General features: G+C 66.7%; 742 protein-coding genes, 2 tRNA genes, 6 rRNA genes, 2 pseudogenes and 3 riboswitches (1 of these 755 only partly in view). Of the genes and pseudogenes, 382 read left to right on the top strand and 370 right to left on the bottom strand.

The genetic code is table 11. The annotated features are described in order from the left end of the window. Positions 1–56: 56 nt before the first annotated feature. The 8 genes from rpmH to ACRB8A_RS19140 all read left to right on the top strand — a co-directional run bounded on the left by rpmH (position 57) and on the right by ACRB8A_RS19140 (position 5,700). Positions 57–194, top strand: coding sequence for a 50S ribosomal protein L34 (gene rpmH, locus ACRB8A_RS19175; protein ID WP_003800212.1), 138 nt, complete (start codon positions 57–59; stop codon positions 192–194). A gap of 40 nt (positions 195–234) precedes the next feature. After that, positions 235–645: a ribonuclease P protein component gene (rnpA, locus tag ACRB8A_RS19170; RefSeq protein ID WP_056599394.1), complete on the top strand. Its 411-nt coding sequence runs from the start codon at positions 235–237 to the stop codon at positions 643–645. Next, on the top strand, positions 638–1,024 hold the full coding sequence (yidD, locus tag ACRB8A_RS19165) for a membrane protein insertion efficiency factor YidD (protein WP_050684549.1): 387 nt from the start codon (positions 638–640) through the stop codon (positions 1,022–1,024). Before rnpA ends, yidD begins: the two co-directional genes overlap by 8 nt. Positions 1,025–1,039: 15 nt before the next feature. Further along, on the top strand, positions 1,040–2,011 hold the full coding sequence (gene yidC / locus ACRB8A_RS19160; RefSeq protein ID WP_432245339.1) for a membrane protein insertase YidC: 972 nt from the start codon (positions 1,040–1,042) through the stop codon (positions 2,009–2,011). Continuing rightward, the gene (locus ACRB8A_RS19155) at positions 2,011–2,577 is read left to right on the top strand and encodes a protein jag (RefSeq protein WP_050684547.1); all 567 of its coding nucleotides are present in this window, start codon (positions 2,011–2,013) and stop codon (positions 2,575–2,577) included. The genes yidC and ACRB8A_RS19155 overlap by 1 nt, the downstream gene beginning before the upstream one ends. A 21-nt stretch (positions 2,578–2,598) precedes the next feature. Continuing rightward, entirely contained in the window at positions 2,599–3,249 is a 651-nt protein-coding gene (gene rsmG / locus ACRB8A_RS19150; RefSeq protein ID WP_432245338.1) for a 16S rRNA (guanine(527)-N(7))-methyltransferase RsmG, read from the top strand. 87 nt (positions 3,250–3,336) lie between these two features. Then, the gene (locus ACRB8A_RS19145; RefSeq protein WP_432245337.1) at positions 3,337–4,404 is read left to right on the top strand and encodes a ParA family protein; all 1,068 of its coding nucleotides are present in this window, start codon (positions 3,337–3,339) and stop codon (positions 4,402–4,404) included. Positions 4,405–4,467: 63 nt separating this feature from the next. Continuing rightward, positions 4,468–5,700, top strand: coding sequence for a ParB/RepB/Spo0J family partition protein (locus tag ACRB8A_RS19140; protein ID WP_432245336.1), 1,233 nt, complete (start codon positions 4,468–4,470; stop codon positions 5,698–5,700). A gap of 4,651 nt (positions 5,701–10,351) precedes the next feature. Here ACRB8A_RS19140 and trxA read toward each other — a convergent pair. From trxA to ACRB8A_RS19115, 5 genes are all read right to left on the bottom strand, one after another. Further along, entirely contained in the window at positions 10,352–10,678 is a 327-nt protein-coding gene (gene trxA, locus ACRB8A_RS19135) for a thioredoxin (RefSeq protein WP_050684544.1), read from the bottom strand. Between the two features lie 36 nt (positions 10,679–10,714). Further along, positions 10,715–11,671, bottom strand: a complete 957-nt coding sequence (gene trxB, locus ACRB8A_RS19130; RefSeq protein WP_050684543.1) for a thioredoxin-disulfide reductase — start codon at positions 11,669–11,671, stop codon at positions 10,715–10,717. 231 nt (positions 11,672–11,902) lie between these two features. Next, positions 11,903–13,408: an ABC transporter substrate-binding protein gene (locus ACRB8A_RS19125; protein WP_432245335.1), complete on the bottom strand. Its 1,506-nt coding sequence runs from the start codon at positions 13,406–13,408 to the stop codon at positions 11,903–11,905. Between the two features lie 166 nt (positions 13,409–13,574). Further along, entirely contained in the window at positions 13,575–15,737 is a 2,163-nt protein-coding gene (gene murJ, locus ACRB8A_RS19120; protein ID WP_432245334.1) for a murein biosynthesis integral membrane protein MurJ, read from the bottom strand. A gap of 65 nt (positions 15,738–15,802) precedes the next feature. Next, positions 15,803–16,351: an NUDIX hydrolase gene (locus tag ACRB8A_RS19115; RefSeq protein WP_231686008.1), complete on the bottom strand. Its 549-nt coding sequence runs from the start codon at positions 16,349–16,351 to the stop codon at positions 15,803–15,805. Positions 16,352–16,511: 160 nt separating this feature from the next. On the opposite strand from ACRB8A_RS19115, the gene ACRB8A_RS19110 reads away from it, so the two are divergent. From ACRB8A_RS19110 to ACRB8A_RS19100, 3 genes are all read left to right on the top strand, one after another. Continuing rightward, on the top strand, positions 16,512–18,020 hold the full coding sequence (locus ACRB8A_RS19110) for a CCA tRNA nucleotidyltransferase (RefSeq protein WP_050684539.1): 1,509 nt from the start codon (positions 16,512–16,514) through the stop codon (positions 18,018–18,020). After that, on the top strand, positions 18,017–18,601 hold the full coding sequence (locus tag ACRB8A_RS19105; RefSeq protein ID WP_050684538.1) for a histidine phosphatase family protein: 585 nt from the start codon (positions 18,017–18,019) through the stop codon (positions 18,599–18,601). Before ACRB8A_RS19110 ends, ACRB8A_RS19105 begins: the two co-directional genes overlap by 4 nt. Before the next feature lie 501 nt (positions 18,602–19,102). After that, positions 19,103–19,330 carry a hypothetical protein gene (locus tag ACRB8A_RS19100; protein ID WP_157370977.1) on the top strand — a complete coding sequence of 76 codons (228 nt, stop codon included), beginning with the start codon at positions 19,103–19,105 and terminating at the stop codon, positions 19,328–19,330. 148 nt (positions 19,331–19,478) lie between these two features. Here the strand turns inward: ACRB8A_RS19100 and ACRB8A_RS19095 are convergent, their stop codons facing one another. Further along, a complete protein-coding gene (locus ACRB8A_RS19095; protein ID WP_056599378.1) occupies positions 19,479–20,978 on the bottom strand; it encodes a glycosyltransferase family 39 protein in 1,500 nt (499 codons plus the stop codon). 65 nt (positions 20,979–21,043) lie between these two features. Here ACRB8A_RS19095 and ACRB8A_RS19090 point away from each other — a divergent pair, with 65 nt between their 5' ends. From ACRB8A_RS19090 to ACRB8A_RS18990, 21 genes are all read left to right on the top strand, one after another. After that, on the top strand, positions 21,044–22,507 hold the full coding sequence (locus ACRB8A_RS19090; protein WP_432245333.1) for a glycosyltransferase family 87 protein: 1,464 nt from the start codon (positions 21,044–21,046) through the stop codon (positions 22,505–22,507). Next, positions 22,500–23,957 (top strand): phytoene desaturase family protein, encoded by a 1,458-nt coding sequence (locus ACRB8A_RS19085; RefSeq protein ID WP_285241286.1) that lies wholly within the window; start codon positions 22,500–22,502, stop codon positions 23,955–23,957. The genes ACRB8A_RS19090 and ACRB8A_RS19085 overlap by 8 nt, the downstream gene beginning before the upstream one ends. A 50-nt stretch (positions 23,958–24,007) precedes the next feature. Further along, a complete protein-coding gene (locus tag ACRB8A_RS19080) occupies positions 24,008–25,996 on the top strand; it encodes a penicillin-binding transpeptidase domain-containing protein (protein ID WP_056599369.1) in 1,989 nt (662 codons plus the stop codon). A 28-nt stretch (positions 25,997–26,024) separates the two neighbouring features. Then, on the top strand, positions 26,025–27,707 hold the full coding sequence (locus tag ACRB8A_RS19075; RefSeq protein ID WP_050683831.1) for an ABC-F family ATP-binding cassette domain-containing protein: 1,683 nt from the start codon (positions 26,025–26,027) through the stop codon (positions 27,705–27,707). A 53-nt stretch (positions 27,708–27,760) separates the two neighbouring features. Beyond that, positions 27,761–28,534 carry a DeoR/GlpR family DNA-binding transcription regulator gene (locus tag ACRB8A_RS19070; protein ID WP_050683832.1) on the top strand — a complete coding sequence of 258 codons (774 nt, stop codon included), beginning with the start codon at positions 27,761–27,763 and terminating at the stop codon, positions 28,532–28,534. Continuing rightward, the gene (locus tag ACRB8A_RS19065; RefSeq protein ID WP_050683771.1) at positions 28,531–29,742 is read left to right on the top strand and encodes an MFS transporter; all 1,212 of its coding nucleotides are present in this window, start codon (positions 28,531–28,533) and stop codon (positions 29,740–29,742) included. Before ACRB8A_RS19070 ends, ACRB8A_RS19065 begins: the two co-directional genes overlap by 4 nt. A gap of 65 nt (positions 29,743–29,807) precedes the next feature. Then, positions 29,808–31,304: a bifunctional phosphatase PAP2/diacylglycerol kinase family protein gene (locus ACRB8A_RS19060; RefSeq protein WP_056599366.1), complete on the top strand. Its 1,497-nt coding sequence runs from the start codon at positions 29,808–29,810 to the stop codon at positions 31,302–31,304. Positions 31,305–31,471: 167 nt separating this feature from the next. Further along, on the top strand, positions 31,472–32,419 hold the full coding sequence (locus tag ACRB8A_RS19055) for an ABC transporter ATP-binding protein (RefSeq protein WP_050683773.1): 948 nt from the start codon (positions 31,472–31,474) through the stop codon (positions 32,417–32,419). Between the two features lie 5 nt (positions 32,420–32,424). Then, complete coding sequence (locus ACRB8A_RS19050; protein WP_050683774.1) at positions 32,425–33,324, top strand: ABC transporter permease; 900 nt, start codon at positions 32,425–32,427, stop codon at positions 33,322–33,324. Between the two features lie 13 nt (positions 33,325–33,337). Continuing rightward, positions 33,338–34,672, top strand: a complete 1,335-nt coding sequence (locus tag ACRB8A_RS19045; protein ID WP_050683775.1) for a sensor histidine kinase — start codon at positions 33,338–33,340, stop codon at positions 34,670–34,672. Further along, positions 34,669–35,361, top strand: coding sequence for a response regulator (locus ACRB8A_RS19040; RefSeq protein ID WP_050683776.1), 693 nt, complete (start codon positions 34,669–34,671; stop codon positions 35,359–35,361). Before ACRB8A_RS19045 ends, ACRB8A_RS19040 begins: the two co-directional genes overlap by 4 nt. A 28-nt stretch (positions 35,362–35,389) precedes the next feature. After that, positions 35,390–36,694 (top strand): M18 family aminopeptidase, encoded by a 1,305-nt coding sequence (locus ACRB8A_RS19035; RefSeq protein ID WP_050683777.1) that lies wholly within the window; start codon positions 35,390–35,392, stop codon positions 36,692–36,694. Between the two features lie 243 nt (positions 36,695–36,937). Next, positions 36,938–38,272, top strand: coding sequence for a glycosyltransferase (locus ACRB8A_RS19030; RefSeq protein WP_432245332.1), 1,335 nt, complete (start codon positions 36,938–36,940; stop codon positions 38,270–38,272). Between the two features lie 288 nt (positions 38,273–38,560). Beyond that, the gene (locus ACRB8A_RS19025; protein WP_432245331.1) at positions 38,561–40,333 is read left to right on the top strand and encodes a glycosyltransferase; all 1,773 of its coding nucleotides are present in this window, start codon (positions 38,561–38,563) and stop codon (positions 40,331–40,333) included. 65 nt (positions 40,334–40,398) lie between these two features. Then, on the top strand, positions 40,399–41,478 hold the full coding sequence (locus tag ACRB8A_RS19020) for a glycosyltransferase family 4 protein (RefSeq protein WP_162242807.1): 1,080 nt from the start codon (positions 40,399–40,401) through the stop codon (positions 41,476–41,478). Between the two features lie 45 nt (positions 41,479–41,523). Then, positions 41,524–42,450: a glycosyltransferase family 2 protein gene (locus ACRB8A_RS19015; RefSeq protein WP_432245330.1), complete on the top strand. Its 927-nt coding sequence runs from the start codon at positions 41,524–41,526 to the stop codon at positions 42,448–42,450. 160 nt (positions 42,451–42,610) lie between these two features. Then, positions 42,611–43,522, top strand: coding sequence for a glycosyltransferase (locus ACRB8A_RS19010; RefSeq protein WP_082178119.1), 912 nt, complete (start codon positions 42,611–42,613; stop codon positions 43,520–43,522). Positions 43,523–43,595: 73 nt separating this feature from the next. Continuing rightward, the gene (locus ACRB8A_RS19005; protein ID WP_157370976.1) at positions 43,596–44,354 is read left to right on the top strand and encodes a hypothetical protein; all 759 of its coding nucleotides are present in this window, start codon (positions 43,596–43,598) and stop codon (positions 44,352–44,354) included. Between the two features lie 9 nt (positions 44,355–44,363). Continuing rightward, positions 44,364–45,059 carry a hypothetical protein gene (locus ACRB8A_RS19000; RefSeq protein ID WP_157370975.1) on the top strand — a complete coding sequence of 232 codons (696 nt, stop codon included), beginning with the start codon at positions 44,364–44,366 and terminating at the stop codon, positions 45,057–45,059. After that, complete coding sequence (locus ACRB8A_RS18995) at positions 45,056–46,501, top strand: O-antigen ligase family protein (RefSeq protein WP_432245329.1); 1,446 nt, start codon at positions 45,056–45,058, stop codon at positions 46,499–46,501. The genes ACRB8A_RS19000 and ACRB8A_RS18995 overlap by 4 nt, the downstream gene beginning before the upstream one ends. After that, positions 46,467–47,690 (top strand): glycosyltransferase, encoded by a 1,224-nt coding sequence (locus ACRB8A_RS18990; RefSeq protein WP_082178120.1) that lies wholly within the window; start codon positions 46,467–46,469, stop codon positions 47,688–47,690. The genes ACRB8A_RS18995 and ACRB8A_RS18990 overlap by 35 nt, the downstream gene beginning before the upstream one ends. On the opposite strand, the gene ACRB8A_RS18985 is transcribed toward ACRB8A_RS18990, so the two are convergent. From ACRB8A_RS18985 to ACRB8A_RS18945, 9 genes are all read right to left on the bottom strand, one after another. Then, the gene (locus ACRB8A_RS18985; protein ID WP_050683785.1) at positions 47,611–49,260 is read right to left on the bottom strand and encodes a glycosyltransferase; all 1,650 of its coding nucleotides are present in this window, start codon (positions 49,258–49,260) and stop codon (positions 47,611–47,613) included. The genes ACRB8A_RS18990 and ACRB8A_RS18985 overlap by 80 nt on opposite strands. Then, positions 49,247–50,728: an oligosaccharide flippase family protein gene (locus ACRB8A_RS18980; protein WP_432245328.1), complete on the bottom strand. Its 1,482-nt coding sequence runs from the start codon at positions 50,726–50,728 to the stop codon at positions 49,247–49,249. Before ACRB8A_RS18980 ends, ACRB8A_RS18985 begins: the two co-directional genes overlap by 14 nt. Continuing rightward, a complete protein-coding gene (locus tag ACRB8A_RS18975) occupies positions 50,725–51,864 on the bottom strand; it encodes a DegT/DnrJ/EryC1/StrS family aminotransferase (RefSeq protein ID WP_056599341.1) in 1,140 nt (379 codons plus the stop codon). The genes ACRB8A_RS18980 and ACRB8A_RS18975 overlap by 4 nt, the downstream gene beginning before the upstream one ends. Then, positions 51,861–52,520 (bottom strand): acetyltransferase, encoded by a 660-nt coding sequence (locus ACRB8A_RS18970; RefSeq protein WP_050683788.1) that lies wholly within the window; start codon positions 52,518–52,520, stop codon positions 51,861–51,863. The genes ACRB8A_RS18975 and ACRB8A_RS18970 overlap by 4 nt, the downstream gene beginning before the upstream one ends. Continuing rightward, positions 52,517–53,671, bottom strand: coding sequence for a DegT/DnrJ/EryC1/StrS family aminotransferase (locus tag ACRB8A_RS18965; RefSeq protein ID WP_050683789.1), 1,155 nt, complete (start codon positions 53,669–53,671; stop codon positions 52,517–52,519). The genes ACRB8A_RS18970 and ACRB8A_RS18965 overlap by 4 nt, the downstream gene beginning before the upstream one ends. Then, positions 53,668–54,663, bottom strand: a complete 996-nt coding sequence (locus tag ACRB8A_RS18960) for an NAD-dependent epimerase/dehydratase family protein (RefSeq protein ID WP_050683790.1) — start codon at positions 54,661–54,663, stop codon at positions 53,668–53,670. The genes ACRB8A_RS18965 and ACRB8A_RS18960 overlap by 4 nt, the downstream gene beginning before the upstream one ends. Beyond that, positions 54,660–55,778, bottom strand: coding sequence for a Gfo/Idh/MocA family protein (locus tag ACRB8A_RS18955; protein ID WP_432245327.1), 1,119 nt, complete (start codon positions 55,776–55,778; stop codon positions 54,660–54,662). The genes ACRB8A_RS18960 and ACRB8A_RS18955 overlap by 4 nt, the downstream gene beginning before the upstream one ends. 27 nt (positions 55,779–55,805) lie before the next feature. After that, complete coding sequence (locus ACRB8A_RS18950) at positions 55,806–57,398, bottom strand: sugar transferase (RefSeq protein ID WP_082484244.1); 1,593 nt, start codon at positions 57,396–57,398, stop codon at positions 55,806–55,808. A gap of 156 nt (positions 57,399–57,554) precedes the next feature. Continuing rightward, complete coding sequence (locus ACRB8A_RS18945; RefSeq protein WP_432245326.1) at positions 57,555–60,248, bottom strand: AAA family ATPase; 2,694 nt, start codon at positions 60,246–60,248, stop codon at positions 57,555–57,557. 466 nt (positions 60,249–60,714) lie between these two features. On the opposite strand from ACRB8A_RS18945, the gene ACRB8A_RS18940 reads away from it, so the two are divergent. From ACRB8A_RS18940 to rplI, 5 genes are all read left to right on the top strand, one after another. Then, positions 60,715–62,133 (top strand): amino acid permease, encoded by a 1,419-nt coding sequence (locus tag ACRB8A_RS18940; RefSeq protein ID WP_056599329.1) that lies wholly within the window; start codon positions 60,715–60,717, stop codon positions 62,131–62,133. A gap of 293 nt (positions 62,134–62,426) precedes the next feature. After that, on the top strand, positions 62,427–62,732 hold the full coding sequence (rpsF, locus tag ACRB8A_RS18935) for a 30S ribosomal protein S6 (RefSeq protein ID WP_050683795.1): 306 nt from the start codon (positions 62,427–62,429) through the stop codon (positions 62,730–62,732). A 74-nt stretch (positions 62,733–62,806) separates the two neighbouring features. Further along, complete coding sequence (locus tag ACRB8A_RS18930; RefSeq protein ID WP_432245325.1) at positions 62,807–63,391, top strand: single-stranded DNA-binding protein; 585 nt, start codon at positions 62,807–62,809, stop codon at positions 63,389–63,391. Between the two features lie 126 nt (positions 63,392–63,517). Continuing rightward, positions 63,518–63,757 (top strand): 30S ribosomal protein S18, encoded by a 240-nt coding sequence (gene rpsR, locus ACRB8A_RS18925; protein WP_003800144.1) that lies wholly within the window; start codon positions 63,518–63,520, stop codon positions 63,755–63,757. 18 nt (positions 63,758–63,775) lie between these two features. After that, on the top strand, positions 63,776–64,228 hold the full coding sequence (rplI, locus tag ACRB8A_RS18920; RefSeq protein WP_050683797.1) for a 50S ribosomal protein L9: 453 nt from the start codon (positions 63,776–63,778) through the stop codon (positions 64,226–64,228). 67 nt (positions 64,229–64,295) lie between these two features. On the opposite strand, the gene ACRB8A_RS18915 is transcribed toward rplI, so the two are convergent. Then, complete coding sequence (locus tag ACRB8A_RS18915) at positions 64,296–64,718, bottom strand: DUF1801 domain-containing protein (RefSeq protein WP_432245324.1); 423 nt, start codon at positions 64,716–64,718, stop codon at positions 64,296–64,298. A 57-nt stretch (positions 64,719–64,775) separates the two neighbouring features. Here ACRB8A_RS18915 and ACRB8A_RS18910 point away from each other — a divergent pair, with 57 nt between their 5' ends. Beyond that, entirely contained in the window at positions 64,776–65,624 is an 849-nt protein-coding gene (locus ACRB8A_RS18910; protein ID WP_432245323.1) for a PhzF family phenazine biosynthesis protein, read from the top strand. Between the two features lie 104 nt (positions 65,625–65,728). Further along, entirely contained in the window at positions 65,729–66,355 is a 627-nt protein-coding gene (locus tag ACRB8A_RS18905; protein WP_285241295.1) for an FMN reductase, read from the top strand. Between the two features lie 15 nt (positions 66,356–66,370). Here the strand turns inward: ACRB8A_RS18905 and ACRB8A_RS18900 are convergent, their stop codons facing one another. Both ACRB8A_RS18900 and ACRB8A_RS18895 read right to left on the bottom strand, forming a co-directional pair. After that, on the bottom strand, positions 66,371–66,931 hold the full coding sequence (locus ACRB8A_RS18900) for a hypothetical protein (RefSeq protein WP_050683801.1): 561 nt from the start codon (positions 66,929–66,931) through the stop codon (positions 66,371–66,373). A 25-nt stretch (positions 66,932–66,956) separates the two neighbouring features. Further along, complete coding sequence (locus tag ACRB8A_RS18895) at positions 66,957–67,241, bottom strand: hypothetical protein (RefSeq protein ID WP_050683802.1); 285 nt, start codon at positions 67,239–67,241, stop codon at positions 66,957–66,959. A 661-nt stretch (positions 67,242–67,902) separates the two neighbouring features. Here ACRB8A_RS18895 and dnaB point away from each other — a divergent pair. Beyond that, positions 67,903–69,285, top strand: coding sequence for a replicative DNA helicase (dnaB, locus tag ACRB8A_RS18890; protein WP_050683803.1), 1,383 nt, complete (start codon positions 67,903–67,905; stop codon positions 69,283–69,285). Here dnaB and ACRB8A_RS18885 read toward each other — a convergent pair. Both ACRB8A_RS18885 and ACRB8A_RS18880 read right to left on the bottom strand, forming a co-directional pair. Beyond that, positions 69,282–70,298, bottom strand: coding sequence for an acyl-CoA thioesterase (locus tag ACRB8A_RS18885; protein ID WP_432245322.1), 1,017 nt, complete (start codon positions 70,296–70,298; stop codon positions 69,282–69,284). The genes dnaB and ACRB8A_RS18885 overlap by 4 nt on opposite strands. A gap of 144 nt (positions 70,299–70,442) precedes the next feature. Then, the gene (locus ACRB8A_RS18880) at positions 70,443–70,877 is read right to left on the bottom strand and encodes a DoxX family protein (RefSeq protein ID WP_050683805.1); all 435 of its coding nucleotides are present in this window, start codon (positions 70,875–70,877) and stop codon (positions 70,443–70,445) included. A gap of 105 nt (positions 70,878–70,982) precedes the next feature. On the opposite strand from ACRB8A_RS18880, the gene ACRB8A_RS18875 reads away from it, so the two are divergent. The 3 genes from ACRB8A_RS18875 to ACRB8A_RS18865 all read left to right on the top strand — a co-directional run bounded on the left by ACRB8A_RS18875 (position 70,983) and on the right by ACRB8A_RS18865 (position 73,416). Further along, on the top strand, positions 70,983–72,335 hold the full coding sequence (locus tag ACRB8A_RS18875) for an MATE family efflux transporter (RefSeq protein WP_432245321.1): 1,353 nt from the start codon (positions 70,983–70,985) through the stop codon (positions 72,333–72,335). 25 nt (positions 72,336–72,360) lie between these two features. Then, on the top strand, positions 72,361–72,951 hold the full coding sequence (locus ACRB8A_RS18870) for a hypothetical protein (RefSeq protein ID WP_197273491.1): 591 nt from the start codon (positions 72,361–72,363) through the stop codon (positions 72,949–72,951). 102 nt (positions 72,952–73,053) lie between these two features. Next, a complete protein-coding gene (locus ACRB8A_RS18865) occupies positions 73,054–73,416 on the top strand; it encodes a hypothetical protein (RefSeq protein ID WP_285241301.1) in 363 nt (120 codons plus the stop codon). A gap of 96 nt (positions 73,417–73,512) precedes the next feature. Here ACRB8A_RS18865 and ACRB8A_RS18860 read toward each other — a convergent pair whose 3' ends face one another. Beyond that, positions 73,513–74,058 (bottom strand): CGNR zinc finger domain-containing protein, encoded by a 546-nt coding sequence (locus ACRB8A_RS18860; protein ID WP_432245320.1) that lies wholly within the window; start codon positions 74,056–74,058, stop codon positions 73,513–73,515. Between the two features lie 80 nt (positions 74,059–74,138). Here ACRB8A_RS18860 and ACRB8A_RS18855 point away from each other — a divergent pair, with 80 nt between their 5' ends. After that, positions 74,139–75,161 carry an EamA family transporter gene (locus tag ACRB8A_RS18855; protein WP_432245319.1) on the top strand — a complete coding sequence of 341 codons (1,023 nt, stop codon included), beginning with the start codon at positions 74,139–74,141 and terminating at the stop codon, positions 75,159–75,161. Positions 75,162–75,268: 107 nt separating this feature from the next. Here ACRB8A_RS18855 and ACRB8A_RS18850 read toward each other — a convergent pair whose 3' ends face one another. Next, positions 75,269–75,532 (bottom strand): WXG100 family type VII secretion target, encoded by a 264-nt coding sequence (locus ACRB8A_RS18850; protein ID WP_050683809.1) that lies wholly within the window; start codon positions 75,530–75,532, stop codon positions 75,269–75,271. A 221-nt stretch (positions 75,533–75,753) separates the two neighbouring features. Here ACRB8A_RS18850 and ACRB8A_RS18845 point away from each other — a divergent pair, with 221 nt between their 5' ends. After that, positions 75,754–76,026 carry a DUF2277 domain-containing protein gene (locus tag ACRB8A_RS18845; protein ID WP_056599293.1) on the top strand — a complete coding sequence of 91 codons (273 nt, stop codon included), beginning with the start codon at positions 75,754–75,756 and terminating at the stop codon, positions 76,024–76,026. A gap of 18 nt (positions 76,027–76,044) precedes the next feature. Here ACRB8A_RS18845 and ACRB8A_RS18840 read toward each other — a convergent pair whose 3' ends face one another. The 3 genes from ACRB8A_RS18840 to ACRB8A_RS18830 are packed head-to-tail and all read right to left on the bottom strand — an operon-like array spanning position 76,045 to position 78,986. Next, positions 76,045–78,333, bottom strand: a complete 2,289-nt coding sequence (locus ACRB8A_RS18840) for a heavy metal translocating P-type ATPase (RefSeq protein ID WP_432245318.1) — start codon at positions 78,331–78,333, stop codon at positions 76,045–76,047. A 31-nt stretch (positions 78,334–78,364) separates the two neighbouring features. After that, positions 78,365–78,604 (bottom strand): heavy-metal-associated domain-containing protein, encoded by a 240-nt coding sequence (locus ACRB8A_RS18835; protein WP_432245317.1) that lies wholly within the window; start codon positions 78,602–78,604, stop codon positions 78,365–78,367. 46 nt (positions 78,605–78,650) lie between these two features. Next, a complete protein-coding gene (locus tag ACRB8A_RS18830; RefSeq protein ID WP_050683813.1) occupies positions 78,651–78,986 on the bottom strand; it encodes a metal-sensitive transcriptional regulator in 336 nt (111 codons plus the stop codon). A gap of 307 nt (positions 78,987–79,293) precedes the next feature. Here ACRB8A_RS18830 and ACRB8A_RS18825 point away from each other — a divergent pair, with 307 nt between their 5' ends. Beyond that, positions 79,294–80,400 carry a WD40/YVTN/BNR-like repeat-containing protein gene (locus ACRB8A_RS18825; protein WP_050683814.1) on the top strand — a complete coding sequence of 369 codons (1,107 nt, stop codon included), beginning with the start codon at positions 79,294–79,296 and terminating at the stop codon, positions 80,398–80,400. Further along, a complete protein-coding gene (locus tag ACRB8A_RS18820) occupies positions 80,393–80,680 on the top strand; it encodes a MoaD/ThiS family protein (protein ID WP_050683815.1) in 288 nt (95 codons plus the stop codon). The genes ACRB8A_RS18825 and ACRB8A_RS18820 overlap by 8 nt, the downstream gene beginning before the upstream one ends. A gap of 69 nt (positions 80,681–80,749) precedes the next feature. Here ACRB8A_RS18820 and ACRB8A_RS18815 read toward each other — a convergent pair whose 3' ends face one another. Together ACRB8A_RS18815 and ACRB8A_RS18810 are read right to left on the bottom strand one after the other, a co-directional pair. After that, entirely contained in the window at positions 80,750–80,986 is a 237-nt protein-coding gene (locus ACRB8A_RS18815) for a hypothetical protein (protein ID WP_050683816.1), read from the bottom strand. Between the two features lie 127 nt (positions 80,987–81,113). After that, on the bottom strand, positions 81,114–82,340 hold the full coding sequence (locus ACRB8A_RS18810; RefSeq protein ID WP_432245316.1) for a pyridoxal phosphate-dependent aminotransferase: 1,227 nt from the start codon (positions 82,338–82,340) through the stop codon (positions 81,114–81,116). A 213-nt stretch (positions 82,341–82,553) separates the two neighbouring features. Here ACRB8A_RS18810 and ACRB8A_RS18805 point away from each other — a divergent pair, with 213 nt between their 5' ends. Genes ACRB8A_RS18805 through ACRB8A_RS18775 form a run of 7 tightly spaced genes read left to right on the top strand, consistent with a single transcriptional unit; the run spans position 82,554 to position 92,580 of the window. Next, a complete protein-coding gene (locus tag ACRB8A_RS18805) occupies positions 82,554–83,849 on the top strand; it encodes an ABC transporter substrate-binding protein (protein WP_285241307.1) in 1,296 nt (431 codons plus the stop codon). Positions 83,850–83,864: 15 nt separating this feature from the next. Next, positions 83,865–84,836 (top strand): carbohydrate ABC transporter permease, encoded by a 972-nt coding sequence (locus ACRB8A_RS18800; RefSeq protein WP_200933649.1) that lies wholly within the window; start codon positions 83,865–83,867, stop codon positions 84,834–84,836. Then, positions 84,836–85,690 (top strand): carbohydrate ABC transporter permease, encoded by an 855-nt coding sequence (locus ACRB8A_RS18795; protein WP_050683819.1) that lies wholly within the window; start codon positions 84,836–84,838, stop codon positions 85,688–85,690. Before ACRB8A_RS18800 ends, ACRB8A_RS18795 begins: the two co-directional genes overlap by 1 nt. Then, positions 85,687–88,362, top strand: coding sequence for a beta-galactosidase (locus tag ACRB8A_RS18790; protein ID WP_432245315.1), 2,676 nt, complete (start codon positions 85,687–85,689; stop codon positions 88,360–88,362). The genes ACRB8A_RS18795 and ACRB8A_RS18790 overlap by 4 nt, the downstream gene beginning before the upstream one ends. A 26-nt stretch (positions 88,363–88,388) precedes the next feature. Next, positions 88,389–89,678 carry an ROK family transcriptional regulator gene (locus ACRB8A_RS18785; RefSeq protein WP_285241309.1) on the top strand — a complete coding sequence of 430 codons (1,290 nt, stop codon included), beginning with the start codon at positions 88,389–88,391 and terminating at the stop codon, positions 89,676–89,678. Between the two features lie 15 nt (positions 89,679–89,693). Continuing rightward, positions 89,694–91,445 carry a glycoside hydrolase family 35 protein gene (locus tag ACRB8A_RS18780; protein WP_432245314.1) on the top strand — a complete coding sequence of 584 codons (1,752 nt, stop codon included), beginning with the start codon at positions 89,694–89,696 and terminating at the stop codon, positions 91,443–91,445. Positions 91,446–91,503: 58 nt separating this feature from the next. After that, entirely contained in the window at positions 91,504–92,580 is a 1,077-nt protein-coding gene (locus ACRB8A_RS18775; protein WP_285241311.1) for an ATP-dependent DNA ligase, read from the top strand. Between the two features lie 4 nt (positions 92,581–92,584). Here the strand turns inward: ACRB8A_RS18775 and nikE are convergent, their stop codons facing one another. From nikE to ACRB8A_RS18750, 5 genes are all read right to left on the bottom strand, one after another. Further along, on the bottom strand, positions 92,585–94,225 hold the full coding sequence (gene nikE / locus ACRB8A_RS18770) for a nickel ABC transporter ATP-binding protein NikE (RefSeq protein WP_432245313.1): 1,641 nt from the start codon (positions 94,223–94,225) through the stop codon (positions 92,585–92,587). Next, complete coding sequence (locus ACRB8A_RS18765) at positions 94,222–95,040, bottom strand: ABC transporter permease (RefSeq protein ID WP_050683824.1); 819 nt, start codon at positions 95,038–95,040, stop codon at positions 94,222–94,224. The genes nikE and ACRB8A_RS18765 overlap by 4 nt, the downstream gene beginning before the upstream one ends. 4 nt (positions 95,041–95,044) lie before the next feature. Then, positions 95,045–95,986 carry an ABC transporter permease gene (locus tag ACRB8A_RS18760; protein ID WP_285241314.1) on the bottom strand — a complete coding sequence of 314 codons (942 nt, stop codon included), beginning with the start codon at positions 95,984–95,986 and terminating at the stop codon, positions 95,045–95,047. Between the two features lie 18 nt (positions 95,987–96,004). Beyond that, complete coding sequence (locus ACRB8A_RS18755) at positions 96,005–97,561, bottom strand: ABC transporter substrate-binding protein (RefSeq protein ID WP_432245312.1); 1,557 nt, start codon at positions 97,559–97,561, stop codon at positions 96,005–96,007. A gap of 177 nt (positions 97,562–97,738) precedes the next feature. Beyond that, positions 97,739–99,058: an MFS transporter gene (locus tag ACRB8A_RS18750; RefSeq protein WP_050683827.1), complete on the bottom strand. Its 1,320-nt coding sequence runs from the start codon at positions 99,056–99,058 to the stop codon at positions 97,739–97,741. 330 nt (positions 99,059–99,388) lie between these two features. Here ACRB8A_RS18750 and ACRB8A_RS18745 point away from each other — a divergent pair, with 330 nt between their 5' ends. The 17 genes from ACRB8A_RS18745 to ACRB8A_RS18665 all read left to right on the top strand — a co-directional run bounded on the left by ACRB8A_RS18745 (position 99,389) and on the right by ACRB8A_RS18665 (position 115,109). Further along, positions 99,389–100,129: an IclR family transcriptional regulator gene (locus ACRB8A_RS18745; RefSeq protein WP_285241367.1), complete on the top strand. Its 741-nt coding sequence runs from the start codon at positions 99,389–99,391 to the stop codon at positions 100,127–100,129. A 134-nt stretch (positions 100,130–100,263) separates the two neighbouring features. Further along, positions 100,264–101,145 carry a shikimate dehydrogenase gene (locus tag ACRB8A_RS18740; protein WP_432245311.1) on the top strand — a complete coding sequence of 294 codons (882 nt, stop codon included), beginning with the start codon at positions 100,264–100,266 and terminating at the stop codon, positions 101,143–101,145. Continuing rightward, positions 101,145–103,016, top strand: coding sequence for a bifunctional sugar phosphate isomerase/epimerase/4-hydroxyphenylpyruvate dioxygenase family protein (locus ACRB8A_RS18735; protein WP_432245310.1), 1,872 nt, complete (start codon positions 101,145–101,147; stop codon positions 103,014–103,016). Before ACRB8A_RS18740 ends, ACRB8A_RS18735 begins: the two co-directional genes overlap by 1 nt. Positions 103,017–103,069: 53 nt before the next feature. Further along, positions 103,070–103,933 (top strand): protocatechuate 3,4-dioxygenase subunit beta, encoded by an 864-nt coding sequence (gene pcaH, locus ACRB8A_RS18730; protein ID WP_056599254.1) that lies wholly within the window; start codon positions 103,070–103,072, stop codon positions 103,931–103,933. Positions 103,934–103,938: 5 nt separating this feature from the next. Beyond that, complete coding sequence (gene pcaG / locus ACRB8A_RS18725) at positions 103,939–104,505, top strand: protocatechuate 3,4-dioxygenase subunit alpha (protein WP_432245309.1); 567 nt, start codon at positions 103,939–103,941, stop codon at positions 104,503–104,505. Then, the gene (locus ACRB8A_RS18720) at positions 104,502–105,953 is read left to right on the top strand and encodes a lyase family protein (RefSeq protein ID WP_432245308.1); all 1,452 of its coding nucleotides are present in this window, start codon (positions 104,502–104,504) and stop codon (positions 105,951–105,953) included. The genes pcaG and ACRB8A_RS18720 overlap by 4 nt, the downstream gene beginning before the upstream one ends. After that, complete coding sequence (locus ACRB8A_RS18715; protein ID WP_050687552.1) at positions 105,946–106,764, top strand: alpha/beta fold hydrolase; 819 nt, start codon at positions 105,946–105,948, stop codon at positions 106,762–106,764. Before ACRB8A_RS18720 ends, ACRB8A_RS18715 begins: the two co-directional genes overlap by 8 nt. Then, entirely contained in the window at positions 106,761–107,225 is a 465-nt protein-coding gene (pcaC, locus tag ACRB8A_RS18710; RefSeq protein WP_056599248.1) for a 4-carboxymuconolactone decarboxylase, read from the top strand. Before ACRB8A_RS18715 ends, pcaC begins: the two co-directional genes overlap by 4 nt. Positions 107,226–107,329: 104 nt before the next feature. Beyond that, entirely contained in the window at positions 107,330–108,526 is a 1,197-nt protein-coding gene (locus ACRB8A_RS18705; protein WP_285241321.1) for a thiolase family protein, read from the top strand. A gap of 3 nt (positions 108,527–108,529) precedes the next feature. Further along, complete coding sequence (locus ACRB8A_RS18700; RefSeq protein ID WP_432245307.1) at positions 108,530–109,189, top strand: 3-oxoacid CoA-transferase subunit A; 660 nt, start codon at positions 108,530–108,532, stop codon at positions 109,187–109,189. 2 nt (positions 109,190–109,191) lie between these two features. Further along, on the top strand, positions 109,192–109,875 hold the full coding sequence (locus ACRB8A_RS18695) for a 3-oxoacid CoA-transferase subunit B (protein WP_432245306.1): 684 nt from the start codon (positions 109,192–109,194) through the stop codon (positions 109,873–109,875). 41 nt (positions 109,876–109,916) lie between these two features. Beyond that, positions 109,917–110,717, top strand: coding sequence for an IclR family transcriptional regulator domain-containing protein (locus tag ACRB8A_RS18690; RefSeq protein ID WP_285241323.1), 801 nt, complete (start codon positions 109,917–109,919; stop codon positions 110,715–110,717). A gap of 48 nt (positions 110,718–110,765) precedes the next feature. Beyond that, positions 110,766–111,107, top strand: coding sequence for an MmcQ/YjbR family DNA-binding protein (locus ACRB8A_RS18685; RefSeq protein ID WP_050687545.1), 342 nt, complete (start codon positions 110,766–110,768; stop codon positions 111,105–111,107). A 167-nt stretch (positions 111,108–111,274) separates the two neighbouring features. Next, positions 111,275–112,453 carry a Re/Si-specific NAD(P)(+) transhydrogenase subunit alpha gene (locus tag ACRB8A_RS18680; RefSeq protein WP_432245305.1) on the top strand — a complete coding sequence of 393 codons (1,179 nt, stop codon included), beginning with the start codon at positions 111,275–111,277 and terminating at the stop codon, positions 112,451–112,453. Beyond that, the gene (locus ACRB8A_RS18675) at positions 112,453–112,764 is read left to right on the top strand and encodes an NAD(P) transhydrogenase subunit alpha (protein WP_050683628.1); all 312 of its coding nucleotides are present in this window, start codon (positions 112,453–112,455) and stop codon (positions 112,762–112,764) included. The genes ACRB8A_RS18680 and ACRB8A_RS18675 overlap by 1 nt, the downstream gene beginning before the upstream one ends. Next, positions 112,761–114,134, top strand: coding sequence for an NAD(P)(+) transhydrogenase (Re/Si-specific) subunit beta (locus ACRB8A_RS18670; RefSeq protein ID WP_285241325.1), 1,374 nt, complete (start codon positions 112,761–112,763; stop codon positions 114,132–114,134). Before ACRB8A_RS18675 ends, ACRB8A_RS18670 begins: the two co-directional genes overlap by 4 nt. A 60-nt stretch (positions 114,135–114,194) precedes the next feature. Then, entirely contained in the window at positions 114,195–115,109 is a 915-nt protein-coding gene (locus ACRB8A_RS18665) for a diacylglycerol/lipid kinase family protein (protein ID WP_432245304.1), read from the top strand. 67 nt (positions 115,110–115,176) lie between these two features. Here the strand turns inward: ACRB8A_RS18665 and ACRB8A_RS18660 are convergent, their stop codons facing one another. After that, positions 115,177–116,025 carry an ACT domain-containing protein gene (locus ACRB8A_RS18660; RefSeq protein ID WP_432245303.1) on the bottom strand — a complete coding sequence of 283 codons (849 nt, stop codon included), beginning with the start codon at positions 116,023–116,025 and terminating at the stop codon, positions 115,177–115,179. A gap of 199 nt (positions 116,026–116,224) precedes the next feature. Between ACRB8A_RS18660 and ACRB8A_RS18655 the strand changes: the two genes are divergently transcribed. Then, a complete protein-coding gene (locus ACRB8A_RS18655; protein WP_285241328.1) occupies positions 116,225–117,277 on the top strand; it encodes an FUSC family protein in 1,053 nt (350 codons plus the stop codon). A gap of 36 nt (positions 117,278–117,313) precedes the next feature. Here the strand turns inward: ACRB8A_RS18655 and ACRB8A_RS18650 are convergent, their stop codons facing one another. Further along, positions 117,314–118,609 carry an MFS transporter gene (locus ACRB8A_RS18650; RefSeq protein WP_432245302.1) on the bottom strand — a complete coding sequence of 432 codons (1,296 nt, stop codon included), beginning with the start codon at positions 118,607–118,609 and terminating at the stop codon, positions 117,314–117,316. A gap of 142 nt (positions 118,610–118,751) precedes the next feature. On the opposite strand from ACRB8A_RS18650, the gene ACRB8A_RS18645 reads away from it, so the two are divergent. Both ACRB8A_RS18645 and ACRB8A_RS18640 read left to right on the top strand, forming a co-directional pair. Further along, positions 118,752–119,501 (top strand): IclR family transcriptional regulator, encoded by a 750-nt coding sequence (locus tag ACRB8A_RS18645; RefSeq protein ID WP_432245301.1) that lies wholly within the window; start codon positions 118,752–118,754, stop codon positions 119,499–119,501. 111 nt (positions 119,502–119,612) lie between these two features. Next, entirely contained in the window at positions 119,613–120,803 is a 1,191-nt protein-coding gene (locus tag ACRB8A_RS18640) for a 4-hydroxybenzoate 3-monooxygenase (RefSeq protein WP_432245300.1), read from the top strand. 22 nt (positions 120,804–120,825) lie between these two features. Here the strand turns inward: ACRB8A_RS18640 and ACRB8A_RS18635 are convergent, their stop codons facing one another. The 3 genes from ACRB8A_RS18635 to ACRB8A_RS18625 all read right to left on the bottom strand — a co-directional run bounded on the left by ACRB8A_RS18635 (position 120,826) and on the right by ACRB8A_RS18625 (position 122,550). After that, on the bottom strand, positions 120,826–121,452 hold the full coding sequence (locus ACRB8A_RS18635; protein WP_050683643.1) for a thymidine kinase: 627 nt from the start codon (positions 121,450–121,452) through the stop codon (positions 120,826–120,828). Between the two features lie 103 nt (positions 121,453–121,555). After that, positions 121,556–121,990, bottom strand: coding sequence for an acyl-CoA thioesterase (locus tag ACRB8A_RS18630; protein WP_082178100.1), 435 nt, complete (start codon positions 121,988–121,990; stop codon positions 121,556–121,558). A 56-nt stretch (positions 121,991–122,046) separates the two neighbouring features. Continuing rightward, entirely contained in the window at positions 122,047–122,550 is a 504-nt protein-coding gene (locus ACRB8A_RS18625) for a GNAT family N-acetyltransferase (protein WP_050683621.1), read from the bottom strand. Positions 122,551–122,693: 143 nt separating this feature from the next. Here ACRB8A_RS18625 and ACRB8A_RS18620 point away from each other — a divergent pair, with 143 nt between their 5' ends. From ACRB8A_RS18620 to ACRB8A_RS18610, 3 genes are read left to right on the top strand one after another with little or no spacing between them, the layout of a single operon-like run. Then, positions 122,694–123,197, top strand: coding sequence for a MarR family winged helix-turn-helix transcriptional regulator (locus ACRB8A_RS18620; protein WP_050683620.1), 504 nt, complete (start codon positions 122,694–122,696; stop codon positions 123,195–123,197). Positions 123,198–123,254: 57 nt separating this feature from the next. Next, a complete protein-coding gene (locus ACRB8A_RS18615) occupies positions 123,255–123,581 on the top strand; it encodes a hypothetical protein (RefSeq protein WP_050683619.1) in 327 nt (108 codons plus the stop codon). Further along, on the top strand, positions 123,578–124,513 hold the full coding sequence (locus ACRB8A_RS18610; protein WP_432245299.1) for a serine/threonine-protein kinase: 936 nt from the start codon (positions 123,578–123,580) through the stop codon (positions 124,511–124,513). The genes ACRB8A_RS18615 and ACRB8A_RS18610 overlap by 4 nt, the downstream gene beginning before the upstream one ends. Here the strand turns inward: ACRB8A_RS18610 and ACRB8A_RS18605 are convergent. Together ACRB8A_RS18605 and purB are read right to left on the bottom strand one after the other, a co-directional pair. Continuing rightward, entirely contained in the window at positions 124,510–125,187 is a 678-nt protein-coding gene (locus tag ACRB8A_RS18605) for a histidine phosphatase family protein (protein WP_050683618.1), read from the bottom strand. The genes ACRB8A_RS18610 and ACRB8A_RS18605 overlap by 4 nt on opposite strands. Before the next feature lie 88 nt (positions 125,188–125,275). Next, on the bottom strand, positions 125,276–126,718 hold the full coding sequence (gene purB / locus ACRB8A_RS18600) for an adenylosuccinate lyase (protein ID WP_432245298.1): 1,443 nt from the start codon (positions 126,716–126,718) through the stop codon (positions 125,276–125,278). Positions 126,719–126,999: 281 nt separating this feature from the next. Between purB and ACRB8A_RS18595 the strand changes: the two genes are divergently transcribed. Both ACRB8A_RS18595 and ACRB8A_RS18590 read left to right on the top strand, forming a co-directional pair. Further along, the gene (locus tag ACRB8A_RS18595; RefSeq protein ID WP_432245297.1) at positions 127,000–127,314 is read left to right on the top strand and encodes a hypothetical protein; all 315 of its coding nucleotides are present in this window, start codon (positions 127,000–127,002) and stop codon (positions 127,312–127,314) included. After that, entirely contained in the window at positions 127,314–128,708 is a 1,395-nt protein-coding gene (locus tag ACRB8A_RS18590; protein ID WP_432245296.1) for a hypothetical protein, read from the top strand. Before ACRB8A_RS18595 ends, ACRB8A_RS18590 begins: the two co-directional genes overlap by 1 nt. A gap of 20 nt (positions 128,709–128,728) precedes the next feature. On the opposite strand, the gene ACRB8A_RS18585 is transcribed toward ACRB8A_RS18590, so the two are convergent. Further along, entirely contained in the window at positions 128,729–129,157 is a 429-nt protein-coding gene (locus ACRB8A_RS18585) for a phage holin family protein (RefSeq protein ID WP_056599675.1), read from the bottom strand. Between the two features lie 90 nt (positions 129,158–129,247). Between ACRB8A_RS18585 and ACRB8A_RS18580 the strand changes: the two genes are divergently transcribed. From ACRB8A_RS18580 to ACRB8A_RS18560, 5 genes are all read left to right on the top strand, one after another. Next, positions 129,248–130,366: a histidinol-phosphate transaminase gene (locus ACRB8A_RS18580; protein ID WP_082484234.1), complete on the top strand. Its 1,119-nt coding sequence runs from the start codon at positions 129,248–129,250 to the stop codon at positions 130,364–130,366. A gap of 149 nt (positions 130,367–130,515) precedes the next feature. Then, the gene (locus ACRB8A_RS18575; protein ID WP_432245295.1) at positions 130,516–131,751 is read left to right on the top strand and encodes a thiamine pyrophosphate-dependent dehydrogenase E1 component subunit alpha; all 1,236 of its coding nucleotides are present in this window, start codon (positions 130,516–130,518) and stop codon (positions 131,749–131,751) included. Continuing rightward, entirely contained in the window at positions 131,751–132,731 is a 981-nt protein-coding gene (locus ACRB8A_RS18570; RefSeq protein WP_050683614.1) for an alpha-ketoacid dehydrogenase subunit beta, read from the top strand. The genes ACRB8A_RS18575 and ACRB8A_RS18570 overlap by 1 nt, the downstream gene beginning before the upstream one ends. 7 nt (positions 132,732–132,738) lie before the next feature. Continuing rightward, positions 132,739–134,241 (top strand): dihydrolipoamide acetyltransferase family protein, encoded by a 1,503-nt coding sequence (locus ACRB8A_RS18565; RefSeq protein ID WP_432245294.1) that lies wholly within the window; start codon positions 132,739–132,741, stop codon positions 134,239–134,241. Then, a complete protein-coding gene (locus tag ACRB8A_RS18560; protein ID WP_432245293.1) occupies positions 134,234–134,863 on the top strand; it encodes a phosphatase PAP2 family protein in 630 nt (209 codons plus the stop codon). The genes ACRB8A_RS18565 and ACRB8A_RS18560 overlap by 8 nt, the downstream gene beginning before the upstream one ends. Before the next feature lie 16 nt (positions 134,864–134,879). Here ACRB8A_RS18560 and ACRB8A_RS18555 read toward each other — a convergent pair whose 3' ends face one another. From ACRB8A_RS18555 to ACRB8A_RS18535, 5 genes are all read right to left on the bottom strand, one after another. Beyond that, the gene (locus tag ACRB8A_RS18555) at positions 134,880–135,215 is read right to left on the bottom strand and encodes a hypothetical protein (RefSeq protein WP_082484232.1); all 336 of its coding nucleotides are present in this window, start codon (positions 135,213–135,215) and stop codon (positions 134,880–134,882) included. A gap of 152 nt (positions 135,216–135,367) precedes the next feature. Further along, complete coding sequence (locus ACRB8A_RS18550; RefSeq protein ID WP_050683612.1) at positions 135,368–135,796, bottom strand: universal stress protein; 429 nt, start codon at positions 135,794–135,796, stop codon at positions 135,368–135,370. A gap of 46 nt (positions 135,797–135,842) precedes the next feature. Next, positions 135,843–137,135 (bottom strand): PLP-dependent aminotransferase family protein, encoded by a 1,293-nt coding sequence (locus ACRB8A_RS18545; protein WP_432245292.1) that lies wholly within the window; start codon positions 137,133–137,135, stop codon positions 135,843–135,845. Between the two features lie 48 nt (positions 137,136–137,183). After that, on the bottom strand, positions 137,184–138,068 hold the full coding sequence (locus ACRB8A_RS18540) for a GerMN domain-containing protein (RefSeq protein ID WP_432245291.1): 885 nt from the start codon (positions 138,066–138,068) through the stop codon (positions 137,184–137,186). A 141-nt stretch (positions 138,069–138,209) separates the two neighbouring features. Beyond that, positions 138,210–138,773, bottom strand: a complete 564-nt coding sequence (locus tag ACRB8A_RS18535; protein ID WP_050683610.1) for an NAD(P)H-dependent oxidoreductase — start codon at positions 138,771–138,773, stop codon at positions 138,210–138,212. A 122-nt stretch (positions 138,774–138,895) separates the two neighbouring features. Here ACRB8A_RS18535 and ACRB8A_RS18530 point away from each other — a divergent pair, with 122 nt between their 5' ends. From ACRB8A_RS18530 to ACRB8A_RS18505, 6 genes are all read left to right on the top strand, one after another. Next, positions 138,896–139,504: a TetR/AcrR family transcriptional regulator gene (locus ACRB8A_RS18530; RefSeq protein WP_432245290.1), complete on the top strand. Its 609-nt coding sequence runs from the start codon at positions 138,896–138,898 to the stop codon at positions 139,502–139,504. A gap of 359 nt (positions 139,505–139,863) precedes the next feature. Beyond that, a complete protein-coding gene (locus ACRB8A_RS18525; protein WP_056599197.1) occupies positions 139,864–140,847 on the top strand; it encodes an ABC transporter permease in 984 nt (327 codons plus the stop codon). 2 nt (positions 140,848–140,849) lie between these two features. Next, positions 140,850–141,839 carry an ABC transporter permease gene (locus ACRB8A_RS18520; protein WP_056599194.1) on the top strand — a complete coding sequence of 330 codons (990 nt, stop codon included), beginning with the start codon at positions 140,850–140,852 and terminating at the stop codon, positions 141,837–141,839. Beyond that, positions 141,836–144,073, top strand: a complete 2,238-nt coding sequence (locus ACRB8A_RS18515) for a dipeptide ABC transporter ATP-binding protein (protein ID WP_432245289.1) — start codon at positions 141,836–141,838, stop codon at positions 144,071–144,073. Before ACRB8A_RS18520 ends, ACRB8A_RS18515 begins: the two co-directional genes overlap by 4 nt. Before the next feature lie 52 nt (positions 144,074–144,125). Next, entirely contained in the window at positions 144,126–145,844 is a 1,719-nt protein-coding gene (locus ACRB8A_RS18510) for an ABC transporter family substrate-binding protein (protein WP_050683635.1), read from the top strand. 115 nt (positions 145,845–145,959) lie between these two features. Further along, positions 145,960–147,027, top strand: coding sequence for a Gfo/Idh/MocA family protein (locus ACRB8A_RS18505; RefSeq protein ID WP_432245288.1), 1,068 nt, complete (start codon positions 145,960–145,962; stop codon positions 147,025–147,027). On the opposite strand, the gene ald is transcribed toward ACRB8A_RS18505, so the two are convergent. Then, positions 147,024–148,142 carry an alanine dehydrogenase gene (ald, locus tag ACRB8A_RS18500; RefSeq protein ID WP_432246069.1) on the bottom strand — a complete coding sequence of 373 codons (1,119 nt, stop codon included), beginning with the start codon at positions 148,140–148,142 and terminating at the stop codon, positions 147,024–147,026. The genes ACRB8A_RS18505 and ald overlap by 4 nt on opposite strands. Positions 148,143–148,375: 233 nt before the next feature. Between ald and ACRB8A_RS18495 the strand changes: the two genes are divergently transcribed. Then, on the top strand, positions 148,376–149,596 hold the full coding sequence (locus ACRB8A_RS18495) for a PucR family transcriptional regulator (protein WP_432245287.1): 1,221 nt from the start codon (positions 148,376–148,378) through the stop codon (positions 149,594–149,596). On the opposite strand, the gene ACRB8A_RS18490 is transcribed toward ACRB8A_RS18495, so the two are convergent. Continuing rightward, on the bottom strand, positions 149,593–149,982 hold the full coding sequence (locus tag ACRB8A_RS18490; RefSeq protein ID WP_050683602.1) for a helix-turn-helix domain-containing protein: 390 nt from the start codon (positions 149,980–149,982) through the stop codon (positions 149,593–149,595). The two genes, ACRB8A_RS18495 and ACRB8A_RS18490, sit on opposite strands and share 4 nt — an antisense overlap. A gap of 48 nt (positions 149,983–150,030) precedes the next feature. Here ACRB8A_RS18490 and ACRB8A_RS18485 point away from each other — a divergent pair, with 48 nt between their 5' ends. Next, a complete protein-coding gene (locus tag ACRB8A_RS18485; protein WP_432245286.1) occupies positions 150,031–150,816 on the top strand; it encodes an alpha/beta fold hydrolase in 786 nt (261 codons plus the stop codon). An 18-nt stretch (positions 150,817–150,834) separates the two neighbouring features. Here the strand turns inward: ACRB8A_RS18485 and ptsP are convergent, their stop codons facing one another. Beyond that, positions 150,835–152,520, bottom strand: a complete 1,686-nt coding sequence (ptsP, locus tag ACRB8A_RS18480; RefSeq protein ID WP_432245285.1) for a phosphoenolpyruvate--protein phosphotransferase — start codon at positions 152,518–152,520, stop codon at positions 150,835–150,837. Positions 152,521–152,680: 160 nt separating this feature from the next. On the opposite strand from ptsP, the gene ACRB8A_RS18475 reads away from it, so the two are divergent. The 10 genes from ACRB8A_RS18475 (at position 152,681) to ACRB8A_RS18430 (ending at position 163,085) form a co-directional block, all read left to right on the top strand. Next, positions 152,681–153,406 carry a TetR/AcrR family transcriptional regulator gene (locus tag ACRB8A_RS18475; RefSeq protein ID WP_050683599.1) on the top strand — a complete coding sequence of 242 codons (726 nt, stop codon included), beginning with the start codon at positions 152,681–152,683 and terminating at the stop codon, positions 153,404–153,406. A gap of 97 nt (positions 153,407–153,503) precedes the next feature. Then, positions 153,504–155,498, top strand: a complete 1,995-nt coding sequence (locus ACRB8A_RS18470) for a PTS mannitol transporter subunit IICBA (protein WP_050683598.1) — start codon at positions 153,504–153,506, stop codon at positions 155,496–155,498. Then, entirely contained in the window at positions 155,498–156,661 is a 1,164-nt protein-coding gene (locus ACRB8A_RS18465) for a mannitol-1-phosphate 5-dehydrogenase (RefSeq protein WP_050683597.1), read from the top strand. The genes ACRB8A_RS18470 and ACRB8A_RS18465 overlap by 1 nt, the downstream gene beginning before the upstream one ends. A gap of 200 nt (positions 156,662–156,861) precedes the next feature. Further along, complete coding sequence (locus tag ACRB8A_RS18460; RefSeq protein ID WP_432245284.1) at positions 156,862–157,812, top strand: siderophore ABC transporter substrate-binding protein; 951 nt, start codon at positions 156,862–156,864, stop codon at positions 157,810–157,812. A gap of 23 nt (positions 157,813–157,835) precedes the next feature. Next, positions 157,836–158,843, top strand: a complete 1,008-nt coding sequence (locus ACRB8A_RS18455) for an ABC transporter permease (protein WP_432245283.1) — start codon at positions 157,836–157,838, stop codon at positions 158,841–158,843. After that, positions 158,836–159,897: an iron chelate uptake ABC transporter family permease subunit gene (locus tag ACRB8A_RS18450; RefSeq protein ID WP_432245282.1), complete on the top strand. Its 1,062-nt coding sequence runs from the start codon at positions 158,836–158,838 to the stop codon at positions 159,895–159,897. Before ACRB8A_RS18455 ends, ACRB8A_RS18450 begins: the two co-directional genes overlap by 8 nt. A 37-nt stretch (positions 159,898–159,934) precedes the next feature. Continuing rightward, positions 159,935–160,693, top strand: a complete 759-nt coding sequence (locus ACRB8A_RS18445) for an iron ABC transporter ATP-binding protein (protein WP_050683595.1) — start codon at positions 159,935–159,937, stop codon at positions 160,691–160,693. Between the two features lie 39 nt (positions 160,694–160,732). Continuing rightward, positions 160,733–161,242 carry a GNAT family N-acetyltransferase gene (locus tag ACRB8A_RS18440; protein WP_056599173.1) on the top strand — a complete coding sequence of 170 codons (510 nt, stop codon included), beginning with the start codon at positions 160,733–160,735 and terminating at the stop codon, positions 161,240–161,242. 49 nt (positions 161,243–161,291) lie between these two features. Further along, positions 161,292–161,735: a MarR family winged helix-turn-helix transcriptional regulator gene (locus ACRB8A_RS18435; protein ID WP_200933647.1), complete on the top strand. Its 444-nt coding sequence runs from the start codon at positions 161,292–161,294 to the stop codon at positions 161,733–161,735. A 108-nt stretch (positions 161,736–161,843) separates the two neighbouring features. Further along, positions 161,844–163,085: an MFS transporter gene (locus ACRB8A_RS18430; protein WP_050683592.1), complete on the top strand. Its 1,242-nt coding sequence runs from the start codon at positions 161,844–161,846 to the stop codon at positions 163,083–163,085. A gap of 1 nt (position 163,086) precedes the next feature. On the opposite strand, the gene ACRB8A_RS18425 is transcribed toward ACRB8A_RS18430, so the two are convergent. The 5 genes from ACRB8A_RS18425 to rraA form a co-directional block, all read right to left on the bottom strand. Further along, positions 163,087–164,691: a DUF6297 family protein gene (locus tag ACRB8A_RS18425; protein WP_432245281.1), complete on the bottom strand. Its 1,605-nt coding sequence runs from the start codon at positions 164,689–164,691 to the stop codon at positions 163,087–163,089. Beyond that, positions 164,678–165,364 (bottom strand): ABC transporter ATP-binding protein, encoded by a 687-nt coding sequence (locus ACRB8A_RS18420; RefSeq protein ID WP_056599166.1) that lies wholly within the window; start codon positions 165,362–165,364, stop codon positions 164,678–164,680. Before ACRB8A_RS18420 ends, ACRB8A_RS18425 begins: the two co-directional genes overlap by 14 nt. 75 nt (positions 165,365–165,439) lie before the next feature. Beyond that, positions 165,440–166,879 carry a sugar porter family MFS transporter gene (locus ACRB8A_RS18415; protein ID WP_050683631.1) on the bottom strand — a complete coding sequence of 480 codons (1,440 nt, stop codon included), beginning with the start codon at positions 166,877–166,879 and terminating at the stop codon, positions 165,440–165,442. Positions 166,880–167,057: 178 nt separating this feature from the next. Further along, positions 167,058–168,707: an MDR family MFS transporter gene (locus ACRB8A_RS18410; protein ID WP_050683590.1), complete on the bottom strand. Its 1,650-nt coding sequence runs from the start codon at positions 168,705–168,707 to the stop codon at positions 167,058–167,060. Between the two features lie 109 nt (positions 168,708–168,816). Next, positions 168,817–169,314, bottom strand: a complete 498-nt coding sequence (rraA, locus tag ACRB8A_RS18405) for a ribonuclease E activity regulator RraA (protein ID WP_050683589.1) — start codon at positions 169,312–169,314, stop codon at positions 168,817–168,819. A 118-nt stretch (positions 169,315–169,432) separates the two neighbouring features. Between rraA and ACRB8A_RS18400 the strand changes: the two genes are divergently transcribed. From ACRB8A_RS18400 to ACRB8A_RS18375, 6 genes are all read left to right on the top strand, one after another. After that, positions 169,433–170,731 (top strand): MFS transporter, encoded by a 1,299-nt coding sequence (locus ACRB8A_RS18400; RefSeq protein WP_056599160.1) that lies wholly within the window; start codon positions 169,433–169,435, stop codon positions 170,729–170,731. Positions 170,732–170,856: 125 nt separating this feature from the next. Beyond that, positions 170,857–171,465 carry a TetR/AcrR family transcriptional regulator gene (locus tag ACRB8A_RS18395; RefSeq protein ID WP_050683587.1) on the top strand — a complete coding sequence of 203 codons (609 nt, stop codon included), beginning with the start codon at positions 170,857–170,859 and terminating at the stop codon, positions 171,463–171,465. Positions 171,466–171,755: 290 nt separating this feature from the next. Beyond that, entirely contained in the window at positions 171,756–172,952 is a 1,197-nt protein-coding gene (locus tag ACRB8A_RS18390; protein ID WP_050683586.1) for an NAD(P)-dependent malic enzyme, read from the top strand. A gap of 23 nt (positions 172,953–172,975) precedes the next feature. Then, positions 172,976–173,479 (top strand): DUF456 domain-containing protein, encoded by a 504-nt coding sequence (locus tag ACRB8A_RS18385; protein WP_285241351.1) that lies wholly within the window; start codon positions 172,976–172,978, stop codon positions 173,477–173,479. Positions 173,480–173,518: 39 nt separating this feature from the next. Then, positions 173,519–173,923: a nuclear transport factor 2 family protein gene (locus tag ACRB8A_RS18380; RefSeq protein ID WP_285241352.1), complete on the top strand. Its 405-nt coding sequence runs from the start codon at positions 173,519–173,521 to the stop codon at positions 173,921–173,923. Between the two features lie 9 nt (positions 173,924–173,932). After that, a complete protein-coding gene (locus ACRB8A_RS18375; protein ID WP_285241353.1) occupies positions 173,933–174,919 on the top strand; it encodes a hypothetical protein in 987 nt (328 codons plus the stop codon). Here ACRB8A_RS18375 and ACRB8A_RS18370 read toward each other — a convergent pair. Continuing rightward, complete coding sequence (locus ACRB8A_RS18370; protein ID WP_050683582.1) at positions 174,916–175,551, bottom strand: LysE family translocator; 636 nt, start codon at positions 175,549–175,551, stop codon at positions 174,916–174,918. The genes ACRB8A_RS18375 and ACRB8A_RS18370 overlap by 4 nt on opposite strands. Before the next feature lie 81 nt (positions 175,552–175,632). On the opposite strand from ACRB8A_RS18370, the gene ACRB8A_RS18365 reads away from it, so the two are divergent. Then, positions 175,633–176,088, top strand: a complete 456-nt coding sequence (locus tag ACRB8A_RS18365) for an Lrp/AsnC family transcriptional regulator (RefSeq protein ID WP_082178095.1) — start codon at positions 175,633–175,635, stop codon at positions 176,086–176,088. 18 nt (positions 176,089–176,106) lie between these two features. Here the strand turns inward: ACRB8A_RS18365 and ACRB8A_RS18360 are convergent, their stop codons facing one another. From ACRB8A_RS18360 to ACRB8A_RS18350, 3 genes are all read right to left on the bottom strand, one after another. Beyond that, positions 176,107–176,772 (bottom strand): hypothetical protein, encoded by a 666-nt coding sequence (locus tag ACRB8A_RS18360; protein WP_056599145.1) that lies wholly within the window; start codon positions 176,770–176,772, stop codon positions 176,107–176,109. Continuing rightward, on the bottom strand, positions 176,769–178,250 hold the full coding sequence (locus ACRB8A_RS18355) for a WXG100 family type VII secretion target (RefSeq protein ID WP_285241354.1): 1,482 nt from the start codon (positions 178,248–178,250) through the stop codon (positions 176,769–176,771). Before ACRB8A_RS18355 ends, ACRB8A_RS18360 begins: the two co-directional genes overlap by 4 nt. Before the next feature lie 82 nt (positions 178,251–178,332). Continuing rightward, positions 178,333–178,791 carry an Lrp/AsnC family transcriptional regulator gene (locus ACRB8A_RS18350; protein WP_050683579.1) on the bottom strand — a complete coding sequence of 153 codons (459 nt, stop codon included), beginning with the start codon at positions 178,789–178,791 and terminating at the stop codon, positions 178,333–178,335. A gap of 412 nt (positions 178,792–179,203) precedes the next feature. Between ACRB8A_RS18350 and gluQRS the strand changes: the two genes are divergently transcribed. The 3 genes from gluQRS to ACRB8A_RS18335 are packed head-to-tail and all read left to right on the top strand — an operon-like array spanning position 179,204 to position 181,027. Beyond that, on the top strand, positions 179,204–180,109 hold the full coding sequence (gene gluQRS / locus ACRB8A_RS18345) for a tRNA glutamyl-Q(34) synthetase GluQRS (protein WP_056599138.1): 906 nt from the start codon (positions 179,204–179,206) through the stop codon (positions 180,107–180,109). 47 nt (positions 180,110–180,156) lie between these two features. Beyond that, positions 180,157–180,357, top strand: coding sequence for an AsnC family protein (locus ACRB8A_RS18340; protein WP_235504714.1), 201 nt, complete (start codon positions 180,157–180,159; stop codon positions 180,355–180,357). A gap of 22 nt (positions 180,358–180,379) precedes the next feature. Beyond that, complete coding sequence (locus ACRB8A_RS18335) at positions 180,380–181,027, top strand: HD domain-containing protein (RefSeq protein ID WP_056599133.1); 648 nt, start codon at positions 180,380–180,382, stop codon at positions 181,025–181,027. Here ACRB8A_RS18335 and ACRB8A_RS18330 read toward each other — a convergent pair. Continuing rightward, positions 181,005–182,267, bottom strand: coding sequence for a low temperature requirement protein A (locus ACRB8A_RS18330; protein WP_056599130.1), 1,263 nt, complete (start codon positions 182,265–182,267; stop codon positions 181,005–181,007). The genes ACRB8A_RS18335 and ACRB8A_RS18330 overlap by 23 nt on opposite strands. Before the next feature lie 18 nt (positions 182,268–182,285). Continuing rightward, positions 182,286–183,602: an ATP-binding protein gene (locus tag ACRB8A_RS18325; RefSeq protein WP_050683575.1), complete on the bottom strand. Its 1,317-nt coding sequence runs from the start codon at positions 183,600–183,602 to the stop codon at positions 182,286–182,288. An 87-nt stretch (positions 183,603–183,689) separates the two neighbouring features. Here ACRB8A_RS18325 and ggt point away from each other — a divergent pair, with 87 nt between their 5' ends. Next, complete coding sequence (ggt, locus tag ACRB8A_RS18320; RefSeq protein ID WP_056599127.1) at positions 183,690–185,522, top strand: gamma-glutamyltransferase; 1,833 nt, start codon at positions 183,690–183,692, stop codon at positions 185,520–185,522. An 85-nt stretch (positions 185,523–185,607) separates the two neighbouring features. Here ggt and ACRB8A_RS18315 read toward each other — a convergent pair whose 3' ends face one another. From ACRB8A_RS18315 to ACRB8A_RS18290, 6 genes are all read right to left on the bottom strand, one after another. After that, entirely contained in the window at positions 185,608–187,122 is a 1,515-nt protein-coding gene (locus ACRB8A_RS18315) for an amino acid permease (RefSeq protein WP_432245280.1), read from the bottom strand. 32 nt (positions 187,123–187,154) lie between these two features. After that, a complete protein-coding gene (locus ACRB8A_RS18310) occupies positions 187,155–188,594 on the bottom strand; it encodes an aspartate ammonia-lyase (protein ID WP_050687509.1) in 1,440 nt (479 codons plus the stop codon). 8 nt (positions 188,595–188,602) lie between these two features. Next, positions 188,603–189,685: an asparaginase gene (locus ACRB8A_RS18305; RefSeq protein WP_432245279.1), complete on the bottom strand. Its 1,083-nt coding sequence runs from the start codon at positions 189,683–189,685 to the stop codon at positions 188,603–188,605. Between the two features lie 48 nt (positions 189,686–189,733). Next, positions 189,734–190,456 carry a FadR/GntR family transcriptional regulator gene (locus ACRB8A_RS18300; protein WP_050687505.1) on the bottom strand — a complete coding sequence of 241 codons (723 nt, stop codon included), beginning with the start codon at positions 190,454–190,456 and terminating at the stop codon, positions 189,734–189,736. Positions 190,457–190,624: 168 nt separating this feature from the next. Then, complete coding sequence (locus ACRB8A_RS18295; RefSeq protein WP_050687503.1) at positions 190,625–191,242, bottom strand: uracil-DNA glycosylase; 618 nt, start codon at positions 191,240–191,242, stop codon at positions 190,625–190,627. 97 nt (positions 191,243–191,339) lie between these two features. Next, positions 191,340–192,875 carry an HNH endonuclease gene (locus ACRB8A_RS18290; RefSeq protein WP_056599121.1) on the bottom strand — a complete coding sequence of 512 codons (1,536 nt, stop codon included), beginning with the start codon at positions 192,873–192,875 and terminating at the stop codon, positions 191,340–191,342. A 128-nt stretch (positions 192,876–193,003) separates the two neighbouring features. On the opposite strand from ACRB8A_RS18290, the gene ACRB8A_RS18285 reads away from it, so the two are divergent. The 3 genes from ACRB8A_RS18285 to ACRB8A_RS18275 all read left to right on the top strand — a co-directional run bounded on the left by ACRB8A_RS18285 (position 193,004) and on the right by ACRB8A_RS18275 (position 195,363). After that, a complete protein-coding gene (locus ACRB8A_RS18285) occupies positions 193,004–193,384 on the top strand; it encodes a PadR family transcriptional regulator (protein ID WP_056599118.1) in 381 nt (126 codons plus the stop codon). 188 nt (positions 193,385–193,572) lie between these two features. Beyond that, a complete protein-coding gene (locus tag ACRB8A_RS18280) occupies positions 193,573–194,793 on the top strand; it encodes a hypothetical protein (RefSeq protein WP_432245278.1) in 1,221 nt (406 codons plus the stop codon). A gap of 27 nt (positions 194,794–194,820) precedes the next feature. Beyond that, entirely contained in the window at positions 194,821–195,363 is a 543-nt protein-coding gene (locus ACRB8A_RS18275) for a hypothetical protein (protein ID WP_285241957.1), read from the top strand. Here ACRB8A_RS18275 and ACRB8A_RS18270 read toward each other — a convergent pair. The 6 genes from ACRB8A_RS18270 to ACRB8A_RS18245 form a co-directional block, all read right to left on the bottom strand. Then, positions 195,360–196,841, bottom strand: a complete 1,482-nt coding sequence (locus ACRB8A_RS18270) for an amidohydrolase (RefSeq protein ID WP_432245277.1) — start codon at positions 196,839–196,841, stop codon at positions 195,360–195,362. The genes ACRB8A_RS18275 and ACRB8A_RS18270 overlap by 4 nt on opposite strands. Beyond that, positions 196,834–197,220, bottom strand: a complete 387-nt coding sequence (locus ACRB8A_RS18265; RefSeq protein ID WP_050687492.1) for an RNA-binding S4 domain-containing protein — start codon at positions 197,218–197,220, stop codon at positions 196,834–196,836. Before ACRB8A_RS18265 ends, ACRB8A_RS18270 begins: the two co-directional genes overlap by 8 nt. Positions 197,221–197,282: 62 nt before the next feature. Then, positions 197,283–198,401, bottom strand: a complete 1,119-nt coding sequence (locus ACRB8A_RS18260) for a sulfite oxidase (protein ID WP_432245276.1) — start codon at positions 198,399–198,401, stop codon at positions 197,283–197,285. A gap of 54 nt (positions 198,402–198,455) precedes the next feature. Further along, the gene (locus tag ACRB8A_RS18255; protein WP_432245275.1) at positions 198,456–199,325 is read right to left on the bottom strand and encodes an SDR family oxidoreductase; all 870 of its coding nucleotides are present in this window, start codon (positions 199,323–199,325) and stop codon (positions 198,456–198,458) included. A gap of 7 nt (positions 199,326–199,332) precedes the next feature. After that, positions 199,333–200,337 carry an aldo/keto reductase family protein gene (locus tag ACRB8A_RS18250; RefSeq protein WP_432245274.1) on the bottom strand — a complete coding sequence of 335 codons (1,005 nt, stop codon included), beginning with the start codon at positions 200,335–200,337 and terminating at the stop codon, positions 199,333–199,335. 27 nt (positions 200,338–200,364) lie between these two features. Next, the gene (locus tag ACRB8A_RS18245) at positions 200,365–201,093 is read right to left on the bottom strand and encodes a hypothetical protein (protein WP_050687486.1); all 729 of its coding nucleotides are present in this window, start codon (positions 201,091–201,093) and stop codon (positions 200,365–200,367) included. Positions 201,094–201,335: 242 nt separating this feature from the next. Between ACRB8A_RS18245 and ACRB8A_RS18240 the strand changes: the two genes are divergently transcribed. Then, positions 201,336–201,734, top strand: a complete 399-nt coding sequence (locus ACRB8A_RS18240) for a YchJ family protein (RefSeq protein WP_432245273.1) — start codon at positions 201,336–201,338, stop codon at positions 201,732–201,734. 54 nt (positions 201,735–201,788) lie between these two features. Here the strand turns inward: ACRB8A_RS18240 and ACRB8A_RS18235 are convergent, their stop codons facing one another. From ACRB8A_RS18235 to ACRB8A_RS18225, 3 genes are all read right to left on the bottom strand, one after another. After that, a complete protein-coding gene (locus ACRB8A_RS18235; RefSeq protein WP_432245272.1) occupies positions 201,789–202,451 on the bottom strand; it encodes a hypothetical protein in 663 nt (220 codons plus the stop codon). A 64-nt stretch (positions 202,452–202,515) separates the two neighbouring features. After that, positions 202,516–204,513, bottom strand: a complete 1,998-nt coding sequence (locus ACRB8A_RS18230) for an acyl-CoA dehydrogenase family protein (protein ID WP_432245271.1) — start codon at positions 204,511–204,513, stop codon at positions 202,516–202,518. Between the two features lie 62 nt (positions 204,514–204,575). Then, a complete protein-coding gene (locus tag ACRB8A_RS18225) occupies positions 204,576–204,878 on the bottom strand; it encodes a hypothetical protein (RefSeq protein ID WP_432245270.1) in 303 nt (100 codons plus the stop codon). Between the two features lie 229 nt (positions 204,879–205,107). Here ACRB8A_RS18225 and ACRB8A_RS18220 point away from each other — a divergent pair, with 229 nt between their 5' ends. The 9 genes from ACRB8A_RS18220 (at position 205,108) to ACRB8A_RS18180 (ending at position 217,038) form a co-directional block, all read left to right on the top strand. Next, complete coding sequence (locus ACRB8A_RS18220; protein WP_050687476.1) at positions 205,108–206,556, top strand: DUF3375 family protein; 1,449 nt, start codon at positions 205,108–205,110, stop codon at positions 206,554–206,556. A gap of 2 nt (positions 206,557–206,558) precedes the next feature. Next, the gene (locus ACRB8A_RS18215; protein ID WP_432245269.1) at positions 206,559–207,416 is read left to right on the top strand and encodes a DUF4194 domain-containing protein; all 858 of its coding nucleotides are present in this window, start codon (positions 206,559–206,561) and stop codon (positions 207,414–207,416) included. Continuing rightward, the gene (locus ACRB8A_RS18210; protein WP_432245268.1) at positions 207,413–210,859 is read left to right on the top strand and encodes an ATP-binding protein; all 3,447 of its coding nucleotides are present in this window, start codon (positions 207,413–207,415) and stop codon (positions 210,857–210,859) included. The genes ACRB8A_RS18215 and ACRB8A_RS18210 overlap by 4 nt, the downstream gene beginning before the upstream one ends. A 116-nt stretch (positions 210,860–210,975) precedes the next feature. Continuing rightward, positions 210,976–212,067, top strand: coding sequence for an iron-siderophore ABC transporter substrate-binding protein (locus ACRB8A_RS18205; protein ID WP_432245267.1), 1,092 nt, complete (start codon positions 210,976–210,978; stop codon positions 212,065–212,067). A 10-nt stretch (positions 212,068–212,077) separates the two neighbouring features. Further along, positions 212,078–213,169: a FecCD family ABC transporter permease gene (locus ACRB8A_RS18200; RefSeq protein WP_432245266.1), complete on the top strand. Its 1,092-nt coding sequence runs from the start codon at positions 212,078–212,080 to the stop codon at positions 213,167–213,169. 80 nt (positions 213,170–213,249) lie between these two features. Continuing rightward, entirely contained in the window at positions 213,250–214,293 is a 1,044-nt protein-coding gene (locus tag ACRB8A_RS18195; protein WP_432246068.1) for a FecCD family ABC transporter permease, read from the top strand. 1 nt (position 214,294) lies between these two features. Beyond that, on the top strand, positions 214,295–215,110 hold the full coding sequence (locus tag ACRB8A_RS18190) for an ABC transporter ATP-binding protein (protein WP_050687465.1): 816 nt from the start codon (positions 214,295–214,297) through the stop codon (positions 215,108–215,110). Next, a complete protein-coding gene (locus ACRB8A_RS18185; RefSeq protein ID WP_050687463.1) occupies positions 215,107–216,147 on the top strand; it encodes a siderophore-interacting protein in 1,041 nt (346 codons plus the stop codon). Before ACRB8A_RS18190 ends, ACRB8A_RS18185 begins: the two co-directional genes overlap by 4 nt. A 57-nt stretch (positions 216,148–216,204) precedes the next feature. Then, complete coding sequence (locus ACRB8A_RS18180; protein WP_432246067.1) at positions 216,205–217,038, top strand: SGNH/GDSL hydrolase family protein; 834 nt, start codon at positions 216,205–216,207, stop codon at positions 217,036–217,038. 6 nt (positions 217,039–217,044) lie between these two features. On the opposite strand, the gene ACRB8A_RS18175 is transcribed toward ACRB8A_RS18180, so the two are convergent. Next, positions 217,045–217,332: a YciI family protein gene (locus ACRB8A_RS18175; protein WP_050687457.1), complete on the bottom strand. Its 288-nt coding sequence runs from the start codon at positions 217,330–217,332 to the stop codon at positions 217,045–217,047. 69 nt (positions 217,333–217,401) lie between these two features. Between ACRB8A_RS18175 and ACRB8A_RS18170 the strand changes: the two genes are divergently transcribed. Further along, positions 217,402–217,881: a MarR family winged helix-turn-helix transcriptional regulator gene (locus ACRB8A_RS18170; protein WP_050687455.1), complete on the top strand. Its 480-nt coding sequence runs from the start codon at positions 217,402–217,404 to the stop codon at positions 217,879–217,881. A gap of 51 nt (positions 217,882–217,932) precedes the next feature. Beyond that, on the top strand, positions 217,933–218,694 hold the full coding sequence (locus tag ACRB8A_RS18165; RefSeq protein WP_050687453.1) for an SGNH/GDSL hydrolase family protein: 762 nt from the start codon (positions 217,933–217,935) through the stop codon (positions 218,692–218,694). Here the strand turns inward: ACRB8A_RS18165 and ACRB8A_RS18160 are convergent. The 3 genes from ACRB8A_RS18160 to ACRB8A_RS18150 are packed head-to-tail and all read right to left on the bottom strand — an operon-like array spanning position 218,691 to position 221,435. Continuing rightward, positions 218,691–219,440: an FAD:protein FMN transferase gene (locus ACRB8A_RS18160; RefSeq protein WP_432246066.1), complete on the bottom strand. Its 750-nt coding sequence runs from the start codon at positions 219,438–219,440 to the stop codon at positions 218,691–218,693. The genes ACRB8A_RS18165 and ACRB8A_RS18160 overlap by 4 nt on opposite strands. A gap of 49 nt (positions 219,441–219,489) precedes the next feature. After that, complete coding sequence (locus ACRB8A_RS18155; RefSeq protein ID WP_432245265.1) at positions 219,490–219,981, bottom strand: FMN-binding protein; 492 nt, start codon at positions 219,979–219,981, stop codon at positions 219,490–219,492. Continuing rightward, complete coding sequence (locus ACRB8A_RS18150; protein WP_050687449.1) at positions 219,978–221,435, bottom strand: ferredoxin reductase family protein; 1,458 nt, start codon at positions 221,433–221,435, stop codon at positions 219,978–219,980. Before ACRB8A_RS18150 ends, ACRB8A_RS18155 begins: the two co-directional genes overlap by 4 nt. 325 nt (positions 221,436–221,760) lie before the next feature. Here ACRB8A_RS18150 and rpmB point away from each other — a divergent pair, with 325 nt between their 5' ends. From rpmB to ACRB8A_RS18080, 14 genes are all read left to right on the top strand, one after another. Further along, on the top strand, positions 221,761–221,997 hold the full coding sequence (rpmB, locus tag ACRB8A_RS18145; protein WP_050687447.1) for a 50S ribosomal protein L28: 237 nt from the start codon (positions 221,761–221,763) through the stop codon (positions 221,995–221,997). After that, positions 221,997–222,164, top strand: coding sequence for a 50S ribosomal protein L33 (rpmG, locus tag ACRB8A_RS18140; protein ID WP_013602737.1), 168 nt, complete (start codon positions 221,997–221,999; stop codon positions 222,162–222,164). The genes rpmB and rpmG overlap by 1 nt, the downstream gene beginning before the upstream one ends. 2 nt (positions 222,165–222,166) lie before the next feature. After that, complete coding sequence (gene rpsN / locus ACRB8A_RS18135; protein WP_050687445.1) at positions 222,167–222,472, top strand: 30S ribosomal protein S14; 306 nt, start codon at positions 222,167–222,169, stop codon at positions 222,470–222,472. A 653-nt stretch (positions 222,473–223,125) separates the two neighbouring features. Further along, a 16S ribosomal RNA gene (locus ACRB8A_RS18130) occupies positions 223,126–224,651 on the top strand. 552 nt (positions 224,652–225,203) lie between these two features. Next, positions 225,204–228,346, top strand: a 23S ribosomal RNA gene (locus ACRB8A_RS18125). A gap of 215 nt (positions 228,347–228,561) precedes the next feature. After that, positions 228,562–228,678 (top strand): 5S ribosomal RNA (gene rrf, locus ACRB8A_RS18120). Together the 16S, 23S and 5S rRNA genes form the textbook arrangement of a ribosomal RNA operon. A 203-nt stretch (positions 228,679–228,881) precedes the next feature. Beyond that, a complete protein-coding gene (locus tag ACRB8A_RS18115; RefSeq protein ID WP_432245264.1) occupies positions 228,882–229,910 on the top strand; it encodes a LacI family DNA-binding transcriptional regulator in 1,029 nt (342 codons plus the stop codon). Positions 229,911–230,000: 90 nt separating this feature from the next. Then, positions 230,001–233,033: a glycoside hydrolase family 2 TIM barrel-domain containing protein gene (locus tag ACRB8A_RS18110; RefSeq protein WP_285240030.1), complete on the top strand. Its 3,033-nt coding sequence runs from the start codon at positions 230,001–230,003 to the stop codon at positions 233,031–233,033. A 598-nt stretch (positions 233,034–233,631) separates the two neighbouring features. After that, a 16S ribosomal RNA gene (locus ACRB8A_RS18105) occupies positions 233,632–235,157 on the top strand. Positions 235,158–235,709: 552 nt separating this feature from the next. After that, positions 235,710–238,852: ribosomal RNA gene (locus ACRB8A_RS18100) — 23S ribosomal RNA — on the top strand. A gap of 215 nt (positions 238,853–239,067) precedes the next feature. Then, positions 239,068–239,184: ribosomal RNA gene (gene rrf / locus ACRB8A_RS18095) — 5S ribosomal RNA — on the top strand. A gap of 371 nt (positions 239,185–239,555) precedes the next feature. Beyond that, a complete protein-coding gene (locus tag ACRB8A_RS18090; RefSeq protein WP_009358243.1) occupies positions 239,556–239,843 on the top strand; it encodes an HU family DNA-binding protein in 288 nt (95 codons plus the stop codon). A 111-nt stretch (positions 239,844–239,954) separates the two neighbouring features. Next, positions 239,955–242,120, top strand: coding sequence for a cytochrome c oxidase assembly protein (locus tag ACRB8A_RS18085; protein WP_056595806.1), 2,166 nt, complete (start codon positions 239,955–239,957; stop codon positions 242,118–242,120). Continuing rightward, entirely contained in the window at positions 242,120–244,120 is a 2,001-nt protein-coding gene (locus ACRB8A_RS18080; RefSeq protein WP_056595803.1) for an NHL domain-containing thioredoxin family protein, read from the top strand. Before ACRB8A_RS18085 ends, ACRB8A_RS18080 begins: the two co-directional genes overlap by 1 nt. A 63-nt stretch (positions 244,121–244,183) precedes the next feature. Here the strand turns inward: ACRB8A_RS18080 and ACRB8A_RS18075 are convergent, their stop codons facing one another. The 4 genes from ACRB8A_RS18075 to ACRB8A_RS18060 form a co-directional block, all read right to left on the bottom strand. Continuing rightward, positions 244,184–245,176 (bottom strand): hypothetical protein, encoded by a 993-nt coding sequence (locus ACRB8A_RS18075; RefSeq protein WP_285240600.1) that lies wholly within the window; start codon positions 245,174–245,176, stop codon positions 244,184–244,186. A 179-nt stretch (positions 245,177–245,355) separates the two neighbouring features. Beyond that, positions 245,356–247,086, bottom strand: a complete 1,731-nt coding sequence (locus tag ACRB8A_RS18070) for a helicase HerA-like domain-containing protein (protein ID WP_432245263.1) — start codon at positions 247,084–247,086, stop codon at positions 245,356–245,358. A 45-nt stretch (positions 247,087–247,131) separates the two neighbouring features. Next, positions 247,132–247,671 (bottom strand): GNAT family N-acetyltransferase, encoded by a 540-nt coding sequence (locus tag ACRB8A_RS18065; protein WP_050685299.1) that lies wholly within the window; start codon positions 247,669–247,671, stop codon positions 247,132–247,134. Between the two features lie 4 nt (positions 247,672–247,675). Beyond that, entirely contained in the window at positions 247,676–249,652 is a 1,977-nt protein-coding gene (locus tag ACRB8A_RS18060) for an FAD/NAD(P)-binding protein (protein WP_432245262.1), read from the bottom strand. Between the two features lie 314 nt (positions 249,653–249,966). Here ACRB8A_RS18060 and ACRB8A_RS18055 point away from each other — a divergent pair, with 314 nt between their 5' ends. Genes ACRB8A_RS18055 through ACRB8A_RS18025 form a run of 7 tightly spaced genes read left to right on the top strand, consistent with a single transcriptional unit; the run spans position 249,967 to position 257,267 of the window. Next, on the top strand, positions 249,967–251,007 hold the full coding sequence (locus ACRB8A_RS18055; RefSeq protein ID WP_050685297.1) for an amino acid ABC transporter permease: 1,041 nt from the start codon (positions 249,967–249,969) through the stop codon (positions 251,005–251,007). Then, complete coding sequence (locus ACRB8A_RS18050; RefSeq protein WP_050685296.1) at positions 251,007–251,816, top strand: amino acid ABC transporter ATP-binding protein; 810 nt, start codon at positions 251,007–251,009, stop codon at positions 251,814–251,816. The genes ACRB8A_RS18055 and ACRB8A_RS18050 overlap by 1 nt, the downstream gene beginning before the upstream one ends. A gap of 10 nt (positions 251,817–251,826) precedes the next feature. Then, a complete protein-coding gene (locus tag ACRB8A_RS18045) occupies positions 251,827–252,858 on the top strand; it encodes an ABC transporter substrate-binding protein (protein ID WP_432245261.1) in 1,032 nt (343 codons plus the stop codon). Then, positions 252,855–253,985: an LLM class flavin-dependent oxidoreductase gene (locus ACRB8A_RS18040; protein WP_432245260.1), complete on the top strand. Its 1,131-nt coding sequence runs from the start codon at positions 252,855–252,857 to the stop codon at positions 253,983–253,985. Before ACRB8A_RS18045 ends, ACRB8A_RS18040 begins: the two co-directional genes overlap by 4 nt. Further along, on the top strand, positions 253,969–254,796 hold the full coding sequence (locus tag ACRB8A_RS18035) for a DUF1684 domain-containing protein (RefSeq protein ID WP_432245259.1): 828 nt from the start codon (positions 253,969–253,971) through the stop codon (positions 254,794–254,796). Before ACRB8A_RS18040 ends, ACRB8A_RS18035 begins: the two co-directional genes overlap by 17 nt. Next, positions 254,793–255,869, top strand: coding sequence for an LLM class flavin-dependent oxidoreductase (locus ACRB8A_RS18030; protein ID WP_432245258.1), 1,077 nt, complete (start codon positions 254,793–254,795; stop codon positions 255,867–255,869). Before ACRB8A_RS18035 ends, ACRB8A_RS18030 begins: the two co-directional genes overlap by 4 nt. Before the next feature lie 9 nt (positions 255,870–255,878). Continuing rightward, positions 255,879–257,267, top strand: a complete 1,389-nt coding sequence (locus tag ACRB8A_RS18025) for an NtaA/DmoA family FMN-dependent monooxygenase (protein WP_432245257.1) — start codon at positions 255,879–255,881, stop codon at positions 257,265–257,267. A 72-nt stretch (positions 257,268–257,339) separates the two neighbouring features. Here the strand turns inward: ACRB8A_RS18025 and ACRB8A_RS18020 are convergent. The 6 genes and pseudogenes from ACRB8A_RS18020 to ACRB8A_RS17995 all read right to left on the bottom strand — a co-directional run bounded on the left by ACRB8A_RS18020 (position 257,340) and on the right by ACRB8A_RS17995 (position 265,032). After that, positions 257,340–258,934: pseudogene (locus tag ACRB8A_RS18020) on the bottom strand (APC family permease). A gap of 46 nt (positions 258,935–258,980) precedes the next feature. Beyond that, on the bottom strand, positions 258,981–260,621 hold the full coding sequence (locus ACRB8A_RS18015) for a GMC family oxidoreductase (RefSeq protein WP_432245256.1): 1,641 nt from the start codon (positions 260,619–260,621) through the stop codon (positions 258,981–258,983). After that, positions 260,622–262,139 (bottom strand): aldehyde dehydrogenase family protein, encoded by a 1,518-nt coding sequence (locus ACRB8A_RS18010; protein WP_432245255.1) that lies wholly within the window; start codon positions 262,137–262,139, stop codon positions 260,622–260,624. A 123-nt stretch (positions 262,140–262,262) separates the two neighbouring features. Beyond that, positions 262,263–262,865 (bottom strand): TetR/AcrR family transcriptional regulator, encoded by a 603-nt coding sequence (locus ACRB8A_RS18005; protein WP_050685287.1) that lies wholly within the window; start codon positions 262,863–262,865, stop codon positions 262,263–262,265. A 94-nt stretch (positions 262,866–262,959) separates the two neighbouring features. Beyond that, positions 262,960–263,943 (bottom strand): ABC transporter substrate-binding protein, encoded by a 984-nt coding sequence (locus ACRB8A_RS18000; protein ID WP_050685286.1) that lies wholly within the window; start codon positions 263,941–263,943, stop codon positions 262,960–262,962. A 219-nt stretch (positions 263,944–264,162) separates the two neighbouring features. Beyond that, positions 264,163–265,032, bottom strand: a complete 870-nt coding sequence (locus ACRB8A_RS17995) for an aldo/keto reductase (RefSeq protein WP_432245254.1) — start codon at positions 265,030–265,032, stop codon at positions 264,163–264,165. Positions 265,033–265,172: 140 nt separating this feature from the next. Between ACRB8A_RS17995 and ACRB8A_RS17990 the strand changes: the two genes are divergently transcribed. Next, positions 265,173–266,162 carry an LLM class flavin-dependent oxidoreductase gene (locus ACRB8A_RS17990; RefSeq protein ID WP_432245253.1) on the top strand — a complete coding sequence of 330 codons (990 nt, stop codon included), beginning with the start codon at positions 265,173–265,175 and terminating at the stop codon, positions 266,160–266,162. A 181-nt stretch (positions 266,163–266,343) separates the two neighbouring features. After that, positions 266,344–269,010, top strand: a complete 2,667-nt coding sequence (locus ACRB8A_RS17985) for a trehalase-like domain-containing protein (RefSeq protein ID WP_432245252.1) — start codon at positions 266,344–266,346, stop codon at positions 269,008–269,010. 3 nt (positions 269,011–269,013) lie between these two features. Here the strand turns inward: ACRB8A_RS17985 and ACRB8A_RS17980 are convergent, their stop codons facing one another. From ACRB8A_RS17980 to panD, 3 genes are all read right to left on the bottom strand, one after another. Continuing rightward, positions 269,014–270,144 (bottom strand): FAD-dependent oxidoreductase, encoded by a 1,131-nt coding sequence (locus ACRB8A_RS17980; RefSeq protein WP_432245251.1) that lies wholly within the window; start codon positions 270,142–270,144, stop codon positions 269,014–269,016. Between the two features lie 49 nt (positions 270,145–270,193). Next, complete coding sequence (locus tag ACRB8A_RS17975) at positions 270,194–271,120, bottom strand: AEC family transporter (protein ID WP_056595764.1); 927 nt, start codon at positions 271,118–271,120, stop codon at positions 270,194–270,196. Between the two features lie 116 nt (positions 271,121–271,236). After that, a complete protein-coding gene (gene panD, locus ACRB8A_RS17970) occupies positions 271,237–271,668 on the bottom strand; it encodes an aspartate 1-decarboxylase (protein ID WP_197273551.1) in 432 nt (143 codons plus the stop codon). Positions 271,669–271,801: 133 nt separating this feature from the next. Between panD and ACRB8A_RS17965 the strand changes: the two genes are divergently transcribed. Continuing rightward, positions 271,802–272,230 carry a hypothetical protein gene (locus ACRB8A_RS17965; protein WP_432245250.1) on the top strand — a complete coding sequence of 143 codons (429 nt, stop codon included), beginning with the start codon at positions 271,802–271,804 and terminating at the stop codon, positions 272,228–272,230. Here ACRB8A_RS17965 and ACRB8A_RS17960 read toward each other — a convergent pair. Next, positions 272,183–273,145, bottom strand: coding sequence for a LysR substrate-binding domain-containing protein (locus ACRB8A_RS17960; RefSeq protein WP_050685278.1), 963 nt, complete (start codon positions 273,143–273,145; stop codon positions 272,183–272,185). The genes ACRB8A_RS17965 and ACRB8A_RS17960 overlap by 48 nt on opposite strands. Before the next feature lie 149 nt (positions 273,146–273,294). On the opposite strand from ACRB8A_RS17960, the gene ACRB8A_RS17955 reads away from it, so the two are divergent. After that, positions 273,295–274,755, top strand: a complete 1,461-nt coding sequence (locus ACRB8A_RS17955) for an amino acid permease (protein WP_432245249.1) — start codon at positions 273,295–273,297, stop codon at positions 274,753–274,755. Positions 274,756–274,987: 232 nt separating this feature from the next. After that, complete coding sequence (locus ACRB8A_RS17950; protein WP_056595758.1) at positions 274,988–278,482, top strand: bifunctional proline dehydrogenase/L-glutamate gamma-semialdehyde dehydrogenase; 3,495 nt, start codon at positions 274,988–274,990, stop codon at positions 278,480–278,482. 85 nt (positions 278,483–278,567) lie between these two features. Here ACRB8A_RS17950 and ACRB8A_RS17945 read toward each other — a convergent pair whose 3' ends face one another. Continuing rightward, positions 278,568–278,882, bottom strand: a complete 315-nt coding sequence (locus ACRB8A_RS17945) for a hypothetical protein (RefSeq protein WP_056595755.1) — start codon at positions 278,880–278,882, stop codon at positions 278,568–278,570. A gap of 132 nt (positions 278,883–279,014) precedes the next feature. Next, entirely contained in the window at positions 279,015–279,869 is an 855-nt protein-coding gene (locus ACRB8A_RS17940; RefSeq protein ID WP_050685274.1) for a LysR family transcriptional regulator, read from the bottom strand. Between the two features lie 140 nt (positions 279,870–280,009). On the opposite strand from ACRB8A_RS17940, the gene ACRB8A_RS17935 reads away from it, so the two are divergent. After that, entirely contained in the window at positions 280,010–281,392 is a 1,383-nt protein-coding gene (locus ACRB8A_RS17935) for an MFS transporter (protein ID WP_050685273.1), read from the top strand. Positions 281,393–281,394: 2 nt separating this feature from the next. Here the strand turns inward: ACRB8A_RS17935 and ACRB8A_RS17930 are convergent, their stop codons facing one another. The 4 genes from ACRB8A_RS17930 to ACRB8A_RS17915 all read right to left on the bottom strand — a co-directional run bounded on the left by ACRB8A_RS17930 (position 281,395) and on the right by ACRB8A_RS17915 (position 284,368). Continuing rightward, positions 281,395–282,645, bottom strand: coding sequence for an amidohydrolase (locus ACRB8A_RS17930; RefSeq protein ID WP_056595752.1), 1,251 nt, complete (start codon positions 282,643–282,645; stop codon positions 281,395–281,397). Between the two features lie 178 nt (positions 282,646–282,823). Continuing rightward, positions 282,824–284,005: a N(5)-(carboxyethyl)ornithine synthase gene (locus ACRB8A_RS17925; RefSeq protein ID WP_050685271.1), complete on the bottom strand. Its 1,182-nt coding sequence runs from the start codon at positions 284,003–284,005 to the stop codon at positions 282,824–282,826. Then, the gene (locus ACRB8A_RS17920) at positions 284,002–284,142 is read right to left on the bottom strand and encodes a hypothetical protein (protein ID WP_432245248.1); all 141 of its coding nucleotides are present in this window, start codon (positions 284,140–284,142) and stop codon (positions 284,002–284,004) included. Before ACRB8A_RS17920 ends, ACRB8A_RS17925 begins: the two co-directional genes overlap by 4 nt. A gap of 152 nt (positions 284,143–284,294) precedes the next feature. Further along, a tRNA-Gly gene (locus ACRB8A_RS17915) sits at positions 284,295–284,368 on the bottom strand. Positions 284,369–284,600: 232 nt separating this feature from the next. Between ACRB8A_RS17915 and ACRB8A_RS17910 the strand changes: the two genes are divergently transcribed. Next, complete coding sequence (locus ACRB8A_RS17910; RefSeq protein ID WP_056595750.1) at positions 284,601–285,062, top strand: SRPBCC family protein; 462 nt, start codon at positions 284,601–284,603, stop codon at positions 285,060–285,062. A gap of 8 nt (positions 285,063–285,070) precedes the next feature. Here the strand turns inward: ACRB8A_RS17910 and ACRB8A_RS17905 are convergent, their stop codons facing one another. Beyond that, entirely contained in the window at positions 285,071–286,900 is a 1,830-nt protein-coding gene (locus ACRB8A_RS17905; protein ID WP_082483891.1) for a CAP domain-containing protein, read from the bottom strand. A 111-nt stretch (positions 286,901–287,011) separates the two neighbouring features. Between ACRB8A_RS17905 and dcd the strand changes: the two genes are divergently transcribed. Beyond that, the gene (gene dcd, locus ACRB8A_RS17900; RefSeq protein ID WP_056595747.1) at positions 287,012–287,587 is read left to right on the top strand and encodes a dCTP deaminase; all 576 of its coding nucleotides are present in this window, start codon (positions 287,012–287,014) and stop codon (positions 287,585–287,587) included. A 29-nt stretch (positions 287,588–287,616) separates the two neighbouring features. Here the strand turns inward: dcd and ACRB8A_RS17895 are convergent, their stop codons facing one another. The 6 genes from ACRB8A_RS17895 to ACRB8A_RS17870 all read right to left on the bottom strand — a co-directional run bounded on the left by ACRB8A_RS17895 (position 287,617) and on the right by ACRB8A_RS17870 (position 293,598). Further along, entirely contained in the window at positions 287,617–288,798 is a 1,182-nt protein-coding gene (locus tag ACRB8A_RS17895) for a cation:proton antiporter (protein ID WP_050685268.1), read from the bottom strand. A gap of 5 nt (positions 288,799–288,803) precedes the next feature. Further along, positions 288,804–289,286, bottom strand: coding sequence for a cation:proton antiporter regulatory subunit (locus ACRB8A_RS17890; protein WP_056595745.1), 483 nt, complete (start codon positions 289,284–289,286; stop codon positions 288,804–288,806). 40 nt (positions 289,287–289,326) lie between these two features. Continuing rightward, positions 289,327–290,019: a cupin domain-containing protein gene (locus ACRB8A_RS17885; protein WP_235504630.1), complete on the bottom strand. Its 693-nt coding sequence runs from the start codon at positions 290,017–290,019 to the stop codon at positions 289,327–289,329. A gap of 38 nt (positions 290,020–290,057) precedes the next feature. Then, complete coding sequence (locus ACRB8A_RS17880) at positions 290,058–291,002, bottom strand: PmoA family protein (RefSeq protein ID WP_056595740.1); 945 nt, start codon at positions 291,000–291,002, stop codon at positions 290,058–290,060. After that, a complete protein-coding gene (locus ACRB8A_RS17875) occupies positions 290,999–292,099 on the bottom strand; it encodes a Gfo/Idh/MocA family protein (RefSeq protein WP_056595737.1) in 1,101 nt (366 codons plus the stop codon). The genes ACRB8A_RS17880 and ACRB8A_RS17875 overlap by 4 nt, the downstream gene beginning before the upstream one ends. Positions 292,100–292,194: 95 nt before the next feature. Beyond that, complete coding sequence (locus ACRB8A_RS17870; RefSeq protein WP_056595734.1) at positions 292,195–293,598, bottom strand: MFS transporter; 1,404 nt, start codon at positions 293,596–293,598, stop codon at positions 292,195–292,197. Positions 293,599–293,789: 191 nt separating this feature from the next. Between ACRB8A_RS17870 and ACRB8A_RS17865 the strand changes: the two genes are divergently transcribed. The 6 genes from ACRB8A_RS17865 to mnhG are packed head-to-tail and all read left to right on the top strand — an operon-like array spanning position 293,790 to position 300,245. Beyond that, complete coding sequence (locus tag ACRB8A_RS17865) at positions 293,790–296,807, top strand: Na+/H+ antiporter subunit A (protein WP_056595731.1); 3,018 nt, start codon at positions 293,790–293,792, stop codon at positions 296,805–296,807. Beyond that, the gene (locus tag ACRB8A_RS17860; protein WP_050685261.1) at positions 296,804–297,391 is read left to right on the top strand and encodes a Na(+)/H(+) antiporter subunit C; all 588 of its coding nucleotides are present in this window, start codon (positions 296,804–296,806) and stop codon (positions 297,389–297,391) included. Before ACRB8A_RS17865 ends, ACRB8A_RS17860 begins: the two co-directional genes overlap by 4 nt. Next, on the top strand, positions 297,388–299,034 hold the full coding sequence (locus ACRB8A_RS17855; protein ID WP_050685260.1) for a Na+/H+ antiporter subunit D: 1,647 nt from the start codon (positions 297,388–297,390) through the stop codon (positions 299,032–299,034). The genes ACRB8A_RS17860 and ACRB8A_RS17855 overlap by 4 nt, the downstream gene beginning before the upstream one ends. After that, a complete protein-coding gene (locus ACRB8A_RS17850; RefSeq protein WP_050685259.1) occupies positions 299,031–299,576 on the top strand; it encodes a Na+/H+ antiporter subunit E in 546 nt (181 codons plus the stop codon). The genes ACRB8A_RS17855 and ACRB8A_RS17850 overlap by 4 nt, the downstream gene beginning before the upstream one ends. Beyond that, on the top strand, positions 299,573–299,854 hold the full coding sequence (locus tag ACRB8A_RS17845) for a monovalent cation/H+ antiporter complex subunit F (RefSeq protein WP_050685258.1): 282 nt from the start codon (positions 299,573–299,575) through the stop codon (positions 299,852–299,854). Before ACRB8A_RS17850 ends, ACRB8A_RS17845 begins: the two co-directional genes overlap by 4 nt. Further along, positions 299,844–300,245 carry a monovalent cation/H(+) antiporter subunit G gene (gene mnhG / locus ACRB8A_RS17840; protein WP_050685257.1) on the top strand — a complete coding sequence of 134 codons (402 nt, stop codon included), beginning with the start codon at positions 299,844–299,846 and terminating at the stop codon, positions 300,243–300,245. The genes ACRB8A_RS17845 and mnhG overlap by 11 nt, the downstream gene beginning before the upstream one ends. Before the next feature lie 75 nt (positions 300,246–300,320). Here the strand turns inward: mnhG and ACRB8A_RS17835 are convergent, their stop codons facing one another. The 6 genes from ACRB8A_RS17835 to ACRB8A_RS17810 form a co-directional block, all read right to left on the bottom strand. Further along, on the bottom strand, positions 300,321–300,581 hold the full coding sequence (locus ACRB8A_RS17835) for a DUF4235 domain-containing protein (RefSeq protein WP_056595725.1): 261 nt from the start codon (positions 300,579–300,581) through the stop codon (positions 300,321–300,323). A gap of 70 nt (positions 300,582–300,651) precedes the next feature. Continuing rightward, positions 300,652–302,841, bottom strand: a complete 2,190-nt coding sequence (locus ACRB8A_RS17830) for a hypothetical protein (protein ID WP_432245247.1) — start codon at positions 302,839–302,841, stop codon at positions 300,652–300,654. Between the two features lie 95 nt (positions 302,842–302,936). Further along, the gene (locus tag ACRB8A_RS17825; RefSeq protein WP_432246065.1) at positions 302,937–303,122 is read right to left on the bottom strand and encodes a CDGSH iron-sulfur domain-containing protein; all 186 of its coding nucleotides are present in this window, start codon (positions 303,120–303,122) and stop codon (positions 302,937–302,939) included. A gap of 32 nt (positions 303,123–303,154) precedes the next feature. Next, the gene (locus tag ACRB8A_RS17820; RefSeq protein WP_432245246.1) at positions 303,155–304,213 is read right to left on the bottom strand and encodes an iron-containing redox enzyme family protein; all 1,059 of its coding nucleotides are present in this window, start codon (positions 304,211–304,213) and stop codon (positions 303,155–303,157) included. 172 nt (positions 304,214–304,385) lie between these two features. After that, positions 304,386–305,276 carry a UTP--glucose-1-phosphate uridylyltransferase GalU gene (gene galU / locus ACRB8A_RS17815; RefSeq protein WP_432245245.1) on the bottom strand — a complete coding sequence of 297 codons (891 nt, stop codon included), beginning with the start codon at positions 305,274–305,276 and terminating at the stop codon, positions 304,386–304,388. A 28-nt stretch (positions 305,277–305,304) separates the two neighbouring features. After that, a complete protein-coding gene (locus ACRB8A_RS17810; RefSeq protein WP_432245244.1) occupies positions 305,305–305,751 on the bottom strand; it encodes an Hpt domain-containing protein in 447 nt (148 codons plus the stop codon). A 202-nt stretch (positions 305,752–305,953) separates the two neighbouring features. On the opposite strand from ACRB8A_RS17810, the gene ACRB8A_RS17805 reads away from it, so the two are divergent. Further along, entirely contained in the window at positions 305,954–307,402 is a 1,449-nt protein-coding gene (locus ACRB8A_RS17805) for a DUF4832 domain-containing protein (RefSeq protein ID WP_432245243.1), read from the top strand. A gap of 21 nt (positions 307,403–307,423) precedes the next feature. Here the strand turns inward: ACRB8A_RS17805 and galE are convergent, their stop codons facing one another. From galE to ACRB8A_RS17785, 4 genes are all read right to left on the bottom strand, one after another. Next, positions 307,424–308,452 (bottom strand): UDP-glucose 4-epimerase GalE, encoded by a 1,029-nt coding sequence (galE, locus tag ACRB8A_RS17800; protein WP_432246064.1) that lies wholly within the window; start codon positions 308,450–308,452, stop codon positions 307,424–307,426. Next, complete coding sequence (locus ACRB8A_RS17795) at positions 308,448–309,530, bottom strand: putative glycoside hydrolase (protein WP_432245242.1); 1,083 nt, start codon at positions 309,528–309,530, stop codon at positions 308,448–308,450. The genes galE and ACRB8A_RS17795 overlap by 5 nt, the downstream gene beginning before the upstream one ends. Beyond that, positions 309,527–311,218 (bottom strand): GT4 family glycosyltransferase PelF, encoded by a 1,692-nt coding sequence (pelF, locus tag ACRB8A_RS17790; RefSeq protein WP_285240565.1) that lies wholly within the window; start codon positions 311,216–311,218, stop codon positions 309,527–309,529. The genes ACRB8A_RS17795 and pelF overlap by 4 nt, the downstream gene beginning before the upstream one ends. Positions 311,219–311,294: 76 nt before the next feature. Continuing rightward, positions 311,295–312,743, bottom strand: coding sequence for a hypothetical protein (locus tag ACRB8A_RS17785; RefSeq protein WP_231686081.1), 1,449 nt, complete (start codon positions 312,741–312,743; stop codon positions 311,295–311,297). A gap of 880 nt (positions 312,744–313,623) precedes the next feature. Here ACRB8A_RS17785 and ACRB8A_RS17780 point away from each other — a divergent pair. Further along, entirely contained in the window at positions 313,624–314,433 is an 810-nt protein-coding gene (locus ACRB8A_RS17780) for a response regulator transcription factor (RefSeq protein WP_432245241.1), read from the top strand. Positions 314,434–314,452: 19 nt separating this feature from the next. Here ACRB8A_RS17780 and ACRB8A_RS17775 read toward each other — a convergent pair whose 3' ends face one another. Further along, positions 314,453–314,995, bottom strand: a complete 543-nt coding sequence (locus tag ACRB8A_RS17775; protein WP_056595708.1) for a heme-degrading domain-containing protein — start codon at positions 314,993–314,995, stop codon at positions 314,453–314,455. A gap of 72 nt (positions 314,996–315,067) precedes the next feature. After that, positions 315,068–315,209: riboswitch (TPP riboswitch) on the top strand. Between the two features lie 68 nt (positions 315,210–315,277). Between ACRB8A_RS17775 and ACRB8A_RS17770 the strand changes: the two genes are divergently transcribed. The 5 genes from ACRB8A_RS17770 (at position 315,278) to ACRB8A_RS17750 (ending at position 321,265) form a co-directional block, all read left to right on the top strand. Next, positions 315,278–315,901: an ECF transporter S component gene (locus ACRB8A_RS17770; RefSeq protein WP_050686280.1), complete on the top strand. Its 624-nt coding sequence runs from the start codon at positions 315,278–315,280 to the stop codon at positions 315,899–315,901. Continuing rightward, on the top strand, positions 315,901–317,448 hold the full coding sequence (locus ACRB8A_RS17765) for an ABC transporter ATP-binding protein (protein ID WP_432245240.1): 1,548 nt from the start codon (positions 315,901–315,903) through the stop codon (positions 317,446–317,448). Before ACRB8A_RS17770 ends, ACRB8A_RS17765 begins: the two co-directional genes overlap by 1 nt. Further along, positions 317,445–318,245 carry an energy-coupling factor transporter transmembrane component T family protein gene (locus ACRB8A_RS17760; RefSeq protein ID WP_056595702.1) on the top strand — a complete coding sequence of 267 codons (801 nt, stop codon included), beginning with the start codon at positions 317,445–317,447 and terminating at the stop codon, positions 318,243–318,245. The genes ACRB8A_RS17765 and ACRB8A_RS17760 overlap by 4 nt, the downstream gene beginning before the upstream one ends. A gap of 88 nt (positions 318,246–318,333) precedes the next feature. Next, a complete protein-coding gene (locus ACRB8A_RS17755; protein ID WP_056595699.1) occupies positions 318,334–319,635 on the top strand; it encodes an ABC transporter substrate-binding protein in 1,302 nt (433 codons plus the stop codon). A gap of 106 nt (positions 319,636–319,741) precedes the next feature. Continuing rightward, positions 319,742–321,265 carry a UDP-N-acetylglucosamine 1-carboxyvinyltransferase gene (locus ACRB8A_RS17750; RefSeq protein WP_050686286.1) on the top strand — a complete coding sequence of 508 codons (1,524 nt, stop codon included), beginning with the start codon at positions 319,742–319,744 and terminating at the stop codon, positions 321,263–321,265. 96 nt (positions 321,266–321,361) lie between these two features. Here ACRB8A_RS17750 and ACRB8A_RS17745 read toward each other — a convergent pair whose 3' ends face one another. Beyond that, on the bottom strand, positions 321,362–322,183 hold the full coding sequence (locus tag ACRB8A_RS17745; protein WP_056595696.1) for an endonuclease domain-containing protein: 822 nt from the start codon (positions 322,181–322,183) through the stop codon (positions 321,362–321,364). Positions 322,184–322,393: 210 nt separating this feature from the next. Between ACRB8A_RS17745 and ACRB8A_RS17740 the strand changes: the two genes are divergently transcribed. Further along, on the top strand, positions 322,394–323,566 hold the full coding sequence (locus tag ACRB8A_RS17740; protein ID WP_056595693.1) for a glutamate--cysteine ligase 2: 1,173 nt from the start codon (positions 322,394–322,396) through the stop codon (positions 323,564–323,566). 8 nt (positions 323,567–323,574) lie between these two features. Here ACRB8A_RS17740 and ACRB8A_RS17735 read toward each other — a convergent pair whose 3' ends face one another. Further along, on the bottom strand, positions 323,575–324,198 hold the full coding sequence (locus ACRB8A_RS17735; RefSeq protein ID WP_200933600.1) for a LysE/ArgO family amino acid transporter: 624 nt from the start codon (positions 324,196–324,198) through the stop codon (positions 323,575–323,577). A gap of 69 nt (positions 324,199–324,267) precedes the next feature. On the opposite strand from ACRB8A_RS17735, the gene ACRB8A_RS17730 reads away from it, so the two are divergent. Then, positions 324,268–325,194, top strand: a complete 927-nt coding sequence (locus tag ACRB8A_RS17730; protein ID WP_056595687.1) for a LysR family transcriptional regulator ArgP — start codon at positions 324,268–324,270, stop codon at positions 325,192–325,194. On the opposite strand, the gene ACRB8A_RS17725 is transcribed toward ACRB8A_RS17730, so the two are convergent. From ACRB8A_RS17725 to ACRB8A_RS17715, 3 genes are read right to left on the bottom strand one after another with little or no spacing between them, the layout of a single operon-like run. Continuing rightward, complete coding sequence (locus tag ACRB8A_RS17725) at positions 325,181–326,389, bottom strand: O-succinylhomoserine sulfhydrylase (protein ID WP_056595684.1); 1,209 nt, start codon at positions 326,387–326,389, stop codon at positions 325,181–325,183. The two genes, ACRB8A_RS17730 and ACRB8A_RS17725, sit on opposite strands and share 14 nt — an antisense overlap. Beyond that, positions 326,390–326,800: a rhodanese-like domain-containing protein gene (locus tag ACRB8A_RS17720; RefSeq protein WP_050686294.1), complete on the bottom strand. Its 411-nt coding sequence runs from the start codon at positions 326,798–326,800 to the stop codon at positions 326,390–326,392. It abuts the gene before it with no gap. Continuing rightward, positions 326,797–327,054: a DUF1737 domain-containing protein gene (locus ACRB8A_RS17715; RefSeq protein ID WP_050686296.1), complete on the bottom strand. Its 258-nt coding sequence runs from the start codon at positions 327,052–327,054 to the stop codon at positions 326,797–326,799. Before ACRB8A_RS17715 ends, ACRB8A_RS17720 begins: the two co-directional genes overlap by 4 nt. 13 nt (positions 327,055–327,067) lie before the next feature. After that, positions 327,068–327,182, bottom strand: a riboswitch (SAM riboswitch). 247 nt (positions 327,183–327,429) lie between these two features. Here ACRB8A_RS17715 and opgC point away from each other — a divergent pair. Next, positions 327,430–329,817 (top strand): OpgC domain-containing protein, encoded by a 2,388-nt coding sequence (gene opgC / locus ACRB8A_RS17710; protein ID WP_432246063.1) that lies wholly within the window; start codon positions 327,430–327,432, stop codon positions 329,815–329,817. Here opgC and ACRB8A_RS17705 read toward each other — a convergent pair. Further along, complete coding sequence (locus ACRB8A_RS17705) at positions 329,804–330,400, bottom strand: GNAT family N-acetyltransferase (RefSeq protein ID WP_056595683.1); 597 nt, start codon at positions 330,398–330,400, stop codon at positions 329,804–329,806. The two genes, opgC and ACRB8A_RS17705, sit on opposite strands and share 14 nt — an antisense overlap. A gap of 21 nt (positions 330,401–330,421) precedes the next feature. Beyond that, a complete protein-coding gene (locus ACRB8A_RS17700; RefSeq protein ID WP_432245239.1) occupies positions 330,422–330,676 on the bottom strand; it encodes a hypothetical protein in 255 nt (84 codons plus the stop codon). Positions 330,677–330,903: 227 nt separating this feature from the next. Between ACRB8A_RS17700 and ACRB8A_RS17695 the strand changes: the two genes are divergently transcribed. Then, a complete protein-coding gene (locus ACRB8A_RS17695; RefSeq protein ID WP_050686299.1) occupies positions 330,904–331,617 on the top strand; it encodes a TetR/AcrR family transcriptional regulator C-terminal domain-containing protein in 714 nt (237 codons plus the stop codon). 12 nt (positions 331,618–331,629) lie between these two features. Here the strand turns inward: ACRB8A_RS17695 and ACRB8A_RS17690 are convergent, their stop codons facing one another. Then, on the bottom strand, positions 331,630–332,559 hold the full coding sequence (locus tag ACRB8A_RS17690; RefSeq protein ID WP_050686300.1) for an aminodeoxychorismate lyase: 930 nt from the start codon (positions 332,557–332,559) through the stop codon (positions 331,630–331,632). Between the two features lie 96 nt (positions 332,560–332,655). Between ACRB8A_RS17690 and cls the strand changes: the two genes are divergently transcribed. Beyond that, on the top strand, positions 332,656–334,128 hold the full coding sequence (cls, locus tag ACRB8A_RS17685; RefSeq protein WP_050686417.1) for a cardiolipin synthase: 1,473 nt from the start codon (positions 332,656–332,658) through the stop codon (positions 334,126–334,128). 15 nt (positions 334,129–334,143) lie between these two features. Here the strand turns inward: cls and ACRB8A_RS17680 are convergent, their stop codons facing one another. From ACRB8A_RS17680 to ACRB8A_RS17650, 7 genes are all read right to left on the bottom strand, one after another. Then, positions 334,144–336,186, bottom strand: a complete 2,043-nt coding sequence (locus tag ACRB8A_RS17680; RefSeq protein WP_432245238.1) for a chorismate-binding protein — start codon at positions 336,184–336,186, stop codon at positions 334,144–334,146. Between the two features lie 16 nt (positions 336,187–336,202). Next, the gene (gene ykgO / locus ACRB8A_RS17675) at positions 336,203–336,325 is read right to left on the bottom strand and encodes a type B 50S ribosomal protein L36 (protein WP_011693081.1); all 123 of its coding nucleotides are present in this window, start codon (positions 336,323–336,325) and stop codon (positions 336,203–336,205) included. Positions 336,326–336,380: 55 nt separating this feature from the next. Further along, on the bottom strand, positions 336,381–337,463 hold the full coding sequence (locus tag ACRB8A_RS17670) for a GTP-binding protein (protein ID WP_432245237.1): 1,083 nt from the start codon (positions 337,461–337,463) through the stop codon (positions 336,381–336,383). Positions 337,464–337,522: 59 nt separating this feature from the next. Further along, positions 337,523–338,056 (bottom strand): low molecular weight protein-tyrosine-phosphatase, encoded by a 534-nt coding sequence (locus ACRB8A_RS17665; protein ID WP_050686304.1) that lies wholly within the window; start codon positions 338,054–338,056, stop codon positions 337,523–337,525. 140 nt (positions 338,057–338,196) lie between these two features. Continuing rightward, complete coding sequence (locus tag ACRB8A_RS17660; protein ID WP_050686305.1) at positions 338,197–338,820, bottom strand: LysE family transporter; 624 nt, start codon at positions 338,818–338,820, stop codon at positions 338,197–338,199. Positions 338,821–338,880: 60 nt separating this feature from the next. Then, on the bottom strand, positions 338,881–339,699 hold the full coding sequence (locus tag ACRB8A_RS17655; protein WP_056595666.1) for a methyltransferase domain-containing protein: 819 nt from the start codon (positions 339,697–339,699) through the stop codon (positions 338,881–338,883). Positions 339,700–339,764: 65 nt separating this feature from the next. Further along, positions 339,765–340,310 (bottom strand): MarR family winged helix-turn-helix transcriptional regulator, encoded by a 546-nt coding sequence (locus ACRB8A_RS17650; protein WP_056595843.1) that lies wholly within the window; start codon positions 340,308–340,310, stop codon positions 339,765–339,767. Between the two features lie 167 nt (positions 340,311–340,477). Here ACRB8A_RS17650 and ACRB8A_RS17645 point away from each other — a divergent pair, with 167 nt between their 5' ends. After that, the gene (locus ACRB8A_RS17645) at positions 340,478–342,694 is read left to right on the top strand and encodes an MMPL family transporter (RefSeq protein ID WP_056595663.1); all 2,217 of its coding nucleotides are present in this window, start codon (positions 340,478–340,480) and stop codon (positions 342,692–342,694) included. Positions 342,695–342,794: 100 nt separating this feature from the next. Here the strand turns inward: ACRB8A_RS17645 and ACRB8A_RS17640 are convergent, their stop codons facing one another. Further along, positions 342,795–344,069, bottom strand: coding sequence for an MFS transporter (locus ACRB8A_RS17640; RefSeq protein WP_056595660.1), 1,275 nt, complete (start codon positions 344,067–344,069; stop codon positions 342,795–342,797). 102 nt (positions 344,070–344,171) lie between these two features. On the opposite strand from ACRB8A_RS17640, the gene ACRB8A_RS17635 reads away from it, so the two are divergent. The 5 genes from ACRB8A_RS17635 (at position 344,172) to ACRB8A_RS17615 (ending at position 348,892) form a co-directional block, all read left to right on the top strand. Further along, positions 344,172–344,495: an ArsR/SmtB family transcription factor gene (locus ACRB8A_RS17635; protein ID WP_050686311.1), complete on the top strand. Its 324-nt coding sequence runs from the start codon at positions 344,172–344,174 to the stop codon at positions 344,493–344,495. A gap of 244 nt (positions 344,496–344,739) precedes the next feature. Further along, the gene (gene dnaK / locus ACRB8A_RS17630; RefSeq protein WP_432245236.1) at positions 344,740–346,605 is read left to right on the top strand and encodes a molecular chaperone DnaK; all 1,866 of its coding nucleotides are present in this window, start codon (positions 344,740–344,742) and stop codon (positions 346,603–346,605) included. A gap of 2 nt (positions 346,606–346,607) precedes the next feature. After that, entirely contained in the window at positions 346,608–347,276 is a 669-nt protein-coding gene (locus ACRB8A_RS17625) for a nucleotide exchange factor GrpE (protein ID WP_056595658.1), read from the top strand. Positions 347,277–347,480: 204 nt separating this feature from the next. Beyond that, on the top strand, positions 347,481–348,455 hold the full coding sequence (locus ACRB8A_RS17620) for a DnaJ C-terminal domain-containing protein (protein WP_197273582.1): 975 nt from the start codon (positions 347,481–347,483) through the stop codon (positions 348,453–348,455). An 11-nt stretch (positions 348,456–348,466) separates the two neighbouring features. Beyond that, positions 348,467–348,892: a heat shock protein transcriptional repressor HspR gene (locus tag ACRB8A_RS17615; protein ID WP_050686319.1), complete on the top strand. Its 426-nt coding sequence runs from the start codon at positions 348,467–348,469 to the stop codon at positions 348,890–348,892. A 43-nt stretch (positions 348,893–348,935) separates the two neighbouring features. Here the strand turns inward: ACRB8A_RS17615 and ACRB8A_RS17610 are convergent, their stop codons facing one another. Together ACRB8A_RS17610 and ACRB8A_RS17605 are read right to left on the bottom strand one after the other, a co-directional pair. Further along, positions 348,936–350,345, bottom strand: coding sequence for an aldehyde dehydrogenase family protein (locus tag ACRB8A_RS17610; protein ID WP_285240549.1), 1,410 nt, complete (start codon positions 350,343–350,345; stop codon positions 348,936–348,938). Positions 350,346–350,484: 139 nt separating this feature from the next. Beyond that, positions 350,485–351,039, bottom strand: a complete 555-nt coding sequence (locus tag ACRB8A_RS17605) for a COG4315 family predicted lipoprotein (protein ID WP_432245235.1) — start codon at positions 351,037–351,039, stop codon at positions 350,485–350,487. Positions 351,040–351,192: 153 nt separating this feature from the next. Between ACRB8A_RS17605 and ACRB8A_RS17600 the strand changes: the two genes are divergently transcribed. After that, positions 351,193–351,690 carry a sigma-70 family RNA polymerase sigma factor gene (locus tag ACRB8A_RS17600; RefSeq protein ID WP_432245234.1) on the top strand — a complete coding sequence of 166 codons (498 nt, stop codon included), beginning with the start codon at positions 351,193–351,195 and terminating at the stop codon, positions 351,688–351,690. Between the two features lie 5 nt (positions 351,691–351,695). Further along, on the top strand, positions 351,696–352,373 hold the full coding sequence (locus tag ACRB8A_RS17595) for a zf-HC2 domain-containing protein (protein WP_050686420.1): 678 nt from the start codon (positions 351,696–351,698) through the stop codon (positions 352,371–352,373). A 4-nt stretch (positions 352,374–352,377) separates the two neighbouring features. Here ACRB8A_RS17595 and ACRB8A_RS17590 read toward each other — a convergent pair whose 3' ends face one another. Both ACRB8A_RS17590 and ACRB8A_RS17585 read right to left on the bottom strand, forming a co-directional pair. Further along, positions 352,378–353,235 carry a prephenate dehydratase gene (locus tag ACRB8A_RS17590; RefSeq protein ID WP_050686327.1) on the bottom strand — a complete coding sequence of 286 codons (858 nt, stop codon included), beginning with the start codon at positions 353,233–353,235 and terminating at the stop codon, positions 352,378–352,380. 108 nt (positions 353,236–353,343) lie between these two features. Continuing rightward, complete coding sequence (locus ACRB8A_RS17585; protein WP_432245233.1) at positions 353,344–355,248, bottom strand: alpha-amylase family glycosyl hydrolase; 1,905 nt, start codon at positions 355,246–355,248, stop codon at positions 353,344–353,346. A gap of 221 nt (positions 355,249–355,469) precedes the next feature. Here ACRB8A_RS17585 and ACRB8A_RS17580 point away from each other — a divergent pair, with 221 nt between their 5' ends. Further along, on the top strand, positions 355,470–356,936 hold the full coding sequence (locus tag ACRB8A_RS17580) for an APC family permease (protein WP_432245232.1): 1,467 nt from the start codon (positions 355,470–355,472) through the stop codon (positions 356,934–356,936). Here ACRB8A_RS17580 and ACRB8A_RS17575 read toward each other — a convergent pair. Then, entirely contained in the window at positions 356,933–357,595 is a 663-nt protein-coding gene (locus ACRB8A_RS17575; protein WP_050686331.1) for an AmiS/UreI family transporter, read from the bottom strand. The two genes, ACRB8A_RS17580 and ACRB8A_RS17575, sit on opposite strands and share 4 nt — an antisense overlap. Positions 357,596–357,799: 204 nt before the next feature. Between ACRB8A_RS17575 and gdhA the strand changes: the two genes are divergently transcribed. After that, positions 357,800–359,137, top strand: coding sequence for an NADP-specific glutamate dehydrogenase (gdhA, locus tag ACRB8A_RS17570; protein ID WP_432245231.1), 1,338 nt, complete (start codon positions 357,800–357,802; stop codon positions 359,135–359,137). Positions 359,138–359,210: 73 nt separating this feature from the next. On the opposite strand, the gene ACRB8A_RS17565 is transcribed toward gdhA, so the two are convergent. The 3 genes from ACRB8A_RS17565 to ACRB8A_RS17555 form a co-directional block, all read right to left on the bottom strand. Beyond that, positions 359,211–360,173: a helix-turn-helix domain-containing protein gene (locus ACRB8A_RS17565; protein WP_050686335.1), complete on the bottom strand. Its 963-nt coding sequence runs from the start codon at positions 360,171–360,173 to the stop codon at positions 359,211–359,213. Between the two features lie 132 nt (positions 360,174–360,305). Next, on the bottom strand, positions 360,306–361,403 hold the full coding sequence (locus ACRB8A_RS17560; RefSeq protein ID WP_285240543.1) for an alanine racemase: 1,098 nt from the start codon (positions 361,401–361,403) through the stop codon (positions 360,306–360,308). A 37-nt stretch (positions 361,404–361,440) separates the two neighbouring features. Then, positions 361,441–362,031 carry a TetR/AcrR family transcriptional regulator gene (locus ACRB8A_RS17555; protein WP_285240542.1) on the bottom strand — a complete coding sequence of 197 codons (591 nt, stop codon included), beginning with the start codon at positions 362,029–362,031 and terminating at the stop codon, positions 361,441–361,443. Between the two features lie 124 nt (positions 362,032–362,155). Between ACRB8A_RS17555 and ACRB8A_RS17550 the strand changes: the two genes are divergently transcribed. Then, positions 362,156–364,132: a primary-amine oxidase gene (locus tag ACRB8A_RS17550; protein ID WP_050686341.1), complete on the top strand. Its 1,977-nt coding sequence runs from the start codon at positions 362,156–362,158 to the stop codon at positions 364,130–364,132. Between the two features lie 71 nt (positions 364,133–364,203). Then, positions 364,204–364,566: a hypothetical protein gene (locus tag ACRB8A_RS17545; RefSeq protein ID WP_327019580.1), complete on the top strand. Its 363-nt coding sequence runs from the start codon at positions 364,204–364,206 to the stop codon at positions 364,564–364,566. A 72-nt stretch (positions 364,567–364,638) separates the two neighbouring features. Here the strand turns inward: ACRB8A_RS17545 and ACRB8A_RS17540 are convergent, their stop codons facing one another. From ACRB8A_RS17540 to ACRB8A_RS17520, 5 genes are read right to left on the bottom strand one after another with little or no spacing between them, the layout of a single operon-like run. Beyond that, positions 364,639–365,349 (bottom strand): hypothetical protein, encoded by a 711-nt coding sequence (locus ACRB8A_RS17540; protein WP_432245230.1) that lies wholly within the window; start codon positions 365,347–365,349, stop codon positions 364,639–364,641. After that, positions 365,346–366,275 carry a carbohydrate ABC transporter permease gene (locus ACRB8A_RS17535; RefSeq protein WP_050686347.1) on the bottom strand — a complete coding sequence of 310 codons (930 nt, stop codon included), beginning with the start codon at positions 366,273–366,275 and terminating at the stop codon, positions 365,346–365,348. The genes ACRB8A_RS17540 and ACRB8A_RS17535 overlap by 4 nt, the downstream gene beginning before the upstream one ends. Then, positions 366,275–367,198, bottom strand: coding sequence for a carbohydrate ABC transporter permease (locus ACRB8A_RS17530; RefSeq protein ID WP_432245229.1), 924 nt, complete (start codon positions 367,196–367,198; stop codon positions 366,275–366,277). Before ACRB8A_RS17530 ends, ACRB8A_RS17535 begins: the two co-directional genes overlap by 1 nt. 8 nt (positions 367,199–367,206) lie before the next feature. Further along, positions 367,207–368,487 (bottom strand): ABC transporter substrate-binding protein, encoded by a 1,281-nt coding sequence (locus tag ACRB8A_RS17525; protein ID WP_432245228.1) that lies wholly within the window; start codon positions 368,485–368,487, stop codon positions 367,207–367,209. A 55-nt stretch (positions 368,488–368,542) separates the two neighbouring features. Further along, positions 368,543–369,556, bottom strand: a complete 1,014-nt coding sequence (locus ACRB8A_RS17520) for a hydroxyacid dehydrogenase (protein WP_432245227.1) — start codon at positions 369,554–369,556, stop codon at positions 368,543–368,545. 161 nt (positions 369,557–369,717) lie between these two features. On the opposite strand from ACRB8A_RS17520, the gene ACRB8A_RS17515 reads away from it, so the two are divergent. From ACRB8A_RS17515 to ACRB8A_RS17500, 4 genes are all read left to right on the top strand, one after another. Beyond that, positions 369,718–371,793, top strand: coding sequence for a heparinase (locus ACRB8A_RS17515; protein WP_432245226.1), 2,076 nt, complete (start codon positions 369,718–369,720; stop codon positions 371,791–371,793). Further along, positions 371,790–372,938: a LacI family DNA-binding transcriptional regulator gene (locus ACRB8A_RS17510; protein ID WP_432245225.1), complete on the top strand. Its 1,149-nt coding sequence runs from the start codon at positions 371,790–371,792 to the stop codon at positions 372,936–372,938. The genes ACRB8A_RS17515 and ACRB8A_RS17510 overlap by 4 nt, the downstream gene beginning before the upstream one ends. Next, the gene (locus tag ACRB8A_RS17505) at positions 372,938–373,684 is read left to right on the top strand and encodes a ThuA domain-containing protein (protein ID WP_432245224.1); all 747 of its coding nucleotides are present in this window, start codon (positions 372,938–372,940) and stop codon (positions 373,682–373,684) included. The genes ACRB8A_RS17510 and ACRB8A_RS17505 overlap by 1 nt, the downstream gene beginning before the upstream one ends. 78 nt (positions 373,685–373,762) lie before the next feature. Further along, positions 373,763–375,688 (top strand): DUF2264 domain-containing protein, encoded by a 1,926-nt coding sequence (locus tag ACRB8A_RS17500; RefSeq protein ID WP_432245223.1) that lies wholly within the window; start codon positions 373,763–373,765, stop codon positions 375,686–375,688. A 102-nt stretch (positions 375,689–375,790) separates the two neighbouring features. On the opposite strand, the gene ACRB8A_RS17495 is transcribed toward ACRB8A_RS17500, so the two are convergent. After that, on the bottom strand, positions 375,791–379,348 hold the full coding sequence (locus ACRB8A_RS17495) for a discoidin domain-containing protein (protein WP_082483869.1): 3,558 nt from the start codon (positions 379,346–379,348) through the stop codon (positions 375,791–375,793). 448 nt (positions 379,349–379,796) lie between these two features. Here ACRB8A_RS17495 and ACRB8A_RS17490 point away from each other — a divergent pair, with 448 nt between their 5' ends. Continuing rightward, positions 379,797–381,086 (top strand): ammonium transporter, encoded by a 1,290-nt coding sequence (locus ACRB8A_RS17490; protein ID WP_050686364.1) that lies wholly within the window; start codon positions 379,797–379,799, stop codon positions 381,084–381,086. Between the two features lie 133 nt (positions 381,087–381,219). Here the strand turns inward: ACRB8A_RS17490 and ACRB8A_RS17485 are convergent, their stop codons facing one another. Together ACRB8A_RS17485 and ACRB8A_RS17480 are read right to left on the bottom strand one after the other, a co-directional pair. Further along, positions 381,220–382,218 carry a family 43 glycosylhydrolase gene (locus tag ACRB8A_RS17485; protein ID WP_432245222.1) on the bottom strand — a complete coding sequence of 333 codons (999 nt, stop codon included), beginning with the start codon at positions 382,216–382,218 and terminating at the stop codon, positions 381,220–381,222. A 174-nt stretch (positions 382,219–382,392) separates the two neighbouring features. Beyond that, positions 382,393–385,881: an SNF2-related protein gene (locus ACRB8A_RS17480; protein WP_432245221.1), complete on the bottom strand. Its 3,489-nt coding sequence runs from the start codon at positions 385,879–385,881 to the stop codon at positions 382,393–382,395. Positions 385,882–386,102: 221 nt separating this feature from the next. Here ACRB8A_RS17480 and ACRB8A_RS17475 point away from each other — a divergent pair, with 221 nt between their 5' ends. After that, complete coding sequence (locus ACRB8A_RS17475) at positions 386,103–386,948, top strand: DMP19 family protein (RefSeq protein WP_432245220.1); 846 nt, start codon at positions 386,103–386,105, stop codon at positions 386,946–386,948. A gap of 64 nt (positions 386,949–387,012) precedes the next feature. Here ACRB8A_RS17475 and ACRB8A_RS17470 read toward each other — a convergent pair whose 3' ends face one another. Beyond that, positions 387,013–389,952 (bottom strand): glycoside hydrolase family 3 C-terminal domain-containing protein, encoded by a 2,940-nt coding sequence (locus tag ACRB8A_RS17470; RefSeq protein WP_432245219.1) that lies wholly within the window; start codon positions 389,950–389,952, stop codon positions 387,013–387,015. A 196-nt stretch (positions 389,953–390,148) separates the two neighbouring features. Here ACRB8A_RS17470 and ACRB8A_RS17465 point away from each other — a divergent pair, with 196 nt between their 5' ends. From ACRB8A_RS17465 to ACRB8A_RS17455, 3 genes are all read left to right on the top strand, one after another. After that, complete coding sequence (locus ACRB8A_RS17465; protein ID WP_432245218.1) at positions 390,149–391,849, top strand: extracellular solute-binding protein; 1,701 nt, start codon at positions 390,149–390,151, stop codon at positions 391,847–391,849. 164 nt (positions 391,850–392,013) lie between these two features. Continuing rightward, positions 392,014–393,036: an ABC transporter permease gene (locus tag ACRB8A_RS17460; RefSeq protein WP_432246062.1), complete on the top strand. Its 1,023-nt coding sequence runs from the start codon at positions 392,014–392,016 to the stop codon at positions 393,034–393,036. Beyond that, positions 393,033–393,986: a carbohydrate ABC transporter permease gene (locus tag ACRB8A_RS17455; RefSeq protein ID WP_050686371.1), complete on the top strand. Its 954-nt coding sequence runs from the start codon at positions 393,033–393,035 to the stop codon at positions 393,984–393,986. Before ACRB8A_RS17460 ends, ACRB8A_RS17455 begins: the two co-directional genes overlap by 4 nt. 47 nt (positions 393,987–394,033) lie before the next feature. Here the strand turns inward: ACRB8A_RS17455 and ACRB8A_RS17450 are convergent, their stop codons facing one another. Further along, positions 394,034–395,059 (bottom strand): LacI family DNA-binding transcriptional regulator, encoded by a 1,026-nt coding sequence (locus tag ACRB8A_RS17450; protein ID WP_050686373.1) that lies wholly within the window; start codon positions 395,057–395,059, stop codon positions 394,034–394,036. 25 nt (positions 395,060–395,084) lie between these two features. Here ACRB8A_RS17450 and ACRB8A_RS17445 point away from each other — a divergent pair, with 25 nt between their 5' ends. Both ACRB8A_RS17445 and yicI read left to right on the top strand, forming a co-directional pair. Then, positions 395,085–397,178: a beta-galactosidase gene (locus ACRB8A_RS17445; protein WP_432245217.1), complete on the top strand. Its 2,094-nt coding sequence runs from the start codon at positions 395,085–395,087 to the stop codon at positions 397,176–397,178. A 5-nt stretch (positions 397,179–397,183) separates the two neighbouring features. Further along, a complete protein-coding gene (gene yicI, locus ACRB8A_RS17440) occupies positions 397,184–399,364 on the top strand; it encodes an alpha-xylosidase (RefSeq protein ID WP_056595604.1) in 2,181 nt (726 codons plus the stop codon). An 84-nt stretch (positions 399,365–399,448) separates the two neighbouring features. On the opposite strand, the gene ACRB8A_RS17435 is transcribed toward yicI, so the two are convergent. The 5 genes from ACRB8A_RS17435 to ACRB8A_RS17415 are packed head-to-tail and all read right to left on the bottom strand — an operon-like array spanning position 399,449 to position 404,576. Further along, positions 399,449–400,609 (bottom strand): Gfo/Idh/MocA family protein, encoded by a 1,161-nt coding sequence (locus ACRB8A_RS17435; RefSeq protein WP_432245216.1) that lies wholly within the window; start codon positions 400,607–400,609, stop codon positions 399,449–399,451. Further along, complete coding sequence (locus tag ACRB8A_RS17430) at positions 400,606–401,385, bottom strand: ThuA domain-containing protein (protein WP_056595599.1); 780 nt, start codon at positions 401,383–401,385, stop codon at positions 400,606–400,608. Before ACRB8A_RS17430 ends, ACRB8A_RS17435 begins: the two co-directional genes overlap by 4 nt. A 41-nt stretch (positions 401,386–401,426) precedes the next feature. Next, positions 401,427–402,317 carry a carbohydrate ABC transporter permease gene (locus tag ACRB8A_RS17425; RefSeq protein WP_432245215.1) on the bottom strand — a complete coding sequence of 297 codons (891 nt, stop codon included), beginning with the start codon at positions 402,315–402,317 and terminating at the stop codon, positions 401,427–401,429. A gap of 10 nt (positions 402,318–402,327) precedes the next feature. Continuing rightward, positions 402,328–403,347, bottom strand: a complete 1,020-nt coding sequence (locus ACRB8A_RS17420) for a carbohydrate ABC transporter permease (RefSeq protein ID WP_432245214.1) — start codon at positions 403,345–403,347, stop codon at positions 402,328–402,330. Between the two features lie 5 nt (positions 403,348–403,352). After that, on the bottom strand, positions 403,353–404,576 hold the full coding sequence (locus ACRB8A_RS17415) for a sugar ABC transporter substrate-binding protein (protein WP_432245213.1): 1,224 nt from the start codon (positions 404,574–404,576) through the stop codon (positions 403,353–403,355). Between the two features lie 228 nt (positions 404,577–404,804). Here ACRB8A_RS17415 and ACRB8A_RS17410 point away from each other — a divergent pair, with 228 nt between their 5' ends. Then, on the top strand, positions 404,805–405,830 hold the full coding sequence (locus ACRB8A_RS17410; RefSeq protein WP_432246061.1) for a LacI family DNA-binding transcriptional regulator: 1,026 nt from the start codon (positions 404,805–404,807) through the stop codon (positions 405,828–405,830). Positions 405,831–405,855: 25 nt separating this feature from the next. On the opposite strand, the gene ACRB8A_RS17405 is transcribed toward ACRB8A_RS17410, so the two are convergent. Beyond that, positions 405,856–406,350 carry an SRPBCC family protein gene (locus ACRB8A_RS17405; protein ID WP_056595595.1) on the bottom strand — a complete coding sequence of 165 codons (495 nt, stop codon included), beginning with the start codon at positions 406,348–406,350 and terminating at the stop codon, positions 405,856–405,858. Between the two features lie 31 nt (positions 406,351–406,381). Beyond that, positions 406,382–407,260: a DUF1206 domain-containing protein gene (locus ACRB8A_RS17400; RefSeq protein WP_285240524.1), complete on the bottom strand. Its 879-nt coding sequence runs from the start codon at positions 407,258–407,260 to the stop codon at positions 406,382–406,384. A gap of 168 nt (positions 407,261–407,428) precedes the next feature. On the opposite strand from ACRB8A_RS17400, the gene ACRB8A_RS17395 reads away from it, so the two are divergent. Together ACRB8A_RS17395 and ACRB8A_RS17390 are read left to right on the top strand one after the other, a co-directional pair. Then, positions 407,429–409,018 carry a WXG100 family type VII secretion target gene (locus ACRB8A_RS17395; RefSeq protein ID WP_432245212.1) on the top strand — a complete coding sequence of 530 codons (1,590 nt, stop codon included), beginning with the start codon at positions 407,429–407,431 and terminating at the stop codon, positions 409,016–409,018. Positions 409,019–409,020: 2 nt separating this feature from the next. Further along, entirely contained in the window at positions 409,021–409,467 is a 447-nt protein-coding gene (locus tag ACRB8A_RS17390) for a hypothetical protein (RefSeq protein ID WP_056595589.1), read from the top strand. Here ACRB8A_RS17390 and trmB read toward each other — a convergent pair. Beyond that, positions 409,460–410,389: a tRNA (guanosine(46)-N7)-methyltransferase TrmB gene (trmB, locus tag ACRB8A_RS17385; protein ID WP_050686437.1), complete on the bottom strand. Its 930-nt coding sequence runs from the start codon at positions 410,387–410,389 to the stop codon at positions 409,460–409,462. The genes ACRB8A_RS17390 and trmB overlap by 8 nt on opposite strands. Before the next feature lie 73 nt (positions 410,390–410,462). Here trmB and ACRB8A_RS17380 point away from each other — a divergent pair, with 73 nt between their 5' ends. Then, positions 410,463–411,719, top strand: coding sequence for an MFS transporter (locus ACRB8A_RS17380; RefSeq protein WP_082178335.1), 1,257 nt, complete (start codon positions 410,463–410,465; stop codon positions 411,717–411,719). Here the strand turns inward: ACRB8A_RS17380 and soxR are convergent. Further along, positions 411,707–412,192, bottom strand: coding sequence for a redox-sensitive transcriptional activator SoxR (soxR, locus tag ACRB8A_RS17375; protein ID WP_050686393.1), 486 nt, complete (start codon positions 412,190–412,192; stop codon positions 411,707–411,709). The two genes, ACRB8A_RS17380 and soxR, sit on opposite strands and share 13 nt — an antisense overlap. Before the next feature lie 86 nt (positions 412,193–412,278). Here soxR and ACRB8A_RS17370 point away from each other — a divergent pair, with 86 nt between their 5' ends. Continuing rightward, complete coding sequence (locus ACRB8A_RS17370) at positions 412,279–413,712, top strand: MFS transporter (protein ID WP_432245211.1); 1,434 nt, start codon at positions 412,279–412,281, stop codon at positions 413,710–413,712. Between the two features lie 57 nt (positions 413,713–413,769). On the opposite strand, the gene ACRB8A_RS17365 is transcribed toward ACRB8A_RS17370, so the two are convergent. Further along, complete coding sequence (locus ACRB8A_RS17365) at positions 413,770–414,480, bottom strand: SAM-dependent methyltransferase (RefSeq protein ID WP_432245210.1); 711 nt, start codon at positions 414,478–414,480, stop codon at positions 413,770–413,772. Between the two features lie 402 nt (positions 414,481–414,882). Between ACRB8A_RS17365 and ACRB8A_RS17360 the strand changes: the two genes are divergently transcribed. Then, a complete protein-coding gene (locus ACRB8A_RS17360) occupies positions 414,883–416,784 on the top strand; it encodes a DEAD/DEAH box helicase (protein WP_050686399.1) in 1,902 nt (633 codons plus the stop codon). Positions 416,785–416,881: 97 nt separating this feature from the next. On the opposite strand, the gene ACRB8A_RS17355 is transcribed toward ACRB8A_RS17360, so the two are convergent. The 3 genes from ACRB8A_RS17355 to ACRB8A_RS17345 are packed head-to-tail and all read right to left on the bottom strand — an operon-like array spanning position 416,882 to position 418,928. Beyond that, on the bottom strand, positions 416,882–417,532 hold the full coding sequence (locus ACRB8A_RS17355; RefSeq protein ID WP_432245209.1) for an MBL fold metallo-hydrolase: 651 nt from the start codon (positions 417,530–417,532) through the stop codon (positions 416,882–416,884). A 35-nt stretch (positions 417,533–417,567) separates the two neighbouring features. Further along, complete coding sequence (locus ACRB8A_RS17350) at positions 417,568–418,386, bottom strand: hypothetical protein (protein WP_432245208.1); 819 nt, start codon at positions 418,384–418,386, stop codon at positions 417,568–417,570. Further along, positions 418,386–418,928 (bottom strand): RNA polymerase sigma factor, encoded by a 543-nt coding sequence (locus tag ACRB8A_RS17345; RefSeq protein ID WP_432245207.1) that lies wholly within the window; start codon positions 418,926–418,928, stop codon positions 418,386–418,388. Before ACRB8A_RS17345 ends, ACRB8A_RS17350 begins: the two co-directional genes overlap by 1 nt. Positions 418,929–419,193: 265 nt before the next feature. Between ACRB8A_RS17345 and ACRB8A_RS17340 the strand changes: the two genes are divergently transcribed. After that, on the top strand, positions 419,194–419,850 hold the full coding sequence (locus tag ACRB8A_RS17340; protein ID WP_432245206.1) for a CHRD domain-containing protein: 657 nt from the start codon (positions 419,194–419,196) through the stop codon (positions 419,848–419,850). A 57-nt stretch (positions 419,851–419,907) separates the two neighbouring features. Here the strand turns inward: ACRB8A_RS17340 and ACRB8A_RS17335 are convergent, their stop codons facing one another. Then, positions 419,908–420,210, bottom strand: coding sequence for a putative quinol monooxygenase (locus ACRB8A_RS17335; RefSeq protein ID WP_050686406.1), 303 nt, complete (start codon positions 420,208–420,210; stop codon positions 419,908–419,910). Between the two features lie 269 nt (positions 420,211–420,479). Here ACRB8A_RS17335 and betT point away from each other — a divergent pair, with 269 nt between their 5' ends. The 3 genes from betT to ACRB8A_RS17320 are packed head-to-tail and all read left to right on the top strand — an operon-like array spanning position 420,480 to position 425,726. Continuing rightward, the gene (betT, locus tag ACRB8A_RS17330; RefSeq protein WP_432245205.1) at positions 420,480–422,645 is read left to right on the top strand and encodes a choline BCCT transporter BetT; all 2,166 of its coding nucleotides are present in this window, start codon (positions 420,480–420,482) and stop codon (positions 422,643–422,645) included. Then, positions 422,642–424,138, top strand: coding sequence for an aldehyde dehydrogenase family protein (locus tag ACRB8A_RS17325; RefSeq protein ID WP_050686408.1), 1,497 nt, complete (start codon positions 422,642–422,644; stop codon positions 424,136–424,138). The genes betT and ACRB8A_RS17325 overlap by 4 nt, the downstream gene beginning before the upstream one ends. Positions 424,139–424,142: 4 nt before the next feature. Further along, complete coding sequence (locus ACRB8A_RS17320; protein ID WP_432245204.1) at positions 424,143–425,726, top strand: GMC family oxidoreductase; 1,584 nt, start codon at positions 424,143–424,145, stop codon at positions 425,724–425,726. Positions 425,727–425,812: 86 nt separating this feature from the next. Here the strand turns inward: ACRB8A_RS17320 and ACRB8A_RS17315 are convergent, their stop codons facing one another. The 5 genes from ACRB8A_RS17315 to ACRB8A_RS17295 all read right to left on the bottom strand — a co-directional run bounded on the left by ACRB8A_RS17315 (position 425,813) and on the right by ACRB8A_RS17295 (position 428,667). Next, entirely contained in the window at positions 425,813–426,166 is a 354-nt protein-coding gene (locus ACRB8A_RS17315) for a DMT family transporter (protein ID WP_432245203.1), read from the bottom strand. Continuing rightward, entirely contained in the window at positions 426,166–426,489 is a 324-nt protein-coding gene (locus ACRB8A_RS17310) for a DMT family transporter (protein ID WP_285240515.1), read from the bottom strand. Before ACRB8A_RS17310 ends, ACRB8A_RS17315 begins: the two co-directional genes overlap by 1 nt. 10 nt (positions 426,490–426,499) lie before the next feature. Further along, positions 426,500–426,566: riboswitch (guanidine-III (ykkC-III) riboswitch) on the bottom strand. 157 nt (positions 426,567–426,723) lie between these two features. Then, positions 426,724–427,350 (bottom strand): nucleoside/nucleotide kinase family protein, encoded by a 627-nt coding sequence (locus ACRB8A_RS17305; protein WP_432245202.1) that lies wholly within the window; start codon positions 427,348–427,350, stop codon positions 426,724–426,726. 133 nt (positions 427,351–427,483) lie between these two features. Beyond that, positions 427,484–428,014 carry a ferritin gene (locus tag ACRB8A_RS17300; protein ID WP_050686982.1) on the bottom strand — a complete coding sequence of 177 codons (531 nt, stop codon included), beginning with the start codon at positions 428,012–428,014 and terminating at the stop codon, positions 427,484–427,486. An 89-nt stretch (positions 428,015–428,103) separates the two neighbouring features. After that, complete coding sequence (locus ACRB8A_RS17295) at positions 428,104–428,667, bottom strand: HutD/Ves family protein (protein ID WP_056595554.1); 564 nt, start codon at positions 428,665–428,667, stop codon at positions 428,104–428,106. 117 nt (positions 428,668–428,784) lie between these two features. Between ACRB8A_RS17295 and ACRB8A_RS17290 the strand changes: the two genes are divergently transcribed. Together ACRB8A_RS17290 and ACRB8A_RS17285 are read left to right on the top strand one after the other, a co-directional pair. Then, positions 428,785–429,396: a phosphoribosylanthranilate isomerase gene (locus ACRB8A_RS17290; RefSeq protein WP_056595552.1), complete on the top strand. Its 612-nt coding sequence runs from the start codon at positions 428,785–428,787 to the stop codon at positions 429,394–429,396. A gap of 67 nt (positions 429,397–429,463) precedes the next feature. Further along, a complete protein-coding gene (locus ACRB8A_RS17285) occupies positions 429,464–429,865 on the top strand; it encodes a YccF domain-containing protein (RefSeq protein ID WP_050686979.1) in 402 nt (133 codons plus the stop codon). 24 nt (positions 429,866–429,889) lie between these two features. Here the strand turns inward: ACRB8A_RS17285 and ACRB8A_RS17280 are convergent, their stop codons facing one another. The 3 genes from ACRB8A_RS17280 to ACRB8A_RS17270 form a co-directional block, all read right to left on the bottom strand. Beyond that, positions 429,890–430,276, bottom strand: coding sequence for a VOC family protein (locus ACRB8A_RS17280; RefSeq protein ID WP_056595549.1), 387 nt, complete (start codon positions 430,274–430,276; stop codon positions 429,890–429,892). Positions 430,277–430,345: 69 nt separating this feature from the next. Beyond that, the gene (locus tag ACRB8A_RS17275; protein ID WP_056595546.1) at positions 430,346–431,185 is read right to left on the bottom strand and encodes a 2-phosphosulfolactate phosphatase; all 840 of its coding nucleotides are present in this window, start codon (positions 431,183–431,185) and stop codon (positions 430,346–430,348) included. Continuing rightward, complete coding sequence (locus tag ACRB8A_RS17270; RefSeq protein WP_050686976.1) at positions 431,182–432,051, bottom strand: DUF4031 domain-containing protein; 870 nt, start codon at positions 432,049–432,051, stop codon at positions 431,182–431,184. The genes ACRB8A_RS17275 and ACRB8A_RS17270 overlap by 4 nt, the downstream gene beginning before the upstream one ends. Positions 432,052–432,262: 211 nt before the next feature. On the opposite strand from ACRB8A_RS17270, the gene ACRB8A_RS17265 reads away from it, so the two are divergent. Next, positions 432,263–433,015, top strand: a complete 753-nt coding sequence (locus ACRB8A_RS17265; RefSeq protein ID WP_050686975.1) for a S1 family peptidase — start codon at positions 432,263–432,265, stop codon at positions 433,013–433,015. Positions 433,016–433,211: 196 nt separating this feature from the next. Then, the gene (clpB, locus tag ACRB8A_RS17260) at positions 433,212–435,893 is read left to right on the top strand and encodes an ATP-dependent chaperone ClpB (protein ID WP_432245201.1); all 2,682 of its coding nucleotides are present in this window, start codon (positions 433,212–433,214) and stop codon (positions 435,891–435,893) included. 3 nt (positions 435,894–435,896) lie between these two features. On the opposite strand, the gene ACRB8A_RS17255 is transcribed toward clpB, so the two are convergent. Beyond that, positions 435,897–436,556, bottom strand: a complete 660-nt coding sequence (locus tag ACRB8A_RS17255; protein WP_056595541.1) for a septum formation family protein — start codon at positions 436,554–436,556, stop codon at positions 435,897–435,899. Between the two features lie 271 nt (positions 436,557–436,827). Here ACRB8A_RS17255 and ACRB8A_RS17250 point away from each other — a divergent pair, with 271 nt between their 5' ends. Next, positions 436,828–437,061, top strand: coding sequence for a DUF3073 domain-containing protein (locus ACRB8A_RS17250; RefSeq protein WP_050686970.1), 234 nt, complete (start codon positions 436,828–436,830; stop codon positions 437,059–437,061). 491 nt (positions 437,062–437,552) lie between these two features. On the opposite strand, the gene purM is transcribed toward ACRB8A_RS17250, so the two are convergent. The 5 genes from purM to uraD form a co-directional block, all read right to left on the bottom strand. Beyond that, positions 437,553–438,725: a phosphoribosylformylglycinamidine cyclo-ligase gene (purM, locus tag ACRB8A_RS17245; RefSeq protein ID WP_050686968.1), complete on the bottom strand. Its 1,173-nt coding sequence runs from the start codon at positions 438,723–438,725 to the stop codon at positions 437,553–437,555. Then, positions 438,722–440,395: an amidophosphoribosyltransferase gene (gene purF, locus ACRB8A_RS17240; protein ID WP_050686966.1), complete on the bottom strand. Its 1,674-nt coding sequence runs from the start codon at positions 440,393–440,395 to the stop codon at positions 438,722–438,724. Before purF ends, purM begins: the two co-directional genes overlap by 4 nt. A 47-nt stretch (positions 440,396–440,442) precedes the next feature. After that, positions 440,443–440,757: a hypothetical protein gene (locus tag ACRB8A_RS17235; protein WP_050686964.1), complete on the bottom strand. Its 315-nt coding sequence runs from the start codon at positions 440,755–440,757 to the stop codon at positions 440,443–440,445. A gap of 96 nt (positions 440,758–440,853) precedes the next feature. Continuing rightward, a complete protein-coding gene (gene uraH, locus ACRB8A_RS17230) occupies positions 440,854–441,192 on the bottom strand; it encodes a hydroxyisourate hydrolase (RefSeq protein WP_285240508.1) in 339 nt (112 codons plus the stop codon). Continuing rightward, the gene (gene uraD, locus ACRB8A_RS17225; RefSeq protein ID WP_285240507.1) at positions 441,189–441,686 is read right to left on the bottom strand and encodes a 2-oxo-4-hydroxy-4-carboxy-5-ureidoimidazoline decarboxylase; all 498 of its coding nucleotides are present in this window, start codon (positions 441,684–441,686) and stop codon (positions 441,189–441,191) included. Before uraD ends, uraH begins: the two co-directional genes overlap by 4 nt. A 245-nt stretch (positions 441,687–441,931) precedes the next feature. Between uraD and ACRB8A_RS17220 the strand changes: the two genes are divergently transcribed. Then, on the top strand, positions 441,932–443,173 hold the full coding sequence (locus ACRB8A_RS17220; RefSeq protein ID WP_050686958.1) for a GAF domain-containing sensor histidine kinase: 1,242 nt from the start codon (positions 441,932–441,934) through the stop codon (positions 443,171–443,173). A gap of 63 nt (positions 443,174–443,236) precedes the next feature. Here the strand turns inward: ACRB8A_RS17220 and ACRB8A_RS17215 are convergent, their stop codons facing one another. Genes ACRB8A_RS17215 through ACRB8A_RS17200 form a run of 4 tightly spaced genes read right to left on the bottom strand, consistent with a single transcriptional unit; the run spans position 443,237 to position 447,057 of the window. Continuing rightward, a complete protein-coding gene (locus tag ACRB8A_RS17215; RefSeq protein ID WP_056595526.1) occupies positions 443,237–443,662 on the bottom strand; it encodes an ATP-binding protein in 426 nt (141 codons plus the stop codon). Continuing rightward, positions 443,655–443,987 carry an STAS domain-containing protein gene (locus tag ACRB8A_RS17210; RefSeq protein WP_050686954.1) on the bottom strand — a complete coding sequence of 111 codons (333 nt, stop codon included), beginning with the start codon at positions 443,985–443,987 and terminating at the stop codon, positions 443,655–443,657. Before ACRB8A_RS17210 ends, ACRB8A_RS17215 begins: the two co-directional genes overlap by 8 nt. Then, a complete protein-coding gene (locus ACRB8A_RS17205) occupies positions 443,987–445,948 on the bottom strand; it encodes a glycosyltransferase family 2 protein (protein ID WP_432245200.1) in 1,962 nt (653 codons plus the stop codon). Before ACRB8A_RS17205 ends, ACRB8A_RS17210 begins: the two co-directional genes overlap by 1 nt. Then, complete coding sequence (locus tag ACRB8A_RS17200) at positions 445,945–447,057, bottom strand: PP2C family protein-serine/threonine phosphatase (protein ID WP_056595517.1); 1,113 nt, start codon at positions 447,055–447,057, stop codon at positions 445,945–445,947. Before ACRB8A_RS17200 ends, ACRB8A_RS17205 begins: the two co-directional genes overlap by 4 nt. Before the next feature lie 244 nt (positions 447,058–447,301). On the opposite strand from ACRB8A_RS17200, the gene ACRB8A_RS17195 reads away from it, so the two are divergent. Then, a complete protein-coding gene (locus ACRB8A_RS17195; protein ID WP_432245199.1) occupies positions 447,302–447,931 on the top strand; it encodes a hypothetical protein in 630 nt (209 codons plus the stop codon). 184 nt (positions 447,932–448,115) lie between these two features. Here ACRB8A_RS17195 and ACRB8A_RS17190 read toward each other — a convergent pair whose 3' ends face one another. Then, positions 448,116–448,688 carry a GNAT family N-acetyltransferase gene (locus ACRB8A_RS17190; protein ID WP_056595514.1) on the bottom strand — a complete coding sequence of 191 codons (573 nt, stop codon included), beginning with the start codon at positions 448,686–448,688 and terminating at the stop codon, positions 448,116–448,118. Positions 448,689–448,995: 307 nt separating this feature from the next. On the opposite strand from ACRB8A_RS17190, the gene ACRB8A_RS17185 reads away from it, so the two are divergent. Next, entirely contained in the window at positions 448,996–450,027 is a 1,032-nt protein-coding gene (locus ACRB8A_RS17185; RefSeq protein WP_432245198.1) for a DUF808 domain-containing protein, read from the top strand. 116 nt (positions 450,028–450,143) lie between these two features. Here ACRB8A_RS17185 and ACRB8A_RS17180 read toward each other — a convergent pair whose 3' ends face one another. The 7 genes from ACRB8A_RS17180 to ACRB8A_RS17150 form a co-directional block, all read right to left on the bottom strand. After that, the gene (locus ACRB8A_RS17180) at positions 450,144–450,950 is read right to left on the bottom strand and encodes an IclR family transcriptional regulator (protein WP_050686944.1); all 807 of its coding nucleotides are present in this window, start codon (positions 450,948–450,950) and stop codon (positions 450,144–450,146) included. A gap of 220 nt (positions 450,951–451,170) precedes the next feature. Continuing rightward, positions 451,171–452,055: a formate dehydrogenase accessory sulfurtransferase FdhD gene (fdhD, locus tag ACRB8A_RS17175; RefSeq protein ID WP_050686941.1), complete on the bottom strand. Its 885-nt coding sequence runs from the start codon at positions 452,053–452,055 to the stop codon at positions 451,171–451,173. Beyond that, the gene (locus ACRB8A_RS17170) at positions 452,043–453,320 is read right to left on the bottom strand and encodes a molybdopterin molybdotransferase MoeA (protein WP_082178366.1); all 1,278 of its coding nucleotides are present in this window, start codon (positions 453,318–453,320) and stop codon (positions 452,043–452,045) included. The genes fdhD and ACRB8A_RS17170 overlap by 13 nt, the downstream gene beginning before the upstream one ends. Before the next feature lie 83 nt (positions 453,321–453,403). Beyond that, positions 453,404–454,621 (bottom strand): formaldehyde dehydrogenase, glutathione-independent, encoded by a 1,218-nt coding sequence (fdhA, locus tag ACRB8A_RS17165; RefSeq protein ID WP_432245197.1) that lies wholly within the window; start codon positions 454,619–454,621, stop codon positions 453,404–453,406. 230 nt (positions 454,622–454,851) lie between these two features. Further along, positions 454,852–455,451 carry a GTP cyclohydrolase I FolE gene (gene folE, locus ACRB8A_RS17160; RefSeq protein WP_285240499.1) on the bottom strand — a complete coding sequence of 200 codons (600 nt, stop codon included), beginning with the start codon at positions 455,449–455,451 and terminating at the stop codon, positions 454,852–454,854. Then, positions 455,448–457,775, bottom strand: coding sequence for an FdhF/YdeP family oxidoreductase (locus ACRB8A_RS17155; RefSeq protein ID WP_050687822.1), 2,328 nt, complete (start codon positions 457,773–457,775; stop codon positions 455,448–455,450). The genes folE and ACRB8A_RS17155 overlap by 4 nt, the downstream gene beginning before the upstream one ends. 13 nt (positions 457,776–457,788) lie before the next feature. Next, on the bottom strand, positions 457,789–458,649 hold the full coding sequence (locus ACRB8A_RS17150; RefSeq protein ID WP_056595498.1) for a methylenetetrahydrofolate reductase: 861 nt from the start codon (positions 458,647–458,649) through the stop codon (positions 457,789–457,791). Between the two features lie 217 nt (positions 458,650–458,866). Here ACRB8A_RS17150 and ACRB8A_RS17145 point away from each other — a divergent pair, with 217 nt between their 5' ends. Then, positions 458,867–459,517, top strand: a complete 651-nt coding sequence (locus ACRB8A_RS17145; protein WP_056595813.1) for a GntR family transcriptional regulator — start codon at positions 458,867–458,869, stop codon at positions 459,515–459,517. Here ACRB8A_RS17145 and ACRB8A_RS17140 read toward each other — a convergent pair. From ACRB8A_RS17140 to purU (ACRB8A_RS17125), 4 genes are all read right to left on the bottom strand, one after another. Beyond that, on the bottom strand, positions 459,514–460,386 hold the full coding sequence (locus ACRB8A_RS17140) for a bifunctional 5,10-methylenetetrahydrofolate dehydrogenase/5,10-methenyltetrahydrofolate cyclohydrolase (RefSeq protein WP_432245196.1): 873 nt from the start codon (positions 460,384–460,386) through the stop codon (positions 459,514–459,516). The two genes, ACRB8A_RS17145 and ACRB8A_RS17140, sit on opposite strands and share 4 nt — an antisense overlap. Then, complete coding sequence (locus ACRB8A_RS17135; protein WP_432245195.1) at positions 460,383–461,009, bottom strand: cyclodeaminase/cyclohydrolase family protein; 627 nt, start codon at positions 461,007–461,009, stop codon at positions 460,383–460,385. Before ACRB8A_RS17135 ends, ACRB8A_RS17140 begins: the two co-directional genes overlap by 4 nt. Before the next feature lie 112 nt (positions 461,010–461,121). Further along, positions 461,122–463,614, bottom strand: coding sequence for a GcvT family protein (locus ACRB8A_RS17130; protein WP_056595493.1), 2,493 nt, complete (start codon positions 463,612–463,614; stop codon positions 461,122–461,124). Between the two features lie 53 nt (positions 463,615–463,667). Then, the gene (gene purU, locus ACRB8A_RS17125; protein WP_432245194.1) at positions 463,668–464,582 is read right to left on the bottom strand and encodes a formyltetrahydrofolate deformylase; all 915 of its coding nucleotides are present in this window, start codon (positions 464,580–464,582) and stop codon (positions 463,668–463,670) included. Between the two features lie 123 nt (positions 464,583–464,705). Here purU (ACRB8A_RS17125) and ACRB8A_RS17120 point away from each other — a divergent pair, with 123 nt between their 5' ends. The 3 genes from ACRB8A_RS17120 to ACRB8A_RS17110 all read left to right on the top strand — a co-directional run bounded on the left by ACRB8A_RS17120 (position 464,706) and on the right by ACRB8A_RS17110 (position 466,618). Continuing rightward, a complete protein-coding gene (locus ACRB8A_RS17120) occupies positions 464,706–465,386 on the top strand; it encodes a GntR family transcriptional regulator (RefSeq protein WP_050687827.1) in 681 nt (226 codons plus the stop codon). Positions 465,387–465,488: 102 nt separating this feature from the next. Continuing rightward, complete coding sequence (gene pdxS, locus ACRB8A_RS17115; RefSeq protein ID WP_432245193.1) at positions 465,489–466,382, top strand: pyridoxal 5'-phosphate synthase lyase subunit PdxS; 894 nt, start codon at positions 465,489–465,491, stop codon at positions 466,380–466,382. A 5-nt stretch (positions 466,383–466,387) separates the two neighbouring features. Then, the gene (locus ACRB8A_RS17110) at positions 466,388–466,618 is read left to right on the top strand and encodes a hypothetical protein (RefSeq protein ID WP_285241893.1); all 231 of its coding nucleotides are present in this window, start codon (positions 466,388–466,390) and stop codon (positions 466,616–466,618) included. Positions 466,619–466,806: 188 nt separating this feature from the next. On the opposite strand, the gene ACRB8A_RS17105 is transcribed toward ACRB8A_RS17110, so the two are convergent. From ACRB8A_RS17105 to ACRB8A_RS17095, 3 genes are all read right to left on the bottom strand, one after another. Then, a complete protein-coding gene (locus ACRB8A_RS17105) occupies positions 466,807–468,771 on the bottom strand; it encodes a BCCT family transporter (protein ID WP_432245192.1) in 1,965 nt (654 codons plus the stop codon). Between the two features lie 558 nt (positions 468,772–469,329). Next, the gene (locus tag ACRB8A_RS17100; protein ID WP_056598575.1) at positions 469,330–470,133 is read right to left on the bottom strand and encodes an IclR family transcriptional regulator; all 804 of its coding nucleotides are present in this window, start codon (positions 470,131–470,133) and stop codon (positions 469,330–469,332) included. An 84-nt stretch (positions 470,134–470,217) separates the two neighbouring features. After that, complete coding sequence (locus ACRB8A_RS17095) at positions 470,218–471,546, bottom strand: helix-turn-helix transcriptional regulator (RefSeq protein ID WP_432246060.1); 1,329 nt, start codon at positions 471,544–471,546, stop codon at positions 470,218–470,220. Between the two features lie 138 nt (positions 471,547–471,684). On the opposite strand from ACRB8A_RS17095, the gene hxlB reads away from it, so the two are divergent. The 9 genes from hxlB (at position 471,685) to purU (ACRB8A_RS17050) (ending at position 482,161) form a co-directional block, all read left to right on the top strand. After that, positions 471,685–472,302 carry a 6-phospho-3-hexuloisomerase gene (gene hxlB / locus ACRB8A_RS17090; protein WP_432245191.1) on the top strand — a complete coding sequence of 206 codons (618 nt, stop codon included), beginning with the start codon at positions 471,685–471,687 and terminating at the stop codon, positions 472,300–472,302. Between the two features lie 86 nt (positions 472,303–472,388). Beyond that, positions 472,389–473,012, top strand: coding sequence for a 3-hexulose-6-phosphate synthase (gene hxlA, locus ACRB8A_RS17085; protein WP_050686032.1), 624 nt, complete (start codon positions 472,389–472,391; stop codon positions 473,010–473,012). Between the two features lie 313 nt (positions 473,013–473,325). Next, a complete protein-coding gene (glyA, locus tag ACRB8A_RS17080; RefSeq protein WP_432245190.1) occupies positions 473,326–474,681 on the top strand; it encodes a serine hydroxymethyltransferase in 1,356 nt (451 codons plus the stop codon). After that, on the top strand, positions 474,678–475,898 hold the full coding sequence (locus ACRB8A_RS17075) for a sarcosine oxidase subunit beta family protein (protein ID WP_432245189.1): 1,221 nt from the start codon (positions 474,678–474,680) through the stop codon (positions 475,896–475,898). The genes glyA and ACRB8A_RS17075 overlap by 4 nt, the downstream gene beginning before the upstream one ends. A 27-nt stretch (positions 475,899–475,925) precedes the next feature. Continuing rightward, positions 475,926–476,330: a sarcosine oxidase subunit delta gene (locus ACRB8A_RS17070; RefSeq protein WP_050686022.1), complete on the top strand. Its 405-nt coding sequence runs from the start codon at positions 475,926–475,928 to the stop codon at positions 476,328–476,330. Then, positions 476,327–479,269, top strand: a complete 2,943-nt coding sequence (locus ACRB8A_RS17065; protein ID WP_432245188.1) for a sarcosine oxidase subunit alpha family protein — start codon at positions 476,327–476,329, stop codon at positions 479,267–479,269. Before ACRB8A_RS17070 ends, ACRB8A_RS17065 begins: the two co-directional genes overlap by 4 nt. Then, positions 479,262–479,897, top strand: coding sequence for a sarcosine oxidase subunit gamma (locus tag ACRB8A_RS17060; protein WP_432245187.1), 636 nt, complete (start codon positions 479,262–479,264; stop codon positions 479,895–479,897). Before ACRB8A_RS17065 ends, ACRB8A_RS17060 begins: the two co-directional genes overlap by 8 nt. Further along, on the top strand, positions 479,897–481,270 hold the full coding sequence (locus ACRB8A_RS17055) for an L-serine ammonia-lyase (RefSeq protein ID WP_432245186.1): 1,374 nt from the start codon (positions 479,897–479,899) through the stop codon (positions 481,268–481,270). The genes ACRB8A_RS17060 and ACRB8A_RS17055 overlap by 1 nt, the downstream gene beginning before the upstream one ends. Positions 481,271–481,273: 3 nt before the next feature. Further along, positions 481,274–482,161 (top strand): formyltetrahydrofolate deformylase, encoded by an 888-nt coding sequence (purU, locus tag ACRB8A_RS17050; RefSeq protein WP_056598564.1) that lies wholly within the window; start codon positions 481,274–481,276, stop codon positions 482,159–482,161. Between the two features lie 98 nt (positions 482,162–482,259). Here purU (ACRB8A_RS17050) and bcp read toward each other — a convergent pair whose 3' ends face one another. The 12 genes from bcp to ACRB8A_RS16990 all read right to left on the bottom strand — a co-directional run bounded on the left by bcp (position 482,260) and on the right by ACRB8A_RS16990 (position 493,605). Then, entirely contained in the window at positions 482,260–482,739 is a 480-nt protein-coding gene (gene bcp / locus ACRB8A_RS17045) for a thioredoxin-dependent thiol peroxidase (RefSeq protein WP_050686015.1), read from the bottom strand. A gap of 90 nt (positions 482,740–482,829) precedes the next feature. Next, positions 482,830–483,504, bottom strand: coding sequence for a winged helix-turn-helix domain-containing protein (locus tag ACRB8A_RS17040; RefSeq protein ID WP_050686014.1), 675 nt, complete (start codon positions 483,502–483,504; stop codon positions 482,830–482,832). Between the two features lie 9 nt (positions 483,505–483,513). Next, the gene (gene allB / locus ACRB8A_RS17035; protein ID WP_056598561.1) at positions 483,514–484,857 is read right to left on the bottom strand and encodes an allantoinase AllB; all 1,344 of its coding nucleotides are present in this window, start codon (positions 484,855–484,857) and stop codon (positions 483,514–483,516) included. Next, positions 484,850–486,046, bottom strand: a complete 1,197-nt coding sequence (locus ACRB8A_RS17030; RefSeq protein WP_050686012.1) for a glycerate kinase — start codon at positions 486,044–486,046, stop codon at positions 484,850–484,852. Before ACRB8A_RS17030 ends, allB begins: the two co-directional genes overlap by 8 nt. A 3-nt stretch (positions 486,047–486,049) precedes the next feature. Continuing rightward, on the bottom strand, positions 486,050–487,828 hold the full coding sequence (gene gcl / locus ACRB8A_RS17025) for a glyoxylate carboligase (RefSeq protein ID WP_432245185.1): 1,779 nt from the start codon (positions 487,826–487,828) through the stop codon (positions 486,050–486,052). Between the two features lie 131 nt (positions 487,829–487,959). Continuing rightward, complete coding sequence (locus ACRB8A_RS17020) at positions 487,960–488,838, bottom strand: 2-hydroxy-3-oxopropionate reductase (protein ID WP_050686010.1); 879 nt, start codon at positions 488,836–488,838, stop codon at positions 487,960–487,962. Between the two features lie 110 nt (positions 488,839–488,948). Beyond that, positions 488,949–489,752: a hydroxypyruvate isomerase family protein gene (locus ACRB8A_RS17015; protein ID WP_050686009.1), complete on the bottom strand. Its 804-nt coding sequence runs from the start codon at positions 489,750–489,752 to the stop codon at positions 488,949–488,951. A gap of 180 nt (positions 489,753–489,932) precedes the next feature. Continuing rightward, positions 489,933–490,175 (bottom strand): hypothetical protein, encoded by a 243-nt coding sequence (locus ACRB8A_RS17010; protein WP_050686008.1) that lies wholly within the window; start codon positions 490,173–490,175, stop codon positions 489,933–489,935. A gap of 36 nt (positions 490,176–490,211) precedes the next feature. Next, positions 490,212–491,999, bottom strand: a complete 1,788-nt coding sequence (locus tag ACRB8A_RS17005) for a glycoside hydrolase family 15 protein (protein WP_056598546.1) — start codon at positions 491,997–491,999, stop codon at positions 490,212–490,214. Further along, the gene (locus ACRB8A_RS17000) at positions 491,996–492,559 is read right to left on the bottom strand and encodes a hypothetical protein (RefSeq protein WP_056598543.1); all 564 of its coding nucleotides are present in this window, start codon (positions 492,557–492,559) and stop codon (positions 491,996–491,998) included. The genes ACRB8A_RS17005 and ACRB8A_RS17000 overlap by 4 nt, the downstream gene beginning before the upstream one ends. Before the next feature lie 145 nt (positions 492,560–492,704). Continuing rightward, entirely contained in the window at positions 492,705–493,292 is a 588-nt protein-coding gene (locus ACRB8A_RS16995; RefSeq protein WP_432245184.1) for a hypothetical protein, read from the bottom strand. Further along, a complete protein-coding gene (locus tag ACRB8A_RS16990; protein WP_432245183.1) occupies positions 493,276–493,605 on the bottom strand; it encodes a hypothetical protein in 330 nt (109 codons plus the stop codon). Before ACRB8A_RS16990 ends, ACRB8A_RS16995 begins: the two co-directional genes overlap by 17 nt. A 255-nt stretch (positions 493,606–493,860) precedes the next feature. Here ACRB8A_RS16990 and ACRB8A_RS16985 point away from each other — a divergent pair, with 255 nt between their 5' ends. The 5 genes from ACRB8A_RS16985 (at position 493,861) to ACRB8A_RS16965 (ending at position 498,376) form a co-directional block, all read left to right on the top strand. After that, on the top strand, positions 493,861–494,859 hold the full coding sequence (locus tag ACRB8A_RS16985; RefSeq protein ID WP_432245182.1) for a LacI family DNA-binding transcriptional regulator: 999 nt from the start codon (positions 493,861–493,863) through the stop codon (positions 494,857–494,859). A 313-nt stretch (positions 494,860–495,172) separates the two neighbouring features. After that, the gene (locus ACRB8A_RS16980) at positions 495,173–496,243 is read left to right on the top strand and encodes a Gfo/Idh/MocA family protein (RefSeq protein ID WP_432246059.1); all 1,071 of its coding nucleotides are present in this window, start codon (positions 495,173–495,175) and stop codon (positions 496,241–496,243) included. Beyond that, positions 496,243–496,992, top strand: a complete 750-nt coding sequence (locus ACRB8A_RS16975; protein ID WP_056598532.1) for a ThuA domain-containing protein — start codon at positions 496,243–496,245, stop codon at positions 496,990–496,992. The genes ACRB8A_RS16980 and ACRB8A_RS16975 overlap by 1 nt, the downstream gene beginning before the upstream one ends. A 60-nt stretch (positions 496,993–497,052) precedes the next feature. Continuing rightward, positions 497,053–497,352 (top strand): putative quinol monooxygenase, encoded by a 300-nt coding sequence (locus tag ACRB8A_RS16970; protein WP_056598530.1) that lies wholly within the window; start codon positions 497,053–497,055, stop codon positions 497,350–497,352. A gap of 121 nt (positions 497,353–497,473) precedes the next feature. Beyond that, positions 497,474–498,376: a Rieske 2Fe-2S domain-containing protein gene (locus tag ACRB8A_RS16965; RefSeq protein ID WP_432245181.1), complete on the top strand. Its 903-nt coding sequence runs from the start codon at positions 497,474–497,476 to the stop codon at positions 498,374–498,376. Positions 498,377–498,532: 156 nt separating this feature from the next. On the opposite strand, the gene ACRB8A_RS16960 is transcribed toward ACRB8A_RS16965, so the two are convergent. The 5 genes from ACRB8A_RS16960 to ACRB8A_RS16940 form a co-directional block, all read right to left on the bottom strand. Continuing rightward, a complete protein-coding gene (locus tag ACRB8A_RS16960) occupies positions 498,533–500,197 on the bottom strand; it encodes an HNH endonuclease signature motif containing protein (protein WP_432245180.1) in 1,665 nt (554 codons plus the stop codon). A gap of 125 nt (positions 500,198–500,322) precedes the next feature. Continuing rightward, positions 500,323–501,645, bottom strand: coding sequence for an N-acetylglucosamine-6-phosphate deacetylase (locus ACRB8A_RS16955; RefSeq protein WP_432245179.1), 1,323 nt, complete (start codon positions 501,643–501,645; stop codon positions 500,323–500,325). Further along, positions 501,642–502,400 (bottom strand): copper homeostasis protein CutC, encoded by a 759-nt coding sequence (locus ACRB8A_RS16950; RefSeq protein ID WP_157407694.1) that lies wholly within the window; start codon positions 502,398–502,400, stop codon positions 501,642–501,644. Before ACRB8A_RS16950 ends, ACRB8A_RS16955 begins: the two co-directional genes overlap by 4 nt. 2 nt (positions 502,401–502,402) lie before the next feature. Then, on the bottom strand, positions 502,403–503,182 hold the full coding sequence (nagB, locus tag ACRB8A_RS16945) for a glucosamine-6-phosphate deaminase (RefSeq protein ID WP_056598519.1): 780 nt from the start codon (positions 503,180–503,182) through the stop codon (positions 502,403–502,405). A 42-nt stretch (positions 503,183–503,224) separates the two neighbouring features. Then, positions 503,225–504,475: a PTS transporter subunit EIIC gene (locus ACRB8A_RS16940; protein WP_056598516.1), complete on the bottom strand. Its 1,251-nt coding sequence runs from the start codon at positions 504,473–504,475 to the stop codon at positions 503,225–503,227. A 229-nt stretch (positions 504,476–504,704) separates the two neighbouring features. Here ACRB8A_RS16940 and ACRB8A_RS16935 point away from each other — a divergent pair, with 229 nt between their 5' ends. Continuing rightward, on the top strand, positions 504,705–504,935 hold the full coding sequence (locus ACRB8A_RS16935; RefSeq protein WP_050685988.1) for a glucose PTS transporter subunit EIIB: 231 nt from the start codon (positions 504,705–504,707) through the stop codon (positions 504,933–504,935). After that, positions 504,935–505,393: a PTS sugar transporter subunit IIA gene (locus tag ACRB8A_RS16930; protein WP_285241875.1), complete on the top strand. Its 459-nt coding sequence runs from the start codon at positions 504,935–504,937 to the stop codon at positions 505,391–505,393. The genes ACRB8A_RS16935 and ACRB8A_RS16930 overlap by 1 nt, the downstream gene beginning before the upstream one ends. Positions 505,394–505,478: 85 nt before the next feature. Here the strand turns inward: ACRB8A_RS16930 and ACRB8A_RS16925 are convergent, their stop codons facing one another. The 12 genes from ACRB8A_RS16925 to ACRB8A_RS16870 form a co-directional block, all read right to left on the bottom strand. Continuing rightward, on the bottom strand, positions 505,479–506,228 hold the full coding sequence (locus ACRB8A_RS16925; RefSeq protein ID WP_050685984.1) for a GntR family transcriptional regulator: 750 nt from the start codon (positions 506,226–506,228) through the stop codon (positions 505,479–505,481). Positions 506,229–506,526: 298 nt separating this feature from the next. Then, on the bottom strand, positions 506,527–508,011 hold the full coding sequence (gene dctA, locus ACRB8A_RS16920; protein WP_050685982.1) for a C4-dicarboxylate transporter DctA: 1,485 nt from the start codon (positions 508,009–508,011) through the stop codon (positions 506,527–506,529). A 276-nt stretch (positions 508,012–508,287) separates the two neighbouring features. Next, complete coding sequence (locus tag ACRB8A_RS16915) at positions 508,288–509,664, bottom strand: DUF3100 domain-containing protein (protein WP_050685042.1); 1,377 nt, start codon at positions 509,662–509,664, stop codon at positions 508,288–508,290. Continuing rightward, positions 509,661–510,887 carry an amidohydrolase gene (locus ACRB8A_RS16910; protein WP_050685041.1) on the bottom strand — a complete coding sequence of 409 codons (1,227 nt, stop codon included), beginning with the start codon at positions 510,885–510,887 and terminating at the stop codon, positions 509,661–509,663. The genes ACRB8A_RS16915 and ACRB8A_RS16910 overlap by 4 nt, the downstream gene beginning before the upstream one ends. Positions 510,888–510,916: 29 nt before the next feature. Then, on the bottom strand, positions 510,917–512,464 hold the full coding sequence (locus tag ACRB8A_RS16905; RefSeq protein ID WP_432245178.1) for an aldehyde dehydrogenase family protein: 1,548 nt from the start codon (positions 512,462–512,464) through the stop codon (positions 510,917–510,919). 25 nt (positions 512,465–512,489) lie between these two features. After that, a complete protein-coding gene (locus ACRB8A_RS16900; RefSeq protein WP_056598505.1) occupies positions 512,490–513,401 on the bottom strand; it encodes an NAD(P)-dependent oxidoreductase in 912 nt (303 codons plus the stop codon). A gap of 47 nt (positions 513,402–513,448) precedes the next feature. Continuing rightward, positions 513,449–514,309 carry a MurR/RpiR family transcriptional regulator gene (locus ACRB8A_RS16895; protein WP_285241890.1) on the bottom strand — a complete coding sequence of 287 codons (861 nt, stop codon included), beginning with the start codon at positions 514,307–514,309 and terminating at the stop codon, positions 513,449–513,451. A gap of 287 nt (positions 514,310–514,596) precedes the next feature. Beyond that, positions 514,597–515,199, bottom strand: a complete 603-nt coding sequence (locus ACRB8A_RS16890) for a thymidylate kinase (protein ID WP_432245177.1) — start codon at positions 515,197–515,199, stop codon at positions 514,597–514,599. A gap of 100 nt (positions 515,200–515,299) precedes the next feature. Next, entirely contained in the window at positions 515,300–516,061 is a 762-nt protein-coding gene (locus tag ACRB8A_RS16885) for an ABC transporter permease (RefSeq protein WP_050685037.1), read from the bottom strand. Positions 516,062–516,067: 6 nt separating this feature from the next. Then, positions 516,068–516,847: an ABC transporter ATP-binding protein gene (locus ACRB8A_RS16880; protein ID WP_432245176.1), complete on the bottom strand. Its 780-nt coding sequence runs from the start codon at positions 516,845–516,847 to the stop codon at positions 516,068–516,070. 52 nt (positions 516,848–516,899) lie between these two features. Further along, positions 516,900–517,271 carry a DUF1048 domain-containing protein gene (locus ACRB8A_RS16875; RefSeq protein WP_050685035.1) on the bottom strand — a complete coding sequence of 124 codons (372 nt, stop codon included), beginning with the start codon at positions 517,269–517,271 and terminating at the stop codon, positions 516,900–516,902. Next, on the bottom strand, positions 517,268–517,597 hold the full coding sequence (locus ACRB8A_RS16870; RefSeq protein ID WP_050685034.1) for a PadR family transcriptional regulator: 330 nt from the start codon (positions 517,595–517,597) through the stop codon (positions 517,268–517,270). The genes ACRB8A_RS16875 and ACRB8A_RS16870 overlap by 4 nt, the downstream gene beginning before the upstream one ends. 207 nt (positions 517,598–517,804) lie before the next feature. Between ACRB8A_RS16870 and ACRB8A_RS16865 the strand changes: the two genes are divergently transcribed. Together ACRB8A_RS16865 and ACRB8A_RS16860 are read left to right on the top strand one after the other, a co-directional pair. Beyond that, the gene (locus ACRB8A_RS16865; protein WP_157370959.1) at positions 517,805–517,981 is read left to right on the top strand and encodes a hypothetical protein; all 177 of its coding nucleotides are present in this window, start codon (positions 517,805–517,807) and stop codon (positions 517,979–517,981) included. A gap of 7 nt (positions 517,982–517,988) precedes the next feature. After that, positions 517,989–518,921, top strand: coding sequence for a threonine/serine dehydratase (locus ACRB8A_RS16860; RefSeq protein WP_432245175.1), 933 nt, complete (start codon positions 517,989–517,991; stop codon positions 518,919–518,921). A gap of 23 nt (positions 518,922–518,944) precedes the next feature. Here the strand turns inward: ACRB8A_RS16860 and ACRB8A_RS16855 are convergent, their stop codons facing one another. From ACRB8A_RS16855 to hisC, 4 genes are all read right to left on the bottom strand, one after another. Further along, positions 518,945–519,292: a hypothetical protein gene (locus ACRB8A_RS16855; protein WP_050685031.1), complete on the bottom strand. Its 348-nt coding sequence runs from the start codon at positions 519,290–519,292 to the stop codon at positions 518,945–518,947. 149 nt (positions 519,293–519,441) lie between these two features. Continuing rightward, entirely contained in the window at positions 519,442–520,071 is a 630-nt protein-coding gene (locus ACRB8A_RS16850; RefSeq protein WP_432245174.1) for an NADPH-dependent F420 reductase, read from the bottom strand. Between the two features lie 70 nt (positions 520,072–520,141). Then, positions 520,142–520,801, bottom strand: a complete 660-nt coding sequence (locus ACRB8A_RS16845) for a YitT family protein (protein WP_432245173.1) — start codon at positions 520,799–520,801, stop codon at positions 520,142–520,144. Continuing rightward, positions 520,798–521,892 carry a histidinol-phosphate transaminase gene (gene hisC / locus ACRB8A_RS16840; protein WP_285241866.1) on the bottom strand — a complete coding sequence of 365 codons (1,095 nt, stop codon included), beginning with the start codon at positions 521,890–521,892 and terminating at the stop codon, positions 520,798–520,800. The genes ACRB8A_RS16845 and hisC overlap by 4 nt, the downstream gene beginning before the upstream one ends. Before the next feature lie 91 nt (positions 521,893–521,983). Here hisC and ACRB8A_RS16835 point away from each other — a divergent pair, with 91 nt between their 5' ends. Continuing rightward, the gene (locus ACRB8A_RS16835; RefSeq protein ID WP_050685027.1) at positions 521,984–522,466 is read left to right on the top strand and encodes an Lrp/AsnC family transcriptional regulator; all 483 of its coding nucleotides are present in this window, start codon (positions 521,984–521,986) and stop codon (positions 522,464–522,466) included. Positions 522,467–522,505: 39 nt separating this feature from the next. Here the strand turns inward: ACRB8A_RS16835 and ACRB8A_RS16830 are convergent, their stop codons facing one another. Next, positions 522,506–523,408, bottom strand: a complete 903-nt coding sequence (locus ACRB8A_RS16830) for a LysR family transcriptional regulator (protein WP_432245172.1) — start codon at positions 523,406–523,408, stop codon at positions 522,506–522,508. A gap of 120 nt (positions 523,409–523,528) precedes the next feature. Between ACRB8A_RS16830 and ACRB8A_RS16825 the strand changes: the two genes are divergently transcribed. From ACRB8A_RS16825 to ACRB8A_RS16815, 3 genes are all read left to right on the top strand, one after another. Further along, entirely contained in the window at positions 523,529–524,953 is a 1,425-nt protein-coding gene (locus ACRB8A_RS16825) for a M20 family metallopeptidase (RefSeq protein ID WP_050685025.1), read from the top strand. Positions 524,954–524,969: 16 nt separating this feature from the next. Next, the gene (locus ACRB8A_RS16820) at positions 524,970–526,283 is read left to right on the top strand and encodes an MFS transporter (RefSeq protein WP_056598482.1); all 1,314 of its coding nucleotides are present in this window, start codon (positions 524,970–524,972) and stop codon (positions 526,281–526,283) included. 118 nt (positions 526,284–526,401) lie between these two features. Then, the gene (locus ACRB8A_RS16815) at positions 526,402–527,175 is read left to right on the top strand and encodes a methyltransferase domain-containing protein (protein WP_432245171.1); all 774 of its coding nucleotides are present in this window, start codon (positions 526,402–526,404) and stop codon (positions 527,173–527,175) included. A 14-nt stretch (positions 527,176–527,189) separates the two neighbouring features. Here ACRB8A_RS16815 and ACRB8A_RS16810 read toward each other — a convergent pair whose 3' ends face one another. Both ACRB8A_RS16810 and ACRB8A_RS16805 read right to left on the bottom strand, forming a co-directional pair. Next, complete coding sequence (locus ACRB8A_RS16810) at positions 527,190–528,434, bottom strand: type II toxin-antitoxin system HipA family toxin (protein ID WP_432245170.1); 1,245 nt, start codon at positions 528,432–528,434, stop codon at positions 527,190–527,192. After that, on the bottom strand, positions 528,418–528,687 hold the full coding sequence (locus ACRB8A_RS16805) for a helix-turn-helix transcriptional regulator (protein WP_432246058.1): 270 nt from the start codon (positions 528,685–528,687) through the stop codon (positions 528,418–528,420). The genes ACRB8A_RS16810 and ACRB8A_RS16805 overlap by 17 nt, the downstream gene beginning before the upstream one ends. 355 nt (positions 528,688–529,042) lie before the next feature. Here ACRB8A_RS16805 and ACRB8A_RS16800 point away from each other — a divergent pair, with 355 nt between their 5' ends. Further along, entirely contained in the window at positions 529,043–531,115 is a 2,073-nt protein-coding gene (locus ACRB8A_RS16800; protein WP_432245169.1) for a rhamnogalacturonan lyase, read from the top strand. 113 nt (positions 531,116–531,228) lie between these two features. Continuing rightward, positions 531,229–532,395, top strand: coding sequence for an SLC13 family permease (locus ACRB8A_RS16795; protein WP_432245168.1), 1,167 nt, complete (start codon positions 531,229–531,231; stop codon positions 532,393–532,395). 116 nt (positions 532,396–532,511) lie between these two features. Here ACRB8A_RS16795 and ACRB8A_RS16790 read toward each other — a convergent pair whose 3' ends face one another. The 3 genes from ACRB8A_RS16790 to ACRB8A_RS16780 form a co-directional block, all read right to left on the bottom strand. Beyond that, positions 532,512–533,438, bottom strand: coding sequence for an SRPBCC family protein (locus ACRB8A_RS16790; protein ID WP_432245167.1), 927 nt, complete (start codon positions 533,436–533,438; stop codon positions 532,512–532,514). A 168-nt stretch (positions 533,439–533,606) separates the two neighbouring features. Then, a complete protein-coding gene (locus ACRB8A_RS16785; protein ID WP_432245166.1) occupies positions 533,607–534,344 on the bottom strand; it encodes a hypothetical protein in 738 nt (245 codons plus the stop codon). 469 nt (positions 534,345–534,813) lie between these two features. Further along, the gene (locus tag ACRB8A_RS16780; protein ID WP_432245165.1) at positions 534,814–537,540 is read right to left on the bottom strand and encodes a Tat pathway signal sequence domain protein; all 2,727 of its coding nucleotides are present in this window, start codon (positions 537,538–537,540) and stop codon (positions 534,814–534,816) included. A 378-nt stretch (positions 537,541–537,918) separates the two neighbouring features. Between ACRB8A_RS16780 and ACRB8A_RS16775 the strand changes: the two genes are divergently transcribed. Beyond that, positions 537,919–538,530 carry an NADPH-dependent FMN reductase gene (locus ACRB8A_RS16775; protein ID WP_050685016.1) on the top strand — a complete coding sequence of 204 codons (612 nt, stop codon included), beginning with the start codon at positions 537,919–537,921 and terminating at the stop codon, positions 538,528–538,530. A gap of 30 nt (positions 538,531–538,560) precedes the next feature. Here the strand turns inward: ACRB8A_RS16775 and ACRB8A_RS16770 are convergent, their stop codons facing one another. Beyond that, positions 538,561–539,037 (bottom strand): sensor histidine kinase, encoded by a 477-nt coding sequence (locus ACRB8A_RS16770; protein WP_050685015.1) that lies wholly within the window; start codon positions 539,035–539,037, stop codon positions 538,561–538,563. A gap of 199 nt (positions 539,038–539,236) precedes the next feature. Here ACRB8A_RS16770 and ACRB8A_RS16765 point away from each other — a divergent pair, with 199 nt between their 5' ends. From ACRB8A_RS16765 to ACRB8A_RS16755, 3 genes are all read left to right on the top strand, one after another. Then, complete coding sequence (locus ACRB8A_RS16765) at positions 539,237–539,995, top strand: ZIP family metal transporter (protein ID WP_432245164.1); 759 nt, start codon at positions 539,237–539,239, stop codon at positions 539,993–539,995. Between the two features lie 244 nt (positions 539,996–540,239). Continuing rightward, positions 540,240–541,361, top strand: coding sequence for a glycosyltransferase (locus ACRB8A_RS16760; RefSeq protein WP_082178239.1), 1,122 nt, complete (start codon positions 540,240–540,242; stop codon positions 541,359–541,361). 4 nt (positions 541,362–541,365) lie between these two features. After that, the gene (locus ACRB8A_RS16755) at positions 541,366–541,530 is read left to right on the top strand and encodes a hypothetical protein (RefSeq protein ID WP_164468848.1); all 165 of its coding nucleotides are present in this window, start codon (positions 541,366–541,368) and stop codon (positions 541,528–541,530) included. An 80-nt stretch (positions 541,531–541,610) separates the two neighbouring features. Here the strand turns inward: ACRB8A_RS16755 and ACRB8A_RS16750 are convergent, their stop codons facing one another. After that, a complete protein-coding gene (locus ACRB8A_RS16750; RefSeq protein ID WP_432245163.1) occupies positions 541,611–542,678 on the bottom strand; it encodes a glycoside hydrolase family 16 protein in 1,068 nt (355 codons plus the stop codon). Positions 542,679–543,077: 399 nt separating this feature from the next. Here ACRB8A_RS16750 and ACRB8A_RS16745 point away from each other — a divergent pair, with 399 nt between their 5' ends. Both ACRB8A_RS16745 and ACRB8A_RS16740 read left to right on the top strand, forming a co-directional pair. After that, positions 543,078–543,899: a response regulator transcription factor gene (locus tag ACRB8A_RS16745; protein WP_432246057.1), complete on the top strand. Its 822-nt coding sequence runs from the start codon at positions 543,078–543,080 to the stop codon at positions 543,897–543,899. An 80-nt stretch (positions 543,900–543,979) separates the two neighbouring features. Further along, the gene (locus ACRB8A_RS16740) at positions 543,980–544,174 is read left to right on the top strand and encodes a hypothetical protein (protein ID WP_432245162.1); all 195 of its coding nucleotides are present in this window, start codon (positions 543,980–543,982) and stop codon (positions 544,172–544,174) included. Positions 544,175–544,262: 88 nt separating this feature from the next. On the opposite strand, the gene ACRB8A_RS16735 is transcribed toward ACRB8A_RS16740, so the two are convergent. Both ACRB8A_RS16735 and ACRB8A_RS16730 read right to left on the bottom strand, forming a co-directional pair. Further along, positions 544,263–545,255, bottom strand: a complete 993-nt coding sequence (locus tag ACRB8A_RS16735; protein ID WP_432245161.1) for a hypothetical protein — start codon at positions 545,253–545,255, stop codon at positions 544,263–544,265. Next, on the bottom strand, positions 545,252–545,620 hold the full coding sequence (locus ACRB8A_RS16730) for a GntR family transcriptional regulator (protein WP_432245160.1): 369 nt from the start codon (positions 545,618–545,620) through the stop codon (positions 545,252–545,254). Before ACRB8A_RS16730 ends, ACRB8A_RS16735 begins: the two co-directional genes overlap by 4 nt. 34 nt (positions 545,621–545,654) lie before the next feature. Here ACRB8A_RS16730 and ACRB8A_RS16725 point away from each other — a divergent pair, with 34 nt between their 5' ends. The 7 genes from ACRB8A_RS16725 to ACRB8A_RS16695 all read left to right on the top strand — a co-directional run bounded on the left by ACRB8A_RS16725 (position 545,655) and on the right by ACRB8A_RS16695 (position 556,110). Beyond that, positions 545,655–545,777: a hypothetical protein gene (locus ACRB8A_RS16725; RefSeq protein ID WP_432245159.1), complete on the top strand. Its 123-nt coding sequence runs from the start codon at positions 545,655–545,657 to the stop codon at positions 545,775–545,777. A gap of 262 nt (positions 545,778–546,039) precedes the next feature. Continuing rightward, a complete protein-coding gene (locus ACRB8A_RS16720) occupies positions 546,040–547,788 on the top strand; it encodes an ABC transporter ATP-binding protein (protein ID WP_432245158.1) in 1,749 nt (582 codons plus the stop codon). A 210-nt stretch (positions 547,789–547,998) separates the two neighbouring features. Then, entirely contained in the window at positions 547,999–549,597 is a 1,599-nt protein-coding gene (locus tag ACRB8A_RS16715) for a PucR family transcriptional regulator (RefSeq protein WP_285241841.1), read from the top strand. Then, positions 549,594–550,526 (top strand): glutaminase, encoded by a 933-nt coding sequence (locus ACRB8A_RS16710; RefSeq protein ID WP_432245157.1) that lies wholly within the window; start codon positions 549,594–549,596, stop codon positions 550,524–550,526. The genes ACRB8A_RS16715 and ACRB8A_RS16710 overlap by 4 nt, the downstream gene beginning before the upstream one ends. A 73-nt stretch (positions 550,527–550,599) precedes the next feature. Next, entirely contained in the window at positions 550,600–552,135 is a 1,536-nt protein-coding gene (locus tag ACRB8A_RS16705) for an amino acid permease (RefSeq protein ID WP_432245156.1), read from the top strand. Positions 552,136–552,177: 42 nt separating this feature from the next. After that, positions 552,178–553,893, top strand: coding sequence for a thiamine pyrophosphate-dependent enzyme (locus ACRB8A_RS16700; RefSeq protein WP_432245155.1), 1,716 nt, complete (start codon positions 552,178–552,180; stop codon positions 553,891–553,893). A 201-nt stretch (positions 553,894–554,094) separates the two neighbouring features. Beyond that, positions 554,095–556,110, top strand: coding sequence for an ABC transporter ATP-binding protein (locus tag ACRB8A_RS16695; protein WP_432245154.1), 2,016 nt, complete (start codon positions 554,095–554,097; stop codon positions 556,108–556,110). A 431-nt stretch (positions 556,111–556,541) separates the two neighbouring features. Here the strand turns inward: ACRB8A_RS16695 and ACRB8A_RS16690 are convergent, their stop codons facing one another. Then, positions 556,542–557,633 (bottom strand): type I restriction endonuclease, encoded by a 1,092-nt coding sequence (locus tag ACRB8A_RS16690; protein ID WP_432245153.1) that lies wholly within the window; start codon positions 557,631–557,633, stop codon positions 556,542–556,544. A gap of 312 nt (positions 557,634–557,945) precedes the next feature. On the opposite strand from ACRB8A_RS16690, the gene metH reads away from it, so the two are divergent. Further along, a complete protein-coding gene (metH, locus tag ACRB8A_RS16685) occupies positions 557,946–561,584 on the top strand; it encodes a methionine synthase (protein ID WP_432245152.1) in 3,639 nt (1,212 codons plus the stop codon). On the opposite strand, the gene ACRB8A_RS16680 is transcribed toward metH, so the two are convergent. The 3 genes from ACRB8A_RS16680 to ACRB8A_RS16670 all read right to left on the bottom strand — a co-directional run bounded on the left by ACRB8A_RS16680 (position 561,574) and on the right by ACRB8A_RS16670 (position 565,646). Beyond that, on the bottom strand, positions 561,574–564,522 hold the full coding sequence (locus tag ACRB8A_RS16680; protein ID WP_432245151.1) for an ATP-binding cassette domain-containing protein: 2,949 nt from the start codon (positions 564,520–564,522) through the stop codon (positions 561,574–561,576). The genes metH and ACRB8A_RS16680 overlap by 11 nt on opposite strands. Beyond that, positions 564,519–565,076, bottom strand: coding sequence for a hypothetical protein (locus ACRB8A_RS16675; RefSeq protein WP_432245150.1), 558 nt, complete (start codon positions 565,074–565,076; stop codon positions 564,519–564,521). Before ACRB8A_RS16675 ends, ACRB8A_RS16680 begins: the two co-directional genes overlap by 4 nt. Before the next feature lie 171 nt (positions 565,077–565,247). Beyond that, the gene (locus tag ACRB8A_RS16670; protein WP_157371076.1) at positions 565,248–565,646 is read right to left on the bottom strand and encodes a hypothetical protein; all 399 of its coding nucleotides are present in this window, start codon (positions 565,644–565,646) and stop codon (positions 565,248–565,250) included. On the opposite strand from ACRB8A_RS16670, the gene ACRB8A_RS16665 reads away from it, so the two are divergent. Next, positions 565,608–566,801 carry an IS30 family transposase gene (locus ACRB8A_RS16665; RefSeq protein ID WP_235504790.1) on the top strand — a complete coding sequence of 398 codons (1,194 nt, stop codon included), beginning with the start codon at positions 565,608–565,610 and terminating at the stop codon, positions 566,799–566,801. The two genes, ACRB8A_RS16670 and ACRB8A_RS16665, sit on opposite strands and share 39 nt — an antisense overlap. 72 nt (positions 566,802–566,873) lie before the next feature. On the opposite strand, the gene ACRB8A_RS16660 is transcribed toward ACRB8A_RS16665, so the two are convergent. From ACRB8A_RS16660 to ACRB8A_RS16635, 6 genes are all read right to left on the bottom strand, one after another. Further along, positions 566,874–567,185, bottom strand: a complete 312-nt coding sequence (locus tag ACRB8A_RS16660; protein WP_056598349.1) for a putative quinol monooxygenase — start codon at positions 567,183–567,185, stop codon at positions 566,874–566,876. Between the two features lie 82 nt (positions 567,186–567,267). Then, the gene (locus ACRB8A_RS16655; RefSeq protein WP_432245149.1) at positions 567,268–568,479 is read right to left on the bottom strand and encodes an ABC transporter ATP-binding protein; all 1,212 of its coding nucleotides are present in this window, start codon (positions 568,477–568,479) and stop codon (positions 567,268–567,270) included. A gap of 2 nt (positions 568,480–568,481) precedes the next feature. Then, complete coding sequence (locus ACRB8A_RS16650; RefSeq protein WP_082484187.1) at positions 568,482–569,372, bottom strand: carbohydrate ABC transporter permease; 891 nt, start codon at positions 569,370–569,372, stop codon at positions 568,482–568,484. Positions 569,373–569,375: 3 nt separating this feature from the next. Further along, the gene (locus ACRB8A_RS16645; RefSeq protein ID WP_285241786.1) at positions 569,376–570,323 is read right to left on the bottom strand and encodes a carbohydrate ABC transporter permease; all 948 of its coding nucleotides are present in this window, start codon (positions 570,321–570,323) and stop codon (positions 569,376–569,378) included. 26 nt (positions 570,324–570,349) lie between these two features. Further along, positions 570,350–571,615, bottom strand: coding sequence for an ABC transporter substrate-binding protein (locus ACRB8A_RS16640; RefSeq protein ID WP_056598335.1), 1,266 nt, complete (start codon positions 571,613–571,615; stop codon positions 570,350–570,352). Then, the gene (locus ACRB8A_RS16635) at positions 571,612–572,964 is read right to left on the bottom strand and encodes an NAD(P)H-dependent oxidoreductase (protein WP_056598332.1); all 1,353 of its coding nucleotides are present in this window, start codon (positions 572,962–572,964) and stop codon (positions 571,612–571,614) included. Before ACRB8A_RS16635 ends, ACRB8A_RS16640 begins: the two co-directional genes overlap by 4 nt. 276 nt (positions 572,965–573,240) lie before the next feature. On the opposite strand from ACRB8A_RS16635, the gene ACRB8A_RS16630 reads away from it, so the two are divergent. After that, entirely contained in the window at positions 573,241–574,269 is a 1,029-nt protein-coding gene (locus ACRB8A_RS16630) for a substrate-binding domain-containing protein (RefSeq protein ID WP_056598326.1), read from the top strand. 95 nt (positions 574,270–574,364) lie between these two features. Next, on the top strand, positions 574,365–575,267 hold the full coding sequence (locus tag ACRB8A_RS16625; RefSeq protein WP_056598325.1) for an NAD(P)-dependent oxidoreductase: 903 nt from the start codon (positions 574,365–574,367) through the stop codon (positions 575,265–575,267). A 77-nt stretch (positions 575,268–575,344) separates the two neighbouring features. On the opposite strand, the gene ACRB8A_RS16620 is transcribed toward ACRB8A_RS16625, so the two are convergent. Next, entirely contained in the window at positions 575,345–575,818 is a 474-nt protein-coding gene (locus tag ACRB8A_RS16620; RefSeq protein WP_285241783.1) for a GNAT family N-acetyltransferase, read from the bottom strand. A 426-nt stretch (positions 575,819–576,244) separates the two neighbouring features. On the opposite strand from ACRB8A_RS16620, the gene ACRB8A_RS16615 reads away from it, so the two are divergent. Then, on the top strand, positions 576,245–576,580 hold the full coding sequence (locus ACRB8A_RS16615) for a DUF3846 domain-containing protein (RefSeq protein WP_285241782.1): 336 nt from the start codon (positions 576,245–576,247) through the stop codon (positions 576,578–576,580). 16 nt (positions 576,581–576,596) lie between these two features. Here the strand turns inward: ACRB8A_RS16615 and ACRB8A_RS16610 are convergent, their stop codons facing one another. Together ACRB8A_RS16610 and ACRB8A_RS16605 are read right to left on the bottom strand one after the other, a co-directional pair. Beyond that, complete coding sequence (locus ACRB8A_RS16610; RefSeq protein ID WP_432245148.1) at positions 576,597–577,298, bottom strand: SCO1664 family protein; 702 nt, start codon at positions 577,296–577,298, stop codon at positions 576,597–576,599. A 28-nt stretch (positions 577,299–577,326) separates the two neighbouring features. Next, a complete protein-coding gene (locus tag ACRB8A_RS16605; RefSeq protein WP_432245147.1) occupies positions 577,327–578,034 on the bottom strand; it encodes a histidine phosphatase family protein in 708 nt (235 codons plus the stop codon). 101 nt (positions 578,035–578,135) lie between these two features. Between ACRB8A_RS16605 and ACRB8A_RS16600 the strand changes: the two genes are divergently transcribed. Continuing rightward, complete coding sequence (locus tag ACRB8A_RS16600; RefSeq protein ID WP_432245146.1) at positions 578,136–579,524, top strand: sigma 54-interacting transcriptional regulator; 1,389 nt, start codon at positions 578,136–578,138, stop codon at positions 579,522–579,524. A 15-nt stretch (positions 579,525–579,539) separates the two neighbouring features. Beyond that, on the top strand, positions 579,540–581,543 hold the full coding sequence (locus tag ACRB8A_RS16595; protein WP_432245145.1) for a vWA domain-containing protein: 2,004 nt from the start codon (positions 579,540–579,542) through the stop codon (positions 581,541–581,543). Between the two features lie 4 nt (positions 581,544–581,547). Here ACRB8A_RS16595 and ACRB8A_RS16590 read toward each other — a convergent pair whose 3' ends face one another. The 5 genes from ACRB8A_RS16590 to ACRB8A_RS16570 all read right to left on the bottom strand — a co-directional run bounded on the left by ACRB8A_RS16590 (position 581,548) and on the right by ACRB8A_RS16570 (position 587,895). Continuing rightward, entirely contained in the window at positions 581,548–582,954 is a 1,407-nt protein-coding gene (locus ACRB8A_RS16590; RefSeq protein WP_432245144.1) for an MFS transporter, read from the bottom strand. Positions 582,955–583,026: 72 nt separating this feature from the next. After that, the gene (locus ACRB8A_RS16585) at positions 583,027–584,616 is read right to left on the bottom strand and encodes an aldehyde dehydrogenase (NADP(+)) (RefSeq protein ID WP_432245143.1); all 1,590 of its coding nucleotides are present in this window, start codon (positions 584,614–584,616) and stop codon (positions 583,027–583,029) included. A 91-nt stretch (positions 584,617–584,707) separates the two neighbouring features. After that, complete coding sequence (locus ACRB8A_RS16580; RefSeq protein WP_432245142.1) at positions 584,708–585,610, bottom strand: carbohydrate ABC transporter permease; 903 nt, start codon at positions 585,608–585,610, stop codon at positions 584,708–584,710. After that, positions 585,607–586,548 carry a carbohydrate ABC transporter permease gene (locus tag ACRB8A_RS16575; RefSeq protein ID WP_050685575.1) on the bottom strand — a complete coding sequence of 314 codons (942 nt, stop codon included), beginning with the start codon at positions 586,546–586,548 and terminating at the stop codon, positions 585,607–585,609. The genes ACRB8A_RS16580 and ACRB8A_RS16575 overlap by 4 nt, the downstream gene beginning before the upstream one ends. Before the next feature lie 3 nt (positions 586,549–586,551). Then, positions 586,552–587,895: an ABC transporter substrate-binding protein gene (locus ACRB8A_RS16570; RefSeq protein WP_056598305.1), complete on the bottom strand. Its 1,344-nt coding sequence runs from the start codon at positions 587,893–587,895 to the stop codon at positions 586,552–586,554. A 107-nt stretch (positions 587,896–588,002) separates the two neighbouring features. Between ACRB8A_RS16570 and ACRB8A_RS16565 the strand changes: the two genes are divergently transcribed. From ACRB8A_RS16565 to ACRB8A_RS16545, 5 genes are read left to right on the top strand one after another with little or no spacing between them, the layout of a single operon-like run. After that, positions 588,003–588,668 carry a GntR family transcriptional regulator gene (locus ACRB8A_RS16565; protein ID WP_231686056.1) on the top strand — a complete coding sequence of 222 codons (666 nt, stop codon included), beginning with the start codon at positions 588,003–588,005 and terminating at the stop codon, positions 588,666–588,668. Further along, positions 588,665–589,615, top strand: coding sequence for a dihydrodipicolinate synthase family protein (locus ACRB8A_RS16560; protein WP_432245141.1), 951 nt, complete (start codon positions 588,665–588,667; stop codon positions 589,613–589,615). Before ACRB8A_RS16565 ends, ACRB8A_RS16560 begins: the two co-directional genes overlap by 4 nt. Then, on the top strand, positions 589,612–590,748 hold the full coding sequence (locus ACRB8A_RS16555; protein WP_432245140.1) for a mandelate racemase/muconate lactonizing enzyme family protein: 1,137 nt from the start codon (positions 589,612–589,614) through the stop codon (positions 590,746–590,748). The genes ACRB8A_RS16560 and ACRB8A_RS16555 overlap by 4 nt, the downstream gene beginning before the upstream one ends. A gap of 54 nt (positions 590,749–590,802) precedes the next feature. Beyond that, on the top strand, positions 590,803–591,657 hold the full coding sequence (locus tag ACRB8A_RS16550) for an oxygenase MpaB family protein (RefSeq protein WP_432245139.1): 855 nt from the start codon (positions 590,803–590,805) through the stop codon (positions 591,655–591,657). Further along, on the top strand, positions 591,650–592,540 hold the full coding sequence (locus ACRB8A_RS16545) for a DUF817 domain-containing protein (protein WP_432245138.1): 891 nt from the start codon (positions 591,650–591,652) through the stop codon (positions 592,538–592,540). Before ACRB8A_RS16550 ends, ACRB8A_RS16545 begins: the two co-directional genes overlap by 8 nt. Positions 592,541–592,598: 58 nt before the next feature. Here the strand turns inward: ACRB8A_RS16545 and ACRB8A_RS16540 are convergent, their stop codons facing one another. The 6 genes from ACRB8A_RS16540 to ACRB8A_RS16515 all read right to left on the bottom strand — a co-directional run bounded on the left by ACRB8A_RS16540 (position 592,599) and on the right by ACRB8A_RS16515 (position 599,853). Next, a complete protein-coding gene (locus ACRB8A_RS16540; protein WP_432245137.1) occupies positions 592,599–593,936 on the bottom strand; it encodes an LLM class flavin-dependent oxidoreductase in 1,338 nt (445 codons plus the stop codon). Then, positions 593,936–595,315 (bottom strand): LLM class flavin-dependent oxidoreductase, encoded by a 1,380-nt coding sequence (locus ACRB8A_RS16535; protein WP_432245136.1) that lies wholly within the window; start codon positions 595,313–595,315, stop codon positions 593,936–593,938. Before ACRB8A_RS16535 ends, ACRB8A_RS16540 begins: the two co-directional genes overlap by 1 nt. Positions 595,316–595,349: 34 nt before the next feature. Next, a complete protein-coding gene (locus ACRB8A_RS16530; RefSeq protein WP_432245135.1) occupies positions 595,350–596,171 on the bottom strand; it encodes an ABC transporter ATP-binding protein in 822 nt (273 codons plus the stop codon). After that, positions 596,147–597,010 (bottom strand): ABC transporter permease, encoded by an 864-nt coding sequence (locus ACRB8A_RS16525; RefSeq protein ID WP_285241769.1) that lies wholly within the window; start codon positions 597,008–597,010, stop codon positions 596,147–596,149. The genes ACRB8A_RS16530 and ACRB8A_RS16525 overlap by 25 nt, the downstream gene beginning before the upstream one ends. Further along, positions 597,007–598,125, bottom strand: coding sequence for an ABC transporter substrate-binding protein (locus ACRB8A_RS16520; RefSeq protein ID WP_285241768.1), 1,119 nt, complete (start codon positions 598,123–598,125; stop codon positions 597,007–597,009). The genes ACRB8A_RS16525 and ACRB8A_RS16520 overlap by 4 nt, the downstream gene beginning before the upstream one ends. Before the next feature lie 822 nt (positions 598,126–598,947). Beyond that, positions 598,948–599,853 (bottom strand): helix-turn-helix transcriptional regulator, encoded by a 906-nt coding sequence (locus ACRB8A_RS16515; protein ID WP_050685585.1) that lies wholly within the window; start codon positions 599,851–599,853, stop codon positions 598,948–598,950. A gap of 102 nt (positions 599,854–599,955) precedes the next feature. Here ACRB8A_RS16515 and ACRB8A_RS16510 point away from each other — a divergent pair, with 102 nt between their 5' ends. The 5 genes from ACRB8A_RS16510 to ACRB8A_RS16490 all read left to right on the top strand — a co-directional run bounded on the left by ACRB8A_RS16510 (position 599,956) and on the right by ACRB8A_RS16490 (position 604,249). Next, positions 599,956–601,260 (top strand): multidrug effflux MFS transporter, encoded by a 1,305-nt coding sequence (locus tag ACRB8A_RS16510; RefSeq protein ID WP_285241766.1) that lies wholly within the window; start codon positions 599,956–599,958, stop codon positions 601,258–601,260. Then, the gene (locus tag ACRB8A_RS16505) at positions 601,257–601,919 is read left to right on the top strand and encodes an SDR family NAD(P)-dependent oxidoreductase (protein ID WP_056598278.1); all 663 of its coding nucleotides are present in this window, start codon (positions 601,257–601,259) and stop codon (positions 601,917–601,919) included. The genes ACRB8A_RS16510 and ACRB8A_RS16505 overlap by 4 nt, the downstream gene beginning before the upstream one ends. Positions 601,920–601,987: 68 nt before the next feature. Then, positions 601,988–603,028, top strand: a complete 1,041-nt coding sequence (locus ACRB8A_RS16500; RefSeq protein WP_050685587.1) for an NAD(P)-dependent alcohol dehydrogenase — start codon at positions 601,988–601,990, stop codon at positions 603,026–603,028. Between the two features lie 443 nt (positions 603,029–603,471). Continuing rightward, positions 603,472–604,068: a hypothetical protein gene (locus ACRB8A_RS16495; protein ID WP_432245134.1), complete on the top strand. Its 597-nt coding sequence runs from the start codon at positions 603,472–603,474 to the stop codon at positions 604,066–604,068. A 1-nt stretch (position 604,069) separates the two neighbouring features. Beyond that, positions 604,070–604,249 (top strand): hypothetical protein, encoded by a 180-nt coding sequence (locus ACRB8A_RS16490; RefSeq protein WP_050685589.1) that lies wholly within the window; start codon positions 604,070–604,072, stop codon positions 604,247–604,249. Between the two features lie 123 nt (positions 604,250–604,372). Here the strand turns inward: ACRB8A_RS16490 and ACRB8A_RS16485 are convergent, their stop codons facing one another. The 17 genes from ACRB8A_RS16485 to ACRB8A_RS16405 all read right to left on the bottom strand — a co-directional run bounded on the left by ACRB8A_RS16485 (position 604,373) and on the right by ACRB8A_RS16405 (position 617,455). After that, positions 604,373–606,592 carry a penicillin acylase family protein gene (locus ACRB8A_RS16485; protein ID WP_432245133.1) on the bottom strand — a complete coding sequence of 740 codons (2,220 nt, stop codon included), beginning with the start codon at positions 606,590–606,592 and terminating at the stop codon, positions 604,373–604,375. Positions 606,593–606,628: 36 nt separating this feature from the next. Further along, on the bottom strand, positions 606,629–606,934 hold the full coding sequence (locus ACRB8A_RS16480; protein ID WP_432245132.1) for a hypothetical protein: 306 nt from the start codon (positions 606,932–606,934) through the stop codon (positions 606,629–606,631). 147 nt (positions 606,935–607,081) lie between these two features. After that, the gene (locus tag ACRB8A_RS16475; RefSeq protein ID WP_056598266.1) at positions 607,082–608,107 is read right to left on the bottom strand and encodes a LacI family DNA-binding transcriptional regulator; all 1,026 of its coding nucleotides are present in this window, start codon (positions 608,105–608,107) and stop codon (positions 607,082–607,084) included. A 104-nt stretch (positions 608,108–608,211) separates the two neighbouring features. Next, positions 608,212–608,946, bottom strand: a complete 735-nt coding sequence (locus tag ACRB8A_RS16470; protein WP_056598260.1) for a class I SAM-dependent methyltransferase — start codon at positions 608,944–608,946, stop codon at positions 608,212–608,214. Between the two features lie 176 nt (positions 608,947–609,122). Next, on the bottom strand, positions 609,123–610,769 hold the full coding sequence (locus ACRB8A_RS16465; RefSeq protein WP_432245131.1) for a DUF222 domain-containing protein: 1,647 nt from the start codon (positions 610,767–610,769) through the stop codon (positions 609,123–609,125). 195 nt (positions 610,770–610,964) lie between these two features. Continuing rightward, on the bottom strand, positions 610,965–611,555 hold the full coding sequence (locus ACRB8A_RS16460) for a hypothetical protein (protein ID WP_432245130.1): 591 nt from the start codon (positions 611,553–611,555) through the stop codon (positions 610,965–610,967). 282 nt (positions 611,556–611,837) lie between these two features. Continuing rightward, positions 611,838–612,275, bottom strand: coding sequence for a hypothetical protein (locus ACRB8A_RS16455; RefSeq protein WP_432245129.1), 438 nt, complete (start codon positions 612,273–612,275; stop codon positions 611,838–611,840). Further along, entirely contained in the window at positions 612,272–612,880 is a 609-nt protein-coding gene (locus tag ACRB8A_RS16450; RefSeq protein WP_432245128.1) for an Asp23/Gls24 family envelope stress response protein, read from the bottom strand. The genes ACRB8A_RS16455 and ACRB8A_RS16450 overlap by 4 nt, the downstream gene beginning before the upstream one ends. Next, entirely contained in the window at positions 612,877–613,461 is a 585-nt protein-coding gene (locus ACRB8A_RS16445; protein WP_231686136.1) for an RNA polymerase sigma factor, read from the bottom strand. Before ACRB8A_RS16445 ends, ACRB8A_RS16450 begins: the two co-directional genes overlap by 4 nt. 87 nt (positions 613,462–613,548) lie before the next feature. Then, positions 613,549–613,779 (bottom strand): CsbD family protein, encoded by a 231-nt coding sequence (locus ACRB8A_RS16440; protein ID WP_285241759.1) that lies wholly within the window; start codon positions 613,777–613,779, stop codon positions 613,549–613,551. A 53-nt stretch (positions 613,780–613,832) separates the two neighbouring features. Beyond that, positions 613,833–614,444, bottom strand: a complete 612-nt coding sequence (locus ACRB8A_RS16435) for a hypothetical protein (RefSeq protein WP_432245127.1) — start codon at positions 614,442–614,444, stop codon at positions 613,833–613,835. Then, complete coding sequence (locus ACRB8A_RS16430) at positions 614,441–615,022, bottom strand: hypothetical protein (protein ID WP_432245126.1); 582 nt, start codon at positions 615,020–615,022, stop codon at positions 614,441–614,443. Before ACRB8A_RS16430 ends, ACRB8A_RS16435 begins: the two co-directional genes overlap by 4 nt. 2 nt (positions 615,023–615,024) lie before the next feature. After that, on the bottom strand, positions 615,025–615,447 hold the full coding sequence (locus tag ACRB8A_RS16425; protein ID WP_432245125.1) for a hypothetical protein: 423 nt from the start codon (positions 615,445–615,447) through the stop codon (positions 615,025–615,027). Then, entirely contained in the window at positions 615,444–615,635 is a 192-nt protein-coding gene (locus ACRB8A_RS16420) for a DUF2273 domain-containing protein (protein WP_050687940.1), read from the bottom strand. The genes ACRB8A_RS16425 and ACRB8A_RS16420 overlap by 4 nt, the downstream gene beginning before the upstream one ends. After that, positions 615,632–616,111, bottom strand: a complete 480-nt coding sequence (locus tag ACRB8A_RS16415; RefSeq protein ID WP_050687939.1) for an Asp23/Gls24 family envelope stress response protein — start codon at positions 616,109–616,111, stop codon at positions 615,632–615,634. Before ACRB8A_RS16415 ends, ACRB8A_RS16420 begins: the two co-directional genes overlap by 4 nt. A 114-nt stretch (positions 616,112–616,225) precedes the next feature. Beyond that, positions 616,226–617,068 carry a CPBP family glutamic-type intramembrane protease gene (locus ACRB8A_RS16410; protein WP_285241756.1) on the bottom strand — a complete coding sequence of 281 codons (843 nt, stop codon included), beginning with the start codon at positions 617,066–617,068 and terminating at the stop codon, positions 616,226–616,228. Positions 617,069–617,257: 189 nt separating this feature from the next. Then, positions 617,258–617,455 (bottom strand): hypothetical protein, encoded by a 198-nt coding sequence (locus tag ACRB8A_RS16405; protein WP_050685073.1) that lies wholly within the window; start codon positions 617,453–617,455, stop codon positions 617,258–617,260. A 342-nt stretch (positions 617,456–617,797) separates the two neighbouring features. On the opposite strand from ACRB8A_RS16405, the gene ACRB8A_RS16400 reads away from it, so the two are divergent. Both ACRB8A_RS16400 and ACRB8A_RS16395 read left to right on the top strand, forming a co-directional pair. Beyond that, the gene (locus ACRB8A_RS16400) at positions 617,798–617,950 is read left to right on the top strand and encodes a hypothetical protein (protein ID WP_285241755.1); all 153 of its coding nucleotides are present in this window, start codon (positions 617,798–617,800) and stop codon (positions 617,948–617,950) included. 386 nt (positions 617,951–618,336) lie between these two features. After that, positions 618,337–619,071, top strand: coding sequence for a GAF and ANTAR domain-containing protein (locus tag ACRB8A_RS16395; protein WP_050685074.1), 735 nt, complete (start codon positions 618,337–618,339; stop codon positions 619,069–619,071). 125 nt (positions 619,072–619,196) lie between these two features. On the opposite strand, the gene ACRB8A_RS16390 is transcribed toward ACRB8A_RS16395, so the two are convergent. After that, positions 619,197–619,967 (bottom strand): Type 1 glutamine amidotransferase-like domain-containing protein, encoded by a 771-nt coding sequence (locus ACRB8A_RS16390; protein ID WP_432245124.1) that lies wholly within the window; start codon positions 619,965–619,967, stop codon positions 619,197–619,199. Positions 619,968–620,050: 83 nt separating this feature from the next. Here ACRB8A_RS16390 and ACRB8A_RS16385 point away from each other — a divergent pair, with 83 nt between their 5' ends. Continuing rightward, positions 620,051–620,383: an ArsR/SmtB family transcription factor gene (locus ACRB8A_RS16385; protein WP_050685076.1), complete on the top strand. Its 333-nt coding sequence runs from the start codon at positions 620,051–620,053 to the stop codon at positions 620,381–620,383. A 12-nt stretch (positions 620,384–620,395) separates the two neighbouring features. Beyond that, on the top strand, positions 620,396–620,893 hold the full coding sequence (locus ACRB8A_RS16380; protein ID WP_050685077.1) for an SRPBCC family protein: 498 nt from the start codon (positions 620,396–620,398) through the stop codon (positions 620,891–620,893). Between the two features lie 56 nt (positions 620,894–620,949). On the opposite strand, the gene ACRB8A_RS16375 is transcribed toward ACRB8A_RS16380, so the two are convergent. Continuing rightward, entirely contained in the window at positions 620,950–623,424 is a 2,475-nt protein-coding gene (locus ACRB8A_RS16375) for a beta-galactosidase (protein ID WP_432245123.1), read from the bottom strand. A gap of 134 nt (positions 623,425–623,558) precedes the next feature. Between ACRB8A_RS16375 and ACRB8A_RS16370 the strand changes: the two genes are divergently transcribed. Beyond that, positions 623,559–624,152 carry a DUF1992 domain-containing protein gene (locus tag ACRB8A_RS16370; RefSeq protein WP_432245122.1) on the top strand — a complete coding sequence of 198 codons (594 nt, stop codon included), beginning with the start codon at positions 623,559–623,561 and terminating at the stop codon, positions 624,150–624,152. Positions 624,153–624,312: 160 nt separating this feature from the next. On the opposite strand, the gene ACRB8A_RS16365 is transcribed toward ACRB8A_RS16370, so the two are convergent. Further along, a complete protein-coding gene (locus ACRB8A_RS16365; RefSeq protein WP_432245121.1) occupies positions 624,313–624,858 on the bottom strand; it encodes a GNAT family N-acetyltransferase in 546 nt (181 codons plus the stop codon). 59 nt (positions 624,859–624,917) lie between these two features. After that, positions 624,918–627,092, bottom strand: coding sequence for a transglycosylase domain-containing protein (locus ACRB8A_RS16360; RefSeq protein ID WP_432245120.1), 2,175 nt, complete (start codon positions 627,090–627,092; stop codon positions 624,918–624,920). A 177-nt stretch (positions 627,093–627,269) separates the two neighbouring features. On the opposite strand from ACRB8A_RS16360, the gene ACRB8A_RS16355 reads away from it, so the two are divergent. Further along, on the top strand, positions 627,270–627,896 hold the full coding sequence (locus ACRB8A_RS16355) for a helix-turn-helix transcriptional regulator (RefSeq protein WP_432245119.1): 627 nt from the start codon (positions 627,270–627,272) through the stop codon (positions 627,894–627,896). A 102-nt stretch (positions 627,897–627,998) separates the two neighbouring features. Here the strand turns inward: ACRB8A_RS16355 and ACRB8A_RS16350 are convergent, their stop codons facing one another. After that, positions 627,999–629,372: an ammonium transporter gene (locus ACRB8A_RS16350; RefSeq protein WP_432245118.1), complete on the bottom strand. Its 1,374-nt coding sequence runs from the start codon at positions 629,370–629,372 to the stop codon at positions 627,999–628,001. A 319-nt stretch (positions 629,373–629,691) separates the two neighbouring features. Beyond that, the gene (locus ACRB8A_RS16345) at positions 629,692–630,012 is read right to left on the bottom strand and encodes a VOC family protein (RefSeq protein ID WP_432245117.1); all 321 of its coding nucleotides are present in this window, start codon (positions 630,010–630,012) and stop codon (positions 629,692–629,694) included. On the opposite strand from ACRB8A_RS16345, the pseudogene ACRB8A_RS16340 reads away from it, so the two are divergent. Further along, positions 629,974–630,384: pseudogene (locus tag ACRB8A_RS16340) on the top strand (MarR family winged helix-turn-helix transcriptional regulator); the annotation flags it as partial. The gene ACRB8A_RS16345 and the pseudogene ACRB8A_RS16340 overlap by 39 nt on opposite strands. 72 nt (positions 630,385–630,456) lie before the next feature. Here the strand turns inward: ACRB8A_RS16340 and ACRB8A_RS16335 are convergent. Then, entirely contained in the window at positions 630,457–631,251 is a 795-nt protein-coding gene (locus ACRB8A_RS16335; RefSeq protein ID WP_432245116.1) for a carbon-nitrogen hydrolase family protein, read from the bottom strand. Between the two features lie 31 nt (positions 631,252–631,282). Between ACRB8A_RS16335 and ACRB8A_RS16330 the strand changes: the two genes are divergently transcribed. After that, a complete protein-coding gene (locus ACRB8A_RS16330) occupies positions 631,283–631,939 on the top strand; it encodes a GntR family transcriptional regulator (protein WP_050685086.1) in 657 nt (218 codons plus the stop codon). Positions 631,940–631,953: 14 nt separating this feature from the next. On the opposite strand, the gene ACRB8A_RS16325 is transcribed toward ACRB8A_RS16330, so the two are convergent. Continuing rightward, complete coding sequence (locus ACRB8A_RS16325; RefSeq protein WP_285241743.1) at positions 631,954–633,336, bottom strand: MFS transporter; 1,383 nt, start codon at positions 633,334–633,336, stop codon at positions 631,954–631,956. Between the two features lie 149 nt (positions 633,337–633,485). Between ACRB8A_RS16325 and ACRB8A_RS16320 the strand changes: the two genes are divergently transcribed. Continuing rightward, positions 633,486–634,172 carry a DUF2848 domain-containing protein gene (locus ACRB8A_RS16320; protein WP_285241742.1) on the top strand — a complete coding sequence of 229 codons (687 nt, stop codon included), beginning with the start codon at positions 633,486–633,488 and terminating at the stop codon, positions 634,170–634,172. Between the two features lie 34 nt (positions 634,173–634,206). Here ACRB8A_RS16320 and ACRB8A_RS16315 read toward each other — a convergent pair whose 3' ends face one another. After that, positions 634,207–634,443 carry a DUF2630 family protein gene (locus ACRB8A_RS16315; RefSeq protein WP_050685088.1) on the bottom strand — a complete coding sequence of 79 codons (237 nt, stop codon included), beginning with the start codon at positions 634,441–634,443 and terminating at the stop codon, positions 634,207–634,209. Positions 634,444–634,523: 80 nt separating this feature from the next. Here ACRB8A_RS16315 and ACRB8A_RS16310 point away from each other — a divergent pair, with 80 nt between their 5' ends. Next, a complete protein-coding gene (locus tag ACRB8A_RS16310; protein WP_050685089.1) occupies positions 634,524–634,922 on the top strand; it encodes a DUF3592 domain-containing protein in 399 nt (132 codons plus the stop codon). A 63-nt stretch (positions 634,923–634,985) separates the two neighbouring features. On the opposite strand, the gene ACRB8A_RS16305 is transcribed toward ACRB8A_RS16310, so the two are convergent. The 4 genes from ACRB8A_RS16305 to ACRB8A_RS16290 all read right to left on the bottom strand — a co-directional run bounded on the left by ACRB8A_RS16305 (position 634,986) and on the right by ACRB8A_RS16290 (position 637,449). Then, a complete protein-coding gene (locus ACRB8A_RS16305; RefSeq protein WP_432245115.1) occupies positions 634,986–635,399 on the bottom strand; it encodes a DUF202 domain-containing protein in 414 nt (137 codons plus the stop codon). A gap of 4 nt (positions 635,400–635,403) precedes the next feature. Next, complete coding sequence (locus ACRB8A_RS16300; RefSeq protein WP_056601271.1) at positions 635,404–635,754, bottom strand: YidH family protein; 351 nt, start codon at positions 635,752–635,754, stop codon at positions 635,404–635,406. A gap of 89 nt (positions 635,755–635,843) precedes the next feature. Beyond that, positions 635,844–637,040, bottom strand: coding sequence for an L-2-hydroxyglutarate oxidase (lhgO, locus tag ACRB8A_RS16295; protein ID WP_285241741.1), 1,197 nt, complete (start codon positions 637,038–637,040; stop codon positions 635,844–635,846). 49 nt (positions 637,041–637,089) lie between these two features. Further along, positions 637,090–637,449 carry a YnfA family protein gene (locus tag ACRB8A_RS16290; protein WP_432245114.1) on the bottom strand — a complete coding sequence of 120 codons (360 nt, stop codon included), beginning with the start codon at positions 637,447–637,449 and terminating at the stop codon, positions 637,090–637,092. A 93-nt stretch (positions 637,450–637,542) separates the two neighbouring features. On the opposite strand from ACRB8A_RS16290, the gene ACRB8A_RS16285 reads away from it, so the two are divergent. The 6 genes from ACRB8A_RS16285 to ACRB8A_RS16260 all read left to right on the top strand — a co-directional run bounded on the left by ACRB8A_RS16285 (position 637,543) and on the right by ACRB8A_RS16260 (position 644,006). Continuing rightward, positions 637,543–638,574 carry an LLM class flavin-dependent oxidoreductase gene (locus ACRB8A_RS16285; protein ID WP_432245113.1) on the top strand — a complete coding sequence of 344 codons (1,032 nt, stop codon included), beginning with the start codon at positions 637,543–637,545 and terminating at the stop codon, positions 638,572–638,574. 71 nt (positions 638,575–638,645) lie between these two features. Next, entirely contained in the window at positions 638,646–639,236 is a 591-nt protein-coding gene (locus tag ACRB8A_RS16280) for a Chromate resistance protein ChrB (RefSeq protein WP_056601348.1), read from the top strand. Further along, entirely contained in the window at positions 639,233–640,516 is a 1,284-nt protein-coding gene (locus ACRB8A_RS16275; protein ID WP_432245112.1) for an MFS transporter, read from the top strand. Before ACRB8A_RS16280 ends, ACRB8A_RS16275 begins: the two co-directional genes overlap by 4 nt. Before the next feature lie 220 nt (positions 640,517–640,736). Continuing rightward, entirely contained in the window at positions 640,737–641,834 is a 1,098-nt protein-coding gene (locus ACRB8A_RS16270) for a ferredoxin reductase (RefSeq protein WP_050685093.1), read from the top strand. 13 nt (positions 641,835–641,847) lie between these two features. After that, positions 641,848–643,023, top strand: a complete 1,176-nt coding sequence (locus ACRB8A_RS16265; protein ID WP_050685094.1) for a fatty acid desaturase family protein — start codon at positions 641,848–641,850, stop codon at positions 643,021–643,023. 146 nt (positions 643,024–643,169) lie between these two features. Beyond that, complete coding sequence (locus tag ACRB8A_RS16260; protein WP_432245111.1) at positions 643,170–644,006, top strand: alpha/beta fold hydrolase; 837 nt, start codon at positions 643,170–643,172, stop codon at positions 644,004–644,006. A gap of 65 nt (positions 644,007–644,071) precedes the next feature. Here the strand turns inward: ACRB8A_RS16260 and ACRB8A_RS16255 are convergent, their stop codons facing one another. From ACRB8A_RS16255 to ACRB8A_RS16210, 10 genes are all read right to left on the bottom strand, one after another. Further along, positions 644,072–645,670 carry a carbohydrate-binding domain-containing protein gene (locus tag ACRB8A_RS16255; protein WP_432245110.1) on the bottom strand — a complete coding sequence of 533 codons (1,599 nt, stop codon included), beginning with the start codon at positions 645,668–645,670 and terminating at the stop codon, positions 644,072–644,074. Positions 645,671–645,708: 38 nt separating this feature from the next. Then, positions 645,709–646,494, bottom strand: a complete 786-nt coding sequence (locus tag ACRB8A_RS16250) for a polyphosphate polymerase domain-containing protein (protein WP_432245109.1) — start codon at positions 646,492–646,494, stop codon at positions 645,709–645,711. After that, the gene (locus tag ACRB8A_RS16245; RefSeq protein WP_432245108.1) at positions 646,491–647,165 is read right to left on the bottom strand and encodes a DUF4956 domain-containing protein; all 675 of its coding nucleotides are present in this window, start codon (positions 647,163–647,165) and stop codon (positions 646,491–646,493) included. Before ACRB8A_RS16245 ends, ACRB8A_RS16250 begins: the two co-directional genes overlap by 4 nt. 76 nt (positions 647,166–647,241) lie before the next feature. After that, a complete protein-coding gene (locus ACRB8A_RS16240; protein ID WP_432245107.1) occupies positions 647,242–648,342 on the bottom strand; it encodes a GtrA family protein in 1,101 nt (366 codons plus the stop codon). Positions 648,343–648,351: 9 nt separating this feature from the next. After that, positions 648,352–649,332, bottom strand: coding sequence for a phosphodiester glycosidase family protein (locus ACRB8A_RS16235; RefSeq protein ID WP_432245106.1), 981 nt, complete (start codon positions 649,330–649,332; stop codon positions 648,352–648,354). Between the two features lie 22 nt (positions 649,333–649,354). After that, positions 649,355–649,762, bottom strand: coding sequence for a response regulator transcription factor (locus ACRB8A_RS16230; protein ID WP_050685100.1), 408 nt, complete (start codon positions 649,760–649,762; stop codon positions 649,355–649,357). A 128-nt stretch (positions 649,763–649,890) separates the two neighbouring features. Next, a complete protein-coding gene (locus ACRB8A_RS16225; protein ID WP_432245105.1) occupies positions 649,891–650,529 on the bottom strand; it encodes an RraA family protein in 639 nt (212 codons plus the stop codon). Between the two features lie 2 nt (positions 650,530–650,531). Next, positions 650,532–651,539 (bottom strand): Bug family tripartite tricarboxylate transporter substrate binding protein, encoded by a 1,008-nt coding sequence (locus ACRB8A_RS16220; protein ID WP_056601298.1) that lies wholly within the window; start codon positions 651,537–651,539, stop codon positions 650,532–650,534. Further along, positions 651,536–653,059, bottom strand: coding sequence for a tripartite tricarboxylate transporter permease (locus tag ACRB8A_RS16215; RefSeq protein WP_050685102.1), 1,524 nt, complete (start codon positions 653,057–653,059; stop codon positions 651,536–651,538). Before ACRB8A_RS16215 ends, ACRB8A_RS16220 begins: the two co-directional genes overlap by 4 nt. A gap of 2 nt (positions 653,060–653,061) precedes the next feature. Beyond that, positions 653,062–653,655 carry a tripartite tricarboxylate transporter TctB family protein gene (locus tag ACRB8A_RS16210; protein WP_050685103.1) on the bottom strand — a complete coding sequence of 198 codons (594 nt, stop codon included), beginning with the start codon at positions 653,653–653,655 and terminating at the stop codon, positions 653,062–653,064. A 153-nt stretch (positions 653,656–653,808) separates the two neighbouring features. Here ACRB8A_RS16210 and ACRB8A_RS16205 point away from each other — a divergent pair, with 153 nt between their 5' ends. Further along, positions 653,809–654,648 carry a MurR/RpiR family transcriptional regulator gene (locus ACRB8A_RS16205; protein WP_162242826.1) on the top strand — a complete coding sequence of 280 codons (840 nt, stop codon included), beginning with the start codon at positions 653,809–653,811 and terminating at the stop codon, positions 654,646–654,648. Then, positions 654,645–655,853, top strand: a complete 1,209-nt coding sequence (locus tag ACRB8A_RS16200) for an MFS transporter (RefSeq protein WP_050685105.1) — start codon at positions 654,645–654,647, stop codon at positions 655,851–655,853. The genes ACRB8A_RS16205 and ACRB8A_RS16200 overlap by 4 nt, the downstream gene beginning before the upstream one ends. Here the strand turns inward: ACRB8A_RS16200 and ACRB8A_RS16195 are convergent. Then, the gene (locus tag ACRB8A_RS16195; protein WP_432245104.1) at positions 655,850–656,593 is read right to left on the bottom strand and encodes a GAF and ANTAR domain-containing protein; all 744 of its coding nucleotides are present in this window, start codon (positions 656,591–656,593) and stop codon (positions 655,850–655,852) included. The two genes, ACRB8A_RS16200 and ACRB8A_RS16195, sit on opposite strands and share 4 nt — an antisense overlap. Before the next feature lie 392 nt (positions 656,594–656,985). Between ACRB8A_RS16195 and ACRB8A_RS16190 the strand changes: the two genes are divergently transcribed. The 6 genes from ACRB8A_RS16190 (at position 656,986) to ACRB8A_RS16165 (ending at position 661,744) form a co-directional block, all read left to right on the top strand. Then, positions 656,986–657,441, top strand: coding sequence for a hypothetical protein (locus tag ACRB8A_RS16190; protein WP_285241729.1), 456 nt, complete (start codon positions 656,986–656,988; stop codon positions 657,439–657,441). A 91-nt stretch (positions 657,442–657,532) separates the two neighbouring features. After that, positions 657,533–658,375: a hypothetical protein gene (locus ACRB8A_RS16185; protein WP_432245103.1), complete on the top strand. Its 843-nt coding sequence runs from the start codon at positions 657,533–657,535 to the stop codon at positions 658,373–658,375. Between the two features lies 1 nt (position 658,376). Continuing rightward, positions 658,377–658,934, top strand: a complete 558-nt coding sequence (locus tag ACRB8A_RS16180; RefSeq protein ID WP_432245102.1) for a hypothetical protein — start codon at positions 658,377–658,379, stop codon at positions 658,932–658,934. After that, a complete protein-coding gene (locus ACRB8A_RS16175) occupies positions 658,931–660,136 on the top strand; it encodes a hypothetical protein (RefSeq protein WP_432245101.1) in 1,206 nt (401 codons plus the stop codon). Before ACRB8A_RS16180 ends, ACRB8A_RS16175 begins: the two co-directional genes overlap by 4 nt. A gap of 145 nt (positions 660,137–660,281) precedes the next feature. After that, a complete protein-coding gene (locus ACRB8A_RS16170; protein WP_432245100.1) occupies positions 660,282–660,875 on the top strand; it encodes an adenylate kinase in 594 nt (197 codons plus the stop codon). Further along, positions 660,872–661,744, top strand: coding sequence for an NAD-dependent epimerase/dehydratase family protein (locus ACRB8A_RS16165; protein ID WP_432245099.1), 873 nt, complete (start codon positions 660,872–660,874; stop codon positions 661,742–661,744). The genes ACRB8A_RS16170 and ACRB8A_RS16165 overlap by 4 nt, the downstream gene beginning before the upstream one ends. A gap of 20 nt (positions 661,745–661,764) precedes the next feature. Here ACRB8A_RS16165 and ACRB8A_RS16160 read toward each other — a convergent pair whose 3' ends face one another. Continuing rightward, entirely contained in the window at positions 661,765–662,874 is a 1,110-nt protein-coding gene (locus ACRB8A_RS16160; protein ID WP_432245098.1) for a DNA alkylation repair protein, read from the bottom strand. Positions 662,875–663,065: 191 nt separating this feature from the next. Here ACRB8A_RS16160 and ACRB8A_RS16155 point away from each other — a divergent pair, with 191 nt between their 5' ends. Further along, positions 663,066–663,770 carry a phosphatase PAP2 family protein gene (locus ACRB8A_RS16155; protein ID WP_432246056.1) on the top strand — a complete coding sequence of 235 codons (705 nt, stop codon included), beginning with the start codon at positions 663,066–663,068 and terminating at the stop codon, positions 663,768–663,770. On the opposite strand, the gene ACRB8A_RS16150 is transcribed toward ACRB8A_RS16155, so the two are convergent. Further along, positions 663,767–665,158 (bottom strand): AAA family ATPase, encoded by a 1,392-nt coding sequence (locus tag ACRB8A_RS16150; protein ID WP_432245097.1) that lies wholly within the window; start codon positions 665,156–665,158, stop codon positions 663,767–663,769. The genes ACRB8A_RS16155 and ACRB8A_RS16150 overlap by 4 nt on opposite strands. A 108-nt stretch (positions 665,159–665,266) precedes the next feature. Here ACRB8A_RS16150 and ACRB8A_RS16145 point away from each other — a divergent pair, with 108 nt between their 5' ends. Then, on the top strand, positions 665,267–666,805 hold the full coding sequence (locus ACRB8A_RS16145; RefSeq protein WP_056601327.1) for a glycoside hydrolase family 1 protein: 1,539 nt from the start codon (positions 665,267–665,269) through the stop codon (positions 666,803–666,805). On the opposite strand, the gene ACRB8A_RS16140 is transcribed toward ACRB8A_RS16145, so the two are convergent. Both ACRB8A_RS16140 and ACRB8A_RS16135 read right to left on the bottom strand, forming a co-directional pair. Beyond that, complete coding sequence (locus ACRB8A_RS16140) at positions 666,806–667,909, bottom strand: App1 family protein (protein WP_082484547.1); 1,104 nt, start codon at positions 667,907–667,909, stop codon at positions 666,806–666,808. 75 nt (positions 667,910–667,984) lie between these two features. Next, positions 667,985–668,713: a DUF72 domain-containing protein gene (locus tag ACRB8A_RS16135; RefSeq protein ID WP_050685116.1), complete on the bottom strand. Its 729-nt coding sequence runs from the start codon at positions 668,711–668,713 to the stop codon at positions 667,985–667,987. Positions 668,714–668,837: 124 nt separating this feature from the next. Here ACRB8A_RS16135 and ACRB8A_RS16130 point away from each other — a divergent pair, with 124 nt between their 5' ends. The 3 genes from ACRB8A_RS16130 (at position 668,838) to ACRB8A_RS16120 (ending at position 671,747) form a co-directional block, all read left to right on the top strand. Next, complete coding sequence (locus ACRB8A_RS16130; protein WP_056601203.1) at positions 668,838–670,646, top strand: glycoside hydrolase family 15 protein; 1,809 nt, start codon at positions 668,838–668,840, stop codon at positions 670,644–670,646. A 100-nt stretch (positions 670,647–670,746) separates the two neighbouring features. Then, positions 670,747–671,034: a DUF1508 domain-containing protein gene (locus tag ACRB8A_RS16125; protein WP_050685118.1), complete on the top strand. Its 288-nt coding sequence runs from the start codon at positions 670,747–670,749 to the stop codon at positions 671,032–671,034. Further along, positions 671,031–671,747 carry an HAD family hydrolase gene (locus ACRB8A_RS16120; RefSeq protein ID WP_432245096.1) on the top strand — a complete coding sequence of 239 codons (717 nt, stop codon included), beginning with the start codon at positions 671,031–671,033 and terminating at the stop codon, positions 671,745–671,747. Before ACRB8A_RS16125 ends, ACRB8A_RS16120 begins: the two co-directional genes overlap by 4 nt. Before the next feature lie 20 nt (positions 671,748–671,767). Here ACRB8A_RS16120 and ACRB8A_RS16115 read toward each other — a convergent pair whose 3' ends face one another. After that, complete coding sequence (locus ACRB8A_RS16115; protein ID WP_050685119.1) at positions 671,768–672,016, bottom strand: hypothetical protein; 249 nt, start codon at positions 672,014–672,016, stop codon at positions 671,768–671,770. Between the two features lie 159 nt (positions 672,017–672,175). Here ACRB8A_RS16115 and ACRB8A_RS16110 point away from each other — a divergent pair, with 159 nt between their 5' ends. Further along, positions 672,176–673,357, top strand: a complete 1,182-nt coding sequence (locus tag ACRB8A_RS16110; RefSeq protein ID WP_050685120.1) for a zinc-dependent alcohol dehydrogenase — start codon at positions 672,176–672,178, stop codon at positions 673,355–673,357. An 86-nt stretch (positions 673,358–673,443) separates the two neighbouring features. On the opposite strand, the gene ACRB8A_RS16105 is transcribed toward ACRB8A_RS16110, so the two are convergent. From ACRB8A_RS16105 to ACRB8A_RS16090, 4 genes are read right to left on the bottom strand one after another with little or no spacing between them, the layout of a single operon-like run. After that, positions 673,444–674,256 carry a bifunctional allantoicase/(S)-ureidoglycine aminohydrolase gene (locus ACRB8A_RS16105; RefSeq protein WP_050685121.1) on the bottom strand — a complete coding sequence of 271 codons (813 nt, stop codon included), beginning with the start codon at positions 674,254–674,256 and terminating at the stop codon, positions 673,444–673,446. Positions 674,257–674,271: 15 nt separating this feature from the next. Further along, positions 674,272–675,540 carry a DUF6986 family protein gene (locus ACRB8A_RS16100; protein ID WP_050685122.1) on the bottom strand — a complete coding sequence of 423 codons (1,269 nt, stop codon included), beginning with the start codon at positions 675,538–675,540 and terminating at the stop codon, positions 674,272–674,274. A gap of 3 nt (positions 675,541–675,543) precedes the next feature. Beyond that, the gene (gene aceB, locus ACRB8A_RS16095; RefSeq protein ID WP_050685123.1) at positions 675,544–677,142 is read right to left on the bottom strand and encodes a malate synthase A; all 1,599 of its coding nucleotides are present in this window, start codon (positions 677,140–677,142) and stop codon (positions 675,544–675,546) included. 37 nt (positions 677,143–677,179) lie between these two features. Then, on the bottom strand, positions 677,180–678,628 hold the full coding sequence (locus ACRB8A_RS16090) for an NAD-dependent malic enzyme (RefSeq protein WP_050685124.1): 1,449 nt from the start codon (positions 678,626–678,628) through the stop codon (positions 677,180–677,182). Positions 678,629–678,838: 210 nt separating this feature from the next. Between ACRB8A_RS16090 and ACRB8A_RS16085 the strand changes: the two genes are divergently transcribed. Beyond that, entirely contained in the window at positions 678,839–679,594 is a 756-nt protein-coding gene (locus tag ACRB8A_RS16085) for an IclR family transcriptional regulator (RefSeq protein ID WP_050685125.1), read from the top strand. 135 nt (positions 679,595–679,729) lie between these two features. Next, positions 679,730–679,978 (top strand): SCO4226 family nickel-binding protein, encoded by a 249-nt coding sequence (locus ACRB8A_RS16080; RefSeq protein WP_050685126.1) that lies wholly within the window; start codon positions 679,730–679,732, stop codon positions 679,976–679,978. Positions 679,979–680,094: 116 nt separating this feature from the next. On the opposite strand, the gene ACRB8A_RS16075 is transcribed toward ACRB8A_RS16080, so the two are convergent. Both ACRB8A_RS16075 and pucL read right to left on the bottom strand, forming a co-directional pair. After that, positions 680,095–681,603 carry a nucleobase:cation symporter-2 family protein gene (locus tag ACRB8A_RS16075; protein ID WP_050685127.1) on the bottom strand — a complete coding sequence of 503 codons (1,509 nt, stop codon included), beginning with the start codon at positions 681,601–681,603 and terminating at the stop codon, positions 680,095–680,097. Positions 681,604–681,761: 158 nt separating this feature from the next. Continuing rightward, entirely contained in the window at positions 681,762–682,670 is a 909-nt protein-coding gene (pucL, locus tag ACRB8A_RS16070) for a factor-independent urate hydroxylase (RefSeq protein ID WP_432245095.1), read from the bottom strand. Positions 682,671–683,020: 350 nt separating this feature from the next. On the opposite strand from pucL, the gene ACRB8A_RS16065 reads away from it, so the two are divergent. Beyond that, entirely contained in the window at positions 683,021–683,209 is a 189-nt protein-coding gene (locus ACRB8A_RS16065; RefSeq protein ID WP_050685129.1) for a hypothetical protein, read from the top strand. 184 nt (positions 683,210–683,393) lie between these two features. On the opposite strand, the gene ACRB8A_RS16060 is transcribed toward ACRB8A_RS16065, so the two are convergent. The 7 genes from ACRB8A_RS16060 to ACRB8A_RS16030 form a co-directional block, all read right to left on the bottom strand. After that, positions 683,394–684,344: a WxL protein peptidoglycan domain-containing protein gene (locus ACRB8A_RS16060; protein WP_285241716.1), complete on the bottom strand. Its 951-nt coding sequence runs from the start codon at positions 684,342–684,344 to the stop codon at positions 683,394–683,396. A 64-nt stretch (positions 684,345–684,408) separates the two neighbouring features. After that, complete coding sequence (locus tag ACRB8A_RS16055) at positions 684,409–685,791, bottom strand: hypothetical protein (RefSeq protein WP_432245094.1); 1,383 nt, start codon at positions 685,789–685,791, stop codon at positions 684,409–684,411. Continuing rightward, the gene (locus ACRB8A_RS16050; RefSeq protein ID WP_432245093.1) at positions 685,788–687,149 is read right to left on the bottom strand and encodes a hypothetical protein; all 1,362 of its coding nucleotides are present in this window, start codon (positions 687,147–687,149) and stop codon (positions 685,788–685,790) included. Before ACRB8A_RS16050 ends, ACRB8A_RS16055 begins: the two co-directional genes overlap by 4 nt. Further along, positions 687,146–688,318, bottom strand: a complete 1,173-nt coding sequence (locus tag ACRB8A_RS16045) for a hypothetical protein (protein WP_432245092.1) — start codon at positions 688,316–688,318, stop codon at positions 687,146–687,148. Before ACRB8A_RS16045 ends, ACRB8A_RS16050 begins: the two co-directional genes overlap by 4 nt. Further along, a complete protein-coding gene (locus tag ACRB8A_RS16040) occupies positions 688,315–689,220 on the bottom strand; it encodes a heme ABC transporter ATP-binding protein (RefSeq protein ID WP_285241713.1) in 906 nt (301 codons plus the stop codon). Before ACRB8A_RS16040 ends, ACRB8A_RS16045 begins: the two co-directional genes overlap by 4 nt. Then, positions 689,217–690,383: a FecCD family ABC transporter permease gene (locus ACRB8A_RS16035; protein ID WP_285241712.1), complete on the bottom strand. Its 1,167-nt coding sequence runs from the start codon at positions 690,381–690,383 to the stop codon at positions 689,217–689,219. Before ACRB8A_RS16035 ends, ACRB8A_RS16040 begins: the two co-directional genes overlap by 4 nt. After that, positions 690,380–691,552, bottom strand: coding sequence for a heme/hemin ABC transporter substrate-binding protein (locus ACRB8A_RS16030; protein ID WP_432245091.1), 1,173 nt, complete (start codon positions 691,550–691,552; stop codon positions 690,380–690,382). Before ACRB8A_RS16030 ends, ACRB8A_RS16035 begins: the two co-directional genes overlap by 4 nt. A gap of 227 nt (positions 691,553–691,779) precedes the next feature. Here ACRB8A_RS16030 and ACRB8A_RS16025 point away from each other — a divergent pair, with 227 nt between their 5' ends. Next, positions 691,780–692,442 (top strand): heme oxygenase (biliverdin-producing), encoded by a 663-nt coding sequence (locus ACRB8A_RS16025; RefSeq protein WP_285241711.1) that lies wholly within the window; start codon positions 691,780–691,782, stop codon positions 692,440–692,442. A 96-nt stretch (positions 692,443–692,538) separates the two neighbouring features. On the opposite strand, the gene ligD is transcribed toward ACRB8A_RS16025, so the two are convergent. Further along, positions 692,539–693,783 (bottom strand): non-homologous end-joining DNA ligase, encoded by a 1,245-nt coding sequence (gene ligD / locus ACRB8A_RS16020; protein WP_285241710.1) that lies wholly within the window; start codon positions 693,781–693,783, stop codon positions 692,539–692,541. Positions 693,784–693,804: 21 nt separating this feature from the next. Further along, positions 693,805–695,178: an 8-oxoguanine deaminase gene (locus ACRB8A_RS16015; protein WP_050685137.1), complete on the bottom strand. Its 1,374-nt coding sequence runs from the start codon at positions 695,176–695,178 to the stop codon at positions 693,805–693,807. Positions 695,179–695,634: 456 nt separating this feature from the next. Between ACRB8A_RS16015 and ACRB8A_RS16010 the strand changes: the two genes are divergently transcribed. The 6 genes from ACRB8A_RS16010 to ACRB8A_RS15985 all read left to right on the top strand — a co-directional run bounded on the left by ACRB8A_RS16010 (position 695,635) and on the right by ACRB8A_RS15985 (position 703,947). Next, positions 695,635–696,129, top strand: coding sequence for a nucleoside deaminase (locus ACRB8A_RS16010; RefSeq protein WP_050685138.1), 495 nt, complete (start codon positions 695,635–695,637; stop codon positions 696,127–696,129). Positions 696,130–696,143: 14 nt separating this feature from the next. Continuing rightward, entirely contained in the window at positions 696,144–697,646 is a 1,503-nt protein-coding gene (locus tag ACRB8A_RS16005) for an NCS2 family permease (RefSeq protein ID WP_050685139.1), read from the top strand. Positions 697,647–697,726: 80 nt separating this feature from the next. Then, on the top strand, positions 697,727–698,977 hold the full coding sequence (locus tag ACRB8A_RS16000) for an XdhC family protein (RefSeq protein WP_285241709.1): 1,251 nt from the start codon (positions 697,727–697,729) through the stop codon (positions 698,975–698,977). After that, positions 698,968–699,942, top strand: a complete 975-nt coding sequence (locus ACRB8A_RS15995; protein ID WP_285241708.1) for an FAD binding domain-containing protein — start codon at positions 698,968–698,970, stop codon at positions 699,940–699,942. The genes ACRB8A_RS16000 and ACRB8A_RS15995 overlap by 10 nt, the downstream gene beginning before the upstream one ends. Before the next feature lie 2 nt (positions 699,943–699,944). Continuing rightward, positions 699,945–702,800 (top strand): molybdopterin-dependent oxidoreductase, encoded by a 2,856-nt coding sequence (locus ACRB8A_RS15990; RefSeq protein WP_285241707.1) that lies wholly within the window; start codon positions 699,945–699,947, stop codon positions 702,798–702,800. Between the two features lie 166 nt (positions 702,801–702,966). After that, a complete protein-coding gene (locus ACRB8A_RS15985; RefSeq protein WP_432245090.1) occupies positions 702,967–703,947 on the top strand; it encodes an aldo/keto reductase in 981 nt (326 codons plus the stop codon). Here the strand turns inward: ACRB8A_RS15985 and nboR are convergent. Continuing rightward, a complete protein-coding gene (nboR, locus tag ACRB8A_RS15980) occupies positions 703,932–704,576 on the bottom strand; it encodes a nicotine blue oxidoreductase (RefSeq protein ID WP_432245089.1) in 645 nt (214 codons plus the stop codon). The two genes, ACRB8A_RS15985 and nboR, sit on opposite strands and share 16 nt — an antisense overlap. Before the next feature lie 29 nt (positions 704,577–704,605). Continuing rightward, positions 704,606–707,359, bottom strand: coding sequence for a pyruvate dehydrogenase (acetyl-transferring), homodimeric type (aceE, locus tag ACRB8A_RS15975; protein WP_432245088.1), 2,754 nt, complete (start codon positions 707,357–707,359; stop codon positions 704,606–704,608). 313 nt (positions 707,360–707,672) lie between these two features. Between aceE and ACRB8A_RS15970 the strand changes: the two genes are divergently transcribed. The 4 genes from ACRB8A_RS15970 (at position 707,673) to ACRB8A_RS15955 (ending at position 711,592) form a co-directional block, all read left to right on the top strand. Then, positions 707,673–709,238 (top strand): NCS1 family nucleobase:cation symporter-1, encoded by a 1,566-nt coding sequence (locus ACRB8A_RS15970; RefSeq protein WP_050684029.1) that lies wholly within the window; start codon positions 707,673–707,675, stop codon positions 709,236–709,238. Positions 709,239–709,269: 31 nt separating this feature from the next. Then, positions 709,270–710,022, top strand: coding sequence for an aspartate/glutamate racemase family protein (locus ACRB8A_RS15965; RefSeq protein WP_056596347.1), 753 nt, complete (start codon positions 709,270–709,272; stop codon positions 710,020–710,022). Between the two features lie 15 nt (positions 710,023–710,037). Then, positions 710,038–710,799, top strand: a complete 762-nt coding sequence (locus tag ACRB8A_RS15960; protein WP_432245087.1) for an SDR family oxidoreductase — start codon at positions 710,038–710,040, stop codon at positions 710,797–710,799. 67 nt (positions 710,800–710,866) lie between these two features. Then, complete coding sequence (locus ACRB8A_RS15955) at positions 710,867–711,592, top strand: Pr6Pr family membrane protein (protein ID WP_197273502.1); 726 nt, start codon at positions 710,867–710,869, stop codon at positions 711,590–711,592. 8 nt (positions 711,593–711,600) lie between these two features. Here ACRB8A_RS15955 and ACRB8A_RS15950 read toward each other — a convergent pair whose 3' ends face one another. Genes ACRB8A_RS15950 through ACRB8A_RS15940 form a run of 3 tightly spaced genes read right to left on the bottom strand, consistent with a single transcriptional unit; the run spans position 711,601 to position 714,641 of the window. Next, positions 711,601–711,978, bottom strand: a complete 378-nt coding sequence (locus ACRB8A_RS15950) for a sterol carrier family protein (RefSeq protein ID WP_432245086.1) — start codon at positions 711,976–711,978, stop codon at positions 711,601–711,603. A 28-nt stretch (positions 711,979–712,006) separates the two neighbouring features. Next, complete coding sequence (locus ACRB8A_RS15945) at positions 712,007–713,029, bottom strand: asparaginase (RefSeq protein ID WP_056596353.1); 1,023 nt, start codon at positions 713,027–713,029, stop codon at positions 712,007–712,009. A gap of 37 nt (positions 713,030–713,066) precedes the next feature. Continuing rightward, entirely contained in the window at positions 713,067–714,641 is a 1,575-nt protein-coding gene (locus ACRB8A_RS15940) for a molybdopterin-dependent oxidoreductase (RefSeq protein ID WP_432245085.1), read from the bottom strand. Between the two features lie 99 nt (positions 714,642–714,740). Between ACRB8A_RS15940 and purD the strand changes: the two genes are divergently transcribed. Both purD and ACRB8A_RS15930 read left to right on the top strand, forming a co-directional pair. Continuing rightward, positions 714,741–716,060: a phosphoribosylamine--glycine ligase gene (gene purD, locus ACRB8A_RS15935; protein ID WP_050684023.1), complete on the top strand. Its 1,320-nt coding sequence runs from the start codon at positions 714,741–714,743 to the stop codon at positions 716,058–716,060. Then, on the top strand, positions 716,057–716,995 hold the full coding sequence (locus ACRB8A_RS15930) for a phosphoribosylaminoimidazolesuccinocarboxamide synthase (RefSeq protein ID WP_432245084.1): 939 nt from the start codon (positions 716,057–716,059) through the stop codon (positions 716,993–716,995). The genes purD and ACRB8A_RS15930 overlap by 4 nt, the downstream gene beginning before the upstream one ends. Positions 716,996–717,005: 10 nt before the next feature. On the opposite strand, the gene ACRB8A_RS15925 is transcribed toward ACRB8A_RS15930, so the two are convergent. Next, complete coding sequence (locus tag ACRB8A_RS15925; RefSeq protein ID WP_050684021.1) at positions 717,006–718,271, bottom strand: helix-turn-helix domain-containing protein; 1,266 nt, start codon at positions 718,269–718,271, stop codon at positions 717,006–717,008. 133 nt (positions 718,272–718,404) lie between these two features. Between ACRB8A_RS15925 and ACRB8A_RS15920 the strand changes: the two genes are divergently transcribed. Next, the gene (locus ACRB8A_RS15920) at positions 718,405–718,647 is read left to right on the top strand and encodes a hypothetical protein (protein WP_056596359.1); all 243 of its coding nucleotides are present in this window, start codon (positions 718,405–718,407) and stop codon (positions 718,645–718,647) included. 187 nt (positions 718,648–718,834) lie between these two features. On the opposite strand, the gene ACRB8A_RS15915 is transcribed toward ACRB8A_RS15920, so the two are convergent. From ACRB8A_RS15915 to ACRB8A_RS15895, 5 genes are all read right to left on the bottom strand, one after another. Further along, a tRNA-Pro gene (locus tag ACRB8A_RS15915) sits at positions 718,835–718,911 on the bottom strand. A 66-nt stretch (positions 718,912–718,977) separates the two neighbouring features. Next, positions 718,978–720,804: an ABC transporter ATP-binding protein gene (locus ACRB8A_RS15910; RefSeq protein ID WP_056596362.1), complete on the bottom strand. Its 1,827-nt coding sequence runs from the start codon at positions 720,802–720,804 to the stop codon at positions 718,978–718,980. Further along, entirely contained in the window at positions 720,801–722,609 is a 1,809-nt protein-coding gene (locus tag ACRB8A_RS15905) for an ABC transporter ATP-binding protein (protein ID WP_056596365.1), read from the bottom strand. Before ACRB8A_RS15905 ends, ACRB8A_RS15910 begins: the two co-directional genes overlap by 4 nt. 288 nt (positions 722,610–722,897) lie before the next feature. Beyond that, positions 722,898–723,845, bottom strand: coding sequence for a metallophosphoesterase (locus ACRB8A_RS15900; protein ID WP_050684017.1), 948 nt, complete (start codon positions 723,843–723,845; stop codon positions 722,898–722,900). Between the two features lie 6 nt (positions 723,846–723,851). After that, entirely contained in the window at positions 723,852–726,227 is a 2,376-nt protein-coding gene (locus ACRB8A_RS15895) for a transglycosylase domain-containing protein (RefSeq protein ID WP_432245083.1), read from the bottom strand. 37 nt (positions 726,228–726,264) lie between these two features. Between ACRB8A_RS15895 and ACRB8A_RS15890 the strand changes: the two genes are divergently transcribed. The 3 genes from ACRB8A_RS15890 to ACRB8A_RS15880 are packed head-to-tail and all read left to right on the top strand — an operon-like array spanning position 726,265 to position 727,881. Continuing rightward, complete coding sequence (locus ACRB8A_RS15890) at positions 726,265–726,420, top strand: DUF4177 domain-containing protein (RefSeq protein ID WP_009359196.1); 156 nt, start codon at positions 726,265–726,267, stop codon at positions 726,418–726,420. A gap of 1 nt (position 726,421) precedes the next feature. After that, entirely contained in the window at positions 726,422–726,955 is a 534-nt protein-coding gene (locus tag ACRB8A_RS15885; RefSeq protein ID WP_432245082.1) for a RidA family protein, read from the top strand. Positions 726,956–726,969: 14 nt separating this feature from the next. Then, positions 726,970–727,881, top strand: a complete 912-nt coding sequence (locus tag ACRB8A_RS15880) for an NUDIX hydrolase (protein ID WP_050684014.1) — start codon at positions 726,970–726,972, stop codon at positions 727,879–727,881. A gap of 173 nt (positions 727,882–728,054) precedes the next feature. On the opposite strand, the gene ACRB8A_RS15875 is transcribed toward ACRB8A_RS15880, so the two are convergent. Then, positions 728,055–728,732, bottom strand: a complete 678-nt coding sequence (locus ACRB8A_RS15875; protein WP_050684013.1) for a Crp/Fnr family transcriptional regulator — start codon at positions 728,730–728,732, stop codon at positions 728,055–728,057. Between the two features lie 252 nt (positions 728,733–728,984). Here ACRB8A_RS15875 and ACRB8A_RS15870 point away from each other — a divergent pair, with 252 nt between their 5' ends. Next, on the top strand, positions 728,985–730,169 hold the full coding sequence (locus ACRB8A_RS15870; RefSeq protein WP_056596370.1) for a MarP family serine protease: 1,185 nt from the start codon (positions 728,985–728,987) through the stop codon (positions 730,167–730,169). 21 nt (positions 730,170–730,190) lie between these two features. Here the strand turns inward: ACRB8A_RS15870 and aroQ are convergent, their stop codons facing one another. The 5 genes from aroQ to ACRB8A_RS15845 form a co-directional block, all read right to left on the bottom strand. Then, a complete protein-coding gene (aroQ, locus tag ACRB8A_RS15865; RefSeq protein WP_050684011.1) occupies positions 730,191–730,655 on the bottom strand; it encodes a type II 3-dehydroquinate dehydratase in 465 nt (154 codons plus the stop codon). Positions 730,656–730,827: 172 nt separating this feature from the next. Then, on the bottom strand, positions 730,828–733,020 hold the full coding sequence (locus ACRB8A_RS15860) for an alpha-galactosidase (RefSeq protein WP_432245081.1): 2,193 nt from the start codon (positions 733,018–733,020) through the stop codon (positions 730,828–730,830). A gap of 118 nt (positions 733,021–733,138) precedes the next feature. Then, on the bottom strand, positions 733,139–734,479 hold the full coding sequence (locus tag ACRB8A_RS15855) for an ABC transporter substrate-binding protein (RefSeq protein WP_056596379.1): 1,341 nt from the start codon (positions 734,477–734,479) through the stop codon (positions 733,139–733,141). Between the two features lie 60 nt (positions 734,480–734,539). Then, positions 734,540–735,469: a carbohydrate ABC transporter permease gene (locus ACRB8A_RS15850; RefSeq protein WP_432245080.1), complete on the bottom strand. Its 930-nt coding sequence runs from the start codon at positions 735,467–735,469 to the stop codon at positions 734,540–734,542. Between the two features lie 13 nt (positions 735,470–735,482). Then, entirely contained in the window at positions 735,483–736,415 is a 933-nt protein-coding gene (locus ACRB8A_RS15845) for a carbohydrate ABC transporter permease (protein ID WP_050684007.1), read from the bottom strand. Positions 736,416–736,657: 242 nt separating this feature from the next. Here ACRB8A_RS15845 and ACRB8A_RS15840 point away from each other — a divergent pair, with 242 nt between their 5' ends. Next, positions 736,658–737,680: a LacI family DNA-binding transcriptional regulator gene (locus tag ACRB8A_RS15840; protein ID WP_050684006.1), complete on the top strand. Its 1,023-nt coding sequence runs from the start codon at positions 736,658–736,660 to the stop codon at positions 737,678–737,680. Between the two features lie 65 nt (positions 737,681–737,745). Here the strand turns inward: ACRB8A_RS15840 and ACRB8A_RS15835 are convergent, their stop codons facing one another. The 5 genes from ACRB8A_RS15835 to acs all read right to left on the bottom strand — a co-directional run bounded on the left by ACRB8A_RS15835 (position 737,746) and on the right by acs (position 744,071). After that, positions 737,746–738,555 carry a DeoR/GlpR family DNA-binding transcription regulator gene (locus ACRB8A_RS15835; protein WP_050684002.1) on the bottom strand — a complete coding sequence of 270 codons (810 nt, stop codon included), beginning with the start codon at positions 738,553–738,555 and terminating at the stop codon, positions 737,746–737,748. 58 nt (positions 738,556–738,613) lie between these two features. Beyond that, the gene (locus ACRB8A_RS15830; RefSeq protein WP_050684001.1) at positions 738,614–739,525 is read right to left on the bottom strand and encodes a carbohydrate ABC transporter permease; all 912 of its coding nucleotides are present in this window, start codon (positions 739,523–739,525) and stop codon (positions 738,614–738,616) included. Then, positions 739,522–740,493, bottom strand: a complete 972-nt coding sequence (locus tag ACRB8A_RS15825; RefSeq protein ID WP_432245079.1) for a carbohydrate ABC transporter permease — start codon at positions 740,491–740,493, stop codon at positions 739,522–739,524. The genes ACRB8A_RS15830 and ACRB8A_RS15825 overlap by 4 nt, the downstream gene beginning before the upstream one ends. 63 nt (positions 740,494–740,556) lie before the next feature. Next, entirely contained in the window at positions 740,557–741,867 is a 1,311-nt protein-coding gene (locus ACRB8A_RS15820; RefSeq protein ID WP_050683999.1) for an ABC transporter substrate-binding protein, read from the bottom strand. Positions 741,868–742,073: 206 nt separating this feature from the next. After that, the gene (gene acs, locus ACRB8A_RS15815; protein ID WP_056596391.1) at positions 742,074–744,071 is read right to left on the bottom strand and encodes an acetate--CoA ligase; all 1,998 of its coding nucleotides are present in this window, start codon (positions 744,069–744,071) and stop codon (positions 742,074–742,076) included. 407 nt (positions 744,072–744,478) lie between these two features. On the opposite strand from acs, the gene ACRB8A_RS15810 reads away from it, so the two are divergent. From ACRB8A_RS15810 to ACRB8A_RS15800, 3 genes are all read left to right on the top strand, one after another. After that, positions 744,479–745,888, top strand: a complete 1,410-nt coding sequence (locus tag ACRB8A_RS15810) for a hypothetical protein (protein WP_432245078.1) — start codon at positions 744,479–744,481, stop codon at positions 745,886–745,888. Positions 745,889–745,959: 71 nt separating this feature from the next. Then, complete coding sequence (nth, locus tag ACRB8A_RS15805; protein WP_056596398.1) at positions 745,960–746,754, top strand: endonuclease III; 795 nt, start codon at positions 745,960–745,962, stop codon at positions 746,752–746,754. Beyond that, positions 746,751–747,428, top strand: coding sequence for an NUDIX hydrolase (locus tag ACRB8A_RS15800; RefSeq protein WP_056596400.1), 678 nt, complete (start codon positions 746,751–746,753; stop codon positions 747,426–747,428). Before nth ends, ACRB8A_RS15800 begins: the two co-directional genes overlap by 4 nt. 67 nt (positions 747,429–747,495) lie before the next feature. Here ACRB8A_RS15800 and ACRB8A_RS15795 read toward each other — a convergent pair whose 3' ends face one another. After that, a complete protein-coding gene (locus ACRB8A_RS15795; protein ID WP_050683994.1) occupies positions 747,496–747,687 on the bottom strand; it encodes a YegP family protein in 192 nt (63 codons plus the stop codon). A 150-nt stretch (positions 747,688–747,837) separates the two neighbouring features. After that, entirely contained in the window at positions 747,838–749,556 is a 1,719-nt protein-coding gene (locus tag ACRB8A_RS15790; RefSeq protein ID WP_432245077.1) for a bifunctional 3'-5' exonuclease/DNA polymerase, read from the bottom strand. A 141-nt stretch (positions 749,557–749,697) separates the two neighbouring features. Here ACRB8A_RS15790 and ssd point away from each other — a divergent pair, with 141 nt between their 5' ends. From ssd to ACRB8A_RS15755, 7 genes are all read left to right on the top strand, one after another. Beyond that, a complete protein-coding gene (gene ssd / locus ACRB8A_RS15785) occupies positions 749,698–751,005 on the top strand; it encodes a septum site-determining protein Ssd (RefSeq protein ID WP_432245076.1) in 1,308 nt (435 codons plus the stop codon). A gap of 80 nt (positions 751,006–751,085) precedes the next feature. Continuing rightward, a complete protein-coding gene (locus ACRB8A_RS15780) occupies positions 751,086–752,294 on the top strand; it encodes a TadA family conjugal transfer-associated ATPase (RefSeq protein ID WP_432246055.1) in 1,209 nt (402 codons plus the stop codon). Further along, the gene (locus tag ACRB8A_RS15775; RefSeq protein ID WP_432245075.1) at positions 752,294–753,076 is read left to right on the top strand and encodes a type II secretion system F family protein; all 783 of its coding nucleotides are present in this window, start codon (positions 752,294–752,296) and stop codon (positions 753,074–753,076) included. The genes ACRB8A_RS15780 and ACRB8A_RS15775 overlap by 1 nt, the downstream gene beginning before the upstream one ends. Next, the gene (locus tag ACRB8A_RS15770) at positions 753,073–753,678 is read left to right on the top strand and encodes a type II secretion system F family protein (RefSeq protein ID WP_432245074.1); all 606 of its coding nucleotides are present in this window, start codon (positions 753,073–753,075) and stop codon (positions 753,676–753,678) included. The genes ACRB8A_RS15775 and ACRB8A_RS15770 overlap by 4 nt, the downstream gene beginning before the upstream one ends. Before the next feature lie 143 nt (positions 753,679–753,821). Continuing rightward, a complete protein-coding gene (locus ACRB8A_RS15765) occupies positions 753,822–754,211 on the top strand; it encodes a DUF4244 domain-containing protein (protein ID WP_050683990.1) in 390 nt (129 codons plus the stop codon). Next, positions 754,211–754,615, top strand: coding sequence for a TadE family type IV pilus minor pilin (locus tag ACRB8A_RS15760; RefSeq protein WP_050683989.1), 405 nt, complete (start codon positions 754,211–754,213; stop codon positions 754,613–754,615). Before ACRB8A_RS15765 ends, ACRB8A_RS15760 begins: the two co-directional genes overlap by 1 nt. A 161-nt stretch (positions 754,616–754,776) precedes the next feature. Further along, positions 754,777–755,154 (top strand): Rv3654c family TadE-like protein, encoded by a 378-nt coding sequence (locus tag ACRB8A_RS15755; protein WP_432245073.1) that lies wholly within the window; start codon positions 754,777–754,779, stop codon positions 755,152–755,154. Positions 755,155–755,238: 84 nt separating this feature from the next. Here ACRB8A_RS15755 and ACRB8A_RS15750 read toward each other — a convergent pair whose 3' ends face one another. After that, on the bottom strand, positions 755,239–757,665 hold the full coding sequence (locus ACRB8A_RS15750; RefSeq protein ID WP_432245072.1) for a DEAD/DEAH box helicase: 2,427 nt from the start codon (positions 757,663–757,665) through the stop codon (positions 755,239–755,241). Between the two features lie 77 nt (positions 757,666–757,742). Further along, positions 757,743–758,435, bottom strand: a complete 693-nt coding sequence (locus ACRB8A_RS15745; RefSeq protein ID WP_050687418.1) for a GNAT family N-acetyltransferase — start codon at positions 758,433–758,435, stop codon at positions 757,743–757,745. Positions 758,436–758,577: 142 nt separating this feature from the next. Between ACRB8A_RS15745 and ACRB8A_RS15740 the strand changes: the two genes are divergently transcribed. After that, complete coding sequence (locus tag ACRB8A_RS15740; RefSeq protein WP_285240380.1) at positions 758,578–759,471, top strand: rhodanese-related sulfurtransferase; 894 nt, start codon at positions 758,578–758,580, stop codon at positions 759,469–759,471. Here ACRB8A_RS15740 and ACRB8A_RS15735 read toward each other — a convergent pair. Beyond that, positions 759,468–760,055, bottom strand: coding sequence for a hypothetical protein (locus tag ACRB8A_RS15735; protein WP_285240381.1), 588 nt, complete (start codon positions 760,053–760,055; stop codon positions 759,468–759,470). The two genes, ACRB8A_RS15740 and ACRB8A_RS15735, sit on opposite strands and share 4 nt — an antisense overlap. A 47-nt stretch (positions 760,056–760,102) precedes the next feature. Beyond that, positions 760,103–760,609 (bottom strand): DUF6023 family protein, encoded by a 507-nt coding sequence (locus ACRB8A_RS15730; protein ID WP_285240382.1) that lies wholly within the window; start codon positions 760,607–760,609, stop codon positions 760,103–760,105. 74 nt (positions 760,610–760,683) lie between these two features. On the opposite strand from ACRB8A_RS15730, the gene ACRB8A_RS15725 reads away from it, so the two are divergent. From ACRB8A_RS15725 to proC, 5 genes are all read left to right on the top strand, one after another. Continuing rightward, positions 760,684–762,333 (top strand): N5-glutamine methyltransferase family protein, encoded by a 1,650-nt coding sequence (locus ACRB8A_RS15725; protein ID WP_285240383.1) that lies wholly within the window; start codon positions 760,684–760,686, stop codon positions 762,331–762,333. 123 nt (positions 762,334–762,456) lie between these two features. Then, the gene (gene topA / locus ACRB8A_RS15720) at positions 762,457–765,186 is read left to right on the top strand and encodes a type I DNA topoisomerase (protein WP_056596439.1); all 2,730 of its coding nucleotides are present in this window, start codon (positions 762,457–762,459) and stop codon (positions 765,184–765,186) included. A gap of 113 nt (positions 765,187–765,299) precedes the next feature. Beyond that, positions 765,300–765,752, top strand: coding sequence for an SseB family protein (locus ACRB8A_RS15715; protein ID WP_056596444.1), 453 nt, complete (start codon positions 765,300–765,302; stop codon positions 765,750–765,752). A gap of 85 nt (positions 765,753–765,837) precedes the next feature. Then, positions 765,838–766,842, top strand: coding sequence for a Ppx/GppA phosphatase family protein (locus ACRB8A_RS15710; RefSeq protein WP_285240384.1), 1,005 nt, complete (start codon positions 765,838–765,840; stop codon positions 766,840–766,842). Between the two features lie 275 nt (positions 766,843–767,117). Beyond that, positions 767,118–767,951: a pyrroline-5-carboxylate reductase gene (gene proC, locus ACRB8A_RS15705; RefSeq protein WP_050687435.1), complete on the top strand. Its 834-nt coding sequence runs from the start codon at positions 767,118–767,120 to the stop codon at positions 767,949–767,951. A 28-nt stretch (positions 767,952–767,979) separates the two neighbouring features. On the opposite strand, the gene ACRB8A_RS15700 is transcribed toward proC, so the two are convergent. Further along, on the bottom strand, positions 767,980–768,618 hold the full coding sequence (locus tag ACRB8A_RS15700) for a potassium channel family protein (RefSeq protein WP_018761823.1): 639 nt from the start codon (positions 768,616–768,618) through the stop codon (positions 767,980–767,982). A gap of 40 nt (positions 768,619–768,658) precedes the next feature. Beyond that, complete coding sequence (locus ACRB8A_RS15695; RefSeq protein WP_432245071.1) at positions 768,659–770,092, bottom strand: TrkH family potassium uptake protein; 1,434 nt, start codon at positions 770,090–770,092, stop codon at positions 768,659–768,661. Between the two features lie 103 nt (positions 770,093–770,195). On the opposite strand from ACRB8A_RS15695, the gene ACRB8A_RS15690 reads away from it, so the two are divergent. Together ACRB8A_RS15690 and ACRB8A_RS15685 are read left to right on the top strand one after the other, a co-directional pair. Continuing rightward, positions 770,196–771,407, top strand: coding sequence for an acetoin utilization protein AcuC (locus tag ACRB8A_RS15690; protein ID WP_432245070.1), 1,212 nt, complete (start codon positions 770,196–770,198; stop codon positions 771,405–771,407). A 77-nt stretch (positions 771,408–771,484) separates the two neighbouring features. Then, on the top strand, positions 771,485–772,081 hold the full coding sequence (locus ACRB8A_RS15685) for an ArsR/SmtB family transcription factor (protein WP_050687443.1): 597 nt from the start codon (positions 771,485–771,487) through the stop codon (positions 772,079–772,081). Positions 772,082–772,184: 103 nt separating this feature from the next. On the opposite strand, the gene ACRB8A_RS15680 is transcribed toward ACRB8A_RS15685, so the two are convergent. Continuing rightward, positions 772,185–773,522 (bottom strand): alpha-hydroxy acid oxidase, encoded by a 1,338-nt coding sequence (locus tag ACRB8A_RS15680; protein WP_285240386.1) that lies wholly within the window; start codon positions 773,520–773,522, stop codon positions 772,185–772,187. A 97-nt stretch (positions 773,523–773,619) separates the two neighbouring features. Between ACRB8A_RS15680 and ACRB8A_RS15675 the strand changes: the two genes are divergently transcribed. Then, positions 773,620–774,312 (top strand): FadR/GntR family transcriptional regulator, encoded by a 693-nt coding sequence (locus ACRB8A_RS15675; RefSeq protein WP_056597393.1) that lies wholly within the window; start codon positions 773,620–773,622, stop codon positions 774,310–774,312. A gap of 81 nt (positions 774,313–774,393) precedes the next feature. On the opposite strand, the gene ACRB8A_RS15670 is transcribed toward ACRB8A_RS15675, so the two are convergent. Beyond that, on the bottom strand, positions 774,394–775,428 hold the full coding sequence (locus tag ACRB8A_RS15670; protein ID WP_050684348.1) for a LacI family DNA-binding transcriptional regulator: 1,035 nt from the start codon (positions 775,426–775,428) through the stop codon (positions 774,394–774,396). 354 nt (positions 775,429–775,782) lie between these two features. Between ACRB8A_RS15670 and ACRB8A_RS15665 the strand changes: the two genes are divergently transcribed. From ACRB8A_RS15665 to ACRB8A_RS15645, 5 genes are read left to right on the top strand one after another with little or no spacing between them, the layout of a single operon-like run. Continuing rightward, a complete protein-coding gene (locus ACRB8A_RS15665) occupies positions 775,783–777,219 on the top strand; it encodes a Gfo/Idh/MocA family protein (RefSeq protein WP_050684349.1) in 1,437 nt (478 codons plus the stop codon). Between the two features lie 30 nt (positions 777,220–777,249). Further along, a complete protein-coding gene (locus ACRB8A_RS15660) occupies positions 777,250–778,212 on the top strand; it encodes an NAD-dependent epimerase/dehydratase family protein (protein WP_285240387.1) in 963 nt (320 codons plus the stop codon). Next, positions 778,209–779,114 carry a 5-dehydro-4-deoxyglucarate dehydratase gene (locus tag ACRB8A_RS15655; RefSeq protein WP_056596458.1) on the top strand — a complete coding sequence of 302 codons (906 nt, stop codon included), beginning with the start codon at positions 778,209–778,211 and terminating at the stop codon, positions 779,112–779,114. The genes ACRB8A_RS15660 and ACRB8A_RS15655 overlap by 4 nt, the downstream gene beginning before the upstream one ends. After that, on the top strand, positions 779,114–780,223 hold the full coding sequence (locus tag ACRB8A_RS15650; RefSeq protein ID WP_056596460.1) for a mandelate racemase/muconate lactonizing enzyme family protein: 1,110 nt from the start codon (positions 779,114–779,116) through the stop codon (positions 780,221–780,223). Before ACRB8A_RS15655 ends, ACRB8A_RS15650 begins: the two co-directional genes overlap by 1 nt. A 46-nt stretch (positions 780,224–780,269) precedes the next feature. Further along, positions 780,270–781,721 (top strand): aldehyde dehydrogenase (NADP(+)), encoded by a 1,452-nt coding sequence (locus ACRB8A_RS15645; RefSeq protein ID WP_050684353.1) that lies wholly within the window; start codon positions 780,270–780,272, stop codon positions 781,719–781,721. Positions 781,722–781,805: 84 nt separating this feature from the next. On the opposite strand, the gene ACRB8A_RS15640 is transcribed toward ACRB8A_RS15645, so the two are convergent. From ACRB8A_RS15640 to ACRB8A_RS15620, 5 genes are read right to left on the bottom strand one after another with little or no spacing between them, the layout of a single operon-like run. Continuing rightward, a complete protein-coding gene (locus ACRB8A_RS15640; RefSeq protein WP_056596463.1) occupies positions 781,806–782,939 on the bottom strand; it encodes a M24 family metallopeptidase in 1,134 nt (377 codons plus the stop codon). Next, positions 782,936–784,999: a DUF6807 family protein gene (locus ACRB8A_RS15635; RefSeq protein WP_432245069.1), complete on the bottom strand. Its 2,064-nt coding sequence runs from the start codon at positions 784,997–784,999 to the stop codon at positions 782,936–782,938. Before ACRB8A_RS15635 ends, ACRB8A_RS15640 begins: the two co-directional genes overlap by 4 nt. Then, on the bottom strand, positions 784,996–786,180 hold the full coding sequence (locus tag ACRB8A_RS15630) for an acetylesterase (RefSeq protein ID WP_432245068.1): 1,185 nt from the start codon (positions 786,178–786,180) through the stop codon (positions 784,996–784,998). The genes ACRB8A_RS15635 and ACRB8A_RS15630 overlap by 4 nt, the downstream gene beginning before the upstream one ends. Positions 786,181–786,231: 51 nt before the next feature. Continuing rightward, positions 786,232–787,221 (bottom strand): ABC transporter substrate-binding protein, encoded by a 990-nt coding sequence (locus ACRB8A_RS15625; protein WP_432245067.1) that lies wholly within the window; start codon positions 787,219–787,221, stop codon positions 786,232–786,234. Beyond that, positions 787,218–787,499 (bottom strand): hypothetical protein, encoded by a 282-nt coding sequence (locus tag ACRB8A_RS15620; protein WP_432245066.1) that lies wholly within the window; start codon positions 787,497–787,499, stop codon positions 787,218–787,220. The genes ACRB8A_RS15625 and ACRB8A_RS15620 overlap by 4 nt, the downstream gene beginning before the upstream one ends. Positions 787,500–787,879: 380 nt before the next feature. Here ACRB8A_RS15620 and ACRB8A_RS15615 point away from each other — a divergent pair, with 380 nt between their 5' ends. The 3 genes from ACRB8A_RS15615 (at position 787,880) to ACRB8A_RS15605 (ending at position 791,400) form a co-directional block, all read left to right on the top strand. Continuing rightward, the gene (locus ACRB8A_RS15615) at positions 787,880–788,824 is read left to right on the top strand and encodes a carbohydrate ABC transporter permease (RefSeq protein ID WP_050684358.1); all 945 of its coding nucleotides are present in this window, start codon (positions 787,880–787,882) and stop codon (positions 788,822–788,824) included. Continuing rightward, complete coding sequence (locus ACRB8A_RS15610; RefSeq protein ID WP_050684359.1) at positions 788,814–789,761, top strand: carbohydrate ABC transporter permease; 948 nt, start codon at positions 788,814–788,816, stop codon at positions 789,759–789,761. Before ACRB8A_RS15615 ends, ACRB8A_RS15610 begins: the two co-directional genes overlap by 11 nt. 280 nt (positions 789,762–790,041) lie before the next feature. Then, the gene (locus tag ACRB8A_RS15605; protein WP_050684360.1) at positions 790,042–791,400 is read left to right on the top strand and encodes an ABC transporter substrate-binding protein; all 1,359 of its coding nucleotides are present in this window, start codon (positions 790,042–790,044) and stop codon (positions 791,398–791,400) included. A gap of 143 nt (positions 791,401–791,543) precedes the next feature. Here ACRB8A_RS15605 and ACRB8A_RS15600 read toward each other — a convergent pair whose 3' ends face one another. Beyond that, positions 791,544–793,289 carry a DUF222 domain-containing protein gene (locus ACRB8A_RS15600; RefSeq protein ID WP_432245065.1) on the bottom strand — a complete coding sequence of 582 codons (1,746 nt, stop codon included), beginning with the start codon at positions 793,287–793,289 and terminating at the stop codon, positions 791,544–791,546. 163 nt (positions 793,290–793,452) lie between these two features. Between ACRB8A_RS15600 and ACRB8A_RS15595 the strand changes: the two genes are divergently transcribed. Beyond that, complete coding sequence (locus ACRB8A_RS15595; protein WP_056597397.1) at positions 793,453–794,040, top strand: DinB family protein; 588 nt, start codon at positions 793,453–793,455, stop codon at positions 794,038–794,040. 12 nt (positions 794,041–794,052) lie between these two features. On the opposite strand, the gene ACRB8A_RS15590 is transcribed toward ACRB8A_RS15595, so the two are convergent. Then, entirely contained in the window at positions 794,053–796,068 is a 2,016-nt protein-coding gene (locus tag ACRB8A_RS15590) for a beta-galactosidase (protein WP_432245064.1), read from the bottom strand. 176 nt (positions 796,069–796,244) lie between these two features. Here ACRB8A_RS15590 and ACRB8A_RS15585 point away from each other — a divergent pair, with 176 nt between their 5' ends. The 6 genes from ACRB8A_RS15585 to ACRB8A_RS15560 all read left to right on the top strand — a co-directional run bounded on the left by ACRB8A_RS15585 (position 796,245) and on the right by ACRB8A_RS15560 (position 802,840). Continuing rightward, positions 796,245–797,534 carry an ABC transporter substrate-binding protein gene (locus ACRB8A_RS15585; protein WP_285240393.1) on the top strand — a complete coding sequence of 430 codons (1,290 nt, stop codon included), beginning with the start codon at positions 796,245–796,247 and terminating at the stop codon, positions 797,532–797,534. Between the two features lie 30 nt (positions 797,535–797,564). After that, on the top strand, positions 797,565–798,518 hold the full coding sequence (locus tag ACRB8A_RS15580) for a carbohydrate ABC transporter permease (RefSeq protein ID WP_050686766.1): 954 nt from the start codon (positions 797,565–797,567) through the stop codon (positions 798,516–798,518). Next, positions 798,515–799,432 carry a carbohydrate ABC transporter permease gene (locus ACRB8A_RS15575; RefSeq protein ID WP_050686764.1) on the top strand — a complete coding sequence of 306 codons (918 nt, stop codon included), beginning with the start codon at positions 798,515–798,517 and terminating at the stop codon, positions 799,430–799,432. Before ACRB8A_RS15580 ends, ACRB8A_RS15575 begins: the two co-directional genes overlap by 4 nt. Before the next feature lie 11 nt (positions 799,433–799,443). Continuing rightward, on the top strand, positions 799,444–800,073 hold the full coding sequence (locus ACRB8A_RS15570) for a hypothetical protein (protein ID WP_050686761.1): 630 nt from the start codon (positions 799,444–799,446) through the stop codon (positions 800,071–800,073). A gap of 202 nt (positions 800,074–800,275) precedes the next feature. Continuing rightward, positions 800,276–801,448 carry an MFS transporter gene (locus ACRB8A_RS15565; RefSeq protein WP_432246054.1) on the top strand — a complete coding sequence of 391 codons (1,173 nt, stop codon included), beginning with the start codon at positions 800,276–800,278 and terminating at the stop codon, positions 801,446–801,448. Between the two features lie 105 nt (positions 801,449–801,553). Then, positions 801,554–802,840 (top strand): ABC transporter substrate-binding protein, encoded by a 1,287-nt coding sequence (locus ACRB8A_RS15560; protein WP_285240396.1) that lies wholly within the window; start codon positions 801,554–801,556, stop codon positions 802,838–802,840. Between the two features lie 107 nt (positions 802,841–802,947). Here ACRB8A_RS15560 and ACRB8A_RS15555 read toward each other — a convergent pair whose 3' ends face one another. Further along, positions 802,948–806,355, bottom strand: coding sequence for a family 78 glycoside hydrolase catalytic domain (locus ACRB8A_RS15555; RefSeq protein WP_432245063.1), 3,408 nt, complete (start codon positions 806,353–806,355; stop codon positions 802,948–802,950). Then, positions 806,355–807,569, bottom strand: coding sequence for a Gfo/Idh/MocA family protein (locus ACRB8A_RS15550; protein ID WP_432245062.1), 1,215 nt, complete (start codon positions 807,567–807,569; stop codon positions 806,355–806,357). The genes ACRB8A_RS15555 and ACRB8A_RS15550 overlap by 1 nt, the downstream gene beginning before the upstream one ends. 239 nt (positions 807,570–807,808) lie before the next feature. Here ACRB8A_RS15550 and ACRB8A_RS15545 point away from each other — a divergent pair, with 239 nt between their 5' ends. The 6 genes from ACRB8A_RS15545 to ACRB8A_RS15520 all read left to right on the top strand — a co-directional run bounded on the left by ACRB8A_RS15545 (position 807,809) and on the right by ACRB8A_RS15520 (position 813,778). Further along, positions 807,809–808,531, top strand: coding sequence for a YesL family protein (locus ACRB8A_RS15545; RefSeq protein WP_432245061.1), 723 nt, complete (start codon positions 807,809–807,811; stop codon positions 808,529–808,531). Positions 808,532–808,818: 287 nt separating this feature from the next. After that, positions 808,819–810,348 carry an extracellular solute-binding protein gene (locus ACRB8A_RS15540; RefSeq protein ID WP_056596495.1) on the top strand — a complete coding sequence of 510 codons (1,530 nt, stop codon included), beginning with the start codon at positions 808,819–808,821 and terminating at the stop codon, positions 810,346–810,348. Between the two features lie 87 nt (positions 810,349–810,435). Next, positions 810,436–811,446: an ABC transporter permease gene (locus ACRB8A_RS15535; RefSeq protein ID WP_056596498.1), complete on the top strand. Its 1,011-nt coding sequence runs from the start codon at positions 810,436–810,438 to the stop codon at positions 811,444–811,446. Next, positions 811,446–812,318: a carbohydrate ABC transporter permease gene (locus ACRB8A_RS15530; RefSeq protein WP_050686754.1), complete on the top strand. Its 873-nt coding sequence runs from the start codon at positions 811,446–811,448 to the stop codon at positions 812,316–812,318. Before ACRB8A_RS15535 ends, ACRB8A_RS15530 begins: the two co-directional genes overlap by 1 nt. A gap of 89 nt (positions 812,319–812,407) precedes the next feature. Beyond that, positions 812,408–813,112, top strand: a complete 705-nt coding sequence (locus tag ACRB8A_RS15525; protein ID WP_432245060.1) for a rhamnogalacturonan acetylesterase — start codon at positions 812,408–812,410, stop codon at positions 813,110–813,112. After that, positions 813,113–813,778 carry a DUF1961 family protein gene (locus ACRB8A_RS15520; protein ID WP_432245059.1) on the top strand — a complete coding sequence of 222 codons (666 nt, stop codon included), beginning with the start codon at positions 813,113–813,115 and terminating at the stop codon, positions 813,776–813,778. Between the two features lie 81 nt (positions 813,779–813,859). On the opposite strand, the gene ACRB8A_RS15515 is transcribed toward ACRB8A_RS15520, so the two are convergent. Beyond that, positions 813,860–814,876 (bottom strand): LacI family DNA-binding transcriptional regulator, encoded by a 1,017-nt coding sequence (locus ACRB8A_RS15515; protein WP_050686748.1) that lies wholly within the window; start codon positions 814,874–814,876, stop codon positions 813,860–813,862. Between the two features lie 151 nt (positions 814,877–815,027). Between ACRB8A_RS15515 and ACRB8A_RS15510 the strand changes: the two genes are divergently transcribed. From ACRB8A_RS15510 to ACRB8A_RS15465, 10 genes are all read left to right on the top strand, one after another. Next, positions 815,028–815,375: an L-rhamnose mutarotase gene (locus ACRB8A_RS15510; RefSeq protein ID WP_050686747.1), complete on the top strand. Its 348-nt coding sequence runs from the start codon at positions 815,028–815,030 to the stop codon at positions 815,373–815,375. Between the two features lie 134 nt (positions 815,376–815,509). Further along, positions 815,510–816,676, top strand: a complete 1,167-nt coding sequence (gene rhaI, locus ACRB8A_RS15505) for an L-rhamnose isomerase (protein ID WP_050686745.1) — start codon at positions 815,510–815,512, stop codon at positions 816,674–816,676. A gap of 6 nt (positions 816,677–816,682) precedes the next feature. Beyond that, the gene (locus ACRB8A_RS15500) at positions 816,683–818,719 is read left to right on the top strand and encodes a bifunctional rhamnulose-1-phosphate aldolase/short-chain dehydrogenase (RefSeq protein WP_056596505.1); all 2,037 of its coding nucleotides are present in this window, start codon (positions 816,683–816,685) and stop codon (positions 818,717–818,719) included. Beyond that, on the top strand, positions 818,716–820,173 hold the full coding sequence (locus ACRB8A_RS15495) for a rhamnulokinase (protein WP_432245058.1): 1,458 nt from the start codon (positions 818,716–818,718) through the stop codon (positions 820,171–820,173). The genes ACRB8A_RS15500 and ACRB8A_RS15495 overlap by 4 nt, the downstream gene beginning before the upstream one ends. Before the next feature lie 101 nt (positions 820,174–820,274). Then, positions 820,275–822,773: a glycosyl hydrolase family 95 catalytic domain-containing protein gene (locus ACRB8A_RS15490; RefSeq protein ID WP_432245057.1), complete on the top strand. Its 2,499-nt coding sequence runs from the start codon at positions 820,275–820,277 to the stop codon at positions 822,771–822,773. Between the two features lie 46 nt (positions 822,774–822,819). Further along, positions 822,820–823,839: an acetylxylan esterase gene (locus tag ACRB8A_RS15485; RefSeq protein ID WP_050686737.1), complete on the top strand. Its 1,020-nt coding sequence runs from the start codon at positions 822,820–822,822 to the stop codon at positions 823,837–823,839. A gap of 119 nt (positions 823,840–823,958) precedes the next feature. After that, positions 823,959–825,038, top strand: coding sequence for an Ig-like domain-containing protein (locus ACRB8A_RS15480; RefSeq protein WP_432245056.1), 1,080 nt, complete (start codon positions 823,959–823,961; stop codon positions 825,036–825,038). A gap of 328 nt (positions 825,039–825,366) precedes the next feature. Further along, positions 825,367–826,482: a 3-deoxy-7-phosphoheptulonate synthase gene (locus ACRB8A_RS15475; protein WP_432245055.1), complete on the top strand. Its 1,116-nt coding sequence runs from the start codon at positions 825,367–825,369 to the stop codon at positions 826,480–826,482. 144 nt (positions 826,483–826,626) lie between these two features. Next, positions 826,627–826,839 carry a helix-turn-helix domain-containing protein gene (locus tag ACRB8A_RS15470; protein WP_050686732.1) on the top strand — a complete coding sequence of 71 codons (213 nt, stop codon included), beginning with the start codon at positions 826,627–826,629 and terminating at the stop codon, positions 826,837–826,839. 189 nt (positions 826,840–827,028) lie between these two features. Beyond that, positions 827,029–827,127, top strand: a complete 99-nt coding sequence (locus ACRB8A_RS15465; RefSeq protein ID WP_003792170.1) for a 30S ribosomal protein bS22 — start codon at positions 827,029–827,031, stop codon at positions 827,125–827,127. 121 nt (positions 827,128–827,248) lie between these two features. On the opposite strand, the gene ACRB8A_RS15460 is transcribed toward ACRB8A_RS15465, so the two are convergent. Further along, positions 827,249–828,067 carry an HAD family hydrolase gene (locus ACRB8A_RS15460; RefSeq protein ID WP_432245054.1) on the bottom strand — a complete coding sequence of 273 codons (819 nt, stop codon included), beginning with the start codon at positions 828,065–828,067 and terminating at the stop codon, positions 827,249–827,251. Between the two features lie 76 nt (positions 828,068–828,143). On the opposite strand from ACRB8A_RS15460, the gene ACRB8A_RS15455 reads away from it, so the two are divergent. Beyond that, positions 828,144–828,398, top strand: coding sequence for a glutaredoxin family protein (locus ACRB8A_RS15455; RefSeq protein ID WP_050684433.1), 255 nt, complete (start codon positions 828,144–828,146; stop codon positions 828,396–828,398). 102 nt (positions 828,399–828,500) lie between these two features. Continuing rightward, on the top strand, positions 828,501–829,196 hold the full coding sequence (locus tag ACRB8A_RS15450; RefSeq protein ID WP_056596524.1) for a redox-sensing transcriptional repressor Rex: 696 nt from the start codon (positions 828,501–828,503) through the stop codon (positions 829,194–829,196). Positions 829,197–829,248: 52 nt separating this feature from the next. Here the strand turns inward: ACRB8A_RS15450 and ACRB8A_RS15445 are convergent, their stop codons facing one another. Both ACRB8A_RS15445 and ACRB8A_RS15440 read right to left on the bottom strand, forming a co-directional pair. After that, on the bottom strand, positions 829,249–829,923 hold the full coding sequence (locus tag ACRB8A_RS15445; RefSeq protein WP_432245053.1) for a hypothetical protein: 675 nt from the start codon (positions 829,921–829,923) through the stop codon (positions 829,249–829,251). A 243-nt stretch (positions 829,924–830,166) separates the two neighbouring features. Then, positions 830,167–830,715 carry a YceI family protein gene (locus tag ACRB8A_RS15440; RefSeq protein WP_050684436.1) on the bottom strand — a complete coding sequence of 183 codons (549 nt, stop codon included), beginning with the start codon at positions 830,713–830,715 and terminating at the stop codon, positions 830,167–830,169. Between the two features lie 197 nt (positions 830,716–830,912). On the opposite strand from ACRB8A_RS15440, the gene ACRB8A_RS15435 reads away from it, so the two are divergent. The 4 genes in view from ACRB8A_RS15435 to resB are tightly spaced (at most 59 nt apart) and all read left to right on the top strand, a layout consistent with a single transcriptional unit that may run on beyond the window. After that, complete coding sequence (locus tag ACRB8A_RS15435) at positions 830,913–831,593, top strand: histidine phosphatase family protein (protein WP_432245052.1); 681 nt, start codon at positions 830,913–830,915, stop codon at positions 831,591–831,593. Between the two features lie 59 nt (positions 831,594–831,652). After that, the gene (locus ACRB8A_RS15430) at positions 831,653–832,231 is read left to right on the top strand and encodes a TlpA family protein disulfide reductase (RefSeq protein WP_050684473.1); all 579 of its coding nucleotides are present in this window, start codon (positions 831,653–831,655) and stop codon (positions 832,229–832,231) included. 12 nt (positions 832,232–832,243) lie between these two features. Continuing rightward, the gene (locus ACRB8A_RS15425) at positions 832,244–832,999 is read left to right on the top strand and encodes a cytochrome c biogenesis CcdA family protein (protein ID WP_432245051.1); all 756 of its coding nucleotides are present in this window, start codon (positions 832,244–832,246) and stop codon (positions 832,997–832,999) included. Beyond that, a protein-coding gene (gene resB / locus ACRB8A_RS15420; protein ID WP_432245050.1) for a cytochrome c biogenesis protein ResB crosses the window boundary here: on the top strand, positions 832,999–834,169 show its 5' portion. Its footprint extends 557 nt past the window's final position; the window shows 1,171 of its 1,728 coding nt (coding positions 1–1,171); its start codon is at positions 832,999–833,001; the stop codon falls past the right edge of the window. The genes ACRB8A_RS15425 and resB overlap by 1 nt, the downstream gene beginning before the upstream one ends.

Below are 834,169 nucleotides of genomic sequence, written 5' to 3'. Positions count from 1 at the left end.
TCTTCCCCCTTTTTCTGATCGGGTGGGCGCACCTTTGATCCACTGGAGTAACTAACGTGAGCAAGCGGACTTTTCAGCCGAATAACCGCCGTCGAGCCAAGAAGCACGGCTTCCGCCTTCGTATGCGTACCCGTGCCGGCCGCGCCATCCTGGCAGCCCGTCGTGGCAAGGGCCGCACCGAACTGTCGGCCTAAACACTGACTTGTCGGTAGACATTTCCCTGCGAGTTTAGAGGTGCTTGCCGCCCGCAACCGCCTGAGGACTGCGACCGATTTTTCAACAACCGTACGTTCCGGTGTCCGCAATGGACGCCGGAACGTAGTGTTATATGCGGCAGCACTAGCTGCTGACGAACCCAGCCGGATCGGGTTCATCGTTTCCAAGAGTGTAGGGAACGCTGTGGTCAGGAACCTCGTTAAGAGGAGACTGAGGGAAGCAGGAGCCGTCTCGCTGCGCGAGCACGGCACCGGATTCGCCATCGTGGTGCGGGCGCTGCCCGCGTCCGCATCGGCGAGCTGGGACCAGCTCCTTTCGGACTACAACGCTGCACTCGAATCGACGCTGAACCGACTGGCGGGCCGCGCCCTCAAAGGCGCCCCCAGCGGTTCTGCCGGTACAACACAGGAGGGGACACCGCGTGCCTAACGCCACCGCCGTCGTCCGCCCTTCCGTGGCCGCCGCCGTCGGGAAGTTCATCTGGACGCTTCCCCGCAACATCCTCATCCTCCTGCTGATGGCCTACCGCAAGGTGATTTCCCCCTTGTACGGTCCCGTCTGCCGTTTTTTCCCATCATGTTCTGCCTACGCCCTCGAAGCGGTCACCGTCCACGGTGCCGTGAAGGGTACGTGGCTGGCAGCCCGGCGCCTTGGCCGCTGCCACCCTTGGAACGCCGGCGGTGTGGACCACGTCCCCGCCGGGAGCCGGGAATGGCCTGCGGGCCGGACCCCCACAATTGTTGTGCTGAACAACCCGGACAAGTACCTGGCTGCTCGGACTGATGAAGAAGGCCGCAGTGCGGCCTGACGAATAGGGATAAGTATGGACTTCTTTGAAACAATCATGTTTCCGTTCAAATGGCTCGTGTCCATCATCATGGTGGGTTTTCATGAGGGACTGACGATCATTGGCCTGCCCGCTGCCAACGGGTGGACGTGGACCCTGTCCATCATCGGGCTGGTGCTGGTGATCCGTGCCGCCCTGATCCCTGTTTTCGTCAAACAGATCAAGGCCCAGCGCGGAATGCAGCTCCTGCAGCCCGACCTGAAGAAGCTGCAGACCAAGTACAAGGGCAAAACCGACCAGCTCTCGCGCCAGGCCATGGCGCAGGAGCAGATGGCCATGTACAAGAAGCACGGGACCAACCCGTTCTCGGCCTGCCTTCCCATGCTGATCCAGATGCCGTTCTTCTTCGCGCTGTTCCAGGTGCTTTCCGGCATCAGCACCAACGCCCGTGAAGGCGAAGGCGTTGGCGCCATGAGCCACGAACAGGTCGTTCAGTTTGACCAGTCCAGCATCTTCGGTGCCCCGCTCTCAGCCACCTTGCTGCACGGTGGTGGCGGTGATTCACAGCTGGCCGTGAACATCCTTTCCGTTGTCATGATCCTTGCCATGACGGCCTCGCAGTTCATCACGCAGAAGCAGATCATGGCGAAGAACATGTCTGAAGAAGCCATGGCCAGCCCGTTTATGCGCCAGCAGAAGATGATGCTGTACATCCTGCCGGTGGTCTTCGGCGTGGGTGGCATCAACTTCCCCATCGGTGTCCTCATCTACTGGACCACCACCAACCTCTGGACCATGGCCCAGCAGTTCTTTGTGATCCGCCGGATGCCCACCCCGGGTTCCCCCGCAGCGAAGGCCCTGGCAGACCGCCGTGCCGCCAAGGGCCTGCCGGCCCTGTCCATCCTTACGGGCAAAAAGGATGAAGAGGCCGACGCCGCTGCTGCCGCCGCCCTTGAGCCCAAGATCCAGCGTGTCCAGCCCCAGCGCAAGAACAGGAAGAAGAAGTAATGTCAGCCGAGAGCACCGAACACGCCCTTACGGAAGACGGCATCAACGGCCGGGACGACGTCGTTGCCGGCGATGACTCCCCGGCAAAGGTCTCCTCCGTCAGCCGCCTCGAAGAAGAAGGCGACATCGCGGCGGACTACCTCGAAGAGCTGCTGGACATTGCGGACATTGACGGCGACATCGACATTGAGGTCCGGAACGGCCGCACCTACATCTCGATCGTGGCTGAAGAAGAGACGGATAACCTGGACCACCTGGTGGGCGAGGACGGCGAAGTCCTGGAAGCCCTCCAGGAACTGACGCGGCTTGCCGTGCTGTCCGCGACGGACAGCCGCTCGCGCCTTGTCCTGGACATCAACGGCTACCGCCAGGAGCGGACCGGTCACCTGCAGAAGGTGGCTGAGGATGCCGCAGCAGCAGTCAAGGAGACCGGCCAGCCCGTGGCCCTGGAGCCCATGAGCGCCTACGAGCGGAAGATCGTCCATGACGCCGTAGCCGATCTGGGACTTGTCAGCGAGTCCGAGGGCGAAGGCGCCGGCCGCCACATTGTTGTATCCGCAGACTAGAGAATTGCTGACCCGCTAACCATGGTTGAAATCACGGCAGCTGAGCTCGTGGCCGCTGAAAAGATCTTCGGCGACAGGCTGGAGCTTGCGAAGCGCTATGTCGAGCACCTCGCCACCTCGGGTACCGAACGTGGCCTTATCGGGCCGCGGGAAGTACCCCGCCTCTGGAGCCGGCATGTGCTCAATTGCGCCGTCATCGAAAGTGAGATTGCGCAGGGAAGCCAGGTGGCCGACGTCGGCAGCGGGGCCGGGCTGCCGGGCCTCTGCCTGGCGATTGCCCGTCCCGACCTCGAATTGACGCTGATCGAACCCTTGGAGCGCCGGGTGATTTGGCTGCAGGAAGTAGTTGATGACCTGGGGCTGGACAACGTCACGGTGATGCGGACCCGCGCCGAACTCGCGGTGGGCCACGTCGAAGCGGACGTGGTGACGGCCCGCGCTGTCTCGGCGCTGACAAACCTGGCGGGACTCACCATTCCCCTGCTGGCGGGCAAAGGGGAAGTGGTGGCCATCAAGGGCCGCAGCGCCGGTGAGGAAATCGAGAAAGCCGCGAAAACCATCCGCAGGCTGGGCGGCGTTTCCACCTCCGTGGTCACCGTAGGCGAGACCCTCCTGGCGGAACCCACCACCGTGGTCCACATCGTTGTAAACAAGTCCCAAAAGAAGGCCTAGGCGAGCCCGGCGGCCCAGGTTCGCCGGGTTGAGCGGATAGGCTAGTCCACGGCAGCAGTATTGGCTGAACGAGAGTGAGTGTGCCCATTGAGCAGTAGCGAAGCCTCCACGCAACGGATCCCCCCGTTTGTGTCTTTGGGGTCGGCGCGGTCTGTCGCGGGCCCGGTCTCTGCCCCTGCCCGCGGTGGTAATCACCCGAAACAGGTAGTAGGAGCAGCTTCAACCGCGGCCGTTTCACGTGAAACAACCGCCGGCGGTAGAAGCAACGTTATGGATGCGATGGATGACTCAAGTCCCATCGCGAAGGAACTGGCGCATGAAACCAAGCGCCGGGAGAAGCTTCTGGGGCGTCCCTTGCCCCGCCCCGAAAAGACACGAATCTTCACCGTCTCCAACCAGAAGGGTGGTGTGGGTAAAACCACCACCACCGTGAACATCGCCGCGGCCCTTGCAGCTGCCGGACTTAATGTCCTGGTCATCGACATTGACCCGCAGGGAAATGCCTCCACAGCCCTCGGCATTGAACACCACGCCGACGTCGACAGCATCTACGATGTGCTGATCAACGATGTGGCCCTGGCGGATGTTGTGGCCCAGTGCCCGGACATCAAGAACCTCATCTGTGCACCCGCCACCATCCACCTGGCCGGCGCAGAGATTGAACTCGTTTCACTCGTGGCCCGCGAGCAGCGGCTGCGCAGGGCCATCGACCTTTATGCGAAGACCCGTGAGAAGAACGGCGAAGAGCGCCTCGACTACATTTTTATTGACTGCCCGCCCAGCCTGGGTTTGCTGACGGTCAACGCTTTCTGTGCAGCCGGCGAGGTACTGATCCCCATCCAGTGCGAGTACTACGCCCTCGAGGGACTGAGTCAGTTGCTGAAGAACATCGAAATGATCCAGAAGCACCTGAATGCTGATCTGGAAGTATCCACCATCCTGTTGACCATGTACGACGGCCGCACCAACCTGGCCGCCCAGGTGGCAGCGGAGGTGCGCCAGCATTTCCCTGAGAAGGTACTCTCTGCGGTTGTTCCCCGCTCGGTGCGGATTTCTGAAGCGCCCAGCTACCAGCAGACGGTCATGACTTACGACCCCTCCTCCACAGGAGCACTGTCCTACCTGGAAGCCGCTGCTGAAATCGCGGAACGCTAGAATCTTTCGAAACTGCAACGACTGGACCCGGGCTGCAACCCGGACCACTGGAGGGACATACCCATGAGCGAGAAGCGACGGGGCTTAGGCCGCGGACTTGGCGCGCTGATTCCCAGCTCGGCTGGCGCCGGCGAATCAGGCAACAGCACTTCCGTTTCGCGTCCGGTGGATCTCTTTTTCCCTGAAGGGCGGCGGAAGACTGAGCCTGTCGAGGAAACCGTTGCCGCGCCCGGCACCGGCGATGAGACAGTCAAGCCTGGCCGGAAACCAGCTTCCGGCAAAGCAGCTGATGCTTCGGGCTCCGTTCCCGAAAAGCCGGCGCCTGCGGCTGCTGCCGGTTCCGGCTCGCGGAAGTCTCCGGTCTCCGCTTCCGACGCGGAGGCGACGGCTGCGAAGACATCCGATGCTCCGACGACGGCCAAAGTTCCTGCCGGCACCAGGACGGGACGTCCGGCGCCGGCGGTAGAACTTGTTGAAGTGCCCGGTGCCCGGTTCGCTGAAATCCCGGTGCTGGACATTCATCCCAACCGCAAACAACCCCGCAGCGTCTTCGATGAAGACGACATGGCAGAGCTTGTCCACTCGGTCCGCGAAATCGGCGTCCTCCAGCCAATTGTGGTGCGTAAATCAACCGAAACCGATGGCGAGCCTTATGAGCTCGTTATGGGTGAGCGTCGGTGGAGGGCAGTACAGGCCGCAGGCCTCGAAACGGTACCCGCGATCATCCGTGACACCACCGATGATGACCTTCTGCGGGATGCCCTGCTGGAAAACCTGCACCGCAGCCAGCTGAACCCGCTGGAAGAAGCAGGAGCGTACCAGCAGCTCCTTGAGGACTTTGGCACTACCCACGAACAGTTGGCTGACCGGATCGGCCGGTCCAGGCCACAGGTGTCCAATACGCTTCGCCTGCTGAAGCTTCCGGCCCTGGTACAGCGTCGGGTTGCCGCTGGAGTTCTTTCGGCCGGCCATGCACGGGCCCTCCTTTCCCTTCCCGATGCGGCAGCAATGGAGCGGCTGGCGCAGAAGATTGTGGCGGAGGGAATGTCTGTCCGGGCAACCGAAGAGGCGGTAACCCTGCACCAGGATCCCGCAAAGCCCGCAAAGAACAACATTCCCCGCCCCGGTGCCAGGCATGAGCGTTTGGATTATCTCGCGTCATCCCTTTCGGACCGGCTGGACACAAATGTCAAGATTTCGCTTGGTGTCCGTAAGGGCAAGGTAAGCATTGAGTTTGCCAGCGTTGAGGATCTGAATCGCATCATGGATGTCCTGAGTCCGGGTTCTGCGAATTGACAGTTTGAAGCTACTCTCTTTGACAAGGCCCCGTCTGTGGACGGGGCCTTTTCCTGTTTCCGGGAAGCGTGGTACGCGATGGCTCCTCCACGGAAGGCCAATCCCTTGATGTCCTGGATGGGCGGAGCATCAAATTTATTGGCGCTGGGCTGCTCGGTGGCTGTTTGAGCGCCTTGAATGCCTTCAGCGGCTGCTGGTACGTGCGGGCTGCATACCACTCCCCTGATGGGGCGCCGGCGGCTTATGAATGCGGAACTACCAGGCGGGCCCCACCGCCAGGGTGCCGGAGGAAATGGCCGGTAGGCTGGTCGTCTTTCGAGTTGGCAGGTTCCATTTTCGACCAGGGAGGCCAGCCACCGGTTGTCATTCAGTCGCTCTGATTCGCTGCAGGACGCGAGTGTTGCGTGCCACGATTAGCTGATTCACTCTGCTGTCATCGGCAACCACTCTGGCATGGTCAAAAAGGCAAGTTTGATAGTACTCAAATAGCGAATGCCCGTCGTGGCGACCGAGTGAGAGAAGCTCCATCGGGATGAGAACGGTGGTGCTCGTACTAATGATTCACCAAATGTTTCACGTGAAACGCGAGGGACATGGGACCTCAGAGCGTTCACTCCGCTTGGCGGGCACTTCAGGATGAGAGACCGAACAGTCGGCGTGGACGGGGTACAAGGATCGTCCCCCTCTCCTCTTTTGAGGAGCGCCCGGATGTGTCTTGACTTGTCGGCCCTGGCGGCTCGGCGAGACTGATGAAATCTTCCTATGCCGTCTTAGCGTGTCAGTAGGTGATTCGGCTTCTGAGAAGCATGGGTCAGGGTACGAAATCGCCCGCTACAGGCGCGCCTCATGTGCGACAGATCAACACCGAGGCATCAACCCAAGCACCCCCGATCATTCTCAGTCAGACTGATGTTTCACGTGAAACGCTAAAGGAATGGCTGGGGCTCTTCATTTGGATGGAACATCGGACTATTCCTTGCATTTGCTGTATCCAGGCGGCCGTTAGCGAAGCTGCAAATCCAACCGCACTACATACTTCCGCAGTCCAGGCATCGACCACTCGGAAATATCGCTATCAGGCGATCGGGCAATACCGATGCGAAAGACGCTACCTCGTTTGGCTTGCCTGCCATGAGAACTTCGGTTCGCCGAATGGACTACCTGGAAGCTGTCTGCCACAGGTTTCTGGTTTTGTGTTTCACGTGAAACCTCCAGTACGGGTCAGCAGATTGAGTCACTTGCCGGCCGCAAAAGCGAACCTGGACACTGGTAAGGACGGGGACATCGACTCGAACCCGGGTCCGAACACGGAAAGGGACCATGATTTCGACTGGTTGGTGGACCCCGCCGGCTCAGCGCCAGGCAGCAAGACCGGCGAGGGGGCCTACATCCGTGACGAGCCGGCCCCGGCCGCCACGGCGAACTCCCGAGTCCACGGCACTTCTATCTCAGTAAGTCGCCGCTGTAACTAAGTTAATGTACGCGCAGATGTGGACGTGGCATGGGTATGGGTCCACACCCACTTACGTTGCCGTCGTCTCCGGCCCGGTGCAACTACGGAACGCAACGCTCATTGCCTAACCAGTGCCGTGATCTATTGGTTCTTGTTCCCGTCAACTGCTTCCTCACCGTCGCCGCCACAAGACCAAAGTACGCAAGCACTGTCTTCAGCGGGATTATCGGCTGCCCTCCCATCGTGAGGTGTGCGGAGACGGAGCACCTGACAGCATTGGGCTTGATGAGTAGACCGCCAACACATGCCTGGGTGTGGTCCCTGTAGCAACGTTTGTTGTCCTTCCCATTCCGCGGCGGACAATCTTGATTGAGTGCAGACGCCGATGCGCGCCGACACCGTTGCACTCCCCCAGGGATGGCGACGACGCTACGTTCTTTAACCCTTCAGTTTGGCGTCGGCCGTCTAGGTTGTGTCGTCGCTTCGACCTTTGGCGCCCGGAGGACAAGTCACCGATCCCGCGCCAGTATCAACTTCGGTCGAGATATAGTTCATTCGCCGGACCAAGGCGAGCCATTCGGGCCGCGGCGCCCGCTTCGCTGAATATTCACTTCTGCACATGGAGTTCTGCGGACTTCTTTGCCAGGACTGGCGGTGGCATCCATCGACGGGTCAGTCGAGCAGACCTCGCCGTTAGGAATCCCACCGATGTGCTCTAGAAAGAGCCCGCTGCCCAGTTCGTGACCAGCTGGCACTGTGGGTGACCACGAGGGTTTCCGGTTGGTGGGCTGAGCGATTGATGCTGGTCCCGGCCCACCCCAAATTGAACTGCAGTCACCAGCTCCAGTGTTCGTCATCAACCGGCTCTAGGGATTTCACTGGCGGACATCACTCGTTGATCAGGCTGTGGATAACGGTGTGGATATCCAGTGGCTGGTTGTGGCTAACTTTAGCCAGCTGGCAGCAGGCGGCGGAGCAAAAGGCGCGCAAGGTTATCCTGGCTCGGCTCGAAGACATGTCATGTTTCACGTGAAACATGCGCCTTCCGTTTTAGGAAATCTAAGATTCAGGGGCAGGACAAACAGCCTAAGCCACAAAAGGCTGATTATTCCGCTACTTTGGGCTCTTCTGCCTATTTGCTGCGCTGATAAGTGGGCGGAACTGCGCAGCGGGACTTACCCGGGTGGGAGACGACGAAGCCGTACGCTCCATGGGGCAGCATCCTCACTGAGACGATGGCTGTGAATAAAGGTGTGGATAAGCTGGCCGCGCTAGTGTGGACAACGTGTGTATTCGCTCACGGATATGCAGCTGCCCAGGTTGCGGAATTGCCCCAAGTCTGCGAAGTTGTCCAAGACGATTTGCAGTTGCCATAACTCCGGAACCAACGGCATACACCCGGGCCACGAGTCTCCTATTGGTTCTTTCCAGTCAACTAGTGCCCCACAGAACCGAACCAACCGGCACTGGCGCCGTACGGCTCCCCCGGGCCGCGGTGAGCCGTTCGGGGCGACAACCGGACAGCCAGCCCAACAGCCAGGCATGGTGGGAGCGGTGGCGCCGTGAAGGGCGCCTTGTGTTTACCCGACCGCCCGCTGCGTGCATTCGCGGAATGTCGTCTTCAGGTGGTGTTTCACGTGAAACATGCTCACGAGCAGAATGGCTCCAGGGCCATACGCTACCGAGTAGCTGGCTACCATCAGTCATCATTTCGGATAGTCAGTTTTGGTAGAGATGAATAGGGTCGACCGACTCAGAGCAGGCAGGCCACGCTACAGCCAAGAATTCCGGCTCGGGAGGGGCTTGCTTCGGAGCATGCGGGCCGTTGCGGTGCTTTCCTGGCTCCTATTCCCCGTGATCCAGGTTTTGGCTTCCGATGTCAGTACACCAATCGTTGTCACGCAGGGCGTGCTCAAGCCTGGATGACGTATCTACACGAGTTGTAGCCGCCGCGGCGATGAGTCTCTGCGGGGACAGGATGGCGCGGGGCAGGGAAGCCCCTGCGAGGTCACTAGAGGCATGGGGATGGTGCTACCGCTGCAGGCCCTCAGGCCCTCAGGCCCTCGGAATTCCTTCGGCCACATGGTACCTGGTGACCGCTTCACCCGGCACTTCGGTGCTCGCAGCGGAAACCAACGGGCGGAGGCCGTAGCCCTGATAGTCGCAATCCCTGAGAAGTGCCACGGCGGTTTCCCTGCTAAATGATTGCGCAACGTTTGGGACTGCCTCGGGTGGATCCATTTGCACCATTACGCTGAATTGCGTGCTTCCGTAGCAGAAAGTGTGGCCATATCGGGGATGAGAGTCCTCATCTCCGTTTTCGCCCCATTTCAGGAGCTACACTGCGGTTTGATCCGTACGCTGGGCGGTGGACCCTCTTCCGGGTGAGCGAGCAATTATCGACGCCTCTTGGTTCCTTCTAAGACGGAGGATCGCTACACTGCTAAATGATGGAAACTGAAATGGGCTGACTGCCCACGTTTTCTATCAATCGATTGGAACCGCCTGCAATTTAGCCGGATGGCCAGGCATCGACTATTGGCGGATGTTTCACGTGAAACATCCGATCCACCATCGCCAGGATGGGGACCGTGTGCTGAGGATAGCTGCAACAGGCCTGACCGTTGTCGGACCACCTCCCAGCCCAGCCAGCCGATGACGAGTTAATGATCGGTAGCCCTGCTGGATGCTGTGTGTTTGCTTCGTCGTGGCAGACGGAAGAACCGACCTCAGCCGGCCCGGCCTTGTTGCTCCAGCAACGTCCCATGCGACTTGATGGACGAATCATCGCAGACATTTGGAGTCAATGCCTAAAGAACACAGCACATATGTTTCACGTGAAACACGGATGCAGTCGATGGAATGGGATCCGGCGGTTTTCTCTACGAGTTGATCTAAGCAGCACCATTGTTCGCTTCGTTGAAATATTCGCTTGTTGGAACAAGCTGTCTACTTCGAAGATTTGCTACATCTCTGTGTTTCACGTGAAACATGCCCGCGGGGCTGGAGCTTGCTGATTAGTCGGGTCATTCATGGCTATGCCGAGCTTCCTGAGCGTGGAGTAGACCACATCGCCTCCCATCGCATGTGCCCGACGTAAATGTTTCACGTGAAACACGCACTAAAAAAAGGAGTGGCCCCGGCTGAAAGCCGGAGCCACTCCTTTCGGACGGCGGTGACCGTACCTATGTGGAGTCCTTAGGACAGGACGTCCGCAAATTCCTTCTCAAAGAACTGCTTCGGCTTCGCGCCGATCACAGTGCTCTTCACTTCGCCGCCTTGGAAGAGGTAAACAGCGGGGATCGACGTGATGCCGTACTCGGCTGCAATGGCCGGGTTGTCATCGACATTCACCTTTACAACGTCAACCTTCTCGCTGTACTCGACGGAGATCTCATCGAGGATAGGGCCCAGTTTGCGGCAGGGACCGCACCACTCTGCCCAGAAATCAACAATTACCGGCTTCTCGGAAGACAGTACATCCGCACCGAAGCTTGCATCAGTTACATCTTTGGCGTTGCTCATAACTAGTCCTTCTTTCGTGAAATATCGGTACGTTTATTAGGCAGACAGGTCGGCCAGGTAGTGTTCAACATCAAGGGCCGCAACGCAACCGGATCCGGATGCAGTGATGGCCTGGCGGTAGGTGGGATCAACGACGTCGCCGGCAGCGAAGACGCCGGCAATGCTGGTCCTGGAACTGCGGCCCTCCACCGCGATGGTGCCCTCCGGTGCCAAGGCGAGGACGTCCTTCACCAAGTCGGTCCGCGGATCGTTGCCGATCGCCACGAAGACACCCGTCACGGCCAGGTCGGACACCGTACCGTCGATCAGGTTCTTCAGCTTCAAGCCCGCCACCTTGGCGTCTCCCACGACATCTTCAACGGCGGTGTTCCAGATGAAGTTAATCTTCTCGTGGGCCAGGGCGCGGTCGGCCATGATCTTGGAGGCCTTCAATGTGTCCCTGCGGTGGATTACAGTGACGGACTTGGCGAACTTGGTGAGGAACAGGGCTTCCTCCATGGCAGAGTCTCCCCCGCCGATCACTGCAATGTCCTGGTCCTTGAAAAAGAAACCATCGCAGGTTGCACACCAGCTGACACCGTGCCCGGAGAGCCGCTTTTCATTCGGGAGACCAAGCTCGCGGTATGCGGATCCTGTCGACAGGATGACAGCGCGTGCCTGGAAGCTATCACCCGTGGCAATGGTGACCGTTTTGATCGGACCGGTGAGGTCCAACGCGGTGACGTCCTCGAACTGGATTTCGGTGCCGAACCGGGCAGCCTGCTTCTCGAAGTTCTCCATCAGGTCCGGTCCCATGATGCCGTCCGGGAAACCCGGGTAGTTCTCCACATCAGTGGTGTTCATCAGTTCACCACCTGCAGTCACCGATCCTGCGATCAGCAGCGGCTTCAGGTTTGCGCGCGCGGTGTAGACCGCTGCGGTGTATCCAGCGGGGCCCGAGCCGACAATGATGACGTCACGGACGTCTGACGCCGTGTTTTCTGCGATGGTCACTGAACTGTGAACCTCTTCCTTGATTGACGCGCCCCCTGTGGAGGCCGGCCACATGGCACAACTGATACTTGGTGCTGAATATTCCGCTGCCTGCGCTGCGAGGGCGGTCCCGCCCGGAGCCGGGCACACAAACCGGCACCCACAAGATTACCGTCCCCTATCCGGGATCAGCCACCGGGCCAGCGGCTGGGAAGCAAACGCAGTCACAATGCTGCCGGCCCGGTCGGTAGGCTACTGGACCTTGATTTCAGCCAGTCGAAGCCCGAAACCGTAGCGCGTTTTCGGGGCTGCCAGCTTGGGCAGGGAGTTGATGGCCACAATCACGTACTTCGACTCAGCCGGTTCAGCCAACGGAATGTTAAGGTCTCCGGAGGTGAAGCTGTTGGTACCCACGGACTTGGCACCGTCCAGGGACGGCTTGTCGTTGGTGTACACCGTGATGTTGCCGCCGGAACCGCCCAGCTGCTGCAGGGTGATGGAGGATACTTTTGCCGGTTCCTTGAGCTCGATTGCCAGCGGCACGCCTTCCGGAGCCAGTCCGCCCCAGTTTTCCGTTGCGAACTCCATATCGGACCAGTAGCTGGCAGCGTTGCCATCAAAGGCCTTGACCAGGTCACCGTCGAAAGTGGCGGCGAAATCGAAGGAACCCAGCCGGCTGACATTGGCGATCACCGGAGGCGCCGCCGGCGCCGCAGAGCTGGGGGCTGCTGAGGGAGTGGGCTCCACCGTGGAACCACCCGTGGCCTGGGGCGCCGTGGTGTTGGCCTGCGGGCCGGAGGGGATGAGGTTGCCCAGATTCGAGACAGCAAAGATCAACCCGCCAATGAGGACAACCGCCAGCAGGCCACCCACCAGCCAACGCATGGACCGGGGTTCGCGCTCGGTTTCGTCCCGGTCCTCGTCGACCTCGGTATCCGTGCTGCCGGCTGTTGCCGCAATGCCTCCCCCGGCGGCTGCCGGGGCAGCAGCATGGGCAAAGCGGGAGGGCTTCCGGACAGCCGGGCCGGCGTTCTCTTCCGGCGTCTCTGCATAAGATTCCGTGTCGGCCTGGGCGTAGTCGTCCTCGGACCACAACGAAACCTTGGGCTTTCCGGTGCCCTGCGCGTTGTCGGTCGCCTGGCTGCTGCCGGCATCCGCGTCCTGCGGAGGCTGGACGGGGTGGGCCGCTGTGGCGTCAGCATCACCAGTAGAGGAGGGTGCGGCGGCGGCAGTGGCCGCGGCGGCTGCGGGGCGGGCCGGCGGCTTGGCCGGCATCACAGGCGCGGTGGGGTAAGGATCCACCTGGCTTGGGTGCGTTTCGGCATAGTTGATGTACCCGGCGTCGACGTCGTCCTCGTCGTCGTCATAGGGTTCGGGCTCATTGGACCGTGCCTGGCCAAAAATTTCACTGCCCAGGGTGTCCGTGAAGAACGGCTCAACGTAGGGAGGGTTGGAGGCCACCACCAGGTCCAGCAGGTCCGCCGCGGACGCGTGGTTGGTAATCAGGTACGTGGCCGCTTCCGTCACGCCCAAATCAAGGACCTGGACAGTCCCCGGGCGTTCTCCCGTAGCCACTTCGCGGGCGCTTTGGGCAACCTGTTCCGTGTTTTCGGGGCCGGCAACCAGGATGCTGACCGGCCGGTTCAGGACCTGATCCACACCGTCCAGCACCAGATCGTGGTCGTGCGAGGTCAGGACTGTGGCTGTGACCTTGTAACGGCCGCCCAGTACTGATCCGACATCGATCGGGTTGGACACGTGTTCCTCCTAGATTGTCCGGCGGTGCCGGCTCAAGCGATGCAACCGCTGCTCGCGGCGGAAGCCTGGCGGCTCTCCCCCGGAATTTCGGTCCCCATACCCTTCCGATCCTAGCGGATGGCATCGGTTGGGCCGTGGAGAAAAGATGCCGGAAATACCCGGCGTCCTACTTTTTCCGGGTGGTCCGCGGCTTGAAATACGGGTTCTCCCCGGCTTTACCCTGGAAGGTCCGCCTGCCCGGCAGGGGGATGCTCTCCCGCAGGAAGCCTGCCCTGGCCGTGCCGGGCTGATCCTCGCCAGGGAGGTAGCCGCCGTGCGGTGTTTCCCGGGTGCCGCCGTCGTACGCCTCGGGCAGCTGCTCCGGCACCGGGCCGGCCCGGAAGGACACGGCGTCGAACTCGCCGGAGATGCGTGGAATCAGTCCGGTATCCACGGACGTCGTGGCCCGTTGGGGGGAATCTGCGGCAGGCCCGCCTGTAGTGGGCGGCACCTTGGAAGCGTCCGACGGCGGGTCCCCGGCAGGGGGGTCGTTCCGCCCGCCGCGGCCCAACCGGCCCAGCAACGGACGGAGCAGGTCAGTCAATTCGCTCACGCGGAAGAGCTTCAACAACACCAGGTACACAGCAAGCATGACCGGACCCACCACGGCAACGGTGATGAGCGCCGTCAAACGGTCGGCCCAGGCGAAGCCATCAACGTTGTAGCTGCCCATCAGCCACAGCGCACCGGCACCGGCAAGGGCTGAACCGAGCGCCGCGTAGCCCATCCGGATGTACGAATTAGCGATCCGGGGCCCGTCCAGGTGGCCCAGGAGCCGGCGGAGGAAGACGGCGCTGATCACCACGGACAGGATGTTGCCCACCATATAGAGGATGGCGATCGCGTAAATGATCTGGCCCACCGGCAGGAACTGGATGGCGAAGGCCCCTGCCACGTAGACCACCGCCAGCAGCAGCTGGACGTAAAACGGCGTCCGGGCATCCTCGTTCGCGTAAAAGACCCGCGACATCATGAAATTTGCGCTCAGGAAGGGGGTGCTCAGCGCCAGTATGGTCAGCGTCTGGGCCAGCATCACGCCGTCCTGCCGGGAACCGCCGGAGAAGAACATCCCCAGCGGACCAGCCAGCGCAAAGAGCGCCAGGGCTCCGAAAACGGTGGCCACGGCCATGGTCCGCAAGCCGTGCGAGAGTGCGTCCCGCAACTCCGTGCGGTTCCCCGCCTGGGAGGCCCGCGTCATCCGGTTGAAGAGCACCGTGGCCAGCGAGAGGGCGATGATCGAGTGCGGCAGGAGGTACAGCTGGCTGGCTACTTCCAGGACGGCGTTGCCCGGCAGCGCCGCAGCGGCTGGGTCTCCCGCCTCCGTGAGGCGGATGCGCTCGGCGCCGGGGATGGTGGCGATCCGCATGACGTACAGGAAGGCAAGCTGCCCGACGGCGGCCGTCAGCAGCGTCCACACGCTCAGCTTCGCGGCCTGCCCCAGGCCCACACCGCGCCAGCCGAAGCGCGGCCGCAGCCCGAGCTTCAGCCGGATCACGGGGATCAGGAGGATGGCCGTTTGGGCCACCACCCCGATGGTGGAGAAACCGGCCACAAGCAGCGTCTGCTGGGGACCCCAGTTGGCGAGCGTATGCGGGCTGAATTCGTTGGTGCCGAAGAGCCAAATGAACATCCCCAGCCCGCCGATGGCCACCAGGTTGTTCAGGATGGGGGCCCACATGGCCGGGCCAAAGGCGCCGTTGGCATTCAGGATCTGGGTGAGCAGGGCGTAAAGCCCGTAAAAGAAGATCTGCGGCAGGCACCAGAACGCAAAAGTGACAGCCAGCGCCTTCTGCTGCTCGTTGTACCCCTGCGTCGTCAGGTCGATGACCCACGGCGCGGCAAGGGTCACCAAAGCGGTCAGCCCGAGCAGCAGCAGGACCGCCAGGGTCAGCAGCCTGCTGATGTAGTCCGCTCCCCTGTCCGGGGCCTTGCTCGCCTTGATGATCTGGGGCACCAGTACGGCGTTGAAGACGCCACCGGCCACCAGCAGGAAAATCAGGTTGGGCAGGTTGTTGGCGTTGATGAACGTGTCATTGATGGTGGAGCCAAGCCCCAGGGCGGTGCCCAGCATCCAGGTCTTGCCGAAGCCCAGGAACCGGGAGACGAGCGTTCCGGCGGCCATGATGGCGCTGGACCGCGTTTCGCTGGCCCCCGAAGGTGCCCCGGAAGGCTCCCCACCGGTGCCCCGGGGCTCCGCTGGAACGCTGTTGCCGGAGCTGTCCGCGGGGCCGGCCAAGGTGGTTGCAGGTGGCCGGGTGGGCTTCTCAGAAGGAAAATTGGTAGCTGACATCGCCTTCATCGTCTCACCCGGGGCCCCATAACGCCGCACTACAACAGCGGCCGGTGCCGCGAACCTCAGAGGTGGGTGGGCAGGACTTCGCGGGCCAGATCGGCAATGCGCCGCTCGTTGGGGAACGACAGTTTCCGGGCGAGTTCGGCGATGGGGACCCATGCCACGTCCACGGCTTCCTGGTCCGGATCATTTTCGATGGTGAGTTCACCGCCGGTGGCGCGCAGGAGGTAATGGTGCACCGTTTTGTGAACCCGGTGCCCGCTGACGGTGAACCAGTAGTCGATGCTGCCCAGCGGCGCCAGGATGATGCCTTCGATGCCGGTTTCCTCGGCAATCTCGCGGACCGCGGCTTCTTCGTTGTTTTCCTTGCCCTCCGGGTGGCCCTTGGGAAGGCACCACTCCAGCCGTCCGCCGCGGTTAAGGCGGGCGATGATCGCCACCCGAAGTTCGGCGTCGGACGTGTCCACCACAACGCCCCCGGCGGAAACTTCCTCCACCGTGGGAAGCGAAGCCGGCGCCGAATGCTGGGCAGGGGCAACGTGCGCACCGATTGCCGACGGCAATGGTGCGTTTGTCCTCCTGCCGGGAGCGCTCGGTACTGGATGGGCCATGGAGTCCACTCTAACGACAGTTGCCCGATCGTGATGACCGGAACATGACACCTATATGGACGGGATATGACGCCGTTTGGTGGCGATACACGGAATCATCCGTGATCTTGACGGAATATTGGCCTGCCGCGGCGCTGGTTTCTGACAAGCTTAAGTAACTATGGCGCACGCACATCACAAGATTGATTCCCACACCGTCGATTTCCGGGTGGACCCGGTGGTTCTGGAGCTCGGCCGTCGCTTCGTGGCCGCCGGACACGAATTGTCGCTGGTGGGCGGTCCGGTGCGTGACCTTTTCCTGGGCCGGACGTCGCCGGACCTGGACTTCACCACCGACGCCACCCCTGACCAGACCTTGGCCCTGATTAAAAAATGGGCGGACAACTACTGGGAGATCGGGCGCGCGTTCGGCACCATCGGGATGCGCAAGGACGGGTTCCAGATCGAGGTCACCACGTACCGGGCCGAGGCCTACGATCCCGACTCGCGCAAACCAGTGGTGGCGTTCGGTACGTCGTTGACGGATGACCTGCAGCGCCGTGACTTCACCATCAATGCAATGGCCCTCAGGCTGCCCTCCCTGGAGCTGGTGGACCCGTTCGGCGGCGTCCGGGACCTGCACGCGTCCGTCCTTGCCACGCCGGGGTCCCCCGAGTCGTCCTTTTCGGATGACCCGCTGCGGATGATGCGGGCTGCCAGGTTCGCTGCCCAACTGGGGGTGTCGGTCCACCGCGACGTCCGCCGGGCCATGACGGACATGGCTGACAGGATCGCCATCATCTCGGCGGAGCGCGTACGGGACGAGCTGGTGAAGCTCATCTGCGGGGACAGTCCACGGGTGGGCGTGGACCTCCTGGTGGATACCGGGCTGGCCGACCACGTCCTGCCCGAAGTCTCCGCGTTGCGGCTGGAATCGGATGAACACCACCGGCACAAGGACGTCTACCAGCATTCCCTGCAGGTGCTGGAGCAGGCGGCGGCCCTGGAAACGGCTGCGGACGGAGCCGTTCCCGGCCCGGACTTTGTCCTTCGGTTCGCCGCGCTGATGCACGACGCCGGGAAGCCGGCTACGCGCCGCTTCGAACCGGGCGGTGCGGTGAGTTTCCGCCATCACGACATGGTGGGTGCCAAACTCACCACGAAGCGCATGAAGGCATTGCGTTTCGACAACGACACCATTAAGGCCGTCGCCCGCCTGGTGGAACTCCACATGCGGTTCTACGGGTACGGTGATGCGGGCTGGAGCGATTCCGCAGTCCGGCGGTACGTCACCGATGCCGGTCCCCTGCTGGAGCGCCTGCACCGGCTGACCCGCTCCGATGTCACCACCCGCAACCAGCGCAAGGCCGAACGCCTGGCGTTTGCCTACGACGACCTTGAGGACCGCATCGCGGCGCTGAGGGAGCAGGAATCGCTCGACGCCGTCCGGCCGGACCTGGACGGCGCCCGGATCATGGCACTGCTTGGGATCAGGCCGGGCCCAGTCGTGGGCCGGGCCTATAAGTTCCTGCTGAACGAGCGGATGGACCACGGTCCCCTTCCTGCGGACGTCGCGGAGGCGCGGCTGCTCCAATGGTGGGCGGGGCAGCCCGAATCAGCACCTGTCGAACCAGCGGCAGGAAACCCTTCCGCCGGCGTCGACCTTTCCCCCTCAGAGGAGTCCCAGTGACAGTTCCCGCGTTTGCCCCCCGCCCCCAGCTCTGGATCCTGCGCCACGGCGAAACGGAATGGTCCAAGAGCGGCCAGTACACAGGCCTCACAGACCTCCCCCTGACCGTCGAAGGCGAACAACAGGCGGTGGAGGCCCGCAAGGTCCTCGACGGCGTTGACTTCGACCTGGTGCTGACCTCGCCGCTCCGGCGTGCGCGGCGGACCGCCGAATTGGCGGGTTACCCGGACGCGCAGCACGAGCCCCTGGCCGTGGAGTGGAATTACGGCGACTACGAGGGCATCAGTTCGGACCTCATCCGCAAGGACAATCCGGACTACCTGATCTGGACGGACGGCGTCCCCAACGGCGAAGCGCTGGATGAGGTGGCGGCCCGGGCCGACAAGATCATCGCCCGCGTACTCGAATCCGGAATGGATAACGTCCTGATTGTGGCCCACGGTCATTTTTCCCGGATCCTGACGGCCCGGTGGCTTGAATTGCCGGCCGTGGAAGGCCGGCATTTTGTTTTGGGAACCGCGAAAGTCTGCACACTCGGCTGGGACAAAAGAACACCGGCAATTGTCCGCTGGGGACTCTGAGGACTTTCTTTTCAACCAATTTCCTGAAAGTACCGGCAATTGGTAGTCACAGCGCAAATTGTGGTGTATTTTTATTCCTAGTCCCAGGGCGTTCTGCCCGGACGTTCGCCCGCGTAGCACCCGGTAATGGTGCAACGGATAGCTGAAAAGGAGGTTGGGAAAATGAATACTTTGACTGGCGGATGGAAGATGACCATCACCAATGACCCGGCCCCTGCTGTCCACGCGCGCGCTTTTGCGGGATACTTCGGCGCCTAGGCCCGTTCCCTGCCGCTTGGCTGGAAAGCCGCGGCACCCGTTGCAGGCCGTCCCGGACGCCTGACTTTCCCCACGCCAGATCGCAGACCCGGTTCTGCTGACGCAGTCCCGCTGACTCTGGCGCGTGGCGGCGGTACCATCCGCCCTCCCTGAATCGGAACCAGCTTCCCCTTGGGACGGTGCTGTACCGCCGGCAATATCCTGCCGTGGGGAAATTCGGTGCATTTCCGGCAAGGCCCCGTAATGCCCAAATTAGTCCTCTTTTGCATCAGCAAATTGGACCCTAATTGTCATGCCCAAATTCACGATAAAACCCGGGAGGTGATTTCCGTGATGAAAAGACTCAAACGCTTGCTGCTCGCCCGTTCCCGGCCAGTACGCGGCCGTGGTTCGTTCAACAGTGCACTGTTGGAGCAACGCCGAGAAGAAGTGTTCGCCGTCCTGCACCAGCAGATGTCGGGCCTGCGCTGAGGTCCACACCGTCCAGGAAAGGAGGGCCGATGATTTCCGTCCAGCCCCATGAACGGCAAAGAGCCCACGCACTGGTGCGTGGGCTCTTTGCCGTTCCGGCGGCGCCGCCGGGTGCCGGTGGGCTTTTGCTGCGGCTCAGGAACAGTGTTCAGGGGCAGTCGAAGGAGATCAGCACCAGGCGCTGGAAGGGCTGGTTCCCTGTCTCCCGGCAACCCGCGGCCCCAAATGCCGACGTATCGCCGGGAGTGCCGCCGCCTGTGCCGACAAACAGGACCTCACCCTTTCCGGTCAACTGGTCCGGGGCAACCGGGGCATCAACACCCCACAGCGAGCCGGAAGTGGCCGGACTGGCGGCCAGGGACAGGTCGGCGATGCCGGCGAAATCGTCCGGGTAGGCCAGCACCATGTCCCGCAGGTACGGAGCTCCGAACACCACTGCCGCCGGGCGTTCGGGCTCCTGGTCCACCAGGGCAGCGATACGCCGCTCGGTGTCCGGCGGCTCATTGACCAGGCTCTTAAGCGTGAGCTGCGGGACGAGGCTGCAGAGGACCAGCCCCGCCACCAGGAATCGGAACCCTACGCGCCTCCGCGGCAGGCTGATCAGGCCCATACCGACCAGCAGGGCGAACGCCGGCGCCGTGAACGTCAGGTACCGCGCCACATAAACAGGTTGGGTGATCAGGCTGGCCAGGAGCAGCCCACCCACAGGGACCAGCACGCCGGCCAGTCCCAGGACCATTGCTTGGCGGAGCTGCGCGTCCAGCCGGGCCGCCCACACGCCCCGGACCACCAGTGCGCCTTGCAGCAGGCCCAGAACCACCACAAACGCCAGCACCCACTGCGGCGGGAGGTTCCCTGTTGGCCTGTCATCGCCGTAGAAGTACTGCTTCACCACTGCCGTCACCAGATGCTCCGTCAGCGAACGGTTCTGGATCCACTCCACCTGTGCCTTTTGTCCCAAGGCAAACACCAGGAAGGGCAGGGCGGCCACGCCTGCAACGGCACCGGCCGCCAACGTGGCCACGATCCTGCGCCGGAGGACAACGGCGGCCACCGCATGGGCCACGATGGCCAGCGCAAAGAACATAAAAACGCCGACTCCCACCACCGCGCACAAGCTGTACAGCACCCAGTCCAGCGGCCGGTTGGATTCCCAGGCCCGCAACAGCAGCAGCGTCAGGAGAACTGCCAGCACGGTTGTCAGTGCAGACTGGCGTGACTCCGTGCCTGCCCACACCATGCGGGGCAGGAGCGCCAACACCAGCCCGGCCGCCACCCCCAGGGGTGCGGATCCCAGCCTCCGCCCCAGGACCACTGTCAGGCCTGCCGCAGCACCAACGGCCAAGGCGGAAGGAAACCGCAGCGCCACCTCGGAGAAACCGAAAACAGCGGTCCACAGGTGCATCAGGAAGTAGTAGATGCCGTGGACGGCGTCCACGGACTGCAACAGGAGCAGGAGTTCTGCCGGCGACCGTCCAGCAGCCGAAATGGTGGCAATTTCGTCATCCCAGAACGACGGGACCCAGGAGCCGACAAACGCCGCGCAGAAGGCGAGGAGTCCGATGCCGACGGGTGCAAGCCACGGCCGTTCAGTGGTCAAGGCACGGCGGCGCCCGGCAATTTTGGCTCCGGCGTTCTGGGTTTCCACCCCATGACCATACCTGCCGGCGGATCGGCGGCGCCCAACCGAAGACCCGGCGGTAAGCTCGGTGCATGCAGGAGACCACGCCCCCGGAACGCCGCGGCCGGTCCCGTCTGGTGGTTCCCACCCGCAGCGACCTGACCCTCAGGAACTTCACGGAGATCGCCGGGGGGCCGCTGGGTGCCAGGTCGGAACCGGGGGTGATCACACCGGGGATCTTTACGGTTGACCGGGTCCTGATCCTCCTCACGGTCGCTGCCGCCCTGGTCGGGGTGGTCCTGAAAGGCTACTGCCGGGTCAATGGGTGGGAGACCCCCACCCAGTTCTATGCGACCTGCTATTCGGACTTCCCCGAACTCTTCCGCAACCGGGGCCTGGCGGACGGACTGTTCCCCATCGCCGGCAGCGGAAGCCAGTTCGAATATCCGGTCCTGATCGGTGTCATCGCGGGAATCACCGCCTGGCTGGTGCCCGGAACCGGTGTATCGGACGCACGCGTCCTGGGCTACTTCGACATCAATGCGGCCCTGCTGGCATTTGCGGCGCTGGTGACCGTCCTGGCTACGGCGCGCCTGGCCGGCCGGCGCCCCTGGGATGCCGCGATGATCGCAGTAGCCCCGGGGATCGTGTTGGCCGGGACCATCAACTGGGACCTCTGGGCTGCCGCGCTGCTGGCCCTAGGCATGTACTTCTTCGCCCGGCACAGGCCACTGGCCGCCGGCATCCTGATCGGGCTGGCTGCGGCAACGAAGCTGTACCCCCTGCTGATCCTCGGCGCGATTGTCCTGCTGGCCGTCCGGACCGGCAGGTTCAGGCCGATGCTGATAGCAGCTGCCGCGGCTGCGGCCTCGTGGGCTGCAGTCAACCTGCCGTTTGCGGCCGCCAACCCCGCCGGCTGGGCTTACTTTTTCCAGTTCAGCGCGGACCGCGACGCGGGCTACAGCTCGCCGTGGTTCATCTACAACCTTGTGGCCGCAAGGATCGGAATGGCCGGGCTGGATGGCACGGCCGTGGACCTGCTGTCCATTGGACTCTTTCTGCTGGCCTGCGCCGGCATCGCCGCGGTGGCCCTCAGCTCGGCCCGCAGGCCGCGCCTGGCCCAGCTGGCGTTCCTGATTGTTGCCGCCTTTATCCTCACCAACAAGGTGTATTCGCCGCAGTACGTCATTTGGCTGATCCCGCTCTTCGCGCTGGCACGTCCGCGCTGGCGCGACTTCCTGGTGTGGCAGGGAATCGAAGGCCTGCATTGGGCCGCTATTTGGCTGTACCTTGGCCAGGTCACCAGCGGTGGGCCCCCGCAGCACAACCTCGACATGCCGTACTACGTCCTGGCCGTCGTCATTCATATGCTTGCTGTGGCATATCTGATGATTCGGGTCATCTGGGACATCTACGACCCCAATCTGGACCCGGTCCGCCGCCAACACGCCGACGATCCGCACGGCGGACCTTTCGACGGGGCGCCTGACCGGCTGCGGACGGCCGCGGGAGCCCTCACCGGCTCCCCCGTCAGGAAGGCTTTATCCGATGGCTGACGTCAATGTGGTGGGTGCGGGACCCAATGGGCTCGCAGCGGCGGTAATCATGGCCAGAGCGGGGCTGTCAGTCGAGGTGTTCGAAGCGGCCCAGGCCGTTGGCGGCGGGACACGTACGGCCGAGCTGATGCAGCCAGGGCATTTCCACGACGTATGCTCTGCCGTGCATCCAATGGCACTGGCGTCGCCGTTCTTCCGCGCCTTTGAACTGTCGGAGCGGATCCGTTTTGCCACACCGGACATATCCTTCGGCTCACCTCTGGACGGTGGCCGGGCAGCGCTGGCGTACCGGTCGCTGGACCGGACGGCTGCTGAACTGGGACGCGACGGGCGGGCTTACCGTCAGCTGATGGGCCCGTTGGTCCAGCACCGTGACGAGGTCATTGAGTTCACCCAGAACCAACTGCTGCGCATTCCCCGGCATCCCTTCGTTGCTGCCCTCTTCGGTCTGCGCACGCTGGAGCAGGGTTCCCGGCTCTGGAATACCAGGTTCCGCGAAGACCTTGCACCATCGTTGCTGAGTGGTGTTGCCGCCCACGCCGTCTCCCACCTTCCATCCCTGGCTGCGGCCGGGGCGGGGCTGTTGCTGGCCGCATTGGGTCACCGGGACGGCTGGCCATTTCCCGTCGGCGGTTCGGCGTCCATCGCCGGGGCGTTGGCCGGGGACCTCAGCGCCCACGGCGGCGTCATCCACACCGGCTCCGCAGTGGACAGCCTGGCTGCCTTGCCGCCGTCGCGCGTCACGCTCCTGGACGTCGCGCCGCAGGGACTGGCAAACCTGGCAGGAAGTTCATTGCCGGCCGGTTACCGGAGGTCACTGGAGGCTTTTCGCTACGGGAACGGTTCCTGCAAGGTGGACTACATCCTGTCCGGCCCCGTGCCGTGGGCGGCCCGGTCCCTGGCAGCGGCCGGAACCGTCCACGTGGGCGGGACCAGGGCGGAGCTGGCCCACGCCGAAAACCAAGTGGCCAGCGGCCGCCACCCCGAAAAGCCTTATGTCCTGGTGGCCCAGCCCTCGCCATTCGATGCCGGCCGGGCCCCCGCCGGCAGGCACACCCTCTGGACGTACTGCCACGTCCCTGCCGGATCCACCGTCGATATGACGGCTGCCATCACCGGCCAGCTCGAGCGCTTTGCGCCCGGCTTCCGGGACCTGGTGGTCCAGTCGCAGGCCGTCACGGCGGCGCAGCTGGGGGAATACAACCGAAACTACGTTGGCGGGGACTTCAGCGCCGGCACCATGGACCTCCGCGGCCTGATCCAGCGCCCCGTGGTTTCCCGGGTCCCGTGGCGCACACCGCTGCGCGGGGTGTACATATGCTCTTCCTCAACACCGCCGGGTCCGGGGGTCACCGGCATGCCCGGCCTGCACGCCGCAACATATGCTCTCCGGGACATCTTCGGGCTTCCCGTCCCGGCCCTGGGACGGGACGGCGCCGGCCGGGCTTAAGCGGTCCCCCTCGGGCATAATGGCATCGGAAAAACGGGCATAATGGCGAAATGGGGAAAAAAACAAAGCTGTCACTTGCCATGGCCTCGCTCGTCCTGGGGACCTCCCTCGTTGGATGCGACGATGGGCGGAGCGGAGCAGAATCAGCTGTCAAGGACCTGGCCAGCGCAGTCTCGGCCCTGGACGTTGGCTCCGTAGCCTTCGAGGGCAAGGATTCCGCCAGCGCAAATGAGCAGCTCCGGAACGTGTTCGCTGCCCTGGACCCCCAAAAGCCGGCAGTGCAGCCTGGCGATCTGACCCTCGACGGCGATAATGCCTCCGCACCCTTGAACTACACCTGGACGTTCGGGGACTCCGAATGGAAGTACGCTGCATCGGCCAAATTCAAGAAGTCGGGCGGCGAATGGCTTGCTGTCTGGGACCCAGCCACTTTGGTCCCAGGCCTCGCTGACTCCGAAATCCTCAGCAAGGGATCACAATCGCCGCCGCGGGCGGACATCCTCGGTGCCGGCGACGTTCCGTTGGTCACCTACCGTCCCGTGGTGGACGTGGGCATCGACAAGCCCCAGTTGGGCGCAGCGGATCCCGCAGCAGCAGCCTCGAAGCTCGCGACGCTGGTGGGGGTGGACCCGGCGGCCTACGCCGACCAGGTCAAGGCTGCCGGACCGGAAGCCTTTGTCCGCGCCATCACCCTGCGCGAAGAAGGCCGCACCGTCACCAATGATCAGATCGCGGCGGTTCCAGGTGCCCGCGCCATTCCCGCATCGGTCCCGCTTGCTCCTAGCCGCACCTTTGCCCGCCCGGTACTGGGCGCCGTCGGCGAGGCCACTGCCGAACAGATCGAAGCATCCGGGGGGTCACTGACCGCAGGGGATGTGACAGGACTTGGGGGTCTGCAGCAGCAATACGACAAGCAGCTCCGGGGAACCGAAGCGCTGATCATCCGCGCCCAACGCGCCGACCTCACCCGGGAGCAGATCCAGGCCGCGGCAACAGACCCGCGGCGGACCCTGTTCGAAGTGGCCCCCGCCCCGGGGACGCCGTTGAAAACCACCCTGGACCAGCGGTTGCAGGCACTGGCCGAGACCACGCTGGCCGACGTCGGACCGGCCTCGGCCATCGTGGCCCTCCGACCCTCCTCCGGCGCAGTCCTGGCCGCGGCGTCCGGCCCCGGCAGCAACGGCTACAACACCGCCATGCTCGGACAGTACGCGCCCGGCTCCATCTTCAAAATGGTCGATTCCCTGGCCATGTTCCGCAACGGGCTCACCCCTGACTCCAAGGTCGCCTGCACGCCCACCCTGGCGGTGGACGGAAGGACCTTCAAAAACTCTGAAGGTTATCCGGAAAGTTCTTTGGGATCCGTGACCCTCCGTGACGCGTTCGCCCACTCCTGCAACACCGCCTTCATCGCCGCCAGGGACTCCGTATCCCAGGCCCAGCTCGAAGCTGCGGCCATGGCCATGGGCCTGGCGGTTGAGGCCCCCACCCTGGGCGCAGAGGCCTTCCTCGGTTCAGTTCCCGGCGAGGCCGCAGGAACCGAACACGCAGCGTCCATGATCGGGCAGGGCAAGGTGCTGCTCTCCCCCTTGTCAGCCGCCATGATGGCCGGCTCTGTTGCCAAGGGTGCTCCCGTCGCACCGCAGCTTGTCCTCAATCCCGACGCCGGGGCTCCCGCCGCCGGAACTGCCAACGGGTCCACGGCACCGGCGGCCCAGCCTTCCGCCACGGCCACCGGCGAGGCCCCGGCCTCAGCATCCGGCCAGCCCATCACTGCCGCCGAAGCCGCCTCGTTGTCCGACATGATGCGGGCAGTGGTCACGTCCGGTCACGCAGGTTTCCTTTCCTCCGTCCCGGGCGCACCCGTCGGCGCCAAGACCGGTACGGCGGAGTTCGGCAACGAAACACCGCCCAAAACCCACGCCTGGATTGTGGCCGTCCACGGTGACCTGGCCGTTGCCGTCTTTGTGGAGGACGGCGGCCTGGGCGCCACCACCTCCGGGCCCCTCCTGAAGGAGTTCCTCACGGCCGCAGGGTAGGCATTGCCGGCGTGGGAAGATGGAGTACGTGGCCCATATTGACGTTTCCGGTATCGATTACTTCCTCTCCGACGGCACCCAACTGCTGAACGGCGTGACCTTCAAGGTCCCGGACGGCACCAAAACAGCGCTGATCGGGCCCAACGGCACCGGTAAGACCACGCTCTTCCGGATCATCGCCGGGGACCTGGTTCCGGACGAAGGCGTCATCGGCCGGTCCGGCACCATGGGCATCATGCGCCAGTTCGTGGGCCAGGTCAGGGACGGGTCCACTGTCCGTGACCTGCTGGTTTCCGCTGCCCAGCCGGCACTGGCAGCCGCCGCGCGTGAGGTGGACGCCGCGGAACTCGCCATGGTGGAGCACGACGACGAACCCAGCCAGATGCGGTACGCACAGGCCATCGTGGACTGGGGCGACGCCGGCGGATACGACGTCGAGACGGTCTGGGACGAGGTTTGCATGGCCGCCCTGGGACTGCCCTTCGACCGCGCCCAGCACCGACCGGCGTCTACCCTTTCCGGCGGCGAGCAGAAGCGGCTGGTGCTGGAAGCGCTTTTCGCCGGCCCTGACGAACTGCTGCTCCTGGACGAACCGGACAACTACCTTGACGTTCCGGGGAAGCGCTGGCTGGAGGACAAACTTAACGGTTCCCGGAAGACTGTCTTCTTCATCAGCCACGACCGCGAACTGCTCAACAACGCCGCAGGCCGCATCGTCACCCTGGAGCCCGGCATCAACGGCGCCGGTGCCTGGATCCACGGCGGCGGGTTCGGTTCCTACGTTGACGCCCGCGCGGACAGGAACGCCCGGTTTGAGGAACTGCGCAAGCGCTGGGACGAGGAGCACGTAAAGCTCAAGGAACTCGTCAACATGTACAAAAACAAGGCCGCTTTCCGCTCGGACATGGCCAACCGCTACCACGCAGCCCAAACGCGCCTGGCGAAGTTCCTTGAGGCCGGGCCGCCTGAGGCGCTGCCCATCGAGCAGAACGTCCAGATGAGGCTGAAGGGCGGGCGGACCGCGAAGCGGGCCATCGTGGCCGAGCGCCTGGAGCTGACAGGACTCATGAAGGCGTTCTCCACCGAGGTGTGGTTTGGTGACCGCGTCGGCGTCCTGGGCTCCAACGGCTCTGGCAAAAGCCATTTCCTTCGCCTGCTGGCCACCGGTGGCACCGATCCGGAACGTGAACACCTGCCGGTGTCGGACGTTGAGATTGCCGAGGTACCCCACGAAGGCACAGTCAAGCTCGGTGCCCGCATCCGCCCCGGATTCTTCGCCCAGACCCACGTCCGCCCGGACCTGCTGGGCAAGACGCTGCTGGAAATCCTTCACCGCGGCGACGAGCACCGGTCCGGGCTGGGCCGCGAAGCCGCTGCAGGGGCACTGGACGGCTACGGGCTGGCGACGCAGTCGGAACAGAAGTACGAGTCGCTCTCAGGCGGCCAGCAGGCCCGGTTCCAGATCCTGCTGCTCCAGCTCAGCGGCGCCACGCTGCTTCTGCTGGATGAACCGACCGACAACCTCGACCTGCACTCCGCTGAGGCCCTGGAGCGGGCCATCGACCACTTTGAAGGAACGGTCCTGGCTGTCACCCACGATCGCTGGTTTGCGCGGACGTTCGACCGGTTTATGGTGTTTGGTTCCGACGGCAAGGTCTACGAGTCCCCGGAGCCGGTCTGGGACGAGAAGCGGGTCCAGCGGGTCCGCTGACCGATGCGCACGGGCTAAAACGCCAAACGATCAAAAATTGATATCATTTGATCATGAAGACGGAAGAGCGGCACCGGGCAATCGCTGCGCTCCTTCGGCAGCGGGTGGAAATAAGTGTTGAGGAGCTGACGACGGCCTGCGCGGCGTCCGGCGCCACGATCCGCAGGGACCTCGACGTCCTGGCCGCGAATGGTGTCCTCAAACGGATCCACGGCGGGGCAAGGAGCCTGATCGGCCATGGCGAGAACCCCGGCTACGGCCAGCGCGAACTTGAGGACCACGACGCAAAGCGGCGCATCGGCGCTGCAGTGGCGGATTTGATCCGGGACAGGGAGCACCTCTGGCTGGACAGTGGCAGCACCGCCACGGAGGTGGCCCGTGCCCTGGCCGGGCGTGAAATAACGGTGATGCCCATGGGCCTGCAGGCACTCAATGCTGTTGCTTTGGCGGAGGGTGCGGCGGTTTCCCGCACCGGGTTGCTCCTGCCAGGTGGGAGCCTGGTGCCAGGAGAGCTCGGCTTCCGTGGTCCCATGGCCGAAGCCAATATCAGGTCGCTGCGGTTCGACACCGCCGTCCTCACCCCCTGTTCCGTGGATTTCCAGGATGGCCTGTTGGCCCACGACCTTGAGGATGCCGCCGTCAAACGGGCAGGCATCGACTCTGCGGCCCGGATCATCCTCGCGGCCAGTGCAGCCAAATGGCACGCCTCGGCAAGGGTCCTGGTCGCCGGCCTCCAGCAGGTGGACGTGGTGGTCACGGACCGGACATTCAGCGCGGCGGAACGCGCACAACTCGACGGATATCCAGTGGAAGTAGTGAACGTATGAGCACCAAGACAAACGACTCCCCGGATGCTGCGGTGAAGGCGGCCGCGCTGGCCACCTTCGTGGTGTTCGGAATCAACGGCCTGGTGTTTGCCAGCTGGGCTGCCAGAATCCCGGCCGTCACCCAAACCCTCCAGATCACCTCCGGGCAGATGGGAACCCTGCTCTTGTGCACCGCCGTTGGCTCGCTGCTGGCGCTGCCCACGGCCGGGCTGGTGGTGGGCCGGATCGGCACAGCCAACACAGTCCGTGTGGGCGGCCTGGTGGCCGCCCTCGCCGGAACCGGGATCGCCTTCTCGCTGTCCGCTGCCTCGATTCCAGGCACCGCCGTCTCCCTGTTTTTCTTCGGCATAGCCGTAGGGCTCTGGGATGTTGCCCAAAACATTGAAGGCGCCGATGTTGAGCACCGGCTCCGGCGCACCGTGATGCCGCAACTGCACGCGGCCTTCAGCGGCGGGGCATTTATTGGGGCCCTGGTCGGTGCAGGGCTTTCGACCATCGGTGTGGACCTTCCGCTGCACCTGCTGGTGATCGTGGCTGTGGTGCTGGTGGTCACCATGGTCGCTCCACGTTACTTCCTGCCGCACATCAGCACCGCGACTCCCGTCGGTGAGCCGAAGCCCGCCAAGGGCCCTTCCGCCTGGCGTGACAGCCGCACCCTGCTCATCGGTGTGGTGGTTCTCGGCGCCACCCTGACCGAAGGTGCAGGCAATGACTGGATCGCCAAGGCCTCCGTTGATGGACTGGGCACCTCGGAGTCCACCGGCGCATTGATGTTTGCGCTCTTTGTGCTGGCCATGACCGCCATGCGCTTCCTGGGCGGCCGCGTGATCGACACGTACGGCCGGGTGGCCGTCCTGCGCGCCAGCATGGCGGCCGCTGCGGCGGGCCTTTGCCTCTTTGTCCTCGCCGGGAACATCTGGCTCGCGGCAGCAGGTGCCGCCCTGTGGGGCGTAGGCGCGGCACTCGCCTTCCCCATGGGGATGTCGGCGGCCGCGGACGATCCCCGCCGGGCGGCAGCCCGGGTGTCAGTGGTGTCAACCCTGGGCTACGTCTCCTTCCTGGCAGGCCCCCCGCTGCTCGGCTACCTGGGTGACGTCACGGGAATCCACCGGGCGCTGCTTGCCATCCTCATCCCGATCCTGGTTGCCCTTGTTTTGGCCAAGGCTGCCAAGCCCCTCAAGATTGAGCCGGGAACACCCACCAGCTAGCCACGCCAGCCGCGCGTGCCCCGTTGCCTTCCCGGCAGCCGGGGACGCGGCGGTAGGGTGAAGAAATGCAGAGCAAAGCGCGGGCCGGGCACCGGTGGATCAGCCGGCTGGATAGATACCTTGTCCGGCATGTTTCGGACCTGCCCGGCGGAAACCATGACGCGTTCTTCCGAAGGCTCTCCGCTGCCGCCAACAACGGCAAGCTCTGGATGGGCGCCGCAGCCGTGATGGCAGCCTTCCCAGGCCGCCCGCGGCGTGCCGCCCTCCATGGACTCATCGCCCAGGGCGTGGCATCGGGCGTCACCAATATTGTCTTCAAAACCCTTTTGCCGCGGAGCCGGCCATTACCGGAACACCTGCCGGTGTTCCGGTTCGTCCACCCCCAGCCCACCAGTTCGTCAATGCCCTCCGGGCACTCCGCCTCAGCGGTGGCGTTCGCGGTCGGCGCAGGACTGGTCAAACCGGGGCTTGGTGCCGCGCTGGCTCCAGCAGCGATTGGCGTCGCCTACTCACGGGTGCACACCGGCGCGCACTGGCCGTCGGACGTGGTGTTTGGCTCCGCGATCGGCGCTGCCGCAGCCATGGCAACCCGGCGGTGGTGGCCGGTGCGCCCGCCCATCCCCGCCCTCACCAGGACGGCGGCCCCGGCCCCCAGGCTGCCCGCCGGCGAAGGCCTCAGCATCGTGGTCAACACGTTGGGCGGATCGTTTACTGCGGAAACAGCAGGCGCGCTCCACGAAGTATTCCCTAAGGCGCATATAGTGACCGTTGAAAGCGGGCAGGACCTGGCGGAGCAAATCGCTGCTGCGGCCGACAACCCCGGAACCCTGGCTCTCGGGGTGTGGGGCGGAGACGGAACCGTCGGCACTGCGGCCGCAGCCGCCGTCGAACGGGGCCTCCCGCTCCTGGCCCTGCCCGGCGGAACCCTGAACCATTTTGCCCGCGACGCCGGCATCGGCAGCCTCCGGGATGCGCTGGCAGCGGCAACGGAAGGCCACGCGGCCCTGGCAGACGTGGGATTGGTTACGGCCGAGCGCGGCCTCGCGACAGACCCGGAGGTGATCCGGCTGACCATGCTCAACACCTCGAGTGTGGGCCTCTATCCCAACCTTGTGCGGCGGCGCGAGCAACTGCAGCCGGCATTGGGAAAGCCGCTGGCCGGCGTGGTTGCCATGTTCCGGACCTTCGCGGCCGGGACCCCCACCACCCTGACGGTTGACGGCATCCGGCACAAGGTGTGGATTGCCTATGTGGGCAGGGGCAGGTTCTACCCCCGCGACCACGCTCCCCTGGTCCGGCCGGTGCTCGATGACGGCGTGCTGGACCTCCGACTTATCACCGCAGATGAGTCCTTCGCCCGGCTCCGGCTCCTGTGGTCGGTGCTGACCGGAACCGTTGCAGGCTCCCGGATCACGCACCTGCAGGAGGCCACGGAGGTGCACATCGATGCCGGGGGTGCACCCATGGCCCTGGCGGTGGACGGTGAGGCGCTGGCGGGCGTGCGCGCAGTGGCCTACAGCGTCCGGCCACGCGCCCTGACGTACTATTCGCCGCAGCCGTAATCCCCCATGCTGCCGGCTCCGGCGGCATCCTCATCCAAGCGGAGTACCCTGATTCGGCCCTGAATCATCCCTGAGACCGGCGCGAAAGCGGGCGGGCGTCGGTAGCGTAGGAACCACACCACCGTCTTCACACGAATCCGGCAGCCCCGCTGCCGGCCGGAGGAACCATGATAGAGGCACACGACCTGACCAAGACCTATGGCAGCAAGACTGCCGTGGGTGGGGTCAGTTTCACCGTCAGGGCCGGGCAGGTCACCGGATTCCTGGGACCGAACGGCGCAGGCAAATCCACCACGATGCGCATGATCATGGGGCTGGACCGACCCACGTCCGGCTCCGTCACCGTGAACGGCCTGCCGTATGCGCAGCACAAGGCGCCCCTGCACGAGGTCGGTGCGCTGCTGGACGCCAAGGCCGTCCACACCAGCCGCAGCGCCTACAACCACCTCCTGGCCATGGCCGCAACGCACGGTATTGCCAAGTCCAGGGTCCGCGAAGTCATCGAGATGACCGGACTGGACGCCGTAGCCCGCAAAAAGGCCGGCGGATTCTCCCTCGGCATGGGGCAACGCCTGGGCATTGCCGCCGCCCTGCTGGGCGACCCCCAGACCCTCATCCTGGACGAGCCGGTCAACGGGCTGGACCCGGAGGGTGTGTTGTGGGTCCGCAACCTGGTCCGCTACCTCGCCTCCCAGGGCAAAACCGTGTTCCTCTCCTCCCACCTGATGAGCGAGATGGCACAGACCGCCGACCACCTGGTGGTCATTGGCCGAGGCCGCATCATCGCAGACGCACCCGTCAAGGACATCATCGCCGGGACCCGGCAGACCCGGACCCTGGTGCGGACCGGCGAGTCGCACCAGCTCTCCGCGCTCCTCGCGGGCAACGGCGTCACCGTTGACCAAAGCGAGCCGGAGACACTTACCGTCACCGGTCTTGAGCCGCGCCGCATCGCCAAGCTGGCGCTCGATAACGGCGTCCTCATCTACGAGCTCACCCCACAGGTTTCGTCCCTGGAAGACGCCTACTTCGACCTCACCAAGGACGAAGTGGAATACCACTCGCATCTGACCGGGGGGCCCGCAGCGGCCGTTCCGGCCACGGCAGGAAAGTAGCCACGATGAGCACCACCACACAAACTTCCCCGGCCCCCACGCGCTCGGCGGCCGCCGCCCGGCACGGCCTGACCTTCGGCGGCGTGCTCCGCTCCGAATGGATCAAGCTGTGGAGCCTGATGTCCACCCGCATCCTGATCCTGCTGACCCTGGTGGCCACCATCGGCGTCGGTGTCCTGACCGCCTGGGTCCGTTACAACATCCTTGATTCCATGGTGGCCGGCGCCCGGGAACAGGGGATTGAGCCGTCGTCGGACATGCTGGAGCAGTCAATGCCGCCGGGATCAGGGCTGGACCTCTACAACCTGCCCAACGCCGGCCTGCAGGTCGGCATCCTGATCTTCGGGGCCCTTGCCGTCCTGTTCATGGCCTCTGAATACGCCACCGGAATGATCCGCTCCACCATGAGCGCCGTACCGCGCCGCACTCCGGCGTTCCTGGCCAAGGCAATCATCCTTGCCGTGGTTTCCTATGTCATCACCACGGTGGCCGGCGCAGTCACCTTCCTGCTGTCCCTGCCGATGTTCCAGGGCCTGGGGGTGGATCTGTCGTGGTCCACGGACGGTGTGATCTACAGCGTCTTCACCGGGGGCCTCTACGTGGCGGGCGTCGCTTTGATCGGACTGTCACTCGGTACCCTGCTGCGCAACTCCGCCGGCGGCATCACCGTCCTGGTGGGGATTTTCTTTGTTATTCCCATTGCCTCAGGCTTCGCTTCGCTGGTCCCGGGGGACTTCTGGAAATACGTTCCCCAGTACATCCCCAGTGAAGCCGGCGGCCGCTTCCTGGCCATCGGCGAGATCGACGCCTACATCGATCCCTGGCAGGGCGGCCTGATCTTCCTCGGCTATGTGCTGCTGTTCCTGGTCCCGGCACTGCTGGTCCTCAAGAAGCGCGACGTCTGACCGGCACCGCACCGTGAACACCGCAGGACCCGCAAAGGACGCGCCGGCCAGCCAGGCTGACGCGTCCTTTGCCGAGCTTACCGCCAGGCGGCGGGGACGCATCCGCGGCTTCCTGTACCGCCGGCCCAAAGCCATGGATGCTGTGGTTTCCGCCAGCTACACCCTGGTGGTGGCCCCCACCGTGGTGGATGCCGTCCGGTCCGGCAACTGGCTCGCGGCGGCCCTGCTGGTCGGGGTGAGCGGGGCCATGCTCCTGCGCCGCCGCTACCCTGTGGCGCTGGTGGCGCTGGTGGCGGTGGTGGAGGTTGCCGTCACGATGCTGCATCCGTGGGGCTCCAACGTTTCAGCGGGGCTCTGGTTCTCGCTGTACGCCGTTGCTGTGGTTCACAGCCGGAGGTTCGCACTCATCACGATGGCCGTTGCCACAGCGCCGCTGGCCCTGCTTTACCTCCTGGCCGCCGTTGGACCCATCGAGGAACGCCTGGTACCGGCGGCTGCTGCAGCGTCCGGTGACTTCCAGCTGATCACCAGCATTGCCACCGGCGCCACCATTGCACTGTCCAACGTCATTGCCACCGGCATCGGCATCGGCGTCCGGCAGCGGCGCGAACACGAACAGGAAGTGGCTGCCTGGGCCGCGCGGGCCGCGCAGCTGGCCTCCGTCAACGAACGGAACCGGATCGCACGCGAGATGCACGACGTTGTTGCCCACTCCCTGACGGTGATGGTCAGCCTGTCGGACGGGGCCGCCGTTGTGGTCCGGAAGGATCCTGCCCGCGCCGGCGACGTGCTGGGGGAGTTGTCCAGGACCGGACGAACAGCACTGGCGGATATGCGCCGGGTGCTTGGTGTCCTCCGGGACGACGCCGGCAAGGCAGCGCCCCGGCAGCCGCTGGCATCCGGCGACAGCCTTGCCAAACTGCTGGACGGCTTCCGGACGGCAGGCCTGCCGCTGCACTTTTCCCACACGGGCCCCGCACTGCCCGCAGATGCCGCCTTCCAGCTCACCGTGTACAGGATTGTGCAGGAATCCCTCACCAACGTGTTGCGGTACGGCAGGTCGCTGGGGCGGGTGGAGGTCAACATCGTCCGGTCCGGTGGCACGGTTACAATTGACGTGCTCGACGACGGCGCCGTCGCCCAGCCTGCCAACGAGCCTGGGCTGTCCGCCGGTTCGTTCGGTTCGGGGCAGGGCCTGGCGGGCATGGCGGAGCGGGCACGGATCTATGCGGGCACCGTTGAAGCCGGCCGCAGCAGCCGCGGCTGGCGGGTGCACGCCGTGTTGTCCTGGCCCGGAGAGCATCCCGAACTGACGAGCCGTCCCTCTGAACTGCAAGGCAAAGCATGACTGACAACGCCCTTATCTCCGTCCTGCTGGTGGATGACCAGCCGCTGCTGAGGATGGGGTTCCGCCTCATCCTCGAGGGCGAGGACGACCTGCATATTGTGGGCGAAGCCTCCGACGGCGCCGAAGCGATCCGCCGGGTTCAGGAGTTGAACCCGGATGTGGTGCTCATGGACGTGCGGATGCCCGTCCTTGACGGCATCGAGGCCACCCGCGCCATCACGGCTGCAGGCTCCTGCGCCCGGATCATCATCCTGACCACGTTCGATGTGGACGAGTACGCCTTTGCCGGGCTGCAGGCCGGAGCGTCGGCGTTCCTCCTCAAGGACGCCGCGCCGGAAGAACTCATCCACGCCGTGCGGGTGGTGGCCAGCGGGGACGCGGTGGTGGCGCCCCGGGTCACGCAGCGGCTGCTGGAGACGTATGTGCGTGGCGCTGCCCGGCCGGCGCCGGCGGCAGCGGCTCCCGATCCGCTCCTGGCCGACCTCACGCCGCGGGAGACCGAGATGCTCGAGGCCATGGCGGAAGGCCTCTCCAACGCCGAGATCGCCCACCGCTACTACCTTTCGGAGGCCACGGTGAAGACCCACGTGCGCCGGATCCTCACAAAACTCCACCTCCGGGACCGGGTGCAGGCAGTGGTTTATGCCTATGAGACCGGACTGGTGGTCCCGAGCAACCCCGACTACTGAGGGTAACGGCACCCTCTAGACTCGGTAGATGGCTATCTTTTCCTCCGCTACAGAGCACATCCAGGACCTTGGCGCCTACGTCAGCGCCTCGCCGTCGAGCTTCCACGCCGTGCACGAGGCGGGCCGGCGGCTTGAAGCTGCGGGTTTCGCCCGGCTGGATGAGCTTGAGCCGTGGGACGGGGGTGCCGGCTCCTTTTTCATCATCCGGGACGGGGCACTGATTGCCTGGGTGGTCCCCGGGAACGCCGGACCCACCACCGGGTTCAACATCCTGGGGGCGCACACGGATTCGCCGTCCTTCAAGCTCAAGCCCAAACCCACAACGGGCGCGCACGGCTGGCTGCAGGCGGGCGTGGAAGTTTACGGCGGGCCGCTGCTGAACTCCTGGCTTGACCGGGAACTGCAGCTCGCCGGCCGGCTGGTGATGCTGGACGGCACCGAACACCTCACCGCCACCGGCCCCATGCTCCGGTTCCCGCAACTGGCCATCCACCTGGACCGGGCCGTCAATGACGGGCTCACCCTGGACAAGCAGCGCCACATGAACCCGGTCTGGGGCCTGGGCGCCCCCGGCGACGTTGACCTCCTCGGCGTCCTCGCCGCCCGCGCCGGCGGTGGTTCGGTGGACCCTGCTGCCATTGGCGGGTACGACGTCGTTATTGCAGACACGCAGGCGCCCGCGGTTTTCGGCGTCAACAGTGAATTCTTTGCCTCCGGCCGGCTGGACAACCTGTCCGCCACGCACGCGGGTCTGGCGGCGCTGATGGCGCACGCCGCGGCCGCTGCCGTCCCCGGCGCTCCGATCGCCGTCCTGGCCGCCTTCGATCATGAGGAAATCGGGTCCAACTCCCGTTCGGGTGCCTGTGGACCCATCCTCGAGGACGTGCTGGTGCGCATCTCCGACGGCCTCGGGGCCACCGTCAGCCAGCGCCGGCAGGCGCTGGCGGCATCGTTCTGCGTCTCGGCCGACGCCGGGCATGCAGTCCACCCCAACTACGCCGAACGGCACGACCCCGCCAACCACCCTGTCCTCAACGGCGGCCCGCTCCTGAAAATCAACGCCAACCAGCGGTACGCCACTGACGCTGCGGGGGCCGCCTTCTGGGCCCGGCTCTGCGCCGAATCCAGCGTTCCCTACCAGGAATTTGTGTCCAATAACGTGATGCCCTGCGGGTCCACGATCGGTCCGCTGACTGCCACCCGGCTGGGAATCCGCACGGTGGACGTGGGGGTGCCGCTTCTCTCCATGCACTCGGCACGCGAACTGTGCGGCGTCGAGGACCCCCGCCGGCTGGCTGCCGTTGCGGAGCGTTTCTTCGGCACTGCCGCGTAGGGGACGGACGGCCACTTCAGGCGCTCCACAAAGATGGTGCGGATACCCACACGCACCGTGATTCCTGCTAGGAACGCCGGATCACGGTGCCTACGGTTAAAAAGTACGGATGCCCTGAGGGCATGCGGTTCCCGGTTCCGGGCCGCATGACGGTGGATACGCCACCCGCGGGACGCCGGTAACAACTACCTGAACGCGACAGACAGGCACCGGCGAGCCGGTGCTGATGGCAGGACAAGGGCAGTGCAGACCCCGATTCCCGCCGCTGCGTGGTTGTACCGCGACAATGGAGCCGAAAATGAAGTCTGCACCCGGAAAATTTTCCCGGTTTATTCCACCACGTCCCGGGCCGGCAAGGCGATGACCGGGACCCTGGGCGACCTGATCCCGCCCGACAAGCGTGTTCTGTGGGTCTCCTCGTGTGGCGGGCACCTGGCCGAACTCAAAAAGATGGCAGACCTCTATCCCGAGCTTGACTCAAGGTCCATGTGGGTCACCTTCAATACTCCCCAGGCCCGGTCCATGCTGTCAGGCCACAATGTGCAGTTCATCCCGTCAATAGGCACCCGGGATGCATGGGGGACGTTGCACACGATCCTGGCCGCATACAGGATTCTTCGCAGTGGTTCGTACCACTACGTAGTGAGCACCGGGGCGGCCGTGGCAGTTTCCTTCCTGCCGCTCGCTGCCTGGATGGGAGTCCAGGCCCTGTACGTGGAGAGCCTCGCGAGAACTCATGCCCCGTCCGCCACCGGGCGGCTCCTGCGACTTTTTCCGGGCGTCCAGACCTATACCCAGTATGAACGATGGGCGAATGACAGGTGGAAATACTCTGGATCTGTGCTGGACAACTGGGACACCCGGTTACGCGGGCGGCGCACCGCCGTCAGGAACGTGTTTGTCAGTTTGGGGACCATCCAGCCCTACCGGTTCGACCGGGCGGTCGATGCGGTCAGGGCGGTGTTGCCCGACGATTGCTCCGTAACGTGGCAGCTTGGGGCGACCTCACGCGACGACGTGCCTGGAACAACGCACAGCGAGTTGCCTTGGGAACAGATGGGGCAGCTCATCCGGGACTCGGACGCGTTTGTCTGCCACGCCGGGGTCGGATCGGTTCTGCAGGCGCTGGATAACGGCGCCGTTCCTTTGCTGGCGGTGCGTTCCGCTCGACAAGGGGAGCACGTGGATGATCACCAGGAACACTTTGCCCGGGAAATCCTGCGCCGCGGCTTAGGCAGGATTCTGCCGTTGTCCGGTGATGCGGGCGGCGCCCTGCAACAGATAGCCCAGTGGGAGCCCCTCCGGCAGGAAGAACTGGAAGCTGCCCGGGAACTTCCGCCCTTGCCGGTCCTGGAGAGCCAGCTTCGAAGTTTCCGCTACCGGGGCCCGGGGCAGGCAAAGAGAACCGCTGTTCCGGCAGCTCCGCACCGGGGGCGATCGGCGGATCCGGCAGCTGCCGTGGCGTCCACTGCCGGTACGGTAAGCGAACGGCAACTGCGTGCCGCAGGGGAGGCCGACTCCCCCGTGCCGCACCACAAAGCTCAGGCGGACTCCCACAATGTCGGCCTGCATGGCTAGTGAACGCGGGTAGCCGAGCCTACGGTTGGGAACTACAGATGCCAGCCGGAACACTGCCCCGGGTTCGGGGCCGCGGTTCCATCCCCGGCCGGCCATCAGTAACAGAATATCCAAACACCACAACCACGTGCCGGGCAGCCGGCACCTTCGGCCAGGCAGTGCAGACGCCAGGTAAGGCCGGAAGGTGATGGTGCCGCGCGCTTGGAGCAAAACATGAAGTCTGCACACGGTGAACCGCCCAGCCGGAATACGAAGCCGGATCGGCCCGCGCCGACCGGACACAACGGGTTGCCCGGTTTCACACCGGCGACGGACTATGCGGACGTTGCTGTCATCGTGGTGACGTTCAACAACGAATCCGACGTGCCACAGCTGCTGGCAAGCCTTCGCTGCGAGACTGAGGACCAGTCCATCAAGGTCATCGTCGCGGACAACTCACCGGCGCCTGCCACATTGGACGTGCTCTCCCTTCAAAGTGACGTGCTTTCGTTTTCAACGGGCGGCAATCTGGGCTACGCCGGAGGCATCAACCGGGCCATGGAGTTGGTTGGCGAAGCCGGCAGCATTCTCGTTTTGAATCCGGATCTCTGGGTGGAACGGGGTTCGATCAAGACCCTGCGGCAACGCCTGACTGACTCGGGGGCCGGCGTTGTGGTCCCCGCACTCCTTGACGCAGCCGGTGAGCTGCACCGTTCCCTGCGGAGGGAGCCGGGCCTGCTTCGCTCCCTGGGTGATGCCTTGCTGGGCAGCAGGTTCCAGGGCCGGCCCGGGTGGCTGTCAGAGACTGTTTACGACGACGGCAGTTACACTCATCCGCATCCCGTGGACTGGGCGACCGGGGCGGCTTTGCTGATAAGGCCCGACGTGGCGGCTTTGGTCGGACGCTGGGACGAACAATTTTTCCTCTATTCGGAGGAAACGGATTTTTTCCGTCGCGTTCGGCTCGGTCGTGCGGGGGTCTGGTTCGAACCGGCCGCCCGAATGCGCCACAGGGAGGGAGGCTCCGGAAGTTCCCCAGCACTCACGGCCTTGCTGGCAGTCAACCGGGTCCGGTACGCACGGAAGTACGGGCACGGAATGTATTCGACCTCCGTTCACGTCATAGTGGGCTTTGCGGAGCTTGCCAGGGCCTGGCAACCTGCGCACAGGCGGGCCTTGCACGCTGTTCTGCGTTCACGGACATGGGCCATGCTTCCGCACGCCGTTCAGTACCCTGATCCCGGACTGCCGGAAAATTTTCCCTGCGGCGCCGTTATCATTCCCGCCCATAATGAAGTGGCAGTCATCAGGCGGACGTTGGCATGCCTTGCCCGGCCCCTCGGGACCGGGAACGTCCAGGTCATTGTGGCCTGCAACGGCTGCGTCGATGGCACCGAAGCTGCAGCATCATCCGTTCCGGGTGTGGAAGTCATCCGCGTGCAGGAACCGTCGAAGGTGGCGGCCCTGAACGCCGGCGACCGGGCGGCGACGCTGTGGCCACGGATCTACCTGGACGCTGACATAGAAATCTCCGAGGAAGCCCTCCGGCTTACGTTTGAGGAGCTTTCCTCCGAGGACGCACCGTTCGCGGCCAGGCCGGCATTCCGATACGACTTCAGGGAAGCGAGCCACGCTGTGCGGTCCTACTATCGCGCGAGGAGCCGGATCCCCGGCACGTCGGCGGCGCTTTGGGGGGCGGGCGTTTACGGCCTCAGCGAACGCGGACACGATGTCCTCGGCGAGTTTCCTGCGGTCACAGGCGACGACTATTACATCGACCGGCTATATCGGGCGGACGAGAAACGCGTCCTCGACTGCGATCCGGTACTCGTTCGGACGCCGCGGTCCACAAAGGCCCTCGTGGGGACCCTCCGGCGGGTCTACCGGGGGAACAGCGAGCAGGCCGGAACCGGTCCGTCCGGTGCGCGGGACACGATGAAGGGACTGCTCCGCTCCATCCGTGGGCCGATATCGGCCGCGGACGCACTGGTCTACACCTGTTTTGCGCTGGCCGGACGAGGGGAACCACGGTCTTCACGGGCCGTGCGGTGGCATCGCGATGAAAGCAGCAGGGCTTCCTGATGCCGCGGGACGGGACGCGCGGGCCGCGCAAAGACGAAGCCGGGCAGGCTCCCAGGGTCCTGCTGGTGAAAAGCCGGGGACGATCCCGCACGGACAACGCGGAGCGGGCAATCCGGCAGCGGGCTGGCGAGGAGCCCCGCAGCCTGCTTCTGGAAGAGGTCCTCGGCTGCGACGTTCTGGACGAGTTCGAGGTGACCGGTATGGCGGGCTGGCGTGGGCGCGTCTACAAGTTCCTCCCATATTTTGTGGCCCAGGCGATGGAGGCAGCTCTTCGAAGCAGGTCTTATGACGTGGTGGTGACGTGGTCCGAGCGGCATACGGTGGCCGTTGCAGCCCTCTTTGCCTGCTTCCGGGTGCGGACCCCGCACCTTGCACTGATGTTCTGGATGTCGAAACCTTCCGTCCGTATCCCGCTCAGGATCTTTCGCTCCGGCGTCGACCGCATCATCACCTGGAGTTCCCTCCAGCGCTCCCTCGCCATCGAAAACTCCGGTTTCAGTCCGGAGGATATCGTCCTGGTCCACCACCCCGTTGACCAGGAGTTCTATCATCCGGGCAGCGATGAGCAAACCATCATCTTTTCGGCAGGGTCCACTGAGCGCGATTTCCAGACGCTCGTTGAGGCTGCCCGGGGACTCAAAATTCCGGTTCGAATTGCAGCATCCCTGGTGGTTACCCACGACGGACTCCGGACGGCCACGAAGGACGTCCGTGGTCAGTTGGGAGATTTGGCGGATCTGGAGGTTGGACCCCTGACACCGGCCGAGCTCCGGGCATCCTATGCGGCGGCGAAAGTGGTGGTTGTTCCCTTGCTCCCCTCCGACATCGATGCAGGGGTGAACGTAATCCTCGAAGGGATGGCCGCTGGGCGCCCGGTCATCGCGTCCAGGACACGAGGCCAAATTGATGTGATCCGGGACGGAGAGAACGGACTTCTGGTTCCGCCCGGCGATGTTGCCGCCCTCAGGGCCGGCATCGAGTACGTCCTCAACGACCCGGCAGCGGCGGCCGTCCTAGGGCGCAGGGCAAGGGCTTACGTCGAAGCAAACCATAGGCTCGAGGACTTCGTAGAGCAGATCCGGGAAAATACTGAGACCCTGGCGGCTACAAAGCCCCGACGGATTCTGACGATTCCCGGCAGGTGAGAAGAATCCCGGCAAACATCCGACGATATTGGATTGGAGGACTACGTGAACAGCATAAGTTTATGTATTTCGACATATAATCGAGTTGATGACCTGACCCGGTTGATTTCAAGCGCACTCATGCAGGTGCCGAAAGTTCCCATTATTGTTTATGATGATGCATCCTCGGATGCGACCGCGGAAATTGTTCGAACGCAGTTTCCGACAGTCAGTGTCATTGCGGGAAAAAATAATGTTGGACTTATAGCCGCCCGGAATATCTGCATCCGGGAGGCATCCACTCCTTTTGTTATTATCCTGGACGATGATGCCTTTTTTACTTCCCCGAAAACGGTTCAACAAACTCTCGATGACTTCAGCTCCGAACGGATCGGGGCTGTTGCCGTCCCATTCACCGAGAATGGCGTGCTTATGCAGGGTGAAACAGCCGGACCCTCGATTGGACTGGCCAGGTCCTTCATCGGCGCCGCGCATGCTGTCCGCCGGGATGCGGTCCTCGCCTGCGGCGGCCTGCGTGAATCCTACGGCTTCTACTGCGAGGAATCAGACCTGGCCATTCGGTTCCTGGCGGCTGGACTGGTTGTCAGGCACGGCTCCGCCGATCCGGTCACACACTGCCCCAACGCGGACCGTAAACCGCTGCTGCGGCGTCAACTCAGGTGGCGGAGCGAATTCCGGTTCAAGTACTGCCATACGCCGGCATTGCTTCTACTACCTGTGCTGGGCAGCCATTTGGCTCTGCTCGTGTTCCGGTGCAGCCAGTTTGGCGGCCTGGCTGCAACGCTCAAGCTCGGGTACAGCACCTGGCGGGATGTCATCAAGTCGCGGCACGAACGAAAGGGCGTGGGTTTCCGGACCTATTTCCTGTGGCGGCGGCTGTCCGAAAGCCCCCGGCTTACCCTGGGCGACATTGACGACGTGCCCGCAGTGCGCCGGGCCCTGGAAGGCAGTGACTCCTTCGCCGTTCAATGAACGGCAGGGGCACCCTGGGACAGGTCAGCACACGACAAAGTTGCTGTGGCTACCCACATTTCCAGCCCGCGGATCTGGTGGGTCCAATCCCTGAACGATAGCTTAACAAATCAGGGAGTTACCCATTTGTGCCACAGCGGAACTCGAATTGCGGTGAAGTATGGACCTGGTTGGATCTCCGGACGTCGATCACGTTCTTCTCACGCGTTTTAATCTGCCGTCAAAAGGCTACGAGGGCATTGTTCGAGCCAGGAGTGGATGGCTCCTGGAGCGTGCTGATCTCTTTGAAAAGTATTGCCTGCCCTCGGTGAGTGGACAAAGCCGAAAACCCTCCGCATGGATTATCTATCTTGATCCCGCGAGTCCCGTGTGGCTGATCGACCGCATGAAGCAGTTGAACGCCGACACGGTGTTTTCGCCGATATTCCGGAGCGAAGTCTCGCGAAGTGAGTTGCTGTCCGATATTGCCGGAGTCCTGGGATCACCGAAAGAACTGCTTCTAACCACAAACCTGGACAACGATGACGGACTGGCATGCGATTTTGTAGAGCGGCTTCAGGCGGTGGGCCCGGTTGATCGTGCAACGGCGATCTATCTCACCCGGGGATTGATCAGCGCAAGCAAAGGAATCTACCTGCACGAAGACCGGGACAATGCATTCTGCTCCGTGCTGGCGCCTTGGCCTGACGCCAGGACCTGTTGGGAGGATTGGCATAATCACCTCAAATATTCCATGCCCGTGGTCCGCCTTCGGGGTGACCCTGCCTGGCTGCAGGTGATCCATGGGACCAATGTCAGCAACCGGGTGCACGGACGACGCATCTCACCCACAGGGTTTCTGGACCGATTTCCGGTCCTGGGTCAGGATGCAAAAATTCCCACCCCAATCCAGCTTTTGGCGGACCGCGCGATTTCCGCACCGGGACGGAAAATCCGTGAATCCTTGCGCCGGTTGGCCAAGACAGTAATCCAGGGCACCTCCGGCCGGTCGCGGCTCGATGGCCTCAGGGTCTGGCGGGCAACCCTTACGGACGGTGTTCGTTCACGGGTCCTGCTCCGGAGAAATTCCTAGCCGGCTGGAGCCAGGTGATCAATCGCTGCGTTTCAAATGGAAATCTAATCGAAAGCGGTATTGGATAATGTGGTTGCGCGACATGATCTCGAGCCTGTTGCGGCGATGGTACGTCATTGCTGCACTGTTGCTGTTGACTGTTGGGCTTTGCTTGGTGGTCAAGCAGTCGTTTCCTTCAACATACCGGGCCCACGCGAGCCTGGTCCTGATGCCGCCAACTTCCACGGTGGGCCCTGAGGGGAACCCATTCCTGTTTTTGACAGGGATGGGGCAGATACTCGACATCCTCGCAGTTGAAGTATCCACAGCGGATACTGCCCCGCCGTTTGGCCAGTTATACCCTGGCATGTCCTTCGTAACCGAACCAGACCGGGGCAGCAGCGGCTCCATCATCCGTGTCACAGTGGAGGGGGATGACCCGAGCCAGGTCATTCCCGCCCTGGAAGACGTTGTTGCTCTGGTTCCAAAGACGCTGACAGCCATGCAGGATGAGCAGCGGGTACCAACCCCGTCGCGTGTTGGTTTGATGACGTTGGTGATGGATGAGACTCCGACGGAAGACGCCAAATCGAAGTCGCTGTCAGTGGCCACCGCAGCGGCGGGCGGGTTTGCACTGAGCATCCTGCTGACGGGTTTTATTGATGGCCGGATGCTGGCCCGCGATGAGCGACGCGGCGCGCCAGTCAAGGACGGCTCAGCTTCCGATCTGCGAACCTTGCGACGCGCACGAAATCACAAACATGTGGACGCTGCCGTACCTGGACCGGGCACGCGCACGCCACCGGCCATCCCCCCGGTCGAGGACCGTTTGACGGTCGACGCCAAAGGTTAGGACCAACGGGTGAGGACAAATGAGATCCCGCGGGTTTCGGCCTCAATTGGCGGGGTCCTGGGCCTGGTCTCTTTGCGGAAATGGGCGGTCGTTGTCTTGGGCCTGTCCCTGACGGCGATGTCGGCGTTTCTGCTCGCCGGAGTTGGGCGAACCTACGGAACAACAGTGGAGCTGCTTTTTGTCGAACCCGGCAGGGGTTCTGTCGTCAGTGGTTCGGATGCGGCGCTTCCGTCCCTCGTTGACTTCGCCGGAATTGTCCAGCAAAGGATTTCGGAGGAGGGCAGCGCCGTTGAGCTGCCCTCGTCCACCGCAACGCTCTACGGCAGCGGTGTCCGCAATGGATACTCCATCACCCTCCCGAATACCGGAACACAATGGGCTGTCAGCTTCTCCCGCCCGGTGCTGGCCGTCCAGGTGGTCGGACCCAGCCCCCAGCAGGTCCGCCAGACCCTGGACCAGGTGATGACCTCGGTTGAACTGGAAGCACAGGGTCTGCAGGGGGGCAAGGGGGTACCACCGGGAGGCTACATCCAGGTCACACCATCGCCGGCGGCCCCGGTAGTTGTCGACCTTGGAAGCACCAAGCTGGGCCGCACCAAGGCAGCCCTGGTTATCGGACTGCTGGGACTGACCCTCACCGCATTTTCCGCCAGCCGGATCGACCGCTGGCTCACGGCTTACAAACCGCGCTGGAGACACCCATGAGCGGTCAACAGCACGGCCGGCGGCGCACCCCGCGCGGGCAGGGGCTTACGCTCCGGCCCCCGGCGCGGTTTGATGCAGTGGATGTGCTGACGATTGGCATGATCCTGAGCTGCGCCATTCCGTCCAACCTGACCATCTCGGCACTTGGTTCAATCGGCAGACCCGGTCTTTTGTGGTTTCTTGGAGCGCTGTTGTGGTGGGGATGGCAACAAGTACAGCGGCCCTTTCCGCTTTTTGGCGGTAGTCAGCCGGCCCGCCGTTCACTGTTTATGTTCCTGTGTGCCGTTGCGGTCACTTATGCCGTCGCTAACTTTGCCGGGTTGGCCCCCGATGAGGCGCGTGCTGCTGACACCGGGTTGCTGCGGGCACTGAGTTGGGCCGGTCTCTTCCTTCTAGCCAACGACGGAGTGATTGACCGCGGAAAACTCCTGGTCCTGCTGGACCGGGTTGTGCTGCTGGGAACGGCGATGGCCACACTGGGACTTGTCCAGTTCGTGACAGGACAGTCTTTTGTCTCCGCCATTTCCATCCCTGGCTTCAGCGAAGGAGTTGCCGCTGACAGCATCCATCTCAGGGCGGGTTTCCTGCGCGCCGCCGGTACAGCGACCCACCCGCTCGAGTACGGCGTGGTGCTGTGCATGTCCCTTCCCATCGCCGTGACTCTTGCCCTGAACGAACTTAAAGGCAGGAGCATCTTCCGCTGGATCTGTGTGGGAATAATTCTGGCGGCAGTTGCCCTTTCGGTTTCACGTTCGACGTTCATAGGCGTTGCCGTTGTTCTGATCGTGCTGCTCCCGAGTTGGTCCAGGACCTTACGCCTCCGGGCACTTCTTGTGTTCATGTTCGCCGGCGTCGCCGTGTACTTCCTGGTGCCGGGCATGGTGGGAACGGTGCGCGGCCTGTTCGAGGGGCTCTCCGGAGATTCAAGTACCCAATCCAGAACTGACAGTTATGGAGTTGTGCTGGAACTGGCCATCAGGAACGGGATTCTGGGGCGCGGTTTCGGTACGTTCCTGCCCAAGTACAGGATCCTTGATAATGAGTACCTGCTTATGCTGATTGATTCCGGCTTCCTGGGGCTGTTCACCTTCCTGCTGTTTATGCTCAGCGGCCTCTATTGCTGTTTCCGCGCCCGGGCGCTCCTGACGGACCCGCTGCTTTCCAGGCTGAGTATCGCTGTAGCCTCAGCACTCACTGCTGCCGGAGTGATGTTTGCCTTCTTTGACGCTTTGAGCTTTCCCATGGCCGGCGCATTCCTGTTCCTGATGCTTGGCATCGCCGGTGCTTTGTGGCGCATTGCGAGGAATGAGAAAGCCTCAACCGTGGTACTGCAGCTCCCACGAACAGACCCGATCCCTGAGCGGCGGTCGGTATGGCCGCTTCCGGGTGATGCACCCCTAAACCCGGATGAGGAGCGAGATCTTGATGTTGCCAAGCACTGAAGTGGGAGTACGCACACCGGTATCCATTATTTGTGTCTTCAATAGTCCGGACGTGCTCAGGGAATGCCTGACGGCGTCTGTGCACTCGGGATTGCCTGCGGCGCCGGATACCGAGTACCTGCCGGTTGACAATACGGCCGGTCAATTTCCTTCCGCCGGCGCCGCCCTCAATCACGGTGCGCGCCTGGCGGCCAACGACGTGGTGGTCTTTGTGCACCAAGACGTCTTCCTCCACTCCCTTGTTGCTCTGGAGGCCGCGGCGGGACTCCTTATGCGTGACACCTCGACGGGCATTGCCGGCGCAACAGGAGTAACACGTGACGGCAGGCAGCTTGGACTGATCCGCGACCGCGTGGTCTTTTCCGGCGAACCCCTCTCGGGGTTGACCGATGTGGACACCCTTGACGAGGTACTTTTTATGGCCCGGCGGCAACAAATCCTCCGCCACCCGCTCGCTGAAGTCCGTGACCTTTCATGGCACGCCTATGCGGTGGAGTACTGCGTCCGCATGCGGTCCCTGGGACTGAGGGTGTCGGCGGCCCCGATTCCATTGACCCACAACAGCCTCTCCACCAACGTGGACCTGCTGGCCGAAGCGCATGACTGGATCGCCAAGGCTTACCCGGAGCAGTTGCCGGTGGTTACCACGTGCGGCACCGTCCAGGCGCGGATGAAGGCCCCCGGAGTCCTTGCACGCATGGTGGGCACCCAGAAATGGCGGTATCGATGGCTTCGGGAATCACTGGCCGCCCACCGGCTCCGCAACGGTGCGCCGGCGGATGCCCCGACTGTACTTGGCGACATCCGCTGGGACATCGATTCCATCTGTTCCGCGGCGGATCTTGCCGAGGCGTATGTCATCAGTGCAGTGCCCGCTGGGGCAGGCCTTTCCGCCATCAGCTGTGCCGTGGAGCTGCCCCGCAGGAATGTGACGTTCAGGTTCGAGACCGCGGATCAGGCGTCACTGGTCCCGCTGGTTGCATCACAACCACTGGACCGTACAGTCGTTGTGACAAATGCGGGCTTTGCCGCTGTGGGCGAGGTTGCAGGTGCGTTGGCCGGCCGGAAGGTCCTTCTCGGGTTCGACGGTGACATCGGTGCGTGGCTTCTTACCGGACCTGGCGTCGACGCAGCGGTAGCAGGCTATCGTGGACGGCGGGCAACGCCGTTTGCCATGCGGGCGGGCTGAGCCGGCGCCGGGTATCTGCGATCCCGGCACGGACCCATTCCGGCAGCAGCCGCCAGGGCCCCAACTGCTGGGACTTCCGCAATGCCAACCAGTGCCGGATCCGCCCGGCAGGCCCGCGCAGGGTGAGAACGTCGGCCGCTGCGGCTCCAACGCCCGAAAAACCTGTCCTGCTTTGGATCATGCCTACCAGCTGATCCAATGGTCCGTCCTGCCAAGGCGTCGCCCCCGTCACGACGGACGTACCGGCAGCCCGGGCTTTGGTGTAGATGGCGGATACCGTCTCCGCCCAGGCAGCTGGACTGTGGCCGGCAAGAACCGCCTCCCGGCTCGCTGTACCCCGGGCGGCCCTTAACGCGGGAGAGTCGGCCAGCGCCGCAAAGGTCTCAATGAACTCCTGCTCGGTTGCCGGGCTGAACAGCTCCTTGACCATGCCGGGCGAATCGGAGCCAAGTACCGCACACTCTTCCGGGTGGCCCCGGAAGGTCACCAGCGGCAGGCCATGCGCGCCGGCCTCCAGCAGGGAGGTCAGCGACGAAAACGGATAGGAATCAAGGTAAACGTCCGCAACGGACAGGAGGCCCTGCACCTCGGGAAGCCGGCCGAGGGCCCGGATCCGGCCACCGCTTGCCCCCGCAGCCTCCAACCATTGGCCTTCGGCGGCCGGACCGGCAACCAGGAGCCGCATTTCGGGGCGGTGCCGAATCAGGGCGGAGAAGAGCCCGATCAGGGATTCCTGGCCCACCGCACTGTATTTACTGCCTGCTGCCGCTGAAACAACCAGCAGTTCGCCGTCCGCCACTCCAAGCCGCAACCGGGCTGCCGAGCGTTGGAAGCCGTCAAGCCCCCCGGCAGGGGACAGCTCAAGCGGCCGGTTCGCCACCATGCACCGCTCAGGGGCTATTCCCCTCCGGCTGACGCTCAGGTCCCGGCCGCTTTGGCGCAGATTCATTGTCACGGTGGCGGCGGATGTACCAACCCAGAAGACGTGGTCTGCGTGGTTCACGTAAACCGCGGGCGGCGATCCCTCGAGCCCGAGGGCGAGGGCGGGCACCACATCGTACGGATGGGCGTGGACTATGACCACGTCGGCGGCACGGACGAACCGGCGCAGGGCCGCTGCCCGTCTAAGCAGGCCCCCGGGTCGACGGTCCAGCAGGAGCACATCGCTGGAATCGGGGAGATGAGCCGTGACTTTGGCCGGTATCTGCGCCATTCCCTGCCGCGTGAGCACCAGCTTGTGGCTTGACAGCGGATCTTCACGAATCCAGCGTGCGATGGACTGGGTATGGCCACCCGTGCCGTAGAGCTGGGTGGCCACGTGAACAATCACCTGCCGGCCCGGGGCCGCTGATTCCGGCCGCCCAACCGCGGCCGGAACGGAGGTTCTGATCCGGCTGATGAGGTCTTCAAGTTCCTTGCTGGCGAAAAGTCCCGCATGGTCGGTCCACGCGAAGCGGGCAGCCAGCTGCGCCTGGACTGCCGCGCGCTCCCAGGCTCCGGAATCCGCAAATGCTGCCGCGCTGCGAACGAGCTGGCAGAAGGTTTCCCTGTTCTGACTAGTCGTCGTCAAGGCCCCCGCTCCGTCCCATCGCCTTGAGCATCGAAATATCGGCACGTTTGATCCACAGCAGGCCAGCCATCATAGCGATGGCCGCAGCCGCTGAAATGAGTTGGGCGAACGGCGGTTGCAGTCCGGCCCTCTCCACAAGTATGGCGAAGCCGGACAGCAAGGCTGAACAGAGCGCCGGAAGCCAGCCTTGGCGCAGCATCCTGGCGGGTCCGATACCGGCCGTCCGCAACCGCCACAGATAGATGGGAAGCACCACGGCTGCCGCAACCAGGAACTGTGCCCTGGCAATCCCGGCAATCCCGTCAGCAGCGCCCAGGAGGAGAGCCGGCACCAGGGCCACGAGCCAGCACACCTGGATAGTGAGGATGGAACCGGTGAGACCCACCACCACCAGGTAGTCATAAATCAATTCAAAGAAAATACGCAGGCCCGCCAACATGGCGAGCCAGGTAAGGGCGGCCGCGGCTCCTGCCCAGGCGTCGCCATACACAAACTGGACAATGGGCCCGGCCTGGATTGCGAGCAGGGTAACGGCCGGGAAGGTTACGGCCGTCAGGACACCTGTCAGGGCGGTGACTGTCGCCCGCATCCTCGGCGGGTCGTGCTGGAGCCGGGCCAGGGCAGCGGGTGCAACACTTCGCAGCGGCTGTGACAGGACGGAGACCGGCCAGCTGGCCAGGTTGAAGGCGAGGACATACAGGCCCAGCATGGTGGGGCCGAGGAGATTGCCGATCACCAGCTGATCAAAATAGCCCAGGCAAAAGACGATGATGCTGGTGCCGGCAAGCGGCAGGCCGAACCCGAGCAGGGGCTTCAGAAGCTTCCTGTCGAGGCCTGCACGCAGTGGCAGCGGTGACTTGACCACAAACATGATGCCGGAAACCACAGTTCCGGCCAGGCGTCCGATGGCCAGGCTCATGGCCCCGAATCCCGCGAGTGCGAGAACGATGGATATAACGGCGCCCAGCCAGACATTCACCTGGTCGATGGCCATTTTTGTTTTCTGGTCAAAGCTGCGCTGCAGGAGAGCGGCAGGTGTTGCGACGACGCCACTGATGGGGACGCAGCAGACCATCAGGCGAACGACGCCGGCGGCATCCGGATCGCCCATGGCAGCCGCAAACCAGGGTGCCGCCCACAGCCCTGCCAGGCAAAAGAGGCAACTGCTCAGGATTGAAATTGTGGTCACCGTAGGTGCGATATCGGCGGGATCACCCGGCCAGCGGACGATCGCCAGGCTAACGCCGAGCTCATTGAATGTCAGGACTGCAAGCAGCGCGACCATGGCGACCGCGAAAGTGCCGTAGGAATCCGGACCAAGGATCCGGGCAAGCAGGATTCCGATCCCCAGGGTTCCCAACTTGGCAACGCCGGTATTGAGCAGGCTCCACGCCAGGGCAGCAGAGGCTCCCGGTGCTTTGGCGGTAACCGGCGAAGCCGTTCCCGGCCCTTGCACCGGGGCGGTCATAGACTGCTCCGGACTGCTTTCAGGGCGTCGGCCACCCGCTCCTGCTGGTCCGGCGTGATGTGCGGGAACAGGGGGAGGGACAGGATCCGGCCGGCGGCTTCCTCGGCGACAGGAAAGGACCCCGGCCCCCGGCCATCGCCCGCGTACGCACCGCTCAAGTGAACGGGAACGGGATAGTGGATGCCGGCCTGGATCCCCCGGGCGAGCAGGCCGGCAAGCACGGTATCCCGGTCCGGGACCCGGACCACATAAAGATGCCAGACGTCGGTGTTGCCGGGCGCTTCCGCGGGCAGTTCCACACCCGGGATGTCGGCCAGCAGGCACGCGTACCGCTCGGCTGCAGCACGCCGCAGGAGGTTCCACTCCTGCAGCCGGGCCAGTTTCGCTTTCAACACCACCGCCTGGACGGTGTCCAGGCGGGAGTTGATCCCCACCACGTCGTGGCGGTACTTGACGGAGCTTCCATGAGCGCCCAGCAGCCGGACATGCGCGGCCACGTCCGGATCGTTGGTCAGGACCCCGCCTGCGTCACCCGCAGCGCCGAGGTTCTTTCCCGGATAGAAACTTGTGCCCGCGGCCAGCCCCAACGTGCCGGCGGAGCGGCCGAACCGGGTGGCGCCCTGGGCCTGGGCGGCGTCCTCAATGATCACCGCCCCGCACGACGCGGCGACGGGAAGCAGCTGTTCCACAAACGCCGTCTGCCCGAAGAGATGGACAGGGACGATGGCCTGGGTGCGTCCCGTCACGGCGGCAGCCGCGGCGGCCGGGTCCATCAGGAGGTAGCGGGCGTCCACATCCACGGGGACGGGAACCGCCCCGATCCTGCTGACAGCCTCCGCTGTGGCAATGAACGTATTGGCCGGCAGGATGACTTCGCCGCCTGGCCCCACGCCACCTGCCCGCAGGGCCAGCTCAAGGGCCTCGGTGCCGTTGGCGACGCCTACGCAGTGCCGGGCACCCGTAAATCGGGCGTAGCCGGACTCAAAGTCCGCCACGGCTGTGCCGCCCACAAACGCGGCCGTCGCAAACACCCCGGCCAGTTCGGCCATTACGACGTCGTGGACCTCCGCCTGCTGCGCGGCCAGGTCCACCAACGGAACGATTGCCGGCGCCGAGACTTCCAATCCCGCGCTCACGGTGCCCCCTTGAACAGGAAACTGTCCTTGTCGATTTCCCGGGCGGGCACACCCACCCACGTTTCGCCGTCGGGTACGTTGCTGAGGACAGCGGCGCCCATCCCCACAGTTGCGTACGCACCCACGGAAACCCGTTCCCGGACGCTGGAATTCATACCGAGGTAGGCTGCCCGGCCCACCCGGACGCCGCCGCCCAGGGACACGCCGGCGGCAAACGTGGCGAAGTCTGCCACGTCGTCGTCGTGCGTAAACGTCACAGACGGCATCACCACCACATGTGAACCCAGGGTGACAGCGGCGGTGAGGGTGACGTTGCGCAGCAAAATGCTGCCCCGGCCGATCCTGCAGTCTTCGGGATACTGCACCGACGGGTCGATGGCGGTGGCGTAGCGGGCCTCGTTGAGGCCCATGGCGGTAAGCCGGTCCACCACCGCCTCCCTGGCCCTTCCCGAACCGATGCACACCAGCACAAAGGCATGGGTGTATTTTGCTGCCTCGTCGATGGTTCCAAGGACCGGCGCGCCATCCACGGTAACGCCCGCCATTTCCCGGTCATCGTCCAGGAGCCCAACGACGTCGTACTGCCCGCTGCTGCGCACCATGGCCAGGACCTCCCGGGCCAGGCCGCTGGCAGCGATCAGAATCAGCTCGCTCATGTGGCCGCCGCCCGGATGGTGCTGATAATGCGGCCGAGTCCTTCGTCGCTGAGGTCATGGAAGACAGGCAGGATCAGTGTCCTGTCATTTAGCCGTTCCGTGTGCTGCAGGCTGGCGTTGCCTCCGTCCCGCCAGCGGTAGGCCGGCTGGCGGTGCGCGGCCATGATGCCGCGCCGTGCAGAAATCCCGGCGTCAGCCAGCTTTTCCATCAGCCCCTCCCGGCTGGTGGCGAAGGAGGGCAGGACCTCGATCCAGAAGGACTGGTAATTAGTGGTGCCGTAGGGCGGATCGGAGACCAGCCGCAGTCCCCGCAGGCCCGCCAGCCCGGCCACGTAACGGGAAGCGATGTCACGGCGCCGCTGCAGGATTTCGGGCAGCCGGCCGAGTTGGACGATGCCGACGGCCGCCTGCAGGTCCGTCATCCTGTAGTTGAAGCCCACTTCAAGGTAAACCTCCGGCGGGGCCAGGACGGAGCCGTGCCGGTCGGTGGCGGACACGCTCATGGAATGCTCCCGCAGGGTCCGTGCCCTGGCCGCCCAGTCGGCCCGGTTGGTGGTCAGCATGCCACCCTCGCCGGTAGTGAGGATTTTCCGGGGATGGAACGACCACACCGCGATGTCCGCGCGGGTGCCCACCGGTTTTCCCTTGTACGTGGAACCCACCGCGCAGGCTGCGTCCTCGATGACGGTGATTTCGTGCCTGTCGCAGAGCTCCCTGATGGGGTCAAGGTCCAGTGGTACCCCACCCTGGTCCACCACAATCACCGCGCGGGTGTCCAGGGTGAGGGCGGCGTGGATGGTTTCGGCCGTGACGTTGCCTGTGGCCGGATCAACGTCACAAAAGACCGGCCGCGCTCCCACATACGTGACGGCGTTCGCGGTGGCAATGAAGGACAGTGACGGGACCAGGACATCGTCGCCCGGCCCGATCCCGGCCACGACCAGGGCCAGGTGCAGCGCCGTGGTGCAGCTGGAGGTTGCCACCGCATGGCGGACGCTTTGCCCGGCAGCGAAAAGGGTTTCGAACTCCTTGACTTTGGGTCCCTGGGCCACCCAGCCGGATGCCACCACGTCGGCCAGGGCCTTCGCTTCCTCTTCGCCCAGCAGGGGCTTCATCACGTTGATCCGCGCGAGGACTGCTTCCTGGCTCATGACAACCCTGCCTTCCTTGCTGCGGCGATTTCGTCCCGGAGCGGGGCCCACCACGCGACCAGGCCGCGAAGGCCCTCTTCCAGCTCCACTTCGGCTTTGAAGCCCAGGTCGCGTGCTGCGGCTGTCGTGTCGGCCAGCCGGCGCACCACGCCGTTGACCTGGCGTTCGGGGCCATGTTCCACGGCCAGGCCGGAGTCCATGGCCCGCAGCAGCGCCTGGGCCATTTCCAGGAGGCTCGTTTCAGTTCCGCTCGCCACGTTGTAGACGCCGGTGGTGACGCCGCTTCCGGCCGCTAGAACGTTGGCCCGGGCCACGTCCGCGGTGTGGATGAAGTCCATGGTCTGTTGGCCGTCGCCGAAAATCAGCGGCGGCCTGCCGTCCTTGATCCGCTCCATCCAACGCACCAGGACCTCCGTGTACAGGCCGTGGACGTCCATTCGGGGGCCGTAGACGTTGAAGTAGCGAAGCATCACGCAGTTCAGTCCGGTCATGGCGCTGAAGCTCCTGGCCATGCCCTCGTTGAAGGATTTGGCGGCACCGTAGAACGTGTCGTTGTTGGCGTGGTGGTGCCGTTCGGTGGTGGGGAACTCCTCCGCCATCCCGTAGACGGAAGCACTGGAGGCGGCCACGAGTTTGTCCACCTTGTGTTCCGCGGCGGCCTCCATCACGTTGAAGGAGCCGTCCACCAGGACTTCCAGGGCGAGGCGCGGCTCCTCGGCACACTGCGTGATCCGGATGGCGGCCTGATGGAACACCAGGTCCTTGCCCCGGCTCAGGTCATGCACCAGGTCCCGGTCCGAGATAGTGCCCTCCACGAGCTCCACCTGGCCGGAGGACAAGGCGCCAGAGAGGTTGGCCCGGCGGCCGCGCACCAGGTTGTCCAGAACGTCCACCCGGCCCACCCCGGCCGCCAGCAGCTGGTCCACCAGGGTTGATCCGATGGTGCCCGCGCCGCCTGTCACCAGGACATCCGCACCCTCAAGATTGGTCACCGGGCACGCTCCGCGCCGGCATCCGCCAGGCCGGACCCCTCAACCTGTGATGCCTGGCCGGACCGGCTCAGGCTCCTGGTTACCGCTTCGAGTACGGACAGGACCCGGAGCCCGGAGGCGCCGCCGGTGCGGGCCGGGCGGCCGCTGCGGATGCAGGTGGCAAGTTCCTCCACCACCTGCGAGAGGGCTTCGCGCTCCGGAAGCGCCGGGGACCAGGTGTCACCGAGCCGGTAGGATACCGCCGTGGACGTTTTTTCACCGATGGACTGCGGCTGCCGGTCAAGGCTTACGCCGCGGTCATAGACACTGAGCCGCTGCTGCGGGTTGAGGTCGTCCCAGACCAGCGTGCGCTGGGAGCCGCCAATCACCATTTGCCGGATCTTGGTGGGGCTGAGCCAATTGACGTGCACGTGGGCGGTGGCATCATTGGCGAGGCGGAAGTTCAGGTGTCCCACGCAGTCACGGCCGGTGCCCAGCGGATCGGCTCCGAACGCCGAGACTTCACTGGGGTTCAGTCCGCCCGGCAGGATGAAGTCCAGGATGGACAGGTCATGCGGCGCCAGGTCCCAGAACACGTCCACGTCCGGCTGGACCAGTCCCAGATTGATGCGCGTGGAATCCACGTACAGGATGTCCCCCAGGGAGCCGCTCTGCACCAGTTCCTGCATCTTAAGCACGGCAGGTGTGTAGCAATAGGTGTGGTCGGCCATCAGCACCAGGCCGTTCGCCTCCGCGGTCTCCACCATTTCCACCCCGTGGGCCCGGCTGTCCGCGAGGGGCTTTTCCACCAGGACGTGCTTGCCGGCCCGCAGCGCCGTCATCACGGTCCCATAGTGGGTGCGCGCCGGCGTCGCGATGGCCACGGCATCCACGTCGAATGTGTCCAGCAGCTCGTCCAGGCTTTCCACCACGGGGATCTCGCCCAGCGACGCGGCGAGTTTCCGGGCCCGCGCAAGGTCCAGGTCGCAGATGGCCACCAGGTCCCAGTCGGGGCTCGCCTGCAGGTTGCGGGCCAGGTTCGGTCCCCAGTAGCCGGCGCCAACGACGGCGATCCGGAGTTTCCTGCCCTGCTGCCGGTGGGCGGGGGCTGGTGATGGGGTAGCAGCTGCGGTCATGGCGGTTTCTTTCCCGGAGATGGATTGTTAGTAAGCGCCGGACGGCCGGATCACTGCCCGGAAAGTCCGCCAAAGAATAAGGAGGTCACCGGCGATGGACCAGTTTTCGACGTAGTACAGGTCAAGCCGGACGGCTTCATCCCAGGCGAGGTCCGAGCGTCCGTTGATCTGCCACAGGCCGGTGATGCCGGGCTTGATCAGCAGCCGGCGCCGGGTGTGGTGCTCGTAGGCCCCTACTTCCCGGTCCAGCGGCGGGCGGGGACCCACCATGCTCATGTCGCCGAGCACCACGTTCCACAGCTGCGGCAGCTCGTCCAGCGAGTACTTGCGCATCCACCGTCCGCAACGGGTCACCCGGGGATCGTCCCGCATCTTGAACAGCACACCCGCACCCTCGTTCTGCTGGCCAAGGTCAGCCAGCCGGGCCTCGGCGTCCACCACCATGGAGCGGAACTTGAACATGCCGAACACCTTGCCGTCCTTGCCGATCCGCTCCTGTCGGAACAGCACCGGCCCGGGGCTGTCCAACCGCACAATAAGTGCCAGTGCCAGCAGGATGGGGGAGAGGGCCAGGAGGGCGCCCAGCGCGGCGGCGGCGTCCATGGCCCGCTTGAGCACATGCTTGGCCCCGGAATACTGCGGGATGTCCACGTGCATCAGGGGCAGTCCCTCGACGGGCCGCCAGTGGATGCGGGGGCCCGCAACGTTGGTCAGGGTTGCCGCGAGGATCAGCTCCGCTGATGACTCCTCAAGCTTCCAACCCAGTTCACGGATGAACCGGTTGCCGCCCGGCAGGGGACCGGCGACAATCACCGAGTCCGCGTCGGACAGCCGGACCGTCCGGGCAATGTCATCGGTCGAGGAAAGGACCGGGACCGTGCTGTCCTCGACCCGGAAGATCCCGCCACGGCGGGCCCCGGGGAGGCAGACACCCAGGATGTCGTAAACGGCTCCGGACTTCCTGCGGACCTGCTGCACCACGTAGCGGACGTCCTCGGGGTCCCCCACAACGATGGCCCGGGAAAGATGCCGGCCCTTGGCCTTTTCTGCCGTGAGCCTGCGGCGGAACACCCACCGGTTCAGGGTCAGGGCGGCGAGCCCCAGCGGCAGGGAAACGGTGACGAAGGCGTCGGCCCCGTCGACGGAGAAAACCACGGCTGCGATGGCCATCAGGCCGAAGATCCGCACAGTGGCCGAGGCAACCCGCTTGTATTCGTCGGCACCGATGCCCAGGACCTTGGAGTCCCTGGTCCGGTACATTTCCAGCGCCACCAGCCAGGCCACCGCCACACCCATGGCCGTCACGGTGGCGGCCCGGTTCGCCAGGCTGTCCGGCGCCGCGCCCGTCACCACGTAGCCGAGGTAGACGGCGGCCACCACCAGGACCGTGTCGGCGCCGCGGATCAGGTTCAGGTGCGTCGAGATCCACGCTGCTGCAGCTTTCCGTCCGGTGGCCTTCGCCACGCCGAGGGCGGGACCGCTGGTTGGCGGCCGCAGAATCCGGGTTCCTGCGGTTTCCGCCGCCGCCAACCGCGGAGTTGACGTCCGCTGTGCAGCAACCGACGCAACAGGCCAGCTAAAAGCTGCACGTCCGGTTCGGGCTACTGGTATTTCTGCCATAGTGAACCTTTCCGGCGTATCCGCCTTTTGAGTTGGCCATGAGGAAAAATTAGCTGGGAAAAGCCTGGGGAAACGCGGGTTCAAGGAGGCTTTTGTGGGTCCCGGGAGGTAACGCTGTGGATACTGCGGGTACCTGCAAAACGGCCGGAAAAAGGCCTAGAGGACGGGCAGGACGTACGGCTCCGGCGCAAGGTTTTCCTTGCCGGCGGCCAGGGCTGTCAGCTGGGCGCGCGACTCCACGCCGAGCTTGCGGTAGATGGCCGTGAGGCGCACCTCCACGGTCCGGACCGACACGTACAACGTGGCCGCTATCTCCTTGTTCCGCATCCCGCGCGCCACCATTTTCGCCAGGGCGCGTTCGTGGTCCGCGAGCAGCCTCATGGCCGGGTTGCCCTGCGGTTTGGCCGGCTCCACCCGTTCGTCGAGCAGCAGCGCGTCCACGTGCTGGGTCCAGGCGTCGGCCCCGGCCTCATCGAACATCACCTTGGCGCGCAGCAGGGCGTCGCGGGCATCCCGCAACCGGCCGAAAGCGCTCAGCCTTTCGGCGTAGCACATCAGGGTCCGGGCGCATTCGAGCACGGATTCAAGCGCGGCCCGGCCTTCGAGCGCCTGGGTAAAAAGATTCAGTGACTGCTCGCCGTCGGCAAGCATGGCGCGGCTGCGGGCCACAGCGATCGCCAGCCAGGGCGACCGCAGGCCCACGGAACGGCCTTCCAGGATCATCAGCGCGTGCGTGGCCTCGCGGTGGCGGCCCATGCGGATGAGGACTTCCACCAGGTCAGCCTCACACCGGAGCAATGTTGGATTCCCGAACCCCAGGCCGATTTCCGTAGCGCGGGATAACTGGGCAAAAGCCTCCGCCAGGTCGCCGCGGAGCAGGGCAAAATGGCCGCGGACCGAGGCGAGCTGAGCGGTGGTCGCAGCGTGGCTTTCCGAACCGGCGTAGCGCTGTGCCTCGGCGGCGTGGACATGGGCCAGGGCCTCGTCGCCCAGCGCGTGGGCCCGCCACTCGCGGTAGAGGTGCCGCAGGCCACGGTGGAACTTCACTTCAGGTTCGTGGCGTTCGATGTCGTCGATGAGCTTGATGGCGGCGCGGATGTTGCCGGCCCGGATTTCGTTGTCCACCGCAAGGAACGCTGCGGTTTCCCGCCAGTTGGTGTTGCTTGCCTCAACGGAACTGCGGACCATGGCGAAGGCTTCCTGCGCGTGGTCGTACCGTTCTGCGTAGCTCAGGGCGCGGCCCTGGATCAGCAGGCTTGCCATCCGGGCGCTGCCCGCCGGTTCGTGCTTCCGGCTCAGCGTCCCGGTATTGCCGCTGATGGAGTCTGCCAGCATCCTCGCCCGCTCCGAAATGGCAAGCACCCCGGCGGATGCCGAGTCCTGGAACTCGGCGCCTTGCCGGAGGAGTTCGGCGGCGTCGCGGAGTTCCCAGCGTTCGGCGTAGTACAGGGCGCCAACGGCCAGCAGGCTGGCGGCGTATCCCGGATCGTGGCGGCCGAATTCCCTCACCAGCCGCAGCACCATGCTGGAGCGCACCGCCGCGCCCTGGATGAACTGGATCTGGAAGGACAGGCCGGTGAGCCGCAGGATCAGCGCGGGATTGCGGGTGACCCGTTGGGCCCACTCGAGGTAGCGCTTGGCATAAACAAATTCGCCGCGGTTAAACAGCAGTTCGGCGACGGTGGCAAGGCGCGAGGCTGTTTCGGCCTCCCACGGGTTGATGGTGAGGGCCCGCTCGATGTATTCGACGGCGAACGAGATCTCCCCGCCCCGGATCAGGTCCACGGCGTGGCGCAACAGGCCGAACGGTGTCTGGCGCTCCAGGGCGGTGAAGCTGAGGTGCCACCGCCGGGCGTAGGGATCGGTGGCCTCCGACGCTTCGGCCAGGGTCCGGTGGCTTGCCGTGCGGACAGCGGGCGTCATGGCTGAGAAAACGAAGCCGCGCAGCAGCTGGTCCCGGATGCGCAGGTGGTGCCCGGAACGGTTCACCAGGCCGCTGGCGAGGAGCTCATCCACCCCGGTCCAAATATCAGGGCTGACCTTTTCCAGGCTCGGGATATCGCTGCGGTAGGAGAGGGACAGCAGGTCCAGCACGTTCCGCGCGCTGCGGCTGATCCCGCCGACGACGGCGGCGAACTCCGCTTCGAAGCTGCCTTTGCAGGGCAGCGGGACGGGCAGCGCGTGCTTGCCTTCCGCCTGCCGTTCCAGCAGCCGGCGGTATAGCTCGACGGCGGCGAGCGGGTTCCCGCCTGTAGCCGCGGCAACCGTGTGGGCGGCCGCCGTCGTGGTTTGCTTCGCCGGAATGGCCTCCAGCAACCTGACCGTGTCGCTGTAGCTGAGGGGACCCAACGGCAGGACGGCAAGACCGGTGAAGGGGCTGTCCGGCACTTCTTCACGGACGCTGACGAAGAGGGCGATGTCCGTTGCGGCCAACCGGCGGGAAAGGAACCCGATGACGGCCTGGCTGCTGGAATCCAGCTGGTCCGCGTCATCGATCACAATCACTGTCCGGGCTGAGGAACGCTGCTGCAGGCCGTTCAAGAGCATCGCGGAGACGATGGGGACGTTCATGGTGCCGGCTGTATCGCGGAGGAGTTCATCTGCGATGCGGTTCAGGACCGGGTCGTCGATGCCGTTGAGCAGCGCGGTCAGCCCGGACAGCGGCCAATCCGATTCGGCGGCGCTGGCCTGCAGGAAAACGGTCCGGTACTCGGAAAGAGTGGGAATCTCGGACAGCAGGGCAGACTTGCCCGATCCGCGCCGGCCGATCACGGCAAGGGCGGAATCCTTGGGCCCCCGGATCACAGAAAGGATCCGGTCCAACTCTTTGCTGCGGCCTATAAGCGACATACGGTCCCCACCCATCAAAGGTGAGACCGCGTCCTCTGCGTTATTGATGCCAATGTGGTTTGCCGCACACCGGCCAGCTGGCTGGCCAACAGTGCAACATGCCGGCAAACGAGGTGCTGCCGGCACGGTTCCCAGCCGTAGAAGGAATATAGCGCCGCAGATGCAAGCGTTTCCACCGATTAGTCACTGGATTGGATCAAGATTGCCCACGCGTTTCCTCAAGATTACCGCGTTGACCACAGGGAATCTGTTGATTCCTTGTGGTCCTCATGCCTGTGGGATCATCCGATTTCGCACCCGACGATCTGTGCCACTGCACATAATGCCCCCCCGGAGTCGGAGTCTAGGGTGGGAGAAACATTGTGACCCGCCGCACTCGCTGCGGCCCCTGCGTACCCCGCAGTGGCGTCCCGGAGACCCGTCCGGCGCCCCAACCCGCACTGAAAGACCCTAAGGACGGCGCTCCATGCCTGCTGACCAACAGTTAGCCAAGTCGCTCAAGCCGCGGCACCTCTCCATGATCGCGATCGCCGGTGTGATCGGCGCGGGGCTCTTTGTGGGCTCCGGCGCGGCGATCCAGCAGGCCGGCCCGGGGATCCTGGTGGCCTACATGGCCGCGGGCATCGTCGTCATCCTGGTGATGCGGATGCTGGGCGAAATGGCAGCGGCAAACCCGGAAACCGGCTCCTTCTCCACCTATGCCGATAAGGCGCTGGGCCGCTGGGCAGGATTCAGCATCGGCTGGCTGTATGCCTGGTTCTGGATCATCGTGCTGGGCATTGAAGCGACGGCCGGGGCCGCCATCATGCACCGTTGGGTCCCCGGTGTCGACCAGTGGGTCTGGGCGCTGCTCCTCATGGTGCTGCTGACCCTGACCAACCTGGGATCCGTAAAATCCTTCGGCGAATTCGAATTCTGGTTCGCCTCCATCAAGGTCACAGCCATCGCCCTGTTCCTGCTGTTCGGAGCTGCAGCCATCCTGGGCCTGGTGCCGGGCGTCCCGGCCCCCGGCCTGGACAACCTGGTCAACAACGGCGGGTTCTTCCCCAACGGACCAGGCGCCGTGCTGGCCGGCATCCTGGTGGTGGTCTTCTCGTTCTTCGGCGCGGAAATCGCCACCATCGCGGCCGGCGAATCCGAGAATCCCGTCGACGCCGTCAAGAAGGCAGTCCGGTCCACCGTGTGGCGGATCCTGGTGTTCTACATCGGCTCGATCGCCGTTGTGGTGACCCTCCTGCCGTGGAACGACGCCAGCGTCGCCAAGAGCCCATACGTGGCGGTGATTGAACTCTTCGGCATCCCCGGGGCGGGCACCATCATGGACGTTGTAGTCCTCACGTCAGTGCTTTCCTGCCTGAACTCCGGGCTTTACACCGCCAGCCGCATGCTGTTCTCGCTGTCCAAGCGGGGCGACGCACCCAAGTCATGGACCAGGATCTCCCGCCGCGGCGTCCCCGCGTCCGCTGTGCTCGCCTCCACCGTGGTGGGGTTCGTCACCGTTGGCCTGAATTACATCGCCCCGGACACCGTTTTCCTCTTCCTGGTCAACACCTCCGGTGCCATTGCCCTCTTTGTCTGGCTGGTCATCGCCTCCTCGCAGCTGATCCTGCGCAAGCGCATGGGTGCCCGGGCCAAGGACCTTGAACTGAAAATGTGGCTGTTCCCGTACCTCACCTGGTTGGCCATCGGCAGCATCGTTGCCCTGCTGATCGGCATGGTCATCCTGGATTCGACCCGCGAATCGCTGCTGCTGTCCGTTGCCCTTGCCGCTGTTGTGGTGGGTATCGGTGTGTTCCGTTACCGCAAGGGCGGACCGGCGGGCCCGGCCAATGCTGCTGCCGACACAACCGAACCTGCAGCCGCAGGCGCCCCGCCGGCGTCGTAAACCTGCCGCATCTGCTTCTCCTGCCGTCCGCCCGGCGCGCCGCCATGGCCGCCGGGCGGACGGTTTTCCACATACGGTGACCAGCCCCGATATCCGGGGCGGAACCGCCCTACGCTGGGGGAACACGGCTGCTCCAAGGCGCGAATCGCCTATCCGCACCGCATGCACTAAGATTGAAAAGTCTGTGCTGCGCCCTGCCTCCGTTCCGGAAGCTGGCGCCGCACGGCACCGCAAATGAACCTCCTGTTACGGAAATGCCGTAACCGCTTAGCCCAAAGGAGGTGGGTTCACATATGCGTCCTTACGAATTGATGGTAATCATCGACCCCGAGGTCGAAGAGCGTACCGTTGAGCCGTCGCTTCAGAAGTTCCTGAACGTCATCACCAACGATGGTGGAACCATCGAAAAGGTTGACATCTGGGGCCGTCGCCGACTGGCTTACGACATCAAGAAGAAGTCCGAAGGTATCTACGCCGTGGTGAACTTCACCGCCAAGCCGGACACCGCCAAGGAACTTGACCGCCAGTTGTCTCTTAACGAGACCATCATGCGCACCAAGATCACCCGCCCCGAAGAGCAGAAGGTCGTTGCGGAGTAATTTCCCGCACCAGCTTCATTCTTCACCCCGCAGGAAACGCACTCTTCACCCAGGATCGAACAAGGAGGCAGTAGATGGCAGGCGAGACCACCATTACGGTCATCGGTAACCTCACCAATGACCCGGAATTGCGGTTCACACCGTCAGGTTCGGCAGTAGCGAACTTCACCATCGCTTCCACCCCCCGCACCTTTGATCGCCAGTCCAACGAGTGGAAGGACGGGGAAACCCTGTTCCTCCGCGCCGCCGTCTGGCGTGAAGCAGCCGAAAACGTCGCCGAATCCCTGACCAAGGGTATGCGTGTGATCGTCAACGGCCGTCTGAAGAGCCGTTCCTACGAAACAAAAGAAGGCGAAAAGCGCACCGTCATCGAGCTTGAGGTCGACGAAATCGGCCCCAGCCTGCGTTACGCCAATGCCAAGGCCAACCGCACCCAGCGCTCCGGCGGTCAGGGTGGCCAGGGTGGCTTCGGCGGCGGAAACGCCGGCGGCGGCGGCAACTTCGGAGGTGGCAACTCCGGTGGAAACCAGGGTGGCAACTCCGGCGGAAACTGGGGCGGCGGCAACCAGCAGGCTGCACAGGAGGATCCCTGGGCAACGCCCGGTGTCTCCAACGCAGGCGGCTGGGGCAACGGCCCCGATTCCGAACCTCCCTTCTAACAACCAATAACGGCCCGACGCCGGGACCGCCAGGGGTGCCATTGCGCACCGCTGCGGATGCCGGCGCCTGGCCACCACCATCCCGTGGATCAATATCCACGGGCTCCCTAGAATAGGAGCTCCACGATGGCTAAGGCTGAACTCCGTAAGCCCAAACCAAAGTCCAACCCCTTGAAGGCCGCTGACATCACTGTCATCGACTACAAGGACGTAGCATTGCTGCGCAAGTTCATCTCCGACCGCGGAAAGATCCGCGCCCGTCGCGTCACCGGCGTTACGGTCCAGGAACAGCGCAAAATCGCCCAGGCAATCAAGAACGCCCGCGAAGTTGCACTGCTGCCTTACTCCGGCGCTGGCCGCGGCTAAGGAAAGGGACTAACTAACATGGCAAAGCTCATTCTGACCCACGAAGTAACCGGTCTCGGTGCTGCTGGCGACGTTGTCGAGGTCAAGGACGGTTACGCACGTAACTACCTGCTGCCCCGCAACTTCGCCCTGACCTGGTCCAAGGGTGGCGAGAAGCAGGTTGAGTCCATCAAGGCTGCCCGCGCCGCCCGCGAGCACGCTTCCCTGGAAGATGCTCAGAAGCAGGCCGCTGCACTGTCCTCCAAGCCGGTCAAGCTGGTCGTCAAGGCCGGCGAGACCGGACGCCTGTTCGGCACCGTCAAGCAGGCCGACGTCGCCGATGCTGTTGAGGCCGCTGGCCTTGGCAAGATCGACAAGCGCAAGGTTGAACTGCCGGCTCACATCAAGTCGGTCGGCTCCTACCAGGCCAACGTCCGCCTTCACGCTGACGTTGCAGCCGTCGTCGAACTCGACGTCGTTGCAGGCAAGTAGCAGCACCCCGGTCATCTGACTGCACTAAGACCCCCGTTGCCGGTTCCGGCGGCGGGGGTCTTTTGCGTCAGGGTTTGTGGAGTTCCGCCATGGTGTGCCGGTAACCGGTGCTGACCAGCTCCGCCAGGACGTCCCGGTCCACGTCCGCCAGCCGATTGACATAGAGGCATCCCGCCCCGGCCCGGTGCTTGCCAAGCTCCGGCAGCAGCCGGTCCGCGTCCGGGCTGTACGTCAGCCCGTACAGGACGAGGTTGGCCTTGCGGGGAGAGAACCCAACGGCCGCAGAGTCCCCTTCCCTGCCGGTTTCATACCTGTAGTGGTACGCACCGAAACCCACGATCGTGGGTCCCCACATGACTGCCTCCTGGCCCGTGATGCCCGCCATCAGGTCGGCCAGTTCCATGCTGTCGGTCCGTCGGCCGGGGTGTTCCACCGACGCCAGGAAGCCGGCCACCGACACCGTTGTTGGCTGGGTCTTGTTCGTTGCCATGGACGAAGTCTTGCAGACCGGCGGTCGCGCTGCCAGCGCCGGTGGTAGCCTTCTGCGGTGAACCCCGAACCCCGGAACCGCCCTTTCCACCAAGTGGATGTTTTTGCCGCCGAGCCGTACCGTGGCAATCCCCTCGCTGTCGTCCTTGACGCCGAGGGCCTCAGCTCCGGCATGATGCAGCACTTCGCCAACTGGACCAACCTGTCCGAGACCACGTTCCTGCTGCCGCCCACGGATCCCCGCGCTGACTACCGGGTCCGGATCTTCACCGGAAGCGAGGAGTTCCCCTTCGCAGGACATCCAACGCTCGGGTCGGCCCACACCTGGCTTGAGGCCGGTGGCGTTCCGCACACAGCGGGGGAGCTGGTACAGGAGTGCGGCGCGGGGCTGGTAAAGATCAGGCACGACGCCGGCCGCCTGGCTTTCGCGGCGCCCCCGCTGACCCGCTTCGGGCCCGTGGACGCGGCCGTCCGGCGCACCCTCGCTGCCGGCCTTAGGCTGCCCGAATCAGCCATCCTGGATGCTTCCTGGCTGGTCAACGGCCCGTCCTGGGTGGGTGTCCTGCTGGCGTCGGCTGGGGAGGTGCTGGCCATCCAGCCGGATCCTGTGGCCATGGGGGACCTGAAGGTGGGGGTCATCGGCCCGCACACCGCAGTCGGCGATGCCGACTTCGAGGTACGGACCTTTGTTCCGGGGGACGCCATGATGGAGGATCCGGTAACGGGAAGCTTTAATGCGGGCGCCGCGAAGTGGCTGATCGACAGCGGCCGCGCTCCTGCACGCTATGTGGCCGCGCAGGGCACGGTCCTCGGCCGGGCAGGCCGGCTGCATATCAGTGCCCGGGACGACGGAATCTGGGTGGGCGGAAACAGCACCACCTGCATCCGGGGGACTGTCCTGCTGTAACCGGAAGGACCGGTCGGCCGCGGGAATACCCAGGCGGGACCCACTGTTCACCATGTAGATGCATATGCATATATGCTGTTGGTAAGAACCAAGAGGAGAACGCCATGGAAACCCGCCGCATTACCGTCCTGTCCGCGGGCCTGGGAGTACCGTCGTCGAGCAGGCTGCTCGCCGACCAGCTCGCCGCGTCGACTAAACGCCAGCTGGAGTCGGCAGGCTACAACGTCGTGGTGGACTTTGTGGAACTTCGGGACCTTGCCGTGGACATCGCCAACAACTTTGTCACCGGCTACGCTGCGCCGAAGCTCGCTGAGGTTATCGCCGGCGTGGATGCCTCGACCGGCATCATTGCCGTGACACCGGTGTTCAGTGCTTCCTACAGCGGCCTCTTCAAGTCATTCATCGATGTCCTGGACCCGAAATCCCTGACCGGGAAGGCCGTCCTGCTGGGCGCCACGGGCGGGACTGACAGGCACCAGATGGTCCTGGATTACGCCATGCGCCCGCTGTTCAGCTACCTGCGCACCCGAACGGCTGCCACCGCCGTCTTCGCCGGACCGCAGGACTGGGGTTCGGCCGACGACGGAGCGTCGCCCCTGTCGGAGCGGACCGACAGGGCAGCCGCAGAGTTTGCAGCCCTCCTGACGGGTCCCCAGCCCGGCCAGGCTCCGGCGACGCTGGAGTCCCTTCCGTTCGAACAGCTGCTGGCGGGGATCTCCGCCAGCCACTAAGGCCTGTGCACCGGGTCAGTCGTCCAGGAGTGCAATGAACTCGCGGGCCTGGTCCAGGGAGACATCGGAGTGCCTGGTCAGCGCCGTGGCGGCGGCCTCGGTTTCCCCACTTCGGGCAAGGGTCCGGATCCGGCCGTAGATCTCATCGTTGAGCATGTTGCTGCTGACCTCACGCGTAACCTCACCCTTGCTGGCGATGGCCCGGTACCGGTAGGGGAAGCGTTCCGGCCCACCAGCCTCCTCCGGGGCGGGTGCCGGCACCTCGGCGCTCCGGTACGGCTGGGGGTGGGTGGCGAGGGCGCCCACGGCGTCGCGGGATGCCCGGAGGCCGTCCCCTGTCGATTCGTAATAGAGTTTGATGGCCGCCATGGCCTGGCCCTGCGCTATGAGGGCGTAGATCCGGCGGTGCTCATCCTCCGAGAGCCTGGCCGAGGCCGTCCGCGCCAGGTCGGCACTGCCGGCCGCCGGGAGCGGCTCCGCCCCGGGGGACTTCCGCCGGCCCATGGCCCTGACGGCCAGCAGGATGCCTGCCAGGACTGCCAGGAGGATGAGGACAGGGATCACAAGCGATTCCATCTTTCAAAAGCCGTTCTGTGAAAATTCAGCCGCGGGGCCGGAGCTGCGGCTGGGCGGGGTGGTACTCCTGCTGCTGTGCATGCTGTTGCTCGTTCTGTGACGGCCGGGTTGTGGCTTCAAACCGGGCACGCGCAGCTGACGCGGCCTGGACCTGTTCGGCGTTGTGCCGGGCCGAACGGAGGGCAAGGTCCCGCTGGTACTTTTCGGCGTCAGACAGGCCGGTATCCCGTGGTTTGAATGCCGTGGCGAGCCCCCACAGGAGCGCCACCAGAATGATCGATGGCAGGAGTACCAGCAGAAGTTCGCCCATACCAAGAGCTTATGCCAGATGCACGTTATCCACAGCAATATTCGCCCCTGCGCATGGATGCGTACCCGGCCGGGCGCGGCTGCACCGGACGGGAATATATGCGGCGCGCCGCGGGGGTGGAATGAACTGCATCACCTGCCCGGAAGCTGTAACCGGCGGCTCCGGTGCCGCGCTGCGGCTGTGGATGAAATTCCGGCAAAGAAATATTTACTCCACACCTCAAAAGTAGTGTTTTCGCAGGTCAGAGCCTTTAGGTAGGGAAAAGAATTTTTCTTTCCACAACCTTTCCCACAGGCTGTGCACAATCTATGCCGCTTAGTGCACAGGTTATCCACACCCACCCGGGTCCCTTGGCTTTGCGGCTGGCCCGCAGGCGGCTAGCGTAGCGGAGTACCTGTTTTTCCTGTCGCCCCGGTCTCCGGAGGTGCCGGTGGACCACAGCTTCACTGGCTCCGAAGGACCCAAGCCGGAGGTGGCTGTGGAAAACCTGTGGAAAGTGGGGATAACTGTGTTCCCCGCGCGCAGGCGGGCGCCAAGGCCTTATGTCGGACCCTCCGGGTAGACCATTACCAGGCGGCGGAGCGAAATTCCCCGCGCACCCCTGGCGGGACGCACACCTGCCGGGCATCTTATGCACCGGCACCTATGAAGGACGGCAGTTTTGTCAATCGCGCACCTGGACACCGCAGAGACCACCCGCGGATCAGACGCGAGCCGGAAACCGCCGCAGGACATTCCCGCTGAACAGTCGGTGCTGGGCGGCATGATGCTGTCCAAGGACGCCATCGCGGATGTGGTGGAAATCCTCCGCGGGCAGGACTTCTACCGCCCCGCCCACGAAACCATCTACGAAGCGATCATCGACCTGTATGGCCGTGGCGAACCCGCCGACGCCGTCACGGTCTCCGATGAGCTGACCAAGCGGGCCGAAATCAACCGGATCGGCGGCCCGGCCTACCTGCATGAGCTGATCCAGACCGTCCCCACGGCTGCCAACGCCGGGTACTACGCGGAGATCGTAGCGGAGCGGGCCGTCCTCCGGCGCCTGGTGAACGCCGGGACCAAGATCGTCCAGTTGGGCTACGGCTCGGACGGCGAGGTGGAGGACCTGGTCAACCAGGCCCAGGCGGAGGTCTACGCCGTCGCGGAGCGCCGGACGGCCGAGGACTACGTGGTGCTCAAGGACGTCATGGAATCCACCGTTGACGAAATTGAGGCCTCCGGCCACCGCGGAGAAGGCATGACGGGTGTGCCCACCGGGTTTTACGAACTCGACGAGCTCACCCACGGGCTGCACCCCGGCCAGATGATTGTCATCGCCGCCCGCCCCGCCGTGGGTAAGTCCACCTTCGCCCTGGACTTCGCCCGGTCCGCCGCCATCAAGAACAACCTGGCCACTGTGATGTTCTCGCTCGAAATGGGCCGGAATGAGATCGCCATGCGCCTCCTCTCCGCAGAGGCCACCATCGGCCTCCAGGACCTGCGCAAGGGCACCATCAAAGATGATCAGTGGTCCAAGATCGCCACCACCATGGGCCGGATGAACGATGCCCCGCTGTTCATTGACGACAGCCCCAACATGTCGCTGATGGAAATCCGTGCCAAATGCCGGCGCCTGAAGCAGCAGCACGACCTCAAACTCGTGATCCTTGACTACCTCCAGCTGATGAGCTCCGGCAAAAAAGTCGAGTCCCGCCAGCAGGAAGTGTCGGAATTCTCCAGGGCGCTCAAGCTGCTGGCCAAGGAGCTCCAGGTTCCGGTCATCGCGCTGTCCCAGTTGAACCGTGGTTCCGAGCAGCGCCAAGACAAGCGGCCCATGGTCTCGGACCTCCGTGAATCGGGTTCCATCGAGCAGGATGCCGACATGGTGATCCTGCTGCACCGCGAGGATGTCTACGACAAGGAATCGCCGCGTGCCGGTGAGGCGGACATCCTGATCGCCAAGCACCGCAACGGGCCCACCAAGGACATTGTGGTTGCGTTCCAGGGTCATTACTCCCGCTTTGCCAATATGGCAGCGGACGCTGGCGGCGGCGGCTTCTAGCCGCTGACGCTTTCCGCCGGCCGGCCCGTTGCTGAACCCGCGGGGCCGGCGGCCAGCAGATGGTTGGGCAGCCGGTTCCCCGGCGCGGTGCCCCGGATCTCCAGCAGGTCCCGGGCATGGGCGTGCAGCCGCCGGTCCTCGTCGCTCACCGGGTCCCAGGCCGGGATCGGCACCGATGTTCCTTCGGTGTCCCGGGCCACCATGACGGTGAGGCAGTAGGTGGTGAGCTCCAGGCCGCCGTCCTTGGGGTCGCCGGAGCGGACGTGGACGGCGACGTGCATGCCTTTGGTGCCGGTGTAGACCAGCCTGGCCTCCACCTCCACGAGGTGGCCGATCCGCAGCGGCCGGTAGAAGCGCACGCCGCCGGAGAAAACCGCCACGGTGTCCTTGCCGGCGTAGCGGGACGCGCAGACATATGCCGCCTCGTCGATCCACTTCATCACGGTGCCGCCATGGACCTTCCCGCCCCAGTTCAGATCCGTCGGGGCCGCCATAAAGCGGAGCGTCACCCGCTCGGCGGTCCCGGCATCTGTATATTCCTGATGGTTCATGGCTTCGACGATTTGTTCGCGCACCTTGATCCGGGCCAGGGCGTGGTCCCGCTGCTCGGTTTCGGCCGCCGTTACGGGCTCGAACTGCGGTACGGGGATGGGCCGGCCGTCCGGGCCCACAGCCACAAAAATCACGATGCACTGGCTGCGCATGGTGGCTTGTCCGCCACGCGGATCCCCGGACGAGACCACCGTGCGGATGTGCATGGAAGACCTGCCGGTGTAGACGATCGTGGCCTCCACCTCCACCATGTCGCCGCTGTTGACCGGGTCGGCGAAGTGGATGTTGCCCACGTAGGCGGTGACGCAGTAGGACTTGGCCCAGCCCACCGCGGCGGCGTAAGCGGCCTTGTCCACCCACTCCAGGACGGTTCCGGCATCCACCGAGCCGCTGTGGCCCACGTCCATGGGTGCTGCCAGGAAGCGGAGGGTCACGGAGTTTTGCCTGCCGGTCTGCGTCATGCAGCGATCATACTGAGGGCCAGCGGTTACCGGCCTGTTGGGCTGACATGCGGCCGTCATGGACGGTCCCGGTGGGCCGCCTGGCCTACGACGGCGGCCCGGCACGTGGGTGCCGGGCCGCCGTGATGCGCGGGACGGGTTGGGTCAGGCGAAGGCGGCAAGCCTGGAGTTTTTCCGGCCAAACAGGGCCCTGTCCAGGGAAACGCGCCCCGGCCCGGTGAGGGCGAGGGTGAAGGCGGCCGCGGCCAGCAGCAGGACCAGCTCGTAGCCGCCGTTGGCAGCAAAAACGCCGGCTGATGCGTGCACCAGGAACAGAGCACCCAGCATGTCGATCACCAGCAATGCTGCCACCACGCGGGTCAGGATGCCCAGAATCAGGGCGATGCCGCCCGCAAGTTCGAGGACTGCGACGGCGGGAGCGGCGATCTCAGCTGCGGGGACACCCATCTTGCCGAAGGATGCCTGCGTGCCGGCGATGGTCCATTCATTGAATTTCTGCCAGCCGTGGGCGGCGAAGATGAAGCCCAGGACAATGCGCAGGGCGGTAATGGCCGTGGTGGTGAGATGTGACTGGTTCATGCTTCGAGTCTTCCGGATCATTTGTTGAAGTGTCAATAAAATTGACCCCGATGTGGGTTTTGTCATGCTTCCGCGACATCTCTGCCTCCCCGTTAAGCTGGCATCGTGCCTCAACCTGTCCTGCCCGCAACCACCCGTCCCGAACGAAGCCGTTCCCGCCAGATCCTGCACCTGGCGGTCCCTGCCTTCGGCGCATTGGTTGCGGAGCCACTGTTCCTGCTTGCCGATTCCGCGATTGTGGGCCACCTCGGGGTGGCGCAACTGGCGGGCGTCGGCCTTGCCTCGGCAGTGCTGCACACCGCAGTCGGCCTGATGGTTTTCCTGGCCTACTCCACCACGCCCGCCGTGGCGCGCGCCATGGGCGACGGCCGGCTGGGAAAGGCCCTGGCTGCCGGACGGGATGGCGTCTGGCTCGCCCTGCTGCTGGGCCTGGTGCTGGCCGCGGCAGGTTTCCTGTTCGCGGAACCCCTGGTGGGCCTGCTGGGCGCGGAAGGTGCCGTGCGGCAGTATGCGGTGGATTATCTGCGCTGGTCCATGCCGGGGCTGGTGGCCATGCTGCTGGTCTTTGCCGGAACGGGAGTGCTGCGCGGCCTGCAGGACACAAAAACACCGCTGGTGGTGGCCACTGCAGGCTTCGCGCTGAACATCGTCCTTAACCTTTGGCTGGTGTACGGACTGGGGTGGTCCGTGGCCGGCTCAGCCGCCGGAACCAGCGTGGCCCAGTGGGCTATGGCTGCCGTCTACGTGGTGATGGTGGGACGGAATGCCCGCCGGCACGGCGTGGGCCTCCTCCCGACGTGGCAGGGTATCCGGGGCCTGGCCCGGGTGGGGTCGTGGCTGATGCTGCGGACCCTGAGCCTGCGCGTTGCGATCCTGGCCACCGTGCTGGTGGTCACCGCCCAGGGGGCCGTGAACCTGGCGGCCCACCAACTGGCAATGACGATCTTCTCCTTCCTGGCCTTTGCCCTGGATGCCCTGGCCATCGCGGCGCAGGCCCTGATCGGCAAGGAGCTGGGCGCCGGCAACCCGCGGGAGGCCCGCCAGCTGACCCGGACCATGACACGGTGGGGGATTGGCTTCGGCGTGCTCACGGGAGCCCTGCTGGCCCTCGCGGCACCCTGGCTGGGGGCCCTGTTCACGCCCGACCCCGAGGTGGGCGCCGTCCTTGCAACGGCGCTGTGGGTCCTGGCGGCAGGCCAGCCCCTTGCCGGCTACGTGTTTGTGCTGGACGGTGTGCTGATCGGCGCCGGCGATGCCCGCTACCTGGCACTGGCGGGACTGGCAAACCTTGCCGTCTACGCGCCGCTGCTCGCGTGGGTTGCCGGCACCGGCCTGCAAGGCGCCGCGGGCCTCGGGTGGCTCTGGGCAGCCTTCGCCCTGGCCTACATGGCTGCCCGGGCCGTGACGCTGGGCCTGCGTTCCCGGTCCGACCGGTGGATGGTCCTCGGTTCGGCGTAGCACCGCCCGCCACTAAACTGGACCGGTGAGCCAATCCATGACCCCCGCCGGAACCGCCCCCGAAACCAGCCCCCGGCCCGATCTCTGGCGCCCGGTCCTGGTGCGCGCGGCGGCGGCCCTGGCCTTCGGCGCCATCACCATTTTCTGGCCGGCGCCGTCCATTGAAGTCATGGGCTGGGCTGGCGGCCTCTACCTGCTGGCCACCGGGCTGGTGCTGCTGCGCGGCATCCCCGCCACGGGATGGGAGCGCACGTCCGGTCCGGGCAAGCTCCTGTCCGGCGCCGGATCAGTGCTGGCGGGCGCGGGCTTTGCGGTGCTCCTCCTGCACGGCGACACCCTGTTCGCTGTGATCGCAGCCCTGGGGCTGGGAGCCGCCGGTGCCCTGGAACTTGCGTGCGGGCTGCAGTACAGGGGCCGGCACGTCCTGGCCCGGGACTGGATTGCGTCCGGCGTGATCGGGCTGGGAACCGCGGCCGCCCTCCCGTTCTTCGCCGGCCTGGGCGCCCACGCCCTGCTGGGGGTTGCCGGCGGCGGCGCCATCATTTCCGGGGTGCTCTGGGTCCTGTCGGGCCTGACGCTCCGGCACGATGCCCGCAGCGGGGCCGGCAACCCGTAAACTGGTTACGCACGGTTCTACTTCCTGTAGAAATATGCCGGGCACACCATCGAAGCATTAACACCAGGCCGGCCGGCGCGCCGCCTGCAGGGAGGAATCATCGTGGCAGACCAGCATCCAGGCAAACCGCGCAAGCTGCGGACCTCGGTGAAAGGGCCGCTGATGTTTTCCGCGTTCTGGGCGGTAGTGGCCTTTGGCGCAGTGCTGATCTTCGCCTCCGGCGGCAGCGCCCGCGCGCCCCGTTTCGACCTCGCGTTCACCGCCGCGGGAATCGCCTTCATCGTCACCCTGGTCATCGCCGCCATGTTGTCCATGAGCCATAAGGACAACGCCGAACACCTGGGCAAGGGCTCGGGCGTCAACCTCAGCTCCGCGGGAAACCAGGGCCACGGATTCGGCGGCCAAAAATCCGGTGGCCAGGCCCCGGCTGCCGGTGACGGCACCGACGGCACCCCCGGCACCTGACCGCCGGCACGCCCGGTACCTGACCGCCGGCACGCCCGGTACCTGACCGCCGGCACGCCGGCCCCTAGCCGTTGGTCCGGTCGGCGCCTTTCCGGATCAACCGGTCGCTGCCTGCCGTGCCCGGTACGCCGCCACGTGCGCCCGGTTTGCGCAGTTTCCGGTATCGCAGTACCGCTTTGACCTGTTGCGGCTGAGGTCAAGCACGGCCGCATCGCAGTCCGCGGCCTCGCAGGCGCGCAGCCGGTCCATCTCCTTGCTGCGGATGACGTCCGCCAGCGCCATGGCCGCCTCCGTGCTCATCCGGTCCGCCAGCGGCGCGGCCGGCAGGGTGGCGTGCAGGTGCCAGTCCCAGCCATCATGCTTCACCAGCTGGGGCAAAGCCCGGGCTTCCCGGAGCAGCCGGTTCACCGTCTTCACGGCCGCGTCTTCACCGGCCGTCCAAAGCGCCGCAAGCTCGCCGCGGAGCGCGTGGACGCTGGCCAGTTCCCGGGCGTCCCGGACCCGGGATCCGGTGAAACCCTCGGCTTCGAGGAATTTATCCAGGTCCTGCAGCGTGGCCAGGCCTTCCCTGCCATTCGCTGCGGAGTTAACAAGGTTGACCACGGTGCGCAGGGCCACCTCAGTGTCAGGGGCAAAAACCATCTTGACTCCTTACGTGGGGCAAGCGTACTGTCATGACCATCACCCCACTTTACTCCTGACAGAAGGCATTGGTGCCTGCCGTGAAACAAACCCACCGCCGCCGACCGGCCGGCGCCTTCCTGGCGCCGGGCCTCGGCATTGCCCTCTTTTCCTCCGCCGTGTTCGGCATCTCCGGCGCCTTTGCCAAGGCCCTGCTCGAAACCGGCTGGACCCCCGGCGCCGCGGTGACCGCCCGCCTGACCGGTGCCGCGCTGATCCTTGCCGTCCCGGCCATTCCGGCCCTCCGCGGCCGGTGGCACCAGCTGCGCAGCAACTGGCTCACCATCGTGCTGTTTGGCCTGGTGGGCGTGGCAGCCTGCCAGCTGTTCTACTTCAATGCCGTGGCCAGGCTGTCAGTGGGCGTCGCCCTCCTGCTCGAGTACCTGGCGCCGGTGCTGATTGTGCTCTGGCTGTGGGCGGCCAGCCGGAAAACGCCGCGCGCCCTGACCTTTGGCGGCACGCTGCTCGCCCTGGCCGGCCTGGTGCTGGTCCTGGACCTGACCGGCGCTGTCAAGGTGGACGTGGTGGGCGTGCTGTGGGGCATCGCCGCAGCGGTCTGCCTCGCCATCTATTTTGTGATCACGGCCAAGGAAAACGACACCCTGCCGCCCATCGTCCTGGCGTCCGGCGGGCTGATGGTGGGTGCTGCGGTGATGTGGCTGGCGGCCGCTACCGGCCTGCTGCCCATGGCGTTCAGCACCGCTGACACCAAGCTGGGACCCTGGCTGGCGCCGTGGTGGGTTTCGCTGGCCGGCCTGGTGCTGCTGGCCACCGTGCTGGCTTACGTCTCGGGCATCATGGCGGCCAGGGCGCTGGGCTCCAAAGTGGCATCGTTTGTGTCGCTGACCGAGGTCCTCTTCGCCGTGGCCTGGGCCTGGCTGCTGCTGGGTGAACTGCCGGGTGCCATCCAGCTCCTGGGCGGTGTCCTGATTGTGGGCGGCGTGGTCCTGGTGCGGCTTGACGAACTCCGCGCCGCAGCGAAAACCGGTGCGCCGCCGGCCGCGGATGCACCTGCGGGGGCCCGTCCGCTGGACCATGCGAACGACGTCGAACCCGTCCCGTAACCCAGGCCTGTCCGCAGGTGGAACCGGGGCGGGGGTTAAACCGGACAGGGTCCGGACACCCCATGGTGTCCGGACCCTGCCGCGGCAAGCCTGCTGAACCGTCAGGGTCAGTTGGAGGCCCGGTCCTGCTCTTCGGCGTTCTTGGTAGCCTTCGTGCCGGCTTCCTTCAGCGCTTCCGCAACCTTGGTGAGAAGGGCGGAGTGCGTGCCGGACCATTCGTTGCGGAACTTCTGGGCGTCCGGACCTTCCCAGTTCGTGCTGCTCAGGACCTTGGTGAGAGTGGTCTTCTGCGTCTCGATCTCCGCTGCACCCGACTGAAGCTTGCTGCCCAGCTGACGAAGTTCCTGGACGTCTGCACCCCAAATAGCCATCAGTTTCTCCTTGTGTAGTGTGGATCCGGCTTGAACCGGTCTCCCCAGTGGCCCCCGGCTCATCCGGAAGATCCATTGGTTCAAACCTACCCCGGCCCGGAAAACAGTGTCGATGGGCACCCCTGCCCATGCTGGACTCCCCATGCGGGGACCCCGCGGAACGGGCGGCTGCCAAGGAAAAAGGGCTCGATCCCGGCTGGATCAGCGCCTAGCATGGGCGTATGTGCCGGAACATCCGAACCCTTCACAACTTCGAACCGCATGCCACCAGCGATGAGGTGCATGCCGCAGCGCTGCAGTATGTGCGGAAGATCAGCGGCAGCACCAAGCCGTCCAAGGCCAACCAGGAGGCCTTCGACGACGCCGTCCACGAGATTGCCCACATCACGGCACATCTGCTGGACGCCCTGGTCAGTGTCGCGCCCCCCAAGGACCGGGAGGTTGAAGCGGCCAAGGCAAGAGCCAGGTCCGCCGAGCGGTTTGGCGCCGCCTGACGGACCACCGGGCCCCGGTTACCTGCCGAAGCGCCGCAGCCGCAGCGAGTTTGCCACCACCAGGACCGAGCTCGCCGCCATCGCGGCGCCGGCCAACATCGGGTTGAGCAGGCCCAGGGCGGCCACCGGGATACCCACCGCGTTGTAAAAGAAGGCCCAGAACAGGTTCGTTTTGATGGTGGCGAGGGTCCTGCGGGACAACTGGATGGCCTGCACCACCTGGGCCAGGTCGTTTCCCATCACCGTCAGGTCCGCTGCCTCGATGGCCACGTCCGTGCCCGAGCCCATGGCGATGCCGAGGTCCGCCTGTGCCAGTGCCGCGGCGTCGTTCACGCCGTCGCCCGCCATGGCCACCGTGGCGCCCGAAGCCTGGAGCGTCCGGACGGCCGCCACTTTCCCTTCCGGAGTGACCCCGGAAAACACGTCGGCAGGATCAATTCCGACGGCGGCAGCCACCTTCGCAGCCGCCGCGGCGTTGTCCCCGGTCAACAGGATGGGACGCAGTCCGAGTTCCTTCAACGCGCCCACTGCGTCCGCGGAGCCTGCCTTGGGGGCATCCCGGAGGCTGATGATGCCGGCCGGTGCACCGTCCACGGCCACCCAGACGGCGGTGGCACCCCCCGCTTCGGCAGCCGCCAACGCGGCTTTCCGGTCCGGGCCCAGGGCAAGTCCTGACTGTTCCAGCCAGCCGGTGCGGCCGGCGGCCACCAGCCTGCCTTCCACGGTTCCCAGCACTCCGCCGCCTGGCTCGGAACGGAACCCGTGGACGGGCGGCAAGGCGCCGCCGTCGTGCGTTTCCCGGCTCTTCCCGGCCGCGGCGATGGCCCTGGCCACTGGATGTTCCGACGCGGTCTCGACTGCCGCCGCCAGGCGCAGCACTTCGGCTTCCGTGAAGCCCGGCAGCGCCGTGGTGCCGTCCACAGACAGGATGCCGGTGGTGACGGTACCGGTCTTGTCCAGCAGGATGGTGTCCACCGTCCGGGTGTCCTCCAGGACCTGCGGGCCCTTGATCAGGATGCCCAGTTGGGCGCCGCGTCCCGTTCCCGCCAGCAGGCCAACCGGTGTGGCCAGCCCCAGGGCGCAGGGACACGCGATGACCAGCACGGCCACCGCAGCGGTAAACGCGGAACTCAGCTCGCCGGCGGAGATGGCCGGCCCGGCAGCCAGGAGCCAGAGCCCGAACGTGGCCACGGCAATGACCAGCACCACCGGTACGAACACGGCGCTGACGCGGTCGGCGAGGCGGGCGATGGGCGCCTTGCCGGTCTGGGCCTGGGAGACCAGCCGGGCCATCTGGGCCAGCGTGGTGGCTGACCCCACGCGGGTGGCCCGGACCAGCAGCCGGCCTGAGGTATTGATGGTGGCGCCGGTTACCCGGCTGCCCGGACCCACGTCCACCGGCATGGATTCGCCGGTGACCAGGGATGCGTCAACGGCCGATGTCCCCTCGGTGACCACGCCGTCCGTGGCTATTTTTTCGCCGGGGCGGACCACCAGCAGGTCATCCACCTGCAGCCGGTCAGCGGGGATCGACAGTTCGTTTCCCTCCCGCAGGATAGTGGCAGCCTTGGCGCCGAGGTTCAGGAGGGCCTGCAAGGCATCGCCCGCCTTCTGCTTGGCGTTGGCCTCCAGGAACCTGCCCAGGAGCAGGAAGGTGGTGACCACTGCCGCCACTTCGAAATAGAGCCCGCCGGCTGCCATGCCCTCCATTCCGGGGCTTTCGGTCATGCGGGGATCCGCCAGCAGCTGCCAGGCGGAGAACAGGTAGGCGGCAGCAACGCCGATGGACACCAGGGTGTCCATGGTGGAGGCCAGGTGCCTTGCGTTGATGGCTGCGGCCCGGTGGAAGGGCCACGCGGCCCAGGTCACCACGGGCAGGGCCAGGACGGCGGCGGCCCAGCCCCAGTGCGGGAAGTGGAAGGCGGTCACCATGGAGATGAGGAAAACGGGGACCGTGAGGGCTGCGGAGGCCAGGAGGCGGGGGCGCAGCGATGCGGCGGAACCACCGTGGGTCATGTGGTCCCCGCCGGCAGGGTCCATCGCGTGGCTGTGGCCGTGGTCCGCGGCGGGCCGCACGGTGGCCGTGTAGCCGGCAGCGTTGACGGTGGCCACCAGCTGGTCATCGCTGATGTGGGCAGGAACGCTCACGTGGGCGGATTCCAAGGGCAGGTTGACGGTGGCTGCCACGCCTTCGAGCTTGCCCAGCTTCCTTTCCACGCGGTTGACGCACGACGCGCAGGTCATGCCTGTGATGTCCAGGTCAACCGTGCGGTGGTCCGATGGGTGCAGGAGCTTGTGCTGGCTCATGTCCGCCTCCTTGGTCAGGGGATAAAAGGGTTCAGGCCTGGTTGGCGACGACAAGGTAGCCGGCCTCGGCCACTGCTTCACCGATGTCCGACGGCGGCAAGGCGCCGCTCGAGGTAATGGTGACGGTGGAGATGCCGCCGGCGTTGAGGTCTACGGCGACCGCTTCCACCCCGGCCAGGGACTCCAGTTCTTCGCTGACCGCCGAGACGCAGTGGCCGCAGGTCATGCCGGACACGCTGACGGTGGTGGTGATGGGTGAGATGGTGCTCATGGCTGGCTCCTTGGGTTGTGGGTGGTGTTCGCAGGCTGGTGCTGCCTCAACGGATCAGGCGGCCGATGGCTTCCGTGGCTTCCTTGACCTTTGCATCGATGGCCCCGGCGCGCAGTTCCGGATCCGGTTCCGCGGCGGCGCCCACCACACAATGGCCGATATGTTCCTCTACCAGGCCCAGGCTCACGGCGTGCAGGGCCTTCGTGACTGCCGAGACCTGGGTGAGGATATCGATGCAGTACTTGTCCTCGTCCACCATGCGGGCGATGCCGCGGACCTGGCCCTCGATGCGCTTGAGCCGGCGGAGGTAGGCGTCCTTGTTGCCCGTGTAGCCGTGGACGGCGGGGGTGTGCTCCGGCGTGGGCTGTTCTGCAGTGTCCATAACGCCAACTTATACCCCCTTGGGGTATGGCGCAAGTACCCCTGGGGGGTATTCCCGTGGCGGGCCTCATGATCTTCGCCGGGCACAAAAAAGCTCCGGAGTGCGTTATTGGGGGATACGCACTCCGGAGCAGCATTTGGGCAGGCCCGCGGTTCACTTGGGCTTGCGAAATTAAGCTTACTGGCTGGTAGGGCGGTCCGCCAGCACCGCGAATAAGTACTTTCGCTTTATTTTCCACACCACAAAAAAGCCGGCCAAACTGTTGTTGGAAAGAAAACCGTTGCGGCCCGCCGCTGCCGGTGGTTGCATGGAACGCATGGCAACCGCGGAGAGTTATGTCCTGGCGATCGGAACCAAAAAAGGGTTATGGCTGGCCACCAGCCCGGACCGGAGCAATTGGGCCTTTACCGGCCCGCACTTCCTGATGAGCGAGATCCCCAGCGTGGGGATCGACACGCGGGAAGGCCGGACGCGGATCATGGTGGGGGTGCGCAGCGAGCACTGGGGGCCCACCGTGGCACACTCCGACGATCTTGGCGCCACGTGGTCCGAGCCTGCGGAGGGCGCCATCACTTTTCCCGCTGACACCGGGGCGGCGGTGGAGCGGATCTGGCAGATCCATCCGGACGCAGAATCCCGGCCCGGGGTGGTGTGGGCGGGTGCCCAGCCCATCTCGGTCTGGAAATCAACGGACGGGGGAGAGCATTTCGAGCTGAACCGGGGCCTGTGGGACCACCCCCACCGCAGCGAGTGGGGCGCAGGCTACGGCGGCGCGGCGGCGCATTCAATCGTGGTGCAGCCAGGCGGTGACACCGTCCACATCGCCATGAGCACCGGCGGCGTCTACCGTTCCCTGGACGGGGGCTCCTCCTGGGAGCCGCGGAACCGCGGCATTTCTGCGGGCTTTATGCCGGACGCCGAACCGGAATTCGGCCAGTGTGTGCACAAGATTGCGGCGGACGCCGGGATCGAAGGCAGGCTGTACGCCCAGAACCACCATGGTGTGTACCGGACAGACGACAACGCCGACACCTGGACGTCCATCGCTGATGGGCTTCCCGCAGACTTCGGCTTTGTGATGCTGGCGCATCCGCGGCGGGAAGGGACCGCCTGGGTCATTCCGCTGAAGGCCGACGGCGAACGGATTCCGCCGGATGCCGAACTCGCGGTGCACCGGACGGACGACGCCGGTGCCACCTGGCTTAGATCCACCACCGGGCTGCCGGACCACGAATACAACAGCGTCCTGCGCGACGCCGCGGCAGTGGATAGCGCCGAACCGGCAGGCGTCTACTTCGGCACCCGTGGCGGCTCCGTCTACGCAAGCCCGGACGAGGGGGAAACCTTCACCGAGGTGGCTGCCCACCTGCCGGATGTCCTGTGCGTCCGGGCGGCAGTGGTGGCCGGTGCCTGACATCACTGTGGTGCTGCCCAGCGTGCTGCAGCCCCTGGCCGGCGGGCAGTCCGTTCTGACTGCGCCCGCTGACGCGGCGGTGACTGTTGGGAGCGTGCTGGATGCGGTGACGGCGGACTTTGCCATCCTGGCCCGCCGGTTGCGGGACGAAACGGGTGCCTTGCGCCGGTTCGTCAATGTTTATGTGGACGGCGACGAGGTCCGCCGCCTGCAGGGCCTGGCTACCGAGGTGGAGCCCGGCCAGGAAGTACTGGTCATCCAATCCGTGGCCGGCGGCTGAGGCGGAAGGGTCCAGCGCCGTGCGGGCAGTCCATACTGACTGCGCCCGCACTGCCGTGCCCGGTCCGGCTCAGGCCACCCGCCAGATGCTGCACTCGTCAGCGTTGATGGCCTTCCGCAGGCCGGTAAGCCGGTCGACGATCCAGATGACGCCGATGCCCGGCGCGGTCTCCTGGACACTGCCGCGGCGGATGACCACGTCGTCGTATGAAGGGCCCACAGAGAGCCTGGCTTCAATTTCATCACCGCGGTGGAGCTGGTCCAGGGCGCGGACTCTGGTTACATTCGGCGTCGCTTTCGTCAACATGGGGGCCTCCTGGCGCTGGGACGGGCCCTTGCCCGCAGTTCCAGTGTGGCCCTGCAATGTTGCGCGCCGGTTTCACCGCCGTTAGCTGCCGGTTAGTTCTGCGCGCCGGCGCTGTTTCCGCCGGCCCCTACTCCGTGCCGGCCGCCCGGTAGCCGGCCAGGAACGTGGCGATCCTGCCCACGGCCTCCTCGATGTCCAGGACGGAGGGCAGGATGACGAACCGGAAATGGTCCGGCGCAGGCCAGTTGAAGGCCGTGCCGTGGGAAACCAGGATTTTCTGGTCCCGGAGCAGGTCCAGGACAAACTGCTCGTCGCTGGCGATGGGGTAGAGGTCCGGGTCCAGGCGCGGGAAAAGGTACATGGCCCCCGCCGCCGGGACGCAGGTGACACCGGGGATGGCGGTCAGCAACTGGTAGGCGAGATCCCGCTGTTCCCGGAGCCTTCCGCCGGGCCGGACCAGCGCCTCGATGCTTTGGTAGCCGCCCAGGCAGGTCTGGATGGCGTGCTGGGCGGGAACGTTCGGGCACAGGCGCAGTGAGGCGAGGAGCTCCAGGCCTTCGCGGTAACTGGCGGTCGCGGCCAACGGGCCGGTGATGGCCACCCAGCCGGCGCGGTAGCCGGGCATCCGGTAGGCCTTGGACAGGCCGCTGAACGTCAGGCAGCAGACATCCTCCGCGACGGCCGCTGTATGGATGTGCTCGGCGCCGGCGTAGAGCACCTTTTCGTAGATTTCGTCCGAAAAGAGGACCAGGTTGTGCTTCCGGGCCAGCGACGCGAACTGCTCAAGGATGTGGCGGGGGTAGACGGCGCCCGTGGGGTTGTTGGGGTTGATGATCACAATCCCCTTGGTCCGGCTGGTGATCTTCGCCTCGACATCGGCCAGGTCCGGCCACCAGTTGTCCGCTTCCTCGCAGAGGTAGTGCACCGGCCTGCCGCCCGTCAAGGTCACGGCGGCGGTCCACAGCGGATAATCGGGCGCCGGGACCAGGATTTCGTCGCCGTTTTCCATAAACGCCTGCAGGCACATGGAGATGAGCTCACTGACGCCGTTGCCAATGAAGATGTCTTCCACGCCGATCTGCATCAGGCCGCGGGTCTGGTAGTACTGCGAGATGGCGGTACGGGCGGAGAAGATTCCCTTGGAGTCGCTGTAGCCCTGCGCGCCCCGGAGGTGGTGGATCATGTCCACCACCACGGACTCGGGGGCTTCCATGCCGAACGGGGCAGTGTCGCCCAGGTTCATCTTGAGGATCCGGTGCCCCTCCGCCTCCATGGTTTTGGCTGCCTGCAGAATGGGGCCCCGCAACTCGTACCGGACGTTCTGAAGTTTGCTGGAGTGTTGCATGGCGCGCATGGTTGATCATTTCACAGCCGCCGCCCCACCGCCCGTGATGACCCGTCGGCAGCCCCGAGGATCATGTGTTAGCGATCACAAAAAACTATTGACGATGGTTAGAATAAGCACTAGCGTAAGGGTCTGCCGGCTATCCGGGGGACACCCGCGCCAGCCCAGGCTCTTGGTACACAGTTTCCGGCAATGACCGCCGGGCCATCTGAAGGGAAAGCAATGAAGCTTCTTGAAACCACCGTCTCGCGCCGCAACGTCCTGGCCGGCCTGGGCGCCTCAGCCCTGGGCATCATCACCCTCACGGCCTGCGGCGGGTCCGGCACCGCCTCCTCATCCGGCGGCAAGGACTTCGTGATGACCGTCTGGGGCGGGGACCCGGACAAGGCCGCATACCAGGCCCGGCTGGACCTCGCCAAGGCCAAATACCCCGACTACAACATCACGCTCCAGCTGATTCCGAACAAGGACTACGCCCAGAAGGTCCAGACCATGATCTCCGGCGGCACCGGCCCGGACATCATGCAGGTCGCGGAAGACGCCAACGCCTACAGCTCAAAGAACCAGCTGCTGGCCCTGGACGATCTGATCGGCAAGTCCGCCCTGGACCTCTCCGCGACCTTCGGGCCCGTGGCGGAGAACTGGAAGTACAAGGACAAGACCTACGCCATCCCGGACCGCGCCGGAGCCATGATCATGTATTACAACACCGCCGAATTCGAGAAGAAGGGCATCCCGGCACCCACGGCGGAATGGACCTGGGACGACCTGCTCTCGGCCGCCAAGGAACTCACCGGCGACGGCGTCTACGGCTACGGCGGCACCGAATGGTGGCCCATCTGGATGTCCTTCGCCTACCAGAACGGCGGACAGATCATCGATCCGGGCAGCGGCCGGCCCACCGTGAACACCCCTGAAGTCATCGAGGCGCTGCAGTTCTGCCAGGACCTGGTCTTTAAGCACAAGGTGGCCCCGTCCAAGGTTGACTACGCCAACATGGGCGCCGGCGTGGGCGGCGACGCCGCCTTCGCGTCGGGCAAGGTGATGATGAACAGCACTGGCTTCTGGAACATCGGCAGCCTGGCCAAACAAAAGACCATCAGCTGGGATGTGGCGCCCGTCTGGCGCGGCCAGGAGAAGGCCATCGCAGCCTTCGGTTCCGGCCTTGCCGTGTCCCGGAGCAGCAAAAACCCCGACGACGCCTTCAAGATCATTGAATTCATGACTTCTGCCGAGGGCCAGAAACCCATCATGGACCTGGGCCAGGACGTCCCCGCCCGCCAGGACCTGCAAAGCAGCCAGGAGTTCCTCAAGCCGGCCTGGCTGGACGCCACCGTGGACATGCAGGTGTTCCCCGATTCCGCACCGTCCATCTTCAAACCCCCGTTCATCCCCGAGTGGAACGAAATGCAGAAGGCCATGACTGACGCGCTGTCCGACTTCTGGCTCGGCAAGTCCGATGCCAAGGCCAGCGCCGCTGACCTGCAGAAGCGGCTTGAGTCCATCGTCAAGGCCTAGGCGCGGCAGACGGCCATGTCAGTCCTGCAGAAGCCCACCTCCGCGCCGGGCCCCGCACCGGCGCGGGAGGCGCCCAACCCCCGCAAGGCCCGCCCCAGCGCCATGCGCCGCAAGGAAGCCAGGTTCTTCTGGCTTTTCATCTCACCCTGGATCATCGGATTTGTGGTGTTCCTGCTCGGCCCCATGCTGGCCTCCATCTACCTGTCCTTCACGGACTGGGACTCCTTCACGGACCCCAACTGGGTGGGCGTTGCCAACTACGTCCGGCTCTTCACCGAAGACGAGATCTTCCATAAATCCCTCTGGAACACGTTCTATTTCGCGTTCTTCTCCGTGCCGCTGGGCATGGCCATCGCGCTGTTCCTGGCCGCGCTGCTGAACAAGCAGATGAAGGGGCGAAAGCTGTTCCGCACCCTGGTCTACCTGCCGCACCTGGTGCCGATCGTCGCCGTCGCCCTCATCTTCCAGATGGTGCTGGCACCCGATTCCGGCCCGCTCAACAGGTTCCTCGCCGTGTTCGGGATCGACGGTCCCGCCTGGCTCTTCGAGAGCGACTGGGTCAAGCCTGCGATCATCCTGCTGTCCCTGTGGCAGGCAGGCGGTGCCACCGTGCTGCTGCTGGCCGGTATGAAAGGCATCCCGCAGGAATTCTACGAAGCGGCAGAAATCGATGGCGCCTCCGGGATCCGCCAGTTCTGGAGCATCACCTTTCCGCAGCTGACCCCCATCATCTTCTTCAACCTGATCATGGGCATCATCGGTGCGTTCCAGGTGTTTGCGCAGGTCTACATCCTGACCCAGGGCGGGCCGGACAACGCCAGCCAGATGGTGGTCCCGCTGCTGTTCAACGAGGCCTTCCGGAACTACCGGATGGGCTACGCCTCCGCCATCTCCTGGGTGCTGTTCCTCATCGTCATGGCACTGACCGTCCTGGCCTTCGCCACCTCACGCAAGTGGGTCTTCTACGAAACCGAGGTCAAGAACTGATGGCCGCCCTCAAGGTCTACAAAAGTTCCGCCTTCACCTACGGGTGGCTCACGGTGGCATCCGCCATCTTCTTCGCACCGCTGGTGTTTGTGGTCTCCATCGCCCTCAGCAGCGACCAGACGGTGGCATCCGGCAGCTTCTCACTGATCCCCACAGAATTCCAGTGGGACAACTTCGTGCGGATTTTCCAGACCCAGCAGCCGGTGGGCAACTTTGTGCTGAACTCCGTCATCATCTCGGTGTTCGCCACCGTGGGGCAGGTGTTCTCCTCCGCGCTGGTGGGCTACGCCTTCGCCCGGCTTCGTGCCAAGGGTAAAAACATCACCTTCATGATTGTGTTGGCCACCATGATGATCCCTGCCCAGATCACCATGATCCCGCAGTTCATCCTGTTCAAGGAGCTCGGCTGGATCAACACGTTCCTGCCGCTGATCATCCCCAACTTCTTCGGCAACGCCTACAACATTTTCCTGATCCGGCAGTTTGTTTCCAGGCTGCCCCTGGAAATGGATGAGGCTGCCATGGTGGATGGGCTGGGCTACTTCGGCATCTTCCGCCGGATTGTGCTGCCCATGATGACCCCGGTCCTGATGGCCATCGCCATCTTCACCCTGACCTTCACCTGGGGCGACTTCATGGGCCCACTGATCTACATCAACGACGACACCAAGATGCCGCTGGCGCTGGGCGTCCAGCTGCTGACCAGCACCAGCCAGGAACTGCAGACACCGCCGTGGAACCTGGTCATGGTGGGCACCGTGTTCCTGTCCCTGCCCATGATCATCATTTACTACTTCGGCCAGAAATACATGTACGAAATGAACATCACCACCGGCAGCGCAGGGGTGAAATGATGCAGGATTCCGACGGCGGCAGCGTCCGCCTCGAGGACGGCCGGCTGCTGATCGACGGCGGCCCCGAGGTATTGCTGTGCTCCTCGCTGTTCTACTTCCGGCTTCCTCCGGAGCAGTGGCGCGAACGCCTCCGGCTGGTCCGCGCATCAGGGTACCGCGCCGTGGACGTCTACTTTCCCTGGAACTTCCACGAGCTCCGGCCCGGCACGTTCGACTTCACCGGCGCCAGGGACATCGCGCGGTTCCTGGACCTCGCCGCCGAGGAGGACCTGTTGGTGATGGCCCGCCCCGGCCCGTACATCTGCTCCGAGGTGGACGGCGGAGGACTGCCGGCCTGGCTGGGGCTGGATCCCGAACTCCGGGTCCGGCAGAACGAGCCGCGCTTCCTGTCCCAGGCGCTGGCCTGGTACCGGGAGGTACTGCCCCTGATCGCCGAACGCCAGCACGGCAACGGCGGCAGCGTGGTCCTGGTCCAGGTGGAGAACGAACTGGATTTCTTCGACTGCCAGGACCGGACCGGCTACGTGGAAGCCCTCGCGGACGCGGCCAGGGCTGCCGGGATCACGGTTCCCATCATTGCCTGCGCCGGCCAGGGCGACCTTGCCGGCGCCACCGGCAACGCCCGGGGTGTGGTGCCGGCCGCAAACTTCTACCCGGACGACGCCTCCCCTGACGTTGAGGCCGAGGTGCTGGCGTACCAGCAGGAACTGGCCGCCCAGGGGATCCCGCTGCTTATCACGGAAACCAACCGGCTCCACCTGACACTGCGCCGCGGACTCCTCTCGGGTGCCCGCCTGCTGGCCCCCTACCTGCAAAGCTCGGGTTGGAATTTCGACCTGAACCCGTCCGCCGGAAACTGGGGAAACCCCGGCAACTTCATGACCCACAGCTACGACTTCGGCGGCTACGTGGCAGCCGACGGCGCCACCCGGCCGGAGTACGCCGAAGGCCAGCGGCTGGCGGCGGTGATCGGTGCGCTGGGCGTCCGGCTGGCAGGCGCGGCTCCCGTCCTGGCCGCGCCGCTGGCACTGGTGCCCGACTTCGCCACGTCCAGCGTCCGGCCCGTGCTGGCGCTCGACGGCGGCGGGTTCCTGGCCGGGCTGCCCAACCTGTCCGGCACGGACGGGATGCTGCAGCTCAAGACCGATGCCGGGGCCACCGCCACGGCCCTGGTTCCCGCCGGCCACTGCCCGCTGCTCCTGGCCGGCCTGCCGCTGGCAGGCTGGGGCGTGCCGGCCGTGCTGGAACTGGCCACGGCCGAACTGACGGCCAGCGCCGCTGCCCCCGGCGTCCTGAACCTCACGTTTGCGCCCGCCCCGGGCGCGGTGCTGGTGCTCTCGACGGACCGGGACACCACAGTGCTGTCCGGCACCGCCGGCCACAGCGGCAGCTTCCTCATCGTGGACGTGGCGGCGGGTCCCGGCGAGGTGGCGTTCGACGACGGCACCCGGCTGGCGTGGGCAACGTCCGCGGCACCCACGACGGGCGCCGTGGCCAGCCCGGGTGCCGGCGTCGGGCTTTCCACCGGACGCACCCTTGCTGCCCGGCCCTTCACCGGGATTCCGGCAACCCGGCACGCCGCGGCGCCGCCACTGGAGGAAGTCGGTGTGTATGCCGGCCGGGCCCGGTACCGGGCCGCTGTTCCCGCAGGCTGCCGCCGGCTTCTTATCCACGGGGCCGCCGACATCGTGGATTTTTCCCACCACAGCACTCCGGCCGGCGGATCAGTGCCCCTGGGCACCAGGATTCCCTACGGCGTCGGCATGGATGTGGACCTGCCCGCCGCCGGCGGCGAGGTGGTGGCCGACGTCGAAATCTGGGGCCACGCAAATTTCGACGACGTCCGGCTGCCCGCGCTGGCCCTCGGCTCGCTGCGCGGGGTAGGGACCGTCCTGGCCGTCATCGCCGCCACGGACGTCTCCGGGCTGTGGCGGGTCCACGGCCCGGACCAATGGGCCGCACCCGGCGGCGCCGTCCGCAGGTTCGGCGGCTGGAGCAGCACACGGCTGGGCGCCGGCATCGAATACCGCAAAACCATTCCGGCTCCCCGGCAGGGGGAGGCGTGGCTGCACTTTGCCGGGCTGGCCGCTCCCGTGCAGGTGCGGGTGGACGGCGGTCCTTCCGTGGCCGTTCCCGCCGAAAACCCCTACCTGCCCCTGCCGGCCGGTGCGGACAGCTGGGACGTGGCGGTCAGCCTGACCCATGACCCGTCGGCCCCGTCCGTGGCCGTGACGCTGCTGTCGGGAACGCCGCTGCGGGACTGGGACGTGCAGGCACTGCCCCAACAGCACCTGGACGCCCTGGCGCTTGCCGCCGGGACCGCGGCGGTTGAATCCGCGGCGGAACCGCTGCCGGTGGTTGTCCGCCCCGGCCAGCCAGTTTGGCTGGTCCCGGACACTGCAGCGCTGCAGCCGGGACACGGGTATTTCCTGGCAGCGGCCGGGTCAGGCCTGATGGCCGGCGTGTGGCTCGACGGCCAGCGGCTGGGGCGGTTCTTCCCCGGCGGGCAGGAGCCCGGCAGTGACCTGGAGCTCCGCGGCGGCGACCCCGGCGTGATCTGGTTCCCGGCCCCTATGATAAAACCGGACGCCAGGCTGACGCTCCTGCTCGAATGCCGGGGCACCGCGGCCGGCACCCTCGACTCCCTGCTGTGCCGTCCGGCCGCCAGCTGATCCGCACCAACAACGAAAACACACCAATGCCGAAAAGAACGTCCAGGGACATCCGCAATGAAAGCCGCTTCGCGCTGCTCCGCGGCCTCTATGCCCTCCGCACCGCCACCCGCCAGGAGTTGGCCTCCGCCACGGGACTGAGCTTCGCCACCATCTCCAGCATTGTGGGCGAGCTGATCGAGGCCGGGGTGCTGGTGGAGGCCGGCCGCGAGGACTCCGGCGGCGGCCGGCCCGTGACCCGGCTGAAGATATCCCCCGAACGCGGCACCCTGGTGGGGGTGGACATCGCGGAAACGTACATCCACGTGGACATCTACGACCTCTCCCTGTGTGTAATCGGCAAGGCCGAAAGTGCCCTGGGCATCGAGGAAAACGAACCGGCGGCCCTGGTCCGCCGGGTGGCAGGGGTCATCAACCAGGCCGCCGCAGACGCCGGAATCGCCCGCAGCTCGCTGGTGCGCGTCGGCGTCAGCCTCCCGGGCCAGGTGGATCCCCAGCGGGGGGTGTCCGTCTTCGCCCCGAACTGGGACTGGCACGAGGTCAACATCCAGGCCCTGCTCAGCAACGCGATCGGGCTGCCGGTGGACGTTGACAACCCGCTGCGGGCGATCGCCCTGTCCGAGCTCTGGTTCGGCGCCGGCCGCCTGGTGGCCAACATCGCTGCCGTGAACCTGGGCACCGGTGTGGGCGCCGGCCTTGCCCTGGACGGTGAGCTGGTCCGGGGCGCCAGCAACACCGCCGGGGAATGGGGCCACACCACCCTCATGTTTGGCGGCCGGCTCTGCCGGTGCGGCCGGCACGGCTGTGTGGAGGCGTACCTGGGGGTGCCCGGCCTGCAGCAGACCATGGCGGAAATCAACGCAGGCCACCCCCTCCTCACGGCGGACCGGCAGCGGGAATTCGTCCTCGCCGTCGCCAAAGGCCTGGCCGCCGGCGACCCCGACTGCACCGAACTGCTGGACGTCACGGGCCGGTACTTCGCCGCCGCCCTGGGCAACCTCATCAACTTCATCAACCCGGACCACGTCAGCATCCTCGGCTGGACCGCGGCCAACATCGGCCCCGAACTGCTCCAGGCCACGGAGAAACACCTGGCCCGGGAGATGCTGCCCAGCGCCGGGGGCGTGGTGCGTGTGGGACTGTCCACCGTCGTCGGCAACGCCGTCACCCTGGGCATGGCAACCCTGGCGCTTGAGGGATTCCTTGAGCAGGCAGGAGTGCCCAGCCGCGGCGCCCTGCCCCGCGCCGGCGCCGCACTGCCGGCCGATCCCCGGCCGCACCAAACCCGCGGGCCGCAGCCCGCCAAAACCACTTAAGAAGGAGCACCCCGGATGGGACATTTCGAGATCGGCACCGAGGATTTCCTGCTGGACGGCGCACCGTTCCGCATCCTCTCCGGTGCCATCCACTACTTCCGGGTCCACCCCGACCAGTGGGCGGACCGGATCCACAAGGCCCGGCTGATGGGCCTGAACACCATCGAGACCTACGTGCCCTGGAACGAGCACTCGCCGGAACCCGGCACGTTCCTGACCAACGGGGGCCTGGACCTGGCCCGGTTCCTGGATCTGGTCCAGGCGGAGGGGATGCAGGCCATTGTCCGGCCGGGGCCGTACATCTGCGCCGAGTGGGACAACGGCGGCCTGCCCGCCTGGCTGTTCACGGACCCGTCCATCGGCGTCCGCAGCAGCGAACCGGGCTTCCTGGCCGCCGTGGATGGGTTCCTGGCCGGCCTGCTGCCCATCGTCGTCGAACGCCAGGTCAGCCGGGGCGGGCCGGTCATCCTGCTGCAGATCGAAAACGAGTACGGCGCCTACGGCAGCGACAAGGCCTACCTGCAGCACCTCGTCGATTTCGCGCTGAATGCCGGCGTTGACGTGCCGCTGTTCACGTGCGACCAGCCCTTCGGCAGCATGATCGAGGACGGCTCGCTGCCGTTCCTGCACAAAACCGGGACGTTCGGGTCCCGGACGGCGGAGCGGCTGGCCTTCCTCCGGGAACGGCAGCCAACCGGACCGCTGATGTGCGCCGAATTCTGGAACGGCTGGTTTGATAACTGGGGCACCCACCACCACACCACCGACGCTGCCGCCTCCGCCGCCGAACTCGATGCCCTGCTCAGCGCCGGCGCCTCCGTAAACGTCTACATGTTCCACGGCGGCACCAACTTCGGCTTCACCAACGGCGCCAACGACAAGGGCATCTACGAGCCCACCATCACTTCCTATGACTACGACGCCCCGCTCAGCGAGGACGGCTACCCCACGGACAAGTACTTCGCCTTCCGGGACGTGATCGCCAAACACTTCCCCGTCCCGGAGGAGCTGCCTTCCCGGCGGCGCCCTGCCGCCGAAGCCGGGGTGGCCGTCACGTCCGCCGCCGGACTGCTTGGCTCCCTGGACCTGCTGGGCGGGCCCCGCACCCTGGCCGGGCCGGCGCCCACCACCGAGGACGCCGGGCAATACCGCGGCTTCACCCTCTACAGCACCGAAGTGGACCGCGGCGGCGTCCTGACCGTGGCGGAGGTCCGGGACCGGGCGCAGTTTTTCCTGGCCGGCTCGCCGGTGGGTGTCCTCAGCCGCGAACTGGGGGAACGGGCCATCACCATCCCGTCCGGCGGGCTGCTCCAGGTCCTGGTGGAGGACCAGGGCCGGGTGAACTACGGCCGGCGGATCGGCGAATTCAAGGGCCTGATGGCGCCCGTGAAGCTCAACGGCGGCGAACTGCTGGACTGGGACATCCAGGCGGTGGACGTTGGAAAGCTGGGCAGCCTGCGCGCCGCCGCGACGGACCTTGCGGCGGATGCCGGTGTGCCGGGGCCGTCCGTTGCGTTTGCGGACTTCGAGGTGGACGAGCCTGCCGACCGCTACCTGCGGCTGGACGGCTGGACCAAGGGCAACGCGTTTGTCAACGGCTTCAACCTGGGCCGCTACTGGAGCCGGGGGCCGCAACGGACCCTCTACGTTCCGGGGCCGCTGCTGCAGCCGGGCCGCAACGAACTGGCCATCCTGGAACTGCATGGCAGCACCACCCGGACCGTGCAGTTCGTCGCCGCACCGGACCTGGGGCCGGACGAAAAGTAGCCGCCCGCACCCCGCGGCGGGGTTCCGCCCGCCGCGGTCCGGGGACAGAATGGGGTCCATGGAACTCCCCGTGATGCCGCCCGTCCCGCCCATGCTCGCCAAAGCCGTCAGCGGCATCCCGGAAGGGGAGCTGAGCTACGAACCCAAGTGGGACGGGTTCCGGTCCATCATCTTCCGCGACGGGGACGACCTGGAGATCGGCAGCCGGAACGAAAAACCACTGACCCGCTACTTTCCGGAACTGGTGGCCGCGTTGAAGAAGAACTTGCCGCCGCGGTGCGTGGTGGACGGCGAAATCGTCCTGGTGGGCGCCGCCGGGGACCGCCTCGACTTTGATGCCCTGCAGCAGCGCATCCACCCCGCCGCGAGCCGGGTGAACCTCCTGGCAGGGGAGACCCCGGCGTCGTTTGTGGCCTTTGACCTGCTGGCCCTCGGCGACGACGACTTCACCGGCCGGCCGTTCGCCGAACGCCGGGCGGCGCTGGAGGAGGCGCTCGCCGGCAGCCGCGCCCCGGTCCACCTCACGGCCGCCACCACCGACAAGGACACGGCCGGGAGCTGGTTCCGGCAGTTCGAGGGGGCAGGGCTGGACGGGATCGTGGCCAAACCCCTTGCCGGAACCTACCAGCCGGACAAACGCGTGATGTTCAAGATCAAGCATGAACGCACCGCGGACTGCGTGGTGGCCGGCTACCGGGTGCACAAGAGCGGCCCGGACGCCATCGGATCTTTGCTGCTGGGCCTGTACAAGGACGACGGCGGGCTGGCGAGCGTCGGCGTGATCGGCGCCTTCCCGATGAAGCGGCGCCAGGAGCTGTTTGCTGAGCTGCAGCCTTTGGTCACGGACCTCGAGGAGCATCCGTGGGCATGGGCCCGGCAGGAAGAAGGGGAGCGGACGCCCCGCAAGGCGGAAGGCAGCCGGTGGAGCGGGGGCAAGGACCTCTCCTTTGTGCCGCTCCGGCCGGAACTGGTGGTGGAAGTGCGCTATGACCACATGGAGGGGGAGAGGTTCCGGCACACGGCACAGTTCTCCCGCTGGCGGCCGGACCGTGATCCCGCCTCCTGCACCTATGCCCAGCTGGAGGAACCCGTCAGCTTCGACCTGGCCGCGGTGCTGGCGACGGGGCGGCCGTAGGCGGTCAGCCTTCAGGGGCTTCGCCCCTGAGCCCGGCACGGGCGGCGTGGGTCCTGGCATCCAGCATGGTCCACAGGCCGTCGGCCCGGCAGGGAATGGACGCCCCCACCAAGGCCTGGCTGTGTGGATGCTGGGGAGCTGCGAAGAAGTCGCGGGTTTCGGCCACTTCCACCACCCGGCCCGCCAGCAGCACGGCCACCCGGTCGCACATGTAGCGCACCACATCCATGTCGTGGGAAACGACGATGAGGGACAGGTGGTGCTCCCGCTGCAAGCGGAGCAGCAGGTTCAAGATGGTCCGTTGGGTGAGGGCGTCCAGGGCGGAGGTGGCTTCGTCGCAGATCAGGACCTGCGGTTCGAGCAGGAGGGCCCGGGCGATGGTGGCCCGCTGGAGCTGCCCGCCGGAGCACTGGCCGGGACGCCGGTCCAGCAGGCCCGCGTCCAGTTCCACTTCCTTGATGGCGGTCGCAATGCGCTCATCCCGCTGGGCCGGCGTCACTGACCGGTGCGGCCTGAGCGGGGCCGCCAGGCTGGCCCGCAGCGTCAGCCGGGGGTCGAAGGCGCTGTGCGGTTCCTGGAAGACAAGCTGCACGGCGGTGGGCAGGTGCGCGGCGGCGCCGTCCAGCCGCCGCGTGATGGTCCCGGTGCTGGGTGCCTCAAGCCCCACGATGGCTCTCGCCAGCGTACTTTTGCCGGATCCCGACTGGCCGAGGACACCCAGGATTTCGCCGCGCCGCAGGGTAAGCGAAACGTCCTCAAGCGCGGACTTGGCGCGCTTGGGCCCGAAGTGCTTGCCCACCTTATCCATAACAAGGACCTCACGCTCTGTCGAAGCCGGACGACGGCGGGAAACCGGTGCCAGCTGCGCTGCGGCCAGGAGGTCGCGGGCGTAGTCCGTCGCAGGCCGGGTGAGCAGCTCGCCGGCCGGACCGGCTTCCACGATGCTGCCGGCGTTCATGACCAGGACCCGGTCCGCGTACGCGGCAACGGTGGCGAGGTTGTGGGTGATGTACAGGATGCCCAGTCCGCGCTCGCGCCGTTCCCGGTCCAGCAGTTGCAGGACCTGGCGTTCCAGGACCCTGTCCAGGGCGGAAGTCGGCTCATCAGCCAGCAGCATGTCCGGCTGCCCGGCCAGCGCGAGGGCTGTCATGGCGCGTTGGGCCATCCCGCCCGAGAGTTGGTGCGGGTGGGAACGGATGCCGCGAAGCGGATCGGCGAAGCCAACCTCCTCAAGCAGTTCCACAGCCCGGGCCCGGGCCTTGGCGCCGCGAAGCCCGGCATGGAGGCGCAGCGGCTCCTTGAGGTGGGAGCCGATGGTCCGGTTGGGGTTGAACATCCGTTTAGGCTGTTGGAACAGCATTCCCAAGCGGCCGCCGCGGACCTTGTTGAGCTCCGCTTCGGTGGCCCGGGTCAGGTCAAGGTCTCCCAAGCGGATGGATCCGCCGGCAATTTCAAGGTTCGGCGGCAGCAGCCGCAGGCAGGACATGGCGGTCAGCGTCTTGCCGGAACCTGAACTGCCCACCAGCGCCACAAACTCGCCGGGTTCAACGGCGAGCGAGACACCGGAAAGAAGGCGCCTGGGGTTCGGGCCGCCGTCGGTCGCGTGCCTCACGTCCAGGTCCGCCAGGACCAGGCGCGCGCTCATTGATGTGCCGCCTGGGGCAGGAGCAGCGGCGCCGCGGCCATGTGTGCGGCCCGCTGGCCCAGCAGCGTCACGCAGAGGGCCACGGTGAAGATGACCAGGCCAGGCGCCAGGATTCCCAGCGGTGCGCGGTCTGCGAAGGGCTGGGCCGCGGCAAGCATGGAGCCCCAGTCGGACTGCGGCGGCTGGACGCCCAGACCCAGGTAGGAGAGGGCGCCGACGCTGATCAGCAGGTGCCCGAACCTCAGTGTCGCCTGGCCGAGGATGGGCGCGGTGAGGTGCGGCAGGACGTGCCGGAAGATGATGAACCACGGCGAACAGCCCACCACCCGCGCCGCGTCCACGAAGCCGCGTGCCGAAACGTCGTAGGCAAGGGTGCGGGCCAGCCTGGCGAAGGGCGTCCACCCGGTGACGGTCAGTGCCAGCAGGAGCGGCCAGAACCCGGTGCCGAGGGCGGCCACGATGAACAGCGCCACCACCATTTCCGGCAGGGCCAGCAGGACATCGTTGGTGCGCGTCAGGAATTCATCCACCCAGCCACGCCGGCGGGCGCTGATGATTCCGACGGCGACGCCCACCAGGCACGTCAGTACCGTCGCCAGCGCGGCGACCGACATGGAGAACCGGCCGCCCTCCAGGATCCGGCTCAGCGTGTCCCGGCCCAGGTTGTCCGTGCCCAGCCAGTGATCCGCCGACGGCGGCGCCAGCCGCTGCGCGAGCTGCTGTTCTGCGGGCGGGTAGGGTGAAATCCACGGCGCCAGCAGCACGGCCAGGACGATCAGGGCAAGGACAGCCGCGGCAACCGTGGTCACTGTCATCCGCTTACGCAAGGGAACCTCCCACCGTGGGGCTGATAAGGCGATGGACGAAGTCGGCCAGTGTCGTCACGCCGACGGCCAGTGCCACCACAACCACCACGCCGCCCTGCGCGAGCGGGATGTCGCTGTTGATGACAGCATCGAAAAGCAGCCTTCCCATACCCGGCACGGCGAAGATCACCTCCACGATCACGGAACCGCCCAGCAGCCCGGCAAACCAGACGGCGAACAGCGTGGAGAGCGGAACCATCCCGTTCGGGATGACGTGCCGGATGATCGACTGGGCGTGGCTGAGGCCGCGGGCCCGGGCTGCCGGCACATGGTCTGCGGCCGCGGCGTCGATGATGCCGGCGCGGACCGCAGAGGTGAAGAAACTGATGGGTCGCAGGGCAAGAGTGAAGACGGGAAGGACTGCCGATGACAGGTCGTTCCAGCCGGCCGTGGGCAGCACTGACAGCTTGAGGGCGAAGACCAGGACCAGGACAGGCGCCACCCAGTACTCCGGCATGGCGATCAGCGCCTGGGTGACCCCCGTGATGGCTTTGTCCGGCATGCTCCCCGGGCGAAGACCGGAAATGATGCCGAGCGGCAGGGCGACGGCTGCCGCAAGCCCCAACGACATGGCCACCAGGCTGAGGGTGACGGCCAACGCGGGCAGGACCTGCTCCACCACGGGTGTGCGGCTGACGTAGGACAGGCCCATGTCGCCACTGAAGAAGTTGCCAAGCCAGCGGAAATACTGGGTGGCCAGGGATTCGTTTAGCCCCAGGTTCTGGGCCAGGGCCTGGACGGACGAGTCGTCGATGGCATCCCCGGCGACCCTGGACCGGATGATTTTCCGTACCGGGTCGCCCGGGGTGACGTAGGGGATGAGGAACACCGCAAAGGAGGACACGGCAACGGCGGCCAGCAAGGTGGCCGTTCGTTTGGTGATGAACTGCAGCATACGGTCGGTTCCGGAGGACTAGGAGGCGGACTTGGCCGTCTTCGCCGTCAGAACATAGCGGGACAGCGGGTCCTGGACGTAGGAGAGGACGTTGGTGCGGACGGCGTCGGTGGCCTGTTCGTTGACCAGCCAGGCGTTCACCGCCTTGTCCTGGAGGATCCGGCCGGCTTCCGCGTACAGCTTGTACCGTTCGGTGGTGTCCACGGTTGTGGCAGCGTCCGCGATGATCCTGTCGTACTCGGCGTCGCAGAAGCGGCTCAGGTTGTAGGTGCCCTTGCAGGTGTAGTCGGCGGTCAGGAAGCCGATGGGATCGGCGATGTCGATCAGCCGGTTCCGCTGGCTGAGCAGCATGTCGTAGTTGCCGGCCAGTACGTCCGGTTCGGCCGAGGCGTATTCTTTGGCCTGGATGGAGAGCGGGATGCCGATGTTCTTCAGGTTCTCCTGGATGACCGCGGCGACGTCGGCGAATTCTGCGCGCTCCACAATGGCGATGATCTCCAGCGGCCGGTCTGCCGTGTAGCCGGCGCCGGCCAGCAGCTTCCTGGCTGACTCGATGTCCTGTTTCTGCTGCTCCCGGCGTTCGCCTGCCCAGGGTTCGGAGGGGGCGAACGGCCCGGTGGCTGGCAATGCTGCGCCTTCGTAGACGCTGGCGGCCAAGGCGTCCAGGTCCAGGGAATCCCGGATTGCCTTGCGGACGTCCACGTTGTCCAGCGGGGCGCGCCCGTTGTTCATGTAGAGGGTGGCGGTCCGTGGCGAATCGGCGCCGAGCACGGTGACGCCCGCAGCGCCCTTCAGGGTGGCGAGGCTGGCGACCGGGATGGACAGGGAGATGTCGGCTTCGCCGGTCTGCACTTGGGCCGCCCGTGTGGCGCCATTGGTGATGAACCGGATTTCGGCGCCGGCGAGCTGGACGTCCCCGCCCCAGTAGTTCTCGTTGCGGTCCAGGGTCAGCGACTGCTTGGCCTTCTCGGAGACTGGGGTGAACGGTCCGGTGCAGTGGCCGAACGGGTCCACCTCGGTTTCCTTGTAGGCGGCCGGAGCCAGGATGCCGGTGTTGACGCTGGCCAGGCGGTACGGGACCAGCGGGTTTTCGGCTGGCGTGCTGACGCGGACTGTGCCGGCGTCAACAACGCTGACGCTGCTGATCATGGTCCGGTTGAAGGCGCGGGCGGGGACCTTGGCGTCCAGGACGTGGTTCAGTGCCGCCACAATCGACTCGGCGCTGAGCTCCGTGCCGTCCTGGAAGGAGACGCCCTCCCGGATGGTGAAGTCCCAGTCCAGCGGGGAGGTCTGCTTCCACTCGGTGGCCAGTGACGGCACCACTTTGCCTTCCGCCTGGTCGTACCTGGCCAGGGTCTCAAGGCAGCCGGACAGGGACAGGATGTAGGCGGCGTCCGATTCCAGGGCCCAGTTGGCCACCGGGGCGCGGAAGTTGTCCACAACGATCCGCTGGTCCGGGTCTGCTGTTGCCGTGCCTTGGTCCGGCCCCGGTTGCGAGCCGCTGAAGCCGCAGCCGGCCAGGGCCAGGGTGGCCAGTGCGGCCACGAGGACGCGGGGACGGGGGAAGGAGCGCACGGGGAACCGCCTTGCTGTGACGCCGGCGGGGCCCGGCAAAAAGTGGAGACTTCTTAGGTTAGCCTCACCTGTTGTCTTTTAGGGAATCCATGTCCTGGCCCGCTAACCGGCGCTGCCCGCGGATCCGCCCCATGCAAGGGTGGCTCCACGGGCAGCCGCGGCGGTTCGGTGGGACGGCTATTTCAGGCCGAGCTGCCGGGTGGGGGTCCGGAAGGACTCCTTTGCGGTGAGGGCCGAAATCGCTGCGATACCGCAGATCACGGCGGTGAAGATGCTGATCTGGACCCAGCCGCCGGGCTTGATGCCGCCCATGGCCGCCACTATCGCCGGAGCGAAGCCAGCCATCAGGAAGCCCAGCTGCGTGCCGATGGCCAGGCCGGAGAACCGGACCTTGGTGCTGAACATTTCGGCGTAGAAGGAGGGCCAGACGGCGTTGGAGGCCGCGTATCCGAAGGAGAAGAAGCCGATGGCGGCGAGGAACATCAGCGGGACGCTTCCGGATTCGAGGCTGAGCAGGAACACCGGGGTGAGGATGGCGCTGGCCACTGCACCGTAGATAAAGACGGGCTTGCGGCCGATCCGGTCCGCCAGCAGGCCGAACAGGGGCTGCGTTCCCAGGGCCACGAAGTTGGCGCCCACCACCAGCCAAAGCGTGGTGGTGCCGTCAACGCCGGCAACGGTCTTGGCGTAGCTGATGGCCAGGGTGCCGAACACGGTGGAGACGGCTGCGATGAACGCGCAGCACACCACGCGGAGCACATCGCGCCAGTGGCCCCTGAGCAGGTCGGCCACCGGGAGCTTCGAGATCTGGGCCGTCTTCTGCGCCTCGGCGAAGGCCGGCGGTTCGTGCAGGGTGCGGCGGATGAAGAAGGCCACCAGCACCACAATGGCGCTGAGCCAGAACGGGATCCGCCAGCCGATGCCGAATTTGATCTCATCCGGGAGTGCAAGGACGGGGATAAAGACGAGTGCCGCCAGGATCTGGCCGCCCTGGGTGCCGGTGAGGGTCCAGGACGTGAAGAAGGACCTGCGGTTGTCCGGGGCGTGTTCCAGGGTCATGGACGAGGCTCCGGCCTGCTCGCCGGCGGCCGACAGGCCCTGGCAGAGGCGGGCCAGCACCAGCAGTGCCGGCGCCCACCAGCCCACGGTATTGAAGTCCGGCAGGCAGCCGATCACAAACGTCGAGGCCCCCATCAGGACCAGGGTGAACATCAGGACCTTCTGCCGTCCCACCCGGTCCCCGAAGTGGCCCAGGATGACGGCGCCCACGGGCCGGGCCACGTAGGCAAAGCCGAAGGTGGCAAACGACATAATGGCGGCGTTGGCGTCCGCGCTCGGGAAAAAGACGGTGGGGAAGATCAGGGCGGCGGCCGAGCCGAAGATGAAGAAGTCATAATATTCGACGGCGCTGCCCAGGAAGCTGGCGAGGGCCGCCTTCTTGGGCGTCCCCTGCGCGGTGGCAGTGTCCTCTCCGGCGGACGGGCGTGTCTGGCTCATGGCGTTCCTTTGTGTGACGACAGTGTCGGGGAAAAGTGAAAAGCATTTTGCCGCTGCCTTGGTGCGGGCGCGTCGAGGTGCTGGCCGGAATCCGAAAATCCCGGAGGTGGTAGCCGCATGGTGGGAGCTACTGGTGCGATACAGCAATGATGGCTGTGAGCTGCGTTACCTGTCAAGAAAAATAATCACACTCTGGAAATAGCTCTCACATTGTGGCAACATCGACCTATGAGTGTGAACCAAACCACAACTGCCCAGCCGCTGGCCGGCGATGACACTGATAGCCAGCCCCCCGGGGCCGCCGGCGCCCGGGTTCCGGGCGGCACGGACATGGTGGGCAAGGCCCTGGGGCTCCTGGTCCTGCTGGGCGATGAGCCCCGCGGGGCCAGTGCTGCGGACATCTCGCGCCGGGCCGGACTTCCCTTCAGCACCACCTACCGGCTCCTGGGGTCACTGACCCGCGATGGCTTTGTGGATTATGAGCCGGATGGCCGCCGCTACCACTTGGGCCTGCGGGTCTTCCAGCTGGGGCAGCGGGTATCCAACCACCACGGCTTTGCCGGGACCGCCCTGCCCATCCTGCGCCGGGTGACGGGCCGGACGGCTGAAGCCACCATCCTCAGCGTCCGCGACGGCATTCACCACCTCACTGTCAACAAAGTGGATGGCCCGCAGACGTTCCGGGTCACCAGTGACCCCGGCCACCTGGGCTCCCTGTCCGCGACCGCCGTCGGCAAGGTGCTGGTGGCATTTGCCGAGGATGCTGAACGGGAGCACCTGCTGGCAGAGCTTCCCCTGGAGCGGCTGACGGACCGGACCATCGTGGACCGGGACGCGTTCCGGGCGGAGATCGAGGCGGTCCGGCGCCGGGGCTACGCCGTGATGGACGAGGAAAACGAGGCCGGCATGCGGGCACTGGCCGTGCCAGTGCTGAACGCCCAGGGATACGCCTTCGCATCCCTTGCCACCGCAGCTCCCGTTTTCAGGCTCACCGTCGAAGGGCTCGAGGCGCACCTGCCGGTGCTGCTGGAAGCCGCGGCGGAGCTCGCGGACCGGCTTCCGCAACGCTGACCCCCGGCCTAGAAGTTCGCATCTCGAACAGTAGTGCGACTAATGAACAAATGCTGTACTGTCATCCCTACACCCCCTGTCCCGGCCGCTGAGCGGCCCGCGCACCGGGTGCCGTTACCAAAGGAGCTGCACGGATGAGTTCTCGAACCGAGTCCTACCTGGTGGGACTGGTCGGCGATGGCGTTACGCCATCCCTCACCCCGCCCATGCACGAACACGAGGCCGGTCTGCTGGGCCTCCGCTACCTCTACCGGCCCATCGACCTCCTGGAACTCGGCCTGGCCGGCGAAGCAGTGGGCAGCCTGCTCCGGAGCGCCCGCAGCCTCGGCTTCAACGGCCTGAACATCACCCACCCCTGCAAGCAGCTGGTCCTGGCGCACCTGGACGAGATCTCACCCGATGCCCGTCGCCTGGGCGCTGTCAACACCGTAGTCATCCGTGACGGTCGGTTCGTGGGACACAACACCGACTGGTCCGGCTTCGCCGCCGCCCTGGCCGCGGGCCTCCCCGGCGCTGCCCTGGAACACGTGGTCCAGCTGGGCGCCGGCGGTGCCGGTTCCGCCGTCGCATACGCCCTGCTCAGCGCCGGCGTCCGCACCCTGGACCTCGTGGACGTCGACCCGGAACGCGCGGCCCAGCGCGCCGCGGAACTGGCCGGCTTTTTCCCGGACAGCACCATCACGGGCCGGACGACGGCGGAGCTGCCGCAGCTGATGCCTGCCGCCGACGGGCTGGTGCACTGCACGCCCGTGGGCATGGCGGCCCACCCCGGCGCACCGCTGGACCTGGAATTGGTGGAATCCCGGCACTGGGTGGCGGACATCGTCTACCGGCCCATCGACACCGAGCTGGTCCGGGACGCCCGCGCCAAGGGCTGCACCGTGCTGGACGGCGGCCGGATGGCTGTGGGCCAGGCGGCTGACGCCTTCCGCATCTTCACGGGCCTGGAACCGGACGCGGACCGGATGCGCAGCCATTTCCTGCAGCTCGTCGCCGCCGAGGAGGTGGCTGCCTGATGCGCACCGGAATTGCCACCGTGTGCCTCTCCGGCACCCTGAAGGAAAAGATGCAGGCCTGCGCCATCGCGGGCTTCGACGGCATCGAAATCTTCGAGCAGGACCTGGTCACCTCGCCGCTGCCGCCGGAGGACATCCGGAAAATGGCCGCAGACCTGGGCCTGACCCTTGACCTGTATCAGCCGTTCCGCGACTTCGACAGTGTCCCCGGGGACCTGCTGGCCGCCAACCTGCGCCGGGCGGGCGCTAAATTCAGGCTGATGTCCCGGCTTGGCATGGACACCATCCTGGTCTGCTCCAACGTGGCCACGGCGAGCATCGACAGCGACGACCTGCGGGTGGAGCAGCTGGGCCAACTGGCCGCGCTCGCCGGCGACCACGGCGTCAAAGTGGCGTATGAGGCGCTGGCCTGGGGAAAGTTCGTCAGCGACTACGAACACGCGCACCGGCTGGTCACGGCAGTGGACCACCCCAACCTGGGCACCTGCCTGGACTCCTTCCATATCCTGTCCCGCAACTGGGACACGGCCCCGATCGAGGTGCTGGACCCTGCCAAAATCTTCTTTGTCCAGGTGGCCGACGCCCCGAAGCTGGCCATGGACGTGCTGTCCTGGAGCCGGCACTACCGGGTCTTCCCGGGCGAAGGCCAGTTCGAACTGGCCAAGTTCATGGGCCACGTGGTCCGTGCCGGGTACACCGGCCCGGTATCGCTGGAGATCTTCAACGACGTCTTCCGCCAGTCGGATGTGGAACGCACCGCCGTTGACGGCATGCGCTCGCTCATCTGGCTCGAGGAGCAGGGCGCCAAGTGGCTCGATGCCAATGCCGGCACCCCGGCTGTGCCCCGGCGTCGTTATCCCATGGAACTGGCAACCCTTCCGCAGGTGGCCGAACCCGCCGGCTGGAACTTTGCCGAGGTCCGCGCCGCTGACACCACAGGACTGGAGACGGTCCTGGGCCAGTTGGGCTTCGGCTTCGACGGCCGGCACCGGACCAAGGACGTGCAGCTCTGGAGCATGGGTGCCGCGCGGGTTGTCATCAACGAGGCAGCCCCGGACCTGGCCGCAGGCAGTGCACCGGCCATTGCTGCCCTGGGGTTCGACGTCGATTCCCCCGTCATTGCCGCCGCCCGCGCCCAGCAGCTTAAGGCCCCCGCGGTCCCCCGCAAGAGCCAGGCCAACGAGGAGGTCTTCCAGGGCTTCGCCGCGCCGGATTCCACCGAGGTGTTCCTTTGCCAGGGCAGTGCGGACCGCACAGCGGCCTGGACCAGCGAATTCGGCGAAGGCCTGGACGTTCCGGCCGGCGGCAGCACGGCCGTGATCGACCACATCAACCTCGCCCAGCCCTGGCAGCACTTCGATGAAGCTGTCCTCTTCTATACCAGCGCCCTGGCCCTGCAGCCGCAGCCCTTCGCCGAGGTGCCCAGCCCCACCGGACTGGTCCGCTCGCAGGTCATGCTCAGCGCCGACCGGTCAGTGCGCCTGGTCCTGAACCTGGCCCCCCTCATCCAGCAGGAAGGCGGCGGGGCCCGGACCACGTACCAGGAACACATCGCCTTCGCGGTGGACGACCTGGTGGGCACCGCCCGTGCCGCCCGCGGCAGGGGGCTGGAATTCCTGCAGATCCCGGCCAACTATTACGAGGACCTCGACGCCCGGTTCGGCCTGGACCCGGACTTCCTGGCCACCCTCCAGGACCTGAACCTGCTCTACGACCGGGACGCCGACGGCGAATTCCTGCACTTCTACACGGCCACCGTTGGCAGCGTCTTCTTCGAAATGGTGGAACGGCGCGGCGGCTACGACGGTTACGGGGCGCCCAACGCCCCGGTCCGGCATGCCGTCCAGTACGACCACCTGCACCGCAGCTGACCGTCCCCACCCATCCCGTACCACCCCATCCGCAACCCAGAAAGGAGCCAGCCGTGCCGCACACCACCACCGAAACGGACGAACTTGTCCCGGCTGCCGAACCCAAGGCAGGACACACCATGGCGGACCGCGCCGTGGAGACCCAGCAGGATCTCAGCGCCGAGATCAACGGCCTGGCCGGCGCCTACGCGCAGGCGCTCAAGGACGGGGCCCCCGCAGAGACGCAGCCCCGGCTGGATTACCCGCCGTACCGCAGCAGCATCCTGCGCCACCCCACCAAGAGCCTGCACCACGCGGACCCGGAAACCATCGAGCTGTACTCCCCGGCCTTCGGCCACCAGGACGTGCACGCGCTGGAAGCCGACCTGACCATCCAGCACAACGGCGAGCCCCAGGGCGAGCGGATCATTGTTGCCGGCAAGGTCCTGGACGGCGACGGCCGGCCCGTGGCCGGCCAGCTGGTGGAAATCTGGCAGGCCAACGCCTCCGGCCGCTACATCCACAAGCGCGACCAGCACCCGGCCCCGCTGGACCCCAACTTCACGGGCATCGGCCGCTGCATCACCGGCCCGGACGGCTCCTACCGCTTCACCACCATCAAACCCGGCGCCTACCCGTGGAAAAACCACCTGAACGCCTGGCGGCCGGCGCACATCCACTTCTCCATGTTCGGCACGGAGTTCACCCAGCGCATCATCACCCAGATGTACTTCCCCGGCGACCAGCTCTTCCCACTGGACCCCATCTACCAGACCATCGTGGACCAGGACGCCCGGGACCGGCTGGTGGCCAGCTACGACCACAGCCTCACCGAGCCCGAATGGGCGCTGGGTTACAACTGGGACATCGTGCTGACCGGACCCAAGCGGACCTGGACCGAAAACGAGGCGCTGGGCGCAGAAGGCGACGAGGAATAACACTCATGAGCAACCACACCACCCCGCTGGTCCCCACCCCGGGCCAGACCGTGGGCCCGTTCTACGGCTACGCCCTGCCCTTCGAGAAGGACAACGAACTCCTCGCCCCCGGCTCCGCCGGTTCCATCCGGCTCCAGGGCACCGTGTACGACGGCGCCGGCGAGACCGTACCTGACGCCATCCTGGAAATCTGGCAGCCGGATGCCGAAGGCCGGATCGTGCAGAAGACCGGTTCGCTGGTGCGTGACGGCTACACCTTCACCGGCTGGGGCCGCGGCTCCGTGGGCTACTCGGGCGTCTTCACCTTCACCACCGTGAACCCGGGCCCCACCGAACCCGGTGCCGCGCCCTTCATCTCCGTGGCCATCTTCGCCCGCGGCCTGACCAACCGGCTGTTCACCAGGATCTACCTTCCGGAGGACACCGCCGCTCTGGCCAACGATCCGCTGCTGTCCTCGCTTGACCCAAAACGCCGCGACACCCTGATCGCCCGCCGCGACCCGGACGGCGGTCTCACCTGGGACATCCACTTCCAGGGCGCCAACGAGACAGTCTTCCTGGACTTCCAGTGAGCCTGGATGCCGACGCAGGCCTGCTCAGCCCCGTCTCCGCCGCGCCGTCCGTGGCGGCGCTGACGGGGGACCGGGCGGTGCTCGCTGCGATCCTCGACGTCGAAGCCGGCTGGGCTGCGGTCCTGGAAGAGGCGGGACTGGCACCCGCCGGTTCGTCCGCCGTTGTGGCTGCCGCAGCGGAACCCGGACGCTACGACGTGGCGGACATCGCGGTGCGCGCCCAGGGCGGCGCCAACCCCGTCATCCCCCTGCTGACGGACCTCCGCCGCCAGGTCACAGCGCTGGACACCCATGGCGTCGGCGCTGCGGCAGCCGTGCACGCCTCGCTCACCAGCCAGGACGTGTTGGATACCGCCCTGATGCTGGTGGCGCGCAACGCCGTCGGCGCCGTGCTGGCTGACCTGGGCCGGGCCACAGCGGCCCTCGCGGACCTGTCGGCAGCGCATTCGACCACCCTCTGCGTGGGCCGGAGCCTGACGCAGCACTCCCTGCCCTATACCTTCGGGCTGCGGGCCGCACAGTGGTTCCACGGTCTCGCCGCCGCGGGACGGCAGCTCGCGGGCCTTGGCTTCCCCGTCCAGTTCGGCGGTGCCGCGGGTACCCTCGCGGCCGGTTCCGCGTTGACCGCCAACTCCGCTGCCACCCCCTTCAACCTGGCGGACAGTCTCGCCGCGCACCTGGGCCTGGCCCCGGCTGCCGCGCCCTGGCCCACCAACCGCCTGCCGGTCACCTCCCTGGGCAACGCCCTGGCCGCGGTGCTTGATGCCGCAGGCAAGACCGCCGCGGACGTCCTGTTCCTCAGCCGGCCCGAGGTGGCGGAGGTGGCCGAACCCCGCGCCGCCGGCCGCGGCGTTTCCTCGGCCATGCCGCAGAAGCAGAATCCCGTCCTGTCCGTGCTGGTGCGCAGCGCCGCCCTTCAGGCCCCGCAGCCGGCGGCCCAGCTCCATCTCGCCGCTGCCAATTTCAACGACGAACGCCCCGACGGCGCGTGGCACGCGGAATGGCCTGCGCTCCGGCAGCTGCTGGCGCTGGCCCTCGGCGCCGTTGGCCAGCTGCAGGAACTCGCCGGAGGACTCCAGGTCTTCCCGGCCGCCATGCGCCGCAACCTCGACCTCGCCGGGCCCCTGCTCCTGGCCGAAGGCGTGGCTGCTGCCGTGGCGCCGCTGCTGGCGGACCGGGACGGCCTGGGCGGCAAACAGCAGCTCCAGGCGGTGGTGGACAGGACCCTCCAGGTTCCCGCGGCGGACCAGGCTGCCGCCTACCGCCGGTACCTGCGCGAAACCGTCCCCGAGGACGTCCTCCCGGACTCCCGGCTGGCCGAGCTCCTGGATCCGGCCGGCTACCTGGGCGAGTCCGCCGGGATCGCCCACCGTATCCTGGCGGCCTACCCGGATTTCGCCGGCACAGACCGTCCCCACCCCGACGCGATTGGAGCCCCCCGTGGCTGAACCAACCCTGAAAGCCGTGCTGCTCTCCCCGCAGCGCCCCCTCGGTGAGCACCCGCTGCTGGTGGTGGGCTCCTCCCTGGGCACGTCCTCTGTCCTGTGGACGGACGCCGCCGCCCTGCTGGGACCCACCGTGGATGTGGTGGCCTGGGACCTCCCCGGGCACGGGGTCTCGCCCGCCGCCGCCGAACCATTCAGCGTGGCGGAGCTGGCGGACGCCGTGGTGGGCCTGGTGGATTCCATTGCCCCCGGCCAGGATTTCCACTACGCCGGCGTCTCGCTGGGCGGAGCAACGGGCCTGCAGCTCGGCATCAAGCACGCCAGCCGGCTCAAAAGCCTTTCCGTCCAGTGCAGCGGCGCCAAACTCGGCACGCCGGAAGGCTGGCTGGAACGCGCCGCCACGGTCCGCAGCCAGGGCACACCCGTGATGATCCAAGGCTCCGCGGAGCGGTGGTTCGCCCCGGGCTTTATGGACCGCCAGCCTGAGCTCAGCAGCAGGCTCCTGCACGCCCTGCGCGACGCCGATCGCTTCAGTTACGCCTTCTGCTGCGAGGCCCTTGCCGCGTTTGATGTCCGCGCGGACCTGGGCAGCATCACGGTTCCCACGCAGGCGGTTGCGGGTGCCGAGGATACTGTTGCGCCGCCGTCGTTCGCCGAAGACGTGGCGGCCGGCATCACGGCCGGCGGTGGAACGGCCAGTGCGCTGACGCTGGGCGGCGTGGGCCATCTGGCACCCGCCGAGGCGCCGGGGCACGTCGCCGAGCTGTTGCGGAACCTCATCACCTGGTCCGAATCCCGCGGCGGCGCCCAGTGAGCGGCGCAGCGGGCCCGGAGCGCTCCGGCGTGGTGCAGCCGGACGCCACCAGCCAGGAAATTTACGACGGCGGCATGGCCGTGCGGCGCGAGGTGCTGGGCGCGGCCCATGTGGACCGCGCCAACGCCGCCAAGGACGGTTTCACCGAAGATTTCCAGGACATGATCACGCGGATCGCGTGGGGTGGGATCTGGACCCGGCCGGGGCTGTCCCGGCAGATGCGCTCCGCCGTCACCATCACGGCGATGGTGGCGCACGGGCATTGGGAGGAGCTGGCCATGCACATCCGCGCGGCCCTCACCAACGGCCTGAGCAGGGACGAGATCAAGGAAATCCTGCTTCAAACCGCCATTTACTGCGGCGTCCCCGCCGCAAACACCGCCTTCAAGACGGCGCAGCAGGTGTTCCGCGACATGGACAAAACGGCCATGGACCCCGCTGCGCCCACCCCACCCAACTAACCCCCTTCCCAACTAACTCGCAGTTGTTGTCGTTTTGAGCCCTCATAACGACAACAACTGCGAGCCAGTTGGGAAACCACCCGCAGAATCTTTCGAGGAGCATCGTGAAGCAGGCATTTGTGTACGACGCCGTACGCACCCCTTTCGGCAAGTTCGGCTCAGGTTTGGCGTCTGTGCGTCCTGATGACCTGGCTGCGCACGTGATCCGGGAGTCCGTGCAGCGGGCCCCCGGACTTGATCCGGAGCGGATCGATGAGGTGGTGTTTGGCAACGCCAACGGCGCCGGTGAGGAGAACCGCAACATTGCCCGGATGGGCTCCCTGCTGGCGGGGTTGCCGGTCTCGATTCCGGGGACTTCGGTCAACCGGTTGTGCGGGTCCTCGCTGGACGCGGCGATCATCGCCTCGCGCCAGATCAATGCCGGGGACGCGGAGTTGATGCTGGTGGGCGGTGCCGAGTCGATGTCCCGCGCGCCGTGGGTGCTGCCCAAGACGGAAAAGCCGTACCCGGCCGGGGACATGACGCTGGCCTCCACCACCCTTGGCTGGCGCCTGGTGAACAAGGCCATGCCGAAGGAGTGGACCATCTCGCTGGGCGAGGCCACCGAACGGCTCCGCGAGAAGTACGGCGTGACCCGGGAACAGCAGGACGAATTCGCCGCGGACTCGCACAACCTGGCGGCCACCGCCTGGGACGAGGGGTTCTACGACAACCTCGTCACCCCGGTGCCGGGCACGGACCTGGTCCGGGATGAAGGCATCCGGGCCGGTTCTTCGGCGGCGAAGCTTGCGGGCCTGAAGACGGTGTTCCGGTCTGAGAACGGGACGGTGACGGCGGGGAACGCCTCCCCGTTGTCCGACGGTGCGTCCGCGGCCTGGATCGGCTCCGACGCTGCCGCCGGGCTGCTGGGGTTGGAGCCGCTGGCCCGGATCGCGGGCCGTGGCGCGCACGGGAACGATCCCCAGTTCTTCGGTTACGCCCCGGTGGAGGCGGCGAACAAGGCCCTCGCGAAGGCGGGCATCGGCTGGGACCAGGTGGGCGCCGTCGAACTTAACGAAGCCTTTGCCGCGCAGTCCCTGGCCTGCATCAACGCCTGGGACATCGACCCGTCGATTGTGAACCGGCACGGCGGCGCGATCGCGATGGGCCACCCGCTGGGTGCCTCCGGCACCCGGATCCTGGGCACCCTGGCCCGGTCGCTGCAGGCCTCGGGCGAACGGTGGGGCGTGGCGGCGATCTGCATCGGTGTGGGCCAGGGCCTGGCCGTTGTCCTGGAAAACGTTACCGCTGGAAAGGCGTAAGCAATGCTGAACTTCGTAGACACCGTCCAGGATGCCGTGGCCGGCATCAAGGACGGGTCCACCGTGATGATCGGCGGGTTCGGCAACGCCGGGCAGCCGTTCGAACTCATCGACGCCCTGATGGACTGCGGCGCCACGGACCTGACGGTGGTGAACAACAACGCGGGCCAGGGCGATCAGGGCCTGGCCCTGCTGATCCGGGAAAGCCGGGTGCGGAAAATGATCTGCTCCTTCCCGCGGCAGTCCGACTCCTGGCACTTCGATGCCAAGTACAAGGCCGGCGAAATCGAGCTGGAACTGGTCCCGCAAGGCAATCTGGCCGAACGGATCCGGGCTGCCGGTGCCGGGATCGGCGGGTTCTTCACTCCCACCGGGTACGGCACCATGCTGGCCGAGGGCAAGGAAACCCGGATCATCGACGGCCGCGGGCAGGTCTTCGAAACCCCGCTGCACGCGGACGTGGCCCTGATCAAGGCCCTCACCGCGGACGGCCGGGGGAACCTGGTCTACCGCAAAACCGCCCGGAACTTCGGGCCCATCATGGCCGCCGCGGCCAGACACACCATCGTCCAGGTCTCCGATATTGTTCCCACCGGCGGGCTGGACCCGGAAAACATCGTCACCCCCGGCATCTACGTCAACAGCATCGTGAAGGTGGCCTGAACATGAGCAGCGAAACCAACCAGCCGGCGGCCCTGCAGTCAGCTCCGGAACCGCTGGGCCGGGACGACCTGGCCCGGCTGGTGGCCCGGGACATCGCGCCGGGTTCCTTTGTGAACCTCGGCATTGGCCAGCCCACGCTGGTCTCGAACTACCTCACGGCTGAGCAGAACATCACCCTCCACACGGAGAACGGGATGCTGGGCATGGGCCCGGCAGCGGAAGGGGACGCGATCGACGGCGACCTCATCAACGCCGGAAAAATCCCCGTCACCGAACTCCCGGGGGCGTCCTACTTCCATCACGCCGATTCGTTCGCGATCATGCGCGGCGGCCACCTGGACATCTGCGTCCTCGGCGCGTTCCAGGTCTCAGCCACCGGCGACCTCGCCAACTGGCACACCGGGGCGCCCGGCGCCATCCCCGCCGTGGGCGGGGCGATGGACCTCGCCACCGGTGCCAAGGACGTCTTTGTGATGATGACCCTGCTGACCCGCGAAGGCGCCTCGAAAATCGTGGACGCCTGCACCTACCCGCTCACGGGTGTGGGCTGCGTGACCCGGGTCTACACCGACAAAGCCGTGTTCCTCACCGGACCCAACGGCGTCACCGTCCGCGAAACCTTCGGCTGCACCCTCGCCGAACTCCAGGAACTCGTCCCCGTACCCCTCACCGCCGCCGTGCCTTGAACCGGAAAACCACGCCGGCGGCACGCATAGGATTGGACACCATGACCGACGCAGCAGCACCTCCTCCGCAGGCCGGCGACCAATACGTGCAGTCGCTGGCGCGGGGGCTGGCGGTGATCCGGGCGTTCGGCCCCGACCACCCGCTGATGACCCTCACCGAGGTGGCGGCGCGGACCGACCTGACCCGTGCCACCGCGCGCCGGTTCCTGCACACCCTGGTGGAATTGGGGTACATCCGGACCGACGGCAAAACCTTTGCGCTCACGGCCAAGGTCCTGCAGCTGGGCTTCGCGTACCTGTCCGGCCTGTCCCTGCCGCAGCTGGCCCAGCCGCACCTGGAGGAACTGTCCCTGAAGCTGGGGGAGTCCACCTCGGCGGCCGTGCTGGACGGGACGGACATCGCCTACGTGGCCCGGGTGTCCACGCGGCGCATCATGACCATCGGCATCACGGTGGGGACCCGATTCCCGGCCTACGCCACGTCCATGGGCCGGGTGCTGCTGGCCCACCTGCCGGCGGACCAGCTCAAGGCATACTTCGCTGCAGCCGACATCAGCCCGTTGACCCCCCGCGCCCTGGGAACGGTCCCGGAGCTGCTGGCTGTCCTGGCGGACGTCCGGGACAAGGGCTGGTGCGTTCTGGACCAGGAACTGGAGCTCGGGCTGATGTCCGTGGCCGCGCCGGTCCTTGACGGGCCCAAAGTGGTGGCAGCCGTCAACGTCTCGCTGCAGGCCCAGTCTGTCGCTGCCAGGCCGGATCCGGACGCCTACCTGGCCATGGTGGCGGAGGAAATCACCGCCACCGCGCGGCGGGTTTCAGCGGACCTCACCGCCCGAGGGTAGCCCGGGGGGCCCTTGCGCGGCGGACGCTCCCGCAGGCAGACTCGGTCAATGGTGACCGAAGACCACGTCAGGAAGGCCGCACTGGCCTTGCCCGGCATTACCGAACGGCTGAGCTGGGGCCAGCCCGCCTGGTTCGCGAAGACCCTGATGGCGCGGCTCTGGGAACCCGGAGTATTAACCGTCAAGACGGCGGAGCGGGAAGCGCTGGCCGGCACCGACCCGGACACGTTCTTCTGGACGCCGCACCACGACCGGTCCCCGCAGCTGGTCCTGGTGCGGCTGGAACGGCTGGACGGCACCCTGCTGGCAGAGCTGCTGCAGGACTCCTTCCGGCTGGCCGGCGGCCGGCCGCAGCCGGAAGCAGGCGAAAAGCAGCCCCGCCGGAAGTAGCCCCGCAAAAGTAACCGCAGGCCACAGAGGCGGCACGCCTCCCGCAGCGGCTTTCTTGGCCCTAGACTCAAGCCAACTACGTGCAGCAGTGACGCCGCCGCGGATCCCGGCCTGCCAGGCGGGTCCTGGCCAGCCCGCCGCAGCACCACTGAGCGAGGGAGGCTGCGGTGCAACTGGGCATACCGCGCGAACGCCGGGACGGCGAACGCCGCGTCGCCGGGACGCCGGACACCGCCAGGCAGCTGACCGGACTGGGGCTCGAAGTCCTGGTGGAAGCCGGCGCCGGGGAGGCCGCGGGGCACCCGGACCGGGACTACGAACAGGCCGGCGCCAGGATCGTGCCGGACCTCGACCTGGCGGGTCTGGACCTCCTGGCCCACGTGAGGCCCCTGGATCCCGGCACCGCCCGGCTCCTGAAGCCGGGGGCCATCACCGTGGGCTTTGCCTCGCCGTCTTCGGAACTGGCCACCGTCCGGGCGCTCGCGGACGCTGGCGTGACCAGCTTCGCACTGGAACTGGTGCCCCGCATCTCCCGGGCCCAGTCCATGGACGCGCTGAGCTCCCAGGCGTTGGTGGCCGGCTACCGCTGCGTCCTGGAAGCCGCGATCCGGCTGCCCCGGTTTTTTCCCCTGTATATGACAGCCGCTGGAACGGTCCCGCCCGCTCGGGTCCTGGTGCTGGGCGCAGGAGTGGCCGGGCTGCAGGCCATCGGCACCGCTAAACGCCTGGGCGCCCGCGTTTTCGCCAACGACATCCGGCCTGCCTCAGCGGACGAGGTGGCATCGCTGGGTGGCACGTTCATCAGGCTGGACCTCGAAACGGCGGAAGCCGCCGGCGGGTACGCCCGCCAGCTCAGTTCCGACGCCGGCACCCGGCAGCGGCAGCTGCTGGCACCCCACGTGGCGGATGCGGATGTCCTGATCACGACGGCGGCCGTCCCCGGCAGGCGCGCACCGCTGCTGGTGACCCTGGACATGGTCCAGGGCATGCGGTCGGGTTCCGTGGTGGTGGACCTGGCTGCCGAATCCGGCGGAAACGTCGAAGGGGTGGTGGCGGGGCAGGACACCGCAGTCCCCACCGCTGACGGGTCCGGCCACGTGCAGCTGGTGGGCCTCAAGGACCCGGCGTCGGCCATGGCGGCAGACTCTTCCCGCCTCTATGCCAAAAACGTCGCCAACCTGGTGGGCCTGCTGGTCCGGGACGGTGCCTTGGCCCCTGATTTCGGCGACGAGGTGGTGGCGGGGGCGTGCCTGACCTCGGGCGGCGCCGTGCGGCACCAGCCCACGGCGGACCTGCTGGGTACGGCCCGGCAGGAAACCGGCAACGGACAGGAAGGGGAGCGGTAATGGACGGAATGAGCCTGCTGACTGTTACGGTCCTTGCCGTGTTTGTCGGCTTTGAGGTGGTCTCCAAGGTCTCCAGCACCCTGCACACGCCCCTGATGTCCGGCGCCAACGCCATCCACGGGATCATCCTGGTTGGCGCCATCATCGTGGCAGGCCAGGCCGCAGAGCCCTGGCTCCTGGCACTGGCCCTGCTGGCCGTGGTCCTGGCCACCGCCAACCTGGTGGGCGGTTTTGTGGTCACCGACCGGATGCTGCACATGTTCGGCCGGAAAGGTCCTGCCCGGGCCGGCCGGAAGGGGGAGCAGCCGTGATCCTCCTGTCTCCGGCGTGGACCTCCCTGCTGTACCTCGCCGCCTCGGTGTGCTTCATCCTTGCCCTCCGCGGCCTGAGTTCGCCCAGGTCGGCCCGTCGCGGCAACCTGATCGGTGCGCTGGGTGCCGTGATCGCCGTCGTGACCGTTTTCCTGTCCGTCCGGCTGGCCAACATCCCCTGGATCCTGGCCGCCATCGCGGTGGGTTCCCTCGTGGCGGCGCCCGTGGCCCGGCGGGTGAAGATGACCCAGATGCCGCAGCTGGTGGCGCTGTTCAACGGGGTGGGCGGCGGTGCTGCCGCGCTGGTGGCCTTCCTGGAGCTGGACCACGCCCCGGACCCCTGGCTGCGGCTGGCCATCGTGTTTACGCTCCTGGTGGGAGCGGTGTCCTTCGCCGGGTCCGCCGTCACGTTCGCCAAGCTGCAGGAACTGATCACCACCCGGCCCATCCTGTTCCCGGGCCTGCCCGTGCTGATGGCGGCGGTGCTGGTGGCCGCCGTGGCTGCTGCCGCCGTCGTGATGGCCACCGGATCAACGGCCTTGGCGGTAGCGCTGCTGGTCCTCGGGCTGGCTGCGGGCACCCTGCTGGTGCTGCCCGTGGGCGGCGCGGACGTGCCCATTGTCATCTCCCTGCTGAACGCGTTCACCGGCCTCGCCGTCGCCGCGTCCGGTGTGGTGCTCGGCAACGTGCTCCTGGTGGTGGCCGGCACGCTGGTGGGCGCGTCGGGCACCATCCTGACCCGTGCCATGGCCGCGGCGATGGGCCGCAGCGTGGCGGGCATCCTGTTCGGCGCCTTCCGGGGAGGCTCGACGGCGGGATCCACCGTTGTGAGCGAACGTCCGGTCAGGTCCTCCAGCCCAGAGGACGTGGCGGTGCTGCTGGGGTACGCACAGCACGTGATCATCGTGCCGGGGTACGGCCTCGCCGTGGCGCAGGGCCAGCACACCGCCGCGGAACTGGCGCAGGCGCTGGAGGCCAGGGGCATCACCGTGGAATTCGCGATCCACCCCGTGGCCGGCCGGATGCCCGGGCATATGAACGTCCTGCTGGCCGAGGCCAATGTCCCCTATGAATCGCTCAAGGAGATGGGCGAAATCAACGGAGAGTTCAAAACCGCCGACGTCGCCCTGGTGGTGGGTGCCAACGATGTGGTGAACCCGGCAGCCAGGACCTCCCCTGGGTCGCCGATCTACGGCATGCCCATCCTGGAGGTGGCGGCGGCCCGGCAGGTGGTGTTCCTCAAGCGCTCCATGCGGCCGGGCTTCGCAGGGATCGAAAACGAGCTGCTCTACGAGCCGCAAACCTCGCTGCTGTTCGGCGACGCCAAGGAATCCCTGGCCAAGGTGCTGGGGGCGGTAAAGGCGCTGTAGCCGGCCGGCCGCGCTACTGTTCTTTCAGCAGCACCCTTCCCTTCGCTCCCAGAGGACACCATGACTGAATCCAGCACCACCTCCCCCAGGCGCGCCGCCATCATCGTCAACCCCTCAAAGCCGGTGGACTTCGACGTGAAAGGCCTGGTAGCCAGGCACTCCGTGGAAAACGGCTGGGGTGAGCCCATCTGGCTGGAGACCACCAAGGAGGATCCCGGCGTGGGCCAGGCCAAGGAAGCGCTCGCCAAGGGCGCGGACATTGTCATCGCCGCCGGCGGCGACGGGACCGTGCGGTGCGTCGCCGAGGTCCTGGCCGGCGGGGACACCCCCATGGGCCTGCTGCCGATGGGCACGGGAAACCTGCTGGCCCGGAACCTGGGCATGGACGTGACCGATTTCGACGGCGCCATGGCAGGTGCGCTGGCCGGCACCGAACGGAAAATCGACGTGGTCAGGGCCCGGCGGGACAACAAGGAACAGGTCTTCCTGGTCATGGCCGGAGTGGGCTACGACGCCACGATCATGGCGGACACCAATTCCGACCTCAAGGACAAGGTGGGCTGGCTGGCCTATGTGGACGCCGGCATCCGCAACCTCCCCGGCAAGCCGGTCAAGGCCAGCGTGGTTATCGACGGCAAGACCGTGTCCCAGCGCGGGGTCCGCAGCGTCATGGTGGGCAACTGCGGCAAGGTCCAGGGCAACCTGGAGATCTTCCCGGACGCCAAGGTGGACGACGGGCTGCTGGACATTGCGGTCCTGGCGCCCCACCACGGCAAGCTCGGCTGGCTCTCCGTCCTGGCCGGCATCATCGGCAAGGGAAAAACCAAGGACACCGCCGTGGAGTACTTCCAGGGCAAATCGGTGGAAATTTTGCTGGAAAGCGACCAGGACTACCAGCTGGACGGCGACCACGAGGGCGAGGGCAAGCACGTCCTGATGACAGTGGACCCGGGCGCCCTGACCATCCGGATGTAGGCTCACGCGCCCCAACCAGGTAGCAGAAGATGTCGTTTTGGGGCGTCATAACGACACTTGCTGCTACCTAGTTGGGCGGGGGAACGCAGGCGGTGTTCCGGTGCGCCACCGTCTCGGCAAGTTCAGCCAGGCGGTGCGCCCGGGCCGATTCGGCGGGCGTGAAGGGTTCGCCGGGCCGGGCGAACGTAATGGGGCCGTGCCAGGCGGTGGGAATCTTCAGATGCGTCCCGGCGTCGGGCGTTCCCTGGTGCGCTTCCGCAGGGGTGAGGATCCGCGCCCGGAGCAGCTCCGCCACCGCCAGTGGCAGCTCTTCCGGGGCGCCGGCGATCCGGGCCGCGAGGCTCAGCGCGCGGGTCTGCCCGTCCGCCATCGCCAGGGACGTGGTGGGCCAGGCCTGGGAACTGATTCCGCCGGCCTCCTGCAGCGCCGCCACCAGCTGGCGCTCGCCGATGTCCCCGGGGGCAGACAGGAAAAACTCGTCCAGGACCCCGGACGGCACCGGATGGACGTGAATGCTGAGGATGTTCGCATCCAGTCCTGCCAATGCCGCGGTGACCCGCTGCAGGGCCCCGGGCTCATCCCGGAGCATGGTCCGCGCCCGCCACAGGGCCGGTGCCGCGGCCAGCCGCCGCCGGTGCCGAAGCGCAGGTGCGTGCAGCCAGCTGCGCAGGACCCGGCGGGATGCGGAGGGTTCCGCCACCCAGATCACCAGGACTGTGGCGGTGACGGTCAGGACCACCACCTTGGCCAGGTACGGCAGGTGGGTGCCCACCACCAGGGCATGGACCAGCAGTTCAATGGGAAGCATCATGGCCACGTTGGCGAGGGTGAGGCGGGCCTTGGGCGGCTCGGGCATCAGGCCGCAGACTTCGCAGCTGAGCGCAGCTGCAGGGGAAAGACGAGCGTGGATGTCCATGGTCCAAGGATTGCCGGGGGCTGTTTCGGCGGTGTTGCCCGGCGGTTCCGATCATGCGAAGCCTGCACCGCATGCTGGCGGCAGGTTAGCCTTGCCGGGCGCCGGCCGGGGGTGCGGGCGTAGGATGCTGAGGGAACGTCAGCGCGGCCGCCCCCCCATAAAAACCACCCCCGGCCCCGCAGGAAAGGCGCTGTTCCCCGTGAAGATGCTCGCTGAAATGTTCAGCCTCGCGCCCGGCAACAAGGACCACCACCCGGCCATCCGGTGCGCGGTAGGCGTCTTCGTTCCGCTCTTCACTTTGGTCCTCCTGGGCAGGCTGGACCTGGCCATTTTCGCTTCGTTCGGCGCCTTCACCGGCATCTACGGCCGCGGCGAACCCCACGGAACCCGTTTCTTCCTCCAGCTCCGGGCCGGCGGGCTGATGCTGGTGGTCATCCTCCTGGCCTCCCTCGCGGCGCGGATGGGCGCGGCCTGGAACCTCGATGCGGCCACCACCACCTGGCTCCTGGTCCTGGCCACCACCCTGGTTGCCGGAGCCTGCTCGGTGGCCATCTCCTGGCAGCGGCTGCGTCCGGCCGGGTCGCTGTTCCACATCTTCGCCTTCGCGGCCATCGCCTCCATCCCCAACCAGCCCCCGCTGTGGCAGGGGCTGCTGGTAGCCGTCCTCACCACCGCCTTTTGCCTGCTGATCGGGTTCTCGGCCCGCGCGCTGCCCGGCCACCGCGCGCAGTGGGTCCGCCCCAGGCCCCTTCGCCGCACCGCCGAGGAGAAACGGGCTGCCTGGCTTGAAGGGCTGGGGTACCTGGTGGCTGCCGGCCTGGCCGGGACACTGGCCACCTGGGTGGGGGCGCAGCTGGGCTTCGGCCACAATTACTGGGCCATGGTGGCCGCCGTGGTCCCGTTGGTGGGGCACACCACCCGGCACCGCGTCAGCCGTGGTGTGCAGCGTATTGTCGGCACCGGGCTGGGGCTGGTGCTCCTGGCCGGGATTGTACTGCTGGACCTGCAACCATGGCAGACGATCCTTGTCATGGCGCTGTGCCAGTTCGGGGCGGAGATGTTCATCCTCCGCCAGTACCTCCTGGCCCAGCTGTTCGTGACTCCGCTGGCGCTGATCTCCACCCTGCTGGTGGTCCCGGCCTCACCGGCCACCCTGCTCCGGGACCGCATCGTGGAAACCATCATCGGTGCGGCCGTGGGCATTGCGGTGGTGCTGGCACCCACGCTGTGGCGGCGCCTGCGCCGGGCCTAGGACTGCCGGGACTTGTGCCCCGGCGGATGCGCCCGGTTACGGCTGGTTTGGGGACTGCCCGACGACGGTTTCCCGGCCGGGTGCCGGTGCGATGGCGTGCGGAACGGTCACCAGCGCCACCACCGCGATGACGGCGGCAGCCGCGAAGACATAGAAGCCCCACGGATACGCGATCCCCGCCGCAACCAGTGTTCCGGTGACGGCCGGGCCCATGATGGCGCCGAACCGGCCCACGCCCGCCGCGAAGCCCAGGGCAGTTGCGCGCAGCCGGGCGGGGAAGAGCTGGCTGACCCAGGCGTAGACAAGCACCTGCGAGCTGAACACAAAGACACCCGTGACGAACACTGCGGCGTTGAGCAGCAGCTCGCTCTGGATCTTGACGCTGAGGATGGCCAGCAGCACCGCGGACAACCCGAACCACAGCAGGACGATCTTTTTGGTGCCGTGCTTGTCGGCGAGGATGCCCGCCACCACCAGGCCGACCACGGCCCCCACGTTCAGGACCAGGAGCAGCACCAGGCCGGTGCTGACGGTGTAGCCTGCGGCGGCCATCAGCTGCGGCAGCCAGGTGTTCAGGCCGTACACCAGCAGGAGTCCCATAAAGGACGCGACAGCGATGGCCAGGGCCACCAGCGGGTAGGGCTTGCGGGCCAGGTCCCGGAAGCTGGCGCGCGCTGCGGGTGTGGTGGGTGCCGGTTCCTCCACGGCTTTCCCGGTGGTACCGGCAGCGCCGGCGCCGGCTCCGACGTCGACGGTGACTGCAGGCAGTGTCTCCGGAAGCTTGAACCAGAGGAAAGGCACCAGAGCGAAACCGGCGAGGCCACCCACCACAAACATGATCCGCCAGTCCGGCACCACCAGGATGGCCAGGAACGCTGTGGCCACGGCACCCACGTGGTAGCCGGTCATGGTGCGGGTGGTGGACTTGCCGGCCGTGCCAGCCGGTGCGTAGTCATTCATGTACGCCAGGGCCGCGGGCAGGCAGGCGCCCAGGCCCAGGCCGGCCAGCAGGCGGAAAATGCCGAAGACGGCCACGTTCGGGGCGAACACCACAGCAATGGTGAAAATGGAGAACCACAGCACGCAGGCCACCAGGAGCCGCCGCCGGCCAAACCGGTCAGAGAGCGGTGCGATAAAGAGCGCCCCGATGCCCACACCCACCAGCGAGATCGTCGCGGCATAGGTGGCCCCGACGGCGTCGAACCCCAGGTCCTGGGTCTTGATCAGCGTTGGGATGACAGTGCCCAGGACCACCAAGTCAAAGCCGTCCAGGACCATCGCCAGCCAGCACAGCCAGACGGGCCACTTCGATCGGTGTTGCGCTGGCGTCATTGGCATTACAAACCTCGGTACATCGTGAATGGAGTGTGGCGGCGCACGGCCGCGGGCGCGGCGGTGCAAACCCTTAGTGAGATTTGTATCACCGGGGAGTGTAATCTGGAACAAGTTCTACCATTCAATGGAAGCGATGGGCATGGCCAATTCAGTCTCGGGGGATTCGGTGGTGGATCGGGTGGTGCGGGTGATCGCCGCCTTCCCCGAGGGTGCCAGCAGCCTCCAGCTCTCCGACCTGGCCGTCCGCGCTGGGCTTCCGCTCACCACCGCCCACCGGCTGGTCCGGCAGCTGGCGGCCCACGGACTGCTTGAAACCGGCGCCGGCGGCACGGTCCGGCTGGGACTGCGCCTGTGGGAGCTGGTGAACCGGAATTCGCCCACCCTGGCGCTCCGGCAGGCCGCCATGCCGTTTATGGAGGACATCCAGCAGGTCCTGAACCAGAACGTCAACCTCGCGGTCCTGGACGGCTGGGAGGCGCTCTTTGTGGAACGGCTGTCCCGCCGCGGATCCGTGGTCAACCGGGCCAAGGTGGCCGGCAGGATGCCAGTGCACGTCTCGTCAGCCGGGCTTGCCCTGATGGCGCACCAGGACATGGCTCTGCAGGCCGACTACCTGGCCCAATTCGCGGACCCCGCTGGGAAAGCGACCGTCGACGCCATGCGTGGGCTGCTCAGCGAAACAGCCCACCAGGGCTATGCGCAGCTCGCCGGCGTGGTTGATCCGGACACGTGGGGCATCGCCGTTCCCGTGATTGACGGCAAAAAACGCGCAGTGGCCGCGCTTGGCATCGTGGTTCCGCTGCAGGAAATGCGGCTGCAGGCGCTGGTTCCCGCGCTGCAGACGGCCGCGAGGGGGATCGCCCGGCGGCTGGGACGGGATGAACCCTGATTCCGTTGAACGGAATAGGTGTTACCGCAGTCACGCCTCCGGCGGCACACTGATAGCCAGACGCCCCCCATCCGGCCCCGGCAAAGGGCCCCGCAGCGAAGCGAGACAGCCATGGCAGCACGCACGATCATCACCACCCAGGTGGCCATCATGGGGGCCGGTCCCGCCGGACTGATGCTTTCGCACCTGCTGGCGAAGACCGGTATTGAGTCCACCGTCATCGAAGTCCGCAGCCACCAGGACATCTCCGAGACCGTCCGGGCCGGAATCCTGGAACACGGGACGGTGAACCTGCTGGTGGACAGCGGGGTTTCGGACCGCGTGCTGCGCGAGGGCGACCGGCACGATGGCATTGAGCTGCGGTTCAATGGCGAAAGCCACCGCGTCGATTTCAACGACCTCGTGGGGGAGGCCGTGTGGCTGTACCCGCAGACCGACGTCTTCCTTGACCTGGCCGCACGGCGGAAAGCCGACGGCGGCGACGTCCGCTACAGCGTCACGGACACCTCCGTCCACAACCCCGAGGGCAAGCCGGTGGTCCACTTCACCGATGCGGAAGGCGTGGAGTACGAACTCCGGGCCGACTTTGTGGTGGGCGCCGACGGCTCGCGGAGCCAATGCCGATCCCTGGTGCCGGAATCCGCCAGGACCCGCTACTTCCACGAATACCCCTTCGCCTGGTTCGGCATCCTGGCCGAAGCGCCGCGCAGCTCCGACGAACTGATCTATGCCAATTCCGCCAACGGCTTCGCCCTGATCAGCCAGCGCACCGAAACCGTGCAGCGGATGTACTTCCAATGCGATCCCAGGGAGAACGTCCAGGACTGGGACGACGACAGGATCTGGGCCGAGTTCCGCAACCGGGTCAACGGCAACGGCTTCGAGCTGAACGAAGGCCCGGTCATCGACAAAATGGTCCTGCCCTTCCGCAGTTTCGTCCAGGCTCCGATGCGCTACGGGAACCTGTTTCTGGTGGGCGACGCCGCCCATACGGTCCCGCCCACCGGCGCCAAGGGCCTGAACCTTGCCATCCATGACGTCAAGGTCCTTTTTGAAGGCCTGGACAGCCACTACAACTCCCGCTCGGGGTTGCTCCTGGATTCCTATGGTGACCGGGCCCTGGAGCGGGTGTGGAAGGCGCAGCAGTTCTCCTACTGGATGACCACCATGCTGCACACCCCGGCGGATGCCGACGACTTCTCCCGGGCCCGCCAGCTTGGCGAGCTGAACTCCGTGGTGTCGTCCCGGCACGGCTTGGCCTACCTGGCCGAGGCCTACACCGGCTGGCCGTCGGCCACATAGCAACCGGGGTTGCCGGCGGAGGTCAGGAACCCAGCCGGCCGCCGGACACCTCGAGGTAGCAGGCGCCGCAGAGCGACTCGTACCAGACGTCCTTGCCGTCGATGGCTACCTGGTCGCCGTCGAACACCACCGCGTTGCCCACGCGCCGGGTGTTGAAAATAGCCTTCCGCCCACAGCGGCAGATGGTTTTGAGCTCCTCCAGCGTGTGGGCCACTTCAAGGAGTCGCCGCGACCCGGGAAACGCGTGGGTAAGGAAATCCGTCCGGATGCCGTAGGCCAGCACGGGAACACTGTCCAGGATGGCAATCCGGAACAGGTCATCCACCTGTTCCGGGCTCAGGAACTGCGCTTCGTCCACCAGCAGGCACGCGACAGGCTTCTGGTCGACGTGTTCGAGCAGGGCATCGGGATCGTCGCCGGCAGCGTGGGCCGTGAAGAGTGCGCGGACGTCCGCCCCGGGGGTGATCAGGAAGTCCACGGACCGGGTCATCCCCAGCCGGGACACGATGTCCGTGTCACCCTTGGTATCGACGTCCGGCTTGGCCAGGAGGACACGCTGGCCGCGTTCCTCATAGTTGAACGCCGCCTGGAGCAGCCCGGTGGACTTCCCGGAGTTCATGGCGCCATAGCGGAAGTAAAGCTTGGACAAAGAGGATCCTTTCAGCAGGTACGGCCGGGGCTGCGGCTGCCGGCCAGCGGCGCCCATCAGTGCCCCCGGCGCCCCCACCATGGAAGGCGGCAGGCCGCCGTCGTCAGTCCTGGCTGAGCGTGTCCGTAAGGTGGTGGTTGGGGATCCTGTCCCGGTCATACGTGATTTCAGTGTAGCCGTGCGGCTCGGGCCGGCCGGCGGGGCTGAGGTTCACAAAAACGATTTCCTCGATGGTGAGGATGCTGTGCCGCGTGATCATGTTCCGGACCTCCGCGCGCATGGTCAGTGACGTGCGGCCGAAGCGCGTGGCCGTCAGGCCCATTTCGATCAGGTCGCCCTGGACCGCAGAGCTGACGAAGTTGATCTCGGAAATGTACTTGGTGACCGCCCGGCCGTTGCCCAGTTGCAGGATGGCGTAAATGGCCGCCTCCTCGTCAATCCATTTGAGCAGGCTCCCACCGAACAGGGTGCCGTTGGCGTTGAGGTCTTCGGGCCGGACCCACTTGCGGGTCCGGAAGGTGATGTCTGCGGGGTCCATACGGCGAGGGTAGCTGACGACGCCGCGCGGCCCCCATTATGACGTTGGCCGCCGCCTCAGGCCATGGCGGTGTGCGCCGCGCTCCGGGCGTTGATGGACTTGGCGTAGCAGTAGGAGTGCTCCACGCCCGCGTAGGCGCCGAAGTTCGGGACCGGTTCGAAGCCGCTGTTCTCGTAGAAGTTCCGTCCATCCGGCTGGGCCGATCCGGCTTCCGCTTTGATCCGCGTGATGCCCTGCCTGAACGCCTCCGCCTCAAGGGCGGCGAGGATTGAGCTGGCCACTCCGGAGCCCCGCGTGTACGGCAGGACGTACAGCCGTTTGATTTCGGCCGTCAGCGCGTCCAGTATCCGCAGCCCGCCGCAGCCCACGGGCTGCCCGGAACCCTTGTCGTAGGCCACCAGGAAAACGGCACAGTCAGCGCCCGACGGCGGCTGGCCGGGTTCGTGATCCGGTGTCCCGAAGCGGGCATCAAGTTCCGCCTGCTGGGCCCGGCGCAGATCGGCACCCACAGGGTTGGACCAGGCCACCTGCCTGATGTTCAGCCGTGGGTTGGTCTGCATGTCTGCCTCGATTCGCCGAAGGGTTATGCAAACCAAGGCTACGAGTGCGCGGTTACGCCGGTGTTTCACGGGGGTAAGCGGACGGATAACGCGAAGTCCCTGTTGTTCGATTTCCTAGTTAGCAGGTGGACTAAGATGTTCGCATGGCTTCTGCGGGTAATGAGGGCTCCGGCTACTGGTACGGACCCGACGGGCAACTGGACAGCAGCGCTGCCGTGCTGAAGTCACTGCGGGACTACCGCACAGCCGAAACGAGTGTCCGCAAATCCACCCGTGACTCCATGGGAATGGGCGAGACGGACATCCTGGCCCTGCGGTACCTCCTCCGGTCCCAGGCGGCGGGAAAATCCTCAGTACCCAAAGACCTGAGCCTGTTCCTGGGCATCACCAGCGCGTCCACCACAACGCTGATCGACCGCCTGGTGGCCAGCGGGCACGTCCGCAGGGAGGCGCACCCCTCGGACCGACGCTCCATCATTGTCATTCCCACGGGTGAATCCGATCAGGAGGTGCGGCATACGCTCGGCGCCATGCACCGCAGGATGATGTCGGTGGCGGAAACCCTCACCGCAGACCAGGCCCGGATCGTGGTGGACTTCCTGCAGCGAATGACCGAAGCCCTGGAGGGCCCCGAAGCGACTAGCTAGTTTGGCTAGTAATATGTATGCTTACGATCAAGATGCTGGATCCCTCCCGATGGAGTTGTGAAAACCTTGGTCGCCTTTCCGGAAGTTATGCAGCACAACGGCCGTCCTGCGCCCCGTCACATCACCGGGTCCTGGAGCCCCCGCGGGGTGACGGGCAGCGAAGCGGTCCATTGCGGTACGGCCATGGTCCTGTTTACGCCCCGCTCCACAGCGGCGGACTACACCTTTGGACCTGCAGGCGGCGGCCCGGTCCACCTTCCCCCGGTGTGGCGCTGCAGCTGCGGGTTCCAGCTGGATGCCCGGCTGCCTGGCGGAGACGCCGCCACTCCGGAAACGTTGTCTGCGGGCCCGTCCCGCCGGCGCACCACCGCCCTGTCCGCGTGAGCACCACCGTGCCGGCTGCCCGCCGGCGCGCCTCCGCCCTGCCTGCCTACGCCCTGGCTGCCCGGCCTGGCAGAACCCTGCCCCGTGTCCCGCTGCAGCCGGCAGAGCCCCGCAGCTCCGGCAGCCGATCAACTGGCCTGCCAGCCACCCTGGGCCTCCGCGAGCGGCTTGGCCGCGGTGCGGCAGCTGAGGTGTACCGGGCCGTTGACTCCGCGGGCGGTCCGGATGTGGCCGTGAAGATCGGGTTCCACCGCCCCGAAGGGCAACCGGACCGCCTGCTGCACGAGGCTGCCGTCCTGGCCTCGCTGCAGCACCCGGCCATCATCAGCTTTATTACAGCAGGCACCATCAGCGGCGGCCCCCACCATGGGCGGCCCTTCCTGGTGCAGGAGCTGGCCCATGGAAGCAGCCTGGCCGCGGCGGCGCAGGCCGGCGGCCACCACCCGGCCGAGGTGGCCCGTTGGTCGGCGGACCTGTTCGGCGCCCTGGCCCACCTGCACGCGGGCGGCCTGGTCCACCGGGACATCAAGCCTGCCAACCTGATGCTGAGTGGCCTGCGCCGGAGCCCGGTCCGGATCATCGACTTCGGCATCGCAGCGGCGGCGGGCTCCGCTGCGGAGCTCGGCATCTCGTCCGGGACGGTCCACTACATGAGTCCTGAACAGGCCGCCGGGGCCAACACCCGGCCGTCCTGGGATGTCTATTCCATGGGGCTGGTCCTGCTCGAAGTCCTCACCGGCACCAAGGCCTTCCCCGGTACGGCCATCGAATCGCTCGTTGCCAGGACCCTCCGGGACCCGGAGGTCCCTGCCGTCCTGGGCCCGGAATGGGGCGCATTCCTCAGGTCTTTGACCGCCATGGACAGCGCCGCACGGCCCACGGCTGCGGAAGCCGCGGACGCTGCGGCGCGGCTTGGCCGCGCTGTTCCCTAGCCGCCGGCCAGGGTGGTGCCCGTAGGATCCTCCGCAGTGGGATCCGCCAGGGCCAGGCCGCCCACCGGGCTGCCATCCCAATGGACCAGCGTCCAGCCGTCCGCTGGTCCGCCCTCCACCGCCACAATCCCGGTGTTTTCCAGGACGTGCCGGTTGGCGAAGTCGGGGCCGGCGCCCGACACCCGGCGGCCCGCCCAGGTGCGGATGGCCGCGCCGTGGCTGACGATCGCCACCGTGCCGTGGCCCGCCTGCTCCGCCAGGTCGACCACATGCGCCACTGCGGCATCAAAGCGCCCAAAAAACGCGTGGCCGTCAGGGCCTGCAGGCATCCGACGGTCCAGGTCCCCGGCGATCCAGGAAATCACGGTCCCGATGTAGCGGAGGTGGGACTCGTGGTCGGTCAGCTTCTCCAGGGCACCGGCCTCGATCTCGTGCAGGCCATCAAGCACCGTCACATCCAGGCCCTGGCGGTGGCCCAGGGGTGCTGCCGTCAGCTGTGTCCGCACCAGGGTGGACGCATACAGGGCCCCGATGGGCTCGTTGGCCAGGGACCGGGCCATGGCTTCGGCCTGGCGCTGGCCCAGTTCGGTAAGGCCGGGGCCGGGGTGGGCGGTGTCCAGCTGGCCCAAGACGTTTCCGGGCGTCTGGCCATGACGGATCAGCAGCAGCTTCATGGTTCCAGTCTGGCACTGGGACGCAAAACGGGACCGGACCTTCGAAAGGTCCGGTCCCGCCGTCGGGCAACTGCCCCGGCGCTGGAGCCTACTTGAGGTGGTCTACCAGCTGGTCGGCGATACCCGTGTACTTGCCCGGCGTAAGGGCCAGCAGGCGGGCTTCGGCGTCAGCGGACAGGCCAAGGCCCTGGACGAACTCCTGCATGCGGGCGCCGTCCACACGCTGTCCGCGGGTGAGGTCCTTCAGCCGCTCGTAGGGGTTCTCCATGCCCTCGACGCCGGCGATCGCCTCTGCGCGCATCACCATCTGGATGGCCTCGCCCAGCACTTCCCAGTTGGTGTCGAGATCGCCGGCAAGGACGTCCTCGGCCACGTCAAGGCGCTCCAGGCCTTTGGCCACGTTGGAGATGGCAAGCAGCGAGTGGCCGAAGGCCACACCGATGTTGCGCTGGCTGGAGGAGTCGGTCAGGTCGCGCTGCCAGCGGGACGTGACCAGGGTGGAGCCCAGGACGTCCAGCAGCCCGGAGGAAATTTCCAGGTTGGCCTCGGCGTTTTCGAAGCGGATGGGGTTGACCTTGTGCGGCATTGTGGAGGACCCGGTGGCGCCTGCCACGGGAACCTGCGCGAAGTAGCCGATGGAAATGTAGCTCCAGATGTCCGTGCAGACGTTGTGCAGGATGCGGTTGAAGCGTGCGACGTCGGCGTACAGTTCAGCCTGCCAGTCGTGGCTTTCGATCTGGGTGGTGAGCGGGTTCCAGGCCAGGCCCAGGCCTTCCACGAAGGACCTGGCCACCTGCTGCCAGTCGGCGCCCGGAACGGAAGCGACGTGGGCCGCGTAGGTGCCGGTGGCACCGTTGATCTTGCCCAGGTACTCAGTGCTGGAAATGCGGTCCAGCTGGCGGGTGAGGCGGTGCGCAATGACGGCCAGTTCCTTGCCCAGCGTGGTGGGGGTGGCGGGCTGGCCGTGGGTGCGGGACAGCATGGGGACCGCCCGGTTTTCCTCGGCCATCCGGCTGATCTGCGCCACGAGCGTGCGCGCGGCCGGGAGCCACACGTCCTCCACCGCGCCCTTGACACCCAGGGCGTACGAAAGGTTGTTGATGTCCTCGGACGTGCAGCCGAAGTGGACCATGGCGGTCAGGTTGGTGATGCCGATCCCGTCCAGCCGGCGGCCGATGTAGTACTCCACGGCCTTGACGTCGTGCACCGTGACAGCCTCGATTTCGGCGAGTTCAACCACTGACGCGGCATCGAACTCCGTCACGATGGCGCGGAGCTTTGCCTGCTGGTCCGCCGTCAGCGGACCCGCGCCGGGAAGAACGTTGTTACTGGTCAGGTGGATGAGCCATTCAACTTCAACGGCTACACGGTCACGGTTCAGGGCCGCCTCGGATAGGTAGTCCACGAGGGGCGCGACGGCGGACTGGTAGCGGCCGTCCAGCGGGCCCAGGGCGATCTGCTCCGGGGACGCGGCGAGGGCGAGTCGTCCGGAGGGCGTACGGGTGTCAGCTGTGGCGGCAGTTTCAGGCATGTGCTGATTCTTTCACGAACCTGGTGCGGCGCTTAAGCCGGCCTTCCTTGTTACCCGTGCAGGGGCGGTTGCCCGGTCAGGGGTGGCTGCTGGCTTCGCACCTTGTCCACATAGGCCGCAACGGTTCTTGGCCGGCGCGCCGGCCGTTCGTAGCGTGGTGCCTGTCGGCAAAGAGAGTGCGGCGGCGGCACAAGGCAGGGGTCAAAAAGCAGGCAGTACGAGGCCGCACAAGGCAGGTGGGGTACGGAGCAGGGAGGGACAAAATGGTCACGGATGCGGCGATGGACCCATGGTCCGGAGCCGGCGCGCAGGAGGCGGTGGGGCACCTGGTGTCCCGGCTGGCGGGCTGTTCGGTGCGTGTTGAGCAGGTCCTTGCCGGGTGCCGGGATATCCAGCTGCTTGAGTGGCAGTCCCCGGCGGGACAGGCGTACCGGGAGGCGGTGTCGGTCCAGGCGGCCGCCCTGGCGCAGTCCCTGGAACGGTTGGCCGAGGCCCGCGCGGCAGTGTCACGCTTCGTTCCGGAAGTCCCGTTGTCCGGAAGCTCCACTTTGGCCGGCGGAAGCCTCCCCGGCCAGGCGTTCCCGGGCTGGCCGTGATGTCCGCGCGCAGGCTTGCCGCCGGCAATGTGTCCGGCTACCCGCAGGCGGAGGGCGGCGGGATCGGCCTGTCCGGCCCTGCCCGGGACGGGTACCTGACCATCCGTGGCGGCGCCGGCGGGATAGCCGTTCAGCTCGAGGAGCTGACGGGTGGTGCGGAGAAGCTGGATTCCCTCGCAGCTGACCTCCTGGCAGCGGAAACGGAGGTGGGCAGGATCGGTGAGCAACTGGGCATGATCGCCGGTGCGGCGCCGTGGTCGGCGGCGCCGCATGTCGCTGCGGTGCGGAACAGCCAGTGGAGCCTCCGCCTTGTCCGGCAGGAGATGCAGCAGCTCAGTACCCGCATCCGCGACTGCCGGCGCGAGTATGAACTGGCGGAATGGCGGGCGGACGCCGTCCGGTTCCTGGGGTTCGCAGGCGTTGCGGACATCCGGGGTTCGATGGCCACCATGGCCGGCACCGGAGTACCGGACCGGAGCTCCGTGGAAGGGCTGGTGTCCACCCTGGGGCTGGAATCCGCGGACACCCGACGCCGGATCGCCCGGGCACCGCAGCTCCGGGACCTGCTGATGGGTTTCCTTCGGCCCAGGCCGCTGCAGCTCCGGCAGGAGGAAACGCTGTCCGTGGCCCTGGACAGCTCACCGGCCGGGCTGCTGGAACGTGTCCGGCTCATCGACGCCCGCGGCGCCGGGTTCATTGAGATCCTGGCCGTGGGCGCCGGTCCGGCCAAGACGTACGTGGTGGTGGTTCCGGGCACCCAGGCCGCCGGCAGCCGGATGGGAGGGGAGAACCCGTTCGACGAGGCCGGCATAGCCGAAGGAATGTTCTACGGCTCGGCGGAAATCGACGCCGCCATCCTGTCGGCGCTCCGGGCGGCGGGCGCTGAACCGGGCGCGTCGGTGGTGGCCGTGGGCTACAGCCAGGGCGGCATCCACGCCATGAACCTCGTGGCGGACCCGCGGATCCGCCACGAGTACAACGTCGGCTACGTGCTGACGGCAGGGTCTCCGGTGGCGGGAATCAACGCTCCGCCGGGTGTTGGGTCCCTGCATCTGGAACACCGGGCAGACTGGGTGCCGGGCGCGGACGGCACCCCCAACCCGGACACCCGGGACCGTGTCACCGTAACCCTTGGCAGCCCGCCCGTTGCCGGCCCGGGGGAGGGCGGGCTGGGTGCCGGCCACAGCCTCAGCGGCTACGAAAACGGCGCGCGGCTGGTCGCCGCCAGCTCCGACCCTTCCCTGGTGTCCACCACTGCGGCGCTGGGTGTTCTGCTGGGAGCTGGCGGCAGTGCCACCGCTACGAGGTTCCAGCTCACCCGGTCCCGGGAGCTGCCGCGGCGGGCGCCGGCCACGGAACCGCGGGGCAGGGAGCGTGGCCTGGGTGGGAGGTGAGGAAAGGACCTGGCCGGATCTTACCGCCGGTTGAGGCCCGGCAGGATGCCCGCCACAAGGGAGACCAGCGAGATGATGACGGCTGCCAGGACTGCCGTCCAGAAAAACGAGTCAATGGTGAAATGCACCGGGGTGTAACTGCTGATCCAGGCTGTCAGGAAAAGCATGCCAGCGTTGATCACCACGGTGAACAGGCCAAGGGTCAGGATGGTGATTGGCAGCGCCAGGGCGCGGACCAAGGGCCGGACAAAGGCGTTGACCACCCCGAAGATGGCGCCGATGAACAGATAGGCAAGGACAATGCCGATGGTGTCGGTGTTTTCGGTGACGCCGGTTTTTGCCACGACGTCCGATGCCGCGCCGCTGGAGATCTCCAGGCCGGGAAGGACCCAGCCGGCCACCCAGATTGCCGCAGCGTTGACGATGACCCGCAGGAGAAAGGAACCCATGCCCTCCATGGTTCCACACCGCACGGAAACGGGCTGGACCGGGCAGCAATTGCCCCAGGCCGGGGCGGTGGGAGAAGTAGGCTGGAGGGCATGACCTCAGCAGAGTCCCTGGGCGGCGCAATCCCGCCGCGTCCGGTGGTGGCCGGGTTGCCCCGCTACGCCGCCGGCAAACCGCCGGCCGTTGTCGAAGGACTGGACAGCTACAAACTCTCGTCGAACGAGAACCCGTTGCCGCCGTTGCCCGCCGTCCTGGCGGCCATCGCGGAGCAATCGGACGTCAACCGTTACCCTGATCCGCTGAGCAGCCGGCTGCGCTCGGAGCTCGCGGATTTCCTGGACGTCCCATCGGACGACATCGTGACCGGGGCAGGCAGCCTCGGAGCGCTGAACCAGATCCTGGCCGCCTTTGCCGGCCGGAACGAAGACGGCAAGCCGGATGAAGTGATCTACGCCTGGCGTTCCTTCGAGGCCTATCCCATCAGCGTTGGTTTGGCCGGCGCTGAAAGCGTCCGCATCCCTGTCACCCCGGACGGCCGGCACGACCTCGCGGCCATGGCGGCCGCCGTTTCTGCCCGGACCCGCGTCATTCTGCTCTGCACGCCCAACAACCCCACAGGACCGGCGCTCCAGGCAGCCGAAACCGAGTCCTTCATCCGTGCCGTGCCTGCGGACGTGGTGGTGGTCATCGATGAGGCCTACCAGGAGTTCGTCCGGTCGGACGGGGCCGTGGACGGCATCGACCTCTACCGCGGCTATCCCAATGTAGTGGTGCTGCGGACCTTCTCGAAGGCCCATGGACTGGCCGGGCTCAGGGTGGGCTACAGCGTCAGTAATCCCGGCATCACGCAGTACCTCCGGGCGGCTGCCACGCCGTTTGCGGTGTCGCAGATCGCCGAAAAGGCAGCCGTCGTTTCACTGCAGAATTTCCCCGAAGTTGTAGGAAGGGTACAAACCCTGGTGGACGAACGCGACCGTGTGGTTGCGGGGCTGCGGCACCTGGACTGGGCTGTCCCGGAAGCCCAGGGCAACTTCGTCTGGCTGGCCTTGGGATCCGACAGTGCCGGTTTCGCCGCGGAAGCGGCGGCAAGGGCACTGTCGGTCCGGTTGTTTCCGGATGAGGGTGTCCGGGTGAGCATCGGTGAAGCCGAGGCCAACACCCGCTTCCTGCAGCTCTGTGCGGACTATACAAAGGCGCCCCGGGGTTCCTAGCGCTTAACAAGTGGCCGCGGCGCTACCTACTGAAGATAAAGTTAGGATCAGTAAGCCAATGTATATGCCGTACCGGGAATGTATTCCTGTGAAGGCATATATCCCAGCGACATTGCATCCAACCTGGATGCGGCAAGCAAGGAGACGGTATGGGCACACATCTGCCTTCCACCGAGTTCGACGGAACAGCTGTTGACGATCAGCGCGAAGCTGATGCGGAAGCCGTGCTGGGTGCACCCCCCGCGCACATGGTCCAGCTGCTGGGCCCCGACGGAACGCTCGGGTCGGACCCGGTGTTCAGCAAGTACGCGGCAAAACTGACGCCGGACGTGCTCCGCGGCCTGTACGCCGACATGGCGGCCATCCGGCGCTTTGATGTCGAGGCCACCGCCCTGCAGCGGCAGGGCCAGCTGGCCCTGTGGGTGCCGCTCACCGGCCAGGAAGCTGCGCAGATCGGCTCGGGCCGGGCCAGCCAGCCCCAGGATTACATCTTCCCCACCTACCGTGAACACGGTGTGGCACTGACCCGCAACGTTGATCTGGCTGAGCTCCTGCGCCAGTTCCGCGGCGTCTCCAATGGCGGCTGGAACCCCAAGGACACCAACTTCCACCTCTACACCCTGGTCCTGGCGGCGCAGACCCCGCACGCCGTGGGGTACGCCATGGGCATCCAGCGGGACCAGAAGCTTGCGGCAGCCGCCGGGAACGCGGCCGCGCTGCCCAAGGCGGCTGTGATGGCCTACTTCGGGGACGGCGCCAGCTCCGAGGGCGATGTGCACGAATCGATGGTCTTCGCCTCCTCGTACAACGCCCCCGTGGTGTTCTTCTGCCAGAACAACCACTGGGCCATCTCCGTGCCCAGCAACGTCCAGACCCGGGTGCCGCTCTCAAACCGCGCCAAGGGCTACGGATTCCCGGGCATCCGGGTGGACGGGAACGATGTCATCGCCGTGCACGCCGTGACGGAATGGGCGCTCGAACACGCCCGCCAGGGCCACGGACCCGTCCTGATCGAAGCGTTCACCTACCGTGTTGGCGCCCACACCACAGCCGATGACCCCACAAAGTACCGGCCGTCGTCGGAGGAGGACGCCTGGCGCGCCAAGGATCCCCTGGCCCGCCTGGAAATTCACCTGCGCGCCGAGGGCATGGCGGACGACGACTTCTTCGCCAAGGTCAAGGCCGACGGCGACGACCTCGCCGCCTACGTCCGGCGCACCACCCACGACCTGGAAACGCCGGACATCCGAACCGCCTTCGCCAACACCTATGTCGAGGCACACCCGCTGGTGGCCGAGGAGCTGGCCTGGTTCGAGGAGTACAGTGCAGGGTTCGCCGGCCCAAACGAATCCGGCAGCCCGGCAGCAGCAAAGGCAGGCCACTGATGACCACCATGACCATCGCCAAGGCCATCAACGAAGGCCTCCGCGCCACTTTGGGTGCGAACCCCAAATCTCTGCTGATGGGCGAGGATATCGGGCCCCTGGGCGGTGTCTACCGGGTCACTGACGGCCTGATCGGCGAGTTCGGCCCGGACCGGGTCGTCGACACGCCCCTGGCGGAATCCGGCATCATCGGCACCGCCATCGGGCTGGCCTTGAGCGGGTACCGGCCCGTCTGCGAAATCCAGTTTGACGGCTTTGTGTTCCCCGGCTTCAACCAGATCACCACGCAACTGGCCAAGATGCACTCGCGCAGCAACGGCAACCTGACCGTCCCCGTGGTGATCCGCATCCCCTACGGCGGTGGCATCGGCTCCATCGAGCACCATTCAGAGTCGCCGGAAGCGTTGTTTGCCCACACGGCCGGCCTGCGGATCATCACCCCCTCCAACCCGCACGACGCCTACTGGATGATCCAGCAGGCAGTGGACTGCCAGGACCCGGTGATTGTCTTCGAACCGAAGCGCCGCTATTGGCTCAAGGGTGAGGTGGACACAACGTCTCCCGGCGCCTCCGCTGATCCGTTCAAGGCCCACGTGCTCCGCGAGGGTACGGACGCCACGGTGGTGGTGTATGGCCCGCTGGTCCCGGTGGCACTCGCAGCTGCCAACGCGGCGGCAGAGGACGGCCACAGCGTCGAAGTGATCGACCTCCGCTCCATCTCCCCGATCGACTTCGACACCGTCACCGCATCGGTCAAAAAGACCGGCCGGCTCATTGTGGCCCATGAGGCACCCACCTTCGGCGGGATCGGCGGCGAAATCGCGGCCCGCATCAGCGAACGGGCCTTCCACTCGCTGGAAGCCCCGGTCATCAGGGTGGGCGGCTTCCACATGCCTTACCCGGTGGCCAAGGTGGAGGAAGACTACCTGCCGGACATCGACCGCATCCTGGAGGCGCTGGACCGCGCCCTCTCCTACTGAGGACACCATGACCTTAAACAAGTTCAACCTGCCCGACGTCGGCGAGGGGCTCACGGAGGCGGAAATCGTCGCCTGGAAGGTTAAGCCCGGCGACACCGTGGCCGTCAACGACGTCATCTGCGAGATCGAAACCGCCAAGTCGATCGTGGAGCTGCCGTCCCCGTTCGCCGGGACCGTCAGGGAACTGCTGGTGCCCGAAGGCGTAACCATCGATGTTGGCACCGCCATCATCAGTGTGAGCGATGACGTTGCAGGCGACCCCACCCCCGCCGATGTCCGTGCGCCCGAGGCTCCTGCCCAATTGATGTACGGCACCTTGCCCGCGGACGCCGGAGATGATGCGGCAGCAGCGGACGACGCCGGAACACCGGGAGCGCGGCCGGCCGGCGGTCCGCTGGTGGGTTCGGGCCCCAAGGCCGACGCCGTGAAGCGCCGCCCCCGCAAGACAGCGGCGGCGCCTGCGCAGGCCGCACGCCCCGCTGCCACGCCCGCGCCCGCCACTGCGCCGGCGCCGGCCAGCGTGCCCGCGGCCGGCCCGGTGGCGGTGCCTGCCGCCCCCGCCGGAGCCGAGGACACCAGGCCCACCCTCGGTGGCACCATCACCGGCCTGGTCAACCGTGTCCTCGCCAAGCCCCCGGTCCGCAAGATCGCCCGCGACCTCGGTATTGACCTCGCGGACGTTGTGGCCACCGGGCTGCGTGGTGAGGTCACCAGGGAGGACCTGGTGAGCTACCAGTCGCAGCGCGATGCCGAGCTGGACAAGGCAGACGGCTTCTGGGGCAAGGCCGGCAAGCCGCAGGACCAGCGTGTGGAAACCATCCCCGTCAAGGGTGTCCGCAAGGCCACGGCCCGGGCCATGGTGGAGTCGGCGTTCTCGGCCCCGCACGTGAGTATCTTCGTGGATGTGGACGCCAGCCGGACCATGGAGTTCGTCAAGCGGCTCAAGGCATCCAGGGACTTCGAGGGCGTCAGGGTTTCTCCGCTCCTGATCCTTGCCAAGGCTGTCATCTGGGCCGCCGCCAGGAACCCCAGCGTCAACGCCACCTGGGTGGACAACGGCGCGGCAGACACCGCCGAAATCCAGATCAAGCACTACATGAACCTGGGAATCGCCGCCGCCACCCCGCGCGGGCTGATGGTGCCCAACATCAAAAACGCCCAGGACCTTTCCCTGAAGGAACTGGCGCTGGCGTTGAACAACCTTGCCACCACCGCCCGGGCCGGCAGGACCCAACCCGCAGAAATGCAGGGCGGCACCCTGACAGTGACCAACATCGGCGCCCTCGGCATCGACACGGGGACTCCCATCATCAACCCGGGCGAAGTGGCGATCGTAGCCTTCGGTACCATCAAGCAGAAGCCCTGGGTCCTGGACGGCGAGGTCATCCCCCGTTGGATCACCACGCTGGGTGGTTCCTTCGACCACCGCGTTGTGGACGGCGACCTGTCCGCCCGGTTCATGGCGGACGTAGCCGCCATTCTGGAGGAGCCGGCGCTGCTCCTTGACTGAAGCTGCGGTGCCGGCCGCCGGAACCATCAGGGCAAAAAACAGGGCTGCCCGCTGGATCACCGAAATCCTCCAGCCGCCGGTGGTGGTCAGTGCACAGCTTCTGCTGAGCCCGCTGACCACCCCGGGCTTGCCTGGAACACTGGGCTACGGGGCGCTGGCGGCCGTGTTTGTCTGCCTGCTCCCGCTGGGCCTGCTGCTCATCCTGGTCCGGCTGGGACGTGTCAGCGACCACCACATCAGCAACCGCAAGCAACGTGCCCCCGTGCTGGTCCTGACCCTGGTCTCCATTGGGGTGGGGCTGATAGTACTGGCCGCAACCGGGGCTCCGCCCAGTGTCACCGCCATGGTCCTGGCCGTGGTGGGCGGCGTGGTGGTCCTGGCGGCAGTGAGCCCCTTCTGGAAAATCAGCGGCCACGCGGCGGCAATTTCCTCGTCCACGGCCATAGCCGTGCTGATGCTGGGACCGGCATGGCTGCCGCTCGTGCTGCTGGTCCCGGCCGTGGGGTGGTCCCGGGTGGTCCTGCGGGCACATACCCTGGCGCAGGTAGTGGCGGGCACCTTGTTCGGCGGTGTGGTGATGGCCGGGATCTGGTGGCTCCTGCAGGGCTGGTTGGTGGGCTAGCTAGCCCCGGCCGGGATCAGTACGCCGGGTAAGCGGCCAGCATCTCCAGCGTCGAAGGATCCAGCGTGGCGCCGATAGTCACCGCCGCCATTGTCATCACCGTTCCCAGGACCGCCGTTGCTGCGCCCCAGGCCGCCAGGAATTTCCAGTCGTCCCGCAGGGTGCTGCCCACCGTTTCGGGAAGCCGCAGGCCGGGGGCGATGGTGTTCGGGGCACTGTCAACGCTGCCGTCGTCGAGCAGCGCCACGACGGTGCCGTTGCTCCGGTCCACCCGCATCGAGCAGATGTGGTTGCCGTGCCGTGCCAGCAGGATGTCGTGGCCTACGAGCTGGCGGCGCTGGAGAGTGATCAAGGATGCCCCTTTGGGTGCTGGTGGTCTGGTCCGCACCATTGGGGCTGCTTCAATTTTATCGTTCGCCCCGGGCGGAAACCGCGATCCGGGCGTGAGAACGGACACCCCCCGCCGCGACAATGGCCACAGCGGGGAGCGTCCGCGGAACGCTGCTAGTCGGCGTCGTAGGTGTTCGCGATGTACACATCGCACGGGGCGTTGTGGGCCACGCTGTTGGCCACACTGCCCAGCACCCGGCCGATCCCCTGCATCCGCCGGTTTCCCACCACGATGATGCGTGCTTCCCGCCGCACAGCTTCCTTAATAAGGGCATCTGCCGGCCTGCCCCGGGCTGCGGAGTAGGTCACGGCGACACTGCTGCCCAGGGAGTCCGCAACGGTCCGCGCCACGTGTTCGGCGGCGTCCGCGTCGGAAACGATCCACTGGTCGCTGCCGCTGCCGAAAACCTCTGTCCGGTCGCTGTCGAAAGCCGACACCACGTGCAGCGAGGCTCCCAGGGCGGCTGCCAGGTCCCGTGCGGACTCTGCGGCCCGCTTGGCCGTGTCGCTGCCGTCGACCCCTACAACGATGATTCCGCTCATGCGCCTTGCTCCTTCGCTTGGTGTGTCAGGGTTTGTGCTGCCTACGCTACAGCGCCGCGATGGCTTCCTGAAGGACCGGCGCCAGCCGGCGTACTCCTTCGGCAATGGCATCGGGGGGAACGGCGCTGAATGCGAGGCGAAGTTTGTTGGACGGTTCATCCGAGGGCGTGAACGCGGCCCCCGGAATAAACACCACACCGGCCTCAATGGCTTTGTAAAGCAGCGGGTAGGTGTCTATGCCCGCCGGCAGGGTGACCCACACGAAGAAGCCCCCGTCGGGCGAGGTCCAGGTGGCACCTGCAGGCAAGTGCTCCTCGAGGGCTTCGATCATGGCGCGGCAGCGTTCGGCATAAAGCCCCCGGTAGGTCTCGATCTGGCCTTTCCAGTCGTAGTCGCGCAGGTAGGCGGACACGAGCATCTGGTTCAAGGCCGGCGGGCACAGGGTCACCGACTCCGCCGCGAGGTAGTACCGGCGCTGCAGGTGGGCGGGCACCAGGGCCCAGCCGATCCGGAGGCCGGGGGCGAAGATCTTCGAAAAGGAGCCCATGTAGATGACGTCGTCCGGGTTAGCGGCCCGCAACGGGGCCAGTGGCCGGCCGTCAAACCGCAGCAGCCCGTAGGGGTTGTCCTCCAGGACCAGAATATTCGCTTTACGGCATATATCGACGATCTGCTGGCGGCGTTCCGCCGCGAGGGTGATGCCCGACGGGTTGTTGAAGTTGGGGATGGTGTACAGGAACTTGATGGTCCTGCCTGCCAGCTGAAGGGCTGCGATGCGCGCCTCCAGGAGATCGGGCACCAGGCCATGCTCATCCATTGGCACGGTTTCCACCTGGACCTGGTAGGCCTCGAAGGTGTTCAGGGCGCCCACGTAGGTGGGGTCCTCAACCAGGACCACGTCCCCCGGGTCACAAAACACCTTGGTGGCCACGTCCTGCGCCGACTGGGAGCCGGCGGTGACCACCACGTTTTCGGGGCGGGCGTCGGTGATGCCTTCGGCGGCCATGACTTCGCAGATCTGGGCCCGGAGTTCGGCAGTGCCCTGGCCTGCACCATACTGCAGCGCGGTGAGGCCCTCTTCGGCGATGATCCGTGCCGATGTGGCGGCCAGCCGGTCCAGCGGCAGTGACTGCAGGTAGGGGCTGCCCCCCGCCAGCGAGACCAGGCCCTCGCGGAGCGAGATATCAAAAACGTCCCGGACGGCTGACTGCCGGATGTGGGCGGCCCGCTCGGAGAACAGCTCCTGGTGGCGGTGGGCTGATGTTGCGGCCCGTTCGATGGCATCAATGGCTTCGGCCGGCAGCGCACCCGCGGCGGCATCAAGTGTTTCGTGGCTCACATCCTCAGGATACAACCGGGTGTTGCCTGAAAAGCAACAGCTGTTGAATCATGATTCACCCGGTGGCGGCGTTCCGGCGGTTCCGTCCCCTTGGTCCAGGCGGAGTGCCTGCCCCAAGGGCACGCCATTGATGTAGATCTCGGCCCGGACGGCACCCACGGCGGCCACGGCTGTCTGGGTCAGCTGCATTTCCAGCCTGGGCAGGTCGCAGACGCCATCGGGGTTGAGTCCGCCCGCAAGGTACACCGTGACGGTGGTTCCGTCGAAGCGGCCGGACAGGAGCGTCAGGGTGGCACCTGCCAGGGCGTTGTAGCTGCCTGCAGGCAACGCTGCCCCAAGGTCATCGGATTCCGCTGGTCCGAGGAGGGGGCCCAGTGCAGCACGCAGCGGTGCCGCGGCAGTGGCGGCCGGCAGCTGCCGGGAAAGGCCCACCAGGCTGTCATTGCAGCCGAAGCGGACGCCGTTCCGGCCGCCGTCGTCCAGCAGCACGTAGTACGTGGTGACGGTACGCAGTCCGGAAGGCGCACTGGCGCCGGAGGTTGGTATGGCACCGGGGACGGGTGCAGCAGCGGGGCCCGAAGAGGGTGCCGAGGAGGGGGTGGCGGCGGCACCAGGGGTGTCCGCCGGTGGGGGACTGCCCCCGCCAGTGCCGGGCGCAGGAGCCGGGCTGACCGGAGGCGCGGCATGACGGGCGCCGGGCGTCGCCGAAGCTGCGGACGGAACAGCCGCCGCCGTGGATGTGGTTGGGGCCTGCGGCCAGGGCGGAGCCTGCGGCCCGGGCGCCGGCGGGGCGGCCGGAACGCCAGGGTTGGTGGGGGCGGGCACACCCTCCGGCGCCGGGGCGCAGGCGCCCAGCCAGCAGCAGAGCGCCAGGGCCGCGACGGCCGCCTGCCGCGTTCCCCGCCCCTGACCGGCACCCCCGGTTCCTGGCATCCTGCACCGCTTTTCCGTTCCGGCCCGTCCAGCGCGGCGGCTCCGGTTGATTAACGTTACGGCCGGCGGCAGGACCGGGGATCTCCGGGTGGTACCGGTTGGGACAAGAGTTGGTTACAGCAGGGCAGGCGCCTCGAGGTACTAGGCGGCCGGTGCTGCGACTGCGGCGTCAAGGGCATCGAAGACGCCCTTGATCTGCTCCACGACCTCTGCGTCGTCCTTGGGGTGCAGTTCGGCGAACCGGACCAGCGAGCCGGGAACAGCCAGCTTGGCGTCCGCCAGGACGTTTGCGCCGGCGATGCCGGCAGCCTTGCGGGCCTCATCCTGGGCCCAAACGCCGCCGAACTGGCCAAAAGCGGTTCCGACGACGGCGGTGGGTTTGCCGGTCAGGGCGCCGGCGCCGAACGGGCGGGACAGCCAGTCGATGGCGTTCTTGAGCGGGGCCGGGATGGTGCCGTTGTACTCGGGGGTCACCAGCAGCACGGCACCGGCTTCAGCGGCAGCGGCACGCAGCGCGGCGGCGGCGGCAGGAACGGAACCTTCTACGTCGATGTCCTCATTGTAGAACGGAATGTTGCCCAGGCTGTCGTGGATAACAACAGCGACGTGCTCCGGGGCGTTGAGCTGGATTGCTTCGGCCAGCATCTGGTTGGTGGACTCGGCGCGGAGGCTGCCGACGAGCGTCAGGACGGTGTTCTTGGACATGGGGACTCCTAGGGTTCGGGCCGCGGGGGTTGCGGCGCAGCACAACTGGGGCGTCGGAACGCCTTCATCCAGAGTAAACGGACCACGGTCCGTTTAATATTCCCGGGGACTAGACTGGACCTGTGAGTTCCATCCCAATGCGGCCGGGAGTGGCCCCGGTTACCGCTGCCGAGCGCAGTGACGCCGTCCGGAACCGGGAGCGCCTCCTAAGGGCCGCCCGCGAACTCATTGAGGAGGGCGGGGTGGCCGGCCTGACCATGGACCGGCTGGCGGAGTACGCCGGCGTGGGCAAGGGCACCGTGTTCCGGCGGTTCGGCAGCCGAGCCGGGCTGATGGTGACGCTGCTCAACGACTCCGAAACCGACTTTCAGTCGCGGTTTATGTTCGGGCCGCCGCCCCTGGGTCCGGGCGCGCCCGGCCTTGAGCGGCTGATCGCCTGCGGCATCGGGCGGATCCAGTATGTACTGGCTTTCGGGGACCTGGTTCTCGCTGCGGAAATGGCGTCGCGGGGCCGTTTTGAAGTGCCCGCCGCAGCCCTGTGGAACCGGCATATTGAGATGCTGCTGCGGCAGGAAGGCTATGCCCCCGAGCCTGGCCTGATGGCCGGTTCCCTTGCTGCCACCCTGGATCCTGAGCGGCTCCTGAACCTGGTCCGGGTCCACGGCGTTGCGCCGGAACGGCTGATGGCTTCCTGGCAGGACCTTGTCACACGCGTCGTGCGCGGGGCGTAGGCTACGTCAGTTCCGGACCCTCGGTCCAGTCACATGAGCTTTACAGGAATGTTCATAACAATCTGATACGGGCCAGTAGCTTTCGGGCCGTCCCGGCGCAATCCGGGCTGCGGGCTGTGATAGTTTCCTCTGGAATGTGACCCGCAACATAGTCCACCAGGACCGGCCCCAAAGGCTGCGGGACGCCAGCCACCCGCTGGCACAGAACCCGGTGAGGCGGAGCAAACCCCCGCTCATCCGGGGATGACGGAAGGATCCAGCACGTGATTGTTGTTTTGCCCCGTATCCCGGCACTCCAGCTGCCACCCGCGCAGTGTCCTTCCGTCCAACGGCCGGCGGCGAAACAGAAGTAGCGCCCCATGCTCCGCTACCTTGCCAAACGCGGCTTCACTTACCTGGTCATGATCTTCCTGACCACCTCTGCCGGATATTTCCTGGCCGTCAGCTCCCTCAAACCGGCGCTGCTGGAACAGGAACGCATCCCCCGCCCCACTCCGGAGCAGGTCGCCAACTCCATGCGCCTCAAGGGCCTGGACCCGGACCTCAACCCGTGGGAGCGCTACGTTGACTGGCTCACCGGCATCGTGACCCGCTGGGACTGGGGCCGCAGCCCGAATGGCGCCTTCATCAACGCTGAATTTGGGGACCGCGTGTGGATCTCCACCCGGCTTTTCCTCGCCTCGATCGTGCTGACCCTGGTGATCGGCGTCGCGCTGGGTGTGTACTCCGCCGCCCGCCAGTACAAGTTCCAGGACCGGGTCATCACGTCATACAGCTACCTGGCCTACATCGTGCCGGCCCCCATCGCCTACTTCCTGGTGCAGTTGGGCGCCATCAACATCAACGAAACCGTGGGCAACCGCATCTTCTTCGTCACCGGCATCTCAACCCCCGGCATGGAGCCCGGGTGGGCGCAGTTTGTGGACATGGTGGGCCACTACGCCGTGCCCACGGTGGCCATCACCCTGGTGGGCTGGGGCTCCTACCAGATCGCCCAGCGCCAATACCTCCTGGACAACGTCAACGCAGACTTCGTCCGAACGGCGCGCGCCAAGGGACTGACCCGCAACCAGGCCATCAGCCGGCACGCCCTGCGCGTGTCCTTCATCCCCGTGGCCCAAAGCATCGCCTTCACCATCCCGGCCATCTTCGCCGGCGGCTTCTTCGCCGAAAAGATCTTCGCCTGGCCCGGCGTCGGATCCTGGAGCATTGACGCTATCTCGCTGCAGGACGTCAACGCGGCCACCGCCACCCTGGCGTACGGCTCCGTGATCTTCGCCCTGGGCGCCATCCTGGCGGACTTCGCCACCACGCTTGTAGACCCGAGAGTGCGGGTGCAGTAGCCATGACCAACCTCAACGCCGTAGACCCGGCAGCAGTTGCCCAGGACGCACACCTGGAAAACGCCGACGTCGTTATTGGCAAATCCACCATCATCTTCCGGCGCTTCCTGCGCAACAAAACGGCTGTGGCCGGGCTGGTCATCTTCCTGGCCCTGGTGGTGTTCTCCTTTGTGGGCAACTTCTTCACCACCTGGGACAAGGAGACCATCGACCCCTTCAACATCGGCATGCCGCCGTCCGCGGAGCACTACCTGGGCACCTCACAGGCAGGCATCGACCTGTACGCCATGACCGTGGAAGGAACGCGGATCTCCATCCTGATCGGCCTGATCGTGGGCCTGGTCTCGGTGCTGATCGCCGCCGTCTACGGCTGCACCATGGCCTACTTCGGCGGCAAGGTGGACAAGGTGATGCTCTTTGTCCTCGAGGCGCTCATCATGATGCCCGCGCTGCTGGTGGTGGCCGTGGCCACCAGCGGGGGCGGCGCCAACTTCAAGCAGAACCTGCCCTCGTGGCTGCTGCTGATCATCGTCCTGCTGATCTTCAGCTGGATGGGAACGGCCCGGCTCATCCGGTCCCTGTCCATGTCCCTGATGCAGCGCGACTTCGTCAAGGCCGCCCAGTACATGGGCGTCCCGCCCCGTCGGATCGTGTGGCGGCACCTGGTGCCGAACATCGGCTCGCTGCTGGTCCTCGACATCACCCGCGGCGTCACCGGCGCCATCCTCGCCGAGGTGGCCTTCTCCTTCATCGGCATCGGCATCAAGGTCCCGGACGTCAGCCTCGGCGTGCTGATCGGCGCAGCCACCTCACAGGTCCAGACGTTTCCCTGGATGTTCTGGGTGCCCCTGGCGGTGATGTTCCTCCTCACCGGGTCGCTGGCCATGATGAACGACGGGCTGCGGGACGCCTTTGATCCCAGTTCCAGCTCCGTGGGCAAGGCCCGGAAGACCAGTGCCAGGAAGAACCGCGCGGAGATGAAGACCCCATGAGCAGCGAAACCACCACCGGGGCCTTCGAGCCCACCCCGTCCACCGTGGAGCGGCTGCACGTCGCCGGCCTCCACGCCCCCACCGACGCCGTCCTGTCCGTGCGGGACCTGAACGTCCGGTTCAATTCCGAGAACGGCGTGGTCCACGCTGTCCGCGGCGTGGACTTCGACCTGCTGGCCGGCAAGACCCTGGGCATCGTGGGCGAGTCGGGTTCAGGCAAATCGGTCACGTCCCTGGCCATCATGGGGCTCCTGCCGCCCACCGCCGAGGTAACCGGCTCAGTCCGGCTCCACGGCAGTGAACTGCTGGGACTCAGTGACAAGGCCATGTGCGCCTACCGCGGGAACGACCTCGCCATGGTGTTCCAGGACCCGCTCTCCTCCCTGACCCCCGTCTACACGGTGGGCGCCCAGATCGTTGAGGCGCTGACCATCCACAACCCCGCGATGAGCAAGCAGGCCAAGGAGGCGCGCGCCGTCGAACTGCTGGCCATGGTGGGCATCCCCAGCCCCAAGGACCGGCTGCGGGCATTCCCGCACGAATTCTCCGGTGGCATGCGGCAGCGTGTGATGATCGCGATCGCCATCGCCAACAACCCTCGGGTGCTCATCGCCGACGAACCCACCACCGCCTTGGACGTCACCATCCAGGCCCAGGTCCTCGAGGTGCTCCACACCGCCCAGGAGGAAACCGGCGCGGCGGTGGTGATGATCACCCACGACCTCGGTGTGGTGGCCGGCATGGCGGACGACATCATGGTGATGTACGCCGGCAAGCCCGTGGAAACCGGCATGGTGGACGAGATCTACTACAACCCCCGGATGCCCTACACCCTGGGCCTGCTCGGGGCGGTGCCCCGCGTGGACGTCTCGGAGAAGTCCTCCCTGATCCCCATCGAGGGCATCCCGCCGAACCTCATCCACGCGCCCACCGGCTGCTCCTTCGCCCCCCGCTGCCCCCTGGCCACCGACGCCTGCCTCGAGGGCGAACCGGCGCTGCTGCCCGTGGCCGGCAGCGGCCCGCACAGCGCCGCGTGCATCAAGTCGGACTCCCTTGGCCAGGACGTGGACGGGCACGAAGTGTTCTCCGCCCCGCCCGTTCCCGTTTCCCGTTTCGACGCGATTCCCCGCAACGAACGCGCTACGGTGCTCCAGCTCAACGATGTCCGCAAGCACTTCCCGCTGACCAAGGGCGCACTGCTGAAGAAGCGGATCGGCACCGTCAAAGCGGTTGACGGCCTGAGCTTCGACATCCGCGAGGGCGAATGCTTCTCCATCGTGGGGGAGTCCGGCTCCGGCAAAACCACCACGCTCCTGGAAATCATGGAGTTCCACAAGGACCAGGACGGCGAGGTGGTGATCGGCGGCATCAGCAACAAAAAAGCCACTGATGCCCGGACCAAGAGCGCCATGCGCCGGGAACTGCAGATGGTGTTCCAGGACCCCACCGGCGCCCTTGACCCCCGGTTCACCGTCTACGAGGTCCTCGCCGAACCCCTCCAGAACGCGGGAATGGACAAGCCCGCCATCCGGAAGCGGATCATGGAGCTGATGAAGCTCGTGGGCCTGCAGCCGGACCACGTGAACCGCTTCCCCAACCAGTTCTCCGGGGGCCAGCGCCAGCGCATCGGCATCGCCCGGGCCCTGGCAGTCAACCCCAAACTGGTGGTCCTGGACGAACCGGTCTCCGCCCTGGACGTCTCCGTCCAGGCCGGCGTCATCAACTTGCTGGACAAGCTTCGGGCCGAACTGGGGCTGAGCTACCTGCTGGTAGCCCACGACCTCTCGGTGGTCCGGCACATCTCCAACCGGGTTGCCGTGATGTACCTGGGCAAGATCGTGGAAGTGGGCGAGGTGGACCGCGTGTTCGATAACCCCCGCCACCCCTACACCAGGGCCCTCCTGTCCGCCATCCCGGTACCGGACCCGCACCTGGAGCGCACCAGGGAACGCATCATCCTCAAGGGCGACCTTCCCTCTCCCCTGGATGCCCCCAAGGGCTGCAACTTCGCCACCCGCTGCCCGGTTTTTGCCGCGTTGCCGGCGGCGAAGCAGGAAAAGTGCCTCACGCTGGAGCCGCCCCTGGAAGCCGCCGGGCCGTCGTCGGCCGTCCAGGTCCTGGAAGCCGGCTCCGCGGAACCCCTCGACCAGCGCTTCGCCTGCTTCTTCCCCGACGGGGAACTGGACGAGGAAATGCTTGTGGTCCACGATTCGGCGGAACACAATGCACCCTAGATTTTTCCGACCCATCACCAGCATCACCACCCGCACCAACGAAGGGAACACCATGAGGAATCTGACGAAGATCGGCGGAGCAGCAGCCATCGCTGCGGCTCTAACGCTGACGGCATGCGGCAACGGCGGCGGGTCCACCGGCCCCGAAACCGCCAAGGGGCAGGAGTCGGGCAGCGACCTCTCAAAGCTCATCAGCGTCAACGAGAAGCCGGCAGCAGACCTGGAGCAGGGCGGCAAGGTCACCCTTCCGCTGGGCAACATCGGCCCGGACTTCAACGGTTTCTCCAACAACGGCAACAGCGCGGACAACTCCGCCCTGCAGATCCCGATGAACCCGGTGGCCATGAACAGCGGCGGCATCGGCGGCTGCTGGAAGGTCGACTTCCTGGGCAAGGTCACGCCCAACACCGACTTCTGCGAGACCGTGGACAGCGAGGTGAAGGACGGCAAGCAGACCATCACCATCAAGGTCAACGACAAGGCCACCTACAACGACGGCACCCCCATCGACGTCAAGGCCTTCCAGAACACCTGGAACATCCTCAAGAGCCCCGACGCCGGCTACGACATCGTCAGCTCCGGCGCGTACGAGTTCGTCGAGTCCGTCGAGGCCGGCAGCAGCGACAAGGAAGTCATCGTCAAGACGACCCAGCCTGTCTACCCCGTGGATTCGCTCTTCTTCGGCCTGATCCACCCGGCCGTGAACACCCCGGAAATCTTCAACGAAGGCTTCAACGGCGACATGCACGCCGAGTGGATGGCCGGCCCGTTCAAGCTGGACCAGTACGACACCGCGGCCAAGACCGTGACCCTGCTCCCCAACGAGAAATGGTGGGGCGCCAAGCCGGTCCTGGCCAACGTCACCTTCCGCCAGCTGGAAAGCAGCGCAGCCATTGCCGCTTTCAAGAACGGCGAAATCGACGCCGTCTCCGCCAACACCATCACGCCGTACAAGCAGCTTGAGGGCACCAAGGACGCGGACATCCGCCGCGGCCAGCGCCTCTTCGCCGGCGGCATGAACATGAACGCCCAGCGGATCACCGACGTTGCCGTCCGCAAGGCCGTCTTCGCCGCCGTCGACCGCGAAGCACTGCGCAAGGTCCGCTTCAACGGCCTGAACTGGGAGGAGCCCAGCTCCGGTTCCATGATGGTGCTGCCGTTCTCCGAGTACTACCAGGACAACTACCCCGTCAAGGAAACCGGCGCCGACGCAGCCAAGAAGGTGCTGACCGACGCCGGCTACGCACCGAACGCCAACGGCATCATGGAGAAGGACGGCAAGCCCGCCGCCTTTAAGATCAGCAACTTTGGCGACGACCCCACCACCCTTGCCTTCACCCAGACCCTGCAGAAGCAGCTCCAGGCCGGTGGCATGGATGTTGGCATCGACCAGCGCGCTTCGGCGGACTTCGGCAAGGTCATTGGCGGCCGCGAGTTCGACATGAGCGTCTCCGGCTACACCGTGGGTCCTGACGCAACGGACGCCGTCAAGCAGTACTACGACTCCAAGACCAACGAAAACGAACTGGGCGACGCCGAGCTGGACAAGAAGATCGCCGATCTCGCATCCATCGAGGACAACGCAGAGCGCAACAAGGCGGCAATGGAAGTTGAGAAGGAGCACATGGCGAAGTACTTCTCCATGGGCGTGGTTATGAACGGCCCGCAGATCTCCTTCGTCCGCACGGGCCTGGCCAACTACGGCCCGTCCCTGTTCCAGAGCCTCTCGCAGGTTCCGGACTGGACCACCCTGGGCTGGGAAAAGAAGTAATCCCCACCTGATCCGGGTTTTTCCGCGACGCTCCCCCACCTCGCAGCCTTTACGGGCTGGAAGTGGGGGAGCGTCTGCGTTTAAGCCCGGAACGTGGGGGAGTAGCGTGGAGGCCATGACCGGCATCCCCGAAGACCGCCCCATCCGCACGGCCATTATGGGCTACGGCCTCTCCGGGAGCGTTTTCCACGCCCCGCTGATCGCCGCAGACCCCCGGTACGCCCTGGATCTTGTGGCCACGTCGGACCCGGGACGGCAGGCCGCGGCCCGGCAGCTCCAGGGTGCGGAGGTGGTGGCCGACGGCGGCGCGGTCCTTGAGCGTGCGGCCCACCTGGACCTGGTGGTCCTGGCCACCCCGCCGGCCACCCATTTCCCGCTCGCGAAGGCCGCGCTGGAGGCCGGGCTGGACGTGGTGGTGGATAAGCCCTTCGTGGTCACCAGCGCGGAAGGCCGGGAGCTGGTGGACCTGGCACGCAGCCTGGGCCGGGTCCTTACGGTCTTCCAGAACCGGCGCTGGGACGGTGACTTCCTGACCGTCCGGAAGCTCCTGGCAGCCGAGGCGCTGGGTCCAGTGACCCGCTTCGAATCCCGTTTCGAACGGTGGCAGCCCGTCATTTCGAAGGCCTGGAAGGCCACTGCCACGGCGGTCGATGGCGGCGGCACGCTCTTTGACCTTGGCAGCCACCTGATCGACCAGGCGCTGGTACTCTTCGGCCCGGCCCGGGTGGTCCACGCCGAGCTGCTGGCGCGCCGTTCGGACGAGCGCGTCGACGACGACGCTTTCCTGGTACTCCGGCACCACTCGGGAGTGACCAGCCACCTCAGCATGAACATGCTCTGCGCCCAGCAGGGCCCGCGGTTCCGGATCCTGGGCTCCGTGGGTGGCTTCACCAAACACGGCGTGGACCCGCAGGAACCATATATCGCCGCAGGCGGCAGCCCACTGGACGCCGGATACGGCGTGGAAGCCCCGGAATGGGCCGGGCTGCTGGGCCGGGACGGACACCTGGCCGCGCTGCCCACCGAACGGGGTGCGTACCCCGAGTTCTACCGGCTCCTCGCGGACCGGCTGGCTGGCGGTGGCACAGCTTCGACGGCGCCTTTGCCGGTGGACCCGGAAGACGCCGTCGAAACCTTGAAAATTATTGAAGCGGCCAGGGAGCTGGCCGGTTCGGCAGGCTAGGCGGAAACCAGTTCGTGCCAATCAGCCGTAAGCGGCAGGCCGTGGGCCTCGGACACGGAGTGGTGTGCCACGTGGCCTGCAGCGATGTTCAGGCCTGCAGCGAGGGCGGGGTCACGGTCAAACGCGGCCTTGACGCCCAGGTTGGCCAGCGACACGGCGTACCGGAGCGTGACGTTGGTCAGGGCGTAGGTGGACGTGTTGGGGACCGCGCCGGGCATGTTGGCCACGCAGTAGAAGATGGTGTTGTGGACCCGGTACGTGGGTTCCTGGTGCGTGGTGGGGCGGGTATCTTCGAAGCAGCCGCCCTGGTCCACCGCGATGTCCACCAGGACGGAGCCCGGCTTCATGCGGGCCACGAGGTCGTTGGTGACAAGCTTGGGTGCCTTGGCACCGGGGATCAGCACGGAGCCGATCACCAGGTCCGCGTCGATGACGGACTTCTCGATTTCGTACTTGTTCGACGCCACGGTCTTGAGCCGGCCCTGGTACTGGGCGTCCAGTTCGCGCAGGCGGTTGATGTTGATGTCCATGATGGTGACGTCTGCACCCAGGCCCAGGGCCATGGCGGCGGCGTTGGTGCCCGCGACGCCGGCGCCGAGGACCACAACCTTGGCGGGGCGGACGCCCGGGACGCCGCCCAGGAGGACGCCCTTGCCGCCGGCGGGTGCCATCAGGGACGCGGCGCCCACCTGGACGGAGAGCCGGCCTGCGACCTCGGACATCGGGGCCAGCAGCGGCAGGGCCCGGCCGTCCTGGACGGTTTCGTACGCGATGGCGGTGACGCCGGCATTGATCAGTTCGCGGGTCAGTTCCGGCTCCGCGGCGAGGTGCAGATAGGTGAAAAGCACCAGGCCCTTACGGAACCGGTGGTACTCCGCCGCGATGGGTTCCTTGACCTTCATGACCATGTCCGCACGGCCCCACACATCATCCGCGTCGGTGACGATCTCGGCGCCCGCAATGGCGTATTCCTCGTCGGTGATCCCGGAACCGAGGCCCGCGCCGCGCTCCACCAGGACCGTGTGGCCGTGGCTTTGGAATTCGTTGACACCGGCGGCCGTAATGGCTACGCGGAACTCGTTGTTCTTGATTTCTTTGGGGACGCCGATGATCACGGGAAGCTCCAGGTTCTCGGCGGGATTCGCCGGAAAGTACTGATATTTGATGTACTTCCACGATAAATCCGGTTGTGAGCCAGCCGACATTGACCACCAGTGCCCGATGCCATGGTTCCCCGCCATTCCGGGACTTTCGATGGCCTGTGCTCGACACATGTCGAGGTCCGGGGCGGCAAGTGTCGCCTCATGTCCGTTCGTTGCGGCGGCCCGGCAGGCAGTACTGTGGGCCCATGCAGCAGCAGGGTGTGGAACAGCTCGTGGAACAGGTGGCGCAGAAACTGGGCCGCGGCCTCTCCCTGGAGGACCTCGACGGTTTGCTGCTCGCCTACAGCTCCAACCAGTCCCACGCCGACCGTGTCCGGGTCAACTTCCTGCTCAGCAAAAAAGTGCCGGCGGACGTCAGCGCCTGGCAGCTCTCCCACGGCATCGCCACCGCGGTGCGTCCGGTGGTGGTCCCTGCCAACCGCGCGCTGGGCATGCTGGGCCGCATCTGCGTCCCGCTGATGGTCCGCGGCTTCCGGGTGGGGTACCTCTGGGTCCAGCAGGACTCAGTGGAGGAAAGCCCGACGGCGATCCTCACCCAGTTGCCGGCCGTCAACCATGAGCTGGAGTCGCTGTCCGGGCTGCTGCTCGAATCCAACACCGCCGAATCGGAATTCCGCCGCGGCCGGGAACGCGAATTCCTGGCCGCCTGCGCGGGGGAGCCCAACGCCGTCGCTGCCGTGGCGGGCTGGAAGGAAGTCCAGGGCCGCGGACCCTGGCAGGTGGTGACCGTCCTGGACGCTGAGGGCTGGGCCGGCGGTCCGGATTCTTTGGCCTCCACCCTGATCCACCGCTCCACAGCACTGCAGGCAACAGTGGGGGTGGACGCCGCGCTGTTCAGCGCCGGCACCGAGACGCATTCTGTGCTGCTGTTCCGCGAGTCAACGGGCCGGGCCAACCATGCGCAGGTGCTGGTGCACTACCAGCTGGAGCTGGCCAAGCGTTCGGGCCGGCCGGTCCACCGCATCATCTTAGGCATCAGCGAGGGCTTCGGCAGGACCCGGGGGCTGGCCGAGGCCTACCGCCAGTCGCGGCTGGCGGCGCAGGCCGCTGCGGTTGATCCGCAGCTGGGGGAACTGGTGGACTGCCGCTCCACCGGGGTGTACCAGCTCCTGGCCTCCGCCGGCGGTGGTGTGGGCGCCTGGGCGGACTCCGGTTCCGTGTACTTCCGGATGCTTGAGGACCACGACCGTAACGGCGAATTGATACCGGTGCTGGAGCTGCTTTATGACAACGACGGCTCCGTGCAGGACGTGGCGGCCAGGCTGCACCTGCACCGCAGCAGCATCTACAACCGGCTGGGCCGGATCCGCCGGCTGCTGGGTGTTGATCCGCTCAAGGGGATGCCCCGGCTGGAACTCTCGGCGGCGCTGAAGATGCGGCGCTGGGCGGGCCGGCCCCGTATCTAGGCGGCCGGGCCCGCGGCGGCATCCCGCTTCTGCTGGTCCACCCAGGCCAGGATCGCCGCCAGCGGGATCCTGCGGTGGGTGCCGCGGTACTCCACCGGAATCTCGCCGCGGTCCGTCATGTTCCGCAGGTACGTGTGCGAGATGCCGGCAAGTTCGGCCGCCTTGGAGGTGGTGAGCATCTCCTCGACGCTGCTGACAGTCACCGCCTCGCTCCTGCCAAAACGCCGGAGCAGGTCCACTACCGCGTCGGCCGCCAATGGCGGAAGCCGATGGACGGTGCCGTCCACAAAGACGGTGATGTCCTCGCTTCCCTCCAGCGCACGGGCCAGGCGCTCGGCATCGTCACGGGGCAGGGCGCCGGTCATCCTGGGAGCTATCAGTGCCATGGGATCAGCCTACCGGCGTCCTTCCGGGCCCGGCGGTATGCTCGGCCGATGACGTTAAGTGGCGGCCGGGCCGTGGAATCCGGCGGACTGCACGGCACCCTGTACGCAACGGCCGGCCCGCAGGCCGGCGGTGGGCAACGGCCTGCCTACGTGTTGCTGCACGGTATTGGGGTTTCGCACCGGTACCTGTCCCGGCTGCACCGCGAACTGGCCCGGGACGCGGACGTCTACTCGTTCGACCTGCCGGGCTTCGGCGGGACTCCGCGACCGCCGCGGCAGCTGCAGGCGGCGGACTACGCCGCTTTTGTGCTCGGAGCCATGGCCGCCGAAAGGCCCGGCACCTTTGTGGTGGTGGGCCATTCCATGGGCAGCCAGTTCGCCGTTGAGGCGGCGCTGCAGGCACCCGACCGCGTTACGGCGGTGGTGCTGATGGGGCCGGTGGTGGACGCGGCCCGGCGGAGTGTGCCCCGGCAGGCCGCCGCGCTGACCAGGGACGCCATGTTCAGTGAATCCCCCGGCGCCAACAGCATCGTGTTCACCGATTACTTCCGGGCCGGGCCACGCTGGTACCTCACCGAGCTGCCGGTCATGATGGCCTATGCGATGGAGGACCGGCTGGCCGGCGTGGCCCAGCCGGTCCTGGTGCTCCGCGGCGCCAGGGATCCGGTGGCCCGGCTGCCGTGGTGCCGGCGGCTGGCTGCGGCGGCACGGAACGGCGCCGTGGCCGAAGTCGCCGGACAGGGGCACGTCTTCCAGCACACGGCGGCCGGCGTGGCCGCGGCAGCCATCAGGAGCTGGGTGCGGGCCCCGGACGGCTTCGGCGTTACCGCCTGACCCGCAGCACCCGGTGGCTTAGAGGCCCAGCTCAGCCAGGACCGGCAGCTTCTCCCGGACCCAGTTCCGCGCCTCGGTGGCGCTCGGCGCCGACAGGGCCAGTTTGGCAAGTTCCTGCGCTTCGGCCAGGGTCACGGTCTTGAGCACTGCCGCAACAGCGGCCAGCGAACGGGCCGTCATGGACAGGGTGGTCACGCCGAGTCCGGTGAGGACGACGGCGAGGGCCGGGTCGGCAGCGGCCTCGCCGCAGACGCCAACAGGCTTGGCGTTTCCCTCGGCCCGGGAGCCTTCAACCGTGAGTCCCACCAGCCGCAGGACGGCGGGCTGCCAGGGGGTGTTGAGGTTGGCCAGCGGCCCGAGCTGCCGGTCCGCGGCCATGGCGTACTGGGTGAGGTCGTTGGTGCCCAGGCTGGCGAAGCCCACCTCGCGCAGGATCGCCTCGGCGGTCAGGGCGGCGGAGGGGACCTCCACCATAACGCCGGGCGTTTTGATGCCTGCGTCGGAGCACATGGAAGCGAACCGGGCCGCTTCCTCCGCCGTCGAAATCATCGGGGCCATAACCCACACGTCCGCCTCGGACTGCTTTTCGGCCAGGGCAATGGCTTCGAGCTGCCGGTCCAGGACCCCGGGTGTGGTGAAGTCGGTGCGGTACCCGCGGACGCCCAGGGCCGGGTTGGGCTCGGTGGAGTCGGTCAGGAACGGCAGCGGCTTGTCGGCGCCGGCATCCAGCGTCCGCAGGACCACCTTTTTGCCCGGGAAAGCGTCGAAAACGCTCTTGTAGGCCGCGGCCTGCTCCTCAACGGACGGCTCGGAGTCCCGTTCCAGGAAGCAGAACTCGGTGCGGAACAGGCCAACACCCTGCGCGCCCAGCTTGGCCGCCGCCTCAGCGTCCTTGCCGCCGCCAACATTCGCCAGCAGGGGCACCAGGTGCCCGTCCGCGGTGATGCCCGTGCCGCTGAATTCAGCCAGCAGGGACGCCGTGGCCGCCCAGGCCGTGGCAGCCTCGCGCAGCGAATCATCGGGAGCGGCCGTGATGGTACCGGCGGCGCCATCCACGTAGACCTCGGTGCCATCCTGGAGTTCATCCACGCCCACGGCGGCCACAACGGCCGGCAGGCCAAGGGAACGCGCAATGATGGCCGTGTGGGACTGCGGACCGCCGCCGGCAGTCACCAGGGCCAGGACCTTGTTGGGGTCCAGGGTTGCGGTGTCAGCGGGCGCCAGGTCCTCGGCCACCAGCACAAACGGCGTGGCGGACGTGGGGATGCCGGGTGCCGGGACGCCGCGGAGCTCGGCCACAATCCGGGCCCGGACATCCAGGACGTCCGTGGCGCGCTCCGCCATGTAGCCGCCCAGGTTGTGGAGCATCTCCGAGACCGAGGAGCCGGATTCCCAGATGGCCCGCTCGCTGGAGATGCCCCTGGCCACCAGCTTGGCTGCACCCTTGATCAACATGGTGTCCTTGGCCATCAGTGCCGTGGCTTCCAGGACGGCCTTGCCGTCCCCGATGGCGTGGGCTGCCCGGGCCTTAAGCTCGTCGTGGACCGACTGCGAGGCTGCTTTCAGCGCTGCAGTGGCTTCCTCCGCCGTGGTTCCTTCGGCCAGCTGTTCCCCCGCGGGCGGTTCGCTGATCGGTTTGGGCATCTGGCGGATGGTGCCGACGATGCGGCCGGGGCTGACGCCTACTCCTGGGAAGTTCTGCACTGAAGGTCCTATTCTCTGCCGGTAGCCAGGCCCGTCAAGATCTCCGGCGCCCTGCCGGTGCCGCCGGCGGACTGCTACGTCCGGAGGTGGAAAACGTGCCTGAAAAAATTGTATGTGATTCAGTTCATATAGCGATGCTATAGGTGCTAGGGTAGCGGTTATGAGTTTGGATGGCCAGCTTCCCCCGAAAATGCGGCTGCTCCGTGCTGCCGCGGAGCTGTTGGCCAAGTCTGCCGGCGCGCCCGTTTCCACCCGCCAGATTACGCAGCTGGCAGGGGTCACGGCGCCCACGCTTTACCACCACTTCGGTGACAAGGAAGGTCTGTTCGACGCCGTTGTCGCCGCAGGGTTTGAAGAGTACGTCGCGGGTGAAAGGGATTTTGCCCCCTCCGGAAAGCCTCTTGAGGACATCCGGAGAATGTGGGACAACCATGTCCAGTTTGGCCTTAACCAGCCGGAACTGTACCTGGTGATGTTCGGCAACATCCGCCCGGAAAACCGCCCCGCCATCGTCGCCGATGCCGAGGCGCTGATGGAGGAGATGCTGAACAAGGCAGCGGCGGCGGGCCAGCTGAACGTCCAGCCCCGGGAGGCGGCCAGGTCCATCCTGGCGGCCAACGTGGGTGTGACGCTCATGCTGATTGCGGAGCCCGCCACCGAACGCAACCTCGAACTGTCCACCATGACCCGGGATGCCATGATCTTTGCGGTGTCCGCCGAGCCTGCCAGCGGCTCGGCAGCGGGGGATTCCGGGAGATCCTCGGTGGTGGTGGCAGCGATAGCCCTGAATGCCGCGCTTCAGGCCTCGCACTCGGACCAGCTTTCCAGCTCGGAACTCAAGCTGTTCCTCGAATGGCTTCACCGCATCTCAGCCAGCCCGGCCTAGCCGCGGCACGGCAGGCGCACCCGTTCCATCAGCAGCACGTCGTCGGAAATCATCGGACCATCCTGCGGAGCAGCAGGAATGACGGTTAGGAAATCACATGGCAACAGAGACAGTTGCAAAACCACGCACCAGCGCGCGGGTCCACGTCCAAAAGTTCGGGACCTTCCTGTCCGGCATGATCATGCCCAACATCGGCGCGTTCATCGCCTGGGGCCTCATCACGGCCCTGTTCATTGAAAAGGGCTACATCCCGATCCCCGAACTGGGCGGTTTCGGAACCAACGCCGACGGCGATCCCAACGTGGGCATCGTCGGGCCCATGATCACCTACCTGCTGCCCCTCCTGATCGGCTACACCGGCGGCCGCATGGTCCACGATGTCCGCGGCGGCGTGGTGGGGGCCATCGGCACCATGGGCGTCATTGTGGGCGCCGGCATCCCCATGTTCATCGGCGCCATGATCATGGGGCCCCTGGGCGGCTGGACCATGAAAAAGCTCGATGCGTTGTGGGACGGCAAGATCCGGCCCGGCTTCGAGATGCTGGTCAACAACTTCTCCGCCGGCATCTGGGGCGCCATCCTGGCCCTGATCGGGTTCTTCGCCATCTCCCCCCTGGTTGCGGCCTTCACGGACGCGGCCGGCAAGGTGGTGGAGTTCCTGGTGAACAACGGCCTGCTGCCGCTGACGAGCATCTTCATTGAACCTGCCAAGGTCCTCTTCCTGAACAACGCCATCAACCATGGCGTACTGACACCCCTGGGCATCCAACAGGCGCAGGTGGACGGCAAATCGATCCTGTTCCTCCTCGAAGCCAACCCCGGCCCGGGCCTGGGCATCCTGCTGGCCTTTATGCTGTTCGGCCGTGGCGCCGCCAAGGCCTCCGCCCCCGGCGCAGCAATCATCCACTTCTTCGGCGGCATCCACGAGATCTACTTCCCGTACGTCCTGATGAAGCCGGCCCTGATCCTCGCCGCCATCGCCGGCGGCATGACCGGCATCGCCACCCTGTCCCTGACCGGCGCTGGTTTCCGGGCCCCGGTGGCCCCGGGCTCCATCATCGCCGTCTACGCGCAGGCCGCCAGTGACAGCTACATTGGCGTCACCCTCGCTGTTGTGCTGGCCACCGCGGCATCCTTCCTGGTGGCAGCGGTCATCCTCCGGGCGTCCAAGGACAAGGGCGAGGGCGACCTCAGCGCCGCCACCTCCAGGATGGAGGGCATGAAGGGCAAAAAGAGCTCTGTCTCCAGTCACCTGGGCGGCGGTTCCGGCAACGTTGCAGTGCTCGCCGGTCCGGTCCGCTCCGTGGTTTTCGCGTGCGACGCCGGTATGGGCTCCAGCGCCATGGGCGCCTCGGTGCTTCGGAACAAGATCAAGGCGGCAGGCTTCCCTGACGTCAAGGTCACCAATTCGGCCATCGCCAACCTGAGCGACACCTACGACATCGTGGTGACGCACCAGGACCTGACCGAACGGGCCATGCCGGCCACCGCCAGCGCCACCCATTACTCGGTGGACAACTTCATGAACAGCCCCAAGTACGACGAGATCGTTGAGCTGGTCCGGCAAAGCAACTCCGACGCCGGCACGGCAGCACACGCCTCCGAGGCCGCAGCGCCCGCCCCGGCGGCTGCGGCGGAACCCGCCGCAACCGCCCCCGGCGCAGACATCCTGGCCCGCGAAAGCGTGGTGCTGACCGGATCGGCCACCACCCGTGACGCGGCCATCGACGAAGCCGGCCGGCTGCTCCTGGCCCGCGGCGCCGTGGACCAGGGCTACGTTGACGCCATGCACGAACGCGAGGAATCGGTGTCCACCTACATGGGCAGCTTCCTGGCCATCCCGCACGGCACCAACGCCGCCAAGGACCACATCATCAAGTCCGCCGTCTCGGTGATTCGCTACCCGCAGGGCATCGACTGGAACGGCAAGCAGGTCAAGTTTGTGGTGGGCGTGGCCGGCGTCAACAACGAACACCTGCACATCCTGTCCTCCATCGCCAAGGTCTTCACGGACAAGGCCCAGGTGGCCCGCCTCGAGGAAGCCACCACCGTGGAGGAAGTCCTGGAGCTCTTCGGAAAGGTCAACTCATAGTGAAGTCAGTACATTTCGGCGCCGGCAACATCGGCCGCGGCTTCGTGGGGCTGCTGCTCCACGAGGCCGGCTACGAGGTGGTGTTTGCAGACGTTGCGGAAGGTTTGATCGACCAGCTGTCAGCGGCTTCCAGCTACCGGGTCCACGCGGTGGGGGAGGAGCCCACGGTGCATTCCGTGGACAACTTCCGGGCGCTGAACTCCGGCAGCCAGGAAGCCGACCTGGTCGCGGAGATCGCCACGGCAGACGTGGTGACCACCGCCGTCGGACCCCACATCTTGAAGTTCGTGGCACCCGTGATCGCCAAGGGCCTCGCGGCGAGGTCCGCGGACCTCGCGCCACTGCAGGTGATGGCCTGCGAAAACGCCATCAACGCCACGGACATCCTGGCCGCCGAAGTGGGTGCCAGTCCGGAAGCCGGCCAGGGTGCGCTGGCCGGCCGCGCGGTGTTCGCCAACACCGCCGTGGACCGGATCGTCCCCAACCAGGAACCCGGCCAGGGCCTGGACGTCACGGTGGAGACGTTTTACGAGTGGGTCATCGACCGGACACCGTTCGCCGGGAACGCCCCGGAAATCCCCGGCGCCACATTTGTGGACGACCTCGCGCCGTACATTGAACGGAAGCTCTTCACCGTCAACACGGGGCACGCCTCGGCCGCCTATTTCGGGTTTGAGGCCGGGCTGGAGAAGATCTCGGACGCCATGGCGGACCAGGACGTGGCCGAGGACGTACGCGCCGTGCTGGCGGAGACCAAGCAGCTGCTGGTCTCCAAGCACGGCTTCAACGCCGATGAGCAGGAAGCCTACGTCCAGAAGATCCTGGTCCGGTTCTCCAACCCGCACCTCCCGGACACCGTGAACCGGGTGGGCCGGGCGCCCCTGCGCAAACTCAGCCGGAACGAACGGTTTGTGGGTCCCGCCGCGCAGCTGGCGGAACAGGGCATCGTCCCGGAGGCGCTCCTGGGGGCCATGGCGGCGGCCCTGCGCTTCAACGACCCCGCCGATGCCGAAGCCACTGAACTGGCGCAGATCCTGGCGTCCGCCAGCGCCGCGGATGCCACGGCCAGGATCACCGGGCTGGAGCCGGGCCACCCACTGTTCCAGGCGGTGGCAACCCTGGTGGAAGAGCGCCAGGCCGAGGTGGCCGGTACTCCCGCCTGAGCCGCAGCCCGGCCCGCCGGGTGCTTGACCACTGCCCGCGACGCCGGCACCCACCTGGGTGCCGGCGTCGTTGTGTGTGATCCGCCGCACAATATGCACCGCATGACGTTTTCCGTTTTGAAGTTAGCCTTTCCTTACTTATAGGCTTCCCGGTATTAGGCAACAGAGTTGTGACGTATTACCGGAAACTGGAGAATGACGTGAAGAAGAGACTGTCGAGCTACCTGGGGGCGCTTGCGACGGGGGCGGCCCTCCTGGCCGTGACCGCATGCGGCGGGAGCGCAACAGCAACGTCCGTTGAAGGGGAAGCCAGGACGATCACCGTGGAGCACGCCCAGGGCAGCACCGCAGGAGTTCCGGTCAACCCGGAGAAGGTCTTCACGTTTGACCTTGGCATCCTCGACACCATGGATGCCCTCGGCGTGGACCCGGCCGGTGTCCCCGAGGCCAGCTACCCCGCATCCCTGGAAAAGTACGCCGACGCCAAGTACACCAAGATCGGCTCCCTGAAGGAACCCGATTTTGAAGCCGTCAGCGCCGGCGACCCGGACCTCATCATCATCACCGGCCGCACCGCCGGCGCGTACGCCGAGCTGAGCAAGATCGCCCCCACGATCGACCTGTCCATCGACGCCAAAGACCCGATGGCCAGCTTCAAGTCCCAGAGCGAAAAGCTGGGGGCCATCTTCGACAAGTCGGCAGCAGTTGAAGAGCAGCTCGCGGCCGTGGACGCCACCGTGACTGAAACCAAGGCCAAGGCCGCCGGCGCCGGCAAGGGCCTGATCGTGCTGACCTCCGGCGGCGAAGTCACGGCCTACGGCGCAGGCTCGCGCTTCGGCATCATCCACGACGTCCTGGGCGTGCCCACCGCCGCGGAGGTCAAGAGCGAGGGCAGCCACGGCGAAGCCGTCTCCTTCGAGTACATCAAGGCGACCAACCCGGACATCCTCTACGTCATCAACCGCGACACCGCGATCGGCACCGAAGGTTCCACCGCCAACCCCATCCTGGACAACGAGCTGGTCAAGTCCACCAACGCCGCCAAAAACGGCAGGATCGTCAACCTGGACCCCGCCGGCTGGTACATCGTGGGCTACGGCCTGAACAACGTCAAGGCCATGGTTGATGCCGTGGCCGGCTCCGTAGCCTGAGCCCAGCCCGGGTTGCCGCAGCCATGACCGTCACCGCCGTGCGCCCGGCCGCGCCGGCACCCCCCAGCCAGGCCCGCAGGACGGCGGGCCTGGCTGCGGCCGTTGCCGGCGTGCTGGCCCTGGCTGCGGCCAGCATGTTCATCGGCGTCAGCGACGTCTCCCTCCCCGCCCTGCTGTCCGGTGACCAGGCAACGGCCGAGGTCTTCTGGATTTCCCGGGTGCCGCGGACCCTGGCCGTGGTCCTCGCCGGGATGGCCGTGGCCGTGGCGGGGCTCATCATGCAGCTCATGGCCCGGAACCGGTTTGTGGAACCCTCCACCGTGGGCACCGTTGAAGCCGCCACCCTTGGCATCCTGGTGGTCACCGTCTTCGCCCCCGCCGCGCCCATGCTGGTCAAAATGCTGGTTGCCAGCGGGTTCGCCCTGCTGGGAACGGCGCTTTTCCTGGCCATCCTCCGCCGCCTGCCCGTCCGCAACACGCTCCTCATTCCACTGGTGGGCATCATGCTGGGCGGCGTCATCGCCGCCGTCACCACCTTCTTCGCCTACCGCTTCGACCTCCTGCAGACGCTCAGCAACTGGATGATCGGCGACTTCTCCGGCGTGCTGCGGGGCCGCTACGAACTGCTCTGGATCGTGGCGGTCCTGATGCTGGTGGGCCTCCTGGCGGCGGACCGTTTCACCGTAGCCGGCATGGGACAGGACTTCACCACCAACCTGGGCCTCAACTACGCCCGCACCATGCGGCTGGGACTGGTGATTGTCTCGCTGATCTCCGCCGTGGTGGTCACCACCGTGGGCGCGGTCCCGTTCCTGGGGCTGGTGGTGCCCAACATCGTCTCCCTGGTTTTCGGTGACAACCTCCGCCGGTCCGTCCCCTGGACCGCCCTGATGGGGGCCACCTTTGTGCTGGCCTGCGACATCATCGGCCGCACCATCCGCTACCCCTACGAGGTCCCGGTGGGCATGGTGATGTCCGTGGTGGGCGCCATCGTGTTCCTCATCCTGATCCTGAAGAAGCGCAATGCCTGAAACAGCCCCCGCCCCTGCCCGCCCCGGTGTGCCCGCTGGCCCCCGGGCGCCGCATGGTCCGGCCCGGACCGGAGCCGGCCGCCGCCTCAAAGCCGCCATCCGCAACGCCCCGCCGCACTTGGTGGCGGCCGTGCTGCTGGTCCTGGCGGCCGCCGTCGTCTGCTTGTTCCTGTTCTTCGACCTCAAGGGGAACGTGGGCTACATCCTGCCCCGCCGCGCCATCAAGGTGGCCGCCATGCTGCTGGTAGCGGTGGCTGTGGGCGTGTCCACCCTGCTGTTCCAGACCGTCACCGCCAACCGCATCCTGACGCCCTCCATTATGGGCTTCGACTCACTGTACATCCTGATCCAGACGGCCCTGACGTTCACGCTGGGCGCCGCCACCGTCGTGGCCGCACCGCCCACCCTGCAGTTCGGCCTCGAGGTGCTGCTGATGGTGGCCTTCAGTGCGCTGCTGTACCGCTGGATGTTCACCGGCGCCGCCCGGTCCCTGCACCTGCTCCTGCTGGTGGGCGTGATCCTGGGCAGCCTGTTCCGGGGCTTCTCCTCCCTGCTGCAGCGGCTGATGGAACCCAGCGAATTCATCATCCTGCAGGACCTCTTTTTCGCCTCCTTCAACAACGTGGACCCCGCCCTGCTGGGAGTCTCCGCGCTGATCATCCTGGCCGTCTGCGCCGCCGTGTGGCGTTCCCGGCACACCCTGGATGTCCTGGCGCTGGGCCGCGAAGTGGCCATCAACGTGGGGGTGGACCACCGGCGGGTGGTCATGCTGGTACTGCTGGGCTGCTCGCTGCTGGTGGCCGTCTCCACGGCGCTGGTAGGACCCGTGACCTTCTTCGGCCTGCTGGTGGTCAGCCTGGGCTACCAGCTGTGCCGCGGGTTCAGCCACGCCTGGCTGCTGCCCATCGTCGTGCTGATCGGCGCCGTGGCCCTGGTGGGCGGCCAGCTGGTCCTGGAAAAGGTCTTCGGCTTCGGCACCGCCCTGAGCGTTGTCATCGAATTCACCGGCGGCATCCTGTTCCTCTACCTGCTCCTGAAAGGCTCGCTCAAATGATCCGCCCCACCCCCCGCTCCGGCTTCGGGGCCCGGCCATGATCGAAGTCCGCAACGTCTCCAAGAGCTACGGCGGCGTGGCCGTCCTGGACGACGTCACCTGCACCATCCCCCAGGGCGGCATCACCTCCATCATCGGGCCCAACGGCGCCGGGAAATCCACCCTGCTGGCCCTGATCAGCAGGCTGCAGCCGCTGGAATCCGGCGCCGTCTCGGTGGCGGGGCTGGACGTCGCCGGCACCGACAGCCGCGAGCTGGCACGGACCATGGCCATCCTGCGGCAGGAAAACCACCTCACCATGCGGCTCACCGTGCGCGACCTGGTGGCTTTTGGCCGGTTCCCGCACTCCGGCGGCCGCCCCACGGTGGCGGACAAGGCCAAGATCGAGGAAGCCATTGGCCACCTCGACCTGACGCCCATGGCGGACAAGTTCGTTGATGAGCTCTCCGGCGGCCAGCGCCAACGCGCCTTTATCGCCATGGTGCTGGCCCAGGACACCTCCTACCTCCTGCTGGACGAGCCGCTCAACAACCTGGACATGAAGCACTCCGTGGAGATGATGCGGCTGCTCCGCCGCCTGGCCGACGACCTCGGCAAAACGGTGGTGCTGGTGGTCCACGACATCAACTTCGCGTCCTGCTACTCGGACACCATCCTGGCCATGAAGGACGGCCGGCTGGTCCACCAGGGCAGCCCCCGGCAGATCATGCAGCAGGCCATGCTGCGCGACGTCTACGACATCGACATCCGGATCGAGGAAATCGACGGGAACCGGATCGGGGTCTACTTCTCCTGAACTCGCCCGACGCCGGGGCGCACGGGTAGCGTGGGGCGCATGACGACGCCCCCCGCAGCGCTCCTGTCCACCGATGTTGCCGGCGGCACGTTCCTCCTGCGTGAGGCCACCAGCGCGGACCTTCCGGACATCCTGCGGCTCCTCGCCGATGACCGGCTGGGCGCCGGCCGCGAGGACCAGGCAGACCTCGCACCGTACCTGGCAGCGTTCACCGCGATCGACGCCGACCCCGCCCACCAACTGGTGGTGGGCCGGTTCCTTGGCCAGGACGGCAGCGACACCATGGCTGCAACCTGCCAGCTGAGCATGCTCCCCGGCCTTTCCCGGCAGGGGTCGTGGCGCGCGCAGATCGAAGCTGTCCGCGTGGCGGCGGAGCTGCGGAGCCACGGCCTGGGCGGGATCATGATCCGGTGGGCCATTGCGGAGTCCCGGCGCCGGGGCTGCACCATGGTGCAGCTGACCACCGACAAGTCCCGGACCGACGCGCAGCGCTTCTACTCCCGGCTGGGGTTCACGGGCAGCCACCTGGGCATGAAGCTGGTCTTCTGATGCAAGGCCACTTGACCATTAGGCACCCTAACTATTAGGATACCTAAGTATGAGTATCCCTCTGATCACCGACCCCCAGTTGCTGGCCCTGGCCCAGGATTTCCGCGAAAACCTGCGCCTGAGCGTCTACCTGGCCCGGCGGCTCGATTCCGAAGGGGAGCTCAGCTCGGTCCAGATCAGCACACTCAAGATGCTGTTCGACGGCGGCGTCCGGGTGGGGGACATTGCCCGCAACCTCGGCGTCAAGGTTCCCAGCGCCACGGAACAGATCATCAAGCTCGAGAAAGCCGGCCTGGCCAGCCGGGGCCCGGATCCGCACGACTCCCGCGCCGTCCTGGTGGACATCACGCCGGCGGGGCGCAGCGCCGTCGACGCCGCCAACCGCAAACGCAACGCGGCCGTGGCCGCCATCCTCGAATCCCTCGATGACAACGACCGGGCCGCCCTGGCGGCGGCGCTGCCCGTCATCGCGAAGATCAACGCCGCAGGCTGACCACCCCGCCGGGATGCCCGGCCACCACGCGCCGCCCGCACGTCCGGCGCGCACACCGCCGTCGACCCCAAAAGTCGACGCAAACCCGTGAATCAGGAGATTTTTCCCATGAAGGGCACGCTCGCAGGAGCACAGCCGGCAGCAGCACTGCCGGACGCAGAAGACACCCTCAAGGCCGAAAAGGCATCGTTCCTCAAACAGCCCAAGGCTGTGTGGGCCACTGCAATCGCCGCGGTGTTTGCGTTTATGGGCATCGGGTTGGTTGACCCCATCCTCCCCGCCATCGCCAAGAACCTGGACGCCAGCCCCAGTGAAGTATCACTGCTGTTCACCAGCTACTTCCTGGTCACCGCCATCGCCATGCTGGTGACCGGCTGGGTGTCGTCACGGATCGGCGGCAAGCGGACCCTCCTGATCGGCCTGGGCATCATCGTGGTGTTTGCCTCGCTCAGCGGCACCGCCACCAGCGTCAACGAACTGGTCGGCTTCCGCGCCGGCTGGGGCCTGGGCAACGCCCTCTTTGTAGCCACCGCGCTGGCGGTCATCGTCGGCGTGGCCAGCGGCGGCGCCGGAACAGCCATCATCCTCTATGAGGCAGCCCTCGGCCTGGGCATCTCGCTCGGCCCCCTCCTGGGTGCCCTGCTGGGCGGCTGGCAGTGGCGGGCTCCGTTCTTCGGCACCGGTGTGCTGATGGCCATCGCCTTCATCGCCCTCCTGGCGCTGCTGCCCAAAACCCCCAAGCCCCAGGCCAAGGTCCGGCTCCGCGACCCGCTCCTGGCCCTGGGCCACAAGGGCCTGCGCACCACCGCCGCCAGCGGCCTCTTCTACAACTACGGCTTCTTCACCATCCTGGCCTTCACCCCCTTCATCCTGGGCATGGACGCCTACGGCATCGGTGGCGTGTTCTTTGGCTGGGGCGTGGCAGTTGCAGTGTTCAGCGTGTTTGTGGCCCCCGTCCTGCAGAACAGGTTCGGCGCCGTCAAGGTCCTCACCGGCACCCTCACGCTGCTGCTGCTGGACCTGGTGGGCATCGGCCTGGCCGCCGGAAACTCGGTGCCCGCAGTAGTGGTCCTGGTCATCGTGGCCGGCGCGCTGCTGGGCGTCAACAACACCGTGTACACGGAACTGGCCATGGGCGTCTCCGACTCACCCCGGCCCGTCGCGTCCGCCGGCTACAACTTCGTCCGCTGGATGGGCGGCGCCCTGGCACCCTTCCTGGCGGCCCAGCTGGGTGAGCATTTCGGCCCGCAGGTGCCGTTCTTCGCCGGAGCCGTGGCCATGGCCGTGGCCATCCTGGTGGCGTACAGCGGCCGCAAGTACCTGACGGCGCACGAACCGCACCTGGTCTGAGCTACCGCCCGGCGCCGGGCCGCGCGGGACCGGACAGCAGGACGAGCAGCACCGCCGCCCCGCTCACCACCGCCTGGGCCGCCAGCAGTGCCGGGAAGGCCTGGCCCAGGTACAGGGCCAGGCCCGTGGGCAGCAGGCACAGGATGGTGGCATCCAGTCCGCGCAGCAAGGAAGCCAGTTGGGTCCGGGGAACCGGGCCCATCGGCGTATCCACCGGCGGCAGGGTCCAGTCGGCCGCGGGCCGGGTGGCGCCCCGGACCGTCCCGGCGCCCATTCCCAGGCCGGCCAGCGCGCCCATCAGCACCAGCAACGGCCCGCCGGCCCCCAGCAGCACCAGCGTTCCCGTCAGCACCGTCATCCACAGGGCAAGGGCGGCGGCCGGCATCAGCATCCTGCTGGCGCGGACCTGGGCAGGGGACAGCGGCAGGAGGGCGTCCAGTTCGGGCAGCAGGGCCGTCCGACGGGCCACCGTCCCCATTCCGCTGGCCACGGCGCACCCGGCCACAGCCACAAAGGCCAGCTGCATCGGCGCCGGAAGGCCGGCGTCGGAAATCATCAGCGCCAGGCAGGCGGCCAGCCACAGCCCGGGAGCGGTAAACCCTGGCTGCAAGCGGAGGAATGCGGCAATGTCCGCCCTGACCAGTCCGGCCAACGGACCCCGCGTGGGCCGCCGGTACAGCTCAGCGGCGCGTCCGGCCGCCGCGGACCGGGGTTCGCCGGCAAGGGAGCGGAGCAGCTCGTTTGCATCCAGGAAAAACACCGACGCCCCGGCGTGGCCGGACACGGCGCCGCCCCGGATCAGTTCGGTGCTGCCGACGGTTCCCGCGCGCCGGAGGGCAACCGTCAAAACGACGACGGCGGCAGCCACCGCCAGCGCCACCGCTCCCAGCCCCGGCATCCCCGGCATCCCCGGCGGCCAGCCGGTGCCCGCGACCCGCGGCAGAAGGGCCAGCAGGGCAAGGACCAGCGCAATGACGGCAGCCCCGGCCCTGCGGCCGGTACGCGCACCCTGCGGCCCGAGCTGCAGGATGGCGGCGGCGCCCAGGACGGTCAGGGCGGCTGCGCCGAAGGTTGCCGCGGCCGCGGCATGCGCGCCAACCGTCAGGTCCAGGCCAGTCAACAGGCTGAACGGCAGGTAGCCCACGGCGCTGCCCAGCCCCACCCAAATGATCCGGCGCCGGAAGGTGGGCAGCACCATCGGGCCCCGGTCCACAGGCAACGGCAGCCACCAGGCGCCCTGCGCGCCGGTGACAGCCACCGGACCAAGGCGGCGGGCCACGGTGAGGATGCCCGCGAGGGCCGCGTACGTCATGAGGAACCACAGGACGGCGGCCGGCAGCTGCAGCGGACTTCCCGTAACCAGGCCGCTTCGCCCGGGATCGTTGCCTTCGATCCCGTCCCGGAGGGCAAACACGAAGGAGACCGCCATCGCGGCCGCGCAGCCGAACGCCAGGACGGACGTGTAGATGTCCGCAAAGGCATCTCCCAGGCTTGTCAGGGAGCGGTTGTAGGTTCGCGACTGCGCCCTGGTGAAGGCCACTGCTTCCCGGGCCAGCCGGCGTTCCGGCCCGCGCGTGACCAGACCGGGAGCCTTAGAGGCCTGCAATGAATGCCGCCCCTTCGTCAGCCGGGACCGTGGCCACCTCCGCCTTGATCACCAGGCAGGAAGTGGCTGTCCGGACCAGGAGCGTGGGATCGTGCGTCACCAGCAGGACAGCCCCGCCGGCGGCAGCGTGCTCCCGGATCCGGCCGGCCAGGGCGTCACGCATCACGGGGTCCAGCCGCTGTTCCGGTTCATCGAGGATCAGCAGCGAGGCCGGCCGGATAAAACCCGCGGCCAGCAGCAGCCGCCGCCGCTGCCCTGATGAGAGGGCGTCCGGAACCGCTGTGGCCCGGTCAGTGAGGCCAAAAAAGTCCAGTTCGGCGGCCACGCATTCCTCTGCGTTGGCCAGCGAATGGCCACGGGCCACCAGGAGCAGGTGCTCGGCCACGCTGAGGGACGGAAAGAAGAGGTCGTCGTCGAACACTGCTGCGACCTGCCGGCGGAAGTTCACCGCGTCCCGGTCCACCAGCAGGCCGTGGATCCGGACGTCGCCGGAGAGCGCCGGCTGGCGCCCGGCAAGGGTCTGCGCCACGGTGGACTTGCCGGCCCCGTTGACTCCCACCACGCCCAGGATCTCGCCGGCCCTTACCGCCAGGGTGACTTCGCCGCACACCGGCACGCCGCCGTACCCCACCAGCAGCTGCCCGGCCTCAAGTACCGCCCCCGATTCCGTCATCCTCCAAACCTATCGGGATGGTTCAACCGGGGACGCCGCCGGAAGGATGACGCCGGGAGGATGAGGGCCGGGGGATCAGCCCTTTTTGGAGCCCTTGGCCACAAACAGGGTTTCCGCCTGCTCCAGCGACATGCCGTTGGTCTCCGGGACCTTGAACATCACAAAGAAGAAGGACGCCGCCGCGAACAGTGCGTACATGGCGTAGGTCAGCGGCAGCGAGCCGGCTGCCATGACCGGGAAGCTGAGGGTGATGGCGAAGTTTGCCACCCACTGCGCTGCTGCCGCCACACCCAAGGCGCGGGCCCGGATCCGGGACGGGAAGATCTCGCCCAGCAGCACCCACACCAGCGGTCCCCAGGAGGCGCCGAAGCTGACCACAAAGATGTTGGCGGCCACCAGTGCCACCGGCCCCCAGGCGCCGGGCAGGGTGATGTCCTCACCAGAACCGGTGGCCGAGGAGAACGCTAGGGCCATGGTGCCCAGGGAGACCGCCATGCCGATGGAACCGGTCAGCAAAATGGGGCGGCGGCCGATCCGGTCCACCAGGGCAATGGCAACCAGGGTCACCAGGATGTTGGTGACAGCCGTAGCCACGGAGATGGTGAGGGAGTCCTCCTCGCGGAAGCCCACCGCCTTCCAGAGCGTGGTGGAGTAGTAGAAGATCACGTTGATGCCCACGAACTGCTGCAGCACGGACAGGGTAATACCCACCCAGACCACTGCCTGCAGGCCGAAGGTCTTTCCGCGCAGCGAGCCCTTCTGGCCGGCCAGCTTGTCCTCTTCGATGGCATCCCGGATTTCCCGGATCTGCCGGTCGGTATCCTCGGCGGGGGCAATGGTGCCGAACACCTTGCGGGCCTCGTCCTCCTTGCCCAGGAACACCAGGAAGCGCGGTGACTCGGGAAGCGTGAAGGCCACCCAGCCGTACACAACGGCCGGAACGGCTGCGGCCAGGAACATCCACCGCCAGGCTTCGATTCCCAGCCAGAAGGGCTGGTCGGCGCCGCCGGCGGTGTTGGCGAAGAGTGCGTCGGAAAGCAGTGCGGCAAAGATGCCGGTGGTGATGGCCAGCTGCTGCAGCGAGGCCAGCCGGCCGCGGACCTTGCGGGGGGAGATCTCGGAGATATACGCCGGCGCGATCACTGACGCCAGGCCGATGCCCAGGCCGCCCACCAGGCGCCAGAAGACCAGGTCCCAGACACTGAAGGCGAACCCGGTGCCGATGGCGCTGACCAGGAAGAGCAGTGCGCCCAGCTTCATGGCGGGGATGCGGCCGTAGCGGTCCGCCACCTTACCGGCAAGGTAGGCGCCCACGGCGCAGCCCAGGAGGGCGATGGCCACGGCGAACCCGGTGACGGCCTCGGAGAGCGCGAATTCATCCTTCATTGCGTCCACGGCACCGTTGACCACGGACGAGTCGAAGCCGAACAGGAATCCGCCCACTGCGCCTGCGAGCGCCAGCCAGATCACCCGCCGCGGGATTTTGGCGTTTGACTGCTCCTGGTCAGTGGGCATGGTGCTCCCTGGGTTGTTGGGATGGAGGTGTGTGGCGCGGACGTCGTCGGCTGCGGGTGCGGCGGTCAGGGCCGGAGCACAGGGAACAGTGTTCCACGCCCCGGCCCCCTGTTCCACTCCGGACCCGTTTGCCGGGGTCCGCGGGCACCCTGCTCCCCGCCCCGGCCCGGCTGCTGCGCTAGTGCGCTGCTGCCGATTCGCGGGCCGCCTTGGGATCCGTCAGTTTCTTGTTGGGCAGGGCGAAGCTGATGAGGAACGCAATGCCGGTCAGGACGGCCGCGGTCAGCATCACGGCGTCGATCGCGTAGGCGAAACCTTCGGTGATGGGGCGGGTGAGGACGCTGTTGGCGGTGTGCAGCCAGCTGGTGTCGTTCAGGGAGTCGTTGGAGGCGCCGTTCTGGAAGAACTCGTAGAGTTTGGCGTTGGCGGGGTCCGCGGCCACCGCCGGGTCCTTCAGGACTGCCTGGTAGTCGGCGCTGCCCATGGCGGACTTCATGCCGTCCGCGATCCGGCCGGCCGCCACGCTGAACAGCATGGAGATGAACACTGCAGTGCCCACTGCGCCGCCCATGGACCGGAAGAACGCAGCGGAAGACGTTCCCACGCCCATGTCCCTGGCCGGGACGGAAACCTGCATGGCAAGAGTCAGCGGCTGCATGCAGAAGCCCAGGCCCATGCCGAAGAACACAGCGATCAGGCCGGGCACCCAGAGGCCGGTGTCCACGCCCAGGACCGTTCCCATCACCAGGGCGGACGCCGTGAGGATGGCCGTGCCCAGGATGGGGAAGATCCGGTATGTGCCCGACGCCGAGATGGTCCGTCCGGCGGTGATGGAACCGGTGAGGATGCCCACGGTGAACGTGATCATCATCAGGCCGGCTTCGGTGGGGGTGAGGCCCTTGACCAGCTGCAGGTACATGGGGAGCATGGCGATGGCGCCGAACATGCCGATGCCGATGATGAAGTTCAGCAGCGAGGACAGGCCGAATGTGGCGTTCCGGAACAGCCGCAGCGGGATCAGTGCGTAGTCGCCGGCCCGCTTTTCGGCCAGGATGAACCACACGATCCCGGCAACCCCCAGCCCGTAGCAAAGGAACGAATTGGCGGACGCCCAGCCCCAGCTGCGGCCCTGCTCGGCCACCAGCAGGAGCGGGACGATGGCCAGCGTGATGGCGGCTGCGCCCCAGTAGTCGATCTTCTGCTTGACGTGCTTGGCGGGCAGGTGGAGGAACAGGAACACCACGGTGAGCGCGGCCAGGCCGATGGGCAGGTTGATGAAGAACACCCAGCGCCAGCCGTCAAAGCCCAGGATGTTGGCCGAGCCGGCAAACGCGCCACCCACCACGGGACCCAGCACCGAGGAGATGCCGAAGACGGACATAAAGTAGCCCTGGTACTTGGCCCGGTCCTTGAGGGAAACGATGTCGCCGATGATGGTCAGCGCCAGTGCCAGCAGGCCGCCGGCGCCCAGTCCCTGGACGCCGCGGGCGATCGCCAGTTCGGTCATCGAGTGCACCGAACCCGCGTAGAGGGAGCCCACCAGGAAGATCACGATCGCTGCCAGGTACAGCGGCCGGCGGCCGAAAATGTCGCTCAGCTTGCCGTAGAGGGGGGTGGTGACGGTGGAGGTGATCAGGTACGCGGTGGTGGCCCACGCCTGGAGGGAGAGCCCGTCCAGGTCGTTGGCGATGGTGTAAATGGACGTGGACACGATGGTCTGGTCCAGGGATGCCAGGAACATGCCCAGCATCAATCCCACCATCACGGTGACAATCTGGCGCTGGGTCAGCGCTTCGCCGGCAGGGCGCGCCGTGGTGGCTTTGGACATGGGGTCTCCAGGAAGTAAAAGGGGGATGCAGCATTGATAGTTGCTTTCAGTAACTATCTTACTCCCGCATTTCTTCCCGTGACGGAAAAAAACTTTCCGGACCTCCGCGTCAGGGGGCGACGAGGATGCCGTCCGGATCGCACCATACAGTGGCACCCGGCCGGAACGTCACGCCGTCGATGACCACTTCAACATCCACTTCACCCGCGCCGGCCTTGGCACTTTTTTTCGGGTTGCTGCCCAGTGCCTTGACGCCCAGGTCCAGTTCCGAGATTGCCGCGCGGTCACGGATCGCCCCGTTGATCACGACGCCGGCCCAACCGTTGGCAACAGCGCTTTCGGCAATCATGTCCCCCATCAGCGCCGTGCCCAGCGAGCCGCCGCCGTCCACTACCAGCACCGCGCCGTTGCCCGGGGTGGCCAGGGTGGACTTGACCAGGGCGTTGTCCTGGAAACACCGGACAGTCCGCACGGGACCGCTGAAGTGGGTGCGGCCGCCCAGGGACTGGAACTGCAGCGCCACGGACGCCAGTTCGTCGCCGCGCTCGTCGTAAAGATCCGCGGTGTTGACGCCGGTACCCGCCCCTGGCGTGGCTGCTTCGCTCATGGTGTTCTCCTCGATGCCTGGCTTGACGCTGAAATTCCAGGCCGTATGACAAACGGCCCGCTACCGCCCACGATAGTCTGATTTTCCGACCCGCCGCCCCTGTCAGGAGAGCACCATCATGAGCCCGTCCGACCCTTCCGCGCCGCCGGATCCTGCCGCGGCTGATGCTACGGCGCTGCCTCCTGCAGCGGCAGCGCTGTCGGAACCCACGCAGAAGGTCACTGCCCGGTGGGTGACGGGCCTGGTCCTGGTGAATGTGGGCATCAATGCCGCGTTCTTTGGCCCCATCAACATCTTCATCGGCCAGCAGGCCATCGCCATTGACGCGCCCAGCAAGGAAGCCATCCTTTCACTGGTCACTGGCTGCGGCGCAGCCGTGTCCCTGGTGGCCAACCCGCTGTTCGGCGCCTTCTCGGACCGCACCACGTCACGCTTTGGCCGCCGCGCCCCGTGGGTGCTGGCCGGTGCCATCCTGGCCACCGCGGCGTTGCTGGCCATGTCAGGTGCCGTCACCGTGGCCATGATGGTGCTTTTCTGGTGCCTGGTCCAGCTTGGCGCCAATGCCGCGTACGCGGCCATCACCGCCGCCGTCCCGGACAGGGTGCCGCTCAAGCAGCGCGGTGGTGTGGGCGGGCTTGCCGCCATGGGCCAGACCCTGGGAATCCTGACCGGCGCTGTCTTCGGAGCTGTGGTCACCGGAAACTACATGGTGGGGTACTGGCTGTGCGCGGCCGCCTTGCTGCTCTCGGTGCTGCCCTACATCTTCCACCGGAACGATCCACCCCTGCCCGCGGCAGGGCTCCGGGCCTTCCGGCCGCGCACCTTCATCAAGGGCTTCTATATCAGCCCTTTTGTGTACCCCGACTTTGCCTGGGCCTGGCTCACCCGCTTCCTGGTCAATGTGGGCAACCAGTTGACCATCGTGTACCTCCTGTTTTTCCTCCGCGACGTCATAGGCCACCAGGATCCCGCCACCGGCGTCCTGGTCCTGACGGGCATTTACGCGGTGATGGTCATGATCACCGCAGTCATCGCCGGACCCTGGAGCGACCGGGTGGGCAGGCGGAAGCCGTTCGTCATCGGATCATCCATCATCATCGCGATGGCGGGCGCCATCATGGCGTTTTTCCCGGTCTGGCCCGGCGCGCTCGCCGGTGCCGCCGTCCTGGGTATCGGGTTCGGGGCCTATTTGGCCGTGGACTTTGCCCTGTTGACCCAGGTCCTGCCATTCGCCGTGGACCGGGGCAAGGACATGGGCGTTATTAATATTGCCAACTCGCTGCCCCAGATGGTGGCGCCGCTCGTTGCCTATCTTTCGGTGCGTCAATTCGGCGGCTACGTCACGCTGTTCAGCACGGCGGCTGTGATCGGCCTGCTGGGTGCCGTGTTTGTCCTCAAAATCAAAAACGTGGACTGAGCCGCATCAACACCGTGGACTGAACCCGGAAAGTTACCCTGCCGTATAGTTGAAGCGGATCGCAGGCGGCACGTGATGGGGACGCTCCGTGCTGCTGCACCGCCACACACAACCCCGGAATATTGATGCCTGAGACCACTCCAGACCATCCGCCCATGGCTGAAATGCCTTCTGCCCCGCGGCAACGCCTGCGGTACCTGCGCATCCTCGATGCTGCTGCCGGCCCCGCGCGCAAAGGCCTGGACGCCGTGGACCTTCCTGAGGTGGCGGAAAGGTCGGACGTTCCGCTGGGCACCGTGTGCCGCTATTTTCCCACCCCCACCCACCTGATGCTCGCCCTTTACCGGCACCAGCTGGGGGAGCTGCGGGCTGCCGCGCCCAAGCCATCGGCACGCCGGGGCGGCCGGATGCTGACCGGTGCGGTGATGGAAGTCTTCCACCTGCGCGTGATGCAGCCCGCCGTGGAGCAGTGCCTGGTCCGTGGCGTCTACCTTCCGGAGCTGGACACCACCGCCCTGCTGCAGGACACGGACTCGCTCGCAGGGAAACTCATTATTGATGCCGGCGGGGATGCCACCACCGCCCGGCTGCTGCTCCCCGCCATCACCGGTCTGGTCCAGTCCGTGCGGAACCGCCGGCTGTCCCTCTTCGAGGCGGAGGAAGACCTGAAGAAGGCCTGCGCGCGCCTGGCTCCGGCCGTCGACACCGGCCTCACCCTGCCTCGGACGGCGTAACCGGTCTAGACCAATCCGGAAATAAATCATCCATAATGCCGTGATAACCGTCACTTAAGTCCCAAATGTGGCCCCCGAGGTGTGTTTGGCAGCGCGGAAGACCATTCAGCGTCCTCCCGTTGCCTAGCATGGAGTAACGGAGCGGCCGGGAGGATCCATCCCTTGCCGTTCCGGGTTCTGCAGACTTCCGGACCCGCACCCCAGGGCCCGCCGCACCCATCACCTGCGCCCCGCCCGCCCGGGCCGGAGCCCCCATGCCGTGCGCCCACGGCAGACCAGGAGACAACGACGTGTCCATTGACGCAGCCACAGCCATCGACAATTCCGCAGCCACAGACCTGACCGAGGCCGAGATCTTCGACGCCCACCGGGGTGGCAAGCTCTCCATCACCAGCACGGTGCCGCTGACCAACAAGCGGGACCTGTCCATCGCCTACACCCCCGGCGTGGCCGAGGTCAGCCGGGCCATCCACAGGAATCCGGAACTGGCCCGCACCCTCACCTGGGCCGAGCGGCTGGTGGTTGTGGTCAGCGACGGGACCGCCGTCCTGGGCCTGGGCAACATCGGCCCCAGCGCCTCGCTCCCCGTGATGGAGGGCAAATCCGCCCTGTTCAAGACCTTCGGCGACCTCGACTCCATCCCGCTGGTGCTGAACACCACCGATGTTGACGAGATCGTGGAGACCCTGGTCCGGCTACGCCCCAGCTTTGGTGCCGTGAACCTCGAGGACGTCGCGGCGCCCCGGTGCTTCGAGCTTGAGGAGAAGCTCATCGAAGCCCTGGACTGCCCTGTGATGCATGATGACCAGCACGGCACAGCAGTGGTGGCCCTGGCCGCACTGACCAATGCCGCCAAAGTCACCGGCCGCGAACTTGGTCAACTGCGCGTTGTGGTGTCCGGCGCCGGGGCGGCCGGCATCGCCGTCGCCGAAATCCTGCTCTCCGCAGGCGTCACCGATGTGGTCCTGCTGGACTCCCGCGGCGTTATCAACAGCGCCCGGCCGGACCTTGCCGGAGCCGCGGGCAAGAAGGCGGAGATCGCCGGCCGCAGCAACCCCCGCGGGGTGGAAGGCGGCCCGGCCGAAGCCCTCGCCGGCGCGGATGTCTTCATCGGCGTTTCCTCCTCCAAGCTGGACGAAACCCACCTGGCCCTGATGAACCGGGACTCCATCGTGTTTGCCCTTTCCAACCCGGACCCGGAAGTCCTCCCCGAAGTCGCCGTGAAGTACGCAGCCGTGGTGGCCACCGGGCGCAGTGACTTCCCCAACCAGATCAACAACGTCCTGGCGTTCCCGGGGATCTTCCGCGGTGCGCTGGATGCCGGCGCCCGCCGGATCACGCCGGCCATGAAGCTGGCCGCGGCCCGGGCCATCGCAGACCTGGCCGCGGCGGACCTGGCTGCAGACTACATCGTTCCGAGCCCGCTGGATCCCCGGGTTGCCCCGGCCGTGACAGCCGCCGTCGCCGCCGCGGTGGAAGCGGGCTAGTTTCCCGGCCATAAACTGGGGGCATGAGCCCGGAAACCCTCGTGACCATCCTGTGCGGCCTGGCCATTGCGGTAGGCGTTGCAGGCACCATCATCCCGGTCCTGCCGGGCAGCATCCTTATTGGCGCCAGCCTCCTGGCCTGGGCCGTCTGGGGCGGCGCCGGCACGGCCGGGTGGGTGGTTTTTGCGGTAGGCATGCTGTTTGTGGTGGCCGGCATGGCGGCCAGCGCCGTCCTGACCGGGCGCAAGCTCAGGCAGCACGCCATTCCCGGCCGCAGCATCATGGCCGGCCTGGCGGCAGCGGTGGTGGGCATGTTCGTCATTCCGGTGGTGGGCCTGTTTGTTGGTTTCGCCGCCGGGCTGCTGGTCAGCGAACTGTTCAGGACCCGGCACTTCCGGACCGCCGCGGCCGGCAGCTGGGCTGCCCTGAAAGCCACCGGCCTGGGCATGCTGGTGGAGTTCGGCCTGGCCGCGCTCGCAGCCAGCACCTGGGTGATCGGCGTATGGGTGGCCGCAGTCAACGGCTAGGCACTTGCCGGGCCGCGGCGCCCGGCGTAGAACGGATGGATGACGGAAAGCACGATGGCCGCCGGACACATCGCGGCGTGGATGGAGCGTTACCAATCGGCGTGGGCCAGCAACCGGCCTGAAGACATCGGCGGCCTTTTCACCGGGGACGCGGTCTACGAGACGCGCCCCCACGATCCGGACCCGTGGCGGGGGCGGCAGGAGATCACCGACAGGTGGCTCGCCGCCAGGGACGAGCCCGGGGCCTGGTCCTTCACCTGGGAGCTGCTGGGTACGGACGGCGCCACTGCCTTCGTCCAAGGGGTCACCGTTTACGTGGAGGGTCCCAGTTACGAGAACCTCTGGGTGGTACGGATGGACGGATCCGGCCGTGCAGCGGCGTTCACCGAGTGGTTCATGGAACGGTCCAAGGGCCCCGCCCCGGGCACCCAGCTCCTTGGATAGCATGGAACCATGACCGTTGGGGATGCCAAACCGATCTATCAGGACACCCGCGACCTCACGCCGTTCGGCACAGCCCAGTTATGGACGCCCGTCCGCGGACTGACGGACAGCGTGGGCGGACTGCTCTCGGGCATGCTGGGCGTCCGCGACTCCGCCCCCCTGGCCGTCGAAGGGGACATCCCGCGGTTGGGCCGGCGCGAATCCCGGACCGCTAAAACCTTCCACCAGGCCGTCTACGCCTCAGGGCGGCCGGACCGGCTCCTTGCCCTGGCCCGGGACCATCCCGGCTGGGCCGGCCTGAGCCATTTGATGGCGGGCCTCCAGTCCTACCGGAATGCCGGCTACCGGCGCGCCTCGGAACTGCTGCGCCGCGGATTCGACCTTCGGAACGACGACGACGCCAACCACTACGCCGTTACGTACCTTTCGCGGGTGGTCACCCGCGTCGAGGTGGCGGAAAAAGTCGAGGTGCCGGTCCTGTTCAGCGAGGAATCGGTGCTGCTGGCCCTCTCGCATGCGCTGCGGGAGACCGGGCGCCTGGAGGATGCGCTGCATGCTGTCAGCTGGCTTCCGCCGTCGCTTCCCTCGGCACTGGCCCGCAGTTCCCTGGCCCTGACGCTGGGCCGGACCGGCGCGGTCATCGCCTGGACGGAAGGCCTGCTGAACGAGGACGACCTGTCTGCTGCCCTGCTGCTGGTGCGGGCCCGGGCCCTGCGCCGGGAGGGCTGGCTGGACGAGGCCCAGGACGCCATCTCCGAAGTCCTGCGGCGGCGGGGCACGGCCATGGTCCTTCGCAACGATGCCATGGCGGACCGCGCAGCGCTGGTCATCGAAATCAGCCGCCGCGGGATGTCCCCCAGGGAATGGTTGCGGAAACCCTCCGAAACGCCAGGCCGGCGGGACATCGACGAGCAGGAACGGATCCGGCGCGACCAGGATTCCCGCCGGATCTGGAAGCAGGAATGGGAACGGCTGGGCGGCGATACGGGGGACTAAAGTCCTGCGGCCAGCGGCAGGACCTGTTCGGCCACGAGTACCGAACCCAGCACCAGCATGATGATCCCGCTGGTCAGGGTCACCACCCTGGCGGCCCCGGGCCTGCTGTGCAGCAGCGTTCGCGAGAGCAGCGCCACCGCCGTGTACACCAGTCCGGCCAGGAGGACAAAGGTCATGCCCAGCACCCCGGACTGCACCGGGACGGGCAAGGCGGCGTCTGCGCTGACAAACTGCGGCACCAGTGCCACGTAGAAGAGCAGTCCCTTGGGGTTGATGCCGCTGGTGCCCATGCCCTGCAGGAATGTCCGCAGCCTGGTACCGCCGCCGGCGTCCGCCGCTGCGAAGCTCGCACCGCGCCAGGACCTGATGGTGCCGGCACCCAGCCAGATCAGGTAGCCGGCGCCGGCCAGGGTCAGCCAGGCCAGCACACCGGGCATGCCGGTCAGCACCACCGCGAGGCCGGCCACCAGCAGGACGGTGTGCAGGACATATCCGCTGCACAGCCCGGCCACCGCGGGGACAAAGCTGCGCTGCCGCAGGCCGGCCGTGATGGAGTAGGCCCAGTCCACGCCGGGGGTGCAGGCCAGGGCGGCAGCCACCAGCACAAACGCAAGAAACAGTTGGGGGTTCACAGGAGAAACTTTAGGAAAGATCGCGCCATAAGTGCTGTCCGGTTTTAGCCCTGATGGACGCCGCGACAGTACGCTTATTGCGTGATTGACCATATTGACAGGAATATTTTGCGCCACCTGCAGGAGGATGGCCGGATGACGGCCACGGCGCTGGCCGCGAAGGTGGGCCTGACCGTGGCGCCGTGCCACCGCCGGCTCCGTGACCTGGAGCGCTCAGGTGTGATCCGCGGTTACAAGGCGGACGTGGACCCGGCCGCTGTGGGCCTGGGGTTCGAAGCGATTGTGTTTGTCACCCTCCGCCAAGTGGACCGGGCCACCATGGAGATCTTCGAGAGCCGGGTGGCAGCAAACCCCAACGTGGTGGAGGCCCAGCGGCTCTTTGGTTCGCCGGACTACCTGTTGAAGGTCATCGCGGCCGACCTGCCGGCATACCAGCGGTTCTACGATGCTGAACTGACGTCCCTGCCGGGCGTGGAGCGGCTGACTTCCACGCTGGTGATGAAGAACCTCAAATCCAACGCCGGGCCGCCGGTCTAGGCAGCTGCCGGGACGGGCTCAGCCTGCCGGCAGGACGTGGACGATGATCACCCTGGTGCCTGCGCCGCCGTCGTACCTGAGGTCGTAGGTGATTTCCAGCCCCGTGGCGTTTCCGGATGTCAGGGAGAAGTCGCTTTTGGCATCCGGGGCAGCCTCGGCGCTGCTGATCCACCGCTCCGCCGAGCCGCTGTCGATGCCGTAGCGCCGGACCCCATCGCGGACCAGGCTGAAGTAGTCGGCTGCCGAGTCCGCCGTGAGGAAGTAGGTGACCTCGCTGAAGTCGGGGCGGCTGCCGGTGGTGTTGAAGCGGATCCGGTCCGTTTCGCCGGAGACCTCCCCGTTGGGCGCCGTGATGGACAGGCTGATTTTCCCGGCGTCGCGGGTGTTGATCTCCGGGCCGTAACTGTCGTCCGTGACGTTGACGGCCGATTTTTCCAGCCGGCCGGAGCTCATGTCCAGCCGCGCGGCCTTCGACTCGCGGATGGTGGCCACGCCGGCGGCGTCGAGGGTGGAGAATTCTGAGGTTGTCACGGTGCTCCCCTGTGAGGTCGGGTCGGTGGAGGTGGGTGGAGCGGCCTGGCAGCCGCCCAGCGTCAGGCCAAGTGCCAGTACGGGCAGGAGCAGGCGGACGACGGCGGTGCCTCGCCGGTGCGGCCGGGCTCCGGTTGTGCGGGTGGCCGTCATTGGTGGACCTCCGCCCCGAAGCCGTCCACAAACCGGTCCATGATGCCTGGGATGTTGTTGATGGGCCGGTACTGCTCCACCCGGTCATCGAAGTCCGAGCCGATGATCTGCGCGGCCCGGTCCGGATCCGTGGCCAGCAGGTCCTGGTAGGCGGGGAGGGTGTCATGGCGGATCAGCTCCCAGCGCTGGTCGGCGTTGGCAATGTTGCCGTCCGGGAAGCCCGTGGTGAAGTCGGTGCGGAACTGGGTGGGGTTGTCCCAGTTGGTGAAGGGGATTTTCTGCGTTCCAGGGCTCTCCACGCTGAAGGTGTACGGGAAGACCTCGGGATAGCTCCGGGCGCCGGGGATGGACGGTTCGCCGGCCAGGGTCACCAGGTAGGTCACGGCTTCCCCACCGGGATGGTTGCTCATGGCGTCGTAGTCATCGGCGATGATCTCGTTTTGCTCGCGGTAGAGCAGGGAGGTGTTTCCTTCCTGGACGCGGCCTGGATCACCGGAATCGATGTCTGCCCAGGCCGCGGCGGTGCCTGGATCGATGGCGCCGGAATCGCGGAGCCGGTTGATCTCGGCCAGTCCGCCGTCCAGGTAGGCCTGGTGCTGCCGGGCCTGGTCCAGGAAGATTTCCTTGTTCATGTCCAGCATGCTGGTTTCATAAAAGCGGATCTCCTCGTCGGTCATCCCCGCGAGGTCCTCGATCTGATCCAGGATGGGCAGCGGGATGTCCGAGACCGGGTTGTCCGCGATCTGTTGGGCCAGGTCGCGCAGCATCGCCATGTCCCGGAATCCGCCGGCGAAGGAAGGGCCGATCATGTTGGCCATTCCCGCCCATTGCAGGTCCGGGTTGGCCAGGTAGGCCTGCCCGTAGAAGTCGTAGACGCTCCTGATGGTTTCCCAGTTCGGTTCGGTGCCCAGGGCGGTGTCCCAGCTGGCAGGGTCGATGCCCATGTCCAGCATTGCCTGGTGGTTCCAGTAGTCGCTGAGGAACGCGGCGTACTCCGGCGAGTTTTTGGAGATCAGGCCCGAATCGGCGGCAGCATCCATGGCAGCTTTCGCTGCAGCGGGGTTGGCCAAGGCCCAGTCCCGGAATTCCTGGCTCTGCAGGTAGGCCTGCCGTTCGGCGGGCGTCATGGCCGCCAGGGTGTTGGTCAGCTCCTGCGCCTTGGCGTCGGCTGGGCCGGTTCCCTGCGGGCCGCCGGATCCGCCGTTCCCGCCGGTGCTGGCCTTCTCCTGCTCATCGGCGTTGGCCAGGACGGCCTTGGCCGCTGCTTCCAGTCCGGCCGTGGCGGAGCGCAGCAGCTTTACATGCGTTCCCGTCCAGTCGCTGCGGAAGCGGTCGCCGTCGCGGCCTTTCCAGGCGCCGGTGCCCACAGTGGTGCTGAGCTGCCGGCACAGGGCCTCGAGCCGGGTCGCTCCACCCGCGAGGTCCCTGGCGAGTCGCCGGAGCTGCGCCACGTCGCCGCCGTAGAAAGTGCCCGTCATGCCTACCCCCGATTGGATGTTCCGTGCAAGCTTAACCGGGATGGGGGCAGGCGGCGATGGGGAGATGTCCCCGTCCCCGCGCTCAGTCCGCCAGCAGCCCGGTGGTGCGGTAGGGAATGACTTCGCGCAGGAACATGCTGGTGGAGGTGCGCACAATGCCCGGGCACAGTCGGATTTCCTCCGATACCCGGTAGAGATCGTCAGGGCTGGTGGCCACCACACGGATCAGCAGGTCTGTGTCCCCGGCGGGCGCGTGGCATTCCAGGACCTCCGGGATCCTGCGCAGGGCGTCGATGGCTTCGTTCAGGTGGCTCTGGTCCAGCTCTGCGCTCACGGCGGCCGCCACCCCGCGCCCCAGCGCCCCCGGAAGGACGCGGCTGCTGTTGGGCCGCAGCGCGCCGGAAGCGCCCATGCGCTCCAGCCGGGACTGCACCGTGCCGCGCGCCAGGCCCAGTTTCTGTGCCAGCACCATGATGGGAACCCGCGGGTCAGCATCCAGGGCCCGGAGGATCCGCCGGTCCGTTGCATCAAGTTCCTGCAATCTGTTCAACTCCTGCCGGTCGACTGTGTGCTTATTGGTCAATCTGATCAAGGATAAGCCAGCCTCTTGCACCAACTGTAGGTCTCTTGCTGAAATAGTGGCAACAGGGCAGCGGCTACCGCCAAACCCGCAGGCTGACGGCCTTCCGGCACACACCACCCGGACGCGCTGGATCCGCTTCCCGCAAGGAGGCCGCCCGCTGATTGACTCTTGTTCACGCATCGTCTCTCCGCGCCGCCCACGGCAAGGGCCCCTGAGCCACCGACGTCCGGTCACCGGAGCATCGGTAGCTGAGGGGCCCTTGTGCTGTGCGGTCGAGGTGCGGCTGTGCGGTCGAGATGGGGCTATGCAGCGGGAACGCGGCTGCGCAGCCTGTGCGGACCGGCGATGCCCTTCCGCATAGGCTTGAACCATGGATTCCGCCGGCCGCTTTGCTCCCAGCCCTTCGGGTGACCTGCATGTGGGCAACCTGCGCACGGCAGTCCTGGCCTGGCTTTTCGCCAGGTCCACGGGCCGGAAGTTCCTGCTGCGCGTGGAGGACCTGGACCGGGCCCGGGCGGGGTCCGAAGCGGCGCAGTTGAGGGATCTGGCTGCCGTGGGACTGACCTGGGACGGCGCTGCAGTCCGGCAAACGGACCGCGGAGCGCTTTATGCTGCTGCCCTGGATGGACTTGAGGCGGCTGGACTGACGTATGAGTGTTTTTGCACCCGGCGGGAAATCCAGGAGGCGCCGTCTGCGCCGCACGCGCCGCAGGGCGCCTATCCGGGCACCTGTCGGAACCTTATGGGCCCTGAGCGGGCCGAAAAGCGCGCCATGCGCCCGGCTGCCATCAGGTTGCGCGCCGGAGTTTCGGCCATCATGGTCCACGACCGGCTGCACGGGGACTTTACCGGCGTCGTGGACGACTTTGTCCTGCGCCGCAATGACGGCGTCACCGCCTATAACCTGGCAGTGGTTGTGGACGATGCCGAGCAGGGGATCGACCAAGTGGTCCGCGGCGACGACCTGCTCCCATCAACTCCGCGCCAGGCCTACCTCGCGTCCCTCTTGAATATTCCCGTTCCGGAATATGTCCATGTCCCCTTGGTGCTCAATGGCCAGGGAGTGCGGCTGGCCAAGCGCGACGGTGCTGTGACCCTGACGGACCTGGCGGCCGGCGGCGTCCCCGCGGATTCCGTGCGGGACTCCATCCTGTCCTCCCTGGAGCTGCCACCGGGGCCGCTGGGCAACGCCCTGGGGGCCTTTGATCCGGACCGCCTGTCCCGGCAGCCGTGGATCTGGCGGCCACAGGGTCCGCCCTCCGTCAACCTTGGTTGACGATGCCGCGTCCGTCAACTAATGTTGACGGTATGGAGGTGGACCGGATGAAGACATTGGTCGGATCAATGGACGGGATGGGGCCGGCGGCGGCGTTGAACGCCGTGGCCGAGTTGCGGAAGGAAGTCAACAGGACGGAGTCATCGCTGGTCCGGAACGCTCGGCAGGCGGGCCTGTCCTGGGAGGCGATTGCCGTGTGCCTGGGTGTGAGCAAGCAGGCTGTGCACCGCAAGTACGGCAAGCAGTAGCCCCGTCCCATAGGCTGGTTCCATGCAAGACCAACAGCCCGAAGAGTCCATGCCCCGCTTTACCGTCGACACCGCCAGGGTTCTGGCGGAGGTGGCGCACAACCGGCAGAAGGACAAGCTCAAGCGGCCCTACCGGGAGCACGTCCTGGCGGTGGGGGACGCCTTGGCGGATTTCGACGACGACATCCGGATCGCGGGGTACCTGCACGACATTGCCGAGGACACCCCCGTCACCCGTCAGGCGCTGCTGGAAATGGGGGTACCGGAACGGGCCGTCAACATCGTCGAACGCGTCACCACGCGGCTGCACGACGACCCGGACGACTACGCAGCGGTGATCCGCGACATCGCCGGGGACCCCGACGCGGCCCTGGTCAAGATCGCCGACAACGCCCACAACTCGTTGCCGGAACGGGTCAAGGCGCTTGCTGACAAATGGCCGGACAAGCCCCCGGTCACCAAGTACCTGGATGCCCGGCCCGTCCTGTACGCCGCGGTGCCAACAGAAGACATCCGCCTGATCCTGGCCCGGGTCAACCCGTGGCTGCTTGAAGAGCTGGACGACCGCCTGGATGAGGAAGACGCCACGGACTACGAAAACCTGTCCTACGACCAGGCGGGCCCGCACCTGGACGCGGACGGAAATCCTATCGCGGACGGGGAGCGGTAGCCTCCGCCTCCAGCTTTTCCAGGGCGGCGTGGATGCGGCCTGAAGCCCGCAACTCATCAACTGCCACGGAACCGGCGAGGGCCAGGACAATCAGCAGCAGGCACAGGGTGACCGGTACTCCCGCTGCAGCCATGCCAATGCTGGCGGCGAGCAACACCAGCACGCCCGCGGTCACGGCCAGGATGGTTTTGTCGGCGCTTTTCATCATGACGCTGTAGAGCCACGTCAGGGCAGTCTTGAACACGGCAACCGGGATGGCAATGCTGGCAATGACCACCGCGGCATCAACGTGTGCCTCGTGGTTGATGTAGTAGGCAGCCACGTGGAGGCCTGCGCCGGCCGCGGCGATGGCGGCGAAGATGGGGATGTGGCCGTAGCCGAAGAGGTAGGAGCGGTGCCTGCGGACGTGCAGGGCGCGGCCGGCCGGAAGCATAAAGTAGACCCACCACATTCCGAAGGCCAGTGCTGTGCTGCCGAAGCCCACCAGGGCGGCGTCCATGCTCCAGCCGTTGGTTGCCACAATGGCCCGGAGCGTTTCGATGGCGCCGATCAGGCATTCGCCCAGCGCAATGATGGCCAGCAGGCCGTAGCGTTCAGCGATGTGGTGGGCGTGCCAGGGTGTCCGGCTTTTCCGTTCCGCCGCGTACGGGGTGGCCATTTCCAGCACAACCAGCGGGATGGTCAGCATAAAGGTGGTGGCCACGTCCGTCTCCACCAGCAATAGGGCGATCCACCCCACCTGAACTATTGCCAGGTACTTCGCGTAGCGCAGGCACGTTTCCCGGCGGGCAGGGTCCTGCCGGGCGGCCCGGAGCCACTGGGCCACCAGCGCCAGCCGCATCAGCACGTATCCGGCCACCATCACGCGGTTCTCCACATGCTCGCCTTCCACCAGCGAGTGGAACATCGGCTCGATGCCCATGGTCAGGATGAGGACACCCACGATCTGCACCATGGTCACCACCCGGAAGATCCAGTCGTCGGTGTCGTAGGCGCTGGCGAACCAGGTGAAGTTGATCCACGCCCAGATCACCGCAAACATGGCGAAGGAAAACCCCAGCAGGCCGGGTACGAATTTGCCCTCCGCCACCTCATGGGCCAGCTGGCTTCCGGCCACGCCAAAGGCAATGACGAAGGTCAGGTCAAAGAAAAGTTCCAGAGGTGTGGCGGCCCGGTGCTGCTCGTGCGGATCACGGCCACCCATGCGGGAAAGGGCGTGCCGGAGGGGGTTTGAAGACATGGTTCAAAGATAGCCGGGTCAGACCCGTCCCAAAGCGTTGATGTCGACCAGAAAGTCCTCGTGTACCTCGGCGCTGACGGTGGTGCGGGTGTCCCCGATGGCGTCCAGGTAATCCTGGGTGGCTGGACCACGGCGTACTGCCGCCCGGGCGGCCGCGCCGCCACCGGTTGCCAGCCCGCCGTCGTCGTACACTGCTTTTTCCAGTGCCCGCTGGGAGGCGCTGCGGGCAGCGTATTCGATGTCCGCCGGTGAGAAGCCCTCCGTGCGTTCCACCAGCAGCTCCACGTCCACGGTGTCCACCACTGCGGCCGGGATGAAGCGCTGCCACATGGCAGTGCGCGCCTGCCGGTCGGGCAGCCCGATGGGGATGACGTAGTCGAACCGCCCATGCCGCAGGAACGCCGTGTCCAGGGCCCGGATGAAGTTGGTGGCGCACACCAGCAGCCGGCCGGGCTGTTCGCGGAAGGCCGGGATGATCTTCAGGAGCTCGTTGGTGACGCCCTGCAGGGGCGAGGGGGGCTCGCCGGAACGCTGCGAGGCGATCTCCTCCACCTCGTCGATGAACACCACGGCGTGTTCCAGCTCCGCGATTTCGAGGAAAGTCTCCCGCAGGGCGCCAGCCAGGCCCTGGGGATCGGCGGCCAGCCGGGACGGGAAGACCTCCACAAACGGCCACTCCAGCCGGGACGCGATGGCCTTGGCAAACGTGGTTTTGCCCGTGCCGGGCGGGCCGAAGAGGACCACTGCGCGCGGCGGCACCACACCGAACTCGTCCGCCAGGTCAGCCTCGGCCAACGGCAGCACCAGCCTGCGTTCGAGTAGTTCCTTTTCCTTGCGCATGCCGGCGACGTTCTCCCAGAGGTCCCGGGCCAGGATGCGGCCGCCCAGCTGGCCCAGGGCGCCAAGTTCCTGCCGCTGCACCGGAATGGTCCGCTCGAAATAGCGCAGGTTCTTCTTTAATGCGAAGCCGCGGCTCAGGAATGCTTCCACGCGGGTTTCGGATTCGGGCATCAACGCCGACAGCTTGTTGAGCCCGTGGGGCGCCATCCGGTTCTCGACGGCGGCAAGCAGGGAGGTGCCGATGCCCCGCCCGCGGTATTCGGGCAGGGTGGCCAGGAAAACGATCCAGCCCTGGTCGTGCGCAGCGCGGCCCACCGCGGCACCCACCACCTGTTCGCCCTGTACCGCCACCACGGCATGGTCCTTTTCGCAGGAGGCCAGGACCTCGGACAGGGCGTACACCGGCTCCACGTTGTGGGCCTTGAGGGTCTCCCACAGGTGCAGGATGCCGTCCAGGTCAGCAGAGTGGAAATCCCTGATCCGCCAGTTGGTCATGCTGTTCCTCCGGGAGGTTCGTCGTTGAACTGAACGTGGCGCGGGAGTAAGGTGTGGCGCACCTCACCCACCCCGTTAGGAGCAACCATGCCACATCCGGGACGCCGGGCCGCAGCCATTACGGCTGTGCTGGCAATGAGCGTAACCACAGGTGCCATCATGACGCCGGCCGCTGCCGATCCCCGGCAAACGGACCGGAGCGCCACCGCCACCGGATCCGGCGGTGCCGTCAGCACCGTAGATCCCGAAGCGTCCGCGGCGGCCATCGAGGTCCTCCGCAAAGGGGGCAACGCGGCCGACGCGGCGGTTGCGGCAGCAGCGACGCTGGGCGTCACGGAGCCGTACAGCGCCGGTGTTGGCGGCGGCGGCTACTTTGTGTTTTATGACGCGGCCACCGGGAAGGTGGGCACCATCGACGGCCGGGAGACTGCGCCCGCGGGGATCCGCAGTGACGCGTTCATCAATCCGGCCACCGGCGGGCCCTACACCTTCAGCCCGGACCTGGTGACCAGCGGCGTTTCGGTGGGTGTGCCCGGAACGCCCGCCACCTGGGAACGTGCGCTGGAGCGCTGGGGCACCGTCAGCCTGGCCGAGGCCCTGAAGCCCGCCATCAAGGTGGCCACCCGGGGCTTCGTCGTCGACGGCACCTTCCGCAAGCAGACCGAGGACAACCAGGCCCGCTTTGAAGCGTTCCCTGCCACTGCAGAGCTGTTCCTTCCGGGCGGACAGCTTCCGGTGGTGGGGTCGGTGTTCAGGAACAAGGACCTCGCGGAGACGTACCGGCTGCTGTCCCGGCAGGGAACCGGCGCCTTCTACACCGGCCCGCTCGCCGGGGAGATTGCGGCCACGGTCCAGGCCCCACCCAAAGCTGCCGACACGGAGCTGCCGGTTCCGCCAGGCTCCATGACGGTGGCGGACCTGGCCAACTACCGGGCAATTGACCAGGCAGCCACCAAGGTGAGCTACCGCGGCTATGACGTCCACGGCATGGCACCCTCCAGCAGCGGCGGCACCACGGTGGGTGAGGCGCTGAACATCCTGTCCGGCTTCGATTTGCCGGCCACTGCACAAGCCCGGCCGTCAGTCCTGCACCATTACCTGGAGGCAAGCGCGCTCGCGTTTGCGGACCGCGCCGAGTATGTGGGCGATCCCGCCTTTGTGCCGGTTCCCACCGCAGCGCTCCTCAACCCGGTCTTCGGCAAGGAACGCGCCTGCCAGCTCAATCCGCTCCAGGCCGCCGTCAAACCCGTGCAACCGGGCAATGTTTTGTCCTACGACGGCGCCTGCACCACACCGCCGGTCCCGTTGGCCAATGACACTGATACGGAGAACATCTCCACCACCAACCTCACGGTGTCCGACAAGTGGGGCAACGTGGTGGAGTACACCCTGACCATTGAGCAGACCGGCGGGTCCGGGATTGTGGTTCCGGGCCGGGGCTTCCTGTTGAACAACGAACTCACCGACTTCTCCACCGTCTTTGATGAGGAAGATCCCAACCGGATCCAGCCGAGCAAGCGTCCGCGGTCGTCCATGTCGCCCACCATCGTGCTCAGGGATGGCAAGCCGTTCCTGGCCCTTGGCTCACCGGGCGGTTCCACCATCATCACCACTGTCCTGCAGACCCTGATCAACAGGATCGATCTCAAGATGGGCCTCCTCGACGCCGTGGCCGCACCCCGTGCCGCCCAGCGGAACACGGCGTCGGTGAGCGCGGAACAGGGCTTTATCGACAGGTACGGCCCGGGCCTGGCCCCGTTCGGCCATAAGTTCACGGCTGCCGGCCCGCCAGGCAGTTCGGCGGCGGAGATCGGCGCCGCCACCGCCATTGAGTTCCTGCCATCAGGCGGTGTGCTGGCCGTGGCCGAGCCTGCCAGGCGGGGCGGCGGCTCGGCGATGGTGGTGAAGCCAGCCAAGTGAGCCGCGGCAGGCGTTAAACCACGACGGCGGCACCTGGGTTCGGATCATTCCGGAACCCGGGTGCCGCCGTCGTACGCCCTGCCGGCTATCTCTTGAAGGTGTCTGCCGCCGGGTTGGCGATGACGGGGGCGGTGCCGGTGTAGCCCTTGCGGGTTTCGGCGATTTCGCGGATGCGTTTGCGGCAGGCGAACCAGCCGGCCACCATGAGTGCTGAGGCGATGCCGGTGACGAGCATGGTCAGGGGGGAGTCGATGAACACCATCACCAGCACGCCGACGAGGAAGAGCAGGGAGAGGTAGCCGGTGTAGGGGGCGCCGAACATGCGGAAGCTGGGCCGTTCCAGCCAGCCTTTGTCGGCCCAGCGTTTGAGTTGGATCTGGCAGAGGACGATGGTGGCCCAGGTCATGATGATGCCTACGGAGGCGACGTTGAGGACGATTTCGAAGGCGTCGGCCGGGACGAGGTAGTTCAGCGGGACCCCGAGCAGGGACACGGCGGCGGTGATCGCGATGCCGCCGTAGGGGACGCCGGCTTTGTTCATGCGGGAGGCGAACTTGGGGGCGGAGCCGTTCACGGACATGGAGCGCAGGATCCGGCCGGTGGAGTAGAGCCCGGCGTTCAGTGAGGACAGGGCTGCGGTGAGGACCACGAGGTTCATGATGACGTCCACGCCTTCGATGCCGATGGAGCCGAAGAACGTCACGAACGGGCTGACCCCTGCCTGGTAGGAGGTGTAGGGCAGGAGCAGGGCCAGCAGGATGACGGAGCCGACGTAGAACACGGCGATGCGGAAGACCACGGAGTTGATGGCCTTGGGCATGATTTTGTGCGGGTTTTCGGTTTCGCCGGCGGCGGTGCCCACCAGTTCAATGGAGGCGTAGGCGAACAGGACGCCCTGCATGAGGATGATCATGGGCAGCAGGCCGTTGGGGAAGATCCCGCCGTTGTCCGTGATCAGGCTCAGGCCCACTTCCTGGCCGTCCACGGGGGTGCCGAAGATGACGAAGTAGGTGCCCACCAGCAGGAACGCGACCAGGGCTGCGACCTTGATCAGGGCGAACCAGAATTCCATCTCGCCAAAGACCTTCACCGAGACCAGGTTCAGGGCCAGGACCACCACCAGGGCGATCAGGGCCCAGGCCCACTGCGGGACCGCACCCATCCAGGGGACGTAGTTGCCGAAGAAGTTCATGTAGATCGCGGCGGCGGTGATGTCCACGATGGTGGTGGTGGCCCAGTTGATCCAGTAGAACCAGCCGGAAACAAACGCGGCTTTTTCGCCGAAGAACTCCCGGGCGTAGGAAACGAAGGAACCGGACGAGGGCCGGTGCAGCACGAGTTCGCCCAGGGCACGCAGGATCAGGAACGCGAAGAAACCACACACCGCGTAGGCGATCACCAGCGACGGGCCGGCCTCGGCCAAGCGGCCACCGGCACCCAGGAACAGGCCGGTACCGATCGCACCGCCAATGGCGATCATCTGGATCTGCCGCGGCTTCAGGTTCTTGTGGTAACCCGTGTCCTCAGCGTGCAGGGACGACTCGGTCGCATGGGCGTGGCCACCATCAATCAGGTGGTCGGGAATGGGGGAGTTTGTCATGGGGGGTGTCCTTTGATGTGCCGGGTTCAGGGTCAGGCCGGAGCCTGGTTGCTGAGGTTGGCAAGGCGTTCGGGGCTGAGGAGTTCCTGAAGCTGTTCAGAGGTAAGGAGTCCGTGTTCAAGGACCAGTTCGGCCACACCCTTGCCGGTGGCGAGGGCTTCCTGCGCAATGGCGGTGGCAGTGGCGTAGCCCAGTTGGGGGTTCAGGGCGGTGACCAGTCCGATGGACTGCTCCACGGTGAGGCGGAGCCGTTCGGTGTTGGCGGTGATGCCCCGGATGCAGCGGGCCGTGAGGGTGCGGCAGGCTGCTTCCAGGTGTGAAATGCTCTTGTGGAGGCTGTGGACAATGATGGGTTCGAAGGCGTTGAGCTGAAGTTGTCCGGCTTCGGCGGCCATGGTGATGGTCACGTCGTTGCCGATGACCTCGTAGGCCACCTGGGAGACAACTTCCGGGATGACCGGGTTGATCTTGCCGGGCATGATCGAGGATCCGGACTGCACGGCCGGAAGGTTGATCTCGCCGAATCCCGCGCGGGGGCCGGAGGAGAGCAGGCGGAGGTCGTTGCAGATCTTGGAGAGTTTCACGGCCACACGCTTCAGCACACCGGACAGGTGCACAAATGCGCCGACGTCCTGGGTGGCTTCGATGAGGTCGACGGCGGTCACCAGCGGCAGGCCGGTGATGGCGGCCAGGTGCCGGCAGGCTGCCCCGGCGTAGCCGGCGGGGGCGTTCAGGCCCGTTCCGATGGCCGTGGCACCCAGGTTGATTTCGTGGATGAGCAGTTCGGCCTCGGCCAGCCGGAGCCGGTCCTCGCCGATGGTGACGGCGTAGGTGCCGAACTCCTGGCCCAGGGTCATGGGCACGGCGTCCTGGAGCTGGGTCCGGCCCATCTTCACCACGGTCCGGAATTCCAGCGCCTTCGACGCGCAGGCCTCCTCGAGTTCGGCAAGTGCGTCGAGGAGTTCCCGGGCGGCGAAGATGGTGCCCAGTTTGACGGCCGTGGGGTAGACGTCGTTGGTGGACTGGCTGAGGTTCACATGGTCGTTGGGGTGCAGCCTGGCGTAGTCGCCTTTGGGGTGGCCCAGGATTTCCAGGGCACGGTTGGCGATGACCTCGTTGGCGTTCATGTTCGACGACGTCCCCGCGCCGCCCTGGATGACGTCCACCACAAACTGTTCGCTCAGCTGGCCGGCCATGATGTCCTGGCAGGCCTGTTCGATGGCGTCTGAGCGCTCCGCGTCCAGCAGCCCGAGCTCCCGGTTGGTGCGGGCTGCGGCCAGTTTCACGGCCGCCAGGCCACGGACCAGGTGCATGTTGGAGGAGAGCTTCTGGCCGGTGATGGGGAAGTTTTCAACGGCGCGGAGGGTGTGGACACCCCAGTAGGCATCGGCCGGGACGTCGCGGTCGCCCAGCAGGTCATGTTCGGACCGGAGGCCGGGGGCGGCGGTTGCGGTGTTGTTCAGGGTGGTCATGGTGGTCCTCACGGGGCTTCGTTGACGGGCTTGGACTGGGCAGGTTCAGGGGTTTTGGGGTGGCCGGCGACGGGAGGCGCTGCCCGGGCCAGGAAATCGGTGGCCTGCAGGGCACCCACCTGGTGGCCGCCGCCCAGCACGGGGGAGCCGGCGATGGCTGCGAGGGGTGCGGTGTCCACGCCCAGGCTGCCCAGGAGGGTGGTGGTGGCGGGCATCCTGGCGCGGTCGCCGCCGTCGGAAATCTTTACCGCCACGGCGCTGCCGTCCGCCAGCCCAACCAGCTGGACGCCTTCAAAGCCGTCCTTGGCCACGGCGCCGGGAAGCAGGCGCATGAGGGTGGTCACGTCCCTGCCTTCCCCGGCCACCATGTCCGGGTGCTGCATCATGGCAAGCCCGACGGCGGCTTCCGGGGTGCCGTCGTCGACCGCGGTGGCGCGCGCAATCCGGCCGAAGGCGCGGGCCATCCCGCGCAGGGTCAGGGCGAACAGGGGCGTGCCGCAGCCGTCGGTGCTGACGGCCAGGGGCTCCTCGCCGGTCAGGTCGATGATGGTTTCGGCCACCAGCTGCTGAAGCGGGTGATCCGGTGCCAGGTAGCCCTGGACCGGCCAGCCGTTGATGACGCACGTGGCGGCCATGGCGGCGTGCTTGCCGGAGCAGTTCTGGGTGAGCTGGCTGGCGGCGCCGCCGTCACGGAGCCAATCCTCGCGTTCGGTGGCGCCGTAGGGCAGGTCTGTGCTGTTTTCCAACGAGCCCTGGGTGAGGGAGTGCATCTCGAGAATGCGCAGGGCGCCGTCGCGGTGCCGGGCGGCGCCGGAGTGGCTGGCCGCTGCCAGGGCCAGCAGGTCCATGGGCAGGACGAGCCCGGCGCGGAGCATGGCCACTGCCTGCAAGGGCTTCAGCGAGGAGCGCGGGTAAAACGGCGCCAGGGGTTCGCCGGCTGATGCCATTGTTGCGCCGTCGGCGCTGATGGCGATGGCGGAGCCGTAGTGGACACTTTCCACGAGGCCGTCGCGGGTTGCGGCGACCAGGGGTACATGGCCGGGCAGGGTGCGGTGGGCCTCGTGGGCAGCGGAAAACATCGGGGAGGGCATGGAGTCCTTGGGTAGGTTGCTTGGTGGCTACTGGTGGGGGCTTCGCGGTTACTTGTTGAGGATTGAGTCCAGGGCCAGGCCCACGGCGTTCAAGTGGTGTGACATGGCGGAGCGGGCATCATCGGCGGAGCCCGCTTCGATGGCGGCGAGGATCTGCTGGTGCTCGATGTCGGAGGCGTGCTGGCGGTCGGCCACCATGTTCAGGGTTTCCGACTGGTGGGCCAGGGCCTCGCGGATGTCTGACACCACGCTGGCGAAGACCTTGTTGCCGCTGGCCCGGGCGATCGTGGCGTGGAAGCTGGAGTCCAGCGAAACCCAGGATTCCAGGTCGGTCTCCGCAGCCATGGCTGCAACGATGTGGCGGAGGGTTTCCAGCTCCTCATCCGTGCGCCGGTGGGCGGCGAGCCCGGCGGCCGGGATTTCGATGTGGGGGCGGGCCTCCGTGAGGTCCCGGGCTGAATACTGGCCCAGGGTGAGGTCGTTGGCTACTTTGTTGGCCATCACAAAGGTGCCCTTGCCGGTTTTGGTGACCGTCAGGCCCAGCGCGGTGCAGGAGCGCAACGCTTCGCGGATGACCGAACGGCTGACACCGTATTGCTGGGAGAGGGTGGCCTCGGAATCAAGCTTGCTGCCCACCGGAACCACACCTGACTCGATGTCGTCCCGGATCGCATTAAAGACAGCTTCCGCGGCGCTGAGGCGGGCCAAGGGCCGGGATGGTGGGCGGGTACGGGCAGGATGTCCTGCTGTCCGGCTGTCTGACAGGTTCACGCCTTAAATATGGCACCGGTCACACCGAGTGTCAATGCGGTTTCCGTTTATCTCCGGGAATGCTGGTCAGGTACTTCGGGAATTGCTGTCCGGGCCGCACACATTCCGGGTGCACCAATGGCGCCCGGGCCGGTGCTGCTGCCCCGGCCGGGATTCCCCGGTGGGGTGTCAGAGGTGCTGGATGCCTGCCCGCTGCATGGCGTCCTTGTAGGTCTCCACGCTCTTGGTGAGGAGTTCCTCCTGCTTCGTTTCGGATACGGCGAAGGCCCGCCCGCCAAGCGCGGAGGCCTTGTAGACCTTGATGCCGCTGTTCCGGAGGGACGAGTGGTACGTCTTTTCGAACAGGGTGAGGAATGCGGAGGCATCCGTGCCGTGGGCGATGATTGCCGAGACCCGCGAATTGATCTTGAGGAACTGGCGGAACGGCCGGAGTCCGTCTGTCTTCTCCTGCACACTCAGCGCGGAGGGAAGGCCAGGGTCCCTGACCCACGGGTATGCGTTCCAAGGCATGACGTAGCGGGGGTCGAGTTCGGCGATCTCGTAGATCTGGGTGGCGCGTCGGGCACCCTCGTCGTCATTGTTGTGCGACACAAAACCTGATTCGGTGCCCTTGCCGGGGCTGACCTGCAGGGTGACGATGCGGCATTCGTCCTCGTCATGCACCGGGTCAATGTACGGGACGGTGGAACCCGGCTTCTTTTCCATCAGTTCATCGCAAAGCTGGGTCACCTTGGCGATGTTCGGTTCCTGTAGCAGGGCCTTTTTTTCGTCCCAATCAATCGTCACGATTTCTCCCTCGGCAGCAAGGCGTCCAGAATCAGGCGTCCTATGCCACTCTACGCTTTCCCGGGTTCAGGTGGCAGAGCGCCTCCAAACACCGGCTTCAGCCTGACTCCTCGGGGAGCGGTATAGGCCAGCGGAAGGTTCCGGGGAGGGCCGGCGCGACGGACCGGTAGGTGTGGCCGGTGGGTGTCCTGGTGTCCACCGCGTGTCTTGTAGCTGGAGCGGGAAGGGTGTCGGCGGGCCGGCTGCTGGCCGCGGCATGGCTGGTGTCTGCGATGTGGCTGTTGGCTGCAGCGTGGTTGTTGCCTGCTGCATGCCTGGTTTCCGCGGCCTGCTTTCTGGCTTGAGTATTTCTGCTGTCGATGTGGTGCCCGGTGCCTGGCACTGTCAGTGCAGACCAACCTGCCGATTCCTTTGCTTGGTTGCAGGCCTCGCAAAGCCCCTGCCCATTGGCGCCGCTTGTGTTTTTGTCCTCACGCCAGGGGACAACGTGGTCGTAATGCCGGATGGGCGCGTCACAGCAGGGAGTGCGGCATAGCTGGTCGCGCACCTGGAGGAAGCTTTTGAGGCCAGGCGGAAAAAGCCGGGCTTTCGAATCCATTGCCACCAGCTCGCCGGTTTCCGGTGCGACATACAGCCGGCGAATCCAAGCAGCCAAGGCGGGCTGGCCGGGAGCGGGCTCTCGGTCCAGAGGGAGCTGGTTGGCAGCTGGAGAGGCGGCTGCCGCACCATCCAGGACCGCCGCCCGCGCCCATTCGGCGGGGACAACGCCGTAGCCTGCGAGCCGGGCTGGTTCACTGTCGGCTTGGAAGAGTGTCCTGTCCGTCATGACCAACTGGATTTCGATGCCGGTGATGCCGCCGGGGGTACCTGTCACGCGCTCCACCAGCTCATCCGCCATCAGTTGGCCTTTGGTGCGGCCGTCGCCGGCTGAACGCGCTGAATCGGCATGGCGTGTCAGGTCGGCGTAAACCGCTACCCCTTCTGCAACCGGCAGCAGGGCGGTGAGATAGGCCATGGTGTCCGGTGCAGGCCTGAGGCTTACGGTGCGCTCCGCCGCAGCGTGGCTTGCACGCCGGGCAACCGACCGGGGATCGCGCCTGTACGCTGCGGCCCGGATTGCCGCAACGAGTGACCGGTCCCCGGCGTCCGCCAAGGACCCGTAATCCGGTCCGAACTCGGCGTCCACCGCCCGGCGGTCATCCACGGATAGGTGCGCGGTTTCCCGCACCGCGAGGATGGTCCGCCATTCGTTGAGGCTGCCGCCGGCCAAGGCCTCGGCGGCATGGGGCATTTCGATCAGCGCTTTGGCCATTCCGAGCAGCCGGCCACCCCTGGCGGGAGACTCACGCCGGGCCAATGCAATCTGCGCAGCAACCCCGGCTCCAAGGTCTGCGGCGGCGATGCCTGAGGCGGCCTGTTCCCGGCGCTGCGAGCGGTCAAAGGCAACGGCGATCCGTGCCTGCAGGGCCGCGGCTGCCGACTTCAGGTCCTCCAGCAGTCGAAGCTGGTTGATCATCCCCGCGTCATCGGGACAGATGTGCGCGGTTGCCACCAGCTGCAGCGCGGCCGGCAGGGAAGATCCGGCGTTGGTGGCAACGTCCGTTGTAACCGCCGGGTGCTCGCGTAGGTCCATACCTCAATTTTCCCGGAATCCGGCGGTGGAGCTGGAAAGAAAGTCCCGTATGTGGACAACTTCAACAGCGTAAACTAGCTCAGATTCAATTGTGGTTATATTCCCGAATCGGGTATATATTCGCCACTATGACCGAGGCAATTTTCTGGATCCTCACGGCGCTCGCGGGAGGCCGCCAGCACGGCTACGCCATCCTGCGGGACGTTGAACAGCTCGCTGCGGGCAGCCAGACCATCAGGGTTACAACCCTGTACGCCAGCCTTGAGCGGCTGGAGCGGGACGGCAAGGTCCGGCATGCGGGCGATGAGACCGTGGACGGTCGTGCCAGGCGGTACTACGAACTGACGGATGAAGGACGCCAGTCGTTGTCCGCTGAAGCAGAACGCCTTGCTGCAAGGTTGCGTGCGGCGGAAAGCAGGCTTGGCGGGCGCCGGCCGTTGTCTGTGAAGCCTGCCTCGGCGGCAAGGGTGAGCAAGGGGCAGACAGATCTCCCTGGGCTGGCCACATGAGCAGGGACCTGCGTAATCGGTACGGCCGGCTGCTGCGTTGGTATCCGCACTCGTGGCGGGTCAGGAATGGGGCCGTCATGTTGGCCACCCTTGAACAAGACGCCGCGGAGCGGGGTCTATCGCGGCCATCCCGGGCGGACGTGTGGTCCCTGCGTTCCCACGGTCTCGGAGAAAGAGCGACACCCCGCGTGGCCGCGGTCTTCGCTGCGGTGTCGGCCCTGGCTTTCGCCGGAGCCGTGGCACTGCCGCTGACCAGCACGTCACTGCCGCCGGAAACACAAGCCTTCAGGATGCTTTTGGCGTCTTTTGCAGGACCGCTTGGTTTGTCCCTCGCAGCGACAGCGCTGATGCACCGTACCGGCAGGCTATCGGCTCCGGCGGCGCTCTTTACCGCAGTAATAGCCGTTCCGGCGTGCGCATTGGCGGGGCTGTCACTGTCCAGCATCGCCGTGGGCTTCGAGGAAGCAGACCTGGCACAGGGGAACAGTTGGTTTGGATCCGCTTCCCTGCTGTTTGTTGCCGCAGGCTGGGCGGCGGGAACCATCTTCCTCCTGGCACCGGTGAACGCCGTCCTGCGGGTCCGCGGCACGCTGTTCCGGCAGATGGCATTGTCTGCCCTGGTGGCGGTCCCGTCAGCCGTGGTCTTAGGCGCCATGATCATGATTGGCCAGTTCCTGAACACCATTGTGGCCGTGGTGGTCCTGATTGTGGCCTTGCGGATGGGTAGCGGAGGGACCGGATCCCCGGCTGATTCCGGCTGGACGCAAAACACCGCATCAGTTGGCTCGTCCGGACCCACGGCACATGCCGCGGCAGACAGGCACCGGATGCCCGCACCCCGGCTTGCCGGCCGGGACCGCAAGGCGGCACGAACCGGGGCCCTTTTTGGCTTGGTACTGGGTTTGGCCTGTGCCGCATTCGCCCTCGCCGGCAGCGAGTGGACGTCCTTCGCCTCGGACTCCACCAGGGCCATGAACCTTGGCTTAGGCGCCGGCGCTGTTACTGCCGTATCGGTGGTCCTCGCGGCCGGACGAATTCTTGCGCCCGTGGTGGGCAAGGTCATCCGGTGGTCCGTCCTGCTCTGCTGCGCAGCTCTCATCATGGAGGCAGTTGCCCAGCTCCTCGGTGCGGGCCATCCACGGCAGTGGCCGGTGACGCTGGTCGCGGCCAGCCTTATGGGCTGCGCTTTGGTGCTCCCACTGGGACGGCTCCTGCCCGGCGGCCGGTCACTGCGCATCGTTGGCGTGGCTTTTATGGCCGTGGCAGGGATCTGGCCAGGACTCATGCTTGTTGCCGCGGCCGGCTTCCTTTCACCTGTGGTTGCCGCCGTCATTCTGGTACTGATGGGAGTCCGCAAGAGGGCCCGGCCGGAGCCGGCACACCAGCTGTCCGGGCGGCCGGCGCGCTGAATCCCGGTGATGCTGTTCAATGAAGTTATGCAGTTCAGCAAGAAGGGCCTGAAAGCCGAGGGCTTTGCAGGCTTCAGGGCAATCGAAGACCTCGCCATCATCAGGGTTCCCCAAGGGCCGGGAATCTTCACCATCATGGCGCCGGCGGATTTCGAACCCCGGTTCCTGAAGACCAGCACGGCCGGTACTTTCAAAAAACGCAGCCCCACCCTGCCGAAGGATGCGCTCGCCGCTGAGTGGGTGGACGGCGCAGCTGTCCTGTACCTCGGCAAGGCAGGCCCGGGAAGCAAGGGCAACCGGGGCCTGCGCCGCCAGATCCAGGAGTTCCTGGACTTCGGCCGGGCCCGCCCGCCGGGCCATTGGGACGGCCGGCTGGTCTGGCAACTGCTCGACTCGGAGTCGTTGGTGGTCGCCTGGAAGGAGATGCCGGCCGAACAGCTCAGCGCCGCGGAAGCCGGGTACCACGCCGCCTTCGTCGAGTCCTATGGGCGGTTGCCGTTCGCGAACCTAGAGCAGGCGCGCGTCGCCGGGCAGGCCATTCCGGTCCGCAGCGGTGACACCAAAAGCTAACCGGGCATCCCGCCGTCGTAGGTGAAACGCCCGGCCACCAGCGTGCCTGCCACCGGCATGGCGGCGAAATCCGGGTCCGGAACGGCCAGCGGATCCGCGTCCAGGAGTACAAGGTCGGCCGGGTCGCCCACCCGGACCGTCCCGCGGCCCCGCGTGGAGGCTGCCAGGGCCTGCCGGCGGGTGATGGCTTCAGCCGGATGCCAGGGCTCCCGGCCGTCAAAAGCCGAACGGGTGGTGGCGGCGGACATGGCCGCCCACGGATCCAGGCGCGCCACCGGCGCGTCCGAACCGAAAGCGAGTGTTGCGCCCGCATCCAGCAGCCGGCGCAACGGAAACGCCCGGTCCGTCCGGCCCGGCCAGTTGGAATCGGCCGCATCCCGGTCATCGAGGGCGTGGCACGGCTGCACGCTGGCCACCACTCCCAGCCGGCCAAAGCGGGCAAAGTCATCGGCGCGGACAAACTGCGCATGCTCGATCCGCCCGCCAATGCCTGCCCGTTCGAAGGCATCCAGCGCCACCCGGTTGGCGGCGTCGCCGATTGCATGCACAGCGGGCACAAAGCCTGTCTCACGGGCCCGCACCAGGAGGGCCAGCAGGTCGGCGTCATTCACCGTGAGCAGGCCGTGCCCACCAAAGGGGTAGGGATCAACGCAGTAAGCGGTGCGGGTGTTGAGCGACCCGTCGATGAGCACCTTCAAGGGACCTGTCCGCAACAGCCCGCCGCCGCCGGGAAGTTCCACGCCGGTCCGCATGCCCAGCCCCGCCGCGCGTTCGAGGTCCTGCGGATACACTCCGGCCTCGACCCGGAGGGTGTCGAAGCCCGCACCGAACCTGCGCAGCCACGGATCACGGTTCCACGTCATTTCGAAGTCGACCACGCCCACGATGCCTTTTGCGGCGGCCGCCCGGGCTGCCTGTTGCGCCCACTCATCCAGCACGGTGTCCGGCAGCAGGCCCAGCTCGCGGGTCAGGAGGAAAGCCGGTTCCTCCCGCAGCAACCCGGACCCGTCCACGGCCAGGGAATGGCGCCGGGCGGCAGCACTGTTGACCCACACGCAGTGCAGGTCGTGGCTGATCAGGGCGGTGGGCCGGTCTCCCGTGGCCCCGTCCAGGAGCCCCAGCGTCGGCGCATCAGGCCACAGTGCGTCGCGGAACCCCACCCCCACGGCAGTGACGTCGCTGCCGGGTGCGGCCAGCAGGTGGCGTTCGACGGCGGCCGCCGCCCCGAGTGCCGAGGCCGCACCTGACAGGTCGATCCGGTTGGCGTGCATGGCCCACTGGTTCAGGTGTACGTGCTCGTCCCAGAGCCCGGGTATGACAAACCGGCCGTCGCAGTCGAGGACTTCAATGCCGGCGGCACCTGCCAACGGCCCGGTGCTTACGCCTGCCACGATGCCATCACGAAGGTGGAGGTTGAGGGGCCCGTCCGGCCCGTCTCCGGCAGGCAGGCGGACTGCCGTGAGGATCAGCTCAGTCATGCCGGCCCGACAGCCGCTCCATTTCACGGCGGTCCTTCTTGGTGGGCCGGCCGGCCCCGCGGTCACGCTGCGGCAGGCCCAGCGCCGGGGCCACCGGGCGGGGCGGGGTGTGGTCGGTGAAGCAGTGCGAAGCCACCTCAGCGCCCACACGTTTGGCGAGCAGCCGGCGCACCTCCAGGGTGCGTTCATAGCCGGACATGCGGACGGTGACGGTATCGCCGGTCACCAGGGTTGCCGATGCCTTGGCCGGGCTGCCGTTCAGGCGGACGTGACCGGCCCGGCACGCGGCCGTGGACGCGGAGCGGGTCTTGTAGGCGCGGACAGCCCACAGCCACGCATCGATGCGGACACTGGCGGGGGAGGATGGAATGCTGGTCATGGCTGGCACCGAGTATAGCGCCGCGGCCTGCGGCTCAGGCGGCGGCTTTCCCGCCGGGGGTCCTAGTCGACGCGGACTGACACCCGGTGCACCATGTTGTTGCCCATCCCCTGGTAGTTCCAGTTCTGCTCCAGGGGCTGGGTGGCGCCGGTGTCGTCAGTGGCGCGGCAGCACAGGACGTGTTCGCCGGGATCGGCGGTCCACGGCACCGTCCACTTCCGCCAGGCGTACCCACCCAGGGATTTTTCCAGCTGCGCGGGCATCCATTGGCCGTCCACGCCAACTTCGACGCCGGTCACCGCTCCCTGCCCGGACCAGGCCCGCCCTTCCAGCAGCACCTGCCCCCGCGGCACCACCCGGTGGCGCGTGAAAAAGTCCGGGACTCCCGGCGGAACCATCAGCGAACGCACCCTGATCCGCGAAACCGGGGTGCCGGCGTCGTCAGCGGAATCCTGGTACCGGTACGCGTCCTGCTGGTAGCCCGCAAAGGGGGCCGTGACCACCTCGATGGATTCCAGCCATTTCACGCTCGCCATCCCGTACCAGCCCGGAACCACCAGGCGCAGCGGATGGCCGTGCTGGGGCGGCAGGTCGCCGTCGTTCATGGCGTAGGCGAGGACGACGTCGGGCCGCATCGCCTCGTGGATCGGCAGGCTCCGCGCAAACTTCTGTGGGACGCCACCCTGGATTCCGGCGTCGACGCCGGTAAACACCACCTCAACGGCCTGCGGCAGGACCCCTGCCTTCCCCAGCAGGTGGGACAACGGAACACCGGTCCAGTTGGCCGTCCCCACGGCCTCAAGAACCCACGGCTGGCTGACCGGCCGAGGCGCCAGCAGCGACCGGCCGTTGCCGGCGCATTCAAGGGTCACCGGCACCGTGATGCCGGGTTCTTTCCTCAGCGCGGCCATGCTGATTTCCAGCGAGCGTTCCACGGCTCCGCCAACCTGCAGGTGCCAGGTGGCGGCATCAAGGTCCGGAATGTCGAAGTGGGTCAGGACGTAGTGCAGACCCGGCGCGGTGAAGTCCCGGCGGAGCGCCTCCAGCGGCATGGCATGGTTCCGGGCCGCCAGCTGCAGCTCGGGCGGCGTGAGCGGGCCGTCGGTCGGCCCGGCCGGCGCGGGAACCCCGACTGGCCACGGGTACTGCGTGGATTGCTGGAAGTCGTGGATCTGTGCCATGGCGCTGCGCTCCTCAGGACTGGTTTACGCCTGCTTTATCCCGGCCGTCAACAACTACAGCTGCGTCCGGGTCAGGAACTCCGCCAGGCTGATGGGGTCCTGCCCGGTCAGCCCATGCACGTCGGGCGAAACGCCGGCCATGTGGCCTGCCGCCATCGCCGTGTAGGTGCTGACCCAGGCATCAAGCTGCCAGTCCGGGGCGCCGTAGGAGGCCCTGGACGCGTACGCCTCCTGTAGTGTCTCCGGCTCGTAGCTGATGGTGCGGCCGGTTCCAGCCGTCATGACGGCGGCGGCCTGGGACAGTGTGAGCTCCTCGGGGCCCGTCAGGTTATACGTCATGCCCCGGTGGATCGCCGGATCCCGGAGGACGGCCACCGCGCTCCGGGCCACGTCCTCGCGAGCGACCCCGGAGAAGGCGCCATTCCCTGCAGGACCGCGGATCACTCCCCCGCCATCCGCCAGCAGCGGCAGGAAGTCGAGGTAGAAATTGTCCCGGAGGAACGTGAACCCCATCCCGGAAGCGCGGATGTGCTGCTCCGTGGCGAAATGGTCCCGGGCCAGGGTGAAGGTGGCGTCCGGGGCGGCACCGTAGAAGGACGTATACACCACGTGCTCCACGCCGGCACGTACTGCGGCATCAATGAAGGCGTAGTGCTGCTGCACCCGGTCCTCGGTTTCGGCCGCGGAGACCATAAACAGGAGCTTGGCTCCCGCCAGTGCCTGTTCGGCGGCCGCGGCGTCGCCGTAGCTGCAGGCAAGGGCCGGGGCGTTGTCCAGCTGCGGCGCCCGGGACGGGTCACGGGCCAGCAGGCGCTGGGCCGTGCCGTCCGCGGACAGTTGCCGGGCCACCATCCCGCCCAGGCCGCCGGTGGATCCGGTGACAGCGAGCTGCGGAAGGTTTTCCGGGCTGGGTTCGGACGCCACGGCCGGCCTACGCTTCGCGCTTCTCGGGCGACTTGGTCAGCGCAGGATCGCGCTCGGCCAGCGAACCGATGGCGTCGTCAATTTTCTTCATCACGTCCGGGTCGAGGGTGACACCGGCAGCGGCCACGCTGTCAGCGATCTGTTCCGGCCGGGAAGCACCCACGATGGCCGAAGCGACGTTGGGGTTCTGCAGCACCCAGGCCACCGCGAGCTGCGGCATGGTCAGCCCGGCTTCCGCGGCGATCGGCTTGAGGTCCTGCACACCGGCCAGCACGTCGTCGCGCATCCAGCGCTGGATCATTTTGGCGCCGCCCTTGTCGTCGGTGGCGCGGCTGCCCTCCGGTGCAGGCTGGCCGGGCAGATACTTGCCGCTCAGCACACCCTGCCCCATCGGGGACCAGACGATCTGGGACACGCCCAGCTCCTCGGAGGCGGGCACAACGTCGGCCTCGATGACACGCCACAGCATGTTGTACTGCGGCTGGTTGGAAATCAGCTGGAAGCCCAGGTCCTTCGCCAGTGCGTGACCGTCCCTGAGCTGCTCCGCCGTCCATTCGCTGACCCCGATGTACAGCGCCTTGCCCTGCCGGACCACGTCCGCGAACGCCTGCATGGTCTCTTCGAGGGGCGTTTCGAAGTCATACCGGTGGGCCTGGTAAAGGTCCACGTAGTCGGTCTGCAGCCGGCCCAGGGAACCGTTGATGGACTCCATGATGTGTTTGCGGGACAGGCCCAGGTCGTTTTTGCCCTTGGGGCCGGTGGGGCCGTACACCTTCGTGAAGATCTCCAGGGATTCCCGCCGCTCGCCCTTCAGGGCGTCGCCGAGCACTGTTTCCGCTGCTGTATTGGCGTAGACGTCGGCCGTGTCGAAGGTGCTGATCCCTGCATCGAGGGCTGCCCGGACGCACTGGGAGGCGACGTCGTTCTCCACCTGTGAGCCGTGCGTCAGCCAGTTGCCGAACGTAATTTCCGAAACTTTGAAGCCGCTGTTACCGAGGTATCTGAATTCCATGGTTTTCACGCTAGCCCAGATGGTTGCTCAGGGTAAGTGCTGGCGGTCCTTGGCTTGGGAGGCATTGGTGGTGGCGGGCTTTGGCATGGCCGGCTTCCTCTTGGGGCCCTGCGGCGGGCCCGCCAACGACATCAGTGACCCCGTGTCGAGCGGCGAAAGGGGTGCCGCCGGGGGTTTCTGGAAGGAGCGCGGCGCGCTGCCTGCTGGAGTCTTCGCCGCCAGGGCCGACTCAACGAGCGGGGCCACCTCGTCAACTTTTCCGGCAGGAAGCTCGGGGTCCGGCAGATCCCGGACGGAAACCTTGATGTTGGGTGCGGCCGCCCGGGCTTTGGCCATGGCGCGCGCGTCCGCCTGGGATACCGCGGCGGCCCAGCCTTCGGACAGGACCGCAGGTTCCCGCTTGGCGGCGGTTTTCGCGGCGGAAAGGAGCGGATGGCGGACGACGGCGGTGCGCAGCGCAGTGATCCGGCCGGCCTGCAGCAGCCCCGCGCGGGCGCGCCAGGGCGTGCCTGCGGCGGGAGCCCCGGCGTCGGGCGTTCCTGCCGGGTCCTGCTGTCCCGACGGGCCGAAACGGATGGATTCCACCCGGCGGAGGCGGCCGAAGACGAGCATCAGCACCAGGGCGACCAACCGGCCCAGGCCCGCGAGGACCAGAGTGGTGACGCCCAGGAGGAACAACACGACGAACATCAGGAAGGCAACGCCCATGGTGCCCAAAAAGGTCAGGTTGAGGATGAGCGTGTCCGGATTCTCCACGTCAGCTCTCCTTTCGGCCGGCAGCGGGGCGCGCACCGGCAGCCGTCCCCCAGGGCGGCAGCTTCCCCTCCACCATACGGATTTTTGGCTCCACGTGCCCCCGCCGCGGGCGGCACGTCCCGGGTTGTTTCGAACCTGTTACCGGATGTGGCATCACGGCCGCGTTTATAGTCGGAGGAAGCAGATCACCATCAGGTCCAGGGTTGGCGCTGAGAACAGCCGGAAGCGGAAAAGAGGACAGAGTGGCGGAGGATTCCGGCAACGCGAACTGCAGGTGCCTTTCCGGCGAGCAGTATGGCCACTGCTGTGGCCGGTTCCACTCGGGGGCATCGGTTGCAGCCACGGCGGAGCAGTTGATGCGTTCGCGCTACACGGCCTTTGCCCTGCTGGATAGCGAATATCTGCGGCGGACGTGGCACCCTCGGACCGCGCCGGCGGACCTGGAACTGGACCCGGACCTGCAATGGCGCCGGCTGGACATCGTATCCACTGCACGCGGCGGCCCGCTGGACACCGAGGGGACGGTGGAGTTCAAGGCCTACTTCCGCCAGGACGGCGAGCGGGGCATCCTGCATGAAACCAGCAGGTTTGTCCGGGAGGATGGCCGCTGGCTTTACGTGGACGGCCAGCTGCACGGCTGATGCCGCAACCCGATGCCGCCGGGAAGCCGGCCCGGGGTCAAGGGCTCCGGCCGGTCAGTATGCGTCGGCGTCGTTGGCAGGCGTGAAGCCTGCCCGGTCCACCTTCCGGTGGAACCGCATCCCGGCCAGGCCGCCCAGGACCGCGCCCACCAGGGCGATCAGCGCCACAACAACCGCGGCAATGATGCTGGTTGTGGTCAGCTGGCCCTCATTGACGGGGATCCGGGGAAAGCTGTTCAGGTTGGCCAGCACGTTGAACTGCTGGCCTGCCACCAGCCCCAGGATTGCGACGACAATCGCGGCGATAAGTGCCCAGATCCACACCATGAGGCCCTGCCGGGCACCGTTGAACCGGGCCATCCGGCCCGCGACGTAGCCGCCGGAGTAATAGGAGAGGAAAAGGATGACCAGCAGGACGATGATGCCCACCAGCCCCACGGTTCCGTCCGACGCCGCCTGGTTGACGGCGTCGTTGACATCAGTGTTGCTGGCCAGGCCCACCGCCGTGCCTGCCGCTGCCACCAGTGCCGTCAAAAGCACCGCCATCCCGGTGGCACTCAGCCAGCCGAAAAAAGCCGATCCCACCTTGATGCCGCCGAACTGCTCCTTTTCCCGGGCCACGGCTGTCTGCCGGTCCGTCAGGGAGGTGTCCCCGGCGGCAGCGTCCCCACGGACGCCGCGGTACGGAAGGTTCTCGGGATCAGGTGCGCTGCTCATGGCTCAACTCAACCACCGCCCCGCCGTGATAGCAAGGGTGCTTATTATTTCGTGACCTGCCGCGTCAGCGGTAGTTCCGGTGCAGGTTCTCCTTGTGCGAGGGGCCTGGCGAAGCGTCGGCAATCCACGGCCCGGTACCTTCGGACTGGTCCAGCACCCCCGCCTCGAGCCAGGTGTAATGACCGTCGAGGACTTTACGGGTCAGCGCGGTGTCGGAGTCGTCGGTGTTCCGCCAGAGCTGGTCAAACAGTTCTTCGACCCGGACCCGCGCCTGTTCGCAGTAGGCTTCGGCCAGTTCATAGGCGCCGGCACCATGTTCCGGCTGTGTCCGCAGCAGCATTTCCGCCCTGGAGCAGCAGGCCGTCATGGCGAACAGCTCGGCGCCGATGTCCACCATCCGGCCCAGGAACGCCTGCTTGCGCTCCAGTTTCGCCTGCCAGCGGCCCATCCCGTAGAACGTCTGCCGGGCCAGGCGGCGGGAGGACCGTTCCACAAACCGCAGTTGCTTGGCCAGCCGGCCGAACCCGGCGTAGGACCGCGGATCCATGCCGGCGCCCGCCACCAGTTTGGGCAGCCACCGGGCGTAGAAGCCGGAGGCGCCGACGGCGGCCCGGGCCTTGTCGGACAGGCTGGCGTCCAGCGAGGCAAGATCGCCGGCGGCAGCCAGGTGGGCGTCCACGGCATCGCGGGCGATCAGCAGCCGCATGATCTCGGAGGAGCCCTCAAAGATCCTGTTGATGCGGAGGTCCCGGAGCTGCTGTTCCGCAGGCACTGCCCGTTCCCCGCGGGCGGCCAGTGACTCTGCTGTCTCAAATCCGCGCCCACCCCGGATCTGCACCAGTTCGTCGGCGATCCGGCAGCTCGTTTCGGTGGCCCACAGCTTGGCCAGCGCGGCTTCGATGCGGACGTCCTTCTGGCCGGCGTCCGCCAGCTCCGCGGACAGTTCAAACACCGCATCCAGCGCGAACGCGGACGCCGCAATGAAGGCGATCTTTTTACCCACCGCCTCGTGTTCGCCCACGGGCCGGCCCCATTGGGTGCGGGCGTTGGACCATTCCCTGGCGATCTTCAGGCTCCAGCGTCCTGACGCCACGCACAGGGCCGGGATGGAAAGCCGTCCGGTGTTGAGGGTGGTCAGGGCAATCTTCAAGCCCTGGCCTTCACGGCCCAGGCGGTTGGCTGCCGGGACCCGGACCTGGTGGAAGCGGGTGACGCCGTTCTCAATGCCGCGCAGGCCCATAAAGGCGTTGCGGTTCTCCACGGTGATGCCGGGGGAGTCCATTTCCACAATGAAGGCGCTGATGCCCCCCTTGTGCACGGTCCCGTCCGGGTCCGTCCGGGCCGGAACCACCGCCATCGCCACCACCAGCTCGGCGATCACGCCGTTCGTGGTCCAGAGCTTCACGCCGTCCAGGATGTAGGCGTCGCCGTCGTCCGTTGGCGTTGCCGTACTGCCCATCCGGGCCGGGTCGCTGCCCACATCCGGCTCCGTGAGCAGGAATGCGGTGATGGCGCCGTCGGCGCAGCGGGGCAGGTACTCCCGCTTCTGCTCCGGGGAGCCAAAAACCTTGACCGGTTCCGGCACGCCAATGGAAAGATGTGCGGACAACAGGGCGCCCAGGCTCGGATGGACGCTGCCCAGAAGGGCCAGGGCCCGGCCGTAATACACCAGCGACAGGCCCAGGCCGCCGTATTCCTCGGGAATCTTCATGCCGAACACACCCAGGCCGGCCAGGCCCCGCATGTAGTCGTCCGGGATCCGGGAGTCCCTTTCGATGACCTGCCCTGACATGGTGCGGGCAAAAGCGGTGAGCCGTTCCATGAACTCTTCGCCCCGGGCCACGGACGCGGGATCCGGTGTGGGCCAAGGGTGCACCAGGCCCAGGTCGAAACTTCCGAGGTAGAGGCCCTTGGCGAAGCTTGGCCGGTCCCAGCCGGTTTCCCGGGCAGCTTCGGCCACGGCCCTGGCCTGCTCCGGCGTGATGCCGGCGCCGATGTCGCTGGCCGGCACCGGGGTGTCTTCGATGGGGGAGTCGGTGGTGCTGTCCGTAGCGGAGCTCATGGGTTTTCTCCTAGGCCCGAAGTGGCCGGTGAAGCCATGGATCCGCCGGGTTGGAGAACCCTTCAGCTGTCACTCAAGATTACCCGCGGGTAGGTTCCCGTACCAGGGGCAGGCTGGACCTGGAAATCGCCGGCAGCGGCTCCCTGCCGGGCCCGGTGGACCAGCCGGTCCCAGCCCGCGTTGATGCCGTGCACCGCTGCCAGCAGTGCGGTGGACAACACAAACCACGTGGCCTTTCCCACCCCCAGCAGCGCCAGGGCGAGCAGGCCGGCCGTCAACACGAACCCGGCCAGGAGGACGGCAAATACCAGTGTTCCGGCGAAAACCAAGGTGCCCGTTTCCACGGTGCTGAGATCAAAGCTCATGAGTCCCCCTGCTGCGGCGCTGCTTCGGATGAGATCGGTAGCACCGAGCGTAGGGTGCGGCCGCATGCGGGACCAGAGCCCGGGCGAGGGAAAGGCCTGTTGATACGGGATCGAAACACTACCGCCAGGTAGGTCACGGGCCGGTCGCGGCGCCTGCGTTAACCTTGTAGTTGGCAGTTTTCCGTCCGTGCTGCCGCAACCCCGCCCACCCACAGCCCAAGGAGAGTGCGTGCCCCGCTCCGCCAGGTCATCCGCTGACGCGATCAGCGCCAGGCTTCGGGACCTCGAACTCCTGACAAAGGGCCCCGCCTGGGCGCTGACGCGATCGGCTCCCTGGGTGATCGCCGTGCTGCAGGCATCCTTCACCCGTACCCGCCCGCAGCTTCCGCTCGAAGAGTTCCACGCCGACGTCGACTCCTTCCTTGAAGAGCTTCGCCGCCAGGACCCCGGGCTGGGTGGCGGCGCCAACGGGAAGGCCTTCGGCGATGAATGGACGCGGCGGCAGTTCCTGACCCGCCGGAACCAGTCGGGCCGGATTGTTTATGAGGTCACCGAACCTGCAGCCCGCGTGCTGGCGTTCCTGGACAGCCTGTCCAGTGAGCGGTCCACCCTGAACGGCTCCCGCCTGGGCACCCTCCTGGGCGACGTGGAAAAGCTGGCCAACGAAACCAACCCGGACCAAAGCGCGCGGCTGGAATCCCTGGAAGAGGAAATCGGTGAGCGCCGGCAATTGATTCAGGACATCAGCAGCGGCGACTTCGACGGCGTGCTGGATGACGACGACGCCGTGGAAGCCGCCGGCAACATCCTGGACCTCGCGGCCAGCCTGCCCGCCGACTACAAAAAGATGCGTGACCGGATCGAGGAGCTGGTGGGCGGACTCCGCAACCAGATCATCGAGGAATCCCTGACCAAGGGCGCCACGATGGCCCAGGTGCTGGCCGCTGACAAACGGCTCCGGCAAAGCCCCGAGGGCCGCACGTTCCGGTCGTTCACGGCGTTCCTGGAGGACCCGCAGCAACAGGTCCGGTTCAGGTCCGCCATCGGTGAAGTCCTCAGCAGGCAGTTTGCCGACGACCTGTCCGCGGATGACAGGGAGACCCTGAAGAACCTGGTGGCTGAGCTCCGCCAGCAGCACAGCCAGATCCAGCGGATCTACGGCAAGCTCAGCGAAAGCCTCAACACCTACGTCCAAAGCGACGACTTCCGGCAGTCCGTCCGGCTCCGCAGGGTCCTCCGCGAAGCGGAGCAGGCCATCAGGTCACTCCCGTATGAGCGCGAACGCCCCGGCCTGGTCCGCGGACCGGTGCTCTTCAACGCCGGATTCGAATCGCTGTCGATGGTGAAGCTTTATGACCCGGACGGGTTTGCGGCCCCGCCCAAACTTGCCGACCCCATCGCGTTCAGCGACTCCGACCGGGTGCGCTCGCCGAGGACCGGCAAGGCCAACCCGGCTGCGATCCGTTCCGCCATGGCCGGGGCAGCCACCCTGGCGGACGCCTGGGAACAGCTGCCGCCCGGGGAGCAGCACATCAACACCATCCGCGGCCTCCTCTCCCAGGCCCTGCAGGACGGCGCGGACTTCGACCGCGGGGCCTGGGCCGGACTGGACTTCGAACAGATAGACGGCACCCGGCGCAGGGCATACCTGCCGGTGGTCACCCTCGCAAAGGATTGACGATGACTGAACCCTCCGCTGAAACCGGAACAGAACCTTCCGAATCCGTTGCCGCAGCAGCCGGACCTGCTGCCGTAGCCCGGGCAGGGGCGGACGCCGAACCCGCCGCCGGGCGCTCCCTTGCCGCCGGGCCCCGCGACACGTTCATTGACGGCGCTGCCCTCTTTCCGGGCGACACCGGGGTGCTGCCCATGCGCGTGCGGCAGGCGCTGGTGAAGCTGCTCAAGGGACCGTACATAGACGGCGGCCGCGACGAGAAGCTCTGGACGGTTCTGCTGGATAACCGGGTCATCATCCGCAGCAGGCTCTCCGAACTGTTCCTCACCATGGAACTGGACCATGACCGCAAAATTGCTGTGCTACGTCCCGTGGATCCGGACGCGATCGGCGGCAGCACCCGCTCCAGCATCCTCCGGCAGCAGCGAGCGCTGAGCCGGGTGGAGACGATTGTGCTGCTCCGGCTCCGCCTGCTGCTGGACCGGCACGTGACGGCGCAGACTGACCCCACCATCACCCGCGAGGAAATCGCCGACCTTGTGGCCCACTACCAGCCCTCGGGCCAGCAGGACGCGCTGCGGGATTCCGATGTAGTGACCCGGGCCATCACTAAGCTCCTGGCCCGCCAGCTCCTGCTGGCCACGGGCCTGGACGACGTGTACACCATCTCCAACGCCCTTCCGCTGGCCCTCCCGTTCGAAAACATCGGCGATATCCCGGCCCAGATCGAAGCCCTGGTCGCAGCCTCGGCGGACCCGTCGGGCACCGAACCGCTCCTTGACCTCGACGCCGAAACAGCGACCGACGATGATGCCGCCGACGACGCGGACGGTACCACCACCACCGAAGAAGGCACCAAGTGAGCATCGCCAGCATGCTTCCCCTCGGGGAAGAAACGAACCCGGGGCAGATGCGGCTGGCGCTGGTCCAGGTGGTCAACTGGGGCACCTTCCACGGTGCGCACACCATGCATGTGGACCGCAACGGCACGCTGCTGACCGGCAACTCGGGCGTCGGCAAGTCGACACTTTTCGACGCGATGCTGCGGGTGTTCGACGCGCGGCCGCGGTCCAACGAGGCCGCAGCCCAGCGCTCCGGCGGGGCCGTGGAGGACAAACGCACCACCTTTACGTACATGCGCGGCAAGGTGGGCGACAAAGCCGTGGGCGAGGGCTCGGCAAGTGCGTTCCAGCGCCCCGGCGCCACCTGGTCAGCGGTGGCGCTGACGTTCGACAACGCAGCCGGTACCAGGGTGACGGTGTCCGCGCTCTTCGACCTGCCCAAAAACGGCACGGAATCGAGCGTTGGCCGGTTCTACCTGATCGACAGCTCACCGCTGGACCTGCCGGCCCTGGAGGACATCGCGGACAAGCGCTTCACCAAGGCCGCGCTGGAGACGGTGTTCCCGGACGCCCAGGTTTTTGACGTGCATAAGGCGTTTGCCGAGCGCTTCCGGCGGCTGCTGGGCATCAACTCGGACCAGGCGCTTCCGCTGCTGCGGGTCATCCAGGCCGGTAAAGGCCTGGGCGGCAGCGTCAACACCTTCTTCCGGGACCAGGTCCTGGACGCCCCGGCCACCCTGGCGGCCGCAGACGACGTGGTGGAGGAGTTCAGCAACCTGATGTCCATCCGGCAGCGGCTCGAAGACGTCCGCCAGCAGCGCGACCAGCTGGCGCCGGTCCCTGGGCTGAACCGCGAGTACGCCCAGGCGCTGCTGGACGCCAACCGGCTCCGGGACCTCGCAGGCGGCGAATTCGAGGCGTACCGGCAGCAGCTGGCAGTCACCGTCCACGAAAAGACGCTGACCCGGTTCCGGGAGCTCGCACAGGCCAAGGCCCAGGACCTCGGGGCGGAGCGGACCGTCCGGGATGCGCTGGCCAAGGATCTCCGGCAGCTGGAAACGGACTACAACACCCAGGGCGGCAACGCGATCTCCGCGATCGAACAGTCGCTCGAGAACGCGCGCGTCAGCCTGAAGCTCCGCGAACAGGTGGAGGAGGCCGCCCGCGCCGCGCTCGCCGATGCCGGCCTGCAGCTGGCCTGGACGGCCGCAGGCTGGGATCAGGCGCACGAACAGGCAGCAGCCCGCTCCGCCGAGCTGAAGGACGACTCCCAGGCCCTGCAGGAGCTTCGGTTTGAGGCCTTTGACGCCCATGCGACCCGCAAGCGGGAACTCGCCGCGGCTGAGCAGGAGCTGGTGTCCCTGAAGACACGCAAATCCCTGCTGCCGCCGTCGAGCATTGAAAACCGGACCGCGATTGCCGCGGCCACCGGTGTGCCCGAGGACCAGATGCCCTTTGCGGGGGAACTGATGGACCTGCTGGAAGGCGAGGAGCGCTGGCGCCCCGCCGCTGAGCGGGCCCTGCGCAGCCTCGCCACCACGCTGCTGGTGCCAGGCGAGCATTTCGGCGCCGTGACCCGGTACCTGAACGCGAACAACATCCGCGGCGCCCTCCGCGCCGTGGACGTGTCCAAGCCGCTGCCAGGCGGTGCGCTGGCGGTGGAGGACGTGAACGACGGCGACCTGCTCCGCAAGCTGGATATCCTCACCGCCGGCGGGGCAGCGGAAGCAGGGGCATGGGTCCGCGAGCGGATCGCCCTCGACTTCGCCTTCCCCTGCGTGGAGGACCCGGACGAACTCGCCGCCCTGGAGAAGGGCCTGAGCCTTGGCGGGGTGGTCAAACGCAACCGCCACACCGTGGAAAAGGACGACCGGTTCACCAGCCGCCAGGACTACGTGCTGGGCTTCGACAACGCCGCCAAGCTGGAACTGGTGGCCAGTCAGGTGGCCGACCTCCGGCAGGAAGTGGCCAAGGCCGCGGAACTGGCGCAGAGCCGGGAGGAATCACACCAGGGCATGGGCCGCCAGCTTGAAGCCCTGCGCCGGGTCGCAGCGGACGACAGGCCCTGGGACCAGGTGTCGGCCGCCGTCGCGGCGGAGGACCTGGCACGGATCGAGCAGCGGCTCAAGGATGCGCTCGCAGCGCAGGCGGATCTGGAACCGCTGCGCGCCAACATCGAGCAGGCCCGGCAGAAACACCAGTCCAGCACCGAGTCGGCTGCCGTCCTGCAAAGCGAGTACAAGGCGCTGGACCGGCAGCTGACCACCGCCGATTCCCTGCTGGACGCCGCGCGCGGGCGCCTGGCCGAAGCGCCGCCGTCGGACGCCACCGTCGAAGCCTTGGCGCCCTACTTTGACGGGTTCGGCGACATCACGGAGCTGCATGAACTGGACAACCTGGCCAACCGGGTGCGCTCCACGCTCCTGGGGGAGCTGCACGCCGCCGAATCCCGCGGCCAGGGCACCGCTGAGCGGCTCACCAGGATCTTTGAGGGGTTTGTCCGCGAATGGGGCAGCGCCATCTCGGCCGACCACGGCACCAGCATCGGCGCCGCAGCCGACTTCGAAACCCGGTACCACGCGATTGTCAGCGACGGGCTGCCGGCACAGGAAGCCGAATTCCGGCAGTTCTTCAACCAGCGCACGCACGAATCGTTCAGCACGCTGCTGCATCTGCTGGATGAAGAGCGGCGGTCCATCACCAGCCGGATCCTGCCGCTGAACGGCATCCTGTCGCAGGTGAACTTCCATGAAGGAAGCTTCCTGGAGCTGGACATCAAGCAGACTTTGCCGCCCACTGCCAAGGCGTTCAAGGACGCCATCCAGAACGCGCTCAAGGCCCGCCACACCCGGCCGGCGCGGCCCGAAGCCGGTCAGGAACGCGACGAGGACGCCGAGCTCACCGCCCGCTACAAGTCGCTGGAGGCCCTGGTCCGGCGGCTGGGCTCGCAGGCTCCGGAGGACCGCCGCTGGCGCGCCGAGGTGCTGGATGTCCGCGGCCACCTCTTTATCCAGTGCAAGGAACACCGCGACGTTACCGGACCCCGCGGCGGGAAGCGGTCCGAGGTCTTTATGCACGCCGACACCGGGTCGATGTCCGGCGGCGAGCGGCAGCGGTTCACGGCGTTCATCATGGCGGCAGCGCTCAGCTACCAGCTGGGCATCGCGGAGCAGGGCTTCACCACCTACGGCACGGTGATGATGGATGAAGCCTTCGTCCTGGCCTCCGAAGAGTTCGCCGGCGCCGGCATCAAGGCGCTGCATGAATTCGGGTTCCAGCTGCTGCTGGCGGCCCCGGAAAACGTCATCGACCTGTCCCGGCACCTGGGGTCCGTCACCGAGATCCTCCGGGACAAGCGCACCAACCGTTCAGGCGTCCTCACGGCCCCGGTGATCAGGCCCACGGCAGGGGCGGAAGGGGCCTGGCGGTCCGAGGCGAACCCGGTGGACATCGTCCTGCGTTAGCCCGCGTGGCGTGTGTCCTTCGTCACGGGAAATGATTAAGGTACGCAAACCTTTCGTAATAGGGGGGAGGCTAGGCTAGCCTTACTTAGGTTCGCATCATTCACCTAAGGAGTTCCGTGACTTCCCCCCACTTCACCGGCCTGACCGCCACCCGCCGGACGCTGTTCAAATCAGCCGGCAAGGCGACGGCGGTCCTGGCCGCAGCGGCCCTCACGCTCTCGGCCTGCTCCACGGGCCCCGCGGCCTCCACACCGGACGCCAGCACTGCCGGCTCCAGCAGCACAGCTTTCCCCGTGACCATCAAACATGTCTACGGCGAGACCACCATCGAAAAGCAGCCCACCCGGGTCGCCACCGTCTCCTGGGTCAACGACGACGTTGCCATTGCCCTGGGTGTGGTGCCCGTTGGCGTCCCCACCAACGAATGGGGCGGCAACGACAAGGGCTCCACCCCGTGGAAGGACGCGGCCCTCGAGGATTTGGGTGCCGGATTTGGCACGGACAAGGCCCCCGTCCAGTACTCCGAGGCGGACGGCATCAACTTCACAGAGATCGCCAAGCTCACCCCGGACGTCATCCTGGCCGCCTACTCCGGCCTGACCGAAGAGGACTACAAGAAGCTCAGCGAGATCGCACCCGTGGTGGCGCACCCTGAGCTGGCGTACGGCACGTCCTGGCAGGACTCCACCGCCATCATCGGCAAGGCCCTGGGCAAGGAAGCAGAAGCCACCAAGCTGGTCTCCGATACCGAGAAGACCGTCACGGACAAGGTGTCCAAGTTCCCCCAGCTGGCAGAGAAGACCTTCATTTACGGCAACCTCGAGCCTGCCAAGGGTGATGGCGTGAACGTCTACACCGCCAACGACAACCGCCCCCGTTTTCTTTCGGAGATCGGCATGAAGCTCGCCCCCGTGGTGGAGGACAACTCGAAGGGGTCCAAGGATTTCTTTGTCGCCTGGTCCGCTGAGAAGGCCAACGAACTGGACTCGGACATCTTCGTGACCTGGGTTCCGGATGCCTCCACCACGGACGCCATCAAGGCCGACCCGCTGCTGGGCCAGATCCCCGCCATCAAAAACGGCGCCCTCGTGGCCGATTCGGACAACACGCTGACGCTGTCCATCTCCGCGTCGTCACCGCTGAGCCTGCCGTGGTCACTGGACACGTTCCTGCCGCAGCTGGCCACCGCCGCGGACGCAGTGAAGTAGGCACTTCGCCATGACGCAGGGTACAACGACGGCGGACCAGTGGGCGCCCGGCGCCGGCACTCCGGTGCCGGGGCGGGTCTCCCGTGGTCCCGTCAAGTGGTCCGCTTCCGGAGGGAAACGGACCGCCTGGCTGCTGGCCGCCGTCGTTGTACTGCTGCTCCTTGCCGGGACCTCCCTGGCCGTGGGCGCCAGGGGCCTTCCCCTGGCCACCGTCTGGCAGGCGATGACCAGCTTCGATGCCGCCAACGGCGACCACGCCGTGGTCCACGCCCGTATCCCCCGCACCGCCCTTGGCCTCCTGGTGGGCGGGGCGCTTGGCCTTGCGGGCGCCGCCATGCAGGGCGTGGCCCGCAACCCGCTGGCCGATCCGGGCATCATCGGGGTCAACGCCGGGGCGGCGCTTGCCGTGGTGACCGGCATCTATGTCTTTGGGGTGGCCACCTTCTCCGGCTACATCTGGTTCGCCTTCATCGGTGCCGGCGCCGCCGCGGTGCTGGTGTACCTCATTGCGTCCCTGGGCCGGGACGGCGCCACCCCGGTCAAGCTCGCGCTGGCCGGTGCCGCGCTGAGTGCCGGCCTGTACTCGCTCATGAACGTCATCCTGGTCTCCAGCCAGGACACCCTTGACCGGTTCCGCTTCTGGCAGGTCGGCGGGGTGGCCGGCCGCGACTGGTCCGTAGTCCTGCCCGGGCTGCCCTTCCTCGCCGTCGGCGCCGCGGTTGTGCTCCTGACCGGCCGCATCCTCAACTCCCTGGCCCTCGGCGACGACATTGCGCGCGGCCTCGGCCAGCGTGTGGGCCTGGCCCGCGGCGTGGCCGCCCTCGGGATTGTGCTGCTGTGCGGCACCGCCACCGCCCTGGCCGGACCCATCGGCTTTGTTGGCCTGGTGGTTCCGCACGCGGTCCGCTTCCTGACCGGACCGGACTACCGCTGGATCCTGCCGTTTTCCCTGGTGGTGGCCCCGGCGCTGCTCCTGGGCGCCGACATCATTGGCCGCGTGATCCTGCTGCCCGGTGAAGTCCCGGCCGGCATTATGACCGCCCTGGTGGGCGCCCCGTTCTTCGTTTGGCTGGTCCGCCGCGGCAAGGGGGCCGGGCTGTGACCCGCACCGACACCACTCCCGCCGCCCCGGATGCGCTATCACTTCCGGTCGCCAAAACCACCCCGGGGGGACCAGAAGTGATAGGGCAACGGAGGAGCCGGCGCCGGATCAACAGGACCGCCATCCTGGCAGCCGCCGTGGTGGTCCTCTTCGCCGTCTCCATCCTGCTGGGCAGCTACACCGTCACCATCCCGGACTTCATCAGGATCCTGGTGGCGCACTTTACCGGCGGTGACAAGATCCCCGGCGCCAGCTTCATCGTGATGGAAAACAAGCTGCCCCGGGCCGTGATAGGCACCATGATCGGCGTTGCGTTCGGCCTGGCCGGCGCCCTGTTCCAGACCATGCTCCGCAACCCGCTGGCCAGCCCCGACGTGATCGGGATCAGCTACGGCGCCAGCGCCGCCGCCGTGGTGTCCATTATTGTTTTCGGCGCCACCGGGCCCACGGTCTCCGTTGCCGCCATGGCCGGCGCCCTCGCCGTGGCGGCACTCATCTACGGCATCTCCAGCGGCGGGGCCATGCGCGGCACCAGCAACGGCAACGCTGCCGGCAACCGTTTGGTCCTGGCCGGCGTGGGCATCGCCGCTGCCCTGCACGCCGTGGTCAACTTCCTGATGACCCGGGCCGACATCCGCACCGCGGCCGACACCCTGGTCTGGCTCAACGGGTCCCTGAACTCTGCCAACTGGGACCGCGCCGGTGTCCTGGCCATCGCCCTGGCGATCCTGGTTCCGGCCGTGGCCCTGATCGCCGGCCCGTTGCGGATCCTCGAACTCGGCGACGACGCCGCCGCCGGCCTGGGCATCAAGGTCGGCGTGGCCCGGCTTGCCCTGGTGATCGTCGCCGTGGCCCTCGCCGCCGTAGCCACCGCCGCCGCGGGGCCGGTGGCGTTTGTGGCGTTCCTGGCGGGACCGATCGCGCGCCGCTTCACCAAAAAAGCCAGCCTCCCGGCGTCGGCCCTGGTGGGCGCGGTGATCGTCCTCGCGGCCGACTACTTCGCCGCCAACCTCGCCCCCCTGATCCTGGGCGGCACGGTCCTGCCCGTGGGCGTTATCACCGGCGCCCTGGGCGCCCCGTTCCTGCTGTGGCTCCTGGTCACTGCCAACCGAAAGGACGCCTGACATGGCAGTTCTCGATGCCAAGGACCTGACGCTGAAGTACGACCAGCGCTGCGTGGTGGACAGCCTGAGCGTTGGCATTCCCGAGGGCCGGGTGACCATGATTGTGGGCGCCAATGCCTGCGGGAAGTCCACGCTGCTCCGCGGCCTCTCGCGGCTGCTGAAACCCGCCGCCGGCACCGTCACCCTGGACGGCAAGGACATCCATTCCCGGCCCGCCCGCGAACTGGCCCGCACCCTGGGCCTGCTCCCGCAGCACCCCACCGCCCCGGACGGCATCACCGTGCGCGACCTGGTGGGCCGTGGCAGGTACCCGCACCAGGGTTTCTTCCGCAGCAGCAGCGACAAGGACGACGCCGCCGTGCACCGGGCCTTGGAGGCCACCGAAACCCTGGCCCTTGCCGAACGGGACGTGGACGAACTCTCCGGCGGGCAGCGCCAGCGCGTCTGGATCGCCATGGCCCTGGCGCAGGAAACCGAAGTCCTGCTGCTGGACGAGCCCACCACCTACCTGGACCTGGCCCACCAGGTGGAGGTGCTTGATCTCATCACCGACCTGAACCGCAGCCGCGGCACCACCGTGGCCATCGTCCTGCACGACCTTAACCTGGCCGCCCGCTATGCCGACCACGTCATCGCCATGAAAGCCGGAGCGGTGGTGGCCGCGGGCACCCCGCAGGAGGTGGTCACGGAGGCACTGGTCAGCAGCGTCTTCGGCCTCGAATCCCGGGTCATCCCGGACCCCGTTTCCGGTACCCCCCTGATCATTCCCATCGGGCGCCACCACGTCCCAGCCAACGAACTGGAGCTTGTTTCATGAACACCCGAGAAGTTGCCACCACCGAGCCCATGACCCTCGCCTTCGAGGTGACCGTTTCCTCCGTCCAGGAACTGAGCCCCAACTTCCGCAGGATCACCTTCGGCGGGTACGCGCTGCGGGACTTCGGCGTCAACGGCGACTCCCTGGACCTGCGCATCAAGCTGATGATCCCGTCCCTTGCCGCAGACGGCACCGAACTGCCCCTGCCGGCCTTCGAAATGACCGAGGCCGGCTGGTACCGCGAATGGCTCGCCATGGACCCGGCCGTCCGCGGTTCCATGCGCACCTACACGGTCCGCTCGTCCCGGCTTGATTCCGTGTACCCGGAGATCGACGTGGACTTCGTGATGCATTTTGATGACCACGGGCACGGCGGCCCGGCCGCGAACTGGGCCCTGAACGCCAAGCCCGGCGACGCCATCACCATCATCGGCCCCAACAACCGGGCCGCCCTGTGCCGGACCGCGGAAAACTACGGCGGCATCGAATGGCGCCCCGGGCTGGCCCAGCGCGTCCTGCTCGCCGGCGACGAGACCGCCCTCCCGGCCATTTCCGCCATCCTCGAAAGCCTGCCCGCCTACATGAGCGGCCACGCCATCCTGGAGGTTCCCGAAGCCGGCGACTTCCAGGAGCTGGAGTCCGCCGCCGACGTCCAGATCACCTGGCTGGCGCGCGGTGCGTCAATCGGCCGGTCCCGTCCGCACGGCGAACTCCTGCAGGACGCCGTCCGGAAGGCCGTCCCCGTGCCCGGCTGGGTGGGCCTAAAAGCGGCCGACGGCGGCGCGGGACCCGAGCCCGAAGACGTCAACGTGGACGTGGACATCCTTTGGGAGACGCCCGCGCGGATGGAAACCGGGGCGATCGCCGCAACCAAGAACCCGGACATGCCAGCCGGCGCCATGCCGTTCTACGCCTGGATCGCCGGTGAGGCGGCCGTCATCAAGGACATGCGCCGCTACCTGGTGCGCGATGTGGGCATCGACCGCAAGCAGGTGGCCTTTATGGGCTACTGGCGGCAGGGCAAAGCGGAGGGCTGAGCACCTTCCTGTTCATGCCGCCGTCGTCCGCTGGCCGCTTTGGCCGGTTAGCGTGGGCTGGTGCCTGTTGCCCCCTTGCTGCCCCAAAGTGGCCGTCGCGTGTTTGTTGCCCTGGGCGATTCGTTCACCGAGGGTGTGGGCGACCGCGACGGCCGGCTGCCCAACGGGGTCCGCGGCTGGGCGGACCGGGTGGCCGAGAAACTGGCCAAGGACCAGCCCGGGTGGCGCTACGCGAACCTGGCCATCCGCAGCAAGCGGCTGCGGCACATCGTGGCCGAGCAGCTGGAACCGGCGCTGGCCATGGAACCGGCACTGATCACCCTGTACGCCGGCGGCAATGACATCCTGGACCTGAAAACCGACATGGCAGCGCTGATGGCCGACTACGAACAGCTGGTGGCCCGCCTGGCCGGCACCGGGGCTGTCCTGGTGCTGTTCACCGGGTTCGACGTCAAGGTCTCGGCCCTGCTGGAACCGCTGAAGAAGCGCAACACCCTCTACAACCGCCACGTCCGCGCGATTGCGGAGCAGCATGGCGCCGTCCTGGTGGACTACTGGTGCCTGGACGCGTTCCACGACCGGCGGATGTGGGACGCGGACCGGCTGCACATGTCAAAGGCCGGGCACAGGTACCTGGCCGGGCAGGTCCTGGACCAGCTGGGGGTGCCGCACAAGATCCGGCCCAAGGACTGGGAAGCGCCGGCGCGGCGCGGGCTGCGGGAATGGGAACGCCATCAGCGGCGGTGGATCAACGACTGGGTCCTGCCGCTGTTCGGCCGCAAGATCCGGGGGATCACGCTGGGGGACACGCTCACGGCGCGCTGGCCGGAACCGGTCAAGGTGCCCCGCAAAGGCGGGCTGCGGAAGCTTGCCGAAAAAACCGCCGCCTGATGCGCCTCAGCTGTCCAGCAGGTTTTCAAACCCCGGCGCCACCCGGCCGGCATGGAATTCGACGACGTCGAACTCGGCAACACCGTTCGCATAGAACGGGTCCTGCGCCAGGCTGGCATCCAGGGTGGCGCGGTCCACCTGCGACAACAGCAACCCACCCGTCCGCGGCACCTTGCGGCCGGCGGCGATGAAGACGCCGTTGTCGAAGGCCTCCTGGAGCCAGGCCATGTGGCCGTCGTTGTGGAAATCGACGATGTCCTGCGGGACGCGGTAGGTCAAGGAAACAACATACATACGCCCACCCTACCGGGGGCAGCGGGCCTGGTTGAAGGATCAACGACGGCTTTCTCGTAGTATTGACGCATGACCGAACCGCGCTGGCTGAGCGCCGACGAACGCCGTGCCTGGCTGGCCCTGGTAAGCATCAACACGCTGCTTCCGGCGGCCCTGGACACCAAGCTGCACGCGGCCGGGAAGCTGTCCCTCTTCGACTACACGGTCCTGGCCATGCTCTCCGAAACGGAAGAGCGGTTCCTGCCCATGAGCGAGCTCGCCGCACGAAGCAGCGCCTCGCTATCCCGGCTGTCCCATGTGGTGACCAAGCTGCAGAAACGGGGCTGGGTGGAGCGCCGACCGCATCCCCACGACGCCCGGGTCACCACCGCCCACCTCACGGCCGAGGGGATGGCCACCATCGTTGGGCTGGCGCCCGGCCATGTTGAAACGGTCCGGGAACTGTTCCTTGATGCGTTGTCGGACCAGGACGTCCAGGACCTGGCCCGGATCGGCGAGAAGGTGGTTGGCCGGCTGGATGCCAACCATTGGATCCTGCGCGAAAACTGATGCCGGCCCCGCCAGTTGGTTGCTCGCGGCAACGGATGGCAAACTGGCCGGATGGAATTCTCTTCCCGGTTTGTGGCCCTTGGCGATTCCTTCACTGAAGGAGTGGGGGACGACGACCCAACGCGCCCCAACGGGGTCCGCGGCTGGGCCGACCGCGTGGCCGAGCAGTTGGGAGCCGCGGATCCCGGCTTCGGCTACGCCAACCTCGCCATCCGCGGGCGGAAACTCCGGCAGATCCTGGCCGAGCAGGTGGATGCCGCCGTAGCGCTGCAACCCACGCTGGTGAGCATCTACGCAGGCGCGAACGACATCCTTCGTCCCAAAATCGACATCGACGACCTCCTGGGCGAGTACGACGACGGCATCCGCAGGTTGCGTGCCACCGGCGCCACCGTGGTGCTCTTCACGGGCTTCGACGCGCGGGGCTCGAAGGTGTTCAGCACCATGCGCGGCCGCACCGCGATCTACAACGAGCTGGTCCGCGGCATCGCCGGCGACCACGGCGCCCTGCTGGTGGACTACTGGCGTTTCAGCGAATACTACGACTGGGGCATGTGGGCCACGGACCGGATGCATATGTCCGCCGCCGGCCACGCAAACATGGCCAAGCGGGTGCTGGACGTCCTGGCGCACGAACACTCCATCGACGTTCCGCCCATGACTCCGGTTCCGGAACTCAGCCGCGCAGAGGCCCTCCGCGCCAACGCCCGCTGGGTCCGCGAGTTTGCCGGCCCCTGGGTTGTCCGCCGGGTTACGGGCAAGTCCTCCGGCGATGGCCTGGCTCCCAAGTACCCGGCACTGACGCGGCTTTAGCGCCGGAAGGAAGGCGTCGCCACCAGCGAACCGTCAGTCCGTACGGCCAGGACGGCGGCATCCCAGCCGTCCGCTGCCCGGTCCAGCATCGGTGTCCCGCCTGACACCACTGCTGTGGCCAGGATGTCGGCCGTGACGATATCCGCCGCCGCAACCGACACCTGGCTGAACTCCGCCGGCCGGCCGTGCTGGCGCCAGATGTGGTCGCCCCGCTCCGCTGAACCAGAGGTTGCCAGGGCCAGGTGCCGGCCGGCTGCTGCCAGCGGATAGGCGGCGACCAGGGAACCGCGGTTTCCGGGATCAACAATTCCCGCCCGCCACGGCTCGCCGCTGCCGGGGACGGGGGAGCCGCCCGCCAGTACATCACCGCCGGCATTCAGGCACCAGTTCCTGCGGCCCAGGGCCAGCAGGGAGGTGCCGGCTTCACGGATCGCGTGGCCCTTCACCAGCCCGGAGAGGTCAAGCACACCGTCAGGCCGCTCAGGGCTGAACGCCCCTTCAGTGCGCAGCCGCCAGTCGTGGGCCTCCGCATACAGGTCCCGCATGATGTCCGACGCACGCGGCAGCGTCAGTTCACCGCGGGCCAGCCGGCTCGCTTCGGAATCCGGCCGGTACAGGCTGAACGTTTCGTCCAGGTCCCGGAAAAGGCGTTCGACGACGGCCAGTGCGGCAGCAAGCTCGTCGTCCGCCGCCTGCCCTGCCGCCGGGCCGTCGGGAACCAGCGCGAGGCTGATGACAGTTCCCATGCTGGTGAAGGTGCGGATCTTCAGGGGTGCGCCGCTGGCTTCGGTGGGGTCAGAGGTTTGCTGCATCGATGGCTGCCTGGAGTGAAGTGAGGTAGGCGCCGCTGGTGACGGTGGCACCGCTGACCGTCTGGACGTCGGCCGACTGGGCCGCAAGGACCTCGCTCCGGAGCACCGGTGCTGCCCGGTTGCTGATCTGGATCGACTTCCGGTCGTCATCGGTCAGGTGGAGCGCCGTGACGTCGGTGATGGTGCCGCCGGCGACGGTGATCTGCACCTGTACGGAGCCGAACCGGGTCTGGACGTCAGCTCCCGTGAAAGTACCCGCGGCGGTGGTTCCGCTGGTGGTCCCCTTGGTTGTTCCCTTGGTTGTTGCGCTGTCCGGGGCGGAACCGTTGGTTCCGGACGCACCGCCCGATCCCTCCGCCGTCGTACCTGTTGCTGTGATGATGCTGGTGCCGCCGGCCTGGGTGCCGGCCTGCCAGCCGGCCAGGAGGATCCCTGCCGAGGCGACTGCTGCCGCAACTGTTCCCCGTGTTTTCACCAGTCGAACCTTTCGTGATGGATCTGGGTGGCCGGTACGCCGGCTGCCGTGGCGTCCGCAATGACGTTCCCGGCCCATGCGGACGGGCCGCAGATGTAGATGTCCGCGTCGGCTGCGTCCGGGACATAGGAGGTAAGGGAGTAGCCACTGTGGACTGCGTCGTCAGGGAGCCAGCCGGATTGCCGCCTGTCCCGAGGGCCGGTCAGGTGGAACAGGCGGGCGCCGCGGAGCCGGCAAAGTTCGAGGATCTCGTGGCTGAGGTACAGTTCCCGGTCGCTGTGGCCGCGCAGCAGGACCGTGGCCTGGCCCGGTGCGAACGGGGTGCTTTCCAGCAGGGCCCGCAGCGGGGTGATGCCGATGCCTGCGCCCATCAAGACCACCTTGTCCCTGGTCCGCGCGGCGGTTCCGAACAGGCCGTAGGGTCCGGCAACAGCCACCCGGGTTCCGGTGCGCAGGCGGACAAGCCCGCCCGAGCCGCTGCCGAGGTTGCGGACCGTGATCCGCAAGGTACCTGTCCCGTCCGCTGCCAGGACCACCGGTTCCGCCGACAGGCTGAAGGGATGGGGATGCCACCACATTCCCTGGGCGAGGAACCGCCAGATAAGGAACCGGCCGCCGGTGCCGGCCAGCCGGTCCAGGGCGCGGCCCTTCATCACAATGTTCACCACGCCGGGAGCAGCCTGTTCCACCCGGACCACGCTGAGCCGGTGCCGGTTCGTTGCGGCGATGGGCTGGACAACCCGGAAGTACAGCAGGGCGGCTCCGGTGGCCAGGCACAGCGCGGCCCAGTACCAGCGCTGCCACGTCCCCTCGGCGAACAGCCCGCCAACGCTGAACTGATGCGGGATGGCCGTACCCACTGCGGCGTAGGTCAGCAGATGCACGGCGTACCAGAACTCGTAGGGGAACCGGCGACGGACCGCCACCAGGGACGTCACCACCACCGCTACGAAGAGCACCATGGAAATGTAGGCAAGCCACATGTCCGGGACCAGCGACCACAGGGCGATTGCCTCACTGACGGGGTCCAGGCCCGCGGCCATCCCATAGCCCACGGCGATCAGCAGCCCGTGTGCCAGCAGGAGGTAGAGGGAAGGTTTGCCCAGCTTCCGGTGGAACCCCAGCGCCCTGTCATGGCCAACGGTCCGGTCCACCAGCGGAATCCTGGCTGCCAGCAGGAGCATCAACAGGACCAGGTCCATGCCCACCAGGCCGGCCACGATCCCGGCAGCGGTCACGGCACCGGCAGGTGTCGCGGCCGCTGCCAAACCGCCGTCGGAAAGCCACAGGGCCACAGCCGCCGCAACGGAAGCCCATGCCACCACTGTGAGAAGGTCGGCGCGGAGCAGGCGGCGCCGGTGCTGTACGGCGAAGCCGTTGCCGTCCCTGCCGGGACGGGCTGCGGGACCGCGTGTTGCTGGCCCGGCCTGCGCTTGGGGGAGTTGTATGGTCATGGATCCAGAATCAGCCCGACAGCTTTCATTTTGCTGTGAATACCGGCACTTCCTTGCTGTGATCCTGCGCGGGAAGCTGCCTGCTTATACACCCTTGACGGCCTGATTGGTCTTTAATTGGCGGAACTCGTAGACTTGGTAGGCGCTAAGTGCGCGGAGCGTGCGCAATTGCTCCGGTTGTCCGGTAATTTCTCCAGGGCGGCCGGTAGTTAGGGGCTCAAGTTGCGTGACTGACCGTTCGCCCTCAATCAATTTGGGTCGCACTTAGCAGCATGATCCAGCAGCAGATATGCGGATCATTACTTTCAATTCTTGAGGAGAAGTCATGGCAGCACACTGCCAAGTGACCGGAGCCGAGCCGGGCTTTGGGCACAGCATTTCGCACTCGCACCGCCGCAACAAGCGTCGGTTCGATCCGAACATTCAGAAGAAGCGCTACTGGGTTCCGTCCCTGCGCCGTAATGTCACTCTGCAGGTTTCTGCAAAGGGCATCAAGACCATCGACGTTCGCGGCATCGACGTTGTCGTCGCCGCCATTCTCGCTCGTGGGGTGAAGCTCTAGTGGCTAAAGACAAGGACGTACGTCCGATCATCAAGCTCAAGTCGACTGCGGGCACGGGTTACACCTACGTAACCCGCAAGAACCGTCGTAACGATCCGGACCGTATGGTCCTGAAGAAGTACGACCCCAAGATCCGCCAGCACGTCGAATTCCGTGAGGAGCGCTAAACATGGCTAAGAAGTCCAAGATTGCTCGCAACGAGCAGCGCAAGGTCATCGTAGAGCGTTACGCTGCAAAGCGCCTCGAGCTTAAGAAGACCCTGGTTGATGCAAACGCAACCGACGAAGCACGCGAAGCAGCCCGCCTGGGCCTGCAGAAGCTGCCCCGCAACGCGTCCCCGATCCGTCTGCGTAACCGCGACATCATCGACGGCCGTCCCCGCGGTACCTTCCAGAAGTTCGGTATCTCCCGTGTTCGCTTCCGCGACATGGCGCACCGCGGTGAGCTTCCGGGCATCACCAAGTCTTCCTGGTAATCCAGCACTGCTGATTCCAGCTGCTTGAGAAGGGCCGGCAACCATATGGTTGCCGGCCCTTCCGTCTTTAACCCGGTACGCTTCCCGTTGTGTTTCAGCCCACAACTCCAGGAAACGGCGGCGGCGCCCGGTTGGGATGCCTCATGGGCCGTTCCGCCCCGGAAATACTGGGGTCAGCACCCCTGGAACCTCGATTTGCTGTGGTGCGGTTGTGCGTGTATTGTTTTCTAAGTCGCCGCGAGGGAGACAGCGAGAAGCTGGGTACCGCGGGTGACCAACCCCCATTTTGAACGGCCTGGAATATGGTTCGCTTGTTTGCGTGCCGGTTTTTGGGTGGGGCGGTTGCTGTTGAAGCGTGATTCTGCGTCAGGGATGCGGGTTTGCAAAGCTTCCGGTGATCGGGTAAGTTTGAAAAGTTGCTCCGGAGCGATCTGCGACCTGTGGTTGTGGTGGTGTCGGGTGTGTCTGTTGTTTGAGAACTCAATAGTGTGCCATGTTTGTTGATACCAATTTTTTGTATTGAATTGGTTGAATTGGCTGGATGATGCCGCCCCTGTGGTGTTGTCTGGTTTTTACAGCTGGTTTCGAATTTTGTGCAGCCATTTTGTCCCGTGTTTCCGGGGTTGGTGGTTGTGTCTGTTTTTGTTTTTACTTCAACGGAGAGTTTGATCCTGGCTCAGGATGAACGCTGGCGGCGTGCTTAACACATGCAAGTCGAACGATGACCTCCAGCTTGCTGGGGTGATTAGTGGCGAACGGGTGAGTAACACGTGAGTAACCTGCCCTTGACTCTGGGATAAGCCTGGGAAACTGGGTCTAATACCGGATATGACTCCTCATCGCATGGTGGGGGGTGGAAAGCTTTTTGTGGTTTTGGATGGACTCGCGGCCTATCAGCTTGTTGGTGAGGTAATGGCTTACCAAGGCGACGACGGGTAGCCGGCCTGAGAGGGTGACCGGCCACACTGGGACTGAGACACGGCCCAGACTCCTACGGGAGGCAGCAGTGGGGAATATTGCACAATGGGCGCAAGCCTGATGCAGCGACGCCGCGTGAGGGATGACGGCCTTCGGGTTGTAAACCTCTTTCAGTAGGGAAGAAGCGAAAGTGACGGTACCTGCAGAAGAAGCGCCGGCTAACTACGTGCCAGCAGCCGCGGTAATACGTAGGGCGCAAGCGTTATCCGGAATTATTGGGCGTAAAGAGCTCGTAGGCGGTTTGTCGCGTCTGCCGTGAAAGTCCGGGGCTCAACTCCGGATCTGCGGTGGGTACGGGCAGACTAGAGTGATGTAGGGGAGACTGGAATTCCTGGTGTAGCGGTGAAATGCGCAGATATCAGGAGGAACACCGATGGCGAAGGCAGGTCTCTGGGCATTAACTGACGCTGAGGAGCGAAAGCATGGGGAGCGAACAGGATTAGATACCCTGGTAGTCCATGCCGTAAACGTTGGGCACTAGGTGTGGGGGACATTCCACGTTTTCCGCGCCGTAGCTAACGCATTAAGTGCCCCGCCTGGGGAGTACGGCCGCAAGGCTAAAACTCAAAGGAATTGACGGGGGCCCGCACAAGCGGCGGAGCATGCGGATTAATTCGATGCAACGCGAAGAACCTTACCAAGGCTTGACATGGACCAGACCGGACTGGAGACAGTTCTTCCCCTTTGGGGTTGGTTCACAGGTGGTGCATGGTTGTCGTCAGCTCGTGTCGTGAGATGTTGGGTTAAGTCCCGCAACGAGCGCAACCCTCGTTCTATGTTGCCAGCACGTGATGGTGGGGACTCATAGGAGACTGCCGGGGTCAACTCGGAGGAAGGTGGGGACGACGTCAAATCATCATGCCCCTTATGTCTTGGGCTTCACGCATGCTACAATGGCCGGTACAAAGGGTTGCGATACTGTGAGGTGGAGCTAATCCCAAAAAGCCGGTCTCAGTTCGGATTGGGGTCTGCAACTCGACCCCATGAAGTCGGAGTCGCTAGTAATCGCAGATCAGCAACGCTGCGGTGAATACGTTCCCGGGCCTTGTACACACCGCCCGTCAAGTCACGAAAGTTGGTAACACCCGAAGCCGGTGGCCTAACCCCTTGTGGGAGGGAGCTGTCGAAGGTGGGACTGGCGATTGGGACTAAGTCGTAACAAGGTAGCCGTACCGGAAGGTGCGGCTGGATCACCTCCTTTCTAAGGAGCACCTACAGTCCTTCATTCCTCATGTATGTGGTGGGTGGGGGTTGTCAGGAGTAAAGGCCCGTTGCGCAGACGATTGTTCTGCGGCGGGTGCTCAAGGGTGGAATATCAACAAATAGGTGCCTGGTGGCACGAACCATGGTTTAGTACGGGTTACTCCTTCGGGGGTGGTTCAGGAACGATGATGGTCTGTGGTTGCTGGGTAGTGTATGGCACACTGTTGGGTCCTGAGGCAACAGGACCGGGGTGGTTCCGTGGCTGGTCTTTTTGGCTGGTGCGGGGCTGGTTCGGGTTTGTTTGTTTCTGGTTTCCTGGCTGCACCGAACACACGGTTGCTTTTCCTTTTGGGAGGGTTGTGTGGGGTGTGTGGTTTGGGGTTGTTGTTTGAGAACTACATAGTGGACGCGAGCATCTTTTATAAGAAGCAATTTCCAAGAATATGAACCTGGATCTGGCTGCGCGTGATGGTGTCACCTTTTGGGGTGGTGTTGATCGTGTGGTTGGTTTTCGTGGTTCTCTCGAAAATTAGCGTTTTTGATCTTTTGTGGTCAAGTTTTTAAGAGCACACGGTGGATGCCTTGGCATTAGGAGCCGAAGAAGGACGTAGGAATCTGCGATAAGCCTGGGGGAGTCGATAACCGGACTGTGATCCCAGGGTGTCCGAATGGGGAAACCCCGCCAGGCGCGCGAGTGACCTGGTGACCCGCATCTGAACACATAGGGTGTGTGGGGGGAACGCGGGGAAGTGAAACATCTCAGTACCCGCAGGAAGAGAAAACAATAGTGATTCCGTTAGTAGTGGCGAGCGAACGCGGATCAGGCTAAACCGTTCCATGTGTGATAGCCGGCGGGCGTTGCATGGGCGGGGTTGTGGGACTTTCCATACTGGTTCTGCCGGACCGGTGGGGTGTGATGTGCAGGCATAGGTGAACGGTCTTGAAAGGCCGGCCAGAGAGGGTGTGAGCCCCGTAACCGTAATGTTTTGTGCCGCCTGTGAGAGTATCCCAAGTAGCACGGGGCCCGAGAAATCCCGTGTGAATCTGTCAGGACCACCTGATAAGCCTAAATACTCCCTAATGACCGATAGCGGACCAGTACCGTGAGGGAAAGGTGAAAAGTACCCCGGGAGGGGAGTGAAACAGTACCTGAAACCGTGTGCTTACAATCCGTCGGAGCAACCGCACCTTGTGTGCATAGTAGTTGTGACGGCGTGCCTTTTGAAGAATGAGCCTGCGAGTTAGTGTTACGTCGCGAGGTTAACCCGTGTGGGGAAGCCGTAGCGAAAGCGAGTCTGAATAGGGCGTTGCAGTGGCGTGATCTAGACCCGAAGCGAAGTGATCTACCCATGGCCAGGTTGAAGCGACGGTAAGACGTCGTGGAGGACCGAACCCACTTCAGTTGAAAATGGAGGGGATGAGCTGTGGGTAGGGGTGAAAGGCCAATCAAACTTCGTGATAGCTGGTTCTCCCCGAAATGCATTTAGGTGCAGCGTTGCGTGTTTCTTGCTGGAGGTAGAGCTACTGGATGGCTAATGGGCCCTACAAGGTTACTGACGTCAGCCAAACTCCGAATGCCGGTAAGTGAGAGCGCAGCAGTGAGACTGTGGGGGATAAGCTTCATAGTCGAGAGGGAAACAGCCCAGACCACCAACTAAGGCCCCTAAGCGTGTGCTAAGTGGGAAAGGATGTGGAGTTGCGAAGACAACCAGGAGGTTGGCTTAGAAGCAGCCATCCTTAAAAGAGTGCGTAATAGCTCACTGGTCAAGTGATTCCGCGCCGACAATGTAGCGGGGCTCAAGTACACCGCCGAAGTTGTGGCATTCAAATATTAGCTAAGCCCTTGTGGTTCAGGCGTTTGGATGGGTAGGGGAGCGTCGTGTGGGCAGTGAAGTCGCGGTGTAAACCAGCGGTGGAGCCTACACGAGTGAGAATGCAGGCATGAGTAGCGAAAGACGGGTGAGAAACCCGTCCGCCGAATGATCAAGGGTTCCAGGGTCAAGCTAATCTGCCCTGGGTAAGTCGGGACCTAAGGCGAGGCCGACAGGCGTAGTCGATGGACAACGGGTTGATATTCCCGTACCGGCGAAAAACCGTCCATGTTGAACAGGGGATACTAACCGCCCGAGACCTGACCGCCCGCCCTTGTGGTGACGTGGTTTTTGGTGGAGCGCGGGACCTGATCCTGGGAGGCAAGCGTATTAACAGGTGTGACGCAGGAAGGTAGCCAAGCCGGGCGATGGTTGTCCCGGTCTAAGGATGTAGGGCGAATGGTAGGCAAATCCGCTGTTCGTGATGCCTGAGATCTGATGGGACCCCCTTTAGTGGGGGGATTTGGTGATCCTATGCTGCCGAGAAAAGCATCGACGCGAGGTTTTGGCCGCCCGTACCCCAAACCGACACAGGTGATCAGGTAGAGAATACTAAGGCGATCGAGAGAATTATGGTTAAGGAACTCGGCAAAATGCCCCCGTAACTTCGGGAGAAGGGGGGCCCCAACCTTGAACACCACACGCTGGTGGGAGGGGATCGGGGCCGCAGAGACCAGGGGGAAGCGACTGTTTACTAAAAACACAGGTCCGTGCGAAGTCGCAAGACGATGTATACGGACTGACTCCTGCCCGGTGCTGGAAGGTTAAGAGGACCGGTTAGCCGCAAGGCGAAGCTGAGAATTTAAGCCCCAGTAAACGGCGGTGGTAACTATAACCATCCTAAGGTAGCGAAATTCCTTGTCGGGTAAGTTCCGACCTGCACGAATGGAGTAACGACTTCCCCGCTGTCTCAACCATAAACTCGGCGAAATTGCAGTACGAGTAAAGATGCTCGTTACGCGCAGCAGGACGGAAAGACCCCGAGACCTTTACTATAGTTTGGTATTGGTGTTCGGAGTGGCTTGTGTAGGATAGGTGGGAGACGTTGAAACCCGGACGCCAGTTCGGGTGGAGTCATCGTTGAAATACCACTCTGGTCACTTTGGACATCTAACTTCGGCCCGTAATCCGGGTCAGGGACAGTGCCTGATGGGTAGTTTAACTGGGGCGGTTGCCTCCTAAAAAGTAACGGAGGCGCCCAAAGGTTCCCTCAGCCTGGTTGGCAATCAGGTGTCGAGTGTAAGTGCACAAGGGAGCTTGACTGTGAGAGAGACATCTCGAGCAGGGACGAAAGTCGGGACTAGTGATCCGGCGGTACATTGTGGAATGGCCGTCGCTCAACGGATAAAAGGTACCTCGGGGATAACAGGCTGATCTTGCCCAAGAGTCCATATCGACGGCATGGTTTGGCACCTCGATGTCGGCTCGTCGCATCCTGGGGCTGGAGTAGGTCCCAAGGGTTGGGCTGTTCGCCCATTAAAGCGGTACGCGAGCTGGGTTTAGAACGTCGTGAGACAGTTCGGTCCCTATCCGCTGCGCGCGCAGGAAATTTGAGAAGGGCTGTCCTTAGTACGAGAGGACCGGGACGGACGAACCTCTGGTGTGTCAGTTGTACTGCCAAGTGCACCGCTGATTAGCTACGTTCGGATGGGATAACCGCTGAAAGCATCTAAGCGGGAAGCTCGCTTCGAGATGAGATTTCCATACACCTTGTGTGTGAGAGGCCCCCAGCCAGACCACTGGGTTGATAGGCCGGATGTGGAAGCGAGGACTAACGACTCGTGAAGCTGACCGGTACTAATAGGCCGATAACTTACACCACACACCACCCCCGCAAACGGATTCAAAAGCGTTTGCACCCGTGGGGTGGTAAAAAGAAAACAAGACTGCTTGCGTCCACTATGTGGTTCCCAAACAACAAACCCGTCACACGGTTTCGTTGCAGGGAACAAAAACACAACAAAATAACAACACCACAATGTTGTAACCACAGATTTCCCACCCCGGGCAACACCCCAGGGGAACGGGTACAAGGGTTACGGCGGTCATAGCGTGGGGGAAACGCCCGGTCCCATCCCGAACCCGGAAGCTAAGACCCACAGCGCCGATGGTACTGCACCCGGGAGGGTGTGGGAGAGTAGGACGCCGCCGGAACACTATTCACGGTCGAGGCCCCAACCAGCACCTGGTTGGGGCCTCCCACATTTAACAAACAAACACCCCCGTTGACCTATCAGATACGGCCCCCAAACACCCCGAATAACAACCACAACCGATACCACAACAGTGGTGGGACAGACGGGACGCCACCGACCCCACCACAGGCAGGACTCCATATGGTCATAGACTTGCCGTCTATGACCCGGACCTCCCACCAGCAGCCTGGCAAGCGCCACCAGCAGCCTGCCAAGCGCGCCACCATCCTTGATGTGGCTGCCGCCGCCGGCGTTTCCCGGCAAACAGTCACCCGGGCCATGAACAACATGGCGGGAATCAGTGCAGCCACCAGGGAGCGGGTGCAGGGCATCGCCGCTGAGCTGGGCTACAGCCCCAGCCGGTTCGCTAAAGGTTTGGTCCAGGGCGCCCGGGTGTCAGTGGGGCTCGCCATTCCCGACCTGACCAACCCCTATTTCCCCGCCTTTGCCTCCAGCGTGGTGGAAGCAGCGACCCAGCGGAGCTGGAACGTGGTGGTTGACGACTACGGCCACGGCACGGCAACAGCCCTCGATGCGGTGGAACGGCTGGCGCCCCAGGTTGATGCGCTGATCGGATATCTGGGCAGCCATGCTGCCCAGGCCCAGTCCCTCATGGGCAGGCGTCCACTGGTCAGCCTTGACTACCCGGCCGGCCAGGCCGCCGGCAGGATCTCCTTCGACTACCACCATGCTGCGAGGCTCGCGCTGGACTACCTCGTGCACAGCGGCCGCACCAGGATCGCGTTCCTGGATTCGGACCAGGGCGGCCCTGCGGCCAGCAGGGGGACCGCAGTTGCCGCGGTCGCGGACCAACTCGGCATCACCCTCATCCGGCGTGCTGCGGGCCCGTCCGCGCCCGCAGCACGGGCCGCAGTGCTTGATTTGGTTACTGGCCAGGACGCTCCGGACGCCTTGCTGGTGTTCAACGACCTCATGGCAGCAGGGGCGCTCAAGGCACTGCAGGAAGCCGGCCTCAGCGTCCCCCGGGATTGCGCCGTGATCGGCATGGACGGCATACCCCTGGGTGAGCTGACCTCACCGGAGCTGACCACCCTGTCCCTTGACCTACGCTCCGTGGGGCGTGCCGCCGTCGGCCTCGTTGAAGGCCTGCTGTCCGGCAGCGTGGCAGCGGGAACGGAACAATCGGCACTGGTCCTCCGGCACGAGCTGGTTCACCGGGAGTCGGCGTAGGGCCTACTCAATCGCGAAGTAAACCGCTAGGCTTGATACTGCATCGTGAACGTTCACGGAGTTGTTCCATCCCCTGCAGCGAGGATTCCCATGTCAGTCCAGTCCCCCTCCGCTCCGGACAAAGCCGTCCCGGACGAAACCGCCGGTCAGGCATCGCGCAGCCTCGAGCTGGGCGCTGCCGGTGTGAAGGAGCTTGCGTCGCTGGAGCCTGCCCGCGGCACCCTGCCACCGCGCGCCTACCTGACCTCGGATGCCCCCAGGCTCTCCCTCAACGGCGAGTGGCACTTCCGGCTCAGTGATGGCATCCGCACCGCTCCCGGGGACGGCTGGCAGGACGGCAGCGACCTGTCCGGCTTTACCGGGCTGCCGGTCCCGTCCAGCTGGTCCATGCACGGCCACGGCGCTCCCGCCTACACCAACATCAAGTTCCCGTTCGCCGTGGAACCGCCCAACGTTCCCGAAGCCAACCCCATCGGCGACCACCTGACGGAGTTCACGGCAGGGCCGGAGTTTCTCCCCGCTGCGCTGCTCCGTTTCGACGGCATCGAGTCAGCGGCCACGGTGTGGCTCAACGGCGTGGAACTCGGGACCACCCGGGGCAGCAGGCTTGCCCATGAGTTCGACGTCTCCGGTGTCCTGGTGGCGGGCACCAACACCCTTGCCGTCCGGGTGGCGCAGTTTTCGGCCGCCAGTTACGTGGAAGACCAGGACATGTGGTGGCTCCCCGGAATCTTCCGGGACGTCACCCTGCAGGCCCGCCCCGCCGATGGCATCGACGACGTCTTTGTCCACGCCGAATACGACGCCGGCAGCGGCGAAGGCATCCTCCGGGTGGAGGCGGGCCGGTCCGGCGTGGCGATTGACGCCGTCGTACGCGTCCCAGCGCTGAACCTGGAACTGGCAGCCGGCACCGAACACCGGATCCCCGGCGTCAGCCCCTGGTCCGCGGAACTGCCGGCCCTCTACGCCGCCACCGTCAGCACGGCAGGGGAAACCGTAGATCTTCAGCTGGGCTTCCGCAGCATCACCATCGAGGACGCGCAGTTCAAAGTCAACGGCCAGCGCATCCTGCTACGCGGCGTCAACCGGCACGAGCACCACCCGCGCCTTGGCCGCGTGGTGCCCCGTGACGTGGTGGAGGCCGAGCTGCGGCTCATGAAGCAGCACAACATCAATGCCATCCGTACCTCCCACTACCCGCCGCATCCGGAATTCCTGGCCCTCGCGGACCAGCTGGGGTTCTATGTGGTCCTCGAATGCGACCTCGAAACACACGGTTTTGTTGACGCCGGCTGGAAGCAGAACCCCAGCGACGATCCGCGCTGGGAATCGGCACTGGTGGACAGGATGCGCCGGACCGTGGAGCGGGACAAAAACCATGCCTCGGTGATCATGTGGTCCCTCGGCAACGAATCCGGGAACGGCCGGAACCTTGAGGCGATGTCCCGCTGGACCAAGGACCGCGACCCCAGCCGACCCATCCACTACGAGGGTGACTGGAGCTCGGCCTACGTCGACGTGTACTCGCGGATGTACGCGGACCACGCCGAGACGGAGCTGATCGGGCAGGGTAAAGAAGAAGCGCTGGCAGATCCCGCCCTGGACAGCCGGCGCCGGGCCATGCCGTTTGTGCAGTGCGAATACGTGCACGCGATGGGTAACGGCCCGGGCGGCATGACCGAGTACCAGGAGCTTTTTGACCGCTACCCGCGGCTCATGGGCGGATTCGTCTGGGAATGGCTGGAGCACGGGATCACCGTCCCTGCCAAGGACGGCGGCGAACAGTTTGCGTACGGTGGCGACTTCGGCGAGGAAATCCACGACGGCAACTTCGTCACCGACGGCCTGGTGGACGCAAACCGCAAGCCCCGGCCCGGGCTGCTCGATTTCAAGAAGGTCATCGAGCCGGTACGCCTGGGCGTGGCGGCGGACTGGACCACCGTCACGGTCCGGAACGGATTCAACTTCGCGGACACGTCCGCGCTCAGCTTCCGGTACGCAGTGACGTCCGACGGCGGCACCACGCCGGGCGGCGACGTTATCCGTGAGGGTGTGCTTGACGTAGCCGCGGTGGACCCGGGTGCGGAAGCGACAGTTCCGCTGCCCGCCGGCCTTGCAGGCCTTGACGGGGCGGCCGTGCTGACGGTCAGCGCCGTGCTGGCCGCCGACTCGGACTGGGCCGGCGCCGGCCACGAAGTTGCCTGGGGACAGGGTGTCCTCAGCGGCGCTCCGGCCGCAGCGCACCAGGCCCTCGAATGCGTTGCCGTGGAGCAGGCCGAACTTCGGCTGGGTGCAGTGGTGTTCAACCGCGCCACCGGGCTGCCGGTCTCAATTGGCGGCGTCCCCGTGGCGGACTTCCGGTTGGTTCTGTGGTGGCCGCCCACCGACAACGACCTTGGCCGGGGCTGGTTTGGCCGGGACGACCTTCCCCTGTCGACGGCCTGGCACAACGCCGGACTCAACCGGCTGCATTCCCGCCTGCTGGGCATCACTGCGGACCGTACCGCCGAGGGCGGCGAGATCCTTACGGTACGGACGCGCATGGCGGCGGCCGACAAGCAGTTCGGCGTCCTGGTTGACTACTCGTGGAGCAGTGACAACGAGTGGGTTGGGCTGCGCACGCAGGTCCGGCCCGACGGAGAGTGGATCGACGGCGGGTTGCCGGTCGAGTGGGCCCGGATCGGCCTGGAGTTTGTCCTGGCTTCAGAGGCAAAGGCAGTGAGCTGGTTTGGCCAGGGTCCGCACCAGAGCTATGCGGACACAGGGCAGGGCGCCCGGTTTGGCAGGTACACGCTGCCGGCGACGGCAATGAACGAGGACTATGTCCGGCCGCAGGAGTCCGGGGCCAGGTCCGGGGTTATCCAGGCGGCGGTGGAACTGGCCGCCGGCAGCTTCGAGGTGCAGGGAGCCCCCTTCGCACTGACCGTCCGGCCCTTCTCGCAGGAGCACCTCGACGCTGCTGCCCACCGGGACGACCTTGTGCCGGATGGCCGGACCTACGTCTACGTGGATCATGCGCTGCGGGGAGTTGGGACAGCTGCCTGCGGACCCGGTGTCCTGGAGGCCTACCGGCTGCGGCCCCGCGAAGCTGATTTCAGTGTGGAGCTGCGCGTCAAAGGCTGACAACCCGACCGCTTCTGGTGTGTGACTCACTGCATAGCGGCTGGTTTTGGTCTCGTTTGGGTGTTGGGTGGGGTGGTGGTCCTTGTTTTCCTTGTGTTGGCGGGGTTTTCGGGGGCCATCACCCGTTGTGGGGGCTGGTTTGCTGTGGTGCGGTTGTGCGTGTATTGTTTTCTAAGTCGCCGCGAGGGAGACAGCGAGAAGCTGGGTACCGCGGGTGACCAACCCCCATTTTGAACGGCCTGGAATATGGTTCGCTTGTTTGCGTGCCGGTTTTTTGGGTGGGGTGGTTGCTGTTGAAGCGTGATTCTGCGTCAGAGATGCGGGTTTGCAAAGCTTCCGGTGATCGGGTAAGTTTGAAAAGTTGCTCCGGAGCGATCTGCGACCTGTGGTTGTGGTGGTGTCGGGTGTGTCTGTTGTTTGAGAACTCAATAGTGTGCCATGTTTGTTGATACCAATTTTTTGTATTGAATTGGTTGAATTGGCTGGATGATGCCGCCCCTGTGGTGTTGTCTGGTTTTTACAGCTGGTTTCGAATTTTGTGCAGCCATTTTGTCCCGTGTTTCCGGGGTTGGTGGTTGTGTCTGTTTTTGTTTTTACTTCAACGGAGAGTTTGATCCTGGCTCAGGATGAACGCTGGCGGCGTGCTTAACACATGCAAGTCGAACGATGACCTCCAGCTTGCTGGGGTGATTAGTGGCGAACGGGTGAGTAACACGTGAGTAACCTGCCCTTGACTCTGGGATAAGCCTGGGAAACTGGGTCTAATACCGGATATGACTCCTCATCGCATGGTGGGGGGTGGAAAGCTTTTTGTGGTTTTGGATGGACTCGCGGCCTATCAGCTTGTTGGTGAGGTAATGGCTTACCAAGGCGACGACGGGTAGCCGGCCTGAGAGGGTGACCGGCCACACTGGGACTGAGACACGGCCCAGACTCCTACGGGAGGCAGCAGTGGGGAATATTGCACAATGGGCGCAAGCCTGATGCAGCGACGCCGCGTGAGGGATGACGGCCTTCGGGTTGTAAACCTCTTTCAGTAGGGAAGAAGCGAAAGTGACGGTACCTGCAGAAGAAGCGCCGGCTAACTACGTGCCAGCAGCCGCGGTAATACGTAGGGCGCAAGCGTTATCCGGAATTATTGGGCGTAAAGAGCTCGTAGGCGGTTTGTCGCGTCTGCCGTGAAAGTCCGGGGCTCAACTCCGGATCTGCGGTGGGTACGGGCAGACTAGAGTGATGTAGGGGAGACTGGAATTCCTGGTGTAGCGGTGAAATGCGCAGATATCAGGAGGAACACCGATGGCGAAGGCAGGTCTCTGGGCATTAACTGACGCTGAGGAGCGAAAGCATGGGGAGCGAACAGGATTAGATACCCTGGTAGTCCATGCCGTAAACGTTGGGCACTAGGTGTGGGGGACATTCCACGTTTTCCGCGCCGTAGCTAACGCATTAAGTGCCCCGCCTGGGGAGTACGGCCGCAAGGCTAAAACTCAAAGGAATTGACGGGGGCCCGCACAAGCGGCGGAGCATGCGGATTAATTCGATGCAACGCGAAGAACCTTACCAAGGCTTGACATGGACCAGACCGGACTGGAGACAGTTCTTCCCCTTTGGGGTTGGTTCACAGGTGGTGCATGGTTGTCGTCAGCTCGTGTCGTGAGATGTTGGGTTAAGTCCCGCAACGAGCGCAACCCTCGTTCTATGTTGCCAGCACGTGATGGTGGGGACTCATAGGAGACTGCCGGGGTCAACTCGGAGGAAGGTGGGGACGACGTCAAATCATCATGCCCCTTATGTCTTGGGCTTCACGCATGCTACAATGGCCGGTACAAAGGGTTGCGATACTGTGAGGTGGAGCTAATCCCAAAAAGCCGGTCTCAGTTCGGATTGGGGTCTGCAACTCGACCCCATGAAGTCGGAGTCGCTAGTAATCGCAGATCAGCAACGCTGCGGTGAATACGTTCCCGGGCCTTGTACACACCGCCCGTCAAGTCACGAAAGTTGGTAACACCCGAAGCCGGTGGCCTAACCCCTTGTGGGAGGGAGCTGTCGAAGGTGGGACTGGCGATTGGGACTAAGTCGTAACAAGGTAGCCGTACCGGAAGGTGCGGCTGGATCACCTCCTTTCTAAGGAGCACCTACAGTCCTTCATTCCTCATGTATGTGGTGGGTGGGGGTTGTCAGGAGTAAAGGCCCGTTGCGCAGACGATTGTTCTGCGGCGGGTGCTCAAGGGTGGAATATCAGCAAATAGGTGCCTGGTGGCACGAACCATGGTTTAGTACGGGTTACTCCTTCGGGGGTGGTTCAGGAACGATGATGGTCTGTGGTTGCTGGGTAGTGTATGGCACACTGTTGGGTCCTGAGGCAACAGGACCGGGGTGGTTCCGTGGCTGGTCTTTTTGGCTGGTGCGGGGCTGGTTCGGGTTTGTTTGTTTCTGGTTTCCTGGCTGCACCGAACACACGGTTGCTTTTCCTTTTGGGAGGGTTGTGTGGGGTGTGTGGTTTGGGGTTGTTGTTTGAGAACTACATAGTGGACGCGAGCATCTTTTATAAGAAGCAATTTCCAAGAATATGAACCTGGATCTGGCTGCGCGTGATGGTGTCACCTTTTGGGGTGGTGTTGATCGTGTGGTTGGTTTTCGTGGTTCTCTCGAAAATTAGCGTTTTTGATCTTTTGTGGTCAAGTTTTTAAGAGCACACGGTGGATGCCTTGGCATTAGGAGCCGAAGAAGGACGTAGGAATCTGCGATAAGCCTGGGGGAGTCGATAACCGGACTGTGATCCCAGGGTGTCCGAATGGGGAAACCCCGCCAGGCGCGCGAGTGACCTGGTGACCCGCATCTGAACACATAGGGTGTGTGGGGGGAACGCGGGGAAGTGAAACATCTCAGTACCCGCAGGAAGAGAAAACAATAGTGATTCCGTTAGTAGTGGCGAGCGAACGCGGATCAGGCTAAACCGTTCCATGTGTGATAGCCGGCGGGCGTTGCATGGGCGGGGTTGTGGGACTTTCCATACTGGTTCTGCCGGACCGGTGGGGTGTGATGTGCAGGCATAGGTGAACGGTCTTGAAAGGCCGGCCAGAGAGGGTGTGAGCCCCGTAACCGTAATGTTTTGTGCCGCCTGTGAGAGTATCCCAAGTAGCACGGGGCCCGAGAAATCCCGTGTGAATCTGTCAGGACCACCTGATAAGCCTAAATACTCCCTAATGACCGATAGCGGACCAGTACCGTGAGGGAAAGGTGAAAAGTACCCCGGGAGGGGAGTGAAACAGTACCTGAAACCGTGTGCTTACAATCCGTCGGAGCAACCGCACCTTGTGTGCATAGTAGTTGTGACGGCGTGCCTTTTGAAGAATGAGCCTGCGAGTTAGTGTTACGTCGCGAGGTTAACCCGTGTGGGGAAGCCGTAGCGAAAGCGAGTCTGAATAGGGCGTTGCAGTGGCGTGATCTAGACCCGAAGCGAAGTGATCTACCCATGGCCAGGTTGAAGCGACGGTAAGACGTCGTGGAGGACCGAACCCACTTCAGTTGAAAATGGAGGGGATGAGCTGTGGGTAGGGGTGAAAGGCCAATCAAACTTCGTGATAGCTGGTTCTCCCCGAAATGCATTTAGGTGCAGCGTTGCGTGTTTCTTGCTGGAGGTAGAGCTACTGGATGGCTAATGGGCCCTACAAGGTTACTGACGTCAGCCAAACTCCGAATGCCGGTAAGTGAGAGCGCAGCAGTGAGACTGTGGGGGATAAGCTTCATAGTCGAGAGGGAAACAGCCCAGACCACCAACTAAGGCCCCTAAGCGTGTGCTAAGTGGGAAAGGATGTGGAGTTGCGAAGACAACCAGGAGGTTGGCTTAGAAGCAGCCATCCTTAAAAGAGTGCGTAATAGCTCACTGGTCAAGTGATTCCGCGCCGACAATGTAGCGGGGCTCAAGTACACCGCCGAAGTTGTGGCATTCAAATATTAGCTAAGCCCTTGTGGTTCAGGCGTTTGGATGGGTAGGGGAGCGTCGTGTGGGCAGTGAAGTCGCGGTGTAAACCAGCGGTGGAGCCTACACGAGTGAGAATGCAGGCATGAGTAGCGAAAGACGGGTGAGAAACCCGTCCGCCGAATGATCAAGGGTTCCAGGGTCAAGCTAATCTGCCCTGGGTAAGTCGGGACCTAAGGCGAGGCCGACAGGCGTAGTCGATGGACAACGGGTTGATATTCCCGTACCGGCGAAAAACCGTCCATGTTGAACAGGGGATACTAACCGCCCGAGACCTGACCGCCCGCCCTTGTGGTGACGTGGTTTTTGGTGGAGCGCGGGACCTGATCCTGGGAGGCAAGCGTATTAACAGGTGTGACGCAGGAAGGTAGCCAAGCCGGGCGATGGTTGTCCCGGTCTAAGGATGTAGGGCGAATGGTAGGCAAATCCGCTGTTCGTGATGCCTGAGATCTGATGGGACCCCCTTTAGTGGGGGGATTTGGTGATCCTATGCTGCCGAGAAAAGCATCGACGCGAGGTTTTAGCCGCCCGTACCCCAAACCGACACAGGTGATCAGGTAGAGAATACTAAGGCGATCGAGAGAATTATGGTTAAGGAACTCGGCAAAATGCCCCCGTAACTTCGGGAGAAGGGGGGCCCCAACCTTGAACACCACACGCTGGTGGGAGGGGATCGGGGCCGCAGAGACCAGGGGGAAGCGACTGTTTACTAAAAACACAGGTCCGTGCGAAGTCGCAAGACGATGTATACGGACTGACTCCTGCCCGGTGCTGGAAGGTTAAGAGGACCGGTTAGCCGCAAGGCGAAGCTGAGAATTTAAGCCCCAGTAAACGGCGGTGGTAACTATAACCATCCTAAGGTAGCGAAATTCCTTGTCGGGTAAGTTCCGACCTGCACGAATGGAGTAACGACTTCCCCGCTGTCTCAACCATAAACTCGGCGAAATTGCAGTACGAGTAAAGATGCTCGTTACGCGCAGCAGGACGGAAAGACCCCGAGACCTTTACTATAGTTTGGTATTGGTGTTCGGAGTGGCTTGTGTAGGATAGGTGGGAGACGTTGAAACCCGGACGCCAGTTCGGGTGGAGTCATCGTTGAAATACCACTCTGGTCACTTTGGACATCTAACTTCGGCCCGTAATCCGGGTCAGGGACAGTGCCTGATGGGTAGTTTAACTGGGGCGGTTGCCTCCTAAAAAGTAACGGAGGCGCCCAAAGGTTCCCTCAGCCTGGTTGGCAATCAGGTGTCGAGTGTAAGTGCACAAGGGAGCTTGACTGTGAGAGAGACATCTCGAGCAGGGACGAAAGTCGGGACTAGTGATCCGGCGGTACATTGTGGAATGGCCGTCGCTCAACGGATAAAAGGTACCTCGGGGATAACAGGCTGATCTTGCCCAAGAGTCCATATCGACGGCATGGTTTGGCACCTCGATGTCGGCTCGTCGCATCCTGGGGCTGGAGTAGGTCCCAAGGGTTGGGCTGTTCGCCCATTAAAGCGGTACGCGAGCTGGGTTTAGAACGTCGTGAGACAGTTCGGTCCCTATCCGCTGCGCGCGCAGGAAATTTGAGAAGGGCTGTCCTTAGTACGAGAGGACCGGGACGGACGAACCTCTGGTGTGTCAGTTGTACTGCCAAGTGCACCGCTGATTAGCTACGTTCGGATGGGATAACCGCTGAAAGCATCTAAGCGGGAAGCTCGCTTCGAGATGAGATTTCCATACACCTTGTGTGTGAGAGGCCCCCAGCCAGACCACTGGGTTGATAGGCCGGATGTGGAAGCGAGGACTAACGACTCGTGAAGCTGACCGGTACTAATAGGCCGATAACTTACACCACACACCACCCCCGCAAACGGATTCAAAAGCGTTTGCACCCGTGGGGTGGTAAAAAGAAAACAAGACTGCTTGCGTCCACTATGTGGTTCCCAAACAACAAACCCGTCACACGGTTTCGTTGCAGGGAACAAAAACACAACAAAATAACAACACCACAATGTTGTAACCACAGATTTCCCACCCCGGGCAACACCCCAGGGGAACGGGTACAAGGGTTACGGCGGTCATAGCGTGGGGGAAACGCCCGGTCCCATCCCGAACCCGGAAGCTAAGACCCACAGCGCCGATGGTACTGCACCCGGGAGGGTGTGGGAGAGTAGGACGCCGCCGGAACACTATTCACGGTCGAGGCCCCAACCAGCACCTGGTTGGGGCCTCCCACATTTAACAAACAAACACCCCCGTTGACCTATCAGATACGGCCCCCAAACACCCCGAATAACAACCACAACCGATACCACAACGAGGGGGGACAGACGGGACGCCACCGACCCCACCACAGGCAGGACAGGTTGGAGCGGTTGACCCGGGCAGAAACGCAAAATGGGGACAAATTAGGCCGGAATTCCGGTGATTAACCTCAAAAACTGGCGGAAACACGCGGAATTTGCCGTACCGCGGCGCCCAAGCTGGTAAGTTTTCGAACAGTGGCTTGTGCGCATGCCGTGTGCAGGCTCCAGATCAAACCGTCCAGGAGGACATAAATGGCTAAGAACCGTAGTGAACTTGTTGCAGAGGTAGCTGGCAAGGCCGGCACCAGCCAGGCAGCCGTCAACTCCGTCCTCGATGCCCTGTTCGAGGTCTTCGAGACGTCCGTCGCTGCCGGCGAAAAGATCACCATCCCGGGCTGGCTCGCAGTCGAGCGCACCGACCGTGCTGCACGCACCGGCCGCAACCCGCAGACGGGCGAGACCATCCAGATCGCCGCGGGCCACAGCGTTAAGCTGACCGCAGGTTCGAAGCTGAAGGCTGCTGTTTCCAACAAGAAGTAGGCTTTCCGGCCCGGCGCACAGCCGGCACCGGCAAGGAGCGGCAACCATCCGGTTGCCGCTCCTTTTGCTTTAAGCCGATTCGCCGCCCGCCCGGGTGTAGCGGACAATGGAATGGTGTCTTCTGCCGCCAAACCACGTTCCGTGCCGCTTCAGTCCCCTCCCGGCAAGGGAGGGCGGGGGCGCAACGGCGGCGCCCCGGGTATTTCGCTGGGCTGGCAGCTGGCGGGGCTCGGCGCCCTGTTCCTGGGCCTGGCCGCCGCACTGATTTTCTCCGGCGCCGCTGCGGCCCGGTCGGTCTCCGACCCCGGTGAGCTGGTCCGCTGGGGCCTGCCCGCCAGCAAGGCCATCCACAACATCGCCCTTGCCACTGTTATCGGCGGCCTGATCTTCGCCGTGGGGATCCTGCCCAAACACCTGGGCCGCCGTAACCGCGGCAGGGCGGCCGCAGCCGACGGCGAGGCCGCCGAGCATCCGGCCTTCACCCGGGCCCTGTCGATTGCTGCGGGCGCCGGTGCCATCTGGACGCTCTCCGCCATCGCCGTCCTGGTGCTGACCTATTCCGATGTGGCGGGACAGCCGGTCTCCGGCGACGCGGAGTTCACCAAGGCCCTGGTTTACTTCATGACCGACATCGAAACGGGCCGGGCCTGGCTGGCCGTCACGATCATCGCCGCCGTGGTCACCACCGCCCTGTTCGGGGTCCGCTCCCTCGGCGGGCTGGCCCTGACCTTGATCCTGGCCCTCGCAGGGCTGGTACCCACCGCCCTGATCGGCCATTCATCCAGTTCCTCGGACCACGAAGGCGCCATCAATTCGCTGGGCCTGCACCTGGTGGGCGTCAGCGCCTGGGTGGGCGGCATCATCATGCTGGTGCTGCTCTCCGGAATCCTCACCGGCGCCAAAGCCGGCGCAACAACGGACCTCACCGAGGCGGTCCTGCGCAGGTTCTCCACGCTGGCCGGTTTTGCCTTCGTCCTGGTCCTCGCGTCGGGCATCATCAACGCCAGCATCAGGATCACCAGCTGGGCAGATCTCTTCGGCTCCGTGTACGGCCAGCTCATCCTTGCGAAGACCACTGCCACGCTGGTGCTGGGCGGCATCGGGTTTATGCACCGGCAATGGGTCATCCCGCAGCTGGGCCGCAAGGGCGCCGCCATGTCCACCCGCCGGGTCCTGTGGCAGCTGGTGCTGGCGGAGCTGCTGATCATGGGCGCAACGTCCGGTATCGCCGTGGCGCTGGGCCGTTCCGCCCCGCCTCAGCCCACCACCTACGCGCCGGACGCTTCCCCGGCCTTTATCCTGACCGGTTACGAGCTGCCCCCGGAACTGACCCCGGAGCGCTGGTTGACCGAGTGGCGGCTGGACTGGCTCTGGATTGCCGTGGCGCTGTTCGGCCTGGTTGCTTACGCGTTGGGCGTCGCCAAGGTCCTGCGGCGCGGCGACAAGTGGAACTGGTTCCGCACCATCAACTGGGTGGTGGGCCTGGCCGTCCTGACGTTCATCACCTCGGGACCGCCTGCGGTGTACGGCCGCATCCTGTTCTCGGCGCACATGGTGGACCACATGGCCCTGACCATGGTGGCGCCTATCTTCCTGGTGCTTGGCGCACCGGTCACCCTTGCCCTGCGGGCACTGCCCGCCCGCGGTGACGGTTCGCGGGGCGCGAGGGAATGGATCCTGGTTTTTGTCCACTCAAAGTTCTCGCAACTCGTGACGCATCCGCTGTTTGCGGCCGCCAACTTCGCCGGCTCGATTGTGCTCTTCTACTACTCGGACCTGTTCGGCCTCGCCATGCGGGAGCACGTGGGCCACGAGCTGATGAACGTGCACTTCCTGCTGACCGGCTACATCTTTGTGCTCACCATGATCGGCTCGGACCCGCTGCCGCGCCGGGCGCCGTACCCCATGCGGCTGCTCCTGCTCCTGGCCACCATGGGCTTCCACGCCTTCTTCGGGGTGTCCATCATGGGCGGCACCAACCTGCTGGCCGCCGACTACTTCGGCAACCTGGGCCGGACCTGGGGCCAGTCGGCCCTGATGGACCAGCAGACAGGCGGCGCCGTGGCGTGGGGCATCGGTGAGGTCCCCACCCTCCTGGTGGCCATCGGCGTCGCGATCATGTGGTCGCGGTCCGACCAGCGCGAGTCCAAACGCGTGGACCGGGCGGCGGACAGGAATAACGACGCCGATATGACCGCTTACAACGATATGTTTGCCAAATTGGCTGAACGCGACGCCAAGCTGGCTGACCGCAATTCAAAGCTGGAAGGACGCTGATGAGCGAAACAGTACGTACCCACCACCGGGTCCGCGCCTCCGAACTGGTGGGCCGCAACTGGTTGAACACCGGCGGCAAGTCCCTGGACCTTGAAGCCCTGCGCGGCAAGATTGTGCTCCTGGACTTCTGGACCTTCTGCTGCATCAACTGCCTCCACGTCCTGGACGAGCTGCGCCCCCTGGAGGAGCAGTACTCCGACGTGCTGGTCACCGTGGGAGTCCACTCACCCAAGTTTGAACACGAGGCCGACCCCGTGGCCCTTGCCGCCGCCGTGGAACGCTACGACATCCACCACCCCGTGCTGGATGACCCTGAACTGGAGACCTGGAAGGCGTACGCCGCCCGCGCCTGGCCCACCCTGGTGGTCATCGACCCCGAGGGCTACATCGTGGCGCACCTGTCCGGTGAAGGCCACGCGGACGGCCTCGCGGTGCTGATCCCCGAGCTGATCGCCGAACATGAGGCCAAGGGCACCCTGCACCGAGGCTCCGGCCCCTACGTGGCACCGGTTGCCACCTCCGGCACGCTCCGCTTCCCGGGCAAGGCGCTTTTCCTGCCGCCGGGCCGCGGCTCCGCGGGCTCCAGTGCAGTGTCCGACGACGGTGCTGCCGCTGCCAAGGGTTCCTGGCTGGTCACCGACACGGGGCACCACCGCCTGGTGGAACTGGGTACCGATTTCCAGACGGTCCTGGCCGCCTACGGCACCGGCACCAAGGGCCACGTTGACGGCCAGGCCGCCGGTGACGCGGCCACGGCGCAGTTCAACGAGCCCCAGGGCCTGGTGCTCCTGCCGGACGATGTGGCAGCCTCAGTTGGCTACGACGTGGTCATCGCCGACTCCGTCAACCACAGGCTGCGTGGGCTCTCGCTGCGCGACGGGCAGGCCACCACACTGGTGGGCAACGGCATCCAGCGTCTGCTGGAGACCGGCCCCGCCCGGGTGGACGAGGACGCCGCCGGCTTCACCGGCCAGCTCAGTGCGCACCCGCTGGACGTCTCGCTGAGCTCACCGTGGGACGTGGTGTGGTCCGGCAAGCTCAACGCCGTGGTGGTTGCCATGGCCGGCACCCACCAGATCTTCGGCTTCGACCCCTGCACCGGCGCGGTCTCCATCGTGGCCGGCAACGGACTGGAGGGCCTGTTGGACGGTGCCGCCCACGAGGCCTGGTTTGCCCAGTCCTCCGGCCTGGCCGAAGACGCTGACGGGAACATCTGGGTAGCCGACTCCGAGACCTCGGCGCTCCGCAGGCTGGTCATTGACGACGCCGGCACCGTCACCGTGGAAACGGCTGTGGGCCAGGGCTTGTTCGACTTCGGATTCCGCGACGGCCCCGCCGCCGGGGCCCGGCTGCAGCATCCGCTGGGCGTCACCGTCCTCCCCGACGGATCCGTGGCCATCGCCGACACCTACAACGGCGCCGTACGCCGGTTCGATCCCGTGGCCGGGACTGTGTCCACCCTGGCCCGTGGCCTGGCCGAGCCGTCCGACGTGATCGTTGACCACACCCAGGCCGCAGGCTCCGAGCCGCTGCTGGTGGTGGTGGAAGCCAACCGGCACCAGCTGGTGTACGTGCCCATCCCCAAGGAAGCCCAGCAGGTGGACGAGGGCGCGTCCCGGACGCAGCGGCCCAAGAGTCCGGTGGCGCCGGGCCTCCTGGAGCTCACGGTCCGTTTCACGGCCCCGACGGGCCAGAAACTCGACGACCGGTGGGGAGACCCCACCCAGCTGAAGATCTCCGCCACCCCGCCGGAGCTGCTGCTGTCCGGCGGCGGCACCTCGGTGGGCCTGCGCCGCACCCTGGAGCTCTCGGCCGACGTCCCCGAAGGTGTCCTGCACATCACCGCCCGGGCCGCTGCCTGCGACGGTCCGGAGACCGAGGACGGCGAGATCCCCGACCACGCCGCCTGCCACCTGTACCAGCAGGACTGGGGCATTCCCGTGCTGCTGCAGGCGGACGGCGATACCGGGCTGGTACTGGACCTCCGCGGCATGGACTGACGCGCCGCCGTCGTCCGCTTCCGTAAAAGCAGCCGCCCCTGACGGATCGTTGGGGGCGGCGGGCTAGAAGCTCAGCTGCGGGGTGACGCGCACAGCATCCGGGGTGACGTCCAGGCGGGTGGTGAAACTGAAGTCCACTTCTTCCTTGAGCGGGTACCAGATGCCGGTGAACGCGTTTTGCTGCAGGGCTTCCACGGTGGCCTTCCCGTCCAGGGGCGCCACCACCCACCGGCCGTCGAACGGCTCGATGGACACGCCGGGATACTTGGTGACGTTCCACTTGATGGTGCCGTCCTGGACCCGGTTGTTGCTGGCGTAATAGAACGGGCAGTCGGGCTGGAGTTTCTGCTCCTTGACCGCTTCGCCGGCGCAGCCGTCCAGGAATTCCTTTACCTTTGCCGCAACGTCCTGCTTCAGCCTGTCGGTGGCCTGCGTCAGCAGGTTCAGGGGCGCCACGGGGGCGTCCCGGGCCGTGACCGTCGCCCGGGTGGCAGGCGCGGCGAAGTACTGCCCGTTCAGGGAAGCCTCATATTCGCCGGGGTAAAACACCGCGAACGAGTTCCTGCCGTTGGGCATGTTGACGGCGGCGCCGTTGACGATCGCCTCGCTGCCGTTGACCACCGTGATGTCCACCGTGGGCAGCCGGGACGGGACAAACGCCCAGGTGTTAAAGAAAAGCCACTCCGTGCCGGTCTTTTCCAGCACAAACTCGCTGCGGAGCCGGCTGCCGTCAATGGTGTACTCCAGGGGAACCATCACGCGGTTGCCCGGCTGGTCCTCCGGATCGCCGATGTCCACGTTGGACAGCCGCGACGTTGCCGTCTGCAGCGCCGTCCCGTCCAGCATCGCGGCGTTGGACGGCGGAACCGTGGCACGCAGCAGGCCCAGGGCCCGGCCACCGTCGCCGCTCTGCAGCGCGTCCAGGTACTCGCGCACCGGTTGCTGCGCACTGGCCACCGTATTGTTCACCACGTTGACCGCCACGATGGCGCCGGCGACGGCAAGCATCAGGCCCAGCAGCCATCCGGCCGCTATCCTCACCAACGCTTGACTCATCTGCACGGTCCTTACACTAACGTGCGTGCCAATCCCGCTAAAGTCGGCGTGCGCGTGGCGCGTGGCGTTACGTCGCCGGAAAGACGCGTCCGACGGCGGCCCGCAGGCCCGGGGGACGGCCGGCAGGGTGCCGTTCCGCCAGCGCGGGGAGTCCGCGGCGGCGGCTCAGCGGTGCTGGCTCAGCGGCGGCGCCGGGAGGACGTGCCGAACACGCCGCGCAGGAGTTCCCGGCCCAGCTGGGTGCCCACGGACCTGGCCATGCTTTTAATGCCGCCGCCCAGGGCCCCGCCCAGCAGCCCGCCGAGATCGCCCATCATCCCGCCGCCGGCGTTCTGTTGCGGGGCCCGGCGTGGCGCCTGCGCCCGGGGCTGTTCGGCGGGCGCCGGTGATGTGGGGGCGGGCCTGCTGCTGGGCCGGCCCAGGATTTCTTCCTCGATCCGGCGGGCCTCGGCGTCGAGATCGGCAGGCCCGCCGGTGCCCTGCCCATCCTGGTTGGGTGCGCCTGCGGGCAGCGGGGGCTGGCCGGGAGCGGCCGGGCCGGTGGCGGTGGTGGCGGCCGACTTGCCCGTCAGTTTCTCGTACGCGGAGTGGTTGTCCACGGCAGTGCCGTACTTGGCCAGCAGGGCCGACGCGCCAACGCTTTCCTGGACCAGGGCAGGGTCGCTGGGTCCCATCACGGATTCGGGGGCACGCAGCCGGGTGAGGGCCACGGGGGTGGGCGCGCCCCTGTCGTTCATCACGGTGATGACGGCTTCGCCGATGCCGGCGGAGGTGAGGGTCTCCTCGAGGTCGTAGTCGCTGACCGGGAAGGTGGAGACGGTGGCTTTCAGGGCCTTGGCATCCTCGGGGGTGAACGCGCGCAGCGCGTGCTGGACCCGGTTGGCCAACTGGCCCAGCACTTCCGCAGGCACATCCTTGGGGGTTTGGGTGACAAAGAAGATCCCCACGCCCTTGGACCGGATGAGCCGGACGGTGGTGGTGATGGCAGACAGGAAGGCTTTGGAGGCGCCGTTGAACAGCAGGTGCGCCTCGTCCAGGAAGAAGACCAGTTTGGGTTTGTCCAGGTCGCCGGCTTCGGGCAGGTCCTCGAACAGGTCGGCCAGCAGCCACATCAGGAACGTGGAAAACAGCATGGGCCTGTCCTGCAGGGTGGGCAGCTCCAGGCAGCTGATCACCCCGCGCCCGTCCGGGGCGGTGCGCAGCAGCTCGGCGGTGTCGAACTCCGGCTCGCCGAAGAACTTCTCCAGCCCCTGGGCCTCGAGGTTGACCAGCTCGCGCAGGATGACGCCGGCGGTGGCTTTGGAGAGGCCGCCGAGCTCCGCCAGCTGCTCCTTGCCCTCATCGGAGGTCAGGAACTGGATAACGGCGCGGAGGTCCTTCAGGTCGATCAGTTCCAGGTTGTTTTTGTCTGCGAAGTAGAAGACCAGCTGCAGGCTGGATTCCTGGGTGTCGTTGAGCTCCATGATGCGGGACAGCAGGATGGGCCCGAACGAGGTGATGGTGGCCCGGACAGGAACCCCCACCCCGTCGCCGCCCAGGGCCAGGAACTCCACGGGATACGACTTGCCCTGCCAGGCCTGCCCGATGCTGTCCGTGCGGGCTGCCAGTTTTTCGCTGCCCGGCGCCGCGGTGGCAAGGCCGGAGAGGTCGCCTTTGATGTCGGCCAGGAAGACCGGCACACCCGCCGTGGACAGCTGCTCGGCCATCATGTGCAGGGTGACGGTCTTGCCGGTACCGGTGGCGCCGGCCACCAGCCCGTGCCGGTTCATCATGGCCAGCGGCAGCCGCACCGGCGCATCCTTGTGGAGTTCGCCGTCGATGATGGCGGCCCCCAGCTCGATGGTGGCGCCTTCCAGGGTGTAGCCCTTCTGGATGGTGGCGAGCTTCTCTGCTGTGGTTTTGATGGCCATGGCGTTAGCTTAGCGGCGGCAGGGCCCTTTGTGGTGGCGTGCGTCTCAGGGCTGTGGAACCGGGGGAAGTTCCTTGGTGAAGGCCAGCGCGCCAATGGTCTCGGGATCAGCGTCAAGGTCGAACTGCGCCTGGTAGCCGGTGCTGAGGTACAGGTGCTTGGCTTCGGGCTGCCTCGGTCCGGTGGTGAGGTACACGGCGGTGTACCCGGCCTGGGCGGCCACGGCCTCCAGTTCGGCCAGGACCAGCCGGCCCAGGCCGCGGCGCCGGTGCCCGGTGGCGGTCCAGATCCGCTTGAACTCAGCGGTGGTGGCGTCGTAGCGGCGGAACGCGCCGCCGGCGATGGATTCGCCGTTTTCCTGGATGATCAGCAGCGCCCCGCCGGGGGCGGCGAACTCGGCTGCCGGGTACCGGTTCAGTTCGTCGGCCACCTCCCGGTCGCCGAAGAGGTCGTTGTAGCGGGTGCCGTATTCGACGGCGAGCTCGTCCAGGAGCGGGCGGACCCTGGGGTCATCCATGGGCAGGCTCAGGACGGCCAGCGAGGCCGGGTCGAGGGGGCGGTGCGCCACAGTGGGTTCGGCAGTCATGGTTTCAGTTCTTTCCGACGGCGGCTGGTTGGGGATGACGGGTTGGTTGCGGATACTGCGTTGGTGCGGTCGCCGAAGCGGCGGCGGATGCTGCTGCGAGCGATTGCGCTGCGGCGAGGATCCGCCGGGCCAGGGCATCATTCTCCCGGAACGGTGCCGCGTTGGTCGAGGGCCGCGCAAACGCGCCGGCGCCCCAGCCCGAGGTGCCGGGCCCGATTCCGAAGACCGCCGCCTGGGGTTGGCCGCAGGCGCCCACCAGCTGAAGGTCCCCGTTGACCAGAAGCTTGCCGGTGGAATGGATCCCGTCCGCCGTCAGCAGCTGCTGCTCGGTGCCGAGCCCGGTCCGGTGCAGGGCGGCCAGGGCAGGGTTGCGGGTCCGGGCCAACGAGGTGGCCGGCAGCCGGGCCTCGATGAAGGCGGTGGCGCTGATGCCCGCGCCGGACTGCCGGGACGTGGCGTGGAAGGCGCCGGTTGTTTCATCGGCTGAGACTTCCAGGCCGGGGCCAAGGAACTGCAGCAGCCCGGCGCGGTGCAGAGCCAGCATCTGCCGGAGCCGGTGCGGGGGCGGGCCGGAATCCACAAAGCTGAAGAACCCGTGCCACCAGCCGTGGACGGTCTGCTGCGACCGGGCATTGAGCCGCTCCGCGGGAACCACCCGGCCCAGTTCCATGTAGACGCGCAGCAGGGCCAGGAACAACGCCAGGGTTTCCGGATGGTCCGGGCTGTCGCGGAGGGCCAGGTCATGCTCGATGTAGCCGGCCACGGCGGCCTGGACATCCTCGGCGCCCTCGAACAGGCGTCCCTCAAACGGGCGGTCCAGCTGTTCAAGGTCAAGGTGGAGCGCGGCATCGGGTACAGCGGCGGCCACCAGGTCCCGGCGGGCGTCGCTGTACCAGTCCAGGCCCGCGTACTTCACTGCGAACGTGTCCCAGGCCAGGGCGCCGCGTCCGGGTGCACCTGTCAGCAGCTCGCGGTAATAGCCGTACCCGGCCTCCTTGGCGATCAGCGGCCACAGGTGGCTGCGGAAGTCCAGTTCCCCGTGCTGTTCCAGCAGCCCGGCCACCGCGTCCGCGGTGAAGAACTCCAACGGACCCGGCGCGTCACCGGCAAGGGCAGCGGAGATCTTCGAGTGGTAAGGAACACCGCGTCGGGACCCGGCCCACAACCGCGGTTCCCGTCCGGACGGAAGGTAGCGGAGCCCGAAGTCGGCCGCTTCTTCAAACCTGCCGCCGCGGCCTTCCATCAGGATGACCAGGAGGTCCACAAACGCCAGGCCCATGCCGGCCACAATGACGTCCTGGCCCGGTGCGATGGCCGAATAGTCGACGTCGGTGGTGTAGCTGGGTGCGGCGTGGAACCCGCCGTGGCGCCGGGCGAAGTCCTGCCACCCCTCGGACGCGGCATCAGGCAGGGAATCGGTGTGGCCCACCGCGGTGACCAGGAGGTCGGCGTGCAGGACCCGGCCGTTTGCCAGCGTGACGTCGTGGCCGCCGCCGTCGGAGGCGGTGATGTCCTCCGCGGTGGTCCGGTGCACCGTCAGGCTCCGGCCGAAGGTCCTGGCGGTCCTCCGGAAGAACCACTCAAGGTACTGGCTCTGCAGGCGGCGGGTGGGGAACGTGGCGCCGGTGAGGGTGCGCAGTTGCTCCTGGAGGGGGCGGGGAAAATCCGGGACGTCCGTGATGCTGCCGGCCAGGATCCCGGCGGCCCACTCCGCCAGCGACGGCCCGGGCAGCGCCGGGCCGTCGCAGCTTACGGAGTCGTCGGTAAACATGGTGATGTCTGCGGCCATGGAGTTCAGCAGCAGGCCCGGGTCCTGGTCGTAGCGCCAGATCCGGCCCGAACCTGGGACATGCGGCTCCACCACGTGGATCTTCACGGGGCCGGCGAAAACTTCCGGCCGGTTGGCTGCCAGCCTCTCCAGGACGCCTGCCGCACGGGGCCCGCCGCCAATAAAGACGATGGCCGGGATGGTGGCTGGCATGGGGGCTCCTGGTGGCAGGCGGTGGTGGGTTGCGGCAGCGGGACCCGGACATTGAAGGGGCTGCCGGAGTGCCATGGTAGGCAGCGTTCCCGACGGCGGTCGAGCGCCTTGTTCACGCCCGTTAACTCCGCGTCATCCCGCGTCAAGAAAGGCAAAAAACGGACTCATGACGCCGTGCGAAGCCAGGTGAAGGAATGCAACCTGCCGCCTTGCCGGGCCTCTCGGCGCGGTCCTAGATTTGCAGCCAGCAACCGCGGCAGAACGTCGCGGACCAGGGCGGATGCTCCGGGCACAGACCAGAAGCGAGGTGGCACATGAGTTCAGCAACAACAAGGGTGGCGCAGCCGGAACAGGCTGCGGACCCGTCCGCAGGACCTGCGCCGGCTGCTGCCGGTGCCGGGAGCCAGCCGCCGGCAGGTGGCCCGGGGCGGCAGGCCGCCGATTACTCCGCTTACCGCGTGGTGGCGGCCAAACACCCGTGGCGGTGGGTGGGCACCGCGGCCGTGGCGCTGGGCGTGGTGGCGATCGCCTGGTCGCTGGCCACCAACCCCCGCTGGGAGTGGGGCGTGGTGGCCCAGTGGTTCACCGCGCAATCGGTCATCAACGGCCTGGTGGAAACGCTGAAGCTCACCGCCATCTCCGGACTGCTCGGCTTTGTGCTGGGCTTCATCCTGGCGCTGATGCGGCTCTCCGCGTCCCCGCTGCTGGTCTCCGTGTCCTGGACGTTCTCCTGGATTTTCCGGTCCACCCCGCTGCTGGTGCAGATGCTGCTCTGGTACAACCTGGGCTACCTGTACGAAAAGATCAGCCTGGGCATCCCGTTCACTGATGTCCGGTTCTTCGAAATCCAGACCACCACCCTGATCAGCCAGTTTGCCGCTGCCGTCCTGGGCCTGACACTCAACCAGGCTGCCTACTCCGCGGAAATCATCCGCGGCGGCATCCTCTCCGTGGACCAGGGCCAGCTGGAGGCTGCTGCGGCGCTGGGCATCCCGGCCTGGCGGCGGTCCACCCGCATCGTCCTGCCGCAGGCCATGCGCGCCATCCTGCCCACCGCCTTCAACGAGATCATCGGCCTGGTCAAGGGCACCTCGATCGTCTACGTGCTGGCCTACTCGGAGCTCTTCTACACCGTCCAGGTCATTTACAACCGCACCCAGCAGGTCCTCCCGCTGCTCCTGGTGGCCACGCTCTGGTACGTGGTGATCACCTCGGTGCTCAGCGTCTTCCAGTACTACATCGAACGGCACTACTCCAAGGGAGCGGTCCGCAACCTGCCCCTGACGCCGTTGCAGAAGGCCCGCAAATTCTTCGCCACCCACGCCGTGGACAGCAACCGGGCAAGGAGCCTCTGATGACTGAAACACCAACCCGCGGCCTGGTGGAAATCACCGGGGTCAGGAAATCCTTCGGGACCACTGAAGTCCTTAAAGGTGTCAGCCTCACCGTGGAACCAGGCGGCGTGGCAGTCATTGTGGGCCCCTCCGGCTCCGGAAAGTCCACGCTGCTGCGCACCATCAACCACCTCGAAAAGATGGACGGCGGCCACATTTCGATCGACGGAAAGCTGGTGGGCTACGAGGTCCGCGGCGAACGGCTGCACGAGCTGCGGGAAAAGGACATCCTGAAGCAGCGCACCGAAATCGGCATGGTGTTCCAGAACTTCAACCTCTTCCCGCACCTGACGGCGCTCGAGAACGTCGCCGAAGCCCCGGTGGTGGCACAGCGCCCCGGAAAAGCCAAAAGCACCAAGGAGGAAGCACGGCGCCGCGGCCTGGAACTCCTGGACCGCGTAGGGCTCAAGGACCGCGCCGACGCCTACCCCCGCCAGCTCTCCGGCGGCCAGCAGCAGCGCGTGGCCATTGCCCGGGCACTCGCCCTGGACCCCAAGATCCTGCTGTTCGACGAGCCAACGTCCGCACTAGACCCCGAGCTGGTCAACGAAGTGCTGGACGTCATCCGTGAACTGGCCAAGTCCGGCACCACCCTGATCATCGTCACCCACGAAATGGGCTTCGCCCGGGACGTCGCGGACACCGTGGTGTTTATGGACCAGGGCCAGATCGTGGAACAGGGCACACCCCAGGAACTCTTCACCAACCCCCGCGAACCGCGCACCAGGAGCTTCTTCTCCAAGGTCCTCGAACCCGCCTTCAACATCTAAAGGATCCACCATGGCTTTCTCCTCCATTCTCCCCGGCGCCGGCCGCCGGCACCCGCGCCGCGTCCGCACCCTTGCCGCCCTGCCCGCCGTCGTCCTCCTGGGCACCGCAGCCTTGTCCGCGTGCGCCGACCCCGGCGCCTCCGCCGCTGGAAACGCCTCGGCCCCGGCGGAGCCGACGGCGGCCCGCAACGGAGTGGTCTACAACACTTCGCCGGACCAGCAGCGCATCCGGGCAGAGAAGGACGCCGCGCTCGCCGCCAAGGTGCCGGACCTGATCGGCAAGGACGGCAAGCTGACCATCGCCACCACGGCAGGGTCGATTCCGCTGACGTTCCACGCCACGGATGACAAAACGCCCATCGGCGTGGAGATCGACATCGCCCAGCTGGTAGCGGACAAGCTGGGCCTGGACCTGGACATCCAGGTGACCTCCTGGGAAAACTGGCCGCTGAAAACCCAGTCGGGCGACTTCGAAGCCGTGTTTTCCAACGTGGGCGTCAACAAGGACCGGGTGAAGCTCTTCGACTTCGCCACCTACCGGGCCGCGTTTATGGGGTTCGAAGCCAAAAAATCCGCAAGCTACGACATCAAGGGCTCCGACGACATTTCCGGCCTGAAGGTTTCCGTGGGATCCGGCACCAACCAGGAAAAGATCCTGCTGGCCTGGAACAAGGAACTTGAGGACAAGGGCAAGGCCCCGGCCACGCTGCAGTACTACTCGTCCGACGCCGATACCATCCTGGCGCTGTCCTCAGGCCGCACGGACCTGAACATCGCCCCCTACCCGTCCACCGTGTACCGGGAAAACACCCGCGACGACCTCAAAGTGGTGGGCAAGGTCAATGCCGGCTGGCCGGCAGAAACCCTGGTGGCAGCCACCACGCTCCGGGGCAACGGCCTGGCCCCGGTCATCACCGAGGCGCTGAACGCCGCCATCAAGGACGGCAGCTACGGGGACGTCCTGGAACGTTGGGGTTTGAGCGAGGAAGCCCTGCCGGAGTCGGCAACGGTCACGGCGGAAAGTTTCGGGGCCGCAAAATGAAGTTCCAGGTCCTGGACATTATTCCGCACCTGAAGAACCCGCTCACCGGGGACATCGTTTCCACCGCGGACCGGCTGAACCAGGTGGTGCAGACCGCACAGCGGGCCGAGGAACTGGGCTACGACGGGTTCTCCGTGGGTGAGCGGCATGCGGGGGAGTTCATCTCCTCCTCGCCCACCACGGTGCTGGCGGCCATCGCTGCCGTCACGGAGCGGATCCGGCTGCAGACCGGTGTCGCCGTCCTTTCCGTCCTGGACCCGGTCCGGGTGGCCGAGGACTACGCCACGATCGACCAGCTCAGCCGCGGCCGGCTGGAACTGGTGATCGGCAAGGGCAATGAGGTGCTCCAGTACCCGCTCTTCGGCCTGGACCTGGACCACCAATGGGAGCTCCTGGCCGAAAAGTATGAACTGCTGCGCCGGCTGTGGCGCGAGGAGAACCTCACCTGGTCCGGCCGGTTCCGGGCACCCCTGACCGAGCCCACCACCACCACGCCCCGTCCGTTTGACGGCCCGCCCCGGATTTGGCACGGCTCTGCCACAACGCTGACATCGGCGGCCCTGGCCGCCAAGTGGGGGGACCCGCTGTTCACGGCGAACGCCATCCAGCCGCGGGAAAACTACCATGTGCTGATCCAGCACTACCGGGACGAATACGAGCGCCACGGCCATGACCCGAAACACCAGTATGTTGGCTCGGGCAGCGGCGCCGGTGGTGTGTTTATCGCGGACACCACGCAGGAGGCCATCCGCCAGTTCGGGCCTGTGTACGAGGCGCTGACCCGCAACCGCAACGTCCCCGGCAACAACTCGCCCTTCCGGGACATCAACCACGCGGTGGCGGAAGGACCGGCCCTGGTGGGCAGCCCCGAACAGGTGGTGGACAAGATCCTGAGCTACCACGGGCTGTACGGCCACGACCTGCAATCCATTTCCCTTCCCACCACCCTTCCCTTCGGGCAGCAGCTGGACATCCTGGAGCGGTTCGCCCTTGAAGTCATCCCCGCCGTGCGGGCCGCCGCTCCCACCACCTTGTGGGAGGCCGAAGACCCGTACGGGCTGCGCCCCCAACCTGCTGTCCCAGCCACTTCCATCCAGACCAGGAGCACCCTTGACTACGCACGCTGAAACGACGCTGTTCGCCGCTGAGTGGGAAGAATGGCACACAGCCCACGAACAGCACCGGGCCTCCCCGCACGGCTTCCTCGCCGTCACCCACCTGCATTGGCTTGACGCCACGCCCACCCCGCTGGACGGCGCACCGGGCACCTGGAGCGCGGATGCCGACACCGTCACGGTGGTCCTGGCGGCCGGCGAAAGCCTGGAGCAGGACGGGCAGGAGCTCAATACTGCAACGGGCACCACCATCACCTTTGGCCCCATTCCGGAACGCGGCGGGATCAACTTCGCAGCCGGTAACGCAGTGGTGGAACTGGCTAAACGCGGCGGGCTGTACATCGTCCGGCCGCGGCACCCGGACAACGCCCTGCTCGGCACCTACCAGGGGACCCCTGCCTACGCCCCGAACGCGGCCTTTGCCGTCCCCGCGACGTATGTGCCCTTCGAAACGCCGCGCACCACCACCGTTGGCGCCGCCGTCGAGGGCATCCAGCACGTTTACGAAGCCCCGGGCGAGCTGCGTTTCCGGCTCGAAGGCCAGGACCTGTCGCTGACCGCGTTCAACGGTTACACGGCCGGATCCCTCACGGTGCTGTTCACGGACCAGACCTCCGGAAAGACCACCTACGCCGCCAACCGGTCGGTGTCCGTGGCTCCGGCCGCTGATGGATCGGTGGAGCTCGACTTCAACCGCGCCGTTAACCTTCCCTGCGCCTACACCGACCTTGCCACCTGCCCGCTGCCGCCGGCCGAAAACCGGCTTCCGGTGGCCATCGAAGCCGGCGAAAAGACACCCTACGAACGGAAGGACCAGCAGTGAGCACCGCAGCTACAGCACGCCCCGGTTTCCTGGCCATCGAACTCGACGGCGCCGGCTGGGACGGGGCCGGATCCGGCACCCTCGCCGCCGCCGTGCTGGCAGTGGAATCCGCAGGTTTCCACGTGGCCACGTTCAAGGACGCCCCGGAAGCGGGCCGTGCCAACGCGCTGCAGCGCGCAGCCTTTGCCGGCCCCGTGACCCGGTCCATCGCCTTGGTTCCCGAAGTGGACACCGTGTACACCGAACCGTTCCACGTCTCCACCCAGCTGGCCAGCCTGGACTACGTTTCGGGCGGCCGGGCCGGCTGGATTGCTACGGCAACCGAATCCCCGGCGGCCGCCGCAGCTGTGGGCCGGCGCAGCGTCACGGGCGAAGGCCTGGCCAAAGAGGCTTCGGCTGCGATCGAGGTTTCCCGCAGGCTCTGGGATTCCTGGGAGGACGACGCCGTCATCCGCGACGTGGCCACCGGCCGCTACATCGACGTGGACAAGCTCCACTATGTGGACTTCACCGCCCCGGAAGAGGCCGGCCCCGGCTATTCCATCAAGGGCCCTTCCATCATTCCGCGGCCGCTTCAGGGCCAGCTGCCGGTCATCGCCCCGCTGGGCCTGCTGGGCAGCGGACTGGTGGACGACGCCGCAGTGGACGCGGTCCTGGTGACCGCACCCACGCCCGAACTGTTGACCGCAGAGGTCCGGGATGCCCGCAGCCGGCTGCGCACCGGGGTGGCCATCATCGCCGAACTTGACGTGGTCCTGGACTCACGCGGGCTGGCAGCGGCAGATCGCCCCGCGCCGGCGGACAGCGGCCGTGCGCTCTTTACGGGCAGCGCGGCCGGGCTTGCCGCTTTACTGGCACCGATCCTGGCGGAAGCCGACGGCGTCCGCCTCCACCCGGCGTCGTTCGATGTGGAACTCGACGAGCTCTCCCGCGTGGTCCTGCCGGAGCTGCGGCGCAGCGGCGCCCTGCGCGCACCGTTGCAGGATGCCACCTTCCGGGACCTGCTGGGCCTTGACCGCCCCGCCAGCCGCTACGCCGACGCCGCCGCAACCGCCATTGCCGCCGCAGAGTAAGGAAAAACCATGACTTCGCACAGCAGTGCTAAATCCGATCCCACCGTTTTTACGCCCTCGGGCACCCTGCAGTTCGGCATCTTTTTCCAGGGGGTGAACTCGGGCACCATCTGGAAGGCCGCCGAATCCGGCTCGCAAACGGACTTCGAATCCTTCCGCCGGCTGGTGCAGACCGCAGAGCGCGGCCTGTTCGCCGCCTTCTTCCTGGGCGAAGGGCTGCGCCTGCGCGAGCACCTGGGCCGGCCGCACGCCCTGGACGTGGTGGGCCGCCCCGACGCACAGACCGCCCTGGCTGCCCTCGCCGCCGTCACCACCAACATTGGCCTGGTGGCCACCCAGAACACCACCTACAACGATCCCGCGGACCTGGCACACCGGCTGGCCAGCCTCGACCTGATTTCCGGCGGCCGGGCCGCCTGGAACATCGTTACCACCGATAACGCCTGGACCGGAGCGAATTTCCGCCGCGGCGGTTACCTTGACCACGCTGACAGGTACAAGCACGCGGAAGCCTTTGTGGAGACCGCCAAACGGATCTGGGATTCGTGGGAGACCCCCGCCGGCCCGGCCCGCCACGTACGCCACGAGGGCCAGCACTACACCGTGGACGTCACGCCCCGCCTTCCGCGCAGCGCCCAGTACCGCCCGGTGCTGTTCCAGGCCGGGGATTCCCCGGAAGGCCGGGACTTCGCCGCCCGGCAGGCTGACGTGATCTTCTCCGCGCACCCCAAGCTGGAGAAAGCCATTGAATTCCGCACCGACCTGGTGGCCCGGACACTGGCGGCAGGCCGTCCTGCCAACGCCGTCCAGATCATGCCGGCCAGCGAGTTCATCCTCGCGGCCACCGACCAGGAGGCCCGGGCCAAGAAGGAGTGGGTCCGCAGCCTGCAGATCGGGCCGCAGCAGGCCCTTGCCTACCTCGAACAGTTCTGGGGCCGGGAGCTCTCCGGCTACGACCCCGACGGGCCGCTCCCCGAAATCGATCCCGTGGTGGAGGAGACATCGGAGACGCGGGGCAGCGGATTCCACGGCGCCAAAGCCCGGCAGCTCGCGGACCAGTGGCGGGCCGAGGCGAAGGACAAAGGCCTGTCCATCCGGCAGTTCGTCTCCGCCAAGACCTCCCGCATGGACGCCACATTTACCGGCTCCTACTCCGCCGTGGCCGATCACCTCGCGGAATTCGCCAGGGTGGGGGCCGTGGACGGCTTCAACATCTCGCCGTGGCTCATCCCCACGGGCCTGGACGACATCGTCAACCACCTGGTGCCGGAACTGCAGGAACGCGGCGTCTACCCCACGGAGTACCGCGGCACCACGCTCCGGGAAAACCTTGGCCTGGCGACGCCTGTCCGTTCCGGCGATGCCGTCACCGCCACCGGCCCGGTCCGGCATGCGTGAGCAGGACAGCTCCGCGGCGGAATCCACCGCGGAGCTGGTCCGGCTGCAGCTGACCGTGTGGGAACAGCTGCTCTAGGGCACCTTGGCCTCCAGTCCGGCGGCGGCAGCCGGTGCTTCCTCTCCGCCCGGACCCGACGAAGGATGGGCTGCGACGGCCGCGGCATGCTCGGCCAGGACACCCGTTTGATGGCGGATCTTCAGGCGGTACAGCAGGGCGCCGCCAGCGGTGACGCCGGCGACGAAGATCACCCCGCCCCACTGCAGGTACCACTCGAACGGAGGCACAGAGTTGTAAATCTCGGGGCGCGGCCAGATCAGGTTCACTGTCATGGCGGCGCCCCACAGGACGGCGAGGATGTTCACCGGCAGCCCCCATTTGCCCATGCTGAAGCCGGCGTCGGAATTTTCGCCGGGCCACCTGCCCAGGAGCCGGTTGCGCAGCATGGGCGCAGTGACCAGGAGATATGACAGGTAAATCAGCACGATGCTGATGCTGGACAGAATCGTGAAGATCGCCGGTTGCATAACGTTGATGAGCAGCGGCATAACGGCCAGGGCGCCGATGACGATGGCCGCGACGGTAGGGGTCCTGCGGACCGGATCCACTTTGCTGAGCTGCCTGCTGAAGGGGAGGTTGTTGTCCCGCGCCATGGCGAACATCATCCGGATGGCGGCCGCGTGGACGGACAGGGTGCAGACCACCACGGCCACCACGATGCAGACAAGGAAGGCTTTGCCGAAGGGTCCGCCCAGGACGGAGAGCACGATGTGCTGCAGGCCGCCGTCGGCAGAACCGATTTTGGGATCGGTGAGGTCCGGCGCGGCGAGGATGCCAAAAGCAGGATCAGGCCACCGAGCAGGAACGAGGCGGTGACGGCCCGCAGGATGGCCTTGGGTGCCGTGCGTTTGGGGTCCTTCGTCTCCTCTCCAAGGGAGCTGGCGGTATCGAAGCCGTACATAACGTAGCCGGACGCCATGGCCCCGATCAGGAAGACGCCGAAGAAGCCCAGGTCATGGCCTTCCCCGAAACCGGTGGTGTCGAAGAAGACCTCAGGCCCCCGCACCACATGCCAGCCAAGCGCTAGGATCAGCAGGACGGCTGCCACCAACTCCACAAAAACCCCAACGCTGTTGATCCGGGTCATAAGCTTCACGCCGAACGCGTTGATGAGGGTGGAGATGGTGATCATGATGGTGGCCAGCACCACGCCGTTCATGGCAAAGTCGAACGGGCCGGTGCCGTCACCAACGAACTGGAACCCGGACCAGAGCTGCGGCAGGGTGAGCTGCAGCGCCAGGGCCACGGACCCCAGCGCCATGATGGAGGACAGCAGCAGCAGCCAGCCGGCCAGCCACGCCGAGGTACCGGACGCCAGCCGTTTGGCCCAGTTGTAGACGGATCCCGCCACGGGGTAGCGGCCGGCCAGTTCGGCGAAGCACAGCGCCACCATCAGCTGGCCAACGAAGACAATGGGCCAGGACCAGGCATACGCCGGTCCGGCCATGGAAAAACCAAAATAGAACAGTTGAAAAACGCCGGTGAGGATGGAGATGTAGCTGACGCCTGCTGCAAAGCTGGCGAACTTGCCGATGCTCCGGTCCAGGGTCTGGGTGTAGCCGAACTCGTCCATGCCGCTTGAATCAATACTCTTGCTGGGTTCCAACATTTGGACTCCTCGATCAGAAAAGCACGATGGTGATGACGCCTGGTACTCAGGCGTGGGAGGCGCTGAACTCCAGTTCGGCCGTTGTCGTTTCGCCGGTGCGGCCGGCGCGGATGAGGTCCGCGCAACGCTCGCCGATCATCATGACGGTGATGTTGGGGTTGACTGTGATGTGTTCAGGCATCACGGAGGCGTCAGCGACGCGCAGTCCTGTGACGCCCTTGACCCGCAGCTCTGGATCGAGCGGCGACATCCCGTCGTCGGGCGGGCCCATCCGGACGGTGCCGACGGGGTGGTAAACCGTGTTGTGCGTCTTGCGGATGTAGTCCTGAAGTTCCTCGTCGCTTTGTGCCCCGATCCCGGGCGACAGCTCACGCCCGGCCCACTCGGCCATGGCCGGCTGGGCGGCGATCTCGCGGGCCTTGCGGATGCCGGCCACCATGACCCGCATGTCGTGGCCGTCGGGATCCGTGAAATAGCGTGGATCCACCATCGGCTTGTCGCGGAAATCGCGGCTGCGCAGCCGGACGGTGCCGCGGGAACGGGCGTGCGTGACGTTCGGGGTGAGGGAAAAACCGTTCTCGGTGGTGGGGTAGCCGTACCGCAGGGTGTTCATGTCGAACGGTACGGAGCCGTAGTGCATCATCAGGTCCGGGCGGTCCAGGCCTTCCTCGGTGGGGGTGAAGATGCCGATCTCCCACCACTGCGTCGAGCTCTGCACCATTGGCTGTTTGGCCTCGAATTGGACCACGCCCTCAGGCTGGTCCTGCAGGTTTTCGCCTACGCCGGGGGAGTCCACCAGGACTTCGATCCCGTGCCCGGCAAGGTGCGCCGCGGGGCCGATGCCGGAGAGCATCAGCAGCTTGGGCGAGTCGATGGCGCCGGTGGACAGGATGACCTCGCGGTGGGCGGACAGCCTGTGGGTCCGGCCGAACGCCGAGTCCACAACGTCGACGCCGGTGCAGCGCTTGTCCGCGTCGAACACCAGCTGGCGGGCGCGGAAGCCGGTCAGCAGGGTGAAGTTTTCGCGCTCCGTGATGGGGTGGATGTAGGAGACCGAGCTGGAGGACCTGGTGCCGTCCGCGCGGCGGTTGATCTGGAAGAAGTTGGCGCCGTTGACCACCGTGGTTCCGGTGTTGAACTTTGCCCGGGGGATGCCGGTCTGTTCGCATGCATCCAGGAGCGCGACGCCGGCAGGATCCACCGGGGGCACGTTCATCAGGTGCACGGGGCCTGAGTCACCGTGGTGCGGCGCGTCAGGGCCGGCATCCTCGTTGGTTTCCAGTCGCTGATAGAGCGGCCAGGCGGTTGCAGAGTTCCAGCCGGTGGCGCCGTACTTCGACTCCCACTCGTCCAGGTCCTCGCGCGGGGCCCAGAACGCGATGCAGGAGTTGTGGCTGGAGCAGCCGCCCATCACCTTGGCGCGGGCGTGGCGCATAAAGGAGTTGCCGTTCTCCTGCGGTTCCACCGGGTAGTCCCAGTCATAGCCGGATTCCAGCAGCTCCATCCAGCTGTCCAGCTGCAGGATCTCGGGCAGGCCGCGGTCATCCGGGCCGGCCTCCACGAGGGCCACGGTCACGTCCGGATCCTCGCTCAGCCGGGCGGCCACTGCGGCTCCGGCGGATCCGCCACCAATAACGACGTAGTCGAATCCGCGCCCGGGAAGATCCCCGATGTTTTCCACGTGCATCTAGTTCTCCTTGCTGTGGTCAGCAAACCAGCCGGTTACCTGCGGGCTGGTGTTCTGGTAGGTGTGCTTGGCTTCCTGGTACTCGGCCAGGCCGGTCGGGCCCAGCTCGCGGCCGACGCCGGACTGGCCGAAGCCGCCCCACTCGGCCTGGGGGAGGTAGGGGTGGTAGTCGTTGATCCAGATGGTGCCGTGCCGCAGCCGGGACGCCACGCGCTGCGCCTTGCCCGCGTCCTGGGTCCAGACCGCTCCGGCCAGGCCGTAGACGGTGTCGTTGGCGATGGCCACCGCCTCGTCCTCGGTGCGGAACGTCTCCACCGTCACCACCGGGCCGAACGCTTCGTCGGTGACCACGGACATTCCCCTGGCAACGCGGTCCAGGACGGTGGGCTGGTAGTAGAAGCCGGCGTCGTACTTTTCCCCAACAGGTGCCGCGCCGCCGCACCGCAGCCGCGCGCCCTCGTTGATGCCGCGCTGGACGTAGGCGTGGACCTTGTCCCGGTGGGCCGCGGAGATCAGGGGGCCGGTTTCTGCCGCCTCGTCGAAGGGGCCGCCAAGCCTGATCGCCTGTGCGCGGCGGACCAGTTCGGCCACGAAGCTTTCGGCGATGGATTCCGCCACCACCAGCCGCGCCCCGGCCGAGCAGACCTGCCGGGAGTGGACGAACGCGCCGTTAAGGGCGTTGTCGACGGCGGCGTCAAAGTCCGCGTCCGCAAACACCACGTTGGGGTTCTTGCCGCCGAGCTCCAGTGCCACTTTCTTGACGGTGCCGGCTGCGGCGGCCGCGATGCGCTTGCCGGTTTCCAGGCCGCCGGTGAAGGAAACGAGGTCGACGTCGGGGTGTTCGGAGAGCGGCGCGCCTGCCTCCGCGCCGGCTCCGGTGACGAGGTTGGCGACGCCGTCCGGCAGGCCGAGGTCCTGCAGCAGCTGCATGGCCAGGATGGCGGTGGACGGGGTCAGCTCGGAGGGCTTCAGGACGAAGGTGCAGCCGGCGGCCAGGGCGGGGGCGATCTTCCAGGCCGCCTGGAGCAGCGGGTAGTTCCAGGGCGTGATCAGGCCGCAGACGCCCACGGGTTCGTAGGTGATTTTGCTGACGACGGCGGGGTCCCCGGCGTCGACGATGCGGCCCGCCTGCTGCCCGGCGAGCCGGCCGAAATATTCGAAGCAGGCGGCGATGTCGTCCATATCGATGCGGCTTTCGACCATCCGCTTGCCGGTGTCCAGCGACTCGGCGCGGGCGAACTTTTCGCGGTGTTCGCGCAGTCCGGCAGCGACCTTCAGAAGGAAGCTGCCGCGATCCGGGGCCGGGACGTTTGACCAGACTCCTGAATCGAAGGCGGCCCGGGCTGCAGCGATGGCGCGTTCAGCGTCTTCCTGCCCGGCTTCGGATACGGTGGCGGCCAGTTCGCCGTCGGCCGGGTTGCGGATGTGGCGCACCGCGCCGGATGCGGCAGGCTCCCACGAGCCGTTGATGAACAGGGTGGCTGCTGGCACGTCGTCATTAGGTGTGGCGTAGGTCATACGGAGGACATTAGCTGAAGTTGAACGACTGTTCAATGCTTTCTTGAACAAACGTTCAAGATGTCTCAGGCCGATACCGGTTGCTGGAAATGGTCCGCCTTGGGGCGGGGCTGGGCCCGACGCCTAGGTCTGGCTGCCGGCCTGTGGGGCGAAAGCGATCTCTTCCGTGCGGGCGATGCTTCGCTGGATGGAGGCCTCATCCACGCCCAGCAGCGACGTCAGCCACATGCCGTTCTGCACCACCACAATGTCTGCGGCCCGCTCCCGGCATTCCTGCCAGGCAAGCCCGGGGATGGCCTTCGAGACGAGCGCCGCGAGCCCGTCGAGATACCCGTCGAAGGCGGCGGCATTAATCTCGGCATAGTCTGCATCGGCCTGGGCGAGGGCCCAAAGGTGAAGGCGCAGGGACAGGTACCTGGTGGTCAGGAGGTCGGCACCGGCGATCCGCCGCAGGGCCCTGCGGAGTTGTTCATCCGGTTCGGCCGAGGGGTCCGGTGCCAGCAGCAGGAGGTCCTGCTCCTCAACCCGGTGCAGGGCGGCCCGTATCAGGCTGGTTTTGTCGTCGTAGTAGTAGTTCACCAGGCCCAGCGCGACGCCGGCCTCCCGGGCCACCGCACGCATGCTCACACCCGAAATGCCGTGCCGTGACAGCAGTTCCAGGGCCGCCTCGAGAATGCGCGATTGCCTGTCAAGCTGCTCACCTGAGTTCACGGTCTTTGTCCCCATCTGGCCAGAGTATGCCAAACCCGCCGGGAGCCCACATTCGAAGAATCCCAGCCCCGCCGGAGCGGGGCTGGGATTCAGTCGGCGGGAGGTCCCGTTATTTTTTGGGCAGGCCAGGCGGGTTCAGCTCGGACTTTTCGATGGCTTCGGAGGTGAGGCCCCAGCGGTCCAGGATCTTGGCGTAGGTACCGTTGTCGATCAGTTCATTCAATGCCGCCTGGGCGGCCACGGCGAGGTTGTTGCCCTTTTTGGTGGTGAACGCGATCTCGGCCGTCAGGGGCCAGCCGCCGTTCAGGGTGCCCACCTGCTTGGTTTTGCCGTCCAGGGCGGCCTTGTAGGCCGAGCCCGCGTTGGGGGCAAACGTCAGGTCCGCCCGGCCGGACTGCAGTGCCAGCGTGGAGGCCGAGTCGTCGTCGTAATACTGGAATTCCACCGGCGCCAGGCCGTTCTTTTTGTTTTCCTCGTCCCAGCGCACCAGGATGGCTTCCTGGTTGGTGCCCGAGCCCACAATGATGCGCTTGCCGGCCACGTCCTTGGCTTCCTTGACCTCGCCGACGTCGGAGTCCGTCTTGGCGTAGAAGCCCAGGAGGTCGTTTCGGTAGGTGGCGAAGTCGAACTTTTCCTTGCGGGCCTCGGTCACGGTGACGTTGGACAGCACGGCCTCGTACTTGCCGGACTCAACGCCCAGCGGCCAGTCGGCCCAGGCCACCGGAAGCACCTCGACCTGCAGGCCCAGGGTCTCCCCCACGGCGTGGGCGATGTCCACTTCGCTGCCGATCACGGTTTTGTTGTCCGTGGCGAACAGGCTCAGCGGCGCGGTGCCGCCCGTGGACACTACCGTCAGCTTGCCGTCGGCCTTGATGGCTTCGGGGACCAGGGCGGCTGCCTCGGCGTCGACAGACACCTTGAACCGGTCCTGCTCGGGCGCCAGGTTGAACTGCTTGCCGGCCGCGGTGGTGGCGGCGCCGGTGGCCGGCCCTGCGGCCGCGGAGGCGCCGGGGTCCGAGCAGGCGGCGAGCCCCAGCAATGCGGTGATGGTCAGGGCCGCGGCCGCGAGCGGCTTTGCCTTAATGGTGGCCATTTTTTCTCCTGGGAGGTAAGGACTGATGCAGCGGAAGTGTGCTTGTGCAGCAACTATCCGGCAGCCCTCCCCGCCAGGCCAAAGGCCTCCGCAACCCGGAGATACGCGGCGTAACCGCCGTTAACCGGGCGACCGCGGCGGTCATATTCGTGGCGGCATCACCCGGCGCCGGAAAAGGCCCGGTCCGCCGTGGCCGGGCCTTTCCGCATCCGGGTGGTGCTACTTGCCGGCTGCTTCGAGCTCAGCGTACGTGGCGTCGTCGAGGCCTACACCGGCCGAAGCCAGGTTCTCCTCGAGGTGTGCCACGGAGCCGGTCCCCGGGATGGGCATCATCACGGGGGAGCGGCGCAGCAGCCACGCCAGCGCCACCTGGGACGTGGTGGCCCCCAACCGCTTGGCGGCAGCATCCAGCGGGCCGCCGGGCTGCGCCAGTTCACCGGCGGAGATGGGGGCCCAGGGGATGAACCCGATGCCGTTCTTTTCCGCGTACTCCAGCACGTCCGCCGAACTGCGGTCCGTCAGGTTGTAGCGGTTCTGGACAGTGGACACAGTGAAGTGCCGGCCGGCCGCCTCCAGTTCCGCAACGCTGACCTGCGACAGGCCCAGCGCACGGACCTTGCCCTCGTCCTGCAGCTCGCGCAGCACCCCGAACTGTTCCTCGGCGTCCACTTTGGGATCGATCCGGTGCAGCTGCAGGAGGTCCAGGGTGTCCACCTTGAGCTTCCGCAGGCTCAGCTCGGTCTGCTGGCGCAGGTATTCCGGCCGTCCCACCGGAACCCAGCGGTTCGGCCCGGTGCGGGTGAAACCCACCTTCGTGGCGATCTTCAGGCCCTCCCGGTACGGGTGCAGGGCCTCGGTCAGGATCTCCTCGCTGATGTTCGGGCCGTAGGAGTCTGCCGTGTCGATGAAGTCAACACCGAGTTCGACGGCGCGGCGCACCACCGCGACGGCGGCCGCCCGGTCGGTGGGCTCGCCCCAGACGCCATCGCCGACGATGCGCATGGCGCCGAAGCCAAGTCTGTGCACCGTGCCGAGATCCTTAAGGCTGATGGTGGCGGAAAGTTCCAGCTGGTTCGTATCAGGGGTCATAGAGGCGGCAACAGCCCCAGTGTGCCGGGTATTCCGGAAACCCGTCGAAATAAGCCGGGCGCCGCCGTCGTTATACCTGCTGTGCCTGCCGTGACCCGGCCGGCATTTCCAACGCAACGCTCTGAAAGGCCGGCAGCACCGTGACTCTTCCCCTCTCCATCCTTGATCTGGCAACCATCGGCAAAGGCCAGACGGCTGCGGAGAGTTTCGCTGGCAGCGTGGCCATGGCGCAGGCGGCCGAGAAGCTGGGATACCGGCGGGTCTGGTACGCGGAGCACCACAACATGTCCTCCATCGCGTCGTCCGCCACCAGTGTGCTGATCGCCCACGTGGCGGCCCACACGGAAAGCATCCGGCTGGGTTCCGGCGGCGTGATGCTGCCCAACCACTCGCCGCTGACCATCGCCGAGCAGTTCGGCACCCTGGAGACCCTGCACCCGGGCCGGATCGACCTGGGCCTGGGCCGCGCGCCCGGCAGCGACCAGAACACCATGCGCGCCCTGCGCCGCGATCCGATGTCCGCAGACAGCTTCCCGCAGGACGTCCTGGAACTGCAGGGCTACCTCACCGGTCCCACCCGGGTCCAGGGTGTGGAAGCGACCCCCGGCAAGGACACCGACGTGCCCCTCTACATCCTCGGCTCCTCCCTCTTCGGCGCCCGCCTGGCTGCCCAACTGGGATTGCCGTACGCCTTTGCCTCGCACTTCTCGCCGGCGGCGCTGCAGGATGCCGTGGCCACCTACCGACGCGAATTCAAGCCGTCCGCACAGCTGGACGCCCCGCACGTGATCGCCGGCGTCAACGTCATCGCCGCAGACTCCGCCGCAGAGGCGCAGGCCATGATGCAGGCCACCAAGCGTGCGCGCGTGTCCCTGTTCTTCGGCGGCGGCCGCGAGTTCACGGACGATGAGGCCGACATGGTGCTGGATTCCCCGCAGGGCCAGCACGTGTCGCAGATGATGACGTACTCCGCCGTGGGCACCCCGGATGTGGTGCTGGACTACCTGGACTCCTTTGGCCGGCACGCCGACGCCGACGAACTCATCGTGGCCCACCAGAGCACCGGGACCGATTCCCGGCTGCGGTCCGTGGAGCTGCTGGCGGAAGCCGCCGGCCTGCTGCGGGTCTGATTCCCACCGGCGCCCCGACTTAACATGGCGGCAATCCCCCCGATATTCAGGTGAAACTGGCCGGCGGGACCATGGTCAGTGTCCCCTCCGGCGTCCGTGGATGCCGGGGCGGGGCACCACCCGGCAGTCCGCAGCCCGCGGCAGTTCCCCCCGGGCCGGGCCTGCCGCGAGGAGCACCAGGATGGCGACGCCGTTGAACCAAAGCGTGGCGGACTCCGCGCTCCTCACCCGGTCACTTCCCCTGGGCCTGCTGCGCGCCTTCGTCCAGACGGACGCAGCGGATGACGGACTCACGCCGGCACTGCTTGCCGAACTGAAGGTCCTGGCCCGCGTCCCCGGCCTGCTGGTGGCCTGCAACTACGGCGGCACCCTTTGCGACGCGGAGGGCATTTCCACCGAAACCCTGCCGCTGGGCAGCGCCGCGATCGCGCTGCGCGCCCTGGCCGCGTTGCCCAACACCCACGCCGCTGTCATCTCCGGCCGCTCGCTCCGCGACCTTGCCGCTGTGTCCCGGCTGCCCGCGGAAGTGCACCTGGTGGGCTCCCACGGCGCGGAGTTCGACATGGGTTTCGCGCACGCCCAGACCCTTGCCACGGAAGCCCTCCTCCAGAAGGTCGGCGCCGAACTCAACGAGGCGGTGGGGTTCATGAAAGGCATCTGGATGGAACGCAAACCCGTTGCCGTCTCAGTCCACACCCGGCCGGCCGCCCCGGACGTGGTTTCCGCCGTGACGAAGGCCGCCCGGGAGATCGCCGCCCGGCACGGGCTCGCCTTCATCGTGGACGGCTCGGTGCTGGACCTGTCCATCCTGGAGCCGGCCAAAGCAGACGCGCTGGAGAACCTCCGGTCCCGGCTGGGCGCCAGCGCCGCGATGTTTGCCGGGGACGCCGCCAGCGATGAACTGGCCATGGCAACGCTCCGCGGCCCGGACATGGGCCTGCGGGTGGGCGCCGGGAAGTCGGTGGCCGCGCACCGGCTCCGGGACCCGGAATCCTTTGCCCGCGTGCTGGCCATCCTGTTTGAACTGCGCCGGGCCTGGCTCTTCGGCGAGGACGCCGTGGGCCTGGAACGGCACTCGATGATCGGCAACGGCTCCGTCACGGCCCTGGTCACGCCGGATGCCAAGATCTGCTGGATGAGCCACCCGCTGCCGGATTCAGGCTCCCTGTTCGCCCACATCCTGGGCGGGGACGCCGCCGGCCACTTCACAGTGGCCCCTGTCAAGGCCTCCCAGGTCCTGGGGCAGCGCTATGTGGAAAGCACCATGATCGTGGAAACGCGCTGGGCAGACGTCACCGTCACCGACTACCTTGAACCGGCCCCGGACGGCATCACCAGCCTGGTCCGCGTCCTGTCCGGCCATGGCGCCGCCACCATCACCTTCGCCCCCAGGCCTGACTACGCCACCGCCCCTTTCAGCATGGAAGCCCGGGGCGATGAGGTGCACGTGATGGGCACCTCGGAGCCCATCATCCTGCTGGCACCCGGCGTCACGTTCAACATCACCTCCGATGGCCGCCACGCCACCGCCACGGCCGCCGTAAACCTGGCCAACGGGCCCGTGGTGCTGAACCTCCGCTGCGGTGACACCGAGCCGCAACCCGCCGATCCGGCGGGCGAGACCGGCCGCCGGGCCGGCGTAGCGCTGCACGCCCGACAATGGGTGCAGAACCTGGCGCTGCCCGCCGTCAAGCCGTCCCTGGTGCGCCGCTCCGCGCTGGTACTGCGTGCCCTGGTCCACCAGCCAACCGGCGCCGTGCTGGCCGCCCCCACCACGTCCCTGCCGGAGGGCATTGGCGGAACCCGGAACTGGGACTACCGCTACTGCTGGCTGCGGGACGGGTCCATGACCGTCAATGCCCTGGTTGACCTGGGTTCCACCAGTGAGGCCGCAGGATTCCTGGCCTGGCTGGGCCGGATCCTGGCCAACGCCCCAGGCCCCGAGTGGCTCCACCCGCTGTACTCCGTGACGGGCGCGCCGCTGTCCACCGAGGCCGTCATCGACAGCCTGCCCGGATACGCCGGCTCACGGCCGGTCCGGATCGGGAACGCCGCCGACCACCAGGTCCAGCTGGACGTCTTCGGTCCCATCGCCGAGCTGGTGAACAGCCTCAGCGAGCGGGAGGACGCGCTCGCCGATCCCCACTGGGAGCTCCTGGTGCAGATGGCTGCTGCCGTCCTGGCCCGCTGGCATGAGCCGGACCACGGCATCTGGGAAGCCCGCCGGGCCCCGCGCCACCACGTCTACACCAAGGTCATGTGCTGGGTCACCCTGGACCGGGCGCTGCGTACCGCCGAACGCCACGGAAGGGCGCCGAAACCGGAATGGGCTCCTGCCGCTGCGGCCATCAAGGCCGAAGTCCTGCAGGAAGGCTGGGACGCGGCGGCTCAGTCCTACACGGTGGCCTACGACAGCCCGGACCTTGACGCGGCCGTCCTGCACATCGGCCTTTCGGGCCTGCTGGACGTCACGGACCAGCGCTTCCTGGACACCGTCACGGCTGTGGAACGCGAACTGCGGGTGGGGCCCACGGTTTTCCGGTACAGGTACGACGACGGCCTGCCGGGTTTGGAGGGCGGGTTCCACATCTGCACCACCTGGCTGATCGAAGCTTATGTCGCGGTGGGCAGGATCGAAGAGGCCTGGGACCTGTTTGACCAGCTGGTCAACCTGTTCGGGCCCACCGGGCTGCTGCCGGAGGAGTACGACCCCGGCACCGAAACCCACCTGGGCAACCACCCGCAGGCATACTCGCACCTGGGCTTCATCCGCTGCGCCAGGATCCTCGACGCCCACCAGGACCAGCACGGCACCCGGAAACGGCACGACGAGCCCCGCCGGAGCTAGCCGTCAGCGGGACGCGCGGAACATTTCCGGCGCCGGCCGGGTGCCGGTGGCCAGGTCCGCCAGGATCCGGCCGATCGCCGGGGTGAACTTAAACCCGTGCCCGGAGAAGCCTGCGCCGATGACCACCGGACCGATCCGGTCCAGCACAAAATCCTCATCGGGGGTGCTGGTATAGGTGCAGCTGATGGCCTCGAACGAGTCGGCATCCACCCCGGGAAGCCAAGCGCGGGCGTAGGACTGCAGGGCGGCCAGCTGCACCGGGTCCGGCAGGAAGTTGCGCCGGTCCGGGTCCACCTCGGGACCCACCCCGTGCCAGCCGGCCTTGATCCCCTCGCCCGGGGTCTGCATGCCGTACACCGGGGAGTACCAGTTCGCGTAGGCTGACCCGGCACCCGGGTAGTGGTTGAACCCTGGCCAGAACGCCCCTTCGTCTGCGATGCGGAAGTGCGCGGGCTGTTCCTGCGTGACCCGCAGCCGCGGGAACCGCAGCCCTGCTCCGGACTCCCCGCCCAGCAGCTTCCCGGTCCAGGCGCCGGCCGTAACCACGGCCTGGGCGGCGGTGACCACCTCCGTGCCCGTGGCGGATTCGAGGACCAGCCGGACCCCGTCGGACAGGATCTCCAGGGCAGCCACTCTGGTGTGGTGCCTGATGTCGGCGCCGCGGGCGGCGGCGAGCCGCTGGAAAACCGGGAGAGCCGCATCCGGGTTGAGCTGGCCGCCGTCGGGCATGTGGAGCACCTGCCGGTCGAAGCGGATGCCGCGCCAGCGCTCGGCCGCGGCGTCGGGGGAAAGCATCTCCGCCCGGATGCCGGCCGCCTCCAGCGCCGCCGCCACGGCAGGAAGCCGCGGGTGCGGGCCGTGGCTGGCGATGCCGGTGCGTTCCAGCAGTGTGGTGCCGCTGTCCTGTTCGAGCTCATCCCACAGGGCCAGCGATTCGGCGAGCATGGCGATGTATTCGGGCCGCTCATAGCCGGGATTGAGGTTCCGGGTGGCACCGTGCGAGGCCCCGATCTTGTGCCCCGGGCCGAACTGCTCCACCAGGGTCACCTGGCGGCCCCGCCGGGCCAGCGCCCAGGCGGCGGCGGAGCCCATGGCACCGCCGCCGATAATGACGGTGTCGAGGATGGTGGACATGGGTTCTCCGGTTCTGGTTCGGTGGGTAAATCCGTTGGGCGCTTAAGGCTCAGGCGAGGAGCAGGGCGACGCCGATCATGGCAGGGACGGCCACTACGGTGGTGATCAGCACGGTGTCCTTGGCAACCGTCAGCCCTGTTTTGTAACGGCTCGCTGCCACGAATACGTTCTGGGCCGTGGGGAGCGCCGAGGTGACCACCACGGCGAACAGGGCATGCCCCTCCATTCCCAGCACAAACCGGGCAAACACGTACGCCAGGGTGGGGTGGACCACCAGCTTGAACGCGCTGGCCAGCAGCGTGTCCACGCGCCGGCCGGCGTCGGCCTGCAGTGGCCGGGTCCCGTTCAGGCTCATGCCGAAGGCGATGAGCATGGCGGGGATCGCGGCCCCGCCGATGAGGTGGATTGGTTCCATCACCAGGGCGGGGATCTGTACTCCCGTTCCCGCCACCAGCAGGCCCAATCCCGAGCCGACGATCATGGGGTTGCGCAGGACCATGAGGATGAAGCGAAGGGGAGTGGTGCGGTGCGAGCTGGTGCTCGAATCCAGGATCATCAGGAACAACGGGGTGAAGAAAGCCAGCTGGAAAATGAGCAGCGGCGCCACATAGCTCGCGTCGCCCAGGACGTAGACGGCAATAGGGATGCCCAGGTTGGCCGAGTTGGCCAGCGAGGCCGCCATGGAGGACATCAGGGCTTCCGGCAGGGAGCGCTTGAGCCACAACCTGGCAATGGTGAAAAATATCAGCGCGGTGGCGATGGCGCCCACGGCGGTAACGAGCAGGGGAGCCGCGAAGACCTCCTGCAGGTGCGCTTTGCTCAGGGTTTCGAACAAAAGAGCCGGGCTGGCCACGAAGAAGGTCAGCGAACTGAGGACGTTGCGGGCGTTCTCGCCCAGGATTTTCCGTCGGCCAACAAACCAGCCCACCAGGATGATGGTCCACACCACAAAAAAACCCGCCAGCACGCCTAGCACGGCACGCGCACCGCGGGGCGGAAGGTCAACAGACGGGGGTTCACAACCCCCAGCTAATCAGATTTAAGCCTGAAGGGCGGGTGGCGACGGCGAAAATACCGCCATCCGGACAGGGACTACGCGGGCAGGGCCGAGTTGTCCAGGGCGTACGGCGGCCGCACCAACCCAGGGGTGATGCCCTCGGCAGGGTCGGTGCCCAGCTGGATGATCCTGTTGCCGGCATCCACATGGACCACGCGGGGAGTGTACGCGCGGGCTTCCGCGGAAGTCATCTGGGCGTACGTAATGAGGATAACAACGTCGTTCTCCTGCACCAGGTGCGCTGCCGGGCCGTTGATCCCCAGGACGCCGGAACCGCGCTCGCCGGCGATGGTGTAGGTTTCCAGCCGGGCGCCGTTGGTGACGTCCACGATGGCCACGAGTTCCCCGGGCAGGATGTCGGCAGCGTCAAGCAGGTCCAGGTCAACCGTGACGGAACCTACGTAGTGCAGGTCCGCGTGCGTGACGGTGGCCCGGTGGATTTTGGACTTGAACATTGTTCGATTCATAACGGACCAAGTCTACGCCGGAGCCCAGCCGTGGCGCTGTGACGCAACCGACAGTGGGGCGCTATGACCCGTCTCCTGCCGCTGGCCATCGCCATCGCCCGCCACTTCGACCGCACTGTTGAGGAGATCTTCCATGCAGACTGAACGATTCCCTGGCCAAAACAAGCCGCTGATGGTGGGTCTTTGCCTGACGGGCCTCGCGACCGTTGTGGTGGTAGGGCTCCTGCTGCGCGAATACGGGCCCGGCAACATGGGAAATGGCTTCCTGGTGGGCGGTGCGCTGGGGTTGGCCGCGGCAGGCATCGGCGTGTGGCGGGCCATGCGCCGGCCGCAGTCCGTCACCACCTTCGAGTGGGCCTTCGCGCAGACCGGGGATGAACGCGATAACGCCGTCTTCACCAGGGCGCTGGCGGTGATGGGCCTGTTCTCGGTCCTGTTGACCTGCGCTGCCGTGGTGGCGATCGGCCTGGGCGCCCCGGTGGAGGTGGCTCTGGCGGTCCTGCTGTTCACCGAACTACTGACCGGCGCGGTGGCCTTCCAGGTCATCAACAGGCGCAGCTGAGGACCGGCCCGCCCCGGCTGCCACCGCTGCGGCCGCGGCGGCAAGGGTTTCCCGGGCCGCCAGGATGGCCGGCCGCTGGGCGCTGGAGCGGCGGACCGACGTGAAGATGGTCCGGTGCGGCCTGCCGGGGAGCTCCACCAATTGGGCCGTGGTGCCCCGGCCGGTCCACACCAGGTCCGGCATCAGCGCCACGGCGTTGCCCGACTCGATCAGGCGCGCCTGTGCCTGCAGGTCGGCGGTCTCAAAGCGGACGTCCGGTTCGAAGCCGGCGCTGCGGCACGCCTGTTCCGCCCAGTGCCGGGATGCGGCACCCCGCGGTTCCATGACCCAGGCGAGGTCCGCGGTGTCCTCGAGCGAGCGGATGGTGGTTCCGCCGTCGGCCGCCGGTGGAACCGCCAGCCGGATGGCATCCGTGGTGAGCTTCAGCCGGTCCAGTTCCGGATACCTGGGCGCGGCGTGGCCCGGATACTGTTCCGCGATGACCAGGTCAAAATCGCGCGCCCAGGTCTCATGCAGGGCTGTTTCGGGCTCCCGCTGGATCATTTCGATCCGCACCTCCGGGTATGCGGCAGCCATCCGGGTCAGCGTGTCGGGCATCAGGGCCAGGGCTGCCGACTGGAACACGGCGATCCGGACGGTTCCGGTGACGGTGGTCAGGGACGCGGCCAGGTCCGCTTCGGCCTGCTCCATGGTTTCAAGCAGTTGGGCGGTATGGGCCACCAGGACCTCCGCCTGCGGCGTCAGCTGGACCCGGCGGCCGGTCTTGCGCAGGAGCTCAACCCCCACTTCCTTCTCCAGCAGGGCCAGCTGCTGGGATACCGACGACGGGCTGTACTGCAGGGCCTCCGCCACCTCAGCAAGCGTCCCCCGGATGCTCAGCTCCCGGAGGAGCCGCAGCCTGCGGACATCAAGCATGGAATTCCTTATCGAATCTAATGAATATCGGTTAGAAGTAGTCACTTTATCTAACGGAAGCCGCTGTGCATACTGTTGGAACCCAGTTACCCCCGTCACAGCCATCTCCGGGCGCCGCGTCGGGGTCGCACCCCAAGCAGGAGTAATCCATGACCAGCAAAGACCTGAGCCAGTCGATCATGCGGCGCAAGCCCATTGACGACATCGAAGAAGAGAGTAAACACAGCGGCCTTTTCAAGTCCCTGGGCCTGTGGCAGCTCACGGCCATCGGCGTCGGCGGCATCATCGGCGTGGGTATCTTCTCCCTCGCCGGCCTGGTGGCAGCCGGCAGCGAAGGAACACCAGGGGTGGGGCCCGCGGTGCTTATTTCCTTCCTGATTGCCGGCCTCGCGTCCGCGGCGGCCGCGCTTTCCTACGCGGAATTCGCCGGCATGATTCCGCGGGCCGGCTCGGCCTACACCTACGGTTATGTGGCCCTGGGCGAAGTTATCGGCTGGTTCATCGGCTGGGACCTGCTGCTGGAGTACATCGCGATCGTGGCGGTGGTGGCCATCGGGATCTCCGGCTACCTTGAGGCCTTCCTCTCCGGCATCGGCGTCCACATGCCCGTCTGGATGACCTCCACCGCGGACGAGGGCAAGGGCGGGCTCATCAACCTCCCTGCCATCCTCGTGTGCCTCCTGGTCACCTGGATCCTGTCCCGCGGCACCAAGGCGTTCGGCCGATTCGAACTGGTGGCCGTGGCCATCAAGGTCATCCTCATCCTCTTCATCATTGGCCTGGGCGTCTTCTACATCGACACCAACAACTACAACCCGTTTATGCCCAGCGGCTTCGGCCCGGTCCTGGCCGGTTCCGCCACGGTGTTCTTCGCCGTCTTTGGCTACGACGCCATGAGCACCGCCGCCGAAGAGGCCAAGGACGGCAAAAAGCACATGCCCAAGGCCATCATCCTGTCGCTGATCGTGGCCATGCTGCTCTACGTTGCCGCCACCCTGGTGCTGACCGGCATGCAGAACTGGAAGGACATCGACCCCAAGGCCGGCTTTGCCTCCGCCTTCACCGGTGTGGGGCTGCCGGTGATCGCCACCATCATCTCCGTGTTCGCGGTGCTGTCCATCCTGACCGTGATGCTCACGTTCCTCCTGGGCGTCACCCGCGTCTGGTTCGCCATGAGCCGCGACGGTCTCCTTCCCGGCTGGTTCGCCAAGACGGACCGCCACGGCACCCCGCAGCGCGTCACCTGGATCGCGGGTGTCGCCTCGGCCTTCCTGGCCGGCGTTTTCCCCATCAAGGAAGTGGCCGACCTGACCAACATCGGCATCCTGGCCGCCTTTGTGGTGGTCTGCCTCTCGGTGATCATCTTCCGCTACAAGCGCCCGGATGCCCCACGCACCTTCCGCCTGCCGCTGATGCCGCTGGTTCCCGCCTTCGGCGTCCTGGCCTCGGCCTTCCTGATGTTCCAGCTGCACTGGGAAACCTGGGTGCGGTTCGGCGTCTGGCTGGTCGTCGGCCTGGTGATCTACTTCGCCTACGGCCGGCGCAACTCGCTGATGAACCCCAACAGTCCGCGCCGCCACGAAGCCGTAGGGGCCCGCCCCGCCGACTGACCTGGCCCCCTCCCGCCTTGTCCCACTCCCTCCCCGTTGCCCTATCACTTATGGTCCCCAAACGCCGCGTTTGGGGACCATAAGTGATAGGGCAACACGGGGTTAAGGGGCGAAAAAAGAGTTGGCTTTTCTAACCTGTATTGCTTAGAAAAGATCGCTTTATCTTATGTGAGCGCGAGCCCATACTGGTGGAAAGAGACTCCTCACCACCTCAGAAAGAACGGGGCAAACCATGACCCACCTCGCAATGGAACCGGCAGCGACTGCGCAGCATGTCGACGTCGACGTGCAGCAGGCGAAGGGACTCGCCACCGAGGCCATCGCGTTGGTCCGGCACTGGCTGACGGAAGCCGCGAAGGTCCCCGTTGACGCGTCAGCCCAGCAGTTGGCCGGTGTCCTGAAAGACCCCAACGGCCTCGAATTCACCGTGGGATTCGTGGACGGCGTGGTCCGGCCCGAGGACCTGCAGGTGGCAGCACGCAACCTCGCAGCACTGGCCCCCAAGGTGCCGGCCTTCCTGCCGTGGTACATGCGAAGCGCCGTTCACCTGGGCGGCACCATGGCCCCGATCCTGCCGCAGGTGGTGATCCCCGTGGCCCGCAAGGTGCTGCGCGAAATGGTGGGCCACCTGATCGTGGACGCCACGGATGCCAAACTGGGCCCGGCCATCGCCAAAATCCGCAAGGACGGCATCAAGCTCAACGTGAACCTGCTGGGCGAGGCAGTCCTGGGCGAGCACGAGGCCTCCCGCCGGCTCGAAGGCACCCATACGCTCCTGGCCCGTCCCGACGTCGACTACGTCTCCATCAAGGTTTCGTCCACCGTTGCACCGCACTCCGCCTGGGCCTTCGACGAGGCCGTGGAGCACGTGGTGGAAAAACTCACCCCGCTCTTTGCCCGTGCCGCCTCCTTTGCCGGCCCCGGGACCAAAGCCAAGTTCATCAACCTGGACATGGAGGAGTACAAGGACCTGGACATGACCATCGCGGTGTTCACCCGGATCCTGGACAAGCCCGAATTCAAGGACCTGGAAGCCGGCATTGTGCTCCAGGCCTACCTGCCGGACGCACTGTCCGCCATGATCCGGCTCCAGGGCTGGGCGGCGGGACGGCGGGCCGCCGGCGGCGCCGCCATCAAGGTCCGCGTGGTCAAGGGCGCCAACCTGCCCATGGAACAGGTGGAATCCTCACTGCACGATTGGCCGCTGGCCACCTGGGGCAGCAAGCAGGACTCCGACACCAGCTACAAGAGCGTCATTAACTATTCGCTGCACCCGGACCGGATCCACAACATCCGCATCGGCGTGGCCGGCCACAACCTCTTCGACATCGCCTTCGCCTGGCTGCTGGCCAAGCAGCGCGGTGTCGAGGCCGGCATCGAATTCGAGATGCTGCTGGGCATGGCCCAGGGCCAGGCCGAAGCCGTCAAGAAGGACGTGGGCTCCCTCCTGCTCTACACCCCGGTGGTGCACCCTGCCGAGTTCGACGTGGCCATCGCCTACCTGATCCGCCGGCTGGAGGAGGGTGCCAGCCAGGACAACTTTATGTCTGCCGTCTTCGAACTGAGCGACAACGAAGTGCTGTTCGAACGCGAAAAGCAGCGCTTCCTGGCTTCCCTGGACACCCTGGATGAGACCGTTCCGCCGCCTAACCGCCGCCAGGACCGCAACGCGGCCCCCGCGCCCGCGCCCCGCGACGGGTTCGACAACACTCCCGACACTGACCCATCGCTGCCCGCCAACCGAACCTGGGGCCGCAGCATCCTGGCCAGGGTTGAAGGTTCCACCCTGGGCAACGCAGCGGTACAGGCGGCAACCATCACGGATGAGGCCGCCCTCAACACCGTGATCGGCACCGCCGTCGAAAAGGGCAAGGCCTGGGGCGCGCTGTCCGGCGCCGAACGCGCCGAGATCCTGCACCGCGCCGGCGACGTCCTCGAGGCCCGCCGCGCCGACCTGCTCGAGGTGATGGCCAGCGAGACCGGCAAAACCATCGACCAGGGCGACCCCGAGATCAGCGAGGCGGTGGACTTCGCGCACTACTACGCCGAGTCAGCCCGGAAACTGGAAACGGTCGACGGCGCCACGTTCGTCCCAGCCAGGCTCACCGTGGTCACCCCGCCCTGGAACTTCCCGGTGGCCATTCCCGCCGGCTCCACCCTCGCGGCCCTCGCCGCCGGCTCCGCCGTGGTGATCAAGCCCGCCAAGCAGGCCGCCCGCAGCGGCGCCGTGATGGTCGAGGCCCTCTGGGAGGCAGGCGTTCCCCGGGATGTCCTGGCCATGGTCCAGATGGGCGAGCGGGAACTCGGCCGGCAGCTCATCTCCCACCCGGACGTGGACCGCGTGATCCTCACCGGCGGGTACGAAACCGCTGAACTGTTCCGCGGTTTCCGGCAGGACCTGCCGCTGCTGGCGGAAACCAGCGGCAAAAACGCCATCATCGTCACCCCCAGTGCAGACCTGGACCTGGCGGCCAAGGACGTGGCGTACTCCGCGTTCGGGCACGCCGGGCAGAAATGCTCCGCCGCGTCACTGGTGATCCTGGTGGGCTCCGTGGCCAAGTCCAAGCGGTTCCACAACCAGCTGATCGACGCGGTTTCCTCGTTGAAGGTTGGCTACCCGCAGGACCCCACCAGCCAGATGGGGCCCATCATCGAACCGGCCGGCGGGAAGCTGCTGGCTGCCCTCACCTCCCTGGGCGACGGTGAAAACTGGGCCGTCGAGCCGCGGAAGCTGGACGGGACCGGCCGGCTCTGGAGCCCGGGTGTGCGCTACGGCGTCAAGCGCGGCTCCTACTTCCACCTCACCGAGTTCTTCGGCCCCGTCCTGGGCGTGATGACGGCGGATACCCTGGGCGAAGCCATCGCCATCCAAAACCAGATTGAATACGGCCTCACGGCGGGCCTGCACTCCCTGAACCCCGACGAGCTGGGCACCTGGCTGGATTCCATTGAGGCCGGCAACCTTTACGTGAACCGCGGCATCACCGGCGCCATCGTCCAGCGCCAGCCCTTCGGCGGCTGGAAGAAATCCGCCGTTGGCGCCGGCACCAAGGCAGGCGGACCGAACTACTTGGCCGGCCTGGGCACCTGGACCCCGGCCACCGGCACCGCCACGGCCGACATCAGCCACCCGGGCGTGCGCCGGATCATCAACGCAGCCAGTGCCGCTCTTGCCCCGGCCGAGCTGGAGTCCGTCAACCGGGCCCTGGCGTCCGACGCCGAGGCCTGGGCCAACGAGTTCGGCACTGCCAGGGATGTCTCCGGCCTCAGCGCGGAACGGAACATCTTCCGCTACCGCAGCCTCCCGGTGACCATCCGCCTCTCAGAAGGTGCGCCGCTGGCTGACCTGGTGCGGACCGCGGCCGCCGGAGTCCTGGCGGGCTCCGCGGTTACAGTGTCCACCGCCGTCGAGCTTCCGGCGCAGCTGCGCCCTGTCTTCACCGCGCTGAACATAGGCGTTGTGGTGGAGTCCGACGCCGGCTGGCTGGCTTCGGTGGGCCTGCTCGCCGCGTCCGGCAAGCTGACCAGCGCCCGGATCCGCCTGATTGGCGGCGACTCGGCTGCCCTGGCTGCGGCCACCGGCGGCCGGCCCGACGTCGCCGTCTACTCCCACCCGGTCACGGAAGCCGGACGCGTGGAACTGCTGCCGTTCCTCCACGAGCAGGCCATCAGCATCACCGCGCACCGGTTCGGCACCCCGAACCACATCTCGGCAGGCCTGATCTAGGCTTCGGCAGCGTCCAAACCGGCACAAGCCGGGCCGCCCCGTTGAAGGGGGCGGCCCGGCTTTGCCGGTTAACGCCGGCCGCGGTTCAGCCCAGGTACCAGCCGGGCGGCGTCCAGGCGGCCGGGACACTGTGGGCGGAAAAATCCTCGCAGCGCGTGCAGGTGTAGGCCACCTCGCCGAGGACAGCGATGCTGCCGTCGCGCCGGTACGAGGGCGGGATAAAGGACTCAAGGTAGATGAATTCGTCGGTGCGGCACTTGTCACAGGTCGGCTTGCCCACATAGGCGTTGTCTGTGGTGGGGTACCTGGTGCCGGTCGCGGCCGGGCGGGCGGCGTGCCGGAGCGCGGCGTGCGGGCGCGCATGCGCCTGGCTGGGCTGGATGTTCCTGGCGGTCGTCATTGGCTGCCTGTCCCGGGCGCGGAAGCGAACAGGTGCGCGCGCCCGTAGTGCTGGAGGGCCGCTGCTTGACCATGGAAAGCCCAGCATATGCCAGCAAGCCCGTGCCATCAATGGATTTCCCACTTCAAGGGGTCAGGCCTGCCGGTTGATGGTCCTGCCCACGATCGAGGACGTCAGTGCATCGATCACTTCCGAGTTGGCCAGTGGATTGCGGATCAGCGTGAAGTCCACGTCCCCCACGGCGGGAAGGTCGAAGCGGCGGGTGATGATTTTCAGGTCCCCTGGCACCAGCGAGGACGGCATTACCGCGACGCCGATGCCTGCCCGGACTGCCGCCAGGACGCCGCTGATCTGCCGTGTTGTGCAGGTGATACGCCACGTCCGGCCGTGGGCCTCAAGCGCATCGATGGCGAGCTTGCGGCTCAGGCTGGGGGAGGGATAGGCGATCAGCGGAACCGGGGCGCCGGGCTCAAGAACAGTCTGCTCCAGGCCCACCCAGGAAAAGGAATCATGCTGGACCACCGTGCCGTCCTTGGCTCCGGCCACCCATTTCACGAAGACAAGGTCCAGTTGGCCGGCGTTGAGTTTCCGGTACAGCTGGTCGCTCTGGCCCACAGTGAGTTCCAGGTTGATCTGGGGGTAGATCTGGCGGAACTCCCGCAGGATCCGCGGCAGACCCGTAATGGCTAGGTCGTCAGCCGTACCGAACCGGAGCCGGCCGCGCATGGCGGAGCCGGAAAAATAACGCGCCGCCGCATCGTGGGCCGACAGGATGTTGCGGGCAAAACCGGCCATCGCGTCCCCGTTGTCCGTCAGCCTGACATCGCGGGTGTCACGGCTGATCAGGACCCGTTTAGCGGCCGTTTCCAGCTTCCGGATGTGCTGGCTGATGGTGGGCTGGGCCAGGCCAAGGCGCTCGGCGGCCTTGGTGAAGCTCAGGGTCTCGGCGACTGCCAGGAAGGACCGCAGCTGTGCGGGTTCAAACATGGGACGGCTCCGGGGAAGGTGGCTTGGCTGAGGTATTGCGGATCGCAATACTAGTTATAGGGACAATACGTCTCCATAATCGCTGTTGCCAGCCTAACGTTAAGGGCATTCCCACCCGCACGCTATCCGAGGATATTTCCGTGGCACCCCCACCGCCGTCGCAGGCAACCGTCGCCCAGCCCGTCATCGATTCCGCAGCAGCCGCTCCGCCGGCGGACCGGACCCAGCCGATTCCGGTTGTAGCTGAACGGCTGCCCTGGCGGCATACGTTCATTTCGCTGCAGGTGCCCAACTTCCGCATCTTCGCCGTTGGCCACTTCATCGCCGTGATAGCCATCTGGATGCAACGGATCGCGCAGGACTGGCTGGTGCTGGAGCTCTCCGGTTCGGTCACCGCCGTCGGCTTCACCGTGGCCCTCCAGTTCCTGCCCTCACTCCTGCTGGGCCCCTGGGGCGGCATGATCGCCGACCGGTTCGCCAAACGGAAAATCCTGATCCTGTGCCAAAGCATGGCAGCAGTCCTCGCGGCTGCGCTGGCCGCACTGGCACTGACCGGCGCCATCGCCGTGTGGCACGTCTACGTGATTGCGCTGGTCCTGGGCCTGGTGACAGTCCTCGACCAGCCGGCCCGGCAGGTTTTTGTCAACGAACTGGTGGGCCCGAAGTACCTCCGCAACGCCATCAGCGTCAACTCCACCACGTTCCAGCTGGGCGGCCTGATCGGCCCCGCGCTGGCCGGGCTGCTCCTGACTGCCGTGGGTGCCGGCTGGGCCTTCGCCGCCAATGCTGTGGCCTGCTGCTCCACGGTGGCCATGCTCCTGGTGCTCCGCAAGGACCAGTTGTTTGTCAGCGCGCCGGCACCCAAGAGCAAGGGAATGCTCCGGCAGGGCCTTCGGTACGCGTTGAGCAAGCCCACCATCTACTGGCCGTGGCTGATGGCCGGCTTTGTTGCCGTGTTTGCCATGAGCCTGCCCGTGATCCTGGCCGCCTTCGCCGACCACGTTTATAACATCGGCGCCGGCGGCTACGGACTCCTCAACGCACTGGTGGCGCTCGGTGCCCTGGTCGGCGCGGTTGCCTCCACCCGGCGGCGGCAGCTGCGGCTGCGGTCGGTGGTGTTTTGCGCCGGAATGTACGGTGCCATGCTGTGCCTCGCGGCGCTGATGCCATCCATGGTGTGGTTCGGCGCCGTGATGGTCCTCTCCGGGTTCTGGTGCCTGATGTTCCTGACCGGCTCCAACCAATTGGTCCAGATCAGCTCCAACATGGGTATCCGCGGCCGTGTGATGAGCCTGTACATCATGGTCCTCATCGGCGGCCAGGCCCTGGGCGGGCCGATGCTCGGCTGGATCGCCGAACATGCGGATCCGCACGTGGCGTTGCTGGTTTCCGGCGGCGTGCCGGCGCTCGCCGCCCTGACGGTCGCGATTGTGCTCGCCAGGAAGGGCTCACTGCACCTGAAGGTGGATGTTCGGGACCGGCGCCGGCCGGTCCGGATCGTGGACCGGCCGGCGGCCACGTAGCCCTACCCCTCGGGTTTGCCCACCCAGGCGAATGCGGCCACCACCAGCGCCGAAATGCCGGCGTCGAGCGTGGGGCGGATGACGGGGGCAAAATGCGGGGAGTGGTTGGACGGAATGGTGGACGCGACCGTCCCGTCCTGCACCGCCTTGCCGTAAACCACGGGATCGGTGCCGCCCAGCAGCCAGTAAACGAGGGGAGCCCCGGCGGCTGTGGCGAGGGTGCCCACGTCCTCACTGCCGGTGACGGGGCCGGGGTCGACGGCGCCACCCAGCTCCGCGGCGAACGCTTCCCGCACGCGGGCCGTGGCGTCGTGGTTGTTGACCACCACGGGGAAGTGTTCCCCGGCGGTGATCGCCGGCGGCAGGGGAGCGCCGGAAGCCGCCGCCTCACCGTTGATGATGCGGGTAATCCCGCTGATCATCCGCTCCCGGACCGCCGGATCCGCGGTCCGCATACTGATGCCCAGCTGGGCTTCTTCGGGAATGATGTTGTCCTTGGTGCCGGCGTGGAGCTGGCCGACGGTCAGGACGGCTGTCTCGTTGCCGCCGATTTCGCGGGATACCAGCGCCTGCAGCCGCATGATGGTGGCCGCGGCCATCACCACAGGATCAACGGTGGTTTCCGGCCGGGAGCCATGGCCGCTGCGGCCGAACAGCGTCACCGAGAAGCTGTCGGACCCGGCGAAGGCAGGTCCGGCATGCACGCCCAGCGCACCGGCGGGGAACGGGGCCACATGCTGTCCCAGGACAACGTCCGGCACCGGGAAACGGTCAAAGAGGCCGTCCGCCACCATGTCCCGGGCGCCGGCGCCGGTTTCTTCGGCCGGTTGGAACACCGCCACGATGGTTCCGGCCCAGGCCGGCCGATGGGCGCTGAACAGGGTGGCCGCGCCGAGGAGGCAGGTGACGTGGACGTCGTGGCCGCACGCGTGCATTACGGGAACATCGGCCCCCGTGGGCCCGGTGCCGCGCGCGGTGCTGGCGTAGCCCAATCCGGACTTCTCCAGGACGGGAAGGCCGTCCATGTCCGCACGGAGCATCACTGTGGGTCCGTCGCCGTTCCGCAGGACACCCACGACGCCGGTCCCGCCCACTCCGGCGTGGACCTCCCAGCCCAGCCCGGTGAGCCGTTCGGCCACGATTCCTGCCGTTCGGACTTCGGCGCCGGAGAGTTCGGGATGCCGGTGCAGATCCTCGTAAACTCCGGTGAGGTCCTGTGCCAACCCTGCAACGTCGTCCAAAACCTTTGTCATGCCAGTCCTTACTTCCGGGTTCGCTTGCCTTGCGACCCTACGCCCGCAGGCTGGCGAAGGCCGGGCCGAAGGCTGGGCGTTCACCGATCGCAAAACCGCCGTCGGAAAAGGTAAAAGTGTGGCCTTGCCCGCGCCGGCCGGTCCGGATCGTGGACCAGCCGGCGGCCGGGGCCCAGGGTCAGGGCTGCGCGGCGGGGGCGGCCTGGTTCCTGGCGGCGTGCGGATAGTCCGCCTCCCGCTGCTGGAACTTGAGCACGTCCTTGTTGAGGATCACGCCGGCGCGGATTTCGATGGCCCGTGCCAGGGTTTCGTTGCGGTCCCATTCCGCCGGGCCGCTGATCACAGGCTCGAGGAACGGCAGCAGGGCCTGGCTGATCTCCCAGCTGGAGGAATTCCAGAGGTACGACGGGCTGTGGTCCACCGCGTAGTAGTTGATGTGGTCGCCCACCGTGAACATGGGCTCGGCGAAGGTGGTGGAACGGGCCCAGCTGAACCCCATGCCGTCATCGCAGGAGACGTCCACAATCAGGCTGCCCGGGCTGAACGCCGCGAGGTCTTCCGTCCGGAGATAGGTCAGCGGATTGTTCGGATCCTGCAGCGTGCAGTTGACCACGATGTCGCTTTCGGCCAGGAACGGCGCCAGCGGCAGCCGGCCCCGGTCGGTGATGACCTGGCTCAGGAAGGGCGCTTCGTCGTCGTGGTCGAACTGCACGATGTTCACCGAGTGGATCGGGGCGCCCACAGCCGCAATTCCGCGGTTGGTGAGGACCTTGACGTCGTGGACGCCGTGGGCGTTCAGCGCGGTCACGGCGCCCCGTGCGGTGGCGCCGAACCCGATCACCACGGCACTGAGCCGGCGGCCGTAGTCGCCGGTGGAACCGGTGAGCGAGAGTGCGTGCAGCACCGAGCAGTAGCCGGCCAGTTCGTTGTTTTTATGGAACACGTGCAGGCCAAAACCGCCGTCGCTGGCCCAGTGGTTCATGGCCTCAAACGCGATCAGCGTCAGTTTTTTGTCGATTGCCAGTTGGGTGATGGCCCGGTCCTGGACACAGTGCGGCCATCCCCACAGGACCTGGCCGTCACGCAGTTCCGCCAGATCTTCGGGTTGCGGTTTGGGCAGCAGCACAACGTCGGCCTCCGCCAGCAGCCTCTCCCGTGACACCATTTTGCCCACGAGGGTAGCTAAGTGCGCATCGCCGACGCCGAACCGTTCGCCGTAGCCGTGTTCCAGGATGATGTGTTCGCGCAGTTCCGGGGCGATCCGCTCGAAATGGAGGGGATGGATGGGCAAGCGGCGTTCGTCGGGTTTGCGCGTGGAGGCCAGGACGCCCAGGCTCAGCCGGGTCTGTTGGCCGCTCACTTCTTTTTGGCTGCCTTGCCGGGGGTGGTCTCGATGGAGCTGGCCGGCGCAGAGGCGGCCTTCTTGTCTGCGCGCTTTTCCTTGATGGACTTGCCGGATTTTTTGGATGCTGCTTGACGCGGGGACTTGTCAGCCATTTGTGCTCCTGTAGCGGAACCGAATAGGTTCCTGGCTTCTGACCCTACACGGGCGGACCTAATGGCCGGCTGGCGGGCATACGGCGGCAGGTGACCCGCGCTGCCGGGCCGGGTGCCGGCGTCGTCCGTGGTGCCGGTGAAGGCGGGAAGATTGGAGCGGCTGACGGGAATCGAACCCGCGTATCAAGCTTGGGAAGCTAGCGCTCTACCATTGAGCTACAGCCGCAATGCCGCCGCCTCAGCGGGGCAGAACTTAGCTTAGCGCAGATGTCGGGCCCCGGCCGCCCATGCCTTCCCGCCGTGTCACGGGCTGCGCGTCATCTGCGTAACTCTTCCATAACGTCCCCTGCTGCAGGTGGAACGGGCACCGCGGCGCTGGTTAACCTGAAGCGGTAGCTGCGGCGTCGGGGGACGCAGCCAGTCAACAGCCAGGCACGCATCGATCACGGGAAGGATCCATGGCAACCGCAGAACATGAGGTCCTCATCAGGCGCGATGCGATGGCCGTGTACCTGTACCTGCTGGACGTGACCAACCTTCCGGTGTGGCGCGACGGCGTCCGGAGCGTCGCCCTGCTGAAAGGTTCCGAGGGCACCAAAGGCACCGTGTACCGGCAGATGGTGGCCGGGCGGTCCGGGCTGAGTATTCCGGCCGAACTGGAGATTACCGAGGCCAGGCCGGGGGCCGAGATCCAGTTCCGGATCACGTCTGGTCCCGCGCTCCGCCTGGGCGGCTACTTCCTCAGCACCGAAACGGCCGGCACGCGGGTCCGGTGCGCACTCGAAGCTCCGCCCGAAGGCCGGTTCGGGTTCCTGAACCGGTCTGCTTTCCGGAGCAGGCTGCTCCAGCGCAGCCTTCGCTCCGAGGTGGCGCAACTGGAAAACCTCCGGGCAGTGATGGAGCTCCAGCCGGCCGCTTAGCTGCTGCCCTACTGGGCCAGCCGGTGTCCTGCCCACGGGCCGGGAATGTTGGACGGTGATGCGAGGCGGCCCGCGCTGACATCCCAGAACTGGACAACATCACCTGAGCGTTTGAGCGCCAGTCCCGTGGAATTGGTGCCGGTTACTCCGCGCAGGGGCCTGATCCCGGTGACGTCCTGCCACCCCGCCGCGATCACGGGCCTGGCCTCCGCGCGCAGCGCCGGGGTTCCCCAGCCGCGGTAGAGCCTGGCGGTGCCGTCGTTTGCGACCGCGACCAGGTCCTGGAAGCCGTCGCCGTCGAAATCAACCATTGACAGTTTCCGGGCGGGGTTGATCGTGGCCACCAGGGTCCTGGCCGAGAGGTCGCCCAGGCCCTTGTTGGGATAAAGGAAAACATTCCCGGCCGTGTCCTGGGCGAGGATCTGGGGCAGCCGGTTATTGGCACACCAGCCACCCACCGCGAGCGACAAGGTGTTCCATCCGCCGCTGCCCACTGTCACGGCGGCGCGAAAGCCGCCTGCCTGGATGCCCTGGTGCACGGTCAGGTTGCCGTTGGTCCACTGGACCAGCAGGTCGTAGGCGCCGTCACGGTTCCAGTCCGTGACAAAGACGTCCTTGGCACCGCCGAATCCCGTACCGATGGTCTTGGCCGCGCCGTAGGACCTGGCGCCGTTCGATGCCCGGTTGACCAATTGCCCCGATGCGTTGACGCTGACCAGGTCTCCAGGGCCTTTGATGGCCGCAGCGGACAGGTTGAGGGTGGGCGGCATCTGCTTGCCCGGCGCGTCGCACATGGTGGGCGCAGGAGCAGGAAGCGGCGGTGTGACGGCGGCGCCGCCCGGGCTGTTGGTGGTTCCGGCCGGAAGCGTGGTGTAGCCGAAGAAGTTCACCACGCCCCAGATTCGGTACTGCCGGTCCGTGTAGGTGATCCCGGCGCCCATAACGTTGAAGCGTGGATCGAGCAGCATGGCGTTGTGGCCGGGGGAGCCTTTCCACCACTCCACCAGCTGCGCGGCATCCCGGTCCGTACGGATTGCAATCACTTCACCCGCGCCGTTGTTGGGGTTCATGGCCCGCGGATCGGTCCAGAAGTTTGCCCGGTGCTCGATGACCTCCCGGGAAGCGATGTTGTTGGACCATTCCTGGGCCAACCCGGCAACGGTGGCGTGGTATTTCAACGGGTTCAGGCCACGCGAAACACGGTATTCATTGATTTTTGTGAAGACCGTGAGGATCGCGGCTGCGTTGCTGTCCGGGACCAGTGACTCGGTTTGCAGGCTCCTGGCTGTGGCCTCGGGAGCTGCGCGGCGCTGGGCCTGGTTCGCGGCGAGCTCCTCGTCCGGTGCCCAGAGCGGGCCGATGGACGGGACAACCGGCTCGGCTGCGGGTTTTGGGGCCGGGACCGGGTTGGTTGCCGGCTTAGCAGCCGGCTGGGGCGCGGCCGGTTGGGCCGGGGCCGCCGGAACGGACGCGGGAGCCAGCGCCGTGTGTGGGGTGTCCGGAGCTGACGCCTCCGGGTCCGGAGCGTCCACCGCGGGAAGGACCGGCACCGAAAGGTCGGGTGCCAAGGGGGCAGGTGCCGCAGCGTCCGTTTCTCCGGCCGGGGCAGTTTCCGGAGCGTCGACCGTCAATGCTGCGGGAGCGGGCTGTGCCGCCGTGCCCGTCAGGCTGCCGGGTTCCAGCCCCGCCGTCGACCCGGCCGGGGCGTCCTGCGCCTGGACCTGGCCGCCGGTGCCGGGGCCGGCGTCGAGCTGCGCGGCGGAGAGGCCTGCAGACGACGAAACGAGCGCAAGGGCGCAGAAAGCGCCAACAATTGAAGGCGCAAAGAATTTATTCACTATTTTCCCCAGCTAAATTGGGCCATCCGGGAGACCATCCGGCGCCTGAGATCCTGAGGCAACATTAGCCGCGCCGTGCAGCAGGAACAATGCATACGGTAATTTGGGATCGTGCTGATCTCTGACCGCGACATACGTGCCGAAATAGACTCCCAGCGGATTGTGCTGGAACCGTACGATCCCGCAATGATCCAGCCGTCCTCAGTGGACGTCCGGATTGACAGGTTCTTCCGGCTTTTCGACAACCACAAGTACGCGCACATTGATCCGGCCGAGGAACAGCCGGAGCTCACGCGCCTGGTGGAAGTGGAGCAGGGCGAGGCATTTATCCTGCACCCGGGCGAGTTCGTGCTGGGCTCCACCTACGAAACGGTGACGCTGCCGGATGACATCGCCGCCCGCCTGGAAGGCAAGTCTTCCCTGGGCCGGCTTGGGCTGCTGACGCACTCCACCGCAGGCTTCATCGATCCCGGGTTCTCCGGCCACGTGACCCTGGAACTCTCCAACATGGCAACCCTGCCCGTCAAACTGTGGCCCGGTATGAAAATCGGCCAGCTCTGCTTCTTCCGGCTGACGTCCGCAGCGGAGCACCCCTACGGTTCCGGCGAATACGGCAACCGCTACCAGGGCCAGCGCGGTCCCACCGCCAGCCGCAGCCACCTGAACTTCCACCGCACGGACATTTAGGACCCGGCCGGGTCCGGCGCCGGCTTCCGCTACGCCTTGGCGGCGACGCGGGGACCGCCCAGGATGGCCTTCATCAAAGGTTCCACAAAGCGGGCGGCCAGCGGTCCCACCACGGCCATGATCAGCACATACGCGGTGGCCAGGGCCGCGAGCTCGTCCGGGACGGCGCCTGAAGTGACCGCGAGCCCGGCGATGACGATGGAGAACTCACCACGGGCAATAAGGGCTGCCCCGGCCCGGAACCGGCCGGGCCGGGCGATGCCCGCCCTTTTGGCTGCCCAGATGCCGGTGACCATCTTGGTGGCTGCGGTGACAAGTGCCAGCGCCAGCGCCCATCCCAGCACCGGCGGGATGGACGTGGGATCGGTGTTCAGCCCGAAGGCCACAAAGAAGATGGCGGCAAACAGGTCCCGGAGCGGCTCAAGGATCCGGGTGGCGTTATGGGCGGTGGCTCCGGAGATGGCGATGCCCAGCATAAAGGCGCCCACCGCCGCGGAAACCTGCATGGCCGAGGCGACGCCGGCCACCAGCAGCGCGGCCCCCAGCACGTTGAGCAGGAACACCTCGGAGTTCTCGCTGTGCACCGCCTTGGATACGTGGTGCCCGTGGCGCAGTGCCACCACAAGGACGAAGGTGACCACCGCCAGGGCGATGCCCACGGTGGTCAGGCCGCCCAGGAAGCTGACGCCAGCCAGGGTGGCGGTCAGGATGGGCAGGTACACGGCCATGGCCAGGTCCTCGAACACCAGGATGGACAGCACCACCGGCGTCTCGCGGTTGCCCAGCCGGCCCAGGTCAGTGATCACCTTGGCGGCGATGCCGGACGAGGAGATGTAGGTGACGCCGCCCATCACCATGGCGCCTACGCCGCCCCACCCCAGCAGCAGGGCCAAGGCGGCGCCCGGCAGGAAGTTCAGGACCAGGTCAAGGACGCCGGCCTGCCAGGACCTGCGCAGGCCGGTGAAAAGCTCGGCCGCCGTATATTCCAGTCCGAGCATAAGCAGCAGCAGGATCACGCCGATTTCGCCGGAAAGGTGGGCGAACTCGTGCATGCCGTCGAGTTTGATGACGCCGCCGGCACCGAAGGCGAGGCCGCCCAAGAGGTACAGCGGGATGGGTGACATTCCGATCCGTCCGGCCAGCCGGGCCAGCAGGCCCAGGCAGAACACAACGGCCCCCAGTTCAATGAGGGTCAGGGCCAGCGGGTCCACCGGGATCAGCCGTTGCGCAGGATATTGGCCGCGGAGTCAAGGCCTTCCTGGGTTCCGACAGCCACCAGCAGGTCACCGGTGTGGAGGATGGCATCCGGGCCGGGGGAGGGCAGGACTTCGCCCTCCCGCATGATGGCAACGATGGATACGCCGCACCGCGTTCGGATGCACGCTTTTCCCATGGGTTGGTTCTGGAAGGGGGAGCCCGGCGTAATGGAGAACTGCCGCGTGACGATCCCGGGAATGTCCTTGTGCTCTTCCGTCAGTTTCATGGCCAGGTGCTGCCCGCCCAGGAGGTTTCCCAGGGTGGCGGCCTCGTCGCCGGTCAGCGGGATTGAGGCCTGGCAGGTATCCGGATCGTCCCAGGTGGAAACGATGAGTTCGGTTTGCCCCTCGCGCAGCTCAACGACACCGATCCGGCGTCCTGTCGCCGTCATGAAATCCTTCCGTCGGCCAAGGCCGGGAAGGTCTGTCTCATCCACATTCATGCGTCCAGCCTAGTCTGCGCCGGCCCCTTGTGGGGTGGATTCAGGACTGCCGGGAATCCGCCCACGTGGTCAGCCGGCCGCACATGCCGTACCCCTCCTCCGGGCGCTGCCGGGCGGTGGCCACGGCGGAACCGGAGAGCGGCGCAGCGGAGCCCGCAGCCAGGTCTGCCAGCGCCTGCCCGGTTGCCTCCACCTGCCGGCGCACCGTGTCTTCCCAGATTTTTGTCCACTGGGCCACTTTGGGGCGCACCAGTGCTGCCGCGAGGTGGTGGAAGGCCGTCAGGGCCGCCGGTCCATCGCGCCGCACCGATGTATGCAGTTCGGCGTACCCTTCCAGGGCGAGGTCCCGCCGCCGCCGGGCTGCGGCGGCCACCGCGGAGTCTGCAGCGCCCGCGGGCAGGGCCGCGGCTGCGGCATACAGCTCCGGATCCTCGAGGATCCGGCGCGGAAAGGTCAGCACAGAGTCGCCGGCCTCGGGCAGTCCGGCGTTGGACATGATGACGGTCAGGGTGAGGCCATCCGGGTTGACCAGGCGGTGCACGGTGCCGGGGCTGAACCACAACAGGGAACCCGGTTCCAGGACGTGCTCTTCAGCGCCGGCCATGGTCAGGGTATGGACCGCCCCCGAGCCTGCCGTGACCAGGTATGCCTCGGCGGAAACGGTGTGCAGGTGGGGTGAGCCGCCGCATAACCCATCCGCCGCCTCCCAGTCGTAGACGCGGAGGCCGGTCACGGCCGTGCCGCCTGGAAACCCTGGAACCGGCGGCCGGGTCACCGGTCCGCCCCCACGGCTGAGCCGGCGGCCAGGGCCTCCAGCGCGGTTCCGGCCAGGGCTTCAATCCGGCCGGCGTCCGACTGGCCATCGGCGATCACCACTGCGTGGCGGAAGTGCAGCGTGGCGCCGGCGGCGAACAGGACCTCGGTGCTGAAGAACGGGGCCGGCCCCATGCAGGCGAACGGCTCGGACCGGGCAAACCATTCGGGCTGGGGGTTTCCGGCGGCCGGATCGTCCACCATGACCAGGGTGGAGTAGCGGCAGGTTTCGTCGTGCTGGCCCACAAAGGAGAGCCACGGTGCGCGCTTGCCGCGCAGTTCCTCTCCGGTGGCGCCGCCGGGAGCCAGGATGGTGCCGCCGGCAAATGCCCGGGGCCCCCGCCAGAACAGCCCACCATAACCGGCGTTGTCGCGGCCTTCTGTGGTGGGGGAGCCAATCTGGATATCGGCCCCGGAAACATTTGTCATGGCCGTGGCAAACACCAGGGTGTAGCTGCTGTCAGGGCCGGGCACCACGTGGAAGGAACGCTCCTCCGCCACCACCATGATGTCCTGCTGCGTGATCCAGTCCAGGGTGTGGGCAAAACGGAACGTCCGGCCGTCGTCCGTCACGGCGGCCGGCCCCCGGTGCCGCATGGCTCCGTTGTTGGGCAGCCACTGGTAGTCCTTGCCGCGCCGGTAACTGGGCCCGCCCCAGAAATTGTCGGGCCCCAGGTGCGGCAGGGACCAGGCGATGCCCTTGTGCCAGGTGTGGTCGTGCGGACGGTACGCCGTCACCACATCCCCGGCGGGGGTCCGTACAGGGTGGAAGTAGGGGCGCGGGGACTCCACCTGCGGGTCGTCCGCCGCGTAGGTGTAGGTCAGGACCTGGACGCCGTCGAGGGAAAGTTCGACGGCGGCGCCGTCGTCAGTCCACGAGAACGGGCTGGCGGAGGTGCTCATGCGGTGCTCTTTTCAAGTTTCCAGGGTTCGAGGTTGCCGTCGGCGCGGTCGAAGAACGGGTTTCCGTCCGTGATTTCGCCGCGTCGAACGGTGCTGCCGCCGATGGCGGACGCGTAGATGGCGGCGGCGAGTTCCATGGTGCGGTATGCATCGGCCGGTGGTACGGGCAGCGGAGTGCCCGCACTGAGTGCAGCGACGATGTGCGCGTACTGGGCGGCGTGTCCGCTGGGGGTCACCGGCTGGCCGTCGGCCCACGCTGCGGCAAGGTGCTCCTTGCCCGGCGCGGGCGTGAAACGCCAGTGCGCGTCGTCGTAGCCGTAGAGGTGCTCCAGTTCAACAGTGGCGTTTTCGTAGTCCAACCGCAGCTGCGAGGTCTCCCGCGGGGAGATGACGGAGTTGATGACCGTGCTCAGCGCGCCGGATTCAAACCGGACAATTGCGGTGGAAACGTCCTCGGTTTCCGTGCGCCGGGCCAGCCGGCCGGCAAATGCCGTGACTTCCTGCCACGGCCCCCACAGGTGGAGGAGCAGGTCGAACTGGTGGATGCCGTGCCCCATGGTGGGCCCGCCGCCTTCAACATCCCACTTACCGCGCCACGGCACATCAAAGTAGTCCTGGTCCCGGAACCACAGCGTGTTGCAGTATCCGGTCAGCGGGCTGCCCAGGGCGCCGCTCTCCTGCAGGGCCGCAAGTTTCCTGGCGCCGGAGCCGAACCGGTGCTGGAAGATGCAGCTGACCTGCCGGCCCGAGGCCCGCGCCGCAGCCTCAAGTTCCTCCATCTGCCGCAGCGACAGCGCCGGCGGCTTTTCCAGGACCACGTTCAAGCCCAGCGCCAGGGCTTCCAGTGCCAGGGGGGCGTGCGACGACGGCGGCGTGCAGATTGCCACCAGGTCCAGGCCGGCGGCGGCGGCGTCAGCGAGGGTCGGGGCAGTGGCGTTGATGCCCCACTTTTCGGCAAAGGCCGCGGCGCGGCCGGCATCGATGTCCACTGCCACCGCCAGTTCGGCGCCCCCCGCCAGCAGTGCTTCAGCATGGGCGTTGGCGATCCCGCCCGTGCCGACTATTCCCGCCCGGGGGCGGGGAAGGGGTGGTGTCATGGGCGGAACTCCTCGTCATTAAAGCAGAATGTTATCGATCACCTTTATTATGTGATCGATAACGTAATGCCGTCAAGGGCTGGTTCGGAGATGCGTCAGGACGACGGGACCACGGCGATGGGCGCTTTGCCCGGCGATTTCACGGGAAGCAGTACCAGCAGGCCGGCCAGCAGGACCACCATGATGCCAAGGATCCCCCAGCGCTGGGCCTCTCCGGCCGCGACCAGCGGGGTGGCGATGGCGATGCACAGGGTGAACAGCGCCGGAGCCAGGAAGCTGACGGCCCGGCCGGTGGTGGCGTACAGGCCAAACAGTTCGCCGGATTCCCCGTGCGGGGCAAGCCGCGCCAGGTACGCGCGGGACGAGGACTGCGCAGGGCCCACAAAGAGGCAGAGGAACAGCCCGAACACCCAGAAGGTGGTGCTGCCTGCCCACGCCGTGCCGAAGAAGACATGGTCGGCGTTGCCCAGGACCAGGATGAGCGTGCCGGCAACCAGGAGCCCCACCAGGGAGCCGATGATCACGGCCTTGGGCCCCACCCTGTCGTCGAGGAAGCCGCCGAGTACCGCCCCTGCGGCTGCCACCACGTTGCCGAAGATGGCAAAGAAGATCACCTGCGGCAATGCGAACCCGAAGGTGCCGGCGGCGATGATGCCGCCGAAGGTGAACACGGCGGCCAGGCCGTCGCGGAACACGGCGCTGGCGAGCAGGAAGTAGATGGTGTGCGGGCTGGTGGCGTAGATGGCCTTGATCCGCCGGAACAGCAACCCGTAGCTGGCAAGGAACCCCAGCCGCCCCGCCGCGGCCGTTGCCGGCACCTCGGGGACGGCGAAGAGGACAGGCAAAGCGAAAATGAGGAACCAGAGCGCCGAGAACACGGCCACCAGCCGGATGTTCAGGCCGTCCGCGGTGGCGGAGCCAAACCACTCGAAGCTGGGCTGGACGAACAGCTGCAGCACGATCAGCAGTGCAACGATGCCGCCCAGGTACCCCGAGGCCCAGCCGAATCCACTGACCTTGCCGATGTTTTTCGGCGTTGAGATCTGGGCGAGCATGGCGTTGTAGTTGACCCCGGCAAACTCAAAAAAGACGTTGCCGAGCGCAATCAGGGTGACGCCCAGAATCAGGAACCCGGGCTGGGGGAAGACAAAAAAGCACAGCCCGGTGAGCAGTGCCACGGCGGCCGTGTTGACCCCCAGCCACAGCTTTCGCCTGCCGCCGGCATCAGAGCGTTGCCCGGTGACGGGGGCCAGCAGGGCAATGGCGAGGCCCGCGATGGCCAGCGCACCGCCCAGCACCGCCGAGGCGCGGTCCTCGCCGCCGAACGCATCCGAGGTGAGATAAACGGTGAACACAAACGTGGTCATGACCGCGTTGAAGGCAGCGGAACCCCAGTCCCAGGCCGCCCAGGCCACAATCCGGCCCCTGCTGGAAGCCTGGCTGCCGGTTTCAAGTTCCGAGGACGGGTGCGGTGCCCCGGACACGCTGGCGCTGTTCATAGCTGCATCGTATCCGCCCGTGGCGAACACCAGGTGGACGCAGCCCCGCGATGCCGGGGCATTATGCGCCCGCAACGGCGCAATGTTAAGGACTAACCCGCAGGCCTTGATAAACTGGCCACTCCCAAACCTTACTTTTGCCGTCTGCTCCAACCATTGACAATCGAATTCCTGACGTTGCGGAGATACCAGTGATTACAGTCCTTGCCGTGCACTTTACGGTGGCTGTCCTGGCGCCGCTTATGTTCAGGGCCTGGGGCCGGAACGCGTTCTACGCACTCGCGGCCGTTCCCGCCGGTTCCTTTGTCTGGCTGCTGCTCCAGCACGGTCCCGTCTACTCGGACGCCGGGGCCATCGCCGAGGTGAACCCCTGGATCCCGGGCCTGCACCTCGAATTCGCCTTCCGGATGGACCCGCTGGCCTGGATCCTGTCGCTGCTGGTCCTCGGCGTGGGAGCCCTGGTGCTGGTGTACTGCGCCAAATACTTCGGGAAAAACGACCAGGACCTGGGTGGCTTCGGCGCCCAGCTGCTCGCGTTTGCCGGCGCCATGTTCGGCCTGGTGGTGGCCGATGACCTGCTCCTGCTCTTCATCTTCTGGGAACTCACCACCATCCTTTCCTACCTGCTGATCGGTTTCGCCCGCACCCGGCTCGCCGCCCGCAGGTCGGCGTTGCAGGCGCTGATGATCACCACAGCCGGCGGCCTCGCCATGCTGGTGGGCCTGATCATGCTGGGCCACACGGCCGGGACCTACCGCATCTCGGCCATCATGGACATGGCCCCCCAGCTCGTCGCCGGCAGCTCCGGCACCCTGGTGAGCGCCGCCGTCGTCCTGGTTCTGGTAGGTGCGATCACCAAATCAGCGCTGGTCCCCTTCCACTTCTGGCTCCCCGGCGCCATGGCCGCGCCCACCCCGGTCAGTGCGTACCTGCACGCCGCGGCGATGGTGAAGGCAGGCATCTACCTCGTGGCGCGGTTGGCCCCCGGCTTCTCCGAGACCGCGTACTGGCAGCCGGTGGTGCTGGGCCTGGGCCTGGCCACCATGCTGGTGGGCGGCTACCGCGCCCTGCGCCAAACCGACATCAAACTCATCCTGGCCTACGGAACCGTCAGCCAGCTCGGCTTCCTCACCATGGTGGTGGGCCTCGGCACGCCGGACGCTGCCCTCGCCGGACTGGCGATGCTGCTGGCGCATGGCCTGTTCAAAGCGACACTCTTCCTGGTGGTGGGCATCATCGACCACCAGTCCGGCACCCGCGACGTGCGCAAACTCTCCGGCGTCTTCCGGTCCTCCCGGGCCCTGGCCGTGGTGGCCGGCATCGGCGCCGCCTCCATGGCCGGCGTGCCGCTGCTGGCCGGCTTTGTGGCCAAAGAGTCGGTCCTCGAAGCCTTTGTGCACCACGCAGCCGACCCCGAAGCAGGCCCGTGGGGCATGGTGGTCCTGGCCGGGCTGGTCCTGGGATCGGTCCTGACCTTCGCCTACAGCGCCCGGTTTATGTGGGGCGCCTTCGCCAACAAACCCGGCGTGGAACCCACCCCGTTCAAGGCCATCAGCCCCGCGTTCCTCGCGGCGCCGGCCATCCTCAGCCTCCTGACCATCGGGTACGGGCTGTGGCCCGTCCCGGTGGACGCGTGGATCCAGCCGTACGCGGCCCTTTTCGCTTCACCAGCGGCCGACGCCGGCACTCCCGCCGAGCAGGCAGGGCACCTTGCGCTGTGGCATGGACTCACCCCGGCACTGGGCCTGACGGCGCTCACCTTCGTGCTGGGCCTGGCCATGCACTTCGGCCGCAACGCTGTGGCCCGGCTGCAGTCCCTGGTCCCGGCCTGGGTGGACGGGGACCGGGGCTACCAGCTGACCATCGGTGCGCTGGACGACGTCGCTGTGTGGATCACCGGCCGGACCCAGCGCGGTTCGCTGTACTTCTACCTTGCCGTGATCCTCAGCGTGGCCTTCGCACTGCCCCTGACGGTGATGCTTCTCTCCGGCAAGGCCCTCCCGGACAACCTGTACCTGGTGGATCCGGGCTCCCCGCTCCAGATCGTGGTGGGCGCGGTGATCGTTATCGGCGCCCTGGCCGCCGTCAAGGCCAACAAGCGCTTCCTGGCGGTGCTGATGGTGTCCGTGACCGGCTACGGCATCGCCCTGATGTTCGCACTGCAGAGCGCCCCGGACCTGGCGCTGACGCAGATGCTGGTGGAAACCATTGTGCTGGTCGCGTTTGTGCTGGCCATGCGCAGCCTGCCGGCCGAGCTGCGGGACCGCACGGGCGGCAAGTACCGGGTGGCGCGCGTCATCATCGGCCTGGCATTCGGCACAACAATGGTCTTTGCCGCGATCTACGCCATGGGCGCCCGCGTCGCCACACCGGTCTCGCTGCAGTTCCCGCAGCTGGCCTATGAAGGCGGCGGCGGGTTGAACATCGTCAACGTCACACTCGTGGACATCCGGGCCTGGGACACGTTCGGCGAAATCACCGTCCTGGCGCTGGCAGCCACCGGAGTCGCCAGCCTGATCTTCGTCCGCGGCCGCGGCGACAAGATCCAGATGTCCGCCTCCGTGGCCGAAGGCACCGTGGGCCGGCGGCACGGAGTGGATCCGGGTTCGCGTGAAGCCGCCGCGCTGGCCATCAGCCGCAAGTTTGCGTCGGCTACGCGGGATGCCTGGATCGTGGCCGGCCGGACCCTCGCCCCGGAACGCCGCTCCATCATCTTCGAGGTGGTCACCCGGCTGGTTTTCCACTCGATGATCATCTTCTCCCTCTACCTCCTGCTCGCAGGCCACAACCTTCCAGGCGGCGGATTCGCCGGCGGCCTGATGGCCGGCCTGGCGCTGACCATCCGCTACCTCGCCGGTGGCCGCTTCGAACTCCGCGAAGCCACCCCGGTCAGCGCGGGCGGGCTGCTGGGAATCGGGCTTGCCGTGGCCGCGCTGTCGGGGATCGCCCCGCTGCTTCTCGGCGGCCAGGTCTTCCAGAGCGCCATCGTCGAGTTCTGGCTGCCCGTCTTCGGGGACATCAAGTTCGTCACCTCCACACTGTTCGACATCGGGGTCTACATCGTGGTGGTGGGCCTGGTCCTGGACGTGCTGCGCAGCCTCGGAGCCGAAATCGACGAGCACTTCGATGAACGGTCCATGGCGGCCGCCGAAGACGAAGAAGAAACCGGCAGCATTCCTGCCGGGACCACCGTAGAGGCCAAAGCATGAGCGTTAACCTGACCCTCCTGATCATCATGGGAGCGCTGTACGCCTGTGGGATCTACCTGATCCTGGAACGCAGCCTGACCCGGGTGCTGCTGGGGCTGATGCTGCTGGCCAACGCCACCAACCTCCTGATCCTCGCCACCGGCGGCTACGCAGGCCTGGCGCCGTTGTATTCGAAGGACACCGCAGCCGGGGACTACAACGATCCGCTGCCGCAGGCGCTGATCCTCACCTCGATCGTCATCTCCTTCGCGGTGACGGCCTTTATGCTCGGCATCATCTACCGGACCTGGGTACTGGCACGCCGGGACGAGATCCAGGACGACGTGGAGGACCTCCGCGTCGCCGAGACCCCCAGCTTCGACGCCGAAGACGACGCCGAGATCCCCATCGAAACCTCCGAATTCCCGCTCACCATGGTTGGCACCGACGGCGGCGACGTGTCGGATCACGGCAGCCCCGGAGACCCCGCGGACAGGGCCAAGGTGGTGGCCGGCGGCAAGGAAATGCCCGCAGAGGACGCCGCGGCGGAAGAAAAACCCGGCTCCCAAAACGTTGCCCCCACCCCGGAAGGAGACGCTAAGTGAACATCGCAAGCCTGGCTCCACTCGCCGTCGTCCTTCCCATCCTGGGCGCCGCGCTCACCTTCCTGCTGATCCGGCACTCGCGGGCGCAGCGGGCCGTCAGCATCGCCCTGCTGTCCGTGACGCTGCTGCTCGAGTGCTTCCTGCTGGCCAGCGTGTGGGACGGCGGAACGTTCGCCGTGACCCTTGGCGGCTGGATCCCGCCCTTCGGCATCGTTATGGTGGTGGACCAGTTCTCCTCGCTCATGCTGGTGGTTTCCTCCGCCGTGAGCCTTGCCGTTCTGGTCTACGCCACCGGGCAGGGCATGGCGGACGGGGACCACGACGCACCCGTCTCGATCTTCCACCCCACCTACCTGATCCTGGTGGCAGGGGTCTCCAACGCCTTCCTCTCCGGTGACCTGTTCAACCTGTACGTAGGTTTCGAAATCCTGCTGACCGCCAGCTACGTGCTGATGACCCTGGGCGGAACCGGCCCGCGGATCCGGGCCGGCGTCACCTATGTGGTGGTGTCGGTGGTGTCTTCGGTGCTGTTCCTGATCTCCATCGCCATGATCTACGGGGCCACGGGCACCGTGAACATGGCGGACCTGGCCATCAAGCTGGGTGAGCTGGACCAGGGCACGCAGACCCTCCTGCACGTGATGCTGCTGGTGGCGTTCGGGATCAAGGCCGCGGTGTTCCCGCTGTCCTTCTGGCTTCCCGACTCGTATCCCACAGCGCCCGCACCGGTCACCGCCGTTTTCGCCGGCCTGCTCACCAAGGTGGGTGTGTACGCGATTGTCCGCACCGAAACGCTGCTGTTCCCCGGTGACTCGCTGAACACGCCGCTGATGGTGGCGGCCCTGCTGACGATGGTGGTGGGAATCCTCGGTGCGCTGGCGCAAAGCGACATCAAGCGTCTGCTGTCCTTCACCCTGGTCAGCCACATCGGCTACATGGTGTTCGGGCTGGCCATGTCCTCCAAAGCCGGGTTGGGTGCCGCTGTGTTCTACGTGGCACACCACATCACCATCCAGACCAGCCTGTTCCTGGTTACGGGCCTGATCGAACGCCGTGGCGGCAGTTCCTCCGTGGACCGCCTGGGCGGACTGGCCAAGCTCTCGCCGCTGCTGGCGCTGCTGTTTTTCATCCCCGGCATGAACCTGGCCGGCATCCCGCCGTTCTCCGGGTTCCTGGGGAAAGTGGGGCTCCTGCAGGCAGGCGTGGAACTTGGCACCCCGCTGGCGTACGCCCTGGTGATTGGCGGCGTCGTGACCAGCCTGCTCACGCTCCTGGCCGTTGCCAGGGTCTGGAACCGTGCCTTCTGGCGCCGGCCCACGGATGCCGAACATCCGGACCCCGTTCTGCTGGCAGACCCCGAAGACCCGGAGGCCCTGCAGCCCGCTGGAGCCGGCCGGACCGGCATGATGGTCTCCAACCGCACGGGAACGGCACGGCGCGCCATGCTGATGCCCCGGACCATGGTGGGCTCCACCCTGGGGCTGGTGGTGCTGGGCGTGGCCCTGACCGTCTTTGCCGGGCCGCTGTTTGAACTCTCGGACCGGGCCGCGCAGGACATGCTGGACCGGGCGCCGTACATCCAGGCAGTCCTGGGCGATGACACGGTGGTTCCGCCGGCACCCGCCCTTGGAGGAGGAAAATGAGCCGCCGCCGGATTTCGCTGCGCCAGGAACTGCCTCTGCTGGTGTGGCTGGTGATTGTGTGGGGCGCGCTGTGGCAGGACTTCAGCCCCGGAAACCTGCTCTTCGGCGCCTTGCTGGCCATCGCCGTCGCCCGGTTGTTCTACCTTCCGCCGGTTGAACTCAGCGGCCGGTTCAACGTCCTGCAGGCTGTCCCGTTTGCGTTGTCCTTCCTGGGCAAGGTGGTGGTGGCCAGCGGACAGATCCTCTACCTGGCGCTGGTCCGAGGCCCCAAGGTCACCAACGCCGTGGTGGCGGTGACCCTGCGGAGCCGCCAGGACCTGATGGTCACCGCCGTGGGGCACGTGATTTCGCTGATTCCCGGTTCCCTGGTGGTGGAGGTGGACCGGTCAACCTCCACGCTGTACCTGCACGCCATCAACATCAGCTCCCCGGAAGCCGTGGAGAACCTGAAAAACGAGGTGCGCGGCATCGAAGCGGCACTGATCCGGATCATGGGCACCCCTGAAGAGCTTGAACTTGTCCGGACGGAGGCGGCCGCATGATGCAGGCAGTCCTGGTGGCTACCGCCATCATCTTCTCTCTGGCCGCCGCCGGCGCCATCCTCCGGATCGCCCGCGGACCGTCGCTGCTGGACCGCGTGCTGGCGGCGGACGTGCTGCTGGCCATCCTGGGTGGTGCGCTGTGTGTGGACATGGCCGTGAACCGGCACCTGAACAACCTGATGCTGGTGGTTGCCATTTCCATCATCGGCTTCATCGGGTCCGTCACCGTGGCCCGGTTCGTGGCTGACCGAAGGGAACAACAGCCTCATGAATCCTGATTTCACCGGAGTGGACGCCTGGGTGGACCTGGCCTCGGCTGTGTTTATGATCGTGGGCGCCATCATGTCCCTGGGCGCAGCGATCGGGCTGCTCCGTTTCCCGGACCTGCTCAGCCGCATGCACGCCGCCACCAAACCGCAGGTGCTGGGCCTCTTCCTCCTCCTGGCGGCCATCGGCCTGCAGATGCGCACCTGGTGGGTATGGCCCGTGCTGGTGGTGGCCTGGATCTTCCAGCTGCTGACGGTTCCCGTCTCGGCCCACATGGTGGGCCGCGCCGGCTACCGCACCAAGCACCTGCACCGGGAGCTCCTCACCTCCGACGACCTCGAGGAAGTGGTGCAGAAAGCTGCCGCCAAGGCCGCCGCCGACGAAACCCGCGACGGCGACTGAGCCTTAAAACACTGACGGCGGGTCCGGATGATCCGGGCCCGCCGTCAGTCGCTTAAGCGGTGCTGCCAGTGCCTGTCAGACGACGTCGGCGCTCTTGGCGAACCTGGCGATCGCACGCTGCGTGCCACGGTTGGTGAGCACCTGGATGACGGTGCTGACGGAAGCCGAGATCAGCGCGAAGGTCAGCGCCGAGCGAAGGCTGGTGGGCGTGTCGTCCTTGCCGGTGGGGGCCTGCTTGCCGGTGGACTTTTCCCAGACGGCGTTGACCAGCTTGGTGCCGACCAGGCCGGCGCCGAGGCTGATGCCGGTGCCGAGCAGCTTGATGAAGAGGTTCATTCCTTGTACTCCTTGCGGACGGAAAACATACTCCCCCCAGCCTAGCGGCAAGCAGCTGCGCACGAGTTCCCTACGGCGACCGGACCAGGCCCTCCCAGGCAACGTTCCAGTCGGCGGGGAACCCGGGGGCGGACCGCTCCGGCCCGTCGTCCCAGCCGGCTGCCATCAGCGCCACCGCAGCCAGCAGCCCGCCGTTGCCCGGCAGGTACAGCGGCAGCGAATCAGTTTGCCGGTTGTGCCCGTTGGGAAGGATGAGGTTCTTGCCGGCATCGAGCAGCAGGGCGTCCACCGCAGCTTCCGGATCGTCCAGCCGGGCGGCGGTCATGGCCAGGACGGGATAGTCCCAGCCCCACGTGCTGTCCCAGTCCCAGTCCGCGAGGACCTCCCGCAGCGTTGCCCGCATGATCGCCGGGTCCACCAGTCCGGTCTGCGGCAGGACGCCCAGGGCGCACAGCATTGACGGGTGGTCGGTGCGGATGGTGAAAGGTTCGACGTCGATCGCCGCGTACGTGCCGTCCATAACCTTGGGGGGCACCATGCCGGCCGCTACGGCTTCCCAGTCCTCCCGGGGCGGCAGGCCGAGCCGTTCGCGCCATGCCGAGGCCAGCCTGAGGGCCCACTGCCAGTACGCGAGTTCGAAGGTGGGATTGCTGGCCGTCCCCCGGACGGATTCGTAGCTTTCCTGGGCCGGAACCAGGGGCGGGCCCAGTTCGAAGCCGCGGGCAGTGGGGTGGGCGAAGGACGCCATGAAGTCGGCGGTGGCGAACACCACCTCCGCGAACTCGGCCAGGAGCTCACGGGACGGCTCGGCGCGGTAGGCCAGTTCGGCCAGGTGGATCGGGTGCGGCTGCTGCCAGATCAGGAAGGTGCCGATCGGGCTGGGGCTTTCCCGCCCGTCCGGACCCACTTGCTTGGGCCAGCGGACGCCGTCGAACCCCTGGTCCTTGGCCGTTTGCCGACCGCTGTCCATCACCGTGGCGTACCAGCGCAGCGCCGGCAGCAGCAGGGCCGTCCGGTTCCAGGTGGCGAAATGAGCCGCGTGCCACCAGTGCATCTCCAGGTGGAAGCGGCCGCGCCAGGAGTTGCACACCAACCCGGTTTCCTGGGGCGGCAACGATCCGGAGCAGTTGATGGCGGTGAGGTACTGCGAGAGGACGGTGCGGCGCTCCAGTTCCAGGGCGCGGGGATCCGCCGTCCCGGAAAGGTCGACGGCGGCGCCGGACTTCCAGAAGGCAGCCCAGCCTTGGCGGGACGCATCGATCACGGCGGTGCCGGCTTCCGCTGCGGTTGCCGCCGCCGGCACCGGGGCAGCGGCGGGTTCCGGTGTGGCGGGTTTGCCGATGCCGCTGATGCCGCCCGTTCCGCGGGGCAGGCAGTCGCCTTGCCCGGCGCTGACGAAGTGGACCGCGAAGTCCAGGACTTCCTGCCCGGGTTCGGCGCGGATCAGCACCTCGTGCCTGCCCGTCTGCTCAACCACCAGGCCGGTGCCGGTGATGGCCACCTGGTAGCCGGAACCGTCAAGGTCCCGCTGAATCACCCAGCGCTGTGGTTCGGCTTCCGCCACCCGGGTGGAGTGGGCTGCCGGCTGGTCCCAGTCCGCGGCGTTATGCCAGGCTTCGGAGCCGTACGGGAAGGCCAGTGTGACGGCCAGGCCCTGGTCCAGCGCCGCCGATTCGATGCGGAACCCCAGCTGGTCTTGTTCGGGGTGGCACGCAGTGGTGACATGGACGGGGTGCCCGCTCAGTGCGAAGGTGCTGGTTGCTGTCCCGGTCCAGAGGTCCAGTATCTGCCGGGGGTCCACGATGTCCGCGGCCTGGATGTCCGGGTTGTCCCTGTCCGGAAGGCTGAAGCCGATTCGGCCCAGGTCAAGCCGGTGCGGGTTGGCCCGCAGCCAGGTTTCGGCGCGGGACGTGTCCGTCTCGCGGCCGTCAACAATGTCACCCACCATGTCAACATAGGGCACCGGGCCGCGCGGCGAATCGTACGTGACGGTGGAACCGGCCAAGGAGTACTCGCCGTCGGCCGGAACGGCGTGCCAGCCCCATTGGGACTGGGTGCCCAGCAGCGTGCCCGGTGGGAGTTCACTGCGGGCACCCACCGGGTACCGGCCAGGCATGCTTTGCATTCCGGTCAGGTCCAGGGTGAAGCAGAACTCCCCGTTCCCCACCGAAACAGGGCTCCGCGGGTCCAGGCTTTGCTGGTGCACGTTATGGCGGCGCACCAGGGATTGACGGTCAATGGCAGTGTGCTGGCTGCGCAAGGCGCACGCCCTCCTCCGGTGAGAAAACGCTTTCTAAGCATCCTTTCCCGTGGCCCGGCGTCTGTCAACCACGGACCGCCCAGGGGGTGGTCCGTTCAGGCGGCAGGTGGTCCGCTGCGGAACCTGACCATCTTGTGCGAGCCGTCGCAATAAGGCTTGATGGCGGATGCGCCGCAGCGGCACAATGCCACGGTTTGCCGGTCGCGGGGGACTGCATCCCCTGACGGCGTGACAATCTCGAAGCTGCCGCGGATAATCAGAGGCCCATCCGGGCAAACCACGATTGAGCTTTCGGCCGGCCCCCCATCAGGGTTCACGCCGCAACCGCCACGGTTGGCCGGAGGGACGTTCCACCGTTTTCCCAGCAGGAAAGCAGGTGGCTGGACTGCCGGAGGTCCAGGGCAAGGGCAGCTGTTGCACCGAAGAGGACGTCGCCCAGCAACCTGGGCTCCGCCTCCACCAGGCCACCCGCCAGGTCACGGCCGGCAATTTGCTCGTGGACTGCATCGGCTTCCACATGCTCGTCGAAGTAATGGGTTACGGCTTTGTTGTAGCCATGCCTGCGGAATCCCTGGCTGTAGAGGCGGTTGGGCTGTGAGGAGGTCATCTCATACATGGCCAGGTGCCCGGCGATCGCCCCGCGCAGCCGGCGGTTCAAGCCGCACAGGGACATGAAGTTCACCGCCGCCAGGGATACGGCCGGTACGGTGTCCAGATATCCGCCGTAGGTGTCGTCCAGGTCAAGGCCCCGCATGGTCCGGGCGAACAAGGCGGCGTGCATCCGCTCAGGCCGGCCGCCGCCGTATTCATCCGCCTGGATCTCCACCAGGGCGGCTTTTGGCCGGCCGCTCAGGCGGGGAATCGCCCAGGTGTGGGGGTCGGCTTCCTTGAGCTGGTAAACGGACTTGTGGATCAGGAATTCCCTCAGCTGGGCCAGGCTGGCCTTCTTCGCGACGAAACGCGAGACGCTGGGGCCGGCGTCGCGGCCGGCCAGGCTGAAGAGGATGTCCGCGACGCCGTCGCTGGTCATCGGTTCCCCATGATGGGGAAGCCCGTGGACCAGCGGGGCGGCCTCGTTGCGCACGGAATCTTCGAAGGGCTGCTCCAGGAGCTGGCGTGCCCCAATCAGGTCCGGCTCCCATTCCCAGGCGTCGTCCACCCCGTCCAGGCCGGAATAGTGCAGCTCGTAGAGGCAGAAGAGCGTGAGCTGGATGTCATCGTCCACCACCAGGTCCCCCGCTGCGGCCAGGCGGGCGTGGATCTCCTGCCGGAGTCCGGCCAGTCCTGAAGCGGTCAGTGTTGGCTCCGGACGGCGCGCAAGGACACGGAACAGCTCGTGGCTGATGGGCCCTCTGGCTTCTGGAATCTTCATGGTGCTCCTTTGACGTGATGACCTGGCGCCCTGTCTGGTCCGTTCGCCAGACCCACGCCCAGGTGCGGCCGGTTACGCCAGCCTCTCCAGTCGATCACCTTAATAGTAAGCATGATTACTATATTAAGGCGAAGTGCCGGGCCCCGGATTCCGCGGCAGGCCCGGCCTCCTGTTAGCTGACGAAGGCCTTCATCCAGGTTTTGAGGTCTTCGCCGAACTCCACGCGCTCGGAGGCCAGGGTGATGACGGCCTTGAGGTAGCTGAGCTTGTCGCCGGTGTCGTACCGGCGGCCCTTGAAGACCACCCCGTACACCCCGGAGCCGTTGCCCTCGCCCGCGGCAAGGGTCTGCAGCGCATCGGTCAGCTGGATTTCGTTGCCGCGGCCGGGAGGGGTGTTCTCCAGGACACCGAACACGGCCGGGTGCAGCACGTACCGGCCGATCACGGCCAGGTTGGACGGCGCCTCACCCACAGCGGGCTTTTCCACCAGGGAGTTCACGCGGACGTAGTCCTCGCCCGCCACCACGGAAATGTCGGCACAGCCGTAGGCGCTGATCTGCGAGGGGTCAACCTCGATCAGGGCGATCACCGATCCACCGGTCTTCTGCTGGACCTCCATCATGGTGCTCAGCAGGGACTCGGCCTCATCGATGAGGTCATCCCCCAGGAGCACCGCGAACGGCTCGTTGCCCACGTGCTGGCTGGCGCACAGCACCGCATGGCCCAGGCCCTTGGCCTCACCCTGGCGCACGTAGTGGATGGGCCCCAGGTTGGAGGCGTGCTCCACGGCAGCAAGCTTGTCCGTGTCACCCTTCCGCTCCAGTGCACCCTCCAGGCCGGGTTCCCGGTCAAAGTGGTCCTCCAGGGCACGCTTGTTCCGTCCCGTAATCATCAGCAGGTCAGTCAGGCCCGAATTCACGGCCTCCTCCACCACGTACTGGATGGCCGGCCGGTCAACAACCGGCAGCATTTCCTTCGGCATTGCCTTGGTGGCGGGCAGGAAGCGAGTCCCCAATCCGGCAGCAGGAATAACGGCCTTGGTGATGGTTTGTGATGCAGTCATGTGTGTTTTCTCTTCTGTTGTGGACGTGTCAGCAGTGGGCGCGGAGGCTGTTGCAGGTCAGGTCGCCGCATTGTGTGATGTCGTTGATGAACCCGGCAGCGTACCGCGGCAGGAGCATTGCAGCATTCGAGGCAGTGGTTTCGTCGCGGATACCGGACTCAAGTGCTGCGGCCAGGCCGGCCAGCCGGCGGGCGCCGATCATCTGGCTTGATGATTTCAGGCTCAACACCGCATCGAGCGCACGTTCGAAGCTTCCCGCCACCAGGGCCAAGCGAAGTCTTTCGATGCGGAGCGGCATTAAATCGATGAAGGAATCAAAGAAGGCCTTCGTGTAGGCAAGTTCCTCAAGTTCCTCCGTGAACTGGTCAAGAACGGACCGGTCCAGTAACGGCGGAATATCACTGGAATCAGGGGGCCGGCGTCCGTTAATCGATTCGTCCGGCCGTTCATCATGCCGGGTGGAGCTGTGAATCATATGTCCTTCTCTTGGTCATTTGCGGCTCCCGCAATTTCTGTTGGCTGTACTTGGGTGAAGATCCCCGGAATTGCCCTAGGATCAGTCCGAAGTGAGTGTGAAACGCCGCTTGGGTGGTGGCGTCCGCAGGTCCTGGTCTCATAGGTGCTACGCGCCGCTCGGTCTCGTCGGTGCTGTGCGCCGTCTGTCAGGGGAAGTGCAATTGAATACTCAGAAAAACCAGCGTTGGCTGAAGCTGCCTCGACGGCGGCTCTCTGTTGGCGCCGTCGTCTCTGGTTTGGTCGCGTTTATGCTGTTGGTGGTGCCATCAGCCTCAACGGTGCCTGCTGCTGAGGCAGCGGCCACGTCCGGCGATTGGGTTCCCCTGGCCGCGGGGCCGGCACCGGCGAGCAGTCCCTTGGCTGGTTTTGTCCCGTTCGCCGGTGCTTACAGTTCGATGCCTCACTCCATGGAATGGTTCTACCTTCCCGTTAATGCGGTTGTTACCGGACCCGGAACGTTTAATTGGGCAAGCCTGGAAACCCAGTTGAACGCCATTGCGGGACGCGGCCACCAGGCGGTTTTTCGTTTTTATCTTGACTACCCGGGTAAGGCCACCGGCATCCCCGCATATCTGCTGCAGTCCGGGCTGTCCACCCATCGCTATGCAGACCATCAAAACCGTGGCGTGAGCGTCTCCCCGGACTATGAGGATCCGCGCCTCGTGTCAGCACTTGAGGGATTCGTTGCAGCCTTTGGGGCCCGTTATGACGGTGATCCGCGAATCGGTTTCATCCAGATGGGCCTTCTGGGCTTCTGGGGTGAATGGCACACCTTCCCCCATGACGGTTGGGGCTCTCCGGAGAACTGGTTTGCATCAACGGCCACCCAGAGTCGCGTGCTCGCGAGCTACACCAAAGCGTTCAGGAAAACGAAGCTTCAGGTCAGGTACCCCGACGCAGCCAACAAAAGCCTGAACGTCGGCTATCACGATGATTCTTTTGCCGTGCAGACCTTGCCGGGAACCGGTTGGCATTTTGTGGACAAACTGCGTCAATCCGGGACGACGGGCAAGTGGCTTACGCAACCCGTGGGCGGGGAACTGCGGGTGGAGATCCAGGACTGCATCTTTGAAACGCCGATGCGCTGCCCCGTCATCGAGTCCGGCGCGGACAATGACTTTTCCGGAAGCGTCGCAGCCACCCATGCCTCGTGGCTGCTTAACCACCGTGCCTTCAGTCCGGGATACACCGGTCAGACCCTGGCGAACGCAAAAGCTGCCTCCCAGTCGCTGGGTTACCGGTTTCAAGCGACAGCTTTCGCACTGACCCGGGGAGCCGTCAGCGGGCAGAGCGATCTCACTGTGAAGGTTAACAATGCTGGGGTTGCACCTTTCTATTACGACTGGCCGATCCAGGTTGCTGCGGCCGATTCGGGTGGGAAAATAGTTCGGACATGGACCACCTCGTGGAAGCTCTCCGGGGTGAAGCCGGGAACTCCGGCGCAGTGGAAAACAACTGTCGGCGGTGTGCCGCCGGGGTATTACACGCTGCTGATGAGGCCGCTCAACCCGCTTGCGAAGGGCGTCCCGCTACGGTTCGCCAACGCGTCCCAGGACAAAACCCTGGCTGGTTGGCTCACGCTGGGACGCAAGTACCTCCCGGCGCCGTGAGCAGGCCGGGCTGCGTCCGGGTCACGGTGCCACGTTTGGTGCCCTGTATCCGTCCGGGTTTCCCTGCTGCCACCGCCAGGCATCGGTACACATGCGGTCAAGGGTCAGCGACGCCGTCCACCCCAGCTCGAGGTCGGCCTTCGACGGATCGGCAAGACTCACTGGCGCGTCTCCCGGCCTGCGGTCCACCAGGGCGTAGGGAATGGTGGTACCGGATGCGGCTTCAAACGCTTTGATTACTTCCAGGACGGAGTAGCCTTCACCGGTGCCGAGGTTCCAGGTATGCAGTCCCTCGTGCCTTGCGAGGTAGTCCAGTGCTGCTGCGTGGCCTGATGCCAGGTCCATAACGTGGATGTAATCCCTGATGCCGGTCCCATCGGGGGTGGGGTAGTCGCTGCCGAAGACACTCACTTTGTCCCTGCGGCCCACTGCCACCTGCGTCACGTACGGAAACAGGTTGTTCGGCGGCCCCTGTGGGTCCTCACCGATCAGCCCGGAGGGGTGGGCGCCCACTGGATTGAAGTAGCGCAGGAGCGCAATCCGCCACCGGGGATCGGCGGCCTGGAGATCCGTGAGGATGTCTTCGATATGCTGCTTGGTCCTGCCATACGGGTTGGTCGCGCGCAGCGGAAAGTCCTCCCTGAGCGGCATATCCGGGTTGGCACCGTAGACAGTGGCCGAGGAGCTGAAGACAAGGCGGCGGACGCCGTGGGCGTCCATGGCCTCCAGGAGGTTCAGTGTCCCGCTGACGTTGTTACCGTAGTAGCGCAGTGGTTGGCTGACGGATTCCCCGACGGCCTTGAAGCCTGCGAAGTGGATGACGGCATCGATATCGGCGCGGGCGAAAATATCCTGAAGGCAGGACTTGTCCGCGATGTCCCCTTCAACGAAAGAGATGTCCCGGCCCGTAATTTTCTGCACCCGGAGCAGGGATTCAGAGAGGGAGTTGCTGAGGTTGTCGATGACAGTGATGTTGTGACCGGCCTCGAGCAGATGAAGGATGGTGTGCGAACCGATGTATCCGCAACCGCCGGTGATGAGGATGTTAATGGCTCTGCCCCCGCTGGTAGATGACCCCGCGTTGCGCGGGCAGAACCAGAGACGTCGGGGCAGGATTACCTGCGGCGTCCGCCAGTCCCGGGGGAACGCTGATCCGGCGTTTCCGGCGGCCATCCTTGTTGAAGTTCACTGCAGCCCACCCGCCGTTAAATTCACGCGACCAGACATGCTGGCGGCCTTTCGGTTTCTCCCGGGGTGCGCCAAGGGACCAGTCCAGCTCTGGAATGTGTTGGGTCCGGCTGTAGTCATCGTGCGCTGTCGCAGTGAACGAGCCCTGGCCCCGGCCGAAAATCCAGAACGCTGCGAGCCCGTACGTGAAATTCGGGTGGTTGTCATCCCCGTTTGTCGGGACGCGCAGAATTGACAGGCCCGGGCCATCAGCCTGCGGGAGCTGTGCTTCTGCCGTAGCCGGGTCAAAGAGGTCCCGGGGGCCGTAGCCAAGCCAGACTTCTTCGAACCCGCCGCCGTACGCGGCGTGGGAAGCCCACCTGCCCGGCACCCGGCGCGACTCGGCGATGTTGGGCACCAGGATTTTCCCGATGCTGTTCAGGGATTGGCCCGCTGCGTGGACAAGGTGATCGAGCCCGTCCCGAAGATCCGCCATCGAGGAAGCCGGTCTAATGGGCAGGTTCAGCTGGTAGTAGTCGTCAAAAACATCGTTGTCAGCCATCACGCCGTCGAACGGCGACTCCAGGAGTTCTGCGGTGACATTTTGAACCCAGCGCGCACGGTACCCGGCGTCGCGAACGTTCATCTGCCAATGCCCGCCGTACCCGTTCCACTCGATGCGGGTGCCGTCCAGCCGGGTAGCGAACCACGCCCCGCCCTCCTCCTCGGCTTCGCGGTACGCAACGCCCGAACTGTAGACCGGCCCGGGTTCGTAGTCACGGGTTGATGAGAAGCACTTGTAACAAAGGACCGTCATGTCCGGCCGGAGCCGCTTGAGTTCTGCCGCCGCGTCCGTCTCCCAGGGTTGGAGGATGGCTGCGCGGTAGTGCTTTGCAGCGAAGGCCACCTGGTCCGCAGGGATGGGATCGCCGTAACGGATCCACGCGCCCACGCCGCTCACAGGTCCACCGGAGCCAGCTCTTCGCCCCGGACCGGGGCCGCTTCCCCGATGACCGGGAGGTCGCCGAGGGCGCGGTAAATCTGGTTGTAGGAGGACATAACCTCGTGCATCTGGAACAGCTCCTGGACGCGGGTGCGGGCATTTGCCGCGTATGAGGCGTAGTTGGCCAGGTTGCCGATGACGGCCTGGATGCCGTCGGCCATCTGTTGCACGTTGCCGGGCGTGACCGTTTCGCCGCAGGGACCGATGACCCGTCCGTCCGCGGTGGTGAGGTTGTCGGAGATCTGCTGTGCGACGCCGCCCACATCGGAGCCGACGGTAGGAATTCCCGCCGCCATGGCCTCAAGAATGACAATAGGCTGTCCCTCGTTGTAGCTGGGGAGGACCAGGAGGTCGAACTGGTCCAGCATGTCCCGAACATGGACAGTGCCGTGGATGGTGACGTGGTCGTTGAGTCCCAGGGCATCGATCTTCGCGAGGCAGGCCTCGTAGTACTCCGGCACGTGTTCGGTTGGCCCCAGAACGTCCAGGTGCAGGTTCGGATACCCGCGGTCGCGCAGGATCTCCATGCTGGACAGCAGATCCAGCAGTCCCTTGATGGGCACAACGCGGGCGATATAGACAAGGTGCCAAACGTAGTCGGGGCCTTCCGCTTCCATCTTTGTCAGTGCGTCCTGACGCGCCCGGAACTTCTCGTCGAACTCGGCAATGACCATGCCGTTGGGCACAACCACCGACTTGTCCATGTCGGCGCCGAGCCGGGCAGCTTCGGTGATGGCACTCGGGTAAAGGTACGTGATGAGTCGTGCGCTGGGGTAGCAGAAACGGCCCATCTCGGTCCACCACGCCATCCACGCGCGCTGCTCTGCGGTCACGTCGAAAGTCCGGTAATCCTCCGCCGTGATGGACAAGGCCATGTTCCGGTCCAGCAGGGTGTTGACCGTGTCGCGGACGTAGAGGTTGTGCTCGGTCAGCAGGAATGACGTGTTGTGGTCCCTGGCCGCGGCCGCGCCGAGCAGCGAGGCGTAGCCGGTGGTATGGGCGTGGTAGACACTGGCCCGGGGCATCGTTTCGCCCAGCACCGCGTAGGCCAGGGAAAAGAAGTTGCGCAGGGTCCAGAAAGAGTTTGCCAGCGACAGGTTCAACTGGGGCATACGATCCTGCAGGGTCTGCATGAATTCCCTGGAACCGAGAAGGGCCCAGAGGGGGTACTGCCGGGTGCGTTCGTTCATCCCCTCGTCAATCAGCTCCCACAGGCCCTCGACGTCGCCGTGTTCCGAAAGTGCGTACAGGGCATCAAAGAACCTGTGCGAGAGCGCTTCGCGTTCCGGTGCCGTCATTCCCAGATCCCTCGATGCGACGCCCTGGAAGTCCTGCCGGTGCTCATCCATGCTGAGGAACACGGTGCGTACCCACCGGACGTTCGACGGCATGCCGTAGAGGTCCGTCAGCGGCGCGTCCGAGTCCCACGTGATGTGGATGATGCCGTAGCTGAGATCGGGGTTGTGGGTCACGATGTCGTGAACCACGGCGGAGACCCCGCCTTTGAGGAAGGGATAGGTGGACTCCATCACGATGGCAACATCCACGTCCTCATAAACGGGCTTGGCGGCTGTTGCCGGCTCGATGGCCGCCGCCGGAGACAAGGTCCGTGGCTTCTTCTTGCCGCTTCTCGCGATCGAGTACATGGTGTTCCCCTTAGCATTTTGGAAGTCAGTCGTGGCGTTGCTGGGTAAAACGGGTCCTTGCCGGGTGATGGGCTGGTTACCAGGTAGTGGCGTGGCGCCAGAAAAGCGTGTATTCCGGTTGGCTCCAGTGACGCTTGTAGAGCGTCCAGGCGATGCCGATGAGGACAAAGTCCACAGCGCCCAACAGCAGGTAGCCGCCGGCCGCACCGGTGAGTGGGCCCAGCAGTCCGCCGGCGGCGAAGGCAAGGACGCAGACCGCCAGGTGGACGGCTCCAATGATCTGGGGGGTGGTCTTCTCGCCGATGAAGTCCAGTTCGTAGCTGAGCAGTGTCAGGACCATAAAGGCCCAGGAAGCCAGGGTGGCGGCCACCGCCAGCAGGGACTGCTGCGGATCAACCCCGGACATCACCAGGGACACTGAAAGTGCCAGCAGCGCTGCGATGGCGCCCGTGAGCAACACGGAGCGGTCAACGACACGGCTCAACCGGCGCGAGCTCCCCTTCAAAGCGCTGATGGGAGCCGCTTCAATGTCCCGGTGCAGGCCGTTGAGGGCACTGTCCACGCCAGGCGCAAGGTGGACAAAGTAGTAGTTGTAGGCAACGACAGCGGGCAGCATCGCTGCGAACACGGCGACGACGTTGAAGTCGCCTTTGGTGACCAGGAAGAGTGCAAACTTGTCAGCCCAAAGCACGGCTCCCATGAGGAGTCCGCGGACAAGGTCGAGGCCGAACACCCGCGTGCCGAGCCGCTGGGTAAATCCCAACTGCCGCAGGCCGGAGCGCATGGCCAGGAGCTGCGTTGCCGTGCCCACCAGGGGCGGAAGCCACCACACTGTGGGGGCGATAAAAAGCGCGGCGGCGTAACCGGACCACGCCGCTGCCCACAGGCCCCGGCGGTTTGCCACGTTGGCCAGTACCAGGGACTGCACAAAGAGAAGGTGCAGGACGCAGAGCACCACATAGTCGAGCATCACGGTGGCGGACCACCCTGAGGCCAACCACATGGGAACGGCGAATACGGCAACCAGCGGCAGTGACTGGACGAACATCATGGGCCAGTAACGGCAGAATTTCCGGGTGATGGCTTCGAGGTTCCGCTCGGCCATCAGATCGCCGAGGACCCGGTAGATGGGAAGGCATGCCGCCTGGGCCATCCAGGGCACGGTGATGGAGGATGCCAGCACCACGAGCGTCAGGGGCACCCCATCCACGTCAACGGCAGCCATTGTGGGGCTGACCAACGGGTAGACAACGTTGAGCAAAAGAACGGGTGAAAGGTACAGCAGGAGCGCAGAGCCCAACCTTTCAGTCGAGGCAACTGCCCCGCTGTTGGGACCGGCAATGCCTGGCTTGATGATCAGGGCGAGAGCCAGCAGGAACGGGACCGCTGCTGCGGCAAGAACGGGAAAACCGGCGGAGCCGGGAAAAAGCTGCACGGTTGCGGGCACAAGTGCGGACAGCGCCAGTCCCACCACAACGATCAACGACATCTGGCGGGTGTAGGAATCGTGAAATAAGGACTTCAAGATGATCTGGTTCTTTCCTCTGGATCAAGCCCCTGCCCTCGAGCTGCGGGCATGGAAAAGCCCACCGGTCTCTCTCGTCAGCGATTGAGGCGCGGCAGGCGCGATGGGCACTCATGTTGGTGTTGGGTCGGTTGTGCAGGAGAAGGGGAGTCGACGGCGGACTGGGGGGCCGGCCCGGTCTCAGAGGCAGGCTTCCGCCGCCGACTCCGGCTGGTACCGGCCCCACTTGGAAGGCCGGAAATCTACAAATCTAATTCCACGCAAAACTTCACGGAAAAACCCGAGTAGGCAGTACTCTATTTTTTTCCAATGCACTACTTGGTTTCTTGGCAGCGCCGCTGGAATGACCCAACCCAGCGGCCTCCGCTGGTAAACCATTGCGTCCGGTTCAGGCAACAAGAAACATTCAATCAACCACTCCTCAGAAACTACTTTGAGAAAGATCAAGATCTGATCAATGCTCGAAAAGATTCTCAGGAATTCCTCAGTATTATCCAAGGCCCGTTGCTGAGGACCTGTTCGCCCACGTCAGTAGCTGATGGCCTGCTGTTTTGCCGCGCCGTGACGCTGTTCACAAACGGCCGACGCGCATTATCGTCGACCCCATTCACAACCCTGGGTAATGTGATGCGGATCGCACGCCGTAAGCTTTTGTCCGTCTCAAATGCCGGCACCCTGCCGGGCCTGGAAATTGACGGAGAATATCATCGAAGATACCCCTGGAGTCCGCCTCAAAAAGGGACCTGATCCCAAGGCTGGTGTTTGCCTGAATTTCCCACTGAGCCATCCGCGGGGTTGGCGGTGCCGAATCCACAGGTAATGCATAAAGCCCGGACCGGCTGTGCGTGCCGGGACAGTTACTACATGGAAGGAAGCAGTTGTGGAGCGCGGTGTAGCAGTAGTGATCGAAGACGACAACGACGTAAGGGCTGCGCTTGCTGCGATTTTCCGGCAGGCAGGGTTCGCTGTGCACCAGGCGACATCGGGTGCTGAAGGACTGGACCAGGTACGGACGCACAACCCTGACATCGTGACCCTCGACATCGGCCTGCCGGACTTTGATGGGCTTGAAGCGTCCCGGCGCATCAGGACCTTCAGTGACGCTTACGTGGTGATCATCAGTGGGCGTGCAGACGAGGCGGATGCGTTGCTTGGCTTTGAGGCGGGCGCTGACGATTACATCGTCAAACCCTTCCGTGCCCGGGAACTTCGGGCCCGCATCAAGGCGATGCTCCGCAGGCCGCGGGCCTCCAGCCCGGGTGGGGCGGGCAGCAGCCAAGGGGACGCCGCTGCGGGTTCCGGTGACGGGACTTTCACGCGGGAGGCGACGTATGACAGTTTCGACTACGTCCACAAGGGCCTGGCTTTGCACGAGGGAACCCGGCAGGCTGCCGTGGACGGCGTACCCGTCGCCCTGACGCGGAGCCAGTTCGACATCCTCCTGGTGCTGATGAAAAAACGGCGGACCATCCAGGCGAAGGCCGACCTGGTGCGCTACCTTCGACATGACAGCTACGACGGCTCCTTTGTGGGCGCCACGGAGGAACGCGCGGTGGAGGTCCACGTCAGCAACCTCCGTAAACGTCTCGGGGAAAACCCCAGGAAGCCGCGGTGGGTGGAGACGGTGCACGGTGTGGGCTACCGCCTCACGCCGCCGGTGCCGCGCCGGCAGGGCAGGCAACAGGACTGAATGCTGAACCCGCTGCTTTTCAGCTGCCCTGGGCCGGGGTGAGGATTTCGCGCAGGGCTTCGACCACCAGGTTGTGGTCCTGGACCTGCGGGAGGCCGGATACCGTGACAGTGGCGACGGACCCGACGCCGGCCACGTACAAGGGGAAAGACCCGCCGTGGGCTGCGTAGCGGGACTGGTCGAACCAGGCGTTGTCCTCGATCCGGCCGCCGTTCCGCCGGCCCCGAAGGCCGACCAGCAGGGACGGCACCTCGTAGCGGGCCGCTGTGGCCTTCTTCGCCCGGATCCACTGCTCGTTGTCCGGAGTGGCGCCGGGAAGCGCCACGTGGAAGAGCACCTGCTCACTCCTGGAAATATCAATGGCAATGGGCAGGCTCCGCTCCTTTCCCAGCTCCACCAACAGCAACCCGAGGTTCAGGGCGTCATCCAGCGAAAAGCCGGGAAACTGCAGTTCCCTGGTCTCGGCTTCGATCCTGGCAATGAAGGCGTCCAGCGAACCCTCAGGCTGGGCATCGGCGGAGTCCGGATCGAAGTCGGTCACAAGCGGTGAATTGGCGGTCATGGCCCACAATCTACCCCGCCCAGGTGTAAACTGGGCAGGCCCAACAGGGCAGCTTTAACCAACCACTGAAACATTCAACGACAGGGGAGCGCAGCCGTCGGGCATCACTGGCATTTGCCAGGATCCGCAGGTGGGCGCTGAGAGTGCGGACAGCCGCAGACCCTCGAACCTGATCCGGTTAGTACCGGCGCAAGGGAGTCGAGTTCTCGAAGTGCGCGGAAAATGGCGGCAGCAACCGCCACCCGTGTCCACTTTCCCCTCCTGTTACCCAGGAGGACCACCATGAGCACTGCAGCAATCAAGAAGACCACCAGCAGGTCCTGGCGCGTCGTGGACATCGTCGTCGCAGCCCTGATCGCGATTGCCGGCGGCATCATTTTCTGGGCCTGGTCCCAGGGTGCTGCGGCCGTTTCCGCGCCGATGAACGCCGTCTATCCGCCCCTGACCGGCCTCCTGGCCGGCGGCTGGATGATCCCGGCCGTCCTGGGCATGCTGATCATCCGGAAACCAGGTGCCGCACTTTTCTGCGAAACCATCGCCGCGACGGGTGAGCTGTTTATGGGCTCGCAGTACGGCGCGTCGGTGCTGTTTTCCGGGTTCGTCCAGGGCCTGGGCGCCGAGATCATTTTCGCCATCTTCGTCTACCGGAAGTTCAACCTTCCTGTCTCCCTGCTGGCCGGCGCGGGTGCCGGACTCTTCTGCGGCCTGAACGATTCGTTCGCGCCGTGGGGCTGGAACATTGCCTATTCGGGCGGCGACAAACTCGCCTACATCGTCTTCACCGCCATCTCCGGCGCAGTCATCGCCGGCGCCCTCTCCTGGATCGCCACCCGCGGCCTGGCCAGGACCGGCGTGCTGGCTTCCTTCGCCTCCCGGAAGGCCGCATCGGAGCCTGCCTTCTCCTGATGCCTGCACCTTCCCAGCACGGCAGCCCGGCGGTCCGGCCCGCAGCGGTCAGTGCCCGCGGGTGGGGCTGGCGCCATGCCGGCCGTACCAGGCCCGCCGTCCACGCCCTTGACCTGGATATCCGGCCCGGCGAGCGGGTCCTCCTTTTGGGCTCCTCCGGAGCCGGTAAGTCCACGCTGCTCCACGCCCTCGCAGGGGTGCTGGGGGATGCGGACGACGACGGCGAAGCGGCGGAGTCGGACGAGTCCGGTTCGCTGCTGGTGGACGGCGCCCCGCCCCGGTCCCAGCGCGGCCGCGCCGGCCTGATGCAGCAGGACCCGGAAACGCAGGTGGTCCTCTCCAGGGTGGGCGACGATGTTGCCTTCGGCGCCGAAAACCTCGCGGTGCCCCGGGACACTATCTGGGCCCGCGTGCACGAGGCGTTGGCCGACGTCGGGCTCTCCCACCTTTCGCTGGACCACCCGACGTCGGCCCTTTCAGGCGGGCAGAAGCAGCGCCTGGCGCTGGCGGGAATCCTCGCCATGCGGCCAGGCCTGATCCTGCTGGATGAGCCCACGGCGAACCTGGACCCGGCCGGTGTCCTGGAGGTCCGCGACGCCGTGGCCAGATGCCTGGACAAAACGGGAGCCACGCTGGTGGTGGTGGAGCACCGCGTGGGCGTGTGGAAAGACGTGGTGGACCGGATCGTGGTGCTGCAGCCGGGAGCGGCGTCGGACCCGGCCGTGCTCCTTGACGGGCCGCCGGATCTGGTGCTGGAAAGCGCCCGGGACATGCTGAAGGCCGCCGGCGTCTGGGTCCCGGGATACGTTCCGGCAACCCGCTCCCGCGCGGCGGGCTCCCCGGCCGACGGCGACCTGCTTCTTGCCGCGGACAATCTGGCGGTGTCCCGTGAACGGCCCCGCCGCAGCAGGTTCCGCAAAATTCCGCCGGTTCCCGTCCAGGAAGGAATCGACGCGCAGGTAATTTCCGGGCAGGCGCTGGCCATCACGGGTCCCAACGGCGCCGGAAAATCCACCTTCGCCCTGACGCTGGGCGGATTACTGGCTCCGGTTGCCGGGACCGTCGGGGCGGAGCCACGGCTGGGCCAGGGTGCCGGCCCGGATCCCTACCGCTGGAAGGCCGAGCAGTTGATCGAGCGGATCGGCACGGTGTTCCAGGAGCCTGAACACCAGTTCGTCACCGGCCGGGTGCTGGACGAACTGCAGTTCGGTCCCAGGCACTTGGGCCATGGCGCGGAACGGGTGGATGAGCTGCTGGAAAGGCTGCGGCTGACCGGTTTGGTGGGCGCGAATCCCTACACGCTCTCGGGTGGCGAGAAGCGGCGGCTTTCCGTGGCCACCGTCCTGGCCGCGAGTCCCAGGGTCCTGATCCTGGACGAGCCCACGTTCGGGCAGGACGCCAACACCTGGGCCGAGCTGGCATCGTTCCTCACCGAACTCCTGGACACCGGCACCGCTGTGGTCTCGGTGACGCATGATGCCGAATTCACCGCCGCCCTGGGCGGGGCCGAGCTGCGACTGTCAGCTCCGGAGCGGGTGGCGCCATGAGGCAGGAGCTGAACCTTTCCGGCGGAACCGCCGTGCTGACCCGCGCCAACCCGCTGAGCAAATTTGCCGCCGTTTTCCTGGTCACGCTGGTTCTGGCGCTGTCCATCGACTGGGTTTCCGCGTCCGTTGCGCTCGCCTGCGAACTGCTGCTGTTCCCCCTGGCGGGGCTCACGCTGACGCTGCTGTGGCAGCGTGGCTGGCCGTTGATCCTGGCGGCGGCCGTCGGCGGCTGGAGTACCTCCATCCTGGCAGCGGACAGCGGAAGGACGCTGATCGACGTCGGGATCTGGACCATGAGCGAGGGTTCGCTGGAAACCGGCGCCGGATTCCTGCTCCGCGGCCTGGCCATCGCCCTTCCCGCTGTGCTGCTGATGAGCTGTACCGATCCCACTGACCTGGCCGACGCGCTGGCCCAGAAGGCCCGGCTGCCGCACCGGTTTGTCCTGGGGACGCTCGCGGCAATGCGGCTGGTGGGGCTGATGGCGGAGGAATGGCAGACCATCGGGATGGCGCGCCGGGCCCGCGGCGTGGGTTCGCGCGGCAGCGTGGGCCAGCGGATCAAGGCCACGCTGGGACAAAGCTTCGGACTCCTGGTGCAGGCGATCCGGCGGGCCTCCAGGCTCGCCGTGACCATGGAAGCGAGGGGTTTCGGCGGCGGCGAACGGACCTGGGCCCGTGAGTCCACCTTTAGCGCGCTCGATGTGTGGGTGGTTGCCGGTGGTGCCCTGATCTCCGGCCTTGCCGTCACTGCTGCCGTGTCGGCCGGAACGTGGAACATGGTGTGGCTGGGGCAATAGGTCCTTATCCTGTTGGCAAAACCATTGATCTTCCCGAAACACACTGATAGTTTCGGGAAATCGGTTTCTCGACAAAGGTGGATACCCAATGGCGCGTAAAAACATCCGTGGAACCCGGAAGATCATTGCAGTGGCAACAGCCCTAAGCCTTTTGGGCTTCACCGTTGCCTGCTCCAATGATTCGTCCGGCGAATCAGGCTCAGGGCAGCAGGAGATCCGGTTCGCCTGGTGGGGAAACGCCACCCGCGCGGACCTGACCAGCAAGGCCATCGCCGCCTTCGAAGCACAAAACCCCGATATCAAGGTCAAGCCCGAGTACGGCGACATTTCGGGCTACTTCGACAAGCTCGCCACCCAGGTCGCGGCCAATGACGCCCCGGATGTGATCACCATGGGCGGCGCCTACCCCGCCGAGTACGCCAACCGCGGGGCCCTGCTTGACCTGTCCACGGTGGGCGACGCCCTGGACCTGTCCGGCATCGACCAGGGCGCCCTGCAGAACGGGCAGGTGGATGGCAAGCAGTACGGCATCTCCACCGGCGCCAACGCGCTGGCCATCGTGGCCAACCCGGCCGTCTTCGAGGCCGCCGGCGTCCCCATGCCCGACGACGGGACGTGGACCTGGGAGGATTTCGCCCGGATTGCCGCAGGCGTGACCGCCAAAAGCCCCAAGGGCACCTACGGGACTGCCACTGTCCTGACCCACGACTCGCTGGACGCCTTCGCACGGCAGCGCGGCCAATCGCTGTACACCAAGGACGGCGCGCTGGGCCTCGAGGAGGGCACGGTCCGGGACTACTTCGACTACTCCCTGGAACTGAGCCAATCGGGGGCCGCGCCCGGTGCGTCCGAAACGGTGGAAAAGCTCAACGTCAGTACCGAGCAGACCCTGATGGGGACCGGCCAGGCCGCCATGATGCTGACCTGGTCAAACTCGCTGACGGCCCTGAGCAAGGCCTCCGGTGCCCCGCTGGAGCTGCTTAAGCTGCCCGGCGAAATCCCCACCCACGGCATCTGGCTGCAGTCCTCCCAGTTCTACACGGTCTCGGCGCGGAGCAAGCATACGGAGGCGGCGGCCAAGCTGATCGATTTCCTGGTCAACAATGAGGAATCGGCGCGGGTGGTCCAAAGTGACCGTGGTGTGCCCAGCAATGCCGACATGCGTACCGCCATCGGTGACCTGTTGACCCCCCAGGGCAAGGCCGAGGCGGCCTACGTGGACGAGATCGGAAAGCAGGATTTTGCCCCCACCTTCATCGGACCCACCGGCTCCACGGCCGTGGCTGAAATTACGGCACGTATCAACACCGAGGTGCTTTTCGAGCGGCTGACACCCGAAAAGGCGGCAGGCCAGTGGCTGAGCGAGAGCAAGGCTGCCATCGGGAAATAGGTGCCAGCGATTGCCTGGTATCGCACGTAACGGGTATACGGCGCGCCGCTGGGCCCTTGGGTGGCCCAAGCGGCACGCCGTAACTCATTCATGATATATTCGCGGCATGAGCCAGGAGACTACCGAACACGTTGCCGCCATGTTGAGGAACGCCAGGAGCGAGAAGGGCTGGACCCAGGGACAGCTGGCTTCCGAGCTTGGCACCAGCCAAAGCGCAGTGGCCCGGATGGAGCAGGGCAAGCAGAACCTGAGCCTGAAGATGATCCAGCGCCTGGAAACCATCTTCGACCGCAGCATCGTTAACGTTGGTAAACCGCGGATGACGCACCTTCGTGTTGAAGGCGGCCGCACCCTGTCCGGCTCGGTGGACGTCAACAGCAGCAAAAACGCCGGCGTTGCCCTGCTGTGCGCCAGCCTCATCAACCGGGGGACCACCGTCCTCCGCCGGCTTGCCCGGATCGAGGAGGTCAACCGCATCGTTGAGGTGCTCAGCAGCATTGGTGTTGAGTGCACCTGGCTGAACGCCACTGACCTGCGCCTCCGCCGCCCCGCCGTGCTGGACCTGGCTGCAATGGACGTTGACGCCGCCCGCCGGACCCGCAGCGTCATTATGCTGCTGGGGCCGCTTCTGGACGAGACCGCCGAGTACCGGCTGCCCTATGCCGGCGGCTGCGACCTGGGCACACGGACCGTTGAACCGCACATGCAGGCTCTGCGTCAGTACGGTCTGTCGGTGGAGGCCACGGCAGGCTTCTACAGCGTCCAGGCGCCATCCGCCGATACCCGCGACCGCTCCTTTGTGCTGAGCGAGCGCGGGGACACGGTCACGGAGAACGCCATCATGGCCGCTGCCCACCGCGAAGGCACCACCGTGATCCGCAACGCCAGCCCCAACTACATGGTCCAGGACCTCTGCTTCTACCTGCAGATGCTCGGCGTCAGCATCGAGGGCGTCGGCACCACCACGCTTCGGATCGTTGGCCGGCCGCACATCGATGCCGACATCGAGTACTTCCCCTCCGAGGACCCCATCGAGGCGATGAGCCTTATTACCGCAGGCATCGTGACCAACTCCGAGGTGACGGTCCGCCGGGTTCCCATCGAGTTTATGGAGATCGAGCTTGCCACCCTGGGCCAGATGGGCCAGCAGCTGGAGATTTCCGGCGAATACGTGGCCCGCAACGGACGGACCAGGCTGGTGGACGTAACCACCAAGCCTTCCGCGCTGCGCGCCCCTGAGGACAAGATCCACCCGATGCCGTTCCCCGGCCTGAACATCGACAACCTGCCCTTTTTCGCCGTGATCGCCGCCAACGCCCACGGCCAGACCATGATCCACGACTGGGTCTACGAAAACCGGGCCATCTACCTCACGGAGCTGAACCGGCTGGGCGCCCAGGTGCAGCTCCTGGATCCGCACCGGATCTACGTCAACGGGCCCACCAAGTGGCGCGCAGCAGAGGTCGGCTGCCCGCCCGCCCTGCGCCCGGCCGCGTGCCTGCTGCTGGCCATGCTTGCCGCCCGGGGAGTGTCCGAGCTGCGGAACATCTACGTGATTGAGCGCGGCTACGAGGACCTCGCGGAGCGCTTGAACACCATCGGGGCCAAGGTGGAGTACTTCCAGGACTAGTTCCGGCGGATTCTGCACGATCATCCGCGCCCAGGCCCGGGTGGGCCCCGCCAGTCCGGGCTTCCGGCCCGGCCCGCGGCGGATGATGGTGCAGAATCAGGCAGGACGGCCCCGCCGCAGCACAGCCCGGATGTCCCGGAGCACCACATCGGGGGCGTTCCAGACCTGCTCGGGCGCGAAGCTGAGGGTTGCGTAACCCAGGGCCTGCGCGGCGTTCAGGCGGGCCATGTCCTTGCGCCAGGCGTCCCGCGAGCTGTGGAACTGGTAGCCGTTGACTTCCACGATGAGCCAGCCCCCAAGCATAAAGTCCACCCGCCCCACTCCGGGTACTTGGACCTGTCGGCGGAACTCAAGCCCCGCCGCGTCGAACAACAGCTTGGCACTGATCTCCGGCACGGATTCGGACAAGCCGTCCGCCTTTGCCAGGCGCCGCCGGGCCACACCGTAGTACCTGGCGCCCAGCTGGGCTTCCAGCGCAGCCCGGGACACACCCTGGAAGCGCATTGCGGACTGGGCGATCGCTATCGCATCGACTTCCGGCAGGCAGGTCAGGGCGTGGATCACAATGTCCTCGATGCCGGCGATGGGCAGTTGGTGATGCGGCTCGAAACGCAGCCCGCCGTGCCTGGGGCGATGCGTTCCGCGCCGGTGTTTGGCCGCCAGATGGAGCCGGACCGGCCTGTCCTTGATCCACAGCCCGTACCGGATGGCCCCGGAAGCGCAGGTCAACAACGAATCGCTGACGATTGCCTGCAGGAAAGCGGGATCGGCGTCCGGCAAGGCCCAGACACCCTTGCGCGGCTGGGCTGCTCCGGCTGTGGCGAGATTCCGCACCGCGCGCTCCGAGTAGCCTTGGCGGCGGAGCAGGCCAACCCGTGCCACGCCGCCGACGGATTTCAGGTAGTCCAGGGGGTCCATGGAACGAGCCAGCCATCTTTTGGGCCGGTTGGGCACCGCCGTCGTGCCCTATGTGGAGAACGGGCGGCGGGTTCTGCCCACTCAACCACGACAAACCCGGGCCCCGCCGCCCACTGGCCCGCACGCCGCGCCCGCCCACCGCATTGATTGGGCAGAATCCGCCGCAATCCGGAACCGGTTACCGGCAGGGAAGTGCCGCACAATGTAAGCATGCGAACATTCGGCGTTGAGGAAGAGCTCCTGATCGTTGACCCGGAGTCGGGCGAACCGCTGGCGCTCGCGGATGCGCTGCTCTCCGGCCGGCACCTGGCCGCCGATGATTCGCCGGCCGGCCAGGGCATGGGGCTCAGTGCCGAACTCAAGCTGGAGCAGATCGAGACCCAAACCCGTCCGTGCGGCGACCACGCCGGGCTGCTCCCGCAGATCAAGGCCGGGCGGCTGCTGGCAGACCAGGCCGCCCGCAGGAACAACGCCCGGGTGGCTGCGCTGGCCACGTCCCCGCTGGCCTCAACCACCCACACCACTCCTGACCCGCGGTACGCGTTGATGCAGGAGCGGTTCGGACTCACCGCGCAGGAGCAGCTGACCTGCGGCTTCCATGTCCACAGCTTCGTGGCCTCGCCGGAGGAAGGCATCGCCGTCCTGGACCGGATCAGGGACAAACTGGCTGTCCTCACGGCGCTGAGTGCCAATTCGCCCTTCTGGAACGGGATGCCCACCGGGTTCGAAAGCTACCGCACGCAGGCTTGGAACCGCTGGCCGACTTCCGGCCCGGCCGGCATTTACGGGACGTACCCTGCCTACCGGCGGGTGGTGACCCGGCTGCTGGACAGCGGTGTGATGCTGGATGAAGGCATGCTGTATTTTGATGCCAGGCTGTCCCGGAACCACCCCACGGTTGAGGTGCGGGTGGCGGACGTCTGCCTCCGCGCAGAGGATGCTGCGCTGATTGCGGTGCTGGTGCGGGCCCTGGTGGAAACGGCCAGCAGGGAGTGGCGGGACGGCATTGACCCTGTCCCGGTGCCCACGGTGCTGCTCCGGATGGCGGCCTGGCAGGCCAGCAGCAGCGGGCTGCGCGGGGAACTCCTCGATTTTGGGACCTTCCGCCCTGCTCCCGCCGTCATGGTGGTGCGGTCCCTGGTGGACTACCTGGCACCGGTCCTGCAGGAACAGGGCGAACTGGCCCTGGCCCGGCAGGGTACGGAGGACATCATTGCGCGCGGCACCGGCTCGGCTGAGCAGCGCCGGGTGCAGGAAGCAGCGGCCGACGACGGCGGGCTGGGGGCCGTGGTCATCCATGCCGTGGGCGTCACGATGCACGGCACTTCAGGGCTGGCTGACGTGGCGGGGACGCCGGAACTGCTCCGCGTACGCCAGTCCTGAAGCACCTGTCAGAGACCCGCCGCCAGGCGCAGGCCGAGCGTGAGCATCACCAGGGCGATGAGGCCGTCGAGGAAGCGCCACGACGATGGCCGGGCAAAGAACGGACGCAGGACGCGGGCGCCGAAGCCCAAGGCGCTGAACCAGGCTCCGCTGGCGGCGATCGCCCCCGCACCGAACCACCAGCGCAGGTCCTGCTCCTGCTGGTTGGCCACCGACCCGAGCAGCAGCACCGTGTCCAGGTAGACGTGCGGGTTGAGCCAGGTCAGGGCCAGCACTGTGGACAGGGCGGCACCGGCGCTGAGTGCCTTCCGGGAACCTGACGCCGTCAGCACCCCTGGTCGGATGGCGCGCCGGGCAGCCAGCACACCGTAGGTGACCAGGAACGCGGCCCCGGCATAACGGGCCACGTCCACCACCACCGGGCTGGTTTGGATCAGGACACCGAGGCCCGCGATGCCCCCGGCAATCAGCAGCGCGTCGGAGACGCTGCAGACGATGACAACGGCGGCCACGTGCTCGCCCCGGATGCCTTGCCGGAGCACAAAGGCATTCTGGCTGCCGATGGCGACAATCAGCGCCAGCCCTGTGCCGCAACCAAGCATCGCCGCGCCAAACCCAACAAGTATGTCCATAAAGCCAAAGCTACGGTTGGGCTCGAAATTACTCCAGCTAAAGATAATTAGGACTACTAAGCTGAGCTAATGAAGAAGTTCCAGCTCGACCAGTTGAAGACCTTTGCCGCAGTGCTGGATGAGGGGACGCTGGAGGCTGCCGCTCGCACCCTGCACGTCACGCCGTCTGCGGTGTCGCAGCGGCTCAAGGCGATGGAGGACGCAGCCGGCCAGATCCTGCTGCAGCGAACCAACCCGGCCCGCCCCACCACGGCGGGCGAGGCCGTGCTGCGCTACGCCCGCCAGCTCCGGCAACTGGAAGGGGACGCGCAACGCGAACTCGGTGGCGCCGCCGGTAGCCCCAGCACGCCCATCCCGCTGGTGGTGAATGCCGATTCGCTTGCCACCTGGTTCATGGCGGCGCTGGCAAGCCTCCCCCCGGAGCCGGGTGTCACCTTTGAGCTGCGCCGCGAGGACGAGCAGCATTCCACGCAATTCCTCCGGACGGGAGCGGTGATCGCCGCCGTCACAGCGAACCCGGAACCGGTTCAAGGCTGCAGCGTCGAGCCACTCGGGGCGCTGAGATACCGTGCCGTAGCCAGTCCCGGGTACGTCCGGCACTGGTTGCCCGGCGGGCCGGAGCTCGTTGCGGGCAGCACCGCCCCGGTGGTGGACTTCGACCGGAAGGACGACCTTCAGGGTGGGTTCTTCCGCAGGATGACCGGGACGGCCCTCGGTGCCCCGCGGCACTACGTCCCGTCATCGGCAGAGTTTGCCCAGGCCATCCGGCTGGGGATGGGCTGGGGACTGCTGCCCGAAGCGGAATGCCTGCCGTGGCTTGGCAGCGGCGAGCTGGTGGAACTCGCGCCCGGGCACCCGGTGGACGTGGCCCTCTACTGGCAGCGCTGGAAAATTGACTCGCCGGTGCTGAACCAGCTCACGGCGGCCGTCCGGGCGACGGCTGCCCACGAGCTCCGGCAGCCCGCCCCGGGACCGGGTTCCGTCAGATCTGCTTGAGCGCTTGCTCCAGGTCGCCGATCAGGTCATCGGCGTCCTCGAGCCCCACGGACAGCCGCACCACACCGTCGCCCAGCCCGATCGCTGCGCGGCCTTCCGGCCCCATGGCCCGGTGCGTGGTGGTGGCAGGATGGGTGATGAGGGACTTTGAGTCACCCAGGTTGTTTGAGATATCGATGATGCGCAGGCCGTCCAGCAGGGCAAAGGCGGCGTCCTTGGCCGACCGCCCGGGAGCCGAACCCAGGTCCAGCGTAAGGACGGTGCCGCCTGCCTTCATCTGCTTCGCGGCAAGCCCGTACTGGGGGTGCGATCTAAGCAGCGGGTATTTCACCCAGCTGACCGCCGGCTGCTGCTCCAGCCACTCGGCCAACCGCAGGGCCGTGGCCGACGAGTGGTTGACCCGCAGTGCCATCGTCTCCAGTCCCTTGTTGAGGACCCAGGCGTTAAACGGGGAAAGCGAAGGCCCGGTGTGGCGCATGAGCTGCTTCACGGGACCGTCAATGAACTCCCTGGTGCCCAGGATCGCCCCGCCCAGGACGCGGCCCTGGCCGTCGATGTGCTTGGTGCCGGAGTAGACAATAACGTCGGCGCCGAACTGGCCGCACCGCTGGAGCAGGGGAGTGGCAAATACATTGTCGACGACGACTGTTGCGCCGGCAGCGTGGGCCAGGTCGCTGACGGCGGCGATGTCCACAATCTCCTGCATGGGGTTGGACGGCGACTCGAAAAACACGGCAGTGGTGGGCTGGGACAGGGCTTCGCGCCACTGGTCCAGGTCCGGCCCGTCAACAAACACCGTTTCCACGCCCCACCGCGGCAGGATCTCGTTCAGGATCACAAAGCAGGAACCGAACAGCGACCGGGCGGCAACCACGCGGTCGCCGGCAGCGAGGAGGGCGCCCAGGGCGGTAAAGACCGCTGACATTCCGGAGGCCGTGGCGAAGCACGCTTCGGTGCCCTCCAGCAGCCGCAGCCGCTCCTGAAAAGTGGCTACCGAGGGGTTGCCGTAGCGGGAGTAGACAAAACGCTGGTCCTCGCCGGTGAACGCCCGCTCGGCGGCGGCAGCGGATTCATAGACAAACCCTGAGTTCAGGAACAGCGCCTCGCTGGTCTCCTGGAAGTTGGTGCGGTCCAGGCCACCGCGGACCGCCTGCGTATCGGCGTTCCAACCGGCAGCGTCGTCATTAAAAGCCATTTAGTTGGTTCCCAGGTTGGTAGGCAGGCCGCGGTTCTTCCAGCCGTTGACGGTCCGTTCGCCATACCGGTCAGGCTCGCCCTCGAAGCCCTCCAGCACGTTGTATGAGGTGAAACCGGCCTGCGTCGCCGCGGTGGCAGCCGCGATGGAGCGCTGCCCGGAACGGCACAGGAACAGCAGTTCCGCGGCTGAATCCTCCGGAGCCTGCTGGCTGAGGTCGCTGATGAAGGCGGGGTTCGGGACGCCGCCAGGGAAGGTCCACTGAATAAACAAGGGATCGTTGTCCGTGGCCTTGGTGTCAGGAATGCCGATATGGGCCCATTCAGCTTCGGTCCGGACGTCCACCAGGATGGCGCCCTGCTCCAGCTTGGCCCATGCCTCCTGCGGGGTCAGGTCTCCGGCGTAGCTCATGCGTGCCCCTCGCCGTCGAATTCGAGGCTGTCCACTGCGGTTGCCACGGCGGCGTCGGCCGTGGCGATGGCGGCCGGCAGGACAACTGCCTGGGCCACAATCACACCTCCGCCGTTGTACGTGGCGGCGGGGCTTCCGTGCAGCACGTAGCCCTCCGCCAGTGCGGCCGAGATCCGCTCGCAGAACTCGCGGTTGTCCGGGCCGCTGATGAGGCGGTAGGACAGTCTCTCTTCAGGGGCAGGTGCGTCGGACACGACGGATCTCCTTCTCTCACGCTTGCAGCTCGAATGGTCGATATGCCGAGTATTCACCTGAGGCACCCCGCCGCGGAAGGGAGGGTTGCCGACCGGCCAGTCAGGGCTTAGTGCCGGTACTCATTACTCCCCAAAAACGTAACACTTGCTGCCCGGTGCCGCACGGCCGCCGTCGTCATGTTCCGTAACCGAGCCGCGCCGGGCACGGGGTCCTGGCGCGGCGGCCGGACCGATAAGGTTTGCATGGGGGCGCCGCCCCGACAGCTGGCTTCAGACCGGGGGGTTCCCATCAGCAATCGATCAGCCGCGCGGAGTGGCGGCACTGCCGTGCCCGGCACCCGGATTTTCCGCGCCTGTGCTGCCCTGCTGGCAGCGATGATGATGACAGTGCTGGCCATCGGGCTGCCGGCCGGGGCGGCACACGCTGCTGCGCCGGTTCCGGACGACCGCGGGCCCCTCCTTGGCGCCGTCCTGGAATGGGGCGAAGATACCGCCGCAGGTTTCGCGGACCGGCTGGGTGCACGGCCCGCAGTCCTGGGTCACGACATTGACTTTCCGTACCGGGATGCGGAGCGTAACGACCTCAAGGGCTTCCTGTACCAGGCGTCCGCCCAGGGCGCGCATGCCATGCTCACCGTCCGGCCCACCGTCCCGCTGGACCAGGTGGATTCAGGCTCTGCTGCCGCCTTCGCGGCGGAGGTGCGCACGCTCGCCGGCGGGTTCAAGGGCAAGCTCCTGATCCGGTTCGCCCCCGACATGAATTCCAGCTGGGTGGAGTGGGGCCAGCAACCGGCAGCGTACCGGGAGGCGTTCCGGACGCTCGCCGGCAAATTCCGGGCGTCCGACGGCGGCGCCCTGATGGTGTGGGCCCCTTTCCTTGGCAAGGACTACCCGTTCGAGCGGAGCAGGGCAGCCCCCGGTCCCGGAAGCGACGGGTTCAGCCTGCTGGACAGCAACGGGGACGGCAGTTGGAACGGTGCCGACAGCCCTTACGGGCCGTATTATCCGGGCGATGATTCCGTTGATTGGGTGGGCCTGAGTGCCTACCATGACGACACCTCGGGCGGGGCCGCCGTCAACTCCCTGCCCCGCGCTGGTGAGTTGCGGGAAATGCTGACATCGGCCGGCGGTGAGGACTTCTACGGCACGTATGCAGCCGGCAAGGACAAGCCGTTCCTGCTCCAGACCGCCGCCTTCTACAGCCCGGCGTCGGGAGGTGCCGCAGAGTCCGACATCAAAGTGAACTGGTGGGACCAGGTAGTGGGCACCATGACGTCGGCGGAATTCGCCCGGACCGCCGCCGTTGTGTGGGATGAGCGGACCAGCACCAGGGACACCGGGGTCGCCAGCATTAACTGGCTGCTGACGGGGAAACCGGACATTGCTGCAGCTGCCTCGGAGCGGCTCAAAAAATCCCCTGTGGTGACCGGGCCGGTGACGGAGGTGTCCACGGACGGCAGTTATTCGCATCCCAACACGTTGTCCGGCGTTGCCGCGTGGAGTGTTGGAGCGGCTTTGCTGATCCTCCTTGCCGCGCTGTGGCAGATTCCCGGACGGATCAACAACGCTTCCTCCTGGGCCTATGCGGATCCGTCCAAGCGTGACTCCCGCGTGGATCTGCTGCGCGGCATGGCGATCGTCTTTGTTGTGGTCAACCACCTGGGCATGACATCCCTCTTCCAGCTTTTTACCCAGGAAGCGGTGGGATTCGTCTCGGGAGCCGAATTGTTTGTCCTGTTCTCCGGCCTGGTGGTGGGCATGGTCTACGGGCCGCGCGTCAAGGACGACTTCGGCCGCGTGCTGGAGTTGACGTCGCGCCGCGCAGGCAAGCTGTACGTGACGGCACTTGTGGTGCTGATCGGTGTCTTCCTGCTTTCGCTGCTGCCGGTTTTCCGTTCCGAGGTGCTGACCACGTTCGTGGACCAGGGAACGGGTGGAGCCGGCCATGGCGGTGCGGGCCGCACCTACGACCTTTACGCCGGCATGGGCTCCCTGCTGCAGTTCCCCGTACCGCCGGGGATCCTGCCCGCGATCCTGCTGCTGCAGTTCGGGCCGTGGCAGTTCAACGTGATGGGCCTCTACGTGGTGCTGCTGCTCGCCAGCCCCCTGATCCTTGCTGCGCTGGGCCGGGGCAAAGGGCTGTATGTGCTGGGTGCATCGATTGCTGCCTACGCCGCCGGCGCAACCACCCGTTTCCGGCTGCTCCCCTCGCAGTTCGAGGATTCATTCCCCCTGCTGGTGTGGCAGGTGTTGTTTGTGATCGGGCTGGTGGCGGGGTACCACCGGCACCGCATCATTGCCTGGTTCTCGGCCCGGGTTTGGGTGGTGGCTGCCTGTACCGTCCTGGCCGTTGTCTTCGCGTTCCTGTCCTGGGGCAACCCGTACTTGGCCAATGGCTTCGACGTCCGGCTCGCCGTGATCCCGGACGCCACCTACCGCATCATGTACGACCTGTTTTTCGGCCGCACCTACCTGGCGCCCGGCAGGTTGCTGAACGTGCTGGTCCTGGTGGTGGCGGCCTACGCGTTCCTGACGGCGTATTGGAAGCCGGTGCAGCGGACACTGGGGTGGTTCCTGATTCCGTTGGGCCAGGCAACCCTGTATGTGTTCATCATGCATGTGGTGCTGATTGCCGTGGTGGCCAACATTCCGGCCCTGCTGCAGGAGAACGTCCTGCTGAATACAGCGGCCTACGCCGTGCTCCTGGGGCTGCTGTGGGTCATGGTCAGGACCAGGTTCCTTTACCGGATCATTCCCACGTAGGCCCGGTCCGCAGGCCGCTGACCGCCTGGGGCAGAATTACCTGATGCAGCAGGTGGTCCTGCCATTTGCCCGCGATCTTGAGGTAGTTGGGAGCCAGCCCGATCTCCTGGAATCCGGTGCGGTCCAGGATGCGCCGGGATGCTGCATTGTGGACCAGCGTGGCGGCCTGGACGCGGTGCAGTCCCAGTTCCGCGCCGGCATAACCGAGCGTGTAACGCACACCGGCCGTGGCAATGCCCCGGCCGGTGAGGTCGCGGTCCACCCAGTACCCGAGATTGGCGCTCAGGAACGGCCCCCGGACGATCCCTGTCAGGGTGATGGCGCCGACTATCCGGTCCCCGTGAAGTTCTGAGCCCGGCTGGTCGGTGTCGACAAGGACCCACGGCACCTCGGTTCCCGCGGACAGGTGCGCCCGTTTGGCGTGGATGATGTCCAGCTGGTGGGAGGCAGTGAAGAACGGGTCGAGCCGTTCCGGTTCCCAGGGTGCGAGGTGCCCCCGGTTGCGGAGATAGGCAGCTGACATTGCCCCGGCGTCGGTGGCAGCAAGCAGCCGGATCCCGACGCCGGGAGCAATCCCAGTCATTGAACCGTCCAGTGGGTGCTCCTAGACCAGGCCCGGGTAGCTGGCCATGATGTAGTCCGTCGCGGCGGGGCCCTTCATGCGCAGGCCGTTCCGGCCAGAGCCCACCCTGGCCTTCATGGCAGTCCAGAAATTGGATTCGGGGCCTGGTGTCTGCTGGTTGATGAAGCACCAGCTGGTGTACAGCCCGTACAGGCGGTCCCGGTCGAGGCTGGTTTCGTTGACGGTGTCGACGTGGGTGGCTTCGTGGAGAAAAAGGTCAAACTGCGAATGTGCCATGATGGCGTCCCTTCGCTCAGTGCGTGGCGCCGCCGTTCGGCTACAGCAGCCATGACCGGCGCCATGCACGGGGCGCCGGAGGGTTGATGCGGGCAACTTCGGTTGTTGCGGCCCTGAGCGGCGCTAATGCTCCATCTACAATGTAGACTTTACCTGTAGACCAGGAATCGGGCAAGCGCCCGGCAATTTGCCGGGAGGCAGCACAGCTCCGGTCCGGAACGGAATCCATGACTTCCCCGAGCGCAACCACCGAAGGCGGCCGGTCCCGCAAGGCAAGGCTGAGCAAAGAGGTGGTGCTCGCCAAGGCCCTTGAACTGGTGGACGCCGACGGCCTCGAATCGCTCACCATGCGGCGCCTGGGACAGGAGCTGGGGCGGGACCCGATGAGCCTTTACCGCTACGCCGAAAACCGGGCCGCACTGCTGGACGGGGTATCGGAACTGGTGCTGAACGAGCTGCCGGTCCATGCCGATGACCCGAACTGGAAAGGCCAGCTGAGGCTGATCGCCCACAGCTTGCGCCTCATTGCGTTGGAGCATCCCAACGTGGTCCCGCTCCTGGTCACGCGGCCTCTGTCCACCCCGCTGGGTCTCCGGCCGTTGGGGACCCTTCGCCCCCTGGAACAGATCCTGGCACTTCTCATTGAGGCCGGGTTCCAGCCACCGGATGCGCTGCACGTGTACCGCGCCTATTACGGCTTCCTGTATGGCCACATCCTCAATGAGCTCCAGGAGTTTGTGGTGGATCCGGAGGAGAATGAGGCCCTCCTGCGGCTGGGCCTGCACCGGCTCCCGGCCAAGGACTTCCCCCGCCTCCGGGCGCTGGCCCCTGCCCTCGCTGACTACGACGGGTACGCCGAACTGGACCAGGGCCTGACCATCCTGCTCTCGGGCCTGGAGTCCCAGCTGTTGAAGCAGGAAGCGGCGCCGACGCCCGTTTAAGGCCCGCCGGTCTTATTCGATGCCGGCAAACAGCAGGTTCAGTTCGTCCGACAGTTCCTTCCGCAGCGCAGGAGTGCCGATTTCCTGGCCATCGATGCGGTTGACCGGGGCGAGCAGGCGCACGCTGGAAATCAACCACACCGCGTCCGCATCCAACAGGTCGCGCGGCTCCAGCGGGCCGTAGCCGAGCTCCCAGCCGGCGGCCTTCGCGGCGATAAAGAGGGCGCCCTGCGAGGTGCCCGGCAGGATGCCGCTGTCCAGTTGAGGTGTGATCAGGCGTTTGACGGTGGTTCCGTCCGCGGACTTTTCCACATGCGCCAACAGCACCGTGGACGTGGGTCCCTCCAGGACGCGACCATCGGAGGAGTGGAAAATAACGTCGTCGGCACCCTGCTTGTGCGCGTGGCGCAGGGCGGCCATGTTGACGGCGTAGGAGAGCGTTTTGGCGCCCAACAGCAGCCAGGGCGCCCTTTCCCCCACTTCACTGTCGTAACCCCTGTCCAGGAGGATCACGTCGATGCCGGTTTCCCGTTGCCGCCGGCCCAGCTCACCTACCGGTGATACCTGGACCCAAGCGGTGGGCGCCACTGCCCCGTCCACACCGCGGGTCACCACCAGCTTGACCGCCAGTTCGTCTGCTGCCGGCGCGGCCGGCGGATGCTGGACGTGATGTTGGCCCAGCCCGGCCGCGATCGCGCGCCGCCACTGGTCCTCGCCCGGCACGTCCAGGTCCAGCGCTTCGGCGGAGCCGGCCAGCCGGTCCAGGTGGGCCTGGATCTTGCGGACCTTGCCATCCACGGCCAGCATGGTCTCGAAGATCCCGTCGCCGCGGGTGGCGCCCTGATCGGTGACCATCAGCTGGGGCTGCGACGCGTCTGCCAGGCGGCCGTCAGGAGCATCAGGGTCGAGAAAAACGAGAACCACGGGCGAAGGAGAGGTCATGGCTCCAGCTTAGTGCGGCGTTGCCCGGATAAGCTGGGCTGACGCCGTGGCCGGAATCCGTCCGCCGGGCGCTCATTCTCCGGGGGTCTGCTCGTGTTGTGGCCGTTTTCGCTTGCCGGTACCGCTCCGGGGTGGGTGGTGACCCTCCTGGCCGTGGCGGACCTTGTGATCAGGGTGCTGGCCATCGGCATCATTCCCGGCAACAGGCGGCCCACCACCGCCATGGCCTGGCTGCTGGGCATCTTCTTTGTGCCGTTCCTCGGCATTGTCCTATTCCTGCTGTTCGGCAATTTCCGGCTCTCCAGCCGCCGCCGCGAACAGCAGCAGCAGGTCAACGACAGGGTCCGGTCCGGGATATCCTCCCTGGCAGCCGCCGAAAGCGAGTACCACGGCCCCGAGTGGGTGAAGTCCGCCGGTGAACTGAACCACAGGCTGGGTTCGCTGCCCATGGTGGACGGCAACTCCGTGGAGCTTATCCCCGGCTACCCGGACTCGATCCTGGCCATGACCGAAGCCGTGCGGAAAGCGAAGAAGTTCGTCAACGCCGAGTTCTACATCATGAGTTCGGACCACATCACCAACGACCTCCTCACGGCCCTCGAGGAGGCCGCAGAGCGCGGCGTCGAGGTCAGGGTCCTGTTCGACCACATCGGCACCCTCCGGGTTCCCGGCTACCGCAACCTGCTGAAGCGGCTGAGGGCGGGCAAAATCCAGTGGAAGCGGATGCTTCCGTTGCTGCCCATCCACGGCCAGTGGCGCCGGCCGGACCTCCGGAACCACCGCAAGATCATGGTGATCGACGGCGAAATCGCCTTCTCCGGGTCGCAGAACCTGATCGAGCCCTCCTACAACAACGCGCGGCACCGCCGGGCCGGACGCGAGTGGGTGGAGCTGATGGCGTGCCTGCAGGGCCCCATCGTGACCACCCTGAACGTCGTTTTCGCCACCGACTGGCTCAGCGAGACGGACGAGTCGCTGGAGGACCAGCTGCAGTTGCCGGCCAACACCGCACCGGGCAACGTCACGGCACAGGTTGTTCCCAGCGGTCCCGGGTTCATCACCGAGAACAACCTGCGGCTCTTCAACACCCTTATCTACTCGGCCCAGCAGCGGATTTCCATCTGCAGTCCGTACTTTGTTCCCGACGATTCCCTGCTCTATGCCATCACCACCGCAGCGCAGCGGGGCGTGGAGGTGGAACTTTTTGTCTCCGAGAAGGGCGACCAGTTCCTTGTCCACCATGCCCAGCGGTCCTACTATGAGGCGCTGCTGGAGGCAGGAGTGCGCATCTACCTGTACAAGGCGCCTTTTGTCCTGCACGCAAAGCACTTCACGATCGACGACGAAGTGGCGGTGCTGGGCTCCAGCAACATGGACATGAGGTCCTTCTCGCTGAACCTTGAAGTCTCGGTCATGCTGATGGGCGCCGACATTGTCACCAAGATGCGGGCAGTGGAAAACACCTACCGCGGCATTTCCCACGAGCTGAAGCTTGCCGACTGGCTCAACCGGCCGCTGGCCGCCCGCTACGTGGATAACGTGGCCAGGCTGACGGCGACAGTCCAGTAGCAGCGGTCCGTCCGCCTAGGGGTCCGGAAAGTGCGCGCCCAGCGTGGACAGGACGCCGTAGGCTTTGGTCCGGATTTCCTGGTACTCGTCCTCAGGATCGGAATCCGACGTGATGGCGCCGCCGATGCCCAGGCCCAGTTCCATGGCACCGCCGGGGCCGGCGCTGATCACCAGGGTCCGGATGGTCACGGCCAGGTCAGTGGCCCCGTTAAGCGAAAAATAGCCGATGGCGCCGGAGTACAGCCCCCGGGGCCCGGTCTCGAGCCGGTCCAGGATGGCCATGGTACTGATTTTCGGGGCGCCCGTCATGGAACCGGCCGGAAAGCAGGCCGCCACTGCTTCGGCGCGGGAGGAACCGGGCAGTAGCCGGGCGTCGATGGTACTCACCATCTGGTGGACGGTGGCGTAGCTTTCGATGGCGCACAGTCGGCTGACGGTGACGGAACCGGGGACGGCAAAGTGGCTCAGGTCGTTCCGCAAGAGGTCAACAATCATGATGTTTTCCGCCCGGTCCTTGGGCGAGGACGCCAGGTCCGCCTGCAGCGCCCCGTCCTCGGCGGGGTCGGCACCCCGGCGGCGGGTGCCCTTGATCGGTTCGGCGCGCATCCCGCCGTCGGCCGCGATTTTCAGGAAACGCTCGGGCGAGGTGCTGGCCACCGTCAGGCCGCCGAACCGCAGGTAGCTGGCAAACGGTGCCGGGTTGCGGTGCCGCAGGTCCAGGTAGGTGGACCACGGGTCCAGTGTCCCGGCCGGCACCGAGGCTTCCAGCGCCGTGGTCAGGCAGACCTCGTAGGAGTTGCCGTCCGCGATCTGGTCCTTGGCGGCATCGACCTTGCCCCGGTATGCGGCAGCCGAATCGCGGCTCCGGAAAGACGGCGCAGGGCGGCTGCCGGCAGTGGGGCGTCCGACGCCGGTGCTGCCGCCGTCTGCCGCCGGCACGGCAGCCACGGCGGTCCTTGCCGTGTGCAGCCAGTCCCGGGCGTCCGGGGCCTCCAGTGCCAGCAGCCAGACCGTGCCTTCTTCGTGGTCAATGACCACTGCGCGACCGGCAAAAATCAGGGCAGCATCGGGGGTGGCCGCGGACAGGTCTGAACCGCCGGTTTCGCGTTTCAGCTCAAAGCCCAGGCAGCCCAGCCAGCCCAGGGCAAACTGGGCCGGATAGCCGTCCGGTGTCCGTACCGCCCGGCGCCCCCACACGGTGTGCAGCCAGCGGAAAAACGGCCCGGGTACGGTGGCTGCCGCTGAGCCGGTGCTGATCAGGCTGGTGCCGGATTGGTGCGTGACGAATTGGCCGAACGTCCCGCCGTCGTCCGCCATGATGCTGAAGCGGTTGCGTTCCGGAACAGCGGCGGCTGAATTCGAGGAGTCGAGCCAAACAGCGTTGGGTGATTCGGAATACAGGGCGCGGAAAAGGGCGGGCGCGTCCGGCAGGCCCTCAAGCCGTTCCGTGAGCAGCTGCAGGCCCCGCCGCGCCGAAAGTTCGGGGGCCAGCACCGGGGCAAGGGCTGGGAGGTAGGGCAGGAGCTGCAGCACGTGCTCCGGGGCCGACGTGCCTGCGGAATTGTTGACCCGAATGCCCGCCTGGTGCGGCGCATCGTCCGTGGCAAGCCACTCATCCTCCTGGGCAGCCCACTGGTCCCAGAAGGGTTCATACGTGGCCCCATCGCGGTCCATGGCGCGGGATTTGCGAAGCCCGGGAGGTGCTTCCGCCCAGATGGCGGCGCTCAGGAAGGGCCGGGCAGCGGCAGCTGCCGCACCTACCCCTTCCACAATCACGATTTCCGCCGGAAGCGTTACCTGGGTTCCACCGTCGTAATGGTTTTCCCAGTCCCAGCTGGTCCACGTTGCTGCCTCGCCGCGGGCCAGGGGAGTGAGCACTGTGGCCACGTACCGTTCGACTCCCGCCGCGAGCCCGTTCCACCCGGGGTAGATGTCCTCCAGGTGGAACAGGGAAACCCTGTGGTGGGCCCGCAGCCTGGCCGCCAGTTCCACGGCCAGCGTTGTCTTCCCTGCGCCGGAGCGCCCGTCGATGGCGATGATGACGGGGGCTGGGCTCATGGACTGAAGCGTACCGCTAACCCTGGCGGGCTTTCATCCGGGGGTTCTTTTTATTGATCACAAACGTCCTGCCGCGGCGCCGGACAATCTGGGCGCCCGGGATCTTCTTCAAAGCCCGCAGCGAATTCCGTACTTTCATGGTGTTCTCCTTGTTCCGTTGGGTGGGTGGCGTTGGGGGCGACGCTGCCGGCGCCTTACGTGGCCGGCGTCAGCCCGAATGGGTCCGGCAGGCGGTGCCCTGCTGCCAGTTCCCTGTCGGTGAGCTCGCAGTCCTTCAGGAGCCGCGAGATTTCGGCGGGGTCCAGGTCCTCGCCTGTCGCGGCGATGAACGAGTCCGGCGCTGTGGCCGGGACGCCCGCAGCCGCTCCGGGGCTGTCCGAGGGCCAGGCGCCGGCGTTTTCCAGCCAGACCCGGGGTCCGATGCCCTGGAGGGTGATCCGGCAGCCCGGCGCCGATGCCACGTTGAACTGGCCCCGGAGGACGCAGCAGCCCGCCGCCAGGGTTCCCAGGGCCAGGCGGAACCTGCCCGGATGCAGTTCCCTGTCCAGGCGGTGGACGACAGTGGTGAACGGGGACGCGGCGCCAGGCCGGGCCCGCCCGGCCTGTGCCGGGGCGGTGCCCGGTTCGCACCGGGCCGCGGACGCCCCGTAGTGGAACCGGCCACGCCTTAGGTCCGCGCCGGCCGCCGCGATGTGTGCGTGCGGCGCCAGCGCCTGGACCAGGTGCAGGCCGCGCTCCTGGCCGGCCGGATGTGCGGGCATGATGTCCGGCTGGGCAGGGAGGATGGTGTCGGCAAAGTCCAGTTCCCCCACCATAAACTCGCCGGGTGTGCGTTCATCTCCCGGCGCGGGGGTGAAGCCCGATTCGAAGAGCGTGTGGGCATCCCAGAGGTGGTCCTCCATGGCATCCGGAGCGCAGGCCAGAATGACGGACCCCACCAGGGCAGGCCGGCCCAGGCCCCGGTTAAGGGCGGCGATTGCAGTCGCTGCCGGCAGGGCCGGGGGCAGCCCGATGATGATGGGCCGTGCGTTGGCGGCAAGCAGTTCCCCCACCGCGGGTACCAGGTCCAGCCGCACGGCGCAGCTGAGGCAACTGTGTTCCAGTATGGTTTCCGTGCGGTCCCGGCGCCCTGCGGCGTCGACGGTCCTGCGGATCACCAGGCCCTCGTCCAGCAGGTCCTGGACCACCACCACGCTGCCGGGATGTGCTGCTGCCGCGGCCTCGCATGCCTGCTGCCGGCAGAGGGCGTCGAGAGAGCTGATGACGAGAATGTCCATGCCCACAGTTTAGATGAGAATCATTCTCATTTGCAAATACGAGGGGAAGGGGAGTCCCCTCAGTGGTTGCTGAGCTGCGGGTCCCTAGCCACGGCGTTTTTGAGGTGCCTCAGGAGTCCCGGAAGGGCTGTGTGGATCTGATGCCACACCGCATCAAAATCCGCGCGCCCGCCGTACCAGGGGTCCTCGATGCCCTGGTCCAGCAGGTCGTGTCCCGCCATTGCGGGATCGAAGCTCCGGAGCATCCGGATCTTCCGCAACGCATCACCGTCCGGGGCGGCCTCGCTCAGCCAGGCGTAGTGGTCGATGTCCAGCGCCAGGATGAGATCGCGTTCGCGGAACCATGCCTGGTCCCACGCGCGGGCAACGTGCTGGCCTGAGCTGAGTTGGGTATCCGCCAGGCGGCGGGCGGCGCGGGGGTCGATGGGCCGGCCGGCTTCGTAGCCGGTGGTGCCCGCGGAATCCACCTCCACCAGCCCCTCGAGCCCTTCGCGTTCCAACGCTGCGCCCAGCATGATCTGGGCCATGGGCGACCGGCAGATATTGCCAGTGCAGACGGCGATGACGCGGTATGGGCTCGACGGTGAGTTCATTGCTCTAGCATGCGCGCTGGGACGCCAGTTGGCCAGAGGTGCGTTCATAAAGGTTTACGGGCTTGTAAACTCCTGTGAATTTCCGTCATATCCGTCGTTGCGGGCAACGTCGGGCAACGCGGACAGTGCGGGCGCGAAGGTCAGTGGATCAGGGCCAGTAGGATTCCCACGGCAATGAACAGGGTGCCAAAGACCTTGCTCAGCACCAACTGGCCCCGCGGCGTTTGGGTGAACCGCTGGAAAGACCGTGCGGCGGCCGCAAAGAAGAACCACATCACCAGGATGTCGATGACCACCACGGTGGCCGTCAGGACCGCGTACTGCACAAGCAGGGGTTCGTCCGTGCGGATGAACTGGGGCATAAACGCGAGGAAAAAGACGATGGCCTTGGGGTTCAACAGGTTGACCCAGAGGCCGCGGCGGAAAATCGACCACGCCGGCTCGTTGCGCAGCGCGGCCGCCTCCTGCTTTGCAGGGTCCGGCTTGCTGAGGAACTGCCGGATCCCCAGGTACACCAGATATGCGGCACCGGCGTAGCGGATCACGTTGAAGGCGACGGGCGAACTGGAGACCAGGACCCCCACTCCCAGCGCAACAATCGCCACGTGGATCACCAGTGCCAGCTGCTGTCCCAGGATGCCCCAGATTGATCGCACAAAGCCGGCGCTCAGGGAATTGCTCATCGTGTTGATGGCGCCTGCTCCCGGCGTGAAGCTGATCAGGACGCCGGCGCCGGCCAGGGCCAGCCAAAGGGAGAATTGCACCAGACAATACTAGTGCCCCCAGGGCGCCGCTGCTGAGGCGGGTGGGGGCTTGGGGCCGGATCAGGCCCGGGCGATGACCTCGCCGTTGGGGATCAGGAACCAGCCGTCGTCGGTGGAACCCCAGCGGTGCCAGCCGGCGGAGATCCGGGCCAGGTCGGCGGGGTTGGCGAAGTCGTACTCCAGGGCCTGCTCAGCGAAGGCCGAATGCAGGACGCGTTCGCCCCAGACCCGCGCCTGCCACCGGCGCTGCTGCCCGGTGGCGTACAGCCAGTTGCTGCTGGTGGGTGCAACGTCGGTGAACCCGGCGGACTGCGCCCACGAGACCAGGCGCCGGCCGGCATCGGGCTCGGCGCCGTTGCGCCGGGCGATGCGCTGGTACAGCTCCATCCATTCGTCCAGTTCGGGGATGGCGGGGTACCAGCTCATGCCGTGGAAGTCGGCGTCGCGCACAGCGACGATGCCGCCGGGCTTGGCCACGCGGCGCATTTCCCGCAGTGCTTCGACCGGGTCCGTCAGGTGCTGCAGGACCTGGTGCGCGTGGACGACGTCGAACACGCCATCCTCGAACTCGAGGTCGTAGATATTACCGGCCACAAAATCCACGTTCTCCACGCCGCGCTCCACGGCCAGGGACTGCGCCTGACGGATGATGTCCGGCGAGCGGTCCAGCCCCGTCACTGCGCCCGGAGCCACCAGGGCGGCGAAGTCGCAGGTGATGCTGCCCGGCCCGCAGCCCACGTCCAGCAGCGTGGTCCCCGGCGGAAGGTGGGGCAGGACAAACGCCGCGGAATTCTCGGCCGTCCTGGCGGCGTGGGCGCGGACCACCGATTCGTGGTGGCCATGCGAGTAGATATCTTCCTGGGGCTGTTCCGCACTCATAGCCAAACGCTACCCCCAGGGGCAGGGATCCGTGCCGCAAACGTGCCGGTGCAAGGGTCCGCGGCTCAGCCGGGCCGGCGGGCGTCGGCGGAATGCACTTCCCGGGCCGAGACGGTGGCCTCCACCATGGCCGTCATGAACCGGGTCACGGTGTCCAGTTCGGCTGGCGAAAACCCTGCCATGGCGCCGTTCATAAAGCGGGACAGGGGCGCGAAGATGGCCCCGCCGTCCTCGAAGGCCTTGGGGGTCATTTTGAGTTGAACCTGCCGGCGGTCCGCGCTGTGCCGCTCCCGGACCACGTGGCCGGAGTGGTCCAGCCGGTCGATCAGGGCGGTGGTGGCCGGTGAGCTCAGGTGCAGCTCCTTCCGCAACAGCCCGGGCGTGACGGTATTGCCCTTCGCGGTGTGGCGCATGATCACCGCCAGCGCGTTCAGGTCCGTGCGGTGCATGTCCTGGCGTCCGCCGGCAGCATCCACGTACCGGTTGGCTTCAAGGGTGAACTCCTGCAGGAGCCGGATCAGCGGGTGCGGTCCGCCGCCCTGGCCCTGGCCCGAGCCGGAGGCCGGGCCGGGCAGTGGCGCAGGGTCTGCGGAGGGAGTGTTGCCGTCCATGTCCACCATCTCCTTTCCGGTGTCGGATTGCGCCAGCCGTACTGACGGATATTACTTCACCAAGCCGGGAGCCCCGCTCACTTGCAGAAAAGCTTGACTGGCACTTATCTCCATCATGGAGATAGTCTATTCTGGAATCAATAGTACGCCCAAGCCCGGAAGGCATCATGAAAAATCACATCCCAGGAACGGAACGCGTCCCGTTCTGGCTTCGCTGGCTGGTCCCCGTCCTCCTGGTGCTGACGTGGCTCGCGGTGGCCGGCGTCGGCGGGCCCACGTTCGGCCGGCTGGATGAGGTCTCCTCCAATGACCAGGCCTCTTTCCTCCCCGCCAGCGCCGAGGCCACCGCCGCCCAGGAGTGGCAGTCAAAATTCCGGGACTCGGATGAGGTCCCCGGCATCATCGTGATCGAAAACGCAGATCCCATGACCCCGGCCCAGCTGGGTGAAATGGCGGAACTGAAGACCCGGCTGGCTGAGCTCAAGCTGGGCAGCGCCGTCATCGGCCCGATCCCCTCCGAAGACGGCCGGGCGGTGCAGTTTGTGGCACCCATCGATTCCTCCGGTGAGCTCAAGGAGGCAGTGAAGGAGCTCCGGGACACCGTGGCTGAAGCCGCCCCGGACGGCATGCAGACCTACGTCACGGGCCCGGCAGGCCTGGCGGCGGACCTCACCGCCGCCTTCGCCGGAATTGACGGCATCCTCCTGCTGGTGGCCCTGGGCGCCGTGTTTGTGATCCTCCTGATCGTCTACCGGTCCCTGCTGCTGCCCATCGTGGTGCTGCTGACCTCGGTCTTCGCATTGTGCGCCGCCATCCTGCTGGTCTTCGGCATGGCAAAGGCCGGTTGGATCCAGCTGAACGGGCAAAGCCAGGGCATCCTGTCCATCCTGGTCATCGGCGCCGCCACGGACTACGCGCTGCTGTTTGTGGCGCGGTTCCGTGAGGCGCTGACCCACACCACCAACCGGACGGCGGCAGTCCTCAAGGCCTGGAAGGCATCCTTCGAGCCCATCCTCGCCTCCGGCGCCACGGTGATCATTGCCCTGCTGTGCCTGTTGTTCTCGGACCTGAACTCCAACAAGGCGCTGGGTCCCGTGGCCGCAGCCGGCATCCTCTGCTCGCTCTTTGCGGCGCTCACCCTGCTGCCGGCGCTGATGGCGCTGTTTGGCCGGGCCGCCTTCTGGCCCTTCCGCCCCAAGCTGGTCCCCGCAGGAGAGCGCGAGCCGGAGCTTGTGACCGGATTGGAAGGCCAAAAGGGCCTCTGGCGCGCCACAGGCTCCCTGGTTTCCCGGCGGCCACGCATCATCTGGGTAGGTTCGGTGCTCCTGCTGGTGCTGGCCGCAGGTGGCCTGCTGCAGCTCAAGGCCAACGGCGTGCCGCAAACGGACGTTATCCTCACCGCATCCAATGCCGTTGACGGCCAGGACGCGCTGGCTCGGCACTTCGACGCAGGCAGCGGCAGCCCCGCCGTCGTGGTGGCGGACGAAAGCAAGGCCGCGGACGTCCTCGACACCGTAAAATCGGCCGACGGCGTAGGGGAGGCCTATCTGCTGGCTCCCGGCAGTGTGCCCATCACCGGCGCCCCGGGGACTCCCGCGGACCCGGACGTCCGCGACGGCAAGGTGCTGATCAACGCAACGCTGAACTCCGCGGCGGACTCGCTGGAGGCAGAGGAAGCAGTCAAGGAGCTCCGCACCGATGTCAGGGACGTGGACCCGGGTGCGCTGGTGGGTGGTGTCACGGCCACTGCACTGGACACCAACACCACCGCCCAGCGCGACCTGGTGATCATCATCCCCGTGGTCCTGGTGGTGATCCTCTTCATTCTGATGCTGCTGCTGCGATCCGTGGTGGCGCCGGTCCTGCTGGTGCTTTCGGTGGTGCTGTCCTACGCCGCGGCCATGGGCGTTTCGGCGCTTGTTTTCAACAACATCTTCGGGTTCTCCGGAGCCGACGCCACCGTGCCGCTGTTCGGCTTTGTGTTCCTGGTGGCCCTGGGTGTTGACTACAACATCTTCCTGATGAGCCGGGTCCGCGAGGAGTCCCTCAAGCACGGCACCCGTCCGGGAATCCTGCGTGGCCTGGGCGTCACCGGCGGCGTCATCACATCCGCGGGTGTGGTCCTGGCCGCAACGTTTGCGGCTCTGGGTGTCATTCCCATCATGTTCCTGGTGCAGCTTGCCTTCATCGTGGCATTCGGTGTCCTGCTGGACACGGTGCTGGTGCGCTCGCTGCTGGTCCCGGCCCTGGCCTACGACCTTGGCGCAAAGATCTGGTGGCCCAGCAAGCTGGGCCGCGGCCTTCCCGCCGGCCCCGCCCAGCAGGCCCAGCACATTCCGAAGCATTCCGCTGAGGAGGAGCCCGCCGCCGAAGCGGCCCGCTGAGTTCCCGGGCTTCGGTTCCAAAAGTTGCTGCCGCCACCGGTCACCGGTGGCGGCAGCGTCGTTTCCCGCGCGAGCCCGGGCTGGCTTGAAGGCGACCCGTTTACCGGCCGGCGTCGGCCCCAACCGTGACGGCGGCCCGGCCGGCTGTTCCGTCGGCGCTGCTGTCCTGCCGGTCCGGATCGCCGGCGCGTGCGCGGCTGATGGCCGCGAACGCCGCCAGGACCGTGACGATCCCGCCGTAGAGGTAGGTGGTGGTGGGCAGTGACAGGACCGGTGCCAGCAGGCCGGCCAGGACGGCGGGAATGCCGAACGCCGTGTAGGCCACCACAAACAGGGACGCGAACGTGCCGGCCCGTTCGTGGTCCTCCACCAGCGGGCTGATGGAACGGATGACGCCCATAAAGGCCGTACCGAAGCCCGCGCCGGCCACCACAACGGTGGCGAGGAAGATAGGAAACGAGTTCAAGCCCAGGGCAACCATGCTCAGGGCAGTGCCTGCCGCCAAGGCCGTGGTGCCGAAAATGGTGATGGTGCGTGCGGGGAAATGGTGCAGGACTGCCGCTGCGATGGAGCCGGTGCCGGCGAGGGTGGTGATAACGATGCCCTGCCACACGTGTTCCTGGATCCCGAAGGTGGTGTGCACAATCGCGGCGCCCAGCGAGAGGTAGAGTCCGCCGGTGGCCCAGCCGGCGAAGACGGCGGGAGTGCCGCTGACAAAGGCGCCCCGGGCTGCGGCCGGGATGGTGATGTGCGGCCTGAGCGAGGCGGCCCAGCCGGATGTACGCGGCGAGGTCTCCGGGACTGCCCAGACCAGGGCTGCAAACACAACGTAGAGGCCTGACAGCGAAATGAACACCAGGGCGCGGGGTTCGGCCAGCAGGTCCAGGAGCAGTCCCGATGCGAGGGCGCCCAGGGCGAGGCCGCCCAGGGGCGCCACCGTGTTCCACGCTGCACCGGCGCCGGGTTTGTCCTCCGGCTCCAGGTCGGCAATGGCCGCCGAGAGGGTGGTCAGCAGCACCCCGCTGGCGATGCCCTGCAGCACCCTCGCCACCAGCAGCATGGCCAGCGAATCCGCCAGGAGGAATGCGGTGACACTGGCAGCCAGCAGGATGAAGGCAGTACTGATGACCGGGCGCCGGCCCAGGTGGTCCGAGATGGACCCAAACACCAGCAGGGCGGCCAGCAGGGCAACGGCATACACGGCGAAAACGCCTGTGGTGGCAACCGGCAGCAGGTGCAGCTGCTCCTGGAGCGTGGGGTAGAACGGCGAGGGTGCACTGGCGCCCGCCATCATGGCTGCCGTGGCAGCGGCGACCAAGCCGAAGCCCAGCCGCCTGCGTGCCTGGGGACGACCGTTTCCGGGGACGGGACTCACAACCGGCCACCTTCCTGTTTGCCCTCAAAGGAGCGTTGGTTCGAAAAGACTCGAAGTGTCAGCGTACTGGCATCACTGCGAAGGTTCAACTAATATCGAACCGTGGCGACAACGGCGAACCTTCCGCACCCCGACCGGGCAGGCCTCCTGCTGCCGGGAGTGCTGTTTGCCCTGAGCGATCCCGATCGCCTGGACATCGTCCGCCAGCTCCGCTCCGGCCCGCTGGACATGGCCGACTGCTCGCTGAGTAATCCGGACATGCCCAAGTCCACCAAGTCGCACCTGATGAAGGTGCTCCGCGAGGCCGGCGTCATCCGCAACGAGGCCAACGGCCGCGGCCGCCGTTTGACCCTGCGGTCCGAGGACCTGGAGGCCCGCTTTCCCGGCCTCCTGGCCGCCGTCCTGGACGCCCCCGCCGCCGGTTGACCGCCGGGGCAGCCCGGCGCAACGTTCTCCGATAGCGAACGGAAGGGCCGCCGTCGTCCGCTCCGGCTGCCCGGAAACTGCGGATTTCCGGACCCCTGCCAGCGTTCAATGGCACCTTCCTCGCCAAGGTTGAGTGCACCTCACTCAACTTTCGATTGACAACTTTCCGTCCATGAGTAAAGTTGAGTGCAGAACGCTCAATGATCGGGCGCCATCCAGTTTCCAAGAAAGAAGGAAGCAACACATGTCACGTGCAGTAGGTATCGACCTCGGAACAACCAACTCCGTCGTCTCCGTTCTCGAAGGTGGCGAGCCCACCGTTATTGCCAACGCCGAGGGTGGCCGCACCACGCCGTCCGTCGTTGCATTCTCCAAGTCCGGCGAAATCCTGGTCGGCGAGATCGCCAAGCGCCAGGCCGTCAACAACATCGACCGCACCATCGCCTCCGTCAAGCGCCACATGGGCACCGACTGGACCGTTGCCATCGATGACAAGAAGTACACCCCGCAGGAAATCTCCGCGCGTACGCTGATGAAGCTGAAGAACGACGCCGAGTCCTACCTGGGCGAAAAGGTCACCGACGCCGTCATCACCGTCCCGGCCTACTTCAACGACGCCGAGCGCCAGGCCACCAAGGAAGCCGGCGAGATCGCGGGCCTGAACGTCCTGCGCATCGTCAACGAGCCCACCGCAGCAGCCCTGGCGTACGGCCTGGACAAGGGCAAGGAAGACGAACTCATCCTGGTCTTCGACCTCGGCGGCGGAACGTTCGACGTCTCCCTCCTCGAAGTCGGCAAGGACGAAGACAACTTCTCCACCATCCAGGTCCGCTCCACGGCCGGCGACAACCGCCTCGGCGGCGACGACTGGGACCAGCGCGTTGTTGACTACCTGCTGAACCAGCTCAAGGTCAAGGGCATCGACCTGTCCAAGGACAAGATCGCCCTCCAGCGCCTCCGCGAAGCTGCCGAGCAGGCCAAGAAGGAACTCTCCTCCTCCTCCAGCACCAACGTCTCCCTGCAGTACCTTTCGGTCACCGCAGACGGCCCCGTGCACCTGGACGAGCAGCTCACCCGCGCCAAGTTCCAGGACCTCACCAAGGACCTGCTGGAGCGCACCAAGAAGCCGTTCCACGACGTCATCAAGGAAGCCGGCATCAAGCTTTCCGACATCGACCACATCGTCCTGGTGGGCGGCTCCACCCGTATGCCCGCCGTCTCCGAACTGGTCAAGGAACTGGCCGGCGGCAAGGAGCCCAACAAGGGCGTCAACCCGGATGAGGTTGTGGCCGTTGGCGCAGCCCTCCAGGCCGGTGTGCTGAAGGGTGAGCGCAAGGACGTCCTCCTCATCGACGTCACCCCGCTGTCGCTGGGCATCGAAACCAAGGGCGGCGTCATGACGCACCTGATCGAGCGCAACACCGCGATCCCCACCAAGCGGTCCGAGACCTTCACCACGGCCGACGACAACCAGCCGTCCGTGGCCATCCAGGTCTTCCAGGGCGAGCGTGAGTTCACCCGGGACAACAAGCCGCTGGGCACGTTCGAGCTGACCGGCATCGCACCGGCTCCGCGCGGCGTCCCGCAGGTCGAGGTCACCTTCGACATCGACGCCAACGGCATCGTCCACGTGTCTGCGAAGGACAAGGGCACCGGCAAGGAACAGTCCATGACCATCACGGGCGGCTCCAGCCTCTCCAAGGAAGACATTGACCGCATGGTCAAGGACGCCGAGGAGCACGCAGCAGAGGACAAGGCGCGCCGCGAGGCCACCGACACCCGCAACACCGCCGAGCAGCTGGCTTACTCCGTGGACAAGCTGATCGCGGACAACGCCGATAAGCTGCCCGAAGAGGTCAAGACCGAGGTCCAGGCCGATGTCGACGACCTCAAAAAGGCCCTCGAAGGCACTGACGACGCAGCCGTGAAGACTGCCTTCGAGAAGCTGCAGGCTTCCCAGGGCAAGCTCGGCGAGGCCATCTACGCCCAGCCCGGTGCCGCTGACGGCGCCCCCGGTGCTGAAGGCGCTGACGGTGCCGCCGGTGACAAGGCTGCCGACGAGGACATCGTCGACGCCGAGATCATCGACGAAGACGAAGCGAAGAAGTAGCCATGCCGCACCACGGTAACGAGGAAGAGCACAACTCATCCGCGGGACACGAAGGCAAGGGACCCGAGCCGGTCATCCGGGACAACCGCAAGGTTGATCCGGAAACCGGTGAGGCCCGGCACCCCGAAGGTGCACAGGCCGGCGGCGCTGAGCCCGCAGCAGCGGACTCAGAAGGCGACGCCCTGTCCCAGGCCGAGGAGATCCTCAACGGCATTGACGTGCCGGCAGAGGAATCCGTGGCCCAGGGCGCAGGCACCGCTGAGGCGGCCGAGCTGAAGAACGACCTCCTCCGCCTGCAGGCCGAGTACGTCAACTACCGCAAGCGCGTTGAACGCGACCGCGCCGTGGCAGGGGAAATGGCCGTCATCGGCGTCCTGAACTCCCTGCTTCCGGTCCTGGACGACGTCGACGCCGCCCGCCAGCACGGTGACCTGACCGACGGCCCCTTCGCCGCGATCGCCACCAAGCTGGAGAACGCGCTGAAGACCTACGGCCTGGTCCGCATCGATGAGACAGGCGTGGAGTTCGATCCCACGATCCACGAAGCCCTCATCCAGCAGCCCGGCGAAGACATCGAGGTTGACACCGTCAGCCAGGTGCTCCGTTCAGGCTACAAGTCTGGCGAACGCGTCCTCCGGGCCGCACAGGTCATCGTCGCAGTTCCGGCCTGATCCTCACCTCGGCGCCGGACGGATGAGGGGCCCCGCCCCGAGCGTGGAGGCAAAGTCCTCACGGACTTTGCCTCCACGCTCCGGCAGGCCCGATGCCACTCCCGGGCCCCTCATCCGTCCGGCGCCTAAGCGGCAATCTCGCCTAAGGTGAGGTGACCGCGTAGAGCGTCGGTACAACTGAGAAGTACGAGAAAGGAAACGCCATTGGCTAGCCAGGACTGGGTGGACAAGGACTTTTACGCGATCCTTGGTATCGCCAAGGACGCTTCCGACGCCGACATCAAGAAGGCGTACCGGAAACTTGCCCGCCAGCACCACCCGGATACGAACTCGGGGGACGCTGCTTCGGAGAAGAAGTTCAAGGACATCTCCGAGGCCTACTCGGTGCTGTCGGATCCGGATGAGCGCCAGCAGTATGACGCCATCCGGGCCATGGGCGGCGGCGCACGCTTCGCCCCCGGCGGGACCGGCGGCGGCAACGGCGGGTTCGAAGACATGTTCGGTGGCCTGTTCACCGGCAACACCGGCCGGCATGCGGGCGGGTTCAACCCGTCATCCGGCGGCATTCCGCCCGAGTTCGCTGACCTTTTTGGTGGCGGCTTCGGCGGCGGCGCAGGTTTCCAGCGCCCGCCTGCCAAGGGCGCGGACCGGACCGCAACCACCAGCATTTCCTTCTCCGGCGCCATCCGGGGGACCACCATCGGCCTGCGGGAGCCGAACGGCGAGGTCATCGACGTGCGGGTCCCCGCCGGCATCAAGGACGGCCAAAAGATCCGCGTCCGCGGCAAGGGCCAGCCCGGTGCCGCAGGCAACGGCGACCTTATGGTGGCCGTGTCCGTGAAGCCGCACGACTTCTACACCCGCGACGGCGACAACCTCCGTATCCACGTCCCCGTCACCTTCCCCGAAGCCGCGCTGGGCGCCGACATCGAAGTACCCACTGTTGACGGCGAAAAGGTGCGCGTCCGCGTGCCGGCGGGAACGCCGTCTGGCCGTACCCTGCGGGTCAAGGGCAAAGGTGTGGCAACGGCGAAGGCTGCCGGCGACCTGCTGGTGACCATCGACGTCGCCGTTCCCAAAAACCTGAGCAAGGAAGCCGAGGCCGCCGTCAAGGCGTTTGCCGAAGCCACCGCCGGTGCTGACGTCCGGGAAGGCCTGGCCGCGAAGGCCCGGCTCTAGGAGCGTGTGCCATGGACATCAGCGCTGACCAGCCCATCTTTGTGATCTCCGTGGCGGCCGAACTGGCGGACATGCACCCCCAAACGCTGCGCCAGTACGACCGGATGGGCATCGTTTCGCCCAGCCGCGCCCCCGGCAAGTCCCGGCGCTATTCGCAGCGGGACATTAACATGCTGCGGGAGGTGCAGCGGCTCTCCCAGGAGGGCGTCTCCCTGGAGGGCATCAAACGTATCCTGGAGCTGGAGAACCAGGTAGCGGCACTGCAGCACCGGGTGACCGAACTGGCAGGGGAGCTGGCCCGCCGGCCGCAGTCCTTCGACTCGCGCATCTTCGCCGCGGGCGCCGCCGGTGACGTGGTCAGCCTGGCCCGCGGGCAGCGGCCCAGGCCGCGGACCCAGGCCATGGTGCTGTGGCGGCCGCGGGCCATCGGCCAGTAGCCCGTAGCCGGCCCGCGGCACGCAGGGGCCCGCGGACGCCGGCTCAGCCGTTGATGACCTGCGGCACGCCGAGGGCTTTGAGGCCCTCCACCCCGAACTCCAGCCCGTAACCGGACTGCTTCGCGCCGCCGAACGGGATGCGCGGGTCCACGGCGCCGTGCCTGTTGATCCACACCGTGCCGGCCTGGATCCGGGCGGCGACGGCCCGGGCCGCCTGCAGGTCCCGGGACCATACGGAGGCGCCGAGGCCCACGTCCAGGGCGTTTGCCTTGGCCACTGCCTCGTCCACGGTGCTGTATTTGATGATCGGCAGTGCGGGGCCGAACTGTTCCTCCGCCACCAGCGGGTTGTTGTTGTCGATGTCCGCCACCAGCGTGGTGGGGTAGAAATAGCCGGGCTGGTCCGCTGCCGGGTCGCCGCCCAGCAGGATCCGCGCCCCTGAGGCCCGGGCATCCTCCACCAGGCCGGCGACGATGGTGTACTGTGCCTTGTTCTGCAGCGGTCCCAGCACGTTCGCCTCATCCAGCCCGTTGCCCATCGGCATGGCTTTGGCTACGGCGGTGAGTTCCTCGCAGACGGCGTCGTAAATGTCCTCGTGGACGTACAGCCGCTTCAGTGCGGCGCAGGTCTGGCCGGTGTTGATGAAGGCACCCCAGAACAGGTCCTGGGCGATGGCCTTGGGGTCTGCGTCCGGCAGCACAATGCCGGCGTCGTTGCCGCCCAGTTCCAGCGTGAGGCGTTTGACGGTGTCCGCCGAGGACCGGATGATGGCTTTTCCGGTGGCGGTGGAGCCGGTGAACATGATCTTGCCGATATCGGGGTGTCCGGCCAGCCGCGCCCCCACCTCGCGGCCGCCGCTGACTACGGTGACCAGGCCCTCGGGCAGTTCCTCGTTGATGACTTTCACCAGCGCCAGGACACTCAGGGGTGTGTATTCGGAGGGCTTGACCACCACGGCGTTGCCCATCCGCAGGGCGGGGGCGATCTGCCACACGGTGATCATCATGGGCCAGTTCCAGGGGCCGATGGCGCCCACCACCCCGATGGGCCTGTACTGCAGCTCGGCGCGGGTTTCGCCGTCGTCCAGCAGGGTCTCGGCAGGCAGGGGGGTTCCGGCCGCTGTCCGCAGCCACGCGGCGCAGGCGCCCACCTCGAACCTGGCATTGGGTCCGTTGAGCGGTTTCCCTTGTTCGCGGGACAGCAGCCGGGCCAGTTCACCTGCGGAACGTTCGACGGCGTCGGCTGCTTTCAGGAGCGCCGCGGACCGGGCGTCGTGGCCCAGGGCAGCCCAGGCCGGCTGCGCTGCGCGGGCTGCGGCCACTGCGGCGTCCAGCTGTTCAACGGTGTGCTCGGGCGCCTCTCCCACGGCAGCCCCCGTGGCCGGGTCATGGATGGTGCGGGTGGGCCCGCGGCCGGGGGCGATGGAAGCAAGCAGCGCATCATAGGTTTCCACGGGGTACTCCACCTCGAGTAGGAAGGGCGCCGGCCGGGTGGCCTGGCAGCTTGCTTCCAGTGTCGTTGCTGCCCGGCAGGATCCTTTGTCTTTTCACGCAGGACCCTTGACATGGAGGGCACAGCCTGGCGCGCCGCCGTCAGTACTTGCCCGCTGCGGACGTGACCATGTCGCCGGAGGGGGCCACGAGATACCAGACGCTGTTGACGCCCTGGCCCAGGATGTCCCCCGCGGCCTTGTCCTTGGCGAAGTAGTAGACGGGCATGCCGTTGATGGTGACCTGCTTTTTGCCGTCCGGCGTGGTGATGGTGCCCGGCGTTCCCGTTACGCCGTCCATGGCCGGTGTCTCTTCGGTGGTGGTGACCGGTGGCCACGCTGCCAGGCAGGCATCGGTGCAGGCGCTGGTGCCGGAGTCCTTGGTGTCCTTGGTGAAGTAGTAGATACTCATGCCGTTGCCGTCCACCACAATCGGCCCGAGCGCGGAGTCCGCCGTCATCAGCTTCGCCGAAGCGGCTGCACCGGAGGTGGCGGCCGCAGTCGTCGCCGGGCCGGACGCCGGGGCGGATGCCGGAACCGACGCCGCCGTGGACGGGGTGGGCGCCGGAGTCGTACTGCTTCCCCCGCTGACTGCGCAGCCGGACAGCAGTGCGGCGGCCGCCAAAGCCGACAGGCCAAAGCTGAGGTTCTTGTGCATCTTTTGCTCCTTGCCTCGAGCCAGCCAACGCGGAGGCCGGCGCTACCCTCTTAGACGCCGTGCGGGCAAGAATGGTTCAGGGAACCGGAACTGAACCTTTGTGTGGTTGCGGACGTCTTTAGAGGCAGGCGGGTTCGACGCGGGAGGCATGGCATGTCGCTGGATGAGGAAGTGGTGGCGGCGATTTACCGTGACCACGGCGCTGCCCTGCGGCGCTTTGTCCTGAGCGCCTGCCGGGACCCGTATATCGCGGACGACGTGGTCCAGGAGACGGTGCTGCGCGTCTGGCGGCAGGCCCCGGAGATCACCGGCGGCCTGCGCAGCTACCTGTTCCGGACGGCCCGCAACATCATGATCGACAACTACCGCAGGTCCCAGCGCCGGCCGGCCGAGGCCACCGGAGACCCCGTGGATCCGGTGGATCCAGCCGAGCGGGTGGATGAGCTCCTCACCCGGGTCCTGATGGAGGAGGCGCTGCTGCGGCTGAGCGCCGAACACCGCGATGTGCTGGTGGCCCTCCACTACCGCCGATACACCGTGAAGGAGGCTTCGGAAAAGTTGAATATCCCCTGCGGAACCGTGAAGTCCCGGGCTTTCTACGCCGTCCGGGCGCTGCGGACCATCCTCGACGAAATGGGGGTCCAGCGGTGACCGCCATGGAACCGCACCAGCTTCTTGGCGCCTACCTGCTGGGCGGCCTCGACCCGTCGGACGTGACGTTGTTCGAACAGCACCTGGGGTCCTGCGCCACGTGCCGGGAGGAGCTGGACGAACTTTCCAGCCTGCCGGCGCTGCTGGACGCGGTGCCGGTGGGGGACGCCGTTGTGCTTCCCGGCGTGGCAGCAAGCCCGCAACAGGCAGCTGTAGCGGCGGAGAGCGGTGCGCCGCCGGTTCCCAAACGCCTGCTGGATCAGCTGGCCGCCCGCCGCCGTACGGTCCGCGTCCGGTGGACAGCCGCGGTGGCCGCGGCTGCCGCCGCCTGCCTGGCTGCCGGGATCCTGGCCGGGCCGCTGCTCAGCCCGCCCGCCAAACCAGACGCCACCTACTCCGTCCAGGCGGGCGACGGGGTCCGGCTCACCGTGGGCCTGGTGCGGAAAACCTGGGGCACGGAACTTGCGGTGGACGGACAGAGCCTGCCGGTGGACGGCACATTCTCGCTCTGGGTCAAGGACCGCACCGGCGGCGAGGACCGGGCCTGCGCGTGGACCGCAACCCCGAGCGGCCGGGTGCGGATCACCGGCGCCACCCCGGTCCAGCTCGCCAGCATCGCCGGCGTGGAGATGCGTGACGGGCAACAGCAGACTGTTGCCGTCATCGCGGTGCCGGGCGGGTAGGCCTTTACACCGGCGCCGGTGCGTCCGCCCGGAAATCCGCTGCCGCGTAGACGCCGAGGATCCGCACCTCGGTGGTGAAGAACTCCAGTTCCTCCAACGCCAGTTTCAGCGGGAGGTCCTCGGGGTGCGCTTCGACGTCGGCCATAAACATGGTGGCCGCGAACTCGTCGCCCACCATGTAGCTCTCCAGCCGGGTCATGTTCACCCCGTTGGTGGCGAACCCGCCCAGCGCCTTGTACAGGGCGGACGGGACGTTGCGGACGCGGAACACAAAGCTGGTCACGGCCAGGCCGGGAACCTCGTCCCGTGCCGGCAGTCCGGTTTCGCGGGCCAGGACCACAAAGCGGGTGGTGTTGGAGGGGTCGTCCTCCACGCGGGAGGCCAGGACTTCCAGGCCATAGATCTGTGCGGCCAGCGGCGGGGCGAGCGAGAGCTTGCGGGGATCGTTCCACTCGCTGACTTCCCGGGCCGAACCGGCGGTGTCCCCGGCGATGACGGGGCGGAGGCCGGCCTCGCGGATGAGGCGGCGGCATTGGCCCAGCGCGTGGATGTGGCTGTGGACCTCGGTGGCACCCTCGATGGTGCTGCCGGGGATGCCCAGCAGGTCGAAATGGATGGGCAGGAAAAACTCGCCCACGATCTGCAGGTTGGACTGCGGCAGCAGGATATGGATGTCCGCCACCCGGCCGGCGATCGAATTTTCGATGGGGATCATCGCCAAGTCCGCCTCCCCGCTGGAGACCAGCTCGAAGGCGTCCTCGAAACTGGCGCACGGGATGCTTTCCAGCTCGGGGAACATCTGTTGACACGCGATATTTGAGTTGGCGCCGGGCTCACCCTGGTACGCAATCTTCTGGGCCATGTTCCGTATGGTTTCACGCCTGCGCCCGCCTCCCCAACTGACTCGCACTTGTTGTCGTTTTGAGGGCCCAAAACGACAACAAGTGCGAGTCAGTTGGGTGGGGAGGTGTCAAAGGGGCGTGACGCGCAGCCAGACAAATTGGCGGGGGAGCAGCGCCAGCCCGTCTGCCAGGTCCTGCTCGGTTTCCGAGAGAAGGTCGACGGCGGCAGGCGCGAAACCCGCGAAGGTCGCCGCCTGCAGGATCACGGGGGAGTCACTGAAGTTGGCCAGCGCCAGGATCCGGCTGTCTTCGCCCGGGCGCTGGTACGCCAGGACACTCCGGTGGTTGGCGGCGAAGTCGATCAGCCGGGTGCCCGCCAGTTCCGGGGTGGCGGCCCGGACCGCGGCCATCCGCCGGATGCCGGCAAACACGGCCCCTTCCGGGGTGCGGGCCTCGGCCTTGTGCGCATAGTTTTCCGCAGGATAGCGCGGCCGGTGCACCCACCGGCTGTCGGCGTCGTGGCCTTTCTCAAGGTAATACTGGTAATCGTTCACCTGGCCCACTTCATCGCCCAGGTACAGCAGGGGGATGCCGCCGGTGCTGAAGGCCACCGAATGGGCCAGCAGGATCCGTTCCACTGCCTCCGAGGGGTTGTCCTCCATGCCGCAGAGCGACGCCGTCGTCCCTGAGATCCGGCAGTCCCCGGTGCGGGGGTTGTCCTGGAACGGAACACCGCGGGCAAAGCTGCCCGGAAACCTGTTGACGTAGAACGAGTTCAGGAACCGGCGGTGGTCGAAGCCGTTGATGCCCAGCTCGGCGGCGTCCTCGTCGGCAAACGTCCAACCGATGTCGTCATGGCTGCGGACGTAGTTCACCCACGAAGTTCCGTCGGGGATGTTGTGCCGGCGCTTCAGGGCCTGCCCCAGCAGTGACGTATCCCGGGTGGCCAGCGATTCCCAGATCAGCGCCATCTGCAGCGGGTTGTACGAAATCTGGCACTCGCCGGGACTGATGTACAGCGCCACTTCATCGGGGTGGACAATCGCCTCGGATTTGAACAGAAGCGACGGCGCGGCCAGCCGGCAGACCGCGTTGAAGGCCTGCAGCAGGGTGTGGGCCTGCGGCAGGTTCTCGCAGGGGGTGCCCAGTTCCTTCCAGATGAAGGCCACGGCATCCATCCGCAGGATGTCCACGCCCTGGTTGGCCAGGAACAGCATTTCGCCGGCCATGGCCCGGAAAACGTCAGGGTTGGAGTAGTTCAGGTCCCACTGGTACGTGTGGAACGTGGCCCATACCCAGCGGCCGTTTTCGGTACGGATGAACGAGCCGGGATGGTTTTCCGGGAAGATTTCGCGGACGTGCTCCTCGAACGCATCCGGCATGGTGCGGTCCGGGTAGAGCCAGTAGTAGTCGCTGAACTCCCGGTCCCCGGCAGCGGCCTTGCGGGCCCACTCGTGTTCGTCGGAGGTGTGGTTGAAGATGAAGTCCACCACCAGGCTGATCCCGTTGGCGCGCAGCTCGGCCGCGAGGGACCGCAGCTGCTCCATGGTGCCCAGCTTGGGGTTCACCTTCCGGTAGCTGGAGACCGCGTAGCCGCCGTCCGAGTGCGGCTCCGGCGCCAGGAACAACGGCATCAGGTGCAGGTAGGTGAGGCCAAGCTCCTTGAAATAGGGGATCCGGGCCCGTACTCCCTCCAGGGTGCCGGCGTACCGGTCCACGTAGCAGACGCCGCCCAGCATGGTGTTGGCCTGGAACCAGCCGGGGTCGGCGCCGCGTTCGGCATCCACGGCCTTCAGCTCTGCCGGGCGCTCCTGCCAGGACGCGACGCACTGGAGCACCAGCGCGGTGAGCTGCTCCAGCCAGTCGGGGCGCTGGCCGTACAGGGAATGGAACAGGCCGCAGAGGGCGGGAAGGTGATCTTCGAGGCGGGCGGCGAACGCCGGGTCAACAGCCCGGGCGGGGCCCTGGGCCAGGCTGATGGCTTCCAGGACATGCTGGTGTGCCGCGGCATCCACCCTGACGGATTCCTGCATGGACGAGTGCTCCTTCGGACCCCGCGCCGGGCTTGATCCGGCGGCACCTGGTTACGGCAGTATGCCACCGTTGCCCGCGCCGGAACGGAAGAAGCGCCAACGGCGCGCTGCGCTGACAAACAAGTTCCGGTCGCTGCCGGACAAACCGCCCGCGGACACCGGTGCCAAGCTGGATTCCACAGCTGGCCCCGGCGCAAATTTGACTGTTAAAGAGGGATCCCATGAGCATTTCGAATTCCGAACCACGAACCGTGGACACACGTGCCAAAGAGCATTCCACTGCCCTGCGCTCCGGCAGCGTTGGGGTCCTCGGCATCCTCTTTTTTGTGCTGTCCGCCCAGGCGCCCTTAACCGGGATCGTGGGGGCCTCGCCACTTGCTGCGGCGCTGGGCAACGGCGCGGGTGCACCGGGTGCATACCTGGTGGTGGGCGCCGTCATCGCTGTTTTCGCCATAGGTTTTGTGGCCATGAGCCGGAAGATCCGGGCCAATGGCGCGTTTTATGCCTACGTCACGGCGGCGTTTGGCCCGCGGACCGGCGCGGGGACGGCGTGGCTCGCACTGCTGGCCTACAACACCATCCAGGCCGCCATGTACGGGCTGTACGGGGCTGCCTTCTCCGGGCTCCTGGCGTCCGTGGGTATTGATGTGCCGTGGTGGCTGCTGGCGCTGGCCACCATGGCAGGCGTGCAGGTGCTGGGTTCGCTGAACATCGAACTCGGCGCCCGCGTGCTGGCGGTTTTGGTGGGACTTGAGGTGGCAGTGCTGCTGTTGTTCGGTTTCACCGTCCTGTTCCAGGGTGGCGGCCCGGAAGGCTTGAACCTGGCGGCGTCCTTTTCCCCGGCTGCCATTGCCGCCGGGGCCCCCGGGGTGGCCATCATGTTCGCCGTCGCGTCCATGTTCGGTTTCGAGTCCACCGCCATCTACTCCGCTGAGGCAAAGGATCCGCAGCGGACCGTGGCCCGCGCAACCTACCTTTCCGTAGGCGTCATCGCCATCTTCTTCGCCTTCACCTCCTGGATGCTGGTCAGCTACTACGGGCCGTCCCAGGTCATGGCAGCAGCCGGGGCCGCCCTGGAATCCGGGGACTCCACCAGTTTTGTGCTGGGGCCCATGGTGGACCTGTTTGGCCCGTGGGCCGGGGTGGCCACCGGCATCCTGCTGGTGACCTCCCTGCTGGCCGGCATCGTCGCATTCCATAACGGCATCAACCGGTACCTCCACTCACTGGCACTGCGCGGGTCCATGCCCGCTGCCGTGGCCCGCACCAACCGGCACCACGCGCCCGCTGTTGCCGCCTGGCTGCAGACCGCGCTGGCGGTGGCGCTGGTCGCCCCCTTCGCGCTCCTGGGGCTGGATCCTGTGCTGAGCCTGTTCTCCTGGTTCAGCGGACTGGCCGTCGCGGCACTGCTGGTGCTGTACATCCTCTGTTCAGCCGCCGTCGTCCGGTATTTCCACCGGCAGCGCGAGACCGGCCCGCTGTGGCAGACCAGGATCGCACCGGTGCTGGGCGCCGTCCTGCTGATCTGGGTGCTCGCGCAGGTGGTAGGCAATTTCACCGCCCTGATCGGCGGCAGCGCAGGGACCGCAGCAGTCCTGCTGGCCACTGTCCCTGCCGTGTTTGCTGCCGGAACCCTGGTGGAACTGGCGATTGAACGCCGCCGTGGGGCAGCGCCCGGACGGGCTTAGCGGGCGCCGTCCGGCAGGGCGCCGGCGGCCACCCTCCCGGCGGCGCGCGGCGGAACCGTGCCGCGGCGGGCCAGCAGGAACGCGGCCAGCAGGAGTGCCGCCAGCCCGGCCGCTGCCGCCGCAGCCACCTCACCCTGCTGCGGCCACAGCCCGGCAAGGCCCAGGAACCCGGGCACTGTCGCCGTGGCCTGACTGGCCAGGACCAGGGCCCAGCCGGTGAACCGGTCCACGCGGCGCCAGCCCAGGGCCATGGACCCGAACAGCAGCCCCCACAACAGCGACCAGCACAGCCAGAGCACCGCGAGGAACGGGTTCGACGCGAACCAGCTGCCGGCCAGCAGCAGGCCCACAAAGCCCACCATGCCGCAGAACCAGCCCAGGCCCTGCGAGCCCAAACCCAGCAGGGTATCGATGCCCACATGGACATAGGTCAGGCCAAAAAGGACCATCCCCACCGCGGTCATCAGGGTCTCCGCCGGCAACGCCGCACCGGCCGGTCCGGCAGCGGCCGCCGCCAGGTATCCCACGGCGAGCACCAGTTGCAGCGACCCGATGGCCAGGCTGAGGACACCTGCGTCGCGGCGGGGGATGCGCCCCAGGGTTGCGAGGCCGTTGGCGAGCAGCGCGGCCCCGGAGAGGAGCAGGCAGAGATAGGCCATCAGGCACCCGCCCCAAGACCCCGAACGGTGCATACTTTTTTCGTTTTGTGGAATCTAAGTGTCACAATACGGACATTAGCGGACGGCTCGATCGGTGCCTACTGCTGCCCGGTCGCAATCCGTTAGCTTGGATGGAGGACCCGCCGCAGCCACTGCACTGCCGGCGGCAGCCCCCTGATTGGCTTCGACGTAAGGAAATACTGCATGGATGCACGGCTGGAGGCCATTCGGGACACCGTCCTGGCCAGGAACCCCGGGGAAGCGGAATTCCACCAGGCGGTGACCGAGGTTTTTGAAAGCCTGGGCCCGGTCCATGACAGGCATCCGGAATTCCTCGAAGCCGCCATCCTGGAACGGCTCTGCGAACCCGAGCGGCAGATCATCTTCCGGGTGCCGTGGACGGACGACGCCGGCCGGGTCCGGATCAACCGCGGCTTCCGGGTGGAGTTCAACTCCGCGCTGGGCCCCTACAAGGGCGGCCTGCGGTTCCACCCGTCTGTGTACCTGGGCATCGTGAAGTTCCTGGGCTTCGAGCAGATCTTCAAAAACGCGCTCACCGGCATGCCCATCGGCGGCGGCAAGGGCGGCTCGGACTTCGACCCCCGGGGCCGCAGCGACGCGGAAGTCATGCGTTTCTGCCAGTCGTTCATGACCGAGCTCTACCGGCACATCGGCGAATACACCGACGTCCCGGCCGGCGACATCGGGGTGGGCGGCCGCGAAATCGGCTACCTGTTCGGCCAGTACAAGCGCATCACCAACCGCTACGAGTCCGGCGTCCTGACCGGAAAGGGCATCTCGTGGGGCGGCTCGCTGGTCCGCCCCGAAGCCACCGGCTTCGGCACCGTCATCTTCACCCAGGAGATGCTCAAAACCCGCGGCACCTCGTTCGACGGGCAGCGTGTGGTGGTTTCCGGTTCGGGCAACGTGGCCATCAACGCCGTGGCCAAGGCCCAATCCCTCGGCGCCACCGTGGTGGCCTGCTCCGATTCGTCGGGCTACATCGTGGACCCTGCGGGCATCGACGTGGCCCTGCTCCGGCAGGTCAAGGAAGTGGACCGCGCCCGGCTCAAGGAGTATTCGGTCCGGCGCGGCGGAGTTTCCTATGTTGAGGGCGGCTCCGTGTGGGACGTGGACGCCACGGTGGCGCTGCCCTGCGCCACCCAGAACGAGCTCGACGGCGATGCTGCCGCCAAGCTGGTGCGCAACGGTCTGCTGGCCGTGGGAGAGGGCGCCAACATGCCCTCCACCCGTGACGCCGTGGCCGTTTTCCAGGATGCCGGCGTGTTGTTCGGTCCGGGCAAGGCCGCCAACGCCGGCGGGGTAGCCACCTCGGCGCTGGAAATGCAGCAGAACGCCAGCCGGGATTCATGGTCGTTTGAGCACACCGAAGCGCGGCTCACGGAGATCATGGTGGGTATCCACCACAGCTGCGCCGCCACGGCCGACGAGTACGGCGACCCCGGCAACTATGTCCTCGGCGCCAATATCGGCGGTTTTGTGAAGGTGGCCGACGCCATGCTGGCCCAGGGCCTGATCTAGGGGCGCTGGCTAGGGGCGCTAGGCAGGGGCGCTGGGCAGGGCCGCTGGGTAACGGCGCGGGTCGCAGCGCGGGTCAGGCGCCGCGGCGCCAGTCGCTGGGCGATGCGCCGAAGGCGTCGCGGAAGGTCCTGCTGAAATGGGCCGCGTCGAGGAAACCCCACCGCGCGGCAACGGCGCCCACCGTTTTCCCGGCGTGGACCGGATCCCGCAGGTCCCGCCCGGCGCCGGCCAGCCGCCTGCCCCTGATCCAGCTTGCCACCGTGGTGCCGCTCTCGTGGAAGACGTTGTGCAGGTGGCGGGTGGAAATGAAATGCGCCGCAGCGACGGCGGCCGGCGAAAGCTGCGGATCCCACAGGTTGGCTTCGATGTATTCGCGGGCTGAAACCGCCAGGAGGGCCTGAGGGGTCAGCCGGTCCGGGGTGATGTCCATCTCCGCGTGGAGGAGGGTGGACACCAGGTCCAGGGCGTTGGCTGCCAGCCGTGAGCCGCTGGGACCGTTGAGGACGTCGAGGTTCTCCGATAGCTGCCGGATGAACTGGCCCACCAGGGCACCCAGGCCGGCGTTGCCCGCCATCCGCACGGCCGCCAGCTGGCCCACGCAGTCGCTGGGCAGCGCCAGCGCATCACAGGGGAACATCACCACCATCAGCCGGGCCCGTTCCTCGAACGTGAGCGTGTAGGGCCGGCTGGTGTCGTAGATGGCCAGGTCACCGGGCCGCAGGACGGCCTCGCGGTTGTCCTGGATCAGCAGTCCGCTGCCTTCCAGCTGCAGGTTGAGCTTGAAGTAGCGCCCCGTGGACCGGGCGATCAGGGCTGGGGTGCGTTGGACCGTGTGCGCGGCGGCGCTGACCTCCACGATGGACATCCGGTCCAGCACCCGGGCCCGGAGCTGCCCCTGGAAGGCTTCCGGCGCTTCGCTGTGCGCGGCCAGCGGTACAAACGACTCGGCCACCAGGTGCCGCCAGTGGTCGAAGGAACCGGCGACGCTGGTGGTGACGTGCTGTGTGGCGGGCGTGGCCGGAGCTCTTACGGGCATGGAAATCCTGACGTGGGACGGGTCCTGGCAAATCCCCCTGCCTGTGTCCTGGGACACAGTCAGCCCAGATTACGTCCGCAGGATCCTTTTTTCAACAGCTGGCGAAAAAAGAATTCCCGGGAATCCGCCCCGCTATTTGTTCCGGCCCCTGGCCGCGACCTTCCAGCGGTCCACCAGGTTGCCGCCCCTGACCACCGCAACATCGTCCACCAGGTTGATGGCCAGGCAGACGTGGTTGGGAATGATCCGCAGCCGGTCGCCGAGGGCAGGCAGCGGGTCGGGGCCATGCCACTCCACGGTGGCGTGGTGCTCGGAGAGGGCGATGATCCGGGCATCCAGGTGGTCCATCAGCCGGCCGAAACCGCTGGCCCACGCGGGCCTGTCGCTGCCCAGGATCTTGCTGCCGGCGTCGATGATAAAGCGCACGGGGCTGCCCGGTTCGGTCCTGTGGTGGCTGACCACCGTGGCGGCGACGGTCAGCGCGATGTCCGTAAGGGCGCACCGGTCCAGTTCCAGTTGCTGGGCGTCGCCGAAGACGTAGACGCCGGGCCGCACTTCCGTGGCGACCGAGCCGTCGGTGAGCAGCGCCGTGGGCGTGGAGCCGCCGCTGAGGGTGGCGGCGTCGAAGCCGGCGGCAGCGAGGGTTGCCGCGGCCGCGGCCAGCGCGGACTGCTCCTGGGCGGCGGCTGCCGCAGGCATGCCGGGCGCGTAGCTGTGGCCGGGAAAGGTGAAGACCCCCGCCACCTGCAGCCCGGCAGCGGCTGCGGCCTGCGCCACCGCCGCCGCCTCCTGCGGGAGTGTGCCGCTGCGGTGGTGGCCGCTGTCGATTTCGACCAGGACGCTCACGGTTCCCGCTGCTGCGCCCAGTGCGGTGCCCAGCCGGGTGGCGCCGGCCGCCGAATCAACGCCGACGGTCACGGTTGCCTTCTCCGCCAGGAGCCGGAGCCGTTCCGCCTTACCCGCTGATGCCCACAGCGGGTAGGCGATGAAGAGGTTGTCCACGCCGCCTGCTGCAAAGACTTCCGCCTCGCCCACGGTGGCCACCGTCAGTCCGGCCGCCCCGGCAGCGATCTGGCGGGCTGCGATCTCCGGGATCTTGTGCGTCTTGGCGTGCGGCCGAAGGGCCAGGCCCCTGGAGCGCACCGAGGCGGCCATCCGGGCGATGTTCCGGTCCAGGATGTCCACGTCCACCAGGATGTCCGGGGTGTCGATGCTGTGGGGGATGGCCATGGGGGAGCTCCTTCGTGGAAACGGAAAACGGGTGGGGTCAGACGGCCAGGAGGGCCAGGTAGCCCTCCAGCTGCTCGGCCTGGCCGGCGATGGGGGACCCGGCGGGGGAGAGGGCGGCGGCAATCTGCGCGCCCAGCAGCATGTCCAGGAGCTGGCCCGCCAGGAGTGCGTCGTCCACGGCCGCCCGGATGTCGCCCGCGGCCCGGGCCTCGGCCAGGAGCCGCTGGATGGTGGTGGCCCACTCTGCCATGGACTGCTGGTGGATCCGGGCCTTTTGCGGGTCGTTGACGGCCTTTTGCCAGAACGGGATGACGATCCGGGCCTCGTTGATCCGTTCCTCGTCCAGCGGCAGGACCTCCAGGCAGAAAGCGCGCAGTGCGGCCAGTCCGGTCATGGTGCCCAGGACCCCGGCGATCCGCTGGTTGGTCCGGTTGAACACATGGCTGAAGGCGAATTCCAGCAGGGTGTCCTTGGTGGGGAAGTACGGCTTCAGCGCCCCGTTGGCGAAGCCGGCCTCCAGGGCGATTTCCCGGAGGGTGGCACCTTCAAGCCCGTTGCGGGCGATGATCCGCCAGGTGGCATCGACCAGTTCCAGGCGCCGTTCGTGATGGTCAACTATCTTCGGCACCGCGGCTGCTCCCAGGAAATAGTTTGGCTTCGACTCTTGTGAGCCATGGTACGGAGGTTTATTCTCTACAACTATAGAAAATAAAGCCCGGAGACCCCCAGGGTCCTGACCAAAGGCAGTTCCCATGACACCTGCGCCATCCGCCACAGCAGCCGCGTTCGGCCTGGCCAACGAAGCCGAGATCCTTGCCGCAGCAGCCATCCTCCGGGCATCGGGCCACCTGGAGCCCCACCACCGGATTGCCTACCTTGGCCTTGTGGAACCCGCCGGCCGCAGGGGTGCCCAGGGCGCGGACGACGCCGGCCCAACAGCAGGCGGGCAGCCTGCGGACAGGCGGTTCCGGGCCCTTGTCCACGACATTTCCGGCGGGGCGCCCACCGATGTTGTGGTCTCGGTGACGCACGGGCTGGTGGTGTCCGCCGTGGTGCTGGATACCTCGCTGACCGGTGAACTGCCGGTCCTGGAAGAGGAATTCGGGCTGGTGGAAGACCTGCTGGCCGGCGACGAACGCTGGCTCAAGGCGCTCGCCGACCGCGGTTTGGACGTGGCCAGGGTCCGCGTGGCCCCGCTGTCCGCCGGTGTCTTCGACTACCCGGAGGAAAAAGGCCGCCGGATCCTGCGCGGTCTGGCCTTTGTGCAGGATTTCCCCGGCGACAGCGCCTGGGCGCACCCTGTGGACGGCCTGGTGGCCTACGTGGACGTGGTCAGCAAGGAGGTCACCCGGGTACTCGACCTGGGGGCCATGCCCGTTCCGGCTGAGCACGGAAACTACACGGATCCGGAACTGACCGGCCCGTTGCGCACCACGCAGAAACCGATCAGCATCACCCAGCCCGAAGGCCCCAGCTTCACGGTGACCAACGGAAACCATGTGGAGTGGGAAAAGTGGAGCGTGGACGTCGGGTTCGACGTCCGCGAGGGGGTGGTCCTGCACAACCTCGCGTTCCAGGACGGGAACCGGCTTCGGCCCATCATCAACCGCGCCTCGATTGCCGAGATGGTGGTTCCGTACGGCGATCCCTCCCCGGTGCGGTCCTGGCAGAACTACTTCGACACCGGCGAATACCTGGTGGGCCAGTACGCCAACTCACTCGAACTCGGCTGCGACTGCCTGGGCGAGATCACCTACCTCAGCCCCGTAATCAGCGATGCTGTGGGCAATCCGCGCGAAATCCGGAACGGCATCTGCATGCACGAGGAGGACTGGGGGATCCTGGCCAAACACAGCGACCTGTGGAGCGGGATCAACTACACCCGCCGCAACCGCCGGCTGGTGATCTCCTTCTTCACCACCGTGGGCAACTACGATTACGGGTTCTACTGGTACCTGTACCTGGACGGCACCATCGAATTCGAGGCCAAGGCCACCGGCGTGGTGTTCACCAGCGCCTTTCCCGAGGGCGGGTCGGACAACATCTCCCAGCTCGCCCCGGGCCTGGGCGCACCCTTCCACCAGCACCTCTTCAGCGCCCGGCTGGACATGGCCGTGGACGGCTTCACCAACCGGGTGGTGGAAGAGGACGTAGTCCGGCAGGCCATGGGCGAAGGCAATGAGCGCGGCAACGCCTTCACCCGCAAGCGCACGGTCCTGGCCCGCGAATCCGATGGCGTCCGCGAGGCCGACGCCAAGGCCGGCCGGACCTGGATCATTTCCAACCCGGAGTCCCGCAACCGGCTGGGTGAGCCGGTGGGCTACAAGCTCCATTCCCAGAACCAGCCCACTTTGCTGGCGGACCCGGACTCATCCATCGCCAGGCGGGCAGCCTTCGCCACCAAGGACCTCTGGGTCACCCGCTACGCCGAGGACGAGCGGTATCCCACGGGCGACTTTGTGAACCAGCACCCCGGTGGGGCCGGCCTGCCGGCCTACGTGGCGCAGGACCGGGACCTCGACGGCCAGGACCTGGTGGTGTGGCACACCTTTGGCCTCACCCACTTCCCACGGGTGGAGGACTGGCCCATCATGCCGGTGGACACCGTAGGCTTCAAGCTCCGGCCCGAAGGCTTCTTTGACCGCAGCCCGGTGCTGGACGTCCCCGCCGGCACAAGCGCCGCCTGCCACGCCGAGGCCGGCGGTGCGCCATCCACCTCCTGCCACTGAAGCCGCCGGCCGCAGCGGGCCCGGTCCTGCACCGCAGGCTGTGCGCCGGGCTGACTGCGGTGTCCTGCGCGGTGCACCTGTGGCTCGCGGCCGCAGGGAACCACGGAGCCTGGCTGGGCGTGCTGATGGTGCTGCTGGCCGCTATCTGTGTCCCCTGCGCCGTCCATATCTGGCGGCACGGTGCCGTGCGGCCGCTCCGGCAGATTGCCGGGGCGGCGGTGCTGATGGTGGCCGTGCACAGCGTCCTGCTGCTGGGCGCGGGAGGTGCCGGCCACGCCCACGGCGGGGGCCCGGCGTCGTCCGCTTCCCCTGCAGTCGGTGCCGGGCCGCTGCTGCTGGTGATCGGGCTGGAACTGGGCACGGCACTGCTCGCGGCAACACTGGTGGCAAGACTGCGCGCCGCGGCAGGATTCCCCTCGCGAGATGGCATTTGACGGCAATGTTTGCCGCCGGGACTGCCGCGAAGTGCCATCTCGCGGGGAACTGCGCCGGGTCAGGCAACCGGGTCAGGGCGTCCGCAGCACCTGGTGGAACGCGTAAGCGCCGTTGCTCCAGACCACAAACAGCAGCGGTGCGGGGGCCAAGGCAATGCCCAGCACCGGCTGCAGCAGCACGGCGGAGGCGATGATCCCCAGCAGGACCAGCATGGCCAGGCTCAGGTACCAGCGCTGCAGGCAGAGGTAGAGCGAGGCCGTGAGCAGGGCTTTCAACCCGGCCCCGGGCAGCAGGACGGTGCCCGCCGCTGCCGTCACGGTGACGCCCACGGTGACGGCGGCGGCCACAACGATCAGCGGAGCCAGCACCGCGGCGGCGGGCATGGACTGGACAATCACCAGGTCCACGCCGAGGAACAGGAGCGCCGCCACGGCGGCCAGGCCCAGCGGGGCCGTCCGCCGGAACGCGGCTGCGTAGCCGCGCAGGAAGGCGGCGACCGGCTTGACCGCGCCGCCGTCGCCGTTCAGTGCCTGGAAGGCCGCGAACAGGCCGGCCAGCGACGGCGGGACCGTCACCGAGAGCGCCAGGAAAAACGGCCACGCCGCCAGCGGATCGGCCACCAGGGCCAGGCAGAGCACCAGCGGCGCGTTGGCCAGTGCCAGCAGCATATTCCCGGCCAGGAAGGTGTAGATGAAGCCGAAGATGCTGCCAAACGCCTCGAAGCCCGGACTGGGCACGCGGCCCAGCAGCCCGCGCCGCCCGGCTCCTCCCACGGCGGTCATCCCTTCATGCCGCTCGTGGCGATGCCCTGGATGAAGTACCGCTGGCCGATCAGGAAGATCACCAGGATGGGGATCACCGAGATGACGGACCCGGTCATGATCATGGCGTATTCGGCGTCGAACTGGCCCACGAAGGAACGCAGGCCCAGCTGGACCGTCCAGAGCCGGTTGGACGTGAGGTAGATGAACGGTCCCATGTAGTCGTTCCACGTGTTCACAAACGTCAGCAGCGCCAGGCTGGCCAGGGCCGGCTTGGACAGCGGCAGGATCACGCGCGCCCAGATGCCGTACTCGCTCAGGCCATCGATGCGGGCGGCCTCGCAGAGTTCATCCGGGATGGTCATGTAGTACTGCCGCATCAGGAACACCCCGAACGCGCCGAACGCCTGCAGCAGGATCAGGGCGTTGAAGCTGTTGGTCAGCCCCAGGTTCTGCATCATGATGTACTGCGGCACCATGTAGGCCTGCCACGGCACGGCGATGGTGCCGATATACGCCAGGAACAGCACGTCCCGGCCGGGGAAGCGGACCTTGGAGAAGCCGTAGGCGGCCAGCGAACCGGTCAGCACCTGCAGGCACGTGATGATCACTGCCAGGTAGAGCGAGTTCTGCAGGTAGCCCAGCATGGGGATCCGGGTCCAGATGTCCGTGTAGTTGCTCCACACAAAATCGCTGGGAATCCATTGGATGGGGACGGTGAGGACCTGGTTGTTTTCCTTCAGCGACGAGGACAGCATCCAGAAAAAGGGCACCATCAGCGCCACCACCAGCACGGCCAGCACGCCGTAGATCACCACGTCGGTGGTGCGCTTCTTCCGTTCGCGCGGTGATTCCCGTTGCGTACGACGCCGGTCTTCCGGAGCAGGTGCCGGGGCGCCGCTGAGGAAGGGTGCCTCTGCCTTGAGGTCTTCGGCCATGTTGGTCATCAGCGTTCCCTCCGCTGTTGAAGCTTGAACTGCAGGACGGTGATGGACAGCACGATCAGGAACAGCATCAGGGAGATGGCCGATGAATAGCCGAACTTCCCTTCGCCGATGCCCTCCTGGTAGATGAGCTGGGACAGCACGGTGGTGGCGCGCCCGGGTCCGCCGTTGGTCATCACCACAATCAGGTCGAAGACCTTGAAGCTGGACACCGTCAGCATGACCACCACAAAAAACGTGGTGGGCCGCAGGGACGGGATGGTGACGTTCCAGAACCGCTGCCAGCCGCTGGCGCCGTCCACCTCGGCTGCCTCATACAGTTCCGTGGGGATGGCCTGCAGGCCGGCCAGGTACAGGATCATGTAATAGCCCATGTCCCGCCACACGCTGGTGATGATCACTGCCGGCATGGCCCAGTCGGAGCTGGAGGTCCAGCCCGGAGCCTCGGCGATGCCGATCGCATTCAGGAACTGGTTGATGGGTCCGTTGTCCGGGCTGAACAACATGTTCCAGACCACTGCCACCGCCACCAGGGAGGTGATGTAGGGGAAGAAGATGGCCACCCGGAAAAAGCCGATCCCCTTGAGCTTGCGGTTAAGCAGCATGGCCAGGCCCAGGGCCAGGGCCATGGTGAGGGGCACGTGGCCCAGCGCGTAGACCACGGTGTTGCGCAGGGCCACCCAGAACGTGTCGCTCTGGAGCATCCGCTGGAAGTTTTCCAGGCCCACCCAGCGCGGTGCCGTGAACGAGGTCCATTCCATGAAGGAGAGCGCGAACGCCGCGATGACGGGGATAAGGGTGAAGGCCAGGAAGCCCAGGAAGTTCGGCAGGATGAAGGTCCAGCCGATCAGCGTGTTGCGCCGCGCCTGTTTGCGGTTGCCCCGGCTGACGGGCACCGGTGCGGGTGTCAGTGTTTCGGTGGTCATGGCAGAAGCTACTTGCCGAGGACTTCGCCTGTGACGCGCTTGCCCATTTCGGCGATGCCATCCGCCACCGGGCGCTCGCCCACCATGATGAGGTCGTGCTCCTGGTTCAGGATCTTGTCCACGGCGCCGGATTTGTCGCTGACGGGCATTTCCAGGGCGGTCTTGTCCGGGGTGAAGGCCTTCTTGGACAGCTCATCGGAGGGCAGGCCCTCGAGCTGGAAGTAGGCGTCGGTGACGGCGTCGTTCTGCAGGGCGGGGACCACGCCGATCTTCGAAATGACCTTCGCGCCCTCTTCCCCGGCGGCCCATTCGATGAACTTCTTTGCTTCGTCGGAGTGCTGGGCGTTTTTGTTCACGGCGAACGCGGTGGGCGAACCGAACGTGGTGACCTTGCCGTCGTCGGACTTCTGCGGCAGCGGCGCCAGGCCCCAGTCCACGTTGGTTTTGCCGTCCTTCTTGGCCTGCAGGAAGCCGGCGATGTACCAGGTGCCCATGGGCATCATGGCTGCCTGGCCGGTCTCGAACATGGTCCGGTAGCTGGTCTTCTGGCTCTTGGCCGTACCGAAGTCCAGGGTGGCGCCGCTCTTCTGCAGGTCCAGGGCGGTGTTGTACTGGTCCTCGAAGAAGCCGTAGTCGCCGCCGTTCTGGTCGCCGTCGTTCTGCGCCGCGGCGATGGCCTGGACCACCGAACGCCAGATGTGGTGGTACGTGCCGTAGGTGGTTTTGCCGTCGGCGGTGGTGGTGAGCTTCTTGGCCAGCGCCGAGTATTCGTCCCAGGTCAGGTTGGCCGGGTTGTCCACGCCGGCGGCCTTGAGGAGTTCCTTGTTGTAGTAGAGCAGCCAGAAGTCCTGGCGGTAGGGGGCGGCGAAGTACTTGCCGTCGATGTTGAAGGCATCCAGTCCTGCAAGCGAATCCTTGCCCACGGTGTCCACCACGCCGTTGATTTCCTGCAACTGGCCGTTGTTGGCGTAGCGGGCGTAGTCGATCACGTTTTTCATGGTCAGGACGTCGGTGGTGTCGCCGCCGGCCAGCATGGTGGTGACCTTCTGCGGGTAGTCGTCGGCCAGGATGTCCACGGGCTCAATGTCGATGGCCGGGTTCGCTGCCTCGTAGCTGTCGAACAGGGCCTTGAACTCGGGGGTTCCTTCGTAGTTCCACACGGACACGGTCAGGCGGGTTTTGCCTTCCTGTCCCTGTTCTTCGGCGGGGCCGGCTGCGCCGGCGCAGCCGGTCAGGCCCAGCCCGGCGGTGACTGCCAGGGCCAGTGCGGCGAGAGTGGTGCGCTTCATTGCGTTCTCCTTAAGGGGATTTTGGTGGTGCCGCGGATGCGGCGGTGATGCCGGGTCAGGCGCTGAGGGAGAGATCTTCGGAAACCACCTGGGCCAGCAGCTGGCGGCCGGTGAGGTAGCGTTCCAGGTCGTTGAGGGCGGCATCGGACATCCGCCGGGTTTCGGTGCCGAGCGAGCCGGCGATGTGCGGGGTGATCACCACGTTGGGCAGTGAATAGAGGACCGAGTCCGCAGGCAGCGGTTCCGGCTCGGTCACGTCGAGCAGGGCGTTGATCCGGCCGGTGGCGCACTCCGCCTCCAGCGCCGCGGTGTCCACCAGGGAGCCGCGGGCGGTGTTGATCAGGGTGGCGTGGTCCTTCATGGCGCGCAGTTCCAGGCCGCCCAGCATGTGCCGGGTCTCCGGCAGGGCCGGGGCGTGGACGCTGACCACGTCGGAGGCGGCCAGCAGCTCCGGCAGGGTTACCAGCGTCCCACCGGCGGCTGCCACGGCTGCAGGATCGGCGTGCGGATCGCTGACCAGGCAGGTCACATCCTGCAGCTGCTGGACCAGTTGGACCACACGGCGGCCGATCCGGGAAAAGCCGATCACGCCGATGGTACGGCCGATATTCCCCAGCTCGCCCCGGCGGGTGGTGTAGCTCCAGTCCGTCCTGAAGGTCCGGGCATCGTTGGCCAGGACGTGGGCCTTCTTTCCCGCCAGCACGATCGAGGCGAAAGTGAACTCCGCCACGGGGATGGCGTTGGCATCGGCGCCGTTGGTCACCAGGATGCCGCGGTCCCAGAGTTCCTGGCTGACGAAGCTGCGGACAGTCCCGGCGCAGTGGAACACCGCCTTGAGCCTGGGCAGGCGGTCAAGGGTTTCCTTGTCCAAGGCGGGAACCCCCCAGCTGGTGAGCAGGATTTCCACCTCTGCCAACCGGTCCGCGAGGTCCGGATCCGTCAGGGAAGCGGTCCAGGGCGTGCTGCCAAGGTCCACCATTGAGGCCAGGCGCTCCAGCCGGGCGGCGTCGAACTGATCGGAGTAGGTTTCGCTGTTCATCACCAGCATTGCCTTGGGTTTAGCCGGCATTCGGGCCTCCTTTTCCGTTCTTGGGAACTGCTCCAGGCCGGGCAGTTCATGGCTTGCATCACATCTGGAATCCAGTACATACTCATGAACAGCACAGTTCAACCAAGCCATTCGTACTCGATCTGAAACGATCACAGTCGAACAAAAGAAGAGTTTCCCCGATGACGTCCCAGCACGGCTCTCCCGAGCTCCCTCCCGCCTTTCCGTTGGCGGCCGCGTGGGGCGATACCGCTTCCGCCGGCAACCTGGTGTCCCTGCTGGCCGGCGCCCGCGGGCGGCTGGCGGCTCCCGCCGTCGGCGATCCTGCATGGTGCGCGGCGGCAGGACCGCGCACCGGCCAACTGCAGCGGGACGCCCGGGCGGAACGCGGCACACCGTGGCCGCAGCCCCTGGTGTCCCACTACGCCCGGTATTTCAGGGACGGCAACCGCACCGCCTACGAGGGGCTGGTGGGCGCCCGGCAGCAGCGGCTGACGCGTGCGGTGGTACTGGCACTGGCAGCGCAGCCCGGCCAAAACCCTGACCCGGAGGGACCGTCGGGGGCAGCACCGGCCTGGCTGGATGAAGTGATCGACGGCGCCTTCCTGCTCTGCGAACAAAGCTCGTGGAGCTGGGCCGCGCACGAGGACGTGTTCACCCGCACGGGGGACGTGCTGCCGGATCTGGACCGGCCTTATCTTGACCTGGGCGCCGGGGAAGTGGTGGCGCAGCTGGCCTGGCTGGACCTGGTGCTGGGTGCCGAACTGGACGGCAGGGCGCCGGGACTGCGGCGCCGGATCCGGGACGAAGTGCAGGCCCGCGTGATCCGGCCCTTCCTGGACCGGCTGGACTGGCACTGGCTTGGCCTGGACGGCGATGTCCACAACTGGAACCCCTGGATCCATTCCAACCTCCTGGCCGCTGCGCTGTTCCTGGTTGACGACCCCGGGGTCCGGGCCCTGACTGTTGCGCGGTGCATCGAAGGCCTGGACCGGTTCCTGGCCGCCATCCCGGCTGACGGGGCCATCGATGAGGGTTTTGCCTACTGGTGGAACGGCGCGGGCAGGGCGCTGGAGGGACTCTCGCTGCTCACGGAGGCAGCCGGCGGGGCGCTCGACGCCGACCTGCCGGTGGTCCGCGAAATGGCGGCCTTCCCGCACCGGATGCACATCGGCGGCAGCTGGTACCTGAACGTGGCGGACGGTCCGGCGCAGGCAGCTCCGGCGCTGCCGTGGAGCATGCTGCGCCGGTGGGCCGGCCGGCTGGGCGACGCCGACGCGGCAGCGCACGCCGAAGGCGCAGACTCCGGGGAGCCGGCGCCGGCCGCGGGCCTGGGCAGGATGTTGCGGCCGATCCTGGCCGCCGGCGCCCATGGAGTGGCAGCTGGACCATCCGTCGGCGAGGGAGCCGGTCCGGGCTCCGGCTCCGTGGTCGGCGCGGGGTACCCGCTGGTGCCGTTCGCCTACCTGCCCTCGGTGCAGGTGATGGTGGCCCGCGAAACTGCCGGCAGCAGCACCGGACTGTTCCTGGCAGCCAAGGGCGGGCACAACGGCGAGCACCACAACCATCGCGACGTGGGATCCGTGGTGGTGGCCGTGGACGGTGTGCCGCTGCTGGTGGATGCCGGTCAGCCCACATACACGGCCCAAACGTTTGGGCCCGACAGGTACAGCATCCGCGCCATGCAGAGTGCCTGGCACAGCGTCCCGGCACCCGCCGGGCAGGAGCAGGGCACCGGCAAGGAGTTTGCCGCGCACGTTGTCCATGTGCCGGCTGCCGGGAATCCCGTGCTGGGACTGGAACTGGGGGCCGCCTATGGGCTGGCCCCCGGGCAGTGGGTCCGCACCGCGGCCCTGGACCGTGACGCCCGGCAGGTACGGGTGACCGACACCTGGGACCTGGCTGCTGCACCGCAGGAAGGCGCGGCCGGGGACGGTACCTCCATCACCTACCTTGCTGCCGGAACCGTGCGGATCGGCACCGGCGCCCACGCCGGCACCGCAACAATATCGCCGGCAGGGATCCCCGTACCCGTACCCGTCCCCGGAACCGGCGCAACGCCCGGCAACCCTGCCACCCGCGGCGCCGCCCTGCGCTGGGAGCCGGAATCCGCCGTCGTGCTGGTGGACGAATGGCAGCTCGACGACCCGCTCCTGGCCGGCGTCTGGGGTGCCAGGCTGACCCGCCTGCGCTTCAGGATGTCCGCCGACAACCGCGCCGCCGGCGCATTCACCCTCACCGTGGAGGCCACACCATGAGCACCCCGCCAGCATCCGTCCCCGCCGGGAAGTCCCTGTTTTCACTTCAGCGCAGGGAGCGCCTCATGGAGGAACTCCGGGCCCACGGCGCCATCACTGTCCGGGGGATCGCGGCCAAACTGGGTGTCAGCGAACTGACCATCCGGCGGGACGTGAACATCCTGGCGGACGAGGGCCTGGTGTCCCGGGTGCACGGCGGCGCCACCCTCCGCAGCCCACTGGACCGGTCGGCGGCGGCCAGGCCGGCGTCGAACAGCTACTCCATCGGCATGGTGGTGCCCTCGCTGGACTACTACTGGCCGCAGGTGATCAGCGGCGCCCGGGCCGAAGCCGAAGAGCAGAACCTGAGGATCCTGGTCCGCGGCTCCGCCTACGACGCCGCCGACAACCGCCGGCAGGTGCAGGCGCTGCTGGACACCCAGAACATCGACGGCCTGATCGTGGCACCGGACATGACCGGCGAACACGGCCGTGAGCTGCTCCGCTGGCTCAACACGCTGCCCATCCCCGTGGTCCTCGCCGAACGCCGGCCGCCCGCGGAGGTTCCGGCGCACCGCCTCGAGTGGGTGGCCACTGACCACTCGTTCGGAGCCGGCATGGCCGTGCGGCACCTGTGGCAGGAGGGGCACCGGCAGATCGGCTGCCTCACGGACTCCGCGAGTCCCACCAGCCCACACGTGGTGCGCGGCTGGCGGCAGGCCCTGGCCGCCATGAAGATCCCGCTGGAAGGCTCGGTCCATGAGGACTCGGCCACGCAGGGCCCGGGCGGCAGGGCGGAACATTTCGACCACGTCCTTGAACTCTGCCGTGTCACCGGAACCACCGCCATGCTGGTCCATTCGGACACCCAGGCGGTGGCGTTTGTGCAGCACTGCGTGGACCGCGGCCTGCAGGTTCCCGGGGACATGGCGGTGGTGGGCTACGACGACGAGGTGGCCTACCTCGCCGAACCCGCCATCTCCGCCGTCCGGCCGCCCAAGCAGTATGTGGGCAAGGTGGCCGTCCAGCTCATGGCCGCGCGGCTCGCAGAGGGAAGGCAGCGGCCCGTGCACCGGATCGGCCTCAACCCCGACCTGATCCTGCGCGACTCCTCCGTGGGAGCGCCCCGCGTCCCCGCCGCCGGCCTGCTGCAGGAAACGCTGTGATGGCGGGGGCAACGCCGGCACGTCCCACGGCGCTGCTGCTCAGCGGGACCGGCCGCTACGCCGACCCGTGGCATCCCTTTGCGGAAACCTCCGCAGCGCTCGCGGACCTCCTCCGGGAGGCAGGGTTCGACGCCGTCCTGCCGCCGGACGTGGACGCCGCACTGGCTGCGTTGGCGGACCTGCCCAGCGCGGACCTGCCGGCCCTCCTCGCCATCAACGTGGGCCTGCCGCGGGACGGCGCACCCTCGCCCGGGACGCCGCAGGCCGCTGCCGGGTTGTCCCGCTGGCTCCGGCTGGGCCGGCCCCTGCTGGCGTCCCATTCCAGCGCCACCAGTTTCACCGACCTGCCCGAATGGGAGGACGGGTTGGGCGGACGGTGGATCCGGGGTACGTCCATGCACCCCGACTACGGCCCGGCGGCCATCTCGGTCCGGCCGGAGTCCGGACCCGTGGTGGCGGGCATCCCGGACTTTGTGCTGACCGATGAGAAATACAGCTACCTGCGCACCGCGCCAGGCATCACCGTGCACGCCACGCACGTCCACAACGGCCTGGACCATCCCACCGTGTGGTCGCTGGAGCGCCCTGGCGCAGGCAGCGGCGGCTCCGGCCGCACTGTGTACGACGCGCTGGGCCATGACGCCGCCTCCTACGCCTCACCCGAACACCGCAGGCTGCTGCGCCAGGCCATCGGCTGGCTCACCGCCGGCAGCCCGGACGGCGCGCAAGCCCCGGCCCCCGCATGACCCGGCTCCTGCCAACCTGTTTTTGACCAGGCGCCTGCCACCGATCAACCGCCCCTGCCACCGACCCGCCAGGACACCATGACCCATCGTGCCGCCCCGCCCGCCCTTGTCCTCCCGCCGCTGGACCGGAAACTGTCCCCGCTCACCGGCCTGACCCGCGACCACTGGTGCGCCTACGCGGACCATATGTTGCGGTCCGCCCACCGGTTCGCCACCCCCGACCACGCCAACCTCTACCTTCCCGGCGCCAGCAGCGCCTACGGCCCGCGCAGCGATTCGCTGGAGGCCTTCGCCCGCACCTTCCTGCTGGCGTCCTTCCGGCTGGCCGGTGACCCGGACGGAACCGGCTGGCTGGCCGACTGGTACGCAGCAGGCCTCGACGCCGGCACCAACCCGGCCAATCCGGACCGGTGGCCCACACCCGGCGAGCTGGGGCAGGCCAAGGTGGAGGCGGCGTCGTTGGCTGTTGGCCTGGCCCTGACCCGGGACGTGCTGTGGGACAAACTGCCGCAGCGGGTCCAGGAACAGCTGGTGGCCTGGTTCGAGACGGTAATCGGCGAGGAGTACCCGCCCATCAACTGGGTGTGGTTCCAGATTGTGGTGGAGATGTTCCTGGCCAGCGTGGGCGGCCGGTACTCCGACGCCGATATCGACGCCGGCCTGGCAACCCACGATGCCCTCTACCGCGGCCACGGCTGGTTTGCCGACGGCCCCGAACGCGCCTACGACCATTACGTGGGCTGGGCCTTCCACGTCTATCCGCAGCTGCTGCAGCTGATGGCGCCCCAGGACCCCCGGGTCCGGGCCCGGCGGGACCTCGACGGCGGCCGGCTGGCGGATTTCCTGGCCGACGCCATCCATCTGGTGGGCGGCAACGGGGCCCCGCTGATCCAGGGCCGCAGCCTGATCTACCGCTTCGCCGCCGCGGCGCCGTTCTGGTCCGGCCAGCTGCTGGGCCAGACGCGGCTGAGTCCCGGGGTGTCCCGGCGGGCGGCGTCCGGGATCCTGTCCTACTTCATGGAGCGGGACGCCCTCACCCCGGACGGGCTGCTCTCCATCGGCTGGCACGGCGAGTTCCCCGGCATGAAGCAGTCCTACTCCGGTTCCGGGTCGCCGTACTGGGCAGCGAAGGGCATGATGGGCCTGGCCCTGCCCGCGGATCACCCCGTGTGGACTGCCGTGGAGGAGCCCTTGCCGGTGGAGGCCGCGGACACCCGGCGGCTGATTGCCGCCCCCGGCTGGCAGGTAAACGGCACGGTGGCGGACGGCGTGGTGCGGGTCCGGAACCACGGCACCGACCACGCCAACCCCGGGAGCACGGTGGCGGATTCGCCGCTGTACGCCCGGCTTGGCTACTCCACCCACACCTTCCCGGACCTGGCACCGGAATCCCTGGACAACGCGGTGGTGCTGCAGGACGGGTCCGGGCAGCTGACGCACCGGACCGGCTTTACCGTCCTGGCGCAGGCGGACCTTGATGGTGTCCTGTTGGGCGCATCCCGGTTCACGGCGCACTGGATTTCCGTGGACCCCAACGCCGGCCCCGACCATGGCAGCGGCGCAGCCGGCGTGGCGGTCGCCGGGCCCGAGGCCACCGTGGTGTCGCTGACCCGCGGGGCGGTGGAGCTGCGGCTGGTGCGGCTCCGCGGGACGGCCGCCGCCGGGGCGGATTCCCGCCTGCGGATAGGCGGCTGGCCGGTGGACCAGGATGGTGCGGATTCCGTTTTGAGCAGGATCCTGGCCGCGCCTTGTGCCGGCGGGCCACTGGACGACGCCGGCACCTGGGTCCGGGAGGCCGCGCACCCCATGGGGGAGCGGCTCACCATCCCCTGGGTTGGTACCGCCGGCGCCGCCCGCGACGGTGACTATGCCGCCGTCGTGGGCCTGGGCGGTGCCGGGCTGGAGCGGGAACTTGCCGGCGCGCGGTGGTCCGACGGCGGCAGCTTTGTGTTTGCCGACGGCACCGCCGTGGACCCCGCGGCGGTGTGGGCGCGGCTGGAATAGCGCCGCAGGTTCCCTGGGTCCAACCGGCCAGGCAGGCAGGCACACACGGCGGGGCCCGCGGCGGGATTGATACCCCGCCGCGGGCCCCTTTTTGCCGTGCGGTTACTTCCCGGCCGCGAAGTGGCTTACACAGGCCCCCTGGTTCCGGAAGCCCGGGTCCAGGTTGGTGGCCCAGCCGCCGTTTTTACAGGCGTCCTTGCCGGTCACAAACGCCACGGTGTATGCCCGCGTGGTGCCGTCCGGGGCGCTTACGGTGACTTCCGCCGTCGGGTTCCCGCTGCTTGCCTGGATCACCGTGACCCGGGCGTTGGTGTCCAGCGGGACTGCCGCCACCGTGGGAAAGGCTGCGGTGGCCGTGAGGACGCTGTACCCGGAGTCATCGGGATCGAACCCCGCCACCGACTGCTGGTCCACCAGCAGCCTGCCCAGGGTGGGCAGTCCGGCCGGAGCCGGCCGGGTGCCCCGAATGGCCACCTCGGCCACCTTGGTGTAGGAACCAGGGGTGGCCAGCACCACCCGGATGCCGCGCGTTGCCACCGGGCTGAAGGCCACGGTTGCCGGGGCTGCGGTGCTGAGCCCGGTGATGGTCCCGGCGGACGTGTCCTGCCATGCTCCGGCCGCGTCCTGGTACTGAACCTTCAGGCTTTGCGCGGCCTTTTCGGCTGACGTCACCGTCACCGAATCCACCGTGTACTCCCGGCCGAACCCATACGTGAGGCTGTCACCCGCACGGCCGGCGCTGACCCAGTTGGACCAGGCGGAGCCGGCATTGCCGTCGCAGGTATTGCGGGCCAGGTAGGACCCTTCCGTGAAACTGGCGGTGGCGGTGGTGGCGGGATCCGCCCGGCAGATGTTGTCCACGGTTTCGCTGGCCACCACGATCACCGTCAGTACGGCTGCCAGCGGCTGCTCCCCGGAAACCCCGGTGGCCGCAGTCCCGCGGACGGTGTACGTCCCGGGCACCTGCAGCGCGGCGGCGTCGAACGAATTCCAGTCCCACGTTGCCGTGAGCCGGTTCCGGGCCGGTCCGGCGCCGATCTGGCCCGGCACGGTGCCCGGTGCTGCCGCCTGGAGCGCGGCCAGGGTGGAGCCTGCCCCCACGGTGGCCGATACCGGATCGGTGGCGGCGTAGCGGCCCACCTCCACCGTCACGGTGGCGTCATTGAAGCCCGCGCCGTACAGGTCAGTCCCGGAACCCGTGACCGTCACGCGGCCCGCCCTGTCCCAGGCGGCAGGGTCAATCTGCTGCCACTGCACCGCAATCGGCCGGCCCGCACCGTTGCCGTACAGGGGGATGACGGTCGCCGGCAGTTCCGGCGCCACCCCCACCGGCGTGCTGAGGTCCACCTTGGTGGTGCCCAGCAGCTGCAGGTCTTCGAGGTCGGTGAAGCCCCACACCTGGTGCGGGTTGGCGGTGGCCGTGGCGGTGGTTCCGGTGGACGAGCCCAGGGAAACCGCGGTCCCGGCCGCCGTCTGGCTGCCCGCCACCTGCAGGGCACTGGCCGCGGCAGCGTTGACCAGCGACCACTTCCTGCCGTTCTCCGTGGTGAGGATCCACTGCGCAGCCGGTGTGGCCTTTGCCTGCTCCAGGGTCATTCCGGACAGGGTGGCGGTGCCGGCCTGGCTGCCGTTGAGCACGCCGCCGGTTCCGGCCAGGACCCGGCCGTCCTTGTTGGTCAGCACCCAGCGCCGGTTGTGGGCGTACTCATCGTCGCTGCGGACGGCGTTGAAGGTCCACACCTGCGGGACCACCGCAGCCATGCTGGACCCCGGGTCCTGGATGGCTGCGGAACCGTCGGCGCGGGCCGTCAGGTCCTTGCCGCTGGCGTCACCGGTGAGGTGGTAGCTGTGGCCGTCCTGCACCGGTGCGGCGTCGGCGGCAACCCCGCTGACGCCGTCGACGACGAACGTCACCACCGAAGCGGCCGGCACCTCCAGCGTGGCGGACTTCGCCGCGGCATCAACGGCGACGGGGGCGCCCTTGACCAGCGCGTTCCGCTCGATGTCCTCGAGCGGGGACTTGGTGGTGACCACCGGGGTCACGGTAGCGCCGGGGGCGATGGAACCGAAGCGGCTCAGGTCCAGGGTGACCTTCTCCGGGGTCGCGGTGTCGTTGAAGTGCACCAGGGTGGCGCCCTTGCCGTCCGCCTTCAGGGCGCTCGCGGTTTTGGCGTTGTCGTTCTGGATCAGGAAATCGCCCGGCCGGATGTAATGCGTGAAGTTCCGGGTGGTGTTGTACTTCTGGTTGGTCAGCACCTTGCACTTGGCGGCTTCGGCACTGGCTCCGTCGTTGATCCGCCGGTTGGAGGACCCTTCACGGCCGGCGTAGTTGCAGTCGAAGTCCACGTAGATGGAGCCCCAGCCGCCGTCGCCCTTTTCCTGCTTGTAGGTGTCCTCCACGGGCTGCCAAAACACCCAGGCGTCCGGCTCCAGCTCACGCAGGTCATCCACCATGCGCCCGGCGATGCCCAGCCCGTTCGCGATGTTGGACCGGTCCCAGCCCCCGGTGGAGTCGCCGAGTGCGGGGTTGCCGCGCCAGGAGCCGCCCACTTCGCTCATCCACAGCGGCTTGTCCGCAGACTTGGCCAGGTCCCGGACCCGGCGGCGGTCGCCGGTGCCGTAAGTGTGGACGTTCAGCTGCGCCACGGCGTCCTTGGCGGCCTGGCTGTAGCCGTTCCAGTTGGTCATGAACTTGCCCGGATCCGTCTCGTCCATCCCGGAGATGACGGCCCCGGTGGTGGTGCCGGCCTTGGCCAGTTCGGCGGCCAGCAGCCGGGTGACGCGGTCCTGCGCCGCAGGATAAATCAGGGCACCTTCCTGCTTCTGCGTGTAGCTGGTGGGGGGTTTGCCCGTGGCAGCGTCGATGTCGGTGCCCCAATAGCCGGAGTTGGGCTCGTTGAACGGGTCGATGGTGTTCACCGTGATGCCGCTGCCCTCCTCCAGCAATTGCACGGCATGCTTCATGTACGCGGCGAACTTGGCCTCCGCCTGGGGCAGCAGGTTTTCGCCCTTGGCGGGGGTGGGCTGGCCCGAGACGTAGCCGCTTTTGGTCATGAACCAGGGCGGGGAGTTACTGAAGGCCTCCCAGTGGGTGATCTGCTGTTCCGCGTCGAGTTTCTCCACCCACCAGCGCTGGTTGGCGTCCGCGTCCGGGTTGTAGGACGCGGGATCATCCGGGTTCCACTGCTCCAGGAAGGCCAGCTTGTTGGCCTGCGCTTTGTCCACCGTGCCGTCAGGGTTGTACAGGTTGGACGGAGCAGTGCCGGCGGGCACTTCCGTTTTCGGCTGCCACCAGCCTTCCACCGCGCTGCCGTCGTTGAGGTAGTTCTTTACGTCGGAGGCGTTGCCGCCGCCCACGTTGTAGCGGGCGATGTTGAGGTTCAGGCCTTCCTGCCCAAAGACCTTCTGGTACAGCTCTTCGCGGAGTTCGGGGGAGTAGCCGGCCGTCGCGTTGGCGAACCAGACCAGGCTGGTGCCCCAGCCCTCGAACGCGGCTCCGCGGCTTGCCGGGTTGGGCGTGATGGTCACCGGAGTGGGCGGGTCTGCAGCGCCGGCGGGTGCCACGGGGAGCAACGCCAGCCCGGCCACCGCCGTCACCGCGGCAGCGAGCGCGGCCACCGGCTTCCTGGCCCGTCGGGTTCTTCGTGCGGAAAACGTCATTGTTGTACCTCGCAGTCATGGGGGTGCGGAGCTGTTGCCGGTCCCGCAGCCGGGAAGTCCGGGCACAGCGAGACTATGGGCGGGGTCGGAACGGAACAAGGCATCCGAACACGTTCGGTCGTACTCGGTCACGGGTGTTCAGGACGTGTTCGACGGCGGTACCGGCCGTGGGCAGGCCGTCCCGGCCGCCGGCGAAACTTCGACTTCGCGTCCTGCAGGACAACCCGTGCCGTGCCCGATGGCCGCGGGACGCCTGAAACATGCGTGCGGCGAACCGAAACGATCATTTAACACACCGGAAACCCACCCGGAGATGCCAGCTTTACTCTGGAAACAGACGGCGAAAGCTGCCCTCCGCTGGACGCGGTTCTGATTCCGCGCCCCTTCTGCCGGAGCGGCATTCACGGGCGATTTCCGTTCTCTCCTCGCATCACGAAAGGGGTTTCCCATGGATTCGGGAAATGTCGCTTGGATTTTGGCCAGCTCAGCGCTGGTCTGCATGATGATCCCCGCCCTTGCCCTGTTCTACGGGGGCATGGTGGGCTCACGCCGCATTCTGAACATGATGATGATGTGCTTCGGCGGCGCCAGCCTGGTGGCTGTGCTGTGGGCACTCTTTGGCTACTCACTGGCCTTCGGCAACTCAGTGGGCGGACTGGGGCTGATCGGCGACATCACCGAATTCCCCGGTCTGGGACAGCTGCTCGCCGCGGATGACGAGGCGTCCATCCCGGTAGCACTGTTCGCAGCTTTCCAGCTCTTCTTTGCCTGCGTCACCACCGCACTGGTGGCGGGCGCAGCGGCGGGCCGGATGAAGTTCGGCGCCTGGATGCTGTTTGCCGGCATCTGGGCCACCATTGTCTACTTCCCGATCGCCCACTGGGTGTTTGCGTTCTCCTCTGCGGACGGCAGCGTCACCGGCGGCTGGATTGCCAGCGGCATCAAGGCAATCGACTTCGCCGGCGGCACGGCTGTGCACATGAACGCAGGCGCCGCGGCCCTGGCCCTGGCCCTGGTCCTGGGCAGGAGCTCGGGCTGGCCCAAGATGGAACACACCAAGCCGCACAGCCGGCCGCTGGTGCTGATCGGTGCCGGCCTGCTGTGGGTGGGATGGTTCGGCTTCAACGCCGGCTCCGCCCTGTCCGCAGGCCAGTCGGCGTCGGTGGTTTTCCTTAACACCGCAGTTGCTGCCTCGGCCGGCCTCCTGGCGTGGGCCCTGGTGGAACGGATCCGCCACGGCGCGGCCACCAGCATGGGCGCCGCCTCCGGCCTCATCTCCGCGCTGGTCGCCATCACGCCTGCCTGTGGCGCCGTCAGCCCGCTGGGCGCGGTGGCCATCGGCCTGATCGCCGGTGCGGTTTGCTCGCTGGCGATCGAACTGAAGTTCCGGCTCGGCTACGACGACTCACTCGACGTAGTGGGCGTCCACCTGGTGGGCGGCATCCTGGGCACCCTGCTGATTGGGCTCTTCGCCACGGACGCAGCCCCGAACGCCGTCAACGGGCTGTTCTACGGCGGCGGCTTCGAGCTCCTCGGAACCCAGGCCCTGGCCACGGTCACGGTGCTGGCCTACTCGTTCGGTATCACCTGGCTCCTGGCCAAGATCCTGGACCGGACCATTGGCCTGCGCATCAAGCCCGAGGATGAAATGCGCGGCATCGACCTCGCGGCCCACTCGGAGCTTGCCTACCTCACCGATGAAGACCCGGTGGAGCTGGGGTCCCCCCAGCGCAGCTAGACTCTTCCGGATGGTGCCAATGCGCCGTCCGGAAGACGAACCAGGCAGAGGGCCGGGCCTTGGGACGTACCAGCGGGGGGCGCTGGGCGGCCGTTCCAGGAGCCGGTCCTCTGCCTTCGTTTTGCCGTCTGTCTCAGCCGGCGGTGCAGACCAGGACGCCGTCCCGGACCTCCACCACGGCCGCGCGGACGTGGCTGAGCCTGGTTTTGGGGTCCGGTGCCATGGTGTCAATGTCCTCGCCGCCCCAGTGGGGATGCGTGAAGTAGACCACCAGTGCCTGGTCCGGGCCGCCGTCGGACGACAGGGGAACCACGTCCGCGTGCCGGCCCACCACGGCCCGGCCGGCCACGGACTCGGGGGCGGCAAGGATCAGTCCGTCGCCCTCCTTCTGCCGCAGCCAGCCGCCTGCCGCGTCCTCCGACCGGTACACCGCCTGGCCGCGCCACTCGTCCACCACCATCCAGTACCAGCCACCGAGCCGGAATACCTTGGGACCCTCGTGCGGGCGGCCCGGAAGCGTGATGCCTTCGACCGCCCACGACGACGGGTCGTGCGGCGCGTCGCTGACCGCGCTGTAGGTGTTGGACCCGCGGGCCTCGTCCTTGTACCAAAGGCGGTAGCGGCCGTCCCCGCACAAGGCCACGGCGGCGTCGATCACCCGGGGCGAGTCGAGGTCCACCTGGCCCAGGTATTCCCAGTCGGTGAGGTTCCGGCTGGCCAGCTGCACAATCCCGGCCCCACCTGTCCAGTCAGTGCGGACACCGCCCAGCACCGTCAGGTACATGATCCACTGGTCGCCCAGGCGGACGACGTCGGGCGCCCACAGCGTTGCCGGCAGTTCCGTTCCGGGCGGCACCAGGCCGGCCACGGTGCCCTGGTAGGTCCAGCTGGCTCCGCCGTCAGCGGACCGGGCGACGCCGATGCCCGTCCCGTGCACCCATTCCACGCCGGTCAGCCCGTCCTGGGTGGCCCTGCGCTGGGTGTAAAAAAGCACCCAGTCCCCGGTGCGGTGGTCCCGGACCAGGACGGGATCCGTTGGCCCGTCCCAGACGGGGTCCCGGTAGGGGGTTGCGAAGGCGTCCGGCTGCAGCGGAATCACGGCGGGGACGGCATTGGCCTGCTCCTGTGGCACATTTTCTCCAACGTTGTACTTACTTCGTTGGTTTCAGCTTAGGGGGTAATTCCGACGCGCAAAAGCATCCGCGCGGCGCAGATTCCCTGGCGCGGCACTTATCCGGGGTGCGTCACGGAATCTGCGCGTCGACAGGAGGTTTGCGTGTCGCCAATGGACGCCGCCACGGGTGCCCTACTCCCGGAACAGCCCGGCGAGGTCCTCGGCCGTGATGGCACCGCCGGACAGGGCGTCGCCCTCCATCACATCCGCGAAGAGCTGGGACTTGCGCGCCTTCAGGGCCATGACCTTCTCCTCGATCGTGTCCTTGGCCACCAGCCGGTACACCATCACGTTCCGGGCCTGCCCGATCCGGTGCGTCCGGTCCACCGCCTGCGCCTCCGACGCAGGGTTCCACCACGGATCCAGGAGGAACACGTAGTCGGCCTCCGTCAGGTTCAGGCCGAAGCCGCCGGCCTTGAGGCTGATCAGGAAGACCGGGGCACTGCCGTTTTTGAACTCGTTGACGACGTCGGCACGGTTGCGGGTGCCGCCGTCGAGGTAGCAGTACTCGATGTTCTCCTCGTCAAGGCGCTCGCGGACCTTCCCCAGGAAGCCGGTGAACTGGCTGAAGATCAAGGCGCGGTGCCCCTCGGCCACCAGGTCCTCGAGCTGTTCAAAAAGCACGTCGAGCTTGCTGGACCGGACCGCGGACAATGACGGGTCAACCAGCGAAACGTCCAGGCTGAGCTGCCGCAGCAGGGTCAGCGACTGGAAGATGGTGAACCGGTTTTTGTTGACGTCCTCAATCAGGCCCAGGATCTTCTGCCGCTCCCGCTGCAGGTGCGTCTGGTACACCTTCTGGTGCCGCGGATTGAGCACCACTTCGAGGATCTGCTCCTGCTTGGGCGGCAGGTCCTTGATTACCTGGTCCTTGGTGCGGCGCATCATCAGGGGCCGCACCCGCCGCCGGAGCTTGTCCAGCTGGCCCTTGTCGGCGTTTTTCTCCACCGGCTTCTGGTAGTTTTCGGCAAACCGCTTGGGACTGGCGAACAGCCCGGGCGCCACGATGGACGTCAGCGCCCAGAACTCCATCAGGTTGTTCTCCAGCGGCGTTCCGGTGATGGCCAGCTTGAAGGGGACCGGCAGCTTCCGGGCGCACTGGTACGCCTTGGACTGGTGGTTCTTCACAAACTGGGCCTCATCCAGCACCAGCCCGGACCAGGCGTGGGACGCGTACGCCTCATAGTCGATCCGGAACAGCGCGTACGACGTGATCACCAGGTCGGCTCCCGCCATCGCCGCCGCCGGCTGCCGGCCGCTCTTCGCGAACGTCTCGCTGACCGTGTGGACCTTCAGCCCCGGACCGAAGCGGGCAGCCTCCGCCGCCCAGTTGCCCACCACGCTGGTGGGGGCCACCACCAGAAATGGGGCGCCGCCGTCGGGACCTGTTGGTTGAGCGTCAACGCTGCCGGGTACGACGGCGGCAGCGGTTCCGTCAGTGCCGGCGGACTGGGCGGCCAGGTCCTTTGCCGCGCACATCAGGGCCAGTGCCTGCACGGTTTTACCCAGGCCCATGTCGTCGGCCAGGACACCGCCGAGGCTGTGCCGGTACAGGAACGTCAGCCAGTTGAAGCCTTCCAGCTGGTACGGCCGGAGGTCCGCGTCCAGGCTGGCCGGCAGCGGCAGGCCCTCGATGCCGCCTTCCAGCAGGCCGCCCACCGCCGCGCGCCAGGACGCCGCCTGCTCGTCCACGATTCCCAGCTGCGCCAGTTCATCCCACAGGCCGGCCTGGAACCGGCTGATCTGCAGCGGCGCATCCTTGTTGTCCTGCAGTTCGCGGGCTTCGTCGATCAGGGCGCGCAGCTGGTGCAGCTCCGGCAGGTCCAGGGAGAAGTACGCGCCGCTGGGCAGGAGCATCCTGGTCTGCCCGGAAGCGAGCGCCGAGAACACCGCGGCGAAGGAGACCGGCTGGCCTTCGAGCGAAATCTGGATGCCCAGGTCGAACCAGTCGCGCTGTTCCGTGGCCTTGGTGGAGATCGACACAACGGGGGCTTCCTCCGCCTCCCGGTAATCGGCGATGTCACCGGCGGTGTCCACATCAACGTCCGGCGCCTCCCGGAGCCGGGGCAGCACGTCCTCGGTGAACGCCAGCGTGTCCAGGCCCTTCAGTTCCACGGAGGCTGCCAGCCGGGGCGTGCCCCAGCCGCCGGTGGCTGACTCGCCCAGCGCCGGAACCGCCTCCCAGGGCTGCCCGATGCCGTCGAGGATCCGCGCTTCGGCGGTGTCATCGCGGTAGCCGTGATCGCCCGGATGGCGCCACAACGGCTGGGCCGTAACCAGCTTCCCGGCCTTGTAATGCCACTCCCAATGCAGCCGCACCCGGTGGTCGGCGCCATAGTTCGCCAGCAGCGAGAGGGTGGGAACAGCCAGGGTGGGCAGCTCCACGGACTCATCCCGCGCCGTCACCCGTGCCGTCTGCTTCAGCTTCGGGTAAAAACCGGTGAGGAACCGCGACTCGTCCTTGGCCGGGATCCGCAGCGCGCTGCCGGCCGTCACAAACGCCAGAAGTTCCTCGCTCAACCCGTTTTCCAGGGGCGCCAGGGTAATTACGGTGTCCGTGGCCGGCCCCTCGGTCACTCCGGGCAGCGTCTCCGGGACAGTGCCGTCCGCCGTGGTGGTGAAAAAGAGGCCATGCGCCGGCCGGCCCAGGGTGCCCACAGCGGCCGGGTCCACCTCGCCGCCGTCAACGCTGATGGTGGGCGAGAGCTCCAGGCCGCCGTCCGGCGGTGTGCCTTCCGCCGGGGCGGGTGTACCGAAACGGCCCAGGTTAAGCCCGACGGCGGCGGGGGACTCCGCGATCCGGACCGGTTCGGTGCCGCGCGAATGGACCAGGGCCAGGCCGATCTTGCGGGCGTCGGCCAGCAGGCTCCACAGGTTCCGGCCCGCGTAGGAGTTCAGCCCCAGCCACAGCCCGGAGGAGTTGTGCATCCGGCTGGCGGATGCCGAGTGCGCGGCCAGGAACTCCTGCATCCATTCGACGTGCGCCTCGTTGCATTCGCGCCGGAAGTTCAGGTAGCTGAGCGTGTTCCAGGAAACGTCGCCACGGATCCATTTGCCCTTGGACCCCATGATGACCGGCCGGGCCTTGAGCTGCCGGACACCGCGGACCGGATCCCGGCGCCCTGTGTAGGAGAAGTGCGGCGCGGGTTCCTCGATCTCGAACTGCAGGGCCAGCGGGACGCCCGTGCCGGCGGGGGCCGTCCCGGTGCGGGAGATCAGCGGGCTGAGGGCTTCCTCCCAATCAGTCAGGGCCACGGCCGCCGGATCCCGCGCTACCTGCGTGGCGGTGGCAGGGGAGAGCAGCTGGACCCGGATCGCCGGGCTGTCCTCGGCGGCGAAAAGCAGGGCGGCCACATGCTTGCAGTCCTTGCGGACCGGGCAGCTGCAGACACCAACGGTGCAGCTCCAGCCGCCGGCCTTCCGGACCAGTTTGGCGGTGGTGGAATACGGCACCTCTGCGCCGCCGCGGACCTTGCCGAGCATCAGCCCGGTGCCGGCGTCGAACGACATCCCCGAGACGCGGCTGCCCATGGCATAGGCGAGCCCGGCCGCGAGGGAGCGGTCGTTGATGGCGGGGGTCTGTATTGCCAGGGCCGCACTCTCGTCCGGTTGGGATGGCATGGTGCGCGCTACTTTCAGCAGGCCACGGCGGGGCCGGGTCCGGTGGTTGGTGATCTGATCCATCTTAGTTCGCCGGGCGGCACCGGTGCGCACGGGCCGGGTGCCAGGTCCCGCCCAAACTTCGCCTGACGTTCATGTGCCCCGCAACGCCACGGCTCCCTGGCCCCCGTAGCGTGACAAATATCCGAGCACCACCACCACCGCCAGCAGTGAGGATCGCCATGATCACCAGCCAGCAGCCCGTTGTCCTGACCAGCAGCAGCATCGAAGCCGGCGACGAGGAGACCGTCGAAGCCAACGTGGGCCTGGTGGATGCCATGCATGAGGCGCTCCTCCACACCGCCGAGATGTCACCCGTGGCGGTCCGCAGCTACTACGTGGACTTCTACCTGACGCAGGCGCTTGAGGGCGGCTTCGCGCAGTACGTCTTTATGGCGATCGACCGGGAGGACACCGACACGCTGATCCGCGAAGGCATGGCCGGCATGGGCGCCACCGCCCACCTGGCGCTGTTCAACCGCACAGCCGGTTTCTTCGACAACCTCTCCGGCACTGACCGCGAGCATTACCTGGATGGCGGGACTGAGGACTCCGATCTGACGCCCGACGCCGTCCTCCGGATGGAAGAGCTCGACGGCGAGTTCGAGGAGCTGCTGGAACACGAAAACATCACCGCCCTGAATGCGGCCTGGCTGCGCGGCCAGGCCGACCTTCTTGTCCTGGCTGACGACGAGGTGGACGCCCACATCGACCGCCTCGTGGCGCTTGTGCCGGACCTGGCCGAACGCCAGGCACAGGCCGACGCCGACGAGCTGGCTGACGCTCCGGACTTCGAAGTGATCATCCGGGAACTGTGCGGGGTGGCAGGGTTTGCGCTCATAAAGATCACCATGGGCGACCCGAACTACCTGCACCACGGGATCAAGACGCTGGCCTGGCACTTCAGCACCGACCACGGCGACTTCCTGATGGTCGAGGAGGACGACGAGGCGTTCATGATCAATCCCGAAACCCAGGAGATCGTGGCGGCCGTGGAGTTCGCCGAGGCCGACATGGTGGACGCGTAGCCAACCGGCTGCTCCCTGAAGGGACCGCCGGGCCGCCTTTTCCGGGGCGGCCCGGCAGTCCTGCCTAAGCCAGCTGCACCCGGCTGACGGTCACGCCACCCTCAAACACCAGCCGGAACCCTGCCGCGCCGACGGTTGGTCCCTGCCCCAGCGGAATCCGCAGGACACCAGTGAACGCGGCGTCCACGTGACCGGTTCCCGCGGTGTTCCACGTACCTGCGGGGCCGGGAACCTGGACCCGCACGGTGGCCCGGGCTGCCGGGCCGGACGGGGTGCAGGACACCACGTCCAGCAGCACGGATTGCGCCCCGGCGGCAGCCTGGCCGGCAGCCGCTTCGGTCGAAAAACCCCGGTAAACGGACCAGGCCGGCTGCCCGCATCCTGCGGGAGCGATTGCGGTGCCGGCCAGCGGCGTCTCCGGGACCAGGGCCAGGTTCCCGCAGGCGTCGAAGGTCTCCGCCCGGAACCACGCGCCGCGGCTGCGGCCCGGCGTGGGGCTGCCGGCCACCTCAAGCGTCACCGCCAGCGGCAGGTCCGCAGCGGAGGCGCCGGCCAGGAGCAGGTAGCTGCCCGGCTCCACCACCAGGCGCCCGGCAGCCACGTTGAAGGTGGCCAGGCGTTCCAGGGGAACCCGGATAACGGCCGTGGCGGAGCCACCCGCGGGAATGTCCACCCGCTCATGGCCCACCAGGAGCCGGCGCGGGAACCCGGACGGGTGGCCCGGCGCCGAGGCGTACACCTGGACCAGTTCCTGCGCCGGCCGCAGACCGGCGTTATGGACCTCGATGGTGAGCTCCGCGGTGTCGGCGCGGTCCGGGGTCCCGCCGGACAGTTCCCGCAGGGCAACGGAGCCGTACCGCACCTCGCCGTAGGTCAGGCCGTGACCCAGCGGATAGAGGGGCTCGGCGCTGCTGTAGAGGTAGGTGGACTGCGAGGTGATGATGTCGTAATCCAGGATGTCCGGCAGGTCCTCGTCGCGGCCGAACCAGGTCTGCGGCAGCCGGCCGGTGGGCCCGGAGTCCCCGCTGAGGATCTCCGCCACACCGTGGCCCAGTTCCTGGCCGCCATGCGAGGTCCAGGCGACGGCGGGGGTGTCGGCCAGCCCGCCCAGCGCGTAGGGGTAGGAGGACACGATGACCAGGACGGTGCGCGGATTTGCCTCGCGGACAATCCGGATGAGCTCCTGGTCGGCCAGCGGAAGGTCCAGCGACGTGCGGTCCAGCGTTTCCCGGCCACCCAGGTGGGGATCGTTGCCCACCACCACAATGGCCGTGTGGGCCTGGGCCGCCGCGCTCCGGGCAGCTTCGTGCCCGGAGCTGAGGACGCGGAGAACAAAGGAATCGGCCAGGCCGTAGTCCGGGACCAGCGCCGCGCTGCCCGTACCTGCCTCGATCCGCAGCCATTTTCCGCTCCCCACATGCTGCAGGGCAGCTGTGCCGTCGGCGGCGTAGGCGGCCCGGAACGTCTCCTGGACCACCCAGCCGCCCACCCGGTCCGCCGCTGCCCGAAGGTAGCCGTCCCCGGTATCCGTGACGAATTTTCCGGTCTGCACCAGCCGCAGCGTCAGTTCGCCCGAGCCCCAGTCCTTCAGATCGAACGAATGCTCCGGACCGGGCGCCCCGGCACGGGCGGTAAGCACCGCCCCGCCGCTGCCGCCCAGGTAGCCTCCGGTCCGCACGCACCGGAAGGCAACAACGTCGGTCCCCTCCTCAGCGGTAACGGAACCGGGATAGCGGTGGCCCAGGCCTTCGGCGATGCTGACAGCATCCTGCAACGTTCCGCTGTACCAGTCGCTGAGGACCCGCGAACCCAGCGCGCCGATCACCGCGATGGACCCGGCCGGGTCACCCAGCGGCAGCAGCCGGTCCGCTGATCCGGCCGCGGGTTCATTGCGAAGCACCACCACCACCTTCGCGGCGGCCTCCCTGGCCAGGGCAACATGGGCCGGTGTGCCAATGGCCTCGGGCCCGATCGAAGCATACGGATCGCGTTCCGGCGCGAACTCGCCGGTCCTGGCCCGGAGGGTGAGGAGTCGCAGCAGCGCGGCGTCCACGGCCGCTTCATCGATCAGACCCTTCGCCAGGGCCCCGTTGAGGTACGCGATGGAGGGGCCGGGGTTGTCACCGTCGTCAGTAAAGCTGTCGACGCCGGCGTGGAGGGCTGCGGCGTACGCGGCAGGGCCGTCGTCGAAATACTTTTCCGCCCGGAACAGCGAACCGGGCGCGCCGGCGTCTGTCACCACGGTGATCCCTTCCCCGTTGCGCCACTGCCTCAGGTGCTCCCGGACCAGGTCGGACACGTGCGCAGGCCGGCCGTTGACCAGGTTGTAGGAGAGCATCACGGCACCGGCCACCCCATCCTCGATGGGGCCGCGATAGGCGGGCAGCTCGTACTCGTGGAGCACCCGGGGGCTGAGGTTGCTGGAGGTGACGTTCCGGTCCCGCTCATTGTTGTAGCCCAGGAAATGCTTCAGCGTGGGCACCGTGAGCCACGTGTGGGGGTCCCGGCCCTTCATGCCGCGGCAGAATGCCCCGGCCAGCTCCGCCGTGAGGTGCGGGTCCTCGGAAAAGCCTTCCTCGTTCCGGCCCCACAGCGGGTGGCGCAGGGGGTTCACCACCGGCGCCCAGGCGTTCAGGCTGACTGACGGATCAGTGGCTTTTTTGCCGCGCAGTTCGTGGCCGGTGGCCTCGCCCAGGCGCTCGATCAGGTCCGGGTCCCAGGTAGCCGCCATGCCCACCGGCTGCGGAAAAACGGTGGCCGGTCCCAGCCACGCAACACCGTGGGCGGCCTCGGCTCCGGTGTGGAACGGCGCCAGGCCAAGGCTGTCAACGGCAGGCGAATGCTGGTGCAGCATCGCCACCTTCTGCGCCAGTGTCAGCGCCGCCAGGATGGCAGCCGGTGACCCGGCGGCCGCAGCCTCCACCGTCGGCTCTGGCCCCTGCGGTGGGGTGGGCGCCGGAACGTTGATGTCTACGGCGGGGGAGGCGGCTTGCTGGTGGGGCACTGGAATCCTATCGGCTGGTTATCGAATCGCTTATACAAAATCCGGCAAAATCCAGTGTTGCACTGGTGCTTGTGAGTCGCAACACATTTATCCCTTGCCGCGAAGGTGGGTGGTGGCCTACGCTAAACGCAGTCGAATCGATTCGATGAATCGCTTGAAGCTTTGTCTAAATGACTTCCACGAAGGAGTGCTGGTTATGCGCAGTTCCCATATTGATCCCGCAACGGGCCACCCACGAAAAACAGCCGGTCAGTTGCTCGGTGAGGCTGCATCCCCTGCTGTAAACCGCCGGTCATTCCTGGGGATCCTCAGCGGCGCAGTGTTCCTGGCTGCGGCCCCCGCGGCGCTCACCGCGTGCTCCGGCACCGCCGCACCGCAGGCCACCTCCTCCGGCAGCCTGGCTGAAACCGTGGCCAAGCTGGTCCCGGCCTACAAGCCGCTGGAGCTGCTGAAACCGGACATCGCCTCCGTGAACGGGTCCACCCCCGGCTTCACCAGCGTCCCGGCGTCGCTGGTGAAGTCCGTGGCCAAAACCCCGGGCAGCGGCGGAACCTACACCGCCATGACCCCCGCCTGGTGGGCCGTGCCGCCGGCGCTTCCGGAGAACGGCTACTACAAGGCGGTCAATGAGAAGCTCGGCGCCACCGTCAACTTCCAGGTGAACGACGGCAACGCCTACGCGGACAAGGTGCAGACCGTCCTGGCTTCGCCCAAGGACGTGCCGGACTGGATGGTTATCCCGGCCTGGAACCTGCCGCCCCGCTTCGGCCAGGCCGCCGCCGGCGTTTTCCAGGACCTGTCGCAGTTCCTGGCCGGCGACAAGGTCAACAAGTACCCCAACCTCGCCAACATCCCCACCGCGGCCTGGAAGATGGGGTGCTTCGAAGGTGGCCTCTACGGCCTGCCGTACCCCGGCGCGCTCATCTCCGATGCCCTCTTCTACCGCGCGGACCTCTTCAAGCAGCTCGGTGTGGAACCGCCCAAGTCGGCCGACGACTTCCGCAAGGTGGCCAAGGAACTCACCGACGAATCCAAGAACCGCTGGGGCTCCGAGGACGTCTGGACCGGTGCCCAGATCATGCACGGTGTGGTCCCCAAGTGGAAAAAAGTGGGCGGCACGCTGCAGAACAAGTTCGAAACGGACGAGTACCGGGCGGCCCTCGAGTGGACCGCCAAGCTGTTCGCGGACGGCTCCGTCCACCCGGACGCCGTGGCAGGCAACGCCCAGCAGGCCAAGCAGCGTTTCGAATCCGGTGCCACCCTGATGGCATCCGACGGCATGGGCGGCTGGCACGAGGCCCTGGCCCGGGTCCTGCCCACCAACCCGTCCTTCGACCAGCAGCCCATGGACTACTTCGCCCCGGACGGCGGCAAGCCCACGCTGTTCCGCGCGCAGCCGGCCGCAATCTTCAGCTTCATCAAAAAGGCGGACGCCGCAAAGGTGGAGGAGATGCTGGCCCTGGCCAACTTCATGGCCGCCCCGTTCGGCACCGAGGAACACGTCCTGATCAACAACGGCGTGGAAGGGGTGCACTTCACCCGCGACGCCCAGGGCGTGCCCAAGGCCACCGACAAAGGCAGCACCGAGGTCACCAGCACCTACGCGTTCCTGGTCAGCCCCCCGGTGGTCAACTCCATGGTCCAGTACCCCGGGCTGGTGCAGGCACAGTCCGGCTGGGAAGCCCGGCAGGCCCCGAACGTGGTGGAGGATGTCTTCTTCGGCGTCCAGATCCAGGAGCCGGCCAAGTACGGTTCCCTCGGCAAGCCGTTCGATGACCTGGCCAAGGACATCATCCGCGGCCGCAAAACCATGAAGGACCTGGACAGCGAACTCGCGTCCTGGAAGAGCAAGGGTGGCGACGAACTCCGCGACTTCTACGCCGGATTCCTGGCATAGCCGTGGCACGCACGGGCACAGGGACGGAAAGCGGCGCAGCAGCCACCCCGGCGCAGGAGGCGGGCCTGCGTCCGGCGGCGGCCGGGACAGCAGCCGCCGGGGAGCGGCCGACGGCGACGCCACCGGCCGTGCCGGGCCGCGGCAGCGGGCGGGCCGGGGGAGCCGTGGCCGGGACAGCAGCCGGCGGATCCCCCGGCGCGGGCGCCAAGGGAACAGGCACCAACAAAACGGGTCCTACAAAAACGGGCCCCGCAAAAACAGGCGACGGGACCAGGCCGAGGGCCAACTTGCGGCTGCGGTTCAAACGGGACCGCTCCCTGGTGCTGATGGCACTGCCCGCGGTGCTTCTGCTGGCGGTCTTCGCCTACCTGCCCATGCTGGGCAACGTGGTGGCGTTCCAGGATTACTCCCCGTACGTGGGCATCCCGGACAGCCCCTGGGTGGGACTGGAAAACTTCACCCGAGTCCTGGCCGACGCCGACTTCTGGCACGCCGTCCGGAACACCCTGGTGATCACGGCCTTCCAGCTGGTGTTCTTTTTCCCCATCCCCATTGCCCTGGCCATGCTGCTGAACTCCCTGGTCAACCCGCGCCTGCGGTCAGTGATCCAGGCCGTGGTGTACCTGCCGCACTTCTTCTCCTGGGTCCTGGTGGTGTCCGTTTTCCAGCAGATCTTCGGCGGCGCCGGGCTGCTTAACCAGTCCCTGCGAGCCAACGGCTGGCAGGCGGTGGACATCATGACCAACCCGGACACGTTCCTGTTCCTATTGACCTCCCAGGCTGTCTGGAAGGACGCCGGCTGGGGCATCATCGTGTTCCTGGCGGCCCTGAGTGCCATCGACCCGGCCCAGTACGAGGCCGCTGCCGTGGATGGCGCCGGCCGGTGGAAGCGGATGTGGCACGTCACCCTGCCGGGCCTGCGCAGCGTCATTGTGCTGCTGCTGATCCTGCGCCTCGGTGATTCCCTGACCGTGGGGTTCGAACAGATGATCCTGCAACGCGATGCCGTAGGCGCAGGGGCGTCCGAGGTCCTGGACACGTTTGTCTATTACACCGGCGTGCAGAACGGCGACTGGAGCTACGCGGCCGCTGCCGGGCTGATCAAGGGCCTGGTGAGCCTGGCCCTGATCCTGACAGCCAACAAAATTGCCCACATCTTCGGTGAGAGCGGTGTCTACTCCAAATGAGCATCCTGACCAGCAAAACCCCCGTCTCCGCCCGGCCCGGCAAACCCGCCCGTCCGCCGCGGATCAAGCCTGAACGGCCCGTCTGGGACGAAGAGCCCGGCGCCGGGGCGAAGATCGGCAAAGTGGTGGTGCTCGCCGTGGTGGTCCTGGCAGTGCTGGGGCCGCTCTACACCATTGTCCTGACCAGCATTTCCTCCCAAGGCACCATCACCAGGGCCGGCGGGCTGGTCCTGGTCCCGGGCGAGATCTCCTTCGCCGCCTACCAGCAGATCCTCAGCGGCGGGGTGGTCACCCGTGCGGTGCTGGTCAGTGTGGGCATCACGGCAACCGGCACCGCGCTCAGCATGCTGGTGTCGATCCTCTGCGCCTACGGGCTGTCCCGGCCGGGATCGTTTGCCCACACGCCCATCCTGTTCACGCTGCTCATCACCATGTTCTTCAGTGCCGGCATCATTCCCGCCTACCTGCTGGTGTCCGGGCTGGGCATGATCAACACGTACTGGGCGCTGATCCTGCCGGGCTGCATCTCGGTGTTCAACATCATCATCCTGCGCGGATTCTTTATGGGGATCGACCGCGGCATCCTGGACAGTGCCCGGATCGATGGGGCCAGCGAATGGCGCACCCTGACGCAGATCGTGCTGCCCATGTCCAAGGCCGTGACGGCCGTGATCGCACTGTTTTACGGCGTGGGCTACTGGAACGCCTTCTTCAACGCCATCCTCTACATCAACGACAGCTCCATGAACCCGCTCCAGGTGGTGCTGCGTTCCTACGTGCTCCAGGGTGTCTCGGTGCCCGGCCAGGTGGATGTGGGCTCCGGCGCGGCGGCCGGTCCCGCGCTGCAGATGGCCGTCATTGTGCTGGCCATGGTGCCCATCCTGATTGTGTACCCCTTTGTGCAGAAGCACTTCACCAAGGGCGTGATGATCGGCGCGGTCAAGGGATGACGGCCCCGGGACAACGGCCAGGACAACGGCCGGAACCAGCTAGTCCGCTAACGGGCCGGCGAGGTGGTCTCGCCCTCCGACAGGGTGGGGGCGATCAGCCGCAGCTCTGCGGGTTTGGCCAGGCTGAGCCGGTCCATCACCATCTCCACGGCGGCCCGGCCGATGTCCATGGCCGGGATGGACACGGCCGTCCAGGGATGGACGGCTGCCGCGGCCACGTCAGCCGGCGCGATCACCGCCACCGAGATGTTGTCAGGGATGGCCAGGCCGCGGGCCGCGAGGTTCTCGCGGAGGATGGGAAGCAGGCCCTCGTTGTGGACCAGCAGCGCGGTGGCAGGATGCGGTGCGGCGAAGATCTTGTCGAGTGCCTTGGCCAGGTCCTTCGAATTGGCCTCGCAGGCCACGGCCAGGTCCTGGATCTCAAGGGAGCGGCACGCATCCTCGAAGCCCGCCAGGGCCCGGTCCGCATAGGTGGCATGCCGGCGGAGCGACGCCGGCGGCGAACCGATGAACGCGATGCTCCGGTGGCCCAGCTCCGCCAGGTGCCGGACCGCTGTGCGGGACGCCCCGGCAAAGTCGAAGTCCACGCAGCTCAGGCCGCGCGGATCGTCAGGCATCCCGATCAGGACCGCCGGCTTCTGCAGCCTCGCCAGCAGCGGGATGCGCGGATCCCTGGCCTCGATGTCCATCATCACCAGGCCATCCACCATGGACTGCGATGTCACCCGTTCGATGCTGCCGGCATCGTCCTGCGTCAGCAGCAGGACGTCCTGGTTGTGGGTCCGGGCGGTGGTGACCACGGCGGTCACGAACTGCATCACCACGCCCACGTTCACATCCGCCCGCAGGGGGACCACCAGGCCCAGGACATTGGACCTGCTGGACGCCAGCGCGCGGGCACTGGACCGGGGGCTGTATTTCAGCCGCCGCATCGCTGCTTCGACTACATCACGGGTCTCCTGCGAGATGGGACGGTTGCCGCTCATCACGTAGGACACGGTACTCGTGGACACGCCGGCTTCTTTGGCCACGTCACTGATGGTGGCCGCCGTTGAAGCCTTTCGATTGCTCATACCCCCCATTTAACCAAGGAATCCCATGCAACTTCGCAGCCACGGCCTGAGCAGCATCACGGACCGCACCGGCCTGCTGTTCGGAGCCGACTACAACCCCGAACAGTGGCCGGAGGAGAGCTGGCCGGATGACATCCGGCTGATGCAGGAAGCCGGGATCAACCTGGTCACCGTGGGCGTCTTCAGCTGGGCTCGGCTGCAGCCCACCGAACACACCTGGGACTTCGGCTGGCTGGACCGCATCCTGGATCTGCTGCACCAGGGCAACATCAACGTGTGCCTTGCCACGCCCACCGCCTCCCCGCCGCCGTGGCTGGGCCACCGCCACCCAGGAACGCTGCCCACGGATGAGTCAGGCGCCACGCTCTGGTACGGCTCGCGCAACCAGTTCTCGCCGTCGTCGGCCGAATACCGCAGCGCCGCCCTGAAGGTCACGGCCGCGCTCGCCGCCCGCTACGGCAGCCATCCCGCAGTGGCCATGTGGCACGTGGGCAACGAACTGGGACAGATCAGCTACGACGACGAAACCGCCGCAGTCTTCCAGGACTGGCTCAGCCGCCGCTACGGTTCGCTGGCGGACCTGAACACCGCCTGGGGCACCACGTTCTGGAGCCAGGGGTACAGCGGGTGGGACGAGATCCTGCCGCCGCGCAGCGCCCCCTACCTGCACAACCCCACCCAGCTCCTGGATTTCCGGCGCTTCACCTCCGACGCGCTGCTCAGCCTGTTCACAGCGGAAAGGGACGTGATCCGCAGCCAGTCACCCCTGGTGCCCATCACCACCAACCTGATGGGATTCTTCCGCGGCGCCGACTACTTCAGCTTCGCCGCTGAAGCCGACTTTGTGGGCAACAACTGGTACACGGACCCGGCGCAGCCCCACACCTGGGAACTCGGCGCCCTGACGCACGATCTCTGCCGCGGACTGGCCGGCGGGAACCCGTGGCTGCTGATGGAATCCGCCACCTCCGCCGTCAACTGGCGGCCGCACAACACGGCCAAGGACCCGGGCGCGCTCAGGGTCGACTCGTATTCCGCCCTGGCCCGGGGATCGGACGGGATCTGTTTCTTCCAGTTCCGCCAGTCCGCCTTTGGCGCCGAACGCTTCCACTCCGCCGTGGTGCCCCTGGCCGGCGCCGACACCCGCGTATTCCGCGAGGTGGCAGCCCTGGGCTCCGGCCTCCAGGAGCTCCGCTTCCTGGCCGGCGAACCCGCACCCGCGCCGATCGCCATCTTGTTTGACTGGGACAGCTGGTGGGCGGCGGAAGCACCGGACCGCCCGTCGGACCGGCTGGCCGTACTGGACCAGCTGCAGGCCTACCACCGGCAGCTCCTGCGCCGGGGCCTTTCCGCCGAAGTGGTGCACCCCGGCACCGACCTGGACCGGTTCAACCTGGTCCTGGTTCCCAGCCTTTTCCTTCTGCGCGACGAGCACGCCGCCCGCCTGGCCGGCTGGGTGGAGCGGGGCGGCAGCGCCGTGGTGGGCCCGTTCAGCGGTGTGGCGGACGGCAACGGCCACCTCCGCCAGGGCCGGTTCCCGTCGGTGCTGGCCGGAATGCTGGGGGCCAGCGGCGAGGAATGGCGCCCAATGGCAGGCCCGGTGGGACTGGACTTCGGTGCGGCACCGGCCGCGGGAACACCCGGCTCCGCCCCCGCTGGACCTGAGCTGTCCGAATCCGGGCCGGCTGGCCTGGCCGCGGCCAGCTGGTCCGAGGACCTGCGCCTGGACGCGCCGGGAGCCACCGCCGTGGCCACCTTCACGGAAGGAGCCCTGGCCGGAAAACCCGCGGTGGTCCGCAACAGCCACGGCCGCGGCACCGCCTGGTACGCCGGGGCGGACCTGCCGGACGCCGCCCTGGCGCTCCTGGTGGGGGACGCGCTTGCTGCCGCCGGCCTGGCCTCACCGGTGGTTGGCGAACTGCCCTCCGACGTCGAACTTGCCACCCGCGGAACCTGCCATTTCCTGCTGAACCACAGCCCGGAACCGCGCGCCGTGCACCTCACGGAACAATCCGTGGACGTGCTCACGGGCGCCGCGCACGGCCCCCACCTGGTCCTGGAGCCCTACGGCGCCCTGGTCCTCAAAGCCACCCCCGCCCCCACTGAGAACGGACACTGACCTCCATGAAATTCACTGACGGCTACTGGCTGTACCGCAAGGGCTACTCAGCGCTGCACCCCCGCGACGTCGCCGAAGTGGTGGCCGGCGACGGGACCCTCACGGTTTACGCCCCCACCAAACGCATCGCCTCCCGCGGTGACGCCCTGAACCTGCCCCAGCTCACGGTGACGTTCGAGGCGCCGATGCCGGACGTGATCGGGGTGACCATCGAGCACCACCAGGGCGGCCTGGACCGCGGACCCCACTTCGGCGTCAACCGCACCGGCGCGGCCCCGGAACTGTCCACGGCGGACAGCGACGGCACGGCCAGCATCACATCCGGCGGCCTGACGGCACGGATCAGCACGTCCGGGGACTGGGGGGTCGAATTCCTGGGCGACGGCAGGCTGCTCACCGGTTCCACCGCGCGCAGCGTTGGGGTCATTACGGACGACGCCGGGCGCAGCTTTGTGCACGAACAGCTCAGCCTCGGCGTGGGCACCAATGTCTACGGCCTGGGGGAGCGGTTCGGCGCCTTTGTGAAAAACGGGCAGTCGGTGGACATCTGGAACGAGGACGGCGGCACCTCCAGCGACCTCGCCTACAAAAACGTGCCGTTCTTCATCACCAACGACGGCTACGGCGTGTTTGTGAACCACCCCGAGAAGGTTTCCTTCGAGGTGGGATCCGAGGTGGTGTCCCGGACCCAGTTCAGCGTCGAGGGCCAGCGGCTGCAGTACTTTGTGATCCACGGCCCCTCGCCCAAGGACATCATCCGGCGGTACACGGAGCTCACGGGCCGGCCGGCCCGGATCCCCGCCTGGTCCTACGGGCTGTGGCTGTCCACCTCCTTCACCACCGACTACGACGAAAAGACCGTCACTTCCTTCATCGACGGCATGGCCGAGCGGAACCTGCCGCTGTCCGTGTTCCACTTCGACTGCCACTGGATGCGCTCCTTCCACTGGAGCGACTTCATCTGGGACCCGGCCACCTTCCCGGACCCCGAGGGCATGCTGGCCCGGCTGCACGAACGCGGCCTGAAGGTCTGCGTGTGGATCAACCCCTACATCGCCCAGCGTTCGTACCTGTTCAAGGAAGGCCTGGAACGGGGCTACCTGGTGAAAAGGCCTGACGGGTCCGTGTGGCAGTGGGACATGTGGCAGGCAGGAATGGGCCTGGTGGACTTCACCAACCCGGACGCCGTGCTCTGGTACCAGGACAAACTCCGCGGACTGCTGGGCCAGGGCGTGGATTCCTTCAAGACCGACTTCGGCGAGCGCATCCCCACGGACGTGGCCTGGCATGACGGGTCCGATCCGGAACGGATGCACAACTACTACTCCCAGCTCTACAACCGGACGGTGTTCGACCTGCTGGCCAAGGAGCTCGGGGAAGGCCAGGCCGTGGTCTTTGCCCGGTCCGCCACCGCCGGCGGGCAGACCATGCCGGTGCACTGGGGCGGCGACTGCGAATCGACGTTTGCCGCCATGGCCGAATCGCTGCGCGGCGGACTGTCCCTGGCGGCGTCCGGCTTCTCGTTCTGGAGCCACGACATCGGCGGCTTCGAAGGCACCCCCGAGCCGGAGATCTTCAAGCGCTGGATCGCCTTCGGCCTGCTCTCCTCACACTCGAGGCTGCACGGCTCCAACTCGTACCGTGTTCCGTGGCTGGTGGATGAGGAGTCCGTGGATGTGCTGCGGCATTTCACCGAACAGAAGATGCGGCTGATGCCCTACCTGCAGACAGCGGCGGAAGAGGCCTACACCCAGGGCATCCCCCTGATGCGTCCGCTCTTTATGGAGTTCCCCGGCGATCCGGGCTGCGCGCACCTGGACCGGCAGTACATGCTGGGCCCGGACCTTCTGGTGGCACCTGTCATGGACCCCTCAGGGACCGTGTCCTTCTACCTTCCTGAAGGAACCTGGACGCACCTGGAAACCGGCGAGCAGCTGGCCGGCCCGCGCTGGCACCGCAAGGAGTACACGGTGATGCAGGCCGCCACGTGGGTCCGGGAAGGCGCGGTGCTGCCGCTGGGCACGGTCTCGGACCGGCCGGACTACGACTGGGCCACGGACATGGTGTTCAAGGCGTTTAATGCTGCTGACGGATCCCGCCGGATCGCCGTGCCGTCCCCGGACGGCACCAGCACGCAGTTCGAGGTCACTGTCAGCAGCGGTGCCGTGGCGGCCCGGGTGGTCTGAGGCCCATAATCCCCGGCGCACAAAAGCCCGCCTCCCGGATTGGGAGGCGGGCTTTTGGCCGGGGCAGGAGATGCCTGTCCTGCGTCAGCCGGCCCGGCTGCCTGCCGGCTGCACGTGCCGCGGCCCGCCGATCCGGGCGTGCGGTGTTTCCCAGGACGCCAGTGTGGCCCGGACATCGGGGCGCCGCTCGGCGGCCAGCGCCTCCGCATAGGCCCGGTCCAGCACGTCGCTGATGAGTACCTTTTCCTGCCGGCCGGCAGACTGCACTGAAGCTTCCACCATGGCAAGGCTGAGCACGTTGGAGTGCACCTCCCCGGACGGAACCGTCCCGGTCCGCAGGGCGGACACAAATTCCACCAGCGCGCCGGAAATCTCCTCGGCATGGCTGGCCGGCTCCAGCGCAACCGGACCGGATAAGGCGGCCACCAGCGGTTCGCCGGCACCGTCCCACACGGCAGTGCCACCGGCGCCGTTGACGCGCCAGGCACCGTTCCAGGAGGTCTCCAGCCCGTCGGCGCACCAGCTCCCCGTGTAGGTGTACCGGGTGCCGCCGCTCATCTGGAAGACTGCGGTGGCTGCCGCGTTCCCGTTGTACCAGCTCCAGGCGGGGTTGAACTCCTCGCAGTAGACGGAGACAGGGTCCTGGTCCAGGAGGAAGCGGACGGCGTCGAACTGGTGGATGGCCATGTCCACCAGCAGCACGTGCGCCATTTCCTCGCGGAAGCCGCCGAAGTGCGGGGCCTTGAAGAACTCAGTGGTCACCACGCCAATGCCGCCCAGCTGGCCGGCAGCCGCTTTAAGCTGGGTGAGGCCGTGGAAGTACCGGCGGGACTGGCTGATCATCAGCAGCTGCCCGCTGGCTTCCGCGGCCGCCGCCAGGGACAGGCCCTCGGCCACTGTAGGGGCAACCGGCTTCTCACACAGCACGGGCAGGCCGGCGAACAGTGCCTCCACGTTCACGGGATGATGGGCGGCCGGGACGGTGACGTTCACAACTGCTTCGGCGCCGGTGGAAGCGGCAACCTGGGCAACGCTGGTGCCCAGGACCAGCCCTGCCAGGCCGGCGTCCTGCACGGCGGCCCGGGCGGTGGCCAGGTCCAGGTCCACCAGGCCCACCAGTTCCACGTCCGGGTTGGCCTGCAGGGCGGCGATCCAGGCTCTGCCCATGCCGCCGGCGCCCACCTGGACCACCTTGAGCGGCGTCGCCCGGGGAAGGACCGCGAAGTCAGGTTCGAAGGCGCTCAATTGTGCATCGCCCCCTGGTAGCCGTGGCCCGAGTAGAAGTCCTCGGTTTCGTACCGCAGCAGCACCGGATCGGTGCGTTCGGGCCGGAGCGTCCTGGCCCAGCTGACCCCGTTGGCGATCACCCGCCGGACATCCTTGTGGTGGTACACGGGGTAGTCCTGGTCGCCCGGGCTGAAGAAGAAGATCCTGCCGTAACCGCGCTTGAAGGTGCAGCCGCTGCGGAACGCCTCGCCGCCACTGAAGGTGCTCAGGAACACCAGCTCGTCGGGGACCGGGATGTCGAAGAACTCGCCGTACATTTCCTGGGCCGGGATGATGAACGGGTGCGGGATGCCCTGTGCGATGGGGTGCGTGGGGTCCACGGTCCAGACGATTTCGCGGTCCTGCCCGGAGCGCCAACGCAGCGTGCAGGAGGTGCCCATCAGCTTGCCGAAGATCTTGGACCAGTGCCCCGAGTGCAGGACCAGCAGGCCCATGCCTGCCAGCACATGCCGGTGCACGCGCTCCACCACCTCATCCGAGACTTCGCCGTGGGCGGCGTGGCCCCACCAGACCAGCACGTCGGTGTCCCGCAGGACTTCCTCGGTGAGGCCGTGCTCGGGCTCGGCCAGGGTGGTGGTGCGGACCCTGGCGTTGGCGCCGAGGTTCTCCTCGATGCCTTCGCGGATGGTGGTGTGCATGCCGGCGGGGTAGATGGCGGCAACGTGCGGCTGTTCCTGTTCGTGGCGGTTTTCGCCCCAGACAAGGACCCTGACGGGCTCGGTGGTGTGCGTCATTCGTTTTCCTAACTGGTTGGACCTGCCCGTGCGGGCGATGGTTATTTGACGGCTCCGCCGGTGGCGCCGGCCGCAATGTATTTCTGGGCCAGGATCAGCAGGGCGATCGCCGGCAGGGAGGACAGGACGGCGGTGGCCATCACGGCGCTCCAGTTGGAGACCTGTGTCCCCAGGTACTGGTAGATGCCAAGGGTCACCGGCCGCACCTCATCCGTGGTGGTCAGGGTCAGGGCAAAGAGGAAGTCGCTCCAGGAGAACAGGAACGCGAAGAGCCCTGCGGTGATGAGCGAGTTCCTGCTGATGGGCAGCACAATCGAGACGAACGAGCGCACCAGCCCCGCGCCGTCCACCCGGGCCGCCTCCACGATGGAGGTGGGAATGCCCGTCATAAAAGCCCGCATGATGAGGATGACAAACGGGATGGCGTGGGTGGAGTCCGCCAGGATGAGGCCCGGGATGCTGTTAAGCAGGCCCAGGTCGTTGTACGCCGTGTACAGGGCGTTGGCGATCACGATCCCCGGGATCATCTGGGACACCAGGATGGCCAGCAGGGCCAGGTTGACCCACTTGTAGCGGAACTGGGCCAGCGCGTAGGCGGCCGGTGCCGCCACTGCCAGGCTGAACACCACCGTTCCCAGGGACACGGCAAGGCTGGTCAGCAGGTTGGGGCCCTGCTCGGCGATGGCGCGGGCATACCCGTCGAAGCTGGGGTTCCACGGGAAAATGCCGGCGGTCAGGGTGTTGCCGGAGGGCTGCAGGGAGGCGTTCACCATCCAGTACACGGGAAACAGCATTACGGCCAGGAAAACGATGCCCAGGCCCGTGTACGCGGCGTTCCGCAGCTCGGTTTTTGCGGTGCCGGTGCCGGTGCCGGTTGTCCGGGTCCGGGTCCGGGCTCGGGTCCGGGTGGCTGTGGGGTCCATGGTGGTCATGGCGGCCTCCTTACTCGTCCACCGCGCGCCGGTTGGCGCGCAGGTAGATCACGGCGAACACCAGCGAAATCAGGATCAGGATGTTGCTGAACGCTGCACCCACCCCGAATTCGAAGTTGGTGAACGACTCCTGGTAGGAGCGGATGGACAGGGTCTGGGTGGCATTGGCGGGACCGCCGTTGGTCAGGCCCAGGATGATGTCGAGGACTTTGATGGTGTAGACCACGCCGAGCACCAGCACCACGCTGACTACGGGCTGCAGGTTGGGCCAGGTGATATGCCGGAACGCCCGCCATCCGGTGGCGCCGTCCAGCGCCGCGGCTTCGTACAGTTCATCGGGGATGTCCTGCAGGCCGCCATAGATGATGGTCACGTTGAACGGGATGCCCACCCAGATATTCACCATCACGACGGCGATCAGTGCCACCGTTGGGCTAGTCAGCCAGGGCACGGGCTGGGAAATGATGCCCAGGCTGGTGAGGAACTGGTTGAGGATGCCGCTGTCCTGGTCCAGGATGGAGCGCCAGGTGGCGCTGCTGACGATCAAAGGCAGCAGCCAGGGCAGCAGCAGCATGGCACGCAGGAAGTTGCTCAGCGGGAAGCGCCGCCGGAAGAAGCAGGCCAGCGCCAGGCCGATCACAAACTGCCCCGCGATGGAGCCGATGGTGAACAGTGCCGTGTTGACCATGGCCGGACCGAACAGGTTGCTGTTCACCACGGTGGCGTAGTTGGCGAGCCCCACCCAGGGGGCCTCGCCGGTGAAGAACGTCTTGGTGGTGTAGTCCTGCAGGCTCATGGTGATGTTCTTAACCACCGGGTAGCCGAAGAACAGCACCAGGAACAGGCCTGCGGGTGCCACGAACAGCAGCCGGGTCACGGCTTCGCGGGTCACCTTCCTGCCCCGGGGCGCGACGGCGTTCGTTGCCCCGGGCTCCCGTGCGGCGGCGCCCTCAGCCACCCCGGGACGTTCCGGACCCACCCCCACCCCGCCTTCCGCCGTCGTGCCCTGCACATCCTGCGTGCGGTTCATGGCCGTTACCCCGCCGAGGCTTGCTTGAAGGCGTCGGCAGGGCTGGCCTTGCCGGTCAGTGCGAGCTGGATGGCGTCGTAGATGACGGTGGCGGCCTCCGGCCAGGCCTCGCCGAGTTTGCCGGTCCGGGAGCGGGCCGTAGCCACCTGTTCGGTGAAACTGGCCATTTCCGGGACCCGCGACACGTACTCCCCGGCCAGCGCCGTCCTGGTGGGCACGGTGAAGCGGGCCTCCGCCAGGGCGAGCTGGTTTTCGTCGCTGCTGATGCATTCGACGAACTCCGCCGCCTTGGCCTGCTTGGCCTTGTTGCCTGTCTCCGGCACGGTCCAGACTTCGCCGCCCAGCGGCGCCACGGATCCCTGTCCGGCTTCGCGCACGGGGATCTTAACGGAGTCCCAGGCGAGGTCCGGGCTCTTGCGCAGGGCGGGGATCTGCCAGGGGCCGTTGACCATCATGGCGGCCTTGCCGGCCACAAACTGGTCCTTGACGTCCGCCTGTGACCAGTTGATCACGGATGCGGAGGCGGAGCCGCCGGTCACCAGGTCCTGCCAGAGCGAGAGGGCCTGGGACACCTTGGGGCTGGTCAGGTCCGTCTCGTCGCCGCCATTGGACCACATGAACGGCAGGAACTGCCAGCTTCCCTCATAGGTGGCGATGCCGGAGAACGCGACGCCGTAGCGGTCGCCTTCGGTGAGTTTGGCCGCCGCAGCCTTCAGTTCCTCCCAGGTGGTGGGCGGCTGAACGCCGGCAGCCTGCAGCAGGTCCTTGTTGTAGTAGATGCCCAGGGTGTTGACCGTGGGGGCGAGGCCATAGACCTCACCTTCGTAGGTGGCAGCTTCGAGGATGCCGTCGGCAAAGCCGGACGTGTCCACGTTGTAGGTGCTGAGCGGGGAGAGGCCGCCGGTGGCCGCAATTTCCTGGACGTCCGGGTTATCCAGCATCAGCACGTCCGGGAGCGTTTTCGAGGATGCACGCTGCAGCACCTTCTGGATCAGGTCCTTGCCGGGCACGGTCTCGCGGTTGATGCTCACCCCGAGGTCCGCAGCGCAGCGGTCCAGGGCCGCCTGGACCAGGGACTTGTCCGGGTCGTTGTTGTAGTAGTCGACAATGCTGAGGCTGTCCACGTCACCGCCGTCGCCGGCCCCGCCCCCGCTGCTGCAGCCGGCCAGGGCGAGCGGTGCCAGGGCTGCAAGGGCGGTGAGCGAGGCTATCCTGCGGGGTGTTTTCATGGGTGGCTCCTTTGCCGGTTCACGGGATCGTCAGCTTCAGTAAAGCGCTTAACCGATGGTTCGACCCGCGGTGGGCCGGGGTTTGGGTGGAAGGCTTTAGAAGAGTCTGGGGCCGTCCGCCCGGCCTTGTCAAGGAAAAAGTTAACCGCTTTACTGGAAGGGTGCCGCCGGCACGTCCCGTCGTGTGTTCCCCGGGATTTCCCTCCGAAAGGATCTGCCGTGGTCACCATGCAGGACGTTGCACGCCATGCGAACGTCTCGATCGCCACGGTGTCGTTCACCATCAACAACACCAAACCCGTCTCGGCCAGGACCCGGGAAAAGGTGGAAGCCGCCATGCGGGAACTGGGCTTCCGGCGCAACGCCGTGGGACGTGCCCTGGCCAGCAAACGCACGCGGATCATTGCGCTGCTGTTCCCGGCCCTGCAGCATTCCATGAGCGGCACGGTGATCCAGTTCTTCACCAGCGCTGCGGCCACGGCCAGGGAACTGGGGTACAACCTGGTGCTGTGGCCCATCAGCAACGAGGCCGGCCAGGCCACCGAACTGACGGCCAACGGGCTGGTGGACGGGGTGCTCCTGATGGAGGTTGAACTGGACGATCCGCGGGTGCAGGAACTGCAGGAATCCGGCACGCCGTTTGCGCTCATCGGCCGCACCAGGGCGCCGGAGGAGCTCACCTACGTGGACATCAACTTTGAGGAAACCCTGGTGGCTGCGGTGCAGCACCTGACGGCCCTGGGCCATCGGAAAATTGCCCTGCTGGATGACGCCATCGGCAGCCGCAGCCTTGCCGCCTTCGGTCCCGTCAGCCGCTCGCGGGACAGCTTCGAGGCGGAAATGCGGCGCCAGGACCTGGTGCCCACGGCCTTCACGTGCGAGGCGAACCCGGCCGCCGGTAAAGCGGCCGCCGCGGAAATCCTGGCGGCCTACCCGGGGGTTACGGCGCTGATCGTCCAGAACGAGCAGGCCGCGCCGGGCCTGGCCAGCGGGCTGCGGCGCGCCGGCCGGCGGATTCCCCAGGACCTGTCCGTGCTGTCCGTGGCATCCTCGGCGGAGATGGCTGCCATGGTGGACCCGGAACTGACTGTGCTGACCTCCCCGGGACACGAACTTGGCCGGATGGGGGTGGCGGCCCTGATTGACCAGCTGGAAGGCCGGGCCACGTCGCTGCGGCAGGAGCTGGTGATGTGCCGGCTGGAAGGCGGCGGGTCAACAGGTCCCGTCCCCGCGCAGGAGGAGGCCGTGGAGTAAGGCACGTTTCCGCAGGGCTCGGCGCTCAGGCGTTCGACGGCGGTGCGGCCAGGGTGCGGAATTCCGCCACCAGTGCGGGGTCCTCGCAGGCCCTGGCAAAGGCTTCGATGCGGCGCTCGATTTCCCGGCCCAGCAGCCAGGTGCCGATCCGCTCCATCACCGGCCGCAACAGTGGTGGGCGGCAGGAAAAGGTGTACTTCCACACGGCCCTGGTGCCGCCGTCGTGCGCGGTGAAACGCCAGCCGCCGCCGAACGTGCCGAAGAACCACGGCCCGGAGACCATTGTCATGCCCACATTCCGGGGCGGGGCGTAGGAAACGTACTCGCTGACCATGCCAAGACCCAGCCGGGAGCGGGTTTTGGTCTGCACGCCCTTGCCCGCCGCCGTGGCGCCGGCCAGGAACCCCTGCCCGGAGATGAACGGGTCCCATTTCAGCCGGAAGGCGCCGGTGGTCTGCGAAAAGGCGAAGACAGTCGCGGGATCGAGGCGGATGAGTCGTTCGGCGCGTACCTGGGGCATGGTTCCAGCCTAGCGAAAGGGGATCCTGGGGCTACTTCTCCATTTTGGCGAGCCGCGCCCGGACCACCATGTAGACGCCGTAGCAGATGAGGCCTGCGCCTACCGCTGCGAGCAGGTACACCCCGAATGGCTGGTCGCGGAGGGCGCGGAGGCCGCCGTCCAGGCCGGTGGATTCCTCCGGGTGTGCCCGCAGCGTGGCGATGGCGATCAGCATCCCGGTCAGCAGCAGGACCGTGCCCTTGGCCACATAACCGGCCACGCCCAGCACCGTCACGGCGGTGCGTGCCGTGTGCGAGGACGGCATCAGCAGCTGCTTTTCGAACGATTTACGCAAGCCGCGGATGGCGTACACCACGCCCGTGACGGCGATGCCCACACCCACCAGCACCAGCAGTGCCACACCGCCCGGAGCCTTCATCACGGCGATGGTCAGGTCCGTGGCGGTCTTTTTGTTATCGCCGCCGGAGCCCGATCCCATGGCGAAGGACATCAGGGTCAGGGCGAGGCCCGTGAAGACCACTGCCTGCGCCGCTGCCTTGGCCTTCTTGCCGGCTTTGTCCTTGGTGGGAAGGTGGTTGTAGTCGAAAATCGCGTCGCTGACCTGCCACAGCGCCAGCGCCGCGCAGGCGGCGAAGCTGGCCCACAACAGGAACGGGCCGGCCGGCTGGGCCGAGAGTTCCTCAACGGCGCCGCTGAAGTCGGCGCTGCCGGAGCCGCCCATGGCAAGCCTGATGGCGATCAGGCCAACCAGCAGGTGCAGCACGCCGCTGGCGGCGAAGCCCGCGCGTGCCAGCAGTTCCAGCGACCGCGAGTTGGTGACAGTCTCTGCGGTGTCAGCTGCCTGTTTAAGTTCTTTTTTGATGACTGTTCCTCCGTGCGAGCGCTGTGTGGCGCTAAGTTTCCCCCACACAGATGCAATCGTGCCACGCCGGCGGTGCGCGGGGTAGTTCCCGGTGCAATGGGCCGGGGTGATGGGGAGCCGTCCCCATCGCCCCGGCCGGGCGACCGTGCAACGATGAAGACCAGCACTTCACAGCGCGGCACGAACCACGTACCGCGAAGGTCACCGGGGGAACACATGACTTTTTACGGCGCCGACGTCAGCCAGCTGCGCGCCCTGGCTAAAGCGGTCGACCAGGCCGCCGCCCTGCTGGGCAACAGGTCCACCTCGCTGCACAGCCAGATCCAGGCGGCGCCGTGGAAGGGCACTGACGGTGAGCGTTTCCGCCAGGACTGGACCGGCAGCCACCGCCCCAGCCTGGAACGGGTGGTTGCCAGCCTCCGGGCCAACTCCAAAATCCTGCGCCAGCACGCCGATGAGCAGGACCAGGCCTCATCATCGGGCGGCGGTGGCGAAAGTGGTGGTGGTGGCGGCACCTGGGACCGGATCACGTCCTTTGCTGACCAGGCCAAGGAGTGGCTGAAGGAGCAGGCGGCCAAGGCAGAGGCCGCCGCCGAGCACCGCCGTGAGCTGGAGTCCGGTCTGGCGTCGATGCTGAAGGCAAGCCCGGAGGAGCAGGCCGCGTGGTGGGCGTCCCTTTCCGCCGAGGACCGGCAGTACCTGATCGAAGGGGAGGGTGCGGACGGCCCCTTTGCCGAGGACCTGATGCGCATGGACGGCGGCATCCCCGCCGCCGCCCAGGAACAGGCCAAGGAACACCTCCAGGACCTCGCCAAGGCCGACATCCCCGTCTATTCCGAAACCGGCAGCGCGTCCATCGAAGCGCGGGTGGCGTGGGTCCACGGCGGCGCTGAAGTGGGAACGGAAGTGGTGGAGAATGCCGACGGGTCCGCCACCATGAAGGTTTACGGCAACATGGGCCTGGGCGTTAATGACCCCTCCGGTGCCGCCGGGGTGACGCTGAACGGTGAGGTGTCCCGCGAGTACACGTTCGGCAGCGTGGAGGAAGCCATGGCGGCCCGCGAACAGATGTACCGCGACCTTCCCCCGGACAGTGTGGGCGACATCAAGGACGTCGCTTCCAACCCGCCCGGGTACATCCTGGACACCATCAACGATTCCGCCGACGACAACGGCTCCACCGGCCAGACCGACAAGGCCAAGGGGACCCTGTCCCTCTCCGCCGAGGGTGAGGCCGGCGCCGCCTCCGGGTCTGTCCAGCTGGACCTGGCGTATGAACGGAACCTTTCCGACGGCACGGCCGCCGCCACCGCCGAGGTGACGGCCCAGGGCAAGCTTGACCTGGACGGCCGCGTGTTTGAGGCCTCCGGCACGGGCGGGCTGCAGGTCAACATGGACAAGGACAGCAACATCGAGTCCGTGTCCGTTTCCCTGGACGGCACCGTGGCCCAGGGTGTGGTGGCCGGCGGGGACGTGGAGGCAGCCAAGGTGGAGTCCTCCGTGACGGTGGGAACGCAGGGCACCGTGAAGATCGACGTGGACTATTCCGGCGACAACCGTGCGGTGGTGGACAGCTACCTGCGCAACGTCGCACTGGGCAACGACACCGCTGCGGCAGCCGACGCGGCCAGGCTCTACGAGGCCGGTTCCGCCACTGTCCAGGTCAACAACGTGGTGACAGCCTCCACCGAGGCCGGCATCGACGTGAAGGTGGGCGAGGTGGAGGTCAAGACCGAAAGCCAGGCCACCACCAACGTCTCCACGTACTATAAAGTCCCCAATGACACCACGCTTGAGAGGCTGTGACCATGTCCGTGCACATTGAATCGCCGCTGGGTTTCACGGCAGAGTTCCCGCCGCACACCCAGCCGCTGGACGACTCCACCGCCGGTCCGGACACCGAACAGTACGGCCTGGCCAACGGGGTCCTGGTGACGGTCATCAAGGATGACACGTCCGTGCAGGGCGCACCGCAGGCCAACGGCTGGGCCCACCTGATGGCTGATTTTTACCTCGAGGACCGGGCCGGGACCCAGCTGGCCGAGGGCGAACTGAACCTGCCCGGCAAAGCCGCGTACGCCGTCGTTGTTGGGTATAACGACGCCGGCGGGAACGGAAAGGTGGCCGCCACCGTGGGCCTGTGGGAGAGTGGGCGCTTCCTGGGGGTTGTGGTGGTCTGGCCCTACCTCGATGCCGGCGTGGAGCCCCGGCTGGACATGCTCAAGGAGATTGTCGCCGGAATCCGGGTCAGCTGAGCCGGCGCCGGTAACAGAGGTCGAAGATCAGCCGGCCGGCCTCGTGCGCCTTGGCCTCGAAGCTGGTGCGGACCCGGCCTTCGAAGCGGGGCGCCCAGCCACCGGTTTCGTCGATGCCTTCGTTGGGGCCGGTGTGTTCGGTGCTGACCGGTGCCCGGCCCTCACGGACCGGGGCGCCGCCCACCAGGGATTCGACGCCGGACTGCCACACCTGGGTCAGCGGGCTCTCGGGGCCGCGGCGCTGGCCGGTGTGCAGGTTCTCGAAGTCCACGGAATCCGACAGGACGTCCCGGACGTGCACGGCGTAGTTCGACCAGTCGGTGGCAATGCGCCACAGCCCGCCCGGTTTGAGCGCCCGGGCGGCCAGGTCCGCAAATTCGGGCTGGATCAGGCGGCGTTTGTGGTGCCGGGACTTGTGCCAGGGGTCCGGGAAAAACACCCACAGTTCGCTGACGGACCCTGCCGGCAGCATGGTGGCCAGGACCTCGGGAGCGTTGGCCTCCACCACGCGGACGTTCTTCAGGCCGCGGCTGTTGATTTTGATGATGGTGTTGGCCAAGCCGGGGGTGTACACCTCAACGGCCAGGAAGTCGGTGTCCGGGTTTTCCTCTGCGGCGTGGCAGATGGCATCGCCCAGCCCTGAGCCGATTTCCACAATCAATGGAGCGGTGCGGCCAAACTCCGCCTGCGCGTCGAACGTGTAGTCCGGGTGGACCGACGTGTTGGCGATGTGCCGGGGCACATCCACGGCCCAACGCTCCGCGTGCTCCTCCCAGGCTGCCTGCCGGCGGCCCTGCAGGCGAGTGCCGCGGCGCACAAAGCTGACCGGCCGGCCGCCGTAGGTGCCAAACGAGGCCTGGGTCCCGGGCGTCACGGGCCGGGGGACATGCGGCTGCTGGGGGGATTCTGGGGATTCACTCATCCCCTCCAGAATAACGCCCGGGCACCCCGGAGCGGTTTCCGGCGGCGGCCACGCAGCCTGTAAGAATGGGCGGGTGAGCGAAGCAGCAGCCCGTGCCGCGGGCCGGCCCCGGACCGGCACCGGCGGCGATGCCCCGCCCGCCAGCAGGCGGCAGGCCATCTACCTGGGTGTGTGCCTGGTGCTGATCGGGCTGAACCTGCGCACCGTGTTCTCCAGCTTCTCCGCAATCCTGCCGGAAATCACCGCGCAGGCAGCACTCCCTGGCTGGGCGGTGGTGGTCCTGACCACCGTGCCGGTCACGCTGCTGGGGGTGTTTGCGCCGCTGGCGCCCGTACTGGCCCGCCGGTTCGGGCCGGAGCGGGTGCTGCTCGGCGCCATGGCGGTCCTCACCGCGGGGCTCCTGCTGCGACCGGCCGGCGGACCCGGGACCAGTGGACCCGGGGCCGGACACCTGCCCGCCCTCCTCGCCGGCACCGCGGCCTGCGGTGCCGCGATCGCCCTGTGCAACGTGCTCCTGCCGGGCCTGGTGAAACGGGACTTCCCGCACCGGCTGGGCCTGATGGGAGGGCTGTACACCACGGCCATCTGCGCGTCCGCAGCCCTCGGCGCCGGCTTCACCTACCCCGTGTACACGGCCACAGGGGAGTGGACCGTGGCGCTGTGGGCCTGGGCGGTGCCGGCCGCCGTCGTCCTTCTCCTCTTCCTGCCCGCCGCCCTCCGCAGCCGGCCGGCCCGGCTGCGGGTCCACAGCGGGGGCGCCAACGTGTGGCGGTCCCCGGTGGCCTGGCAGGTCACGCTGTTTATGGTGCTGCAGGCGATGATGTCCTTCAGTGTCTTCGCCTGGCTGGCGCCCATCCTCCGCGAGCGCGGCGTGGACGGTGCCACAGCCGGGCTGATGGTCTCCGTCAGTATCGGCCTGCAGATGCTGGGCTCCCTGTTCGCCCCGGCCCTGGCCGCGCGGTTCCGGGACCAGCGGGCCATCAACACGGTGGTGGCGCTGATGACCGGCGGCGGGTTCGCGCTGAGTATCTTCGGCCCGCTGGACCTGGTGTGGGCCTGGGCCGGCTTGCTGGGGCTGGGGCAGGGCAGCCTCACCGCCGTCGCGTTGACCATGATCATGCTCCGCACCCGCGATGGCCACACCGCAGCCCACCTGTCCGGCATGATGCAGGGCGTGGGCTATGGGCTTGGCTCCACCGGAACGCTGCTGGTGGGCCAACTCCATCAGGCCACCGGCTCTTTCACTGCCGCTGGCATCATGTTCCTGCTGGTGGGCGCGCTCGCAGCAGTATTCGGCTACCGCGCCGGCATCCGCCGCTACGTGGACTGATGCGGGCGGGCCGCGCCGGGGCTGCGCCACCTGACCGGCCCGTCGCCGTCGCCCGCCAATGCGTCCCCCGGGTTCTGCAGCTGGCAGGATTTCAGGCTGAGGCAACCGCAGCCGATGCAGCCGTCCAGATCGTGCCGGAGGTGTTCCAGCGCCGCGATGCGGGCATCCAGCTCGGACCGCCACAGCCGGGACAGCCGTTCCCAGTCGCGTTTGGTGGGGGTGCGGCTCTCCGGCAGGGACTCCAGCGCAGCCAGGATGTCCTTCAACGGAATCCCCACGCGCTGCGACACCCGGATGAACGCCACCCGCCGCAGCGTGTCCCGCCGGTAGCGCCGCTGGTTTCCGGCCGTCCGTTCGGAACTGACCAGCCCGTTGCGTTCATAGAAATGCAGGGCCGACGCCGAGACGCCGCTGCGGCGCGACACCTCGCCGACGCCCAGGAGCTGGTGCGCCGTTGCCGCCTCATGTGCCATGCTTCCCCCAAACCCGTTGCCGCCCGCAGGCAGGCACCCGCTGCGCTTTTGACCTCAACCTTGGTTGAGGTCTTAGCGTAGCCTCCATGACCACCGAACAGGCCCAACCCGTGCTCGAAAAACCGCAAGACCCCGCCAGCCCGGGAATCCTCCAGCGCCCGCACGTGTGGGTCACCATCGGCGCCTGCGCACTGGTGTTCCTGAGCGCCTTCGAGTCCCTGGCGGTGACCACTATCATGCCGCTGGTCAGCCGGGAACTGGACGGCGCCGCCCTGTACGCCCTGGCCTTCGCAGGGCCACTGGCCACCGGCGTCATGGGCATGGTGGCCGCCGGAAACTGGTCCGACCGCAGGGGCCCTACAGCCCCGCTCTACCTCTCCGTGGCCATGTTTGTGGTGGGGCTGCTGATCGCCGGGACTGCCCTCACCATGCCGGTCCTGGTGGCCGGCCGGCTGGTGCAGGGCCTGGGCGGCGGCGCCATCACGGTGGCGCTTTACGTGATGGTGGCGCGGGTGTACCCGGCGGCGCTGCACCCCAGGATCTTTGCCGCATTCTCCGCGGCCTGGGTGATCCCGTCCCTGGTGGGTCCCTTCGCCGCCGGTGTGGTGGCGAGCGCCCTGAGCTGGCACTGGGTGTTCCTGGGCGTGGTGTTCCTGGTGGTCCCCGCCCTGGCCATGCTGGTCCCGGCTCTCCGCGGGATGGGCCGGCACGAACCTGCCGGCTCCGTGCTGCCGCCTTGGGAATTCGGGCGGCTGGCCTGGGCGGCGCTGGCAGCGCTGGCCGTGCTCGGGTTGAACCTGTCCGCCGGGGTCCGGGTGGACGGCTTTGCCGCGGCGCCCGTCCTGCTGGCAGCAGTGGCAGTCGCCGTGGCCCTGGTGGCGGTCCGCCCGCTGGTTCCCGGCGGGACCCTTCGGGCGCGCCGCGGGCTGCCCAGCGTCATCCTGGTCCGGGGCCTGGTTTCCGCTGCGTTCTTCGGCACCGAGGTGTACCTGCCATACCTCCTGATTGAGCGGTACGGCTTTTCGCCGCAGTTTGCCGGGCTGACGCTGACCGTTGGCGCCCTGGCCTGGGCCGGGGCTTCCACGGTGCAGGGCAGGCTGGGGGAGCGGCTGGCCCACCGCACGGCCATCCGGATTGGCTCCGCAGCCGTGTTTGGCGCAGTGGTGGTGGCGCTGGTGACCACGTGGCTGGACTGGCCGGCGGCTGTGGCCATTGCCGGCTGGGTGTTTGCCGGAGCGGGCATGGGGCTGGTGTATCCGCGGCTCAGCGTCCTCACCCTGGCATTGTCCACCAAAGCGACCCAGGGCTTCAACAGCTCCGCGATGAGCATCGCCGACTCACTGGGCGGGGCCCTGGCCCTGGCGGCCACGGCAATCATCTTCACCGGGTTGGCGGCGATGGGCGGCAGCTTTGTGGGCGTGTTTGGGCTGGCGGCCCTGCTGGCGGCCATTGCCGTGGTGGTGGCGCCCCGGATCCCCGCGGCGGACCGGCCGGCGCGGAAGGCAGCACGGGTTCGGTAGGGGGCTTTCCCGGGCTGGGATCCGAGCCGGAGTCCGGGTCCTGCTGCTGGCCGCCGGCTATAGCAGCCGGGTGGCGCGCAGCACCACGTCGGCGATGGTGAACTCCTGGCCCTCGGGCCCGGTGATGGGACGGTCGCGGGTGGTGAGCACCTCGATCTGCCACTCCGCGGCATCCAGCGACAGCTCCCTGGCCAGGTCCTCGCAGGTGTAGAACATTCCGTCGTGGGTGTGGGCGCCGCCCCACGGGGGCAGTTTGTCCGGGTGGTGCCCCACCACCAGCAGTGTGCCGCCCGGCTTGACCGCGGCAGCGGCTGCCCGCAGCGGGACCTGCCAGGCCAGGTCCTGGGAGTGCAGGAACTGGGAGGTGACCAGCTCGTACTGGCCCTCCGGCTGCCAATGGGCCAGATCCGCCTGCTGCCAGGCGATCCGGCCCGCAATGCCTTCGTCGGTGGCCTTTTTATGGGCGGCTGCGGCGTGCGCCTGCGCGCGTTCCAGTGCCACGGCGGACACGTCGACGGCGGTTACGTGCCAGCCCTGGTGTGCCAGCCAGATGGCGTCCGCACCTTCCCCGGCGCCAAGGTCCAGGGCTTTCCCGGGCCGCAGGCTGCCGGCCTCACGGACCAGTTGGGGATTGGGTTTACCGGACCAGACCTGCGCCCTGGAACGGTACCGTTCGTCCCATTCGGCGGCCGTGGCCCCGGTGCCGATCACTTCGGCGGAGGCTCCGGCGTCGTGCGTTCCCTGCTGGTGCGCCGCGTGTTCGCTCATGCCTCAAGCCTGCCCCGCGGCGCCCCCAAAGGCAACGCCCGGACCAGCTTTGGCGCCCTGCCTCCACAACGGGTTTTACGGCCCTTGACAGCGGCCCGGAGGCGCGTTCCGGAAGGGGCGCGGGCGGGGGATGCTAGACTGGAGGAACTTGATGTGCAGTGATGCCCACTTTCTCCCCTGAAATCCCCTGCGGATGCCGCGGAGTCCCGGAACCGGGAAGTGGGTTTTTTCATGTGAGAGGCACATCCTGCGTCGATGAACGCGTTCCATTTGGTCCCGGCCGGCTGCCCTTTTATGCAGCGGCCCGGTTGATCACCTGACTTTTCTTCGGCGAACCCCTGGTCCAACCGGCGCCGGGGGCCGATATCCGCCTGGATACCGCCTGAAAGACCGTATAAATACATGACTACTTTCGCTGCCCTCGGAACTCCCAAGGCACTTGCAGACACCCTTACCGCGCAGGGAATTGTTGAGCCGTTCCCCATCCAGGTCAAGACCCTTCCGGACACGCTGTCCGGACGAGACGTCCTGGGCCGCGGCCGGACCGGCTCCGGTAAAACCATCGCTTTCGCCATCCCGCTTGTAGCACGACTCGCTGAGCGGGAAGCCAAGCACTTCCGCAAGCCCGGCCGCCCCATGGGCCTGGTCCTTGCACCCACCCGTGAGCTGGCCACCCAGATCAACGCCACCATCGAGCCGCTGGCCAAGGCTGCCGGCCTGAACACCACCGTGATCTACGGCGGCATCTCCCAGGCCCGGCAGGAAAAGGCGCTGCGCGCCGGCGTCGACATTGTCATCGCCTGCCCGGGCCGGCTGGAGGACCTCATCCGCCAGCGCATCCTTACCCTTGAGGCCGTGGAAATCACCGTCCTCGACGAGGCCGACCACATGGCTGACCTGGGCTTCCTGCCCGTGGTCAAGAAGCTCATGGACATGACCCCCACCCAGGGCCAGCGCCTGCTCTTCTCCGCAACCCTGGACAACGGCGTCGACAAAATTGTCCAGCGTTACCTGTCCAACCCGCTCACGCACTCCGTGGACGATCCGCAGGCCGCCGTGACCACCATGGAACACCACGTCCTGGTGGTCAACGACCAGACCGTCAAGAAGCAGCTGATCGTTGAGCTCGCGTCCGGTGCAGGCCGCCGCGTCCTCTTTATGCGCACCAAGCACCACGCCCGCAAGCTGGCCAAGACCCTCACGGACGCCGGCATTCCCGCCGTCGACCTGCACGGCAACCTGTCGCAGAACGCCCGCGACCGCAACCTTGCCGAATTCTCCTCCGGTGATGTCCGCGTCCTGGTCGCCACCGACGTCGCAGCCCGCGGCGTGCACGTGGACGACGTCGAGCTGGTCATCCACGTGGACCCGCCCACCGAGCACAAGGCGTACCTGCACCGCTCGGGCCGTACCGCCCGCGCCGGTTCCGACGGAACGGTTGTCACGCTGACCCTCCCGGAGCAGCAGTCCGATGTCAAGAAGCTGATGAAGGCCGCCGGAGTTGAGGTCAACTTCGAGCGCGTCACCGCCAACTCACCCCTGGTGGCCGAGCTCGTGGGCGAAATGGCCGACAAGATCGATCCGCGGACCCGTGCGGCCCTGCTGGCCAAAAAGGCTGCGCAGCAGGGCGGCGGCACCTCCACCGGTGCCAACGCCGAGCGCAAGCGCGCACGCCGCCAGGCTGCACCCACCACAGGCGGCCGCGGCGGCCGTGGCGGACGCGGCAAGGTTTCGGCTGAGCCGGTCCGTTCCGACGTTCCCCGCGCTGAGCGCCGGGCCGTGGCTTTCGAAGGCCGCACCGAAGCACGCGCCGCTTTCGACCGCGTCAGCGAGCAGAACGAGGACCGCGCCGTCGCGGCAGCTGCGGCCCGCCGCAACGCCCGGGGCCGCGGCACCACTGCCAGCACCCACCGCAACGACGTCCCCGCGGCAGGTGGCCGTGCAGCGGCTGGCCGCGGTTCGGACGGCCGCACGGACTCACGCGTCACCCGCAGTGAGGCTCCCCGTGGCGGTACCGGCCGGCCGGCTTCCTCCGGTGGCCAGCGCAGCGGCCGTCCCGCCACCGGCCAGCGTGCCGGTGCTCCTGCCGGTGCCCGCACCGGTGGCCAGCGTTCGGCGGCAGGCTCCGCCAACGCCGGCTCGGCCGGCAACAAGGCTGTCTGGTCCTCCAACACCGGCGGCACCTCCGGCGGCTCCTACGGTGGCGGCAAGGATGGCGCAGGCAAGGGCGGTTCCGGCCGTCCCGCACGCGGCGGCCCCCGCCGTGCGTCAGCTCCGGCCTCCAACGAGCGCCGCAGCCGCTAAGGGTTTCTGACCTGGTCCAGGTGCCCCGCACCGCCGTTCACCACGGCAGTGCGGGGCACTTGGTGTTTAAGGGCTTACCAGCCGAGGGCGAGCCAGGTCACCAGCCGCGGGCGCGCCATTCGGGCAGGCTGGGCCGCTCGGCACCGAGCGTGGTGGGCTTGCCATGGCCGGGATGGACGACGGCGGAATCAGGGTAGGCGTCGAACAGCCGCTCGGTCACGTCCCCCAGCAGCTGGCCAAACCGTGCGGGGTCCGTGTGGGTGTTGCCCACGCCGCCGGGGAACAGCGAGTCTCCGGAGAAGATGTGGGCGGGCCCGTCGGGGTCCTCGTAGACAAATGCGATGGAACCGGCGGTGTGGCCGCGCAGGTGCACCGCGGTGAGGTCGAAGCCGTCGAAGTTGCCCACGTCCCCGTTCGCCAGGAGGACATCGACGGGGACCGGCAGTTCCGGGGCGTCGTCAGTTCCGGCCGCCGTCCTTGCGCCTGTTTCCGCGACGAGTCCCGCCAGCGCTCGGACGTGGTCCCAGTGCCGGTGTGTGGTGGCAATAAGGTCCAGCCGGGGTTCCGCGGAAGTATCCGCTGCCGCGTCCTGCAGCAATCCCTGGATGGCCGGAAGGTCGTCGGCGGCGTCGATCAGCACCTGCGCGCCCGTAGCCTTCGCGGTAAGCAGGTACACGTTGTTGTCCACCTCGCCCACGGAGATCCGGCGGATGGTCAGGGCGGGCAGGTCGTACTCGAGTGAATCCATGGGCCCAGTCTAGGGATGCCCCGTGCCTGGCGCAGCTACACCCGCGGCAGGTTGGACGACGCCACAACAGTGCCCGCCGCGTTCCTGATCTGCAGGGCCGCCACATCCCCGCGCAGCACCGCTGCGTTCATCCTGCAGGTGACCGTTTGGGCGGCCCCCAGGAAGGTGCCGGAATCCAGCTCCCGGCCGTCGGTCCGGACCAGCACCACTTCGAAGGATTCCCCCACGGGGAGCCCGTCGATGGCCAGGACCGTCTCCGTTCCCCAGGTGTGCGCCACCAGCGAAGCGTCAAAGGAGGTCCCGGCCGGGCTGCCCGAAAGCTGCACCCCCTCAATGGCACCGAGGGTTCCCGGCGGTCCGGTGGGTGGTGCCTGCTGGAAGGTGGCGAGCGCCGAACCGCCCAACCCGCCGATGACCAGCAGGGCTGCCGCCGCTGCCGCGAGCAGGGGCACGCGGTAACGGCGCCCGCCACTGGTTGGTGGGCCGCCGTCGCGCGCCCGCAAAACGTGCGCCCGGCTGGCCTCACGCTGCCCGGTACCTCCGGCCTGCACCCCGTGCTGTACCTCCGGCGTGCCGGCGTTTTCCGCCGTGACCGCCTTCGCTGTGGGCCCCGGTGCGGAAAGTTCCCGGGACAACGTGTCCATCGTTCCGGCGAGGCTGGCCGGAACGTCGTGCTCGGTCCATTCGATGCCGGATTCCGCGAGGCGGTGGTTGAGGCCCTCCAGCGCCTCAAGCTCGCGCAGCAGGGCCGGGTTGGCGGCACAGGCAGCGTCGAGTTCCCTGCGTTCGGCGGCACTGAGGCTGCCGGCGAGGGCCGCAGCCATCAGCTCATCCTCGCGTGACGGCTGGTTCATCACTGTCCCTCCTCCTCATCGCCGATGGCCCTTCGCAGGGCCTTAAGTCCGTAATACATGCGGGTACGCAGCGTTGCCGCCGGCACTCCGGTGCGCTGCTCGAGCTCCGCGTACGACATTCCGTTGAGCTGAACGGAAACAATCACGTCGCGGTGCTCCTGGCTGATCATGGCCAGGCCGCTTTGGAGCACCACCCTGTCCTCGATGGCGGACGCTCCGGTTTGGGGCGCTGCGGCCAGGTCCATCCGGGTATCCGGGACGGGAACGGGTCGGCGCTCGCGGGCCCGCAACTCGTCGATGATGACGTTCCGGGCGATGGCAAACAACCAGGTCCGTTCCGTGCCCTTGGCGGGTTCGTACCGGTTCCTGGCCCGCCACGCCCGCACAAAAGTTTCCTGGACACACTCCTCAGCGGTGGCCGGGTCCCTGGTGCAGTTGACCGCAAATCCGTACAGCGCGCTGCCATGCTCGGCAAAGGCGTCCCGTACGTTGAATGCGTCCATGGCGGGCCCGGACGGGGCCATCCACCTCTCGTCGGTCATGATCTGTCGCATCGTCGTCCGTCCGCAGGCCAGGTTGTTCTGCAGGGAATACGGTGCCGGGAGGTCCGGCGTTCACTGCCAAGGCAAGGAATCGCTGCGGTGCCGGTCCATAAAAACTTCTTCGGCGCCAGGTGAACGCCCGCAGCCATTGGCGAGTATACCTTTTCACGCAGCCCGACCTCCGGGACTGCCTGCAGAGCAAAGGGACACGATGAACACGTTGGCCAAAAAACGGATTGCTGCATTCACGGGAACCGCGGGGGCTATGGCACTGGCAGCTGTTGTGGCGGCGGCTCCTGCCTCCGCTGAAACACCAGTTGACCGGCCTGATTCCTTCACCAGCATGTACACGGTCCAGGCCCTGCCGGAGAACGTGGTGGGACCGGATGGTGCGCCGGCGCCGGGGCAGCCGGGAGCGTGGGGCACCTTCAACTTCATGATCAATTCGGACCTGGACGTGATCTGCTACGACATCAGCCTGACCGGTGTCACCGGTCCGTACCAAAGCGCTGCCAAGACGGCCACCCATATCCACCAGGCCGTCCAGGGCAAAAACGGCCCGCCCCGGATTGCTTTCCCCAATCCGGTGGGCGAAGGCAACTCCACCAGCTCGGGCTGCCTTAAGGGCCCCTTCAGCACGGGCATCAAGGCCGACAACGGAACGGATACCGGAGAAGGCTTCACCCTCAAGCAGCTTGAAGCCAACCCGTCCGGGTTCTCCGCCGACACCCACACGGCAGCGTTCGTTCCCGGCGCGGTACGCGGGCAGCTGGCAGTGATGCCGGTGGGTGGCGTGGACACCGGCGTCGCCGCCGCCGCACCCGCCCAACCGGCCGTGGCCGTGACGCTGGCTGCCGGGACCGTAGGCGTTGCGGCGCTGGGAACGTTCCTTCTGGTCAGGGCACGGAACCGGACCAGCTAAAGCAACACGCTGCCCCGGGGGTGGCCGGCATTGGGGGCCGGCCATCCCTCGCGGGTGCTAGATACCCAGGTCCATGGTGGTGGAGTAGATCTGCTTGGCAGGCGCGGCCGCCAGGATCTCACCGAGACTGCTGGCGCCTTCGGGCGTGGTGCGCCAGGCAGCGTAGTCGCTGTGGTCCTGGGTGGTGGCCCACTTCTCCACCACAAGGATGTGGCCCGGATCGGCATCGTCCACCAGGGCCTCGATCCCCTCATTACCCGGCCAGGCGCGTGTCGCTGCCAGCGTTTCGCTGAGGAACCGTGGGGCGTCCGCCAGCCGGTCAGGAGCGATCCGGACTTCAAAATGAACAATCGTGGACATGTATTTCCTTCGGTTCGGTGCCCCGGCCGGTGATGCCGGCCCGTCAAAGATGCAACGGGGCAGGATGCGGTTTTCTTCCGTTGCGGAACATTCTGCCGGGCAGCCTTGCCCGTGACAGGTTTCATAAAAGTCGGCCCTTTGGTGGTGGCGTTGATAGCGTCGAAAGTGAGCGAGACCCACCATGACGCGGGCTGACTGATTGCGGAGCGCCCCGACGAGCCACGCAAACCCCGCCGTCCACACCAGCCTCAAAACTGAAATGGGACCCATTGAGCCAGAATTCGCAACCGCCCGCGCACGCCGCGGGACCCTCATCCGAAGAAACGCAGCAATCTCCTGCCGCCAACGCCGCGCCCGCCGCCGAAGCCAAAACCAGAGTCAACAAAACAGTCTTTTTTGGCTCCGCCATCGGCGTGGTGGCCATCGCACTGTGGGCCATCCTCGCCAAAGACAACGCAGACGCAGTGATCGGCTCCATGGTGGGCTGGGTGTCAACCAACATGGGCTGGTACTACTTCCTGATCGTCACCGCAGTGGTCGTTTTTGTCCTGGTGGCGGCACTGTCGCGGGTCGGGAAAACGAAGCTGGGCCCGGACCACTCCAAACCGCAGTTCGGGATGTTCACGTGGGCGGCCATGCTGTTCGCGGCGGGCATCGGCATCGACCTGATGTTCTTCTCGGTCTCCGAACCTGTCAGCCAGTACCTGGCCCCGCCGCAGGGCGAGGGCGGCACGGCTGAGGCGGCACGCCAGGCCCTGGTTTGGACGCTGTTCCATTACGGCATCACCGGCTGGGCGCTGTATGCACTGATGGGCCTGGCCCTTGGCTACTTCTCCTACCGCCACAACCTGCCCCTCAGCATCCGCTCCGCGTTGTACCCGATCTTTGGCAAGAAGATTGAGGGGCCCATCGGGCACGCCGTGGATATTGCTGCCCTGCTGGGCACCATCTTCGGCATCGCGACGTCCCTGGGTATCGGCGTCGTCCAGCTCAACTACGGGCTGAACTTTATGTTCGGAATCCCCGAAAACCTGGCGGTGCAGATCGGCCTGATCGCACTGTCGGTGGTGATGGCCACCGTTTCCGTGGTGTCCGGCGTCGAAAAGGGCATCCGGCGGCTGTCCGAACTGAACGTGATCCTGGCCGTCTGCCTGATGCTGTTCGTCCTGGTCACCGGCAAAACCAGCTTCCTGCTGGACGGGATCGTCCAGAACGTCGGCGACGTGATGAGCCGGTTCCCCGCCATGACCCTCGATACCTTCGCCTACGACAGGCCCACGGACTGGATGAACGCCTGGACACTGTTCTTCTGGGCCTGGTGGATCGCCTGGGCACCGTTTGTTGGCCTGTTCCTGGCCCGCATCTCCCGCGGGCGCACCATCCGCCAGTTTGTCCTGGGCACCATGACCGTGCCCTTCATCTTCATCGTCCTCTGGATCTCCATCTTCGGAAACTCCAGCCTTGACCTGATCATGAACGGCAACCTGGCGTTCGGCCAGGACGCCATGAGCCACCCGGAACGCGGCTTCTACAGCCTGCTGGCCCAGTACCCGGCAGTTCCGGTGACGGCCGCCGTCGCCACTTTCACGGGCCTGCTGTTCTACGTGACCTCCGCGGACTCCGGCGCCCTGGTGATGTCCAACTTCACGTCGCACCTGAAGGACGCGGACTCGGACGGCCCCGAATGGATGCGGGTGTTCTGGGCCGTTGCCACCGGCCTGCTGACCCTGGCCATGCTGACAGTGGGCGGTGTCACCACGCTGCAGAACGCCACAATTGTGATGGGCCTGCCGCTGTCCTTGCTGCTGGTGCTGATCATGCTGGGGTTGTACAAGGCGCTGAGGGTGGAAAACTCGCTCAACGACAGCTACCGCGCCAGCCTGCCCGGCATCATCACGGGGCGCTCCCTGGACCAGCGCGGCGGCCGGACCTGGCGGCAGCGGCTCACGCGGGCCATGAGCTACCCCGGGCGCAGGCCGACCACACGCTTCGCGGAGGCAGTGGCCATCCCGGCGCTGCAGGACGTCGAGGCCGAACTGAAGGCGCAGGGGGCGGAAACGGCCTTGACAGTGGCCACCGTGGAGGCCTGTGGCATCCAAAGCATCGACCTGCAGCTGGCCATGGGGGAGGAGCGGACGTTCAAGTACCAGATCTATCCGGTCCAGTACGAAACCCCCAGCTACGCCACCCGCCGCGCCGACCCGGACGACCACTACTACCGCATGGAGGTGTTTTCCCTGGAGGGCAGCCACGGCTACGACCTTATGGGCTACACCAAGGAACAGGTCATCACCGATGTCCTGGACCACTACGAGCAACACCTTGAATTCCTGCACCTGAACCGCGCAGCACCGGGCAACACGGTGCTCGTGGAGGATCAGGTCGCTAAAGACAACTGGGAATCAGACTTCGAAACGCAGGAGGAAACAAAATGAGCACCGAGACGCTATACATCGGCGGCACCTGGACCGCAGCATCCGACGGCGGCACCCGGGACATCCATTGCCCGGCCGACGGCGAATTGGTTGGCACAGTCTCCGAAGGCACCGCAGCGGATTCCACCCGCGCCGTGGAGGCTGCCCGGGCAGCCTTCGACTCAGGCGAATGGTCCGGCAAGTCGCCGCTGGAGCGCGGCACGTTCCTGATCAACGTGGCCAACCGGCTGCGGGAACGCAAGGACGAGTTCGCCCGCGCGGAAACGCTGGACACCGGCAAGCGCCTGGTGGAAAGCGAAATCGACATGGACGATATCGCCAACTGCTTCGAATACTTCGGCAAGCTCGCAGGCCAGGATTCGGGCCGGATGGTCGACGCCGGCAGCCCCACGGTGGTCAGCCGGATCGAGTACGAGCCCGTTGGCGTCTGCTCGCTGATCGCCCCCTGGAACTACCCGCTCCTGCAGGCTTCCTGGAAGATCGCCCCCGCCCTGGCCGCTGGCTGCAGCTTTGTCCTCAAGCCCAGCGAACTGACCCCGCACACCGCCATCCTGATGGTGGACGTGCTGCAGGAGCTGGGCCTGCCCGCCGGGGTGGCCAACCTGATCCTCGGCGCCGGCAAAACCGTGGGCACCGTCCTTTCCAGCCACCCGGACGTGGACCTGGTCTCCTTCACCGGCGGCCTGGAAACAGGAAAAACCATTGCCGCCTCCGCGGCCGGATCGGTGAAGAAGGTAGCGCTGGAACTGGGCGGCAAAAACCCCAACATCGTGTTTGCGGACGCCGATTTCGACGCCGCCCTGGACAACGCGCTCAACGCGGCCTTTGTACACTCGGGCCAGGTCTGCTCCGCCGGGGCCCGCCTGATCGTGGAGGAATCCATCGCCGAAGACTTCGTTGCGGAACTGGTGCGCCGGGCTGAGCAGATCCGCCTGGGCGGCCCCTTCGACCCCGCTGCAGAAACAGGTCCGCTGATCTCCGCCGCCCACCGCGACAAGGTCACCGCCTACGTGGACAAGGGCATCGCTGAAGGCGCCCGCCTGCGTTGCGGCGGCGCCTGGGGGACCGGGGACCTGGAGAAGGGCTTCTACTACCTGCCCACCATCCTCGACCAGGTCAAGAGCGGCATGTCCGTGGTGGTGGATGAGGCCTTCGGCCCCGTAGTCACCGTGGAAACCTTCAGCACCGAAGCGGAAGCCGTGCAGATCGGAAACGACACCCACTATGGGCTCGCCGGGGCCGTCTGGTCCCAGGACGCCGGAAAAACCCAGCGCGTGGCCCGCGCACTGCGCCACGGCACCATCTGGATCAACGACTTCCACCCCTACCTGCCGCAGGCCGAGTGGGGTGGCTTCGGCCAGTCCGGCGTCGGCCGGGAGCTGGGCCCCACCGGGCTCGCCGAGTACCAGGAAGCCAAGCACATCTACCAGAACACCGACCCGCAGGTCACCGGCTGGTTCGCTGACCACGCCGCCGCTACAGAGGGGAACTGAGATATTGAGCTCCGCAGTAAAGACTGACTTCGACTACATCGTGATCGGTGGCGGATCCGCCGGCGCCGCTGTTGCGTCCCGCCTCAGCGAGGACCCCGCGCTGGAGGTTGCCCTGGTGGAAGCCGGCCCGGACGACCGGGACCTGCCCGAAATCCTGCAGCTGGACCGCTGGATGGAACTGCTCGAATCCGGCTACGACTGGGACTACCCCATCGAGGAGCAGGAAAACGGCAACTCCTTTATGCGCCACGCCCGCGCCAAAGTGATGGGCGGCTGTTCAAGCCATAACTCCTGCATCGCCTTCTGGGCGCCCCGCGAAGACATCGACGACTGGGAGCAGAAGTTTGGCGCCACCGGCTGGAACTCCGAGCTGGCCTACCGGCTGTACAAGCAGCTGGAGACCAATGAGGACGCCGGCCCCGACGCACCGCACCACGGCGACAGCGGACCCGTGCACCTGATGAACGTCCCGGCGTCGGACCCCACCGGCCGTGCCCTCCTGGACGCCTGCGAACAGTCCGGGATTCCCAAAGTCCACTTCAACACCGGCGAGACGGTGATCAACGGTGCCGGGTTCTTCCAGATCAACCGGCAGGCTGACGGCACCCGGGCGTCGTCGTCCGTGTCCTACATCCACCCCATCATGGACCGGGCCAACTTCACGCTGCTGACCGGGCTGCGCGCCAAGGAGCTGACGTTCGACGCCGGCAACCGGTGCACGGGAGTGGCAGTGGTGGACAACGCGTTCGCTAAAACCCACCAGCTCACTGCGCGCGCAGAGGTGGTTGTTTCCACGGGCGCCATCGATTCGCCCAAGCTGCTGATGCTCTCCGGGATCGGACCGGCCGCCCAGCTGGCGGAGTTCGGCATCCCCGTCCGGGTGGACTCACCCGGTGTGGGCGAGCACCTGCAGGACCACCCCGAGGGTGTCATCCAATGGGAAGCCAAACAGCCCATGACGGAAACCTCCACCCAGTGGTGGGAAGCGGGCATCTTCACGCCCACGGAGGAGGGCCTGGACCGTCCCGACCTGATGTTCCACTACGGGTCCGTCCCGTTCGACATGCACACGCTCCGACAGGGGTTTCCCACCACCGAGAACGGCTTCTGCCTCACTCCCAACGTCACCCACGCGCGCTCCCGCGGCACGGTCAAGCTCCGCAGCCGGGACTTCCGCGACAAACCCAGGGTTGACCCGCGGTACTTCACCGATCCCGAGGGACACGACATGCGCGTGATGATCGCCGGCATCCGCAAGGCCCGGGATATTGCTTCCCAGCCCGCGTTGGCGGAGTGGGTGGGCACCGAGCTGTACCCCGGCTCCGCCATCCAGACGGATGAGCAGATCGCCGGCTACATCCGCGCCACCCACAACACGGTTTACCACCCGGCCGGCACTGTGCGGATGGGGGCGCCGGAGGATGAGATGTCGCCGCTGGATCCCGAACTGCGGGTCAAGGGTGTCACCGGGCTCCGGGTCGCGGACGCTTCGGTGATGCCGGAACTGACCACGGTCAACCCCAACATCACCACCATGATGATCGGTGAGCGGTGCGCCGAGCTGGTCCGCGGGGCCCGGACGGCCTGACCGTGCGTTGACCTTAGGGTGCGGAGGGCAGGTACGACGGCGGGTCCCCGGGACCCGCCGTCGGCCCGCCTCAAAGGTGGGGAAACTCAGCGGGCCGAGGCGTCTTTTCCGGCCGGCAGGGCTTTCAGGCCTGCCGCGCAGGCGACGATCCCGGCGATGAACACCACTTTGACGATGCTGAAGGCCTCGGCGCCGGTGGCCATGGCCCAGCCGACGGTCAGAGCGGCCCCGATGCCCACCCACACGGCGTACGCGGTGCCCAGCGGGATGTGGCGGATGGCCAGGCCCAGGCCCACCATGCTGAGGGTGGCCGCCAAAGCGAACACTGCGGTGGCAGCGGGCTCCGTGAACCCGTTGGACAGGCCCAGGGCTGTGGCCCACACGGCTTCGAGGACCGCGGAGAGCAGCAGCAGTGGCCAGGCGAAGGACGCGCCGCGCATCACGCCACCACCTTCAGGCCAACCACGCACACGGCGATGCCGGTGAGCAGGAGCAGGCGGGCCGCCGTCGGGCGTTCAACTTTGGTGGCCATGGCGTAGGCGGAGGTGAGCACCACGCCTACGCCCACCCAGACGGCGTAGGCCGTGCCGGTGGGAATGGACTGCATGGCGATGGCCAGGCCGGCCATGCTGGCGGTGACGGCTGCGAGGAACACTGCGAGCGGCGCCAGCCTGCGCCGGCCGGTGGCGGTGAAGGCCTTGTTGAGGGCTGCGGCCCAGACGGCCTCCAGCGCTCCGGAGAAGATGAGGATAATCCACGACATGACGTATTCCTTTGGCCAGTCTTGTCGCGTGCCGGGTACTGAACCGTCGTCCGGAGGCTCAAGCGGTGGAGCCTTGCGGCAAGCCTAGCAACCCCGGATCGGGGGTGGCCAGTATTGGTGGCAAAGGTCACCACTGCGCCCCCCTCTCCCAACTGACTCGCAGTTGTTGTCGTTTTGAGGGCTCAAAACGACAACAACTGCGAGTCAGTTGGGGAGCGTTCCAGCCACGGGTCCTCAGCCCCAGGGGATGATCCTGTCCGCTCCGTCCCGCGTGGCCGCGATGATCCGGGCGTTGGCCTCATCCGGGCCCAGTGCCCAGGCTTCCGCCGCCGTCCTGTCCATCCCGAACTCCACATGCCGGTCCACCAGCCTGCCCAGCCGCACGGCGGGCGGCGTGTCAATGAACCACACCTCGTCAAGCTGCGCGCGGACCTCCGGCCAGGGCGCCTGCGAGGCGAGCAGGTAGTTCCCCTCGGTGATCACCAGGGAAACGGACGAGGGAACGCCGATGGAAGCCGCCACAGGCTCATCCAGGGTCCGCTGGAATTCGGGCGCATACACAACTTCTTCATCCCGCAGCACAAGCCGCCGCAGCAGCGAGAGGTACCCGCCGGCGTCGAACGTGTCCATGGAACCTTTGCGCTCCCGCAGCGGTGTGCCGTCGATGATGCTGTTGGCGAGGTGGAATCCGTCCATGGGGACCACTGCGGCGGCGTCGGGACCGAACTGGTGCTGCAGCCAGGCCGCGAACGTGGATTTGCCGGAACCGGGAGCCCCCGTGATGCCCAGCATTGTGCGGCGGCGGCCTGACAACCGCTCCCGCAGGGAGGCCACTGCCAGCCGCGCTTCGGGTGAGTCCATAACAAAAGCCTAGGCCCCAGCCCAACTGACTGGCAGTTGTTGTCGTTTTCGAGGCTCAAAACGACAACAACTGCGAGTCAGTTGGGTGGGGCGGCGCAGGGCTGGGCCGAGGGGGTGGGCTTAGGGGGTGGGCTTAGAGCGAGCCGCCCGCGGTTTCCGGGGCCGAGGCGTCCTGGCCGCTGTCGCCCACGGTTTCGCGGGCGATGAAGTTCTCGATGTCGAACAGGTTGTCCGCGCGCTCTGCAATGTTCAGCAACGTGGTCATGGACGCCACTTCCTCCACCTGCTCCTTAAGGAACCACAGCATAAACTGCTCACCGAGGGCGTCGTTCTCGCCGCGGGCGGCCCGGAACAGGGCCTCGATGTTGCGGGTGACTTCCTTTTCCTGCTCCAGCGCCAGGGCCAGGGGCTCGGTCACCGAAGAGAAGTCGTTGCGGACCGCGGGAACGCCGGGGATGGTGAACGGGATGTCCCGGTCCAGCATGTACTGCACCATCATCATGGCGTGGTTGCGCTCTTCCACGGACTGCCGGTAGAAGTAGCGGGCAAGCTGCGGGAGGTCTTCGTTGGCAAACCAGGTGGCCACCGCAATGTACTGCTGCGAGGCCGTGAACTCGTTGCCGATCTGGGTGGACAGGAGCGCGTTAAACGTGGAGGAAGTCATGGCTTGAGTCTAGGGTTCGGCCGCGCGGGCCAGCCAGTGTGGGAAGGCTCGGCTTGCGGAAGGAAAGGCTGGCCTACCTGCGGTAACGCTCAGACGGCGTCGACCGAGACCACAGCCAGGAAACCCCGCCCCAGGATTTCGGGGGAGCTTTCGTCGGCGCCCACCACGGCGTCGTACCGGCCCAGGTCCACAGGGCCGCCGCCCGCCACGCTGGCCGCTGCCTGCCCCTGCAGCAGCACGGCAAGCTGCCCCGCAAAAACGGGATGCGCACGCTTTTTGGACAGCTCAATGATGGAGGTGTACCCCTTGAACTTTCCGCTGCGGGTGATGACGTTGAGGTTGCGGATGTCGCCGGTGGGCAGCGAACCGGCGGCCGGTGCGCCGCCGTCGAACCGGAACGGGCGGTACTTTTCCAGGGGATGGTCCGCTCCGTCCACCGTGAGCAGCAGCAGCTCACCTTCCACCACAGTGAGGACCCGCTCCATGCCCGGGAACGGGGAGAAATCACCGGCTTTGGTGACCTCGGCAATGCTCACCCGCCAGTCCCAGTCCTGGGCCGCCGCGCCCTGCGGGTGGCTGGCCAGGTCCCGGGTCACCCCGCCGCCGTTGCGCCAGGGGGTGGCCTTAAGGTCTGCGAAGCGGATGATCTGCATCAGCCCAGCCTAGTTCCCGGCAGCCGGCGGAGGTGCCATCGTGCATCGCGGGAAGGGGCCGTCCCTGCTACTCTCCACCCGGGGGACAACACGTAAACGTACCTGAAGGAGCCGGGAATGTTCGTCAAAGTGTGTGGTCTCAGCACGCCCGAATCGGTCCGCGAAGCAGTGGCGGCCGGGGCGGATGCCGTGGGATTTGTCCTGACCGCGAGCCCAAGAGTGGTTTCGCCGTCCCAGGCGGCGGCGCTGCTCGCGGAGGTCCCGGCGGGTGTGACGCCCATCGGCGTGTTCCGTGACGAGCCGCTGGCGGATGCCGCCCCAATCGCCCGCGCGGCCGGCCTCGACTGGATCCAGCTGCACGGCACCAGGACCCGGGAAGACGTTGCCAAAGTGCACGACGCCGGCATGAAGTTGGTCCGGGCCATCACCCTGGGTGCCACTGCGGAAGAGTTCGAGGACTGGGGTGAGGACCTGCTCCTGATCGACGCCGCGGTCCCGGGCTCGGGTGAGTCGTGGGACTATGCTTCGGTGGCTGCCTTGCCGGTGCTTGCCGGCCGGTCCTGGCTGCTGGCCGGCGGACTGGACGCCGGCAACGTGGCTGCCGCCGCCGGGGCGGCGCAGGCCTGGGGTGTGGATGTTTCCTCCGGCGTGGAGGCGTCCCGCGGGGTCAAGGACCTGGCCAGGATCCGGGCCTTTGTCCACGCGGCCAAGCCCGGCGTCCGCACCTAGGTTTTTCAGGGATCGTTCAGGGTGGTCACCCACCGCGGAAGCCAACCCGTCGGGGGACAATGGACAGATGAAGACTCTGCTCAACATCATCTGGCTGGTATTCGGCGGGTTCTGGCTTGCCCTGGGCTACTTCGCAGCCGGGATCATCTGCTGCCTGCTGATCGTCACCATCCCGTGGGGGATCGCGTCGTTCCGCATCGCGGCCTACGCACTGTGGCCTTTCGGGCAGATGGTGGTGGACAAACCGGGCGGAAACGGGCCGTTCGCCCTGCTGGGCAACGTGATCTGGCTGCTGGTGGCCGGGATCTGGATCGCCATCGGCCATGTGGCCACCGCGATCGCGATGGCCGTCACCATCATCGGCATCCCGCTGGCCATCGCCAACCTCAAGCTCATCCCGGTGTCCCTGATGCCGCTGGGCAAGCAGATCGTGCCCAGCAACACCCCGTTCGTCCAGGCGTACCGGTAGGCCGAAGCTGGCTGGGCAGTGCAGCTAGCCCGGCATTTCGTCCGGCCGCAGGGCCCGCAGCACACAAAATTCGTTGCCGTCAGGATCGGCCATCACCACCCAGGTGACGTCCGGCCCCTGGCCCACGGAGACCTGCTTGGCGCCCAGGCCTTCCAGCCGGGCCACTTCGGCGTCCCGGTTTTCCGGCCGGAGGTCAAGGTGCAGCCTGTTTTTGGGTCCTTTGGCTTCGGGTACCTTCAGGAACAGCAGGTCCGGACTGACCCCGTCTTCGGGACTGCACGCGGGCGGCTCCAGCACAATCTCGTCCGCCTCCTCGTAGGTCCGCCGCCAACCCAGGGCGGCTTCCCAGAAGGCTGCCGGGACCCGGGGATCGGTGGAATCAATGCAGACGGCTTGGATGCGCAGGCTCATCCGAGCAGTGTTGCACTGCCGGCGCCGGCCGTAAAGGACCACGCCGCCGAGGCAACCCGTGGGAACCGGTCAGGGCCGCCGGAAAATCCCGTCCGACAGGATGGCCACCGAGTCGCTGCCGTCCAGTTCGGCGGCGATATCCACATCCTCCGCAAAGCCCGCCCCCACCAGTTCACGGCCGCTGGAACAGCCGTGCAGCATCTCCCGGAGGCTTGGTTCGGCCGCTCCGAAGACCGCCGCCGCAGCAACCGCTTCCGGCGAATACCCGTGCCAGTCAAAGTCGCCTTCCTCGGGTCCGCCCCGGGAATTGTCCGCAGCAATCCTGGCGGGCCACTGCGCAGCCAGGGCGGTGATGAACGCGCCGGCGCCGATCGCATCCTCCACGGCAGGGCGCAGGCTGCCATCGGGCCAGCGTTCACCGGCCGCAATCACGGCGATCACAGCGTCTGCCGGCAGGTTGGCTGCCACCCAGTCCGCAGTGGCGGCGGCGTTCCGCAAGCAAACAGCGGCAACCAGGTGCACTTCGCCAGCCAGCTGGTGGCACAGTTCGGAGCCGTTGGGGGATGGCAGTACCACCCGGCCCAGGGACTGCGCGGTCCGCAGGCTGGCGGGGGACAGGCTCAGCCCGCCGCCGTCACGCGGTCCGGCCAGCAGCGCATTATGGTGGGCAGCGAAATCCTCGGCGCCCGTATCCCGCCAGCGGTACGGAACAACCTCCGCGCCGCGGTCCAGGGCCACACTGACGCACGTGGTGAAGGAGAGGACGTCCACCACCACGGCGAGGTCGGTGCCGGGCGCAACCGTCGCGGCGCCGTCGTGACCCCACTCCAGCCTGACCGTGAAAGGCAGTTGGCGGTGCGCCGCACTTGCGGTATGCACGTGGCGGGGGTTCGTTCCCGGTGCGTTCATGCCAGTTCTCCGTGCAGGTTCCGGTGCGCGGCGCCCAACCAAAGGTCCCTTGCGCGGTGTCCGTGGAACAAGGGCTCAAGGTCCAGGAGCCGGCGGACGACGGCGGCCCGGCCGGCGGCGAAATCAGCGTCAGGCACGTGCGCGTAATCGAGCCGGACGGCGGCAAGGTACCGGGCGTATTCCGCCGGGTCGCCGCCAAGGACGGAAAGATCGGCATCACAGAGCAGCGCCCCGTCGGTGTCTCCGGCTTCGGGGCGGTGGTGGCTGGTCAGCAGGACCAGCCGGGCCACCTCCTCGACCTCGGCCGCCGGCAGCCCGGTGCCGCGGAGCCGGTCCAGGGCCAGCCGCGCCGACTCCTCTTCGTCCTGCCCGGGGATTCCCTGGTAGACGGCGTCGTGGAACCATGCGGCCAAAAGGACTGTCCTGGGAACAGCAGCCGGTTCGTTAAGGAGGTCCAGGGCTTCGAGGATGGACAGCAGATGGGTGCGGCCGTGATAGTGCCGGTGCGGTTCACTCCACCGGTCCAGCAGGTCCAGGAAGAGGGCGTCGTGGCCGGGCATAACGGCCTCCCAGCGGTCCTGAAGCGGGACCTTCAGGGACTTGTTCCGCTGCCGGGCGGGAATGCGCAGGCCGCTGGCAATGAGTTTGCGGACCAGGACCCTGGCTTCGACGGGCAAGGCGCCCGCCGCCACCAGGTCATCGAAGCGGCGCTCCGCCACGTCGTAGTGGTCGCCGTCGAATGCCCTTTCGGGAATACCGGCCGCGGCGGCAAAGGCGTGCAGTTCCGCCAGCGACCCATCCGAAACCAGATGGGAGAAGTGCGTCCCGTGCGCAGGCCAAAGCGGCGGGTCGATGTAGATGGCCATGACGGAAGTCTAGTAGGCCGGCTCCGGCGCCCAGCCTGCCAGCGCGCTCCCGGCTGCGTATTACAAGTTTGTCATAGCCCGTGACAAGAATAATAAAGACCGGTAGTCTCCGGAGGGGCGGACAGTCACCACCTCTTCCCGCCCGCCTACACCGAACCGACCTGGCGTCCCGACGACGGCTGCGCCAGGCATCCGCGAAGGAGCCACCGCTTTGAAACTCGCCAGGATTCTTGCCACCGCCGCCGCGGCCGCCGCACTGATGGGGCCGCTGCCGGCCCATGCTGCTCCGGCCGCCGGCGGAGACAGTGCCAGCCCGGACATCGCGGGCGGTGCCACCACGACGATTTCGGCGGCACCCTACGCGGCGCAGATTTCCTTCGACGCCACGGGGACCAATGTGGGCTGCACAGGCAGCCAGATCTCGGCGAACTGGGTCATCACCGCCAAGCACTGCGATTCCCCGTCGCTGCAGTCGGTGCGGCTGGGCACCACGTATCTGGAGACCGGCGGCACGGTGAAGACGGTTGCCGGCCGTTATGCCTCCAGCACGGGGGATGTCCTGCTCCTTAAGCTCTCCACCCCGCATTACGGCTCCTATGTGGGCCTGTCCGGCAGCGTCCCCGCCACCGGTGCTGCCGCCAAGGTCTATGGCTGGGGCGACCAGACCGAGGGCGCCGGAACCATGTCCTACACCTTCAAAACCGCGAACGTCACCGTGGCGGGCCAGGGCAGCGACACGTATGGGGGCGTCTCGGTGCGCACCCAGTCGCAATCCGGCCACACGCTGGGCGGCGACTCCGGCGGGCCCCTGGTGGTGAACGGCAAGTTGGTGGGTGTGTTGTCGACATCGAGCATTCTGCCCACACCCAACCCGTCAACGTTTACCCGCTACTACAACGACCACGCCTCGGTGGCCCGCAACCTCAGCTGGATCACCAGCGTCTCCGGGGTGGCTGGCTCGTAAGGCTCCGGAACAGAACCATCGGCGGCCGGCTCCCCCCAAGGGGCCGGCCGCCGTTTTGTCGCCGCCAGCCACGCTGGCGGCGCATGTTCGCTGAGGGCAGACGTTCCTGCCGTCCGGATCGGCCTAAAAGGTTCCTTTCACAAAGTTGAGCGTTGTACACTCAACTTAGAATTTCCGCCCCTGAAAGGAGCCCTCGTTGGACGTCAAATTCACCACCAAGAGCCAGGAGGCCCTCTCGGCCGCCGCCATGAACGCCTCCACCGCCGGAAACCCCCAGGTGGAGCCCGCCCACCTGCTCAAGGCGCTGATGGACCAGCGCGACAGCGTGGCTGTGGCGCTGCTGAAGGCAGCCGGCGCCGATCCTGATGCCGTCAGTGTGCAGGCCAGCAGCGCCATCAAGGCCCTGCCCGCAGCATCCGGCGGCTCCACCCAGCAGGCGCAGCTCTCCCGGCCGGCGCTGCAGGCAATCCAGAACGCCAACACCGAGGCCGAAAGCCTGGGCGATACCTACGTCTCCACCGAGGTGCTGCTGTTGGGACTTGCGGCCGGCAGCGACTCCGTCGGACGGATCCTGCGCGACGCCGGCGCCTCCCATGAAGCGCTGCGCGCCGCAGTGCCGGGAGTCCGCGGCGACCGGAAGGTCACCAGCCCGGATCCGGAGAACACGTTCCAGTCGCTCGAAAAATTCGGCACCGACCTCACCGCTATGGCACGGGCCGGCAAACTGGACCCGGTGATCGGGCGGGACACCGAAATCCGCCGGATCGTCCAGGTCCTGAGCCGCCGGACCAAAAACAACCCGGTCATCATTGGCGAGCCGGGCGTGGGCAAGACCGCCGTGGTGGAGGGCCTGGCGCAACGTATGGTGGCCAACGACGTGCCGGAAAGCCTGCGCGGCAAGACCCTGATCTCCCTGGACCTTGCATCCATGGTGGCCGGCGCCAAGTACCGCGGCGAGTTCGAGGAGCGGCTGAAAGCCGTCCTGGAAGAGATCCGGAACTCTGACGGCCAGATTGTCACGTTCATCGATGAAATCCATACGGTGGTGGGGGCGGGTGCCACCGGTGAGTCGTCAATGGATGCCGGCAACATGCTCAAGCCGATGCTGGCCCGGGGCGAGCTGCGGCTGATCGGTGCGACCACCCTGGATGAGTACCGCGAGAACATCGAAAAGGACCCGGCCCTGGAACGCCGCTTCCAGCAGGTGTACGTGGGCGAGCCCAGCGTGGAGGACACCATTGGCATCCTCCGTGGCCTGAAGGCCCGCTATGAGGCCCACCACAAGGTGACCATCGCCGACTCCGCGCTGGTGGCCGCCGCCGGCCTGTCCAACCGCTACATTTCCGGCCGCCAGCTGCCGGACAAGGCCATTGACCTTGTGGACGAGGCCGCGTCCCGGCTGCGCATGGAAATTGACTCAGCACCGGTGGAAATCGACCAGCTGCGCCGCGCCGTGGACCGGCTGACCATGGAGGAACTGGCCCTTGCCAAGGAGACCGACCAGGCCTCGGTGGAACGCCTGGCCGCGTTGCGGGCGGACAAAGCCGACAAAACCGAGGAACTGGACGGCTTGAACGCCCGCTGGGATGCCGAGAAGGCGGGCCTGAACCGGGTGGGAGACCTCAAAGCCAAACTCGATGGGCTGCGGATAGCCGGCGAGAAGGCCAAACGCGAAAGCGACTGGGAGACCGCATCCCGGATCGAATACGGCGAAATCCCCGCCCTGGAGCGCGAACTGAAGGCAGCCGCCGAAGCCGAGGCCGCAGTGACGGACAAGTCGGCCCAGATGGTGGCGGAGCAGGTTACCGCGGACGACATCGCCGAAGTCATCTCGGCCTGGACCGGCATCCCGGCAGGCCGGATGCTGCAGGGCGAAAGCCAGAAGCTGCTCCACATGGAGGACGAGCTGGGGCGCCGCCTGATCGGGCAGCAGCAGGCCGTCACTGCGGTTTCGGACGCTGTCCGGCGGGCCCGGGCGGGCGTCAGCGACCCCAACCGCCCCATGGGATCGTTCCTGTTCCTGGGTCCAACCGGCGTGGGGAAAACTGAGCTGGCCAAAGCCCTGGCGGACTTCCTGTTCGACGACGAACGCGCCATGGTGCGCATCGATATGTCCGAGTACAGCGAGAAGCACTCCGTGTCGAGGCTGGTTGGCGCCCCGCCGGGATACGTGGGATACGAGGAGGGCGGCCAGCTGACCGAGGCCGTCCGGCGCCGGCCGTATTCAGTGGTGCTGCTTGATGAGGTGGAAAAAGCCCATCCCGAGGTCTTCGATATCCTCCTGCAGGTGCTGGACGACGGCCGCCTCACCGACGGGCAGGGCCGCACCGTGGACTTCCGCAACGTCATCCTGGTGCTGACCTCGAACCTCGGCAGCCAGTTCCTGGTGGACCAGGCCCTGGACCAGGACGCCAAGCGGAAGGCCGTGATGGCCACCGTAAACGCCGCCTTCAAACCCGAATTCCTGAACCGGCTGGATGAAGTGGTGCTGTTTGACCCACTGAACGTCGAGGAGCTGGCCCGGATTGTGGAGCTGCAGGTGGCGGAAATGGGCCGGCGGCTGCAGGACCGCCGCCTCACCCTGGAGGTCACCGAGGCCGCCAGGTCCTGGCTGGCGCTCTCCGGCTTCGACCCGGCCTACGGCGCCCGCCCGCTCCGCCGGCTGGTGCAGCGCGAGATCGGCGACCGGCTGGCCAAGGCCATCCTCTCCGGCGACATCAGCGATGGTGACACGGTGCTGGTGGATACCGCCGCCGACGTCGACGAGCTCACTGACGGGACCCTGGCTGCGCTCAGTGACCAGGGTGACGGAATTGTGGAGCAGGTCCGCGCCGGCCGCTTCGAAGGGGCCGGGCTTTCCGTGCGGCGGAAGGACTGAGGGCTACGGCAGCACGCTGGCATTGATGACATTGCCGGTGGCCGCCGTGACGTAGCAGTCCACCCGGCGGTCACCGGATGCCCAGCTGGTGCTGCTGGGGTAGCTGCGCTGGAACTCCAGCGTGTAGCCGTCGGCCGCCGGGGACAACCTGGCGGCCTGGCACGCCTCCTGCGCCTTGGCTTTGAGCGCGTCCGAGCCGGGGTAGGTGCCGTCGCCGGGGTAGCGGTACAGCGACACCAGCTGCGCCGAGTGGCCGGTGTTGCACGGCACAACAGTGGCCGTCAGGGCCTCGGGATCGAAGTCGCGGAAACAGTCGCCCAGCGCGTACCCGGCAGGCTCCACGCCTTCTTTCGGGGACTCCAATGCGGTGGGGGCCGGCGTGACCGCCGTTTCCAGGGCGCCGTCCTTGGTTGACCCGTTCGAATCCCGGCCGGAGTTCAGCCACAGCGCCAGCCATACCAGCCCGCCCACCACGAGCAGCAGGACGACGGCGAAGAACACCTTCCACAGGGTTGTCCGGTTGAGTGCCCGGTTCGGCAGCCGTGGTGCGTCAGCCGCGGGCGCCAGGTTGGGGCCCCCGACGGGGCTGCTGCCGCCGCCTGCCGAGGGCGTGCCGGAGGCGGGCGGGGTGGAAGGCCTGGGTGGGACATCCTGGTGGTTCACGGGGTGCACCTTCCTGCGTTTTTCGCACTGCGGGATCCGGTGCGGGCCGTCCCGGCAGCTGTTCTTAAGACTCTACCGAACAAAAAAGCGGGAAACCCGGGGGATCGGCAAGGGGGGGGCTGCTGCGATCCGGCTGCGGAGGCCGCGGCTGGCAAGCAGTGGCAGCTTAAAGCATGTAATCTAGGGGTACGACAAATTGACCAAACATTCCGGGGCCTCACTAACGCCAATGGTGACCACCTCCGGTCCGAGTACAAAAGGGGGTCACGCCATGGGGCGCGGCCGTCAAAAGGCAAAAGCTACCAAACAGGCTCGGGACATTAAGTACTATTCCCCGAACACTGACTACACAGCTCTCCAGCGTGAGCTTAAGAGCTCTGAAGTCCGTGCGCCGAGCCGTTTCGCCAACGAACCGGTTGAACCGGACTATTCGGCCTACGTGGACAAGTACGCGGATGATTTGGAAGAAGACGACGACGGGGTACACACCCGCCGCATCGGCTAGTTGTCGCTTGCCGCTCCGGCCTTCGGGCCGCAGCGCTGTGACGCCGCCGCACAGCTGTTCCCGCACGCCCCGCGTGTGACCACAGCGGGTGCGGCGCTTCTTTTCCGGCACCCGGATCCAGAAGGATTCCCCGCGCCGGATGCAGTCAGCTGCCCGCCGCCGGCACCGTACCAACGGTGCGGGTGGCGGTTTTTTTGTGCCTGCCCGGGCGGCTCCGGAATCCGGACAAGGCTCCAGGCCGCTGTTGCGCAGTAACAGAGCCGGCTCGGGTGGCGGGTTTTTTGTGCCTGCCCGGGCGGCTCCGGAATCCGGACAAGGCTCCAGGCCGCTGTTGCGCAGTATCAGAGCCGGCTCGGGTGGCGGGTTTTTTGTGCCTGCCCGGGCGGCTCCGGAATCCGGACAAGGCGCCCGGCCGCAGTTGCGCCGCAGCAGCCCTGCTAAAGCTTCGCAGGGCTGCCGCAGCGAAACCGGAAGGTACCGGCCAGGCGGGGTCAGGCGTAGGCGTTGACCAGGCGGACGGCGCCGCCGTCCACGCCCTTGGCGCCCTGGACGTAATCCGGGCCGGCTTTGTCGACAGAGTCGGAGTCGGCCGCAACGGTGCCCATGACCCAGGCCGGCAGGCCACGGTCGTTGAGGCGGGCAACAGCGGCGTCAGCGGCCTGCGGTGAGACGATGGCCACCATGCCCACACCGAGGTTCAGGGTACGCTCGAGGTCCGCCAGCGGGACGTTGCCCAGCTCGGAGACCAGCTTGAAGATGGCGGGAAGTTCCCACGTGGCGCGGTCCACCGTGGCCACCAGGCCCTGCGGCAGGACCCGTGCCAGGTTTGCGGCGAGGCCACCGCCGGTTACGTGGCTGAAGCCGTGGACAGCTGCGCCGCCGCCGGCGGAGGCGCTGACCGGGAAGGTGCGGGCCAGGTCAAGGCAGTCCGCTGCGTAGACGCGGGTGGGCTCCAGTAGTTCCTCGCCCAGCGTGCGGCCCAGCTCGGAAACCTGGCGGTCCAGGGCCCAGCCGGCGTGGTTGATGACACGGCGGACCAGGGAGTAGCCGTTGGAGTGCAGGCCGGAGGACGCCATGCCGATCACCACGTCGCCGGCGCGGACCCGGTCCGGGCCCAGCAGCTGGTCGGCCTCGATCACGCCGGTGGCAGCACCTGCGACGTCGTATTCGTGCTCACCCAGCAGGCCCGGGTGCTCGGCGGTCTCGCCGCCCACCAGTGCGGTGCCCGCCACGGAGCAGGCAGCAGCGATGCCCCGGACGATGTCGGCGATGCGTTCCGGCACCACCTTGCCGCAGGCGATGTAATCGGTCATAAACAGCGGTTCGGCGCCCACCACCACGATGTCGTCCACCACCATGCCCACCAGGTCGAACCCGATGGTGTCGTGGATGTCCATGGCCTGGGCGATGGCCACCTTGGTGCCGACACCGTCCGTGGACGTGGCCAGCAGCGGTTTTTTGTAAGTCAGCAGCTTCGAGACGTCGTAGAGGCCGGCGAAGCCGCCCACCCCGCCGATCACCGAGGAGTTGTGGGTGGCCTTGATGGCACCCTTCATAAGCTCGACGGCGCGGTCGCCGGCTTCAACGTCCACACCTGCGGAGGCGTAGGTGATCTGTCCCTGCTTCTCGGAAGCGGGCCCGGCGGCGGTGTTGGCGGAAGTCATACGGACTCTTTCTTGTCGGCGCCGGCGGCGCTGGCGTGTACGTCAGGCACCATGTCGGCTTCGGTCAGCAGGTTCTCAAATTCGGCGTCCGGGCCGGGATCGCAGCCGGTGGCGCCTGCCTTTTCGGCGGGGTCGTTGTGGGAATCGACGGCCAGGGCTGCAGTCTCGCCGGGAAGGGCGGAAGACGACGGCGCGAGGCCACCCAGGTCCGTCCGTTCCAGCAGGTTCTTGCCCAGTTTGTCCGAACCAGGCAGCTCGATGGGGTACTTGCCGGTGAAGCAGGCGGTGCAGAGGCGTTCCCGCGGCTGGCGGGTGGCTCCGATCATGCCGTCCTCGGAGATGTAGGCCAGCGAATCGGCGCCAATGGCCTGGGAAATCTCGTCGATGGTGGCGCCGTTGGCGATCAGCTCCGCGCGGGAGGCGAAGTCGATGCCGTAGAAGCAGGGCCACTGGACGGGCGGGGAGGAGATCTTTACGTGCACGGAGGCGGCGCCGGCTTCGCGGAGCATCCTGACGATGGCCCGCTGGGTGTTGCCGCGGACGATCGAGTCGTCCACCACCACCACACGCTTGCCGCGGATCACGGATTCCAGGGCATTGAGCTTGAGCCGGATACCCAGCTGCCGCAGCGTCTGCGACGGCTGGATGAAGGTCCGCCCCACATAGGAGTTCTTGACGAAACCGTGCGCGAAGGGGATGCCGGATTCCTCGGCGTAGCCCACCGCGGCGGGGGTCCCGGATTCGGGGACCGGGATCACGATGTCGGCCTCCTGGGTGTTTTCGCGGGCCAGCTGGCGGCCCATCTCCACCCGGGACTCATAGACGGAACGGCCCGCGATGGCGGCGTCCGGACGGGCAAGGTAGACGTATTCGAAAACGCAACCGGCCGGCGTCGGCTCCGCAAAGCGCTGGGACCGCACGCCTTCCTCGTCGATGGCGATGAATTCGCCCGGCTCGATCTCGCGGATGAAGCTGGCGCCCACGGTGGCCAGGGCCGACTGTTCGGAGGCCACCACCCAGCCGCGCTCCAGCCGGCCCAGGACCAGCGGGCGGATGCCGTAGGTGTCGCGGGCTGCGTAGAGGGTGCCTTCGTCCATAAACACAAAGCAGAAGCCGCCCTTGATCTTGGGCAGCAGCTCGATTGCCGTCTGCTCAAGGGTCTTTCCGGCTTCGCCTTCAAGCAGCGCGGTGACCAGGGCGGTGTCCGAGGTGTTGCCCTGCTTCATCTCGCCGCTGAGCTGGCCGCCATTGCGCTCACTGATCATGGCGTTGAGCTCGGCCGTGTTGGTCAGGTTGCCGTTGTGGGCCAGTGCCACGGTGCCCGTGGCGGTGGCGCCAAGGGTGGGCTGGGCGTTGGCCCAGTGGCTGGCGCCCGTAGTGGAATAACGGCAGTGGCCGACGGCCAGGTGCCCTGTCAGGGTATTCAACGTCGTCTCGTCGAAGACCTGGGATACCAGGCCCATGTCCTTGTAGACGTTGATGCGTTTGCCGTCGCTGGTAGCGATGCCGGCGGACTCCTGTCCGCGGTGCTGCAACGCATACAGCCCGTAGTAGGTGAGTTTTGCTACTTCTTCACCTGGTGCCCAGACTCCGAAGACGCCACAAGCGTCCTGCGGGCCTTTTTCGCCAGGGAGAAGATCATGGGAAAGTTTTCCATCGCCGCGTGCCACTGGTCGATTATCTCATGAGATGGGGTAGGAGATTTCCGGTGGCCCGTTTATGACTGCGGATCGGTGTCCGGCTCGGAATCCGGCACGGCCTCCACCGTTGCACGCTGCTGCCGCTTCACGCTGCGGCGGTCCAGGACCAGGGCCAGCACGGCGCCCAGGATTGCGCCGCCGGCGCCGAACATCACCATAAAGAAGCCAAACACGGCGCCCGGATCGAAGCTCTGGTCACCGGGCAGGCCGTACGCCACCACCGCGGCGGCGCCGGCGCCCACCAGTGCCCCCAGGATCAGGAACGGCACATACTTGGGTGCACGGCGGACGGTTACTTCCCGCCGCTCGGCCGGGGGTTGGTTCAAAGACATGCCATCAAGCCTACATTCGCTCCCCCGTTGCCCTATCACTTATGGCTCCTAAAACCGACGGATGGCGACCATAAGTGATAGCGCAACGGGCGGGTATCAGCTGCCGCGGTACGTGGAGTACGCGAAGGGGCTCAGGAGGAGCGGCACGTGGTAGTGCTCGGGCCCGGAGACTTCAAAAACCAGGTCCACCTCGGGGAAGAACGTTGCCGTCGCCAGCCCGGCGTAATAGGAGCCGGTGGCAAAGTTGAGCCGGTAGTGCCCGGGTTCGAGCTGCCCGGGTCCCAGGTCCTTGGCCCTGCCGTCGGCGTCGGTGGTGGAGCGGGCCAGCTCCTGCCAGGTTCCGGCGTCCTTTGCATAGAGCACGACGGCGACTCCCGCCGCGGGGCGGCCGGCGCCGGTGTCCAGGATGTGGGTGGTGACGTGGGAGACGCTCACTCGCTGATCAGTCCTTCGAGCCGAAGTACGGCAATCTCGCGCAGCTGCTGCGCCACAATGGTGTCTTCCTCGGCGGGGGAGTTGGCAAGCCGGCGGTTCAGGGAATCAAGGATCTCCGGGGCGGTGCGTCCGGCCGCGCGGATCAGGAAGACCCGGCCGAACTTCTCCTCGTACTCCCTGTTGCCGTGGGCGAGGGCTGTCGCGGCGTCGGCGTCGGCAGGGTCCACCCCGGCCTGTTCGGACCGGGACATGGCCGCTTCGGTTCCGGCCGCCGTCGGGCGTTCCCCGATCCGCGGGTGGTGGGCGAGGGCAGCTTCGACCTCGGCGGCGCTGAATGGATCGGCCGCCGAGGAGGCGAACTCGAGGAGTGCGGCCTTGGACGCGAAGGGGCGGGCCGCGGCCACGGCGTCCACCCAGCGTGTGACGTCGACGCAGGGCCGGAGGGTGGTGGCGGCGGCGGAGGGATCCGCGGCGTTAAATTCGGCAAGCTTCATGCTGGCTGCTTCCTTGGAATGCTGGCATCCATGGTGACGGCTATGCGGAGGCCGGAGTTCCCGGCACCCATCGGCTTGCGCACGCCAGGCTTCCGCATCATGGAACTGTTATTTCAGCATACGTAATATTGAAGGCCAGGGTGCGGTGCCGTGTCAAGAGGCTACAGCAAGGCGTCCGGGCATTGGGTATCATCACCGGAAGGGGCCTTGCCCCGTTGGCAACAACTTTGGGGAGCAACTGAAACATGAACGGGACAGCTGTGCAGATGCTGACCGGTGACGACGCGGTGCGTGACTCTGACCTGCAGGAATACGGACTGCTGCCGAAAAGCGGCACCAAAGTTCCGGCCCTCCTGGACGGCCGGGCGCAGACTTCGCTGGACAATCTTGTCCGGCTGGCGGCGTCGCTTTGCGGGGTGCCGTACAGCGTCGTCAACATCATCACCGCCGATCAGCAACTGCAGATCGCCGCTTCAGGCGTGAACGCCGGGATCTGCTCCCGCGAGGACTCGATGTGCGCGGCCGTTTTCCTCAGTGGATCAACCACGGTGGTTCAGGACGCGTCCACGGATCCGAGGTTCGCGGGCAACCCCTTTGTGACAGGTGAAATTGCCGAAGTGCGTTTCTACGCATCGGTCCCGCTGGAGACGTCGGAAGGGCTGGTGCTGGGCTCGCTGTGCGTCTTTTCCGACCAGATGCACGCGCCGTCCGTGGAACAGATCGACCTCTTGGAGGTGCTGGCCCGGCAGGTGGTTGAACTCCTGGAACTGCAGCACCGCACGCTGCAGCTTAACAATGCCCTCGAGGAGCTGCAGCGCAGCAACACCATGCTGGCGGAATTTGCCGGCCGCGTCAGCCATGACCTGCGGACCCCGCTCACCACCATCCTGGGCTACGTGGAGCTGGCGGAGGACGACCCCGATATCCCGGCGGGCCACCCGGCGGCCGAGTACCTGGACTACATCGGCAGCGGCGGCCGCAGGATGCTGGGCACCCTGGAGGACGTGCTGAACTACTCCCGGGCCAACGGCGCCTTGAACCGCGAGCGGGTGTCATTGCTGGCCGTGGCCGCCGAAGCCGCCCAGGACCTGGGCCTGGATCTTGGCGGGGCCAGCGGCATCACCTGCGAGGACGCGGAAATGTTCGCCGACAGGGCGCAGCTGCGGACCCTGGTCCAGAACCTCCTGGCCAACTCCCTGAACTACAGCAGCAGCAGCCGGGAGCTCCAGGTGCTCATCAGCGCCACCAGGAAGGCCCGGGGCGTCATCCTGCACGTCGCGGACAACGGCAAGGGCATCAGCCCCGAAGACCGGGAACGGGCAGTGGAGCCGCTGGTCCGCCTCCGGCGGCCGGGCGACGGCGCGGGAACCGGGCTGGGTCTGGCCACCTGCGAGCGCATCGCCCAGGCCCACGGCGGGGACCTGGTGATCAGCGGGACACCGGGCGGCGGTGCCACGGTATCGGTGCTGTTCCCAACGGGTAACTAGGGCCGGCCGGCTCCCGGCGCCCAGCAGGCGCCCGGTCCTGGCGAGCCCGGGACCGGGCGCGGACTAAGTCTGTGCCGATGTCCTGGACAGTACCCAGGTGTTGGTGCCGTCCTGCCGCTCAAAGGTCACGGTGGTCACGAGGGCCTGGATCAGCGCGAGCCCGCGGCCGGACTCGGCTTCCTCGCCGGGGGTGGCCGGTTCCATCGGGCCGAACGGCGGCTTGGCGTTGAAGGCGCTCACACGGGCCTGCAGGAAGGTGGGCTGGACGGTGATGTCCACGCCCAGCTCCACGGCGTCCCGGCCGGCCGGCTCGGCATGCTGGACGATGTTGGACGCGGACTCGATGACCGCCGTCGTAAAGGTCATCTGGTCCATGTCGTGCACAAAGGGGACGTCCAGCCAGAGGCTGTCCAGGTCGTTGTGGACGGACTCGATGGCGTCGTCGGCGGCGGGCCCGCGGAAGCTGCGGGAGGCGAGGACCTCAGTCATTGCCGAACGCCTGCTCGGCGGAAGGGTAGGCCGTGAGGACCTTGTCCATGCTGGTGAGCTCCAGGACCATCCGGACCTGCGGCTGGACCGCGGCGATGCGGAGGTCGCCGCCGGCCTGCCGTGCGGCCTTGAGGCAGCCGATGAGCGCGCCAAGGCCTGAGGAGTCCATAAAGGCAGTGTTTTCGAGGTTGACCACAATCCGGTTGGACCCGCCGGCGATCACGTCGGTGACGAACTCGCGCAGCTTGGGGGCAGAAACCATGTTCAGCCGCCCGTCCGCCTTCACTTCCGCATACGAGTCCTTGACCTCATAACTAAATTCCATCAGGATTCCCTCTCTGTTGCTGCAGGTTCTGCGGCCGGTTCGTAACCCTTGTAGAGCACGGCGCGGACCAGGATACTCATCACCACCAGGTCGAAAATGACCCAGGCGACGTTGACCAGTGTGCCCAGCGGTTCCGCCAGGCCGGTGGCAAGGCGGATGATTCCGACGACGGCGGCCACCGCCAGCAGGATCGCCACCACAATCTGGGGCTGGATCAGGCTCCAGCTGGGACCACCGCTTTGGCGGTTCTTGGGGGTGACGGCGAACCCGAGGGGACGGCCGAACCAGACGTTCCGGGCCGCCGTCGAGCAGGCCTTGATCCACGTTGGGAACAGCGCCAGGCTGTACTGCTGGCCCCGCCAGGTGGGGATGCCGCGGCCGGCCACGGCGAACAGGATCTGGTTGACCACCATAAAGGGGATAAAGCGGATGAAGAAGTCCCAGCTGAGGCTGGTGACCGGCAGGATGCCCAGCAGGAGGTAGATGATGGGGGCCGCGAAGTAGATGACTGCCGCGTAGCCGCTCAGGTACGTCCACATGGTGGCGAAGTACATCAGCCGCTGGCCAAGCTTCAGGCCCTTCTGCACCAGCGGGTTTTCCCGGAGCAGCACCTGGATGGTGCCCTGGGCCCAGCGGAGCCGCTGCGTCAGCATGGTCTGCAGGTCCTCCGGCGCGAGGCCGTAGGCCAGCACCTCGTGGTGGTAGACGCTCTCCCAGCCCATGCCGTGCATCCGCATCGCCGTGGCCATGTCCTCGGTGACGGAGATGGTGGCCAGCGGCATCACGGGCTGGGCCTCGTCGTTGCGTTCCACGGACAGCGCGTCGAGGACCGCCTGGACTGATTCCAGGGCGCCCAGCGGGGACCAGTCGCGGGCGGACATCCGCTGCACGGCATCGTCCGCAACGACCGGGACCCCGGAGTCGCCCACGTGGGCGAGTTCCATGGCGGCGATCTCCTCAAGGTCGGACTGCAGCGCTTCGACGTCCGCCAGCACCAGGGTCTGCACGGCGCTGTCCACCCGGCGCCGGACCCGGTAGGTGAGCTCGCTGAGGGACTGGCCGTCGTCGAGCTGCCGTTGGGCCTCGACGGTGGCCGCTTCAACTTCGTCAAGGACCTGGGCCACCAGGGGCGCTTGCACGTCAGCGGATTTCCGGGCCTGCCGGATGGCGGAGCGGGATGCTGCCAGGGCCCGGCGGATGCTCTTCTCGGTTTCCTTGACGTACCCCACCAGGCCCAGCTGCATCAGGGCCTCGCGGCGCAGGATGGCGTTGGAGCCGCAGAAGAAGGCAGCGTTCCAGCCGTCCTTGCCCTGCTGGATGGGCCCGTAAAAGAGGGGCGCCTGGCTGCCCAGGGGGTCGCTGGCGGGGACGTTGCTGAAGTACTGCGGGGTCTGGACCAGGGCGACTTTGTCGTTGGTGAAGTAACCCAGCGTCTTTTCCAGGATGTCCGGTTCCGGGATCTGGTCCGCGTCCAGGATGAGCAGGAACTCGCCATGGGTAACCATCAGCGCGTTGTTCAGGTTGCCGGCCTTGGCGTGGCGGGGAACGTTGGCGGTCCAGTCCCCGCTGCGGGTCACGTAGCCCAGCCCGTGCTCCTCGGCCAGGGCCTTGAGTTCCGGGCGGGCGCCGTCGTCCAGGATCCAGGTGCTGTGCGGGTGCCTGATCCGCTGCGCAGCAAGGGCCGTGGTCATCACCATGTCCAGGTCTTCGTTGTACGTGGTGATAAAAACATCAACGGTGGCGTCCGCGGGCGCCACCGGGGCGGCCTTGCGGAGCTTCAGCCGCCAGACGGTCATGCCGAACAGCATCACGTCGATCAGGCTGTAGGTTTCCGCGATCACCAGGGGCAGCGCAATCCACCAGGCGTCCCAGTTCAAGGACGCCATCCAGCGCCAGCCGATGTAGTTCAGCCCCGTGATGACGGTCAGCACCACCACCAGCCGGGTCCAGAACCGGGTCATGCCGCCGCACCTTCGGGCAGCCGCCGGACCACCACCACGGTGACGTCGTCCTCGGCGGTATCGGCGGGGGCCAGGGCCATGATGGCGCCGCTGGCGGACTGGGCCGATTCCTGGTTCTGCGCCGCTTCGAGCACGGCGGCGGTGAACGCTTCCACGGACTCGAAGACATCCAGGACGCCGTCGCTCACCACCACCAGGGAGTCACCGGGCGCCAGGAGCAGGTCCGACTGCGGCCATTGGGTTCCCGCCCAGGCACCCACGGGCGGTCCGCCGGAGGGAAGCCGGCGGGCCGTGCCGCCGGCCTGGATGTGCAGCGCGAGTCCGTGCCCGGCATCCACGTAGCTGACGGTCCCGGTGGCAGCGGCCAGCCGGGCGTGGAACAGGGTGACAAAGGAATTGGAGGAGTCCAGGTCCGTGGCGATCGCCTTGCTGGCGGCAGCGAACGCGCCGTCCAGGTCCTGCCGGCGGCCGGTGGAGCGCATCACGGCCCGGACGGTGGCGGCGATCAGGGCGGCGCCCATGCCCTTGCCCATGGCGTCCGCGAAGGTCAGGTGCAGGCCGTCAGGGGTCTGGTACCAGTCGTAGAAGTCCCCGCCAACGCTGCGGGAGGGCCTGAACAGGCCGGCGACGTCATAGCCCGCCACCCGGATGTCTTCCTTGGGCAGCAGGCTTTGCTGCACTTCGGTGGCCCTTTGCAGTTCGCTCCGGGACGCCGAATCGGCCTCGGCGGAGGGCCTGCGCCGGAACAGGGCGTTGATCCGGGACTGCAGTTCGCGGGGGCTGAAGGGCTTGCTGATGTATTCGTCGGCGCCGTTGTCCAGGCCGGTCAGCTTGTCCAGTTCATCGGCGCGTGCGGTGAGCATCACGATGAAGGCATCCGAAAACTCGCGGAGCAGCTTGCAGACTTCCAGCCCGTCGATGTCCGGCAGGTTCAGGTCGAGGGTGACCAGGTCAGGCTGTTGCAAGCGGACTTCGGCAACGCCGGCCATCCCGGTGCCGGCATGGGTGACCTCGAACCCCTGCTTGGCCAGGACCCGGACCAGCAGGCCGCGGATGTCGGGGTCATCCTCGATGACGACGGCACGGCGGAGTTCGGTGGGAGAGACCATAGGTCTACTTCTACCGCATTAAGGCCCGCGCGGCATGCAAAGTGCCCCTACCGCACCGAAATCGTAGTAACTGTGCGGGGTCCGGCGCGGAGGCGGCAGGGAGTCTTGTGGCAATCTTTGCATCCGCTTGGCCTGACGTTGAGCCTGGGCGGAGACACTCGGATCCTGGCGCAGCTTTCCTGCAGACCGGGCCGACGGCGGCCCCACCTGAAGCTGGGCCGCTTGGGGAAGGGGCGGGACAGCCATGGGAAAGAACAGGAACCAGCGGACCACGGTGGGTAGCCGGGCAAAACTGGCGGACACGCAGCCGACGGCGGCCGGCGGGCCCGGCGCCGCGGGTGCGGCCGGAGCGCCAGGCGGCAGCCCGGCGTCGGCCGCTGCCCGGCTGCCGGTTGAGGCCGGGCAACAACCGCAGAAGGCCGGTGGCCGCCATGCGGCGCCCGGAATCCACGACGAAACCGCAGCGGAAGGCACTGCCTTGCCGGGGCGGAACCCCAGGCACGCTGGCGCCTCCGAAGGGACCGGTGCGCAGGCAGGTCCTGGGCCCGCACCGGCGATGGCCGGCGGGAACGGCCCCGCCGCCGATGCCCCGGGGCCGGGTGGGCCGCCCAGGGCCGGTGGGAAGTTGCAGGCGCTCCGGCGGCTCTTCTCCCACTCCCGCAGGGTGCGGGCAGCGGCGAAGGCCCTGTCGCGGGCGCTGGCCGAGTCCCGTGAGGTTTCCAGCTGGCCGGGTGACCGGCTGATGGTGGGCGCGGAGATCTCGGACCGGGTGGAACTGCTGACGCGCCGGCTGAAGCTTGAGACAGAGGCGCACCACCGGTTCGCGGAACCCTTCAGGTCTCCGGGCGGGAGCCGTTCCATCCCGGCGCTCTAGGTGGCACACTTGGAGGCAATCGAGTGGCTGGGGCGTACCGGGTCAGGAGATTGCCGTGGACTATACGGGGTGGGCTTACTTCATCGCCGGGCTGATCACGGCTGATGCCCTCCTGCTGGCCTTGTGGGCCATCGACGAGGACTGGCCGGGCAAATGGTGGAAGAAGCCGTGACCGGCGGTCCTGTCAGTCAAGGTCCAACCGCATCAGGACCCGTGGAAATCCGTTGAGCACGGACGTGGTGTCCGCGGCCTTTCGGAATCCCGCGTCGGCGAACAGCTTCCGCGTCCCCACGTACGCCATGGTGAGGTCCACCTTGGCGCCGGCGTTGTCCACCGGGTAGCCCTCGATGGCTGGCGCCCCGTAGCTCCGGGCCAGGTCCACTGCCCCTGCCAGCAGCGCGTGGGAGATGCCCTTCTTCCGGTGCCCGGGCCGCACCCGGATGCACCAGACGGACCATACCGCCAGTTCGTCCACGTGCGGGATCCGCCGGTTCCCGGCAAAGCTGGTGTCCGCGCGGGGGTGCACCGCTGCCCACCCCACTGCCTCGCCGCCGTCGTACGCCAGGACACCCGGCGGCGGGTCCTGGCGCACCAGCGTCCGGACCAGGTCGCCGCGTTCAGTCCCGTGCAGCTGTTGGTTCTCCTTCGATGGGATGCGGTAGCTCAGGCACCAGCACACGTTGGCATCGGGCCGCTTGGGCCCCACCATGGTCCGGACATCGTCGAAAACGGTCGCCGGACGGACCTCGATCGCCATCCGGCCATCCTGCCACCGGGCCTGCGGCCGGGCAACAGCCGGGGTGGGCGCGGAGGGAACAGCAACGGGTGATCGGCGCCTGGATCCTTCTCGGCGGGTCGGGGATGGTTTTCAACTGTCCCGGGTGTGCTGCGCCCCTCCTGAGCCCGCCCCATTCCGGCGGTAGGCAAAACCCCGCAGGGTGCAGCGTGACGGGGCTTCCTGCGAAGGGCTGCCAGTCACCATATACTCCGAACATGCTAATTGTGCTCCCAGTCCAAGGCGCCCACGCCCAAAAGCCAGCCCCCAGCCACCTTGGGGACCAGCTGTGAGCGGGGGCCTGGTTGCGCTCCTTGATGACGTGGCCGCGCTGGCCCGCATCGCCGCCGCGTCCGTGGACGACATAGCCGCGGGCGCCGCCAAGGCCGGGGCCAAAGCCGCCGGTGTGGTCATCGACGACGCCGCAGTGACCCCGCAGTACGTCTCCGGGGCCGACCCGTCCCGCGAATTGCCCATGATCAAGCGGATTTTCTGGGGTTCGCTCCGGAACAAGCTGCTCATCATCCTGCCGGCGCTGCTGCTTATCAGCGCCTTTATCCCCGCGGTGATCCCGTTCATCCTGATGCTGGGCGGAACGTACCTCTGCTACGAGGGTGCCGAGAAGGTCTGGCACAAGTTCTTCGGCCACCACGCGGCTGCCGAAGACCAACCTGCGGTTGACCGGGGAGCCGGGGCCGAAGCAAAGGTGGTCAAGGGCGCCATCACCACCGACTTCATCCTGTCCTGCGAGATTATGGTCATCTCCATGACCGAAGTGGCCGATGAGTCACTGTGGGTCCGGGCCCTCATCCTGGTAGTTGTTGCGTTTGCGATCACGGTCCTCGTTTACGGCGCCGTGGCGCTGATCGTCAAAATGGACGACATCGGGCTGCACCTGAGCGCCAAGGACTCGGCCGGTTCCAAGCGTTTCGGCGGACTGCTGGTCAAGGGGATGCCTGCGGTCCTGGCTACCATCACCCTGGTGGGGACAGTGGCCATGCTGTGGGTCGGTGGCCACATCATGGTGCAGGGCGCGCACGATCTCGGCTGGCACCAGCCCTACGACCTGATCCACACCCTGGAGGCCCCTTTCGCGGGGATCGCGGTGGTGGGCGGCTTCCTGGGCTGGTTGGTGAACACGCTGTGCTCCGCCGTCGTGGGGCTGGCGTGGGGCCTGCTGGTGATGGTTGTGGTGCAGCCGCTCCTGAAGGCACTGCCCTTCGGCAAAGGCAAAAACGATGACGCGCACGGGGAAGGCGACGCCCACTCGGCGGCCGCCGGCCATCAGGCGGCGGAACGGGACTCCGGCCACACGCCGTAGGCTTCGGCACACCGAAAACGCCCTCCTCCTTTCTGGAAAATTCCAGGAAGGAGGAGGGCGTTGTGGTGCGCGGGCCGGGCGTCAGCCGCGCAGGGTAGTCTTCCCTGCCCGGCACTTCAGCGGGGGCTGAAGCCCATCTTCGCGCTGATGGCCAGGCCGGCTTCCCGCAGGTCCGCAATGAGCGCGGGGTCGCCCTCCGGCATAAACCGGAACGCCGGGCCGGAGATGCTCAGGGCTGCGATGACCTTGCCTACGTGGTTGTAGACGGGCACGGCCATGGCGGTCAGGCCAAGTTCGAACTCTTCATGAACCACCGCGTAGCCGTTGCGGGAGACCCCCAGCAGTTGCTTTTCCAGTTCCGCGCGGTTGGTGATGGTGAGCGGCGTACGGGCTGACAGGCCCACCGTCCTTAATATTTGCTCCCGCTCATCCGCGGAGAGGCCGGCGAGCAGGACCTTGCCGCTTGAGGTGGCATGCAGGGGTGTCAGGCTGCCCACCCAGTCGTAGGTGGCGAGGGTTGACGGCCCCATGGCCTGGTCCACGTTGACGGCATAGTTGGAGCGCAGCACGGCCAGATTCACCGTTTCCTTGTGGTCCGCGGCGAGTTTTTCCAGGATGGACCCGGCCTCGTGCACCAGGCTGAGCCGCCCGGGAATGGAGGCTGCCAGACGCAGGATGCCAAAGCCCAGCTGGTACTTCCCGCGCTCGCTGTTCTGGCGGACCATTTCCCGGCCCACCAGTGACCCAACCAGCCTTGAGACCGTTGACTTGTGGATGCCCATTTGCTCGGCGATCTCGGTGACGCCGGCGTCACCTTGCCTGGCAAGGATTTCCAGGATCTGCAGGGCGCGGTCGACGGACTGGACGCCCCCGCCTTGTGAGTCGGCGTCCTTTTCGGTATCGGGGTCATTGCGTGCGGCCATGATGCCTCGTGTCGTTTTGCCATGTCAGGCGCCGGGCCGGAAGCCTGATGCTGCCTCTTCTTCCTCATCCTAGTCCGACTCAGGTGCCGGACTTTTGCGGCTTCTTTTGGCGGAGCGGCGGCCTTCCCCCACGGGTTCCTGGGATTAAAAGCGGAAGGGCACCCCCGGGCGGGGATGCCCTTCCGGACGCAACGCCCCACCGGGGTGGGCCGGCACCACGTCAAAGTCCGGCGTGGGTTACCACGCCTGCCGGTTGGCGCGGACGTGCCAGCCGGTCCCGGCCGGCGTAGACGTTCAGGCTGGTTCCCCTGCTGAAGCCGACCAGGGTCAGGCCGGTCTCAGCGGCCAGGTCCACGGCCAGGCTCGAGGGGGCGCTCACGGCGGCCAGCACGGGAATGCCGGCCAGGGCGGCTTTCTGGACCAGTTCGAAGGAGGCCCGTCCGGAAACCTGCAGCACGGTCCCGCGCAGGGGCAGCATGTCCTGCCGCAGGGCCCAGCCCACCACCTTGTCCACGGCGTTGTGCCGGCCCACGTCTTCCCGAAGGCACAGCAGTTCGGGCTGTCCTGCCTCATCCACCCGGAACAACCCCGCGGCATGGACGCCGCCGGTCTTCTCGAACAGCGCCTGCGCCTCGCGCAGCCGGTCGGGAAGTTCCGCGAGGACGTCCACGGGAATCCGGAACGGGTCCTGCGCGGCGTCGAAGTGGATGGTCTTACGGACGGCCTCAATGGAATCGGTGCCGCAGATGCCGCAGGAGCTCGAGGTATACACGTGGCGCATGGTGTCCGGCATCGGCACGTCAGGCCGCAACTGGGCTTCGACCACGTTGAACGTCTGCCTGCCTTCGGTTTCGCCTGCGCAGAAGCGGAGGGAGATCAGCTCGTCCTGCCGGCGGATGATGCCTTCGGAGACCAGGAATCCGGCCACCAGGTCAAAATCATCCCCTGGGGTCCGCATGGTGACGGAGAAGGAACGGCCGCCCACCCGTATTTCCAGGGGTTCCTCGGCCGCCAGCACGTCCTCCGTGAACCTGACGGGGTATTCGGTGCCGCTGCTGTCCACCCGGAAGCGGTGGATCCTCCGGCGCTGGGTCATGCGTGCCAAGGCGTATCCTGTCGTCGCTGGTCCGGGCTCCAGGGGAGCGGGAGGTAAGGAACCGGGCCGCCCGAATCGACCCCGGCAGGTGGGACCACCAGCACACCGTCGGCCCTGGCCAGGCCCCGCATCATGCCCGAGCCTGTGTGCTCCGTGGGGAAGGCCAGCCCCTGGATCATTTTGCAGGGCAGGAGCCGGGTCCGGCCCGGCGCGGGTTCGATGTCGTTGCCGGAGACCACCTGGTCAAGTGCCGGCAGGGGCATGTTTCCCAAGGCAGCCAGGAGCGGGGCGCCGATGCTGAGGAGGGCCATCAGGGCGGCCAACGGGTTTCCGGGCAGCCCAACGATGAATCGTCCGTCCGGGAGCTCCGCGAGAACTGCCGGGTGGCCCGGTCGCATGGCCACGCCGTCCAGCAGCAGCCGGCCGCCGAGCGCGGCCACAGCGGCCCGGAAGTGGTCAGTGGCCGACCGGCCGGTTCCGCCGGTGGTGATGGTGACGTCCGCTGGTTTTCCGGCGGACGCAGGAGCGCCAAGGGCTGCGAGCCACTCGTTGCAGGAGTCCCCGATCCTGAGCGGATCTCCGGGAGTGCCGCCCAGCATGGAAACGATCGTTCCCAGCTGCGGACCGAAGGTGTCCCTGACCTGGCCCGGCGCGGGCACGCCGGAGGTGATCACCTCGGATCCGGTCAGCACGACGGCGACCGACGGTTTGGCCTGGACCTGGACTGTGTCGTGGCCTGCTACCGCGGCCAAGGCCACGTGCGCGGGGTTGAGCACGGTGCCGCGCGGGATGAGCACTTCACCCGCAGTGGCCTCCTCCCCTGCGGGACGGATGTGCTGGGCGCGCCGTGGTTCGCCGGGCTTCGCGTCGGCATTGAGCGAGAGGACCGGCTTGCCGGCAGCAGCCAGGAACACCTGGCCGCTCTCCTTGCGGAGGATGGCCTCGGCGCCGCCGGGTACCAGCCCGCCGGTGGCGATAACAGAAGCCTGGCCCACTGACAGGTGCTGCCCTGGTCCGGTAAGGATCCACGGGCCGGTGCCGTTCACGGCCCAGCCGTCCATGGCGGACGAAGCGTAGTGGGGGAGGCTTTGCAGGGCGGTGACGGCGCGGGTCAGGGTGCGCCCGGTTGCCGCCACGAGGGGTACGTCCACCGGCGCCAACGGGATTGCGCACTCGAAGGCCAACCGGCGTGCCTCGGTCCACCCTGGGGACGCGGCCGGGGCTGCCGGCTGCTGGAAAGCGCCGATGTCGACGGGGAGGTCATGGGTGAGCATCCATGCCGCCTTCCTGGATATTGTGATGCGCTGGGGATGTGGTGGTGCGTGGCACTGCTGCTGCGGACGATCCGCACCGCGTGTCAGGCCTTGACGTAGCCGTTGGGGTTCAGGACGAACTTGGTTGCTGCACCGGCGTCGAATTCCGCGTACCCGCGGGCCGCCTCTTCGAGCGGAATGGCCTTGGCGTTGACGGCCTTGGCAATCTGGACCCTGTTGTGCAGGATGGCCGTCATCAGCTGGCGGTTGTACTTCATCACGGGACACTGGCCGGTGGTGAAGGACAGCGACTTGGCCCACCCGGTGCCCAGGGACAGCGAGAGGGAACCGCGCTGGGCGGACTCGTCGATGCCGCCCGGATCGCCGGTGACGTAGAGGCCGGGGATGCCCAGGGAGCCGCCGGCTGCGGTGAGGTCCATCAGGGAATTCAGCACGGTGGCTGGGGCTTCGTGGGATGCATCCCGGCCGTGGCCGCGGGCCTCGAAGCCAACGGCATCCACACCGCAGTCCACCTCCGGGATGCCAAGGAGCTGCTCGACCTGGTCCTTCGGGTCCCCTTTGGTGACGTTGACGGTTTCGCAGCCGAAGGACCGGGCCTGGGCCAGGCGTTTCTCGTTCATGTCGCCGACAATGACCACTGCGGCACCGAGGAGCTGGGCGCTCGCTGCCGCGGCAAGGCCTACGGGTCCGGCGCCGGCGACGTAAACGGTGGAGCCGACGCCGACCCCGGCGGTGACGGCGCCGTGGAAGCCGGTGGGCAGGATGTCGGAGAGCATGGTCAGGTCCATGATTTTTTCCAGGGCCTGGTCCCGGTCGGGGAACCGCAGCAGGTTCCAGTCGGCGTAGGGCACCAGGACGTATTCGGCCTGGCCGCCCACCCAGCCGCCCATGTCCACGTAGCCGTAGGCGGAGCCGGGACGGTCCGGGTTCACGTTCAGGCAGATCCCGGTTTTGCCCTCTTTACAGTTCCGGCAGCGGCCGCAGGAGATGTTGAAGGGGACCGAGACGATGTCGCCGACCTTGATGAACTCAACGTCGGGACCCACCTCGATGACTTCCCCCGTGATCTCGTGGCCAAGCACCAGGTCCCGTGGGGCCGTGGTGCGGCCGCGGACCATGTGCTGGTCCGACCCGCAGATGTTGGTGGTCACGGTGCGCAGGATGGCTCCGTGCGGGACCTTGCGGCCCACGTTGGCAGGGTTGACGCCGGGCCCGTCCCTGAGTTCAAGCGTTGGGTAGTCGGTATCGATGATCTCGACGATGCCAGGTTCCTTAAAAGCGACGGCTCTGTTTCCTGGCATGTGCGCTCCTTTGGGCAGGCGTGGTGCGGGGGCGGGATGTGCCGCCTCGTGCCCGAAAGCGATGCTTCGACGGTCACCTCCCCAGGTTTCAGGCGCCGTAGCGCCGTAACGTCGAAGCATCGTTCACGGGAACGAGGCGGCCCATCACTGGGATGCTGGTATTTCGAGAAGTACCGAATAGATATATCAGTTACATACTATGGCGGCCGTGAAGGCCTGTCCAGAGGTTCCTACCGGCCGTGGATCAGGCTGAGCGCCTCAGCCCGGGCTGCCGGAAGCCGCAGTTCGCCGCGCACGGCGGAAGTGATCGTCTTGGCACCCGGTTTGCGGATTCCCCGCATCGACATGCAGAGATGTTCGCATTCCACCACGGCGATCGCCCCGAGGGGCCGCAGCGAAGTCACCAGGGCATCCACCACCTGGGTGGTGAGCCGCTCCTGGACCTGCGGCCTGCGGGCGTAGACGTCAACCAGCCTGGCCAGCTTGCTCAGCCCCGTAACCAGCCCCTCCGCCGACGGGATGTAGCCAACATGGGCCACCCCGTGGAAGGGCACCAGGTGATGCTCGCAGGTTGAGTAGAAGGGAATGTCCTTGACGATGACCATTTCGCCATGGCCAAGGTCGAAGGTTTTATCCAGCACGGCCAGGGGATCCTCGTGGAGGCCGCCAAACATTTCCCCTGCCGCCCGGGCCACCCGGGCAGGTGTGTCCACCAGGCCGGGCCTGTCAGGGTCCTCGCCGATGGCCAGCAGGTATTCGCGGATGGCCCGTTCCGCGCGGACCAGGTCCACGCCCTTGGTGGGCAGGGCCGTCGCCGTGGCGGCGCTCATTGTCCGGCCCTTTCGAGGCGGACGACGACCGACTTGGACGTGGGGGTTCCGCTGGTGTCCGCCACCGATTCCAGCGGCACCAGGACGTTGGTTTCGGGATAGTAGGCGGCCGCGCACCCCTTGGGGGTGGAATACGAAACGATGCGGAAGTTCTCCGCGCGGCGCTCGATGCCCTGGAATTCGGAGATCAGGTGGACCATCTCGCCGTCAGCGAAGCCCAGCTCTGTGATGTCGTTTTCGTTGACCAGGACCACGCGCCGGCCGCCATGGATCCCGCGGTAGCGGTCGTCCTTGCCGTAGATGGTGGTGTTGTACTGGTCGTGTGAGCGCAGTGTCTGGAGGATAAGCCGGCCCTCGGGGACCTTGAGGTACTCCAGTTCATTGCCCGTGAAGTGCGCCTTGCCGGAGGCAGTGTCGAACTTCCTGGCATCCCGGGGCGGGTGCGGCAGGACGAACCCGCCCGGATGCTGGATCCGTGCCTCGAAGTCCTCGAAACCGTCAAAGACGGCTTCGATGTGCTTCCGGATCAGGGTGTAATCGTCCCGGAGCGAAAGCCAAGCGGCTTTGGGGGTGTTGGGCAGCGGGATGTTGTTGCTGTCGGTGAAGAGTTTCGCGGCGAGGTTGCAGACAATCGCCACCTCGGAGTGGAGATGCTCGCTGGCAGGCTTGATGCGTCCGCGCGAGGCGTGGACGGCGCTCATGGAATCCTCCACGGTGACCCGCTGGTCGCCGGTGGCCTGGGTGTCTTTTTCCGTGCGCCCAAGGGTCGGCAAGATCAGGGCCCGCTGGCCCGTGGACACATGGGAGTGGTTCAGTTTGGTGGAGATCTGTACGGTCAGGCGTGTGTTGGCCAGGGCCTGCTCCGTGACCTCGGAATCCGGCGCTGCCCTGACAAAGTTGCCACCCATTCCCACAAACACGCGGACTTTGCCGTCGCGCATGGCACGGATGGCTGCCACGGTATCAAAGCCGTGTTCCCGGGGGGAGCGGAACCCGAACTCGTGGTCCAGCCGGTCGTGGAATGCCTCCGGCATCTTCTCGAAGATGCCCATGGTGCGGTCGCCTTGGACGTTCGAATGGCCACGGACCGGGCACACTCCGGCGCCGGGCTTGCCGATGTTGCCCTGGAGCAGCAGGACGTTGACGACATCCTTGAGGGTGGGGACGGAATGCTTGTGCTGCGTCAGGCCCATGGCCCAGCAGACGATCGTGGCGCTTGAGGCCAGGAGCCGCTCGCCGGCCGCGTGGATCTGCTCCAGTGTCAGCCCGGTGGCCTCAACGATGTCATCCCATTCGGCCTTTTCGAGGTATCGCAGGTAATCATCAAGGCCCACCGTGTGGTCATTGATGAATCCGTGGTCCAGGACGGTGGACAGGCCGGGGGTGTTCCGGCCCTGCGCCTCGGCCTCGAGGAGGTACTTGCCCAGCCCCTGGAACAGGGCCTGGTCACCGCCGGCCCGGATCTGCAGGAAGTCGTCCGTCAGCTGGATGCCCTTGACCATGCCGGAGACGTGCTGCGGGTTTTCGAAGTGCAGCAGGCCTGCCTCGGGGAGCGGGTTGACGGAGATGATGTACGCGCCGTTTTTCTTCGCCTTCTCCAGTGCGCTGAGCATCCGCGGGTGGTTGGTCCCCGGATTCTGGCCGGCCACAAAAATCAGCGACGCTGTCTCCAGGTCGTGCAGGCTGACGGAACCCTTGCCGATCCCGATGGTTTCAACGAGGGCCGAGCCGGAGGACTCGTGGCACATGTTGGAACAGTCCGGCAGGTTGTTGGTGCCCAGCCCGCGCACCAGGAGCTGGTACGCGAACGCTGCTTCATTCGAAGTCCGGCCGGAAGTGTAAAACACCGCCTGGTCGGGATTGTCCATGTCCCTCAGTTCCTGGGCCACCAGGTCGTAGGCTTCGTCCCATGCGATGGGCCGGTAGTGGGTGGCACCCGCATCCAGGAACATCGGGTGGGTCAGGCGGCCCTGCTGGCCCAGCCAGTAGTCGTCGCGTTCCTTCAGGCTGGCGATGGAGTGCTGGGCGAAAAACTCCGGGGTGACGCGCCGGCGGGTACCCTCTTCGGCCACGGCTTTGGCGCCGTTTTCGCAGAACTCGGCAGCGTTGCGTTTCTCGTGTTCAGGCCACGCGCAGCCCATGCAGTCGAAGCCGTCCACCTGGTTCACGGCCAGCAGCGTCTGCACGCTGCGCAGCGGTCCCATCTGCTGGAGCGAAATTTTCAGGGCGTTGGCGACGGCGGGTATGCCGACGGCCGTTTTTTTGGGTTTGGTCAGAGTCAGCTTTGACTCATCGATGTTGTCGCGGGGGGCCTTCGAAGCCATGTGGACTATCCCTTCAGGTCCGGGCGGGAAAAATCGGGTCGGGGGCCGTGCCGGTCGGCAAAGCCAGGGGAGCGCCCTGGAGGAGTCCGGGCAGATTGTGGAAGTCGTTAAAGGCGTACACATTGAAGCCGGCAAACAAGGGGTCCCCTGCCAGTTCCCGGTGGACGTCGCGGATCAGTTGGGAACTGTCATAGTGCAGGAGGTCATGCCGCTTCCACAGTGCGCGGGCCATGCCGGTCCCGCGGGCCAGCTTGAGGGAGCGGCCCACCCCCAGGCGTGCGCCCATGGTCAGGAGCTTTTTGGTGGAAACCGGGCCCGGTACGCCCACCCAGACAGGCAGCTCGATTCCGCTGCTGCGGAGCGTCCTGAAGTACTGGCCGATGGTCTTCGCGGAGAAGCACATCTGCGTGACCATGCAGGAGGCCAGGGGCGCCTTGGCTTCAAGGCTGTGCTTCAGCTGGTCCGCGCTGAGCCCGGGGTGGCCCTCGGGGTAGCCGGCGATGCCCACGGACATGTCAGGTGAAAAGGCCTTGATGGCTTCGAGAAGCTGCCCGCTCCACGCGTAAGGACCGGCAGGGCTCCGGCGGTCGCCGGCAACAGCGAACAAGTCCTGGATCCCGGCGGCCTGCAACTGCTCCAGCATCCCGGTCAGTCCGTCATGGCTGGTGATGCTCCGCGCAGCGAGATGGGGCACCGTCCGGTAGCCGTGCGCGGCGAGCTCGATTGACGCCGCGACGGTCCGCTCGGGGCCGTGGTGCGGAAGGCATGTCACGCTGACCAAACCGGGCGCTCCGAAAACGGCGGGGAGCCGCTCCAGCAGGTCGGCAGAGGGAACGACTTCCAGCCGCACCTGCGGCACAGCTCCGTGGCTCATCGTTCTCCGTTCTTTGGTGGACCTGGGCTGCCTCCAGTGTGCGGCAACCGGCACATTTGCAAAGGCAATCCTGACATTTCTATCCGGATTTATTGATATATTAGATCTGGGAATACTATGTTCCTGGAGCGTCCCAGTCAAGGCTCCGTCATACGGTCGAAGGGACCTGAACGTGAACAGCAGCAGCGGACTACCCGTCGAAACCGGCGGCGCTGAGGTGCCGCCACGCCAGGACGACGAGACTTTTGCCGACTACGCCTACCGGGTTCTTTGCGATGAACTGATCGTCCTGGACATCAAGCCGGGAGAGCCGCTCAACGACGACGTTATCTCCCGGCGGCTCGGTGTTGGCCGCACGCCGATCCGGGAAGCCATGAAACGGCTGGAAGGCGATCACCTGGTGGTGGCTTACCCTCGCCGGGGGACGTTCGCCTCCGGAGTGGATATTACGGACATGGCCGAAATCTCCGAGATCCGTCAGCTGCTGGAACCAGCCGCAGCGGCGCGGGCCGCGCGGGTGGCCTCGCCCAGGGTGAAGCAGGAACTGAAGGAGTTCGCCCGGGAGGTGGACCAGCTCCTGGCCGGCCGGTTGGCGCAGCGGGACCTTATGCGCCTGGACATGAGGGTCCACCGGACCATCTACCGGGCGGCGGGGAGCCGGCACCTGGAAGACGTCCTGATCCGCTACGACAACCTGGCCACCAGGATCTGGAGCCTCGTCCTGGAAAAGCTGCCTCCGGTCTCGGAACACATTGCCCAACACATCGAGCTGCTTGAATGCATCGCCGATGGAGACGTTGAAGCCTCTGCCCGGCTGACCGCCAAGCACGTCTCTGAATTCGAGAACCTGATCCGGGCGGTCCTCTAACCCACGGGAAGCCGGCCGGCCAGTGACTGCGCCCGGGCGGCCTCTGCAGTGTGCAGCAGCAGCAGCGCCGTGGTGACGGAGCCGACGCCCCCGGGAACGGGAGTCAGCGCAGCTGCGACGCCCCGGACGCTTGTTTCATCCACATCGCCCACCAGGGATCCGTCGGCCAGGACGTTGGTCCCGACGTCGATCACTACTGCCTTGGCAGACACGTGGCCGCCGGTCAGCAGGCCCGTCCGTCCGGCGGCGACCACCACGATGTCAGCGGCCCTGGTGTACGTCTCCAAAGGACCCGACTTCGAGTGGCACACCGTGATGGCGGCGTCCCTTTCGAGCAGCAGCAGGGCCAGCGGCTTTCCCACCACAGCGGAACGGCCAACCACAACAACGTTCCGCCCCGCCACGGGGATGTCGTAGTGGTCAAGGATCTCCACCACGGCGCGTGCGGTGGCAGGAGCGAACGCCGGCTGGCCTACGGCCAGGCGGCCCAGGCTCAAGGGGTTCGCACCGTCGATGTCCTTCTCCGGGGCGATCATGCCCACCAGCTCATCGATCCGGACGCCCCGGGGCAGGGGGGTCTGCAGGATGATGCCGTTGACGGACGGCTCAGAGCTCAAGTCCCCCAGCACGCTGGCCAGTGCCTGCTCGGTGGCGTCGTGGCCCAGGTCAATGATCCGGCAGCCGACGCCGGCGCGTTCCGCTGCCCGCTCAATGGACCGGACGTACCAGTGCGTTGATTCGTCGTCCGTGGCCACCACAACAGCGAGGGTAGGGTGCAGGCCGTCGTTTTCCAGGGCGCGGGCTTCGTCCTGGGCCCGCTGCTTGATCAGCCCGGCCAGGCTCTTCCCGGAGAGCAATGCAGTGTTCAACTGAGGATCCTTTCGCGGACGCGTGCCACGAGCCTGTCCGCGGCCAGGACGGTCTTTTCTTCGAGTCCGTCTGTTTGTTCCGACAGCGCCGTGCGCACCCCGGGGTCCTTGATGGCCACGACGTTGATGTCGATGTTGATGCGGGCGGTTGTTGCGGCTGCCCGTGCGGCGTCGGCAGCGGCGGCGATGTCGCTGATGACGCTGGCGTTGGCTACCTCGAACAGTTCGGCTGCAAGGTCCACCACTTCTCCGGCGAGCGTAATGAGCTGCGCGGGGGTCCGGGCAGCCCGGACGAGGGCGTCCCGGATTCCCGCCGCCTTCGCGGTTTTGAGTGCCTCGGTATCGGTGGGGAGCTTGTAGGCGTCAATGACGCCCTGGAAGGCGACCTCGTCGGCGTCGGCAAGGTGCAGGGCCTCATCGCGGAGCCGGTCGGCAACTTCGATGATGCGCTGCACGGTCCCGGCGTGCTGCTCGTACTTGCCGCCGGTGGTGTAGCGGCCAACCATGGCGACCAGCGCGGCGCCCTGGGCAGCGTGAAGTGCCGCTGCTGCGCCTCCGCCGGGAGTCGGGTGGCGGGCCGCAAGCCTGGCGAGATAATCGGAGATTGTTTCTGAACTGATCATGGGTCCGTTCCTGGCTGGGGCTGGGTATGCCCGAAGGGAAGGGACGCGGCGCGGACCCCGGTTGCGAGGGGAGGGTCCGCGCCGCGTCCCTGGTGGATGGCCCTGCGGACTGTTAGCCGCGGAGCCTGGACATGGTGGGGTCGTACAGCGGATCAGCCGTAACGGTGGCCTGGATACGCCGGCCGAAGTACTCAATTTCCACGGCGTCTCCCACGGACACCGCAGCCGGCAGGTAGGCGTAGGCGATTGGCTTGGCAACGGTGTAGCCGTAGGCCGCGCTGGTGACGTAGCCAACTGCCTGGTCCTTGTAGAACACCGGTTCCTTGCCCAGCACAATGCTGCGTCCGTCGTCGACGGTCAGGCAGCGGAGCCGGCGGGTGGAGCTCTCCTCGGAGCGGCCTTCCAGCGCGGCCTTTCCGACGAAGTCGTCCTTGGTCATCTTCACGGCGAAGCCAAGGCCGGCTTCGTAGGGATCGTGCTCGGTGGTCATGTCGGTGCCCCATGAGCGGTAGCCCTTTTCCAGGCGCAGTGAGCTGAACGCGGCGCGGCCTGCGGCGATGACGCCGAACGGCTGGCCAGCCTTCCACAGAGCGTCCCAGAGGCGCTGGCCGTTGTCTGCGCTGGTGTACAGTTCCCAGCCCAGTTCGCCAACGTAGGACAGGCGCATGGCGGTGACGGTGACGCCGCCGATGACGACCTTCTTGGACCGGAAGTAGCGCAGGCCGTCGTTGGAGAAGTCGTCGTTGCTGACGGTGCCGATGAGGTCCCGGGCGAGGGGGCCCCAGAGGCCGATGCAGCAGGTCCCGCCGGTGGTGTCGCGGACCTGGACCCAGTCGCTGGCCGTGCCGTTTTCGGTCTGGTGGCGGGCGGCCCGCTCGAAGTAGGCGGTGTCGATGTTTCCGTTGGCGCCGAGCTGGAACGTGTCTTCGCTCAAACGGGCCACGGTGATGTCGCTTCGGACGCCACCGGCGTGGTCCAGCAGGAGGGTGTAGGTGACGGCGCCGGGCTTCTTGGACATGTCGGCGGTGGTCAGCTCCTGCAGCAGCTTCATGGCTCCGGGGCCGGAGACCTCGAGGCGCTTGAGCGGGGTCATGTCGTACATGGCCACTGCCGTACGGGTCTTCCACGCTTCCGCGGCGGCGATGGGTGAGCTGAACATGGCCGACCAGGCGTCGCGGGCCGGCGGCTGCCAATCGGCAGGCATCTCCTTGAGGAGGTCGGCGTTGGCTTCGAACCAGTAGGGACGCTCCCAGCCGGCGCCTTCGAGGAAGACTCCGCCCAGGGCCTTGTGCCTGGCGTGGAACGGGCTCACCCGGAGGTTGCGCGGGGAAAGCTTGGGCTGCAGCGGGTGCAGGACGTCGTAGATTTCCACGAAGTTCTGCTGGGAGGTTTCACTGACGTATTCGGGGGTCAGCTGGACCTCTTCGAAGCGGTGGATGTCGCAGTCACCGAGGTCGATGGAGGACTTGCCGGTGGTCAGCAGTTCGGCCACGGCGCGGGCGATGCCGGCGGAGTGGGTTACCCACACGGCTTCGGCGACGAAGAAGCCGTCCAGTTCCTTCGACTCGCCCACCAGCGAACCGCCGTCGGGGGTGAAGGAGAAGATGCCGTTGAAGCCGTCTTCGATTTCGCTTTCCCGCAGGGCAGGAAGCAGCTGCTTGGTGGCTTCCCATGCCGGGAGGAAGTCCTCGAGTGTGAAGTCGAGCCGGGAAGGCATGTTGTGTTCGCTGATGCTGCTGGGCTCGTACTTGCCCAGCTCGTCCAGGTCCACGGGCATGGGCCGGTGGGCGTAGGAGCCGATACCGTAGCGGTCGCCGTGCTCGCGGTAGTAGAGGTCCTGGTCCTGGTGGCGGAGGATCGGCAGCGTGGCGCCGTTCGGCAGCGGGTTGCGGCCCTCCTGCGCGGGGACCGGAGTGGTTTTGACGTACTGGTGGGCCAGGGGAAGGAGCGGGACCGACATGCCGATCAGTTCGCCGACCTTTGCGCCCCAGAATCCGGCGCAGGAGACCACGATGTCAGCCGGGATCACGCCGTCGGGCGTCTCGACGCCCGTGACCCGCTGGCCGGACTGTTCGATGCCGGTGACCTCTGTGTTGCCCAGGTACGTTACGCCGGCGGCTTCGGTCCGCTTGATCAGCAGCTGCACGGCGCGCGCGGCGTTGGCCAGGCCATCGGAGGGAACGTGGAGGCCGCCCAGGATGTCCTCGTCGTTGATCAGGGGGTAAAGCTCCTTGCACTCGGCGCGGCTGAGGATCTTGCCTTCGATGCCCCAGGCAGCGGCATAACCGAGCTTGCGCTTGAGGTCGGTCAGGCGGGTCTCCGTGGTGGCCACTTCCAGGCCGCCCACCTGGTTAAAGCAGCTGACGCCGTCTTCAGTGAGGGAAAGGAGCTTCTCCACGGTGTACTTGGCGAACAGTGCCATGGACTTGGAAGCGTTGGTCTGGAAGACCAGGCCGGGGGCGTGGGACGTGGAGCCGCCCGGCATGTTGAGGGGACCCTGGTCCAGGACCGTGATGTTGTTCCACCCGCGGGTGACAAGTTCGTCGGCGAGGTTGGTGCCAACGATTCCAGCTCCGATGATGACAATGCGAGGCGTCGATGCCATGTGGTTTCTCCTGCTGATGTTCGTGTGTGGGCGATGCCGGGTTTTGCTGGTGGTTACCGGAATACCACGGTGCTGGTTTGGTCCAGCAGCACGCGGTGTTCACAGTGCCAGCGCACGGCGCGGGACAGGGCCAGTGCTTCCGCATCCTGACCGATGGTCGAAAGGGTGGTGGGTCCGTACGTGTGGTCCACCCGGATTACTTCCTGCTCGATGATCGGGCCCTCGTCCAGGTCCGCAGTGACGTAGTGCGCCGTGGCACCGACGAGCTTGACGCCACGGTCGTAGGCCTGGTGGTAAGGCCGGGAGCCCTTGAAGCCGGGGAGGAAGGAATGGTGGATGTTGATGGCCCTTCCCTCCAGGGAGCGGCAAAGGTCGTTGGAAAGCACCTGCATGTAGCGTGCCAGCACCACGAGGTCGATGTGGTGCTCGTCCACCAGGTCCAGCAGCTGACGCTCCGCGTCCGCCTTCGTGTCAGGCGTCACCGGGATGTAGACGAACTCGAGTCCGGCGGCCTCCGCCATTGCCCGGTGGGTTTCGTGGTTGGAAACCACCAGGACGAGGTCCCCGCCCAGGCTGCCACCGCGCCAGCGGAAGATCAGGTCATTGAGGCAGTGGCCAAACTTTGAGACCATAACCAGGACGCGCTGCTTGGTTTGGTCATGGAAGCTGAACTTCATGTCGAACCGCTCAGCGATGGGCCGGAACTCTTCTTCGAGCTGGTCCGGCGAGTACGCAGAGGTTTGGGAAAAAGCAGTGCGGAGGTGCAGTGTCTGGCGCAGGCCGTCGTCGAACTGCTGGTGCTCGTCGATGTTGAAGCCGCGTTCAAACAGGAAGGTGGTGACTGCCTGCACGATGCCAGCGCGTTCGCCGCACGACAGTGTGAGCACGAACTTCTGCACCGGCGTCTCCGATGCTGCATGAGGCTTGGTCAGGGTGCTTGCAGATGAGCCGGTATCCACGAGGGTCACGGGTCCTCCTTCAGATATATTCCTAGGTTCTAAACTGATATATTAGAATTGTGACCTAGCGTATACTGGTCATTGGGTGCGGTCAATAGGCATTCGTGGCCCAAGGGAAGAGGGGGTGCCGCCGTGGCATTTGAATATCTGGCATTTGCGGATGCAACAGTTGGAAAGTCGCTGGCGGACGTTGCGTACGCCAAGATCCGGGACCGCCTGGTGATGCTGGATATCAAGCCCGGCGACCTGCTTAACGACGACCTCCTCGCCAAGGACCTTGGCGTGGGGCGCACGCCCGTGCGGGAGGCCCTGAAGCGCCTCGAGCTGGACCGCCTGGTGGTCACCTACCCCCGCCGCGGAACCTTCGCCACGAGGGTGGAGGTGACGGACCTTGCGTTCATCTCCGAGATCCGGGCCCAGCTGGAGCCCCTGGCTGCCGCCCGTGCAGCGCGGGTGGCGTCGCCGGCAACCCGGGCGCACCTGCGCAGCGTGGTGGCCGAGGTCGAAGCCTATGACGTGGGCTCCGCCTCGGTGGTGGAGACCCTGCGCCTTGACGCCAGTGTCCACCGGGGTATCTATGCGGCGGCAGCAAACCCGCACCTGGAGGATGTCCTGATCCGGTACGACAACCTTGCCACCCGGATCTGGTGCATGGTCCTTGACCGGCTGCCGGATCTCTCCCACCATGTCCGGGAGCACCTGGACCTCCTGGCTGCCGTGATTGACGGCGATGAGGACAGGGCGGCCGAGCTGGCGCGCGTCCACGTCAGCGGCTTTGAACATGCTGTCCGGCAGGCACTCTTCGCCGCGTAGGCCGGGGCATGGAAAGCTGTTGACACCCCTCTTGGCGGGTAGGATACTTGATCTCCGAACTAATATATCAAAAGGATATTAGACCCGAGACCAGGAGAAATCATGGTTGGTGTACCTCTTACCGGCGGCAGCCGGGTGAAGCGCGGCATGGCCGAGATGCTCAAGGGCGGCGTCATTATGGACGTTGTCAACGTTGAACAGGCCCGCATCGCCGAGGACGCCGGTGCCGTGGCCGTGATGGCCCTGGAACGCGTGCCGGCCGACATCCGCGCCCAGGGCGGCGTCTCCCGCATGTCCGATCCCGACATGATTGACGCCATCATCGATGCCGTGTCCGTCCCGGTCATGGCCAAGGCCCGGATCGGCCACTTTGTCGAAGCCCAGGTCCTGCAGTCCCTCGGTGTTGACTACATCGACGAATCCGAGGTCCTGACCCCGGCCGACTACGTCAACCACATCGACAAGTGGAACTTCAAGGTCCCGTTCGTCTGCGGCGCCACCAACCTGGGTGAGGCACTGCGGCGCATCAACGAGGGCGCGGCGATGATCCGGTCCAAGGGCGAGGCCGGCACCGGCGACGTATCCAATGCCACCGGCCACATGCGCCAGATCCGTTCCGAGATCGCCAAGCTCGCGGCCCTGCCCGAGGACGAGCTGTACGTTGCGGCCAAGGAACTGCAGGCCCCGTACGAACTGGTCAAGGAAGTCGCCGCTGCCGGCAAGCTGCCCGTGGTGCTGTTCACCGCCGGTGGCATCGCCACCCCGGCCGATGCTGCCATGATGATGCAGCTCGGCGCTGACGGCGTGTTCGTCGGTTCCGGCATCTTCAAGTCCGGCAACCCCGCCCAGCGCGCCGCCGCCGTGGTCAAGGCCACCACGTTCTTCGATGACCCCGACGTCATCGCCAAGGCCTCCCGCGGCCTGGGCGAGGCCATGGTGGGCATCAACGTCGACGAGATCCCGCAGCCACACCGCCTCGCAGAACGCGGCTGGTAGCGGACATGACCATGCTGGGGACGCGCCCGGTGAAAACCGCCACGGGACGTGGCAGGCGGGAGGACTGGTCACAGCTGACCGGGCGCACCGTTGAGGTATGGATGCAGGGGGAGCACATTGCCACCGGCATTGTTGATCAGGCTGCCGACGATGACTCGGTGCTCTGGATCGCCGGCGCCGGCGCCGATACCCGGCGCCTGTTCGATAAATTCAGTGGCTACCAGATATGGGCCTGAACCCGCAGATATCCTGACTGCCAAGGCCTCGGCCGGACCCGTGTCCGCCGGGGCTTTGGCGTTTGTTCGTGCCCGTCCTGATGCCCGGCATTGACTGGCGGTCCCGACGGCGTCAGGCCACGCTGGTTGCGGTTTAACGCGCAGAGTCCTGTCCCCGGTGCCACTGGCGCCGGGGACAGGACTTCGGCTCAACTGAGGTCTGTCCTGTCCGCCCTATCGCGGTTGGCAGGCGCCCTGGTTGTGGGGATGCTTCCGGTTGGGGTCCCACCGGAGCAGTCGGCGTCCGTACAATTCTCGGAATCGTGCCGGGTGACGAGGTCGAATTGGATGCCGCGGTGTTGTTCGACGCCGGTGCGGATGGCGCGTTCGACGACGGAGGTGGCGAGGCGGCGGTGGAGGGAGAGGGGGTCGCGGCGGAGGTCTTTGGTGAGGGCTGCGCAGAGGAGGAGCATGACGATGACGAAGGGTAGTGCTGCGACGATGGTGATGCGTTGGAGTCCGGCGAGGGCTTCGGAGGGGACGTCGCCGCCGGCGAGGAGCATGACGGCTGCGACGGCGCCGGTGAGGCAGCCCCAGAAGATGACGATGGGGCGGCGGGGGTGTTCTGCGCCGTTGGAGCTGAGGGAGCCCATGACGATTGAGGCGGCGTCGGCGCCGGTGATGAAGAAGATGGCGACGAGGACCATGGCGAGGATGATGACGGCGGCGGTGGCCCAGTCGGGCATGCTGAGGTTTTTGACGAGGTCGAAGAGGGAGCCGTCGAAGTTGATGGAGGGGCTGCCGTTGGTCATGGTGACCAGGCCGGGGGTGTTGTTTGTGTCGGCTTGTTGTTGGATGTTGATGGCGGCGCCGCCGAAGATCGCGAACCAGATGATGCTCACGACGCTGGGGACCAGGAGGACGCCGGTGACGAATTGGCGGATGGTGCGGCCGCGGCTGATGCGGGCGATGAAGAGGCCTACGAAGGGTGTCCAGGAGATCCACCAGGCCCAGTAGAAGATGGTCCAGCCGGAGAGCCAGGTGCGGAGGGCGTCATCGCCGACGGCTTCGGTGCGGGAGGACATTTCGGCGAGGTCCCGGACGTAGTCGCCGACGGCGGAGGGGATGAGGTTCAGGATGAACAGGGTGGGTCCGACGAGGAACACGATGAGTGCCAGGACGACGGCGAGGATCATGTTGATGTTGGAGAGCCATTGGATGCCGCGGCTGATGCCGGAGACGGCGGAGGCGACGAAGCACAGGGTCAGGATGGCGACGATGACCACGAGGACGGGGGTGCCGATTTGTCCGAACCAGCCGTTGGAGGTCATGCCGCTGCCGATTTGCAGGGCGCCCAGGCCCAGGGACGCGGCGGTGCCGAAGAGGGTGGCGAAGATGGCCAGGATGTTGATGAATTTCCCGACGGGTCCTTCGACGACGCGGACTCCGAAGAGTGAGGTGAAGGCGAGGGAGATCAGTTGCCGGCGGCCCAGGCGGTAGGTGCCGTAGGCCATGGCGATGCCGACCACGGCGTACATGGCCCAGGGGTGCAGGGTCCAGTGGAAGATTGAGGTGGCCATGGCGGTTTGGATGGCGGCGGGGGTGCGGCCGTCCACGGTCCCTGGTGGGGGTGAGACGTAGTGGTAGAGGGGTTCGGCGACGCCGTAGAACATCAGGCCGATGCCCATGCCGGCGGCGAACATCATGGCGACCCAGGACACGGTCCGGAATTCGGGTTTTTCGCCGTCTTTGCCCAGGGGGATGTTCCCGAATTTGCCCATCGCGAGCCAGAGGACGAAGACGACGAACAGGGAGGCCAGGAGCATAAAGAGCCAGCCGGTGTACTCCATCACCCAGTTCAGGGCGGTTGTTGAGCTGGCGGACAGGCTGTCCCGCCCTACAAAGCCCCAGACCACAAACGCAATGGCAATCGCGCCCGTGATGCCAAAGGTGACTTTATCCAGGGTGAGTTTGTGGTTGCGGCGGTCCGCAACAGCCCGCTCAGTCCTGGCGCTGCGCAGCTCCTCCATGATCTGCGCGTGCTCTTCCGCGTCAGGCAAACCGGCTGATGCACCGGCGTCTTCCGGGTCCGGCGGGATGGGCGAGCCCGCCGCGTTGACGTCGGCGGGAAGCTCGTTAGGTTTAGGGGTTGATACTTCACTATTAATGGCCATGAGCGGGTCCTTTGCTCGGCGAGTCATGGGCGTGCGATGAACATGGTCTTTGGGGGTGGGCCGGGTGGGGATTGTGGGCCTTGGCCGGGGCGATAACCATGGTGTTGCCGTCGGGAATCCTGCTTGCTCTCACGCAGCCCAAAACCGCTGGGTACAGGGGTCGTCGGTGGCAGGATTCAACCGTCCTTCGTGCGGAGGACGGTGTCAGGCGGGGCTGGGTCCAACCGTTGTGCCTTCCCGGAAGCGGGGTCGCTGAGCGGGCAAGCGTTGTGTATGGAGCACCTCGTTAGGGTCCGGAAGTGTCTTTGTGAACACTGGAGCGGCGCACTCGGAGAGCGTTCCGCAAGAATCAACAGATTTCGCAGTAAGCAACAGAGTGCGCCCCGTCACACCCCCGTGTCAAGGACTTTGGGGTCGTATTTCGGAGACTTTCCTAATGTCACCGTTGTTGCGCATCATGATGAGTGTTGCGTATCAAGCAATTCATCAAACCGAAACACGCAGGTGCTTGCGCTGGCCAAATGGACAGGCTCGACCGCTTTTAACGACCGGCGGCCGCTACCGCCGGGTGTAGCCCATTTTGGCGCTGGTCAGCAGGCCGGCTTCTTTCAGGGTTTCAACCGCGCCGGGGACGGCCTCGGGCTCAAAGCGGAACGCCGGCCCGGAAATGCTGAGGGCGCCAATCACCAGGCCAACATGGTTGAAGACGGGAACTGCCACTGCGGTCAGGCCGATTTCGAACTCCTCATGAACCATGGCGTAGCCGTTGCGGACGACGTTGAGCAGCTGGTGTTCCAGCTTTTTCCGGCTGGTGATGGTCCGCGGCGTCCTCGCCGGCAGTCCGGTTTCCTTCAAAATGCGGTCCCGGTCCGCCACGGTCAGCGCAGCCAGCAGGACTTTTCCGCTTGAAGTGGCATGCAGGGGTGTCAGGCTGCCCACCCAGTCGTAGGTGGCGAGGGTTGCCGGGCCCATGGCCTGGTCCACGTTGACGGCGTAGTTGGAGCGCAGTACGGCCAGGTTCACCGTTTCCTTGAATTCGTCCGCAAGGCTTTCCAGGACGGGCCTGGCCTCCCGCACCAGGCTGAGCCGGCCGGGGATGGAACCTGCCAGCCGCAGGATGCCGAAACCCAGCTGGTACTTCCCGCGTTCGCTGTTCTGGTGGACCATCTCCCTGCTGACCAGCGACCCCAGCAGGCGCGAGGCGGTGGACTTGTGGATGCCCAGCTCTTCCGCGATTTCGCTGACCCCCGCATGGCCGGTCCGCGCCAGGATTTCCAGGACAGCGAGGGCCCGGTCCACGGACTGGACGCCGCCGTGCGGGCCGGTTGGCGCCCCGACATCGGGTCCGGGTTCGCTGTTCATGGGCACAGGGCCACCCTGTCATCCGTTCCGGGCGGGGGCAAGAGCGGGGTCAGGGCCACAGCGGACTGCGCCAGCATCAGGCGCCTACCCGATGCCGCTGCTGTGGGCCATCGCGATGGCCTCCGTCCGCGAGGAAGCACCAACCTTGCGGTAAATGTTCCGGAGGTGGAACTTCACCGTGTTCTCGCTGATATGCAGCTTCGTGGCGATGGCGCGGTTCCGTTGGCCGGCGGCCAGCAGCTGCAGCACGTCCAGTTCACGGTCGCCGAGCTTCCAGCCGGAGACATCGGCCAGCGGACGCGCCGGCGGATCCAGGGGGAGCGAGACGGCGACGTCGGAGCCCCACCCGGACATCACGTCCACGGACATGCGGCCGTGCAGGGCCTCGACGCGCTGGGTGAGCCGCACCATGCTGGGCGCCGCCGCGGACAGTTCGCCTGCGCCGTCGTCGCGGACGTTGACCAGGAGGTTCAAGCCGTCGCAGTCCCACTGCATGCGGATCCGGCGGACCCCCGACTGGTCCACCATGGCGAGCACCAGCCCGCGGACGATCGCGCGGGCCGCATGTGCCACTTCGCCGGGCAGCGCGCGGCCGTTCACGGGCGGTTCGATGAACTGCACGTCGATGCCACTGAAATGCGTGAGCGGTCTCAGGTCTTCGCGGAGGCGCTGGAAGGCGGTGGCAACCGGCTCTTCCACCATTTCCGTGGTCCGGTCGCTGAGCGTGCGGAGTCCCACCAATGCCTTGGCGGCGACGTCGGTGGCGGACTTGCGGGCCGCTTCGTCGTCGAGTGCGGGGGAGCGCAAGGCCGCGAGCAGGGTTTCGAGCGTGGTGGAGTGGCTGTCCACCAGTTCCGCCGTGACCCGGACCCGTTCAGCGGAGGCCGCGCGGGATTCAATGAGGTACGACGGCGGCGCATCAGCCACCTTTTCGCGGATCCGCTCGGCGGCCAGGGTCCACAGGTAGCGGAGCATCCGCTCCGCCGCCGGGTGGTCCGCAGGATCGGGCAGGGGTTTGGGGTCGATGAGGACCAGCAGGGCATTGCTCGGCGAAGTAAGTGTCAACACGGTGCGGTCCCTGCCGGCCAGGAACGCTTCGCCCTGCCACACCCCACCCTGCGGGGTTCCGGAGCCGGGCAGGGACGCCCGGATATGGTCCAGTTCCGTGATGGACACTTGGCTGATGATGGCCTCGTCGCCGGCCTTCTTCTGCGGCCGGCCGGTGCATTCCTCGGTGAAGATGACCAGCGCGCTGCTGCCCACGTACGGGAGGGCTGCATCCCTGAGCCGCTGGGCGATGGTGGCCAGTGGCGCCGTACATAAAGCTGCAATGGCAGCCAGCAGGGGCGGGGCCGCCGTAACGGGTGCGGGGGTGCGGACGGCCGTGGGGGTGCCGGCAACAGAGAAAGGGATCACCCGTCCATTCTACGTTTTCCGGCCATTCTGCCTATCCGTTTGGGTAGGTAAGACCGTTCAATCTTGGCGTTGGACCTGCCCGCCGGGGGAGTCAGGATTAGAAGGTAACTTTCGCTGGAAAGAGGGAGCTGTCAATTGAGCATCATCACGAACACTGATCCGGCAGACACCGATCACGTGGCCCCTGCCGATACCGCCCGGGCATTCAGCCGCAACCGGGAGCTTGTCCTGGCCGAGATCAGTGCGGTGTTCCGTCGTATTGATCCTGAACAGGTGGCGGCCCTGGTGACCCAGCTCAGGCTGGCCGACCGGGTCTTCGTGACCGGCGCCGGGCGAAGCGGCCTGGTACTGAAAATGGCGGCCATGCGGCTGATGCACTTTGGACTGACGGTCCACGTGGTTGGCGAGACTACGGCGCCCGCCATCCGTGCCGGCGACCTGTTGCTCGCGGCCTCCGGCTCCGGAACCACCGCGGGTGTGGTCAAGGCGGCCGAAACCGCTGCCGGCCAGGGTGCTGCCGTGGCCGCGTACACCACCAACCCCGGTTCGCCCCTCGCAGCTGCCGCGGCCGCCGTTGTGGTCATCCCGGCCGCCCAAAAAACGGACCACGGCTCGGCCGTTTCCCGGCAGTACTCCGGCAGCCTTTTTGAGCAGGTGCTGTTCGCAGCCACCGAAGCGGTGTTCCAGAGCCTTTGGGACGCCGACGCTGCGGCCGCCGAGGAACTCTGGCAGCGCCACGCGAACCTTGAATAGCTGACCCAGCCCAGCTTTCCCAACCTCAGCGTTCCCCATTCCAGCTCCCCAACCCAGCAGTCCCACCCAACGCAAGGAAAACCATCATGAAACTGCAAGTTGCCATGGACGTCCTCACCGTCGAAGCCGCCCTGGATCTCGCCGGCAAGGTTGCCGAATACGTCGACATCATCGAACTCGGCACCCCGCTGGTGAAGAACGCCGGCCTGTCCGCCGTGACCGCCGTCAAGAACGCCCACCCGGACAAGATCGTCTTTGCCGACATGAAAACCATGGACGCCGGGGAACTGGAAGCCGAGATCGCGTTCAACGCCGGTGCAGACCTGGTCTCCGTGCTCGGCAGCGCCGACGACTCCACCATCGCCGGAGCCGTCAAGGCCGCCAAGGCACACAACAAGGGCATCGTTGTTGACCTGATCGGTGTCGCGGACAAGGTGACCCGCGCCAAGGAAGCCCGCGCACTCGGCGCCAAGTTCATCGAGTTCCACGCCGGCCTCGACGAGCAGGCCAAGCCGGGTTACAACCTGGACGTCCTCCTCGGTGCCGGCGAAGAAGCCCGCGTGCCGTTCTCCGTTGCCGGCGGAGTCAACCTCTCCACCATCAACGCGGTGCAGCGCGCCGGTGCCGACGTCGCCGTTGTTGGCGGTTCCATCTACAGCGCCAGCGACCCCGCAGTGGCTGCAAAGGAACTCCGCGCGGCCATCATCTAGGCCGCATCCATCCCCGCCGGGCAAAGCCAGGCAGGAAACCACGACGGCGGTCCGCACCTTGGGTGCGGGCCGCCGTTTTGTGGTGGTGCTGGGCAGGCCTGGAGTCGCCGGTGCGGTGCTGCGCCGTCCAGTCGGGTTCCGGCGGCGGGGGTCCTGGCGGGAGGCCTGGTGTCATTTTCCGGTGGGAGGGGTCCTGACCGGAGGCCTGGTGTCATTTTCCGATCACCCCTTGACGCCCCTGTGATCCCCCTCATACCATTGAAGCCACACTAATATATTAGTTTGATAGCAATAGTATTTCAAAGGAGCCACCGTGGTTGAGCAGTTGAACGAGCGACTTTCCGCAGTCGATCCCGAGGTCCAGCAGGCAATCGTCCGCGAGCTGGATCGCCAGCAGTCAACGCTGGAAATGATCGCCTCGGAGAACTTCGCACCCGCCGCCGTCATGGAGGCGCAGGGCTCGGTCCTGACCAATAAGTACGCCGAGGGCTACCCGGGAAAGCGCTACTACGGCGGCTGCGAGCACGTTGACGTGATTGAGCAGCTCGCCATCGACCGCGTAAAGGACCTGTTCGGCGCAGAGTTCGCCAATGTCCAGCCGCACTCCGGCGCACAGGCCAACGCAGCGGCCATGTTCGCACTGCTCAACCCGGGCGATACCATCATGGGCCTGAGCCTGGCCCACGGCGGCCACCTCACCCACGGCATGAAGATCAACTTCTCCGGCAAGCTCTACAACGTGGTCCCGTACAACGTGCGTGAAGACGATCTCCGGATCGATATGGCCGAGGTTGAAGCGCTGGCCCTGGAGCACAAGCCCAAGCTGATCGTGGCTGGCTGGTCCGCGTATTCCCGCCAGCTCGACTTCGCCGAGTTCCGCCGCATCGCGGACCTCGTGGGCGCCTACCTGATGGTGGACATGGCCCACTTCGCCGGCCTGGTGGCAGCAGGGCTGCACCCCAATCCGGTGCCGTACGCCGACGTCGTCACCACCACCACACACAAAACCCTGGGCGGACCCCGCGGCGGAGTCATCCTCGCCAAGGAGCAGTACGCCAAGAAAATCAACAGCGCCGTGTTCCCCGGCCAGCAGGGCGGGCCGCTGGAGCACGTCATCGCCGCCAAGGCCGTCGCCTTCAAGCTGGCCGCCGGTCCGGAATTCAAGGAACGCCAGGAACGCGTCCTGCAGGGCTCCAAGCTGCTGGCCGAGCGCCTGCTCCGCGACGACGTCGCCGCAGCCGGCATCTCCGTGGTCAACGGCGGAACCGACGTCCACCTGGTCCTGGTGGACCTTCGGAACTCCGAACTCGACGGCCAGCAGGCCGAAGACGCGCTGCACAGGATCGGCATCACGGTCAACCGCAACGCCGTCCCGTTCGACCCCCGCCCGCCGATGGTTTCCTCCGGCCTCCGGATCGGTACCCCCGCCCTCGCCACCCGTGGCTTCGGTGCGGCAGAATTCACCGAAGTCGCGGACATCATCGCGACGGCGCTGATCGCCGCTGCAGGCAACGGCGCCGTGGCGGGCGAATCCCTCAGCGAGGCCACCGCCGTCGAACTCCGCTCCCGGGTCACCGCACTGGCCAACGCGTTCCCGCTCTACCCCCACCTGGTCAACGGCACCGAAATCGCAGCGTTTGAAGCAGACCTGATCGGAGCAGCCCAGTGAGCACCCACCAGCTTCCGGAGCACCCGGATTTCCTCTGGCGCAACCCGGAGCCCAAGTCCTCCTACGACGCCATCATCGTGGGCGGCGGCGGGCACGGCCTGGCCACTGCGTACTTCCTGGCCAAGAACTTTGGCATGACCAACATCGCCGTCCTGGAAAAGGGCTGGCTGGCTGGTGGCAACATGGCCCGCAACACCACCATCATCCGTTCCAACTACCTCTGGGACGAGAGCGCGGCCATGTACGAAAAGGCGCTCAAGCTGTGGGAGGTCCTGCCGGAGGAACTGGAATACGACTTCCTCTTCAGCCAGCGCGGCGTGATGAACCTCGCCCACACCCTGGGCGATGTCCGTGAAAGCATGCGCCGCGTGGGCGCCAACAAGCTCAACGGTGTGGACGCTGAATGGCTGGACCCGAAGCAGGTCAAGGAACTCTGCCCCATCCTGAACATCAACGACAACATCCGGTACCCCGTGATGGGAGCCACCTACCAGCCCCGCGCGGGCATCGCCAAGCACGACCACGTCGCATGGGCCTTTGCCCGGAAGTGTGACGAGCTGGGCGTGGACATCATCCAGAACTGCGAGGTCACCGGCTTCCTTAAGGACGGCAACCGCGTGGTAGGCGTCAAGACCAACCGCGGCACCATCAACACCGAGAAGGTTGGCCTCTGCGCCGCCGGGCACAGCTCGGTCCTGGCCGAAATGGCGGGCTTCCGGCTCCCCATCCAGTCCCACCCGCTCCAGGCGCTGGTCTCGGAGCTGCACGAACCCGTCCACCCCACCGTGGTGATGTCCAACCACGTGCACGTCTACGTTTCGCAGGCACACAAGGGCGAACTGGTCATGGGCGCCGGCGTGGACTCCTACAACGGCTACGGCCAGCGCGGGTCCTTCCACGTGATCGAAAACCAGATGGCTGCCGCCGTCGAACTCTTCCCCATTTTCGCCCGGGCACACGTGCTGCGGACCTGGGGCGGCATCGTGGACACCACCCTGGACGCCTCGCCGATCGTGGGCACCACCCCGGTGGAGAACATGTTTGTGAACTGCGGCTGGGGAACCGGCGGCTTCAAGGGCACCCCCGCTGCCGGACTCACGTTTGCGCACACCATCGCCACAGGCGCCCCGCACGAGCTGAACAAGCCGTTCGCGCTGGGACGCTTCGAAACCGGAGCCCTGATCGACGAACACGGCGCTGCCGCCGTGGCCCACTAGCCGCCGTCCCCTAGAAAGAAGACGCACATGCTGCTCATTTCATGCCCCAACTGCGGCTCGCGCGACGAGACCGAGTTCCACTACGGCGGCCAGGCCCACGTTCCCTACCCGGAAGTCCCCAGCGAACTGAACGACCGCGAATGGTCCGAGTACCTGTTCTACCGCGACAACACCAAGGGCACCTTCGCCGAGCGGTGGCTGCACAGCACCGGCTGCCGGCAGTGGTTCAACATGCTCCGCGACACCGTCACCTATGACATCCAGGCCATCTACCCGATGGGTTCGGCCCGCCCGGATTCGGCCGGCGCCCCGACCCCTGATTCCGGCACCGCCAGCCTCGCTCCGGACAGCACCACCACCGGGACCGCCGCGCCGGACGTCACCGGCACCAGCATCTCTCCCGCCACCGCCCCGGAAGGAGCAACCAAGTGACTTCCCAGAACGCCCGCCTCGCTGCCGGCGGACGCATCGACCGCAGCATCTCCTGGCGTTTCACCGTAAACGGCGAGGAATTCGTTGGCCACCCGGGCGATACGCTGGCCTCGGCCCTGCTGGCCAACGGCCGCGTCGCCGTCGGCAACTCCCTCTATGAGGACCGCCCCCGCGGCATTATGTCCGCCGGTGTGGAGGAAGCCAACGCCCTGGTCCGGATCGAACCCCGGTTCCCCGGCCACGTGGCCGAGTCCATGCTGCCCGCCACCACCATCACCCTGGTGGATGGCCTGAAGGCGGACCTGCTCAACGGACTGGGCCGCCTGGATCCTGAAGAGGACCACGCCGAGTACGACAAGAAGTACGTCCACACCGACGTCCTGGTGATTGGCGGCGGCGCCGCCGGCCTCGCAGCCGCCCGCGAAGCCGTCCGCACCGGCGCCCGCGTGATGCTGATGGATGACCAGCCCGAACTTGGCGGCTCGCTCCTCTCCGGCTCAACCGCGCCCGGCCTGGCCGAAACCATCGAGGGCAAGCCCGCCCTGGAATGGGTGGCGGATGTCGAGGCCGAACTCGTCTCCGCCACGGAATCCACCGTCCTGAACCGCACCACCGCGTTCGGCGCCTACGACGCCAACTACGTCATCGCAGTCCAGAACCGGACCGACCACCTCTCCAGCCCGGCGGCTTCCGGTGTCTCCCGCCAGCGGATCTGGCACGTCCGCGCCAGCCAGGTGATCCTGGCCCCCGGCGCCCACGAACGGCCCCTGGTCTTCGAGAACAACGACCGCCCCGGCATCATGCTCGCCTCGGCCGTCCGCACCTACCTCAACCGCTACGCCGTAGCCGCCGGCCAGCGCACCGTCATCAGCACCACCAATGACAGCGCCTATGCCGTGGCCGCAGACCTCGCCGCCGCCGGCGTCAAGGTTGCCGCCATTGTGGACGCCCGCCCCGTGCTCAGCGGCGTGGCAGCCGCTGCCGTTGAAGCCGGCATCCGGGTGCTGATCGGCAGCGCCGTGGCAGACACCTCCGCCGGCGCGGATTCCCGCCTGGACGGCGTGACCGTCCGCAGCATCAACGAGGACGGCGAACTCACCTCCGGCGTCGAACAGATCGCCTGCGACCTGCTGGCCGTCTCCGGTGGCTGGAGCCCGCTGGTGCACCTCCACTCGCAGCGGCAGGGCAAGCTGCGCTGGGATGATGACCTCGCGGCATTTGTGCCGAGCACCGTGGTTCCCAACCAGCAGAGCGTCGGTTCCGGCCGCGGCAGCTTCGACCTGGCCGACTGCCTGGCCGAAGGCATTTCCGCGGGCGCCGCGGCAGCGATCGCCGCCGGCTTCGAATCCGCCGTTGTCCCCGTTCCGCTGCAGGACGTGAAGGCTTCGGCCCCCACCCGCCAGCTGTGGCTGGTACCCGGCGCGGCAGGCACCCCGGACGACTGGCACCACCACTTCGTTGACTTCCAGCGGGACCAGTCAGTGGCTGACGTGCTGCGGTCCACGGGTGCAGGCATGCGGTCGGTGGAGCACATCAAGCGCTACACCTCCATCAGCACCGCCAACGACCAGGGCAAAACCTCCGGCGTCAACGCGATCGGCGTCATCGCCGCCGCACTGCGTACTGCCGGCGAAGCGGCCCGCGGCATCGGCGACATCGGCACCACCACCTACCGGGCGCCGTTCACCCCCGTGGCCTTCGCAGCATTGGCCGGACGCCAGCGCGGCGAACTCTTCGACCCCGCCCGCGTCACCTCGATCCACCCCTGGCACGTGGCCAAGGAAGCCCTGTTCGAGGACGTCGGGCAGTGGAAGCGCCCCTGGTACTACCCGCAGGGCGGGGAGGACATGGACGCAGCAGTGCTGCGCGAATGCGGCGCCGTCCGCGAATCCGTGGGCTTTATGGATGCCACCACCCTGGGCAAGATCGAAATCCGCGGCAAGGACGCCGGCGAGTTCCTCAACCGGATCTACACCAACGCTTTCAAGAAGCTCGCCCCGGGTTCCGCCCGCTACGGCGTGATGTGCATGGCTGACGGCATGATCTTCGACGACGGCGTGACCCTGCGCCTGGACGAGGACCGGTTCTTTATGACCACCACCACCGGTGGCGCCGCGAAGGTGCTGGACTGGCTGGAGGAATGGCTGCAGACCGAATGGCCGGAGCTGGATGTGCACTGCACCTCGGTCACCGAACAGTGGAGCACCATCGCCGTCGTCGGGCCCAAGTCCCGCGAAGTGATCGCCCGGGTGGCCCCGGAACTCGCCGCCAACGGTGGCCTGGAGCCGGAAGCCTTCCCGTTCATGACCTTCCGCGAAACCACGCTGGCCTCCGGCGTGCAGGCCCGGGTCTGCCGGATCTCGTTCTCCGGTGAACTGGCTTACGAAATCAACGTACCCGCCTGGTACGGCCTGAACACCTGGGAGTCCGTGGCGGCTGCCGGGGCCGAGTTCAACATCACCCCTTACGGCACGGAAACCATGCACGTGCTCCGCGCCGAAAAGGGCTACCCGATTGTTGGCCAGGACACCGACGGCACCGTCACCCCGCAGGATGCCGGGATGGAATGGATCATCTCCAAGGCCAAGGACTTCATCGGCAAGCGCTCCTACACCCGTGAGGACGCACAGCGTACGGACCGCAAGCACCTGGTAAGCGTCCTTCCGGTCGACAAAACCCTGCGGCTGCCCGAGGGCACCCAGCTGGTGGAGAAGGGGATCAACACCAACCCCGCAGACGGACCCGTCCCCATGCAGGGCTTCGTGACCTCCAGCTACCACAGCGCCGCCCTGGGCCGGTCGTTTGCGCTCGCACTGATCACTAACGGCCGCAACCGCATCGGTGAGACCCTGCTGGCCGCCGCAGGCGACCAGCTGGTTGATGTTGTTGTCGCAGAAACCGTACTTTTTGACCCCGAAGGGACCCGCAAAGATGGCTAACACAGCAGCACTCGAAGGCATCAATGGACTCCGGGACATCCGCCGCAGCCCGGCCTCACACCTGGCCCCCGCACTGGAAGCCGGGTCCATCGAAGGAACCGTTGTCCTGAAGGAGGGCCCGTTCCAGACCATGGCCGGCGTCCGCGTCGACCCCGGATCCGAAGCCGGCTCGCGCATCGGCTCCGTTGTTGGCGGCCTGCCGGCACGGTGCGGGGAAGTGGGCGGCACGGAGCGTGCCAGCGTGCTCTGGCTGGGACCGTCCGAGTTCCTGATGGTGGCGCCCGAAGAGGCGCATGACTCCCTGGGCGGCGACCTGATCGGTTCACTCGTGGCCGCCCTGGGCGATGCACCCGGGCAGGTGGTGGACCTCTCCGCCAACCGCACCACGTTCGAACTCACCGGACCGCGCGCCCGCGCCGTCCTGGAAAAGGGCTGCGCGCTGGACCTGCACCCCCGCACCTTCACCGCAGGGACAGCACTGAACACCGAAGTGGGCTTCATTCCGGTCATCCTGCTGAAGTCCGGCGAGGAGAGCTACCGGCTCTTCCCCCGCGCTTCGTTTGCGGACTTCCTTGGCAGGTGGCTCCTGGATGCAATGAGGGAGTTCGCTTCCCCCGAGGTCCCCTGATGGCACTTAGTGCCCTGGATCTTTTCTCTGTTGGCATCGGGCCGTCGTCCTCACACACGGTCGGCCCGATGCGGGCAGCGAAGCTGTTCGCCGAAGGACTCAAGGCCGACGGCTACCTCAGCGATACAGTCCGGGTCCAGTCGGAGCTCTTCGGCTCGCTCGGCGCCACGGGCCGCGGCCACGGCTCCGACAAGGCAGTGGTCCTGGGCCTGCAGGGCCTCGACCCGGAAACGGTGAACACCGCTACGGCTGACGACCAGGTGGCTGCCGCCGCCCTGGACGCCGAGCTCCTGATCGGCGGAAACCACCGGGTGGACTTCAACTGGGACGAGGACGTGGTGCTGCACCGCCGGAAGTCGCTGCCCGCGCACCCCAACGGCATGACCTTCCGCGCACTGGACCACACCGGGTCCGTCCTCAGCGAGCGGAGCTTTTATTCCATTGGGGGCGGCTTCGTTGTTGACGGCGGTGCCGGCCCCGGTGACCAGGTGGTGGCGGACGAAACTCCGCTGCCGTACCCCTTCACCACGGCGGATGAGCTGCTGGCCATCTGCCGCCGCGAAGGAATGTCCATCTCCGACGTCATGCTGGCCAACGAACTGGTGTGGCGCAGCGAGGCGGAGCTCCGGGAGAGCCTGCTGAAGCTGTGGGCCGTGATGCGCGAATGTGTTGACAACGGCTGCGCGGCGGAAGGCATCCTTCCCGGCGGACTCAAGGTCCGGCGCCGGGCGCCGTCGTTGTTCCGCACGCTGACCGCGGACACCGGCGTCACTGATCCGCTCCGGGCCATGGAATGGGTCAACCTGTTCGCACTGGCGGTCAACGAGGAAAACGCCGCCGGCGGGCGCATCGTCACGGCCCCCACCAACGGCGCTGCCGGAATCGTGCCCGCCGTGCTTCACTACTACATCAAATTTGTTCCGGGAGCCGATGACGACGGTGTGGTCCGCTTCCTGCTGGCGGCGGCCGCCGTCGGAATCCTCTTCAAGATCAACGCCTCCATTTCCGGAGCCGAAGTCGGGTGCCAGGGTGAGGTGGGCTCGGCCTGCTCCATGGCAGCTGCCGGGCTCTGCGAGGTGCTGGGCGGAACCCCCGAACAGGTGGAGAACGCCGCCGAAGTGGGGATCGAACACAACCTCGGCCTGACCTGTGACCCCGTTGGCGGCTTGGTGCAGATTCCCTGCATCGAACGGAACGCGATCGCCAGCGTGAAGGCCATCAATGCTGCGCGGCTGGCGCTGCACGGCGATGGCAGCCACAAGGTGTCGCTGGATAAAGCCATCAAAACCATGCGTGAGACAGGAGCGGACATGAAAACCAAATACAAGGAGACCTCCCGCGGAGGACTCGCCGTCAACGTGATTGAGTGCTGAGCCATGACTGCCATTGAGGCTGAGACCTCCGCCCCCACCACCGTGGAGCATGTCCTGACGCTGGACTGCAGCGAATCGCCGGGTATTGTCCACGCCGTTTCCGGGTTCCTGCTGGAACACGGCTGCGACATCATCGACAACCAGCAGTTCGGCGAACGCTCCGAAAAGCACTTCTTTATGCGGGTGCACTTCTCGTCCGACGGCGATGCCACCACCGCGGATACGCTGCGGGCGGCGTTCACCCCCGTCGCCGAACGCTTCGGCATGAGCTGGCGGCTGGAACGGCACGGCTCCAAGCGCCGGGTGCTGATCATGGTCTCCAAGTTCGGGCACTGCCTCAACGACCTGCTGTTCCGCGCCCGGATCGGCGAACTGCCCATTGAAGTGGTTGCAGTGGTGTCAAACCACACCGACCACCAGACCCTGGTGGAATGGCACGGCATCCCGTTCTTCCACGTGCCGGTCACCGCCGCCACCAAGCCTGAGGCGGAAGCCAGGCTGCTGGAACTCGTGGACGAGCTCGACGTCGAACTGGTGGTGCTGGCCCGCTACATGCAGGTCCTCAGCGACAGCCTCACCCGCAAACTCGAGGGCCGGGCCATCAACATCCACCACTCGTTCCTGCCCAGTTTCAAGGGCGCCAAGCCCTACCACCAGGCCTACGCCCGCGGTGTGAAGACCGTGGGAGCCACCGCGCACTACGTCAACGCGGAACTGGACGAGGGACCAATCATTGCCCAGCAGACGGTGGAGGTGGACCACACCTTCGGGCCGGAGGACCTCGTGGCTGCCGGCCGCGACACCGAATGCAAGGCACTGAGCAACGCCGTGCGCTGGCACTGCGAAGGCCGTGTGATCCTGCAGGGCAGCCGGACAGTGGTGCTCGGCTGAACAGGATTTCCTGCCGTAAAACCAGGGCTGCCCCACACCTTCCTTGCGGAAGGCGAGGGGCGGCCCTGTTTTTTTGTTGTTTCGGGGAAACCTGCGTCCTAGACGCCCAGGGCTTCCTTCAGTGCGGCGACGTGGCCGGTTGCCTGCACCTGGTACTGCGCCAGGGTGACGTTGCCCTGGGGGTCCAGCACCACGGTGGAGCGGACGATGCCTTCGACGATTTCGCCGTTGACCAGCTTTTCGCCCCAGGCGCCGTAAGCCAGGGCCACTTTGTGGTCCTCGTCGGAGAGCAGCGGGAAGGTCAGGGAGAAGTCGCCGGTGAAGCCGGCCAGGGCTTCGGGGGCGTCAGGGGAGATCCCGATGACCTCATAACCCTTGCCCTGCAGCGAGGCCAGGTTGTCGCGGAAATCGCAGGCCTCGGTGGTGCAGCCGGGGGTGGCCGCCTTGGGGTAGAAGTACACGATCACGTTTTTGCCGCGGTAATCGGCGAGGGCCGTCGCGTTGCCCTGGGCATCCTTCAGGGTGAAGTCGGGGGCCTGGGTGCCGGGCTGAAGCTTGGTGGTCAGGGTGGGGCTCATGGCGTTCCTTTTGAAGAATCTGTCAGGGGCAAAATTTTGGGGCAAAGCATCCAGTGAAGCGTCTTCCGTGCATATTCAACAACTCCGGCGTCATATGCAGTATTCCGCGGGACCCCGCACTGTTGCCGATTTTCCGGGGACAAACTGGTAGCCGCCGCCGCGGACCGTGGCCACCGCGTGCCGGGCGTTGCCCAGTTTGCGCCGGATCCGGCCCACGTAGACGTCGATGGACCGTTCGGACGCGCCGGGCGTCTCGAAGGAATCCAGGAAGGCCTGCAGTTCCTCCCGGGCCACGGTGCGGGACAGGTGGGTCACCAGGTACCGGAGCACCTTGAATTCGACGCCGGTCAGCGCCACCGGACGTCCGTCCAGCAGCACCTGGTCGGCGGCCAGGTCCACGGCCATGCGGCTCACGGGGCCGGCCGACGGCGGCAGCCGGGTGCCGCCGTCGTCCTCCGGTGCTGCCGGGGCGGCACCGGGAAGGGAATGTTCCGCCGCGGAGGGTTCCGGAGAGGAGTCGGCTGCAGTCCCCTCCGCGGTCGCGGAACATTCCGGCGTGGGCGCTCCGGCGGCGGGCCAGTGGACTTCCGCCTCCGGAGCAGTTTGCAGGGCGCGCGCCAGGACCAGTTCGGCGGCGCGGCGCATCAGTTCGGGACTGGTGCCATCGGCAGGGACCACCCACACGGCGAGACCGCGTGCGGCTGCGCCCTGTGCGGGGAAACGGTGCCGGGCCTCCGCCCGCGGATGGTGGGCTTCCACTGCCATGGCGCGTCCCTACACTCCGCCGCGGCGGATGAGCTTGCCGGTGGGCGTCTGGCCGTCCACCACCGCACCGCGCAGGTAGGTCCTGCGGACCACTCCGGAGAGGGCCTTGCCGTCGTAGGGGGTGATGGGGTTTTTGTGCTTGAGCTTGGAGACGTCCACCACAAAGGCCTCGTCGGGGGCGAATACCGCGAAGTCGGCGTCGTAGCCCAGCGCCAGCTGGCCCTTGGTGGACAGGCGGGCCAGCGCGGCCGGCTTCTCAGCCATCCAGGACACCACCTGCTCCAGGGGGATGCCACGGTGCCGGGCCTCGGTCCAGATCAGGGACAGGCCCAGCTGGAGCGACGAAACCCCGCCCCAAGCCACAGCAAAATCGCCGTTCTCCAGGTCCTTGAGGTCCAGGGTGGAAGGGGAGTGGTCCGAGACGATGCAGTCGATGGTGCCATCCTGGAGGCCCTGCCAGAGCAGTTCCCGGTTGGCGGCTTCACGGATGGGCGGGCAGCACTTGTACGCTGTGGCGCCGTCCGGAATTTCCTCCGCCATCAGGGTGAGGTAGTGCGGGCAGGTTTCCACGGTGAGCTTCACGCCGTCGCGCTTGGCGGAGGCGATCATGGGCAGGGCGTCAGAGGACGACAGGTGGAGGATGTGCGCCCGCGCGCCGGTCCAGCGGGACCGTTCGATGACCTCCGCGATGGCCTTGTTCTCGGCGCCGCGGGGGCGGGAGGCCAGGAATGTGGAGTAGTGGTCGCCGCCGGGGTGCGGGGCACGGTCGATCGCGTGCGAGTCCTCGGCGTGGACGATCATGAGGGAGTCGAAGGATTTCAGCTCCGCCATGTCCGCTTCCATCTCATCGGCATCCAGGTGCGGGAACTCGTCCACGCCGGAGTGCAGCAGGAAGCACTTGAAGCCGAAAACGCCTTCATCGTGCAGGGGCCGCAGGTCCGCCTTGTTGCCCGGAATCGCGCCGCCCCAGAACCCGACGTCGATGAACGCCTGGTCCTCCGCCACCTCACGCTTAAGCTTGAGGTTTTCAACGGTGGTGGTGGGCGGCACCGAGTTCAACGGCATGTCGATGATGGTGGTCACGCCGCCGGCAGCGGCAGCGCGGGTGGCGGAGGCGAAGCCCTCCCACTCGGTGCGGCCGGGCTCGTTGACGTGCACGTGGGTGTCGACGAGGCCGGGAAGGAGGGTCTCGTCGTCGGCCAGTTCGATGATCTCGGTGCCGGCCAGGCCGTTGCCCAGGGGTTCCAGGGCCACGATCCGGCCATTGCGGACGCCCACTTCGCGCGGGGCGATGCCGGCGGTGGTGAGGATGCGCTGGCCCCGGATGACCAGGTCATAACGTTCTTCAGACACGGAGGTCCTCCTTGGTGTTGGCGGTGGCGGCAGGCTTTTCGGCCGCCAGCCAGCCGCTGATCTGGGTACCCAGCTGCTCCAGAAGCGTTCCAGCCTCTGCTATGCACCTGTCTACATTGCTTTCCAGCGCGGTCAAAGCATAAATGTCCTCGAACCCTGCGGCGGCGGCCTGTTCCGGCGCCAGGGTGGTCCGCCCGCACACGGCGATGACGGGGACGCCCTGGGCTGCGGCGGCCCGGGCCACCCCGATGGGGGTTTTGCCCAGCAGGCTTTGTTCGTCCAGGCTGCCTTCGCCGGTGATCACCAGATCGGCGCCGGCGAGGCGTTCTGCGAGGCCCGTGAATTCGAGGACCACGTCGATGCCCGGGCGGCGGGTGGCGGCCAGGACGGCGATGGCCGCGTAGCCAACACCGCCTGCCGCCCCGGCGCCGGGCGCTTCGGCTGCCTTAACAGCACGGAATCCGATTTCCCTGGCCAGGACTTCGACAAACCTGGCCAGGGCGGCGTCGAGCGAGTCGACATCTTGAGGTGCGGCGCCCTTTTGCGGGCCGAAAACCCGTGCGGCGCCCTGGGCGCCCAGCAACGGGTTGTCGACGTCGGACGCCAGCACAAATCGTGTATCCACCAGACGGGGATCAAAGTCGGTGAAATCAATGGTGTGAAGATTGGCCAGCGCGGCGCCGCCGGCCGGGAGTTCGTTGTTCTGCTGGTCCAGGAACCGCGCGCCGAGGCCCTGCAGGAGTCCTGCGCCGCCGTCGGTGTTTGCGCTGCCCCCAACGCCCAGCACAATCCGCCGGCAGCCCGCATCCAGGGCGGCGCTGATCAGCTGGCCGGTGCCAAGGCTGGTGGCCGTGGCAGCTGCTTCGGCATCGGGGGCGCCCCCGGCCAGGACCTGCGGCAGCAGGGCCAGGCCGGACGCGGTAGCCATTTCGATGACTGCCTGGTGGTCGCGGACCGCGAAGTCGGCCTGGACCGGCTGGCCCGTGGGCCCGGCCACCGTGACCGTGCGGCGGGTGAACCCGGAGCCGACGGCGGCGTCGAGGGTGCCCTCGCCGCCGTCGGCCACGGGAATCCGGAGGACGTCAAGGTTGCCGCCGGCGCCTGCCTGCAGGCCTCGTTCGAGGTGCCGGCAGACGTCCGGGGCGGAGAGGGAGCCCTTGAACTTGTCCGGGGCAATGACGATCCGCATGGTTTAGGCCTGCAGTGCCAGGATGGCGGTGGGGGCGTCCGCAGCCGTTTCGGCCAGTTCCTCGAACTCGTTCACGGCGTTGATTTCCACACCCATGGAGATGTTGGTGATCTTTTCCAGGATCACCTCCACCACCACGGGCACCTGGAACTCGCCCATCAGGGCCTTGGCCTTGTCGAACGCCGCCGGCAGGTCTGCCGGGTCCTGTACGCGGACGGCCTTGCAGCCCAGACCTTCGGCCACTTTGAGGTGGTCCACGCCGTAGCCGTTGGTTTCGGGGGAGTTGATGTTTTCAAACGCCAGGGAGACGTTCTGCTCCATCTTGAAGCCGCGCTGGGACTGGCGGATCAGGCCCAGGTAGGAGTTGTTCACCACCACGTGGATGTACGGGATGTTGAACTGGGCGCCCACGGCGAGTTCCTCGATCATGAACTGGAAGTCGTAGTCGCCGGACAGTGCCACCACCGTCTCGTCGGGCTTGCCGCGCACCACGCCCAGGGCTGCGGGGCCGGTCCAGCCCAGCGGGCCGGCCTGGCCGGCGTTGATCCACTTGCGCGGGCCGAAGACGTGGAGCATCTGCGCGCCGGCGATCTGGGACAGGCCGATGGTGGACACGTACGTGGTGTCGCGGCCAAACGCCTTGTTCATTTCCTCGTATACGCGCTGCGGCTTGATCGGGATGTTTTCGAAGTGCGTCTTGCGGTGCAGGGAGCCCTTGCGCTCCTGGCATTCGGCAACCCAGGCGCTGTAGTCCGGCAGGGACCCTGCGGCCTTGCGCTCCTTGGCGAGCTCAACCAGCCCGGCCAGCGCCGCACCGGCGTCGGACGCGATGCCCAGGTCCGGGGAGAAGACGCGGCCGATCTGGGTGGGCTCGATGTCGATGTGCACAAACGTGCGGCCGGCCGTGTAGGTGTCCAGGCCGCCGGTGTGGCGGTTGGCCCAGCGGTTGCCGATGCCGATCACGAAGTCGCTGCGCAGGTAGTTCTCGTTGCCGTAGCGGTGCGAGGTCTGCAGGCCCACCATGCCGGCCATCAGGGAGTGGTCATCGGCGATGGCGCCCCAGCCCATCAGGGTGGGGATGACGGGAACGTTCAGGGTCTCGGCCAGTTCAACCAACTGGGCGGACGCACCGGCGTTGATGATGCCGCCGCCGGCCACGATCAGGGGGCGCTCGCCGGCCAGGAGCATGGCCAGGGCCTTTTCCAGCTGCTTGCGGCTGGCCTTCGGCTTTTCCACGGGCAGCGGCTCGTAGGTGTCGATGTCGAATTCGATTTCGGCCATCTGCACGTCGATGGGCAGGTCCAGCAGGACCGGGCCCGGGCGGCCTGAGCGCATCAGCTGGAAGGCCTTCTGGAAGGCGCCGGGAACCTGGCCGGGCTCCAGCACGGTCATGGCCATCTTGGTGACGGGCTTGGCGATGGACTCGATGTCCACGGCCTGGAAGTCTTCCTTGTGCAGCTTGGCCACGGGGGCCTGGCCCGTGATGCAGAGCATGGGGATGGAATCTGCCCAGGCGGCGTACAGGCCGGTGATCATGTCGGTGCCGGCGGGGCCGGAGGTACCGATGCAGATGCCGATGTTGCCGTCCTTGGCGCGGGAGTACCCGTCTGCCATGTGGCTGGCGCCTTCGACGTGGCGGGCCAGGGTGTGGCGGATGCCGCCGTGGGCCCGCATGGCGGAGTAGAAGGGGTTGATTGCCGCACCTGGCAGGCCGAACGCCTCGATGGCGCCTTCCTTTTCCAGGACTGCAACCGCTGCATCAACGGTACGCATCTTGCTCATGGTGTGCTCCTTGGGAAACTTTGGGGGCCCTGTGCGGGCTGGTTTTTGGGTGTGGAAGGGGAGCCGGCGTCGGGTGTGTACGACGCCGGGGCTTCCGTTGAGTGCTGTGGAGCGGTTTTCGCCGCGGTGCTTTACTCCCGGCCGGAGAGCTGCAGGACCTGCTTGAAGAGGCCGGAGTGGTCCAGTGCGCCATCACCCTGGTTGACGGTGGCGGCGACGAGCTGGGCGACGACGGCGCCGAGGGGGACGGCGACGTTGGCTTCGCGGGCGGCGGAGGTGACGATGCCCAGGTCCTTGTGGTGCAGGGCAAGACGGAAGCCGGGGTCGAAGTTGCGGTCCAGCATCTTCTGGCCCTTCTGGTCCAGGACCTTGGAGCCGGCAAGCCCGCCACCGAGGACCTTCAGGGCGGCGTCGGTGTCCACGCCGTAAGCCTCAAGGAAGGCGATGGCTTCGCCGAGGACCTGGATGTTGACCGCGACGATCAGCTGGTTGGCTGCCTTGACGGTCTGGCCGGAGCCCGAGGGGCCCACGTGGACGATGGTTTTTCCCACTGCCGTCAGGACGTCCTGTGCGGCATCGAAGTCTGCCTTTTCGCCGCCCACCATGATGGACAGGGCGGCGTCGATGGCGCCCTGTTCGCCGCCGGAGACCGGTGCGTCGAGGGGGCGGATGCCGGCTGCTGCGGCGTCCTCGGCGAGGCGCTTGGCCACGTCCGGGCGGATGCTGGACGCGTCGATCCAAAGGGCACCCTGCTTGGCGTTGGCGAACACGCCGTCCTTGCCGCTGACGACGCCCTCAACATCGGGGGAGTCCGGCACCATGGTGATAACGACGTCGGCCGCCTTGACCGCGTCCGCGATGCTGGTGGCGCCCTGGCCGCCTTCGGAGACGAGCTTGTCGATCTTGTCCTGGCTGCGGTTGAAGCCGGTGACGGTGTGGCCGGCCTTGACCAGGTTGATGGCCATGGGCAGGCCCATGATTCCGAGTCCGATGACTGCAACGTTGCTCATGAGGTTCTCTTTCTAAAAAGTCTGCGGGTGGGATACCCAACTAGGTCGCAGTTGTTGTCGTTATGAGGGTTCAAAACGACAACAACTGCCAGTCAGTTGGGCGGGTGGGCTCAGGAAGCGGTGGCGCGGTCCCGGATGGCCCAGCTGAACGCAGTTTCCTGCGGTTCCTTGTACTCGAGGCCGATGTGGCCCTCGTAGCCGAGTTCGCGGCTGCGGGCGATCCATTCACCCAGCGGGAGGTTGCCGGTGCCGGGGGCGCCGCGGCCGGGGTTGTCGGCGATCTGGATGTGGCCGAAGTCCTTGGCGTGGTTTTCGATGACGGCTGCGACGTCATCACCGTTGACGGCCAGGTGGTAGAAGTCGGCCAGGAGCTTGATGTTGGTGGCTCCGGACTCATCCTTGACGCGGGCGATCACCTTGAGGGCGTCCGCGGCGGTGAGGAGCGGGTACTTAGCAGCGCCGCTGACGGGTTCCAGGAGGACTGTGCCGCCGATGCGGGCGACGCCGGCGGCCGCGGCTGCCAGGTTCTTTGCGGCCAGTTCGTCCTGCTCTTCAGGGGTGAATTCGTCCTGGCGGTTGCCGTAGAGGGCATTGAAGCCCTTGCAGCCCAGGCGCTCGCCGATGCCGGTCACGGCGTCGATGTTGTCCTTGAATTCGGAGCAGCGGCCCTTCCAGGAAACCAGTCCGCGGTCGCCGCCCGGCATGTTGCCGGCGTTGAAGTTCAGGCCCGTGAGCTGGACGCCGGCATCCTTGATGGCGTTCTCGAACCGGGTGGTCTCGGCGTCTGAAGGGACGGAGGAGTCGAAGGGCCACCAGAACTCGACGGCGTCGAAGCCGGCTGCCTTGGCTGCGGCCGGGCGCTCGAGCAGGGGCAGCTCCGTGAGGAGGATGGAGCAGTTCACTGTGTACGTCATCGTAGGTCCTTCCAAGGAGGGGCGTTGATCCATCTTCCTATGCTTCTTTGGCTATCAACCGTTTCCGCTTTGTGGAATTTAGATTCTGCTTTATGAAAAGTGTAGGGAAGGAGGGGGTGTCGAGTCAAGGGGCGGGCCGGCTTCCGCTTCGGGCGCTTAAACCGAAGGGCCCGCCTTCCGTTACGGGAAAGCGGGCCCTCGGCCTTCTACGGCCTTCTGGATGGCCCCGGTATCCAGCTTGACGCCGTCACCATTGGCTTTGTACGCCGGATGCGCCACTTCGTTGCGGTGCCGTGTGGGCGTCGTGGTCACCGTGACGGGGAGTGCACTTGGCATTTTCCCCTGCGGTGCCGAGTGGCTTGCCGTCAGGTAGACGCGGTACTCCACCACGTCGTCGTGGATATCCGGGTTGTTCAGTACCAAAAACGTGCTGTCCGCGCCGTTGGGGAGTGGCGGGACCTAGTCCGGGACTGGCCCGTCCAACGTTATGGCTGCATTGATCAGGGCCAGGTGGCTGAGGGCTTGCGGGAGGTTCCCCAGCGCCGATCCGTCAGCGGGGTCGAACATTTCAGCCAGGATTCCGACGTCGTTCGCGGTGCCCGCCAGTTCAGCCATCCTGGCCCGGGCCTCGTTGGTCCGGCCGCAGAAGTGCAGGGCGGAGACCATCCAGTAGGAACAGGCGACGAACGTTCCTTCCTCCTTCTCTGCGCCGGAAAAGCGGTACAGGTGCGGGCCTGCGGAAAGTTCGCGGTCCAACGCATCAATGGTTGCGCTCATGCGTGTTCCACGGTCAAACCCGCTGATCGCATGGAGCAGGACTGACGCATCCAGTTGCGTTGACCCCGGATACCAGGCGTAGGCCTGCAGCTCTTCCGACCAGCAGTTTTCCTCTACCCATGCCCGGATCCGTTCAGCTTCCGCACGCCACCGGGAGGGGTCGCCCGGGATCTGGCCCAACTCAGCGAGATGGACTGCCTGCTGCAGGGCATGCCAGCACCCCATCTTCGAGCTGGTGTAATTTTGCGGTTCGGTAAGCTCCCACATCCCGGCATCGCGCCGCTGCCATGCATCGCAGGCGGAATCGGCGATGGTGGCCAATGTCCTGCCTGTGGCGGCGTCCAGGACATTGCCGTGGTCCACGTACAGCGTGACAATACTGAAGACGTCGCTAAAGACGCCCAGCTGCAGCTGGCCAGAAGCCCTGTTGCCGGTCACGACAGGGCCGATGCCGCGCCAGCCGGGAACGTCGTAATTGGCCACATCGTCAATACAGGCAGAGCCGTCCAGGCGATACATCACGGCAGGATAATCATTGTTGTTTCGGATGGTCCTGAGCATCCATGACATGGCGGCATGGGTCTCCTCACGCAGGCCAAAGCGGAACAACGCCGTAAGGCTGTAGGCCGTGTCGCGGACCCACGCGTAGCGGTAGTCCCAGTTCTTGCCGCCGTCCAGGCTTTCGGGCACGGAGGTGGTGCCCGCAGCGGCAACCGAACCTTCGTCGCCCATGATCAGGAGCTTCAAGGTGAGCACGCTCCGGTGTACCTGGGCTGCGAACCCGCCCTCGTAGTTAAAGGAGGAGCTCCACCGCTGCCACTTTTCTATGGTCCTGTCGATCCCCTCGTCCACAGTCTCCGGGGCGGGAATAAGGAGGGGTTCGCCCTCCGTGGCGACCAGGCCAAAAATCGCCCGGGAACCGGCGGTGGCCGTGTAGTCAATCGTGATGCTTTTATCATCCCAGCCCACGGTGTCCTCGCCTGCGGACCGGACCGCCATGGTGAGTCCATCGAGCCGGAGGACCACCCCGTGGACAGTGTCCTGGATCCACGGCGACACCCGGCCCAGGCAAGTTCCGGGCCTGGCCACTGCCCGCATGGGCACCTCGCCGTCCAGGCCCTCGATGCGGCGGCCAAGCTCAGACCAGGGCAACCGTCCTGCGATCCCCGTGTTCAGCGAATCGGTGACACGCACCCGGCCCCTGGCCGTGGTGAACGTTGTCACCAGGACATTGGTCCGGCCCAGGTAGCTGCGCTCCGTGGTGAAGGGCTCCGTGGGCTGAAGCTGCAGATATCCGCCGCCGGCAGCGTCCAGCAGGGCGGCGAACGGGATGACCGAGTCCAGGCCCGGCAAGGGAAGCCAGTCGATCCGGCCATCGGCCGCCACTAGCCCTATGGTGCGGCCATCGCCGATGGCGGCGTAGCTTCGCAGGTCTGCGTACCCGTGTTGGTCCCGGACATACTGGGTCATGCGGCATCGCTTTCGTTGGAGCGGGCAGCGGATGCTATTGCCGCAGAAAGCAGGTCCAGGTTTTCGGGTGTGCCCGCAATCTCCAGCCGGCCCTTGTCTGTGACCGCCATGACTGCCAGCACGCTGCGGTCAGTGATGTACTTGCGGTCCTGCCCGGTGGTCTCGCGCCGCTGGGCTGCCAGTTCCAGGACGCGCAGCTTCACGGGCCGCCCGGAGGGCTCTGCTGTGTCGTACACCGCTGGTTGAAACACCGTTTCTCCGGGCCCGGCGGTGGTAACCACCATGTTCCAGATGCTGGATAAGGAGCCGGGCCGGGAATCGGGGTAGCGGATCCACAGGAGGAGTTTTCCATCGGCAGCGAGTTTGGCTCCGGTTTTGCGCATCCGCTTCTGCTGCAGGTACATGCCGCCGGCCATGAACAAGGCGTAGAACGTTGAATTGAAAAGCGCATCATCAAGCCTGCGGTGCACAGCCACGTTAACGCCCATCATGAGCAGCCAAACGGCCAGGAAAACCAGGACCGCGGCTCGGGTGGGGTGTTCCCTGATCCACTTCCTCATCGGTCCACCCTAGACCGGCGCGGGTCAGGGGGCCATCAATGGATGCCGGTGCGGGAAAACGGCCGGAAGAACCCCGACGGCGGCCTGCGGCACCTGAGTTAGGCTGATCCGGCGCGGGGACTGAACATGCCGCGGGCCAGTCACGCTAGAAGGGCAGCTCGCCGTGCTGCGTCGGAACGATCAGGAGCCCGGTGATCAGACCGGCCGCGTTGAAAGCCACCCGGCCCACCCACTGCCCGGCTTCGCAGTCGATCATTGTGTGTCCCACCAGTGTGCCTGTCGCTTCCTCGCCGGGGGACAGGGCGCTGCCGTCTGGAAGCTCGACGCCGGTCCCGTGGAAGGACACGAGGTTACCGGTGTCTGCCACAGCCTGCGCCCACGTGCCCAGGACCCGGCCGCGTGTCAGTACCGCAGCGGCATCGTCGGTCAGCATCGGCGCCAGCGATCCGTAGTCGCCGCTGTCCACCAGCCGGAAGACCTGCTCCGTCCGTGCCGCCACATCCATGGCCTTCATTCCCGCCTGCATGGTTTCTCCCGTCCTGGGGTCCCTGGCCGAACCGAACCGCTTAAATGCCGCCTGCCGGCTCATGCCGAGCACGCCGCCGATCTCTGCCCACGTATAGTCCTGACGGGCAGTGTCCACGGCTTCCCGCAGATTCCGCCGGGCAATATCCAGTTGGTCCCGTGCAGCTGCCACGGCGGCCAGGCCGGAGGGGTCATCCGTCGCGTCCATGGCTCCCTGACCGTCCTGCTTTGGCGGCTGTCCATGCTGCCGGGAAGACGGCGCCGGCCATGATGAAGGCCGGAGCCCACCACGCAGCATTTCCGTCGCCCGTCCTGAAGAATACGAAGCCCAGGGCCACGGCGGTTGCGGCGGCGGCAGCATATACGGCCGGTTGGACGTAGCCCCGGCGCGGTGTGGCGTAGGAGCCGAAAAACAGCATGACCCAGAGCGATAGCGCCCAGACTGTCCCCATCAGGAAACCCGGCCATCCCACCCCCGTCAGGAGCCCTACGGCAACGGCCACCGCGACTGCTACGAGCAAGGATACGAGTAGGTTGCGCATACTCAAGGATGTCCGGCGTCGTCCGCTTTTGTCAACCAAAAGTTGACGTTTGAATCAGTGGCGGCGCTGGCTGCCGGGCCTCTCCGGGGGTGCCCCTGGCCGCTCCGGGCGCACCGCCGGCTGCAGGTCCCGGATTGTAGGCTTTCCCGCGGCGGCTATGCTGAGGAACGCCGTAAGGCAGGGCGGGACGTGGCGGCAAGGACCATCGTTACTGGTCGCGGAAGGACAAACCGAATGGCTCGAGCGACAGTCCAGGACGTCGCCAAAACGGCGGGTGTGTCCGTTGGTACGGTGTCCCGGGTCCTGAATGGGAGTCCAGCTGTCAGTGCGGCAAGCAGGGAAAAGGTCAATGAGGCGATCCGCCGGCTCAGCTACCGGCCGCTTGCCTCAGCCCGCGACCTCCGCAGGGACCGGACGATGCGTGTTTTGGCGCTGGCCAAGAACCTGGAGTCCCTGGTGGTCAGTGAAGTCTTCCGCGGGGTGGGGGATGCGGCGGCTGACTCGGGCTACGTCAGCCTGATCGCTGCGACTGCCGGCGACCTGGAGCGGGAGCAGCAATTGGTGGACATGCTCCGGAACGGGTCCGTGGATGGGATGGTTTTGTTTTCGCCCACCATGCCGGACGAGGATGTTGACGCGGTGGCCGGGCAGTTGAGTGTTGTCCAGGTCTGCGAAATCGTCGACGCCGACGCGGCGTTCGGCGTTTCCATTGACGACCGCCAGGCCGCATATGACATGACGCGCCACCTGATCGACGCCGGCGGGCGAAGGCTGGCCATGATCGCGCACCGGAGTGCCCGTTCAGGCCGGCTGCGCGAGGCCGGATTCCGGCAGGCCGTTGCCGACGCCGGCCTGCCGCCAGGGCGGGTGCTGTCAGGTGAAGGCGGTTTTGGCTTCCACGCCGGCCGCAGGCTGGCCAGGGAGCTGCTGGCGGCTGGGGATCTTCCGGATGCGGTGTTTTGCGGCACCGACATTGCGGCGGCCGGCTGCGTCCGTGAACTTACGGACGCCGGGCTCCGGGTGCCGCACGACATCGCCGTGGCGGGTTTTGATGACTCGGCCCAGGCGGAGATGTGTGTCCCGGAACTGACAACCGTGCGGCAGCCTGCTTACGAGATGGGCCGGGTGGCTTTCGCGGAACTCCTGGAGCGGATGACCGTGCCCGGCGCGCACCGCCGTGGCCGGGTGTTTTTTCCCCATGAGCTTGTGGTGCGGGATTCGACGAAGGGCTAAGGGGGTTGACAGTCCCACGAGTCCGCTGCCAGACTTGTTTGGAATCGATTCCACGGGTTGGAGTCGATATTTTGGAAGATTTTTGGAATCGATTCCAATCCTCTGGGACCGTCCCAAATTTCCCGCGACCCGAATACAGCGCGACCCGATAGAAGAGGAACCAAGTGTGAGCAACCAACAGCCCACCGGACAGCATCCCACCGGACAGCACCCCACCAGTCAGCAGCCCGGACAGCCGCCTGCCAGTCAGCCGCCCGTTCAGCGGCGGCCTGCCGGACAGCAGGCGCCTGACCCGAAGGAGCATGGTGGAGAACTGAGAGTGGGTGTTGTTGGCATCGGTTGGGCCGGGCAGCAGCACTTGGCTGCTTACAGCCGGATGGACGGCGTACGCATTGTTTCGCTGGCAGGGATGGAGAAGGACCTCCGTGACTCGCTGCAGGCTGAATACTCGATCCCCAGCGCATTCGACGGCTGGGAGGAGATGCTCCAGCATGGCGGCCTGGACGCGATCAGTGTTGCGGTACCCACCTTCCTGCACGCCCCCATCTCCATCGCGGCCCTTGAGCAGGGCCTGCATGTGTTGAGCGAAAAGCCGTTGGCCCGTAACGCCGTCGAAGGCCGGGCCATGGTGGACGCTGCCCGCAAGGCCGGGCGGGTCCTGGACGTCGCCTTCAACCACAGGCGCCGCGGCGATATCCAGGCGCTGAAGCAAATAATCGACGACGGCGGTGTGGGCCGCCCGTACTACGCCAAGGCATCATGGCTGCGCCGGGCCGGCATCCCGATGATGGGAAGCTGGTTCACCAACCCTGAGCTTGCAGGCGGCGGGCCGCTTGCCGACATCGGAGTCCATGCCCTCGACTATGCCCTGCACCTTCTGGGCGAACCCAAAGTGGTGGCGGTGTCCGCCACAACCCATTCCGAGCTTGGGCCACGGGGGCGGGGCGGGAACAACCGTTACTCCGCCATGGCAGCCAGCCATCCTTTTGAGGTGGAGGACTTCGCCTCGGCGTTCCTCCGCCTGGAGGGCGGTGCGACGCTGCTGCTCGAAGCCGGCTGGGCCAGTTACCGGGAAGTGGAGGACCTGCTGGATTTCACGGTCTACGGAACCGACGGCGGCGCTGAGCTCAAGGTTCAGGGCGCACCAATGGCTGCCGTGGGTGAGCTGAAGGTTTTCACGGACAAGGACGGCGAAAATGCCGACTACGTACCGCCCGCCGTGCCGGGCCGGGCACACCAGGCGGTGGTGGAGGACTTTGTGGCCGCAGTCCGCGGCGGGGCGGAAGTTTGGGGACGGCACGACGGATCCATGGCCCTCTCCCGCGCCCACATCATCGACGCCTGCTACCAATCGGCGCAGGAGCAAAGGGAGGTTCGTCTCTGATGAACGACAAGCTGAGAATCCGCGTCTGGAACGAAGGCGTCCACGAGGCCCGCAACGAGCCCGCCCACATTGGGGAAATCTACCCTGACGGCATCCACGGTGCCATCGCCGCGGGGCTCCGCTCCTTCTACCCGGAGTCGGAAATCTCCACGGCGGTCCTCGCTACCGACGACGAACATGGCCTCGATGAAGAAACCCTCGCCGAGACGGATGTGCTGCTCTGGTGGGGCCACGTGGCGCACGGCCAGGTGAGCGAGGCCGTCGTCGAACGCGTCCACCGGCACGTCCTGGGCGGAATGGGGCTTATTGTGCTCCATTCGGGGCACTTCGCCAAGATATTCACCAAGCTGCTGGGCACCAGTTGCTCCCTGGCCTGGCGGAATGACGGCGAGCGTGAACTGGTGTGGACCGTCAAACCGTCGCACCCCATTGCAGAGGGCGTGGACAGCCCTATCGTTATCCCGGAGCAGGAGATGTACGGCGAGCTGTTTGATATCCCTGACCCCGACGACCTGATCTTCATCAGCTCGTTCGCCGGCGGCGAGGTGTTCCGCTCCGGCGTTACGTTCACGCGCGGCAAGGGGCGGATTTTCTATTTCAGCCCCGGCGACCAGGAATACCCGGTCTACCACCACCCGCAGATCCAGCGGGTCCTGGCGAACGGTGTGGGCTGGGCTGCCCAGCCGGAGCTTCGCCGCTCGGTCCCTGCCGTCAGCAACCCGGCCCGGGGCTGGTTCGAGGAAGCCTAGGCGCGGCGCTGCTGATCGGGGCTGGGCCTTCCTGTCGCTGCCGTGCGGCAGACTGTTCCCATGACCTTTGCAAACGTGGGAACGCTCGGAACCAAGCCAGGCCAGCAGGACGCCCTGGTTGCCATCCTTACCCGTCCGTCCGCTGGCCTTTCGGTGGCCGGCTGCCTGCAGTACGAGGTGGGCGTCAACCCCGATGTGCCGGACACCGTGTTCGTCAGCGAACTCTGGGAATCTGCTGAAGCGCACCAGGCATCACTGCAGTTGGACAGTGTCCAGGCCGCGATTGCAGAAGCCAGGCCGCTGCTTTCCGGGGAGATGGGCGGATTCCGCTTCAACGTCGTTGGATCGCCACTGCGCTAGGTGTCCTTGGCCATGGAACTGCGCAGGGCCCAAAGTTCCCGCTGGTGCCGAAGAATTTTACCGGTGCCAAAGTTTCCTGCGGATCCCGTCTGTCGGCCGCAAAACGGGGTACGGGGCGGGTATGAAGCCGCTGCCTGCACTGGAACTTGTCGCCCGCCTTGAGGACGCTGCCTGGCTGGACCCGGTGTCCAAGAAGGTCAGGAAAGTGGTGAAGACCGTTATCCGGCCCCGCTGGGCCCGCGACGTCCTGCATGGCGTTCCTGTGGGGCACCCCGTGCACCCGCTGGCGGTGCAGGTGCCCATGGGTGCCTGGATCTCGGCGGCCGTCCTGGACGCCCTGCCGGGAAATGAACGGGCGTCGGCAGTCCTGGTCGGCGTCGGAGCGCTGAGCGCAGTGCCGGCAGCGGTGGCCGGTTTTACCGACTGGTCCGAACTGCATCCCCAGCAGCAGCGGGTGGGACTGGTCCATGCCGCAGCCAATATTGCCGCAACGACGTTGTACGCCGCGTCCCTGGTCCAGCGTGCCCGCGGGCGGCAGGGCAGCGGCAAAGCGCTGGCCTATCTCGGGCTCGGCACCATAAGCGCAGGCGGGTTCCTGGGCGGTCACCTTACGTACCGGCAAGCTGCCGGCGTGAACCACAGCGAGGAAATTCCGCACCGGTTCCCGCAGGGCTGGCACAAGCTGGCACCACTGGCGGACCTGCCGGATGGCAAACTTACCAAACGCGATGTGGCTGGGATCCCCTTGCTGGTGCACCGCGAGGGGAACCGCATCAACGTGCTGTCCGATGTGTGCAGCCACTTGTCCGGTCCGCTGCATGAAGGCAAACTGAAGGCCGCTGCCGAAATTCCGGGCGGCACCGCCGGGGACAACCAGCCTTGTGTGGTGTGTCCTTGGCACAAGAGCACTTTCGCGCTGCGGACGGGGGAGGTCCTGTCCGGGCCTGCAACTGCACGCCAGCCGCTGTTCAGCTCCCGTATCACCGACGGGCTTGTGGAAGTTTGCCTGCCGGGCGCCGACTAAGCCTGGGTCGCTGGGTCGCTGGGTCGCTGGGTCGCTGGGTCGCTGGGTCGCTGGGTCCTGGGTCGCTGGGTCCTGGGTCGCTGGGTCGCTGGGTCGTGGGGGCGGGGGACTGGGGTGTGGGTCGTGGGTCCACGTTTGACCCGGGCCGCCGGCCCATCAGCCGGATAGGTGCAGTACCAGCGCTTCTTCGAAGGGGCTTCGATCGCCGGGCAGCAGCCCGGGTGGCCATTCGGGAGGCTCCCAGTCCTGCTGCTCACTCTTGTACTGCCTGCCCGAGGGGGAAATCCAGCCGGGCGGCTCATCTTTGGTGGCCGCAGTGGGCCGCCACGCGCTGTTGTGTTTCAGCCGGTGGTGTTTACGGCAGGGCTGGCCCAGGTTGCTGATGCCGGTGGTCCCGCCGCTGTGCCAGGACAGAAGATGATCGGCCTCGTTGTCCAGGGATGGGTTGCTGCACCCTGGAAACGGGCATTTTCCATCCCGTAAGCGCAGCCACCGCTTCATGGCTTCCGTGAGGCGGTAGCTTTTCCTTCCAATCTCCAGCGGTGCGCCGTTGCGGGGGTCGATCAGTACGCGATAAAACGAGCTGGCGCCCTCCGCCACCAACTTCCGTGCCATCGACGCCGGGATCGGCCCATAGCCGTCCAGCATCGCGGGTTCATCGCCGACGCCCAGCAAAGAGAACACCGGCACCGTGACCAGCACCTGCGCCGCAGGCACGGGAACTTCACTCAGGTCCCGGAAACCGGCGGTGCCGTCAGGAACGACGTCGTTGACGTGATCGCCAGGGAGCCCTTGGACGTCGTTGACAGCGCCGCGAACCTCCTGTTCCCTGAAACCGCCAGCGCTTTCCTCAAAGTCCCCGGCTTGAGAGGCCCTGCTGGCTCCATTGCCCAGGAGCGCGGCCGCGAAGATGTCGGCCTTGAGCTGGGTAAGGGTCCGCTGTTCGTTCGGCCCCTGGGTTCCCCTGGCGAGCGAGGTGGTCCGGTTGCAGATGGCCGACGCGGCCGTAGCGGGAAGGAATCCGGAGACCCAGGCCATGCCGTCCCGGTCAGGCGAAAATTCGATGCGGCGGTCCGCGAATCCCTTGGCGTGGCGGGTTTCCAGTGATTCCGGGTGGTGCCGTTCGCGCCATCTCCGGACTTTCTGCCGGAACCTGCCCGGGACCAGCTCTCCGGCGGGGCAGCCCCTGGCCGGATCGGTATCGTCAGGGTCCAGGAAATGGGAGGTCAGCTCTGCTGCGGCCTCGGCGTCGAGTCCGTCGGTCGCGTCCGCAATGATGCGGGCGTGCTGCCACGACATCCGTCCCGAAGCGAGTTCTGTCATGGCCAGCGGCAGCGTGCACAGCTGGCGTGCTGAAGCGATCAACGCTCCGGCCGCAGCCGCGCTCACGGTGAGGACCCCTGCCACTTCCTCCACCACGGACATCCCCCGGAAGGTCCGGGTCTGGGCTGAAGCGTCAGGAGGGGTCATGGCCAATTGGAGTTCGGCGCACTCGGCGGCGTCACGGGCTTTGATCGCCGCGAGCATTGCCTCCAACCTGGAAACTTCCGCAAGCCGGTCGAGGCGGACATCGTAGGCGCGCTGGAGCAGATCGGTCCCAGCGTCGGCAGCGCTGTTCTTCGAAGCATCGGGATGATCCGCGCTCAAACCAGCCGCGTTCAAATCGCCCGCGCTGACACCGTCCGCAGCCCAACTGCCAGCAGCGGAGGCTTCCAGGGCAAGACCCGAAGTGCCCGGATCGGAGCTGAACAGCTCAGCCAGGACGCTAATGGAGGCGTGAACCGCTTCCATTGCTGCTGCCTGCCGGGTGCTGTTTCCCATACCAATATCATCCATCGGGGGTCTGACATTTTAGGCTGCGATGCTTGCGGCTGGGCGAAATCGGTAACCGGCACCGCCAGACAGACGCCCGCACGTGGCTGGACCCTGAAACAAGGCAGCTCGCATCACTGCAGCTGAGTGACCCATTTACCGCGCCGCAGCACACCCGCCAGCGTAAGATCCGGGTCGACCACCAGGACATCGGCAGCCATCGCGGGACGCAGCCCGCCCACGTGTGCCGAGACCCCCAGGACATCAGCCGGAACAACTGTCGCGGCGGTGACCGCGTCCTGCAGCGGGATGCCCGCGGCAACTGTCGACCGGACCACGTCCAGCAAGGTGGACGTGCCACCGGCGATGGCGCCGGTAGTGTCCACTCGCGCCACGCCTTGCTGCACGGTTACAGCCAGCGGCCCCAGTTTGTACTGGCCGTCCTGCAGCCCGGTGGCCGCCATCGAATCGGTGACCAGGGCAATGTTGCGGGCTCCCACCAGGTCGAAAACCAGTTTCACAGTTTCGGGCGCCAGGTGGACCCCGTCCGCAATGAGTTCCACCACGGCTTCACCTGCGCGTGCGGCGCCCAAACTGGCCGAGACAGGTCCGGGGGACCGGTGATGCAGGCTGGGCATGGCGTTGAACAGGTGCGTCACGGTGGGCCGCAACCGGCCTGACGGCGGAGCGGAACCGGCAGGGTCACCCAACCCGAACAGCTCAGCAGACCCGGCCGATCCGAGTACCCCGGCGCCGCCCATGGACGCGGCAGCCCCAGCGAGCCCGGCGAACTCAGCCAGCCCGGCAGCAGCCTGTTTCAGGAACTCCGCCGCCACGGTATTGTCCGCCGCCGTGTGGCCCAGCGAAGGGATCACCCCGTGCCGCGTCAGCAACTCCACCACGCCCGCCATGCCGGGAAGCTCAGCAGCGAGGGTCATGGACTCCAGCGTGGGTCCGGCCGCCGTCATCATGGCGGCCAGCAGGTCCAGGTCCGGTTCCAGCAGCAACGCCGGATCATGAGCGCCGCACTGCCCGGACGAGAGGAACGGTCCCTCCAGATGCGACCCGGCAATCAGCCCGTCAGCCGCCAGTTGCCGCAGTACTTCAAGGTTCCGGAGCGTCTGCGCCGGTGGTCCCGTCACCACACTGGCCAGGAGCGTGGTGGTGCCCCTGCTGTGCAAGTACCGGGCAGCGGCCGTGGCGCCTTCCGCCGAACCGTCAGCAAAGTCCGCCCCCAGTGCGCCGTGGCAGTGCAGGTCCACCAGGCCCGGCAGCAGGATGCGGTCAGGCCGGGCGGGCCCGCTTTCGCCGGGAAAGCCCGACGCCGGCCCTGCGAAGGTGATCACGCCGCCCGCCACTGCGATGATCCCGTCAGCCACGTCCAGGTCCGCGGAGACGATGCGGCCGCGAAGGACCAGCCCATTGCCACTGGTTGCTGTGGCGCCTGAAGTGTTCATGCGGGAAGTGCTCCTGTGGTCAAAGCCGCTGAAATGCCGGCTGCGAGTTGCGGGTCGGGCTGGCTGGTGCGGCCCGGGCCGGAGGTTGTCCGTGGCCGGGCCGAGGTGTGAACGGCATGCACACCACTATGGAGGAGGGCGGGGATCAACCCAAGGCCCACACCGCCCCCTGCCATGATCTGGACAGAAGGGGCGTGCGTCCGTCCGAGTTCCACTAGTCGGGCCAGCATGGGCAGGCCCGCGGCGCAGTCTGCACCGCCGCCGCTGGTCAACACCCGGTTAACGCCTGCCTGCTCGAGCCTGGCCAGGGATTCCGCCGGATCGGCGCCGCCTGCCAAGGCGGCGTCGAACGCCCGGTGGAACGTGATCTCCGCAGCCGGGTCCCGCTCCCGCACCAGCTCCACAATCCGGCGGATGGCACCTACGTCCGGTCCGCCGTCGGCCGCGAGGATTCCCACCACCACACCGGCGGCGCCAGCGGCTAAAGCGGCGACGACGTCGCGCTCAACAACCTCCAGCTCGTCCGGCGAGTACGTGAAGTTGCCCGTCCGCGGCCGCACCAGGACGTGGACCGGGACCCCCGCTGCGCACGCCTGGGCCACGGCGCCAATGCTGGGCGTGACCCCCTCGGTCTCCGCCAGGGCAGCGCACAGCTCCACACGGGCCGCGCCCACGGCTGCGGCCAGGCGAACCCCGGCCAGGCCCTCGACGGCGAGTTCCAGCGCAGGCGTCCGGGCTGGAGGAACGGCTGGCATGCTCAGAGTCCCTGCCAGGCCGGCTTGCGGCTGAACGTGTCCCGGTAATAGTCCTGGTGCGTGAGCTTCGACGCCGCGGCCTCATCCACCAGCACGGTGACGTGCGGGTGCAGTTGCAGGACGGACGCCGGGCAGATGGCGGCCAGCGGCCCCTCCACAGCAGCGGCGATCGCGTCCGCCTTGGCCGCACCCATGGCGAGCAGCAGCAGGTGCCGCGCCTGCCCGATGGTGCCCAGCCCCTGCGTCAGGACATGGTCCGGAACGTCCTGCTCCCGGTCGAAGAACCTGGCGTTGTCCTGCCGGGTCTGCCGGGTCAGGGTCTTGATCCTGGTCCGGGACGCCAGCGAGGACATGGGCTCGTTAAAGCCAACGTGCCCGTCCGTTCCGATGCCCAGGATCTGGATGTCCACCCCGCCGGCAGCGGCGATGCGTTCCTCGTACTGCGCAGCCTCGGCTTGCGGATCCTGCGCCATGCCGTCCAGTCCGTGCACGGCGCCGGCGGCGAAGTCCACACTGTCAGTGAACTCGTCCCGGATGACCGAATGGTAGGACTGCGGATGCGCAGCAGGCAGGCCAACGTATTCGTCCAGGAGGAACGCCTGGGCCTGGCCAAAGCCGAGGCCGCTGTTCCGGTGCCGCTCAATGAGCTCCTGGTACGTGCCCAGCGGGGTGGACCCGGTGGCGAGGCCCAGGACGGCCGGGCCGCGCCGGACGTACTGTTCGATGGCATCGGCGGCCTTGCGGGCCACCTCGGCGGGGGAAGGGAGGATGACGATTTCCATGCGGGAAGGCTGCTTTCGTGTGGAGTGGATAAGGATGGGGCGTTACTTGGCGGCTTCGGTCTCCACGGAGACCTCGTCATCTTCCCGGCCGGGGGTGCGCAGGTTCCAGCGCTTGATGACGAACGAGAAGAGGAAGTAGTAAATCACTGCGTAACCCAGGCCGATGGGGATCAGCAGCCAGCCGTTCTCGGACTTGCCGAAGTTGAGGACAAAGTCGATGAGCCCGGCGGAGAACGTAAACCCGTGATGGATGTCCAGGGCATTCACCAGCGCCATGGATGTGCCGGTGAGGACAGCGTGCACGATGTAGAGGGGGAAGGCGACAAACATAAAGGAGTATTCGAGCGGTTCGGTGATGCCGGTGAAGAATGCGGTGAGGGCCGTGGAAAGCATGATGCCGCCGACGATCTTCTTCTGGGAGGGCTTGGCGTGGCGCCAGATGGCAAGTGCGGCGGCGGGCAGGCCGAACATCATGATGGGGAAGAACCCGGTCATAAAGACTCCCGCGGTGGGGTCGCCTGCAAAGAAGCGGTTCAGGTCGCCGCGGACCAGCTGGCCGGAGGCGTCCGTATAGTCGCCGATCAGGAACCAGAGTCCCGAGTTGAGGATGTGGTGCAGGCCGGCCGGCAGCAGCATGCGGTTGGCGAAGCCATAGATCCCGCCGCCGAGTTCAGGGTTTCCGGCAACGGCTTCGCCTGCCGCGGAGAGCCCTGAGTTGAAGATGGGGTACACCAAAGCCAGCGCGATGCCGACCACCAGGCTGGTGACGGACGTCAGGATGGGAACCAGCCGGCGGCCGCTGAAGAAGCCCAGGAAGTCCGGCAGTTTGGTCCGGTAGAACCGCTGCCACAGCATGGCGGACAGCAGGCCCACCACGATGCCGGCCAGGACGCCGTAGTTGATCATGGAAGGTTTGCCCCCGGCGTCCACCTGGCCGGCCAGGACCAGCGGGGACATCGCCTTGAAGACGCCGTCGATCACCATGTAGCCCACAACGGCGGCCAGGGCGGTGGAACCGTCTGACTTCTTGGCCCAGCCGATGGCGATGCCAACGGCGAAAATCAGCGGCAGCCAGGTGAAGACGGCGTTGCCCGCGGAGGAGATAACGGCGGCGCCGCCCTCGAACCCTGGGATGGCGCCGAGCAGGTCGGGTTGTCCGATGCGCAGCAGGAGCCCGGCGGCAGGCAGGACCGCGATGGGAAGCATCAGGCAGCGCCCCAGGCGCTGGAGGACGGCGAAGGCCCGGTTCGGCTTCTTCTCTGGAGCCTGGGCGGTGGTCTCGGATGTTGACATGGTGGCACCTCTGCGGGTTCGGATGGGGTTGTGGAGAGACGGTTCCAGCCGGTACTGTCTGGTTATGACCAGTTCAGTGTGATTCATCCCACGGGGCCCTGTCAAGGAGGCCCTGAAGTCCGTCGGCGAGGAGGCTCACCAGCGGACGGGGCGCCATAATTGGTCGCATCAGGGCCGCCGGTCCGGTGTTGAGAACGTGCTCCAACGGGCACCGTCAGAAAGGGCAGCCATGTCCAAAGCAGAGAAAATCATTGAAGGCCTGGGCGGCGCCGCCAACATCCTTGAGGTGGAGGCCTGCATCACCCGGCTGCGGACCGAGGTCAAGGATGTGTCGCTGGTCAGCGAGGCATCGTTGAAGGCTGCCGGCGCCCATGGCGTGCTGACCGCAGGCACCGCGGTGCAGGTCATCGTGGGCCCCGAGGCGGACAACCTCGCAGAAGACATCGAGGACCTGCTCTAGTGGCAGGCACCCTCACCGTCCTCGCTCCCATCAGCGGCGCCGTCGTCCCCCTCACCGAGGTGCCGGACCCGGTATTCGCCGGCCAGATGGTGGGTTCCGGCGCCGCCGTCGAGCCGCCTGCAGGAGCAGCGTTCGACGTCGTATCCCCGGTTGCGGGAAAAGTGGTCAAGCTCCTGCCGCACGCCTTTGTGGTGGTGGCGGAGTCAGGGCAGGGCGTCCTGACCCACGTGGGGATCGACACCGTCAAGCTCGAGGGCGACGGCTTCACGCTGCATATTGCCCAGGGCGATACCGTTGCGGCCGGTGCCGCCGTGATGCGCGTGGATCCCACCGCAGCCCTGGCCGCCGGCTACTCGTTGGTGAGTCCCGTTGTGGTGCTGGATACCAAGCCGGACACCGCGACTCTCGTGGCGGGCGGCGCAGTAGCTTCGGGGGAAGCGCTGTTTACCCTCGGCTGATCGGCTGACTGACTGATCGGCTGATTGGCTGGCCGGCTGATCGGCGTGCCGGGGCGGGTTGCGACGCAACCTGCCCCGGCGCTGCCTAAAGCCGGACTTCCATGTTCAGGGAGTAGCGGTCGGAACGGTACCAGGAGCGGGAGTGCTCGATGGCCAGGGGCCCGGACCACGAAACCCTGTCGAAAGCCAGAACGGGAGCGCCGGTGCCGGTGCCCAGGAGGGCGGAGATGTCCGGCGGTGCGCCCTCGGCCCTGACGCTTTGCCGGGCCCTGTCGATCTGGTGGCCGAACTGCGCAGCGAGTGCCTTGTAGACCGAGCCTGTCAGGTCGATGTCCAGCAGCCCGGGAGCGTGTTCGGGGTTGTACCAGGCATCGTCCACGCTGACCGGGCGGCCATCGGCCAGGCGGAGGCGGCGCAGGTGGAAGGCGGCGGATCCAGTGGCCAGGCTGAGTTCCTCTGCCGTATCAGCAGGTACGGGTGCGCTCTCGGCCACCAGCACCACCGTGCTGGGAATGTGCCCCATGGCTTCCATTTCCTGCGTGAATGAGGCCAGGTGGAGGGTGGACTGGACCGGCGAGTCCGCCACGAACGTGCCCTTGGCCGGCACCCGGACCAGATGGCCTTCATGCACCAGCCTGCCGATGGCCGCGCGGACCGTGATCCGGCTGACCCCGTAGGAATCCATCAGGGTCCGCTCGCTGGGCAGGCGGGCCCCGGGCTCCAGTTCGTCCTTGGCCAGTTTGAGGATGATCAGCCGCAACTGCTCATGCTTGGGGACCTGCGAGTTGTTGATGTGGGCGCTCGCCGCCTGTGCACTGCTCCCGGATGTAGCCAAGTCGGTCCCTCGTTTGTGGAGCGGTCCGGTAAGGACCACTACCTCGGATTATTCCACAAGGGGCAGTCCCGGGCGCGGAACGGGCGGCGGGTGCCGTGGAAAGGCACTACGTGACGGGGCGCAGCCAGCACAAACGAAAGGCGGGCAGCCGGCACAGCCGGGGCGCAGCCAGCACAAACGAAACGCGGGCAGCCGGCACAGCCGGGACGCAGCCGGCACAAACGAAAGGCGGGCAGGGCCGCGAAGGCCCCGCCCGCCGTCGGCCGCTAAACAAAGGGCGACCCAGTGGTCCGCTGTCCTACTCGGGGGTGCGTGCGTCCGAGCGGGCAGCCTTGCTCATCTGGAACTGCGGGATCTCACCCGGGTGCGGGCCGCCGCGGAACTTAGGCGAGGGATCCTGCCCTTCGCTGAGCCGCTGGAGTTCCTGGCCCTCGAAGTCCTCCTCCTTGCCCAGCATGATGGCGGAATCGTGGTTGGTGATCTCGCCCTTGAAGGCGCGGAGCATTACGCTGCGGTCAAACTGGCCTTCCCACTTGGAGACGATGAACGTGGCCACGCAGTTGCCCAGGAGGTTGACCACCACCCGCATGGAGTCCATCAGCCGGTCCGCGCCCAGGAGCAGGGCAACGCCGGCCACCGGGAAGATGCCGAGTGCTGCCGCGGTGGCGGACAGGGCCAGGAAGGAGGAACCGGGAACGCCGGCCATTCCCTTGGAGGTCAGCAGGAGGACGCCGAGGGCAGCCAGTTGCTGGCCAAGGTCCAGGTTGTGGCCGAAGGCCTGTGCCAGGAACAGCAGGGAGATGGACAGGTAGATGGCGGCGCCGTCGAGGTTGAAGGAGTAGCCCGTGGGGACCACCAGGCCTGTGGTGGCTCGGGAGCAGCCGGCGTTCGTCAGCTTGGTCATGATCCGCGGCATAACCGCCTCGGTGGATGCTGTGCCAAGAGCCAGGAGGAATTCCTCCCGGGTGTACTTGAGGAAGTGCCACAGCGGGACGCGGGCAAAGCTCCACGCCACCAGGAAAAGCAGGCCAATGAAGATGATGGCCGCGCCGTAGCAGGCAGCAATCAGCTTGGCGTACGTGCTGAGCGTGCCAAGGCCGTACTGGCCGATGATAAAGGCCATGGCGCCGAATGCGCCGATGGGTGCCACCTTCATGATCCAGGACATGATCTTGAAAATGAGTTCCAGGACCGTTTCCATCAGGCTGATCACGGGCATGCACCGCTGGCGGCCAATCACCACGATGGCTGCGCCAAAGAACACGGAGAAAAACAGCACCTGCAGGAGGCTGTTGCTGGCAAAGGCGCCGATGACGCTGGCCGGAATGACATCCAGGATGAAGGAAGCGGCGTCCTTGGATTCCGCCGAGCCCGTCTTGGCGTCCAGGTCCGCCTGCGACAGTGTTGATGGATCGATGTTCAGGCCGGCGCCGGGCTGCACGATATTGCCAACGATCAGCCCGAAGACCAGTGCAAAAAGAGTTGCTGCTGTGAAGTAGACAAGGGCCTTGACGCCCACCCGTCCTACCGCCTTGACGTCGCCTACGGCTGAAATTCCGGTAACGATCACCAGGAAGATCAGCGGCGCGATGATCATCTTGATCAACTTGATGAAGCCATCTCCGAGGGGCCTCAGCTGGGAGCCAAGGTCCGGCCAGAAATGTCCGATGAGGACACCTGCCACGACGGCGATCAGGATCTGGAAGAAAAGCGACTTATACAGCCGCTTCTTCTTCGCGGGCACCGAACTCGCCTTCAGTGCCTCAGGGTTGGGGATCTTCATTGACCTTTGCCTATCAAATCGGGAACGGCCGGCGGGAGCGTGGCCTTGCCCAAAAGTAACCCCGATCACATACTTTCCACAAGGGGAAAATGCATTTCCATATTATGGAAGTCTAAAAACCAATTGTGACTGTGGGGGGGCAGCCTGGGCCCTCGTGGAGCTGACCGGCGCAGACGTTGCCGAAGAGCCGGTAGTGCCACAAAGGAGGCCGGGATTCCCGTGCCGCGATTTGCAAAAAAAGGGGCAGGGGCCGCCGGCGCGGCGGCCCCTGCCGGCTCAGTGCCAGAACCCGAGGGCGAACTCCGCGATGACCGTGGACAGCAGGAACGATGCTGTGATGGCCACCAGGCCCACCGGGATGATCTTCCAGCCGATGTTCTTCAGCAACGGAATGTCCTTGCCCAGCGAGAGGCCGGCCAGGGTGAGCATCACGGTGGCGATGGACAGGAAGTCGACCGTTTTCATCACCGAATTCAGGGCCTCCGCCCCGAAGAACCAGGGGCTGGAGATGTACGCGCCGATGGTGGTGACGTAGACAATCGCCGAGATCTTCCGGGTGGCCTTCGCCAGTGCCAGGCTGACCAGGACCAGGGCCAGCATGATGCCGTAGCCGCCCACGATGGACAGGCTGAACCCCTTGGCAGCCACCGACGCGGTGCCGATGCCGAGGACCGTCAGGACCGACAGGGACAGCCACAACGGGAGCTTGATGGCGGCGGAGGACTCCGCAACCTTTTCGCGGAATGCCCGGTTCTCCTCGGCCTGGGCGGCTTCGCGGTCAACGTCGGCCTGGCTGCGGACAGTGCCGCCGTCGGCAGCCACCGCAGCCTTTTCGCGGGCCGTCTGCTTGCGGGTAAGGAACTTGTAGAACTTGTCCGCCAGGGGCAGTGCGATGTAGATGCCCACATAGACGCCCAGGATGGTGGTGATCAGGTTGGATACCGCTGCCATGCCCAGGATGGCTTCCTGGTCCGCCGGGTAAGCGGCGATGATGCTGGCCGAGGAAGCCGCCATCATGGAGCCGGAGCCCACGCCGGCGCCCATCGCGAGAGCCAGCGGATCGAAGATCTTCCAGTTGGCAACCAGCGAGGTGAGCAGCGTAATGAACACGGCGCCGAACAGGGTGCCGAAGACGTACATGGCCAGCACACCGCGGTACTGGTCCGAGTCCGGACCGTACTTTTCGGAGACCATGGCGAACGACGGTTCGCGGTCCAGCGAGAACGTGGCGCCAACCGTTGCCTTGCCCATCCGGAGCAGGACAGCCAGCGGGAGGGCCAGCATGATGGTGCCCAGCAGGTGCCCCACCTCCTGGAGGAGCAGGGCGGGTCCGGCCCGGAGCAGCGTGGGCAGGCTGGGGCCGATGTTGAAGGCCAGCCGGGCCACCAGCAGCAGGACGGCCACCCCCACCAGGGCTGCCGCGACCCGTTGCAGGTCGATGCCCATGGGCTTGAACTTCTGGATGGATACAAGCAGCCCGAGGATCAGCCCCCAGACCATGGGGAAGATGACGATTGCGCCGATTCCGAGGTCGATTTTGGCCTGGCCAATGAACTGCACGGCCAGCGCAATGACAAACGCCAGCGCGGCGACCGGAAGCGTCAGCCGGGCACCAGCTGTGTCTTTCCGCGGGGTTGTGGTGCTGGTACTCATGAGGTGCCTTCCTGGGTGAAAGTACGACGGCGGTATGCCGCTTTGGTGAAGCGTTCCCGTTGGGTGGGGGTTGAGGCAGCGGCGGAGACGGTCCAGGCCAGCGCTGTGGCTGCCTCGAACATCACGCCGTAGGCCCCGGGGGTGTCGGCAAGCGCTGCGAACGCGTGCGAGTGGATGGGGACGTTGGCTCCAGGGATGCTGAGCCAGGGATGAAGGGACGGGATGACCTGGGAGATGTTGCCCATGTCGGTTGAACCGCCGCTGAGGCCGGCCGACGGTGAGGTGTCCTTGCCGAAAGTGTCCATGGCCGCGGTCCAGTGTGCGGCAAGTTCGTCGTCCTGGCGCAGCGGTTCATACAACGGTTCGGTCGGTTCGATGGCCAGCGTTGTTCCGGTGGCCAGGGCGGCCCCTTCAAAGCAGCGGCGGACGCGTTCCAGGAGGGCCTCGTACTCCGGCAGGGTGAAGGCCCGGCATTCAAACTGGACCACTGCCTTCTCCGGGATGATGTTGGTGACATGCCCGGCCTCAGCCACATACAGCGCGATGCGGTGGTCGCCGGGGATCTGCTGGCGCAGCAGGCCAACGGCAACCTGGCTCAACACGGCGGCGTCGGCTGCGTTCACGGCCAGGTGCGGGGCCGCTGCGGCGTGCGCGGCCTTGCCGGTGAACGTTGCCTGGTACCTGCCCACCGCCTGGGCGCTGGTCCCCGCCGGGTTGTAGGTCACCCCGTCCTGGACCGGATGGACCATCAGTGCCAGCCCGACGCCGTCGAACGCCCCGGCTTTGAGCATCAGTACCTTGCCGCCGCCGTGCTCCTCGGCCGGGGTGCCGATGGCCTTCAATGTGATGCCCAGCTGGTCCACCAGCGGCTGGAGGGCCAGGGCCGCCGCCACCGAAGCGCCGGCGATCAGGTTGTGCCCGCAGGCGTGGCCGATGTCCGGAAGCGCGTCGTATTCCACGCACAGGGCAACGGTCAGTTCACCCGTGCCGGCGGTGGCGGTGAAGGCCGTGGGCAGGCCGGCTGTGCCGCGTTCCACCGAAAAGCCGCCCGCTTCCAGGAGCGCGGCGATGGCCTCCGCCGAGCGGACCTCCTCGAAGGAAACCTCCTGGTGGGCGTGGATGTCGCGGGCCAGTTCCTGCACCTGCGGACGCCAGCGTTCGACGCCGGCAGCGAGTTCGGCGCGGAGGTCCGGCGCCGCGGGGGTTGGCTCTGTCTGTTCCATGGGTAGCTGCCTGTTCTGGGTGGGCCGGTCTAGTAGGACAGGGAAGGAAAGGGGGACCCGGCGGCACGGGTGGGCACCCAGATGGCTTTTGTCTGGGTGTACTCGTCCAGGACGCCCGGGCCGGAGGAGCGGCCATGGCCGGAGTCGCCGAATCCGCCGAACGGGACTGCCACGTGGATGGTTTTGTAGGAGTTGATCCAGAACGTGCCGGCCTTTACCTCGCGGGCCACGTGGTGGGCGCGGGAGACGTCGGAGGTCCACACCGCTCCGGCCAGGCCGAAGTTGGTGTTGTTGGCCCGGGCGATGGCCTCTGCCTCGGTGTCGAACGCGTCAGCGCCCACCACAGGACCGAAGACCTCGGTGGTTTCGAGCCGGTTGGCCGGTGTCACGCCGTCCAGCAGGGTGGGCATCACCCAGTGCCCGCCAGCCAGGGCGGACCCGGCCAGTGCCTCCGGAAGCGCCGCCTCCGTGACCCGGCGGCCGCCGTCGTGCATTCCCTCCTCGATGAGTGTGGTGACCGTGGCGAACTGCTGGGCGGTGATGATGGGGCCCACCTCGGTGTCTGCGCTGAGCGGGTCGCCGACGCGGAGCCGGGCGGCTTTGGCAGCGACCATCTCGATGAACTGCGCGTGCACGCTGCGCTCCACCAGGAGCCGGGATCCTGCCACGCAGGACTGGCCGGCGCCGGAGAAGATCGCGGAGATGGCGCCGTCCGCGGCGCGGTCCAGGTCGGCGTCGGCAAACACGATGTTGGCGCTTTTGCCGCCGAGTTCCAGCAGCGCCGGGATGCCGGCTTGAGCTGCAGCGACGGCCACCCGGCGGCCGGTGGGGACGGAGCCGATGAAGCTGACCTTCCCCACGCGCCGGTCGGTGGTGAGGGCGGCGCCGACGGTCTGGCCGAGTCCTGCCGCCACGTTGAAGACGCCGGCCGGAAGTCCCGCCTCGTGGGCCAACTGGGCCAGCCGGACCGAGGAGGCGGGGGTGAATTCGCTGGGCTTGATGATCACGGCGTTGCCGGCGGCCAGGGGTGCTGCGGAATTCCAGCCGGCCGTGAACAGCGGAGCGTTCCAGGGCGTGATGGCGACAACAACGCCCCATGGGACGCGCTCGGTGTAGGTGTGCCAGTTGCCCGGGACCGGGATGGTGTGGCCGGTCAGTTTATCCGCCCAGCCGGCGTAGTAGCCGAACATTTCGGCGACTTTGGCGGCTTCGACGCGGGCATCGCGGATGGGTTTGCCGGTGGTGGCGGATTCGAGGATGGCCAGTTCCTCGCCGTGCGCCTCGACAACGCGGCTGACGTTGCGGAGGATGGCTGCCCGCTCGAAACCGTTGAGCGCTCCCCAGGTGGCCGCGCCCGCCGTCGAGCTTTCAAGGATGGCGTTGGCGCCGTCGGTGCCTGGGTCGGCGTAGGTGGCGAAGGGTTCGCCGGTGGCTGCTGCGGTGAGCGTGATGCTGTCGCCGCTGCCGGTGGCAACCCTGCCGTCAACAAAGGCCCCGAGGCCGGCCGGGAAGGCGGCGTCCAGGACGGCCCGGGCGGTGGCCGCCGAGGAGGAGGTGGGTGCTGTGGTGATAGGCAAGGTAATGGTCCTTAAGGGCTGGGAATCAGGCGGTGGGTGTGGTGGTGGGCGCGCCCGCGGGCGTGATGGCCGGGGCGACGGTCCGTGCGATTTCCGTGAAGTCGGCCCGCGGGCCGAGGAGGGCCAAGGCGTCCTGCCACTGGTTGGCGACGGCGGTGAGCAGGGTGGGGCTTTCGCCGATCCGGGTGGCGATCTCCACGGCGAGGGCCGCGTCGCGTGCCATCAGGCCGAGGGAGAAGCCGGAGTTGTGGGTGCCGGTGAGGACCCAGGTGGGGTACATGTTGGCGGAGACTTTGCTGCCGCCGGAGGCTCCGCTGATGCTGGCCGCGGCCGTGGCGGGATCGATGCCGTAGGCCTTGGCGACGCCGAGGGCCTCTCCCACTGACGCGAGGTTCGCGGCGGCCAGGACGTTGTTGAGCAGCTTGACCACGTTGCCCGAACCCGGTCCGCCGATGTGGCTGAAGTTTCCGCCGGTGAGGGCCTGCAGCACCGGCCCGGCGGCCTCCAGTGCGGCATCCGTGGCGCCCACGAAGGCGCTGAGGGTGCCGGTTGCGGCGCCGTCCCGGCCGCCGGAGACGGGGGCATCGATGAAGGCCGCACCCTGTGCCGCCGCAAGCTGGGCCATGTGCTTGCTGGTGGCGGGTTCGGACGTGGTGGTGTCGATGATGGCCACGGTGCCCGGTGCTGCCAGCAGCTGGGGAACGGTGGTTTCCACGATGCTGGCCGCGGGCAGGGACAGGACTGCATACGGTGTGCCGGCGATGCCGGGCAGGCTGTCAGTGGTGCTGATGCCTGCATCTGCGGCGGATTTCCGGGCGGCTTCGGACGGGTCGAAACCAGTGACGTCCCACCCTGCCTTGTGCAGGGTGGCGGCCATGGCGCCGCCCATGGCGCCGAGGCCGATCACGGCGATGCGGCGGCTTGTTGGCTGGTTCACAGGGGGTACTCCTCAGGAGGTGGTGGTGGTTTGGCTGTTCGGCGCAGTCAGTCGAGGTAGACGTCAAGGTCTTTCCAGAGCTGCTGGGTGCGCCGGATGGTGGCCCGGCTGCGTTCCGGATGCGCAGCCTCCATGCCGGCGAGCAGGCCGTAGACCAGGGAGTTCGCGGCGGTAACGGATTGGAAGAACGAGATGCCCTCCGAGGCCACCACCAGGAGGTGGTCGGCGGCGGTGGCCAGGCGGCCGCGGCGCAGGTCGCTGATGGCCACGACGGTGGCGCCCGCCTCTTTGGCGGCTTCGGCGGCAATGATGATGTGCTTTACCGAGCGCCACATGTTGATGACCACCAGGACGTCCCCGGGGCCAAGGCTGTTGGTGCTCGACGCCAGGTGGACACCGGCGCGGTTTTCCAGCGTGATGGGGTAGCCCATGGTGGAGCCCAGGTGGGCCATCACGCCGGCGGGACCGGCGAACGAGCCAATGCCAACAACGGTGATTGACCTGGCCGCGGCCATTGCCGCAATGGCCCCCTCAGCTTCCTCCGGGGTGTTGGAGTCCAGCGTCAGGCGGAGGTTTTCGATGTCGTGGGTGATGGCTTCGTACAGCGGGCTGCGGGTGACGCCGTGTTCGGTGAGGGTTTCCTCGGTGGAGATCATCACCAGATACCTGGAGCGGAGCTCGCGTTGCAGGTCCGGCCAGCCCCGGTAGCCCAGGTGCTGCGCTGTGCGCACCACCGAGGAGTTGTTGACGTCGGCGCGCTGGGCGATTTCGGCCAGTTCCGCGTACGACGACAGCTGCGGGTTGCGGCGGATGACTTCCACCACGCGGCTCTGCGCCTTGGTCAGCGCAACGTCCGGCAGTGCGTCCCCCAGCCATTCGTGCGAGCTGATGCCGGAGCTGGAGTCGATGCCGGAACCGAACTCGTTCTCTTCGGAAAGGTGCTCGGGGGAAAAGCTGGGGTTCAAGGCAGGACCATTCTGTAACGCAGATCACTCTGCAAGTGCAATTGCATCAAATGTAGCCTGCAATTGCGTTTGCGAACAGTGTTTTGTGTTTCAGGAAGGTAAAACCCTGTTGGTTGCAGGATTTTCCGGGTTTGTTATGCCGGCGGCTTTAGTCGGGCCCGCTCCAGGCGGAGCCCTTTTGGCGGCCCGCGGGACCGCTGCAGGCACCAGCAGCTGCCAGGCCAATACAGCTAGGTCCGGTCCGGGCTAAGGGTGCCGGTGGCAGGGAGGGGCCGGTTCACCACGGCCAGCAGCTGCTGCGCCAGTTCCTGCGGCGTCACTGCGGCATCCAGCCTCACGAACGTGCCGTACCCCGGAAGCCTGCGGTAGGCCTCGTGGAAGGCGGCCAGGTCCTCCAGGGTCTCGTTATCGGCGCCCCTCGCAAGGATGCGCTGGTGGGCGGTGGCGGGATCCACCTCGAGATGGACGACGGCGGCCGGCTGGGGAAGTGCCGCCAGGAGCCAGGGCAGGAGTCGGCCCTGGGGGATCCCCTTGGTGTCCCGGAGCGCCAACTGGCAGTGCAGGTGCCGGTCCATCACCACCAGGCCCGGGTGACGGCTGGCCCGGAGGTGCGAGACCAGGACGTTCCACCCGCGCACCGTTGTTTCGATGGCGTCGGCCAGCCGGGGCGGGAGCCGGACCCCCAGCCGGTCGCCCAGCACTGACATGCTGCGGCGGCCCGCGTGGTTGTTGAGCAGCAGCGCCTCTCCGCCGTCTGCTTTCACGGCTGCTACCAAAGCGCGGGCGGCCGTGGACTTACCCGAACCGTCGATTCCGGTCAGGACAATGATCATGTGGCCTCCTTCCGCCGTCTGCTTAACGCCGGAGGGCGGCCGTGTGTCCCGGCTGAGTCCCAACTCACAGTCGTTGGGACGCCCGCGAAGGCGGTGCCGGTCAAGGAAACCGCTTGCGGTAGGCCGCCATGGCCAGCACGTAGGCCACGACCAGGGCGCCCACGCACCAGGCGAGGGCCACCCAGATCCCGGAACCCACCGGCCGTTCGGCAAACAGGTCCTGGATGGTGTTGACGATCGCGGTGACCGGCTGGTTTTCCGCGAAGGCGCGCACCGGCCCGGGCATGGTGTCCGTGGGAACGAAGGCGGAGCTGATGAACGGCAGGAAGATCAGCGGGTAGGAAAAGCCGCCTGCGCCGTCAACGGACTTGGCGGACAGCCCGGCGATCACGGCCACCCACGTCAGTGCCAGCGTGAACAGGGCGAGGATGCCGGCAACGCCCAGCCATGCCAGCGGCCCGGCCGGGGTGCGGAAACCCATCAGCAGCGCCACCAGCACAATGATCACCAGCGACAGGCCGTTGGCCACCAGGGACGTGATGACGTGCGCCCAAAGAACAGAGGACCGCGCGATGGGCATGGAGTGGAAACGATCGAAAATGCCGCCCTGCAGGTCCGTGAACAACCGGAATGCGGTGTAGGCGATGCCCGAAGCGATGGCGATCAGCAGGATGCCCGGCAGCAGATAGTTGACGTAGTTGCCGGTCCCGGTGCTGATGGCACCGCCGAAGACGTAGACAAACAGCAGCATCAGTGCGATCGGGGTGATGGTGACAGTGATGATGGTGTCCGGACTGCGGGCGATGTGGCGCAGGGACCGTCCCAGCAGGACCTTGGTGTCGCTGAAAAAATGTGTGGCCATGGTGTCCTACCTGCCCGGTGCGTTGTTGCCGATGATGGCGAGGAAAATATCCTCAAGGCTTGGCTGCTTCTCCACATACTCGGTCCTGGCCGGGGGGAGGAGCTGCTTCAGCCCGGCCAGGGTGTCGTCCGCAATGATGCGGCCCTGATGGAGGATGCCGATCCGGTCTGCCAGCTGTTCGGCTTCGTCCAGGTACTGCGTGGTGAGCACCACGGTGGTGCCCTGCCCCGCCAGTGTCCTGACCACCTGCCACACGTCCTTGCGCGCTTCGGGGTCCAGTCCGGTGGTGGGCTCGTCCAGGAAAATCACCGGCGGATTACCCACCAGGCTCATGGCGATGTCGAGGCGCCGCCGCATGCCGCCGGAGTAGGTGGCCACCTTGCGGGTCCCGGCGTCGGCCAGGTTGAACTGCGCAAGGGCGTCGTCCGCGATCCCGCCCGGGCCGGCAAGGTGCCGCAGCCGTGCCACCAGCACCAGGTTCTCCCGGCCGGTGAGGATCTCGTCCACGGCGGCAAACTGGCCCGTCAGGCTGATGGATTGCCGGACCGCCAAAGGATGGGTGCCGACGTCGAACCCGTTGACCGAGGCGGTGCCGGCGTCCTGCCGCAGCAGCGTTGACAGGATCCGGATGATGGTGGTTTTGCCCGCGCCGTTGGAGCCGAGCAATGCGTAAATGGAGCCCTGGGCCACGTCAAAGTCCACGCCGCGCAGGACATGCAGCTCCTTGAAGGACTTCTCCATGCCGCGCACCCGGATTGCCGGCGCCGGTTCCTGTTGTGTTGCCATGTCGTTGCAGTTCCTTCCTGGCTTGCGCCGGGGAACGGCCGACGGCGGGTGGTTAGCTTCGCCCGTCGCCGGAGGTTCCGTGGTCCCCGGCAATGCTGTTGATGGTTTGGGCGAGCCGCTCGCGTTCCTTGTTGATCCACAGGCTCTCCGGATAGTTGCGCATCAGTTCCTCGGCAAACTCCACCGGGTCCGCGCCCACAATGTCCCGGACCGGGGTGGCGTCAGCGGCGGCCTGCTCAAAGAGGTCCGCCACGTCGTCCAGGAGCTGCAGGATGCTCTCGCCCTTGCCCGAGGCGAAGTGCCAGAAGTAGCGCTCCACAGCGTCCAGCACCTTGCGGTAGTTCGCCGGGAGCTGCTCCTTGCGGGCCTTGTACCGGCGGAACCGCCTCTTCTGGTCGATCATGTCTGTGATGAACAACGTCATCTCCCTTCGTTGCGGAGCTGTTCGAGCCGCCCGGACAGGAAGCTCCATGTTTTCCAGAATTCCTCGAGGTATTCCCCGCCCTGGGCGTTGAGCGAGTACACCTTGCGCGGCGGCCCTTTTTCGGAGGGGCGCTTCTCAACGTCCACCAGGCCGCGCTGCTCGATCCGCACCAGGAGCGCGTATACCGTTCCCTCGGCGATGTCCGTGAGCCCCTTGTCCCGCAGGCGGGCCGTGATGTCGTAGCCATAGGCGGGGCTGCCCGCCAGGATGGCCAGGACGATGCCTTCGAGGGTGCCTTTGAGCATCTCCGTCATTTGCTTGCCCATCAGGTCCTCCCGTCACTACTTAGTAATGCTGACTACCACTACATAGTAGCACTAGGTAGTGATGGCACAAGAGGCAGTTTTCGGCGGAGTCGCCGGACTCAACCGACCAGGCGGGGTCCGCAGCGAAGCAGCCGGAACCTCTAGGCTGGAGGCATGCCGGGCCGGACCCGGCAGGAACTGCCGCCACTCCCAGCGAGAGGAATGATCATGAGCACGTCCAACGAAGAGCAGCCCACCGGGCAGGCCGCCAACATCCGCGAGGAACAGCAGACGCAGGCTGCCGGAACCGTCCCCGCATCGTTCGTGGGTAAGGGCGAACCTGGCCAGGAGGACAAACCCGAGGATGCCCTGGAAGAGCCGGGCACCTGGGATGACGAGGTCTGAGCCGCCCGTGATCACCAGCGTTGACGTTGCCCAGGCGGCCGCTCGAACCAAGGGCCTCACCCGGACCACCCCCATCCTGGCCGGGGACCCAGGAACAGTTGCCGGGCAGGTCTGGTTCAAGTGCGAGTTTATGCAGCACACCGGGACCTTCAAGGCGAGGGGCGCGCTGAACCGGATCCTGGCGAGCCGGGAACGCGGGGAACTGCGGCCGGATGCGGGAGTGGTGGTGGCCTCCGGCGGGAACGCCGGGCTGGCCAACGCCTACGCCGCAGCCCAGGTGGGGGTGCCGGCAACCGTGTTTGTCCCGGAGACGGCGCCCGCCGTGAAGGTGCAGAAACTGAAGGCCATCGGCGCCACGGTGGTCCAGGCCGGGGCGGAATATGCCGTGGCGTACCAGGAGGCGGTGGCGTACGCGGCTGAAACCGGCGCCGTGTACTGCCACGCGTACGACCAGCCGGAAGTAGCCGCCGGGGCCGGAACCGTGGGGTCTGAACTGCTGGCACAGCTGCCGGGCGTGGACACCATCCTGGTGGCCGTGGGCGGCGGCGGGCTGATGGCCGGCATCGCGGCAGCCGTGGAAGGTTCGGCCAAAGTGGTGGCAGTGGAACCGGAGACCGCGCCCACCCTCCACGCCGCGCTCGCGGCCGGAAAACCCGTGGACGTGGCCGTCTCCGGCGTTGCGGCCGACTCGCTGGGCGCCCGCCGCATAGGGGAGATCGGCTACTCCGTGGCGGTCCGCACCGGCGTCGAAAGCGTCCTGGTGAGGGATGCGGACATCATCGCCGCCCGGTCGGCCCTGTGGAACGGCTACCGGATGGTGGTGGAACACGGTGCCGCCGCGGCTTACGCGGCGCTGGCGGCCGGCTCCTACGCGCCGCAACCCGGCGAGAAGGTGGCCGTTATTCTCTGCGGCTCAAACACGGACCCGGCAACCCTGTAGGGCTGCCGGGTGCGGTCCGGAAGCTACTGCTGGCCGCCGCAGAGCGAGCTGAACGTGGTGCCGGCTTCCTGGTAATCAGCTGACAAGTCAGCGAGCTTGTCCTCGTCGGGGGTCTCCTTGGCCTGCTCATCAGTGAATTCGAGGATGGATTCCAGTGCCGGCTTCAGGTCGTCGGACGCAACGGCGTGGATGGGCCGGATCTGGTTGGCCAGGCGGTTCATGCCCGTCTTGCCGGCGTTGTTGGCCGGGCTGGACACTACTGCCTGGATCCGCTCGCAGGTTTCCTGGGTGGTGAGCTGGTTCGAAGCGGTGCAGGCCGTGGCTGAGACGGCGAGTCCGGCGGCAAACAGGGCAATGGTGAATTTCTTCATGGATCCCTCAGTAGTTGATTGAGGTTTCGATTGTAAGCAGAACAGCGCCTGATGCGCCTTGCCGGGCAGGTCGCGGCGGCGCAACAAAGCGGCGGCAGGTACGGTGGTTCCGGCCCGCCGCCGCTCACGGTTGCCCGCTTGGTGTGCCGTTAGACGGTGCGGGGTGCCTTGGCGAGGTTCGCCTCAAGCTCGGCGGCGTTCTGCCGGACCACGTAGGCCGGGCGGTCGCGCTCCACGCGCCAGGATTCGGACAGCGGGCCGATATTGACCGTGTCGAAACCGAACTCGTCATACAGCTTTGCCACCAGGTCCGAGCCCTCCGGAAAGTCGCTGGCCGTGGCCAGCGCCCGCCGGTTTTCGGTTCCTGCAGGGGTGCCCCCGGAGATGTCCTTGGCCATGATGTGGTTGAAGCCTTTGGCCACCTTGGACTCCGGCAGGTGCTCCTGGAGCATCCCCGCAGTGGTGGCTTCGCCGTTGTCGAGGGCGGGGACGCGGCCGTCCCGCTCCCAGTAATAGTTGTTGGTGTCGATCACGATCTTGCCGGCCAGCGGCGCCACCGGAATGTCCCGGTAGTTCTTCAGCGGCACCGTCACCACGGCGAAGTCGCCCGCCTCTGCCGCGGTTGCCGCCCGCGCCCTGGGGCCGAGTTCCGCCACGAGGTCCGCCAGGGTTTCCGGCCCGCGGGAGTTGCTGATGACCACGTCATAACCGGTGGCCACCGCCTTCCGGGCTACCTGGCTGCCGATGTGTCCTGCTCCGATGATTCCAATAGTCGTCATATGGGGGCCAACGGCGGACCGGGCGCAGATATTTCAGTCCGGCCCGGGGAATAAACCAGCGCCCCGGCGGCTACTGTCCCAGATAGCGGCCTGGCCGGTGGTTGAGCGCCAGGATGAGGTTCAGGAGTGTCGCACCAGCCGCCGACAGCAACACCATGGGCACCGGAACCAGCGCCAGCGACGCCAGCACAATGGCCACGTCCAGGACCATCTGCACATAGCCCGCCCGCCAGCCCAGGCGATCCTGCAGAATCAGCGCCAGGATGTTGAAGCCCCCAAGGCTCGACCTGTGCCGGAACAGGATCAGCAGGCCAACCCCGGCCAGCAGGTTCCCGGCCACCACGCCGTAGGCGGGCTGGATGTCCAGGGCGCCCAGGAACAGCGGGTGCAGGCTGGACATGACAGACACCAGGGCGATGGCCGCACCGGTCCGCATCGCGAAGTCCCAGCCCTTCTTCCACACGGCCAGGATAAAGAACGGCAGGTTCACGGCCACAAAAATGACGCCGAAGGGTACCGTCACGGAGTAGCTGAACAGCAGGGCCAGGCCGGCCGTTCCACCGGTTACCGCCTCGCTGGATTTGAGCAGGTAAAGGCCCAGGGATGCGGCGAAGGTCCCGGTGAGGATGCCAAGGATGTCTTCCGCGGCAGTATGGCGGAAGGTGGCAGGCCCGCCCTGCGCAGGGGCAGGTTTCTCGGCAGCGGAAAGTGTGGCAGCGGGAGTGCTCATGCGGCGGCGAACCCCGCGCGGTGGCCCAGGACTGCCAGCACCCGGTTGTTGGTGGCGGTGTCCGCCAAAGTGATGCGGACGCCGTCGCCCGCGTATCCCCGCACCAGGATGTCCGCTGCGCCCAGCGCTGCAACGATGTCCTCCCGGAGCGCGTCCGAGGCCCGGATCCAGAAGAAGTTGGCCTGGCTGTCCGGCAGGTCCCAGCCTGCCAGCCGCAGGGCGGCCGTCACGCGGCTGCGTTCCGCGGCCACGGCCCCGGTGCGTTCGGTGATTTCGGCGTCGGCGGCGAGGGACGCCACCGCGGCCGCCTGGGCCATCCGGTTCACGCCGAAGGGCACGGCGGTGCGGCGCAGTCCGTCCGCAATCTCCGGCCGGGCGATCGCGTAACCAATCCGCAGGCCGGCCAGCCCGTACGCCTTGGAGAAGGTGCGCAGGATGCACAGGTTCGGGTGCCGGCGGTAGAAGTCCAGTGAATCCACGCCCGGCCCGCGCTGGAACTCGATGTAGGCCTCATCCAGTACCACCAGCACATGCGGGGGAACGGCGGCGAGGAAGTCGTCAAGGTCCGCCGCGCCGATGGAAACGCCAGTGGGGTTGTTGGGGGAGCAAAGCAGTACCACGCGGGTGCGCTCCGTGATGGCCGCTGCCATGGCGGGCAGGTCGTGGTGCTCGTCCGCCCGCAGCGGGACCGGGACCGATACCGCGCCGGCCACCGTCACCAGGATGGGATAGGCCTCAAAGGACCGCCACGCGAAGATTACCTCGTCGCCGTGCCCGCACATTGCGGACAGGATCTGCTGCAGCACCCCTGAGCTTCCCGGACCGGCCGCCACCTCGTCCGGTGTGACGCCGTGGTGTTGGGCAATCGCTTCGCGGGCCTCCACCGCCCCCATGCTGGGATAGCGGTGGATCCTGCCTGCTTCCGCGCCCAACACGTCCAGCACGGACGGCAGGGGCGCGAAGTGGCTCTCATTCGAGGCCAGCGCCGCGGTCAGGTCAGTGAGGGCGCTCCTGCCGGCAACATAGGCGGGCAACTGTGCGACGTCGGGACGCACCTTGGGTGCGGAAGCTTCGGGAAGGATGCTGGTCATGCAAGCATCGTCTGGCATTTCGTCGGATGTGCACAACACAGGCCAAAGTGGCAGGACAGATCAGGTTCTCTGGTCCGCTTCATATGACAAAATGCTCAGTATGCACCTTCTTGACCCGCTGGACGCCAAAATCCTGCTGTCGCTCGATGCCGATCCGCAGGCCACCGTCCTGTCCCTCTCCCGCACGCTGGGCGTTGCCCGGAACACCGTGCATGCCAGGCTCCGGAGGCTGCTGGGCGATGGCAGCCTGGCCCCCTTCAGCCAGCGGGTCCGCACCGAAGCGCTGGGCCTGCCGCTGATCGGGTTCATCTCGATCTCCATCAGCCAGTCCTCCAGCGACGCTGCGGTTGCGGCGCTGCAGACCATCCCCGAGATTATCGAGATGCACGCCACCACCGGCGATGCCGACCTCCTCGCCAAAGTGGCAGCGGCGGACCCGGCCGGGCTGCACCGGATCACCAACAGGATGCTGGCGATCGACGGCGTCGTCCGCACCAGCACGGCCATGTCGCTGGTGGAGGTTATGCCCGTCCGGACGCTGCCGTTGCTGGAAGCGGTGGCCGGCGGGGCCTGACCGGAACGGCGCTGACCGGCCGGCACTGCAGGGGAAACCTCACACCAGGTCATCCAAGGCATCGATCAACGCATCCACAAACGCCGTCAGGATGGCCGGCTGGGCGCGTCCGGTCATGGTCTGGATCTGCCCCTGCCGCTGCCGCAGCACCGGATGGTCCAGCCGCACGGTCACCAGGTCCTCGCGGTCCCGACGGTCCAGAGACAGGCCGGCCACCAGCGACACCCCCACCCCTGCGCGGGCAAACTCGATCACCGGGTTGATGTGGTCGCTCTGCAGGGTGATGGCCGGGACCAGCCCCTCGATCTGCATGGCCAGGTCAAACAGCTCCCGCTGGCTGGAGCCGGGCGCTGTCACCGCCAGTTTGTACCGGCACAGGTCCTGCATGCTGGCGCTGGGCTGGGTGGCCAGCGGATGGTCCGGGGCCACCAGGGCATACGCCACCGGCATGGGGGTGGAATGCTCCACCGTCACGCGCGGCTGCGGGCCCAGCGAAAAAACAGCCGCCACGTCCGCCTCGCCTTCGGCCACCCGGCGCGTGCCCTCCGAGGAGGTCACCACATCCAGGTGGAACTCGATGTCGTTGTGCTGGCGGCTGAAGCGGGCAATCGCGGACGGCACCCACACCCTGGCAAACCCTTCGGCACAGACCACCCGCAGGGTGCGGGTTTTCCGCTGCACGGAAACCAGGAGCTCCTCGCGGACTGCGGCGCCCTCGGCCTCTGCCCGCCGGACGTACGCCTGAAGCAGCCGGCCGGCCTCCGTGAGCTCCACGCCGCGGGCGTGCCGCGTGAACAGCGGGGTGCCCAGGGACGATTCCAGCTTGTTGATCTGGCGGCTGATGGCGGACGCGGAGACGTGCAGTTTTTCCGCCGCCTGCGTCAGGGTGCCTTCCTGCGCCACCGCATCGAAATACAGCAGGCCTGGCGTCAGCATGTTCATGCGGCGGCTCTTTCACCGTGAGGTTTGCGTTGAAGTCAAAGCTAGTCGACAAAATGATACTGGTTGTTTGCCGTGGGGCCATTTAGCTTTGGACCCGGGAACGTAATCGATGAACGGAAAATGATGCAGCAACGCAATGATCTCTTGGCAGCAGCGGCCGACTTCGTGGATTCCGGCACGTTTGAGGCGGATCTGGCGCGGCTGGTGGCTTACCCCACGGAAAGCTCCACGCCGGAAGGCAGGGTTGCGCTGAAGTCATACCTGGACGACATTATTGAACCCGCATTCCTGGCCCTGGGTTGCACGGTGGCCCGTCATGACTCCTGGCGCGGCGGGCTGAACTCCTTCCTCGTGGCCACCCGGCACGAGGGCGCCGACCTCCCTACCGTCCTTTGCTACGGCCACGCGGACGTGGTGGACGGGCAGGACGCCGGCTGGACCGGGGGCCGCAGCCCCTGGACACTCAGTGCCGAAGGGGACCGCTGGTACGGCCGCGGTTCGGCGGACAACAAGGGCCAGCACTGGATCAATATCGTGGCCCTGCGGCTTCTGCTGGAACGCCGGGGCAGCCTCGGTTTCAACCTGGTCTTCCTGCTGGAGGGCGCCGAGGAAATCGGCTCCCCGGACCTTGCCGAGTTTGCTGCCGAACACCGCAGCGACCTGCAGGCGGATGTCTTCATCGGCTCGGACGGGCCACGGCTGGCCGCCGGCAGCCCCACGGTTTTCCTGGGCGCCCGGGGTGGCGTCAGCTTCGATCTGGTGGCGGACCTGCGGGCCGGCTCCTACCACTCCGGTAACTGGGGCGGTCTGCTCCGGAACCCGGCCACCACCATCTCCGCCGCAGTGGCATCGCTGGTGGACGGCCACGGGATCATCAGGTTGCCCGAGCTGCTGCCCACCGGCATTCCGGAATCCGTGGCCGGGGCCCTGGAATTGATTGACCTGGTCCCCAACCCTGGCGATCCCGCCACCGATCCCGGTTGGGGGGACGGCAGCCTGAGCCCGGCCGAGCGCCTGTACGCCTGGAACACGCTGGAGGTGCTGGCCCTCGGCGCCGGCAACCCGGACAAACCGGTCAACGCCATTCCGGGCTCCGCACGGGCATCCCTGCAGCTCCGCTTTGTTCCCGGGACGGACACCGCGGGCCTTGAAGCGGCGGTCCGGCGGCACCTGGATGCCGCCGGCTTCACCATGGTGGACGTGTCCATGGGCATGTCCTTCCCAGCCAGCCGGCTGGACCCGGACAATCCCTGGGTTGCCTGGGCGGCCGGTTCCCTGGCGGCCACCACCGGGTCCCGGCCGGTGGTGCTGCCGAACATCGGCGGTTCCCTGCCCAGCTTTGTTTTTGCGGACGTCCTGGGCCTGCCCACCATCTGGATCCCGCATTCCCATCCAGGCTGCCAACAGCACGCCCCGGACGAACACCTGCTCGCCGCCGTCGCGCGTGAGGGCCTGCAGCTGGCCTGCGGCTTGTTCCACGACCTTGCTGCCGCGGCCACCCCGCTGGGGATGGCTGCCACCGAATCCGCCCGCTCCGCACCCTGAAACCACTGGAGTCCCCATGAGCATCCCGCAGCAAAAGAACCAGCCCCGTCCGGCCGGTCCCCAGGAAACCGCCGACTCCGGACCGTCAGCCACCCGGGGCATCGTCGCGGCCACCATCGGCAACGCCCTGGAATGGTTCGACATTGCCATCTACGCCCTCCTGGCCATCTACATCGGCCGGAACTTCTTCCCCAGCGACGATCCAGGGGTGGAACTGATCCAGGCCTTCGCGGTGTTCGGCGTCTCGTACCTGATCCGACCCGTGGGTGGCTTGGTGCTGGGCGCGTTTGCCGACAAGCACGGACTTAAAAAAGGCCTCACGGTCACCATCCGGCTGATGGTGGTGGGCACCGCCCTGATCGCCTTTATGCCGAACTACCAGAGCATCGGCATCCTGGCGCCGGTCGGAATTGTCCTGGCGCGGCTGATCCAGGGGTTCTCCGCCGGTGGCGAGTTCGGTGCCGCAACGGCGTACCTGATCGCGCAGAACGGCAAGCGCAAGGGTTTCCTGGGCAGTTTCCAGTTCGCCAGCCAGGGGTTGGGCAGCCTGCTGGCGGCCATCTTCGTGGCCGTGCTGACAACCGTCCTTTCCGATGCGGACATGACGGCGTGGGGCTGGCGGATCCCGTTCCTGTTTGGCCTGCTGGTGGGACCGGCGGGCTTCCTGATCCGCAGGAACATGCGGGAGGTTCCTGTGGCCGTGGACCCCGCCAAGGACGGGCGTGAGCACTCGCCGGTCAAGGAAGTCTTCGCCACCCAGAAAACCGGCATCCTGCTGGCCGGTGGTGCGCTGGCAGTCTCCACGGCCCTGAACTTCATCCTGCAGTACATGCCCACGTTTGCCATCAAGGAACTGGATATGGAGCCGGGCATCGCGTTCACCTCCCTGATCATCACCGGCGTGATCCTCACCTTCGGGACCCCGCTGGTGGGCCACCTGTCGGACCGGTACGGGCGCCTGAACATCATGGTTCCCACGGTGATTGTGCTGATGATCGGCGTGGTGCCGCTCTTCCTCTGGGTGATCACGGCCCGCTCGTTCCTGGTCCTGGCGCTGGTGATGACCATCCTCGGCCTGCTCAAGGCTGCCTACTTCGGGGCGCTGCCGTCAGTGATGTCCGATGCGTTCGATCCGCGGACCCGGGCCACCGGCCTGTCCTTCAGTTACAACACGGCAGTGGTGGCCTTCGGCGGGTTCACGCCGATGATTGCGGCGTTCCTGGTGCAGCAGACCGGGCAGGCTGTGGCCCCCGGCTACTACCTTGCAGTGGTGGCAGTCATCAGCCTTGTGGCGTTGGCCTCCGGCGTGAAGCTCCGCGGGATCCGCTGAGGCGGGACGGCCCGACGCCGCACGCCTGCGCCAGTAGGCGTGCCGGGGCCGGGCTGTCCGCAGTGCCACGGGGTTATGGACAAGCAGCCGCAGCCGTGAATCGTGAGAGCATCATTGAGTGACCGACGACACTTCGCTTGAACTGCCGCCCCTCTACGAATCCCTGACCTGGCTGACCCCGCTCTCCGAGGAACGCGCTGCACGCCTTGTGGCGTTTTTGTCCAACCCGGCACCGGCTGAGGTGCTGGACATGGGGTGCGGATGGGGTGAACTGCTGCTTCGGGTTTTGACGTCGGCCCCGCAGGCACGGGGACGCGGGGTGGACAGTGCTTCCGCATCCATCGACCGGGCGAGGCAACAGGCGTTGACCCGCGGGCTGCTCGACCGGGCGGCGTTTGATTCGATGCCTGCGCGGGAAGCCCGGGTTCGCCCCGCAGACGCTGTCATTTGCATCGGCGCGAGCCAGATCTGGGGGCCGCCGGTCGAGGACGCCCAGCCGCTCGACTACGCCGCGGCCCTGCGCGCCCTTCGGGCTTTGGTGCTTCCGGGCGGCCGGCTCGTCTACGGCGAGGCGATCTGGTCAGCAACACCTCATCTGGCGGCCACCGCCCCTCTGGCTGGACGTGATGACGAGTACCTGTCAGCGGATGCGTTGCGCCAGCAGATCTGCGCCGCTGGTTTCGAGGTGGTGGACAACGACCAGGCAAGCGTTCAGGAGTGGGACGTGTTCGAGGCCGGCTTCCGCGACAGGTTTACCCGTTGGCTGGAAGCACATGATGCGGACCATCCCGCCGCGGAGCAGGTCCGTCGGCGATACGAGGAACAGCGCGCTGCCTACGAAGAGGGCTACCGGGGCGTACTCGGGATGGCGTATTTCTGCCTCAGGGGGTAGGAGACCCCTGCGACTCAGCGATCGCGGAAACCGTAGAGGCTGCCGGGGTTGAGAAACTGCCGCCCCCACAGGAGGCGCCGGTCGGCGCTGGTCAGCATTCCAAAGTCCGCAGCCTCCGCCCAGTGCTCACGAATAGCGTCCTCGATTCGGGCAACGATGGTGTTGGCCTCATCCCTGGTCAGGTCATAGAGACTACGGACGGCGATGAGGTCAGATACGTTGTTCCGCCTTGTCCCTTTCCGGTCATATGCGATGGCCTGCGAAGCCGTCTCTCCGCTACGCCGCATGGGCGAAAGGTCATAGGCGGGGCTGAGTATGGCTACGGATCCGTCCCAGAGCGCCGCGTGGTTCCGAAGGTGGTCGTCGGAGTTGGAGATTGCCATGCTGAACGCGATGCGTCCGAAGAGTTCGGCGGCAGTACCCTCGGGCGCACCGTTGCTGCGAAGAGCGTCCAGAAACTCGACATAACTGCCGCTGCGCGCCTGCAACTCGTCCAAGCCGGTCAGGGTCAGGGCGCTCGTCGCAAGGATGCGCCCGCCGTCGTTCGTTCGGTCGAATCGCTCAACCAGCAAGACAACCCGGCCGAGGACGCTCTCGACGCGGGTTCGAGCGACGTTGAGCCCCGCCTTCCCGGCGAGAAACATGCTCGCTGCCTCTGCCCCGACCACCGGGAAGTGGTCGTTGGACGCGGTGAACTTCGCTATGTACTCGCGACCAGAGTCGTGGATGACGGACTTCGGGCGCGCCCCACCCATCGCTGTACCGCTCAGGAGGGCCCGCTCGAGTTCGAACGGCAGATCGCCGCCGGCTTCAATGAGGTCTGCGGCGTCCAGGAGAGTTTCCAGCGGGGCGGGGGCCGCAGCACGCGGGACGTAGTCGGTGACTGACCTCTGGAAATCGATGGCGCCGAAGCGGTTGGAGCCGGAGTTCAAGAGATATGTGCGTTCATCAAGGTCACCGGTGTCGGCGTCGTCACCGCGGTCACCGGTGACTTGGTACTGAACGACGCGCCGCCCCCAGGCATCTGGCGAAGCGTCGCGCAGGGCCCCAGGTAACCCCCGTGACCCGGTGGGCCCGAACGTTCGCTCGGACAGCGGGAGGGTTGGAGCCAGGGAGATGGCGTTTCGGCGCTCCAGGTACCGCCGGCCGTAGTCGAAGGAGAACTGGCCGGGCGCACCCTCTCGAAGACGGCCAGCGGGCACCGGTGCGGTGGCCTCGGGCAGCCACGCCCAAACATATATGTCAGAAGTCGAGGCCATCGTCGTTGTCCCGCTTCTTGTCGACACGTGTGGGAAGCAGTGCGAGTCTTTCCTCGCCTCGTCGGCGGAGCGCGATGAGTTCACTGGGGTCGTCGACCCCGAACAGGGGGACGCCAACGATCGACGCAACATTGAACACGTTGCCGATACTGCCCGCGGCGCTTCCGTGCTCGATGGCCGCAAGGGTTTTCCGCGTAATGCCAGCTGTGCCAGCGAGGTGCTCGGCGGTCATCCCTCGCGCAACGCGCGCCATCCGAATTTGCTGCCCTAGCACGGCAACCGCGTCCTCGGCAGTGCGGGTTAGACCAAGTTCTCGACGTCCCATGGGTAATAGTTTACCCCTAAAGCACATTTATGGGTAAACTATTACCCATTCAAGTTTGTGCGAGAAGGTGGCTATCAGTGAGCGCGTCGTCGTCGCGACAGTTGCCTTTGACCTGCCGGGCGCCAGGGTGGGAACTGTACGTAACGGAACAATTTCTCCCATTTCCTCACGGCAAACCATTGACCTCGTCAAGCAGCACCTGATAAAACAAAAAGGCAGAAAGCGTTTACTGCTGCTGTAAAGCCCCTGTCAAAAGTAGTGACAGGCGCCTTTCGGCCGAGAAATGAAACGTTCCAAGCCCGTTAGCGCGCCACCTCAGGTGCCGCAGCATCAAAGGAGATGTTCTTTGACTTATCCCTCGCACAACAAATCCCTGCAGGACCCCGGCTGCCGCAGTCGCGGCTGGAAAACCGTCCCGCTTGCGGCCGCCGCGTCGATAACGGCAGCAGCACTGGCCTTCACGGGTGTGTCCCTGGCCCAGGCTGCCCCGGGAAATCCGGGCCAGCCGGCAGCCGGCGCCACCGCGCTCAAGCGGCAGGTTGAAAACCTGGACCGGGCGCCCGTTGCGGTGCTGACAGACCAGGGTGTCACCTTGGGCTGGCGGATGCTGGGCCTGGACAAGGACAGCATCGGCTTCCAGGTTCTCCGGGACGGCAAGCAAATCACCAAGCAGCCCATCCGGGACACCACCACCTTCGTTGATCCCGCCGGTACGGCCGACTCGAAATATGTCATCAAAACCGTGGGCAACGGCAACGGCCAGGACAAACTCAGTGTGGAATTCACCCCGCTGGCCCAGGACTACCTGGCCGTCCCGCTGGACAAACCGGCGGACGGCATCGCCCCTGACGGCAAGGCGTACACCTACTCCGCCAACGACTCCAGTGTGGCGGACCTGGACGGCGACGGCAGCTACGAGATCATCCAGCTCTGGAACCCGTCCAACGCCCAGGACAATTCCAAGGCCGGGTACACCGGCAACGTGTTTGTCGATGCCTACAAGATGGACGGCACCAAGCTGTGGCGGATCGACCTGGGCCGGAACATCCGGGCCGGGGCACACTATACGCAGATGCTTGCCTACGATTTTGACGGCGATGGCAAGGCGGAAGTGGCCTTCAAGACGGCGGACGGTACCACGGACGCGGCAGGCACCGTCATCGGGGACGCCGCGGTCGATTACCGAACAAGCGCCGGCTACGTGCTGTCCGGCCCGGAATTCCTCACGGTCTTCAAGGGGGCCGACGGCACCATCATGGACACCGTTCCGTACGATCCGCCGCGCGGATCCGTGGCCTCCTGGGGGGACAACTACGGCAACCGGGTGGACAGGTTCCTGGCCGGCGTCGCTTACCTCGACGGCGAGAAGCCATCCATGATGTTCAGCCGCGGCTATTACACCCGGGCGGTCCTGGTCACCTATGACCTGGTGGACGGCAAGCTGGTGAAGCGCTGGACTTTCGATTCCGACGTCGCCGGCGACCAGTACAAGGGCCAGGGCAACCATAACTTGTCCGTGGCCGACGTTGACCAGGACGGCAAGGACGAGTTTGTCTTTGGCTCCATGACCATCGACGACGACGGAACCCCGCTGTACAACACCAAGCTGGGCCACGGCGACGCCATCCACACCGGAGACCTGGACCCGGCCCGGCCCGGCCTGGAAACGTTCGCGGTCCACGAAAGCATGAGCCAGAGCGGCAACCGGGGCGCCACCTTCCGCGATGCCGCCACCGGTGAGGTGCTGTGGAGCATCCCCGCCATCAAGGACACCGGCCGCGGCGCCACCGGCGATATCGACCCGCGATTCCCCGGCTCCGAGAGCTGGGCCGTGGGTGGCGACGCCGCCTGGAACTCACCCGTGGGGTTCCTTATGTCAGCCAAGGGGGAACGGATCTCCGACAAAATTCCGGCCGCCAACTTCATGGCCTGGTGGGACGGCGACCTGCTCCGCGAAATTGTCGACCACAACTTTGATGCCGTAGCGGGCGTGGGCGTTCCCACCATCTCCAAATGGAACTGGGAAACCGAAACCAGCGATAACCTGCTGACCGCCACCGGCGCCCGCACCAACAACCACACCAAGGGCAACCCGTCGCTCCAGGCTGACCTCCTGGGCGACTGGCGGGAGGAACTGGTCTTCCCGTCGACGGACAGCACCGAACTGCGGATCTACACCAGTACCTCACCCACCGAAATCCGGCTCCGCACCCTGATGCACGATCCCATGTACCGTACCGGCGTTGCGCGGGAGACCGTGGGCTACAACCAGCCCCCGCACCCCAGCTTCTACCTGGGCGAGGGCATGGCCACCCCGGCCATGCCGGCCGTGACCTATGCCGGCAGCGGCGAGTAGCAGCAAGCAGAAACCTGCGTGCCAACCGCACCGACTTTTACCTCATAGCGCCGGTCGTCCCCAAAGGGGCGGCCGGCGCCGGTATTCCCGGGTTCGTCGGATATGCTCCCGTCATGCGTCTGGCGATCATCGGTGCCGTCCTGCTGGCCGCCGGCGGCGCAGCAGCCCTTTTTGGTGTGGTTCCGGCCGCTGATTTCGGGGCACTCGTTGAGCGCGTCGCCCCCATCCTGGTGTTTGTGGCGGCCATGACCGTGGTGACCGAGCTGGTCAGCGAGGCCGGCCTGTTCCAGCTCATGGCCCGGCGTCTGCGGAAGTGGGGCCGGGGAAGCAGCGTCCTGCTGTGGCTGCTGGTGTCAGCTGCCGCCTGTGTGACCACCATCTTTCTGTCCCTGGACACCACGGCAGTCCTGCTGACACCCGTTGTGGTGACCCTGGCACGCCAGGCAAAGCTCCCGCCGCTGCCCTTTGTCCTCACCACCGTGTGGCTGGCCAATACGGCCAGCCTCCTGCTGCCCATCTCCAACCTGACCAACCTCCTGGCCCAGCACGCGATGGGCGGGATCACGCCGCTGCAGTTTGCCCGGCTCATGCTTGCGCCGGCGTTGGTGGCCATCATCATTCCGCTGGCGTTCATCGCAGTTGTTTTCCGCAAGGACCTGGCCCGGAAGTACCAGCCACCACTGGACGCCGCTCCGCAAAACGTGCCGGACCGGGTCCTGCTGTACGGCAGTGCGGGCGTTTTGGCCGTCCTGCTGGTCATGCTTGTTTCCGGGGTGCCGGTGTGGGTTCCCTCGACGGGCGCGGCCCTCATGCTCGCCGTGATCTTCGCGGTCCGGAGGCGGGCAGTGCTCTCGCCGTTGCTGGTGCCGTGGTCGCTGCTGTTGTTCGCCTCAGGCCTGTTCCTGGTCATGGAAACAGCCCAGCACCTGGGGGCGCCCGCGCTGCTGTCCGCCCTGTCCGGCCAGGGGGACGACGCCGGGGAGCTGCTCCGCTTGGCCGCCACCGGCATGGTGGGCGCCAACCTGCTGAACAACCTGCCGGCCTACCTGGCCCTTGAAGCAGTTGCAGGGTCCCCGCTCCGGCTCGCGGCGCTGCTGATCGGCGTTAATGCAGGCCCGCTGATCACGCCCTGGGCCTCTCTGGCCACACTGTTGTGGCACGACCGGTTGCAAAAAATGAACGTGTTGATTTCCTGGAAGGGGTTCGCCGTCTTCGGCCTGCTGGTGGGACCGCTGACAGTCTTGGCGGCCGTCGCAGCCCTGGCACTGACGGCCGGTTAGGTACGGGCGGTTTTGGAACGGCAGGTTAGGGAAGGGGCGGTTCGACAACCGCTGTTAGGGAACGGCCGACGCCGGACCCGCCCCCGGCAGCCCGGAGGCGGGATCGCGGCGCAGGGTCAGGGCTGGCGCAGGTTGTTGTTGATGGGCGGCAACGGGACCGCCGGCAATCCGCCGTCTTCGCGCTCGCCCTTGCTCGCAAGGTCTCCCTCAGCCGTACCGTCGGATTCTCCGGACGTGTCCACCAAACCGTTCGTCTGGTCAAAGGTGTGGCCGATCCTGTCATCCCCCAGGTCGGCGACGGAACCCGCCGAGCCAGTGCCCGGCGTTGTGCTTTCCACCGGAACGTCCACCACGGGGGTGGCGGCCGGACTGCCGGCCCCAGCGGCCGGCACAGGTTCCACTGTGACGGGAGGAACGGTTCCCCGTGTTGTGTCGTCCTGCTTTGAAGTGACGGCGCCCACGGCGGCAACGGCGCCGGCGGCGGCTGCGACGCCCAAGCCTGCGGCTACGGCTCCTGAGATGCCCGCCTTGCCGGAATCCCCACGCGAACCGGCGGCGTCCTCGACGCCGGGCGTGCCCACGGTCCCGCCCTGGTCCACGGTCCCGCGCCAGGCTCCGCTGGCGTAGCCTTCGTCCTCGATGAACTCCTTGAAGCGCTGCAGGTCGGCCTCGGCCTGGCGGTCCACGACATTGAGTTTGTCACCGACTTTTTCGATCAGGCCTTCCGGTTCGTATTCGAGGGTCAACTGCAGGGACGTCTGACCGCCGCCCACATCCTCGAACTCCACGGCGCCAGCATTGGTGGCACCCTCGGTTGCCGCCCAGGCAACCCTGCGGTCCACCACCTGCTCCAGGATGCGGGCCTCCCACTGGCGGCGGATGCCACCGATCTCGGCCACCCATTCCAGCCGGTCGTCGCTGAGCTGCCGGACACTCTTGACTCCGCCCATGAAGTGCGGGAACTCTTCGAACTGGGTCCACTGGTTGTAAGCAGTGCTGACCGGAACGTTGACCAGAATGCGTTTTTCCACCTTGGTGCTCATCGCTACTCCTTTGCTGTCTACACGAACCTGAGGAACATTCGAGCATTCATCAGTATGCTTACCATATAGCGTCGAAGACCCGGATTCCAGAGGGGCCGGAGGGGATCAGGTTTGGCGACAGTCCCGGTTGGGTGTGAAGGCGGGGCCTGATTTCTCCGGCAGAGCCGGTCACTGGCCGGACCTGTACACGATCGAGTCGAAGACGGTGCGCGCCTCGTTGGTCAGCTCCGGATTGATCGCTTCGTGGAATTGGACCACCCAGCTCACGGCGCGCTGCCCGTAGAGGTCGACCACCCGGTACGCTTCATGCTCTTCCCGGGTTGAGTACCAGCGTGTGCATTCGTTGGAGAGTTCTGAGTGGATGCAGAACTTGCCGCGGTCGCAGGCTGTGACGTCCATGTTGCCCTCGATGGCGTGGTCGAACTCGAAGCCGGAATAGTTGCCAACCTTGACCTCCACGGGAGGGGTGCTCGCCGTTGACGCCTGCGCCGTGACCGCGTCGACGAAGGCCTTGGCCGACGGATCGATCCGGACGAGAGCGCCCTCCCACGCGCAAGCGTCCGTCGGCACATAGCCGGCGGACCACCAACCCACGAAGACTGCCATGTCATCCGGGTGATCCGGGTCGTCTTTGCGCAGGCCATCGCCGTCTTCACTGGACCAGCCGGCTGGGACGGTGATCTCAAAAGGCACCGGGTAGCCGGGGGCGAGGACGAGGTAGGTGCCGGCGTCAATTTCGCCGCCGTCAGGCAGTGGCGGGATCGTGGCGGTGCCGCCGCCGTCCGGCCCCGGCGGAACCGCGCCAGCCTCGGTGGCCGGAGCAGGGGAGGGCAGGCGGGAGGCGTCCTTGGACTCATACTCGCAGGCGCCGAGACATCCGAGCAGGGCGATTGCCACCAAGGGCACGAGATGACGGAAACGCCTGGCAGTCCTTCCGGGGGGCGTCACGGGGCGCATCGATCCACCAGGCCGCTACAGGAAACTGTGAGGCCCCGCAGCCGGGTGGCCCCGCGGGCGGCACGGGATAGTGCCGTCCATTCAAGTTTGCTCCGGCACGGAACCCGTGACAATGGAGAGTTGTACGGGACCCGTTTCGACGCATGCAATCCCCGAAATGACAGGCGCGCCGTGGCGGCGTTCAGATATGCCCATCCCTCCGCCAGGCACACCATACCGCCGCTGGATAGGCCGGACCAGAGCCCATGATCATGGGCTTCGGGACGCTTCCGCCAACGCCCGAAGGGCCCCTTTGGGCGTACCGGTGGCCGCGGTTCGGCACGGCGGTTCGGCACGGCGGTTCTGCAGGGCGGACGACGGCGGCACCCGGGTTCCGTTGCCGGCCCGGCCGAGTGCCGGCGTCGTCCGTCTTTGTGGTTCAGCGCAGGTGCTTGCCTATCAGTGCCAGGTTCTGGATGACGGCGAGGCCGAACTGGGCGGTGTCGTTGGTGGACACCGTTGGCGCCTCGTCCACCGGCAGCAGGACGTACGGGGGTTCAATGCTCCGCAGCGTAAACGCCGATTCGTGGTTGAGGTGCTCGCCGCCCTCGGCGAAGCTTTCCCATGCGCGGGCGGCCAGGTCCGGATCGTCCAGCCGGGCGGCGGCCCAGGCAGTCAGCCGGCTGTGCGCCTGGGTGAGGTAGATCCCGGGCAGCGGCAGGCCAACGGCTTCCTCCTGCTCCGCAGGCGTGGCGAGGAAGAGCCGGCAGTACTGCAGCCAGGCCCGTTCGAAGTCCGGGTCCTGCACCAGGTCCACCAGTTCGCTGCAGATTTCCACCAGGCCGAAGACCGCGCTGAGGTGGGACACCTGGATCAGGTCCCGGCTGGTGTCGAACCGGCCGGCGTCCAGGTTGTACAGCGCTTCGCCGGTGAGGAAGCCGTGCTTGAGTTTGCCGATGTCCGCCATGGTGCCCAGCATCCGCTCGCGGGACCGCGGGTTGCCGGTGCGCTCCCAGTCGGTGAGCCAGGTGGCGGCCAGCGAGCCCCAGTCCGTGCCAAGGCCCACGCCCAGCGCTGCGCGGTCCGGGCGGTACGTGTCGGCGTCGGGCCGGACCTTGCGGACGGGATCAAGCCCCAGGAAGTTCGTGTCGCTGTCCACCAGCTCCGTGAGCAAATCGCCGGTGCGTTCGTCGGCCGTGAGGTAGTAGTAGAACCGGCGGTAGGCAGGGGTGCTGATGCGCAGCTGCTTGGCGCTGCAGCCCCAGTGCTGGACGTTGTGCCGGGACCCCAGGCCGCGCCACGGACCCAGGTGGTAGACGTCCACCTCGCCGGTGTGCCGGGTCATGGCTTCGGCGAACCGGAAGATGTCCGCCCGGCCCGAGCGCAGGTACGAATACCAGAGCCACAGGTCCGGGGAGAGCTCGGAGTTGTCCCACGCGTAGCCGCCCACGTCGTACCGCCATACGTGCCGGTCGAAGTCGTAGGTGTGCATCACATCGCCGTAGTTCCAGAAGCCGTACCAGCGGCGCTGCTCCACCTGGCCCTGGTAAAAGTCGAACAGGAAGTCCAAGCTGTCCTCAAGCCTGGCGCGCGCTGCGGTGCTGCGGTCCACGGGATCCCAGTCGCCGAACACCCCCGCCGAGTGCAGGTAGTCCGGGCCGGCCTGCAGCAGTGCCGGTGCGGCAGCCATCGCGGCGTCCGCGGCGAGGCTTTCGGTTTCCGGGGTGGCACCGTAGGCGAAGAGAGTTAACTCATGGGTGCGGGCAATGCCGGTGGGGTTGCCGAAGCCGGGCTCGTAGTCCTCGTAGGTGATTTCAAGGCCCTCGAGCTGTTCGGCGAATGTGTCCTGCCCCAACCCGTCGTGGTAAAACCGCAGGTCCATGGGCTGGGCTTCGGGGGAGTAGAGCCAGGCGGTCAGCGAGGCTTCCCCCGTTGCCGCGCCCCGGATGTCCAGCTGGCCCGGGTGGGACTGCCAGAAATCCTTGATGCCCACGCCCAGCCCGCCCCGGGTGTCCGTCAGCGAGCAGAACCCTGCGGACCGGGTTCCCCCGGAGATGCCCACCCAGGCATGCCCGGTGGCCGTGCGTTTCCGGAGTTCGAAACCGTCAGCGCTGAGCTGGGTCAGGGTGTAGTCGTTCCAGGCCGGGATCAGGTGCAGGCGTCCGGAAACCTCCGGGTTCCAGCTCTCCGCGGGCGGGGTGGGCCGGCCGGCAAGCTGCGCAGCCCTGGTTTCTTCGCCGGGATCCCGGCGAAGGCCCGTCAGGCCGCGGACGGCCTCGGCCAGGAAACCGCCGTCAGCTCCGGCGATCCTGATGTGGCGGTTGTGCAGCTCCGCCTCCAGCGGCACCGTGAACCGGATCCCCAGCCCGGCCAGGAAGTCCCGGTCCGCATCGCCGTCCCAGATAAAGGAGTGCACCACCCGCACGCTGCGGGCGTTGGCTGAAAAGTAGAACCGCACCACAAACGGCAGCCAGTGGCTGCGTCCGCTGTCCGAGGCATCCGGACGGTGCCGGCCGTCAACGCGGACCACCGCCCGGACCGGGCCGTCCTGTTCCAGCACGACGGCGGTGACCTCCCCGCTGAAGGCTTCCCGGCTGGCCGTTCCGGCGCCCTCGGGGATTTCGTCCTGCAGCAGGCTGACCAGGCGGGCGTCCCGTGCCACGGTGCGGCCGTCACGGGTGAGGCTGCTGAACAGTGTGGTGCCGCTGCGCGGAAGGACCATCCGGAGCTTTCCGGTATCCACGGTGATGGCGTCAGGTGCTTCGGTGATGTGCAGGACGGGTCCGGGAGCAGGGGCGGCGGCAGCGGCATCACGGCCGCTCGTGTCGACTCCTGGCCCACCTTCGCCGGTGCCTGGCCCACCTTCGCCGGTGCCTGCGGCGCTTCCACCCGCGCCTGCCGCGCTTCCACCCGCGCCGACGCGGTACCCCGCCGCCGGTGTACTGCTCGCCGGCAGGGCCAAGCCCGCCCATTTCAGGGATCCGTCAGGCCACGTGGCGAGGGTCCAGGCCTGGCTGGACACCGGTGCGCCGAGATCGTCCGTCACGTTGAGGAGTTCCGGGCCTGCCACGGAACCGCGGGCAAAGGGCATGCCCCACGTGGTGCCGCCGCTGATCTCAGCCGGCGCTTCGCCGTCGAGCCATCTGATGGGGGTATTGACCGTCATGGGATCCAAATCCGTAGGGAGGTGGTGCGCTGCAGACGCCGCACTATCGTCCGGGAAAGCGCTTTCTGATTCGTTTCAATTTAGTCCGCCGTGACGGCCAAGGCAAGGGCCCGCCGCAGTCAGGTGTCTTCTTTCCGGCTGGATCGCTTTCCGCTCTGGCCGCGGCCGGGCAACTGTGCTTGGCTGATGATGCAGTGAGCAGCACCGTCGCAGCTCATCCGGCCGGTCTCCCATAATCGGTGCCCGCTACCGGCAGGGTCCGGCAGTCAGCACTCCGGAAACCAGCACCGCGGCAGCACGCCGCCGGAAGAATTGCGGCGGACCTTGTTGGCAGGATCCAAGCACGGCCGGCCTGAGCCGGCCACGGAAGGAACGCGCATGGCACCGTACAAGATCGGCTATTTCGTGGGGAGCCTGGCAGCGGGCTCCATCAACAGGATCCTGGCCAAGGCCCTGATCTCGGTGGCCCCGGACGACCTGGAGTTCACGGAAATCCCCATCAAGGACCTGCCGCTGTACAGCTACGACTACGACGCGGACTTTCCACCCGCCGGCCGTGCGCTGAAGGAGGCCATCGAAGCCTCTGACGGAATCCTGTTCGTCTCACCCGAATACAACAGGTCCATCCCCGGCGCCCTGAAGAACGCCATCGACTGGGGTTCCCGGCCGTGGGGCACCAACTCATTTGCCCGGAAGCCCACGGGCATCATCGGCACTTCACCGGGCAGCATCGGCACCGCGGTGATGCAGTCCTCGATGCGCAGCGTGCTCAGCTTCCTGGACGCACCGCAGCTCAACGCCCCGGAGGCCTACGTTAAGTACGACGCCGGTGCCTTCGGCGACGACGGCGAGGTCAAGGACGAGGCCACCCGCAAGTTCCTGAGCCACTACATGGAGGAATACGGGGCTTTTGTTGAACGGGTCCTGGCGGCCAACGCGCCCGGCCATATCGGCGATGCAGAGCCTGACGAGGGCAAACTCTCCCGCTGACGAACCACGCGGCGCCGGCCAGGCCGTGACCTAGTCGAGTGGCAGGGTCACGGTCACGCTGGTGCCGGCGCCCGGGGTTGAGTTGATGTCCAGGGAACCGCCTGCCTCATGCACTGCCACTGCCATCAGACGCAACCCATAGCCGTGGTGCCGCCCGCAAGTGGCGCTGTGGCTGTCAAAGCCTGTGCCGTCGTCGGCCACCACCAGGCGGATACCGTGGTGCACCGCCGAAAGCTGCACCGTGAGCCGGGACGCATCCGAGTACTTGAACGCGTTGCTGAGGGCTTCGCGGGCGGACTGGTACAGAAGGGTGGCGCAGTCCGGCGGGATCTCGATGCCCCAGTGCGGAGTGTCCCAGTTGATGGTGGTGCCGCGCCGGCGCAGGGGCCCGGTGAGGCGGTCGATGCATCCGGCCAGCCCCAATGCGTGGAAGTCCAGCGGATGCTGGTCCGTGAGGACGCCATCCACTGCGATGACGCCGTCGTCAAGAGCTGCCCTCTGTGCCATGCCGTTTCCTGCTCCCCATAAGCTGGTTGGTCTGATGGCACCAGCGTGAACCCGCAATGTCAGGGCCCTGCAAGGTTTGGGTCAAGATCCCATCAATTCTGCCCGGCGGGTGCGCTGAACTACTGTGGCCCTTGGGGCGTCCCGCCACGGGAACAGCCCCGCCGGAGTGGTTCCTGCGGGAACCGGAGAGTGGGATCGTATGCAGGTGTGGCTGCAGGCGTTTGCGTGGGGTACTGCCGCGGGGGCGGCGCTGGTGCTGGGAGCGGCCGTGTCCTGGCGCTGGAAGCTGCCGCCCAAGGTGGTCTCCACCGTGATGGCGTTCGGCGCGGGCGTGCTGATCTCCGCCCTGGCCTTCGAACTGGTCGATGAAGCGGTGGCCGGCGGCGGGCTGTGGCCCACGGTGGCAGGGTTCATGGCGGGCGCGGTGGTGTACGTCGGCGCCAACATGCTGCTGGCCCGGGCCGGCGCCAAACACCGCAAGCGTTCCGGCGGCCAGCAGCCGTCCGAGCAGGACAGCCCCGGCAGCGGGTCCGCCATCGCGGTGGGCGCATTGCTGGACGGCGTGCCCGAGTCCGTGGTCCTGGGTGTGGGCATGCTGGCGGGCGGCGCCGTCAGCCCGGCCATGATGGCTGCCGTTTTCATCTCCAACGTCCCCGAGGGGCTGTCAGGGACCGCCGGCATGAAAAAATCCGGCCGCAGCGCCGGCTACGTTTTTGGCCTGTGGGGCGGCATCGCGCTGCTGTCCGGGCTGGCGTCGCTGCTGGGATACGTGGCGCTGGAGAACGCTTCCGGTGAGCTGGTGGCCTTCATTACCTCGGTTGCCGCCGGCGGCATCCTGGCCATGCTGGCCGACACCATGATCCCCGAGGCGTTCGAGGAGCACCACAACCTCACCGGCCTGACGGCTTCCTTGGGCTTCCTCACCGCCTTCACGGTCCACCACCTGGGCGGCTCGTAAACCCGGGCGGCCGGCACGCTTCCACGGACCGTATGACGGCGGCGCTGCAGCCAAGTGCCGCGCCGCTGAATCCCGTAAACCCCGGGGACGGCGGGGTTCAGAAGTGTACGCCGCCGCCGCCTTTAGGCCCGTCATGATCTTGACCCAAGCTTGCGGTTTTCCTGCCTGATCGGTGCCAAATGCTTGCGTTTCCGTTGGAACACTCTCAGCAAGGAAATGTTGCTGCGGAGGATCGACGGGAATCATGGAAGACACACAGACGGGGCCGCAGGGCGAAGAACTCCGCCCCGGACCCACCACGCAAGGGGGTCCGGCACGGATCACCGTGCTGGTTCCCGCGCACAATGAAGAAGCCGGGATCCTTGAGACCCTGACCTCCCTGCAGAACCAGACGCTGGTCCCGGACCGCATCATCGTTGTGGCCGACAACTGCACCGACGCCACCGAAGCCATCGCCGTGGCCGCGGGCGCAGAGGTGGTCCGGACCGTGGGCAACACCGACAAGAAGGCCGGCGCCCTCAACTACGTCCTGTCCGGGCTCCTGCCCACCGGCAAACCGGAAGACATGATCCTGGTCCAGGACGCCGACTCCCAGCTGTCCCACGACTTCATTGAGCTCGCCGTAGGCCACCTGCTCTCCGATACCCGGCTTGGCGCCGTCGGCGGCGTTTTCAAGGGCGGCCACGGCGGCGGATTTGTGGGCCACCTGCAGCGCAACGAATACGCCCGCTACGCCCGCGACGTCCGCCGGCTGAACGGCAAATGCCTGGTGGTGACCGGCACCGCGGCACTGTTCCGGGTCCGGACCCTGCGCGACGTGGTGGCGGGCCGGCTTTCCGGCGCCCTGCCTCCCGGAAACGGCAGCGGCGGCGTCTACGACACGTCGGTGCTCACCGAGGACAACGAACTCTCCTTCGCCCTGCTGACACTCAAGTACCGGATCCTTTCGCCGGCAGACTGCACCCTGGTCACCGAAGTGATGCCCACGTGGCGGGAACTGTGGGCCCAGCGGCTCCGCTGGAAGCGCGGCGCCGTGGAGAACTGCGTGCAGTACGGCTGGACCTGGGTCACCAAGCCCTACTGGGGCCGCCAGATCCTGGCCATGGTGGGTGTGGTTGTCACCATCGCCTACTTCAGCACCATCGCGTTTGCGCTGATCAGCGGCGCGGGAATGAACATCCAGCCCTTCTGGCTGGCCGTGACCGGCGTGTTCATCCTCGAGCGCGTGATCACCGTCCGGCTCCGCGGCTGGCGCTACATGCTTGCCGCCGCCACCATGTACGAAATCGTGATTGACCTGTTCCTGCAGGCGGTCCATGCGAAGGCCTATGCCGACGCAGCATTCAACAAAAAGAAAGCCTGGTAACACCATGTACAACAACCCCGCACTTCCCGCTGCCGCAGGCGCCGGTTCCGGAACCCTGGCCATGACCGGCGCAGGGGACATCTTCTGGTTCGCGCTGGCGGCCTTCGCCCTCCTGGCCCTGGGACTGGCCATCCAGCGGATCGTCCCGGTCCGCACCAGGAAGTCCTAACGAAGCTCCTGCCGGGCAGGGCACGCATCCGGAAACCGGATTCGCCCTGTCCGGCAGGGTAAGTCCCGCAGCCCGCCGGGCTACGGGTTGACCACGCTGGAGCAGCCGTTGGCGTCGCAAACCTTATAGGCGTAGTCGGCGGTTCCCTTGTACCTGTGGGGGAAGCTTCCGGTGTTGGGCACCACCTTCTGGATGTTGTTCATCCAAAGCGTGACAGTGTCCCCCTGGGCTCCCGTCCACTTCATGCTGTTGGTGGTGTAGCCGCCGGTGTACGTGCTGGTGGCCGCCCGGAGGCTGATGGCCGGCGCCGGGGCTGCCACAAATGAAAAATCGCGGATCCTGACGGTCTCCGCCTTAACAGCGGCCGGATTGCCGCCCCCGCCGCCGGTGACCCACAGGTTGAAGTGCACCTGTTCCTGGGCCGGGACCGGCACCGTGGATCCTTCCAGGACCGTCCGCTTCAACAGGGCACCGGTGTAGCCGGTGCCCGCGAAGGTCTCAAAGGTGATCCTGCCGGGTTCCCACACCATCCTGTGGGTGGTGATGGAACTTGAGGTGACGCCGAACGTGACAGTGTTGTTGCCCTGTCCCGGCGGTTTGGTGGCATCAAACCAGTAGCCGTGGCCCTGGGTCACCGGCCATGATTCGCCGTAGCTTGCGCCGCCGCCCCACGCCGAAGCCTCGCACAGGTCGATCTCGTTGTAGCCGGGCTCCGCATCCGGGTCGTACGTGAAGAGGCAGCCCCACACCACTTCCTTCTGCAGGATGCTGAGGTCCTTCTCCACGGTGGTGCTGTAGGTCCCGTAGCCGAATCCCTTGCGGGTTGACTGGAATTCCGAGGCCACGGGTGCGGTGCCGGTGGGGTTGGTCAATTTCATGGAGATGTAGCCGTTGGCATCCGGGTTAACAACATTCGCAGCGGCAAATTGCCCGTTGAATTGGGGTGAGCCGCCCCAGAAGCGCTTTTCCCAGTTAAAACCCTTCCAGCTGAAACTCCCGGCCGGACCCGGATTCGGGTCCATGGGGGTTGTGTCTGCAGCATTGGCGGGAGGGATGGTGGCCAGCATGGCCAGGGCCGCGGTGAAGATCATGGCAGCCGTCCGGGTCCGGCGGAGCCGTGATGAGACCGGAGAAGAAGAACGAGACATGCAGGCCCCTTTGTCAGTTGCTCCCAGCGAGCAAGTACGCCGCTTTCTGGCGTAGCTAGATCATGGGGCACAACAATGGGAGTTTGCAATAGGGGAAGTCCTTCAAGAAGCTTCAGTATTCCGCTCAGGATAAACGCAATTTCAGCGCAATTTCCAGCTGGTACGCTTTCCGCCCGTTATGGTTTCCGCACCCGGATTTATAGCGGTAAATTTGCATGTTATGAAGGGAATTGCAGCCATCTTTTTGTCGAGGCGCTCCGAACAGCTGAGGGAAATGCGCGGCACATAAGTGCTGAAATTTCCGCCGTCCGCACGTCACGGGACGCCCAGGGCCGGCTTCCGGACCGCAGGCCCACCGGACCACCGCGGCCGGACCCAAGGCAAAAGGACGTGAAAAGCATGGCCCAACGCGGCATGGCGTTAGTGGTGGAGGACGACGAGGAAACCAGGGGGCTGCTGGAAAAAGTGCTCCAGCAGGCCGGGTTCACCGTCCATGCCGTGGGTACCGGCCAGGAAGCTGTGGCGGCCGTCCGCGAGTTCCACCCTGACGTGGTCACCATGGACGTGGGGCTGCCCGACTTTGACGGGCTTGAGGCCGTGCGCCGGATCCGTTCCTTCAGCGACGCCTACCTCATCATCATCTCCGGGCAGGCGGACGAGGCCGACGCCCTGATGGGCTTCGAAACCGGCGCTGACGACTACCTGGTGAAACCCTTCAGCCCGAGGGAGCTGCGCGCCAGGATCGCGGCCTTGCTGCGCAGGCCCCGGAGCATCGGTGCCGTTCCGGCGGAAGCTGCAGGCGAGGGGGCCGCGCCGGGTCCATCGCTGCCTGCCGCGCCTGGGGTGCCTGCCGCCGTCGTACCTTTTCCGTCCCTGCATGCCCCCGCACCGGACGGCCCGGCGGACCTTGCCCACCGCGGACTGACCGTGGACCCTGCCGGGCGGCAGGCGGCGTTGGACGGACAGCCGGTGGAGCTGTCCGCCAACCAGTTCGACCTGCTGGTGATCCTGATGGAAAACGGCAGGAATGTCCTCACGAAGGCGCAGCTGGTGCGGCAGTTGCGGCAGGAACGCGCCGATTCGCGCTCGTTTGTCAGCGCCGGTGAGGAGCGGTCCCTCGGTGCGCAGGTGGCCTCCCTGCGGCAGCGGCTGGGTGACGATTCGCGGCAGCCGCGGTGGCTGGAGACGGTCCGCGGCGTGGGCTACCGAATGACGCAGTAGGCAGAATTTCCCCGGCGGAGCAGGTTCTTTTGCCGCACCGGGCTGTTAGCGTGAAAGCCCGGGCTATTAAAGGAGATGCCATGTCCATCAACTCACCCGAATCGCTGCCGCCGCAGGACCCGGACAAGGACAAGGACAAGGACCGTTCCGCAGGCAAAAAGGACGCGGACGACGGCGGGATCCCCGGCGGGAGCGACGGCGTAGGCATCGGTGCGGACACGGAACCCAACAGCTTTGAGCCCGAAGAGGACCCGGAAGCCACAGAGAAATCCTGACGGCGTCAGCCGGCTGTTGACGGAAGCCAGGCCGGGAGGGGCGGTGTAGCCCCCGGCCGGGGGCTCCCGGTTGCGTCGAGAGAACCGTTTAAGTGGTGTGGCGACGGGCTGTTTGGGCGTTGAAGAGGGCTGCTGCTGTTGTGGCGTCATAGGTGGTGACGGTGAGGCTGTAGCCGTTGGGTCCGTGGACGCGGAGAGCTTCCCCGTTGCGGAAGATCAGGCCGATGGAGCTGGAACCTCCTACGCGGATGCCCCAGCCGAGGAACTCGGACAATCCGTGCACGTTGACTACCTCGGCGGCCGCTCCCGGGCTGGCCGGGACTGCGAAGCGGCCTAAGCCGAGGAGTGTGGTGCAGGTCAGGCCCTTGTGGTCGACGGTGATGGTCCATCGGCCGGTGGTAATCCCCAGCGCCAGTAATATCCCGCCAGGGATGGCCAGGCCCCAGACCGGTGTGGTGCTGCCAAGGATGATCAGGGTTAGCCCCGGTAAGCCACCGCCGAGCAGACACACCCAGGCGGTGGTCGTGGTGGTCCACACGGCGAGCTCGTTGGGTTCCAACTCGAGGGCCGGAGTGGGTGTGGTGCCCGCGGCCGGGGTCGCGAGCGGGCGTCCGCCGGCGATGAGGGCTGTGAGGATTCCGTAGGCGAGGCTGAGCGCCGCGGTGACGCCCATGATGGTGCGTGGGTCGGGGGCAAGCTGTGGGTCCGTGAGCCCGACCTGGCCATTGAGCATGACCGGAAGCGACGCGGCAGTGAAGACGGCGATTCCTGCGAGGGCGGCGATGGAGATGCGCCGCCCCCATCCGGTGAGTTTGCCTGTCCACTTCAAGAACACCAGGAAGATCAGCACCCCCGCGGACGGAACAGCGAGGGAGAGTACTCCTTGCCAGAGTGGTGCGACGGTAATGACGTCCTGAGTGGACCAGTCCCATTTTTGGGCGACGGGCGCCGGCAGCCGACCGCTCCAACTGAAGGTAAGGGCGAGGGCGCCGAGGAGCACTGCCGCTGTGGGTAGGAACGCGCCGAGCCAAAACCGTGGATCTGGTTCGGTCACCGAGCGGTGTGTTGTATCCGTCGTCATGAAGCTTTTCCCCTGTCGAGTCGTTGGCGGAACAGCGCAAGAGTCGTCTCGGTCGAGAGACCCAGGCCTGCGAGTTGTCGGGCTGCTTCGTCGAGAATCCGTGTGGCGTGTTCGCGGGATGCCGTTTCGGGTGCGGTCACAACAGCACCCCGTCCGCGGCGCAGCTCGATCAAGCCCTGCCCGCGCAGGTCCTGGTAGGCGTGCAGAACGGTATGCAGGCTTACGCCGAGCGATTCACCGAGCGCCTTTGCTGCCGGCAGCCGTTCCCCATCGACGAGTGAGCCCTCCAGGATTCCTTGACGGATCGCGCCGGCAATCTGCTCATGGAGGGGCGACGCGTAATCTGGCGTCAAACGGATCAGCATACGCTCATTCTATTATTATATTGCAACTATAACAATGCCCGCCAGTGATCGACTCGTCACCCGGCCCCTCGAACAGTCAATGGCCGCGCAGGAGGACCAGTGGCGGGAACTGGCCGGCCGGCACCACCTGAGCGAACCCCACCTGGATCGAAGCTGATTCCCTGACCGCCTTTCGCGTCCCGGGGCCGGGACCGCAGGGGCCAGGTCCGGGGGCACGTCTGGAGTATTAGAAGGCGTAGGGCCCGAACCGGAAGATGGCCACCAGGAGCGCCAGGACACCCGGTGGATACGTCCATCAGCCAGGACGAAGCAGGAGAACCTGGCCGAATTTTCCTGCCGCACCCCGCCTCAACACCCGGCCTGCGGTCGTAAACTGACCTTCGGTTCATTGCGAGCCTGAGTCTTTTGAGGACCGTTGGATGCTGTGGAAACTGCTTGTTGAATACCTGCGGCCGCACCGCAGGCTGCTGGCCGCCGTCGTCGTTTTCCAGCTGGCGCAGTCCATTGCGTCGCTGTACCTGCCCACCCTGAACGCGGACATCATCGATGAGGGTGTGGCGAAGGGCGATACCGGGTTCATCCTGGGACTGGGCGCGGTGATGCTGGTGATCACGCTGGCGCAGATCGCCTGCTCCATCGTCGCCGTGTACTTCGCGGCCAAAGCGGCCATGGGTGTGGGCCGTGACCTCCGCGGCGCCATCTTCACCAGGGTAGGTGAATTCTCCGAGCAGGAAGTCACCAGATTCGGGGCTGCCAGCCTGATCACCCGGTCCACCAACGACGTCCAGCAGGTCCAGCAGCTGGTGCTGATGAGCGCCACCATGCTGGTGACGGCGCCAATGCTGAGTATCGGCGGGGTGGTCATGGCGGTCCGGCAGGACGTGCAGCTGTCCTGGCTGATTGCCGTCAGTGTCCCGGTGCTGCTGATCGCCGTCGGCCTGATCACCGTGCGGATGGTGCCGCTGTTCCGGCAGATGCAGAAGCGGATCGACACCGTGAACCGGGTGCTCCGCGAGCAGCTCACAGGCATCCGGGTGGTGCGTTCCTTTGTCCGGGAGGACATCGAGACGGCCCGGTTTGCCCGCGCCAACGAGGACGTGACGGACACGGCGTTGCGGGCCGGCCGGCTGATGGCGCTCGCATTCCCGGTGGTGATGCTGGTGCTGAACGTCTCGAGTGTGGCGGTGATCTGGTTCGGGTCCTTCCGGATCCAGGACGGGTCCATGCAGGTGGGCACCCTCATCGCCTTCCTGAGCTACCTGATGCAGATCCTGATGTCCGTTATGATGGCCACGTTTATGGCCGTGATGATTCCGCGGGCGGCGGTGTCCGCGGACCGGATCGGCGAGGTGCTGGGCACCACGTCCAGCGTCCGGCCGCCTGCCCGGCCCATGGACCGCCGGGAACGGCAGGATGGTGTGCGGGGCGCGGAACTGGAAATGGCCGACGTCGGCTTCTCCTACCCGGGTGCCGAGCAGCCGGTCCTGTCCGGGATCAGCTTCACCGCGCGGGCGGGGCAGACCACGGCGATCATCGGCAGCACCGGGGCCGGGAAGACCACGCTGGTGAACCTGATGCCCCGGCTCTTTGACGCCACGTCCGGGTCCGTGCGGATGGACGGCGTGGATGTGCGTGAACTGCATCCGGACCAGTTGTGGGGGCACATCGGCCTGGTGCCGCAGCGGCCCTACCTGTTCAGCGGCACGGTGCGCAGCAACCTGCAGTACGGCAAGCCGGACGCCAGCGAGGAGGAGTGCTGGGCAGCGCTGGAAACGGCGCAGGCGCGGGACTTTGTGGAACGGATGGAGGGCGGGCTGGATGCGCCCATCAGCCAGGGCGGCACCAACGTTTCCGGCGGGCAGCGGCAGCGGCTGGCCATTGCGCGGGCGCTGGTGAAACGGCCCGAGCTGTTCATTTTTGATGACTCGTTTTCCTCGCTGGACACCGGCACGGACGCCCGGCTGCGGCAGGCGCTGCACCGGAACACCGCCGGCGCCACGCTGGTGGTCATCGCCCAGCGGGTCTCCAGCATTGTGGACGCGGACCAGATTCTAGTGCTCGACGACGGCACGATCGTGGGGCGCGGAACGCACAGTGAGCTGCTGGCGAACTCGGAGACGTACCGGGAGATTGTTTCCTCCCAGCTCTCGGCGGAGGAGGCGGTCTGAGCCCGGCGCCGATGTCCGGCACTGGCGGATCCTGGCTGGCTGTGGCCCGGTGCGAGGCACCCGACGCCCAGGGAACCCTGCGAACTTGGTCCGTAGACCGAAAAGCTGCCACCGCCTTTGGGCTCCCGCCCATATTTTGGGGGCGCCCGCCTCGGTAGCATGAGGTGTCCGGACAGAGCCGTCCGGCCAGTTCGACGCAGAAGGAAACCCATGGCAGCGGTGACGGTGGACGACATCCTCTCGGATCTCCCCGTGGGTTTCGCCACCCTGGTCCTCAGGCCTGTCCCGGCCGGCTCCGCCATTGAACGGTTCCTGATCGTGGACGCCGATGATGAGACGTCCGACGGCGGCGCGGCCTTTGTGCTGCTGATCGGTGTCCGCGGCCGGTCGGCCCTGCCCGCGCTGCGGCGGCTGGTGAAGAATCCTCCGCCGGTGATTGCCGTTAAGGGCAACCGGGACGAGCTGATCGAAGCCGAAGAGCTGCTCCGCGATGCGGGCACCGGCCTGCTCCTGGTGGATCCGTCGGCTGACTGGGACCGCCTGCTGTCCATCGCCAAGGACCGGATCCAGCCCCGCAGCTACCAGAGCGAAGTGCTGACCCTGCTGGAAGAGGATCTGTTTGCAATCGCCCAGACCACGGCCCGGCTCACCTCCAGCCACGTGCTCATCGAAGACGCCGCCAACAAGGTGCTGGCCTACTCCACTGTTTCCAACGACATCGATGAGCTGCGCAAGGCTTCCATCCTTACCCGGCGCGGTCCGCGGAAATATGAACTGCTGCTCAAGGACCTGGGCGCGTACCGGGAACTGCACCGGACCCGGCTGCCGGTGCGGGTGCCGGCCCGGCCGCAGGACGGGCTGCGGGAACGCGTGGCCATCACGCTGTTCGCCGGGGACCGGATCATGGGGTACATCTGGCTCCAGGAAACCGGGGCGGGGTTCGGCGCGGACGTTGACTATGTCCTCAACGGATCCGCCGCCAGGGCCTCGGCCGAGCTGATCCGCTACCGCAACCAGCAGTCCGTGCACATGCGCGAAGACCGGGTGGCCCGGATCCTGTCCGGCCCGGCGGAAGCCGCGGCCAGCGCCCACAGCGAGAAGATCCCCGCTGACCGTCCGGCGGCCTTGATCCTGTTGGGGATCTCTGATGCCGAGGCGCAGGCCGACGACGCGGCGCTGAAGCACGGCGAGCTGGCCAACCTGGCATCCATTCATGCCGCCGCGTACAAAGCCTCCGCGATCGTGGGCCAGTTCAAGGGCGACACCGCGGTGATTGTCCCTGGCCTGCAGTCCGCCGCCGCGGAACTTGGGCTGCGCAGCCTGGCTGAATCGATCGTCCGGGACGCTGGCAAGCACCTTGGCCTCCGGCCGTTCGCCGCCGTGGGTCCGGTGGTCCCGGACCTGCTGTCGCTTCACTCAACCACCCGTATCACCGGGGCCCTGCTTGGCTGCGTCGGCACGTCCCGGGACGCGCACGTTGCCAGCGTGGACGACTTTGAAGCCGAAATCCTCTTCCGCGAAGCAGTCCACAATTTCACGTCTTCAACGTTCCGTCACCGCAGCCTTTCCGCGTTGCTGCGCGAAGGCGGGGAACTTGCCGAAACCCTGCACGCATATTTTGAGGCAGCCCTTGATGTGGCAGCGTGCGCCGCCAGGATGAAGCTCCACAAAAACACCGTCTATTACCGGATCAGCAAGGCATCCCGCCTGACCGGCCTGGATTTTGGCAACCCCCGGGATGCGTTGGTGGCCCTGCTCCACATCCAGGAATGGGCCGGCACACACAAAGAACTTTTAGGCAGGAAATGACCACCGCACTCGAGGCACCTCCGTTGGGCCCGTTACTGGACGACATTGTCCGCAGCCACACGCCGCAACGGGAGAGCGGTTCAGTCCCGGCCAGCATCCCGCACCTGGCGGCGGTACCGTTCAACAGGTTCGGGATCGCGGTTGCCACCACGTCCGGTGAGCTGTTCAGTTCCGGCGATGCCTGCGTTCCGTTCTCCATCCAAAGCATCTCCAAGGTGTTCACCCTGGCCATGGCCCTCCGGGGGGACGGCGCTGGAACCTTGTGGTCCCGGGTGCTGCGCGAGCCGTCCGGTACCCCGTTCAACTCCCTGGTCCAGCTGGAAGTGGAGCATGGCATCCCGCGGAACCCCTTTATCAACGCCGGCGCCCTGGTGGTGACGGACCACCTGATGAAGGAAACGCCCGACGCCGCCACCCGGCTGTTGCGGTTCCTCACCGCAGAGGCGGGCAGCGAGAGGCCGTTCATTGACGAGGACGCTGCGGCCAGCGAGCTTTCCAGCAGCAGCCGCAACCTGGCCCTGGCGCACTTCCTCAAGGATTTTGGCAACCTGGCGCGGCCGGCGGAATCAGTGGTGGAGAACTATGTCCGGCAATGCTCCATCATGATGAGCTGCGTGGAACTCGCCAAAGCGGGGCTTTTCCTGGCCCGCGACGGCCATGGGGCACACGGACCCGTGGTGTCTCCCAGCGAAGCGAAACGCATCGGCTCCATCATGCTCACTTGCGGCATGTATGACGCCGCCGGGGAGTTCGCCTACCGGGTTGGCCTGCCCGGAAAAAGCGGCGTGGGCGGCGGGATCCTGGTGATTGTGCCGGGCGAATGTGCCATCTGCGTCTGGAGCCCCCGGCTGGACGCCAAGGGCAATTCGCTGGCCGGCACCGCCGCCCTGGCCGACCTTTCGGACCGCACCGGCTGGTCCGTGTTTTAAACGCCGGGCTGCGCAGCCCCGCAACTACTTCCCCCCACAACGCTTCACCATCACCCCATCGAAAGGATCACCCATGCCTATCAACCCCAAAGACGAGGTTGTTCAGGAGCGCAGCGCTGTACCCGACCACCTGATTGATGGTGGCCATGCCCATGCGACTGAGTCGTCCCTGCACGCTGAGGACAAGGGTTACCACAAGAACCTGAAGCCGCGGCAGATCCAGATGATCGCCATTGGCGGTGCTATCGGTACCGGCCTGTTCCTGGGCGCCGGTGGCCGCTTGGCCGAGGCCGGCCCGTCGCTGCTGATCGCCTACGCGGTGTGTGGTTTCTTCGCGTTCCTGATCCTCCGGGCCCTCGGCGAACTCGTGCTGCACCGGCCCTCGTCCGGTTCCTTCGTTTCCTACGCCCGGGAGTTCTTCGGCGAAAAGGCCGCGTTTGTTTCCGGCTGGTTCTACTGGATCAACTGGGCCACCACCACCATCGTGGACATCACCGCCGCCGCGATCTACATGAACTTCTTCGGCAACTACGTCCCCTGGATGGGTGCGGTCCCGCAGTGGGCCTGGGCCCTGATCGCCCTGGTGGTGGTCCTGGCCCTGAACCTGGTCTCGGTGAAGGTCTTTGGCGAGATGGAATTCTGGTTCGCCCTGATCAAGGTCGCAGCCCTGGTCGCGTTCCTGCTGGTGGGCACCTACTTCGTCATCTTCGGCACCCCCGTGGACGGCCAGGAAGTGGGCCTGAGCCTGATCACGGACAACGGCGGGATCTTCCCCAACGGCCTGCTGCCCATGATCATCCTCATGCAGGGTGTCCTGTTCGCCTACGCCTCCATTGAACTGGTGGGCACCGCCGCCGGCGAAACCGAAAACCCGCACAAAATCATGCCCAAGGCCATCAACTCCGTGGTCTTCCGCATCGCCGTGTTCTACGTCGGCTCCGTCATCCTGCTGGCCCTGCTCCTGCCCTACACCTCCTACCAGGCAGGGGTCAGCCCGTTCGTGACGTTCTTCGGCTCCATCGGCATCGAAGGCGTGGACGTCATCATGAACCTCGTGGTCCTCACCGCAGCCCTGTCCTCCCTGAACGCCGGGCTCTACTCCACCGGCCGGATCCTGCGCTCCATGTCCGTGAACGGCTCCGCCCCCAAGTTCGCCTCCCGCATGAACAAAGCAGGCGTCCCCTACGGCGGCATCGCGATCACCGCCGCCGTGTCCCTGCTCGGGGTCCCGCTGAACTACCTCGTCCCGGCCGACGCCTTCGAAATCGTCCTCAACGTCGCCTCCGTAGGCATCATCATGACCTGGGCCACCATCGTCCTCTGCCAGCTCCAACTCAAACGCTGGGCCGACAAAGGCTGGCTCGAACGCCCCAGCTTCCGGATGTTCGGCGCCCCCTACACCGGCTACCTCTCCCTGCTCTTCCTCATCGGCGTCCTCATCATGGTCTTCATCGATTCCCCCCTGACCATGCTCGTCACGGGCATCGCCTCAGCACTCATGGTGGCGGGCTGGTTCGCCTGCCGCAAACGCATCCGCGAAATCGCCGAAACCCGCAAGGGCTACATCGGCACCGCACCCGTCATCGCCAACCGAACACCCATCAGGTAATCCAGCACCACCGCCAACCGATCCGCACAGCAAAGAAAGCCCATGACAACGGAAACCGAAGCAACCCTGACCGCATCCTCCACCCGGCCCGCCGCCGTCGTACTTCCCCCTGTCAGCCCACGCCCGGCGCTGAAGTCCGCCGGGCACGTGATTGTTGATTCGCTGCTGGCCCACGGGGTGGAGCGCACCTACGTGGTCCCCGGCGAGAGCTTCCTTGATGTGCTGGACGGCCTGCACCACTCGGAGATTGAAACCATCGTCTGCCGGCACGAAGGCGGCGCGGCCTATATGGCCGAGGCGGACGGGAAGATGCAGCAGCGTCCCGGGGTGGCCATGGTGACCCGCGGGCCCGGGGCGGCCAACGCGCACGTGGGGCTGCACACCGCATGGCAGGATTCCACCCCCATGCTGCTGTTCGTGGGCCTGATCCCGTTTGCGCACCGTGACCGCGAGGCGTTCCAGGAGTTCGACATCAAGGCCTGGTTTGATACCGGCGCCAAACGTGTCATGGTGCTGGACCATCCGGAGCGGGCGTCCGAGATTGTGGCTGAGGCGATGTTTGCGGCCATGAGCGGGCGGCCGGGCCCGGTGGTGGTGGGGCTGCCGGAGGACATCATCCGGCAGCAGGTCGACCCGGCGGTCCACCCCGTCATTCCGGTGGCGGCCGGCGGGATGAGCAGCACCGACGCCACCGCCCTGCAGGCCGCCCTGGCGGAGTCCCGCAAGCCGCTGTTTGTCACCGGCGGCAATGACTGGACGCAGGAGGCGGCGGACCAGCTGACCGGATGGCTGGAACGGCATCACATCCCGGCGGCAGCGGAATGGCGGACGCAGGGAACGGTGTCTTTCGATTCCCCGTCCTACGTGGGACCGATCGGCTACGGGCGCCCCCGGCCTACGTACAACCTGCTGGAGGAAACCGACCTGCTGGTGTTTGTGGGGACGGTGCCGGGCGACGTGATTACGGACGGGTTCCTCTGCCGGCAGGACTGGAACAAAAAGAACTTCCTGGTCACGGTGGACCCTTCACTTAGGGGCCGCTCGGGGCCCGTTTCGCGGCAGATCCTGGCCAAGCCCGACGCTTTTGTCCGCGACCTTGCGGGCATTGACCTGCCCGTGAAGGACGGTTGGAAGGCTTGGACGGCCCGGATGCGTGGCGAGCAGGAGCGGTTCGCCGCCCTGCCTCCGGCGGAGCCGGCCACGGGGCAGGCGAGGATGGACACGCTCATGGCGAACCTGGTGCCCAGGCTGCCGGAGGATTCGATGGTCACCTTCGGTGCGGGCGAACATACCAACTGGGCCCACCGCTATTTCCCCACCCGCCGCTACGCCTCGATGATCAGCGCCCGCAACGGTTCCATGGGCTATTCGGTCCCGTCGGCCATCGCGGCCTCGCTGGCTGACCCACGACGCCGGGTGGTCACCATTGCCGGGGACGGCGAGTTCCTGATGAACGGGCAGGAACTGGCCACCGCGGCACAGTACGGGGCCACACCGCTGGTGATCGTGATGGACAACCAGGAGTACGGCACCATCCGCACCCACCAGGAGCGGCACTATCCGGCCCGCGTCTCCGGGACGCAGCTGAAGAATCCGGATTTCGGCCTGATGGCCCGGGCCTTCGGCGGTTTTGGGATCACCGTTACTGAGGACAGTGATGTTCCGGCCGCCCTGGACGCGGCGTTGGCGGCCATCGATGAGGACGGTGTCTTCGCGCTGATCCACCTCATTGTGGAACAGCGGGTCAAAGCCTATTGAGGCGGGGATTTCCTTTAGCTGCGGGCCCGGAATTTCCCAGCCGCCGGACGTAAACTGACCTTCGCATCACTTCCCGTGAGCTTTGAATCAGGTTGGAGCCGGCATGCTCTGGAAACTGTTCCTTGGACACCTGCGGCCGCGCCCGCAGCGGCAGGCAGTAAGCCTGCATGTGTTCTCCGGGCTGGCAGCGGAGGAGGCGGTATGAGTCCGGAACCCACCGGTGCCCGCGGCGGAACCGCCGCGGCCCCGGACACCCGGCCTGCCGCCGTCGAACGCATCCCGCGTCCTGCCGGCGGGCCGGGCCGGGGCGGGCCGTTTGCCGGCATGAACGTGCCGGCGGAGAAGGCACTGAACTTTGGCCCGTCCGCCCGGCGGTTGGCGGCTGAGTTGCGCCCCGAAAGGGCCTGGCTGCTGCTGGTCCTGGCGCTCGGCGTCGTCAGCGTTTCCTTCTCGGTGATCGGGCCCAGGCTGCTGGGCGAAGGCACCAACCTGATTTTTGCCGGGGTGGTGTCCCGCGACCTGCCCGCCGGGGTGGGCAAGGAGCAGCTGATTGCGCAGCTGCGGGCCGCGGGGGACAACCAGAAGGCGGACATGCTCTCGCCCATGGCGCTGACGCCGGGGCAGGGGATCGATTTTGTGGCGCTGGGCAGCGTGCTGATGTGGGCGCTGCTGCTGTATGTGCTGGCGTCGGCGTTTATGTGGGTGCAGGCATACGTGCTGAACGGCGTGGTGCAGCGGACCGTGTACCGGCTGCGGGAGCGGATCGAGGGCAAGATCCATCGGCTGCCGCTGCGGTACTTCGACTCGATCCAGCGCGGTGAGCTGCTGAGCCGGGTGACCAACGATGTGGACAACGTGTCGCAGAGCCTGCAGCAGACCATTTCGCAAGCGGTGACGTCGGTGCTGACGGTGGTGGGGGTGCTGGTGATGATGCTGATCCTGTCGCCCACGCTGGCGCTGATTGCGCTGGTGACCATTCCGTTGACGCTGGGGATCACGGCGCTGATTGCCAAGCGGTCGCAGAAGCTGTTTGTGGCGCAGTGGAAAAACACCGGCGAGCTGAATGGGCAGATCGAGGAGACGTACACCGGGCATGCGCTGGTGAAGGTGTTTGGCCGGCAGCGGGAGGTGGAGGAACGGTTCCGGGCCAAGAACGCCGAGCTGTACCAGGCGAGTTTCGGGGCGCAGTTCATTTCCGGGCTGATCATGCCGGCCATGAACTTCATCGGGAACCTGGTGTACGTGGGGATTGCCGTGGTGGGCGGCCTGCAGGTGGCGTCCGGCGCGATGCAGCTGGGGGATGTGCAGGCGTTTATCCAGTATTCGCGGCAGTTCACCATGCCGCTGGCGCAGCTGGGGTCCATGGCCAACCTGCTGCAGTCCGGGGTGGCGTCCGCTGAGCGGGTGTTCTCCCTGCTGGATGAGGAGGAGGAGCTGACGGACCCGGACGCGCCGCTGCGGCCCGAATCGGTGCGGGGGCGGCTGGAGTTCGAGGAGGTGTCCTTTGCGTACTCGGCGGACAAGCCGTTGATCTCTTCGCTGTCGTTGGTGGCGGAGCCGGGGCAGACGGTGGCGATTGTGGGGCCCACCGGGGCGGGGAAGACCACCCTGGTGAACCTGATGATGCGGTTTTACGAGCTCGACGGCGGCCGGATCACCCTGGACGGGGTGGACATCGCGCTGATGCCGCGTCGGGAGCTGCGGGCGCGGATGGGGATGGTGCTGCAGGATACGTGGCTGTTTGGCGGGACCATCCGGGACAACATTGCGTACGGCCGGCCTGGGGCTTCTTCCGAGGAGATTCTGGAGGCGGCCGAGGCGACGTATGTTGACCGGTTTGTGCGGTCTTTGCCTGATGGGTACGACACGGTGCTGACCGATGAGGGCGCCAACGTGTCCGCGGGGGAGAAGCAGCTGTTGACGATTGCGCGGGCGTTCCTGGCCCGGCCGTCGGTGTTGATCCTGGATGAGGCGACCTCTTCGGTTGATACGCGGACGGAGGTGCTGGTGCAGAAGGCCATGAGTGCTCTGCGATCGGACCGAACGTCGTTTGTCATCGCACACCGCCTGTCCACGATCCGCGACGCCGACCTCATCCTGGTGATGGAGGCCGGCCGGATCGTGGAGCAGGGGACGCACGCTTCTCTGCTTGCTGCCGGTGGGGCGTACGCGCGGCTGTATGAGGCGCAGTTCGCGGCTCCTGTGGCGGAGGTTTGATTTCGCCAGGGCCCCCTTACTAGTACGTCCTTTCGCAGCGACCCTTGCGGGCGGGAAAACCTTGGGGCGCCGGTGCTCGCCGGAGGCCTTGTCGGCGCGCTACCTGACACTCTTCCTCACCTACGTTCTCGATCGCAGAAAGGCCGTTTTATGCGGCTTCAGAGTCGCGAGCAGGTGCTAAGAATGCTCAACCACTTGTGCTTTGGAGTACCGTCGGTCCTTCTAGACAGTGGCTTGAAGGCCATCAACTGCAAACGCTGACAGACGACAATAAAGTTCACCGGGCGCGCAGCCCATCCTGGTAGGCCTGAGGGAGCCAAATCGCCGAAACCATGCCTTAGTCCCCTTCCGGAATCCAAGGTTATGCAGTCTGCGCACTTCCTCGTTTGATCGGCTTGCATCACGAGGCGTGATGGCGACATTTTGTCCGGTCATAGGTAACTCTTGACGCTCGCGCGTAGCGCTTCAGTGTGCTCGTAGATCTCCTCGAGAGAGCTAATGGGAACTCGTGTCTCTTCCTTTTTATCGTCGAAGATTCCTATGTACTTCTGAGTCCGGTTGAAGTGCAGGCGCGCAATTGGCTTACGGTTGTTGTCGTCCAACAGAACTGCAAAGTAGGACTTGGCATCCCTCTGAACCACACGGGCTGGCTTCACCTCGCTGCAGACTATTGCCCGCACAATTTGGTAGCCCTCGATCTCTTCCAGGGTCGTCTCCAGACCGTCAGCTTCCGCTAGGTCTGCTTCAGCTACGGGAGCGCTGGTGACAGCGGCCGCTATGGTCGAGTCATCGGTCTGCGGGAAGCCCGGGTTGCCGAGGGCTTTCTTCAATCGTTCATTCACTTGGTCATTCAAGAACTGCTTAGACGCCTTGGTGACCAACGCTGTGAATTGTTCCCGGACTTTCTGGGTGTAAGCCCCGGTATATACGCGTCCAGTGAGGAACTTGACCCACTCGTCTTCTGGCTCTTTGAATTGTGCTGCCAAGGTCCGCTTTAGCTCGCCGATGTACTTCAGCTCTCCCGCAGCGCTGATGATCGAGTCGAGATCAAATACGTCTTTTGACAGCTTCTGCAGTTCAGGAATGAGCATCTGGTCGATGTCGTTAAGATCGAGCACGAGGAACGGCTTCGCATCCATTCGGTTAGGTGCGTCGAGATCTGTGAAGAACTGGTACACCTCACCGTTGGTGAGAATTGCGATCCTGGCATTGGTCACCGCGAAGTAGCGGAAAAGCTGTGAAGCATGCTCGATCTTCACGGGCTCTGTCGATTTCTTGCACTCGATCAGGATCTGGACTTCGCCGTCCTTGACGATCGCATAATCGATCTTCTCGCCTTTTTTGAGTCCGACATCTGCGATGAACTCAGGAACTACTTCCAATGGGTTGAAGACGTCGTAGCCGAGAATCGTCGGAATGAATGGCATCACGAATGCGTTCTTCGTGGCTTCTTCCGTTTGGATGCCATCTCGTTGCTGGCGCACCTTTGCTGCCAACGCTGAGATTTTTTCTGCGAACTCCATTTGTCCCCCTATTAGATCTGCATGCTGCGTACGGAAGGGGCAGCAGCGATTCAAGCAATTGAACCATCACCGTAACCGTGATGCGCTGGCGCAACGCTAAACGCCTGGTGCAAGAACACGTTTCGGAGCCGGCAACCTACTTGCCAGGCCACTTCTTGCTTACCTCGGTTGTAAGCAGCAACAGTTTCCTCGCAGCCACCAAATCCCCGGGCGCTGGTGGGTGGTTGTACCGCGGGTTGGCTCCAGAACACCTTCGCCGTAGCACTCAGACACACAGCGCAACGTGTCCGCCCCCACACGTAACCTGTTGAGATGCCTCGCTTCGCGCTTGATATAGACTCTGTCGCCCGCACCGTCCGCGCGCAGGCGCTCCTGGATGCGGTCAACAACCGGGTGGTCATTGCCGACGGCGCCATGGGGACCATGCTGCAGGGCCGGGACCTCTCGCTCGAGCAGGACTTCCAGGGCCTCGAGGGCTGCAACGAGATTCTCAACGACACGCGGCCGGACGTTCTCGCCGACATCCACGACGCCTACTTCGCCACCGGCATCGACGCCGTGGAAACCAACACCTTCGGCGCCAACTGGTCCAACCTCTCCGACTACGGCATCGATGACCGGATCGAGGAACTGGCAAACAAAGGCGCCAGGATCGCCCGCGAACGCGCCGAAGCAGCGGAAGCAATAGACGGACGCATGCGCTGGGTCCTCGGCTCCATGGGCCCCGGCACCAAACTCCCCAGCCTCGGCCACACCAGCTACGACTACCTCAAGCGGACCTTCGCGCTCCAAGCCCAGGGACTCATCGACGGCGGTGCGGACGCGTTCCTCATCGAAACCAGCCAGGACCTCCTGCAGACCAAGGCCGCCGTCAACGGCTGCAAACAGGCCATCGTCGCCAAGGGAAGCCGTCTCCCCATCTTCGTCGAAGTGACGGTCGAGACCACCGGCACCATGCTCATGGGCTCCGAAATCGGCGCCGCACTCACCGCCCTCGAACCGCTCGGCGTCGATGCCATCGGCCTGAACTGCGCCACCGGCCCGGACGAGATGAGCGAGCACCTCCGCCACCTCTCCAAACAGTCCACCGTCGCCATCGCCTGCATGCCCAACGCCGGCCTGCCCGTCCTCGGCCCCAACGGCGCCCACTACCCGCTCTCGCCTACCGAACTCGCCACCGCCCACGAACAGTTCGTCCGCGAATTCGGCTTGGGCCTGGTGGGCGGCTGTTGCGGTACGACGCCGGAACACATGGCCGCCGTCGTCGAACGCCTTGCGCCCTTCCGCAAGCAGGAGACGAAAGCTGGTAACGGCCCGGCCCGGACCCCCACCGAGCGCGAAGCCGGCATCGCTTCCCTCTACCACCACGTGAACTTCGACCAGGAGTCCGCCTACCTCGCCATCGGTGAGCGCACCAACGCGAACGGTTCCAGGGCCTTCCGCCAGGCGATGCTCGAAGAGCGCTGGGACGACTGCGTGGATATCGCCCGCGAGCAGGTCCGCGTCGGCGCGCACCTGCTGGACGTCTGCATCGACTACGTAGGTCGCGACGGCGTCGCGGACATCAAGGAGGTCGTCTCCCGGTTCGCGTCGGCCTCCACCCTCCCGCTGGTCATCGACTCCACCGAACCTCCCGTGCTGCAGGCCGGCCTCGAACTCATCGGCGGCCGCCCGGTGGTCAACTCCGTCAACTACGAGGACGGCGACGGCCCCAACAGCCGCTTCGCCCGCATCATGCCGCTGGTCAAGGAACACGGGACCGCCGTGATCGCCCTGACCATCGACGAACAGGGCCAGGCCCGCACCACCGACGGCAAGGTGGCCATCGCCTCCCGCCTGGTGGACTCCCTGGTGGGCGAGTGGAGCATGCGCGTCGAGGACATCATCGTGGACGCACTGACGTTCCCCGTGGCCACCGGCCAGGAGGAAACCCGCCGCGACGGCATCGAAACCATCGAGGCCATCCGCCAGATCAGCACCAAATACCCCGGCATCAACACCACCCTCGGCGTCTCCAACGTCTCCTTCGGCCTCAACCCCGCCGCGCGCATGGTGCTGAACTCCGTGTTCCTGCACGAAGCCGTCCAGGCCGGCCTCACCAGCGGCATCATCGACGCCGCGAAGATCGTCCCGCTCGCGTCCCTCCCGGAGGAACAGCGCAAAGTCGCCCTGGACCTGGTCTACGACCGCCGCGAATACGACGACGACGGCAACGTCACGTACGATCCGCTGGCCATCATGCTGGACTTGTTCGCCGGCGTCGACACCGCGGCGCTGAAGGACCAGCGCGCCGCCGAACTCGCCGCGCTACCCACCGGCGAACGCCTGCAGCGCCGTATCGTCGACGGCGAAGGCAAGGGCCTGAAAGCGGACCTGGACCTGGCCCGCAGCGAAGGCATGTCCCCGCTGGCCATCATCAACGACCAGCTCCTTGAAGGCATGAAAGTGGTGGGTGAGCGCTTCGGTGCCGGCGAGATGCAGCTGCCGTTTGTGCTGCAGTCCGCCGAGGTGATGAAAAACGCCGTGGCCCTCCTGGAGCCGCACATGGAGAAGTCGGACTCCTCCGGCAAGGGCACCATGGTGATCGCCACTGTCCGCGGCGACGTGCACGACATCGGCAAGAACCTGGTGGACATCATCCTCACCAACAACGGCTACAAAGTCATCAACATCGGCATCAAGCAGGGCATCGCCGAGATTATGGCCGCCGCCGAGGAACACAATGCGGATGTGATTGGCATGTCCGGGCTGCTGGTGAAATCCACCGTGGTGATGAAGGAAAACCTCGCCGAACTCCAGTCCCGCGGCCTGGCCAGGAAGTGGCCCATCATCCTGGGCGGCGCCGCCCTGACCCGCGCTTACGTGGAGCAGGACCTCGCCGAGCAGTTCGAAGGCACAGTCCGGTACGCCAAGGACGCCTTCGAGGGCCTGGCGCTGATGGAACCGCTGGTGCGGGTGGCCCGCGGCGCCGACCCGGCCGCCGTCGGCCTCCCGCCGCTCAAGAAGCGCATCCACAACAGCGGCCCCAGGTTCACCGTGACCGAGCCCGAAGCCATGCCCGGCAGGTCCGACGTCGTGGCTGACAACGCTGTTCCCGCGCCGCCGTTTTGGGGCACCCGCATTGTGCGCGGCGTGGCCCTGAATGACTACGCCAGCTTCCTGGACGAGCGGGCCACCTTCATGGGCCAGTGGGGCCTCAAGCCCGGCCGCGGCGAGGACGGCGCCTCCTACGAGGAACTGGTGGAACGCGAGGGCAGGCCGCGCCTGCGCTACTGGCTGGACCGCATCCTGGGCGAGGGCATGCTGGACGCCTCCGTGGCCTACGGCTACTTCCCCGTGTTCACCGAAGGCGAGGACGTGGTGGTGCTGCATCACGGGGAAGACCGCGACGGCGTCCTCGGCACGCCGGGGCTCCTCGCCCCGGACGGTGGCTCGGGCGGCCCGATCGGCACCGAGCGCTTGCGGTTCACCTTCCCGCGCCAGCGCCGCGACCGGCACCTGTGCCTGGCCGACTTTGTCCGCTCCCGCGAGTCGGGCCAGATCGACGTGCTGCCGGTGCAATTGGTCACCGCCGGCTCGAAGATCGAGGAGTTCACCTCCAAGATGTTCGCCGCCAACGCCTACCGCGACTACTACGAGCTCAACGGCCTGGTGATGCAGCTCACCGAGTCCCTGGCCGAGTTCTGGCACTCCCGGATCCGCAAGGAACTGGGCTTCGCCGCCGAGGAACCCAAGGACAAGGCCGGCCTGTTCAAACTCGACTACCGCGGCGCCCGGTTCTCCCTGGGCTACCCGGCGTGCCCGGACATGGCGGACCGCCGCAAGGTGGTGGAGCTGCTGAAGCCCGAGCGGATGGGCGTGGTCCTCAGCGACGAGCTGATGCTGCACCCTGAGCAGTCCACCGATGCGTTTGTGTTCCACCACCCGGAGGCCAAGTACTTCAAGGTGTGAGTTGCAGCCGGTCCCTGGCCGGGGCGGAACGCGTCACTGCACCGTTCCCGCCTAGGCTGGAGACCGGCTTCACCCGCCTGAACGCGGCCAGCACGGCCCGGCCCACCACCACAATCCCAATGATGGTGGTGACGGAACGCAGGGTGTCCCAGCCCGCCGTCGAGGTCAGCAGCGAATACAGCAGGAAGCTGGACAGGTTGGTGCCCAGCGGCGCGCCTGGCTGGTAGGAAATCCCCGTGCCGTACCCCACCGCAAACGGCCAGAACCACAGGTTGGTCAGCAGCCCGAACAGGTATGACGCCACTGCCCCGTACCCGGCCAGCAGCCACAGTTCCGCCCTGCCGCGCACGCCCTTGGGCAGCAGCCCGGCCCCGGCGCCCACCCACGCGCACGCAAACACCTGGAACGGCGTCCACGGCCCCAGGCCGCCGGTCACCACACTCGAAACGGCGATCGTGGCGGCGCCCAGCAGCAGCCCGAACCGCGCACCAAACGCCCGCCCGGCCAGGATCAGCAGGATAAACACCGCTTCCACGCCGCCGACGCCGGTACTCGCCACCCGCACGGCCGTACCCACCGCGGCCAGGACCCCCAGCAGCGCCACCGTATGGGCGGAACGGACGGAACCGTCCAGGGCCAGGACGACGGCGACAGCGGCCACCGGGGCGATGGCCAGTGCCGCGAACGGCAGCGCCGCCGCGGCATCCTTCGGGAGGGCGGTCCCCAGCAGCGGCCAGCAGAATGCGGCGAGGGCCAGGAGGTTCGCGGCAGCGAGGACCAGCAGTTCGCCGCCGCGGGGGAGCCGGACCCGGCGCGGCCGGGATGCCGCAGCCGCGGCGGATACCTGTGCCGCCGGGGACACCGCGGCCGGTGACGCTGCCGCCGGGACCTCCTGCGCCGTGCGTGGTGGCCAGGCCGATGCTGCGACGGGGCCGGGAGCATCTGCCGGAGTCGGGTTGGGTGCTAACGCCCGTGCCGGTGCGACGCCGTCGCGCATCGGCAGGATCCGGGCAGCCAGGCTGTGGGCGAACGGAAGATCGTGGGTGGCGATCAGGACCGCGGCTCCCTGCTCCGCCGCTGCCAGGAGCGCTGCGGCGACGGCTGCGCGGGCGGCCGGGTCCAAGCCGCGGGTGGGCTCGTCGATGAGCAAAACCTCCGGCCGGTCCAGGGTCTGCAGGGCGATGGCCAGGATCCGCCGCTCACCTGCGGAGAGATCCCGCGGGTGTTCGTTGCCGTCCGGCATGGGCGCCCCGCCGCGCAGGCGGGACAGGTGCGCGGCGGCGGTGCCGGGTGCCAGGGGAGCGTCGGTTCGCCTGGCTTTCGAGATCCTCCGCTCGGCGGCGCGGAGTTCGCCGGCAACCGTGTCCCGGGTGAAAAGGTCGTCCGAGGCATCAGGTACCAGCGCCACCCGGACGTCGCGGGTCCGTCCTCCCGAGGCGGCTCCTTGCACCGGCGGTTTCGCGGTGGACCGGTCCGTTCCTTCGCCGAGCGCCAGCGCCACCAGCAGCGACGATTTCCCGGCGCCGTTGGGCCCCACCAGCGCCGTGATGGTTCCGCGATGCAGCGCCAGGTTGGCGTCGCGAACTAACGTGGCGCCCTTGCGGTGGACTGCCAGGCCGCTGGCTTCGAGGACGGGTTCCCCGGCGAAGTGCGCCGGAGCCTTGGATGGGTGGGCTGTTGTTGCGGTTTGCTCGGCTGCGACTGCCTCGGCTGCCGCGGCGGGTGGCGGGGTCCCGGGCAGCAGCGCGCCGTCCACCACCGTCCACCAGGCGTCCGCCACAGCAGTGAGCGCCGCGGCCCGGTGCTCTGCCACAATCACGCAGATCCCAGCGTCCAGGGCGAGGCTGGCTAAGACAGTGATGACGCGGTCCCGGGCGTCAGCATCGAGATCTGCCAGGGGTTCGTCTACCAGGAGCAAGGACGGGCTGTCCACCACGGCGGCGGCGATGGCCACCAACGTGGCTTCGCCTGCGGAAAGGGTGCTGAGGTTCCGGTCAAGCAAGGCGGTAACACCCACCAGTTCCGCTGCCTCCCGGACCTGGTATTTGGCGGCCGCGGGGGCCAGGCCGCGCAGCTCCAGGGCCAGGCCGATCTCGTCCCGCACCCGGCTGGTGGCAAACGCCGCCCGCGGATTCTGCAGGACCACACCAACCTGCCGGGCCGTCTCGCGGGGCGGCACGGCGGCGCGGTCAGCCCAGCCCACCCGGACTGTACCGCTGATGCTGCCGCCATCCACATGGGACAGGAGCCCGGCGGTGCCCCTGAGCACCGTTGATTTCCCGGCCCCCGTGGCGCCGGTAACCACAGTCACGCCGGGCCGCGGGACAAATTCCGTGACCTCGATCCTGGTGTCACCAATGCTGAAGTGCGCGTCGCGGATGGTGAGCGGCGCACCAGGGCGCGGACCGCCGTCGGGCGTGTGCCTGCGGGCGGCGCCGAAACCGCGGAGTTCCAGCGCGGCTGCAACCCTGCCGGCATGTTCCAGGGTGCGCTCCAGGATGGGCACCAGGGCACGAGGCCCAAACCGTTCGCCGCGGAGCCGGAAGGCCAGGCGGACGGAGGAAACGGCGTCTGCCAATGCCGGCAGGGCGGCCCACGCCACCACCAGCGTCCGGGCCACGCCCTGCAACGGCCCGCGCCGGGCCAGCCGGACGAAGCCGCGGGAGATGTCCACCAGCGAATTGAGCACACCGAAGCCCAAGATGGTGGCGGCGATGGGGAACGCCGACGCCGCGGCAGCCCAGAGCCCCGGGCCGCTGACCGGCCCGAACACCGCCACGTGCGCAAACGGCGCGGGCAGCCTTACCGCCGGGAGGTCAAACAGGAGCGGTTCGCCCAGGCCCGCGCCGTTGAAGAGGACCCGGTAGATGACCCGCGCCGCGATGAACACGGCGGCAAGAACCGCCGCTGCTCGCAACGGCGCGGGCCGGAAACTCATGCCGCTGGGGCGGCCGGTTCGCCGTCGACCGAGTACAGCAGCTCCAGGCTTTCGCCCGGCTTGACCTGCAGGGTGGCGAGGCCTTCCTGCGCGTACTCCCAGGCGCCGCCGCTGGGCTTGACCCAGATGGCCCAGTAAGCGAACGCGGCAGGCATTCCCTTGCACTCTTCCTTGTACGTGCCTTCCTTGTGCTTGATCTCCAGATCCGCGGCGGGGACGCCGTTCACCCGGCACACCAGTTCGGTGGGGTACTGGACGGTGCCCTCGGTCTTGACCTTTGCCTCCGCCAGCACCTTGGCGGCGGGCGTGGCCGCATCCGCGGGAACGCACACGGACGTGGTGGCGGCGTCCTGCTTCAGGGCACCCGAATCCACAATTACCTTGACCCCGGTGCAGGAAGCGTTGTCGGCGCTCGCCGACGCGGAGGCGCTGGCCGCGGGGGCGGAGGACGACGGCGGGGTGGCGGTCGGCGCGGAGCAGGCAGCGAGGCTGAACAGGAGACCTGCGGCGGCGAGCGAGCTCGCGGCGGCGGTGCGAAGGGTAGTCAAGGTCACGAGTCCAAGATTAGGCGTAGCCGGTCCGGAACCGGAGGCCGTTCCCTTGTGTGACGCCGGACTTTTGTCCCCGGCACGAAACGGAAGCGGACGACGGCGGGTGGGCACCTTGGGTTCTAGCGGTCGTTGCAACACCCCTAGATTTTGGGAGTTGCAACGACCGTGCCGTCTTTAATCAGGAAAGCGTCGGGGAAGAGAAAGTACACGCAGGAACAGAAGGACCGCTTCTTTGCTGTTTTCGACCGGGTTGGCTCGGTGGCAGTTGCTGCGGAGGAGCTCGGGTTCAATCAGATGACGTGCTATCAGTGGACCCACAAGGCAGGGATTGGGGCTGGGCGAGAAAAGCACACGCAGGAAAAGAAGGACCTGTTTTTTACTGTTCTGCAACGGGCCGGCAGTGTCACCGCTGCTGCCAGTGAACTCGGGTTGAACCGGAACACTTGCTATCGGTGGATGCAGAAAGCCGGGAGAGCCCGCAAACGCTCTGACCGACCGCAGCGCGAAGACTTCCGCCGCCTCCGGGATGCCGGTATGTCCCGGCGCGAGGCCGCAGCAGCTCTGGGAATCCACCAGACCACAGCTGAGGAGTGGGACGTTGGAATCCGCAAAACCAGGAATGGACGCATCTATCCTGGCGGGCGGTCCGTGGACTACACACGTGAAGTGAGCACAACCACCACCCCGGGCGTCCGGGGCATATCCCTTCCAGGGCTCGACGCTCTGGACAAGACCCTCGACGGGCGGTTCCTGTCGCTGCAGGACCGGGAAAGGATCCGGGACCTCCGCTCCTCCGGGGCATCACTTCGTGCCATCGCGGCCGCACTCGGCCGCTCGCCATCAACGGTCAGCAGGGAGTTCGCCCGCAATAGCCAGCCTGTGATCGGGTACCAACCCTACGCAGCCCACCGCAAAGCTGCCTCCCGCCGGCCAAGACCAAAAGAACGCAAGATCCTGGTCCTGCCCCGGCTGCGTGACCATATCGAAGCGAAACTGCTCCTGCGATTGTCGCCGGAACAAATCAGCAAGACTTTGATCAGGGACTTTCCCGATGATCAGGAGATGCGCGTGACCCACGAGACGATCTACCAGGCGCTTTACCTTCAGGGCCGGGGCGGGCTGCGTAGAGAACTCGCGACCGCCCTGCGGACCGGCCGGGCTCGCCGGAAGCCTCACAGAAACGGCGACGAGCGACGGCCTCGGTTCGTCGATCCCATGGTGATGATCTCCGAACGGCCTCCCGAAATCGAGGACCGGGCAGTGCCCGGACATTGGGAAGGGGACTTAATCACCGGGGCGCTGAACCAGTCAGCGATCGGAACCCTGGTCGAACGCTCCACCCGCTACGTCATGCTGGTCCACCTGCCAACCGATCACACCGCGGAATCCGTCAGGGACGGACTCATCGCCACGATGTCCACCCTGCCGGCCCACCTCCGCGGATCCCTGACCTGGGACCAGGGCGTGGAAATGGCAGCCCACAAATCCTTCACTCTCGCCACAGACATACAGGTCTACTTCTGCGATCCAGCAAGCCCCTGGCAACGCGGCTCCAACGAGAACACCAACGGGCTGCTCCGGCAATACTTCCCCAAAGGCACCGATCTCTCTGTCTACGGACCCGAAGACCTCGAGCACGTCGCCCAGGAACTCAACGCCCGCCCACGCAAAACGCTCGGCTGGGATACCCCGGCCGAGCGCCTGCGTGATCTACTAACAACCACCTAGCCACCAACGCTGTTGCAACGACCCCTAGAAACCGCCCACCCGGCGTCGTCCGCTTCCTTGTACCAGGTGTGCTTAGAGCGCGCCCTGGGCGGCGGTTCCGACGGGAATGGGTACGAGGCGGGTGACCTCGACCGGCTTTGCCAGCAGGCCCTCCAGCGCAGCGTTAAGCCGCTGGACGGGTTCGCCGGCGCCGTGGGCGTCCAGCAGCGCCGCGCTGGTCCACTTCTCGATCATCAGGATCTGGCCGTTGGGTGATTCATGGATGGCGTAGAGCAGGCAGCCGGGCTCCTGGTGGACTTCGGCGATGGCCGGCGCCAGGGCGTCCACCACCTGCTGGTAGAAGCCTTCGTTGGGGGTGAATGCCGCAGTCACAACGATGGTCATGGGTGCTTTTCCTTTGCTGGGTGGGTTCATCCGGTGGGGGACGGGACAGGTGGGGACGGGACAATGGGGGCGTGGGCCAGGGTCAGGCGCCCAGCGGCACTGCCCCGGCATCAGAGTTCCGGCCGGCCGGTGCGAGGTTTTCGCCGGTGGTGCTGTCGAAGTAGCTGGCCTTCCCGGGCTCAGGGACCACGGTGCAGGCGTCGCCGGCCATCAGCCGGGATTGCCCGGCCTGGCGGATCCAGATGAGTTCGTCACGGTTTAGTTCCCACGTCTTGAGGTCCAGGGCGGGGTCCGGCTGGACCCCGATGAGGGTGTCCGCCCCGAGGTCCTCGATCCGCCGGACAGTGCCGGGCAGGCCCTGCCTCCCTCCGTCCACGGTGACGCTGAGGTGTTCCGGGCGAACGCCCACGGTAACGCCCCCATCGCCAAACCGGGGTTGACCAACCCCGGGACCGTCCGGAGCCGCCAACGTCAGTCCGCCAACCACAGGCTGGCCGTCAACCACGGCAGCGGCCATCAGGTTCATGGGCGGGCTGCCGATGAACCTGGCCACATATGTGTTGGCCGGTCGGGTGTAGATCTCCTGCGGCGTGGCGTGTTGCTGGACCACGCCGTTGTGCAGGATGACGATCTGTGTGGCCATGGTCATGGCTTCCACCTGGTCATGCGTGACATAAACGAACGTCTTGCCGGTCAGGCGGTGCAGCCGGACAATTTCGCCGCGCAGTTCCGCCCGGAGTTTTGCATCCAGGTTGGACAGCGGCTCATCCAGCAGGAACATTGATGGGTTGCGGATTAGGGCCCGGGCCAATGCCACGCGCTGGCGCTGGCCGCCGGAAAGGCCGCCCGGCTTGCGGTCCGCGTACTGGTCAAGCTCCAGCATGGCGGAGACCCCGGACACCTGCTTGGCGATGTCCTTCGAGGAACCAAACACCCGCCGTGCAATGGTGCTGATGCCCGGAATGTGGTGCCAGCCCTTGAACTTGTCCAGCGCCAGCGGGAACGCGATGTTCTCCCGGACGGTCAGGTGCGGGTACAGGGCGTAGGACTGGAAAACAAAGGCGACGTCCCGCTCGCGCGGGCTCTGCCGGTTGACCCTGAGGTTATCGAAGATGACGTCCCCCGCGGTGGCGTCCGTCAGGCCCGCAATGATGCGCAGCAGGGTGGACTTGCCGGATCCGGAAGCGCCTAGCAGGACCAGGAACTCGCCGTTGTCCACCTCGGCGCTGAAGTCGTGGATCACCTTGGTGTCCCCGAACCGTTTGCTGATGTTGCGTAATGAGAGCTTTGCCATGATCAACCTTTGACTGAGCCGGCCGTGAGGCCTGAGACGATGCGACGCTGGACAAGGAGGAAGAAGATCAGCGCCGGCAGTGTGAACAGCAGCGCTGCTGCCATGACGGAGTTCAGCGAGGTCAGGTACTGGCCAACGAACGAGGCCAGGCCCACCGACGCCGGCCACAGGTCCCGCTCGGCGATGAACGTCTTGGCCAGCAGGAACTCGTTCCAGCCGTCAAAGAAGTTGATGACGGCGGCAGCGGCAACGCTGGGCAGGATCAACGGGGTGAGGACCAGGGAAAGGATGGTAACCCTGGGGCAGCCGTCAACGGATGCAGCTTCCTCGATTTCGTATGGGATGGCATCGATGGCTCCCTTGATGATCCAGACGCTGACCGGCATGGTGAACGCCACGTTGGCCAGGATCAGGCCGCCCATCCCGTTCAGCAGCCCCAATGATGCGAACAAGGCATAAATGGGGACCACCAGGAGCGCCTCCGGCAGCATCTGGGTGGCGAAGAGCAGGAACCCAGCGGCTCCCTTGCCGTAAAACTTGAACCGGGACAGCGCATATCCGGCCAGGACAGCGAAAACGAGGGACAGCAGTGTGGTGCCGCCGGCGATGACCACCGAGTTGGTGAGCCACTTGAAAATCGGGACGGTGCCGATCAGTTCACCGAAGTCGGCCAGCCGTTCCCAGTGCGGCCACCAGCCCTGCGCCTGGCCATAAAGTTCCGAGTCCACGCTGAGGGCAGTGTTCAGCATCCAGTACAGCGGGAAGCCGGAGAACAGGACCAGGGCGGCCAGCAGGAGCAACCGGACGGGCTTGCTGAAGTTCCGTTGTCCCGGCGCCTTGAGCCGCCGCCGGGCGGGAGCGTGGAGGACCGGGGGTGCTTCTTTGGTGCTCATAGCTCAGGCCTCCTTGGCGGCAGTGCGCCGTTCCATGATGAAGTAGACAACCGTGACCAGCAGGGACAGGACCAGGCCCAGGGCACCGATGGCTGCGGCGCGGCCCAGTTCCTGGTTGCTGAAGGCCTGCCGGTAGACGTTGACCACCAAGGTATTGGTGCTGTCCACGGGGCCGCCGCCGGTGAGGAGGTAGATGATCTCGAAGCGGCGGATGGACCAGATGGTCATCAGTAGGGTGACCACCCGGACCGTGGGGGCGATGTGTGGCCACGTGACGGCCCGGAAGGTTTCCAGCGCGCCGGCGCCGTCCATCCTGGTGGCTTCATACAGTTCGGTGGGAATGGACTGCAGCGAGGCCAGGACCACCAGCATCACCAGTGGCATGACTTTCCAGACGGAGGTCAGGACCACGGCGGCCATGCCGAACTTGGGGTCCACCAGCCAGCCCTGCTGGCCGATGCCCATCACGCCCACCACCTCGTTGAGGACACCATCCGAACGGTTGAAGATCCAGCCGAAAATCAAGGCGGTGGCCACTGTGGGCACGGCCCACGGGAAGGTGATGATTGCCCGCACCACCGTGCGGCCCTTGAATGCGCGGTTCAGCAGCAGCGCCGACCCGGTACCGATGACGACGGCGAACAGCACCGTGGCGGCCGTGTACAGGACGGTGGCGCCCAGGGAGTTGTAGAACTGGGGGCTGCCCAGCAGTTTGGCATAGTTCTCCAGCCCCACGCCGGTGCCGCCGTCCGGCCGTACCAGCGGGGTTTTGGTGAAGCTGAGCTGGATTCCCTGCACCACGGGGATGATCATAAAAATGATCAGGTAGATGACGGCCGGGCCGACGTAGATGTAGGGGGAGATTTTCTGCCACATGTGATGCCGGGAAGGCGCATCCTGTATTGGCGGCTGCGCCACGGCGGGCGGGGAGATCGAAGTTCGGAGCGACATTGCCCGGATCCTTTGCCTAGGTCTGCTCAGCCGATCAGCTGAGTTACTTGTGTCTGTGCGGTGGCGAGTGCCTTGGCAGCGTCGCCGCCGTCTACGAGGTAGCGTTCCACCTGCGTCATGACTTCGCGCATGATGGCCTTGGTCTGCGCCTCATAGCCCTTGATAAGGGGGCTGCGCGAGTCGGCGGCGAGGTCGATGAACGCCTTGGCCCACGGGTTTGCCGCCGCGTAATCGGGCGCCAGCGGCACGTCGGTGGCCAGGGTGGACGGTCCCATGGCGGTGCGGAGTTCCGCCTGGCCTTCATCGGAGCCCACCCAGCCGACGAAGTCGACGGCAAGGTTCTTGTTCTTGCCGAACCCGTTCACGGCCAGCACGATCTCCTGGTGGGCGGATGGGCTGGGGAGCGGGATCCGGTCGGCGAAGCCGATGTCCTCGGACTTCAGCGTCTTGGAGGAGCGCAGGATGCCCGCCACCGTGGAGGAGACATCGATCATCATGCCGAGCCTGCCCTCACGGAACTTGGTGCGCATGGTGGACGCGTCGTCGCCGATGGGCATGGCCCCGGACCGGTAAAGTTCCCCGAAGGCCTCCACCCCGGCGATGTTTTCCTTCGAATCGATGGTGGGGCGGGACCCGTCGGACCACGATCCGCCGAACCCGTAGGTCCAGACGTCGAAGTCCATGAACCAGGAATCGAACTCGGTCATCTGGTGGCGAACCCCGAACCCGTCCAGGCCGGTGGCGTTCCTGATCTCCCCGGCGGCGGAAATCAGTTCAGCCACAGTGGTGGGCGGTGCCACGTTGGCCTTTTCCAGCAGGCCCCGGTTCCAGAAGAAGTTCCAGTTGAGCCGCTCCCAGGTGATCCCGTACTGCACCCCGTTCACCTCGCCGGACTTGATGGTGTGGTTGAACGGGGTGCCCTTGTGGGATTCGACCACCGAGGTCAGCGGAGCCAGGATGCCGGCGTCGGCCAGGGGGTAGAAGTTCACGTCCTGCACCACAAAGATGTCAGGGCCGCCCTTGCCGCCAAGTTCGGTGTTGAGCTTGTCGGCGAAGGAGAGGAACGGGGTGGTGCTTTGGGCCAGCACGGCTGACGGGTTCTTCTTCTGGTAGGCCTGGACGGCTTTCCACATGGCCTCGCCGCGGCCCGGCTCAAGCCACTGCCAGCTGCCGAACTTCAGGGTGCCGCCGGCTGACGCCGCCCGGTTGGGGTCCAAAGCCGGGGTGGCGCCGCAGCCGGCCAGCAGCAGGCTGGCTCCGGCCGCTCCCAGGAATGTGCGCCTGTCGATCATGTCGCCGGCACCACATCAAGGGCCAGGGCCTCGGTCTCGCGGCGCAGCTTCAGCGCCTGGTCCAGCGAGGTGTCGATCTCGACGTCGTCCCAGCCCACGATGCCGCCTTCGGGGATGTCGTTGACGAGTTTGACATGGTGGGCCATGGCGACCGGCAGGGCGCGGTCCCGGACGGACTTCTCAGCCGAGATCAGCTTGCCCCAGACGGTGAAGCCGCCTTCGCCGTCGAGGATTTCACCCGCTTTGAGGTCTTTTTTGGCGCAGGCCACCACGTCGGCGTGGAAGCCTTCGGGCGCGCCCGTGGCTACTCCGCGGAGCACGGCGTTCGCTATCGAGACGTTCAGTTCCAGGCCCACGTAGTGGTACGGGCGGTACAGGGCGGCGTACTGGCCGGTGGGGTCCGGGTGCCAGGGGTATTCCTGGAAGCAGCCGGAGACGTACTTGTTGGTGGCCTTGACCACCACAAAGACGCCTTCCTGGGTGTTGTGGGGGATCCAGTCGCCGGCGCGGGTCACGCTGGACATCACATCGACGCTGCCTGCATGGCTGAGGACGCCGCCGTCGGCTGCCGGCCGGCAGATCGTGGCGATTTCCTCGACGTCGCCGGGGGTGAAGGTGAGGCCCTCATCGGAGGGGCGCAGGCCGGCGGCGTTGGCTACCGCCGCCATTTCGATGGCTGCCTTGGTGCCGTCGCGGAAGGAGGTGTGCATGTACGGGTTGAGCTGGCCGGAATCGGTCAGCTCCTTGGAGAACTCCCAGTTTTCCCACACATTGTCCGGATTCATGCCGTGGTAGTGCGAGAGGTACTTGGCGCCCTTGCCGGCGCAGACCACGTCGAAGCCCGACGTCCGCGCCCAGTCCACGAGTTCCCAGATCAGGGCGGGCTGGTCGCCGTAGGCGAGGGAATAGACGACGCCGGCCTCCCGGGCGCGTTTGGCGAGGGCAGGTCCGGCGAGGGCGTCCGCCTCGACGGTGACCATGATGATGTGCTTGCCGGTTTCGATGGCGCGCAGCGCGTGGTTGATGCCAACGATCGGGTTGCCGGTGGCCTCTACGATGACGTCGAGTTCGGCGTCGAACAGGGCAGCGGCGTCGGTCACAACAGTGGTGGCACGGGTGGCCAGGGCCGTTTCGATGTCGTCAACAAAGGCTTCATCGGGCCACTCGACGAGCTTCAGTGCACCCTTGGCCCGCTCGGCGTTGATGTCGGCAATGGCCACCACGTGGATGCCCGGGATGTTGCGTGCCTGCGCCAGGTACATGGTTCCGTAGCGGCCGGCACCGATCAGGCCCACACGGATCGGGGCGCCGTCGGCCTCGCGCTGGGTCAGGAGTTTGTGGAGGTTCATAATCGCCTTTCGGTGGTTTGGCTGCGTCCGTGCTGGACGGCCAGTGGTGTGCGCCGGTGCCTGTGCAGCGTTGCGGCAGGCTGTGGCGTTCGGGGCCGGCGGGGTGGTGCCGGTGGAATCCGAGGGGTGCGGTGGTAGACATTCACTGCGGAAGTAAACATAATGGAACCGGTTCCACTTTTATTTCATACCTGCCGGACGAGGTCAATACCCTAGTCTGAAAAAGTTCCTGCCGGACTTGACGGCAGAGCTGCAGTAGCCGACCGAGGAGTACACGTGCAGAAGCAGCCCACCATCCGCGACGTTGCTGCGGCGGCGGGAGTATCCGTCGCTGTGGTCTCGCGGGTGCTCAACCCCGGGTCGGGGCCGGTGGCTGCCGCAACCCGGGACCGGGTTCACGAGGTCATGGCTACCCTGGGTTACCACCCGCGTACGGCCGCCCGGGAGCTGAAGCACGGCCCGCCCACCACCCTGGGCCTGCTCCTGGCGGATGTTTCGAATCCCTTCTTCGCCCGCCTTGCCGACCAAGTGGTCCAGGAAGCGCACTCCCGCGGCATCCAGGTGCTGTTGATGACCACCCAGGAGGACGACCAGCTCGAATCCGAGCGGCTTTCCACCCTGATCGAACGCCGGGTCAGCGGCATCATCGCCACCCCCACGGGGAACAACCTGGATATTTGGAAGAGGCTCCAGGACATGGGAACGGACGTGGTGTTTGTTGACCGCTCCATCCCTGCCTTGGCTGACGTGGATGTGGTGACCATCAACAACGTGGAGTCGGGGCGGTCCGCCACGGCCCTGCTGGCTGCGCACGGACACCGGCGGATCGCGATGATTTCCGGGCCGGCAGAATCCACCACGGGCCGGGACCGCATCGCCGGCTACCGGCAGGCCCTTGACGCTGCGGGGCTGGAGCGGGATGATCTCCTGGTCCGGTCGGCGGCGTTCCGCGGCACCGCCGGAGGAGATGCGATGAGCGCGCTCCTGAACCTGGACGAGCCACCCACCGCAGTGGTGGTGGCGAACACCGCCCAGGTGACGGCTGTACTGGGCCGGCTGGCCCATGCCGGGGTGTCCGTCCCGGCGGAACTCTCCGTGATCGTCTTCGAGGATTCGCCCTGGACGGAACTGATGACGCCGCCGCTGACCATCGTCCGACAGCCCATTGACCTCCTTGCCCGGCACTCCGTTCGCCTTGCCCTGGCCAACCCGGGTGGCAGGACGCCCGGCAAGCCTACGGTGGTGCGGGTGGATGCCGAACTCATTGAACGCGCCAGCGTGGGCCGGCTCAAAGTCCGCGCCTGACAAGTCGTTCCGCTCTACCCTTCCCGCGGCCGCGTGCCGCCGCACCCTGCACCGGCTGCCTGCGGCAGCACCGGCGCCGAACCCAAAGGACTGACATGACGCAGACTACCTCCCGCTCCTACGCCCTCCTGGGTCTCGGGCCCATGGGCGCACCCATGGCCCGCAGGCTCCTGGCCTTCGCGCCCCACCTCACGGTGTGGAACCGGACGGCAGCGAAAACCGAACCCCTGGCGGCCCTGGGCGCACGCGCGGCAATGACGCCCGCTGAGGCCGCGTCCGACGTCGTCCTCACCGTCCTTCCCGATCTGGAACAAGTGGACAGTCTGCTGGGCGGTCCGGACGGCCTGCTGGCGGGCTGGGACGCCAAGGGCATCAGCAGTCCTGTCCTGGTGGTCCACGGCACGGTGTCGCCGGTGGCGGTGGCCGGCTTTGCCGAACGCCTGAAGGCCCGCGGAGTGACAGTCCTCGATGCGCCCGTCAGCGGCGGGACGATGGGCGCGGAGGATGGCACTCTCAGCATCATGGTGGGTGGCGACGCCGGCGCGGCAAACGACCTGGAACCTGCCTTCCAGTCGATGGGCACTACCGTGCGGTACCTCGGACCCAGCGGCTCGGGGGAACTCGCCAAGGCTTGCAACCAGATCGTTGTGGCCGCCACAGTGACAGCAGTTTCCGAGGCGATGCTGTTGGCCCGGCAGGGCGGCCTCGACGTAAACGTTGTGCTGGAGCTCCTCAGGGGCGGCTTGGCCGATTCGGCAGTCCTGCGGCAGAAGGGACAGCGCTGGGTGGAGGACAATTTCGACGGCGGCGGCAGCGCCAACAACCAGCTCAAGGACCTGGGGTTCATCGCCGAGGTCGCGCAGGCCCGCGGACTGGACCTGGCCCTCAGCGGCACCGTCCGAGACCTGTTCGCCGACATGGTGGCCCAGGGCGACGGCGCACTGGACCACACCGGAATCCACCGGTCGCTGGCCCGCCGCGCTCTCTCCGCCAACTAGGTAGCAGTAGATGTCGTTATGAGCGCTCATAACGACATCTACTGCCAGCTACTTGGGGGCTCCGCCGGTGTTTGGACTCAGAGCTGCAGCTCCATAAAGACGCTGTTGGGATCCGGCCGGTAGTCCGCGAACGGCGGGCAATCGGTGAAGCCATGCCGCGCATACAGCCGCCGGGCTGGAGCGAAGTAGTCCTCGGTGCCGGTTTCCAGGTACACCCGCTCCAGGCTGTTGGCCCGGGCGTCGGCCAGGATGTGCAGGAGCATGAGGGTGGCGACGCCGCGCCCCCGCGCCTGCGCCGAAGTGCGCATGGACTTCAGCTCGGCAGAAGCAGCCTGGCCAGGCACCGGCTTGAGGACCTTGAGGGCTCCGCACCCCAGCAGGGCGCCGCCCTCCCGTGCCGTCCAGAAACTGATGTCCGGTCCGGCCAGGGCTGCCGGGTCCAGGGCATGGACGCTTTCGGCCGGTGAGGTGGCAAACATGTCTGCAAGGTGCTCGCTCAGGAGCAGGTGGACATCGTCGCGGTGGGGGCTGTCCCGGTCTATAAGAATCATCAGTTCCAAATTTACCGGGCGCAGCGGAGGCGCGGCACGCGCCGCCTGGAAGCACAGCCGGGAAAGACGCAGGCGAGTTCAGTGAATGCGGCCTCCGGAAGCGAAAATGCAGAAAGTTCACAAAGTCGGCTTTTATACCGTAAAAATTCAGAAGTTTTCGAATTGGTTGCCGGAAATTCCCTCTAGGTAACCATTTTCTGCGTGACTGGCAATAAAAATATAAGTGTGTATGGTATTGGGGACAAGCACCACAGAGAAAGATGTGATTCCAGTGTCGGGTAAATCGCCTAAAAGCAGCAATGTCAAAAAAGCGGGAAAATCCATCCTCGAAAAAAGGGCCGATAAAAGGGCCAAAACCGAGAGCAGTGAAATCAGTTTCATAAAACCGCGCAAGAACCAGCGCTAGCGGGCCCAGCCATGAAAAGCATGTGCAACGCACTGATCATCCCGGCTCAACTCACACAGCCGGTACGCCTCGAATCCGTCGATACGGACATGCCGGCACTTCAGCGGTTGATGTCGGGAAACATCGAAGCAATCAGTACCCGTGATTGGCATGCCTACGTCAGCGACGAAGGCAACCGCCTGCCGCAGAACATCCGGGCCGAAGTGCTGGCCCGGGAAGCCGGTGTTCATCTCGAAGAGGTCCTGAACGGCACAGCGGTTTTCCTGGGTCACTGCAGCCGCGGCCAGGAAGTGGACGCGCCGCTGCGACTCATCCGGCTGGCGGAAGCCCTGTTCGAGCAGGCACTGGCAGCCTGAACGCTTGCGCCTCCCGCTACACCAGCGGCCAAGGGTAGCGGGAGCCCGTCAGGTCCACGGGCAGTGTCCCGTCCTGCAGAATCCGGCGGGCCCGCCGCTTCAGGGCCGCGTTTTCATCGTCGTCGAGCAGCCCGGCCAACTCCTCAGGAACGGCCTCGGCGAGGGGCGCGATATCTGCCAGTAGCCCGTCCGGAATTGCTTCGCCGGCAAAGTCCCAAATGACCGTGCGCAGCTTAAAGGCAGCGGAAAAGCACAATCCGTGGTCGATGCCCCAGATCCGGCCGTCGCCACCGCGGAGTACGTGCCCGCTTTTGCGGTCCGTGTTATTGGAAATGAAGTCAAACAAAGCCATCCGGGCCAGTTCGGGATGGGTGGACGGGTCCTCCGCCGCCAACGTGAAATAGTGCTCCCGGAAATCGCAGTCGATAAACCACTGCAGGGACCCCACGCCAAGGGGCACGTCCTCCCGGATGACCGTGGGCGGCACCATGCCCCAGCCCAAAGCCTCACTGAGCAGGTACGCCGCCCGCTCTCGCTTGTACAGCCCTGGATCGAAGTCGGACAGCGGCTGTTCGCCGGCCTCTGGTTTATAGACCGCCTGTGCTACCTCGTCCCCATGGCTGAGGCGGACCAGGAACGTGGCGTTGCTGCTGCGCGCAAACTGGCCCACCAGCTCCACTTCGCCCAAGGTCAGCAACGCCAGGTCCCGGTCCGTCACGGCATACCCCTGGCGGCGGAAAACCCTGTCACTGCGGCCTCAGTCCGCTCAACGGCTCCGTATATGAATTCACCATCAGCACCGACGCTGCCCGGCCGTCCACAAACGACACCGCGGACATTGAGCCCGGGCTGATCATGATCCGCTGGAACAGGTCCAGGGGGGTCCCAACAGCGTGGGCCACGGCCGCCTTGATGGTGTCGGCGTGGGAAAAGCAAACAATTACGCCCCCAGGGTGCGCCGCCACCAGTTCCTCCAGGGCACCCACCATGCGGTCCTGCATCTCCGGAAAGCTTTCGCCGTTGGGGAAGCGGAACGTTGACGGGCTGGACTGCACAGTCCGCCACTCAGGCAAGGCAGCCAGGCGGGAAATCTCGGCACCTGTCCAGTCGCCGAAGTCGCACTCCAGCAGCCCGTCGGCCGGCTGGATTTCCAGGCCGTTGGCGGCCGCCGTCGGCCCCGCCGTCTCCTGGGCGCGCTCCAACGGCGAGGAATACACGGCGGTGACCGGAAGCCCCTCAAGGCGTTCGGCCACCCGTTCCGCCTGGGCCCGGCCGCGCTCCGAGAGGTGCAGGTCCGGGGCCCGGCCCGGCAGCACCTGCCCGGTGGTGGGCGTTTCGCCATGGCGGACCAGGAGCACAAGCGTCACCACAGGCTTGGCGGCGGGAGCGGCGGGAGTGGTGGGAGCGGTGGACGGGGCGGATTCCGGCGGGGCCGGCTGGGCTGCAGCAGTCATCAAGAATCAGCGTAGTACTGCCAGCGGACCAAAACTTGTCCCGCGTGCACAAATGTTTCGGATCACCCCATCGGCCCAGCGAACAGGTCTACGGTGGAGAAGTGACTGAACGCCCTGAGATCTTCACTGTTGGTGAACTGCGTGCCTCCGGCCATGTTCACAAGGACCTGCGGACAGAACTCCGCGACAACCTCCTCTCCGCCCTGGCGGCGGGCCGCGACCCGTGGCCCGGCATGTTCGGCTTCAGCCGGACCGTTATCCCCCAACTGGAGCGCGCCCTGATCGCCGGGCATGACCTGGTGCTGCTGGGCGAACGTGGCCAGGGCAAAACCCGGCTCCTGCGCACCCTGGCCGGGCTGCTGGACGAATGGTCCCCGGTTATCGAGGACTCGGAGCTGAACGAGCACCCCTACGAACCCATCACCGGGCCCTCCCGCGCCCGCGCCCTCACCGAAGGGGACCGGCTGCGGGTGGCCTGGCGGCACCGTTCGGAACGTTACGTGGAGAAACTCGCGACGCCGGACACCTCCGTGGCGGACCTGATCGGCGACGTCGACCCCATGCGGGTGGCCGAGGGCCGCCGGCTGGGGGACCCGGAAACCATCCACTACGGCCTGATCCCGCGTTCCAACCGCGGCATTGTGGCCATCAACGAACTCCCTGACCTCGCCGAACGCATCCAGGTCTCCATGCTGAACGTGATGGAGGAGCGGGACATCCAGATCCGCGGCTACGTCCTGCGCCTGCCGCTGGACGTCCTGGTGGTGGCTTCCGCCAACCCCGAGGACTACACCAACCGCGGCCGGATCATCACCCCGCTCAAGGACCGGTTCGGCGCCGAAATCCGCACGCACTACCCCCTTGAACTTGAGGATGAGGTGGCGGTCATCGAGCAGGAGGGCCACCTGGTGGCCAGCGTGCCGCCCGTGATCCTGGAGATCCTGGCCCGCTACACCCGGGCCCTGCGTGAATCCCCGGCCATCAACCAGAGCTCCGGCGTTTCCGCGCGGTTCGCCATCGCCGGGGCCGAGACCGTTGCTGCGGCCGCGCTGCGGCGCGCCAGCGTCCGCGGCGAGGATCAGGCCGTGGCCCGGATCATCGATCTGGACGCCGCCGTGGAGGTGCTCACCGGAAAGATCGAGTTTGAATCCGGCGAGGAAGGCCGCGAGCAGGACATCCTGGACCACCTCCTGCGCACCGCTACCGCGGAAGCAGTCCGGGAACACTTCCAGGGCCTGGACCTGGCGCCCCTGGTGGCCGCCCTGGACGGGCACTCCACGGTAACCACCGGCGAGCTGGTGACCGCCAAGGAATTCCTGGCGAACCTGCCCTCGCTCAACGGATCGGGCCTCTACGACGAAATCGGGAAGCGCCTCGGCGCCGAAAACGACGGCCAGCGGGCCGCCGCCGTCGAACTGGCCCTCGAGGGCCTCTACCTTGGCCGCCGGATCTCCAAGGAGTCCGACCACGAAGCCACCATCTACGGCTAAGGACAGGCACGCGCCATGAGCCTTCATCCCCGCTCCCGCTATGGCCGCTACCGCGGCGGGCCGGACCCGCTGGCGCCGCCCGTTGACCTGACGGAGGCGCTGGATGCCGTGGCCGAGGACGTGATGGCGGGCTACTCGCCGCGGCGTGCCTTGACGGAATACCTGCGGCGCGGCGGCCTGGACCAGGAAGGCCTGGACGAGCTCGCCGGCCGGATCCAGCAGCGCCGCCAGGACCTGCTGGGCAAGCACAACCTCAACGGCACGCTCACTGAAGTGAAAAAACTCCTGGACACGGCCGTACTGGAGGAACGCAAGCAGCTGGCCCGGGACGCCATGATGGACAACACGGACCGGGCCTTCCGCGAGATGCAGATCCAGAACCTGCCCCAGTCCACGGCGGCGGCGGTCAACGAGCTGGCCTCCTACGACTGGCAATCCAGCACGGCCCGCGAGGCGTACGAAAAGATCAAGGACCTGCTGGGCCGCGAGGTCCTGGACCAGCGCTTCGCCGGGATGAAGCAGGCCCTGGAAGGGGCCACGGACCAGGACCGGGCAGCCATCAGCGCCATGCTGGCCGACCTCAACGAACTCCTGGACAAGCACCGCCGGAAGGCGGACACCCCGGCGGACTTTGCGGAGTTCATGGCCAAGCACGGCGAGCACTTCCCCGAGAATCCCCGGAACGTCGAGGAACTGGTGGATGCGCTGGCCAAGCGCGCGGCGGCAGCCCAGCGGCTGATGCAGTCCATGACCCCGGAACAGCGCCACGAGCTGATGCAGCTCTCCGCCCAGGCCTTCGGCTCCCAGGACATGATGGCCCAGCTGGGCCAGCTGGACGAGACCCTGCAGGCCCTGCGGCCGGGGGAGGACTGGAACGGATCAGAGCGGTTCGAAGGCCAGGAAGGCATGGGCCTGGGCGACGGCACGGGCGTGCTCCAGGACCTTGCCGAGCTGGACCAGTTGGCGGACCAGCTGGGCCAGGACTTCGACAGCTCCCACATGGACGACGTGGACCTGGACGCCCTGGCCCGCCAGTTGGGGGAAGACGCGGCGGTCAGCGCACGCACGCTGGCGGCGATTGAAAAGGCAATGCACGACGGCGGCTACCTCACCAAGGGTGCGGACGGCGACTTCCGGCTCTCGCCCCAGGCGATGCGGCGGCTGGGCAGGTCGCTGCTGCGTGATGCCGCCAAGCAGCTGTCCGGGCGCCAGGGCAGGCGGGAGACGCGGGAGGCCGGTGCCGCCGGCGACCAGACCGGATCCAGCCGGCCGTGGGAGTTCGGCGACAACGCGCCGTGGGACGTCACCCGGACCATCACCAACGCGATCCGCCGGACCATCGCCGACGGCGGCGATCCGGGCCGCGGCGTCCGACTGGCTGTGGACGACATCGAGGTGACGGAAACCGAGGAACGCACGCAGGCCGCCGTCGTCCTCCTGGTCGACGTGTCCTTCTCGATGGCCGCCGAGGGGCGGTGGGTGCCCATGAAACGCACGGCGCTGGCCCTGCACCACCTGGTGTCCACAAGGTTCCGGGGCGACAAACTGCAGCTGATCACGTTTGGCCGGTACGCCCAGACCATGGACATCGGCGGGCTGACATCGCTGCCGGCCTTCCGCGAGCAGGGCACCAACCTGCACCACGGGCTGCTGCTGGCCAGCCGGTTCTTCCGGAAACACCCGGCCATGCAGCCGGTGCTGCTGGTGGTCACCGACGGCGAACCCACTGCCCACTTGCTGCCTGACGGCGAATCCATGTTTTCCTGGCCGCCGCACCCCTCGACCATCCGCGCCACCGTGGACGAGCTGGACAGGGTGGGACGTGCCGGCGCGCAGGCCACCTTCTTCCGGCTGGGCGACGACCCGGGCCTGGAACGGTTTATCCAGCGGATGGCCCGCCGCGTTGACGGCCGGGTGGTGGCGCCCGAAGCCGGCGAGCTCGGCGCTGCGGTGGTGGGCGAATACCTCCGCGCGCACTTCCGCGGCCGGGCCTACGGCGACTCCGATTGGGCGTTCTAGGCGCCTATTGCCCTGCCTCGATGGGGCCGCGCCGGTACGTTTCCGAGACCCGGCGGTACACCGGGGTGAGGAACGCCAGCGCCGCCGCAGCCATCAGGATGATCCCGGCCATCAGGAACACCAGGGCAATGCCGCGGGACACGCCCTCGCCCAGCAGCGGGGCCAGCTGTGCCGCGCCCTCCGCGGACCTGGCATACGGGATGATCCACAACTCCGCCAACGGGGCGATGAGGAACGCAGTGATGGGTGCTGCCGCAGATTCGAAGGCCATGGCTAAACCGAATACCCGGCCCTGCCGCGGCAGCGGGACCACCTGCTGGATGATTGTCTGCTCGGCTGCCTCCGCAAACGGAATCATCACCATATAGAGCCAGATCCCGGCGATGTACAGCCACGGCCATTCCCGCAAGGTGAACACTGCGCCGAAGAGGCCGATCAGGATCACCGCGAACAGCAGGGTCCGCAGCGGGTTGGAGCCCAGGCCGAACTTGCCCACGAGTGCCCCGCCCATAACAAATCCGGTGGCCCCAAGCGCAAGGAAGGCGCCCCACAGCTCAACCGGGAACATCTCCAAGCCGTAAGGATCCATCAGGGCCATGTACACGCCGCCGATGAGGTTGTTGAAGGTGGAGAACAGGATCAGCGCGAACAGGCCGGCAATGGCCAGAACGGCGGCCATGGATCCGCGCAGGTCGAATCCACCTTGGGCATCCGTGGCTACAGGCTGGGTTTCCTCCGGCATCCGTACGGTGAGCAGGTGGACATATGCCACGGCTGTCAGGACCAGGGCCGCGGCGATGGTCCAGCCCATGCCCAGCAGGCCCACCGACAGGCCGGAGATGACCGACGTGGCGATGAACGCCAGGCCCTGCACCATGCCCACCAGTCCGTTGGCGTTGGCCCGCCGGTCAGGATCGATCAGGATGGTGACGGTGGTGGACAGGGCGATGTTGCGCAGGTTTTCCACCACCGCCCCCACCAGGATGATCACGGCAAAGATCCAGAACCACGGCTGGACCAGGTCCAGCAGGTCGGCCTCCGGCGTCAGCAGGAACATGATTCCGGCGACGACAAACATCACCAGGGTGAAGCCACCGGCAAAGCGCATCACCGCCAGCTTGCGGTACCGGTCCACAAAAGTGCCGAAGCTGATGCTGGAGAGCGCGATCAGCAGCATGTACGCCCCGCCGATAACCCCGGTGGCAATCACATTCCGCGTCTCCAGATAGACCCAGAACGTCAGGGCGAACCAGAGGTAGCTGGTGGTGATGTTTGCCAAGGCAGTGTTGACCAGGATCCCGGTAAACGTGCGGGACCGCTCTGCCGGGGTTCGCAGGTGACTGGTGTTGGCTGGGGCATCGGCGAGCCCGGGACCCGCAGCCACCAGGGGATCCGGTTTGTGCTCGGTCATGGGCTCCAGTTTACGGACAACAGGCCCCCGCGGACATGGGAAATGCCTGCGTAATTTGGCTTGTGGGACAGGTCAGGGTGCGGTGGGTTGGCCGTTGATGAGGCGGTTGAGGTGCCAGGGGTTGGTGTTGTGGAGGGGGGTGGGGAGGAGTTCGGTGGGGAGGTTTTGGTAGGCGACGGGGCGGAGGAAGCGGTTGATGGCGAGGGTGCCGACGGAGGTGGTGCGGGTGTCGGAGGTGGCGGGGTAGGGGCCGCCGTGGACCATGGCGTGGCCTACTTCGACGCCGGTGGGCCAGCCGTTGACGATGATGCGGCCGACTTTTTGTTCGAGGGCGGGGATGAGGGGTGCGGCGGTGGGGTAGTCGTGGTTGGTGAGGTGGAGGGTGGCGGTGAGTTGGCCTTCGAGGCGGGTGATGGCGGTGAGGAGGTCTTCGGTGGTGGTGTAGCGGATAACCAGGGAGGCTGCGCCGAAGATTTCCTGGTGCAGGATTTCGTTGGTGAGGAAGTCCTTGACCTGGGTCGCGTAGATGGCCGGGGCGGGGGCGTTGTGGGTTTGGCCGTCGGCGCCCTGTCCGAGGACGGTGACGCCGTCCGCAGAGCCCAGTGCTTCGGTTCCGGTGTGCCAGGATCCGGCGATATTTTCGGTGAGCATGGTTTGGCCCTCGGCGGCCGTGATGGCGCGGCCGACGGCGGCGGCGAACTTATCGCCTGCCTCGCCGGTGGGGGCGAAGAGGAGTCCGGGGGAGGTGCAGAGTTGTCCGGAGCTGCCGGTGACGGCGGTGATGTAGGCGGTGGCGAGGGCGTCGATGTTGGCGGTGGGGCCGGTGAGGGCGCCTTCGAAGACGATGACCGGGTTCAGGGAGGACATTTCGGCGTAGACGGGGATGGGTTCGGGGCGGTTGGCGGCGGTCCGGGTCAGGGCGGTGCCGGCGGCCTGGGAGCCGGTGAAGCCGACGGCTTTGATGTTGGGGTCTGCCACGAGGGCCTGGCCGATGCTGGCGCCGGGGCCGTAGATGAGGGAGAACACGCCGGGGTGCAGGCCGTGGTCGGTGACGGCTTTAACAATGGCGTGGCCGACGAGTTCGCTGGTGCCGGGGTGGGCGTTGTGGGCTTTGAAGACCACGGGGCAGCCGGCGGCGAGGGCGGAGGCGGTGTCGCCGCCTGCAGTGGAGAAGGCCAGGGGGAAGTTGCTGGCGCCGAAGACGGCGACGGGGCCCAGGGGGATCTGGCGTTGGCGGATGTCCGCCCGGGGTGCGGGGGTGCGGTCCGGGAGGGCGGGGTCGATGCGGATGCCGCGGTGGTCGCCCTGGCGGACCACTGCAGCGAAGAGCCGGAGCTGGGCGGTGGTGCGGGCGCGTTCGCCGGTGAGGCGGGCGGTAGGGAGTCCGGTTTCCTGGGTGGCGCGGGTGATGAGGTCTTCGCCGATGGCTTCGATGTTCCCGGCGATGGCTTCGAGGAAAGCGGCGTGGGTTTCGGGGTCCAGGGTGCTGAAGGAGGGGTAGGCGGCCGCGGCGGCGGAGGTCGCCGTCGTCAGCTGTTCCTCGGTGATCAGCGAATACGCGGGATCGAGCCGCTCATTCGTGGCGGGATTGAAACCGAAAGCGGTTTTGCCGTCGCCGACGACAGGCCGGCCGGCGATCAGGGAATGTCCGGAAAGAATCACAACAAACTCCAGGGTGTGGGGATACGGGAAAGCATCGTTGGGGCCGGCCGCCACCCGGCAGCCGGCCCCGACACTTCGAACGGGTCCGGGCTCAGCCCTTGACCGCACCGGCGCTGAGTCCCTGGACCAGGAACTTCTGCACGTAGGCGAACAGGAGCACCACGGGGATGATGGCAATGACGCCGCCGGCGGCCAGGGCGCCGAAGTCGGCGCCGAACTCGCCCAGCAGGTAGCTCAGGCCCACGGGAACCGTGAACTGGTCCTGGCTGCTGATGAACATGATGGCGAAGAGGAAGTTGTTCCAGGCGCTGATGAAGGCGAAGGAACCAACGGCCACAATGCCGGGTTTCAGCAGGGGAAGGACCACCAGCCGGAACGCTTGGATGCGGGTGCAGCCGTCCACCCAGGCGGCCTCCTCCAGCTCCACCGGCACGTTGCGGATGAAGCCGGACATCAGGATCAGTGACAGCGGCAGGTGGAACACCGTGTCGGAGATGATGAGGCTCCAGAGGCTGTTGGTCAGGCCCACGGCGTTGAAGATCTCGAAAAGCGGGATCAGCATCATGGCCCCGGGAACAAACTGGGTGCACAGCATGGCCACGAGGAACAGCGTCTTGCCCCGGAACCTGAAGCGTGCCAGGGCGTAACCGCCCAGCAGCGCGATGACCGTTGAGCACAGCAGGCTCATCACGGCCACAAACAGGCTGTTTTTGAAGTAGATGCCGAATCCGGAGCCGTTCCAGACCGTTTCGAAGTGCTCGAAGGTGATGGGCCAGGGGACCAGCGAGGTGGATCCCGTGGGTCGGAACGCGAAAAGCAGCATCCAGTAGAACGGCACAAGGGTGAAGATCAGGAACAGTGCCAGCGGCACGTAGGTCAGGACGCGGTCGATCCGGCGTTGGCGTGCCTTGAGCTTGCTGATGGGCCGGGCCGGTATCGGTTCCGGCGCGATGGCACGGCCGGCGGCACGCGCTTTGGGAAGCAGCGAGGTCACTTGTCATCTTCCTTTGACTTGGTGATGCGCAGATAGACCAGCGAGAAGAAGGTCAGGATCAGGAATGCCACCACGGTCAGGGCGGACCCGTAGCCGAAGTCGCGGTCGTGGATGGCCGTTTGCGCCACATAGAGCGGCAGGGTGGTGGTGGAGCTTGCCGGCCCGCCGCCGGTCAGTGTGTACAGGAGGTCAACGTTGTTGAATTCCCAGACCGCCCGCAGCAGCGTGGCCACCACAACGGCCTGCCGGATATGCGGCCAGGTGATGGACACAAACTTCCGCCAGGTCCCGGCGCCGTCAACGTCCGCGGACTCGTACAGCTCCAGGGACACTGACTGGAGGTCGGCCAGGATGAGGATGGCGAAGAACGGGATGCCCTTCCACATTTCGGCGAGCACCAGGGCCCAGAACGTGGTGTCGCTGCCTGCCAGGAGGGACACGCCGTATTCGCCGATGCCCATGTCGGCAAGATAGCGGCCGACGCCGGTGGACGGGTTGTAGATCAGGATCCAGATGGTGGTGGTCAGGATGCCTGACACGGCCCAGGGGGAAAAGACCAGGGATCGGGCCAGTCCGCGGCCGATGAACGACTTGTTGATGAGCAGGGCCAGCGCGAGCCCGAAGACAAACTGAAGCCCCACTTCCACCACCACCCACTGGGCGGTGAAGGAAAGGCTCCGCCAGAACAGCGGGTCCGAACCCATCGCGATGAAGTTCTCGAAGCCGGCAAACCCGTCGTCCCAGGGCTGGGTGACGTTGGAGTGCTGCAGGCTGTAGTAGAAGACGCTGCCCACCGGGTAGACCAGGAACACGAGCGTCAGGATCGCGGCGGGCGCGATCAGGAGGTAGGGGTACAGGCGCCGCGACCTGTTCGCTCGCTTGCGCGGCGTGGCGGCCGGCGGCCTGCCGGGCTTTTGTTTCTGGGCGATCAGGGCCATGGCCTACTTCTTCGCGTGCTTCTGCTGGGCTTTGGTGAGTTTCTCCGCGGACTGGGTCAGGAAGTCCTTCACGGAAAGGTCGCCCTGGAGCACCCGCTGCCACTCCGGAAGCATGTCCGTGGTGGTGATGGAGTTGAACTCGGGCAGGTAGAACGGCTGTTCCAGGACCACGGCCTTGCTGTCCTCAACGGCTTTTACGGAGGCCTGCATGGCCGGGTTTTCGGTAACCCAGGTTTCCTTGGCCACTTCGAGGTTGCCCGGGAGGTAGCCGGACTTCTGGGCCCAGAAGCTGTTGCCTTCATCGCTCATGGTGTATTCGAGGAACTTCCAGGCGGCTTCCTTGTGGGGACTTGCCTGGAACATCGAGAACCCGGTGGTCATGCGGCCGGTGAGCACGGTTTTGCCGTTGTCCGCGGGGAACGGTGCCACGGCGCCGATCTTGTCCGCGCCGATGGCGGCAACGTGGGTGGGGTAGGAACCGATGCTGTGGCTGAGCATTGCAGCGCCGCCGGCGCCGAACTGCGCCACCATGGTTTTGAAGTCCGCGGTCAGGTCGCTTCCGGCGGTGTCCTTGCCGTAAAGGTCCACGTATTTCTGGGCCGCGGCAACAACTGCCGGATCGTCAAGGGTGGAGGTTCCGTCCTCGCGGAAGAACGTGTCCACGCCGGACTGCGGGTAGACCATCTGGACAAACTGGGAGAAGAACCCGTTGCCGCCGCGGAGGGTATAGCCGAATTTCCCTGCGCCCTTGTCCGTCAGCTTGTCCGCTGCCGTGTAGAAGTCGTCCCAGGATGCGGGAGCCGACAAGCCGGCGTCCTTCATGAAATCGGAGCGGTAGTAGATGACGTCGGCGAGGCTGGTGGCCGGGGTCAGGTAGAGCTTCCCATCGGGTGAGGCTGCCTTGGAGGACTTGGTCATGGCGGGGGAAATCTTTTCTTCCCATCCGCCGTCCTTGAAGTCCTGGTCCAGGGGTGCCAGGGCGCCCTGGGCGACAAGGGCTGAAACGTCCGACGCCTTGGGGGTCACCAGGTCCGGGGTGGCCTTGGTGGCAATGGCGGTGCTGATCTTCTGCATGTAGGAGTCGGTGGGCAACCCCAGGTAGTTGACCTTGATGCCGGGGTTTTTGGCCTCAAACATGCTGATCAGTTTTTTCAGGTTCTCGGTCCGCTCGGGGCGGGTGTCCGTGTCCCAGAGCTCCAGGACAACTTCCCCGGAGTCGCTGGCCCCTGTGCTGCCTGAACCGCAGGCACCCAGCGCCAGTGTGGAAGCCATGATGGCTGCCAGGGCAAGTGCTGTCCTGCCCTTGCGGCTCCGGGTCGGGGACTGGGCATTATCCGTACGCTTCATTGCGTTCCTCTCAAGTGGCGATGTGAAGCCGGCCATGTCGTGCTTCGTACATCGTATACTACATACGATACACCTGATATGCTGATGTTTATGGAAAGGAATTTACTGTGACTACGAACGCCATGCAGCCCGGGCCGCTGCTCTCCTCCTCCCGGACGGGTCTCGTTGTTGAAGCCCTTCGGCGCTCGATCCTCACAGGTGAGTTGCCTGCCGGGCAGCCTTTGGTGGAAACGGACCTGGCGCGCAGCTTCGGGATCTCCAAAACGCCTGTCCGGGAGGCCTTGAAGACCCTCGCCGGTGCCGGCCTGGTCACCATGAGCGAGTACAAGGGCGCAACGGTGCGCGTGGTGGACGAAGCGATGGCCCGCAGCATCTTCGACGTCCGGACCCTGCTGGAACCAGTGGCGGTGGCCCGGACCGTGGAGCGCGGGTTCGACGTCGAACTCGCCCAGCAGGCCCTGGACCGGGCCACCTCCTCAGAGGATGAGGCCGAGCGCAGCCTCGCCAACCGCGACTTCCACCAGCTCCTGTATTCCAACTGCGGCAACCCCGTCCTGGTGGACATGCTGGACGGCCTGCGTGAGCAGACTGCCCTCATCTCCGTCAACGCCTGGACCCGGCTGCCCTCCTGGGATTCGGAAGCCGCCGAGCACGCCGAAATCCTCGCCGCAGCACGGAACGGCGACGCCGGCCGGGCCGGCGAACTGGTCCTAAACCACATCCACAGTTTCGAGGTCCGGGCAATCGGACAGATAGTCGGGGGAAAACGATGACGTTCTCTGAGCTCCGCACCGCATTGGCAGATGTAGTTGCCATTCCGGTCACGCCGTACCAGGACGGTGCACTGGACCTGGGCAGCTTCCGGAAGCTGCTGCGCCGGCTGGTCAGCAGCGGCGTCACCACCATCACCCCCAACGGCAACACCAGTGAGTTTTACGCCCTCACTGCCGCAGAGCGCCGTCAGCTGATCACAGCCGCCGCCGAAGAAGTGGGGGAGGAGGCCTTCCTGCTCCTTGGGGTGGGGCACGACGTTGCCACAGCAGTCGCGGACGTAAAGGCGGGCGCAGAGGCCGGCATCAGGATGGTCATGATCCACCAGCCGGTCCATCCGCACGTTTCACCGCTGGGCTGGGTGGCTTACCACGCGCAGATCGCCTCCGCTGCCCCGGACGTGGCCTTTGTCCTCTATATCCGCAGCGCCTGGGTGACCCCGGCCATGCTGGTGGAACTGGCCGGCCGGTGCCCCAACGTCGTCGGCATCAAATACGCCGTCCCGGACGTGACGCAGTTTGCCCGGATCCGGGACCTGGCCGGGCCGGACAGGTTTGTATGGATCGCCGGCCTCGCGGAACCGTACGCCCTGTCCTACGCCGTCCACGGCGCGGAAGGCTTCACCTCAGGCCTGGTCAACGTCAACCCACGGCTTTCGTTGGCGTTGCGGGACGCACTGCGGACACAGGACTACCCGGCCGCCAGGGACATGCTGGCCACGATCTCCCGGTTTGAGGAGCTGCGCGCCGAGGACAGCTCCGCCAACAATGTCAGCGTCATCAAGGAAGCCCTGGCCCAGCTGGGTCTGTGCAGCCGCACCATCAGGCCACCCAGCCACGAGCTCAACCAGCAGGCCCGCACCGAAATCGCGGGGATCCTGTCCGAATGGGGCTGCACCGCTGCGGACCAGGGCCAGCCGATCCACGCAGCGGCAGGAGCCCACGCATGAAAATCACCGGATTCAAGACGTTTATGCAGCGGGTGGGCAACCGGCCGCGGCTGCTCCTGCGCGTCGACACAGATGAGGGGCTGTCCGGCTGGGGTGAAGCGTACAACCACGGACCGGACTGGGCCCTGGTGCCCATGCTGGACTACATGTTCGAGCAGGTTAAGGGCGAAGATCCCCGGCGGATCGAGTTCCTGACGCAAAAGCTCATCCGGATGGCGCGGTTTCCGCAGGGGGCGCTGGGCCTGGCCGCGATCTCCGCCATCGACCACGCGCTGTGGGACATCGCCGCCAAAGCGGTCAACCTTCCCGTGTACGGGCTGCTCGGCGGTGCCGTCCGGGACAGGGTTGCCGTCTATGCAGGTGTCTATTCGGCGCCGGACCCCGCGGAGTGCAGGGACGTTACAACCCGGCTGAATGAGCAGTTCGGGTTCACCGCGTTCAAGCTCAGCCCGTTCCGCGGCGACATCCATAACCGGCGCTGGGGCGCGGTGGTCAACGAAACGGCGGAGTACTTCGGTGCCGTCCGCGAAGCCTGCCCCGATGAGTGGGATTTTGCGTTCGACGCGCACGCAAAGATCTTTGAGCCGTACCAGGCGGTCCAGCTGGGCAACGCGCTGGCCCCCTACCAGCCGCTCTTTTTTGAGGAACCCATCAGGCCCGAATACTTCCCGGCCTGGCACCGGCTGCGGTCCGAGCTCAAAGTGCCGCTGGCCACCGGCGAAAGCCTGTATTCCAGCAACGAGTTCCTCAGCCTGCTCACGGGCGGGGGAGCCGACATCATCCAGCCGGACATCTGCGTGGTGGGCGGGATCTCGCAGATGCGCAGGATCGCCACGATCGCCGAAGCGCACTTCACCATGGTGGCCCCGCACAACCCCATGGGCCCGCTGGCCGTGGCCCACAACCTCCACTTCGCCGCCGCCTGCAGCAACTTCTCCATCCTGGAATACAAGCTGGAGGAAACCACCTGGTGCCCCGATCCATACCTGCCGGTGAACGGGCACCTTGAACTGCGGCCGGACCGGCCCGGGTGGGGGATCGAGATCGACGAATCCACCCTGGCGGAGGACGACTACATCCACTGGGAACGCACCTTGCCGGTCCGCCCGGACGGGTCGCTCGCCTTCTGCTGAGCCGCCCGCCCGGCCGGGTCAAACCGGCAGGCCTGCCTCCGGTAGCCTGTTGGGATGGAGCAGGGAATAGCCCATCGGGGCGCTGAAGGCATCCTGCTCGCCGGCGCGGGCAGGGCCATCCTGCTGCAGATCGCCAACCCGGCGGTGGGCCACGGCGTGGCGGAGCACAGCACGTTCACGCACCGGCCCATCAGCCGCCTGATGGGCACCCTCACCTACGTCTACGCGGTGGTCTACGGCTCCGAGGAGCAGGTCCGCGAGGTCCGGCGCCGTGTCAACAAGGCGCACGCCCCCGTCCGGCGTGATGCCGACGCATCGGCCAGGGGCTACAACGCGTACGACGCCGATGCGCAGCTTTGGGTGGCCGCCACCCTCTACGACACGGCCAACGTCATCATCACCGAAATCTACGGCGCGCCCGACGCCGACACCGCCGACGCGATGTACCGCGACTACGCGAAACTCGGCACAGCCCTGCAGCTTCCGGCGCACAAGTGGCCGGCGGACCGGGCCGCCTTTGCGCACTACTGGGACGGCCAGCTTGGCTCGCTGCGGGCCGACGCCGCCGCCGTCAGTGTGGGCCGGGGCCTGCTGTATCCGGAGCAGGCCCCGCTCTGGTACCGCGCGGTGATGCCGCTGGCCCGGTTCCTCACCGCCGGACTGTTGCCGGACCAGCTGCGGAAGGACTTCGGGCTGCCGTGGAGCGAGGGCCACGAACGGCGTTTCCACCGGACCCTGCGCGCGCTCGCGGTCATCTATCCGCGGCTGCCCCGCCGCCTCCGGCACTGGTTCAAGGATTACTGCCTGGCCAGCCTGGACAAGCCGCAGACCGGTAAACCAGACTCCGGTAAACCAATCCCTGGCAACCCCAAACCCCGTGACCCGAAAAAGCAGGAATACCGTGCGTAGTGCCACCACCGTTGAACAGCGGATCGACGCGAGGGCCCAGCGGTTCCTGGCCACGGCCCCTTCCGGCGGCGCCCGGTCGAAACTCACCGAATTTGTGGTCTTTGGCCTGAAGCAGGGCTGGGCCTGCATCTTTGGTGCCGCGCTTTTGGTGGTCCTGATGGCGGCCCGGCTCTGGTACCCGGAGAGCGTGGGACTGGCCAGGAACGACTTCCTGACGCTGGCCGCCGTCGTTATCCAGATCCTGATGGTGGCCTTCCGGCTGGAAACCCTGCGGGAGCTGCGCGTCATCATCCTGTTCCACCTGGTGGGAACGGTGATGGAGCTCTTCAAAACGGACGTCGGCTCGTGGGCCTATGAGGCGGAGGGCGTCCTGCGGATCGGCGCGGTGCCCCTGTTCAGCGGCTTTATGTACGCGGCGGTGGGCTCCTACATGGTGCGGGTGTACCGGCTGTTCGACCTGAAGTTTGCCAACTACCCGCGCCGCTGGATCACGGCGCTGCTGGGCGTTGGCATCTACGCGAATTTCTTCACCCACCACTACATCTGGGACCTGCGCTGGCTGCTGCTTGCCGCCGTCGTGATCATTTACGGCCGCTGCGTGATGCATTTCCGGGTGTTCCGCCGGGAGTTCCGGATGCCGCTGGTGCTCTCCTTCCTGCTGGTGGCGCTGTTCATCTGGGCTGCGGAGAACATCGCCACCTGGTCCGGTGCGTGGCTGTACCCCAGCCAGGTGGACGGCTGGCAACCCGTGGGCCTGGAAAAGCTGGTGTCCTGGTTCCTGCTGATGATCATTTCGGTGGTGCTGGTGGCCTGGGTGTACAAACCCCAGCCGCCTGCCACGGCGGGCAGCGACGCCCCTGCCCCGAAGGTGTCGCTGCCCTGACGCCCCGTTCCCGCGGCGTCAGCCCCTTTCCCGCGGCGTCAGCCCCTTTCCCGCGGCGTCAGCCCCGGGCCGCTAGGAGTCCGCGGCTGTACTGGCTGGCGGGACGGTCCAGGCCGAAGTGCCCGCGGAGGGTGGTGCTGGTGTACTCGGTGCGGAACAGGCCACGGGCCTGCAGGATGGGGACCACTTCGTCCGCGAAGGCGTCGAAGCCTCCCGGCAGCCACGGCGGCATGATGTTGAACCCGTCCGCGGCGCCCTGTTCAAACCAGCGCTGGATCTCGTCCGCCACCTGGACCGGAGTGCCGGCAAAGACGTAGTGTCCGCGGGCGCCGGCATACCGGTGCAGGACCTCCCGGACGGTGGGCTGTTCCCGGCGGATGACGTCAAGGACCAGCTGGCTGCGGCTGCTGGCCAACCCTTCCGCCCCGGCCAGCAGATCCGGCAGGAACGGCTGGTCCAGGTCCGCGCCTGACAGGTCAACCCCCAGGAGGTTCCGCAGGATGCCCAGCCCGTATTCAGGCTGGGTAAGCTCATCGAACTCCTGCTTGAGGGCTTTGCCTTCTGCTTCCGTGGAGCCCAGGTAGGGGCTGATGCCGGGCAGCACCAGGAGCTGGTCCGGGTCGCGTCCCAGGGCTGCCGCCTGGGCTTTGATGTCGGCATAAAACGCCTGGCCGCTGGCAAGGCTTTGATGCGCGGTGAAGACGGCTTCGGCGTGCCGGGCTGCAAACGCGGTGCCTTCGGGGGACGACCCGGCCTGGACGTGCACGGGCCGGCCCTGCGGGGTCCGGGGTGTGTTTAAGGCGCCGGCCACGCGGAAGTAGCCGCCCTCATGGTCAATCGCGTGGATCCGTGACGTGTCGGCGAAAGCCCCGGTACCGGCGTCGGCCACCACCGCGTCATCCTCCCAGCTGTCCCATAGCTTGCCTGTGACCTGGACAAACTCCTCGGCCCGGGCGTACCGCTCGGCGTGGGGCGGATGCTGGTCCAGGCCGAAGTTTTGGGCCGCCCGTTCGGCGCCGGTGGTGACGATGTTCCAGCCGGCCCGGCCGCCGCTGATGTGGTCCAGCGAGGCGAAGAGCCGGGCGGCGTTGTACGGTTCCAGGTAGGTGGTGCTGGCGGTGCCGATCAGGCCGATCCGTTCGGTGGCCACCGCGATCGCTGACAGCCAGGTGAACGGTTCGATCCGGAAGCGGGTGGCGAACCGGACGTTGCTCTCCAGCGCCGGGCCGTCCGCGTAAAACACGGCGTCCAGCTTGGCCCGCTCGGCCCGCTGCGCCAGTTCCTGGTAGAACCGGATGTCCAGCAGCCGGTCCGTGGCGGATTTCGGGTGCCGCCAGGCTGCCTCGTGGTGGCCGCCGGGATAAATAAAGAGGTTGAGTTTGAGCTGCCGGCCCATTACAGCGCCGCCCCCACCGAGGCGAGCACGGGGGCAGGGGTGCCGGCGTATTGGTTGGCCGGGCGTTCCAGGCCGTAGTGCTCCCGCAGTGTGCTTCCCGTGTACTCGGTCCGGAACAGGCCGCGCTCCTGCAGGATGGGCACCACCTGGTCCACAAACGTTTCCAGGCCGGACGGCAGGACCGGGGGCATGATGTTGAAGCCGTCCGCAGCGACACCGTCGAACCATTCCTGGATGGCGTCCGCCACCTGGACAGGGGTGCCGGTGAAGGTCCGGTGCCCCCGGCCGCCACCCAGGCGCCCGATCAGCTGGCGCACGGTGAGGCGTTCGCGCCGGGCCAGCTGCACGATCAGGGTGTACCTGCTCTTGGCGCCCTCGATCTGGTCCTCGCTGGGCAGGTTGTCCGGCAGTTCCCGGTCCAGGGCCAGGTCCTCGGGCGCCACACGAAGCGTTTTAGCCAGCTGGAGCCGGGCGTACTCCGGCTTGATCAGCCGGTCCAGCTCATGCTCCAGCTCCAGCGCCTCCGCCTCGGTGGCGCCGATGACCGGGACGATGCCGGGAAGGATTTTGATGGCGTCCGGATTCCGTCCTGCCGCGGCCGTCCTGGTCTTGAGGTCCGCGTAGAACGCCTGCGCGTCGGCAAGGGTCTGGTGGGCGGTGAAGACGGCGTCCGCGTACCGGGCGGCGAGGTCCTTGCCGTCCTCGGAGGAACCTGCCTGCACAATCAGCGGGTGCCCCTGCGGTGGGCGCGGCACGTTGAGCGGGCCGCGGACCTTGAAGTGGCTGCCGTGATGGTCGATCACGCGGATCCGTTCCCCGTCCCCCCACACGCCCTCCGCCTTGTCGGCGACAACAGCGTCGTCGTCCCAGCTGTCCCAGAGCTTCTTTGCCACCTCGATGAACTCAGCAGCCCGCTCGTACCGGACGGCGTGGGCGGGCTGGTCATCCACGCCGAAGTTCCGGGCCGCGTCCGGTCCGGCGGTGGTGACCACGTTCCAGCCGGCCCGCCCGCCGCTGGCCCAGTCCACCGAGGCGAAGCGGCGGGCCAGGTTGTACGGCTCGTTGTAGGTGGTGGAGGCGGTGGCAATCAGCCCGATCCGTTCGGTGGCGCCGGCAATCGCGGTGAGGAGGACCGTGGGTTCCAGCTTGCCGGCGGGCCGACGGCCCACCTCGCCGAACAGGACGGGGGAGTCGGCGAAAAAGATGGAATCAAGCTTGCCGCGCTCGGCCGTGCGGGCCAGCTTCCGGTAATGCTCCACATCGGTGCTGGCCAGGGGGTCGCTTTCGGGCAACCGCCACGACGCTTCGTGGTGGCCGGTGCTCATCAGGAAGGCATTGAGGTGAAGCTGGCGCTGCGGGGATCCGGGGCTGGAACTCATGGGGTACTCCTGGGGAAGATGGAAGGCTGGGATTTCAATGGCCGACGGCGGCTGGTTCAGCAGGCGTGGTGGGCTGGGCACCAGGTGCGGGGACCACGCCCAGCGCGGCGAGGAGGTCCCGACGCAAGGCTTCGTGCCCGGCGGCGTCGGCCGCCGAACCAACGTCCGGCGAGACAGTCCGGACGGTGGCCACCCGGCCGCTGTCCAGGACCACGATCCGGTGGGCCAGGGCAATGGCCTCGTCCACGTCGTGCGTGACCAGCAGGACAGCCGGGCGGTGCGCGGCCACAAGGTCCTGCAGAAGCCCGTGCATCCGGATGCGGGTGAGGGCGTCCAGGGCGCCGAACGGTTCGTCGGCCAGGAGCAGCTGCGGTTCCCGGACCAGGGACCGGGCCAACGCCACCCGCTGCTGTTCGCCGCCGGACAGCTCGTGCGGCCAGGACTTTTCCCGGCCGGCGAGTCCCACTTCGGCGAGTGCCCTGCGGGACCGTGCCTCGGCGTCGTGCTCCCGCAGACCCAGGGTGACGTTGCCCAGGACGGTGTCCCAGGGCAGCAGTCTCGAGTCCTGGAAGACCACGGAGACCCGGTCCGGGACGGTGATGACACCGCTGCCTCGGACGTCGTGATCCAATCCGGCGAGGGCGCGGAGCAGGGTGCTTTTGCCGCAGCCGCTGGGTCCCAGGAGGGCCACGAATTCGCCGGGGGCGATGTCAAGGTCCACGCCGTTCAGGACGCCCTTGGGACTTAAACTGCGGATCAGGCCGCGGACGGACACTGCCGCCCGGGAGTCCGCGGATGCCGCGGATCCGGAAATGGGAGGGGCGGTACGGGTCAGCCCGCCAACGTGCGTTGCCATGAGAGTGCCTTTCGTTCGATGAAGCGGACGGTGCCGTCGGACAGCAGGCCCAGGATGCCGTAGACGGCCAGGCCCAAAACGATGATGTTGGTTTGGCCGTAGGTGCGGGCGAGCTCCATCATGTAGCCGATGCCGCTGGTGGCGTTGATCTGTTCCACCACCACCAGGGACACCCACGCGCCGGTGACCGCGAAGCGCAGCCCCAGGAAGAATCCGGGGAGGGCGCCGGGCAGGACCACGCGGCGGATAAAACCGGCCCGGCTCAGGCCCACGGTCTGCGCCAGTTCCACATAGCGGAGGTCGATGCCCCGCAGGCCGGCGTGCGTCTGGAGGTAGACCGGGACGAAAACGCCAAGCGTGATGGTGAGGACCTTCATGGTCTCGTCGATCCCGAACCACAGGATCAGGAGCGGGATCAGGGCCAGGCCGGGGATTGCCCGCTTGATTTGGACGGGCCCGTCGATGAGCGCCTCGCCCACACGGCTGAGCCCGGCGAGCAGGGCCAGGACCGCACCCACCAGCGTGCCGAAGAACAGCCCCAGCAGGGCGCGCTGGGCCGAGATGGCCAGGTTTTCCTGCAGACGCCCGTCGGCCAGCAGCTCACCTGCGGTGGCCACCACCGTCCATGGCTCGGACAGGATCCTGGGGTCCAGCAGGCCCGTTGCCGAGCCGGCGGTCCAGAGCAGCAGCAACGCCGAGGGGCCCAGCAGCCAGGCGAGTCGCCGTCGTCGCCCGGGTCCTAACCTTTTGCCGGTAGGCCGGACGTCGTCGCGGCCGGCGAGGGCGGGGTCCTGGTGGGGTTCGACGGCGGGGCGTTCCAGTACGGGGGCGGCGCTCACTGGGTGCCTCCCTTGGCAGCTTCGGCGAAGGCAGTGCCTGCGATCGCTTCGAAGCGGGTGTCATAGAGGTCAGCGGCGTTGAGGTGCGGTTTTTTCTGCTCCCGGGACAGCAGGTCAATCGTTTGCTGGTGCCTGGCGATGGCTTCGGTCCAGGAAGTGGGGACGTCCCGCCGGCCGGCTGCGTCGATCAGGTACTGGCCGTCCGCGGCGGACAGGCCCTGGTCCTTGATGTAGTAGCCCTCGAGCCATTCCTTCGGGTGGTCCTCGACCCAGCGCTGGGCTTTGCCCCAGACCTCCGCATACTTGGCCAGGGCTGCTGCCTTGGCTGGGTCGGCCAGGACGGTGGCGGGCGAATACAGGTGGCCGGGGTCGTCGCGAAGGCCGTGGCGGAGGGTACTGGCACCGTCGGCGCCGTACTTGGCCAGGTAACGCTTGATCTGGACACCGCCCAGGGGGGCCGCGTCCACCTGCCGGCTGGACAATGCTGAGGAGTAAGCGTCGCCGTTGCTGGGCAGTTCCACCAGTTTGACGTCGTCCTGGGCCAGCCCTGCTTTTTCCAGGATACGCAGCACCAGGGCGCCCTGGGCCTGCCCGGGGCTGTACGCCACCTTTTTGCCGCGGAGGTCTTCCAGCTTTTTGATGCCGGATTCCGGTGCAATACCCAGTTCGTAGAGCGGATGGTTCACCGCATCCTGCCGGTAGGCACTGGCGATGATGCGGACGTCCAGGCCGGTCCAGGTTGCATGGATGGGCGGGATGTCGGCCACAGAGCCCACATCCAGGGCGTTGGCCCGGAAGGCTTCGGTGGTTTGCGGGCCGCCGGAGATGTTGGCGAACGCTACGTTGATGCCCTCCAGCTCTTTGCCCAGTCCTGACAGTTCCAGGGCCACCTTGATGCTGGGATCACCCACGGTGATGGTGGTGCCGGCCGGGACCGACGTTTCCAGCGGCGCGAACGACACCCGGTCAGAGGGCTGGTTGCCGGCAGTGGCGGCGCCGCCGCAGGCAGTCAGGAGGCCGACGGCTGGAATCGCCAGGAGCGCGGCGAGGGCGCGGCGGCGGGTCAACGGGTGCCGGGAGATACCCAGCGGCGGCGGGGAGGGTGTCAAGGACATGGTGTGCCTTTCGGGGACGAGGGCTGGAAATTTGGGTCAAAAACAAGGGGAACCGCAGGTTTTTGGGTGCGACAAACCCGCCCGGCGGGGCAACCGGGTTGTGCCGGATAGGGCTGGGTTACGAACTGCGCAGACCCTGGCGGCCGACCAGGGAAACCGGAGAAGAGAACCGCTGGAGAACGGTCCGCACGGTCAGGGGCTGCCTGTTGGGTTTGCCTGCCGGCGTTGGCCTGCCGGATTTACTCCGTGAGGTTTGCTCTGCCGGATTTGCCAGTGGGACGTCGGCGGGCGGATCGGGAAGGCCGGGCGGGGCCGCTAGGCGGAGATCAGGAGGCCGGACACATTCGACGCCGGCTGCCGGTGGACGACAGACACCACGACTGCCGCCGGTAGTGGGTGGACCGCCGGAAACCAGGCAGCGGGGTGCGGAAAAACGGCGAGGCGTGGCTGCTGCCGGGTGCGGTTGTGATGGTGCCTGGCAATCGGTCCTCCTTTGTCCCTTCCTTGCTTCCGGTACACCTTGGGACCGGCTGTTCCAACACTTAAGCACGGTTCAGCAGGCCTTGGCCAGCATGCTGCAATGGAGGCGAAACGGGAGGAAACGCCGCTTCTTATTGCGCCATCGGGAGGGCTCTGACGGCAATCGGGCGCCACGGACCGCAACGCGGGTTCATGTGACTGGCGGCCCGCGCCTGACCTTTCGAGGGAAACGTGCCGGCTTGCGGAGATCAGCCGGCCGATGGGATCTAGCCCGGCTTGCGGCCTGCGCCTGACCTTTCGAGTGAAGCGTGCCGGCTTGCGGAGATCACGTGCCCGCGAGGTCTACCCCGGCTGGCTGCCGGCCCCTGTACGGACCTGCTCCCTGGCCCGCTCGACGATTTTCTCGGTCACGGCCCACGATGCCAGGAGCTTCAGGGCCTCTTCCGACGGGCTGCCGGGGACGGCAGGGTAGACGGTCAGGGTGTGGCCGGGGTCTTCACCCAGGTCCAGGACCTGGTAGTCCAGTTCGAGCAGCCCTACCACCGGGTGCTGGAAGAATTTGGTGCCCGAGTAGTGCCGGCGGACGTTGTGCGCCGCCCAGCGGGTGCGGAACTCGTCACTTTGCATGGACAGCTCACCCACCAGTTCGGCGATGCCCTTGTCGTGCGGGGCGCGGCCCGCGTCGCGGCGGAGGATGGCCACGTTGACGTTGGCGGCCCGGTCCCAATCGGTATAAAAGGTATGGGCGCGGGGGTCCAGGAAGATGAACCGCGAGTGGTTGGCCGGGCGGGACACCCCGCGGTACAGGTCCGCGTAGAGGGCGTAGCCCAGGGTGTTGGCAGCCACAATATCCATCCGGTTGTTGCCGATGAACGCCGGCGCCCCGGTGATGGTGTCCAGCAGGTGCTGCAGGACCGGGCGGACCCCGGCGGGAGCCGTTCCCGCAGGACGTTTCCGGCCCGACGGGGTGGCGGCACGGGCCAGGTCGTAGAGGTGGTCGTGCTCGGCGCGGTCCAGTTCCAGCGCCCGGGCAATGGAGTCCAGGACGCTGTCCGAGACGCCGCTGAGGTTCCCGCGCTCCAGCCGGGTGTAGTAATCGACGCTCACTCCGGCAAGCCGGGCCACTTCCTCGCGGCGCAGGCCGGGCACCCGCCGGCGGCCGCCGTAGGATTCCACGCCGGCCTGTTCGGGGGTGATGCGGGCACGGCGGGATGCCAGGAACGTCCTGACCTCGGCTCGGTTATCCATAGGGACACGTTACGACGGAACGGCAGGCCCTAGGGAGGGTCTGCTGGAACCCGTTACAGCAGGGCCCTCGCTAGGATTTGCGGAGGGTTGTTTGATGGTGTGGTGCCCAATCGATTCCCCTCCACCTTGCCGCCGTCGGCCGGTACTGTCCCGGCTACGCTGGTGGCCACGGTGATTTTCCTGACCGCTGTGGCGCCCCTGGCTACGGACATGTACGTGCCGGCGTTCCCGCGGGTTGCCGGCGAGTTCGGAACCACAGCGTCGGCCGTGCAGCTGACGCTAACCACCTTTTTCGCCGGCATGGGCCTTGGCCAGCTGGTGGGCGGGCCGTTCAGCGACCAGCGAGGAAGACGCCTGCCGCTGGTGGCGGGCACCATCCTGATGACGCTCGCTTCGATCGCCTGCGCCCTCTCACCGGACGTGGGCATCCTGATGGCCGCCCGCTTCCTGCAGGGTTTTGGCGGTGGCTGGGCCATGGTGATCGGCCGCGCCGTGATTGTGGACCTGGCCCACGGCCCGCAGCTGGTGCGGGTGCTCAACGTGGTGATGGGAATCGGCGGCGTGGCACCGATCATCAGCCCGCTGCTGGGCGCCGTCATCCTCCAGCTGACGGGCTGGCGCATGACGTTCTGGACCCTGGCAGCGCTGGGTATCCTGATGGCCCTGTGTGCTTTGCTGATTGTGCCGGAGTCGATGCCGCCGGAAAAGCGGCATGCGGGCGGGCTGGGCGAATTCGGCCGGGCGGCGAAGGTGGTGCTGTCCAACCGCCGCTTTGTTGGCTATGTGGTGGTGGCGTCGTCGGCCTTTATTGCGTTGTTTGCTTATGTGGCCACGTCCGCCTTTATCCTGCAGAACATGAACGGGCTCTCCCCGGTGGCCTACTCGGTGGTTTTCGCCGCCAACGCCGGCGGGATGACCATCGCAGCCCTGGTCTCCGCACGCCTGGCAGGGCGGGTGTCCACGCGGAAAGTGATCCTCACCGGGCAGGTCATCGCGCTCGCCGCGGGCCTGGCCATGCTGGCCGGCGCGCTGTGGTGGGGAACCCCGCTGCTGGTGGCGATGGGCAGTTTTTTCGCACTCATGGTGGCGCAGGGCCTGATCAACACGAACGGCGGCGCCCTCGCCTCCGCCGAAGTCCCCAGCCATCCGGGCACCAGTTCCGCAGTGCTGGGCCTGGTGCAGTGGACCACGGCAGGGGTGGTGGCGCCCATCGCGGGATTGGGCGGCACCGACACTGCAGTGCCCATGGCTGCGCTCATGATCGGCGGGGCGCTGCTGTCGCTGTTCGGGCTCCTGGTCCTGGCCCGCCAGGAAGCACGCCCCGACACCGGCCGGGACGCCCGCCGCGACAGCCATCCCGACGCCGGTCCCGGAAACCTTCAACAGAACGGAGCATCAACACCATGAGCACCATCGCCATCATCGGCGCCGGCAAAGGCCTGGGCCTCGCAGTTGCCCGGCGCTTCGGCCGCGAAGGGTATGCCGTGGCCCTGCTGGCCCGGAACCAGGACAACCTGGACGCCCTCACCGGTACCCTCAGTGCCGAAGGAATTCACGCTGTTGGCTTAACCGCCGACGTCCGGGACCCGGGGTCCCTGCAGGGGGCCCTTGACCGTGCCGCCTCAGCACTGGGGCCGGTGGAGGTGCTCCAGTACAGCCCCGTTCCCGCCCCGGAATTTATGCTTCCGGTCCTGGACACCGCAGCCTCTGACCTCGTGGGGCCGGTAGAGTTTTCCATCTACGGTCCCGTCACCGCAGCACGCCAGGTCATCCCCGGCATGCGGACTTTGGGCGGCGGAACTGTCCTTTTTGTCAACGGCGCCAGCGCGGTCAGGCCCAACGGGGCAGTTACCGGCACCTCCATCGCCTTCGCCGGCGGGAGTGCCTACGCGCAACTGCTCCACGATGCCCTCGCCCCGGAGGGAATCCACGTGGGCCAACTGATCATTCCCCGCGGAATCGGTGGGGGAGACCCCACGCACCACCCCGACGCAATTGCCGAAACCCTTTGGCGGATGCACTCGGAGCGCGGGGACTTCCGGACGTTCCTGGCACCGCTCGAATAACAGGGCAGAACCGAAGATCCAATAACTGAACACCCTCCAGTTTTTATCCCCAACACCACAGGAGAATCATGACTACCGTCAAAGCTTTTGCCTCGCCGTCCGCCACAGGTGACCTGGTGTCCACCACCATTGAGCGCCGCGAAGTGGGTGCCCACGACATCCTGATCGACATCAAGTTCGCCGGCATCTGCCACTCGGACATCCACACCGTCCGCGGTGACTGGGGACCCCAGCAGTACCCGCTGGTTCCCGGCCACGAAATCGCCGGCATCGTCACCGAGGTTGGCTCCGCCGTAACCAAGCACGCCGTGGGCGACCGCGTCGGTGTTGGCTGCATGGTCAACTCGTGCCGCGAGTGCGTCAACTGCCTGAAGGGCGAGGAGCAGTACTGCCTCAAGGGCAACGTTGGCACGTACGGTGCTGTTGACCGCGACGGATCCATCACCCAGGGCGGTTACTCCACCCACGTTGTGGTCACCGAGGACTTTGTGGTCCGCATTCCCGAGGGCATCGACCTCGACGTGGCCGCGCCGCTGCTCTGCGCAGGCATCACCACCTTCTCCCCGCTGCACCACTGGGGTGCCGGCGAAGGCAAGAAGGTGGCAGTGGTTGGCCTGGGCGGGCTGGGCCACATGGCCGTCAAGATCGCCGCAGCCATGGGTGCCGAAGTGACGGTCCTTTCGCAGTCCCTGAAGAAGCAGGAAGACGGGCTGCGCCTGGGCGCCCAGCACTACTACGCCACCAGCGAGCCGGAGACGTTCGAGAAGCTGGCAGGGTCCTTCGACCTGATCATCAACACCGTCAGCGCTTCGATCGACATCAGCTCCTACCTGCAGCTGCTGTCCCTCGACGGCGCACTGGTCAATGTGGGTGCCCCGGCTGAACCGCTTCCGGTGAACGCGTTCGCCCTGATCGGCGGACGCCGGTCCTTCGCCGGCTCCATGATCGGCGGCATCCGCGAAACCCAGGAAATGCTCGACTTCTGCGCCGAACACAAGATCGGCGCCGAGATCGAGGTCATCGCGGCCGACAAGATCAACGAGGCGTACGAGCGCGTCCTCGCCTCCGATGTCCGCTACCGCTTTGTGATCGACACCGCCACCCTCTAACCCAGGAGTTGCGCGACGGCGGCCCGGTTCCCTTTGGTACCGGGCCGCCGTCGTCCGTTAACCTGAGGTGCCCTTTTGTGACCGGCCGCAACGGTTGGGCGGCAATGACCTGGAGCCGGGTCCGGAACGGAGCCGCAGTTCCACAATGGGAGAACAGGTTTTCCCGTTCTCTGGAGGGTGAAATGAAAAGGTCCGGCGGGTTGTTCCCCGCAATGATTCTGATGGGTGTGGCGCTCGCGGGATGCGGCCTGCAGGGCCGGACGCCAACGTCGACCCTCCCCGTAGGGATACCGGTGCCGCCGAGCGTCGAGGCCACCTCACCGCCCGCCGTTTCGCCTTCCGCCACTGCCCCGTCCATCACTGCCCCTTCCACCACGGGCCCCTCAACTACCACGGCGCCTTCAACTACACCCCCTTCAACCAGCACAGCCCCGAGGGCTTCCTTGAAGACGTTTACGACGGCGGACGGGCAACTGGCGTTCGACTATCCGGAGGCGTGGAGCGTCCGGGATCCGGCAGGTGAACTGCCTGAGGGTGGCGGGGCCTTCGCGGAAGTCACCAATAAGGCCGGTAAGCCGCTGGCCACGCTGCGGACAAACATGGCAACGGGCTCCACCTGTCAGGAAAAGTACCCGTACGAGGTGCTGGAGCTGCAGGAACTTCCCGTGCTGGCTCGGAACGGTGTTAAGCCGAGGTTTGTTTTCGAAACCAGAGGCGATGCTGAAGCAGCGGGACCGGCTGAGACCCCGGCCGCGGCCTATGGCATCACCACAGTGCCGGCGGCCACGGGTGACTCAGCGTGCCCCATCTTCCACTTCTTTACCTGGCCGCCAACCGCCGCCATGTTCGGCGCCTTTTTCAACCCGGACAACAACGTGGTGCCCGGCGCCGCGGGTCTGCCCTATCTGGAACAGGCCCGGAAATACATGGACACCACCGAGTACCAGGACATCCGGCGGATGATCACCTCGCTACGGCCTGCCGCGCCGATGCCCAGCAGCATTCCACCATCCCCGTCCGCCGCCGCAACGAATAACTGACATGAACTACTACACACCGGCGGCGCAGGAACGAGCCCTGGATGCCGCACATGCAGCAATGGAGAAAGTCCTGGACGGCATGCTCGAACCGTTGAGCCGGCACGCCCTGAACGCGAGGTGGAACCAGGCCTGCGAGGCCATGGCGAAGTACCTCGACGCAAAGGACAACGGCGAGGAGTAGCCCACCTGCCCTGGCTGCGGCTCCGGCCCGGCCCTGGCTGCGGCTCCGGCCCGGCCGTGGCTCAATGCGGGCCGTGGCTCCGTCCGGCCCGTGCCTCCGGCCCGTGCCTCCGGCCGGGACCGGCTAGGACTCCGACCCAGCGGGCGGGTCCTCCCTGGTGAGCTGGTCCCAATCGGTCACCACAGGAATCAGGTCGCCCGCAGCCCACAGCGGCAGTTGGCTCTGAAAATGAGGGTGGTGGGGGTTGCCTGCTGCCCCGAAGGGAACAATCCACCGGCTTCCAGCCCTGTCTGACAAATCCCACACGTAACGGGCCACAGGTCCCCGAAAGGATCCGTCGCTGAGTCCCGGCAGGCTCTCGGTGGAGAGCACACAACTGGTGTCGCCGGAGAGCTGCGTGGGTGCGGTACCGGGTGGCACCGCACCGCTGGCAGGGTAGTCGGCCAAGGCGTGCAACGGCAGGACGGTGTGGTTGGCACCCCAGGGTCCGGCGGCAGGGGCTGCCGCTGTTTCCTCCAGGGCCTGGCGGGCCGCGGCGGCGACGTCGATGCCAAAGAGGGTGCCGTCCGCGAGGACAGTTTCCAGGGCGAACCCCACCCGGGCCACCGGGCTCAGCCAGGGCGAGAAGAGTGCCGAATAACCGGAGGGTTCAGCCAGCGGAGCAAGCTGCGGGGCCCTGGCCAGTGCCAGCACCAGTGCCGAACGCCATCCGGCCAGGCTTCCCGCCACGGAACTTGCTGCGTCCATCTGCCCATCCCAGCCCAGCAGTTGGCGTCGAAGGGCAGCGGCCGGCCCGGACAGCGGGAGGTCCGCGCTGCACAGGTCCGCCAATACTGTGCGGAGGGCGGGCCAAGAGCCCAGGCGGGTGTCCAGGTGGATACGTTGCATGTGGTCCGCATTCAGACCGGCGTGCGGCCCGGGCCCGGATATTGGCCCAGTTCCTGACCCGGGTCCGTGCACTACTCCGGTCCCTGGCCCGGGCCCGTGTTCTGCCCCCATTCTTGCCCCGCCGCCCTGGTCAGCCGCGGCCTTCTCCAGCAGATGGCGGATGCGGTGGGCCCGGTGTGCGGGGGCAAACTCCAGGCCGGTCAGGCTGCCGCCGCCGGATTCCCGATCGTTGGCATGCACGGCCAGCCTGGTCACGGCCTGCCGTGGCAACTTCACCCACTTGCCGGTCCATTGATGCTCCGGCAGCCAGCCGGGTACGGGGTGGGAGCGGTTGCGGGCGTCGCGGACAGGGACCCTGCCGGCCACCAATTGCCGGACGTTCCCGGCACTGTCGGCCGCGAGCACACAGTTCACGGGCTCAACCCACTGCTCCAGGGCTTTTTCCACATCTGCCGCGGAGGTGCTGCGCAGGAGAGGCAGCAGAGCCTCGAAGCCCAGGGACCGCAAAACCCGCGATGGCATCCGCAAACTCAGCGCCCCGCCGTCGGCCCCGCCGGAAATGACCGGCCCGCGCAGTGTCTCCACAACGTCCACCGAATCCGATTCGCCGCCACGGACCTGAATGATTTCCTGATGGCTGCTGACCACAAGTTCCCAGCCGTCGGGACCCAGCGCCTGCGTGGAACTGCCGTGAGGGCGAAGTTGCTCGTGGAAGAGATCCTGATAGTCAGCCATGGCGTTGGTGACAGCCCATGCTGCCTTGCCGGCGTGGCCAAAGTGCGGCAGTCCGGGCACGCCCGGGAAAGCCAGCCCCACAGCGTCGAACTCCGGACAGGCCAGCCGCACCTGCTGATAGACCCCGGGTAACTCCAACAGCCGGTGCGGATCACCGGCCAATAGCGGGGCGCCGGTTGCGGTCAGGCCGCCCGCCACTGCCCACGAATTACTGCCCGCCCAGACCGGCGCCTCAATGCTGAACAGCTCCACGGCATCAGCGCCCAACGCAGTGGCAACGTGCTGCCGCCAGAGTTTGTTGGGGAAAGTGCTGAAGAGGATGTGGTGCACCAGGAAGACGCCCAGAGGGGTCCACGGCTGCCAGCGGTCCGGGGCGGTGCGGCTGCTGCGGAACTCGGGGGCATCGCGGCGGCCGCGCTCCAGAGCATTGTTGACGCCGTCCACATACGCTGCGCACCACGCCCGGGTTTTCGCGTCCATGGCCTCGAAACAAAGGCGTGCCGTGTGTTCGATCCGCGCCTGCCTGGCGAACCGGTCCCACAGCAGGCCCTCCGGACCCAGCTGTTCAGCCGTCCGGCCCTCAGAGCGCCAGCGCTCCATCTCGATCTGCCACGAGCGGTCCGAGGCTGCGTTCTGCCCCTGCAGGTACGCGAGTTCGACGGCGGAATCTGCCCGGAGATGGGGGATGCCCCACGCGTCGCGGAAGGTCTCAGCAGGCATGCTGCGGCACACTGGCGCGTGCCGGCGTCGTGATTTTCACTGCTGGAGCTGCGGCAGGCACATGCACCGGACGTCGAAGATGGGCAGGCCGGGCTCTTCAGGGCCGTGGCCGGTGGACATCAGGAAGCCTTCGTCCAGCAGGTACACGGGCAGCTGCGGTGACAGGAAGTTGTTGTACCGCGAGGGGTAGAACCACTGGCCGTTGATGTCGTAGGCCGGAAGTGCATACGCGTCGCGGCGGTTGTGTGCTGACGGGAACAGGCCGTCGCCCATCCAGATGTGGCTCGCCAGCCCGTAAAGGTAGTCGCTGTTGTGCGCAGTAGGGAACAGGATGGCCTCCATGTTCGTGCCCTTTCTCTCTGTCGATAGTTAGGTAAGGCTTAGCTAAGAACAGAGTAGGGTGCGCAGGCCGGAGCGCCAAAATTGTTGCAATGGAATTTTCGACGGCGGTATTCCGGGACGCTCGACCGGTGGGACTGCGGGCGTGCTTCAGGCCCGGACTGGGCCCGTGGATTCCCGGAAAATCAGTTCCATGGGGGGCAGTTCCAGCGGGTCGGCGGGGGACTGTTCGCCGCGGATCCGGGCGATGAGTTCGGCCATGCTGCGGGCGCCGAGTTGCTCAAGGTCCATGTGGACCGTCGAAAGGGACGGGACCTGGTACTTCGACTCGGGGGTGTCGTCCCAGCCGAAGACGCTGACGCGGCCCGGGACCGGGATGCCGTGCTCATGCAGGGCACGGATGACGCCCACGGCCATCTGGTCGTTTGCCACCACGACGGCGGTGACGTCCGTTGTTGCCGCCACCACCTGCCCCGCCGCGTAGCCGGAAGCCGGCGACCAGTCCCCAGCCACCACACCCAGGGAGTTCAGGCCCAAGGCCGCGATGGTTTCTTCGTAGACCTGATGGCGGTTTCGGGCGGATGGCCAGCCGTCCGGGCCTGCCACGTGGAAGAAGTTCCGGTGGCCCAGGGCTGCCAGGTGCTTGACGATGCTCGCGGCAGGGGAGCCGTCGGCAATGCTGCCGAGCGCGCGCATCCTGTTGTCGTATTCGCCGGCCACCACCAAGGGGACCCGGGAACCGGCGCCGGGATCGCCGTCGGGACGCGGGACGAAGGACAGGATGCCGGCGATGTCCTCGCCGGAGAGGAGGCTGTTCAGTTGTTTTGACCGCGCTTCAGCGGTCCCCTCCATGGAAACCACGTCCACGCGGTAGCCATTGCCGTGGGCGGTGGCCGCCGCGCCCTTGAGGACCCTGGAAGGGAAATAGAGCGAGGCTTCGGGCACTACCACCACAACGCGGTACGGCTCGCGCGATCGCAGGGACCGGGCCGCGAGGTTGGGGGTGTAGTCCAACTCCGCCAGGGCCTTTTCGACCCGCTCCAGGGTGCTGGGTTTGAGCGTGTTCCGGTCCTTGAGGTAGCGCGAGACCGTCTGATGGGAGACGCCGGCCAGCGCGGCGACGTCGTAGATGGTGGCGGCCTTGGGCCGGCCTTGCTCAAATGCGTCCTGCACCATCGGTATGGCGTCCCCTTCAAGTACAGTCCCGCACCTGCGGGAGGGATCCGCTCCAGCCTAGTGGTTGCGGCCGACCGAGGTGGCATGTCCTTCCGTCTGGAGTCTTACCGGCGTGCCATGACCACTAATTCGCCGCGGCCGGCGCCCACGGGTTCCTTGTGCCAGCCGCCGAACACCCGCTGCACCGTGAACCCTGCGGAGCCGAGGTCGCTGCGAAGCTCCTGCTCAGTCCGGAAAGCGAGGACCGACTTATGGACCGCCGCGGTGTGGCCGGACAGATGGACGTGTTCGCTGATTGTCACCTTACCGTCCTGGTTGGGGCCTGCGTCCTTCCAGGTTTCGCCCCCGCTTCCGCCAGGCAAGGTGAAGGACGTGCGCGTTTTCCCTGGTGTCCAGTGTTCCCATGCGCGGGCAGCCGGGTCGCGTGAGTCAAAGACCAGCCGCCCGCCCAGGGCCAGGGCGCTATGGGCGTCAGACAGAGTCCTGGCCCAGGCCTCCTTATCGTGGATGGCCTGCACGACGTGGGCCGTCATCACCACGAGGTCGAATCCGCCGTCCGCGGCGACTTCGCTGGACGTTCCGTTGACCCAGGTCACTGCTGACGTTTTGTCCTTCCGCCTGGCAGCAGCCAGGGAGCCGGCATCCGGATCCAGCCCAACCACGGTGTGTCCCGAAGCTGCAAGAGCCAACGTCAACCGGCCGGTGCCGCAGCCAAGGTCCAGGATGCGGCTGGTGGGTAGTTGGTTGGCGGTCGCCAGGAAGAACTCGTCATCGGGTGCCCATGTGTTCTGGAGGTCGTAGAGCTCCGCCCGTTGAACGTCGGTCAGGTGTGAAGCCATGCAGCAACGCTATTGCATGCTGATCCGTGTGGGGTAGACCGGGCGATCCTGGGGCGGCTGCCCGGTTGTCCAGGCTGCCGGCTGCCCGGCTGCCCGGTTGCCCGGTTGTCCAGTTGCCCGGTTGCCCGGTTGTCCAGTTGCCCGGTTGCCCGGTTGTCCAGTTGCCCTCTCCGTTCTCATTTCCCGGGGCTGTCGAGGCACTGCTGGACGGCTGCTTCGCAGGGCGACAGTTCTTTGTGCCATCTCCGGCGTCGATGGTGCCGACTGATCTTCGGGATCTGCGGAACGAAGTGCGGAACCGGGCCAGTTGCATCCGGCGCCCACACCAGGGTGGGTGCCGAGCCAGGATCCCGGGCGGGCTTGAACTCCAGGGGCCTGGCAGCGGGCCTCGGAGGAGTGCTGCCAGGTGTTTCCGTGGAGGTGGATCTCCCGAGGGCTTCGCCCGTACGGAAACCGGTCTGCGCTTCGGGCCAGGACGCGGACTGTTCCGGGACATGCAGCGCCGGAGCATATGGATCTCCTGCTGTCGGCCGGGATGTCTGGGGGTTTGGTGGTTCCGAATGTTTAGGCGCGCATGGTTCCGGTGTGTGTTGTTCAGGTGGCAGGGCTTCTTGGGCGTGCTGCTCTGGCGCTTGGTGTTGTTGCCGTTCTGGTGCTGGGGTTTCTGGCGCTTGGTGTTGGGGCGTGTTGGGTGTGGGGTGTTGTTGGGTCCAGGTGGTGGGCCAGGTGGGTGGTTCGTGGTCGGGGTGTTCGGCGGGGTAGTAGCGGCCGGTGGGTGAGAGCCAGCCGGGTGGGTGGTTTTTGGTGGCGGTGGTGGGGGTCCAGGTGGTGTTGTGTTTGAGGTGGTGGTGTTTGGGGCAGAGTTGGTTGAGGTTGTTGATGCCTGTGGTGCCGCCGTGGTGCCAGGGGTGGATGTGGTCGGCGTCGTTGTCGAGCGTGTTGTTGTTGCAGGCGGGGAAGGTGCATTTGGCGTCGCGGAGTCGGAGCCAGTGGCGCATGGCGGGGGTGAGGCGGTAGTTTTTGCGGCCGATTTCCAGGGGTGCGCCGTCGCGGGGGTCGATCAGGACGCGGTGGAAGGATTCGGCGCCGTTGGCGATGAGGTCCCTGGCCATGGAGGGTGGGATGGGTCCGTAGCCGTCGAGGATCGCGGGTTCCTCGGTGGCTCCGAGGAGGGCCATGACCGGGACGGTGATCAGGACCTGCGCCCTGGGTACCGGAACATCACCCCACGCCCTTGCCGAGGTAAACGGCGCCCCCGAACCGGAATCCGGGCCTGATCCGGAATCCGGGCCGGAGTCCGGGCCGGTGGTGGAACCGGCGGCTCCTGAACCAGTGGCAGCATCTGAACCGGCGTTGACTTCGGCGGCTCCCACATTGGTGGCTGCGGGACTGGTGACTGCGGTGCTGGTGGTGGGTTTGTGTTGTGTGGGGGTGAGTCCGGCGGTGAGGAGGGCTTCGACGAGGTTATCGGCGCGGCGTTGGGGCAGGGTGCGGGTTTCGTGGGGGCCTTGTTGGCCGCGGGAGATCGCGGTGAGCCGGTTGTGGATCGCTTCGGCGGAGGCGGCGGGGAGGCAGGCGCTGAGCCAGGCCATTCCGTCCCGGGCCGGGGTGAACTCGACCCTGCGGTCCGCGGCGGATCGGTGATGGCGTTCTTCGATGGATTCGGGGTGGTGGCGTTCGCGCCAGGAACGCACCTTGGCCCGTAACCGTCCCGGGACCAGGACCGCCGCGACACACCGCCCGGCCAGGACACTGCCGGTGGCCGGATCGGGGGCAGGCGTCAGGAGTGGGTCTGCCGGGTCAATGCCTGCAGGATCAGGCACATCGATCGGGTCCGGGAGTGCAGGATCGGGGAGGGTGGGATCCGGGAGTGTGGGGGTGAGGAAGTGGGTTTCGAGGGCGGTGGTTCCGGCGTGGGGCAGGCCGGTGCATTCGTCGGTGAGGACCCGGGCGTGCTGGTAGGTGATTTCTCCGGCCGCCAGTGCCGCGAGCGTCAGCGGCTGGGTGGCGGCAAGCTGCTAGCTGGTGCTGACCAGGTCCGCCGCGGCGCCGGCCCCGAGACCAAGGATCCCGCCGACCTCAGCGATCAGGGAGATTTCCCGGGCCCGTTGATGGGTGATGCCCAGATCCGGTGGGGTGAGGGCGTCCTCGATCCCGACATACTCGGCGATGGTGAGGGCCTTGACGGCCGCGAGTTCGGATTCGAGCCGTCGCACCACGCCCAGGCGCTGTAACCGGTTTTCCTTGGACCGCTCCAGCAGGTCCTCCCCGGACCAATCATCCTCCAACGCAACATCCGCGACCTGGACCAAGGCGTTCAGTTCCGTCATGGCGTCCGCGAGCGAGCCAACCACCACACCCACTGGCCCCGCAACAGCCCCGGAAACGGCAGCCGGAACCGGGCCCGTCCCGTCCGTCTCTGGAGCTTCCTTGCCCGTCTCTGGAGCTTCCTTGCCGTCCATAAAACCAGCATATGCAGGGGGTACGACAATTTGGCCGGGGGCAGGAACGGCCAGCGAATCAATCCTGTCACCAGCCTCAACAGCGGCCCCGGAAGCAGCCGGAACCGGGTCCCTGCCGTCCGTGCCTGGAGCTTCGTTGCCGTCCATAACCCCAGCATATGCAGGGGGTACGACAATCCTGTCGGAGCCGGAAGCGACCGATGGATCGCCCCCAAAGCCGGCCCCGGAAACAGCCCCGGGAGCAGCCGGAACGGAGTCCCTGCCGTCCGTCCCTGGAGCCTCTTCGCCGTCCATAACCCCAGCATATGCAGGGGGTACGACAATCTGGTCAGCCACAAAACCCAGCCGGCAGAAGGCCAGCCAACACCAAAGGAGAACGCCGGCACCCACCCCATGCACCGCCGTCGTACGCGCCAAAAAGGCTGGGTACTAACCGCCTGTCAGGAAGTCGCCGGCGATCCGCACCACGGAGACCCTGGCCACCACCTGCTCAGGAGAAAAATGGTTCCGTACAGCGGCCGCCACCGCCCGGGCAACGTCCGGCGTCCCAAGTGTCCCCGGCACCCCAGACAGCCCTGGCGCCCCGGACTTTCCCGCACTGACGCCAATCCGCACGGAAACCTCCGTGGGACCGCCGTCGGAACGCTTTTCCACCAAGGGGAGGTCCTGGTCCTGCGGCTCATCGCTGGTGATCAGCGCCGCGGCCCGCGCCGGCAGCCGCTGCCACAGGGGCCGCGACGGGAAGACCTCGGTCACCCCTGGCACCGCAAGGATGACCCGCCGCAGGTCCACGGGCAGCTGGACGTCGGAAGTTGTGCGCTGACCTGGAAGGCCATCGGCAGCGGACGGCTGTACGGGAGTGCTCATGATTCCTCCTGCGGGGCGGGGTCCGGGGCCTGTGCCGCGGACGGTTCAATAACGTCGGTGATGGTGATGTCGATCCCGGCGATGTTCAGCTCCGTGTGCCGCGCCAGGGCCTTGGCCAGGTCCAGCCGGAGGGCCGCTGCGCTGCGCATGAAGGGATGCCCGAATGCCACGGCAAGATCAACGCTGACAGTGATCGGTTCGCCCGGCACTGTCACATCGCCGTGCAGGCGCACCTTTCCAGCCACGGCCCCGGGAGTCGCGTCCGCCACGGACCGGATCAGGGCGAACACGGACCCCTCAGTTTCCGTCAGCCGGTCCGCCGGGTCATCGGAGCGGAGCGGGATATCCCTGCCCGGCCGCAGTTCCAGCTTCAGGCTGGCCAGGATGTTCTTCATCCACGGGTCGTTGCCGCTGCCGGCCGCCGCCAGGTCGTTGCTCAGCAGTTCACTGCCGGCAGCCGTGAGCCGCCGCAGGGAGTCCAGGCCATTGCGGCAGTCGGGGCAGGTCTCCAGGTGCCGCGGATCGGCAAACTCGCCCGTATCCAGGTACAGGCTCAGCTCCTCGAGGGTGTGCCCGCACTCCAAGTTGTCGTTGGGCATGCTCATCGCCACTCCTCCATTTCACGGACCAGCGTAATCCGTGCCCGGGCAAGCCTGCCACGGACGCTGGCTGTGCTGATGTTCAGTGTTTGGGCAATCTGGTCGTAGCTCTGGCCGTTGAATTCCTTGAGGACCCAACAACGGCGCTGCTCTTCGGGAAGCCGCGCCAGCGCCGCCTTCAGCGACTCAATGCTGGACCCTTGGACCGCCTTGGCCTCGGGGCCGGCCTCCGGGGAGCCCACGTCCCCTTTGCCGCTGACCTCGTCGATGTCACCGAAGCCCGCATGGTTCCGCCGCCGCCGCAGGAAGTCGATGCTGCGGCTGCCGGTCAGGCGCAGGAGCCAACTCTTGACGGCGCCGGGTTCGCGGAGCGTATCGAGTTGCTTCCAGGCCTGGACCAAGGCTTCCTGCACCACGTCGTCGGCATCGGCGTAGGAGCCAGTCAGCCTGCGCGCGCAGGCCCGCATCAGCGGACCGTACCGGCGGGCCAGGGTTTCGAACGCGGCGGTGTCGCCGTCGGCTGCCCGGCCCACCAGGAGGGCGTCGGGGACCAAATCCAGCCGATCCGGCACCAAGGGATCTGTCACCTGATTCTGCTTTCACTCTTGGCGCGAACGCCGGAACAACGGCAGGCGGGCCCACGGAATGCCCCGCGGACCCGCCGCTCGAGGGGCCTAGTGCTTGGCGAAGCCTTCTTTGATCTTGGCTGCTGCGTCCTTGAGGTTTCCGCCGATGTCCTTCGCGGCGTCCTTCACTTTTTCGCCCGCATCATGGATCTTGGCCTGCGCCTGGTCGCCCTGGCCCTCGCGTTCCAGTTCCCGGTCCCCGGTCCGCCTGCCGAGGCCTTCCTTGGCGGCACCGAGGTGGTTGGTTGCTGCATTGGTGAGCCTGTTATCAATTCCCATGATGATGTTCCTTTCCTTGGTTTACTGCGGGGCTGATCAGTGGGTGCAGAGGATCAGTCGGTGCGAAGGGCGCCGGCCAGTTTGGTCCTTGTTCCAGTGGCTATTCGGACCAGAACGGTGGTGCGATGGCCCAACAGCCCGTCAATTGAGCGGACCAGGGCTTCGGCGGTATCGGCCACGTCCCTGGGGGAGGCTCCGCGCCGTGTCTGGAGGATCAGCCGGAGGCCGCTCGGGCCCCGGCCGGATCCCCGCCACGCGGTGACAGAACTTCCGACGATGGAGTTGCTGCCGGCCAGTGCCGCATCCAGGGCAGCCTCCAGATAGGAGATGTCGACGGCGGTGTTCCCGAGCTCGGCGTCGGTGTCCTCCGCGCCGGTTCGGCTCCTGCCGCCGCCCTGCCGCGTCATCCACACGATGCACAGCACTGCCAGGAGCACCAGCGCGGCCACGAGGGCCACGGTCCACCAACTGCCAAGCGGATCCTGCAGGGGCGCCGAGGCCTGGATGGCTTGCCACCTGTCAACGGCCGCGCCGGTATAGCGGGTCCAGCCGTCCCTGACGAGGGGGTTCAGTGCGGCGCCGGCCGTTAGGATGCCGACGGCGGCCAGCAGTATTCCCGCAAGTGCGAGCAGGAGCCGGTTCAAGGCCCTGTTGGTGCGGTTCATCGGCCCGTCACCCCTTCCGGTGAGACGCGCACGTCGGTGCGCAGGTTCCTGGTGAGCCCGTAGGAGGACACTTCGCTGACGGCGGCGGAGGTGAGGGTCTCGCGGTCAATGGCAACGCCCGACGTCGGCCGTACCAGGACGCGGAGGGAGCGCTTGCCTACCGTGGTGGTCACCTGCTCCGGGGCCAGGTTCGCCGCCAGGCGCACCTTCCGGGAAACGGCTGCGGCAATGGCCGAATCGTCCACCACCAGGGCAACCCGGTCACTGTCCATGGAACGGCGTGGGCGCCGGCCGCCCTTGACGGCGGCGAGCAGGACCAGCAGCCCCAGCAGGGCCACCGCCACGCCGGCCGCAGCCAAGGCGCCCGGCAGGACAGCCTGCGGAAGGGCAACCACCTGCGCCGCCAGCTGGCCGGGGCTGGCCAGGAGGGCGTCCTGCCCTAACAGCGAGAGGACGCTTTCGGCGGCGAGCCAGGCAAAGAAGCACAGGGCCAGCAGGGCCACGGCCACTGACAGCCGGGCGCGCGATGAATGCGTCTCCCGCCGGACGATCCGTTTGTTGGTTCGGGCCTGTCCCATGGTTACCTCCTCTCGAGTAGATCGGTGTCGACAGCCGTGTCGTCAGCGCTGCGGGACCCCGATCCGTGTGCTGCGGAGCCGCTGTCCACCCTGGAGTCCGGGACCTGCCGGCGCTTGGCGGCCGCCAGCCGGATGTTGATCCGGCCCAGCTCCATCCCGGTGATCTGCCGGCAGGCAACCGAGACCTTGAGCCGGGCAATGTGCGCCTGTTCAAAGGCCGAATGCCGGTGGGTTGCCTCAAGGCCCCGCTCCAGCAGGGCCGGCGCTGGCAGCCGGACAGTCAGAGCCACGCCCAGCTTGCCCGCGTCGTCGTCCAGCGCTGCCGCCACCTGCCCGGGGGGCACCCCGAACGCTCCGGCTGCCACAGCTTCCACAGTGTGCTTCAGCGCGGCGGGGGCAATCCTGGTGCGGCCTGCGCGGGTCATGAGGAGGAGCGCCGGCCACGCAGCGCGTCCAGCACCCCGCCGAGATCAAGCTTGCCCTCGGCGGAGCGGCCCAGGACCGCGCCGATTCCCATAAACAGGGCCGTCAGCAGGAAGCCCCAGAACCCGAAGGCAAGGGCGACGTACGCCAGGACGGCGCCGGCGGCTGCGCCGGCCACCACCGGGGTCATGCCACCCTCGGCTCACGCGGGGCGTCGTCGTCGTCGGTGTTGTCTGCCTCGGAGGCTACGTGGATGTCGGTGATGGTGATGTTCACTTCGGTGACTTCCATGCCCACCAGGTCCTCGACGGCGGTGTAAACAGCGTCGCGGGCGCGGTCGGCAACCTGCTGCAGCGGGTGGGGGTACTCCACCACCAGGGTGACGTCCACGGCAACCTGGGTCTGGCCCACCTCTACGGTTACGCCCTGGGTGAGGTCCTTCTGGCCCACCTTCTCCCGGAGGTTGCCCAGGGCGCGGGCTGCCCCGCCGCCCAGTGCGTGGACGCCTTCGATCTCCTGGATGGCGATGCCGGCGATCTTGGCAACAACGCCGTCCGCCACGGTGGTCTTGCCGCGGCCGTCGTGGCCTTCGCCTGCTGCGAGCTCATGGCCCGGTGCGGTGGTCTTCTTCTGTACGTCGGAAGGGGTCTGCGGCTGCGTGGTCATCGTGTCACTCCTGAGGTTCGTCGGGGAGGCTGTTTGCGCCTTCACACATAAAGACGCAGCCCGGGCCCGGTTCGTCACGCACTTATTTTCGTGACGCCCATCACGTTGCAGGGGTCAGTAGATGAAGATGTTGATCCACTCGCGGTTGTGCGCGTGGATCAGGACCAGGAAGAGCACAAAGTCGAACAGGAGGTGGACGCTGACAATGTAGGACAAAGACCGGGTGATGGTGAACAGGCGGGCCTGCAGCAGGGCGAACGGGAAGATGAAAAACGGTGCCCACGCGTGGAATCCCAGTTCCCAGAGGAACGACGTAAAGAGGACCGCCTGCAGCAGGTTGGCCTGCCAGTCCGGAAGATGGCGGCGCAGCAGGGTGAACACCGTGCAGATGAAAAACAGCTCGTCCCAGATTCCCAGCACGTTGGTGCCCAGGAACAGCCGGCCGATGCCCTCGGGGTCGCTCACCGCAGGCCAGTTGGCGTAGACGCCGGTCCGCACCATGTACATGGGCATCAGGGCGTAGCCGATCACCAGGACCGCCGGGAGATACCACTTCTCCGCCCGTGTCCAGGGCTTCCCGGTCCGGACCGGAAAGCGGATGGCGTGCTCGCGGGTGACAAAACGTGAGACCGCATAGGGGACGCCAACGGCCAGGACCATTGCCGTGCCCATCACCATCATGTGCGCGGTGCTGATGTCCGTGGTGATCGGGACCAGGCTCATGGCAGTAAGCCCGAACGCAACGAGGGCCAGGTCAACCAGAAGGCGGCGGCTAAGGAATCCTGCGGTGATCAGCGCCGCCCCGAGCAGCAAAAATCCAAAAGGGCGGTCCTCCCGGACAAACAGCAGGAAGCCCGACGCCGCCACAAGAGCCGCCGGGGCAAGCGCCGGTGGCGCGGGGAACAGCTTCAGCGCGTCCGCGGGTCCGGTTCCGGCCCGGTGTGGCTGGTTTTTCATCGTGACCCCCCGAGTCTGGTGCCATCGACTCTACTGCTGCAGCTTCGGCCCGGACCAGAGGCAACGACGGCGGGGCCGCGGCCCGGCGGTGCGGACGCAGCCCGGCGGCGAAAAAGGAAAGCGGACGACGCCGGGAGGTGCCGGCGTCGTCCGCTTCAGTTGCGTGGCAACCGGGTCCGTTGTGGCTGCTTAGACGGAGGCGAGGACCTTGGCGTCGTGGCGGAGGCTCAGCGTGAAGGTGTTGGGGCCGCTGCAGGTCACGGCGATGCCGCAGGTGGTGGTGTTGTGCAGGGCGGACATGTCGCTGACCGCGGAATCAATGGTGTGGTGCAGGGCAGCCTTGTCCCAGATTTTCAGGGTCACGGAGTTAGTGGCATCGAACGTCATTATTCAACTTCCATTTCTTGCTGGTGGACGGCTCGGCGCAGGGCCGGGGCCGCGTCCTCGACGGTGAGGACAAAAGTGTGGGAAAGCGCGTTCCCAATACTTCAATGGTGCCTGCCCGGCTTGCCGATGGCAACCGTTTTGGGGCTGATGTGACCAAGCACACCGGCGGTCCCGGGTTGCCGCGGACAGGCTGGAACGTTCCGCACTGTTCTTCAATAGTGCAGAACCAGGAATTGGCGACTCAACCTATAAGGGGTTTGTTGCGGGTGAGACTGATCACGTTGGGCGGCCCCGAGATCAGCCGACGGTGTGGTGCCCGGTGCCAAGGCATATGCTTCAGGCATGGGAATTATCATCACACTGCTTATTATCTGGCTGGTTCTTTCAGTCCTCGGGTTCGTCGTCAAGGGCTTGCTGTGGCTGGCCATCGTCGGCCTGGTCCTCTTTGTCGCCACTGGCGTCTGGGGCTGGCTGAAGCGTAAAACCCGGGCTTAGTACCCGCACCATCAACAGGACGCAGCAGCCGGTTTCGTCTTCGAAGCCGGCTGCTTCTCCATGTGTGGCCGCAGTTCCGCGTGCCGCGGTTGCCGGGACGCGCCCACTCGTCGAAGTGGGTGTTGAATTCAGGATGAGCACCTCTTCTGCATCCCCGTTGAGGTCCACCGGGGCGGCCAGGATGGACGGGGCCCCGGTGGCGGCTGCGGCCAGGAAATAAGGTTCCCAGCGGCGCTCCCCGGAGGTCAGGCACCAGCTCTGTGGACCGGGTGCGCAGGGCCTGCCCGGGTTGGGGATGCGGGCCAGTCCCGTGACGCCAACCAGGGCACCAGGTCCGCTGCCCTGGTTCCGCCGTCCTGTGGGCGGGGCGACAGTAGGATGGCTCTATGTCGAGTTCCATTGATAGCCAGACCGCAGCGCAATTGCAGGAGATCCTGGTGGGTGCCGACGATGCTGTCGAATTCCTCTCCGGCCTGGCCGGCATGGCTGCGGCGGCTGTCTCGGAGGCGGCCGGGGACACCATCGAGTGCGCCATCACCCTGAAGTTGCACCGCCGTCCCGTCACGGCTGCCGGCAGCAGCGCCCGCGCCATCGAGCTGGACCATGTGGAGCAGGCCTTGGGCGATGGCCCCTGCATCATGGCGCTGCGGGAAATGTCCACCGTCCTGGTGGCTGACGTGTCCCTGGATGCCCGCTGGCCCTTGTATATGCAGAAACTCCTGGACGTCAACATCCATAGCACCCTTGGTGTCCCGCTGGAGATCAGTGGGGGTGCCGGTGCAGCGCTGAACTTCTTCGCCACAAGGCCAGACGCCTTCAGTCCCGACGTGTACGAAAAAGCAGAGGCCTTCGCGGCTGCAGCCAGCAACACCCTGCAGCTGTCGGTGCGGCTCCGGACAGTGCAGGGCAGGGCCGATGACCTGGAGGCCGCCCTGGAAAGCAGGACCGCCATCAACCTGGCCTGCGGCGTGATCATGGCGCAGAACCGGTGTTCCCAGGAGGAAGCCATGGCCATCCTCACCAAAGTGTCCGGCAACCGCAACCGGAAGCTCCGCGATGTTGCCAAGGAACTGATCGAGCAGCTTTCCGGCAGTCCCGTCCGGACCCACTTCGACACTTAGTCGTCAGTAGATCCCGGCAGCACTGGGTTGTGCTGGGATCATATTTCGGTATCGGCGGCTACTGCTGTCAGGTATCTTGCCGGCCATGTGGAGGCTGACGACGGCGGCCGCGCCGGATGCTGCTGTTAGGTGCCGTGCCCGGCCATGCAAAGGCTGACGACGGCGGCCGCGCCCGGTGCGGGCAGCCCGCCCGCCACGTCCTCCCGCCGGAAGTCCCAGCACCGTCCGGTGCCGAGTACCTCGTAATCCGCGTTTTCGGTTGTTGCCAGCACCAGTGCCGTACCCTCGTCGATGGCCACCATCCGGTCCACCAGTCCGGCGGCAACGGCGCCGGCCGCCCGGCTCACGGTACCTGCCTGGGCGGCGTGCACGTCCACAGTGAACGGTGCCAGTCCCAAGCCGGCGCGGACTTCGACGTTGTCCAGGCCCTCGGAACATCCCGCATCGCAGACCTCGACGCCGTCGATGCGGTAGCCGCCGATGAGCGCGGCACCCGGCGCCACCATCGCCCCCGCGGAAAAGCCCAGATAGGACGCACCGCCGGCCACCAATCGCGAAATTTCTGCACCGGACCCGCTGAGCCCGGCCAGATAGGCGGGTGTCTGTCCGCCGCCCACCATCACGGCGTCCACGTTGTGGAAGGAAGTGGGGCTGGCTGGGCGAACGGCCCCGGCCGTCCCGTCCTGCCGCAGCAGGACGGGAACCACCTCGCAGGCAATCCGCGCCTCCAGCGGGTCAACATAGGCGGGTAGGGCTCCGGCCGGGTCCCTGCCCGCTGCGTGGAGCACCAAAGCGATCCGGGCTGGCCGGTGGTGCGGAAGTGCGCGGACAAAGTGGTCAAACACGGCGGGAAAGCTGCCCGGATCCGGAGTGGATCCCGCTAGGTAGACGCCCATGGCCCTCAACGTACCGGACGCCGGCACGCCTTGGTGGAAAAAACCATTGACATGGGGTGGGAGAAGGAATATCGTACAACCAAATGGTTGTAGATCAGCTCCGAGAAACCGAATTGGACCGCCTCTTCCAGGCGTTCGCCGATTCCACCCGCCGCGACATTGTGCGGCGGGTAACCGTCACCGAATATTCGGTTTCCGGCCTGGCTGCCCTCTACGCCATGAGTTTCGCCGCAGTCCAGAAGCATGTGGCGGTGCTGGAGCGGGCTTCCCTGGTGACCAAGGAGAAGCGCGGAAGGGAGCAGATTGTGCGGGGCAACCATGAAGGCCTGCAGAAAGCCCGGTGGCTGCTCGATGAATATGAACAGGTCTGGCGGCAACGGGCCGCCCGGATCGCGGACATCCTCGCAGAAGAGTAGGAAGGCAATGCCATGTCAGTCATCAGTTCCACCAGAAATCCGGAAGCCCTAAGCTTCACGCTGGTAGCCGAGTTTGAGGCCGGTGTGGAGCGCGTCTGGGAGCTTTGGGCCGACCCCCGCCAGCTGGAGCGCTGGTGGGGACCGCCCACCTGGCCCGCCACCTTCGAAAAGCTTGATCTGGTTCCCGGCGGCAAGGCTAACTACTATATGACCGGGCCGGACGGCACCAAGGCTCACGGCTGGTGGGAGTTCACACACGTCGAGTCGCCCGCCCGGCTCGCCTTTGACGACGGCTTCGCGGATGAAGACGGAAACCCCACCGGTGACATGGGTATCACCCGGGCAACCGTGACCCTGGAACCGCTGGGGGACCGGACCCGGATGACCGTCCAGTCCACCTTCGAATCGGAAGAGCAGATGGAACAGATGGTCCAGATGGGCATGCAGGAAGGCATGACCGAGGCCATGGGGCAGATCGACGCCATCCTTGCCGAACACGCAAACGCCTGACCGCTGAGCGCTGGCATGGCAACGCGCAGCTAATGGCCGGCACCCGCTACGCGGCGCTACTGGCCGGCACCCGCTTCCAGCCAGCGGTGCCAGTGGACCAGGCGGACTGAGTCCAGGGCCGCGAGGTCACCGTCGGTGGCCTCGCGGCGGACCCGGGCCTCGACCGGCAAGCCCACCTGCGCCTCCGCATGAAGCGGAAGGATCTGCAGGGTTACGGCAGAACCCGGAGTGATGCCTGCGTCAGCAAGGTCCAGGACCCAGGGCGAACCGTCCCAGAACCTGTCCGCCACGGGCACCCCATCCACCAGGAGCTGGGCGACATCACCCGCCCACTCCATTTCGAGCTCGGTGTGATGCCCGTCCACCCCCTCCACCGGGATGGACAGTGAGTACTCCGCGGCCAGTTCGGCGATCGTCTCCGGCGACGGTGCCGCCGCGCGGTTGGCTGCCGAACCAAACGACGCCGGTACCGGCGCTGCAACCCGGGTCAAGACCGCTGGCACGACCCTTGGAACTGCGTCGTTGCCGGCCTGGAATCCGGGAACCTCTGCCTCCGCCGGCAGAGGCACCGCGACATCCACTCCGGCGAATCCGCGCCGGTCGGGACTGTACCGCTGCAGCGACGGCCGGCTCTGGGAACGCCCGGCCAAGCCGCCGGGCACCGTCCACACCGGCTCGTCGGACAGCACCAGCTCCCCGGCCAGCACCCATGCCTGGTCCGCGGTCTCCGCGGGGAGCACCAGGATGTCCAGCGTGCGGCTCCCGTTCACGGCGGTGAGAAGCTGCGGTTCCGCCGGGGACACCCGCCAGACCCCGTCAGCACCGGAACGAAGACCGGCCTCGGGAAGAAGACCGGCGTCGGAAGCGAGACTGGCACCCGAAGCCAGGCCGCCTGCGTGGTGCTTCCCGGCCGGGCCGCCAGGGACGCTGTTATGGAGATCGATGCTGCTGACAGTCGTTCCCGGCGCGAACTTCAGGTCCACCGGGATGCCGTGCCCGGCGGCCAGCACCAGGGTGGGCACTGTGGAACCGGGATCCAGGATGGTCAGGGGAGTAGCTGTGGCCCAGTCGATCCGCACGCCGGCCACCGTGAGGTTCACCGGCCAGCAGGCGATGGTGCCGGCGGGAATGTCCACTGGCGCCGCCGGAAAGGTGACGGTCCCGGCGTCGAGCGTTACCTCAAACTGCGCGCCCCGGCAGGTGTCCAGCGGGACGTGCGGCTGGTGCCAGGTAACAAAAACAAAGCCGGCGGAGCCGTCGCTGCGGAGGGCCCAGCGGAGGGTGGCGGAGTCGTCCACCCCGGCGGGCATAACGGCGGGAAGGGACGACGGCATCAGTGCCAACCGGTCGCCGAACGCAGCCAGGAACGCGTGCTGCCTGCGCAGCGCGGCAAAACTGCCGGCCAGCCTGCCGGTGGCACCGATCGGGGCGTGGAAATCGTAGTCGAAACGCGGCAGGTCGTTGGGGTAACCGGTGGCCTGGGACTCCTGCAGCCCGTCACGGGGGTTCCGGCCGCCGGCAAACATGTAGTAGCCCTGCCAGGCGGAGCCGTTGCCGATCTTGTTGGCCGCCACAGCCGCCACATCCGCGCCCTGCGGCCGGGGCCGGCGCTGGTAGGCGGTGGCCATTCCGCCTGCCAGTTCGCAGGTGGCGGGCGGGAAAAGCGCCGACGCAGCCCTGGGAGCGGCGGCCGGACCACCGGCGCCCAGGTGTTCGCGCAGGTCGGCGCCGATGCCGGGGTCGTCCCAGGAATGGCTGAAGAAGAAGTGCTCGCGGAACGTGGGATCCCACGGAGCATCCGCATCCACCCAGAATCCGTCGCCGTACCCGCCGAAGAGCGGCAGCACCTCGCCTTCGGGCAGCTCCGCGCCACCCCAGGCCGTGGCGGTCCAGATGGGGGCCGACAAGCCAGCTGCCCGGGCCAGCCGTTTCAGGGTGATGAGGTGACCGGGCTGGTCGTAGAGTTCATTTTCCAGCTGGATGCCGATCACGTTGCTGCCGGCACCCACCAGGGGGCTCAATTCCCGGCCCAGCAGCCCGAACCAGGCTTCCACCAGGGCAAGGTAGGCGGGATCGTCGGTGCGGTGCTGCACGTCCGCCGCCTGTACCCAGTCCGGGAAGCCACCGTTGCGGACCTCACCGTGGCACCACGGGCCGATCCGCAGCACCACGTCCAGGCCCACCTCCGCGCATAGGGCTACAAACGCCGCCACGTCCAGGTTGTCCGCGAAGCCAGCCCGGCCCGCGTCGGGTTCGTGATGGATCCAGAACACGTATGTGGCCACTACAGTGATTCCGCCGGCCTTCATCAGGCGCAACCGCTCCTCCCAATGCCGGCGGGGGACCCGGCTGAAGTGCAGCTCACCGGACACGGGAATGGCCGGTGCGCCATCAACTTCGACGTGCCGGTTGGTGAGCCGGTACCGCTTATGCCGGTCCTCGGTGTTGCTCATGTCGGGCTCGGTCAGCGGGGTTTCCCAGGGCTGGTGGACGACGCGCAGGGCAGCCGGGCTGCTGGTGTGGTTGGGCATGGCACCGAGTATTCCACAGGAAAAGCGGTGCCGGGAAGCGCTTTCCCGGCCGGTCCGCGGCAAGCCGTTGAACCTTGCGGCCTGCTTCGAAATACTGGAGGGCAGGAAACCGGATCGAGGCAGGGGGTGCAGGTATGGGCAACGGGTCAGCGGAATTCCGGAAGCGCCTTGAACGGGCGGCGGAAGCGCGCTCCTACCGCGGCGCCGGCATCACCCCTGCGGAGGAGACCGCCCTGGCGGCCCGCGAAGAGTCCGAACGCCAGAAGCGCAGCAAGGTGGGCGATGCGGCCCGGGCTGACTATCTGGTCCGGGATGCGATGGCGCAGGGCAAGTTCGACAACCTGAAGTACGCGGGCAAACCCATCCCGGGGCTGGGTGAGCAGTACGACCCCGACTGGTGGGTCAAAGGGCTCCTGGAGCGCGAAAACATCAGCGGCATGGGGCCGGCGGCCATTGTGCTGCGCAGCGAGGACGCCGGCTTGGACACCAAACTGGATGCCCAGTATTCGGAGCAGCAGGTCCGTGACCTGGTCCTGGACTTCAACCGGCGGGTGGTGGACGCGCGCCGGCAGTTGCAGGGCGGCCCGCCCGTGGTCACCATGACCCGCGACGTGGAGACGGAAGTGGAGCGTTGGCGGCAGCGCCGTACCGCCCGGACCGTGGACCAGCCACCGGAACCGCAACCATCCCGGTCCTGGTGGCAGCGGCTGCGGCGGGGTTCCACGTAAGTGGGCGGACGACGGCGGGTGTCGGCGGCCCTGAAACCATCCCGGTCCTGGTGGCAGCGGCTGCGGCGGGGTTCCACGTAAGTGGGCGGACGACGGCGGGTGGCGGCGCCGTCGTCGGACCCGCGGCAAGTGCCGCTGCTGTAAGCCGGCGGGTACGCGGTCAGGGCCGTTCGGCGCCGGGTGCCTGCAGCCCGAACAGTTCGCAGGTGGCGTTGTAATACCTGTCGGTCCGGCCTTGATGCGCCAGCCCGATGCGGGCGCAGACCCGTTGCGACGCGGCGTTGGCCGGGTTGGTGACCGCCACAACGGCCGGCAGCCCGTGCCCGAAGGCGTACGCCAGGACAGCTGCGGCCGCCTCCGTGGCGTAGCCCCGGCCCCAGGCGTCCGGGTGGAAATGCCAGCCGATCTCGGTATCTCCGGACGGCTGCAGGGGGACCGGTCCGGACGCCGGAATGGACTTCAGCAGCAGCGTGCCCGCTAGGGTCCCGGCCTCCTTCACTTCAACAGCCCAGACCCCATGGACGGGGTGGTCCATGGTGCGCCACGCGTTGATCCGTTCGGTGGCCTCGGCTGGATCGACCATCACCCGCGGCGTGCTGCCGATGAACCGCTGCACATCCCAGCGCGAATACAGGTCCAGGACAAAACCGGCGTCGCCAGGCTCCCACGGGCGCAGCCGCAGCCGGGCGGTCTCAAGGGTTTGCATCGCCCCATCCTGCCAGCAGGAGCAGCTGGCGCGTCCGGCTGCCGGGCCCGGCGGCACTGCTAGCGGCGGGGGCTGGGCGTGGCCGGCGGCGGTGGGGGAGGTGGGGGTGCCGGGAACGCCCCGGTGGGGAACAGCGGTGCCACCGCCAGCATGTAGTTGGCCCACTGCGGGCCCGCGATCATGTAACCGTCCAGCCTGGGGTAGAAGGTTCCGTTGATGGTGACGTTTTGGCCCGGCCGGCTCTGGCCTTCCAGCGCATCGCCGAAGAAGGACGCCGTGGCCAGGCCGGTGGTGTACCCCACCACCCAGGTGGAGCCGTTGTTGTTGGACGTCCCGGTTTTGGCAGCCACCGGGAAACGGGTGTGGACCTTGGGCTGGATCCACACCCCCGAGCCCATCTTCATCACATCCTGGAGGACAGCATTAACGCCGCGCGCCACGGCCGGCTTCACCGCGTCCCGGCACTCCGTGGGCTGCACGGGCAACTGGCCACCCGCCGCGTCCCGGACCTCCAGGAGGGCCACCGGGGTGCAGTACCGGCCGTCATTGGCGAACGTGGCGAAGGCGTTGGCCAGATGCAGCGGCGCGACCCCGATGGCACCCAGCAGGTTGCCCAGCTGGTGCATGTTGATCTGGGCGCCGTCCAGCCCGCTGTGCAGGCCCACCGTGTCCACCATTTTCTGGATGCCGCAGAAATCCAGTTGCGCAGCGGTGGCGAAGGTGGCGGTGTTGATCGAGTTGTACAGCCCGTAATTGATGGGCATGGGCCGGTAGAAGCCGGGTTCGGAGTTCTGCAGATCGTCCGCGGCCCCAAATTCAGGGTTGTTCTGCGCCGTGCTGTAGGCCCCCAGCACCCGACCGCAGGTGGACCGCCAAGGGAAGCCAAGGGGGTAGACCCGCCGGGAGGCATCCACCACGGCGGTGCCGGACTTGCCTTCGTTGAGCCACTCGGCAAACGTGAACGGCTTCATGGTGGATCCCGGCTGGAACCCGCCGGCCCCGTTGAGGTCGTTCCCGTCCGGATCCCTGGCGTCGACGCTGAAGTTCAGCTGCGTGTCGAACCTGCCGGGCTCCGGCAGGAACACCGTGTTCTGGGCCATGGCCAGGATCTTTCCGGTCCCGGGCTGGATGGACACCAGCGCTGCGCCCCACCGGTCCGGATTTTCCCCTGCCGAGCTGTCCACCTGGACCTGCGCCGCCGCCTGCAGCCTGCTGTCCAGGGTGGTGACGATGGTCAGGCCGCCGCGGTACAGCGTCCGCTGGCGTTCAATCAGGCTGGCCCCGTACGCCGGATTGTTCAGGATGAGGTGCGAGATGTAGTCGCAGAAGTACGGCGCCTGGACGGCGTTGGCGCAGCCCTGCCGCTGGGGATTGAGGACCAGTTCAATGGGGGTGGCTACGGCGGTGTCGTGCTGTTCCTGCGTGATCTTGCCCATCAGCAGCATCTCCGCCAGTACCTGGTTGCGCCGCACAATGGACTTCTCCGGGTTGACCGCAGGGTTGTAGTACGACGGGCTGTTGACCAGCCCGGCCAGCAGCGCCGCCTGGGGCAGGGTGAGGTCCTTGGCGGTGGTGCTGAAGAAATACCGCGACGCCGCCTCGATCCCGTAGGCATCGCTGTTGAAAAACACGATGTTGAGGTAGCCCTCCAGGATCTGGTCCTTGGAGAACTGCTTCTCCAGGGCGATGGCAAGCTTCATTTCGCGAAGTTTGTCGCCCATGTTTTTCTGGCCGCTGAGGATCACCTCGTCCGGGCGGTCCTGCGACAGCCTGGATTCGTTGATGACGTTCGTGACGTACTGCTGGGTGATGGTGGAGGCGCCCTGCTGGCCGCCCTTGGTCAGGTTGGACATCACTGCCCGGACCACGCTTTGGACGTCAACGCCGGCGTGTTGGTAGAACCTGCTGTCCTCGATGGACACGATGGCGTCCCGGACGAACGGGGACATCTGGTCCAGGGGGACGCGGACCCGGTTTTCGGCGAAGAAGACGGCGATCGGCTGGCCGTCCGAGGTGAGGACCTTGGTGGATTGCGACGGCGGTGCCACCGTCAGCTCCGCGGGCAGGCTGTCGAAGAAACCGATGGAGTTGCTGACGCCCATGCCCGCAGCCGCAACGGCCGGTACCACGAGGCTGGCGGCCAGCACCCCGCAAATGCAGCTGACGGTGAGGAATCCCACGAAGGCCGCCAGGATGGCGGCAACCCTGCGCGTCAACGTCCGCTTCTTTGTCATCGGCCAGCCCTCGAGCTTGATGGTGGGATCAGACTACGCCGCAGGGGGCAGCCGATCCAGCGTCCGGCCGGCGCAGGTGCCGATTCGCCAGACCTGTTGACTTGGCGATAGTTAACGATCTATCGTTAACTATCGCTGAAGAAATCAGCGTTAGTTATCTTGAAGGGACATGCCACCATGAACGGCAATTCTGAAAACACCTTTGCAGGCCCCGAGTTCGGTAGGGGCAGATTCGAGCGCGGCCGTGGCCGCCGGGGGCCGCATGGCCACCGCGGCGGCGGCTTCGGACCCGGCTTCGGCCCGGGTGCTGGCGGCGGCTTCGGGCCCGGGTTTGGTCCCGGCTTCGGCCCGGGCTTTGGCCGCGGACCCCGGCGGGCCAGCCGCGGCGACGTCCGGGCCGCTATTCTTTCGCTCCTGGCCGAGGCATCCTCCAACGGGTACGGCCTGATCAAGACCATCGCCGAAAAGACCGACGGTGCCTGGCGGCCCAGCCCCGGCTCCATCTACCCCACCCTGCAGCAACTGGTGGATGAAGGCCTGATCGCGGCCCTCAGCGAAGGCCGCGGAACCGAGTTCACCCTCACGGAGGCCGGCCGCGCCTACGTGGCCGAGCATGCGGAGGAGATGGAGAACGCCTGGAACTCCGGGGCGGAGAATCCGGACCGGGACTTCCACCAGAGCATCGGCAAGCTGATGGCCGTCGTCCACCAGTTCCGCAGCGGCGTCACGGCTGAACAGCGTGCAGCGGCCCAGGAAAAAATGGATGAGACCCGCCGCGCGCTTTACAAGATCCTGGCGGACTGAGTGCGGGTGCAGGTTGTCGGTCGCGTCGTTGCCGGAGCAGGCGTTGTTCCGCCAGCGCCGGCCGGTAAGCCTGGGCTTGTCCGCAGATCGGAGCCTTCAGGCCTAGGTCTGCCGGACAAGCTCCGGATTGCTGCCCTGAGCCGGGCTGCCCTGAGCCGGGGTGTCGTGCGCGGGCGTGCCGGCTGAAGCACTGGCCGATTCGGCTGCCGGAGTGCCGGACAGCATGGCCCGCAGCGGGCTGAAAGCGGCCCCCATCTCGCCGAAGGCGTAGGCGGTCTCTGCGTGCTCCGACAGGTCCACGCCCGCGGTTTCCGCCTCGTGGCTGACACGGAAGCCCACAGTCCTGTTGATGACGCGGCCGATCACCAGTGTGCCCAGGCCGGACAGCAGCAGCGTGATCACCACGGCCGCGGACTGCGCTATGAGCTGCTGGAAGCCGCCGCCGTAGAAAAGGCCGCCGCCCTGGCCGTCCACCGGAAGGGCGATGAATCCCAGTGAGAGCGTGCCCACCAGGCCTGCCCCCAGGTGGACGCCCACAACATCCAGCGAGTCGTCCAGGCCAAACCTGTACTTCAGGTCCACAAACACCGCGCACGCAGCCCCGGCCACCAGGCCCAGGCCGATGGCGGCCACCGGGCTGATGTTGGCGCAGGACGGGGTGATGGCCACAAGCCCGGCCACAACGCCGGAGGCCGCACCCAGCGACGTGGGGTGTCCGTGGCGGACCTTCTCCACCACCAGCCAGCTGAGCATGGCGGCCGCGGGGGTGACCAGGGTGTTGATCCAGATCAGTCCTGCCTGCTCCACCGTGGTGGCGGCGCCGCCGTTGAAGCCGAACCAGCCAAACCACAGGATGGCGGCACCCAGCATGATGAAGGGCACGTTGTGCGGCCGGTGGTTGGGATCCTTGGCGAAGCCGTGGCGCTGGCCAACAATGAGCGCCAGGACCAGGGCCGCGGTGCCGGAGCTGATCTCCACCACTGCGCCACCGGCAAAGTCGATGACCTGGCCGAACGCCGCCGTCACGGCGCCGTCGGGGCCCATCAGGCCGCCGCCCCAAATCATAAAGGCCAGCGGGCAGTAGACCAGGGTGATCCATACCGGGACAAACAGTGCCCAGGCGCTGAACTTGGCGCGGTCGGCGATGGCGCCGCTGATCAGTGCCACGGTGATGATGGCGAAGGTTGCGCTGTAACCGGCCTTGATCAGGTCCGGAGAGCCCATCAGGTTCTGCAGTCCGAAGCTGGTGAACGGATTGCCGAAGAGACCCAGGATGCCCTCGCCGGTGGTCATTGAATAGCCCCAGAGGATCCACACCACGCCAACAATGCCGGCCGAGATGAAACTCATCATGATCATGTTCAGGGCAGCCTTGGCGCGGGTCATGCCGCCGTAGAAGAGGCCAAGACCGGGAGTCATCAGCAAAACCATCGCGGCCGAAATCATCAGCCAGACGTGTTGGGCAGTGATCTCCACCGGCAGGTCCCTTCGAACGATTGAGGCGGGGCGCTGCGTGGCCCCGTGCATTTCCCCCGTCGTCCATTTTTGGCGCTGCGTGTTTCGAACAGTGCCCCGCAAAGTTGCGCCTGTGTTACACAAAGCGCCCGGTTGTGAAGTTCGCATGTCGGGTATGTTTCGGGCGCGTTAACGCACCCCGACCAGGCGTCCCCCGAATCCTGGCCGGGGCGGGCGAAGGCCCCGGGATCAGGGGTGGGCCTGCCCGCAGCAGGTGAGGCGCCGGCGTCGGCCGCCCGATATGCCCAACGTTTCCCCGGCATGAACGGCGCCTCACGTCCTACGCCCGGTCGTGGAGGGTGATCCGGTAGCCGTCGGGGTCGGCGAAAGTGAACGTACGCCCGAAGGGGCCGTCAATGGGCGCCGAGGTGATGGGATGGCCGTCGGCGGCGAGGGCGTCATGGATGGCCTGGACGTCCGTGGCGTGCAGCCAGATTGCCGCGCCGATGCCGGGTTGGGCGACGGACGCCAGGTCGGTGCCGGGAACGAGGTCCCGGAGTGCAAAAGCGATCGGGACCGTTTCGAAAACGACGGCGTGGGGAGGGCCCGCCGGTGACCGGACGAGGCGGAGCTGCGCCCGCTCGGCATGACGGTGACGCACTACTCGTGCCTGGAACTGCTGGCGCAGCGGCCCGGCCTGTCCAACTCGGAACTGGCGCGGGGGGCGTTTGTGACGCGGCAGTCGATGAACGTGCTGCTGCAGGCCCTGGAGCGGGACGGCCAGGTGGCCCGGCCGGCGGCGGCCCGGGTGGGGAAGGTCCTGCCCACCCAGCTCACTCCGCTCGGCAGGAAGCGCCGTGAGCAGGCGAGCCAGGCTGTCAGGGCGGTCGAGGTCAGGATGCTGGCCGGCGTAACGCCGGAAGACCAGGCGGGTGCTGCCAGGATCCTGCGGAGCATGATCCGGTCGCTGGTCGGCGATGGTGCCGGTGGCAACGACGGCGCTGAGGCTGGAGACAGCGGGCTGGGGCAGTAACAGAGGCGGGGAACGCCCGACGGCGGCCGCGCACCAGGGTGCGCAGCCGCCGTCGTGAATCCAAAAGTGGAGTCAGAACGTCCGGGCGTTGGCGAGGACGGGGAGCTTTTCCCGCACGCCGGCCACGGTGGCGGGATCGATGTCCACCACGGCGAGGCCCGGCTCCCCGCCGAGTGTTGCGAGTGCGGAGCCCAGGGGGCTGATGACGGCACTGTGGCCGATGCCCGTGGGCGCGGAACCGGCGGGACCGGCGCCGGTGGTCTCGGGATCGCCCTGGCCGCACGCCACCACAAACGTGGTGCTGTCCAGCGCGCGGGCCCGCACCAGCAGGTCCCACTGTTCGGCCTTGCCCTCGCCGGCTCCCCAGGACGCGCACACGATGTTGACCTGCGCGCCTGCCTTGGCGTTGGCTGTGAACAGGGCGGGGAAGCGGACGTCGTAGCAGGTGGCCAGGCCGAACGTGGTGCCGTTGAGCTCGAATGTCACAGGGGTTTCGCCGGCGTCCACCGTGTTGGATTCCGCAAACCCGAAGGCGTCGAAAAGGTGCACCTTGTCGTAGGCGGCGGACAGGCCCGGCCCGGCCACCAGGAGCGTGTTGCGGACCTTGCCGTCCTTTCCGGGGGTGAACATTCCGGCGACAATGGCGATGTCCAGTTCCTGCGCCAGGTTCCGCACGCTTTGTGCCCAGGGTCCGTCCAGGGGTTCGGCGATGTCTGTCAGGGAGTGCCCGAAAGCCCGCATGGCTGCTTCCGGGAAAACCACCAGTTCCGCGCCGGCCGCCTTGGCTTGGGTGGCGTAGTCCCGGATCAGGTCGAGGTTGGCTGCGGTGCTCTTACCGGTGATGATCTGTGCGACTGCAAGGCGCATGGATGGCTCCAATCTGTTGTATACATAATGTATGGGAAAAGTGTCGGGTTTGGCCGCGTCGGGGCGGGAAAAGGCCTACGCGCATCTGCGCGAATACGTGCTGACCGATCCCGAGCTCCAGGGCCGCTTCCTCAATGAGCAGGAGCTCGCTGCCGAGATCGGCGTCTCCCGCACCCCCGTCCGCGAAGCGCTGCTGCTCCTGGTCTCCGACGGCCTGGTGGAACTCATCCCGCAGCGGGGCGCCTATGTTCCGCCCGTCACCGGCCGGGAGATTTCCGAGCTGATGGAACTGCGCGGCGTCCTGGAGAGCCACGCGGCCCGCCTGGTGATCGCCGAGCAGTGCGTTCCGCAGCAGCTGATGCAGGAAACCCTTGACCTGCAGGCCCGGGTCCCCGAAAACGGCCAGGCGGCCGACGCCCGCGAATTCATCCGGCTGGACACGCTCTTCCATCAGCAGCTGATCGACGCCGCGGGCAACGAACTCATTTCCCGTACCTACAGCAAACTCCATGTGCGCCAGATCCTGGTGGGCGTGGCCGCCTTGTTCCGCACGGGCGGCCGCCGCCAGGCGGTGTGCGCCGAACACCAGGACATCCTTGATGCCCTGGTGGCCGGCGACGCCGGGCTGGCGCAGGAGTCGATCGACCATCACCTTGCGGTGACGCGGGACCTCCTGCTCCGCTCCTGACGGTTGGATCGGACTCAGCGGGATTCGCCGACGCCGGCCGCCCGGTCCGCGGTTCCGGTGCCTTCGAGCAGCAACCGGTAGTCCTCATCCTCCACGGTGTTTGAGTCCCGGCCCAGCGCCAGTCCCACCACGGTGACGGCGCCCGCGACGGCGACATAGATTGCGACGGGGATCCAGCTGCCGAACTGGGACAGCAGCAGCGTGAACATCAGCGGGGCGATGGCGCCGCCGATCACACCGGCGAACGTGTACGCCAGCGAGCTGCCGGTGGACCGGAGGCGGGGCGAGAACTGCTCTACGATGAACGCCGCTTGCGGGCCGTACATAAAGGAGTGGGCCATCAAGCCCAGGACGATGCCGACAATAAGCATCGGCTGGTTGTCGCCGCCCAGGATGCCGAAGAATACAAACGTCCACACCGCTCCGAGGATCGCGGCCACACCGTAGACGGCGCGGCGGTTGAACCTGTCAGACACGGCGCCCGCCAAGGGAATCATGAACAGCTGGAAGGCCGAACCGATAAGGACGGCGGTGAGTACCTGGTTGCGCTCGTAGCCGAGCGTTTGGATGCCGTAGGTCAGGGTGAACACGGTGAAGAGTGCGTAGAGGACGTCCGGACCCACGCGGCTCAGGATGGCGGCGATCAGCGGGCGGAGTTCCTTGCTGAACACTTCGCGGACCGGGGCGCTGGGCTGTTCGCCGTGCGCCTCGATGGCTTTGAAAATGGGAGTGTCTTCCAGCTTGAGCCGGATCCAGAGGCCGAAGCCCACCAGGACGGCGGAGACCAGGAAGGCGATGCGCCAGCCGAAGCTGATGAACTGCTCCTCGGTGAGGGCCAGGGTCAGGATGGCCAGGGCGCCGTTGGCCAGCAGGTTGCCGGCGGGCGGGCCCACCTGTGCTGCCGAGGCCCAAAAGCCGCGGCGGTGCGGGTCGCCGTATTCGCTGGAGAGTAGGACGGCGCCGCCCCATTCGCCGCCCACACCCACACCCTGGGCGAAGCGCAGCAGGACCAGGATGATGGGCGCCGTGATGCCGATGCTGTCATAACCGGGCAGGACGCCGATCAGGACGGTGGCCACCCCGATGATCATCAGCGTGGTGACCAGGACCTTCTTGCGCCCGATCCGGTCCCCGAGCCGGCCAAAGATGATGCCGCCCACGGGCCGGGAAACATAGCCCACCGCATAGGTGGAGAAAGCCAGGATGGTTCCGGTAAGGGGGTCCGAGGAGGGGAAGAAAACGAGGGGGAAAACAACTGCTGCAGCTGCCGAGTAAACGGCGAAGTCGTACCATTCGAGCGCGGTGCCGGTCAGGCTGGCGGCGAAGGCCTTGTACAGGCCTTTGGGGTGGACGGGCTTGGGGTGCGGCGTCGCGCCCTGGGCGGGGGAGTTGATCAAGGAGTGCCTCCACAGTGTTATTTGCGAGTGACGCCTGTCACGCTGGCGTTAAATGTATACATTACGCATACTGGATGTACATTGGCGACTGTTTACGGTTTCCGATGTGTTAATTTTCCGCCCGCAGCACCGAAAAGGACTGATCAACCATGACGCTTCTCAGCTTCGAACTTCCCGATGGCAGCACCACGGACGTCCAGGTCACGAACCTCCTAAACGCGGGCTACGCGGGCAGGGAGCAGGACGAGGTCCAGGCGCACATCGCCGAACTGGCGGAACTTGGGGTCCCGGGTCCCAGCACCACGCCGGCGCTCTACCCGGTTTCGCCGTACCTGGCACAGCAGGTTGCCGAAGTCCAGGTCCAGCACGCCAGGACCTCGGGCGAAGCGGAATGGGCGCTGGTCATTACGGCGGACGGCGTGCTGCTGACGGTGGCGTGCGACCACACCGACAGGGCGCTGGAAGTCCACGGCGTTGCCTGGAGCAAAAACGCCAGCCCTGATGTCCTGGGCCGGAAGGCGTGGTGGCTGGACGACGTCCGGCCGCACCTGGACCGGATCACGCTCAAGGGCTGGGTGGGGGCAGGGGATACCCCGGACACGCTGATCCAGGACAGTTCACTGGCGGCGCTCCTGACACCTGACTACTGGCTCGAAGTCCTTGCGGAGCGTGGCCTGAACAAGCCGGGCACCGTGCTGATCTCAGGCACGGTGGCCATGACCGCGGGGGTGGACCAGTTTGCCCGCAGCTGGAAGGTGGAGCTGGCGGACCCGGTCACCGGGCTGGCAGTCGACGCCCAGTACGTGGTGGCGGAGATGGCGGAACCGATCGGCTGACCCGGCCCGGGGTTCCGGTGGGATGCGGCGAAGGCTACTGCTTGTAGCCCTCAACTTCGCTCACGGGCCGGGTCTCGGCGTCGTTCGGGTTCTCGCCCGACTCCGCCTTGGCCCGGCGCTGCCGCAGCAGGTCCCAGCACTGGTCCAGGCTTTCGGCAACCTGGCGGAGCCGCGCCTTGTCCGGGGTGTGGCCGGTGCCGGTGTCGTCCCGGAGGGCATGCTCCTCCTCCACCAGCGCCTGGATTTTCGCCAAAAGATCCTGGTCGTTCACGGTTTCCCCTATCGTTTGGACGGTCCTGCCCAGCGTACGGAGTCCGGGCGCCACCCACCAGCCCCTGTACCATCAACAGCATGCCCACTGTGCTTGATATGGCAGGTCCAATCCTGGAAATGCTGACCTGGTTGTGCCTGCCCGTGGGGCTGGGCCTGCTCTTCTATACCGGGATCCTGCGTCGCTTTGTGCATCCCTGGGTGGTGGCCGAGGCTGTGGTGTATTCGGACAGCACCGGCGTGGGTTTCCGCTGGTTCGACCGGAAGTACCAGGTCCACCATGCGCCCATGTCCCCGCATGACATCAAGGACCTGGCCATCGGCGATACCCTGCCCATCTACTACCACCCCAAACGGCCCACGCAGTGGCAGGTCACCGTGCCGGAGGAACCGGCCCGGACCGCCCTGGTCCTGGGGCGTTGCCTGACCGCCATCGGTGCGGTGGCCCTGCTGGCGGGCTTTGTCCTGCCCATGTTTTAGCAGTAACCAGCCAGCAGTCCAGAACCAGGAGTACGACGGCGGCCTGGCAGTTATCTCCGCAGGCTAACCGGCCAGCACCACGCCGATGCCCAGGCCGCCCAGCGCCACGCCGGCAGCTGCCGTCCACAGCACCGCTGCGGCGTCAGCGTCCACCCGCTCCCGGACCAGGCCGCGGGAAAAGGCGCCGTACCGGCGCCGCTGGGTGAGATAAATGGCTGCCGCCGCGGCGGCGGACACGGCAAACATCAGCAGGATGGGCAACCCGTGCTGCGGCAGCCAGCGCAGGAAAATGGCGCTGACGCTCACCAGGGCAAGCACGGTCCGGCCCCAGGCAAGGGTGGTCCGCTCAGGTTGCAGGCCGGGGTCGCCGTGGCCTGAACTGTTAGGGCCTGACCCGTTATGGCTTGAACCGTTGTGGCCTGAATTGCTGTGGCCTGACCCGTTATGGCCGGGTGCTGTGCCTCCCAACGATGACATGGCGTCAGCGCCAGAGGACAAAGGCCAGGACAACGGCGGCTGCCAGGGCGCCTGCCCCCGCCAGCAGCGGCACCACCAGGGGCAAAGGCAGGGGTGCTTTGTTCCGCATGCTCCGCTCCACCCGGAGCCACCGCACTGCTGACCCGGCGCTGAGCAGGATTCCCATCAGCAGCAGGATCATGGCCAGGCCTTTGCGGACCGGAACCACAAAAAGATCCTCGGTGAAGGCCTCGATTGCGATGCCGCCGGCCAGGAGCGCCAGGGAGGTTCGGATCCAGGCCAGGAACGTCCGTTCGTTGGCCAGGGTGAACCGGGGGTCCGGCTCCTCGCCGCCGGGAAGCAGCCGTTCCGCCATCCTGCCGCGCGGTGGATGTGCTGTCGGCGCGGGTTGTGCCCCCGGCCGCCCGCCGGGATCCGGCGCCGCGGACGTGTCCCTGTTGTCCGTCACGGTGCCAGCACCGCCTTGCCGGCCAGGTGGGCACCGATGGGAAGGGCGGCAGTGGCCGCAGGCGAGGGCGCGTTCAGCACGTGGATCATCCGCTCCGTTTCAGCAAGAAGGAAATCATGGATCAGGGTGCCGTCCCGGCGGACAGCCTGTGCCCTGATGCCGGCCTCAAACGGCAGCAGGTCGGCTGCGCGCAACCCGGGAGCGTACTTCCGGCATTCCTGGAGGTAACTGGCTTTGAACAAGGAGTTGCGGACCTCACGGACGGCGGTCCCCGCGTGGTTCCGGGCCACCTTCCAGAACCCCGGGAACCGCGCGTAGCGGGCAACGTCCCGGACGTTCACCGAGAACTTGGGGTAGCCCTCCCGCGCCATGCCCAGCACCGCGTTGGGCCCCACCGTTATGGTGCCGGCCACCGTGGGCGTCAGGTGGACCCCCAGGAACGGCAGGGCAGGGTCCGGCACCGGATAGATCAGGTGCCGGACATACCCGGACATGGCAGCCGGAAGCGCAAAGTACTCGCCCCGGAACGGGATGATCTGGACATCGATGTCCATCCCCGCCAGCTCCGCCATCCGGTCGGACTGCAGCCCGGCGCAGGCCACCAGCCGGCGGCAGGTGTAGTCCGCCGTCGCCGTGCCTACATGCACCAGATCCGGATCTTCCCGGATGGAGGTCACTGGTGCGCCGGTGACCACCTGCCCGCCGGCCGCTACCACCAGCTCCGCGAGTTTTTGGGCTACGGCGCGGTAGTCCACAATTCCGGTGTCCGGGAGGAACAGCGCCCCCAGCCCGGTGATGTTCGGCTCCCGGCGGGCCAGTTCCGAGGCGTCGATGCGCTCGCAGGGCAGGCCGTGGATGGCGGCGCGGTCCTCCAGCTGGCCCAGTCGGGCCAGTTCCAGTTCCGAGGTTGCCACCAGCAGTTTGCCCGGTTCCGCGTAGTCGATGCCGTGCTCCCGGCAGAACTCCTTGGTCTGCTGCGCGCCGGCCATGCTGAACCGGGCCTTGAGGCTGTCCGGGGCGTAATAGATGCCGGAATGGATCACCCCGCTGTTGTGGCCGGTCTGGTGGGAGGCCAGTTCCGGTGCCGCTTCGAGCAGCACCAGCGAGGCATCCGGCTGCAGGCGAAGGAGCTGGTACGCGGTGGCCAGGCCCACGATGCCGCCGCCAATGATGCAGTAGTCCGTCCGGGTCACTGGGCCGCCTCTCCGTTTCAGGTTTGAGCCTAGCGCTCCTGTGGTTGACTCAGGCCCCGCTGCGTGGGGCAAACATGATTACCGCGACACCCACCAGGCAAATAATGGACCCGATGATGTCCCACCGGTCCGGACGGAAGCCGTCAAAGGCCATGCCCCAGGCCAGCGACCCGGCCACAAATACCCCGCCGTAAGCTGCAAGGATCCGGCCGAAGTTGGCATCCGGCTGAAGGGTGGCCACAAAGCCGTAAATGCCCAGCGCGATAACGCCCAGCCCGGCCCACCACCAGTCCCTGCCTTCGCGCACCGCCTGCCACACCAGCCAGGCCCCGCCGATTTCCGCGACCGCAGCCAGCAGGAACAGCAACGCCGTTTTTGCCACGGCAGCGGCGTCATTTGTTGTGTCCACCCGGCCATCATGCCAGCTCCGTCCTGGCGGGACGGGGGTGCCCGAACCAGCGGCGCCGGGAATGCGGGGCGGGTGTTCCCGGTTGCTGCAGATATGCAACGAATCGGATTCCTTTCCTTCGGCCATTGGGGCCCCGGCCAGGGCAGCCAGACCCGGAGTGCCGGCGACATGCTGCTGCAGGGCATCGACCTGGCCATGGCCGCGGAGGAACTGGGCGTGGACGGCGCCTTCTTCCGGGTCCACCACTTCGCCCGGCAGCAGTCCTCGCCGTTTCCCCTGCTGGCCGCCATCGCCGCCCGCACCAGCCGGATCGCCATCGGCACCGGCGTGATTGACATGCGCTACGAGAATCCGCTGTACATGGCGGAGGAAGCTGCCGCCACGGACCTCATCAGCAGGAACCGGCTGCAGCTGGGCATCAGCCGTGGTTCACCTGAGCCGGCCCTCAACGGCGCTGCGGCCTTTGGCTACCGCCCGCAGGCGGGGGAGACCGATGAAGACATGGCCCACCAGCACACCGACCTCTTCCGATCGGCCATCAGCGGGGCAGGCGTGGCCAACGCCGATCCCAGATTTGCCGCCACCACCGGGCTGCTCCCCGTCCAACCGCAGTCGCCCGGACTCGGCGAGCGGATCTGGTGGGGCGCAGGCTCCCGCAAGTCAGCCGTGCGCGCTGCCGAGCAGGGCATGAACCTGATGAGCTCCACCCTGCTCACCGAGGACACCGGCGTGCCGTTCCACGAGTTGCAGGCTGAACAGATCCGGTTGTTCCGGGACGCCTGGGCCGCCGCCGGGCATTCCTTCACGCCCCAGGTGTCGGTGAGCCGCAGCATCCTGCCCATTGTGGACGCCGAAGACGCCCGCTACTTTGCCGGCAGCGCGCTGCGTGAAGGCCGGGACCAGGTGGGCGTCATTGACGGGCTGACGGCGCGGTTCGGCAAAAGCTACGTGGGTGAACCGGACGCCTTGGCACGCGAACTCGCCGCCGACTCCGCCGTCCAGGCCGCTGACCTGCTCCTGCTGACGGTCCCCAACCAGCTGGGTGTGGACTTCAACGCAAAACTCCTGGGAAACATCGCCCGGCACATCGCCCCGTCCCTGGGATGGCAGCCCAGGCGCGCCTGAGATGCTGTCCCGGCGCCCGCCGATGCAAGTCGATCCATAACCAGTTTGTAACAGCGGTTACACTTCCCTATGTGACTAATGATCCTGACTGGCTGCTGTTGCTGGTGCAGATTCCGGCGCAGCCGTCCAAACACCGGGTGTCCGTGTGGCGGCAGCTGCGCAAAACAGGAGCGGTGCCTGTGTCGCCCGGACTGTGGACGCTGCCTGCGGTCCCGGTGTTCGAAGCCGGTATCGAGCGGGCCAGGGACCTCTGCGGCCAGGGCAACGGCACGTTCGCCGTCGTGACGGTCTCGCCCAGGGATCTTTCGTCGGCTGACCTGTTCAGAACCCTGTTCCGCGCCGCCCGCGCCGAGGAGTGGGCTGAATTCATCGGCGACTGCTTTAAGTTCGGGCAGGAGATCGCCAAAGAGATCGAGAAGGAAAAATTCACCTTCGCCGAGCTCGAAGAGGAAGAGCAAAGCCTGGACCGTTTGCGCCGCTGGTACCGCGAACTCAAGAAGCGGGACGTGTTGGAGCTCTCCGAGGCCCAGGACGCCGAGCAAAAGTTGCGGGCATGCAGCAACCTCCTCGACGGCTTCGCTGACCGGGTCTATAAAACGGTCCACGCCACCGCTGAGGACCAGGACGTGGCCGGAACCTCAGAAAAAGAGGCAGCGGGATGAGCCGGCGGCGAAACGCGGCTGCGGACACCCAGACCGGCAACGGGCAGGAACACCCGTCGTTGCGGGTCCTCGCGCCCCTCTATGGAGCCGGGTTCACCACCGCGTTCGGGGCCCACAGCATAGCCGCGGGATTGGGCGTGGAGGGGGGAAACATCGGCCTGAGCCTGCTGACCTTCGGTATTCTTCTGGCCCTCTATGACGTCGCAGAGGTCTTTTTGAAACCAGTCTTCGGCTCGCTGAGCGACAGGATCGGCGTCAAACCGGTGATCGTGGGCGGCCTCATCGCCTTCAGCGCCGCGTCACTCATCGGCGCTTTTGCCACCGGTCCCGCACTGCTGGCCCTCGCCCGCCTTGGCCAGGGCGCGGCAGCGTCCGCATTCTCGCCCGCATCCTCCGCCGCCGTCGCCAGGCTTGCAGGTCCCGCTGCGGCCGGACGCTACTTTGGCCGCTACGGTTCCTGGAAGGGCATGGGATACGTCCTTGGCCCGCTCCTTGGCGCAGGGCTGATCTGGGCCGGCGGCTTCCCCGCACTGTTCATCACACTCGCCGTGTGCTCGGCAGCGACAGCCATCTGGACCCTTGCCGCCCTGCCCGGACTTCCGGCGCTGACGCGTCCGCGCTACACCCTGGCTGACCTCCTTCGCCAGAGCACGGACCGCGGATTCCTGGTACCCACGATGGTCCTGGCAGGAGCCACGGGCGCTTTGGGGGTCGCCGTCGGCTTCCTGCCCCTGCTTGGCAACTCCATGGACCTGCCCGTCACCGTCAGCATGGGTGCCGTTGCCGTCCTGGCGCTCTCATCGACGCTCACCCAACCCGTCATCGGCCGTTTCCGTGATGAAGGGCGGATTGTTCCCCGGACCGGCATGGCGGCTGCGCTGGCTTTGATCGCCATGGGAATCATCATCCTCGCCCTTGCGCCACAGCCTTTCACGCTGTACCCCGCCGCAGCGCTCATCGGACTGGGCATCGGCATCGCCACGCCCCTGGGCTTCGCCCATCTTGCAGCGAACACTCCGCACGAACGGATGGGCCGGACCATGGGCACGGCCGAACTGGGCCGGGAACTGGGCGACGCAGCAGGCCCGCTGATCGTCGGCGGCATCGCGACCATCGCCGGTATCGCGGCCGGACTCGGCTTCCTGGCGGCACTGCTTGCCGCGGCCGCTGCCACCTGCTTCGTTGCGTTGCGCCTCACCGGTACAGCCAGGATGGCGGCCGAAACGACTAAAGCTGACTCCTCTTCAGTTACCCTCCGGAATTCGCGGAAACGCACCTGAACTGCAGTGACGCAGCCCCCGGACGGATCAGCAAAAAACTAAGACCCGGCAGGACCTGCCGTTCCTGCTGCCAGAAACTCCCCCCGCGGAACCATTGGGCTGCCCCAGCCGTTACTCTTAAAGTGCGGCTTGGGGGCTTAGCGCCCCAACAGCGTGACTGCGGAACGGTCATATGACGGAATGAGAGAAATATGGCTCGCGCCGCTCTAGGATTTAACGCATGATCCGGCTACGACAACTCGCGCAGGCGGCCTCGGTGATCACCACACCGCTGGCCCCCGAGGACATCCTTGCCCTCTTCAACCCTGTCTTCTCCGCCCGGCAACTCCGTGGCGTTGTGACCAGGGTAGTCCAGGAGACCGCCCAGTCCGCCACCATCTTCTTCCGCCCCGGCCGCGGCTGGCAGTCGCACCTGGCAGGCCAGTGGGCCCGCATCGGAGTGGAACTCGACGGCGTCCGCCACTGGCGCTCCTATTCCCTCAGCGCCGCAGCCGGCAAAGATCCTGCCATCACCGTTACGGACGTCGGAGCAGTATCGGGCACCCTGGTGCGCACCACCCGGCCCGGCGACGTCCTCTTCCTGGCGCCGCCGCAGGGCGACTTCGTCCTCCCCGAGCACCCGCGTCCCCTCCTGATGGTCACCGCGGGAAGCGGCATCACTCCGGTGATGTCCATGATCCGGACTCTTGTGCCGCGGCGTCCGGATGCCGACGTTGTGCTGGTTCATTCAGCGCGTACGCCGGGAGACAGCCTGTTCCGCGAGGAACTCGCCGAACTTGCGGACCAGTTCCCCAACTTCCGGCTGGCGCACTGGTTCACGGGTGAGCAGGGCCGCATGGACCTGACCAGCACCTCCCAGCTGGACGAGATCTGCCCGGACTGGAAGGAACGTGCAGCGTATGCCTGCGGCCCGGACAGCTTCCTGGACGACGCCGAGGACCTCTGGAAGCGCGCGCTGCTGACCACCGCGGCGCCCGGCACCGACGTGGCAGTGGCCGGCAGCGCCGGCAACCTCATGATCGAACGCTTCAACACCACCTTCGCCGGCGGCGTGGGATTCGACGGCGGCCTGGTCACCTTCGAAGCCTCGGACCGGGAAGTGGAAGCTGACGGCGATACCCCCATCCTGGACATCGGCGAGGACGCAGGGGTGCTGATGCCCAGCGGCTGCCGGATGGGCATCTGCCACAGCTGCCTGACCCCCCTCCTGGCCGGACAGGTCCGGGACCTCCGCACCGGCGAGGTCCACGGCGAGCCCGGCCAACTTATCCAAACGTGTGTCTCGGCAGCCGCCGGACCCGTCAACCTCGAACTCTGAGGAGCATCAAGGTATGTCTGTAATTTCACCCACCAAAGCCACTCCCACCGAGAGCCCGCGAACGCGCCCCGGGAAGTTGGCGGAATCCGGCAGCCCCACCGTCCGGCCACCCGCCGCTGCCCACCTCAGCGACGAGCAGGTGGCCGAGCTGGGCCGCGAGCTGGACGCCATCCGCGACGAGATCCTGGGCAAGCGGGGCGCCGCCGACGCCGCCTACATCCGCCGCATGATCAAAATCCAGCGTGGCCTGGAGATTTCCGGCCGCGCCGCGCTCCTGGTCAGCAAAAACAAGGCAGCGTGGGTCACCGGAACCACGCTGCTGAGCCTGGCCAAGATCCTGGAAAACATGGAATTGGGCCACAACATCCTGCACGGCCAGTGGGACTGGATGCGGGACCCGGACATCCACTCCACCACCTGGGAGTGGGACTTCGTTACCCCCTCACGCTCGTGGCAGCACACCCACAACGACCTCCACCACCGCTGGACCAACGTGGTGGGCAAGGACAACGACGTCGGATACAACCTCCTGCGTATGGATGAGAACCAGCCGTGGAAGCCGATCAACCTGGCCAACCCGTTGTTCAACGCCATCCTGGCCCCCATCTTCGAATGGGGCATCGCCGTCTATGACCTTGAGCTGACCGAGTACAAGGCGGGGCTCAAGTCCAAGGAAGCGCTGAACAAGGACCTCAAGGCCCTGGGCAAAAAGGTCATCACGCAGTTCACCAAGGACTACGCCGCCACCCCGGCAGTGGCCATGCTCACCGGCTCCGCCAAGCAGGCACTGTTGGGCACCATCACTGCCAATGCGGTCCGCAACGTCTGGGCGCATGCGGTCATCTTCTGCGGCCACTTCCCCGAAGGCACCGACACCTTCACCGAGGAAATGGTGGAAGGCGAAACCCGGGGTGACTGGTACGTCCGCCAGATGATCGGCTCCGCCAACATCTCAGGTTCAAAGTTCATGCACCTGATGACCGGCAACCTGTCCCACCAGATCGAGCACCACCTCTTCCCGGACCTGCCCTCCAACAGGTACGCCGAAGTGGCTCCCCGGGTCCGCGAGATCTGCCAGCGCTACGGCCTGAAGTACACCACCGGCCCGCTGCTGAAGCAGGTTGGCTCCTCCTGGGCCAAGGTCTTCAAGCTGGCCCTTCCGGGCAAGCCGGCCACTGCCCAGGCGTAACCCCTTTTCGAAAGCACCCCCGGCGGATCACGCCGGGGGTGCTTTTGTTTCTGCCGGTTCAGTGAAACCGGCCGCGCAACCGTCCTAGAGTGGAAACTGCGGGTACCGGAGGACCGGTGACCGCCCCCCTCCCGAAAGGACTGCCCATGGCACTTATCAAAGTTGGCACCGAGAACAGCACCGACATCGAGTTGTACTACGAGGACCACGGCGCGGGACAGCCCGTGGTCCTGATCCACGGCTACCCGCTGGACGGCTCCTCGTGGGAGAAGCAGACGGCTGCCCTGCTGGCCGCAGGCTACCGCGTCATCACCTACGACCGCCGCGGCTTCGGCAAGTCCAGCAAACCCACCGAAGGCTACGACTATGACACCTTCGCCGCGGACCTCAACACCCTCCTGACCAGCCTGGACCTCAGTGATGTTGTCCTGGTGGGCTTCTCCATGGGCACCGGGGAGGTGGGCCGCTACCTGGGCACTTACGGCTCGGCCCGCGTGGCCAAGGCAGCGTTCCTGGGTTCCCTGGAACCGTACCTGCTGCAAACCGATGACAACCCCGGCGGTGTTCCGCAGGAAGTCTTCGATGGTCTCAAGGAAGCCGTCACCGTAGACAGGTACGCCTTCTTCACGGAATTCTTCAAGAACTTCTACAACGCCGACACGTTCCTGGGCACGCCCCGGCTCAGCCAGGAAGTCATCGACGCCGGCTGGATCCTTGCTGCCGGCGCCAGCGCCACCGCGTCCGTGGCGGCCCAGCCCACGTGGCTGACCGACTTCCGGGCCGACATTCCCAAAATTGACGTCCCGGCCCTGATTGTGCACGGCACCGCAGACAACATCCTGCCCATCGACTCCACCGGACGCCTGTTCGCGAAGGCCCTGCCCAGCGCCGACTACGTGGAAATCGAAGGTGCCCCGCACGGCCTGCTGTGGACGCACGCGGCAGAGGTGAACGAGGCCCTGCTCGGGTTCCTGGCCAAGTAGGCCCTTAACGCACTGAAACGGGTGGCAGCGGAAGTCCGCTGCCACCCGTTCCATGTGGTGGCCAGTTACATCCGGCCGCTACCCATCCCGCCCATGCCGCCGCCCGGGCCCTGCGCCGCCGTGTATTCGCCGGCGGTCACGGTGCCGGCGCTGGAGGCGCCGTCCAGGGTCCCTTCGCCGAGGCCCGCGCTGACGGTGGCAGTTCCGCCGGTGTACACGGTGTACTCCGCCCCCGCCGTGATGGCCGCCGACGAGAACACCAGCGACTGCGTTGCCTTGGTGGTGACGAAGGCCGCCACCACGGTGCCGGAGGAGTCGGCGAGCTGGATCACGGTGCCCGCTGACACCGTGGAATCCAGGGCAACCTGGACTCCCGACTGGGTGGAGGTGCTGCCCGGGGTTACCACCATCCCGGCGCTGCCGGCGGCGGCAACGGTACCCCCGGTCACGGCCAGTTCGCCGTTGACGTCCAGCGCGCCGTTGCCGCTGTTTGTGGGGCCGTTGACGATCACGGTGCCGCCGGAGATGGACGCGTTGCCGTTGGAATCCAGGCCGTCACCCTGGGCGTTGATTGTCAGCAGGCCGCCGGTCACCTCCACGGTGTAGTCGCCCACCGTCTCGCCGCCGCCCATGCCGCCTTGCGCCGTGCCCGTGGTGGAGCTGCCGCCCGAGGCGTTCACGCCGTCGTCGTTCGAGGTGACGGTGGCCGTGCCGCCCGCTATCACGATGTGCTGTGCCTCGAGGCCTTCCTCCGACTCCGTCACGGTGGTGGTACCGGCCGCGATGGTGAGGGTGTTGAAGGCCTTGACGCCGTCGTCGGCCGCTGAAACGGTCAGGGTGCCGCCGTTGATGAGGACCCAGCCGCGGCCTTCGTCTGTGTCGTTGTCGCTTTTGAAGCCGTCGTCGCCCGCGGTGACCTGGTAGGCGCCGTCGAGGAGGACGGCGTAGTCCTTGCCCACAATTCCGTCATCCGCTGCCTTAATCGTGACGTTGCCGGCCGCCAGGACCAGGCCGTCCTTGCTGGCGATCCCGTCGTTGTAGTTACCGTCCACCGTCAGCGCTCCGGTGCCGGCGATGGTCAGATCGGCCATGGAGTACAGCGCCGCGTTGGGGGCGTCCGTGCCCTGGTCCGTGTAGCTGGTGGCGTCGCTGAGCGCGTTGCTGGTGCCGTCCTCGAGGAACACGATGGCCTCGTCGGCGCTCTGGACCACAAACGGGGAACCGGTGGAGCTGGTGATGTCCGCGCCGGCCAGGATGATCCGGACGGTGTCCTCCTCGCCGGCAGCGACCACCACCTGGCCGTCGGAAAGGGAACCGCTGAGGCGGTAGGTGCCGGCGGTGGTGATGGTCACCGTATCGCCATCCACCGTGACCGCGTCCGACGTTGTGCCGCCGGCCACGGCACTGGCACCGTCCGCCAGCGTGACGGCTACTTCGCTGGCTGCGTCCCAGGTGAGGTCGTCGGCGTCGTAGTGGGTGTCCTCAGCCAGGGTGTCCAGCGAAACGGCCTGCGCCGTCCCGGTGGTGGCCGTGGAACTGCTGCCGGTGGTGGCGCCGCTGACGGACGACACCCCGGTGGGGGTGGTCGCGGCCACTGAGCAGCCTGCCAGGCCGATCGCGGCGGCGAGGGCTGCAACGGAGAGGTATGAACGGAAGCTTTTCATGGTGAAGGTCCTTTGGGGGAAGAAAGAGAGTGGGAGGGTCAGGCTGCGGGCTGGAGGTTCAGCGACCGGCGAAGCGTCCGGTGCCAGCGGTTGGCCGGCAGGTCCGCCCGAAGGGCTGCCATGCCGGTGGCAAACTTTGAAATCCGGGACGGCCGGATGCCGTGGGCCCAGAGGTGCCGGTCCAGCGGGCCGGCAGTGGAACCGGATTTTGTCTCAAGGATGATCGCGTCGGTAAGGACCCAGGACCGGTGGGCCGGCCGCTGCCAGGTCACCCCGGTATCGATCGTGGCCCGGCTGCCGCAGCCCGGCAGGAACAACGTGGTGCGGTGGTATCTGGTTTCCAGGACAGACGCAAGGGTGCCGGCAGGAACGGTGCCGACGGCGGCGGCCAGGGTTTCGCGGACGTAGTCCAGGCCTTCCTCGGTGAGGCGGTCCCGGTCCTCCAGACGGTACGGGATGCGTTCCTTGACGGTGGCTTCCCGGGCGCCCGCGGTTTTGACTTCCAGGAAGCTGATGCCGCTGTCCACGTAGGTGCGGGTGCGGATCTTGTAGCGCCGGCGGCGGCCGTGGGCCGCCAACAGATAGCTGTCCAGGGCTGCCGTGTCGAAGTAGACCGAGTCGTAGGCGAAGCTGCGGGCGCCGTCCATTTCCAGGACGCGGGCCTCGTGGCTGAAGGTGGCCAGCAGGTGGCGGGCCACGGCTGTGGGGACCACGTATTTCCGGTCCACCCGGGTCTGGAGGGCGGCTTCGGCGTTGAGCTCTTCGAGTCCCACCGCGGGCAGGAGGTGCAGGTTGTCCATGGGGACGGCAGCCAGGGTGCTCATGCCGCACCGGTCCCGGCGTGTGCCGCGGCGGGGACGGCCTCGCTGGCGGCGGCCTGCTGGGAGGAAACGGCCTGCCGGGCGGGGTAGATGGGCTCGACGACGGACGCCGGCACCGCAGGCCAGGTTGCCGGCACGTAAGCGTAGCGGACGTCCACAAGTGTTTTGTCGTTCACCAGGTCCAGTTCCTGGACAGTGGCGGAGTGGACCTTGCCGTGCAGGACTGCTTCCAGCCGGGCGAAGAGCTCGCTGTCCTCGGCGATGGCGCGGTCCAGGATCACGCTCTGGTGCCGGTGGGCGGGGAGCACGCGGGGGTGGTCGCCCACAAACATCACCAGCAGGATCAGGGCCATCAGCGAGACGGTCAGCCACAGGGGTTCGATGCCGAGTCCGGCGATCAGGCCCAGGGCCAGGGCCGAGAAGTAGTAGGCCACCTCATGCTGGGCCAGTTCGGTGGACCGGAGCCGGATGATGGAGAGGACCCCGAAGAGTCCCAGCCCCAGGCCCAGGCTCGCTGCCGAGCCGGAGAGGGCGGTGGCAACGGCCAGGACGCCGACGTTCATGCCCAGGTACGACACCACCAGGTCCCGGCGGCGGTGCCGGCGGAGGTAGAGGGCGAAGGTCAGGAGGCTGATGGCGGCAAGGTCTGCCAGGATAAAAATCAGGGGGTTCATGGGATTCTCCGGGTGGGTTCTCGGTGGGCTGGTAACTACGATGCCGGGCAATACTGTGCCGCTGCTGTGACGGAACCTAGCCGGATATATGAGTGCGGGCTGGTGCTGCGCTGGACGTCCGGTCAACGGGGGCTGCGGCGCTTTTGCCGGCGAACAGGTAGCGCTGCTGCACCGTGAAACTGATGGCGAGCAGGGCGATCTCGGCCAGGATCTTGGCGGGAAGCGGGTGGATCCCGCCGGCCTCCAGTGCCCAGATCAGGCCGACATTGGCGGCGAGCAGCACAGTTACCAGGCCGAAGTAGCGCAGGCCGGTGGACCCGGCAGGCTTCTCCCCGCCGTGCCTGAAAACCAGGCGCCGGTTGACCATGAAGTTCACTGCCGAACTGACCGCGCGGGCACCCAGCACCGCCATGAGCAGCGAGTCGACCAGCACGGTCAAAACCAGGAACACCACGGTGTCCACCAGGAACGCGGCGAAGGACGATGCCAGGAACTTGAGCATCGGTGCGTAAATCCGGACCGAATCGGCAAGCGGCCTGAAATGCGAGCCGGAATTGTGGTCCAGGTACACCGTGGCGATCTCCACCGATTGCAGGGCGTAACCGGCGTGCCGGGCCTCCAGCAGCAGGTTCAGCTCGTATTCATACCTGTCACCGCGGACGGTCAGCAGCCACGGAAGCATCGCTGCGGGGTAGCCGCGGAGCCCGGTCTGGGTATCCGGGATGCGCTCGCCGGTGGCCAGGGTAAAGAGGGCCTTGGTGGCTTCGTTGCCGAACCGGCTGCGGGCGGGCACCTCGCCGGTGAAGTTCCGGCTGCCCAGCGCCATGGTGGCCTGGCCCCACGGCGCGGACCTGTTCTGTTGCAGCGTGTTGGCTACTTTCAGGATGTCGTTGGCCCGGTGCTGGCCGTCGCTGTCGGCGCAGACCACGTCGTGGCCGGGAAGGTTTTCCGCCACAAAACCGAAGCCGGTACGCAACGCGAACCCCTTCCCCCTGTTGCGGCCGTAACCGATGACGTGGCACCCGAGTGCCCTGACGGCGTCGAACACGTCCTTGTACGCCGGGCCGCTGCCGTCATCCACCACCACCACGGGGGCGAACGGCTCGGCGTCGCGGAGGGTGCGGATCAGGTCAGGCAGCTGGCCGTCCGGCTCGTAGGCGGGAATGAGGATGATCATGGCCCGGCCCTAGCCTGCGATGTAAAGGATGTCGGAGGTGCCGCGCTCTTTGTTTTCGCCCAGCGGATTGTTGACCAGGGAGCCGTTGAAATACATGGTGGACGACCCGCCGCCGTCGATGTTGTACGCGGTGGTGGCGCCGAGGCCCTGCATGATTTCAGCTAGACCGGTCATGGTGACGCCGGCGCTGTAGCCTGGGCTGCGGCCGTCCACCACCACAAACACCAGATGGTTCCCGTCAATGACGCCGACGGCGGTGCGGGGCTGTTCGCCCTGGATGGAGTGGTTGCCGAAGTTGGTGTCCACCTCCACGTCCTCGATGCCCGCGGCCACTTCGCCGTTGTCCAGGAGGGACGGGCCGAAGGAGAGGGTGTTCCAGACGCCGTCGGCAATCAGCTGGTCGGCGGTGGTGGTGGTCTCGTCGTAGACCTTGACGGTGCCGTCGCGGTAGAACGCCAGTCCTTGCCGGGCGCCCTCGTCGCGGAACACGACGCCGTTGCGGATCACGATGCCGGTGTCCCGGAAGCCGTAATAGTCGCCGTTGATAGCGAAGACGGCATTGTTGTCCGCGGCGATGGCGGAGGTGGTTTCGGTGATGTTTTCACCGAAGCTGTTGTTGGCGAAGGCGGATTGGAGGGTGGTGGCGTCATCGAGGACGACGTCGGCCACGTAGTAGGTGACGGTGCTGTCGCCGGTTCCCGTGGTCACCGTGGAGATGCTGATGTTGGTGTCGCCGGCGGAGTAGGACGTGTCAGTGGTGATGGCGGTGGCCGCAGCATCGGCGGCGGTGTCCGCGGTGGTGGTGCCGGCGGCGCTGTTCTGGCTTGCCTCGTACGCGGAGACGTCTGCGATGGCCACGTGCTGGACCACAAAGCGGTCCAGGGCCCAGGCGGTGGCGCCGCCGGCCGAAAGCGTGAGGGCTACAGACCCTGCAATGACGGCCCGCCTGAGGCGGCCCGGCCTACGTGTTGGTTTGTGCTGAGGAGTCATTCCTCATTTTTAGGCGGCCAAGTTAGGAAGCTGATTTGCCGGATATGTGCGGGGCCTGTGAAACCGGATCGGGGCACAGCTGCAGTGCCATGATCTGGAGCTCCGCGGGCCGGAACGGTTTGGTCAGGTATGCGTCAGCGCCGGATGCCATGCCTGCAAGGATGTCGTCACTTTCGGACCTGGCGGTGAGGAACAGCAGCGGCGCTTTGCTCAGGGCCCTGATCGCCCGGGCCACCACGTGCCCGTCCATGTCCGGCAGGCCCATGTCCAGGGTGATCAGGGCGACGGCGGGATCCGCTGCCGCGGCGATGCCGGCGGCGCCGGTGGCCACGGCCCGGACCTCGAACCCGGCGCGGCCCAGGACCAGGGTGATGAGTCCCCTGATGTCGTCATTGTCCTCAATGACGAGGCAGATGCGTTGCTGTTTCATGAGGCCCCCGGCAAGATTTTGCACCAGTCTACCGTTGGAAGGTGCCCGTGTGGTGTTACGTCCCGCGTCTTGACGTGGTGCTGGCCGGAGCCCCCTGCGGGGCGCCGGCCAGCACTGCGTGCCGGTGTTTAGCTGGCGGCGCCGGCGAAGGCTGTGCGTTTGGCTTCCTCGCGGGCTTCGATGGCTTCCGCCTGGGCGAGGACCTGCTCCGCATCGTCCCGGCGGACCACCACCACGCCGTCGGCGTCGGCGATGACCAGGTCGCCGGGTGACACCACGACGCCGTCGATCGCCACCGGGATCTGCAGCCGGCCCGGGCCGAACTTGTAGGGTCCGGCAGGGGTAACGGAGCGGGCGAAGACCGGCAGCCCGCATTCGGCCAGGGCATCGGCATCGCGGACGGCGCCGTCGATCACGAAGCCGGCCACGCCTTGGTTCCGGGCGCGGATGCCGATCATGTCGCCGATGAGGGCGCGGGACTGGTCGCCGCCACCGTTGACCACAATCACATCGCCCGGCTGCACTTCTTCGAGCGCCTTGTGGATGTAGAGGTTGTCCCCGGGCCTGGTCCACACCGTGTAGGCGGGCCCGGCCAGCCTGGCGCCGGGCCAGGAGGGTGAGAGGGCCGAGGCCACGCCGATCCGTTCCTGGGCGTCGCTGATGTTGGCGGCGGGAATGGCCGCCAGTCGCTGCACCAGTTCAGCGGTGGACAGGGGAGAGCTGAGGTCTGCCTGCATGGTATCGCCGGCCTTTCTGGAGGAGTCCACGGTTACTGCTGCTTCAGGAGTTCATCGATGACGGGCTTGATGGTGGATTCGCGCTCTTCCCAGAGCTTGGCTACGTCGCTGCTGGACTTCCAGGCGGGCTGGGTGGCCGCACCCTTGAGCTTTTCCTGCACGGCCGGAGTTTCCGTGGCCTTCTTCAGCGCGGACTCGAGCTTTGCCACAACGTCCTTGGGCGTTTTGGACGGAACGGAGAGGGCGAAGTTGCTGGCCATCGGCTTGACGTCGTAGCCGGAGCCCTTCAGCGTGGGAACCTCCGGGGCGAACGGGCTTGCAGCGTCCTCGACGACGGTCAGGAGCTTGATGTCACCGGATTTGTACTGGCCGTAAAAGCTCGAGACGCCGCCCAGGGCGAAATCGGTCTCACCGGAGACGATGGCTGCGACCTTGTCCGCGCCACTGTTGTAATGCACGATGTTGAAGTCCAGGCCAAGCTGGTCCTCGAGGAGGCGCAGGTTGATGTGGTCATCTCCTGCGCGGGAGTCGGTGCCCACGGTGATCTTGCCCGGTTCGGCCTTGACGGCGTCGAACAGTTCCTTGATGGTTTTGTACTTGCTGTCCTTGTTGACGCCGATCACCACGGAGTTGGTGGCGAACGAGCCGATGGGGGTGAAGCTGCCGCGGTCGAAGGCGGCTTTTTTGGACGGGTCAAGGTAGCGGCCAAGGATGGAGGGGATGTTGGTGTTGCCGAAGGTGAGGCCGTCCGGCTTGGCCTGGGCCACATAGTTCAGGCCCACTACCTGGCTGCCGCCTTCCTTGTTGACCACCTTGATGTTGGCGCCCAGGTCCTCCTGCATCACAGGAGCAATGATGCGGGCCAGGATGTCGTTGCCGGCGCCGGCTGCGGACGGGACGATCCACTCGATGGTGGAGCCGGCTTTGGGGAAGTCGGCGGCAGCGGTGCTGGATGCCGGCTGTCCGCCGCAGCCTGTGAGGGCCAGGGCAACGGATGCGGCCAGTGCGGCGGTGGCGGTCAGTGCGGGGATTTTTTTCATTTCGCAAGCTCCTTTGATGCGACAGGGGTGATGGTCTTTTTCTTCAGCATGGAAGCGATGAGGGGGCGGACGGCGCCGAACAGGATGGCCAGGACGATGACGCCGATCAGGGTGAGGCTGATGGGGCCCTGCAGGAACACGTTGTAGTCGCCGCGGGACAGGGCCAGGGACCGCTGGAAGTTCTCTTCCAGCAACGGGCCCAGGATGAGTCCCAGGACCAGCGGCGTGAGCGGGACCTTGACCAGCTGGAAGACGTAGCCCAGCAGGCCGGCGCCCAGCATGATCAGGATGTCGAAGGCGCTGCCGTTGATGGAGTAGGTGCCCAGGAACATAAAGGCCAGGATGGCGGCCATGAGGTAGTGGAACGGAACCTTCAGCACGGCGATCCAGACCCGGGCCAGCGGCACGTTAAGGACCAGCAGGATCAGGTTGCCCACAATGAGGCTGGCGATGATGGCCCAGGCCACGTCCGGGTTGTCCCGGAACAGCAGCGGCCCGGGGATAAGCCCGTTCATGGTGAACGCGCCGGCCATGATGGCCACCGTGGCGGAGGTGGGGATGCCCAGGGTGAACAGCGGGATCATCGAGGACACTGCCAGGGCGTTGTTTGCCGATTCCGGTCCGGCGATGCCTTCCACCGCGCCCCGGCCGAATTCCTTGGAGCGCTTGGAGAGTTTTTTCTCCGCGGCGTAGGAGGCCAGTGAGGTGGCGGCGCCCGGAGAGCCCGGGAGCAGGCCCATAAAGAAGCCGATAACCGATCCGCGCAGGGACGGCAGTGCGGAGCGCCGCAGGTCGGTGCGGGTGGGCAGCAGCCTTGCGACCTTGAGCGGACTCGGCACTCCCAGGGGGCCCTTCTGGGCCTGGCCCAGGACTTCGCTGAGGCCAAAGACGCCCATCACGATGGCCACGAGGCCCAGCCCGTCGAACAGTTCTGGCATGTCAAACGTGAAGCGGGCGATTCCGACACCGGAGTCCACCCCGACGGTGGCGATGGCCAGGCCGGCCGCGGCGCTGAGCAGGGCCTTGGCGGGGTTCGAGCCGGCGAAGCTGGTGATCAGGGCGAAGCCCAGGAGGGAGACGAGGAACAGTTCCGGGGCGCCGAATTCCAGGGCGAGGCGGCTGAACGGGGCCACCACCACAAACCCGACGACGCCGATCAGTCCGCCCACAAAGGAGGCGAGGGCCGCGATCACCAGGGCCGGTCCGCCCCGTCCCTGCTTGGCCATCTGGTAGCCGTCAAGGGTGGTGGCGATGGAGGATGCTTCGCCCGGGATCCGCAGCAGGACCGCCGTCGTGGTTCCGCCATAGGCCGCGCCATACAGGATGGCGGCCAGCATGATGATCGCCGACGTGGCGTCCAAGCCGAAGGTCACCGGGATGAGCAGGGACACCGCCGCAGCCGGGCCGAAGCCCGGAAGTACGCCCACCAGCATGCCGAGCACGCAGCCGATCAGGGCAAACAGGAGGTGTTCGGGAGTGAATACGGTGGCCAGGCCACCCAGAAGCTGGTCAAAACCCATGGCTACAGCCCCAGTCCGGCGAGGAAGTCGATGCTGGCGGTAGGCAGCGCCGTACCCAGCCACACTTCAAAAACAAGGCGGGACGCCAGCGCGGCGCCGACAGCCACCAGGACCGCCAGCCACAGTTTCCGCTTGCTGACGAGGAAGAGGATGGAGCCCAGCATCAGGGTCATCACGATGGTGTAGCCCAGGTAGGGCAGCAGCAGCGCGGCCAGCAGGATCGCGGCGGCGATGATCCCCACGCGGGCAATGCCCTGCCGGTCCGGGAAGTCCGCTTCCGGTTCCTCGCTGTTGTCGTCATCAAGCAGCGACACCAGTGCCGAACCGGAATCGTGGTGCGGCGGTACGGACTCCAGTATGTCGCCGATGGCGGGTGCTGCGGCAGCCGTTTTGCGAGCCGCTGCGAGCTGGAGGAGCCAGAGCACACCGGCCAGGGCCATCAGGGTGCCGGCCACTGTTGGGAAGAACCCGGCGCCCACGCCGGACGTGTTGGTAAGGCCATAACCGGCACCCACCACTGCTATGGCCAGGCCCCCGGCGACGGCCGCGGAGGCAACCGTCCATTCAAGCGCAACAGGTGCGTTGAGGGTTTGCATCTTTGTTGTCCGCCTCTCTGCGGCAAAGTGGAGAAAATAGGTGAAGCAGGATTGGTCCTTAACCGTTCTTGCAATCTTGCACAGGATTGCATGTCCGTGGCATAGTGTCAAGCATCACATCGAATGGAACGCGGATCTCAAAGGGGAGCCAGAGTGAGTTTCAAAGCAGTAGTTGCCAGCAGTACGGTCAGGCTGAGCGCTTCCGAGGAGCGCGCCATGAACGTGCTGATGTCCGGGGATATGGCGGGCATCCCGGCCGCTGAAGTGGCCGAACGGGCCCGGACCCATGAATCCACGGTGGTTCGCCTGGCAAAGAAGCTGGGCTACCGGGGCTACCCGGAGTTGCGGGCAGACCTGCGCAGGGACGAAGAGGAGACGGTTCCCAGCGCCACCGTGATGCGCGGGGAATCGGGCCATGACCTGACAGCCTTTATCGCCGACGAGATCAGGGCGCTGAAGCGGCTGCCGCATTTTGTGCCGCAGGAAGACCTGGACGCTGCCGCCAAGGCGCTGCACGTCTCCAGCGTGGTGTACCTGTACTCAAAAAACGATGAACGGCCCACCCTTGAACTGCTTGCCCGCCGGCTGCGGCGGCTGGGCCTGGCAACCGTCCTGCTGGGCGCCACCCCGAAGGACCTCGCGGAAGGCTTCGTCAGCTTCGACGAAAACAGCGCCCTCATAGCGCTGGCGCTGCGGGAAGCGCCGCTGCACCTTCCCACCCTCATCTCCGAGGCGGCGCGGCGCGGCGGCCGGAGCATTGTGCTTTCCGACGTTCCGGGTTACCGTTTCCGGCCCAGCCCGGACCACCTGCTTGCCGCCCGGCGCGGGGACGACACCGAATACCGGACCCAGCTGATTCCCATGGCGCTTGCCTACGCCCTGCAGCTGGCCATCTTCCACCTCGATCCGGACCGCTACCAGGCCACCCGCGACAGCATCGATGACCTGACCAGGCTGTTGGGGGGAGCGGACGAAATACCGCTGCGCCCGTGAGCCATGCAGGCTGGCGGACGGCCCTGAGCGGCCAAGCCATCCTGGCCCAGGCCTCGTGGGTGGGCATCCGGCTCATCATCGGCTACCGTGCGCTCGCCGCCGGGGCAGACCCGGTCTTCCTGGGCGCCCTCGCGTCAAGCTTCGCCCTTCCTGCGCTGCTTGCCGCCTTCCCCGTGGGGAGGCTGGCGGACAAAGTGGGCGGGATTGTGCTGGCTTTTACCGGGTTGCTGCTTGCGGCGGGCGGGACGGGCCTGATGCTGCTGGTGCCGGGACTGCCCGTGTTGTTGCTGGCCAGTGCCGTGATTGGCCTGGGCCACCTGATGGTCATGGTGGGGCAGCAGGCCTTTGTGGCGCACGTCAGCCACGGCGCCTCCAGGGACAGCGCGTTCGGAACGCTCACTGCCGCGGCCTCGATCGGACAACTGGTGGGACCGCCCGCTGTCACCTTCGCGGCCGCGGCCACTGTGCCCGGCGGCAATCCTCCGGACACCAGCCTTGGCCTGTTGGTGTGCCTGGCATTCAGCACGCTGGCCCTGCCGGCCTACTTTTTCCTCCGCCGCACCGATGCGGGGCTGCGGAAGAACCGGCGGCAGGCGGGGGCGCCCCGGGCCAGTGCGGCCACGGTGCTGAAGACCCCCGGGCTGTGGCGGTCCCTGGTGGTCAGCGGAGCAGTGCTGGTGACCGTTGACCTGATGTATGCGTTCGTCCCCGTGTGGGCGTCGGAGCAAAATGTCAGTGCGCCGGTAGTGGGAATGCTCCTTGCCCTGCGCGCGGCCGTGTCAGTCGCCAGCAGGCTCGGGCTGACGCGCCTGATCGATAAATTCGGCCGCAAGGCAATGCTGATGGTTTCCATCGGTGCGGCAGTGCTCTCGCTCGCCGCGCTGCCCCTGGTGGGTGCCCCCGGCGCCATTGCGGTGATGGTGGGCCTTGGCCTTGGCCTGGGTATTCCGCAGCCTCTGACCATGGCCTGGGTGGTGGCGCTGACCGCCTCGTCGAGCCACGGCGCAGTCCTGGGGCTGCGGATGAGCGTCAACCGCCTGGCGCAGGTTACTTTGCCCGTCGCGGTCGGAGCTTTTGCGGCGCCGCTGGGCGTCCTGGGAATCTTCTGGGCCAACGCCGCGCTCCTGGTCGGAGCAGTCGTGGTGGTGGGCGGTTCCAACGTCGGCTCCCTGCCGCCCCGGGAGGCGGACGGTGGCGGGTCCTAGCCGTCGTAGTGGGTTTTGGCCGGGCCCTGGCCCAGGGAATTGACCACCGCGGTGGCCACGTCATGCAGCTTCGAATTCCGGGTGCTGGAAGCGGTCCGCAGGATTTCGAAGGCCTCCTGCTGGCTGCACCGGTTCTGCGCCATGATGATGCCCACGGCCATGTCGATCTGGGTCCTTGATTCCAGTGTGGCCCGCAGGTTGGCTGCGGTTTCGCTGTAATGCGCAAAACGGACAGCCAGCCGCAGGGCCAGCGACGTTTGCTTAACAAATTCTTCGGCAAATTTCAGCACCCGGCCCGCAAAGCGGTTGGGCCGGCTGGAATAGAGCAGCAAAGCGGCCTTGGTTTCGCCCTCAAGTTCGAAAGGCAGGGCCAGGACCGACCGGACGCCTTCCGCCAGGACTGCCGTCGAGTAGTCCGCCCAGTGGACGTCCCCGCTCACGTCGCGGACATGGACCGTTTCGCGGCCGAGGGAGGCGGACATGCTGGGTGTGTGCGAAAACTCGTGTTCGAGCTGGCCCAGGCCATCGGCCCCCGGGCTGCTGGCAACAGTGGTGGCGGCCTTGCGCGGCCGCAGCAACGTGATGGCGCACAGGATCTCGTCGCCCGGCTCGGAGAGGTTGCGGGCAGAAACCTGCGCAAGTTCGCTCAGGAAGTCCTCCACGTCGGAACTGCTGAGGACCAGTTCATGGAGGTGCTCTGTGATGGATGTATCGGGTTTTGCAGTTGACTCGCCGGCCACGATTTTCTGGTGCCAATCGCTCAGGTCAAAACGAGCCAGCAACCCACAGCGGTTCCGCGTGCAACGGGGAACGGGTGACGGTCGCTGGATCGACGAACTTTCCAACGGCCTTCTGCTAAGCCGGTATCCAAAATTATATACACGCGCCAGCCGCTGAAACTGCACCGTCACGGATTGGGCGGCGCCGCGGCAAAAAGTGAGTACCAGGTGGTGAAACCAAGAGGTCGCCGGCAGGAGCTGTGCCAAAAGACCAGTACCACTACGCGTTGTTCGCGTTCCCATCGCCCGGAAGTATGAGCGTCATCGAGCAGCCAAACGCCAGGATCCCACAGCGGGCCCGGTCGCTGTGAGTCTCATCATCGCTCTTACTTTCAGACAAAGGAGTCCTACTCATGCGCACAATGACGAAGAAGAACAAGGTCCTCGCAACTGCTGGAGCGCTCGCACTGGTGGCCGGCGGCGGCGGCGCAGCCTACGCCTACTGGACCACGACGGGCTCGGGCAGTGGCACTGCCACCAACGCCACGGCCAATGGCACCCTGGCGCTGACGGCAACTTTCGCGGCTGGTCTTGCGCCGGGCAACGAGGCCAGTGTCGCCTACACGGCTGCCAACACCAACACAACAGGCTCCAGGGTGGGCGCCCTGACCGCCACCGTAAGCACGAGCGATCCCACGAACTGCAAGGCCTCCTGGTTTGAGGTCACCGCTGTCACATCCAACTCCCTCGTTGCGGCCGGTGCGTCCAATGTCTCCGTGGGCAGCGGAGTGCTGAAGTTCAACAACAGCGACGAGAACCAGGACGCGTGCAAGGGCGCCGTCGTAACCATCACGGTGGGCAGCGTCTAACAGGCTTCGCCGGCGGGGGAGGACCTGATCCTTCCCCGCCGGCGATTTCCAACCTGCCCGCAACTCCCAGACCAAACCAGAAGGGCAAGACGTGCAGAACGAATCCGGGTACTTCCGCACTGCCATGCGAAGAACCACTACAGCAGTCAAAGTGCTGCTGGTGGGGCTTCTGGTGATGCTCGTTTCGGCCGGCACCATCTTCGCTGCCAGCCAGGGCGGGAGCCAGGGCAGCACCAAAAAGGGCGTCACCATCCAGGCCACTCCCGCCAGCCGGACGGTTGACCAGGGCGATACTGTCACCTATTCCGTGGCACTGACCTCGGCCAACGGCTTCAGCGGCACCGTCACTCCCACTGTTTCGGGACTTCCGGCCAGCACGACGGCGGTCTTCGCGCCGGCGTCGGTCACGCTGGGTTCCGGAAAGGCCGCCACGGTTGTGCTCACCGTGGCAACGTCAGCCACCACCCCGAACGGCAAAGCGGACCTCACCCTTTCCACCAACGCCGGCGACAGCCAGGCCGCCGGCGTTGTGGTCCAACTGTTCGTCCAGGCCGCCAAGAAGACGTTCAGCATCTCAGGCAACCTCGGCCAGCTGCTCACCCCCGGATCCACGCTCCCGCTCAATCCATCCTTCGCCAACCCGAACAACAAAACCCTGGCGCTGTCCAACCTGTCGGTGACGATCGCCGGCATCACCAGGACCCAGGCAGCCGTCGCGGCGGGGCTTCCCTGCACCATGGCGGACTACGTGGTGACCAACTACAGCGGAGGCTATCCACTGACCCTTCCGGTCGGGCCCAGCACCCTCAGCAACCTCAAATCGTCGTCGGCAGTGTGGCCGAAAATCACCATGCTGGACACGGCGCTGAACCAGGATGGCTGCAAGGGCGCCACGCTTCAGCTCGCCTACTCCGCCGTAGGGGAAGGGAACTGAGATGACATCCGGACGACACAGGGCAGCCACCGGGCGCTTCACAGCCACCACCATAAAGTCTGCGTCGCGGCCTGCGCCCCGAAAGCTGGCTGCCAGGACTGCGGCGGCAACCCTCACGCTGTGCCTGGCGACGGGCGCGGGCGGTGCCTACGCCTACTGGGCACTGCTGGGCTCGGGTACCGGTTCCGCCACCAACGGCACCATGGCAGCTGTCACGGCGCAGGCGCTCGTGGCAGGCGACAGCCCGCAAACCACCCTCGTCCCGGGCGGCACCGCCGATGTTGCCGTCCGGGCGTTCAACCCCAACAGCTACGCCGTGCAGGTTTACGCCATCACGGGCAGCGGCGCGGCCACGGCAGACGCCGCCCACGCGACCTGCCTCACCACCGGGGTGACATTCGTTGCTCCTGAGGCGCCGCTGGCCCCGCCGGTCACTATTGCAGCCAACTCGACGGCGCTGATCACCCTGCCCGGCGCCGCAGCCATGTCCACGGCATCAGCCTCAGTGTGCCAAGGCGCCACATTCAGCCTGCCCGTCACCCTGGAGGCCCGCAAATGAACCGTACAGCCAGGACCCGGATCGCCTGCGTGGTCACGGCGGCGCTCGCCGTTACGTGGGGTGGGCCGGCGGCCAACGCCTACTGGCAGGCCCTGGGCAGCAACGCCGGAGCAGCCCGCGCTGATTCATTACAGGCCGTGGCAGCACCCATAGCATCGGCATCTGCCGGTGCCGCTTCGGTCAGCTGGCAGCAGGGCACGACGGCGGCGGGCCGCCCGGTTGCCCGCTACACCGTTGCGCGTTACCCGTCAGCTGCCGGTGGCACCAAGGTTGCCGCCGGGGGAGCATGCGCCGGAAACATCGCTGCGCTCACCTGTACCGAGGCCGCCCTGCCGGCCGGCACCTGGTACTACACCGTCACGCCCGTCCTCGGCGCCTGGGCCGGGGCGGAATCGGCACGCAGCATAGGTGTTGCTGCTGCAGACACCACACCACCAGCTACGCCAACAATCAGCGCACCGGCGCTGATCACCAGCAGCACTGTCGGGGGTGTCCAGGTCAGCGGCAACGCCGAGCCGTTGTCATCGGTGACGATTACCGCCAAGGACGCTGGCGCAGTGCACTCGGTTCCGAAAACAGTCTTTGCCGACAGCTTGGGCCAGTGGAGTGCGGTGATGGACCTGACCACGCTCAACGACCCGACGGTCACTTATTCGGTGGTCGCCGCGGATGCAGCGGGCAACGTCAGTGTTGTTGCCGGGACGGCTACCTCGAGCAAGGACACCACGGCGCCGCGGGTAACAGGTGTTTTGCTTACCAACGGCGGAACTCAGTTCACTCCCGACGCTGGTGACAAAGTTACCTTGTCATTCTCGGAGCAGTTGCTTCCCGCAAGCATTTGCAGCACCTGGCAGGACACCCCTGGCAGCCAAACAGCGAACGGCACCGTCACCATAACCGCCGGCAACTCGCTGAGATTCACCAGTACCGATGCTGCATGCCCCTCCGCCAGGTTCGGGACGGTGGCCCTGAACGCCAGCTACTCGACGGGAGGCGACCTGAGCTTCAATGCCGTCCTGGTCTGGAACCCCGGCACTTCGCAACCGCAGCTTACTGTCACCCTCGGCAGTTTGATCACCGGCGCCCGGGATCCAAAAAGTGGCAATGTCACGCCAACTTACACCCCGCCGGCCGGGCTGACGGACCGCAACGGTTACCCGCTACCGACGACGCCGTTCACGGGGGCTAACTCGAGGTTCTGACTCCCCGCCAGCACCATGCCAGCCTCCGGTCCCCTCCCGGCGGCTGGCATTGTGCTGACCCTTATGGGCAGAATGAAGCACGCACCGGCGTTGCCGGAGGCTGACCCCAACACAGTGGCGATGACGCCGCGGAGGGACAAGGAATATGACCAGACTGCTCATCATCGGTCCGCCCGGCTCCGGAAAAGGTACCCAGGCCGAGCACGTGGCGCGGCATTTCGGGATCCCCGCCGTTTCCACCGGCGACATCTTCCGCAGCAACGTCAGCGACGAGACCCCGCTGGGCAAGGAAGCAGCCAAATACCTGGATGACGGCCTTTTTGTACCCGACCACCTGACGAACGCACTGGTCAAGGACAGGCTTTTGGACGCCGATGTCGAGGCCGGGTTCCTGCTGGACGGCTTTCCCCGCACGGCACCGCAGGTCACCGAACTGGACAACATGCTGCGCTCGCAGGGCAAACGGGTGGACGCTGTCATCGAACTGCGGGCACCCGACGCCGAACTGGAACAACGCATGCTGCAGCGGGCCAAGGAGCAGAGCCGCAAGGACGACACCGTGGATGTCTTCCGCCGCCGCCTCGACCTCTACCACCGCGAAACCCACGAAGTGGTCTCCGTGTACGCTGGCCGGGGTCTGGTGGTGTCCGTGGACGGCAGCGGGGACCCCGGCGAAATCACGGAGGCGGCCATTGCCGCCGTCGAACACTTCCTGAACGGGCAAGGCGGACACCCATGAGAATTGCAGTGACAGGCGGCAGCGGAAAACTGGGGCGGCACGTGGTGCGCAGGCTCACCGCTGACGGGCACCAGGTCCTGAACCTGGACCGGGCGGGGGACCGCAGCCCCGGACTGGCCATCGTGGACCTCCGCAACTACGGCCAGGTCCTGGATGTGCTGCTGGGACTGGACGACAGGCACTCAGGCTTTGACGCCGTCGTCCACCTTGGGGCGATCCCCGCCCCGGGTATCCTCCCGGACGCGGCCACCTTCGAAAACAACATGCTCTCCACCTACAACGTCTTCCAGGCCGCCCGCCGCGCCGGGATCAAAAAGGTGGTGTACGCGTCCAGCGAGACGGTGCTGGGGCTGCCGTTCGACGTGGACCCGCCCTACATCCCCGTGGACGAGGAATATCCCGCCCGGCCGGAAAGCACCTACTCGCTGGTCAAGCACCTCGAAGAGCAGATGGCGATCGAACTGACGCGCTGGGACCCGGAACTGGGCATCGTGGCGTTGCGGTTCTCCAACGTGATGGACGCCCAGGACTACGAGAACTTCCCGTCCTTTGATGCCGACGCCACACTGCGGAAGTGGAACCTGTGGGGCTACATTGACGGCCGCGACGGCGCCCGGGCCGTGGTCCGGGCGCTCGAGTACGGGGAGCCGGGGTTCGAAGCGTTCATCGTGGCCAACGCGGACACCGTGATGAGCCGTTCCAGCGCCAGCCTGGCCGCGGAGGTCTTCCCGGACGTCCGGGTCACCAAGGAGCTGGGGGAGCACGAAACCATGCTCTCCATTGACAAGGCGCGGCGGTTGCTGGGGTTCGAACCGGAGCACAGCTGGCGGACCTACCACCCCAACAGGACCACACCCACGGAGGACTGACGGAGCCGGCATCGCGGCTGTCAGGTGCTGACGTTGAACTCCGCACGGCCGTGCCGTAGGCCATTGACCTGGAGCTCCAGGGCGTGCAGACCAGGATGATGGACCCGGGTGGTCATCGGTTTGAAGGCGTGCCGCTTCCCCAGCGTCCTGGTCTCGCCCGGGGCAAGGGTCAGTGCCGTTAGCTTGAAGATCTTCACGGACTGGCTGCCGTTGGCCTTGCGGTAGTGGACCGCGTAGTCCACCGCCAGCCGCGCCGGCTCACTGCCGCTGTTTGAGATCTCGAATTCGAAGCCCAGGTCCCCTGGCATGGCGACCTCGATCCGGTCCAGGCGTAGCTCCGAGACAGCCACCGACGCTGGTTCGAAGCCCTGGAGCGCCAGCGCCTCCGGATGGCCCTTCTTAACCAGAGTCCGCAGTCCGTGCCGGACCACCCACGCCGTATTGGCGTCCGGTGCGGCCAGCCAGCCTGCCGCCGTCGACACCACTACCGCGGGTGCGTGGCGCGCCAGGTCGTTGAGGTGGTTGGCCACGGAGCGGCGCACGTACTCCGACGGGTCGCGGTACAGGGCGTCGAGGATGGGAAGGGTGGCTTCAGGGCGCTGAACCAGGGCCGGAACACGGACAGCCCAGGGCAGGTAGGCCCGGGTGCCCTCACTGGCGAGACGGCGGACGTGTTCGTCGGGGTGGCCCGTCCAGGTCCGGATGGCCTGCAGGGCCGCGTCAGGATCCCGGGCCAGCAGCCGCCGGATGGCAAACTCCCCGGTCAGCCGGGGCGTCAGCTCAGCGAGAAAGGCCAGGCAGTCCCCAAAATCGCGGGCATCATCCGACTCGAGGGCCAGTGTGACGGCGGCCTCGGAGACCGGCCAGAGGATCCATCCGGTCAACCCGGGGTCAGCCAGCGCCTTCCGGAGCACACGGGCCGCCGTCGCGTAGCCAGGGTCCGACAGGCGGCCCAGGTCCGCCACCAGCGCGGCGCTGACCTGGTCAGTGCGTTGACGCAGGCTGAGTTCGGCCAGGCCCGTGCCGGCCCCGGCCAGCGCCGGCCACCGGGCAGCCGGCGCTGCGGTGACGAGGATCCCGGCCAGCACGCCTACCGACTGCCTGTTGATCAGCTCATTCATCGCACCCATGCCGTCAGGCTATCCCGCGGCGTCAATCACCACCCAACGGCGGCCAACGGGGATAATCTTCACCGTAGGTCTCATCATCGGCGCAAGGGCGGAACACACACGTGGCACAGGAACCAGGACAGCGAACATCCGGCAGGGGCCCCAACTGGTGGCGCCGCTTCCACGACAAGTTCGTTGTGGAAGAGCGCTACATGGACCCCGCGGCGCGAACAGCCCTGTACCGCTGGGCCGTGATCCTGGTGGCAGTCGGGGCTGTCCTGTTTGTGGCAACCCTGCTTGGGGTCCTGCAACGGGATGGGCTGGCGTCGGTCGATGAATCAGCCCGGAACTGGCTCCTGTCCACCCGGTCGGAGGTGCTCACAGCGGTGATGATCTTCCTGGCCGTGGTTTTTGGACCCATAGCCCTGCCGATTATCGTCCTGGTGATCATCCTGGTCTGGGGGTTCGCGGCCAAGCATGCCTGGCGGCCCATGCTCCTGGCGGGCGGCATGCTCACGGGGGTGGTGATTTCACAGATCATCCTGCAGATCGTCCGGCGGTCCCGGCCGCCTGTGGAACTGATGCTGTTCGGTGCCGACCACACGTTCTCATTCCCTTCCGGCCATGTCCTGGGTGCCTGCGACTTCCTGCTGGTGGGCGTTTTCCTGATCGTCTCGCGGCGCACCAACACCCGGGCCGCCGTGCTCGGCTTTATAGGTGCCGGCGTCGGGATTGTGCTGGCAGCGCTCAGCCGGCTGTACCTGGGTTACCACTGGTTCACCGACGCCCTGGCGTCGCTGTCGCTGTCGCTGCTTATCCTGGGTGCGGTCATCGCGCTCGACACGTGGCGCACGGCCCGGATCCCGGGCGAACGGATCACCGGCGAGCTCTCCAAAGCGGATGCGCCGGGCGACTAGGTTCCGGCTGGTTCCCCACAGCTGCCCAGCAGGCTGCGGGTGAGGGATTCGGCGTCGGCCATCAGGTCCTCCACCGCGGCGGCGAGGTGGGCGTCGGACACCGCTGCGCCCTCCAACGCGGCCGCCACCACCGCGCGGCGGACCAGTTCGCGGGCGAGGGACGCGGTGGTGCCCTCCGTCCGTTCGGCGGCAGCCGCCAGCGCAGCCGGCGAGAAGCCAACGTGGCGGGCGTAGAGCTCCAGTAACCGGATCCGCTCCGCACGCCCCGGCAACGGGACCTCCACGGCCAGGTCCACCCGGCCAGGGCGCTGGGCCAGGGCCCGTTCCAGCATGTCCGGCCTGTTTGTGGTGAGCACAAACGCCACATCAGCGTCGTTGTCCAGCCCGTCCATGGCATCCAGCACCTCAAAAAGCAGCGGCTGCGGGCCGTGCCCAAAGCTCCTGTCCTCGGCAATCAGGTCGCAGTCCTCCATCACCACAATGGACGGCTGCAACGCCCGGGCCATCCGCGCCGCATCGGAAATCCTGGCGAGGGACCCGCCGGACAGGAGGATCGCCGTCGAGCCTGCACTCTGGCTCAGCAGGTGCCTGACGGTGTGCGTTTTTCCGGTCCCGGGCTTCCCGTACAACAGGATGCCGCGCTTGAGGTGCTGGCCGTGGTCCCTGAGCGAAGCGCGGTGCGTGGCGATGCCCACTGTATGGTCCGCCACCTTCTGCAGGAGTCCTGCAGGCAGGATGACGTCCGACGCCGGGAGGCTTGGCCGGTGATGGAACGTCACGCCCGCGGCGCTGGGGCCGTATTCGTTCATCACCAGGGAAATCACTTGCCCCTTAAGGACGCTGTTGCCATCCATCCGGCGCCGGAACTCTGCGAGGAACCCCGTGGCGGCATCCCGGTCCGCGGCGAGGACTTCAAGCGTCGCCTGCGGGCGGCCGGATTGCGGGCTGCTGTCGCGCTGCAGGACGGCCAGTGGCTTGCCGTCAAAGCTGAACAGCCAGAGGCCCAGGGCCACGGCCTGGCGGTGGCTGTCCGGGCCCACCGCGAGGTTCGCGAAGTCCGGCTTGGCGAGCGGGAACTGCGGGTAGAGCTGTGATTCCTGGACCATGTCGCTCAGGGACTGGTGATGCCGCTGGCCCCCACCGCCGATGCCAACCAGCCGGCCAGCGGGGTCCTTTTCCACCAGGCCTGCCATCACAATGTCGGCATCCACAAACCGGTGCGGCGGGATCTGTTCCACCACCACCGAAAGCTCCCCGGCAGCCACGCCGAGATGCCCGGTCAGGGCTTCAACCAGCTGTGTTCCGGCCTGCGGTCTATGGCTTGCGGACTGCGCCAGATTAACCAGCGCAGCAAAATCGTCGATGAACTTCCCCAGTTTTCCATCCATGCCCAGACCCTAGCAGGAAGGCCCGGATTGCCACTCGTCAGCATCCCCGCGGTGTGAGATTCTGGGGGGTACAGTTTCCGCCCCCAGCCTAGGAAGTTGCAGCCCCGCATGCACATCACCGCCAAGGATCTTGCCGCCCTCCTTCCCTCCGGATTCACCCTTGGAGTGGCTACCGCTGCGTTCCAGATCGAGGGGGCACTGGAGGAGGACGGCCGCGGCCCCGCAGGGTGGGACCGGTTCGCTGCCAGGCCCGGAACCATCGTGGGGGACCACAGCCCCGTGGTAGCCACCGACCACTACCACCGGATGCCCCAGGATGTTGCCCTGATGAAGCAGCTGGGCGTGGATTCGTACCGGTTCTCCTTTGGCTGGCCGCGGATCCAGCCCACGGGCAAGGGCCCGGCAAACCGCGCCGGCCTGGACTTCTACGACCGGCTCCTGGACGAACTGCTGGCCAACGGGATCTCGCCGATGGCCACCGTGTACCACTGGGACACCCCGCTGGCCCTGGACGACGACGGCGGCTGGATGAACCGGGACACGGCCTACCGCCTGGGTGAATACGCAGCCATCCTTGGCGAGGCGTTCGGGGACCGGGTGGACCGCTGGGTCACCATCAACGAGCCCGCCACCGTCACCACCAACGGCTACACGCTGGGGCTGCATTCCCCTGGGAAGGATCTGCTTCTGGGTGCCTTCCCCACCGTCCACCACCAGCTGCTGGGCCACGGCCTGGCACTGCAGGCGCTGCGGGCTGCAGGGGTACGCGGGGAAATCGGCATGACCAACGTCTACTCGCCCATGGTGCCCAACTCGATCAACCCCCTGGACAAGGTCGCGGCCGGGCTGATGGACCTGGCACAAAACACCCTTTACGCGGATCCCGTCCTGAAGGGCAAATACCCTGACCTGGTCCGGGCCGCAAAGTTCTTCAGCTCCTTCGAGCACCCGGACGAAGACCTGGAACTCATCTCCGCGCCCCTGGACTTCTACGGCCTGAACTACTACATGCCCACCAAGGTCGCAGTGGGTCCAGGCAGCGGTGCGGTGCCTGCCAGCATGGCCGAAGCCATGGGCAGCGACATCAGCGCCACCGGCGGTACGGCCCCGTTCCACGTTGAAGCCTGGCCCGAGGCTGACATTACTGCCTACGGCTGGCCGGTCAAGCCGGAGTACATGGGGGTGGCGCTGAAGGAAATGGCAGCCCGGTACCCCAACCTGCCGCCCGTGTACATCACCGAGGGCGGGGCCAGCTTCGAGGACATCCTGGTCCGGGACAAAGCCACCAACACCGTGTCCATTCCCGATGAGCGCCGCCTCAAGTACCTGTCCGACCATATCGAGGCCGCGGTGAAGGCAACGGCGCCGGGAGGCATCGCGGAGAGCATCGAGCTGCGTGGCTACTACGTGTGGTCGCTGCTGGACAACTTTGAGTGGTCGGCCGGGTACAAACAGCCGTTCGGGCTGCTCCACGTGGACTTCGAAACCCTGGAGCGGACGCCCAAGGCCTCCTATTACTGGCTCCAGGAGCTGATCGAGGAACGCAACCTCCTGCAGGCCGCAGGGATGGCGGTGGCACAGGCAGCGGTCCCGGAAGGCGCTGCAATTCCGGACGACGGCGCCACGCCCGTGGGTGCCATGGCCTAGCTAGAGCAGGTCCAGGGTGGCCAGCTGCTTCGCCATGCCGGCGCCGTCCGGGGAGTAGATCCACGGCACCCGGGACGCTGAGTGGTCGCCGTCCTCCGAGTGGCCGCCGGCGAACACCGACTCACTGACGGACAGTTGCCGGATGGCGATGGCCGCAACGCGGTCCGGGTTGTCCGCGGCGAAGCTGTTGTAGATGGCCTCATCGTGCTGGCCGTTGTCGCCGATCAGGAGCCACTGGATGTCCGGGAACTCCTTGCTGAGCCGCTCCAGGTTCCGGCGCTTGTGTTCCTGGCCGCTGCGGAACCAGCGGTCCTGCGTCAGGCCCCAGTCCGTCAGCAGCAGGGCGCCGGCCGGGTACATGTTGCGGACCAGGAACCGGGCCAGGGTGGGCGCCGCGTTCCAGGGGCCCGTGGACAGGTAGATCACCGGGGCCTCCGGATGCTGGATCCTGAGCCGGTCCAGGAGTACCGCCATGCCGGGGGTGGCCATGCGGGCACGTTCGCTCAGCACAAACGTGTTCCAGAGTGCCAGGAAAGGCCGGGGCAGGGCGGTGACCATCACAGTGTCGTCTATGTCCGAGACGATCCCGAAGCGTACCTCCGGAGCCACCACCTGGATCAGCGCCTCGTACGGTTCGGTGCCTTCGGCCTGCAGTACTGCGGTATGCCAGCCCGGTGAAAGCCGGACGTCCACTTCCGTGTCAACCAGGCCGCCCCGGTCCGCTTTGACGCGGGCCACCACATCGCCGATGGTGATTTCGACGTCCGTAAACTGCAGCGGCACGCTGGTGAACGCACGCCAGCCCCGGACGTTCTGCATGCCGCTGCCGGCCTCCCGCTCGGCCCGGCTGCCCGGCAGCGGCCGCTGCGTCAGCAGCACCCGGCCCAGCACCCGCACCCGGCTGGTGGAGCCGTAGCCCTGGTAGGCGATGGTCTGGGGCACAAAGTCCCAGCGTTTGGCGAGCTTGATCCTGACCCCGTTGACGGCGTCCGAGATGCGGTGGGCCAGCCGGAAAAACCCGTTACCGGCCAAGCCATTCCCGTCCGGCAAATGGTGGGGCTGCGGAGCTGCGTTCGGGGGCACGTCGTGCGGGGCCTGGTCCATCCCTCCACTCTGCCACAGGGCGATGCCTCATACGGTGCTGCATGGGTGGTGAAGGTGCAGGCAGCCACCCCGGCGTCACACGCCGAGGAACCCCCGCAACGTGGCGGCGTTGCGCACGGCGTGGCCGCCGCCGTCGTTATTGAAATATGCGTACACGTCCAGTCCCGCGGCGTCCCATTCACGGATCCGGTCCGCCCACCAGTGCAGGTCCGGATCCTGGTAGGAACCTCCATACAGATGGTGCTGGTCAGGGCCGTGCAGCCGGACGTAGGCGAACGGCGCGGTGGCGCGCAGGACGCAAGGCAAGTTGGCCCCGCTCATGACGCAGTACGCGGCCTGGTGCCGCGCCAGCAGGGCGTACACCCCGGGGCAGTCCCAGCTGGGATGGCGGAACTCGACTGCCACCCGGATCCACGGCGGGACGGCGGACAGGAAGTAGTCCAGCCGCGCTTCGTCGCGTTCCAGTTGTGGCGGCAGCTGGACCAGCAGGACAGCCCGTTTGTCGCCCAGTTCGTGCCAGCAGCGGGCAATGCGTTCCAGCCAGACCTCCGGGCCGTAAAGCTTCCTGCCGTGCGTCAGTCCCCGCGGCGCCTTGACGGACATGGCAAAGCCGGCGGGCAGGCGGCGGTTCCAGCCAGCGAATGCGGTGTCCCGCGGCCAGCGGTAGAAGCTGGCGTTCAACTCAACCGTGCTGAACCGGGACACGTATTGCTGCAGCCGATCGCGGGCGGGCAACCCGGAAGGGTAGAGGACATGCTCCCAGTGGTCGTAGCTCCAGCCGGACGTGCCGATGTGGATTGCCATGGTACCTGCCGTTAGTGGTGGGCCCGCCGCGGGCGGGCCGGACTGGAAGGCTGTTGCATCACCAACTGTCAGGCTACACGCCGGAACCGGCCCTGGCCGCAGGTGCATATGGCAGGGTGGGACCATGGCACGTATCGAGGATTATGCGGTAGTGGGCGACCTGCACACGGGGGCGCTGGTCAGCAAGGAAGGCTCCATCGACTGGCTCTGCCTTCCGCGGTTCGATTCGCCGGCGTGCTTCAACGCGCTGCTGGACACTCCCGACGCCGGGCGCTGGCTCCTCGCGCCCGAAGGCGGCGGCAGCTGCACGCGGCGCAGCTATCGGGACGGCAGCCTCATCCTCGACACGGAGTGGGAGACGCCGGAAGGCACGGTGCGCGTCATCGACTTTATGCCGCCACGCGACTCCGTGGCCGATATAGTCCGCATCGTTGAAGGCGTCAGCGGCACCGTCAAAATGCACGGCGAGCTGACCCTCCGCTTCGATTACGGGCACATCATTCCCTGGGTGCGCCGGGACAAGCACGGGCTCCACGCGATCGCTGGCCCGGACGCGGTTTACCTGGTTACCCCTGCCCCGCTGCACGGCGAGAACATGCACACCGTCAGCGACTTCACGGTCAGCGCAGGGGAGCGGATCCCGTTCGTCCTGACGTGGGCGCCGAGCCATGTGGGCCGGCCCCACATGATGGATGCGGAAGAGGTCCTGGGCACCACGTTCGCGTTCTGGCGCGGCTGGACATCGCAGTGCGCGGTCAAGGGCGAGTACCAGGACGCCGTGGTCCGCTCCCTGGTGACACTCAAGGCGCTGACCTATGCGCCCACCGGCGGCATCGTTGCTGCCGTCACCACCTCCCTGCCGGAACAGCTGGGCGGCCCCCGCAACTGGGACTACCGGTACTGCTGGCTCCGCGACGCCGCCATGACGCTCCAGGCGCTCCTCGCCGCCGGCTACACGGCCGAGGCCGCAGCGTGGCGCGACTGGCTCCTGCGCGCCGTGGCCGGCGACCCGGCAGACCTGCAGATCATGTACGGCATCCACGGCGAACGCCGGCTCCCCGAGATGGAGCTGCCCTGGTTGAAAGGCTACGAAAACTCCGCTCCGGTGCGGATCGGCAATGGCGCCGCTGATCAGTTCCAGCTGGATGTGTGGGGTGAGGTCCTGGACTGCCTGGCGCTGACCCGGAATTCACTGCTGAAGCACTCGGACGAGGCCTGGGCGGTGCAGCTGGCCCTGATGGCCCACCTGGAAACCATCTGGGACCAGCCGGACAACGGGCTGTGGGAAATGCGCGGTCCCCGCCGGCACTTCACGCACTCCAAAGTGATGGCCTGGGTTGCCGCGGACCGGATGGTCAAGGGCGTCCGGGATTACGGGCTGCCCGGTCCGGTGGAACGGTGGGAGGAGCTCCGGGACACCATCCACGCGGAAGTGATGGCCAACGGGTTCGACGCCGAACGGAACACCTTTGTCCAGTCCTACGGCCGGCCGGAGCTGGACGCCAGCCTGCTGCTGATTCCCCGGGTGGGGTTCCTGCCGCCGGATGATCCCCGCGTGATCGGGACCATCGAGGCCATCCAGCGGGACCTGACGGAGGACGGCTTCGTGCTGCGCTACCGCCCCGACGAGAGCGACGACGGCCTGCCGGGCGACGAGGGGGTGTTCCTGGCCTGCTCGTTCTGGCTGGTGGAGGCCCTGCTGGGCGCCGGCCGGCACGTGGAATCCAGGCAGCTGTTTGAGCGCCTGCTGGAACTGCGCAATGACGTGGGACTGCTCAGTGAGGAGTGGGGCGTCAAAGCCGGCCGCCAGCTCGGCAACACCCCGCAGGCCTTCAGCCACTTCGCCCTGGTGACCAGTGCGCTGGAGCTGCACCAGGACACCATGCGCCGCAGCGACAGGCCCATCCCGCCCGAAACGGTTCCCGCCGGCTGAGCCGCCGCTTTTCCATCAGCCAACCGGTAAGTATACTTACTAGTACTTCATGGAGTGCTTCCAGATGCACAGTGCCGTGATTAACGGAGGAGTGATACGAATGGCCGGATATTTTGAACTCGTGGATGCGCCCGACGGCGGCTACCGGGTCCGGATGATGGATGGGGCGGGGAACCTGATGGCCATCTCCGTAACCTTCCCCACCAAGCGGGCGGCCGCCGCCGGCATTGCCATGGCCCGCGAGGTGGCCGGCACCGGCCTGATCCGGGACAAGAGCCATGGCGGTGCAGGAACTGTGCTCCGCGAACGGGTCCGGCCCGTCAGTTCCGCCAAGGAGGAAGCGGCCCTGCGCCGTAAAGCGCCGGACGTCCGGCGGGCGGCAGTGTGAGTAAGGCGGCAGACCAGGCGCCCTCCGGCCTGCGCCGGGGGGTGCTTTTTGATGTGGACGGGACGCTGATTGACTCCTCGTATCTGCATACCGTGGCGTGGTGGGGTGCGTTCCGCCAATACGGCCAGGACATCCCCATGGCCGCGATCCACCAGCATGTGGGCATGGGCGGCGCGCGCCTGGTGGACGCTCTGCTTCCGGCTGGACCCCACCGCCCCGCCACGGCGGACGTCCTGGCCGCCCACGGCGCCCTGTACGCCGCCAACTGGCCCGCACTAAGGGCCTTTGGCGGCGCTGCCGACCTGTTGACCGGCTGTCACGCCGCGGGCCTCGCCGTCGCACTGGCGTCGTCCGCGCGCACCGAGGACCTGGCGGTCATGCGGGACGTCCTGGGCGCCGGCGATGCGATTGACGCTGCTACCAGCGCCAATGATGCCAGCCGCAGCAAACCTGCCCCGGACATCCTGGTGGCCGCCCTGGCCGCCATCGGGGTGGAAGCTGCAGACGCGGTCTACGTGGGGGACGCGGTGTGGGACATGAAGGCTGCGGCGGCGCTGGGCATACCGGCGATCGGGGTCACCAGCGGCGGCATCCCCGCCGAAGCGCTCCGGGAAGCCGGGGCCGTGGAGGTCTACAGCGGGCCGCGTGAGCTGCTGGACAAGCTTGGCGCCAGTGCGATCGGCCGGCTCCTCACCCCGGATCCCGGGCAGTAAACAGCGGTTCTCCCGGTGGGTCAGGCAGTTGGCCCGGCCGTGGCAGCGTCCTCATCGCCGGCGTCGGGCGGCTTGTTCCACGTCACCAGCACATGGACGGAGCCGTCGCCGTTGCGCTGGACGTTCGTTCCGACGTCGGCCGGGACGGCCCCCATCTCCGTGATCCTGGTGCGGTACGACGCCACCAATTGCGTAAGGCTTTCCTCGGTCCATTCGCCGGGCCGTATCCGGGTGGAAATTTCGACTGGTTCCGGCTGGTAGAGCGTCATGGCTGTTCCCCTTCCTGCGGTACGGATCTGTTCTTCCTACGCTAAGAGCCTGTGGCGCGGACGACAAGGGTTTTCATCAGCATGCTTACTTTTTTGGGCGGAATCCGATAGCGTCGAAACGAGGGCAGCCGGCCCGGACCCGAGGTAAAGGAGAAGACAGTGCGAGCACTGACGTGGCAGGGAAAACGATCAGTAAGTGTTGAGGAAGTGCCGGATCCCGTCATCCAGGAACCCACTGACGCCATTGTGCGGATCACGTCCACCGCCATCTGCGGTTCGGACCTGCACCTTTATGAAGTCCTTGGCGCATATATGCATAAGGGGGATGTGATTGGCCACGAGCCCATGGGCATCGTGGAGGAAGTGGGCAGCGCGGTAACCAACCTGCGCAAGGGCGACAGGGTGGTGGTCCCATTCAATATCTCCTGCGGGCACTGCTTTATGTGCAGCCAGGGGCTGCAGTCCCAATGTGAAACCACCCAGGTCAAGGAAAAAGGCTCAGGAGCTTCCCTCTTCGGGTTCTCTGAGTTGTACGGGTCCGTCCCGGGCGGGCAGGCCGAGTACCTGCGCGTTCCCCACGCCGACTACGGGCCGGTCAAAGTGGGAACCGAGTTGCCGGATGAGCGGTACCTCTTCCTCTCCGACATTCTGCCGACCGCCTGGCAGGGTGTGCACTACGCAGACGTTGAGCCGGGCGGAACGCTGGCGGTGTTCGGGCTGGGTCCCGTGGGCCAGTTCGCCAGCCGAATCGCCGCCCACCGCGGCGTCCGGGTCATCGGCGTTGATCCGGTACCTGAACGGCGGGCCATGGCTGCCAGGCACGGCGTGGAAACGCTGGACTACAGCAAAGGCATCGCGGACGAACTGCGGGAGATGACTGCCGGCCGCGGAACTGACGCGGTGATTGACGCCGTCGGCATGGAAGCACACGGTTCCCCGCTTGCCGGGTTCGCGCACCAGGCGCTGGGGCTGCTGCCGGACAAGCTGGCACAGAAAGCCATGGAAACGGCCGGCGTGGACAAGCTCGCGGCGCTCCACACGGCCATCGACGCCGTCCGGCGCGGTGGAACGCTCTCCCTGAGCGGCGTGTACGGCGGCGAGGCAAGCCCCATGCCCCTGATGACCATGTTCGACAAGCAGCTGCAGGTGCGGATGGGCCAGTGCAACGTCCGGCGCTGGACCGATGACATCCTGCCGCTGGTGGAGGACGACGCCGATCCGCTGGGCGTGATGGACCTGGTCACCCACCGGTCCGGGCTGGACGGTGCGCCGGCCCTGTATGAGAAGTTCCAGAAGAAAGAGGACGGCTGCATCAAGGTGGTCCTCAACCCCGGAGCATAAGCCCCAACCCAACCAAGTAGCGCCACGTGCCGTCATGAGGGTTCACAACGACACTTGGCGCTACTCAGGTGGGGAAGAAGAAGTTCCTAGGTGAGTCGGACCTGGCGGTTCATGTCCTTGTACAGCAGGTAGCGGAACTCGCCCGGGCCACCGGCATAGCAGGCCTGCGGGCAGAACGCGCGCAGCCACATGAAGTCGCCGGCCTCCACTTCCACCCAGTCGTTGTTCAGCAGGTACATGGCCTTGCCCTCGAGGACGTAGAGGCCGTGTTCCATCACGTGGGTTTCCGGGAAGGGGATCACGCCGCCGGGCTGGAAGGTCACGATGTTGACCTGCATGTCGTGGGCCAGGTCGCTGGAGTCCGTGAAGCGGGTGGTCTTCCACGCGCCGTTGGTGTCCGGCATCGCGGTGGGCTCAACGTCCTTTTCGTTGGTCACGAAGGACTTGGCCTCGTGCCCTTCCAGGCGTTCGTAGGCCTTGCGGATCCACTGGAACGACGCCGGTTCGGTGGAGTTGTTCTCGACGCCCCACTCCGAGCCGGCGGCCAGGTAGGCGTAGCCGCCCTCCTCCAGCTGGTGCAGCTCGCCGTCGAGGGTGAGGCTGAGGCTGCCGCGGGTAAGGAACACCACGCCTTCGACGCCCGGCTCGAATTCAGCTTTCGGTGCGCCGCCGCCGGGGCCCACCTCGACGATGAGCTGGGAGAAGGTGGTGGCAAAGCCCGAGATGGGCCGGGCGATGATCCAGGAGCGGGTGTTCGAGAAGCCAGGCAGGTTGCTGGTCACGATGTCCGTCATCACGCCTTTGGGAATCACCGTGTAGGCCTCGGTGACGATGGCGCGCTCGGTGGTCAGGTGGCTCTGCGGCGGCAGGCCGCCCTGGGGGGTGTAGTACTTGCCCATTGGGAAGTCCTTTGCTTAGGAGGTGGAAGCGGCCAGCCGCGGGTGGGCAAGGGCCGTGAGGTGGGAAATGTCGACGCCGGTCCCCGCAAGGACCTCGTCGGCACCAACAGCGCCGCACTGGACGCCGCGGAGGACAAACGCCGCAAGGGCGCGGGCCGTGGCGGGCTCGTCCATCACGCCGCCTTCGGTCCGCTCAACGTAGTTGCGCAGGCGGGCGGCAGCTGCGGGCAGGCCTTCCCGGTAGAAGGCGTAGGTGGCGGCGAACCGGCTGGGGAGCTGGGCCGGGTGCAGGTCCCAGCCCTGGTAGTAGCCGCGTTCCAGCGAACGGCGGACCAGCCGGCCGTGCAGCTGCCACGCGTTTTCCACGTTGTCGCCCACCGGGATGATGTTGGTGGACCCGTCGGAGAGCCGGATGCCGGTGCCGGCCACGGCCAGCTGCATGACTTCCTTGGCGAAGTCGGCAACGGGGTGCTCCATGGACTGGTACTCGGCCGCGATCTGCAGCGACGCGGAGTAGTCGTAGGTGCCGTAGTGCAGGCCGCTGATCCGGCCGGGCACCGCGTGCGGAAGCTGCGCCACCGGCGAGGTGCCGTCCGGTCCGAGGATCAGCTGCGGTGTTTCCACCTGCACCTCGAAGCGGAGCCTGCCGGCAGGCAGGGAGTGAACTGTTTCCAGGCGTGAGACCGCGAAGTCCATGGCCTGGACCTGCGCCACGGTGGTGACTTTGGGCAGGGTCAGGATCAGGCCCTCGGGAAGTTCGCCGGCAGCGGCCAAGCCGGACACAAACAGGTCCAGGGTCCGCAGCCCGCGGGCCCGGGTGGCGGCCTCGAAGCATTTGAACCGGATCCCGATGAACGGCGGGGCGGTCCCGGCCGCGGCTGCGGCGGCCACGGCGGAAGCCGCGGCAACGGCGGCGGCGTCTTCGGCGTCGTCGCCCCTGTCGCCGAACCCGTCCTCAAAGTCGAGCCGCAGGTCCTCGATGGGTTCGCTTGCCAGCTTGGCCGCCACCCTGGTGGACACGGCCTCGGCCAGCCCGGCGTCCTGGCCCAGGAGGTCCGCGAGCTTACCGAAGCCGCCCTTGGCTGCCACGGTAGCCAGCGCCTCGGCGCCCCAGTCCGCAGCGAACGACGGCGAGAAACGGTCAGCGGGCACGTACACCGTATGGACGGGCTGGCGGGAGCCGTCGTCGCCCGGGTAGTTGCGGTCCAGCAACCGGTCGGTGGCTGCGAGCTGCCCGTCGATGTGGGCCAGGTCCGCAGCAGAGAGAGAAGGTGTTGCCGCCATGCCTCAGCCCACCAGTTCGTATGCAGGGGTGGTCAGGAAGTCGGTGTAGCCATCGGAAAGGCAGATGTCCCCGATGAGCCCGCTGGCCGGCTGGTAGTAGCGGAGGAACGCTTCGTCGCCCACCTCCGTGCGGAGCCGTTCGGTTTCCTCGCCCAGGATCCGCTCCACCAGGTCCTTGGTGACGGTGTTGCCGGTATCGGCCAGCACCGATTTGTTGCGGATCTGCTGCCACACCTGCGACCGGGAGATTTCCGCGGTGGCGGCGTCCTCCATCAGGTTGTGGATGGCCACGGCGCCGTTGCCCGAAAGCCACACGGCGGTGTACGCGACGGCCACGTAGAGGTTCAGGCGAAGGCCGGCTTCGGTGACCTGGCCGTCGGCGGAGGAGACGTCCAGCAGCTGGGCTGCCGTGACGGTGACCTCGGGGCGCTGCTTGTCCAGCTGGTTGGGCCTGTCGCCGAGGACCCCGTCAAAGACTTCGCGGCAGGTGGGGACGAGGTCCGGGTGGGCCACCCAGGACCCGTCGAAGCCGTCGTTTGCTTCCCGGGTCTTGTCTGCGCGGACCTTGGCGAAGGCCGCCTCGGTGACCTCAGGGTGGCGCCGGTTGGGGATAACGGCCGCCATGCCGCCCATGGCGAAGGCGCCCCGGTGGTGGCAGGTCTTCACCAGGAGTTCCGTGTAGGCCCGCATAAAGGGTGCGGTCATGGCCACGGAGGCGCGGTCCGGCAGGACGAATTCCTCGCCGGCGTCCCGGAAGTACTTGATGATGCTGAACAGGTAGTCCCAGCGGCCGGCGTTCAGGCCCGACGCGTGGTCCCGCAGTTCGTACAGGATTTCGTCCATCTCGAACGCAGCCGGGATGGTCTCGATCAGCACCGTGGCCCGGATGGTGCCCTGGCCCAGGCCCAGGAAGTCCTGCGCGAAAACAAACACGTCGTTCCACAGCCGGGCTTCGAGGTGGCTTTCCATCTTGGGCAGGTAGTAGTACGGGCCCTGGCCGTTGAGGACCAGCTGCTTTGCCACGTGGAAGAAGTGCAGGCCGAAGTCCACCAGCGCGCCTACGGCCGGCTGGCCGTTCAGCAGCAGGTGCTTTTCCGCCATGTGCCAGCCGCGGGGGCGGGCCACCACGACGGCCAGGGGCGCGTCGGTGCGGAGCCGGTATTCCTTGCCCTCATCAGAGGTGAAGGCCAGGGTGCCCTGGGCGGCGTCGCGGAGGTTGAGGATGGCGTCGATGACGTTGCCCCACGTGGGGGTGCTGGCATCCTCGAGGTCCGCGAGCCACACCTTGGCACCGGAGTTAAGGGCGTTGATGGCCATCTTGGCCGGCGTAGCGGGCCCGGTCATTTCCACGCGCCGGTCCTGCAGGGCTGCCGGTGCGGCGGCAACCTTCCAGTCGCCGGCGCGCACCTCCTGCGTTTCCGGCAGGAAATCGAGCTTGCCGGTTTCGGCAACACGCTGGCGCTTGGCACCGCGGGCAGCCAGGAGCTCGTCGCGTGTGCCGGCGAAACGTTTGTGGAGTTCCTCCACGAAAGCCAGCGCCTTGGGCGTGAGGATTTCCTCCGCGCGCTCGATCGGCGTGGGGTCTGTGACTGTGATGGCCATTTCTGGTCCTTTCCTTGGCTGCGGGTCAGGCGGTGTGTCAGGCGTTGGCGTAAGCGGCCTCGGCCGCCGGTTCCGTTGCCTGGCCAGCCGCTGTTGCCGCCTGGGCTGAACGGGCGGCTGCTGCCACCGCTGCCGCCACATCGGCGGCCACGTGGGGATCAAAGACGCTGGGGATAATGTAGCTGGCATTCAGCTCGTCGTCAGCTACCCGGTTGGCGATGGCATCCGCGGCGGCCACCAGCATCTCCGGCGTGATGTCCGATGCGCCGGCGTCCAGGAGGCCGCGGAAGAAGCCTGGGAACGCCAGCACGTTGTTGATCTGGTTGGGGAAGTCGCTGCGGCCCGTGGCCACTACTGCTGCGTGCTTTGCGGCGATGACGGGGTCGATCTCCGGCGTGGGGTTGGCCATGGCGAACACGATGGCATCTGCGGCCATCGAGGCGACCTGCTCCTCGCCGATGACGTGCGGTGCGCTGACGCCGATGAACACGTCGGCACCCTTGAGCGCCTCGTGCAGGGTTCCGGCGAAGCCTTCCTCGTTGGTGTTGGCGGCAATCCAGCTGCGGTGGCTGTCGTTGTACGTTTCGCCGGAGTGGATGGCGCCGGAGCGGCCGGCAGCAACAATGTGCTGGGCGCCCTGGGCCTTGAGGAGCTGGATGATGGCGGAACCCGCGGCGCCAACGCCGGAGACAACGATCTTGACCTCGGCGAGGGTCTTGCCCACCACACGCAGGGCGTTGACCAGGGCTGCCAGGGTGACGATGGCGGTGCCGTGCTGGTCATCGTGGAACACCGGGATGTCCAGTTCCTCGCGGAGGCGGTTCTCAATCTCGAAGCAGCGCGGGGCGGCGATGTCCTCGAGGTTGATGCCACCGTAAACGGGGGCCATGGCCTTGGCGATCATGATGATTTCCTCGGTGTCCTGGGTATCCAGGCAGACCGGCCAGGCATCAACGTTGGCGAACTGCTTGAACAGTGCCGCCTTGCCTTCCATGACCGGCAGGGCCGCGGCCGGGCCGATGTTGCCCAGGCCCAGGACCGCCGAACCGTCAGTGAGCACAGCGATGGTGTTGCGCTTGACCGTCAGGTTGCGGGCAGCAGCGGGGTCCTCGGCGATGGCCATGCAGACGCGGGCGACGCCGGGCGTGTAGGCGCGGGACAGGTCATCGCGGTTGCGCAGGGCTACTTTGGGGACAACTTCAAGCTTGCCGCCCAGGTGCATCAGGAACGTGCGGTCCGAGACATGCTGGACCGTGACGCCGTCGAGCGCGTTCAGGGCGTCCTTCACGCGGCCGGCGTGGTCGTCGTCGGTGGTGTTGCAGGTGACGTCCACTACAAGGGTCTCGTGGTGGGACTCGGTGACGTCCAGTGCGGTGATGGCTGCGCCGGCTGCGCCGACGGCGGCGGCCAGTTCACTGGTGGCCGTGAAGCTTGAGGGTGCTTCCACGCGCAGGGTGATCGAATTTCCGGGGCTCGGGTTCGCCATTGAATGTCCTCCTGTAGGGCCCTAGCGGGCTTTCTGCTTTCGAAAAGTTTTCGTATTATGGATATTATTATCTACTTTGTGGAAATACAAGCCCCGAGGTGTTTCATGGCGTCCGGCCGCGGCCGTGCTGTAAGTTGGGACAACTAGGGCACGTCTTTTTCACCATGCGGATAAGACTTGTCGGAATCCGAGTCCACAGGAGACTGGTACATGGCTGAGAAAGCCGCCGGAGGCGTTCAGTCCGTTGAACGCGTGTTCGAACTCTTGGAACTGATCACGGACGCTGGCGGCGACGTCACCCTGAGTGAGCTGTCCTCGTCCACGGACCTGCCGCTGCCCACCATCCACCGGCTCCTGCGGACATTGGTGTCCCTGGGGTACATCCGCCAGCTGCCCAACCGCAGGTATGCGCTGGGGCCCCGGCTGATCCGGCTCGGCGAAGGCGCCAACAAACAGCTCGGCGCCGTGGCCCGGCCGCAGCTCAAGGGCCTGGTGGACCGGTTGGGGGAGACCTCCAACATGGCTGTGCTGGACTCTGACATGGTGATTTACGTGGCGCAGGTTCCCTCGCTGCACTCCATGCGGATGTTCACCGAGGTGGGCCGGCGCGCCCACACCCATGACACCGGCGTGGGCAAGGCCATCCTGGCCCAGCTGGACGACGAGGTGGTCCGCGGCATCGTGGCCCGCACCGGCATGCCCACCCCCACGGCCAAAAGCATCGGCGACATCGAAGCGCTGTTGGCGGACCTGGGCCGGATCCGGGAACGCGGCTATTCCATCGATGAGGAAGAACAGGAGCTCGGCGTGCGCTGCTTCGCCATGGCCGTGCCCAACGCGCCGACCCCCACTGCCATCTCGGTGTCCGGGCCCGTATCCCGGGTGGACTTTTCCTTCGGCGAACGGGCAGTGCCCATGCTCCGGGACGCCGCGCAGGCCATCTCGGATGAGCTCAACCGCAACTGATCCTGCCGGTCCGGACGGGCGGGTGGAGCCTGCCTGTCCGGGCTTCCGGCACGGGTCAGCCACGGCCGTTGACCCCCTCCGGGCCCGGGCGTAGCATCAGCGCATCCATTGGAAATCAACCCTGGGAGCGCTGTCATGGCAACCTTCATGGACGTGCATCACAACATGGTCGGCATCACCGCTGAGCAACTGCACGAAGCCCACAACGCCGACCTGGCAATCCAGGCGGACGAGCAGGTGGAGTTCAAGCAGGCGTGGGCTGATCCCGACTCCGGCCTGGTGTATTGCCTGTCCGAGGCGCCGGACGTGGAAGCCGTGAAACGGATCCACGAGCGGTCCGGGCATCCCGCCGACGAATACCATCCGGTTCCCCTGGTGGTGTGAAGCTGCCGCGGAACCACGGCTGCCGGCGTTGTGCCCCCACCGCCGAAGCGCGAGATGGCACTTCGCGGCAATGTTCTTCGAAAACATTGCCGCGAAGTGCCATCTCGCGTGGGGGGTTAGTGCTCTGACGCCTTTTCGCTGGACTGGACCGGGACTTCCTTGCCGTCGCAGTCGATGAGCTTGCCGCCTTCGAAGCGGTCGCCGTCGGCCAGGCACTTCAGTTCCTCTTCCTTGACCACACGGCCGGTGCCGGCCACAAAGACCGACTGGTTCTCCGAATTCCCTGCCCGCAGGTGGTTGAAGAGGAGGTTCAGCAGGATGGCCATGACGGCTGCCGAGCTGATGCCGGAGTGGAAGATGGTGCCGAACCAGGACGGGAACTGGTCATAGAACGACGGTGCGGCGATGGGGATCATGCCGAACCCGATGGACGCGGCCACGATGATCAGGTTCATGTTGTTTTTGTATTCAACCTTGGACAGCGTGCGGATGCCGGAGGCGGCAACGGTGCCGAAGAGGACCACACCGGCGCCGCCCAGGACGGGCGTGGGGACGGCTGCCACCACGCGGCCCAGGACGGGCAGCAGGCCCAGGATGACCAGGATCAGGCCGCCGGCGCTGACCACAAAGCGGCTCTTGACGCCGGTGATGGCCACCAGGCCCACGTTCTGGGCGAAGGCGCTCTGGGTGAAGGAGTTGAACAGGGGGGAGATGGCGCTGGAGAGCATGTCGGCGCGCAGGCCGTCACCGATCCGTTTGGAGTCCACCTTGGTGCCCACGATTTCGCCCACGGCGATGATGTCCGCGGAGGTCTCGGTCAGTGTCACCAGGATAACGATCAACATGGAAATGATGGCGGCGATTTCGAAGACGGGCGGGCCGAACGCGAAGGGAGTGGGGAAGGCAACGATTTCGCCCTGGCCCACCTTGGAGAAGTCAGCCATGCCGAAGATGAAGGCGATCAGGGTGCCCAGGACCATGGCCAACAGGATGGACAGCCGGGAGATTGCGGCGCTGCCCACTTTGCTCAGGAGCAGGACGATTGCCATGGTGGCGGCGGCGAGGCCGATGTTGGAGACGCTGCCGTAGTTGGGGGCCTTGTTGTTGCCGCCCATGGCCCAGTTGGCTGCCACGGGCATCAGGGTCAGGCCGATGGTGGTGATGACGGTTCCGGTGACCACCGGTGGGAAGAACCGGATGATCTTGGAGAACAGCGGGGTGATGAGCAGGCCGATCACGGAGGCCACAATGACCGAGCCGAAGACCGCCTGGATCCCGCCGCCGCCGTGGACGATCGCCACCATGGTGGAGACGCCGGCGAAGGAGACGCCCTGCACCAGCGGAAGCTGGGAGCCGAAGAACGGGATGCCCACGGTCTGCAGGATGGTGGCGAGGCCGCCGACGAACAGGCAGGCGGCGATCAGCAGGCCGATGTCCTGCGAGTTCATGCCCGCAGCGGCGCCGATGATCAGGGGCGGGGCAATGATGCCGCCGTACATGGTGAGGACGTGCTGGAATCCGTAAGCGAACGTGCTTCCAATGGACAGTCGCTGGTCTTCGGGACGGCCGGTATGGGAAGTGCGCTTGCCGGCGGCAGCAGCGGCCGGCTTCTTTTTGAGGTTCATGGCAGACTTTCTGGGTTCATGGCAGACGTCTTTGTCTGGCTAACGTTGTCTGGCTGACGTGGTGCTGTCTGTGGTGCCGGTGGCCGGGCCGGGATGCGGCGCGGCCACCGGTTTTCAGGCTGGTGGTGTTGCGGGTTTTGGTGCAGGTGTTTGCAGGCTCAGCAGAAGCCGGCGATGCCTGACCAGGCTGCCGGGGCGGCCGCGGCGTCGTCGCGCTGGACGGTGGCCTCGATCAGGCCGTAAGGGCGGTCGGCGGCGAAGAAGACCTCGTTGGGGTTGTCCAGGCCGAAGGGGGAAAGGTCCACCAGGAAGTGGTGCTTGTTGGGCATGGAGAACTTGATCTCGTCGATTTCGCTGTGCGCCTCGAGGACCTTGGTGCCCATGTCGAACAGGGTCTGCTGGAGGGCGTGTGAGTAGTTCTCGGTGAAGCCCTCGAGCAGGAGGCCCTTGACGTCGTCGTAGCTCTTGTTGAAGTCCAGCGAGCTGAAGTCGGTGCCGGTCTTGAAGCGCCAGCGGGCAGAGACATCCGTGGCCAGGATGCGGTCGGTGGTCTCGGGGAGGGTGGTGTATTTGTCCCGCGGGTAGCCGGTGAAGCCGGACTGGGTGGATTTGAGGACAGTGAGGTCCTTCAGCCCGGAGATCAGGTGGCTGGTGGCGCCGTCACAGACCAGGACCGCGGTGCGGACTTCCTGGCCGTTGCGGACGAAGGAGTGGTCGTGTTCGCTGCCGTGGGCCTGGATGCGGTCCCAGCTGTAGGCCTCCGCTTCCCAGCGGCCGCCGGTGACCCAGTCGAAGCTGGAGGTGAAGTGGCCGCCAAGGCGCAGGAGGAATTCCTCGGGGGAGCCGATGCCTTCGCGGGCAAAGGCGTAAATGGTGTTTTTCTGGGTATCGGTGGCCACCACATGGGCGTTGTCGCCTTCGAGGTGGGCGGCCGAGAAATCGCCCCGGAGCTGCGAGGTGACGTTAAGGTCTTCGATTTCGTGGCGGGCTGAGTCGCGGGTGATTTTGACGACCCGGACTTCTGCCTTGCCGTACTGGTTTTCGCCGAGGATGATCTTGCTGCTCATGGTCTGTTCCCAACTTCCGGTAGTGGAACCTAGGTTCCTTCACTGAAATTAAGCGCGCATTTCGTGCGCGTTCCGGTGTTGCCGACCCAACAAAAAAGAGCCGGCATCGATTGATGCCAGCTCATTACGACCCTGCCTGCTGCTCCCAGGTTACGTGACCTGGGCCACGAGTTGACTAACAGCGTACTCCCGCAAATCGGTGGTGTACATCACAAAATGAAAATCCGGATTGTGACCGGCTGCCGGCCGCGCCGCTTCGGGATACCCCCTTGACGGGGTGGAGGCGGTGATCCTACTATTTCGTATAGCAATAAATACTTTCCGCAATACGAAATAATGAGGAGGATTAGATGTTCCAGCACAATACGACGCCGGTGACCCCGACGCCGGCCACCGCACCCGCCGCCCAGGAGTTCTACCTTCCCCGGGGCGGCGGAATTGATCCGGACTTCCACGTGCCGGCGGACAGGGAACACGTTCCCGGCCGGATCTCCCGCTGGATCGCCGCGATCCCGGGCTTCGGCCGCCAGCGCTCCTAGCGAAGTACACCTGGAAACGTGGGTCCGGGCCGCTGCCCGACGCGCAGATTCACTCCCGCCGCGCAGATTCCCTGCCGCACCGCAGATTCACTCCCGCACCGCAGACAACGGGGTCGTCAGGGAATCTGCGCGTCGCAGGCCACGGAGCGCGTCGCAGGCAACGGCGCCGCCGGGGCAGAGCGATTCAGGCCCGCGCCTGCCGCGCCCGACGGCGGCCCAGGATCACTGCCAGCACCACAACGACCAGCAGGACTGCCAGCTGGCCCCACGGCACTGCTGCCGTCGATGCGGCGGCCGTTACCTCGGTACCGGGGCTGCCGGCCACGGACCACGGCTGAAGGACTACTGTGGCGTTCCCGGCAAATATGGGCCAGGTCCCCGGCAGGGTCACGGTCCGGGTGCTGCTTCCGCCGGGGATCAGTTCCGCCACGGCGCCGGAGGCCGCTCCGGCCCCCAGCAGGCCGGACGCGTCCACGTTTTCGTCGGCCCGCGCGCGGACGTTGCCGTTGTTGGTCACCGTATAGGTCACTTCCGGTGCCACCGGTGCAAACGGGTTCCACGCGGCCGGGTAGTTGACGGTGACGTCGGAGATGGCCATCGCGATGGTTTCCTCGCCTGCCACCCGCACGTTGAGCCGTGTGGCCAGGCGCCGGTCAAGTTTCACCGTGCCCTGCGCAGCAGCCGAAACGAACGAGGTCACCACCCCGCCCACATGGTCGCCTGGGCTGGCATCGGCGGGGACAGCCAGGCTGAACGGGACTTCCCGGGCCGCACCGGGTTGAACGGTGATGGTTGCGGCGTCTGCCGCGAACCAGCTGCCCACGCCGGCCGCGGCTGTGGCGGCCGGTTCCAGGTCAAGATGCCCGCTCGCGGACGTCACGCCGTCGGCCGCATAAACAGCGAGGTCCAGCGGCGTGCTGCCCAGGTTGGTCACCACCAGGGTGTCCTGGATGGTGGCACCGGGGTCCAGGGTGTAGGAGAAATTGCTGCGCTGCGCGGCGTCGGTGCTGCCGGGCCGGATGCTCCAGGAGAGTCCGTCTGCGGTGGTGCTGGTGGCGGCGAGTGCCTGCGCCGGCAACGCGCCAGCCAACAGGGCCAGGAGGCTGATGAGGACGACGGCGGCTGTACGGTACATGGGTCCTTCAAGGGGGAGGGGGCAGGGCCGCCCGGAATCGGACGGCCCCGGCCATGGGTTTGTATCAGTCGCTCAGCGCGGTGATGGTGAGGGTTGAGGTGTAGGAACCTGCAGCCGTGCCGGCAGGTGCCAGCAGGTTGAGCGCGGCGTTGACGTCAACGGATCCGGCGGTGTGCCCGTTGCCCACCGATGCCAGGACAGCGGAGCTGCCCAGGCCCGGAGCGGCGGGAGCCACTGCCGCACCGGCGGCTGCACCCACGGTGTTGTTGGCCAGCGCCGGGGCCCAGCCCAGGGCGGATGCCGCGAAGGAACCGGCGCCGGAGGTGAACCCGGAGACGCTGCCGCTCAGCGACCAGCCCGACTGCCCGGAGCGCGTGTCCGTCACGGTGATGGTGGGCAGGGCGCCGGTGGCAGCAAACGATCCGGCCTGGTTCTGCTGGGCGCTGCCCAGGTTCACGGCGCCGGTGCCGGCGATGCTCCACTTGAACTCTTCGGGAGTGGTGGGGGTGGTGACGGGGACGTCGACACCGATTTCCACTGCCTGTGAGTCGTCGGACGGCTCCGGGCTGGGGGTGGTGGGTGCCGTCCAGGAGGCCGCCAGCGGGGCAGCGACCTTCTTGGGATCGGCGCCGCCGCCGGAGGAGTACCAGTAGCTTGCCTGGCCGGTCAGCTTCTGGAAATCGATGTACGACTGCGGGAAAGCACCGGCGTTGGCGCCGGTGGTGACCTGGTTGTCCACACCGGTCACCACAACGCCGCGGTAAACGGGAGTGCCGCTGAAGCCGCTCGCGGTCAGGCTGGCATCCGTGAACTTGGCCAGGTCGATCACGCGGGGGCTGATGGCCTCCCACTTGGTGGTGTCCTCCATGCTGGCGCCGTAACCGCTGGCGGTGGCGGTGAGGGTGGCGGTGCCGTCAGCGTTGACCGTCAGTTCAGGATCGGAGGCCGTCCAGTAGGTCAGGCCGCCGTAGAACACCGCTGTGAAGTCGCCGTCCCACTGCACTTTGGCGGTACCGGCAGCGGCGTCCACCACACCGGTTCCCGCGGAGAGGACCACCTGGTTATTGGTGCTGCTGCCGGGGGCCGGCGTGACAGGGGTACCCGCGGCGCCGATGCATTTGGTGGCCCAGGTGGGGGCTACCTTGGTGGCGTTGGGCCCGTCCTTTTCGATGCTGACGTTCCCGGCCGATGCGGCGTAGAAGCCGTCCGCCTCGGTCCAGACACGGCTGGAACCTGTGTTGCCAGCCTTGCCTGCCGACAGGTAGTTGCAGCCGCCGAAGTAGGAGCCGCCGCCGGCTTCCTGGCTCAGGCCCCAGCGCAGGGTGACGTCCGTGATCGAGCTTTCGGCGGCCTGTGCTGCGGGGGCAAAAACCCCGCTGAGGGCGGCCACTGCGGCCGCTGTGCCGAGGGCTGCTGCAAGGCGGCCGGTTGCGGAATGTCGTTTCATGGTTCCTCCGTTGATGCGTTTACGGGATGCGATGGTTTTCCTGAAGCCCCGCCGCGGACAGCGGCGGGAGGTCTTTTGGTGCCGGGCAGGACCAGCCAGCCCCGGCGGAAGCCCAGCATGGCGATGCCGGCCAGGGCGAGAAGGCCTGCCAGTGCCCATAGGAAGGTGTCCCGGAGGTTCACCAGATCCTGGGCCGTGGCAGGAGGTATCAGGCTGTTGCCCAGCCAGGTCGCGGCGGCTGCAACGGCAGTGACTGGCCCGGCCACGGCGGGCAGGGCTGTCGGGGCCGCCGCGTCGGCGCGGGGAACAGGGGCGGGGCCGGCCGCCGTCGGCCGCGGATCCTGGCCGGACGCGGAGCCTGTGCCCGGTGCCGCTTCCGGCGGCGTAACGGCCGGCGGTTGGACGGGGACGGGGTTGGCCGCGTCATAGCTGACGTACAGGGGCAGGGCCGGTTTGGCGTAGTCGCGCAGGCCCCCGGAGGAGTACCAGTAGGCCTGCTGCCCGGTGTTGCCCTGGAAATCGATGAAGTCCTGTGGGAAGGCGCCCCAGTCCGCTCCGGTCCTGGCCTGGGCCGGTCCGTCCGCTCCGGGGGTGGTGGCAACGCCGCGGTAGTCCGGGATGGCGGTGATGCCGTTGGCGCCAAGCTCCACGTTGGAGAGGGTGGCCAGGGTGATGGTGGTGGGCGCAAGTTCCACCCACTTGGCGGCGTTGGCCCGGTCCGAGCCGTAACCGGAGGCCGTGGCGGTCAGGGTTCCCTTGCCGTTGGCGATGTTCAGTTGCGGATCCGTGGCCCACCAATAGGTCAGGCCGCCGTAAAACACCACGCTGAAGGAGCCCTTCCAACCGAGCTGTGCGGTGCCGGCGGCGACGTCCACCCGTCCGGAGCCGGAGCCGAAGACCACTTGCGCGCCGGTGCCTTTTTCCGCCGGACCGGTGCCCACCGCACGGCCGGCAGGGTCCTGGCATCTGTCGTTCCACGTGGATGTTTCCCAGGAACCGCTGCTGGTGGGTTTCTGGATGGTGACGTTGCCGCTTTGGGGGCTGTAGAAGCCGTCGGCCGCCGTCCAGGGCCGGGAACTGCCTGAGTTTCCGGGCACGCCGGCGGACAGGAAGTTGCAGCCGCCAAAGAAGGAGCCGCTGCCGGCTTCGGTGTTGATGCCCCAGCGGAGCTGGCCGTTGGTGGTGTTGCGGTCACCGGTGGCGGGGATGGTCACGGAAATTTCGACGGCGGATCCACTGCCGGTGCCATCCCCGGCGTTGCCATCGCTGGCAGCTGCGCCCGGCGGGGCCAGGCCGGCCAGGGCGCCCAGGGCCAGGGCGGCTGCCGCCGTTGCGGGCCGCCACCATCCGGCGCTCACGCTGTGGCCGCCGAGGTGTTTCCGCGCCGGGGTTTGGTTGCCCGCCGCCGCAGGATGGCGGTGACCAGCGACGTAAGCATCAGAAGGAGCAGGATCCCGCCCGCTGCCAGCACGGCGGAAAGCGGCCACGACCAGCCCGTCCCGGCGTCTGCGGTGGAGGTCTGCGCGTTGAGGAGTGCGGCGTCGGCCACCACGGAGAATTCCGCCTGTGCCGTGGTCCCGGACGCTGCGGCAGCCACCTTGATGACGTGGGTTCCGGCGCGCATGTCTGCGGGAAGCTGGACGGCGCCGGCCACCTCGCCATGCTGCCCGGCAACCAGCGCCCCCGCTCCCACCAGGCCGGCGCTGACGCTGGCGCTGACCTGTTCACCCGGCAGGAAGCCCCGGGCGTTGAAGGTCAACACCCGTCCGGCGATGATGGTTTTGCTGTCCACGCCGAGGGAAGCAGGGCCTGCCGGGACGGCACCCGGTGCAGCCGCCGCGCCGGGGACTACCGAGCTACCGGTTCCTTGGGCCGCGCCGGCCTGCGCCGTTCCGCCCGGGGCTGCGCTGCCGGGGGCCGTGTTCGCTTCCCCGGTTGCCTGCCCCGTGAAACTGATGGGCGTAAAGCTTTCATTTTCCGGGTTGGCCACGCCATGGGCGCCGATGGTGATGATGCCGCAGGTGACCGCCAGGCAGTCCACGGTTTTGCTGGCGCCGGACCTGTCCAGGGCGGAGAACGAGGCCCCGGGGATGGTCAGCTGGACGGACCAGGCCCCGTCAGTACCGAGCGTCCCGCCATTGGCTGAAGCGGCGGTACCGGAACCGGGAAAGGCGATAAAGCGTTGGTAGCCCTGGTTGTCCCTGGCTTCGCTGTCCGGAACGTAGAGGAGGTCAGTGCCGGTTTTGCCGCCCGCACTGGGCTGCCAGGCGCCGTCGCTGACCCAGCCAAAAAATACGTAGACCCCGCCGAAGCCGCCCTGGATGGATTGGAATCCGTTGCCGGTGAGGCTCACGGTGGTGGGACTGCCTGCGGCCGCCTGGTTGCCGCCCAGCGGTGAGCTGATGCTGACCCTGCCGGCGGCCCGGGCTTCCGTGCCTGCCGCAAGCTGGGCGACAGGCAGGGCCATGGCGCCCAGGGTGATGGCTGCCGCAGCCGCGGCGGCGCGCCGGCGGAGGGGGAACTTCATGGCGTTTCCTTTGATGCAGGGACAAGGGGTGCAGGGAGTGGTGCGGCGGGACGCAGCGGCAGGACCGCCAGGCCCCCGGAGCCGGGGTGGTCGATAACCACCACAGGATGCTGGTACACCTCTTCCAGCAGCTCCGCGGTCAGGACCTCGCGGGGGCTGCCTACGGCCCGGACCTTGCCCTGCTGGAGCAGGACGATGCGGTCCGCGTACGCGCTGGCGAGGGACAGGTCATGCAGGACCACCACAACGGCGGCTCCTGAGTCGGCCCGGCGGCGGACTTCGCTGAGCACCAGCTCCTGGTACCGCAGGTCCATGGCCGCGGTTGGTTCGTCCAGCAGCAGCACCGCCGTTTCCTGCGCGAGGGCACGGGCAAACGAGGTGCGGGCCATCTCCCCGCCGGAGAGCGAGGGGAAACTGCGGCCCGTGAGGTTCCCGGTCCGGGTGCGGGCCACTGCCGTGCTGACGGCCCGGCTGTCGCCGGTTTCGTGGCGGGTGTTGTGCCAGGGTGCGCGACCCATCTCGACCACCTGGGCCACGGTGAACGCGAACGACACCCTGGCTTCCTGCAGCTGGACGGCACGGTGGCGCGCCAGGTGGGCCACCGGAATCTTGTCCAGCCTGGTGCCGCCGAGTTCCACGTGGCCTTCCGAGCAGGCCTCGTCCCCGGCCAGTGCCGCCAGGAGTGTGGACTTGCCGGCCCCGTTGGGGCCCACCAGCGCTACGACCTCGCCGGCATGCACAGCCAGGTCGATGCCGGCCAGGATGCGGGTTCCGGCCAGGGTGACCCCCACGCCGAAGGCTGCCAGGGCAGGCGCGGCCGTGGTCTCCCGGGTGGGCGGGGTTTCCGGGTTGGCCCGGGCAGCAGGGACGACGGCGGCCGGCGCCCCGGTTCCGGCGCTCACTGCCAGCCGCCCGCACCGCGGCGGGTACGCCGGATCAGCCAGAAGAAGAACGGGCCGCCCACCAGGGACGTCAGCATCCCGATGGGCAGGTCAGCGAACGGCACCAGGGTGCGGGCGGAGGTGTCCGCCGCCAGCAGGAGGAGCGCGCCGCCCAGGGCGCTGGCCGGCAGCAGGACCCGGTGTCCGGGGCCCACAACCATCCTGATGATGTGCGGCACCACCAGTCCTACAAACGCGATGATGCCGGCGAAGGCGACGGCGGCGCTGGTCAGGATGGCCACCAGGACCACCACCTGGATCCGCAGGCGTTCCACATTCAGGCCAAGGTGCCGGGCCGGGCGCTCGCCGAGGGACAGCAGGTCGAGCTTCCCCGTAAACAACAGGGCGAGGGCAATGCCAACAATGGTGATGGGCCCAACGATGGCCACATGTTCCCACCGGGTGCCGTTCAGGCTGCCCAGCTGCCAGAAGACAATCTGCTCGCGGGCCGACGTGTCGGCCAGGAACGTCATCAAGGCAATGATGGCTCCGCCCACGGCGTTGACGGCGATCCCGGTCAGGACCAGGGTGACCACCTCCGTGCGGCCGCCCTGCCGTGCCGTCACGTAGACCAGTGCCGTGGCAGCGAGCCCGCCCAGGAAGGCGGCCACCACCAGGGTCCAGTTGCCCAGGAAGTCCAGCTGGAAAACGATCGCAATGCAGGCGCCGGCCGCTGCGCCGGAGGAGACGCCCACCACGCCGGGCTCGGCCAGCGGGTTGCTGAACACACCCTGCATCAGGACTCCTGCCGTGGCCAGGGCGCTGCCGATCGCCAGGGCCAGGACCACCCTGGGGAACCTGATGGACCACAGCGCGGACTCGGCATACTGCTGTTGGGGGAGGGGGCCGGCGGGGATGCCGATCCGGTGCAGGACCGAGCCCAGCACCTCACCGGCGCTGATGCCCATCTGGCCCAAGCCTGCGGAGACAAAGACCAGGACCAGGAGCGCCGCGGCCAGCGTGCCGAACAGGAGGCCGGTGCGGGTACGGTTTCCGGCCGGCGTGGTTGGAGCCTGTGCTGCGCCGGTTCCGGTGCCCGATGGTGCAGGCAGGGTCCCGGGGGCGTCGAGCTTCAGGGGCGCCGGCAGCGCCGTGACGGATTGGCGCAGCCCGACGCCGGTCATCCTGCGACCGCCGCGGACGTGCTGGCCGGCGCGTAAATGGCAACGGACAGGGCTTCCAGGACGCTGGCGGTGTTGGGGCCGAAGCTCAGGACGTCGTTGTCCGCCATGTCCACGATCCGGCGCTTTTCCCCGGCCGGGGTGTGGGCAAGCGAGGGGACGCTGGTCAGCAGCCCGTCCACGCCGTCCACCGATTCCAGGCCCTTGGTCATCATGAGCACCACATCCGGCCTGGCCGCCACCAGCGCCTCATCCGTCAGCGGCTGCATGCCCTGCATGCCGGTTTCCGCTGCCACATCCACTCCGCCCAGCGCCGTGATGAGCGAATCGGTACCCGACCCGGGCCCGAACAGGTAGTAGATGCCGGACTGGCCGCGGGCGTAAAGGAATACCATGCGCAGCTTCCTGCCGTCGGGCGGCGTGATCCCGGCAATGGCTGCCGTGATTGCGCTGATGGCGTCGGCGGTCCGCGCGGCCAGCCGATCGCCGTCGGCCGGCACGCCCAGGGCGTCGGCCACCTGCTTGATGAGTGGTCCCACGTTGTCCATGGACCGGTGCGAATCAACCACCACCAGGGGAATCCCGGCTTCCCGCATCTGCAGGACGGCATTCCACGGCCCCAGGCTGGAATCGGTGATGATCACTGTTGGTGCGAGTTCCAGGATGGCTTCGGCGCTGAGTTCGTGGCCGTTCTGCGTCACCAGCGGCAGGCCGGCGATTTCCGGGAAGCCTGAGCTCACGTCACGGCCCACCACGTTGGCGCCCAGTCCCAGTTCGAAGACCGTGCGGGCCGTGGTGCCGTACAGGTCGATGGCCAGGATCCGGCTGGTGTCCGCCACCGTCACCGTGGTGCCCTGGCTGTCCGTGACCGTCGCGGGCAGGACCTGCTCCTGGGGGGAATCCAGCGGGTCAAGGTCCGGGCTGTTGAGCACGGCCGTCGAGGGCCCCACATAGGCCTGGGGATCCTCGAGCACCACGGCATCGCGCAGGGCCACGCCCGGCTTACTGCCAGCGCCTGCCCCGGCAGTTGAACAACCGGCCAGGGCAAGGCACAGGGCGACGGCGGCCACCCACCGAAGGGTCCCGCGCCGGCGGGCAGGGGCTGCTGTCGCACGCCGTGCTGCGGCGTTGACAGCACGCACTGCCGGTCGTTGCGGCTGGTTTTTGAGCATGGTTCTCCCCCGAAGATGGGCATGCTAAAGCCGCACCTGGACGTGTGTTTTATTGGATTCAGGCCGCTGAACAGGCATGATGCAGTCCTGCTGGCGCTAAGGTGAGGCTAGCCTAACATTAAGTTTCAGCATTACGTCACAAAACTCTTACCTAACTCCGAAGAGTGTGACAGAGTGTCATCAAACGCCCCGACCGTGGCGATCCGACCACCCTCACTGGAGTCTCCATGACAGAATTTTCCGAACAGCTCAAGGCGCATACGGCTGCCGCACACCAGCACGCCGAGGACGCCGGATTCGTCACCGAACTCCTCGCCGGCAGGCTGGACCGGGGCCAGGTCGGCGCGTTGCTGCTGCAGAACCTGATCATCTACCGCGCCCTCGAGGAGGCGCTGGCTGCCAACCAGGACCCGCGCCTGCAGGCGTTCGCCGATCCGGCACTGGCACGGGTGCCCGCCCTGGAACAGGACCTCCAGGTGCACTTCGGTGCAGGCTGGGAGAGCTTGCCAGCCGAGGCCAACCTGTACGTGACGCCCGGCGCCCGGGCGTATGCGGACCAATTGGCCGCGATGGGGCCCACGTCCGTGGCATATCTCCTGGCCCACCACTACGTCAGGTACCTGGGGGATCTTTCGGGTGGCCAGATCATTTCCACCCTGGTCCAGCGGCACTACGGACTGGGTCCTGAGGGGCTGAACTTCTACGCCTTCGACGGCGTCGGCAAACTCAAGGCCTACAAGGACGCCTACCGGCAGCGCCTGGATGACGTGGAGCTCTCCGGATCGGAACGCGCCGACGTACTGGCCCACGCCGCCGCCGCGTTCGAAACAAACCGGCAGGTGTTTGTGGATCTGATGGCGCACCGGCTGGGGTCCGGCGTCCCCAGCTGAAACCGACGCGCAAATTCACTGCCGACCCGCATATTCCCAGGCGCACCCGGAATAACGGGGGCGCCAGGGAATCTGCGCGTCGAAAAGTAAACTGCGTCAGGATCCCGGCTTACCCGGCCATTGCCGGCTGGCCCAGGGGTCGTAGTCGGCGATCAGTTCCTCCTGAGCCGGACGCTCCGCCTCCGGAATGTGCTGCAGGTTCACCCGGACCCGGTACCAGAGCGAGCTGGAGCCACGCATCCCGTCCACCAGGACATCCGCCGGCTGCAACGCGGCGACGATGCCGGCGTGCCGGGACTTCCATTCCCCGAGGGCGGCCAGCGCCTCCGGCTTGGTCCGGGTGCGGGCCACCTCCACCAGGGGCATCACCGACTGCCGCCGGCCGGACCCGTCCCCACTGCGCGGCGGCTTTTCCGCGGGCCCGAGTTCTGCGGCCAGCGCCAGCAGCCCGTCGAGGCGGCCCACCGAGGAAGCGATACCGGCGTGGGGATCGCCAATGGCTGCGAACCGTTCCAGCACGGTGCGGACGGTGAACTGCGCGGGCAGGGCGGTACGGACTTCGTCCCAGGTCAGCGGCGTGGAAACCCGCGCGTCCGGCAGGGCCCGGACGGAATAGGCAGAGGCCACGGTGCGGTCCTTGGCGTTCTGGTTGAAGTCCACAAACACGCTCTCGCCGCGCTCCTCCTTCCACCACCGCGCCGTGGCCAGGCCCGGGGCCCGGTTCGCCACCTCGCGGGCCAGGGTCTCGGCAGCCAGCCGGACGTCCCGGTAGGACCACTCCGGGGCGATGCGCACCAGGATGTGGAGTCCCCGGGAACCGCTGGTCTTCGGCCAGCCGGCCAGGCCGACGTCGTCCAGCACCTCCCGCACCACATACCCGACGTCCACGATCCGCGACCAGTCCACGCCGGGCATCGGGTCCAGGTCCACCCGGAGTTCGTCCGGGTGTTCCAGGTCCTCCGCGCGCACCGGGTGCGGATTCAGGTCCAGGCAGCCAAGGTTGACCACCCACGCCAGGCCCGCAGCGTCCCGGATCACTGCCTCCTCCGCCGACGTGCCGGACGCATAGTGCAGCGTGGTGGTGTCAATGAAGGCGGGATGGTTCTCCGGCACCCGCTTCTGGAAAAACGGCTCGGCGTCGATGCCCTTGGGGAAGCGCTTGAGCACCATGGGCCTGCCGCCGGCGCCCCGCAGGGCACCCTCAGCGACGGCCACGTAATACTTCACCACATCCAGCTTGGTCAGCCCGGGTTCCGGGAACACCACCTTGTCCGGGCTCGAGATGCGGACCTCGGCACCGTTAATGGTGAGGACTTCAGCCGGCGTCTTCGACGGGGTCATGCGGCCACGCTAGCAGCCAGGTCAGCCGGCAACCAGCCTTCGCGCCGCCGTCGAATGTTCCGCGATCAGCCCGGCAATGTCGAGGCCCGGGATCTGGCCGTCCACCACCCGCCACTGGCCGCCCACCATCACCCGGTCCGCACGGTCGGCGCCGCAGAGCAGGAGGGCGGCGATGGGATCGTGGCTGCCGGAAAACCGCAGCTCATCCAGGGTGAACAGGGCCAGGTCCGCCTGCATCCCGGGTGCCAGCTGGCCCAGTTCCGGCCGGCCCAGGACCGCCGCCGAGCCACGGGTGGCCCAGCCCAGGGCGCGCTCAACGGGCACGTCCGCGCCGTAGCGGAGGCGCTGGAGGTAGAGCGCCTGGCGTGCTTCCAGGATCATGTTCGAGGCATCGTTGGACGCCGAACCGTCCACACCCAGCCCCACGGGGACGCCGGCGGCCTCCAGTTCCAGGACCCGGGCGGTGCCCGAGGCCAGCCGCATGTTGGAGGTGGGGCAGTGCGCGACGGCGGTGCCCGCGGCGCCCAGCCGGCGGATCTCGTCGTCGCTGAAGTGGATGCCGTGGCCCAGCCAGGTGCGGTCCGTCAGCCAGCCGACACTGTCCAGGTAGTCAACGGTCCGCAGGCCGAACATCTCCCGGCAGAAGTCTTCCTCGTCCAGGGTCTCTGCCAGGTGCGTATGCAGGCGGACGTCCAGGCGGCCGGCCAGCAGGGCACTTTCGGCCATGATTTCCTTGGTGACCGAGAACGGAGAGCACGGGGCCAGGGCAATCTGGATCACGGCGTCCGCACCCCGCTCGTGATACTGGCCGATCAGCCGTTCGCTGTCCGCCAGCACCACCTCCGGAGCCTGCACCGTGGACTGTGGCGGCAGGCCGCCGTCGTCCGTTCCCAGCGTCATGGACCCGCGCGTAAGGGTGGCGCGCATGCCAAGCCGCCGCACAGCCTCCACCTCGATGTCGATGGCGTGTTCCAGGCCGTCCGGGAAGAGGTAGTGGTGGTCCGCGGCGGTGGTGCACCCGGACAGCAGGAGCTCGGCCAGGGCCACTGTCGCGGCGAGTTCGAGGTCCCGCGGTGTCAGCCGGGCCCATACGGGGTACAGGTTCTGCAGCCACGGGAACAACGGCGCGTTGGCCACGGGCCCCCAGGCGCGGGTGAGCGTTTGGTAAAAGTGGTGGTGCGTGTTGATCAGGCCCGGCATCAGGACGTGCCGGCCGGCGTCGAACGTGGTCTCGCAGGGCGTGGCGGGCTGCTGGCCCGCGGCCAGGACCTCCACGATCACGCCGCCGCTGACCACTATGCCGCCCGAGGCGTCCAGGTGGTTGGCGGTGAAAGCCGCCTGCGGGTTCCGGATCCAGAGGCGCTGGTTGCCGGCGGAAGGAGTGGGCTGGGTCATGGGGCTGTCCTTGTCTGAGCGAAGCGGCGGTAAATCCAGCTCAGTGAAGCCCTGTCTGCTGATCCAGGTGACCGCAGCGATGTGCGGCTGGGTCCAGCGTAGGGAACGCCGGCGGTGGCCGTCAACGGCCCGAATGTGACCGGCCGGTCTGTTGGCGGGAGGGACGGGCGGACCGGGGCCTGGAACGGCGGCTTGAAGCGGCGGCGGAAATCCCACGCCGTGAGCCAGCCGAAACATGAATTTCACATTGCGAAATTAAGTTTCCAGAAACTATGGCGCGGACCACAGGTGTGGTGCTAATCTCAATTTGCCAAAGGCGGGCACCCGGACCCCGGGAAGCTATCTACCAGGCGCAACTTAACCTTCACAGCAAATGCTGAAGCCTGGTAACCGTCGCACCTGGTCCCCTTGGTCCTGCACCCGGCTATCCGGCTTCCCGGCAAAGGGAGTCGCATCATGAGTACCACCGTCACGGCCGAACAGTTTTTGGCCAGATCCATCAGGCTGGCAACAGCCAACGTCCTCAACAGCGGCGGGCCCTTCGGCGCCATGATCGTCACCGCGGACGGAAAGACGTTTGATGGCGTCAACCGGGTCACCGCGGACAACGATCCCACGGCCCACGCAGAAGTCACCGCGATCCGCACCGCGTGCCGGGAGCTCGGCACGTTCGACCTCAGCGGAGCCGTCCTCTACACCAGCTGCGAGCCGTGCCCCATGTGCCTCGCCTCGGCCCTCTGGGCCCGCGTGGAACGGGTGGTGTTTGCCGCCGGCCGGCATGACGCCGCCTCCGTGGGATTCGATGACGCAGTCTTTTACGAGTACTTCGAAAACCAGGACCGGGATGCCCTGATGCCCGTGTCCAAACTGGTGCTGGCCGGCCCCGACGCCCCGGCGCCGCTGGAGCCGTTCAACACCTGGAACACGCTCGAATCCAGGATTGATTACTAGGCCCGGTGGCTGAGATGACTATTTTGGACAATTCACACGGGGAGCAACCGGCTCCGCAGGCACGCACCACCCAGGCGCCCACGCCGCCGGAAAATTTCCTGGACCGCTTCTTCCAGATCACCAAGCGTGGATCCACCCTGGCCCGCGAATTCCGCGGCGGCCTGGTCACGTTCTTCACCATGGCGTATATCGTGATCCTCAACCCCCTGATCCTGGGCGGGTTCAGCGCGGACAACGCCCCCACGGATGTGGCCGGCGGCTGGCTGTCCGCCGCACAGGTGGGCGCCGTCACCGGCCTCACCGCCGGCGTTATGACCATCCTGTTCGGGCTGGTGGCAAACCTGCCGTTCGGACTGGCCGCCGGGCTGGGCATCAACTCCTTCCTGGCCGTCTCCGTAATCCAGGAAGTCACCTGGGCCGAGGCCATGGGACTGGTGGTGATCAACGGCATCCTGATCGTCCTGTTCGGCGTCACCGGTGCCCGGACCGCGATCTTCCGGGCCGTCCCCAAGGAACTCAAGGCCGCCATCACGGTGGGCATCGGCCTGTTCATCGCCTTCATCGGCTTTGTGGACTCCGGTTTCGTCCGGCCCACGGCAGGCGGCCCGCCCGTCCAGCTTGGCGACGGCGGCTCCATTACCTCCATCCCCACCCTGGTTTTTGTGGTGGGCCTGCTCGCCATGGGCATCCTCGTGGCGCGGAAGGTCCAGGGCGGCCTGCTGATCGGCATCGTGGCCACCACGTTCCTGGCAGCCGTCGTGGAAGCCTTCCTGAAGATCGGCCCGGCCAGCGCCACCAACCCCGGCGGCTGGCACTTGAACACGCCGGTCCTCTCCGGCCAGCTGGTCTCGGCACCGGACTTTGGCCTGGTGGGCCAGTTCGACGTGTTCGGTGCGTTCGGCCGGATCGGCGGACTCGCCGCCACCATGCTGGTCTTCACCCTGGTGTTCACCAACTTCTTCGACGCCATGGGCACCATGACCGGCCTGGCCAAGAGCGCCGGCGTCGCCCATAAGGACGGGACGTTCCCGCGCCTCAAGTCGGCCTTCATTGTGGAAGGCTTCGGCGCCGTGGCCGGCGGAGCAACCTCAGGATCCTCCAACACCGTCTATATCGACTCCGCGGCAGGGATCGGCGAAGGCGCCCGCACCGGCCTGGCGTCGGTGGTCACCGGTGTCCTGTTCCTGGGTTCGATGTTCCTCACGCCGCTCACCAGCGTGGTCCCGATTGAGGTGGCGGCCGCAGCCCTGGTGGTGGTGGGCGCCATGATGATGGCCCAGATCCGCGAGATCAAGTTCACCAAGTTCACGGTGGCACTGCCGGCCTTCCTCACCATCGTGACCATGCCGCTGAGCTACTCGATCGCCAACGGCATCGGGGTGGGCTTCGTCAGCTGGGCGATCATCGGCGCGGCATCCGGGAAGGCGAAAAAGATCCATCCGCTGATGTGGGTGGTCAGCGCCGGCTTCCTGGTCTACTTCGCCCGCGGGCCCATCAACGCCCTGCTGGGCGCCTGACCCGCGCGGTTCCTTCCCCCAACCACCCCTGACCGACGACAATATGGACACCACCGCCGCGCGGCAGAAGGAGCACCGACATGCTTGACCTGATCCCTTCACTGCGCGGCTGGGTGCCCACCGTTGCCAGCGGACCGTTCGCGGTGGCCACCATCGTGGCGGCCACCGGATCGGTTCCCCGGCCCGTGGGAACGTCCATGCTGGTCGCCGGCAGCGGGTCCATCCTGGGCAGCCTCTCCGGCGGCTGCGTGGAAGGCGCCGTGGTGGCGCTGGCCATGGCGGCAATGGACGACGCCGGCCCCCGCCGGCAGCGGTTCGGTTTCAGTTCCGCTGATGCCTTCGCCGCCGGGCTCACCTGCGGGGGCGAGCTGGACATCCACGTCGAGCCCGTCCCCGCCGTGGATCCGGGCGGGATGGCTGCCTGCCAGCCGCTCCGGACCGCGCTTGTGGCCCTGGCAGCAACCGGCCCGGACCAGCCCGTGGGACTGGTCCGGCGGCTGGCCGTCCCCGGCCGGCCAGGCCAGGCAGTGGTGGTCAGCAATCCCGGTGAAGCATCTGCTGTCCTGCCCGGCCTGGCGGAACTGTGCAACCAGCAGGACCGCCGGGCCGGAGCCTGGCCGGCGCCGCTGGCCCAGGCCGCTGCCCTGCTCCGCCGCGGCGGAGCAGGGCTGGTGGGGCTGACCCAGGCAGGCTCCTGCCCGCCGGACCTGCACAGCCAGGAGCCGGCGTCGGCCGTCCTGCTGGTGGAATCCCGCATCGCGGCACCCCGGATGCTGGTGTTTGGCGCCAACGACTTCGGCGCCGCACTGCTCCCCGCCGCCAAGCTGCTGGGCTACCACGTCACCCTGGTGGACGCCCGGCCGGCTTTTGCCGCCCAGCCCCGCTTCGCGGCCGCCGACCAGGTGGTGGCGCAATGGCCGCACCGCTACCTGGCCGATGAAGCGGCGGCCGGCCGGCTGGATGGCCGCACCGTGGCCGCCGTCCTGTCCCACGACCCCAAATTCGACCTGCCGCTGCTGGAAACGGCGCTGGCCCTTGACCTCGCCTATGTTGGCGCCATGGGGTCGCGCCGGAGCCACCTTCAACGGGTGGACGACCTGCTTGGCGCGGGAATCCCGGCGCACCGGATCGCCCGGCTGCATTCACCCATCGGACTGGACCTCGGCGCCGAAACCCCCGCGGAAGTGGCAGTGTCCATCACCGCCGAACTGATCGCCGCCCGCAGCCGTGCCGCCACCGGCATGCCCCTGCGCGAGGCAAGCGGTCCCATCCATCACCTACTCGCTGCATCTGCAGCCCCTATGACCCAGCAGGAGATCGCATGGACATGAACACCATTGAGGCAGTGGTTCCCACCGATGACCCCGCGCAGTGGCGCGACGGCGATGCCTGGCTGGCCGGCGGCACCGTCCTCTTCTCCTACGGCAGCTACGCGTTTGGCCCCGAGCCGCTCACACGCCTTCTCGACCTGGGCAGCGCCGGGTGGACGCCGGTCACTGTAACGGACACCGGAATTGAACTCGCCGCCACATGCACGGTGGCGGAACTGTATGCGCTGCCCGCGGCCGTGACCGGCCGTTCCTGGCCCGGGCTGGACCTCATCCGGCCCTGCTGCGACTCCTTTGTTGCCTCCTTCAAGGTGTGGAACATGTCCACCGTGGGCGGCAACATCTGCACCTCCCTGCCGGCGGGCCCCGTCACGTCACTGTGCGCGGGACTGGACGGCGTGGCCACCATCCTGGGCCCCGGCGGCTCCAGCCGGACCCTGCCGGTGGCTGACCTGGTCACCGGCGACGCCACCAATGCGCTGGCACCCGGCGAACTCCTGCGCAGCATCCACCTGCCGGCGTCGGCACTGTCTGGCCGGGTGGCATTCCGGCGACTGTCACTGAGCAACCTGGGCCGGTCCGGGGTGCTGCTGGTGGGAAGGCTCGACGGCGGGACCGCCCTGGTGCTGACCGTCACCGCCGCCACTACCCGGCCCGTCCAGCTGCGGTTCGAGGGCATCCCGGCGGCCCCGGCCCTGGCCGCTGCCCTGGATGACGCGATCGCCCCCGACCTGTACCACTCCGATATCCACGGCCTGCCGGACTGGCGCCGCGACATGACTCACCTCCTCGCCGAGGAGATCCGCGCCGAACTCGGCGCACCGGAAGGAACGCCCGGCCTGCAGGTCTCCGGCGACTTCTGGCCGCCGCAGCCCGGGTCCACGCCGACCGCAGCGGTCCCGCCAGGGCCCATCCCGGCTGGATCGATCCCGCCTGCGTCCGGCACCACCAACCAGGAAGGGGCCTGAGCATGGCCATCAGCATCAACGGAACGGCCGCAGACGCTGCGCCCCGCCCGGGCCAGTGCCTCCGGACGTTCCTGCGCGAGCAAGGCAACTCCGGCGTCAAAAAGGGCTGCGACGGCGGGGACTGCGGCGCCTGCACCGTCCACGTTGACGGCACCCCGGTGCACAGTTGCATCTACCCGGCAGTCCGGGCGGAGGGCCACGCCGTGACCACCATCGAGGGGCTGGCCGCCACCGCGGCCGAACCCTCGGAGTCTGGGCTCCACCCGGTCCAGCAGCAGTTTATGGAGCGGCAAGGCTTCCAGTGCGGGTTCTGCACCGCCGGCATGCTGATGACAGCGGCAACCTTCGACGCCGAGCAGGAAAGCAACCTGCCCCGCAGTCTCAAGGGCAACCTCTGCCGGTGCACCGGCTACCGGGCCATCGGGGACGCGATCTGCGGCCACGCCGGGCACCCCGCGCCGGAGGGGCCCGGCTCGGGCATCGCCGGGGACAGCCAGCCCGATCCGGTCCCCGGCCAGTTGGGCGACGACGTCCCCGCGCCCGCCAGCCGGGCAGTGGTCACCGGCGCCGCCCGCTACACGCTGGACCTCCCTGTGGCGGAGCAGCAGGCGCTGCTGCACCTGAAGATCCTGCGCTCCCCGCACGCCTCCGCCCGGGTCCTGTCCGTCGACGCCGCCGCTGCGCTGGAAATTCCCGGCGTCGTGGCCGTCCTGACCTCGGCCGACGCCCCGGAGCAGCTCTTTTCCACCGCCCAGCACGAACTTTTCACCGATGACCCGGACGACACCCGGGTCCTCGACGACGTGGTCCGTTTCATCGGGCAGCGGGTGGCCGCCGTCGTTGCGGAAACGGTGGCCGCCGCGGAGGCCGGCGTCCGGGCCCTGGCTGTTAATTACGAGGTGCTGCCTGCCGTGTTTTCACCGCAGGACGCCCTGCAGCCCGGCGCCCCGCAGGTCCACGGCGACAAGGACGGTCCCATCGCCCGGATTTCCCGGCCGGACCGCAACGTGGTGGCCGAGCTCCACTCTGAGCTGGGCAGCGTGGCGGACGGTTTCGCAGCTGCCGACTTCATCCACGAACAGACCTACCGCACCCAGCGCGTCCAGCACGTGGCGCTGGAAACCCACGCAGCCATCGCCTCCGTGGACCCAGCGGGCCGGCTCCAGGTCCGCACCTCCAGCCAGGTCCCCTTCCTGGTCCGGCGGACCCTCTGCCGTATATTCGGGCTCCCCGAGGACGGCGTCCATGTGGTGGCAGGCCGCGTGGGCGGCGGTTTTGGCGGAAAGCAGGAAGTCCTCACCGAGGACCTCGTGGCGCTCGCGGCCCTGCAGCTGGGCCGGCCGGTCCAACTGGAACTGACCCGCACCGAGCAGTTCACCGCCACCACCACCCGGCATCCGTTCACCATCGCACTGAAGGCCGGTGCCAGCGCCGACGGCCGGCTGACAGCACTGGAACTGGACGTGGTCACCAACACCGGCGCGTACGGCAACCACGGTCCGGGGGTGATGTTCCACGGCTGCGGCGAATCGCTCAGTGTCTATAAATGCGCCAACAAAAAGGTGGACGCGCACTCGGTGTACACCAATACCGTCCCGGCCGGGGCGTTCCGCGGTTACGGGCTCAGCCAGATGATCTTCGCCATCGAATCGGCAATGGATGAGCTGGCCACGGGCATCGGCATGGATCCGCAGGAGTTCCGCCGCCGGAACATGGTCCGGGAAGGGGATGACATGCTGTCCACCCAGCCCGAACCGGAGGAGGACGTCCACTACGGCAGTTACGGGCTGGACCAGTGCCTGGACCTGGTCCGGGATGCGCTGCAGCGCGGCCAGGACAGGTACCGCGAGGCCGGACTTGATGACCTTGGCCCGGACTGGCTGGTGGGGGAGGGCCAGGCGCTGTCCATGATTGACACCGTCCCGCCGCGGGGCCACTTTGCCCACTCGAAGATCCGGCTCCTGCCGGACGGGACGTACCAGGCCGACGTCGGCACGGCGGAATTCGGGAACGGCACCACCACCGTGCACGCCCAGCTGGCGGCCACCGCGCTCGCCACGGAGTCCACCCGTGTGCAGGTCCGGCAGTCCGATACGGACCTGATCGAGCACGACACGGGGGCCTTCGGCTCCGCCGGGACGGTGGTGGCCGGCAAAGCCACCCTGGCCGCGGCGGAGGAACTGGCCGTCCGGATCCGGGCGTTTGCCGCCGGGATCCGGCAAACCCAGGCCTCGGCCTGCGTCATCCACGGCGCCACGGTGGTGTGTGACGGAACCGACGTGCCACTGACGGAGCTTGCGGCGGCGGCCGCGGAAGCCGGCGTCGAACTTGCCGCCGAAGGGCGCTGGGGCGGCACCCCGCGGTCCGTGGCGTTCAACGTCCACGGCTTCCGGGTGGCCGTGAACCGGAACACGGGCGAGCTGAAAATCCTGCAAAGCGTGCAGGCAGCCGACGCCGGCGTGGTGGTCAACCCACGGCAGTGCCGGGGGCAGATCGAGGGCGGGATCGCCCAGGCGATCGGCGCGACGCTGTATGAGGAGGTGGTGGTGGACGACGCCGGCCGCGTCACCACCGACATCCTGCGCCAGTACCACATCCCCACCTTCGCCGACGTGCCCCGGAGCGAGGTTTACTTCGCTGACACCAACGACTCCACGGGCCCGCTGGGCGCCAAATCCATGAGCGAAAGCCCGTTCAATCCGGTGGCACCCGCGCTGGCCAACGCCATCCGGAACGCCACCGGGGTGCGGTTCGCGCAACTGCCCATCGCCCGCGACCGGATCTACCTGGGGCTCCGGGAAGCGGGCAAGGTCCCGGCGGCGGAAGCGGGGGTGGGGCAGGGGCACCTGGTTTCCTGACCCCCGTCGCCCCATCACCCCTCCTCGTTGCCCTATCACCCCTCCTCGTTGCCCTATCACTTATGGTCCCCATTCGGCCGGATGGGGACCATAACTGATAGGGCAACAGGGGGTGGGGCGGTTTCCGGAATTCAGCCGCCGCCGGGCCAACCCCTATAGTCGGGGGATGGAACAGCGGATTTTAGGCAGGACCGGACGGAACGTCTCCACCGTGGGGCTGGGCACCTGGCAGCTCGGCGCGGACTGGGGCAACGTGGACGACGCGCAGGCGCAGGAGCTGCTGGCGGCATCGGCCGAGGCCGGCGTGACCTTCTTTGACACTGCTGACGTCTACGGTGACGGCAAAAGCGAGCAGGCCATCGGCAAGTTCCTCAAGGACTACCCGGGCCTGGACATCACGGTGGCCACCAAGATGGGCCGGCGGATGGACCAGAAGCCGGAGAACTACACCCTGGCCAACTTCCGCCAGTGGATTGACCGGTCGCGGAAGAACCTGGGCACGGACACCCTGGACCTGGTCCAGCTGCACTGCCCGCCCACGCCCGTCTACAGCAACGCCGAGGTCTACGACGCCCTGGACACCCTGGTCTCGGAAGGCGCCATCCGGAACTACGGGGTCAGCGTCGAACGCACCGACGAAGCACTCGAAGCAATCCGTCATCCGGGCACCGCCTCGATCCAGATCATCCTCAACGCTTTCCGGCTTAAGCCGCTGGACGAGGTCCTGCCGGCCGCCAAGGCAGCCGGGGTGGGGATTATCGCCCGCGTCCCGCTCGCCTCCGGCCTGCTGTCCGGCAAGTACAGCAAGGACACGTCCTTCGCGGACAACGACCACCGCAACTACAACCGCGACGGCGGCTCCTTCGACGTGGGGGAGACCTTCTCAGGCGTCGACTACGCCCTGGGCCTCAAGGCCGTGGCGGAATTCGAGCAGCTGGTCCCGGCCGGCGCCAGCACCGCACAGGCAGCCATCGCCTGGATCGCAGCCCAGGACGGCGTCACCAGCGTGATTCCCGGTGCCCGTTCCGTGGAACAGGCAACGGCCAACGCTGCCGCGGCCACCGTCAAAATCGATGAAGAGTTCGACGGCGGCGTCCGCTGGATCTACGACCACTACTTCCGCGAGGCCATTCACCCGCGCTGGTAACCGGCCGCCTCCGGACCGGCCAACAGGTGCAGCTGGTCCGGGGTGTCCACGTCCTGTCCGTCTGACAGGTCGCTGCAGTCCACCTCGTCCACGAGCTCCGGGTGTGCGCGCAGGAAGCCGCGCGCCCCGGCGTCGCCCGTTATCGTTGCTGCCACCGCAGTACGCAGCGAGGCGTCGATCAGCAGCGGATGGCCGCGGCGAAGCCCGCCCGGGGCAGCAGGTTCCCGATAAGCGGCGGCGGTGATCCGGCCCGGCCGGTGCTGCCCGAGGAGGCGCCGGACCGTATCCGGCAGCAGGCCGGGCTGGTCCACCAGTGCGATCAGCAGGTGGCCGGCCGGGCCTGCGGTGTGTTCACCCAGCAGGTAGGAGCCGCCCATGCCCGTTTCCCACGCGGCGTTGACCACCACGCGGCAGGCGGCGAGGTCAGCGGCCGCCGCCACCTTGTCCGCGCCGGCGCCCAGGACCACCACCACGTCGCTGCAGCCGCCACCGGCCAGGGCGGCGGCAGCGGCTTCCACCAGCGGCCGGCCCCGGTAGGGCAGCAGGGCTTTGGGGCCAAGCCCCAGCCTGCTGCCACTGCCGGCGGCCAGCACCACGCCGGTGGTCCGCGGTTCGCCGTTGTACTTCATGGGCCCAGACTATCCGGCGCGGCTCCCGCTCAGGAGTCGCCGCCAGCGCCGCCTGTAGTGCCGGCCCGCACGTCCAGGAGCTTGTAGCGGTCCATGGCGTACGACGGCGCGCCCTCCTCCACGTCGCCCCTCGCCGCGAGCAGCTGCAGGGTTTTCACCACAATCGAGTGGGTGTCGTTTTTGAAGAAGCGGCGTGCTGCTGCGCGGGTGTCGGAGAAGCCGAAGCCGTCGGCGCCGAGGGAGGCGAATTCGTTGGGGACGAACTGCCGGATCTGGTCCGGGACTGCTTTCATGTAGTCCGAGACAGCCACGATGGGTCCGGCCGCACCCTCAAGCTGCCGGGCCACAAAGGGCACCCGTGCGGGCTGGCCGGGGTTGAGGAAGGCTTCCTCTTCGGCGGCGAGGCCGTCGCGGCGCAGTTCGTTCCAGGAGGTGACGGACCAGACGTCGGCGGAAACGCCCCAGTCCTCTTCCAGGATCCGCTGGGCATCCAGGGCCCACGGCACCGAGACACCGGAAGCGAGGATCTGTGTTTTTGGCCCCTCAGCCGCGGACGCTGACACCTTGTAGATGCCGCCCAGGACACCTTCGACATCCAGGCCCTCCGGCTCGGCGGGCTGGATGATCGGCTCGTTGTAGACCGTGATGTAGTACATCAGGTTCCGGTCTCCGTTGTCTCCTTCGGAGTCCGGTCCGTACATCCGTTCGATGCCGTCGCGGATGATGTGGCCCATTTCGTAGCCGTAGGCGGGGTCGTAAGTGACCACGGCCGGGTTGGTGGCGGCGAGGATGGGGGAGTGCCCGTCGGCGTGCTGGAGGCCTTCGCCGGTGAGGGTGGTCCGGCCTGCGGTGGCGCCGATGATGAAGCCGCGGGTCATTTGGTCCGCGGCGGCCCAGAAGGCGTCGCCGGTGCGTTGGAAGCCGAACATGGAGTAGAACACGTAGACCGGGATCAGCGGGACGCCGTGGGTGGCATAGGCGGTGCCGGCGGCGGTGAAGGCTGCCACGGCACCGGCTTCGTTGATGCCGGGGTGGATGAGCTGGCCCTGGGCGGATTCCTTGTAGGCCAGGACCAGGTCGCGGTCCACGGAAAGGTAGTTCTGGCCCTTGGGGTTGTAGATCTTGGCCGTGGGGAAGAACGCATCCATACCGAAGGTGCGGGATTCGTCCGGCACGATGGGCACAATCCGGTGTCCGAAGGCCTTGTCGCGGATCAGGTCCTTGAGCAGCCGGACAAACGCCATGGTGGTCGCTGCCTGCTGCTTGCCCGAACCACGCTTGGCCACATCAAACGTGGCGGCAGCCGGCAGGTCCACGGCGGCAGCCGCGTTCCTGCGCTCCGGAACGGAGCCGCCCAGTGCTGCGCGGCGTTCGTGCAGGTACTTGATTTCCGGGGCGTCGGCGCCCGGGTGGTAGTACGGCGGGGCGTAGGGGTCGGCGTCCAGCTGCTCATCCGTAATGGGGATGCGGAGGTAGTCCCGGAAGTCCTTGAGGTCCGCGACGGTCAGCTTTTTCATCTGGTGGGTGGCGTTGCGGCCTTCGAAGTGGGGTCCGAGTCCGTAGCCCTTGACGGTTTTGGCGAGGATGACGGTGGGTTTGCCCTTGAATTCGGTGGCTGCCTTGTACGCGGCGTAGACCTTGCGGTAGTCGTGGCCGCCGCGTTTGAGGTTCCAGATCGCGTCGTCGGAGAGGTCCGCGACGAGGTCCTTGGTGGCGGGGTCCTTACCGAAGAAGTGTTCACGGACGAACCCGCCGGATTCGGCTTTGTAGGTCTGGTAGTCCCCGTCGGGGGTTTCGTTCATGATCTTCACGAGCGAGCCGTCGGTGTCCTGGCCCAGGAGCTCGTCCCATTCCCGGCCCCAGACGACCTTGATGACGTTCCAGCCCGCGCCGCGGAAGAACGCTTCGAGTTCCTGCATGATCTTGCCGTTACCGCGGACCGGCCCGTCGAGGCGCTGGAGGTTGCAGTTGATGACGAAGTTCAGGTTGTCCAGGTTCTCGTTCGCCGCGAGCTGGAGCAGGCCGCGGGATTCGGGCTCGTCCATTTCCCCGTCACCGAGGAACGCCCAGACCTGCTGGTCCGAGGTGTCCTTCAGGCCACGGTTGTGCAGGTACCGGTTGGACTGGGCCTGGTAGATCGCGTTCATCGGCCCGATGCCCATGGACACGGTGGGGAATTCCCAGAAGTCCGGCATCAGCCGCGGGTGCGGATAGGAGGACAGGGCGTGGCCCTGCCGGGACTTTTCCTGCCGGAACCCGTCCAGGTCCTCCTCGGTCAGCCGGCCTTCCATAAACGCCCGGGCGTACATGCCGGGGGAGGCGTGGCCCTGGAAGAAGACCTGGTCCCCGCCGCCCGGGGCGTCCTTGCCGCGGAAGAAGTGGTTGAAGCCCACCTCGTACAGGGTCGCGGCCCCGGCATAGGTGGAGATGTGACCGCCCACCCCGATGCTGGGCCGCTGCGCCCGGTGGACCATGACCGCGGCGTTCCACCGCATATAGGCCCGGTACCGGCGCTCGTATTCCTCGTTGCCCGGGAACGGTGCTTCCTGATCCACCGGGATCGTGTTCACGTAATCGGTGGTGGTCACCATGGGCACCCCGACGCTCTGCGCACCGGCGCGCTGCAACAGGCTCCGCATGATGAATTGGGCACGCTCCGTGCCCTGTTCCCTGATCAGGGAATCCAGCGACTCAACCCACTCGGCAGTCTCTTCCGGATCACGATCAGGCAGCTGGTTAGTCAACCCGCTGAGGATATGGGAGGTATCTTCTCCTGCAGCCACGGAGGCCTCATTTCATCGTTGAATGATTGGCGATTGTTTTTCATGATGTGAGAAAACAATCTTGCACAACGAGATTATCCAGAGGGGCCAAGCCGGTCAACCGGAGCGGTGGTCCGCGGGGTTCCGTTGGCGAGATACCGCTTGCCCGCCGATTGTGACCGCCGGCATGCCTGATCAACCTTGACCGAAGGTGATACAGATCATACTATTATTTCACTATTCAATATCTTGATTCCGCATTGTGGAATAACAGCGAGGGTCATTCGATCCGGTCTCACCACAGCGGATGTACTCCCAGAATTGGAGCCCCCCAATGCAGACCAACCCCCCGGTCGGCGTCGAAACTGCAGACCTGACAGCGCCGTCAGTGCTTCCCACCCACCCCTCCGCTGGCGGTGATGCGCTCTGCGAGGCCGCCAGCGCCGCCTCCGGCGTCGAGATCAGTCCCACTCTCTATAACGCGGATCTTGCCCCCACCAAAAAAGCCGGCCGCAGCTGGTCCGGCTACAGCATCTTCACCCTGTGGGCCAATGACGTGCACAGCCTGGGCAACTACGCCTTCGCCATCGGCCTGTTCGCCCTGGGCCTGGGCGGCTGGCAGATCCTCCTGGCCCTGGGCATCGGCGCCGCCCTGCTGTTCGGACTGCTTAACCTCTCCGGCTTTATGGGCGTGAAGACCGGGGTTCCCTTCCCGGTCATGAGCCGCATCAGCTTCGGCATCCGGGGCGCACAGATCGCCGGCCTGCTCCGCGGCGCCGTGGCCGTGGCCTGGTTCGGAATCCAGACCTACCTCGCGTCCGTGGTGTTCCGCGTGATGCTGGTGGCCATGGTCCCGTCCCTGGCCGACCTGGACCGGAACTCCATCCTGGGCCTGTCCACCCTGGGCTGGATCGCCTTCGCCATCCTCTGGGTGGTGCAGCTGGTCATTGTCAGCTTCGGCATGGAAATGATCCGCAAATACGAGGCTTTCGCGGGTCCGGTCATCCTGGCAACCATGGCGGCCATCGCCGTGTGGATCTTCATCGAAGCCGGCGGCGCCATCGCCTGGTCCGCCAACAACGCGCTAGAGGGCCCCGAAATGTGGCTCACCATTTTCGCCGGCGGCTCGCTGTGGGTCTCCATCTACGGCACCTTCGTGTTGAACTTCTGCGACTTCACCCGCTCGGCGAAGTCGAAGAAGGCAGTGGTCCGCGGCAACTTCTGGGGCATCCCCATCAACATGCTGCTGTTCGGCGTGATCGTGGTGGTGATGGCCGGTGGCCAGTTCAGGATCAACGGCACCATCATCCAGAGCCCCTCGGACATCGTCCAGACCATCCCCAACACGCTGTTCCTGGTCCTGGCCTGCCTCGCCCTGCTGGTCCTGACCATTGCCGTGAACCTGATGGCCAACTTCGTGGCCCCCGTCTACGCCCTTACCAACCTGTTCCCCAAGCGGCTCAACTTCCGCAAGGCAGCAATCGTCAGCGCCGTGATCGGCCTGGTGATCCTGCCCTGGAACCTCTACAACAACCCGCTGGTCATCCTGTACTTCCTGGGTGGCCTGGGCGCACTGCTGGGCCCGCTGTTCGGTGTGGTCATGGCCGACTACTGGCTCATCCGCCGCGGCAAGGTCAACGTTCCCGAGCTCTACACCGCGTCCCGCGAAGGCGCCTACTTCTACAAAAACGGCGTCAATCCGCGGGCCATCACCGCAATGGTCCCGGCGGCTGCCGTGGCGCTGCTGATCGCCTTTGTTCCTGCGCTGGCCGCAGCCGCCCCCTTCGCCTGGTTCTTCGCCGCAGGCATCGCCGCAGTGGTGTACTTCTTCGTCGCAGACCGCGGGCAGCGACTGGTGGACCAGGACGGCGAGGCCATCGCCGTCGCCAGCACGCACTGACCGCCCGCCCACCCTCCAGCCAAGGAATCCCATGCGCATACTCGTTGCAAACGTCAACACCACCTCCTCCATGACCGAGGCGATTGCCGCCCAGGCCCGCAGCATTGCGGCGCCCGGGACGGAGATTGTGGGCCTCACCCCGAGGTTCGGTGCGGACTCATGTGAAGGAAACTTCGAAAGCTACCTGGCGGCGATCGCCGTGATGGACGCCGTCACCTCCTACCCCGAGCCGTACGACGCCGTGATCCAGGCCGGCTACGGCGAGCACGGCCGGGAGGGGCTGCAGGAGCTCCTCGACGTTCCGGTGGTGGACATCACCGAAGCGGCGGCCAGCACCGCGATGTTCCTGGGCCACAAGTATTCGGTGGTCACCACCCTGGACCGCACCGTCCCGCTGATCGAGGACCGGCTCAAGCTCGCCGGGCTGGACGCCCGCTGCGCCTCGGTGCGGGCCAGCGGCATGGCCGTCCTTGAGCTGGAAGAGGAGCCGGAACGCGCGGTGGAGGCCATCATCGGCCAGGCGCTGCGGGCTGTCACCGACGACAAAGCGGAAGTCATCGTCCTGGGCTGCGGCGGCATGGCCGGACTGGATGAGGAGATCCGGCGGCGCGCCGGCGTGCCGGTAGTGGACGGGGTGGCGGCAGCGGTGACCATTGCCGAGTCCCTGGTCCGCCTGCGGCTCTCCACCTCCAAGGTGCGGACCTACGCTGCGCCGCGGCCCAAGACCGTCATAGGCTGGCCCCTGAACAGCGCACCGGTGGACGCCGCGCGCCAGGGCAGCTAGGTACAGGAGATCGGCGTGGAGAGTCCCCATCCCAACGGACGCGTGGCAGTGGTCACCGGGGCCGGCTCCGGCATCGGCCGGGAAGTGGCCCGGCAGATGCTGGCCGCCGGCTACCGGGTGGCCCTCGCGGGCCGTCGCCGGGAGCCGCTGGACGACGCCGCCGGCGGCCATCCCGCCGCGCTGGTGGTGCCGTGCGACGTCACCCGGCCCGACGCCGTCGAACGCCTTTTTGCGGACGTCCTGGGCACGTGGGGGCGCGTGGATGTCCTGTTCAACAATGCCGGCGTCTTTGGTCCGGCGGCGGGCGTGGACGAGATCAGCATGGCCGACTGGGACGCCACGGTGGCGGTCAACCTGACCGGGTCCATGCTGTGCGCGGCAGCGGCGGTCCGGGCCATGAAGGGGCAGGAGCCGCAGGGCGGCCGGATCATCAACAACGGTTCCATTTCCGCCCACGTGCCGCGGCCCAGGACCGTTGCCTACACCGTCACCAAGCACGCCATGACGGGGCTGACCAAAAGCATTGAGCTGGACGGCAGGGGCTTCGGGATCACCTGCGGGCAGATCGATATCGGCAACACCAGCACCGGGATCATGGACACCATCGGGGTGGGCTCCGGCGCGCTCCAGGCGGATGGCAGCCGCCGGGTTGAACCGATGTTCCCGGTGGCCGACGCCGCCCGGGCCGTGCTGATGATGGCGGACATGCCGGCCTCCGCCAGCGTGGGTTCCGTGGTGGTCACGGCCGCGGGAATGCCGTTCGTGGGCCGCGGCTGAGCCTGCACCCGCAGGAATCCGGGCCGGCTTCGGCCGCCCGGGAACCGATGTGGCCTAGGATCAGGCCATGACCGCAAACAAGGGACTGGCTCTTTTCCGCACCTGGTTCGCGCTGCTGGGCTTCGTGGCAGTCCTGTTCCAGTTCCTGTACCTGATGCAGAACGTCCCGGGCGCAAGCGCCGGCAACTACTTCAGCTACTTCACCATCGAGTCCAACATCATCGCCTTCGTCACGCTGGGCATCGCCGCCTGGTTCGCCTGGAAGGGGGCGAGCCCCCGCTGGCTGGAACTGCTCCGCGGCGCCGCCACCGTGTACATGACCATCACCGGAATCACGTACAGCCTGCTGCTGAGCGACGTGGACGTGAACACACCACTGCCCTGGGTCAACGTGGTGCTGCATTACACAGTGCCCACCATCATTGTGATCGACTGGCTGGTGGACCTGCCCAAGACCAGGATCTCCATCAGGACCTCGCTGCTGTGGCTCGCATTTCCGCTGGCCTACCTGGTCTACAGCCTGATCCGTGGCCCCTTCGCCGACTGGTACCCCTACCCGTTCCTCGATCCCCGGCTGGGCGGCTATGGCACCGTGGCCGTGATGTCCGTCCTGATTGCCGTGGCGGCGTTCGCCTTTGCCGTGATCGCAGCGTTGTCCACCCGGCTGCAGAACCTGGTGCCGCACCCCGCCACCGCAGCGGCAGGGAGCAGGGTGGCCGGCACCGGGCAGGGCCCGGACCGGATTACCGGCACTGGTCCAGGTACCGCCACAGGTCCCGGCAGCGTCAGCTAAGGCAGCAGCTAAAAGGGCAGCAGCGCCGACAGGTCCGCGCGGAGCCCGGACGCTGCCACCTTCCCTGCCGCGACGGCGTCTGCCCAGCGGATCCTGCCGCTGACCATCCCCAGCCAGGTGGCGGCGTCGCACTCTATGACGTTGGGCGGGGTGCCGCGGGTATGCCGGGGACCCTCGACGCACTGGGTGACGCCGAACGGCGGCACCCGCACTTCCACGGAGTTGCCGGGCGCGCGGGCCGTGACTTCCTCCAGTGAATACCGCACCGCCGTTGCGAGTGTCTGGCGCGGAACCACTGCGTCCGAGGGGGCTTCCTGGGCGCGCTGCCAGGCGGCGAGCGCGGCAGCGCCTTCCTCAAGATCAATCCGACGGCGGGCTATGGCCATGCGTCGGGCCTCCTTCCGGTGGGGTGGGTCAGGGCTGGTCCAGCAGGGCGGACACCGAAGGGCCCAGCCGGATCTGGCCCACGGGCCGGCCACCGCCCAGGACGGGTTCCACAACTTTGGCCAGGACGTCCGCCACCTTATCCGGGTCCACGGCACCTGCGGCCGCGAGCAAGGTCAGCGCCACCAGCGAGGTGGCCCGGAGGTTGCCGTCCAGGACCTTGATGGCCACGGAAACGCCCTGCGGCGTGGCCATGGCCAGGACGCCTTCCGCCCCGATCTTGGCGATGACTTCCAGGTCCTCCATCACCACGGTGTTGGCCTCGCCCTTGCCCTGGACTGCCCATGGGTAGTCCAGCATGGAGGTGGCAATGGTGGCGGCCCGGGCGTTGGAGTGTTTGTCCCCGGGGGCCTTGGCCAGCTGCGAGTACGCGCGGGCCAAGCCTTTCAGGGACAGTGCGGCCACGGGGGCGCCGCAGCCGTCAACACCCAGGTGCGCGATCCGTTCGTCGGCGTTTTCCTCGATGGCGGTGCGGACGGCCTGCTGCAGCGGGTGGTTGGGCTCAAGGTAGCTGGCGGTGTCCCAGCCGTTTTCGGTGCACGCCCAGAGGAACGCGGCGTGCTTGCCGGAGCAGTTGAACGCCAGCCTGGACCTGCCGCGTTCGGAGCGGACCAGCCAGTTCCGTGCGGTTTCGTCCTGTGGCCAGGCCTCGGGGCAGAGCAGCTGGTCCTCCCGGACGCCCGCGGCCTTCAGCATCCCGGACACCACATCCATGTGGTCCAGGGACCCGGTGTGGCTGCCGCAGGCCACCGCCACCTGGGCGCCCCGCAGCGGGACGCCGCACTGCATGGCGGCCAGGGCCTGGAACGGTTTGAGGGCCGACCGGGCATAGACGGGGGTGGAGATGTCGCCCAGTTCCGTGACCACGGAGCCGTCCGCCGCGAGGAGCACGGCGGAGCCGAGGTGGCGGGACTCCACAAAACCGCTGCGTTCAATAACGGCCAGTTCGACGGCGGAGTCCACGGTGAAGGTGGCGTGCGGGTTGTGGGGCATGCTGCTTAGTCTATGGTCCGGCCGGGCCTGCACCGCGCTACTGGACGGTGACCATCACGGACTGCCAGCCGGATGCGCCGTCCGGCACGGGGTCGGCGCGCTGGTCCGTCTGGACCTCGCCGGTGCCGTCCGTTGCCCGGACCTTGATGTAGTGCGGGCCCGGGGTGGCGTCCCACTGGTAGGACCACTGCCGCCAGGTGACCAGTGAAGCCTCCGTGGACAGCTCGGCTTCCGCCCAGTCGTTGTTGTCGATCTGGACTTCCACTTTGGTGATGCCGCGGGTCTGCGCCCAGGCGGTGCCGCCCACGGCGACCTTCCCGGCCGGGACCTTAGCGAAGGACTTGGGCACGTCCACCCGCGCCATGGTCTTGATGGGTCCGCGCTCCGACCAGCCGCGGTCGGTCCAGTAGGCCTTGCTGTCCGCGAACCGGGTGACTTCGAGGTCAACCACCCATTTGGTGGCGGACACAAAACCGTACAGGCCCGGGACCACCATCCGGACGGGGTAGCCGTGCTCCAGGGGCAGCGGTTCGCCGTTCATGCCGATGGCCAGGATGGCGTCCCGGTCATCCTGCAGGACTTCCAGGGGCGTGGAGGCGCTGAAGCCGTCAATCGAGGTGGAAAGGACCATGTCGGCACCGTCCTTGGGCTTGGCCCGGCGGAGGACTTCGCGGATGGGCAGGCCCAGCCACTTGGCGTTTCCGGCCAGGTTGCCGCCCACGGGGTTGGACACACAGGTGAGGGAGACGTGGGTTTCGATGAGTTCGGCATCCAGCAGGTCCTGGAACGTGAGCCGGACTTCCTCCTCCACCATGCCGTGGATGCGCAGCTCCCAGTCGGCGGCATTGATCTCGGGGACGCTGAGCGCTGTATCAATCCGGTAGAACTCGTTGTTGGGGGTCAGCCAGGACGGCATGCCGGCCACCGGGGACTGCACGCCCTCGGGAACTGCTGCGGCAGCCTTGGCCGGGGCGGGTAGCTGCATCGCGCTGCGGGCCTGGGCAATGTTGCTCCTGGCCGCGCTGAGCAGCCGGCCGCCGGTTGCCGCGATACCCGCACCAACGGCGGTGATGCCGGCCGCGGCAAAAAACCTCCGCCGGCTGGTGGCGGGCCGCCCGTCGTCCGCGGACTGGTCGGCGGGGGCTTCGGGCCACGCCTTGAGGCGCCACAGGGGAGCCACAAGCAACCGGAGGGCCACCAGGCCGGCCAGGGTGCCCAGGACGCTGGGGATTGCGTCGACAGGGTTGACGCCGGCGCGGGTCACCACGGCGCCCACAATCACGGCGCCCATAAACAGGACGCCCAGGACACCGAGCGCCCATTTACGGAACGCCACCACACCCAGCACGCAGGCCAGCAGCGCAATGGTCACACCCATGCCGGCGAACAGGGCCGCCTTGTCATTGGTGCCGAACGTGGCGATGGCGAAGTCCTTCATCCACGGCGGCGTGAAGTCGATGAAGGTTGACCCCAAGGCAAAGAGCGGGGTTGCCCTCGCCGTGAAGAACGCTCCGATGAGTTCTGCCACTGCCAGCACGACGGCGGCAGCCACCACGCCTGCCAGCGCCGCCATGGCGGTGGTTCCCTTGGGCCAATTCCGTTGCGTCTTCATGTCAGCTATTCGGAGTGGCGGGTGCCGCGGATTGTCCGGGCAGGTTGGCAAAGACACAGCTTAGGCCCGCTAAGGGTGCACCACGTACCCTTGTTGACTGTGAAGGTACTCGTCATTGGCCCCGGAGGCCGCGAACACGCCATTGTCCGCTCCCTGCTCGCCGACCCCAACGTGTCCGAGGTCCACGCTGCACCCGGCAACGCCGGCATCAGCAAACTGGTCCCGACGCACCGGATCGACGGCAACGATCCGCAGGCCGTGGCGGCGCTCGCCACCCGGCTCGCCGTTGACCTGGTGGTGGTGGGACCGGAGGCGCCGCTGGCGGCAGGGGTCTCTGACGCCGTCCGCGCCACCGGCATCCCGGTGTTCGGCCCGGACAAGGCAGCAGCCCAGCTTGAAGCGTCCAAGGCGTTTGCCAAGGAAATCATGGCCGAAGCCGAGGTGCCCACGGCCATGGCCCTGGTGGCAACCAACGCAGCCGAAGCTGCTTCTGCCCTGGACACCTTCGGCGCACCTTACGTAGTGAAGGACGACGGCCTGGCCGCCGGCAAGGGCGTTGTGGTCACCAAGGACCGCGACGAAGCCCTGGCCCACGCGCAGACCTGCTTCGACGCCGGCGGAACCGTGGTCATCGAGGAATTCCTGGACGGCCCTGAAGTGTCCCTCTTTGTCCTGTGCGACGGCCACAACACTGTGGCACTGTCCCCGGCCCAGGATTTCAAGCGGATCTTCGACAACGACGAAGGCCCCAATACCGGCGGCATGGGCGCCTACACCCCCCTCGAATGGGCACCCGAAGGGTTGGTCCAGGAAGTCATTGACCGCGTGGCGCAGCCCACCGTCAACGAAATGGCCCGCCGTGGCACCCCCTTTGTGGGTGTGTTGTTCGTGGGGCTGGCCCTAACCACCCGCGGCACCCGCGTCATCGAATTCAACGTCCGCTTCGGCGACCCTGAAACGCAGGCCGTCCTGGCCCGGCTCAAGACCCCTCTCGGTTCCCTGCTCCTGGCCGCTGCCAAGGGCGAACTGGACCGGGTGGATGAGCTGCGCTGGTCGAAGGAAACGGCTGTCGCCGTCGTCGTGGCGTCCGAAAATTACCCGGACACCCCCCGGACGGGCGACCGGATCCGCGGCCTCAAGAAGGCGGAAGCGCTGGACGGCGTGCACGTCATCCACGCCGGCACGGCGCTGGACAACGACGGCAAAGTGGTCTCCGCAGGCGGCCGTGTCCTGGCTGTGGTGGCCCTGGGCAGCGACCTGGTGGAAGCGCGCGAAAAGGCGTACGACGGCGTGGAGCTGGTGCAGCTGGACGGCTCGCAGTTCCGCAGCGACATTGGCCGCAAGGCCGCACGCAACGAGATTAAGGTCTCCACCGCCACCGGAGCCCTCCCCGTGACGAAGGCGAAAGGCCTGGCATGAGCGAAACACCCGAGTTCCGCGGTCTGAAGACCGAAACCCTGGACCTGCCCGGCTGGACGCACGTCTACTCCGGCAAGGTACGGGACCTGTACGAGCCCGCCGACCCCGCCATCCTGGAGCAGGTGGGCCAGGAGTGCGTCCTGGTGGTGGCCAGCGACCGGATCAGCGCGTTTGACCACGTCCTGGCCAGCGAAATCCCGGACAAGGGCCGCATCCTCACGCAGCTGAGCCTGTGGTGGTTCGGGCAGCTGGGCGTGGAACACCACGTCCTGGCGTCCACCGTTGCGGACGGCGTGCCGGAGGCCGTTGCGGGCCGGGCCATGATCTGCAAAAAACTGGACATGTTCCCCGTGGAATGCATTGCCCGCGGCTACCTCACCGGCACCGGGCTCGTGGAGTACCGGGCCAGCAGGACGGTCTGCAGCATCCCGCTGCCGGACGGCCTGGTGGACGGCTCACGCCTGGAGCAGGCCATCTTCACACCGTCGGCCAAAGCCGAGGTGGGGGAACACGACGAGAACATCACCTACGAGGCAGTAGTGGGCATGGTGGGCGATGACATCGCGGCCCGGCTCAGCGAGCTGACCCTGAAGATCTACACGACGGCGGAGAAGATCGCCCGGGAACGCGGCGTGATCCTGGCCGACACCAAGGTCGAATTCGGCTACGACGCCGTGTCCGGGGCCATCACCCTGGGCGACGAGGTCCTGACGCCTGACTCGTCCCGCTTCTGGGACGTGGCCACGTACCAGCCGGGACAGGCGCAGCCGTCCTACGACAAGCAGTACGTCCGCGACTGGCTGACGTCCGCCGAGTCCGGCTGGGACCGGAGCTCCGACACTCCGCCGCCGGCACTGCCCGCAGAGGTGGTCAGCCGGACCCGCAGCCGCTACGTGGAAGCGTACGAAAAGATCACCGGCCAGGCGTTCGCCTGACCAGCCGGTGCTAACTGGCCCCGGCAGCCGCTGCGGCGCGCTGCTGGGCCAGCTTGATCTCCAGGACGGCATCCAGCGCCTGCTGGACCCGGTCTGCGGCTCCGGCCGCGCTGAACGCCTTCTGGGCCTCCTGCAGGTGCACCAGGGCCTCGTCCGTCTCGCCTGCGGCTTTCAGTGACTTCCCCAGCAGCAGCGAAACCTCACCGGCCGTGTGTTTGGCCAGGGAATCACTTTCGCTGTGGATGCCGCGCAGCTTCTCGACGGCAGCCACGATGTCCCCGGTCAGGTACAGCCAGCGGGCGCGGATGAACGCCACTTCCAGCTCATCGCTTTTGGTTCCGCCCACAATGGAAAATGCCAGTTCGGCCCGCTCGATGGAGGACAGCGTCTCCGGCTCCACGATGCCGGAGGAAAGCCGCACCGCCGCCGAGGCCTTGTTGAACCGGGCCCACAGCTCAATGTCGTTGGCGGGCGAGAGCAGTTTCGCTGCCCGTTCGTGGTGTTTGACGCCCTCCACGTAGTCGTGGCGCATAAATGCGACGTTGCCGATCACCCAGGCCACCTCGCCGGCGAGCTGCGACATGGAGTGCTCATCCACCTGCTCGTACAGGGCCTGGCAGAACTTCCAGGCCTCGTCCAGCCGGCCGCTTTCGGCCAGGGCGCCGATCAGGATCCGGTGGGCACCGATCAGCACGGTGGAGTTCCGCGGCAGGCTGACGGACAGCTTGACCGCTTCGAGGGCGTGCTCCACGGCGACGGACAGCTGGCCCTGGCCATGGCAGACGGCGGCCAGCATCTGGCGGGCACGGACGCCGAGCCCCACCGATTCGGTGGCCATGGGGTGCTCAAGCAGGCGTTCGATGATGTTGCGGCATTCCTGCAGGTCACCCTGCTTCATGAGGCATTCCGCCTGCATATAGGTCATGTTCCACCAGGCACTGGTGTTTTTGCCGTCCAGCGCGATCTGGGCGGCGGCCGCAGCGTGGCTGGCAGCGAGTTCGTAGTCCCGCAGGTCCCAGGCCTGGCGGGCGTACAGCCCGGCCAGTACGTACTCGGCGTCGCTGACGGAAATAGGCTGGCTCCAGGCTTCCAGCGCCTTGGGCGCCAGTTCCAGCCGGCGTGCCAGTTCCTCGATCACTTCTGCTGTCGGTTCCCTACGGCCCGTCTCCAGCAGTGAGATGTAGCTGGGGGAATACAGATCCCTACCCAGTTCGGCCTGGGTCAGCCCCCGTTCGAGACGCTCCGCGCGGAGCTTCTCCCCGAATCCGTTACCCACGGGATATCCTCCTCTTCTGGGACTGTCTTTGTGCAAATGCTTGACAGTCCCTGTGGAAAACATTTTACAATGTATGTCAACAAGGACAGTGCTGGCTTTGTAACGAATCCGACTCGTATTGAGGAACCCAAACATGTTCAAGAAGATCGCATCAGCAGCCGTACTGGCTGCCGCGCTGGCATTCTCCGCTGCGGCCCCCGCCGTCCTGTCCGCCGGGTCCGTCGTGGACAACTCGGCAACCTCCGTAGCCATTGGCAACTGGCCTGATCCCGCGTCCAAGAAGACCAAGACCACCACGGAGCCCACCACCACCACCGAGCCCTCGGGAACCACTTACACGGCTTCCCGGATCGGCAACTGGCCGGACCCCGCGTAACCAGCTTCCTCACCTAAACGGAGGCAGGGAACGGCCCCGGAGCGGACGCTCCGGGGCCGTTTTGTCTCCCGGCGCCGGGAGTATCAGTCACGGACTGTGTCATCCGCCGTTATGGAACCGGGATCTGAGGGAAGCAGGCAATTAATACAAAAAGAGGGCCTCCGTGTGGAGACCCTCTTTTTGTAATTGGTCGGGATGACAGGATTTGAACCTGCGACCTCGTCGTCCCGAACGACGCGCGCTACCAAGCTGCGCCACATCCCGATCCGCTGCAAAAGCAACTTTACAAGAATAGCGGATGCCGGGTCCCGATGCGAAATCGGCGCCTGCTCAGACCAGGGAGTCCTTCCATGCGCCGTGCAGATCGGCGAACCGGCCGCCGCCGCTGATCAGGTCGGTGGGGCTGCCGTCCTCCACAATCCGGCCGTCGTGGACCACCAGAACACGGTCCGCGGTTTCCACCGTGGACAGCCGGTGGGCGATGATCAGCGCCGTCCGGCTCTCCGCGTCCGTGCCGGCCAGCAGCCGGGCCAGGCCGGTCTGCACCAGGCGCTCGGACGGGATGTCCAGGGAGGACGTGGCCTCGTCCAGGATCAGCACTGCCGGCCGGGCCAGGAATGCCCGGGCGAAGCTGATGAGCTGCCGCTGGCCGGAGGAGACCCTCCCGCCGCGCTTGTTGACGTCGGTGTCGTAGCCCTCCGGAAGTTCCAGGATGAAATCGTGGGCGCCCACCGCGCGGGCGGCGTCCTCGATTTCCTCCCGGGAGGCTTCCGGCCGGCCCAGGGCGATGTTGTCAGCCACCGACCCGCTGAAGAGGAAGGCTTCCTGCGTGACCATGGTGATGTTCCTGCGCAGGTCGGTGGTGCTCAGGTTGCGCAGGTCCACGCCGTCCAGGGTCAGGGAGCCGGAGGAGACGTCGTAGAAGCGGGCAATGAGCTTGGCCAGCGTGGACTTGCCCGCGCCGGTCTGGCCCACCAGGGCCACCGTCTGCCCGGCGGGGATGTGCAGGTCCATGGTGGGGACAATGACAGGGCCGTCGCCGTACCGGAATTCCACGCCGGTGAAGTCGACGGCGCCGCGGGCGTTCTTCAGCGCCACCGGGTTTTTGGGCGGCCGGACGGTGGGCACTTCCTCGAGCAGTCCGGAGACCTTCTCCAGGGCGGCCTGGGCACTCTGGAATGAGTTGTAGAACATGGCCATCTGGTCCACGGGCTGGAAGAACCGCTTGGTGGACAGGATCAGCGCCAGCAGTACACCCACCGCGAGTTCGCCGCCCAGCACGCGGAAGCCGCCGAAGAGCAGGACCACGGCCACGCAGACGTTGCCGATCAGCACCAGGCCGGGTTGGAAGATGCCGTTGAGGTTGATGGACCGGACCGTGACCAGCCGGTAGTCCTCCGCCAGCTCGCCGTACCGGTCGGCGTTCTCCTTCTCCTTGCGGAACGCCTTCACGGCGCGGATGCCGGTCATGGTCTCCACAAAATGCACAATCAGGCGGGCCGAGACAACGCGGGATTCCCGGAACGCAATCTGGGAGTGCTTCTGGTACCAGCGGGCCAGGAAGAACATGGGGACACCGGCGGCCAGGACCAGGAGGCCGCTGCGCCAGTCCAGGGCAAACACCGTGATGGCGGTGAAGATCATAAACAGCAGGCCGGAGGCGAGTGAGCTTACGCCGGAGTCCAGGAGTTCGCGGAGCGCCTCGAGGTCCGAGGTCTGCCGGGCGATGATCCGGCCTGAGGTGTACTTCTCGTGGAATTCAAGGCTCAGCCGCTGGGTATGGCGGAACACGCGCAGCCGCAGGTCCAGCAGCATGGACTGGCTCAGCCGGGCGGTGGAGGTGACGTAGAGGGCCGTGAGTCCCGCTGTCGCAATCGCGGCCAGCAGGTACGCGACGCCGGTGAACACCAGTGGGAGGTTGTCGCCGGCCTGGAGGGCGGGCAGCGCGTTGTCGATGCCGAACGCGATCAGCGCCGGGCCGGCAACGCGGGCGGCCTGGGACAGGACCACCATGGCAATGGTCAGCCAGAACCGCAGCCGAACGGGCCGGATCAGGGATCCCAGAAGTGCCAGCGACCGCCGTCGGACGGCCTTGCTTTCGTTTTTGCTGAGGTGGGCGTTGTCCTCGTTGGCGGTGCCGAAGGTAGCGGAGCTCATCGGGTGGCCTCCTCTGCCTGGTCTTCAAGGGCTGACAGTTCGGAGTCAAGGTCCCGCGGTTCCGGGTCGAGGCTCGCGATCACGTAGCGGTAGTGGCTGTTCGTGGCCAGCAGTTGGGTGTGCGTGCCGACGGCTGTGATCCGGCCCTCTTCCAGCAGGGCGACGCGGTCGGCCAGGGCCACGGTGGACGGGCGGTGCGCCACGATCAGGGTGGTGGTGTCGCGCAGCACCTCCCGGAGCCGGGTCTCCACGAGCTCTTCCGTGTGGACGTCCAGGGCGGACAGCGGATCGTCGAGCACCAGGACCTGCGGGCGGGCTGCGATGGCGCGTGCTAGCGCGATCCGCTGCCGCTGGCCACCTGACAGGCTCAGGCCTTCCTCGCCGATCAGCGTGTCCAGGCCTTCCGGCAGGGAGTAGGCGAAGTGTGCCTGTGCCACGTCCAGGGCCTCTTCCAGTACCTCGTCGGTGCGGTCCCGGGCGCCCAGGAGGACGTTGTCGCGCACGGAGTTGGAGAAGAGCGTGGTGTCTTCGAACGCCACGCCCACCACCCGGCGGAGGTGCGGGACATCGAAGTCGCGCAGGTCCACTCCGTCGATGCTGATGCTGCCCCCGGAAACGTCATAGAGCCGGGGGACCAGCTGGATCAGGGCGCTTTTGCCGCTGCCGGTGATGCCCACCAGGGCCATGGTCTCGCCGGGCCGGACCTCCAGGTTGATGTCCTTGAGGATCGGTTTGTCCGGTGCGTCCTCGAACGCGAAGGTGGCGTTGGTGAACCGGAGTGCCCCCGCCAGCCGGTCGGGCCGTTTGGCCTCGGCGGGGGACGTGATGGTGTTGGCGGCGTCCATCACTTCGTAGTGGCGGTCGACGGCGGTCTTCGCCGTGAGTGCCATGGCGAGGAGCATGCCGGAAAACTCCACGGGGGACGCAATCACGGCGGCGGTGGCGAAGAAGGCCACCAAGGCGCCGATGCTGAGCTGGCCGCTGGCGCAGAGCATCACGCCCACCACCAGGCCGGCCCCGAGGGCGAGTTCGGGCAGGAGCGTGACCACCATGGTGAAGGACGCCTGATGGCGGGCCTTCTCTATTTCGGTCTGCCGCAGCTCCTCGGCCTGTTCGTTGAAGTTTTCCAGGGCTTCGCGGCTGCGCCCGAAGGCCTTCAGCACGCGGATGCCGTGCACCGATTCCTCCACCGTGGTGGCGAGGTCGCCGGCCTGGTCCTGGCTGCGCCGGGCAACCTTGCTGAACCGGGTGCGGAACCGGAAGCTGTACGCCATGATGGGGACCGCCGCCGCCAGGAAGATCAGGGCCAGCTGCCAGCTCATGGAGAACATCACCGCGATGCCGATGACCACCGTCAGGGTGGTCACCACCAGCATGATGGCGCCAAACGCCATCCAGCGGCGCAGGAAGTTCAGGTCCGTCATGGCCCGGGAGAGGAGCTGGCCGGATCCCCAGCGGTCGTGGAAGGAGACGGTCAGGTCCTGCAGGTGGCCGTACAGCGAAACCCGCATTTTGGTTTCCACGGTGGTGGCGGGGTTGATGACGAACTGGCGGCGGAGGGCCACCAGGCCGGCCTCGGCGATGCCGAGGACCAGGATGACGGCGGCGGAGATCCACACGGCATCCGTGGCTCCGCCGGGCTGCAGGGAGTCATTGATCAGGACCCGGAGCACCTGCGGAATGGTCAGTGCCACCACGCTGGCCAGGAGTGCGCACAGGAGGCCCATGACCAGCCGAGGGATGATGGGCCGGATGTGCGGGTAGAGGCGGCTAATGGATCTGAAGAATGATGTTTGCTTGGCCATGCCCGCTTTTCAACCTAAACCGAATGTGATTACCCTTGGCAACTACCTTATGCCATTGAGTGAGACGATTCACAGGGGTTCCGGCTTTGGTGGTGGACTTGCCCAGTTATTATGATCCGCAATGCGCCGGGCCCAAACCCCACGCTACCCGCAGCCCCCGCCGCCCGTTTCCCCCCGAGTTGCGCTATCACTTGTGGTCCCCAAAACCCCCTGTTGGGGACCACAAGTGATAGCGCAACTCGGGGTGGAGAGGGGTTGAGGGGGTGGTGGCACGGGTGGGGCTGCGGCTTAGGCTCCGGCGGTGAGGGTCAGCAGTACTGCTTCGGGGCGGCACGCGATGCGAACCGGTGCGAAGCGTGAGGTGCCGATGCCGCCGGAGACGTTGACCGGCGTCGTGCGGCCATTGCTGTGCCAGTCGTTCAGGCCCTTGGCCCGCCAGGTGGGCAGGTCGCAGTTGGTCACCAGGGCGCCGTAGCCGGGGATGCAGATCTGGCCGCCATGGGTGTGGCCGGCCAGCAGGAGATCCGCGCCCTCGGTGGTGAAGTGGTCCAGGACCCGCTGGTAGGGGGCGTGGATGACAGCGACCTTGAGGTGGTCGTTGGCGTCCTGGTTGACGGTGCCGCGCGGCCAGCCGGCGTACTGCTCCCGGTTCAGGTGCGGATCATCAACGCCGGAGAAATCAAACCGCATGCCGTCCAGCACCAGCGACTGGCTCCGGTTGGTCAGGTCCACCCAGCCGCCCATGCCGAACCCTGAGCGAAGGCGTGGCCAGTCCAGTTGCGTTGGGCCGCCCTTCCTCTTGGAGGGGCCCAGCAGGTAGGCGGCAGGGTTGCGGGGGGTGGGCGCGAAGTAGTCGTTGGAACCCGGCACAAAAACACCCGGAAATTCCAGCAGGGGGCGCAGTGCTTCGAGGAGCGGATCCACTGCCTTGACGTGGCTGAGGTTGTCACCGGTGTTGACCACGAGGTCCGGCTCCAGGGCGGCCAGGGAGCGGAGCCATTCAGCCTTCCTGTCCTGGCCGGGGACGAAGTGGATATCGCTGAGGTGCAGGATGCGGAACGGCCTGCGGCCGGCGGGCAGGATGGCCAGGGTCTCATCCCGGACAACAAACTGGTTCTTTTCCCACAGGCCGTACGCTGCAGTGGCGATTCCCGCTGCGGCGCCGGCGCCTGCGGTGACGGCCAAACCGCGCCCCAGGGACTGGGCGCGGCTTACCAGGGCGGGATCAATCCTCACGTGTGGTCAGCCGTTCCCGTTGCCGTTCCCGTTCCCGTTCCCGTTGCCATTTCCGTTGTTGCCCTCGGTGGTGGGGGCCGGAGCTGGCTGGGTGGCTGCGGGAGCGGGTGCCTGGGTGGCGGGGGTCGGCGCCTGCGTGGCGGGCGTGGGGACTGACCGCTGCGGGGCGCCGTTGATCATGTTGCTGGGCGGTGCGGGGAAGGCCTCGGTCCCGTAGTTCGGCGCAATCTGCGTCATGAAGTTGGAGAACATGGGCCCGGCAATCATGTAACCATCGATGCCTTGGTAGAACTTGCCGTTCACCGTGATGTTCTGGCCTGGACGTTGCTGTGCACCCAGCGGGTCGCCGAACCAGGCGGCGGTAGCCAGGCCCGTGGTGTGGCCCACCACCCAGGTGGAGCCGTTGTTGTTCGAGGTACCGGTTTTGGCGCCGATGGGGAAATTGGTGCGGGTGGAGAGCCGCGGCTGGATCAGCGAACCTGAACCGCGGTTCATGACTTCCTGCAGCGCGTAGTTGACGCCTCGCGCCACCTCCGGCTTGATCGCGTCGCGGCAGTTGGCGGACTGGGCGGGCAGATCCGCGCCGGTCTGGTCCTTCACACCCGTGATGGCGATGGGCTCGCAGTACTTGCCGTCGTTGGCGAACGTGGCGAAGGCGCTGGCCATGGTCAGCGGTGCGGTCTGGGTGGAGCCCAGCAGGTTGGCCAGCGTGGACATGTCGATGTTGGGGTTCGGCGCGGCGATGTTGCCGGCGTCGTCCAGGACGATGTTTCCGTTCTGGTCCAGTTCGGGGAGTCCGCTGTGGAGGCCGACGGCATCCACAACCTTCTGGATGCCGCAGAAGTCCAGCTGGGCTGCCGAGGCGAACGTGACGGTATTGATCGAGTTGTATAGCCCCTCAAGGACAGACAGCGGCCGGTACCACTGCGGCTCTGCGTTCTGGAGGTCATCGGCTGTACCAAGGCCCTGGTTCTTTTGTGCCGTGCTGTAGCCGCCGGTGACCTGGCCGCAGGTGTTGCGCCAGTTGAAGCCCAGCGGGTAGACGCGCTGTGCGGAGTTAACCACGGTATTCATGGTTTTGCCCTCGTTCAGCCACTCGGCAAACGTGAAGGGCTTCATGGTGGAGCCGGGCTGCGCGCCGCCCATGCCGTTGAGGTCGTTGCCGTCCTTGTCCAGCTTGTCCACGTTGAAGTTCACCTGCGAATCGAACCCGCCCTCGGCCGGGAGGAAGCTGGTGTTTTGGGCCATCGAGACGATCTTGCCGGAGCCGGGCTGCACCGTAACCATGGCGGCGCCCCATTTGTCCGGGTTGGCGCCGGCGGCCGTATTGACCTGGTCCTGTGCCACGTTCTGGGCTGCGGGGTCCAGGGTGGTGGTGATGGTGAGGCCGCCGCCGTAAATCAGGCGCTGGCGTTCCTCTTTGGTGGCACCGTACGCCGGGTTGTTCTCCAGCAGGTGCAGGATGTAGTCGCAGAAGTACGGCGCGGTGGAGGCGTACGCACAGCCTTGCTTGGGCTGGGTTACCACGGGCTCCACGGGAGTCGCCACGGCGGCGTCGTGCTCTGCCTGGGTGATTTTGTTCTGGCTCAGCATCAAACTCAGCACCAGGTCACGGCGGGCCTTGGCGTTCTCCGGGTTGGTCACCGGGTCAAACGCCGAGGGGCTGTTGACCAAACCGGCCAGCAGCGCGGCCTGGGGGAGGGTGAGGTCCTTGGCGGAGGTGCTGAAGAAGTAGCGGGAAGCGGCTTCGATGCCGTACGCGTTGACGTTGAAGAACACGATGTTCAGGTAGCCCTCAAGGATCTGGTCCTTGCTGAACTCCTTCTCCAGCGCGATGGCGAGCTTCATCTCGCGGAGCTTGTCGCCTACGCCCTTGTTCACGCCGTTGAGCTTGATGTCTTCGTCCTTGCCTTCGGCGGCAAGGTTGGCGTTGAGGACGTTGTTGACGTACTGCTGCGTGATGGTGGAAGCGCCCTGCTTGTTGCCGCGCGCCGTGGCAACAAGCGCACGGAGGATGCCGGTGGTGTCAACGCCGCCGTGCTCGTAGAAGCGGCTGTCCTCCACCGCGATGACGGCTTCCTTCATAAACGGCGAGATGTTGTCCAGGGAGACCTTGGTCCGGTTCTCCTTGTACAGGCTGGCGATCTCGCTGCCGTCCGCGGCCAGGATCCTGGTGGTCTGGTTGGGCGGATCAACCTTCAGCTCCGCGGGGAGCGTGTCGAAAAACTCGATCGAGCCGCTGGCGGCGCTGCCGGAAACGGCTGCCGCGGGGACCAGCAGGCCCGCCACCAGGACACCGCAAATAGCACTCACGCCAAGGAAAACAAGGATCTTTCCCAGGGTGGTGACCGTGTCAAAAAGGGGGTTCGTGCGAGTCGCCATGTTTTCCACTTTACCGGCAAGGACTAGTCTTTAGCTCATGACCAAATGGGAGTACGCGACGATTCCGCTCATCATTCACGCTACAAAGCAGATCCTGGACCAGTGGGGCGAGGACGGCTGGGAGCTCGTCCAGGTTGTCCCCGGGCCGGACGGCAACGGACTGGTTGCCTACCTGAAAAGGGAGAAGCAGTAATATGTCAACCCCCACAGAAGCCCCTGCCGGCGCGGAAACAGCGCCAACATCGGCAGTGGAGCAACGGCTCGCCGAACTGGGACTGACCCTCCCTGCCGTGGCCGCACCCGTGGCCGCTTATGTTCCCGCAGTGATCTCCGGCAACCACGTTTACACCTCCGGCCAGCTGCCGTTTATTAACGGCAAACTCGAAGCTACCGGCAAGGTTTCGCTGGGCACCGAGGGGCATGCCGACGAGCCCACCGTCTCACCCGAGGACGCCCACCGCTATGCCGCTGTCTGCGCAGTGAACGCCCTCGCCGCGGTCAAAAGCGTCATCGGCGATTTGGACCGGATCACCCGCATCGTCAAGGTCGTAGGCTTTGTCTCCTCCGACCCCACGTTCACGGGCCAGCCGGGCGTCATCAACGGCGCCTCCGAACTGCTGGGCCGGGTCCTTGGCGACGCGGGCCAGCACGCACGTTCCGCCGTCGGCGTTTCCGTTCTTCCCCTGGACTCCCCGGTGGAAGTCGAACTGATCGCAGAATTCAGCTAGGTCCGGTCCTTCCCTTGCCACAACTAGCACGACGCCTCTTCGCCCTTCCCCAGGAATTGGAGGGAGCGGCTCAAAGCTGGCTTGAACACGGCGAACGGACCCCCCGGGCAGCCCGCCTGGCATCCTCGGTGGTGCTGCTCCGGGATTCGCCTACGGGGCTGGAAACGTGGCTGGCTTACCGGCCCGGTTCCTCCCCGCTGGGCGTCCTCGCGTTCCCCGGCGGTTCGCTGGACGCGTCCGACGACGACCCCATCGGTTGGTTGGGCCCCTCACCGCAGCAATGGGCTGACCACATGGGTACGGCCGACGTCGGATTGGCCCGCCGGCACGTGGTGGGCGCCATCCGCGAACTGTTCGAGGAGACCGGTTTGCTGCTGGCGGGCCCGGACATGTCCGGCACCGTCGAGGCCACTTCCACCCCGGAGTGGATGCGCGCCCGGCTTGCCGTGGCCGAACAGGAGCGCAGCCTCGCCCAGATCCTGGACAAGCGCGGGCTCCTGCTGCGGACCGACCTGCTCAAGTCGCTGGTCAACTGGCGCACCCCCGACTTTGCGCACCGCCGTTTCGATACCCGCTATTTTGCGGCCACCGTGCCCATGGGCCAACAGCCCAGCCTCCTGGACGGCCGCGGCGTATGGGGCCGTTGGGTCAACGCCGGCACCGTCATCGGCGGGCGCGGCACCACCGCCCTTGGTGATGAAGTGGGGCAGGAAAACACCGTGGGGCTGCCGCTGGGCCAGTTGCTGGTCCCCGGTTCCGAGATCATGCTCGAAAAGATGGCGGCCGCCAATGGCTGCATCGCCTACCTCAGCTACAAACGCAAGGCCCACGTGTACCAGCCTGCCCTCGTGGAGGAGGATGGACACCTGATGCTTGAGGTCGAAGCCGCCAAAACCACCCCCGGCGAACCGCAGCGGGAGCGCTGATCCAGCCTTCGCAGTGACCGGCCGGGCAGACTGGACCCACGGATCCTCTGCGTGCTGCTCCTGCGTCGCTTTGACGCACGCTGCCGGATCCCCGGGTCCAGTCTCATGGCGGGCTCCCGCGTTAAACGCGGAAGGCCGCCCTGGTCAGGACGGCCTTCCGAAAGGTGCGTTGTCTAGCGTGAACGCTGGCGCAAGCGCTGCATGTCCAGGATGACGACGGCGCGGGCCTCAAGGCGCAGCCAGCCGCGCTGGACGAATTCGGCCAGTGCCTTGTTGACCGTTTCGCGGGACGCGCCCACCAGCTGTGCCAGTTCTTCCTGGGTGAGCTCGTGAGCCACCAGGACGCCGTCCGTGGCGGGACGGCCAAAGCGGTCGGCCAGGTCCAGGAGTGCCTTGGCCACGCGGCCGGGAACGTCGGAGAACACGAGGTCCGAGAGGGAATCATTGGTGCGGCGCAGGCGGCGGGCCAGAGCCTGCAGCAGCTGGGCCGAGACCTCCGGGCGGGTGCGCAGGAGCGTATTGAGGCTCTCGTTCCTGAGGCCGGCGAGGCGGGTCTCCGACACCGCGGTGGCGGTGGCCGTGCGGGGGCTGGGGTCGAACAGTGCCATCTCGCCGAAGAGCTCGCCCGGGCCGAGGATGGCCAGGAGTGATTCGCGGCCGTCCGGGGACGTCCGGCCCAGCTTCACCTTGCCGGAGACGATGAAGTAGAGCTGGTCGCCCTGGTCGCCTTCGCGGAACACCGATGCTCCGCGGGAAAGGTCCACCTCGGTCAGCTCATCCGTCAGCAGACGGAATGCGTCGTCGTCGAGCGTGGCGAAAAGGGGTGCTCGGCGCAGTACCTCGATGTCCATGAAATCTCCTGAATAAAAGTGTCGGCTGTGGCGCTTGTGCCATTGTTTCAGAATTTTCAAGGTTCTGTGACGAACTTGGCACCGGAAACGCCCGCATGACGCCTGCTGATGACGGAATCCACAACATATCCGACCCCGGAGGAAGGCGGGAACCGGCGGTGCAGGACGGGCCCGAGGGGCCGCGTTGGCTCCACAGTGGATTGTCAGATACCCCCACTAGAATGGGGGTTCAACTTCTGATAAGGAGCCTTCGTGGCTGGCTTGACTGTCCTGGACCTGGTGCTGATCCTGGCGCTGCTGTCGTACCTCGTATACGGGCTGCGCAACGGCTTCCTGGTGACGGTCGGCGGGATCGCGGGTTTCGCGGCCGGGGCCGTGGCAGCCTTTTTCGCCGTCCCCCTGGTCAGCGGGTTCGTCCCGGACCCCGGCTGGCGGCTCACTGCCATCGTCGCGGCCGGTGTTGTCCTGGTGGTCCTGGGCCACAGCCTCGGCACCATGGTGGGGCGCCTGATCCGCGGCGCCGTGCGGATTCCGCCCCTTCGCGCGGTGGACCGGATAGTGGGCGGTGCGGCCAACCTTGCGGTGTCCGCGCTGGTGATGTCCATGCTGGCGTTCAGCGTGGGCTCGTTGGGCGTGCCGGTGGTGTCGGAGCAGTTGGCCGATTCGAAGGTGATCCGCTTCATCGACGGGCTCACGCCCACGCAGGTGAAAGCCACCATGGCGCAGCTGCGCTCCACGGTGGTCGGCAACGGCATTCCGGTCCTGCTCCAGGGCCTCGGCCAGGGACCCGCGGTGGCCGTCCCGAACGCCAGCACCGACACGCCCGCGCTGAACAAAGCCGCGGAATCCGTGCTGCGGATCGCCGGGACCGCCTACCAGTGCGGACAGAACCAGACAGGCACGGGCTTCGTGGTGGCCACCGACCGCGTCGTGACCAACGCCCATGTTGTGGCGGGCGTGTCGCAGCCCGTGGTGGAGCTGCCCGGCGGTGACGCCATGCCCGGCCGCGTGGTCTACTTCGACACCCGGCATGACCTCGCGGTGCTGGCCGTGGACGGCCTGCCCGCCCCGGCACTGCCCTTCAGCGGCGATCTGCCCGGCGGGAGCCCTGCAGCGTTCGCGGGGTATCCGCACGGCGGCCCGTTCCAGTCCAAGCCCGCCACCGTCCAGGACATCGCCACCATCCTGGTGCCGGACATCTACGGCAACGACCCCGCACCGGAGGACATCTACCGGCTCGCCGGGGACATCCAGCCCGGCAATTCCGGCGGGCCACTGCTGACCACCAACGGTGAAGTGGCCGGCGTGGTGTTCGCCAAGGCCACCTCCGACACCGAGATGGGATTTGCCATCACCATGGACGACCTCAACCCGGTGGCGGCCCAGGCGTCCGGGCTCTCGGCACCTGTTTCGTCCGGGCAGTGCATCCAGAAATAGCACCCGCCACTGGCCTGGCGCCTACAGCACCTCGGCCAGGTACTCGATAGCCAGCCGGTAGCCGGTGACTCCGGCGCCGACGATGACGGCGGCGCACACTCCTGACAGGTAGGAATGGTGCCGGAACTCCTCGCGCTGGTGCACGTTGGTGATGTGGACTTCGACGGCGGGCAGCTGCACCGCGGCGAGGGCATCGCGCAGGGCCACGGAGGTATGGGTAAAGGCGCCGGCGTTGATGACGATGCCCGCCGCGTTGCCCCGGGCAGCGTGGATGGCATCGAGCAGGACGCCTTCGTGGTTGGACTGGACGCATTCCACGGAAAAACCGTGGGCCCGCGCGGCGTTGGCGGCTAGTTCCTCAATATCCGCCAGGGTGGACGTGCCGTATTTTTCCGGTTCCCGGGTGCCCAGGAGGTTCAGGTTGGGACCGTTGATAACAAGGATGGTGCCGCGGGCGGCATCGGCGGCGGTATTGGCGGAAGTCATGGTGCCAATCTAGCCGTTTGCCCCCGCCCCGGGCATTTCTTACGCCGGCCCGCCTTCCACGCCGCCCCCTGCCCACGCCCACGCCCGAGATGGCACTTCGCGGCAGTGTTCGGGGGAAACATCGCCGCGAAGTGCCATCTCGCGCAGGGTGGGAGGGCAGGGGGCCGTGGGTTTAGCGGGCCGTGACCTGCAACAGCACGCCGTGCTCTGGGTGCAGCGGCGGCATGGGCAGCCCCACCTCGGCCAGGAACGTCCCGGTGGCCACCGCCCCGCCGGCCAGCCATTCCGGCGGCTGGACGTAGGCAAAGGTGTGGTTGTGGCCGGCGTCCGCCGCTGTGGGGTAGATGGCTTCCACGCGGTAGCTTCGCCCGCCCTCCAGCCCCGGGATGCCGATCCGGCCCGGCTGTTCGGCCGCGGCGGTGCGGGTGCTGACCAGGGCGAACAGCGCCGCCGTCGTGCCCTCGGCTGCCGGCCGGTCGGCCACCACGCCGTGGAGCAGCAGCGCGTCCCCGGGAAGGTCGGCGTGGACGCGGGTGCCGCTGTGGAGCAGGCCCCGGTGTTCCTTGTAGAGGCCCACAAAGCGGCGGAGCTCATCGCGGTCCTTGCCCTGGACAGTGCGGACGTCCCATTCCATCCCGAAGTGGCCGAAGAGGGCCGTGATGGCGCGGAAGGAGAGGTCGTGGGTGCGGGCGGTGGTGTGGGACGTGGTGGGGCCGATGTGGCTGCCCACGAGTTCGGGCGGGACCACGGCCCCGGTCCAGCGTTGGATTGTCTGCCGTTCCAGGGCGTCGTTGCAGTCCGAGGCCCAGATCCTGTCGGTGCGCTCCAGGATGCCAAGGTCAACCCGGCCGCCGCCTGAGGAGCAGCTTTCAATTTCGACGCCGGGATGGGCCGCCCGGAGCGCGTCGAACAGGCGGTAAGCGGCGAGGGTCTGCCCGTGGACGGAGGGCCGGCCGGCATGGCCGTGTTCGGTCTGGTCCCGGTTCTGGTCCCACTTGAGGTAGCTGATGTTGTTGCCCGCGAGCAGGGCATCGATCCGGTCGTAGACATACTGCCAGGCCTCAGGGTTCACCAGGTCGATGACGTGCTGGTTGCGCCATTCGAGCGGGAGCCGGCCGCCGTCGCCGGGTGCTGCCGCCGACGGGCCCACGATCCAGTCCGGATGCGCGCGGGCCACGTCCGAATCGAGGTTGATCATTTCGGGCTCCACCCACAGCCCGAACTCCATGCCGCGGGTGTTAACCGCGTCGATCAGCGGGGTCAGCCCGTCCGGCCAGACCGTTTCGTCAACAAACCAGTCGCCCAGTCCCGCGTGGTCGCTGCGGCGGCCGCGGAACCAGCCGTCGTCGAGCACAAAACGCTCCACGCCGAGGTCGGCGGCTGAATCCGCCAAATCCACCAGGGTGTCCAGGTTGTGGTCGAAGTACACTGCTTCCCAGGTGTTCAGCACCACAGGACGCGGCTTCCCGGCGGGCAGGCCCGTCGCAGCGGCAGGCAGGACGTGGTGGGCCCTGGCGCGGAACCAGCTGTAAAAGGCGGCGGTGACGCCGTCGAGGCCCGAGCCGGAGTAGGCGGCAAAAAGCGCCGGTGCGCTGTAGCTCTCCCCGGGTGCCAGGACGACTTCGGCGGAGCCCAGGAGTTCGGCCGCGCCGATGACGGTGCGGCCGTCCCCGACGGTATCGGCAAAGTGTTCGTGGTTTCCGCTCCACGCAAAATGGGTGGCCCAGACCTGGCCGTGGCGGTTGCCGAAGCCCGGGGTGCCGGCGGCGAAGAGGAGTGAGGAGTCATGTCCGGTCCTGCCATGGCGGCCGGCCCGGACCCAGGTGCCCTGCTGGATGTCCCGGCGCTGGGGGTGGCGTTCGCGGCACCACCGGCCGGTGAGGTCCAGCAGTTCGGTGGCTGCCGGTGCAACCGGCAGGACGGTGGCCAGCTCGTCCACCTGGAACGGCGTGCTGCCGTGGTTGGTGAGGGTATGGCGCAACTCGAGGAGGCCGCCGTCGTGCAGGGTCAAGGTGGACGCGACGCTGATGCCCGTGCCGTCGTCGGCCTGGACGATTGTTGCCGTGCTGCCTTCCTGCACGGCTGCGGTGACACGGAGCCGGGAGGAGAAGTCCAGTCCGCCGGTCCCGTCGACGACCCGGTGTCCGCGCACCGCCGGACGGCCCCGCCAGGACGAGGATGCCTGTGGGAGGAGTGCGGCGGGCACACGGGCATCGACGGCGGAGTTCGTTATCGGGGCGGTCAACAGTCCCAGGTCCGGAAGTGTGCTGCCCAGGTCGGCCCCCCAATGGATGACCTCTGCCTCCCCGCTGTCGAAGCTGATCAGCAGGCTGGTGCCGGCGGAACGGAGGTGCAGGGGATCCATGAACGTCTCTTTCGGGTCAAAGTCTGTTGGCCGCCGCGGAAGGTGCGGGGCCGGCCTGGTTACTACGGTAATGCCGTTCCGGGTGCCGCCGTGGCGGCGGCACCCGGAGCCTGTGGTGTTACTTGAACAGGGCGTTGACCTGTTCGTTTGCTGCGGTGAGGGAGCTGGCTGGCGCCTTGCCGGAAACTACCGCGTCCATGGCCGGTTTCATGATGCCATCCACCTTGGCAGCGTTGTCGGCGATGGGAAAGAGGAAGGTGGTCCCGTCGTCAACCTGCTGGCTGAAGGCGGTAACATCCACGCCTTTGGCCTTGAAAGCCTCCACGGCTTTGTCCGCAGAGGTGGTGATGGCAGGGAACACCACAGCCTTGGACGCGACGACGTCCTGGCAGGCGGTGGAGCCCAGGTATTCGACCCATTTGATGGCCGCTTCAGGCTTTTTGGTGCCGGCGTAAATGGAATCCGCCAGGCCGTTGTACATGCTGGCGCGCTTGCCGCTGACCCCCTTGGGGGTGGGCGCAATGCCCACCTGGACGTCCTTGTAGCCGGTGTACTGGCCGATCATCCAGGAACCATTCGCATTGATGACCGACTTGCCGGCGGCGAACGTGTCGGCCATGCTGGCGCCCACGGTGGTTTCGAGCTTGGGCATGTAGCCCTTCTCCACGAGCCCTGCGAACCAGTCGATGCTTTCCTGGAACTTGGGGTCGTCGTAGTTGAACTTCTTACCCCACGGGTTTTTGTCCGTGTGGGTCCAGCCGGTGGTGCCCGTAAGGTAGCTCCATTCCGTCTGGCCCTGCCCGGAACCGGAGCCGGTCAGGCCCAGGCCGTAGACCTCGACGTTGTTTTTGTCGAAGCCGGCCTCGTCACCGCGGACCCCGTTTTTGTCCACGGTCAGGTGGGCGATGGTTTTCTCGTAGGAGCCGCCGTCGTCCGGGTTCCAGGTCAGGTCCGCCATCTGCGCGGCGCTCACGCCGGCGTCCGTGGCGAGCTTGGTGTTGTAAAACAGCGCGATGGTGTCCCAGTCCTTGGGCAGCCCGTAGCGTTTGCCGTCCTCGCCCACCCAGAGGTCCGCGAGGCCTGCGTTGTAGGCGCCGGTGTCCACGTTGTCCTTGGCGACGGCGTCGTCCAGGGCCAGGAGCTGCTTGTTTTTGATGAATTCGGGGTACTTGCCCAGGTGGTCGGTGAAGACGTCCGGCGCCGTACCGGCCACAAAACCGTTGGTGAGGGTGCCCCAGTAGTCGTCCCAGCCGCGCTGGGTGACCTTGACGGTGATGTCGGGGTTGGCCTTGGTGAAGTCCTCGGCGCACTGCTTGTAGGCGGGAAGCTGGTTGGCATCCCAGAGCCAGTAGTTGATTTCGCCCTTGCCGGCCTCGGCTGATGAGCCGCCGCCACAGGCGGAGAGGGCAAGGACTGCAGCGGCTGCGGCAGCCAGGCTGCCAATGGTCTTCTTCTTCATGGTGGGCCCTTTCAAAGGCGTGTTGTCCGGGCAGGCCGCCATGGCATGCCGGAGAAGGGGTTATTTGATGCCGGAAAAACCGATGGAATTCACGATCTTCTTGCCGAAGATGGCGAACAGGATGAGGACCGGAAGGGCCGAGACCAGGGTTGCGGCCATCAGTCCGGACCAGTCGGGGGCGCCTTGCGGCGACTGGGATTTGAAGACGCCGAGGCCCACGGTGAGGACCCGGACGGATTCGTCCTGGCCCACCAGCAGTGGCCAGAAGTATTCGTTCCACTGCCCGATGAAGGTGAGCAGGGCAAGTGTGGCGAGCGGGGCCGCGGCGTTGGGCAGGATGATCTGGAAGAAGATCCGAAGATGGCTGGCGCCGTCGAGCTTTGCTGCTTCCTCCACCTCCCGGGACATGTTCAGGAAGAACTGGCGGAGGAAGAAGATGGCGAACGGCGTCATAAAAATGTAGGGGAGCACCAGGCCGAGCATCGAGTTCAGCAGCCCCATGTTTTTGATCAGCAGGAAGTTGGGCAGCGCCGTGAAGATGGGCGGCACCATCATGGTGGCCAGGAAGAGGCTGAACACCACGTTGCGGCCGCGCCAGCGGAGCCGGGCGAATGCGTAGGCGGCCATGGCGCTGAAGAACACGGCGCTGGCGGTGGTGATGGCGGCAAAAAGCACCGAGTTGCGCAGGTAGATCCAGAAATCGATCTGCGCGCCGGAACCGCCGTCCGCGATCGCTTCCTCGGGGCTTTGCAGGCCGAAGACCCGCTTGAAGGCGCCGAGGTTGAAGTCTGCCGGGAGAAGGTTGGAGGCGTTGGTGGCCAGCGACCCGTTGGTGGACAGGGCGGTGCGCAGGACCCAGTAGAACGGCAGGACGGAGACGGCCACGGCGATGGCCACAAGGGTCCAGGCGCTGGCTTTACGCCAGTTGATCGGCCGACGGCGGCGGGTACTTTGGACGCGCGACGTTGCGGGTGCGTGTGTGGTGGTCATGGTGGTGGTGTCCTTAGTCCAGGTCCGATTCGTTGCCTTTGAGGAACTTCATCTGGATGAAGGCCACAATGGCGAGGATGGCGAAGAGGATGACGGCAAGTGCCGATCCGTAGCCGAAGTCCGATTCGGTGAACGCCTTTTGGTAGATGTAGAACTGCAGCACCCGGCTGGCGTTGACGGGGCCGCCCTGGGTGGTGACGGCCACGGTGTCGAAGACCTGGAAGGAACCGATGATGGTGACAATCAGGACCAGTGCCAGGACCGGGCGCAGCAGCGGCAGGGTGATCTTCCGGAACGTTTGCATGGGGGAGGCACCGTCCAGGTTGGCCACTTCATAGAGGTGGCTGGGAATGGACTGCAGCCCGGCGAAGATCAGGAGTGCCGTGTAGCCCATGTGCCGCCAGGTATTGATGAGGGCCTGGGTGGGGATGGCCCATTCCGCGCTGCCGAAGAACGCGATCTTGGGCAGGCCGATGCTGTCGATCAGGAAGTTGACGATCCCGATCTGGTAATCGAGCAGCCAGAACCAGAGCAGGGCGGCGATCACGTTGGCCATGAGGTAGGGCAGCAGGAGCGCGCCCCGGATGATTGTTGACTTAGCCACCCGGTGCATCAGGAGGGCCAGGCCCAGGGCGAGTGCCGTCTGGAGCACGATGTTGATCAGGACGTACTGCGTGGTGACGCCGAGGGCGTTCCAGAAAAGCGGGTCCTTGGCGATGGCCTGGTAATTGGCGATGCCGATCCATTCCGGCTCACCCAGGATGCTGTATTCGGTGAAGCTGAGGTAGATGCCGCGGAGCGTGGGGACCAGGTAGAAGAGGACAAACCCGATCATGGCCGGCGCGATGAAGAACAGTGCGATCTTGACGTCGCCCCGTCCACGGCGCCGCCGTGTCCCGGACAAAACCTGCTCCGCTGGACTTGCGTTCCTGGTAAGGGTGGTCATCTTCGACCCTTCCTGCGTGTGATGGATGTAACAACTGGGGATGAATCTACACGAGTAGATACATAGTGGCAAGGAAAAGTTTCCTGCCTCGAAAGTCCATGCACAGGCTCGAATGCCTGGTATCAACTCGAGTAGATCACTCGGTTCCGCGCTGGTGCTGGCGGAAAGCGCTTCCACCGGCGGCAGCGTGCGCACCTGCGCCCCTGCCGCCGTCGTGCCCTGCGATGGCTAGCATGGACCCTATGACTTCCACCGCAACCCAGGCGCCGCGCAGCGGCCCGGTGACCCGCAAGGACGTGGCCCGGTACGCAGGGGTCAGCACGGCAGTGGTCAGCTACGTGGTGAACGGGGGCCCCAAACGGGTAGCTCCGGCCACCGAAGCCAAAGTCCAGGATGCCATCCGGGTCCTGGGCTACCGGCCCAACGCCGCGGCACGGGCCCTGAAACTGGGCTCCAGTGAGACGCTGGGCCTCATCATTCCTGACATCACCAACCCGTTTTTCTCCCTGTTCGCCCATGCCGTGGAAGACGCCGCGGCGGCGTTAGGCTATGCCCTGGTGCTGAGCAACTCGGACGGCAACGTTGCCAGGGAACGCAACAATGTCCGCAACCTGGCCGCACGCCAGGTTGATGGCGTACTGCTGGCCAGCGTGCTCTTCGAACCGGACCTGGCATCCCTGGAAACGGCAGATATCCCATCTGTGCTGCTCAACCAGGAACGCGACGCACCTGGTTTCAACAGCATCGGCGTGGACCTTGCCGCGGGGGCCCGGATGGCTGTGGAGCACCTGATTGGCCACGGTCACACCAACATCGGCCTGGCTATGGGAACCAACGTCTCCGGCAGCAAGGACGGCCGTGAGCAGGGCTGGCGGGACGCCCTTCGGGACGCCGGGTTGCGGGAGGGCCCCATCACCTACAGCGAGTTCGACAGGTCAGGGGGATACGTTGCAGGACAGCGGCTGCTGGCATCGGTCAACCGGCCCACGGCCATCTTCGCCAGCTCCGACATGCAGGCCATTGGCATCCTGCGTGCGGTGCGGGAAGCCGGACTGGACGTTCCAGGGGACATTGCACTGGCGTGTTTTGACGGTTCGGTCGAGTCGGAATACTCCTGGCCGCCCCTGACCACAGTGGTGCAGCCCGTGACCGCCATGGCGGAAGCCGCGGTGGCCTCGCTGGTTGGCGCCGGCCGCGGCGAACCGCCCCGGCACCGGTTGTTTGCCACGGAACTGAAGGTCCGCCAGTCCTGCGGCTGCCCGTGAATAGCTGTGAGGGTCCGGCGGGACGTGCAACGTTTCGCCGCGCCCAGCTATTTCAGCCGGCTTTCTCAGCCCGCCTTGGCAGCGCTGCCTGAGCCGGCGAGCCGCAGCCGGCCCACTTTTTCCTGCAGCACGCGCCGGGCTTCCGTGCCGAGCCCTGGATCGCTGATGATTTCATCCGCTTCCTCCAGGCCGGCGATGGTGCTCATGCCCTGGGTGCCCCACTTGGTGTGGTCGGCCACGACCACCACCTTGCGGGAGGCCGCCACAAATGCGCGGTCCGTTTCGGCCTCCAGCAGGTTGGGCGTGGTGAAGCCCGCGTCGGGGTCCATACCGTGGACGCCAAGGAACAGGATGTCCAGGTGCAGCTGTTTCAGCGCCCCGGTGGCGATGGGCCCCACCAGGGCGTCCGACGGCGTCCGCTCGCCTCCGATCAGGATCACCGTGGAGGCGTAACGGGCCGGGCCCGCTGCCGCGGAGTGGTGGAACAGGTCCGCGATGCGCACCGAGTTGGTCACCACGGTGATCCTGGGCCCGCCGGCCAGTTCCTTGGCCAGCGCCCACGTGGTGGTCCCGGCGCTAAGTCCCACCGCCATTCCCTCATGGACCAGCCCGGCAGCCTCCACGGCAATGGCCCGTTTTTCCGCTGTCAGCTGGGTGGACTTGAGCTCGAACCCCGGCTCATGGGTACTGGCATCCCCCGGAAGCTTTGCGCCGCCGTGGATCCGCTCCAGTTTCCCGACGTCTTCCAGCACCTCGATGTCCCGCCGGACCGTCATGAGCGAGACGCCCAGCTGCTGGGCGAGATCGGACACGCGGACCACCCGTTCTCGCTGGACGGCGTCCACGATGGCCTGGTGGCGTGCTGCGGGGAGCATGGGGTTCCTTTCGGGCTGCGGGTGGGGAAGGGCTTTCCCCGTTACCTTCCATCTTGGTCTACCCCTTGCTGGAACCGAGAGTCAGCCCCGCAACAAAGTGCCGCTGGAGCACGAGGTAGATCACCAGCGTGGGGATGACGGTGATAACGGCGCCGGCGGCCAGCAGGTTGTAGTTGTTCAGGAACTGGCCCTGCAGGTTGTTGATGGCCGTGGTGATCGGGAGCCGGTTGCCGCTTTGGATGAACAGCAGCGGCCAGAAGTAGTCGTTGTAGATAAAGATGACCTGCAGGGTGCCCAGTGCGGCGAACGCAGGCCGGCAAAGCGGCATGATGATTTCGCGGTACTGCCGCCAGATGCCGGCACCGTCCACCAGGGCAGCCTCGGTAAGGTCGGCGGACAGGGCCTTCATGTAGTTGGACAGAACAAAGGTGCAGAACCCCATCTGGACCGCAGTGTTGACGGCAATCACCACAATGTAGGTGTTGAGCATGTTGCCCGAATCGCTGAACGAATACGGCACCTCGAAATGTTTGGCCATTTCGAACAGCGGCGCTGCCAGGACCTGCGGCGGGAGCAGGTTGCCGGCGGTGAACATGATGAGCAGCGTGATGTTGAACTTCCAGCTGACCCGGCTGACGGCGAACGCCATGAGCGAGGCGAAGAAGAGCGTCAGCAGCACGGCCGGAACGGTGATGATCACCGAGTTCAGGAAGTAGGTGGAGAAGCCGCCCTGGGTCCAGGCCTGGATGAAGTTGTCGAAGTTGAAGGCTCCGGCCAGGCTGAAGTAGCCGTGCTCGTTGGTGGAGGCCACCGGCCGGAGGGCGGTGAAAACGGACCAGCCCAGCGGAACCAGCCACATGATGGCCAGGACCGTCAGGAAGATGTGCGTTCCGTAGTGGCGTTTGGCCCGGTTGCCGGACCGGCCGGCAGCGCCCTGGCGCGTGGTGGCGCGGGTTGCGGTGGTGCTCATTCTTTGCTCTCCTTGCCGAAGGTGCGGCTGAGGTAGAAAACGATGGGGACGAGGGAGATGACCAGGAGAACCACTGCCAATGCAGAGCCCACGCCGATCACCTGGCCTTCACCCACCAGGTTCTGGATTACCAGCGCGCTGAGCATTTCCAGGCCGTTGGTGCCGCGGTTGATCACGTAGACCACGTCGAACGCGCGCAGCGATTCGATGATGGTGATGACCACAATGACGATGTTGATGGGGCGCATGGCGGGGAACACCACGCGGAAGAACGCCTGGTACGCGTTGGCGCCGTCAATGGAGGCGGCTTCCTTGAGGCTGGGGTCCACGCCTTTGAGCCCGGCCAGGTACAGGAGCATCACGTAGCCGGCGTGGCGCCAGGTGGCGGCGATCATGGCGGCCCAGATGTTCACCGATGAATCCCCGAACCAGTCCACTGCCTGCGGGGTGCCGGCCGTTCCGAGCAGGAAGTTCAGCAGCCCGTTGTCCCGCTGGTAGAAGAGCTGCCAGATGATGCCGATCAGGGCCAGCGACAGCATGACGGGGGCGAAGAAGATGCTTTGGTAGATCTTGCTGCCGCGGATGTTCTGGTCCAGGAGGACAGCCAGGAGCAGGCCCAGCGGGGTGGCCACCAGCGCCAGGAAGCACAGCCACAGCAGGTTGTGCTGGACTGCCGGCCAGAACGGCGGGTAGTCCTGGGTGATGTATTGGTAGTTGTCGACGCCGGCGGGCCGGATATTGCCCAGGTCCAGGCCGTTCCAGCGGGTGAAGCTCAGCCCTACGGACATCAGCATGGGCAGCCACACCAGCATCAGTTCGATCAGGGTGGGGATGCCCACCATCAGGGACAGGACCACTTTGTCCCGGGTGGAGAGCCGGCGGACGCGCCCGCTTTTGGTCCTGCGTGCAGGAGCCCCGGACGGCTCCCGGGATTCCGGCGGAATCAGTTCTCGTGCTGTGGTGCTCATGGAAGTCTTCCCTCTGTCTGTCAGGTGCACGCCGGCAACCGGACCCGGTTGCCGGCGGTGGAACTACTGGGCGGCGTAGAGGGTCTTGGCCTGGGCCTCGAGGTTCTTGACGTCCATGGAACCGTCTTTGATGAAGGCCTGCAGGGCAGGGATCATCACGTTGTTCGCCATGGCCGGGAGGGCATCCCGGTCAAAAAACTGGCTGATGTACTTCGCATCGGCGATGGTGTCGGCGCATTTTTTGTTCAGCGGCGAGAACTTGGACGTATCCGTGCCCTTGGCGGTGGCGATGTTGGACGCATCCACGGCGGCGTAGGCGTCCTGGGCCTCGGCGGTGCCGAGGAACGCCATGAAGTCGCGGGCGGTCTGGTTCTCGCCGCCCTTCTTGGACAGCAGCAAACCGTCGATGGGGGCTTCGACGGCGTCGCGGCCTTCCATGGCGATCTCCGGGAACGCGAAGAAATCGATGTCGGCCAGGACGGCCGGGTCGGTGAACTGCTGGGTCACGAAGGAGCCCAGCAGGTACATTCCCGTCTTTTTGGCTTCCAGGGCCTTGGCGGCGTCCTGCCAGGTCTGGCCCAGTGCTGCCGGATCCTGGAAGGGGAGCAGTTCGGCCCACGTTTCGAAGACGGAGCTGACCTTGGGCTGGTCCCAGGATTCCTTGTGGGCACAGAGGTCCACATGGAACTGGTAGCCGTTGAGCCGCATGTTCATGTAGTCGAACGTGCCCATGGCGGGCCAGCCGTCCTTGTCAGCGAAGCCGATGGGAATGATCCCGTCCGCCTTCATTTTGGTGGCCAGCGCCTTGAGTGCATCAAAGGTCTCGGGGACCTCGTAGCCCTTCTCGGTCCAGAGGCTCTTCCGATAGAAGAACCCCCACGGGTAGTTGTAGTTGGGGATGAAGTACATCTTGCCGTCAGGTCCGGTGGAGGCCTTCTTCAGGGCGTCGGAGTAGTTGGCCCCGACACTCTCCCAAACATCATCGATGGGGGCCAGCAGGCCCTTTTCGGCGTAGTACTGCATGCGGTAGCCGGCGAACCAGGTGAACGTGTCGTCCGGGGAACCCTGCAGGTAGGAGTTGATCTTGTTCTGGAAATCGTTGTGCGGCACGGTGTTGATGGTGACGGCCTTGCTGTTCTTGGCCGTGAAGGCGTCGGCGACGGCCTGGTAGGCCCGCTTGGGCACATCGTCCGAGGAGCCGGAGCCGAACGTCAAACCGGAGGAGCTGCTGCCCGATGCGGAGGGGCCGCTGCCGCCGGTGCATGCTGCCAGGAACGGGATACCGGCAAGTCCGGCTGCACCGACCCCGACCGTTTTGAGGATGGTCCGCCTGCTGGGAAAAGCAGCCGCCGACGCATCAAACTTTGAAGCCATGTTCTCTCCCTTGAAAAATAGCCGTGTGTGAGACACCTCACACGACCTGACTATAACCTCTCAAAAGCGAACATGGAAGCACGGGAAATAACACTTTGGCGTCGGGAAATTTTTGAATCGTCACAAAAGGCAGCGGCCCCTTGATCGCCGTCCTGACGGGGATCATGGGGCCGCTGTGGTGGCCCGCCGGGGCCATGCTGCGGGTGTTACTTTTTGAGTGAAGCTGCGATCTGCTGCATCACCGTGTTGTCCGCCAGGGTGGTGGCGTCCCCCGGGTCGCGGCCTTCGGCAACATCCTTGAGGAGTCGCCGCATGATTTTTCCGGAGCGGGTTTTGGGCAGCTCCGGGACCACCAGGATGTTCTTCGGTTTGGCGATCGGACCGATTTCCTTGCCCACGTGGTTCCGCAACTCCTGGACCGTGGCGTCGCCGTCGTCCACGGCATCCCCGCGGAGGATGACAAACGCAACAACGGCCTGGCCTGTGGTCTCGTCAGCGGCACCCACCACGGCTGCCTCGGCAACAGCGGGGTGCGAGACCAGGGCGGATTCGATCTCGGTAGTGGAAAGCCGGTGGCCGGAGACGTTCATGACGTCATCCACCCGGCCCAGGAGCCAGATGTCGCCGTCCTCGTCCTTTTTGGCGCCGTCCCCGGCGAAGTACATGGTCTCGAAACGGGACCAGTAGGTTTCCTTGAAGCGTTCGGGGTCGCCCCAGATGCCACGCAGCATGGCCGGCCAGGGTTCGCGGATCACCAGGAATCCGCCGTGGCCGTTCGGGACCGACTGGCCCATCTCGTCCACCACGTCCACGGCGATGCCGGGCAGCGGAACCTGGGCGGAGCCGGGCTTCGCGGCCGTGACTCCCGGGAGCGGGGCGATCATCTGGGCGCCCGTCTCGGTCTGCCACCAGGTATCCACGATGGGGGTCCGGTCCCCGCCGATGACCTTCCGGTACCACATCCATGCCTCGGGGTTGATGGATTCCCCCACGGACCCCAGGAGCCGGAGGGAAGACAAGTCGTACTTGTCCGGGATGTCCCGGCCCCACTTCATGAACGTGCGGATGGCCGTGGGCGCCGTGTAGAGGATGGAGACCTTGTACTTCTCCACGATTTCCCACCAGCGGCCCTGGTGCGGGGAATCGGGGGTGCCTTCATACATCACCTGCGTGGCGCCGTTGATGAGCGGGGCGTAGGCGACATAGGAATGCCCGGTGACCCAGCCGACGTCGGCCGTGCACCAGTACACGTCCGTTTCCGGATGCAGGTCGAACACCGCCCGGTGCGTGTAGGCGGTCTGGGTCAGGTAGCCGCCGGTGGTGTGGAGGATGCCTTTGGGCTTGCCCGTGGTGCCGGAGGTGTAAAGGATAAACAGCGGGTGCTCGGAATCATGGCCCACCGCGGTGTGCTCGGTGGATGCCGTTTCCACGGTGTCCGCCCACCACAGGTCCCGGCCTTCGTGCCAGTCCACGTCCTGGCCGTTGCGCTTGACCACCACCACGTTCTGCACGGTGTGGCCATCGGCGGCGAGGGCCTGGTCCACTGCCGTCTTCAAGGCGCTGGGCTTGCCGCGGCGGTACGTGCCGTCCGCGGTGACCACCAGTTTTGCTTCGGCGTCATCGATCCGGGAGCGGAGCGCATCCGCCGAGAAGCCGCCGAACACCACCGAGTGGACGGCCCCGATACGGGCGCAGGCCAGCAGGGTGATGACGGCTTCCGGGATCATGGGGAGGTACACGGCCACCCTGTCGCCCTTGGCCACACCCAGGGACTCGAAGGCGTTGGCGGCCTTCTTTACTTCCTCGGTGAGCTGCGCGTAGGTGTAGGTGCGGGTGTCGCCGGGTTCGCCCTCAAAATAGATGGCAACGCGATCGCCCAGGCCGTTTTCCACGTGCCGGTCCAGCGCGTTGTAGGCGGCGTTGACTTCGCCTCCCACGAACCACTTCGCGAACGGCGGGTTGGACCAGTCCAGGGCCTCGGTGAAGTCCTTGTCCCAGGTGAGCAGTTCACGGGCCTTCCTGGCCCAGAAGGCGGGCCGGTCCGCTGCGGCATCCTCGTATTCCTGCGCGGAGACCACGGCGCCGGCGGCGAACTCCGGGCTGGGCGGGAAGGTGCGGGTCTCGTGCAGCAGGTTTTCGAAAGCATCGCCCTGTTGCTGGCCTGCCGGAGCGGTGGCCGTGGAGCTTGGAGTGTCCTGGGACATGTGAACCTCATCATTCATCGATCTTTGCTGCGCGGGACACCGGGCAGGCCGGGTCCGGCCGTTGCGCGGCACTGGGCACGGGCCAGTCACGGGCATCCCGCAAAGAGCTGTTCCGGAATCAAGCGTAATGCTTGATGCCGGGCCCTGTGTGCCGTGTCACAGCCCGGCCCGCGAGCGGCAGCCATTAAGCGGTGAATGGTGTTGGCGGCGAATTTTTTTGGCATCCGTGGCGGCGCGTGGCCAGCTAGTGAACAGGTGGGCTGTTGGCTAGGCTGAGATGGAATCGTGACTTTACTGCAGTGCGCTTCGGCGGGGCCCTGCCAGGGCCCGCCGCTGCGGATCCGCTGCCACGACGGCGCCATCTGGGTTCCCCCGGACCCTGGCGCCGGCACGCTAAGGAGAGACAAATGAACCAGCAGAGCTTCGGCCAAAAGACCGGCCCCGAGACGAAAGCAGGGCCCGGCGCAGGTCCAGCGGGCAGCGCAGCGCCCGGTGGGCAGACCGGAAACCCGTCCGGTACGGTCAACCCGGTGGCCGGCAAGGACGCCACCCAGGCAGTGACGGGTCCGTTCACCGTCCGGGACCTCGCTGTCTTTGCTGCCACGCTGGTCATGTTCGTCGCCTCACTGCTGCCAATATTCGGCGGCTTGAACCTGTGGAACCTAAACAACCTCTTTTTCCTGGGCCTGGGCATCGTCCTTCCGCTGGGCGTCAGCGCGCTTTTCGCCTCCCGCCGGTTGGCGCCAACCACCAGGATCCGGGTGGGCTCGCTGTCCATCGACCAGTTCGCATCCGTGGTGGCCTCCTTTGCGGTGGCCTTCTTCTTCCTGGCCGCAGCCAGCAGCTACGCCCCGGTGTTCCTTGTGGGCCTGATCGGCGCCTTGATCCTTTTTGCCGCCACGGTGCTGGGCCGGTTCCTGCCGTACATCTCCGCTGACTTCAAGGGCCGCGCCGAAGCGCCCGCCCACGTGGTGGCCCGCGAGGCCGCCGTGCCGGTTCAGAAGCCCCGCACCCCCAAGGCCCCGAAGCCTGAGGCCGTCACCAAAACGGGCACCGGTTCGACCACCGCAGGCGCCACCCCGGCCGGTTCCACCACGCCGGGCCTGGGTGGAAAAGTGTTTGGTGGGTCCGGCTCGGGTTCGTCCGCTGTACCGGCTGCCGGATCCAGCAATGGTCCTGCCGCGGCGGCTGCGGCCGGTGCCGCCGCGCCCGCTGCCTCCACCGGTGCAACTGCCGGCAGCATCGGCGCCTCGTCCGCCGCAGCAGCGGGATCCGCCGCATCCGTCCCCTCCGCATCCGGTACCGCCGCGCAGGCCGGACGCACCTCCGGTGACTCAGGACCCGCGACCCAGGCCGCCGACGTCGTCCGCCCCGCAGCTGCCACCGCAGACGAACCCCACCATCACGGTTCTGCTGCCGCCAACGCGTCCGCGGCCCCCGCCACCGGCGTACTTCCGGCCAGCACGCCGGCCGCCGCCGGTTCGTCCGCCCCCGGGGACCCGGCCGGGCAGCGCACGGAGCCGCCGGCAGCCACCGCAGTGCATCAGCAGGTCCGCCGCGATGAGCCCATCGGCGCCACCGTGGATCCCGCGAACCGGCCCGAAGAGCAGGACGACCAGCCTGCCCACGAGGCCTTCTGGTTCGCCGTGGCCCAGCACCGCACCGCGTTCGATCCCCGTTCCGGCGAACCGGCATTTGTGATCGAACCCGGCGGCTGGGTCCTGGCCCTGGAGGACCGAGGGAACGAGTTCCTGGTCCAGCACACCGACGGCCGGCTGGGTATCCTTCGCGACCTCAGCAACATCGAGCGCGGCTAACTTCCATGGCCGCGCCCCGGGTTGCGAAAACACCGGCGGCGGTTCCGCCAGCCGCAGGGCAAGCCACCGGGATGCCGGTGGTTTCGTCCGAGTCGGTGCTTGCCCTGAAACGGCGGGCGCGGCGCATCAACAGGGCACTGGCGGAGAAGTATCCGTACGCCCATGCCGAACTCGACTTCCGCAATCCGTTTGAGCTGCTGGTGGCCACCGTGCTGTCCGCGCAAACCACCGACGTGATGGTCAACCAGATCACGCCGCTGCTCTTTAACCGGTTCCCGGACCCCCAGGCCATGGCGGAGGCCGAAGCCGAAGAGCTTGAAGCCATCATCAAGCCCACCGGATTCTTCCGGGCCAAGGCACGGAACCTCCTGGCCCTTGCCACCCGGCTGGTGGACGAATACGACGGCGTGGTCCCCGGCCGCCTTGATGCGTTGGTGACCCTCCCCGGGGTGGGCCGGAAGACGGCAAACGTGGTGTTGGGCAACGCGTTCGGTGTTCCGGGGATCACGGTGGACACGCACTTCGGCCGGCTGTCCCGGCGGTTCGGGTGGACGCAGTCCGAGGATCCTGTGCGGATCGAATCGGACGTGGCGGAGCTCTTCGAACCCAAGGACTGGACCATGCTGTCCCACCGCGTGGTGTTCCACGGCCGCCGCGTCTGCCACTCCCGGAAGCCTGCCTGCGGGGCCTGCCCGGTCGCCAACTGGTGCCCCAGTTACGGCCTGGGCGAGACGGATCCGGCCAAGGCAGCCAAGCTCCTCAAATATGAGCTGGCGCCCGGCAGTGAGGCACTGCTGGAACGGTTGCTGGCGGAGACGGGCAATGCTGCCGAAATCCGGATGGAATCCCAGAGAAGGAACCCTTGAGCGCCCGCAACGACCTGATGGATCTTGCCAGGCGGGTTGCCGGCGGCACAAACCCCGCACCGGATCCGCGGTGGGCTGCACTGACAGTTGATGCGCAGACCGCCCGCGAAGCCGCGGTGCTGATGCTGTTCGGACAGTTGGACGATGTTCCGGCCGTATCCGGCAAGCCCTTGGCGCCGGCAGACCTCGATGTGCTGTTGCTGGAGCGGGCCCACACCCTGGGCTCTCATCCGGGGCAGGTTGCCTTCCCCGGCGGCGGCCTGGACGCGGGGGAATCAGCGGTGGCGGCGGCACTGCGGGAAGCCGAGGAGGAAACGGGACTGGACCCGGCCGGCGTCGAAGTGCTGGGTACCCTGCAGCAGCTCGGACTGGCGTACAGCAACTTCCTGGTGACGCCCGTGCTGGGCTGGTGGCAGGCACCCTCGCCTGTGCACGTCGTTGACTACGGCGAGTCAGCCCAGGTTTTCCGGGTGCCGGTGCGCGACCTGCTGGACCCGGACAACCGCGCCATGGCCACCGTGCACCGTGCAGGCCGGACCTTCGACAGCCCGGCGTTTGTGGTTAACGGGGTGGTGGTGTGGGGTTTCACCGGCATTGTCCTGAGCGGGCTCTTTGACCAGCTTGGCTGGGCCGTCCCGTGGGACCATGACCGGCTGCACCCGATGGACGGGTGACGGCTGGTTCCGATTGCGGCTGGTTCCGCGGCCGGCTGGGACCGCGGCCGGCTTGTTCCGGTACCGGTCAGGCCTGCTGCTGGCGCAGGTCCACCACAATTCCGGTGGCTGCATTTTCCCGCATGGCCTTGACGCCGTCCCGGAGCGTAGCCAGGGACTTGAAGTTCGGTGAGACGGCCACCGTATTGCCCTCTGCGTCGGTGAGCCGCAGCCTGTACGAGTTGTCGCCAACCCGGTGAATTTCGAATCTGCCAGCCATCGACCGGACCTCCTGTGTGCGTCATTGCATACGTCATCGCAGCACCGGTCTGCATCAGTCGCCAGTACAAACTGTAGTGGGCGTCACAGTGCCCGTCGAGCTACCGCCCGGTAGGTTACTCCGGGTTCCGTAGCATCCGGCGCGTGTTGACTACTTGGCGTTGTCGTAGGAGTCCACCACGGCTACGCTGACCGGAAATTCCACCGGAATCCGGCCGAACAGCAGCTCCTTGGCGGCGCTGGCGGCGTCCTCGATGGCCTGGATGCACGCCCCCACCGCCGCTTCCGGTGCGTGGACCATCACTTCGTCGTGCAGGAAAAAGACGAGTTCCGCCCCGGCCGCACCGTCCGCCCGGATGGTGCGCAGCCGCCGTCGTAGTTCCGCGAGCCAGCACGCCGCCCAATCCGCGGCGGAGCCCTGGACCACAAAATTCCGGGTGAACCGCCCTCGTGAACGGGCAATGGACTCGGCGCGGCGCTGTTCCTCGGCGGTGGTGGACTGCTGGCTCCGGTACCACAGGGGAGATGGTGGCGGGCTGCTTCGGCCCAGCCGGGTGGTGACGGTTCCGCCCGCTTCACCTGAACGGGCGGCGCGTTCCACAAAGTCCACAGCGCGCGGATACGTCCGGGCGAGCTGCGGCATCAGCCGGCCGGCCTCCCCGGAGGTGGCCCCGTACATGGCACCCAGCAGGGCCATTTTGGCTTTGGCGCGGTCGCCGCCGAAACCCTTGGCCGCGATCCCGGCATACAGGTCCTGGTCCCGGGCGGCCTCGGCCATCACCGTGTCCTGGGCCAGGGCCACCAGGACCCGGGGTTCAAGCTGCGAGGCGTCAGCAACGATCAGCTTGTGGCCCGGATTGGCGTGGACGGCGCCTCGGACCTGGCGCGGAATCTGCAGGGCGCCGCCGCCCCGTGAGGCCCAGCGGCCCGACACCACACCGCCCACCACGTATTCGGGCCGGAACCGGCCGCCGGCCACCCAGGCGTCCAGCCAGGCCCAGCCGTTCGCCGAATGCAGCCGGGAAAGCTTTTTGTATTCCAGCAAGGGGCCGATGGCGGGATGGTTGGATTCCTTCAGTTCCCATTGCCGGGTGCTTTTGACCTCGATGCCGCTGCGGTGCAGGGCGCGCATCAGCTCCTGCGGTGAATCGGGGTTCAAACCGGGAGCGTTCAGCAGCCCGCGCAGTTCGCCGGCCAGTTGTTCGAGCTTTGCCGGGCGGCGGCCGGCGGCAGGGCGCGGGCCGAGGTAGCCTGCCAGCAGATCCTCGTGCAGGTCCTCCCGCCACGGAACACCCGCGTGCTGCATTTCGGCGGCGATCATGGCCGCCGCGGATTCGGCAGCAAGCAGCAGGAAAAGCCGGTTGCGCCGGTTATCCTCCGTGCCGGCCTGCGCCAGGGTGTCCTGTTGGGCCGCGTATTCCAGCCGCAGTTCTTCGGGCGTGAACCGTGGCGTGGCGTTCGTGCCGGGATCCTCGAACAGGGCGCCCTGGTCTGCCGGGGGAGGTGGCGGCAGCAGTGCCTTGGGCGGGAGCAGGGTGTCCTCGGCGGGCGTCCGGTCGGCGCTTTTCGCGTACGCCGTGTGGGCGGTGAACTCCGAGAAAGCCAGGATGTTGCCGCACAAGGACAAGTCGTAGCAGCGCTCCAGTTCCACCCCTGAGGCGAGCAGCGCCGGGTACCAGTCCTGGGTGCGGTGCCAGATCCAGCGGGGCGCCTGCCCGCCCGGTGTGTTGTTTTCCAGGCCGCGGACGACGGCGGCCAGTTCAGCTGCGGGGATCAGCTGCGGTTCCGGATTGGCTGGCAGTGGATCGCCTGCCTGGGTGAGCTCCTGCAGTGACGCGCCGTTGGGGTGGGCGGCGAGCAGCAGGTACATGCTCCAATTGTGCCCTGTCCGGCGGGGCTTCCTGATCGGGGGCCCGGGTTGGGGCGAGGGTGGCCGGCGCTGCGGCGCGGGTTTCCACATAGGGGCAGCGGCACCTGCCGGGTGTGTGCATTTCGGTGGAAAGTGGCAGTCATGAGCAGGCACCAGATGGGTCCGCCCCACCAGGGATCAGGGACTTCGGAACTTCCCACCACAGGCGGCAGCGTTTATGCGTCTGGCGCCCACGTTCCGACGGCACCTGCTGGATCTGGCGAACCTGCCGAGACCGCCGCACGACGGTCCGCAGCGTCGGGTTCGGCCGGATTTTTTGGGACCAGCCTCCGGGGCCGGACCCGCTCCCGTCCACAGGACAGCGATGAGCCGGCGGGTGTGTGGCTGCCCGGGGAAGCAGGGGAGGTACTGCTTGTCACCGGATCCGGCTTTCTGCGGGCGGAAGTGGAGCGGATCGCTGCAGCAGCGGGCGCCCATCTTCGGATCGCAGCGGATTCAGGAGAGGCCGCGCGCTACTGGGACCAGGTGCACTCGGTACTCGTGGGAAGCGATATCAGGGCGCTGCCGCCGCGGCGCAGGGCGCCAGCCGTCGTCGTCGGGCTGGACGGGGAAGGCGACAGCCTCTGGCACCTGGCCGCGGCCTTGGGGGCCGAGCGTGTTGCCGTCCTTCCGGATGCTGCCGCCTGGCTTGCCGGCCATCTCAGCCGGGCGCGGGCCCCGGGACCCGGCGGTTTGGTCCTCGGGGTGACAGGAGGCTGCGGCGGGGCCGGGGCAACCACCGCCGCCATCTGGATTGCGCAGGCGGCAGCAGCCCTGGGGGCAAGGGTGCTGCTGGTGGATGGCGATCCGTGGGGTGGCGGGCTGGAACTCGCCCTTGCGGCCGAGGAATCGCCGGGCCTCCGCTGGCCTGATCTTGCCGAGGCGCGCGGCAGCATCGACTCCGCCCAACTGGCGGACGCGCTGCCCGTCTGCGGAGGTTTCGCGTTCCTGTCCTGGCCCGCCAGCCGGGAGCAACCAGTATCTGTGCCACCGGCAACCACGGCGGGCGTTTTGGAAGCGGCCCGCCGGGGCTACGAATTGGTGGTGGTGGACATCGGCCGGGGCTCCGGTCCGTTGCGGACTTTCGCCTGGGACTGCGACCGCATCATGGTGGTGGTCCCGGCCCAGCTGAAAGCGGCCGTGGCTGCTGTCCGGTTGCTTCACGAACTGCCACCAGTGGAGGCTTCGCTATTGATCCGGAGCCGGCGCGGGGCAGACCTGGACGCGTTGCAGATCTCCGATGCCGTGGGGCTCCCGGCGCACGGCCGGTTACCGGACGTGCGCGGCGTGGCTGCGGCAACCGAGTCGGGCCGGCTTCTGGGCCTGGGCAGGCGTCGCCGCGTCAGGGCCTTTACGGCCGCGGTTTTGGATGGCCTGGGCGACGGCCTGCCCGGTGAGGAAGGACCGTGAGGGAACGGGCCGAGCCTTGGGGAGGGGAGGAGGGAGGCGACCGCGATGCAGTGCAGGCGCGCCGAGCCTGGTCGGGCGGAATAACCGGCCGCCGGGCCGGGACTCCTGCTGCAGGCAGGCAGGACGCCGGTCCATCGGTGGATTCCGGCCTGCTCGAATCGGTCCGTGCTTCCGTCATGGCGGATCCCGGGGCTGTCACTCCATCCCGTGTGGCTGCGGCGGTGCAGGCCACCGGCAGGTTGCTGGGAACTGCCGGCGCGCTGGCCGCCGTCGAACGGATCAGCGCGGAGCTGAACGGGCTGGGCCCGCTGCAGGAGCTGACCCGTGATCCCGCAGTCACCGACATCTTTGTGAACGGTCCCGGGTCGGTCTGGGTGGATCGGGGGCAGGGTGTTGAACGGGTACGGGTGTACTTCGATGGAGAGGCGCAGGTCCGGGCATTGGCGTGCCGGATGGTGGCTGCCGGTGGCAGGCGGTTGGATGACGGCTCACCCTGCATGGATGTGCGGCTGCCGGGCGGCTACCGGATCCACGCGGTCCTGCCGCCCGTGTCCACTGCTGGCACGCTGCTCAGTATCCGGATCCGCAGGGAGCGGGTGTTCAGTATGGCTGAACTACGGCTGGCAGGCATGTTTGACGGGCTCCTGCAGGACGTACTTGAGGCAGTGGTGCGGAACCGGCTGAACTTCCTCATCAGCGGCGCGACCGGGTCAGGCAAAACCACGCTGCTGGCCACACTGCTGGGGCTTTGCGCTCCGGCTGAGCGGCTGGTGCTCATCGAAGATGCATCGGAGCTGAATCCCGTGCATCCCCACGTTGTGTCCCTGGAGTCGCGCCACGGGAACGTTGAGGGCGTCGGCACGGTTGATCTGGGCGAGCTGGTGCGCCAGGCACTTCGGATGCGCCCCGACAGGCTGGTGGTGGGCGAGTGCCGCGGCGCGGAAGTCCGGGACCTGCTGGCGGCGATGAATACCGGGCACAGCGGCGCTGGCGGGACCATTCACGCGAACGCTGCGGCCGCCATCCCGGCCCGGCTCACGGCCTTGGGAGCACTGGCCGGGCTGAGCCCGGAAGGAGTGCGGCTGCAGGCCAACAGCGCCCTGGATGTGGTCATCCATCTTGATCGGACTGCCCTGGGGAGGGCAGTGACGTGCGTGGGGATCATCGGAGCAGGGCCGGCCGGACTCATGGTGACGCCGGCCCTGCGGCTGGAAGGCGGCCGGACGGTGCGGGGCCCGGGATGGGCTGTCCTCGCCGGACGGCTGGAGCTGGATCAGGAGTTCGTGTGATGGAACTGGCCCTCGCCGTCCTGCTCTTCCTTGCTGCAGCACTGACCCTGCGGCCGCCAAATGGAGCGAGGGCGAGGCTCCGCCGTGTCCGGCAAACCGGGCCCCGGGTTGCCGCATACCCGCCAGGCCCGGTGGTCAGGGTTGGCTCCGGCTTGCGGTGGCCGCCGGGCCGCAGCCAGTCGATGCAGTCCCCGTCCATGACCTTGCTGGTCCAGCAGCTGGCAGCCTTGCTGAAAGGAGGACGCGCCCCCGCGCGCATCTGGGACGAACTGTCCAAGGTCCAGGACAGCAGCGGCGGACGGGGGCGTGGGAACTTGTCGGTAGGCTCAACAGCCATGGTGGCTGCAGCGCGTACCGCGGCTTTGGGCGGCATGCCCGTGTCCGCGGCGCTCCGCCGGGCACTGCCGAAGGTGTTTCCCCGGCAGGGGAGCGAAGCCCGGATCTGGTGGAACCTGGCTGCGTGCCTGGACATTGCCGAAGCGAGCGGCTGTCCTCTGGCCGACGTCCTCACCAGGTTCGCGGCGCAACTGGAAGCCGAAGACGACGCAGAAGCCGCACGGCACACGGCGCTGGCCGGCCCAAAGGCCACAGTCAGCCTGCTCACCTGGCTCCCCGTCCTGGGGCTTGGCCTTGGCTCGGCGCTGGGAGTCGATCCCTTGTCTGTCCTCCTGCAGACTCCGTTGGGGCTGGGTGCATTGGCTGCCGGCCTCGGCCTTACCGTCGCTGGAAGGCTTTGGTCCGCACGGCTGGTGGCGGCTGCCGCCGGTGCAGGACAGCCATGAGTGGCGAAGCTCCCGCGCTGGCACTTTTTGCCGTGCTCGCAGTAGCGGCCTGGATTGGTGTGTCCGGAAACGGGCGGTCAAGGCGTTGGATCCGGAACTGGCCGCCACCTGGAACTGTTGATGGGGACAGCGGGGCGCGCCGCAGGGGTCCCCCCGGTGGCGTCGAAGGGCTGGCGGACACAGCCATGATCCTGGAGCTGGTGGCGGCCATGCTCGAAGCGGGAGCCGGGATCGGGCGCGCCCTTGAGCTGGTGGCCGCCTCAGCAGACCCGATGTATTGCCAGGCCCTGCGCCCGGTGGTCGCAGCCCTTGCAATGGGCGCCGACTGGGGGACCGCATGGGGGAGTACGGGCGTCCGGCCCCAAGGAATCCTGGACCTGCAGGAGGCCCTCGGATTCGCCGCCCTGACCGGGGCGCCGTCGTCGGCCATTCTCTATGCCCAGGCGGCCAGGCTGCGGCGGGAACGCTTCCGGGCGGCGGAAAAACGCGCCGCGACCCTGGGCGTCAAGCTTGTTCTCCCGCTGGGGTTGTGCTCCCTGCCGGCCTTCATTTGCCTCGGTGTCGTTCCGGTGCTGCTGGCACTGCTGCCATCCGGTGCCTGAGCGGATGCCGCTGTCCCGTCCTCCACAGAGTCGGGCCGCGGCAGGTTATCCACTTAGCCCGATTGCCTCCTTTCAGCAGCACGCCTGCCCCTGAAGACTCGATGGGAGCCGGTCATCCGACCGGCAACACGGAAGGAAAGCACATGGCCATGAACCATCGCCACCCACATTCCAACGCTTCCGATGCCAATGGCGGCCCGCCGCCCGGAGCAAGGGAGAGACGGCGCGGAAAGCTCTTCAGGGGTTCCGGGGAGGAGCCGGCCCGGGCCGATCTTCCGGAGAATGTGGTGGAGCTGTATCCGGGTGCCAGCCTGACACGCCACACGCTGATGAGTGGTCCCCGGCTACGCACTGCCCGGATGCGACAGCGCTGCGGCAATGCTTTTGCCCAGGCCGGAATGGCCACAGCGGAGTACGCCATAGCCACCCTGGCCGCCGTCGGCTTCGCCGGCCTGCTGGTGTTCATTCTCCGCAGCGATGAAGTCCGGGGTTTTTTGCTGAACCTGATCCGGACGGCATTGGCGCTTCCGTGATGGTCCGCGGGGCTGCAGTTGGCGGGTGCAGGGACCGCTCCGGGGGCAGTGTCACGGCCGAGTTCGCCGTCACGCTGCCGGCCGTGGTTGCCTTGCTGTCCATGTTGCTTGCGGGTGCGGCGGCAGGAATTACCCAGCTGCGGCTGGAGGCGGGCGCCAGGGCCGGGGCCCGCGCACTGGCCCGCGGCGATGGACCGGACACGGTCCGCGGGACAGTAGCCGCCCTGGCTGGGCCCTCAGCGTCAACGTCCGTATCGTCCCAGGGCGGCTGGTTGGGAGTAAAAGTCACGGACCGGGTGGGTGGCACCTTGGGCGGGATCATCCCGTGGACCCTTACAGCCACTGCCTCGGCACAGAGCGAGCGTGGGGTGCCCGACGTCACTGGGACCTGGCCGGGCCCCTGACTGCCCACCGGGTAATGATCGGGTTCCGCACTGTCGGGAAGATGAGAGCTGCACCAAGGCAGGCGGACACCGCGTCCGTGCGGCGTGGAAGCAACGCCGGCAGCAGTCAACAAAGCCCCCAGGAGGGGCCTTGGAGGAAGAAAACCTGTTCAGGAGGTGGCATGCCGACGGTAAAGAAACGGGCTCATCCAACGGATGAGCGCAGGGAGCGCGGCTCGGGGACGGTGCTGGCCTTGGGGCTTGCGGTTGTGGTTATGCTTGCCACCGCGCTGGTCCTCCTCTTGGCCCAGTCTGCGGTGCTGGCCAGCCGTGCGGCGGCCGCAGCCGATCTGGCAGCGCTCGCAGCCGCGGACGCCCACCGCGGAATTACGGCGGGGGACCCGTGCGCGGCGGCGTCCGTGGTTGCGGCGCGCCATGCCGCCGCGCTGCTGAGCTGTTTACCGCGCTCCGACCTGTCGGTGGAGGTTCGGACGGAAATGATCCGGCGGACCCTGCTGGGTCCGGCAACGGGCCATGCCAGAGCCGGTCCGCCGCCGTGACCGAAGTCAGGTGAGCCGTTGTGAACTGCTGGTCAGGTCTGCCGCCGTGAACTGCAGGTCCGGTCCGGCGCCGTGAACTCCTGGTCAGCCGGTGCTGCCGTCGGCTGGCGCTGGCCGGTTGTGGTCCTGGCCCCAACCGGCGGAACCTGCAGGAGCCGGCGGCATCGATTCGGTTGCGTCCTTCAGGAGCACCCCCAGGAGCGTCACGGCGCCGGCCTTGTCCAAAGGGTTGTTTTTGTTCCCGCACTTAGGGGACTGGACACAGGAGGGGCAACCGGACTCGCATTCGCAGGCCCGGATGGCGTCGCGGGTGGCCGTCAGCCAGACCTTGGCCTTGTCGAAGGCGCGTTCGGCGAAACCTGCCCCGCCAGGGTGTCCGTCATAGACGAAGATGGTGGGCACTCCGGTGTCGGCGTGCAGCGCTGTGGAAACCCCTCCGATGTCCCACCTGTCACTGGAGGCCACCAGCGGCAGCAAGCCGATGGCCGCATGTTCGGCGGCGTGCAGGGCGCCGGGAAATTCGGCTTCGACGAGCCCCGCCCCGGTCAGGGACCGGTTCCCCACCTCGAACCACACCGCCTTGGTAAAAAGATCCCTCGCGCCGAGTTCCAGCGGCTCCTCGCCGAGGACCTCGTTGGAGATCAAAGCCTTGCGCTGGAAGGAAACCACCTGCGTGGTCACCTTGACCTCGCCGAAATGCACCGAAACGTCGCCCCACGTGGCGGTCCGCTGGGTCTCGAGGACCTCGATCTGGGTGACATCGCGGGCCGTGGTGTAAAAATCGGGATTGGCCCGGCGCACCATCACGCAGTGGTCGTCCTCGTTGAGGTCCTCCACCACGTAGCTGTCCCCCTGATGGACGTACACGGCCCCGGTGTGGGCCTGGTAGTGCGTTTGCGGGGAATCCATGGTCCCCAGCAGGGACCCGGTGTCGGCGTCCACGATGTTGACCGGCCCGCCGCCGTCCGCCCGGAGATTGACCATGGCGGCGGCACTCTGGGAATGCGTCCAGAACCACCCCGCGGGCCGGCGACGGAGGTATCCCTGCGCCACCAGCTGATCCAGGAGTCCCTCGGCCGAAGGACCAAACAGGGCCAGTTCGCCGGTTCCCAGCGGAAGTTCAGCTGCCGCGGCGCACAGGTGCGGTCCCAGGACGTAGGGGTTGGATGGGTCAAACACGGTGGCTTCCACGGAAACGTCGAAGATCGCCTCCGGATGGTTCACCAGGAACGTATCCAACGGATCGTCGCTGGCCACAAAGGCGGCGATGGCGTCCTGCCCCGCCCGGCCGGCCCGGCCGATCTGCTGGAACAGGGACGCCCGGGTCCCCGGCCAGCCGGCAACGAGGACGGCGTCGAGCCCGGAAATATCGATGCCCAGTTCCAGCGCCGAGGTGCTGGACACCCCCAGAAGTTCCCCGGAGCGGAGGGCCTTCTCCACTGCCCGCCGCTCCTCAGGAAGGTACCCCGAGCGGTAGGCTGCCACCCGCTGCGGCAGGCTGGGATCCACCTCGTCCAGAAGGCGCTTGGTGATGGCCGAGATGGTCTCCGCCCCGCGCCGCGACTTGATGAACGCGATGGTGCGGATGCGCGCCGACACCAGGTTGGCCAGCAGGTCCGCTGTTTCGGCCACAGCGGTGCGCCGCACGTTGGCGCCGTTCTCGCCCCGGGCCTCGGTCAGCGCCGGCTCCCAGAAAGCCACTGTGGTGGCCCCGTGGGGTGAGCAGTCCGTGGACACGGCCTCCACCGGGGCGCCGATCAACCGGGAGAACGAGGTATCCGGGTCCGAAGCCGTGGCGGAAGCCGCGATGAACACCGGCTCCGGGAAGGACGTTCCCGCCCCGTAGTAGGCACAGATCCGCCGCAGCCGCCGCATCAGGTTGGCCACGTGCGAGCCGAACACACCCCGGTAGCTGTGCGCCTCATCAACGATCACGTAGCGCAGCCGGCGGAAGAACCCGGCCCACCACGCATGGTTGGGAAGGATCCCGAAGTGCAGCATGTCCGGGTTCGCCAGGATGAAGTTGGCGTGGTCCCGGATCCAGCGCCGGGATGCCGGGTCGGTGTCGCCGTCGTAGGTTTCCGCGCGGACGGTAGGCAGCTTCAGGGCCCGGATCGCATTAAGCTGGTCGGCCGCCAGCGCCTTGGTGGGGGAGAGGTAAAGGGTCACGGCGCCGTCGTCGTGGATCCTGCCGGGTTCAGCGAGCACCCGCAGCTCCGAACGGTGGATGGCGTCCAGGGCAGGCAACTGATACGCCAACGACTTGCCAGACGCCGTTCCGGTGGCCACCACAACATGCCTGCCGGCGTGGGCCACGTCTGCCGCGTGGACCTGATGCTTGTAGGGTTCGTGGATCCCCAACGTGCCATAGGCCGCCACAACGTCGGGGTGCACCCATTCCGGCCACGGCGCGTGCACTGCTTCGCGTGCCGGGATGGTGCGGACATGACGGAGCTGTTCCGGATCCGGGCCGCGGCCCAGCAGGGGAATCAGGGAGTCATGGGGGTTCACCCCGACATTCTTTCATCCGGCGGCACCCGGCGACGCCGAATCCGCCCAAGGGGTAACCGGCGGCCGGCGCCCGGCCGTCAGCTGAGGGAAAGGTCCCCGCCGTTGTGGTCTGCCGAAAGCATCAGAACCCGGGAGACTGCGGTCCAGCCGAGGTGGGAATACAGTTTCTGGCCGTCGGTGGAGGCCAGCAGCAGCCCGTTCAGCACATCATGGCCGAAGGCCTGCGCCGCGAGGGCCCGCATGATGAAACTGCCCAGGCCGCGGCGCTGGAACGCCGGGTCCGTAACGATCTTGTCGAACACCGCGGTGTTGCCCACCACAAACAGCCTGCCGCTGGCGGCGATGGTTTCGCCGGACCGCACTTCGGCGTAGTGCACGCCGTCCGTTTCGGAGGTGGACAGTTCCAGGTCATCGTCAGGCAGCCACGGATCCTCGGCGTCCTGGGTTTCCATGTCCACAATCATCATGGTCTGCGAATCCGAGGTCACGTTGAGCCTGTGCTGCTGCGCCAGCCGGGCGTACCGGGCGGTGTCGTTGGTGAGGATGGTCAGGACCATGGCCGGCGCCACCGCCACCTTGGCTGCCAGTTCGGCAAATTCAGCGTCCGAGGGGTCGGCTGCAAAGAATTCCCAGTCCCCGCTGCTCTCGGACCGCAAGGCGGCAGGGAACCGGCCCTCGGTGGAGGTGCGGTAGCCGCGGCAACCCGCCCAGCCGGCCACCCATAGTTCAAGAAGGCCTGTGATGTCTTCAATCGTGGTTTCCGGGCTCATGGCATGAGACTATTCCAGCCCGACGGCCAGCAACAGTGGCTGCAACAGTGCTTATCCAATCGTGATGCGCCAACGCCCCGGCCGCAGGCACCCTGCGGCGGGCGGACGGTGTCCGGGAACCCGAGCCGGTACCCTTAAATACGTGGCTTTAAACCGAATTGTGCTCTTTTACGGCTTTACCCCCCTCTCAGACCCGGACGCCGTCCGGCTCTGGCAGCGTGCCCTCTGCGAGAAGCTCGGCCTTACGGGCCGGATCCTGATTTCCCGGGACGGCATCAACGCCACGGTGGGCGGCGAAATCGGCGCGGTAAAGCAGTACGTAAAGACAACCCGCGAATACAAGGGCTTTGCAGGCATCGACATCAAATGGTCCGACGGCGGCGCAGCGGACTTCCCGCGGCTGAGCGTCAAGGTGCGCGATGAGATTGTCTCCTTCGGCGCGCCCGGGGAACTTAAGGTGGACGCGAACGGTGTGGTGGGCGGCGGGAAGCACCTCCAGCCCGAGGAACTGCACGAGCTGGTGGCCAACCGGAAACAGGCGGGCGAGGACGTGGTGTTCTTTGACGGCCGGAACGCCTTCGAGGCCCAGATCGGCAAGTTCAAGGACGCGGTGGTGCCCGATGTGGCCACCACGCACGACTTCATCAAGGAGCTGGAGTCCGGCAAGTACGACGCGCTGAAAGACAAACCCGTGGTCACCTACTGCACCGGCGGCATCCGCTGCGAGGTCCTGTCCAGCCTGATGGTCAACCGAGGTTTCAAAGAGGTGTATCAGCTGGACGGCGGGATTGTCAGGTACGGCGAGACCTTCAAGGACCAGGGTCTCTGGGAAGGGTCGCTGTACGTTTTTGACAAGCGGATGCACCTGGAATTCAGCGAGGACGCAAAAACCATCGGCCAGTGCGTCCGCTGCGCAGCCCCGACCAGCAAATTCGAGAACTGTTCCAACCCCAGCTGCCGCACCCTGACGCTGTACTGCTCCGAGTGCGCTGCCAGCCCGGAAACCCTGCGCTGCCCGGAAGGCTGCGCCGCCTAAGGGAACCGGCGGAACCGGTAAGCGTAGTTGGCTGCGGAGCCGGCCTCCACCGTGACGTGCACTGCCGTGTCCGAGGCAAGGTAGACGATGCTTTCGCGGTTGATGCCGCACCGCTGGGCCAGGTCCGCGAGGTCCATGGCGTCGGTGCGGAAGGTAAACACAACGCGCCGCAGGCTCCGGCAGGCCAACGCCAGCGCATAGGTGCCGGCCGCCAGAACCGGAGTGTCCTCCTTGAGGACCTCGCCGGGCGCCAACACGCCGGCGCCGGCGTACGCCACCGGCTGGGAAGCATTGGGCAAGGTCCGGGCCACCCAGTCAGCCAGCCCGTCCGGCGGCACAGGTTCCCGGCGGAGCGGATCGTAGGTGATGTCGGGTTCGGGGGTGGCGGGCGCGGCGGTGGATTGGGGCGCTGAACGCGGCAGGCCGTCGTCGTACGAATATTCGCAGCCGGTCAGGGCGACGGAGGACCCAAGCACCAGCAACCCCACTGACGCACGCCCCACGGTGGCCGTGAGCGTCCGTGCCTGCGTAGCCCGTGCCCTTTGCAGGCCACGGGGCGCGGAGGATTCCCGCACGGTGGGCATACGTCGACTGTATGCCTGCGGTGGCGGCCGGGCCAGTGCTGCAGGCCTTATTGCGTGGGCGTCACCTGGTACGCAAAGATCAGCGGCGCGTCGACGCTGGACGCGCTGATGTCCAGGGTCCCGGCCGACGAGACCGTGAAGCGTGTGGTCTCGAGGCTGCCGTTGCAGGCCGCACCTGCGTCCACTATTTCAACCCCGTCAACGGACACGGCGAAGAACGCTTTTCCGCCGCCTTCGCAGGTCACGGACAGGGTGTACCGACCGGCCGGAACATCCGCCGCTTCCGGGCTGATCCGGTCCCGGTTGAGGATTTTCCCTTCATCCTGGAGGAGGGTGCCTGGGTCGGTGGGCAGGGCCGTGGCCCGCCACTGTGGGACGTCTGCGTTTTCCACGGACAGCCCGGGCGAACATCCCGTCAGTGCCGCTGCCATGACCAACGCCCCCAGTGCAGCCCAGGCGGCGGGCCTGCGGGCCGGCAGGCGCAGGGGCCCGGACAGGCCGGAGGGCCCGGCAGGACGGCGCGCACGCAGGAGGGCAGGGAGGCAGGAAGGCATGCTTCCACGCTACCGCCTGCGCAGGGTGGCATGGCACCTCGGGAGCCGGCGGAGGACCGGACTAAACTTGGCCGGTGCCTAAATCCCCATTCGAGTTCACCGCCGGCAACACCCTCGATGCCCCGCGAAGCGACCGGCCGCACCTGCTGCAGGCCCTGGCCGCGGACCTGCGCCGCGCCGGTTACACGCTGGACGGCGTGGCGCAGCTGCTGGGCCCGTCAGCCTCCGCTGCCCTGAACCGGGACCAGATCATCCCGGCCCAGCTCGCCACGGATGCCGCCGCCAGCCGTGACAGCGGCACCGGGCCGCTGGCCGCCGTCGTCCGTCTTTGGCTCCTCGCCGAACCGCAGGAACGGGTGGCGCTCGACGCCGCGCTGCCGGGCCTGGGTGCGGACGGCCTGGTGGAGCTGGGACTCGTTGAGCCCGTCCCCGGCACCGCGCGGTTCGCAGCGCGCGCCGACCTGCGCCCCTACGGCTGGGATGCCAACACGGACGGCAGCGGCGGCGCCGAACTCTGGGTGGCCAGCGACCTCGCCGCCCACCAGCAGGAAGGCGTGCTGCGGCACGACCACGTGCTGGGCATCGGGCAGGCCTCCACCACCCTGGTCCAAACCACCGTGCGCCGCCACACGGAACGGGCCCTGGACCTGGGCACGGGCTGCGGCATCCAGGCGTTCCATCTCCTGCATCACTGCGAACACGTCACCGCCACGGACATCTCCGAACGGGCCCTGGCTTTTGCCCGCTTCAATATCCTGCTCAACGCCGAGGCCCTGTCCGTGGACCCGGACCGGCTGGCGGACCGGGTGAGCCTTCGCCTGGGATCGCTGCTGGAGCCCGTGGCCGGTGAGGAATTCGACCTGGTGGTTTCCAACCCGCCGTTCGTGATCACCCCGCGCCGATCAGGCGAGGACGCCGCCGGCCAGTTCACCTACCGGGACGGCGGCCTCCCCGGTGACGACATCGTGGCCTCCCTCGTGGCAGGGCTTCCCGGCCTGCTGTCCCCGGGCGGGACGGCGCAGCTGCTGGGCAACTGGGAAGTGGAGGCCGGCACTGAATGGCACCACCGGCCCCGGGCCTGGGTCAGCCCCGGCACCGACGCCTGGTTCATCCAGCGCGAGCAGGTCAGCCCCGAACAATACGCCGAAACCTGGCTGCAGGACGCCTCCGAGTCCCGGAACCGGGACCACTACCGGGAGGCCTACGGGGCCTACCTCGCGGACTTCGCAAGCCGGAACGTGGCAGGGATCGGGTTCGGCATGGTCTGGCTCCGCCGGCCCGCGGCCCCCGGCCAGGCCACCATCAGCCGGTTCGAGGAAATCACCTACCCCATCGAGCAACCCATCGGCCCGCATCTGGGCGCCGCCGTGGAGCGCAACGACGACGTGGCAGCGGACAGCATCGAAGCGGCGCACCTCATCGTGGCCGAGGACGTCACGGAGGAACGGCACCAGCGTCCCGGTGCCGAGCACCCGGGCGTGATCCTGCTCCGGCAGGGCGCCGGCCTGCGCCGGACCAACCTGTTGAGCACCGCACTGGCGGGGTTTGTGTCCGCCTGCGACGGCGACCTGACCGCCGGCCAGATCGCCGGTGCGCTGGAGGCCCTGCTGGGCGGAAGCCTGGCCGGGGAGGACGGATTCGATGCCCTGTCCTTCCGGCAGGAACTGCTCGCCGAAGTGGAAAACCTGGTCCGCGACGGCTTCCTCCTTCGGGCGGCCGGCTGACCCGTTCCGGCCGCTTCGCGGAGGCCGGTGTTTTCCACAGGAATGCGCACATTGGCCCAAAATATGGTGAACTAGGCCAATATGGGCTCATCTGCCCCAGCAACCTTTTTCTGTAGGAGCATCGTGCCAAGCAAGGCCAAAACCGGCAAGAAACTCGTGATTGTGGAGTCTCCGGCCAAGAGCAAGACCATCGCCAAGTACCTCGGCGAGGGTTTCATCGTTGAGGCCTCCATCGGTCACATCCGTGACCTGCCGCAGCCGTCCGAGCTTCCCGCGGAACTGAAAAAGACCTCCGTCGGCAAGTTCGCCGTCGACATTGACCACGACTTCAAGCCTTATTACGTCGTGTCAGCGGATAAAAAGAAGAAGGTGTCCGAGCTCAAAGCCGCGCTCAAGGATGCCGACGAACTTTACCTCGCAACTGATGGGGACCGCGAGGGCGAGGCCATCGCGTGGCACCTGCTGGAAGTGCTGAAGCCCAAGGTTCCGGTGTACCGGATGACGTTCGGCGAAATCACCAAGGAAGCCATCCAGCGCGCCATGGGAAACCTGCGCGACGTGGACACGGCACTCGTGGACGCACAGGAAACCCGCCGTGTGCTGGACCGCCTGTACGGCTACGAGATCTCCCCGGTGCTGTGGCGCAAGGTGGCCCGCGGCCTGTCCGCCGGGCGTGTGCAGTCCGTGGTGACGCGCATGGTGGTGGACCGCGAACGCGAACGCATGGCGTTCCGCGCCGCGTCCTACTGGGACCTGACCGGCCAGTTCGGGGCCGGGTCCGGCTCCTTCAAGGCCAAACTGGCTGCCGTGGACGGTGCCAAGGTGGCCACCGGCCGGGACTTCAACGACGACGGCGTCCTCACCTCCCGCAACGTTGCCCACCTCAACGAGGAGCTGGCCACGTCGCTGGCAGCAGGGCTCCAGGACGCCGCGTTCGCCGTCCGCTCCGTGGACACCAAGCCGTACACCCGGCGCCCCGCCGCGCCGTTCACCACGTCCACGCTGCAGCAGGAAGCCGGCCGCAAGCTCCGGTTCTCCTCCAAAAGCACCATGCAGGTGGCGCAGCGGCTGTACGAAAACGGCTACATCACCTATATGCGTACCGACTCCTCCTCGCTGAGCGACGAGGCCGTCACGGCCGCCCGCCGGCAGGCATCCGAGCTGTACGGGCCGGAGTACATCCCGGCCACCCCGCGCGTCTACTCCGGCAAGGCCGCCAACGCCCAGGAAGCCCACGAGGCCATCCGTCCCGCCGGCGACTCCTTCCGCACCCCGGCGCAGGTGGCCAAGCAGCTCTCCGGCGACGAGTTCCGCCTCTATGAACTGATCTGGAAGCGGACCGTCGCCTCCCAGATGGGTGACGCCAAGGGTTCCACGGCCACCATCCGCCTGGGCGCCACCGCCACGGACGGCCGCGACGCCGAATTCTCCGCCTCCGGCACCGTGATCACCTTCCCGGGCTTCCTGGCCGCCTACGAGGAAGGCAAGGACGAAAGCCGCGGCGACGACGACTCGGACGACGCCCGCCGCCTCCCGAACGTGGGCAAGGGAGACGCGCTGACGGCGTCGGACATCCTGGCAGTTGGCCACGAAACCTCGCCGCCGCCGCGCTTCACCGAAGCGTCGCTGACCGCGGAGCTGGAGAAGAAGGGCATCGGCCGGCCGTCCACGTACGCCTCGACGATCTCCACCATCCAGGACCGCGGATACGTCCGGAAGCAGGGCTCCGCGCTGGTGCCAAGCTGGATCGCGTTCTCCGTGATCCGCCTCCTCGAGCAGCACTTCACCGACTACGTGGACTACGAATTCACCGCGGACATGGAAGGCGACCTGGACAAGATCGCCAACGGCCAGGCTGTCGGAGCTGCCTGGCTGCGGCACTTCTACTTCGGTGAAGACGCCGACCCGGGCCTGCTCAGCATCGTCAACAACCTCGGCGAGATCGATGCCCGCGAAATCAATTCGATCCCCATCACGGACGAGATCACGCTGCGGGTGGGCAAGTTCGGCCCGTACCTGGAAAGTTCCGCCGCCACGGTGGATCCCAAAACCGGCGAAATTGTGGAGAACTCCCGCGCCAACGTCCCCGAGGACCTCGCACCCGACGAGCTCACCGCAGCCAAGGCCGTGGAACTCATGGAGACCGCTGCGCCGGAGGAGCGGGTGCTGGGTGCTGACCCGCACACCGGCCACACGGTGGTGGCCAAAAACGGCCGCTACGGCGCCTACGTCACTGAAGTCATTCCGGAAATGACCGAGGAACAGATCGCCAACCAGCCGGTGGAGTACTACAAAAACGGCAAGCCGAAGCCCCCCAAGAAGCCGGTCAAGGCGAAGCCGCGCACCGGTTCGTTGTTCAAGTCCATGACCGTGGACTCCGTCTCCCTGGATGAGGCGCTGCAGCTTATGAGCCTGCCGCGCGCGCTGGGTGAGGACGCCGAAGGCAACCTCATCACCGTCCAGAACGGCCGGTTCGGCCCGTATCTGAAGAAGGGCACCGACTCCCGTTCCATCGGCACGGAAGAGGAAATCTTCACCATCACGCTGGAGCAGGCGCTGGAAATCTACTCCCAGCCCAAGCAGCGCGGGGCTCGCGCAGCGGTTCCGCCGCTGGCCGAGTTCGGCCCGGACCCCGTCTCGGAGAAGAACATCGTGGTGAAGGAAGGCCGGTTCGGCCCGTACATCACCGATGGCATCACCAACATCACCGTCCCGCGGGCCACCTCCCTGGAGGAACTGACCCGGGAGCAGGCTGTGGAGCTTTTGGCTGAGAAGCGCGCCAAGGGCCCGGTCAAGCGCACGACGACGGCCCGCAAGGCACCTGCCAAAAAGAAGGCCGCTGCCAAGAAGTAAGCCGTGGCCCGGACCGGGGATCAGCCCGGTCCGGCGCGGATTGTCTCCGGTCCGGGCTGCCCGGCCGGCAGGCAGGAATTGCGGTGTTGCGCGCAACGTGATCGGGTAGGGGGATGAGTGAACAGCCTGCAATGACCGACCCCACGCCCCTGAACGACCTCGAGGAGAAGCTCGCCCAGGGCGGCCAGCCCGAGGCCAGCCCCGTGGACGTCATCCTGTCGTTCCTGAACAGCGAGGTCTACATCCTCAGCCCCGATGGTGTGGAAGGCCTGGACGCACAGGTGGAGCCGCTGGTCCTGGGCAACGCCGACGGTGATCCCGTCCTGGCCGTGTTCTCCCACCCCAGCCGGGTGGACGGACAGTTCCTGGAAGCGGCCCCGAACGTGCTGGGCACGCAGGGCGCCGCCATCATCGCCAACATCGGTGAGGAGCTGGGCATGGTCATCAACCCCGGCGCCGCCTACGGCTTCGAAATTAATCCCGAGGGCGTGGCCAACATCAAGCGCGACTTCAAGCGCGCCGACGAGCTCGCTGATGACGCCGCCGCGGATCCGGCCGGAGCCTGAGCCAGAACCTGTGACGCAGGACTTGTGACGCCGGGGTGCGTGCCGGGATGCCGGCGCGGTTGCCCGCAGGGGGAATAATGGCAGGATGCGGCTAGGCGTCCTTGATATTGGATCAAACACTGTCCACCTCCTCCTGGTGGATGCTCACCCCGGCGCGCGCCCTGTGCCGTTCGCTTCGCACAAGCGGCCGCTGTCCCTGGTCCAGTACCTGGAGCCGGACGGCAGCATCAGTGAGGAGGGCCAGCATGAGCTGACCGAGTTTGTTTTGGAGGCATGGGAGTTCGCCGCCCGGCACAAAGCCGATGACCTCTTGGCGTTCTGTACCTCCGCGATCCGCGAGGCCACCAACGGCGCGGCGGTGCTGGCCCGGGTGAAGCACGAAACCACCGTCACCCTGCAGGAACTGACAGGCAGCGAAGAAGCGTCCATGACGTTCTTCGCGGTTCGCCGCTGGCACGGCTGGGGCGCCGGTCCCATCCTCAACCTGGACATCGGGGGCGGCTCCTTCGAAATGGCGTTCGGCCAGGACGAGCTGCCGGAGATGGCCACCTCCGTTCCGCTCGGCGCCAGCAGGCTGACACGCGACTGGCTGTCCGAGGACCCGCCCTCGGCCCGCAGCGTCAAGGAACTCCGCCGCTACATCCGGGCCACGCTGAAGCCTGCAGTCAGCAGCTTCGACGGGCTTGGCAGGGCCAACGTGGTGGCCGGAACCTCCAAAACCTTCCGTTCGCTGGCCCGGATCGCCGGTGCAGCCCCCAGCGCCTCCGGTCCCTACATCAAACGTGAACTGCAGGCCTTCGACCTTGGCGTCTGGGCGCAGCGGATCTCGGCCATGAAGGCCGAGGACAGATTGCACCTGCCGGGCGTCTCGGAGGCGCGGGCGCACCAGCTCCTGGCTGGCGCCCTGGTGGCGGAGGCGGCGCTGGAACTCTTCAAATTCAAGAAGGTCCGGATCTGCCCCTGGGCGCTGCGCGAGGGCCTCATCCTGCGGCGGCTGGACCAGCTGGTGTTTGCCGGCCCGCTGGAGCCCGCGCCGCACGTTGCTGCAGCCGCAGGCCGCATTGCCGCCGAGGCCCCTGCCGGCGCTTGACCGTTGGTTTTCCCGGCGCCTGGCTCCCGGCGTTGGCGTTGGCGTTGGCGTTAAAAGCGAAAGCACCGGGGCCGGCAGCAGGAAAATGGGGGGAAACCCGCTGCCGGCCTCCGGTGCCTCGGGCAGGAATCCCCATCCCTGCCGCATCACTCGCACCCTCAATGAGGTAATAACTACATTAGGGACCCAACTTGTGAAGTCCCTGCAGTGGATCTGGGAGCCGGCTGGGAATCTTCACATCTGCGCCGGAACAGCCGAACTGCAATGATGGAGTCATGAGCAACCGAATCGCATTCCTTGGCTGTGGATCCATGAACGAAGCCATCCTTGGTGGCCTGGTGGAATCGGGAACAAGTCCCGCAGACATCGTGGCCACCGTCCGGAGGGCTGGTCGCGCTGCGGAACTTGCCGAACGCCATCCGGGAATCACCGCCATTGCCGGCGAAGAGGAACCGGACAACAACAAGCAGGCCAGCATTGGCTCTGCCGTGGTCATCCTTGGCGTCAAACCGGTGGGCATCGCCGACCTGGCCCGCGAAATCAGCGGTTCCCTGTCGCCGGACACCATCGTGGTCAGCGTCGCGGCGGCGGTGTCCCTTGCCCAGCTTGAAGCTGCCCTGCCGGATGGCCAGCCCGTCATCAGGTCCATGCCCAACACGCCGGCCCGGCTTGGCCGCGGCGTGGTATCGGTCTCCCCTGGCACCAACTGCTCCCCGGACCAGCTGCAGCTGGTCAAGGAGCTCCTGCAGGGCACCGGAACCGTGGTGGAAGTACCCGAGGAGCACGTGGACGCGCTCTCGGCCATCAGCGGCTCCGGCCCGGCCTACGCGTTCTACCTCGCCGAGGCCATGGCGACCGCTGGCGAGGAACTGGGTCTGGACCGCGAACTGTCCCAGCTCCTGGCCCGCGAAACCGTGGCCGGAGCCGGCTTTATGCTGGCGGAACCAGGCGCCGATGCCGCCGCGCTGCGTAAATCGGTGACCAGCCCCAACGGCACCACCGAACGCGCAATTGCAACGTTCGACGAGCAGGGCATCCCCGCGATCATTGCCGCCGGCGCCCGCGCCGCCGCTGACCGGGCAGCGGAAATCACGCAACAGCTCGGCTGAGGCCCTGGTCCACCGCCACCGTCCGGGATCAGGGCCTTGCCGCGAAGCGTTCCAGCAGGTCCACGTGGCCTGACACGATCAGCATGTCGCGGGAGGAGACCTTGGTTTCGGGCCGGGCGTAGGTGAAGTCCTCGCCGGGAGACTTCACACCCACGATGGTCACCCCGTACTTGGAACGGACCTTCGACTCGTCAAGGGTGAAGCCCACCGTTTCGCGGGGCGGGTACATCTTCACGATGGCGAAGTCGTCGTCGAACTCGATGAAGTCCAGCATGCGGCCGGACACCAGGTGTGCGGCCCTGACGCCGGCGTCGGCTTCGGGATAAATCACGTGGTTGGCGCCGATCCGGGTGAGGATCTTGCCGTGGGACGGCGTAATGGCCTTGACCCACAGGTGTTCGATGCCGAGGTCCACGAGGTTCACGGTGATCAGCACCGAGGACTCGATGGAGGTTCCCACTCCCACAACGGCGGAGCTGAACTCCTGCGCGCCCAGCTGGCGGAGCGCGTCGATGTTGGTGGCGTCCGCCTCCACCACGTGGGTGAGCAGCGGTGCCCATTTCTGGACCAGGTTCCGGTCGCGTTCGATCGCGAGCACTTCGCGGCCCTGCTTCACCAGCTGTTCAGCGGTGGACGACCCGAAGCGGCCAAGCCCGATGACCAGCACGGGTGCGTTGTGGGCCGGCCTGCGGGGAGCGTCTGGTGAACTAGCCAATGATGGGCCTCTCTTCGGGGTAGTGGAACAGCTGGCTGCGCTGGCGCAGCGCCAGTCCGGCGGCGAGGGTCACGGTGCCCACACGGCCGGCAAACATCAGCGCCGTCAGGACATACACGCCTTCCGGCGGCAGCTCGGCGCTCAGGTTGGTGCTGAGCCCCACGGTGGCGAATGCGGAGATCGTCTCGAACAGTACCCGGTCCATGGATTCGCCGCTGATGTGGAGCAGCAGGAACGCTGACACGGACACCAGCGTGGCTCCGGCCACGATGACCGAGATGGCCACCCGCATGGTGCCCTGCGGGATGGTCCGGCCATAAACCTTTACGTCGGCGTCGCCGCGGGCTTCGGCAACGATGGCCAGGAACATCACGGCAATCGTGGTGACCTTGATGCCGCCGGCTGTTGAAGCGGAGCCACCGCCGGCAAACATCAGGGCGTCGGTGAGGAGCATGGTGGTGGACTCCATCTGGTTCTGGTCCACCAGATTAAAGCCGCCGGACCTGGTCATCACGGACGCGAACAGGGAATGGGTGATCTTGTCGCCCAGGTCCATGCCGCCGATGGTCCGGAGGTTTTCCCATTCCATCAGCCCCCACAGGACCGAGCCTGAGACCAGGAGGATGAACGAGACCTGGATGGTGAGTTTGGTGTGGAGGTTCCACTTCTTCCAGTTCAGCCCGTTCTGCTGCAGGACCATCACCACGGGGAAGCCCAGGCTGCCCAGGAATACACCCAGCATGAGGGGAACCAGGATCCAGAGGTCCGTCTCGTAGGGGACGATGCCGTCAGAATGGGGCGTGAAGCCCGCGTTGTTGAACGCGGAAATGGCATAGAAAATACCGTGCCAGACGGACTGCCAGAACGGTTCGCCCAGGGTGAGGAACCGAGGAATCAGGGCCAGCGCCAGGATCCCCTCGATCACCACCGACGTGGTGATGACGATCCGGAGCAGGGTGCCCACCTCACCCAGGCGGCCGGCGTTGTTCATGGCTTCCTGGGCGATCAGCTTGCCGCGGACGCCCAGCCTCTTGCTCACCATCAGCGCGAGCAGCGAGGCGAGTGTCAGCGTGCCGAGACCGCCGACGAAGATGCCCACCAGGATGACCAGCTGACCGAAAAACGACCAGTGCACCGCTGTCGACACCACTGTCAGGCCCGTGACGCAGACTGCCGAGACGGCCGTGAACATGGCCTGGTACAGGGGTGTGGGGGTTCCCGTGGCTGAGGCGAACGGCAGGGACAGCAGGAACGTGAACAACAGGCACACCGCGGCGAATGCGCTGAGGGCAAGGCGGGCGGGGGAGGTGTTGGCGATGTCGTCAATGAAGTCGCGCAGCCGCGTGAAGATCCAGAGGCCCTCCCGGTCCTGCGCTGCGGGGTGCCAGCTGGCCGGGTTCCGGGGCCTCGACTGGCTTTGCGTCATGTGTGCTTTTCCTCGGTCGAAACTGCTTCCCTGAGTAGTAAACCACTAATACCGGCGTAATGGCCGGGGCTTCGGTGCACCGCGCTCCGGTAGCCTGTGATTGATGACATACCTGCCCGGTCTCAGCCAGCCCGCGCCGCCAACCACTGTGGCGTGGAGCCCTGCCATGACGGCCTACAACTTTGGTCCCGGCCACCCGATGGCGCCTGAGCGGATGGACCTGACGGCGCGGCTGGCCGGCAGCCTGGGCCTCTTCGACCTGCCGCACGTGGACGTCGCGGCCCCGGAAGTGGCCACGGACCAGGAACTGTCGACAGTTCATTCCACCGACTTCGTGGCGGCCGTGCGCCGCGTCAGTACCGATCCCACCCAGACGGACCAGGCCCGCGGCCTGGGGACCGATGATGATCCTGCCTTCGCCGGCATGCACGAGGCCGCCGGCCGGCTGGCGGGCGGCTCGCTGATGTCTGCCTCGCGGATCCTGGATGGCTCCGCGCTGCATGCGGTGAATTTCGGTGGCGGCATGCACCATGCGTCCCGGGAGAGGGCCAGCGGGTTCTGTATTTACAACGACGCGGCCCTGGCCGTGCAGCGGCTGCTGGACGGCGGCGTCAGCAAAGTGGCGTACATCGACGTGGACGCCCACCACGGCGACGGGACGCAGAGCATCTTCTGGGACGATCCCAGGGTGCTCACCGTGTCGCTGCATGAAAGCGGCCTGACCCTGTTTCCCGGGACCGGCTTCGCCAACGAGACCGGCGGGACCAATGCCGAAGGAACGGCGGTGAACGTTGCGTTGCCGTCAGGGACCGGGGACGCCGGCTGGCTGCGGGCCTTCCACGCCGTGGTGCCGCAACTGGTGGCTGCCTTTGCGCCGGAGGTGATTGTCAGCCAGCACGGCTGCGACTCGCACCGCGGGGACCCCCTCACGCACCTCAATCTCAGCGTGGACGGACAACGCGAGGCGGTCACCGCCGTCGGGAATATGGCTGCACGCCATTGCGGCGACCGCTGGATCGCCACCGGCGGCGGTGGATACAACGTGCTCCAAGTGGTTCCTCGGGCCTGGAGCCACCTGATAGCAATCGCCGCGGGCCGTCCGGTGCCGTTGCGGACCCCTGTGCCGGATGACTGGCGCCGGTATGTGGAGGAGAAGTTCGGGACCGCTGCGCCGGGCCTGATGGGCGATGACGTGGAGCTGTGGTGGCGTTCCTGGGAGGTGGGATTTGATCCCAACGACGCCGTGGACCGCACCGTGATGGCCACCCGCAAGGCCGTTTTCCCGGTGCATGGGCTGGACCCGTGGTTTGACTGAAACCGCCCCCGGCCGGGGCACTGCATCCGCCGAAATAGTGGATGCCTTTCGGCGTATATGTCGCTAGGGTGGGAGGCATGGTGACAGACGACGTATTTGCCGTCATTGCGGAATCGACCCGGCGGGACATTTTGGTGTCCCTGCGTGCCGGCGACAAGGCCGTGGGGGAATTGGTGGAGGAGCTGGCCGCGAGCCAGCCCACAATTTCGAAGCACCTGAAAGTTCTGCGCGAGGCCCAGCTGGTCAGCATGCGGGCCCAGGGCCAGAAGCGTTACTACGCTCTGAACCGGAAGCCGCTGGAGGGCATTGCCAGCTGGCTGGAGACGTTCGACGTCGGCGGCGGGGCTGCCGCGGAGACGGCCCCTTCCGTACAGCCGCCTGCGCCGGGCCAGGCTCCGGCGTTTGTGGTGGCAGCACCGGCCCCGTCTGCAGAAACCACAGCCCGCTCCACCGCAGGCGACATACCGCTGGCAGCCGTTGCGGACTCCAGCCCGGCGGATGTCCTGGTGCGGGACGGTGCCGAGTTGAGTGCCGCCGTCGTGATTCCCGGCGGCACCAGCACCACGCTCAGCGACGACACTGTTCCCCAGCAGATTGGCCGCACCGTGGGCCGTGCCGCCACGAAGGCCGCGGACCTGCTGGCGAACCTCCCCAAGTTCGGCCGCAAGAAGTAGCCCTCACCCAACTGACTCGCAGTTGTTGTCGTTTTCAGCGCTCAAAACGACAACAACTGCGAGTCAGTTGGGAGGGAGGGGGCGGGGCCGGGGTGGGCTCGGGCTACTTGTTGAGCAGGCGGACGTGGTCCGGGGTGAGCTCCGAGATCCGGCTGACGCCCAGCAGCGCCATGGTGCGGGCCATGTCCTTCTCCAGGATCTGCAGGGCGCGGTCCACGCCCAGCCGGCCGCCGGCCATCAGGCCGTAGAGGTATGCGCGGCCAATCAGCGTGAAGTCCGCGCCGAGGGCCAGTGCCGCGACGATGTCCGCGCCGCTCATGATGCCGGTGTCCAGGATGATCGCGGCGTCGGAGTTGTCCTTGGTGAAGGCTTCCTTGACCTCAGGCAGCAGGTGGAACGGGATGGGCGCCCGGTCCAGCTGGCGGCCGCCGTGGTTGGACAGCACCACACCGTCGGCCCCGTGGTCCACCACGCGGCGGGCGTCCTCGGCGGTCTGGATGCCCTTGACCACCAGCTTGCCCTTCCAGGTCTCGCGCAGCCAGTCGAGGTCCTCAAACGTGAGGGTGGGATCGAACATGGAGTTGATGAGGTCCGCGACGGTGCCGGTGTAGCGGGACAGCGATGCGAAGGTCAGCGGCTCGTGGGTGAGGAAGTTGAACCACCAGGCCGGCCGGTAGGAGGCGTCGAGGACGGTCTTGACGGTCAGTGCCGGCGGAATGGTCATGCCGTTGCGGACATCGCGCAGCCGGGCGCCGGCGACGGCGGTGTCCACCGTGACCATCAGGGTGTCGTTGCCCGCCTTGGCGGCGCGTTCGATCAGTTCCAGGGACCGGTCGCGGTCCGTCCACAGGTAGAGCTGGAACCAGTTGCGGCCGTTCGGGGCTGCCGCTGCGACGTCCTCGATGGACGCGGTGCCCATGGTGGAGAGCGTGTAGGGAATCCCGGCGGCTTCGGCAGCCTGGGAGCCGGCGTACTCGCCTTCGGACTGCATCATCCGGGTGAAGCCGGTGGGGGCGATGCCCACGGGCAGGCGGGAGGTCTTGCCCAGGATCTCGGTGCTCAGGTCGATGCTGGAGACGTTCCGGAGGATGCCCGGACGGAACTCGATGTCCAGGAACGCCTGGCGGGCGCGGCGGAGGGTGATTTCCTCCTCGGCGGCACCGTCCGTGTAGTCGAACGGTGCCTGCGGGGTGCGGCGCTTGGCCATGTCGCGCAGTTCCCAGATGGTGCTGGCGCGCTTGAGCCGCGCCTCCTTGCTGAACTCCGGCTTTTTGAACTGCATCAGCGGGGCCAGGTCCGAGTACTTGGGGATCCGGCGCTTCAGGGCCGCGGGCACTGACTTCGCAGCGGCGGCGGGAGCGGAAACAGGCGCGGCCGGAACGTCCGTGGCGGCCGTGGCCGGTGTGGTTTCCGGATTGTTGGGCTGGATGGTGTGGGTCATGGCGTCCTCCATTGGGCCGGCAGGTCCGCGGCGGAACCTCTGTGGTCTAACCACACTGTAGGGCATGTGGTCCAACCACATCAACTACCATTGCATCATGCGTACCCACCAGCTGGTCCTGACCTGGATCGAGAACGAACTTTCCGCTGGCCGGCTGATGGTGGGCGGCCGGCTGCCGGCCGAACGGAGCCTTGCTGAGCAGCTGGCCGTGTCGCGGACCTCGGTCCGGGAAGCCATCCGGATCCTTGAAGCCATGGGGGTGGTCCGTGCCGGGGTGGGCTCGGGCCCCGAAGCCGGCACCGTGGTGATTTCGGATCCGACGGCGGCCCTGGGCTCGGCCCTCCGGCTCCACGTGGCCACCCAGCACCTGCCGGTCAAGGACATCGTGGAAACCCGGGTGCTGCTCGAATCCTGGGCGGTGTCCCAGGCCAGCCCGGACGCCCCGGGGCTCCGGAACGCTGCGGCGCTGCTGGCCGGGATGGACGAGCCGGGCCTGTCAGTGGACGAATTCCTGGCCCTGGATGTGCAGTTCCACCTGGCATTGGCGGATGCTGCCGGCAACGCCGTGGTGAGCGCCATGATGGGCTCGCTGCGCGAATCGATCCAGGGTTACGCGGGGCGGCTGACCGCCAACCTTCCTGATTGGGCGGCCACCGCGTCCCGGCTCATGGCAGAGCACCACCAGATCCTCGACGCCATTACCGCGCACGACGGCGGGCGGGCGGCAAAGCTCGTGGCGGCCCACATCGAGGGGTACTACCAGGAGGCGGGGCTGGGTCCGTCCGCCTGACCCTCAGGGGCCAGACGGAAAGGGGCCAGACGGCGCGGAGCCAGGCGGCGGCGGAGGGTGGTCGGGCCGGACCGGGAAAGCTCAGCCGTGGACTGCCTGCCGTGGAGCCTTGGCCGGTCCGGTGGAAGCCCGCACTTCCAGCCGTGGCTGGTAGCGGCTGCCCGGGGCGTCGTTGTCTTCCTTCCGGATGAGGGCCCGGAGCTGGTGCCAGGCCTGCTCGCCGAGTTCGGTGATGGGTACGGCCGCCGTCGTCAGGGCGGGGGTGGTGTACTTCGCGAAAGGGATGTCGTCGAAGCCTGTCACCGAAATGTCCCCCGGGACCTGCAGGCCGCGCTCATGTAGCCCGCTCATCAGGCCCATGGCCACGAGGTCGTTGAAGGCCAGGATTCCCGTGGCGCCGCTTTCCAGGACGGCGTCCACTGCCCCGTGGCCGGTGTCGAAGTCCGAGCCGCCTTCCAGCATCCTGACCTCCACCTGGGGGTGGGCGGCCTTGAAGGCCTCCAGGCCCTGGAGCCGGAGCCCGTTGGAGGCACTGCGGGGCGGGCCGGACAGGAACGCAAGGCGGGTGTGGCCAAGTTCCACCAGGTGTTCGGCGATGTCCTGGACCCCCTGCCCGTAATCCACCACCAGGCTGGGGATGTCGTCGGCATCGGTGGTCCGGTTGATCAGCACCAGGGGCCGCAATGACGGTGCGATCTCTTCCAGTTCGGCATCCGACATGCGCGGGGCGCAGAGGACCAGCCCGTCGCACCGGCGCCGGGCTTCGCCGGCCAGGATCGCTTCCTCGCTGGAAACCTCGAAGGAATCGGCGATGAGGACGCGGTAGCCGTCCTGCGCGGCGGCGCGGCTCAGGCCACGCAGGATGGCCTGGAAGGTGGGGTTGGCCAGGTCCGGGACCACAATGCCAATGGTGTCTGTTTTGCCCAGCGCCAGGCTGCGGCCCACAGGGTTGGGCTGGTACTTCAGCTCCGCAGCGGCTGCCCGGACGCGGGCGGCGATATCCGGGTCCACCGTGAAGTTACCGTTCATCACGCGGGAAACCGTGGCGTGCGAGACGCCTGCCTTGACGGCGACATCTGCGATGCCGATCCTGCCGGTTGCCGATCTCCTGACCATGGTGGTCCCTTCGTTTTATGCCGGGGCAGGGGGCGTTGGCCTCCTGCCTCCGGTGGCGGCATCCCACGCCGGGGTGCCGGGTAATGAGTCACAGCATATAACGGTGCGGGAAAACGATTTCTACTGTTTTCCCGCGTTTTCCCACACTATCCGGACGGTTTTCCGCCCGGATGGCACGACAGTGCCGAAGAAAACGGTTTCTGCCAGTGTCCATATGGTTGACGGATGGTGCCGGAGGTTGATACAAATCATATAGCGATCTGAGAAAACGCTTTCTCGCCGGGCGGAACAAAATGCCCACGCCGAACCTCCTGGAGCCGCCCACGCGGCCGGGTACACGTCGAAAGGGACCCCATGGTCAGCACAGCCGAGTCGAGTTCACCAGCAACGGCACCCCAGTCCGCTCCCACGGCCGGCACCGCTGCCGCAGGGACCGGAAAAGCCCGCCTCGCCCTGATCGGCACCGGCGGCCGGTCCGAAATGTACATCCGCGCCGTCTACGGCGAGCACGCCGGGACCGCCGAGCTGGTGGCGTTTTCCGACGTCAACCCCGGCCGGGTGGAGTTCTACCAGAAGCTGATCCAGGAACTGGGCGCGCCGGGACCGGTGGCATCGTTTGATCCCGCCGACCTCACCGCGTTCATCCAGGCCAACAACATCGACCGCGTTGTGGTCACCACGCCCGATTACACCCACGCCGACTACATCGTCGAAGCCCTGCGCGCCGGCGCCGACGTGGTGGTGGAGAAGCCGCTCACCATCGACGCCGAAGGTTGCCGCCGGATCACCGCCGCGGTGCAGGAGACCGGCCGGAACGTGGTGGTCACGTTCAACTACCGCTACTCACCGCGCAACAGCGCCCTGAAGGAGATCATCCAGAGCGGCGTGATCGGCAAGGTCACCTCCGTCGACTTCAGCTGGGTCCTGGACACCGTCCACGGCGCCGACTACTTCCGCCGCTGGCACCGCGAGAAGAAGAACTCCGGCGGCCTGCTCATCCACAAGGCCTCGCACCACTTCGACCTGGTCAACTGGTGGATCAATGACGTCCCCGAGCGCGTCTTCGCCTCCGGTGGGCTGAAGTTCTATGGCGACAAAAACGCCGCGGAACGCGGACTTGGCCCGCGTCCGGAACGTGGCACACCCGACGCCGATGCTCCCGCCACCACGGCGAAGGATCCGTTCACCCTTGACCTGCGGGATGACGAGCGGCTCAAGGCCCTCTTCCTGGACAACGAGCACTACGACGGCTACCGCCGCGACCAGGACGTCTTCACCGGTGGCATCACCATCGAGGACAACCTGGCGCTCGTCGTCGAATACCAGGGCGGGCCGCGTCTGAGCTACTCCCTGAACGCCCACAGCCCGTGGGAGGGCTACCGCGTTTCCGTCAACGGCACCGAAGGCCGCGCCGAACTTGAGGTGGTGGAGCGGGCCGCCGTCACGTCCAGCACGGACAAAAAGACGGTGGTGGACCCGAGCGCAACCCCCATCGAGGAAGACGACGCCATCCGCCGCAACGGCGAGCGCCTGGTGGTCCAGCGCCACTGGGAAGCTGCCTACGAGGTGCCGATCGTCAACGGCGAAGGCGGACACGGCGGCGGCGACGCCCTGCTGCTGTCCGACCTGTTCAACGGACCCGGCGAAGACCCGCTGGGCCGGCCGTCCGGCTACCTGGATGGCCTGCGTTCGGTATCTGTCGGCATCGCCGGCAACCGCTCGCTGGAATCCTCCCTGCCCGTCCGCATCGAAGACCTCGACCTCGGTGTCGACCTTCGCCGCGGCGCCTAATCCGTGCCCTGAGAACCTGAAGGAACAACCATGAGCAGGATCTTTGTTACCGGCGGCTCCGGCCGGCTGGGCCGCAGTGTGGTGGGCGGGCTCGCAGCAGCCGGGCACCACGTCATCTCGGTGGACCGGGACGCCGTCCCGGCGGACCAGTTGCCGGCCGGCGTCGAACAGCAAACCGCCGACCTCCTGGCGCCGGGCGAAGCCGCCCGGCTGATCCGGGAAACCCGGCCCGACGCCGTCATCCACCTTGCGGCGATCGCTGTCCCGTTCAGCGCGCCGGAGGACGTCATTTTCGCAACCAACACCCGGCTCGCGTTTGCCGTTGTGTCGGCGGCAACGGACGCCGGCGTGCACAGGATCGTCACGGCCAGCAGCCCCACCGTGCTGGGCTACGGATCGCCGGCCGGCTGGTTGCCGGAGGCGTTCCCGCTGGATGAACGGACCGTCCCGAAGCCCTGGAACGCGTACGCCCTGTCCAAGCTGATCGCCGAACAGACAGTGCAGATGTTCGCTGCGGCCCAGGGCCAGGGGATCCGCTACGCGGCCTTCCGGCCCTGCTACGTGATCTCGCCCGAAGAGTGGGAAGGCGCGCCAACCCAGCAGGGTCACACGCTGGCCGAGCGGCTGGCGGACCCCGCGCTCTCCGCGCCTGCCCTGTTCAACTACGTGGACGCCCGGGACGTGGCTGACTTCCTGGACCTGCTGCTGGCAAAAATGGACACCATCCCCAACGGCGAAACCTTCTTTGTGGGCGCTGCCGATGCCCTGGCCGTTGCCCCGCTGGCGGAACTGATGCCGGCGTTCCTGCCCGGCAGCGAAGCCATCAGTGCCGGCCTCACCGGCACCAGCCCAGCCTTCTCCATCGCCAAGGCCCAGGACCTCCTGGGCTGGCAGCCCAAGCGCAGCTGGCGCACCGAACTCAAATCCAACATCCCCAACGAAGAGCCCGCCGCGCTGGTCAGCGCCGGCAGCGGCCCCAAGGAGACAGCATGAAATTCGACGGCGTACTTTTCTTTCCCGTCACCCCCTTCACGGCCGAAGGTGCCGTGGACACGGACCTGCTCAAGGAGCACATCAGCTCCCGGCTGCCTTTCGGCCCCGGCGCCGTTTTTCCCGCCTGCGGCACCGGTGAATACCACGCCCTGAGCCTCGAAGAGGTGGGCACCGTGGTGCGCGCCGCCGTCGAGGTTGTGGCCGGGAAGGTCCCCGTCGTTGCAGGCGCCGGCGGCCCGCTGGGCCACGCCCTGGCCTCGGCCCGGGTTGCCGAGGAAGCAGGCGCCGATGCGCTCCTGGTCCTGCCGCCTTACCTGGTGACAGGTCCCACCGACGGCCTGGTGGCCTACATCGAGGCCGTGGCGGACGCCAGCTCACTGCCGGTCATCGTCTACCACCGCGGCAACGCGAAATTCACGGCAGCGTCCATGGTGCGGCTTGCAGCCAACCCCAAGGTCATTGGCTTCAAGGACGGCCTGGGCGACGTGGGCCTGGCCCAGGAGATCGTCTCGGCGGTCCGCGCCACCGGCCGGGAGGACTTCGCGTTCTTCAACGGCCTGCTGACTGCGGAACTGACCCAGGGCGCCTACCGGGGCCTGGGCATTCCGCTCTACTCCTCCGCCGCGTTCGCCATGGCCCCTGAAATCGCCAAGGCCTACTATGACGCCTACATTAACGGTGACGAGGACCGGCGCAACGCCCTGCTGGCGGGCTTCTACGCGCCCCTGGTCCGGCTCCGCGACCAGACCCCCGGCTTCGGCGTCTCGCTGATCAAGGCCGGGCTCCGCCTGGCCGGGCTCCCCGTGGGCCCCGTCCGGCCACCGCTGACCGACCCCACCGAGGACCAGGTCCTGGAGCTCAAGGCCATCCTCGCCAAGGGCTACGAGCTGGCCGGCAGCTGATGAGCGCCCCCGCCGCCGGGGCGGTCCGCACCGCACCGAGGATCACCGGGCTCTCCACCCGGCTGATCACGGTGCCCCTGCGCCTGAGCTGGGGAGCGGACGCGCCGGAAAACCACGTGATTGTCACCGAACTCCACACGGACGACGGCGGCACCGGCCACGGTTTCTCCTGGACGCCAACCATCGGCCCGCACGCCGTCAAGGCGTTGCTGGACCACGACATTGCCCCGTTCATCACCGGGCTCCCGGCCCACCCCGAAACGGTGTGGGACGCCTTGTGGAAGCGGCTGCACGAAGCGGGCGGCGGCGGGCTCACCACCATCGCCATGGCCGGGGTGGACCTTGCCCTCTGGGACCTGCAGGCGCGGCAGGCCCACACCTCCGTTCCCGGCCTGCTGGGCCAGCGGCAGGAATCCGCCGAAGTTTACGGCTCCGGCGTCAACCTGCACTACACCCTTGACGAACTTGTGAACCAGGCCCGCCGCTGGGTCGCCGCCGGGCACCGGGCCGTCAAGGTCAAAGTGGGTAAGCCGGACGTGCGCGAAGACGCCGAACGCCTGGCAGCAGTGCGCTCCGTGCTGGGGCCGGACCGCAAACTCATGATCGACGCCAACCAGCGGTGGGACCTGCCCACCACCTTCAAAGCACTGGACGTTTTGGCTGAATTCGGCCTGGAATGGCTGGAGGAACCCATCCGGGCCGACGACCTGTGGGCCTACCGCAGGCTCCGCAAGCATTCGCCGGTCCCTATCGCCCTTGGCGAAAACCTGCACACCATTTACCGGTTCCGCGATTTTATTGAAGCGGAAGCGGTGGACATCATCCAGCCCAACATCATCCGGGTAGGCGGCATCACGCCGTTCCGGCGGATTGTGGAACTGGCACGGACCAACAGCATCAAGGTGATGCCGCACCTGCTGCCCGAGCTTTCGGGGCAACTGGCGCTGACCCTGGCAGAGCCCACGCTGGTGGAGGATGTTGAACAGGCATCCTTTGAACAGCTGGGCATCCTGGCCGGACCGGCGCCGGTGACCTTCAGCGACAGCCGGGTGAGCCTGACGGACCAGCCCGGCCTGGGATTCAGCTTCCGGGATCCCTGGCAGCCCTGATCGATCCCGCAGCCACCACACCAGATACAAGGAACAGGTACCCAACGTGACTACTGCAACGCTTTCCCTGTCAGACCTCACCGCCGCAGCCACTACGGCGGCCAGGATTTCGGCCGCCGCCTCAGACGCGGAGCGGGCCGCCTGGCTCACGGCCGTGGCTGATGCACTGGATGCCAACTCCGCCGAACTGGTGGAGATCGCCGATTCCGAGACCCGCCTGGGTGTTCCGCGGCTCACCGGCGAGGTGGCCCGCACCTCCGGCCAGCTGCGCCTGTTTGCCAAGGTCATCACCGAGGGCTCCTACCTTGAAGCGGTCATCGACCACGCTGACCCGGCCGCCACGCCGCCCAAGCCGGACCTCCGCAGGCTGCTGAAGCCGATCGGCCCGGTGGCTGTTTTTGCTGCGTCCAACTTCCCGTTCGCGTTCTCCGTGGCCGGCGGCGACACTGCCTCTGCACTGGCGGTGGGTTCCTCAGTGATCGTCAAGGCGCACTCCGGCCACGTCCGGCTGTCCGAGCGGACCGCGGAGATCGTGACCGCAGCCCTGCTCGGTGCCGGCGCCCCTGAAGGCCTGTTTGCGCTGGTCAGCGGCCGCGAAGTGGGTACCGCGCTGGTCCAGGATCCCGCCATCAAGGCCGTGGGCTTCACCGGATCCATTCCCGGCGGGCGGGCGCTCTTTGACCTCGCCACCTCCCGGCCCGAACCCATCCCGTTCTACGGCGAGCTGGGCAGCCTGAACCCCGTGGTGGTCACCGCCGCCGCGTTGGAGAACCGCTCCGCCGCCCTCGCGGCTGGCCTTGCGGGTTCCTTCACCCTGGGCGCCGGCCAATTCTGCACCAAGCCGGGCCTGGTGTTCATTCCGGCCGGCACCACGTTTGCCGCCGACCTCGCCGAAGCCAGCAAGGACAAGCCTGCCCTGCCGATGCTGACCGGCAGGATCGCCGAGGCCTACCCGGGCGGCCTGCACAGCTTCGCTGCCGTCCCCGGCGTGGAGGTGGTCAGCGGCAGCGTTGACCAGGACGCCGCCGCCAACGGTGCAGCCCCGGTGATCTTCTCCACCACCGCAGCCCACGTGCTGGACCGCCCCGAAGAACTCCTCGAGGAGTGCTTCGGGCCCACCACCATGTTGATCGAGTACACCAACCAGGCAGAGCTGGCCGAGGTCCTCGCCAAGGTTCCCGGCAGCCTGACCGCCACGGTCCACGCCGAGCCCGGCGAAGACGTCGCTTCTGTGGTGGAACAGCTGGCCGGCCTGGCAGGACGCGTGCTGTTTGACGGCTGGCCCACCGGGGTGGCAGTCAACTGGGCGCAGCAGCACGGCGGCCCGTACCCGGCCACCACCTCACTGTTCACCTCGGTAGGGGCCACCGCGGTCCGCCGGTTCCAGCGTCCGGTGGCCTACCAGGATGCCCCCGAATCGGTGCTGCACCCCGCCCTGCAGGACGCCAACCCGCTGGGCATCCCGCGCCGCGTGGACGGCAAGCTGGTCCTGCCGTAACTCCAGGGACCTGCAGCAGGCTGCTTCATTCAACAGAAAACCCCGGGACGGATGTCCCGGGGTTTTCTGTCTGCCGGGCAGGCCCTACAGCTGCAGCGTGAGGGGCCGTGCCAGCCCGTTCACGGTGGCCGCGGGCCAGCGCGGATCAGCCGTGAGGACCTGGACGCCCGAGCCGGTCAGCTGGACCGTATCCTCGATCTTGACGCCGGGTCCTGACGGGTTCCACGTGAAGGGCTGGTCCTGGACCACGGTATCGGTGACAGCAGCCGTGACCCGCGGATCCCGGCCCGCGTAGCCGGCGGGGCCGCCCTGGTGATGCTGTTCCCACTGCTCGGCGCCGAAGCCGTGCCGGACATAGGCGGACTTGATCTCGGTAAAAACCCGGTCAAGGGTGGTGCCGGGGACGGTGGCGTCGAAGATGTCGGCTTCCACGGCCGCGATGCGGGCCTCGGCGTCGCGCTCGGCCGGACTGCCGGCGTCGAACCTGACCCACCGGGTGATGTTGGCAACCAGGCCGTCCCGGCGGGCGCACACCACGGCCATGGCGCGGCGGCCCAGCGGCGAGTGGGTGGCCAGCGGGTGCCGGAACTGGCTGCGGGCGCTGCCGTTGCAGAGCAGGACCAGGGGCTCCGCACCGGCGGCCACCACCCGCCCGGCCAGGGCTGAGGCGATGTCGAACTCCGTGGTGCGGGGTGTTGCGGTGGACAGGACGTCCGTCAGGATGACAGCCAGTTCGGCGCCCAGCCTGGCGTAGCGGTCGCTTTCCGCCGGCAGCAGCTGCTGCCTGGCGGCCCGGAGTTCCGCCGCGACATCAGCTTCGGCCAGGGGAGCTGAGCCGGGTGCCCCCAGGGCTGCCGCGGCCTCGTGCAGGCTTCCGTACCAGGGCGCCGTGTGGAGGGCGACGCCGGACGGCAGCTCCTCGGCGGCGATCCGGCCCGCTTCGTTGTTGAAGGTGACCAGGTGGTCGCCGTCGCGGTCCACCAGCATCGCGGCAACGGGGTCGCCGGCGAGGCTGATGTGGACGCGGCTGCCGTCCAGGTACCAGGTGAGGGCCGTGTGGGTGGAGAGCAGCAGGGAATCCCGGCCGGCCGCGTCCAGGATGTCCAGGACCCGGCGCCGTTTGATGGCCCGGTCCGCCGCGGAGGCAGGGGCAGCGCGCGTGCCGGACTCCGGTGCGGGTGGCTGCAGCTGGCCGGGGTTAACTGTTGTCTGGCTCATGTGAGGTCCCTTTGCTGCTTGATCAGTGCTTCGATGTCGGGGGTGCCCAGGATGCCGTCCGCCACCAGGACGGTGACGCGGCGCCGGACGGGATTGCCGGGGGTGGCGATAACCGGGGTGTCCCAGGCGAGTGACTGGCCCACCCCGGGGTAGCCGTCAACGCGGACGAACCACGGGTCCGTGGAGCCTGTTTCGGCGAGGAAGACCAGCGTGGCACCGGCCGCGGCACCGCCGTCGTCCGTGGTGAAGGACCCGGACCAGGCCAGCCAGGGCGCCACGCTGCCATGGACAGCGGACTCGCCCTCGCTGGCCGCGGTCCGGACGGAGGCGTCGGTGCAGGCGGGGAACCGCCAGAAGAAGCCGCCGTAGCCGCCTTCGTGGCGGCCGTTGGAGCCCGGGCTGCCCAGGCTCACGGGATGTCCGCCGGCGGGGGAGAGCGCGAAGTCCAGCCCCAGCTGCCACACGCCGGGCCCGACGCCGGACCAGGACCAGGTGCGTTCCTCCACCAGGACGGGGGTGCCGTCCGGGCCCTGCCAGGACAGGGTCTCCTGCAACGTTCCCGGCTTCCCGTCCGCTGCGTCGGTCTGCGCCGCGGCGGTCACCGTGATGCTGCCGTGGTCAGGACGCCAGACGTACTGGCCGGCTGCGCGCGTGTAGGTGCGGCCGCCCCAGAAGTTGATGCCGTCCACATCCTGGAGGGCCACGCCGGCGCCGAGGTGCCACACGTGGTCCAGCGGCTGGTGGTCCGTGACCACGGTGCCCGCAGCGGTCCGGACAGGGTGCAGGTAGGGCCGGGGTGAGGACACCGCACGGATGCGGCTGCCGTCCTGGTACCCGGCCACGGTGTGGCCGGACAGCTTCAGGGTTCGTGCGGGCGGCAGGGAGCGCGCCCAGGGGACGCCGAGTTCTGCAAACGTCGCCTGGGACTTGGCTGCCCGGTCAATGAGGCCGGCGATGCCGTGGACCACGGGATGGGCGTCGTCGCCTTCGCCCTCCCAGGTCAGGTGCGCGTCGGGGATGGCCTGCGGGTCCGGGGCGGTACGGATGGCTTCCAGGACAGCGGTGAACGCACCGGTGTCTGCAAGGGAACTGAGGAGCGGAACACCGGTGGCCCGGGCCGCGAGCAGGTTCTCCAGCAGGTCCGTCCGGGTGTGCTGCTGCCGTTCTTCGCCGTCCGGGGTGCTGATGAGCACCTCGTCCCGGGTGTAGAACAGGGTGATCTCGCCGCGGGTTCCGTGGATGGTGACGGAGGGGTCCAGTTGCGTGGGAGCGCACAGGGTCAAGGCGCACAGCAGGGTAGTGCCGGTGGCGGTGCGGACCCGGAGGACCGAGGTGTCGTCGCTTTCGGTGTGATGGGCCCGGTAAAGGTCAGCCTCCACCGAGGCGACATCCGCCAGCGTGTGGGCCCCGGCCAGGTGCAGGCCCGTGGCCACGGCATGCGCCAGGGCGTTGGTGGCCACGCCGTCCACCACGTCGACGCCGCCCAGGTTCCGCTTCCCGGCCCAGCGGGAGCGTTTGAAGTATCCCTTGGTGCGGAGCCACTGGCCTGTGGCGCTCAGCCCCAGCACGTCACCGATGGTGCCCGCCGCGACGAGTTCCCGGATGGCCGGCAGCGCGGTGGAGCCGAGGCTCTGGAAGCCCACCTGGACGCGCCCGCCGGACGCCTCTGCGGCGGCCAGCATGTCCTGGAACCGGGCCAGCGATGCGGCCGGCGGCTTCTCCACGTAGACGTCCACCCCGGCCGCCAAGGCAGCGATGGCCAGGGGCGCATGGGTCTGGATGGGGGTGGCGAGGATGACCACGTCGGCGCCCGGTCCGTCGGCGAGCAGGGCGTCCAGGGTGGGGAACACGGCCACCGAACCGGCAAGTTTGCCTGGTTCGGGCGGGTTGGGGTCGGCGACGGCCACGAGTTCCAGGGCGCTGGCTGCTTCCAGCCGCGTGAGGTTTGCCAGGTGGCGCTCGCCGAAGCCGTGGACGCCTACAAGCGCGATGCGCGGAATGGCCGGCGGAGTGGCTGCTGCAGCCGGGGTGCCGTGTTCAGCGGTTGATTGCTGGGTCATGAATGGGGTCCTTGGGGGCTGGAGGGAATGCGGTGGGAGGCGTCGTCTGCAGGTAGCGGGGCGGTGGCGCCCAGGGTGCGGCCGAGGAATTCGAAGGCCTGGTCCTGCATGGCGGCCGTGAAAACGTGCCCGCCCGGCCAGAACGCTCCGGTGTACCTGTCCGCCGGGTGGAGGTTTTCAAGGATGGTGTGGGCCTGGCGCATGCCGGCTTCGGGAAACAACTGGTCGGCCAGCGCGTACTGGACCAGGAAGGCCGCGGCAGGGGAGCGTGCGGTGAGTTCGGGCCAATCGCCCAGTTTCCACAGCCCGGGTGTCTGCAGCAGCCAGGAGTGGGCATCGAGGTAGGCGGGCAGCAGCGATTCGAAGGTAGTCATCATGCAGGTGATGGCCGAGGCGCGGATCGCCGGGGTGAGCGCAGCCAGTGCAAGGGACCGGCCGCCGCCACCCGAGAAACCCATGCAGCCAAGCCGGCCGGCGTCCACGCCTGGCAGGCCGGCCAGGATGTCCAGCGCGGCGAGATCGTCATGGGCCACCATCCCGGCCAGGCTGGTGCCCAGCAGGCCGGCCGTTTTGGCGACGGTGTCCTCGTGGATGCCCGCGGCAGCGTTGTACAGGTCAGCATCGGAGGGCACGACGCCGTCCTGCCGCCATTGCGCCCGCCTTGCCTCCAGCCCCGCCCCGGTCCGCCACGGCAGGGTGGACAGGTCGAAACCGCGGCTGCCCCAGGCGAACGAATCGTGGGCCAGGACAGCGAATCCCCGCCGGGCGGTTTCCGTGGCCAGTGCCTGTCCGTCGTACAGGTTGGCCCGGGCTGCGGCCGCCGACGGGTGGCTGTCCGGCAGCTCCACCAGCCGGTCCGCGCCGCCGAACTTGTTGCCGCCATGGCAGTGCAGCGCCAGTACCCCGGGGAGCTGGCCGGAACTGCCGGCCGGGCGGACCAGCCAGCCAGTGGTGCGGGGGCCAAAACCCAACTGCCAGCTGAGCTGGGAGGTGGTGACGCCGTCGTGCTCTTCCTCCCACTGCACTTCCACCTGCGGCGCTGCCGACGCGCCGGGAACCCCCAGCGCGTCGGCGAACTCCTGCGAAGCGGGCGTTCCGGCCCGGTACCGCGGATGGGCCCGGACATAGGCAGGCCAGTCCTCGTAGGCGGCAATCGCGCTGGGCCGCACTGTGTTGTTCACGAAACTGCCTCCGGACTGTGGTTGATGTGCACTGGCGTTGCGTGGGGCCGGTCAGCCCAGGTTCTGGTTGACCTCGGAAATCATGGCCTTGGCGGCCTCCTGTGGGGAGACCTTCCCGAACAATACGTCCGTGTTGTACCGGTTCAGTACTTCCAGCGTGGCGGACGAGCCTGCGGGGAACGGCAGGGGAGCGGACACATTGAGCTCCGCGATGCGGTCAAGGTAGCCCGCCTCCTTCTGCTGGGCGTCCTTCAGCAGCGGCAGGATTCCGGCTTTGAGCTCGGTGTTGGCCGGCATGCCGCGGTCGCTCTTGATCTTGGTGGCAGCGTCCATGTTGTTGACCAGGTAGTTGATGAACAACGCTGCTTCCTTGGACTGGGCGGACTTGCCGGAGATGGCGTATTCCATGGAGGAACGGAGCCACGCGCCGGGCTGCTTGCTCTCGCCGGGCATCTTCATCATGACCAGCGGCGCACCGGAGTAGGACGTCATCTGGTTGCTCCAGGAAATCTTCATGGCCTGCTTCCCCTGGCCCATGAGGGTCAGTTCGGGCTGGGCCGAGCCGTCCTCCACGGTCTGGGAGGCTGACGGTGCCCCGCCGGTGTCCATCAGCTTCTTGTTCAGCTCGAACCAGCGGGCCAGGGTGTCCTCGCTGATGCCCATTTTTTTGCCGTCGTCGGTGTAAAGGGTTTCGTTGTTCTGGCGCGCCCAAACGGCAAGGAACGAATCGTTGGACATCGGCGTGGTGCCGAAGGTGCCGGCCGGTGACTTGCTGGCCACTTCGGCCGCGATGTCCACGTAGTCGTCCCAGGTCCAGGTCTCGTCATCCGGCAACGGCACACCGGCGGCCTCGAAGACCACCGGATCGATGACCATGGACATGGAGTTCACACCCGCGGTGATGGTGTACTGCTTGCCGTCGATCTTGCCCAGATCCACGGTACCTTCGGCGAACTTGGACGTATCCAGCTGCTCGCTGACGGTGCCGAGGTCAAGCAGCACCCCTCGGCTGGCGTATTCGCTGGGGTAGGAGCCGCTCATGGCAAAACATCAGGGGTGGTGCCACCGGCGATCTGGGTGGCCATCTTGTCCCAGTAGGAGCTGAACTCGGTGTTTTCGCCCTGGACCTTAATGGTGGGGTTGGCGGCCTCGAAGTCCTTGATCACGTCCAGGGTGGTCTTGGCGCGGGAGTCGTTGCCCCACCAGGCGAACCGGATGGTGACCGGATCCTCCACGGTTCCCACCTTTCCGGCCTGCGGGCTGCTGCCGCAACCTGTCAGGACCATTGCCAGTGCCGCCGTCGCCCCGGCAACCCCCATTACAGATCTATTAAGACGAAACCGCATTGTCCTGCCCCTTTGGTTGTGTGATCTAGTGTTGAGTGACGCCCAACACAGAAAACGTTTTCTCAAAAACTAACAAAGGGCTATACAGGAGTCAAGAAAGCGTTTACTTTGGTACGGAGCCGCTTTTTCGACAGCAGCACTCCTGCAGTGCAGGGCTACCCGTTTTCCGTTACACGGATGCAGCGGGCCCGGCGGCAGGAGGTGCCGAACTTATCGCCCTCGGCGATTTTCACCTACGTGGAGGCCACGATGACCAAAGGAGACCACATGGCCGCGAAGCACATACCCAGGACACCGCGCCCGGCAGGAATGCCGGCAGCAGCGGTCCTGATGACAGGGACGGAGTCCCCGCAATGAGCGCCATGAGCGAGCTCAGCTCCATCAGCCGGCGGAAGGGCAAGATCACCGCCGAGGAAAAGAAGGCCAACGGCCGGGACAACAAGGCCGCGTACATCTTCCTGCTGCCGTGGCTGGTGGGCCTGGTGGCCATCACCATCGGCCCCATGCTGATGTCCCTCTACCTGTCCTTCACGGACTACAACCTGCTCCAGCCGCCGGAATGGACCGGCCTGGAGAACTTCACCCGGATGCTGACCGACGCGCGCCTGCACAACTCGCTGGGTGTCACGTTCACCTACGTGTTCATCGGCGTTCCGCTGCAGCTGGCGGTGGCCCTGCTCATCGCGCTGGTGCTGGATAAGGGCCTGCGCGGCCTTCCGTTCTACCGCTCCATTTTCTACTTGCCGTCGCTGCTGGGCGGTTCGGTGGCTGTTGCCATCCTCTGGAAGCAGATCTTTGGCACCACAGGCTTGGTCAACCAGGTCCTGGCGATGTTCGGTATCCAGGGGCCGGGGTGGATCTCGGATCCCAGCACGGCGCTTGGCTCCATCATCCTGCTGCACGTCTGGACCTTCGGCGCCCCGATGATCATCTTCCTGGCCGGCCTCCGGCAGATCCCGGTGATGTACTACGAGGCAGCCAAGGTTGACGGCGCGTCCACCCTCCAGCAGTTCTGGCGGATCACCCTGCCGATGCTGAGCCCCATCATCTTCTTCAACCTGGTGCTGCAGATCATCGGATCCTTCCAGTCGTTCACCCAGGCGTTCATCGTCTCGGGCGGCAATGGCGGACCCTCCGACTCCACCATGTTCTTCACGCTCTACCTCTACCAAAAGGGATTCGGCCAGTTCGACATGGGCTACGCCTCGGCCATGGCATGGTTCCTGCTGGTCATCATCGGTGTATTCACCGCCATCAACTTCATCGCTTCTAAGTATTGGGTTTTCTATGACGACTAAGCTGGAGACGCTGCCCACCCCGGAGAAGAAGTCCGGAGGCGCCGGCAAGCCTACGAACAACCGCAAGGCCCGAGTCCGCGAGTCCAGGGGAACCCTGGCGTTCAGCCGGGCCCAGCGCACCAAGGCGCTGACGAAGCATGCCATCCTCATCCTGGCCGGCGGCCTGATGATCTATCCGCTGCTGTGGATGGTGGTGTCCTCCCTGCGGCCCAACGAACTCATTTTCCGCGACCCCGGCCTGTGGCTGAGCAGCCTGGAAATGTCCAACTACACGGACGGCTGGTCCGCCCTGACCCACCCGTTCGGCCACTACATGCTCAACTCCGCCATCGTGGTGATCGGCTCCATCCTGGGCAACCTGATCTCCTGCTCCATGGCCGCCTACGCGTTTGCCCGGCTGCAGTTCACCGGCAAGAAGCTGTTCTTTGGCATCATGCTGCTGACCATCATGCTGCCGTTCCACGTGGTGATCGTCCCGCAGTACATCCTGTTCTCGCAGATCGGCTGGGTTAACACCTTCTGGCCGCTGCTGGTTCCCAAGCTGCTTGCCACGGATGCGTTCTTCGTGTTCCTGATGGTCCAGTTCATCCGCGGCATCCCCAAGGACCTGGACGAGGCGGCCCGGATCGACGGTGCCGGCCACCCGCGGATCTTCCTCCGCGTGATCCTGCCGCTGATGGTGCCGGCCCTGGCCACCACCACCATCTTCACCTTCATCTGGACCTGGAACGACTTCTTCGGCGCCCTGATCTACCTCACGGACCCGGACATGTTCACCGTTCCCGTGGCGCTGCGGGCCTTCGTTGACTCGCAGTCCGCCACGAGCTGGGGATCACTGTTCGCCATGTCCATCGTCTCGCTCCTGCCCGTGTTCCTGGTGTTCCTCTTTGGCCAGCGCTTCCTCATCAAGGGCATTGCCACCACCGGCATCAAATAGGCCTGCTGCCCCGCAGCACCAGCCCTCCCGCAAGCGGGCGGCCCGTCGATCCGGCGGGCCGTCCGCTTGTCCGCTGTCCGGATGACGCCGCTCCCGGGACTTTCCGGTCGCGTTACCGGGCTGCCGGGCCGGCCGGAAAATTGCCGTGAAAACGTCTTGTAATACAAGTTAGCCACTTGTACTATTAGGTCCAGTAAACGTTTTCGCAGTAACCCGGCGGCTCACGCCCAACATCCCGCATCCATCCCCAGCACCAGATCAACGAAGATCGGAGTTACCAGTGCAGCTCTTTTCCCGCACTGCGCCGGCCGCCAAAAAGGCAGCAGCCGCACCATCCCACGGCGCTCCCCGCCGAATCCGCAAGACGGCCCTGGTGGCCGCGGCCGCAGCCGCCGTCATGGCGCTCAGTGCCTGCGGCGGAGGCTCGGCACCGCAAAGTGCCGACGGAACCGTGGAACTTCGGTTCTCCTGGTGGGGCGGCGACAAGCGTGCCCAGCTGACTCAGGACGCGATCGCCAAGTTCGAAGCCGAAAACCCCAAGATCAAGATCAAGCCCGAATACGGCGACTGGAGCGGATACTGGGACAAGCTGGCCACCCAGGTGGCAGCGAACGACGCCCCGGACATCATCCAGATGGACGAAAAGTACATCACGGAGTACTCCAGCCGCGGCGCCCTGCTTGACCTGTCCAAGTACGACATCGACACTGCCAAGCTTGATGAGGCAGCCCTCAACGCAGGCAAGAGCGAAGACGGCCTGACCGGCATCGCCGCCGGCATCAACGCCGCCACCATCCTGGCCAACCCCAAGGTCTTCGAAGCCGCCGGCGTTGCCCTGCCGGATGATGCCACCTGGACCTGGGCCGACTTTGAGCGCATCGCGGCTGAGATCACGGAGAAGTCGCCCAAGGGCACCTACGGCGCTGCGGCCTACGGCACCGACGAAGCGTCGCTGGGTGTCTGGCTCCGCCAGGACGGAAAATCCCTTTACACGTCCGACGGCAAGCTGGGGTTTGAACCCCAGGACATTGCACAATGGTGGGCTTTCCTGAAGGACATGAGCAAAAAGAAGGCTGTCCCTTCAGCCTCCGAGGTAGTCGAAGCCGAAGCTGCGGCCCTGGACCAGAGCGGCCTCGCCACTGGCAAAAACGGCATGGCCTTCTGGTGGTCCAACCAGGCCCCGGCTTTGGAAAAGGCTTCGGGCAGCGACCTGAAGATCCTGCGCTTCCCCACCAACACCGGTAAGGCCGACGACGCCGGCCTCTGGTACAAGGCATCCCAGTTCTGGTCCGCGTCCTCGCGGACCAAGCACCCTGAAGAGACCGCCAAGTTCATCAACTTCCTGGCCAACAACGTCAAGGCCGGCGAATCGCTCCTGGCCGACCGCGGCGTCTACCCCAACACCGACGTCCGGGCAGCAATCGAGCCCAAGCTGACGCCTGCCGACGTCAAGGTGGTCAAGTTCATCGACCAGATCAAGGACGAGCTGGGCGAGGCTCCGGCACCGCCGCCGAAGGGCGCCGGCGCCATCCAGGAGATCATCAAGCGCTACACCTCGGAGGTCCTCTTCGAACGGTTGTCCCCTGAGGACGCCGGCAAGAAGGCATCCGACGAAATGAAGTCAGCCATCAGCAACTAGGTTTCAGTTACAACACCCCGGCCCCGGCAGGAACTCCACGGTTCCTGCCGGGGCCGGGGTGTTTTGCGTCGTTTCTGATCGGATGCCGCCTGCCGCGCTTCGGGTTTCAGCCATGACGCCAGGCCGCTCCGATCGATGCGGGTTTATGTCTGGTGGTGGTTTCGCTGTGGCTTTTGGCGCGGGTCAATGTGCGGTGGCGGAATGAACCAGGGGACGCCGTTTGTGACGTGTACCTGCCATTGCTCCTTGTGGATGAGGTGGTGGTGGCTGGTGCAGAGAAGGGTGCCGTTATCGGTGTTGGTGGGTCCACCGTGTGACCAGTAGGAAATGTGGTGGGCTTCGCACCAGGGGGCGGGGATGGTGCAGTTGGGGAAGGCGCAGCCGTGGTCGCGGGCGGTGATGGCTTTGCGGATGTGGGGTGGGAAAATCCGGGTGGTCCGGCCGATGTCGAGGATGCGTCCTGCGCTGCCGAGGAGGATGGGGATGATGTCGGCGTCGCAGGCGATTTCGCGGACGGTCGCAGGGGTGACGGGTCCAGTGAACGCAAACGATCCGGCGCCCGGGATGCTACCGGGGTCCGGGACCGGGCGGCCGCCGGTTGTGGACGTGCCATAGCCGTAACGGGGTCCTTTGGCGGTGGTTTGTTCCAGACGGTTCAGGAGGTCACGGTAATCGATGGTGACCAGGACCTGGGGGCGGAGTCCTCCGGCGCTGGGGAGGTTGCCGGAGGTGAGGGCTGTTTTACAGGCCCCGACCAGGCCGTCGAGGAGTTGCTGGGCGCGGGTCCGCCGGTCCAGGTTGAGATCCGGGTCCACAGTGGCTGTGGCCGAACCGGTATGTCCGGGTTCACTGCCGATACCCGCGTTCCCAGCGTCGTATGCCCCATCGGAGTTGTTTGCGTTGGTGGTCCTGGGGTTGGTGGCCGTACTCATGGCGGTGAGGAGACATTCGTATTGGGCGGGTGTGGCGAAAATATCCAGGCGGTTCAGTCCACGGCGGGCGGGCCGGATGAAGACTCCTTGCCGCTGGCGCAGCTCGTGTTCACTGGGTTCGGTGCCGTCGGCGTCGATCGCTTCGGTCCAGTGCCGGGCGATGCGGGCCAGGAAGTCGGCGTCGTTGTTGGCGGCTGCCTGCGTGAGGGCGTGCTCCATCCGGGTGGTCACGTCTTCGGTGACATGGTGGCTGACGTGGTCCAGGGCCAGGGTAATGATGGTCGCAGGGCGGGAGGCGACGGACCCGGTGGTAAGGGCGGCAGCGAGCTGCGGGCGTGCCGGTGCTTGGGTGTAGCCGGTGAGCCCCGACTGGGGCAGGACCGCGGCGGCAAGACTTATACGACGATGTGCTTCGGCGACGGGAATCCGGAGCCGGACGCGGAGGAACTCGGCGGTGTTCTTACACCCGTCATCAGCCGGTGAACCCATGGCCCTATCGGGGGAGGCCTGGGCTGTGGCGGCAGTAAATGCTGCGTCGCCCAGGCCGGCAGGGTCGGGACTGCCATGGGGCCAGGATGGGTCGCTCCCAGCAACGTCAGCGGAGCTGCCGGTGGTGTTGTCCCAGCCGGTGATCCAGGTCCGGCCCGTCCCGGTGCGGCTGGCGTCTGCGATGGCCTGCGCGCGCGTGCGGTCCACGGCGGAGGCGGCGAGGATCTGCACGTACTCCAGAGTCCGGGATATCTCCTCAATCTGGCTTGCGTATTCGGCTGCCTCGGCGAAGGTGGCAAGTGCCAGCTGGCCCGGCCCAGCCGCGGCGACCGCCTGCAGCGCAGTGAGCGCTTTTGCGACGCCGGCCTCATCCGTGCTGCAGGAGGAGCTCCCTAAAGTCGGACCAGCGCCGCACGGAAGCGCGGCGTTTGCGCCGTGCCCTGTGTGCTGAACCTTGGAAGCGTCCATAAGAAAATTCTCTCAAGGGGGTACGACATTTAAGGGCCTGCCCGGGCGCCGGGCAGTCACGGTGCCGGCGCGGCGCTCCGTTTTTCCCGGCGCAAGGCACGGCAGAATTTCCACGCCGCGCAGAAGCTGCCAATCGGACCCTGTTGCCGGTAGCGTGCAGGACATGGACCACAAGGAGACCCTCCACAGCTACCTGCGGATCCGGCGGCAGGATCTGCTGGGCAAGCTGGACGGCCTGGACGAGTACGACATCCGCAGGCCACTGACCCCCACCGGTACCAACCTGCTGGGACTGGTGAAGCACGTGGCCAGTGTCCAGCTGGGCTACTTCGGCGAAGTGTTTGGCCGGCCGAGCGGACGCCACCTTCCCAGCCTGGACGATGACGCGGCCCCGGACTCGGACATGTGGGCCACCGCCGCGGAGAGCCGGGACGACATCGTTGAGCTGCATCACTTTTCCGCCGGGCACGCGGACGCCACCATCGAGGCGCTGCCCCTGGACGCCGCGGGCGCCGTCCCGTGGTGGCCAGTCGAGCGCAGGGCCGTGACATTGCACCGGATCCTGGTCCACCTGTGCGTGGAGACCGCCCAACACACCGGCCACGCCGACATCCTCCGTGAACTGATTGACGGCCAGGCCGGCTTCCGGCCGGGCGATCCCAACCTCACCGACCGTGGTGCGGACGGCTGGGCGGAGCACCATGCCCGAGTGGAAGCCGCGGCCAGGGCGGCGTCCAAAACGCAGCCCTGACCGGCCCCCGGCTCAGTCCTCCGCGATGACCGCCACCAGCCCGGCCCCCACGGAACCGGCGAAAGCCTCGCCGGTCAGCACATCCGTGCCGGCAGCCCGGACGCTGGCTGCCTCCCGGGTGTGGTTGATGGCGAAAAGGTAGCTGCTGCCGTCCGCCGCGCGGCGCCGGGTCAACTCCACGCCGGGGTCGGCGGCGGCCACCGGGCCAACCCCGGATTCGGCAAGCAGCCTGTCCACCACGGACTCGATGCCCTCCGGGCCGGGGAACGTGGCGAGGTACCACGCAGCGCCGTCGCCAACTGCGTGCCGGGTCAGGGCGGGAACCCCTTCGAGCGGGTATTCCGTGAAGGACCGGATGGCCTCCGCGCCGGTGAGGTGGACGTGTTCGCTCCAGACGGCGGCAACGGTGCCGTCGTCCAGCTTCAGCGCGCACCCGGCCAGCAGCGGGTGGAATTCCTCCACGCGGATGCCCAGCAGGTCCCGGAAGGCGCCGGGGTAGCCGCCCAGCCGGACGTGGTCCGAGCCGTCCACAATGCCGCTGAAGTAGCTGACCAGCACGGTGGCGCCGGCCGCCGCAGCAGCAGCAACCGAGGCCGCGGCTTCGTCGCTGACGGCGTAGAGCGTGCAGACGAGCACCAGGTCGTAGCCGGCCAGGGAAGCCGACGGGTGCACGATGTCAACGGAGACGCCCCGCAGGAACAGGGACCGGTGGAAGGCGCGCAGCACATCCAGGTACTTCACGTCCTGGCTGGGCTTGGAATCTATTTCGCTGGCCCACCAGGCCTCGTAATCAAAGACAATGGCCGCCCGCGATTCCACCCGGGAACCACGCACGGGCGCCAGCCGCTGCAGCGCGCCGCCGAGTTCCACCACCTCGCGCCACACCCGGGTGTCCCGGCCGGCGTGCGGGACCATGGCCGAATGGAACTTCTCGGAGCCGGCAAAGCTCTGCCGCCACTGGAAGAACATCACGGCGTCCGCGCCCCGGGCCACGTGCGCCAGCGAGTTGCGGAGCATTTCACCGGGCATCTTGGGCTGGTTGCGCGGCTGCCAGTTAACGGCCGACGTCGAATGTTCCATCAGGATCCACGGGTCGCCGCCCGCAATTCCCCGGGTGAGGTCCGCGCTGAACGCCAGTTCGATGTGCCGTTCGGGGTCGGCCGCCACCAGGTAGTGGTCGTTGGCGATGACGTCCAGGTCCTTGGCCCAGTCGAAGTAGTCCATGGATTTGGTGGCGCTGGACGCCATGAGGTTGGTGGTGCAGGGGACCGCGGGCGTGATCTCCCGCAGGACCGCCACGAGGTCGCGGTAATAGTCCATCAGCGCCCACGAGTTGAAGCGCTGGAAGTCGAGCTGCTGGCCGGGGTTCAGGGTGCTGGGCGCGGCGGACGGCGGCAGGATCTCGTCGAACGCGCCGTAGTTCTGGCTCCAGAACGCGGTACCCCAGGCGGCGTTCAACGCGCCGATATCGCCGTAGCGCCGTTCCAGCCACACGCGGAACGCCGCTGCGTCTTCCGGGCCGTAGAACTCAGAGACGTGGCAGCCCAGTTCGTTGTCCACATGCCAGAGCGCCAGGGCGGGGTGGTCCTTGTAGCGTTCGGCCAGTTTGCGGGTGATCCCGGTGGCGTAGCGGCGATACGCGGCCGACGACGGGGTGTAGTGCCGCCGTGAGCCCGGTCCCAGCACGGTACCGTCAGCCGTCACCGGGAGGATTTCCGGATGTTTGCGGACCAGCCAGGCCGGCGGCGCCGCCGTGGCGGTGGCCAGGGCCACCTTCACGCCGATGCCCGCCAGGTTGTCCAGCACCTCATCCAGCCAGCCGAAGTCGTAGGTGCCTTCGCTGGGTTCCAGCAGCGCCCACGAAAAGATGCCGACGCTGAGGAAGTTCACGCCGGCTTCCTGCATCAGCTCAAGGTCTTCCAGGCGCACGCTGGTGGGCCACTGCTCAGGGTTGTAATCGCCGCCGAAGCCGATACCGTCCACGTTGTTCCACACGCTTGCCGGGCCGATGGGTTCCTGCGCTGTCATGGGACTCCTTTGTCTGCTGAAGGGCCGGAATTTGGTAGGACATCTGATCATTGGAAAACGCTTGCCCAAATTCCGGAATAGGGATATTGTATCGTTTCAGAAGCCGTGTAAGCCAGCTCACTGCCCGTGTTGTGGTGAGACCGAAGGTATTGCACACATCGAGCAAGGAGGCTCCCGTGATCAACAGAAGGCACTTCATCACCACCGTCGCCGTCGGCACCGCATCTGCCGCGGCACTGGCTGCGTGTGGAACAGGATCCAGCAGCTCCGGTGAAACCGGTTCAGCGGAAAAACCCGTCACCATCAACTACACCTGGTGGGGCAACGACGACCGCGCCGAGCGCACCCGCAAGGCCATTGCCTTGTTTGAGTCCAAAAACGCGGACATCAAGGTCAACGGCAACTTCACCGACTTCGCCGGCTACTGGCAGAAGCGTGCCACCGAAGCTGCCGGCGGCGGCCTGCCGGACGTGATGCAGTGGGACCTGTCCTACCTGCGGGACTACGGCCAGCGCAACCAGCTCCTGGACCTCAGCACCGTGAAGATCAACACGGACGCCTTCGAGAAGTCCCTGCTGCCGTCGGGCCAGATCAAGGGCAAGACCTTCGGCATCCCCACCAGCACCAACGCCTTCGCCGTTTACTACGACCCCGCCAAGCTGGCTTCACTGGGCATCGCCGAACCGGATGGCAGCTGGACCTACAAGGAATTCAACGAATTCCTTGTCTCCGTGGGCAGCAAGAGCAACGGGGCCCTCTTCGGCAGCACCGACTACACCGGCGTCTGGTGGATGTTCAACGTCTGGCTGCGCCAGAACAACATCGAAGCCTTCACGTCGGAGGGCAAGCTCGGCTTCAGTAAAGACGACCTGAAGAAGTGGTGGAACCTCACCGCCGACCTGCGCGGCACCCCCGCCATCATTTCCGAAGAGCGGGTCACCCAGCTGGCACCCAAGTCACCGTTCGGATCCAACGTCACGGCCACGGAGGTCACGTGGGACAACTTCATGGCGGGCTACCTCGGTGACAGCGGCGCCAAGGAACTCAAGCTTGTGCCGGTTCCGTCGGACGACAAGGACAACCTGGGCCTGTTCCTGAAGCCCTCCATGCTGATGGTTGCCAGCGCCAAGACCAAATACAAGGACGCGGCAGCCCGCTTTATCGACTTTATGGTCAATGACCCCGAGGTGGGCCAGATCTTCAAGACCTCCCGCGGCGTTCCGGCGTCCAAGACCCAGCGGGACGGAACCACCTTCGAAGGAACCGACAAGGTGGTGGTGGACTACGAAACCTCCATCGCGCAGTACCTCAAGGACGCTCCCGAGCCCCCGATCGTGGGCTTCGGCACGCTTGAAACCTCTTTCAAGCGGGTTGCCTCGGACCTGAACTACGGCAAGCTCGACATCAACGGTGCCGCCGATGCCTGGTTCAAGGAAGCCGAAGACCTCATCAAGCAGAATGCCTGATCCAGGCTTCATGACTGACGGACTGAACTCGTGACTCAAAGCCCAACCCTGAGCAGGCGTTCAGCGACGTCCGCTTCCTCGCTGCCGCGCAAGTCGCGGCAGCGAGGGGTGGACGCCCGCGCCGGCTATACGTTCCTCTTGCCCTGGCTGCTGGGATTCATTGTCCTGACCCTTGGACCGATGGTTTCCTCGCTGTACCTCTCCTTCACCAACTACAACCTGTTCGACCCGCCCAAGTGGATCGGGCTGGACAACTACGCCACCATGTTCCAGGATGAACGGTTTATGCAGTCCGTGGGCGTGACCGTGGGCTACGTGGTTTTCGGTACCCCGCTCAAGCTCGCCGCCGCCCTGGCCGTGGCGATGCTGCTCAACAGCGCCCGCATGGGCCAGGGCTTCTACCGGTCCGCGTTCTACGCCCCGTCCCTGATCGGCGCGTCCGTGTCCATCGCCATTGTCTGGAAGGCAATGTTCGGGGACTCCGGCCCCGTGGACCAGGGCCTGTCCTTCTTCGGCATCAACCTGGGCGGCTGGGTGGGCAACCCCACCATGACCATGCCGATGTTCATCCTGCTGACCGTGTGGCAGTTCGGCGCCCCGATGGTGATCTTCCTCGCCGGGCTCAAGCAGATCCCCGCGGACCTCTACGAAGCCGCGTCCATGGACGGTGCCGGCCCGGTGCGTAAGTTCTTCAACATCACCTGGCCCATGCTCTCCCCGGTGGTCTTCTTCAACCTGCTGATGGAAACCATCCACGCGTTCCAGATCTTCAGCTCGGCGTACATCATTTCCAACGGTGAAGGCGGCCCCGCCGGTTCCACCCTCTTCTACACCCTCTACCTGTACCTGCGCGGCTTCTCCGACTTCCGGATGGGTTACGCCTCGGCGATGGCCTGGCTGCTCCTGATCGTTGTGGGCATCATTACCCTGATCATCTTCCGCACGTCCAAGTCCTGGGTCCACTACAGCGGGGACGCAAAATGACAACCACGGCAACCCCCACCCATTCCACACCCGACGCCCAGGTACCCCAGTACAACCCCAAATCCGAGTCCACGGGCGCCAAGCGGGTCAAAAGCACCCTCTTCCACATCGTGGCCCTGGCACTCACGGCTGTGGTCCTGTACCCGGCGTTGTGGATGGTGGCGTCCTCCTTCAAGCCGAACTCCGAGATCGGCGGCACCAACACCTCGCTGTGGTCCAGCAACTTCAGCATGGACAACTTCGTTACGGCGATGGACGGGATCGGCGGGGTCAGCACCCTGCAGTTCTTCACCAACTCCCTGATCCTGGCCGTCGGCGCCGTCGTCGGCACCGTCCTCTCAGCCAGCGTTTCGGCATACGCCTTCGCACGGATCAAGTTCCCCGGCCGCAGCGTGTTCTTCGGCATGATGATCGCCACCTTGCTCCTGCCCTTCCACGTGGTGATCATTCCGCAGTACATCATCTTCAACCAGCTGGGCCTGGTGGACACCTACGTCCCCCTGCTGATCGGCAAGTTCCTCGCCGCTGACGCGTTCTTTGTGTTCCTGATGGTCCAGTTCATGCGCAACCTCCCGGCAGAACTGGACGAGGCAGCACGCATCGACGGTGCCGGCCACGTGCGGATCTTCACCTCGATCATGCTTCCGCTGATGAAACCGGCGCTGATTTCGACGTCGATCTTCTCCTTCATCTGGAGCTGGAACGACTTCCTGGGCCCCCTGCTGTACCTGAACACCCCGGACAAGTACCCGCTTCCGCTGGCGCTGCGGCTCTTTGTGGACCAGACCCAGTCCTCCGACTACGGCGCCATGATCGCCATGTCCGTCCTGGCGCTGCTGCCGGTGCTGATCTTCTTCCTGATCTTCCAGCGGTACATTGTTGAAGGCGTCTCCACCCAGGGCCTCAAAGGCTGACGGAGCAGGAAATGAGCATCATGGACAGCACCACACCCGTACCGGGCCGGCCGGAGCCCCTCCCGGTGAACCGCTTCGCGCTGTTTTCCGAAACCCTGCTGGCGGGGGTGCTGGTGCTGGTGCTGTCCATTCCGCTGGTCACCATCCCCGCAGCCTATGCCGCCGGCATCGCCCACCTGGAACGCCACCTCTCGGGCCGCGACGATTCCGTCCGGAGCCTTTGGGGAACGTTCCGGGCGGCGCTGCCCGGCAGCTGGAAACTGGGAATCACGACGGCGGCCGCCGCCGTCGTGATTATCCTCAACCTTCTCCTCGCCTGGGTGGGCCAGCTGCCGGGCCGGGAAGTGGTGCTTCCCGCCACCCTGGTCCTGGCCACCTGCGCCACCATTTTGCTGCTGCGCACCGCGTCCGCCTGGTCCGACTTCGCCGGGGACCGGGCCGATGCCAGGGGAACCTGGCAGTCCGCGCTGGCCGCTGCGCAGTCGATCTCCCTCCGGGACTGGACCGGCTCGGTCCTGCTGGCCGTGGCGATCTTCGGTTCCGTGGTGTTTGTCTGGATGCTGGTGGCCCTGTTTGTGGTGGTCCCCGGCATGCTGGTCCTCGCTTCCGCTGCCGTGAAAATCCGTTCAGCCCGCGCCTGAAGCACCCGCGGGGCCCATTCCGGCGGCCCGCCCTGTTTTAATGCCCATCACTACCGAGTTGAGCGACGTGTCCCCCGAGCAGCACCCCGCCGAATGCTCCAGCTCCGCCAACCCCCGGACCCGTTCCGGCCCGCTGCCCGCCGCGGGCCAGCTGCGCTGGTACCACCCGCTGCTGCGGCACAACTACCGGCTTTACCTGGGCATGCAGCTGGCAGGCAGCGTGGGAGTCTGGATGCAGCGGCTGGCCCAGGACTGGCTGGTGCTGCAGCTGACCGGCAGTCCCGCGGCGGTGGGCGTGGCCGTGGCGCTGCAGTTCCTGCCCATGCTGATTGTGGGTCCGCTGGCCGGACTGGTGGTGGACCTGTTCCCGAAGCGCAGGATCATGATGGTGTGCCAGTCGGTCATCATCCTCCTGGCACTGGGCCTGGCGGCGTGGGTCGCCTCCGGCTCCATCACAGTTTGGGCGGTGTACGCCAGCTGCGTGGCGCTGGGCATCACCGCGGCGGTTGACCAGCCTGCCCGCCAGGTTTTTGTCAACGAGGTGGTGGGGGACGCGGCGCTGCGGCCGGCGATCGGGCTCAACAACGCCCTGGGCCAGCTGGGCGCCATGGCCGGGCCGGCACTGAGCGGAATCCTGATTGCCCAGGCCGGATCCGCAGCGGCCTTTGCCGCCAACGCCCTGATCGGGGTGCTGGTGCTGGGCCTGATTGCGGCCATGCGCAGCGCTGAGCTGCACCCCGGCACTCCTGCGGTGCGGGGCCGAGGCCAGCTCCTGGCCGGTTTCAGCTACGTGCGGGACCGGCCCAGGCTGCTGCTCACCATCCTGCTGGCCGGCCTGCTGGGTGCGTTTGGAATGAACGGTCCGGTGGTGCTGGCTGCCTTCGCGGAACGCGTCTGGCACAACGGGGTGGCAGGCTTTGGCCTGTTCAACACCGTCAGCGCCGTGGGCGCCCTTGCCGGCGCGCTGCTCGCCGCGAGGCTGGGACGGATGGGCCGGAAGGGCATCGTGGCCGCCGCCGCAGGCTTTGGCATCGCCCAGGCTGCTGCGGCATTGATGCCCACCGTGGAGACGTTTATGGTGATGCTGGTGGTGGTGGGGCTGATGACCCTGCTGTTCCTGACCAGCGCAGCCACCGCCGTCCAACTCGAGGCCGGGCCGGCTGTCCGCGGGCGGGTCATGGCCCTGTATCTGCCGTTGCTGATGGGCGGGCACGCCCTGGGTGGACTGCTGGCCGGCTGGCTGACGGAACAGTTCGGCGTCCGGACCGGGCTGGTGGTGACGGGCGCACTTTGTGTGGTGTCCGCCGTCGTGATTGGCCTGCTCCTGTGGCTCCACGGCCGTCGCGTGCGGGTCCGCAGCACCGCCGGTGATTGAAAAAGTAAGATTCTGTGAGGTCTTGACGCGTAATTCACATCACACTTAGTCTGGTTCGGAAAGCGGTTTCTATGGACGCTCCACTGCCAGAACAGAGGATGAACAATGATGTTTCGCGCCAAAAAGCCCGCCCTTCCCGCAACAGCGGCCCTGCTCACGGCGGTGGTCCTGGCCGTCTCGGGTTGTGGGGGTGCGCCGGCGGACCAGGATGGGCCGGTCACGCTGCGGTTCAGCTGGTGGGGTTCGGACACCCGCCATAAGCTCACCGAGAAGCTGATTGCTGCCTTCGAGGCTGAAAACCCCAACATTAAGGTGAAGGGGGAGTATGGCGACTGGAGTGGTTACTGGGACAAGCTGGCCACGCAGGTGGCCTCCCAGGATGCGCCGGACGTCATCCAGATGGACGCCGCCTATCTGGGCGAGTACTCCGGGCGCGGTGCCCTGCTGGAGCTCAAGGACGTGGATCTGTCCAAATTCGACCAGCCCGTGGCGGATTCCGGCAAGGTGGACGGCAAGCAGTATGCCGTGACCAGCGGCGTGAACGCCATGGTGGTGCTGGCCAACCCGGCCCTGGTTGCCGCCAGCGGTGTCGCACTGCCGGATGACAAGACCTGGACCTGGGACGACCTCGATTCCACGGCTGCGGACATCACCAAGGCCAGCGCTGACGGCGTATACGGAACCGGGCAGGTCAACAGCGACGCCGCTGCCAACCTGTGGTTCCGGCAGCACGGCAAGTCCCTGTTCACCAGCGACGGCAAACTCGGCTTTGACGAGGCAGCCCTGACGGAGTGGTACGAGTACCAGGCCAGGATGCGCGATTCGAAAGCTGTTCCGCCCGCTTCCATCATTACCGAGGATGCCAGCGCCTCAATTGACCAGCAGGGCCTGGCCACCGGACGGTTCGTGATGAACATGTACTGGTCCAACCAGCTGGGTGCGCTCAGCAAGGCATCCGGGCAGGACCTGGCCATCCTCCGGCCGCCAAGCGTTGCCGGCAAGGCCGCGGAAGCCCAGCAGTTTTACAAGTCGTCCATGTTCTGGTCCGCCAGCTCCAGGACAAAGCACCCGGCCGAGGCGCAGAAGTTCATCGACTTCGTCACCAACAACGCTGCCGCCGGTGACATCGGGCTTGCAGACCGGGGCATTCCGGCCAACTCCGACATCAGGGCAGCCGTGGCCGACAAGCTGACCCCGGCCGATGCCAAGACGGCCAAATTCATCGACGAGATCTCCAGTGAGCTGGGCGGTGCGGTCCCCGTGCCGCCGGCCGGTGGCAGCGCCGCCGTCGAGGCCCTGACCCGCTACTCCCTGGAAGTCCACTTCAGCCGGTTGTCACCGGCGGAGGCCGCGAAGCGGGCCCTTTCGGAAGCGCAGAGCGCGCTCCTCTAGGCGGCCGCCCACCTACCCACCCCGCGAGATGGCACTTGGCGGCAGTCGCGGTGCCGAACATTGCCGCGAAGTGCCATCTCGCGCAAGGGTCTGTTGGGAGCGGATGCTTATCCTGTTGTGGGCGTGAACACCCAAGCGCCCGGGTGGACCCGGAAGTCCCGGGTGGATCCGGCATTGCCTTCGTCTTCCGGGCCGGAGCGCACGACGGCGGCCGCCGCCCCCGGGCCTTCGACCTTGTAGGTGCCGGCCGGCAGGCGGACGGCAGCGGTGACGCCGGCCGGAACCGTAAGTTCCAGGTGCATCAGCCCGCCGGCCCGTCGCCAGGCCACGGCGATGTTTCCGCTGGCCACCGGGACTGAACCGTGGGCGTGCGCCAACCGGCACAGCGGCGGCTCCACCAGGACCTCGCTGCCGCAGGGCACCGTGAAGCGGACGCCCAGCAGGTGCTCCAGGATTTCCTTGACCACGGAGGCCGACCAGGCGTGCGACTGGCTGTAGTCGGTGCCCTCAACCAGGTCCCAGGCTTCCCAGGTGAACGAGGCGCCGCGCTCCAGCAACGCAGCCCACCCTGGCTGGTCCTTGGTTGTCAGGAGGTCAAGGACCGCATCCGTCAGGCCCGCCGCCAGCAACGCCCGCACCAGCCGGTGCACCGTGAGCGGGCCCTGTTGCATCCCCATCCCAGCTGCCCGGCGGGCATCGCCGGCTGCATGCGCCGGGTCCGTGATGCCCAGCGAGAGCGGGAAGGACGTTGCATGCTGGGAGGCGTTGGAGCTGGGTGTGCCGTCGGCGTGCAGTCCGTCCACCATCACGCCGTCCACCCGCAGCAGGGTACGGATGGAGTGCCCAAGGGTGCGTGCAGCCGCTGCATACCGGATGCCTGCTTCCTCCTGGCCGGCGGCGGCGCAGAGTCCGGCCGTGGCCAGCAGCGCCGAATAGGCCTGGGCGTTGACGGTGGTCTTGGCGGCACAGGCCATGTCGTACCCGAACCGGCCGGGCTCCGGCCAGTCAACGATGCCGTGCAGGTAGGGCCCGGAGCCGCCGCCCAGTTCGGTGACCAGTCCCGCCGTCGGCCCTTCCGTGGCGAGGTGGCGCATTGCGTAGTCCGCGGTGTCGCGCAGGTGCGGCAGCAGATCCCCGACCAAGGCAGTGTCACCGGTCCGGTGATGGTATTCGGCCGTCCATTCCGGCAGCATCAGGGAGAAATCCGGGATGTCCCGCTTCCCGTCGCCGTTGGGATAGACGGCGTTGTAGCGGCCGCGCTCGGCCGGGTCCTGCCAGTACCGGGCCGCGGACCAGCCGAACTCCCGAAGCGCCTGGGCGGTGTAGGCGTGTTCGCCGAACAGGGCCATGGTGGCGTAGGAGATATTGACCGCATCGGCCAGGAATTGGCCCTTTTCGCGGGTGGGGGTGTCGACGAACTGTTCCTGCACGCCGTACAGCGCCGAGTCGCGCAGCAGCCCGAACACGGCATCCAGCGTGGCATCCGAGCTGCCGAAGCTGCCCATTTCCGGGTGCCGGGCATGCACCACAACGGCACCCATCCGGGTCACGTCGCTGGCATCCACGCCGGGAAGCTCGAGGTACCGGAAGCCCAGGTGCACGGCGGCCCGGAAGCGTTGCGGCCCCGCCGCCTGGGTGTAGGGGAAGGACATGTCCGTGTTTTGGCTGGCTGTTTTGCCGGCATCCACGCGGCCGTCCGGCCGCAGGGTGTAGCCGGCCCGGATCAGGACCGTCCGGCCCGGGACGCCGGCGCGGAAAACGACTTCCGGCCGGCCGGGCAGGACCTGGCCGAAATCAGCCACCAGCGTGCCGTCCTCGGCCCGCAGGAAAGCCTGCGGCGCCACGAAGTCCTCGGCCATCGACGTCCGCCGGGGGTGCAGCAGGGGAAAGTCCGCCACCGGGTGCCTGCCCAGGCTGATGGCGTGTGGAAGGTCCGTGATGGCGGGCGGCGCCGCTGCTGCCAGGCCGTCCAGGTGCTCCACGGGGTCGCCCTCATCGTTGCGGTAACCAGCCTGCCGGTAGGGCGCTTCGCCCGCGTGCCAGTCCGGCCCGGAGCCGAAGACCTCGCGCCGGCCGTCGTTGTAGTCCACGCTGAGCCGGACCAGCAGGCCGGGCAGGCCCGCCGCCCGGCCCTGGCCCGGGCCGTACCAGTGCAGCACGGCAGTGAGCGGAACCGGGATGCCCGTGGGCTGCGCGGCGAGCAGGGCCGTGACGTCTGCCGCATCATAGTAGCCCTCGCCGGGGTAGCCGAACGAGGTGCTGGACAGCGCGGGCACGCCGGCCAGGGCGAGCTGCGCGTGATGGTTGGCGGCCATAAACAGCCGGGCCCGCCGGACGGTGCCGGTCAGCGGGAGATCCTTACGGAAGATCGTCCACTCGTCCGGCTGCCGGTGTGCCGTGGTGTGCGGCCAGTGGGCCAGGCACGCGGCGGCGTGGTTTTCGGTGCCGTCGAACCGGTGGTCCAGCAGCAGGGCATCCTGTGGGGCGGTCTTTCCGGCCGGCGCTGCCGCTGCGGATCCGGTGATGCGCAGCGAGGCGTACTCCGCCTGGCTGCGCGGGCCCTGATGCAGGGCCAGCCGGCCGTACGGCCTGAACGCGGGGGAGTCCGGCCCCGGGTGGGGTGCCGCGCCGTTCGCGGCGGGTGCTGCCGGGGCTCCTTCGGAGGTCTGCACCGCCAGCAATTCTTCGCCGTCCAGGGCCGCGGTGACGGTGGTTCCGTCGTCCGAGACCACGAGGTTGTGCCAGGACCCGGCATACAGGTCCTTGCCGGGCAGCCGGGCCTGATGGACCTTGCCCCGGGTTGCGGCTTGAGCCGTGGCCAGGACCTGGGTTTCCGGCGTGCCGGGGGCCGGGATTTCCCAGTCCGGGGCATGCCGGAGGACCAGGGTGCCCGCCGAATTCAGTTCCAGCAGCAGGCCGGTGCCCGGGCCGGAGCTGCGCAGGATGATCCCGGCCCAGCCCATGGCCGGCCGGAGCCGGGCCGCCAGGCGGAAGCTGCGGACCGGCGGGACCGGAACCGGAAGGAACGGCGTGCCGGCCACACGCAATGCGCCGGCCAGGATGGCTGCCGGAACGCGGCCGCCGGGCGCGCGCCGGAGCCATTCGGCGTCCCAGCCGTCCGCGGCGGGCCCCGTGGTGAACGCAGTCGGGCCGCTCCAATCACCAGGGATGCCCGCTGCGTCCAGCACCTGGACCTGCCACGCGTAGTCCGTATCGCCGTCGAGGTCCGGCCCGCCGTACGGAACACCCCGGTGGCCGGCTGCCGGGACGGTGCCCGAGCGCCACAGCACCGCTCCCTGCCCATCCTGCACAACAATCCGGTAGCCGGTTTGGCGGGCCAGCGCGGGATCCGCCCCGGCTGGTTGATCGAACTGCCAGCTGAATGCCGGGCGCAGCGACGCCGTCAGGCACCCTGTCAGCCCATCGGTGAGCAGGCCAACGGCGAGAAGGTGGCCTGCACCGCCGTCGGCCGGGTCTTCATCCAACCCTGCCAGCGGTCCCTCCGTCGCAGGCATCAGGCGGGCAGGGTAAAAGCGGTGGGAGCGGTGCTTGCCCAAGGCAGCCCCAGTTCCCTGAAGGTGGCATGCCGGCTGGTTGCCTGCTCCAGGGCTTCCTCGATGCCCGTCACCACGGCGTGGGCCGCGTCGGCGTCACCGACCCATTGGACGTATGCGCCATCGATCGGCGCGGGCAGCGGGGCGGTCCGGATGGCCTCGAGCACCAGCATAAAGGCGCCGCTGTCCAGCAAGGGGCTGATCAGCCGCTCGCCGTTGCGGCGGTGGGCCAGGAGGTTGCCGGTCAGGTCATCGCGGCCGAAGGTTTCCTCCGTGGTGCCGGCGGCCGTCCGGACGGTCAGCCGGTCCTCGGTGTAGTGGAAGACCGCGGTCCCGGCGGAACCGTGCAGCGTCACATAAGGCTCCACCGACTCCGCCGCGCACAGGGTCAGGGCGCACGTGATGGGCAGCCCGGCCGCGGTGCGGATGCGGATGACGGACGTATCATCCGATTCGATGCTGTTGGCCCGGTACAGCTCCGTTTCCACCGACACGACATCGGCAGTGGTGCGGGCGCCGGCGATCCGGAGGGCCGTGGCCACCGCATGGGCCAGGGGGTTGGTGGCGACGCCGTCCACCACATCCACCCCGTCGATGCTGCGCTTGCCGGCCCAGCGGGAGCGCTTGTAGTAGGCCTTGTCCCGAACCCAGCGGCCAGTGGCTGAGATGCCCTGCAGGGTGCCGATGGTGCCGGCGGCCAGCAGTTCCCCGATGGCCCCGAGTGCATGGGAGCCGAGGCTTTGGAAGCCGATCTGGACGCTCCGGCCACTGGCTGCCGCGGCGTCGGCCAGCCGGTTGAAGTCCGCCAGGGACGCCACGGGCGGCTTCTCCAGGTACAGATCGGCGGACGTGGTGAGCGCGGCAAGGCCCAGCGGCGCGTGGGTCTGGATGGGGGTGGCCACGATGATCAGGTCCAGGTCCTGCGTGCCGGCCAGCAGCTCCGCCAAGCCCGGAAATACAGCCGCCGACGGCGGGACGGAACCTTCGGCGGGTGGCTGCGGATCAGCCACCGCCACCAGGTCAACCTCACCCGCCGCTGCCAGCCGCTCCAGGTTGCGGAGGTGGTGCGTGCCGAACCCGTGCACCCCCACCAACGCGACCCGCGCGGCAGGAGCGGCCAGGGGTCCGCCTTCCGGGTCGGCTTTCGGGGACAGTGTTCCGGCGGGCGTGCCCATGGTTCTCCAGTTCCGCCCCCGTTCCGGGGCAAGGTGATGGTGCCGGCCACGATGCCAGCAAGCGCTTTCCACGTTCAAGTGTGCGCCATGCCCGGCCGGACCGTCCAGCTCTGTAACGATTCAAACCGAGGCTTGACGTTACTGCCGGCAAGGGTCTACATTTTCGAGAAACCGATTACTTACGTGACGTGGACCACGCAAGCCCACAATTCTGCAACGATGGAGAAGGGAGTTGAGCCATGCTGTCTGGAACCTTCAGCGCCCGGGCCTACTCGTTCTTTGACACCCTGCTGTGGATCGCCTGCCTGAACCTGCTGTGGATCGTCTTCGCCCTGCTGGGTCTCGGCATCCTGGGAACAGGCCCGGCCACGGCCTCGGCGCAGATCCTGGTGCGCAAGCGGTCCAGGGGTGAGGCCGCACCCCTGCTGCGTGGCTTTGTGGCCGGCTACTTCCGCAACTTCGTCCGGGCCAACGCCCTGGCGCTGCCGCTGATGGGAGTGTCACTGGCGCTGTTCCTGAACTGGAACTGGTTCGCCGGAGCAGCCGGGGTTCTTGCCGAGGTTATGGCAGCCCTGATCTTTGTGCTGGCCCTCGTTTTTGCCGGCATCGCCTGCCATGTGTTCCCCATGTATGCGCGGTACCAGCTGCCGCTGGCGCAGTACCTGCTGATGTCATCACGTTTTGCGGCCCGGCACCTGGCCGGCACCGTGATCCTGCTTTTCGTCTCTGCGGCAGTGTTTTTTGCCAGCAGCAGCCTGCCTGGCCTGATTCCGTTCTTCAGCATCGGCGCCTGGCTGTACATCACCGGCTGGCTCTGCGACCGGTTCTTTACGGCCAACGATGAATCGGTGGCCGACGCCGGGGGAGCAACCGCCACCCCGGCACCTGAACCGGCGGCTGCGGCCACCCTGGTGCCCGGGGCCACGCCGGGCCGGGTCCTGCAGGGGACTACTCCCACCTGAGATCCCGGCGCACGCGGGCCGGTGGTCCGGTGCTGCCAGCAGCCGGCCCGCTTGGCCATCGTGCCCGCCCTTGCCCTTGCCCTTGCCCTCATCCGTCCCATCCCGCCCTGCCCTGGCTGACCTTTGCCGCGCAGCCGGCCGGCCCAACCCGGTCGCCGCCCAAACCGGCCACCGCCCAAACCGGCCACCGCCCAAACCGGCCACCGCAAAACTGAAACGTATCAACCCAGCACGCCTTACTGAACTGACCCGCACAAGAACCCCGAAGAAGTGGAAAAGGAACAATCATGATCCGTAGGAAACTGACCCTGGCCGCCGCCGTCGTCACCGTTGCCGCCGTCTCCCTCACCGCCTGCAGCGGCGGCGAAACGCCCGCCGCAGACCTCACCAGCGTGTCCATCATGGCCCCGTTCCTCGAAGCGCAGCCGCCCGGCGCGGATGGTGCCGTGCAGAAGAAGCTTGAGGAGCTGACCGGCAAGGACATCAACATCACCTGGACGCCCAACGCCTCCTACGAGGACAAAACCAACATCACCCTGGCGTCCTCCGAGATCCCGCAGGTCATGGTCATCCAGGGCAAAACGCCCGGGTTCGTCAAAAACGCCGAGGCCGGCGCCTTCTGGGACCTCACCGACAAGCTGGCTGCCTACCCCAACCTGAAGACCACGTTCCCGGACATCCAGCAGAACGCCAGCATCAACGGCAAGGTCTACGGCGTCTACCGCGGCCGCGCCCCGATGCGCGCCGCCGTGATGTTCCGCCAGGACTGGCTGGACAAGCTGGGCCTCCAGCCGCCCAAAACCACCGAAGACCTGTACAAGGTGGCCAAGGCCTTCACCGAACAGGACCCGGACGGCAACGGCCAGAACGACACCTGGGGCATCACCATCCCCAAGTGGGGCGCCCTGGGCACCAACAGTCCGTACGACATCATCGAGGAATGGTACGGCGCCGGGAACCGCTGGACCGAGAAGGACGGCAAGCTGATCCCCAGCTTCGAAACCGACGAATTCCTTGAAGCCAACAGGTTCGTCAAAAAAATGGTGGATGAAAAGCTCATCAACCCGGATTTCGCCACCTTTGATGGCACCAAATGGAACGAACCGTTCTTCAACGGCAAGGGCGGCATCATTGTCGACGTCGACTCCAGGGTCAGCGTGCTGGTGACCCTCTTCAAGCAGGCCGACCCCAACAACTTTGAAAACAAGGTGGGCTTCGTGGGGAACCTTGAGGGTCCCGACGGCGAGCTCCACGCCCACCCCTCGGACGGGTACTCGGGCTTCCTGGCCATCCCCAAGACCAGCGTCCGGACCGAAGCGGAACTGACCAAGGTCCTGGAATTCCTCAACACCATGAACGGCAAGGACGTCGCAGTCCTGCTCAACAACGGCATTGAGGGCGTCAACTTCGCCCTGGAAGACGGCAAGGCTGCCACCATCAAGCCTGAAACGGAGGAAGGCAAGGCGGTCAGCACGGATATCAAGAGCTTCGCGCAGCTGGGCATGAACGTGGCCGGCAACACCTTCTACCCGGTCAAGCAGCCCACCGACTACGAGCAGCAGGTCTTCGACAAGCGCACCGAGGTCATGGCCGAGGACCTCAAGAGCGCCGTCTACAACCCGGCAGCACCGTTTGTATCCGCCACCTACGTGGCCAAGGGCGCCCAGTTGGACAACATCGTCTCCGACGCGCGGATCAAGTACCTCGCAGGCCAGACCGATGAGCAGGGGCTGAAGGACGCCATCAAGCTCTGGAACACCAGCGGCGGCGACAAGGTCAAGGACGAGATCAACAAGCTCTGGCAGGACAACAAGTAACAGCCAGTTCCTCCGGGGGCCGGGGCCGGCACTGACGTGCGGTCCCGGCCCGGCCTGACTCCACCACTTCCAGAAAGGAGGCCCTGCATGTCACAGCTGACAGACGCGCTGGCCTCGAACATCGGCGCCGGCGACGGCCCGGGCCTTGGCAAGGGCAAAGGCAAGCGCCCCGGGAAACCTGCCAAGGTTCCGCGGGGCAAGTTCTCCGTCCATTTTGCGCACTACAAATGGCTGTACCTGCTCCTCCTTCCCGGGGTGCTGTACTTCGCAGTGTTCCGCTACGGCCCCATGTACGGGGTCAGCATCGCGTTCAAGGAGTACGTCCCGTTCCTGGGCGTCAACGGCAGCCCGTGGGTGGGGTTCTCGCATTTCCAGGACTTCTTCGCCAACCCGGACTTCCCCCGGCTGCTGGGCAACACCCTGATCCTGGCGTTCCTGAACCTGGGCATAGCTTTCCCGCTGACCATCGTCCTGGCATTGCTGCTGAACGAGGTCCGGCTCAGCATCCTCAAGCGCACAGTCCAGACCCTGGTGTACATTCCGCACTTCCTGTCCTGGACCATCGTCGCGTCGTTGAGCTTCCTGCTCTTCGCCCTGGATATCGGGCCGCTGTTCCAGCTGCTGAACAACCTCATGGGAACCGACATCGACTTCCTGTCCGACCCCGCCTGGTTCCGGCCGCTGATTGTGCTGCAGGACATCTGGAAAAACACGGGCTGGGGCACTATCATCTTCCTCGCCGCCCTGGCCACCGTGGACCAGGACCAGTACGAGGCCGCCATCATCGACGGCGCCGGACGGTTCCGGCGGGTCTGGCACATCACCCTTCCCGGGATCCGTTCGACCATCATTGTGATGCTGATCCTGGCCATCGGACAGACACTCAACACCGGGTTTGAACAGATCTACCTGATGACCAACGCGTTGAACCGTGAAGTGGCCGATGTGTTTGATACCTACGTCTACTTTGTGGGCATCACCCAGGGCGCCTACAGCTACTCCACGGCCGTTGGCCTGTTCAAATCCCTGGTGGGCATTGTGCTGATCTTCGGCACCAACGCCCTGGCCAAGCGGTTCAACCAGAGCGGACTGTTCTAATGAAGATCCACAACACCACTGGCGGCCGGATTTTCGACGTCGCCAACTACGTTTTCCTGTCCCTGATCGGCATCGTGACGCTGCTGCCGTTCATCTACGTCTTCGCCGGTTCCTTCGCCACGGAAGCGGAGATCACCAGCCGGCCGTTCTTCATCTGGCCCGAGCAGTTCACCCTGGGCGCCTACGAATACATCTTCTCCACCCCGGCGTTCATCCGGGCCCTTGTCACCACCGTGCTGGTGACCGCCGTCGGCACCCTGGTGCAGCTGGCCTTCACGGTGACCATGGCTTACCCGCTGGCCAAAAAGAACCTCCGCGGCCGGCAGGTCATCCTGTCCCTGGTGGTGTTCGCCATGGTGTTTTCCGGCGGCATGATCCCCACGTTCCTGCTGGTCAAGGACCTGGGCCTGCTCAACAGCTACTGGGCGCTGATCCTGCCGGCGGCCATCAACCCGTTCAGCCTGATCATCATCAAGAACTTCTTCCAGGAGCTTCCTGCGGAGCTCGAGGAATCGGCCAAGATGGACGGCGCCACGGAGGTGGGGATCCTCTGGCGGATCCTGCTGCCGCTGTCCAAGCCCGTCCTGGCCACATTTGCGCTGTTCTACGCCGTGGGCATCTGGAACGACTTTATGTCCCCGCTGCTGTACCTGTCCGATAACTCCAAGTGGACCCTGCAGATGTACCTCCGCCAGGTCACCGCGGCCTCGGACCTGCTGGGCACGGGGAACGTGGATCCCAACTACATCCCGCCGGAGCAGGGCATCAAGTTCGCCGTGATTGTGGTGGCCACGCTGCCCATCCTGATTTTCTACCCGTTCCTGCAGAAGCACTTCGCCAAGGGAATGCTCATCGGCTCGGTCAAGGGCTAACCCCCACTTGCCCTATCACTTATGGTCGCCAAAACCGGGTTTTGGGGACCATAAGTGATAGGGCAACACGTTGTTTGGAAAGGAATGCAATGAAGATCCTGCTCGCCGGAGACTCCACGGTGGCCGCCTGTCCCGCCTATGAGTTCCCGATGTCCGGCTGGGGTGCCCACCTGGCCCCGCTCACCTACACCTGGGCGGCGGTGCACAACTTCGCCAAGGGCGGGGCCAGCACCGAATCCTTCCGCGGGGAGGGACTGTGGGACCGGCTCCTCGCGGAAACGGGGGAGGGCGACCTCGTCCTGATCCAGTTCGGCCACAACGACCAGAAGCAGCAGCACCTGGCTGCCCGCACGGGGTACGCCGCCAACCTCCGCACCATGGTCCAGGACGTCCGGAACCTGGGCGGGCTCCCGGTCCTCTGCACCTCCGTGGAGCGGCGGCACTTTGTTGCCGGGCCGTCGTCGGGCGCGGTGCCAGCGGAGAGCCTGGAGGATTATCCGGAGGTGGTCCGCGAGATCGGGCTGGAGCTGGGGCTGCCGGTGCTGGACCTCAATGCCTGGACGCGGGCGCTGTACCGGCAGCTGGGGGAGTCAGGCTCGCGGGCGCTGTTCTGCCACTTCGGACCCGGGGAGCACGCCCACTGGCCGGAAGGGCTGGCGGACAACACACACTTCTCGCAGGAAGGCGCCGCCGGGGTGGCGCGCGAGGTGGCCCGGCAGCTCACCTTGGCCGGGTACGGCCCCGGCGGCGCCGGAGCTGTTCCGGCATTAAGCACGACGGCGGGACGCGCCTAGGTGGGCGCCGCACCAACCGTCCTCTACCGGAACGCCCTGGCCGGGCCCGCGGATGCTGCCGGCTGGGTGGCCGAAGGGCCCTTGGGAATGGGTGCCCGGGACGGTGCCCTGGAACTGTGGGGAACCAGGGACGACGCCGAATTCGGTGATCACGCGCACTGGACCTTCTGGTGCCCGGTGGAATTCCCGGACCGGATCCGGATCAGCTGGGACTTCCTGCCGCTGGCGGAACCGGGCCTGGCCATGCTCTTCTTCGCTGCCGTGGGGCAGGGCGGGACGGACCTGTTCTCCCCGGACCTTGCGCCGCGCACCGGCTACTACCCGCAGTACCACTCGGGCGACATTGACGCCCTGCATGTGTCCTACTTCCGGCACAAGTACGCGTCCGAGCGGGCCTTCCGGACCTGCAACCTGCGCAAAAGCGCCGGCTTTGAACTCGTGGCACAGGGCGCCGATCCGCTGCCCCCTGCGGAGGATGCCACGGACTTCTACCGGCTGGAGGTGGTCAAGGATGGTCCCCGGGTGGCGTTCAGCGCCAACGGACTGCCGCTCTTCAACTGGACCGATTCCGCTGCCACCACACTGGCCGGCGGCCGCATCGGGTTCCGCCAGATGGCACCGCTCCGGGCGGCCTACCGCAACCTGGTGGTGGAAGCCCTGGCCTGAACCCGCGGCGGCCGTGCCGCCTCTTGCCGCCTCGTGCCGCATCGTGGCGTCCGCCGGGGCGTCCGCCGGGCCAGCGGTGCCTCAGGCAGGACCGGCAGTGCTTTGGCGGACCACCAGTTCCGGGGTGAACACCACAGCGCGGTGGGTGGCGTTCTGCGAGTCGACCTCCTCGACAAGGAGTTCAATGGCGGTGCGCCCCAACGCTTCGGTGGGCTGCCGGACGGAGGACAAGGGCACCACGGCGGAGACGGCAAAATCGATGTCGTCATAGCCGATCAGGGCCACGTCTTCGGGGATCCTGACGGTATGGGTCATGGTGAGGGACTGCATCACGCCCAGGGCCAGGAGATCGTTCGCGCAGAAGATTCCCTCCGGCAACCCGTCCAGGCCGCGCTCCACCAGCATGTTGCCCACGCTCCGCCCGGCCAGCACTGTCTGGCCCTCGGAACCCAGCACCTCCAGCGTGGCACCGGACTCCTCGTCCACCGCCCGCCGGGCACCCTGGAGCCGGTCCGCCACCTGCCGGATGCTGGTGGGTCCGCCCACAAAGGCCAGCCGACGGCGGCCCGTGTCCAGCAGGTGCCGCGCAGCAAGGTACCCGCCGGCGTCGTCATCCACGGCGACGGAACTGAACTTGGACTCGTCCGCCTGCCGGTCCACCAGGACCGTGGGTACACCGCGCTCGCGGAGCAGGTCCAGGCGCTCGCTCACGTCCCCCACTGGCGAAATCAGCAGGCCCTGGACACGCTGTTCCTGGAACAGGTCGATGTAGTTCGCCTCCCGGCCGGCGTCGTGGCCGCTGTCGCCAAGCAGTACGGCGCTGCCCTGCAGCGCGGCGGCGTCCTCTGCCGCGCGCACCACGGACGTGAAGAACGGGTTCCCCACGTCGAGGACAATCAGCCCGATGGTCCTGCTGTGTCCGGCACGCAGCTGGCGGGCCGCGTCATTGCGGACAAACCCCAGCTCGTCGATGGCCCGCAGGACGCGGTCCTTGGTCCGTTGGGACACCCGGTCCGGGTAATTGAGCACGTTGGAGACGGTACCGACCGCCACGCTGGCCTGGTTGGCGACGTCCTTGATACTGGCGGTGCGGTTCATGATTCTCCGTGCTGGTAGGCGAAGGTGCCGGGTGTTCCGAACCGCTGCTTGGACAACCGGACGGAATGCTTGACACCCACTCAGGTTCAAGAGTACTTTGAATCGTAACAATGAAACGATTCAAAGTTTGCGAAATTCAGGAGGGTTCCAGATGAGGGTGTGCTTCCGCTCCTCCGTCCAGCCGGCGCTGATCGACGAGTACCGTCGCCGCCACGCCGCCGTGTGGCCGGAGATGCTGCAGGCCCTCAAGGATTCCGGCTGGCACAACTACTCGCTGTTCCTTGGCGGGGACGGGCTCCTTGTGGGCTACGTCGAGTGCGACGACTTCGATGCCGTCCGGGCCCGGATGGGCCTGACGGAGGTCAATGCCCGCTGGCAGGCGGAAATGGCCACCCTGTTTGAGGACTCCGGCCAGGCGCCCGATGAAGGCTTCCAGGTACTGGAGGAAGTCTTCAACCTTGACGGCCAGCTCGCAGCGGCGGGCACTGCCCCGGGCTGATCCGCCCCAACCGGGCCGGCAGCCCCACCCGGCGGCCGCCCACCACAACCAGCCCGCCCGCGCCGCACCAATCGGCGCCGGCAGCGGGCCGTCACCAAAACCACACGCAACACCAGACACCGGAAAGATCCATCATGAATGACGTAGCAATGGCGCTGGGCAGGCTCGAGGAGCTTGCCATCGAGGTCCCGTCGTGGGCCTATGGAAATTCAGGCACCCGGTTCAAGGTGTTCGGCACCCCCGGCACGCCGCGGACCGTGCACGAGAAGCTCGCGGACGCCGCCAAGGTCCACGAACTGACGGGCCTTGCGCCCACCGTGGCCCTGCACATCCCCTGGGACAAGGTGGACGACTACGAGGCCCTCAAGGAATACGCCGCGGGCCTCGGTGTTGGCCTAGGCACCATCAACTCCAACACGTTCCAGGACGACGAATACAAGTTCGGCTCGCTGACCTCCTCCAACGAGGCCGTGCGACGCCGCGCCGTGGACCACCACCTGGACTGCATCGACGTCATGCACGCCACCGGGTCCAAGGACCTGAAGGTCTGGCTGGCTGACGGCACCAATTATCCGGGCCAGGACGACATGCGCGGCCGCCAGGACCGGCTGGCCGAGTCCCTGCAGGAAATCTACGCAGCCCTGGGCGAGGACCACCGCCTGGTGCTCGAGTACAAATTCTTCGAACCTGCCACCTACCACACCGACGTGCCCGACTGGGGAACCTCCTACGCGCAGACCCTGGCCCTGGGCGAGAAGGCGTTTGTCTGCCTGGACACCGGCCACCACGCCCCCGGCACCAACATCGAATTCATCGTGATGCAGCTCCTGCGCCTGGGCAAGCTCGGTTCCTTCGACTTCAACTCGCGCTTCTACGCGGACGATGACCTGATTGTGGGAGCAGCGGATCCGTTCCAGCTCTTCCGCATCATGCACGAGGTCATCCGGGGCGGCGGCTTCGGCAAGGATTCCGGCGTGGCCCTCATGCTGGACCAGTGCCACAACCTGGAAGAGAAGATTCCGGGCCAGATCCGCTCGGTGCTCAACGTCCAGGAAATGACGGCCCGCGCCCTGCTGATCGACACCGCGGCGCTGACCGAAGCCCAGCGCGCCGGCGACGTCCTGGCCGCCAACGGCGTGTTCAACGACGCCTTCTACACCGACGTCCGGCCAATCCTGGCCGAATGGCGTGAATCCCGCGGCCTGCCCGCGGACCCGATGGCCGCCTTCAAGGCCAGCGGATACCAGAAAAAGATCAACGAGGACCGCGTGGGCGGCCAGCAATCCGGATGGGGCGCATAAACAGCCATGAGTAACAAGACTGTCGAAGACCTGATTTCCCGTTCCAACCGCCTCGGCGCCGATAAGCGGAACACCAACTTTGCCGGCGGCAACACCTCCGCCAAAGGCACCGAGAAGGATCCCGTCACCGGCGAGGACGTCCAGCTGCTCTGGGTCAAGGGCTCCGGGGGAGACCTGGGCACCCTGAAGGCCGGGAACCTTGCCGTGCTGCGCCTTGACCGGCTGAACGCCCTCAAGAACGTCTACCCCGGCGTCGAACGTGAAGACGAAATGGTGGCCGCCTTCGATTACTGCCTGCACGGCAAGGGCGGCGCCGCGCCCTCCATCGACACTGCCATGCACGGACTGGTGGATGCCGCACACGTTGACCACCTGCACCCGGACTCCGGCATTGCCATTGCCACCGCTGCGGACGGTGAGGCGCTGACCACCAAGATCTTCGGCACCAAGGTGGTGTGGGTGCCCTGGCGCCGCCCCGGCTTCCAGCTGGGCCTGGACATCGCCGCCATCAAGGAGGCCAACCCGCAGGCCATCGGCACCATCCTGGGCGGCCACGGCATCACCGCGTGGGGCGAAACCAGCGAGGAAGCCGAAGCCAACTCGCTGTGGATCATCGAGCAGGCCGAGGCCTACATCAAGGACAACGGCACAGCCGAACCCTTCGGTGCGGCGCTGCCCGGCTACGCAGCCCTGCCGGAAGCAGAGCGGAAGGCCAAAGCCGCCGCCCTGGCACCCGTGATCCGCGGCCTGGCCTCCACCGACAAACCGCAGCTGGGGCACTTCAGCGATGACGCCGTCGTCCTTGACTTCCTCGCCGCAGCCGAACACCCGCGCCTGGGCGCCCTGGGCACGTCCTGCCCGGACCACTTCCTGCGCACCAAGGTTAAGCCGCTGGTCCTGGACCTGCCGGCCGACGCGTCCATCGAGGACTCGATCGCCCGCCTGCACGAACTGCACGCGGACTACCGCGAGGACTACCAGGCCTACTACGACCGGCACGCCGACGAAAACAGCCCGGCCTTGCGCGGTGCGGACCCGGCCATTGTGCTGGTCCCCGGGGTGGGCATGTTCAGCTTCGGCGCGAACAAGCAGACCGCCCGCGTGGCCGGGGAGTTCTACATCAACGCCATCAACGTGATGCGCGGTGCCGAGTCGATCTCCACCTACGCCCCGATCGAGGAATCCGAGAAGTTCCGGATCGAATACTGGGCGCTGGAGGAAGCCAAGCTGGCCCGCCTGCCCAAGCCGAAGTCGCACGCCACCCGCATCGCCCTGGTGACCGGAGCGGCGTCGGGCATCGGCAAGGCCATCGCCACCCGCCTCGCCGCGGAAGGCGCCTGCGTGGTCATTGCCGACCTGAACCTGGAGAACGCCGAAAAGGTGGCTGAGGAACTGGGCGGCCCGGACGTTGCCATCGGCGTCCAGGCGGACGTCACCAACGAAGCCCAGGTGGCGGCGGCAATCGACGCCGCGGTCCTGGCGTTCGGCGGCGTGGACCTGGTGGTGAACAACGCCGGCCTGTCCATCTCCAAGCCGCTGCTCGAAACCACCGAAAAGGACTGGGACCTCCAGCACAACGTGATGGCCAAGGGCTCCTTCCTGGTGGCCAAGGCCGCCGCGAAGGTCATGATTGCCCAGGGCCTGGGCGGGGACATCATCTACATCTCCTCGAAGAACTCCGTCTTCGCGGGCCCGAACAACATCGCCTACTCCGCCACCAAGGCGGACCAGGCGCACCAGGTCCGGCTGCTCGCAGCTGAACTGGGCGAGCACGGCATCCGCGTCAACGGCATCAACCCCGACGGTGTGGTCCGCGGCTCCGGGATCTTCGCCGGCGGCTGGGGCGCCAAGCGCGCCGCCGTGTACGGCGTGGACGAGGAAAAACTGGGCGAGTACTACGCCCAGCGCACCCTGCTCAAGCGCGAAGTCCTGCCTGAGCACGTGGCCAACGCCGCCGCCGTCCTCACCAGCAGCGAACTGTCCCACACCACCGGCCTGCACATCCCCGTGGATGCCGGTGTGGCAGCAGCCTTCCTGCGATGAGCACCAGGCCTGAAACCGGTGCCGGCGGCGGCGTGTTCGCCGCCGTCGACATCGGCGCTTCCTCCGGCCGGGTCATCCTGGGCCGGACCACCGGCGGGACCGTGGACCTTGAAGTGGTCCACCGGTTCCCCAACGGCGTGGTGGAGCTCGACGGCGGCCTCCGCTGGGATTTCGACGCCCTGTTCGCGGAGGTCCTCGCGGGGCTCGCTGCCGCGGCCACCGTGGCTGCGAGCCAGGACGAAACGATCACCAGCATCGGCATCGACACCTGGGCCGTGGACTACGGCCTGGTCAACGCCGCCGGCCAGCTGACGGCCCAGCCGTTCAGCTACCGGGATGACCGCAGCCGCGCCGCCGTCGCGCCCGTGCACGCAAAACTGGATCCGGCCCGCCTGTACGCCACAACCGGGCTGCAGTTCCTGCAGTTCAACACGCTGTACCAGCTGGCCACGGAACCGGACCTGACCGGGCTGCAGGCCCTGCTTATCCCGGACCTGATCGCCTTCCTCCTGACCGGGCAGCGGCGGACCGAAGCCACCAACGCCTCCACCACCGGCCTGTTCGACGCCGTGGCGGGGGAGTGGGCCACCGGGTTCCTGGCCGAGCTGGGCCTGCCCAAAAAGCTGTTCCCGCCCCTAGTCCAGCCAGGTGAAACCGTGGGGACGCTGCTGCCGGACGTCGCGGCCAACGTTGGCCTGCCGGCCACCACCACCGTGGTGGCTGTGGGCTCGCACGACACCGCTTCCGCCGTCGCCGCGGTCCCGGCCCAAGCGAAGGACTTCGCCTACATTTCCTCCGGGACATGGTCCCTGGTGGGGCTGGAGCTGGACTCGCCGGTGCTGACCGAGGCCAGCCGCGAGGCAAACTTCACCAACGAACGCGGCGTGGACGGCACCATCCGTTACCTGCGGAACATGGGCGGGCTGTGGCTGCTCAGTGAATGCCAGCGGTCCTGGGCTGCTGAAGGGTTCACGCAGGACCTGCCGGCGCTGCTCGCAGCCGCTGCGGCGCTGCCGTCCGGCGGCCCACAGGTCAACCCGGACGATCCCTACTTCATCGCGCCGGACAACATGCCTGCCCGGATCAGCTCGGCAGTTAAGGTCACCGGGGATATCCTGCCGGCGGATCCGGCGGCGGTCACCCGGTGCATCATGGACAGCCTGGCTGCGGGGTACGCCCGCACCATCCGCGACGCGGAACGGCTCGCGGGCCGCACCGTGGACGTGGTGCACGTGGTGGGCGGCGGATCCCAGAACGCCTTGCTCTGCCAGTTGACGGCGGATGCCACCGGCAAGCGCGTGGTGGCCGGCCCGGTCGAGGCCACGGCCCTGGGTAACGTCCTGGTCCAGGCCAGGGCTGCCGGCCAGGTGTCCGGCGGACTGGCGGACCTGCGGTCCCTCGTGGTGGGTTCGCACGCACTGCTGGAGTTCACCCCGGAGCTTGCCAGGCGATAACGCCCGTGCGGCGGGGTCCGGAACTCCGGGCCCTGCCGCAGGGTGGGATTTCCTGCCGGACCCCTTCTCTCCATCGATGTAATTGTCTAGGGTTGGATTCCGTGCGCACTGAACATTCCCTGACTTATGACTCGCCCGCAGCCGACTGGCTGGCAGCGCTGCCGCTGGGCAACGGACGCCTGGGAGCCATGGTTTTCGGCGGGGCGCCGGTCCCCGGGCAGCCCGGACTGGAGCACCGGTTCCAGCTCAATGACGGATCGGCCTGGTCCGGCTCCCCGCACAGCCAGGACCTCGGCCCTGCATTCAGCCGGGAATCAGCGGACGCCATCCTGGCCGCGGCGCGGGGGCAGATCAGCGCCGGTGATTTCGGGGCGGCCCACGAAACGATGAAGCAGCTGCAGCACCGCAACTCGCAGGCCTACCTTCCGTTCGCCGACTTTTTCCTGGCGGTCGCAGTTGCCGGCGATTCCGGGGCCCCCGCCGGCTACGGCCGCAGCCTGGACCTGGCCCGTGCCGTCAACAGCACCCGATACCAGCAGGCGGGCCACAACATCCGCATCGAGGCATTTGCGGCCCACCACCCCTCAGTCCTCGTGGTGACGGTGGAGTCCGGTGCGCCGCAGGGCCTGGACCTGGCACTCCGGCTCGATTCCCCGCTGCGCATCCTCCGGCGGACCGCGGCGGCAGGAACCGCGGCCATGGAACTGAAGCTGCCGTCCGGCGTCGCGCCTTCCCACGACGGCGGCGCCGTGGACTACTCCGATGATGATTCGCTCAGCCTCCAGGGCGCCGCCGTGATGTCCTGGGAACACGACGGCACCGACGCGGCGGCGGACGACGGCGGCCTGGCCGCCACCGGCGTCCACCGCGCCACGGTGTTCATCACCACCGAAACCACGTTCCACGGCCTCGGCCGGCAACCGCAGGGCACGGCGGCCGGCGCTGCCGACGCCGCCCGGGCACTGCTCGCCAGCGCAGCGGCAACCGGTCCGGCAGGATTACTGGAACGGCACGAAGCAAGCCACGCAGCCCTGTACGACAGCTGCAGCCTCACCCTTGACGTGCCCCCGTGGCAAGGCACCAACACGGCCGAGCGGCTGCTGGCCGCCAACCGGAATCCGGCCGGGCCGCTGGCGGCAGATCCCGGCCTGGCCGCGCTGCTGTTCAACTACGGCCGGTACCTGCTGATCTGCAGTTCCCGGGCGGGCCACCCGGGCTCGCGGCCGGGAACCGCCTGGCAGGGCACCCCCGCCAACCTGCAGGGCATCTGGAACGCCGAGCTGACCGCGCCGTGGAGCTCCAACTTCACCACCAACATCAACCTGCAGATGAACTACTGGGCCGCGGAACCCACGGGCCTGGCTGCCTGCGCGGAGCCCCTGTTCGCCCTCATTGAAGCCCTTCAGGTGACCGGGGCCCGCACGGCCAGGGAGTACTACGGCGCCGACGGCTGGGCGGTGCACCACAACTCGGATATCTGGGGGTACAGCAAACCGGTGGGGCACGGCAGGCATTCCCCGGAATGGTCCTACTGGCCCATGGCCGGGCTGTGGCTGGTCCGCCACCTGTGGGAGCACCTGCAGTTCGGGGCCGCCGGGCCCGGCTTCGCCCGGGACGCCGCCTGGCCCGCCGTCCGTGGCGCAGCAGCCTTCGCACTGGACCTGCTGCTGGAGAACCCGGACGGGACGCTGGGCACCAGCCCGTCCACCTCGCCGGAAAACAGCTTCACCCTCCCCGGCGGCGGTGGCCGGGCTGCCGTCGCGGAGTCCTCCACCCTGGACCTGACGCTGATCCGGGACACCTTCCTGATGGTGGACGCCCTGGCGGCCGGGCTGGGCCAGCCGGACGACGCCGTTGCTGCCGCCGCCCGGCGTGCCCTGCCCCGGCTGCCGGAACCCGCGCCCGGGCGCAACGGCCGCCTGCGCGAATGGCTGGCCGACCCGGAAGAGTGGGAGCAGGACCACCGCCACGTCAGCCACCTCTACCTCGCCTACCCCGGCGATACACCGCTGCCGCCGGAGCTCGAGGCGGCCGTCAAAGCCAGCCTCGACGGCCGCGGCGACGAATCCACCGGCTGGTCCCTGGCCTGGAAAATCCTCCTGCGGGCCCGGCTCCGGCAGCCGGAGAAGGTCAGCGACCTGTTCAGGTTGTACTTCCGGGACATGGCCGCCGAACGGTCGGGTCACAGCGGCGGGCTGTACCCGAACCTCTTCGGGGCCCACCCGCCGTTCCAGATCGACGGCAACTTCGGCTTTGTGGCCGGCGTGGCTGAGTGCCTGGTCCAGAGCCACCGGACCGCCGCCGGGGTGCAGGAAATCGAGCTGCTTCCAGCCCTGCCGGCCGAGCTTCCCGCCGGCAAAGCCAACCGGCTCCGCGCCCGCCCCGGGGTGGAAGTGGACCTCGAGTGGCGGGACGGCCGGCTGGCCGGGGCCACCCTTGCCGCCCAGCGCGAAGCCACCGTCCAGCTCCGGTCCGGGGACAAAATCCTGGCCCTCCGGCTGCTGCCCGGAGAGCCGGCCGCCATCACCGTCGGAGCCGGCGGCGGGCTGGTACTGAACACGGCGTCATCACGGCATGACGCTGCGCCCCAAACGACCTAGGATCAGCAGAAAACCACTTCCACCAGCAACAGGACCGGACCACCGCATGCCACTCTTTGACCTGCCCCTCGCCCAGCTGCGCAGCTACAGCAGCCACGTCACAGCACCGGATGACTTTGCGGCGTTCTGGGACGCCACCGTCGAGGAAACCAGGGCTTTCCCGCTGGCGCCAACGTTTGAACCCGTGGAGAACCACCTCACGGTCATCGACACCTTCGACGTCACGTTCGCAGGCTTCGGCGGCGCGCCCATCAAGGGCTGGCTGCACCTGCCGGCGCACCGCGACGCCGGAACCCGGCTGCCCGTGGTGGTGCACTACGTGGGCTACTCGGGAGGCCGCGGACTGGTCAACCAGGACACCCGCTGGGCGCAGGCCGGGTACGCCCACTTCATCATGGACACCCGGGGCCAGGGCTACGGCGGGACCCTGGGGGAGACACCGGACCCGCACCCCTCCGCAGGCGGAGTGGCCCACGCAGGCCTGATGACCCGCGGCATCGGGAACCGCGAGGACTACTACTACCGGCGTGTCTACATGGACGCCTTCCGTGCCGTGGAGGCTGCCCAGGCCCACCCCGCCGTCGACCCTGCCAAAGTGGTGCTGGCCGGCGTCAGCCAGGGCGGCGGCATTGTGGTGGCCGCTGCCGGGCTTGCGGCCGGCCGCCTGGACGGGGTCATCGCCGCCTTGCCGGATGTCCCGTTCCTGCAGGACTTCCCCCGCGCCATCGACATCACTCCGCGCGGGCCGTACCCGGAGATCGCCGCGTTCCTGGCCCGGCACCGGGACAGCTACGATTCCATCCTGGACGTGCTGCGCTACTTCGACGGCGTCAACCTGGCCCGCCTCGCCACCGCGCCGGCCTTTTATTCGGCGGCCCAGATGGATGACATCTGCCCGCCATCCACCGTGTTTGCCAGCTTCAACGCCTACGGCACGGGGGAGCCGGGCGCACCCGCGGCCGGCGTGGCCAAGGACATCGAGGTGTACAGGTTCAACAACCACGAGGGCGGCCAGGAGCACCACTGGATTAAGCAGCTGCAATTTCTCCGCAAGATGCTGGCTTAGCCCTTCCTGTCGCTACCGCGCGGTGGGGGACGGGACTATCCTGTGCCTGTTGGCCACACCAGGCCTGCGGAGGTGCTGGGGCTTTCCGTGACATTTAGTCATCGGGAAAGTGAAACCACATGGACACAGCATCCAACGCCGCACCTCCAACAGCGGCACCCAGCCGGTTCCGGCGGGTTGGCATCATCCTGCCGGTCCTTGCGGCAATCACCATCGCGTTTGCAGGCCTGGCCGGGCCCGCGCAGGCTGCCGGAACCAGCTCCTACGGAACAGGCAGGGCGGAGGTCACGCTGAGCGCCAATGCGTTCGGGCTTCCCTTCGCGGACGCCCCGGTCCTGGTGGCGGCAGGCGTCGTTCCGGCCGCGCCAGGTACAGGTGTCCCGTCGGGAACCGTCAGCCTGTTGTCCGACGCCGATGGCACGGTGCTTGGCGTGGGGGACGTCGACACCGAAGAACCGTTCCTTGGGCTGGCGCTGATGGACTCGCCGGTCCTCGCCCTGGGAACGACCTTCTTCAAGGCCAGATACTCGGGGGACAGCACCTTCGCCCCCAAAACCATCAGGTTCTCGATTACTGCCATCAGCGGGCCGGGGACCAGGACAGCCATCACCGTTACGCCGGCTGGCACATCGGTATTCGGTGCACCCGTTACCGTCACGGCGCGGGCCACGGCGCTCCCATCAGGGCCACTGACCGGAACGCCGCTGGGAAGCCTGGTGCTGATTGTCGACGGCGTCGAGGTCCAGGCCCAGGCCCCCGGACCGGGCTGGCAGTCGGTCTTCACCATCAACAACCTGCCCGCGGGCCAGCACGTGTTCACCGCAGAATTCAGGCACGCGGAGGGCGACTACTTCGGCTCAACCTCCGGGCCGGTGACCCACACCGTGACGCCTGCCCTTGCCGCGGTGAAGGGTGAGTTCCACAGCTCGCACCACGGCGACATCCGGCCGGGGACTGCTGTCACCGTCCAGGCCGTCATCATGCCGGCTGTTGGCGGCGGCGCAACGCCCACGGGGTGGGTGCAGTTCTATGACTGGAACACCAAGGTGGGCGCGCCGGTGAAACTGGTCAACGGCAAGGCCGGCTACACCCACACCTCGCTGCGCTACGGCAAGCACGTCCTGCAAGCGAAATACCTCGGCTCCAGCACCTACCTGCCGGCGTTCACCCCGGCCAGGACGGTCACTGTGGTTGGTTAGGTGACCGTCGCCGGCCAGGTGCCGGCCGCCGTCGGACGATTCCTTGGCTTGTCCGCGCAGCAGGTCCTTCAAGGGCCGGTCCCGCGGACAAGCCTGGGACGGAGTGTGACGCCGGAATTTTGCGCTGCCCGCGCCGCCCGGTTAGGGTCTTGCCATGACTAACCGTTGGTATGCGTATTTTTCGTTGGCTCTGGAGGGGCCCGCGTCTAACTGACACGCATCCAACTTTCCTTCAGAGCCAACAGGGCAGAGACCATTCTCTGCCCTTCGCCATTTCCCGGCGGGTTCTGATTCTGGGCCCGCTTCCTCTCCCGGAACAGGACCCATCATGAGCACCGCATCAGCCGCCGCACCCGCAGCAAAATCCACGTCCAACCTGCGCGTCAGCGAATTCACGGCCCTCCCCACGCCCCAGGAGCTCATCGCCGAGCTGCCGCTGGACACCCGGGAAGCCACCGTGGTGGAACGCGGCCGCGACGAGGTCCGCGCCATCATGGACGGACTGGATGACCGCCTGCTGGTCATTGTTGGCCCCTGCTCCATTCACGATCCCAAAGCCGGGCTGGAATACGCCCGCCGGCTGGTCAGCCAGGCGGAGAAGCACAAAGCCGACCTGTTGATCGTCATGCGGACCTACTTCGAAAAGCCCCGCACCACAGTGGGCTGGAAGGGCCTGATCAACGACCCGCGGCTGGACGGCAGCCACGACATGGTCACCGGCCTGCGCACCGCCCGGCACTTCCTCCAGCAGGTCACCGCGCTGGGCCTGCCCACGGCCACCGAATTCCTTGAACCCATCAGCCCGCAGTACATGGCGGACCTCATCGCCTGGGGCGCCATCGGGGCGCGGACCACCGAAAGCCAGATCCACCGGCAGCTCGCTTCGGGGCTGTCCATGCCCATCGGGTTCAAAAACGGGACCGACGGCGACCTCCAGGTGGCCATCGACGCCTGCGGTGCCGCCGGGGCTGCCCAGGCCTTCCTGGGGATCGACGGCGACGGCCGGGCCGCGCTGGTGTCCACCGCCGGAAACCCCGACACCCATGTCATCCTCCGCGGCGGCCGGAAGGGCCCCAACTACTCCGCCGTGGACGTCCAGGCCGCCTCCGGCAAGCTGGCAGGCAAGGGCCTGAACCCGCGCCTGATCGTGGACGCAAGCCACGCCAACAGCGGCAAGAGCCACCACCGCCAGGCAGAGGTGGCCCTGGAAATCGGCGCCCAGCTCGAGGACGGCGGCCCGTCGGCACAGGCGATTGCCGGCGTGATGCTCGAAAGCTTCCTGGTGGGCGGCGCGCAGAACCTGGACGTTGCCGAACACCGCGCAGGGCGGGACGCGCTGGTCTACGGCCAGAGCGTCACCGATGCCTGCATGGACTGGGACGTCTCCGTGTCTGTCCTGGCCCAGCTGGCTGCCTCCGCACGGAAACGCCGGACGGCAAAATAAGCCGTCGCACTACTTTCACATCTGCCACAGGAACATCTACAGTATCTAAATAAGTGGTTGGTGGATGGGCTCAGCATCAAGAACACCGCATTGGCAAGTACCTGGGGTCTCTGTGTCCATCCGTCAGCAAAGGAAAATAGGGAAATGTCGGCAGAACAGAACTTCTCCAACGCGAAGTTCCTGACAGTGGCTGAAGTAGCCCAGGTCATGCGCGTCTCCAAAATGACCGTGTACCGGCTGGTGCACTCCGGTGAAATGCCGGCGGTGCGCTTCGGCCGGTCCTACCGGGTCCCCGAGAATGCCGTGGACCAGTACCTCAAGGGTGCTGTTGTCGACGGGCATACCGAAACCGCCTGAGGTTTTCAGCCTTAATGGGGCACCGTGAGCCTGTGGTGCGCTTTGTTGTCAGAAGCCGCCCCCGGAAAGCGGTACCCTGTTAAGGAACGTTTTACGTCATTGTTGGAATCTGTCGGTTGTGCAGTTCGTAGCTTTGTCCACGGACCATCCCAACAGACAGGTACTGCATCTAGTTTGTGAGGAACTTTCGTGGGTTCAGTTATTAAGAAGCGTCGCAAGCGTATGGCCAAGAAGAAGCACCGCAAGCTGCTTCGCAAGACCCGTCACCAGCGCCGCAATAAGAAGTAGAGATACTTCGTACAGCGTGGAAATGCCCGTCGCCTTCCAGGTGGCGGGCATTTTGCTGCCCTCTCCCAACTAGGTAGCAGTTGTTGTCGTTATGAGCGCTCATAACGACAACAACTGCCAGTTAGATGCGGGGGCCGCGGATCCGGGCGAAACCTTTCCACAGGCCGTAGACGGCGCCGCAGGCGGTTGCCACCTTCAGGCCGAAGGTCGCGGCGCGGCGGCCGGCGCGGAAGTCGTACACCGGCCAGCTGTTGTCCCGGGCGTGCCGCCGGAGCCGGGCGTCCGGGTTGATGGCCACCGGGTGCCCCACCAGGCTCAGCAGCGGGATGTCGTTGTAGGAGTCGCTGTAGGCCCAGCAGCGCGACAGGTCCAGGCCCTCGGCTTCCGCAATACCCCGGACGGCCACCGCTTTGGCGGAGCCGTGCAGGATGTCACCCACCAGGCGGCCCGTGTAAAGGCCGTCCGCCACTTCACCCACGGTGCCCAGGGCTCCGGTGAGTCCCAGCCGGGTGGAAATCACTGTGGCGACTTCGATGGGAGTGGCGGTCACCAGCCACACCCGCCTGCCCACCCGGAGGTGTTGCTGGGCCAGGGCCTTGGCCCCGGGCCAGATCCGGGAGGCGATCATCTCGTCATAGACTTCCTCGCCGAGCGCCTTGATGTCGGCAACACTGATGCCGGCGGCGAGGGTGAGGGCTGAATCGCGGACGGCATGGACGTCGTCGATGTTTTCGCCACGGGCAACAAACTTGAACTGCTTCCACGCCATGCCCGCGGCCTCCCGCAGCGTGAACGCCCCGCGCTGGTGCATCTTCCTGGCCACGTGGAACAGGCTGGCACCGCGCATCAGGGTGTTGTCCACGTCGAAGAACGCCGCCTCGCCCGGCTGCGGCGCAGCAACCGGGCTTGTGACGACGGCGACATATCTCTCCACGGGCATGGACTCGAGTCTAGTCAATCCGCAGGCCCGGCGGCGTCGCGTCACCGGACAGCGTCAGCGGGGCTACGGTTAAGGCATGGCTGCACCCACCGTTGTCCTGATCACCAAAGCCGACTGCCACCTATGCGAGGAGGCCCGCCGCACCGTGGGCAGGGTGGCCGCTGAACTGGGGCTGGAGTGGTCCGAGGAACAGGTGGACCAGCAGCCGGAACTCCGCGAGCGGTATGCCGAGGAGATTCCCGTGGTGCTGGTGGACGGGGTGCAGCGCGACTTCTGGAAAATTGATGAAAACCGGCTGGCCCGGCTCCTGCGGCGCGCGCTGGCGGAGTAGGGACCGCACGTGGCAGGCGGCCGGCCTTTGCGGGCAGGTGCTTTGTTGGCACTGGCGCCGGGGCTTTAGAGTGGAGTTCCAACGTGATGCAAGGAGGGGCTGGTGACTTCGCTGGACCCAACGCCCCAGGCTGTCCCGGACCTGCCGGACGCCTCGGCCAAGCAGATTCCCCCCGCGGCCGTGGCCCGGTTGACCATTTATCTGCGCGCCCTCAATACGCTCCTGGCTGACGGTGTGGAGCGGGTCTCCTCCGAGTCCCTGGCCGAGGCCTCCGGCGTCAGTTCAGCCACGCTGCGCAAGGACCTCTCCCATGTGGGTTCCTACGGCACCCGCGGTGTGGGCTACGAGGTGCAGTACCTCAGCCGCCACATTGCCGCCGCCCTGGGCCTGACCCACGACTGGAAAGTCGCAATCGTTGGTGCCGGCAACCTGGGCAAGGCATTGGCAAGGTATGGCGGGTTCGAGTCCCGCGGCTTTGACGTGGTGGCCATCTTCGATGCCGACCAGATGGTGGTGGGGAACGAGGTGGGCTGGCTGCGTGTCAGCGACGTGGCAGACCTTGAAGCCGTGCTGCAGCGCACGGGGGCGAACATGGTGGTGCTGGCTTTGCCGGCCGCCGTTGCCCAGGGCGTCTGCGACAGGGTGGTGGCGGCCGGAGTGAACAGTGTCCTCAGCTTCGCCCCCGTGATGCTGCAAGTCCCCGAGGGCGTCAACCTGCGAAAGGTGGACATGGCCACCGAACTGCAGATTCTTGCGTACCACGCACAGCGGGCGCAGGCCCCGGGTCAGACCGCCTAGGTTCCGGCGGTTCCGGGGCCCACGCCCGCAGGGGTGGTGGTTTCAGCCGGGCTTAGCGGCCGTACGGGCTGCCGCCGTATGGGTTGGCAAACGGCTGCTGCTTCCGAAAGTAGGGCGCAGCCTTGGGCAGGTAAAGCAGCACGATTGCCACAATGCCGGCCACGGTGCCCAGGGTGCCGATGGAGGGGATGCCAAAGAGGCCGATGATGGACAGCGCCGCGAAGACGGTGCCCAGGATGCGGGCCCAGTTCTTGCCCTTGCGGACAAAGAAGGCCACCATGAGGTACAGGGCAACGCCGATGATGGCGAAGACCACCAGGGAGCCGGTCATAAAGCCCTTGACGTCTTCATAGGAGACTCCGCTGCCCTCAAGCTGATCGTCGATGGGACCGCGCATTGCAGGATCATCCAGCTGGCCCAGGCCGGTGAACATCGAGATTACATAGATCACGGCCGAGGCGATGATGAGCCAGAAAGAGATGGTCACCAGCTGCGGAACGCCATTGGTGCCGGCATCCTCAGGCTGCCCGTACGGGGACTGCGCATAGGGCGACTGGCCGTACGGGGGCTGTCCGGCAGGCTGCTGGTTCCAGGCGGGAGCCTGCGGTGGGTTCTGGCCGAACTGCGGCGGGTTCTGGCCGTACTGCGGTGCGTTTTCGCCATAGCGGGGCTGGCCGGGCTGCGGCTCGCCTGACTGCGGATCATTCGGGACGGGAGGAGTGCTCATGAAGCGGTCCTTTGCTCTCGGATTTCCAGGTGGGCTGCCGGGGGAGCGGACCTGGGCCGTACCCCCAGCATGGCTTCCTTCCACCGTACCCTTGCGCGTGCGCGTTATGGGTCATTCCTGGGAGGTATTCCGAGGGCCCGCGGGCTGCGCGGCCGGGGCGTTAAACGCCGAACCCCGGCACTGGACCTGACGGTCCGGTGCCGGGGTTCCGGGTACTGCCAGTCAGGCAGCGGGGGCGATCAGTTACGCGGCCGGAGCGATGAAGGCCAGTTCCAGGCTGATGGCAACCTTGTCGCTGACCAGGACGCCACCGGTCTCCAGGACGGCGTTCCAGGTGAGGCCGAAGTCCTTGCGGCTGATGGTGGTCTCGGCGGAGACGCCGGCGCGGGTGTTGCCGAACGGGTCAACGGCCACGCCGTTGAATTCGGTGTCCAGGGTGACCGGACGGGTAACGCCCTTGATGGTGAGGTCGCCGGCGAGTTCGTAGCTGTTGCCCTTGGCAACCAGGCCGTTGGAAACGAAGGAGATTTCCGGGAACTGCTCGACGTCGAAGAAGTCGCCGCCGCGGACGTGGCCGTCGCGGTTGGCGTCGCCGGAGTCGAAGCTGGCGGTCTTGATGGTGGCGTTAATCCGGGAATCGGCGACGTCCTCGGCCAGCTCAAGGGTGGCGGCTGCGTCGGTGAACTGGCCGCGGACCTTGCTGATGCCTGCGTGCCGGACGGTGAAGCCGATCTCGCTGTGGGAGTTGTCGAGGGTCCAGGTGCCGGTGGTGATGTCTGCGGGAAGTGCCATGGTGTGCTCCTTGAGGTGTTATGCCGGGTTCGGTTCGCTGGGACTCGATAACTTGAAGTCTCAACTAACTGCTGCATCCAGTATAAACATGCATTTGCATGTTTTGTTCCCTCCTGCGGAACATTTCTTCAAAAACTTAAGTTCTACTGGATGTAGAAGATTTCGGATCGCACGCCATCTTTGAGAAACTGGTAAACATGCCCCAAGCCACTGTCCATCTGCTCCGCCACGGCGAGGTCCATAATCCTGATGGCGTCCTGTACGGCAGGCTGCCCGAATTCCACCTGTCCCGGCTGGGCCAGGAGATGGCCCAGCTGCTGGCGGAATACTTCCGGGAACGGGCCGCCGCCGGTGCCCGCATCACCTACCTGGCAGCGTCACCGCTGGTCAGGGCCCAGGAAACCGCCGCGCCCACGGCTGACGCCCTGCACCTGCCGGTCCATACGGACAGCCGGATCATCGAGGCCCAGAACTACTTCGAGGGCATGAAGGTCAGCAAGGCGGAGCTTCGCCGGCCCCGGCACTGGCCGCACCTGGTCAACCCGCTGCGGCCCTCCTGGGGCGAACCGTACAAGGAGCAGGCCGCCCGGATGATGGCCGCCATCCAGGACGCCAGGCTCCAGGCCATCAACCTGGCTGCAGGCGATTTTGGCGCTGACGGCCCCGAGGCCATCATGGTCAGCCACCAGCTCCCCATCTGGGCCACGCGGCTCAGCGCGGAAGGCCGCCGGCTGTGGCACGATCCACGCAAACGCGAATGCACGCTCACGTCGGTGACCTCCCTGGTGTTCGACGACGGCGGGAACCTTGCGGACGTCCGTTACAGCGAGCCCGCTGCCGCACTCCTCCCCGGTGCGGCCAGCACCCCGGGAGCCTGACCATGGCCCGGAACATCGACCGGGGGACCGGCAACCTGCCCCTCACCTCGCGCCGCAGCATGCTGGTCACCGGCGGCCTGGCCCTGACGGCCCTGACAGTTGGCCTGTCCGGCTGTGCCCAGGAGGACGCCCTGGCCAAGCAGGCCAAGGCAGGGGACAACAAAAACTACGTGGCCGGTGACGGCTCCGTCACCGAATTCGCCGCCGCGGACCGCAAATCCGCCATCCAGGTCAGCGGCACCCTGTTTAACGGCACTGACGTGGCACCCGCCGACTTCCAGGGCCAGGTCACGGTGCTGAACTTCTGGTTCGCCGCCTGCGCGCCGTGCCGCGTCGAGGCGCCGCTCCTGGAGGAACTGCACCTGGAGTTCAAGGACCAGGGCGTCCAGTTCTTCGGCGTGAACCTCCGGGACGAGAAAGCCACGGCTGAAGCGTTCGATAAGACGTTCAACCTCACCTACCCCAGCTTCGACGACAAGGATGGCGGCGTGCTGCTGGCCGTCTCGGGGCTGGTCCCTCCCGGCGCGGTCCCTACCACCCTGGTCCTGGACAAGCAGGGCCGGGTGGCTTCCCGCGTCCTTGGCGAGATCCAAAAAGGCACGCTGAAAGCCCTCATTACCGCCGCCGTGGCAGAGTAGCCCCGGGCGCCCGTGAACAGCCCCTTCGCTGAAACCATCCTCAACGGCTCGCTGCTGCTGGCCATCCCGGTGGCGCTGCTGGCCGGCCTGGTGTCTTTCCTCTCACCGTGCGTACTGCCCCTGGTGCCCGGCTACCTGGGATACGTGACCGGGCTCAGCGGCGTTGACCTGCAGAAGCAGAAACGTGGCCGGATGTTCGCCGGAATCGGGCTCTTCGTCCTGGGCTTCTCCGTGATCTTTGTCCTGCTGGGCGGCGCGTTCGGCCAGCTGGGCACCCTGATCACCGGCTCGCAGAACGCATGGATCACGCAGCTGCTGGGCATCCTGGTGATCATCATGGGTGTGGTCTTTATGGGTGGCCTCGGCTGGCTGCAGCGCGACGCCAAAATCCATGCCAAGCCGCCCGCCGGCCTTTGGGGCGCCCCGTTGCTGGGGCTGACCTTCGGACTGGGCTGGGCGCCGTGCATCGGCCCCACGTACTCCGCAGTGCAGCTGCTGAGCCTGTCCGGCGGCTCCTCCGCCGCCAAGGGCGCCTTCCTGGCCTTTGTGTACAGCCTGGGCCTGGGCATCCCCTTCCTCCTGATCGCCCTCGCGGTCCGCCGGGGGATGGGTGTGATGTCCTTCTTCCGCAAGCACCGCCTGGCCATCCAGCGGACCGGCGGCGGCATCCTGGTGCTGCTGGGCATCCTGATGGCCAGCGGTGTCTGGGGAACCTGGGTGACCGGGCTGCAGTACTGGTTCCAAACCGATGTGAAGTTGCCGATCTGATGAGCGAGCGTGTGAAGGTAAAAAAGAAATCCCCGGCCCCCGTCGCCGCCGCGAAAGCGGACGCGGCGCTGCCAGCCCTCGGGATCAAAGGTATGCTCCGCTGGGCATGGACCCAGCTGACCAGCATGCGCACGGCGCTGTTCCTGCTGCTGCTCCTGGCTGTTGCCGCGGTGCCGGGTTCCCTGTTCCCGCAGCGCCCCGCGAACCCCTCGATCGTCACGCAGTACATCAAGGACAACCCGGACTACGGCAAGGTGCTTGATGCGCTGCAGCTCTACGATGTGTATTCCTCCGCGTGGTTCTCGGCCATCTACCTGCTGCTTTTTGTCTCCCTGATCGGCTGCGTGGTGCCCCGCGCCATCGCCCACTTCAAGGCGATGCGGTCGCAACCGCCGCGGACCCCCCAACGTCTCTCCCGCCTCCCCGAGTACGGCACCCTGGTGATACCGGCCGACGCCGGGATCCCGGCGTCGGACGCCATCAACGGCGCCGCCGGGCTGCTCCGGAAGCGCGGCTACCGCGTGGACGTCCGGGACGCCGACGGCGCGCGGCCTTCGATCGGTGCCGAACGCGGCTTCGCCAAGGAGGTGGGCAACCTCATCTTCCACACCTCGCTGATCGGTGTCCTGGTCTCCGTGGCGCTGGGCGGCCTGTTCGGCTACAGCGGCCAGCGCATCCTGGTGGAGGGTGACACGTTTGTGAACACGCTGGTGGGCTACGACCAGTTCACCCCCGGCACCAACTTCCAGTCCGGGCAGCTGGAACCGTACTCCATCCAGCTGAACAAGTTCGACATCACCTTCGACCGGGAATCCCAGGGTAAGTTCGGCCAGCCCATCGACTTTTCGGCGGCTGTCACCACCAAGGAAAACCCGGACGCCCCCGCCCGGGACGAGACCCTCAAAGTCAACGACCCCATCACCCTGGGCGGCACCAGCATCTACCTCACCGGTAACGGCTACGCCCCGGTGGTGACCGTCCGTGACGGTGACGGGAACGTGTCCATGCAGGGCCCGGTGGTGGCCAAGCTCCAGGGCGACAACTACTACTCCTCCGTGGTGATCAAGGTTCCCGACGCCGCCCCGGACCAGCTGGGCTTTGTGGGCTTCTTCCTGCCCACCGCGTTCATCACTCCGGAAGGCGTCTCCTTCAGCGCCGACCCCGAACTGT

The sequence above is a fragment of the Arthrobacter sp. G.S.26 genome, from assembly GCF_050847375.1.
GTDB lineage: Bacteria > Actinomycetota > Actinomycetes > Actinomycetales > Micrococcaceae > Arthrobacter.
This window is presented reverse-complemented; position numbering and strand designations above follow the sequence as displayed.

What these genes read in the sequence shown, in the direction of transcription:
- pcaG (WP_432245309.1), top strand. Translation starts at nt 103,939, where the DNA reads ATGAGCAACCACACCACCCCGCTGGTCCCCACCCCGGGCCAGACCGTG.
- nagB (WP_056598519.1), bottom strand. Translation starts at nt 503,182, where the DNA reads ATGGAAATCGTCATCCTCCCTTCCCCCGCCGAGGTGGCCCGCAAGGCC.
- ACRB8A_RS19010 (WP_082178119.1), top strand. Translation starts at nt 42,611, where the DNA reads ATGGACCTGGTTGGATCTCCGGACGTCGATCACGTTCTTCTCACGCGT.
- ACRB8A_RS16830 (WP_432245172.1), bottom strand. Translation starts at nt 523,408, where the DNA reads ATGAACATGCTGACGCCAGGCCTGCTGTATTTCGATGCGGTGGCGCAG.
- ACRB8A_RS17615 (WP_050686319.1), top strand. Translation starts at nt 348,467, where the DNA reads ATGGACATCAGCGCTGACCAGCCCATCTTTGTGATCTCCGTGGCGGCC.
- ACRB8A_RS15445 (WP_432245053.1), bottom strand. Translation starts at nt 829,923, where the DNA reads ATGAGCACTCCTCCCGTCCCGAATGATCCGCAGTCAGGCGAGCCGCAG.
- nikE (WP_432245313.1), bottom strand. Translation starts at nt 94,225, where the DNA reads ATGAGCGCGCGCCTGGTCCTGGCGGACCTGGACGTGAGGCACGCGACC.
- ACRB8A_RS18950 (WP_082484244.1), bottom strand. Translation starts at nt 57,398, where the DNA reads ATGGCAGAAATACCAGTAGCCCGAACCGGACGTGCAGCTTTTAGCTGG.
- gluQRS (WP_056599138.1), top strand. Translation starts at nt 179,204, where the DNA reads ATGGATTCCGCCGGCCGCTTTGCTCCCAGCCCTTCGGGTGACCTGCAT.
- ACRB8A_RS15990 (WP_285241707.1), top strand. Translation starts at nt 699,945, where the DNA reads ATGGCCATCAGCATCAACGGAACGGCCGCAGACGCTGCGCCCCGCCCG.
- ACRB8A_RS16975 (WP_056598532.1), top strand. Translation starts at nt 496,243, where the DNA reads ATGAACGACAAGCTGAGAATCCGCGTCTGGAACGAAGGCGTCCACGAG.
- ACRB8A_RS18645 (WP_432245301.1), top strand. Translation starts at nt 118,752, where the DNA reads ATGGCCAATTCAGTCTCGGGGGATTCGGTGGTGGATCGGGTGGTGCGG.
- ACRB8A_RS17590 (WP_050686327.1), bottom strand. Translation starts at nt 353,235, where the DNA reads ATGGCCCAGAAGATTGCGTACCAGGGTGAGCCCGGCGCCAACTCAAAT.
- ACRB8A_RS17945 (WP_056595755.1), bottom strand. Translation starts at nt 278,882, where the DNA reads ATGACGACCGCCAGGAACATCCAGCCCAGCCAGGCGCATGCGCGCCCG.
- ACRB8A_RS18175 (WP_050687457.1), bottom strand. Translation starts at nt 217,332, where the DNA reads ATGTATGTTGTTTCCTTGACCTACCGCGTCCCGCAGGACATCGTCGAT.
- ACRB8A_RS19070 (WP_050683832.1), top strand. Translation starts at nt 27,761, where the DNA reads ATGAAGACGGAAGAGCGGCACCGGGCAATCGCTGCGCTCCTTCGGCAG.
- ACRB8A_RS17290 (WP_056595552.1), top strand. Translation starts at nt 428,785, where the DNA reads ATGTTCGTCAAAGTGTGTGGTCTCAGCACGCCCGAATCGGTCCGCGAA.
- ACRB8A_RS15650 (WP_056596460.1), top strand. Translation starts at nt 779,114, where the DNA reads ATGAGCGCCCCCGCCGCCGGGGCGGTCCGCACCGCACCGAGGATCACC.
- ACRB8A_RS18215 (WP_432245269.1), top strand. Translation starts at nt 206,559, where the DNA reads ATGACTGAACCCTCCGCTGAAACCGGAACAGAACCTTCCGAATCCGTT.
- ACRB8A_RS15715 (WP_056596444.1), top strand. Translation starts at nt 765,300, where the DNA reads ATGAGTGAACAGCCTGCAATGACCGACCCCACGCCCCTGAACGACCTC.
- aceB (WP_050685123.1), bottom strand. Translation starts at nt 677,142, where the DNA reads ATGGCCATCACAGTCACAGACCCCACGCCGATCGAGCGCGCGGAGGAA.
- ACRB8A_RS16000 (WP_285241709.1), top strand. Translation starts at nt 697,727, where the DNA reads ATGCTTGACCTGATCCCTTCACTGCGCGGCTGGGTGCCCACCGTTGCC.
- ACRB8A_RS18260 (WP_432245276.1), bottom strand. Translation starts at nt 198,401, where the DNA reads ATGGCACAGATCCACGACTTCCAGCAATCCACGCAGTACCCGTGGCCA.
- ACRB8A_RS17285 (WP_050686979.1), top strand. Translation starts at nt 429,464, where the DNA reads ATGAAGACTCTGCTCAACATCATCTGGCTGGTATTCGGCGGGTTCTGG.
- ACRB8A_RS16965 (WP_432245181.1), top strand. Translation starts at nt 497,474, where the DNA reads ATGAAGCCGCTGCCTGCACTGGAACTTGTCGCCCGCCTTGAGGACGCT.
- ACRB8A_RS19090 (WP_432245333.1), top strand. Translation starts at nt 21,044, where the DNA reads ATGCAGGAGACCACGCCCCCGGAACGCCGCGGCCGGTCCCGTCTGGTG.
- ACRB8A_RS19060 (WP_056599366.1), top strand. Translation starts at nt 29,808, where the DNA reads ATGCAGAGCAAAGCGCGGGCCGGGCACCGGTGGATCAGCCGGCTGGAT.
- ACRB8A_RS18765 (WP_050683824.1), bottom strand. Translation starts at nt 95,040, where the DNA reads ATGACAGTGACCACGGTTGCCGCGGCTGTCCTTGCCCTGATCGTCCTG.
- ACRB8A_RS18440 (WP_056599173.1), top strand. Translation starts at nt 160,733, where the DNA reads ATGACGACGCCCCCCGCAGCGCTCCTGTCCACCGATGTTGCCGGCGGC.
- ACRB8A_RS16655 (WP_432245149.1), bottom strand. Translation starts at nt 568,479, where the DNA reads ATGGCAAAGCTCTCATTACGCAACATCAGCAAACGGTTCGGGGACACC.
- ACRB8A_RS17650 (WP_056595843.1), bottom strand. Translation starts at nt 340,310, where the DNA reads ATGGACGGCAACACTCCCTCCGCAGACCCTGCGCCACTGCCCGGCCCG.
- ACRB8A_RS16150 (WP_432245097.1), bottom strand. Translation starts at nt 665,158, where the DNA reads ATGGATGGAAAACTGGGGAAGTTCATCGACGATTTTGCTGCGCTGGTT.
- ACRB8A_RS16505 (WP_056598278.1), top strand. Translation starts at nt 601,257, where the DNA reads ATGAGCACCATCGCCATCATCGGCGCCGGCAAAGGCCTGGGCCTCGCA.
- rplI (WP_050683797.1), top strand. Translation starts at nt 63,776, where the DNA reads ATGGCAAAGCTCATTCTGACCCACGAAGTAACCGGTCTCGGTGCTGCT.
- ACRB8A_RS15525 (WP_432245060.1), top strand. Translation starts at nt 812,408, where the DNA reads ATGAAGATCCTGCTCGCCGGAGACTCCACGGTGGCCGCCTGTCCCGCC.
- ACRB8A_RS16230 (WP_050685100.1), bottom strand. Translation starts at nt 649,762, where the DNA reads ATGAAACAGCAACGCATCTGCCTCGTCATTGAGGACAATGACGACATC.
- ACRB8A_RS16810 (WP_432245170.1), bottom strand. Translation starts at nt 528,434, where the DNA reads ATGGCCTCGACTTCTGACATATATGTTTGGGCGTGGCTGCCCGAGGCC.
- ACRB8A_RS16935 (WP_050685988.1), top strand. Translation starts at nt 504,705, where the DNA reads ATGTCCAAAGCAGAGAAAATCATTGAAGGCCTGGGCGGCGCCGCCAAC.
- ACRB8A_RS17890 (WP_056595745.1), bottom strand. Translation starts at nt 289,286, where the DNA reads ATGAATGTGGATGAGACAGACCTTCCCGGCCTTGGCCGACGGAAGGAT.
- ACRB8A_RS17995 (WP_432245254.1), bottom strand. Translation starts at nt 265,032, where the DNA reads ATGACCCCTGATACGAACCAGCTGGAACTTTCCGCCACCATCAGCCTT.
- ACRB8A_RS16700 (WP_432245155.1), top strand. Translation starts at nt 552,178, where the DNA reads ATGACAACGGAAACCGAAGCAACCCTGACCGCATCCTCCACCCGGCCC.
- pdxS (WP_432245193.1), top strand. Translation starts at nt 465,489, where the DNA reads ATGGTTGGTGTACCTCTTACCGGCGGCAGCCGGGTGAAGCGCGGCATG.
- ACRB8A_RS17390 (WP_056595589.1), top strand. Translation starts at nt 409,021, where the DNA reads ATGTCCGTGCACATTGAATCGCCGCTGGGTTTCACGGCAGAGTTCCCG.
- ACRB8A_RS18570 (WP_050683614.1), top strand. Translation starts at nt 131,751, where the DNA reads ATGACCACCATGACCATCGCCAAGGCCATCAACGAAGGCCTCCGCGCC.
- purM (WP_050686968.1), bottom strand. Translation starts at nt 438,725, where the DNA reads ATGACTTCCGCCAACACCGCCGCCGGGCCCGCTTCCGAGAAGCAGGGA.
- ACRB8A_RS16265 (WP_050685094.1), top strand. Translation starts at nt 641,848, where the DNA reads ATGTCTGTAATTTCACCCACCAAAGCCACTCCCACCGAGAGCCCGCGA.
- ACRB8A_RS17860 (WP_050685261.1), top strand. Translation starts at nt 296,804, where the DNA reads ATGAGCGTTAACCTGACCCTCCTGATCATCATGGGAGCGCTGTACGCC.
- ACRB8A_RS15735 (WP_285240381.1), bottom strand. Translation starts at nt 760,055, where the DNA reads ATGCCCACCGTGCGGGAATCCTCCGCGCCCCGTGGCCTGCAAAGGGCA.
- ACRB8A_RS16795 (WP_432245168.1), top strand. Translation starts at nt 531,229, where the DNA reads ATGCGTCTGGCGATCATCGGTGCCGTCCTGCTGGCCGCCGGCGGCGCA.
- ACRB8A_RS18775 (WP_285241311.1), top strand. Translation starts at nt 91,504, where the DNA reads ATGGAACTCCCCGTGATGCCGCCCGTCCCGCCCATGCTCGCCAAAGCC.
- ACRB8A_RS17810 (WP_432245244.1), bottom strand. Translation starts at nt 305,751, where the DNA reads ATGATTCACAGCTCCACCCGGCATGATGAACGGCCGGACGAATCGATT.
- ACRB8A_RS16055 (WP_432245094.1), bottom strand. Translation starts at nt 685,791, where the DNA reads ATGAAACGACATTCCGCAACCGGCCGCCTTGCAGCAGCCCTCGGCACA.
- ACRB8A_RS18160 (WP_432246066.1), bottom strand. Translation starts at nt 219,440, where the DNA reads ATGGGAACTGTCATCAGCCTCGCGCTGGTTCCCGACGGCCCGGCGGCA.
- ACRB8A_RS18380 (WP_285241352.1), top strand. Translation starts at nt 173,519, where the DNA reads ATGACGGAAAGCACGATGGCCGCCGGACACATCGCGGCGTGGATGGAG.
- ACRB8A_RS17425 (WP_432245215.1), bottom strand. Translation starts at nt 402,317, where the DNA reads ATGACCACCATGGACCCCACAGCCACCCGGACCCGAGCCCGGACCCGG.
- ACRB8A_RS15945 (WP_056596353.1), bottom strand. Translation starts at nt 713,029, where the DNA reads ATGCCCCACAACCCGCACGCCACCTTCACCGTGGACTCCGCCGTCGAA.
- ACRB8A_RS15895 (WP_432245083.1), bottom strand. Translation starts at nt 726,227, where the DNA reads ATGGCGACTCGCACGAACCCCCTTTTTGACACGGTCACCACCCTGGGA.
- ACRB8A_RS16210 (WP_050685103.1), bottom strand. Translation starts at nt 653,655, where the DNA reads ATGCAAACCCTCAACGCACCTGTTGCGCTTGAATGGACGGTTGCCTCC.
- ACRB8A_RS18430 (WP_050683592.1), top strand. Translation starts at nt 161,844, where the DNA reads ATGAAGGGCACGCTCGCAGGAGCACAGCCGGCAGCAGCACTGCCGGAC.
- nth (WP_056596398.1), top strand. Translation starts at nt 745,960, where the DNA reads ATGCCGGTGGTTTCGTCCGAGTCGGTGCTTGCCCTGAAACGGCGGGCG.
- ACRB8A_RS17950 (WP_056595758.1), top strand. Translation starts at nt 274,988, where the DNA reads ATGACCCACCTCGCAATGGAACCGGCAGCGACTGCGCAGCATGTCGAC.
- ACRB8A_RS17215 (WP_056595526.1), bottom strand. Translation starts at nt 443,662, where the DNA reads ATGACTGAGGTCCTCGCCTCCCGCAGCTTCCGCGGGCCCGCCGCCGAC.
- ACRB8A_RS18520 (WP_056599194.1), top strand. Translation starts at nt 140,850, where the DNA reads ATGACCAACCTCAACGCCGTAGACCCGGCAGCAGTTGCCCAGGACGCA.
- ACRB8A_RS17210 (WP_050686954.1), bottom strand. Translation starts at nt 443,987, where the DNA reads ATGGAATTTAGTTATGAGGTCAAGGACTCGTATGCGGAAGTGAAGGCG.
- fdhA (WP_432245197.1), bottom strand. Translation starts at nt 454,621, where the DNA reads ATGCCAGGAAACAGAGCCGTCGCTTTTAAGGAACCTGGCATCGTCGAG.
- ACRB8A_RS17420 (WP_432245214.1), bottom strand. Translation starts at nt 403,347, where the DNA reads ATGAACCGCACGCAGGATGTGCAGGGCACGACGGCGGAAGGCGGGGTG.
- ACRB8A_RS18740 (WP_432245311.1), top strand. Translation starts at nt 100,264, where the DNA reads ATGAGTTCTCGAACCGAGTCCTACCTGGTGGGACTGGTCGGCGATGGC.
- ACRB8A_RS16910 (WP_050685041.1), bottom strand. Translation starts at nt 510,887, where the DNA reads ATGGAACAGACAGAGCCAACCCCCGCGGCGCCGGACCTCCGCGCCGAA.
- ACRB8A_RS15745 (WP_050687418.1), bottom strand. Translation starts at nt 758,435, where the DNA reads ATGAGCCCGGAAACCACGATTGAAGACATCACAGGCCTTCTTGAACTA.
- ACRB8A_RS16800 (WP_432245169.1), top strand. Translation starts at nt 529,043, where the DNA reads ATGAAACGTTCCAAGCCCGTTAGCGCGCCACCTCAGGTGCCGCAGCAT.
- ACRB8A_RS16010 (WP_050685138.1), top strand. Translation starts at nt 695,635, where the DNA reads ATGAGTACCACCGTCACGGCCGAACAGTTTTTGGCCAGATCCATCAGG.
- ACRB8A_RS16835 (WP_050685027.1), top strand. Translation starts at nt 521,984, where the DNA reads ATGCTCAGTATGCACCTTCTTGACCCGCTGGACGCCAAAATCCTGCTG.
- ligD (WP_285241710.1), bottom strand. Translation starts at nt 693,783, where the DNA reads ATGACCCCGTCGAAGACGCCGGCTGAAGTCCTCACCATTAACGGTGCC.
- ACRB8A_RS18505 (WP_432245288.1), top strand. Translation starts at nt 145,960, where the DNA reads ATGACCGGCATCCCCGAAGACCGCCCCATCCGCACGGCCATTATGGGC.
- ACRB8A_RS17740 (WP_056595693.1), top strand. Translation starts at nt 322,394, where the DNA reads ATGCGAACATTCGGCGTTGAGGAAGAGCTCCTGATCGTTGACCCGGAG.
- ACRB8A_RS17765 (WP_432245240.1), top strand. Translation starts at nt 315,901, where the DNA reads ATGCCTGCACCTTCCCAGCACGGCAGCCCGGCGGTCCGGCCCGCAGCG.
- ACRB8A_RS17220 (WP_050686958.1), top strand. Translation starts at nt 441,932, where the DNA reads ATGAACGGGACAGCTGTGCAGATGCTGACCGGTGACGACGCGGTGCGT.
- ACRB8A_RS17370 (WP_432245211.1), top strand. Translation starts at nt 412,279, where the DNA reads ATGACCACCGAACAGGCCCAACCCGTGCTCGAAAAACCGCAAGACCCC.
- ACRB8A_RS19110 (WP_050684539.1), top strand. Translation starts at nt 16,512, where the DNA reads ATGGCGCACGCACATCACAAGATTGATTCCCACACCGTCGATTTCCGG.
- ACRB8A_RS17575 (WP_050686331.1), bottom strand. Translation starts at nt 357,595, where the DNA reads ATGGCCTATCTCTGCCTGCTCCTCTCCGGGGCCGCGCTGCTCGCCAAC.
- ACRB8A_RS15765 (WP_050683990.1), top strand. Translation starts at nt 753,822, where the DNA reads ATGGCCATGAACCATCGCCACCCACATTCCAACGCTTCCGATGCCAAT.
- ACRB8A_RS18665 (WP_432245304.1), top strand. Translation starts at nt 114,195, where the DNA reads ATGACTGAATCCAGCACCACCTCCCCCAGGCGCGCCGCCATCATCGTC.
- ACRB8A_RS15550 (WP_432245062.1), bottom strand. Translation starts at nt 807,569, where the DNA reads ATGGGCACGCCCGCCGGAACACTGTCCCCGAAAGCCGACCCGGAAGGC.
- ACRB8A_RS16440 (WP_285241759.1), bottom strand. Translation starts at nt 613,779, where the DNA reads ATGGGAATTGATAACAGGCTCACCAATGCAGCAACCAACCACCTCGGT.
- ACRB8A_RS16560 (WP_432245141.1), top strand. Translation starts at nt 588,665, where the DNA reads ATGACGTTCTCTGAGCTCCGCACCGCATTGGCAGATGTAGTTGCCATT.
- ACRB8A_RS16420 (WP_050687940.1), bottom strand. Translation starts at nt 615,635, where the DNA reads ATGACCCCGGTGGTGGCCGGCGCAGCCGCCGGCGCCGTCCTGGCGTAC.
- ACRB8A_RS16725 (WP_432245159.1), top strand. Translation starts at nt 545,655, where the DNA reads ATGCCCGCCAGTGATCGACTCGTCACCCGGCCCCTCGAACAGTCAATG.
- ACRB8A_RS16115 (WP_050685119.1), bottom strand. Translation starts at nt 672,016, where the DNA reads ATGACGCTCTACCAGCCGGAACCAGTCGAAATTTCCACCCGGATACGG.
- ACRB8A_RS17000 (WP_056598543.1), bottom strand. Translation starts at nt 492,559, where the DNA reads ATGAGGAAGTGGATCAGGGAACACCCCACCCGAGCCGCGGTCCTGGTT.
- ACRB8A_RS17350 (WP_432245208.1), bottom strand. Translation starts at nt 418,386, where the DNA reads ATGAACCAGCCGTCACGCGAGGATGAGCTGATGGCTGCGGCCCTCGCC.
- ACRB8A_RS17490 (WP_050686364.1), top strand. Translation starts at nt 379,797, where the DNA reads ATGGATTCGGGAAATGTCGCTTGGATTTTGGCCAGCTCAGCGCTGGTC.
- ACRB8A_RS18955 (WP_432245327.1), bottom strand. Translation starts at nt 55,778, where the DNA reads ATGACCGCAGCTGCTACCCCATCACCAGCCCCCGCCCACCGGCAGCAG.
- ACRB8A_RS16455 (WP_432245129.1), bottom strand. Translation starts at nt 612,275, where the DNA reads ATGAGCACTCCCGTACAGCCGTCCGCTGCCGATGGCCTTCCAGGTCAG.
- ACRB8A_RS18335 (WP_056599133.1), top strand. Translation starts at nt 180,380, where the DNA reads ATGCAAGACCAACAGCCCGAAGAGTCCATGCCCCGCTTTACCGTCGAC.
- ACRB8A_RS16165 (WP_432245099.1), top strand. Translation starts at nt 660,872, where the DNA reads ATGAGAATTGCAGTGACAGGCGGCAGCGGAAAACTGGGGCGGCACGTG.
- ACRB8A_RS15845 (WP_050684007.1), bottom strand. Translation starts at nt 736,415, where the DNA reads ATGACCACCCTTACCAGGAACGCAAGTCCAGCGGAGCAGGTTTTGTCC.
- ACRB8A_RS17700 (WP_432245239.1), bottom strand. Translation starts at nt 330,676, where the DNA reads ATGGCACATTCGCAGTTTGACCTTTTTCTCCACGAAGCCACCCACGTC.
- ACRB8A_RS15890 (WP_009359196.1), top strand. Translation starts at nt 726,265, where the DNA reads ATGACCAAATGGGAGTACGCGACGATTCCGCTCATCATTCACGCTACA.
- bcp (WP_050686015.1), bottom strand. Translation starts at nt 482,739, where the DNA reads ATGAGCCCCACCCTGACCACCAAGCTTCAGCCCGGCACCCAGGCCCCC.
- trxA (WP_050684544.1), bottom strand. Translation starts at nt 10,678, where the DNA reads ATGAGCAACGCCAAAGATGTAACTGATGCAAGCTTCGGTGCGGATGTA.
- ACRB8A_RS17755 (WP_056595699.1), top strand. Translation starts at nt 318,334, where the DNA reads ATGGCGCGTAAAAACATCCGTGGAACCCGGAAGATCATTGCAGTGGCA.
- ACRB8A_RS16625 (WP_056598325.1), top strand. Translation starts at nt 574,365, where the DNA reads ATGACGCAGACTACCTCCCGCTCCTACGCCCTCCTGGGTCTCGGGCCC.
- ACRB8A_RS18810 (WP_432245316.1), bottom strand. Translation starts at nt 82,340, where the DNA reads ATGCGCGCCATGCAACACTCCAGCAAACTTCAGAACGTCCGGTACGAG.
- ACRB8A_RS18090 (WP_009358243.1), top strand. Translation starts at nt 239,556, where the DNA reads ATGGCTAAGAACCGTAGTGAACTTGTTGCAGAGGTAGCTGGCAAGGCC.
- ACRB8A_RS19050 (WP_050683774.1), top strand. Translation starts at nt 32,425, where the DNA reads ATGAGCACCACCACACAAACTTCCCCGGCCCCCACGCGCTCGGCGGCC.
- ACRB8A_RS15950 (WP_432245086.1), bottom strand. Translation starts at nt 711,978, where the DNA reads ATGGCCATAGCCCGCCGTCGGATTGATCTTGAGGAAGGCGCTGCCGCG.
- ACRB8A_RS17535 (WP_050686347.1), bottom strand. Translation starts at nt 366,275, where the DNA reads ATGACCAACATGGCCGAAGACCTCAAGGCAGAGGCACCCTTCCTCAGC.
- ACRB8A_RS16940 (WP_056598516.1), bottom strand. Translation starts at nt 504,475, where the DNA reads ATGTCAACATCCGAGACCACCGCCCAGGCTCCAGAGAAGAAGCCGAAC.
- ACRB8A_RS18190 (WP_050687465.1), top strand. Translation starts at nt 214,295, where the DNA reads ATGGCAGTTCTCGATGCCAAGGACCTGACGCTGAAGTACGACCAGCGC.
- ACRB8A_RS18575 (WP_432245295.1), top strand. Translation starts at nt 130,516, where the DNA reads ATGGGCACACATCTGCCTTCCACCGAGTTCGACGGAACAGCTGTTGAC.
- ACRB8A_RS18170 (WP_050687455.1), top strand. Translation starts at nt 217,402, where the DNA reads ATGACCGAACCGCGCTGGCTGAGCGCCGACGAACGCCGTGCCTGGCTG.
- ACRB8A_RS17235 (WP_050686964.1), bottom strand. Translation starts at nt 440,757, where the DNA reads ATGTCTTTGAACCAACCCCCGGCCGAGCGGCGGGAAGTAACCGTCCGC.
- ACRB8A_RS18290 (WP_056599121.1), bottom strand. Translation starts at nt 192,875, where the DNA reads ATGGACCTACGCGAGCACCCGGCGGTTACAACGGACGTTGCCACCAAC.
- ACRB8A_RS16605 (WP_432245147.1), bottom strand. Translation starts at nt 578,034, where the DNA reads ATGACTGCTGCAGCCCAGCCGGCCCCGCCGGAATCCGCCCCGTCCACC.
- ACRB8A_RS19140 (WP_432245336.1), top strand. Translation starts at nt 4,468, where the DNA reads ATGAGCGAGAAGCGACGGGGCTTAGGCCGCGGACTTGGCGCGCTGATT.
- ACRB8A_RS18490 (WP_050683602.1), bottom strand. Translation starts at nt 149,982, where the DNA reads ATGGCACTGATAGCTCCCAGGATGACCGGCGCCCTGCCCCGTGACGAT.
- ACRB8A_RS16850 (WP_432245174.1), bottom strand. Translation starts at nt 520,071, where the DNA reads ATGACGACTATTGGAATCATCGGAGCAGGACACATCGGCAGCCAGGTA.
- ACRB8A_RS17365 (WP_432245210.1), bottom strand. Translation starts at nt 414,480, where the DNA reads ATGAGCGAACACGCGGCGCACCAGCAGGGAACGCACGACGCCGGAGCC.
- opgC (WP_432246063.1), top strand. Translation starts at nt 327,430, where the DNA reads ATGATGATGACAGTGCTGGCCATCGGGCTGCCGGCCGGGGCGGCACAC.
- ACRB8A_RS17965 (WP_432245250.1), top strand. Translation starts at nt 271,802, where the DNA reads ATGCAGACTGAACGATTCCCTGGCCAAAACAAGCCGCTGATGGTGGGT.
- ACRB8A_RS15430 (WP_050684473.1), top strand. Translation starts at nt 831,653, where the DNA reads ATGCTGGTCACCGGCGGCCTGGCCCTGACGGCCCTGACAGTTGGCCTG.
- ACRB8A_RS17770 (WP_050686280.1), top strand. Translation starts at nt 315,278, where the DNA reads ATGAGCACTGCAGCAATCAAGAAGACCACCAGCAGGTCCTGGCGCGTC.
- ACRB8A_RS16530 (WP_432245135.1), bottom strand. Translation starts at nt 596,171, where the DNA reads ATGGCAACGCACGTTGGCGGGCTGACCCGTACCGCCCCTCCCATTTCC.
- ACRB8A_RS18455 (WP_432245283.1), top strand. Translation starts at nt 157,836, where the DNA reads ATGACCGTCACCGCCGTGCGCCCGGCCGCGCCGGCACCCCCCAGCCAG.
- rsmG (WP_432245338.1), top strand. Translation starts at nt 2,599, where the DNA reads ATGGTTGAAATCACGGCAGCTGAGCTCGTGGCCGCTGAAAAGATCTTC.
- hisC (WP_285241866.1), bottom strand. Translation starts at nt 521,892, where the DNA reads ATGACCAGCATCCTTCCCGAAGCTTCCGCACCCAAGGTGCGTCCCGAC.
- ACRB8A_RS18695 (WP_432245306.1), top strand. Translation starts at nt 109,192, where the DNA reads ATGAGCAGCGAAACCAACCAGCCGGCGGCCCTGCAGTCAGCTCCGGAA.
- ACRB8A_RS17415 (WP_432245213.1), bottom strand. Translation starts at nt 404,576, where the DNA reads ATGAAAACACCCCGCAGGATAGCCTCGCTCACCGCCCTTGCAGCCCTG.
- ACRB8A_RS18410 (WP_050683590.1), bottom strand. Translation starts at nt 168,707, where the DNA reads ATGTCCAAAGCCACCACGGCGCGCCCTGCCGGCGAAGCGCTGACCCAG.
- ACRB8A_RS16015 (WP_050685137.1), bottom strand. Translation starts at nt 695,178, where the DNA reads ATGACCCAGCCCACTCCTTCCGCCGGCAACCAGCGCCTCTGGATCCGG.
- ACRB8A_RS18630 (WP_082178100.1), bottom strand. Translation starts at nt 121,990, where the DNA reads ATGGACCCCGCAGACATCACCTTCCGGACCCGCAAGTGGGTCCGGCCC.
- soxR (WP_050686393.1), bottom strand. Translation starts at nt 412,192, where the DNA reads ATGGCACATGAGGCGGCAACGGCGCACCAGCTCCTGGGCGTCGGCGAG.
- ACRB8A_RS16500 (WP_050685587.1), top strand. Translation starts at nt 601,988, where the DNA reads ATGACTACCGTCAAAGCTTTTGCCTCGCCGTCCGCCACAGGTGACCTG.
- ACRB8A_RS17340 (WP_432245206.1), top strand. Translation starts at nt 419,194, where the DNA reads ATGGCACTGGCAGCTGTTGTGGCGGCGGCTCCTGCCTCCGCTGAAACA.
- ACRB8A_RS18550 (WP_050683612.1), bottom strand. Translation starts at nt 135,796, where the DNA reads ATGAGCGGAATCATCGTTGTAGGGGTCGACGGCAGCGACACGGCCAAG.
- ACRB8A_RS18590 (WP_432245296.1), top strand. Translation starts at nt 127,314, where the DNA reads ATGTCCGCGCGCAGGCTTGCCGCCGGCAATGTGTCCGGCTACCCGCAG.
- ACRB8A_RS16375 (WP_432245123.1), bottom strand. Translation starts at nt 623,424, where the DNA reads ATGCCCAACCACACCAGCAGCCCGGCTGCCCTGCGCGTCGTCCACCAG.
- ACRB8A_RS16305 (WP_432245115.1), bottom strand. Translation starts at nt 635,399, where the DNA reads ATGTCATCGTTGGGAGGCACAGCACCCGGCCATAACGGGTCAGGCCAC.
- ACRB8A_RS17445 (WP_432245217.1), top strand. Translation starts at nt 395,085, where the DNA reads ATGCAACTTCGCAGCCACGGCCTGAGCAGCATCACGGACCGCACCGGC.
- ACRB8A_RS15440 (WP_050684436.1), bottom strand. Translation starts at nt 830,715, where the DNA reads ATGGCACTTCCCGCAGACATCACCACCGGCACCTGGACCCTCGACAAC.
- ACRB8A_RS17930 (WP_056595752.1), bottom strand. Translation starts at nt 282,645, where the DNA reads ATGACAAAGGTTTTGGACGACGTTGCAGGGTTGGCACAGGACCTCACC.
- rpsF (WP_050683795.1), top strand. Translation starts at nt 62,427, where the DNA reads ATGCGTCCTTACGAATTGATGGTAATCATCGACCCCGAGGTCGAAGAG.
- ACRB8A_RS17625 (WP_056595658.1), top strand. Translation starts at nt 346,608, where the DNA reads ATGCCGCACCACGGTAACGAGGAAGAGCACAACTCATCCGCGGGACAC.
- ACRB8A_RS16260 (WP_432245111.1), top strand. Translation starts at nt 643,170, where the DNA reads ATGGCACTTATCAAAGTTGGCACCGAGAACAGCACCGACATCGAGTTG.
- ACRB8A_RS17405 (WP_056595595.1), bottom strand. Translation starts at nt 406,350, where the DNA reads ATGCCCCAGGTACGCGCCGAACGACTCATCCGCCTCGATCCCGCGACT.
- ACRB8A_RS15435 (WP_432245052.1), top strand. Translation starts at nt 830,913, where the DNA reads ATGCCCCAAGCCACTGTCCATCTGCTCCGCCACGGCGAGGTCCATAAT.
- ACRB8A_RS17305 (WP_432245202.1), bottom strand. Translation starts at nt 427,350, where the DNA reads ATGGACTCACCCGAAGCGCGGCTGGCAGTGGCCTCCCTGCGGGAGCGG.
- ACRB8A_RS16285 (WP_432245113.1), top strand. Translation starts at nt 637,543, where the DNA reads ATGCAACGAATCGGATTCCTTTCCTTCGGCCATTGGGGCCCCGGCCAG.
- ACRB8A_RS18360 (WP_056599145.1), bottom strand. Translation starts at nt 176,772, where the DNA reads ATGACGGCCACCCGCACAACCGGAGCCCGGCCGCACCGGCGAGGCACC.
- ACRB8A_RS16065 (WP_050685129.1), top strand. Translation starts at nt 683,021, where the DNA reads ATGTTCCAGCACAATACGACGCCGGTGACCCCGACGCCGGCCACCGCA.
- ACRB8A_RS17735 (WP_200933600.1), bottom strand. Translation starts at nt 324,198, where the DNA reads ATGGACATACTTGTTGGGTTTGGCGCGGCGATGCTTGGTTGCGGCACA.
- ACRB8A_RS16355 (WP_432245119.1), top strand. Translation starts at nt 627,270, where the DNA reads ATGAACGGCAATTCTGAAAACACCTTTGCAGGCCCCGAGTTCGGTAGG.
- ACRB8A_RS16520 (WP_285241768.1), bottom strand. Translation starts at nt 598,125, where the DNA reads ATGTCCTTGACACCCTCCCCGCCGCCGCTGGGTATCTCCCGGCACCCG.
- ACRB8A_RS18620 (WP_050683620.1), top strand. Translation starts at nt 122,694, where the DNA reads ATGGCTTCTGCGGGTAATGAGGGCTCCGGCTACTGGTACGGACCCGAC.
- ACRB8A_RS15965 (WP_056596347.1), top strand. Translation starts at nt 709,270, where the DNA reads ATGCGCATACTCGTTGCAAACGTCAACACCACCTCCTCCATGACCGAG.
- ACRB8A_RS16430 (WP_432245126.1), bottom strand. Translation starts at nt 615,022, where the DNA reads ATGGGACAGGCCCGAACCAACAAACGGATCGTCCGGCGGGAGACGCAT.
- ACRB8A_RS16215 (WP_050685102.1), bottom strand. Translation starts at nt 653,059, where the DNA reads ATGGGTTTTGACCAGCTTCTGGGTGGCCTGGCCACCGTATTCACTCCC.
- ACRB8A_RS15940 (WP_432245085.1), bottom strand. Translation starts at nt 714,641, where the DNA reads ATGAAGACGCAACGGAATTGGCCCAAGGGAACCACCGCCATGGCGGCG.
- ACRB8A_RS17335 (WP_050686406.1), bottom strand. Translation starts at nt 420,210, where the DNA reads ATGTCCACGATTGTTCATTTTGAAGTCCGGATCGCTCCTGACCGGCTG.
- ACRB8A_RS17495 (WP_082483869.1), bottom strand. Translation starts at nt 379,348, where the DNA reads ATGACGTTTTCCGCACGAAGAACCCGACGGGCCAGGAAGCCGGTGGCC.
- ACRB8A_RS17955 (WP_432245249.1), top strand. Translation starts at nt 273,295, where the DNA reads ATGACCAGCAAAGACCTGAGCCAGTCGATCATGCGGCGCAAGCCCATT.
- ACRB8A_RS17315 (WP_432245203.1), bottom strand. Translation starts at nt 426,166, where the DNA reads ATGCGCGGCGCGTCCTTCGCCTGGCCACTGCTGCTGCTCTCCGCGGTC.
- ACRB8A_RS15635 (WP_432245069.1), bottom strand. Translation starts at nt 784,999, where the DNA reads ATGACCCAGCAATCAACCGCTGAACACGGCACCCCGGCTGCAGCAGCC.
- ACRB8A_RS15640 (WP_056596463.1), bottom strand. Translation starts at nt 782,939, where the DNA reads ATGAGCCAGACAACAGTTAACCCCGGCCAGCTGCAGCCACCCGCACCG.
- ACRB8A_RS15480 (WP_432245056.1), top strand. Translation starts at nt 823,959, where the DNA reads ATGGACACAGCATCCAACGCCGCACCTCCAACAGCGGCACCCAGCCGG.
- ACRB8A_RS16710 (WP_432245157.1), top strand. Translation starts at nt 549,594, where the DNA reads ATGACCACCGCACTCGAGGCACCTCCGTTGGGCCCGTTACTGGACGAC.
- ACRB8A_RS18915 (WP_432245324.1), bottom strand. Translation starts at nt 64,718, where the DNA reads ATGGCAACGAACAAGACCCAGCCAACAACGGTGTCGGTGGCCGGCTTC.
- ACRB8A_RS15930 (WP_432245084.1), top strand. Translation starts at nt 716,057, where the DNA reads ATGAGCGAAACACCCGAGTTCCGCGGTCTGAAGACCGAAACCCTGGAC.
- ACRB8A_RS16475 (WP_056598266.1), bottom strand. Translation starts at nt 608,107, where the DNA reads ATGGTGCAGGACGCATTTGAGCAAGGCCGGCCCAAGGCCGCCACCATC.
- ACRB8A_RS16645 (WP_285241786.1), bottom strand. Translation starts at nt 570,323, where the DNA reads ATGTCGCTCCGAACTTCGATCTCCCCGCCCGCCGTGGCGCAGCCGCCA.
- rraA (WP_050683589.1), bottom strand. Translation starts at nt 169,314, where the DNA reads ATGAGCGAAGCAGCCACGCCAGGGGCGGGTACCGGCGTCAACACCGCG.
- ACRB8A_RS17395 (WP_432245212.1), top strand. Translation starts at nt 407,429, where the DNA reads ATGACTTTTTACGGCGCCGACGTCAGCCAGCTGCGCGCCCTGGCTAAA.
- panD (WP_197273551.1), bottom strand. Translation starts at nt 271,668, where the DNA reads ATGAATCGAACAATGTTCAAGTCCAAAATCCACCGGGCCACCGTCACG.
- ACRB8A_RS17345 (WP_432245207.1), bottom strand. Translation starts at nt 418,928, where the DNA reads ATGACCGACGAGAGGTGGATGGCCCCGTCCGGGCCCGCCATGGACGCA.
- ssd (WP_432245076.1), top strand. Translation starts at nt 749,698, where the DNA reads ATGAGCAGGCACCAGATGGGTCCGCCCCACCAGGGATCAGGGACTTCG.
- ACRB8A_RS17565 (WP_050686335.1), bottom strand. Translation starts at nt 360,173, where the DNA reads ATGCCCGTAAGAGCTCCGGCCACGCCCGCCACACAGCACGTCACCACC.
- ACRB8A_RS18675 (WP_050683628.1), top strand. Translation starts at nt 112,453, where the DNA reads ATGGACGGAATGAGCCTGCTGACTGTTACGGTCCTTGCCGTGTTTGTC.
- ACRB8A_RS15955 (WP_197273502.1), top strand. Translation starts at nt 710,867, where the DNA reads ATGACCGCAAACAAGGGACTGGCTCTTTTCCGCACCTGGTTCGCGCTG.
- ACRB8A_RS17055 (WP_432245186.1), top strand. Translation starts at nt 479,897, where the DNA reads ATGGCACTTAGTGCCCTGGATCTTTTCTCTGTTGGCATCGGGCCGTCG.
- ACRB8A_RS18825 (WP_050683814.1), top strand. Translation starts at nt 79,294, where the DNA reads ATGGAACGCATGGCAACCGCGGAGAGTTATGTCCTGGCGATCGGAACC.
- ACRB8A_RS15970 (WP_050684029.1), top strand. Translation starts at nt 707,673, where the DNA reads ATGCAGACCAACCCCCCGGTCGGCGTCGAAACTGCAGACCTGACAGCG.
- ACRB8A_RS15770 (WP_432245074.1), top strand. Translation starts at nt 753,073, where the DNA reads ATGAGTGGCGAAGCTCCCGCGCTGGCACTTTTTGCCGTGCTCGCAGTA.
- ACRB8A_RS16730 (WP_432245160.1), bottom strand. Translation starts at nt 545,620, where the DNA reads ATGCTGATCCGTTTGACGCCAGATTACGCGTCGCCCCTCCATGAGCAG.
- ACRB8A_RS17015 (WP_050686009.1), bottom strand. Translation starts at nt 489,752, where the DNA reads ATGACGTACACAGTGAACTGCTCCATCCTCCTCACGGAGCTGCCCCTG.
- ACRB8A_RS15830 (WP_050684001.1), bottom strand. Translation starts at nt 739,525, where the DNA reads ATGAGCACCACCGCAACCCGCGCCACCACGCGCCAGGGCGCTGCCGGC.
- ACRB8A_RS16950 (WP_157407694.1), bottom strand. Translation starts at nt 502,400, where the DNA reads ATGCCAGCCGTTCCTCCAGCCCGGACGCCTGCGCTGGAACTCGCCGTC.
- ACRB8A_RS16535 (WP_432245136.1), bottom strand. Translation starts at nt 595,315, where the DNA reads ATGAGTTCCAGCCCCGGATCCCCGCAGCGCCAGCTTCACCTCAATGCC.
- ACRB8A_RS15615 (WP_050684358.1), top strand. Translation starts at nt 787,880, where the DNA reads ATGAGCGCCATGAGCGAGCTCAGCTCCATCAGCCGGCGGAAGGGCAAG.
- ACRB8A_RS16595 (WP_432245145.1), top strand. Translation starts at nt 579,540, where the DNA reads ATGAGCCTTCATCCCCGCTCCCGCTATGGCCGCTACCGCGGCGGGCCG.
- ACRB8A_RS17850 (WP_050685259.1), top strand. Translation starts at nt 299,031, where the DNA reads ATGAGCCGCCGCCGGATTTCGCTGCGCCAGGAACTGCCTCTGCTGGTG.
- ACRB8A_RS15665 (WP_050684349.1), top strand. Translation starts at nt 775,783, where the DNA reads ATGGTCAGCACAGCCGAGTCGAGTTCACCAGCAACGGCACCCCAGTCC.
- gdhA (WP_432245231.1), top strand. Translation starts at nt 357,800, where the DNA reads ATGGATGCACGGCTGGAGGCCATTCGGGACACCGTCCTGGCCAGGAAC.
- ACRB8A_RS15540 (WP_056596495.1), top strand. Translation starts at nt 808,819, where the DNA reads ATGATCCGTAGGAAACTGACCCTGGCCGCCGCCGTCGTCACCGTTGCC.
- pelF (WP_285240565.1), bottom strand. Translation starts at nt 311,218, where the DNA reads ATGTACTCGATCGCGAGAAGCGGCAAGAAGAAGCCACGGACCTTGTCT.
- ACRB8A_RS16160 (WP_432245098.1), bottom strand. Translation starts at nt 662,874, where the DNA reads ATGGGTGCGATGAATGAGCTGATCAACAGGCAGTCGGTAGGCGTGCTG.
- ACRB8A_RS16485 (WP_432245133.1), bottom strand. Translation starts at nt 606,592, where the DNA reads ATGCCTGCTGAGACCTTCCGCGACGCGTGGGGCATCCCCCATCTCCGG.
- ACRB8A_RS19035 (WP_050683777.1), top strand. Translation starts at nt 35,390, where the DNA reads ATGGCTATCTTTTCCTCCGCTACAGAGCACATCCAGGACCTTGGCGCC.
- ACRB8A_RS16660 (WP_056598349.1), bottom strand. Translation starts at nt 567,185, where the DNA reads ATGACCATCGTTGTGACTGCGGCATTCACCCCCAACGAAGGCTTCTAC.
- ACRB8A_RS17645 (WP_056595663.1), top strand. Translation starts at nt 340,478, where the DNA reads ATGAAAAATCACATCCCAGGAACGGAACGCGTCCCGTTCTGGCTTCGC.
- ACRB8A_RS16300 (WP_056601271.1), bottom strand. Translation starts at nt 635,754, where the DNA reads ATGGCGGAACGGCTGCTTCCCGGCGGCGAGGAGCCGGACCCCCGGTTC.
- yicI (WP_056595604.1), top strand. Translation starts at nt 397,184, where the DNA reads ATGAAATTCACTGACGGCTACTGGCTGTACCGCAAGGGCTACTCAGCG.
- ACRB8A_RS18605 (WP_050683618.1), bottom strand. Translation starts at nt 125,187, where the DNA reads ATGAAGCTGCTGCTGATCCGTCATGGCCAGACGCCCGGAAACGTCTTG.
- ACRB8A_RS18115 (WP_432245264.1), top strand. Translation starts at nt 228,882, where the DNA reads ATGACCCGGACCTCCCACCAGCAGCCTGGCAAGCGCCACCAGCAGCCT.
- ACRB8A_RS18900 (WP_050683801.1), bottom strand. Translation starts at nt 66,931, where the DNA reads ATGGAATCGCTTGTGATCCCTGTCCTCATCCTCCTGGCAGTCCTGGCA.
- ACRB8A_RS16590 (WP_432245144.1), bottom strand. Translation starts at nt 582,954, where the DNA reads ATGACCGAGCACAAACCGGATCCCCTGGTGGCTGCGGGTCCCGGGCTC.
- ACRB8A_RS18580 (WP_082484234.1), top strand. Translation starts at nt 129,248, where the DNA reads ATGACCTCAGCAGAGTCCCTGGGCGGCGCAATCCCGCCGCGTCCGGTG.
- ACRB8A_RS18735 (WP_432245310.1), top strand. Translation starts at nt 101,145, where the DNA reads ATGCGCACCGGAATTGCCACCGTGTGCCTCTCCGGCACCCTGAAGGAA.
- ACRB8A_RS16865 (WP_157370959.1), top strand. Translation starts at nt 517,805, where the DNA reads ATGAGCACGTCCAACGAAGAGCAGCCCACCGGGCAGGCCGCCAACATC.
- rhaI (WP_050686745.1), top strand. Translation starts at nt 815,510, where the DNA reads ATGAATGACGTAGCAATGGCGCTGGGCAGGCTCGAGGAGCTTGCCATC.
- aroQ (WP_050684011.1), bottom strand. Translation starts at nt 730,655, where the DNA reads ATGACTTCCGCCAATACCGCCGCCGATGCCGCCCGCGGCACCATCCTT.
- ACRB8A_RS16255 (WP_432245110.1), bottom strand. Translation starts at nt 645,670, where the DNA reads ATGAAAAGCTTCCGTTCATACCTCTCCGTTGCAGCCCTCGCCGCCGCG.
- ACRB8A_RS17560 (WP_285240543.1), bottom strand. Translation starts at nt 361,403, where the DNA reads ATGGCCATCCCCCACAGCATCGACACCCCGGACATCCTGGTGGACGTG.
- ACRB8A_RS16240 (WP_432245107.1), bottom strand. Translation starts at nt 648,342, where the DNA reads ATGATCATCCTCATTCCCGCCTACGAGCCGGACGGCCAGCTGCCTGAC.
- ACRB8A_RS18435 (WP_200933647.1), top strand. Translation starts at nt 161,292, where the DNA reads ATGAGTATCCCTCTGATCACCGACCCCCAGTTGCTGGCCCTGGCCCAG.
- ACRB8A_RS17670 (WP_432245237.1), bottom strand. Translation starts at nt 337,463, where the DNA reads ATGGACATTCTCGTCATCAGCTCTCTCGACGCCCTCTGCCGGCAGCAG.
- ACRB8A_RS16405 (WP_050685073.1), bottom strand. Translation starts at nt 617,455, where the DNA reads ATGACGTTCGATGCCACTAACTCCGTGACCCTGAAAATCTGGGACAAG.
- ACRB8A_RS17750 (WP_050686286.1), top strand. Translation starts at nt 319,742, where the DNA reads ATGAGCCAGGAGACTACCGAACACGTTGCCGCCATGTTGAGGAACGCC.
- rpsN (WP_050687445.1), top strand. Translation starts at nt 222,167, where the DNA reads ATGGCTAAGAAGTCCAAGATTGCTCGCAACGAGCAGCGCAAGGTCATC.
- ACRB8A_RS17130 (WP_056595493.1), bottom strand. Translation starts at nt 463,614, where the DNA reads ATGGCATCGACGCCTCGCATTGTCATCATCGGAGCTGGAATCGTTGGC.
- ACRB8A_RS18535 (WP_050683610.1), bottom strand. Translation starts at nt 138,773, where the DNA reads ATGTCCAAGAACACCGTCCTGACGCTCGTCGGCAGCCTCCGCGCCGAG.
- murJ (WP_432245334.1), bottom strand. Translation starts at nt 15,737, where the DNA reads ATGTCAGCTACCAATTTTCCTTCTGAGAAGCCCACCCGGCCACCTGCA.
- ACRB8A_RS16025 (WP_285241711.1), top strand. Translation starts at nt 691,780, where the DNA reads ATGACAGAATTTTCCGAACAGCTCAAGGCGCATACGGCTGCCGCACAC.
- ACRB8A_RS18165 (WP_050687453.1), top strand. Translation starts at nt 217,933, where the DNA reads ATGGAATTCTCTTCCCGGTTTGTGGCCCTTGGCGATTCCTTCACTGAA.
- ACRB8A_RS15555 (WP_432245063.1), bottom strand. Translation starts at nt 806,355, where the DNA reads ATGCCTGCGACGGAGGGACCGCTGGCAGGGTTGGATGAAGACCCGGCC.
- ACRB8A_RS19085 (WP_285241286.1), top strand. Translation starts at nt 22,500, where the DNA reads ATGGCTGACGTCAATGTGGTGGGTGCGGGACCCAATGGGCTCGCAGCG.
- ACRB8A_RS15905 (WP_056596365.1), bottom strand. Translation starts at nt 722,609, where the DNA reads ATGGCCAAGCAAACATCATTCTTCAGATCCATTAGCCGCCTCTACCCG.
- ACRB8A_RS15610 (WP_050684359.1), top strand. Translation starts at nt 788,814, where the DNA reads ATGACGACTAAGCTGGAGACGCTGCCCACCCCGGAGAAGAAGTCCGGA.
- ACRB8A_RS19080 (WP_056599369.1), top strand. Translation starts at nt 24,008, where the DNA reads ATGGGGAAAAAAACAAAGCTGTCACTTGCCATGGCCTCGCTCGTCCTG.
- ACRB8A_RS15625 (WP_432245067.1), bottom strand. Translation starts at nt 787,221, where the DNA reads ATGAGCGGCTCCTACCCCAGCGAATACGCCAGCCGAGGGGTGCTGCTT.
- ACRB8A_RS16460 (WP_432245130.1), bottom strand. Translation starts at nt 611,555, where the DNA reads ATGGACGGCAACGAAGCTCCAGGCACGGACGGCAGGGACCCGGTTCCG.
- ACRB8A_RS16175 (WP_432245101.1), top strand. Translation starts at nt 658,931, where the DNA reads ATGAACCGTACAGCCAGGACCCGGATCGCCTGCGTGGTCACGGCGGCG.
- ACRB8A_RS16245 (WP_432245108.1), bottom strand. Translation starts at nt 647,165, where the DNA reads ATGAACCCCCTGATTTTTATCCTGGCAGACCTTGCCGCCATCAGCCTC.
- ACRB8A_RS16180 (WP_432245102.1), top strand. Translation starts at nt 658,377, where the DNA reads ATGACATCCGGACGACACAGGGCAGCCACCGGGCGCTTCACAGCCACC.
- ACRB8A_RS17980 (WP_432245251.1), bottom strand. Translation starts at nt 270,144, where the DNA reads ATGTCCACCATCCTCGACACCGTCATTATCGGCGGCGGTGCCATGGGC.
- ACRB8A_RS18790 (WP_432245315.1), top strand. Translation starts at nt 85,687, where the DNA reads ATGATGCAGGATTCCGACGGCGGCAGCGTCCGCCTCGAGGACGGCCGG.
- ACRB8A_RS16490 (WP_050685589.1), top strand. Translation starts at nt 604,070, where the DNA reads ATGAACTACTACACACCGGCGGCGCAGGAACGAGCCCTGGATGCCGCA.
- ACRB8A_RS16480 (WP_432245132.1), bottom strand. Translation starts at nt 606,934, where the DNA reads ATGGAGGCCATCCTGTTCCCTACTGCGCACAACAGCGACTACCTTTAC.
- ACRB8A_RS16575 (WP_050685575.1), bottom strand. Translation starts at nt 586,548, where the DNA reads ATGGCCCTGATCGCCCAGAAACAAAAGCCCGGCAGGCCGCCGGCCGCC.
- ACRB8A_RS18990 (WP_082178120.1), top strand. Translation starts at nt 46,467, where the DNA reads ATGAGGAGCGAGATCTTGATGTTGCCAAGCACTGAAGTGGGAGTACGC.
- ACRB8A_RS17110 (WP_285241893.1), top strand. Translation starts at nt 466,388, where the DNA reads ATGACCATGCTGGGGACGCGCCCGGTGAAAACCGCCACGGGACGTGGC.
- ACRB8A_RS18510 (WP_050683635.1), top strand. Translation starts at nt 144,126, where the DNA reads ATGAGGAATCTGACGAAGATCGGCGGAGCAGCAGCCATCGCTGCGGCT.
- ACRB8A_RS15850 (WP_432245080.1), bottom strand. Translation starts at nt 735,469, where the DNA reads ATGACCACCACACACGCACCCGCAACGTCGCGCGTCCAAAGTACCCGC.
- ACRB8A_RS18270 (WP_432245277.1), bottom strand. Translation starts at nt 196,841, where the DNA reads ATGACTGAGCTGATCCTCACGGCAGTCCGCCTGCCTGCCGGAGACGGG.
- ACRB8A_RS15595 (WP_056597397.1), top strand. Translation starts at nt 793,453, where the DNA reads ATGGACCACAAGGAGACCCTCCACAGCTACCTGCGGATCCGGCGGCAG.
- purU (WP_056598564.1), top strand. Translation starts at nt 481,274, where the DNA reads ATGACTGCCATTGAGGCTGAGACCTCCGCCCCCACCACCGTGGAGCAT.
- ACRB8A_RS17595 (WP_050686420.1), top strand. Translation starts at nt 351,696, where the DNA reads ATGGAACCGCACCAGCTTCTTGGCGCCTACCTGCTGGGCGGCCTCGAC.
- ACRB8A_RS16415 (WP_050687939.1), bottom strand. Translation starts at nt 616,111, where the DNA reads ATGACCACGCAGCCGCAGACCCCTTCCGACGTACAGAAGAAGACCACC.
- ACRB8A_RS15995 (WP_285241708.1), top strand. Translation starts at nt 698,968, where the DNA reads ATGGACATGAACACCATTGAGGCAGTGGTTCCCACCGATGACCCCGCG.
- ACRB8A_RS18400 (WP_056599160.1), top strand. Translation starts at nt 169,433, where the DNA reads ATGAGCCCGTCCGACCCTTCCGCGCCGCCGGATCCTGCCGCGGCTGAT.
- ACRB8A_RS16450 (WP_432245128.1), bottom strand. Translation starts at nt 612,880, where the DNA reads ATGAGCATGCCCAACGACAACTTGGAGTGCGGGCACACCCTCGAGGAG.
- ACRB8A_RS18235 (WP_432245272.1), bottom strand. Translation starts at nt 202,451, where the DNA reads ATGAGCAGCGCACCTGATCCCGAGAACCTTCCGTACCGCGGCGTCCGT.
- ACRB8A_RS16035 (WP_285241712.1), bottom strand. Translation starts at nt 690,383, where the DNA reads ATGACCGGCGTCGGGCTGCGCCAATCCGTCACGGCGCTGCCGGCGCCC.
- ACRB8A_RS16125 (WP_050685118.1), top strand. Translation starts at nt 670,747, where the DNA reads ATGGCCGGATATTTTGAACTCGTGGATGCGCCCGACGGCGGCTACCGG.
- ACRB8A_RS18815 (WP_050683816.1), bottom strand. Translation starts at nt 80,986, where the DNA reads ATGTTGACGAAAGCGACGCCGAATGTAACCAGAGTCCGCGCCCTGGAC.
- ACRB8A_RS15840 (WP_050684006.1), top strand. Translation starts at nt 736,658, where the DNA reads ATGACTTCCACCGCAACCCAGGCGCCGCGCAGCGGCCCGGTGACCCGC.
- ACRB8A_RS18745 (WP_285241367.1), top strand. Translation starts at nt 99,389, where the DNA reads ATGGTGGGCAAGGCCCTGGGGCTCCTGGTCCTGCTGGGCGATGAGCCC.
- ACRB8A_RS17040 (WP_050686014.1), bottom strand. Translation starts at nt 483,504, where the DNA reads ATGGCAGTGGAAGCCCACCATCCGCGGGCGGAGGCCCGGCACCGTTTC.
- ACRB8A_RS15755 (WP_432245073.1), top strand. Translation starts at nt 754,777, where the DNA reads ATGCCGACGGTAAAGAAACGGGCTCATCCAACGGATGAGCGCAGGGAG.
- ACRB8A_RS18540 (WP_432245291.1), bottom strand. Translation starts at nt 138,068, where the DNA reads ATGCCAGGAACCGGGGGTGCCGGTCAGGGGCGGGGAACGCGGCAGGCG.
- ACRB8A_RS17580 (WP_432245232.1), top strand. Translation starts at nt 355,470, where the DNA reads ATGAGCATTTCGAATTCCGAACCACGAACCGTGGACACACGTGCCAAA.
- ACRB8A_RS18585 (WP_056599675.1), bottom strand. Translation starts at nt 129,157, where the DNA reads ATGGGTTCCTTTCTCCTGCGGGTCATCGTCAACGCTGCGGCAATCTGG.
- ACRB8A_RS17820 (WP_432245246.1), bottom strand. Translation starts at nt 304,213, where the DNA reads ATGAAGATTCCAGAAGCCAGAGGGCCCATCAGCCACGAGCTGTTCCGT.
- ACRB8A_RS17525 (WP_432245228.1), bottom strand. Translation starts at nt 368,487, where the DNA reads ATGAAGCGCACCACTCTCGCCGCACTGGCCCTGGCAGTCACCGCCGGG.
- ACRB8A_RS16075 (WP_050685127.1), bottom strand. Translation starts at nt 681,603, where the DNA reads ATGAACCTCAAAAAGAAGCCGGCCGCTGCTGCCGCCGGCAAGCGCACT.
- ACRB8A_RS16820 (WP_056598482.1), top strand. Translation starts at nt 524,970, where the DNA reads ATGAGCATCCCGCAGCAAAAGAACCAGCCCCGTCCGGCCGGTCCCCAG.
- ACRB8A_RS19055 (WP_050683773.1), top strand. Translation starts at nt 31,472, where the DNA reads ATGATAGAGGCACACGACCTGACCAAGACCTATGGCAGCAAGACTGCC.
- ACRB8A_RS18340 (WP_235504714.1), top strand. Translation starts at nt 180,157, where the DNA reads ATGAAGACATTGGTCGGATCAATGGACGGGATGGGGCCGGCGGCGGCG.
- ACRB8A_RS17030 (WP_050686012.1), bottom strand. Translation starts at nt 486,046, where the DNA reads ATGCGGATCGTCATTGCCCCGGACAAGTTCAAGGGCTCCCTCTCCGCC.
- ACRB8A_RS17280 (WP_056595549.1), bottom strand. Translation starts at nt 430,276, where the DNA reads ATGAGCCTGCGCATCCAAGCCGTCTGCATTGATTCCACCGATCCCCGG.
- ACRB8A_RS17450 (WP_050686373.1), bottom strand. Translation starts at nt 395,059, where the DNA reads ATGAGCAATCGAAAGGCTTCAACGGCGGCCACCATCAGTGACGTGGCC.
- ACRB8A_RS16890 (WP_432245177.1), bottom strand. Translation starts at nt 515,199, where the DNA reads ATGATCATTGTCCTGACCGGAATCGACGGTTCGGGTAAGTCCACGGCC.
- ACRB8A_RS17135 (WP_432245195.1), bottom strand. Translation starts at nt 461,009, where the DNA reads ATGATCAGTTCAGAAACAATCTCCGATTATCTCGCCAGGCTTGCGGCC.
- yidC (WP_432245339.1), top strand. Translation starts at nt 1,040, where the DNA reads ATGGACTTCTTTGAAACAATCATGTTTCCGTTCAAATGGCTCGTGTCC.
- ACRB8A_RS18265 (WP_050687492.1), bottom strand. Translation starts at nt 197,220, where the DNA reads ATGACCAGCATTCCATCCTCCCCCGCCAGTGTCCGCATCGATGCGTGG.
- ACRB8A_RS18830 (WP_050683813.1), bottom strand. Translation starts at nt 78,986, where the DNA reads ATGGACACTGCAGAACAGCCCACGCCGGAGCACACCCCCGCCGTCCAC.
- ACRB8A_RS16410 (WP_285241756.1), bottom strand. Translation starts at nt 617,068, where the DNA reads ATGAAAAACCAGCCACACCGGGCCGGAACCGGACCCGCGGACGCGCTG.
- ACRB8A_RS17585 (WP_432245233.1), bottom strand. Translation starts at nt 355,248, where the DNA reads ATGCAGGAATCCGTCAGGGTGGATGCCGCGGCACACCAGCATGTCCTG.
- acs (WP_056596391.1), bottom strand. Translation starts at nt 744,071, where the DNA reads ATGTCCCAGGACACTCCAAGCTCCACGGCCACCGCTCCGGCAGGCCAG.
- hxlA (WP_050686032.1), top strand. Translation starts at nt 472,389, where the DNA reads ATGAAACTGCAAGTTGCCATGGACGTCCTCACCGTCGAAGCCGCCCTG.
- ACRB8A_RS16130 (WP_056601203.1), top strand. Translation starts at nt 668,838, where the DNA reads ATGGCACGTATCGAGGATTATGCGGTAGTGGGCGACCTGCACACGGGG.
- ACRB8A_RS16775 (WP_050685016.1), top strand. Translation starts at nt 537,919, where the DNA reads ATGGCACCGTACAAGATCGGCTATTTCGTGGGGAGCCTGGCAGCGGGC.
- ACRB8A_RS15670 (WP_050684348.1), bottom strand. Translation starts at nt 775,428, where the DNA reads ATGGTCAGGAGATCGGCAACCGGCAGGATCGGCATCGCAGATGTCGCC.
- ACRB8A_RS16845 (WP_432245173.1), bottom strand. Translation starts at nt 520,801, where the DNA reads ATGAGCACTCCCGCTGCCACACTTTCCGCTGCCGAGAAACCTGCCCCT.
- ACRB8A_RS18330 (WP_056599130.1), bottom strand. Translation starts at nt 182,267, where the DNA reads ATGTCTTCAAACCCCCTCCGGCACGCCCTTTCCCGCATGGGTGGCCGT.
- ACRB8A_RS15575 (WP_050686764.1), top strand. Translation starts at nt 798,515, where the DNA reads ATGACAACCACGGCAACCCCCACCCATTCCACACCCGACGCCCAGGTA.
- ACRB8A_RS17355 (WP_432245209.1), bottom strand. Translation starts at nt 417,532, where the DNA reads ATGGATTCACTCGAGTACGACCTGCCCGCCCTGACCATCCGCCGGATC.
- ACRB8A_RS16790 (WP_432245167.1), bottom strand. Translation starts at nt 533,438, where the DNA reads ATGAGCACCAAGGTGGAAAAACGCATTCTGGTCAACGTTCCGGTCAGC.
- ACRB8A_RS15600 (WP_432245065.1), bottom strand. Translation starts at nt 793,289, where the DNA reads ATGGACGCTTCCAAGGTTCAGCACACAGGGCACGGCGCAAACGCCGCG.
- ACRB8A_RS19115 (WP_231686008.1), bottom strand. Translation starts at nt 16,351, where the DNA reads ATGGCCCATCCAGTACCGAGCGCTCCCGGCAGGAGGACAAACGCACCA.
- ACRB8A_RS15685 (WP_050687443.1), top strand. Translation starts at nt 771,485, where the DNA reads ATGGTGACAGACGACGTATTTGCCGTCATTGCGGAATCGACCCGGCGG.
- ACRB8A_RS15460 (WP_432245054.1), bottom strand. Translation starts at nt 828,067, where the DNA reads ATGCCCGTGGAGAGATATGTCGCCGTCGTCACAAGCCCGGTTGCTGCG.
- ACRB8A_RS17150 (WP_056595498.1), bottom strand. Translation starts at nt 458,649, where the DNA reads ATGAGCCACGGAGCTGTGCCGCAGGTGCGGCTGGAAGTCGTTCCCTCT.
- ACRB8A_RS18305 (WP_432245279.1), bottom strand. Translation starts at nt 189,685, where the DNA reads ATGCCCTCCCCGATGTTTTCCGCTGCCCACGAGGCCCACCGCACCCTG.
- ACRB8A_RS15565 (WP_432246054.1), top strand. Translation starts at nt 800,276, where the DNA reads ATGCAGCTGGCAGGCAGCGTGGGAGTCTGGATGCAGCGGCTGGCCCAG.
- ACRB8A_RS18010 (WP_432245255.1), bottom strand. Translation starts at nt 262,139, where the DNA reads ATGACCTACGCCACACCTAATGACGACGTGCCAGCAGCCACCCTGTTC.
- ACRB8A_RS16805 (WP_432246058.1), bottom strand. Translation starts at nt 528,687, where the DNA reads ATGGCGCGCGTTGCGCGAGGGATGACCGCCGAGCACCTCGCTGGCACA.
- ACRB8A_RS17275 (WP_056595546.1), bottom strand. Translation starts at nt 431,185, where the DNA reads ATGAACGCACCGGGAACGAACCCCCGCCACGTGCATACCGCAAGTGCG.
- ACRB8A_RS17475 (WP_432245220.1), top strand. Translation starts at nt 386,103, where the DNA reads ATGATCACCAGCCAGCAGCCCGTTGTCCTGACCAGCAGCAGCATCGAA.
- ACRB8A_RS18965 (WP_050683789.1), bottom strand. Translation starts at nt 53,671, where the DNA reads ATGAGCCAGGAAGCAGTCCTCGCGCGGATCAACGTGATGAAGCCCCTG.
- ACRB8A_RS17410 (WP_432246061.1), top strand. Translation starts at nt 404,805, where the DNA reads ATGCAGGACGTTGCACGCCATGCGAACGTCTCGATCGCCACGGTGTCG.
- ACRB8A_RS15835 (WP_050684002.1), bottom strand. Translation starts at nt 738,555, where the DNA reads ATGCTCCCCGCAGCACGCCACCAGGCCATCGTGGACGCCGTCCAGCGA.
- ACRB8A_RS15790 (WP_432245077.1), bottom strand. Translation starts at nt 749,556, where the DNA reads ATGTACCTGCTGCTCGCCGCCCACCCCAACGGCGCGTCACTGCAGGAG.
- ACRB8A_RS15475 (WP_432245055.1), top strand. Translation starts at nt 825,367, where the DNA reads ATGAGCACCGCATCAGCCGCCGCACCCGCAGCAAAATCCACGTCCAAC.
- ACRB8A_RS17540 (WP_432245230.1), bottom strand. Translation starts at nt 365,349, where the DNA reads ATGACCGCCGTGGGAGGAGCCGGGCGGCGCGGGCTGCTGGGCCGCGTG.
- ACRB8A_RS16885 (WP_050685037.1), bottom strand. Translation starts at nt 516,061, where the DNA reads ATGGCCACACATTTTTTCAGCGACACCAAGGTCCTGCTGGGACGGTCC.
- ACRB8A_RS16425 (WP_432245125.1), bottom strand. Translation starts at nt 615,447, where the DNA reads ATGACCCGCGCAGGCCGCACCAGGATTGCCCCCGCCGCGCTGAAGCAC.
- ACRB8A_RS17920 (WP_432245248.1), bottom strand. Translation starts at nt 284,142, where the DNA reads ATGGCTGACAAGTCCCCGCGTCAAGCAGCATCCAAAAAATCCGGCAAG.
- ACRB8A_RS18200 (WP_432245266.1), top strand. Translation starts at nt 212,078, where the DNA reads ATGACGCAGGGTACAACGACGGCGGACCAGTGGGCGCCCGGCGCCGGC.
- ACRB8A_RS18085 (WP_056595806.1), top strand. Translation starts at nt 239,955, where the DNA reads ATGGTGTCTTCTGCCGCCAAACCACGTTCCGTGCCGCTTCAGTCCCCT.
- ACRB8A_RS16620 (WP_285241783.1), bottom strand. Translation starts at nt 575,818, where the DNA reads ATGATTCTTATAGACCGGGACAGCCCCCACCGCGACGATGTCCACCTG.
- ACRB8A_RS17455 (WP_050686371.1), top strand. Translation starts at nt 393,033, where the DNA reads ATGAGCATCCTGACCAGCAAAACCCCCGTCTCCGCCCGGCCCGGCAAA.
- ACRB8A_RS17070 (WP_050686022.1), top strand. Translation starts at nt 475,926, where the DNA reads ATGCTGCTCATTTCATGCCCCAACTGCGGCTCGCGCGACGAGACCGAG.
- ACRB8A_RS16870 (WP_050685034.1), bottom strand. Translation starts at nt 517,597, where the DNA reads ATGGGCAAGCAAATGACGGAGATGCTCAAAGGCACCCTCGAAGGCATC.
- ACRB8A_RS16155 (WP_432246056.1), top strand. Translation starts at nt 663,066, where the DNA reads ATGGACCCCGCGGCGCGAACAGCCCTGTACCGCTGGGCCGTGATCCTG.
- ACRB8A_RS18850 (WP_050683809.1), bottom strand. Translation starts at nt 75,532, where the DNA reads ATGGCTATTTGGGGTGCAGACGTCCAGGAACTTCGTCAGCTGGGCAGC.
- ACRB8A_RS17310 (WP_285240515.1), bottom strand. Translation starts at nt 426,489, where the DNA reads ATGTCGTGGATTATCCTCATCTTCTCCGGAGCGCTGGAGGCCGTCTGG.
- ACRB8A_RS16360 (WP_432245120.1), bottom strand. Translation starts at nt 627,092, where the DNA reads ATGACAAAGAAGCGGACGTTGACGCGCAGGGTTGCCGCCATCCTGGCG.
- ACRB8A_RS18885 (WP_432245322.1), bottom strand. Translation starts at nt 70,298, where the DNA reads ATGACGCAGACCGGCAGGCAAAACTCCGTGACCCTCCGCTTCCTGGCA.
- ACRB8A_RS17300 (WP_050686982.1), bottom strand. Translation starts at nt 428,014, where the DNA reads ATGACTTCCTCCACGTTTAACGCGCTCCTGTCCACCCAGATCGGCAAC.
- ACRB8A_RS17155 (WP_050687822.1), bottom strand. Translation starts at nt 457,775, where the DNA reads ATGGCTTCGAAGGCCCCCCGCGACAACATCGATGAGTCAAAGCTGACT.
- ACRB8A_RS15855 (WP_056596379.1), bottom strand. Translation starts at nt 734,479, where the DNA reads ATGAAGAAGAAGACCATTGGCAGCCTGGCTGCCGCAGCCGCTGCAGTC.
- ACRB8A_RS17295 (WP_056595554.1), bottom strand. Translation starts at nt 428,667, where the DNA reads ATGCAGATCATCCGCTTCGCAGACCTTAAGGCCACCCCCTGGCGCAAC.
- ACRB8A_RS15455 (WP_050684433.1), top strand. Translation starts at nt 828,144, where the DNA reads ATGGCTGCACCCACCGTTGTCCTGATCACCAAAGCCGACTGCCACCTA.
- ACRB8A_RS16955 (WP_432245179.1), bottom strand. Translation starts at nt 501,645, where the DNA reads ATGAACACTTCAGGCGCCACAGCAACCAGTGGCAATGGGCTGGTCCTT.
- ACRB8A_RS15775 (WP_432245075.1), top strand. Translation starts at nt 752,294, where the DNA reads ATGGAACTGGCCCTCGCCGTCCTGCTCTTCCTTGCTGCAGCACTGACC.
- ACRB8A_RS16335 (WP_432245116.1), bottom strand. Translation starts at nt 631,251, where the DNA reads ATGCGCCTTGCAGTCGCACAGATCATCACCGGTAAGAGCACCGCAGCC.
- ACRB8A_RS18080 (WP_056595803.1), top strand. Translation starts at nt 242,120, where the DNA reads ATGAGCGAAACAGTACGTACCCACCACCGGGTCCGCGCCTCCGAACTG.
- ACRB8A_RS16270 (WP_050685093.1), top strand. Translation starts at nt 640,737, where the DNA reads ATGATCCGGCTACGACAACTCGCGCAGGCGGCCTCGGTGATCACCACA.
- ACRB8A_RS16220 (WP_056601298.1), bottom strand. Translation starts at nt 651,539, where the DNA reads ATGAAAAAAATCCCCGCACTGACCGCCACCGCCGCACTGGCCGCATCC.
- ACRB8A_RS16705 (WP_432245156.1), top strand. Translation starts at nt 550,600, where the DNA reads ATGCCTATCAACCCCAAAGACGAGGTTGTTCAGGAGCGCAGCGCTGTA.
- ACRB8A_RS18895 (WP_050683802.1), bottom strand. Translation starts at nt 67,241, where the DNA reads ATGGGCGAACTTCTGCTGGTACTCCTGCCATCGATCATTCTGGTGGCG.
- ACRB8A_RS15860 (WP_432245081.1), bottom strand. Translation starts at nt 733,020, where the DNA reads ATGGATCCCCTGCACCTCCGTTCCGCCGGCACCAGCCTGCTGATCAGC.
- ACRB8A_RS16145 (WP_056601327.1), top strand. Translation starts at nt 665,267, where the DNA reads ATGCACATCACCGCCAAGGATCTTGCCGCCCTCCTTCCCTCCGGATTC.
- ACRB8A_RS18285 (WP_056599118.1), top strand. Translation starts at nt 193,004, where the DNA reads ATGACCGAGGCAATTTTCTGGATCCTCACGGCGCTCGCGGGAGGCCGC.
- ACRB8A_RS18385 (WP_285241351.1), top strand. Translation starts at nt 172,976, where the DNA reads ATGAGCCCGGAAACCCTCGTGACCATCCTGTGCGGCCTGGCCATTGCG.
- ACRB8A_RS18995 (WP_432245329.1), top strand. Translation starts at nt 45,056, where the DNA reads ATGAGCGGTCAACAGCACGGCCGGCGGCGCACCCCGCGCGGGCAGGGG.
- ACRB8A_RS18660 (WP_432245303.1), bottom strand. Translation starts at nt 116,025, where the DNA reads ATGGACATCCACGCTCGTCTTTCCCCTGCAGCTGCGCTCAGCTGCGAA.
- ACRB8A_RS17665 (WP_050686304.1), bottom strand. Translation starts at nt 338,056, where the DNA reads ATGAACTCACCGTCGAGCCCATACCGCGTCATCGCCGTCTGCACTGGC.
- ACRB8A_RS17745 (WP_056595696.1), bottom strand. Translation starts at nt 322,183, where the DNA reads ATGGACCCCCTGGACTACCTGAAATCCGTCGGCGGCGTGGCACGGGTT.
- ACRB8A_RS16555 (WP_432245140.1), top strand. Translation starts at nt 589,612, where the DNA reads ATGAAAATCACCGGATTCAAGACGTTTATGCAGCGGGTGGGCAACCGG.
- proC (WP_050687435.1), top strand. Translation starts at nt 767,118, where the DNA reads ATGAGCAACCGAATCGCATTCCTTGGCTGTGGATCCATGAACGAAGCC.
- ACRB8A_RS15875 (WP_050684013.1), bottom strand. Translation starts at nt 728,732, where the DNA reads ATGGACATCGAGGTACTGCGCCGAGCACCCCTTTTCGCCACGCTCGAC.
- ACRB8A_RS15695 (WP_432245071.1), bottom strand. Translation starts at nt 770,092, where the DNA reads ATGACGCAAAGCCAGTCGAGGCCCCGGAACCCGGCCAGCTGGCACCCC.
- ACRB8A_RS16995 (WP_432245184.1), bottom strand. Translation starts at nt 493,292, where the DNA reads ATGGACGCGACGGATGACCCCTCCGGCCTGGCCGCCGTGGCAGCTGCA.
- ACRB8A_RS17730 (WP_056595687.1), top strand. Translation starts at nt 324,268, where the DNA reads ATGAAGAAGTTCCAGCTCGACCAGTTGAAGACCTTTGCCGCAGTGCTG.
- ACRB8A_RS18015 (WP_432245256.1), bottom strand. Translation starts at nt 260,621, where the DNA reads ATGCACGTGGAAAACATCGGGGATCTTCCCGGGCGCGGATTCGACTAC.
- ACRB8A_RS18110 (WP_285240030.1), top strand. Translation starts at nt 230,001, where the DNA reads ATGTCAGTCCAGTCCCCCTCCGCTCCGGACAAAGCCGTCCCGGACGAA.
- ACRB8A_RS17695 (WP_050686299.1), top strand. Translation starts at nt 330,904, where the DNA reads ATGACTTCCCCGAGCGCAACCACCGAAGGCGGCCGGTCCCGCAAGGCA.
- ACRB8A_RS17845 (WP_050685258.1), top strand. Translation starts at nt 299,573, where the DNA reads ATGATGCAGGCAGTCCTGGTGGCTACCGCCATCATCTTCTCTCTGGCC.
- ACRB8A_RS18050 (WP_050685296.1), top strand. Translation starts at nt 251,007, where the DNA reads ATGACTGAAACACCAACCCGCGGCCTGGTGGAAATCACCGGGGTCAGG.
- uraD (WP_285240507.1), bottom strand. Translation starts at nt 441,686, where the DNA reads ATGAAGCTTGCCGAATTTAACGCCGCGGATCCCTCCGCCGCCGCCACC.
- ACRB8A_RS17430 (WP_056595599.1), bottom strand. Translation starts at nt 401,385, where the DNA reads ATGACGCACACCACCGAGCCCGTCAGGGTCCTTGTCTGGGGCGAAAAC.
- ACRB8A_RS16880 (WP_432245176.1), bottom strand. Translation starts at nt 516,847, where the DNA reads ATGGCAACACAACAGGAACCGGCGCCGGCAATCCGGGTGCGCGGCATG.
- ACRB8A_RS15570 (WP_050686761.1), top strand. Translation starts at nt 799,444, where the DNA reads ATGAGCATCATGGACAGCACCACACCCGTACCGGGCCGGCCGGAGCCC.
- ACRB8A_RS18005 (WP_050685287.1), bottom strand. Translation starts at nt 262,865, where the DNA reads ATGGGGACAAAGACCGTGAACTCAGGTGAGCAGCTTGACAGGCAATCG.
- ACRB8A_RS17190 (WP_056595514.1), bottom strand. Translation starts at nt 448,688, where the DNA reads ATGGCGATCGAGGTCCGTCCGGCGACCGTTTTCGACGATGTCCGGACC.
- ACRB8A_RS16755 (WP_164468848.1), top strand. Translation starts at nt 541,366, where the DNA reads ATGTACAACAACCCCGCACTTCCCGCTGCCGCAGGCGCCGGTTCCGGA.
- ACRB8A_RS16770 (WP_050685015.1), bottom strand. Translation starts at nt 539,037, where the DNA reads ATGGCACAGAGGGCAGCTCTTGACGACGGCGTCATCGCAGTGGATGGC.
- ACRB8A_RS18395 (WP_050683587.1), top strand. Translation starts at nt 170,857, where the DNA reads ATGCCTGAGACCACTCCAGACCATCCGCCCATGGCTGAAATGCCTTCT.
- ACRB8A_RS15470 (WP_050686732.1), top strand. Translation starts at nt 826,627, where the DNA reads ATGTCGGCAGAACAGAACTTCTCCAACGCGAAGTTCCTGACAGTGGCT.
- ACRB8A_RS15500 (WP_056596505.1), top strand. Translation starts at nt 816,683, where the DNA reads ATGAGTAACAAGACTGTCGAAGACCTGATTTCCCGTTCCAACCGCCTC.
- ACRB8A_RS17200 (WP_056595517.1), bottom strand. Translation starts at nt 447,057, where the DNA reads ATGGTCTCTCCCACCGAACTCCGCCGTGCCGTCGTCATCGAGGATGAC.
- ACRB8A_RS18450 (WP_432245282.1), top strand. Translation starts at nt 158,836, where the DNA reads ATGCCTGAAACAGCCCCCGCCCCTGCCCGCCCCGGTGTGCCCGCTGGC.
- ACRB8A_RS16140 (WP_082484547.1), bottom strand. Translation starts at nt 667,909, where the DNA reads ATGGACCAGGCCCCGCACGACGTGCCCCCGAACGCAGCTCCGCAGCCC.
- ACRB8A_RS18690 (WP_285241323.1), top strand. Translation starts at nt 109,917, where the DNA reads ATGACCGACGCAGCAGCACCTCCTCCGCAGGCCGGCGACCAATACGTG.
- ACRB8A_RS18800 (WP_200933649.1), top strand. Translation starts at nt 83,865, where the DNA reads ATGTCAGTCCTGCAGAAGCCCACCTCCGCGCCGGGCCCCGCACCGGCG.
- ACRB8A_RS16045 (WP_432245092.1), bottom strand. Translation starts at nt 688,318, where the DNA reads ATGAAGTTCCCCCTCCGCCGGCGCGCCGCCGCGGCTGCGGCAGCCATC.
- ACRB8A_RS16100 (WP_050685122.1), bottom strand. Translation starts at nt 675,540, where the DNA reads ATGGCGGCAACACCTTCTCTCTCTGCTGCGGACCTGGCCCACATCGAC.
- ACRB8A_RS15510 (WP_050686747.1), top strand. Translation starts at nt 815,028, where the DNA reads ATGAGGGTGTGCTTCCGCTCCTCCGTCCAGCCGGCGCTGATCGACGAG.
- ACRB8A_RS17270 (WP_050686976.1), bottom strand. Translation starts at nt 432,051, where the DNA reads ATGGCCATCTACATCGACCCGCCGCTTTGGCCTGCGCACGGGACGCAC.
- ACRB8A_RS15545 (WP_432245061.1), top strand. Translation starts at nt 807,809, where the DNA reads ATGCTGTCTGGAACCTTCAGCGCCCGGGCCTACTCGTTCTTTGACACC.
- ACRB8A_RS17105 (WP_432245192.1), bottom strand. Translation starts at nt 468,771, where the DNA reads ATGGCCATTAATAGTGAAGTATCAACCCCTAAACCTAACGAGCTTCCC.
- ACRB8A_RS16170 (WP_432245100.1), top strand. Translation starts at nt 660,282, where the DNA reads ATGACCAGACTGCTCATCATCGGTCCGCCCGGCTCCGGAAAAGGTACC.
- ACRB8A_RS17720 (WP_050686294.1), bottom strand. Translation starts at nt 326,800, where the DNA reads ATGAGCTACGCCGGAGACCTGACCCCGCAGGAGGCATGGGCCAAGCTG.
- nboR (WP_432245089.1), bottom strand. Translation starts at nt 704,576, where the DNA reads ATGAAGTACAACGGCGAACCGCGGACCACCGGCGTGGTGCTGGCCGCC.
- ACRB8A_RS18785 (WP_285241309.1), top strand. Translation starts at nt 88,389, where the DNA reads ATGCCGAAAAGAACGTCCAGGGACATCCGCAATGAAAGCCGCTTCGCG.
- ACRB8A_RS15680 (WP_285240386.1), bottom strand. Translation starts at nt 773,522, where the DNA reads ATGACCCACACCATCCAGCCCAACAATCCGGAAACCACACCGGCCACG.
- ACRB8A_RS18905 (WP_285241295.1), top strand. Translation starts at nt 65,729, where the DNA reads ATGGAAACCCGCCGCATTACCGTCCTGTCCGCGGGCCTGGGAGTACCG.
- ACRB8A_RS18795 (WP_050683819.1), top strand. Translation starts at nt 84,836, where the DNA reads ATGGCCGCCCTCAAGGTCTACAAAAGTTCCGCCTTCACCTACGGGTGG.
- ACRB8A_RS16235 (WP_432245106.1), bottom strand. Translation starts at nt 649,332, where the DNA reads ATGACTCCTCAGCACAAACCAACACGTAGGCCGGGCCGCCTCAGGCGG.
- ACRB8A_RS15530 (WP_050686754.1), top strand. Translation starts at nt 811,446, where the DNA reads ATGAAGATCCACAACACCACTGGCGGCCGGATTTTCGACGTCGCCAAC.
- ACRB8A_RS17550 (WP_050686341.1), top strand. Translation starts at nt 362,156, where the DNA reads ATGACACCTGCGCCATCCGCCACAGCAGCCGCGTTCGGCCTGGCCAAC.
- ACRB8A_RS16435 (WP_432245127.1), bottom strand. Translation starts at nt 614,444, where the DNA reads ATGAACCGCACCAACAGGGCCTTGAACCGGCTCCTGCTCGCACTTGCG.
- ACRB8A_RS17680 (WP_432245238.1), bottom strand. Translation starts at nt 336,186, where the DNA reads ATGAGCCCAGCCCCCGTCATCATCGCCATCGACGGGCGCTCCGGCGCA.
- ACRB8A_RS16915 (WP_050685042.1), bottom strand. Translation starts at nt 509,664, where the DNA reads ATGAGTACCAGCACCACAACCCCGCGGAAAGACACAGCTGGTGCCCGG.
- ACRB8A_RS15810 (WP_432245078.1), top strand. Translation starts at nt 744,479, where the DNA reads ATGAACCAGCAGAGCTTCGGCCAAAAGACCGGCCCCGAGACGAAAGCA.
- ggt (WP_056599127.1), top strand. Translation starts at nt 183,690, where the DNA reads ATGCCACATCCGGGACGCCGGGCCGCAGCCATTACGGCTGTGCTGGCA.
- ACRB8A_RS17020 (WP_050686010.1), bottom strand. Translation starts at nt 488,838, where the DNA reads ATGAGCAACGTTGCAGTCATCGGACTCGGAATCATGGGCCTGCCCATG.
- ACRB8A_RS16765 (WP_432245164.1), top strand. Translation starts at nt 539,237, where the DNA reads ATGCAGGTGTGGCTGCAGGCGTTTGCGTGGGGTACTGCCGCGGGGGCG.
- ACRB8A_RS18685 (WP_050687545.1), top strand. Translation starts at nt 110,766, where the DNA reads ATGGTGACCGAAGACCACGTCAGGAAGGCCGCACTGGCCTTGCCCGGC.
- ACRB8A_RS18065 (WP_050685299.1), bottom strand. Translation starts at nt 247,671, where the DNA reads ATGACTGCCGAACCCACTGTGGCGCACCGCCCCCTCGACCCGGCCTCG.
- ACRB8A_RS15485 (WP_050686737.1), top strand. Translation starts at nt 822,820, where the DNA reads ATGCCACTCTTTGACCTGCCCCTCGCCCAGCTGCGCAGCTACAGCAGC.
- ACRB8A_RS16320 (WP_285241742.1), top strand. Translation starts at nt 633,486, where the DNA reads ATGACGCTTCTCAGCTTCGAACTTCCCGATGGCAGCACCACGGACGTC.
- ACRB8A_RS17690 (WP_050686300.1), bottom strand. Translation starts at nt 332,559, where the DNA reads ATGACCTCTCCTTCGCCCGTGGTTCTCGTTTTTCTCGACCCTGATGCT.
- ACRB8A_RS18525 (WP_056599197.1), top strand. Translation starts at nt 139,864, where the DNA reads ATGCTCCGCTACCTTGCCAAACGCGGCTTCACTTACCTGGTCATGATC.
- ACRB8A_RS17195 (WP_432245199.1), top strand. Translation starts at nt 447,302, where the DNA reads ATGGGAAAGAACAGGAACCAGCGGACCACGGTGGGTAGCCGGGCAAAA.
- ACRB8A_RS17870 (WP_056595734.1), bottom strand. Translation starts at nt 293,598, where the DNA reads ATGAACAGCGCCAGCGTGTCCGGGGCACCGCACCCGTCCTCGGAACTT.
- ACRB8A_RS17515 (WP_432245226.1), top strand. Translation starts at nt 369,718, where the DNA reads ATGACGTCCCAGCACGGCTCTCCCGAGCTCCCTCCCGCCTTTCCGTTG.
- ACRB8A_RS18595 (WP_432245297.1), top strand. Translation starts at nt 127,000, where the DNA reads ATGGACCCATGGTCCGGAGCCGGCGCGCAGGAGGCGGTGGGGCACCTG.
- dnaK (WP_432245236.1), top strand. Translation starts at nt 344,740, where the DNA reads ATGTCACGTGCAGTAGGTATCGACCTCGGAACAACCAACTCCGTCGTC.
- ACRB8A_RS18625 (WP_050683621.1), bottom strand. Translation starts at nt 122,550, where the DNA reads ATGCAGACCAACCCACGGCTGAACATCAGGCAGGTGGCCTGGTCCAAC.
- ACRB8A_RS16030 (WP_432245091.1), bottom strand. Translation starts at nt 691,552, where the DNA reads ATGCTCAAAAACCAGCCGCAACGACCGGCAGTGCGTGCTGTCAACGCC.
- ACRB8A_RS18055 (WP_050685297.1), top strand. Translation starts at nt 249,967, where the DNA reads ATGAGTTCAGCAACAACAAGGGTGGCGCAGCCGGAACAGGCTGCGGAC.
- ACRB8A_RS18250 (WP_432245274.1), bottom strand. Translation starts at nt 200,337, where the DNA reads ATGGAATTCAGATACCTCGGTAACAGCGGCTTCAAAGTTTCGGAAATT.
- ACRB8A_RS16570 (WP_056598305.1), bottom strand. Translation starts at nt 587,895, where the DNA reads ATGAAGCGTACGGATAATGCCCAGTCCCCGACCCGGAGCCGCAAGGGC.
- ACRB8A_RS15495 (WP_432245058.1), top strand. Translation starts at nt 818,716, where the DNA reads ATGAGCACCAGGCCTGAAACCGGTGCCGGCGGCGGCGTGTTCGCCGCC.
- ACRB8A_RS17205 (WP_432245200.1), bottom strand. Translation starts at nt 445,948, where the DNA reads ATGACCCGGTTCTGGACCCGGCTGGTGGTGGTGCTGACCGTCATCACG.
- ACRB8A_RS18760 (WP_285241314.1), bottom strand. Translation starts at nt 95,986, where the DNA reads ATGCTGCAGTTCATCACCAAACGAACGGCCACCTTGCTGGCCGCCGTT.
- ACRB8A_RS18565 (WP_432245294.1), top strand. Translation starts at nt 132,739, where the DNA reads ATGACCTTAAACAAGTTCAACCTGCCCGACGTCGGCGAGGGGCTCACG.
- ACRB8A_RS17600 (WP_432245234.1), top strand. Translation starts at nt 351,193, where the DNA reads ATGTCGCTGGATGAGGAAGTGGTGGCGGCGATTTACCGTGACCACGGC.
- ACRB8A_RS18275 (WP_285241957.1), top strand. Translation starts at nt 194,821, where the DNA reads ATGCAGTTCAGCAAGAAGGGCCTGAAAGCCGAGGGCTTTGCAGGCTTC.
- ACRB8A_RS16960 (WP_432245180.1), bottom strand. Translation starts at nt 500,197, where the DNA reads ATGGGAAACAGCACCCGGCAGGCAGCAGCAATGGAAGCGGTTCACGCC.
- ACRB8A_RS17835 (WP_056595725.1), bottom strand. Translation starts at nt 300,581, where the DNA reads ATGAACCTCTTCATCAAGCTGCTCGGCACCGGCATCAGCCTCGGCGCC.
- ACRB8A_RS18025 (WP_432245257.1), top strand. Translation starts at nt 255,879, where the DNA reads ATGACTTCGCACAGCAGTGCTAAATCCGATCCCACCGTTTTTACGCCC.
- ACRB8A_RS16640 (WP_056598335.1), bottom strand. Translation starts at nt 571,615, where the DNA reads ATGATCGACAGGCGCACATTCCTGGGAGCGGCCGGAGCCAGCCTGCTG.
- ACRB8A_RS16330 (WP_050685086.1), top strand. Translation starts at nt 631,283, where the DNA reads ATGGGAAAAGTGTCGGGTTTGGCCGCGTCGGGGCGGGAAAAGGCCTAC.
- ACRB8A_RS17005 (WP_056598546.1), bottom strand. Translation starts at nt 491,999, where the DNA reads ATGACCCAGTATGTCCGGGACCAACACGGGTACGCAGACCTGCGAAGC.
- ACRB8A_RS15820 (WP_050683999.1), bottom strand. Translation starts at nt 741,867, where the DNA reads ATGGCTTCAAAGTTTGATGCGTCGGCGGCTGCTTTTCCCAGCAGGCGG.
- ACRB8A_RS16615 (WP_285241782.1), top strand. Translation starts at nt 576,245, where the DNA reads ATGTGCAACGCACTGATCATCCCGGCTCAACTCACACAGCCGGTACGC.
- ACRB8A_RS16970 (WP_056598530.1), top strand. Translation starts at nt 497,053, where the DNA reads ATGACCTTTGCAAACGTGGGAACGCTCGGAACCAAGCCAGGCCAGCAG.
- rpsR (WP_003800144.1), top strand. Translation starts at nt 63,518, where the DNA reads ATGGCTAAGGCTGAACTCCGTAAGCCCAAACCAAAGTCCAACCCCTTG.
- ACRB8A_RS16275 (WP_432245112.1), top strand. Translation starts at nt 639,233, where the DNA reads ATGAGCCGGCGGCGAAACGCGGCTGCGGACACCCAGACCGGCAACGGG.
- ACRB8A_RS15885 (WP_432245082.1), top strand. Translation starts at nt 726,422, where the DNA reads ATGTCAACCCCCACAGAAGCCCCTGCCGGCGCGGAAACAGCGCCAACA.
- ACRB8A_RS16760 (WP_082178239.1), top strand. Translation starts at nt 540,240, where the DNA reads ATGGAAGACACACAGACGGGGCCGCAGGGCGAAGAACTCCGCCCCGGA.
- ACRB8A_RS17530 (WP_432245229.1), bottom strand. Translation starts at nt 367,198, where the DNA reads ATGACCACCGAAACACTGACACCCGCACCGGTGCCCGTCAGCCGGGGC.
- ACRB8A_RS16695 (WP_432245154.1), top strand. Translation starts at nt 554,095, where the DNA reads ATGAGTCCGGAACCCACCGGTGCCCGCGGCGGAACCGCCGCGGCCCCG.
- ACRB8A_RS17605 (WP_432245235.1), bottom strand. Translation starts at nt 351,039, where the DNA reads ATGCACAAGAACCTCAGCTTTGGCCTGTCGGCTTTGGCGGCCGCCGCA.
- rpmB (WP_050687447.1), top strand. Translation starts at nt 221,761, where the DNA reads ATGGCAGCACACTGCCAAGTGACCGGAGCCGAGCCGGGCTTTGGGCAC.
- ACRB8A_RS16105 (WP_050685121.1), bottom strand. Translation starts at nt 674,256, where the DNA reads ATGGGCAAGTACTACACCCCCCAGGGCGGCCTGCCGCCGCAGAGCCAC.
- ACRB8A_RS16370 (WP_432245122.1), top strand. Translation starts at nt 623,559, where the DNA reads ATGGGCAACGGGTCAGCGGAATTCCGGAAGCGCCTTGAACGGGCGGCG.
- ACRB8A_RS18640 (WP_432245300.1), top strand. Translation starts at nt 119,613, where the DNA reads ATGGCAGCACGCACGATCATCACCACCCAGGTGGCCATCATGGGGGCC.
- ACRB8A_RS16720 (WP_432245158.1), top strand. Translation starts at nt 546,040, where the DNA reads ATGCTGTGGAAACTGCTTGTTGAATACCTGCGGCCGCACCGCAGGCTG.
- ACRB8A_RS18040 (WP_432245260.1), top strand. Translation starts at nt 252,855, where the DNA reads ATGAAGTTCCAGGTCCTGGACATTATTCCGCACCTGAAGAACCCGCTC.
- ACRB8A_RS17170 (WP_082178366.1), bottom strand. Translation starts at nt 453,320, where the DNA reads ATGCTCACCCATGACCTCCCCGTCGACATCGGCGCTTTCCAGCAGCCG.
- ACRB8A_RS18495 (WP_432245287.1), top strand. Translation starts at nt 148,376, where the DNA reads ATGCAGCAGCAGGGTGTGGAACAGCTCGTGGAACAGGTGGCGCAGAAA.
- ACRB8A_RS15535 (WP_056596498.1), top strand. Translation starts at nt 810,436, where the DNA reads ATGTCACAGCTGACAGACGCGCTGGCCTCGAACATCGGCGCCGGCGAC.
- ACRB8A_RS16395 (WP_050685074.1), top strand. Translation starts at nt 618,337, where the DNA reads ATGTCGAGTTCCATTGATAGCCAGACCGCAGCGCAATTGCAGGAGATC.
- ACRB8A_RS17875 (WP_056595737.1), bottom strand. Translation starts at nt 292,099, where the DNA reads ATGACACCACCCCTTCCCCGCCCCCGGGCGGGAATAGTCGGCACGGGC.
- ACRB8A_RS16635 (WP_056598332.1), bottom strand. Translation starts at nt 572,964, where the DNA reads ATGAACCTCCACAAACTCCTGACCCAGCGCGAGGCCGACGGCGCCCCG.
- ACRB8A_RS15590 (WP_432245064.1), bottom strand. Translation starts at nt 796,068, where the DNA reads ATGACAGCGCAGGAACCCATCGGCCCGGCAAGCGTGTGGAACAACGTG.
- gcl (WP_432245185.1), bottom strand. Translation starts at nt 487,828, where the DNA reads ATGAGCAAGATGCGTACCGTTGATGCAGCGGTTGCAGTCCTGGAAAAG.
- ACRB8A_RS16690 (WP_432245153.1), bottom strand. Translation starts at nt 557,633, where the DNA reads ATGGAGTTCGCAGAAAAAATCTCAGCGTTGGCAGCAAAGGTGCGCCAG.
- ACRB8A_RS18000 (WP_050685286.1), bottom strand. Translation starts at nt 263,943, where the DNA reads ATGGCCACCATTAAGGCAAAGCCGCTCGCGGCCGCGGCCCTGACCATC.
- ACRB8A_RS16735 (WP_432245161.1), bottom strand. Translation starts at nt 545,255, where the DNA reads ATGACGACGGATACAACACACCGCTCGGTGACCGAACCAGATCCACGG.
- ACRB8A_RS16540 (WP_432245137.1), bottom strand. Translation starts at nt 593,936, where the DNA reads ATGGGCCGGCAGCTCAAACTCAACCTCTTTATTTATCCCGGCGGCCAC.
- ACRB8A_RS18420 (WP_056599166.1), bottom strand. Translation starts at nt 165,364, where the DNA reads ATGACGGAATCGGGGGCGGTACTTGAGGCCGGGCAGCTGCTGGTGGGG.
- ACRB8A_RS18060 (WP_432245262.1), bottom strand. Translation starts at nt 249,652, where the DNA reads ATGCCAGCCACCATCCCGGCCATCGTCTTTATTGGCGGCGGGCCCCGT.
- pucL (WP_432245095.1), bottom strand. Translation starts at nt 682,670, where the DNA reads ATGAGCAGCAAGATCATCCTCGGCGAAAACCAGTACGGCAAGGCAGAA.
- ykgO (WP_011693081.1), bottom strand. Translation starts at nt 336,325, where the DNA reads ATGAAAGTACGGAATTCGCTGCGGGCTTTGAAGAAGATCCCGGGCGCC.
- ACRB8A_RS18045 (WP_432245261.1), top strand. Translation starts at nt 251,827, where the DNA reads ATGGCTTTCTCCTCCATTCTCCCCGGCGCCGGCCGCCGGCACCCGCGC.
- ACRB8A_RS18070 (WP_432245263.1), bottom strand. Translation starts at nt 247,086, where the DNA reads ATGGCCATCAAAACCACAGCAGAGAAGCTCGCCACCATCCAGAAGGGC.
- ACRB8A_RS16665 (WP_235504790.1), top strand. Translation starts at nt 565,608, where the DNA reads ATGTCCCGGCGCGAGGCCGCAGCAGCTCTGGGAATCCACCAGACCACA.
- ACRB8A_RS16390 (WP_432245124.1), bottom strand. Translation starts at nt 619,967, where the DNA reads ATGGGCGTCTACCTAGCGGGATCCACTCCGGATCCGGGCAGCTTTCCC.
- ACRB8A_RS16875 (WP_050685035.1), bottom strand. Translation starts at nt 517,271, where the DNA reads ATGACGTTGTTCATCACAGACATGATCGACCAGAAGAGGCGGTTCCGC.
- ACRB8A_RS16005 (WP_050685139.1), top strand. Translation starts at nt 696,144, where the DNA reads ATGACTATTTTGGACAATTCACACGGGGAGCAACCGGCTCCGCAGGCA.
- ACRB8A_RS16985 (WP_432245182.1), top strand. Translation starts at nt 493,861, where the DNA reads ATGGCTCGAGCGACAGTCCAGGACGTCGCCAAAACGGCGGGTGTGTCC.
- ACRB8A_RS17480 (WP_432245221.1), bottom strand. Translation starts at nt 385,881, where the DNA reads ATGCCATCCCAACCGGACGAGAGTGCGGCCCTGGCAATACAGACCCCC.
- folE (WP_285240499.1), bottom strand. Translation starts at nt 455,451, where the DNA reads ATGAGCGCCGCCACGGCGACGGCCCTGCCCACCAAGGGCGTGGACCTG.
- ACRB8A_RS19065 (WP_050683771.1), top strand. Translation starts at nt 28,531, where the DNA reads ATGAGCACCAAGACAAACGACTCCCCGGATGCTGCGGTGAAGGCGGCC.
- ACRB8A_RS16680 (WP_432245151.1), bottom strand. Translation starts at nt 564,522, where the DNA reads ATGAGTTTCCGGCCCGCGCCGTTGCGAGCAGCGGCGGTTCTTGCCGCC.
- galU (WP_432245245.1), bottom strand. Translation starts at nt 305,276, where the DNA reads ATGACTGCATCACAAACCATCACCAAGGCCGTTATTCCTGCTGCCGGA.
- ACRB8A_RS18315 (WP_432245280.1), bottom strand. Translation starts at nt 187,122, where the DNA reads ATGACAAACTCCCCCATTCCCGACCACCTGATTGATGGTGGCCACGCC.
- ACRB8A_RS15760 (WP_050683989.1), top strand. Translation starts at nt 754,211, where the DNA reads ATGGTCCGCGGGGCTGCAGTTGGCGGGTGCAGGGACCGCTCCGGGGGC.
- ACRB8A_RS18930 (WP_432245325.1), top strand. Translation starts at nt 62,807, where the DNA reads ATGGCAGGCGAGACCACCATTACGGTCATCGGTAACCTCACCAATGAC.
- ACRB8A_RS18225 (WP_432245270.1), bottom strand. Translation starts at nt 204,878, where the DNA reads ATGAGCTTTGATCTCAGCACCGTGGAAACGGGCACCTTGGTTTTCGCC.
- ACRB8A_RS15920 (WP_056596359.1), top strand. Translation starts at nt 718,405, where the DNA reads ATGTTCAAGAAGATCGCATCAGCAGCCGTACTGGCTGCCGCGCTGGCA.
- ACRB8A_RS18515 (WP_432245289.1), top strand. Translation starts at nt 141,836, where the DNA reads ATGAGCAGCGAAACCACCACCGGGGCCTTCGAGCCCACCCCGTCCACC.
- ACRB8A_RS18475 (WP_050683599.1), top strand. Translation starts at nt 152,681, where the DNA reads ATGAGTTTGGATGGCCAGCTTCCCCCGAAAATGCGGCTGCTCCGTGCT.
- ACRB8A_RS16550 (WP_432245139.1), top strand. Translation starts at nt 590,803, where the DNA reads ATGGAGCAGGGAATAGCCCATCGGGGCGCTGAAGGCATCCTGCTCGCC.
- ACRB8A_RS17510 (WP_432245225.1), top strand. Translation starts at nt 371,790, where the DNA reads ATGAGCACCCCGCCAGCATCCGTCCCCGCCGGGAAGTCCCTGTTTTCA.
- ACRB8A_RS16715 (WP_285241841.1), top strand. Translation starts at nt 547,999, where the DNA reads ATGGCAGCGGTGACGGTGGACGACATCCTCTCGGATCTCCCCGTGGGT.
- ACRB8A_RS17655 (WP_056595666.1), bottom strand. Translation starts at nt 339,699, where the DNA reads ATGAGTGCGGAACAGCCCCAGGAAGATATCTACTCGCATGGCCACCAC.
- ACRB8A_RS16365 (WP_432245121.1), bottom strand. Translation starts at nt 624,858, where the DNA reads ATGCAAACCCTTGAGACCGCCCGGCTGCGGCTGCGCCCGTGGGAGCCT.
- ACRB8A_RS18700 (WP_432245307.1), top strand. Translation starts at nt 108,530, where the DNA reads ATGCTGAACTTCGTAGACACCGTCCAGGATGCCGTGGCCGGCATCAAG.
- purB (WP_432245298.1), bottom strand. Translation starts at nt 126,718, where the DNA reads ATGCCTGAAACTGCCGCCACAGCTGACACCCGTACGCCCTCCGGACGA.
- ACRB8A_RS18650 (WP_432245302.1), bottom strand. Translation starts at nt 118,609, where the DNA reads ATGACGCCAGCGCAACACCGATCGAAGTGGCCCGTCTGGCTGTGCTGG.
- ACRB8A_RS19040 (WP_050683776.1), top strand. Translation starts at nt 34,669, where the DNA reads ATGACTGACAACGCCCTTATCTCCGTCCTGCTGGTGGATGACCAGCCG.
- ACRB8A_RS16085 (WP_050685125.1), top strand. Translation starts at nt 678,839, where the DNA reads ATGGCTGAGAAAGCCGCCGGAGGCGTTCAGTCCGTTGAACGCGTGTTC.
- ACRB8A_RS18415 (WP_050683631.1), bottom strand. Translation starts at nt 166,879, where the DNA reads ATGCCCACTGACCAGGAGCAGTCAAACGCCAAAATCCCGCGGCGGGTG.
- ACRB8A_RS16250 (WP_432245109.1), bottom strand. Translation starts at nt 646,494, where the DNA reads ATGAGCACCCTGGCTGCCGTCCCCATGGACAACCTGCACCTCCTGCCC.
- ACRB8A_RS16400 (WP_285241755.1), top strand. Translation starts at nt 617,798, where the DNA reads ATGGGAATTATCATCACACTGCTTATTATCTGGCTGGTTCTTTCAGTC.
- ACRB8A_RS17465 (WP_432245218.1), top strand. Translation starts at nt 390,149, where the DNA reads ATGCGCAGTTCCCATATTGATCCCGCAACGGGCCACCCACGAAAAACA.
- ACRB8A_RS16780 (WP_432245165.1), bottom strand. Translation starts at nt 537,540, where the DNA reads ATGACGGTCAATACCCCCATCAGATGGCTCGACGGCGAAGCGCCGGCT.
- ACRB8A_RS16470 (WP_056598260.1), bottom strand. Translation starts at nt 608,946, where the DNA reads ATGGCTTCACACCTGACCGACGTTCAACGGGCGGAGCTCTACGACCTC.
- ACRB8A_RS17500 (WP_432245223.1), top strand. Translation starts at nt 373,763, where the DNA reads ATGACCCATCGTGCCGCCCCGCCCGCCCTTGTCCTCCCGCCGCTGGAC.
- ACRB8A_RS17760 (WP_056595702.1), top strand. Translation starts at nt 317,445, where the DNA reads ATGAGGCAGGAGCTGAACCTTTCCGGCGGAACCGCCGTGCTGACCCGC.
- ACRB8A_RS16080 (WP_050685126.1), top strand. Translation starts at nt 679,730, where the DNA reads ATGGCAACCTTCATGGACGTGCATCACAACATGGTCGGCATCACCGCT.
- ACRB8A_RS18150 (WP_050687449.1), bottom strand. Translation starts at nt 221,435, where the DNA reads ATGACCATACAACTCCCCCAAGCGCAGGCCGGGCCAGCAACACGCGGT.
- ACRB8A_RS18980 (WP_432245328.1), bottom strand. Translation starts at nt 50,728, where the DNA reads ATGACCGCCCCGGTGCAAGGGCCGGGAACGGCTTCGCCGGTTACCGCC.
- ACRB8A_RS15985 (WP_432245090.1), top strand. Translation starts at nt 702,967, where the DNA reads ATGGAACAGCGGATTTTAGGCAGGACCGGACGGAACGTCTCCACCGTG.
- ACRB8A_RS15910 (WP_056596362.1), bottom strand. Translation starts at nt 720,804, where the DNA reads ATGAGCTCCGCTACCTTCGGCACCGCCAACGAGGACAACGCCCACCTC.
- ACRB8A_RS18325 (WP_050683575.1), bottom strand. Translation starts at nt 183,602, where the DNA reads ATGACCAACTGGCGGATCAGGGATTTCCACTCTGCTGACCTGGACGGC.
- ACRB8A_RS16135 (WP_050685116.1), bottom strand. Translation starts at nt 668,713, where the DNA reads ATGGCAATCCACATCGGCACGTCCGGCTGGAGCTACGACCACTGGGAG.
- ACRB8A_RS18075 (WP_285240600.1), bottom strand. Translation starts at nt 245,176, where the DNA reads ATGAGTCAAGCGTTGGTGAGGATAGCGGCCGGATGGCTGCTGGGCCTG.
- ACRB8A_RS16060 (WP_285241716.1), bottom strand. Translation starts at nt 684,344, where the DNA reads ATGTACCGTACAGCCGCCGTCGTCCTCATCAGCCTCCTGGCCCTGTTG.
- ACRB8A_RS17360 (WP_050686399.1), top strand. Translation starts at nt 414,883, where the DNA reads ATGACTACTTTCGCTGCCCTCGGAACTCCCAAGGCACTTGCAGACACC.
- ACRB8A_RS18945 (WP_432245326.1), bottom strand. Translation starts at nt 60,248, where the DNA reads ATGTCGCTTATAGGCCGCAGCAAAGAGTTGGACCGGATCCTTTCTGTG.
- ACRB8A_RS17985 (WP_432245252.1), top strand. Translation starts at nt 266,344, where the DNA reads ATGGCGACGCCGTTGAACCAAAGCGTGGCGGACTCCGCGCTCCTCACC.
- ACRB8A_RS15560 (WP_285240396.1), top strand. Translation starts at nt 801,554, where the DNA reads ATGATGTTTCGCGCCAAAAAGCCCGCCCTTCCCGCAACAGCGGCCCTG.
- ACRB8A_RS17960 (WP_050685278.1), bottom strand. Translation starts at nt 273,145, where the DNA reads ATGCTTGATGTCCGCAGGCTGCGGCTCCTCCGGGAGCTGAGCATCCGG.
- ACRB8A_RS18970 (WP_050683788.1), bottom strand. Translation starts at nt 52,520, where the DNA reads ATGAGCGAGCTGATTCTGATCGCTGCCAGCGGCCTGGCCCGGGAGGTC.
- ACRB8A_RS17910 (WP_056595750.1), top strand. Translation starts at nt 284,601, where the DNA reads ATGGCAACCGCAGAACATGAGGTCCTCATCAGGCGCGATGCGATGGCC.
- dctA (WP_050685982.1), bottom strand. Translation starts at nt 508,011, where the DNA reads ATGAAGATCCCCAACCCTGAGGCACTGAAGGCGAGTTCGGTGCCCGCG.
- ACRB8A_RS16385 (WP_050685076.1), top strand. Translation starts at nt 620,051, where the DNA reads ATGGTTGTAGATCAGCTCCGAGAAACCGAATTGGACCGCCTCTTCCAG.
- ACRB8A_RS16750 (WP_432245163.1), bottom strand. Translation starts at nt 542,678, where the DNA reads ATGTCTCGTTCTTCTTCTCCGGTCTCATCACGGCTCCGCCGGACCCGG.
- ACRB8A_RS16515 (WP_050685585.1), bottom strand. Translation starts at nt 599,853, where the DNA reads ATGGATAACCGAGCCGAGGTCAGGACGTTCCTGGCATCCCGCCGTGCC.
- trmB (WP_050686437.1), bottom strand. Translation starts at nt 410,389, where the DNA reads ATGAGTGAATCCCCAGAATCCCCCCAGCAGCCGCATGTCCCCCGGCCC.
- ACRB8A_RS18860 (WP_432245320.1), bottom strand. Translation starts at nt 74,058, where the DNA reads ATGGTTTTTGCCCCTGACACTGAGGTGGCCCTGCGCACCGTGGTCAAC.
- ACRB8A_RS18470 (WP_050683598.1), top strand. Translation starts at nt 153,504, where the DNA reads ATGGCAACAGAGACAGTTGCAAAACCACGCACCAGCGCGCGGGTCCAC.
- ACRB8A_RS17325 (WP_050686408.1), top strand. Translation starts at nt 422,642, where the DNA reads ATGAGCACCGAGACGCTATACATCGGCGGCACCTGGACCGCAGCATCC.
- ACRB8A_RS15710 (WP_285240384.1), top strand. Translation starts at nt 765,838, where the DNA reads ATGCGGCTAGGCGTCCTTGATATTGGATCAAACACTGTCCACCTCCTC.
- ACRB8A_RS18375 (WP_285241353.1), top strand. Translation starts at nt 173,933, where the DNA reads ATGACCGTTGGGGATGCCAAACCGATCTATCAGGACACCCGCGACCTC.
- mnhG (WP_050685257.1), top strand. Translation starts at nt 299,844, where the DNA reads ATGAATCCTGATTTCACCGGAGTGGACGCCTGGGTGGACCTGGCCTCG.
- ACRB8A_RS16745 (WP_432246057.1), top strand. Translation starts at nt 543,078, where the DNA reads ATGGCCCAACGCGGCATGGCGTTAGTGGTGGAGGACGACGAGGAAACC.
- ACRB8A_RS18845 (WP_056599293.1), top strand. Translation starts at nt 75,754, where the DNA reads ATGTGCCGGAACATCCGAACCCTTCACAACTTCGAACCGCATGCCACC.
- ACRB8A_RS16855 (WP_050685031.1), bottom strand. Translation starts at nt 519,292, where the DNA reads ATGAAGAAATTCACCATTGCCCTGTTTGCCGCCGGACTCGCCGTCTCA.
- ACRB8A_RS15660 (WP_285240387.1), top strand. Translation starts at nt 777,250, where the DNA reads ATGAGCAGGATCTTTGTTACCGGCGGCTCCGGCCGGCTGGGCCGCAGT.
- ACRB8A_RS16310 (WP_050685089.1), top strand. Translation starts at nt 634,524, where the DNA reads ATGCCCACTGTGCTTGATATGGCAGGTCCAATCCTGGAAATGCTGACC.
- ACRB8A_RS18310 (WP_050687509.1), bottom strand. Translation starts at nt 188,594, where the DNA reads ATGACCACCCTGAACAACACCGCAACCGCCGCCCCCGGCCTCCGGTCC.
- ACRB8A_RS18835 (WP_432245317.1), bottom strand. Translation starts at nt 78,604, where the DNA reads ATGAGCACCATCTCACCCATCACCACCACCGTCAGCGTGTCCGGCATG.
- ACRB8A_RS18880 (WP_050683805.1), bottom strand. Translation starts at nt 70,877, where the DNA reads ATGAACCAGTCACATCTCACCACCACGGCCATTACCGCCCTGCGCATT.
- ACRB8A_RS18445 (WP_050683595.1), top strand. Translation starts at nt 159,935, where the DNA reads ATGATCGAAGTCCGCAACGTCTCCAAGAGCTACGGCGGCGTGGCCGTC.
- ACRB8A_RS18780 (WP_432245314.1), top strand. Translation starts at nt 89,694, where the DNA reads ATGGGACATTTCGAGATCGGCACCGAGGATTTCCTGCTGGACGGCGCA.
- ACRB8A_RS19155 (WP_050684547.1), top strand. Translation starts at nt 2,011, where the DNA reads ATGTCAGCCGAGAGCACCGAACACGCCCTTACGGAAGACGGCATCAAC.
- ACRB8A_RS17705 (WP_056595683.1), bottom strand. Translation starts at nt 330,400, where the DNA reads ATGACTGGGATTGCTCCCGGCGTCGGGATCCGGCTGCTTGCTGCCACC.
- ACRB8A_RS17880 (WP_056595740.1), bottom strand. Translation starts at nt 291,002, where the DNA reads ATGAGCACCTCCGCCAGCCCGTTCTCGTGGACTGACGACGGCGCCGCC.
- ACRB8A_RS15690 (WP_432245070.1), top strand. Translation starts at nt 770,196, where the DNA reads ATGACATACCTGCCCGGTCTCAGCCAGCCCGCGCCGCCAACCACTGTG.
- ACRB8A_RS17250 (WP_050686970.1), top strand. Translation starts at nt 436,828, where the DNA reads ATGGGGCGCGGCCGTCAAAAGGCAAAAGCTACCAAACAGGCTCGGGAC.
- ACRB8A_RS18485 (WP_432245286.1), top strand. Translation starts at nt 150,031, where the DNA reads ATGACGTTAAGTGGCGGCCGGGCCGTGGAATCCGGCGGACTGCACGGC.
- ACRB8A_RS19100 (WP_157370977.1), top strand. Translation starts at nt 19,103, where the DNA reads ATGCCCAAATTAGTCCTCTTTTGCATCAGCAAATTGGACCCTAATTGT.
- ACRB8A_RS18230 (WP_432245271.1), bottom strand. Translation starts at nt 204,513, where the DNA reads ATGAGCTCCGCTACGGACAGCACCACCGACTCCCCCATCGAAGACACC.
- ACRB8A_RS16380 (WP_050685077.1), top strand. Translation starts at nt 620,396, where the DNA reads ATGTCAGTCATCAGTTCCACCAGAAATCCGGAAGCCCTAAGCTTCACG.
- ACRB8A_RS15620 (WP_432245066.1), bottom strand. Translation starts at nt 787,499, where the DNA reads ATGGGGGTTGCCGGGGCGACGGCGGCACTGGCAATGGTCCTGACAGGT.
- ACRB8A_RS15515 (WP_050686748.1), bottom strand. Translation starts at nt 814,876, where the DNA reads ATGAACCGCACCGCCAGTATCAAGGACGTCGCCAACCAGGCCAGCGTG.
- ACRB8A_RS15795 (WP_050683994.1), bottom strand. Translation starts at nt 747,687, where the DNA reads ATGGCTGGCAGATTCGAAATTCACCGGGTTGGCGACAACTCGTACAGG.
- ACRB8A_RS16650 (WP_082484187.1), bottom strand. Translation starts at nt 569,372, where the DNA reads ATGAGCACCAAAGAAGCACCCCCGGTCCTCCACGCTCCCGCCCGGCGG.
- ACRB8A_RS15730 (WP_285240382.1), bottom strand. Translation starts at nt 760,609, where the DNA reads ATGCCTTCCTGCCTCCCTGCCCTCCTGCGTGCGCGCCGTCCTGCCGGG.
- ACRB8A_RS17940 (WP_050685274.1), bottom strand. Translation starts at nt 279,869, where the DNA reads ATGTTTGAACCCGCACAGCTGCGGTCCTTCCTGGCAGTCGCCGAGACC.
- ACRB8A_RS17060 (WP_432245187.1), top strand. Translation starts at nt 479,262, where the DNA reads ATGGCTAACACAGCAGCACTCGAAGGCATCAATGGACTCCGGGACATC.
- ACRB8A_RS18940 (WP_056599329.1), top strand. Translation starts at nt 60,715, where the DNA reads ATGCCTGCTGACCAACAGTTAGCCAAGTCGCTCAAGCCGCGGCACCTC.
- ACRB8A_RS16740 (WP_432245162.1), top strand. Translation starts at nt 543,980, where the DNA reads ATGTCCATCAACTCACCCGAATCGCTGCCGCCGCAGGACCCGGACAAG.
- metH (WP_432245152.1), top strand. Translation starts at nt 557,946, where the DNA reads ATGCCTCGCTTCGCGCTTGATATAGACTCTGTCGCCCGCACCGTCCGC.
- ACRB8A_RS16825 (WP_050685025.1), top strand. Translation starts at nt 523,529, where the DNA reads ATGATGCAGCAACGCAATGATCTCTTGGCAGCAGCGGCCGACTTCGTG.
- ACRB8A_RS16190 (WP_285241729.1), top strand. Translation starts at nt 656,986, where the DNA reads ATGCGCACAATGACGAAGAAGAACAAGGTCCTCGCAACTGCTGGAGCG.
- ACRB8A_RS16090 (WP_050685124.1), bottom strand. Translation starts at nt 678,628, where the DNA reads ATGGCGAACCCGAGCCCCGGAAATTCGATCACCCTGCGCGTGGAAGCA.
- ACRB8A_RS17100 (WP_056598575.1), bottom strand. Translation starts at nt 470,133, where the DNA reads ATGAACAGCGAACCCGGACCCGATGTCGGGGCGCCAACCGGCCCGCAC.
- ACRB8A_RS17725 (WP_056595684.1), bottom strand. Translation starts at nt 326,389, where the DNA reads ATGGCTTTTAATGACGACGCTGCCGGTTGGAACGCCGATACGCAGGCG.
- ACRB8A_RS17505 (WP_432245224.1), top strand. Translation starts at nt 372,938, where the DNA reads ATGGCGGGGGCAACGCCGGCACGTCCCACGGCGCTGCTGCTCAGCGGG.
- ACRB8A_RS17520 (WP_432245227.1), bottom strand. Translation starts at nt 369,556, where the DNA reads ATGCCGGCTAAACCCAAGGCAATGCTGGTGATGAACAGCGAAACCTAC.
- ACRB8A_RS18185 (WP_050687463.1), top strand. Translation starts at nt 215,107, where the DNA reads ATGAACACCCGAGAAGTTGCCACCACCGAGCCCATGACCCTCGCCTTC.
- ACRB8A_RS18355 (WP_285241354.1), bottom strand. Translation starts at nt 178,250, where the DNA reads ATGACGGGCACTTTCTACGGCGGCGACGTGGCGCAGCTCCGGCGACTC.
- ACRB8A_RS17775 (WP_056595708.1), bottom strand. Translation starts at nt 314,995, where the DNA reads ATGACCGCCAATTCACCGCTTGTGACCGACTTCGATCCGGACTCCGCC.
- ACRB8A_RS17180 (WP_050686944.1), bottom strand. Translation starts at nt 450,950, where the DNA reads ATGGCCGCACGCAATGACCCCGATACCGAAAAGGACGCCGACTCACAA.
- ACRB8A_RS15655 (WP_056596458.1), top strand. Translation starts at nt 778,209, where the DNA reads ATGAAATTCGACGGCGTACTTTTCTTTCCCGTCACCCCCTTCACGGCC.
- ACRB8A_RS15825 (WP_432245079.1), bottom strand. Translation starts at nt 740,493, where the DNA reads ATGAGCACCACAGCACGAGAACTGATTCCGCCGGAATCCCGGGAGCCG.
- ACRB8A_RS15675 (WP_056597393.1), top strand. Translation starts at nt 773,620, where the DNA reads ATGCGTACCCACCAGCTGGTCCTGACCTGGATCGAGAACGAACTTTCC.
- ACRB8A_RS18840 (WP_432245318.1), bottom strand. Translation starts at nt 78,333, where the DNA reads ATGAGCCAGCACAAGCTCCTGCACCCATCGGACCACCGCACGGTTGAC.
- ACRB8A_RS18805 (WP_285241307.1), top strand. Translation starts at nt 82,554, where the DNA reads ATGAAGCTTCTTGAAACCACCGTCTCGCGCCGCAACGTCCTGGCCGGC.
- ACRB8A_RS18750 (WP_050683827.1), bottom strand. Translation starts at nt 99,058, where the DNA reads ATGAGCCAGACACGCCCGTCCGCCGGAGAGGACACTGCCACCGCGCAG.